969 protein-coding genes, 11 tRNA genes, 1 other RNA gene and 7 pseudogenes (2 of these 988 cut by a window edge) are annotated in these 884,227 nt (G+C 58.0%); 498 read left to right on the top strand and 490 right to left on the bottom strand.

The features are described from left to right. A protein-coding gene (locus tag HL45_RS12205; RefSeq protein ID WP_049971364.1) for a hypothetical protein crosses the window boundary here: on the top strand, positions 1–1,576 show its 3' portion. Its footprint begins 218 nt before the window's first position; 1,576 of the gene's 1,794 nt are visible here — the last part of the coding sequence; the start codon falls outside the window, past its left edge; its stop codon occupies positions 1,574–1,576. A gap of 36 nt (positions 1,577–1,612) precedes the next feature. On the opposite strand, the gene HL45_RS12200 is transcribed toward HL45_RS12205, so the two are convergent. Both HL45_RS12200 and HL45_RS20860 read right to left on the bottom strand, forming a co-directional pair. Continuing rightward, positions 1,613–2,245, bottom strand: a complete 633-nt coding sequence (locus HL45_RS12200) for a LysE family translocator (RefSeq protein ID WP_049971363.1) — start codon at positions 2,243–2,245, stop codon at positions 1,613–1,615. A 51-nt stretch (positions 2,246–2,296) separates the two neighbouring features. Further along, positions 2,297–2,437, bottom strand: coding sequence for a hypothetical protein (locus tag HL45_RS20860; protein WP_158413695.1), 141 nt, complete (start codon positions 2,435–2,437; stop codon positions 2,297–2,299). A 167-nt stretch (positions 2,438–2,604) separates the two neighbouring features. Here HL45_RS20860 and HL45_RS12195 point away from each other — a divergent pair, with 167 nt between their 5' ends. Then, the gene (locus tag HL45_RS12195; protein WP_049971362.1) at positions 2,605–3,078 is read left to right on the top strand and encodes a hypothetical protein; all 474 of its coding nucleotides are present in this window, start codon (positions 2,605–2,607) and stop codon (positions 3,076–3,078) included. Between the two features lie 26 nt (positions 3,079–3,104). Here HL45_RS12195 and HL45_RS21865 read toward each other — a convergent pair whose 3' ends face one another. The 6 genes from HL45_RS21865 to HL45_RS21815 all read right to left on the bottom strand — a co-directional run bounded on the left by HL45_RS21865 (position 3,105) and on the right by HL45_RS21815 (position 9,639). After that, positions 3,105–4,409 (bottom strand): ABC transporter ATP-binding protein, encoded by a 1,305-nt coding sequence (locus tag HL45_RS21865; RefSeq protein WP_275450977.1) that lies wholly within the window; start codon positions 4,407–4,409, stop codon positions 3,105–3,107. 1 nt (position 4,410) lies between these two features. Then, positions 4,411–5,544 (bottom strand): ABC transporter ATP-binding protein, encoded by a 1,134-nt coding sequence (locus HL45_RS12185; protein WP_049971361.1) that lies wholly within the window; start codon positions 5,542–5,544, stop codon positions 4,411–4,413. Positions 5,545–5,553: 9 nt separating this feature from the next. Further along, positions 5,554–6,543 (bottom strand): ABC transporter permease, encoded by a 990-nt coding sequence (locus HL45_RS12180; protein WP_049971360.1) that lies wholly within the window; start codon positions 6,541–6,543, stop codon positions 5,554–5,556. A 2-nt stretch (positions 6,544–6,545) separates the two neighbouring features. Then, a complete protein-coding gene (locus tag HL45_RS12175) occupies positions 6,546–7,544 on the bottom strand; it encodes an ABC transporter permease (RefSeq protein WP_049971359.1) in 999 nt (332 codons plus the stop codon). A 39-nt stretch (positions 7,545–7,583) separates the two neighbouring features. Then, entirely contained in the window at positions 7,584–9,170 is a 1,587-nt protein-coding gene (locus HL45_RS12170) for an ABC transporter substrate-binding protein (protein WP_049971358.1), read from the bottom strand. A 346-nt stretch (positions 9,171–9,516) separates the two neighbouring features. Continuing rightward, the gene (locus tag HL45_RS21815) at positions 9,517–9,639 is read right to left on the bottom strand and encodes a hypothetical protein (protein WP_267879590.1); all 123 of its coding nucleotides are present in this window, start codon (positions 9,637–9,639) and stop codon (positions 9,517–9,519) included. A gap of 37 nt (positions 9,640–9,676) precedes the next feature. Between HL45_RS21815 and HL45_RS12165 the strand changes: the two genes are divergently transcribed. The 7 genes from HL45_RS12165 to HL45_RS12130 all read left to right on the top strand — a co-directional run bounded on the left by HL45_RS12165 (position 9,677) and on the right by HL45_RS12130 (position 17,346). After that, a complete protein-coding gene (locus tag HL45_RS12165) occupies positions 9,677–11,527 on the top strand; it encodes a cation:proton antiporter domain-containing protein (protein WP_049971357.1) in 1,851 nt (616 codons plus the stop codon). Between the two features lie 365 nt (positions 11,528–11,892). Beyond that, positions 11,893–13,041 carry a PstS family phosphate ABC transporter substrate-binding protein gene (locus HL45_RS12155; protein ID WP_049971355.1) on the top strand — a complete coding sequence of 383 codons (1,149 nt, stop codon included), beginning with the start codon at positions 11,893–11,895 and terminating at the stop codon, positions 13,039–13,041. Positions 13,042–13,139: 98 nt separating this feature from the next. Beyond that, positions 13,140–14,243 carry a phosphate ABC transporter permease subunit PstC gene (gene pstC, locus HL45_RS12150; protein ID WP_049971354.1) on the top strand — a complete coding sequence of 368 codons (1,104 nt, stop codon included), beginning with the start codon at positions 13,140–13,142 and terminating at the stop codon, positions 14,241–14,243. Continuing rightward, positions 14,240–15,844 (top strand): phosphate ABC transporter permease PstA, encoded by a 1,605-nt coding sequence (gene pstA, locus HL45_RS12145; RefSeq protein ID WP_049971353.1) that lies wholly within the window; start codon positions 14,240–14,242, stop codon positions 15,842–15,844. The genes pstC and pstA overlap by 4 nt, the downstream gene beginning before the upstream one ends. Next, the gene (pstB, locus tag HL45_RS12140) at positions 15,841–16,746 is read left to right on the top strand and encodes a phosphate ABC transporter ATP-binding protein PstB (RefSeq protein ID WP_049971352.1); all 906 of its coding nucleotides are present in this window, start codon (positions 15,841–15,843) and stop codon (positions 16,744–16,746) included. The genes pstA and pstB overlap by 4 nt, the downstream gene beginning before the upstream one ends. A 13-nt stretch (positions 16,747–16,759) precedes the next feature. Then, positions 16,760–17,149, top strand: a complete 390-nt coding sequence (locus HL45_RS12135; RefSeq protein WP_049971351.1) for an AbrB/MazE/SpoVT family DNA-binding domain-containing protein — start codon at positions 16,760–16,762, stop codon at positions 17,147–17,149. Further along, positions 17,146–17,346 (top strand): hypothetical protein, encoded by a 201-nt coding sequence (locus tag HL45_RS12130; protein WP_049971350.1) that lies wholly within the window; start codon positions 17,146–17,148, stop codon positions 17,344–17,346. The genes HL45_RS12135 and HL45_RS12130 overlap by 4 nt, the downstream gene beginning before the upstream one ends. Before the next feature lie 40 nt (positions 17,347–17,386). Here the strand turns inward: HL45_RS12130 and HL45_RS12125 are convergent, their stop codons facing one another. Beyond that, a complete protein-coding gene (locus HL45_RS12125) occupies positions 17,387–18,178 on the bottom strand; it encodes a hypothetical protein (RefSeq protein WP_233274765.1) in 792 nt (263 codons plus the stop codon). A 3-nt stretch (positions 18,179–18,181) separates the two neighbouring features. Between HL45_RS12125 and HL45_RS12120 the strand changes: the two genes are divergently transcribed. After that, positions 18,182–18,460, top strand: coding sequence for a hypothetical protein (locus HL45_RS12120; protein WP_049971349.1), 279 nt, complete (start codon positions 18,182–18,184; stop codon positions 18,458–18,460). 112 nt (positions 18,461–18,572) lie between these two features. Then, positions 18,573–18,959, top strand: coding sequence for a hypothetical protein (locus HL45_RS12115; protein WP_049971348.1), 387 nt, complete (start codon positions 18,573–18,575; stop codon positions 18,957–18,959). Here the strand turns inward: HL45_RS12115 and HL45_RS12110 are convergent. The 3 genes from HL45_RS12110 to HL45_RS12100 all read right to left on the bottom strand — a co-directional run bounded on the left by HL45_RS12110 (position 18,907) and on the right by HL45_RS12100 (position 20,791). Further along, positions 18,907–19,662: a DICT sensory domain-containing protein gene (locus HL45_RS12110; protein ID WP_084156903.1), complete on the bottom strand. Its 756-nt coding sequence runs from the start codon at positions 19,660–19,662 to the stop codon at positions 18,907–18,909. The two genes, HL45_RS12115 and HL45_RS12110, sit on opposite strands and share 53 nt — an antisense overlap. Before the next feature lie 3 nt (positions 19,663–19,665). Next, positions 19,666–20,061, bottom strand: coding sequence for a DUF7344 domain-containing protein (locus tag HL45_RS12105; protein WP_049971347.1), 396 nt, complete (start codon positions 20,059–20,061; stop codon positions 19,666–19,668). A 115-nt stretch (positions 20,062–20,176) separates the two neighbouring features. Further along, on the bottom strand, positions 20,177–20,791 hold the full coding sequence (locus HL45_RS12100; RefSeq protein WP_049972020.1) for a hypothetical protein: 615 nt from the start codon (positions 20,789–20,791) through the stop codon (positions 20,177–20,179). 233 nt (positions 20,792–21,024) lie between these two features. On the opposite strand from HL45_RS12100, the gene solA reads away from it, so the two are divergent. Further along, positions 21,025–22,149: an N-methyl-L-tryptophan oxidase gene (gene solA / locus HL45_RS12095; protein ID WP_049971346.1), complete on the top strand. Its 1,125-nt coding sequence runs from the start codon at positions 21,025–21,027 to the stop codon at positions 22,147–22,149. A gap of 10 nt (positions 22,150–22,159) precedes the next feature. Here the strand turns inward: solA and HL45_RS12090 are convergent, their stop codons facing one another. The 3 genes from HL45_RS12090 to HL45_RS12080 all read right to left on the bottom strand — a co-directional run bounded on the left by HL45_RS12090 (position 22,160) and on the right by HL45_RS12080 (position 26,185). After that, entirely contained in the window at positions 22,160–23,440 is a 1,281-nt protein-coding gene (locus tag HL45_RS12090; RefSeq protein WP_049971345.1) for an LLM class flavin-dependent oxidoreductase, read from the bottom strand. An 86-nt stretch (positions 23,441–23,526) separates the two neighbouring features. Continuing rightward, positions 23,527–24,813 (bottom strand): LLM class flavin-dependent oxidoreductase, encoded by a 1,287-nt coding sequence (locus HL45_RS12085; RefSeq protein WP_049971344.1) that lies wholly within the window; start codon positions 24,811–24,813, stop codon positions 23,527–23,529. 46 nt (positions 24,814–24,859) lie between these two features. Further along, positions 24,860–26,185, bottom strand: coding sequence for an MFS transporter (locus HL45_RS12080; protein WP_049971343.1), 1,326 nt, complete (start codon positions 26,183–26,185; stop codon positions 24,860–24,862). Between the two features lie 151 nt (positions 26,186–26,336). On the opposite strand from HL45_RS12080, the gene HL45_RS21810 reads away from it, so the two are divergent. Further along, positions 26,337–26,471 carry a hypothetical protein gene (locus HL45_RS21810; protein WP_267879589.1) on the top strand — a complete coding sequence of 45 codons (135 nt, stop codon included), beginning with the start codon at positions 26,337–26,339 and terminating at the stop codon, positions 26,469–26,471. Between the two features lie 115 nt (positions 26,472–26,586). Continuing rightward, positions 26,587–29,781 (top strand): type 2 lanthipeptide synthetase LanM family protein, encoded by a 3,195-nt coding sequence (locus tag HL45_RS12075; RefSeq protein WP_049971341.1) that lies wholly within the window; start codon positions 26,587–26,589, stop codon positions 29,779–29,781. A gap of 37 nt (positions 29,782–29,818) precedes the next feature. Here the strand turns inward: HL45_RS12075 and HL45_RS12070 are convergent, their stop codons facing one another. Both HL45_RS12070 and HL45_RS12065 read right to left on the bottom strand, forming a co-directional pair. Continuing rightward, a complete protein-coding gene (locus HL45_RS12070) occupies positions 29,819–30,949 on the bottom strand; it encodes an NAD(P)/FAD-dependent oxidoreductase (protein WP_049971340.1) in 1,131 nt (376 codons plus the stop codon). Between the two features lie 135 nt (positions 30,950–31,084). Beyond that, the gene (locus HL45_RS12065; protein ID WP_049971339.1) at positions 31,085–32,617 is read right to left on the bottom strand and encodes a flippase; all 1,533 of its coding nucleotides are present in this window, start codon (positions 32,615–32,617) and stop codon (positions 31,085–31,087) included. 361 nt (positions 32,618–32,978) lie between these two features. Here HL45_RS12065 and HL45_RS12060 point away from each other — a divergent pair, with 361 nt between their 5' ends. Together HL45_RS12060 and HL45_RS12055 are read left to right on the top strand one after the other, a co-directional pair. Then, the gene (locus HL45_RS12060; protein ID WP_233274764.1) at positions 32,979–34,223 is read left to right on the top strand and encodes a hypothetical protein; all 1,245 of its coding nucleotides are present in this window, start codon (positions 32,979–32,981) and stop codon (positions 34,221–34,223) included. Between the two features lie 142 nt (positions 34,224–34,365). Continuing rightward, entirely contained in the window at positions 34,366–35,622 is a 1,257-nt protein-coding gene (locus HL45_RS12055) for a glycosyltransferase family 4 protein (RefSeq protein ID WP_084156901.1), read from the top strand. Here HL45_RS12055 and HL45_RS12050 read toward each other — a convergent pair whose 3' ends face one another. From HL45_RS12050 to HL45_RS12030, 5 genes are read right to left on the bottom strand one after another with little or no spacing between them, the layout of a single operon-like run. Then, positions 35,623–36,330: a TOBE domain-containing protein gene (locus HL45_RS12050; protein WP_049971338.1), complete on the bottom strand. Its 708-nt coding sequence runs from the start codon at positions 36,328–36,330 to the stop codon at positions 35,623–35,625. Between the two features lie 25 nt (positions 36,331–36,355). Next, on the bottom strand, positions 36,356–37,135 hold the full coding sequence (locus HL45_RS12045) for an amino acid ABC transporter ATP-binding protein (protein ID WP_049971337.1): 780 nt from the start codon (positions 37,133–37,135) through the stop codon (positions 36,356–36,358). Further along, the gene (locus HL45_RS12040; RefSeq protein WP_049971336.1) at positions 37,132–37,836 is read right to left on the bottom strand and encodes an ABC transporter permease; all 705 of its coding nucleotides are present in this window, start codon (positions 37,834–37,836) and stop codon (positions 37,132–37,134) included. The genes HL45_RS12045 and HL45_RS12040 overlap by 4 nt, the downstream gene beginning before the upstream one ends. Before the next feature lie 37 nt (positions 37,837–37,873). After that, on the bottom strand, positions 37,874–38,890 hold the full coding sequence (locus HL45_RS12035; protein WP_049971335.1) for a substrate-binding domain-containing protein: 1,017 nt from the start codon (positions 38,888–38,890) through the stop codon (positions 37,874–37,876). 58 nt (positions 38,891–38,948) lie between these two features. After that, positions 38,949–39,131: a hypothetical protein gene (locus HL45_RS12030; RefSeq protein WP_049971334.1), complete on the bottom strand. Its 183-nt coding sequence runs from the start codon at positions 39,129–39,131 to the stop codon at positions 38,949–38,951. 147 nt (positions 39,132–39,278) lie between these two features. Here HL45_RS12030 and HL45_RS12025 point away from each other — a divergent pair, with 147 nt between their 5' ends. Then, positions 39,279–39,908, top strand: a complete 630-nt coding sequence (locus HL45_RS12025; RefSeq protein ID WP_049971333.1) for an SOUL family heme-binding protein — start codon at positions 39,279–39,281, stop codon at positions 39,906–39,908. A gap of 46 nt (positions 39,909–39,954) precedes the next feature. Next, a complete protein-coding gene (locus HL45_RS12020) occupies positions 39,955–41,157 on the top strand; it encodes an NAD(P)/FAD-dependent oxidoreductase (RefSeq protein WP_049971332.1) in 1,203 nt (400 codons plus the stop codon). Positions 41,158–41,289: 132 nt separating this feature from the next. On the opposite strand, the gene HL45_RS12015 is transcribed toward HL45_RS12020, so the two are convergent. The 5 genes from HL45_RS12015 to HL45_RS11995 all read right to left on the bottom strand — a co-directional run bounded on the left by HL45_RS12015 (position 41,290) and on the right by HL45_RS11995 (position 51,368). Then, positions 41,290–45,069: a tetratricopeptide repeat protein gene (locus HL45_RS12015; protein WP_049971331.1), complete on the bottom strand. Its 3,780-nt coding sequence runs from the start codon at positions 45,067–45,069 to the stop codon at positions 41,290–41,292. Between the two features lie 831 nt (positions 45,070–45,900). Beyond that, entirely contained in the window at positions 45,901–47,499 is a 1,599-nt protein-coding gene (locus tag HL45_RS12010) for a Kelch repeat-containing protein (RefSeq protein ID WP_049971330.1), read from the bottom strand. Between the two features lie 259 nt (positions 47,500–47,758). Then, entirely contained in the window at positions 47,759–49,549 is a 1,791-nt protein-coding gene (locus HL45_RS12005) for a hypothetical protein (RefSeq protein WP_049971329.1), read from the bottom strand. 763 nt (positions 49,550–50,312) lie between these two features. Next, positions 50,313–50,774 carry a thiol-disulfide oxidoreductase DCC family protein gene (locus tag HL45_RS12000; RefSeq protein WP_049972018.1) on the bottom strand — a complete coding sequence of 154 codons (462 nt, stop codon included), beginning with the start codon at positions 50,772–50,774 and terminating at the stop codon, positions 50,313–50,315. Positions 50,775–50,903: 129 nt separating this feature from the next. Beyond that, on the bottom strand, positions 50,904–51,368 hold the full coding sequence (locus HL45_RS11995; protein WP_049971328.1) for a nucleoside deaminase: 465 nt from the start codon (positions 51,366–51,368) through the stop codon (positions 50,904–50,906). Between the two features lie 198 nt (positions 51,369–51,566). Here HL45_RS11995 and HL45_RS11990 point away from each other — a divergent pair, with 198 nt between their 5' ends. Further along, positions 51,567–52,928, top strand: coding sequence for a hemolysin family protein (locus tag HL45_RS11990; RefSeq protein ID WP_049971326.1), 1,362 nt, complete (start codon positions 51,567–51,569; stop codon positions 52,926–52,928). 176 nt (positions 52,929–53,104) lie between these two features. Here HL45_RS11990 and HL45_RS11985 read toward each other — a convergent pair whose 3' ends face one another. After that, positions 53,105–58,207, bottom strand: a complete 5,103-nt coding sequence (locus tag HL45_RS11985; protein WP_049971325.1) for a S8 family serine peptidase — start codon at positions 58,205–58,207, stop codon at positions 53,105–53,107. 363 nt (positions 58,208–58,570) lie between these two features. On the opposite strand from HL45_RS11985, the gene HL45_RS11980 reads away from it, so the two are divergent. The 9 genes from HL45_RS11980 to HL45_RS11945 all read left to right on the top strand — a co-directional run bounded on the left by HL45_RS11980 (position 58,571) and on the right by HL45_RS11945 (position 67,177). Beyond that, on the top strand, positions 58,571–59,782 hold the full coding sequence (locus HL45_RS11980; protein WP_211250873.1) for a LeuA family protein: 1,212 nt from the start codon (positions 58,571–58,573) through the stop codon (positions 59,780–59,782). Between the two features lie 290 nt (positions 59,783–60,072). Beyond that, positions 60,073–60,210, top strand: a complete 138-nt coding sequence (locus HL45_RS20855; RefSeq protein ID WP_158413694.1) for a hypothetical protein — start codon at positions 60,073–60,075, stop codon at positions 60,208–60,210. Further along, positions 60,207–62,042: a biosynthetic-type acetolactate synthase large subunit gene (gene ilvB / locus HL45_RS11975; protein ID WP_049971323.1), complete on the top strand. Its 1,836-nt coding sequence runs from the start codon at positions 60,207–60,209 to the stop codon at positions 62,040–62,042. The genes HL45_RS20855 and ilvB overlap by 4 nt, the downstream gene beginning before the upstream one ends. Then, positions 62,039–62,770, top strand: a complete 732-nt coding sequence (gene ilvN / locus HL45_RS11970; protein ID WP_084156897.1) for an acetolactate synthase small subunit — start codon at positions 62,039–62,041, stop codon at positions 62,768–62,770. Before ilvB ends, ilvN begins: the two co-directional genes overlap by 4 nt. A gap of 11 nt (positions 62,771–62,781) precedes the next feature. Next, entirely contained in the window at positions 62,782–63,828 is a 1,047-nt protein-coding gene (ilvC, locus tag HL45_RS11965; protein ID WP_049971322.1) for a ketol-acid reductoisomerase, read from the top strand. Further along, on the top strand, positions 63,821–64,168 hold the full coding sequence (locus tag HL45_RS11960) for a hypothetical protein (protein WP_084156895.1): 348 nt from the start codon (positions 63,821–63,823) through the stop codon (positions 64,166–64,168). Before ilvC ends, HL45_RS11960 begins: the two co-directional genes overlap by 8 nt. Beyond that, complete coding sequence (gene leuC, locus HL45_RS11955; protein ID WP_049971321.1) at positions 64,165–65,586, top strand: 3-isopropylmalate dehydratase large subunit; 1,422 nt, start codon at positions 64,165–64,167, stop codon at positions 65,584–65,586. The genes HL45_RS11960 and leuC overlap by 4 nt, the downstream gene beginning before the upstream one ends. Then, on the top strand, positions 65,583–66,197 hold the full coding sequence (leuD, locus tag HL45_RS11950; protein WP_049971320.1) for a 3-isopropylmalate dehydratase small subunit: 615 nt from the start codon (positions 65,583–65,585) through the stop codon (positions 66,195–66,197). Before leuC ends, leuD begins: the two co-directional genes overlap by 4 nt. Continuing rightward, positions 66,194–67,177 (top strand): isocitrate/isopropylmalate dehydrogenase family protein, encoded by a 984-nt coding sequence (locus HL45_RS11945; protein WP_049971319.1) that lies wholly within the window; start codon positions 66,194–66,196, stop codon positions 67,175–67,177. The genes leuD and HL45_RS11945 overlap by 4 nt, the downstream gene beginning before the upstream one ends. A 31-nt stretch (positions 67,178–67,208) precedes the next feature. Here the strand turns inward: HL45_RS11945 and HL45_RS11940 are convergent, their stop codons facing one another. After that, positions 67,209–67,439, bottom strand: a complete 231-nt coding sequence (locus HL45_RS11940; RefSeq protein ID WP_049971318.1) for a hypothetical protein — start codon at positions 67,437–67,439, stop codon at positions 67,209–67,211. Positions 67,440–67,668: 229 nt separating this feature from the next. Between HL45_RS11940 and HL45_RS11935 the strand changes: the two genes are divergently transcribed. Then, positions 67,669–68,250, top strand: coding sequence for a hypothetical protein (locus HL45_RS11935; protein WP_144240075.1), 582 nt, complete (start codon positions 67,669–67,671; stop codon positions 68,248–68,250). Positions 68,251–68,287: 37 nt separating this feature from the next. Next, on the top strand, positions 68,288–68,734 hold the full coding sequence (locus HL45_RS11930) for a VOC family protein (RefSeq protein WP_049971316.1): 447 nt from the start codon (positions 68,288–68,290) through the stop codon (positions 68,732–68,734). 15 nt (positions 68,735–68,749) lie between these two features. On the opposite strand, the gene HL45_RS11925 is transcribed toward HL45_RS11930, so the two are convergent. From HL45_RS11925 to HL45_RS11890, 8 genes are all read right to left on the bottom strand, one after another. After that, complete coding sequence (locus tag HL45_RS11925; protein ID WP_233274763.1) at positions 68,750–69,079, bottom strand: hypothetical protein; 330 nt, start codon at positions 69,077–69,079, stop codon at positions 68,750–68,752. A gap of 156 nt (positions 69,080–69,235) precedes the next feature. Then, positions 69,236–70,021 carry an ABC transporter permease gene (locus HL45_RS11920; protein WP_049971314.1) on the bottom strand — a complete coding sequence of 262 codons (786 nt, stop codon included), beginning with the start codon at positions 70,019–70,021 and terminating at the stop codon, positions 69,236–69,238. Beyond that, positions 70,018–71,010, bottom strand: a complete 993-nt coding sequence (locus tag HL45_RS11915; RefSeq protein WP_049971313.1) for an ABC transporter ATP-binding protein — start codon at positions 71,008–71,010, stop codon at positions 70,018–70,020. Before HL45_RS11915 ends, HL45_RS11920 begins: the two co-directional genes overlap by 4 nt. 46 nt (positions 71,011–71,056) lie before the next feature. Then, positions 71,057–72,373 (bottom strand): aspartate aminotransferase family protein, encoded by a 1,317-nt coding sequence (locus HL45_RS11910; protein WP_049971312.1) that lies wholly within the window; start codon positions 72,371–72,373, stop codon positions 71,057–71,059. Positions 72,374–72,401: 28 nt separating this feature from the next. Then, complete coding sequence (locus tag HL45_RS11905) at positions 72,402–73,736, bottom strand: dicarboxylate/amino acid:cation symporter (RefSeq protein ID WP_049971311.1); 1,335 nt, start codon at positions 73,734–73,736, stop codon at positions 72,402–72,404. A 467-nt stretch (positions 73,737–74,203) separates the two neighbouring features. Beyond that, positions 74,204–75,919 carry a dihydroxy-acid dehydratase gene (gene ilvD, locus HL45_RS11900; RefSeq protein ID WP_049971310.1) on the bottom strand — a complete coding sequence of 572 codons (1,716 nt, stop codon included), beginning with the start codon at positions 75,917–75,919 and terminating at the stop codon, positions 74,204–74,206. A gap of 66 nt (positions 75,920–75,985) precedes the next feature. Next, complete coding sequence (locus HL45_RS11895) at positions 75,986–76,228, bottom strand: hypothetical protein (protein WP_233274762.1); 243 nt, start codon at positions 76,226–76,228, stop codon at positions 75,986–75,988. Positions 76,229–76,311: 83 nt separating this feature from the next. Continuing rightward, positions 76,312–77,199, bottom strand: a complete 888-nt coding sequence (locus HL45_RS11890; protein WP_049971308.1) for a sulfurtransferase — start codon at positions 77,197–77,199, stop codon at positions 76,312–76,314. 101 nt (positions 77,200–77,300) lie between these two features. Between HL45_RS11890 and HL45_RS11885 the strand changes: the two genes are divergently transcribed. The 3 genes from HL45_RS11885 (at position 77,301) to HL45_RS11875 (ending at position 81,919) form a co-directional block, all read left to right on the top strand. Next, positions 77,301–77,630, top strand: a complete 330-nt coding sequence (locus HL45_RS11885) for a hypothetical protein (RefSeq protein WP_049971307.1) — start codon at positions 77,301–77,303, stop codon at positions 77,628–77,630. A 192-nt stretch (positions 77,631–77,822) separates the two neighbouring features. Beyond that, on the top strand, positions 77,823–79,967 hold the full coding sequence (gene katG, locus HL45_RS11880) for a catalase/peroxidase HPI (RefSeq protein ID WP_049971306.1): 2,145 nt from the start codon (positions 77,823–77,825) through the stop codon (positions 79,965–79,967). Positions 79,968–80,104: 137 nt separating this feature from the next. Then, complete coding sequence (locus tag HL45_RS11875; RefSeq protein WP_049971305.1) at positions 80,105–81,919, top strand: S9 family peptidase; 1,815 nt, start codon at positions 80,105–80,107, stop codon at positions 81,917–81,919. Positions 81,920–81,928: 9 nt separating this feature from the next. Here the strand turns inward: HL45_RS11875 and HL45_RS11870 are convergent, their stop codons facing one another. Further along, complete coding sequence (locus HL45_RS11870) at positions 81,929–82,903, bottom strand: WD40/YVTN/BNR-like repeat-containing protein (RefSeq protein ID WP_049971304.1); 975 nt, start codon at positions 82,901–82,903, stop codon at positions 81,929–81,931. A 111-nt stretch (positions 82,904–83,014) separates the two neighbouring features. On the opposite strand from HL45_RS11870, the gene HL45_RS11865 reads away from it, so the two are divergent. After that, positions 83,015–83,662 (top strand): helix-turn-helix domain-containing protein, encoded by a 648-nt coding sequence (locus HL45_RS11865; RefSeq protein WP_049971303.1) that lies wholly within the window; start codon positions 83,015–83,017, stop codon positions 83,660–83,662. A gap of 88 nt (positions 83,663–83,750) precedes the next feature. Beyond that, a complete protein-coding gene (locus HL45_RS11860) occupies positions 83,751–84,005 on the top strand; it encodes a HalOD1 output domain-containing protein (RefSeq protein WP_049971302.1) in 255 nt (84 codons plus the stop codon). 21 nt (positions 84,006–84,026) lie between these two features. On the opposite strand, the gene HL45_RS11855 is transcribed toward HL45_RS11860, so the two are convergent. From HL45_RS11855 to HL45_RS11840, 4 genes are all read right to left on the bottom strand, one after another. Further along, positions 84,027–84,440, bottom strand: a complete 414-nt coding sequence (locus tag HL45_RS11855) for a hypothetical protein (protein WP_049971301.1) — start codon at positions 84,438–84,440, stop codon at positions 84,027–84,029. Positions 84,441–84,561: 121 nt separating this feature from the next. Next, positions 84,562–84,759 (bottom strand): 30S ribosomal protein S17e, encoded by a 198-nt coding sequence (locus HL45_RS11850; protein ID WP_049971300.1) that lies wholly within the window; start codon positions 84,757–84,759, stop codon positions 84,562–84,564. Between the two features lie 55 nt (positions 84,760–84,814). After that, a complete protein-coding gene (gene msrA / locus HL45_RS11845; RefSeq protein ID WP_049971299.1) occupies positions 84,815–85,348 on the bottom strand; it encodes a peptide-methionine (S)-S-oxide reductase MsrA in 534 nt (177 codons plus the stop codon). Positions 85,349–85,537: 189 nt separating this feature from the next. Then, positions 85,538–86,764 carry a polysaccharide deacetylase family protein gene (locus HL45_RS11840; protein ID WP_049971298.1) on the bottom strand — a complete coding sequence of 409 codons (1,227 nt, stop codon included), beginning with the start codon at positions 86,762–86,764 and terminating at the stop codon, positions 85,538–85,540. 222 nt (positions 86,765–86,986) lie between these two features. Between HL45_RS11840 and HL45_RS11835 the strand changes: the two genes are divergently transcribed. After that, entirely contained in the window at positions 86,987–88,009 is a 1,023-nt protein-coding gene (locus HL45_RS11835) for a transcription initiation factor IIB (protein ID WP_049971297.1), read from the top strand. A gap of 14 nt (positions 88,010–88,023) precedes the next feature. On the opposite strand, the gene HL45_RS11830 is transcribed toward HL45_RS11835, so the two are convergent. Then, positions 88,024–89,544 (bottom strand): Hvo_1808 family surface protein, encoded by a 1,521-nt coding sequence (locus HL45_RS11830; RefSeq protein WP_049971296.1) that lies wholly within the window; start codon positions 89,542–89,544, stop codon positions 88,024–88,026. 148 nt (positions 89,545–89,692) lie between these two features. Here HL45_RS11830 and HL45_RS19980 point away from each other — a divergent pair, with 148 nt between their 5' ends. The 6 genes from HL45_RS19980 to HL45_RS11800 all read left to right on the top strand — a co-directional run bounded on the left by HL45_RS19980 (position 89,693) and on the right by HL45_RS11800 (position 94,566). Then, a complete protein-coding gene (locus HL45_RS19980) occupies positions 89,693–90,517 on the top strand; it encodes a GNAT family N-acetyltransferase (RefSeq protein WP_084156891.1) in 825 nt (274 codons plus the stop codon). 58 nt (positions 90,518–90,575) lie between these two features. Beyond that, positions 90,576–91,505 (top strand): DUF4129 domain-containing protein, encoded by a 930-nt coding sequence (locus HL45_RS11820; protein ID WP_049971295.1) that lies wholly within the window; start codon positions 90,576–90,578, stop codon positions 91,503–91,505. After that, the gene (locus HL45_RS11815; protein ID WP_049971294.1) at positions 91,502–92,071 is read left to right on the top strand and encodes a DUF7269 family protein; all 570 of its coding nucleotides are present in this window, start codon (positions 91,502–91,504) and stop codon (positions 92,069–92,071) included. The genes HL45_RS11820 and HL45_RS11815 overlap by 4 nt, the downstream gene beginning before the upstream one ends. After that, complete coding sequence (locus HL45_RS11810; RefSeq protein ID WP_049971293.1) at positions 92,068–93,339, top strand: DUF58 domain-containing protein; 1,272 nt, start codon at positions 92,068–92,070, stop codon at positions 93,337–93,339. Before HL45_RS11815 ends, HL45_RS11810 begins: the two co-directional genes overlap by 4 nt. After that, positions 93,336–93,941, top strand: coding sequence for a DUF7519 family protein (locus tag HL45_RS11805; protein WP_233274761.1), 606 nt, complete (start codon positions 93,336–93,338; stop codon positions 93,939–93,941). The genes HL45_RS11810 and HL45_RS11805 overlap by 4 nt, the downstream gene beginning before the upstream one ends. 70 nt (positions 93,942–94,011) lie before the next feature. Beyond that, positions 94,012–94,566, top strand: coding sequence for a GNAT family N-acetyltransferase (locus tag HL45_RS11800; protein WP_049971292.1), 555 nt, complete (start codon positions 94,012–94,014; stop codon positions 94,564–94,566). Between the two features lie 35 nt (positions 94,567–94,601). On the opposite strand, the gene HL45_RS11795 is transcribed toward HL45_RS11800, so the two are convergent. After that, the gene (locus HL45_RS11795; RefSeq protein WP_049971291.1) at positions 94,602–95,552 is read right to left on the bottom strand and encodes an AAA family ATPase; all 951 of its coding nucleotides are present in this window, start codon (positions 95,550–95,552) and stop codon (positions 94,602–94,604) included. Between the two features lie 102 nt (positions 95,553–95,654). On the opposite strand from HL45_RS11795, the gene HL45_RS11790 reads away from it, so the two are divergent. The 3 genes from HL45_RS11790 to HL45_RS11780 all read left to right on the top strand — a co-directional run bounded on the left by HL45_RS11790 (position 95,655) and on the right by HL45_RS11780 (position 97,601). Next, positions 95,655–95,739, top strand: a tRNA-Ser gene (locus HL45_RS11790). A 279-nt stretch (positions 95,740–96,018) separates the two neighbouring features. Beyond that, a complete protein-coding gene (locus HL45_RS11785) occupies positions 96,019–96,699 on the top strand; it encodes a helix-turn-helix domain-containing protein (protein ID WP_049971290.1) in 681 nt (226 codons plus the stop codon). A gap of 56 nt (positions 96,700–96,755) precedes the next feature. After that, entirely contained in the window at positions 96,756–97,601 is an 846-nt protein-coding gene (locus HL45_RS11780) for an alpha/beta fold hydrolase (RefSeq protein WP_049971289.1), read from the top strand. Positions 97,602–97,676: 75 nt separating this feature from the next. Here the strand turns inward: HL45_RS11780 and HL45_RS11775 are convergent, their stop codons facing one another. Then, positions 97,677–98,075, bottom strand: a complete 399-nt coding sequence (locus HL45_RS11775; RefSeq protein ID WP_049971288.1) for a hypothetical protein — start codon at positions 98,073–98,075, stop codon at positions 97,677–97,679. A gap of 158 nt (positions 98,076–98,233) precedes the next feature. Here HL45_RS11775 and HL45_RS11770 point away from each other — a divergent pair, with 158 nt between their 5' ends. After that, a complete protein-coding gene (locus HL45_RS11770; RefSeq protein ID WP_049971287.1) occupies positions 98,234–99,289 on the top strand; it encodes a S66 family peptidase in 1,056 nt (351 codons plus the stop codon). Between the two features lie 39 nt (positions 99,290–99,328). Further along, a complete protein-coding gene (locus tag HL45_RS11765; RefSeq protein WP_049971286.1) occupies positions 99,329–99,757 on the top strand; it encodes a CopG family ribbon-helix-helix protein in 429 nt (142 codons plus the stop codon). Positions 99,758–99,763: 6 nt separating this feature from the next. Here HL45_RS11765 and HL45_RS11760 read toward each other — a convergent pair whose 3' ends face one another. Further along, entirely contained in the window at positions 99,764–100,111 is a 348-nt protein-coding gene (locus HL45_RS11760; RefSeq protein ID WP_049971285.1) for a DUF192 domain-containing protein, read from the bottom strand. Positions 100,112–100,172: 61 nt separating this feature from the next. Between HL45_RS11760 and HL45_RS11755 the strand changes: the two genes are divergently transcribed. Then, entirely contained in the window at positions 100,173–100,724 is a 552-nt protein-coding gene (locus tag HL45_RS11755; protein ID WP_049971284.1) for a DUF7097 family protein, read from the top strand. A gap of 17 nt (positions 100,725–100,741) precedes the next feature. Here HL45_RS11755 and HL45_RS11750 read toward each other — a convergent pair whose 3' ends face one another. Continuing rightward, positions 100,742–101,947: a cation:proton antiporter gene (locus HL45_RS11750; RefSeq protein ID WP_049971283.1), complete on the bottom strand. Its 1,206-nt coding sequence runs from the start codon at positions 101,945–101,947 to the stop codon at positions 100,742–100,744. Between the two features lie 407 nt (positions 101,948–102,354). Between HL45_RS11750 and HL45_RS11740 the strand changes: the two genes are divergently transcribed. Next, complete coding sequence (locus tag HL45_RS11740; protein WP_049971281.1) at positions 102,355–103,746, top strand: NAD-dependent succinate-semialdehyde dehydrogenase; 1,392 nt, start codon at positions 102,355–102,357, stop codon at positions 103,744–103,746. Here the strand turns inward: HL45_RS11740 and HL45_RS11735 are convergent, their stop codons facing one another. The 3 genes from HL45_RS11735 to HL45_RS21260 all read right to left on the bottom strand — a co-directional run bounded on the left by HL45_RS11735 (position 103,747) and on the right by HL45_RS21260 (position 105,521). Continuing rightward, positions 103,747–104,556 carry an endonuclease III domain-containing protein gene (locus HL45_RS11735; protein ID WP_049971280.1) on the bottom strand — a complete coding sequence of 270 codons (810 nt, stop codon included), beginning with the start codon at positions 104,554–104,556 and terminating at the stop codon, positions 103,747–103,749. Positions 104,557–104,916: 360 nt separating this feature from the next. Then, positions 104,917–105,333, bottom strand: coding sequence for a DUF371 domain-containing protein (locus HL45_RS11730; RefSeq protein WP_049971279.1), 417 nt, complete (start codon positions 105,331–105,333; stop codon positions 104,917–104,919). Positions 105,334–105,365: 32 nt separating this feature from the next. Continuing rightward, positions 105,366–105,521, bottom strand: coding sequence for a hypothetical protein (locus tag HL45_RS21260; RefSeq protein ID WP_162833877.1), 156 nt, complete (start codon positions 105,519–105,521; stop codon positions 105,366–105,368). Positions 105,522–105,935: 414 nt separating this feature from the next. On the opposite strand from HL45_RS21260, the gene HL45_RS11725 reads away from it, so the two are divergent. Together HL45_RS11725 and sppA are read left to right on the top strand one after the other, a co-directional pair. Then, the gene (locus HL45_RS11725) at positions 105,936–106,799 is read left to right on the top strand and encodes a coiled-coil protein (RefSeq protein ID WP_049971278.1); all 864 of its coding nucleotides are present in this window, start codon (positions 105,936–105,938) and stop codon (positions 106,797–106,799) included. 57 nt (positions 106,800–106,856) lie between these two features. Next, positions 106,857–107,867, top strand: coding sequence for a signal peptide peptidase SppA (gene sppA, locus HL45_RS11720; protein WP_049971277.1), 1,011 nt, complete (start codon positions 106,857–106,859; stop codon positions 107,865–107,867). 54 nt (positions 107,868–107,921) lie between these two features. On the opposite strand, the gene HL45_RS20435 is transcribed toward sppA, so the two are convergent. Further along, positions 107,922–108,248, bottom strand: coding sequence for a hypothetical protein (locus tag HL45_RS20435; protein ID WP_144240072.1), 327 nt, complete (start codon positions 108,246–108,248; stop codon positions 107,922–107,924). 149 nt (positions 108,249–108,397) lie between these two features. Here HL45_RS20435 and HL45_RS11715 point away from each other — a divergent pair, with 149 nt between their 5' ends. Then, the gene (locus tag HL45_RS11715; RefSeq protein ID WP_049971276.1) at positions 108,398–109,486 is read left to right on the top strand and encodes an aldo/keto reductase; all 1,089 of its coding nucleotides are present in this window, start codon (positions 108,398–108,400) and stop codon (positions 109,484–109,486) included. A 15-nt stretch (positions 109,487–109,501) separates the two neighbouring features. Here the strand turns inward: HL45_RS11715 and HL45_RS21870 are convergent, their stop codons facing one another. Further along, the gene (locus tag HL45_RS21870) at positions 109,502–109,669 is read right to left on the bottom strand and encodes an HVO_0758 family zinc finger protein (RefSeq protein WP_303645174.1); all 168 of its coding nucleotides are present in this window, start codon (positions 109,667–109,669) and stop codon (positions 109,502–109,504) included. Between the two features lie 153 nt (positions 109,670–109,822). Between HL45_RS21870 and HL45_RS11710 the strand changes: the two genes are divergently transcribed. The 8 genes from HL45_RS11710 to HL45_RS11675 all read left to right on the top strand — a co-directional run bounded on the left by HL45_RS11710 (position 109,823) and on the right by HL45_RS11675 (position 118,385). Beyond that, a complete protein-coding gene (locus tag HL45_RS11710) occupies positions 109,823–111,151 on the top strand; it encodes a polysaccharide deacetylase family protein (protein WP_049971275.1) in 1,329 nt (442 codons plus the stop codon). A gap of 92 nt (positions 111,152–111,243) precedes the next feature. Next, the gene (locus HL45_RS11705) at positions 111,244–112,383 is read left to right on the top strand and encodes an MFS transporter (RefSeq protein WP_049971273.1); all 1,140 of its coding nucleotides are present in this window, start codon (positions 111,244–111,246) and stop codon (positions 112,381–112,383) included. A gap of 128 nt (positions 112,384–112,511) precedes the next feature. Continuing rightward, a complete protein-coding gene (locus HL45_RS11700) occupies positions 112,512–113,711 on the top strand; it encodes a glycosyltransferase family protein (protein ID WP_049971272.1) in 1,200 nt (399 codons plus the stop codon). A 26-nt stretch (positions 113,712–113,737) separates the two neighbouring features. Next, positions 113,738–114,286: a DUF7109 family protein gene (locus tag HL45_RS11695; protein ID WP_049971271.1), complete on the top strand. Its 549-nt coding sequence runs from the start codon at positions 113,738–113,740 to the stop codon at positions 114,284–114,286. 24 nt (positions 114,287–114,310) lie between these two features. Then, entirely contained in the window at positions 114,311–114,907 is a 597-nt protein-coding gene (locus tag HL45_RS11690) for an NUDIX hydrolase (protein WP_049971270.1), read from the top strand. A gap of 715 nt (positions 114,908–115,622) precedes the next feature. Continuing rightward, positions 115,623–116,405, top strand: coding sequence for a DUF7388 family protein (locus tag HL45_RS11685; protein ID WP_049971269.1), 783 nt, complete (start codon positions 115,623–115,625; stop codon positions 116,403–116,405). Between the two features lie 76 nt (positions 116,406–116,481). Further along, a complete protein-coding gene (locus HL45_RS11680) occupies positions 116,482–117,246 on the top strand; it encodes a creatininase family protein (protein WP_049971268.1) in 765 nt (254 codons plus the stop codon). Continuing rightward, positions 117,243–118,385, top strand: coding sequence for an NAD(P)/FAD-dependent oxidoreductase (locus HL45_RS11675; RefSeq protein WP_049971267.1), 1,143 nt, complete (start codon positions 117,243–117,245; stop codon positions 118,383–118,385). Before HL45_RS11680 ends, HL45_RS11675 begins: the two co-directional genes overlap by 4 nt. Before the next feature lie 61 nt (positions 118,386–118,446). Here HL45_RS11675 and HL45_RS11670 read toward each other — a convergent pair whose 3' ends face one another. Both HL45_RS11670 and HL45_RS21255 read right to left on the bottom strand, forming a co-directional pair. Further along, the gene (locus HL45_RS11670; RefSeq protein WP_049971266.1) at positions 118,447–118,836 is read right to left on the bottom strand and encodes an Hsp20/alpha crystallin family protein; all 390 of its coding nucleotides are present in this window, start codon (positions 118,834–118,836) and stop codon (positions 118,447–118,449) included. Next, a complete protein-coding gene (locus tag HL45_RS21255) occupies positions 118,833–118,991 on the bottom strand; it encodes a DUF7559 family protein (protein ID WP_162833876.1) in 159 nt (52 codons plus the stop codon). Before HL45_RS21255 ends, HL45_RS11670 begins: the two co-directional genes overlap by 4 nt. Positions 118,992–119,315: 324 nt before the next feature. Here HL45_RS21255 and HL45_RS11665 point away from each other — a divergent pair, with 324 nt between their 5' ends. Continuing rightward, positions 119,316–121,043 carry a radical SAM protein gene (locus tag HL45_RS11665; RefSeq protein ID WP_049971265.1) on the top strand — a complete coding sequence of 576 codons (1,728 nt, stop codon included), beginning with the start codon at positions 119,316–119,318 and terminating at the stop codon, positions 121,041–121,043. A 400-nt stretch (positions 121,044–121,443) separates the two neighbouring features. Next, positions 121,444–121,887 (top strand): TRAM domain-containing protein, encoded by a 444-nt coding sequence (locus tag HL45_RS11660; protein ID WP_049971264.1) that lies wholly within the window; start codon positions 121,444–121,446, stop codon positions 121,885–121,887. A gap of 264 nt (positions 121,888–122,151) precedes the next feature. Here the strand turns inward: HL45_RS11660 and HL45_RS11655 are convergent, their stop codons facing one another. The 3 genes from HL45_RS11655 to HL45_RS11645 form a co-directional block, all read right to left on the bottom strand. Then, on the bottom strand, positions 122,152–122,811 hold the full coding sequence (locus HL45_RS11655; protein ID WP_049971263.1) for a YkgJ family cysteine cluster protein: 660 nt from the start codon (positions 122,809–122,811) through the stop codon (positions 122,152–122,154). 28 nt (positions 122,812–122,839) lie between these two features. Then, on the bottom strand, positions 122,840–123,595 hold the full coding sequence (locus HL45_RS11650) for an MBL fold metallo-hydrolase (RefSeq protein ID WP_049971262.1): 756 nt from the start codon (positions 123,593–123,595) through the stop codon (positions 122,840–122,842). 141 nt (positions 123,596–123,736) lie between these two features. After that, positions 123,737–123,988 carry a MarR family transcriptional regulator gene (locus HL45_RS11645; protein ID WP_049971261.1) on the bottom strand — a complete coding sequence of 84 codons (252 nt, stop codon included), beginning with the start codon at positions 123,986–123,988 and terminating at the stop codon, positions 123,737–123,739. Between the two features lie 145 nt (positions 123,989–124,133). Here HL45_RS11645 and HL45_RS11640 point away from each other — a divergent pair, with 145 nt between their 5' ends. Continuing rightward, positions 124,134–124,532 (top strand): PPOX class F420-dependent oxidoreductase, encoded by a 399-nt coding sequence (locus HL45_RS11640; RefSeq protein ID WP_049971260.1) that lies wholly within the window; start codon positions 124,134–124,136, stop codon positions 124,530–124,532. Positions 124,533–124,545: 13 nt separating this feature from the next. Here HL45_RS11640 and HL45_RS21250 read toward each other — a convergent pair whose 3' ends face one another. Continuing rightward, complete coding sequence (locus tag HL45_RS21250) at positions 124,546–124,716, bottom strand: hypothetical protein (protein WP_162833875.1); 171 nt, start codon at positions 124,714–124,716, stop codon at positions 124,546–124,548. Between the two features lie 129 nt (positions 124,717–124,845). Here HL45_RS21250 and HL45_RS11635 point away from each other — a divergent pair, with 129 nt between their 5' ends. Both HL45_RS11635 and HL45_RS11630 read left to right on the top strand, forming a co-directional pair. Further along, positions 124,846–125,553 carry a class I SAM-dependent methyltransferase gene (locus HL45_RS11635; RefSeq protein WP_049971259.1) on the top strand — a complete coding sequence of 236 codons (708 nt, stop codon included), beginning with the start codon at positions 124,846–124,848 and terminating at the stop codon, positions 125,551–125,553. 46 nt (positions 125,554–125,599) lie between these two features. Continuing rightward, positions 125,600–126,499: a glycosyltransferase family 2 protein gene (locus HL45_RS11630; RefSeq protein WP_049971258.1), complete on the top strand. Its 900-nt coding sequence runs from the start codon at positions 125,600–125,602 to the stop codon at positions 126,497–126,499. Between the two features lie 519 nt (positions 126,500–127,018). Here HL45_RS11630 and HL45_RS11625 read toward each other — a convergent pair. Next, on the bottom strand, positions 127,019–127,834 hold the full coding sequence (locus tag HL45_RS11625; protein WP_049971257.1) for an amidohydrolase family protein: 816 nt from the start codon (positions 127,832–127,834) through the stop codon (positions 127,019–127,021). A gap of 162 nt (positions 127,835–127,996) precedes the next feature. On the opposite strand from HL45_RS11625, the gene thsA reads away from it, so the two are divergent. Continuing rightward, positions 127,997–129,559 (top strand): thermosome subunit alpha, encoded by a 1,563-nt coding sequence (thsA, locus tag HL45_RS11620; RefSeq protein WP_049971256.1) that lies wholly within the window; start codon positions 127,997–127,999, stop codon positions 129,557–129,559. Positions 129,560–129,717: 158 nt separating this feature from the next. Here thsA and HL45_RS11615 read toward each other — a convergent pair whose 3' ends face one another. Then, on the bottom strand, positions 129,718–130,098 hold the full coding sequence (locus tag HL45_RS11615; protein ID WP_049971255.1) for a type II toxin-antitoxin system VapC family toxin: 381 nt from the start codon (positions 130,096–130,098) through the stop codon (positions 129,718–129,720). Next, positions 130,079–130,321, bottom strand: a complete 243-nt coding sequence (locus HL45_RS11610; protein ID WP_049971254.1) for an antitoxin VapB family protein — start codon at positions 130,319–130,321, stop codon at positions 130,079–130,081. Before HL45_RS11610 ends, HL45_RS11615 begins: the two co-directional genes overlap by 20 nt. Positions 130,322–130,484: 163 nt before the next feature. Between HL45_RS11610 and HL45_RS11605 the strand changes: the two genes are divergently transcribed. From HL45_RS11605 to HL45_RS11595, 3 genes are read left to right on the top strand one after another with little or no spacing between them, the layout of a single operon-like run. Beyond that, positions 130,485–130,748 carry a DUF7520 family protein gene (locus tag HL45_RS11605; RefSeq protein ID WP_049971253.1) on the top strand — a complete coding sequence of 88 codons (264 nt, stop codon included), beginning with the start codon at positions 130,485–130,487 and terminating at the stop codon, positions 130,746–130,748. Positions 130,749–130,786: 38 nt separating this feature from the next. Then, a complete protein-coding gene (locus tag HL45_RS11600) occupies positions 130,787–131,056 on the top strand; it encodes a hypothetical protein (protein ID WP_049971252.1) in 270 nt (89 codons plus the stop codon). A 36-nt stretch (positions 131,057–131,092) separates the two neighbouring features. Continuing rightward, complete coding sequence (locus tag HL45_RS11595; RefSeq protein WP_049971251.1) at positions 131,093–131,548, top strand: hypothetical protein; 456 nt, start codon at positions 131,093–131,095, stop codon at positions 131,546–131,548. A gap of 6 nt (positions 131,549–131,554) precedes the next feature. Here the strand turns inward: HL45_RS11595 and HL45_RS11590 are convergent, their stop codons facing one another. The 3 genes from HL45_RS11590 to HL45_RS11580 are packed head-to-tail and all read right to left on the bottom strand — an operon-like array spanning position 131,555 to position 133,480. Beyond that, positions 131,555–132,157, bottom strand: coding sequence for a trimeric intracellular cation channel family protein (locus tag HL45_RS11590; protein WP_049971250.1), 603 nt, complete (start codon positions 132,155–132,157; stop codon positions 131,555–131,557). A 28-nt stretch (positions 132,158–132,185) separates the two neighbouring features. After that, entirely contained in the window at positions 132,186–132,965 is a 780-nt protein-coding gene (locus tag HL45_RS11585; protein WP_049971249.1) for an SAM hydrolase/SAM-dependent halogenase family protein, read from the bottom strand. Then, positions 132,962–133,480 carry a nicotinamide-nucleotide adenylyltransferase gene (locus tag HL45_RS11580; RefSeq protein ID WP_049972014.1) on the bottom strand — a complete coding sequence of 173 codons (519 nt, stop codon included), beginning with the start codon at positions 133,478–133,480 and terminating at the stop codon, positions 132,962–132,964. The genes HL45_RS11585 and HL45_RS11580 overlap by 4 nt, the downstream gene beginning before the upstream one ends. Positions 133,481–133,646: 166 nt before the next feature. Here HL45_RS11580 and lonB point away from each other — a divergent pair, with 166 nt between their 5' ends. Beyond that, positions 133,647–135,638, top strand: a complete 1,992-nt coding sequence (lonB, locus tag HL45_RS11575; protein ID WP_049971248.1) for an ATP-dependent protease LonB — start codon at positions 133,647–133,649, stop codon at positions 135,636–135,638. A 637-nt stretch (positions 135,639–136,275) separates the two neighbouring features. Then, positions 136,276–137,181, top strand: a complete 906-nt coding sequence (locus tag HL45_RS11570) for a CPBP family intramembrane glutamic endopeptidase (RefSeq protein WP_049971247.1) — start codon at positions 136,276–136,278, stop codon at positions 137,179–137,181. A 67-nt stretch (positions 137,182–137,248) separates the two neighbouring features. Here HL45_RS11570 and HL45_RS11565 read toward each other — a convergent pair whose 3' ends face one another. The 3 genes from HL45_RS11565 to HL45_RS11555 all read right to left on the bottom strand — a co-directional run bounded on the left by HL45_RS11565 (position 137,249) and on the right by HL45_RS11555 (position 138,376). Then, positions 137,249–137,686 (bottom strand): transcription elongation factor Spt5, encoded by a 438-nt coding sequence (locus HL45_RS11565; protein ID WP_049971246.1) that lies wholly within the window; start codon positions 137,684–137,686, stop codon positions 137,249–137,251. Positions 137,687–137,696: 10 nt separating this feature from the next. Beyond that, positions 137,697–137,864, bottom strand: coding sequence for a protein translocase SEC61 complex subunit gamma (locus HL45_RS11560; RefSeq protein WP_049971245.1), 168 nt, complete (start codon positions 137,862–137,864; stop codon positions 137,697–137,699). Positions 137,865–137,950: 86 nt separating this feature from the next. After that, entirely contained in the window at positions 137,951–138,376 is a 426-nt protein-coding gene (locus HL45_RS11555) for a hypothetical protein (RefSeq protein ID WP_049971243.1), read from the bottom strand. 144 nt (positions 138,377–138,520) lie between these two features. Between HL45_RS11555 and HL45_RS11550 the strand changes: the two genes are divergently transcribed. Then, positions 138,521–138,877 (top strand): hypothetical protein, encoded by a 357-nt coding sequence (locus HL45_RS11550; protein WP_049971242.1) that lies wholly within the window; start codon positions 138,521–138,523, stop codon positions 138,875–138,877. A 78-nt stretch (positions 138,878–138,955) separates the two neighbouring features. Here HL45_RS11550 and ftsZ read toward each other — a convergent pair whose 3' ends face one another. From ftsZ to HL45_RS11530, 4 genes are all read right to left on the bottom strand, one after another. After that, positions 138,956–140,113: a cell division protein FtsZ gene (ftsZ, locus tag HL45_RS11545; protein ID WP_049971241.1), complete on the bottom strand. Its 1,158-nt coding sequence runs from the start codon at positions 140,111–140,113 to the stop codon at positions 138,956–138,958. Positions 140,114–140,248: 135 nt separating this feature from the next. Then, the gene (locus HL45_RS11540) at positions 140,249–141,649 is read right to left on the bottom strand and encodes a D-aminoacyl-tRNA deacylase (RefSeq protein ID WP_049971240.1); all 1,401 of its coding nucleotides are present in this window, start codon (positions 141,647–141,649) and stop codon (positions 140,249–140,251) included. 81 nt (positions 141,650–141,730) lie between these two features. Beyond that, on the bottom strand, positions 141,731–143,020 hold the full coding sequence (locus tag HL45_RS11535) for a sodium:calcium antiporter (RefSeq protein WP_049971239.1): 1,290 nt from the start codon (positions 143,018–143,020) through the stop codon (positions 141,731–141,733). Between the two features lie 46 nt (positions 143,021–143,066). Next, entirely contained in the window at positions 143,067–144,032 is a 966-nt protein-coding gene (locus HL45_RS11530; protein WP_233274760.1) for a calcium/sodium antiporter, read from the bottom strand. Positions 144,033–144,111: 79 nt separating this feature from the next. On the opposite strand from HL45_RS11530, the gene HL45_RS11525 reads away from it, so the two are divergent. The 8 genes from HL45_RS11525 to HL45_RS20425 all read left to right on the top strand — a co-directional run bounded on the left by HL45_RS11525 (position 144,112) and on the right by HL45_RS20425 (position 150,853). After that, positions 144,112–144,909, top strand: coding sequence for a shikimate dehydrogenase (locus HL45_RS11525; protein ID WP_049971238.1), 798 nt, complete (start codon positions 144,112–144,114; stop codon positions 144,907–144,909). Between the two features lie 26 nt (positions 144,910–144,935). Then, positions 144,936–145,577, top strand: a complete 642-nt coding sequence (locus tag HL45_RS11520) for a helix-hairpin-helix domain-containing protein (protein WP_233274759.1) — start codon at positions 144,936–144,938, stop codon at positions 145,575–145,577. After that, positions 145,561–147,093 carry an anthranilate synthase component I family protein gene (locus HL45_RS11515; protein WP_233274758.1) on the top strand — a complete coding sequence of 511 codons (1,533 nt, stop codon included), beginning with the start codon at positions 145,561–145,563 and terminating at the stop codon, positions 147,091–147,093. The genes HL45_RS11520 and HL45_RS11515 overlap by 17 nt, the downstream gene beginning before the upstream one ends. Before the next feature lie 619 nt (positions 147,094–147,712). Then, entirely contained in the window at positions 147,713–148,291 is a 579-nt protein-coding gene (locus tag HL45_RS11510) for an anthranilate synthase component II (protein WP_049972010.1), read from the top strand. A 12-nt stretch (positions 148,292–148,303) separates the two neighbouring features. Then, entirely contained in the window at positions 148,304–149,155 is an 852-nt protein-coding gene (locus HL45_RS11505; RefSeq protein WP_049971237.1) for an aminotransferase class IV, read from the top strand. 50 nt (positions 149,156–149,205) lie between these two features. After that, positions 149,206–149,616 (top strand): Rieske (2Fe-2S) protein, encoded by a 411-nt coding sequence (locus HL45_RS11500; protein WP_049971236.1) that lies wholly within the window; start codon positions 149,206–149,208, stop codon positions 149,614–149,616. Positions 149,617–149,915: 299 nt separating this feature from the next. Continuing rightward, complete coding sequence (locus tag HL45_RS20430; protein ID WP_144240071.1) at positions 149,916–150,578, top strand: hypothetical protein; 663 nt, start codon at positions 149,916–149,918, stop codon at positions 150,576–150,578. A 32-nt stretch (positions 150,579–150,610) separates the two neighbouring features. After that, complete coding sequence (locus HL45_RS20425) at positions 150,611–150,853, top strand: hypothetical protein (protein ID WP_144240070.1); 243 nt, start codon at positions 150,611–150,613, stop codon at positions 150,851–150,853. 168 nt (positions 150,854–151,021) lie between these two features. Here the strand turns inward: HL45_RS20425 and HL45_RS11495 are convergent, their stop codons facing one another. Beyond that, complete coding sequence (locus HL45_RS11495; RefSeq protein WP_049971235.1) at positions 151,022–151,318, bottom strand: transcriptional regulator; 297 nt, start codon at positions 151,316–151,318, stop codon at positions 151,022–151,024. A 78-nt stretch (positions 151,319–151,396) separates the two neighbouring features. Here HL45_RS11495 and HL45_RS11490 point away from each other — a divergent pair, with 78 nt between their 5' ends. Together HL45_RS11490 and HL45_RS11485 are read left to right on the top strand one after the other, a co-directional pair. Beyond that, positions 151,397–153,403 carry a bacterio-opsin activator domain-containing protein gene (locus HL45_RS11490; RefSeq protein WP_233274757.1) on the top strand — a complete coding sequence of 669 codons (2,007 nt, stop codon included), beginning with the start codon at positions 151,397–151,399 and terminating at the stop codon, positions 153,401–153,403. Positions 153,404–153,542: 139 nt separating this feature from the next. Then, a complete protein-coding gene (locus HL45_RS11485) occupies positions 153,543–154,520 on the top strand; it encodes a sugar phosphate nucleotidyltransferase (protein WP_049972008.1) in 978 nt (325 codons plus the stop codon). 127 nt (positions 154,521–154,647) lie between these two features. Here HL45_RS11485 and HL45_RS11480 read toward each other — a convergent pair whose 3' ends face one another. The 13 genes from HL45_RS11480 to HL45_RS11420 form a co-directional block, all read right to left on the bottom strand. Further along, positions 154,648–155,352, bottom strand: a complete 705-nt coding sequence (locus HL45_RS11480; protein ID WP_049971234.1) for a diphthine--ammonia ligase — start codon at positions 155,350–155,352, stop codon at positions 154,648–154,650. A 37-nt stretch (positions 155,353–155,389) separates the two neighbouring features. Next, a complete protein-coding gene (locus tag HL45_RS11475; protein WP_049971233.1) occupies positions 155,390–156,529 on the bottom strand; it encodes a DUF373 family protein in 1,140 nt (379 codons plus the stop codon). A 66-nt stretch (positions 156,530–156,595) separates the two neighbouring features. After that, the gene (locus tag HL45_RS11470) at positions 156,596–157,777 is read right to left on the bottom strand and encodes a DHH family phosphoesterase (protein ID WP_049971232.1); all 1,182 of its coding nucleotides are present in this window, start codon (positions 157,775–157,777) and stop codon (positions 156,596–156,598) included. Positions 157,778–157,845: 68 nt separating this feature from the next. Further along, a complete protein-coding gene (locus HL45_RS11465; protein ID WP_049971231.1) occupies positions 157,846–158,685 on the bottom strand; it encodes an SDR family oxidoreductase in 840 nt (279 codons plus the stop codon). Positions 158,686–158,781: 96 nt separating this feature from the next. After that, entirely contained in the window at positions 158,782–159,213 is a 432-nt protein-coding gene (locus HL45_RS11460) for a DUF5791 family protein (RefSeq protein WP_233274756.1), read from the bottom strand. Continuing rightward, positions 159,200–162,322: a DUF7286 family protein gene (locus HL45_RS11455; RefSeq protein WP_233274755.1), complete on the bottom strand. Its 3,123-nt coding sequence runs from the start codon at positions 162,320–162,322 to the stop codon at positions 159,200–159,202. The genes HL45_RS11460 and HL45_RS11455 overlap by 14 nt, the downstream gene beginning before the upstream one ends. Further along, positions 162,319–163,200, bottom strand: coding sequence for a DUF7284 family protein (locus HL45_RS11450; RefSeq protein ID WP_049971230.1), 882 nt, complete (start codon positions 163,198–163,200; stop codon positions 162,319–162,321). The genes HL45_RS11455 and HL45_RS11450 overlap by 4 nt, the downstream gene beginning before the upstream one ends. After that, on the bottom strand, positions 163,200–163,631 hold the full coding sequence (locus tag HL45_RS11445; protein WP_049971229.1) for a DUF7285 family protein: 432 nt from the start codon (positions 163,629–163,631) through the stop codon (positions 163,200–163,202). Before HL45_RS11445 ends, HL45_RS11450 begins: the two co-directional genes overlap by 1 nt. Beyond that, entirely contained in the window at positions 163,612–164,097 is a 486-nt protein-coding gene (locus tag HL45_RS11440; protein WP_049971228.1) for a DUF7283 family protein, read from the bottom strand. The genes HL45_RS11445 and HL45_RS11440 overlap by 20 nt, the downstream gene beginning before the upstream one ends. A 38-nt stretch (positions 164,098–164,135) precedes the next feature. Further along, on the bottom strand, positions 164,136–165,839 hold the full coding sequence (locus tag HL45_RS11435) for a hypothetical protein (protein ID WP_049971227.1): 1,704 nt from the start codon (positions 165,837–165,839) through the stop codon (positions 164,136–164,138). Further along, a complete protein-coding gene (locus tag HL45_RS11430; RefSeq protein WP_084156885.1) occupies positions 165,839–167,854 on the bottom strand; it encodes an ATPase, T2SS/T4P/T4SS family in 2,016 nt (671 codons plus the stop codon). The genes HL45_RS11435 and HL45_RS11430 overlap by 1 nt, the downstream gene beginning before the upstream one ends. 33 nt (positions 167,855–167,887) lie before the next feature. Next, positions 167,888–168,430, bottom strand: a complete 543-nt coding sequence (locus tag HL45_RS11425) for a DUF7311 family protein (RefSeq protein WP_049971226.1) — start codon at positions 168,428–168,430, stop codon at positions 167,888–167,890. Further along, entirely contained in the window at positions 168,427–168,933 is a 507-nt protein-coding gene (locus tag HL45_RS11420) for a DUF7310 family coiled-coil domain-containing protein (RefSeq protein WP_049971225.1), read from the bottom strand. The genes HL45_RS11425 and HL45_RS11420 overlap by 4 nt, the downstream gene beginning before the upstream one ends. Before the next feature lie 85 nt (positions 168,934–169,018). On the opposite strand from HL45_RS11420, the gene HL45_RS11415 reads away from it, so the two are divergent. Beyond that, positions 169,019–170,095, top strand: coding sequence for a tubulin/FtsZ family protein (locus tag HL45_RS11415; protein ID WP_049972006.1), 1,077 nt, complete (start codon positions 169,019–169,021; stop codon positions 170,093–170,095). Positions 170,096–170,106: 11 nt separating this feature from the next. Here the strand turns inward: HL45_RS11415 and HL45_RS11410 are convergent, their stop codons facing one another. After that, positions 170,107–171,273, bottom strand: coding sequence for a pyridoxal phosphate-dependent aminotransferase (locus tag HL45_RS11410; protein ID WP_049971224.1), 1,167 nt, complete (start codon positions 171,271–171,273; stop codon positions 170,107–170,109). Between the two features lie 143 nt (positions 171,274–171,416). On the opposite strand from HL45_RS11410, the gene HL45_RS11405 reads away from it, so the two are divergent. Then, a complete protein-coding gene (locus HL45_RS11405; protein ID WP_049971223.1) occupies positions 171,417–172,313 on the top strand; it encodes a 1,4-dihydroxy-2-naphthoyl-CoA synthase in 897 nt (298 codons plus the stop codon). Between the two features lie 228 nt (positions 172,314–172,541). On the opposite strand, the gene HL45_RS11400 is transcribed toward HL45_RS11405, so the two are convergent. Continuing rightward, on the bottom strand, positions 172,542–172,838 hold the full coding sequence (locus HL45_RS11400; RefSeq protein WP_233274754.1) for a type II toxin-antitoxin system VapC family toxin: 297 nt from the start codon (positions 172,836–172,838) through the stop codon (positions 172,542–172,544). A 299-nt stretch (positions 172,839–173,137) separates the two neighbouring features. Here HL45_RS11400 and HL45_RS21630 point away from each other — a divergent pair, with 299 nt between their 5' ends. The 8 genes from HL45_RS21630 (at position 173,138) to HL45_RS20420 (ending at position 180,362) form a co-directional block, all read left to right on the top strand. Further along, positions 173,138–173,341 (top strand): hypothetical protein, encoded by a 204-nt coding sequence (locus HL45_RS21630; RefSeq protein ID WP_233274753.1) that lies wholly within the window; start codon positions 173,138–173,140, stop codon positions 173,339–173,341. Positions 173,342–173,655: 314 nt separating this feature from the next. After that, on the top strand, positions 173,656–174,411 hold the full coding sequence (locus HL45_RS11390; RefSeq protein ID WP_049971221.1) for a hypothetical protein: 756 nt from the start codon (positions 173,656–173,658) through the stop codon (positions 174,409–174,411). Between the two features lie 204 nt (positions 174,412–174,615). After that, a complete protein-coding gene (locus HL45_RS11385) occupies positions 174,616–175,557 on the top strand; it encodes a 1,4-dihydroxy-2-naphthoate polyprenyltransferase (protein WP_049971220.1) in 942 nt (313 codons plus the stop codon). A gap of 1 nt (position 175,558) precedes the next feature. Next, positions 175,559–176,602, top strand: coding sequence for a mandelate racemase/muconate lactonizing enzyme family protein (locus HL45_RS11380; RefSeq protein WP_049971219.1), 1,044 nt, complete (start codon positions 175,559–175,561; stop codon positions 176,600–176,602). After that, positions 176,599–178,092, top strand: coding sequence for an o-succinylbenzoate--CoA ligase (gene menE / locus HL45_RS11375; RefSeq protein WP_049971218.1), 1,494 nt, complete (start codon positions 176,599–176,601; stop codon positions 178,090–178,092). The genes HL45_RS11380 and menE overlap by 4 nt, the downstream gene beginning before the upstream one ends. Before the next feature lie 72 nt (positions 178,093–178,164). Further along, positions 178,165–178,866 carry an NRDE family protein gene (locus HL45_RS11370; protein WP_049971217.1) on the top strand — a complete coding sequence of 234 codons (702 nt, stop codon included), beginning with the start codon at positions 178,165–178,167 and terminating at the stop codon, positions 178,864–178,866. A gap of 25 nt (positions 178,867–178,891) precedes the next feature. After that, positions 178,892–179,242, top strand: coding sequence for a helix-turn-helix transcriptional regulator (locus tag HL45_RS11365; protein ID WP_049971216.1), 351 nt, complete (start codon positions 178,892–178,894; stop codon positions 179,240–179,242). Between the two features lie 355 nt (positions 179,243–179,597). Beyond that, positions 179,598–180,362, top strand: a complete 765-nt coding sequence (locus HL45_RS20420; protein WP_144240069.1) for a hypothetical protein — start codon at positions 179,598–179,600, stop codon at positions 180,360–180,362. A 547-nt stretch (positions 180,363–180,909) separates the two neighbouring features. Here HL45_RS20420 and gatA read toward each other — a convergent pair. Both gatA and gatC read right to left on the bottom strand, forming a co-directional pair. Continuing rightward, the gene (gatA, locus tag HL45_RS11360; RefSeq protein WP_049971215.1) at positions 180,910–182,184 is read right to left on the bottom strand and encodes an Asp-tRNA(Asn)/Glu-tRNA(Gln) amidotransferase subunit GatA; all 1,275 of its coding nucleotides are present in this window, start codon (positions 182,182–182,184) and stop codon (positions 180,910–180,912) included. After that, entirely contained in the window at positions 182,181–182,459 is a 279-nt protein-coding gene (gatC, locus tag HL45_RS11355; protein ID WP_049971214.1) for an Asp-tRNA(Asn)/Glu-tRNA(Gln) amidotransferase subunit GatC, read from the bottom strand. Before gatC ends, gatA begins: the two co-directional genes overlap by 4 nt. A 272-nt stretch (positions 182,460–182,731) precedes the next feature. Between gatC and HL45_RS11350 the strand changes: the two genes are divergently transcribed. The 3 genes from HL45_RS11350 (at position 182,732) to HL45_RS21245 (ending at position 184,525) form a co-directional block, all read left to right on the top strand. Beyond that, entirely contained in the window at positions 182,732–183,766 is a 1,035-nt protein-coding gene (locus HL45_RS11350) for a transcription initiation factor IIB (RefSeq protein ID WP_049971213.1), read from the top strand. A 69-nt stretch (positions 183,767–183,835) separates the two neighbouring features. Further along, positions 183,836–184,306, top strand: a complete 471-nt coding sequence (locus HL45_RS11345; RefSeq protein ID WP_049971212.1) for an NUDIX hydrolase — start codon at positions 183,836–183,838, stop codon at positions 184,304–184,306. Between the two features lie 75 nt (positions 184,307–184,381). Continuing rightward, a complete protein-coding gene (locus tag HL45_RS21245) occupies positions 184,382–184,525 on the top strand; it encodes a hypothetical protein (protein ID WP_162833874.1) in 144 nt (47 codons plus the stop codon). 334 nt (positions 184,526–184,859) lie between these two features. Here the strand turns inward: HL45_RS21245 and HL45_RS11335 are convergent, their stop codons facing one another. The 3 genes from HL45_RS11335 to HL45_RS20850 all read right to left on the bottom strand — a co-directional run bounded on the left by HL45_RS11335 (position 184,860) and on the right by HL45_RS20850 (position 186,901). Further along, positions 184,860–185,960 (bottom strand): asparagine synthase C-terminal domain-containing protein, encoded by a 1,101-nt coding sequence (locus HL45_RS11335; protein ID WP_049972004.1) that lies wholly within the window; start codon positions 185,958–185,960, stop codon positions 184,860–184,862. After that, entirely contained in the window at positions 185,960–186,646 is a 687-nt protein-coding gene (locus tag HL45_RS11330) for a PHP domain-containing protein (protein ID WP_049971210.1), read from the bottom strand. The genes HL45_RS11335 and HL45_RS11330 overlap by 1 nt, the downstream gene beginning before the upstream one ends. 93 nt (positions 186,647–186,739) lie before the next feature. Next, positions 186,740–186,901, bottom strand: coding sequence for a hypothetical protein (locus HL45_RS20850; RefSeq protein WP_158413693.1), 162 nt, complete (start codon positions 186,899–186,901; stop codon positions 186,740–186,742). Positions 186,902–187,423: 522 nt separating this feature from the next. On the opposite strand from HL45_RS20850, the gene HL45_RS19970 reads away from it, so the two are divergent. Together HL45_RS19970 and HL45_RS11325 are read left to right on the top strand one after the other, a co-directional pair. Next, positions 187,424–188,431 (top strand): tyrosine-type recombinase/integrase, encoded by a 1,008-nt coding sequence (locus tag HL45_RS19970; RefSeq protein WP_158413692.1) that lies wholly within the window; start codon positions 187,424–187,426, stop codon positions 188,429–188,431. A gap of 113 nt (positions 188,432–188,544) precedes the next feature. Continuing rightward, positions 188,545–189,498, top strand: coding sequence for a restriction endonuclease (locus HL45_RS11325; protein WP_049971209.1), 954 nt, complete (start codon positions 188,545–188,547; stop codon positions 189,496–189,498). Positions 189,499–191,124: 1,626 nt separating this feature from the next. Here HL45_RS11325 and HL45_RS21935 read toward each other — a convergent pair. The 8 genes from HL45_RS21935 to HL45_RS11285 all read right to left on the bottom strand — a co-directional run bounded on the left by HL45_RS21935 (position 191,125) and on the right by HL45_RS11285 (position 197,963). Further along, positions 191,125–191,493 carry an SWIM zinc finger family protein gene (locus HL45_RS21935; RefSeq protein ID WP_084156881.1) on the bottom strand — a complete coding sequence of 123 codons (369 nt, stop codon included), beginning with the start codon at positions 191,491–191,493 and terminating at the stop codon, positions 191,125–191,127. Positions 191,494–192,147: 654 nt separating this feature from the next. After that, positions 192,148–192,474, bottom strand: a complete 327-nt coding sequence (locus HL45_RS11315; protein ID WP_049971207.1) for a hypothetical protein — start codon at positions 192,472–192,474, stop codon at positions 192,148–192,150. Between the two features lie 631 nt (positions 192,475–193,105). After that, entirely contained in the window at positions 193,106–193,555 is a 450-nt protein-coding gene (locus HL45_RS11305) for a hypothetical protein (RefSeq protein ID WP_049971205.1), read from the bottom strand. Continuing rightward, a complete protein-coding gene (locus HL45_RS11300; RefSeq protein WP_049971204.1) occupies positions 193,555–193,845 on the bottom strand; it encodes a hypothetical protein in 291 nt (96 codons plus the stop codon). Before HL45_RS11300 ends, HL45_RS11305 begins: the two co-directional genes overlap by 1 nt. Further along, positions 193,846–194,169, bottom strand: coding sequence for a hypothetical protein (locus HL45_RS11295; protein WP_144240067.1), 324 nt, complete (start codon positions 194,167–194,169; stop codon positions 193,846–193,848). Further along, positions 194,169–194,528, bottom strand: a complete 360-nt coding sequence (locus tag HL45_RS11290) for a hypothetical protein (RefSeq protein ID WP_049971202.1) — start codon at positions 194,526–194,528, stop codon at positions 194,169–194,171. The genes HL45_RS11295 and HL45_RS11290 overlap by 1 nt, the downstream gene beginning before the upstream one ends. A gap of 1,479 nt (positions 194,529–196,007) precedes the next feature. Beyond that, on the bottom strand, positions 196,008–196,463 hold the full coding sequence (locus HL45_RS21930) for an HNH endonuclease (protein WP_084156879.1): 456 nt from the start codon (positions 196,461–196,463) through the stop codon (positions 196,008–196,010). Positions 196,464–197,015: 552 nt separating this feature from the next. Continuing rightward, positions 197,016–197,963 (bottom strand): hypothetical protein, encoded by a 948-nt coding sequence (locus HL45_RS11285; protein ID WP_049971201.1) that lies wholly within the window; start codon positions 197,961–197,963, stop codon positions 197,016–197,018. A 122-nt stretch (positions 197,964–198,085) separates the two neighbouring features. Here HL45_RS11285 and HL45_RS11280 point away from each other — a divergent pair, with 122 nt between their 5' ends. Together HL45_RS11280 and purL are read left to right on the top strand one after the other, a co-directional pair. Then, the gene (locus HL45_RS11280) at positions 198,086–198,862 is read left to right on the top strand and encodes a DUF2971 domain-containing protein (protein WP_049971200.1); all 777 of its coding nucleotides are present in this window, start codon (positions 198,086–198,088) and stop codon (positions 198,860–198,862) included. A 605-nt stretch (positions 198,863–199,467) separates the two neighbouring features. Next, entirely contained in the window at positions 199,468–201,630 is a 2,163-nt protein-coding gene (purL, locus tag HL45_RS11275) for a phosphoribosylformylglycinamidine synthase subunit PurL (protein WP_049971199.1), read from the top strand. Positions 201,631–201,677: 47 nt separating this feature from the next. On the opposite strand, the gene HL45_RS21240 is transcribed toward purL, so the two are convergent. Both HL45_RS21240 and HL45_RS21415 read right to left on the bottom strand, forming a co-directional pair. After that, positions 201,678–201,824, bottom strand: a complete 147-nt coding sequence (locus HL45_RS21240; RefSeq protein WP_162833873.1) for a DUF7550 family protein — start codon at positions 201,822–201,824, stop codon at positions 201,678–201,680. Between the two features lie 346 nt (positions 201,825–202,170). Beyond that, a complete protein-coding gene (locus tag HL45_RS21415; RefSeq protein WP_049971197.1) occupies positions 202,171–202,779 on the bottom strand; it encodes a hypothetical protein in 609 nt (202 codons plus the stop codon). A gap of 92 nt (positions 202,780–202,871) precedes the next feature. Here HL45_RS21415 and HL45_RS11260 point away from each other — a divergent pair, with 92 nt between their 5' ends. Continuing rightward, positions 202,872–203,459 (top strand): DUF420 domain-containing protein, encoded by a 588-nt coding sequence (locus HL45_RS11260; protein ID WP_049971196.1) that lies wholly within the window; start codon positions 202,872–202,874, stop codon positions 203,457–203,459. A gap of 207 nt (positions 203,460–203,666) precedes the next feature. Next, the gene (locus tag HL45_RS11255; protein WP_049971195.1) at positions 203,667–204,215 is read left to right on the top strand and encodes a hypothetical protein; all 549 of its coding nucleotides are present in this window, start codon (positions 203,667–203,669) and stop codon (positions 204,213–204,215) included. Between the two features lie 50 nt (positions 204,216–204,265). Here HL45_RS11255 and HL45_RS11250 read toward each other — a convergent pair whose 3' ends face one another. The 6 genes and pseudogenes from HL45_RS11250 to cyoE all read right to left on the bottom strand — a co-directional run bounded on the left by HL45_RS11250 (position 204,266) and on the right by cyoE (position 209,061). Continuing rightward, positions 204,266–204,613 carry an SHOCT domain-containing protein gene (locus HL45_RS11250; protein WP_049971194.1) on the bottom strand — a complete coding sequence of 116 codons (348 nt, stop codon included), beginning with the start codon at positions 204,611–204,613 and terminating at the stop codon, positions 204,266–204,268. A 223-nt stretch (positions 204,614–204,836) separates the two neighbouring features. Then, entirely contained in the window at positions 204,837–205,637 is an 801-nt protein-coding gene (locus tag HL45_RS11245; RefSeq protein ID WP_049971193.1) for an ABC transporter permease, read from the bottom strand. Further along, complete coding sequence (locus HL45_RS11240; RefSeq protein WP_084156877.1) at positions 205,634–206,638, bottom strand: ABC transporter ATP-binding protein; 1,005 nt, start codon at positions 206,636–206,638, stop codon at positions 205,634–205,636. Before HL45_RS11240 ends, HL45_RS11245 begins: the two co-directional genes overlap by 4 nt. A 69-nt stretch (positions 206,639–206,707) precedes the next feature. Beyond that, positions 206,708–206,935, bottom strand: a pseudogene (locus HL45_RS11235) (M48 family metalloprotease); the annotation flags it as partial. A 78-nt stretch (positions 206,936–207,013) separates the two neighbouring features. Further along, on the bottom strand, positions 207,014–207,685 hold the full coding sequence (locus HL45_RS11230; RefSeq protein WP_049971191.1) for a DUF7546 family protein: 672 nt from the start codon (positions 207,683–207,685) through the stop codon (positions 207,014–207,016). Next, the gene (cyoE, locus tag HL45_RS11225) at positions 207,682–209,061 is read right to left on the bottom strand and encodes a heme o synthase (protein WP_049972003.1); all 1,380 of its coding nucleotides are present in this window, start codon (positions 209,059–209,061) and stop codon (positions 207,682–207,684) included. The genes HL45_RS11230 and cyoE overlap by 4 nt, the downstream gene beginning before the upstream one ends. A 106-nt stretch (positions 209,062–209,167) precedes the next feature. Here cyoE and coxB (HL45_RS11220) point away from each other — a divergent pair, with 106 nt between their 5' ends. The 3 genes from coxB (HL45_RS11220) (at position 209,168) to HL45_RS11210 (ending at position 211,712) form a co-directional block, all read left to right on the top strand. Then, positions 209,168–209,968: a cytochrome c oxidase subunit II gene (gene coxB / locus HL45_RS11220; RefSeq protein ID WP_049971190.1), complete on the top strand. Its 801-nt coding sequence runs from the start codon at positions 209,168–209,170 to the stop codon at positions 209,966–209,968. A 132-nt stretch (positions 209,969–210,100) separates the two neighbouring features. Further along, entirely contained in the window at positions 210,101–210,964 is an 864-nt protein-coding gene (locus tag HL45_RS11215; protein WP_049971189.1) for a cytochrome c oxidase subunit 3, read from the top strand. A gap of 463 nt (positions 210,965–211,427) precedes the next feature. After that, positions 211,428–211,712, top strand: coding sequence for a DNA-directed RNA polymerase subunit L (locus HL45_RS11210; RefSeq protein WP_049971188.1), 285 nt, complete (start codon positions 211,428–211,430; stop codon positions 211,710–211,712). 71 nt (positions 211,713–211,783) lie between these two features. Here HL45_RS11210 and hisF read toward each other — a convergent pair whose 3' ends face one another. Continuing rightward, entirely contained in the window at positions 211,784–212,599 is an 816-nt protein-coding gene (gene hisF, locus HL45_RS11205; protein WP_049971187.1) for an imidazole glycerol phosphate synthase subunit HisF, read from the bottom strand. Between the two features lie 426 nt (positions 212,600–213,025). On the opposite strand from hisF, the gene HL45_RS11200 reads away from it, so the two are divergent. The 3 genes from HL45_RS11200 to HL45_RS11190 all read left to right on the top strand — a co-directional run bounded on the left by HL45_RS11200 (position 213,026) and on the right by HL45_RS11190 (position 215,463). After that, positions 213,026–213,442 carry a cobalamin B12-binding domain-containing protein gene (locus tag HL45_RS11200; protein ID WP_049971185.1) on the top strand — a complete coding sequence of 139 codons (417 nt, stop codon included), beginning with the start codon at positions 213,026–213,028 and terminating at the stop codon, positions 213,440–213,442. Beyond that, positions 213,439–214,437, top strand: a complete 999-nt coding sequence (gene meaB, locus HL45_RS11195; protein WP_049971184.1) for a methylmalonyl Co-A mutase-associated GTPase MeaB — start codon at positions 213,439–213,441, stop codon at positions 214,435–214,437. The genes HL45_RS11200 and meaB overlap by 4 nt, the downstream gene beginning before the upstream one ends. A gap of 87 nt (positions 214,438–214,524) precedes the next feature. Beyond that, positions 214,525–215,463: an alpha/beta fold hydrolase gene (locus HL45_RS11190; RefSeq protein ID WP_049971183.1), complete on the top strand. Its 939-nt coding sequence runs from the start codon at positions 214,525–214,527 to the stop codon at positions 215,461–215,463. Here the strand turns inward: HL45_RS11190 and HL45_RS11185 are convergent. Both HL45_RS11185 and HL45_RS11180 read right to left on the bottom strand, forming a co-directional pair. Next, on the bottom strand, positions 215,440–215,811 hold the full coding sequence (locus HL45_RS11185; RefSeq protein ID WP_049971182.1) for a Zn-ribbon domain-containing OB-fold protein: 372 nt from the start codon (positions 215,809–215,811) through the stop codon (positions 215,440–215,442). The two genes, HL45_RS11190 and HL45_RS11185, sit on opposite strands and share 24 nt — an antisense overlap. Continuing rightward, positions 215,811–216,977 (bottom strand): thiolase domain-containing protein, encoded by a 1,167-nt coding sequence (locus HL45_RS11180; RefSeq protein WP_049971181.1) that lies wholly within the window; start codon positions 216,975–216,977, stop codon positions 215,811–215,813. Before HL45_RS11180 ends, HL45_RS11185 begins: the two co-directional genes overlap by 1 nt. A 251-nt stretch (positions 216,978–217,228) precedes the next feature. On the opposite strand from HL45_RS11180, the gene HL45_RS11175 reads away from it, so the two are divergent. Further along, positions 217,229–218,005 carry a DUF2071 domain-containing protein gene (locus HL45_RS11175; protein WP_211250852.1) on the top strand — a complete coding sequence of 259 codons (777 nt, stop codon included), beginning with the start codon at positions 217,229–217,231 and terminating at the stop codon, positions 218,003–218,005. A gap of 72 nt (positions 218,006–218,077) precedes the next feature. On the opposite strand, the gene HL45_RS11170 is transcribed toward HL45_RS11175, so the two are convergent. The 3 genes from HL45_RS11170 to HL45_RS11160 form a co-directional block, all read right to left on the bottom strand. Next, on the bottom strand, positions 218,078–218,344 hold the full coding sequence (locus tag HL45_RS11170) for an HAH_0734 family protein (protein WP_049971180.1): 267 nt from the start codon (positions 218,342–218,344) through the stop codon (positions 218,078–218,080). A gap of 77 nt (positions 218,345–218,421) precedes the next feature. Beyond that, a complete protein-coding gene (locus HL45_RS11165; RefSeq protein WP_049971179.1) occupies positions 218,422–219,672 on the bottom strand; it encodes a hypothetical protein in 1,251 nt (416 codons plus the stop codon). A gap of 71 nt (positions 219,673–219,743) precedes the next feature. Then, positions 219,744–220,652 carry a twin-arginine translocation signal domain-containing protein gene (locus tag HL45_RS11160; RefSeq protein ID WP_049971178.1) on the bottom strand — a complete coding sequence of 303 codons (909 nt, stop codon included), beginning with the start codon at positions 220,650–220,652 and terminating at the stop codon, positions 219,744–219,746. Between the two features lie 169 nt (positions 220,653–220,821). Between HL45_RS11160 and HL45_RS11155 the strand changes: the two genes are divergently transcribed. Genes HL45_RS11155 through HL45_RS11140 form a run of 5 tightly spaced genes read left to right on the top strand, consistent with a single transcriptional unit; the run spans position 220,822 to position 223,020 of the window. Next, positions 220,822–221,103, top strand: coding sequence for a 50S ribosomal protein L44e (locus HL45_RS11155; protein ID WP_049971177.1), 282 nt, complete (start codon positions 220,822–220,824; stop codon positions 221,101–221,103). Positions 221,104–221,106: 3 nt separating this feature from the next. Further along, a complete protein-coding gene (locus tag HL45_RS11150; protein WP_049971176.1) occupies positions 221,107–221,280 on the top strand; it encodes a 30S ribosomal protein S27e in 174 nt (57 codons plus the stop codon). Beyond that, positions 221,277–222,077 (top strand): translation initiation factor IF-2 subunit alpha, encoded by an 801-nt coding sequence (locus HL45_RS11145; RefSeq protein ID WP_049971175.1) that lies wholly within the window; start codon positions 221,277–221,279, stop codon positions 222,075–222,077. The genes HL45_RS11150 and HL45_RS11145 overlap by 4 nt, the downstream gene beginning before the upstream one ends. Then, positions 222,074–222,256 carry an RNA-protein complex protein Nop10 gene (locus tag HL45_RS19955; protein WP_084156871.1) on the top strand — a complete coding sequence of 61 codons (183 nt, stop codon included), beginning with the start codon at positions 222,074–222,076 and terminating at the stop codon, positions 222,254–222,256. Before HL45_RS11145 ends, HL45_RS19955 begins: the two co-directional genes overlap by 4 nt. Positions 222,257–222,261: 5 nt before the next feature. Beyond that, positions 222,262–223,020, top strand: coding sequence for a proteasome assembly chaperone family protein (locus HL45_RS11140; protein ID WP_049971174.1), 759 nt, complete (start codon positions 222,262–222,264; stop codon positions 223,018–223,020). 5 nt (positions 223,021–223,025) lie between these two features. Here HL45_RS11140 and HL45_RS11135 read toward each other — a convergent pair whose 3' ends face one another. After that, complete coding sequence (locus HL45_RS11135; RefSeq protein ID WP_049971173.1) at positions 223,026–223,553, bottom strand: DUF7344 domain-containing protein; 528 nt, start codon at positions 223,551–223,553, stop codon at positions 223,026–223,028. Positions 223,554–223,773: 220 nt separating this feature from the next. Between HL45_RS11135 and HL45_RS11130 the strand changes: the two genes are divergently transcribed. Further along, positions 223,774–224,340 (top strand): J domain-containing protein, encoded by a 567-nt coding sequence (locus HL45_RS11130; protein ID WP_049971172.1) that lies wholly within the window; start codon positions 223,774–223,776, stop codon positions 224,338–224,340. Between the two features lie 15 nt (positions 224,341–224,355). On the opposite strand, the gene HL45_RS11125 is transcribed toward HL45_RS11130, so the two are convergent. Then, positions 224,356–225,138, bottom strand: a complete 783-nt coding sequence (locus HL45_RS11125; protein WP_049971171.1) for a DUF7839 domain-containing protein — start codon at positions 225,136–225,138, stop codon at positions 224,356–224,358. A gap of 106 nt (positions 225,139–225,244) precedes the next feature. Here HL45_RS11125 and artA point away from each other — a divergent pair, with 106 nt between their 5' ends. Next, positions 225,245–226,174 carry an archaeosortase A gene (gene artA / locus HL45_RS11120; protein WP_084156869.1) on the top strand — a complete coding sequence of 310 codons (930 nt, stop codon included), beginning with the start codon at positions 225,245–225,247 and terminating at the stop codon, positions 226,172–226,174. Continuing rightward, positions 226,161–226,847 carry a metallophosphoesterase gene (locus tag HL45_RS11115; RefSeq protein ID WP_049971170.1) on the top strand — a complete coding sequence of 229 codons (687 nt, stop codon included), beginning with the start codon at positions 226,161–226,163 and terminating at the stop codon, positions 226,845–226,847. The genes artA and HL45_RS11115 overlap by 14 nt, the downstream gene beginning before the upstream one ends. A 12-nt stretch (positions 226,848–226,859) precedes the next feature. On the opposite strand, the gene HL45_RS11110 is transcribed toward HL45_RS11115, so the two are convergent. Further along, entirely contained in the window at positions 226,860–228,116 is a 1,257-nt protein-coding gene (locus HL45_RS11110; RefSeq protein ID WP_049971169.1) for an NAD(P)/FAD-dependent oxidoreductase, read from the bottom strand. 132 nt (positions 228,117–228,248) lie between these two features. Between HL45_RS11110 and HL45_RS11105 the strand changes: the two genes are divergently transcribed. From HL45_RS11105 to HL45_RS11095, 3 genes are all read left to right on the top strand, one after another. Beyond that, complete coding sequence (locus tag HL45_RS11105) at positions 228,249–228,782, top strand: hypothetical protein (RefSeq protein WP_144240066.1); 534 nt, start codon at positions 228,249–228,251, stop codon at positions 228,780–228,782. A gap of 155 nt (positions 228,783–228,937) precedes the next feature. After that, a complete protein-coding gene (locus tag HL45_RS11100) occupies positions 228,938–230,128 on the top strand; it encodes a threonine synthase (protein WP_049971167.1) in 1,191 nt (396 codons plus the stop codon). Positions 230,129–230,138: 10 nt separating this feature from the next. Beyond that, positions 230,139–230,321, top strand: a complete 183-nt coding sequence (locus tag HL45_RS11095; RefSeq protein WP_049971166.1) for a hypothetical protein — start codon at positions 230,139–230,141, stop codon at positions 230,319–230,321. Positions 230,322–230,457: 136 nt separating this feature from the next. Here HL45_RS11095 and HL45_RS11090 read toward each other — a convergent pair whose 3' ends face one another. Both HL45_RS11090 and ribH read right to left on the bottom strand, forming a co-directional pair. Continuing rightward, positions 230,458–231,606: a pyridoxal phosphate-dependent aminotransferase gene (locus HL45_RS11090; protein WP_049971165.1), complete on the bottom strand. Its 1,149-nt coding sequence runs from the start codon at positions 231,604–231,606 to the stop codon at positions 230,458–230,460. After that, the gene (gene ribH / locus HL45_RS11085) at positions 231,603–232,007 is read right to left on the bottom strand and encodes a 6,7-dimethyl-8-ribityllumazine synthase (RefSeq protein WP_049971164.1); all 405 of its coding nucleotides are present in this window, start codon (positions 232,005–232,007) and stop codon (positions 231,603–231,605) included. Before ribH ends, HL45_RS11090 begins: the two co-directional genes overlap by 4 nt. A gap of 81 nt (positions 232,008–232,088) precedes the next feature. Here ribH and HL45_RS11080 point away from each other — a divergent pair, with 81 nt between their 5' ends. From HL45_RS11080 to HL45_RS11005, 16 genes are all read left to right on the top strand, one after another. Continuing rightward, positions 232,089–233,840 (top strand): flippase activity-associated protein Agl23, encoded by a 1,752-nt coding sequence (locus tag HL45_RS11080; protein ID WP_049971163.1) that lies wholly within the window; start codon positions 232,089–232,091, stop codon positions 233,838–233,840. Between the two features lie 64 nt (positions 233,841–233,904). Further along, a complete protein-coding gene (locus HL45_RS11075) occupies positions 233,905–235,080 on the top strand; it encodes a 5-(carboxyamino)imidazole ribonucleotide synthase (protein WP_049971162.1) in 1,176 nt (391 codons plus the stop codon). Continuing rightward, positions 235,077–235,697, top strand: a complete 621-nt coding sequence (gene purE, locus HL45_RS11070) for a 5-(carboxyamino)imidazole ribonucleotide mutase (protein ID WP_049971161.1) — start codon at positions 235,077–235,079, stop codon at positions 235,695–235,697. The genes HL45_RS11075 and purE overlap by 4 nt, the downstream gene beginning before the upstream one ends. A 186-nt stretch (positions 235,698–235,883) precedes the next feature. Beyond that, positions 235,884–236,291 (top strand): NADH-quinone oxidoreductase subunit A, encoded by a 408-nt coding sequence (locus HL45_RS11065; protein ID WP_049971160.1) that lies wholly within the window; start codon positions 235,884–235,886, stop codon positions 236,289–236,291. Further along, on the top strand, positions 236,288–236,992 hold the full coding sequence (locus HL45_RS11060; RefSeq protein WP_049971159.1) for an NADH-quinone oxidoreductase subunit B: 705 nt from the start codon (positions 236,288–236,290) through the stop codon (positions 236,990–236,992). The genes HL45_RS11065 and HL45_RS11060 overlap by 4 nt, the downstream gene beginning before the upstream one ends. Then, positions 236,989–238,644, top strand: coding sequence for an NADH-quinone oxidoreductase subunit D (locus HL45_RS11055; RefSeq protein WP_049971158.1), 1,656 nt, complete (start codon positions 236,989–236,991; stop codon positions 238,642–238,644). The genes HL45_RS11060 and HL45_RS11055 overlap by 4 nt, the downstream gene beginning before the upstream one ends. Next, complete coding sequence (locus tag HL45_RS11050) at positions 238,641–239,732, top strand: complex I subunit 1/NuoH family protein (RefSeq protein ID WP_049971157.1); 1,092 nt, start codon at positions 238,641–238,643, stop codon at positions 239,730–239,732. The genes HL45_RS11055 and HL45_RS11050 overlap by 4 nt, the downstream gene beginning before the upstream one ends. Then, positions 239,729–240,190 carry a NuoI/complex I 23 kDa subunit family protein gene (locus HL45_RS11045; protein ID WP_049971156.1) on the top strand — a complete coding sequence of 154 codons (462 nt, stop codon included), beginning with the start codon at positions 239,729–239,731 and terminating at the stop codon, positions 240,188–240,190. The genes HL45_RS11050 and HL45_RS11045 overlap by 4 nt, the downstream gene beginning before the upstream one ends. 56 nt (positions 240,191–240,246) lie before the next feature. Next, the gene (locus HL45_RS11040; protein WP_049971155.1) at positions 240,247–240,513 is read left to right on the top strand and encodes an NADH-quinone oxidoreductase subunit J; all 267 of its coding nucleotides are present in this window, start codon (positions 240,247–240,249) and stop codon (positions 240,511–240,513) included. Further along, positions 240,510–240,866 (top strand): proton-conducting membrane transporter, encoded by a 357-nt coding sequence (locus HL45_RS11035; protein WP_211250850.1) that lies wholly within the window; start codon positions 240,510–240,512, stop codon positions 240,864–240,866. The genes HL45_RS11040 and HL45_RS11035 overlap by 4 nt, the downstream gene beginning before the upstream one ends. Next, complete coding sequence (nuoK, locus tag HL45_RS11030) at positions 240,866–241,171, top strand: NADH-quinone oxidoreductase subunit NuoK (protein WP_049971154.1); 306 nt, start codon at positions 240,866–240,868, stop codon at positions 241,169–241,171. Before HL45_RS11035 ends, nuoK begins: the two co-directional genes overlap by 1 nt. Before the next feature lie 2 nt (positions 241,172–241,173). Next, the gene (nuoL, locus tag HL45_RS11025) at positions 241,174–243,216 is read left to right on the top strand and encodes an NADH-quinone oxidoreductase subunit L (protein WP_049971153.1); all 2,043 of its coding nucleotides are present in this window, start codon (positions 241,174–241,176) and stop codon (positions 243,214–243,216) included. Beyond that, complete coding sequence (locus tag HL45_RS11020; protein WP_049971152.1) at positions 243,217–244,755, top strand: complex I subunit 4 family protein; 1,539 nt, start codon at positions 243,217–243,219, stop codon at positions 244,753–244,755. After that, complete coding sequence (locus HL45_RS11015) at positions 244,755–246,251, top strand: NADH-quinone oxidoreductase subunit N (protein WP_049971151.1); 1,497 nt, start codon at positions 244,755–244,757, stop codon at positions 246,249–246,251. The genes HL45_RS11020 and HL45_RS11015 overlap by 1 nt, the downstream gene beginning before the upstream one ends. A 275-nt stretch (positions 246,252–246,526) precedes the next feature. Then, positions 246,527–248,014: a DHH family phosphoesterase gene (locus HL45_RS11010; RefSeq protein WP_049971150.1), complete on the top strand. Its 1,488-nt coding sequence runs from the start codon at positions 246,527–246,529 to the stop codon at positions 248,012–248,014. Positions 248,015–248,202: 188 nt separating this feature from the next. Continuing rightward, positions 248,203–248,955: a CBS pair associated ParBc domain-containing protein gene (locus HL45_RS11005; RefSeq protein ID WP_049972000.1), complete on the top strand. Its 753-nt coding sequence runs from the start codon at positions 248,203–248,205 to the stop codon at positions 248,953–248,955. 41 nt (positions 248,956–248,996) lie between these two features. On the opposite strand, the gene HL45_RS11000 is transcribed toward HL45_RS11005, so the two are convergent. Then, positions 248,997–249,263: a hypothetical protein gene (locus HL45_RS11000; protein WP_049971149.1), complete on the bottom strand. Its 267-nt coding sequence runs from the start codon at positions 249,261–249,263 to the stop codon at positions 248,997–248,999. Positions 249,264–249,418: 155 nt separating this feature from the next. Between HL45_RS11000 and HL45_RS10995 the strand changes: the two genes are divergently transcribed. The 5 genes from HL45_RS10995 (at position 249,419) to HL45_RS10975 (ending at position 256,753) form a co-directional block, all read left to right on the top strand. Beyond that, entirely contained in the window at positions 249,419–249,859 is a 441-nt protein-coding gene (locus tag HL45_RS10995) for a hypothetical protein (RefSeq protein ID WP_049971148.1), read from the top strand. A gap of 240 nt (positions 249,860–250,099) precedes the next feature. Next, positions 250,100–251,800 carry an acyl-CoA mutase large subunit family protein gene (locus tag HL45_RS10990; protein ID WP_049971999.1) on the top strand — a complete coding sequence of 567 codons (1,701 nt, stop codon included), beginning with the start codon at positions 250,100–250,102 and terminating at the stop codon, positions 251,798–251,800. 108 nt (positions 251,801–251,908) lie between these two features. Further along, on the top strand, positions 251,909–252,712 hold the full coding sequence (locus HL45_RS10985) for a competence/damage-inducible protein A (protein WP_049971147.1): 804 nt from the start codon (positions 251,909–251,911) through the stop codon (positions 252,710–252,712). 104 nt (positions 252,713–252,816) lie between these two features. After that, entirely contained in the window at positions 252,817–254,796 is a 1,980-nt protein-coding gene (gene acs, locus HL45_RS10980) for an acetate--CoA ligase (protein ID WP_049971146.1), read from the top strand. Positions 254,797–255,142: 346 nt separating this feature from the next. Next, positions 255,143–256,753, top strand: coding sequence for a long-chain-fatty-acid--CoA ligase (locus HL45_RS10975; RefSeq protein WP_049971145.1), 1,611 nt, complete (start codon positions 255,143–255,145; stop codon positions 256,751–256,753). A gap of 97 nt (positions 256,754–256,850) precedes the next feature. On the opposite strand, the gene HL45_RS10970 is transcribed toward HL45_RS10975, so the two are convergent. The 3 genes from HL45_RS10970 to HL45_RS10960 all read right to left on the bottom strand — a co-directional run bounded on the left by HL45_RS10970 (position 256,851) and on the right by HL45_RS10960 (position 259,566). After that, the gene (locus HL45_RS10970; protein ID WP_049971144.1) at positions 256,851–257,249 is read right to left on the bottom strand and encodes a universal stress protein; all 399 of its coding nucleotides are present in this window, start codon (positions 257,247–257,249) and stop codon (positions 256,851–256,853) included. Between the two features lie 24 nt (positions 257,250–257,273). After that, the gene (locus tag HL45_RS10965; RefSeq protein ID WP_049971143.1) at positions 257,274–257,540 is read right to left on the bottom strand and encodes a DUF7520 family protein; all 267 of its coding nucleotides are present in this window, start codon (positions 257,538–257,540) and stop codon (positions 257,274–257,276) included. A 259-nt stretch (positions 257,541–257,799) separates the two neighbouring features. Continuing rightward, positions 257,800–259,566, bottom strand: coding sequence for a cbb3-type cytochrome c oxidase subunit I (locus tag HL45_RS10960; RefSeq protein ID WP_084156865.1), 1,767 nt, complete (start codon positions 259,564–259,566; stop codon positions 257,800–257,802). A 109-nt stretch (positions 259,567–259,675) separates the two neighbouring features. Between HL45_RS10960 and HL45_RS10955 the strand changes: the two genes are divergently transcribed. The 5 genes from HL45_RS10955 (at position 259,676) to HL45_RS10940 (ending at position 263,670) form a co-directional block, all read left to right on the top strand. Continuing rightward, positions 259,676–261,814 (top strand): DUF5817 domain-containing protein, encoded by a 2,139-nt coding sequence (locus HL45_RS10955; RefSeq protein ID WP_144240065.1) that lies wholly within the window; start codon positions 259,676–259,678, stop codon positions 261,812–261,814. A gap of 17 nt (positions 261,815–261,831) precedes the next feature. Continuing rightward, on the top strand, positions 261,832–262,428 hold the full coding sequence (locus tag HL45_RS10950) for a hypothetical protein (protein ID WP_049971140.1): 597 nt from the start codon (positions 261,832–261,834) through the stop codon (positions 262,426–262,428). Beyond that, entirely contained in the window at positions 262,425–262,571 is a 147-nt protein-coding gene (locus HL45_RS20845) for a hypothetical protein (protein ID WP_158413691.1), read from the top strand. Before HL45_RS10950 ends, HL45_RS20845 begins: the two co-directional genes overlap by 4 nt. Further along, positions 262,571–262,825 (top strand): hypothetical protein, encoded by a 255-nt coding sequence (locus tag HL45_RS10945; protein ID WP_049971139.1) that lies wholly within the window; start codon positions 262,571–262,573, stop codon positions 262,823–262,825. Before HL45_RS20845 ends, HL45_RS10945 begins: the two co-directional genes overlap by 1 nt. A 134-nt stretch (positions 262,826–262,959) precedes the next feature. Then, positions 262,960–263,670 (top strand): hypothetical protein, encoded by a 711-nt coding sequence (locus tag HL45_RS10940; RefSeq protein ID WP_049971138.1) that lies wholly within the window; start codon positions 262,960–262,962, stop codon positions 263,668–263,670. Between the two features lie 128 nt (positions 263,671–263,798). On the opposite strand, the gene HL45_RS20410 is transcribed toward HL45_RS10940, so the two are convergent. Beyond that, entirely contained in the window at positions 263,799–264,716 is a 918-nt protein-coding gene (locus tag HL45_RS20410; protein ID WP_144240064.1) for a hypothetical protein, read from the bottom strand. 228 nt (positions 264,717–264,944) lie between these two features. Then, positions 264,945–265,049 (bottom strand): annotated as a pseudogene (locus HL45_RS21410) (IS5/IS1182 family transposase); the annotation flags it as partial. A gap of 70 nt (positions 265,050–265,119) precedes the next feature. Here HL45_RS21410 and HL45_RS20405 point away from each other — a divergent pair. After that, on the top strand, positions 265,120–265,488 hold the full coding sequence (locus tag HL45_RS20405) for a hypothetical protein (RefSeq protein WP_144240063.1): 369 nt from the start codon (positions 265,120–265,122) through the stop codon (positions 265,486–265,488). Positions 265,489–265,582: 94 nt separating this feature from the next. Here the strand turns inward: HL45_RS20405 and HL45_RS20400 are convergent. Beyond that, positions 265,583–265,690: pseudogene (locus tag HL45_RS20400) on the bottom strand (IS6 family transposase); the annotation flags it as partial. A gap of 228 nt (positions 265,691–265,918) precedes the next feature. Here HL45_RS20400 and HL45_RS10935 point away from each other — a divergent pair. The 4 genes from HL45_RS10935 to HL45_RS10925 are packed head-to-tail and all read left to right on the top strand — an operon-like array spanning position 265,919 to position 268,320. Further along, positions 265,919–266,542, top strand: coding sequence for a hypothetical protein (locus tag HL45_RS10935; protein WP_049971137.1), 624 nt, complete (start codon positions 265,919–265,921; stop codon positions 266,540–266,542). Further along, entirely contained in the window at positions 266,535–267,485 is a 951-nt protein-coding gene (locus HL45_RS10930; RefSeq protein ID WP_049971136.1) for a DNA methyltransferase, read from the top strand. Before HL45_RS10935 ends, HL45_RS10930 begins: the two co-directional genes overlap by 8 nt. Next, entirely contained in the window at positions 267,418–267,774 is a 357-nt protein-coding gene (locus tag HL45_RS21805) for a site-specific DNA-methyltransferase (RefSeq protein ID WP_267879598.1), read from the top strand. The genes HL45_RS10930 and HL45_RS21805 overlap by 68 nt, the downstream gene beginning before the upstream one ends. A gap of 27 nt (positions 267,775–267,801) precedes the next feature. After that, the gene (locus HL45_RS10925) at positions 267,802–268,320 is read left to right on the top strand and encodes an HTH domain-containing protein (protein WP_049971135.1); all 519 of its coding nucleotides are present in this window, start codon (positions 267,802–267,804) and stop codon (positions 268,318–268,320) included. A gap of 67 nt (positions 268,321–268,387) precedes the next feature. Here HL45_RS10925 and HL45_RS10920 read toward each other — a convergent pair whose 3' ends face one another. From HL45_RS10920 to HL45_RS10905, 4 genes are all read right to left on the bottom strand, one after another. Beyond that, positions 268,388–268,597: a DUF6684 family protein gene (locus tag HL45_RS10920; RefSeq protein ID WP_049971134.1), complete on the bottom strand. Its 210-nt coding sequence runs from the start codon at positions 268,595–268,597 to the stop codon at positions 268,388–268,390. A 109-nt stretch (positions 268,598–268,706) separates the two neighbouring features. Next, positions 268,707–269,081, bottom strand: coding sequence for a DUF7541 family protein (locus tag HL45_RS10915; protein WP_049971133.1), 375 nt, complete (start codon positions 269,079–269,081; stop codon positions 268,707–268,709). Positions 269,082–269,507: 426 nt separating this feature from the next. Then, complete coding sequence (locus HL45_RS10910; RefSeq protein ID WP_049971132.1) at positions 269,508–270,809, bottom strand: MFS transporter; 1,302 nt, start codon at positions 270,807–270,809, stop codon at positions 269,508–269,510. A gap of 119 nt (positions 270,810–270,928) precedes the next feature. Beyond that, positions 270,929–271,315 carry a hypothetical protein gene (locus tag HL45_RS10905; RefSeq protein ID WP_049971998.1) on the bottom strand — a complete coding sequence of 129 codons (387 nt, stop codon included), beginning with the start codon at positions 271,313–271,315 and terminating at the stop codon, positions 270,929–270,931. Positions 271,316–271,640: 325 nt separating this feature from the next. Between HL45_RS10905 and HL45_RS10900 the strand changes: the two genes are divergently transcribed. The 5 genes from HL45_RS10900 (at position 271,641) to HL45_RS10880 (ending at position 276,744) form a co-directional block, all read left to right on the top strand. Next, positions 271,641–271,988: a DUF7344 domain-containing protein gene (locus HL45_RS10900; protein WP_049971131.1), complete on the top strand. Its 348-nt coding sequence runs from the start codon at positions 271,641–271,643 to the stop codon at positions 271,986–271,988. Positions 271,989–272,040: 52 nt separating this feature from the next. Then, positions 272,041–272,712 (top strand): nucleotide exchange factor GrpE, encoded by a 672-nt coding sequence (locus tag HL45_RS10895; RefSeq protein WP_049971130.1) that lies wholly within the window; start codon positions 272,041–272,043, stop codon positions 272,710–272,712. 178 nt (positions 272,713–272,890) lie between these two features. Beyond that, positions 272,891–274,813: a molecular chaperone DnaK gene (gene dnaK, locus HL45_RS10890; RefSeq protein WP_049971129.1), complete on the top strand. Its 1,923-nt coding sequence runs from the start codon at positions 272,891–272,893 to the stop codon at positions 274,811–274,813. A 42-nt stretch (positions 274,814–274,855) separates the two neighbouring features. Then, positions 274,856–276,007 carry a molecular chaperone DnaJ gene (dnaJ, locus tag HL45_RS10885; protein WP_049971128.1) on the top strand — a complete coding sequence of 384 codons (1,152 nt, stop codon included), beginning with the start codon at positions 274,856–274,858 and terminating at the stop codon, positions 276,005–276,007. A gap of 92 nt (positions 276,008–276,099) precedes the next feature. Then, a complete protein-coding gene (locus HL45_RS10880) occupies positions 276,100–276,744 on the top strand; it encodes a PGF-CTERM sorting domain-containing protein (RefSeq protein WP_049971127.1) in 645 nt (214 codons plus the stop codon). Between the two features lie 321 nt (positions 276,745–277,065). Here the strand turns inward: HL45_RS10880 and HL45_RS10875 are convergent, their stop codons facing one another. Further along, on the bottom strand, positions 277,066–278,508 hold the full coding sequence (locus HL45_RS10875) for a short-chain fatty acid transporter (RefSeq protein ID WP_049971126.1): 1,443 nt from the start codon (positions 278,506–278,508) through the stop codon (positions 277,066–277,068). A 124-nt stretch (positions 278,509–278,632) separates the two neighbouring features. On the opposite strand from HL45_RS10875, the gene HL45_RS10870 reads away from it, so the two are divergent. Then, a complete protein-coding gene (locus HL45_RS10870) occupies positions 278,633–279,340 on the top strand; it encodes a class I adenylate-forming enzyme family protein (RefSeq protein ID WP_049971125.1) in 708 nt (235 codons plus the stop codon). A gap of 48 nt (positions 279,341–279,388) precedes the next feature. Beyond that, a complete protein-coding gene (locus tag HL45_RS10865) occupies positions 279,389–280,156 on the top strand; it encodes an aldo/keto reductase (RefSeq protein ID WP_049971124.1) in 768 nt (255 codons plus the stop codon). A 66-nt stretch (positions 280,157–280,222) separates the two neighbouring features. On the opposite strand, the gene HL45_RS10860 is transcribed toward HL45_RS10865, so the two are convergent. The 3 genes from HL45_RS10860 to HL45_RS10850 are packed head-to-tail and all read right to left on the bottom strand — an operon-like array spanning position 280,223 to position 283,240. Beyond that, positions 280,223–282,193, bottom strand: coding sequence for an AMP-binding protein (locus HL45_RS10860; RefSeq protein WP_049971123.1), 1,971 nt, complete (start codon positions 282,191–282,193; stop codon positions 280,223–280,225). A 46-nt stretch (positions 282,194–282,239) separates the two neighbouring features. Next, entirely contained in the window at positions 282,240–282,551 is a 312-nt protein-coding gene (locus HL45_RS10855; RefSeq protein ID WP_049971121.1) for a DUF7565 family protein, read from the bottom strand. A gap of 47 nt (positions 282,552–282,598) precedes the next feature. Beyond that, entirely contained in the window at positions 282,599–283,240 is a 642-nt protein-coding gene (locus HL45_RS10850) for an HAD family hydrolase (RefSeq protein ID WP_049971120.1), read from the bottom strand. Between the two features lie 109 nt (positions 283,241–283,349). Here HL45_RS10850 and HL45_RS10845 point away from each other — a divergent pair, with 109 nt between their 5' ends. Continuing rightward, the gene (locus tag HL45_RS10845) at positions 283,350–284,084 is read left to right on the top strand and encodes a PHP-associated domain-containing protein (protein ID WP_049971997.1); all 735 of its coding nucleotides are present in this window, start codon (positions 283,350–283,352) and stop codon (positions 284,082–284,084) included. A gap of 36 nt (positions 284,085–284,120) precedes the next feature. Here the strand turns inward: HL45_RS10845 and HL45_RS10840 are convergent, their stop codons facing one another. The 3 genes from HL45_RS10840 to HL45_RS10830 form a co-directional block, all read right to left on the bottom strand. After that, on the bottom strand, positions 284,121–284,597 hold the full coding sequence (locus tag HL45_RS10840; RefSeq protein ID WP_049971118.1) for a metal-dependent hydrolase: 477 nt from the start codon (positions 284,595–284,597) through the stop codon (positions 284,121–284,123). Between the two features lie 41 nt (positions 284,598–284,638). Beyond that, the gene (locus tag HL45_RS10835) at positions 284,639–285,142 is read right to left on the bottom strand and encodes a CinA family protein (RefSeq protein WP_049971117.1); all 504 of its coding nucleotides are present in this window, start codon (positions 285,140–285,142) and stop codon (positions 284,639–284,641) included. A 65-nt stretch (positions 285,143–285,207) separates the two neighbouring features. Continuing rightward, positions 285,208–285,567: a nuclear transport factor 2 family protein gene (locus tag HL45_RS10830; protein ID WP_049971116.1), complete on the bottom strand. Its 360-nt coding sequence runs from the start codon at positions 285,565–285,567 to the stop codon at positions 285,208–285,210. A gap of 74 nt (positions 285,568–285,641) precedes the next feature. On the opposite strand from HL45_RS10830, the gene HL45_RS10825 reads away from it, so the two are divergent. Beyond that, positions 285,642–286,742, top strand: a complete 1,101-nt coding sequence (locus tag HL45_RS10825) for a pyridoxal phosphate-dependent aminotransferase (protein WP_049971115.1) — start codon at positions 285,642–285,644, stop codon at positions 286,740–286,742. Between the two features lie 205 nt (positions 286,743–286,947). Here HL45_RS10825 and HL45_RS20395 read toward each other — a convergent pair whose 3' ends face one another. Further along, positions 286,948–287,169, bottom strand: a complete 222-nt coding sequence (locus HL45_RS20395) for a hypothetical protein (RefSeq protein WP_144240062.1) — start codon at positions 287,167–287,169, stop codon at positions 286,948–286,950. A gap of 285 nt (positions 287,170–287,454) precedes the next feature. Here HL45_RS20395 and HL45_RS10820 point away from each other — a divergent pair, with 285 nt between their 5' ends. Further along, on the top strand, positions 287,455–288,492 hold the full coding sequence (locus HL45_RS10820; RefSeq protein ID WP_049971114.1) for an ArsA family ATPase: 1,038 nt from the start codon (positions 287,455–287,457) through the stop codon (positions 288,490–288,492). Positions 288,493–288,636: 144 nt separating this feature from the next. On the opposite strand, the gene HL45_RS10815 is transcribed toward HL45_RS10820, so the two are convergent. The 5 genes from HL45_RS10815 to HL45_RS10795 form a co-directional block, all read right to left on the bottom strand. Continuing rightward, a complete protein-coding gene (locus tag HL45_RS10815) occupies positions 288,637–289,488 on the bottom strand; it encodes an SDR family oxidoreductase (RefSeq protein WP_049971113.1) in 852 nt (283 codons plus the stop codon). A gap of 25 nt (positions 289,489–289,513) precedes the next feature. Continuing rightward, positions 289,514–290,317 carry an endonuclease V gene (locus tag HL45_RS10810; RefSeq protein ID WP_049971112.1) on the bottom strand — a complete coding sequence of 268 codons (804 nt, stop codon included), beginning with the start codon at positions 290,315–290,317 and terminating at the stop codon, positions 289,514–289,516. Then, positions 290,317–291,225, bottom strand: coding sequence for a rhomboid family intramembrane serine protease (locus HL45_RS10805; RefSeq protein ID WP_049971111.1), 909 nt, complete (start codon positions 291,223–291,225; stop codon positions 290,317–290,319). The genes HL45_RS10810 and HL45_RS10805 overlap by 1 nt, the downstream gene beginning before the upstream one ends. Before the next feature lie 58 nt (positions 291,226–291,283). After that, entirely contained in the window at positions 291,284–291,733 is a 450-nt protein-coding gene (locus tag HL45_RS10800; protein WP_049971110.1) for a hypothetical protein, read from the bottom strand. A gap of 68 nt (positions 291,734–291,801) precedes the next feature. Further along, on the bottom strand, positions 291,802–292,491 hold the full coding sequence (locus HL45_RS10795) for a class I SAM-dependent methyltransferase (protein ID WP_049971109.1): 690 nt from the start codon (positions 292,489–292,491) through the stop codon (positions 291,802–291,804). A gap of 123 nt (positions 292,492–292,614) precedes the next feature. Between HL45_RS10795 and HL45_RS10790 the strand changes: the two genes are divergently transcribed. From HL45_RS10790 to HL45_RS10780, 3 genes are read left to right on the top strand one after another with little or no spacing between them, the layout of a single operon-like run. Continuing rightward, positions 292,615–293,052, top strand: coding sequence for a DUF5788 family protein (locus tag HL45_RS10790; protein WP_049971108.1), 438 nt, complete (start codon positions 292,615–292,617; stop codon positions 293,050–293,052). After that, the gene (locus HL45_RS10785) at positions 293,049–294,788 is read left to right on the top strand and encodes a helix-hairpin-helix domain-containing protein (RefSeq protein ID WP_049971107.1); all 1,740 of its coding nucleotides are present in this window, start codon (positions 293,049–293,051) and stop codon (positions 294,786–294,788) included. Before HL45_RS10790 ends, HL45_RS10785 begins: the two co-directional genes overlap by 4 nt. Beyond that, positions 294,788–295,252: a Mut7-C RNAse domain-containing protein gene (locus HL45_RS10780; RefSeq protein WP_049971106.1), complete on the top strand. Its 465-nt coding sequence runs from the start codon at positions 294,788–294,790 to the stop codon at positions 295,250–295,252. Before HL45_RS10785 ends, HL45_RS10780 begins: the two co-directional genes overlap by 1 nt. Positions 295,253–295,266: 14 nt before the next feature. On the opposite strand, the gene HL45_RS10775 is transcribed toward HL45_RS10780, so the two are convergent. Beyond that, positions 295,267–296,109, bottom strand: a complete 843-nt coding sequence (locus HL45_RS10775) for a DUF7139 domain-containing protein (protein ID WP_049971105.1) — start codon at positions 296,107–296,109, stop codon at positions 295,267–295,269. Positions 296,110–296,592: 483 nt separating this feature from the next. On the opposite strand from HL45_RS10775, the gene HL45_RS10770 reads away from it, so the two are divergent. The 3 genes from HL45_RS10770 to HL45_RS10760 all read left to right on the top strand — a co-directional run bounded on the left by HL45_RS10770 (position 296,593) and on the right by HL45_RS10760 (position 298,613). After that, complete coding sequence (locus HL45_RS10770; RefSeq protein WP_049971104.1) at positions 296,593–296,883, top strand: DUF5789 family protein; 291 nt, start codon at positions 296,593–296,595, stop codon at positions 296,881–296,883. Further along, a complete protein-coding gene (locus HL45_RS10765; RefSeq protein ID WP_049971103.1) occupies positions 296,880–297,566 on the top strand; it encodes a CPBP family glutamic-type intramembrane protease in 687 nt (228 codons plus the stop codon). Before HL45_RS10770 ends, HL45_RS10765 begins: the two co-directional genes overlap by 4 nt. A 72-nt stretch (positions 297,567–297,638) precedes the next feature. Continuing rightward, a complete protein-coding gene (locus HL45_RS10760; RefSeq protein ID WP_049971102.1) occupies positions 297,639–298,613 on the top strand; it encodes a DMT family transporter in 975 nt (324 codons plus the stop codon). A gap of 18 nt (positions 298,614–298,631) precedes the next feature. Here the strand turns inward: HL45_RS10760 and queC are convergent, their stop codons facing one another. From queC to HL45_RS10735, 5 genes are all read right to left on the bottom strand, one after another. After that, entirely contained in the window at positions 298,632–299,357 is a 726-nt protein-coding gene (queC, locus tag HL45_RS10755; protein WP_049971101.1) for a 7-cyano-7-deazaguanine synthase QueC, read from the bottom strand. Positions 299,358–299,367: 10 nt separating this feature from the next. Beyond that, complete coding sequence (locus tag HL45_RS10750; protein ID WP_049971100.1) at positions 299,368–300,132, bottom strand: 7-carboxy-7-deazaguanine synthase QueE; 765 nt, start codon at positions 300,130–300,132, stop codon at positions 299,368–299,370. Between the two features lie 2 nt (positions 300,133–300,134). Next, entirely contained in the window at positions 300,135–300,572 is a 438-nt protein-coding gene (locus HL45_RS10745) for a 6-pyruvoyl trahydropterin synthase family protein (RefSeq protein WP_049971099.1), read from the bottom strand. A 44-nt stretch (positions 300,573–300,616) separates the two neighbouring features. After that, a complete protein-coding gene (locus HL45_RS10740; protein ID WP_049971098.1) occupies positions 300,617–301,060 on the bottom strand; it encodes a hypothetical protein in 444 nt (147 codons plus the stop codon). A gap of 353 nt (positions 301,061–301,413) precedes the next feature. After that, complete coding sequence (locus HL45_RS10735) at positions 301,414–302,076, bottom strand: helix-turn-helix domain-containing protein (RefSeq protein ID WP_049971097.1); 663 nt, start codon at positions 302,074–302,076, stop codon at positions 301,414–301,416. A 98-nt stretch (positions 302,077–302,174) separates the two neighbouring features. Here HL45_RS10735 and HL45_RS10730 point away from each other — a divergent pair, with 98 nt between their 5' ends. The 4 genes from HL45_RS10730 (at position 302,175) to HL45_RS10715 (ending at position 307,016) form a co-directional block, all read left to right on the top strand. After that, positions 302,175–303,089, top strand: a complete 915-nt coding sequence (locus tag HL45_RS10730; protein ID WP_049971096.1) for a glycosyltransferase — start codon at positions 302,175–302,177, stop codon at positions 303,087–303,089. A gap of 88 nt (positions 303,090–303,177) precedes the next feature. Further along, positions 303,178–303,354, top strand: coding sequence for a hypothetical protein (locus tag HL45_RS20835; protein WP_158413689.1), 177 nt, complete (start codon positions 303,178–303,180; stop codon positions 303,352–303,354). Between the two features lie 1,879 nt (positions 303,355–305,233). Beyond that, the gene (locus HL45_RS21405) at positions 305,234–306,139 is read left to right on the top strand and encodes a hypothetical protein (protein ID WP_211250849.1); all 906 of its coding nucleotides are present in this window, start codon (positions 305,234–305,236) and stop codon (positions 306,137–306,139) included. A 52-nt stretch (positions 306,140–306,191) separates the two neighbouring features. Further along, complete coding sequence (locus tag HL45_RS10715; RefSeq protein ID WP_144240061.1) at positions 306,192–307,016, top strand: hypothetical protein; 825 nt, start codon at positions 306,192–306,194, stop codon at positions 307,014–307,016. A 495-nt stretch (positions 307,017–307,511) separates the two neighbouring features. Here the strand turns inward: HL45_RS10715 and HL45_RS10710 are convergent, their stop codons facing one another. The 6 genes from HL45_RS10710 to HL45_RS10685 form a co-directional block, all read right to left on the bottom strand. Next, on the bottom strand, positions 307,512–308,039 hold the full coding sequence (locus tag HL45_RS10710) for a hypothetical protein (protein ID WP_049971093.1): 528 nt from the start codon (positions 308,037–308,039) through the stop codon (positions 307,512–307,514). Beyond that, positions 308,039–308,605 (bottom strand): DUF7437 domain-containing protein, encoded by a 567-nt coding sequence (locus HL45_RS10705; RefSeq protein ID WP_049971092.1) that lies wholly within the window; start codon positions 308,603–308,605, stop codon positions 308,039–308,041. The genes HL45_RS10710 and HL45_RS10705 overlap by 1 nt, the downstream gene beginning before the upstream one ends. Positions 308,606–308,770: 165 nt before the next feature. Further along, the gene (locus HL45_RS10700; RefSeq protein WP_049971091.1) at positions 308,771–309,115 is read right to left on the bottom strand and encodes a hypothetical protein; all 345 of its coding nucleotides are present in this window, start codon (positions 309,113–309,115) and stop codon (positions 308,771–308,773) included. Between the two features lie 273 nt (positions 309,116–309,388). Further along, positions 309,389–309,463: transfer RNA gene (locus HL45_RS10695), tRNA-Glu, on the bottom strand. Positions 309,464–309,591: 128 nt separating this feature from the next. Continuing rightward, a complete protein-coding gene (locus HL45_RS10690; protein WP_049971090.1) occupies positions 309,592–310,758 on the bottom strand; it encodes a helix-turn-helix transcriptional regulator in 1,167 nt (388 codons plus the stop codon). A gap of 51 nt (positions 310,759–310,809) precedes the next feature. Beyond that, on the bottom strand, positions 310,810–311,961 hold the full coding sequence (locus HL45_RS10685; RefSeq protein WP_049971089.1) for a metal-dependent hydrolase family protein: 1,152 nt from the start codon (positions 311,959–311,961) through the stop codon (positions 310,810–310,812). A 123-nt stretch (positions 311,962–312,084) separates the two neighbouring features. Between HL45_RS10685 and HL45_RS10680 the strand changes: the two are divergent. Further along, positions 312,085–312,839, top strand: a pseudogene (locus HL45_RS10680) (SDR family oxidoreductase). A 14-nt stretch (positions 312,840–312,853) separates the two neighbouring features. On the opposite strand, the gene HL45_RS10675 reads toward HL45_RS10680, so the two are convergent. Both HL45_RS10675 and HL45_RS10670 read right to left on the bottom strand, forming a co-directional pair. Then, complete coding sequence (locus HL45_RS10675) at positions 312,854–316,027, bottom strand: FAD-binding and (Fe-S)-binding domain-containing protein (protein ID WP_049971088.1); 3,174 nt, start codon at positions 316,025–316,027, stop codon at positions 312,854–312,856. Between the two features lie 42 nt (positions 316,028–316,069). Further along, entirely contained in the window at positions 316,070–316,960 is an 891-nt protein-coding gene (locus tag HL45_RS10670; protein ID WP_233274752.1) for a DMT family transporter, read from the bottom strand. 260 nt (positions 316,961–317,220) lie between these two features. Between HL45_RS10670 and HL45_RS10665 the strand changes: the two genes are divergently transcribed. Further along, complete coding sequence (locus HL45_RS10665; protein WP_049971086.1) at positions 317,221–317,706, top strand: Lrp/AsnC family transcriptional regulator; 486 nt, start codon at positions 317,221–317,223, stop codon at positions 317,704–317,706. Positions 317,707–317,782: 76 nt separating this feature from the next. Beyond that, positions 317,783–318,361, top strand: coding sequence for an MBL fold metallo-hydrolase (locus HL45_RS10660; protein ID WP_049971085.1), 579 nt, complete (start codon positions 317,783–317,785; stop codon positions 318,359–318,361). 11 nt (positions 318,362–318,372) lie between these two features. On the opposite strand, the gene HL45_RS10655 is transcribed toward HL45_RS10660, so the two are convergent. Further along, on the bottom strand, positions 318,373–319,161 hold the full coding sequence (locus HL45_RS10655) for an ATPase (RefSeq protein WP_049971084.1): 789 nt from the start codon (positions 319,159–319,161) through the stop codon (positions 318,373–318,375). Further along, positions 319,158–319,424, bottom strand: coding sequence for a DUF5827 family protein (locus tag HL45_RS10650; RefSeq protein WP_049971083.1), 267 nt, complete (start codon positions 319,422–319,424; stop codon positions 319,158–319,160). The genes HL45_RS10655 and HL45_RS10650 overlap by 4 nt, the downstream gene beginning before the upstream one ends. Positions 319,425–319,568: 144 nt before the next feature. Between HL45_RS10650 and HL45_RS10645 the strand changes: the two genes are divergently transcribed. Beyond that, positions 319,569–320,003, top strand: coding sequence for a DUF7522 family protein (locus HL45_RS10645; protein WP_049971082.1), 435 nt, complete (start codon positions 319,569–319,571; stop codon positions 320,001–320,003). Positions 320,004–320,074: 71 nt separating this feature from the next. Here the strand turns inward: HL45_RS10645 and sod are convergent, their stop codons facing one another. The 4 genes from sod to HL45_RS10625 form a co-directional block, all read right to left on the bottom strand. After that, positions 320,075–320,686 carry a superoxide dismutase gene (gene sod, locus HL45_RS10640; protein ID WP_049971081.1) on the bottom strand — a complete coding sequence of 204 codons (612 nt, stop codon included), beginning with the start codon at positions 320,684–320,686 and terminating at the stop codon, positions 320,075–320,077. A 119-nt stretch (positions 320,687–320,805) separates the two neighbouring features. Next, positions 320,806–321,405: a superoxide dismutase gene (locus tag HL45_RS10635; protein WP_049971080.1), complete on the bottom strand. Its 600-nt coding sequence runs from the start codon at positions 321,403–321,405 to the stop codon at positions 320,806–320,808. Between the two features lie 328 nt (positions 321,406–321,733). Continuing rightward, a complete protein-coding gene (locus tag HL45_RS10630) occupies positions 321,734–321,997 on the bottom strand; it encodes a DUF7521 family protein (RefSeq protein WP_049971079.1) in 264 nt (87 codons plus the stop codon). A gap of 2 nt (positions 321,998–321,999) precedes the next feature. Beyond that, on the bottom strand, positions 322,000–322,350 hold the full coding sequence (locus tag HL45_RS10625) for a winged helix-turn-helix domain-containing protein (protein WP_049971078.1): 351 nt from the start codon (positions 322,348–322,350) through the stop codon (positions 322,000–322,002). A gap of 109 nt (positions 322,351–322,459) precedes the next feature. Here HL45_RS10625 and HL45_RS10620 point away from each other — a divergent pair, with 109 nt between their 5' ends. Continuing rightward, entirely contained in the window at positions 322,460–323,233 is a 774-nt protein-coding gene (locus HL45_RS10620; RefSeq protein WP_233274751.1) for a DsbA family protein, read from the top strand. Then, positions 323,230–323,766, top strand: coding sequence for a hypothetical protein (locus HL45_RS10615; protein ID WP_049971077.1), 537 nt, complete (start codon positions 323,230–323,232; stop codon positions 323,764–323,766). The genes HL45_RS10620 and HL45_RS10615 overlap by 4 nt, the downstream gene beginning before the upstream one ends. 148 nt (positions 323,767–323,914) lie before the next feature. Here HL45_RS10615 and HL45_RS10610 read toward each other — a convergent pair. Together HL45_RS10610 and HL45_RS10605 are read right to left on the bottom strand one after the other, a co-directional pair. Beyond that, positions 323,915–324,576, bottom strand: a pseudogene (locus HL45_RS10610) (DUF2270 domain-containing protein); the annotation flags it as partial. A gap of 46 nt (positions 324,577–324,622) precedes the next feature. After that, positions 324,623–326,026: a cryptochrome/photolyase family protein gene (locus HL45_RS10605; RefSeq protein WP_049971076.1), complete on the bottom strand. Its 1,404-nt coding sequence runs from the start codon at positions 326,024–326,026 to the stop codon at positions 324,623–324,625. A 161-nt stretch (positions 326,027–326,187) separates the two neighbouring features. Here HL45_RS10605 and HL45_RS10600 point away from each other — a divergent pair, with 161 nt between their 5' ends. Then, complete coding sequence (locus HL45_RS10600; RefSeq protein WP_049971075.1) at positions 326,188–327,747, top strand: long-chain-fatty-acid--CoA ligase; 1,560 nt, start codon at positions 326,188–326,190, stop codon at positions 327,745–327,747. Positions 327,748–327,768: 21 nt separating this feature from the next. Here the strand turns inward: HL45_RS10600 and HL45_RS10595 are convergent, their stop codons facing one another. Genes HL45_RS10595 through HL45_RS10580 form a run of 4 tightly spaced genes read right to left on the bottom strand, consistent with a single transcriptional unit; the run spans position 327,769 to position 332,210 of the window. Then, a complete protein-coding gene (locus HL45_RS10595) occupies positions 327,769–328,839 on the bottom strand; it encodes a YhjD/YihY/BrkB family envelope integrity protein (protein WP_084156861.1) in 1,071 nt (356 codons plus the stop codon). A 59-nt stretch (positions 328,840–328,898) separates the two neighbouring features. After that, positions 328,899–329,858: a PrsW family intramembrane metalloprotease gene (locus HL45_RS10590; RefSeq protein ID WP_049971074.1), complete on the bottom strand. Its 960-nt coding sequence runs from the start codon at positions 329,856–329,858 to the stop codon at positions 328,899–328,901. Between the two features lie 53 nt (positions 329,859–329,911). After that, positions 329,912–331,102, bottom strand: a complete 1,191-nt coding sequence (locus tag HL45_RS10585) for a lactate 2-monooxygenase (RefSeq protein WP_049971073.1) — start codon at positions 331,100–331,102, stop codon at positions 329,912–329,914. Between the two features lie 25 nt (positions 331,103–331,127). Next, the gene (locus HL45_RS10580; RefSeq protein WP_049971072.1) at positions 331,128–332,210 is read right to left on the bottom strand and encodes a putative sulfate/molybdate transporter; all 1,083 of its coding nucleotides are present in this window, start codon (positions 332,208–332,210) and stop codon (positions 331,128–331,130) included. A gap of 219 nt (positions 332,211–332,429) precedes the next feature. Between HL45_RS10580 and HL45_RS10575 the strand changes: the two genes are divergently transcribed. From HL45_RS10575 to HL45_RS10560, 4 genes are all read left to right on the top strand, one after another. After that, positions 332,430–333,218: an SDR family NAD(P)-dependent oxidoreductase gene (locus tag HL45_RS10575; RefSeq protein WP_049971071.1), complete on the top strand. Its 789-nt coding sequence runs from the start codon at positions 332,430–332,432 to the stop codon at positions 333,216–333,218. Positions 333,219–333,744: 526 nt separating this feature from the next. Next, complete coding sequence (locus tag HL45_RS10570; RefSeq protein ID WP_049971070.1) at positions 333,745–334,752, top strand: TIGR04024 family LLM class F420-dependent oxidoreductase; 1,008 nt, start codon at positions 333,745–333,747, stop codon at positions 334,750–334,752. Between the two features lie 296 nt (positions 334,753–335,048). After that, positions 335,049–335,393, top strand: coding sequence for a 2Fe-2S iron-sulfur cluster-binding protein (locus HL45_RS10565; protein ID WP_049971069.1), 345 nt, complete (start codon positions 335,049–335,051; stop codon positions 335,391–335,393). Next, positions 335,386–335,805 carry a luciferase domain-containing protein gene (locus HL45_RS10560; protein WP_049971068.1) on the top strand — a complete coding sequence of 140 codons (420 nt, stop codon included), beginning with the start codon at positions 335,386–335,388 and terminating at the stop codon, positions 335,803–335,805. The genes HL45_RS10565 and HL45_RS10560 overlap by 8 nt, the downstream gene beginning before the upstream one ends. A 16-nt stretch (positions 335,806–335,821) precedes the next feature. Here the strand turns inward: HL45_RS10560 and HL45_RS10555 are convergent, their stop codons facing one another. Genes HL45_RS10555 through HL45_RS10550 form a run of 3 tightly spaced genes read right to left on the bottom strand, consistent with a single transcriptional unit; the run spans position 335,822 to position 337,234 of the window. Further along, the gene (locus HL45_RS10555; RefSeq protein WP_049971067.1) at positions 335,822–336,052 is read right to left on the bottom strand and encodes a hypothetical protein; all 231 of its coding nucleotides are present in this window, start codon (positions 336,050–336,052) and stop codon (positions 335,822–335,824) included. Next, positions 336,052–336,195: a hypothetical protein gene (locus HL45_RS21235; RefSeq protein WP_162833872.1), complete on the bottom strand. Its 144-nt coding sequence runs from the start codon at positions 336,193–336,195 to the stop codon at positions 336,052–336,054. Before HL45_RS21235 ends, HL45_RS10555 begins: the two co-directional genes overlap by 1 nt. A gap of 49 nt (positions 336,196–336,244) precedes the next feature. Beyond that, positions 336,245–337,234 carry a DMT family transporter gene (locus tag HL45_RS10550; protein ID WP_233274750.1) on the bottom strand — a complete coding sequence of 330 codons (990 nt, stop codon included), beginning with the start codon at positions 337,232–337,234 and terminating at the stop codon, positions 336,245–336,247. Between the two features lie 163 nt (positions 337,235–337,397). On the opposite strand from HL45_RS10550, the gene HL45_RS10545 reads away from it, so the two are divergent. Further along, a complete protein-coding gene (locus HL45_RS10545) occupies positions 337,398–339,119 on the top strand; it encodes a thiamine pyrophosphate-binding protein (protein ID WP_049971066.1) in 1,722 nt (573 codons plus the stop codon). Between the two features lie 195 nt (positions 339,120–339,314). Here the strand turns inward: HL45_RS10545 and HL45_RS10540 are convergent, their stop codons facing one another. From HL45_RS10540 to HL45_RS10495, 10 genes and pseudogenes are all read right to left on the bottom strand, one after another. Next, positions 339,315–339,827: a nucleoside triphosphate pyrophosphohydrolase family protein gene (locus tag HL45_RS10540; RefSeq protein ID WP_211250847.1), complete on the bottom strand. Its 513-nt coding sequence runs from the start codon at positions 339,825–339,827 to the stop codon at positions 339,315–339,317. A 59-nt stretch (positions 339,828–339,886) separates the two neighbouring features. Then, positions 339,887–340,279 (bottom strand): type II toxin-antitoxin system VapC family toxin, encoded by a 393-nt coding sequence (locus tag HL45_RS10535; protein ID WP_049971064.1) that lies wholly within the window; start codon positions 340,277–340,279, stop codon positions 339,887–339,889. A gap of 364 nt (positions 340,280–340,643) precedes the next feature. Continuing rightward, a complete protein-coding gene (locus tag HL45_RS10530) occupies positions 340,644–341,279 on the bottom strand; it encodes a class I SAM-dependent methyltransferase (protein ID WP_049971994.1) in 636 nt (211 codons plus the stop codon). Between the two features lie 207 nt (positions 341,280–341,486). Continuing rightward, a complete protein-coding gene (locus HL45_RS10525) occupies positions 341,487–342,896 on the bottom strand; it encodes an FAD-binding oxidoreductase (RefSeq protein ID WP_049971063.1) in 1,410 nt (469 codons plus the stop codon). 73 nt (positions 342,897–342,969) lie between these two features. Then, a complete protein-coding gene (locus tag HL45_RS10520) occupies positions 342,970–343,533 on the bottom strand; it encodes a maltose acetyltransferase domain-containing protein (protein ID WP_049971062.1) in 564 nt (187 codons plus the stop codon). A gap of 70 nt (positions 343,534–343,603) precedes the next feature. Continuing rightward, entirely contained in the window at positions 343,604–344,293 is a 690-nt protein-coding gene (locus tag HL45_RS10515; RefSeq protein ID WP_049971061.1) for a 6-hydroxymethylpterin diphosphokinase MptE-like protein, read from the bottom strand. A 17-nt stretch (positions 344,294–344,310) separates the two neighbouring features. Next, positions 344,311–345,120: pseudogene (folP, locus tag HL45_RS10510) on the bottom strand (dihydropteroate synthase); the annotation flags it as partial. A gap of 40 nt (positions 345,121–345,160) precedes the next feature. Then, positions 345,161–347,305, bottom strand: coding sequence for a hypothetical protein (locus tag HL45_RS10505; protein WP_049971059.1), 2,145 nt, complete (start codon positions 347,303–347,305; stop codon positions 345,161–345,163). Then, positions 347,302–348,003, bottom strand: a complete 702-nt coding sequence (locus HL45_RS10500) for a DUF7504 family protein (RefSeq protein ID WP_049971058.1) — start codon at positions 348,001–348,003, stop codon at positions 347,302–347,304. The genes HL45_RS10505 and HL45_RS10500 overlap by 4 nt, the downstream gene beginning before the upstream one ends. A 57-nt stretch (positions 348,004–348,060) precedes the next feature. Beyond that, positions 348,061–348,480 carry a methyl-accepting chemotaxis protein gene (locus HL45_RS10495; RefSeq protein WP_049971057.1) on the bottom strand — a complete coding sequence of 140 codons (420 nt, stop codon included), beginning with the start codon at positions 348,478–348,480 and terminating at the stop codon, positions 348,061–348,063. A 371-nt stretch (positions 348,481–348,851) separates the two neighbouring features. Between HL45_RS10495 and HL45_RS10490 the strand changes: the two genes are divergently transcribed. The 5 genes from HL45_RS10490 (at position 348,852) to HL45_RS10470 (ending at position 352,025) form a co-directional block, all read left to right on the top strand. Beyond that, positions 348,852–349,376 carry a hypothetical protein gene (locus HL45_RS10490; protein ID WP_049971056.1) on the top strand — a complete coding sequence of 175 codons (525 nt, stop codon included), beginning with the start codon at positions 348,852–348,854 and terminating at the stop codon, positions 349,374–349,376. Further along, a complete protein-coding gene (locus tag HL45_RS10485) occupies positions 349,373–350,122 on the top strand; it encodes an RNA methyltransferase (protein ID WP_049971055.1) in 750 nt (249 codons plus the stop codon). Before HL45_RS10490 ends, HL45_RS10485 begins: the two co-directional genes overlap by 4 nt. Positions 350,123–350,157: 35 nt before the next feature. Beyond that, positions 350,158–350,994, top strand: a complete 837-nt coding sequence (locus tag HL45_RS10480) for a phosphatase PAP2 family protein (RefSeq protein ID WP_049971054.1) — start codon at positions 350,158–350,160, stop codon at positions 350,992–350,994. Positions 350,995–351,078: 84 nt separating this feature from the next. After that, positions 351,079–351,462 carry a universal stress protein gene (locus HL45_RS10475; RefSeq protein ID WP_049971053.1) on the top strand — a complete coding sequence of 128 codons (384 nt, stop codon included), beginning with the start codon at positions 351,079–351,081 and terminating at the stop codon, positions 351,460–351,462. Between the two features lie 47 nt (positions 351,463–351,509). Next, entirely contained in the window at positions 351,510–352,025 is a 516-nt protein-coding gene (locus tag HL45_RS10470; RefSeq protein WP_049971052.1) for an HPP family protein, read from the top strand. A 149-nt stretch (positions 352,026–352,174) separates the two neighbouring features. On the opposite strand, the gene HL45_RS10465 is transcribed toward HL45_RS10470, so the two are convergent. Together HL45_RS10465 and gatE are read right to left on the bottom strand one after the other, a co-directional pair. Then, entirely contained in the window at positions 352,175–353,035 is an 861-nt protein-coding gene (locus HL45_RS10465) for a formate/nitrite transporter family protein (RefSeq protein ID WP_049971051.1), read from the bottom strand. Positions 353,036–353,171: 136 nt separating this feature from the next. Beyond that, complete coding sequence (gene gatE / locus HL45_RS10460) at positions 353,172–355,040, bottom strand: Glu-tRNA(Gln) amidotransferase subunit GatE (protein ID WP_049971050.1); 1,869 nt, start codon at positions 355,038–355,040, stop codon at positions 353,172–353,174. Positions 355,041–355,266: 226 nt separating this feature from the next. Here gatE and HL45_RS10455 point away from each other — a divergent pair, with 226 nt between their 5' ends. Next, positions 355,267–356,436: a PAS domain-containing response regulator gene (locus HL45_RS10455; protein WP_049971049.1), complete on the top strand. Its 1,170-nt coding sequence runs from the start codon at positions 355,267–355,269 to the stop codon at positions 356,434–356,436. Between the two features lie 9 nt (positions 356,437–356,445). Here HL45_RS10455 and HL45_RS10450 read toward each other — a convergent pair whose 3' ends face one another. Both HL45_RS10450 and HL45_RS10445 read right to left on the bottom strand, forming a co-directional pair. Continuing rightward, positions 356,446–357,921 carry a PH domain-containing protein gene (locus tag HL45_RS10450; RefSeq protein WP_049971048.1) on the bottom strand — a complete coding sequence of 492 codons (1,476 nt, stop codon included), beginning with the start codon at positions 357,919–357,921 and terminating at the stop codon, positions 356,446–356,448. Further along, positions 357,918–358,379: a PH domain-containing protein gene (locus HL45_RS10445; RefSeq protein WP_049971047.1), complete on the bottom strand. Its 462-nt coding sequence runs from the start codon at positions 358,377–358,379 to the stop codon at positions 357,918–357,920. The genes HL45_RS10450 and HL45_RS10445 overlap by 4 nt, the downstream gene beginning before the upstream one ends. Positions 358,380–358,620: 241 nt before the next feature. Here HL45_RS10445 and HL45_RS10440 point away from each other — a divergent pair, with 241 nt between their 5' ends. After that, the gene (locus HL45_RS10440; protein WP_049971046.1) at positions 358,621–359,547 is read left to right on the top strand and encodes a hypothetical protein; all 927 of its coding nucleotides are present in this window, start codon (positions 358,621–358,623) and stop codon (positions 359,545–359,547) included. A 134-nt stretch (positions 359,548–359,681) separates the two neighbouring features. Here the strand turns inward: HL45_RS10440 and HL45_RS10435 are convergent, their stop codons facing one another. The 8 genes from HL45_RS10435 to HL45_RS10400 form a co-directional block, all read right to left on the bottom strand. Beyond that, entirely contained in the window at positions 359,682–361,094 is a 1,413-nt protein-coding gene (locus HL45_RS10435) for a class II fumarate hydratase (RefSeq protein ID WP_049971045.1), read from the bottom strand. Positions 361,095–361,168: 74 nt separating this feature from the next. Beyond that, positions 361,169–361,414: a BolA family protein gene (locus HL45_RS10430; RefSeq protein WP_049971044.1), complete on the bottom strand. Its 246-nt coding sequence runs from the start codon at positions 361,412–361,414 to the stop codon at positions 361,169–361,171. Between the two features lie 577 nt (positions 361,415–361,991). After that, the gene (locus tag HL45_RS10425; RefSeq protein WP_049971043.1) at positions 361,992–362,255 is read right to left on the bottom strand and encodes a hypothetical protein; all 264 of its coding nucleotides are present in this window, start codon (positions 362,253–362,255) and stop codon (positions 361,992–361,994) included. Between the two features lie 42 nt (positions 362,256–362,297). Next, positions 362,298–363,344, bottom strand: coding sequence for a presenilin family intramembrane aspartyl protease PSH (locus HL45_RS10420; protein WP_049971042.1), 1,047 nt, complete (start codon positions 363,342–363,344; stop codon positions 362,298–362,300). A 667-nt stretch (positions 363,345–364,011) separates the two neighbouring features. Further along, the gene (locus HL45_RS10415) at positions 364,012–365,010 is read right to left on the bottom strand and encodes an ornithine cyclodeaminase family protein (protein ID WP_049971041.1); all 999 of its coding nucleotides are present in this window, start codon (positions 365,008–365,010) and stop codon (positions 364,012–364,014) included. Positions 365,011–365,081: 71 nt separating this feature from the next. After that, positions 365,082–365,297 carry a hypothetical protein gene (locus HL45_RS10410; RefSeq protein ID WP_049971040.1) on the bottom strand — a complete coding sequence of 72 codons (216 nt, stop codon included), beginning with the start codon at positions 365,295–365,297 and terminating at the stop codon, positions 365,082–365,084. Between the two features lie 464 nt (positions 365,298–365,761). Next, positions 365,762–366,175 carry a DUF3054 domain-containing protein gene (locus HL45_RS10405; protein WP_049971039.1) on the bottom strand — a complete coding sequence of 138 codons (414 nt, stop codon included), beginning with the start codon at positions 366,173–366,175 and terminating at the stop codon, positions 365,762–365,764. Between the two features lie 23 nt (positions 366,176–366,198). Further along, positions 366,199–366,807, bottom strand: a complete 609-nt coding sequence (locus HL45_RS10400) for a class I SAM-dependent methyltransferase (RefSeq protein WP_049971038.1) — start codon at positions 366,805–366,807, stop codon at positions 366,199–366,201. A gap of 92 nt (positions 366,808–366,899) precedes the next feature. On the opposite strand from HL45_RS10400, the gene HL45_RS10395 reads away from it, so the two are divergent. The 4 genes from HL45_RS10395 to HL45_RS10380 all read left to right on the top strand — a co-directional run bounded on the left by HL45_RS10395 (position 366,900) and on the right by HL45_RS10380 (position 369,999). Further along, positions 366,900–367,412, top strand: coding sequence for a GNAT family N-acetyltransferase (locus HL45_RS10395; protein ID WP_049971036.1), 513 nt, complete (start codon positions 366,900–366,902; stop codon positions 367,410–367,412). Between the two features lie 87 nt (positions 367,413–367,499). Continuing rightward, positions 367,500–368,537 (top strand): DsbA family protein, encoded by a 1,038-nt coding sequence (locus HL45_RS10390; RefSeq protein WP_233274749.1) that lies wholly within the window; start codon positions 367,500–367,502, stop codon positions 368,535–368,537. A 113-nt stretch (positions 368,538–368,650) separates the two neighbouring features. Next, the gene (gene fen / locus HL45_RS10385; protein WP_049971035.1) at positions 368,651–369,631 is read left to right on the top strand and encodes a flap endonuclease-1; all 981 of its coding nucleotides are present in this window, start codon (positions 368,651–368,653) and stop codon (positions 369,629–369,631) included. Positions 369,632–369,699: 68 nt separating this feature from the next. After that, positions 369,700–369,999 (top strand): hypothetical protein, encoded by a 300-nt coding sequence (locus HL45_RS10380; RefSeq protein WP_049971033.1) that lies wholly within the window; start codon positions 369,700–369,702, stop codon positions 369,997–369,999. A gap of 341 nt (positions 370,000–370,340) precedes the next feature. Here the strand turns inward: HL45_RS10380 and HL45_RS10375 are convergent, their stop codons facing one another. From HL45_RS10375 to HL45_RS10365, 3 genes are read right to left on the bottom strand one after another with little or no spacing between them, the layout of a single operon-like run. Next, positions 370,341–370,568 (bottom strand): H/ACA ribonucleoprotein complex subunit GAR1, encoded by a 228-nt coding sequence (locus HL45_RS10375; RefSeq protein WP_049971031.1) that lies wholly within the window; start codon positions 370,566–370,568, stop codon positions 370,341–370,343. After that, a complete protein-coding gene (gene srp19 / locus HL45_RS10370; RefSeq protein ID WP_049971030.1) occupies positions 370,568–370,849 on the bottom strand; it encodes a signal recognition particle subunit SRP19 in 282 nt (93 codons plus the stop codon). The genes HL45_RS10375 and srp19 overlap by 1 nt, the downstream gene beginning before the upstream one ends. A 39-nt stretch (positions 370,850–370,888) precedes the next feature. Next, positions 370,889–371,968, bottom strand: coding sequence for a PGF-CTERM-anchored ABC transporter substrate-binding protein (locus tag HL45_RS10365; RefSeq protein WP_049971029.1), 1,080 nt, complete (start codon positions 371,966–371,968; stop codon positions 370,889–370,891). A 91-nt stretch (positions 371,969–372,059) separates the two neighbouring features. On the opposite strand from HL45_RS10365, the gene btuC reads away from it, so the two are divergent. Continuing rightward, complete coding sequence (btuC, locus tag HL45_RS10360; protein WP_049971028.1) at positions 372,060–373,163, top strand: vitamin B12 ABC transporter permease BtuC; 1,104 nt, start codon at positions 372,060–372,062, stop codon at positions 373,161–373,163. Beyond that, positions 373,160–374,449 (top strand): ATP-binding cassette domain-containing protein, encoded by a 1,290-nt coding sequence (locus HL45_RS10355; RefSeq protein WP_049971027.1) that lies wholly within the window; start codon positions 373,160–373,162, stop codon positions 374,447–374,449. The genes btuC and HL45_RS10355 overlap by 4 nt, the downstream gene beginning before the upstream one ends. A gap of 39 nt (positions 374,450–374,488) precedes the next feature. On the opposite strand, the gene HL45_RS10350 is transcribed toward HL45_RS10355, so the two are convergent. After that, positions 374,489–374,797 carry a hypothetical protein gene (locus HL45_RS10350; RefSeq protein WP_049971026.1) on the bottom strand — a complete coding sequence of 103 codons (309 nt, stop codon included), beginning with the start codon at positions 374,795–374,797 and terminating at the stop codon, positions 374,489–374,491. A 386-nt stretch (positions 374,798–375,183) separates the two neighbouring features. On the opposite strand from HL45_RS10350, the gene HL45_RS10345 reads away from it, so the two are divergent. Genes HL45_RS10345 through cruF form a run of 3 tightly spaced genes read left to right on the top strand, consistent with a single transcriptional unit; the run spans position 375,184 to position 378,335 of the window. Then, positions 375,184–376,659, top strand: a complete 1,476-nt coding sequence (locus HL45_RS10345; RefSeq protein WP_049971025.1) for a phytoene desaturase family protein — start codon at positions 375,184–375,186, stop codon at positions 376,657–376,659. Between the two features lie 22 nt (positions 376,660–376,681). After that, positions 376,682–377,509 (top strand): prenyltransferase, encoded by an 828-nt coding sequence (locus HL45_RS10340; RefSeq protein WP_049971024.1) that lies wholly within the window; start codon positions 376,682–376,684, stop codon positions 377,507–377,509. Next, a complete protein-coding gene (gene cruF / locus HL45_RS10335) occupies positions 377,502–378,335 on the top strand; it encodes a bisanhydrobacterioruberin hydratase (RefSeq protein WP_049971023.1) in 834 nt (277 codons plus the stop codon). The genes HL45_RS10340 and cruF overlap by 8 nt, the downstream gene beginning before the upstream one ends. A 13-nt stretch (positions 378,336–378,348) precedes the next feature. Here the strand turns inward: cruF and HL45_RS10330 are convergent, their stop codons facing one another. The 4 genes from HL45_RS10330 to HL45_RS10315 form a co-directional block, all read right to left on the bottom strand. Further along, complete coding sequence (locus tag HL45_RS10330) at positions 378,349–379,296, bottom strand: phytoene/squalene synthase family protein (RefSeq protein WP_049971022.1); 948 nt, start codon at positions 379,294–379,296, stop codon at positions 378,349–378,351. A 93-nt stretch (positions 379,297–379,389) separates the two neighbouring features. Further along, a complete protein-coding gene (locus HL45_RS10325; RefSeq protein WP_049971020.1) occupies positions 379,390–379,704 on the bottom strand; it encodes a GerW family sporulation protein in 315 nt (104 codons plus the stop codon). 322 nt (positions 379,705–380,026) lie between these two features. After that, a complete protein-coding gene (locus tag HL45_RS10320; RefSeq protein ID WP_049971019.1) occupies positions 380,027–380,311 on the bottom strand; it encodes a hypothetical protein in 285 nt (94 codons plus the stop codon). A 79-nt stretch (positions 380,312–380,390) separates the two neighbouring features. After that, complete coding sequence (locus HL45_RS10315) at positions 380,391–381,266, bottom strand: ArsR/SmtB family transcription factor (RefSeq protein ID WP_049971017.1); 876 nt, start codon at positions 381,264–381,266, stop codon at positions 380,391–380,393. 100 nt (positions 381,267–381,366) lie between these two features. On the opposite strand from HL45_RS10315, the gene HL45_RS10310 reads away from it, so the two are divergent. Together HL45_RS10310 and HL45_RS10305 are read left to right on the top strand one after the other, a co-directional pair. Then, positions 381,367–381,708 carry a DUF7344 domain-containing protein gene (locus tag HL45_RS10310; protein ID WP_049971015.1) on the top strand — a complete coding sequence of 114 codons (342 nt, stop codon included), beginning with the start codon at positions 381,367–381,369 and terminating at the stop codon, positions 381,706–381,708. A gap of 66 nt (positions 381,709–381,774) precedes the next feature. Next, the gene (locus HL45_RS10305) at positions 381,775–382,260 is read left to right on the top strand and encodes a hypothetical protein (RefSeq protein ID WP_049971014.1); all 486 of its coding nucleotides are present in this window, start codon (positions 381,775–381,777) and stop codon (positions 382,258–382,260) included. Between the two features lie 313 nt (positions 382,261–382,573). Here the strand turns inward: HL45_RS10305 and HL45_RS10300 are convergent, their stop codons facing one another. Next, entirely contained in the window at positions 382,574–382,768 is a 195-nt protein-coding gene (locus tag HL45_RS10300; RefSeq protein ID WP_049971012.1) for a DUF7501 family protein, read from the bottom strand. Between the two features lie 178 nt (positions 382,769–382,946). Here HL45_RS10300 and HL45_RS10295 point away from each other — a divergent pair, with 178 nt between their 5' ends. The 3 genes from HL45_RS10295 (at position 382,947) to HL45_RS10285 (ending at position 385,355) form a co-directional block, all read left to right on the top strand. After that, entirely contained in the window at positions 382,947–383,726 is a 780-nt protein-coding gene (locus tag HL45_RS10295; protein WP_049971011.1) for a pantoate kinase, read from the top strand. A gap of 41 nt (positions 383,727–383,767) precedes the next feature. Continuing rightward, a complete protein-coding gene (locus HL45_RS10290) occupies positions 383,768–384,436 on the top strand; it encodes a TIGR00266 family protein (RefSeq protein WP_049971010.1) in 669 nt (222 codons plus the stop codon). An 82-nt stretch (positions 384,437–384,518) separates the two neighbouring features. Next, entirely contained in the window at positions 384,519–385,355 is an 837-nt protein-coding gene (locus HL45_RS10285) for a cytochrome c oxidase subunit 3 (protein WP_049971009.1), read from the top strand. Between the two features lie 9 nt (positions 385,356–385,364). Here the strand turns inward: HL45_RS10285 and HL45_RS10280 are convergent, their stop codons facing one another. Then, on the bottom strand, positions 385,365–385,925 hold the full coding sequence (locus HL45_RS10280; RefSeq protein WP_049971008.1) for a hypothetical protein: 561 nt from the start codon (positions 385,923–385,925) through the stop codon (positions 385,365–385,367). Next, positions 385,922–388,186 carry a DUF6789 family protein gene (locus tag HL45_RS10275; RefSeq protein WP_049971992.1) on the bottom strand — a complete coding sequence of 755 codons (2,265 nt, stop codon included), beginning with the start codon at positions 388,184–388,186 and terminating at the stop codon, positions 385,922–385,924. Before HL45_RS10275 ends, HL45_RS10280 begins: the two co-directional genes overlap by 4 nt. A 207-nt stretch (positions 388,187–388,393) precedes the next feature. Between HL45_RS10275 and coxB (HL45_RS10270) the strand changes: the two genes are divergently transcribed. Next, a complete protein-coding gene (gene coxB, locus HL45_RS10270; RefSeq protein ID WP_049971007.1) occupies positions 388,394–389,137 on the top strand; it encodes a cytochrome c oxidase subunit II in 744 nt (247 codons plus the stop codon). 6 nt (positions 389,138–389,143) lie between these two features. Here coxB (HL45_RS10270) and HL45_RS10265 read toward each other — a convergent pair whose 3' ends face one another. The 6 genes from HL45_RS10265 to HL45_RS10245 all read right to left on the bottom strand — a co-directional run bounded on the left by HL45_RS10265 (position 389,144) and on the right by HL45_RS10245 (position 396,303). Next, on the bottom strand, positions 389,144–389,506 hold the full coding sequence (locus HL45_RS10265; RefSeq protein WP_049971006.1) for a hypothetical protein: 363 nt from the start codon (positions 389,504–389,506) through the stop codon (positions 389,144–389,146). A gap of 249 nt (positions 389,507–389,755) precedes the next feature. Continuing rightward, a complete protein-coding gene (locus tag HL45_RS10260; protein ID WP_049971005.1) occupies positions 389,756–390,478 on the bottom strand; it encodes a DUF2270 domain-containing protein in 723 nt (240 codons plus the stop codon). Between the two features lie 164 nt (positions 390,479–390,642). Continuing rightward, complete coding sequence (locus tag HL45_RS20390; protein WP_144240060.1) at positions 390,643–390,873, bottom strand: hypothetical protein; 231 nt, start codon at positions 390,871–390,873, stop codon at positions 390,643–390,645. Between the two features lie 130 nt (positions 390,874–391,003). Beyond that, complete coding sequence (locus HL45_RS10255) at positions 391,004–394,888, bottom strand: Eco57I restriction-modification methylase domain-containing protein (protein WP_049971004.1); 3,885 nt, start codon at positions 394,886–394,888, stop codon at positions 391,004–391,006. A gap of 270 nt (positions 394,889–395,158) precedes the next feature. Continuing rightward, positions 395,159–395,232 (bottom strand) — tRNA-Thr (locus HL45_RS10250). A 90-nt stretch (positions 395,233–395,322) separates the two neighbouring features. Beyond that, positions 395,323–396,303 carry a class I SAM-dependent methyltransferase gene (locus tag HL45_RS10245; RefSeq protein ID WP_049971003.1) on the bottom strand — a complete coding sequence of 327 codons (981 nt, stop codon included), beginning with the start codon at positions 396,301–396,303 and terminating at the stop codon, positions 395,323–395,325. An 81-nt stretch (positions 396,304–396,384) separates the two neighbouring features. Here HL45_RS10245 and dph5 point away from each other — a divergent pair, with 81 nt between their 5' ends. Further along, positions 396,385–397,191 (top strand): diphthine synthase, encoded by an 807-nt coding sequence (gene dph5, locus HL45_RS10240; protein ID WP_049971002.1) that lies wholly within the window; start codon positions 396,385–396,387, stop codon positions 397,189–397,191. Positions 397,192–397,380: 189 nt separating this feature from the next. Here dph5 and HL45_RS10235 read toward each other — a convergent pair whose 3' ends face one another. The 4 genes from HL45_RS10235 to HL45_RS10220 all read right to left on the bottom strand — a co-directional run bounded on the left by HL45_RS10235 (position 397,381) and on the right by HL45_RS10220 (position 402,490). Further along, on the bottom strand, positions 397,381–399,501 hold the full coding sequence (locus tag HL45_RS10235) for a DUF7827 domain-containing protein (RefSeq protein WP_049971001.1): 2,121 nt from the start codon (positions 399,499–399,501) through the stop codon (positions 397,381–397,383). A 496-nt stretch (positions 399,502–399,997) separates the two neighbouring features. Beyond that, a complete protein-coding gene (locus HL45_RS10230) occupies positions 399,998–400,756 on the bottom strand; it encodes a VOC family protein (RefSeq protein ID WP_049971000.1) in 759 nt (252 codons plus the stop codon). 178 nt (positions 400,757–400,934) lie between these two features. Further along, positions 400,935–401,384, bottom strand: coding sequence for a TIGR04206 family protein (locus HL45_RS10225; RefSeq protein WP_049970999.1), 450 nt, complete (start codon positions 401,382–401,384; stop codon positions 400,935–400,937). After that, the gene (locus tag HL45_RS10220) at positions 401,381–402,490 is read right to left on the bottom strand and encodes an OBG GTPase family GTP-binding protein (protein WP_049970998.1); all 1,110 of its coding nucleotides are present in this window, start codon (positions 402,488–402,490) and stop codon (positions 401,381–401,383) included. The genes HL45_RS10225 and HL45_RS10220 overlap by 4 nt, the downstream gene beginning before the upstream one ends. A 111-nt stretch (positions 402,491–402,601) precedes the next feature. Between HL45_RS10220 and HL45_RS10215 the strand changes: the two genes are divergently transcribed. Together HL45_RS10215 and HL45_RS10210 are read left to right on the top strand one after the other, a co-directional pair. Next, positions 402,602–402,805, top strand: coding sequence for a VNG_1110C family protein (locus tag HL45_RS10215; RefSeq protein WP_049970997.1), 204 nt, complete (start codon positions 402,602–402,604; stop codon positions 402,803–402,805). Positions 402,806–402,933: 128 nt separating this feature from the next. Then, positions 402,934–403,410, top strand: a complete 477-nt coding sequence (locus tag HL45_RS10210; protein ID WP_049970996.1) for a 50S ribosomal protein L11 — start codon at positions 402,934–402,936, stop codon at positions 403,408–403,410. 22 nt (positions 403,411–403,432) lie between these two features. Here the strand turns inward: HL45_RS10210 and HL45_RS10205 are convergent, their stop codons facing one another. Beyond that, positions 403,433–404,146 (bottom strand): hypothetical protein, encoded by a 714-nt coding sequence (locus tag HL45_RS10205; protein ID WP_049970995.1) that lies wholly within the window; start codon positions 404,144–404,146, stop codon positions 403,433–403,435. Positions 404,147–404,312: 166 nt separating this feature from the next. Here HL45_RS10205 and HL45_RS10200 point away from each other — a divergent pair, with 166 nt between their 5' ends. The 5 genes from HL45_RS10200 to HL45_RS10180 all read left to right on the top strand — a co-directional run bounded on the left by HL45_RS10200 (position 404,313) and on the right by HL45_RS10180 (position 408,025). Next, positions 404,313–404,951 carry a 50S ribosomal protein L1 gene (locus HL45_RS10200; protein ID WP_049970994.1) on the top strand — a complete coding sequence of 213 codons (639 nt, stop codon included), beginning with the start codon at positions 404,313–404,315 and terminating at the stop codon, positions 404,949–404,951. 1 nt (position 404,952) lies between these two features. After that, entirely contained in the window at positions 404,953–405,978 is a 1,026-nt protein-coding gene (locus HL45_RS10195; protein WP_049970993.1) for a 50S ribosomal protein L10, read from the top strand. A 6-nt stretch (positions 405,979–405,984) separates the two neighbouring features. Further along, the gene (rpl12p, locus tag HL45_RS10190; protein WP_049970992.1) at positions 405,985–406,314 is read left to right on the top strand and encodes a 50S ribosomal protein P1; all 330 of its coding nucleotides are present in this window, start codon (positions 405,985–405,987) and stop codon (positions 406,312–406,314) included. Between the two features lie 177 nt (positions 406,315–406,491). Then, positions 406,492–407,733, top strand: a complete 1,242-nt coding sequence (locus HL45_RS10185; protein ID WP_049970991.1) for a tripartite tricarboxylate transporter permease — start codon at positions 406,492–406,494, stop codon at positions 407,731–407,733. A 52-nt stretch (positions 407,734–407,785) separates the two neighbouring features. Continuing rightward, a complete protein-coding gene (locus tag HL45_RS10180; protein ID WP_049970990.1) occupies positions 407,786–408,025 on the top strand; it encodes a hypothetical protein in 240 nt (79 codons plus the stop codon). Between the two features lie 22 nt (positions 408,026–408,047). On the opposite strand, the gene HL45_RS10175 is transcribed toward HL45_RS10180, so the two are convergent. The 4 genes from HL45_RS10175 to HL45_RS10160 all read right to left on the bottom strand — a co-directional run bounded on the left by HL45_RS10175 (position 408,048) and on the right by HL45_RS10160 (position 412,206). After that, positions 408,048–408,428, bottom strand: coding sequence for a DUF7522 family protein (locus HL45_RS10175; RefSeq protein ID WP_144240059.1), 381 nt, complete (start codon positions 408,426–408,428; stop codon positions 408,048–408,050). Positions 408,429–408,496: 68 nt separating this feature from the next. After that, the gene (gene menD, locus HL45_RS10170; RefSeq protein WP_049970988.1) at positions 408,497–410,251 is read right to left on the bottom strand and encodes a 2-succinyl-5-enolpyruvyl-6-hydroxy-3-cyclohexene-1-carboxylic-acid synthase; all 1,755 of its coding nucleotides are present in this window, start codon (positions 410,249–410,251) and stop codon (positions 408,497–408,499) included. Next, complete coding sequence (locus tag HL45_RS10165; protein WP_049970987.1) at positions 410,248–411,576, bottom strand: isochorismate synthase; 1,329 nt, start codon at positions 411,574–411,576, stop codon at positions 410,248–410,250. The genes menD and HL45_RS10165 overlap by 4 nt, the downstream gene beginning before the upstream one ends. Positions 411,577–411,609: 33 nt before the next feature. Further along, on the bottom strand, positions 411,610–412,206 hold the full coding sequence (locus HL45_RS10160; protein WP_049970986.1) for a sulfite oxidase-like oxidoreductase: 597 nt from the start codon (positions 412,204–412,206) through the stop codon (positions 411,610–411,612). A 186-nt stretch (positions 412,207–412,392) separates the two neighbouring features. Between HL45_RS10160 and HL45_RS10155 the strand changes: the two genes are divergently transcribed. The 5 genes from HL45_RS10155 to HL45_RS10135 all read left to right on the top strand — a co-directional run bounded on the left by HL45_RS10155 (position 412,393) and on the right by HL45_RS10135 (position 416,334). After that, entirely contained in the window at positions 412,393–412,683 is a 291-nt protein-coding gene (locus HL45_RS10155) for a hypothetical protein (RefSeq protein WP_049970984.1), read from the top strand. A gap of 181 nt (positions 412,684–412,864) precedes the next feature. After that, positions 412,865–413,080, top strand: a complete 216-nt coding sequence (locus HL45_RS10150) for a ribbon-helix-helix domain-containing protein (protein ID WP_049970983.1) — start codon at positions 412,865–412,867, stop codon at positions 413,078–413,080. 70 nt (positions 413,081–413,150) lie between these two features. After that, entirely contained in the window at positions 413,151–413,429 is a 279-nt protein-coding gene (locus tag HL45_RS10145; RefSeq protein ID WP_049970981.1) for a UPF0058 family protein, read from the top strand. Between the two features lie 18 nt (positions 413,430–413,447). Beyond that, positions 413,448–414,254: an MBL fold metallo-hydrolase gene (locus tag HL45_RS10140; RefSeq protein ID WP_049970980.1), complete on the top strand. Its 807-nt coding sequence runs from the start codon at positions 413,448–413,450 to the stop codon at positions 414,252–414,254. Positions 414,255–414,309: 55 nt separating this feature from the next. Then, entirely contained in the window at positions 414,310–416,334 is a 2,025-nt protein-coding gene (locus HL45_RS10135) for a DUF7527 domain-containing protein (protein ID WP_049970979.1), read from the top strand. Here HL45_RS10135 and HL45_RS10130 read toward each other — a convergent pair. Continuing rightward, complete coding sequence (locus HL45_RS10130) at positions 416,331–416,630, bottom strand: hypothetical protein (RefSeq protein WP_049970978.1); 300 nt, start codon at positions 416,628–416,630, stop codon at positions 416,331–416,333. The genes HL45_RS10135 and HL45_RS10130 overlap by 4 nt on opposite strands. Positions 416,631–416,863: 233 nt before the next feature. Between HL45_RS10130 and HL45_RS10125 the strand changes: the two genes are divergently transcribed. Next, positions 416,864–418,228 (top strand): adenylosuccinate synthase, encoded by a 1,365-nt coding sequence (locus HL45_RS10125; protein ID WP_049970977.1) that lies wholly within the window; start codon positions 416,864–416,866, stop codon positions 418,226–418,228. Positions 418,229–418,266: 38 nt separating this feature from the next. Here the strand turns inward: HL45_RS10125 and HL45_RS10120 are convergent, their stop codons facing one another. After that, positions 418,267–418,683, bottom strand: coding sequence for an EamA family transporter (locus tag HL45_RS10120; protein WP_049971991.1), 417 nt, complete (start codon positions 418,681–418,683; stop codon positions 418,267–418,269). 100 nt (positions 418,684–418,783) lie between these two features. On the opposite strand from HL45_RS10120, the gene HL45_RS10115 reads away from it, so the two are divergent. The 8 genes from HL45_RS10115 (at position 418,784) to HL45_RS10085 (ending at position 424,672) form a co-directional block, all read left to right on the top strand. Further along, complete coding sequence (locus HL45_RS10115) at positions 418,784–418,969, top strand: methytransferase partner Trm112 (protein WP_049970975.1); 186 nt, start codon at positions 418,784–418,786, stop codon at positions 418,967–418,969. Between the two features lie 33 nt (positions 418,970–419,002). Next, positions 419,003–419,557: a DUF7524 family protein gene (locus tag HL45_RS10110; protein ID WP_049970974.1), complete on the top strand. Its 555-nt coding sequence runs from the start codon at positions 419,003–419,005 to the stop codon at positions 419,555–419,557. Positions 419,558–419,625: 68 nt separating this feature from the next. After that, a complete protein-coding gene (locus tag HL45_RS10105; RefSeq protein ID WP_049970973.1) occupies positions 419,626–420,141 on the top strand; it encodes a DUF7523 family protein in 516 nt (171 codons plus the stop codon). Between the two features lie 43 nt (positions 420,142–420,184). Next, positions 420,185–421,675, top strand: a complete 1,491-nt coding sequence (gene cysS, locus HL45_RS10100; protein WP_049970972.1) for a cysteine--tRNA ligase — start codon at positions 420,185–420,187, stop codon at positions 421,673–421,675. A 53-nt stretch (positions 421,676–421,728) separates the two neighbouring features. Then, complete coding sequence (locus HL45_RS10095; protein WP_049970971.1) at positions 421,729–422,367, top strand: DUF6517 family protein; 639 nt, start codon at positions 421,729–421,731, stop codon at positions 422,365–422,367. A gap of 63 nt (positions 422,368–422,430) precedes the next feature. Next, positions 422,431–422,601 (top strand): hypothetical protein, encoded by a 171-nt coding sequence (locus tag HL45_RS21230; protein WP_162833871.1) that lies wholly within the window; start codon positions 422,431–422,433, stop codon positions 422,599–422,601. After that, positions 422,598–423,575 (top strand): magnesium/cobalt transporter CorA, encoded by a 978-nt coding sequence (gene corA, locus HL45_RS10090; RefSeq protein ID WP_049970970.1) that lies wholly within the window; start codon positions 422,598–422,600, stop codon positions 423,573–423,575. Before HL45_RS21230 ends, corA begins: the two co-directional genes overlap by 4 nt. Before the next feature lie 125 nt (positions 423,576–423,700). Next, a complete protein-coding gene (locus HL45_RS10085; RefSeq protein WP_233274747.1) occupies positions 423,701–424,672 on the top strand; it encodes a DUF4349 domain-containing protein in 972 nt (323 codons plus the stop codon). Positions 424,673–424,764: 92 nt separating this feature from the next. On the opposite strand, the gene HL45_RS10080 is transcribed toward HL45_RS10085, so the two are convergent. The 3 genes from HL45_RS10080 to HL45_RS10070 all read right to left on the bottom strand — a co-directional run bounded on the left by HL45_RS10080 (position 424,765) and on the right by HL45_RS10070 (position 427,416). Beyond that, a complete protein-coding gene (locus HL45_RS10080) occupies positions 424,765–425,199 on the bottom strand; it encodes a DUF7313 family protein (RefSeq protein ID WP_049970969.1) in 435 nt (144 codons plus the stop codon). A gap of 53 nt (positions 425,200–425,252) precedes the next feature. Then, positions 425,253–425,996 (bottom strand): NAD(+)/NADH kinase, encoded by a 744-nt coding sequence (locus tag HL45_RS10075; protein WP_049970968.1) that lies wholly within the window; start codon positions 425,994–425,996, stop codon positions 425,253–425,255. Between the two features lie 109 nt (positions 425,997–426,105). Next, positions 426,106–427,416: a M20/M25/M40 family metallo-hydrolase gene (locus HL45_RS10070; protein WP_049970967.1), complete on the bottom strand. Its 1,311-nt coding sequence runs from the start codon at positions 427,414–427,416 to the stop codon at positions 426,106–426,108. Positions 427,417–427,648: 232 nt separating this feature from the next. Between HL45_RS10070 and pdhA the strand changes: the two genes are divergently transcribed. Together pdhA and HL45_RS10060 are read left to right on the top strand one after the other, a co-directional pair. Next, on the top strand, positions 427,649–428,689 hold the full coding sequence (pdhA, locus tag HL45_RS10065; protein WP_084156856.1) for a pyruvate dehydrogenase (acetyl-transferring) E1 component subunit alpha: 1,041 nt from the start codon (positions 427,649–427,651) through the stop codon (positions 428,687–428,689). A gap of 90 nt (positions 428,690–428,779) precedes the next feature. After that, positions 428,780–429,019, top strand: a complete 240-nt coding sequence (locus HL45_RS10060) for a hypothetical protein (protein ID WP_233274746.1) — start codon at positions 428,780–428,782, stop codon at positions 429,017–429,019. Here the strand turns inward: HL45_RS10060 and HL45_RS10055 are convergent, their stop codons facing one another. Next, positions 429,020–429,274: an MTH865 family protein gene (locus HL45_RS10055; protein ID WP_049970965.1), complete on the bottom strand. Its 255-nt coding sequence runs from the start codon at positions 429,272–429,274 to the stop codon at positions 429,020–429,022. Between the two features lie 174 nt (positions 429,275–429,448). On the opposite strand from HL45_RS10055, the gene HL45_RS10050 reads away from it, so the two are divergent. Further along, positions 429,449–430,498, top strand: a complete 1,050-nt coding sequence (locus tag HL45_RS10050) for a M42 family metallopeptidase (RefSeq protein WP_049970964.1) — start codon at positions 429,449–429,451, stop codon at positions 430,496–430,498. 364 nt (positions 430,499–430,862) lie between these two features. Continuing rightward, positions 430,863–431,540, top strand: a complete 678-nt coding sequence (locus HL45_RS10045) for a plastocyanin/azurin family copper-binding protein (protein ID WP_049970963.1) — start codon at positions 430,863–430,865, stop codon at positions 431,538–431,540. Here the strand turns inward: HL45_RS10045 and HL45_RS10040 are convergent, their stop codons facing one another. Then, positions 431,541–432,113 carry an NAD(P)/FAD-dependent oxidoreductase gene (locus HL45_RS10040; protein WP_049970962.1) on the bottom strand — a complete coding sequence of 191 codons (573 nt, stop codon included), beginning with the start codon at positions 432,111–432,113 and terminating at the stop codon, positions 431,541–431,543. Between the two features lie 37 nt (positions 432,114–432,150). Then, positions 432,151–432,624, bottom strand: coding sequence for an SRPBCC family protein (locus HL45_RS10035; protein ID WP_049971988.1), 474 nt, complete (start codon positions 432,622–432,624; stop codon positions 432,151–432,153). Positions 432,625–432,756: 132 nt separating this feature from the next. On the opposite strand from HL45_RS10035, the gene HL45_RS10030 reads away from it, so the two are divergent. After that, on the top strand, positions 432,757–433,350 hold the full coding sequence (locus tag HL45_RS10030) for an arsinothricin resistance N-acetyltransferase ArsN1 family B (RefSeq protein ID WP_049970961.1): 594 nt from the start codon (positions 432,757–432,759) through the stop codon (positions 433,348–433,350). Between the two features lie 20 nt (positions 433,351–433,370). Here HL45_RS10030 and lrpA1 read toward each other — a convergent pair whose 3' ends face one another. From lrpA1 to HL45_RS20995, 4 genes are all read right to left on the bottom strand, one after another. Next, positions 433,371–433,799, bottom strand: a complete 429-nt coding sequence (lrpA1, locus tag HL45_RS10025; protein ID WP_049970960.1) for an HTH-type transcriptional regulator LrpA1 — start codon at positions 433,797–433,799, stop codon at positions 433,371–433,373. A 104-nt stretch (positions 433,800–433,903) separates the two neighbouring features. Further along, a complete protein-coding gene (locus HL45_RS10020; RefSeq protein WP_049970959.1) occupies positions 433,904–434,839 on the bottom strand; it encodes a thiamine pyrophosphate-dependent enzyme in 936 nt (311 codons plus the stop codon). Position 434,840: 1 nt separating this feature from the next. Beyond that, positions 434,841–436,730, bottom strand: coding sequence for a 2-oxoacid:acceptor oxidoreductase subunit alpha (locus HL45_RS10015; RefSeq protein WP_049970958.1), 1,890 nt, complete (start codon positions 436,728–436,730; stop codon positions 434,841–434,843). A gap of 254 nt (positions 436,731–436,984) precedes the next feature. Further along, on the bottom strand, positions 436,985–437,137 hold the full coding sequence (locus tag HL45_RS20995; protein ID WP_162472540.1) for a hypothetical protein: 153 nt from the start codon (positions 437,135–437,137) through the stop codon (positions 436,985–436,987). On the opposite strand from HL45_RS20995, the gene HL45_RS10010 reads away from it, so the two are divergent. Together HL45_RS10010 and HL45_RS21625 are read left to right on the top strand one after the other, a co-directional pair. Continuing rightward, complete coding sequence (locus HL45_RS10010) at positions 437,109–440,444, top strand: PKD domain-containing protein (RefSeq protein ID WP_049970957.1); 3,336 nt, start codon at positions 437,109–437,111, stop codon at positions 440,442–440,444. The two genes, HL45_RS20995 and HL45_RS10010, sit on opposite strands and share 29 nt — an antisense overlap. 316 nt (positions 440,445–440,760) lie before the next feature. After that, positions 440,761–441,432 carry a hypothetical protein gene (locus HL45_RS21625; RefSeq protein WP_233274745.1) on the top strand — a complete coding sequence of 224 codons (672 nt, stop codon included), beginning with the start codon at positions 440,761–440,763 and terminating at the stop codon, positions 441,430–441,432. Between the two features lie 18 nt (positions 441,433–441,450). On the opposite strand, the gene HL45_RS10000 is transcribed toward HL45_RS21625, so the two are convergent. Beyond that, positions 441,451–441,678, bottom strand: a complete 228-nt coding sequence (locus HL45_RS10000) for a hypothetical protein (protein ID WP_049970956.1) — start codon at positions 441,676–441,678, stop codon at positions 441,451–441,453. A 3-nt stretch (positions 441,679–441,681) separates the two neighbouring features. Beyond that, positions 441,682–442,722 carry an Mrp/NBP35 family ATP-binding protein gene (locus HL45_RS09995; RefSeq protein ID WP_049970955.1) on the bottom strand — a complete coding sequence of 347 codons (1,041 nt, stop codon included), beginning with the start codon at positions 442,720–442,722 and terminating at the stop codon, positions 441,682–441,684. A 191-nt stretch (positions 442,723–442,913) separates the two neighbouring features. Here HL45_RS09995 and moaA point away from each other — a divergent pair, with 191 nt between their 5' ends. The 16 genes from moaA (at position 442,914) to rpsB (ending at position 451,229) form a co-directional block, all read left to right on the top strand. Further along, a complete protein-coding gene (moaA, locus tag HL45_RS09990; RefSeq protein ID WP_049970954.1) occupies positions 442,914–443,873 on the top strand; it encodes a GTP 3',8-cyclase MoaA in 960 nt (319 codons plus the stop codon). A gap of 133 nt (positions 443,874–444,006) precedes the next feature. Then, positions 444,007–444,789, top strand: a complete 783-nt coding sequence (locus tag HL45_RS09985) for a M99 family carboxypeptidase catalytic domain-containing protein (protein WP_049970953.1) — start codon at positions 444,007–444,009, stop codon at positions 444,787–444,789. Then, complete coding sequence (locus HL45_RS09980) at positions 444,786–445,088, top strand: hypothetical protein (RefSeq protein WP_049970952.1); 303 nt, start codon at positions 444,786–444,788, stop codon at positions 445,086–445,088. Before HL45_RS09985 ends, HL45_RS09980 begins: the two co-directional genes overlap by 4 nt. A 78-nt stretch (positions 445,089–445,166) precedes the next feature. After that, positions 445,167–445,251 (top strand) — tRNA-Ser (locus HL45_RS09975). Positions 445,252–445,267: 16 nt separating this feature from the next. After that, a complete protein-coding gene (locus HL45_RS09970) occupies positions 445,268–445,771 on the top strand; it encodes a 30S ribosomal protein S13 (protein WP_049970951.1) in 504 nt (167 codons plus the stop codon). Next, on the top strand, positions 445,771–446,292 hold the full coding sequence (locus HL45_RS09965) for a 30S ribosomal protein S4 (protein ID WP_049970950.1): 522 nt from the start codon (positions 445,771–445,773) through the stop codon (positions 446,290–446,292). The genes HL45_RS09970 and HL45_RS09965 overlap by 1 nt, the downstream gene beginning before the upstream one ends. After that, positions 446,289–446,675, top strand: coding sequence for a 30S ribosomal protein S11 (locus HL45_RS09960; RefSeq protein ID WP_049970949.1), 387 nt, complete (start codon positions 446,289–446,291; stop codon positions 446,673–446,675). Before HL45_RS09965 ends, HL45_RS09960 begins: the two co-directional genes overlap by 4 nt. Positions 446,676–446,678: 3 nt before the next feature. Beyond that, a complete protein-coding gene (locus HL45_RS09955; protein ID WP_049970948.1) occupies positions 446,679–447,425 on the top strand; it encodes a DNA-directed RNA polymerase subunit D in 747 nt (248 codons plus the stop codon). Positions 447,426–447,569: 144 nt separating this feature from the next. Next, a tRNA-Leu gene (locus HL45_RS09950) sits at positions 447,570–447,654 on the top strand. A gap of 30 nt (positions 447,655–447,684) precedes the next feature. Continuing rightward, complete coding sequence (locus HL45_RS09945) at positions 447,685–448,038, top strand: 50S ribosomal protein L18e (protein WP_049970947.1); 354 nt, start codon at positions 447,685–447,687, stop codon at positions 448,036–448,038. Beyond that, positions 448,035–448,472 (top strand): 50S ribosomal protein L13, encoded by a 438-nt coding sequence (locus tag HL45_RS09940; protein WP_049970946.1) that lies wholly within the window; start codon positions 448,035–448,037, stop codon positions 448,470–448,472. Before HL45_RS09945 ends, HL45_RS09940 begins: the two co-directional genes overlap by 4 nt. Beyond that, complete coding sequence (locus tag HL45_RS09935) at positions 448,466–448,861, top strand: 30S ribosomal protein S9 (RefSeq protein WP_049970945.1); 396 nt, start codon at positions 448,466–448,468, stop codon at positions 448,859–448,861. The genes HL45_RS09940 and HL45_RS09935 overlap by 7 nt, the downstream gene beginning before the upstream one ends. 13 nt (positions 448,862–448,874) lie before the next feature. Next, complete coding sequence (locus tag HL45_RS09930) at positions 448,875–449,075, top strand: DNA-directed RNA polymerase subunit N (RefSeq protein ID WP_049970944.1); 201 nt, start codon at positions 448,875–448,877, stop codon at positions 449,073–449,075. Next, positions 449,075–449,257 (top strand): DNA-directed RNA polymerase subunit K, encoded by a 183-nt coding sequence (locus HL45_RS09925; protein WP_049970943.1) that lies wholly within the window; start codon positions 449,075–449,077, stop codon positions 449,255–449,257. The genes HL45_RS09930 and HL45_RS09925 overlap by 1 nt, the downstream gene beginning before the upstream one ends. After that, on the top strand, positions 449,254–450,459 hold the full coding sequence (eno, locus tag HL45_RS09920) for a phosphopyruvate hydratase (protein ID WP_049970942.1): 1,206 nt from the start codon (positions 449,254–449,256) through the stop codon (positions 450,457–450,459). The genes HL45_RS09925 and eno overlap by 4 nt, the downstream gene beginning before the upstream one ends. Beyond that, positions 450,456–451,229 carry a 30S ribosomal protein S2 gene (gene rpsB, locus HL45_RS09915; protein WP_049970941.1) on the top strand — a complete coding sequence of 258 codons (774 nt, stop codon included), beginning with the start codon at positions 450,456–450,458 and terminating at the stop codon, positions 451,227–451,229. The genes eno and rpsB overlap by 4 nt, the downstream gene beginning before the upstream one ends. Positions 451,230–451,617: 388 nt before the next feature. Here the strand turns inward: rpsB and HL45_RS09910 are convergent, their stop codons facing one another. Beyond that, entirely contained in the window at positions 451,618–452,292 is a 675-nt protein-coding gene (locus tag HL45_RS09910; RefSeq protein ID WP_049970940.1) for a bacterio-opsin activator domain-containing protein, read from the bottom strand. Positions 452,293–452,404: 112 nt separating this feature from the next. Between HL45_RS09910 and mvk the strand changes: the two genes are divergently transcribed. Together mvk and HL45_RS09900 are read left to right on the top strand one after the other, a co-directional pair. Then, complete coding sequence (gene mvk, locus HL45_RS09905; RefSeq protein ID WP_049970939.1) at positions 452,405–453,388, top strand: mevalonate kinase; 984 nt, start codon at positions 452,405–452,407, stop codon at positions 453,386–453,388. After that, on the top strand, positions 453,385–454,134 hold the full coding sequence (locus tag HL45_RS09900) for an isopentenyl phosphate kinase (protein ID WP_049970938.1): 750 nt from the start codon (positions 453,385–453,387) through the stop codon (positions 454,132–454,134). The genes mvk and HL45_RS09900 overlap by 4 nt, the downstream gene beginning before the upstream one ends. Before the next feature lie 146 nt (positions 454,135–454,280). Here the strand turns inward: HL45_RS09900 and HL45_RS09895 are convergent, their stop codons facing one another. From HL45_RS09895 to HL45_RS09860, 8 genes are all read right to left on the bottom strand, one after another. Beyond that, entirely contained in the window at positions 454,281–454,535 is a 255-nt protein-coding gene (locus tag HL45_RS09895; protein ID WP_049970937.1) for a DUF7314 family protein, read from the bottom strand. Beyond that, positions 454,528–454,908 carry a DUF7315 family membrane protein gene (locus tag HL45_RS09890; protein WP_233274744.1) on the bottom strand — a complete coding sequence of 127 codons (381 nt, stop codon included), beginning with the start codon at positions 454,906–454,908 and terminating at the stop codon, positions 454,528–454,530. The genes HL45_RS09895 and HL45_RS09890 overlap by 8 nt, the downstream gene beginning before the upstream one ends. 13 nt (positions 454,909–454,921) lie before the next feature. After that, complete coding sequence (locus HL45_RS09885; RefSeq protein WP_049970936.1) at positions 454,922–455,686, bottom strand: cytochrome b family protein; 765 nt, start codon at positions 455,684–455,686, stop codon at positions 454,922–454,924. A gap of 4 nt (positions 455,687–455,690) precedes the next feature. Beyond that, entirely contained in the window at positions 455,691–456,485 is a 795-nt protein-coding gene (locus tag HL45_RS09880; protein WP_049970935.1) for a cytochrome b, read from the bottom strand. Further along, positions 456,485–457,333 (bottom strand): cytochrome b, encoded by an 849-nt coding sequence (locus HL45_RS09875; protein ID WP_049970934.1) that lies wholly within the window; start codon positions 457,331–457,333, stop codon positions 456,485–456,487. Before HL45_RS09875 ends, HL45_RS09880 begins: the two co-directional genes overlap by 1 nt. Before the next feature lie 3 nt (positions 457,334–457,336). Then, positions 457,337–457,723: a DUF7318 family protein gene (locus tag HL45_RS09870; protein ID WP_049970933.1), complete on the bottom strand. Its 387-nt coding sequence runs from the start codon at positions 457,721–457,723 to the stop codon at positions 457,337–457,339. Continuing rightward, on the bottom strand, positions 457,724–458,419 hold the full coding sequence (locus HL45_RS09865) for a plastocyanin/azurin family copper-binding protein (RefSeq protein WP_049970932.1): 696 nt from the start codon (positions 458,417–458,419) through the stop codon (positions 457,724–457,726). It lies immediately after the preceding gene. 88 nt (positions 458,420–458,507) lie between these two features. Further along, positions 458,508–459,296: a DUF7319 domain-containing protein gene (locus tag HL45_RS09860; RefSeq protein ID WP_049970931.1), complete on the bottom strand. Its 789-nt coding sequence runs from the start codon at positions 459,294–459,296 to the stop codon at positions 458,508–458,510. A gap of 89 nt (positions 459,297–459,385) precedes the next feature. Here HL45_RS09860 and HL45_RS09855 point away from each other — a divergent pair, with 89 nt between their 5' ends. Beyond that, positions 459,386–459,871: a DUF7321 family protein gene (locus HL45_RS09855; RefSeq protein ID WP_049970930.1), complete on the top strand. Its 486-nt coding sequence runs from the start codon at positions 459,386–459,388 to the stop codon at positions 459,869–459,871. A gap of 22 nt (positions 459,872–459,893) precedes the next feature. Here HL45_RS09855 and HL45_RS09850 read toward each other — a convergent pair whose 3' ends face one another. From HL45_RS09850 to HL45_RS20385, 3 genes are all read right to left on the bottom strand, one after another. Then, positions 459,894–460,442 (bottom strand): putative phosphothreonine lyase domain-containing protein, encoded by a 549-nt coding sequence (locus HL45_RS09850; RefSeq protein WP_049970929.1) that lies wholly within the window; start codon positions 460,440–460,442, stop codon positions 459,894–459,896. A 75-nt stretch (positions 460,443–460,517) separates the two neighbouring features. Then, positions 460,518–461,204, bottom strand: coding sequence for an endonuclease III (nth, locus tag HL45_RS09845; protein ID WP_049970928.1), 687 nt, complete (start codon positions 461,202–461,204; stop codon positions 460,518–460,520). 134 nt (positions 461,205–461,338) lie between these two features. Then, entirely contained in the window at positions 461,339–461,653 is a 315-nt protein-coding gene (locus HL45_RS20385) for a hypothetical protein (RefSeq protein WP_144240058.1), read from the bottom strand. A gap of 174 nt (positions 461,654–461,827) precedes the next feature. Here HL45_RS20385 and mvaD point away from each other — a divergent pair, with 174 nt between their 5' ends. After that, positions 461,828–462,802 carry a phosphomevalonate decarboxylase MvaD gene (mvaD, locus tag HL45_RS09840; protein ID WP_049970927.1) on the top strand — a complete coding sequence of 325 codons (975 nt, stop codon included), beginning with the start codon at positions 461,828–461,830 and terminating at the stop codon, positions 462,800–462,802. Between the two features lie 91 nt (positions 462,803–462,893). Beyond that, entirely contained in the window at positions 462,894–464,030 is a 1,137-nt protein-coding gene (locus HL45_RS09835) for an NAD(P)/FAD-dependent oxidoreductase (protein ID WP_049970926.1), read from the top strand. On the opposite strand, the gene HL45_RS09830 is transcribed toward HL45_RS09835, so the two are convergent. Then, positions 464,027–464,383 carry a hypothetical protein gene (locus HL45_RS09830; protein ID WP_049970925.1) on the bottom strand — a complete coding sequence of 119 codons (357 nt, stop codon included), beginning with the start codon at positions 464,381–464,383 and terminating at the stop codon, positions 464,027–464,029. The two genes, HL45_RS09835 and HL45_RS09830, sit on opposite strands and share 4 nt — an antisense overlap. Positions 464,384–464,513: 130 nt before the next feature. Between HL45_RS09830 and HL45_RS09825 the strand changes: the two genes are divergently transcribed. Next, entirely contained in the window at positions 464,514–464,729 is a 216-nt protein-coding gene (locus HL45_RS09825) for a hypothetical protein (protein WP_233274743.1), read from the top strand. A gap of 49 nt (positions 464,730–464,778) precedes the next feature. On the opposite strand, the gene HL45_RS09820 is transcribed toward HL45_RS09825, so the two are convergent. Further along, positions 464,779–465,135: a hypothetical protein gene (locus tag HL45_RS09820; RefSeq protein WP_049970923.1), complete on the bottom strand. Its 357-nt coding sequence runs from the start codon at positions 465,133–465,135 to the stop codon at positions 464,779–464,781. Between the two features lie 125 nt (positions 465,136–465,260). Beyond that, on the bottom strand, positions 465,261–465,914 hold the full coding sequence (locus tag HL45_RS20380) for a hypothetical protein (protein ID WP_144240056.1): 654 nt from the start codon (positions 465,912–465,914) through the stop codon (positions 465,261–465,263). Positions 465,915–466,164: 250 nt separating this feature from the next. Here HL45_RS20380 and HL45_RS09815 point away from each other — a divergent pair, with 250 nt between their 5' ends. Continuing rightward, positions 466,165–467,088, top strand: a complete 924-nt coding sequence (locus HL45_RS09815; protein ID WP_049970922.1) for an ABC transporter ATP-binding protein — start codon at positions 466,165–466,167, stop codon at positions 467,086–467,088. Next, positions 467,085–467,951 (top strand): ABC transporter permease, encoded by an 867-nt coding sequence (locus tag HL45_RS09810; RefSeq protein ID WP_084156855.1) that lies wholly within the window; start codon positions 467,085–467,087, stop codon positions 467,949–467,951. The genes HL45_RS09815 and HL45_RS09810 overlap by 4 nt, the downstream gene beginning before the upstream one ends. Before the next feature lie 10 nt (positions 467,952–467,961). Here the strand turns inward: HL45_RS09810 and HL45_RS09805 are convergent, their stop codons facing one another. The 3 genes from HL45_RS09805 to HL45_RS19935 all read right to left on the bottom strand — a co-directional run bounded on the left by HL45_RS09805 (position 467,962) and on the right by HL45_RS19935 (position 470,444). Next, positions 467,962–468,243, bottom strand: a complete 282-nt coding sequence (locus tag HL45_RS09805) for a DUF6360 family protein (protein WP_049970920.1) — start codon at positions 468,241–468,243, stop codon at positions 467,962–467,964. Between the two features lies 1 nt (position 468,244). Continuing rightward, positions 468,245–470,023, bottom strand: a complete 1,779-nt coding sequence (locus tag HL45_RS09800) for a nitrite/sulfite reductase (protein ID WP_049970919.1) — start codon at positions 470,021–470,023, stop codon at positions 468,245–468,247. A gap of 118 nt (positions 470,024–470,141) precedes the next feature. Continuing rightward, complete coding sequence (locus HL45_RS19935; protein ID WP_084156854.1) at positions 470,142–470,444, bottom strand: hypothetical protein; 303 nt, start codon at positions 470,442–470,444, stop codon at positions 470,142–470,144. Between the two features lie 316 nt (positions 470,445–470,760). Between HL45_RS19935 and HL45_RS21225 the strand changes: the two genes are divergently transcribed. The 6 genes and pseudogenes from HL45_RS21225 (at position 470,761) to HL45_RS09775 (ending at position 474,721) form a co-directional block, all read left to right on the top strand. Continuing rightward, on the top strand, positions 470,761–470,898 hold the full coding sequence (locus HL45_RS21225) for a hypothetical protein (protein ID WP_162833870.1): 138 nt from the start codon (positions 470,761–470,763) through the stop codon (positions 470,896–470,898). Continuing rightward, positions 470,895–471,713 (top strand): annotated as a pseudogene (locus tag HL45_RS21620) (CbiX/SirB N-terminal domain-containing protein); the annotation flags it as partial. The gene HL45_RS21225 and the pseudogene HL45_RS21620, both read left to right, overlap by 4 nt. A 33-nt stretch (positions 471,714–471,746) precedes the next feature. Next, positions 471,747–472,547, top strand: a complete 801-nt coding sequence (locus tag HL45_RS21615) for a DR2241 family protein (protein ID WP_267879597.1) — start codon at positions 471,747–471,749, stop codon at positions 472,545–472,547. Between the two features lie 4 nt (positions 472,548–472,551). Continuing rightward, a complete protein-coding gene (gene cobA, locus HL45_RS09785) occupies positions 472,552–473,379 on the top strand; it encodes a uroporphyrinogen-III C-methyltransferase (RefSeq protein WP_049970917.1) in 828 nt (275 codons plus the stop codon). A gap of 26 nt (positions 473,380–473,405) precedes the next feature. Next, positions 473,406–474,428, top strand: coding sequence for an anthranilate phosphoribosyltransferase (locus HL45_RS09780; protein WP_368085926.1), 1,023 nt, complete (start codon positions 473,406–473,408; stop codon positions 474,426–474,428). Then, entirely contained in the window at positions 474,410–474,721 is a 312-nt protein-coding gene (locus tag HL45_RS09775; protein ID WP_049970915.1) for a ferredoxin, read from the top strand. The genes HL45_RS09780 and HL45_RS09775 overlap by 19 nt, the downstream gene beginning before the upstream one ends. On the opposite strand, the gene HL45_RS09770 is transcribed toward HL45_RS09775, so the two are convergent. From HL45_RS09770 to HL45_RS09760, 3 genes are read right to left on the bottom strand one after another with little or no spacing between them, the layout of a single operon-like run. Continuing rightward, positions 474,708–475,376, bottom strand: a complete 669-nt coding sequence (locus tag HL45_RS09770) for a precorrin-2 dehydrogenase/sirohydrochlorin ferrochelatase family protein (RefSeq protein ID WP_049970914.1) — start codon at positions 475,374–475,376, stop codon at positions 474,708–474,710. The two genes, HL45_RS09775 and HL45_RS09770, sit on opposite strands and share 14 nt — an antisense overlap. 59 nt (positions 475,377–475,435) lie before the next feature. Next, positions 475,436–476,278: a BKACE family enzyme gene (locus HL45_RS09765; RefSeq protein ID WP_049970913.1), complete on the bottom strand. Its 843-nt coding sequence runs from the start codon at positions 476,276–476,278 to the stop codon at positions 475,436–475,438. After that, complete coding sequence (locus HL45_RS09760; RefSeq protein WP_233274741.1) at positions 476,275–476,523, bottom strand: hypothetical protein; 249 nt, start codon at positions 476,521–476,523, stop codon at positions 476,275–476,277. The genes HL45_RS09765 and HL45_RS09760 overlap by 4 nt, the downstream gene beginning before the upstream one ends. Positions 476,524–476,722: 199 nt before the next feature. Between HL45_RS09760 and HL45_RS09755 the strand changes: the two genes are divergently transcribed. Beyond that, on the top strand, positions 476,723–477,745 hold the full coding sequence (locus HL45_RS09755) for an AI-2E family transporter (protein ID WP_049970912.1): 1,023 nt from the start codon (positions 476,723–476,725) through the stop codon (positions 477,743–477,745). Between the two features lie 95 nt (positions 477,746–477,840). Further along, positions 477,841–478,332 (top strand): YciE/YciF ferroxidase family protein, encoded by a 492-nt coding sequence (locus HL45_RS09750; protein WP_049970911.1) that lies wholly within the window; start codon positions 477,841–477,843, stop codon positions 478,330–478,332. Positions 478,333–478,481: 149 nt separating this feature from the next. Here the strand turns inward: HL45_RS09750 and HL45_RS21220 are convergent, their stop codons facing one another. From HL45_RS21220 to HL45_RS09740, 4 genes are all read right to left on the bottom strand, one after another. Then, positions 478,482–478,619 carry a hypothetical protein gene (locus tag HL45_RS21220; protein WP_162833869.1) on the bottom strand — a complete coding sequence of 46 codons (138 nt, stop codon included), beginning with the start codon at positions 478,617–478,619 and terminating at the stop codon, positions 478,482–478,484. Positions 478,620–478,623: 4 nt separating this feature from the next. Then, complete coding sequence (locus HL45_RS21610) at positions 478,624–478,983, bottom strand: type II toxin-antitoxin system death-on-curing family toxin (protein ID WP_368085925.1); 360 nt, start codon at positions 478,981–478,983, stop codon at positions 478,624–478,626. Beyond that, positions 478,947–479,144: a hypothetical protein gene (locus HL45_RS21605; protein WP_233274739.1), complete on the bottom strand. Its 198-nt coding sequence runs from the start codon at positions 479,142–479,144 to the stop codon at positions 478,947–478,949. The genes HL45_RS21610 and HL45_RS21605 overlap by 37 nt, the downstream gene beginning before the upstream one ends. A 296-nt stretch (positions 479,145–479,440) precedes the next feature. Beyond that, positions 479,441–480,412 (bottom strand): deoxyhypusine synthase, encoded by a 972-nt coding sequence (locus tag HL45_RS09740; RefSeq protein ID WP_049970910.1) that lies wholly within the window; start codon positions 480,410–480,412, stop codon positions 479,441–479,443. A gap of 204 nt (positions 480,413–480,616) precedes the next feature. Here HL45_RS09740 and HL45_RS09735 point away from each other — a divergent pair, with 204 nt between their 5' ends. The 9 genes from HL45_RS09735 (at position 480,617) to HL45_RS09700 (ending at position 487,200) form a co-directional block, all read left to right on the top strand. Further along, entirely contained in the window at positions 480,617–481,120 is a 504-nt protein-coding gene (locus HL45_RS09735; protein WP_158413687.1) for an anthrone oxygenase family protein, read from the top strand. A gap of 183 nt (positions 481,121–481,303) precedes the next feature. Further along, entirely contained in the window at positions 481,304–481,663 is a 360-nt protein-coding gene (locus HL45_RS09730; RefSeq protein WP_049970908.1) for an ArsR/SmtB family transcription factor, read from the top strand. After that, positions 481,638–481,781, top strand: coding sequence for a hypothetical protein (locus HL45_RS20830; RefSeq protein WP_158413686.1), 144 nt, complete (start codon positions 481,638–481,640; stop codon positions 481,779–481,781). Before HL45_RS09730 ends, HL45_RS20830 begins: the two co-directional genes overlap by 26 nt. After that, positions 481,778–482,242, top strand: coding sequence for an SRPBCC domain-containing protein (locus HL45_RS09725; RefSeq protein ID WP_049970907.1), 465 nt, complete (start codon positions 481,778–481,780; stop codon positions 482,240–482,242). The genes HL45_RS20830 and HL45_RS09725 overlap by 4 nt, the downstream gene beginning before the upstream one ends. A gap of 2 nt (positions 482,243–482,244) precedes the next feature. Further along, a complete protein-coding gene (locus HL45_RS09720; protein ID WP_049970906.1) occupies positions 482,245–482,682 on the top strand; it encodes a DoxX family protein in 438 nt (145 codons plus the stop codon). 348 nt (positions 482,683–483,030) lie between these two features. Continuing rightward, a complete protein-coding gene (locus HL45_RS09715) occupies positions 483,031–484,254 on the top strand; it encodes an ABC transporter substrate-binding protein (protein WP_049970905.1) in 1,224 nt (407 codons plus the stop codon). 2 nt (positions 484,255–484,256) lie between these two features. After that, complete coding sequence (locus HL45_RS09710) at positions 484,257–485,222, top strand: NAD(P)/FAD-dependent oxidoreductase (RefSeq protein WP_049970904.1); 966 nt, start codon at positions 484,257–484,259, stop codon at positions 485,220–485,222. 2 nt (positions 485,223–485,224) lie between these two features. After that, a complete protein-coding gene (locus HL45_RS09705; RefSeq protein WP_049970903.1) occupies positions 485,225–486,340 on the top strand; it encodes a FecCD family ABC transporter permease in 1,116 nt (371 codons plus the stop codon). Further along, positions 486,340–487,200 (top strand): ABC transporter ATP-binding protein, encoded by an 861-nt coding sequence (locus HL45_RS09700; protein ID WP_049970902.1) that lies wholly within the window; start codon positions 486,340–486,342, stop codon positions 487,198–487,200. Before HL45_RS09705 ends, HL45_RS09700 begins: the two co-directional genes overlap by 1 nt. A gap of 192 nt (positions 487,201–487,392) precedes the next feature. On the opposite strand, the gene HL45_RS09695 is transcribed toward HL45_RS09700, so the two are convergent. Next, a tRNA-Arg gene (locus HL45_RS09695) sits at positions 487,393–487,467 on the bottom strand. Between the two features lie 102 nt (positions 487,468–487,569). Between HL45_RS09695 and HL45_RS09690 the strand changes: the two genes are divergently transcribed. From HL45_RS09690 to HL45_RS09680, 3 genes are all read left to right on the top strand, one after another. Then, positions 487,570–488,460 (top strand): geranylgeranylglycerol-phosphate geranylgeranyltransferase, encoded by an 891-nt coding sequence (locus tag HL45_RS09690; RefSeq protein ID WP_049970901.1) that lies wholly within the window; start codon positions 487,570–487,572, stop codon positions 488,458–488,460. A gap of 141 nt (positions 488,461–488,601) precedes the next feature. Beyond that, positions 488,602–489,243 (top strand): RAD55 family ATPase, encoded by a 642-nt coding sequence (locus HL45_RS09685; protein ID WP_049970900.1) that lies wholly within the window; start codon positions 488,602–488,604, stop codon positions 489,241–489,243. 106 nt (positions 489,244–489,349) lie between these two features. Then, entirely contained in the window at positions 489,350–489,760 is a 411-nt protein-coding gene (locus HL45_RS09680) for a CoA-binding protein (protein ID WP_049970899.1), read from the top strand. Between the two features lie 64 nt (positions 489,761–489,824). On the opposite strand, the gene HL45_RS09675 is transcribed toward HL45_RS09680, so the two are convergent. The 4 genes from HL45_RS09675 to HL45_RS09660 all read right to left on the bottom strand — a co-directional run bounded on the left by HL45_RS09675 (position 489,825) and on the right by HL45_RS09660 (position 494,333). Then, complete coding sequence (locus tag HL45_RS09675; protein ID WP_049970898.1) at positions 489,825–492,011, bottom strand: alkaline phosphatase PhoX; 2,187 nt, start codon at positions 492,009–492,011, stop codon at positions 489,825–489,827. 355 nt (positions 492,012–492,366) lie between these two features. Then, on the bottom strand, positions 492,367–492,795 hold the full coding sequence (locus HL45_RS09670) for a hypothetical protein (RefSeq protein ID WP_049970897.1): 429 nt from the start codon (positions 492,793–492,795) through the stop codon (positions 492,367–492,369). Positions 492,796–492,987: 192 nt separating this feature from the next. Continuing rightward, complete coding sequence (locus HL45_RS09665; protein ID WP_049970896.1) at positions 492,988–493,968, bottom strand: PLP-dependent cysteine synthase family protein; 981 nt, start codon at positions 493,966–493,968, stop codon at positions 492,988–492,990. Positions 493,969–494,003: 35 nt separating this feature from the next. Then, entirely contained in the window at positions 494,004–494,333 is a 330-nt protein-coding gene (locus HL45_RS09660; RefSeq protein WP_049970895.1) for a DUF5798 family protein, read from the bottom strand. 81 nt (positions 494,334–494,414) lie between these two features. On the opposite strand from HL45_RS09660, the gene HL45_RS09655 reads away from it, so the two are divergent. The 3 genes from HL45_RS09655 to ffs all read left to right on the top strand — a co-directional run bounded on the left by HL45_RS09655 (position 494,415) and on the right by ffs (position 495,615). Then, complete coding sequence (locus HL45_RS09655; RefSeq protein WP_049970894.1) at positions 494,415–494,819, top strand: DUF7548 family protein; 405 nt, start codon at positions 494,415–494,417, stop codon at positions 494,817–494,819. A gap of 81 nt (positions 494,820–494,900) precedes the next feature. Then, on the top strand, positions 494,901–495,230 hold the full coding sequence (locus tag HL45_RS09650; RefSeq protein WP_233274737.1) for a DUF5658 family protein: 330 nt from the start codon (positions 494,901–494,903) through the stop codon (positions 495,228–495,230). A 73-nt stretch (positions 495,231–495,303) separates the two neighbouring features. Beyond that, positions 495,304–495,615: signal recognition particle sRNA (ffs, locus tag HL45_RS19925), an RNA gene on the top strand. Positions 495,616–495,661: 46 nt separating this feature from the next. On the opposite strand, the gene HL45_RS09645 is transcribed toward ffs, so the two are convergent. From HL45_RS09645 to HL45_RS09635, 3 genes are all read right to left on the bottom strand, one after another. Then, the gene (locus tag HL45_RS09645; RefSeq protein ID WP_049970892.1) at positions 495,662–496,564 is read right to left on the bottom strand and encodes a succinylglutamate desuccinylase/aspartoacylase family protein; all 903 of its coding nucleotides are present in this window, start codon (positions 496,562–496,564) and stop codon (positions 495,662–495,664) included. An 85-nt stretch (positions 496,565–496,649) separates the two neighbouring features. Further along, positions 496,650–497,564, bottom strand: a complete 915-nt coding sequence (locus HL45_RS09640; protein ID WP_049970891.1) for a mechanosensitive ion channel family protein — start codon at positions 497,562–497,564, stop codon at positions 496,650–496,652. Further along, a complete protein-coding gene (locus HL45_RS09635) occupies positions 497,564–497,809 on the bottom strand; it encodes a YhbY family RNA-binding protein (RefSeq protein WP_049970890.1) in 246 nt (81 codons plus the stop codon). Before HL45_RS09635 ends, HL45_RS09640 begins: the two co-directional genes overlap by 1 nt. 135 nt (positions 497,810–497,944) lie before the next feature. Between HL45_RS09635 and HL45_RS09630 the strand changes: the two genes are divergently transcribed. After that, positions 497,945–499,108 (top strand): NAD(P)/FAD-dependent oxidoreductase, encoded by a 1,164-nt coding sequence (locus HL45_RS09630; protein WP_049970889.1) that lies wholly within the window; start codon positions 497,945–497,947, stop codon positions 499,106–499,108. 90 nt (positions 499,109–499,198) lie between these two features. On the opposite strand, the gene HL45_RS09625 is transcribed toward HL45_RS09630, so the two are convergent. Further along, positions 499,199–499,930 carry a fumarylacetoacetate hydrolase family protein gene (locus HL45_RS09625; protein ID WP_049970888.1) on the bottom strand — a complete coding sequence of 244 codons (732 nt, stop codon included), beginning with the start codon at positions 499,928–499,930 and terminating at the stop codon, positions 499,199–499,201. Between the two features lie 105 nt (positions 499,931–500,035). Between HL45_RS09625 and HL45_RS09620 the strand changes: the two genes are divergently transcribed. From HL45_RS09620 to HL45_RS09610, 4 genes are all read left to right on the top strand, one after another. Next, positions 500,036–500,773: a metal-dependent hydrolase gene (locus HL45_RS09620; RefSeq protein WP_049970887.1), complete on the top strand. Its 738-nt coding sequence runs from the start codon at positions 500,036–500,038 to the stop codon at positions 500,771–500,773. A 643-nt stretch (positions 500,774–501,416) separates the two neighbouring features. Next, positions 501,417–501,809, top strand: coding sequence for an OsmC family protein (locus tag HL45_RS09615; protein ID WP_049970886.1), 393 nt, complete (start codon positions 501,417–501,419; stop codon positions 501,807–501,809). Positions 501,810–501,880: 71 nt separating this feature from the next. After that, complete coding sequence (locus tag HL45_RS19920) at positions 501,881–502,057, top strand: HVO_2753 family zinc finger protein (RefSeq protein WP_007978781.1); 177 nt, start codon at positions 501,881–501,883, stop codon at positions 502,055–502,057. A 3-nt stretch (positions 502,058–502,060) separates the two neighbouring features. Further along, entirely contained in the window at positions 502,061–502,327 is a 267-nt protein-coding gene (locus HL45_RS09610) for an elongation factor 1-beta (protein ID WP_049970885.1), read from the top strand. 55 nt (positions 502,328–502,382) lie between these two features. Here the strand turns inward: HL45_RS09610 and HL45_RS09605 are convergent, their stop codons facing one another. Together HL45_RS09605 and HL45_RS09600 are read right to left on the bottom strand one after the other, a co-directional pair. Beyond that, positions 502,383–503,051: an MBL fold metallo-hydrolase gene (locus tag HL45_RS09605; protein WP_049970884.1), complete on the bottom strand. Its 669-nt coding sequence runs from the start codon at positions 503,049–503,051 to the stop codon at positions 502,383–502,385. 52 nt (positions 503,052–503,103) lie between these two features. After that, positions 503,104–504,270 carry a cystathionine gamma-synthase gene (locus HL45_RS09600; RefSeq protein ID WP_049970883.1) on the bottom strand — a complete coding sequence of 389 codons (1,167 nt, stop codon included), beginning with the start codon at positions 504,268–504,270 and terminating at the stop codon, positions 503,104–503,106. Positions 504,271–504,578: 308 nt separating this feature from the next. On the opposite strand from HL45_RS09600, the gene HL45_RS20825 reads away from it, so the two are divergent. From HL45_RS20825 to HL45_RS09560, 9 genes are all read left to right on the top strand, one after another. Beyond that, entirely contained in the window at positions 504,579–504,719 is a 141-nt protein-coding gene (locus HL45_RS20825; RefSeq protein ID WP_158413685.1) for a hypothetical protein, read from the top strand. 221 nt (positions 504,720–504,940) lie between these two features. After that, positions 504,941–505,231: a 50S ribosomal protein L21e gene (locus HL45_RS09595; protein WP_049970882.1), complete on the top strand. Its 291-nt coding sequence runs from the start codon at positions 504,941–504,943 to the stop codon at positions 505,229–505,231. A gap of 3 nt (positions 505,232–505,234) precedes the next feature. Next, the gene (locus tag HL45_RS09590; protein WP_049970881.1) at positions 505,235–505,591 is read left to right on the top strand and encodes an RNA polymerase Rpb4 family protein; all 357 of its coding nucleotides are present in this window, start codon (positions 505,235–505,237) and stop codon (positions 505,589–505,591) included. A 43-nt stretch (positions 505,592–505,634) separates the two neighbouring features. Beyond that, positions 505,635–506,207, top strand: a complete 573-nt coding sequence (locus HL45_RS09585; protein ID WP_049970880.1) for a DUF655 domain-containing protein — start codon at positions 505,635–505,637, stop codon at positions 506,205–506,207. A gap of 116 nt (positions 506,208–506,323) precedes the next feature. Further along, complete coding sequence (locus HL45_RS09580; RefSeq protein ID WP_049970879.1) at positions 506,324–507,208, top strand: 16S ribosomal RNA methyltransferase A; 885 nt, start codon at positions 506,324–506,326, stop codon at positions 507,206–507,208. Next, the gene (locus tag HL45_RS09575; protein WP_084156852.1) at positions 507,208–508,425 is read left to right on the top strand and encodes a mechanosensitive ion channel family protein; all 1,218 of its coding nucleotides are present in this window, start codon (positions 507,208–507,210) and stop codon (positions 508,423–508,425) included. The genes HL45_RS09580 and HL45_RS09575 overlap by 1 nt, the downstream gene beginning before the upstream one ends. Then, positions 508,422–508,997 (top strand): HemK2/MTQ2 family protein methyltransferase, encoded by a 576-nt coding sequence (locus HL45_RS09570; RefSeq protein WP_049970878.1) that lies wholly within the window; start codon positions 508,422–508,424, stop codon positions 508,995–508,997. Before HL45_RS09575 ends, HL45_RS09570 begins: the two co-directional genes overlap by 4 nt. A gap of 78 nt (positions 508,998–509,075) precedes the next feature. After that, on the top strand, positions 509,076–510,071 hold the full coding sequence (locus HL45_RS09565) for a 5-methyltetrahydropteroyltriglutamate--homocysteine methyltransferase (protein ID WP_049970877.1): 996 nt from the start codon (positions 509,076–509,078) through the stop codon (positions 510,069–510,071). Continuing rightward, positions 510,068–511,159, top strand: coding sequence for a methionine synthase (locus HL45_RS09560; RefSeq protein ID WP_049970876.1), 1,092 nt, complete (start codon positions 510,068–510,070; stop codon positions 511,157–511,159). Before HL45_RS09565 ends, HL45_RS09560 begins: the two co-directional genes overlap by 4 nt. A 766-nt stretch (positions 511,160–511,925) precedes the next feature. Here HL45_RS09560 and HL45_RS20820 read toward each other — a convergent pair. After that, positions 511,926–512,072 (bottom strand): hypothetical protein, encoded by a 147-nt coding sequence (locus HL45_RS20820; RefSeq protein WP_158413684.1) that lies wholly within the window; start codon positions 512,070–512,072, stop codon positions 511,926–511,928. Positions 512,073–512,108: 36 nt separating this feature from the next. Between HL45_RS20820 and HL45_RS09555 the strand changes: the two genes are divergently transcribed. The 3 genes from HL45_RS09555 to HL45_RS09545 all read left to right on the top strand — a co-directional run bounded on the left by HL45_RS09555 (position 512,109) and on the right by HL45_RS09545 (position 516,376). After that, positions 512,109–513,455, top strand: coding sequence for a ribonuclease J (locus tag HL45_RS09555; protein WP_049970875.1), 1,347 nt, complete (start codon positions 512,109–512,111; stop codon positions 513,453–513,455). A gap of 1 nt (position 513,456) precedes the next feature. After that, the gene (idsA3, locus tag HL45_RS09550) at positions 513,457–514,512 is read left to right on the top strand and encodes a geranylfarnesyl diphosphate synthase (RefSeq protein WP_049970874.1); all 1,056 of its coding nucleotides are present in this window, start codon (positions 513,457–513,459) and stop codon (positions 514,510–514,512) included. Positions 514,513–514,657: 145 nt separating this feature from the next. Then, positions 514,658–516,376: a glutamate--tRNA ligase gene (locus HL45_RS09545; protein WP_049970873.1), complete on the top strand. Its 1,719-nt coding sequence runs from the start codon at positions 514,658–514,660 to the stop codon at positions 516,374–516,376. 252 nt (positions 516,377–516,628) lie between these two features. Here HL45_RS09545 and HL45_RS21215 read toward each other — a convergent pair whose 3' ends face one another. Continuing rightward, positions 516,629–516,781 (bottom strand): hypothetical protein, encoded by a 153-nt coding sequence (locus HL45_RS21215; RefSeq protein ID WP_162833868.1) that lies wholly within the window; start codon positions 516,779–516,781, stop codon positions 516,629–516,631. A 106-nt stretch (positions 516,782–516,887) separates the two neighbouring features. Here HL45_RS21215 and HL45_RS09540 point away from each other — a divergent pair, with 106 nt between their 5' ends. Together HL45_RS09540 and HL45_RS09535 are read left to right on the top strand one after the other, a co-directional pair. After that, entirely contained in the window at positions 516,888–517,175 is a 288-nt protein-coding gene (locus tag HL45_RS09540; RefSeq protein WP_049970872.1) for a HalOD1 output domain-containing protein, read from the top strand. A gap of 44 nt (positions 517,176–517,219) precedes the next feature. Beyond that, a complete protein-coding gene (locus HL45_RS09535; protein ID WP_049970871.1) occupies positions 517,220–517,900 on the top strand; it encodes a helix-turn-helix domain-containing protein in 681 nt (226 codons plus the stop codon). On the opposite strand, the gene tmcA is transcribed toward HL45_RS09535, so the two are convergent. From tmcA to HL45_RS09520, 3 genes are all read right to left on the bottom strand, one after another. Continuing rightward, complete coding sequence (tmcA, locus tag HL45_RS09530; protein ID WP_049970870.1) at positions 517,897–520,188, bottom strand: tRNA(Met) cytidine acetyltransferase TmcA; 2,292 nt, start codon at positions 520,186–520,188, stop codon at positions 517,897–517,899. The two genes, HL45_RS09535 and tmcA, sit on opposite strands and share 4 nt — an antisense overlap. 187 nt (positions 520,189–520,375) lie before the next feature. Then, the gene (locus HL45_RS09525) at positions 520,376–521,233 is read right to left on the bottom strand and encodes a cytochrome c oxidase subunit 3 (protein WP_049970869.1); all 858 of its coding nucleotides are present in this window, start codon (positions 521,231–521,233) and stop codon (positions 520,376–520,378) included. Positions 521,234–521,351: 118 nt separating this feature from the next. Beyond that, a complete protein-coding gene (locus HL45_RS09520; RefSeq protein ID WP_049970868.1) occupies positions 521,352–521,585 on the bottom strand; it encodes a hypothetical protein in 234 nt (77 codons plus the stop codon). A gap of 165 nt (positions 521,586–521,750) precedes the next feature. Here HL45_RS09520 and rpl7ae point away from each other — a divergent pair, with 165 nt between their 5' ends. The 8 genes from rpl7ae (at position 521,751) to HL45_RS09480 (ending at position 527,739) form a co-directional block, all read left to right on the top strand. Beyond that, positions 521,751–522,113, top strand: coding sequence for a 50S ribosomal protein L7Ae (gene rpl7ae, locus HL45_RS09515; protein ID WP_049970867.1), 363 nt, complete (start codon positions 521,751–521,753; stop codon positions 522,111–522,113). A gap of 11 nt (positions 522,114–522,124) precedes the next feature. Continuing rightward, the gene (locus tag HL45_RS09510; protein WP_049970866.1) at positions 522,125–522,352 is read left to right on the top strand and encodes a 30S ribosomal protein S28e; all 228 of its coding nucleotides are present in this window, start codon (positions 522,125–522,127) and stop codon (positions 522,350–522,352) included. Continuing rightward, the gene (locus HL45_RS09505; protein ID WP_049970865.1) at positions 522,352–522,543 is read left to right on the top strand and encodes a 50S ribosomal protein L24e; all 192 of its coding nucleotides are present in this window, start codon (positions 522,352–522,354) and stop codon (positions 522,541–522,543) included. Before HL45_RS09510 ends, HL45_RS09505 begins: the two co-directional genes overlap by 1 nt. Next, positions 522,540–522,998 carry a nucleoside-diphosphate kinase gene (gene ndk, locus HL45_RS09500; protein WP_049970864.1) on the top strand — a complete coding sequence of 153 codons (459 nt, stop codon included), beginning with the start codon at positions 522,540–522,542 and terminating at the stop codon, positions 522,996–522,998. The genes HL45_RS09505 and ndk overlap by 4 nt, the downstream gene beginning before the upstream one ends. Positions 522,999–523,145: 147 nt before the next feature. Then, entirely contained in the window at positions 523,146–524,549 is a 1,404-nt protein-coding gene (locus HL45_RS09495) for a selenium-binding protein SBP56-related protein (protein ID WP_049970863.1), read from the top strand. 10 nt (positions 524,550–524,559) lie between these two features. Continuing rightward, on the top strand, positions 524,560–524,898 hold the full coding sequence (locus HL45_RS09490; protein ID WP_049971984.1) for a 2Fe-2S iron-sulfur cluster-binding protein: 339 nt from the start codon (positions 524,560–524,562) through the stop codon (positions 524,896–524,898). A gap of 67 nt (positions 524,899–524,965) precedes the next feature. Next, positions 524,966–527,398, top strand: coding sequence for a penicillin acylase family protein (locus HL45_RS09485; protein ID WP_049970862.1), 2,433 nt, complete (start codon positions 524,966–524,968; stop codon positions 527,396–527,398). Continuing rightward, entirely contained in the window at positions 527,395–527,739 is a 345-nt protein-coding gene (locus HL45_RS09480) for a hypothetical protein (protein WP_049970861.1), read from the top strand. Before HL45_RS09485 ends, HL45_RS09480 begins: the two co-directional genes overlap by 4 nt. A gap of 265 nt (positions 527,740–528,004) precedes the next feature. Here HL45_RS09480 and HL45_RS09475 read toward each other — a convergent pair whose 3' ends face one another. The 5 genes from HL45_RS09475 to HL45_RS09455 all read right to left on the bottom strand — a co-directional run bounded on the left by HL45_RS09475 (position 528,005) and on the right by HL45_RS09455 (position 533,193). After that, positions 528,005–528,451 (bottom strand): hypothetical protein, encoded by a 447-nt coding sequence (locus tag HL45_RS09475; protein ID WP_049970860.1) that lies wholly within the window; start codon positions 528,449–528,451, stop codon positions 528,005–528,007. A gap of 114 nt (positions 528,452–528,565) precedes the next feature. Then, positions 528,566–528,636 (bottom strand) — tRNA-Gly (locus HL45_RS09470). Between the two features lie 111 nt (positions 528,637–528,747). Next, positions 528,748–529,389, bottom strand: coding sequence for a class I SAM-dependent methyltransferase (locus HL45_RS09465; protein ID WP_049970859.1), 642 nt, complete (start codon positions 529,387–529,389; stop codon positions 528,748–528,750). A gap of 67 nt (positions 529,390–529,456) precedes the next feature. Then, positions 529,457–531,559: a type II secretion system F family protein gene (locus tag HL45_RS09460; protein WP_049970858.1), complete on the bottom strand. Its 2,103-nt coding sequence runs from the start codon at positions 531,557–531,559 to the stop codon at positions 529,457–529,459. Next, entirely contained in the window at positions 531,559–533,193 is a 1,635-nt protein-coding gene (locus tag HL45_RS09455) for a type II/IV secretion system ATPase subunit (RefSeq protein ID WP_049971983.1), read from the bottom strand. Before HL45_RS09455 ends, HL45_RS09460 begins: the two co-directional genes overlap by 1 nt. Positions 533,194–533,471: 278 nt before the next feature. Here HL45_RS09455 and HL45_RS09450 point away from each other — a divergent pair, with 278 nt between their 5' ends. Beyond that, positions 533,472–533,945, top strand: coding sequence for a DUF5793 family protein (locus HL45_RS09450; protein ID WP_049971982.1), 474 nt, complete (start codon positions 533,472–533,474; stop codon positions 533,943–533,945). A 50-nt stretch (positions 533,946–533,995) separates the two neighbouring features. On the opposite strand, the gene HL45_RS21800 is transcribed toward HL45_RS09450, so the two are convergent. Then, the gene (locus tag HL45_RS21800; protein ID WP_267879588.1) at positions 533,996–534,127 is read right to left on the bottom strand and encodes a hypothetical protein; all 132 of its coding nucleotides are present in this window, start codon (positions 534,125–534,127) and stop codon (positions 533,996–533,998) included. An 87-nt stretch (positions 534,128–534,214) separates the two neighbouring features. On the opposite strand from HL45_RS21800, the gene HL45_RS09445 reads away from it, so the two are divergent. The 7 genes from HL45_RS09445 (at position 534,215) to HL45_RS09415 (ending at position 542,425) form a co-directional block, all read left to right on the top strand. Then, complete coding sequence (locus tag HL45_RS09445; RefSeq protein ID WP_049970857.1) at positions 534,215–535,576, top strand: phosphohexomutase domain-containing protein; 1,362 nt, start codon at positions 534,215–534,217, stop codon at positions 535,574–535,576. A gap of 87 nt (positions 535,577–535,663) precedes the next feature. Next, entirely contained in the window at positions 535,664–536,830 is a 1,167-nt protein-coding gene (locus HL45_RS09440; RefSeq protein WP_394324786.1) for a BMP family lipoprotein, read from the top strand. 46 nt (positions 536,831–536,876) lie between these two features. Next, positions 536,877–538,424 carry an ABC transporter ATP-binding protein gene (locus tag HL45_RS09435; RefSeq protein WP_049970856.1) on the top strand — a complete coding sequence of 516 codons (1,548 nt, stop codon included), beginning with the start codon at positions 536,877–536,879 and terminating at the stop codon, positions 538,422–538,424. Continuing rightward, positions 538,421–539,734, top strand: coding sequence for an ABC transporter permease (locus HL45_RS09430; RefSeq protein ID WP_049970855.1), 1,314 nt, complete (start codon positions 538,421–538,423; stop codon positions 539,732–539,734). Before HL45_RS09435 ends, HL45_RS09430 begins: the two co-directional genes overlap by 4 nt. Next, complete coding sequence (locus tag HL45_RS09425) at positions 539,727–540,779, top strand: ABC transporter permease (RefSeq protein ID WP_084156987.1); 1,053 nt, start codon at positions 539,727–539,729, stop codon at positions 540,777–540,779. Before HL45_RS09430 ends, HL45_RS09425 begins: the two co-directional genes overlap by 8 nt. 384 nt (positions 540,780–541,163) lie before the next feature. Further along, the gene (cdd, locus tag HL45_RS09420) at positions 541,164–541,553 is read left to right on the top strand and encodes a cytidine deaminase (RefSeq protein WP_049970853.1); all 390 of its coding nucleotides are present in this window, start codon (positions 541,164–541,166) and stop codon (positions 541,551–541,553) included. A 53-nt stretch (positions 541,554–541,606) separates the two neighbouring features. Further along, positions 541,607–542,425 carry a nucleoside phosphorylase gene (locus HL45_RS09415; protein ID WP_049970852.1) on the top strand — a complete coding sequence of 273 codons (819 nt, stop codon included), beginning with the start codon at positions 541,607–541,609 and terminating at the stop codon, positions 542,423–542,425. Here the strand turns inward: HL45_RS09415 and HL45_RS09410 are convergent. Continuing rightward, positions 542,422–544,725: a DUF2298 domain-containing protein gene (locus HL45_RS09410; protein ID WP_049970851.1), complete on the bottom strand. Its 2,304-nt coding sequence runs from the start codon at positions 544,723–544,725 to the stop codon at positions 542,422–542,424. The two genes, HL45_RS09415 and HL45_RS09410, sit on opposite strands and share 4 nt — an antisense overlap. Positions 544,726–544,875: 150 nt before the next feature. Here HL45_RS09410 and HL45_RS09405 point away from each other — a divergent pair. The 11 genes from HL45_RS09405 to HL45_RS09355 all read left to right on the top strand — a co-directional run bounded on the left by HL45_RS09405 (position 544,876) and on the right by HL45_RS09355 (position 554,249). Beyond that, positions 544,876–544,950 (top strand) — tRNA-Met (locus HL45_RS09405). Between the two features lie 142 nt (positions 544,951–545,092). Further along, entirely contained in the window at positions 545,093–545,776 is a 684-nt protein-coding gene (locus HL45_RS09400; protein ID WP_049970850.1) for a type 1 glutamine amidotransferase domain-containing protein, read from the top strand. Positions 545,777–545,856: 80 nt separating this feature from the next. Further along, positions 545,857–546,129: a hypothetical protein gene (locus HL45_RS09395; RefSeq protein ID WP_049970849.1), complete on the top strand. Its 273-nt coding sequence runs from the start codon at positions 545,857–545,859 to the stop codon at positions 546,127–546,129. Between the two features lie 141 nt (positions 546,130–546,270). Beyond that, positions 546,271–548,316: an ABC transporter substrate-binding protein gene (locus HL45_RS09390; protein WP_084156850.1), complete on the top strand. Its 2,046-nt coding sequence runs from the start codon at positions 546,271–546,273 to the stop codon at positions 548,314–548,316. Between the two features lie 182 nt (positions 548,317–548,498). Further along, a complete protein-coding gene (locus tag HL45_RS09385) occupies positions 548,499–549,488 on the top strand; it encodes an ABC transporter permease (RefSeq protein ID WP_233274736.1) in 990 nt (329 codons plus the stop codon). Then, positions 549,489–550,445 (top strand): ABC transporter permease, encoded by a 957-nt coding sequence (locus tag HL45_RS09380; protein WP_233274735.1) that lies wholly within the window; start codon positions 549,489–549,491, stop codon positions 550,443–550,445. Positions 550,446–550,449: 4 nt separating this feature from the next. Further along, positions 550,450–551,601, top strand: coding sequence for an ABC transporter ATP-binding protein (locus HL45_RS09375; RefSeq protein ID WP_049970847.1), 1,152 nt, complete (start codon positions 550,450–550,452; stop codon positions 551,599–551,601). Next, the gene (locus HL45_RS09370) at positions 551,571–552,935 is read left to right on the top strand and encodes an ABC transporter ATP-binding protein (RefSeq protein ID WP_049970846.1); all 1,365 of its coding nucleotides are present in this window, start codon (positions 551,571–551,573) and stop codon (positions 552,933–552,935) included. Before HL45_RS09375 ends, HL45_RS09370 begins: the two co-directional genes overlap by 31 nt. Positions 552,936–553,012: 77 nt before the next feature. Further along, on the top strand, positions 553,013–553,507 hold the full coding sequence (locus HL45_RS09365) for a hypothetical protein (RefSeq protein WP_049970845.1): 495 nt from the start codon (positions 553,013–553,015) through the stop codon (positions 553,505–553,507). Beyond that, positions 553,504–553,959, top strand: coding sequence for a hypothetical protein (locus tag HL45_RS09360; protein ID WP_049970844.1), 456 nt, complete (start codon positions 553,504–553,506; stop codon positions 553,957–553,959). The genes HL45_RS09365 and HL45_RS09360 overlap by 4 nt, the downstream gene beginning before the upstream one ends. A gap of 32 nt (positions 553,960–553,991) precedes the next feature. Continuing rightward, positions 553,992–554,249, top strand: coding sequence for a hypothetical protein (locus tag HL45_RS09355; RefSeq protein WP_049970843.1), 258 nt, complete (start codon positions 553,992–553,994; stop codon positions 554,247–554,249). Positions 554,250–554,251: 2 nt separating this feature from the next. Here the strand turns inward: HL45_RS09355 and HL45_RS09350 are convergent, their stop codons facing one another. From HL45_RS09350 to hpt, 5 genes are read right to left on the bottom strand one after another with little or no spacing between them, the layout of a single operon-like run. Continuing rightward, entirely contained in the window at positions 554,252–554,464 is a 213-nt protein-coding gene (locus HL45_RS09350; protein WP_049970842.1) for a hypothetical protein, read from the bottom strand. A gap of 6 nt (positions 554,465–554,470) precedes the next feature. Continuing rightward, the gene (locus tag HL45_RS09345; protein ID WP_049970841.1) at positions 554,471–554,998 is read right to left on the bottom strand and encodes a hypothetical protein; all 528 of its coding nucleotides are present in this window, start codon (positions 554,996–554,998) and stop codon (positions 554,471–554,473) included. A gap of 3 nt (positions 554,999–555,001) precedes the next feature. Continuing rightward, positions 555,002–555,253 (bottom strand): hypothetical protein, encoded by a 252-nt coding sequence (locus HL45_RS09340; RefSeq protein WP_049970840.1) that lies wholly within the window; start codon positions 555,251–555,253, stop codon positions 555,002–555,004. 45 nt (positions 555,254–555,298) lie between these two features. Then, positions 555,299–555,622 (bottom strand): hypothetical protein, encoded by a 324-nt coding sequence (locus HL45_RS09335; RefSeq protein WP_233274734.1) that lies wholly within the window; start codon positions 555,620–555,622, stop codon positions 555,299–555,301. 25 nt (positions 555,623–555,647) lie between these two features. Then, on the bottom strand, positions 555,648–556,214 hold the full coding sequence (hpt, locus tag HL45_RS09330) for a hypoxanthine/guanine phosphoribosyltransferase (RefSeq protein WP_049970838.1): 567 nt from the start codon (positions 556,212–556,214) through the stop codon (positions 555,648–555,650). 807 nt (positions 556,215–557,021) lie between these two features. Between hpt and HL45_RS20990 the strand changes: the two genes are divergently transcribed. Then, on the top strand, positions 557,022–557,282 hold the full coding sequence (locus HL45_RS20990; protein WP_162472539.1) for a homing endonuclease associated repeat-containing protein: 261 nt from the start codon (positions 557,022–557,024) through the stop codon (positions 557,280–557,282). Further along, positions 557,194–558,051 (top strand): homing endonuclease associated repeat-containing protein, encoded by an 858-nt coding sequence (locus HL45_RS09325; protein ID WP_049970837.1) that lies wholly within the window; start codon positions 557,194–557,196, stop codon positions 558,049–558,051. The genes HL45_RS20990 and HL45_RS09325 overlap by 89 nt, the downstream gene beginning before the upstream one ends. Before the next feature lie 14 nt (positions 558,052–558,065). Here the strand turns inward: HL45_RS09325 and HL45_RS09320 are convergent, their stop codons facing one another. Both HL45_RS09320 and HL45_RS22045 read right to left on the bottom strand, forming a co-directional pair. Beyond that, positions 558,066–558,494, bottom strand: a complete 429-nt coding sequence (locus tag HL45_RS09320; RefSeq protein ID WP_084156985.1) for a type IV pilin — start codon at positions 558,492–558,494, stop codon at positions 558,066–558,068. 306 nt (positions 558,495–558,800) lie between these two features. Beyond that, on the bottom strand, positions 558,801–559,565 hold the full coding sequence (locus HL45_RS22045) for a helix-turn-helix transcriptional regulator (protein WP_449404102.1): 765 nt from the start codon (positions 559,563–559,565) through the stop codon (positions 558,801–558,803). A 637-nt stretch (positions 559,566–560,202) separates the two neighbouring features. On the opposite strand from HL45_RS22045, the gene HL45_RS09310 reads away from it, so the two are divergent. Continuing rightward, positions 560,203–561,114, top strand: coding sequence for a hypothetical protein (locus HL45_RS09310; RefSeq protein WP_049970834.1), 912 nt, complete (start codon positions 560,203–560,205; stop codon positions 561,112–561,114). A 41-nt stretch (positions 561,115–561,155) separates the two neighbouring features. Here the strand turns inward: HL45_RS09310 and coaBC are convergent, their stop codons facing one another. Further along, a complete protein-coding gene (gene coaBC, locus HL45_RS09305; RefSeq protein WP_049970833.1) occupies positions 561,156–562,328 on the bottom strand; it encodes a bifunctional phosphopantothenoylcysteine decarboxylase/phosphopantothenate--cysteine ligase CoaBC in 1,173 nt (390 codons plus the stop codon). A 53-nt stretch (positions 562,329–562,381) separates the two neighbouring features. Continuing rightward, entirely contained in the window at positions 562,382–564,313 is a 1,932-nt protein-coding gene (locus tag HL45_RS09300; RefSeq protein WP_233274733.1) for an ABC transporter ATP-binding protein, read from the bottom strand. A gap of 121 nt (positions 564,314–564,434) precedes the next feature. Here HL45_RS09300 and sugE point away from each other — a divergent pair, with 121 nt between their 5' ends. Next, complete coding sequence (sugE, locus tag HL45_RS09295; RefSeq protein WP_049970832.1) at positions 564,435–564,758, top strand: quaternary ammonium compound efflux SMR transporter SugE; 324 nt, start codon at positions 564,435–564,437, stop codon at positions 564,756–564,758. A gap of 335 nt (positions 564,759–565,093) precedes the next feature. On the opposite strand, the gene HL45_RS09290 is transcribed toward sugE, so the two are convergent. Together HL45_RS09290 and HL45_RS09285 are read right to left on the bottom strand one after the other, a co-directional pair. Continuing rightward, the gene (locus HL45_RS09290; RefSeq protein ID WP_049970831.1) at positions 565,094–565,858 is read right to left on the bottom strand and encodes an FAD-binding protein; all 765 of its coding nucleotides are present in this window, start codon (positions 565,856–565,858) and stop codon (positions 565,094–565,096) included. Between the two features lie 54 nt (positions 565,859–565,912). Further along, positions 565,913–566,260 (bottom strand): C2H2-type zinc finger protein, encoded by a 348-nt coding sequence (locus tag HL45_RS09285; protein WP_211250846.1) that lies wholly within the window; start codon positions 566,258–566,260, stop codon positions 565,913–565,915. A gap of 167 nt (positions 566,261–566,427) precedes the next feature. On the opposite strand from HL45_RS09285, the gene HL45_RS09280 reads away from it, so the two are divergent. After that, positions 566,428–566,958, top strand: coding sequence for an SRPBCC family protein (locus HL45_RS09280; protein WP_049971977.1), 531 nt, complete (start codon positions 566,428–566,430; stop codon positions 566,956–566,958). A gap of 143 nt (positions 566,959–567,101) precedes the next feature. Continuing rightward, the gene (locus tag HL45_RS09275; protein WP_049970830.1) at positions 567,102–568,277 is read left to right on the top strand and encodes a CapA family protein; all 1,176 of its coding nucleotides are present in this window, start codon (positions 567,102–567,104) and stop codon (positions 568,275–568,277) included. Between the two features lie 52 nt (positions 568,278–568,329). On the opposite strand, the gene HL45_RS09270 is transcribed toward HL45_RS09275, so the two are convergent. From HL45_RS09270 to HL45_RS09255, 4 genes are all read right to left on the bottom strand, one after another. Beyond that, the gene (locus HL45_RS09270; protein ID WP_049970829.1) at positions 568,330–569,187 is read right to left on the bottom strand and encodes a DMT family transporter; all 858 of its coding nucleotides are present in this window, start codon (positions 569,185–569,187) and stop codon (positions 568,330–568,332) included. A gap of 188 nt (positions 569,188–569,375) precedes the next feature. Further along, positions 569,376–570,722 carry an alkaline phosphatase family protein gene (locus HL45_RS09265; RefSeq protein ID WP_049970828.1) on the bottom strand — a complete coding sequence of 449 codons (1,347 nt, stop codon included), beginning with the start codon at positions 570,720–570,722 and terminating at the stop codon, positions 569,376–569,378. Positions 570,723–570,804: 82 nt separating this feature from the next. Further along, positions 570,805–571,917, bottom strand: a complete 1,113-nt coding sequence (locus tag HL45_RS09260) for a DHH family phosphoesterase (protein ID WP_049970827.1) — start codon at positions 571,915–571,917, stop codon at positions 570,805–570,807. 155 nt (positions 571,918–572,072) lie between these two features. Continuing rightward, the gene (locus HL45_RS09255) at positions 572,073–572,606 is read right to left on the bottom strand and encodes an inorganic diphosphatase (RefSeq protein ID WP_049970826.1); all 534 of its coding nucleotides are present in this window, start codon (positions 572,604–572,606) and stop codon (positions 572,073–572,075) included. A gap of 213 nt (positions 572,607–572,819) precedes the next feature. On the opposite strand from HL45_RS09255, the gene HL45_RS09250 reads away from it, so the two are divergent. Continuing rightward, a complete protein-coding gene (locus HL45_RS09250; protein ID WP_049970825.1) occupies positions 572,820–573,176 on the top strand; it encodes a PadR family transcriptional regulator in 357 nt (118 codons plus the stop codon). On the opposite strand, the gene HL45_RS09245 is transcribed toward HL45_RS09250, so the two are convergent. Next, the gene (locus HL45_RS09245; protein ID WP_049970824.1) at positions 573,173–573,775 is read right to left on the bottom strand and encodes a DUF7108 family protein; all 603 of its coding nucleotides are present in this window, start codon (positions 573,773–573,775) and stop codon (positions 573,173–573,175) included. The two genes, HL45_RS09250 and HL45_RS09245, sit on opposite strands and share 4 nt — an antisense overlap. Further along, complete coding sequence (rnhA, locus tag HL45_RS09240; RefSeq protein ID WP_049970823.1) at positions 573,768–574,361, bottom strand: ribonuclease HI; 594 nt, start codon at positions 574,359–574,361, stop codon at positions 573,768–573,770. Before rnhA ends, HL45_RS09245 begins: the two co-directional genes overlap by 8 nt. A 129-nt stretch (positions 574,362–574,490) precedes the next feature. On the opposite strand from rnhA, the gene HL45_RS09235 reads away from it, so the two are divergent. Both HL45_RS09235 and nreA read left to right on the top strand, forming a co-directional pair. Beyond that, positions 574,491–575,456 carry a transcription initiation factor IIB gene (locus HL45_RS09235; RefSeq protein ID WP_049970822.1) on the top strand — a complete coding sequence of 322 codons (966 nt, stop codon included), beginning with the start codon at positions 574,491–574,493 and terminating at the stop codon, positions 575,454–575,456. 118 nt (positions 575,457–575,574) lie between these two features. After that, on the top strand, positions 575,575–576,834 hold the full coding sequence (gene nreA, locus HL45_RS09230) for a DNA repair protein NreA (protein ID WP_049970821.1): 1,260 nt from the start codon (positions 575,575–575,577) through the stop codon (positions 576,832–576,834). Between the two features lie 191 nt (positions 576,835–577,025). Here nreA and HL45_RS19915 read toward each other — a convergent pair whose 3' ends face one another. Genes HL45_RS19915 through hisC form a run of 4 tightly spaced genes read right to left on the bottom strand, consistent with a single transcriptional unit; the run spans position 577,026 to position 579,807 of the window. After that, on the bottom strand, positions 577,026–577,556 hold the full coding sequence (locus HL45_RS19915) for a multiprotein bridging factor aMBF1 (RefSeq protein ID WP_084156849.1): 531 nt from the start codon (positions 577,554–577,556) through the stop codon (positions 577,026–577,028). 51 nt (positions 577,557–577,607) lie between these two features. After that, positions 577,608–578,213, bottom strand: a complete 606-nt coding sequence (locus HL45_RS09215; protein ID WP_049970819.1) for a CDP-alcohol phosphatidyltransferase family protein — start codon at positions 578,211–578,213, stop codon at positions 577,608–577,610. Further along, the gene (locus tag HL45_RS09210) at positions 578,210–578,737 is read right to left on the bottom strand and encodes an adenylate kinase family protein (RefSeq protein ID WP_049970818.1); all 528 of its coding nucleotides are present in this window, start codon (positions 578,735–578,737) and stop codon (positions 578,210–578,212) included. The genes HL45_RS09215 and HL45_RS09210 overlap by 4 nt, the downstream gene beginning before the upstream one ends. Continuing rightward, complete coding sequence (hisC, locus tag HL45_RS09205; RefSeq protein WP_049970817.1) at positions 578,734–579,807, bottom strand: histidinol-phosphate transaminase; 1,074 nt, start codon at positions 579,805–579,807, stop codon at positions 578,734–578,736. Before hisC ends, HL45_RS09210 begins: the two co-directional genes overlap by 4 nt. 128 nt (positions 579,808–579,935) lie before the next feature. Here hisC and HL45_RS09200 point away from each other — a divergent pair, with 128 nt between their 5' ends. The 3 genes from HL45_RS09200 (at position 579,936) to tpiA (ending at position 582,529) form a co-directional block, all read left to right on the top strand. Continuing rightward, positions 579,936–580,622, top strand: a complete 687-nt coding sequence (locus tag HL45_RS09200; protein WP_049970816.1) for a hypothetical protein — start codon at positions 579,936–579,938, stop codon at positions 580,620–580,622. A gap of 39 nt (positions 580,623–580,661) precedes the next feature. Next, entirely contained in the window at positions 580,662–581,615 is a 954-nt protein-coding gene (locus HL45_RS09195) for a TIGR03557 family F420-dependent LLM class oxidoreductase (protein WP_049970815.1), read from the top strand. Positions 581,616–581,884: 269 nt separating this feature from the next. Then, a complete protein-coding gene (gene tpiA, locus HL45_RS09190) occupies positions 581,885–582,529 on the top strand; it encodes a triose-phosphate isomerase (protein WP_049970814.1) in 645 nt (214 codons plus the stop codon). A 24-nt stretch (positions 582,530–582,553) separates the two neighbouring features. On the opposite strand, the gene HL45_RS09185 is transcribed toward tpiA, so the two are convergent. Beyond that, a complete protein-coding gene (locus tag HL45_RS09185) occupies positions 582,554–582,829 on the bottom strand; it encodes a hypothetical protein (RefSeq protein ID WP_049970813.1) in 276 nt (91 codons plus the stop codon). A 25-nt stretch (positions 582,830–582,854) separates the two neighbouring features. Then, entirely contained in the window at positions 582,855–584,165 is a 1,311-nt protein-coding gene (gene dinB, locus HL45_RS09180) for a DNA polymerase IV (RefSeq protein WP_049970812.1), read from the bottom strand. Between the two features lie 157 nt (positions 584,166–584,322). Between dinB and HL45_RS09175 the strand changes: the two genes are divergently transcribed. The 3 genes from HL45_RS09175 (at position 584,323) to HL45_RS09165 (ending at position 585,999) form a co-directional block, all read left to right on the top strand. Continuing rightward, the gene (locus HL45_RS09175; protein ID WP_233274732.1) at positions 584,323–584,688 is read left to right on the top strand and encodes a HalOD1 output domain-containing protein; all 366 of its coding nucleotides are present in this window, start codon (positions 584,323–584,325) and stop codon (positions 584,686–584,688) included. 208 nt (positions 584,689–584,896) lie between these two features. Beyond that, positions 584,897–585,208, top strand: coding sequence for a HalOD1 output domain-containing protein (locus HL45_RS09170; RefSeq protein ID WP_049970810.1), 312 nt, complete (start codon positions 584,897–584,899; stop codon positions 585,206–585,208). Positions 585,209–585,426: 218 nt separating this feature from the next. Then, complete coding sequence (locus HL45_RS09165; protein ID WP_049970809.1) at positions 585,427–585,999, top strand: metal-dependent hydrolase; 573 nt, start codon at positions 585,427–585,429, stop codon at positions 585,997–585,999. Positions 586,000–586,033: 34 nt separating this feature from the next. Here the strand turns inward: HL45_RS09165 and HL45_RS09160 are convergent, their stop codons facing one another. From HL45_RS09160 to HL45_RS19910, 10 genes are all read right to left on the bottom strand, one after another. Continuing rightward, positions 586,034–587,371: an LVIVD repeat-containing protein gene (locus HL45_RS09160; protein WP_233274731.1), complete on the bottom strand. Its 1,338-nt coding sequence runs from the start codon at positions 587,369–587,371 to the stop codon at positions 586,034–586,036. A gap of 244 nt (positions 587,372–587,615) precedes the next feature. Then, positions 587,616–588,665, bottom strand: a complete 1,050-nt coding sequence (locus HL45_RS09155) for a tyrosine-type recombinase/integrase (protein ID WP_144240053.1) — start codon at positions 588,663–588,665, stop codon at positions 587,616–587,618. After that, positions 588,658–589,269 (bottom strand): hypothetical protein, encoded by a 612-nt coding sequence (locus HL45_RS09150; protein ID WP_211250844.1) that lies wholly within the window; start codon positions 589,267–589,269, stop codon positions 588,658–588,660. Before HL45_RS09150 ends, HL45_RS09155 begins: the two co-directional genes overlap by 8 nt. Next, the gene (locus tag HL45_RS09145) at positions 589,266–589,490 is read right to left on the bottom strand and encodes a hypothetical protein (RefSeq protein ID WP_049970808.1); all 225 of its coding nucleotides are present in this window, start codon (positions 589,488–589,490) and stop codon (positions 589,266–589,268) included. The genes HL45_RS09150 and HL45_RS09145 overlap by 4 nt, the downstream gene beginning before the upstream one ends. Next, positions 589,487–590,074, bottom strand: a complete 588-nt coding sequence (locus HL45_RS09140; RefSeq protein WP_049970807.1) for a J domain-containing protein — start codon at positions 590,072–590,074, stop codon at positions 589,487–589,489. Before HL45_RS09140 ends, HL45_RS09145 begins: the two co-directional genes overlap by 4 nt. A gap of 60 nt (positions 590,075–590,134) precedes the next feature. After that, entirely contained in the window at positions 590,135–590,419 is a 285-nt protein-coding gene (locus tag HL45_RS22040) for a DUF7835 family putative zinc beta-ribbon protein (protein ID WP_449404098.1), read from the bottom strand. Beyond that, positions 590,329–590,616: a hypothetical protein gene (locus tag HL45_RS09130; RefSeq protein WP_049970805.1), complete on the bottom strand. Its 288-nt coding sequence runs from the start codon at positions 590,614–590,616 to the stop codon at positions 590,329–590,331. The genes HL45_RS22040 and HL45_RS09130 overlap by 91 nt, the downstream gene beginning before the upstream one ends. After that, the gene (locus tag HL45_RS09125) at positions 590,613–591,074 is read right to left on the bottom strand and encodes a hypothetical protein (RefSeq protein ID WP_049970804.1); all 462 of its coding nucleotides are present in this window, start codon (positions 591,072–591,074) and stop codon (positions 590,613–590,615) included. Before HL45_RS09125 ends, HL45_RS09130 begins: the two co-directional genes overlap by 4 nt. After that, positions 591,071–591,415 carry a helix-turn-helix transcriptional regulator gene (locus HL45_RS09120; RefSeq protein WP_049970803.1) on the bottom strand — a complete coding sequence of 115 codons (345 nt, stop codon included), beginning with the start codon at positions 591,413–591,415 and terminating at the stop codon, positions 591,071–591,073. The genes HL45_RS09125 and HL45_RS09120 overlap by 4 nt, the downstream gene beginning before the upstream one ends. Continuing rightward, the gene (locus HL45_RS19910) at positions 591,412–591,741 is read right to left on the bottom strand and encodes a hypothetical protein (protein ID WP_084156848.1); all 330 of its coding nucleotides are present in this window, start codon (positions 591,739–591,741) and stop codon (positions 591,412–591,414) included. The genes HL45_RS09120 and HL45_RS19910 overlap by 4 nt, the downstream gene beginning before the upstream one ends. A 241-nt stretch (positions 591,742–591,982) precedes the next feature. On the opposite strand from HL45_RS19910, the gene HL45_RS09115 reads away from it, so the two are divergent. From HL45_RS09115 to HL45_RS09105, 3 genes are all read left to right on the top strand, one after another. After that, positions 591,983–592,258 (top strand): winged helix-turn-helix domain-containing protein, encoded by a 276-nt coding sequence (locus HL45_RS09115; protein ID WP_211250843.1) that lies wholly within the window; start codon positions 591,983–591,985, stop codon positions 592,256–592,258. A gap of 143 nt (positions 592,259–592,401) precedes the next feature. Further along, a complete protein-coding gene (locus tag HL45_RS09110; protein ID WP_049970801.1) occupies positions 592,402–594,150 on the top strand; it encodes an AlbA family DNA-binding domain-containing protein in 1,749 nt (582 codons plus the stop codon). Positions 594,151–594,557: 407 nt separating this feature from the next. Further along, entirely contained in the window at positions 594,558–594,941 is a 384-nt protein-coding gene (locus HL45_RS09105; protein ID WP_049970800.1) for a hypothetical protein, read from the top strand. Between the two features lie 44 nt (positions 594,942–594,985). Here HL45_RS09105 and HL45_RS09100 read toward each other — a convergent pair whose 3' ends face one another. Continuing rightward, positions 594,986–595,567, bottom strand: a complete 582-nt coding sequence (locus tag HL45_RS09100) for a zinc ribbon domain-containing protein (RefSeq protein ID WP_049970799.1) — start codon at positions 595,565–595,567, stop codon at positions 594,986–594,988. A 278-nt stretch (positions 595,568–595,845) separates the two neighbouring features. On the opposite strand from HL45_RS09100, the gene HL45_RS19900 reads away from it, so the two are divergent. Continuing rightward, positions 595,846–596,916, top strand: coding sequence for a CAP domain-containing protein (locus HL45_RS19900; protein ID WP_158413683.1), 1,071 nt, complete (start codon positions 595,846–595,848; stop codon positions 596,914–596,916). An 89-nt stretch (positions 596,917–597,005) separates the two neighbouring features. On the opposite strand, the gene HL45_RS22035 is transcribed toward HL45_RS19900, so the two are convergent. Next, positions 597,006–598,337, bottom strand: coding sequence for a DUF4352 domain-containing protein (locus tag HL45_RS22035; protein WP_049970797.1), 1,332 nt, complete (start codon positions 598,335–598,337; stop codon positions 597,006–597,008). 144 nt (positions 598,338–598,481) lie between these two features. On the opposite strand from HL45_RS22035, the gene HL45_RS09085 reads away from it, so the two are divergent. After that, on the top strand, positions 598,482–599,411 hold the full coding sequence (locus HL45_RS09085) for a DUF4145 domain-containing protein (RefSeq protein ID WP_049970796.1): 930 nt from the start codon (positions 598,482–598,484) through the stop codon (positions 599,409–599,411). 91 nt (positions 599,412–599,502) lie between these two features. Here the strand turns inward: HL45_RS09085 and HL45_RS09080 are convergent, their stop codons facing one another. Further along, positions 599,503–599,682, bottom strand: a complete 180-nt coding sequence (locus HL45_RS09080; RefSeq protein ID WP_049970795.1) for a hypothetical protein — start codon at positions 599,680–599,682, stop codon at positions 599,503–599,505. Here HL45_RS09080 and HL45_RS09075 point away from each other — a divergent pair. From HL45_RS09075 to HL45_RS09045, 8 genes are all read left to right on the top strand, one after another. Next, positions 599,666–599,905: a hypothetical protein gene (locus tag HL45_RS09075; RefSeq protein WP_158413682.1), complete on the top strand. Its 240-nt coding sequence runs from the start codon at positions 599,666–599,668 to the stop codon at positions 599,903–599,905. The two genes, HL45_RS09080 and HL45_RS09075, sit on opposite strands and share 17 nt — an antisense overlap. 7 nt (positions 599,906–599,912) lie before the next feature. Beyond that, on the top strand, positions 599,913–600,203 hold the full coding sequence (locus tag HL45_RS09070) for a helix-turn-helix domain-containing protein (RefSeq protein WP_233274730.1): 291 nt from the start codon (positions 599,913–599,915) through the stop codon (positions 600,201–600,203). A 78-nt stretch (positions 600,204–600,281) separates the two neighbouring features. After that, the gene (locus HL45_RS20375) at positions 600,282–601,238 is read left to right on the top strand and encodes a hypothetical protein (RefSeq protein ID WP_144240052.1); all 957 of its coding nucleotides are present in this window, start codon (positions 600,282–600,284) and stop codon (positions 601,236–601,238) included. Next, the gene (locus HL45_RS19895) at positions 601,207–601,710 is read left to right on the top strand and encodes an AlbA family DNA-binding domain-containing protein (protein WP_084156842.1); all 504 of its coding nucleotides are present in this window, start codon (positions 601,207–601,209) and stop codon (positions 601,708–601,710) included. The genes HL45_RS20375 and HL45_RS19895 overlap by 32 nt, the downstream gene beginning before the upstream one ends. A gap of 571 nt (positions 601,711–602,281) precedes the next feature. After that, the gene (locus HL45_RS09060; RefSeq protein WP_049970792.1) at positions 602,282–603,319 is read left to right on the top strand and encodes a hypothetical protein; all 1,038 of its coding nucleotides are present in this window, start codon (positions 602,282–602,284) and stop codon (positions 603,317–603,319) included. Between the two features lie 57 nt (positions 603,320–603,376). After that, positions 603,377–604,015: a hypothetical protein gene (locus HL45_RS09055; RefSeq protein WP_049970791.1), complete on the top strand. Its 639-nt coding sequence runs from the start codon at positions 603,377–603,379 to the stop codon at positions 604,013–604,015. Between the two features lies 1 nt (position 604,016). After that, positions 604,017–604,658 carry a hypothetical protein gene (locus tag HL45_RS09050; RefSeq protein WP_049970790.1) on the top strand — a complete coding sequence of 214 codons (642 nt, stop codon included), beginning with the start codon at positions 604,017–604,019 and terminating at the stop codon, positions 604,656–604,658. A 281-nt stretch (positions 604,659–604,939) separates the two neighbouring features. Next, positions 604,940–605,176: a hypothetical protein gene (locus HL45_RS09045; protein ID WP_049970789.1), complete on the top strand. Its 237-nt coding sequence runs from the start codon at positions 604,940–604,942 to the stop codon at positions 605,174–605,176. Here HL45_RS09045 and HL45_RS09040 read toward each other — a convergent pair. Next, on the bottom strand, positions 605,173–605,505 hold the full coding sequence (locus HL45_RS09040; RefSeq protein WP_049970788.1) for a DUF5789 family protein: 333 nt from the start codon (positions 605,503–605,505) through the stop codon (positions 605,173–605,175). The two genes, HL45_RS09045 and HL45_RS09040, sit on opposite strands and share 4 nt — an antisense overlap. Before the next feature lie 353 nt (positions 605,506–605,858). On the opposite strand from HL45_RS09040, the gene HL45_RS20370 reads away from it, so the two are divergent. The 8 genes from HL45_RS20370 to HL45_RS09015 all read left to right on the top strand — a co-directional run bounded on the left by HL45_RS20370 (position 605,859) and on the right by HL45_RS09015 (position 613,384). After that, the gene (locus HL45_RS20370) at positions 605,859–606,002 is read left to right on the top strand and encodes an AbrB/MazE/SpoVT family DNA-binding domain-containing protein (RefSeq protein ID WP_144240051.1); all 144 of its coding nucleotides are present in this window, start codon (positions 605,859–605,861) and stop codon (positions 606,000–606,002) included. Continuing rightward, positions 606,003–606,164, top strand: a complete 162-nt coding sequence (locus tag HL45_RS21910) for an HVO_A0556 family zinc finger protein (protein ID WP_368085924.1) — start codon at positions 606,003–606,005, stop codon at positions 606,162–606,164. It abuts the gene before it with no gap. After that, entirely contained in the window at positions 606,134–607,288 is a 1,155-nt protein-coding gene (locus tag HL45_RS09035) for a glycosyltransferase (protein ID WP_084156840.1), read from the top strand. The genes HL45_RS21910 and HL45_RS09035 overlap by 31 nt, the downstream gene beginning before the upstream one ends. A gap of 490 nt (positions 607,289–607,778) precedes the next feature. Beyond that, a complete protein-coding gene (locus HL45_RS21905; RefSeq protein WP_084156838.1) occupies positions 607,779–607,952 on the top strand; it encodes a DUF7557 family protein in 174 nt (57 codons plus the stop codon). 314 nt (positions 607,953–608,266) lie between these two features. After that, positions 608,267–609,616, top strand: a complete 1,350-nt coding sequence (locus HL45_RS09030) for a glycosyltransferase family 87 protein (protein ID WP_158413681.1) — start codon at positions 608,267–608,269, stop codon at positions 609,614–609,616. A 301-nt stretch (positions 609,617–609,917) separates the two neighbouring features. Further along, a complete protein-coding gene (locus HL45_RS09025; protein ID WP_144240050.1) occupies positions 609,918–611,204 on the top strand; it encodes a hypothetical protein in 1,287 nt (428 codons plus the stop codon). Beyond that, positions 611,197–612,258, top strand: coding sequence for a hypothetical protein (locus tag HL45_RS09020; protein WP_049970784.1), 1,062 nt, complete (start codon positions 611,197–611,199; stop codon positions 612,256–612,258). Before HL45_RS09025 ends, HL45_RS09020 begins: the two co-directional genes overlap by 8 nt. Positions 612,259–612,460: 202 nt before the next feature. Next, positions 612,461–613,384 (top strand): NAD-dependent epimerase/dehydratase family protein, encoded by a 924-nt coding sequence (locus tag HL45_RS09015; RefSeq protein ID WP_049970783.1) that lies wholly within the window; start codon positions 612,461–612,463, stop codon positions 613,382–613,384. A 168-nt stretch (positions 613,385–613,552) separates the two neighbouring features. Here HL45_RS09015 and HL45_RS09010 read toward each other — a convergent pair whose 3' ends face one another. Further along, positions 613,553–614,320 carry a DNA adenine methylase gene (locus tag HL45_RS09010; RefSeq protein WP_233274797.1) on the bottom strand — a complete coding sequence of 256 codons (768 nt, stop codon included), beginning with the start codon at positions 614,318–614,320 and terminating at the stop codon, positions 613,553–613,555. A 617-nt stretch (positions 614,321–614,937) separates the two neighbouring features. On the opposite strand from HL45_RS09010, the gene HL45_RS09000 reads away from it, so the two are divergent. From HL45_RS09000 to HL45_RS20365, 3 genes are all read left to right on the top strand, one after another. Next, positions 614,938–615,585 (top strand): DUF4760 domain-containing protein, encoded by a 648-nt coding sequence (locus HL45_RS09000; protein WP_049970781.1) that lies wholly within the window; start codon positions 614,938–614,940, stop codon positions 615,583–615,585. A 179-nt stretch (positions 615,586–615,764) separates the two neighbouring features. Then, positions 615,765–616,352: a tyrosine-type recombinase/integrase gene (locus HL45_RS08995; RefSeq protein WP_049970780.1), complete on the top strand. Its 588-nt coding sequence runs from the start codon at positions 615,765–615,767 to the stop codon at positions 616,350–616,352. A gap of 192 nt (positions 616,353–616,544) precedes the next feature. Next, positions 616,545–616,958 carry a hypothetical protein gene (locus HL45_RS20365; RefSeq protein ID WP_144240049.1) on the top strand — a complete coding sequence of 138 codons (414 nt, stop codon included), beginning with the start codon at positions 616,545–616,547 and terminating at the stop codon, positions 616,956–616,958. A 50-nt stretch (positions 616,959–617,008) separates the two neighbouring features. Here HL45_RS20365 and HL45_RS08990 read toward each other — a convergent pair whose 3' ends face one another. Together HL45_RS08990 and HL45_RS08985 are read right to left on the bottom strand one after the other, a co-directional pair. Next, positions 617,009–617,338, bottom strand: coding sequence for a hypothetical protein (locus tag HL45_RS08990; protein WP_049970779.1), 330 nt, complete (start codon positions 617,336–617,338; stop codon positions 617,009–617,011). Next, positions 617,339–617,701, bottom strand: coding sequence for a hypothetical protein (locus HL45_RS08985; RefSeq protein WP_049970778.1), 363 nt, complete (start codon positions 617,699–617,701; stop codon positions 617,339–617,341). Positions 617,702–618,069: 368 nt separating this feature from the next. Between HL45_RS08985 and HL45_RS08980 the strand changes: the two genes are divergently transcribed. From HL45_RS08980 to HL45_RS08970, 3 genes are all read left to right on the top strand, one after another. Then, a complete protein-coding gene (locus HL45_RS08980; protein ID WP_049970777.1) occupies positions 618,070–618,354 on the top strand; it encodes a toxin-antitoxin system TumE family protein in 285 nt (94 codons plus the stop codon). Positions 618,355–618,376: 22 nt separating this feature from the next. After that, complete coding sequence (locus HL45_RS08975) at positions 618,377–618,745, top strand: HVO_A0114 family putative DNA-binding protein (protein ID WP_049970776.1); 369 nt, start codon at positions 618,377–618,379, stop codon at positions 618,743–618,745. 504 nt (positions 618,746–619,249) lie between these two features. Next, complete coding sequence (locus HL45_RS08970) at positions 619,250–619,711, top strand: VOC family protein (RefSeq protein ID WP_211250842.1); 462 nt, start codon at positions 619,250–619,252, stop codon at positions 619,709–619,711. An 87-nt stretch (positions 619,712–619,798) separates the two neighbouring features. Here the strand turns inward: HL45_RS08970 and HL45_RS08965 are convergent, their stop codons facing one another. From HL45_RS08965 to HL45_RS08955, 3 genes are read right to left on the bottom strand one after another with little or no spacing between them, the layout of a single operon-like run. Then, complete coding sequence (locus HL45_RS08965) at positions 619,799–620,677, bottom strand: hypothetical protein (protein ID WP_049970774.1); 879 nt, start codon at positions 620,675–620,677, stop codon at positions 619,799–619,801. 8 nt (positions 620,678–620,685) lie between these two features. Beyond that, a complete protein-coding gene (locus HL45_RS08960; RefSeq protein WP_049970773.1) occupies positions 620,686–621,183 on the bottom strand; it encodes a hypothetical protein in 498 nt (165 codons plus the stop codon). Next, positions 621,180–621,422: a hypothetical protein gene (locus HL45_RS08955; protein WP_144240048.1), complete on the bottom strand. Its 243-nt coding sequence runs from the start codon at positions 621,420–621,422 to the stop codon at positions 621,180–621,182. The genes HL45_RS08960 and HL45_RS08955 overlap by 4 nt, the downstream gene beginning before the upstream one ends. Positions 621,423–621,556: 134 nt before the next feature. Between HL45_RS08955 and HL45_RS08950 the strand changes: the two genes are divergently transcribed. From HL45_RS08950 to HL45_RS08885, 15 genes are all read left to right on the top strand, one after another. Further along, positions 621,557–621,829 carry a hypothetical protein gene (locus tag HL45_RS08950; RefSeq protein WP_049970771.1) on the top strand — a complete coding sequence of 91 codons (273 nt, stop codon included), beginning with the start codon at positions 621,557–621,559 and terminating at the stop codon, positions 621,827–621,829. 16 nt (positions 621,830–621,845) lie between these two features. Further along, complete coding sequence (locus HL45_RS08945) at positions 621,846–622,292, top strand: hypothetical protein (RefSeq protein WP_049970770.1); 447 nt, start codon at positions 621,846–621,848, stop codon at positions 622,290–622,292. 79 nt (positions 622,293–622,371) lie between these two features. After that, on the top strand, positions 622,372–622,725 hold the full coding sequence (locus tag HL45_RS08940; RefSeq protein ID WP_049970769.1) for a hypothetical protein: 354 nt from the start codon (positions 622,372–622,374) through the stop codon (positions 622,723–622,725). 1 nt (position 622,726) lies between these two features. After that, a complete protein-coding gene (locus tag HL45_RS08935; protein ID WP_049970768.1) occupies positions 622,727–623,347 on the top strand; it encodes a hypothetical protein in 621 nt (206 codons plus the stop codon). Then, a complete protein-coding gene (locus HL45_RS08930) occupies positions 623,348–623,977 on the top strand; it encodes a hypothetical protein (protein ID WP_049970767.1) in 630 nt (209 codons plus the stop codon). It abuts the gene before it with no gap. Further along, positions 623,977–624,138 carry a hypothetical protein gene (locus HL45_RS20815; RefSeq protein ID WP_158413680.1) on the top strand — a complete coding sequence of 54 codons (162 nt, stop codon included), beginning with the start codon at positions 623,977–623,979 and terminating at the stop codon, positions 624,136–624,138. The genes HL45_RS08930 and HL45_RS20815 overlap by 1 nt, the downstream gene beginning before the upstream one ends. Next, positions 624,135–624,350 (top strand): hypothetical protein, encoded by a 216-nt coding sequence (locus HL45_RS08925; RefSeq protein ID WP_144240047.1) that lies wholly within the window; start codon positions 624,135–624,137, stop codon positions 624,348–624,350. The genes HL45_RS20815 and HL45_RS08925 overlap by 4 nt, the downstream gene beginning before the upstream one ends. Before the next feature lie 5 nt (positions 624,351–624,355). After that, positions 624,356–628,126, top strand: coding sequence for a hypothetical protein (locus tag HL45_RS08920; protein WP_144240046.1), 3,771 nt, complete (start codon positions 624,356–624,358; stop codon positions 628,124–628,126). Further along, entirely contained in the window at positions 628,114–628,308 is a 195-nt protein-coding gene (locus HL45_RS08915; protein ID WP_144240045.1) for a hypothetical protein, read from the top strand. Before HL45_RS08920 ends, HL45_RS08915 begins: the two co-directional genes overlap by 13 nt. A gap of 5 nt (positions 628,309–628,313) precedes the next feature. Further along, positions 628,314–628,553 (top strand): hypothetical protein, encoded by a 240-nt coding sequence (locus HL45_RS08910; protein WP_144240044.1) that lies wholly within the window; start codon positions 628,314–628,316, stop codon positions 628,551–628,553. Positions 628,554–628,559: 6 nt separating this feature from the next. Then, positions 628,560–628,796, top strand: a complete 237-nt coding sequence (locus HL45_RS08905) for a hypothetical protein (protein WP_049970762.1) — start codon at positions 628,560–628,562, stop codon at positions 628,794–628,796. Between the two features lie 839 nt (positions 628,797–629,635). After that, positions 629,636–631,144, top strand: a complete 1,509-nt coding sequence (locus HL45_RS08900) for a hypothetical protein (protein ID WP_049970761.1) — start codon at positions 629,636–629,638, stop codon at positions 631,142–631,144. Next, positions 631,144–631,521, top strand: a complete 378-nt coding sequence (locus HL45_RS08895; RefSeq protein ID WP_049970760.1) for a hypothetical protein — start codon at positions 631,144–631,146, stop codon at positions 631,519–631,521. Before HL45_RS08900 ends, HL45_RS08895 begins: the two co-directional genes overlap by 1 nt. Next, the gene (locus HL45_RS08890; RefSeq protein ID WP_144240043.1) at positions 631,518–632,039 is read left to right on the top strand and encodes a hypothetical protein; all 522 of its coding nucleotides are present in this window, start codon (positions 631,518–631,520) and stop codon (positions 632,037–632,039) included. Before HL45_RS08895 ends, HL45_RS08890 begins: the two co-directional genes overlap by 4 nt. Continuing rightward, positions 632,039–632,578, top strand: a complete 540-nt coding sequence (locus HL45_RS08885) for a hypothetical protein (protein ID WP_049970758.1) — start codon at positions 632,039–632,041, stop codon at positions 632,576–632,578. The genes HL45_RS08890 and HL45_RS08885 overlap by 1 nt, the downstream gene beginning before the upstream one ends. A gap of 374 nt (positions 632,579–632,952) precedes the next feature. On the opposite strand, the gene HL45_RS20355 is transcribed toward HL45_RS08885, so the two are convergent. The 8 genes from HL45_RS20355 to HL45_RS08855 form a co-directional block, all read right to left on the bottom strand. Beyond that, entirely contained in the window at positions 632,953–634,119 is a 1,167-nt protein-coding gene (locus tag HL45_RS20355; protein WP_144240042.1) for a chymotrypsin family serine protease, read from the bottom strand. A gap of 39 nt (positions 634,120–634,158) precedes the next feature. Continuing rightward, positions 634,159–634,602, bottom strand: coding sequence for an immunoglobulin-like domain-containing protein (locus HL45_RS08880; RefSeq protein WP_049970757.1), 444 nt, complete (start codon positions 634,600–634,602; stop codon positions 634,159–634,161). A 268-nt stretch (positions 634,603–634,870) separates the two neighbouring features. Beyond that, positions 634,871–635,203, bottom strand: a complete 333-nt coding sequence (locus HL45_RS20350; protein WP_144240041.1) for a hypothetical protein — start codon at positions 635,201–635,203, stop codon at positions 634,871–634,873. Positions 635,204–635,499: 296 nt separating this feature from the next. Then, the gene (locus tag HL45_RS08870) at positions 635,500–637,131 is read right to left on the bottom strand and encodes a DUF7845 domain-containing protein (RefSeq protein ID WP_049970755.1); all 1,632 of its coding nucleotides are present in this window, start codon (positions 637,129–637,131) and stop codon (positions 635,500–635,502) included. Then, positions 637,128–637,652, bottom strand: coding sequence for a DUF488 family protein, N3 subclade (locus tag HL45_RS08865; RefSeq protein WP_049970754.1), 525 nt, complete (start codon positions 637,650–637,652; stop codon positions 637,128–637,130). Before HL45_RS08865 ends, HL45_RS08870 begins: the two co-directional genes overlap by 4 nt. Positions 637,653–637,804: 152 nt before the next feature. Continuing rightward, positions 637,805–637,979 (bottom strand) — tRNA-Trp (locus HL45_RS20810). Positions 637,980–638,022: 43 nt separating this feature from the next. Continuing rightward, entirely contained in the window at positions 638,023–638,247 is a 225-nt protein-coding gene (locus HL45_RS08860; protein ID WP_049970753.1) for a DUF5795 family protein, read from the bottom strand. A 71-nt stretch (positions 638,248–638,318) separates the two neighbouring features. Continuing rightward, positions 638,319–639,257 carry a DUF5794 domain-containing protein gene (locus HL45_RS08855; protein ID WP_049970752.1) on the bottom strand — a complete coding sequence of 313 codons (939 nt, stop codon included), beginning with the start codon at positions 639,255–639,257 and terminating at the stop codon, positions 638,319–638,321. Positions 639,258–639,724: 467 nt separating this feature from the next. Here HL45_RS08855 and guaB point away from each other — a divergent pair, with 467 nt between their 5' ends. Further along, positions 639,725–641,218, top strand: coding sequence for an IMP dehydrogenase (guaB, locus tag HL45_RS08850; RefSeq protein WP_049970751.1), 1,494 nt, complete (start codon positions 639,725–639,727; stop codon positions 641,216–641,218). 372 nt (positions 641,219–641,590) lie between these two features. Next, on the top strand, positions 641,591–643,240 hold the full coding sequence (locus HL45_RS08845) for a M99 family carboxypeptidase catalytic domain-containing protein (RefSeq protein ID WP_049970750.1): 1,650 nt from the start codon (positions 641,591–641,593) through the stop codon (positions 643,238–643,240). Positions 643,241–643,516: 276 nt separating this feature from the next. Here the strand turns inward: HL45_RS08845 and HL45_RS08840 are convergent, their stop codons facing one another. Continuing rightward, positions 643,517–643,747: a hypothetical protein gene (locus HL45_RS08840; protein WP_144240040.1), complete on the bottom strand. Its 231-nt coding sequence runs from the start codon at positions 643,745–643,747 to the stop codon at positions 643,517–643,519. Between the two features lie 261 nt (positions 643,748–644,008). After that, positions 644,009–644,082, bottom strand: a tRNA-Lys gene (locus HL45_RS08835). Positions 644,083–644,442: 360 nt separating this feature from the next. Between HL45_RS08835 and HL45_RS08830 the strand changes: the two genes are divergently transcribed. Next, a complete protein-coding gene (locus HL45_RS08830; RefSeq protein WP_049970748.1) occupies positions 644,443–645,888 on the top strand; it encodes a DHH family phosphoesterase in 1,446 nt (481 codons plus the stop codon). Here HL45_RS08830 and HL45_RS08825 read toward each other — a convergent pair. Both HL45_RS08825 and HL45_RS08820 read right to left on the bottom strand, forming a co-directional pair. Further along, complete coding sequence (locus HL45_RS08825; protein WP_049970747.1) at positions 645,885–646,181, bottom strand: PRC-barrel domain-containing protein; 297 nt, start codon at positions 646,179–646,181, stop codon at positions 645,885–645,887. The two genes, HL45_RS08830 and HL45_RS08825, sit on opposite strands and share 4 nt — an antisense overlap. A 74-nt stretch (positions 646,182–646,255) precedes the next feature. Beyond that, a complete protein-coding gene (locus HL45_RS08820; RefSeq protein ID WP_049970746.1) occupies positions 646,256–647,377 on the bottom strand; it encodes a pyridoxal phosphate-dependent aminotransferase in 1,122 nt (373 codons plus the stop codon). Between the two features lie 388 nt (positions 647,378–647,765). Here HL45_RS08820 and HL45_RS20805 point away from each other — a divergent pair, with 388 nt between their 5' ends. Beyond that, positions 647,766–647,900 carry a DUF7503 family protein gene (locus tag HL45_RS20805; protein ID WP_449404101.1) on the top strand — a complete coding sequence of 45 codons (135 nt, stop codon included), beginning with the start codon at positions 647,766–647,768 and terminating at the stop codon, positions 647,898–647,900. 8 nt (positions 647,901–647,908) lie between these two features. Here the strand turns inward: HL45_RS20805 and HL45_RS21600 are convergent, their stop codons facing one another. After that, on the bottom strand, positions 647,909–648,652 hold the full coding sequence (locus HL45_RS21600) for a hypothetical protein (protein WP_233274729.1): 744 nt from the start codon (positions 648,650–648,652) through the stop codon (positions 647,909–647,911). A 1,394-nt stretch (positions 648,653–650,046) separates the two neighbouring features. Continuing rightward, positions 650,047–650,997 carry a DUF7504 family protein gene (locus tag HL45_RS08810; RefSeq protein WP_049970744.1) on the bottom strand — a complete coding sequence of 317 codons (951 nt, stop codon included), beginning with the start codon at positions 650,995–650,997 and terminating at the stop codon, positions 650,047–650,049. 251 nt (positions 650,998–651,248) lie between these two features. Between HL45_RS08810 and HL45_RS08805 the strand changes: the two genes are divergently transcribed. The 3 genes from HL45_RS08805 (at position 651,249) to HL45_RS08795 (ending at position 654,515) form a co-directional block, all read left to right on the top strand. After that, complete coding sequence (locus HL45_RS08805) at positions 651,249–651,590, top strand: DUF7344 domain-containing protein (RefSeq protein ID WP_049971970.1); 342 nt, start codon at positions 651,249–651,251, stop codon at positions 651,588–651,590. Positions 651,591–651,697: 107 nt separating this feature from the next. Further along, a complete protein-coding gene (locus HL45_RS08800) occupies positions 651,698–654,013 on the top strand; it encodes a DEAD/DEAH box helicase (RefSeq protein WP_049970743.1) in 2,316 nt (771 codons plus the stop codon). Positions 654,014–654,062: 49 nt separating this feature from the next. Beyond that, positions 654,063–654,515, top strand: a complete 453-nt coding sequence (locus HL45_RS08795; RefSeq protein WP_049970742.1) for a DUF7552 domain-containing protein — start codon at positions 654,063–654,065, stop codon at positions 654,513–654,515. A 6-nt stretch (positions 654,516–654,521) separates the two neighbouring features. Here HL45_RS08795 and HL45_RS08790 read toward each other — a convergent pair whose 3' ends face one another. From HL45_RS08790 to HL45_RS08770, 5 genes are all read right to left on the bottom strand, one after another. Beyond that, positions 654,522–655,532: a DUF7544 domain-containing protein gene (locus tag HL45_RS08790; protein WP_049970741.1), complete on the bottom strand. Its 1,011-nt coding sequence runs from the start codon at positions 655,530–655,532 to the stop codon at positions 654,522–654,524. A gap of 59 nt (positions 655,533–655,591) precedes the next feature. Next, the gene (locus HL45_RS08785) at positions 655,592–656,335 is read right to left on the bottom strand and encodes a TrmB family transcriptional regulator (RefSeq protein ID WP_049970740.1); all 744 of its coding nucleotides are present in this window, start codon (positions 656,333–656,335) and stop codon (positions 655,592–655,594) included. A 1-nt stretch (position 656,336) separates the two neighbouring features. Then, on the bottom strand, positions 656,337–659,375 hold the full coding sequence (locus tag HL45_RS08780; protein ID WP_049970739.1) for an MMPL family transporter: 3,039 nt from the start codon (positions 659,373–659,375) through the stop codon (positions 656,337–656,339). A 329-nt stretch (positions 659,376–659,704) separates the two neighbouring features. Then, a complete protein-coding gene (locus HL45_RS08775; RefSeq protein ID WP_049970738.1) occupies positions 659,705–659,920 on the bottom strand; it encodes a hypothetical protein in 216 nt (71 codons plus the stop codon). Positions 659,921–660,015: 95 nt separating this feature from the next. After that, positions 660,016–660,729, bottom strand: a complete 714-nt coding sequence (locus HL45_RS08770; RefSeq protein ID WP_049970737.1) for a rhodanese-like domain-containing protein — start codon at positions 660,727–660,729, stop codon at positions 660,016–660,018. A gap of 177 nt (positions 660,730–660,906) precedes the next feature. Between HL45_RS08770 and HL45_RS08765 the strand changes: the two genes are divergently transcribed. Continuing rightward, positions 660,907–661,857: a phytoene/squalene synthase family protein gene (locus HL45_RS08765; protein ID WP_049970736.1), complete on the top strand. Its 951-nt coding sequence runs from the start codon at positions 660,907–660,909 to the stop codon at positions 661,855–661,857. A gap of 27 nt (positions 661,858–661,884) precedes the next feature. On the opposite strand, the gene HL45_RS08760 is transcribed toward HL45_RS08765, so the two are convergent. From HL45_RS08760 to thiC, 3 genes are all read right to left on the bottom strand, one after another. Continuing rightward, positions 661,885–663,354 carry an MATE family efflux transporter gene (locus HL45_RS08760; protein ID WP_049970735.1) on the bottom strand — a complete coding sequence of 490 codons (1,470 nt, stop codon included), beginning with the start codon at positions 663,352–663,354 and terminating at the stop codon, positions 661,885–661,887. Then, entirely contained in the window at positions 663,351–663,944 is a 594-nt protein-coding gene (locus tag HL45_RS08755) for a TetR/AcrR family transcriptional regulator (protein ID WP_049970734.1), read from the bottom strand. Before HL45_RS08755 ends, HL45_RS08760 begins: the two co-directional genes overlap by 4 nt. A gap of 129 nt (positions 663,945–664,073) precedes the next feature. After that, positions 664,074–665,513: a phosphomethylpyrimidine synthase ThiC gene (thiC, locus tag HL45_RS08750; protein ID WP_084156834.1), complete on the bottom strand. Its 1,440-nt coding sequence runs from the start codon at positions 665,511–665,513 to the stop codon at positions 664,074–664,076. Between the two features lie 137 nt (positions 665,514–665,650). Here thiC and HL45_RS08745 point away from each other — a divergent pair, with 137 nt between their 5' ends. Further along, positions 665,651–666,679 (top strand): NAD(P)-dependent alcohol dehydrogenase, encoded by a 1,029-nt coding sequence (locus tag HL45_RS08745; RefSeq protein ID WP_049970733.1) that lies wholly within the window; start codon positions 665,651–665,653, stop codon positions 666,677–666,679. On the opposite strand, the gene HL45_RS08740 is transcribed toward HL45_RS08745, so the two are convergent. The 9 genes from HL45_RS08740 to HL45_RS08700 all read right to left on the bottom strand — a co-directional run bounded on the left by HL45_RS08740 (position 666,669) and on the right by HL45_RS08700 (position 676,880). Beyond that, positions 666,669–667,931, bottom strand: a complete 1,263-nt coding sequence (locus HL45_RS08740) for an FAD-dependent monooxygenase (protein WP_049970732.1) — start codon at positions 667,929–667,931, stop codon at positions 666,669–666,671. The two genes, HL45_RS08745 and HL45_RS08740, sit on opposite strands and share 11 nt — an antisense overlap. A gap of 1 nt (position 667,932) precedes the next feature. Beyond that, entirely contained in the window at positions 667,933–669,030 is a 1,098-nt protein-coding gene (locus HL45_RS08735) for a phosphotransacetylase family protein (RefSeq protein WP_049970731.1), read from the bottom strand. Next, a complete protein-coding gene (locus HL45_RS08730) occupies positions 669,027–671,129 on the bottom strand; it encodes an acetate--CoA ligase family protein (RefSeq protein WP_049970730.1) in 2,103 nt (700 codons plus the stop codon). The genes HL45_RS08735 and HL45_RS08730 overlap by 4 nt, the downstream gene beginning before the upstream one ends. A 59-nt stretch (positions 671,130–671,188) precedes the next feature. Next, on the bottom strand, positions 671,189–671,605 hold the full coding sequence (locus HL45_RS08725) for a GIY-YIG nuclease family protein (RefSeq protein ID WP_049970729.1): 417 nt from the start codon (positions 671,603–671,605) through the stop codon (positions 671,189–671,191). An 11-nt stretch (positions 671,606–671,616) separates the two neighbouring features. Then, positions 671,617–672,045 carry a DUF4149 domain-containing protein gene (locus HL45_RS08720; protein ID WP_049970728.1) on the bottom strand — a complete coding sequence of 143 codons (429 nt, stop codon included), beginning with the start codon at positions 672,043–672,045 and terminating at the stop codon, positions 671,617–671,619. 56 nt (positions 672,046–672,101) lie between these two features. Beyond that, positions 672,102–672,578, bottom strand: coding sequence for a YbaK/EbsC family protein (locus HL45_RS08715; RefSeq protein WP_049970727.1), 477 nt, complete (start codon positions 672,576–672,578; stop codon positions 672,102–672,104). A 126-nt stretch (positions 672,579–672,704) separates the two neighbouring features. Next, entirely contained in the window at positions 672,705–675,164 is a 2,460-nt protein-coding gene (locus tag HL45_RS08710) for a methyl-accepting chemotaxis protein (protein WP_049970726.1), read from the bottom strand. Then, positions 675,161–676,402 carry an ABC transporter substrate-binding protein gene (locus tag HL45_RS08705; RefSeq protein WP_084156833.1) on the bottom strand — a complete coding sequence of 414 codons (1,242 nt, stop codon included), beginning with the start codon at positions 676,400–676,402 and terminating at the stop codon, positions 675,161–675,163. Before HL45_RS08705 ends, HL45_RS08710 begins: the two co-directional genes overlap by 4 nt. A gap of 172 nt (positions 676,403–676,574) precedes the next feature. Further along, positions 676,575–676,880: a MazG nucleotide pyrophosphohydrolase domain-containing protein gene (locus HL45_RS08700; RefSeq protein WP_049970725.1), complete on the bottom strand. Its 306-nt coding sequence runs from the start codon at positions 676,878–676,880 to the stop codon at positions 676,575–676,577. A gap of 52 nt (positions 676,881–676,932) precedes the next feature. On the opposite strand from HL45_RS08700, the gene HL45_RS08695 reads away from it, so the two are divergent. Further along, entirely contained in the window at positions 676,933–677,307 is a 375-nt protein-coding gene (locus HL45_RS08695; RefSeq protein WP_049970724.1) for a secondary thiamine-phosphate synthase enzyme YjbQ, read from the top strand. On the opposite strand, the gene HL45_RS08690 is transcribed toward HL45_RS08695, so the two are convergent. The 5 genes from HL45_RS08690 to HL45_RS08665 all read right to left on the bottom strand — a co-directional run bounded on the left by HL45_RS08690 (position 677,300) and on the right by HL45_RS08665 (position 682,358). Next, entirely contained in the window at positions 677,300–677,599 is a 300-nt protein-coding gene (locus tag HL45_RS08690) for a DUF5320 domain-containing protein (RefSeq protein WP_049970723.1), read from the bottom strand. The genes HL45_RS08695 and HL45_RS08690 overlap by 8 nt on opposite strands. Before the next feature lie 110 nt (positions 677,600–677,709). Continuing rightward, positions 677,710–679,326, bottom strand: a complete 1,617-nt coding sequence (locus HL45_RS08685; protein WP_084156832.1) for a uracil-xanthine permease family protein — start codon at positions 679,324–679,326, stop codon at positions 677,710–677,712. 77 nt (positions 679,327–679,403) lie between these two features. Next, complete coding sequence (locus HL45_RS08680; protein WP_049970722.1) at positions 679,404–680,363, bottom strand: carbohydrate kinase family protein; 960 nt, start codon at positions 680,361–680,363, stop codon at positions 679,404–679,406. A gap of 299 nt (positions 680,364–680,662) precedes the next feature. Continuing rightward, positions 680,663–681,442 carry a sugar phosphate isomerase/epimerase family protein gene (locus HL45_RS08670; RefSeq protein ID WP_233274728.1) on the bottom strand — a complete coding sequence of 260 codons (780 nt, stop codon included), beginning with the start codon at positions 681,440–681,442 and terminating at the stop codon, positions 680,663–680,665. A gap of 28 nt (positions 681,443–681,470) precedes the next feature. Further along, positions 681,471–682,358: a hypothetical protein gene (locus HL45_RS08665; protein ID WP_049970720.1), complete on the bottom strand. Its 888-nt coding sequence runs from the start codon at positions 682,356–682,358 to the stop codon at positions 681,471–681,473. 198 nt (positions 682,359–682,556) lie between these two features. On the opposite strand from HL45_RS08665, the gene HL45_RS08660 reads away from it, so the two are divergent. Both HL45_RS08660 and HL45_RS08655 read left to right on the top strand, forming a co-directional pair. After that, a complete protein-coding gene (locus tag HL45_RS08660; protein WP_049970719.1) occupies positions 682,557–683,471 on the top strand; it encodes a gluconate 2-dehydrogenase subunit 3 family protein in 915 nt (304 codons plus the stop codon). Further along, positions 683,464–685,230: a GMC family oxidoreductase gene (locus HL45_RS08655; RefSeq protein WP_049970718.1), complete on the top strand. Its 1,767-nt coding sequence runs from the start codon at positions 683,464–683,466 to the stop codon at positions 685,228–685,230. Before HL45_RS08660 ends, HL45_RS08655 begins: the two co-directional genes overlap by 8 nt. 78 nt (positions 685,231–685,308) lie before the next feature. Here the strand turns inward: HL45_RS08655 and HL45_RS20800 are convergent, their stop codons facing one another. The 3 genes from HL45_RS20800 to HL45_RS08640 all read right to left on the bottom strand — a co-directional run bounded on the left by HL45_RS20800 (position 685,309) and on the right by HL45_RS08640 (position 690,007). Next, positions 685,309–685,995 carry a hypothetical protein gene (locus HL45_RS20800; protein ID WP_049970717.1) on the bottom strand — a complete coding sequence of 229 codons (687 nt, stop codon included), beginning with the start codon at positions 685,993–685,995 and terminating at the stop codon, positions 685,309–685,311. 149 nt (positions 685,996–686,144) lie between these two features. Then, a complete protein-coding gene (locus tag HL45_RS08645) occupies positions 686,145–687,359 on the bottom strand; it encodes a Cdc6/Cdc18 family protein (RefSeq protein WP_049970716.1) in 1,215 nt (404 codons plus the stop codon). Between the two features lie 1,217 nt (positions 687,360–688,576). Beyond that, positions 688,577–690,007, bottom strand: a complete 1,431-nt coding sequence (locus HL45_RS08640) for an aldehyde dehydrogenase family protein (RefSeq protein ID WP_049970715.1) — start codon at positions 690,005–690,007, stop codon at positions 688,577–688,579. 355 nt (positions 690,008–690,362) lie between these two features. Between HL45_RS08640 and HL45_RS08635 the strand changes: the two genes are divergently transcribed. Continuing rightward, positions 690,363–691,088 (top strand): hypothetical protein, encoded by a 726-nt coding sequence (locus HL45_RS08635; RefSeq protein ID WP_049970714.1) that lies wholly within the window; start codon positions 690,363–690,365, stop codon positions 691,086–691,088. 30 nt (positions 691,089–691,118) lie between these two features. Here the strand turns inward: HL45_RS08635 and HL45_RS08630 are convergent, their stop codons facing one another. Next, positions 691,119–691,859, bottom strand: coding sequence for a DUF7504 family protein (locus HL45_RS08630; protein ID WP_049970713.1), 741 nt, complete (start codon positions 691,857–691,859; stop codon positions 691,119–691,121). Positions 691,860–691,974: 115 nt separating this feature from the next. Between HL45_RS08630 and HL45_RS08625 the strand changes: the two genes are divergently transcribed. Next, on the top strand, positions 691,975–693,060 hold the full coding sequence (locus HL45_RS08625) for an NADH:flavin oxidoreductase/NADH oxidase (RefSeq protein ID WP_049970712.1): 1,086 nt from the start codon (positions 691,975–691,977) through the stop codon (positions 693,058–693,060). A 10-nt stretch (positions 693,061–693,070) separates the two neighbouring features. Here HL45_RS08625 and HL45_RS08620 read toward each other — a convergent pair whose 3' ends face one another. The 3 genes from HL45_RS08620 to HL45_RS20340 form a co-directional block, all read right to left on the bottom strand. After that, the gene (locus HL45_RS08620; RefSeq protein ID WP_049970711.1) at positions 693,071–693,259 is read right to left on the bottom strand and encodes a hypothetical protein; all 189 of its coding nucleotides are present in this window, start codon (positions 693,257–693,259) and stop codon (positions 693,071–693,073) included. Between the two features lie 167 nt (positions 693,260–693,426). Next, on the bottom strand, positions 693,427–693,915 hold the full coding sequence (locus HL45_RS08615) for a hypothetical protein (RefSeq protein WP_049970710.1): 489 nt from the start codon (positions 693,913–693,915) through the stop codon (positions 693,427–693,429). Positions 693,916–693,951: 36 nt separating this feature from the next. Then, on the bottom strand, positions 693,952–694,155 hold the full coding sequence (locus tag HL45_RS20340) for a hypothetical protein (protein WP_049970709.1): 204 nt from the start codon (positions 694,153–694,155) through the stop codon (positions 693,952–693,954). Positions 694,156–694,296: 141 nt separating this feature from the next. On the opposite strand from HL45_RS20340, the gene HL45_RS08605 reads away from it, so the two are divergent. Further along, positions 694,297–695,433: a CobW family GTP-binding protein gene (locus HL45_RS08605; RefSeq protein WP_049971965.1), complete on the top strand. Its 1,137-nt coding sequence runs from the start codon at positions 694,297–694,299 to the stop codon at positions 695,431–695,433. Here the strand turns inward: HL45_RS08605 and HL45_RS21205 are convergent, their stop codons facing one another. Next, entirely contained in the window at positions 695,434–695,580 is a 147-nt protein-coding gene (locus HL45_RS21205) for a hypothetical protein (RefSeq protein ID WP_162833867.1), read from the bottom strand. A 262-nt stretch (positions 695,581–695,842) separates the two neighbouring features. Between HL45_RS21205 and HL45_RS08600 the strand changes: the two genes are divergently transcribed. Then, positions 695,843–697,042, top strand: a complete 1,200-nt coding sequence (locus HL45_RS08600; RefSeq protein ID WP_049970708.1) for a GNAT family N-acetyltransferase — start codon at positions 695,843–695,845, stop codon at positions 697,040–697,042. 85 nt (positions 697,043–697,127) lie between these two features. Beyond that, the gene (locus HL45_RS08595; protein WP_049970707.1) at positions 697,128–697,844 is read left to right on the top strand and encodes a DUF7547 family protein; all 717 of its coding nucleotides are present in this window, start codon (positions 697,128–697,130) and stop codon (positions 697,842–697,844) included. A gap of 539 nt (positions 697,845–698,383) precedes the next feature. Here the strand turns inward: HL45_RS08595 and HL45_RS08590 are convergent. Together HL45_RS08590 and HL45_RS08585 are read right to left on the bottom strand one after the other, a co-directional pair. Beyond that, positions 698,384–698,752 (bottom strand): Zn-ribbon domain-containing OB-fold protein, encoded by a 369-nt coding sequence (locus HL45_RS08590; RefSeq protein ID WP_211250841.1) that lies wholly within the window; start codon positions 698,750–698,752, stop codon positions 698,384–698,386. A 2-nt stretch (positions 698,753–698,754) separates the two neighbouring features. Beyond that, positions 698,755–699,906, bottom strand: coding sequence for a thiolase family protein (locus HL45_RS08585; protein ID WP_049970706.1), 1,152 nt, complete (start codon positions 699,904–699,906; stop codon positions 698,755–698,757). A gap of 84 nt (positions 699,907–699,990) precedes the next feature. On the opposite strand from HL45_RS08585, the gene HL45_RS08580 reads away from it, so the two are divergent. After that, positions 699,991–700,386, top strand: coding sequence for a hypothetical protein (locus HL45_RS08580; protein ID WP_144240039.1), 396 nt, complete (start codon positions 699,991–699,993; stop codon positions 700,384–700,386). A 62-nt stretch (positions 700,387–700,448) separates the two neighbouring features. Further along, positions 700,449–700,754: a stress response translation initiation inhibitor YciH gene (gene yciH, locus HL45_RS08575; RefSeq protein ID WP_049970704.1), complete on the top strand. Its 306-nt coding sequence runs from the start codon at positions 700,449–700,451 to the stop codon at positions 700,752–700,754. A 26-nt stretch (positions 700,755–700,780) separates the two neighbouring features. On the opposite strand, the gene HL45_RS08570 is transcribed toward yciH, so the two are convergent. Beyond that, complete coding sequence (locus tag HL45_RS08570) at positions 700,781–702,406, bottom strand: acyl-CoA synthetase (RefSeq protein ID WP_049970703.1); 1,626 nt, start codon at positions 702,404–702,406, stop codon at positions 700,781–700,783. 606 nt (positions 702,407–703,012) lie between these two features. Here HL45_RS08570 and HL45_RS21595 point away from each other — a divergent pair. Further along, the gene (locus HL45_RS21595) at positions 703,013–703,438 is read left to right on the top strand and encodes a Rossmann-fold NAD(P)-binding domain-containing protein (RefSeq protein WP_049970701.1); all 426 of its coding nucleotides are present in this window, start codon (positions 703,013–703,015) and stop codon (positions 703,436–703,438) included. 81 nt (positions 703,439–703,519) lie between these two features. Beyond that, entirely contained in the window at positions 703,520–704,113 is a 594-nt protein-coding gene (locus HL45_RS08555) for a DJ-1/PfpI family protein (protein ID WP_049970700.1), read from the top strand. Between the two features lie 72 nt (positions 704,114–704,185). On the opposite strand, the gene HL45_RS08550 is transcribed toward HL45_RS08555, so the two are convergent. The 3 genes from HL45_RS08550 to HL45_RS08540 form a co-directional block, all read right to left on the bottom strand. Next, complete coding sequence (locus HL45_RS08550; protein WP_049970699.1) at positions 704,186–704,707, bottom strand: twin-arginine translocation signal domain-containing protein; 522 nt, start codon at positions 704,705–704,707, stop codon at positions 704,186–704,188. Positions 704,708–705,277: 570 nt separating this feature from the next. Beyond that, the gene (locus HL45_RS08545; protein ID WP_049970698.1) at positions 705,278–706,336 is read right to left on the bottom strand and encodes a tyrosine-type recombinase/integrase; all 1,059 of its coding nucleotides are present in this window, start codon (positions 706,334–706,336) and stop codon (positions 705,278–705,280) included. Next, complete coding sequence (locus tag HL45_RS08540) at positions 706,323–706,715, bottom strand: DUF5805 domain-containing protein (RefSeq protein WP_049970697.1); 393 nt, start codon at positions 706,713–706,715, stop codon at positions 706,323–706,325. The genes HL45_RS08545 and HL45_RS08540 overlap by 14 nt, the downstream gene beginning before the upstream one ends. 898 nt (positions 706,716–707,613) lie before the next feature. On the opposite strand from HL45_RS08540, the gene HL45_RS21400 reads away from it, so the two are divergent. The 5 genes from HL45_RS21400 (at position 707,614) to HL45_RS08515 (ending at position 710,683) form a co-directional block, all read left to right on the top strand. Next, on the top strand, positions 707,614–707,916 hold the full coding sequence (locus tag HL45_RS21400; protein WP_049970696.1) for a hypothetical protein: 303 nt from the start codon (positions 707,614–707,616) through the stop codon (positions 707,914–707,916). A 198-nt stretch (positions 707,917–708,114) separates the two neighbouring features. Next, positions 708,115–708,759 (top strand): beta propeller repeat protein, encoded by a 645-nt coding sequence (locus tag HL45_RS08530; protein ID WP_049970695.1) that lies wholly within the window; start codon positions 708,115–708,117, stop codon positions 708,757–708,759. Further along, a complete protein-coding gene (locus tag HL45_RS08525; RefSeq protein WP_049970694.1) occupies positions 708,756–709,169 on the top strand; it encodes a hypothetical protein in 414 nt (137 codons plus the stop codon). The genes HL45_RS08530 and HL45_RS08525 overlap by 4 nt, the downstream gene beginning before the upstream one ends. A 301-nt stretch (positions 709,170–709,470) precedes the next feature. Then, complete coding sequence (locus HL45_RS08520) at positions 709,471–709,770, top strand: DUF7563 family protein (RefSeq protein WP_049970693.1); 300 nt, start codon at positions 709,471–709,473, stop codon at positions 709,768–709,770. A 67-nt stretch (positions 709,771–709,837) separates the two neighbouring features. Further along, complete coding sequence (locus tag HL45_RS08515) at positions 709,838–710,683, top strand: DUF2182 domain-containing protein (protein ID WP_049970692.1); 846 nt, start codon at positions 709,838–709,840, stop codon at positions 710,681–710,683. Between the two features lie 28 nt (positions 710,684–710,711). Here HL45_RS08515 and HL45_RS08510 read toward each other — a convergent pair whose 3' ends face one another. Next, complete coding sequence (locus HL45_RS08510) at positions 710,712–711,629, bottom strand: alpha/beta hydrolase (protein WP_049970691.1); 918 nt, start codon at positions 711,627–711,629, stop codon at positions 710,712–710,714. Positions 711,630–711,753: 124 nt separating this feature from the next. Between HL45_RS08510 and kynU the strand changes: the two genes are divergently transcribed. Further along, on the top strand, positions 711,754–713,004 hold the full coding sequence (kynU, locus tag HL45_RS08505; RefSeq protein WP_049970690.1) for a kynureninase: 1,251 nt from the start codon (positions 711,754–711,756) through the stop codon (positions 713,002–713,004). 38 nt (positions 713,005–713,042) lie between these two features. Next, positions 713,043–713,705, top strand: coding sequence for a helix-turn-helix domain-containing protein (locus tag HL45_RS08500; protein ID WP_049970689.1), 663 nt, complete (start codon positions 713,043–713,045; stop codon positions 713,703–713,705). 21 nt (positions 713,706–713,726) lie between these two features. Here the strand turns inward: HL45_RS08500 and HL45_RS08495 are convergent, their stop codons facing one another. The 8 genes from HL45_RS08495 to HL45_RS08460 form a co-directional block, all read right to left on the bottom strand. Continuing rightward, positions 713,727–713,924: a DUF7835 family putative zinc beta-ribbon protein gene (locus HL45_RS08495; RefSeq protein WP_049970688.1), complete on the bottom strand. Its 198-nt coding sequence runs from the start codon at positions 713,922–713,924 to the stop codon at positions 713,727–713,729. Next, positions 713,921–714,244 carry a hypothetical protein gene (locus tag HL45_RS08490; RefSeq protein ID WP_049970687.1) on the bottom strand — a complete coding sequence of 108 codons (324 nt, stop codon included), beginning with the start codon at positions 714,242–714,244 and terminating at the stop codon, positions 713,921–713,923. The genes HL45_RS08495 and HL45_RS08490 overlap by 4 nt, the downstream gene beginning before the upstream one ends. A gap of 78 nt (positions 714,245–714,322) precedes the next feature. After that, entirely contained in the window at positions 714,323–715,987 is a 1,665-nt protein-coding gene (locus tag HL45_RS08485; protein WP_049970686.1) for an ICP22 family protein, read from the bottom strand. Between the two features lie 178 nt (positions 715,988–716,165). Then, positions 716,166–716,636, bottom strand: a complete 471-nt coding sequence (locus tag HL45_RS08480; protein WP_049970685.1) for a VOC family protein — start codon at positions 716,634–716,636, stop codon at positions 716,166–716,168. Positions 716,637–716,753: 117 nt separating this feature from the next. Next, a complete protein-coding gene (locus HL45_RS08475; protein WP_049970684.1) occupies positions 716,754–717,416 on the bottom strand; it encodes a winged helix-turn-helix domain-containing protein in 663 nt (220 codons plus the stop codon). A gap of 45 nt (positions 717,417–717,461) precedes the next feature. Next, positions 717,462–718,532, bottom strand: coding sequence for a glutamate--cysteine ligase (locus HL45_RS08470; protein WP_049970683.1), 1,071 nt, complete (start codon positions 718,530–718,532; stop codon positions 717,462–717,464). Between the two features lie 51 nt (positions 718,533–718,583). Next, positions 718,584–719,237, bottom strand: coding sequence for a fibrillarin-like rRNA/tRNA 2'-O-methyltransferase (locus HL45_RS08465; RefSeq protein WP_049970682.1), 654 nt, complete (start codon positions 719,235–719,237; stop codon positions 718,584–718,586). Further along, positions 719,234–720,079, bottom strand: a complete 846-nt coding sequence (locus HL45_RS08460; RefSeq protein ID WP_049970681.1) for an NOP5/NOP56 family protein — start codon at positions 720,077–720,079, stop codon at positions 719,234–719,236. The genes HL45_RS08465 and HL45_RS08460 overlap by 4 nt, the downstream gene beginning before the upstream one ends. A 689-nt stretch (positions 720,080–720,768) precedes the next feature. Between HL45_RS08460 and HL45_RS08455 the strand changes: the two genes are divergently transcribed. Then, entirely contained in the window at positions 720,769–721,542 is a 774-nt protein-coding gene (locus tag HL45_RS08455; protein ID WP_049970680.1) for a methyltransferase domain-containing protein, read from the top strand. Positions 721,543–721,570: 28 nt separating this feature from the next. Next, on the top strand, positions 721,571–721,978 hold the full coding sequence (locus HL45_RS08450) for a methylated-DNA--[protein]-cysteine S-methyltransferase (RefSeq protein ID WP_049971963.1): 408 nt from the start codon (positions 721,571–721,573) through the stop codon (positions 721,976–721,978). On the opposite strand, the gene HL45_RS08445 is transcribed toward HL45_RS08450, so the two are convergent. From HL45_RS08445 to paaA, 6 genes are all read right to left on the bottom strand, one after another. Beyond that, complete coding sequence (locus tag HL45_RS08445; RefSeq protein WP_049970679.1) at positions 721,979–722,188, bottom strand: DUF2196 domain-containing protein; 210 nt, start codon at positions 722,186–722,188, stop codon at positions 721,979–721,981. A 240-nt stretch (positions 722,189–722,428) separates the two neighbouring features. Then, complete coding sequence (gene paaE, locus HL45_RS21200; protein ID WP_162833866.1) at positions 722,429–722,596, bottom strand: 1,2-phenylacetyl-CoA epoxidase subunit PaaE; 168 nt, start codon at positions 722,594–722,596, stop codon at positions 722,429–722,431. After that, positions 722,593–723,042, bottom strand: coding sequence for a 1,2-phenylacetyl-CoA epoxidase subunit PaaD (gene paaD, locus HL45_RS08440; protein WP_049970678.1), 450 nt, complete (start codon positions 723,040–723,042; stop codon positions 722,593–722,595). Before paaD ends, paaE begins: the two co-directional genes overlap by 4 nt. Positions 723,043–723,070: 28 nt before the next feature. Then, positions 723,071–723,919: a 1,2-phenylacetyl-CoA epoxidase subunit PaaC gene (gene paaC, locus HL45_RS08435; protein ID WP_049970677.1), complete on the bottom strand. Its 849-nt coding sequence runs from the start codon at positions 723,917–723,919 to the stop codon at positions 723,071–723,073. Continuing rightward, positions 723,919–724,239 (bottom strand): 1,2-phenylacetyl-CoA epoxidase subunit PaaB, encoded by a 321-nt coding sequence (gene paaB, locus HL45_RS08430; RefSeq protein WP_049970676.1) that lies wholly within the window; start codon positions 724,237–724,239, stop codon positions 723,919–723,921. The genes paaC and paaB overlap by 1 nt, the downstream gene beginning before the upstream one ends. Position 724,240: 1 nt before the next feature. Next, a complete protein-coding gene (paaA, locus tag HL45_RS08425) occupies positions 724,241–725,182 on the bottom strand; it encodes a 1,2-phenylacetyl-CoA epoxidase subunit PaaA (RefSeq protein WP_049970675.1) in 942 nt (313 codons plus the stop codon). An 84-nt stretch (positions 725,183–725,266) separates the two neighbouring features. On the opposite strand from paaA, the gene HL45_RS08420 reads away from it, so the two are divergent. The 3 genes from HL45_RS08420 to yqeC all read left to right on the top strand — a co-directional run bounded on the left by HL45_RS08420 (position 725,267) and on the right by yqeC (position 726,951). Further along, the gene (locus tag HL45_RS08420) at positions 725,267–725,908 is read left to right on the top strand and encodes a helix-turn-helix domain-containing protein (RefSeq protein ID WP_049970674.1); all 642 of its coding nucleotides are present in this window, start codon (positions 725,267–725,269) and stop codon (positions 725,906–725,908) included. Between the two features lie 99 nt (positions 725,909–726,007). Continuing rightward, positions 726,008–726,205 (top strand): hypothetical protein, encoded by a 198-nt coding sequence (locus tag HL45_RS08415; RefSeq protein WP_049971962.1) that lies wholly within the window; start codon positions 726,008–726,010, stop codon positions 726,203–726,205. A gap of 20 nt (positions 726,206–726,225) precedes the next feature. Continuing rightward, positions 726,226–726,951: a selenium cofactor biosynthesis protein YqeC gene (yqeC, locus tag HL45_RS08410; RefSeq protein ID WP_049970673.1), complete on the top strand. Its 726-nt coding sequence runs from the start codon at positions 726,226–726,228 to the stop codon at positions 726,949–726,951. A 140-nt stretch (positions 726,952–727,091) separates the two neighbouring features. On the opposite strand, the gene mobA is transcribed toward yqeC, so the two are convergent. Beyond that, positions 727,092–727,706: a molybdenum cofactor guanylyltransferase gene (mobA, locus tag HL45_RS08405; RefSeq protein ID WP_049970672.1), complete on the bottom strand. Its 615-nt coding sequence runs from the start codon at positions 727,704–727,706 to the stop codon at positions 727,092–727,094. Between the two features lie 79 nt (positions 727,707–727,785). On the opposite strand from mobA, the gene HL45_RS08400 reads away from it, so the two are divergent. Beyond that, on the top strand, positions 727,786–729,582 hold the full coding sequence (locus HL45_RS08400) for an aldehyde ferredoxin oxidoreductase family protein (RefSeq protein WP_049970671.1): 1,797 nt from the start codon (positions 727,786–727,788) through the stop codon (positions 729,580–729,582). Here the strand turns inward: HL45_RS08400 and fdhF are convergent. The 3 genes from fdhF to HL45_RS08385 all read right to left on the bottom strand — a co-directional run bounded on the left by fdhF (position 729,579) and on the right by HL45_RS08385 (position 734,979). Beyond that, positions 729,579–732,866 (bottom strand): formate dehydrogenase subunit alpha, encoded by a 3,288-nt coding sequence (gene fdhF, locus HL45_RS08395; RefSeq protein ID WP_049970670.1) that lies wholly within the window; start codon positions 732,864–732,866, stop codon positions 729,579–729,581. The two genes, HL45_RS08400 and fdhF, sit on opposite strands and share 4 nt — an antisense overlap. Next, complete coding sequence (locus HL45_RS08390) at positions 732,863–734,419, bottom strand: NADH-ubiquinone oxidoreductase-F iron-sulfur binding region domain-containing protein (protein ID WP_049970669.1); 1,557 nt, start codon at positions 734,417–734,419, stop codon at positions 732,863–732,865. The genes fdhF and HL45_RS08390 overlap by 4 nt, the downstream gene beginning before the upstream one ends. A 176-nt stretch (positions 734,420–734,595) precedes the next feature. Continuing rightward, the gene (locus HL45_RS08385; protein WP_049970668.1) at positions 734,596–734,979 is read right to left on the bottom strand and encodes a PaaI family thioesterase; all 384 of its coding nucleotides are present in this window, start codon (positions 734,977–734,979) and stop codon (positions 734,596–734,598) included. 52 nt (positions 734,980–735,031) lie between these two features. Here HL45_RS08385 and HL45_RS08380 point away from each other — a divergent pair, with 52 nt between their 5' ends. Together HL45_RS08380 and HL45_RS08375 are read left to right on the top strand one after the other, a co-directional pair. Further along, positions 735,032–735,796 (top strand): enoyl-CoA hydratase/isomerase family protein, encoded by a 765-nt coding sequence (locus HL45_RS08380; protein WP_049970667.1) that lies wholly within the window; start codon positions 735,032–735,034, stop codon positions 735,794–735,796. Between the two features lie 354 nt (positions 735,797–736,150). Then, positions 736,151–736,828 carry a hypothetical protein gene (locus HL45_RS08375; RefSeq protein WP_049970666.1) on the top strand — a complete coding sequence of 226 codons (678 nt, stop codon included), beginning with the start codon at positions 736,151–736,153 and terminating at the stop codon, positions 736,826–736,828. A 35-nt stretch (positions 736,829–736,863) separates the two neighbouring features. On the opposite strand, the gene HL45_RS08370 is transcribed toward HL45_RS08375, so the two are convergent. The 9 genes from HL45_RS08370 to HL45_RS21590 all read right to left on the bottom strand — a co-directional run bounded on the left by HL45_RS08370 (position 736,864) and on the right by HL45_RS21590 (position 743,964). Beyond that, complete coding sequence (locus HL45_RS08370; protein ID WP_049970665.1) at positions 736,864–738,231, bottom strand: dihydrolipoyl dehydrogenase family protein; 1,368 nt, start codon at positions 738,229–738,231, stop codon at positions 736,864–736,866. 75 nt (positions 738,232–738,306) lie between these two features. Further along, positions 738,307–738,798, bottom strand: coding sequence for a hypothetical protein (locus HL45_RS08365; RefSeq protein WP_233274726.1), 492 nt, complete (start codon positions 738,796–738,798; stop codon positions 738,307–738,309). Continuing rightward, complete coding sequence (locus HL45_RS08360) at positions 738,795–739,844, bottom strand: hypothetical protein (RefSeq protein ID WP_049970664.1); 1,050 nt, start codon at positions 739,842–739,844, stop codon at positions 738,795–738,797. Before HL45_RS08360 ends, HL45_RS08365 begins: the two co-directional genes overlap by 4 nt. Continuing rightward, on the bottom strand, positions 739,837–740,052 hold the full coding sequence (locus HL45_RS08355) for a DUF4177 domain-containing protein (RefSeq protein ID WP_049971960.1): 216 nt from the start codon (positions 740,050–740,052) through the stop codon (positions 739,837–739,839). The genes HL45_RS08360 and HL45_RS08355 overlap by 8 nt, the downstream gene beginning before the upstream one ends. A 103-nt stretch (positions 740,053–740,155) precedes the next feature. Continuing rightward, a complete protein-coding gene (locus HL45_RS08350) occupies positions 740,156–741,061 on the bottom strand; it encodes a TylF/MycF/NovP-related O-methyltransferase (RefSeq protein ID WP_084156830.1) in 906 nt (301 codons plus the stop codon). Between the two features lie 66 nt (positions 741,062–741,127). Then, positions 741,128–742,288, bottom strand: a complete 1,161-nt coding sequence (locus tag HL45_RS08345; RefSeq protein ID WP_049970662.1) for a GNAT family N-acetyltransferase — start codon at positions 742,286–742,288, stop codon at positions 741,128–741,130. A 69-nt stretch (positions 742,289–742,357) separates the two neighbouring features. Beyond that, complete coding sequence (locus HL45_RS21395; protein ID WP_049970661.1) at positions 742,358–742,639, bottom strand: helix-turn-helix domain-containing protein; 282 nt, start codon at positions 742,637–742,639, stop codon at positions 742,358–742,360. Between the two features lie 120 nt (positions 742,640–742,759). Further along, on the bottom strand, positions 742,760–743,635 hold the full coding sequence (locus tag HL45_RS08335; RefSeq protein ID WP_049970660.1) for an amidohydrolase family protein: 876 nt from the start codon (positions 743,633–743,635) through the stop codon (positions 742,760–742,762). A 176-nt stretch (positions 743,636–743,811) separates the two neighbouring features. Beyond that, positions 743,812–743,964 carry a hypothetical protein gene (locus HL45_RS21590; protein ID WP_233274725.1) on the bottom strand — a complete coding sequence of 51 codons (153 nt, stop codon included), beginning with the start codon at positions 743,962–743,964 and terminating at the stop codon, positions 743,812–743,814. A 1-nt stretch (position 743,965) separates the two neighbouring features. Between HL45_RS21590 and HL45_RS08330 the strand changes: the two genes are divergently transcribed. Then, positions 743,966–745,210 (top strand): right-handed parallel beta-helix repeat-containing protein, encoded by a 1,245-nt coding sequence (locus HL45_RS08330; RefSeq protein ID WP_233274724.1) that lies wholly within the window; start codon positions 743,966–743,968, stop codon positions 745,208–745,210. Positions 745,211–745,303: 93 nt separating this feature from the next. On the opposite strand, the gene HL45_RS08325 is transcribed toward HL45_RS08330, so the two are convergent. After that, positions 745,304–745,765 carry a MaoC/PaaZ C-terminal domain-containing protein gene (locus HL45_RS08325; RefSeq protein WP_049970658.1) on the bottom strand — a complete coding sequence of 154 codons (462 nt, stop codon included), beginning with the start codon at positions 745,763–745,765 and terminating at the stop codon, positions 745,304–745,306. Positions 745,766–745,816: 51 nt separating this feature from the next. Between HL45_RS08325 and paaI the strand changes: the two genes are divergently transcribed. Beyond that, positions 745,817–746,224: a hydroxyphenylacetyl-CoA thioesterase PaaI gene (paaI, locus tag HL45_RS08320; protein ID WP_049970657.1), complete on the top strand. Its 408-nt coding sequence runs from the start codon at positions 745,817–745,819 to the stop codon at positions 746,222–746,224. Between the two features lie 219 nt (positions 746,225–746,443). Continuing rightward, a complete protein-coding gene (locus HL45_RS08315; RefSeq protein ID WP_049970656.1) occupies positions 746,444–747,355 on the top strand; it encodes a universal stress protein in 912 nt (303 codons plus the stop codon). A gap of 55 nt (positions 747,356–747,410) precedes the next feature. On the opposite strand, the gene paaK is transcribed toward HL45_RS08315, so the two are convergent. Beyond that, positions 747,411–748,697, bottom strand: a complete 1,287-nt coding sequence (paaK, locus tag HL45_RS08310) for a phenylacetate--CoA ligase PaaK (RefSeq protein ID WP_049970655.1) — start codon at positions 748,695–748,697, stop codon at positions 747,411–747,413. 88 nt (positions 748,698–748,785) lie between these two features. Between paaK and HL45_RS08305 the strand changes: the two genes are divergently transcribed. The 8 genes from HL45_RS08305 to HL45_RS08270 all read left to right on the top strand — a co-directional run bounded on the left by HL45_RS08305 (position 748,786) and on the right by HL45_RS08270 (position 756,181). Next, positions 748,786–749,211, top strand: a complete 426-nt coding sequence (locus HL45_RS08305; protein WP_049970654.1) for a hypothetical protein — start codon at positions 748,786–748,788, stop codon at positions 749,209–749,211. 796 nt (positions 749,212–750,007) lie between these two features. Beyond that, complete coding sequence (gene tfe / locus HL45_RS08300; RefSeq protein WP_049970653.1) at positions 750,008–750,535, top strand: transcription factor E; 528 nt, start codon at positions 750,008–750,010, stop codon at positions 750,533–750,535. Continuing rightward, positions 750,535–751,209 (top strand): DUF2110 family protein, encoded by a 675-nt coding sequence (locus tag HL45_RS08295; protein WP_049970652.1) that lies wholly within the window; start codon positions 750,535–750,537, stop codon positions 751,207–751,209. The genes tfe and HL45_RS08295 overlap by 1 nt, the downstream gene beginning before the upstream one ends. Continuing rightward, positions 751,206–751,979: a DUF5803 family protein gene (locus HL45_RS08290; RefSeq protein WP_049970651.1), complete on the top strand. Its 774-nt coding sequence runs from the start codon at positions 751,206–751,208 to the stop codon at positions 751,977–751,979. Before HL45_RS08295 ends, HL45_RS08290 begins: the two co-directional genes overlap by 4 nt. Positions 751,980–752,062: 83 nt before the next feature. Further along, the gene (locus HL45_RS08285; protein ID WP_049970650.1) at positions 752,063–752,749 is read left to right on the top strand and encodes a competence/damage-inducible protein A; all 687 of its coding nucleotides are present in this window, start codon (positions 752,063–752,065) and stop codon (positions 752,747–752,749) included. 327 nt (positions 752,750–753,076) lie between these two features. Beyond that, complete coding sequence (locus HL45_RS08280; protein ID WP_049970649.1) at positions 753,077–753,931, top strand: manganese catalase family protein; 855 nt, start codon at positions 753,077–753,079, stop codon at positions 753,929–753,931. Between the two features lie 67 nt (positions 753,932–753,998). Then, positions 753,999–755,063, top strand: coding sequence for an ATP-NAD kinase family protein (locus HL45_RS08275; protein ID WP_049970648.1), 1,065 nt, complete (start codon positions 753,999–754,001; stop codon positions 755,061–755,063). Between the two features lie 89 nt (positions 755,064–755,152). After that, entirely contained in the window at positions 755,153–756,181 is a 1,029-nt protein-coding gene (locus HL45_RS08270; protein WP_049970647.1) for a phosphate signaling complex PhoU family protein, read from the top strand. A gap of 212 nt (positions 756,182–756,393) precedes the next feature. Here HL45_RS08270 and HL45_RS19870 read toward each other — a convergent pair whose 3' ends face one another. Together HL45_RS19870 and HL45_RS08260 are read right to left on the bottom strand one after the other, a co-directional pair. Then, positions 756,394–756,813: a DUF7528 family protein gene (locus HL45_RS19870; RefSeq protein ID WP_084156829.1), complete on the bottom strand. Its 420-nt coding sequence runs from the start codon at positions 756,811–756,813 to the stop codon at positions 756,394–756,396. Positions 756,814–756,951: 138 nt separating this feature from the next. Further along, positions 756,952–758,142, bottom strand: a complete 1,191-nt coding sequence (locus HL45_RS08260) for an LEA type 2 family protein (protein ID WP_049970645.1) — start codon at positions 758,140–758,142, stop codon at positions 756,952–756,954. 111 nt (positions 758,143–758,253) lie between these two features. Between HL45_RS08260 and HL45_RS08255 the strand changes: the two genes are divergently transcribed. The 4 genes from HL45_RS08255 to HL45_RS08240 all read left to right on the top strand — a co-directional run bounded on the left by HL45_RS08255 (position 758,254) and on the right by HL45_RS08240 (position 759,998). Continuing rightward, positions 758,254–758,442, top strand: a complete 189-nt coding sequence (locus HL45_RS08255) for a DUF7525 family protein (RefSeq protein WP_049970644.1) — start codon at positions 758,254–758,256, stop codon at positions 758,440–758,442. 67 nt (positions 758,443–758,509) lie between these two features. Continuing rightward, positions 758,510–758,734: a DUF7123 family protein gene (locus HL45_RS08250; RefSeq protein ID WP_049971959.1), complete on the top strand. Its 225-nt coding sequence runs from the start codon at positions 758,510–758,512 to the stop codon at positions 758,732–758,734. A gap of 38 nt (positions 758,735–758,772) precedes the next feature. Beyond that, complete coding sequence (locus tag HL45_RS08245; protein WP_049970643.1) at positions 758,773–759,201, top strand: CoxG family protein; 429 nt, start codon at positions 758,773–758,775, stop codon at positions 759,199–759,201. Continuing rightward, positions 759,198–759,998 (top strand): carbon-nitrogen family hydrolase, encoded by an 801-nt coding sequence (locus tag HL45_RS08240; RefSeq protein WP_049970642.1) that lies wholly within the window; start codon positions 759,198–759,200, stop codon positions 759,996–759,998. The genes HL45_RS08245 and HL45_RS08240 overlap by 4 nt, the downstream gene beginning before the upstream one ends. A 28-nt stretch (positions 759,999–760,026) precedes the next feature. On the opposite strand, the gene HL45_RS08235 is transcribed toward HL45_RS08240, so the two are convergent. From HL45_RS08235 to HL45_RS08220, 4 genes are all read right to left on the bottom strand, one after another. After that, positions 760,027–760,626 (bottom strand): archaellin/type IV pilin N-terminal domain-containing protein, encoded by a 600-nt coding sequence (locus HL45_RS08235; RefSeq protein ID WP_049970641.1) that lies wholly within the window; start codon positions 760,624–760,626, stop codon positions 760,027–760,029. 203 nt (positions 760,627–760,829) lie between these two features. Beyond that, positions 760,830–761,066: a UPF0058 family protein gene (locus tag HL45_RS08230; protein WP_049971958.1), complete on the bottom strand. Its 237-nt coding sequence runs from the start codon at positions 761,064–761,066 to the stop codon at positions 760,830–760,832. Between the two features lie 272 nt (positions 761,067–761,338). Then, positions 761,339–761,518 carry a DUF7836 family putative zinc-binding protein gene (locus HL45_RS08225; RefSeq protein ID WP_049970640.1) on the bottom strand — a complete coding sequence of 60 codons (180 nt, stop codon included), beginning with the start codon at positions 761,516–761,518 and terminating at the stop codon, positions 761,339–761,341. 94 nt (positions 761,519–761,612) lie between these two features. Beyond that, positions 761,613–761,807, bottom strand: a complete 195-nt coding sequence (locus tag HL45_RS08220) for a cold-shock protein (RefSeq protein WP_049970639.1) — start codon at positions 761,805–761,807, stop codon at positions 761,613–761,615. A 198-nt stretch (positions 761,808–762,005) separates the two neighbouring features. On the opposite strand from HL45_RS08220, the gene HL45_RS08215 reads away from it, so the two are divergent. After that, positions 762,006–763,202 carry a putative manganese transporter gene (locus HL45_RS08215; RefSeq protein ID WP_049970638.1) on the top strand — a complete coding sequence of 399 codons (1,197 nt, stop codon included), beginning with the start codon at positions 762,006–762,008 and terminating at the stop codon, positions 763,200–763,202. 33 nt (positions 763,203–763,235) lie between these two features. On the opposite strand, the gene HL45_RS08210 is transcribed toward HL45_RS08215, so the two are convergent. From HL45_RS08210 to HL45_RS08190, 5 genes are all read right to left on the bottom strand, one after another. Next, positions 763,236–763,961, bottom strand: a complete 726-nt coding sequence (locus HL45_RS08210) for a ferritin-like domain-containing protein (protein WP_049970637.1) — start codon at positions 763,959–763,961, stop codon at positions 763,236–763,238. A 125-nt stretch (positions 763,962–764,086) separates the two neighbouring features. Further along, positions 764,087–764,368 carry a winged helix-turn-helix domain-containing protein gene (locus HL45_RS08205; protein ID WP_049971957.1) on the bottom strand — a complete coding sequence of 94 codons (282 nt, stop codon included), beginning with the start codon at positions 764,366–764,368 and terminating at the stop codon, positions 764,087–764,089. Between the two features lie 149 nt (positions 764,369–764,517). Beyond that, positions 764,518–764,823, bottom strand: a complete 306-nt coding sequence (locus tag HL45_RS08200) for a hypothetical protein (RefSeq protein ID WP_049970636.1) — start codon at positions 764,821–764,823, stop codon at positions 764,518–764,520. 56 nt (positions 764,824–764,879) lie between these two features. Continuing rightward, complete coding sequence (locus tag HL45_RS08195; protein ID WP_049970635.1) at positions 764,880–765,155, bottom strand: winged helix-turn-helix domain-containing protein; 276 nt, start codon at positions 765,153–765,155, stop codon at positions 764,880–764,882. A 44-nt stretch (positions 765,156–765,199) separates the two neighbouring features. After that, entirely contained in the window at positions 765,200–765,484 is a 285-nt protein-coding gene (locus HL45_RS08190) for a DUF357 domain-containing protein (RefSeq protein WP_049970634.1), read from the bottom strand. A gap of 154 nt (positions 765,485–765,638) precedes the next feature. Between HL45_RS08190 and HL45_RS08185 the strand changes: the two genes are divergently transcribed. The 3 genes from HL45_RS08185 to HL45_RS08175 all read left to right on the top strand — a co-directional run bounded on the left by HL45_RS08185 (position 765,639) and on the right by HL45_RS08175 (position 768,376). After that, a complete protein-coding gene (locus HL45_RS08185) occupies positions 765,639–766,973 on the top strand; it encodes an FAD-dependent oxidoreductase (RefSeq protein ID WP_049970633.1) in 1,335 nt (444 codons plus the stop codon). Between the two features lie 139 nt (positions 766,974–767,112). Further along, positions 767,113–767,412 carry a DUF7545 family protein gene (locus HL45_RS08180; RefSeq protein ID WP_049970632.1) on the top strand — a complete coding sequence of 100 codons (300 nt, stop codon included), beginning with the start codon at positions 767,113–767,115 and terminating at the stop codon, positions 767,410–767,412. A 121-nt stretch (positions 767,413–767,533) separates the two neighbouring features. After that, positions 767,534–768,376, top strand: coding sequence for a DUF2071 domain-containing protein (locus HL45_RS08175; protein WP_049970631.1), 843 nt, complete (start codon positions 767,534–767,536; stop codon positions 768,374–768,376). Between the two features lie 83 nt (positions 768,377–768,459). Here the strand turns inward: HL45_RS08175 and HL45_RS08170 are convergent, their stop codons facing one another. The 3 genes from HL45_RS08170 to HL45_RS08160 form a co-directional block, all read right to left on the bottom strand. Next, positions 768,460–768,903 carry a hypothetical protein gene (locus HL45_RS08170; RefSeq protein WP_144240038.1) on the bottom strand — a complete coding sequence of 148 codons (444 nt, stop codon included), beginning with the start codon at positions 768,901–768,903 and terminating at the stop codon, positions 768,460–768,462. A 128-nt stretch (positions 768,904–769,031) separates the two neighbouring features. Then, a complete protein-coding gene (locus tag HL45_RS08165) occupies positions 769,032–769,868 on the bottom strand; it encodes an MBL fold metallo-hydrolase (protein ID WP_049970629.1) in 837 nt (278 codons plus the stop codon). 259 nt (positions 769,869–770,127) lie between these two features. Beyond that, positions 770,128–770,475 (bottom strand): DUF7344 domain-containing protein, encoded by a 348-nt coding sequence (locus tag HL45_RS08160; RefSeq protein ID WP_049970628.1) that lies wholly within the window; start codon positions 770,473–770,475, stop codon positions 770,128–770,130. A gap of 255 nt (positions 770,476–770,730) precedes the next feature. On the opposite strand from HL45_RS08160, the gene HL45_RS08155 reads away from it, so the two are divergent. Further along, a complete protein-coding gene (locus HL45_RS08155; RefSeq protein ID WP_049970627.1) occupies positions 770,731–771,525 on the top strand; it encodes a helix-turn-helix transcriptional regulator in 795 nt (264 codons plus the stop codon). A 1-nt stretch (position 771,526) separates the two neighbouring features. Here HL45_RS08155 and HL45_RS08150 read toward each other — a convergent pair whose 3' ends face one another. The 4 genes from HL45_RS08150 to HL45_RS08135 form a co-directional block, all read right to left on the bottom strand. Further along, positions 771,527–772,366, bottom strand: coding sequence for an enoyl-CoA hydratase/isomerase family protein (locus HL45_RS08150; RefSeq protein ID WP_049970626.1), 840 nt, complete (start codon positions 772,364–772,366; stop codon positions 771,527–771,529). Further along, a complete protein-coding gene (locus HL45_RS08145) occupies positions 772,363–773,262 on the bottom strand; it encodes a 3-hydroxyacyl-CoA dehydrogenase family protein (protein WP_049970625.1) in 900 nt (299 codons plus the stop codon). Before HL45_RS08145 ends, HL45_RS08150 begins: the two co-directional genes overlap by 4 nt. Before the next feature lie 525 nt (positions 773,263–773,787). Beyond that, the gene (locus HL45_RS08140) at positions 773,788–775,230 is read right to left on the bottom strand and encodes a zinc ribbon domain-containing protein (protein WP_049970624.1); all 1,443 of its coding nucleotides are present in this window, start codon (positions 775,228–775,230) and stop codon (positions 773,788–773,790) included. After that, on the bottom strand, positions 775,227–776,414 hold the full coding sequence (locus HL45_RS08135) for a thiolase domain-containing protein (RefSeq protein WP_049970623.1): 1,188 nt from the start codon (positions 776,412–776,414) through the stop codon (positions 775,227–775,229). The genes HL45_RS08140 and HL45_RS08135 overlap by 4 nt, the downstream gene beginning before the upstream one ends. A gap of 134 nt (positions 776,415–776,548) precedes the next feature. On the opposite strand from HL45_RS08135, the gene HL45_RS20795 reads away from it, so the two are divergent. Beyond that, positions 776,549–776,716, top strand: a complete 168-nt coding sequence (locus HL45_RS20795; RefSeq protein WP_158413678.1) for a hypothetical protein — start codon at positions 776,549–776,551, stop codon at positions 776,714–776,716. Between the two features lie 218 nt (positions 776,717–776,934). Here HL45_RS20795 and HL45_RS08130 read toward each other — a convergent pair whose 3' ends face one another. Continuing rightward, positions 776,935–777,477: a tRNA (cytidine(56)-2'-O)-methyltransferase gene (locus HL45_RS08130; protein ID WP_049970622.1), complete on the bottom strand. Its 543-nt coding sequence runs from the start codon at positions 777,475–777,477 to the stop codon at positions 776,935–776,937. Positions 777,478–777,631: 154 nt separating this feature from the next. On the opposite strand from HL45_RS08130, the gene HL45_RS08125 reads away from it, so the two are divergent. Together HL45_RS08125 and HL45_RS08120 are read left to right on the top strand one after the other, a co-directional pair. After that, a complete protein-coding gene (locus tag HL45_RS08125) occupies positions 777,632–777,853 on the top strand; it encodes a hypothetical protein (protein WP_049970621.1) in 222 nt (73 codons plus the stop codon). A gap of 84 nt (positions 777,854–777,937) precedes the next feature. Beyond that, positions 777,938–778,915: an NAD-dependent epimerase/dehydratase family protein gene (locus HL45_RS08120; protein ID WP_049970620.1), complete on the top strand. Its 978-nt coding sequence runs from the start codon at positions 777,938–777,940 to the stop codon at positions 778,913–778,915. A 24-nt stretch (positions 778,916–778,939) separates the two neighbouring features. On the opposite strand, the gene HL45_RS08115 is transcribed toward HL45_RS08120, so the two are convergent. The 5 genes from HL45_RS08115 to HL45_RS08095 form a co-directional block, all read right to left on the bottom strand. Beyond that, positions 778,940–779,272, bottom strand: coding sequence for a BsuPI-related putative proteinase inhibitor (locus tag HL45_RS08115; protein WP_049970619.1), 333 nt, complete (start codon positions 779,270–779,272; stop codon positions 778,940–778,942). 121 nt (positions 779,273–779,393) lie between these two features. After that, a complete protein-coding gene (locus HL45_RS08110; RefSeq protein WP_084156828.1) occupies positions 779,394–780,521 on the bottom strand; it encodes a S8 family peptidase in 1,128 nt (375 codons plus the stop codon). Positions 780,522–780,638: 117 nt separating this feature from the next. Continuing rightward, entirely contained in the window at positions 780,639–781,763 is a 1,125-nt protein-coding gene (locus tag HL45_RS08105; protein WP_049970618.1) for a S8 family peptidase, read from the bottom strand. Between the two features lie 155 nt (positions 781,764–781,918). After that, entirely contained in the window at positions 781,919–783,109 is a 1,191-nt protein-coding gene (locus HL45_RS08100) for a S8 family serine peptidase (RefSeq protein WP_049970617.1), read from the bottom strand. Between the two features lie 205 nt (positions 783,110–783,314). Continuing rightward, a complete protein-coding gene (locus HL45_RS08095; RefSeq protein WP_233274722.1) occupies positions 783,315–783,539 on the bottom strand; it encodes a hypothetical protein in 225 nt (74 codons plus the stop codon). A gap of 165 nt (positions 783,540–783,704) precedes the next feature. On the opposite strand from HL45_RS08095, the gene HL45_RS08090 reads away from it, so the two are divergent. The 3 genes from HL45_RS08090 (at position 783,705) to HL45_RS08080 (ending at position 786,593) form a co-directional block, all read left to right on the top strand. After that, a complete protein-coding gene (locus HL45_RS08090; RefSeq protein WP_049970616.1) occupies positions 783,705–784,463 on the top strand; it encodes a DUF2797 domain-containing protein in 759 nt (252 codons plus the stop codon). Positions 784,464–784,486: 23 nt separating this feature from the next. Next, complete coding sequence (locus HL45_RS08085) at positions 784,487–785,839, top strand: DEAD/DEAH box helicase family protein (RefSeq protein WP_049970615.1); 1,353 nt, start codon at positions 784,487–784,489, stop codon at positions 785,837–785,839. 229 nt (positions 785,840–786,068) lie between these two features. Further along, the gene (locus HL45_RS08080) at positions 786,069–786,593 is read left to right on the top strand and encodes a hypothetical protein (RefSeq protein ID WP_049970614.1); all 525 of its coding nucleotides are present in this window, start codon (positions 786,069–786,071) and stop codon (positions 786,591–786,593) included. Here HL45_RS08080 and HL45_RS08075 read toward each other — a convergent pair whose 3' ends face one another. Beyond that, the gene (locus HL45_RS08075; protein ID WP_049970613.1) at positions 786,594–786,980 is read right to left on the bottom strand and encodes a hypothetical protein; all 387 of its coding nucleotides are present in this window, start codon (positions 786,978–786,980) and stop codon (positions 786,594–786,596) included. Between the two features lie 78 nt (positions 786,981–787,058). Between HL45_RS08075 and HL45_RS08070 the strand changes: the two genes are divergently transcribed. Beyond that, positions 787,059–788,561: a DUF790 family protein gene (locus HL45_RS08070; RefSeq protein WP_049970612.1), complete on the top strand. Its 1,503-nt coding sequence runs from the start codon at positions 787,059–787,061 to the stop codon at positions 788,559–788,561. Positions 788,562–788,594: 33 nt separating this feature from the next. Here the strand turns inward: HL45_RS08070 and HL45_RS08065 are convergent, their stop codons facing one another. Together HL45_RS08065 and HL45_RS08060 are read right to left on the bottom strand one after the other, a co-directional pair. After that, positions 788,595–789,113, bottom strand: coding sequence for a DUF7122 family protein (locus HL45_RS08065; protein ID WP_049970611.1), 519 nt, complete (start codon positions 789,111–789,113; stop codon positions 788,595–788,597). After that, positions 789,110–790,015: an RsmB/NOP family class I SAM-dependent RNA methyltransferase gene (locus HL45_RS08060; RefSeq protein WP_049970610.1), complete on the bottom strand. Its 906-nt coding sequence runs from the start codon at positions 790,013–790,015 to the stop codon at positions 789,110–789,112. Before HL45_RS08060 ends, HL45_RS08065 begins: the two co-directional genes overlap by 4 nt. A 108-nt stretch (positions 790,016–790,123) precedes the next feature. Here HL45_RS08060 and HL45_RS08055 point away from each other — a divergent pair, with 108 nt between their 5' ends. After that, positions 790,124–790,870, top strand: a complete 747-nt coding sequence (locus HL45_RS08055) for a proteasome assembly chaperone family protein (protein WP_049970609.1) — start codon at positions 790,124–790,126, stop codon at positions 790,868–790,870. A 212-nt stretch (positions 790,871–791,082) separates the two neighbouring features. Here HL45_RS08055 and HL45_RS20325 read toward each other — a convergent pair whose 3' ends face one another. Continuing rightward, on the bottom strand, positions 791,083–791,838 hold the full coding sequence (locus HL45_RS20325; protein ID WP_144240037.1) for a M23 family metallopeptidase: 756 nt from the start codon (positions 791,836–791,838) through the stop codon (positions 791,083–791,085). 150 nt (positions 791,839–791,988) lie between these two features. On the opposite strand from HL45_RS20325, the gene HL45_RS21195 reads away from it, so the two are divergent. The 5 genes from HL45_RS21195 (at position 791,989) to HL45_RS08030 (ending at position 795,761) form a co-directional block, all read left to right on the top strand. After that, entirely contained in the window at positions 791,989–792,138 is a 150-nt protein-coding gene (locus HL45_RS21195; protein ID WP_162833865.1) for a hypothetical protein, read from the top strand. A 66-nt stretch (positions 792,139–792,204) separates the two neighbouring features. Continuing rightward, positions 792,205–793,326 (top strand): pyridoxal phosphate-dependent aminotransferase, encoded by a 1,122-nt coding sequence (locus HL45_RS08045; RefSeq protein WP_049970608.1) that lies wholly within the window; start codon positions 792,205–792,207, stop codon positions 793,324–793,326. Between the two features lie 82 nt (positions 793,327–793,408). After that, positions 793,409–794,260, top strand: coding sequence for a UbiA family prenyltransferase (locus tag HL45_RS08040; protein WP_049970607.1), 852 nt, complete (start codon positions 793,409–793,411; stop codon positions 794,258–794,260). Positions 794,261–794,365: 105 nt separating this feature from the next. Then, positions 794,366–794,794, top strand: coding sequence for an NUDIX hydrolase (locus HL45_RS08035; protein WP_049970606.1), 429 nt, complete (start codon positions 794,366–794,368; stop codon positions 794,792–794,794). A gap of 79 nt (positions 794,795–794,873) precedes the next feature. Then, complete coding sequence (locus HL45_RS08030) at positions 794,874–795,761, top strand: alpha/beta fold hydrolase (RefSeq protein ID WP_049970605.1); 888 nt, start codon at positions 794,874–794,876, stop codon at positions 795,759–795,761. A gap of 91 nt (positions 795,762–795,852) precedes the next feature. Here the strand turns inward: HL45_RS08030 and HL45_RS08025 are convergent, their stop codons facing one another. After that, positions 795,853–797,034 carry a redox-regulated ATPase YchF gene (locus tag HL45_RS08025; RefSeq protein ID WP_049970604.1) on the bottom strand — a complete coding sequence of 394 codons (1,182 nt, stop codon included), beginning with the start codon at positions 797,032–797,034 and terminating at the stop codon, positions 795,853–795,855. A gap of 484 nt (positions 797,035–797,518) precedes the next feature. Between HL45_RS08025 and HL45_RS08020 the strand changes: the two genes are divergently transcribed. Next, complete coding sequence (locus HL45_RS08020) at positions 797,519–798,250, top strand: GNAT family N-acetyltransferase (protein ID WP_049970603.1); 732 nt, start codon at positions 797,519–797,521, stop codon at positions 798,248–798,250. A gap of 142 nt (positions 798,251–798,392) precedes the next feature. Beyond that, a complete protein-coding gene (locus HL45_RS08015) occupies positions 798,393–799,415 on the top strand; it encodes a DUF4352 domain-containing protein (RefSeq protein ID WP_049970602.1) in 1,023 nt (340 codons plus the stop codon). Between the two features lie 17 nt (positions 799,416–799,432). Here HL45_RS08015 and HL45_RS08010 read toward each other — a convergent pair whose 3' ends face one another. Continuing rightward, positions 799,433–799,639 (bottom strand): dodecin family protein, encoded by a 207-nt coding sequence (locus tag HL45_RS08010; protein WP_049970601.1) that lies wholly within the window; start codon positions 799,637–799,639, stop codon positions 799,433–799,435. 443 nt (positions 799,640–800,082) lie between these two features. Here HL45_RS08010 and HL45_RS08005 point away from each other — a divergent pair, with 443 nt between their 5' ends. Next, positions 800,083–800,478 carry a DUF2267 domain-containing protein gene (locus HL45_RS08005; RefSeq protein ID WP_049970600.1) on the top strand — a complete coding sequence of 132 codons (396 nt, stop codon included), beginning with the start codon at positions 800,083–800,085 and terminating at the stop codon, positions 800,476–800,478. Here the strand turns inward: HL45_RS08005 and HL45_RS08000 are convergent. The 5 genes from HL45_RS08000 to HL45_RS07980 form a co-directional block, all read right to left on the bottom strand. Beyond that, positions 800,475–800,855, bottom strand: coding sequence for a hypothetical protein (locus HL45_RS08000; RefSeq protein ID WP_049970599.1), 381 nt, complete (start codon positions 800,853–800,855; stop codon positions 800,475–800,477). The genes HL45_RS08005 and HL45_RS08000 overlap by 4 nt on opposite strands. Before the next feature lie 25 nt (positions 800,856–800,880). Next, the gene (locus HL45_RS07995) at positions 800,881–802,554 is read right to left on the bottom strand and encodes an FAD-dependent oxidoreductase (protein WP_049970598.1); all 1,674 of its coding nucleotides are present in this window, start codon (positions 802,552–802,554) and stop codon (positions 800,881–800,883) included. Between the two features lie 19 nt (positions 802,555–802,573). Then, positions 802,574–804,124 (bottom strand): electron transfer flavoprotein subunit alpha/FixB family protein, encoded by a 1,551-nt coding sequence (locus HL45_RS07990; RefSeq protein WP_049970597.1) that lies wholly within the window; start codon positions 804,122–804,124, stop codon positions 802,574–802,576. Positions 804,125–804,126: 2 nt separating this feature from the next. Beyond that, positions 804,127–804,975 carry an electron transfer flavoprotein subunit beta/FixA family protein gene (locus HL45_RS07985; protein WP_049970596.1) on the bottom strand — a complete coding sequence of 283 codons (849 nt, stop codon included), beginning with the start codon at positions 804,973–804,975 and terminating at the stop codon, positions 804,127–804,129. A gap of 170 nt (positions 804,976–805,145) precedes the next feature. Further along, on the bottom strand, positions 805,146–806,105 hold the full coding sequence (locus HL45_RS07980; RefSeq protein ID WP_049970595.1) for a polymer-forming cytoskeletal protein: 960 nt from the start codon (positions 806,103–806,105) through the stop codon (positions 805,146–805,148). Positions 806,106–806,252: 147 nt separating this feature from the next. On the opposite strand from HL45_RS07980, the gene HL45_RS07975 reads away from it, so the two are divergent. Both HL45_RS07975 and HL45_RS21190 read left to right on the top strand, forming a co-directional pair. Next, complete coding sequence (locus HL45_RS07975; protein WP_049970594.1) at positions 806,253–806,450, top strand: DUF5800 family protein; 198 nt, start codon at positions 806,253–806,255, stop codon at positions 806,448–806,450. Between the two features lie 397 nt (positions 806,451–806,847). Next, on the top strand, positions 806,848–806,991 hold the full coding sequence (locus HL45_RS21190; protein WP_162833864.1) for a hypothetical protein: 144 nt from the start codon (positions 806,848–806,850) through the stop codon (positions 806,989–806,991). A gap of 366 nt (positions 806,992–807,357) precedes the next feature. On the opposite strand, the gene pan1 is transcribed toward HL45_RS21190, so the two are convergent. Then, positions 807,358–808,575: a proteasome-activating nucleotidase Pan1 gene (gene pan1 / locus HL45_RS07970; protein ID WP_049970593.1), complete on the bottom strand. Its 1,218-nt coding sequence runs from the start codon at positions 808,573–808,575 to the stop codon at positions 807,358–807,360. 150 nt (positions 808,576–808,725) lie between these two features. Between pan1 and HL45_RS07965 the strand changes: the two genes are divergently transcribed. From HL45_RS07965 to rad50, 3 genes are all read left to right on the top strand, one after another. Continuing rightward, positions 808,726–809,001: a MarR family transcriptional regulator gene (locus tag HL45_RS07965; RefSeq protein WP_049970592.1), complete on the top strand. Its 276-nt coding sequence runs from the start codon at positions 808,726–808,728 to the stop codon at positions 808,999–809,001. 202 nt (positions 809,002–809,203) lie between these two features. Further along, a complete protein-coding gene (gene mre11, locus HL45_RS07960; protein WP_049970591.1) occupies positions 809,204–810,637 on the top strand; it encodes a DNA double-strand break repair protein Mre11 in 1,434 nt (477 codons plus the stop codon). Continuing rightward, positions 810,634–813,300 (top strand): DNA double-strand break repair ATPase Rad50, encoded by a 2,667-nt coding sequence (rad50, locus tag HL45_RS07955; protein WP_049970590.1) that lies wholly within the window; start codon positions 810,634–810,636, stop codon positions 813,298–813,300. The genes mre11 and rad50 overlap by 4 nt, the downstream gene beginning before the upstream one ends. On the opposite strand, the gene HL45_RS07950 is transcribed toward rad50, so the two are convergent. From HL45_RS07950 to HL45_RS07940, 3 genes are all read right to left on the bottom strand, one after another. Continuing rightward, positions 813,277–813,711: a DUF7346 family protein gene (locus tag HL45_RS07950; protein WP_049970589.1), complete on the bottom strand. Its 435-nt coding sequence runs from the start codon at positions 813,709–813,711 to the stop codon at positions 813,277–813,279. The genes rad50 and HL45_RS07950 overlap by 24 nt on opposite strands. A gap of 25 nt (positions 813,712–813,736) precedes the next feature. After that, entirely contained in the window at positions 813,737–814,072 is a 336-nt protein-coding gene (locus HL45_RS07945) for a DUF7322 domain-containing protein (RefSeq protein ID WP_049970588.1), read from the bottom strand. A 91-nt stretch (positions 814,073–814,163) separates the two neighbouring features. Continuing rightward, a complete protein-coding gene (locus HL45_RS07940) occupies positions 814,164–814,349 on the bottom strand; it encodes a DUF7331 family protein (RefSeq protein WP_049970587.1) in 186 nt (61 codons plus the stop codon). A gap of 107 nt (positions 814,350–814,456) precedes the next feature. On the opposite strand from HL45_RS07940, the gene HL45_RS07935 reads away from it, so the two are divergent. The 8 genes from HL45_RS07935 to HL45_RS07900 all read left to right on the top strand — a co-directional run bounded on the left by HL45_RS07935 (position 814,457) and on the right by HL45_RS07900 (position 823,117). Further along, positions 814,457–817,138, top strand: coding sequence for a DNA-directed DNA polymerase (locus tag HL45_RS07935; RefSeq protein WP_049970586.1), 2,682 nt, complete (start codon positions 814,457–814,459; stop codon positions 817,136–817,138). Between the two features lie 150 nt (positions 817,139–817,288). Further along, on the top strand, positions 817,289–818,194 hold the full coding sequence (locus tag HL45_RS07930) for an ABC transporter ATP-binding protein (protein WP_049970585.1): 906 nt from the start codon (positions 817,289–817,291) through the stop codon (positions 818,192–818,194). Positions 818,195–818,203: 9 nt separating this feature from the next. After that, positions 818,204–819,634 (top strand): Fe-S cluster assembly protein SufB, encoded by a 1,431-nt coding sequence (gene sufB / locus HL45_RS07925; protein ID WP_049970584.1) that lies wholly within the window; start codon positions 818,204–818,206, stop codon positions 819,632–819,634. After that, positions 819,631–820,836 carry a Fe-S cluster assembly protein SufD gene (gene sufD, locus HL45_RS07920; RefSeq protein WP_049970583.1) on the top strand — a complete coding sequence of 402 codons (1,206 nt, stop codon included), beginning with the start codon at positions 819,631–819,633 and terminating at the stop codon, positions 820,834–820,836. Before sufB ends, sufD begins: the two co-directional genes overlap by 4 nt. A gap of 107 nt (positions 820,837–820,943) precedes the next feature. Continuing rightward, the gene (locus tag HL45_RS07915; RefSeq protein WP_049970582.1) at positions 820,944–821,444 is read left to right on the top strand and encodes a rubrerythrin; all 501 of its coding nucleotides are present in this window, start codon (positions 820,944–820,946) and stop codon (positions 821,442–821,444) included. Further along, positions 821,441–821,869 (top strand): metal-dependent transcriptional regulator, encoded by a 429-nt coding sequence (locus tag HL45_RS07910; protein WP_049970581.1) that lies wholly within the window; start codon positions 821,441–821,443, stop codon positions 821,867–821,869. Before HL45_RS07915 ends, HL45_RS07910 begins: the two co-directional genes overlap by 4 nt. 214 nt (positions 821,870–822,083) lie before the next feature. Beyond that, positions 822,084–822,156 (top strand) — tRNA-Gln (locus HL45_RS07905). A 289-nt stretch (positions 822,157–822,445) separates the two neighbouring features. Beyond that, positions 822,446–823,117 (top strand): hypothetical protein, encoded by a 672-nt coding sequence (locus HL45_RS07900; RefSeq protein ID WP_233274721.1) that lies wholly within the window; start codon positions 822,446–822,448, stop codon positions 823,115–823,117. 227 nt (positions 823,118–823,344) lie between these two features. Here the strand turns inward: HL45_RS07900 and HL45_RS07895 are convergent, their stop codons facing one another. The 13 genes from HL45_RS07895 to HL45_RS07835 all read right to left on the bottom strand — a co-directional run bounded on the left by HL45_RS07895 (position 823,345) and on the right by HL45_RS07835 (position 833,415). After that, entirely contained in the window at positions 823,345–823,773 is a 429-nt protein-coding gene (locus HL45_RS07895; RefSeq protein WP_049970578.1) for a type II toxin-antitoxin system VapC family toxin, read from the bottom strand. Beyond that, a complete protein-coding gene (locus tag HL45_RS07890; protein WP_049970577.1) occupies positions 823,773–824,021 on the bottom strand; it encodes an AbrB/MazE/SpoVT family DNA-binding domain-containing protein in 249 nt (82 codons plus the stop codon). Before HL45_RS07890 ends, HL45_RS07895 begins: the two co-directional genes overlap by 1 nt. 51 nt (positions 824,022–824,072) lie before the next feature. After that, on the bottom strand, positions 824,073–824,321 hold the full coding sequence (locus tag HL45_RS07885) for a DUF7692 domain-containing protein (protein ID WP_049970575.1): 249 nt from the start codon (positions 824,319–824,321) through the stop codon (positions 824,073–824,075). A 258-nt stretch (positions 824,322–824,579) separates the two neighbouring features. Further along, on the bottom strand, positions 824,580–824,885 hold the full coding sequence (locus HL45_RS07880) for a hypothetical protein (RefSeq protein ID WP_049970574.1): 306 nt from the start codon (positions 824,883–824,885) through the stop codon (positions 824,580–824,582). Positions 824,886–824,887: 2 nt separating this feature from the next. Next, on the bottom strand, positions 824,888–827,515 hold the full coding sequence (locus HL45_RS07875) for a hypothetical protein (RefSeq protein ID WP_049970572.1): 2,628 nt from the start codon (positions 827,513–827,515) through the stop codon (positions 824,888–824,890). Between the two features lies 1 nt (position 827,516). Then, positions 827,517–828,458 (bottom strand): hypothetical protein, encoded by a 942-nt coding sequence (locus HL45_RS07870; RefSeq protein ID WP_049970571.1) that lies wholly within the window; start codon positions 828,456–828,458, stop codon positions 827,517–827,519. A 21-nt stretch (positions 828,459–828,479) separates the two neighbouring features. After that, positions 828,480–828,890 carry a hypothetical protein gene (locus tag HL45_RS07865; RefSeq protein ID WP_233274720.1) on the bottom strand — a complete coding sequence of 137 codons (411 nt, stop codon included), beginning with the start codon at positions 828,888–828,890 and terminating at the stop codon, positions 828,480–828,482. A gap of 11 nt (positions 828,891–828,901) precedes the next feature. Beyond that, positions 828,902–829,354, bottom strand: a complete 453-nt coding sequence (locus HL45_RS07860) for a hypothetical protein (protein WP_049970569.1) — start codon at positions 829,352–829,354, stop codon at positions 828,902–828,904. Then, on the bottom strand, positions 829,354–831,594 hold the full coding sequence (locus HL45_RS07855; RefSeq protein ID WP_049970568.1) for a hypothetical protein: 2,241 nt from the start codon (positions 831,592–831,594) through the stop codon (positions 829,354–829,356). The genes HL45_RS07860 and HL45_RS07855 overlap by 1 nt, the downstream gene beginning before the upstream one ends. Positions 831,595–831,596: 2 nt before the next feature. Then, positions 831,597–831,830 carry a hypothetical protein gene (locus tag HL45_RS07850; RefSeq protein ID WP_049970567.1) on the bottom strand — a complete coding sequence of 78 codons (234 nt, stop codon included), beginning with the start codon at positions 831,828–831,830 and terminating at the stop codon, positions 831,597–831,599. A gap of 42 nt (positions 831,831–831,872) precedes the next feature. After that, a complete protein-coding gene (locus tag HL45_RS07845; RefSeq protein WP_049970566.1) occupies positions 831,873–832,568 on the bottom strand; it encodes a hypothetical protein in 696 nt (231 codons plus the stop codon). Between the two features lies 1 nt (position 832,569). Beyond that, entirely contained in the window at positions 832,570–833,118 is a 549-nt protein-coding gene (locus tag HL45_RS07840; protein ID WP_049970565.1) for a hypothetical protein, read from the bottom strand. Next, the gene (locus HL45_RS07835; RefSeq protein ID WP_049970564.1) at positions 833,119–833,415 is read right to left on the bottom strand and encodes a hypothetical protein; all 297 of its coding nucleotides are present in this window, start codon (positions 833,413–833,415) and stop codon (positions 833,119–833,121) included. A 210-nt stretch (positions 833,416–833,625) separates the two neighbouring features. Here HL45_RS07835 and HL45_RS07830 point away from each other — a divergent pair, with 210 nt between their 5' ends. From HL45_RS07830 to HL45_RS07810, 5 genes are read left to right on the top strand one after another with little or no spacing between them, the layout of a single operon-like run. Then, positions 833,626–834,177 (top strand): hypothetical protein, encoded by a 552-nt coding sequence (locus HL45_RS07830; RefSeq protein ID WP_049970563.1) that lies wholly within the window; start codon positions 833,626–833,628, stop codon positions 834,175–834,177. Continuing rightward, a complete protein-coding gene (locus HL45_RS07825) occupies positions 834,170–834,616 on the top strand; it encodes a hypothetical protein (protein ID WP_049970562.1) in 447 nt (148 codons plus the stop codon). The genes HL45_RS07830 and HL45_RS07825 overlap by 8 nt, the downstream gene beginning before the upstream one ends. Continuing rightward, the gene (locus tag HL45_RS07820) at positions 834,613–835,290 is read left to right on the top strand and encodes a hypothetical protein (RefSeq protein ID WP_049970561.1); all 678 of its coding nucleotides are present in this window, start codon (positions 834,613–834,615) and stop codon (positions 835,288–835,290) included. The genes HL45_RS07825 and HL45_RS07820 overlap by 4 nt, the downstream gene beginning before the upstream one ends. Then, positions 835,290–835,742 (top strand): hypothetical protein, encoded by a 453-nt coding sequence (locus tag HL45_RS07815; RefSeq protein ID WP_049970560.1) that lies wholly within the window; start codon positions 835,290–835,292, stop codon positions 835,740–835,742. The genes HL45_RS07820 and HL45_RS07815 overlap by 1 nt, the downstream gene beginning before the upstream one ends. Next, complete coding sequence (locus tag HL45_RS07810; RefSeq protein WP_049970559.1) at positions 835,743–836,465, top strand: ATPase; 723 nt, start codon at positions 835,743–835,745, stop codon at positions 836,463–836,465. It abuts the gene before it with no gap. Between the two features lie 394 nt (positions 836,466–836,859). Here the strand turns inward: HL45_RS07810 and HL45_RS21390 are convergent, their stop codons facing one another. The 6 genes from HL45_RS21390 to HL45_RS07780 all read right to left on the bottom strand — a co-directional run bounded on the left by HL45_RS21390 (position 836,860) and on the right by HL45_RS07780 (position 840,668). Continuing rightward, positions 836,860–838,872, bottom strand: coding sequence for a hypothetical protein (locus HL45_RS21390; RefSeq protein ID WP_049970557.1), 2,013 nt, complete (start codon positions 838,870–838,872; stop codon positions 836,860–836,862). A gap of 378 nt (positions 838,873–839,250) precedes the next feature. Continuing rightward, a complete protein-coding gene (locus HL45_RS20790) occupies positions 839,251–839,400 on the bottom strand; it encodes a hypothetical protein (protein WP_158413677.1) in 150 nt (49 codons plus the stop codon). After that, positions 839,397–839,702, bottom strand: a complete 306-nt coding sequence (locus HL45_RS07795; RefSeq protein ID WP_049970556.1) for a hypothetical protein — start codon at positions 839,700–839,702, stop codon at positions 839,397–839,399. The genes HL45_RS20790 and HL45_RS07795 overlap by 4 nt, the downstream gene beginning before the upstream one ends. Continuing rightward, complete coding sequence (locus HL45_RS07790; RefSeq protein ID WP_049970555.1) at positions 839,699–839,974, bottom strand: hypothetical protein; 276 nt, start codon at positions 839,972–839,974, stop codon at positions 839,699–839,701. Before HL45_RS07790 ends, HL45_RS07795 begins: the two co-directional genes overlap by 4 nt. Further along, positions 839,974–840,219 carry a hypothetical protein gene (locus HL45_RS07785; RefSeq protein ID WP_049970554.1) on the bottom strand — a complete coding sequence of 82 codons (246 nt, stop codon included), beginning with the start codon at positions 840,217–840,219 and terminating at the stop codon, positions 839,974–839,976. Before HL45_RS07785 ends, HL45_RS07790 begins: the two co-directional genes overlap by 1 nt. Next, positions 840,219–840,668 carry a hypothetical protein gene (locus HL45_RS07780; protein ID WP_049970553.1) on the bottom strand — a complete coding sequence of 150 codons (450 nt, stop codon included), beginning with the start codon at positions 840,666–840,668 and terminating at the stop codon, positions 840,219–840,221. The genes HL45_RS07785 and HL45_RS07780 overlap by 1 nt, the downstream gene beginning before the upstream one ends. 121 nt (positions 840,669–840,789) lie before the next feature. Between HL45_RS07780 and HL45_RS07775 the strand changes: the two genes are divergently transcribed. Then, complete coding sequence (locus tag HL45_RS07775) at positions 840,790–840,984, top strand: hypothetical protein (RefSeq protein WP_049970552.1); 195 nt, start codon at positions 840,790–840,792, stop codon at positions 840,982–840,984. A 61-nt stretch (positions 840,985–841,045) separates the two neighbouring features. Next, a complete protein-coding gene (locus HL45_RS07770) occupies positions 841,046–841,420 on the top strand; it encodes a hypothetical protein (RefSeq protein ID WP_049970551.1) in 375 nt (124 codons plus the stop codon). Between the two features lie 30 nt (positions 841,421–841,450). Here HL45_RS07770 and HL45_RS07765 read toward each other — a convergent pair whose 3' ends face one another. Genes HL45_RS07765 through HL45_RS07755 form a run of 3 tightly spaced genes read right to left on the bottom strand, consistent with a single transcriptional unit; the run spans position 841,451 to position 843,287 of the window. Continuing rightward, positions 841,451–842,395 carry a hypothetical protein gene (locus tag HL45_RS07765; protein WP_049970550.1) on the bottom strand — a complete coding sequence of 315 codons (945 nt, stop codon included), beginning with the start codon at positions 842,393–842,395 and terminating at the stop codon, positions 841,451–841,453. Between the two features lie 6 nt (positions 842,396–842,401). Next, positions 842,402–842,596, bottom strand: coding sequence for a hypothetical protein (locus HL45_RS07760; RefSeq protein WP_049970549.1), 195 nt, complete (start codon positions 842,594–842,596; stop codon positions 842,402–842,404). 49 nt (positions 842,597–842,645) lie between these two features. Further along, positions 842,646–843,287 carry a hypothetical protein gene (locus HL45_RS07755; RefSeq protein WP_049970547.1) on the bottom strand — a complete coding sequence of 214 codons (642 nt, stop codon included), beginning with the start codon at positions 843,285–843,287 and terminating at the stop codon, positions 842,646–842,648. A gap of 367 nt (positions 843,288–843,654) precedes the next feature. On the opposite strand from HL45_RS07755, the gene HL45_RS07750 reads away from it, so the two are divergent. Continuing rightward, complete coding sequence (locus tag HL45_RS07750) at positions 843,655–844,146, top strand: hypothetical protein (protein WP_049970546.1); 492 nt, start codon at positions 843,655–843,657, stop codon at positions 844,144–844,146. On the opposite strand, the gene HL45_RS07745 is transcribed toward HL45_RS07750, so the two are convergent. Beyond that, positions 844,143–844,799 (bottom strand): hypothetical protein, encoded by a 657-nt coding sequence (locus HL45_RS07745; protein WP_144240036.1) that lies wholly within the window; start codon positions 844,797–844,799, stop codon positions 844,143–844,145. The genes HL45_RS07750 and HL45_RS07745 overlap by 4 nt on opposite strands. A 139-nt stretch (positions 844,800–844,938) precedes the next feature. Here HL45_RS07745 and HL45_RS20320 point away from each other — a divergent pair, with 139 nt between their 5' ends. Continuing rightward, positions 844,939–845,745 (top strand): DUF2971 domain-containing protein, encoded by an 807-nt coding sequence (locus HL45_RS20320; protein WP_144240035.1) that lies wholly within the window; start codon positions 844,939–844,941, stop codon positions 845,743–845,745. A 2-nt stretch (positions 845,746–845,747) separates the two neighbouring features. Here the strand turns inward: HL45_RS20320 and HL45_RS07740 are convergent, their stop codons facing one another. Further along, positions 845,748–846,533: a hypothetical protein gene (locus HL45_RS07740; protein WP_049970544.1), complete on the bottom strand. Its 786-nt coding sequence runs from the start codon at positions 846,531–846,533 to the stop codon at positions 845,748–845,750. Positions 846,534–846,634: 101 nt separating this feature from the next. Then, positions 846,635–846,904 carry a hypothetical protein gene (locus HL45_RS07735; RefSeq protein ID WP_049971953.1) on the bottom strand — a complete coding sequence of 90 codons (270 nt, stop codon included), beginning with the start codon at positions 846,902–846,904 and terminating at the stop codon, positions 846,635–846,637. A gap of 414 nt (positions 846,905–847,318) precedes the next feature. Between HL45_RS07735 and HL45_RS07730 the strand changes: the two genes are divergently transcribed. The 3 genes from HL45_RS07730 to HL45_RS07725 are packed head-to-tail and all read left to right on the top strand — an operon-like array spanning position 847,319 to position 847,927. Then, positions 847,319–847,582: a hypothetical protein gene (locus HL45_RS07730; RefSeq protein ID WP_233274718.1), complete on the top strand. Its 264-nt coding sequence runs from the start codon at positions 847,319–847,321 to the stop codon at positions 847,580–847,582. Beyond that, positions 847,575–847,748 carry a hypothetical protein gene (locus HL45_RS21185; protein WP_162833863.1) on the top strand — a complete coding sequence of 58 codons (174 nt, stop codon included), beginning with the start codon at positions 847,575–847,577 and terminating at the stop codon, positions 847,746–847,748. Before HL45_RS07730 ends, HL45_RS21185 begins: the two co-directional genes overlap by 8 nt. Then, complete coding sequence (locus HL45_RS07725; protein ID WP_049970543.1) at positions 847,745–847,927, top strand: hypothetical protein; 183 nt, start codon at positions 847,745–847,747, stop codon at positions 847,925–847,927. The genes HL45_RS21185 and HL45_RS07725 overlap by 4 nt, the downstream gene beginning before the upstream one ends. A gap of 35 nt (positions 847,928–847,962) precedes the next feature. On the opposite strand, the gene HL45_RS07720 is transcribed toward HL45_RS07725, so the two are convergent. Both HL45_RS07720 and HL45_RS07715 read right to left on the bottom strand, forming a co-directional pair. Then, positions 847,963–849,189: a tyrosine-type recombinase/integrase gene (locus HL45_RS07720; protein WP_049970542.1), complete on the bottom strand. Its 1,227-nt coding sequence runs from the start codon at positions 849,187–849,189 to the stop codon at positions 847,963–847,965. A gap of 242 nt (positions 849,190–849,431) precedes the next feature. After that, positions 849,432–850,061, bottom strand: coding sequence for a hypothetical protein (locus HL45_RS07715; RefSeq protein ID WP_049970541.1), 630 nt, complete (start codon positions 850,059–850,061; stop codon positions 849,432–849,434). Between the two features lie 384 nt (positions 850,062–850,445). Between HL45_RS07715 and HL45_RS07710 the strand changes: the two genes are divergently transcribed. Beyond that, positions 850,446–850,661, top strand: a complete 216-nt coding sequence (locus HL45_RS07710; RefSeq protein ID WP_049971951.1) for a hypothetical protein — start codon at positions 850,446–850,448, stop codon at positions 850,659–850,661. A gap of 110 nt (positions 850,662–850,771) precedes the next feature. Here HL45_RS07710 and HL45_RS07705 read toward each other — a convergent pair whose 3' ends face one another. Further along, positions 850,772–851,029: a hypothetical protein gene (locus tag HL45_RS07705; protein ID WP_233274717.1), complete on the bottom strand. Its 258-nt coding sequence runs from the start codon at positions 851,027–851,029 to the stop codon at positions 850,772–850,774. Positions 851,030–851,372: 343 nt separating this feature from the next. Here HL45_RS07705 and HL45_RS21585 point away from each other — a divergent pair, with 343 nt between their 5' ends. Together HL45_RS21585 and HL45_RS21580 are read left to right on the top strand one after the other, a co-directional pair. Beyond that, on the top strand, positions 851,373–851,765 hold the full coding sequence (locus HL45_RS21585) for a metallophosphoesterase family protein (RefSeq protein ID WP_049970540.1): 393 nt from the start codon (positions 851,373–851,375) through the stop codon (positions 851,763–851,765). A gap of 97 nt (positions 851,766–851,862) precedes the next feature. Further along, the gene (locus HL45_RS21580; protein ID WP_049970539.1) at positions 851,863–852,111 is read left to right on the top strand and encodes a hypothetical protein; all 249 of its coding nucleotides are present in this window, start codon (positions 851,863–851,865) and stop codon (positions 852,109–852,111) included. A 73-nt stretch (positions 852,112–852,184) separates the two neighbouring features. On the opposite strand, the gene alaXM is transcribed toward HL45_RS21580, so the two are convergent. Continuing rightward, positions 852,185–852,889 carry an alanyl-tRNA editing protein AlaXM gene (alaXM, locus tag HL45_RS07690; protein WP_049970538.1) on the bottom strand — a complete coding sequence of 235 codons (705 nt, stop codon included), beginning with the start codon at positions 852,887–852,889 and terminating at the stop codon, positions 852,185–852,187. A 110-nt stretch (positions 852,890–852,999) separates the two neighbouring features. Between alaXM and HL45_RS07685 the strand changes: the two genes are divergently transcribed. Beyond that, positions 853,000–853,707 (top strand): HD domain-containing protein, encoded by a 708-nt coding sequence (locus HL45_RS07685; protein WP_049970537.1) that lies wholly within the window; start codon positions 853,000–853,002, stop codon positions 853,705–853,707. A 78-nt stretch (positions 853,708–853,785) separates the two neighbouring features. On the opposite strand, the gene HL45_RS07680 is transcribed toward HL45_RS07685, so the two are convergent. The 4 genes from HL45_RS07680 to HL45_RS07665 all read right to left on the bottom strand — a co-directional run bounded on the left by HL45_RS07680 (position 853,786) and on the right by HL45_RS07665 (position 856,423). Further along, on the bottom strand, positions 853,786–854,442 hold the full coding sequence (locus tag HL45_RS07680; RefSeq protein ID WP_049970536.1) for a LysE family translocator: 657 nt from the start codon (positions 854,440–854,442) through the stop codon (positions 853,786–853,788). 76 nt (positions 854,443–854,518) lie between these two features. After that, a complete protein-coding gene (locus HL45_RS07675) occupies positions 854,519–855,184 on the bottom strand; it encodes a metal-dependent transcriptional regulator (protein ID WP_049970535.1) in 666 nt (221 codons plus the stop codon). 322 nt (positions 855,185–855,506) lie between these two features. Beyond that, positions 855,507–855,938, bottom strand: a complete 432-nt coding sequence (locus HL45_RS07670) for an adenylyltransferase/cytidyltransferase family protein (RefSeq protein WP_049970534.1) — start codon at positions 855,936–855,938, stop codon at positions 855,507–855,509. Next, positions 855,935–856,423, bottom strand: a complete 489-nt coding sequence (locus tag HL45_RS07665; RefSeq protein WP_049970533.1) for a Mov34/MPN/PAD-1 family protein — start codon at positions 856,421–856,423, stop codon at positions 855,935–855,937. The genes HL45_RS07670 and HL45_RS07665 overlap by 4 nt, the downstream gene beginning before the upstream one ends. Positions 856,424–856,603: 180 nt before the next feature. On the opposite strand from HL45_RS07665, the gene HL45_RS07660 reads away from it, so the two are divergent. Then, entirely contained in the window at positions 856,604–858,514 is a 1,911-nt protein-coding gene (locus HL45_RS07660) for a DHH family phosphoesterase (RefSeq protein WP_049970532.1), read from the top strand. A gap of 12 nt (positions 858,515–858,526) precedes the next feature. Here the strand turns inward: HL45_RS07660 and HL45_RS07655 are convergent, their stop codons facing one another. Then, entirely contained in the window at positions 858,527–860,191 is a 1,665-nt protein-coding gene (locus HL45_RS07655) for a phospholipase D-like domain-containing protein (protein WP_049970531.1), read from the bottom strand. A 76-nt stretch (positions 860,192–860,267) separates the two neighbouring features. On the opposite strand from HL45_RS07655, the gene HL45_RS07650 reads away from it, so the two are divergent. Further along, on the top strand, positions 860,268–860,513 hold the full coding sequence (locus tag HL45_RS07650) for a hypothetical protein (protein WP_049970530.1): 246 nt from the start codon (positions 860,268–860,270) through the stop codon (positions 860,511–860,513). A 26-nt stretch (positions 860,514–860,539) separates the two neighbouring features. Here HL45_RS07650 and HL45_RS21180 read toward each other — a convergent pair whose 3' ends face one another. The 8 genes from HL45_RS21180 to cofD form a co-directional block, all read right to left on the bottom strand. Continuing rightward, positions 860,540–860,692, bottom strand: a complete 153-nt coding sequence (locus HL45_RS21180) for a DUF7837 family putative zinc-binding protein (RefSeq protein WP_162833862.1) — start codon at positions 860,690–860,692, stop codon at positions 860,540–860,542. A 77-nt stretch (positions 860,693–860,769) separates the two neighbouring features. Then, positions 860,770–862,023 (bottom strand): HEAT repeat domain-containing protein, encoded by a 1,254-nt coding sequence (locus HL45_RS07645; protein WP_049970529.1) that lies wholly within the window; start codon positions 862,021–862,023, stop codon positions 860,770–860,772. Positions 862,024–862,080: 57 nt separating this feature from the next. Further along, positions 862,081–862,797: a protein sorting system archaetidylserine synthase gene (locus HL45_RS07640; protein WP_049970528.1), complete on the bottom strand. Its 717-nt coding sequence runs from the start codon at positions 862,795–862,797 to the stop codon at positions 862,081–862,083. 63 nt (positions 862,798–862,860) lie between these two features. Further along, a complete protein-coding gene (locus tag HL45_RS07635; RefSeq protein WP_049970527.1) occupies positions 862,861–863,088 on the bottom strand; it encodes a hypothetical protein in 228 nt (75 codons plus the stop codon). A 100-nt stretch (positions 863,089–863,188) separates the two neighbouring features. Next, on the bottom strand, positions 863,189–863,767 hold the full coding sequence (locus HL45_RS07630) for a DUF447 domain-containing protein (protein WP_049970526.1): 579 nt from the start codon (positions 863,765–863,767) through the stop codon (positions 863,189–863,191). Continuing rightward, a complete protein-coding gene (locus HL45_RS07625) occupies positions 863,764–864,609 on the bottom strand; it encodes a triphosphoribosyl-dephospho-CoA synthase (protein ID WP_049970525.1) in 846 nt (281 codons plus the stop codon). The genes HL45_RS07630 and HL45_RS07625 overlap by 4 nt, the downstream gene beginning before the upstream one ends. Next, positions 864,606–865,349, bottom strand: coding sequence for a tRNA-dihydrouridine synthase (locus tag HL45_RS07620; RefSeq protein WP_049970524.1), 744 nt, complete (start codon positions 865,347–865,349; stop codon positions 864,606–864,608). Before HL45_RS07620 ends, HL45_RS07625 begins: the two co-directional genes overlap by 4 nt. After that, positions 865,349–866,359: a 2-phospho-L-lactate transferase gene (cofD, locus tag HL45_RS07615; protein ID WP_049970523.1), complete on the bottom strand. Its 1,011-nt coding sequence runs from the start codon at positions 866,357–866,359 to the stop codon at positions 865,349–865,351. Before cofD ends, HL45_RS07620 begins: the two co-directional genes overlap by 1 nt. 120 nt (positions 866,360–866,479) lie before the next feature. Here cofD and HL45_RS07610 point away from each other — a divergent pair, with 120 nt between their 5' ends. From HL45_RS07610 to HL45_RS07595, 4 genes are all read left to right on the top strand, one after another. Next, positions 866,480–867,703 (top strand): HD domain-containing protein, encoded by a 1,224-nt coding sequence (locus tag HL45_RS07610; protein WP_049970522.1) that lies wholly within the window; start codon positions 866,480–866,482, stop codon positions 867,701–867,703. A gap of 183 nt (positions 867,704–867,886) precedes the next feature. Beyond that, positions 867,887–869,401: an aldehyde dehydrogenase family protein gene (locus HL45_RS07605; RefSeq protein WP_049970521.1), complete on the top strand. Its 1,515-nt coding sequence runs from the start codon at positions 867,887–867,889 to the stop codon at positions 869,399–869,401. A 76-nt stretch (positions 869,402–869,477) separates the two neighbouring features. Further along, positions 869,478–870,491, top strand: a complete 1,014-nt coding sequence (locus tag HL45_RS07600) for an amidohydrolase family protein (RefSeq protein ID WP_049970520.1) — start codon at positions 869,478–869,480, stop codon at positions 870,489–870,491. A gap of 87 nt (positions 870,492–870,578) precedes the next feature. Next, complete coding sequence (locus HL45_RS07595; protein WP_049970519.1) at positions 870,579–871,064, top strand: universal stress protein; 486 nt, start codon at positions 870,579–870,581, stop codon at positions 871,062–871,064. On the opposite strand, the gene HL45_RS07590 is transcribed toward HL45_RS07595, so the two are convergent. Together HL45_RS07590 and HL45_RS07585 are read right to left on the bottom strand one after the other, a co-directional pair. Beyond that, positions 871,065–871,982 (bottom strand): biotin--[acetyl-CoA-carboxylase] ligase, encoded by a 918-nt coding sequence (locus HL45_RS07590; RefSeq protein WP_049970518.1) that lies wholly within the window; start codon positions 871,980–871,982, stop codon positions 871,065–871,067. It abuts the gene before it with no gap. A 54-nt stretch (positions 871,983–872,036) separates the two neighbouring features. Next, entirely contained in the window at positions 872,037–872,630 is a 594-nt protein-coding gene (locus HL45_RS07585; RefSeq protein ID WP_049970517.1) for a DUF6663 family protein, read from the bottom strand. Between the two features lie 229 nt (positions 872,631–872,859). Here HL45_RS07585 and HL45_RS07580 point away from each other — a divergent pair, with 229 nt between their 5' ends. After that, entirely contained in the window at positions 872,860–873,480 is a 621-nt protein-coding gene (locus HL45_RS07580) for an N-acetylmuramoyl-L-alanine amidase (protein ID WP_084156825.1), read from the top strand. A 127-nt stretch (positions 873,481–873,607) separates the two neighbouring features. On the opposite strand, the gene HL45_RS07575 is transcribed toward HL45_RS07580, so the two are convergent. Then, positions 873,608–875,395, bottom strand: a complete 1,788-nt coding sequence (locus HL45_RS07575) for an acetyl-CoA carboxylase biotin carboxylase subunit (protein ID WP_049970516.1) — start codon at positions 875,393–875,395, stop codon at positions 873,608–873,610. Positions 875,396–876,190: 795 nt separating this feature from the next. Between HL45_RS07575 and HL45_RS07570 the strand changes: the two genes are divergently transcribed. Beyond that, complete coding sequence (locus HL45_RS07570; protein WP_049970515.1) at positions 876,191–877,363, top strand: M24 family metallopeptidase; 1,173 nt, start codon at positions 876,191–876,193, stop codon at positions 877,361–877,363. A 384-nt stretch (positions 877,364–877,747) separates the two neighbouring features. Further along, the gene (locus tag HL45_RS07565) at positions 877,748–878,539 is read left to right on the top strand and encodes an aldo/keto reductase (protein ID WP_049971948.1); all 792 of its coding nucleotides are present in this window, start codon (positions 877,748–877,750) and stop codon (positions 878,537–878,539) included. Between the two features lie 24 nt (positions 878,540–878,563). On the opposite strand, the gene HL45_RS07560 is transcribed toward HL45_RS07565, so the two are convergent. Then, positions 878,564–879,457 carry a DMT family transporter gene (locus tag HL45_RS07560; RefSeq protein WP_049971947.1) on the bottom strand — a complete coding sequence of 298 codons (894 nt, stop codon included), beginning with the start codon at positions 879,455–879,457 and terminating at the stop codon, positions 878,564–878,566. A gap of 144 nt (positions 879,458–879,601) precedes the next feature. Between HL45_RS07560 and HL45_RS07555 the strand changes: the two genes are divergently transcribed. The 5 genes from HL45_RS07555 to HL45_RS07540 form a co-directional block, all read left to right on the top strand. Next, positions 879,602–880,834, top strand: coding sequence for a carboxylate--amine ligase (locus HL45_RS07555; protein WP_049970514.1), 1,233 nt, complete (start codon positions 879,602–879,604; stop codon positions 880,832–880,834). Between the two features lie 303 nt (positions 880,835–881,137). Then, positions 881,138–881,386 (top strand): hypothetical protein, encoded by a 249-nt coding sequence (locus tag HL45_RS20315; RefSeq protein ID WP_144240034.1) that lies wholly within the window; start codon positions 881,138–881,140, stop codon positions 881,384–881,386. A 64-nt stretch (positions 881,387–881,450) separates the two neighbouring features. Further along, a complete protein-coding gene (locus HL45_RS07550; RefSeq protein WP_049970513.1) occupies positions 881,451–882,806 on the top strand; it encodes an LLM class flavin-dependent oxidoreductase in 1,356 nt (451 codons plus the stop codon). Positions 882,807–883,041: 235 nt separating this feature from the next. Beyond that, entirely contained in the window at positions 883,042–883,482 is a 441-nt protein-coding gene (locus HL45_RS07545; protein ID WP_049970512.1) for an ester cyclase, read from the top strand. Between the two features lie 83 nt (positions 883,483–883,565). Next, on the top strand, positions 883,566–884,227 hold the 5' portion of the coding sequence (locus tag HL45_RS07540) for a prephenate dehydrogenase/arogenate dehydrogenase family protein (RefSeq protein ID WP_049970511.1). Its footprint extends 103 nt past the window's final position; the window shows 662 of its 765 coding nt (coding positions 1–662); it begins with the start codon at positions 883,566–883,568; the stop codon falls past the right edge of the window.

Raw genomic sequence — 884,227 nt, 5'->3', positions numbered from 1 at the left:
GAAAGGGAACGGCGGTTCCGCGCGGGATACGGGAGCGAAGTCACCAGTGAGCGGGACGAAAATCGAAACACTACGGGCAGAAAGACGCGCTGGACAGCATGCACGGGTGCAACGGAACCGCGATCTACGCGGTCGTTTCGATACCGGTGATGAAGTAACGATTCGAGCGGAGTACGACGGGGTGAACGCGGAGGGAACACGCGGCGGGGTTCCGTCGGATTCGCAAATCGCAACGGGCCGGAGCAAGAACGTCCACGCTGTCAATCGACAGGTGGCAATTTTCAACAAGCGGTCGGGAAAACAACAGTTGAAGGTACAACTGGAAGATCTGTTCGAACCGCTTATCGACGAACCCGAAGGCGGGTTCGTCTACGGCGAACCGTTCGTGTTCGACCCGCGAGCGCGGTACGACCGCAATGCAGACCGATTCGTCATCGCCGCGGTGCAGTACGAACCCGGAATCACGGAGGACGGCGAAATCGTGGACAAGGACGACCAAGAGGAAGGAAAGGAACCCGGCGAAGAAGGGGATGAGGACGGAAGTGTCAACCTAGCCCGCGAACCACGAGGGTGGTGGTGTATCGCTGTCTCCGACAACAGTAATCCGAATGGCAAGTGGCACGTCTACCGGATTCCGCCGATAAACAACGAGGGACTCGTGGATTACCCGGCGCTCGGACTCGACCGGGACGCCATCTACCTCACTCAGAACTTCTTCGGCGATGTGTTGGAGGTGACGATGGTGACTCTCGACAAGGAGGCGATGTACGACGGACAGGATGTGACGGCGAACCACTTCACCGCGCTCGACAATCCCAACGTAGAAAACGTTGACTTCACGGTACAACCCGCGTTACAGCCGTTTTCCGGCGGAACAGACGGCACCTTCTATCTGGTCGATAGCGTCTTCCCGTCGCCGACCGCCAGCGCGCTCTCGCTGTGGGAGGTCACGAATCCGGTGAGCGACCCGACGCTCGACTGTTTTACCGTCGATGTCGAGGAGTTCGCGTACCCTCCGACAGCACGGCAACCGAACTCGGATGCGCGTATCGACACCCTCGGAACGCGACTGATGAACGCGGATTACAACGACGGGTCGCTCTGGACGGCACACACGATTCAGTACGACTGGAACGGCGACGGCACCGCCGTTGCGGCAATCAAGTGGTACGAAATCGACACGGCAACCCGTGAAGTCGTCCAAAGCGGCGTCTACGGTGACCCCGACAAATCCTACTTCATCCCGACGATTGGCTCTGACAGCGACTCAACGATAATCACGCACAACGTGAGCGGGCCGGACACCTTCCCGAGAATGGACGTGGCGGGTCGAACCGCCGACTACACGCCGAACCTGTTGGAGGATTCGGTGGTCGTCCAAGATGGGGAATCCAAATACGATTATGGCGAAGGACAGGAAGTCATGCGCTGGGGCGACTACAACGGCGTCTCGGTTGACCCGACGACGGGGCAATTCTGGACTGTAAGCCAGTACTCGCCGGACATCAACATCGCTCCGGAAGCGGAAGAACGCGACCCATACCACACGCGAATCGCGGAGATTTCGTTCGACTGAGCGGCGAAGCGACCGACCGATTCGAACGAGCTTTTCTCAGACGCTCGGCCGTTCTTCGAGCGCGAGCGCAACGCCGAACCAAACGAGAACGCTAGCGCTCGCGTACCGAAGCACGTTTCGAACGCGCTGGCGCTCGGTTATCATCCGGCGTGCCCTGCTTGAGAAGACGGCGAGAAGTGACTGATAGCAAAAGCCGAGCGTTCCGAACAAGACACCGAGCGTAAAGATTTGCAGGCCGAAACTGCCGCTCGGGCGGACAAACTGTGGGAGAAAGGCGAGGAAGAAGACGGCAACTTTCGGATTGAGGACGTTGATGGCGAACGCCTCCCGGAACGATTCGCCGTGTGTTTGGCTGTCCGTCTTGGACGTGATTTCGAACTCCTCATGGTTGCGCAGGGTGCCGATGCCGAGATAGACGAGGTACGCCGCGCCAACGATTTTGACGACGGTGAACGCGAGTGCGGACGCTTTCAGCACCGCCGACAAGCCGAGGACGGCGGCGGTGGTATGAACGAGACTGCCAGTCGAAGTTCCTGCGGCGGCGGCCACGCCAGCGGTTCGGCCGTCGCTGACGCTCCGTTTCAACGTGTAGATGCTGTCCGGGCCGGGGGCGACGTTCAGCGCGAGGGCGGCCGGAACGAAGGCGAGCAAAACGCTCGGCTCTATCATACGTGATGGATAACGACCGACGATATAAACGTGAGGTTGACTGTTGCTGTTCTACGATTTCTCGTCGTCGGATTCATCGTCCGGTTCGTCCTCTGATTCCGTCGATTGCTCCTCGTCTGCACCCCCGAACAGTCCGAGATGAACGTAGGCCCACGCTTTTGCCCGCTTTTTTCGCGTCGTTTTCGATTTCATGGTTTCTCCTGCCGCTTCGCGCTTCGATAGCCATTCGTTTTAGGCCAACCTAAAACTTTTGACGGGTGTTCGGGGCGGGCCAAACCGCATTTCGACTTCGCTTTCGTTCGCTTCCGAGCCACAAAAGACACCATCCCACGTGGCTTGGTCTAACACGAACGCCGACAATGTCAGGCACGGATTCGGACGACCAACTGGGATTCGACCAGAACGTCGATTATCTCGGGCGCGCGCTCAGAGCCATCGTTCCGCAGTGGGTCACACGGCGGAGCATCACTGTCAGCGTCAGCACCGACAAATCACGGTACGAAGTCGGCGACGAAATACGAATCACGGTCACGTTCGAAAATCGATTGCCGATTCCGATGGTCGTCGAAACGCCCCGACAGCGACTCTGGGGGTGGGACGTAAATGGCGAACTGGAAGCCAGCGACGAAGCCTACTATCTCCGCGACCAGCCAAATGTATTCTACTTCCGTGCGCGTGAGAGAAAGCTGACACAGGTACTGTGGGACGGACGATTCGAGCGGCGCGACGAATCGTCCCGCATCCCCGCTGACTCCGGCGAGTACACGATTGGCGCGTATCTTGCGACCGAGGACGAAAAACCGCGCGACGAGACGACAGTCGTTCTGCGATAGCGGGACGGAAACAGTAGGAACGGAAACTACTGCTCTTGCCGACCTTCGACAACGTCGTCGCGGTGACGGTGACACGCGGCGGCGTGCGGGCCGGTTCCGAACTCGGCAGGCACTTCGTAGTCGGGAATCTGTTTCGCACAGATGCTTTGTTCCGCGAATGACTGGGTCAGCAGTTCTTTCGCGCTTTCCCAGTCGTCGGCCAAAATTTGGTCGATCGTGCTTTCGATGATGCGTCCCGCCTCACCATCGGGAGCGTCCCCATCGAAGAACTCGGCCACGATTTCGAATTCGCCCGTCGGTTCGAACGACCGACGCTGTACCGCCCGCAGGAACCTGCGAGTTTGTTCCCACTCTTCGGGCGAAAGCTCGTACTCTGCGGGCGCGATGAGTTTCGGACAGCGCGTTCGGAATCGACACCCGCTCGGCGGTTCGATGGGACTCGGAACGTCGCCTTCGAGGACGCCGCGGGTTCCCGTTTCGCGGGGGTCGGGAACCGGAATGGACTCCAAGAGCGCCTGCGTGTACGGATGCTGTGGATTTTCGTACAGTTCTTCTTTGTCCGCGAGTTCGACCAGCTGGCCCAGATACATCACCGCCACGCGGTCTGAGATGTGCCGAATCACCGAGAGGTCGTGCGCGATGAACAGGTACGTGAGGCCGAATTCGTCCTGAAGCGACCGCATCGTGTTGAGCACCTGCGCCTGAATCGACACGTCGAGCGCCGACACCGGTTCGTCACAGACGATGAAATCCGGATTCACGCTCAGGGCGCGGGCCAGATTCACGCGCTGACGCTGGCCACCCGAGAAGGCGTGCGGATGGCGATTGTAGTGTTGCGGGTCGAGGCCGACCTTTTCGAGGAGTTCGCGCGCTCGGTCCTCTCTTCCTTCCGAATCGTACATCCCGTGAGCTTTCATCGGTTCCTCCACGATGGGGCCGATTTTCATCCGCGGGTCGAGCGAGGATTGCGGGTCTTGGAAAATCATCTGCATGTCTTTGCGCTGACTTCGCACCTCCTCGCCGCTCAACTCGGTCAAATCACGACCCTTGAACGAGACGGTTCCGTCCGTCGGTGTGAGCAGTCGGAGGATGGTTCGGGCGAGCGTACTTTTTCCGCATCCCGACTCGCCGACCAGTCCCAACGTCTCGCCCTTGTGGATGGTGAACGAAACATCCTCGACCGCTCTCACCGACTCCTCCTCGCCGAACAACCCGGACAGGAAGCCGCCGCCGTTCGTGAAATGTTTCGTCAGTCCCTCGACTTCGAGGAGCGGTTCGCCCATCGCCGTCTCGTCCTCGTCGAGACGGCCCATCGACATCGAATCGGACATCTCAGTCACCTCCCTCCGACGCGTCGCTGACGAGGTCGCCGCTGATTCCCGTCTTCGCCTGTACCTCGATTGGGTCGCTGAACCAGTATCCGGCGTCGAACTCGTCGTGTTTGATGCAGGCCGACCGATGCGACTGCGTTTCGGGGTCGTCCCTGTCGCTGACCTCCCGACACGTGGGATGGGTTTCGACGCAGGCCTCTCTGGCGTCGGGACAGCGCGTGTGGAACCGACAGCCACGAGGTGGGTTGATGGCTTCGGGCATCACGCCTTTTACCGGTTCCAGTTCGTGAACCGTCTGGTCGGGGCGCGGCATGGAGTTCAGCAGCGCTGTCGTGTAGGGATGTCTCGTGTCGTAGAACAGGTCGTCAACCGTGGCCTGTTCCACGATTTCGCCGAGATACATCACGTTGACGCGGTCACAGAGTTCGGCGACGACGCCCATGTCGTGCGTGACCCAGACGAAACTCGTGTCGTATTTGTCCTGCAACTCGTCTACCAACGTCAGGATTTGGCCCTCGACGGTCACGTCCAATGCCGTGGTCGGTTCGTCGGCGATGATGAGGCTCGGTTCGCAGGCCAACGCCATGGCGATGAGGACGCGCTGGCGCATCCCGCCCGAAAACTGGTGAGGATAGTTTTCGTACCGCGTCTCGGGTTCCGGAATCCCGACTTCGCGGAGCATGTGAATCGCCTCTTCTTTCGCCTCCTCTTTTGAGAGATTCCGGTTGATTTCGATAAACTCCCGAAGCTGGTTGCCCACCGTGAACACCGGATTGAGGCTCTCCATCGGGTCTTGGAAGATGATGGCGATTTCCGTGCCGCGAATCCGCCGCCGCATGTCCTCGTTCGAGAGCATCTCATCGCGCGGTTGGAGGTTGCCGTCTGGCCCTTCTTCGAGTCCGAACAGTACGTCGTCCCGAAATCGGACTTCGCCGCCGACGATTTCGCCGGGGTGGTCGATGAGTCGGAGGATGCTCTGGGCGGCGACGCTCTTTCCGGCCCCGCTTTCGCCCACGAGGCCGACGATTTCGCCCTCTTTCACGTCGAAGGAGATGCCATCGACGGCACGAACGACGCCCTCTTCGGTGAAGAACTGCGTTTTCAGGTCGTCTATCTGGAGTATCGTCTCAGTCATTTTTGAATTTCAGTTTTTGATTCGTGGGTCGAGTGCGTCTCGGAGGCCGTCGCCGAGCAGGTTGAACCCCATCACCGTGATGAGGATAGCGATCCCGGGCCACAGGCTGAACCATGGGTCGGGAAGCATGTAGCCGCGAGATTGGTTCAACATCTGCCCCCACGAGGGCGTCGGCGGTTGGGCACCGAAGCCAAGGAACGAGAGTCCGGCCACGATGAGGATGCTGATGCCGACTTGTAGGGTCGCCTGCACGAGGACGGGCGCGAAACTGTTCGGAATGACGTGCCGGAGAATGATGTTTCGGTCACGGACTCCGGCGGCCCGCGCCGCCTCAATGTACTCTTCTTCCCGTACGCTGACCACCCGCGACCGAATTAGGCGGGCAAAGACTGGAATCGTCGTGATGCCGACACCTATCATGGCGTAGGTCAAATCCCGCCCGAATGCGGCCATGAACGCGATGACCAACACGAGGAACGGAATCGCGTACAGCGTCTCCACGAGGCGCATCAGCGCGTCGTCAATCCAGCCGCCGTGGTAGCCCGCCACGGCACCGACGAGGGTTCCGGCGATGAGGCCGAACCCGGTCGAAACGATGCCGACCTGCATGGCGATTCGAGAGCCGTAGACGAGTCGGACGAGAATATCCCGACCACGGTGGTCGGTTCCGAGCGGGTATTTCATCGTTCCGCTCCCGAACGTGTTCTCCATTCCGACCGGCGGGAGGAGGATTCTCGCGTTCTGCGGGTCGTTCACCGGATTGTACCAGAACTGACTGGCAATGGCGTAGTTGAACAGTTTCGCGTCTATCCACGCGAAGATGGCGACGCCGAGAATGAATGCGATGATGTAGAACCCGATTCTCGCCGTCGTATCCTGTTGAATTTGGTCGAGCGTATGTCGCCACCCGACGTTGGATTCGCTCGGCTCTTCGGGGTCGTATCCTTCGTTCGATTGCGGTTCGCGGAGTTTGTCCGTCGTAGTTTCACCTGTTCCCATCGTCAGTCCACCTCGTCGTAGGTCACACGCGGGTCGATGTACGCGTACGAAAGGTCAGTGAGGATGACGCCGACGACGAACGTCAGGCCGAAAAACACCGTCGTCCCCATGACCAGCGGATAATCCTGATTGTTGATTGCCGTAATGATGAGCCGTCCCATCCCGTTGATGTTGAACACCGTCTCGGTCAGCACCGCCCCGCCGAGTGCGGACGTGAGTTGGAGGCCAACGACGGTGATGACGGGCAGTTGCGCGTTGCGGAAGGCGTGTCGTCGCAGTATCTTTCCTTCCGAGACGCCGTAGGCCCGCGCCAACTTCACGTACTCCTGCTGGAGGACTTCCAACATCGACGACCGTTCGATTCGCGTAATCGCGGCCATCTGGAGCGTCCCGAGCGAAAGCGTCGGCAAGAGCAGGTGCATCGCTGCTGTATGGAGTACGTCCAGTTGGGAGGACGCGCCTTCGACCGTACTCGGGTCGGCCCACGGCAGAATCAACCCTGTCGCGGGGAACCAGCCCAGATGGTAGGCGAAGATGATGATGAGCATCAGCCCAATCCAGAACGACGGCGTGCTGACGCCGATGAGTGCGACGACGCGCGAAACGTGGTCTGTCGGTTGATTTCGCCGTCTGGCCGAGATGATACCCAGCGGAATCGCGGTCACGAGCGCGAATCCGAAACTGGAGAGCATGAGGAGGAGCGTCACCGGCAGTCGCTCCATAATCTTCGTCATCACGGGCACCCCGTAGTAGATACTCTGTCCGAGGTCACCCTGTGCGACGGAGGTGAGGTAGTTCACGTATCGAACCGGGAGCGGTTCGTCTAGCCCGTACTGTGCCCGAATTTCCTCGACCATCTCGGCGCTCGGTGACGGCCCGAGCATGATTTGGACGGGGTCGCCCGGAATGGCGTTCGTCAGCAAGAACGTGATGGTGACGATTCCGACGAGAACCGGGATTGCTTGTAAAGACCGGCTAATCGTGTAGCGGAGGATTCCCATGTATTGTTAGTAACTCGTATCGAAACGGGGTGCGAGTGGTTACTGCGACCCGATGGATGCGTTCGTGTAGTCGGTCGAAACCACGAAGCTGGAAACGGGATGCGACTCGAATCCGTTGACGTCCTGTTTCATCCCGTAGCTGTTTTTCATGTTGTACGCCGGGATGTGTGCCCGGTCTTCCAGCACTTGCGTGATTGCTTCCCGATACAATCGTTTTCGCTCCTGTCGGTTGGCAGACCGACGTGCTCGGTTGATTTGCTGGTTCACACCGTTGTAGAAGGTGCCGTCCGTCGTCCCATGCGCTTCTTTCGTGAAGAAGTAGTACGTGAAGGCGTCGGGGTCTGGCGTTCCCGACCAGCCCAGCGTGTACATGTTGTAATCGTTGGGGTCGCCCGAAACGTACTGGTCTAAGAACGCACCCCAGTCGAGTCGCTGGACGCTCGCGTTGTATCCGGCCTCCTTCAGGCCGTTCGCCACGGTGACGCCCAACTGTTCACGTTTGTCGTCCGGCGGGACGATGATGTTCGCGTTCCAGTTGTTCGGAACGGAGTCGGCATTGTCGAGCATCGTTTTCGCTTGGTCGATGTCCTTGCCGTGGGCGATGTTTTTCCACTTGTTCAGCGGCATTCCCCATTTCTTAGCAATCTGCTCCGGCAGTGGACTGTACTGGCGAACCCCGCTCGGTTCCACGAAGTTCGACACGGCTTGGTCCATGTCGAAACAGTAGTCGATGGCTTCCCGAACCTGCGGGTCGGTGGTCGGCCCGTTCTGGCAGTTAAAAGCGAGGTAGAAGTAGCCCATCCCGATGACGGACTCGATGCTCGCATTGTTCATGTTCTGTACCTGTTGCCACAGTTTCGGCGGGATTCCCTCGATAACGTCGCTTTCGTCGGTTTGAAGGCTCGTCAGCCGGGTCGTCGGCTCTTCGATCGGATTGAACTCGATTTCCCCGAGATTCGGCATCGGTTCCCCCCAGTAGTCGTCCCACCGGGTGACTCTGGCGAAATTTCCTTCCTGCCATTCGTCGAACTGGAACGGCCCGGAACCGACGGGATTCTGTTTGTTGAACTTCTGTTTGTTGTTCTCCCGAACGCTTTTCGGGACGATAGGCCGCGTCAACGCGTTCATGAACGGGCCGTAGGGATATTTCAGGTCGAACTTGACTCGCCGGTTGCCGGCCTTCGAGATGTTCCGTATCATGCTCACTTCGGAGGCGTTTTCTGTCTCCTCCTTGACCGGCGCTTCGAACGAATATTTCACGTCCTCGAAGGTCATCGAGTCGCCGTTCTGGAACTGGATTCCCTCCTGCATCTCGACGATGTACGTCTTCCCGTTGTTCCTGACCTCCGGTTCGCCGGTCGCCAAGTGTGGAACGACGTTGATGCCGCTATCATACGTGTACAGTCCCTCGAACACGCGGTCTGCCACCTGTGTCGAGGGTACGTCGTTGAGGACGATAGGGTCGAACTCCAGCGGACTCTTTACCTGTGCGAGCGTCAGTGTGCCGCCGGAGTTCGACTGTTGACTCCCCGTACAACCGGCGAGTGCTGCGATACCAGCCCCACCGAGGCCTTGGAGGAGCCGTCGGCGCTTTACCGAATCCGGAGTTGTGTCGTGTTCAGTCATTGTGTGGTGAGTTCGTATGTTCGCCGCTCGTTCGAAATCCGCCAATCGTCCCGAGCAACTGTCGCGTCTTTTGACCGAACAAACCATTGTTATTGGGTGGCTGAAAACGCCCCCTGTGAGCAGTAGTGTCCCCTTACTGTAAGCAATGAATAATAGTTACGTATGTTCCGTGCGATGCCGTTTTACGCTCCCTCTCGGCCTCGTCGACGCTTCTGTGCGTTCTTTGATGATAGCACTAAGCGACGGTTCACATACTGTATTCTAGATTTCTGTGGACAAATACGAGGCATCGCATGGTCGAACTCGGAACGCGGGCAACGAAGTGAACGGTGAACAATGCCGTCAGTCAGTCACCCGGAATCATCCAATCCGTCGATGATTCGTAATCGAGCGCCTGTCCGCCATGGCCGCGATATTTATCCATGAATCGGTTGACTGTCCCTTGCGTGTGGTCGGTCGCCCATCCCAAGCACTCGGGTCAACCGACACACCGTGACTGCTACGCGATGGCCACTGATGCACTGCTGGCGTCGGCGTCAATAATCCTTCTTGGAGCGGTGTCGAAACTGCTCGCCGACAGGTTTGGAGTTCCGAACGTCGTCTTCCTGCTCGGATTCGGTATTCTGTTCGGCCCGGAAGTCGTCGGCCTCCTCGACCCCTCTCTGTTCAGTAACGCGCTCTCTACCATCGTTTCGTTGGCGGTCGCAATCATCGTCTTCGAGGGTGCGTTCAACCTCACTTCTTCCAGAATCCGGTCGGCATCGACGGCAACACTCAGGCTCGTCACGCTCGGTTCCGCGATTACGTTTCTCGGCTTGGGACTCACGATACGATACCTGCTCGATTTGCAGTGGAGCCTTTCGTTTCTCATCTCCGCACTTCTCGTCGCCACCGGGCCGACCGTGATAACCCCGATTCTGGAACAGACGGACGTGCGCGAGAACGTGAAAACGACGCTCGAAACCGAAGGCATCGTCAACGACCCCGTCGCGTCGGTTCTCGGCGCAGTCATCTTCAGCGCGGCGGCGCTCGGCGAACGACCGTTCACGGGCGGCGGGCCGGTAGGCGAGGAAATCGTCATCGAGTTCGTCACGCAGTTGGGCGTCGGCGTCCTCATCGGCATCGTCACGGCGGTTAGCGTAATCTACGTGCTTCGAAATTTCAGCCGAACCCCGCAAAATTCGCGGATAACCGTCATCGCTACAGCCTTAATTTCGTTCGCCGTGGCCGACCTGTTCGCCTCGGAGGCGGGGGTCGTTTCGGTCGCGGTCGCCGGACTGCTGGTGGGCAACGCTGACATCCCCTACGAGGAGGAAATCGAGGGCTTCAGCGGCGACGTTACGGCAATCGTGTTGAGCGTCGTCTACATCATCCTCGCATCACTGCTCAGGTTCGAGGAACTCGTGGAATTCGGGCTGGCTGGCGTCGCCGTCGTACTGATTGCGATGCTGGTTTTCAGACCGCTCTCCGTGTTTCTCTCGACGATTCGTTCCGATTTCAGCCGAAACGAACGACTGTTCATCTCCGCGGTCGGCCCGCGGGGAATCATCCCCGCATCGACGGCGACGCTCTTTTCGCTCCAACTCGCGCAGTCCAACGTGGCGAACGCCGAAAGCGTCGTGAGCGTCGTTTTCCTCGTCATTCTCGTCACCGTCGTCCTCGAAGCAGGCGGCGCGCCGTTCATCGCACAGAGACTCGACATCGTACCCATGACGATACTCATCATCGGCGGAAGCCGAATCGGACGAACCCTCGCAGAACGGCTCGAAGAACGCGGTGAAAACCCAATCATCATCGAACGCGACGTGGAAGTCGTCACCGACCTCCGGGCGGACGGCTACTCGGTGGTTCACGGAAACGGCACGAGCGCCGAAGTTCTCGACGAAGCGGGTGTCGAAGGCGCGAAGATGGTCGTCGCCGCGACGAGCGAAGACGACCAGAACATCCTCGCCTGTCAGACCGCGCGAACGAAGTTCGGCGTCGAAAACCTGCTCGCACAGGTGAACGACACGGAGAACGTAGACGCTTTCGAAGACTTAGGAGTTCGAACCACGACACCGACGCTCGCCACCGTCGATACGATGGACGACCTCATCCTTCGACCGAGTTTCTTCGCGTGGCTGTCGGGCGTCGGCGAGGAGAACGACGTTACCGAGGTAACTGCCGATTCGGCGTCGGTGGTTGGACGCCAACTCGGCGACATCGACTTTCCGGACGAAAGCACCGTCGTGCTCGTTCAACGAGATTCCGAGTACATCATTCCGAAATCCGATGTCGTGCTGGAGGAGGGTGATGTGGTCACGCTTCTGGGGACGACTGATGCTGTCGAAGACGCGGCGAGAATATTGTCGGAATAGCGATTTATGATTTTATTTGCAACTTCTGCCTTGGTATCATTTCTAATCGAGACTGGATACGAGCTATCGCAAGAGAATTTATGTACAAATTAAGACTTGGAAAAGACTCATAAGCGGATGGGTTGAAGCGCAGATGAAACCAGCGCAACTCCCGGTCGATGTCGATTTCGCCCTCCTTCGCGTATCGGCTCGTCCTCGAATCATCAGCATCCATACATCCATTCGGCTTCACACAGGGGACGAATAATATTGGTATATAGCATACGCTATCCAACAGATGAGTTCATAGTGAACTGTTGTGTTGGTCAGAGAGATATATCACTAATATAAGTAGTTTTTACCGAACGACGGGCAGTGCTACCTGAATGACGCGAGACTCAGAGCGACCAACGACCGGCGCATCACGACGCAAATTCATCGCACTCACGGGCACTGCAGGTGCCATGGCGCTCGCGGGCTGTAGCGGAACCAGTGGAGACGACACGACTGACGGCAACGGAAACAACAGCAGTTCGAATTCGAACAACGGCGGCGGCAGTTCGTCGAATCAGCCACTGACCGCGGACGGGTCTTCGACGGTCTACCCCATCACGAGCCAAGCGGGGTCGCTCTGGAACGGAAACGCCCCCGCGTCCGACGGCGAGTACTGGGGTTCTAGCGATGAATCGAGCGTCCCGGGCTGGGACGACATCCAGACGGACAAGAACATGGCCGACTACTGGGCGGGCCTCTACGATTTCGAACCCAGCGGCGAAGAGGGAACACCGCCGTTCTACACGTCCATCGGACTGAACCACACGGGTGTCGGCCTCACCAAACTCGAAAAGGGGCAGGTCGACATCGGTGACGCATCCGCACCGGTCAGCGCCGAGTTCCCCAACCGAAGCGAGTCCGAACTCGAACCGTTCACCGACCACATCGTCGCGGTTGACGCCCAGCCAATCGTCGTGAGCCGTCAAATCTACGACGCAGGCGTCGAGAAACTCACGCTCAAACAACTTCAGCAGATCTACCGCGGGGAGATACAGAACTGGTCGGAGTTTGACGGCCCGGACAAGGAGATTCAGGCAGTCGGCCGTGCCGAAGGCTCGGGTACCGACACGTCCTTCCGCGCCAACGTTCTCGGTGACCCGGACGCCGACATGGGCGGTACGGACGTTCGAAAGGGCCAGAACCAGCAGGTTGCGGCGCTCGTCGAGAACTCCGACAACGCCATCGCCTACATCGCGCTCGCGTTCGTCGAGGAAGACGGCCCGGTTGCACCACTTGCGCTCGAAATCGAAGGGACGACCTACACGTATGGCGACAACCTCGGCAGTCTCGACTACCCGCTTTCCCGCGCGCTCCACTGCTACACGTGGGAAGGGACGTCGAACAAAGAGGCGGCGTTCATCCGCATGATTCTCCACGAGTACGGTCAGAAGATGTTCGTCGAACCGGCGAACTACCTGACCCTCACGGACGAGGAGCGACAGAAGCAACTCGACAAGCTTCCGGAGCCGACGAACCAGTAGTCCGCTCGCGCGACCGTATCGGCATTGGACACGAAACGACTGTCGAATTTATTTAAATTTTGAAACATGAATGTAGAAAAGCAACGGATAGGTGAACGATGACCGGAGAGGCGGCACTCTCCGAATCGGTTCACGACACCGTAGACGACCGTGGAGCCGCACTGACACAAGCGCTCGGCGCGATACTGCTTATCGCGTCGTTCGTCGGGTTCATAACGGGGTCGCAGTTCACGGTGTTCGCAATACTTGGATTCCTGCTCACCGTCGCCTACGGTTGGGTCGAACAGCAGGCGGCGACCGCCCGGGCGCTGACGTTACTCGCAACGATTTCGACTGTGTTGATACTCTCGCTCATCACGGTGTTCCTCTTCATCGAGGCGTTTCCCATCCTCACCCAAATGGGAATCCGCCTCTTCGCCCTCGAAGAGTCGATGACCGTCTTCGGCACGACGGTGTGGCCGGGCATTGAGGACTTCTGGAACACGGGCGGGAACGTCTACGCACTCACGCCGATGATTTGGGGAACGCTGGTGACGACGGCCATCGCAATGTGCATCGCAGCCCCACTCGGTATCGCCGGAGCGCTGTTCATCAGCGAAATTGCTCCGACGAGCGTGCGCGAGGTCGTCAAGCCCGGGATCGAGGTACTCGCAGGGGTTCCGTCCATCGTGTACGGATACCTCGGGTACGTGACGCTGAACAGCTACCTCATGGAACATTTTTCTCTCCCGGACTTCGGGAGCTTATTCCTCGTCGGATTGGTTATCGGGCTGATGGCGCTCCCGACTGTCGTCTCCGTCGCCGAGGACGCACTGTCGAGCGTTCCCGGCCCGATGAAAGACGGCTCGCTGGCGCTCGGCGTCACCGACTGGCAGACGATGAAGGGGATTTCCATTCCCGCCGCTTTCTCGGGCGTCTCGGCGGCGGTTTTGCTCGGCGTCGGCCGGGCCATCGGCGAGACGATGGCCGCGACGGTCATTCTCGGTCATAGCCAGCGGCTTCCCGAACCGCTGTACAACGTCTTCGGTAACACCGAAACGCTGACGAGCCTCATTGCGAGCCAGTACGGCAACGCCCACGGCCCCCACATGCAGGCGTTGTTCGCGGCCGGTGTCGTACTGTTCGTCGTTGTGATGATAATCAGTACTGTCTCACAACTCATCGAGAAGCGGATGAAACGACAACTGGGTGGTGACACATGAGCGGCACGTTCAAGCGCGATACCGCACTCGTGGACGGCGAAAAGAGCATCCTCGAATGGCTGTCGTACGGAATCGTAGCACTTGGTATCGTCACGCCACTCCTGACCGCGACGACGTTCCTCCGCGAAACGACGGAAGCAACGTCGCTGTTGGGTATCGGGCTGTTGGACGTGTTCGCACTGCTGACCGCGCTCATCGGTTTCGGCGTCCTCGGAATCGGCGTCGGTTCGTGGAGCGGTCGGTTCGAGACGACACCGGACGAACGAACCGGCGCGGTGACCGGCGTTGGATTCGGTATCATCGCACTGTTCGTGACGGGACTGACCGTTTCCCAGACGTTCGAGTTCGGCGCAGTCGTCTGGGTGCCAGTTGCAGTTGTCGTCGGTATCGTCGTGGCAGTTGGCGTACTCGCCGCCCGCGAAGACCTCGGGACGACGGTGCCGGTCGGACTGTTCGCCCTCGGCCTCACTGGACTCGTCCTCGGCGACGTGCTCACCGCGAGTTGGTCGTGGGAACCCACCGGCCTCTCGGCGGCGTTCCCGGGCTATTTGGTGGTTCCGGCATTTGCTGGGGTGACCGGACTGTTCGGCGCGTGGGCTGGTTCTCTGGCGAGCGAAGGATTCGGAAGCCGCGGTTGTCAGCGCGGTGCGTTTGCACTTATCGGCCTCAGCGCAATCACAATGCTGGCGATTCTGGCGATGTTGCTCCTGTTCATCGGGCGACAGGGATTCGGCCACGCATTCAGCGAGTTCAGCGTCGGAATCGGCCCGGCGGTCATCCCCATGCTGAACGCCGAAATACCGTTCGTTCGGATACAGATGCCGTTCGTCACCAACGGGTACACGTTCCGTCCGGACGAAATCAACGGCGTCTTCCCGGCCGTCATCGGAACCTTCTGGGTCGTCGTCGGTGCCGTCCTCGTCGGCGTACCGCTCGCCGTCGCCGCGGCGGTTTTCCTCACGGAGTACGCCGAACAGGGTCGGTTCACGCAGGTCGTCGAGGTAGCGACGAACGGACTCTGGAGTACCCCCAGCGTGGTCTTCGGCCTGTTCGGGTACGCCTTTTTGATTCCGCGACTCGGCAACAACACGTCGTTGCTCGCCGGGATGCTCATCCTCGGGTTCATGCTCATCCCACTTGTGCTAATCACGAGCCGAGAGGCGGTTCTAGCAGTTCCGGACGAGTATCGGGACGCCAGCGCCGCACTCGGCGTGAGCCAGTGGGAAACCATCAAGAGCGTCGTTCTCCCGGCGGCGATGCCGGGTATTCTCACGGGCGTTATCCTCGGTGTCGGTCGCATTGCTGGCGAAACGGCACCGATTCTGTTGGTGATGGCTGGGGGACTACGCGATTCGGCACCGAAGGTGTTCGGGTCGTTCGAGTTCTCTTCGGTACCTCCCTTCGTCACCAACGACGCGCTACTCGCAAGTGCACCGACGCTTCCGTACCAACTGTACGCGAGCATCACCGCCGGAGTGAGCGGTGAGAACGCCGAGGCGTTCGGATGGGGGACGGCCTTCGTGCTGTTGCTGGTCGTCCTCTCGTTCTACGCCGTCGGTATCGGGACGCGAATCTACTTCAGAAGGAAACTACAGCAATGAGCAAAAACGTACCACAGGCAGCAGAGACGACGCAACGCCAGCAAACCACCACGTCCGGCGAGAGTACCGAGCAACTCCAAGACGAATGGACAGACTACGAGTTTGCAGGTAACCCGAAGCTCTCCGTTGAGGGGCTGAACGTCCACTACGGCGGCGAACACGCCCTCAAGGACATCTCGATGGAGATTCCCGAGCGGAGCGTCACCGCCCTCGTCGGGCCGTCCGGTTGTGGTAAGTCCACGTTCCTGCGCTGTCTCAACCGCATGAACGACCGGATTAACAGCGCCCGAATCGACGGGTCGGTTCGCCTTGATGGCGAGGAAATTTATCAAGACAACGCCAATCTGGTCGAACTCAGAAAGCGCGTCGGGATGGTGTTTCAGGCACCGAACCCGTTTCCGAAGTCGATTCGTGACAACGTCTCGTATGGGCCGCAAAAGCACGGTGACATCAAAACGGGCCTCATCGCGCGACTGCTCGGCGAAGCCAACGAGGATGAAGAAGACGAACTCGTCGAACGAGCGCTCCGGAACGCCGCGCTCTGGGACGAGGTGAGCGATCGCCTCGACGACAACGCGATGGGGCTTTCTGGCGGCCAGCAACAACGCCTCTGTATCGCCCGCTGTCTCGCTACCGACCCGGAAGTCATTCTGATGGACGAACCCGCGAGCGCACTCGACCCCATCGCAACCGCGAAAATCGAAGACCTCGTGGACGACCTCTCGGAGGAGTACACCGTCGTCGTCGTCACGCACAACATGCAACAGGCGGCGCGTATCTCCGACCAAACGGCGGTTTTCCTCACCGGCGGCGAACTGGTCGAATACGACGATACGGGGAAAATATTCGAGAACCCGGAAAGTCAGCGCGTCGAAGACTACGTCAGCGGGAAGTTCGGATAACGGAGAGTCAGGCATGGAAACGAGAAAAGTCCAATACACGGGAAGCTCCACGACGATTTCCCTGCCGAAGGAGTGGGCGGACGAACACGGCGTCGAAGCGGGAATGCAATTGGCGCTCTACCCCGCCGAGAACGGCGAGTTGATAATCGGTGCCGAACAGACCGACGACGGTGAACCACCGGAAGTCTGTGTCGAAGGACGCTCCGCGACGGACATCCGAGAGACGGTAAAGGCGCTGTACGCCATCGGCAACGACATCTCGCGGACGTTGCGGAGCAAGCCCAACGAATCGCAACGCTGGTCGAACGCGAAGCGATGGGCGACCCCCCGTGGCCCGACGAGTTCGAGCGATTCGCCAGAGAGTCTCGACACCTCACCGAGCAGGCCGTTGACGACGTTTTGAGCGCGGACGAACCGCCCTACGAGACGGTGCGAACCTGTCGGGAACTCGTCGATGACGTTACCGAATTGCGGCGACGACTGTATCGGGAAAACGAAGTGACGCATGTGCGGTCAGTTGCCGTCGGCTCCCTCGAACGGACGGCGAGAGGAGCGGTGAAAATCGCGGAGCGGGCGGTACAGGCGTCCCTTCGCCGATAGCGGGAAATATAGCAGTTGATTCATTGCTGGTTTTTGTGAGTTACTGCCCGTCGAACGCCGAACGAAGCGTCCATTCTCCCGACTCGAAAAATGGCGACCCGGGATAGCCTGCACCCCGCCAGAGTGCGTCGATGGGATTCGCCAGTTCGGTTCGAACGTCGGCGTCGAAATTCGACAGGTTGACGGGAAACGGCGCGAGCATGTCTTCGGACATTCGGCCCGCATCGGTCGGTTCCGGTTCGCTCGAATCCAGCAGACAGCCGCGGACGCCGTACATCGTGAGCGTAACGTGAATCGGGGCCATCTGCTGATGGTACGCGAGAACGCGGAGATAGCGCCGAACGCACCGCGTCAAATCGAGTTCGAGGGCGCGTCCGTCCAACTGCTTCGGTTCACTTTGCTCCGACTCGTTTTCCGCCCCTGCTTCGCCGAACGGAATCGCCGAGACGGATTCTATAACGCCGTTCGAAAAGAGATGCGAATAGCCCGCGCAGGCGGCTTCGCGCTCGTCGTCCGACCCCTGCTCGACGTAGGCACCGAACCCGTCGGCAGTCCACGTCCCGTGGGCGTCGTGATTGCCGAGAACGGGCAGTTGCGTGGGACGGGACGGATTTGCTTCGGGAAGTATCGAATGTTCCGCGAGGTCGATAGCGTAGCCGTCGTCGTAGACGGCGTCCGGTACGACGTGGACGACGAGTCCCCGCGGTGCGTCGAAACCGAAGTATCCCTCGCCTCCGACGACGGTTTCGAGGCGATGTTCGTGGAGCGCCGTCGCCTGCTCGTTCGACCCACCGGCGTATTTCGCCGCCATGACCGCGTCTCGATAGCTCATCGGGTGTCGAATAGCTGTCCGCGGACGTGGTTAAGTGAACTGGTACGCGGAATCGCGAACTATCGGGAAAACGCGTGGCAGTCCGGTGTGCTCTCGGGACTCATCGCGGGTGCCGTGATGGGCGTCATGCTGACGATGCAGATGCGGCCCGTCATCGAACACGCTATTCCGGCCCTGTGGGGTCTCGACGGCGGGGCCGCCGGGTGGACGATTCACATGATTAACTCCGCTGTCTTCGGCGTGGTATTCGGCGCGCTGTACCCGGTTATTCTAAACCGGTGACAGTTCCGCAGTTCTCCAATCGACACCACGTTTTCACGCCGACTCGTCCGCGTTTCAATCTCGAACGGTTCCTCTCCAAAACTATTCAACAATCAGAGACGTACCGACGACTGTGAACTCCCGCCACTTGGCAGGGTCGCTCTGCACTATCGTCGTCTACGCCGTTTTCATCTACGTGGGCGGTACCCTGTTCGTACCGACGCCGACTCACGCACTGCTAGCGATTCCGCTCGTCTGCGGGTCGTTCCTCATTCTCCATGCAGTGCAAACTGCGCAGTTGGACGAACTCGGCTACGCGATTATGGGCCTGTACGCCACGCTTCTCGTCGTTTCGGTAAGTCTCGGAATCGTGGAGACAGTGATGGGTAGCGATGTATCTTCCCATCTCGGTGGTGCCGTCGGAACGCTCTCCCTCTCCGCCGTTTTCGTCGGTTGGTATGCGTTCATCACGCAACACGCAAACAACCGATACGCGACTGCTTCGTCGTTCTACCCGTAGGTTTCGTGCAGATACGAAGCAGTTCGTCCACCGTTTCCGGGTTGTACGTCCAGAATCCGTAGAACTGGTCGGGGTCGCGCTCTTCCGCCAGCAGTGCACATTTCTGTGACGGGTCGCCGCCGCCGTTGTACACCAGAAACCACGCCTCGCCGATTTCGTCGGTTTTGTTCCCGTGGAACGTCACATCCTGCATTTCGAACGAGCGCCACTCCCCGTGCCCGTAGATGTGGATGTCGAGGTTCGTCTCATCGGCGAGTCGGTCGTAGACCGAGACTTGTGCGCGAAACGCGGACGGCGACTGAAAGCCGACGTGGAGTTCGCCGTCTCCGACCCGCCACGCGCGGTCTTCGATTTCCCGACTCGTCGCAAGCATCTGCCGTTTCTCGAACGAGGTGAACAGGGTTCTGTCGAGAACCGAAAGCAGGTCGCGGAACGAAGACGACTCCCCTACGTCGCTCCACGGGACGGAGATGGGAGGTGTAAGAAACTCCGTGAGGGCCTGCAATCCTACCGTTCCTCTGAACTCCCCGTCGTCCCGGACGACGAGAAATTCGTCGCCACCGACGCTCCGAAGCCGTTTGTACTGCACCGTGACGTTCTTCGTTTCGAACTGCTCCGCGAGGTCGGTATCCGGGTCGGCGGCGTACACTACGAGCGTCTTCTGCTTCCGTTCGACTGCCGTGATGTGTTTGTGGAAGCTCATTATCTACGACTCGGAGTTCGGCTCAGGGGTATTTTGGCGCTCGTTCTGTCGTGCCCAGTCGAGGATTCGACCGACGGGCGGTGATACCTCCCCGAGCGAAAGGAGTTCCATCTGTTCGTCGTAGCGAACCAGTCCTGCCTCCCGTAGTATCGGGATGTGTATCTCGTGCAGTTCGATGTGTATTCGTTCTCGGTCGTCAGGTGTCGCCATTCGATACTCGTCCGCGTGAATCCATCCGGTGAGAATATCCGCCAGTTCGTCCTCGAACACGCGCCCCCATTCCACGAGGAGGTACAGCGTGTATCGGCGCTGTGTGTCCGAGAGCGCTCGATAGACGCTGTCGTCTATCGACGGCTCCAGTAGAATATCGTACAGGACATCCCAATCGTCCTTCGCCATGACTCCCACCCCTTTTCACGTTCGGGATGAACGTCAGTAAACGTTCTGTCTACTGGTACCATCGAACAGTGTTTCTGTGACGTCCATTTCCATAGAGCTGTGTTCCGCGTGCCCCTCAGTCCAATTTGACGGCCAGATACCGACTCGATGCGAAGAGCACGCCGCTCGCCACGAACGACAGTATCGACACGGTGGCCACGCTGAGCCCGGTTCCGGACGGGTCGAACGGCCCCTGTTTTCCCGCCGTCGAATACTGCTGGAGGGTTTCGACGCCCGAAAACCCGAGCAGGAAGAACGCGAGCGTGATGCCGAGGAGCAGCGCACCGCCCACGAAGCCGTAGAACGACGCCATCTCCTCAACACTCAGGAGTTGTCGCATTCGGCGCTCGCTCAGCGTGGACTCCCCGCGGAGAATCGCGCCAGCGACGGCGACGTGTCCCACTGCGGTCCCGAGTTCGAGGACGAGGACGAGCGCCCCCGGCATCAGCACCGTCGGCGAGGACGTGAGAGGTTCCCCGCCCGGAAACAGGCCAGCGACCGCCGAGGGGTACGCCAGCGTGATGGGCGCAACGAGCGCCAAGGCGAGCAGGAGAACGCTCTGCCACGCCAATTTCGTCGGAATCGATTGGTCGAAGATGCTGTGCCGACGGACGCGCAATCGCTCGTACTTCGAGCCGTTGAGAATGGCGTCCGTAATGTCGTCGTCGATGTAGTCTGTCTGTCCCGTCACGGTTCGCACCCGAATCAGGTGTTTTCCATCGCTATTCACTTCGAGGATATACCGTTATCGGAACGCTATCCGCTATCGTTCGGACAGTAGTGGTGACACATAAATTGCGTATTACCGCAGTTTTCGGTGCGATTTCGGTTTCGAATCGTCGCACGCTGGAACCGCCGTCGAACTGACTCGAAACCGACGACGAACTGAACCACTTATGCCCTTGCCAGCAATGGTGCGAGTGAATGACTCACTACGATTCCATCGTCGTCGGCGTCGGCGGCATGGGAAGCGCGGCGGTTTCCCACCTCGCAAAACGAGGCCAGCGAGTGCTGGGACTCGAACGCTACGACGTGCCCCACGCGAAGGGGTCGTCGCACGGCGTGACGCGAATCATCCGGAAAGCGTACTACGAACATCCGGATTACGTCCCGCTTCTCTCTCGTGCCTACGACCTCTGGCACGAACTGGACGAGAAGCATCCGACGCAACTCCTGCACACGACGGGGTGCGTCGTCGCTGGCCCGGAAGGGAGCGAGAAAGTCGCTGGTGCGCGCGAATCCTGCGAAGAACACGATATCGACTACGAACTGCTTTCGGCGGCGGAAGTCGGCGAACGCTACCCCGGCTACGACCTCCCCGAGGACTTCGTGGCCGTCGTGGAACCCGACGGCGGATTCCTCCACGTCGAGCAGTGCGTCGTCGCGCACGTCGCGTCGGCCCATCGCCACGGTGCGGAGATTCGCGCCCGCGAGGCGGTGCTCGACTGGGAACCGACGTCTTCCGGCGGCGTTATGGTCGAAACCGACAAAGGAAGCTGCACCGCTGACACCATGGTCGTCACGGCGGGCGCGTGGGCGAAAAACCTGCTCCCAATGCTGCAATCGCAAGCAATTCCGGAACGACAAGTTCTCGGCTGGTTTCAACCGGAATCGCCCGACCAGTTCTGCCCCGAATCGTTTCCGGTTTTCATCCTCGATTGCGAGGAGGGCTACTTCTACGGCTTCCCGGAGTACGGCATACCGGGCTACAAAGTGGGGAAGTACAACCATTTCCACGAACAGGTGAACCCAGATAAGATGGCGGAACCGAATCGGGCCGACGAGCGCGTTCTCCGCGAATTTACGGAGCGTTACTTCCCCACCGCTGCGGGGCCGACGATGCGATTGGAAACCTGCCTGTTCACGAACTCGCCCGACGAGCATTTCATCATCGACGCGCTTCCCGACCACCCGCAGGTCGTCGTCGGCGCGGGGTTTTCGGGCCACGGATTCAAACTGTCGAGCGTGGTCGGCGAGATTCTGGCCGAACTGGCCATCGACGGTAAGAGTCGCCACGACATCGACTTGTTCTCGCTGGATAGATTTTGAGAACAAACCCTTACGTCGCCGATTGTTCTTCGAAGTACGGCATCACGTCCTCGGCGAACGCACGGAGTTGCGTGACGCTTTCGTCGTGGGTCATGCCGACCGCCTTCATCAGTGGGATGACGATGAAATCCTTGTAACCACAGACGTCCCTGTATTCGACCAATCCCTCGATTATCTCCTCCGAACCTCCGACGATTGGTGCGTCCCCTTCCTCCAACATCGCTTCCGCATCGATGGTGAAGTTTTTCGCCTGTTCTGGCGGTTTCATCCCTTTGATGTTGCTCAAGTTGAACTCCTGCCCCAGTTTCCATCGTTCGAACGTCTCCTCGCTTGCGACTTCCGTATTGAACACGCCGAGCATGCCGACCATTCCGCGATTGCGTTCCGCGTCCCACCCTCTGCGCCACGGTTCGCCGTCGTATTCGGGCCGGTGGTCGGGCCAGCCCGCCGCTTCCGCCGCGTCGTAATACTGGTCGATTCGCTTTTTGACCCCAGAAAACGAGTTGCCGAACGTACAGCCGTTGACGCCGTGGCGGGCGGCCCACTTCACGGATCCCTCGGATGCGGCGGGTTTCCAGAGTTGTGGATGCGGTTTCTGTATCGGTTGCGGCATGACGGGCACGGATTTCAGCGTCGTTTTGCCCGTTCCGACGTTCACCTGCATATACTCGCTCGGGTCGCTTTCGCTCGCCTCGTCCATCAGGTAGTGATACTCCTGATTGTTTTCCCATTCTGTGTACGATGGCGGGACGTGATGAAATTCGCCGTGATGCGTGACGAACTCCTCGGTCCACGCTTTCAACAGCAGTTCGTACTTCTCCTCGAACGACCGCTGGTCTTTCATGAAGTTCCGCTTCGACCCGCCCCAGTACTGCCCGAAAATCGCCGTCGTTCTTGGGTCGGAACCGCGTCCGATGCCGATTTCCGCTCGGCCATCGCTGATGATGTCCAACATGGCGGTTTGCTCCGCCAGTCGAACCGGTTCGCTCCACGGGAGGTTGTTCGCCATCTGGAGGAGGCGAACGTTTTCGGTTCGTGCCGCAACCGCAGTGTGGATGAGCAGTTGATTCGGCGATACCGGGCCGAGTAGAGTGAAGTGACGCTCTGGTTGGAGCACGTAGTCGTAGCCGAGCTTGTCGGCGAGAACCGCGTACTCGACCTGATTCCCCGTCTGCCGTTGATGTGTCCGATGAATCTCTGCGACGGAAACGTCTGGAACGACGTATCCGTTTTCCAGCTTCTTGAGCGGATAGTCGGGCATTCCCTCGTTTGCCACGCCAAACTGTGCCATTGATGTAAATACTCTAAACCATCAATTTAAATTTAGCTATAATTTAGAGCTATATTCTTTCCACCGAATCGGAACCGAGCAGTCGGCTACTGGTACACTTGGGTCTGTTCTTTGAAGTGGGGTACCACGTCCTCGGCGAACGCACGGAGTTGTTCGACGTTCTCCTCGTGGCTCATCCCGGTGATTTTCGTCTGCACGAAAACGACGAAATCCTCATAGCCGCAGGTTTCCCAAAACGTGGCGAGTTGGTCGATTATCTCCTCCGTGTCGCCCACGAGCGGTGCATCTACCTCCGCCAGTTTCTCCTCGATGTCGATTTCGACAGCCCTTGGTTCTTCGGGCGGTTTCGACCCCTTCTTTCGGTTCAAGGCGAACTCCTGACTGCGTTTCCATCGTTCGAACGTTTCTTCGCTGGCAACGTCCGTGTTGAACACCCCGAGAATTGCGGCGATGCCGCGGCGGCGGTCACCGTCCCATCCCTTACGCAACGGCTCGCCGTCGTACTCGGGTCGGTGGTCGGGCCAGCCCGCTTCTTCCGTTGCGTCGTGATACTGCTCGACGAGTTCCTTCGTCGCGGAAAAGGTCGTACAGTGACAACAGGCGTTGAAACCCTGTGCGGCGATCTGCCTCGCGGAGCGCGCAGACCCCGCAGGTTTCCAGAGTTGTGGATGCGGTTTTTGCATCGGTTGCGGCATGACGGGCACGGATTTCAGCGTCGTTTTGCCCGTTCCGGCGTCCACCTGCATATACTCGCTCGGGTCGCTTTCGCTCGCCTCGTCCATCAGGTAGTGATACTCCTGATTGTTTTCCCATTCTGTGTACGACGGCGGAACGCGATGGAACTGGCCGTGCTGTGTGATGAACTCCTCAGTCCATGCCTTCAACAGCAGTTCGAACTTCTCCTCGAACGATTGCTGGTCTTTGACATCATTCTGTGCCGACCCGCCCCAGTACTGCCCGAAAACGCTCGATTCGAGGGGTGTAGAACTCCGTCCGACGCCAACCTCAACTCGGCCGTCGCTGATGTTGTCGAGCATTCCGATTTGCTCGGCCAGTCGAACCGGTTCGTGCCACGATAGGATGTTCGCCATTTGGAGTAGACGAATGCGCTCCGTCTGCGCCGCGACGGCGGTCTGCGTGAGAATCGGGTTCGGTGAGTTAGCATCCTGAAGCGAGACGTGGTGTTCCGGATGGACGACGTAATCGTAGCCCAATTCTTCGGCCTCGACCGCGAGTGCAACCTGATTTCGGGTTTGGCGTCGATGGGCGCGATGGATGTCCGCCACGGATGCGTCCGGAACGACGTATCCGTTATCCAACTTCTTGAGTGGGAAGTCTGGCATCCCCTCATCGGAGATTCCAACGTGAATCATTGTATGTAGTTTATAATATTATGTTATTAAATTTTCTACGATAAATTTAGATATTTTTATCGAAGTCGAGAATTGATTCGTCGGCCTCTCCGACCGGCGGGAGCGTCCGCAGTTTCGGTCGGACGAGAAAATAGACGCTCAGGCTGAGCAATGCGATTGCCAATCCGGACATAACCGTCGCACTGCCGAGCGTCGTTGCGAGCGTCCCGCCGAGAAGCGACCCGACCGGAAGGGTCACCGTGCTCAGGCTTGCGTTGACGGAAGAGACGCGTCCGAGGAGGGAATCGTGTACCGTGGATTGTATCATCGAATGGAGTACCACGTTGGCGGCTCCGATAGGCACGAACGTGCAGAAGAACAACACGATAGACGCCGGGAACCACGTCACGGTGAGCACGCCAATCCAGCAGACCGCGGAGAGCACGTAGCCGACGATGGTAATCCACCCGAACGGATAGTCGTCTACGACCGGTGCCGCCATCGCGCCGACGAGGTTTCCGGCGGCCATCGCGGCCATGAACAGACCGTACGCTTCGGCACCACCGCGGGTTGCCGCGAAGGCCGGAAGGACGGCAATCATCACGCCGTATGCGAAGTTGACGATGATGCCACCGAATATCAGCGCACGGAGGACGGAGCCACGGACGTAGCTAAGCCCTTCGCGGAGTCGAACGAAATAGTTGTCATCGTCCGACTCTTCGGTGGATTCCGTGGAGTCCGTAGATTCAGCGCCCTCCGTCTCGTCGCTTTCGTCCCCTCCATCCGCGCTTTGGGCGACATCCGGAATTTTCAGTCCAAGGAAGAGGACGACGGCGACGGCGAACGTCGCCGCGTTGACCAGATAGAGCGCCACCGCCCCGATGACTGCGATGAGTACCCCGCTGGCCGCGTTGAAGACCATGTTAAGACCTTGGTAGGCGAACGAGAACAGAGAGTTCGCCCGGATGAGTTCGTCATCATCGAGAATTCGGGGAAGGGTCGCCTGTTGGGCCGGATAGACGAACTGGTTGAGAAAGGTCAAGAGAGGCATGACCAGCAGAACCAACCAGACGGAAAGCAAGTCAACCGCCGCCGCGATGGGAACTGCCAGCACACAGAGGCCCTGTATGAGTTGCGTACCCACCAACAACGACCGGAGCGGCCATCGGTCAACCAGCGGCCCCACGAGAAACTGAAGGGCGGTCGGCACTCGAACGAGAAAACTGGCGAGTCCCGTATAGAACGGAGAGCCGGTGAGGTCGTACACGAGCCACATCGCGGCGATTGCGTACATGCTGTCGCCCGCGTTGGTGACGATTCGGCCCAAAAATAGCCGCGTGAACGCCGTATTCGAGCGAAGACCGCCCATGAATTTCGGTAGTGATACACCCATCTACACGTTACGTATCTACAGCAATATAAAAAACACACTATTTCCCATATAATAATAAAATCTTAAGACTTTCATATAGGTTCTATTTCAGTGATAGAAATACTTAATACATATAGATAACTATATGAATTTGGTTATGTCCGCAACAAGCATGCCAACGAACGACCTCAAAGCACAGTTCGAAGACAAATACGCGCGCGATGAGCCAACCATCGACGAACTCGAACACGACGCCGCCGCACCGGACTCGTGTGGGTTCAACAGTTGCAACACGCAACTTCAGTAAGCGAGCAGTGGTAGGAGCCAGTACCGTTCGGTGCTGTATCTCCTCGATTGCTGTATTCAGTCTGTGTACCATACTGACGTAGTTTCCATATTTCAAACATAGTGCATTTTCCACGATGAGTCTGACCACCGAAGAAAAGAAACGAGTCGCTGTCCGAGCCAAAACACTGCACGACCGACTTCGAACGTCGTCAGACGACCTGTCACGGGAGGTTGTCGAAAACCCTGACGACTGGATGGATGAATGGCGTGCCCGGGTTGCGGACGGCGAGGAAGACCCGTTTCAGAAACGTCTCGAAATCGCTGGCCTCTCTGTGGCCGAGTGTCGCCGTCGGATTCAGATGACCGATTGGTCGGATGACGACGCCCTTCCCGCGTGGGTAGACCAATTGGACGAACTCCTCTTGTTCGTGGAGGCGACCGATGTGGCTTCGGTGGACGACCCGCTCAGAACGGACGACGTTCCGTTCGCCCATTTTCTGAACGTTCTCGTGGAATACGCGTCTGAGAAAGTCGATTGGAGGGAAACACCGGAACCGGCGGTAGATGCGTTCAAGCGGTGGCTTCTCGACCGATTTCACACCATTTTCGCGCATCCGCTGTTCATCGAGTTCAAGGGATTCATCGCCGCACGCGACCCGGAACTCGCGGTGGCGGAGAATCCCGACAGGCCGAGTTCGCCGCGAAAATATTACGATTCTTTCACGGAGACTCTGACTCAGGGCGGCCTGCGGTCGTTTTGCATCGAATATGCCGTTCTGTCGAAACTGCTCATCACGTTCGTTCGACAGTGGATCGACGCCGTCGAATCGTTTAGTTCGCACCTCGCTGCCGACCGAACCGCCCTCAACGAAACGTTCGGTTCCGACGGCGACCTCGGGCCGGTAACGGACATCGACTTCCTCGGCGACCCGCATCAGGGCGGGAAGACGGTTCTCGGCGTCACGTTCGAATCCGGAACGAAAACCGCATACAAGCCCCGCGATATGCGTATCGACACCGCGTTTTACGACTTTCTCGAATGGGTGAACGACGCCGCCGACCTCCCGAACGTTCGGACGCTCACCTGCCTGCCACGCGAAACGTACGGCTGGCAGGAGTGGGTCGAATCCGATTCGTGTTCGGCCCAGTCGGAGGTAGACGACTACTACCGACGTTCGGGGATGCTGTTGGCCATCCTGTACGCGCTCAACTTCACCGACGGCCATCTGGAGAACATCGTCGCGGTAGGCGACCAACCGGTCGTCGTTGACCTCGAAACGGTTCTCGAACCCGTCCTTGCAGCGGACAAACGAACCGCGGGCAACGAAATGTACGACCTCGTCCACGGGTCACTTCTGCGGATGCGTGTCCTTCCGATGTATCTGCCGTCATCGGACATTCAGCGTATCGACGGCCTCGGTGCCGAGGAGGGAGAAGCAACCGGCGTCGAGATTCCGGAGTTCTCTGACGTCAACACGGACATCATGGAACTCGACTATCGGGACACGCGAACCATCGAAGGCGAGAGTCTTCCACTCCTCGACGGCGATCGAATCACGCCGGAAAACCACGCCGATCCCCTCATTGGCGGTTTCGAGGAGATGTACCGGTTCTTCCTCGACAACCGGGCGGAAATTCTCGCGGAGGACGGGCCGATAGCACTGTTCGAGGGGACGGAAGTCCGGTTTCTCTACCGCTCTACGAAGATTTACGGCAGGACGCTCGTTCCGGCCACCACGCCTGCGTACCTCCGAACCGGCCTGAAATTCGGCTGCAAGGTGGAACTGTTGGCTCGACCGTTTACCGAGGAAACCGTCGGGGAGGAGATGTGGGACGTGTACGAGGCTGAACGAACCGCAATGTGGCGGTTCGACATTCCGCGATTTACTGTCAATGCGACCGATACCAAGTTACGCCACGATGGCCAGGCCGTGAAAGACGTCTTCGAAACGACGCCCATCGAGCAGGTTCGTGACCGAATCAACGAGTTCGGCGAATCGGATTTGCGAAACCAACTCGACTACTTCAAGTTGGCGTATGCGGAGGAAGAGATTTCACATCCCACGCCGCCACGCTCCCAAACCGAGACTGGTGATGAAACTGATGGACGGACGACCCCCGCGAGTGCCGACCTGTTTCGACGACGGTCGCGGGAGATATTCGATCGAATCCGGAACCACAAACGCACGACGCCGTATGACTCTGTGACGTGGCACCTCCGCGAACACCGAAACGGCGGCATCTATTTCCATCGACTGATAGAAGACCTGTACGAGGGTCGAATTGGGATTGCCGTGTTCAGCGCCGCGCTGGCGAACGTTACGGGAGAAGACGAGTATCGGCAATTTACCGCCGACGTCGTCGCACCGCTCATCGACCGACTGGATGTCGAAAAGGGAAACCCGTTTTCCGACGATAGGGTCGGTGCAGGCCACGGAATCGGGTCGCTGATTTACGGCTGTACGAAGGTCGGACAACTGCTATCTGACGACGAATACATCCGAACGGCGGAGGAAATCGCCGCGATACTAACTCCCGAACGAATCGAGGAGGACGAACTGTTCGACGCGCTCGGCGGCACTGCTGGCGTGATATTGGGACTACTGGCGCTGTACGAGGAAACCGGTGACGAGGCGGTGTTGGAGCGAGCCACTATCGCCGGAGACCATCTCTGTTCGAACCGCATCGAGGAGGACGGGGTTCTCGTTTGGCACACCATCAACAACGTGCAGGCGCTCACCGGTTTTTCCCACGGAATCGCCGGTATCGCGTATTCTCTGTTCAAACTCGCCGATGCGAGTGGCCACTCTCGGTTTCGGGATGCCGCGGTCGAAGGCATTCGATTCGAGCGAGAATCGTTCTCGCCGGAGCGGAACAACTGGCCCGACCGCCGACTGCTGACCGACACGGACTTCGTGACCGGATGGTGTTCCGGGCGGGCCGGAATCGGGTTAGCACGCCTCGGCATGTTCGAAATCGAACCCAACGCAGAACCCGATAGCGGGTTTCGGCAGGAGGTCGAACACGCGCTTCGCGGAACCGACCCAACCACGCTCGTTGACCGTGACCATGTATGCTGTGGCAATTTCGGTCGCGTGGAGTTCCTGTTACGGGCCGGAAGAACGCTGGATGAAGAGCAATATCGGGAATCGGCCAGAGCGTTGGCCGGGTCGGCCGTCCAGCGTGCGGAAACGATAGGCCAGTACACGGTTCCGTGGCAGACCGAAGACTGGTACAACCCAACGTTTTTCCTCGGCGAGTCCGGCATCGGCTATTCGTTGCTTCGACTTGACAACCCGGAACTGCCGTGTGTCATGCTGTGGGAGTGAGCATCAGCCCGCTTCATCGACATGCCCCCAACCGACACTATTCGAACCGATTCACGTTGAACTGCTCTTTTTCCATTGGTTCGCCGAGAACAGTATCTGCAACCAACTTCCCGCTGTACGGCCCGAGCTGAAGCCCCGTCGCGCCGTGGCCGGTCGCCAGATGAACGCCTTCGACGGTCGGAATCGGCCCCAACACCGGCAGTTGGTCGGCAGAGCGTGGTCTGAGTCCGATTCGAACGTCCTCGATTTCCGCGTCTTCGAGTCCGGGTGCGACGCGAAGAGCCTCCGTTAGCACCTCGTTGACGCCACCCACCGTGGTTCGCGGTTCGAATCCCGAATCGACTTCTCGGGTTGCACCCACGGCGATTCGGTTGTCCACCCACGGGACCATGTAGTGGCCGCGAAACGCGCCGACGATGGGCCAATCGTTGGTATCCGTGTCGTGGCAGTCCAGATGGATGATTTGGCCGCGCTGTGGTTCGACCGGAATCGAAACGCCGAGCGACTCCTCGAACCGCGGTGACCACGCGCCGCCAGCAACGACGACGTTGCTTGCCTCGTAGCTGTCGCCATTCGCGGTTTCGACGCCGGAAACGCTTCCGTTTTCGTGACGAACTTTAGTCACGTCCTGTTCTGCGACGGTGAGTCCGTGCTGTTCCCCGGCTCGGAGCAGTGCCGCGGTGAACGTTTGGGCGTCCACCCGTGCCGCGTCGCTGTAGGCGCGACATCGCTCGGTTTCGGCGAGCGCGGGGAATTTCTCTTGGGCCTCGTCTGCGGACAGTTCGGTCGTCGTTCCGGGTTTCGGTTCCCCGTACTTTTCCTGCCGGTTCTCGATGCGTTCGGTGGCGGCGTCGAAGTCCACAACCTCGTCTTCGTCCACGGCGACCGAGAGGAGTTCGCAGGAAGAATAGCCGGTGTCTCCTTCTTGTTCGTCGGTCAGTCGGTCGTTCAGCGTCGGGTAGTAGGCCGCGGCGTTGAGCGCGAACTCGAACCAGACGGACGAAGCGGTTCGACTGCTCGTCGCTGGCGAGATGATTCCCGCGCCCGCATCTGTCGCGCGTCCTTCGTCGTGTCGGTCGATGAGGAGCGTGTCGGCGTCCTCCCGCGCGAGGTGATACGCGACGGACGCGCCGACGATGCCGCCGCCGACGACGATGGCGTCGTACATGGGTCAGTCGTGGTTGTGCCGCCACCGACTCGGTTGTATCGGTCGTGACAATCTACGACGGGAAGTTCGTGGTTTCGGTGCGGTTCGCGGTCGTGGTTTGCGGTTGCAGTTACGGTTACGGAGAGTGCTGCCATCTCATTCGCCTTGGGCGCGTAAATACCGCTGAAGCCGCTGAATCGCCGGAAATTCCGTCCCGACTGCACTCTCGATGAACTCGATGAACACGCCATCTTCGGGTTGGAGACTGCCTGCGAAAGCGACGGCAACGAGGCCCAACAGTCCCGAACAGACCAGAAATATCGGGAGGGTGACGGCGGTCAGCGTGACCCAGTTCGAGGCGAAGACGGCAACTGGAAACAGCACGACGGGGAGGACGAGATAGGTTCGTGTCGTCTGCGCGGAAAGTGGGTTGATACCCGATTTCAACTGGAGAACCACGTTGAACGCGATATTGCGGAGGACGTAGGCTCCGGCGGACGCGATCGCGGCACCGACGAATCCGTGGCTTGGAATCAGGAGTATATTGAGGACGAAGTTGAGCGCGAGCGTCAGCACGTCCACCCAGAGGATGGATTTTGTGTGGCCGAGCGCGGCCAGCGTCGTCCGATTCCGACCTGCCGCCGCGCTGGTGAAAAATCCGACCGAGAGGATGGCGAGCGCGATGCCGCCGCCGACGTACTGCTGGCCGAAGAAAATCGAGAGCACGTCGCCCGGAAAGACGGTGAACACGAGAAACGCGGGGAAGGTAAAGACGAATATCCACTTCGTCGTGATACGATAGATGTCGGTGATTTCCTCGTGTTCGCCGTCCGCGTCGAGGCGGGAAGTGAGTGGCAAGTACAGATAGCCGAACGAGGAGATGACCATCAGCAAACTGTTGGCGAGTGGGTAGGCGGCGTTGTACACGCCGACTTCGGCGGAGGTTCGCATGTCGGCGAGCATCAGGGTGTCCATCCGGGTGAGCAGAATCGACAGTACCATCGTCACGATGAGAGGGGCGGAGTAGGCCAACAGTTCCCGGACGTGGGTTCGTACCGGCCCGACGAGTCGAACGAGTTTGTTCGAGAGGAAGTAGACGACGACCAGCGTTCCGAGCGTTGCGACGAAGTAGGCGTAGCCCACCGCGAGCAGGTCGAACCCGGTTCCGAGCAGAAATATCAGCAGGCCGATTCGTAGGCAAGGGTGAAGCAGGTCTTTGGTGTACAGTTTATACCGCGTGTTTTCCAATCCGCGAAGGGCGCTGACGCCGACGGTCAAACCGACGCTGACGGGAATCGTCAGGATGAACAGTCGCACCAGTTCACGAGACACTGCGGTTTCGAACAGCGCGTCCGTGATTCTGTCCACGTTCAGCAACAACAGCACGGAAACGAGGATGCTGACGGCGAGGGAGACGACCAAGCCGAGCACCCAGACGCCGCGAACGTCGCGTTCGTCCTCGTACCGCGAGACGAACCGCGGGATTCCGTCGTTCAGTCCGACGAGCGACACTGTGGTTCCGACGGTCATGATGGCGAACGCGATGGAAACCTCTCCGTACAATTTGGGCGAAAACTGTTGGGCGATGACGATTCGTTCGACCAACCGTCCGACAGAGGCGACGACGACGCCGAGAACGATGAGAACCGAACTCGATAGGAGGTCAGAAAGGTGGTTACTGTCCGCCATGGCTGAACACCGTGTCTCGGTTTATCGGCGAAAAAGAGTGTTTACAGCGTACCCTCTGCTCGCGTCCTTGGTTCCTTCTCTGACTCACGATAGGTGTATCAAACCGTCGTTCAGGCTTTGTTATGATTCACGTACCGTAGCGTAATCACCGCCAACCGATTCGATTTCTACGAAAACTCGTTCGATTACCGCCTCAAAATAGTTCGATTACTAACTTATTTTTCGGAATCATCGGTTCTAACACCGATTCGAACGATACAACGAGGAGCGAGACACCGTTTCACACAATCCCCTTGTGGATTTGAGAGAATGGGATGCATACCGCAAGAATATTAAAAGATGGCTTTGCATTGAAGCCTGCATGGCACGCGATTGCAGTACGACGGTACGCGAGAGAGAAATCTCAGACAGTTCACTGAATAGACGCTCGTATCTGAAGCTGACCGGTTCGACCGCGCTCACGGTTGCGGGAGCGGGGTTACTTTCGAACGGGGCAGCGGCGGCGGAGTACGAAACCATCACCGTTCCGGCGGGAAGCCAAAAGCAGTTCCAAGTCGGAAGCGGCGAAACGTTCGAGAACAAACTCATCGACATCAGCGCCGACAAAGCCGACGCCCGAATCGTGGCGAGCGGTTCCGGCTGGACGATTCGCAACGTCGGGTTCAAAGGTGCCGCGGACATGAGCGGCCCGCACTCGCCCGGTGAGAATTTGGGTGGCCATCCGAACCTCATCGCCGCCTCCGGAACCGGCACCATCGAACACGTCTACCTCGGCGACGGCGTTTCCGGCGACATGGTTCGAAAGGGCGCAATCGGCGTCTCCAGTTCCCATTCGGGCCACATCGACCTGAACGAAGTCACGATGAACGGCTGGACGGGCAACGCGATTTACGCGGCCGGGTCGGCTAACTCCGGCGGCGGCAACGGGACGCTCGCGTTCGACCGCTGTCTCCTGAAGAACAACAACATCAGCCACCTCCGCATCGCAAACGACGGGACGACCGTCAAAAACACGGTTATCTACAACACGGAGGACGTTCCGGTTCACCCCATCAACGGCGGCGTCGTGAACTCCCGCGGCGTGTACGACGGCTACGGGACGACGAGCAATGTCATCGAGTTCGAGAACTGCCACATCGACTGCACGGACGCGAACACGAACGGCGGAGCATCCGCGCTGGCTGCTACGAAGACGACGTTCCGCGTCACGGATTCGCAGATTAAGGGCCAACTCATCGGCAACGTCGAGACGACGAACGTCGGCGAGAACCCATCGCACGAACCGCCGAAAGGCGTGCCCACGACCGCCGAACAGGCCGCGAGCGGGTCGGCGGCAAATGGCGGAAATTCGGGAAACGGCGGTAACTCCGGCGGTTCCGGAAACAGTGGGAACTCCGGCAGTTCCGGAAACGGTGGAAATTCGGGCAACTCCTCTACCGGTTCCGACTCCGGCAACGCCGCGGAAACCGCACCCTCGGCGGACGATTCGGTGGACGAGCAACGGATTTCGGCGTCTAGTCCGTCGGGTCGGTTCTGTTTCAGCTACAAGGGACGAAACTACTGTTTCGACTTCAGTAACGTCTCTACACTGTTATCGGGCATCTAAGCGGGCAAAGTCTATCAATAGATTTCCTGCCAACGCTGTTTTTCTTTTTTGATCGGGCATGTCCAGTAGGGTTTCCATACCGACCGAGGGTCGCGTTATTGCTGACTCATAACAAAGTGGAATTAACCAGTCGAATCAGAGAATGAGCAACGGAAGTTGGTTGCGGATTCCTCGCCGGGAAACGCAACGGGTTGAGGGAACTGAGTGTGTTGGAGTACGCGGTGATTCTACAGACAGCGGAGACGAACGAACAGGGGACAATCGAGCGGAACAGTTGACCATCGGGATGTATTTCAAAAAGGCCGGAACGCGGGACGCTGGCGGCGTCGTGATGTACGTCCAAGAACTGGTCGATGCAGTCGCAGAGCACAACCCGTCGTACCTCTACACCGAATCTGGCGAACTGACGCCGAAAATGCGGGATACGGAGGCGGAAATCGTCCAGATGGACGGGGAACCCGAAACGGTCGGAAGCTTCTTTCGGAGCCTTCCGACCGCCGATTCTGCCCTGTTGTCGGTAGGGGACGAAAAACTACTTCCCTTGCTCGGTGCACTCCGTGACGGCACGATTCGCCACATGAATGAGACTCTCGACGTGCTCGTAACTCATGACTTTCTCGACGATCTCGTCCTCTCGAACCTCCTCGATATTCCGGTGATTCGCGTCTTTCACGGCTTCGAACGCGCGGGAATCGGGATGCGACTTCGCGAACTGCTGTCGTCTGGACACTCGGTAGTGAATTCGGAGCAGACGAGACGGGAGTTCATCGACCATCTCGGATACGAACCGGACGGTATCGTCTACCCCGGCGTCGATATCAACCGGTTTCATCCGGATGCGGAACCGGCATTCGGACGTGACGAGTTTACCATGCTGTTCGTCGGTCGGTTCGTGGAAGCGAAGGGAGTATTCGACCTCGTGGAGGCAGTCGCCGAACTTCCGGACGACGTGCATCTCCATCTCGTCGGACGTGGCGACACCGACGGGCTGAAACGACGAATCGAAGCCCGCGGACTCGATTCGCAAATCACCATCGAGGGGGCGGTTCCCCACGACGAACTCCCCGGCTATTACGCCGCCGCGGACGTGTTCTGTCTCCCCTCGCATTACGAGAGTTTCGGCATGGTCAACGTCGAGGCGATGGCCTGTGGCACCCCCGTCGTGACGACGAATCTGGACGGTATCGCGGAGTACGCCAGCGACCGGGAAACCGCTCTGCTCGTTCCGCCGGAATCCCCGGCGGAAATCGCGGACGCGATTTCCGCTCTTCGCTCATCTTCCGAACTCATGGCACGACTCGAAGCAAGGGGGCGGGAAACCGCGGAACGCTATTCGTGGGAGATGGCCGGGATACAGATAGTGCTCGTCTGTCTCGAACTCATTGACGATTCTCGATAGTCACCGCAGTAACGAACGCGGCACCGCCCGCGTCGCCGTCGCCTTGAACGACACTACGACGTCCTTGTCGGGTTCCAACGCCAGTCGCTCCACGCTCGTCGTCGTGACCAGCGCGAGAAACGGGGTTCCTCCGCCGACATCGACCGTGATGCGAGCGATTCGTTCACCCGTTTCGACCGCCCGAACTCGTCCCTCGAACTGATTTCTCGCACTCGTTTCGTCACCCTCCGGGGCCGAAGTCGGACTGTGGAGCGTTATCACGTCCGAGCGAATTGCGACCTCGACGTTCTCGGTGTCTGGCGGAACCAACGCCCGAACGACGCCAGCGTCGGTTTCCACGACTCCGAACTCGCCATCGCGCTCGTTGACGATTCCCGCGAGCACCGTTTCGTCCACCTCCGCCAAACCCGAGGATTCGGCGGTTACCCGGCGGAACTGCTGGAGCAGGCCGTGGGCGTCATCCGTCACGGTGCTTCCGCCGCCGCGCGACCCGCCGCGTTCGCGACGAACCAGCGAGCCGAACTCTTCTTCCAGTTCCACGATTCGTCGCTGTGCGTGCGCGTAGGAGCGCCCGAGTTCGTTCGCGGCGGCGTTCAGCGACCCCTCGTCGTCGATTGCTCGGAGCAGTTGCGCGTCACGCGCATCAAAAGCAACATCTCCCGCGACGAGTTGCGCGTCGAACGTCGGCCGTGGTGCGTCGTTCGTCATCCGTGTCGTTTTCCGATTTCACCCGTCAGTACATCAGTTCTCCGGCGACGAACTTCCGCGTTCGGTCGTCGTCCGGACTGTCGAACACCTGTTCTGGCGGCCCGGTTTCGATTACCGTTCCGTCGAGTAGGACGCCGACGCGGTCGGAAATTCGCTCGGCTTGGTGCATATCGTGGGTCGCTACGACGACGCCGAGTCCGCGCCGTCTTGCGTCGGCGATTGCCTCCTCGATGACCGCCGTGTTTCGCGGGTCGAGATTCGAAGACGGTTCGTCCAACAACAGAATCTCGGGGTCGGTTGCGAGTGCCCGCGCGAAGGCGACTCGTTGGGCTTCCCCGCCCGAAAGCGACAGCGCGTTTTGGTCGATTTTGTCCACCAACCCGACGGTTTCGAGTGCATTCGTCACGCTCGGGGCGGTTCCGTCCATCGCGGTTCGACTGCCGAGGGTTCGGGCGAGACTCGACCGAACCCGTTTCGACCACGATTGTCGAACTCGGCGGCCGTAGGTTACGTTTTGCGCTACCGGCGCGTTGAACAGCGACGGTTCCTGAAACACCATGCTGACCCGTCGTCGGATTCCCAACCGGTCGTCCTCCGACAGTCGCCACACGTCCTCGTTTCGCCACTCGATGCTTCCTGATTCGGGCGGACGAAACATTCCGAGGAGGCGCAAAAGCGTCGTCTTGCCCGTTCCCGACGGCCCGACTATCGTGACGACGTCGCCGGGTTCCACCGAGAGCGACACGTCCGAAAGAACCGGTTCGCCGTCGAATCCGTGCGAGAGGTCGATTGCGGAAAGGGTCATCGCTGAATCTCACCCCTGCCCCTGCTTCGACTGCGAACCCACGACCCGAGGACGTTCACGCAGAGGACGAGGACGAGCAACATCGCGCCGAGGACTAATCCCGTCTCGTAATGTCCCTGTCGCGCTTCGACCGTAATCGCCGTCGTGAGCGTTCTAGTGTAGGAGGTTCCGTCGCTGAAGACGATGTTGCCACCGACGATGAGAATCGACCCGACTTCGCTGACGGCCCGCCCAAATCCGGCGAGCACCGCGGTGACGATGCCGTAGCGCGCTTCTTTGACGACGAGGACGCCGATGTCCGTGTCGGTGCCGCCGAGCGTGAACGCCGCGTCTCGCACGTCCTGTCCGACCGATTCGATGGCGGAAAGGCTGATGCTCGTGATGACGGGTGTCGCCAGCACGAACTGCGAGGCTATCATCGCGGTCGGTGTGAAAACCAGTCCCAACTCGCCCAGCGGCCCCCGATTCGAGAGCGTCAGCAGGACGAGCAGGCCGACCACGACGCTCGGAAACCCCATCCCGGTGTTGATAACCGCGGTGACGATGCGCTTGCCCGGAAAATCCGAAAAGCCGACGGCCAGCGCGATTGGCAGGCTGACCAGCGTCGAAATCGCCACGGCCGTTACGCTCACGTACAGCGAGACGACCGCGATGCTCGTGAAATACTGCCAGTCCGCGCCGGGGATGAGTTGTGCGAGCATGACGACTGAAACGAGATGAATTCGCTATCTGCCGGATTCAGTAGTCCGCGGGAACGTTCTGTTCGACCCACGAGAGATATTTTTTGTCCTCGCGCGAGAGGGATTGGGCCTGTTGGGCGGAGTAGCCCTGCGGGACGTACTGACCGAAGTTCGGTTGCTCCGACAGCGCGTTCGGGAAGAACAGTTGCGACCCGTTTGCCGTGTAGTTGTCGATGAGATTCTGTGCCTTCGGACTGGTCAGATACCCGGCGTAGGCCATCGCGGCCTGATAGTTCGTGTTGTCGTGTTTCGCGGGATTAACCGGAATTACGCCGTAGGGATTTTTCAGAATGACTGGCCCGTCCTTGAGCGGCCCCTGTACGTGAATCACGAGATTGATGTCGTTTTTCATCGAGAGGAACGTCCCGCGGTCTGCGAGCGTGTAGGCGCTCGATTGATTCGCCTGCGTGAGCGTATCCCCCATGCCTTTTCCGACTTCCCGGTACCATTTTCCGTTCGGTTGCGCACTGGCCTGCTCCCAGATGGCGAGTTCCTTCTTGTTCGTGCCCGAATCGTCGCCGCGCGAAAGGAACGTCGCTTGTTGGTTTGCGATGGTCGAAAATGCCTCCGTCGCGCTCGACATACCGTTGATTCCCGCCGGGTCGTTTTCCGGCCCGACGATGACGAAGTCGTTGAACATCACGTCCCGGCGATTGACGCCGTGGCCCGCCTGCAAGAATTCGTCCTCCGCTCCCCGCGCGTGGACGAGAATCACGTCAGCGTCTCCATCCTCCGCGGTTCGGATGCTCGCGCCGGTTCCCTTCGAGAGCGTTTTGATGGTGACGCCGAAGGCGTCCTCAAATGGTGGATGGAGTTCGTCCAACAGGCCGGTGTCGTAGGTGCTGGTCGTCGTGGCGAGGACGAGTTCGCCGTTGTCGGCGTTTCCGGACGACCCTTGATTTTGACTCCCGTTTTGATTCCCGTCTTGGTTCCCCAATGAACCGGTACAGCCAGCAAGTCCGGCGACAGTACCTACGCCCGCCGCTTGAATGAATCTGCGTCGTTGTATCGGCATGGAAACAACGTAGTGTGAATGTTTCATAAGGATTTCGTCACGGGGTAACTGTTGGTGGTTACCGCCCGAACACGCATTTCGAGCGTCGGCGTAGAATCCGCGTCAAGACGGCGGGTTCCACAGAACCAATCGTCGTTCCCGTCGCCCACGCGACGAGACGCGCGGTTTGCGTGGCGAGAAGCCACACCCTCACAGGGAGGGCAACCGCGAATCCGGCGACGAGCAACACCGTCAGCACCATCCGTGCCTACAATCCTCTGTCGGGTTCCCACTCCATATCTCCGCAGTTGGCTCGAAATATAAAGAGAACTGTTACCGATTGCTGAAATAGCCGCTATCCAACCGGAGAGGGAGTAGCTACTTGCTCTTTCCTGACGTATGGAATCTCATGCCACGTACTGCCAGTACGCCAACCAAACTCGCAGTCGGTGCTCTCGCCGCGCTCGGAATCGCGTGGGTCGGATGGGGTGCGTACAGCAAACGGACGACCGAGCGGGTTCCGTACACGACTGCACTCACTCTGAATGGCGTCGAAATTCGGCGGTATCCGGATACGGTCGTTGCCCGAACCACCGCCGAAAACGAGGACGAAGCGTTCCGACGACTGTTTGCGTACATCGACGGTGGAAACCAGTTGAACGAAGAAATCTCGATGACTGCGCCGGTTACCACCGAACCGGAGAAAATTGCCATGACTGCACCGGTCGCATCGGAGCAGTCTGTTGACGGCGTTGAGATGGCGTTTTTCCTGCCCGGCGAATACACCGCCGAGGGCGCGCCGAAACCGGAAACCGACGAGGTGACGATAGACCACATCGGCGCGCGGACGCTAGCAGTCCGACCGTTTTCGTGGTTTGCGACCGAAGGTCGAGTCGAACGAAATCAGCGGCGACTGTTCGACACCCTCGCCGCTCACGACTTGACGCCGGAGGGTGAACCGTTCTTGCTCCGCTACGACGCCCCGTGGACGCCGCCGTTTATGCGTCGAAACGAAATCGCAGTCGAGTTGGCCGAGTAGCTGTCGCTCGGTCAACCTTTATTCACGTGGTCGTGGACGCTTTGCTATGCAGTGCGATTACGATTGTATCGTCGTCGGCGGGGGGCCAGCGGGACTCCAATTTGCGCGCGAAATCGTTTCCGATTCGAGCTTCTCGGTCGCCGTTCTGGAACGAAACGGCGACCTCCGCGACAACGACAAATCCACGGGCGGGACGTTCGAGGAAGTCATCGATGAGTACGACATTCCCCACGAAGTCATCATGGGCGAACCCGACACTATCACCTTCGAAGGGCCGACCGAGTGCAGTCGCTTCGACATCGGGGGCTACGTCCTCGATTTTCCCGGCTTACTGGAATTTTTGGGAGCCGACGCAAAATCCCGCGGGGCCGACATCTACACCGGAACGACCGTCACGGAACCGATTGCCGAAGGTGGAGCGATTCGCGGCGTCCGGTACCGAAATTCCGACGGTGACGGTGAACTCCGCGGAAGGATAACTGTCGATGCGAGTGGGCCGAGTGCAATCATCACGTCCGAGTTGGGATTTTTCGATACGGACGCCGCACGGCGCGGAATCGGCCTCGAATACGAAATCGAGGGGGAGTACGAAACCGACGACACGATGTTGTTCGCATTCGACCATCAACTCGCGCCGGGGGGCTACGCGTGGACGTTTCCGGCGGGCGAAGACGTGTGCAAGGCGGGCGTCTGCTGGGTGGACGAATACCACGCTACCCGCAAAACGGGGGATTCGATTCACGAGTACGCCGAGCGATGGGTATACGACGACCCGCGCTGGCACGTCGAGGAAATCAGGGCGAAACACGCGGGCGAGGGCGTCTGGAACGATTCGACAAACCAACGGGCCACCGACGGTTTCATGGCTATCGGGGATGCCGCGTCTAGCATCAATCCCCTGTTTGGCGAAGGCATTCGACCGGGACTGGCCTCGGCGAAGATGGCCGCCACCGTTGCCCGAAACGCGCTGTCAGCAGACGACGTTTCCGCCGAACGATTACGGACGTACGAACGCCGATGGAACGAAACGAGAGGCAGAAAGTGGCGACTTCAACGACTCCTGAGCGACCTGCTCTACGATTTCAGCGGAAGTCAGCAGGATTCGTTCGTAAAGCGAGTTGGGAACCTCTCTACGACCAAGGCGGAACGACTGCGACGATACGACCTCAGCTTGTTCGAATTAGCGAAACTGTACCCGTTTCGGCTGAAGGACGTGGGAAAAATGCCCGAGTTGGTTCGACAGTTGTAGATGGTACCGGTTGTCGATATCCGAGTTCAGTCTGACTCCCATGTAGTCGGTGATGAAGACGATTAGCTGCATGAGGATTCCCGGCAGGAAGAACTGGATATACTTCGGGTGTTTCCACTGCTGGCAGTGGAGTTAGTGCCGATATAATTTCATGGCCTCTTCAAGTCGTTTCGCTCCTTTCTCCGAGTTACTTTCTCTATACTCCATTAATCGAAGACCGTTTATTGTTCGTTTCACCTCGATACGGCACCCCAAGGCGTAGAAATCACGTACTGCCCCCATGTAGTTAGTTTCTGCAGAGCGGTATTGTTCACCATCGCAGGCAACACTTCCAAGCCGGCGTTGAACCGTGGCTTTGCCCAGCCTGTGGCCAGCGTCTTCATACTTCGAGAGACTCTCATAGAGATGCTTTTCAGCAGTTTGGAGTGTACCTTGATTGCGGGCCACTAACCCGAGTGTAGCGAGGGACTTTGCTTCGACAACGTGATCACCGATGTCCTGACAGATATTGATACTCTTCAGACACCGTTTTTCAGCGGTGTCCAAAGCACCATTCTTGCACGCAAGCAGCCCCAGTGAGGCGAGGCTTCCTGCTTCACCTCTTTGGTCACTAATTTCTTGGCGAATAGCGAGAGACTTTTTGTGATAATCCTCGGCTGTACTAAAGTTTCCACGAAGTCGATTGATTAACCCTAGTTGAGCGAGGCTATACGCTTCGATGTCGCGAATGCCCATTTCACGGCAGAGTTCAAGCGCTTGCATACAATAGGACGTCGCTGCATCGAGGTCTCCCTGCATTGCGAGAGCACGTCCTAGTCCTTGTAGACAGTTACTCCTCATTTGAGTATCGTTGGCTTCGTCCGTGAGGTCTAACGCTCGGCGGTACTGGTCGATGGCTGGCGTTACTCCTTCAGTTACTACTGTAATTCCTGCGAGATTGGATAATGATAGGGCAGCGCCCTGTGTATCCTTCAACTCCTGATGGAGATCGTAACTTCGAGTAAGAGCGTCCTCGGCCAATTCCATATCGCCACGAGCCATCGAAACTAGTCCGAGATTCATTCGTGTTTGGGCACATCGACGTTTATCTTCGTCTTCAGAATAATGATTGAGTGCGCGTACATAGTAGGCCTTTGCAGAATTAAACTCGCCTCGATACCATGCAACGATTCCAAGCCCTTGGCACTGTTGCCCGCGTAGTGTTGCGGCCCATTCAGTGTCTTGTGTCTCAACTTCTGACACAAATGTCGATAAAGCTTCGTACTCTTCCTCTGCTCTGTCCCATTTTCCTGTCTGTCGTGCGATTCCCGCTCGCCAAAGAGTACAGTTGACGGTTGTTTTCAACGAACAAACTTTTGGCAATTTTATGAACGTATTTTTAGTCTGTCCATACAATGGAGAAAGACTTGGTCGTCGCATTCCGAACTGGAAGAGTTGCTCAACCGTATTATCAGCCCATTCCCTAGGTGCAGCTGCAATACCCTCTATCACCGGTGTGTCACCCAGAAACGCTTCCATAATTCGATTGCGCAGTGTTTCCGAATCTGCAAGCCGAAGAAGTGCCGTGATACAGTGGCCAATTCGTTTGCTCGCTGCATGATTGGTCGTAGTCGATATGAAATGGTTGAGAAAGAGTGCTGACCAAGCTTCATGAACTGCTCGATACGGTGCATCTTCAGATGTGAGATTATTTTTATTTGTGAAGACGAGACGCCCCTCAAGCGATGAGAGTATCTCCCGCACTGTCTCGATTTCAGACTCATCCTCGCCCCCTGCTAGCGCGCAAACAAGTGTCGGAAAAACTCCAATACCGGCTGTATTTAGCATATTTACTACGAGACCGACGTTGAGAGCAAGATCCCCTCTTGATTGAAGATCTTCGTATGTACGCTGGACGTCCTCAACCAGTGTTGTCGGCGTTGCTGACTCATACACTGCAAGTGGGTCGACATGCATTACTAGTCGATGTAAGAACACGAGTAGATCGCTGGGTTCGGCAGCTGTCGATGATTGCTTTCGACTATCTGACGGGGTATCCGTATTCTCTTTTTTATTCGGATTTTCACGGAACTGGCGAGAGATTGCCCTACTGAAAGTGTGATTAGTGATTTGTTCGATCTGCTGAATAAACCGACCGCGTTCCGTTTTGTCAAGACCGGGAACGGGTACCTCTTCGATAGCTTCCTTGCGATAGGCCTCAAGTTTCGCATCAGTTGGTGATGTGACGGAGCCTTTCCACTCTTTAGTCCGTGAATCGAGCAAAAATGTTATGTTACTATTTCCCCTGAACGATTTCATCACACGAAAGATCGCATTCGCCTCTGGCCGAACTGCCTCCTCAACAACCACGAGTACGTGCCCGTCAGTAACAGACTCACGCAACTGCTCACGAATTTCAGCTGGTGTATTAAACATTGTCCCGGTACTGTCAGAACGATAAAACACAGGGCCAATGCCCTGCTCATACCACTGACAAGCAACCGCTTTACAGACCGTACTCTTTCCCGAGCCAGGTGGACCAATGACCACCTGATTGGTATTTGTACGAATATTCTTGATAATATCAGAGGTGAAGTTATACCGAGACTCATCACGTTTTCCCTCACGATCAATGGCATACCCGGCGTGAACATCAACCAAATCGATGCCCGAACGTACTGCAGTGGCCGGAGAGGACGGTGTTCGCTGGGTGAAATAGTCCGGTGATAACTGAACAAACCCCTCTGCTTCCCGCGCAACGCGGCTCTGATCACCCACCGTTGACATCCTACCACTCGATAAAGCCGCTCCATCAGGCGCCAAATCACGCAAGTCGTCGGTCACATCAGTTACGTTATTACGAGCACGTGCGTACTGTTTCGTCGCCCAATTGATTGCAGCATCGTTGCTAGCGTGGATGACACCCTGAATTGTATCTTGATTGCTGTACACAATGATCGAGGCAGCAGTCGCTGTATCTGTCTCAGTGAGTACTAGTCCGAATGTCGGAACAGTCGTCGATGTCGCTTCAATCACAGACGCAGTGAAGGAGTCGCGCCCGATAGTCGCCATCGTTGCAAGTGGGCCAGGAAAATCCGTTGTGAGTGTGTCAAATAATGCCGAAGTAGTGAGCAGTTCGAGCGCCATATCGGCCTGCGCGATTTCTTGGAGACAGCAATCGAGTAACTGGGGAGAAGCGAGGACAGGCAGAAGTAAGCGTGTGTGCGTGGCGTTTTCAATCCGTTCCCGCAACCCTGTAGGGAAGTGATACGGTGGAGCATTAGCAGTCTTCTCTACTTCAGAATCAACTAGTGCCGACGGCTGAATTTGGCTGGTCGCTGGGAGTGTCTGTAGCACAGTTTGTACCTTGAGGATGTCCTTGATTGTCTTAATCGTGAATCGGTATTGATCTATAGCCTGCTGTCCACTCGATGTAATAGTGTATCCCGACGATTCCCTACTGACAAGTCCAAGCGATTCAAGATTACGAATTGCTCGATTCACCGTCGATGATGACACATCTAGACAATCAACAATATCGCGTTTTTCCCGTGGTTTAGGCTCTACGCTTTCGATGACTTCGAGTCGATTGGCAACCAGCCTCATTACCTCTCGTTGGTCTGCTTCCGTCGGCCACAGTGGACTCTCGCTGTCAGGTGGTATGATTGTCGCAATATGTTGCTGTAGTGTGTGATATGCTTCCCAGACCAATCTTGCGAAAAGCGTCGAAGTAATGACGCCGGATTCTTCCTCAATCAAATTCCATCTATCTAGCTCTTTTCGCGCTTTATCTACCGTCGGCTGAGAAGTCCCCGTCTCTTCAATGAGCGTTTGTTTGCTGGTCGGCCCATCATTTTCTACTATACATTTTATAAAGGCGCGGCGCTGCGCTAGAAATTCAAATAGTTCCTCCGCTGTTGAATCGTCAGACATATCTATTTCGTTCGTACCCAGTGGTGGACATCTCTCAGAATACCATCACAACGCGTCGTTGACGAGGGGCTGATCTGAGGTACCCTATGTGATTGCAACGGTTGGTCTTGACTCTCCATCACCAGTTTAGAGATGGTAGTATCGACAACCGGTGCCTCACTGCTAACAATTCCTTCATTCACACTAGACAATGACTGTTCATCCCCATCGTGTGCGCATGCACTAGCAGTGAATGAATGTCTGCTAGCGCCAATTCGAATAGCGATGTTTGAAATCTCCAATAACTGAAATACCGCTTGGTTCACTATCCAACTCTCACACATTATAATCTCATCTAAACAGAGGAATATAATAGTGGTATGGATTCCACAGCCGAATGAATGACATCTTCCCGAGCCTCAAATCGCGGGGCTCTGGAGGTTTCTCTGGCGTCCCGTCACTGTGGATGGTCTGAGTATATGGTTTCTGACCGACAGCAGTGGTATTGCCACGACCGCGATACTCGCACTCGGAAGTGGGCGTCGAGGTATCTGGTTAGTCTGTGCCGAGCGACTCGGTCGGTTTCTGTGTTTACTTTGTCATCCTCACGATTCTGAAAGGCTGGCAACACAAGCATAAACACTGCCGTGACCACACCAATCACGCCAGCCTACACACTCACTGCGTACTGGCGAAAACATCATTGACCGAGTTGTCTATTTCGAGGTGAACACGGAAATGAGCTATCCATAGGTTACGACCAACCTCACGTCGGGTTCTGCAAAAATATTTGCCGTCGTACGTCTATCCTCGATGACCAACAGCGGCGAGATTATTCGACATGCCTCCTTTTCAGACGTGGTCGGGAAGTTGCCCGACATGCGCTGACTCACCATCAAGCAGCACGTTCACTTTCCCGTCGAAGTCGAACGCGAGGAGGTCGCCATCGAACGTGTACGCATCCGTTCCACCGCTAACTGCCCCCGACGCACTCTGGTTGTGATTGGTGATTTCATCCTGACCACTATCGAGGGTTCCAGCCCCCTCAAGATTGTTGTCCACCGTGAAGCTGTAGGTAGTGTACGTTCCAGTTCCGTTTATCTCAAGTAAGTGGTCGGGACGCTGGCCGACGTGTGCCGGCTGCCCGTTGAGCAGGACGTTTATTCCTCCACCATCGAAGGTGAACGCGCGGAGGTCACCGTCGAACGTGTAGGCGTCGGTTCCACTGACGACTGTCCCCGACGCACTTTGACCCTGATTGACGATCTCGTCTTGGCCACTGTCGAAGCTTCCAGCCCCGGTGAGATTGCTGTCTACCGTGAAGCTGTAGTCGGTGCGTGTCCCACTTCCGGTTATCTCAAGCACGTTGTCGGGGCGGCGACCGGCGTGAAAGCCATCAGTCCACGGTTTTACGATATGGTCGCCTGCTGGCGCGTTGGGGAAGTCTCTACTATCGCCTTCGTATTCCTTCAGATGACCGCCGGCAATGTACATGCTGCCATCGATAACACCTGTTGCGCCGGGGTCACGGACGCGGCCTTCACTAATCTCCGGCAGATCCGTGCTCCACGAGTCTAGAGCGGGGGTGTACATCATCATGTGATTTTTGAAGTCGCTTATAGACCAGTCACCGGATTCATCATAGAGACCGAGAGTCACGTAGAGTCTGTCGTTGATCACTGCTGACGCCAGTTTTCCACCGGAATGTGGAAGCGGCGACATGACCTCTTCCGACGATTCACCGACTGAAAGTTCGTACCGAACGTGTTTTTCGAGGGTGCCGCCGGGTGAGTAATGGATACCACCGAATGCGTGCAAGTATTTGCTTCCACCCGTCGAAAGAATGGCGGCAGACCCCCATCGCGCCGCCAGATCTGCGGGCAGCGTCGCCCAGTTCGGATTTGCGATTTCGTTTTCTTCGGGCTTGAACGTCCAGATTCGTTGCGAGTTTGGCGGTTTTGGATCGCCCATTCCACCCGCCACGACGTAAATACGGTCGGTTTGCTGGCTATACACCGCTGACGCTGCGTACAGTCCACCCTGAGGAAGACCATCTGGCGGCGTTACATCCTTCCATTCTGGCGAGCCGTTTGGATCGAACCGGTAAATCTTGTTGGCGAGTGTATCTTGCCCGTTCCACGGCCCGCCACCGGGTTTGGCACCACCGAAGAGGTATATCTTCCCTTTCGCGGCGGCCGCGGCAGCGCCTGCAAGCTTCTGTGGCATCGGCGACCCTTTCTTCCACGAACCGCTCTCGCTGGCGGACGGGTCGAAGATCCATACGGTGTCGACTTGCTCTCGGTCCTGACTCTCCGGCTTGTTGACGTCGGTGAGGATTCCACCGAAGCTATACATTTTTCCGTTGAGAACTGCTCCCGTGCGACCCGTGGCTGAGACCCCGGTCGGCATATCCGCCAACTGTTCCCAGCGCCCGCTGCTCTGGCTTTCCATGTCACCGCCATTACCGTCTTCTCTATCAGTGCCGATACTGCTCCTTGTAGTGTCGTCGCCAGTTAGTCGATTAACGGGTCCGATCGTTAGCCCGCCACCAATAGCGGCGAGATACCTGCGTCGCTGCATTTCCGGAGCCTGTTTGTCGTTATTTGAGTTCATTTTTATTATTTAGTATTTTATTAAAATATTAATTTCTGTTGGCGTGAATTAGTCCTTGATGGCCGAAAGAGATGGAGATACTCTATGTATCACCCTCTCAGACCTTGTCAGGAAGTTGGCCGACGTGCGCTGGTCCGCCGTCGAGCAGCACGTTTATTTCGCCGCCATTGAAATCGAACGCGCGGAGGTCGCCGTCGAACGTGTAGGCGTCGGTGCCGCCGCTGACTCCTCCGGATGCGCTCTGCCCCTGATTGGTGATGTTGTCCGACGAATTGATCGAGCCACCTCCTGCCGTGGTTTTCTCGAGGTTGCTACTCACCGTGAAGTCGTAGTCGACGGAGTTTCCTGTCCCTTCTATTTGCAGGAGATGGTCGGGACGCTGACCGACCTGAGCCGGCTGGCCGTCGAGCAGGACGTTCACTTCCCCGTCGAAATCGAACGAGACAAGGTCGCCGTCAAACGTGTAAGAGTCGGTACCGCCGCCAACTTCACCCGACGCGCTCCAACCATGGTTGACGATATTGTCGTTGTCTTGGAGGTTCCCGGCCCCTTCGAGGTTGTTGCTCACGTTGAAGCTGTAGGGGGTGGGAGTTCCTTGCCCTTCGATCTGGAGGAAGTGGTCGGGACGCTGGCCGACGTGCGCTGGTTTCCCGTCAAGGAGGACATTCACCTGACCGCCGTTGAAGTTGAACGCGCGGAGGTTTCCGTCGAACGTGTATGCGTCGGTGCCGCCACCGACCGCGCCCGACGCACTCTGATTGTTATTGACGATATTGTCGGTGTTTTCGAGACTTCCAGCTCCCTTGAGATTGCTGTCCACCGTGAAGCTGTAGTCAGTATGCGTCCCACTCCCGGTTATTTCAAGCAAATGGCTGCCACCACTGCCTTGTGCTGCCTGTTTGGCGCTTTGGGGAACGCCAGCTGGCACCCCTACGTCGGGGTTTTGACCGACGTTCGGACCAACATCGACATTTCCGGTGAACCGTTGGACACTGCTCCCCCGCGCGTCGATCTGAGAGTTGCGTACTTTTGCAAGACCCGTTCGGTCGTTATCGCCCTCCCAGACGCAGGCGCTGCCGTCTGGGTGCTCGAGCAGAATATCGCAGTTGTCAACCGTGATGTTTCCGCCTTCTTTCGCCCAGATTCCCCTCGAATTCACCGCGCCGGGATCGCCGTACGCATAGGGGACGTCGTCATCGACGTGAATCACCGAATCACGCACGTACGAGCCGTCGGTGCCAACCCGAAAGTTCGAGAGGTTGTTGTTGCGCGCGTAACACTGCTCGATTTGGACGGTGCCGTAGCCGGGGTTGCGCGGGTCGCGGCCCGGGGCGCTGCCGTAGACACCGTTGTCCGCCCAGTGTTGGAAATAACACCGCCGAATGGTTAGCGTCCCGGCGTGGTTGAGGGGGACAAAGATGCCGGTTCCACCATCGTTCGTGGCTCCGTCACCGAGATAGACGTTTTCGATGAGGCCGGTGCCACCCTTGGACACTTCCGGTCCAATCATGTACCATTTCGGTCCGGAACTGTTGAGATCCAAACGGCCCTTGAACCCGATGTTGCGAACGACCCAACCACTCCCGACAGGGCGAATTTTCACTCGGGCACCAGGAGCGGTGATGTCGAAAAGGATGTTTTCGAGAGTATCATTATCACCGAGATTGTATTTTTTCGTTTCGTTTTTCCCAACCGTCACGGTATCGTAGCTCTCGGCAGCAGCAGTCCCAGCCCCACCGAAACCAGCAGCGGCGGCAGCGGCGGTCGTTCCCGTCAACTTGAGGTAGTCGCGCCGGTCGAGGAGACGATTCGTGTCGCTCGCGTGAGCGGAAGCGTCGGTGTCGGTTTCGCGTCGATGCTTATTTTCTGACTGATTTTTATCTGACATATGTGTATTATACGTATGCGTGCGTCGCGTTGCTTCCTCCGATGGAGCAATCGGAGCTGCCACGATGGTGTGGTCGTCACTCGCAGGAGGGCCGATACGTTCCGAGTCTTTCGAACTCCACTTAGTACTATTTTTTGAACTTTATATTAATATATCTGCAGTATAACTTTACCTCACCGGCTTTATTCAGAATAAGTCGGTCGAGACGCCCTCACGATAATCATCGTGAGGAAAGTACAACGGCAGCCGTCATGTAGAATAAGCTCGTGAGGAAGAGACTCCCGATAATCGAACGCGAAATCGTCTATGCTGGCCGTTTCACCTTGCCCGCGGCTGCGGGGACGACCTTTCGGGACGATCGTCGACGATTTCGAAGACAGTACTCTCGATGAGTACCAATTCGATACGGGCAACTCTGGTGCCAGTGTCGTTTCCACTCCTATCTTCAGTGGGTCGTCCTCTAACCACACCGTTTTCAAATATCTGTTTTTAGTATGGCAAAATAGCGGCCGTATTTAGCATCTTTTTTCGGAGTGTCGCGGACAGTTAGGCTCGATAGCGCTCGATCAGTACGGATCCGCGAATCCATCTAGCACTGCAGCCGTGTACTTTTCTTCGCCGAACACACTTCACGAGGCGGTTTCTGGATTGACTCCACGTCAGAACTCCCTGCTGGCGCTTCCGTCGCAAAATGGCCGCAGTGCATCATTGATACCCAAAGTGAGAAACGTGTTATAGACGAACCCTTACCGAAATGAGGCGGCTACGACGTATCGAGCGCGCGCTCTGCGAACCGTTCGCGGATTTCGGGTTCGGGAATCGGACATTCGTCTTTCTTGCCAAACAACCGATAGCGATGTTCCGCGAGAAAAGTATACGCCGGGTCGCGCAGTCGTTCGGGAAGATAGATGAGCGGATGAAAAAGTGGCCACGGGCCGTCCAGTCGGCGACAGACTCGCAGAACCGCGGTGGAGCGAGTGTAGTAGTCGTCACCCTCAACGAGAACGAACGAGTCGAAATCGTCGGTCGGAAGGTCGAATCGGGAGAGGAGTTCTTGCCCGATGTCGGACTGAAGTGGCGCGAAGCGGAAGGTTCCGGATTCATCGAACCGAACGACAAATCGGACGGCTGCGTTACAGAAGTTGCAGACGCCGTCGAAGAGGAGAACCGGATCGTCGAGGTCGTCGGCGACTTCGGCAGCGCTGGGGTCGTCTGGCCTCGTCATGGTCGAATTTACGAACTCACGGGGGATAAGCGCAAGGTGTTGGAAAATCGAGGAAGAGCTCCGGAAAAGCGGGTCGTCAAACGCGAATGCGAAACCGGAAACCGGCAGTTTCCGGTTTCGCACGCGATTTTACCTGAATTCGCGGTGAAGCGCGAGTCCGTCGTCTTCGAGGATGTCACCGACCACGTCGATGTCACATGCTCTTCGCTCGAAAATCTCGTCACACGGAACGCCGGGCGCGCCGCCGAACTCCTCGGCGGCGCGCTTGCCCGAGACACTGTAGACGACTGCTCCGAGGGAAGCGATGGCGATTCCGCCCGCGCACATCGGACACGGTTCCGTACTGGTGTACATCACCGTTTCTTTGCGAACGTCGGGCGACAGTTCTCGTGCCGCCTTGCGCGCCAGCGTGAGTTCCGGATGGAGCGCGAGGTCGTCGTCAGTGTTCTCGCGGTTCGTCTCTTCCATGATGATTTCGCCGTTTCGGACGAGAATCGAGCCATACGGGCCGTCCCCGCGCTCGCCTGCTTCGCGGGCGAGCGCGATTGCACGTTGGACGTATTTTTCGTGATCGAGTGAATTGAGGTCGGACATCGTTTGAACGAAGGATGGAAGGAGAAAGATACGTTGTGGTGGTAGATAGGCTGTGGCGGTGGAACTTCACTCGTCCCGTAACCGGCGCTACCGTTTTGCGATTTCGGCGACTATATCGTGTATGGTTCGCTCCCTTCACTACTCTCCCGATTTCTTCTGTCCGACCGAATCGTCTCCGAGCGACGAAGGAGGTATCCAATGGTAGACGTTGCCCTCTCCGCGTTTCGCCTGCTCGTCGCGTTCTTCTTGGTGTTCATGAACGGCCTGTTCGTGGCGACTGAGTTCGCGTTCGTCAAGATACGCCGGACGCGAGTGAACGAAATGGTCGAGGCGGGGAAACCCGGCGCGAATCTGGTGAAGGAAGCGGTCGATAATCTGGACGACTATCTGGCGGTCTGCCAACTCGGAATCACGCTCTCCTCGCTGGGATTGGGATGGATAGGCGAGCCTGCGGTTGCGGCGCTCATCGAACCCGTGCTGGGGTCGTTCGTTCCCGAGGGAACGATTCACTTCGTCGCCTTCGGGCTCGGATTCGGCTTCATCACGTTCCTCCACGTCGTGTTCGGCGAACTTGCGCCGAAGACGTTCGCCATTCAGGAGGCGGAACAGATTTCACTGCTCGTCGCGCCGCCGATGAAACTGTTCTACTATATTTTCCTCCCCGGAATCTTCGTGTTCAACGGTACGGCGAACTTCTTCACGCGACTGGCGGGGGTCTCACCAGCCTCGGAATCCGAGGAGGCGCATACGGAAGACGAACTGATGATGGTGCTCGCCCAGTCCGAAGAACAGGGCCACATCGACTTGGACGAAGTAGAGATGATCGAAGGCGTCTTCGAACTCGGCGACACCGTCGCCCGCGAAATCATGGTTCCGCGCCCCGACACCGCAACCGTTTCTGCGGGAATAGCGCTCGATGAACTCCGGTCGGTCGCCGCCGAGGGCAACTTCACGCGCTATCTCGTTTTGGACGAGGAGCAGGGCGATCAACCCATCGGTTTCGTCCACGTCAAGGACATTCTGCGGGCCATCGAGGACAAGCGTATCGAAGCAACGACGCTGACTGCTCGTGACCTCTCTCGAAACGCAATTTTCGTTCCCGAAGACAGGCGCATCGACGACATCCTGACCGCATTCCGCCAGCGCGAGAGCCAGATGGCCGTCGTCATCGACGAGTGGGGAGAGTTCGAGGGTATCGTCACCATCGAGGACATTTTAGAAGAAATCGTCGGCGAGATTCGGGACGAGTTCGACATCGCCGAACTGGAACCCTCGATAGCCGAACTCGGTGATGGAACCTACACCGTCGATGGACACGTCCCTATTCATGAAGTCAACGAAACGCTCGATGCCGACTTCGAGAGCGAGGATTTCGAGACGATTGGCGGACTGGTGTTGAGCGAACTGGGGCGCGCCCCGGAAGTCGATGATAGCGTGATATTAGATGGCTACGTGTTCCGAGTCGATGACGTCGAACACAGACGAATTTCGCAGGTCACGATAGAACCCGCGGAGCGTCGAGAGCGCGAGTTCACTACCGAGCGCTCGGATGACGAATAATCCAAACCTGTCGCTCGGAGGTCCTAGCCGCGCTCGTAAACCCTCCCTGTCGCTCGTCGGCCTTCGTTTCGAGCGGCAAAATATCACCCGGCGAAACCGCGCCGAGTTGTTCGTTTGTATTGGTTCCGTCTACGAGATTAGTTTCGTCTCGAATCAGTTCGGAGTCGGTAGCCGCCTTATGCGACCACCTCGAACTGACTGTGTTCGCCCGTCAAGGCAGGCATTTCGACTGGAACGTCCGGATGCGAGACGGTCTGATTGCCTGCCGTGAGGACGGTAATCGACCCCGCTTTGGTTTCCTGGAGGCTGGAAACGGCGAACTCGTACTCGCCGGGTTCCGTCGATTCGTCGATGGCGTAGCTGAACTCGACCGTCGTGCTCTCGCCACCGTCGAGGGTCACCTGCCGGGAGCTTTGTGGAGCGTACTGTTCCATCATTGCCGGTGCGCCGAGCGCGCCGTAATCCGGTTCGACGGTGTCCGAAGCGGCCATGAAGAAGAGCCAAATCGTCTGCGTCGCGGTTTCGTCGCCCGTGTTGGTCAGCGTGGCGGACACCGTTATCTCATCGCCCTGTTCTGCTTCTTGGGGGCCGTTCACGTCCGACACTTGGAAGTACGCCGGGTCGGGTTCGCTCTCGACGACGGAGATGTCCGCCAGCCGCTGGTCGTCGTCCGTCGTCACTCCGTGTTGGTACGAACCGACTTCACTCGGCATCGTCGCCGTGAACTCGACCGTCGCGTTCGCGCCGGGGTCGAGCGTCCGTTCCGACGCGTTCTCGACCGCGCCGTCGAACAGGTAGTCGATGGACTGCGTTCCGGCGGCGGTGCCGGTATTTTCGACGGTTGCGCTGACGGTCACTTGCTCGCCAGCGTCAGCCTCAGACGGTGCGTCGAGTTCCGTCACTTCGAAGTTCGATTCGTCGGATGACTCGTTTTCGGTGACGGTGATGCTCGTCGAGGCGACTTCGTCGGCGGAGACGCCGTGCTGGTAGTCGCCGACCGCCATGTTCGAACCGATGGCGTAGCTAAATTCGACGGTCGCGCTCTCGCCGCCGTCGAGCGTCACCTGCTCGCTGAGTTCCGATTGCGATTCGAGCAACACCGAACTACCGAAGTCGGTGCCCGGCGGGAAGTAAAACACCGTTCGAGTGTCCTCCTGTTCGCCGACGTTCGTGACCGTCGCGGAGACGGTGATTTCTTCGCCCTGTTCGGCTTCGCTCGGTGCGCTCACGTTCGAAACTTCGAAGAACGTTCCGAGCGTCAAGTTCTGCGTCGTCGTTCCGTTCGCCGCGACTTCGGCGAACGTGATGTCCGAGTCCGGGTAGCGGTCGTGCGTGGTTCGGAGCGCGTAGGTACCGCGGTCGAGGTTCTCGATGCGGTAGTAGCCGTTTTCGTCGGTCGTCACGTTGAACGCGCCTTGGTCGGCGTCGATGACGTTCGCACCTTCGACGGGGATTCCTGCTGCGTTGGTGACGTAGCCTTCGATGACGCCCTCAACAGGTTCGACGGTGAAGTCAACGCCGTCCACCGTCTCTCCGGGGGCGACCGTGACAATTTCGTCCGGGCGGTAGTCGCCCGGCGTTTCAGCAACGTTCACGACGTACGTGCCTGCCGTGACGGTGAGCGAGTAGCTTCCGTTCTCGTCGGTCGTCGTTTCGTGGATGTTCCCGTCGTCGTCTTCGGCGGCGACGGTGACGTTTGCGACGCCTTCACCCGTGTCCGATGCGGTGACCGTTCCGCTGATGGTTCCCGGCGTGGGGTCGAGTTCGACGTTCAACGTCGCGGTGTCGTCTACCGGAATCGTGACGTTCTCGGTCACGTCGTCGTAGCCGTCAGCCGACATCGAAACCTCGTGCGTTCCCGACGGAACGCCGTCGATTCGGTACTCGCCGTTCTCGTCGGTCACGGCGGTGTAGTTTCCGTCATCGACTGCCACGTCGATCGAGACGGTTGCGCCTTCGACGGGGTCGCCGGTGGCGGTGTCAGTGACAGTTCCGGTCAGGTTGCCGCGGTCGATGGTGATGTCGAGGGGCGATTGGTCGCTGTCGTCCTCGCTCGACACGACGTGGAGCCAGTCTATCGAGGGGTCTATCTCGTCGTCGAGGGTGTGGGTGAACTCGACGGTTTCGCTCTCGCCCGGTGCGAGCGTGACGTTCGCGGTCGTCTCGTCCTGTGCGCGCGCCGTGCCGTCGGCGGCAGAGCCGAAACCGCTGAGGTAGGCAACCGAGTTGGCGAGGAGCAGGTCACCATCTTCAGTGAACTCGTCCTCCTCGGTGAAGTAGTCGCGCCCGACGGCCGACAGGAGCACTTCGTTTTTATCGTCGTTGACGGCCACGGCAGGGCCTGCACTGCTCGAACCGTAGTCGGCGTCGGCCAAGATGGTTCCGCTGTAATCGTCGAACCAGCTACCCCAGATGGTGCTCCCGGTGAACACCTCGACGGAGTCGCCGACTTCACCGACACCGGTGAAGACGGGGTGGTTCTCCTGAATGTCGATGGTCACTGGAGGCGACGAATCGCTGCTGGCGTCCCGTTCGACAGGGTCGCCGCGGACGTTGTGGAGTCGATACACGCCGTCGGCGTATGCGTACGACGAGGCTCCTTGGTACGAATCGAGGTAGACAGCACTTTGGTCGGCGTCCAGTTCGTCGAGGAAGTCAGCGGCGACTTGGTCGCTACCGAATCGTTGAACGACGAACGTGTCGTAGTCGTCCATCGCGCCCGGTAGCTCGTCTGCTGTCACGACATCGACGTTGTAGATGTCGGTGTCGAGGTGTTCTTCGAGCGTGCTGGCGATGTTGTCGCCGTGTTCGTTGTCCGACACGTCAACCACGGCCACGTCAACGTTGCGCGGCATCGTGTCGTACTCGACGGTCTGCTCGTCAGTCGCATTACCCGTATTTTCGACTTCCGCAGTGACGTTGACCGTTTCACCGGCGCTGGCCTCGGCAGGCGCGTCGGTGATGGTGACGTCGAAGAACGCTTCGAACACGGTGACGTCCGCGGTTTCCGAATCGTCTTCGGTGAAGACACCGTGTTCGTAGGTTCCGTTGCCGATGTCACTTGTGTTCGCGTCGAACTCCACCGTAGTGGATTCACCGGCACCGAGCGTCACGTTCTCCGACAATACCGGGGTTTCGAGGTCATTGATGCGGTATTCGACGGTTTGAGTGTCTTGCTGATTGCCCGTGTTCGTCACGTCTGCGCTCACGGAGAGCGTTTCACCTTGCTCGACTTCGTCCGATGCGTTCAGGTTCGAAACGTCGAAGGACGACCCGAGAATGGTCATCTGACCGGTTTCCGAGTCGGACTCCGAGAACACGCCGTAGTGAACGGTTCCACCCGGCAGTTCCGACGTATCGACTTGGAACGTCACCGTCGATTCGTGCGGTCGGTCAACCGGGTCGTCGATGCCTTCGGGGGCCATATCGACCGGCGTCGTCGCGGCCGGTTCGCCGTCCCCGAGGTCGCTTTCGTTCTGCGCGATGTGGAGTTCGATTTCTTCGAGTGCGCCTTCCTCACCGAGGTTTTCGAGGTCGGCGGTGATGTTGATCGTCTCACCCTGCTCGGCTTCGTCGGGTGAACTGAGGTTCGAAACGTCGATTTCACCGTCTTCGAGCGTTCCCTGCACTTTCTGCTGTAGCAGGTTCAAGTCCGTGTACGTGACTTCGCCGTCGCGGTTCATATCCGCGAGGTTCGGGTTGAAGTTCGCCGGGTCGTGCCCCGCGAGGTACTGCTGGGTGAGTTGCACGTCCTGCACGGTGACCGCGCCGTTCTCGTTCACGTCGCCCAACTCGGATTCGGGGATGAATATCATCTCATCGACCGCCGCGTAGGCGTCGATGATACCTTTCCCATATCGAGTGTCCTTTTCGTCCTCGGGTGCGTCCCAATCATCGGGCTTTTCAGCCGAGGCTTCGAGCGCGGTTTCGATTTCTTCGACACTGGCGTCAGGGTTAGCCGACCGCATCAGGGCGACCGTTCCCGCGACGTGTGGGGCGGCCATCGACGTTCCCGACAGTTCCTGATAGCTCCCGCCCGGTTCGGCGCTCAGCACGTCAACGCCGGGTGCCGAAACGTCAGGTTTGACGAACGTGTCCGGCCAGTCTTCCGGTGGGTTTTCCCAGTTGCTTTTGTCGATTTCCTGTCCGCTGGAGAAATCCGCGATGTCCCGGTTGCTGTCGGACGCACCGATGGACAGCGAGTTGAAGTCGTTGCCGGGCGACCCGACACAGCCTTCCCCGGAGTTGCCCGAGGAACTGACGAACGTCGTTCCGAGCGACCGGGAGTTTTCGATTACTGGAATCCACGCGTCGTTGTAAACAGGACCGAACAGGCCACAGCCAGCGCCGAGGCTGAGACTCGCCACATCGGCGTTTTCCTCGACGGCCCACTGGACGCCGCCGATGACGCCCTCGGTCGAACCGCTACCGCCGGGGATGACCATTCCGTGAATCAAGTCCGCTTCGGGTGCGACGCCGATGGCAGTGCCACTGCTGGCACCGCCCATCGCGGTCGCGCTGGTGTGCGTTCCGTGGTAGTGACTGTCCCGTGGCTCTGAGCCGGGAACGATGTTCCCGCTGTCATCGAACTCCGCCCATCCACCGGGATACGTCGGGTCGGACGGGTCTTCGGTGTACAGTTCTATATCCGGGTGTTCAATATCGACGCCGGTATCGAGGACGGCGATTTTTGCACCCTCGCCTCTGGTTCCGAGTTCGTCCCAGACTTGCGGTGCGCGAATCTGGTCTAATCCGTACGTCGGGTCGTCGGGGGTCACGTCCCCGTCGGCGGACGATTGGGGTTCGGGAACCGTGTACTCCCGACTTTTGACGATGGATTTCACGCCGTCGATTGTGGCCAGTTCGTTGATGTCAACTGCTTCGGTGTTGATGGTCACCGAGACGGCGTTCACCAACCAAAATTTGTTCTGTACTTCGACAGCCTCTCGGGATTCGAGTTGCGAGACAGGTTGTTCTCTCGTCTCGGCGGCGTGCTCTTTGAGGTGTCGTATCGCCGTCTCGTCGTCCATCTCAGAAGCGACTGACGTTTGTTCGAAAAGCACGAGAACCTGTACGGTTCCCTCCGCTCCCTCCAACGCGGGGTCGATTGTCGCGTCGGGGACGTTTTGTTTTGTCTGTTCTGCTATACCTCCGACCGATGTCGCGTTCTGTTCCGCCGTGGCTCCTGCGAACCCGACAGCGCCGGTACCGATCACCGACAGTATCATCAGAAGCGACAGAAAAATCGCGTCAATATATTTTCTTCTTTCGTTCGTCATGTTGTCTTTTCCTAGTCTCGTACAATATTTGCACAGTTGATGCAAACATGTACGGCAGTATAAGTTGGTGATTATCTAACTAATAATTATTGCCTAGGTTACTACAAAAAAGTTAATATGCTACAGTAATTCAGTTATTGGCTGAGAATCTGCCCTAAATTACTAATTTTCCAGAGCCGGAACGCTCCGCCCGCTATTGGACGAAAACCGTTCGACTCCTTAATGAGTATAATCACACACCACTGTGTCGATGGGTTGCGATTCCGTCATAGTACTGTTCTAGTACATACTGTTTCCGTCTGAAACGACCTGTCTGACGGCAATGCTTAAATATGAGGTCGCCACTCCAATCGAGTACAATGTCTGAAAACGACAGCACCTCCGAGAGGGGGGGTCGAGTTCTTCGAGGGCACGTTAGCCCACACCGACGAGATTGAAAACGTTCGAATTTTCGACACGACGCTCCGCGACGGCGAGCAGACGCCACGCACCTCGTTCACGCCGGACGAGAAGCGCGAAATCGCGGCCGCGCTGGACGAAATGGGAACCCACGTCATCGAGGCGGGATTCCCGGCCAACGGGGACGCCGAGTTCGAGGCCGTCCGCGACATCGCGGAATCGACGCAAGCGACGACCTGCGCGCTGGCCAGAATCGTGGACGGCGACGTGGAAACTGCAATCGATACCGGCGCGGACATGGTTCACATCTTCGCTTCGACCAGCGACGTGCAAATCGAGGATTCGATGCACGCCACGCGGGAAGAGGTGAAAGAGCGCGCCGTGAAAGCCGTGAAACGCGTCGCCGAGGCGGGTGCGAGTCCGATGTTCTCGCCGATGGACGCGACGCGAACCGACCCGGAGTACATGGACGAAATCGTGGAAGCAGTCACCGACGCGGGCGTCGAATGGATTAACGTCCCCGACACCTGCGGCGTGGGGACGCCCGCCCGATTCGCCGACCTCGTGGCGCGAATCCGCGAGCACACCGACGCCAGAATCGACGTGCACACCCACGACGATTTCGGCATGGCCACCGCGAACGCGATGGCCGGGTTGGAAGCGGGCGCAGACCAAGTGCAGGTCAGCGTCAACGGCATCGGCGAGCGCGCCGGAAACGCCGCCTTCGAGGAGGTCGTGATGGCCGCCGAAGGCGTCTACGGCGTCGATACCGGCATCGACACGACCGAAATTGCCGAAATTTCCGAAATGGTCGCAGAGTACAGCGAAGTACCGGTACCCGTCAACAAACCCGTCGTGGGCGCGAACGCCTTCGCCCACGAAAGCGGGATTCACGCCGCGGGCGTCATCGAGAACAGCGACACGTTCGAAACCGGCGTGATGAAACCGGAGATGGTCGGCGCTCGCCGCGAGTTCGTCCTCGGCAAGCACACCGGGACGCACGCGGTACGGAAACACCTCAAACAGTCCGGATTCACGCCGACCGAAACCGAAGTCCGGCGAATCACCCGCCGGGTGAAAGACCGAGGCGCGGAAAAGGAGCGCGTCACGGTGAGTGACGTACAACAGTTCGCCCGCGAACTGGGCGTCGATTCTCGTGAGGAGGCGAGAGCGTAACCATGCCTTCTCGCGTTCGTTCTACCATCGTTCAGCGACGGCGATTCGAAAAATCGTGCGTGACAATGCCAAGGGGCAAAAGTTGCCCGACGCGTAAGGGCTATTTCCATGGCCGGAAGAAGAATGCAAACACAGATGCGACAGTCACACACGACCCTCGATTCGGCGGAGTCGAGCGTCGCGGCTGTCGAGCGCGTACTCGGTATTGTAGGGGTCTAGTTACCCCTACACTATTCTCTCCTCCGACCCCTGAATCGCCATCCAACAGCCCCGAGTGTACGCGTAAACCAATGTCAGAAACACGACCGACAGCCAAACGGTATCGACCGAAGTTCGACTCGCACCGACGACCGACCGATGAACAGCAACCGCCAACCGACCGGTATCGACCGAACATCGACACGCGAACCGAGGTGATGGATTCGTGAGCGAAAATGCGGTTCGCACCGTCTCCGAATCCGAGGAATCGAACGACGAACCGACTCGGAAGCCAGAACCGAACGCAGAAGAATCCGAGACGAGCCAGCGGTCGGCCGATTCGACCGAATCGGCCGACCCCGCCGACGCTACCGAACCACAGACGGGCGCGAGCGCAGTCGTCAACGCGCTGGAATCCGCAGGCGTGGAAACCCTGTTTGGGGTTCAGGGCGGCGCGATTATGCCAGTGTACGACGCGCTCGGCAAATCCGAGTTGCGTCACGTCACGATGGCCCACGAGCAGGCCGCGGCCCACGCCGCCGACGCCTACGGCATCGTCGCCGGAACGCCCGGCGTCTGTCTGGCCACGTCCGGGCCGGGTGCAACGAACCTCGTCACGGGACTGGCCGACGCGGACATGGACTCCGACCCGGTCGTCGCCCTGACGGGGCAGGTGCCGACGAACTTCGTCGGCAACGACGCATTTCAGGAGACGGACACCACGGGCGTCACGGCCCCCGTCACGAAGGCGAACTACTTCGCGGGCGAGACGGAAACCGTCGGCGACACGGTCGGCGAAGCGTTCGCGCTCGCCAGCGAGGGTCGGCCGGGGCCGACCCTCGTGGACTTGCCGAAGGACGTGACGCTGGCCGAAACAGATGCACAAGAGTCCACGTCCGAAACGCCGGAACATTACAACCCGCAGGAAAAACCGGACGCCGACGCGGTCGCGGAGGCGGCCCGGACGCTGGAGGCCGCAGACCGACCGCTGATTCTGGCCGGTGGCGGCGTCATCAAGGGCGATGCAAGCCCGGAACTGCGGGCGTTCGCCACCGAACACGACATCCCGGTGGCAACGTCGATGCCCGCCGTGGGCGCATTTCCGGAAGACCACGACCGATCTGTTGGGATGGTCGGCATGCACGGAACCGGCCCCGCGAACATGGCCGTCACGCACTGCGACACCCTCCTCGCAGTTGGGTGTCGTTTCGACGACCGACTGACCGGGGGCGTCGATTCGTTCGCGCCGGAGGCAACCGTCGTCCACATCGACATCGACCCGGCGGAGATTTCGAAGAATGTCTACGCCGAGGTTCCGGTCGTCGGAGACGCCGGAACCGCGCTTTCGGAAATCGGCGCGGAGATGGAATCGCCTCCCGATGCAAATCAGTGGCGCGAGCAGGTCGCCGACTGGCAGGACGAATATCCGATGACCTACCACGCGCCCGAAGACGGGCCGGTCAAACCCCAGTTCGTCGTTGAGGCGTTCGATGCTGTGACCGCGGACGACACCATCGTTACCACCGGGGTCGGCCAGCACCAGATGTGGGCAGTTCAGTTCTGGACGTTCACCGAACCGCGGACGTGGGTGTCCTCGCATGGCCTCGGAACGATGGGCTACGGCCTGCCCGCCGCAATCGGCGCACGAATGGCCGCCGAGGACGACCAGCAGGTCGTCTGCTTCGAGGGCGACGGCTCCTTCCTGATGACTGTGCAGGAACTGTCGGTGGCAGTCCGCGAAAACATGGACATGACCGTGGCCGTCCTGAACAACCGCTACATCGGCATGGTTCGCCAGTGGCAGGACGCCTTTTTCGACGGCAACCGGGTCGCCTCGGAGTACGACTGGTGTCCCGACTTCGGCACCCTCGCCGAAGCCTTCGGGGCGCAGGGATTCACCGTCTCCCACCCGGACGAAGTCGCTGAAACCGTGGCGGCCGCGCTGGAGTACGACGGCCCGTCCGTCATCGACTTCCACATCGACCCCGGCGAGAACGTCTATCCGATGGTCAAAAGCGGCGGAGCCAACGGGAAATTCGCCCTGTCGGAGGAGCAACTATGAGCGGCGAAGATTCGACCGACGAAGAGACAGCGAACGGACAATCCGCTTCGATTCCCTCGGCGGGAATGCCCGGCCCTGCGCCGGACGAACGACCGCATCCGGAAGGCCGACGGAACGCGCAGGGTGTCCGAATCGACCCCGACGCGGAGGCGGAACCTGACCGCCGAACCGCGGTGGTTTCCGCGCTGGTCGAACACGAACCCGGCGTCCTCTCGCAGGTGTCGGGTCTGTTCTCCCGGCGGCAGTTCAACATCGAGAGCCTGACCGTTGGCAGAACGACGGTCGATGGTCATGCCCGAATCACACTGGTCGTAGAGGAAACTGACCACGGCATCGAACAGGCGCGAAAGCAGTTGGCCAAACTGCCGACCGTGATTCAGGTCGGCGAACTGGACGACAACGCGGTTCGGGCCGAACTCGTCCTGTTGAAAGTTCGGGGCGATGAACCGGACAAAGTCCACGCCATCACGGAGATGTACGAGGGCCAGACGCTGGACGCCGGGCCGCGAACCATCACGGTGCAGATTACCGGCGACCAGCGGAAAATTGACGACGCAATCGACGCTTTCCGACAGTTCGGCATCATCGAAATCGCGCGGACTGGACAGACCGCGCTGGCACGCGGCGACACGCCGACGACACCCGGGGAAGAACCGGGACACTCCACCGAACCGACCGACGAACAGTACCCCGAAACGACGGAAACCGACAGCGACGACGATACTTGAGGATTTCAACAATGACGAACCAAACCACGATATACTACGACGACGACGCGGACGACGCACAACTCGCAAACAAGACGGTTGCCGTCCTCGGCTACGGCAGTCAGGGTCACGCCCACGCGCAGAACCTCGCGGAAAGCGGGGTAGACGTGGTCGTCGGCCTCCGCGAATCGTCGTCCTCGCGGAAGGCGGCGGAGGCAGATGGACTGCGGACTGCAACACCGAAAGAAGCCGCGAGCCAAGCGAACATCGTCTCGGTGCTGGTGCCGGACACGGTTCAGCCCGCGGTGTACGACGACATCGAATCCGAACTGGACGCGGGCGACACCCTCCAGTTCGCACACGGCTTCAACATCCACTACGGCCAAATCGAACCGCCGGAGGACGTAGACGTGACGATGGTCGCGCCGAAGTCGCCGGGCCATCTCGTCCGGCGGAACTACCAGGCTAACGAGGGGACGCCCGGATTGCTCGCAGTCTATCAGGACGCCAGCGGCGAGGCGAAAGACGAGGGACTGGCATACGCGAAAGCAATCGGCTGTACCCGCGCTGGCGTGGTCGAAACCAGCTTCCAAGAGGAGACGGAAACCGACCTGTTCGGCGAGCAGGCCGTGCTCTGTGGCGGTGTCACGGAACTCATCAAGATGGGGTACGAGACGCTCGTGGACGCAGGCTACTCGCCCGAAATGGCCTACTTCGAATGCCTGAACGAGATGAAGCTCATCGTCGACCTGCTGTACGAGGGCGGCCTCGGCGAGATGTGGGATTCGGTGTCCGACACCGCCGAATACGGCGGTCTGACTCGGGGCGAGGTCGTCGTGGACGACCACGCCCGCGAGCAGATGGAGCAGGTGTTAGAAGAGGTTCAAAACGGCGAGTTCGCCCGCGAATGGATTCTGGAGAATCAGGCCGGACGACCGGGCTACCGCCAGAAGCGACAGGCCGAAAAGAGCCACGAAATCGAAGGAGTCGGTGGCGAACTGCGGGAGTTGTTCGCGTGGGCCGATGCGGAAGAAGAAGCGAAGGAAAAAGAGCGAGAGGAGGTGCCAGCAGATGACTAACGATATTTCGAAGAAATATCGAAACGAGCGGAGAGCGGCACGAGGCTCCGAAGGTGCCTCGCAACAGCGAGCCGCGAGTAACGAAAATCAAAAAATGGCCAACGTGAGCCACGTACACCCCTACGCCGACCAAGGCGCGATGACGCGGGTGTTCAACCGCGGGCCGGTTACGACGGACGGCGGAACCGCGGGTGACGAGGAACGGACAGCAGACGATTCGAAGACGACCGCAGAGGAACCACGGACGATGGACGAAATATCGCACACCCCGCCGGAAGGGGCAGGTGACTCGTCCGAAGTCTTCGAACGCGGGTACGAACATCGGGTAGGGAATACATGAGCAAGGGAACGCTGTACGATTCGGTCTGGGACAGACACCGCGTCACCGACCTGCCGACCGGGCAGACCCAATTGTTCGTCGGCCTGCACCTCATCCACGAGGTGACGAGTCCGCAAGCCTTCGGGATGTTGCAGGAGCGCGATCTGGAGGTCGCCTACCCCGACCGAACGCACGCAACGGTTGACCACATCGTTCCGACCGCAGACCAGTCGCGGCCCTACAGCGACGACTCCGCCGAGGAGATGATGGCCGAACTGGAGGAAAACGTCCGAGAGGCGGGCATCGACTTCTCGCACCCCGACTCGGGCGACCAAGGCATCGTCCACGTCATCGGCCCGGAGCAGGGCCTCACGCAACCCGGGATGACAATCGTTTGCGGCGACAGCCACACCGCCACGCACGGCGCATTCGGCGCGTTAGCGTTCGGTATCGGAACCAGCCAGATTCGGGACGTGCTGGCGACGGGAACCGTGGCGATGGAAAAACAGGACGTGCGCCAGATTCGCGTCACCGGCGAACTCGGGGCGGGCGTCTCCGCGAAGGACGTAATTTTGGAAATCATCCGCCGACTCGGCACCGACGGCGGCGTCGGCTACGTCTACGAGTACGCGGGCGAAGCCATCGACAACATGGGTATGGAAGGCCGGATGAGCATCTGCAACATGTCCATCGAAGGCGGCGCTCGCGCCGGGTACGTCAACCCCGACGAGACGACGTTCGAGTACCTGCGCGAGACGGACGCCTTCTGCGACGACCGCGACAAATTCGAGCGACTGAAACCCTACTGGGAGTCGATTCGGTCGGACGAGAACGCGAAATACGACGACGTGGTCGAAATCGACGGCGACGAACTGGAACCGACGGTGACGTGGGGGACGACGCCCGGACAGGGCGTCGGCATCACGGAACCGATTCCGGAACCCGACGACCTGCCGGAAGCGAAGCGCGAGACGGCCCGACAGGCACAAGAACACATGCGAGTCGAACCCGGCGAGACGATGGCAGGGTACGACATCGACGTAGCGTTCCTCGGTTCCTGTACGAACGCCCGACTGCCGGATTTGCGACAGGCCGCGGAACTCGTGGAAGGACGCGAAGTCCACGGCGACGTTCGCGCCATGGTCGTCCCCGGAAGTCAACGCGTGAAGGCGGCCGCGGAGGAAGAAGGCTTAGACGAAATCTTCCGCGAGGCCGGTTTCGACTGGCGAAACGCCGGGTGTTCGATGTGCCTCGGCATGAACGACGACCAGTTGGACGGCGACGAGGTTTGTGCCTCGTCCTCGAACCGGAACTTCGTCGGGCGGCAGGGCAGTCCGGACGGGAGAACCGTGCTGATGAGTCCGGCAATGGTCGCCGCCGCCGCGGTTCACGGCGAAGTGACCGACGTTCGGAAGATGCAGGAGGTGGCGAAAGCATGAACGATGAAAGCGTAACCGAAGAAATAGAGACGGAATCCGGAACCGGCGTCGCGGTTCGCGGCAACGACATCGACACCGACCAGATAATTCCGGCGCGATTCATGAAAGTGGTCACCTTCGACGGATTGGGTCAGTTTTCCTTCTTCGACCAGCGATTCGATTCCGCGGACAATCCACAGCCCCACCCCTTCAATCACGACCAGCACCGAGACGCCTCGGTGCTGGTCGTCAACGCGAATTTCGGCTGTGGCTCCTCCCGCGAGCACGCGCCGCAGGCGCTCGCTCGCTGGGGAATCGACGCCATCGTCGGCGAGAGTTTCGCCGAAATTTTCGCGGGCAACTGCCTCGCGCTCGGGATTCCGACCGTGACGGTGGATTCCGAGACGGCAAGCGAACTACAAGATTTCGTCGAATCGAATCCCGACGCCGAAATCGAGGTTGACGTGGCGAGCGAAACGGTTCGCTACGGCGGGCAGAAAGTCGAGGCGAACGTAGATGATGCCCAGAAGAAAGCCCTTGTAGAGGGTATTTGGGACACCACCGCACTGATGAAATCGAACGAAAACGCAATCGCAAAGACCGCGGAAAGCCTGCTCTACGTCGAACCATGACCAAGCAAATCGCGGTCGTTCCCGGCGACGGAATCGGACAGGAAGTCGTCCCGGCAACCCAGCGGATTTTGGAAACAGTCGGCCCGGACTTCGAGTTCGTGGAAGCCGACGCGGGCGATGCCGTAAAAGAAGAAACCGGAACCGCGCTTCCCGACGAAACCCGCGAACTCGTGGCCGAATCGGATGCGACCCTGTTCGGCGCGGCGGGCGAGACGGCGGCGGACGTTATTCTCCCACTTCGCCAAACAGTCGATTCGTTCGTCAACGTCCGGCCCGCGCGGGCCTATCCCGGAACGGACGCTTTGCGCCCCGAAACCGACCTCGTGTTCCTCCGCGAAAACACGGAAGGCGTCTATGCAGGACACGAATCCAGACTGACGAACGACGTTGCGACCCTGACCCGGGTCGTCACCGAATCCGCTTCGGAGCGACTCGCGGAGTTCGCCTGCGAGTACGTCGAAGAGCGCGACGAGGACGGCTTCACCATCGCGCACAAGGCCAACGTGATGCGCGAAACCGACGGCCTCTTCCGGGAGACGGTTGACCGAGTGGCCGACGTTCGCGGTATTCCCCACGATGAAGTCCTGATGGACGCGATGGCGACCCACCTCTGCCTGAACCCGGAAGCATACGGCGTGGTCGTCTGTCCGAACCTCGCTGGTGACGTGCTCTCCGACCTCGCCGCCGGACTGGTCGGCGGGTTAGGCCTGCTCCCCTCGGCCAACATCGGCCCGGAAAACGCCCTGTTCGAACCGGTTCACGGCACCGCCCCGGACATCGCGGGCGAGGGCGTGGCGAACCCATGCGCGACGATGTTCTCCGCCGCGATGCTATTGGAGCATCTGGGCTACGACGAGGAGGGCCAGGCGGTTCGCGGTGCTGTCGAATCCGTGTTAGAAAACGGCCCGCGAACGCCCGATTTGGGTGGCTCTGCTGGCACTGCCGAGGTCACCGAGGCAGTGCTGACGCGACTACCGTAACGACTCGTTTTGCTTGTTCGACTGTCGGAAGTTAGAATAGACCGGAGAGTACCCAAAACAGGCCGAAGATGCCGAGGAAAACGAACGCGATTCGCATCATCAGTTCCTTCCAAACCGCGGGTTCGACCTCGTCCCACGCGGTCGTGCTTCCGATGGAATCCAACCGCTCGCTGAATCGGGAGGGGTGGTACGAATAGCGATAGCCGAGCGCGCCGACGCCGAGGCACGCGAGGCCGAGGAGTAATTTCTCGAAATCTGCCATGATTGAGATTTCGTTTCAAAACATATATTTCCTGTTACTTCGGGAAGAAAACAGCCTTTCGTCGTCTCTGGCGAACTGTTGTCGTATTCATTCGGTTTCACCACCTATTGACATTCACGCCACGGAAACCATCATTGTCGAAAGACTGAACGACGAATTCTCGGATTCCATACCACGTCACGACACGCTAACGAAACACTCATTTCGAAAACCATTCATCAATCTACTGATGAAATACAAGTCGATCTCTCTGCCTGTTGCAGTAGCAACGCTGGTTCTCCTCGCGGGGTGTGCTGGGTTTTTCACGCAAGACGAGTCGAATACGACGACAGGAACGCCGGAGACAGTCGAACCGACGACGACTGAGATGACCGAATCGACCACCACGACACAGCAAACGAACAGTCGGGTCGGCATTCGGGACGCAGAACTCGATTCGTTTGCGCGGACTGGAATCGACTGCGACCGGAATCCGACAACGCTCAAGTTCAGGAAATCCACCACGACCGACACCATTTCCATCTCGGTGCAGGGGCGCGTTCGCGTGAATGACACTGGCATCGTAGTGGAACAACCCGAACTGGAGAAAACCGGGCCGACGACGTACCGACTGAATATCGAGACGCACGCCGCGGAGAATGGAACAGTCGGGCGGAGTTGCCTCGCTGAGGCAGGTTACGAAGCGACCGTTCTTCTGCCGAACCTAGCCGGAACCGAACTCGTTGTTTCCCACGACGGCGAAATGAACGGTTCCATCGGACATCAAACCGAATCCGGAGAAACGTCGCAGGCGGAAACGACGACGGGGTAACCGAAACGGCTACTGCCGACTTCCGAGTACGAATGGTATGACCCTCCTCGACGGCGTCTACGAAACACACATAGAAGTGACAGACCTCGACCGAGCGATGAAATTTTACGGCGATACGCTCGGACTCGAACTCGGTCGCCACGAAGAAGAACGCGGAATCACCTTCTACTTCACCGGCACGCCGCGTTCGATGCTCGGGGTGTGGGAGGAAGACGACCCGGAGCCGGGGCATTTCGCGTTTCGAGTTGCGGAAAATCGGGTAGACGAGATGCTTCCCTTCCTCGAAAAACGCGACATCGAACCCCGCGCCGCGTTCGGCGTCGAACCCGACGAGCCAATCGTCCACCCGTGGATGCCGAGCGCGACGGCGTACTTTTCCGACCCGGATGGTAACTCGCTGGAACTGTTGGCTGATTTGTCGGACGACCCTGACTCGGATGGGAAACCGATGCCCCTGAGCGAGTGGCACGAGCGACAGAACTGACGACGCTCTCCAATTTTACGTCGGCTTCCAGCCGTCGATTTCTCCAGCGTCCGCGACGTGTGCGAGTTGGAACAGAACGATGGCGAGCCATACTCCTGCTCCAAAGCTGGTTATCTGTGCCATGGGTAGGTCGAAGGTGAACAACGCCCAAAAAACTCCGATGGCGTAGAGACAAATCACCAGAATGCGTCCGGAAACGCCGATTCCACGAAACCAACTGCCGACTCGCTTCCCGAAAGAACTGTGGCTGGCTGGCCCTATCGCAATCACGAACAGACCGAATCCCGGAGCGACCAACTCCCACGAAATCGAGTCGAACGGATAGATATCCGTTAGAACTACCATGGAAATCAGACTCGTAGACACAATCTCCCGCCACGTTGGTGGGCGGTTTGGAATCCACGATGAGATGATTTCGGAGACCATCTAGCCGAATACTGTCGGTCAATCGGTCAATAAACGTTCGATTTGCTGACGGAACCAACCGTCCACGCCTAAAACTCAGTCAGTCAATCCATATCCGCGCCGGAACAGATACGCATCGACCAGCATGAACGCCACAGTCAGTCCCGACAGCACCGCCAGCGAGAGATTCGGGTTGACCTCTGACGCCCCGAGGAATCCGTAGCGAATCCCGTTGACCATGTACACCATCGGATTGAGCAGGGTGATGTCGCGGAAAATTCCCTCAGGGAGGCTGTTGACGGTGTAGAAGACCCCGCCGAAGAAGACGAGCGGGCGGACGAGGAACTGGTTCATCATCGTTAGATTGTCCCAGTCTTCGGCCCAGAGGCCGCCGACCACGCCGATGCTGGAAAACAGGAGCGTGATAACCAGCGCGAAGGCGAGGAGATAGAACGGTTTTGCGACGCCGACGCTGGTGAAGAACGTACCGATAACTGCGATGAGCGCCCCGACGAGCAGGCCGCGAACCGCGCCGGAGACGATGTAGGCCGCGACCATCCGCGAGTAGGACATCGGCGACGTGAGCGCTTCCTCGATGTAGCGGTTCCAGCGCCCGTGGAAGATAGAGAACGACGAGTTCTCGAAGGCGTTCGAAATCGCGCCGAGAACCACGAGTCCAGGGAGAATGAACGTGATGTACTCCACGGTCAGGCCGTCGAACTGCATGGTTCCGACGCGCTCGCCGAGGACGACGCCGAACACGGCGAAGTACAGCACGTTCGTGACGAACGGCGGAACGAACGTGTTTCTGGGTCTTCGCAGAAATCGCAGGATTTCCCGTCGCGTGAGTGTCACGAACCCAGTCAAACCGACGTTGCTCATTGCTGTCCCCCGTCAACGACTGCAGAAACCGTCTCTTCTTCTGCTTCTTCTGCGGCCGTTTTTCCTTCCTCGGTTCGCGTCATCGACACGAACACCTCTTCGAGCGAGGTTCTGGAGATGTCGAAATAATCGATGTCGAACCCTTTCCGGTCGAGTTCGCGGACGAGTTCCGGCGCGAGTAGTCCGGCTTCCTGTGCCGTGATGATTAGGTCGTCGCCATCGAGTTCGACCGACTGAATTTTATCTCGCCCCGTGGAGAGGTACGGTTCCTCCTCCGGCGGATTGCGGAGCGTGACCGTGATTTTGTCCGGGCCTTGGTTCATCAACTCGTCGGGACTCGCCACTTCCACGATTCGACCCGAATCGAGAATCGCCACTTCGTCACAGAGTCGTTCGGCCTCCTCGATGTAGTGGGTCGTGAGCAACACCGTGGTTCCCGACTCGTTGAGTTCGATAATCGTCTCCCACAGTTCGTGGCGGATTTGCACGTCCACGCCCGCTGTCGGTTCGTCTAGAATGAGCAAGTCGGGGTCGGTGATGAGCGCCCGAGCGAGCATGAATCGGCGCTTCATCCCGCCGGAAAGCCAGTCGAATCGCGTATCGCGTTTGTCGTAGATGCCGACCCGTTTCAGCACCTCGTCAGCTTTTTCTTTCGCCTCGGATTTCGGGATTCCGTGATACCCCGCCTTGTGTTCTAACACTTCCCGAATCGGGAAGAATCGGTCAACGTTGAACTCCTGTGGCGCGAGGCCGATTCGGTTGCGTGCCTCGCGGTAGTCGTCTTCCACGTCCGCACCGAACACCGCCGCTGTCCCGCCGGAGTTTTTCACCAGTCCGACGAGGATGTTGATGAAGGTCGTCTTGCCCGCGCCGTTCGGGCCGAGCAGGCCGAAAAACGACCCTTTCGGAATGTCGAGCGAAACCCCCTTCAGCGCCCGCACGTCGCCGTACTGTTTCTCTAAGTCCCTGATACGTATCGCAGAATCCATTGAGAATTTGGTAGCAGACGGGCAGGGTTAAGCCTGCTGAACCGGGTCAGAGGTTCGCAAGCACGTCGTCCGCGTCATCCAGGTACGATTTCAGATGTCTCTCGTCGTGGGCAAACGAGAGGTGGTGGCGCTTGTACGGATTCGGCGTAAAGAAGTGCCCGCGTTCGCGCATTCCAGCGGCAAAGTCGCGGAACGTTGCTTCGTCCAGACCGAAGATGTCCTCGTACGTTTCCGGCTTGTCCGTCACCCCGAACTGGAGGCTGAAGATGCTCCGATGGCCGACGACGCGGCCCGAAATACAGTGGTCGGCAAGCAGGTCACGAAGTCCGTCGCGGTATTTCTCGCCGAGGTCGGTGACGTGGCTCTGTACGTCTTCTTCAACGATGGTGTCAATCGTCTCGCGCGCCGCGGCCAGTCCGGGGAGATTCCCGGAGTATGTACCGCTGATGACGACGCCGGATTTGTTGTCGCCGCCCGCCTGCGACAGCAGGTCTTCGCGCCCGCCGACCGCCGCGACTGGGTAGCCGTTTCCGAGCGCTTTCGCCACGCAGGTCAAATCCGGGGTGACGCCGAACTCGCCCTGCGCGCCGTGTGGCGAGTGTCTGAATCCGGAAATCACCTCGTCGAAGATGAGCGGTACGTTGGTCTCTTCGGTCAGTTCGCGGAGGGTGTCCAAAAATTCCTGTCGGGGCAGAATACAGCCGACCGAGTGCGGAACCGGTTCGAGGATGACGCCCGCGAGATCGTCGCCGTGTTCGCGGAAAACTTCCTCGACTGCTTCCGAATCGTTGAATGGAACGACCAGCGTGTTTTCTACCGCCGAGGAGAGCATTCCCTCGGATTCGGGATACTGCTCACCGAGGCTGTCTTCCGGCGGGTAGACGCTCACGTCCACGTAATCGTGCCAGCCGTGGTAACAGCCCTCGAATTTGAGAATTTTCTCGTTGCCCGTTTTCGCTCGGGCGAGTCGAATCGCGTGGTATGTCGCCTCACTCCCGCTGTTGCAGAAGTTGACCTGTTCGACGCTCGGAATGGTTTCGACCAATCGCTCGGCCACTTCGACTTCGAGTGTGGTTGTTCCCGCGCCGTAGAGGACGCCGCCGTCGATGGCTCTCCGGGCGGCGTCGTCCACCGAATCGTGAGCGTGGCCGAGGATGATTGGGCCGAATCCGAGGTGGTAATCCGTGTAGTCGTCGCCATCGACCGTCGTGAGCGTCGCGTCTTCGGCGCGCTCGAAGGCAACGTCACCCGTGTCGTAGGCTTGTGCGCGGAGGCCGGTTTGTGCACCGCCGGGAATGACCGTTTTCGCGCGTTTTACGATTCGTCCGCTTTCCGTCGCATCGCTCGTGGATTCTTGCGTCATAACTGAAAGGAAATCGAATTGTTGTTCGCTAGTCGTCAGTCGCTGGTGTTCCGACGCTCCCCGTGTCAGCACCCTTTCCGGCCCAAACGCCGGTCGAGAAGTCGATGGCGTCGTTCCACTTCGCCACGAGAGTGGTCACGGCGAGGTCGCCCGTGATGTTGTTCATCGTCCGCATACGGTCGAGTAGGGGGTCGATACCGATAACGAGGGCAATCGCCTGAATCGGGAGGCCGACCTGCGTGAACACGACCGTCATCATGACGATGCTCGCGCCGGGGACGCCCGCGGTTCCGATGCTTGCGATGAGTGCAGTAACGAGGACGCTCAACTGCTCCGCTATGGTCAGCGACCTGCCGACGACGTTCGCGGTGAAGATGGCGGCGATACCGAGGTACATCGCCGTTCCGTCCATGTTGATTGTCGCACCGAGCGGGAGCGAGAAACTGTACACCTCTTGGTCGATTTTGAGGTTCTCGTCCGCGTTGGACATCGTCACGGGGAGTGTCCCGCTGGACGAGCGAATGCTCAGGGCCGTCATCATTGCGTCCTTGCCACCGCGGAGGAACGCAATCGGGGACTGGCCAACGAGTCCGCTGACGATGATGAGCAGGTAGACGACCGAAATCTGAAGGCCGATTGCGATGCCGAGCGTCGCAAAGAGTTTGAACAGCGAGAAGATGGCTTCCGTGCCGGTTTGGGCGAACAGTGCCGCCATCAGTGCGAACACGCCGATGACGCCGTACTCCATGACACCCCAGACGATTTTGAACGTCACTTCGGCACCCGCCTCGACGGCGTCAAAAATCGTCTCGACGCCGTTGTAGACGCTCGACCCGACCTCCGCTTCGTCACGGACGAACGTTAGGCCGATACCGAACGCTAGCGCGAAGAAGATGACGCTCAAAATTTGTCCCTCGGCCATCGCACCGAACGGATTTTCGGGAACGATGTTGAGGAAGACCTGTCCGAGGCCCGGTGACTCCTTCGTTTCCACGGCGGTCTTTTCCATCGCATCTTCGAGCAGAAGACCGACGCCGGGGTCGATGACGTTGCTCACGACGAGCCCGATGCCGATGGCAATCATCGTCGTGAAGAGATACAACAGGATGACTTGGCCACCGACCTTTCCGAGGTTTTGCGGTGAGAGGTTCCGGGCGGCCATGATGAGTGTAAAGACGACGATAGGGATAATGACCATCTTCAGCAGTCGGACGAACAGGTCGCCGAGCGGCTGGAGGTTCGTCGCCGGTTCGCCGACGACGAGTCCCACGATGGAGCCGAGGATGAACGCGGTTGCGATTCGGTAGATGATGGGCACCGACCGATAGCGTTGCCACGCCCAGTGTACAGTACTATTCGTCATACTCTACCAATGTACATCGAAACTTCCCAAAAACAGTTTCGGTTCCTCATAAAATGGGTTAAGGAACCTATGTGTTGGAATTTAAGTTTGCTATTTTATGTGTGGTGGATGAATATACGAATACCGAACTCCTCCCGGTGATTTCGACCGCTCAGTACCATCGAAATAGAAATTTCGATTCAGAATCCATACTTTTAGACTGTTTTATACCGGTTCAAAACATGACTGTTCCGAACCATTTTATTTATAAATAGGTGTTGTGTAAATTTCCGGAACATCTCGGGCGCAGGCGTGACGAGTTGGGTTCGTAAAGCATGTTCTTTTGGTGGCAAAATCCGAATCAAAAACCGTCGTCACCTCCTGACCGTCGCTCGGAACGACTCGCCGTGCTCGTCGGTCATCACCCCGCGCCTGCCGTTCCTCACTCTTGGAGTTTCTCGCCCCGACTGTTCCGCAGTCGGGCGTACTCACTCCCGCTTCGCGCTCGGGTTCGTCACGGCGCCGTTCGCTGCCGACCCGAACGAGGCACCGTATTTGGCGAGAACCCCCGAAGAGTACGGCGCTTCTCCGGGTTCCCAGTCGTCCAATCGCTCGGCAAGTTCCTCGTCCGAGAGCGCAACTTCCAGTCGTCGGTTCGGAATGTCAACCGTCACCTCGTCGCCGTCTTCCAGCACTGCGATTGGTCCGCCGTCGCGGGCCTCCGGCGCGACGTGGCCGACCATCGGGCCGCGGGTTGCACCCGAAAACCGTCCGTCGGTCAGAAGCGCCACGTCGTCCTCGTGACCCTGTCCGACCACTGCCGCAGTGACGCCGAGCATTTCGCGCATTCCGGGGCCGCCGCGGGGGCCTTCGTTGCGGATGGCGAGCACGTCGCCCGATTCGATGTGGCCCTCTTGGACGTACTGCATCGCGTCTTCTTCATTCTCGAAGACCCGGGCCGGGCCGGTGTGGTGGAAGGCGTCGTCGCCGGTTACCTTCAGCACTGCACCGTCCGGCGCGAGATTTCCGGTCAGAATCTTGATTGCCCCTTCCTCGTGGAACGGGTCGTCTGCGGGTCGGATGAAGTCGGCGTCCTCGTCCACCGCTCCCGTGACGCCCAGATGGTCGAGTTCCTCTTCGATGGTTCGGCTCGTCACTGTCATGGCATCGCCGTGGAGATGGCCCGAATCGAGCAGTCGGCGCAGAACGGTCGGCACGCCGCCGATTTCGTGTAAGTCTTGCATCACCCGCGACCCGCCGGGTTGGAGGTTGACGATTTTCGGCGTCCGCCGCGAAATCTCGTCGAAGTCATCGATTTCGAGGTCGATTCCGGCTTCCGCCGCGAGCGCGAGCAGGTGTAACACCGCATTGGTCGAACCGCCCATGGCAACCTGCACCGCGATTGCATTCTCGAACGACTTTCGGGAGAGGATGTCGGATGGCTTTCTGTCGTTTTCCACCGCGTCCAAAACGAGTTCGCCCGCATTCTCCGCGACGTCGTATCGTTCGTCCGACTCGGCGGGCGGACTGGCGGAACCCAGTGGAGCCAGTCCGATGGTTTCGCTGATGGATGCCATTGTGTTCGCGGTGAACATTCCGCCGCACGACCCCGCGCCGGGACAAGCGTCGTGTTCCAGTTCGACTAACTCCTCTTCGGTCATGTCGCCGTGAGCCACCGCGCCGACGCCCTCGAAGACGTTTTGCACCGTGACTTCTCGCCCCTCGTGTTCGCCGGGAAGGATTGAACCTCCATACAAAAAGACGGTCGGCAGGTCGGTTCGAACCGCCGCCATCATCATCCCGGGGAGGTTTTTGTCGCATCCTGCTACCGTCACGAGGGCGTCCATTCGCTCGCCGAACGCGACGAGTTCCACGCTGTCGGCGATGACCTCGCGCGAGATGAGGCTGGCTTTCATCCCTTCCGTGCCCATCGAAATCGCGTCGGAGATGGTGATGGTGCCGAACTCGATGGGCATCCCGCCCGCGGAATCAACGCTGTCGATAGCGGAATCGGCCACGTCGTCCAGATGGACGTTACAGGGCGTGATGTCCGCGGCGGGGTTCGCCACCCCGACCATCGGGGAGGAAAGGTCGTCGTCGTCGAACCCCATCGCCCGAAACATGGCGCGATGGGGGGCGCGCTCCGGCCCTTCCGTCACTTCACGGCTTCGTAAGCTCTCGTCCTTTTCGCCGCTATTGCTCATAACTGTGGGTAAGGGTGGCGCGGGGGGTTAAAGACTCGCCAAGCGACAGACCTTGCTGTCGAATCGCTACTCCAGTTTTGATAAAATCTCCCTCGTCAGTTCTCGCGCCCGCTCTACGTGTTCATCTGCTTCCTCGCTTCCTGTTTCATCGACGTGCGAGAGCAGTTCGTCGGCCTGCGAGACGCGCTTTTTCACGACGGATTCGGGCGCGTCTCTTGCGTCCCCGACGACTGCTTCCGCCTCTCCGAGATATTGACTCGGTCTAGTTGCTACCGGCAGGGAGGCAGTCGCTTCGAGGTGACCATGCAAGTCGCCGACGAGTTGGTGAATCTCGGTGATAGTGGCGATTCGTTGGCGACTTCCTTCGATGTGTCGCTATTCACTCCTTTTCGCTACTCCTCTTCCCCTGTCTCAATGGGTGCGCGAACCAGATTACCCCACTCCGTCCACGACCCGTCGTAGTTCCGCACGTCGTCGAAGCCGAGCAGTTCGTGCAGGGCGAACCATTCGATTGAGGAACGTTCCCCGACTCGACAGTAGGCGATAACCGATTCTTCACCGTCAACGTCGTGGTCGGCGTAGAGGTCGCGGAGTTCCTCGGCGGATTTGAATCGACCGTCGTCCGCGAGGACTTCCGCGACCGGGACGTTGCTCGCACCCGGGATGTGGCCTGCGCGCTGGGCCGTCTCGTTCAACCCTTCAGGGGCGATGATTTCGCCCGTGAACTCTTCGGGCGAGCGAACGTCAACGAGGGGGAGTCCGGATTCGAGTGCCTTGTCCACGTCGTCCTTGTAGGCTCGAATCCCCTCGAAGGGGCCGCGGGCGTGGTATTCGACTTCGGGGAAGTCCGGTTCCTCGTCGGTCAGTTCGTGGCTGTTTTCGACCCAGTAATCCTTCCCGCCGTTGAGAACGCGGGCGTCTTCGTGGCCATAGTATTTGAACTCCCAGTAGGCGAACAGCGCGAACCAGTTGGGAATCCAGCCATCGCCGTAGAAGACGACGGTCGAATCCTCGCCGATTCCGGCATCGCCCACCACCTGCTCGAAATCCTCCTTTTTGAGAATATCGCGCTCCGTTTCGTCCGAGAGGTCTTCGTCCCACTGCATCCCGATTGCGCCGGGAATGTGGCCCTCGTCGTAGCGCGACGGGAAGTCGCTGTCTGGCGACTCTGGACTGTTCACTTCTACGAGTCGGTAGTCAGGGTCGTCGCTTTGGAACGCTTCTACGTGGTCTTCCACCCAGTCCGCCGAGACGAGTACGTCGTTTGCGTAGTCTGGCATCGAGGGATGGACGACCGGGAAAGTCAAAACGTTCGCGGCCAGTTCGTCGCAGTTCGAAGGGAGTTCGGGTTCTATCTCGCACAGCCAATACGATTACTTCGATGAACCACGTCGATTCGGATATGGCTCTTGGGACGGTACGCGAGACGATGGCAGTCCTCCGCGAATCGCAGGAGGCAATTGGAGAGGGTCGAACTGCGATTCACGAAGCGAAAATGGAAGTTACGGCACGATACGAAAGACGAAAGCGACAAGTCGAGGCCATCGAGCGAGCTATCGAACTACTCCAAGCCGACGGCCCGGACACCGACCTCCAGCGTCTCGTTACCATGCTCAATCTCGACCGGAGGAGTGAGAACGATGTCACTAACGGAGAGCACGAAACCGATTCTCACCGGCTATCATCCGCGCACTCGACAGAGGCCACTTGACCGCTCCGCGATTCGTCCGAATGAACCGCAATATTTGCCGAGAGAGGCACAGTATTTTCTATCTTGAAAGAATAATTTCCCGTATTGGAAATCTAAAGTCACAATAGGGGAAGTTATGGGAGTATATGGGAAACATAACCGTCACGTTTATAAATTATACCTCATATCTTTTACGTACAGGAGATACTGTTAATGTCTGAGGATGCACGTAATCACGACTGGTGGCCAAACCAGTTGGACTTGGAGATTTTAGACCAGAACGCTCGCAACGTTGACCCGATGGGCGAGGAGTTCGACTACGCCGAGGAGTTCGAGAAACTTGACCTCGACAAGGTGAAAGCGGACATCGAGGACGTAATGACGACGTCGCAGGACTGGTGGCCAGCCGACTACGGCCACTACGGGCCGCTTTTCATTCGGATGGCGTGGCACAGCGCCGGTACCTACCGCACCACCGACGGCCGCGGCGGTGCGTCCGGTGGTACCCAACGCTTTGCGCCCCTCAACAGTTGGCCCGACAACGCGAACCTCGACAAGGCGCGCCGACTGCTCTGGCCGGTCAAGCAGAAGTACGGCCGCAAACTTTCGTGGGCCGACCTGCTGGTACTGACCGGAAACGTTGCCCTCGAATCGATGGGATTCGAGACGTTCGGCTTCGCTGGCGGGCGCGAGGACGCTTTCGAATCCAATAAGGCAGTTTACTGGGGCCCCGAAGACGAGATGGAAGCATCCGAGCGCTTCGACGACGGCGGAGAACTCGAACAGCCGTTCGGTGCCACCGTGATGGGCCTCATCTACGTGAACCCCGAAGGGCCGGACGGTGAGCCGGAACCGCTCGCGTCGGCGGAGAACATTCGAGAGGCGTTCGGCCGGATGGCCATGAACGACGAGGAAACCGCCGCACTCATCGCTGGCGGACACACGTTCGGAAAAGTCCACGGTACTGACTCCGGCGACAACCTTGGCCCCGAACCCGAAGCGGCCCCCATCGAAAATCAGGGCCTCGGTTGGGAGAGCAGCCACGGCTTCGGCAAGGGTAGCGACACAATTACCAGCGGAATCGAAGGGCCATGGACCGACGCGCCGGTTTCGTGGGACATGGGCTACCTCGACAACCTGCTCGACTACGAATGGGAACCCGAAAAGGGTCCCGGCGGTGCGTGGCAGTGGGCGCCGACGGACGAGGAACTCCACAACACCGTGCCGGACGCTCACGATTCGTCGGAAAAGCGCACGCCGATGATGCTGACGACGGACGTCGCGCTGAAAAAGGATCCGGAGTACCGGGAAATCATCGAACGCTTCCAGGAGAACCCCAACGAGTTCCGAGAGGCTTTCGCAAAGGCATGGTACAAGCTGATTCACCGTGACATGGGTCCGCCAACCCGATTCCTCGGCCCGGAAGTTCCGGACGAAGAGATGCTGTGGCAAGATCCCATCCCAGACGCCGACTACGAGATAATCGGGGAAGAAGAGGTTGCTGAACTCAAAGCGGAGATTCTCGACTCGGAGCTGTCCACCTCCCAACTGGTCAAAACCGCTTGGGCGTCGGCATCGACGTACCGCGACAGCGACAAGCGCGGTGGCGCGAACGGGGGCCGCATTCGCCTCGAACCGCAGAGAAGCTGGGACGTCAACGAGTCGGAGCAGTTGGCGACCGTGCTGGATACGCTCGAAAACATTCGGGAGGAGTTCAACAGTTCGCAGTCCGACGGGACGAAAGTCTCGCTCGCCGACCTGATAGTTCTGGGCGGCAACGCAGCCGTCGAGCAGGCGGCGGCGGACGCCGGATACGACGTGGACGTTCCGTTCGAACCGGGCCGTACCGACGCTTCGCAGGAACAAACCGACATCGAGTCCTTCGAGGCGCTCGAACCGGACGCAGACGGATTCCGTAACTACCGCGGAGACGAAGCCGACCGACCGGCGGAGGAACTGCTGGTTGACAAGGCAGAACTGCTGAACCTGACGGCACCCGAAATGACGGTGCTGGTCGGTGGCATGCGAGTGCTGAACGCGAACTACGAGCAGTCCGACCTCGGTGTTTTCACCGACCAACCGGAGACGCTGACGAACGACTTCTTCGTGAACCTGCTCGGCATGGACACCGAGTGGGAACCGGTTTCGGACGACGAAACGGTCTTCGAAGGGCGCGACCGTGAGACGGGCGAAGTCAAGCGAAAAGGTACCCGAACAGACCTCATCTTCGGTTCGAACTCCCGACTCCGGGCCGTCGCGGATGTCTACGCTTCCGACGACGCAGAGGAGAAATTCGTGCACGACTTCGTGGAGACGTGGCACAAAGTGATGACCCTCGACCGCTTCGACCTCGAATAATCTCGGCTGCGACCGACTTTAACTGCGTTTTACGTTTTGTACCCCCAACTCGATAGCGTGGAATCTGGTGGGTGGATGATTCGATGACGTTCTAACTGTAGGAAGTTTAATGTGTGGTTGTGTGTGAATATCGTGCAATGACAGGCGATTTTTCGCTCGAAGAACTCGCACGTCTTCCAGAGTTCAATCACCCCGCGGCCTCTCCAGATGGTGAACGAGTTGCACTCTACTACGACGGCACCGGCAGAAACGAACTCTACGTCATCGACGTGGAAACCGGCCAAATGGAGCAGGTGAGTGACGGAAACGTGCCACGAAACGCACGGTATCCATTCATGTGGGCTCCCGGCGGCGAGCGCATTTACTTCCATCGCGATGAGGACGGGGACGAACAGAACGACATCTGGCAAATCGACCTCGACGGGGACGTTTCGCCCGTTGTCGAGGATTCGGGCCAGTGCGTCCTCGCCGACGTTCACGGGGATGAACTGCTGTATGCGAGCAGTGTGAATGGCCAAATGAACCTGTACTGCTACGACCGCGGAACGGAGGCGAGCGAGCAGTTGACCGACTACGACTACGCTGTTCATCTCGGTTCGTTTTCCCCGGACGGCAACCGAATCGCGTACACGACGAATGAATCCAACGACCTCAGTAACGACGACGTGTACGTGGCCGACACGGACGGGTCGAACGCGCGAAACCTCGAACTCGGTACCGATGGAAGCGAGACCAGATTCGTAGACTGGTCACCTGACGGAACCAGACTGCTCTTCTCCGACAACACCGCGGACAAAACCCAGTGTGGCGTCTACGACCTCGAAGCAGACGAAACTGAGTGGTTCGGCGGAAGCGAGTACGTCGAAAATCCGGTTGCTTTTCTCGCCGACGGAAGCGGATTTCTCGCACTTCGAACGCGGGACGCCGCGGTCGTCCCGCTCGTCTATGATATCGAATCGAGGAAAGCGACCGAACTCAACTTGCCCGAAGGGGTCGCGTCCTTCCCCGACTATGGCGACTCGGCCCTGTTTGGCGACGGTCGTCTGCTCGTGGAGCAGACGACGCCGACACAGCGCCCTGCCCTGCTCGTTCACGACCTTGAATCCAGCACGACGGAAACGCTCCTCGAACCGGAGTATGGCAACATCGACTCCGAATTGTTCACCGATGCGGAGTATGTCAGGTTCGAATCGCACGATGGCTTGGAAATCGGCGGCTTGCTGTACGATTCAGGGGAGCGACCGTCTCCAGCTATCGTGGACATCCACGGCGGCCCGGCATGGTACGACCATCGTGAGTTCGACCGGCGCGTACAGTTCTTTACCAACCGAGGATATTCAGTTCTCCAAGTAAACTACCGTGGCTCGATTGGCCGCGGGCGCGAGTTCAAACACAGTCTCATCGGCGACTGGGGCGGTGCCGAACAGGGCGACATCGCCGAGGGAGTTCGCTGGCTCGGCGAGAAGGATTGGATAGACGAGGAGCGAATTGTCGCTTATGGCGGTTCCTATGGCGGCTACAGTGCCTACTGGCAGATGGTGCAGTATCCGGAACTGTACATCGCGGGCGTTGCGAAAATCGGACTTACCGACCTCCACGAGATGTACGAAACCACGATGCCGCACTTCCGAACTGAACTGATGGAGAAGTACATGGGTGACCCCGAGGAGAATTACGACCTGTACCGGGAACGAAGCCCAATCGAGTACACCGAAAACCTGAGCGCACCGCTGTTGATGGTTCACGGCGTCAACGACCGTCGGGTACCCGTCTCGCAAGCCAGACTGTTCCGCGATGCGCTCGAAGAAGACGGATTCAAAGAGGGTGAAGACGGCGACTTCGAGTACGAAGAACTCGGCGAGGAAGGCCACGGAAGCACCGACATCGAACAGACGATTCGCTCGTACGAACTCGTAGATGACTTCCTCAACCGACGGGTTCCCGTGGAGTAAGCGGTCGGACTACGGAAGCACCGCCAATCCCCGCGCCGTCTGACGCTCGAACTCGGTCGGCCACTCCAGAACCAGTTCCTCCCACGTCGTTCCGTCGTCTTCGGTTCGGAAGATGCCGCGGTTGCTGACGGCGTAAAGTTCTCCCGCCGATTCTTCGACAGCGAATACGGCCCGAGTGACGCCCTCGCCGGTCGGCAATTCGTCGAGGCGTTCCCACGATTCGCCGTCCCGTTTGCGGTAGATGTACGAATCCGCGGAATCGGCGTTGTGGGCGGTTCGCGGCCCGGTGGCGCTCGAAACGAGAACCGTGTCGGGGTCGTCCGGCGCAACCGCGACGCTCCAGCAGTAGCGATGGTCAAGTCCCGCTTGCGGGTAGTCCCACGTTTCTCCGCCGTCAACCGATTCCGCGTAGCCGTCACCCGCGGCAGACCAGACGCAGTTCGGTGCGTCCGGGTGAGTCGCAAGCGAGTGATTGTCCCGGCGAGAATCCGGGACGCGGTCTTCCCACGTTTCGCCCGCGTCGTGGGTCTGGACGAGCGCGCCCGCCTCAATGCCGACGTAGAGATGCTGTGGGTCGTTCGGGTCGGGTTCTATCCAGCGAACGTGGTGGGTGTGTGGACGTGGCGGAAACGACCAGTTCGGTTCGGAGGGAAGGTCGGTTAGGCCGTCGCGTCGCTCCCACGACTCGCCGCCGTCCTCGCTTCGATACACTCGACTCGGTTCGGTTCCGACCCACACCGTTTCGGAGTCGGTCGGGTCGATGGCGAGCGACATCACCGACTCTCGAATCGTCTCGCTCCCGACCGAGTGAAACGTTTTGCCCCCGTCGTCGCTCCGGAACAGGCCGGAGTCGAACGTTCCGCAGAAGACGTGGGCTGGCGTCGCGGCGACGCATTCCAAATCGTGGTCTTCCAACCGAATTTCACTGGTTCCGTCCTCGTCGGCGACGAGTAGTCCGCCTCGCATCGCGGCGTACAGGTGCATGTATCCAACCACGTGCCCGAGGTGCCTGAATCTAGGCCACGCCGTTTCACCGTCATTCTCCGTGAATGATTGTGAGTAATTTTACACCGATGGCTGCCCACCGATATAGCCATGGTCGCAATCGCCGAGTTTGTCATCCCGGCCGAGGATTTCGATATCGGTCGCGTCTTCGCCGACCTCCCCGGTGTGAGGTTCGAGTTCGAGCGAATCATTCCGATGCCGGATGTCGTCGTTCCGTTCGTTTGGATTCGTGGCGCGAGCGCCGAATCGGTCGAACGAGCGGCAAAGATACACGAGGCCATTCGTGCGATTCGTCTGATAGACACGGTGGGAGACGACCAACTACTGTTCCGTATCGAATGGAGTCGGTCGGTCGAAAACACGTTTGCAACTCTCGTGGATATGAATCTCAACATTTTGTCCGCCCGAGGGTCGGATGCGGAATGGCGGTTCGAATTTCGAGCAGAAACCCACGAACGCGCTCGGGAGTTCCTCGAATACTGTCGGGAACGAGAGGTTCGGACGAAACTCGTCCGGATTCATGGCGTCAATGCCCCGGCGTTTACCGACCATTTCGGGCTGTCCGAAGCCCAATACGAGGCACTCGTGTTAGCGTCCCAACTCGGTTACTTCCGCGAGCCACGTGAGTCGTCGCTCGAAGACATCGCTCCGTTGTTGGATATTTCCCGGCAGGCACTCGCCAGACGAATCCGGCGTGGACTGGACAACCTTCTCGACGAGACCATCCTGCAGGAATGAGTCGCGCGTGACGGCGCTTTGGTATCCTTTCATTGCATAGTAAACACGCACGCCAAAGTAGTCACTGCGCTAAGAGGTTGGTATCTTGATGACCAAAACAGATCGTTCAGAATCGTCCAACGGTTCCAAATTGGGAAGTATCCTCGTTGTCGAGGCGGTTGCGCGTAAAATGGATGTCGAACCGTACCAACTCCAACCGCCGCTCTACGACGTTATGGACCCCGAAATCCTCGACCGACTCCGCAGGGACGCATCCCATGGTGACGCGAACGTCACCGTCTCGTTCACCTACTGTGGTTTCGATATAGTCGTCCCGTCCGATGGCGAAATCTCGGTCGAATAATCGTCTCTCTTACTGCTCCTGTTAGCGATTCACCGGACTCCGACCACCGAGTTCGAGACGAATCGATTGGAGGACTGCCAGCAGCCCCAGCAGGGACACGAGGAGCGTCCCCGGTGTCTGCGGGTTCGACCAGTCCAGCGTTTGTGTGTCGTCGAAGTAGTGGTAGTTTTCTCCTTTTTTGACTACTTCTGGTGGGAGTTGTTCTTTCGATTCGAACGTGTACTCCTGCCCTTCTATCGTGTTCTGCACGGTTTTCTGGCTGCTCGGCGACAGTTCGGCGAAATTCTGCCACGCTCGCTCGTCCGGAGATTCCTTAGACTGTCCAATGGATTCGTAGCGGTAGTCGTAGTCGGCGAAGACGAGAAAGGGATAGACCCCGGCGACCATGATGAGTAAACCGACGAAAAAGAGGGCGAAATGTTTTCGGGATACCATATTTGACGATTCTCACTCGATGGTATATGTTTTTTGTTTTTAGAATTAATCATGCGAAAATATGAATGGCGTCGATATTATACCGAATATGCGCGTGTATGAGTTGTTTTAAACTATATTTCTACACCTCTTCTTGTTTTCTCTTCCCTTCGTTTCGTGCGATATAGCCCGCGACGCGGTTACGAACGTCCTTCGACGTGATGTTCGTGAGTTCCGAGACGCTCTTTTTGTTCTGGTCGAAATCGTCGGTGAACGCCTCCGGATAGCGTTCCAACAGCATGTCACCCACCTTCTTCACGTAGGCTGGTCGGACTGGCATCGAAAAGCTACGCAACGCTGTAAAAGAAAAGGATTTGGGTCGGGAAGGTGCGCGACTACTGCGTCACTTTCTCGCTGAACTGCTCGCGAACCTTCTCGATTTTCGGCCCGGCGTTTATCGTACAGTAGGCGTCGTTGGGATTCTTCCCGAAGTAGTCCTGATGGTACTCCTCCGCCTCGTAGAACGTCTCCAGCGGTTCGACCTCCGTCACGATTGGGTCGTCGTAGGCGTCCACGGATTCGAGTTGGTCGATGAACGTCTCCGCGATTTCTTTCTGCTCGTCGTCGTGGTAGTAGATGGCGGAGCGATACTGCGTTCCCACGTCCGGTCCCTGCTCGTTCAGCGTCGTCGGGTTGTGAATGGTGAAAAACACTTCAAGCAGGTCGTCGTAGCCGATTGTCTCGGGGTCGTATTCGACCTGAATAACTTCCGCGTGTCCCGTCTCGCCCGAACAAACCGCCTCGTAGGTCGGGTTTTCGACCGACCCCCCGGCGTACCCCGACGTGACCGATTTCACGCCGTCAAGTTCCTTGAATGCGGCCTCGGTACACCAGAAGCAACCGCCTGCGAGTGTCGCTTTTTCGGTCATGCTGATACCTTGGCGTCCGAGATGTTAAGGCTCTCCGGTGGCGGCCAGTTTTGTGTCCTCTCGACGACGACAAAACGGGACACGACGCGATTGCCTGCGATTTGAACGAAATGAACGGTTATGTCTGCTGGACGCTGTCCAGCAGACATATCGAGTCATTGGCCGTCCCTACTCGCTCAACAGATATTCTTACCCGTCCAGCAGGTCGGAAGCGGTGACGACGTTCACGTTCTTTGTTTCGACGTATTTCAGCAGAGACTCGAAATCACGCTCGCTGATGTCGTTTCCGACTTCGTGAAACAGCGGTACGACGAGTTGGCCGTAGTCGTTCGCGTAGTCGATGAACTGCTTCGTCTCCTCGACGTTCTTCCCGTTCACCCGGGAGACGATGGTGTCATCCTGTGCAAGCGGCATCGCGTTCGGCCCGCCCCCGAAACTGAACACCGTGTCGTAGTGCTCGTGCGCGAGGTCGAACGTCTCCGGCCCGAGGACGTTTTTCGGAACGAGGAGGTGGCGCGCACCGTCCTCGAAGCCGCTGTCGCGGAGGAAATCGCGCGTCTTCGTCATCAGTCGTTCCTGCTCGTCCGGCGCGTAGTCCGAGAAGTAGTTGGCTTGGACGTTCGGATGGGCGGCAATGTCCCAGCCGTCGTCGGCCATCGTCGTCAGTTGGTTTTCGGTCACTCTGTCGTCGCGCCCGATGCTTTTCGGAATGACGCCCTCGACGCCGGAAAAACCGTACTTCCCCATTAGTTCGTAGGCGCGATAGTGGCTGGAATGGCTGTCGTCGAAGGTGAACATGACCGACCCAGTTTCCGGACGGGAGACGGTTCGAAGGTCGTCCACGAGGAACTCGATTGGCTCCCCGGCGTTGGTATCGACCGGTCTGGCGACGATGTGAAGCTTTTCGACCGACGAGCGGTCAACGCCCTTTGTCACGCCCGTGACGCCGAAGTTGACCCGAACCCAGCGGTTTTTCGGCCCGAGAAGGGTTCGTTTCAGCTGAACGGTGTGGTCGCCGTCGGGTGCGTGGAGTTCGATGGCGATTTTGAAAAAATCGTGATTCAGACTTTTGACCGCCATCGAGAAGTTGGTTCTCCGGAGGTCGGCCCCGGAAACCGACCGGATGATGTGGCCTTCTTTCGTTTTCCTGCTACCGACGACGTGTGCACACTGCGACCCCTCGTAGGCGTCGGTCGATTTCGACAGAGTTCCTTGTCGTTCGACTGCCTGCCAGTAGCTCAGGTCTTCGAAATCGTCCGCGATTTTCCTCGGTGCGCTCGATTTATTTCCCCGTCGTGTTCCCTGTTCGTCGTCGCTATCTATCGGCAACGGTGCGTTCTCGGCTAACGAGGAACACCCCGCGAAGCCGAGAGTACCGACGGTGGCGACGAACGCTCGTCGCGTCTGTCGAGTCATCTCTACTTCCGCTAAAGAACGTCCGGCATATTCTTATGTACAATTTAATTTGAACACCATTTGTTGCCACGAAATACAGATTTGGATGCTATAGTTTGAGATGTGATACCATAGCTTTCTATTTCAAGCGAAGCATTTTTATGCTTGTCGGACTAACCTATTGTTAGTGAGTGCGGCGTCGGTCACGTATTTCTACCGGCGTCGGTTCCAATTCATTCCATCATGAGTACGAGCAACAAAACAACCGAACAGTCGGTCGTAGCGACAATCGAACGAGAATCGGAGCGAGAGCGGGCAGACACCAAAGAGCACGAAAACATCTGTCCCGAATGTGGCGGCACCCTCATCGCCGACGAAGAACACGCGGAAACGGTCTGTGCGGACTGTGGCCTCGTCGTAGAAACCGGGGGAATCGACCGCGGGCCGGAGTGGCGCGCCTTCGACGCGAGCGAACGCGATTCGAAATCCCGCGTCGGCGCGCCGACGACGAAGATGATGCACGACAAAGGACTGTCGAGCAACATCGGGTGGCAGGACAGGGACGCATACGGACGAACGTTGAGTTCCCGCCAGCGCGAGAAGATGCAGCGACTCCGCACGTGGGACGAGCGATTTCGCACGCGAAACAGTAAGGAACGTAACCTCAAACAGGCGCTCGGCGAAATCGACCGAATGGCGAGCGCCCTCGGTCTGCCGAAAAACGTCCGCGAGATGGCGAGCGTCATCTACCGCCGCGCGCTAAACGAAGACCTCCTGCCGGGTCGTTCCATCGAGGGCGTGGCGACCGCGAGCGTCTACGCTGCGGCGCGGCAGGCCGGAGTGCCCCGAACCATGGACGAAGTCGCAACGGTCAGCCGAATCGACGAAATGGAGTTCAAGCGAACGTACCGCTACATTGTCCGCGAACTCAGTCTCGAAGTCAGACCGGCAGACCCTGAACAGTATCTCAACCGATTCGAGAGCGAGTTCGACCTCGATTCGGTGACGAAACACCGCGCCCACGACCTTCTCAAGACGGCGAAGGATGCGGGCATCACCAGCGGCAAATCACCAGTCGGGCTCGCGGCGGCGGCGCTGTACGCCGCCGCCCTCATCGAAGGGGAGCAGTTGACGCAGGACGCTGTTGCCGAAGTCGCGGACGTGAGTACCGTCACGATTCGCAACCGCTACCACGACCTGCTGACTGCGGCGGACGAAACCGACGTGCTTCCGACCAGCGTGACGGCCGGAAGCGCGTCGGCGTAATCACGCATTTGAATCTACCTCACGCTTGAGGTGTTCGTAACTCCGGGGCGAATATCCGCCAAATCTCCCTCCGTTGGCGCGTTCACGATAGTCACGGTTCGTCCGTCGCGGACGATTCGGAAGGCGTCAGCGAACTCCCCGTTTTCGATGACCCACGCGCCGGATCCGGTTCGAGTCGCGTTCTGTCCTCGGAGCAAATCCCGATAGGCGCGTTGGAACTCGGTCGCGTCCCGATTCGTATCCCACGCGGTTCGCCAGACGTAGCCGCGCTTGTCGCCATTGCGGTACGGCCAGAGTCGGTCGTTCGCCCAGCCATCCGAGGGAACGCTGGTGTAGTTGAACGTGTCGTACTCACCCAACTCGGGGTTTTCGAACGTTTGCCACCGAATAATCGGGTTGTCGTCGGCTCGCCCCTGATACCAGAACATCGTGTAGATACCGGTTTCGCCGACGGTTTCGGAGCCGTTCTCCCCTTTTTGGCCGTAGAGTTTCCACCCGTTTTGCGCCTGTTCCCCGAGGCGAAGCGGCGTCGAAGCGTCGTTTCGCTCGATGGGGTCGATAATCTGCTCCGAGGCGTTCGGCGGATTGCGGTACTCCTGTTGAACCGACTGCCATCCATCCGAATCGACCTTCGACGCGACGTATGCTGGGCCGTCGGAGTACGGTTGAATCAGGCTAACCTGCATCGCGAGGTTGAAATCAGGAAGCGAACCGCCGCCGTAGGGCGTCTCTTCGCGTGGCGGGCCGGGCATCTCCACGCATTCCCATTCCGCTCCACAGCGCTGGACGTATCGTTGCTCGACGTAGGACGCCTCTCCCTCGGTCAGGCCGTCGTTCGCCCGTTGGCCGTCCATCGTCTCGGCTTCGAACTGGGACGAGGCCAAGCCGACTTGCTGGTCTTGCAGGGCGTGCGTGAGTTCGTGAACTAACGTCGCGTTGTCGATGACGAGGCTGTCGTCGGCGATGACGTAAATCTTGTCCCGACCTGGAAGATAGAACCCGGCAACCCGTTGTTGATACAGTTGCGTCTGTTGACGGGCCGCATCCGACTGTTCGCCCACGGCGAACAGCGCTTCCCAGATTTGGTTCTCCCACGCGCGTTGACTCTGCGTGTACTGGCTTTCTATCTGCGAACCGATGAGTTCTTGATACTGCCCCCGTCGGAGCGAATTAACTTCTACCGGGCGCTTGAACTCCTGATTTCGGATAAACTCGACCCGCGCCATCGCCCGATTGACGTAGGCTTCCCGTTCTGCCTCGCTCAGGCCGTCGCTTTGGTTAACCGCGATACTCTCGTTGTGCCAGTAGCCGTTTTCCCATCCGAGAACGTCTTCTTGCGGGTCGGGTCGCTGGGTTTGATTTTCGACGTTTGCGTCGGCGCTGGTCGCACCGTTGCTATTGCTACCGACAACGCCGCTCTTCTCGACCGACTCCGTACCCGAATCCCCATTCACGCCGCCAGCGACAGTAGTGGCTGCGAACACTGGCGCGGTACATACGAGCAAAACGACACAAACCGCCCCCACATCTCGCATAATTGCGACACGGACGCAAGGAGCATAACGGTTGGCCGTTGTGTCACGCTCTCATTGCGGTTGTATTTGTGGCTGTCCGAACGAACGCTCCGGGTGATGGACACCGTTTGCCCACGGGCTTTTCAGCGACTACGACGAATCCCAACCGATGAACATCCGCGAACTAACCCCGACTGACACGGGGCGTGTGCGAGAACTAGTCGAAAGCGCGATGACGACATCGTACGCGCTTAGTCCACAACAAATAGAGACACTCGCCGAAGAGAAATTTGGCGAAGAGCAGTTGACACAGCGAATCGAAAGTTCGGGGACGGTTATCCGAGTCGCGGACAGCGAGGAGTGGGACACGATAGTCGGCGTCGTCGTCGCCGAACAGGAGGGCGAAACGGGCGAAGTACGGTGGCTGTTCGTTGACCCGGAACATCGGGGACGAGAAATCGGTCGAAAGCTGTTCGAAACCGCCACCGAAGCACTGCGCGAGCAGGGTGCAGAGCGACTGCGAGCGACGGCGCTCGAAAGCAACACCGAGGGTCACCAGTTCTTCGAGCGATTCGGCTTCGAGGAAGTGGAACGCCGACGAGTGGAAGTCGGTGACGAATCGCTCGTCGAGTACGTGTACGAAGAATCATCGTCGGCGGGCGAACGGACGGCGGACTCGGAGGAAGGAGACGAAGGCACCGATGCTGCTGCAAACGATGGCTTTCCGAACACGGAATCGGTGGACGGTGAAACGACCGTCCCAACGGACGACGGGCGGGTGTATCTCGACCTCGACGCAGAGCACTCCGGAACCGAGGGCGCATTCTTCACGGCCTACACAGACGAAGCGCACGAAGAGCAGTTTGGCTACTACTGTCGCAACTGTGGGTCGCTAAACGTCTCGATGGACAACGTCGAACGAATCGAATGCAACGAATGTGGTAACACCCACGCATCACGGTCTACCGAGGAGTACGACGACTCGTACCTCTAGCGGACACTAACGACAAGCAGACAGAAAGCCTAAGTTTTCAATCCCGCTACTTGCTACCGTGGACTCTGACACCGCCCGAACTCTCGTAATCGCCCTCCTCTGCGTACTCGCTATCACTCTCGCCGCCGCGACGCTGAACACCGCCGTCACGAACGATGGTGGTGGTCTCGGTACAGGAACCGGTTCGAGCTTTGGCTCTGATGAGGGTGATGACCGCTCAAGTAGGGAGAGTGCAGAACGAGGGGAACTGTCATCTCCGTTCGAATTCCCGTGCTATCCAACTCTCAACTCACCGACCGCGATAGCACTTATTCTCGGACTCTTTTTCCTCGCCGTGGGAATCGGCTACTGGCGAATGGGAACACTCGGTGCTATCGCCGTCATCGGCCCTCTCGGCATCCCGTTGTTGCTTCTCCACGCCCTGCTGACCTCGTGTGAGGCGCCGACGTTCGACGGCCCCAGTTCCGCTTTGCCGAACAGTTCAAACAGCACTCTGCCGGGCGGCGGTTCCCTCGGGTCGGCTGACGGCGCGACGAGCGTGCTAACACCGTCTGTGGCCTTGTTCGTCATCCTCGGAATCGCTCTCGTGGGCGCGCTTGTCCTCCTCGTGAAGAGTTCGAGCGGAACCGAACCGGAAACCTCAACGAGTGAAGAAGTACCCGACGAAGAGGACATCGCTGCGGTCGGACGCGCGGCGGGCGACGCGGCGGACAGAATCGAATCCGACGCGAGCGTCGAAAACGAAGTGTACCGGGCGTGGCGCGAGATGACGACGCACCTCGACGTTTCCGACCCGAAATCGAGCACGCCGGGTGAGTTCGCCGCGACCGCGATGGCCGCCGGAATCGCCCGCGAGGACGTGACCGAACTGACGAACATCTTCGAGGAGGTGCGGTACGGCGGCGAGGATGCGACCGGCGAACGCGAAGAGCGGGCCGTGGCCGCTCTTCGCCGAATCGAGCGAACCTACGCGGAGGACGACGAATGAAAGACCGACCGCTGATAACTGTCGTCGGCATCCTCGCAATCGGCGGCGGACTCGCGGTCGTGTTCGCTCCGGAACTCGCAGGATTCCTTTCGACGGGTGCGATTTTCGTGAAACTCGTGGGCGTGCTGACGCTCGTCCAAGGACTGCGCGTCGTCCAGGGACGACGAAATAACGACCTCTTACAGGCTGAAACCGACGACCCGGAGACGAACGTGACGCTTCCTACCCCGGGAACCGAGTTCGACGAGCGACTCCTGCAAGTTCATTCCGGGCCGCGAAAGGAGCGGTTTCGTGCGCGAAAAAAGCTCAGGGCCACGCTCGAAACCTCGCTCGTCGAAGCAATCGTTCAGCGTGAAGGTTGTTCGAAGGACGAGGCGCGGACGCAGTTGGAAACGGGGGAATGGACGGACGACGCCGAGGCGGCGGCCTTCCTCGGCGGGCCATCCGCACCGCGCCGGTCGTGGCGCGAGTGGTTCCGCCAGTCGTTCGGCGGACAAACGAGGTTCCAGCGGCGGGCGCGTCGAACCGCCGACGCGGTGACCGAATACGTGGAGGAAACCAGATGACGCTCCGAGAAACGAACCGCTGGTACGGCGTGAGCGCAATCGCGCTGCTCGCCGCGGCGGTCGGGACGATTTTCGGCAGTCCGGAGACGCTCCTCGCGGGCGTCATCGGCGTCGCGTTCGCGGCCTACGCCCGAACCGCGACGCCATCGGAGGCGACTCTCAATTTGGCGCGAACCGTCAGCGACACCGACCCGCAACCCGGCGACGAAATCCAAATCGAAGTGGAAATCGAAAATACGGGGGAGAAAATCCTCCCCGACATCAGAGTCATCGACGGCGTGCCAGAAGGACTGCGCGTAACTGCGGGGTCGCCCCGTCTCGGCACCGCACTTCGCCCCGGCAAGAAGGCCGTGTTTTCCTACACCGTCGAATCGGTTCGCGGCGAACACGACTTTGCCCCGGCGCAGGTGTTGGCCCGCGACTTCAGCGGCGCGGTCGAACACGAGTTCGACCTCGCGGATGAAACGACAGTCACCTGTACGCCACAGTTCGAAACCACGGCGGAGGACGTGCCCCTCCGCGAGCAGACGATTCGGCATACAGGCCGGATTGCGACCCGCGAGGGCGGAACCGGCGTCGAGTTCTTTTCGACACGGGAGTATCGCCCCGGTGACCCCCTCTCGCGCATCGACTGGAAGCGAAAGGCACGAACCGGCGAACTGACGACGGTCGAATTTCGAGAGGAGCAAACCGCGACGGTCGTCCTGCTCGTGGACGTTCGCGCAGACGCCTATCTGACACACGACACAGACGACCCCGGTGCGGTCGAACATTCGGTTCGCGCCGTCGGCGACGCGTTCAGCGCCCTCCTCGACAACGGTGACCGGGTCGGAATCGCGTCCTTCGGCCCGGAAGAACTGTGGCTGTCGCCCGGAACCGGCGAGTACCATCGAGCGGAGGCGCGAGAACTGCTCTCGCACGCGGAAGCGTTTTCACGAAAACCGCCCGAGGGGGCGTTCTACTCGACACTGAAACTGCGGTGGCTGAGACGGCGACTCCCCTCGGACGCACAGGTGGTGTTTTTCTCGCCGCTCTGTGACTCCTTCGCGCCGGAGATTGCCCGGCGACTCGACGCCACTGGCCACGCCGTGACCGTCATCAGTCCTGACCCGACGAACGACGGAACGACCGGCCAGCGACTCGCGTGGGCGGAGCGCCAGCATCGACTCCAGTCCCTTCGAGCGAGCGGTATCCGAGTGGTGGACTGGAGCACGGACGACTCGCTCGGCATTACGATGGCCCGGGCAAACCGGAGGTGGCGACGATGAGCGAGATGGATTCGAAGATGGTCAAAAAGAAGAACGCAGAAACTGACTCGGCGGCGGAGCGTGAGACGGAGGCATCCAAGATTGAAACCGAATCGAAGCCCCAAACTGCGGAAATCGACCGTTCGCCCGCCCGCGTCAGCCAACTGCTCGCCATCATCGCGGCGTCGGTCGCCCTCGGAGCGAGCGCGTTCTTCGGCAACGTCGGTTTGGTCGGCGGCTCGCTCGGCCTCGTGTTGGTCGCACTCGGCGTCGTTCGCGGGTCGCGCAGGCTCGTTACGACCGGGAGTTTCGCCCTTCTCGCCGGGGTGCTTTCGGGGGGATTGGCTGCGGCACCGCCCGAACTCATGATTCCCGGCACGATGGCCACCGTGTTGGCGTGGGATTCCGGTGAACAGGCAATCAACGTCGGCGAGCAGTTAGGTCGAGAGGCGGACACCCGAACCCTCGAAATCATGCACGCCGCCGCGAGCACCGTGGTTGCGATTTCGGCGGGCGGCGTCGGCTACGGAATGTACCTGCTCGGAAGTGGCGGACAACCGATGACGGCGCTAGTGTTCCTGCTGATTGCGGCGCTGGCGCTTACGTCTGCACTGCGGGCGTAATCGTTAACTATCACCCCTGACCTGTTTTTATCTCAGAAAATATTTACCGAATCCCACATACAACGGTATCATGCCCGGAGCATCCGTCCAAAGCAGTGAGCGAATCACGCTCAGAACGGTCGAGAAAGAGGATATTCGGTTCATTCAACGTGCAATGGCGAACCCCGAACTCCGGTATCCGATTGGCAATCGTTTGATGAACCAAACGCAACTAGAAGAGCACATTGAAAACGACGATTCCGACCGATTTCTGGTTTGTCTGGAGGAAGGGGAGGCAAGTTCGGAGCAACCCGACGAGGCGGATGTGACGCGGATTGGCGAAGTGGCTGTAATGGACGCCGACTGGAAACGTCCTGAACTCGGCTATTGGCTCGTCCCTGAAGTGCACGGACAGGGGTACGGCACGGAGGCCGTCTCCATGGTCATCGACGACACTTTCCGGCAGTACGATACGCCTGCCATCGGCGCGGAGGCCTACGATTTCAACGACGCATCTCGCGGCCTGCTGGAATCGCTCGGATTCTCCGAGGAAGGCCGTCGTAGAAAATTCATGTTCATCAACGGCGCACATCGCGATATGGTACAGTACGGACTTCTCCGGGATGATTGGCGCGAAGAAAGATAAGCGACCGTTCTATTGCATTCGACCGTCGAACCCTCTCACTCCACCGTCGGCACCGGAACGCTGTCCAGCACCGACTCAACGATTTCGTCCTTTCGCACGTTGTTCACCTTCGCGTCCGGCGTGAGGACGACACGATGGGCGAGGACGGGGTACGCGACTCGCTTCACGTCGTCGGGGGTGACGAACTCCCGACCCTGCATGGCGGCGCGGGCGCGGGTCGCTTCGAACAATCGCTGGGTACCACGGGGCGAAACGCCGACTTCGACTCGGCGGTCGTCACGGGTTTCGCGGGCGATGCTGGCCATGTATTCGATGAGGTCTTCTTCCACGCGAACCGTTTCAGGCACTGACTGGAGGTCGCTGACGAGTTGGTTGTTAAGCACGGTTTCGACGCTCGGACTCTGGCTATGTCTGCTTGCACGCCTGCGGAGCAGTTCGATTTCGCCGTCCTTGTCTGGGTAGCCGAGGCTGGTTTTGACCGCGAATCGGTCAACCTGCGCCTCGGGGAGCGGGAAGGTTCCTTCCTGTTCGACGGGGTTCTGCGTGGCGATGACGAAGAACGGTTTCGGGAGTTCGCGGGTGTCGCCATCCACGGTCACCTGTCGTTCCTCCATCGCTTCGAGGAGGGCGGCCTGCGTCTTCGGCGGCGCGCGGTTGATTTCGTCCGCGAGAACGACGTTGGCGAAGATGGGGCCTTCGTTGAACTCGAACTCGCGGTTTTGCTCGTTGAAGACGTGGGTGCCGGTGACGTCCGCCGGGAGAAGGTCGGGAGTGAACTGCACGCGGCTAAAGGAGAGGCCGAGGGCGGAAGCGAAACTCCGGGCGGTGAGGGTCTTTCCGGTTCCGGGCACGTCTTCGAGGAGAACGTGACCCTGTGCCATCACGCCGAGGAGAACCGTTTCGAGGAACTCACGGTCGGCGATGACGGCGGTTCCAATCGCGTCGAGGACGGAATCGCTCTGCGCGTTCGCGTCTGTAACGTCCATGAAATATGCCGCGACGGCCAGTGATTTTAATGTGGTGGTCAGTAGCGTTTGAATTCGACAAATCGAAACCCATAAAGGCACCAGCGCGGTACTGTGAGATGAGCCGAGATAGCCTAGCCCGGCCAAGGCGGCAGATTCGAAATCTGCTGTCCTCACGGACACGGGAGTTCAAATCTCCCTCTCGGCGTCATTCTACGAGCGCAAAACGGCGAGAGGCATTTATGCCTCTCGCCACCGCGCGAGAAAATGACGGTCGGGGAATTTGAAGTAGACCAGACGCACGCCCGCGGAGCGAGCGAATGCGAGTGAGCAGGAACGTCTGGGCGTGGTTCAAATCTCCTTCCCGGCGCTTTTCCAAACACTACACGACCAGTCGAGGTTTTGCGAGCGACGGCAAGCAAACGTTGGAAACAGTCACCAAGATGTCTTTCAACACACGCATTAATGCCGACAGAAATCAGTATTCATGGGACTCGTCGCCGAATACGAAATTATCTGTGAGCAGTTGCCGTTCGTCGGCGTAGCAGCGGCCGTCCCCGAAGCGACGCTAGAAATCGATATTCAGCCGACACAAGACGGCGGTTATCCACCGTTCATCGTCCACGTCGTCCACGAAACGGTCGCATCGGTCGAGCGTGCCTTCGAATCGTCAGCGTTCGTCGCGGAGTATACGTTAGTCGGGAGAACGAATGAAACCTACCGATATCAAATCTTACCGGCTGTCGGTATGGAAGCGCAACTTGGTGAACGGATCGAGAATCTTTCGGAGCTTCACGCGCTCGCAACGACTGATTCCATCATAGACCGGATTCGAGTCACGCCAACCGGTTGGATTCAAACCGGATGGTTCGCAGACAGGGCGACGTTGGACGAATTTCGTGCGTTCTGGCGACGCAACGGTAGATTCAGACTCCGACGACTCACCCGTGACGACAATGGTGGCGAGATGGGAGACGAACTGACCGACCGCCAGCGAGAGGCGTTCTTGGCTGCCTACGAGATGGGATACTTTGAAATTCCGCGGACGACCTCGCTCGACGACGTCGCAGGCGACCTCGGGATTACTGCGTCGTCACTTTCCGAGCGCCTTCGACGCGCGCAAACGCATCTCGCCGAAGCCATGGTCAGCGCTGCGGATGATATTTAAATGGCCGCATAGATGAGAGACAGTCTTAGCCAAACTGCTCCCGAATTTGTACATCGATGCAAACGGTTACTTCTGCCGACGGAACAAGCATCGCATACGAACAATACGGAGACGGGTCGCCACTGATTCTCCTTCATGGCGGCGGCACGCGACGCTACTGGAAGCCAATCGTTCCCCAGTTCGCGCACGACTACACCGTCGTCGTTCCCGACCGGCGAGGGCGCGGGGACAGCGATGACGCCACGCAACGGGACTCTGCGTGTCTTGGTTCGAAACCGCAGCAAAGCACGGGGTACTGCCTCGAACGCGAAATCGAAGACGTGCATGCAATCATCGACGCCGTCGATGGCGATCCGATCCTGTTCGGACACTCGTTCGGCGGTCTCCAAGCGATAGAAACCGCCCGAACTGCACCGATCGAGAAACTCGTCGCCTACGAACCGTCAGTGCTCACCGGTGAATACAGAGATCAGGCTAATCTCGTCGCCCGGATGCAATCCCAACTCAATGATGGAAGACGTCGTGACGCAATGAAGATCCACCTTCGGGAGGTCATTCACGGTGGTAAGTGTGAAAATATTGACCAATGGCTCCAAGAATGGCCAGCGTGGCCTGCCTGTGTTGAACACGTGGAGAATACGGTTCGGATGGATCGTGCCGTCGAGCGGTACAGTCTTCCCGCTACCCCGGATGTCGATTCACCGGCGCTCATGCTGACCGGAACCGATGGCCCTGCTCATCTTCGAGATAGCGTCCGCGTAGTCAACGAGGCCCTCCCGAACAGTCGACTCGTCGAATTCGAGGGTGTCAGTCATTTCGGCCCGACGGAAGCACCCGACCGCGTTACGGCAGCAGTTCGTGATTTCATCGACACGGAGGAGACACGGAATCGGATGGCGTAAGAGTGCGGCTTCGCCGATACTGTGGCGACGCTTTCGCGCTTTGAAATACCTCCCTCCAAATCTTCCGTCCGCCATTCAGAACAACAACAGGAAGTTATGGACTCCGAGAAGACCGTACCACGCGCCTGCGGCGAGATAGGTCGTGGTTCGGAATGCGGCGGGATAGCCGTCGGGAGTCCAGTCGTCGGGAAGCAGTCGTTTGATGATCAAACCGCTTTCGGCGAGAATCGCCACGCCGATGACGGCGAGGATGAGCGTGATAAGCGACCCCTCGACTCGTCCGAACGTCTCCATCAGTGTCCGTGTAAGCCAGACGGATTCGAACACGTCGTCGCGGAGATGGAGGACTGTGACGGTGCTCACGGCGTCGAGCGTCTTCCCGGCGATGAGTGCCACCAGCAACCACGCTCGTTTCGGGGCGTGGGTTGCCCACCCATCGGTGGTCCCGTATCCTCCCACGGAGCGGTTTGACATGGGTTTACTAACGATAGAATCCGACTTTGTTATGGCACGGTTAAGCGCGAAATAGGGAACGACTGCCGATTGCAGCCCGAATTAACAGATGATTAGGTGGGAAAAGCTCCCCAGTCAGGTGAGAAACTACTTGTTTGTGTTTCACAAATGTGTCACAAATGAACGGTTTCACCGTCCCACCGGCGCTCGAACCGGGTGACGATATCGCCATCGTCGCGCCCGGAACCAGCCTTGCAGAGCCGTTTCCGCACGTGTACGAACTCGGTTTGGAACGTCTGAAATCGGAGTTCGGGCTGAATCCGGTCGAATTTCCGACCGCGACGAAGTCGCCAGAGTGGCTGTACGACCACCCTGAAGCGCGGGCGGAAGACGTGATGGATGCGTTTTCTGACTCGAACATCAAAGGTGTGGTTACGGTCATCGGCGGGGCCGACCAAGTGCGAATCCTGCCGCATCTCGACACCGATGTCCTCCGCGAGAATCCGACACGATTCTACGGAATCAGTGACAATACCAACCTCCAGACCGTCCTCTGGAACGAGGGCATCGTTTCCTTCTACGGCGGCACCCTGTTCACGGACTTCGCCATGCAGGGGTCGATGCACGACTACACCGTCGAACATTTAAAACGGGCGATGTTCGAAGATTCGTTCGGGGAACTTCGCCCCGCCGAGGAGTTTACCGACGAGGATTTGGACTGGGCCGACCCGAAGAATCTCGACAAGCGACGCGAGATGGAACCCAACCCGGGTTGGCAATGGCGCGGGGGTGAGGAGTCAGTGACGGGGCGAACGTGGGGCGGCAGTCTGGAAATCGTGGACATGCAGTTGTCGGTGAGTCGCTATCTGCCCGACCCCGAGGAACTGGATGGAACCGTGCTCCTGCTCGAAACGTCCGAGGAACTGCCGAGCGAGTTTGACGTGCGCTGGGTGCTGATGGGAATGGGTGAACGCGGCCTCCTGTCCCGTTTTTCGGCGGTACTCGTCGGGCGGGCGAAAGCGCGGTCACACGAGGTTCCCAGGCCACCCGAGGAACGCGAAGCGTACCGCGAACGCCAGCGCGATGCAATCGCCGACCTCGTCGCGGAGTACAATCCGGATGCGCCGGTCGTCTTCGACCTCGATTTCGGCCACACCGCCCCTGTCGCGCCGATTCCCGTCGGCGGAGAAGTTACGATTGACCCCGGTCGCGAGCGAATCCAGTTCGAATACTGATAACAAGATTCTAATAGCGAATGGGGACTGAGTTAATACATGACCGTCGTCAGCGTCTCCATGCCGGACGAACTGCTCAAACGAATCGACCAGTTCGCGGACGAACACGGCTACACCGGGCGAAGTGAAGTCGTCCGTGAGGCCAGTCGAAACCTCCTCGGCGAGTTCGAAGACCGCAGACTCGAAGACCGCAAACTGATGGGTGTCGTCACGGTGATGTTCGACTACGAGACGACGAACGTGGAGGAACGAATGATGCACCTCCGGCACGAACACGAAGGCCTCGTGGCGTCGAACTTCCACAATCACGTCGGCGACCACTACTGCATGGAACTGTTCGTCCTCGAAGGAATGCTCGAAGAGATTTCGGCCTTCGTCGGAAAGATTCGCGCGACACAGGACACCCTCACCGTCGATTACTCCGTTACGCCAGTAGATGGATTCACGCCGTTCCCCGATGCGGACTGATTTTTTCTATTCGGCCAACCGAACCGAATCGCCGATTTTCACGTCCGACGCGCTTCCTGCCGGAAGTTCGAACAGAGTGTCCGCCCGTGCTTTCGCCAATCCAGTCCACGCTGAAAGCCGTTCGACCTGCTGAACTTCTCCGCCTTGCGTCCAAATTACGTCAAGTGAAAACGGGACAAACACCATGTGGACGTCCCGCGAGGCGACATCGTCGAACCGAAAGGCAAGAGCGTAATCGTCTGGAATCGACCGGCGGAACATCAGCCCGCGGGCTTGGGTGAGAAACGAGTCCGCCGTCTCAACGTTTTCTGCGAGCGGTTGCGACTGACCATCGGATTCGTGTACGACGCGCACGACCCACACTGCTCAGGAAGGAAACAAAACGTTTGTGCGACGGCGACGCCACGACTCACTCATGGAGAAAACCCCGTCGGGAACCGCCGTGGGCGTGGACGACCCCTACGACCACGCCGGACTCTGTGACCATCTGACCGACGAGGGGCGGTGTCGATACGCCTTCGAATACCCACAGCACGACCCCGAATTTGCGGAAGAGCGCCGGGAAGAGGAGTTTGCGTGTCCGGTCGCAAACCCTGACGGGGATTGGAACTGGGGTGACTGCCCGCATTTTCGCTGTCGAAATCGGGAGCGCCAATGCATTCGCTGCGGACTCAAAGAGCGCCGGATGGCCCACTCCGACGAGCGACCGCTGTTGGAAGAACACCACCTTTCCTACGCGAGCGACGGCGAAACCCTGAGCCACGAGATTACGGTCTACCTCTGTCGCTGGTGCCACGCGAAAGTCCACAAATCGTGGGCGCGAATCGACGACGACGTGAACCCCGATCCGGAAGCCATGGCGGAAGCGGAAGGCCGCCGAAGCAAAGAGCAGATGGAAACGGGATTCGAGTCCGCCGCGAATCGCTACGACGTATCGGACTCGGACGGCGGGAGTTCGTCGGAGTGAAATCGCTACATGTTTGACTAACTCGATTGCCCCGACTGCCCCGATTGCGTCCCGTTTTTCGCCTCCGCGCGGTTGACCGCCCGTTTCAACAGCGAGGGCGTCAGAAGCACGGAAATCACGAAGACGACCAGATAGGCGACGAAAATCCGGTTGCCGACGATTTCCTGCGAAACGCCGAGTGCGACGATTGCGATTCCGGATTCGGAGCGCGGAAGCAGTGCGAAGCCGAAAATCAGCGAATGCTCGCGGGGGCCGCCAGCGAGGAGATTGCCGACATAGCCTGCGATGAAGTTCGAAAGGAGGCCGAGAACGGCGAAGACGATGATGAACGAGTTGAGCGTCAAATCGGCGAGATTCATTCGCGCGCCGATGGCGACGAAATAGAGCGGGATGAACACGCCGTAGGCGATGCCGTAGATGTTCGACTGGAGGCTTTTGCCTTCGAGTCGCTTGTTCGTGGAGACGATGAGGCCGACCGAGAGAGCACCGATAAAGTAGGAGAGGTTCACCGCGTCGGAAGCGTAGCCGAACACGAAGAGAAGGCCTAAAATGCCGATGAAATCTGCCTGATCTACCTTGGATTTTGCGAGCAGGTTCGCAATCGGGTCAAGGAGGAACTTGTAGAACACGCCGAGGGCGACGAAAAAGAGGGCAGCGAGGCCGAGCGCCGAAACGGTCGCGCTCGCTCCCCCGCCGACGAAAAACAGCGGGAGAATCGAGATACCGAGAAGACCGATAACGTCGTCCACGGCGGACGCGCCGAGAATCCATCTGCCGTACTGGGTGTCGAGTTTATCGAGCGAGAGGAGGGTTCTGACGACGATAGAGACGGAAGTTACGGAGAGAATGAGGCCAAGGTAGAGACTCGATTCGAGTCCGAAGCCGTATCCGGTTCCGATAGCGAACCCGACGACGAAGGGAATGATGACACCCGATAGACCGATTATCAGCACTGGTCGAAACGCAGCGAGCAGTTGGTCTAAACTGATTTGCTGATAACCTGCGTCGAAAAACAGCAGGAGGCCACCAATGGTTGCGATGAGGATAAACGGGTTGTTCTGATTGGTGTTGCTGATGAGCATCAGTACGGATGGGCCGAGCAGGATTCCCGCGACGATTTCGCCGAGGAATCCGGGTTCGCCGAGTCGTTCGAACGCCTCGCTCAGAACTAGCGAGAACAGGAGACTCGCCCCGATGACGAGGAACAGTTCGAGCGAGGACATCTACGACACCCTCACGGTCGGTCTTTTGTCACGCTCGAATCTCATGTGGCGCAGAGTGTCGGCAACTGTCGTGATAAGTATGCGGCGCGTATATTCGGAAACGCTGGATTGACTGCACGATAAATGGAAAACGAGATGCACGAGACGAATCGACGTCGGGACGGAGCGTCGTCGAATATTCACCGAGTTCAGGAACCAGCACGATTTTGAGTTCGTAGTCGGATACCTGCTTCGTCACCTCGTTTTTGTCGTTCGTCATGTGCCCCTGTGTCATATTACACCGAGCCACGCACAGCTTTAATCTTAATTCATTTACAAGGTTTCTCGAATTCACTAGAATATCTCCCCTTTCTCGACCTTGCATTTCCCGCCAAAGCGTACATGGGAATCGGCGGTGTTCATCGACTATGGAAAGTCTCAATCCGGCAACTGAAGAGGTAATCGAGACGTTCGATGCGGACGACGAGCAGTCGGTTGACGAAAAACTCAAACAGGCACACGAAACCTACGAAGAGTGGAGAGAACGACCTATCGAGGAACGCCAGCGACTCATCTCGAAAGCCGGTGATGTTCTCCGCGAAAACAAGCAGGAATACGCCGAGATGATGACGAAGGAGATGGGCAAACCCGTCAGCAGTGCGGTTTCCGAGGTGGAAAAATGTGCGTGGGTCTGTGACTACTACGCCGAACACGCGGGCGAATTTCTCCAAGACGAACGTATCGGCACTGAACCGGGCGTGGAAAGCTACATTTCTTACGAACCGCTCGGCCCGGTGCTCGCGGTGATGCCGTGGAACTTCCCGTTCTGGCAAGTGTTCCGGTTCGCCGCGCCAAACCTCACCGCGGGCAACGTCGGCCTGTTGAAACACGCCTCGAACGTTCCCCAGTGCGCCCTCGCAATCCAAGACGTGTTCGAGAAGGCGGGCTACCCGGACGGTGCGTTCACCACGCTCCTCGTCGGTTCCGACACCGTAGAGGACGTTATTTCGGACGATCGAATCGCGGCGACGACGCTCACGGGAAGCACGGGAGCAGGGCGGTCTATCGGCGAAAATGCGGGCAAGAACCTGAAAAATTCCGTCCTCGAACTGGGCGGAAGCGACCCGTTCGTCGTGCTCCCCGATGCGGACATCGAGGACGCCGCACAGACCGGCGCGCAGGCCCGGTGTATCAACAATGGGCAGTCCTGTATCGCAGCGAAGCGGTTCGTCGTCCACGAGGACGTGTACGACGAGTTCATGGAGAAATTCACCGAAGCGATGGAGTCGATGACTATCGGCGACCCGATGGACGAGGACACCGACATCGGCCCGCAGGCCCGCGAGGATTTGATGAAAGGACTTCACGAGCAGGTCGAAGACAGCATCGAGGCGGGCGCGACCCTCGAACTCGGTGGGAAACCCCTCGACAGGGAGGGGGCGTACTACCCGCCGACGATTCTGACTGGCGTGCCGGACGAAAGCCCTGCGGGCGAAGACGAGATGTTCGGCCCGGTTGCGTCCGTATTCGAAGTCTCGGACACAGAGGAGGCAATCGACCGCGCCAACAAAACCCGATTCGGACTCGGTGCGAGCATCTGGACGCAGGACAAAACGCAGGCGAAGGAGGTCGCCCGCGAAATCGAGTCCGGAATGGTGTTCGTCAACGAACTGGTCAAATCCGACCCGCGACTGCCCTTCGGCGGCGTCAAGGACTCGGGCTACGGGCGCGAACTGGCCCATCACGGGATTCACGAGTTCGTCAACGAGAAAACGATGTGGGTGACGGACGTTTCGGACACCGACGAGATGGTGGAGTAATCAGTCGGCCTCCGCCGGGTCAACCACGTCTTTGCTCTCGGAATCCACACCGACTTGCTCGCACAAATCCGACATCGGACAGGCTTCAGGGCCATCCAAACACGCAGGCTTGCGGGCGGAGCAATACTCACGCCCGAACTGAATACTGGCGGTGTGCCCGAAGCCGCATTTTTCAGCGGGAACCTCGCGCTCCAACACTTCTCGCACTTCCTCGTGGTCTGCGTCCGCGGGCGCGATGCCGAGTCGGCGATAGATTCGATGGACGTGCGTATCGACCGGGAAGACGCCCGCTTGACCGCCCGAAAACAGCAGGACGCAGTCCGCCGTTTTCGGCCCGACGCCGTTCATGTCGAGGAGCGCCTGCCGCACTTCGCTCGATTCTTCTTCCGTCACGAATCGGTCGAAGTCAGTCGCACTACCGTAGTTCGCCAGAACCTCCTCGCCCGCTTCGATAAGTACGTCGGCTTTCTGATTGTAGAGGCCCGCCGAGCGAATCGTGTCCGCGAGTTCGGCGTGTTCAGCGTGCGCGAGCGATTCGGCGAGGTCGGCGTCGTCCTCGTCGTATTTTCCAAGCAGGTCGTCGTGGGCCGGTTGACTGGCCACGTCGCTCGTGTTCTGGCTGAGAACGGTTCTAACGAGACAGATGAAGGCGTCCTGTCCGCCGTAGGTTTTCTGCCAGTACAGTTCGCCGAGTCGGTCTACGACCTCCTCGACGCGGTTGTCTGCCTCGCCGGGGTCGAAGACATCGGCGATGCCGCCGCCCTCGGAACCCCCGCTGATGTTTTCTGTCGGCTCCGGACCGTCGCTCATGAGATTGGGTTAGTACCCGATTTGCAATTAGGTTCCGGCGAACACTACCAGACAGTGATTTCGAATTGTAGCTTCGTTGGACTTCAAACAGCAGTGCCGAACTGCTAGCTGTTTCCGACTCCAATCAGACCACCATCGCTTGCTCGCGGTTTCACCGTCGTCTCGCGGCTTTGCCGCTCGACTGTCCGCGGAACGAAGTTCCGCGCTACTCACTTTCGAGATTTTTCCGAAACCTCGTATGCCTCGTCCTCCCCAGCCTCTTCGTTCACTGCGCTCACTCGTCCCTCGCGCGAGTCGCTTCACTCCCGCGCGCCACCGACCAAGCACAGTCGAGAGCGCACCGACACTGACACAGTCTTCTTACGAATCGACGGTCACCGTCACCGTAACGTCCGCACCCTCCGCCAAGACCGACACCAGTTCTCTGTCGAAGCCCTCGGCGGCAAACTCGCAGCCGACGACGAACGTTCGCTCGTCGATGTAGTCGCTGGTTCGACCGACCATGCTTCGGTCGCTGTCGAGTTCGAAATCTGGATGGCCTCGTCCGGAAACCGTTTGTTCGTAGCCGTCCGCTTCGATGGTCATGGTAATCGCGGCGTCCGCGCTTCCGCAGGCCTCGACAAATTCGGGGTCGAAATCGGCGGGGGTGCGGTCGGCCTCGATGGCGAGGATGCAGTCCCCGGCGGGCGTGAGAAAATCGTCCGTCGTGATTTCGAAGGTACTCGCGTGTTCGGCGCTCACGTTCTCGTGCCCGCGTGCGTGAATAACTTCTTCCATGCAGTCCGCTTTCCGTGGGGACTACTTCAGGCTCATCCTTTCGTGACGGTGACGGTCACCGCGCCACAGTCGCATTCGTAAGCGTGGCGGGTTCCTGCGCTCGTCTCCATCGTGAGCATCAACTGGTGCTCGGCGAGGTCGCGGTCACATCCGGCCGCTTCGCAGGCACACCGCAGGGTTTCAATCATACATCGTCCTTGGCGCGCTACCCACGTTAAATCGACCCGTGTCCGGAGTGAAAGTGAAAGTGTAAGGAAGAACCCGCCCATCGGTGGTTTTCGGCAACTATTGCGCTGAACTTTCTCGTAGTATGTGAATAATCACTTGCGTATGCCACCTGTTATTTATATATCGTCGTTTCGGCGTGTGTCAACCGTTTCCACGGGATACGGGGCGTGTGCTATGCGTTTACACATATTTTGAGGGCACAAACTTTAAATAGCTATACCGAATATCTGGTAGTACCTGAACGCTTCCGGCGTCACGGCAGCACCGCGCGTCAACCAATGATACGGGAATATTGTACTGGACTGGTTGGTTATCACAGAACAGTAGCGATGCTACCGTACACCGGAGCGGAAGGAACCGAGGTTTAACTAAGAATGGTAAGCGTAACAGAAGAGGATCTTCAGAACAAGTCGAAAGGTGAACTCATTAAACTCGCAGGACAGCTCCGTGACCGGCGGAACGAGCTGAATCAGAAGGCGAGCAAACGTGCGTCCAAGCGTGACGATCTCAACGCAAAGACGCGAGAAAAGGTGGACGAAGCGCAGGAACACCGCGAAAAGCGTGATGAACTGAACGAGCAGGTTCAGGAACACAAGAAACTGCGCAACGAACTCAACGCGGAAGCAAACGAACTGTTCGAGCAGGTCGAAGACCGCAAGTCCGACCTCGAACTCGACGAGGGAAAAGACCTCGAACAGCTCAAAAAAGAAATCGAAGAGCTTGAGTTCAAACAGCAGACCGAAGTGCTGTCCACCGAGGACGAGCGCGAACTCATCGAGAAAATCGAGGCCAAACGCGACGAATACCAGAGCCGCAAGGGAAAGCTCGAACAGAGTGACGACCTTGAGGAACTGGTCGAAGAGGCAGAAGAGGTTCGCGCAGAAGCGAGCACCCACCACGAGAAGGTGACGGAACTCGCAGACAGCGCCCAGCAGCACCACAACAAGATGATCGAGGCCTACCGAGAGGCCGACGACATCCGCGACGACGCCGACGAGATGCACGAAAGCTTCGTGGAGGCCCAAGAGGCCGCCGACCAGCACCACGAGGATTTCGTCCGCGTCCAGAAGCGTCTGCGCGAACTCGACAAGAAAGAAGAAAAGGAGCGCAAGTCCGAGAAGGCCAAGGAGCGAGAAGAAGCCAAGGCCGAGGCCGAGGAAATCTACCAGCAGTTCAAGGAAGGCGAAACCCTCGACACCGAGGACTTGATGAAGCTCCAGAAGACCGGTCTGCTCTAAGTTCTGTGGATTCTCTCTCGGCGAACGTTTAACGCGGTCGAACACGCATTTTCTCGCATGGCAGATAACTCGAAGGGACGACGCCGTCTCGTCGTTCTCGTTGGGATAGTGCTCACAGTCGCGGTCGCGTGGTGGCTGTTTTACGCGGTACCGAACTCGCTCGTTGACCTGTTCGGCGTCCTGCTCGTAATCGTTTCCGCCGTCCTCGGCGCGCGGTTCGTGGGACGACTCGCGGCGCACCGATTTCCGGACTACGACGTGGCGGAAGTCGCCGTCTCCGGCCCAATCAGTCGGGACGGGCGCGGAAGGACTCCCTCGGCGGGCGGCACGCCCGCGGACGCAATCGTGGAGCAAATCGAGAAGGCAGACGAAGATTCGAACGCACAGGCACTCTTGCTCCGGTTGAACACACCGGGCGGCGAAGTCGTCCCGAGCGAGGACATTCGTCTCGCGGCGGAACGGTTCGACGGGCCGACCATCGCCTACGCGACCGACGTGTGCGCGAGCGGCGGCTACTGGATTGCCAGCGGATGCGACGAACTGTTCGCCCGAAATGCCAGTCTCGTCGGAAGTATCGGCGTCATCGGGTCGCGGGTGAACGCCGCGGATTTGGCGGACAGGTTCGGCCTCTCCTACGAGCGATTCGCGGCGGGTAAATACAAGGACGCGGGCATCCCCTTGAAAGAAATCGGCGAAGACGAACGCGAATACCTCCAAGGGCTCATCGACGGCCTGTACGACGATTTCGTCCAGCGTGTAACTGCAGGGCGGGATTTAGACCCCGAAACCGTGCGCGAGACGGAAGCCCGGGTCTATCTCGGCGACGAAGCCCACGACCTCGGCCTCGTGGACGAACTCGGCACGCGCGAGGACGTAGAGGAGCGAATCGCGGAACGACTGGACGTTCCCGAAGTTTCGGTACAGGAGTTCGAACCGCGCCAACCACTGCGCGAGCGACTGAACGTCGGCGCACAGGGTGTTGCCTACTCGTTCGGCGCTGGCGTGGCGAGCGCGTTCGGCGGCGACGACGGCAAGCGAGTGGAGGGCTTCGAATTTCGCGTTCGATAGGGACGAAAACAGCGATTTAGAGACTAGTTGCGCAATTGGGTTTGGCCGTGTTGGTTATGTAACTGGGGTCGGTCGTCTGGCGACTACTGTCGATGTTTTTCCGTGACGACTACTGATGCCGCCACTGTAACCGCCACCGCAACCGCAGGGTGGGCAGATCGTGGCCTGCCCGCCCAACCCAAACTCGACCAGCCGATTTCTGGGTGAAAATTCGTCCTTCTGAAATCGACTGCAAGACCGACTGGTCACTTGGGGGGGGGCGAGTGCGGCGCACTCCCCGCCTGCGATTTCGATTTCGGTTTCGGTTTCGATTGCGATTGCGATTGCGATTGCGGTGGCGGAGGTGGGTGCGGAGATGGAGGCGGGTGTGGAGGCGGTCATTTGTTGTCGGCAGTAGATACCGACAAATCAAAACCCCCAACCTCAATCCGTCATCTCGGAACGAACCTCGCCAATCAAAACCGACAGTCACGAACCACGGACAGTCCATCAACCCCGTGTTTTTACCGTACAATCGACTACCACGAAGCATGGCCACTGAATCGGGAACCCACGCCTACCGGAACGAACACGGCGATGAGTTCGGACGAACGTACTTCCGCCAACTCGGCGATTTCGCGGTGTCGAGCGTCGGGGTGGGAACCTACCTCGGCGACCCGACCGACGAGGTAGACGAGGCGTACCACGACGCGATTACGACGGCGCTGGCTGGCGGTAGCAACGTCATCGACACTGCTATCAACTACCGCTGTCAGCGAAGCGAGCGCGTGGTGGGACAGGCCCTCGTCGACAGCGACGTTGACCGCGAATCGGTGTTCGTGGCGACGAAAGGTGGGTTCGTCCCCTTCGACGGCGAACGACCGGACAATCCGGGGGAGTTCGTCAAAGCGGAGTACGTCGATTCCGGACTCATCGACCGCGACGACCTCGTTCGCGGGAGTCACTGTATTGCTCCCGACTACATCGACGACCAACTGAATCGGTCGCTGGACAATTTGGGGGTGGACACCATCGACTGTTACTACGTCCACAATCCGGAGACGCAACTGCTCGAAAAATCCGAGGAGGAACTGTACGACCAACTCGAAGCCACGTTCACTCGACTCGAAGAGCGTGCAGACGCGGGCGATATTCGCCACTACGGCATCGCAACGTGGACTGGGTTGCGAGTTCCGCGGGGACACGACGACTATCTCTCGCTTCCGGAAATCGTCTCGCGGGCGAGGAACGCGGCGAAAACAGCGGAAAACACGACGACGCATTTCCGGGTCGTCCAACTTCCGTTCAACGTCGTCATGGCCGACGCGTTCACCGTCGAATCCCAAGACGGCCCGGAGGGCGACCAGAGCGCGCTCTGGTTCGCCCACGAAGCGGGATTGAACGTGATGACCAGCGCGAGCATCGCACAAGGTGACCTCGCTGAAGAACTTCCGGAGGACGTGGCGGAACGACTGGACGGCGACACGACCGCTCAACGGGCCATCAACTTCGCTCGAAGTGCCCCCGGTGTGACCTGTTCGCTCGTCGGTGCGAGCGACGTGACGCACGTCGAGGAGAATCTGGATGCCGGTCGCTTCGACCCGATGGGCGCGAACGCGTTCGACGCCGTCTTCGAATGATTTGAAACGTTTATTTTAGATTACCTTCCACGATTTTTCACATTCTGGACACGACCGAACCGAGAAAATCTCGTCAGGGTCGTTTTGCGTTGTGAGTGATTCTCGGCATACAGAGCACGACAACCGCCCGTATGTGTCCTTCTCAACTTTCCCTTTTCGTAGACCACTTCGGACTGATTGCATCAATCTGTCATACATTGTTATGTGGTAAATAGATATTGGCAAATCGAAACGGGATGTAATTGTATACACGGTGGTCTTTCAATTAATAATTCTATTATATTTTGAATATAACTGACGAGAAGATTTTTCAATATTCCTGTAGTAATCGCTCATATGGACAACAAGCCTGTAAAAACTCCTCGCCGACGGTTTCTCTCTTTAGCTGGTGCTACTGCCCTTCTCGCCGGATGCACCAGCGAAACCCCTCGTTCGGTGACCGAAACAACCACAGAGGAGACATCAACAGGCGGAACAACGTCGGAGACAACCATCAATCCGAAACCGACACTCCGAACGAAATACAATAGCAGGAAACGGTACGGTTCCCCCGGAACGAGTTTCGATACGTTCGAAAACCCCGACCTGTGGGAAGCACAGAGCGGGGAAAAGACGCCCGATACGGAGATAAAACGAACCGGGTCACAGAGTCTCAGATTGACCTCCGGTGACAACCGTCACGTCATTCTCCAACGGCGATTGGATGAACCGATGGATTTTACCAACCGTGACATCTCGGCGATGATTCGGACGACGACGCCGTCAAAAATCGGATTTTACATCTATTTGTACGATACTGCTGGTAATCATGCTGTACTCGAACTTCGCGACTTGACGTATCGGGAACCGGATATCGGGTGGTTCCGAACCTGTCCCGGCGTCTTCAAAACGAGCGAAACCGAACCGGATTTGACCAATATCGACCGGATGAAACTGCAGGTCACCAATGCGACGAGCGACGACGTTGAGGCATGGGTAGACGATCTCCGCCTCCACCTAAAACCCGAGAAGGGATATATCATCCTGAGTTGGGATGACGGTGCTCGGAGTTACTACGCGCACGGTGCGCAGGTTCACGACGAGTACGGTTTTCCCGCCGTTCTGACTCACCCACCACGCCCAGCAGCCGTGGAAGAAGACTATTTCATGTCCCTCGACGAACTACATGAGCGCCAATCGAAAGGTGACGAAATCGCCGCACACGGGAGCGTTGACGAACCGTTCGGCGAAATTTCGGCGTCGAAACTGGATGGCATCCTTCGACGGAATAAACGATGGCTCCTCGACAACGAGTTCGGCGGTGCGAATTTCATCGTTTATCCCGGCAACAATTTCGACAAAACTGCACTCAACGTGATTTCGAAGTACCACTACATGGGTGGGATGAATCAATCCGGAAACGTCAACACGACCGGTGTCTACGGCTTCGACCCACTCGTTCTCCCTCGAACTGTCGCTCACGATTTGGAAATCTCGAAACGCGTCGTCGATAACGTCGCCAAGTATCGAAACTGTGGAATCTTGAACTTCCATCACTTCGAAAGGGAGAACACGATGTCCGCCGCTGACTACAAAAAACTCCTCGCGCATATCGATAGCACGTCAGGTGTGGAGGTCGTCACCTTCTCCGACCTCTGGCGAATGCGAACAGACACCACTGCCTAACGCCCTCTCTTGCCCGTTTCGGAAGGTTTGACTGTCCGCTCTCGAAATCCCTTCACGTGTCCCGTGGTCGCCTCTTTGCGTCGCTTAGCTCGATGGTTTTTTTAGTCAATTTTGCACGAGTGGTGTTTGCCCCGCTTCTCGAACCGCTCAAAGATGCGTTCACCGTCGGTGATGCGACTGTCGGAATCATCGCCACACTCGTCTGGCTCGGAAGCGCCCTCCCACGAATCCCGACGGGGTACTTGCTCACGCGCATTCCCCGACATTACGTCATCCTCGGCACCGGAATCCTGCTAACTGGGTCAGCAGGATTCACCGCAATTTCCGATTCGATTCCCATGCTCGGCGCGGGTGCGTTTCTGATGGGCGTCTCCAGCGGCGCGTACTTCATCGCCGCAAATCCGTTGGTGAGCGAACTGTATCCCGAACGCGTCGGGCGAGCAATCGGCATCCACGGCACGGCGAGTCAACTTGCGGCGGTTGCCGCCCCGCTGTTCGTCGGGGCTATGTTGGCTCCAATTGGGTGGCGCGGCGTCGTTGGCTTCGTCGGGGTCATGGCGGCAGTCACGACGGCTGTCTTCTTCGTCATCGCGCGCCGAACCGAACTGCCCGATGCGGGGTCGGCCGACCGCGACCTCTGGGCGGCGTTCCGCCGACAGTGGCCCATCATCCTCAGCGGGGTCGCCATCATCGGCGCGACGGGGTTCGTCTGGAACGGCCTGTTCAACTTCTATCCGACGTATCTGCAAGCCAAAGGGCTGGAACCGAGCACGGCCAGAACGATGCTCACCGTCGTCTTCGCGGCGGGCGTTCCCGCGTTTTGGTTCACCGGACGACTGGCAGACCGACTGCCCCACGTTCCGCTCATGCTTAGCATTCTGGGCGCGTTCGCGGCCTGCCTGCTGGCGATGACCGCGGTACAGAGTCTCGCCGCAATCATCCTCGTCACCATCGCGCTCGGCTACGTCATTCACTGCCTCTTTCCGGCGCTCGACACCTACATGCTGGACTCGCTCCCGGACGAAAATCGTGCCAGTGCGTACGCACTCTACAGCGGAATCATGATGGTCGTACAGGCGTCCGGAAGTTCGGTCGTCGGAGCACTTCGGGATGCAGGGTTCGCGTTCAACGACGTGTTTCGGGCGTTTTCGGTCGCTCTGTTCGTCATCCTCGCCGTCCTCCTCGTTCTGCACCGGTCGAATCGATTGCCGACCGGGGCGGTGACGAGCTAATCGAACACGGGTCGACAGGCTTGCATCGTCGGAATCAACGTTTCGTCGAGGTCGAGTCCGATGAACATCCCTTCCCCTTCCTGCCGACTTCACTCCCTTTTTCATTCCCCTCTCCTAAGCCCCCAGCAATGGAGTACGTGCAGGAGCAGGTGACGACGCTCCACGACCTGACGGGCCGCGTTCCCGACGCACCCACAGACCGCACCGCCGTGGTCGTCCCGATGACCGACCACGAGTATCGGTCGGCAACTGCGAGTCGGATGCTTGCGGAACTCGAATCCGTCGGGCCGGGTCACGTCGTCGTTCCGCTCCGTGCACCATCCGAGCGCGTCGGCGCGGTTCGGGATTGGCTCGCGGAGTTCGACCTGTCCGTCACCTTGCTCTGGTGCAACAGTCCCCGAGTGACCGACCTGTTGGCGACTCACGGTTTGGACGGCACAGTCGGCAAAGGCCGGGACGTGTGGCTCGCACTCGGAGTCGCGGCGAGCGACTCCGAGTTCGTCGTCTGTCACGACGCCGACGCAAAAACCTACAGTTCGGAAATCGTCCCGCGACTGCTCGTTCCGCTCGATTCTGGCTTTTCGTTCACCAAAGGCTACTACGCCCGCGTCGAGGACGGAAAACTGTACGGACGACTGTTTCGGCTGTTTTACGCGCCGCTCGTCCGGGCACTGCGCGAAGCCAACGACGCACCGATTCTCTCCTATCTCGATTCGTTTCGATACGCGCTTTCGGGCGAGTTCGGCGTGACCGCCGAACTCGCGTCGAACCTCCGTATCGAGCGCGACTGGGGGTTGGAGGTCGGCACCCTCGGTGAAGCGTTCGAGCAGGTCGGCTTCGACGGCACCGCACAGGTAGACCTCGGGCGGTACGAACACGACCACCGCGGCGTTTCCGGGGCTGGCGGCCTCTCCGCGATGAGCGACGGCGTCGGACGCGCCCTGTTCCGCGTCTGCGAAGCCAACGGCGTTTCACCCGACTACGATACGCTCCCGGCGCGCTATCGAAAAACCGCAAATCGGCTCGTCCGGCAGTACGCCGCTGACGCCGCGTTCAACGGCTTGCGATACGACGCAACCGCAGAGCGTGAGCAGGTCGAAACGTATGCCGATGCGATTCGGTCGCCGAGGGAAATCAATTCGTTTGGAGAAATCGGTTCGCCTACGGATACTAGTTCGCCTATGGATACCGATTCGATGACCGAATCGGTCGGCGAACCGGTTGATGACCCGGCCAGCAACCTGCTCCCGGCGTGGTCGGACGCGCCCATCGACCCCGCCGACGTTCGGGAGGCGGCGCGGCCGCGCCTGCCCGAACGCCAACACTAATATCGGTGGGCCGACCCTTCCCGATAATGGACGAGACGAAGGACGAACTCGCTGGGGTGGTCGATTTGTTCGGCGCGCTCACGCGCGCCGAACTGGCCGAAGCCCTCGCGGAATTGGCGTTCAAGCAGGGTAAAGAGGTAGACGAATCGGCGTTCGAATCGGTCATCGAGGACGCCGTGACGGACTACTATCTGGTGGACGCGACGCTCGAAGGAGGTGAAAGGACGGTGAACCGAGCCGAAACCGTGCTGGTTCCCGGCCCCGTCGCCTTCCCCGCGCTCCCCGAAAACGGCGAGGATTTGCCGCACATCATGGACGTACCGGAGCGTTCGGTCAACCACGAACGAATCGGCGAGCGGGTCAAAAACCGTCTTCTATCGGAGGCCGAAACCGCGGACGAAAAGCGCGCTGACTACTTGCTGGACGTGAGCTACGACCTCGAAGCGTGGGCACCCGTCTCGGCTGACGAGGTGCGCGGCCGATTGGACGAATCGCTCGATGATTTATCGGGCCAATCGTCCGACGAATCGCCTCGTGAATCGTCCCCTGAATCGCCCGGCGACCGGGCAAATTAAGGTCGGACGGGGCAACGAATGGACATGGACTTGGGTTGCGTGGCCGACTACGAACCGCGGTTGGTCACGGACGAGAAGCGCGACGCCGCCGTCCTCGTTCCCATCGTCGAGCGGGCGGACGGCCCGCATCTCCTGTTTACCAAGCGGGCCGACCACCTCGGGGAACATCCCGGCCAAATGAGTTTCCCCGGCGGCGGGCGGGAACCGCAGGACGATGACCTCTGGGACACTGCCCTGCGCGAGGCCAACGAGGAAATCGGCCTTCGGCGCGAGGAGGCCGAACGCGTCGGTCGGTTGGACGACATTCGAACCATCACGAACTACGCCGTCACGCCGTTCGTCGCCAGAGTTGCCGACCGAACTTACGAACCCGACGAGCGCGAAGTCGCGGAAATCGCCATCCTTCCGATTTCCGGGCTGATTGATTCTGCGAACTACGAAAACGAACACCGCGACCACCCGCATTACGGCGACATCGTCATCCACTTTTTCCACGTCGATGGCTACACCGTCTGGGGTGCGACCGGGCGAATGGTGGTGCAGTTTTTGGAATTAGTTACCGATTGGCGCGCGCCCGAGACGATTGATAGGTACGTCGATACCGACCCGGATTTGGGGTAGCGAATCGGTTCTATGTTTTGTGTTACTTTCCGCGGTGATTTCTGTGCTTTCTTGTTAGTTCCGCTGACCTGATTTCAGAGTGGCGAGCAAGTCGCGTCTCCAATCAAACCGTCCCGCAACCGCAGGCCATTCCCTCCCCAACCGACTTCCTCACTCGCTCGCGCTCATTTCGGTCGTCCACTGTCGGAGCAAACTCCGACAAGCCGTTCACTCGCTCCTGCGTCGCTCATGAAGACCTCGCACGCTGTCAGCACAGCCCTTCGGAGGCGAACTCCTCAGGGCTGTGCCAGCGCGCGCCAGATGGAAAATCCGTGACTCCGGAATTGACCGTTTCCTCGTGGCGCGTGCGTCGGCAGGGCTGAGGAACATTCCTCAGCCCTGCCGATTACTGCGCGAGGGACGAGTGTGCGAACGAACGTGAGCGCACGAGTCGGTTGGGGAGGTGTGTGGGCGGTTGCGGTATTTGAAGTCGTGATTTGCTAGCAAAATAGAGACGAAAGCCGCTGAAACACCAGCCGACCAAACAGAAAAACAAGCTTCCAGAACAAAAGTTTATACAACAAATCGACCGCGAACACAAAGCCATTCATCACATAGTTGCCGTTGCCGACAGGCTTTTGAATACCACCGAACAACGGAAAGTCACATGGTCGCACAGACGATGGATCGCGTTCCGCGTATGCAGTAGCCTAGTTCTGACCATGGGGAGCACTCAATGTTAACCAGTAGCCACGCCGTCACACGAACCGGCCTCGATGCAGTCGCACTGAAACCGACCGAATGCGACGTGCGGAGGGCGCTGGAACTGCCTTTCGAGACGATTACAATCGACTACGAAGGGCGCGAGCAACTCCCCGACAGAGAAACACTCGCTGAACTCGCCGCGAAAAAGGATCTCCGTATGACGATTCCGGTTCGAGCCGACGGCTTCGACCCCCTCGGCGACGATTCGCTTTTCGACCACATTCCCGAAAATGCAGGGCAGGTGCTCGTCGCGGGCCACCCCGCCTATCTCTCGGAGAAAGAGAAAACTCGCGCAATCGCGCCCCGACTCGGAAACGCACTCGATAGTGCACCGAATGCGTGGGTCGGGACGGAAGGCGTGAAGCGAATTGCAACCGCGACGGGGGCGACGCAGTTTGAACTCCTCTCGCGTTCGACCGACCGCGAACTCCGAGCGCTCCGGGCCGCCGGATTCGAGGGAACGATTGCGGTGTACGCTCCGACGGTTCTCACGGGCGACGAGAACGTCATCCTCGACGCTGTCGGGGAGTACGTCGCGCGCCGAAAGCCGGTCGCTCGGGCGCTTCCTGAGGATGGAAAGACGGACGCCCGTGCTGTTGGACGCACCCGTGAAGTGCTGTTGAAAGCGAGCCGCGACTTCGCGCTGGTCGGGACGGAGACGGAAGTCGGCGAGCGCATCGCCGAACTGAAAGACGCCGGGGCGGATTTGGTGGTCGGCTATCCGGCGCGAGGAGTTGAGTCGTTCCTCGGCTAACCGACCTATCGTATCCCTCTTTCCCATGTTCGCCGCGATACCCAGTTTGAAATAGTCCGAATACAATCTCCCGCCCATGAGTTTGCTTCACGAACACACGACGACGACGGCGAGGGACGACCTCGCCGACGCTGATGTCGCGCTCCTCCCGACCGGGAGCGTCGAACAACACGGTCCTGCTCTCCCGCTGGGAACCGATTTCATGGCGGCACAAGCGGTCGCCCACACCGTCTCCGACCGCGAGGACGTTATCTGTCTGCCGACGGTTCCGGTCGGCGTGAGCGAACATCATCGCCAGTTCGACGGGACGCTCTGGACGGCCCCCGAGACGTTCGAGAACTACATCGCAGACATCGTCGCCAGCATCGCCAGCCACGGCGTACGGAAAATCGTTATCGTGAACGGTCACGGCGGCAACAGCGGCGCGCTCCAGCGCGTCGCGCGCCGCCTCCGACGCGAGGAAATCGCCTTCGCGGTGCCGTGGAACTGGTGGAGCGGAATCGGCGAGATACTGGACGACGAGTTCGGCGTCGGTATCACCCACGCCGACGAAATCGAGACGAGCATGCTCCTCACCGTCGCGGAAGACCTCGTGCGCGAGGCCGCACTCGAAGACGCAGAGGCAGGCGCGGGCGAAACGTGGGGTAAGGACGTTCACGGTGCGAACGTCGGCTTCGACACCACCGATTTCTCCGAGAGCGGCGTCGTCGGGCATCCGACTGAAGGCTCGAAGGAGGCAGGAGAGCGACTGCTTTCTGCGTCCAGCGATGAACTCGACGCGCTCATCGACTGGCTCTGCGAGCGAAAAATGGCCGACCTCTGGCCGGAGGAACACCGATGAAAATCGCAGTCGTCGGCGGCGGTGCGGTCGGCATCACCGCGGCGCACGACTTCGCGGTTCGCGGCGAAGATGTGGTGCTGTTCGAAAAGGGCGAGATTCCGAACGAGGATGCAAGCACGAATCGCGCGGCAGGCGTGCTGTACGACGCATTTGCCGCGCCCGAGGACGCGAGAATCGGCGACCGGGCAATCGAACGATTTCGGGAGTTTTCCGGAACCAACGGCTTCGAGTTCGTGGAAACGCCCTACGTCTGGCTCGCCCGAACTGGCGACGAGAAACGAGCGGCGGCACTCCGCGAGCAGGTGCCCAGAATGCAAGAACAAGGGCGCGACGTGTCGTTCATCGACGCGGACGAACTCGCGGAACGCTATCCCACGCTGAATACCGAAGATGTTGCTGTCGCCGCAATCGCCCGGAATACGGGTCGAACCAACCCCGGAAGCTACGCCAGCGCCGTTGCCGAGGAGGCGAAAGAAGCGGGTGCTGAGATTCGAACCGGCGACGAAGTCGCGGTTCGAATCAATCCGCCGCGAATCGTCTCCGAGAACGGAACTGAAACGGACGAACGGGAGTTCGACGCAATCGTCGTCGCCGCTGGCGTTCACACCAAACGTCTCCTCGCGGACGCCGACATCGCGGTTTCGCTGAAACCCTATCGGGTGCAGGCGCTTACCTGCGAGTTCGATGCCGATGCGGACGTGCCGATGGTGTACGATGCAACCGAGGGCTACTACCTGCGGCCACATCCCGAGGGATTGCTCGCCGGAGATGGCACCGAGGAGGTCGAAAGCGACCCCGACGAGTGGAAACGCGAAGGAGACGAGGAGTTCGTTTCGGCGATGGAAGACCGCCTCTCGCATCGGGTTGGAGCGAACACTCCCGAGTTCGCTCCAACCGTCAAACGCGCGTGGGCCGGACTCTGCAATGCGACGCCCGATTACGACCCGCTTCTCGGTGAACTCCGGCCGGGACTCTACGTCGCTGCAGGCTGGCAAGGCCACGGTTTCATGCGTGCGCCAGCGCTCGGCGAGGCGATTGCGAAGGACGTACTTGGAGAGAGAAGCATCCCCGAATTCGACCCGACACGGTTCACCGGCGACGAGGAGTTCGAAATCGTGGAAGGGATGGCCGTCGAATAGCGACCGATTGAAAAATCGAGGACTGTGGCGCGGTTCGGAATCGTCCACCGATTTCGATTCGTTACTCGGATTCCAGCGTAGATTTCGGTACGCGAACTTCGAGGGTTCCCGAGTCGGTCAGCGTCGCCGAGGCGCTCTGTGCGTCCACGTCGGCGTCGGCCGGGAGTTCGACCTTCCCGTCGAGGGACATTCCTCGTCCGGGGTACACCATGTCGTAGCCGTCGTGGAAATCGCGGAATCGGTCGATTCGAACGAGGACGGCGTCCTCGGCGAACCGAACCTGCACGTCGCTTCCCGTCGCGCCCGCCGCGTCGAAGACAATGAGATAGGCGTCCTCGCTCTCCAGTAGGTCGGAGGGGATTTTGCGTTTTTCCTGTACTTTGCTCGCGGCGCGGCCGACGCGCGAGGCGATGGCCGTCGCGGTCGAGCGACCGATGTCCTGTAGGGTCATAGTTCGATTTCGTCCAAGCTATCGGTTTCGCCACAGTACGGGCAACTGAAATCCGACATACCGACGTCGTCGGGCATGTCGTAGGTGTAGTGCATCTCGAACATGTCTAACTCGCAGTCGTCCTCGGTACATTTGACCTCAAGCGTGGCTGGCATGTGTGGTGGTATGGTCTGAATGAAAATAAACGCGCTGACTCCGGTCGTTTTTCCGACTGCGAGTTGTGCTCTGTGAAACTCCGTGTTTTGTTGCCGTGATTTGCTTCGACACAATCGGAACAAACGGAACAAACGGACGTACGCAAATCACGACAACAAATTACAGCCACCGCGACCGCCCACATCCTCCCCAACCGATTCACTCGCTCGCTATCGCTCGTTCGTTCATCCCTCGCGCGTTTCTCGCGCGCCTATATTGTTTATCGTATTTCTATGCGAAACCTGTGTAGTCACCGTTTTACCCGTCCGGTCGCAAACACGGGTATGATTGACCCCACGACCCTCGACGTGACGCTCGTGGACGGCTACGTCGATGAACCGGCCCACTTCGGCGTGCCGCCGTACATCTCGACGTACCCGCGCTACACCGCCGGGGCGCTCGTGGACGCGGGTGTGCCAGCGGAGCAGATTACGTATCACACAATCGACGAACTCCGCGAAGAGAACCCGAAGTGGGCCGACGTGGCCGACGCCGACCTCTTCATCTACATCGGCGGAATGACCGTCCCCGGAAAATACGTCGGCGGGACGCCCGCCGAACCGGACGAAGTGCGCAAAATGGCGTGGACGGCCGACGGAACCAGTTTGATGGGCGGCCCCGTAAAATTCGGTGTCGGCGACGAAAACGCGGGTGGAACGGAAACCCAACGTGACGACCTCGATTTCGACTTCGTGGCGAAAGGCGACGTGGAGGCCGCGGCCTTCGACCTCGTGGAAAGCGGGTTAGAGGGCTTCAGCAACCGGATGCGGGACAACGAGGAAATCGACCGCTGGGCCGAGTCGGGCGCGTTCGTCATCGAACAGCATCCGAACCACCCGGAGTATCTCATCTGCGAGATGGAAACCTCGCGGGGGTGTCCCTACCGATGCTCGTTCTGCACGGAACCGCTGTATGGGAATCCGTCGTTCCGGGAACCCGATTCGGTAATCACGGAGGTCGAAGGGCTGTACCAGCGAGGTGCCCGACACTTCCGCCTCGGGCGACAGGCCGACATTCTGGCCTACGGGGGGAACGGCGAGAAACCGAACCCCGACGCGCTGAGAAAACTGTACGGCGGGATTCGGGAGGTCGCGCCAGACCTCGGGACGCTCCATCTCGACAACATGAACCCGATTACCGTCGTTGAGTGGCCGGAACTGTCGCGGGAGGGGATTCGCGTGATTGCAGAGCATAACACGGCAGGCGACACCGCTGCGTTCGGCCTCGAATCCGCCGACCCGAAAGTGCAGGAACAGAACAACCTGAACGTCACCGCCGAGGAGTGTTTCGAGGCGGTGAAAATCGTCAACGAGGAGGCTGGCTGGCGACCCGGGGAGGACGGCGAAAATGCGCCGACGTTCGGCTCCGACGCGGAAAACCGACTGCCGAAACTCCTGCCGGGAATTAACCTGCTCCACGGCCTCAAAGGCGAGCGCCGGGAAACCTTCGACCACAACCGGGAGTTCCTCCAGCGGGTGTACGATGAGGGCCTGATGCTTCGCCGGGTGAACATCCGGCAGGTCATGGCGTTTTCCGGAACCGAGATGAACGAGGTCGGTGCGGACATCGCAAACGACCACAAAAAGCTGTTTAAGCAGTACAAACGCGAGGTTCGGGAGGAAATCGACAACCCGATGTTGAATCGGGTGGCCCCGCCGGGAACCGTCCTGCCGAACGTGCATCTGGAGTACCACAAGGACGGGCGAACCTTCGGCCGACAACTCGGCACCTACCCCCTGCTCGTCGGGATTCCGGGCGAGCGCGAACTGGGCCGAACCATCGACGTGGCCGTGGTTGACCACGGATTCCGCTCCGTGACGGGCGTTCCGTACCCGCTGGACGTGAACAGCGCGACGATGGACGAACTCACCGCGATTCCCGGACTGGGAAAACAGCGCGCCGGAAACGTCATCGTCAACCGCCCCTACGAAACGCCGGACGAACTCGCGGAAACGGTGGATGTGGATTTGAGCAAGTTTGCACAAGCAGAAAAGCCGGGAAGCGCGGACTGAAGCCGACAACTGATTCTCATTTCTCGACAGCGACCGAGCGCCGACACCGAGCGAAGCGAGAGGTCGGCGCGAGGGAGCGATAAGCAAGTGACACAACCGCCGAGAATCTGCGACTGACCTAACCATCAGGAGTCGGCAGGCGACACAACCACTATAAATCAGCAATCGCCACAACCGCCAGCGGGCTAGCAGCTCTTCCGCGAGTGAGGAGTGGAACGACGAACGAGCGGGCCAAGCGACGACCGAAGGGAGGAGTGCTGTGCTTTTGGTCGACCTTTTACAGGGAGACGGGCAGGGCCAGCGCGAATCGTGCTGGCCCTGCCGCTCGACCGTCGTAAAAGGTCGTTCCCGATAATTCTTTAATGGTTGACTACTTGGTTTCAACTGGAGGTCTACGACCTTGGAAATCTCTGACAAACTCCTGTGTCTGTTCAGCGCTGATGTTACTCTCAAAGGCGACGAATACGTCGTCTCAGTTCCACGCCGCGAAATCGACACGGGTTCGGTCGAACCGGGAGAAACCTACCGTGTTGCGCTTATCTCGCGCGAAACGGAGACTGAATCGAGCGACGACCAAACCGAGGCGGCGGCGACGACGAAATCCACAAACGACAGCGGTGGCCCGACTCCTGTTTCGTCGGAGCCACAACCACCCGTCGAAGGGGGAGAAATCCGCTACGTCGAAGTCGAAGATATCGGCAAGCAGGGCGACGGTATCGCGCGTGTCGAACGCGGCTACGTCATTATCGTCCCCGGCGCGGAAATCGGCGAGCGCGTGAAGGTCGAAATCACGGAAGTGAAATCGAACTTTGCCGTCGGCGAAATCATCGACGAAGAGTTCTAAACCGACCTTTTACGACGGTCGAGCGGCCGGGCCAGCGCGATTCGCGCTGGCCTGACCCGTCTTCCTGTAAAAGGTCGACCAAAAGCACTCCTCTTTCATTTCGCAGGAAAGAGCTTCGCTCTTCGCTGCTCCATTCAGTCGTCTGCCCGCTCGGTCGTCGCTATCGCTCCTCACTCGCGGAAAATTGCTCCCCGCTAGTGGTTGTGTCGAATGTCGAAATCCAGCGGTTGTATCATCGGGCTATTGCACCGACCGCTCGCTATCCTACCCCTCGTACTCGGTTCCATCCGTGTTTTTCGCACCCTCGGAATCATGGACGACGACTTCGCCGGAATCGGGATTCGCGGGTTCGTAGTTGTCGCGTACGCCGATTGCCTCTTCGAGTTCGCGGACTGCACGCTCTTTGAGAGCGTCCGCCAGTTCCTCGGCGTGTTCTCGGTCGATGTCGGTTCCGAGTCCTTCGCATTCGTGTGCTCGGACGATTCCGGATTCATCTACCGCTTCGCCCATCGGCTGACTCGTGCCACCCAGTTCGACGCTGAAGGGGTACGTCTGGCAGATGAGCGGTCGGTCGGGATGCACGGAACACGCGCCCAGTCCATCATCGTCTTCCTCGTAAAATCGGCAGTCGCCGCAGTCGTCAGTCTGAAGCGCCCACTCGAACGTTTCACCCTCCGGTTCATCGTCGCCGTCGGAGAGGCCGTAGGGCATGGGTCGCGCTACGTCCCGGAAGTCGTACTCCGTCGCGTCCTGTAGCTCGCGCACTTCGTCGGGAAACATCGTCGCGGTGTGGGGGTCGTCCGCCTCGCTCGTACAGCAGGATCCACAGCGCGTACATTCGAATCCGATGTCCTCGATTGCGTCCGCGAGGTCGCTCACGTCGAGTGCGTTCGCGCGCTCCAGTTCGGCTTCGAGACTCTGCACGGTTTCCAGTTCGGGCGAGCGCGCAAAATCATTGCGGCACGGCGCGCTCGTCGTCCCATCGCAGGTCGCCTTCGACGGCCAACTTTTCGAGATGGGCGGCCACAGTCTGCTCGGCGAACTCCCGAACCCCGGAGATGTCCTTGTTGTATGCCGAGTCGGTGATTTCGTCGAGCGTTTTCGCACCCGACAGCACCGCAGACCGAACGCGCTTTTCGCGGGCGAGTCGATGGTCGATAAGTCGCCGAATCGTCTCCCGTGGCTGGTCGATAACCGGCCCGTGTCCTGGATACAGCACAGCAGGATTCCGAGCGTACAGTCGGCGGAGCGAGGTGAGATACGCTCGCAGGTCGCCCTCTCCGGCGGCGACCATCACGCTCCCCTCCGCGACGACGAGGTCGCCCGCGAGGATTTCGGCTCCGTCGTCATCTGCAAGTGCGACATGGTCGGGGGCGTGACCCGGCGTTTCGATAGCGGTCAGGGAACCGATTTTCGTCCCCTCGCGGAACGTTTCGTCGGGCGCGATTCCCGTCGCGTGCTCGAATCGCGTTTCGCGGCCCTGTCGCGCCCAGACGGTCGCACCGCAGGTTTCGGCGTAGTGGGCGACTGCCCCGACGTGGTCGGGATGGGCGTGGGTTACGAGAACGTGTTCGACATCGTTTTCGGCGACTGTTCGGTCGAGTTCGTCGGTTCTGCCTGGCGGGTCAACGAGTACGTCTCCGACCACGTAGGCGTTCGTCGCGCCATGTGGAGCGACTGTTTCCGTCGGGACGGGGATGGGATTCACACGCGGAAAGACACAGGTAACCCGAAAAAATCCCTCGTTCGTGCCGGACGATGATGAATGACTGCGGAACGAAGATGGAGAACGAAGCGAAAAGAAAACGAAAAATTGGGAGGCCGAGGTTCGAACGACTGATTCGCAGAATCAGTCGTTCAGGAGGTAGACCTGTTTTCGCGCGTCGCGGAAACTGTGGCGCGAGACGACGAGGTCTTGCTCTTCGAGGCGGGTCAGGGCGTAGCGGACAGTTCGGTCGGGGAGGAGCGATTCGTCGGCGAGTTCGCCTTGCGTCAGCGGTTCGTCGGTTTCCAACACCTTGGCGATGAGTTTCGCGCTGGGTGGAAGTTCGCGCAGTTTTTCGCGGAAATCGCCTGCCGGTTTGGTCGCGGTCGTGCTCATGTTATGATACCGCCTGACAGAGGTGGTAAAAGTTGGCTATATGGGTGTTCATACAATATTCACACCTTAGTCGTCATTATATCACATTTTAATAACTCGATAGGTCGGGCAGAAGCTACTCCATGCACCCCGTCGTGTCTCGCCTATGGAACCGATTCCAGACGAGTATCACGACCTCTTCGAAAAGAAGACGTTCGCAAACTTCGCAACCGTCATGCCGGACGGGACGCCGCAGGTGACGCCCGTCTGGGTCGGCTACGACGGCGACTACGTTCTCATCAACACGGCGAAAGGGCGACAAAAAGAGAAAAACGTCCAGCGAAATCCGAAGGTCGGACTGGATATGCTCGACCCGGACGACCCCTACCGATTCGTTTCGATTCGCGGAGAAGTCGAGGAAGTGACCGAGGACGGTGCCGTCGAACACATCAACGAACTCACCCAGCGATATATGGAACAGGACGAGTACCCGAACCTCGGCGAGGAACAAGGGCCGCGCGTCATCATTCGCATTCGACCCGACCGCGTCGTGGCGGGCGGATAATTCCGAATTTTCCTCAGCGGTCGGCGTTCGATTTGTGGTCGGTTTTCGGTGCATCGCCGTGGCGGTTGTACTGACCGAGTACGCACCCGCAGTCGGGGCAGTGGACGACAATTACCCGCACGTACTCGTGCCGGACGAGTTCTTCCGCCGTAAATTCGCCGTTGCAGTGCTTACACGTCGGCATACTACTCTTCTATTCTCTACGCGAGCGAACTCCAAAGTCGTTCGCGTAACTGATTTTCCAGTTCGTTTGCCTATCCGCTTTCAGTACCGTTTTATCCCCCCGGTGAGGTACACCCGTGTAGAAGAAAGTGTGAAGGGACAGGAATGGTATCAGGCGACAGAGGTGGCCGAGGAGTACGACGAGAAGCGATTCTCCCGTGGCGGACGGCTTATCGACCGCCGTGAGAAACGGGCAGTTCTCGACGCGATTGGGCCAGTCGAAGGAAAACGAGTCCTCGAAATCGCCTGTGGCACCGGCCGATTTACCGTCATGCTGGCGGAGCGTGGGGCCGACATCGTCGGACTCGATATTTCGTCGGCGATGCTTCAGCAGGGGCGCCACAAAGCCCACAATGCTGGCGTCGACGACCATCTGGAATTTATGCGCGGTGATGCGGCCCGCCTTCCGTTTCCCGACGACTATTTCGACACCGTGTTTGCGATGCGATTTTTCCACCTCGCTGACACTCCCGCATCCTTCCTGAGTGAGATGCGGAGGGTAGCGAAAGAACAGGTCTTTTTCGATACGTTCGCCGGGCCGAGTACGCGAAGCCTCTACAACTGGCTTCTGCCGATGGGGTCGCGGCTCTACTCGCTTTCCGACGTGGAGAAACTGCTGTCCGAAACCGGTCTTCGACTCGTCGGCGCAGAACACGATTGGGTGCTTCCATACGGCTTCTACCGCAAGATTCCCGACGCCGTTGCGGAGCGAATCCGTGAGATAGATACGAGCCTCATCAATTCAGCTGTCGGCGACCAACTCGCGTCGGTTTCCTACTGGAATACGCGGGTCAAGTAGGCGCGTGCCGAATTACTTTTACGCATCCGGTATCTGAAAAGCGGATATGAACCTGTCCGTGGTGGTTCCGACGCTCAACGGGCGTGACCCTCTGAGCACAAGCCTCGACACGCTCTCCCGGCACGCGCCGGAGGCCGAGGTCATCGTCGTCAACGGGCCATCCGCGGACGGAACGACCGGGATGGTGTGTGACCGCGACGACGTGAGTGCCTTGGTCGAAATCTCCGACCGAAACCTGAACGTCGCGCGGAACGCCGGAATCGCCGAAGCCAGTGGCGACGCGATAGCGCTCATCGGGCAAAACGTCACTATCGAAGAGTCGTGGTGCGACGGCGTTACGCAAGCAATAACGAACGGCGCGGATGTCGTAACCGGTCCCGTCCACCGAATGGTCAAAGCGGGGATGACGACCGAAACGGTCGAAACGCGGACGATTGCCGGACGGGACGTGACCTACTTTTCGGGCCGGAACGCCGCCTTCAGTCGGGACGCAATCGAGGCTGTGGATGGCTTCGACGAGAATCTGCAAACCGGCGGCGCGCGCGACTGCGCACACCGCCTCGCAACCCTCGACCGGTCGGTCACGTGGTCGCCCACGGTGAGCGTGCGCCGGAGTGAGGGAGACGACGGCGACGACCGCGATTGGGGAATCAAATATCGCTCGCTCGCCTATCGAATGACGAAAAACTACGGGCCGCGTTTCACGGTTTTCAGACGAACGGTACAGGATGCAGTGGGTGACGCCCGCGAAGAAGGCCGAGATGTGGCGTCGGGCGAGACGAAACCGACCTTCTGGGTGGGGTGCGGAAAACACGTCTGTAAGGGAATCGCCGTCGGAACGAAAGACGGCGTTCTCGCCCGCCTGCGCGACCGAAGCGACGCCCGAAATCCTGCGGGGGTTTCGTCGCGGGCAGACCGCGCGGTCGAACGCTACGACTGGCGATAGCGCGTAGAGTAGAATCGGAAGATAGCTCGAAAACTGTCGTGTAGGTTCGCGGTAGAACTAACTTTGATACCGCGACGACTGCTGATGCAGGCAATAAACCACGCCCGACTCACTCGCTCTGCTCGCAGACGCTTCGCGTCTGCTCGATTCGCTCGTTCGTTCGCCCGTTCTCAGCCAAAACCGCAGGGCGGGCGCGCCGAGGCGCGCCCGCCCAATCCAACTTCGACTGACCGTTTTCTTCGGCAATTCGTCTTCTGACACACTATCGCAACGCCAATCAGTCACTTGGCGGGCGAGTGCAACGCACTCGTCCGCCTGCGGTTGCGGAGGCGGTGCAGTTGCGGAGGTGGTACGGTTGCGGAGGCGGTGCAGTTGCGGTGGCGGTTCGATTGGAGTCGTGAATAGCTAGCGGGATGAATAACACATCCACTCAAAACCATTCAAAATAGACCGTATCCGGAGTAAAACACGCTAACCGCCCGAAATCGATTCCCTCCTCGCGACCGACGTTCCCAAACGCTATTCGACGGAGAGTCCGGCAACGACGCGCGACGGGTTTTTGGTGAACACTTTTCGCATGGCGTCTTCCGGAACGTCCAAGGTCAAAATTTCCATCACGGCGACGTTCGGATGGGAGTTCGGCGCACCACTGCCGAACAGGACGCGGTCGGGGTGTTCCATGATGGCGCGCTCTAACTGGTCGCGGTAGCGAACGAAACTCGTGTCCAGATAGCAGTCGTCGGAGGAGTCGAGCAGGTCGATTGCGTCGTCCATCAAATTCCGATTGAGAGGATAGCCGCCGAAATGCGAGAGGATGACGGGAAACGACCGGTCGAGAAGGGCATCTGTGGCGTCGGTCGGTGAAAATCCGTCGCCCGCATGGACGAGCAGGGGAAGGCCAACATCTTCCAGTTGGTCGAGGACAGCCTCGTCCGGAAGGCCGTCCTGCACCGGGTCGAGTTTGAACCCGTGGAATCGGTCGTCGTAAGCGTACTGCTCTACGTCCTCCGGAGAGGTGTGCCATTCTTTCCGTCGCGCGCCGAAGTTCCGCAGTCGCGCCGTCGTGCTTCCGGTCGGGTCGCGCGGGCCGTTGATTCGCGCGAAACTGACGAACGGGCGTTCGACGCTCCGCCGAGCGACTGCGTTGTTCGCGCGAAGATAGCTTTGGCCTTCCTGCGGTCCGGGAAAGACAACGGTCGAGATGACGCCCGCTTGGTGCATCTCGCGCTCCAATTTCTCCGGCGAGATTGCCCGCCCGCGCGCGGTGACCGTTTCTTCGACGGGGAGACGGGAATGAACGTCCACGACGCGAAAACGGTGTTCCAGTTCCAGCATCTGAAAATTCCTCCCCCGTAATGTTATTTGAATCTATCGGTCACGGGATTCGGATTCCGGATATGTGTTTGCCTGTCACGCCCCGAACGCAGTGAAAAAGCTTATATAGAATATCAATCATTCGTTGTACTGATGTCAGAATCAGGCTTCGGACAGCGACGCATGGGCGGACGACCGATGTTCATCCTCAACGAGGATTCCCAACGAACGCACGGTCGGGACGCTCAGTCCTCCAACATCGCCGCGGGCAAAGCGGTAAGCGAGGCAGTACGAACGACGCTCGGCCCGCGAGGAATGGACAAGATGCTCGTCTCCGACGACGGTGACGTGGTTATCACCAACGACGGGGCGACCATCCTCAACTCGATGGACATCGAACACCCCGCCGCACAGATGATCGTCGAGGTTTCCCAGACACAGGAAGACGAAGTCGGCGACGGCACGACGACGGCCTCCGTTCTCGCCGGGGAACTCCTCGCCAAAGCGGAAGACCTCCTCGAACAGGACGTTCACGCGACGACCATCGTGGAAGGCTACGCACGCGCACGAGACATCGCACTGGAAGCTATCGACGACCTTTCGCTCGATGCCGACATCGACGACGAGATTCTCAAACAGGTCGCAGAATCTAGCATGACCGGTAAAGGCACCGGCGACATCACGACCGAACGACTCGCCGAAGTCGTCGTGAACGCCGTGCGCCACGTCGAAGGCGAAGAGAAGGTCGAACGAGACGACATTCGCGTTCACACCCAAGTCGGTTCGAGTTCCAGCGCGACGGAACTCATCGAGGGAATCGTCACCGACACGGAACCGGCGCACAAGAACATGCCGCGCTCGGTCGAGGACGCAACCGTTCTCTGCACTGACGGCACGTTCAGCGTCCGCGAGACGGAAATCGACGCGGAGTACTCCGTCGATAACGTCGACCAACTCACGGCCGCGATGGACGCCGAAGAGAGCCAACTCAAAGAACTCGCCGACGCAATCGCCGACGCTGGCGTCGATGTCGTCTTCTCGCATTCCTCCATCGACGACCGCACTGCGTCGTACCTCGCCAAACACGGCATCCTCGCCTTCGAGGACGTTGACGACGGCCTCACTACCTCCATTGCGCAGGCCACGGGCGGCAAGCGCACGGGCAAACCGGACGATGTAGACGAGGACGAACTCGGTCACGCAGACAGCATCCGCGTCGAAAAGTACGGCGGCGAAGACCTCACCTTCATAGAGGGCGGCGCGGCCGCAAAGTCCGTCAGCCTCTTCGTCCGCGGCGGGACCGAACACGTCGTTGACGAACTGGAGCGCGCACTGAACGACGCGCTGGACGTCGTTTCGACCGCCACAGATTCCGGAAACGTCGTCCCCGGCGCAGGCGCAACCGAAATCAACATCGCGGGCCGCGTCCGCGACGAAGCCGCAGGCGTCGAAGGTCGCCAGCAACTCGCCATCGAAGCGTTCGCCGACGCCGTCGAAGTGCTTCCGCGCACGCTCGCCGAGAACACGGGTATGGATCCAATCGACGCCCTCGTCGACCTCCGCGCCGCGAACGACGACGAAGCGGGCCGCGCAGGAATCATCTCCTCCGGCGAAACCGGCGAAATCGCAGACCCAGTCGAGGAAGGCGTCATCGACCCCGCCGCGGTCAAGCGCGAAGCAGTCGAGAGCGCGACCGAAGCCGCGACGATGATCGCCCGCATCGACGACGTTATCGCGGCGAAGTAAGCAGGAACCGACTGAATTCGGTTTTATTTTTCGTCGGCAAGGTACGGCAGCGGACTCACCGGACAGAACATCGGCGATTCATCGAGCAGGTGCTGAGACGTGAGGGTGTGCCCGGAACTGGCAGGCTTTCATCGGATTGTTGGCGGTCTTTCATACCATCAATAATTCCTCACAGAAAGCCCCGCTACGTGTTTAAAATCATCATCACGAGTAACGATTGTACCACCCGCTTCACGGACAGTACCTGCAATAAGCACGTCTTTGAGGTTCACTGGCATGCCATTCGCCTTCAACTCTCGTTTGATTTTGATTGCCTCTCGGGAACTTGCTACCGTGAACGGCATCGGAGTTATCCAGTCCAAAGCAGCATCGAACTCGTCGAGCGAACGGTCAGTGTGTTCGTCCAACCCGTCGTATAACTCGAATAGCACGAGCGAAGGGGAGTAGAACGACGAAGTTGGATTGGTTTCCATATATTCCTGTGCGTCGGGTTGTCCGTTGAGGTAGTCAATGAGAAAACTACTGTCCAAACAGTTCATCTCGCCCCTCCGTGAAATCCTCGTTAAACTGTTCTCGAACGTCCTCAACGTGTTCTCGGAGGTCATCTGCTTCTTCATCGCTTAGCATACCGAAGCCTTTCATCACGTCTTTGTTTGCACCCGACAGGCGAAGGACTACGTCACTAAAGCTCTCGTCGTCACGTTTGTGAGACTTCAACGACTCGTATGCTTCTTCTTTGAGCGTGATGTTTTTCGAACTCATTGTACATGTACAAGTACACGGCTTTCGACGATAAGGATTGTGCTGTTTCTATCGTCCCTTACCACCATGGATCGAAAGAAATGAGAGGTATTAGCATACATTCTGCTGGCTGCTGGACTCGAAGTAGCAAGCCCTATCCGCCGAGGGTGCCAACTTCCCGGTGATGAGCGAGCGCATCGTTTCGAGTCGTCCCATCTTCCTCACCACTGCCACAGTCGTCGTTCTCCTCGCGGGTGCGATCGGGTTCGTCGTCGGTACGACCGGTCAGAGTCGCGGCACGGCGATGGCGATTTTCGGCGTTTCGCTGTTCGAAATGACCCCCTTCACGATGGCGCTGTTCGGCATGATTCTCACGACCTGCGTGTTGGCGTTGGTGTTCGGTCTCGTCACCTACGTCTCTCGATATGATACCGAACGGACGACGTGAACAAAACTGTTATTTTGCTTGAATGACTTCGGGCGAGTATGGCAACGAAATCCTCCACTCGAACCAGTCGGAGTCGAAATCCGACGCAGGACACACTGGCGATTGCGCTCACGATTCTGCTGGCGAACATGCCGACGCTCTTTGCCTTTTACGTCGCAATTGACACCTACAGTGCAGACCTTGGAATAGGCTTTTTCAGGTATCTGACGACGACGATGAGCGGCGCGCTCATCTTCGCCGTTCTCTGGACTGGTATCGTCTTCTTCGCGTTCGGCCCTGCGTTGGTCGATACGAGGAATCGGCGGTAGCTCGTTATAATATATAAAATAGCGATATACTTATCCATGATTAAACGACGCCAGATAACCCTCGCAATCGTCCTCGTCATCGCCCTCTCGCTCGGGGGATGCGTTACTGACAGTACACAGTCGCCCGCAGAAACGACGACTGAAACGACAGTCGGTACGACGACAACCGACAAATCAACCGAACCGGGAACCCAAACCGGAACCACTGCAGTCGGTGGTGGGAAGGTGATGGCAGACGTAGTGTCTGACCCTCCCGAGAACGCAACCGTGGTGGGTTTCACGGACGACAGAATCGGCAACTCGTCCCTGCTCGAAGACGTGCTGAAGGAGGCTCATGGAATGGGTGATGGGTCGATAAACGTGGACGGAAAGGGAATGGAACAGGTGTCGAAGGCGCTGGCGGATGCACCGATATACCGAGGCGACGAGTTCGGATACTACATCGAGTACGAAGGCGAGACGATTCAGGTTGTATTGGCGCGATACGCGTAGCCAGAACTACACCGTCGGCAGTTCCCAGTCGTATCGAATCGCCAGCAGACGGAGACTCAACACGATTCCCGCGCACGCAATCGCGCTTTTCTGCGACCCAACTCCGCCTTCCACCAACAGCCAGAACGACAGTCCGCCGAGCAGAGCGCAGGTCGCGTAAAAATCCTCCACGAGAACGGACGGAACGTTCTGGAGGAGCAAATCGCTGATGAGGCCGCCGCCGACTCCCGTCACGGTTGCGAGCAGTACCACGCCGAACGCGGTAAGTCCGGCGTCGTGAGCCACGAGCGCGCCGGTCGTGGCGAACGCCGAAAGGCCGATTGCATCCGGAATTCGGACGACCGTGCGTTCGGTCAAATCGTCGCCGAATCGTGCGAGAACGACGGCGAGGCCAACCCCGACCAGTGCGACGCTCACGTCACCTGTCGAACGGAGCGCGACTGGTGTCGTATTTACGAGCAGGTCGCGGGTGACGCCGCCGCCGAGGGCCGTCATCACGCCGAGGACGCCCACGCCGAGCAGGTCGAGGTCGGCCTCGCTTCCGCGGAGCGAACCGACGACTGCGAACGCAAGCAGGCCGACGATGTTCATGATTCCGAAAGCGTCCATCGTTATTGTCCCGTTTGCACTCCCATCGCTATTTTTCTATTTCCAGTCGGATTTCGTCGCCGACGGAGACGCCGAACGCGTCGTCACCGCGGCCTCGATTCACTGCGAGTTCGACGTTGCCGTGGCTTCCGACCGTCACGAGTCGCTGGTCGGATTCGACGTGAGCGTAGGAGGGTTCGACTGGCGCGAGTCCTCCGTTACCTGCTTCGCCAACACTCACTTCGATTTCGTCCGCGTCGGCGAGGAAGTCGCCGGGAACGTTCGTGATGGCGTTGCCGAAGTCGTCCACGACGAGGAGTTCGCCCGTCGCCTGCGATTCCCCGACCTCCGATTCGGGGAATCGCAAGTCCTCGAACTCGTCGGTGGGCCCGATGTCGGGTAGTTCTTCGAGCGAATCGACTCCTCGCTCGTGGATGCGGGCGGCGGCCGGTGCGAACACGTCCCGTCCGTGGAACGTCGAACTGTCGGCGTCCTCGTGTTCTATTTCGAACATTTCTACGCCGTCGGGGTCGCCGAGCTCGCGCGCGACGGGAAGTAAAACGCCGTTGTCCGGCCCGACGAGCGCGTGATTGCCTGCCCGGACCGCAATTGCGGCGCGGTCGGTGCCGACACCGGGGTCAACGACGACGAGGTGGACTGCTGGCGGAAAGTACGGAAGCACTTCGCGGAGCCAGAACGCCGTGGCGCGAACGTCCTGCCGTGGGAAGTCATGAGCCACGTCTACGAGGCGGGCGTCGCTGTGCTGGCAGAGGACACCTTTCATCGCCGCTGGATACGGCGTACCGAAATCTGACGAGAGCGTAATCATACGCCGTTCGAGTCGGTCTGGCTGACGCGCTGGATGCGCTGGATGCCGCCGCTTTCCTCAATGACTTCGGTGACAGGCTCGGGGACGAGTTTCTCCCAATCGCCGCCTTCTACCATTCGGTCGCGGACTTCTGTCCCTTCGAGCACGTCCCGATTGAACATCGGTGATTGGCGAACTTCGACGCCAGCCTCTTTGAACAGTTGGATGACGAGGGGATTGTTCGAGTAGGCCACGTCGAACTCCGGACTCATGCTTTGGACGTGACTCACCCAGACCGAGTTTCTGTCCAAGTCCTCGATTGGAACCGCGTAGGTAACGAGGTCGGAGTCCACGAGGGATTTGGTAATCATCATGATTCGTTCGCCAGCCGTAAACGGGTCGTGCCGGGTGTGTGAGTCCCCGGCGCTTCCGATGCCGAGGACGAGTTCGTCCACTTCTTCGGAAATCGTCTCGACCACGCTGTGATGGCCGTTGTGGTAGGGTTGAAAGCGCCCGATGTAGAACCCGCGGGTCATGATGGATTCGTCGGGCAGCGTTTTTATAAGAGTGACGAGTTGCGTCCGGGACGAACGGCCGTATTTCGTGCGTTTCCGCGGGTTCGTGAGAGACAGGAACACACAGACGAAGGGAGAAAGTATATCAGTTCGCCAGCCTTCGTTTGAATCACACTGAACGAATTCTATGAGTAACGACACCGAAGCTCCACCGCCGGAGCAGGAAACAGAGCAGGAGATCGATAGCCTCGGGAGCGATGTGGATGCCGAGGTTGCCGACGATGTTTCGGAAGACAACTTGCTTGGTGGGTTGGAGATAGAAAGCACGGAAGAAGTCGAAATTCCCGACCGATTGGTTGACCAAGTCATTGGGCAAGACCACGCCCGCGACGTGGTGATGAAAGCGGCCAAACAGCGCCGCCACGTCATGATGATTGGGACGCCGGGTACCGGGAAGTCGATGTTGGCGAAGGCGATGAGCCAACTCCTCCCTAAAGAGGATTTGCAGGACGTTCTCGTCTACCACAACCCGGACGATGGGAACGAACCGAAGGTCAGAACAGTTCCCGCCGGAAAAGGCGACCAGATAATCGACGCCCACAAAGAAGAGGCCAGAAAGCGCAACCAGATGCGCTCGTTTTTGATGTGGGTCATCATCGCCATCGTGGTCGGCTATGCGCTCCTCATCGCCGGACGACCACTACTGGGTATCCTCGCGGCAGGTGTCATTTACCTCGCGTTCCGCTACGGTTCGCGCGGAACCGACGCGATGATTCCGAACCTGCTGGTGAACAACAGCGACGTGACCAGCGCGCCGTTCGAGGACGCGACGGGCGCACACGCAGGTGCCCTGCTCGGCGACGTTCGTCACGACCCGTTCCAGTCAGGTGGAATGGAAACGCCGAGCCACGACCGTGTTGAGCCGGGTGCAATCCACAAGGCCAACAAGGGCGTGCTGTTCGTGGACGAAATCAACACGCTCGACATTCGCAGTCAGCAGAAGCTCATGACGGCGATTCAGGAAGGCGAGTTCTCCATCACCGGCCAGTCCGAACGCAGTTCGGGCGCGATGGTGCAGACCGAACCCGTCCCGACCGACTTCGTCATGGTCGCGGCAGGCAACCTCGACGCGATGGAAAACATGCACCCCGCGCTCCGTTCTCGTATCAAGGGGTACGGATACGAGGTGTACATGGACGACACCATCGACGACACGCCCGAGATGCGCCGCAAGTACGCGCGGTTCATCGCGCAGGAAGTCGAGAAGGACGGTCGCCTCCCGCACTTCGACGAGCAGGCAGTCGAGGAAGTCATCCTCGAAGCCCAGCGCCGCGCCGGACGCAAAGACCACCTCACGCTCAAACTGCGCGACCTCGGTGGGTTGGTTCGTGTCGCAGGTGACATCGCTCGTGCGGAGGATGCGGATTACACCACGCGCGACCACGTGTTGCAGGCGAAGCGCCGCTCGCGCTCCATCGAGCAACAGATTGCCGACGACTTCATTGAGCGCCGCAAGGACTACGAACTCACCGTCTCCGACGGCGATGTGGTCGGCCGTGTCAACGGCCTTGCTGTCATGGGCGAGGACAGCGGTATCATGCTCCCCGTGATGGCCGAAGTGACGCCGTCGCAGGGGCCCGGCCAAGTCATCGCCACCGGTCAACTGAAAGAGATGGCAGAGGAGTCCGTGAAGAACGTCTCCGCCATCATCAAGAAGTTCAGCGACGAGGACATCAGCGAGAAGGACGTTCACATCCAGTTCGTCCAAGCAGGCCAGCAGGGTGTTGACGGCGACTCGGCGTCCATCACGGTCGCCACGGCCGTCATCAGCGCGCTGGAAGACGCACCGGTCGAGCAGGACGTTGCTATGACCGGTTCGCTGTCGGTGCGTGGCGACGTGCTCCCCGTCGGTGGTGTGACCCACAAAATCGAGGCCGCCGCGAAGGCAGGCATCAAGACGGTCATCATCCCGAAGGCGAACGAACAGGACGTGATGATAGAAGAAGAGTACGAGGAGATGGTCGAAATCATCCCCGTCTCGCACATTAGCGAAGTGCTCGAAGTCGCCCTCTCGGGCGAACCGGAAAAGGACGGTCTCATCGACCGCCTGAAGAACATCACCGGCAGCGCGCTGGAGCGCGAAATCGGCGGCAATACGGGCCGCCCCAGCCCGCAATAGCCGAATCCGCAGAATTCGTTTTTCTATGTTTTTGCAGTCGTGAGTTGCGACGACGAATGGTTTGTCTCTGAAGGTTTCGCGTCAGGGATGACAGATTTGTATCTCACGTTTGCTGTGCGATAGTTGATTCAAATGGGATACTACAACTCACGACTCTACGCCACGCCCTCGTTCACGCGGTCACTCGTAGCTCCGCCACTCGTTCCCGCGTTTGCTTGCCCGTTGCCGCGGGAAGAGACATGCTTTTTCCTGCCGTTGAAAACGCCCTGCGTTTTCAAGACACAAGGACAGCAGAACGGGCGGGCCGCTGGCCCGCCCGTTCAATCCAAATTTGGTCAGCCGTCGCTTTTCGAAGATATAGCTTCCGACACACAGTGGCAGTTCAACCAATCGTTTGAGGGTCGAGCGCGGCGCGCTCGGCCCTCTGGCGGCCTGACGGCAACGGGCGAACGAAAGAAAGAGCGAGTGGCCCTGCCACGAGCGATTGACGAGAGAGGGCGTGGCTTATTGTCGTGATTTGAAGTCATGATAATCGTTCAAATGCCACTTCGACCATCGAAAAACAATTCCACGACAGTTCCCCGCTAACGTCGTGAGTAGATAGCTTTTCCCCACCGAAAGCCCTACACGGAATCGAATGCCCGCGCCGAACTGGAACGCCTTCACTGCTGTCACACTGTTCGTCCTCGTCATCCTCATCGCGCTGGCGCGGGCCTCCCAAGCGATGCTGGCCGGAGAAGACGACCAGTCCGCGGTGTCCGAAATCGACTCGAAGCCCGATTTGGACACATCTTCGGAGTCCGAATCACACCTCAATTTCGAACCACAACCGGAGTCCGAATCGTACCTCGATTTTGAATCACACCCCGTTTCCGAACCACAGTCGGATTTCGAGTCGAATCCCGACGAACAGTCGAATCCCGACGAACAGTCGAATCCCGAGGACGAACAGTCGAATCAGGAGTACGAGATGACGACGAAGATGCTTCTGTTGAACGTTGCGTTGAGCCAAGGGCTGTTCGGCGTGATACTCGTCGTTGCGGCGGTGCTGGCCGGAATTCCGGCCATCGCGTTGGGTGTCGAATCCGCGACCCTGCTGCAGTTCGGGGTGGGAATCATCCTCGGCATCGCGTTGTTCGTGGCGAACGAACTCGGCCAGCGCGGGGCGGACGCGCTGGACATCGACTACGAAGATGGGTTGCGTGAGCTGCTGACGCCGGATTCGATTCGCGGGTGGGTGCTCCTGCTCGGCGGTGCCTTACCCATCATCGCGGGCTTCGAAGAACTGCTGTTTCGCTCGGCGCTCATTGGCGTGCTGGCCAGCGGTTACGGACTGTCGCCGTGGCTTCTGGCCGTGCTGTCGTCAGTCGCGTTCGCGGTGGGACACGGCGCGCAAGGCCCGGCCGGAATCATCGTGACGGGCGCGCTGGGCGGCGTGCTCGCCGCCGCCTTCATCATCACGGGAAGCCTGCTGGTCGTAGTCGTCGCTCACTACCTCGTGAACGCGCTGGAGTTCGTGGTTCACGCACGGGACGTGGCGTGACGATTTTTCGCTTACCGTTCCTCGGAGTTCTCGTGAGCGACGGCGGAGCGAACGAGAGTAAGAAGAACTATCGTTCTTCACTATCCAGCACGCGAATCTGGTCGCCCCGCACCGTCACCGGAATCGGAACGGTCGCCTCGTAGAGTTCGACCGTCACTTGGTCTTTCCCTTCGTCGATGCGCTGAACCTGCGCCTTTTCGCCCTTGAACGGGCCAGCGATGAGTTCCACGATGTCCCCCTCCGCGATACCCTCCACGTCGGGCGTCGGCGAGAGGAAGTGTTCGACTTCGGAGATACTGCTCACGCCGGGCACCATGCTCCGGGCGTGGGGAATCTCCTCCAGCACGCGGCTGATGACCGCGTCGCCTTCCGCCTCGACCATGACGTAACTCGTCAGTGAGTCGGGGGCGAGAACGGCGTGAATATCCGGTTCCTCGCGGTTGACAATCATATCCGCGACGGTGCGTTCCTGACTTGCCGTGGTCTTTACTGCGTAAATTGACATGGTATTCGGGTTAGGCCGGGAGGAAGCTCATCACGACGAAGATGGTGAAGCCGAGCAGTCCGACGAGGAGGATACCCGCGCCAGCAATCTTCGAAATCTGTGAAAACTCGTCCCACGAGGGCGTACTCGCCAGTTTGAGCACGCGAACGTACGACGCCACGTCGAGTTTGACATCCATAGTTAGTTGTGCTTAGCCATCGGGCTTTTTCTATCTTTCCAAGGTCAGCCGAGAGCGTCGTTCGTGTGGACGGGGGGAACCCCCACTTATTGGCAACCGCTTGCCATCGAATCGAGCGGAAATTCCAGTCGGTCGGCGTTGCGAACGCGAATCACGACCGCATAGCACTCCCCCGAACGATTTTTCGCAGGAATTTGGTGGCGTTTCCACTCCCTGTCGTCCATGCGAGCCTCGATGGTGAACTGCCCTTTTTCGTGCATCCACGGTTCGTCGATTACCGGCGCGGGATTCGATTTCGTTCCCGATTCGGACGACCGGGCGAGCGAATAAGTTTGCTCGTGAACCGCCTCTCCGTTGCGCTCGATACGGACGTGAATATCGTGAGGCGAATCATCGAGGTTGATGAACGAGATGTTCGACAGTTCGACCGACTGCGAACCGAACGCGGAACAGCCCGCAAGCGCCACCGCTGGCGGGATACTGAAAAGCAGTTGCCGTCGGTGTAGGTTCATTTTTATTTTCACTGAAATATAATCATTAGACTATATAATAGCAATCGGCTCTGTTGATGAATTTTTGCGGAAAATTCGCTATTGAATCCGCTATCCAATCCTATCTTCGCAGATATTTTCCCGTGCAGTGTCCAATAGGGACTAATGACCGAGAGTGGCCGTTCTGACTTCGGCGGGTTGTGGGACGGCCTCTCGTACATCGCTGTTGGACTGGTAGCGATGACGATATTCGTATTCCACGGGGATTCGGTCAACACTGGTGGCGTCGTGTCGAGTATCGCACTGATTGCAATTGGTGTTGTGAGTCTACTCGCGCCGCGACTATCTCCATGGTTTACCGACTTGAATCGCTACTGGAGAGGGCTGTTCTGGGCGCTCTGTGGGCTTTGCATCCTCGGTATTGGCGTCGTGAGTTCGAACACCGCAAACAGATGGATTAGTGGTGCTGTCCTCGGTGATGGATTTGTACTCTACGGCATTTTGATTGCAGTCAATAGATAAGCTGATTATCCCTTTACCGGTCACGGTCAAAATGCTGAAAACTCTCGCAAAAATCGCTCTGATTTATCAGCCAGCGAACTACTCGACGTAGTCGATGTCTTCGGTTCGACTTGTGGCCTGCGCCTGCTCTTCGTCGCTGCGACCGTAGATTTGCGGCGACTGGACGCCGGTGACGACAATCATGGTGCGCATAGTGCCCTCCAGACTCTCGTCGATGGAGGTTCCCCAGATGATGCGGGCGTCGGGGTCGATGCGGTCGTAAATCTGTTCGACCACGCCTTCTGCCTCTTCAATGGACATGTCGTTGCCACCCGTGACGTTGACCAGCGCGGATTTCGCGCCGCTGATGTCCACGTCGAGGAGCGGCGAGCGCAGGGCACTTTTGACCGAATCCTGTGCCTTCGAATCCGAATCGCTCTCGCCCAGTCCAATCATTGCCACGCCGCCTTTTTCCATGACGGTACGAACGTCGGCGAAGTCCAGATTGACCAGTCCGGGTTTGGTGATGAGTTCCGTGATTCCCTTCACCGAGCGCATGAGCACTTCGTCGGCGACCTTAAACGCCTGCTTGACGGGCAGTTTGCCCACGGAGTCGAGCAGTCGGTCGTTCGGGACGACGATGACCGTGTCGCTCACGTCGCGCAGTCGTTCCAGTCCGGCCTCGGCGTTCGTGCGTCGGACTTCGCCCTCCGCCGTGAACGGCGTCGTGACGATGGCGATGGTGAGCGCGCCAGCCTCGCGCGCGGCCTTTGCGACGACCGGGGCGCTACCGGTTCCCGTCCCGCCGCCGAGTCCGGCGGTGACGAACACCATGTCCGACCCCTGAATCGCGTCGTAAATATCCTCCTGACTTTCGAGCGCGGCTTCCTCGCCGACCTGCGGAAGCGACCCCGCGCCGCGTCCGCTGGTCTTTTGCTCGCCCATCAGGATTTTGGTATCCGCTTCGATTTCCACGAGATGCTGAACGTCGGTGTTCGCGGCGACCAGCGACGCGCCGTGGATTCCTTCTTCGGCCATTCGGTTGACCGTGTTTCCTCCGCCGCCGCCACAGCCGACGACGGTAATGTTCGTCTGGAGGTCTTTGAGTACGTCTTCTAGTTGGTCGTCGGTCATCGTGCCCGATGGGGTCGTACCCGACGGGGCGGCCTCGTTTCTGGCACCACCGATTTGCGTCTGGGAGGCGTTTTGTTGCTCCCCTTCTGCCTCCTCAATGGCGTCTTCGACAATGGAGTCCATCCTTGAGGTTTGGTTTACCAACGCAGATTAATTATCTTTCCCCTCTGGATGACGCACGTCTGACGCACGTTCGCACACCACCTATAGAATAATACTTATGTGAACCACCGATTTACCACGCGAAACGTTCAAAAATTATATGGAAAAGCGATGTGTGCGTTCGGTTCGCACGGCCTCCGGCGGAATCGTCCTTTCTGCGACCGTTACCGCGGTTCCCGCCGAGAGTTTTCCGAACTTCGGTCCCTCCGAAACACCCAGTTTCCGGGCTTTTTCGGGGTCGAAGCCGGTTTCTCGTACCACGATTTCGTCCGGCGTTCGTTCGACTTCGTCGTACTTTCGGTCGAGAAGCGCCGCCAGCGCGTCGATAATGGCGTCGTAATCGTCCGGCCCGCGAACTGCCGCCCGCCCCGAAACTCGCGTCCCCCCTTGTTCGGTTTCGAACGCGATTGCGTGCTTCGCAACCGCATCCCGCGTCTCCTCGCGGTCGATTCCCGTCGCACTGTCGAGCAAATCGTCGGGGAGCGGGACGATTTCGAACTCGTTCGGGTCGTCTGCATCGTTCGGGTCGTCTGCATCGTCCGTGTCGTCTGTATCGTCCGTGTCGGCCGCAGTGCCCATGCTGCCCGCCACTTCTCCAAATCGCAGTCCGGATTCGACCGACGACAGTTCGGTTTCCAGCTTTTCCGCGAGCGAGAGGGAAACGCCGGACACCTCCCGAACCCACGTTTCGCTCACGAGTCGATAGCCGAGGTCGGCGACGACCGATTCCAGTTCCGGGTACTCACCCTCACAAACCGCGTACTCCGCGCCGCTTCGCTCGAACGCCTGCCGAATCGTTTCCCGCGCCTGTGACTCGTCTGGCGACCCGAGTTCCTCCAGATTCCAGTCCGAGGCGATGTGGCCGACGGCCCAGTCCGTCTCGCGGACGATTCGCTCGAATCGCGGGACGTAGTGACCGCCACCGAAGCCAACCAGTTGTCGTTCGCGCGTCGGTTCGACGCCGTGAAGGTCAAGGATGGCCTGCGCGACTGCGCGCGCCGCATCGGAATCGTTCCACTGTTCGTCGCCGCTTCCGAGTTCCACGAACATCGACGGAACGCGGACTTCGCTCGGCCCGTGATGGGTACACTCCATGCCAACTTCGTAGGATTCCGGCGCGTGCTCGTCGAACGAATCGAGCAGTTTTTTCTGCGCGTTCGGAGACGTTTCCGCGAGTTTCCCGTCCGCCCCGCCGTACTCCGCCGGGCCGAAGTTGCCCGTGAAGTGTGCCGTCAGCAGTGGGCCGGTGTCGCCCGAGTGGCGGGAGGCGAAGACGAGCATTTCGGGATTCGAGAACGCCTCTGCAACGTTTTCGATGTCGAGGTGGAGGGATTCGAACTCGCGAAGTTCGAATCCCTCGCGCTGGTAGTACGTTCCGCCACCGTCGGCGTCGGGGCGAGAATCGTCTTCGTTTTCCATCCACTCCGCTTTCGAATGCAACTGCTCGCCGATGTGTTCCGAGGCGTAATCGGCGCGGCTGACGACGACGGCAATCATGGTCAGGACTCCGCGCTAAAATCGAAAAAGGGCGTCGAATGTGGACTGACTTCTACGGGCGCTGTTGGAGTGCCGAAACGGTCAGACCTGTTCTACCGGTGCCGGTTCGCCGCCGGAAATACGCTTGTAGACGCGACCGACGAGGAATTGAAGCGCCTCCCGGCGAGTCGCCAACAGCGCGATTCCGAGGACGATGTAAACGGCGCTGAACGCGATGAGAGCGTCGTAGTGGTGGAAATCCGGATACAACTGCACGAGGAACAACACGAGCAGTGCGAGGGCTTCGCGGATGCTGATTGTGAAGTTGACCAGAATCGCCAGCGCGAAGAAGCTCTGTGCGGCGGTGAGCCAGATTTCACCAGCTTGTTTCTGGCCGAGCGGAAGGGTTTCGAGACTGCCGAGCGAGATGCTGTAAACGAGGACGAGGGTTCCAATGAGGAGCGTCCACTGGTTGAGTTTCGAGGAGATGAGCGCGTTGAACGCCGCCGTCGAGCGCGCCTTGTTGACCAGATACGCGACGACGATGAGTTCCGGACTCTCGCTAGCGAGCGGCGCAACCCACTGAATCATCAAGAACGAGGGAACGCCGATTTGCTCCCCGTATGCCTCCAATCCGTGCGCGAACGGTTCGACGGCGGTGAAAATAACGACAGCCGAGAACGCAAACATCCCGAGATAGATGGGAACACGAATGCTCTTTTTGAACGACTGGAAGTAGGCCGGGACGCCGACCTGCTCTTCGTCGGTGTGCGGCGCGTTCAGCGTGAAGATGATGTATGTGAAGTACAGGCCGACGAGGAACACCATGTCTGGCCAGCCGATGCCGTCGCCGAGCGGCACGAAGAAGGCGTAGATGGTTGCGATGAAGAGGAAGAGAATTTCGGTCGAAATGTCCGGGTCGAGTTTCACTCGGTCGGCGAGGAAGCCGCTCCGACTTTCGACCGCAGGGTCGTTCGTCGTCTTCGCTTTGTAAATGGCGAACACGGCGATAGCCGACCAGCCGAGTCCGATGAGGATGCGGTTCGCGCCGGTCATGTTCGCAACGGCGAGGCTCGCGTTTTCCGCCCCGCGAGGGGTTCCGGCGAACGCGCCCGCGTTCCACGCGTACAGTGCGTCAACCGCGTATTCGGGGGCGACGGCGAGAACGGCGAGGATGGCGAGCGCGAATGCACGCGGAACGTCCTCCTCCGCCGTCTCCGCCCCCCATGCAAGCAAAAACGATGCGCCGAGTACTGAAATTCCGGTGATGGCAATCGTCTGCAGCGTCGAAAGGGAATGGGCGTTTCCGGTCGCCCACAGCCCCATCCACGGTGCTGTTAGAAGCACCGAGAGAAAAACTGCTGTAAGTGGATGTCGTAATCGTTCCTTCATCGAACATCAGTTGCTGGTCGCCGAAGGTAATCCTTGCGTTCCGGAATCAGGGAAACAAGAGGAAGACGAACGCGCCGTATCCGGCGACTAACAGTAGACCGTTAAACCGAGAGACGTGATGTCGGTGTGCCATCAGTGCCATCGCGCCGACCGTGAAGGCGATGAGGAACGGGAACTCGAAGTTCTGCGTGGCCACCGGAACGTTCACCGGAACGACGAGCGCCAGCACGCCGATAACCGCGAGGATGTTGTAGATGTTGCTTCCGATAACGTTGCTGATGCTCAAATCCGCTTCGTCGCGGGCGGAACTGACCATCGAGGTGGCGAGTTCGGGAAGCGAGGTACCGAACGCGACGACGGTGAGGCCGATGAAGAGGTCGGAAAAGCCGAATCCACGGAGTAGTTCGACGCTCCCCATGATGAGCAGACGCGACCCCGCCAGCAGGACGGCAACCGAGAGGACGAACATGCCGACGGTGCGCGTGTTGATTGCTCCTTCGTCGCCGACTTCGTCGGTGACGGCAGCCTCGTCGCCGCCGCGGCGCGTGTGCCGAAGGATGTAGGCCGTGAAGACGGCGAGGACGGCGAGCAGAAGTGCGCCGTCAGCCGCACTGAGCACGCCGTCGCTTCCCAGAACGACGAGGAGGACGACGGCGGCGAGCATGAACGACCCATGTCGCCACAGCAGGTCGCGGTTGACTGCCATCGGTTGGACGAGTGCGGACGCACCCAACACGAGGCCGATATTGGCGATGTTCGACCCGACGATGTTGCCGAGGCCGATGTCGCCGGAGACGGAGACGGCACCGATGAGGCTGACAAACAGTTCCGGCGCGGTCGTTGCAAAGGCGATGATTGTCACGCCGATAGTCACCGGAGCGATGCCGACGCCGAGCGCGAGCGACGACGCGCTATCCACGAGCAGTTCTGCACCGATATAGAGGAGTACGATACCACCGAGCAGTAACAGCAGGTCGGCGGACATTCCCATCGTGAATTGCGGCGCGTACATTGTCTTCCTGATTCATTTCACCACCAATATATATTACTTCCGACGAATAGGTTATTCGTTAGCAGACCACAGATGACGTATGGACGTTTACGGACTGCTCGGCAATCCAGTCGGCCACTCTCTGTCGTCGCCGATGCACGAGTCTGCATACGACGAACTCGGGTTGAACGCGCGATATGTAACTTTTGAACCAGAAAGAATCGGGGCAGCAATCGAGGGCGCACAGACGCTCGGTATCCGAGGATTGAACGTCACGATTCCGTTCAAAGAAGACGTTCTTTCCCACGTCGAAGCCGATTCGCTCGCGGAGCGAATCGGCGCGGTGAACACGGTCGATTTCTCCGGCTCCGGTACTCCAACCGGCCACAACACGGACACAGAGGGCGCTCGCCGCGCGTTTTCCCGCCACGACGTGGCACTCGACGGAACATCCGCGGTCGTCGTCGGTGCTGGCGGGGCGGCGCGCGCAGTCGCATTCATGCTGGCGGACGAGGGCGCGACGGTTCGGATTGCAAACCGAACCGGCACGCGCGCCGAATCGCTGGCCGAGAACGTGCCGGGCGCGAGCGCGCACGGATTGGACGAATTGAGCGACATCGTTCCCGAGGCGGATGTGCTGGTCAACGCGACGAGCGTCGGAATGGAGGAGGACGTTTCCCCGGTTCCGCGGGAGACTCTTCACCCCGACCTCGCGGTGATGGACGCGGTGTACCGACCGCTCGAAACCACACTTCTGCGCGAGGCGGCCGACTGCGGGGCCACGACCATCGACGGCGCGTGGATGCTCCTGTTTCAAGGCGTCGCGGCGTTTGAAATATGGACTGACGAACCGGCTCCCGTCGAACGGATGGACGCCGCCTTGCGAAGACGCCTTTAAGTGATGGGGCTTTGTACAATCATGTAATGGGGCTTATCACACGGCTGAAATCGCTGCTCGGTCTTGGCGATGAGCGTTCGCAAACGCGCCAGCGCGACTCCGGCGTGACGATAGAACGCGAACCGACCGAGACGCGAGAGCAACCGGATGCGACGAACGAGAAAGCGGTGAAAAAGACAGAACCCGACGAGTCCCCGGAATCGGAGGCGACCCCGGAATCGGACACGAGCGTCTCGACCGAAGACCTCGTGGACGAACCGACCGACCACATCGAGGAGGCAGAAGCCGAATCGGAAGCCGAGTCGGAGGTGGACACCGCCGCGGAACCGGCCGAGGCCACTGGGCCGTCCGCGGAAGCGGGACAGCCCGCACAAACCGAGGGGACGGAACCCGAACCCGGCCCGGAGGAAATCGAGGACGCGGAACCCGAGGACGCGGAACCCGTCGATGAAACCGAACCGGCGGCGGAACCCGAACCGGAGACTGAGGCTGGCAGACCGCTCAAAGACGTGAAAGGTATCGGCCCGGCGTATGCCGAGCGACTTCGCAATGTGGGCGTGGCCGACACGGCGGAGTTGGCGGTCGCGGACTCCAAGGAACTCGCGGAAGAAACCGACCTCTCGGCGAAGCGAATCGAAGGCTGGATAGAACGTGCGAAATCGATGTGAGAAACTGACGGTCATCACCTCGCGGTTTGCGTACCGCGAGGTGGCCCGCGACGCATCGCGCGGCGCGAGGATTCCCGTCGAAGTTCGTATCGACGTGGACGACCCGTTTCTCGCCTACCGACGCGCGCGGAACGGTTCCGGTGGCTTTTATCTGGCGACGACGGGTGGACAGTCCGGCTGGGGCTACTTCGGCGTCGAACCGACAGAGCGACTGCAAGCGAGACAGGATGCGGACTCGCTATTCGGCGGAGCGGACAGCGAGTTCGCCAATGAGTCGGGAACGAGCCTCGCCGCGCTTTCGGGCGTGCTGGACGACGAAACACTGCTTCGCGGGGACTGCGACGTTCCGTACCCCTGCGGCCTGTTCGGCTGGCTTTCATACGACCTCGTGCGCGAGTTGGAGACGCTTCCGGGACTGGCGACGGACGACCGAACCCTGCCGCAACTCCAGTTCGGACTGTACGACTGCGTTGCGGCGTGGGAAACGCACGGCGAAGCGGACGAGAGTCCGGAAACGACCCTCCGAGTGACGGCCTGTCCACGACTCGGGAACCCTGATAATCCAGATTCGACCTACGAAAAAGCTCGGGAAATGGCGTGTGTCCTCGCCCAATCTGCAATCGAGGGCGACGAAGCGGTTGGCGACCCGCCCACCGACGAACAGGGGTCGTTCGTCAGCAGTTGTGGCAAGGACGCCTTCGCGGAGCGCGTGCAGGCCGTCAAGCGGTACATCCGCGACGGCGAGACGTTTCAGGCGAACATCTCCCAGCGACTCGAAGCGCCCGCGAGCGTGCATCCCGTCGAAGCCTTCGACGCGCTTCGGCGCGTGAATCCAGCGCCCTACTCCGCGCTCATCGAATTTCCGGGCGTCGATTTGGTCAGCGCCAGTCCGGAACTCCTGCTCTCCGTTGAGGACGAACGAATCGTCACGGAACCCATCGCAGGAACTCGAACGCGGGGAGACACTGCGGCGGAGGACGCGGAACTCGAAGCCGACCTCCTCGGCGACGAGAAAGAACGCGCAGAACACGCGATGCTCGTGGATTTGGAGCGAAACGACTGCGGGAAAATCGCCGAGTACGGAACTGTCGAGGTGACGGATTACCGCCGGGTCGATAAGTACTCCGAGGTGATGCACCTCGTTTCGGAGGTCGCCGGGCGGCGGCGGTCGGGGGTGAGTCTGACGGACGCAATCGCGGCGCTGTTCCCCGGCGGGACGATTACTGGCGCGCCAAAACCCCGGACGATGGAAATCATCGACGAACTGGAATCGACTCGAAGAGGGCCATATACGGGAAGTATCGGCATGCTCGGCTTCGACGACCGGGCGACCTTGAACATCGTCATCCGGACGCTGGTTCGGTATCGGGACGAGTATCACCTGCGCGTCGGGGCCGGAATCGTCCACGACTCCGTGCCAGAACTGGAGTACGAGGAAACGCTAGCGAAGGGGAAGGCGCTCGTGAAGGCGATTGACGAGGCTTTAGGTCGTGACGATGGGTTTTCCGTGGAGTAGTCGCTTCAGTACGTGATAGTGGTCAAATCTGGTACCGTCTTTTTTCGGTGTTGCTAGCTGTTGCCGACTCCAATGAAAACCGCACCGCCACCGCAGGCCACATCCTCCCCAACCGACTCGTGCGCTTACGTTCGTTCACGCACTCGTCCACTGTCGGAGCAAGCTTCGACAAGCCGTTCGCTCGCTCCTTTGTCGCTCACGAAGACCTCGCGTGATAATCTGCAAACCCTCGGCGGTGGCTCGCGGCTCCGCCGCTCGCAGTCGCGGTTTCGGAGAAACCGCGTTTTCCTCGGGTCTGCTGACGCACGCGCCATGAAGGTGGTGAATATCCACGAACTCCAAACGTACTATACGGCGCGCGACGGCGGACCTGTGGTTCGCCCGCGCGAGGGAGGACTGAGCGACGGTAGGAGCGAAGGACTCGGTTGGGGAGGGTGTAGTTGTTGCGGTGCGGTTTCAGTGGAGTCGTGATTTGCTACCAGAAATCGAAGACAAAACCGGAAAAGAGTTCGAAATCCCGTCGCCACTGCACCTTCTCAAAATTCAATCGAACCAACAAAGTTTACCCGAAACCCGCGAAACTCACGACCAAGACGCGAAACCCACCAAATCCCAGAAAATGATTCTCGTCATCGACAACTACGACTCGTTCGTCTACAACCTCGTCCAATACGTTGGGGAGTTCGCCGACGAGGTAGTCGTCCGGCGAAACGACGCCATCGACATCGCGGGCATCCGCGAACTCGACCCGGACGGCATCGTCGTCTCGCCCGGCCCCGGAACGCCGGACGACGCGGGGGTTTCGGTTCCTATCTTCGCGGAAACGACCTATCCCGCGCTCGGGGTCTGTCTGGGCCATCAGGCGCTCTGTGCCGCCAACGGGGCGCCCGTGGTTCACGCTCCGGAGGTCGTCCACGGCAAGCCCTCGACGGTGAGCCACGACGGGCAAGGCATTTTCACCGGACTCCCCGAAACGTTCGAAGTCGGGCGCTATCACTCGCTGGCGGTCGAGCGCGGCGACTTGCCGAACGCGCTGGTCGAAACGGCCCAGACCGCGGACGACCGCCGAACCGTGATGGGGGTTCAGCACGCCGAACGCCCGCACGTCGGGGTGCAGTTCCATCCCGAGAGCATCCTCACCGACGAGGGAAAACGGATGATTCGGAACTTCTGCGAGTTGTGTGATGCCGTGGAGTAGTAAATAAAGACCATGCAGTACCACGTCAACGGCCGTCTCGTTCCCGCGGAGGAAGCGACGGTCAGCGTCCGCGATAGGGGTTTCATGTACGGCGACGCCGGGTTCGAAACCCTGCGCGCCTACGGCGGCACGATTTTCGAGTGGGAGGCCCACGTAAATCGCCTCCGGAGAACCTGCGAGGCGCTTTCCATCGACCACGGAATCGGCGACGACGAACTCCAAGCGCGAATCCACGAGACGCTGGACGCGAACGACGTGCGGGACGCCTACGTCAAATGCTCGATTACGCGGGGTGTTCAACCCGGGAAACTGACGCCCGCCCCGGCGGACAATCCGACAGTCGTCATCATCGTCTCCGAACTTCCGCGTGGGGGAAAACGCGGAACCTCAGTCTGGGACGGTTCGGCCACCGCCGAAATCGTGGAAACCCGGCGCGTTCCCGACCAAGCACTGCCCGCGCACGCGAAGACGCACAACTACCTGAACGGGGTTCTGGCCCGCCTCGAAACCGAGGCTGACGAGGCGCTCATGCTCGATTCGGATGGGAACCTCACCGAGGGCGCGACGAGCAACCTGTTTTTCGTCCGCGAGGGCGTGCTCCACACGCCCTCGCTTTCCGGGCCGGTTCTGCCCGGAATCACCCGAAAGGTCGTCCTCGAACTGGCCGAGGAGGTGGGGATTCCGACCCGAACCGGTTGCTATCGCCCGGACGACCTCCGGCGCGCCGACGAGGCGTTTCTGACGAACACGACGTGGGAAGTTCGCCCAGTCGGTTCTCTCGGTGGGGAGGAATTTGCAGTCGGTTCCGTTACCCGCGAACTCGCGGCGGCCTTCGACGCGCTGGTGGAATCGCGCCACTACTGATGCACTCCCATTGAAAAGCCTCAAGCGTCTTCGCAAGCAATCCCTCGCCGATGGACGAGAACCGCCGCATCGCCGCGCTTTCGGAACTCCCCGACGACAGCACCTTCCTATTCACGATTCGGAACGGCTTCGACGAGGAGGAAGCCGTGTTGGTCACGCAGAACGACGACGTGCTTGCATGGAAAAACTACTGCCAACACTGGACGGACGTGCGCCTCGACAAAGGAAACGGGGCGACCATGCGCGACGGCGAACTCGTCTGCGGCAAGCACGGCGCGCTGTTCGAAGCCGATTCCGGCGTCTGTTCTTACGGCCCGTGTGAAGACGCCGTCCTCGATTCGGTTGACGTGACCGTCGAAGATGGTGCAGTGTATCTGACCGACTCCGATTATGATTTCGTTCAGCAGGGGTCTTCTATCGAGTACGATTTGTCCTCGAATCGCTCTCTTGGATTCGAATAGCTATTTTGTGTACATTCGCGCGACCTTTTTATCAATGCTCAATAAGTGGTTTCAATATTAAATAGTTATAAAAAGATATAAAAATTTAAATTTATGGTGTGAATTGAATTATCTTCAAAGTTATGTGGGTACGGACGGTGGTGGTCAACTACCTGCAGAACATGAATTTACTTTTGCGGGAAAGGGCGTTTCTACACATAGCAATGCGGGAGAATCAACCGCGAATAAAATTTCAGAGTTATTTGGCCAAAAGATGGAGGTTACCGAGCATTCAGGCCCATCAAACATAATATTGGCTGATGACCCATTTAACCAAGCGCCTCCATTTGGAGTTCGTCCATCTTCTGGGGGGTTCATCGTTAAATTATGGTGATGCAGCACTTTATGCATTAGATGCTGCTATCGGACTTTGCGCAGGTCAGTTAAAACAGGGCGCAGATATTGCATACGACGCCGCGAGAGTACTCTATGAACTAGTTGATTCGGGCAACCGAAGTGCAACAGGAACAAACTTAGAGTACCACTCATCTCATTCCGGTGCTGCAGAAAACGAGTCATATGCTCGGTTCAGAACCCATCATGATTATTATTACGATTCTGAAATCAAAGTTCGTGGTGTATTAGATGGAGCGAACGTTGGTTCTAATGCGGTTCCGGTTTCATTTTACGTATATTTTCCGAACGGAGTTGACGCGGAGAAAAACGGCACCTCTGCTTATTCAACCCAATCTGACGAATTGCCAGTATCGTATGCATCGCATAGTCCTCAGGAACTTCAACAAAATGGATACCAATTATTGTCAAATAGTACTCAAATAAAGGTACTTGAAACGATTCCTGCTCACGCAGCAAACCAAATCCCACGATTGGAAAGAATTGGAGGAGGCGGAGCGGTTCACCGAGTTCAGTATCCAAATTGGGCAAAAGTAGAAGCGAATCCGACGTCCATCAAAAAGCAATAAATTTAACCACTTAATAATCTATTTTTGATTGTATGAAACGCCGTAAGTTCTTAACATCTGCTAGTATAGTTACTGTAGTCGGCATTTCTAGCGGTTGTATAGAAAACATAATGAGTAAAAATGGAGCAGATATTGCTTCCTTAGATGCCTCTAATTTTAGTGAAAATCAAAAGAATTTAATATTTTCTTACATAGCAAGGATGGAAAAATCGCATACGAACGGAAAATTACCGTCTCTGGAGCACCCGGTAATAAATTCTCCACTGAATATATAGAAGACTACCCAGAAATTCCTATCACGGAGATTCGTGCTACTGTTGGAAATCAAGAAGTTACGGAGAATACTACCGGGTATGAGAACCCACTTCACGTAAGCGTGAGGTGCAGTACGGATGGCAAACTAGACGTCGGAATATTCGTTTGATTCGACTTTTTTCGATTCCTCACTCCACGTTCCGAATCGTAAACGTCGGTTCGTCGATTGCTTCGCTCTTGCACTCCGGGCACCGGGAGGGGCGGTTCGCCGGGTCGTCGAATCTGTCGAATCCGCAGTCCCGGCATTCGGGCGGCGCGACGAGCAGTTGTTCGTCGCCGGATTCGACCGACCGGGCGATGTGTTTGGCGTGTCGGAGCGCCGACCCGGGCGTGATGTCGAACTCCACCGCGAGGGTGCTCGGCGCGGCGGGCGTCTCCCTGAGGAAGTCCGCAATCTGCTCCCGCGTCGTTTCGTCCTCGGTCATATTTCGAGGTTCGCGTCGCTCGTTCAAATTTCTACCGCGACGAAGATGACGGCGTAAAGTATTTTCCTCCGGTCGCACATGGCTAATCTGCGATACGGGGAGCACACCGAGATGCCCGACGAAATCATGCTAAACAATCAAACCGTCCTTTTTGTTGAACACGAAACGGACATCGCGCGGACGTTTGCCCGCGCACGTGACGACCTGACCGTCCACGTCGAATCGTCGGCGTCGGAGTGCCTCGTCCGCCTCGAACGACGCGCCGTGGACTGCATCGTCAGTAACTATGACCTCCCGGAGAGCGACGGTCTTTCCCTCCTCGAATCGGTACGCGACGACTATCCGAACCTCCCGTTCGTCATGCTCACTGGCGCGGGCGGTGAACACGTCGCAAGCGAAGCGATTTCGGCGGGCGTGAGTGACTACCTCCCCGAAACGACCGTAGACGGGATGGACGACCTCTGGACGAGCATCGAGAACGTCATCGAAACCCATCTCGGCGGGCGTGGCGAAAGCCGAATCAAGGCGCTCACGACCACTTTTCCGGACGTTGCCTTCCTTCTCGACGACAAAGGATATTACTGCGAACTGCTCGTCGGCCCGAACACCGAGAATCTGGCCGCCAGCTCTCCGACGAATTTGGTTGGAAGGCAACTTCACGACGTGTTTCCGGAGGACGAAGCCGATCGGTTTTTGACACACATCCATCGGACGCTCGACACCGGACGTATCGAGACGATGGAATACCCACTGGAGGTCGAACGAGGGGAACGTTGGTTCGAAGCGCGAACGACGCCGCTCGGGGCAAAAATCAACGGTCGCGAGGCCGTCGTCTGGGTCGCTCGGGACATCACAGACCGCCGTAAACGAGAACACAAACTGACCAGACAGCACGAGGAGTTGGAGACGCTGAACCAGATTCATCGGGTGATTCAGGAGGTCATCCACGAACTCGTTCACGCCGCAACCCGGGACGACATCGAGCAGTTGATCTGCGAGCGACTGGTCGATTCCGGGCTGTACGAACTCGCGTGGACTGACGAAAGCGAAGTGAGTCGAGAAGGGGTCACACCCCGAACTCGCGCCGGAGGAATCGACGGCTATCTCGACACCCTCATCGACTTCGGAACGGCAATCGACGACGACCCGGCGGACATGGCGATGCGAACCGACGAGTTACAGGTCATCAGAGACGTTCGAGACACGGACAAACTCCCACCTGCCGTCTGTCAGGAGGCACTCGACTGCGGCGTCGAATCCGGTATCTCGATTCCAATTTCGTATGGCAACACCGTGTACGGCACGCTATCGCTCGTTTCGACACAGTCCGGCGTACTGGGAAAGCGGGCACAAGCCGCGCTCGAAACGCTCGGCGACACGATTGGCTTCGCTATCAACGCCGCGAAAAACAAGAAAATACTGCTGTCGGACAGCGCCGTCGAACTCGAGTTTCAGGTGAACGACCCGCGAGAGGTGTTTTTGATCATCTCCCGCGAGTTGGACTGTCGGTGTTATCTTCACGGGTTGGTTCCGGCCTCGGACGGAAAACTGCTCCACTACGTCCGAATCGACGGCACATCGCCGAAGCGCGTCAAAGAGATGGTTTCCGACGCGAAACAAATCGAGGAGTGCAGACTCATCGAAAGCGACGATGCCGGGTTCGTCCTCGAAACCGTCATGGCCGAATCGACGGTGAAAAAACTCATCGAGGCGGGCGCGGCCGTCCAGTCCGCAACCGTTGATTCGGGCGAAGTGACCCTCGTCGCGGAAGTGCCACACGACACCGACGTTCGGCAAGTCGTGGACACCTTTCAGTCAGCCTACCCGGACTCGCAGTTGGTCGGCAAGCGCACAGTTAGGCGAGGAACACAAACGGCCCGCGAGTTCCGACAGTCGTTGACCGAACGGCTTACCGACCGACAGGAGACGGCGCTCCGAACGGCGTACTTCGCGGGATATTACGACTGGCCACGCGGGAGCACCGCCGAGGAAGTCGCGGGGTCGCTCGATATTACGTCGCCGACGCTCCACTATCATCTTCGGAAGGCACAGAACGAACTCCTTTCGGCGTTCATCGACGGCTAGTCGGTTTTACGCGGGAATTTTCGCGTAAGTGCATAGATTTTTTGTGCGAATGTTCGCACAGAGTCGGTACGGAGGCCGCACAGCATTCGTCGGCACTGCAATGAAAAAGGACTTAGGGGGCGGGAGTGACGGTCAACGCATGAAAGCCGTCGTCCTCGCGGGCGGATACGCGACGCGCCTGTGGCCCATCACGAAACACCGGCCAAAGATGTTTCTCCCGATTGGTGAGACAACGGTCATCGACCGCATTTTCGCCGACCTCGAAGCCGACGACCGTATCGATACGGTGTACGTCAGTACGAACGAGCGATTCGCGGACGAGTTCCGCACGCACCTCCAAGAAAGCGAGTTCGAAAAGCCGACACTGAGCGTCGAAGACACCGCCGAAGAAGACGAGAAGTTCGGCGTCGTCGGCGCACTGGCCCAACTGGTCGAACGCGAAGAAGTCGATGACGACATGATCGTCATCGCCGGAGACAACCTCATCAGTTTCGACGTCGGCGAGTTCGTCGATTTCTTCGAGGAGAAAGAATCGCCGATTCTGGCCGCCTACGACGTTGGGACCAAGGAGCGCGCGAAATCCTACGGCCTCGTAGAACTGGACAACGACCGCGTCGTCGATTTCCAAGAGAAACCCGACGACCCCAACTCGACGCTGGTTTCCATCGCCTGCTACGCATTCACGCAGGACAACTTGCCGCTCCTGCAGGAGTACCTCCAAGATGGCAACAACCCGGACGAACCCGGGTGGTTCCTCCAGTGGTTGCAGGCCCAAGAACCGGTGTACGCCTTCTCCTTCGAAGAAGCGTGGTTCGACATCGGCACGCCGGAAAGTTATCTCGATGCGGTGTCGTGGTATCTCGATGGCGATTCTTACGTCGCCGACAGCGCGACGCTCGACAACGCCGAAGTCGGCGAGAACGTCCACGTGATGGATGGTGCGACGCTCGAAAACGCCAGCGTCGATAACGCCATCATCTTCTCGAACGCAATGGTTCGGGACTGTGACGTGCGAGATTCCATCATCGACGAGAAGACGCACATCGAGAATATGGACCTCGCGGGTGCCCTCATCGGTGCGCACACCCAGATTACGAACGGTGCGCGCGACGAGTAACGCAAAGCCTCGAATCCGACTAGTTTGACTTTTGACGAAGACATGACTTCCCAGAGTCATGTCTTCGTACTGATTCTACAAACAACAGAAGTCCGCTCACTCACGCTGTTCGTTCGTGGAACGCTACTCACCCTAGTTTCGCATCCGAAATTCGAACCCGTCCCCGGTCTCCATCCCATTCAGTCTCGTACTCCAATTCGATTGGTCGTTCCATATGCGGCGCATCGGTTACTAACGTCTCAAACTCTCCGCCCTCCCCCAAAATGTGAACGCCGTACTCGTCGTTGAGTGTCTCCAGTTCGTCCAATGCCTGCTTGTCCAGCGTTCGGCCAAGCCACGATTCGTCCAAGCCGTAGGCCGCGACTTGAATGATTTTGATTTCGAATCCGGCGTCAATCATCGCATCCCCAAGTTCGCGGGGGTCTTCCTGCCAGAGGGGAGCAAACAGGTCGATGCCGAGGCGGTCGCACAAATCCTGAATCCGATGCGTTTGGAACTCGCTTTCGACTGCGCCCGCCGTGACGCCCGCCAAATCGAGGTCAAGGTCGCGAAGCGCGGCTTCCAGCGTTTCGGTTTCCTTGTCGCCCTGCTCTCCGGCATCTTCGGCGTTTTTGGCGTCGAAGTCGCCATCGACGTTGACGAGTTGGATGCCGATGCTTTCGGCGGCGAGCGTGGACAACGTGGTCGCCGGGACGTGATACATGTACGAATCTCCCGCTGGATGGACGGTGAGCAGTCGCTCCACGTTCAGACCGTCTTCGAGTGCGCGGTAAAGCGCCCACGAAGAATCTTTCCCGCCGGAAAAGAGACTGACCCACGCCTGCTGGTTCATGGTTTGCTTTGAAAATGCGGGAATAAATGGCCCTCGGTTACTCCGCAACTTCCTCTTCGATGGTCGTTCCGCTCACGTAGGAGGCTACGCGCACGCCCAGCAAACTGACGAAGACGCCGAGGAAGACGTACACCGCCAGTCGCGCCCCGGGGTCGAGGGTGAACTGGTTGATGGTCGTCTGGCCGACCGAGATTTCGGGAACGACGACGGGCGCGATTTTGCCGTCGCGCTGGAGGAAGTAGGCGGAAAACCCGCGGACGACCAGACCGACTGCGAGGACGCCGAACGGAAGGTTGAGGTAGGAGTTCCGAAGTCGGTCGTTGCGAATCGCCTCGTCCAGCAGTCGGCCCACGCTCGCGGTCAGCGCGGCGACCGCGAGCCACGGCACGCTCTCGAACGTGAACGCCATCGCGGTGATGAGGATGCTCTCCGTGGGTTCCAGCGGCGCGGCGCGGAGTGCACCTGCGAAGACGCCGATGAGCGACAACCCCAACGCGACGACGTAGGTGACGATTGAAACGCGCCCAGAGTACAGCGCATCGCGTGCTTCGCCGGGCAAATCGCGGAAGTAGTCCCCGATTGCGAGGCCCTTGTACAGGACGAACAGACCGATAACCGCGGTGATTGCCGAGGTCGCGATAGCCAGTCCCAGTTCGAGCAACAGTACCGGGAATGCGATGAGCGCGATACCGGTCGGGACGAGGACGGTCTGGCGCAGTTCCTCGTCTGCGAGGAACTGCTTCAGCAGGTAGTAGGTGGATTCGATGTCGCGGGCTTGTCGGACGACCACGCGGTCAACGGCATCGACGCGAATGCGACTTTCCACGATGGGAACCAACCGCTCGTCTTCCGCACTGTCGATGACGATGATGGCGGAATCGGGGTCGTGTTCAGCCACGAGTTCGTCCATTTGTGCGGCGACGGCGCGGTCTGCGCCCACCCGTGTTTCGGCGGTGCCGGAGATGACCGCGACTATCGGTTCCTCGTTGCCGTCGCGGAGGTCGCGGGCCACACGGAGCGTTTCGAGCAGACAGTTGACACTCGAATCCTCCGGGTCGGCGAGTCCGACATCGGTGACGAGCGAGCGAACTGCTTCCCACCCCGCGACGGGCATGTCAAGTCCGGTCTTGCGCCCGATGTCGTTGTTTCTATCGACGCACACCACCAGCGTACTCATTCGGTATCTGACTTCAGACGGGCAGGGGATAAAAAGGTCTTCTTTATGCCAACTGGCTGTCGTTCGTCAGACGTTTCCGTTGAGCGCGTCGAAAATACCGTCGGTGAACTCCCGATTCGTCCACAGGCTGACTTCCATCCCGCCCGCGACGACCGCCGATTCGACGGGTACCTGCCCGCCACCCATGCGAGCGTGCCCGCCTGCACCCGCACCCGGAATCTCGGACACTGCGGATTGCAGTGCTTTTCCCATGTGGACGCGGTCGTCGCGCGAACGACCCGAGACGTGAAACGTGTCTTCTTTCTGACCGTAAATGACGACCGCCGTCACGCCTTCGAGGTGCATGAGTTCGTCCGCGGCCTGCGGAATCGCATCCACGTTCGACAGTTCGCCGACGTTACAGACCGCGAACGAGCCACGAACTTCGCGTTCCGTGATGGCCCGCGATTTGATTTCGAGCACCTCCGCACTGACCTGCGGATTTGCGATTCTGTCGAGGCGGTGTTCGTCCACACCCTGATACAGATACGCGCAGGCCGAAAATTCCGCCTCGGAACAGCCGTTCGTGAGGTGTTTCGTGTCGGACTGAATCCCGTACAGCAGTCCGGTTGCGACGTCCGAGGGGAGAACGAATTCGTCTTCTGGCGGAATCTCGTCCGGCCCGACGGGAGTCGCACCGAGTTCCTCGAAATACTCCGATACGATGGTCGAACACGCGCCGTAGTTCGTTCGCTTGTCGGTGAACACTTCGCCGGTTCCGTTGCCGGGATGGTGGTCGATGACGGCGTAGGGTTCGATTCGTTCGGCCTCGTCGAATCCGCGAGGAGTGTTGTGGTCAACGAGGACGATGGTCGAAGAAGCGAGGTCGGTTACGTGTTTGACGCGAGTGAGTTCGAGGTCGAGAATCGTTCGGAACGCGCGATTTTCCTGATGTCGTATTTGGCCGGAATACTGTAATGTTACGTCCGTTTCGACCGTTTCGGCGAGATACGCGACGGCGATTGCACAGGCCATCGCGTCCGGGTCGGGGTTCGGATGCATGAGGACGACGATTTCGTCCCGTTTCGCCAGCGCCCGTTTGAGTCTGGCACCCATCGGTCGCCGAATCCACCGAACGACCAGCCACAACGACACCGCGAGCACGACTGTGCCCAGTGCCGCACCGACGACGAGCATCGTATTCTCGGAGCTATAAACCTGCGCCGTCCGAAATAGCCCCTGAACCGACTGGTCGGCCGGAAACTCCATACTCCGAATTGTCGATATGTGACAACAAGAACTTTTCCCAACGGTAACAGATGTCAGACGTTTCCGGGCTATCGGTATGCGGAAATCGCATCTTGGTACCCTTCCCGATACGTCGGATACCGAAGTTCGTAGCCCAACTCCCGCAATTTCTCGTTCGAACAACGTTTACTCGACCGCGCGCGTTCGGAGGTTGCGTCCCCCACCGTCGGCCCCTCGACACCGCACTGCTCCGCAAGCCACTCCGCGAGCGTCGGTTTCCAAATCGGTTCGTCGTCACACACAAGCACGGTTTCGTTCCGCGCCGAGTCGGTTTCCAACAGGAACCGAATCGCGCCCGCCGCATCGTCGCGGTGAATCAGGTTCAGGTATCGTTCTGCCACGGTTCCGTCCAAATAACGTTCCAGTCGGTATCGGTCAGGGCCGTACAATCCCGCGAATTGGGCAACCGTCCATTCCATATCGTGTTCCTCCCGAACGATTCGTTCGGCTCCGACCAGAATCTCCTGTCGCTCGGTTTCCGGTTCCAATGGCGTCGATTCGTCAACCCAATCCCCATTCCGGTCGCCGTACACGCCGGTGCTGGAGGTGTAGACGACTCGTTCCGGCGGCGAGTTACGTTCCGAAAAATGGGACAGCGTCGTTCGAAGGCCGTTCACGTAGGCGTTTCGTGCTGAATCCGAATCGCGGACGCCTGCACTGACTGCATAAACCAGCGCCTCCACGTCAGGAATCGCGGACAAGGATTTCTCGTCGGTTGCATCCGCTTGCACGCTATCGAACCCCGCGTCTTCGATGGTCTGTACGCCATCAGCAGACCGCCTGACGCCGACCACGTCGTGTCCGTTCTCGTCCAACTGTCGACCCAGTTCGAGGCCGACGTAGCCACAGCCGAGAATTGCGACGTTCATACGAAACCTTCGGATGCAATGCAGAAAACCCCGCCGTCTCGCTGTCCCGCTGTCTCGTCGTCTCATCGTCTTGTCGTTTCGCCATCTCGCCGAATCTCAGTCGCGGTCGTTTCGGGTTGCAATGAAATGGTGGACGAGCGCGTACTCTTCGAGCGTCATCGGCGCTCGCCCCTCGATTTTCTGCTGGAGTGCGCGCGCACCGAGGTCGCTGTCGATGCTGGACGCGAGCGTGTCGATGTCGAGAACGCCGGTCGTCATTCCCATCAGGAGGTGGTCGCGCACTTCGAGCAGGATGGTGTCTTTCGGCGGGGCGTCACCCGTCGCAAGGATGGCGGCGGCATCTTCGAGCGTGAGTTCCAGTTTCTCGCCATTTGCGACGGACTCGACCGCTTCTCGGTCAAGTTCCGTTTCTGCAACCACGTCGTCAACGCCGACTGATTCGGTTGTTCCCGCGAGTTCGGCGACGTACTGCGCGTGAACCTCCGCTGGCGTCAACTCGCCGGGGTTTTCTATTTCATCGTAGAGCATGCTCGCCACGAAGGGCGCGCGAGTCAAATGGGTTGTTACTCCGATTCGACCATCCCGGCGACCGTTCGTCCGCATCGCCGTTTACGTCGCCGACGCCACGCTTCCCCGGTGGAACCGCGATGAGAACCGTCGTCCACGTGTCGAACGAAACGGGCGTCGTTCGACCGAACAGTTCTTTTCTGCCGTCGCCGTCGAAATCCATCCGAACCGCTTGTGACTTCCGAGTGTACGCGACTGACGCGCCCGGAGAGACGGGCGACCCGTGTCGCGCCCGAACGGTAAACCGGGCGTAGGTTCCCGACACATCGACCTGCCAGACGTTGACCGTCGCGTACCAGTATCCCGGGACGGGGGCAACCGGCAATCCTGCTGTGAGACTCGCCATCGTCTCGTTGACCCATTTTTTCTGTGCACCCTCGACTCCCTTCTCTATCGTCTGTTTCGCCAGTCGCTTCGTTTCGTCCTCGACGATTGTTCGAACCGTTTTCCTCGCCGGTTCGACCGCCGACCCCTTCACGCCCTTCGTCTCCGAGCGCGCGGTTTCGAGTCCGATCTGAACCTGAATCGTCAGTCGGTCGCGCTGTATCTGGGTTCTCTGTGCTGTTCCTTGCTTTTCGAGTTCCGCCGCGATGGGTTTCGCCGCGGAACCGTTCGAGAGCGCGAGCGACCGGTCTGCCGTCGTCTCCCATCGGGCAAGTCCGCGGCGGATGGCGACCCAGCGTTCTCCCCAACTCAAATCGGTCGTTTCGAGGGAATCAGCGAGATTTTTCCTAACGCCGGTATTCGTCCGCCGAAGTGACCGCTGGAGGCCGGTTCGCTGTCTCCGCAGGCTTTCGTTGTCACCGCCCGAAAGCGTCCTGTTCGCGGCTTTTAAGGTGAGTGCGCCGTCTCGGAGACTCACCCGCTTTTCATCCCGCGCATCCGGCAATAACGAGACGATACCGTCCGTCACGTCTGCGGTGGGAACCGCGAACAGGTTGACGTTTCGTGCGGACATCGGATGGGCGTTCTCTCCCCGCGGAACTGCCGACACGTGGTCGTGTTCGACTGCCGAAAGCGTGAGATACGCGGGTGCGCCATCGACGGAAAGGGGCGTCGGCGTACCCGGACCACTCGTCGGAAGTGGATTCCGCGTCGGCGATTCGACCCGCGTTCTGGAATCGAGTATCTTCTGCACGCGGTCGAGCGGAATGCCAGTCGCGTCCCGAACCGCCGAAGTGAATCCTTTTTGCGTGCGTTCAGTTCGTTCCGCTCTGCTATCGAGGCGAGACGAAACCGCGTCGATGTACGCAGCGCGAACCGCGTAGCGCGCTCGCTCGGCCGTGCTGTCGTAGGTCGATGGTGCAGCCACCAACTCATCTCTGTTCGTTCGGATTTCCGCCGCCAGCGTCGCGGCCGGATTCGTTTTCCCACCGGCAACTGCGCCGCGGGAAACCGTCATCGTGCGGTTTTCGATTCGATTTCGGAGTTCACGAACGTCCCGATACGCCCACTCCCGCAGTTCGGTCGGAAGCCGACCCTGCACCGTTTTCGGACGCGTGTCGAGCGTGCCATCGACGGCCCGTTTCGAAAGGCTGTCCGGGCCGCCACGCGCTGAAACGAGCACGTCGACCGCTTTTCGCTCGACGTCCGCGAGATTCGCCCCGGAGAACGGCCCACCGGGTTCGTGCGCCGTCGGCAGCGGTCGTTCCGGTGCGAACTCGGTCGTCGTGTGGTCGCCCGCAACGCCGAGCGAAACGACGAACTCGTCCGTCCATCGCCGTGTCGTCGTTCGGTTCGTCCCGTCTTCGTTCTCCCAGCGGTCGATTGTTACGTGCGTTTGGGTGACACGTCGGTCAGCAGTCCACAACAGATGCCATCCGGGAGGTGTTCCGGGGCGCTCTTCGTCGGCCTTTTCGGCGGACACTCGCGTTTTGGATTTCTGTTCTACGAGCGTCCAGTTTTTCCCCGGCGACCGCGGTTTGGGACGAGATTCGTCTCGAACCGTTCGGACGGTTGCAACCGTCCGAACGGGAACTTCGGAGGCGGATTCGAGTGCAGTGTCGAACTGGTTTTTTTCGCCACCTGCGGATGCTTCGTTCTCTCCGATGAGGTCGAACAGTGCCCTGTCCGCCGATTCATTCACGCCGACGACCATTCCATCTTCGGGCGAGTACGTCGTATTCGTCGGGCCGGAGATGGTCTGCGGTTCGTCGGCGAGGGTGTCGGTCGTTTCCAACACGATGTCCGTCCAGAACGTCCCTCGTTTCGTAGTCGGAATCAGGACGTCTGACAGTCCGACGCGAGCAGTCGCCCGCCGGAGTCCGTTCCGTCCGGCAGGGTCGCTTCGACCGAAGGCGTTTCGTTGTTCTTCCAGCATCGCCCCGTTCGCCATCAGTTCGACGTGGCGATTCGTCAACACGTTTCCGATGGGCGCACCGCCGTACTGGGCGTAGCCGCGCGCCCACGTCGTCGCATACAGTCGTGCAGTCAGTCGTCGCCCGAGGCCGGGGTCGAACGGGTCGCGGTTCAGCCGCGTTTCGTACCGCTGAACTCGCTCGTGAAGCGCGAGAACAGGCGTTTCGACGACCATGGTGATGTTTCGAGCGGTTTCCGCGACGATAGATTCGTCGCGGTACGCTCGCAGTGTGACGTTTTCGATTCTGACTCGAAGCCCCGATTCGGTCGCATTTCCGACCGGTTCGACGTGGACTCGCTCCGTCGCACGCCGGAGCGAACTGGCGTTTGCTGTCGGGGAAAGCGACGGCGTCGCGCGAACGTCGCCGACGCGGACAGAGGTGGATTCGAGTCGCTCCCGCGCAGTGAGATAGATCCGGAGTCGGAGATACTCCCGAAACGCCGCAGAATCGTTGATGATCTCACCGGTAGTCGTGTTTGCGGGTTCGATGAGCGGTTGTGCGGATGCGTCGTTTCCGGCCCGCTGAACCGCGCCTCGAAGGGCAGTCTGCGTACTCGCCGTGGCGTGTTCCATCGCTCGCTCGACGCTTCGGTCTACCGTCGGCGACGTTCGAGTCGCAAGCGTCCCCGCGAACGTCGCACTGCCGACCAGTAGCAAGACGCCGACGAGAGCGAACGGAACCCGTCCCCGAGTATCCGCTGCCAATTTCATGCAGACCACGTCCTGACGACGAGTTCCGCCCGTCCGACGGAGACGGATTGGGCCGCTTCCACTGGCGATTCGAACGTTTTCCGGAGTTCGGTTTCGATTGTCGTAGTCATCGCCCGAACGAGTGTTTGTCTGGTTCCTATTCCACCACCGTCGTTCGCACCGCTCGGCAATTTGGCATCGTACCGTTTGTTCAGTCGTTGGAATCGACCGGCCGCGGAATCCGCCACCGCGGGTCGGTCGTGGAGCGCAAGATTCGTCGAATGCTTCGGAACCAACCCGGAGACGATTCCGGTCGCAACGACGTGTGCAACGCCGCGATAGCCATCCTGCCGTGCCGCGTCGAGTGCACCGTCTCGAACTCCCGGTAGTCCGCTCGCAACAGACAGGGAGGTGGCGTGGACAGTTGCGTCTCGCGGTGGCAAGTTTCCGACAGCGGTGTCTCCCCGAATGTGGGCGTCTCGGTACGGTCGCCAGCGAACGACGACGTGTGTATTCGTCCCGTTCGTGATACCGATTTGATTCCGTACTCTCCGTGCGACGGCGGTTTCGAAATTCTCGCTCTCCGGCAGTAGCTCGGTTCCGTGAACCGTCGTATTGGCAATCGCGGCCTCGGTGAGCAGTCCCGCGACTGTGCCGTGATGTTTCCGCGGCAGCGGTTTTTGTTTGGTTCGGATGGTGTAGTTCACCGCCGCAGTGCTGGTGGTGAGAACGTTTGCCGTCGATTCGGCGGCCGGTTCCTTGCCGGTCGGTTCCTCGTCGGTTGTGGTCTGACGGGGCGACTGCGCCCCGACGAGGACGAACGCGCTGGCGCTCACCAACAGCAAACAGAGCGTCACGTCGAAGACGGTGCTGATGGCCCGTCGCCGGGTTTTGCCCATCACCACACCTCCACGCGCAGGCGGGCCGGGCGGATGTTTCCTGGAGAGATTCGAACGCTCACGACGGTTTCGGCGATTTCAGCAGAATTCGCGGTTTCCGCAGAATTCGCAGTCTTCGGGACTGGCGGGCCTGCGTGCCACAGTTGGGTCTGGTTTCCGTTCCCCGAATCCGTCGCAAGCGTGATGTTGAGGCGGCGACCCGCCGGTTTCGTTCGGAGCGCGTCCGCGAGTCGAGTCGGTTCCACGATGCCGTTCGAACTGATGACCTGCTCGACTTCCGATAGCGTCGCTGGCGCTGGATTCCGATTCGGTTCCGGCATCGCGTCGCCCAAGACTCCTGTGTAGGTCACGAGTCCGACGCACACGGCGAACACCGCGACGAGTGCGGGGAGCGGTTCGGCTTGCGCCCGTTCACGCGACCAGTGTGGCATCCACTCCCTCCCACGAAACACAGCGAATCCGAAGGGTGTTGTCCGCACCCTGCCACGTTGCTTTCCGATTTCCGGCGACGCGTACCGCCGACGCGAAATCGGTCGGGGAATCAAACACGGAATCCGGTGGCTCTCCGTTCAATACTCGCCGCAGATTCGTGTCTCGTTTCGAGCCGTCCACGCTCCCGACCGGAACGACGGAATCCGAGACGAACGCGGCGTGGGCAGAACCGCCCACACCGCGTAATCCGATTCCACGAGCATCGAGTTTGACTTCCCGCGCCGAAATCGGATGCTCCGCGGTCGCAGTGTACTCACATCCCGCAACGGAATCGACCGTGTTGACCGCACGGACGGCGTCCGGCGGCGGTGTCGTCGGCAGTTCGGCGGCGACGCCGAACACCGCCAGACTCGCCACCGCCACGCCGAGCCAGACGTACCACGCATCGACAGGTGCATCGAACATGGCCCGGAGTGGGTTCGTTTTCCGACTTAAACCTACGCTCAGGCTACAGTTCCCGCGAGTACGAACGCGGCAAGGTAGATTCCGGTTGCAGAGAGCAAGGCGTGGCCGACTCGGTACCCGACGAGCGTTCTGTCGAGTCCGTGTTCCAATCCGACCGCCAGCGTCGTGAGTATCGCCGAAAGTAACAGGACGTAGACGCCGACTGCGAGTCCGAGAACGTCCGCTGGAAACGTTCCGGCGAGAGCCGCGTTCGTTCCTGTTGCTCCAACGTCCCCCATTCCACCGGCGAGAGCAACTGTCGCCCCCGAAACGAGCGGGCCGAACAGCGACCCCGTGTGGCGAAGCGTTCCGGTCACTTGCGCCAATTCACGTCGTGCCTCTCGTTCGACCTGCTGAAGGTCGTCCAGATGGTCTGCCATCGACAGCACCGCACCGCCAGCGGGCCGTCCTTCCCGTGCTGAAAGCGCGAGGAGTGCCGCGGCACTCCTCGCGCGTGGGCTTGGCACGTCCGCGAGCGCGCCGTGGTTACCGAGGAAGGATTCTCGAACGCCGACTCGAAGCCGTCGCTGGATACTGTCTGCCCGCACGAACAGTTTTCCTGTCTCGCCGGGAATTTCGTCGCTGGCGACCGAAATCGCGCGCTCGACGGCGATTCCGTCGTTCACCCGCCGACCGACGAGATACAGCGCGTCGGTCAAATTCTCCTCGGCGGCGTGAACCCGGCTTCTGACCCGAACTGTCGGTTGTGTCACCCCGACGAGCGAGCATCCCAGCGTGCATCCGACACCGGCAATCCAGCGCGTCCAGTCCGGAAGCAGGAATCCGGTGACGAAAAACGCAACCCCGCCAGCGATGGAACTCAGAATCAGCACGTCGCGCCGTCGATTCGGAACGTCCGGATGCGCGCGAGTCACGTTCGGCGGCGGAAACGCGACCGGACGGTGGGTGAGAAGCCACACGCAGCAGGCGACGAGCGCGAGCGGAAGTACGACGTCGTAGACGACGACCAGTACGGTCGGCGACAGTGGCACACCTGCGGCCCGTGCCGACGGGAGTACTGCGACCAGCGCGAGCGGAAGCAAAACCCCGAAAGCGTACATCGCTGTCGCCGGTTCCCGAATCTCCGACACGAACTCCGCCATCTCTTCCCGTGTCCCGTCGAGTATCGCCGACAGCGCACGGTCGAGCGTTCGCTCCCGTTCGTCAGGCGGGGCTTCGCTGGCGGCCGAAACGAGCGTCACTGCTCGATTGAGCGCTGGATTCCACGAGCTCCACTCCTCGGCGAACGCGGCAAACCCGGACTCCGGCGAACCGACCGCGCGCCGAACGTGGCCATCCAAACTGGCAGCAAGCGGGCCGTCGCCGGTTCGGGCCGAAAACTCGGCGGCGGTTTCCGCGGTCGGTTCGATTCGCATCCGAAGCACCGCTCTGGCGACGAGGTCGGGCGCGTCACCGAGCGCTTGCGTGCGTTTCGCCGCGGCGAGCAGGACGGGAGCGCGCCGAACTACCGCCGAAACGAGGAGCGAACCGGCGAACAGGAATCCAGCGGTCGGAATACGTATTTTCGGGGGCACCAGTACCGTCACGACGAGCGCGACGAAACAGCTGAGAATCGCCGCCCCGTTTCCGGCCTGGATGATTTTCGTGCTGTCCGCGTCAGTTCCAAGAAATCCGAGTGCGCGGTCGATGTCGGCATCGGATGAAACGTCCCACGGATACAGGGCGGCGAGGCGTACGAGCATCACGCTGACTCGTCACCCGTTTTCGACCTATCCATTCTCGACCCGTCCGCTTTCGACCGGTTTATTCTCGACCTGCTCATTTTCGATTCGGTCACCGAAAATTCCGGGTTTAATGTGTTGACTCGGTTCTCAATCTCGCTCGTTCGGGCGGCGAGTGCCGCCCGAACGTCGGCATACGTTTCAGCCGATTCCGCGAGGTCGGACACGAGGACGCTGTTTCCGCGGTCGATTCGCCCGGTCGAAGCGAGATTCCCATCGTCGAGTTTGTACAGCGGTTCGAACCGAATCGAGTCGCCGTCTCCGACGACTTCCTCGATTCCTTTGACGCGCTTGCCGCTTTCGCCGCTGTCGCCGCTGGTTTCGCCCGATTCGTATGATTCGAGGGTGACGACGAACTGCGTCGTGGCGAACGACGACGGTGTCACGCCGAGGTCAGTCACGACTCGCTCGTACACCGCCTCGCCGCAGTCGCCGTGAATGGTTCCGAGAACCGCGCTTCCGCTGGCACCGACTCGCATGGCTTCGTACAGAACGCTCACTTCCTCTCCGCGAACTTCGCCGATGACGAGCGCGCCCTCACCCAACCGAAGCGCAGTTTTGAGGGCGTCTGCCGGTCTGACTCCCGGTTCGTCTTCGTTCGCGGTCGTCAGCAGTGATTGCACGTCTCGTCCGTCGCGCTGAAGCGATTCGACGGGGAGTTCCCGCGTATCCTCGATGACGACGGTTCGCGTTCCGCTCGGCAGTTCCCAAAGGAGCGCGCCGAGGCAGGTCGTCTTTCCCCCGCCGCGAGTTCCTGCGACCAAACCTGCGGCAGCCCGTTCGACGGCGAGCGAAAGCAATCCAGCGGCGTCCGCGGGCACCGTTCCGTTTTCCACCAACATCGGAAGCGTCCACGTGTCCCCGGACTGGACGCGAAACGCAAATCCGACCCCGTCGCTGACGGGGTCGGTTACTCCGGCGACGCGGACGGTCGTATCGTGAACCTCGGCAACCGCGTCGAGGGTCGGACTCGCGCGAGAGAATGCGCGACCGCTCCGCCGCCGAAAGCCGGACGCGAGGGACTCCGCGCCCGCCGTCGTCAGGCGAACGTTGGTCTGCATCAGTTCGCCCTCGATTCGGACGCGGAGGGGATTTTCCTCGACCGGGGCCGTCGCAAACACGTCCGAGATGGCGGCATCCGCGAACAAATCGGAGAGAATTCCGTAGCCTTGGGTGTACTTTCGGAGAACTGCTGCAAGGTCGTCAATCGGGTCATCGACGGTTGCGACCGCTCTGACGGCCTGGCCGGGCGCTCGTTTTCCGGTACCCGCTCCTCTACCAACACTACCGCTTGCGAGTCGTTCCGTGGCGCGATGGAGCGTTTCGAGGGCCGATGCGTCGAACGAGGTTTCGAGCGGTTCGAGGTGGTAGGTTCGAAGGGTATCGTTTTCGACGGTAGTCGCGGTACCGGCGGTGTCGTAGCATCGAACCGTCGCGCCCGTTTCGAGCGTGTACTGGTCTTCGAGTCGAGCGCGGGGTGGCGGTCGAACCGCCACCCGCGAGCGCGCGATTGTCGGCCCGACGAACGGTCGGAACTCGTCGTAGCCGTCGATTCGGTGGACGCCTTCCGCGAGGCCGGTTTCCGCGACGATTTTCGACACCTGTCCAGCACGGCCCACGGCGTCGGTTCCCGCCCGAATCGGGTCGCGGCGCGCCCGTTCTGCGAGGGTTTCGTCGTAAAACGCGACTCGTTCGGCAAACCGTCCCGCCGAGACGAGAAACGCGGCGTCGTCGCCTTCGTAGGCGCGTTCGATGCCGTTCCGTCGAACCAGCACTTGATTCGCCTCGCGCTGCGTGAGCGCGTCGATAACCGTCGCTCGACAGGCGGGGTTCTCCGATAAAATCCCGCCGCCCGAACAGTCGTTCGCGTCGACGGAGAGCAGGTCGCCGTCGAACGAACTGGTACAGTCGCAGTGGTGTTCTTTCTCGGCGTTCCGGGCCTTCGAAAACGGATTTCTCGCCAATCGGTTCCACATGGGTCGGCGTGGTTCCGTCTTCCGATTTAAAGCTCAGGCAGTAGAAGAAGGCGATTCGTCGATGGGAGTGACGAGGACGAGACGCTTTCCCCGCCGTTCGACCAGTCGGAATGCGATTTCGGTTCGTCCCGTATCGCGGACGACCAGCGGAGTCCGGTCGGTTTCGAGATGCCAATCGTGATCGCGTTTCTGCCCACCGGCGCGGGCAACGCGGAGGTCGAACGGAACGTGCCGAACGTGGGTTTCGCCGCCGGCGCGATAGGCGAGAACGTCGCCGTGAGCGTCTTTTTCGCGTTCGTGTCCCGATTCGGGAACGCCGCCGATAGCGACGAATTCGATTCGGGCAGTGCTCGTGGATTCGTGCGGAATCGAGAGTGTAACCACTCTGCGGGCACCGGGATGCCCCATCGAAACCGTAGTTTCCGTTGAGAGGTCGAGGAGGGCGTTTTCCACGGTTGCTAGCTCTCCCGCCGCGTGGTGTTCCGCACGCGTCGTTCGCGCATCCTCGATGGCGGGATAGGAGACGCTACAGAAGGCGACGACGAGAATCACGGCGAGAACGACGCGAACGCTCACAGCATTCCGCGGAGTCGCGCGAAGATTGAATCCGATTCTGTCTCCGATTCTGTCTCCGATTCCGTTTCGGATGTTCCTCCCGAAAGCTGGCGTTTTGTCGGGAGTTCCGAGGTGCGTCCACCGGCAGGCTCGCGGCCGGTAGTTGATGATTCCCGGTGCGTCGAACGATACTCGGATGATTCGCGTCGGTTGGATTTCGATTCGGCCTTCGCAAGGGCGGCGTCCGCCCGTCGTTCGACCTCCGCGTTGACCGCACGGATGTTGCCGACGTAACCTCGGAGCGCTTGGACGGCGGCGTCGAGTTCGTCCAGTCGCGGTTCTATGTCGTCCATTCTCGATTCGAGTTCGTCGAGGCGCGCGGTCAGTTCGGATACTGTCACCGAATTCACTGTTCGATGGTCGTCTACACTCGTGTCTTCGCGCACAGAAGAATCCGAACCGTTCTCGGTTAGCGCGCGTTCGACGGCGCGGAGACGCGTATCGAGGGTTTCTATGTTCGACATGGACGGCATTGGTTTCGCTTATCTACTTAAAATTGATGTGACCGATGGCAGAAAATTCATTACGGGTGAACGGGTGGGCTTTGGCATGAAAGTCGTCCTGATTGGTATCGGTCAAGCCGGGGGGAAACTGACACAGAAACTCGTCGAGTTCGACGCAAACATGAATTTCAACGCGATACAGGGTGCGTTGGCGGTTAACTCCGCGAAAACTGATTTACAGTCGCTCGACCTCGACACGATTCTCGTCGGTCAAGAGCGAGTGAAAGGGCACGGCGTCGGCGGGGACAACGAACTCGGTGCAGAGGTTATGCAAAGCGATGCGGGCGAAGTGATGAGCGCGCTCGACGGACGCATCACGGCGAAAGCCGAAGCAATCTTCGTCGTCGCGGGACTCGGCGGCGGAACCGGTAGCGGCGGCGCACCGGTGCTCGTCCACGAACTCCAGCGAATCTACGAGATGCCCGTCTACGCGCTCGGTATCCTCCCGGGTCGCGGCGAGGGGTCGATGTATCAAGCCAACGCTGGTCGGTCGCTCAAAACCGTCGTTCGAGAGGCGGATGCGTCCCTTCTCATCGATAACGATGCGTGGCACGAATCCGGCCAGAGCGTCGGCGAAGCGTTCGACGCCATCAACCAGCAAATCGCTCAGCGCGTGGGCATTCTACTCGCCTCGGGCGAAGCGGTTGAAGGCGTCGGCGAGAGCGTGGTCGATTCGAGCGAAGTTATCAACACGCTTCGCTCGGGCGGTATCGCGGCCCTCGGCTATGCCAGCGCGGGCGCGAGCGAGGAAAGTGGAGAGAACATCAACACGGTGACGAGCAACACGCGGCAAGCAATCCTGAGCAATCTCAGCGTGCCGAAAGCGACGGACGCCGATTCCGCGCTGCTGGTTGTTGCCGGTGATTCCGACCGAATCCCGCGGAAGGGCGTCGAGAAGGCCCGAAAATGGCTCGAAGGGGAAACAGGAAGCCTGCAAGTTCGGGGCGGGGACTTCCCGTTGGACAGCGACCGATTGGCTTCGCTCATCCTCCTCGGCGGCGTCGAACGCTCCCCGCGCATGAAGGAGTTCATGAAGCGAGCAAAGGAGGCAAATCAACAGGAAGAGCGCAAAGAAGACCCGGCAGAGATGTTCCAGAACGACGAACTCGACAATCTGTTCTGAGCGGATTCGAATTAGCTTCGTTCGTCTTCGACCATCGCCTCCAGACGGTCGAGTCCGAGTTCGATTCGCTCCGTACTATTCGCAAAGCTCAACCGAAGATACCCTTCGCCAGCGTCGCCGAACGCGGTTCCGGGTGCGGTGACGACGCCGTATTCGGAAAGCAGACGTTCCGCAACGTCGGCGCTGTCGCCGTCGAGTTCGCTCACGTCCAAAAACGCGTAGAACGCGCCGTCAGGTTGCGGACACGAAATGTGTGGGATTTCCTCGACGCGATTTACCAGATAGTCTCGTCGTTCGCGGAACGCCGCCCGCATCTCGTGGACTGGGTCTTGTGGCCCGGTCACGGCGGCGAGCGCGGCGTGTTGGGCGATACTCGACGGGCAGGCCGTCGTGCTTTCGCCGAGGCTCGTGGCGGCCGAAATCACGTCTTCGGGGCCGACGAGCCACCCGAGACGCCATCCGGTCATAGCGTAGGTTTTCGAGCAGGAATCGACGGTTAGCAGACCTTCGGGATAGTCCGTGTAGGACGCAATTCGCCGATGGTCGTCGCCGTAGGTGAGGCGGGCGTACACCTCGTCCGCGATGACGAACGCGTCGTGTTCCTGTGCTGCCTCAACAACCTCCGTGACAGCGTCCTCGTCGTACACCTGCCCGGTCGGGTTCGATGGAGTAGTCAAAATAACTGCGGCAGTGTCCTGACTCAACTGCTCGGTGATTCTGTCCGGGTCAAGGTCGAAGCCATCCTCCGCAGCGAGCGGAATCGGAACGGGTGTAGCTCCCGCGAGTCGCGCCTGATTCCGGTAGTTCGGCCACGCTGGCGTCGGAATCAGTACGTCGTCTCCCGGTTCCGCGATTGCCGAGAGCGCCAAGGACAAGGCTTCCATCGCGCCGGTCGTAACCGAAACGTGCCGTTCAGGGTCGAACGAAACGCCGGTTTCGTCGGTCATTCGCTCCGCGATTGCGGTGCGAAGTTCGGGGATTCCAGCCCCGGAGGTGTAATGCGTTTTTCCGTTCCGTGCCGATTGCTCTGCCGCGTCGATGACGTGTTCCGGCGTGTCGAAATCCGGTTCGCCGACTTCCAGTCGGACGAGGTCGCCGCCCTGTGCTTCCGCGAGTTCGAACATCACTCGAATCCCCGACCGCTCGAAATTGGTCGCTCGTGACGCGATTCTGGTCATGGTTTCGACCGTTGCGTTCTCGGCGCAAGTAGCTTTGCAGACCCATCGCGGTTTGCCGGGTTGTGCGGATTTTTGCGGGAGTTCGAAACTGAAATCGGAATCGGACGGGAACCTATTAGGTCGCTCCGGATTCAGTTTCCGGCATGGTATCCGAACTCTTCGATGGGGAACGCTGGGAGGAAATCACGGACTTCGATTTCCGCGACATCACCTACCACAAGGCGAAAGAACAAGGAACGGTTCGAATCGCCTTCGACCGCCCGGACGTGCGAAACGCCTTCCGTCCCGGTACGGTGGACGAACTCTACCGCGCGCTCGACCACGCGAAACGCCAGACCGACGTTGGCTGTGTCCTCCTGACCGGCAACGGGCCATCATCGAAGGACGGAGGGTGGGCGTTCTGTTCCGGCGGCGACCAGCGCGTTCGCGGCGGCGCAGGCTACGAATATCAGGGAGAAGACGAGGAGAGCGAAGCCGCGTCCGAAGCGGGCCGACTCCACATCCTCGAAGTCCAGCGACTCATCCGTCACATTCCCAAGCCAGTCATCTGCGTGGTTCCGGGGTGGGCGGTCGGCGGCGGCCACAGTCTCCACGTCGTTTGCGACATGACGCTCGCTTCGGAAGAGCACGCGAAGTTCCTCCAGACCGACCCCGACGTGGCGAGTTTCGACGCCGGGTTCGGGTCGGCCTACCTCGCAAAACAGGTCGGCCAGAAAAAAGCCCGCGAAGTGTTCTTCCTCGGAAAAACCTACTCCGCCGAGGAAGCCACAGAGATGGGCATGGCGAACGAAGCAGTTCCGCACGAGGAACTGGAGGACGTGGCCTTGGAGTGGGCAGAGGCAATCAATTCCAAGAGTCCGACCGCGATGCGGATGCTCAAGTATGCTTTCAACATGACCGACGACGGCATGGTCGGCCAGCAAGTGTTCGCGGGTGAAGCCACCCGACTTGGGTACATGACCGACGAGGCCCAAGAAGGCCGGGACGCCTTTGTCGAGAAGCGTGACCCGGACTTCTCAGACTACCGCTGGCACTACTGACCTACCTTTTGACTACCACCTTTTACGACGGTCGCAGCCACGCGGGACGGCGGCGGTCGCCGTCCCGCGTGCTGACTCCCTGTAAAAGCTGGACCAAAAGCACTCCTCCTTCATTTTGTTTCGGCAAACTCGCGGTGCGAGTTTGCCAAACTCCATTCAGTCGTCGGCCCGCTCGCTCGTCGCTGTCGCTCCTCGCTCGCGATGAATCGCAGAAAGACAAATTGACCCTTAGTACGTTTCGACCGAGACGCGGAGTTCCTCGAAATCGCGCACGTTGTCGGTGAGCACGGAATCGTCCAACACCTCGGCAGTCGCCGCGATGTAGGCGTCGTTTGGCCCGATACCGCCATCACCGCCGGAAGCGTCGTCGGCCTGCGCGAGCAACTGCCCGGCAGTTCGCGCGATTTCCTCGTCGATTTTTATTCGGGGGTAGCCGAGCAGTCGGTTTCGAACCTCGCTTTCCATCATATCGCTCCGAACCGTCGCCACGCCGTAGTACGTTTCTGCAACAACTGGCGTTGGCAACCACTGTTCTCCTCGGAGACGGGAGAACGCTATCGGTCGACCAAATTTCTCAATTTCCGGAACATTCATTTTCTATTGAATCGTCGTGACGCATAACCATGGGTGAAACCGCCCCCCGAACCGACCCTAAAGATACTTATTTAAAAGGAATTACGGCAACAGGACTCGCTATCGGAATCGTCGTCATAATCGCGCTATTTTGGAGGCAGTTCGCGTTTGCAGACCTCCCCTTCGGTCTTCCTGTGATAACATATCTTCTGGTTACTATCTCGCTCGTGCAACTCGCTCGGAGCATTCGAATGAACGACCAATTGCGGCAAGGAGCGTCCCTCGGACTCGTCAGTGGCGTTCTCCTGACCGTAGTCGGTTTGGAACCGATGGCGCACTGTGCGGACACGGCATCGTCTGGCTGTGGCACGTCGTTCGACCCCTTCTTCCCCCTTCTCGCAGTCGGGTTTCTGTTGACGGTCGGACTGCTGTACGTCGATATTCACAGGCGGTAGAACGTCCAATTCGATTTAAGTAGCTCTCGTGATAAGGTAGAGATATGGATGGAAGACGGGTCGTATTCTGACCCGACGCATTGACTTCTGATAGCGACTGCTCCGGATTCTCTGAAATCGCCATTCCAACAACCATTCCATCAACCATCCAGTCGGCATTTAAGTGGTTCTGGCGACAAGATAAAGATACGGACGGAAAGCGGGGCGGGTTCTACCGGAAACTCACACGGACACCAGCGGTAGCTATCGACGTGCTGAAACTATTTCTTCTCCAAACCAACCTTTGAACTATCTCGCCCGAGTACACAGGTGTGATGCATCGAGGTGACGGCGATTCGCAGACTGCCAGTTGGCAGTGGGGAGTGGAAGCGGACGCCACACAGGACGACCGAGAAGCGCGCGAACTGAGCCAACTGCCGGGGGATGGTGCGGTTCGGCGGGCCGACCTTCAGCGCGACCAGTCGGTAAGAAAGTGGGGGCCGGTGACGCCCAGTGCAACCGTTATCGGGCGCGCGAAATCGCCGGAGGACGATTTGAGCGACAGCATCCGCCGACTGCACGAGGAACGCCATTCTGCGATGGCCGGACACAGCAGTCGGATGCACCACCTCGACAAACTGCGCGTGAGTCACGCGCTTTGCAACGACCTCTCTTTGACGCCGTGGCAACGCGACTGCGTCCTCGGCGTCATGTCGGAACTCGATTTGACCGCCTTCGGAAGCCAGCGGGCCATCCCGAAGGTCGCGCTGGTCGTCATCCGCCATATCGTTGACCGGGAGCGCGAGCATCACCTCGGACTGCACGACGACGAGTGGATACGCGGCCTACCGCCGGAGCGACTGACCGACCTGTACGACCAGTTCGAATCGCTGACGGACGAAGCGCAGTTCACGCAACTGGCCGAAAAACACGGCCTCAATATCACGAGTTTGAACCGCCTCCGGCGCGTGCTTCGGGAACAACTGGACGAAAACGAGTTAGAGTACGCGGTTCACGGTCGGAATCCGCACCGCGATCCGAACCTGCCGAGTCTCACGAGTCGGGGGATGGGTGCTGAAGCGGGAGACTAAGTAGAGCTAAGACGGCAAAAGCAAACGCTACCGAGTGTCGATTTCTGCGTAGAACACGAGCCGACCTTCCTCGTATCTACTCCTTGTCGCTAGAACCACTTAAATGGATGTCGAGCCAGTTCGACTCGCTTCGTGACAGAACATTTCACTCGATTCCGCGAAAACCGTAGATGCTATACCCCACTCGCTAGAACAGTCGTAGCAATGAACGACACGGCGACCGAGGTTTCTCGCACGAAAGCGTGGCTCATGGCGGCCAGACCGCACACCCTCCCCGCCGCCGCCGCCCCGATTTTCGTCGGCGTCGGCCTCGCCGTCCACGAGGGCCTGTTCGCCCCGCTTCCCGCGCTCGCCGCTTTCGTCGGCGCAGCGCTCATCCAAATCGGTACCAACTTCGCAAACGACTACTACGACGCCGTGAAGGGCGTCGATACCGACGAGCGAAAAGGATTCACCCGGGTCACCCAATCCGGCCTCATCGCGGCCGACGAGGTCAAGCGCGCGATGTACGGAACGTTCCTGCTCGCTATTGTCGTCGGCGCGTACCTGGTGTACGTCGGCGGACTTCCGATTCTGATTATCGGACTAGCTAGCGTAATTAGTGGTATCGCCTACGCAGGCGGGCCGTTTCCGCTCGGTTCGAACGGCTTGGGCGACCTGTTCGTCTTCGTCTTCTTCGGCGTCGTCGCCGTGATGGGGACGTTCTACGTGCAGGCCGCGGCAGTGCTCGCCGCACCGCTCGCGCTTGGGATTCCCGCCGGAACCGTCACGTGGCAGGCGTTTTTGGCGAGTCTCCCGGTCGCGGCAATCTCCACGAACATCCTCGTCGTGAACAACGTCCGGGATTTGGAAACCGACAAGAAAGCAGGCAAAAAGACGCTGGCGGTGCTCATCGGCTACTCGGCCAGTCGCGCCGAGTTCGTCGGTCTGCTAGCACTCTCGTACCTCGTTCCCATCTACTTCTGGACGAGTAGCGAGTTCGGCCTTCTCGTCCTCCTGCCTCTGCTTACCGGCCCCTACGCCGTGATGGTCGCCCGAACCCTGCTAACGGAAACGTCGGGCGAGGCGCTCAATCCCGCGCTCGAACAGACGGGGAAACTGCTGGCCGTCCACTCGGCCCTGTTCGCCCTCGGAATGGTGATGTGAGATGAGAGTCGAAACGCGAGAGTTTTCGCTCCAACTGGAATCGCCGCTCGACACGGCCCACGGTTCGATTGAACACCGAAAGGGCATCCTCGTTCGAATCGAGGACGGCGACGAAGTTGGAATTGGCGAGGCGACGCCGCTGCCGGGGTGGACCGAGTCGCTTCCGGCGTGTCGTGCCGCGCTTGCCGACATCGAAGCGCCGGGGGATGAACTTTCGACCCTCGAAGAGCGGTTGGCCACTCTCGAATCGACGCCTGCGGCCAGACACGGCCTTTCACTCGCGCTCGCGGACATCCGGGCGAAGCGCGACGGCGTTCCGCTCTACCGACACTTCGGCGGCCCGGAACAGGTCGAAGTGATTCAAGCGAATGCGACCGTCGGCGACTGCTCACCCGCCGAAACAGTGGATGCAGTAAAGGACGCGGTTTCTGCCGGATTCGAATGCGTGAAAGTGAAAGTCGGTGTGCGGTCGGTGACCGACGACGTGGCGCGACTTCGAGCCGTCCGCGACGCCGTCGGTTTCGACATCGAACTCCGAGTCGATGTCAATGGCGGCTGGTCACGCGCGCAAGCACGCGAAGCGTTTCACAAGCTCGACCCCCTTCGAATCGCCTACGTGGAACAGCCGGTTTCAGGGGACGACCTCGACGCCCTCGCCGACCTCCGCGGTCGGTCGGTTCGCGTCGCGGCCGACGAATCGATAGCCGAAACCTCGGTCGATGCCGTCCTCGACGCCGAGGCCGCCGACGTTCTCATCTGCAAGCCCATGGTGCTTGGTGGCCCGGACAAGGTCGTGGAAGTCGCCGAACGTGCCCGCGATGTTGGTGTCACACCGGTCGTGACGACCACCATCGACGGCGTGGTGGCCCGAACCGCCGCGATTCACGCCGCGGCCGCGATTCCCGACCGCCCGGCGAGCGGACTCGCAACCGGGACGATGCTCGCCCGCGATTTGGGGCCAGACCGCACTCGCCTCGTTGACGGTTCGGTCAGCGTCCCGCAGGACGCAGGAAACGGCGTCGCGGATACGTGGGGACGGCGATGAACCCCCAAAATACGGTAGATTGGCTCGCACACAGGGCCGACGTGTCGCCGGAAGCGACCGCGCTCATCGAGGCCGAAGACGGGAAACAGTGGACGTATGCCGACCTCGACTCTGCCGTGGAAGAAACCGCGGGACAACTCGCCGGACTCGGTCTTCGCGCGGGCGACCATCTCGGTATTCTGATGGAAACGCGAATGGCGTCGATTCGGCTCGTTCACGCCGCGGTGCGACTCGGGTGCGTGCTGGTGCCGCTGAACGTTCGCCTCGCAGAACCAGAACTTCGCCGACAGGTCGGTCACACCGACCTGTCGGCACTCGTCTGTGAGGCCGAAACAAAATCGACTGCCCGCGAAATTCCCGGGGACGTTCCGGTCGCGTCGGTCGATGCATCGACCGACGCGACCCTCGGCGAGTGCGAACGAGTCGGATTCACGGCGAAACGGTGGTCACACGACGACCCGCAAGTGATGTTGTTCACCTCGGGAACGACCGGCAATCCGAAGGCCGTTGTCCTCACGATGGGGAATTTGTTTGCCAGCGCGACCGCCTCGGCGTTTCGGCTCGGCGTCCTTCCCGACGACCGCTGGCACCTCTGCCTTTCGACCTACCACATGGGCGGACTCGCTCCCCTCCTGCGTTCCACGCTGTACGGAACCACCGTGGTGGTTCAAACTGGAACCGGATTTGACCCCGAGGAGACGCTAGAAAACGTTCGGAAGTACGGCGCAACCGGTATCTCGCTCGTTCCGACGATGCTCCGCCGAATGTTAGACGCCGGAACTATTTCTGATTCCCTTCGATTCGTCCTGCTCGGCGGGGCGCCTGCCCGCAACGAACTGGTTCGTGAATGCGAAAAACGCGAGGTTCCAGTTCACCCGACCTACGGAATGACCGAAACTGCGTCGCAAATCGCCACCGCCAGACCCGCGGAGGCGTTTTCACGTCTCGGGACGGTCGGCCGACCGCTCATGTTCACCGACGTTACGGTTCTCGACGAAGACGGAAACCCGACCGAACCGGGCACCGCGGGCGAACTCGTCGTCTCCGGCCCAACGGTCATGGCAGGCTACTACGGCAATTCGGAGGCGACAGCGGAAGCGTTCGGCGACTACGGCCTACACACCGGCGACATTGGCTACCGCGACGAGGGGGGCCGTATCTGGGTGCTGAACCGGCGTTCCGACCGAATCGTCACCGGGGGGGAGAACGTCCACCCCGGAGAGGTTGTGGCCGTACTCCGGGAACATCCCGGGATTCGGGAGGTTGCGGTCGTCGGCGTCGAAGACGACGAATGGGGCGAGCGAATCGGCGCGCTCGTCGTTCCAGTAGGTGATGAGGTGGAAACGATGTCCCTCGAATCAGTTCGGGAGTTCTGCGAGGGCCGCCTTGCAGGATACAAGCACCCCAGACTGCTCGAAACGGCGGCGGAACTGCCGCGAACCACCTCCGGAACCATCGACCGCGAAGCAGTCCGCGAGCGACTACGGTAGGGACATTTCCGTCGGGTTTCGTCAGTTTATCTGCAACGAATCCTTTTATTCGATGGAAACCAACAGACCGCCGTGTGTACTCTCATTGTCGCGTGGCAGGTGTTCGACGGAACGCCAATCGTCGCCGCCGCCAACCGCGATGAGGCGTTAGGCCGTCCGTCACGTTCCCCCGCAGTCCTTGACCACGACCCCCTCGTCGTCGCTCCACAGGACGAGGAGGCCGGCGGAACGTGGATAGGCTACAACGAACACGGCCTGTTCGTCGGCGTGACGAACCGACCGGCCGAAATCGACGGAGAACGCTCCCGCGGGTTACTGGTTCGGGATACCTTGTCCCACGAGTCCTCCGCCGATGCCCTCGGATTCGTTCACGACGAACTCGCAGAACGGCAGTACGCCGGATTCAACCTTTTCCTGGCCGATACCGACGAAGCGAGCGTTCTGGAGTGGGACGGCGTCCTCGAAGCGACGCCCCTCGAACCGGGCTACCACGTCGTCGTCAACGAAGGAATGAACTGCGACGCACCGAAGTCGGAGCGGATTTTAAATGCCGTCCACCCCGACCTCAGTGAGGACGCTTCCGTTGCGGAGTGGCGCGAGCGAGCGAAAACCGTTCTCCGCGACCACGACATCGGGGCGTGCGTCCACGGCGATGGCTACGGAACTCGCTCCTCGTCCATCGTTACCATCAACAGCGAGGGCGTCGGCACCTACGAATTCGCCGATGGCCCACCTTGCGAGACGGCGTACCGAAGCGTGGAAGGTCACCTTTAAACGCCCGCCCGTCCCTGTATGGAACATGAGCACGGCCACGTCCGAGGACGACCTCACCGAGGACGAGTTCGCGGGACTCGAACTCGTCCGCGAAACGGGCGGCATCCACCAGAGCGACTTCTGGAAACAGCTCGACGTTTCGTCCCGGAAGGGCAGTCGAATCGTCGAATCGCTGGTCGCAAAGGGACTCGTCCAGCGCGAAAAGACCGTCTACGACGGGCACAACACCTACTTCGTCACCCCCGCCGCGAAAGACCTCAATTTCGCCCTCCTGATGGCGGGCGACATGCTCTCGCCGTTCATCGGTGAGGAGGAAATCGACCCCGAAAGCGACGCCTTTTCGCAGTGGATTATGAACCTCGCCTACGAGGAGTAAACAGGATTCTTTTCGTAGGTTCACGAACAGCAATAGTTTTTAGAGGATGGAGACTTCCTTGTCTTGCGTCTATTTTCCTTAAGAAAATTTAATTCACACACCAATCTACTGTGGTTCAATGAATAGGAGAGAATTTTTACAAACAGTTTCTAGTTCGTCTACACTCGCTGTTTCTGGCTGCTTCGCTCCAATATTTGGCTCGATGAATTTGCACGCGATTAATTGGAGTACTCAAGAAAATTTTGAGTTGTTTTCTTAATTGACCATATTATTTTAGAGGACAATAATAAATACACGATACATGTTTATTATACCCTTCATTAAATTAAAGTGGATATGAACAAACATATAGATGATGTCTAGAAATGACAGAATAAACCGTAGAAGCGTATTAAAAAAGTTTGGCGTTGCAAGTAGTGCATCGCTTCTTCCTTCTACAGTTGGAGCCTCAGAATCCCGTCGGGATGTCGAAAGGTTGTCTGAAACTGAGATTGAGCAAACCATCTCAAACATTCAAAATGAAAAAGAATCATTGAAGATTTTAGATTATATTTCAGATCATGGTTGGACTTCCCAATTCGGGGAGGGAACATATAGACAGATAATAGCTCCGGAGGGGAATGATTTCAAGCTAGCTGCTATCCCACTATCAAATTCCGAGGTTGAAACTGATGGAGTGTTCCGCTGGACCAGCGGGACAGATAGGCCCACAAGCGCGAATATTATAAATACTGATGAACATGAAGAAACCTCAATTACTGTTCAAAATGAGAGTGTGACAACTGTTACCGAAAAATATGTCGCTAGTAGTACCAGAAATACTGGTGATAATGCTACTATTCGCAAGCCTATTGGTCCCGGTGGTGGAGGGGGAGGAGGCGTTTGTTATCGCTGTGGTTGCGATACTGTGGTCTCTGAAAATTGTACCAATTGGAACTATGATTGTTTAGCAATTGTTGCTGCTGCTTGGGGTCTGAGCTGTGCCACTGGTGGCTTAGTCGGATGCGTTATTGCTTCGGGTGGTAATTTAGCGTTGTGGGTCGTTGGTGATAATTGTAACGTGTACGATAATTATAAGGTTAGCAGGACAAAAGTGGGATACGCTTGTGAATACGACTAGATAATTAATAAAACATTTTAAGCAGTTATCTCTTTGTGATTTTTATAATTGCTGAGTGAAATTCTAAGAACTATGCCAGATAGACACATAGCAATACCATATATTAAAATAATTAGTGATATTCGTAAATCAGAACTAATTGGAAGATCTGAGGTTACTCCGAGATATGATCCAAGAGTGATAGTTAATGCAAATAGCGCAGAAAAAAGATTGCTAGATGATTGTATGAGATGACGATATTTAATCAATAGTCCCACACCAATAAAATATGTTGTGAATGTAACACTGGCTAACTTTAAGTTCCAAAAAGAGCTAAAATACATCATTCCCGTTGCAGTGGTTGCCACTAGTAAACCCGATACAATTGATGTCTTGTCGTCCATAAGTTAACTATCTCTTTAGCGCATATATAACATTCTATTAAAAAATAAATAATATACAATACTTGGTCGCGAATATCCCATTAGCTAATTACCGGATATTCCATCTCCTCAGTAACAGTTTCACGTAGCTTTATAGGTGTAAAACAGTCGCTCTCGTCCCGCGATTACTCCAGCGCGCTTCCGGTTCGAATCACTTGCTTCTCGCCGAACTTCGGCCCGATGAACTGCACGCCGACGGGGAGGCCGTCGGTTTCGCCCGCGGGAACCGAAATCGCGGGGAGGTTGGCGAGGTTTACTGGAACCGTGTTCGCGTCCGCGAGGTACATCTGGAGCGGGTCGTCCAGACTCTCGCCGAGTTCGAACGGCGGTGTCGGCATGGTCGGACTGGCCAGCACGTCCACGTCCTCGAAGGCCGAATCGAAGTCCTGTTTCACCCACGCGCGGGCGTCTTGGGCTTTCTTGTAGTATTTGTCGTGGTAGCCTGCCGAGAGGGCGTAGGTGCCGAGGAGGATACGGCGTTTGACCTCGTCGCCGAAGGCCTCTTCGCGGGCTTCCGAGAAGACCTCGTTCCAGTTGCCGTCGTAGCCACCGGAGTGGCCGTATCGGACGCCGTCGTAGCGTGCGAGGTTGGAGGACGCTTCCGACATAGCGATGACGTAGTAGGCTTCGACCGCGTGTTCGACCGACGGGAGCGACACTTCGTGGACGGTCGCACCCTGCGATTCGAGGTCGTCCAAGGCGGCCCAGAACTGTTCGACGACGCCCTCGTCCGCACCTTCGACGAGTTCTGTTGGGACGCCGATGTCGAGTCCGTCAACGTCGCCGTCGGTGGCGTTGGCATAGTTCGCGTCCGCGCCTTCCTCTCTGGTTGTGGCGTCGTGTTCATCTGGCCCTGCGATAACGTCCAGCAATTCGGCGGCCTCCTCGACGGAGTGGGCAATCGGGCCGATTTGTTCGAGACTGTTGGCGTAGGCCACGAGTCCGTAGCGCGAGACGAGTCCGTAGGTTGGCTTGATGCCGACGACGCCGCAGAACGCGGCGGGACAACGAATCGAACCGCCGGTATCGGTGCCGAGCGCGAGGTCTGCATCGCCCGCCGCGACTGCCGCGGCACTGCCGCCGGACGAACCGCCCGGAACTCGGCCTTCGGCGACCGGGTTTTCGGTCGCGCCGAAGGCGGAGGTTTCGGTGGTCGTTCCCATGCCGAACTCGTCCATGTTGGCCTTGCCGACGATGGTCGCACCAGCGCCTTTCAGCTTCGTCACGACGGTTGCGTCGTATGGCGGGACGTACTCTTCCAGCATGGCCGACCCACAGGTGGTTCGGATGCCCTCGGTGCTGATGTTGTCCTTGACGGCGACCGACTTTCCGGCAAGCGGGCCGTCGGCTTCGCCCTCGATTGTTTCCTCGGTGATGAAGATGGTGCCGTTTCCGCTCATGAGACGTTCGGCCCCTTGAAATAGCCGTCTTCCGATTCCGGCGCGTTCGCCAATGCGTCTTCCTGTTCTAAGCTGTCCCGAATCTCGTCCTCGCGCATAACGTTCACGAGGTCGGTATCGCGTTCGACTTCCGGAACCTCGTCCAGCGTTTCGAAGTACCCCAGAATGTCCGCGAACTGTCCGGCGAACTGCTCGGCTTCCTCCTCGGAAATGGCCACACGGGCCAACCGTGCGACGTGCCGAACCTCGTCAGGCCCGGGAGACGTATCGCTCATGTATTGATGAACCCGCGGGCAAGCGGTAAGAGTTTCGATACTCAACCCCATTCGGTGTTTTGAGCGCGAGTATGGAACGACCGACCTGCCGTGAAAAGCGGAAATTGATACCACACAGCAGTCTTTTCCGATGTGAAGATGACACCGATAGATTCTTAATAATAATCTTGAAACAATGGTTCAAAAATCACACTAGACTTAAGTTGGTGCATGTCCTATGCAGTACGTCTATCGCTTCTCCAACCTCTATCCTTCTTCGACAGCACGCGCCCATGACTGATACACGTACTCGACCAAACGAACGAACGGAGACCAGTGGCGAGCAAACGAAATCCGAGTCCAGCGAACAGCAGTTAGACGAACAGCAGTCCGGTGAGCGCCACCCTGACGAGCAGGCGCTCGATGAGCGAGAACGCTGTCCCGAATGCGGCGGTCTGCTGGTGACCGACGAAGAGCGTGGCGAGCGCGTCTGTGACGATTGCGGCCTCGTTGTCGAAGAGGATGCAGTAGACCGCGGGCCGGAGTGGCGCGCCTTCGACGCGAGCGAGCGCGAACAGAAATCTCGCGTCGGCGCGCCAACGACGACGATGATGCACGACAAGGGCCTTTCCACCAACATTGACTGGCGCGATAGGGACGCCTACGGTAATTCGCTCGGGTCGCGCCAGCGCGAGAAGATGCAAAGATTGCGTAAGTGGAACGAGCGCTTCCGCACCCGCGACAGCAAGGAGCGTAACCTCAAACAGGCGCTCGGTGAAATCGACCGCATGGCGAGCGCCCTCGGCCTCCCGGATTCGGTTCGAGAGATGGCCAGCGTCATCTACCGCCGCGCGCTGGATGAAAATCTCCTTCCCGGCCGCTCCATCGAGGGCGTTGCGACTGGCTCTCTGTATGCCGCGGCGCGACAGGCCAGAACTCCGCGCAGTTTGGACGAACTGACGGCGGTTTCGCGCGTCGAGAAGGACGAAATCGCTCGTACCTACCGCTACGTCGCCCGCGAACTCGGCCTCGAAATCGAACCCGCCGACCCGAAAAGCTACGTTCCCCGGTTCGCGTCGGAACTCGACCTGTCCGACGAAACCGAGCGCAGGGCGCGGTCATTGCTCGATACGGCGACAGAAAAGGAAATCCACAGCGGCAAGAGTCCGGTCGGACTCGCCGCCGCGGCGGTGTACGCCGCCGCCCTGCTGACCAACGAGAAGGTCACACAGAGCGAGGTGAGCGAGGTAGCGAACATCAGCGAGGTTACTATTCGAAACCGATATCACGAGCTACTCGATGCGGAAGAAGGGACGATAACGCCCTGAACGTGGCCGGAATCCTTTTTTTCGACCGGTAATCGAAACCGTAAACCGGCACCGCGAACCACTGTCTACATGGAGACGACGCGACATTTCACCGCGACGACCTACACCGTCCACGACGGCGAGTGCTTGCTTCACGAGCACGACAGACTGGGAATGTGGTTGCCGCCGGGTGGACACCTAAACCGTGACGAACTGCCGCGAGAGACCGCCCTACGGGAAGTCGAGGAGGAAACCGGACTGGATGTGACGCTTCTCGAACCGCAACCGACGATTAGCGCCGATTTCGGCAGAGAACTGTCGCCCGCGGAACACACCATGCTCTACGACATTGACAGCTTCGACGGAGAAGTCGCCCATCAGCACATCGATTTCGTCTACTACGGAGAGTCCGCGAACCGAACCCTCTCGCCGGACGACGGCGAAGTTGCTGGCGATGACTGGGAGTGGTTCGCCCCGGACGGACTCCGGGAACACGACGGGTTGACGGCGGAAGTCGTCACGCTCGGAATCGAGGCAATCGAACGTGTCGATTCGCAGTAAATAGCTGGCGATTGGTGTGCCAGATACCGGATTAGGCGGTGTATAATAAGGTCTTTCCAGTGGATTCTCCGGGGCATGAGCATCATCAACCGACTGTTCGGCAGCGACGAAGACCCCCGACCGACCTACGTCTGTACTGGCTGTGGAAAAGCGTTCGACGACGAGCGAAAACTCTGCCCCGACTGTGGAAGCGAACAAATCGTCACACCGAGACAGTAACAGCCGAGATTCATATCAGCCTAGTTAAAACTGTACTCTTTCCTATATTCCACCTTCGAGATTCGAATAACGCTCCAAACCTGTTCTGTAGCCGTTTAATCCGTGTATAATAATACATATACCGGAAGTCAGACAAATATGAGATGGGATTTGTCAGCCAAGTTGGTCTGAAACTTATCCGTGCGAAATCGGCACGGTTCGAATGTAAAGCGTGCGGGACGCGATACGAACTCGACAGGCAGGCGTGTGGCGAATGTGGCGGTCACTGCATCGGCTATCACGATTCGTGGTTGCAGAGTCGACTCACGGACAGAACGCCGCGTCAACAGAGTTCTTAGACTTCTTCTAGTTGCGAGCGGACGTACTTGGTCACGTGGTCGTCCATCCGCCGTTTGTAGCCTGCTTGCCGCGCGAGTCTGTCGAGTTCGCGCGCGACGAGACTGCCGTACTGCACCGCTTTCTTGTCCCGACTCGCTACCGCATCTGGGACGAACGGCCTTGCTGACTCCCTGAACGCCCATTTTCGAACGCCTACTTCCGACACCAGCATTTTGTCCGGTAATCGAAGCGCGGTTTGAACGACGCGGTCAGAAAGCAGCGGCGCAACCGGTTCGACGCCCGCAGACCGAAGCGTCAGCACGTCCCGCGTCAACTGCTTGGGGAGCGTCGAAATCGTCTCGCGGGCCGCACCGCGAACCGTTTCGGCCTCGACGCGGTGGTCTGCGCGCGCGACTTTTTCGTAGCCGCCGAACAACTCGTCAGCCCCCTGTCCGACTGCGAGTCGGTCGTAGCCGTCCGCTCGCGCTCGCTCGGCGGTCAGGTAGAGTGGCAGCGCGATTTGCACGTCCATCGCGTTCGTTCGGTCGATTGCGCGAGCGACCTCGGGAACCGCGCGTTCGATGGCCTCGTGCGTGAGTTCGACCACTTGTACCTCGCGGTTCATCGCCTCCGCGGCGGTTCGTGCGGCCTCCACGTCGTGACTGTCCGGAAACCCGGCGACGTACAACGGACAGTCGAACGCGCTGGCAACGACGGCGGAATCGACGCCGCCGGAAAACGCGACTGCGAGGTTGTCCGACGCAATGTCTGCGAGGCCGTCTTCGACGGCCTCACAGACTGCTCTGACTGCCGTGCCCTCATCCTCGAAAAGCGGGGGATTGGGCAGTTCCCATAACTGCTCGTCGCCGTCTTCAGTGCGAGCAAAGCCCGCGGGAACCGGTTTCGGGTCGTCCAAATCTCGGGGGTCGTAACTCCACGTTGTCGGGTCGTCAATCTCGGAGAAAACCGGATAGCGGCCCAAAACGTCACGGACGAGTTTTGGGGTGTCGGTTTCACCCTCGTTCCCGGCCAGTTCTCCCGCGAATCCTCGCGTTCCCGGCAAGGGGTCGTTCGTCTCGATTGCACGCCGGACGAGGTCTGTATCTGCACCCTGCATCATCCGAAATACTGCCCGACGCGGCTGATGACGCGGCGTTTCGCGCCGCCCGCGGCCTGTCGAAAGCTGATTCGCCACGGCGTCCGTTTGCCCTGCACCTCGGTTCGGCCATCGACGATTGCGCCCAAAATCGCCCTGCTGTCGTGAGTGTTTACGTCGATATTTGTCACGGCTTGGCCGACCATCTCGCTGATGTGGGCGTCGCTCCCCGCAGTCATCGGAACGCCCTCTTCCCGAGCAAAATCCTTCGCGCGGCGGTTGCCCCGTCCGGTCAACAGACGCGAGTTGTACACCTCGATGGCGTCCGCCTGCGCGAGCTGTTTTCGGGTAACGTTCGCGGCGACGCCGCTCCGTGATTTCTGGAAGGGGTGCGGAACGATTGCGACGCCGCCCTGTTCTCGGATTCGGTCGAGCGTTTCGTCGAACGACAGCCCGGGCGGCACCTGTTCTTCGATACCTAATCCGAGGACGTGCCCGGCACGCGAGGTGATTTCCATGCCGGGAATGCCCACCAATCCGTATTCGGGGGCGAGTTCTGCGGCTTCGAGACTGGCATCGATCTCGTCGTGGTCGGTGACGGCGAGGGCGTCGAGGCCGACAGCCTTCGCCTGCTCTAAGAGTAGTTCTACTGGGTCACGACCATCGTGAGAGAGCGCGGAATGACAATGCAACTCGACCGAAAGCACGGCCGGAGGTTGGGAGGGGGATGGCAAAAGCAACTCGGTACGAGTTCGTGGAAATAATCGTCGTCAATCGAACTGAAAAGTCACTCTCCGAAACTACAGTGGTTCTCGCCATTCGCTCGTAAACCAGCTGTAGGCGTCTCGTGGACGGCCTTTGACGAGCAAGGCCAATCCGACGAAGGCGACGACGAACGGCGTGAGTGTAAACGTGACTGTCTTCAGGACGATTTGTTCGAGAGGGTGATGATGGAGGCTCATGGTTTCGACGTGTGGTTTTGTGCGGTGTCCGTCAGCTATGATGGTGGCTGGAGTTCGGTAAATGCTTTCTGGAACTGTTCTTGATTGTGACTGTTTCTTATACTAGAATCAAATTAGACGATGTCGAGTTTGTAGCGAACCTAATGCATAATGGCAGGATGAATAACACACAGAACCAATTATTCAACGACATTTGGAAGAGCGGTTTATAGCAAACCGTCTGTTGTAGTGGACGCTGGCGCACGTTTCCACACTCATTTCACGAACCCAGAACGGAGGGAGCCAATCTACAGCTAGAGAAAAGCACGTTCGTGCATATGGAAAGGCATTAATCCGCCCTATATCTACATCACAGTGAATGAGTCTCTCCGAGTCCGACCGCAAACTGGTCGTCGCCGAACACTGACAGCAAAGCTGTCTACTGCGTTGCTTTCCAAACCGCAGAAAGCAACGAGTGGGCCGAGACCACTCGTGGTCACTCTGGTGTTGTTCATCACCGTCATGGGGAAGCACTTACCAACAATGACGGAACTCACGCCAATTTCCCCACGTGACGCAGTCGAGATGTACATCACAGATAGAGAGACAGAACTTGCAGCACTCACCCTCATCAGTCACAAATCAAACCTCAATCGTTTTGTCGAGTGGTGTGACGACAATGAACTGAAGAATCTAAACACCCTTTCAGGACGTGACTTGCACCAGTATCGAATTAGTCGAAAACAAGCTGGACTTGCACAGACAACTCTCAAAGGACAATTGAGTACACTCCGAGTGTTCTTGAGATGGGCAGTAACAATCGAAGCCGTCAAGGAGGGGTTAGCAGAGAAGATTCTGATTCCAAAGGTCAGTGATGGACAGCGACACGAGATGCCTGACACTGAGACAATAAGAGCAATACTGGAATACTGTGCCAAGTATAGTTATGGCTCACGTGACCACGCTGTCTTCTATTTTCTGTGGAACACAGGTTGCAGGACAGGTACGCTCCGTTCACTCGACCTCGACAACTACAGCAGTTCAGAACAGCACGTGAAAGTTGAGCATCGTCCTGAAGAAGAAACACCGCTGAAAAACAAGGAAAATGCCGAGCGGTATATCGCACTCAAACCCGAGTTGTGTACTGTACTGGACGACTACATTGAGGTGAATCGACGGAAGATAACTGGTGAGTACGGTCGAAACCCCCTCTTTACATCACACGAAGGTCGGCTTACAGTACAAACGCTACGACGCACCGTCTATCGCCTTTCAAGACCATGTGTGTATGAAAACGACTGTCCTCATGATAGAAGCATAGAAGCGTGTGATGCGGCCCAGAAGTACAGTAGTTCAAGTAAATGCCCATCGTCATATAGTGGTCATCCAATGCGACGAGCGGCGATTACGCACTTCCTCAAGCGAGATGTGCCTGATACAGTTGTCTCTGATCGATTCGATGTGAGTAAAGAGGTTATCTCAGAGCATTACGATGAAAGAACGGAACTTGAAAAAGTAGAACAGCGGAGAGGGTATTTGGACAATATCTGAATCACCTCCTGTTTTGGTTTCCAGAGGTTACGACGCTGGATACCTATTTATAACCTATCAATTCAACAACACTATAATAATGGGTATTCATTCGTTGGTGAGGTACGACAGAGATGGCTAGAGACTACAAGATAGCAAATCCGTGGAAAGATGATGTAGACATCGGAAACTGGAATGGGGCGGATTTTGAGGGGCGTAGAGCATCAATCAGAGTACAGAATCCAACTCCTTCCGTGGTTGATCAATTTAGAGCAGTGGGCGACTATTATGGACTAACAGTGGCGGAAGCAGGTGATAGGGCAATTCGAATGTTTCTTGCACACCAAGTTGATAACCAAGCGGAGGTACCTGACTTTCGTGACGAGTATTCTACCAACTGCCTCATTCCACCACTCGGATGGACTGACGATTATACACGTACTCAAACCGAGTACAGTGAAAACCATGTTGAGCCAGAATGTGAGAAAATAGATATTACCGTACCTAAAACAGTGAAAGAGATGGTGACGGAGATTGTAGAAACACCTCCGTTTTTCGGACATTCGCAAAGTGACTTCGCAATTCACTCTGTGTATTGGTTTGCAAATCAGGAAAAAGACTTCAACCCACCATTAGACTTGGTTCGAAAATACAAATCACTCTCTAAAAACGGTGATCCACCAACGGTCGAACCGTCACTCTCTACTGGTGAAATTCAAGAACAGTTCTTCAACATTGATCCATATGAGTTCGAGTATCTTGTTGCCGATCTCTACGAACATAGTGGGTGGAAAACAGATGTGACCCCACGAATAGCCGATGGTGGTATCGACATAATCGCTACAAGGAACGAAGTAGAAAAGAACATCGAAGTGAAACGGCATGCGATTAATCTCTCGAAAAAAGATATTGATGAATACGACTCAATTGATGTTTTCGTGAGTGCCAAAGATTTCACTAAAGAATGTCATCAAAAGTACCACAGTGAAGATATTGAGCTTGTAAATGGTGATGAGTTGGCGAAACAGGCAAAAGAGCGAGATCTTGATGGACTCGTATTAGCATACGCTGGTGAATTAGAATTATAGGTTGAACGTAGACTGGTCTAAGGGTAACCCATAGGCCAATTGTTCAACTATGGGCGGTTTTTGGGTTACTCATAAGTTGACCTTAAACGGTCTATAGATGTGAAAGAAAGAGTGTTGAATAGCACTCAAGTACAGATTTCAGGCGATAGAATCGATATACGGCTTGTATTGATGTCCATAAAGGTTTATTGCTGTGGGATACAATTGTACTACACGTATTAGGGGGTAGTTCACCGACCGCAGTGGTCGGCGGACTATTCTACTGACGTAACACAATTGAGTGCCAACAGTAGCACTACAGCTGTGTAAGGATACGAACAATCTTGAGCATGGTGAGGAGAATCGACAACCGAATCTGTATCTCCTTCAGCACGCCAGTGGTTTGTCCGTCCTTAGAGTTGTCTCGTTTCATGGAGATTTCTCTATTGTACCATGATTCGGAGAAACCACCGTTGTATTAGGGGGTAGCCCACCGAACTGGTACATCAACCCCGATGCACTCATACGTTAAAGCATTGTTTCTTCGCTCCAACCGTTATCCCAGTACAGCTGGATAGTCCACTCCATCCCAACCGAAATTCTTTTATACTTGAATGGTGTAGATATACCTATATCTTACTCTTAGACTAGCATGGTTCAGAGTAATTTGAACGCAAAAGCGTACCGTTAGTCGAAGGGAGTTGTATTCCCAAGGTCATTGCAAAAACAATTGGCCGTGAGACTACATTGAGCGGGATAGCACGATCATGTCCCATTGAGGCATGGTTTGTGGTCTAATTCGGTTGAAACCAATTCATTCGAATTAGAAGGGTGGTGAGCATTCAGGTGGCAACTGAATCGCTCTGTTGGTATCCCTGTAATCGTGAGTCAAAGTGAGTTAACGTTCACTACGGTGCGAAACTTCGTCGCACATCAGTTTCAATTGTCTACTGATGTGGCAGGCGTCACTAAGGGACGACTCTGCGAAACGCCAATAACAGTACTACTGTACACATACATAGAACAGTTATTCACCGAGGACGACAAACGTGAATGTTCTAGTTACGTATCTGTATTAACGAGGGTAGCAGTGGCGCAAGTACCTCCCTCGTTCGATGTCGTGAAGTCGCCCACTCTCCGCACCGCCCGTGGCTGACGTTCACGAATTCGCTTGCGAGGAAGGATACTTGCTTTTGGAACTCGCTGTACAGCAGAGTGGAATATCACTTTCTTATAGTGACGAGAGTGACGACCTACTCATGTGGACGAGATACTCGTCTATGGGGTAAGGTAATTTCCATCCTACTCACGTCTTCGTGAAGCGTCGTGTGTCGCCCGCCAACGGCAAGACACCGACGCAATGCCGTCTATAAGATATGTAGTTGAGACACGCCTCTATGGCTGTGAACAGGCGTAAAAGAGATAGATATGTTGCCCTATCGGCTGTCTACAAGTGATACTGGACTATCCGACTTGATCCATTCAGTGGCACTGACGTAGAGTGTCGTATCGACACCTATCCGACTGATGCGTTTCACAGGCATGGACGACGTTGTAACACTGTCTTCTTCATCCAGTATTTTCTTCTTCATTTCCGTAACACGTTTCTCCCACAGATCTCGGTCAACGTCTCTCCAGTCACTCATTTTAACAACACTCCTTGAGTGCAGCTTCATCAGTTGCCTCTGCACCACACGATTCACATTTCCAGTACGTGTGATCGAAGTTTCCGTACTTGTCGAATCCCGTGTACGGGCCACTAATCTCCTTCTTCGTGGAATCATCGTCACTGTCGATTAACGTTGATTCGACAGCGGCCATGTGTTTGCAGTAAGCCACTTTGTAGCAGAAGTGGGGGCAAGTACACGATGATGCATTGCCACTCTCGTGTGTGACAGTATATATCGTATTCTTGTCGTCGTTGCGGATGTTTGTTTTATTCTCGTCTACATTGACGACTGTGAACTGTTCTCCGATTACCGTAGCACTGAAGTGCTGTTGAGGCGAACTTGACATTGCTTCATTCCCGAAGCACCCAGGTAACGTGCTAGAACACGTTGCCTTTTCAATTAAGAAAAGGACGAATGCTTCTTACTCACATGTATATCAGACAGCCTCTTATATCCCTTTGATTGTTGAGTGATAGTCCCATATTTCACACAATTGGCTATCATTATATCACTCATATTGAATAGCACTTACCCGTGTCCCCGTAGTCAACATTAGCGTTCGTTAAGGGGACTACGCCCTGATAATGTGAGGTGTTCACTAAGCCCCTCTGTATCAATCTGTGTGGCTCGCTATGTACGTAATCGACTGGAAACAATAGTATATGAAAATCCATTTGACCGTCGTCTATATATTATTTTTAAAATTAAAATAGCCAGAATAATTGTGGTCGTGTTACTGACTTGCACACCGCGTTAGATAGAGAAGCATCTATTCAATTAAATAAATCACATCAGTAAAAATAGAGTGACAATATACAAAAGTGTGTAGGGCCTCACAAGCCTCTCAGCGATTTTTTCCTCGACCCCGAGGATAATACCTTATCCAACCCAAAGAACCGTCCCAGAACAAACGAGAGTGCCTAGAAATAGACGTGAGAGATATAGATGTATCTACGAAGTTAGGTGGAAAACAAAATAAACAGGAAAAAGAAGTAGGTCGCTACGGCAATTCTAACTCAATCTCGTCTGATGCTAATTGAATAGACAACGTTACAGACGATTCATCAAACTCCGTGACTCGAATCCGTCCAATTTGAGTAATCAACCCCTCATTACGCAATTTCTTCAACTCACCACGAATATCGACAATCAGGTCTTCAATGTCAGTTGCAGTGCCAGGTGAACCAATGAAGTCATGTGCTTCATCAAGACACTCCATTGCAATTCGCTGTTTGATATACTCGTTGCCACTGACGGTAGCTAAGTCACCCACTTCGTTTTGCTCAAAGTCTTGATCAGTACCGAGAAGAAGGTCTGTCGGTATCATCAATCACCAGTAGAAACATACTCTGAACGTTCAGGTAGTTCTATTTGAATCAGCAACCAATCGACGATAATATCTGGCGTAACGCGACCGTCAAAGACACTCTCGTTTATTTCTAGGAGGTCATCGAAGCAATTATCTGTGATTTGTATTTTCTTCATATGTATCCCTCAAGCTGTATCTGGGCGGAACCGTGATCCCTCGTTACGGTTATCGAACTCGATGCCGTGGTCAGTATTAGTCACACTATCTGTAAATTCGTAATCTGACTCTTCAAGCAACTCCAAGAGAAATTCACTCCGACTTTTGTCTCCCTCTGCTTTTCGTACTTTATCGAACTGTGCAACTGCGCTTGCTTCCATGAAAACTTCTACCATTGTTTTGTATGAGTGTAAAAACCGTCGGAGAGGAACATCCCCCTCCGACACAACATTTCAAATACTACTATGTGTGCGATTTCGATTGCGCCGACTGAATCTTCGCGGTTGGGGAATCACGGATTTTACCAATGTTTTCCCCACAGTGAATCTATTACGTATCTACGACGAGGTTACAGGGCCATGCATGACGGCCCCACATGAATATTGAATCTCGCTAATCGGCTATCGTTGAAATGCAGGCCGATTAAGCGGGTTTACTCGTCTGTGTTTTCTTCTAAGACCCTCTCGACTTGTTCACGGGTGTTCCAACCACCGTCTATCAATCCAAGTAACTCGCTAAGGGCGAAGAGCTGATCAACGTCTTTCCAGGGGTGGAAATCATCGGGAGTATCTACGTACTCAGTTGCTAACTCTTTACACCCGTCTTGGTAGTAGACACCCATCCCAGGAGTCCCGTAGTCAATCATATTCTTGGACTTTCGAGAAAGTTCGTATCGGTGGTCAATATCTCCTACAAAGCTTGTATCACCATCTTCTGCTTTCTCAATGAGATCTCCTGCAGACTCTTCAAGTAGCAGAAAGAGAAGATTTGTTTCGTCTAAATTCACGTTCACGTCATGCTGTTGAAGTTCGTTTTTGAAATCTGTCAGTAGAGACATGACATGAGCGTCAATATTGAGATTGGTTTTCCCGACAGTCTTCATTAGAGTACACCTCCATTCTCTCTCTCGTCATCGAGGTGGTTAGTCATCCATTCTGATTCTAGTTCATTCGCAGTTTCTTGCATAGTAGTAATCTCTCCATATTCCGCAGTCAATTCGTCCTCATCAACGTAGTCAATAAGAAGCGCGATGCACTGGCTTGGCGTTAGGTCAAGTGTGTAGGAGGCGTGAGTAGAACCGTCATCAGACAGGCTAGCAATGAACTTCCGTAGCTTCCACTCGGTTTGCGCTTCCACTTTCATGCTGATTTCCCCCACTTGTGGGATACTCATTTAGACCACCCCATATTCTTCTCTATACTGGTCAAACTCCTCTGTCGTCATCGGCTTGTTAATACCCATATCCTCCTCCATCTCGGTCTGCCATTGCTCGTTGAGTTTACGGGTGTATTCAGCCAATTCCGTATGGGAGTAATCCCTGAAGTCTTGTTGCACCTGCATCGTCGCTTCTGAATCCAGCAACAGTGTTAGAACGTCATTATAGGACACAGGTGGATTTTCGCTGTCAAAATCCATTCCACTAAGAATACATCGAAGGTCGTGCAACTGTCGTAACGTTCTATCTGGCAGCCTCGGTGTTGAGTAGTGTTTTCCCATCAGTTTCCACCCAATGTTTTCGGATATTCAGGTAGCCAAACACCGACCTCGACAATAGGACAGTCTTCGAACTGGCGTTCATATCTTTCAATATCTGAGACACGTTCTTTGCAGTCGAAGTGGTTGATAACAGTGATCGAAATCAACTTGCTATCGTCACGATTCAGTAGATGCTCCATTTGCCCAGGATGGTTGGTACGAACACAGTATCCACCACTGGCAAGCTCACTGACGGAGCTGTCTAGCCTCTCAACGAGTTTTTCACGTTCATCGGCTGTTTCCCCTGTCGCAAACGAATCTTCCGTAGAAGGCTTGTCTGCTTCTTCAATCTGTGTCTCAAATGCATTTGACGCAGACATTCAGAATACCCCTCTATCGAAATTAGTAAAATCATACATAGTTAGCAAAGTGAGACAGTTATCAGGGAAATAGTCTCTACACTCGTTGTGTGTTGAAATTTGTGACCAAAACAACAGCCACTTAGAGACAAATATCTCTGACAACTGTGCCTGTCTACTACTAGGGGGTCTAGACACTTAAATGTTTGGATTTAATGTATGTTTTTGTAGGCTAGATGAATATGGGGAATAAAACAGCCCTGAGTAAGGAAATGTGTATTGAAAATATTAAGATATTCTTGTCCACTATCCTAACATTCTTAAATCGAGGGTCCAACAGAATAGAGAGAAATACTGATGTCTCACAAACGAATTTTGAGTGGCGAGTAGAAATTCGACATCTGACTATGCGCCAATTTGCTCTGTAACGAACAAGAGTAGGCCTACAATCAATTTGGATTTCGTCTGAAGGGTATGAATCATGTTGAAGAAAGAAACATGATGTGAGGCAAATGTGTGCCTCTCAGAGAAAATGAGTGTATACCGAGTCAGTTGGGTAGCCACCGACCGACCAATACACGCCTCTCTGAGCCGACTGAGACGGCTCACAGTAGATTGACGGTGTGAGAAGTGGGATATGTCACAGAACTAACCACGACGGAGCGCAGACCGTTACTATAGCTCTCAGAGAACACCATGAATCATGACAAATGCAGTTAGAACCATGATGGTTGGGGGGAAGGAAACGGCTTTTCTTTTGGGGTGTGTAACACCCTTTTCTTTTTACGAAGGTATGGGGGTGCTGTAATGTATCTATAACATTATAACTACGTTTACCAGCTGTGTAAATGGTAGTTGTACACCGTTCCATTTGGTATATATCCTTCAATCGGAACACGTAGTGTTCCTCAATCAGTCATATACCTGCATTCCACTACAGCAGTGTACACTTACTTTCTAGACTCGAAAAGGAGTTGAGTGACGTGATACCGTGTCGTGTCTAATGAAGTAGTATACTGTCTTCTCGTTATAGTGGTTTACTTTTTCTAACTGTGACCTTTGGCACGATAGAGACGTTTAACGGCTGTATGTCCGTTTTCTCGGGGGTCGTCTATGTAGTCATATCCGTCAATCAGTGACGTAGATCAAGAGGATATGTCGTGACTCATGGCTGTGAATGAGTAACATGATTGGATAGAGATTAGATTTTAATATCCGTGACTATTTCGGGATATTAGTTAAACATTATTAAATCCCAACTGACAAATTATTGGCGTGAGGTAGAAAATAGTTTAGCATCGTCAATTTCGTGTCTAGTTTACTCTCGTTACGGGAAATTAAAATGAACCAACAACAGTACAGCGAGAGTGGCTTACATCGTCATATTCTTGCTCACTGAACGTCAGCGGAATCAACAATATACACAACCGCAGAATACGTGACTTTCCTAATGGTTTGGAAACCACGTAACACAAATCATGTATGAATATACGCTATCTGCTATTGAGATCGCATATTCTTCTCTATTTCTTGTTTATTGTTCTGATGCCAGCGATACGCAAATGGCAGTGTGATTACAGTAAACACACTAGAAATAAGTAGACTCTGATTTAGTTGACTTGTTAAGAGATATGTTGGCAAAAACCATACAATCATTATAGCATATACTCCACTACAGAACTTCCCCATCGGTCCTAATTCGTTCTGTGGTTGATTTTGACGTGCGGTTGGCGCAAGCTTCTTTTTGTGATGAATAGCATTGTGACAATCTTCACAAAGGGTGATTAGGTTGCTCATGTTATTGCTTCCACCATCCTTGAGAGGAACAATGTGATGTGCATGCATTTTACCATCCCCCTCACTGCCTTTGTAGTTACAATTTTTACATCGGTATCTGTCTCTTCGTTTCACCCGACGTGATACACTTTGCCAATTTTCAGGCCGTTTGTTCTTCATTTGAATAATTATTTATTTGCATGTATTTATCACATATGTAATGCAGATTATAATGCTGTTTCAATCTCGCCCTTGTCAAGTGAAGTATTCTAACTATTCTACTAACATATCACAGCGAGGATCGCCAGGCAAGTGAGAATACGGAGTGAACGTGAGACGCGGTTGTCTCACTTCACGAGTATCGGAACTGCTGGCGAAATGCGGCACCTATACATCCGTGGCACAAGTCGATGTATCTCTCGTTGTCTCATACGTAGACACAAGAGAAGGATGTGTCTGTGCGGCTGCTGATAGCGTCACAATAGTTTCTGTCGTCACGGGGATTACTGAAGTTACGTAGCCTATGCATGCTACTCACCGTAGTGACACAGTGTACTGTGTCACGAGACACGGGTCTGGCTGCTCAAATTACCCTTAAATGGCATAGCCCCTTGTCTCAACGGCCATATATATACTCTAATCTGAAGGCATGGCCTTGCTATGTGCGCACTCGTGTATAGTGAATCGATGTCAGTGGAGGGTGACATCGACGTGGTCAAAAAGAGGAAAATGCTATTTCTCTTTTAGTTCTTCATAGCATTCAGGGTGTTCTTCACGGTCAAGAGTAGCAAGCTCTAACATTGCCTGTTGACGCTTTTCTTCAGACGATGCATTCACGATTGTCTTTCGAAGATTCGTCCGTCTTGTAGCAAGGTCGGTCTCTTTTTCGGAACCCTGTGAATTAGATTTCATCGAAGATTTATTTTGGTCGGGTTTAATGTCCGTCCTTTTTACTTCATCATATGGACTTGTTCCACGAATTTTATCGATAATAACGATGGGGATCGACACTACCGAAGCGATAACCCCGATTGATGCGATTGATTGGCTTGTCGCAGCAATAAAGAACAGAAGATCAATGGCTATTAATTTTGGACCCTGCACAGAAAGATTCTTGACATCCGTAATTTGGTAGGAGGTCTGCAAATACTCTAGAGAGAAAGTAGATATAATTAATACAGTTAAGCAAACGGTAAGACCCATTAGAATCCGCCATTTAGGAGTATAAGGTACTATCGACCCAAAATACTGCAATACATTCAGGAATAATATTAACAGTAATAGAGCCAACCCAGTAGTTACGATTAAGAACAATATCCCACCAGACGGTATTATTATCTCCCAGAGTCCAACGAGGGTAAGCGTTAGAAGACTGGTAAAAAGCGTTAGATCTATGTTTGAACTAAGACGATGTGCCTTAGCTAATTCACCGAGAGAACCCAGTTTGCGGCTCATTTGCTTATAGAATAGTGCAATAACTAGAAGTCCCATGAGAAATGATGTGAAAAATGAGAACTGAGTAGCCGTACCTGCCTCTCTTATCGAGTTAAATCCAGACATTTGTCGTATATATATGGCAAGGGCTGCAAATACTCCCATAACGACAAAATATTCAGAGTTGTTCTTGAGGAAGCTATCAAAGGTAAATTTGTCTGCTTCACGTTTTGTTTCTTCATCCATAATTTAGTCGCCATTTTCTCTCTCGATTGTATATGTCTTCTTATCTATATATCAGTCATAAGTTTTGACGACGATAGTACCCCCTAAAGTACTATATTCTCTACCACTAACGTATCTCTCACATGAGACTGGTAGAACCAAGACAGTGGAACGGTGAAGAGTGGGTGGATCTCTTTCAAGACGAATGGCGACCTCCACAACCCTCTAGTGACGAGCAATTGTGGCGTTATCGTAGTTTAGGACAGTACGTTACATTCCTTGATCGAGAAGAATTGTGGTTTAGTCGTGCAGACCAATTTGATGACCCTTACGAGGGATCATTACCACGGCTCAACGTTGAAAAACGTGATATGGAATTTGAAAAAGTACGTTCAGAGGGAATGAAGAGAGCTATCGAAGGTAGTAGATACTTTTCTTTCTTGAATTGCTGGCATATGAACAACCATGAGTCCGATGCTATGTGGAGAATGTATACTGAAAATAATGGTGTTGCCATCATCACAAATCCAATGAATTTGAAAAATGCCATTGAGTCGGAAAAGGATATATTGTCTGGTAAAGTAGAGTACGCAGACTATGAGAACGAGATTATCCCAGATGGGAATACCATTTCACCATACTATTATAAGAGAGAGGGTTTCCGACATGAGCATGAATATCGTCTTTTCTTCCAAGAAAGTAGTGATCCCTCTAAAGAGACTAAGTCGATGATCGAAATTCTTCAATCTCAGGAAACGGGAATCCCGATTTCTGTTGACCCCGATACACTTGTTGAGAAAGTACTAGTAGCTCCCACGGCACCGAGTTGGCTTGAGGAAACGGTTAGGTCAGTCACGAGAAAGTACGGATACGACTTCGATGTGAGTCCTTCTAAGATGGATGGAGAACCACTGTTTTGAAATTAACCTATCTTGTTGAGGGTATCTCGGCTCTGATTATAATTTTGAAATATCCATAGGGTAATATTGTCACAGAGACTGTTTTGATGACAAGACAGTTTGAATACGTGTAGGAAATATTTATATTGTATGTCAACCTATTCGTGTTTGATGAATACAGAAACAGTCCGAAGCATCATCATCGGATGTGTTCTACTGGTAGTGTTAATGGAAATCAACGGTAGTGACCCTTCATGGTTGATTCAACTCATTCCTGGTATTGCACTGACTCTTGTAGCTGTGTGGTTTGCCTCTGGGGTTGCAGACGCTATTCTAAACTAGCGACTGTTTTGACTACCGTTCGTACCACGACCGATTGAACACGGCTAAGCCTTTGATTTCTGTTTCTGGTTCCTATAGTCGTTAGAACTATTGTGTAGACAATCGTTGGTTACTCTAACCCCATGACGGTGGCGAGAGACTATCAGTTTCCGACTTTGTTCAGCACGAAGTTGGTATCCTCTCAAAAGACTGGTAGACAGGTGGCTTATATCCATTGCACGGAGGTTCAACACGTTCGTGCATATGGAAAGGCATTAATCCGCCCTATATCTACATCACAGTGAATGAGTCTCTCCGAGTCCGACCGCAAACTGGTCGTCGCCGAACTGGGCCGCGACCCGACTCCCGCCGAGGAAACGCTGTTCGAGAACCTCTGGAGCGAACACTGCGCCTATCGCTCGTCGCGCCCGCTGTTGTCGGCGTTCGATTCCGAAAGCGAGGACGTCGTCGTCGGTCCCGGCGACGACGCCGCCGTCGTCGCGCTTCCGTCGGCTGACACCGACTCCACTCGCGGCGATGGCCGCGCGAACGACGATACCTACATCACGATGGGTATCGAGAGCCACAATCACCCGTCCTACGTTGACCCCTACGACGGCGCGGCGACGGGCGTGGGCGGCATCGTCCGCGACACGCTGTCGATGGGTGCCTACCCCATCGCGCTCGCGGACAGCCTCTACTTCGGTGGGTTCGACCGCGAACACTCCCGTTACCTGCTGGAGGGTGTCGTGGAAGGCATCGCGGACTACGGCAATTCCATCGGCGTGCCGACGGTGGCTGGAAGCACGCAGTTCCACCCCGACTACGAGGGCAACCCGCTGGTCAACGTGGCCTGCGTCGGCCTGCTGTCCGCCGACCGACTCGTCACGGCGAACGCACAGGAACCGGGCAACAAACTCGTCCTCGTCGGAAACGGAACCGGGCGGGACGGACTCGGCGGCGCGAGTTTCGCCAGCGAAAACCTCGCGGAGGACGCCGAAACGGAAGACCGCCCGGCAGTGCAGGTCGGTGACCCCTACACCGAGAAACTGCTCATCGAGGCTAACGAAGAACTTGTGGACGGCGACCTCGTGGAATCGGCCCGCGACCTCGGCGCGGCCGGACTCGGCGGTGCCTCCAGCGAACTGGTGGCCAAAGGCGGCCTCGGCGCGGCCATCGAACTCGACCGCGTCCACCAGCGCGAACCGAACATGAACGCGCTCGAAATTCTCCTTGCTGAATCGCAAGAGCGAATGTGCTACGAAGTTCGGCCCGAGAACGTCGATGCCGTGGCCGACATCGCCGAGAAGTACGACCTCGGCTGTTCCGTCATCGGCGACGTAACCGACGGCAACTACGTCTGTACGTTCGAAGGAGAGACGGTCGTGGACGTGTCCGCCGAGTTCATCGGCGACGGCGCGCCGATGAACGACCTGCCAGCGGAGGAGCCGACGCAACCCGAAATCGACCTGCCGAAATCCGACCTCGGTGAGGCATTCGAGACAGTCGTTGGCTCCCCGAACTGCGCGAGCAAACGCTGGGTCTACCGGCAGTACGACCACGAAGTGCAGACTCGCACCGCGACTCCGCCGGGCGACGATTCGGCAGTTATGGCGATTCGACGCGCTGGACTCGGCCTCGCGTTCTCGTCCGGCGCGAATCCGCACTGGACGACTGTTTCCCCCTACGACGGTGCCCGCGCGGTTGCGCTGGAGAACGCGACGAATCTGGCGGTGAAGGGCGCGGAACCGCTCGCGGCAGTGGACTGCCTGAACGGCGGCAATCCCGAGAAACCGGACGTGTACGGCGGTTTTTCCGGAATCGTGGACGGCCTCGCGGACATGTGCAGTGAACTCGACGTTCCCGTCGTCGGTGGAAACGTCTCGCTGTACAACGACTCCCCGTCCGGCCCGATTCCGCCGACGCCGACGCTGGCGATGACGGGCACGACGGCGGAGTACGACGCACCGCCAACGGAACTTTCGGGCGAAGGAACCCTGCTTCTGGTCGGCGAACCCTCCGGTTCGCTCGGCGGGTCGGAATATCTCGCACAGGTCGGCGGAAGCGACCGATTCCCAGAACTGCCGGAGAACGCATCGGAGGTCGTTTCCGCCCTCGCTTTGGTCGCCACGCAGGACGGAACCCTCGCGGTTCACGACGTGAGCGACGGCGGGATGGCGGTGACGCTGGCCGAGATGATTTCGGAGGATGCTGGTGCGTCCGTTTCCATTTCGGCGGATGGCTCCGCCGCAGAATCGCTGTTCAGCGAACTTCCGGGCCGTGCGGTCGTGGAAACGACGAATCCGGAAGCAGTGATTGGAGCATTTGAGGAAATTGCTCCCGTCACAGAACTCGGAACCGCGGACGAGTCGGGCGCGCTGGAAATCGAGGTCGATGGGGGAACGCTCCGCTGGTCGGCAGAACAAATTGCGGAACTGCGCGACGTGCTGGTTCGGGAACTGGACTGAGTTCGCTCGTCGGCAGTGAAAGAGCGAGAAAAGTGGCCGACTGGTTTTTATGCGAGCAGGAGCGGAATGCCGAACACGACTGCGAGTCCGATGACGGTGACGAGCATGCCGGTCGTCACTTGGCTCATCGAGAACTCCTGCATCGGGGACGTTACGCGCTCTATCTCGCCGGGTTCGTATTCGTGGCCGCTCATATTCTTGCGTCGGTTCGCGCGGTACTTCGGTGTATCGGTGTTCGGATACGGGTCGTGAATGGCAACGAACCACGATGGCGGTATGTGACGTTGTGATTTGCTCACGCCCGTTTGATACGATTGTGTTGAGGCAAATCACGACTCTAATTAGACCGCAAACCGCCTCCGCACTGCCAGTTCGCCGCTTCGCCGCTCATAATCGAGATTTCGCAGAAATCTCGCACTCCCCACTCCTCCTCGCCAGCGCGGAAGTGCGCTCGGTGCTCGCTTCGCTCACCTCTCACGCGAACGCGCTGGCGCAGCCTTCTGGTTGGGTAATCGATCACAGTTCCCAATAAGACGCGTTTTACTCGCTCTCAAGCGACTCGTTCATGCGACGCCGACCGATGTCCACGACTTTCGAGAGCACGAAGAGCCCGACTATCGAAAGGAACTGGAGCGGGTTCGATTCGACGGCTTCCGTAAGGTTTCCGACCGCGTCGATTCCCATCATGTCCAGAAACACGGCGACCGCACCGAGCATCAGAACGGCGATGAGCACCGATTCGGAACTGGGGAGGGCCGACCGTGGATTCTCCCAGAAGCTCGGTTTCTCGTTCGGTTTGCGATACGTCTCCGGCCCGTCGTTCCCCCGCGATTCCCCGATACCCATCGCGCTGGCGAGGATGGCGATGTCCACGATCGGATTGGAGAACACGCCATCCCCGGCGATTTCGAGGTAGATGCCGATGGAACAACTGACCGCGAGGACGATCCCGGCGACACGCGCGATTCGCGATTCCGCGTCGGTCAGCGCGGTGAGTGCGAACACGATGCCGGAGAGCGGAACCAGCAACCTGAGGAGTTTCCTGACGACGTCACTGCCGGTCAGAAAGACGACGGCCGCGAGGAGGAGCATCAGGGCGAACAGTCCGGCCAGTATGCGATTTAGGGTGATTGTTTCTGACCTGAACATCACTGCTCGTTGATACTCCGGAGGGAGTAATAAGCCTGTGGTGCTGTCGGAAAAGCGAAGCCACCTTACCGTATCGCTCCTAAGGGGGGCGCATGGCCACGGCGAACGCACGACAGCGCGCGCGGGAGAGTCCAGTAAAGGTGACGGCAGTGCTCTCGGCAATCGGATACGTGCTGGTTCTCGGCACCTTCGCGGGCGTGATTCCGATTTATCCGGAACTCGACATCGGGACGGTCAACCTGCTCTCGGATGCAATCGCAGTCGTCAACAGCGTGGCGACGATTTCGCTCGTGCTTGGATGGTACTGGATTCGCAACGGAGAGGTGAAAAAACACCGCGCCGCGATGTTGACCGCGTTCGGCCTCATCATCGTCTTCCTTGTGCTCTATCTGACGAAAGTCGGGGGTGCTGGCGGCGAGAAACACATCCTCGTGGACGGGTTCCCGTACTACGCCTACCTCATCATGCTCGCAGTCCACATCATCCTGTCCATCGTCTCCGTGCCGGTCGTGCTGTTCGCTCTCGTGCTCGGACTGACGCACACCCCCGCAGAACTCAAGGAGACGGCCCACGCGAAAATCGGACGAATCGCGGCCTCGGCGTGGATCGTGTCGCTCGTCCTCGGCGTCGTCACCTACGTGATGTTGAACCACATATACAATTGGGAAATTCCGGCGTAACACCGAACCTACTGTCCCGCCGCTTCCACTGTCCCGCCGCCCCACTGTCGTCTTCTAAACTGCTGGTCGATGGGAAAATTAACATCGGTGACGAGAGTACGTCGTCTCAATGGTTGGTGAGGATGGTGACGGAGATAGGGACGACGAAGCTGACGACGGTCAAATCGGATGCGAGCCCGAGTGCAACGAGGGTGAGGAGGGAGAAAAATGACTAGCCGCGACACAGTACCAACCAAAGACGGGGAGTTCACCGTCCAAAGCGGCGACCTTCGCGTCCGGACGACGCCCCGAGGTGCCGTCCGGGGCATCTACTTCGAGAACTGGGAGGGAAAAGATAAGCTCCAGCAGGGTTGGTTCGTCTTCTCCTCGATTTTTACCGCGGTGACAGTCGGAGGATTCATCAACGATTGGCTCGGCTTCTCCGGAGCACTGCTGTCAGTCGGATTCGTTATCTCGTTGCTGTTCTTCTACGTTGCCGCTGGCGTTCTCATGCTAGTAAACGGACGACTCCGAACGGATGTTTCGATTCCACTCAGAACCATCCGCGAAGTCGAACACAACGAAAAGCAACTCGAACTCGCCGTGGGTGAGTTCGAGGACGTAGAAACCACGGAAATCGAATTTCCGCACGAATCCGACGCCGAAAAGGCAATCGAACTGCTTCGCTGGAAAGGGATTCGAATCACCGAACTCGGCGAAGAAAAAACCAATCTGCGCACCGAAATCGACCGCGAGTTGGAGAGAGAAACGACGTGACCGATTCAGCGAATCGGTCACGTTTCGACTTCGGTTTCAGTTCTGCAAGTTCAATTTCGCTCCGGCTCCCGAGTTCGATACTCCGACCCCGTCGTCATTCCCTCAGCCTCAAGGAGAGTATTGAGTCGGCGCTCGAACTCCGGTTCGGAGATGTTTCCGAGGGCGTATTCTCGTTTTAACACCACTATCGGGTCGGATTCGTCCGGGTCGTCCATCGACGACTCGGATTGTCGGGGGTTCGGGGACGATGTTCGCGGATATTCCTTTGTCGAGTCCACGTTTCCAATGAGCGAGAGATACACGGGCCAGAGCGTGGCGAAGGTCAAAATGGCAGCCCCGAGGCTGAGTCCCGCCCAAAGTGGGGCGAGGAGGAGAAATAACAGATTCGCCGCACCCACACTCCGGCCATGACAAAAAAGAACCCATGCTAATCGATCCAGTCGTAACTGCCAGTAAAAGCCGCCCGAGGGCACCGTCCGGTGTGTACTGTTCGATGAGCCGATGCCATCGCCGGGTGTTCGACTGCGAGGAAGGCGGGGAGTCCATACGAAATTCTGTCATCGTAAAACGGTATTCGTGGCGGAAATACTTATAATCAAACAGCAGTCGGAAGAGCCGAACTCAGTCCGTCTGTGGAATCGAGCGCGCCCCGGCGGCGAAAAAGACCAGCGACAGCACCGCGAGGACGGCCAGATTAATCAACCAGCCATCGAAGGGAGAAGACTGCCCGACCACCGAAATCGAGGGCGCGTCGTAGGTCAGCTCCCGCACACCGCGGGCGAAGTAGGTCAGAGGTGAGAGATTCATCACCGGTCTGAACCACTCCGGCAAAAGGTTCGGGGTCACGAACGTGTCCGATAGGAAGAGAAGCGGGAGCGCAATCGCGTTGCTCGCCGCGATGACGCCGTCCTGTGAACTTGCAAAACTACCGAGGAGTGCGCCGACGCCGCAGAACAGCGCGACGCCGAGCGCGACGAAGACGGCGACCGCAGGGAGTGCCGCGAACGAAACGCCCGCGTTCGTCACGAGCGCCATCAGCGCGAGGATGATGAGGCCCGCCAGTCCGATGATGACGACGTTGACGAGCGTGTGGGCCAACAGCCACTCAGCGCGCGTGAGCGGTGTGGTCGCCAGTTTCTCGTACCGGTTCGACTCGCGGTGACGGGATACCGAACTCCCGACGCGCGAAAGAGGCGTAAATAGCACGACGACGGCGAGATATCCCGGCAGGTAGTAGGCTGGTGGTTCCGCGAAGATGCCGCCGCCCGAACCGCCATCGCCCGGATTCGTCTGTACCAGCACCGCGAAGATGAGGATGAGGATGACCGGGAAGAAAAACGTGAAGAAGACGGCGGTTCGGCGACGAAGAAACGACCGCCACGCGGCCCCCGCTTCCGCCCGCACTCGGCCAATCGAACTCATCGTTTGCCTCCGGCACTCGCGTCTGCGCCCGTATCCGTCCCTGTTCCCGCACCCGAATCCGCACCGATTCCCTGACCTGCAACCGCTGGCTGTCCCGCTTTTCGAGTCATTTCAGGGCCGAGCGATGCACCCGTCAGTCGGAGATACACGTCCTCCAAATCGGGTTCCGTCCACGTCAGCGCCTCGTAGTCGATACCGCGGTCGTTCAGTTCCGAGACGACTTCGCCGATGTCCGCCGGAGTGACGCCGTCGAACACCAATCCGGATTCGGTTTCCTCGACCATGAATCGCGTTTCGACGGCGGTTCGCCGCGCGTCGGTTTCGACCACGAGTCGGCTCTCGCCGCCGTGTTCCGCGACCAGCGACTCTGGCGTGCCAACCGCGACGAGGTCGCCGTCTGCCAGCAGTCCCACGCGGTCGGCGAGTCGTTCGGCTTCCGCCATGTAATGTGTCGTCAGGAAGACGGTCGTGCCGCCGTCCGCGAGATTTTCGACCAGCGACCAGAGCGCGCGCCGTCCTGCGGGGTCGATACCCGTCGTCGGTTCGTCCAGAAAGAGCACGTCCGGGTCGTTGACGAGCGTGGCCGCGACGCAGGCACGTCGCTGTTGGCCGCCCGAGAGGTTTTCGTACCACGTGTCGCCTGTGTCGGAAAGCCCTACGTCCGCGAGGGCCTCGTCGGGATTGCGAGCATCGTCGTACAGGCCCGCGTAGTAGTCAACGAGTTCCCGCGCGGAGAGGCGTGCTGGCGGGTCGAACGACTGGGGGAGCAGGCCGACCCGCGATTTGTCCACGTCGGCGGGTCGCCCGCCGAGGACGGAGACGCCCCCTTCGTCGGGCATCGTCGTCCCCGTCAGCGCCCGGACGAGGGTGGTTTTCCCCGCGCCGTTCGGCCCGATGAGTGCGAACACTTCGCCCGCGCCGACCGAGAGCGAGACGCCGTCAAGTGCGACGGTGTCGCCGTATCGCTTGTGGAGGTTCTCGGCGACGAGTGTGTCGGTCATGGGAGGACGTTGCGCTTGTTCGCAGGTAAGGAGTTCGATTCAGCGACCGAAGAAGTATATCACGGAACGTCACATCATCGCCCACAGTCGTTCGACTCGCCTTTCCGTCGGTGGGTGAGACATCGGGAACGCACTCAGTCCGAGCTCGACCGACAGTGGAGCAATCGACAGCGCCGCGGTGCTGTCGAGTTCTCGAAGGTCTTCGGTCGGTGTCTCCGCGATTTCCTCGTCCAGCGTTCGAAGCGCGCTGGCCAAATTCGCCGGGTCGCCCGTTATTCCGACCGCGCCGCGGTCTGCCGAATACTCCCGGCCGGATCAGTCAAAAATAATGATTGCTTCGGTCGGCAATGGAAGGGAAAATCGACGGTCGATTCCTCACCGAATCGTCGGCCGCCAGTACAGCAGGGCGACGGTGACGACGAAGACGACCGTCGAAATGTCGTAGGAACCCGACGTGGCCATCGCGGCGAATCCTGACCCCGCCCCGGCGATGCCTGTGACAAACGAGGCGACGACGGGCCACGTGCAACTCACGCAGGAAAACAGGCCGAGGATGCCCGAAATCGCGGAGCCTGCGGCATCCAACACCGTCGCGTAAACGAGGTAGGCGAGGGCGAGATAGCCGACCAGTTTGAACGGCAAAATCGACAACCGAAGCAGGTCGCCGTGATAGAGCAGAGCAGGCCCCCACCCCGGCGGAAGCCACGCGATTCGGAATCCTGTCGCAGGCATCCCGGGCATCGAGGGACTCGGGCCGAACAGGCCGCCTGCGTAGCCCAAGACGAGGAAATAGACTGCCGCAACCGCAATGCCGACGGTTTTGTCGCGGTCACTGCGCGCGATTGGATTCGTCTTCCACACCGCGAACAGCGCGACGTTTATCCAGATGAACGGGTAGAGCAGGTATCGAAGTTCGCCGCTCGAATGGTTCGACGTGGCGAAGTAGAAGATGAGGGTGAACAGTTCGGCGTTCAGCACCACGGCTCCCCACAGCAGGGTTTCACCGCTCGGCCGGAATCGCGCAAACCGAGTGCTAATCGTACTCATAGGACGAGGGAATCGACGACGATGGCAACGAGGAGCGACCCGAGATAGGCGTTCGATGCGTGGAATGCGCGGAACGCCGCCGACTCGTCGCGTTCGTGGTGAAGTCGCACGACCGCCAGTAGGAACACCGCACCGAACGCAACCGTCGTGATTGCGTACAGCCAGCTAAGGGGCGTCACGGTGGCGAGGAGTCCCGCCGAGAGGAGGGTCGCGCCCAACCACAGCAGGATGTGTTTTCGGGTTTCGGCTTCCCCGCGGACGACGGGCATCATCGGGAAGCCGCCGCGCGCGTAGTCGTCCTTGTACGCCAGCGCGAGGTTGTAGAAGTGGGCTGGCGTCCAGAGGAAGATGACCCCTGCGAGGACGAGCGCCGGAAGGCCGACACCGTTTTCGACCGCGGCCCAGCCGATGAGCGCCGGAAGCGACCCCGCGAATCCGCCGATAACCGTGTTCTGCACCGTGTTCGGTTTGAGGAGGAGCGTGTAGACGACGCTGTAAAACACGATTGCGGTGAGGCCGAAGACGGCGACGAGCAGGTTCACCGAGAGGAAGACGGCCAGCGAAGCGACCGACAGCAGGACGCCGAACGCCACCGCGTTTCTGACCGGGATTTGGGACGTTGCGGCGGGGCGGTCTGCGGTGCGGTTCATTCGCTTGTCGACGTCGCGTTCGAGGACGTGGTTGAACGTTCCGCTCGCGCCGATGGAGAGGACGCCGCCCGTGAGCGTTGCGACGACGGTTCCGACTTCGAGGTTCTGTCCCCCAGCGAGCGCCATTCCAGCGGAGGCGACGAGACAGAGGAGCCACATCAGCCGCGGCTTCATCAGTCGGAAATAAGCGTAGGCGGTCGCGCCGGTTCCGGAAAGGGATTCCGGAGTGGGCGACCCGGTTGCGGATTTCTGTTCGACGCCCATCTCGACCGGGCCGTCTTTCTCCTCGGGTTCGAGCGTCCACGCGAGGGCGAGAACGATTCCCGTGAAGATACCCATCCCGACGACGAGGTGAGTCGCGGAAAGGACGTTCGTTACTGCCGTCGTCGCGGCCAACGCACCCAGTCCCACTTGAATAGGGTACAGAACCGCGGCGACCGCGAGTGAAAATTGAACGCGCTTGCGCGAGTCGCGGAGCCACGCGAACAGCGTCGTAGCGAGGAGGAGGATACCGACGACGAGCGCGACGACGCGGTGTCCCCATACGATTGCGAGTTTCGGATCGTCCAACGGGACGACCCATTGGCCGTTGCAGGCGGGCCACGTCGAACAGGCGGTCGCGGCGTCGGTGAGCGATGTCGTTGCACCGACGACGACGAGCAGATAGACGCCGACTGCGGTTGCTGTCAGCGCACGTTCGAACCGGTCGGAAGAGGAACCCTGCAGTGCCACCGTTGTACGACGGTTGTGTTCCCGCGTACTTAGACCATCCGACTTTCCACGGCGACAAAGACAGCACATATTTATGGGCCGTTTCCTAAGTCTAGCGCATATGGATTCCAAGCGGATAGCGTTCGTCTCGGTGTTCGGCGCGGCGCTTCTTTCGGCCGCTGTAGATCCCGTGCTGGCACAGGGCTACAGTTCGACGACCGAGGAACTCATCCAGACGCTGAACACCCAGTTGCTGTATGCAGCGATTCCGATTACGGTGCTTGTCGAGGGTATCCTCATCTACACCGTGTGGAAGTTCCGCAACAACGACAACCCACTCCCGACGAAGGAGAACCGTCGCCTCGAAATCACGTGGACTGTTGCGACTGCAATCGTCCTACTGTTCGTCGGCTACGCCTCCTATGGCGTGATGGCAAACGAGTACGTCACCACCACCCCGGAAGACGCACAGGAGATGGAGGGCAACGCAGTCGAAGTCGAAGTCGTGGCGGAGAAGTACATCTGGACGTTCAACTACGAAGGTGAGAACGTCTCCACCGGCGGAACGATGGTGATTCCCGAAGACCGCCCGGTGTATCTCAACGTCACATCCGGTGATTGGTTACACGCGCTTCACGTTCCCGAACTCGGCCTGAAACAGGACGCCATCCCGAACCAGCACAACGTCATCAAGACGAAGGCGACCGAAACGGGCACCTACCAGCTCTACTGTGCGGAGTACTGTGGCGTCGGCCACTCCAACATGCTCGGTGAAATCCAAGTCGTCTCCCAGAGCGAGTACCAGAACTGGCTCCAAGAGCAGAAACAGGAAAACAGTGGCGGCTCCGGCGGTAACAGCAGCTCCGGTGGTAACAACAGCAGCGCAGGCGGCAACGCAACCACCACGACTGCCTCGGCGTAATTCGCTTTTTATCCATTATCTTTTCAACCGCTCGTTACTAGCGGTCGCTTTGCTATCCGCCAGCCGAAACGTTCTGTGTCCGCCGGAAGGTTTTGGGTGCATTTTTAGTAGTCGGCCCATAACCCTCTCAGTATGACGGTAACGGACGATTCGACAGAGGAGCACGGCCATCACCTCCCGGCCGTCGAGGACTGGCCGAAAGGCTTCGGTGAGGCGTCGTGGTGGCCCTTTATCACCGCCGTTGGTGGGGCAGGGTTCTACATCGGTGCCGCGCTGTTCGTCCTCGGACACGGCGGAACCAACCTCGTCGGGCCGACGATTGGCCCGGCAGTGTTCATCGCCAGCACCGCTGTTTTCCTCGCCGGACTGTACGGCTGGGTGTATCACGCCTTCGTCAAACACTTCTGGAGCAAGGATTCACGGGAAAAAGGGGTCAACGCGCTTCGCTGGGGAATGATAGCGTTCCTCGGTTCCGAAATCGCAACCTTCGGCGCAGGGTTCGTGTATTTCTTCTTCATCCGCGCGGGGACGTGGCCCCCGGCAGGTGCTGAGCTACCGCATCTCGTCGGCGACCTCGTGCTCATCAACACGGCACTGCTGGTGTTGAGTAGTATCACGCTCCACTGGGCGCACGTCGAACTGCGGAAGAACAACCGGAGTCGCTTCCTCGCGGGACTCGCCGCGACGCTCCTGCTCGGCGTCATCTTCATCGGCGGACAGGTGTACGAATACTACGTCTTCATCGTCGAAGAAGGATTTACGTTCACCGGCGGCGTGTTCAACAGCGCGTTCTACGGCCTGACCGGCCTGCACGGGATTCACGTGACGATGGGTGCGGTTCTCATCGGTATCGTGTTCGTGCGCGCACTCTACGGACAGTACTCCGCGGAGCGCCACCTGTCGGTCAGTACGGTTTCGATGTACTGGCACTTCGTGGACGTTGTCTGGATTTTCCTCGTTGTCGTGCTGTACGTCGGCGCGGAAGTTCAGCTCTAAACCACGATTTTCCCGTTTCGTTTCGATTGGCGAGCGACGAGTCTCTTCGATTTCCGATTCCTGAACCGCGGTTTGCGTGATACTGAACGACCACTCCTGAAGCCGACTGAACAGACGACAGGACGCGGTGAGAACACCTGCGCCGACCACTGGCGCAGGTGTCCGAGCGCCCGGGGAGTACGAGGCAAGCGGTCTGCCTCGATTGCGAGCGGGAAGGAAGACCCGCGAGCGAGGGGGACGAAAAGGGCGGGTGCGCCAGTGGTCGGCGCACCCGCCCGCACGCGGTGGCGGTCATTTGTTGTCGCGATTTGTAGACTCCAAACTGGCGTTGTAATTTGCAATCTCGATAGTGAAACCACTGATTCCGACAAGAGGCTCAAACACAAGAACTCTACAAATCCACAAACTATCTCGAAACCTGTGCTTCGCAAGATTGAAACGCGACAACGGAGAACCAACACGCATGGAACTGCGGGTTATCGAGAAGAGCGACACCGAACTCCAGATAGAAATCGGAGGCGAAGACCACACGTTCATGAACGTACTGAAGGGTGCGCTCCTCGAAACCGAGGGCGTCGCGGCGGCTACCTACGACCTGAATCCCGAACAGTCTGGTGGTCAGACCGACCCGATTCTCTCGCTGAAAACCGAGGGCGGCGTTGACCCACTCGACGCACTGGAAAACGGCGCACAGAACATCAAAGACAAAGCGAGCGCCTTCCGCGACGCGTTCACCGCCGCGGCGTAATCGGCCGACTATCGATTTTTCCTTGCTTTTGATGCGACGGCAGAGCGACCACGAAATGCGACTGGTGTAGATTACAACCGAACCGGCACGTCGCGCTCCGCGAGATACTCCTTTACTTCCTCAATCGAATATTCGCCGAAGTGGAAAATAGAGGCAGCGAGGGCCGCGTCCGCGTTCGCCTCGGTGAACACCTCGTAGGCATCTTCCGGGCCGCCGCATCCGGAGGAGGCGATGACCGGCGTGGAAACCGAGTCACAGACCGCCCTCGTCAAGGGGACGTCGTAGCCGTCTTTCGTCCCGTCCGCGTCGATGGAGTTGACGAACAACTCGCCCGCGCCGCGGGATTGGGCTTCTTCTGCCCATTCGACCACGTCGATGTCGGTTCCTTCACGGCCACCTTTGACCGTGCATTCGAACCAGCAGGATTCGCCATCGACCTGTTCGTAGTGTTCGCCCTGCTCGTCGAATCGCCTGCGGGCGTCCACGCTGATGACGATGCACTGACTACCGAACGCGGTTGCGCCCTCCGTCACCAACTCCGGGCGCTCCAGCGCGGCGGTGTTGATGGAGACTTTGTCCGCGCCCGCGCGAAGGGTTTCTTTGATGTCCTCGCGCGTTCGGATGCCGCCGCCGACGGTGAGGGGGATGAACACCTCGTCGGCCACGCTGGAAACTACGTCGAGCATCGTTTCTCTGCCGTCCGCGCTGGCCGTGATGTCCAGGAACACGAACTCGTCTGCGCCCGCCTCGTTGTACTGGCGCGCCATCTCCACCGGGTCGCCGGTGTACTGCAAGTCCTCGAAGTTGACGCCGGTGTACACCGCGGGATTCCCATCGTCGTCCAAGTCCACGTCGATACACGGGATGATTCGCTTCGTGAGGGTCATTTGAGTGATGGTAGGAAGTCGGGCGTCAAAAGGAATCGCATTACGGGCAAGAATTGGATTCGCATCGGATGAGGGTAACGCGATTCGAACGAAGGTCGTTCGTCATGGGTGAATCACGGCGTGGAGATTTTTACTAGTCAACAGATGACCGCAACCGCATCGCCAAAACCACCTCCCCAACCGACTGCGTTTCTCGGCCTTCGGCCTGCGATACCTGCGGGCCACAGTCGCAGGTCAGCAAGACGCAATGCGTCTTGTAAGCCTCATCCCTCGCACGCTGTCAGCACAGGCGCGCCATTGTGGATTGTCGAACGCTCGGGATCACGTCTTTGCGTTCTCTGCTTGCAATTCGACTTGCGGTTTAACAACTACGGTTTCACACGTATTTCCGTTAAAGTGAAACCCGAACGCGGGGAAGGGGTGTGTATGAGCGCAGATCAGGAATCGCAGTCGATTCGCTGTCTCGTCGCAAAAGTCGGTCTTGACGGCCACGACCGCGGCGCACACGTCATCGCCCGCGCCTTCCGCGACGCCGGATTCGAAGTCATCTACTCGGGACTCCACAACGCCCCCGACGAAATCGTACAGGCCGCGGTGCAGGAGGACGTGAACGTCCTCGGAATCTCGATTCTCTCGGGTGCACACGACACGCTCGTCCCCAAAATCGTCGCTGGGCTGAAAGAGTACGACGCATTCGAGGATACCCTCATCCTCGTCGGCGGTGTCGTCCCCGACGACGACAAGGCGGAACTCAAAGAACTCGGCGTCGCGGAGGTGTTCGGTCCGGGCACGCCGATGGAAGAGACTATCGAGTTCGTCCGCGAAAACGCGCCCGAACGATGAGCGCGAAGCACGCCGATCTGTTGGACGAACTCCTCGACGGAAAACACCGCGCGCTGGCCCGCGTCATCACGAAAATCGAGAACCGCGACCCGGGCTACAGAGAACTCGTCTCGGCACTCCACGGCCACACCGGAAGCGCCGACGTTATCGGCGTCACCGGCAGTCCCGGCGCGGGAAAATCCACGCTCGTGGACAAGGTAGCGAACTACTACCGCGACCGCGGCGAGACGGTAGGCGTCATTGCAATCGACCCCTCTTCGCCGTTTACCGGCGGGGCCGTCCTCGGCGACCGGATTCGCATGGCCAGCAACGTCGGCGACATGGACGTGTTCTTCCGGTCGATGAGCGCTCGCGGCAGTCTCGGCGGTCTATCCACCGCGACGACGGACGCCGTGAAAGCTCTCGACGCGTTCGGCAAGGACAAAATCATCGTGGAGACGGTCGGCGCGGGACAGAACGAAATCGACATCGTGAAAACCGCGGATACGGTCGCGGTGCTGGTGCCGCCCGAGAGCGGCGACAACGTTCAGATGCTCAAGGCGGGCATCCTCGAAATCGCGGACGTGTTCGTCGTGAACAAGGCAGACCTCCCCGGTGCCGACCGCGCAGTGTCCGACCTCAAAGAGATGGTTCACATGCGCGGCGACGAACCGACGCCGGAGTTCGGGGCCGACGTGGAGGGCTACGACTGGACGCCGGAAGTCATCGAGACGGTTGCGAAGGAAGGCGAGGGCGTGGAAGAGTTCATCGACCTGCTCGACGAACACCACGAACTGCTCGAAAAGACGGGCATGCTCGACGCGAAAGCTCGTACGCGCTACGCCGAGGAAATCCGAGCGCTCCTGCGCGAGGATGCGAACCGACTCGTCACCGAAGAAATCGAGTCACACGGCGGTATGACGGAACTGGTCGAAGCCGTGTACGAGCGCGAAACCGACCCCTACTCAGTCGCCGCCGACGTAATCGCACCTATCGAAGACTGCGTGCACGACTGACTCCGCGGACACGGTTGAGAATGACTGTATCGGACACCACTGATTTCTGGCACAACGGATAAACCAATCCGGCCCGCCTGTCTACGTATGAAACTCAGCCGACTCGCCGCCGGAGCGGCAGGCGGAATCGGATTGGCCGCGTTCGTCAACAAGACGCTATCACAGCGCGCCGAACCACTGGAACCGCCGTTGGAGGGCTATCAGGGAACCTATCGCTGGAAGGGATTCGACATCACCTATACCGAGGCGGGCGACCCGGACAACCCGGATGTACTGCTCCTGCACGGTCTGCACGCCGCCGCGACGAACAAGGAGTTCGAACAGATTTTCCAGCAACTCGCCACGCAGTACCACGTCATCGCGCCCGATTTGCCGGGATTCGGTCGTTCCTCGCGCCCGCCGGTAGATTACTCGGCATCGCTTTACATCTCGTTCGTCACCGATTTCGCAAAAGACATGACCGACGACGGAATCTGTCTCGCGTCATCGATTTCGGGTTCCTACGCGACTATCGTCCAGAACGAGACGGACACGTTCTCGCGGTTGGAACTCATCTGCCCCACCGCTAACACCGGGCCGCAGCGAGGGTGGCTCCGGATGCTCCTGCGCTCGCCGCTGGTCGGCACCGCGCTGTTCAACGCCCTCGCCAGCAAGCGGTCGATTCGCCGGTTCAACGAGCGCGACGGCTACTTCAGCGAAGCGTCGTACACCGAGAAAGACGTGGAGTTCGAGTGGCAGACCGCCCACCAACCCGGTGCGAGATTTGCGCCCGCGTCGTTCGTGTCAGGGCATCTGAATCCCGACGCCGACCTCGGCGAGGAACTCGCGCAGGTAGATGTTCCGGTATCGTTGGTCTGGGGTCGAGACGCGAAAGTCACGCCGCTCGACTACGGCGAACAACTCGCGGATGAAGGAGATACGCGCCTCATCGTCTTCGACGAGGCGCGACTGCTTCCGCACGTCGAACATCCCGGCCCGTTCTTGGACGTGCTGTTCGACGAACTAGCGCCGCTCGAACCGCAGTAGTCGGTCGCCGGTCGTCTCCGATTCACTGATTTTCGCCGAAACGTCCGTCCCGACTTCCACGCCGTCCTCTGTCACGCCGGTCAGTCGAACCGGGCCGAAATCCACGACTGCGGTGGTGTACGGCGCGTCGTCCGCGAACGACGGTGCCGGAACGTGAACCACAGTGTAGGTTTCGACGGTTCCGGTTTCCGGAAGCGGGATTTCTTCGAGGTCACCCTCTCCGCACTCGGGACAGATTCGGCGCGGTGGGAGCGACCCGTGGCCGTTTCCGCATTCGAGGTAGTAGGCGTTCCCTTCGGCAATCGCGTCCAGCCATTCGTCGTAGCCCGTATTTCCGTGGTCGCTCATCACTCATTCACCTCCAAGACGTGAACGGTCGCACTGGCAACCGTTCCACCCGCGTTGTGCGCCACGCCGGTTTTCGCGTCCGGCACGGCATCGCTGTTCGGGTGGTCGCCGCGCAGGATTCGCGTCATCTCGACCAGTTGGCTCGTTCCGGTCGCACCGACCGGGTGACCCTTCGCCTTCAGGCCGCCGGAGAGGTTGACCGGACAGTCGCCGTCGCGGGTCGTTTCGCCGCGTCGGGCCGCGCCGATTCCCTCGCCGGGGGCGTAGAAGTCGAGCGCTTCGAGCGCGAGTACTTCTGCGATGGTGAAACAGTCGTGAACTTCGGCCACGTCAACGTCGCCCGCGTCGATGCCCGCCTCGGCGTAGGCTTCCTCTGCGGCCTCTTCCGCGGCGGGCGAGCGCGCAAGGTGTTTCCTCCCTTGGAGCGCCATTCGGTCGCCGCCCTGTCCGGTTCCCGTGATAGAAACCGGTGCGTCGAGGCCGTGTTCTTCGGCGTATTCGTCGCTGACGAGGACGGCCGCGGACGCACCGTCCGTAATCGGACAGGCGTCGAACAGGCCGAGCGGTTCCGCAATCATCGGCGCGTCGAGCGCCTGTTCGACGCTGATTTCCTTCTGGAACTGGGCGTGGTCGTTCGGCAGCGCGTGGTCGTGGTTTTTGACCGCGATGTGGGCCAAATCCTCCTTGGAACCACCGTACTGCTCGAAGTAGGCGCGGGCCATCAGCGCGTAGGCACCGGGGAACGTGATTCCGGCCCGAACCTCGTAGAGGTCGTCCGCCGCGATGGCGAGTGCTTCCGTCGTTCCCGCGGTTCCGAGGTTGTTCATCCGCTCCGCCCCGCCGACGAGGATGGCGTCTGCTTCGCCGTTTCGAACGTCTTTCACGGCCTGCCGAATCGCAACCCCGCTGGATGCACACGCACTTTCGTAGCGCGTGGCAGGTGCACGAATCCCCGCTGCCTCGGCCATTAGCGGCCCTTGGTGGCCCTGATGCTCGGCCAGTTCACCCATAAAATTGCCGTAGTAGAGTGATTCGATGTCGTCGTGGGAGACGCCGCTGTCCGCGAACGCGCGCTCGCTCGCTTCGGCGAAGAGATCTCTCCCCGTTCGCTCGGGATGCTTCCCGAAATGAGTCAACCCGACTCCCGCAATCCGAACACCTGTCATGATTGAGTCTACGACCGGCCCAGTTAAGAAAGCCACTCCTTTCGATTTCAGGCCGAAATCGGATGGACTTCATTCAGGGCTTTCCCCATACTATTGCCCGTCCGTTCATTTTTGAACCGGCACATCTTTCATGAATGTACGAATGAAAACAGTTCGACGGCAGAAATACGATTTCAGAACCAGACAGGAGAGTAGCACGGAGGTCGCTTCTACGCAGGTCTGTTTCTCACCGCGCCTTTTTTCCGACTCGATTGGCAATTTATTCACATGCTCCCGACAGTCCGCGGCGTCATCGACCGACGGATTTTGGTCAACTATCGCGTCGAACCGGACATCGTGGCGGACGTACTCCCGACCCATTCCGCCCGCAAACCGTCGATGGATATGCCGTCGGCGGCATCTGCCTGATTCGACTGCGAAACGAGCGCCCCAATCGGGTTCCGGCGTGTTTCGGCACCGCGTCGGAAAACGCCGCACACCGAATCGCGGTCGAGTGGAACGACGACGGCGAGCGCAAGACGGGTGTGTACGTCCCTCGCCGGGATACGAACTCCCGATTCAACACGCTCCTCGGCGGAACGTTGTTCGCGGGCGACTACCATGAAGCACGGTTCGATGTAGACGAAACTGCGGGACAGAGAGAAAGTACGGGACAGAGCGAAAGCGTAGACCGATACGACGTTCGAATGGTGAGCGACGACAAAAGCGTCCGCGTCGACGTCACGGGTGAACCAACTGATTCGCTTCCGACCGATTCGGTGTTCGATTCGGTCGCCGAATCGTCCGCGTTCTTCGAACAGGGGTCGCTCGGCTACTCGCCGAGCGACGCCACCGAGGACGAATACGAGGGTATCGAACTGCACACGTTTGAGTGGGAAGTGTCGCCACTGGCAGTCGATTCGGTGACGTCGAGTTACTTCGAGGAGTTCCCGGACGAGGCCGTGGCGTTCGACCACGCGCTGTTGATGGAAGACATCGACCACGAGTGGCGCGAACGCGATTCGATTTGCACCTCGTCCGCGACGTGAGTTGAGAATTGAAACTACTGAATGGACAGCTGCGGAGAAACGAGAAGAACCTGAGAGAAACGCCGCTTCGCGTTAGACTGCGAGTTCGTCGGCGTGCTTGACGATTTCGACCGAGTCGGCGTCGATGGCTTCCGTGTCGAGCCAATGGGGAACGTAGTTTCGCCGCTCGAAATCTTCGCGCTCGTCCTCCGTTCCGATGACGCACCAGAGTTGGGGTTCGTCCGGGCCGTGCCAGTCGCCCTGTCGGGTGACCGAAAAGGCGACCTGCTCTTCGTCGTCGTATTCGATGATGGCGTTCTTGCGAATGCCGGGGTTCCCGTGGATGATGAGCCGCTTCATACCCGACGGTTCGGAAGGTGGCCAATTAAGCGCTTCGAAGGGGGTGGCGCAGGGGTTCGAGATTAGATAGGGGGCTTTCACCTGTCGGTGGGCGTCCTCCCCGCGATGAACAGCGGCACCGTGAACCCGGCGAGTATCGCTGCGAGAAATGCATACACGAGAATAACGGCTCCGAAAATCACCCCCGTGAGGTCGGTCGAAAGCGAAAGGGCGAGAGCGAACGCCGCGCAGGATGCGAGAAGCATCTGAAACCGTCGTCTGGTGGTCGTTGCGGCCCCGAGCGGAAACGCCATTCCGAGCGGAAGCGCGAACATCGCGCTCACGGATGCACCTTCTGGTGAGTCGAAAATCATGACGTGGCTGACCCAAGAAACGAGTACCGCCAGCAGTGGTACTACGAGAGGCAACAGAGAGGATGATTCGTCGAACCGCCGAAGTAGTGCGATTCCGGTCACGATGTACGAAACCCCGACGACGAAGGATCCGAAATATCCCATCCAGCTAAAACTGGTTGAAAGCGCTCCAACAATGAGTCCGCTCCCGACGAGTACCCCGGCAAACCGTCGACGGTTCGAGCGCGAAATCGCCGGTTGGGTGCGCTGAAACGTTCCGAGTATTCCGCCGAAAATGAGCGTAGGAACCAGCACGAACGACAGGAAGTTGCTCGTAACCCGCGATGAGACTACACCCGCGATGGCGTATTTCGTGTGGAGTTGTGAAAGAAATCCGTCGTCCTCGACTAAAGCGACGTGGGTTCTCACGGTGCTATGCTTGTCGCTCCACGTTGCGCGGTTTCCGGAAACGGCGGCTTTCGTCGGGTCGTTCGAAACCACAGTTCCAGCGGGGCCAACGACGGTTATCTTGTCCGCGTTCATATCGCGGCCGCGCCCGTCGTTGTAGAGATAGTCTGAGAGGAGTACGCCCGAACGCCGCTCGGCGAAGTTCGGAACATAGAATCGGATCTGAATTCGCTCGTCGCCGACGACGCGGGCGCTGACGTTCCGAATTTCGTGGTCGAAGCCTCGGGCGTCTCTGAGTGCTGCCGAGACCCGTGTATCGAGTTCGCCCGGATAGTTCCGGAATCGCTCCACCGTCGTCTCGTTCTCGATACGGTTTCTGACGACCCATCTCGAATCGCCGTTTTCCGCGATGTGAATCATTACTTCGCTCTTTTCGACCGGCATATCGCCGCGGTCGCTCGCAGACATCTCGAACTCGTACCCGCAGACTGGACAGACAGGAGTAGTTTCAAGCGCGATTGCCGGAGAGACACCGAGACTGGCGACCAGCATGAGGAAAGGAAACGCGACACCGGCGGCTCGGTTCATTGTTCACCGACTCGAATCACCGCAATAAATGTTTTCTGATTGGCAATTCTGTTTTTCCCGTCTCCCACCGATTAGTCGTAGTACGGGACGTTGTTCATGTGGTAGACCATGTCGTCCCCGAGGTTGTCGAGATAGCCCGAGTGGTCGCTACCAACCTGCGAAGTCACGTCGAACTCGTTGTAGTTCGGGGCGGGCGTGTTGCCGCTCTCGTAGCCCGTCTCGCCGAGGGCTTGGTCGAACTCGATGGTGTTGTAGACCCAGCTAAGCACGCTGTCGTCGTGGCTGTGGTAGTTGAACGTCGCCGCCGTCTGGTTGGTGATGGCGTTGTAGGTCGTCATCGACTCCGTGGTCGGCTTTTCGTTGTCCGTCGCGCCGCCGAGGATGTGCGTCGAGTACACCTCGTGGCCGTTGTTGTTCCACCAGTCCGTCACGTCGAGGGAGCGGAGACAGCTCAACAATACCTGTGCGCCGAGCGAGTGACCCGCAAAGCGAAGCGTCGCGTTCGGGCAGTAGTATTTGAGATACACCGCGAACTGCGCGAGTTTGACGCCGTTTTGCTGTGCAACGTCTTTTGCCGTTCCCCAGCCGAAATCAACGCCGCCGCCAACGTCGTTGTCCCACGAGTAGCCGATGACGGTGCCGTCGTAGCCCGCGGTTCCGAGGTTGTTCTTCGCGGAGAGGAACTTATCCCTCGCGTCCTGGTCAGGGTTGTCACCCTTTTTGTGCCAGCCGTGGATGAACACGGTCAAGTCGTTGACACAGCCGGTATCGACGCCCGGAACGTCGCCCGTGGTGTCGTAGCTCGTCTGCGTCTCGCTCGAAACGAGGTTCCCGTCGTCGTTGAAGTGACCGCGCGTGGAGACGATTGGAATGCCGTATCGCTGTGCGCTCGCACTGCCTGCGCCCGCGCCGAGTGCTGTGAGTCCGACTGCTGTGCCGCCTGCGCCTTTGATGAATCGTCTTCGATTAACGTTTGTCATGGATCGACGACTTCTATTTTGATATAGCTCAACTTGAAAATTTTTATTTCTAAAATAGAATAAAATAATTTCGTACAGAGTGATATATAAGCGGTCTCCCGTGTTATCGGATTCGAAACCAAACGGGTTTTAAGCACCGGGCCTTAAGTCGTCCGTAAGGTCGATATCTATGCAGATGCCACGACGCTTTAACACGTACTGCCCGCATTGTCACAAACACCACGAACACGAAGTCGAGAAGGTTCGCAGCGGACGCCGAACCGGAATGAAGTGGGACGCCCGTCAGCAGAAACGCGGCAAAGCCGTCATCGGTAACGCTGGTGGTTTCTCGAAGGTGCCCGGTGGAGACAAACCGACGAAGAAAACCGACCTCAAATACCGTTGCAGCGAGTGCGGCAAGGCCCACCTCCGTCCCGGATGGCGCGCCGGCCGACTCGAATTTCAGGAGTAAATCATGGCAGGAAACTTTTACACCGTTCAGTGTCCGGACTGCGAGAACGAACAGACGGTCTTCAGCAAGGCCGCGACCGAAGTCAACTGCGTCGTCTGCGGTCACCGACTCGCCTCGCCGACCGGCGGCAAGGCTGAAATCGACGGCGACGTTACAGAGACAGTAGCATCCCGATGAAATACAGTGGCTGGCCCGAACCTGGCGAACTCGTCGTCGGAAAGGTCGATGAGATAGAGGACTTTGGGGTCTTCATAGACCTCGAAGAGTACGAGGACAAACGTGGACTCGTCCACGTCAGCGAGGTCGCCAGCGGCTGGATTAAAAACGTCCGCGACCACGTCAACGTGGGGCAAACAGTCGTCTGTAAGGTGTTCGACGTTGACGAGGGGTCACAGCAGATAGACCTCTCCATCAAGGACGTGAACGAACACCAGCGAAGCGACAAGATTCAGGACTGGAAAAACGAGCAGAAGGCCGACAAATGGATGTCCCTCGCGTTCGGCGAGGAGATGACCGACGAGCAGTACACGCAGATTGCGAACGAACTGTACGCCGAGTTCGGAAGCATCTACGACGGCTTCGAGCAGGCCGCCATCCACGGCGCAGAAGCCCTCGAAAACACCGAACTCTCGGACGACGAAATCGATTCGCTCGTCGAAACCGCTCGTGAAAACGTCTCGGTTCCATACGTCAACGTAACCGGCTACGTTGACCTTCGAAGTCCCGGCAAGGACGGCGTGGACGGTATCAAAGAAGGGCTCAAAGCCGCCGAAGGAAACGGCGACATCCCCGACGAAGTCGAACTCGACGTCACCTACGTCGGCGCGCCCGAGTACCGAATCAAGGTTCGCGCACCGAACTACAAAACCGCGGAGGCGCAACTCGAAGAGAGCGTCGCCCGCGCCGAAGTCGCCATGGAAGACGTCGGCGGAACCGCCAACTTCCACCGCGACCGACACACCGACGACGAATGAAATCGGACATCCGGGTGTGCTCTGCGTGGAAATCAGAGCACGACCGCCCGGTGTACTCCCTTTCTGCGACCTGTCCAGAGTGCGGAGCGGCGGCAATCAACAGTGCTCCCGCCCCATTCGACCCAGCAGACCCCTACGGCGAGTACCGACGCGCTCTTAAGCGGCGCGCCCGCGACTAAGTCACATGGACGAAGTTGATATCGAGATAGTCGCAAATCCGGAACTGGAGTCGCCTGTACTCATCGAAGGATTGCCGGGCGTCGGTCACGTCGGAAAACTCGTCGCCGAGCATCTGCTTGAGGAAAAAGAGAGCGAACTGGTTCGGCGGGTGTACTCCGAATATCTCCCGCCGCAGGTGAGCGTCGAGGACGACGGGACGACCGAACTAGTCTGCGTCGAACTCTACGCGCTGACGCTCGACGAACAGGACGTGCTCGTTTTGACCGGCGATTATCAGGCACAGGACAACGCGGGTCACTACCGACTCACGAACGCGTTCATCGACACTGCGGAGGAGTTCGGTGTCGAGCAAATCTTCGCACTCGGTGGCGTCCCGACGGGCGAACTCATCGAGGAGTATGCCGTGTTGGGTGCGGCGACGACGAGCGAGTTCGTGGACGAACTCGAAGATGCTGGTGTCGAGTTCCGAGAGGACGAACCGGCGGGTGGTATCGTCGGAACTAGTGGCCTTCTGCTCGGACTGGGTAGCCGCCGGGGCCTCACCGCCGCCTGTTTGATGGGCGAGACGAGTGGCTACCTCGTTGACCCAAAAAGCGCGCAGTCAGTACTCGAAGTGCTACAGGACACTCTCGGCTTCGAGGTGGATTTCGGTTCGCTCGAAGACCGCGCCGAGGAGATGGAGGAAGTCGTCGGCAAAATCGAGGAAATGGAGGCACAGCAGACTGCGGTGGCGTCGGACGACGACCTGCGGTACATCGGTTAAATCGGCTAAAACAGCGAATTTTCCTGTCCGCTGTAGACGTGGTAGCCCGCGGAGACGACGAGAAAGGTGAGGAAGAACCACGCCCAAAACTGGAAATCGAGCATCTGGATGGAAAACAGTTGGAACTGCGCCGCGAGGAGAACGACGGCTTCTAGCAGACCCAGACCGAGATAGTACGTCGCCCACGAAACGTCGTGCTGGGGAACGACTTCCATATACACCTCTACCTCTCGGACGCGCTCTTCGAGGGTGAGTTCTTTCGACCGTTGGTCGTACTCTACGATGCCGAGGTCGTCCAACTTCGGAAGATGCGTCTGATGAAGCGAGACGTAGACGCTCTTTCTGACCTTTCGGGGTGCTGGTGCCTCGTCGGTTTCCAGCGTTGCGATATGCTCCGCGAGGTCATCGACGGTTAGCGACCCGCCGGATTCCCGAAGATACCGAATCGCCTCTCTCCGTCTGTCGTTCCGTAAGACGTTGTGAATCTGGCTCTCGTCGAGTTCCTGCTCCGTCTCCGGTTCGGTGAGTTTCATGGCTGGGGACTAACGTGGCGTCTTCGGCGGTTGCGTTCGGATTCTCGTCAGAGTTCGTTACTCATATAGATAATAACCAGCGGGTATTAAGTTTACCATCGTTTCTACACATCTATCGAGAAAGAAACTACCAGAATTCTTTTGTGTACAAAAACAGATGTGACCATCCGTATCGGATTCGGCGGGAGATTCTTTATTGTCCGAACCCTACACGAGCGTAATGCCCGACTGGTTGGTCACCGGTTTGTGGCTCTCGCTGGCGGTTGCCGTCGTCATTGCCGGAATCTTCGTGGTAGGCGCGCGCCTCTTTCCCACGGAACGGGCGACCAACGCAACCTACGTGTTCGGCGAGGGAAAGCGCCGGGTCGAAATCCGCAACTACCTCAGAGCCATCGGCGAAGATTTCGCGGAAGACCATTTCGTCGCGGGTCAACACGTCGCCTTCTATCTGCCGGAACGGGACGTTGCGATTACCTTCGACGCGCGCGCCTTCTTTCGCATCGAGAAATCGAGAACGTTCGCCGTCTTGGTCGAACACGAGATGCCGGGTCACCACTTAGGCGACCGACTGCCGTTCGAAACGCCGACGCTGGAACAGGAAGAAGAGGTCGATACGAAACTTGCCGCCTTCGCCATCCTCGGCGTGCCGACGGAAGCGACACTCACGGAAATCAAGTCGGCCTACCGTGAGAAAGTAAAGGACGTCCATCCCGACCACGGCGGGACACAGGAAGAGTTCCAGCGCGTCCGCGAAGCCTACACGACCGCGAAAAACTACGCCGGGTAACGCTGCTTCTCGATTTTAGGAAACGTTCGCCACTTCGTATGCGACTCCGGCATCGCGGAGGGCGTCGGTGACGCGCCCGACGCTGTCGGATGTTGCGACGATAACGACATCCTCCCCTCGTTCCGCGGCCTCGGCGGCGACTTCGCCCGCGGCGAACGTCGTGTCCGGTTCCACGTCCGCGGAGCGAAGGGCGACGACCGCCTCGACGCCGGTTGCGGCGAGGACGGGACTGCTTTCGCACGCCTCGGCCAAAGCGTCGGAATCGACCGCTCGACTCCCGCCGGAGCGAACCGGGGGAATCTGATAGACAGTCACACGCCCGGGTTCGAGGTCGATGATGCCCTCGAATTCCGTGACGCCGACCTCGTTCCCCGATTCCGCGTCCGTGGTAGCGATACCGGTCGCAGGGCCGTCTTCTCCGGGAGTGGCGTGAAGGAGGCCGCCTTTCAACGAGAGAGTGACGGTTTCGCCCTCCGTTATCTCGGTCGTCGCTATCGCGGCGTCCTCCCCAACGTTGCCGAGAATGTCGTCGGTGACGTGGTCGGCGAACCGACGAACGTCGGTCGCCGACTGCAAGAGCCAATCGACGCCTTCCTTGGTCACGCTGTAGCGCGACCGACCTTCCTTTTCGACCAGTCCGTCGGCAACGAGTCCGCGAGTGTACTCGCTGACGGCTTGACTCGTGACGCCGACGGCGTCCGCGATTTCGCCCTGACTCACCGCCGGTTGACGGTCTGCGATTTCGGCGAGGATGCGAAACCGGGTTGCGGCACGCTTGTCATCCAGCACGTCGGCCATACCCGCACAGTCGGGCGGGACGATAAAAACACCAGCGGTGTCTCCGCGTTTTCGAACCCTGAAAAAGAGCGTCAGGTCTATATTACGTGACGACAAGGGATGAACCGTGACCGCAGTCGCTCCCCTCGCCCTCCCCGTTCCGTCCGCGGCCATTTCGGACGTTCTCGCGTGGTTGGTTATCGTCTCGTTCGTCGCAACCGCGGCGCTCGAACGATACGACCGCGAAACCGCCCGTACCGTCGGTGCCGGGGCGTGGGTGCTGTTCGGTATCTTCTGGGGCGTCCTCTTCCCGCGATTCGCCTTCGAAATGAAGAGTTTCGTGGAGGGCGCGCTTAGCCTCGCGGCGGTGCCACTCTGTGCTTACGCGGGCTATCAACTCTATTCGGGACGGGACACGTTGTTCGTCCTCTCCCGCGCAGTCGCGGCGATGGGAATCATCTACGTTCCGTTTTCGAGCGTCGAGTTCCTTCGACAGTGGTTGGTCGAGCAGGTAAGCTATCAGACGGATTTCGCCATCGAAGCACTCGGCTACAATCCCGAATTTACGGTTGCCAAGGAAAATGGCTACCATAGCGCCTTCATCTTCACCGACGAGACGGGCCACTCCTACTACACCTACCTCGTGCTCGCTTGCACCGGAATCGGAAGCATGAGCATCTTCGGCGGACTCATCGCCGCGGTGAAGGCCCCGCTTCGCCGGAAACTCAAGGCGTTCGCCGTGGCTATTTCCATCATCTGGATACTGAACGTCGTCCGGAACGTGTTTATCGCGCTCGCCTTCGGCAACCAGTGGTTCCAGTACTTCGTTGACCCGATTATGTCGGTGGTTGGCTACGCAGACCCCGGCATGGTGTCGTTTTTCATCGCAGACCGCGTGTTGTCCCAAATGCTCGCGGTGGTCGCGCTGGTCGCCATCCTCTGGCTAATACTGCGCGACCTGCCGGAACTGTTGACCGTCGTGGAAGACGTGGCCTATCTCGTTACGGGCAACGAGTACGACCTCCATCGAGCGGTTCGTACCGATGGAGGACGCTGACTTCGCTGACAGGGCGGTTTTCCTTCCCGAAGCGAACGCGCTCGTCCTCGCAGACCTCCATATCGGCAGAGATGCAGCCTCCAACGTGTCGCTTCCGCTCGGCGAACAGGAGGATTTGACCACCCGATTCGATGCACTTCTCACGAAATTTTCGCCGAATGAAGTCGTCCTCGCGGGCGACGTTCTCCACGCCTTCGACAGGATTCCGGAGGACGCAGTGGAAACCTTCGCAGACCTCGAAAAGCGCGCTAACGACGCAGAATCCGATTTCGTCGCGGTTCACGGCAATCACGACAAACTGCTTTCCCAACTGGTTGAGTGCCCGGACGAGTATCGACTCGCGGACGGGACGCTTGTCTGTCACGGCCACGAGGAACCGGATTCGACCGCGCCGCGGTACATCATCGGCCACGACCATCCCGCGATAGCAATCGAAGGAAAACGCCGACCCTGCTATCTGTGGGGGCCGGAAACGTTCCGCGACGCGGACGTACTCATGCTTCCCGCGTTCACTCGCCTCGCCAGCGGCGCGGTCGTCAACGGAATGCGGGGCAGTGACTTTCAGACGCCGTTCGTCGGCAGTTCGTCGCCGTTTCGGCCAATCGTCCGCGACGACAATGCGGACGAAACGTACCGATTCCCCGCGCTCGGTGAGTTTCGAGAGATGCTGTGATTCGAACCGGTATCACAAATCCCCGTACACCGCGCGGGCGGCCTTCCGACCGCTTTCCATCGCGGCGTTGAGCGAGGATGCTTCTGTGAAATCACCGGCGAGGTACACCGACTTCTGATTGGTTCGGTTGCCGGGAAGCGTGTCGAAAACGCCCGGTGGTTGGGCGAACTGCGCGAACTCGATTCGGTCGGTGTGAAGCAGTTCGAAATCAGGAAACGTTCGCTCGGGATACCATTCTCGAATAGTCGTTTTGACTTCCTCGGCCAGTTCGTCGTCCGACTTTTCCGGCATCCCGAGAAACGTGGCGGAGAGCAGTTCCCGGTCGTCGGGCGCGTACTCCGGCGCGACTGCGGACAGTGGCACGATTTCGTTCGGCGCGTCGTCCGCGGCGTTGAGCAGGATTCGGTTTCCGGCATCCAGTGGCGCGTCGTGGGCGAAATACTGTGTAATGCAACTTCGGGCCTCAGTGGGAATCGAATCGACGCCGGTCAACTCGCGGGCGGATTTCGGGTCGGTTGCGACGACGACGGCGTCGGCGGTGACGGTTTCACCGCCGACTTCGACCTCGGCCCCCTCGCCATCGGATTCGACTGCGGAGACGCCTTCTCCGAAGCGAATCGTCGCGCCCGCCGCTCGTGCTTTTTCGGCCAACTGCTCGGAAATCGCGCCCATTCCCGCCGCTGGAATCGCGGTTCGGCCGGTGGAGAGCATTTTGAAGGTGAACTCGAACACCTTCTTCGAGGTCGAAAGTGACCTGTCGAGCGTGATGCCACCGTAAAATGGTCCGGCGAAGCGGTTGCGGAATTTTTCGGAGAAACCTCGTTCGCGGAGATAGCTCTCGATGGATTCGTCGTTCCCGTCGAAAATCGCTTGATTCGGTTTCCGGGTGAGTTCCTGCCGGAGTTGCAGAGTTCGGATTTTGTCGCCGAGGCTCACCTCGCGGTTCGTCGCCGATTCGAACAGCGTTTTGGGGTCGCGGAAGGGGTCGGCTAACACCGACCGACTGCCGGGACGGGCCAGCATCGCGCCCGGGGAGAAATACCGCAAATCGAGTTCGTCGTAATTGAGTTCGCGTTTTGCGGCAGGGTAGGCGGTAAAGAGTACCTGAAAGCCCCTGTCGAGAAGAAAGCCGTCCTGTTTCCGCGTTCGGACTCGGCCACCGGCCTCGTCCTCGCGCTCCATCACCTGTACGTTCAATCCCAACTCGGCGAGACGGCGGGCGGCGACGAGTCCCGCGAGTCCCGCCCCCGCGACGATTACAGTCGTCATGGAGGGTAGTCGGTGGTGTTGGGTAAACGTTTCTCGGCCCATCTGGTTGGGTATATCGCGAGATGAGGGTCGAATTTCAGTCAGAAAATTACAGAAAACATTTACCACGAGATTCGAAACTGTCGCGGAACGATGCCCTCCAGACGAACGATTTTGCGGTCAACAGTTGGTAGTTCCAGTCTTTTCCTTGCTGGATGTTCGAGTCTTCTCGGGATGGAGGAAAACGAGACGGCGGGGACTTCCCAAGGAACGGCGACGGAGCCACAGGGAACGACAGAACAAGAAAAAACGCAGGAGACAACCACAATATGGTGGCAACAAACGAGACAAGGAACAGTTCAACCGGACGCTGAAGACCTTGCGGTGTACAATCGTACTGCCGACGAACGGCACATGAGAATAACTGTTTCACCGACCGCTGACGAAATAGGCCGCTTTGACGCAGAGTTTACCCTTGCTCCACAGGGAGACTCCGGCAGCCAGCGACATTATTCGGAAATCGAACAGATGAGCTACGACTGCCGAATAATAGTGACCGACGACGAAATAGGCGACCAGTCGTTCGATTGGGACGGAGACGATATTGACCGCTACGGATTGGATATTTTCGTAGAAAATCGAGAAATAGACGTGGAGAGAGACCGATGGCAGACGACCGTTTTGTAGCTCATCGATTCGATACGACCGATAGAATATCCTCACAAAATAGTGTTCCTTCGGAGAGTCCAACGAGAACCGATTGCGTGAATGTCCTTTTCGAGCTAGAAGCAAAAAAGACCGGGGATGAACAGGGCTTAGTGTCCGCCCGCGAACGTCCGATTATGGAGACGACGGACGCATTCATCGGCCTGACGTGTGTGGACTGCGGCGAGACGTTCGACGCCGAGGTCGGAAGCCATCGGTGTCCCGACTGCGACGGCATCCTCGACCCGGAGTACGACTACGACGCAATCGACCTCTCGCGGAGCGACCTCGAATCGCGCCGGTTCGACACGATGTGGAAGTACGAGGAACTGCTTCCGTTCACCCGCGATTCCGCCGTGTCGATGGACGAAGGCGCGACCCCGTTGGTCGAATGTCCGAACCTCGCGGAACAGATGGGCGTCGAGCGCGTCCTGCTGAAGGACGAAGGGCGCAATCCGACCGGGACGTTCAAAGACCGCGGGCAGACGATGGCGGTGACGGCGGCGGCCCAACACGGCGCGACCGACGTGGCGCTCGCCTCTGCGGGGAACGCGGGGCAGGCCGCCGCGGCCTACGCCGCACGGGCAGATATGGAATCGCACGTCTTTCTCCCGACGCGTGCCGGATTCACCAACAAGGCGATGGTGAACGTCCACGGCGGCGACATGACCGTCGTGGAAGGCCGAATCGGCGACGCGGGCGCGGCCTACGCCGATGCGATGGAAGACGAGGATTGGTACTCCGTCAAAACGTTCGTCACGCCTTACCGCCACGAAGGGAAGAAGACGATGTTCTACGAAATCGCCGAGCAGATGGACTGGGAAGTCCCCGACGCGGTGGTCTACCCGACCGGCGGCGGCGTCGGACTGGTCGGCATGCATAAGGCCGCAAAGGAGTTCGAGGAGTTGGGCCTGACCGACGACCTTCCGGCGATGTACGCCGCCCAGTCTTCAGGGTGTGCCCCAATCGTGAAAGCGTGGGAGGAAGGAACGGACGTGCACGAAGCGTGGGAAACCCCGGACACGATTTGCGGCGGCATCGAGATTCCAGACCCCGGCGCGAGTCCGATGATTTTGGACGCCCTACGCGAGAGCGACGGCGGGGCGGTCGCAACCAGCGACGAGGACATCCTCGACTCCGCGGTTGCAGTCGCCCAACAGGAAGGCTTGGAGATGGGCGCGACCTGTGCCGCCGCTGCGAGTGGCGCGTGGGAACTCGCCCAGCAAGGCGAGTTCGACGAGGACGACACCGTCGTCCTGCTCAACACCGGAACGGGAAACAAGGACGACGACGTACTTCGCAGTCATTTGATGGGGATGGGCGTCTAAAGGGATACGGATGTCTCCCGCAGTCCGAAAGAAGGCGGTGTTCACCCTCGTCGCCGTATTCGTCATCGTGTTCCCAATCGCGTTCTTCGTGTTCGAATACGACTTCGTACAAAGCCTGTGGGCCGCGATTGGCCCGGCGGTCGGTTCCGCCATCGGCATCTACATCGCCAATCGGTTCATCATGGGCGACTGAGGCGTAGTATTTTCGCGGAGCCGCCGTTTTCGCGCGTAGGTTTATGTCCGAAACCGGAACCAGAACAGTTCTGGTGAACCATCCTGTCCACATTCAATAAACAGAAAACGATGGATTCCGACGGCGTTGCTCCCGATTAGAGCAAGTCGTTTTCGACCAGTCGCTCGACGGCTTCCTCGATTCGGTCGAGGTCTGCTGCGTAGGAGATTCGGGCGTAGCCGGGAGCGCCGAAGGCGCTTCCGGGGACGGTGGCGACGTAGGCCTCCTCCAGCGCATCTTCACACCACTGCTGGTCGTCGTCGGCAACGGGGAGCATGAGATAGAATGCCCCGTCCGGCGTCCTGACGCTCACGTCGTGCTGTTTCAACAGCGCGACGAGTCGGTCGCGGCGTTCGTGGAATGCCTCTACCATCTCCCCGATTTCGCTTTCGGTGTTTTGCAAGGCTTCGACGCCAGCGCGCTGGACGAAGTTCGTCGCCGAGGAAACCGAATGCGAGTGAAGTTTCGCCGCCTGTGAGACGAGTTCCTCCGGAGCGGCGAGATAACCAAGCCGCCAGCCGGTCATCGAGTAGGCTTTCGAGAAGCCGTTTACCGTGACTGTACGCTCGTACATGTCGTCGAGGGTTGCCAAACTGGTCGGTTCGATGCCGTAGGTGATTTTCTCGTAGATTTCGTCGCTGATGACGGTCACGTCGTGTTCGACCGCCAAATCGCGGACGCCTTCCAGCGCAGTGTCGGAGTAGACGGCTCCAGTCGGGTTCGACGGCGAGTTGACGATGAGCAGTTCGGTGTCGTCCGAAATGGCCTCGCCGAGGTCGTCGAGGGCCGGTTCGAGTTGGAAATTGTGGGGTGCGAGGTCAACCCGGGTGAGGTCGCCGCCTGCGAGTTTCACCATCGCCTCGTAGGACACCCACGCCGGGTCGAGGAGGACGACTTCGTCGTCGTCGTCCACGAGCGTCTGCACCGTTTCGTAGAGCGCCTGCTTCGCGCCGGGCGTGACGATGACGTTGTCCGCCTCGTAGTCGAGTCCGTCGGCTTGGAGTTTCGCTGCGATTTCCTCCCGAAGTTCCGGCACGCCTTTCGACGGCGGATAGCCGGTGTGGCCGTCCTCCATCGCCTGTTCACCCGCGTTCACGATGTTCTCGGGCGTGGGGAAGTCGGGTTCGCCGACGCTCAGGTCGATAACGTCCTCACCCTCCGCTTCGAGTTGCGAGGCGAGACTGCTGATTGCGAGCGTTGCACTTGGTTCGACGCGCTGAATTCTGTCTGAAAACTCCATCGTCATTCTAACTCCTCCACGAGGTCGATAGCTCCTTCGACCGCTCGCGCACCGTAGTCGGTACGCTCGCGGGCTTCTGCCGCGGACATTCCCGGCCCGGTAATTCCGAGCGCGACGGGCGTATCTCGGTTCAAACTCACGTCGGTCAGCTTCTGCGTCGTCGCGGCCGTGATGACTTCGTCGTGGTCGGTGTCTCCGGTGATGACCGCGCCGAGAACTGCGACGCCGTCGATGTCGTCCCGGCGGGCGAGTCTGTCCGCCGCGAGGGGGGAGTCGTAGGCCCCCGGAACGTGTAGCGTTTCGGCGATTTCCGCGTCGTGTTCGTCGGCGGCGTCGCGCGCCGACGACTCCATCTGCTCCGTTATCGGCGCGTTGAACTCCGCGACGACGAGTCCGAGCGTTACCATATCTGGCGGAAGGCCAGCGCTACTAAAAGAACTACCGTTCTCCGCAACGCTTGTATCCCTCCTCCGTTTTGGGAGAAAACAATGAGTACAGGCGAACGCCCGGTTTCCGGGTGGGTGAACCGGAATCGGGGCGTTGCTGGCATTCTCGTCGTCACGGCGATTTCGCTGGTACTCCGCCTCGTTGCGCTTGGTACCCGGTTCGCCCACTGGGACGAAGCCCGTGTCGGCTATTGGATTCTCCGCTATCAGAAGACCGGCGTGTTCGAGTATCAGGCCGACATTCACGGTCCGTTTTTCGTGCAGGTGAACAGCATCCTCTTCCAGTTGTTCGGCGCGAGCGATTTCATGGCACGGTTTCCGGTTGCACTGATTACCGGTCTGCTTCCGCTTGCCGCGTGGCTCTACCGCGACCATCTCCGCGAATCGGAGATGGTCGCCCTCGCACTCTTTTTCGCCGCGAATCCCATCCTGCTCTACTACTCGCGGTTCATGCGAAACGACATGCTTCTCGCGGCACTGATGCTGTTCGCGCTCGGATTTTTCCTTCGCGCACACGCCACCGGAAAGGCGCGGTACCTCTACCTCGGAACGGGAGTGCTGGCTGTCGCATTCACGACGAAAGAAAACGTCCTGCTCTACCTGCTGTCGTGGCTCGGTGCTGGGGTACTCCTGCTCGACCACCGACTGTTTCTCGCGCGCAATCACGACAGAGGATGGACGGGCGTGTTCGTCGAGCACGCGAGGCGATGGGGGCGCGGTCTTCAGCGGTTTGCGCCGCACCTCGTCCTCTGTCTGGTCGAGTTTTTCCTCATCATCGTCTACTTCTACGCGCCACGGGCGCGGGGCGTCGGAGGGCCGGGCCTTTGGAAGGCATTCGGCGAGCCGTCGATGTTCGGCGCGGTCATTGCCGAAGCGACGCTCGGGTCGTGGGAGAAACTCACCCAGCAGTGGGTCACGAGTCATGGCCACGCCTACCTTCCGTACTTCGAGCATTTCGTGGGCGTCCTCGAACAGGGCGCACTGCCACTGCTCGTGTTCGCGCTACTCGGCTTCCTCTCCGCGCGATACGTGGACGAACGCCCGCGTGACCTCGTTTCCTTCGCGTTTTACTGGGGCGCAGTCGGTATCCTCGGCTATCCGCTCGTCACGGACATCATGGCACCGTGGAACACCATCCACGTCGTAGCTCCGCTCGCAATCCCCGCCGCGGTGGGCGTGGCGCTTCTCTACCGCTGGGGGAGAGAGGCATACGAGGAAAGGGACAGGACGGCGACCGCCGCGACGGCGCTCGTCTTCTTGCTCGTCGTCGCGCAGGTCGCGTTTCCGGCGTTGAGCATCGTCTATCTGCATCCGCAGGACAGGCAGGTTCCGACGATGCTCGGCGGGCAGCAGGACAACGATCTCGTCCAGTACGGCCAGCCTGCGCCGGGTATCAATCCGACGTTGGAGAAGGTACAGGCAGTTTCGAAGGCGAACCAGCAGGGAACCGACGTGCTGTACTACGGCTACGTGGACGACCAGAGTCAGTACATCTTCTACGTCCCGGACGAGACCGACAACGACTATCAGCGACCCGCGAACAGTTGGTACAACCGCCTGCCGCTCCCGTGGTACACCGAGATGGCGGACGCAACCGTCGATAGCACGCTGAAAAACGAAACGCTCGAAAGCCAACAGCCACCGGTCGTCATCACGCGAACGGTGAAGGTACCCGACGTGGAACCGCATCTGTCCGGCTACGTGGCCTACGACCACGAACTCACGCTGTACGGGAGCGAAACCACGATTTACATCAAGGAGAGCGCGCTCCGAGAGGCGAATAGAAAAGCATAATCGTGCATATTCTTGCGAGGAGTTGGGAAATTTTATACACCTACCGCCACAACTCGCGGACAACATGGTTACGGCTTCACCGCCAATTCTCGGCGTCGTCGGTGGCGGACAACTCGGTCGGATGATGGCAGAGGCGGCCTCCCCGCTTGGCGTCGAACTGGTCGTGTTAGACCCGACGCCGGACTGTCCGGCATCGGCAGTTGCCCGCGAGCAAATCGTCGGCGACTTCGACGACGAGGAAGCGATTCGAACGCTCGCGGAGATGGCCGACGCGCTGACGTTCGAAATCGAACTGGCAGACCCGGACGTGCTCGAAGCGGTCGAGGAGGAGTACGGCGTCCCCGTCCATCCCGACCCGGCCACCTTGCGGATGATTCAGGACAAACTCGTCCAGAAGCGCGCGCTGAAAGAACGGGGGATTCCGGTTCCGGAGTTCCGCCCCGTGGACGGCCGCGACGACCTGCTTTCTGCGGGCGAAAAGTTCGGCTATCCGATGATGCTGAAAGCCCGGAAAGGCGGCTACGACGGGCGTGGAAACGTGCCCGTCGAATCGCCGGACGACGTGACCGACGCCCTCGCCGAAGTTTCGGGCGAGTTGATGGTGGAGGAGTTCGTCCCCTTCGAGCGCGAACTGTCGGTCATCGCGGTCAAGGGCGACGACGAAATTGCGACGTTCCCGGTCGGCGAAAACATCCACGAGGACGAAATTCTGCGTGAAACCATCGTTCCCGCTCGGGCACCGGAATCGGTGCCCGAGCGAGCAGAGGAAGTCGCGCGCGACGTCCTCTCGGTGTTGTCCGGGCGCGGCGTCTACGGAATCGAGTTGTTCGAACACGCTGACGGCGAGATTTCGGTCAACGAAATCGCGCCGCGTCCGCACAACTCCGGTCACTACACCATCGAGGGCGCGCTGACCTCGCAGTTCGAACAGCACGTCCGCGGCGTACTCGGCTATCCCCTCGGCGCGACAGACCTCCGAAGTCCGGTCGTGATGTCGAACATCCTCGGCGACGTAGAAGAGAGCCAACCCGCAGACCTCGCCGGAGTGGACGAAGTGCTTTCGACTCCCGGCGCGTCGTTCCACTGGTACGGCAAACGAGAGGTTCGCCCGCTTCGAAAGATGGGCCACGTCACGCTCGTCGGCGAGTCGCTCGCGGGCGACTCGCCGACTGATTCCGTATCGACAGATGACCTCCTTGCGAACGCTCGCTCGCTTACCGACTCAGTCACATTCCAATGACGAACGCAGAATCAGTTCAGCGACTTATCGAACAGTTCGAAACCGAGGCGGAGCGCAACCGCGCCCCGGAGGAGACGCCCGAGATTGGAATCGTTATGGGAAGCGACTCCGATTTGGACGTGATGATGGGTGCCTACGACGCTCTCACGGAACTCGGCTTCGAGGAAGTCACGGACGACGACGACCCCCCGGAAGCCCGGTTCACCTTCGAAACCTACGTCGTTTCGGCCCATCGGACGCCCGACCTGATGTACGCCTACGCGAAGACGGCGGAGGCTCGCGGACTGGACGTCATCATCGCAGGTGCGGGCGGCAAATCCGCCGATTTGCCGAACATGACCGCGTCGCTCGCGTACCCGCTTCCGGTCGTCGGAGTGCCGGTGCAGGAGAAATCGGTCTCGTCGGTCATCGGCATGCCGACCGGCGCGCCAATCGTCGCGGTTGACGCCGGAAAATCGTTTAACGCGGCGCTCTCGGCGGTGCAGATGCTCGCCCGTGAACACGACGACCTTCGGAAACGGTTGGTTGCGTACCACGACGAGCTGCAATCTGGTGTCGGGGACGTGTCTCGGGAACTGCACGAAACCGGAACGCCCAGTTTCCGTGACGATTCCTAACGTATCACATTCGTTTCTATTCTGTGGAGTTGGCGAGGTCACCCGGTGCGGGAAATGTGGCGTTACGGAAAAGAAAGCGTCAGTTGCGCCAATTTGGACTAACGCGGGTCTGAATCCCCGGAATCGCAAGAATCAATGCTTATAGGGGTGCGCTCACAAAACACCGCCTGCTAGGAGAATACCGGTATGAATCCATGGGTAGCCATTGGCGCGCTGGGTCTGGTGGGGCTTGCAATTCCATTGAGTATGATGGTTGTTTCGAGCCTCCTTAGACCAACCGTGCCAGAACAGGGAAAATCCGCCACCTACGAGAGCGGTGAAATTCCAACCGGGACGACGCGCATTCGGTTCAACATCCAATACTATATGGTTGCGCTGTTGTTCGTCGTCTTCGACATCGAGACTGTCCTCATCTTCCCTTGGACGGTCATCTATCGCAGCGCCATCGAAGGTGGCGTCAGCCTTGCGACGGTGCTCGCTCCGATGTTGGTTTTCATCACGATACTCGTCGTCGGCCTCGTTTGGGCATGGCGCAAAGGTGCGGTGCGGTGGGTTCGTAGCCCCCGCGAAACGCAACGGAGAGTGGAACAATGAGCAACGAACCACGAGAATTTATTCAGGGTAGCACAGCACCCCAGACCAAAACTCGTGAGGCCCGAATGGGCGACGGCGTCGATAACCGCTTCAACTCGAAGCTTCGAGAAGCGTTCGGCGCATCCCCGTTCATCCTCACGAAGTTCGACAAGTTCATGAACTGGGTACGGGGGTCGTCGATGTTCATGCTACAGTTCGGTATCGCCTGCTGTAGCATCGAGATGATGCACACCTATGCGGTCAAACACGATTTAGACCGTTTCGGTTCAGGTGTGCCACGCGCATCGCCGCGACAGGCCGACGTGATGATCGTCCCCGGGACGGTCGTTTCGAAGTTCGCACCGCGGATGAAGCGCGTTTACGACCAGATGCCGGAACCCAAGTTCGTCGTGAACATGGGGTCGTGCGCCATCAGCGGCGGCCCGTTCCAGGAAGGGTACAACGTCATCAAGGGTGCAGAAGAGGTCATTCCGGTGGACATTCACGTCCCCGGTTGCCCGCCGCGCCCCGAGGCACTCGTCTACGGCGTCGTGAAAATGCAAGAGCGAATCGCCAACGGCGAAACAAGTCCGGTGACGGTCAAACCGTACGAACTGGAGCAGTTCCGCGATTTGGAACGCGACGAGTTGGTCGATTCGCTCGCAGACCAAATCGACGAAGAGTCGCTCGTCATGCGCTACAACTGGGCTGATTCACCATGAGTTCGCAAGAAGAGATGCCGACGACCCAAGAGGTCGACGGTGACAAACTCGCCGAGCTGCTCGGTGACTCCGTCATTGGACGTGAAGAACACCTGAACGCGCCCGGATTCGTCGTTCGACCCGACGAAGTCGAGAAGGCACTCAGGACTCTGCGTGACGAGGCTGGATTCGACCACCTCTCGATGCTCACGGCGCAGGATTACGAAGACCGATACGAGAGCGTCTACCACCTCAAAAAGTACGCCGACCCGACACAGGAAGCGAGCGTCGTCGTGCCGACGCCGCTCGACGCGCCGACACACCAGAGCGCGGAACCTGTGTACCGGACAGCAGAGTGGCACGAGCGTGAGGCCTACGACCTCGTCGGAATCGACTACGACGGCAATCCCGACCTTCGTCGGATTCTGTTGCCCGAAACGTGGCAAGGACATCCGCTCTCGCGGAACTACGACCAAGACCAGCCACAAATCGTCTCGTTCAACGAGCACGAGAATCCCATCGAGGGCGACCACCTCGACGAGGATTCGGACACGATGTTCCTCAACATCGGTCCACACCACCCGGCGACACACGGCGTGCTTCACCTGAAGACGACCCTCGACGGCGAACAGGTCGCGGACGTTGACCCGGACATCGGCTACCTCCACCGCTGCGAGGAGCAGATGGCCCAGAACGGAACGTACCGTCACCAGATTATGCCGTATCCCGACCGTTGGGACTACGCATCCGCCGGCTTGCTCAACGAGTGGGCCTACGCGCGCGTGGCCGAGGACTTGAACGACCTCGAAGTGCCGGAGTACGCACAAGTCATCCGGACGATGGGTGCGGAACTCTGCCGTATCGCGTCACACATGCTGGCGATCGGAACGTTCTGTCTCGACCTCTACGGCGACTTCACTGCTATCTTCATGTACTCGATGCGCGACCGCGAAATCGTCCAGAACATTCTGGAAGATTTGACGGGCCAGCGCATGATGTTCAACTACTTCCGTCTCGGCGGCGTCGTCTGGGACCTCCCGGAGCCGCGCGAAGACTTCTTCGAGAAGGTTCGTGACTTCTTGAACGACCTCCCGCCGACGCTGGAGGAGTACCACGACCTCATCACGAGCAACGAAATCCTACAGATTCGATCCATCGACACGGGAGTACTCGAACCGGATGTCGCAAAGCAGTACGGCGTCACTGGGCCGGTTGCCCGCGGGTCGGGCATCGACTACGACCTGCGCCGCGACGACCCATACGGCTACTACGACCAACTCGACTGGAACGTCATCACCGAAGACGGCTGTGACAACTACGCGCGCCTGCTCGTTCGCATGCGCGAAGTCGAGGAGTCCGCGAAAATCATCGAGCAGTGCGTCGAACTGCTCGAAGATTGGCCGGAAGACGAACGCGAGATTCAGTCGAACGTTCCCCGGACGCTCAAACCGGAAGCGGACACCGAAGTGTACCGCGCCGTCGAAGGAGCGAAAGGCGAACTCGGTATCTACATTCGCGCGGACGGGACGGACAAACCGGGTCGATTCAAGATTCGGAGTCCGTGCTTCTGCAACCTGTCGGCTCTCAGAGAGATGTCCGAAGGAGAGTACATTCCCGACCTCGTCGCTACGCTCGGTAGTCTCGACGTGATTCTCGGGGAGGTTGACCGATGAATTTCGTCCCGCTACAGGAAAGCCCGGTGCTTTTTCCCGAGCAAATCGCTCGGGCCCTGTTCGGAAACAATCCTGCCGCGTGGCAGGAGATGCTGTCGGCGCTTGTTGGTGCGGCTATCATCGGCACCATCATGTTGACGATGACGGCAGTCGCCGGACCGTGGGCGAAACGGAAGATTACCGCCGCATTCACCGACCGTATCGCGGTGAACCGCGTCGGACCGTTCGGCCTGTTCATCATCATCGCGGACGCAGTGCGACTGCTCGGAAAAGAACTCATCATCCCGGATGGCGCTGACCGTCCGGCCTTCGACCTCGCGCCTATCGTCGTCGTGTCGTCGGCGCTGCTCGGTTTCGCGGTTATTCCGATGGGTTCCCTTTTCGGCATCAATCTGCACCTCGCTGACCCCGAGACGGGGCTGGCGTACGTGTTCGCCGTCGCGTCCATCGCCACGCTCGGACTGACGATGGGTGGCTACGCGTCGAACAACAAATACTCGCTTCTCGGCGCACTTCGTGCGGTGGCACAGAACATCGCCTACGAAATTCCGCTCATCGTGACGGCGGCGTCCGTTGTCATCTTCGCGGGGTCGCTCCAGATGAGTACAATCGTCGCCCAACAGCAGGAGACGCTGTTCACCATCGGTGGCTTCGCCATCCCGGCGTGGTACGCCTTCGTGAACCCGTTTGCGTTCGTCCTGTTCATGGTGGCCAATCTGGCGGAAGTCGGGCGGAACCCGTTCGACATCCCGGAAGCACCGACGGAAATTATTGCGGGATACCAGACCGAGTACTCCAGCGTGTACTTCGTGCTGTTCTACCTCGGTGAGTTCCTGCACATCTTCCTCGGCGGTGCCATCATCGCCACCGTCTTCCTCGGTGGTGCCGACGGCCCCGCCTCGGGGTCGATTGGCTTCATCTGGTTCACCGTTAAAATCTGGGCGGTGTTCCTGTTCACGCAGTGGGCACGGTCGGCGATTCCACGTGTCCGTATCGACCAACTCATCGAAATCGGTTGGAAGGGCATGCTCGTGCTCTCGTTCGCAAACTTGGTTCTCACGGCCGTCATCGTGGGAGTGATGCTATGATCGGAATACTCAAAGGAATGGCAACGACGATGAAGCACGCACTGGGTGGAACCACGTTCACGGTCGAATATCCTGACGTGGCACCCGAGGTCAGTCCGCGCTTCCGCGGCATCCACAAGTTCAGCCAAGAGCGCTGTATCTGGTGCCGCCAGTGCGAGAACGTTTGTCCGAACGACACGATTCAAATCGTTCAGGACGACCAGCGCAACGGCGAGCAGTACAACCTCCACGTCGGGCAGTGTATTTACTGCCGACTCTGTGAGGAGGTCTGTCCCGTTGACGCGATTTTGCTCACCCAGAACTTCGAGTTCACGGGTGACACGAAAGACGACCTCGTCTACAACAAAGAACAGTTGAAGAACGTCCCCTGGTACAAAGACATCGACCCGCTCGAATCCCGCGAACCCGACCGTTCCGCGTGGATTGGAGAGGGCGAGGGAGCAGTAGACTACCAGTAACCACGCCCGTCTCGAAATCTTAAAAGGGCGTTTATCCAAACCCAAAGGTAACCGAAATGGTATACGAAATAATCGCGTTCGGGCTGTTCGCCGCGGTCACAGTGGCGAGTAGCTTGGGCGCTGTCCTGGTGCGGGACGTGTGGCATGCTGCTCTATTGCTCGGTACTTCGTTACTGAGCTTTGCAGTCCACTACGTTATGTTACAGGCGGAGTTCGTTGCGGCGATGCAGATTCTCGTCTACGTCGGCGGGGTTCTCATCCTCATAACGTTCGCCGTCATGCTCACACGTCGTTCAAGTACAGAGGAGGTAACTAACGCATGACATCGAAACCACGCTTGCACGATACATCGACGATGCTTCCCGGCCTCGTCGCAGTCGCGCTCTTCGGCGTTCTCGCAGTGGTGTTCCTCGGCGCGTCGTTCGGCGACGCCGCGGGCTTCCCCAGCGGAGCGGGAATCACCGCGGGAATCGGCTACGCAATGTTCAACATCACCAGCGTCGAGGGCCAGAACATCATCCCGAGCGAAGGGTTCCTCGTGGCGTTCCTGATTATCGCGCTCGTGCTGGACGCGGCGCTCGACGGTGCGGTTCTACTCGCCAGCCGCGAAGAAGACGGCGAGAGTACCCGTCAGGTCGCTACGGACGGCGGAATGACCGGAGGTGACGACGAGTAATGGCTGTTGCAGTCGAATACTATCTACTGCTTTCAGCCGCCGTGTTCTGCACGGGCCTGTTCGGCATCCTCACGCGGCGGAACGCGCTGATGTTCCTCATCAGCGTCGAGCTGATGCTCAACGCCGCGAACATCAATCTCGTCGCGTTCTCCCACTATCACGGCAACCTGACCGGCCAAACGTTCAGCCTGTTCACGCTGGGGCTGGGTGCCGCGGAAGTCGCGGTGGGTATCGGAATCATCCTCGTGCTGTATCGTAACTTCAAGGACGTGGACGTAACCCAAGCGACGACTATGAGGTGGTAACAATGGCGGCAACTGCATTCGAACTGGCACCGGTAATCGCACTCCTGCCGTTCGTATCGTTCCTGATTGCACTGCTCGGCGGCGAGTTCGCCCGAAAGATGCTTCCGAAAGGGGGCGCGATTCCGGGCATCCTCGCAACCGCCGGGTCGCTCGCCCTGTCGATATGGGTGTTCGTCACGGTGTCGAGCAGCGGCTCCTACCACGAGACGATAGTGTGGGTCGAAGGCCTCGAAACGTTCAACCTGCACTTCGGCATCCTTCTCGACCCGCTGTCGGCAATGATGCTCGTCATCGTCTCGCTCGTCGCGGTTCTCGTCCACGTCTTCAGTCTCGGCTACATGAACGACGAGGGCGAAACCGGCCTGCCGCGATACTACGCCGGTCTTGGCCTGTTCACCTTCAGCATGCTCGCGTTCGTCTTCGCGGACAACCTGCTGATGGCGTTCATGTTCTTCGAACTCGTCGGGCTGTGTTCGTACCTGCTCATCGGGTTCTGGTTCCGCCAACCCGGCCCACCGAGCGCCGCGAAGAAGGCGTTCCTCGTCACCCGCTTCGGTGACTACTTCTTCCTCATCGGCGTGGTGGCGGTGTTCGCCACCTTCGGCACGGCGCAGTTCGCGGGCGAGAACTCGTTCGCGCACATGGCGGAAATGGCACTCGGCGAAGGCGGCGCTGGCGAAGTAACCATCCTGTTCGGACTCGACCCGCAGGCGTGGTTCTCCATCGTCGGCCTGCTGGTGCTGGGCGGTGTCGTCGGTAAGTCGGCACAGTTCCCACTGCACACGTGGCTTCCCGACGCGATGGAAGGCCCGACGCCCGTTTCCGCGCTGATTCACGCGGCGACCATGGTCGCCGCAGGTGTCTACCTCGTTGCGCGCATGTACGGCTTCTACGCCCTGCTTCCGCAGGTGCTCGCCATCATCGCGTTCATCGGCGGATTCACGGCGCTGTTCGCGGCGACGATGGGCGTCGTCAAGCGCGAAATCAAGCAGGTGCTCGCGTACTCCACCATCTCGCAGTACGGCTACATGATGCTCGGACTGGGAACCGGTGGCTACGTCGCGGCGACCTTCCACCTGATGACCCACGCCTTCTTCAAGGCGCTCCTGTTCCTCGGAGCAGGGTCGGTCATCATCGCCATGCACCACAACGAGGACATGTGGGACATGGGCGGACTCAAAGACAAGATGCCCGTGACCTACTACGCGTTCCTCTCGGGGTCACTCGCACTCGCGGGCATCGTCCCGTTCTCGGGCTTCTGGTCGAAAGACGAAATCCTCTACGAGGCGCTCGTCCACGGTCTGAACAGTCCGATTCTGTTGGGCGCGTACGCGATGGGTCTGCTCGCAGTGTTTTTCACCGGGTTCTACACCTTCCGGATGGTCGCGTTGACCTTCCACGGCAAGCCTCGATCTGACACCGCGCGCAACCCGCACGGCGTCGGCTGGAACGTCAAAGGACCGCTCGCGGTTCTCGGCGTGCTGGCGGCCGTCACCGGACTGGTGAACATGGTTCCGGTGCAGAAACTCACCGGCACCGAACTGGACTTCCTTCACCAGTGGCTCGACAGCGGGCCAACGGCGCTTAGTGCCCACCACTACAGCGACCTCACGCACGACTTCGCTCACTACTCGGCGGGCACCATCGGGTCGGAACAGCTGACCGTTCTGCTCGGTGCAGCCGTCTCGCTGGGACTCGCACTCGCGGGTGCGGGACTCGCGTGGAAGCTCTACGCGGTTCCCTCGCCGGTCAGACACACCGACAAGTTGGGCGGTGCGAAGACGGTGCTGTTCAACAACTACTATCTCGACGAGGCTCAGGTGTGGCTCGCAACCGGTGCCACGCTCCCCCTCGCGCGAGCGGCGGACAAGTTCGACGGCGGCATCATCGACGGCGTCGTCAACGGCATCTCCAGCGTGAGCCTGTTCGGCGGAAGTAAGGTGAAACGGATTCAGAGCGGTATCGTGACGAACTACGCGCTGCTACTCACGGCGTCGTTCGTCGTCCTGCTTCTCGTCATCGGCTTTACCGGAGGTTGGTTCTAGATGATGATAGAAGCACTTCTCGCGGTAACACTCCTCAGCGCGTTCGTGGTGTTCCTTGCGCCCGATAAGGTCGCGGGGAAACTCGCGTTCGCGTTGAGTCTGCTCCCGCTCGGCGGGAGCCTTTGGATGTACAGTGCCTTCGACGGGAGCGGCAACGCCCTGCTGGGCGGAACCCTCGCCTTTGAAGAGATGTATCAATGGGTCAATCTCGGCCCATACGCGCTTAACTGGCACGTCGGACTGGACGGCATCAGCATGCCGTTGCTGGTGCTGACGACGGTGCTTACGCCGCTCGCAATCCTCGCGGCGTGGACGCCCGTACAGTCGCGCCAGAGCCAGTTCTACGGCCTCATGCTGTTCATGGAGATGAGCCTCCTTGGTGTCTTCGCGGCGCTCGACTTCTTCGTCTGGTTCATCTTCTGGGAGATGGTCTTGGTGCCGATGTACTTCCTCATCGGCGTGTGGGGCGGCCCACGCCGAAAGTACGCGGCTATCAAGTTCTTCGTCTACACCAACGTCGCCTCGCTGGTGATGTTCATCGGGTTCATCGCGCTCGTCTTCGGACTGGGTGATTCGGTGACCTCGCTCGACTTGCCAGCAATCACGGATGCGCTCAACAACGGCGAACTCAGCGGACTCGGTGGTATCGACGCAAACACGCTGAAAATCGTCGCGTTCTTCGCCATGTTCGCCGGGTTCGGCGTGAAGGTACCAATCGTCCCGTTCCACACGTGGCTTCCTGACGCTCACGTTGAGGCACCGACGCCGGTGTCCATCATGCTGGCGGGCGTCATGCTGAAGATGGGTACCTACGCGCTCTTGCGATTCAACTTCACGATGCTCCCGGAGACGGCGAAACAGTTCGCGTTCATCATCGCCCTCGTGGCGGTCGTGAGCGTTATCTACGGCGCGATGCTCGCGCTTGCCCAATCCGACTTGAAACGCATCGTCGCGTACTCCTCGGTTTCCTCGATGGGGTACGTCATCCTCGGATTGGTCGCGTACAATATGTACGGCATCGGCGGCGCGACGTTCCAGATGATCTCGCACGGTCTCATCTCGGGGCTGTTGTTCATGGCGGTCGGCGTCATCTACAACACAACGCACACCCGGATGGTCTCGGATATGTCCGGACTTGCCGACAAGATGCCCATCACGGTCGCGGTGTTCATCGCGGGCGCGTTCGGCTACATGGGACTTCCGCTGATGAGCGGATTTGCCGCGGAGTTCTTCATCTTCGTCGGCGCGTTCCAGTCCGCGGTGCTCCCTGGCAACACGCTCGCGCTGTTCACCGGCGCGGCGATGTTCGGCATCGTCATCGTCGCGGGCTACTACCTCTTCGCCATGCAGCGAACCCTGTTCGGCCCGTTCCGCCTCGAAACCGATTACGAGGTCGGACGAGCGTCGTTCCACGACGTCGCACCCCTCGTGGTGCTCATCCTGCTCGTCATCCTGCTCGGTGTCCAACCGGACATCTTCTACGGGATGATTCAGGAATCCGTGCGTGACATGGCGCTCATTACGGGAGGTGGTGCCTGATGGCACAGCCATTCGGTACCGGTGCCGACTGGGTGACGATGGCTCCTGCCATCACCCTCGCCCTGACGGCAATGTTGCTGTTCATTGTGAACAGCATCTCCCCGAATACGAAAAACCGTCCACTTCTCGTAGGACTCTCGACGCTCGGCACTGTCGTCGCTGGCGGCATCGCGGTGGCGTTCCTCGCCACGGGAACCGGTGAAGAGGCGGTTTCGCTGTACGACGGCGCGCTCGTCGTGGACACGATGAGCCTGTTCTTCACGCTCATCTTCACCAGCGTCACCGTACTGGTCTGTATCGCGAGCTACGACTACATGAAAGGCCAGCCGTACATGGCGGAGTTCTACTCGCTGGTCATCCTCGCGACGACGGGGATGACGCTGATGGCGAGCGCGAACAGTCTGGCGACGGTGTTCGTCAGTCTCGAACTCGCCAGCCTGCCGTCCTACGCGCTGGTCGCAATCCTGAAGAAAAACCGCGGGAGCGTCGAGGCAGGACTCAAGTACTTCCTCATTGGGGCACTCTCGTCGGCCATCTTCGCGTACGGTATCAGCCTCGTCTACGGCGTTACCGGCCACCTGCAACTCGAAGCGGTTGCAAGCAATCTCAACGCGGAAGCGTTCCCCGGCGTCCTCGGCATCGGTGTGCTGATGGTGCTCGGTGGCTTCGCGTTCAAGACGGCCTCGGTTCCGTTCCACTTCTGGGCACCCGAGGCATACGAAGGCGCGCCCGCGCCCGTTTCGGCGTTCCTGTCCTCGGCTTCGAAGGCCGCCGGGTTCGTCGTCGCGTTCCGCGTGTTCGTCACGGCGTTCCCGATTGCAGAACTCTCCGCGACGGTTGACTGGGTGCTCGCGTTCCAGATTCTCGCCGTCGTCACGATGACGCTCGGGAACTTCGCCGCGGCCACCCAAGACAAAGTCAAGCGCATGCTCGCGTACTCCTCGGTCGGACACGCGGGCTACGCGCTCATCGGCCTCGCCGCACTCACCGGAGTGGGCGGTGCGAACGACTTGGTCATGGGCGGTGCCATGCTCCACCTGCTCGTCTACGGCTTCATGAACACGGGTGCGTTCCTGTTCATCGCGCTGGTCGAACAGTGGGGCATCGGCAGAACGTTCGAGGATTACAACGGACTGGGAAGCAAGGCCCCGATGGCCTGCCTCGCCATGACGGTGTTCATGTTCAACCTCGCCGGACTTCCGGTCGGGGCTGGCTTCATGAGCAAGTACGCCCTGTTCACTGGCGCGGTCGGTGCCGGATTCTGGTGGCTCGCCGCCGTCGGTGCAATCAACAGTGCGCTGTCGCTTTACTACTACTCGCGCGTCGTCAAGGCGATGTGGGTGGAGGAACCGACGAGCGAACTGACGATTCGAAGCACCCCAACCGGCCTCTACGTCGCAGTGCTCGCCGCCGCCGTTACGAGTGTCGTCCTGCTCCCGGCCTTCGGGCCGCTTGCAGACACGGCGTACAGCGCGGCCGCGACCCTGTTCGCGTAGATTTCGAATCGACCGATTTTCGACTTTTTTGGCGATGGGATTTGGGCTGTGAGCTGAGCGTTTGTTCGTGAATTGGAACGGGATGTGATTGCCTACTGATTGCAAATACGTTGGTCTCCCTCCTTTCTTCTCGAAACACGTTCTGTACGGGAGTCGAGGTCAAACACTACAACCGCGAGTTTCGAAAACCCATCACAAACACCGAGTAAAACCACGTCCTGCCCGCAAAGGATTCCCAACAGGTTTTAGGTGCCCGACTAGCAATCGGTGGTAGAATGGTTTCGCGGCTCATGCTCGGCTGTGGTTCGGTCGGGTATGCACTCGTCGAGTCAGTGGCCGAATGGCCCGGCAGTCTCGTCGTCGTCACGGAGGACGAGAGCAGAGTCGAAACACTGCGCACGGAGGGCATCTCGGCCACTCGCGGCGACCCCACCGACCCAGCGGTTACGAAAGGACGACCGCGGGTTGACATCGCGTTCGTCGCGGGCGACGACCCCGAGAAAAATCTGGCATCGGCGCGCGCAGTCCGCGAAACGCATCCGAACGCCTACGTCGTCACCTACGCGGGAACCGAACCAAACCGGAGTATTTCGGATGAGTTAGAAACTCTCGCAGACCGAGTCATCGCCCCCGGAACGCTCATCACCGACCACCTGCTGTCGATGACCGACCAAGATACGGCGTTTCGGACACAGGAACTCCGGCGAACCCTCCGCGACATCGACGGTAAACTCGGGATTTTCATGCATGACAACCCCGACCCGGACGCCATCGCAAGCGCGGTCGCGTTGGAAGGGTTGGCCGAGTCGGTTGGAACGGAGGCGGAGACGTGCTACTACGGCGCGATTTCCCATCAGGAAAACCGGGCGTTCGTCAACCTGCTGGAGTTGAATTTGCGCAATCTCGACCCCGGCGACGACCTTTCGGAGTTCGGGGGGTTCGCGCTGGTCGACCACTCCAGTCCGGGCGTGAACGACCAACTGCCGGAGGATACGCCGGTAGACGTGGTTATCGATCATCACCCGCCGAACCATCCGGTCGAAGCGCGATTCGTGGATTTGCGTAGCGACGTCGGCGCGACGAGTTCGCTGCTCGCAGACCATTTAGAACATCTCGGCATCGACCCCGCAGAACGGGTCGCAACCGGGCTTCTCTACGGGATTCGCGTGGACACGAAAGATTTCACCCGCGAGGTGTCCGAATCGGATTTCGAGGCGGCGGCGTTCTTGCTCCCACACGCGGATACCGGAACGTTGGAGCGCGTCGAGAGTCCGTCCATCAGTCCCGACACCTTCGATACGATTTCCCGCGCGATTCGCAACCGCGAACTCGACGGAACCGTGCTGGCGAGTTGCGTCGGCGCGCTTTCGGACAGGGACGCATTGGCGCAGGCCGCAGATCGTCTGCTCAACATGGACGGCGTGAACGTCACACTCGTCTTCGGTTTCATGCAGGGAACCGTGTACGTCTCGGCGCGCGCGCGCGGAACGGACGTTGACCTCGGTGAAACCATGCGGGCCGCGTTCGGCCAAATCGGAAGCGCGGGCGGGCACGCCGACATGGCCGGGGCGCAGATTTCACTCGGTCTGCTCGGCGAAGTCGAAGAGGAAGAAGAAGCCTCCCTCTCAACCATCGTCGGCGAGATAATAACCGATCGATTCTTCGAAACCGTTCGTTCCCGACCGGGACCGGATGGGTTCGAATCCGCCGAGGAACACGTCGCTGCATTCGACATTCAACTCGCGGAGAGCGACGACGAGTAGGGAGGTACAGTTCGGCGTCCGTCAGCAGTTGGCGTTAGCAGAAACGGTCGGGAAGTTTTTTGCTTGGCACAGCGTGGGTACTCTGCATGGACGAGGCCGAGGAGGAAAACGGTCGCCAGTCGCCACCTACCGTTCGTTTCATTTCTGACGGCGGAACGGAGGGAATCAAAGCGAAAGTCAAAGATTACATGACGCGCGACGTAGCGACCGTCTCTCCCGATGCGACCGTCGAATCGGTCGCCCGACGAATCGCCGAAAGCGACGGTCACAACGGATTTCCGGTGTGCGACGGGCGGCGGGTCGAAGGGTTCGTCAGCGCGCGCGACCTCCTGCTCGCGGACGACCCCGAACCGATTTTCAAGGTGATGAGCCAGGAACTCATCGTCGCCCATCCCGACATGGACGTAAACGACGCCGCGCGCGTCATCCTCCGCTCCGGGATTCAGAAACTTCCAGTGGTGGACGACGCGGGCAACCTTGTCGGCATCATCAGCAACACGGACGTCATTCGGAGCCAAATCGAGCGCGTCACGCCGGAGAAGGTCGGCAAATTAATGCGGACGCTCGAATCCATTCACGACACCGAAGTTTCCCAACGCCGCCGGAAAATCCCGCTCGCCAACCTCGTGCCGACTCAAGGAAAAGTCTACGCCGACGAATTGGAGGGCCGCGTGTACGAAATGGAGCGCGGACTGGCCGAACCCCTCGTCGTCATCGAAAACGGCCACACCCTCCTGCTAGCGGATGGCCACCATCGCGCGAAGGCCGCAGATCGCCTCGACATCGAGGAGATGGACGCCTACATCATCGTTACCGACCACCATCTCGAACTCGGCATGGAGAAGACGGCGGAAAAGGAAGGCCTCGAAACCATCGACGACATTCAGGTGGTCGATTACGCCCGCCATCCACTAGTCGAGACGACGAAGCGATTGCAGTAGGCTTCTCTTCGATTCTGCTTTTCTCTCTATCGATTCTCGTTTCACCACTGCTTCCACTTGTTCCGAACCGTGTCACTGGCACCATAGCTGTAAGGATTTCTCAGCGTGTGGCGAACCATCAGATCCACACCAAGCACGAGAGTTGCAATCCCGAAGGTAGAGATAAGGGCAGGGACAGAGGCACCAATCGGGGCGGACGGCCAAAAGAGGGCTTCCGCGAGAAATCGATTTCCGAGAAGTCCGAAGAGACCACCGATGGCTAACGAAATGTAGCTAAAAACGGCGAGGAATTTCGATTTTGCGCTCATCAGTCGGGATTTTATTCAGTAGAGTAAACGCTTTGTGGTGATTGTTCGTTTCGCAGTGAGCAGATTCGCCGCACTCGCCAATCATTCATCGAACTCGCCAATTCCCTCTATCGCCCACCGACACCTACAATTCGCTCGGCCACTCACCGAAACCCATGCCCGGCGAGAGCGACGACCCGACGGCCATCCGCGTCGTCGTGGTTCACGCGGACGACGTTGTGACCGCGCTCGAAGCCACGGAACGCGGGCGAGAGACGGTGCTTCGAATCACGGCCCCGTTCGCTGGACGGGTGCGTGCCCGACTCCACGTCGTGCAGGCTACGGAACCGGCCGACGATGGACGTGGTGGCTCCGGCCCGATTCGAATCCCGCCGCGGAAGTTCGTCACTGCCGAGGTGCCGCCATATCCGCAGGTCGATGACACCGACCCAACTGCGACCGACGCCACGGACGAGTACGACGTGGAAGCCCACCACGAGCGCCACACTGCGGCGGTGTCGGCGTGGCGCGAGGGAGTTCGGGAGCATATCGTGGAGATGGTCGAAATTGAGACGGTCGATGGGGCACATCGCGTTTCCGTGTCGGTTCTCGGGTGAGAAAGAGAATGCGTGGGAGAGTGGCGTTTAGTCTTGAAAGAAGAGGCCGTACAGACCTGCTAAGAACATAAATCCGAGAATTGCACCCCCCAGCAACCAGAAATTGCTGTTCGCTTGGCTTCCGGTTCCAACGATTCCAGCATAATGGAAAATTTGGGCGCACTGTCTTGGATAGTCATACTGTCCCCTCCCCAACCCGTCACCGAATCCTTAATGGATTGCCCGGAAGAAAATACGGACATGTACGACGAGGACGACCTGCAGAAAATTCAGCAGGGAAGAGAGGAATGGGAAGAAGACACCCTCTCGCCCGTGCTGGAGCGGTTCGGTGAGCGGAAAGACCGCTTTGCGACGGTTTCTAATCTCGAAGTAGACCGACTGTACGACCCCGACGACGTGGGCGACATCGACTACGACGAGGAACTCGGCAACCCGGGCGAAGACCCCTACACGCGTGGGGTCTACCCGACGATGTACCGCGGTCGGACGTGGACGATGCGCCAGTTCGCCGGGTTCGGCACCGCGGAGGAAACGAACGAGCGATTCCACTATCTCACCGACAACGGGCAGACCGGCCTCTCGACGGCGTTCGACATGCCGAGTTTGATGGGCAAGGATTCGGACGACCCGCTTTCCGACGGGGAAGTCGGCAAGGAGGGTGTCGCGGTGGACACCCTCCGTGACATGGAAATCCTCTTCGACGGCATCGATTTGGACGAGGTTTCGACCAGTTTCACCATCAATCCGAGTGCGCCCGTCATCTTCGCCATGTACGTCGCGCTGGCCGACCAGCAGGGTGTCTCCCGCGACGAGATTCGGGGCACCTTCCAGAACGACATGCTGAAGGAGTTCATCGCGCAGAAAGAGTGGGTCGTCCCGCCACAGGCGTCGCTGGATGTCGTCACCGACACCGTGGAGTTCGCGGTGGAGGAGACGCCGAACATCAAGCCCATCTCGATTTCGGGCTACCACATCCGCGAGGCCGGTTCGACTGCGGTACAGGAACTCGCCTTCACGCTCGCGGACGGCTTCGCCTACGTCGAGGACGCCATGGAGCGTGGCCTCGACGTTGACGAGTTCGCGCCACAACTGTCCTTTTTCTTCAACTCTCACAACTCGCTGTTCGAGGAGATTGCGAAGTTCCGCGCGGCCCGACGAATCTACTCGACCGTGATGGACGAGTGGTACGGCGCAGACGACCCGAAATCGAAACAGCTCAAGTTCCACACGCAGACCGCGGGACAGTCGTTGACTGCTCAGCAACCGCTGAACAACATCGTTCGTGTGACGATTCAGGCGCTCGCTGGCGTCCTCGGCGGCACCCAGAGTCTCCACACGAACAGCTTCGACGAGGCGCTCGCACTACCGAGCGAGCAGGCGGTTCGTGTCGCTCTCCGAACCCAGCAAATCATCGCCGAAGAAAGCGGCGCGGCGGACATCATCGACCCGCTCGGCGGCAGTTTCGCCGTCGAATCGCTCACCGAAGAAGTCGAGGAGAAGACGATGGCCTACATCGAGGAAATCAAGGAGATGGGCGAGGGCTCCGTGCGCGACGGTGTCCTCGAAGGCATCGACCGCGGCTACTTCCATCGCGAAATTCAGGACGCCTCCTACGAGTACCAAGAGCGCGTCGAAGACGGCGAGGAAATCGTCGTCGGCGTCAACAAGTACGACATGGAGGAGGACACGAAACCCGATATTCTGAAGGTTGACGAGGAAACCCAAGACCGCCAACTTGCGCGACTCGCCGAGGTCAAAGAAGAGCGCGACGACAAGGCAGTTGAAGCCGCATTAGACGAACTGGACGACGCCATCCAGAACGACGAAAACGTCATGCCAGCCATCGTCACCGCGGTGAAAGCCTACGCGACGATGGGCGAAATCATGGACGTGTTCGAGGCCGAACACGGCAGCTATCAGGAAAAAATCGGACTGGCCTGAACCAGTCCGATTGTCTGAAGTCAGTCGAACTGACCAATTGGTTTCGTTTTCGGACGAGCGACCAGTCGCCTCAAAGATTTATACAGAGAGAGCGACTATCGGATTTCGATGCAGGTCGCTATTCTCACCGTCGGCGACGAACTCCTCGCGGGGGACACCGTCAACACGAACGCGGCGTGGTTGGCCGAGAAAATCCACGACCGCGGCGGGTCGGTGCGGCGAATCATGACCGTTCCCGACGAGGCCGAAATTATCGCGCACCGCGTCCGCGAGTGGCGCGAGACGTTCGACGCAGTAATCGTCACCGGCGGACTCGGGGGGACGCCGGACGACGTGACCATGGACGCGGTTTCGATGGCCCTCGACCGCAACGCCGTGGTCGATGCGCAGACCCGGGAGCGACTCGAAGAAAAAGCCCGGCAGTTCGCGGCGGACAATCCGGAGTTGACCGACGAATACGACCTCGAACTGGATTTGGACGAGGCCGCGGAACTCCCGGCAGGGGGGCAACCGCTGGTCACTGATGCCGGATGGGCACCGGGCTGTGCCGTGGAGGACGTCTACGTTTTTCCCGGAATCCCGCGCGAGATGAAGGCGATGTTCGAACTCGTCGCGGACGAGTTTGACGGGGCGGTCGTCTCGGAGACGATACACACGCCAGCGCCGGAGGGTGCGCTCGGAAGCGTGCTCTCTGCTGTTCGAGAACGATTCGACGTCGCAGTCGGAAGCTATCCGGGTCGGGGTGACACACCCGGACGCCTCAAGGTGACTTCGACGGATGCCGAAGAAGTTTCTGCCGCGGTTGCGTGGTTGCGGAACAACGTCGAAATCGTCGTCGCAGAAGAAATCGAACCGACGGAATCGGGCCGGGAAAACAGCAGTGTCGATGTGGCAAATCCGGATGGCCAATAACATTTTATCCGAGAGAAATACGCCAGACGGCAGTCAGTTTTCGAACCGGTCGGTGAAGATAGCATATCTTTATGCCCTTCGTTACAGCATGCTAGCATGGATATATGCCAGACGATACCGTGGAACTCGAAGCACGGCTCGAAGAGGCGGAATCATTCGAGCCACCGGAATCGTTCGTTGCGCAGGCGAACGTCGCCGACGAGGAAATCTACGAGGTGTTCGAGGAGAACTGGCCGGAGTGTTGGGAACGAGCGGGCGACCTGCTCGACTGGAACGAGGACTACGACACCGTTCTGGACGACGGCAACGCGCCCTTCTACGAGTGGTTCACGGGCGGTTCGCTAAACGCCTCGGCGAACTGCCTCGACCGGCATCTGGCCGACCGCGGCGACGAGGCCGCAATCGAATGGATCGGTGAACTCGGCGACACGCGAACGTACACCTATAGCGACCTCCACCGCGAAGTGAACGAGTTTGCGGCGGCACTGCGCGAACAGGGCGTCGAGGAAGACGACGTCGTCACGCTGTACATGCCGATGGTGCCGGAACTGCCGATTGCGATGCTGGCGTGCGCCCGAATCGGCGCGCCCCACAGCGTCGTCTTCGCCGGGTTCTCGGCGGACGCACTCGCCACTCGCATGAACAGCGCGGACTCCGAACATCTCGTCACCTGTGACGGCTACTACCGCCGGGGCGACCCGCTTCAGCACAAGGAGAAGGCCGACGAGGGACTCGGGGGCGTCAACCACGACGTAGAGAGCGTCATCGTGGTCAACCGACTCGGCGACGAGTACGACCATCCGATGGAAAACGGGGAACTCGACTACGACGACCTCATCAGCGAACACGAAGGCACAAAAGTCGAACCCGTGTCGCGGGACGCGGAAGATATGCTCTTTTTGATGTACACCTCGGGGACGACCGGACAACCGAAAGGCGTGAAACACACGACGGCGGGCTATCTGTCCTACGTGGCGTGGACATCGCAGGCGGTTCTGGACATCAAACCGGAGGACACCTACTGGTGTTCCGCAGACATCGGTTGGATTACCGGCCATTCGTACATCGTCTACGGCCCCCTTGCGCTCGGGACGACAAGCGTGATGTACGAGGGGACGCCGGACTACCCGGACAAAGACCGTCTCTGGGAAATCGTCGAAGAGTACGAGGTAGACCAACTGTACACCGCCCCAACCGCGATTCGCGCATTCATGAAATGGGGCAGTCAGTATCCGGAACGACACGACCTTTCCTCGCTTCGACTGCTCGGCACGGTCGGCGAACCAATCAATCCACGCGCGTGGAAATGGTACTACAAACACATCGGAAATGAGAACTGCCCAATCGTGGACACGTGGTGGCAGACCGAAACCGGCGGAATGATGGTGACCACGCTCCCCGGCATCGGGACGATGAAACCCGGTTCCGCTGGCCCGCCACTTCCCGGTATCGACATTCGCGTCGTCGATACGCGCGGCGAGGAAGTTGACCCCGGAAAGGCCGGATACCTCACCATCAACAAGCCGTGGCCGGGGATGCTCAGGACGCTTTACGACAACGACGAGCGATTCATCTCCGAGTATTGGGCAGAGTACTCGGACACCGAGAGCGACGACCCGGCGGACTGGGTGTACTTCCCCGAAGACGGCGCGAAGATAGACGAGGACGGCTACATCACGGTTCTCGGCCGCGTTGACGACGTACTCAACGTCTCCGGCCACCGCCTCGGAACGATGGAAATCGAATCGGCCATCGTCGGCGTCGAAGGTGTCGCCGAATCCGCAGTCGTCGGCGGTCACCACGACGTGAAAGGCGAGGCCGTGTACGGCTACGTCATCACCGAAGAAGGCTACGACGGCGGCGACGACCTGCACGACCGAATCGTCGCGGGCGTGGAGGACGCAATCGGCCCGATTGCTCGCCCCGAGGAAATCGTCTTCACGCCGGAACTGCCGAAGACTCGTTCCGGGAAAATCATGCGCCGACTCTTGGAGGACATCGCCAACGAGGAGGAACTGGGCGACACCTCCACGCTCCGGAATCCGGAAGTCGTCGAGGATATTCAAGAGAAAGTAAAAGAGTAGCTGAACGCGCGATTTCGGAAATTTCGACTGGACTCATTTTTTGTCGGCTGTCGAAGTGGGACTGTCTTTTCTCACGGTGAAACTGATTTCTGGGGTTGCGTGTCGTTTACAGATTTAAACGCCGTGTCACGCCTGCAAGACGCTGATTGTGGTGGCCTGACGACCACCGCAGAAGTCGCTCCACTGAAATCAGTATCAACATCTTACAGGCGCGACTCTGCGTCGGTAGTTGCAACTGACATCTCGTCACAAGCAGTCTAACCAAATCTCTCAAAACCACTTGCCGCGTCTTGCAAATGTTCCCGTAGCCCGAACCTATATCATGAACAGTGATGCAAAATTCAGTATGAAGCGTGAACTGCTCGTAACGGATTTTCTCGACAGAGCGCGGAATCATTACGGCGACCAGGAAGCAGTCGTGGCGACCACGGGAGAGCGCTACACCTACAGCGAATTCGGTGAGCGCGCCGACCGGGTTTCGGCGGCGCTCGCGGAGCGCGGCATCGAAAAGGGCGACCGGGTGGCCGTCCTCGACCCGAACACGCACTGCCACCTCGAATCGGCCTACGGAATCATGCAGTTGGGTGCGATTCACACGCCGCTGAACTATCGGCTCACGCCGGACGATTTCGAGTACATCCTGAACGACGCCGGAGTTGACGCGATAATCGCGGATTACGAATACGCCGAGAGAATCGAGGACATCCGCGGCGCAGTGCCGACGGAGACGTTCGTCAGCAACGACGCGGCGAAAACCGAGGGCGACTGGGAGGATTTCGAAGAAATCATCGCGGAAACGGAACCGGAGTACGAGCGTCCGGAAATGGACGAGGACGAAGTCATCACCATCAACTACACCTCGGGGACGACGGGCGACCCGAAGGGCGTGATGCGAACTCACCGAACCGAATCGCTCCACGCCTACCTCATCACGATTCATCAGGAGATTCGGGACGACGACACCTACCTCTGGACGCTCCCGATGTTCCACGTCAACGGCTGGGGCCACATCTACGCGATTACAGGGATGGGCGCGAAACACGTCTGTACTCGCGGTATCGATGCCGGGACGATTTTCGAAGCGCTGGTCGAAGAAGACGTGTCGTACTTCTGTGCCGCGCCGACCGTGTTGAACCTGCTCATCGAATACGACGAGGAACACGACCCGGAAACGACGGGCACAAAGGATGTCAGGATTGCCACCGCGGGAAGCGCCCCACCGGAGGCGACCATCAGAACCGTCGAGGACGAGTTCGGATGGTACCTGAAACACGTCTACGGCGCGACGGAGACAGGGCCGCTCATCACCACCTCCGACGCCAGACGACTGCTGGGCGACGGGCCGGAACGATTTTCCTTGAAAAAACGACAGGGAATCGGCTACCTCGGAACCGAAGTCGCCGTCGTGGACGAGGACGGCGAGGATGTCGCGCGAGATGACGCCTCGATCGGTGAAATCGTTGTCCGCGGCAATCAGGTGATGGAAGGCTACTGGGAGAAACCGGAGGCGACCGAGGAGGCGTTCAACGACCGCCGGGAGGGCTGGTATCACACGGGCGATCTCGCGGTGGTGGACGAACACGGCATGGTGTCGATTCAAGACCGCAAAAAGGACATCATCATCAGCGGCGGGGAAAATATCTCCAGCATCGAGTTGGAGGACACGCTGTTCGACCACGGCGGCGTCAGCGACGTGGCGGTCATTCCGACACCGAGCGACAAATGGGGCGAGACGCCGAAGGCGTTCATCATCCCGGCGACCGGCAACCCCGACGAATCGGGCATCACGGAGGAAGAAATTCGGGAGTTCACCCGCGAGAAGATGGCTGGCTACAAGGTCGTCAGTCGAGTCGAGTTCGTGGACGAGTTGCCGACGACGGCAACCGGAAAGGTACAGAAGTACGAACTCCGCGAACAGGAGTGGGACGACGAGGACAGGATGGTCGGGCAGGGATAATCGACAGTAATCGGCTCAGTAGGACAACTCAGCGGAACGACGGGGTGGGAACCCCGTCGTTCCGCTGTTTTTCATCGTTAAAGACGGGGTCCTTTTCTCACACTTCTCCCCCGCCAGTGACGAGGACTGGTCGGTCTGCGTTCAGGATAACGGATTGGGCGACACTGCCGAAGAGAGCTTTTCCGGCGGGCGACCGTCGTCGCCCGCCGACGCAGACGCAGTCAACATCCTGTTCCGCGGCGATGTCGAGGATGACGTCCGCGGGATTGCCGCTGGCTTCGACGATGTGGGTTTCGACTCCGGCCGCTTCCAACGTTTCCTGTGCCCGCCGGACACTCGCAATTTGCAGTGCGGACGCGCCGCTCGGATTGTCGGTAAATGAGTGCAAAAGGCCCGCTTTGACTTTCGATGCCGATTCGGGGAGGGAAATAACCGCGTTTGCCTGTGCCACTGCGCGCGCCTCGGTTTCGTCCAACGCCAACAGAACGTGGTACATGATGGCACGTCGCAGGGGTTTGGCTTAGGCCTTCGGGTCTGCCTCGTCGTAGCGTTCGGAGACGAACATCACGAGAAAGAGCAACACCCCGAGAAACAGTCCGATGGTGGTCATGCCGAAAATCGCCAACCCGATGGCTGTTGGTTGAATTTCGATGAGGCCTAACAGGGAGACGGGGCGCATATCCTCCGGACCGTACAGACCGAGCAGGACGCCGACGAATCCGGCGAACGAGACGATGAGGGCGTACAGACCGACGACGAGCCACCGTCCGTGGAGTCGAGAGGGCACGAATCAACGTTGCGACAGGGCAAGGATTAGCCTTTTCATCCACTCGTGCCTATTTCGAGTATGTCCGAAAAAGAACTGCTGTTGCTCGTCCTCGGCGGCATCGCCGTACTCATGTTTTCGATGGGAATCATCCTCGCAACGACGTAAACTGAATCACGACTCGGTGAAAGAAAAACAAAAGGGAAATCGGTTCCGTCGATTACTGTCCGTTTCGATTGTGATCTGTTCGAGAATCAAACGATTCTCGACTGCTGTCGGACTAGTCGTCCGAACTGTGCGCGCCGTCGGCTTCTCCGCCGTCTGTAAGCGCCGTTTCCTGTTTCTTCTCGAACCACGTCCACTCTTTCGTGAGCAGGCCGTCCTCGCCGAGTTTCCACGGGTCGGCGGGGGCGTGTGGCCCTTCGAGCCACGATTGGACGATGTTCCAAACGAAGATGAGCTGACCGATACCCATCAGGAACGCGCCCGCGGTGGCGAGTTGGTGCATGGTTGCAAACTGCGGGAGGAACGTCGCGTATCGTCGGGGCATGCCGCCGTAACCGAGGAACAGCATAGCGAAGAACGTGACGTTCGTTCCGATCATCGTGAGCCAGAAGTGCATGTGTGCGAGTTTCTTCTGGTACATTCGACCGGTGTAGATTGGGAACCAGTAGTAGATGCCTGCGAAGCCAGCGACGGCGATGGCACCCATGACGATGTAGTGGAAGTGACCCACGACGTAGTAAGTGTCGTGGAGCACGAGGTTAACCGGGATGGCCGCGAGGAACACGCCGGTCACGCCGCCGATGATGAAGTTGGAGATGAAACCGACACAGAACAGCATCGGCGTCGTCATTCGAAGCCGACCGTTCCACATCGTCGTAGTCCAGTTGAACACCTTCACCGCGCTCGGGATTGCAATCGCCATCGACACCGCCATGAAGCTCGCGCGAAGCCGTGGGTCGATACCCGTGGCGAACATGTGGTGCGCCCAGACACCGAACGAGAGGACACCGATTGCGAGCGTCGAGTAGACGACGAACTTGAACCCGAACAGCTTTCTCCCTGCGAACCGCGGGAGGATGAGGCTGACCAGTCCCATCGGCGGCAGGACGAGGATGTACACCTCAGGGTGGCCGAAGAACCAGAACAGGTGTTGCCAGAGGATCGGGCCGCCACCCTCCGCAGTGAAGAACGTCGTGGCGAAGTTCCGGTCGAGCAGGAGCATGATGAGCGCACTCCCGAGAAGCGGGAACGCGAACAGGATGAGTCCCGACTGGGTCAGGATGGTCCACGAGAAGATGTCGAGGTCAGGCCATCCGACATCGTCGCCACGCTCGGTGAAGATGGTGGCGATGAAGTTGATTGCACCCATCGTCGCGCTGACACCGGAGAGGTGCAGGCCGAGGAGCATGAAGTCCATCCCGGGGTTCAGGACGTCCGGATTGGACGAGAGGCCGCGCTCCGCGGAAATCGGCGTGTACATCGTCCAGCTCGACTGTGCGGGTTCGACGTTGAACCCGAGCATCGCGAGCGGGAATCCCAACCAGATGAGAATCGCCGCGGGTGGCAGGAGCCAGAACGCGATGGCGTTGATTCGCGGGAACGCCATGTCGTCCGCGCCGATGAGAAGCGGGATGAAGTAGTTCGAGAACGCCGCGATGATGGGCGTCCCGAACAGGAACAGCATCGTGATGCCGTGCGTGGTCAACAACCCGTTGTAGAGGTTCGGATCAATGAAGTCCGTCGCCGGTGCGGCGAGTTCCGCACGCATGAGAAGCACTGCGATGCCACCCCACGCGAAGGCAATGATACCGTACGTTCCGTACAGTAGGCCGATGTCTTTGTGGTCAACTGTCGTTAACCACCGAATGATTCCGGCAGGTTTCTCCTCGTGGGCCTGCCCGGTCGATTCTGCATACCCATAGCCCCCTCCGCTAAGAGGCGTGTAAGACCGCCAGTCCTCGATTCGGGCGAGGAACGTGGCGACCGCCAGCAAAAACACTCCCATCACTACGGTGAGAGCTATCTGCCCTGTAGCTGCCATGCGAGAGGGTGAGTACTACGGGGTAAAGAAAGGTTAGGTTATGCGACGGAGAGAGTCGGAAATCATCGCCTGACTATGCGACATCTTCGCATAACAGGGGGTGCCCGGCGTGACGTACAACGTCGTCGGGTGTTCGACCTGCCACGGCTTCTGGTTAGTCGAAGACGTTCGCGAACAACAAACGGCCCAGTGTCGGCTCTGCGGCCACCAGCACGACGCGAAGACGCTCCGAATCCGATTCAGTCACGACGAGCGCGAGGTCGCCGCGCAAGTCCGCGCTAGAATCCTCGCCGAGAAAGCAGGGGAACGAGAGCGTTTCGAGAACGTCGAAAACTACGCCGCGCTTGAAACTCGAATCCAGCAGGACATCGAGACACAGGCCGAGTTCCTCGAACAGGAAGCGAAGGAGGCCTTTTCGGAGTACTACTCCGCATTCGGTGAGGAGTACGAGCAGTATCACGATCGGATGAACGCGGTCTTCAGCGACGAAGCGAAGGAAGCGTTTTCGGAGTACTATTCGGCGTTCGAAGCAGAAGCCGCTGAAGTTGGTCAGTGGTGGATGGGCGCGTTCCGCGAGGAACTGGAGGAGTATCTCGAACGCAGTGATGACCTCGATGTCGATGTCCCCGACCTTGGCATCGCGGGCGAGATGACATTCACTCAACAGCCACCAATCAATTCGGTCGCGACCATCGCGCTCAATAAACCGCTATCAAGTATATCGAAGGCCGTTCTTGAGACCGACCACGTCCGCGAAATGCTGGCAGACGTGCTTCGTGAGATTGCGGAGGAGAGAGACAGCCTCACGATTGCCGCGATCCTCGATGATGCGGGTATCGAACTCGAAGACAGCAACCTCCCTGGACTCGTTACACAGATTGCTAAAGGGTCATCGGACGCGGTCGAAACGTTCATCGACCGACTCCGGTTGACCGGTCACGGTCGGTCGTCACTGGAGGATACGTTCGTTGTCGGTCGCCTCCTCGCGCTGTCCGACGAGGAACCGACCATCGACGTTCGACTCTCGGAGTCGTTCTGGAACCTCGACCGCTCACAACGCGAGATGGTTTGCGAGTATCTCGCCGAACTCGCGGCAGGGTGTTCGGTTCGGCTCGTCGGAAGTGGTCTGCGCCACCAACGACTCTTCGCCGACCATCGCGACAAACTCCCTGTTAGCTACGACTCCAACACACAGCATCCTGAGAGTGTGGGTAAGCGCGTCGAAAGAGCAAGGGAGGAACTGGGACAGAACAGCACGCAGGTTCGAATCCTTCGAGCGCTTCGAGCAGAGTCCGGTCAAACCCTCTCGTACAGCGCTCTCGATTCTGCGGCGTCACTGTCGCCATCGCGGCGGTCGCAGTGTCTGCACGGTACCTCGTCCGAAGCGGGAATCATTGAACTCGGGTTGGCCGCAGATTTCGGCACCGACCAGAACAAGCACGTCGAACTGCTCCGAGCGGGCGAACAGTATCTCGACTGGTTAGACGACGAAATCGCACAACAGCGGCGACTTGATGATGCCTTTAGCGAAGTGTGCAATCCGTCAGACGATAGCCGTGTAAACACGCGCACACACGAGGCCCCCTCCCCAGAGGACGACACCGATCGCACCCGCCTTCCGCACCACCACAGCATCGGCTGGCTGGCACGGTGGAACGCAATCGGTGCGGTGGCCTCGGCCCCCGAAAACGGGGTCGGTATCGTCGATTACCCGCTCCAAGAGAAGGACGACCGCGGCGAACCGGGCTGGTACTACGACGCCGACCGCGACCACTTGGTAGTCTCTGCTGAGTACGATGGCCCCATGCAGTTCTGGGTGTGTATCGCAAGAGCGTTAGCCAGCACCCGGACGTTCAACCGAGTGCTCCCACCAGAACGACTGGACGAGGATGGGCAGTTCGCCGAGTTCGTCGAAAACCATCGCGACTTCCTGTGGTCGTCGCGCTGTCTCGGCTATCTTCCGAACCGCGTCGAAGACGGTGCGGACTACATCGCCGAACTCCGCGACGCCGAGAACCACCTCTGCGATATGACGAAGCGACTCAACCGCGGCGACTTCGAGTGTTCGGAAGCCGAGTTCCGCGGCGTCATCACCCGAGAAGCACTCGGGCTGGCCGGAACGATGGTTCACCTGCTCGACCTGAACGACGTCGGGCTGACCCGCGAGGTTCGCCTGCCGAAATTCGCCCAGAACTTCGATGCCGACTGCACTCATCTCCACAAGACGTTCGCAATCGGGGCTGTGTAGCCGTTCGCCTCGTCGCCGTGCATGCCGCCACTCATCTCCACAAGACGTTCGCAATCGGGCTTGCAATCCAGTCGCGGTACGGACACCACAGCGCCTATCGGCAGTTGTTCGAATCCCGCGAAGACAAACAAGAAGAGGCACTCACACCGTCGATTGACGCAAACGAACCCTACGGAAATCTCATCGGAAACGTGGTGTTCGTCGGCGCGTTCAACAGCAAAAAGGCGGCCTTTGCCAACCAACTCCGGAAGCGACTGCAAACCCCTGATGAACTTCGCGACGATGCACCGGAGTTCGCGATTGAAATCCCGGTCGTTACCGACCACGACCGGTCGGCCTACGCGACCGCCGTCCAGCGGATGTGCCGCGAGCGCAACCTCACCCCGACACGAGAGGCAGGATTACGATGCGTTCGACCTCCCGAACACGACAACACTGGAGGACTACCGATAACGATGTTCGATACGAGCATCGACTGCCCGACGACCGACCCCTGTCCGGAGTGCGGTGGCTTCGCTCCGATGAATGAATCCAGCGGCGTTCGCGCCTGTGTCGATTGCGGGTGGAACGCCGAGAAGCATCGCCGCCGGAAACCAGACCCGGAGGACGAATGACCGTCAACCTGCCAACGGAGTTCGTTCTCGGCGCACCACTCCAGACCATCGACGACGACCCCGACCGCGTTGTTGCCATTCGAGCGCCCAACGGCGAACTGGTCGAACTGAAACGCATCCGACCAACGGACATCAACCGCTAATGCCACGCTCAAGAATCCCTGACGACGAAATCCTCGCCGCTGTTGATAAGCTCGATGACCCGGCAGACGAATCTCAGCCCGGCGCACATCCAACAGATATTGCCGACGAACTCGAAGCCAGTCGCAGTAACATATTCGAACGTTGTCGTAATCTTGCCGAAAAGTGGCGTCTGGAGACAGTAATTGCCATCCCGAAGCGGGGTGAGCGACCGCGCCAGAATTACAGACTCGCTGACGATTCTGACGAAATCTAAGTAAAGCCTATGCCGACAGAGTCACTAAGAAGAGGATAACCCCTGCCCGCGTGGACGGGCAGGCCATCTCACCAGCGACGCTTTTCTCCACATCGGCGCACCACACGTCGAGCGTCTGCTGGATTCAACCACCAATGGCCTCCGTCCAAAATCAGAGTCCCGCCTACCAGTGGGAACCAAAAGACCAGCACGCACCGCCGAAAAAACGTCGTCCAGAGAACGTCTTCGTCGAACTGATCCAACGCGACCCCGAAATCTGCAACAGTTGCTTCCGGCATAATCGCCACGTCATCCTGCCGCACTCACATGCCGCCGAGCGAGCGAAGGGCCTCGTCCGCTTCTACGTTCCGGCGATGGATACGACTCGGCCGGTTCCAGAAGCAGGAACCGAAGGACAGAACCCACCGCGAGCGTGCAAGTGCGGGTCGCTCCACGATACCCAGCGACCTCTCGCGAAAGACGACGCCGTCGAAGTCGCGTGGGAACTCTCCGCTCAGCTCATGCGAAAGCGTATCCCGCACGACCCGCACCTGCTCGTCGCCGCGGTGGCTCACCGGAAGCGACTCCCCAAATGGGGCGGTCGCGATGACGACAACTTCCGACTTGCCGTCGAACAGGCGCACTCGCGGTCTTCGTTTTCGTACCAAGACCTCCAACAGATACCAGATCCGCCATCCCAACGAGAGCCGAAACATGGCGACGACGGTCGTGCGTTCGTCGATGCCGACGGCACACCGCGCTGTCCGGATTGTCACTGCTATGCACCGTGGACAGTTAGTGGCTACTCATGTTTGTTCTGCGGGTGGAACGAGATGCCCGCGCTTCCACCGAGCGACGATGCATGATTCCAAATGATACCCGAGAAAATCCGGTGGGAGTTCCGCGAAGAGATAGTCGAAGGAACAGTCTTCGATGAACACTGGCACCCGTTGTGGACAGAGGACGATGTTGAATCTGTCGTGGCAAACCAGACCTACCAGGGCATCCACCCATCCTCACAGAGACACATATCATTACAGATTTCTTTTGGATTCCAGACAGTAACGTTCAGCAGAGTACAGACAACAAAGAATAGACCCGCACACGCAACTGGTCCGATAACTGTTTGAGATGTTGCAATCGCACAGTATGCAGCAGAGCCAAGGGTACAGATCCCTTCATTCGTAACACCGATCGCCGCCATACAGACATTGCAAGAAATGTCTGGTGCTGCTCCACAGATGGGGTTTGCTCCTTGGATAGAAACACCGTCTTTTGAATTTATACTTAGAGTATATTCCGATTTATTAACAGAGCCATATTTAGTTTTGATAGTTTCGTGTGTCTCATTGATCGCCTCGCTCTCAATACTTGGGCCGCTCCCATCCGCTAAATAAATTGTCGCCTTCTGAGAGAGAGTAGACTGGGTAGAAATTTCCCCACTATTGTTCGTCTCTGGATTTCTATGTACATAACACATCGGCTCTACAATTAGATTCGATGTGAATGGGTTGAATCGGTGTGATTGATCATTATCTCGGATTCGGGCTGCGATTTCGATAGTTTCGTTTGAGTTTGAGTCTTCTAGGTTGAATGATGCAATCCGGAAACTGCTTTTCTGATCTGTCTTCTCTACCTTTTGAACGATTTCGTAAGCCGATTTATCACTTTTTGATAAATTGATGGATCGCCCATCTTTTTTGAGTCCCGCAATTAAATTTTGGAATTCGTCGTCATTCTCGGCGATAGAGAGAGTTTTACTTGCTTTCTTTTCCCGTAGTTGATTTACTTCAACCTCCTTTCTCTGCGAGACTGATTTCGCAGATGCGGGAGCAATAGCGCTAGCTCCTGCGATACTAGCACTCTTCATATATTGTCTTCTACTCATTCCGTTTGGAATATCTTTTGACATCAAGTTCAAAAATACATTCATTCTTTTTAAATTTATTTATATCTAGTTATGTTATTCAGTCTCATAGTTTGTTTTAGTTTAATTACTATTATACTATTTTACTGTACCAGTAACTAACCCAGTGTCCATGCCCTTGTGGAGTGGCAAGAAATTTCGGTGTTTAATGGGCGAGAGAACTCTTCTTCTCGAGTCAGTACTCGAATCATCTGGTCATGATATTCTTTGTCATTGTATGAGTTCGTTGGGAAGTGTCCGGTGGGTCGTGTTCCTCCGGATTTTGGGACAGAGCAGGACGATGTGATTGTGGAGTGTGTATCGTCGCTTCGAGAATTCACGCTCACATTCAAACCTTTGACCGTTCCCAATCAGAAGAATTTTATCAACACATAGTGTTGTTCTCACTATGGAAAAATTGAGGAAAACTGTATTATCTGCTACAATAGGTATTCTTATCGGAGGTACAACCCATAAATTTCTCTATCCAGATTTCATACTTGCGATCGCATGTGCAATTGTATATACAAGTGGGGTATATCTTTTAATTTCACAGCCTAAACTTTTGTATGACGATTCAACAAACCAACGTACTGCAATTATGGGTGGGGTTGGCACGGGATTCCTTCTGTTCGTTTCTCTCGTTGGTATCAGTCCGACTCTCCCACTTCAGCAGTCACTTCGTGTTAGCATATCATTATTAACCTTTGGTGGGATGATTACAATGTGGGCCTTTGGAGTCACCTATGAGTCTATGAGTGCTGAAAACGCAGCATAGTAGTTCACTTCGGGTTTATCCCAATTTCTAAAATACTATTATATATCCTCTACTAATTTGAATCTTTGTAAATATACCATAAGTATGGCACTGTCTAGTTTAGTTTCTTCTCGACAGATGTTCGGCTGTTGAGATATTGGGCCGGTCTCTGCTGATTATAGTAATGCACAAACTGTTCAAGCCAGCGCTGGACGCTCGGCCGACGAAGTCTCACAGATAGAAGTCCATCACCGCGACCGGAATCGGAACAACAGCAACGACGACAACCTCACCGCGACGTGCCGACGCTGTCACCTCATCGCCCGGCACGGTCGCGACGGTCGCTCCGTCCGGTCTGCGTTCGACCCGCCGATCCCGTCCAGTGGTCGTCTTTCGTCTCCCAGCGCGAGTGGACTCGGCCCGTAATTCCCATTTTCAAATCAATCAACCCATGGAAGACGAATCAGAGTTGGTCGGGAACTTATCGGAAAATGTCCCGACAATCCCTCCCGACGGCACCTGCAACGGCAAGCGAATCTCGAAGAACGAAGACGACGAGGTCATCTTTGAGGGCTACTGCGGCCAGCCCGAAGGCTGGGGCTTAGGCCCCGATGTCACCGAAGGGAGGTGGTCAAATCACGGCGGTGGAAACGGTGGCGAGAGAGACGGAGCGGGGGCACCGGAAGGAAACGAGAACGCCGTTTCGCACGGTGCATTTTCCAAACACTTCACCCGCCACCTGACCGACGAAGAACGCGATGCCTTCGACGACGCGAAAGAGCTACTTGGGTCGCCGGAAGGCACGCAGGAAGTTGCCCAGACTGCGGCGGCCCGCTGTCTCATGCAGTTCGACCGAAGCGGCGACCCGCGATTCCTCCGTCGATACGAGAATATCTGTGACAAATTCAGACTGACGCCGCCCGAGGAATACACCCTCGAAGTCAACGGCGACCACACGCACACCCACGATCACCAGCACGAACTGACCGAGCAGCAGCGCGCGCACCTCGATAAACTGACCGGCGAAGCTGGAAGCGGAACCGAACACCACGATAACGGAGACACCGATGAGTGACGACCTATCCCTCGAAGACCTCCCTCAACCCGAATTTGAGGGGACAGTACCGGTAGACGACCTCGAAACAGACGGCGACAATCCAAATGAGATGTCGGACGAACAGTTCGGCCTACTCATCGACCGAATGCGGTCGGAGGGCTGGCTGGGCGGGCCAATTCTGACAAACACCGACGGTGTCATCGCGGACGGGGAACACCGCTGGCGAGCGGCACAAGAGCTAGGCCTTGCAGAAGTCCCCGTCCGGCAGTTCAACATCGACGAAGCAGACCGTCGTCTCTGGCGACAGGAGATGAACAAGAATCGGGGCGAACACGACAAAAAGCGTGATGCGCTTGAATACGATTACCTCCTGAACAACGGCAAAAGCGATGCGGTTGCCGACCTCACGGACGCGGCTGACGAGGATCTGGATGACCTCCTTGCGGAAATTCGCGTCAATAAGAGTAGTTCAATTGCATACGAGTATGACGTAGAACATGATGTCCATTTCATGGACTGTATCGATGGGATGCAAGAGCATCTAGAAGATGATAGTGTTGACATGGTGTTCACCAGTCCACCATATAACGTTGAGAAGACTCAATCAGGGGACAGAAAATCGGAAGCAGTCGCTTATACCGACGACCGGACAGAAAAGGAGTTCCGCGAGTTCCTTGGTGCAGTGTTCTCGGAACTGGTGAGGGTCACGAAGCCCGATGGGCACATATTCATCAATCTTGATCAGCGATACGGTGAGGGGAAGATGGAAAAACACGACTGGGTACATGACCTTGTCGGGCTTCCGCTCCGTTCTGTGATTGTTTGGAAAAAAAGACCAGTATCATCGTCCCTACCTTCCAGCAGGAGGGCAATTCCAGCGGGACTGGGAACCAATCTATCACTACTCAGAAGAGCAATCAGAACTCAAACATCTGAAAGCACCGAGTGTCTGGGATGTTAACGATGCGGCCATAGATAATCAAGGCGACTACGGAAAACATCCGGCGCCGTTTTCTACAAGCCTCGTTGAGAAAGCGCTCAAATACACGACAACAGAAGGCGAACTCATCCTTGACCCATTTATGGGGTCGGGGACGACCGCGGTCGCGGCAATCCAGAACGAGCGGAACTTTGTCGGGTTTGAATTAGACGAGGAGGGGGCCTATAAGCCAATCATTGAGCGTCGAATCCGCGAGGCAAAGCGTCAGATGACCGCGTCTGTCAACCAGACCATTGCGGACGACGACTAATACTCACTTATACTTCGAGGAATCTGCATGGGAGACATCGATTACAGAGTGATAACTGTCCCCGAGGACACGCCACCCGACGAGTATAGTTGGCAACAGCGCCGGGCAGAAATCCTCCAAATTATCGAGCGGGCGAACCATCCACGAGCGGTCAACCAAACTCGACTTGGCGAACGCTACGACGTCTCTCAGTCACAGATCTCCCAAGACATCGACCGACTTCGCGAGTACATCGTCGATGCCATCAGCGAAACACGGGCCGACGCATTCACCGAGTCGATCTACAGAACTGCCATTGAGGGGTTGCTCGAACAGGACGATTACCGTGGCGTCGTCCGGGCGGTCGAGTCGCGGAATGACTGGCTGTTCGACCGTGGGAAGATGGAAAAAGAGCCGGAGACACATCACGTCGAAAACGAGGTCACCCAGAGTCCGTCACCCGATTTGAACGAGCGTCAACGCAAGCATCTGGATTACCTCACCGCTGGTGGAGCTCGGCGCGGAACTCTCGGTCGAATCCTTGGAAATCGACTCCGTTCGACATGACACTCCTACTGAGTGCACGTTTGTTTATAGTATTTCGTGCAAAGAACAGGTTAGGTTACGACTTCGTCTATATCACTCGTGCCGTGAGATACGTTAGCAGAGCCAGCCCGATGAACGGGATGACGATGAGAGCGAAACTGATGAGGCCGACGAGGGAACTGCCGCCCCACGGCGCGAAGACGAGGAAAACGACGAAGAAAAACGCCATTATGCCGAGCGGAATCACGTTAACCGTGGTGTCGAGTATCGTTTCCCGGTCGAAGACACGTTCTGCCATAGTACGTGGAGATAACGAAGGGGGCATCAAATAGGTTAATGGTTCGTGGTAGCGAGAAATCGTACCCAAACGGAGTCGAAATAGCTCCGAATTACTTTATCTTCGACATTTACGACGCGTTCATACTGGAACCCGTCCAGAGGGCACCGGCAATCGCACCGACGAGGAGGATGACACCGCCGATGAGGATGGCCGTCCCCCGAAGTCGCACGTCGCCGGTCGTCATCGTCCAGACGACGCCGCCGACGGCGAACGCCAGTCCCGCCGAGACGACGAGTCCTTTCCACGGATTTTTGATGTACTCCGACTCGCGGAGGATGCCGACACAACTCCCGACAAACATCAGCATGCCGCCGACGGCGACGGGAAAGAGATACTGCGCCATGACGATACCGACCTCGAAAAGCGCCAACCCGAACGCGACGAACAGCGGCCACGGACTGGATTTTCGGTACTGGTCGGAGAGTCCCGGTTGTTCGTCCATGGTCGCATTTAGGGCTTCAGTGGTTTCATCGTTCCGTCTTCGGCTAACGGGACGAGAGAGTGAATTTGGAGTTCCGGAGGCTACTGGTGTGTCTGTAACTGTGGGTTGTAAACCACGCCTGCGATATGTTGATATTGATTTCAGTGGGGTAACGACCGCAGAAGTCACGACTGTAGGTCACGCCCTCGCTCGTCACTCGCTCCTTACAGTCGCTCACTCCTCGCGTCGCCCGTTGCCTCCGAAGCTGCCGGAGGCCGCGCGCGCGAGCGCACCCGGCCAACCCAAATTTAGTCAGCCGTTTTTCGGTGGTAACTCGCCCTACCGAAATCTGTGGCTTGTTCCAAATCGTGCCGAGGACGCGACCACCTTCACCCCAGAAAAATAACGAACGATCTCAAATCAACAGACGCTACCAACGTTTCGCCGCTAATCCCCGCCGACGGCATCGACCTGCTCGCGCGCGGGGTCGGTGCTGTACAGCCACGCGAACACGGCCGACGACACGACGATGAATCCCGACGCAGTCCAGAACGCGACGAGGACGCTCGTGGCGTCCCAGATGGCACCCACCAGCACTGGGCCGCCGACCTGTCCGACTTTCCACGCGATAGAGCGCAGGGAGAGGCTGGAGGCCACGGCGTCGAACTGCTCGCCCTCGCCGACGAACAGGGCCATGCTGGCCGGAAGGCGGAGGCTGTCCCCGATTCCGAGGACGGCGTAGGCCGCAAAGAGGACGAAGAAGGCTCCGGGGAGCGCCATCTCCTCGCCCAGCGCGGTGACGGTCGTATCCGGAATGTAGATGTGTGCGAATCCGGCGAGTGGGATGAGCGCGGTGCCGAGCGCGTACACCAGCGCGCCCGCGAGAATGAACCAGTGGGTGTGTTTGATGCGATCTGTCCAGTGGCCGACCTTCCCTTGCGTGATGGCTTTGGTCAGTTTTCCGCCCGCCATGATGCCGCCGACCATGAACGGGTTGATGCCGAACTCGGTGTAGGCGTAGATGGGAAGGAAGGTGATGACCGCCATCTTTCCGACGCTGAACGAGAGGCGAAAGAAGACGAGGGCTTTGATGGCCGAGCGTCCGAGAAGCATCTCGATGGTTTCTCTGCCGCTCGAATCCTCGGGGTCTTTTCGTCCGCCGGGGTTGTCCCGAAGGAACAGGAGGACGGAGAAAAACGCGCCGAGAGTGACGAGGGAAAGCGCGATGTAGGTTTCCTGAAAGCCGTAGACGTAAAGCAGGAGTCCGCCGACGATGTCCCCGATGAGACTCGATATTGCGCCGACCTGATTGTAGGTTCCAATCCACAGTCCGCGGGAACCCTCGTCGCTGATTTCACCGACGACGGTCATTCCGGTCAACCAGAGGATGCTCGCGGCGGTTCCCTGCAAGACGCGAACGAGAATGACGTGGGTGACGTTTTCGACGAACATGAAACCGACGAAGACGACGACGTTGAGCAGGAGTCCGAACAGCAAAATTCGCTTCGAGTTTCGCGTGTCGATGTACCGACCCAGTGGAAGAACGATGAACAGTTGAACGATTGCGAACGCCGTGCCGAACAGTCCTTCCACGGTGCTCGTCGTCTGGAACATGTCGGCGTACAGCGCCAGCGCGATGAGAATCGTCGAGTACGCTTGACTTCGCGCGAACGCGGTGCTGGAAATGGCGATAAACTCGCGGTTGGTGAGCAGGCCAAGTGAACTGCTGTCGCTCGTCTCCCCGGACACTGTTACGAACCGAAACAGGCATGCGAGCTATAAGAAACCCCGTTTTCGGTTATACAATTGCCGAAAGTTGGGTGACAGGTTACGACCGTTTCGGAAATCGTGACCGCAAAAATACCGGACTAGTCGTCTTCGAGCGCGTCTGCGATGCGCTGAAGCTGTCGGGTCACGTCACGGACTTCGTCCCGAAGCTGTCGAACCTCACGGGTGAGATCTTCGTTTCCGGCAGATTCGCCGCCGCGACCGCCCGGCCCGCCGCCCATGCCACCGGGGCCGCCGCCCATCATGCCGCCCATCATCTGTGCGAACGGGTTCCCTCCTCCTCCGCCACCGCCCATACCGCCCGGGCCGCCGCCACCGAGGGCTTCTTTCAGGCGTTCCTCTCGGTCTTCTCGGTCTTCGTCGCCCTCTTCCGCACGTTTTTCCCTGATTTCCTCGACGCGTTCTCGGAACGATTTCTCTTCGCCATCGTTTCCGCTGTCGTCTTCGTTGGCTTCCTCGTCTGCCATACCTCTCCGTTCTTTCGCACGCCCGAAAAGGGTTGTGTCCCGTGCTGGCACGAGTAGGGAGGTGATTCTGTTCGGTATCAGAGCAGGGCGGGAAAGAAGAAACGAACGAGCGTGCGTGAACGCGCTCGAACGCTGGCTTATCGGCGCGAAGCCATCGTTACCGACGACCGGGGTTCGATGAAACAGCCACATCCAGTTTCGTCGTTCGGAACGCTCGGATACGGGTGTCGTTGTCCCGTGCTCGCCTCGCATTACGAACACTGAACGATGGAAAACGGTTGCGGGGGTTAAAATTCGTTCACGGCGACTATGGAAGGGACTGAGAATGGCTCGGGGGTCTGTCGGTTCAGTGGTGGTTAGCCTGTCTGCACAGCGAAACCGGTACATCCTCTATTCGCTCACTCGCCACGCAGAGAACGCTCCGATGGGAGTGGAAGTGCTCGCCAGAGAGGTCGCCGGATTGGAACACGGAATCGCCCCCGAATCGGTTCCCGACGAAACGTTTGAATCAGTTCTCGACGACCTGTCGCAGAACAGCCTTCCCACCCTCTCCTATCGCGGGTTGGTCGAGTACGATCCCCTGAGCGGACTGGTCGGTCGACCGAGGTATTCGCTTACAGCCGAGACGCTCGTCTCCCTGTTGACTCGAATCGAACTGGGTTGGCTCTCGTAGACCGCGGTCTGTTTTTGTAACCCTTAAACGCACGCACGGACTTTCAGTATGTATGACCGAGGAGCCTGTCCAGACGACAGACGACGACCACGTCGAAGACGACACTCCAAGCGAGAAACCGGCTGACGAAAGCACGACGGGCGAACAGCCGACCGACGAAGACGTACTGAGCGCAGAAGAAGCCGACCTCGTCGCGGAAATCGCGGCTCACGACGAGAGCCTTGCGGGGACTGTCGAAGAGCGATTCGTCGCCATCGAGTCGGAACGACAGGAACAGGAAACCGAAATCGACGACCTTCGCACGCGACTGAAGCGAAAGCAAGCCGACTTCCAGAACTACAAAAAGCGGGCGAAAAAGCGACAAGAACAACTCGAAAAGCGCGCGACAGAGGACGTCGTCGACCGTCTTATCGACGTGCGAGACAACTTAAAACGCGCCGTCGAGGAAGAACACGAGGATGTCGAGAGTCTTCGCGGTGGCGTCGAACTCACGCTAAAGGAACTCGACCGCGTGTTCGAGGACGAGAACGTCGCGGAAATCGACCCCGAACCGGGTGCGGAGGTTGACCCACAACGCCACGAAGTGATGCTCCGGGTCGAGAGCGACCATCCCGAAGATACCATCGCGGACGTGTACCAACCGGGCTACGAGATGGCCGATAAAGTCTTGCAGGCCGCGCAAGTCACTGTGAGTGACGGAAGCGGCGATGGTTCCGACGAGTAGTAAATTCTAGTGAGCGAATAGATAATACAGAAATAATCTGATTGCGGTCAACATATATACCCCCTCTTTTCCGTCTGTCGATTTTATAAAAATCGCATGCGGGCGTCCGATTCAATTCGTTTCCCGGTTCGTCCTGTGTAGCAAGGTTTAAAGGAGCGAAAGCGCAAGATAGCGTCAAATGACGAGTAACAAGATTCTCGGTATCGACCTCGGTACCACGAACAGCGCGTTCGCGGTAATGGAAGGTGGCGACCCTGAAATCATCGTCAACGGGGAAGGCGACCGGACGACAGCCTCGGTCGTCGCGTTCTCCGATGACGGCGAGCGTCTCGTGGGGAAACCGGCGAAAAATCAGGCCGTTCAGAACCCCGAGAAGACGATTCAGTCCATCAAGCGCCACATGGGCGACGAGGACTACAGCGTCGAAATCGAAGGCGAGGAGTACACGCCGGAACAGATTTCGGCGATGATTCTCCAGAAAATCAAACGAGACGCCGAGGAGTATCTCGGCGACGACGTGGAAAAGGCGGTCATCACGGTTCCCGCCTACTTCAACGACAAACAGCGACAGGCGACCAAGAACGCTGGTGAAATCGCTGGCTTCGACGTAGAGCGCATCGTCAACGAACCGACCGCCGCGTCGATGGCGTACGGACTTGACGACGAGTCCGACCAGACGGTTCTCGTCTACGACCTCGGTGGAGGAACGTTCGACGTTTCCATCCTCGATTTGGGTGGTGGCGTCTACGAAGTGGTCGCCACGAACGGTGACAACGACCTCGGTGGCGACGACTGGGACCACGCCATCATCGACTATCTCGCCAAGGAGTTCGAATCTGAACATGGTATCGACCTCCGCGACGACCGGCAGGCGCTCCAGCGACTCAAGGACGCGGCCGAAGAGGCGAAAATCGAACTCAGCAGTCGAAAGGAGACGGACATCAACCTCCCGTTCGTCACCGCGACGGACAACGGCCCGGTTCACTTGGAAAACAGTCTCACCCGTGCGAAGTTCGAATCGCTGACGGACGACCTCATCGACCGCACGGTCGAACCGACCGAACAGGCGCTTTCGGACGCGGGCTACGACAAGGGCGACATCGACGAGGTTATCCTCGTCGGCGGTTCGACCCGCATGCCGCAGGTCGCGGAACAGGTCGAAGAACTCACCGGACAGGAACCGAAAAAGAACGTCAACCCCGACGAAGCAGTCGCGCTCGGCGCGGCGATTCAGGGCGGCGTCCTCTCCGGCGACGTGGACGACATCGTGCTGCTCGACGTGACGCCGCTCTCGCTCGGTATCGAAGTGAAAGGTGGCCTGTTCGAGCGTCTCATCGACAAGAACACGACCATCCCAACTGAAGAATCAAAAATCTTCACGACCGCAGCAGCCAACCAGACCTCGGTGCAGGTGCGCGTCTTCCAGGGTGAGCGCGAGATGGCACAAGACAACGAACTGCTCGGCGAGTTCCACCTCGCAGGCATTCCGCCAGCACCCGCCGGAACGCCGCAAATCGAAGTCGCGTTCAACATCGACGAAAACGGTATCGTCAACGTCTCCGCCGAAGACCACGGTTCGGGCAACAGCGAGGAAATCACCATCGAAGGTGGCGCCGGTCTCTCGGACGACGAAGTCGAGCGCATGCAGGAAGAAGCAGAACAGCACGCAGAAGAGGACAAAGAACGGCGTGAACTCATCGAAGCGCGCAACGCCGCCGAAGGCGCGATTCAGCGCGCCGAGACGCTCCTCGAAGAGAACGAGGAGAACATCGACGAGGAACTCGAAGCCGACATCCGGGATGCAATCGAAGACGTCCAAGAGACGCTCGAAGCTGAGGACGTGGACAAAGACGAACTCGAAGCCGCGACGGAAGACCTGAGCAAGGCGCTTCAGGAAATCGGCAAGCAAATGTACCAGCAACAGGAGCAAGCCCAACAGGCCGGTGCCGCAGGTCCCGGCGGAATGGGCGGCGGCGCTGGCCCTGGCGGCATGGGCGGTGCCGGACCCGGTGCGGGCGCAGGTGCCGGTGCTGACGACCAGAACGCAGACGAGTACGTGGACGCCGACTTCGAAGACGTGGACGACGACAGCGACGAATAGACGGGCGATTCAAGTATTCCCCTACTTTACTGAGGATAACTGATGAGTGAGGATTTCTACGACGTGCTCGGTGTGAGTCGGGACGCCGACGAGAGCGACATCAAGAGCGCGTATCGAAAGAAGGCGGCCCAGTACCATCCGGACGTGAGCGACGAACCGGACGCGGAAGAAAAGTTCAAGAAGGTCAAAAAGGCAAAGGAAGTGCTCTCTGACGACGAGAAGCGACAAGCCTACGACCAGATGGGCCACGACCGATTCGAACAGGCCCAAAAGCGCGGTGGCTTCGACGGCAGAGGCGGTGGCGCTGGCGGCGGCAATCCGTTCGGCGGCGGCGGCGGTGGCGGAATGGGCGGCATGGGCGACATCTTCGAACAGTTCTTCGGCGGCGGTGGCGGACGCAATCCAAACCGTCCGCGACAGGGTTCGAACCTGCGAACCGGCGTGGAAATCGACCTCGAAGATGCCTTCGAAGGCGTGAAAAAGCAGGTGTCGGTTCGGCGTCCGGAACGCTGTGACACCTGCGACGGAAAGGGCCATCCCAAAGGAACCGACGTGAAAACCTGTCCGGAGTGTCAGGGACAGGGGCAGGTCACACAAATTCAACAGACGCCGTTCGGTCGTGTCCAGCAGTCTCGAACCTGCGGCCGCTGTAGCGGCGAGGGTGAACTGTACGAGGAAACGTGTGGCGACTGCGGCGGGGATGGCGTGGTTCACCGTCGAGCGACGCTGAACGTCGATATTCCGGCGGGTATCGCCGACGGACAGACGCTCCAGATGGAAGGCGAAGGTGCGCCGGGCGAAAACGGCGGGCCGAACGGTGACCTGCTCATCGAAATTCGAGTGAACGACCATCCGGACTTCGAGCGCGAGGGCGCAGACCTGTTCTATCGGAAACCCCTTTCGTTCCCACAGGCTGTGTTCGGCGACGAAATCGAGATTGCAACGCTCGACGGGTCGGTCGAGATGGACGTTCCGTCGGGCACCCAAAGCGGCGAGACGTTCCGCCTGAAAGGAAAAGGAATGCCTCGACTTCGACGGCGAGGAAACGGCGACCTCTACGTGAAGGTGCAAGTCGTGACGCCCGAATCGCTGAACGACGAGCAAAAAGAGGCGTTGAAGGCGTTCGCGGAGGCGGGCGGCGAGAACGTGAGCGTCGAGAAGGGCTTTTTCGAGCGCATCAAAAACAGCTTCTAACCTCTGTTTTCCCCGTCTAATCTCTCGGTCAAGCCGAATGAGCTAAGCATATGCATCTCTATAGATAGGTAGTACAGGAAGTACACGCTCGAATGTCCCACGTTGAGTTCTCACGCAGGCAGTTCGTACAGACGATGATTGGAGCGGGCGCGCTCGTCGGTGTCGCGCGAGGACAGGCCGCAACGTTCGAATTGGGCGGCCAACTGTCGGGATGGATTGGTCGCGCCCCTGACCCGATTGCTGACGAGACGAATCCGACGATTCAGATGCAGGCCGGGAAAACGTACGTCATCGCGTGGGAAAATATGGACGGACAACCGCACAACGTCGCCATCGCGGACGGAGAGGGGAACACGCTCGAAGAAACCGAAGTCGTGAACACGAAGGGGTACGTACAGACCCTCGAATTTACCGCGAAACCGGCCATGACGACGTATTTTTCGCAACTCGACAAAGAGTCGATGCGCGGAAAAGTAGAAATCGTACAACCGACGACCACTGCGACCACGAACGGAACGAACAACACGACGGGAGCGACGACTGCAACGACCACGCCGCCTGCGACGACTTCTTCGACACTATCGGCCACGACGACGCAATCGACTGCTCCGAGTTCGACGGACACAACCACCGAGACAACGGGTTCAACGGAAGGCGGAAGCCTCCCCGGGTTCGGATTTCTCGCCGCTCTCGGCGGGATTGCAGGGGTCGGCTATCTACTCCGGCGAGACGACTGATTTTCCCGCCAGTGCACGACGAGAGGAGTGCACGATAGGCAGACGAGACAACCGCTATAATTCCACGAACTTTCATTGACAGCAGGAATCAGCAACCGACACATCAGCCAGAGTCAGAATCTACACGATCGACAGAATCAGAATTACACATCCACTAGAGTGCCAGCACACTCCCCGCGAGTGAGGAAGAACGGCGAACGAGCGGGGCGACGAATCTCTCGAAGGAGCGTCGAAGACGCGACTGAAGGGGTGAGGAGGCTTTTGGTTCAGCTTTTGCCAGTGAGCGCGGTTCCACCGCGCTCACTGGCAAAAGGTGGTGTTCTACATCGGCAGAACCGTAATTCCCACCGCGATGATGACGCCACTGCCGAGCAGAACGAGTACACAGTAGCCCATGATATCACGAACCGATAGACCGCTGATTGCGAGGAGGGGAATGGCCCAGAAGGGCTGAATCATGTTGGTCCATGCGTCACCCCACGAGGCGGCCATGGCGACACGGGGGACGCTGGTTCCGCTGGATTGTGCGGCGGTCACGAGCGTTTCGCCGATGACTGCCCATTCGCCACCGCCACTCGGGACAAAGAAGTTTACGACGCCAGCGGTGAGAAACGCCACCGCGGGGAGGGTGCCGTCGGGGGACACCTGCACCATTCCCTGCGCGATTTGCGTGGCGAGGCTGGTCGAACCTTCCGGCGCGTAGCCCATAATTCCCATGATACCAGCGTAGAACGGGAACTGAAGGATGATACCCCAGACGTTTTCGACTGCCTCTTTCATCGCCCCGATGTAGTTCGCGGGCGTACCGTGCAGGAGGATGCCGAGGAAGAGGAATGTGAAGTTGACGATGTTCAGGTCAAGGTTGTTCCACGGCATCATTCCGTCCGCGATTCCCCGCCAAAAGTAGCCGAAAACTGCCAACAGGCCGCCTAGACCGATTCCCCATGCAACGGCGCGGGAGTGTTCAATTCGGTCAGCGAGGGTCGTCGTTCCGGTGGGTGCTGTCGTTACTTTGGTTTCCGCCTCGCCGCCGTCCGCTGCGACTTCGAGTTTGGCGGGGTCGATGGGACGCTTTTTCTCGTCGCTCTCGGGGTACATCAGCACGAACAGGAGCGGGAGGAAGACGAGGCCGACCACGACGAACAGCACGAGATTTGCGGTCGTGAAAATCGTCTGGCTCGTACCGATAGTGTCGTTGAGAACGCCGCTTGCGATGAGGAAGTTGCCGTTGTCCCCAGCCGAGTTCAAATTCAGCGGAATCGACGCCGCGAGGCCGCCGTGCCAGACGATGAACCCCGAATACGCACCAGCGACGATGATGGGGAAGTCGATGGTTCGAATCTCCTCGGCCACTTTCCGGGCGAAGATTCCGCCGACGACGAGGCCGAGTCCCCAATGAACGAACGATGCGAGTGCGGCAACGACGGGAACGAACGCGACGGCACTCCGTTCGCTAGACGGGATGGCCGCCGCTCGGGTCAGTAAGCCATCCACGAATTCCGTTTTTGCCAGTCCGTAGCCCGTCATCAGGATGAGCGTCATCTGCATCGCGAATGTGAGCAATCCCCAAAAGCCGCCGTACCAACCCGTGACGAGAATATTTTCCGCGTGGGAGAAATACCCATTCGCCCCGGGAGAAACCGTAACGAAGGCAAGTCCATACGTGACGACTGTGAGAATGATTGCGAACAGAAATGCGTCCGGAAGGTAGCGTTCGACGACGTGGGAACTTCCTTCCGCCATCTTTCGAATTACGTTTGCCATAGCTACGTGAGAGAGTATCTAGCAATTAAATATAAAGGTTGGTCAGACACGGTGACGGCAGACGGAACGGTGGCGAAACCATCGGAACCGTCGAACTTTTGCACGCATCACTCCGAAATCCGGCATGGACGCACTCTCTGACCTCGTCGCCCGCGAGCGACGGAGCGACGACCCGGCGCTTTCCGTTCCCGACTCGCGGGGATACGACTACCATCGTCTCTGTACGACCGCGTGGAAAACGGGGAACTTCTTCCGCCATCTCGGTGTCCGAGACGGCGTCACGGTCGCCATCACCCCGTCCAGTACCCCCCAGTCGATTCTCGGGTTCCTCGGCGCGATTCTGCTGGGCGCAAACGTACGATTCGACCCGCCGCGGGACATCGACGCCCGGGTGCTCCTCGCACCGACCGAAACTGTCGGTGACTACGAACTGTCGCCCGGCGGCCAGTACGTCGGCTACGGGGAGAAACCCGCCGACCCGACAGTTTCGCATTTCGAAACCGACGTGTGGAGCGAAAATCCGACGTTTCCTGAGACGGTCATCTCACCCGAAACGATTGCACTGACCGGCGAACGGGACGTTTCGCACGCGGAACTGCTCGCGGTAGGAACCGCGGTTCGTGACCGGTGGGAACTCGAATCCGGCGACTCCGTCGTCGTTCGTGCGCCGCTTTCCGACCCACGAGTTGTCGCTGGCGGAATCGTCGCGCCGCTGGTTGCCGGGGCTGAAATCGTCCTCGACGCCGACCGAACCGGCGATTTCGCGGTTGCTCGTGATGCTGAAGCAGCGCCGGAACCCGTCGCTTTCGTGCCGGACGAAATCGGGCTGTGAGGTTCCGGAACCGCATCGGTTAGGTTCCTGCCGCGTGAATTTTCCGCTATGTCACCCGACGCGCTTCCGGAAATCGGACTCGGGACGATGGGTATTTCCGACCCCGAGCGAATCGCCAGCGCCATCGAAATGGGCTATCGCCACCTCGACACTGCACAGATTTACGAAAATGAGGACGTCGTCGGGAAAGGAATCGAACTCGCGGACGTTTCCCGAGAGGAACTTTTCGTCGCCACGAAAGTCTGGGCCGACAGCCTCGCGCACGACGACGTGATTGCGAGTACGGAAACCAGCCTCTCGAAACTCGGCCTCGACTACGTTGACCTGCTCTACGTTCATCGACCAATCGAAGCCTACGAACCGCAAGAAACGCTTCTCGCCTTCGACGCACTGATGGAGCAAGAACGAATCCGGCACGTCGGCGTGAGTAATTTCACGGCCGAAGAACTCGATACCGCTCGAAACGTTCTCGACGCGCCGATTTTCGCCCATCAAGTCGAGATGCACCCCCTGTTTCGGCAGGCCGACCTCCTCGCTGACGCTCGTCGGCACGGCACGAATCTCGTGGCCTACTCGCCAATCGCACAGGGCGAGGTGTTCGACCTGCCGGAACTGACCACCCTCGCCGAGAAACACGACGCGACGGAAGCGCAAATCGCACTGGCGTGGGTTGTGGAGACGGGTGCGGTTCCGATTCCGCGCTCGCAAAGTGACAGCCATCTCCGCGAGAATTTGGTCGCAGGAGACATCGAATTCACATCGGAGGATGTAGACACAATCGAATCAATCGACCGCGAAAAGAAGTTGTTCGAATAGATTCAATTGGGATGGGCGAGTCAGTCGCCGACGGCGACTGACTCGCGTATTCTGACTCTCCCGCTCTTACTTTGCGTCTGCCAGTTTGTCGAGCGACTCCGGATTCTCGATACTGCTCATGTCGCCCAACTCCTCGCCCGTGTAGGCCGCTTCGATGGCCCGGCGAATGATTTTGCCCGACTGGGTTTTCGGGAACTCGTCCACGAACAGGATTTCGCGGGGGCGGAACGGCTTGCCGAGTTCGTCGCCGACTTGTTCGCGCAGTTCCGCGCGCAGGTCGTCGTTGCCGGTCACGTCCCCTTCGAGGATGACGTAGGTGACGACTGCCTGTCCGGTCGTATCGTCCGGTACGCCGACCGCGGCGGCCTGATTCACCGCGTCGTGGTCCATCAGCGCGCCTTCGACTTCGGCAGGGCCAACTTTTCGACCGGCCACGTTGATGGCGTCGTCGGAGCGCCCGTGGAGGAACCAGAAGCCGTCCTCGTCCTTCTGCGCCCAGTCACCGTGGTTCCACATGTCGTCAAACGTAGACCAGTAAGTGTTCAGATAGCGCTCGTCGCCCGACCAGAGTGATTTCGTCATACTCGGGCAAGAATCACGAGCGACGAGGTAGCCGCGTTCGTGGGTGTCCACGATGGATTCGCCCTGTTCGTTCACGATGTCGATGTCCATACCGAGTCCTGGCCCGCCGAGGGTGCACGGTTTGAGCGACTGAATCGGCATCGGCATGAGGAAACAGCCGCAGATTTCGGTGCCGCCGGAGATGTTGATGATTGGCGCTTCGCTCCCGCCGACGTTTTCGTAGAACCACTGCCACGATTCCGGGTCCCACGGTTCGCCGGTCGAACCGAGCAGGCGAAGCGACGACAGGTCGTGATTTTCCAGCCATTCGTCGCCGTACTGCCGGAGCGCTCGAATCGCAGTCGGCGAGATGCCAAACGTCGTCAGTCCGTGTCGGTCTATCATTTCCCAGAACCTATCCGGGTCGGGGTAGTCGGGCGCACCTTCGTACATAAAGATGGTACCACCGAAGGCGTGGTTGCCGATGAGCGTCCACGGCCCCATCATCCACCCGATGTCGGACACCCAGAAGAAGCGGTCAGAATCCTTGTGGTCGAAGCCGAAGTAGATTTCTTTGGCACACTGCATCAACTGCCCGGCGTGCGTGTGGACGATGCCTTTCGGCTTGCCCGTCGTGCCCGAGGAGTACAGCAGCATTGCCTCGTCGCTGGAATCGAGTTCTTTCGTCTCGTACTCGTCGTCCTGTGTGAGGACGGCCTCGTCCCACCACTCATCCCGTTCGTCGTCCCACGGAATGTCCGTGTCAGCGCCCAATCGCTCGTAAACGATAGTGTGTTCGACGTGGCCGACCTGTTCGATTGCTTCGTCCGCCGTGTCTTTCAGCACGATGTTGCTTCCTCGGCGGTAGAAACCGTCGCCCGTGAACAGCACCGAACATTCGGAATCCTCGATTCGCGTCGCGGTCGCGTCGGTGCCAAATCCGGAGAAGATGGGCACCGCAATCGCACCGACTTTGAAGATGCCGTACAGAATCGAGTTGACTTCCGGCACCATCGGCATGTAGAGGCCGACGGTGTCGCCTTTGCCGATACCGCGCGCTTCTAGCGCGTTCGCCACCTTGTTCGCTTCGCGGTGGAGTTCGTGGTACGTGATTTCCCGAACGTCGCCCGGCTCTCCCTCCCAGATACAGGCCACGTTGTTCCGGTTCGGACTGTCAACCTGCGCGTGCCGGTCGAGCGTATTGTGCGCAATGTTGATTTTCCCGCCGGGATACCAGTCGGAAAACTGTGGCCCATCCGTATCGTCCCGAACAGCGTCGTACTCTTCGTAGAACTCGATCCCGAGGTACTCCACCAGTTCGTCCCAGAACCAATCGACCTCGCCACAGGTTTTCTCGATTAGTTCCTCGTAGTCCGCGATGTCGTGTTCCTGCATGAACTGCCAGACGTTCGTGGACTCCACGAACTCCTCTGTCGGTTCGTGGACGATTTCGTTTACGTCCGCAAGCGTATCCATATTGGAACGATTGCGTACCCGCCTCAAAATAGTTTACTTCGTCCCGTCAGGGGAGTTCGGTTCCGTTGGTTCCGTCGAGTCGCTCGACCACCTGCTGGAGGTTCGCCGAATCCTCGATTTCGTCTCGGATTCGCTCCCGCGTTCGAACGTCGCTCGAATCGGCGTCGTAGGCGCGGACGTATTCGGCGCGCGAGTGTTCTTCGAAGGCGTGCCGGATGGCGAAATAGCCATCCGGTACGACCGCTCCGCAGACCTTACACTCGCGGCGCTCGTGCTCCGTGGTCTGGTGGACGATGGCGTTCTCGACGCTGTCGAAGTGTTCCCCACAGCCGTCGATGTCACATTCCCAGGCGGGCATTCGTGTGTTGACTCTGTAATCCCGATGATAAAACCTTTTCCTGCTCGTCAGGCGAGAAGCGTTCGAACAGCAGAAAGCTCTTCGACACGGTGGTCAGGCCGTGAGTCGAGCGATTCCGAGAGTAAAACACCGGTAAACCCTGCTCGTTGGGCCGGAAGTACATCCCGTTCGACGTCGTCCGCGACGAACACGAACCCATCATCGGACAGTTCCTCTTTGGCAACCTCGAAAATCCCCGATTCCGGTTTGCCGACGCCGACCTCGCAGGAAACGACGACAGCATCGAAATAGGAGTCGAGGTCGTGTCGCTCCAATTTCGCTCGCTGGACGTGTCCAGCGCCGTTCGTCACAACACCGAGTTTACGGTTGGGGTCGTCCGCGAGCGAAGCGAGCAGTTCGTGCGCGCCATCCGCGAGTTCCGTGTACGACAGTTCTACCTCGATGAGTGCGTCGGCGAACGTTTCGCCGTTAGTGTCGAGGGAGAAATCGTGACAGAGGTCGGCAAGCGCAGTCCGATACGGTTCCGGATGGCAGTCCCCGAAGTAGTCGAGAAAGAATGCCACGTATTCATCGTGGAGGCCATCGTGGTCGGAAACTCCCACTTCGCGCCGCGCTCGCTCGAACATCTCCTCGAAGGAAATCGCGTGATGTATCAACGTTCCATCGAGGTCGAAATACAGAGCCGTCATCGGTGTTGACTTTCACACATCCCTACTTCTAGCTCTCGAAACCAGAACCACTATCGTCCGACCTTCACAAAAGTACGGCGTGACCGACTGCGACGAGTTTCGTGTCGATATGCACGTGAAAGTGCTGGACGAGCAGGTCGTCCAACGGGCAAAAGACCGTCGTCTCGATGCATTAGTCTACGCGCCGCATTTCGTTCGGCTTCCGGAGATACGTCGCCAGGCGGAGCGGTTTTCGGACGATGAACTGCTCATCGTTCCGGCGCGGGAGGTGTTCACTGGGACGTGGCGCAACCGAAAACACGTCCTCGCGGTGGGACTCACCGAACCCGTTCCGGATTTCATCACGCTCACCGGAGCTATGCAGGAACTCGACCGGCAGGGTGCCGCCGTTCTGATTCCCCATCCTGAATTTCTCAACGTCGGCCTGTCGGAAGCGGACATCCGCGTTCACGGCGATGTCATCCACGCCGTCGAAACGTACAATCCGAAACAGCTTGGCCGACACAATCGCCGAGCAAAAGAAATCGTAGAAGACACCGACAAACCCGCATTCGGGTCGTCGTATGCACACCTCCGCCGGAGCGTCGGCGAGGCGTGGACGACACTCGACACGCACGTCAAAACTGCGGCAGAACTGGTGGAGCGAATCCGGGACGGCGGCCTCACTCGCGTCGTCCACCGAAGCGGGCGTTCGCACGAACTCCGCCGACGGGCCGAGTTCGCGCACCTCGGTTGGGAAAACACGTGGGGGAAATTCAACCGACTGATTCTCTCGGGGATGGAAGCGACCCATCCAGACCGCGACGAATACGACGGTCGATTCGACGACGTGAGCGTGTACTGAATAGTTTCTCCGGGCAGGTCGCCGCCTCTCGACTTACTACATTCCAACAGCCGTCAGACCGGCGTCCACGACTAACTGGTGGTGAACCAACAGCGCCGCGACCACGAGTTCGAAGGTCGTGACGAGGAGCGTGACGCTCGTCGCATGATTGCTACTCACGGCGACGCCGAACGGCGCGCCGAACTCCTTCTCGTAGGGGTAAAACCACGCGAGTCCGCGCTTGCTTCCGAGCATGTCAAGCACGTAGTGAGTAAGGACACCTACCCAAACGTATTCGAGGTTGCCGAACACCATCGGGAAGACGTAGAACAGCCCCAGAACGGGAAGATTGTGGAGCGTCTTTCTGTGTTTGCCGAAGGCCGTATCAACGTCGGGAAAGAGTGCCCCGAGGATGACCGGAACCCCGACTTCGATGATGGTGTAGAACGTGACCGTATCGCCGGACGGATGAAGCACGTATCCGAGTCCGATAGCCAGCAGTGCGGCGTTCAGGACGTGTTCTTTCCGATTCATTCGATTGCACGTCCCACCCCGCAGTATCAAGGTTTTCCTTTTTATCTCAGTTCGGAGAGAACATCGGCAAGCGCCTGTCGCGCGATTTTTTCCTTGATTTCTCCCCGCGACCCGCCGAACTCGTAGCGTTCGACGGTCGCGTAGCTATCTCCGGTACCCCATTCGCCTGTGTAGGCAACCCCAATAAAGACGGTGCCGACTGGTTTTTCCGGCGTTCCACCGGTCGGCCCTGCGATTCCGGTGGTGGCGAGTCCCCACGTCGTCCCCGAAACGTCCCGCGCACCGCGCGCCATCTGTTGGCCCACAGGTTCGCTTACGGCACCGTGTTTGTCCAGCATCTCGCGGGAGACGCCGAGTTGCTCCATTTTTGCGTCGTAGGAGTAGGTGACGAACCCGCGGTCGAAGTAGTCACTCGACCCGGACACGTCGGTCAACAGCGACCCGATGAGGCCGCCCGTACAGGATTCGGCGGTTGCAATGGTCGCGTCTGCATTCCTGAGGGCATCCCCGAGTTGTTCTTCGATTGGAGAGGTGTCGGTGCTCATGCGAGAGGAGACGCGACGGGCGAGAAAGAAGGTACGGGGTCGAACGGACGAAATCGGGAACCCTATTAGACCGTATCGCGGTCGGTGTAGGTCGTGCGCTCCGTTATCTTGCCCTCCGAATCGAACCGGTGAAAATCCGAAAAACCGAACGAAACGCGCTCGCCGTCTTGGACGCCGCTGAATCGCCCGCGGACGGCTACCGTGTCGTCGCCGACAATCAACTGCTCGATTTCGTGTTCACCGTCTTCGAGCGGTCGGCCTTCGAGGTAGAACTCGCGGAACTCGGCCATTCCGGAAAGCGGCGGTTGGCCGGGACGCGCGTACACGATGTCGCTCGCAAACAGGGAAAACACGTCCTCGTAGGCTTCGGCGTCGATGTAGTCGTAGTACGACCGCACTGCATCCGGATTGACAGTTGGCTCCATACTTCCACTGCGATTTCCGGACAGCTAATGATTTCGGGCGAAAGAAAGACTTGCCAGTACTGCAACCACCCGGTATGGACTACGATACCCCGTTGTTCTTTCATGTGATGTCCTACGCGATGGAGGCAGAACACGACGTTATCGACATGGTCAGCGGCAATCCCGACTGGGGGTCGCCACCCGGAATTTCCGACGGACTGCACGAGTACGCCGACCTCGGTGGTGCTGATTTCCAGTACCCGCCGAGCGAAGGTCTGCGTGAATTGCGCGAAGAAATCGCCGCCCGGCGCGACGTTGACCAGTCGCAGGTCATCGTCACCTGCGGCGGCGGCGAGGCGAACTATCTGGCGATGGCCCGCGCGATGGAGCGCGAATCGGGTGACGAGTTCATCCTGACCGACCCGGTGTATCCGTACTACCCCGGCAAAACCAAGATGCTCGACGCAACTGCGCGGTTCGTCGCCACCGACGAGGACGGCACGCTCTCGCCCGATGCCGTCCGCGAGCAGGCCAGCGAGGACACCGCTGGAATCGTGGTAAATTCACCGAACAATCCGACGGGAGCGGTGTACGACGAGGAAACGATGCGCGAACTCGTCAGTATCGCCGAGGAGTACGACGCACTGCTCATCAGCGACGAGGTGTACGACCACTTCGATTTCTCGGGCACGTTCACCAGCGCGCTTTCGTTCGACTCCGACCACCGAATCGTCACGAACTCGTTTTCGAAAACCTTGGCAATCACCGGTTTTCGGGTCGGCTACGCCATCTTCCCGCCGGAACTCGTAGACGTGGCGAAAACCCGGCACATGCTGACCAACGTGGCGACGAGTCGCCCGGCGCAGTACGCCGTGCTCCACGCGCTCCGCGAAACGACGCCAGAGTACCACGAGGAGAATCGACAACTGTTGAAATCGCGGGTGGAGACGTTCACCAGCGCGCTGGACGCCGCGGGCGCGGACTACTCGCAACCGGACGGCGCGTTCTACGTCATGGCGCGATTTCCCGACTTCCCCGGCACGCTTTCGAACGTCGAGAAACTCATCGACGAGGCGGGCGTGGCTGGCATGCCCGGTGAAGCCTTCGGCTCGTCGCGCGACGACTGGGTTCGATTTGCGCTCGTCACGCCAGAAGTGGAGGCGGCCGCGGAGCGACTCGCGGATTATTTCGGATAGGCGCTACTGAACTGCTTTGGTCGTCACTCTTCGGATTGGCGCACCCTAGCCGGTTTCGGCACGGTGGGTTAGGCAGACTATCGGTCTTCGGGATTGGAGTTTCATCCGTCAACCGGAATCGTCCGCCGTGTTTGGTTTCGGCTCCGTATTTGAACTCTGGGGTGAGGAATTGAAATCTATCGAATTATCATCTTTACTCTACTGATTACGTTTCCAGTGCTTCGAGCAAATCACGACTCCAATCGAACCGCCTCCGCACCGTTACCGCAGTCTCCCCAACCCTCCCCGCCAGCGCAGGATTGGACTCACGTCTCTGTCGTTCGGCACTCATCCGAACGCGCTGGCGCAACCATTCGGCTGAGTAGTCAAGCGATGTGGCGCGCGCTGGCGAGGCTTCGAGGAGTTCACCTCCGAGAAGGCGAGTCAAAACCGTGCGAGGGATGAGGCTTGCAAAACGCGTTGCGTCTTGCTGACCTGCGGCCGTGGCCCGCAGGCACTGGAACGAAGTGAAGCGCGCAGTCGGTTGGGGAGGGTGTGGCTGATGCGGGGCGGTTGCGGTATGATTGGAGTCGAGAACACCTGTCGGTATTCCTGAAACAACCCTTTTAACAGCGACAGGCGCATCAAAATATTTCGCTCGAAAAACCCGTCCACCAAAACGCGACGACGAGAGATACAGAAGCTACACAAACCTCCGCCGGATACCTCCGGTATGGCCGAAATCGACGTGGAGGCCGTCGAACGAATCGACGAAGGGGACGTTCCGACGGGTATCGACGCGCCGGAGTACGTACTGTACGGCGGAAAAGGAGGCGTCGGGAAAACGACTTGTGCCGCCGCGACGGGGCTTGCGAGCGCCCGCGACGGCACCCGGACGCTGGTCGTTTCGACCGACCCGGCGCACTCGCTGTCGGATACGTTCGAATGCGAGATTCCGGCGGAGGCGACGAAAATCCGCGAGGAGATTCCGCTGTACGCCGCGGAAATCGACCCGGATGCGGCGCTGGAAAACCAAGCTGGAATGCTCGGAACCGACAGCCCGCTGGGCGGAATGCTCGGCGACGAGGAGGACGGGCCGATGGCGTCCCTCCTCGGCGGAGCGATGCCTGGGGCCGACGAGGCCGCCGCAATGCAGAAACTCATCGAATTTTTAGACGACGACCGGTTCGACCGCGTCGTGGTGGACACCGCCCCGACCGGGCACACGCTTCGACTGCTCGAACTGCCCGAAATCATGGATACGATGGTGGGCCGAATCGTCTCACTCCGCCAGCGATTCCAAGGTATGATGGACGGAATGAAGGGAATGTTCGGCGGCGACGCCGACCCAAAGGAAGGAATGGACGATTTGGACGCGATGAAAGCGCAAATCGAGCGCCTTCGAACAACGCTCCGCGACCCGTCGAAGACGGACTTCCGCGTCGTCATGATTCCCGAGGAGATGAGCGTCTTCGAATCCAAACGCCTACTCACGCAGTTGGACGACTTCGACATTCCCGTCGGAACCGTGGTCGTCAACCGCGTGATGGAGAATCTGGCCGACGTGACGGATGCGGTGGATTCCAGTCAGTTCGTCACGCCGAACCTCGACAGTTGCGAGTTCTGCCAGCAGCGATGGGACGTTCAACAGGGCGCTCTCCGGGAAGCACAAGAGGTGTTCCGCGGCCACGACATCAAACGGATTCCGCTGTTCGCCGACGAGGTTCGGGGAGAAGAGATGTTGCGCGTCGTCGCGGCCTGTCTGGAGTAGCATCTAAAGAGGATTTCAACGCGGGCGTAACTCGGGGTAACGGAGATTAAACGGAATATCGGGGAGTCATCCGGTTTGGATATTGCTATTCGATGACCAAAATCCGGTCGGAGTCGTTCGAGTGAAGCGACCCCCGGTTCGAAATCAGCCGAGTAATTTTTTCGCCCAATTGCTGGACGTAAGGCTCGCAACCGTGCCGTACACTTTGTCCAGCCATTCGGCGGGAAGGATTCGGGCGTAGTCGGTGAGTTCCGCGACGGTGCCGACCGGATACCGAGCGTTCGGATGCTGGACGTTCGCCGAATCGAGAATCGTGTCGGCGACTTCCTTCGGGTGAACTGCGCCGGGCATGCCGCCGTCGATAGCCTGCCGGTCGCCGTACATTTCGTAAAATCGCTCGTAGGCTCCGGAGCGCTCGACGCCTTCGATTTCGCCGTTCGCGCGGTCGTAGAACTGCGTATCGACCGGGCCGGGTTCGACCAAGACAACGTCCACGTCGTAGTCGTCTACTTCCGAGCGAAGCGCGTCCGAAATCCCTTCCAGCGCGAACTTCGACCCGCTGTAGATTCCCATGCCGGGCACCGAGATGCGACCGACCGAGCTGGAGACGTTGATGATGGTTCCTTTGCCGCGTTCGCGCATGTGCGGAAGTGCTTCCCGGACGAGGCGAAGCGGGCCGTAGACGTTGACGTCGAACTGCGCTTGAACCTGCTCTATCGGCACGTCCTCCACGGGGCCGGGTTGAGCGTAGCCTGCGTTGTTCACGAGGCAGTCGATGTGGCCGTGGTCGTCCACGATTTCGGACACGACGCGCTCTATGTCGTCGTCCTTGGTTACGTCCAACGTAGCAATGTTGCAGCCCTTGTCGCCGAGCGTTTCGATGTCCGCGGGATTTCGCGCAGTCGCGTACACTTCCCAACCGTCCGCAAGGAAGGAGAGCGCGGTTTCCCGACCGATTCCCGACGAGCAACCCGTAATCAACACAGTTTCAGTCATTGGCCCTTCTTTCGGACGGGGGTGGCTAAGAACCAACGGTTTCCTTCACCTCGTCGGCGTAGGCGTCCGCGCGCCGCGTGGGTTCGGGAAGTTTGTAGCCAGCACAGAGTTGCCAGACGAGGTCTGCGGTCGTTTCTGCGCTCACGCGATGGCCCGGACTGACGTACAGCGGGTTGACGTGGCGCTTCTCGGGATTGTCGTACTGGCGCGATTGGAGCGCGTAGCCGATGACTGTCCCGTCAGGCGCGCTGACGCGCTCGTTTGCGAGTACGGGAACGCGCTCGCCTGCCGACAGGTGACCCTGTATTGGGTCGCGCAGTTTCCCGCAGAGCAGGTTTTTCGCCACCCCAATCGCGGGCAAGTCGAGCATAACGCCGATGTGGGTTGCGATTCCGGCCTCCCGATAGTGGATTCGTCCGCTTCCGTCCACGATTGCGAGGTCGGGTTCGACCGACAGTTCTTCGAAGGCCCGTAAAATTGCGGTTCCCTCGCGGAACGACAGCAGGCCGGGAATGTACGGAACCTCGGTTTCAACCACTGCGTGGGTTCGTTCGATGACCTCGCCATCGCGCGCCGCGACGATAGCGCTGACCGCCTTCTCGCCCACGAAGGCTTGGTCTACGCCGACGACGATTGGTTCGTCGTCCGTGTCCGCTTTCGTCGGCAGTTCGCGCTGGGCGTCGTCGGACGACCCAGCGCGAACGCGCTCCGGGTCGAAATCGAACTTGTCTCGGAAAATCGCCGTCTCCGCCACCTCGTGTTGAAGCGTTTCCATCTCCTCGCGCGACAGCGACGCGTCGGGTGCAAATTCGGGGTGGACGACGCGCATTAGAACCGTCTACCGCCCATGCCGCCGCGTCCGCCGCCGCCACCGAACTGGAGTTCCTGCGGTGCGCGTTCGCCGTCTCGTTTCAGTTTCGCGCCGTAGAGCAGACCTAGTCCGAGTCCTGTCAGGTGGGCCAGTTGTGCGACGCCGCCCGCGCCAATCCCACCGGAAACGCTGACGAACGCCGAGTAGATGGCGAACAGCAGGGTCGCAATCCACAGCGGCATCGGGAGGATGAAGTAGATGTAAATGCGGAGATTTGGATTCAGAACCGTCATCACACCCATGATGGCCGCAATCGCACCGCTTGCCCCGAGAACGGGGACGAAAGCTCCAGGGTCGGTGAGAATGGTCGCCCAGACCTGCGCGAGTCCCGCGAGTGCACCAGTCACGAGGAACATGACGGTGAACTTCTTGCTCCCGATTCGTCGCTCCACGAGAGGGCCGAAAAAGTACAGCACGATGCTGTTAATCGCAATGTGGCCGAAGCCACCGTGCGCGAAGACGGAGGTGACCCACGTCCAGACGTAAAACGGGTTCGCGGTGTTCAGCGTGAAGAGATTGAACCATTCGAGCGAGTTCGTTGAAATCCCTAATAGGAGCGGAGCAATACCGTATTGGAAAATAAACGTCAACCACATCAGGCCGAGGAAGACGAACGTCATGTTTCCACGGAAGTAGGCCAGCGGCCCGCCTGTACCGGTGTTGATGCCGAAACTACTGTTCCGCCCCTGCTGGTTCACGCTGTCGTCAAAGCCGCTATCGAAGACGCCTTTCGGGTCGTTCCACTCGTTCAGCCCCGGACAGGAATGATTTTCCGGAAGGCGGTGGTCGCCACAGAACGTGTTGCCGCACATCCGGCATTTGTACGGCATGTTCTCGTGTTGCCCACACTCGTCGCATTGCGCCATTGTTCCGACTTTTGAACCGACAGGTCAAATGGGTTTGGGTGAGAGTGCCGGTCGCCGATTACGGTCGGGGTCGACGCTTACCGACGAGTCGCGGGATTCCGAGGCCGACGAAGTACGCGACGGTTCCGAACACTGCCCCTGAGAGCAGACAGAGCGCAAACGATTGCAGTCCGAAAATCGAACCGCCGGACGAACGAATCCCATCCCGAACTGTGAGAAAGAGGCCGACCCACGGTGCGGACGCCAGAACCAGACAGTCCAGCAGTGAGCCGCCACGGCTCGCGTAAACGGTGGCACCCCCGAACACGAACAGTGAAAGTACTATCGTGAGAGTTCCCACCTGCACCCCCGAGACGGCGAAAAGGCCATCCGCGGGCAACGCCCCAGCGAACGAACTCGCGGCACCGCGGGTCAACAGCGCCACTCCCGAGGCGAACACCAAAACGCTGAGGGTGTCGTCCCGGCGTGTCGAAGAAAGTGCCGTAGAGTCTGGAGTGTGCGACGCCATGCTATTTGCATCTATCTTCGCGGTTCAGCTAAAAGGAATTTGTGGCCAGCAAACCGAAAAACAGCGATTCATTCCGATTTTCGTCCGCCGTAGACCGCGAAGTTGTAGTACTGCCAGATGGAGGTGACCGAGTCGAATCCCGCCTCGCGGAGCCAGACGAGCTGGTCAGTTAGCGTGTCGGGGTCGTCGTAGTCGTCGCTGGCCTGCCAGCGGTTCATGAACTCCTCTTCTTCCCACCCTTTCGAGCGAACCCAGTTTTTGATCATCGCGTCGGAAAGCGTTTCGAGGTGGTCTGCGTCGAACCGAACGACGTCGCCGTTGAAGAACCAACCGCCCGGAACGAGCGCCTCGTGAATGTTGCTGAACAGGGCTTGTTTTTCGTCTGACGTGAGGTGGTGAACCGCGAGCGAGGAGATGACGAGGTCGAACTTCGATTCGCCACTGGGGTGGTCGTCCGGAAACGTCCCCTGTTCGATTTGGACGCGGTCGCCGAACGTTTCCAGTTTGCGCTCCGCCTCGGCGAGCATTCGTTCGCTGTGGTCAACCGCGAGGACGGTGCTTTCGGGAAATCGAGTGAGCAGTTTCGCGGTGAGTTCGCCAGTGCCAGCGCCGAGTTCGAGAACGTGGATGTCCTCGCCACGTCCCTGCACCGGTGCGTTCAAAATCGCGTCGTGAAGTTCGTCGTACCGTGGAACGATGGCTTCGATACCGGGGTCGTAAACGCGAGAATCCTCAAACACCTCTCCGGGTTTCTTCATGCTTCCTGTTATCGTCGGAGTGGTTAATGCTTTTTCAAGCCTCATTCTCGCGCCGAGATTTATTCATCGAGCGCATAGGGGGAGGGCAGGAAGTTTTTGCTCCCGGAACGACGAGTAGTGGGCGTGAAAGAGTACGAGCGCAAAGGGCTACTGGAGCGCGTCGAGCGCGAGGGTGCCACCGTCGGGGCATCCATTCCGGAGGAAATCACGGTGCAGGGACAGGACATCGACCTGCGCGAATTCGTCTTCGAAATCAAGCGCCGGGATACAGTTCCGCGCGGGGAGCACGACCGGGTCGAACAGGCGAAGACGAACCTTCGACGGGAGCGTCTTCAGCGAAAACAACGACTCGAAGAGGGCGACATTTCCCACGAAGAGGGCGAGCGACTGGTCGAAAGCATCATCGGAATCGACCGTGCACTGAACGCGCTGGAAAGCCTCGGGGGAACGAACCTCGAAGCCGAAGAGAAAGCGAAGGAGGCGGCCGACCAGAAACGGTGGATGTCGTTCCTCCAGAAAGCATTGGGGAAAAAAGACGCCAGTAAACGGTCACGATTATGAGTCGAAACGCAGAAATTGCCGATTTGTTCGAGGAGTACGCAGACTTGCTCGACGCACAGGACGTACAGTACAAACCACAGTCGTATCGCAGGGCCGCAGACAACATCCGCGACTATCCGGAAGCAATCGAAGAATTGGCAGAGGACGGCCCGGACGCCATCGGACAGATACCGCAGGTCGGCGACTCCATCGCCGGAAAGGTCATCGAATATTTCGAGACAGGCGAAATCGAGGAATTGGAGGAAGAGCGCGCAAAACTCCCGGTTCAGATGGCCGAACTGACGCGCGTGGAGGGTGTCGGGCCGAAAACGGTCGGAACCCTCTACGAGGAACTCGGGGTGCAAACGCTGGACGATTTGGAGGCGGCCGCTCGCGCCAAAGAAATCCGGGAAATCAAGGGCTTCGGGCCGAAAACGGAGGAGAACATCGTAGACGGCATCGAGTTCGCCCGCACGATTCGAGGGCGGGAACTGCTCGGAAACGCGCGACCCGTCGGTGAGCAGGTGCGAACGTTCGTCTCCGATATTCCGTCGGTCGGCCGCTGTGAACTCGGCGGTTCCATCCGTCGTTGGTGTGAAACTATCGGCGACGTGGACGTGCTGGCCGAAAGCGAGGACAAACAGGCCGTCGTGGACGCCTTCGCCGATTGGGAGCGTGCGACGGAGGTCATCGAGGCGGGAACCGACAAAGCCGCGATTCGCGTCTCGGACACGCGAATCGACCTTCGCGTCGTGGTTCCCGAGGAGTTCGGCAGTGCGCTTCAGTACTTTACGGGAAGCAAGAACCACAACATCACCCTGCGGAACCACGCCATCGAGCGCGAATTGAAGGTGAACGAGTACGGCGTGTTCGACATTTCGGCTGTAGACGACCCGGATGCAGGCCAGCGAGTCGGCGAGAAAGTCGCGGGAGAGACGGAAGCAAGCATGTACGACGCGCTCGGCCTCCCACTAATCGCGCCCGAAATGCGCGAGGACAACGGCGAAATCGACGCCGCACTCGCCGGGGAACTCCCCGACCTCATCGAGGAAGACGACGTCAGCGGCGACCTGCACTTGCACACCGAATGGTCGGACGGAAACAACACCATCGCGGAGATGGTCGAAAGTGCCGCCGAGTTCGGCCACGACTACATCTCCATCTCCGACCACGCGACGGGGCCGGGAATGGTCGGCGGCGTCGGATTGGACGACGACGAACTCCGCGAACAGATAGACGAAATCCGGGCAGTTGCAGACGACGCCGAAATCGAGGTGTTCGCGGGCGTCGAAGCCAACATCGAAGGAGACGGCGGAATCAGCGTCGCGGACGACGTGCTGGCCGAATTGGACATCGTCGTCGCCTCTCCGCACAGCGGTCTGGACGGAGACGCCACGGAGCGCCTGATTCGCGCCATCGAACATCCCAGCGTGGATATACTCGGCCATCCGAGTGGCCGACTCATCAACCAGCGACCCGGCCTCGATTTCGACGTGCGCGAGGTGGCAAGGGCCGCAGTTGAAAACAATGTTGCGCTCGAAATCAACAGCAATCCCAGCAGACTCGATTTGTGGGGCGGCGCGGTACAGGTCGCAGTCGAAGAGGGCGCGACAATCGCAATCGACACCGACGCACACAGTCCCACCGAATACGGAAACGTTCGGTACGGCGTTCACACCGCCCGACGAGGATGGGCCGAAGCAGGAGACGTGCTGAACACGTGGGATGCGGAGGCAGTCCGCGACTTCATCCACTGATGGGTTCACCCTCGTCGGCCTCGTCTTCGACTCGCCCGACGCTCTTTCTCGACGTGATGCTCGGAAAGCTTGCGACCTATCTGCGGATGTGTGGCTACGATACGGCCTACGCGCTCGATAGGGGTGTCGAGGACGACGACGAGATTCTGGAACTGGCGCAGAAAGAGGGAAAAACGCTCATCACCCGAGACGAACGGCTTTCGGAGCGCACCGAAAACGGGATTTTGCTCACCTCGTTGGACGTGACCGAACAATTGCGAGAACTGGACACGCGAGGATTCGACCTGTCGCTTTCCGAGCCTTCGCGGTGTTCTTCGTGTAATGGGGAATTGGTTCGGAACGACGGCGAGTCTCCTGAACACGCACCCGATGGAACACAAATTTGGCGGTGTGCGGACTGTGGAAAGCGATTCTGGAAAGGAAGCCACTGGGAGTCGGTGGAACGGACGCTTGCCGACCTGTAAAATTCGAAGACAGATTAGCGATTCGACTGCCACTGCTTGCAGGCATCCATGTCGGTCATTCGCTGGTCGTGGAGACCGCAGTACGGCGTCATTCCGCTGTCCGTGCGAACGTAATCGAAGTGGGTGCAGTTGCCGCAGTAGGCGTCGGTTGGATTCGCTGGGGATGTAGAGTTCGTGGTCGTTGTGCCTGCCGTGGTTGCGGTTACGCCGTCCGCAGTTTGGGTTCGTCCCGAATCTATCGGCGACGAAATATCGTCGGTCGTCGCGCCGCCGTCGCTGACGGCGGCTACGTCTTCCGGTGGGTCGCCGAAGATGCCGACGCTTCCGAATCCGGCGTTTCGCTCCACTTCGACGATTTTCGTTTCGCCCTTGCGCGTCACTTCCATCGTCACGGTGCCGCCGGGGTCGTTGCGCGTTTTGAAGTTCACGACGGCGACGAACAGACAGCAGAACGTCGTGATGAGGCCGATGAAGTACACCGCGACAACTGGAAGCGTGAGGTGTTGTCCGTGTCCCCGCCAGTGCAGTGGGTAGGCGTACCAGAACATCGCAACGCCGAGAACGGAAATGCTCGACCCGATTGCGACCGCCGCGCGAACCCGATTGCTCGTCGCCGGAAGGACGGTGAAGATACCGACGAACACCGCAGGAATGCCCAATCCGGCCGTGATTCCCGCGATTTTGTACGAACCGTACTGGCCCACTCCGACACCCGCGAACGTGGTTGTCGTTGCGGCGAGAATACCGACGATGACGAGCAGTGACCCGGCGAGGAAGCAACCGACGCCGAGGTAGAGGCGTCGCGGGCGCTTTTTGACCCCGTCGCGCCCTTGATAGGTTTCCCCGAGGCTTGTCATGTGTCCGTTATTGAACCCCTGATACAAAACTACTGCGTCAGACGGATGTCAGATTTTGCATTTGTTTGAGCAAAATAGGCGGAAAAGCAGGATGCGTAGAGGCGTCGAGTAAAAGACATTTTTGTGACTCATTTGAACAGGCTACAATGGCGATTTTCGGCAGGCCGACCAACCTCCGATTTTCGACAATCGACACAACCGCCGGAATATCGAATTTTCACAACCGCAGAAATCGCCAAACTACACAACTGCAGAGGGCTAGCAGTTCTTCCGCGACCGAGGAGCGCAGTGACGAGCGAGCGGGCCAAGCGACGACCAGTACGAGGCGCGGAGCGTCTCGAAAAGCGAGCGGCGAAACCGCAAGCCGAGGGAGGAGCGCCCTGCTTTTGGTCCTGATTTTGCCAGAGAGCGCGACTCCGCCGCGCGAACGCGGCAAAAGGTGGGTCCGAAAAGCATAATCCCCGTGCTGTCAAACGCCTCGGTATGGCTGACGACAACGAGGACGAGAGTCCCGCCGTCGAACTCGGAGAGCGCGACCCCGTCGAGGGTATTCCGGTCGCACGGATCTCCTCCCGATTGCACTGGCCCGTTAAAAAAAGCGAAGTCGTCCGAAAGGAAGGCGACGAGACGATTCGAACGCCCGACGGCCCGCGGACGCTCACCGATGTGCTGGAGGACGTTGACGAGACGTACTTCCAGACCGAACACGAGTTCACGGCGAACATTCGAGACACTATCGGCACCGGCCCGATTCCGACTGCGGACGATTCGTGAGCATCGTTCGGTCGGCAGAAGAGCGAACGCTCGGGCTGACGTGGGTGCAGCTATCGCTCCTCGTCGGCGCACTGCTCACCCTCGCGTGGTCGTGGTGGGAAGTTCCGAGCGATAGCTTAAACGCCCGACTCGTCCGCGATGTGACGCTGTTCATCGCCATTCCCGGCGTCCTCGCGGTGACGCACGGGCGACATCTCGGCTATCGAATCGACCGTAGAGCGATTCGCAACAGCCTTCTGCTGGCCGCATTCGTGATTCCGTTTTACGTCGTCGGGTCGTCGCTTCCGTCGATTCGAACCTACTACCCGATGTGGGAGGCGACGCCCGCGTTCGGGATCTTCGTCCCGCACGCAATCAAGCAGTTCATCGTCGTTCTGGCCGCTGAAACGTACTACCGTGGCCTGCTCTGTGTCGGCGTCAGAAAAATCGGCTTCAAGAGCGTGTTCATCAGTCCGGTCGTCTACGCATTCCACCACCTCGGCAAGCCACCGATAGAACTCATCCTTTCCGGGCCGACCGACGTGCTGTTCGGCGCGGCAGATTACGACTGTAATTCGCTCCTTCCCTCGGTCGTGGCGCACGGACTCGGACTCGTTCTGCTCGACTGGTTGGTACTCCACGACCCGCTGATTCGACCGGAGACGGTGGTCAACTGGCTGTCGTGGCTTCCGATTCCCCTGTGAAGGAAAATTCTGTACCCACCGTCCCTCACCCGGAAGTTTAAATCGGATGCCGGAACCAGTGAGTGACGAGGAATGGTACAGTTGGCAGAGCGGGTCGAAGACGAAGTCCCTCCGATGGCCGCGCTCGCCGTCGCAATCGTCGCCGTGAGCACGAGCGCGATTCTCATCGAACTCAGCAGTGCGCCCAGTATCATCAAGGCATTCTACCGGGTGCTGTTCACGACGCTCCTGCTCGCGCCGCTCGCAGTCACGCGCTATCGTGACGACCTCAAAGCGTTCTCCCCCCGAGACTTGCTAATCGCAGTCGTCACCGGCGGCGCGCTCGCGGCCCACTTCGTGACGTGGTTCGAGAGTCTGGAGTGGACGACAGTCGCCGCATCAGTGACGCTCGTCCAGTCACAACCGCTGTTCGTCGCCTTCGGCGCGTGGGCACTACTGGACGAGCGCGTTACCCGCCGGACGGTCATCGGCATCGGCATCGCGCTGGTCGGAATGGTTGGAATGTCGTTCGCCGAGGTGATTTCCGGTGCCGCAGTCGCCGGGGAAAACCCACTGTACGGCAACGCGCTGGCAGTCGTCGGCGCAATCGCCGCGGCGGGATACGTCCTCGCGGGACGGTCGCTCCGTCAGCGTGTGTCACTCATTCCATACGTGACCGTCGTCTACACCGTCTGTACGGTCGTTCTGTTCAGTGTCGCGCTGACGAGCGATGCGACGATTGCGCTCACTGCTTATCCGCCAGTGGAATGGCTTCTGTTCCTCGGGATGGCAATCGGGCCGGGAATCTTCGGCCACACGGTCATCAACTGGGTGCTGAAATACGTCGAATCGAGCGTCGTCAGCGTCTCGCTCCTCGGCGAACCCCTTGGCAGTACCCTCCTCGCACTGTTCATCCTCGGACAAGTTCCGGGAGGCGCGACTATTCTCGGCGGAATCGTCGTCCTCGGCGGAATCTATGTCACATCGACTGCTGAGAGCGAGACTGCGGAGGCGAGCGAACAGAAAATGCGACGGGAAACCGCGGAATCCGCCGAAAATCAGGATTGAATAATCGCAAAATTCGGATCAGTAGTCCGGACGCTTTTCGTACTCTATCGGGTCGCGTACGCCGATGTTCTGGAACGCCTGCAACCGGAACGCACAGGCGTCACAGGTACCACAGGCGGGTTCCTCCTCGCGGTAGCAACTCCACGTAAATTCGTAGCGGACGCCGAGTTCGGTTCCTCGTTCAGCAATATCGGTTTTGCTCCACTCGACGAACGGCGCGATGAGGCCGATGGTCGTGTCGTCTTTCGTCCCGACGTTCACTACCTGCTGAAACGCCTCGAAAAACGCAGGACGACAGTCGGGGTAGCCCGAAAAGTCCTCGCTGTGCGCGCCGATGAAGACGGCATCGCAGTCGTTCGCTTCGGCGCAGGACACCGCCATCGAAAGTAGGTTCGCGTTACGGAATGGAACGTAGGTGTCCGGAACCTCCTCGCTGTCCAAATCCGCGTCTTCGACGGCCATCTCGTCGTCGGTCAGGCTCGACCCGCCAATCGTTGCGAGATGACTCGTTTCGACGTGAAGGAACGAAACGTCGAGTTCGTCCGCTTGCTGTTTCGCACACTCGAACTCCTTGCCCTCGGTTCGCTGGCCGTAAGAGGTGTGCATGAAATACGGTTCGTATCCTCGTTCTTGGGCTTCGTAGGCCGCAGTCGCGCTGTCCATCCCGCCGGAGGCCAGAATCACGGCGCGTTTTGGGGTCGATTCGTCGGTGCTGTCGTCGTCTGTCGTCGTGTTGTGTGCCATTGTCAAATCCTTACGTTCCCGGTGCGTCGTTCCACAAATCGACGTGCAGTCGCGGAGTGTATCGGTAGCCGTACTCCATCGCCAGTTCCGCGACCCGCTCGCGGTTTTCGTCCAGTCGTTCGCGGGTCGCCCCTTCCGGCATCAACAGGACGTCGGTATCGCGGATTGGAGCATCGGCGGCGGCACGGATTTTCGAAACCAGCGTTTCGATTTCTTCCAAATCCGATTCGTTCGTGACGACGAACTTCAGTTGCGTTTCGTAGCTATCCACGAATTTCCCGAGCGCGTCGATGTCGATTCGCCGTTCTTCGTGGCGTTTTGCCCATTCACCGTCGCCCTTTGGGTCGCGTTCCGCGGTCGGCGTCGAAGACGCGAGTTTCGGGCTGATGCTCGCCAAGTCGATAGCCGTCTTCCGAAAGAGGGTTCCGTTCGTCTCAACCGTCGTGTGATAGCCCGCGTCGGAAAGTCGGTCGAGCAGGATGCTCGTCTCTTCGTGAACCAGCGGTTCGCCGCCCGTGACGACGACGTGATTCGCGTCGTAGGATTCGACCTCGTCCACGATTTCGGAAATCGTCATCTGGGCGTGCGTCGGTTCCCACGACGTGTGGTAAGAGTCACAGAACCAACAGCGCAGGTTACAGCCACTCGTTCGGACGAATACGGTCGGGACTCCCGCCAGTTTTCCCTCCCCTTGAAGCGAGTAGAACAATTCGTTGATGGGGAGCGATTGTGCGTCTGCCTTCGTATCGATTCCCGAAATGGTGTTCACCGGCATGGTTACACCGGGCCGCCACAGAGTTCCGCGGTTTCTCCCACCGTGACCCCAACGTCGGAGATGGTGTCCGGCAGTTCCTCCCGAAGTCGGCGTTCGAGTTCCAAACTCATGACTTCTGCCGTCGGTGGCGAATCGAACACTACGACAGCATCCGAATCACCGCTTTTCTCGAACGCGTCGATAAGCGGGTCGCCCGCCTCCAACAGGAATCGATGATCCCACTCGGAGATTATCGAGGTAATCTCTCCCTTGTCCACGACCCATCCTTCCTCGGTGAGTTCGCCGGTGATGGTCACTTCAATTTCGTAGTTGTGACCGTGCGGTCGGCTACATTTTCCGTCGTGGTGGAGCAGTCGATGGCCGGTGCTGATTCGAATCGGACGGTCGCGTCCGATGTGGAGGGTTCGTTCTGGAGAAGATTCCGATACAGACTCGGGCATATCCGAAGATTATCTGGAGAATACTTAAGCTGTGTCACTCGGAGTTAGCGGGAGACTACAGTGTCGAGGTTGCCGACGACCCACCCGCCACCGTGGAAGTAGACCACTCCGGGGAGCATCTGGTCTGGATTCGGGTCGTAGATTCGCACACGAATGTCGCGTGCGTACGCCGAAATCTTTCGTTGGTTAACCGACGCAACCGGTTCGGGTTCAACATCTGGAGTGAACAGGTCACCGAGGAGCGTTCGAGTTTGTTCGGGCGACAGCTGCGTGAGATCCGGTGCACCTGCGTCCTGCAGCGCATCTAACAGTGCTCGTGCATCCGAATCAAGTTCGTCAGCGCGGAGGGTACCGGTATCGATCTCTGGTTGGGTGTGGTCAATCTGCATCATATTTCTCTCATCGCCGACTTCGAGTCGTGGATGCGGCCGCATTGCTCGTGGTTCGGCAACGGCCGACGACTGGGTCAGGTCACGACTCTTCTCCATTCTGAATAGTTATTCACCAATGGTTCACGCAGTATCGTCTGACTTTCTGTACTAAATATGGCAAGATATCCAATATTGTTGGCTAGATAGTCATTTATTCACCATATGAACGCATTCTTTCCCTTACTCGGAGTACGGTATCTCGTTTAGAACTATCTCGGAGAGGATTCGAAGTTCACCAGGCGGAAACGCTCGGGTATTGATTCGTGTCTACGGGACGTTCAGGGATGAACGCGAGGACGACGTTAAGGACTAACACAGCCCCAGAGTCACGAGCCGGTGCTATAAAACCACACGGTAAACGGTAACAAACAACCAACTAGAGTCGAAGTTATCCGAGACAATCAGTCGCATCACCGGTCGGTAGCGCCGACGTGAAGCGAGGAGAACACGGCCGCCTCAATCTTTCGGAGGTGCTCACCGACGGTCGTCTCGGAGAGGCCGGTCGTCGCCGCGATTTCGTTGTGAGTCGTTTCGCGGGGTTCTTGGTAGTAGCCGAGGCAGACAGCTACCTGAAGTACTTCGCGCTGGCGCTCGGTTAGCCGAGAGACGATATCACGCGGGCCGGGCGTGTACGGGCCGGTTCGCTCGACTTCAATCCGGACGCCCTTCGGCTGTTCGGAGAGGGCGTCGGTGAAGGCCGCCTGCGTCCCGATGTATGTCACTCGGAGACCACCGTCGTCGGTGTGTTCTACCGGCATATCTATCAAATACGACGATTCACGCCGGTCTTCCATGAGCATCCGGGTCAGGTCGTCCGCCGCATAGCGCGTGTAGGAGAAGAACCCGGCATCGTCGCCGGTAATCGAGAACTCGAAGACCTCGGGGGACTCCGAGAGAACTCGACGAACCCCTTCGATGTCGCCGCGGCTCTCGGCGAACATTGCGACGGTGTCGTCGGCGAGGAGTTCCATGCGGTGAATCGCCCGGTACTCCAGCTCCAACTCGTTGACCCGTCGGTCGAGTCGGTTGACTCCCTCCTCGTCAGGATAGGCTACGACGGTAACATAACGCATATGCTACGATTGGGTGCCATCTTCTAATCGTTGATCATAAACGTCCGTGGATTACCGGCAACGCGCTCATCATCCCCGGACGAGGAAGGGTAACCATCATGTCTGACCGACCGCCGACGAGTGTCCTTCTACCGACGACGAGGTGGACCGACGCATGTGCGGAACTAGCCGCTCAGCTCGGAGACAGCGACGAACTGTTGATAATCCACGATGACGAGGATGACCCCGTCATCGAGCAGGAAGACCACCCCGAAGGTGTCCGATTCGTCGTTGCCGGAGAGCCGGAAGGCTGTTCGGGGAAAGCCAATGCCATTGCCGCCGGAATGAAGGCCGCGCGCCACGACCGTCTCGTCTGGACCGATGATGACTACCACCACCCTCCGGACTGGCTGGCGACCTTCAACGCGGACTACGAGAACCACGGGCCGGTGTCGGAGGTGCCGTACTTCGTCGGGCAAGACCCCTTATCGGTGTTACTCGAACCGCTATACGCCTCCGCTGGTTCGTTGCCCCTCTATCTCGGCAACCAGATTTGGGGCGGCGCGGTCGTGTTCGAGCGCGGTGACATCGACGAGGCCGCGTTTCTTGGCGAACTTCGACGGACTGTCAGCGACGACGGACTCCTCATGGAATACCTCCAAGTGACGACGGTCGGTCGGACGCGCATCGTCCCCATCGGGGGAACCGTCCGCGAGTCGGTCGAGCGCCCGGTTCGGTGGACACAGATTCTCCGATGGCATTTCCCCGGTTCCGTCGCCGGGACGTGGCTGGTGTCGCTACTCGTTCTCGTAGGGGCAATCCTGGCCCCGCTCCCAGCGCTGGTCATCCTAACGGTGCTACATTTCGCCGTCAACGAGGTTCTTGGCGTCCGTCGATGGACGGCCGTGCTGGCTTACCCGGCGCTATTCGTGTTCGTACCTCTCGTTCTGTACGGACTTGCCAGTCGAACGTTCGTCTGGGGCGACCGTCGGTACCGTTGGCGCGGGAAGTTCGACGTGACGGTGGTCGAGTAGGTGTTCCGCCGAGAAACGGTTCACTCGCCGGGTGCTAACCGTTTATATATAAGCGAAATTATATTTTTGGAGGAACGCTACACAGAATATGAGCTCAAATGAAAAAGCCCTGTTTACGATAGGAGCCCTCATCTGCTTCGGTGGAGTCGTTTATGGCCTCTGGCTATACTACACAGCCCCAGATGTGACTCTCAACGATGTTGTCGCTCTTCTTTTCCTTGTGTTGCCCGGAGCAGTGTGTGTTAAAAGGGCTCTTAATCCCTAAACAGGCTAATAAACGATTTGTAGCAACACTGGGAGCAATGGAGTACTGCTCTCGATTCGAGCGAAATTTGCCGTAGTTAGGTTACAACCACGACAGCACCTCGTACACAATCGACCTACTGCCACCGCTCAAAACTGAGTGACGTTGGAAAGAAGAATGCTCCGTCAGGGATTCGAACTCGTCAAGACGTTCCGGGCATGCGGCCTTTGGCCGTTCCGGGCGTGCGACTCGTCTGCTCGAATCCCTGAGCGTCCGCTTTTCCTCATTTCATTCGGAAAATGCTCCGTCAGGGATTCGAACCCTGGTCCTTGCCGTGAGAGGCCAACCCGACTCACCACATTCAACCGACTAATCTACCCGAACTTCCTCCCGATTCCCCCAGTATGAACTGGTGACAAACGGAATTTCGATGTAGATACTTATAAAGCACCTGTTCATTGCCCTCTAGGCAATCTTGACTCAGCGGGTTCCATTGGAGTGGTTGAGGAACAAACTAACTGCCCTCTGGATTTGAGCAGTTCTCCGTTAGAGCTGGGAGTGGTGAAGTTGCGTGAAACAGCGTAAATCTGTTTCACTCAGAGCTGGCAATCGAGACTACCACAATTGGTCTAGTCACCCAGTTCACCGATTTTCAAACGAGTCTATGCCAACGAATGGCACGCCCGTGGCTTCTCGGAGAAATTTTCGATGCGGCCACATCAACACCGAAGACCTTACTGTCAGGACGGTGAAAGCGGAGGCACAACAGTTCGGTGACCTCGGTCTCAATCTCTTCAAGGATTCTGTCGCGATCGCCGTGGCAATGTTTGTGCAGAATATAGAAGACGAGTTCATGCCATGACCGGCCGAATCGGACGCTAATTGACGAACTCCTGCCGAGAAGGCACAGAACTAAGCAGTACCCCGTTTTAAACCAGCTTCTTTACGAACAATCGAACCGTATTAGCATTCATGAACCGTAATACGGTTCAGACAGAGCGGGTAACTGACGGAGCATACATCCGACTTCCCATTCCGGTTGGTGATCCAGACGCTTTCCGGCACAGAGCAACCGCCGACATTCTCCATCTCCTTGTTGATAATCCGGAGCGAAGCCTCACAAACCGAGCACTCCATCGAGTGACGGGTCGATGAATGAGTGGTGTGAATGCTGCTGTCAACATCCTTGACGCGCTCGGTATAATTGATGTTGACCGATCCGGGCGAGCAAACGCCGTTCGGATTAATCCCGTGATGCTCGTCAAACCGAGTGATCCGGTGACAGCCATTCCGCAACCGGAGTACCATGCCCCAGTCAGAGCGACTCTCTCTCTCGACTTGAAGAGCAAATCGCTGAGAACATTGGCGTTACACTCTTCGGCAGCGTCGCTTGAGGCACTGCTGATCGGAGAAGCGACATCGACCTGTTCGTCGTGGTCGAAGACAGTAGAATGCAGGCACAGCGTGAAGCGCACAGTATCGAGCAAGAAGTCGGCAGCGAGCAGTTTAGCGGTGAGCGGTACGAGCCACACATCATCGTTTCAACCAGGGAATCGGCATCGAGCCACAATCAGATCAGCGACGTTCTCGCTGAGAATCTCCCTGCAGGAACTTTGATGTCATCTGCTGGCAACTCCTGCTCAGCCACGTCGATGGCAACACCATGGTAGAATCGTCCGAATTACGTGATTGACCTATAGGCAATCTTGACTCGGCGTATTCCTCATAATTAGACTCCATCATACAATCCCACATACATTAAAAATTTTTAAATAGATTTTAATTGTGATTTGTAACACTAATTGGTAATATATGATTGGTTTATTATAAATTTGACTTAGTATTTGATACTATAATAAAATAGTAAAGTATAAAATTACTATCATATATAATATAATGTATGAGTGGAAACGAAAAATTCGACCGGCGTTCAATTATTAAAAACATCGGCTTCGGAGCCGTTCTTACTACACTTGGTGCAACAAGCGTATCAAGTGCTGCGTACGGTGATGAGACGATATCATTGGCTGAATTTAAAAGCGAGCCACTTAGTCAAAATACTGGTGAGATTCTTTTTGGCTCTAACGGAAATGCATTTTGTACGACATCAATTCTTGGTGATGGGTTTCAAATGTACAGAGTATCAGGTGTATACTCGGAAAGTGATTCACCAGATCAGGTGGTAACGTGGACGGCTGCTGATCATGGTGTACACAATTTGTCCTGGAAAGATTCAGACACTATTCAGTTTTCGATGGATGGTGCTACTTATGAAGGATATGTAGGGCCAATGCCAGAATCAAGTGACCCCATAGTCCAAAATGATGTTTCAAAAGAAAGCAGTGATTTTACAAAGATTAGTGATGAGCCATTATTAGTTGATTATAAAGGCAACGGAGTTGCTTGCGGTATGGGATGGTGTGTGCGTATTGATTCCGATGACTATGGCTCTCTGTTGTGTGAAACAAACATTTGTCGTGGACCGACAACAGTACCCCCGATGAATCACGGGCATTTTGCTGTTTATAAAAGTGGGAACTATAATGGTTCAGGATTTAACCTTTGGGCTGGTCACCATCAAAACTGTGTGTGGGCTGGTGAAGAAAACAAGTCAAGAATATGTTGTGACGTTTGTGGACCTGAAAATGGACTCCCTAGTATATCTGCACTTGTCGATCTCTATGAAGACGTAATTGACAGAGCAGCAGCAGCAGGTGTTGCCATTCCCTCATTTGTTGTCATCGCCCTTGCTTATTACCTTGCAGCATCGACTCTCGCTCCACCGACAGGAGTTCCCTTGGTCTAATTTTCCAACCCACGTTCTTATTTGCTCTCGCAGATAGTAACTAGTAGATAGTATGGTAGGATATAATGACTTAAATTCGACCCATAGAGTAGTTAGTTCTTCAGATAAAAAAGTGCTAAATTGTAAAATACAACTACTTGATATTTTCTGTCAAAATTCTAATGAATTCTCCATACTATTCGAAGATAGGATTTTAGACAAATATCGTGATGTTATGAATGACCTTAATAAACGTCTGAATATTATCAATGAAGACAATAAACGATTTTGGCCAGAATTAGAAGAAGGATTCACGGAATACTATGGTGAATTACCTTGCAATGTTGATGTTATACAAACTATCAAAGAAATCGCAATACGCCTTGATTTTTGGTTTCCACATGAAATCGTATTTTATGATTCCGGGAAATGGATGTGTTTTATTACTGCTAGTAAAAGCCACAGTCATATAGCAAAGCTAAATTTAGATATAAAAAGTGACTTTGACTTCGAATATTTTGAACGAATGCTTGAGGAAACTGGAGGGATTGTTGTTCCTGAAAAAACGGTATTTGAGTGGCTAGATAAGGGTGAACATTACGAAATAAACTCGCATGAACTTCGAATCTATGAAAAGGATGTTTCCCAATTGTCAAAATCAGAACGACAGTATTCACCACATACGTGTCATGATTTGACAAATTTGGATGCAATAATCGCCGATAAAAAACGTGGTTTTGTTACGTTGAAATGGAAAGAGAAGTCCGCCGAAGATGAATATCATATACCCATAGTACAGAATATTCGAAGTTATTTTCTTAGTAGTAAGCCAAACAAGCTATATGTCTCTTCAAAAGATATTGAAACAGTTGTAGATTATCTTTCCAAGTTTGTTTAATATTTCTAATGAATTTGGGTACTAGGAACCGACGAACTGTATTCGTACTAGACGCTTACCTCACTTGGCGAAATTGTTCTCAAAGATGGGCTTAAGGAGAGAGAGAGAGAGAGAGAGAGAGAGTACAGAAACTTGCCACCCAGGAACACAACAGCCAAACCCGTGATTCAAAATAAGGCAAATTGGTAATAGACATCTGAAAAGGCCGAGCATGCTTTTTATGAACTACAAGAAAATCGCCGAAGGTATTAGGTATGTTAACGGCGTACTATTTTGGTAGACTAGTAGGATTTCTTGTGGAACAACGTAAATCTGTTTCACTACCCAATATAACTTGATAATTTGGGGTTATGATTTTAACGACGAACAATACAAGCAGTTCTAAGGCGGAGATAGAAAACAATAGTCAATCTGAATAGCGAATACATTCGATTCCTCTACTACAGTATGGGGCAGTTCCCATGGAGACAAGCAGTGATTTTTGGCGTATGATTATTACTCAACAAGTTTCCCTAAAAACTCTCGTCCTTCGACGACCGACGTTCGGTCCTCGATATCAACTGCCGCTAGTGCATCAGTAATCGCTCGTTCTGCGATTCGGTCGCTTACAAACACCGTGACGTGGGAGGCACCCTCTGCAACGTACTGATATGCCAACCCCGCAAGAATCGTGTCCGTCTTTTCGATCTCGTCTTCCGTGACGTCGTCCGCTGAGAGTGCTGCCATTCGCGTCCGGGTCGTGTCTACAACTTCGGAAACACGCGAGACGGAAAAATCGATGTGACCGGGCGACAACCAACCAGCGTCTTGGGCTGCTCGAAGCCGGTCGCGTTGATACTCGTATGCGCCGGGACTTTCACCCAGTTCTTCAGCTACTTGTTCAGGGACAATCACTGTGATATTTTGCCGACGGACGAACCGCTCGAAGGCTTGGTATTTGCCATTCGACGGGCCGCCCATCGCGAAGAGAACGCTACTGTCGATAATGGCCTTGCTGTCGCTTGGAATCGTTGTCCCGGCCATTATTTGGAACGCTCCAAGTACGGGTCATAGGATGCAGCATCCTCAACGACGTCTTGGAGCGCCGTGAACACGGTCATTCCTTCGACAGGATGGACACCGAGCTTCTTTGCTGCGGTTCGTTGTGTGAGCTCACCATCCATAACGCGAAGGGTGTAGTGGAGTGCAGCAGCCAATTTGGCGATTCCCTGTCGTTCGACGAACACCCGGATGTCCTCGGACGCGAGTTGCCGTCCAATTGCATCGATCAGTGTGGGTGTCGCAAGAATATCTCCATGTTCGGTATCGAGTTGCAGACGAATTGGAACGACGGTAACCGTTGTTGGCGTCGCATCCTCATTTCGAGACAGGACATCCATCTCTTCGAGTTGACCAACGTACTTGTAGGTCGTTGAATGTGCCATTCCGAGGTCTTGCTTGATCGTCTCGATTTCGACAGGGCCATTCTGAAGAATATAGATGTAGAGACGAGCCAGCCGTGGTGTATTGAGAAGTTCAGCGTACGTGAGGAGATTATTGAACGTCTCCTCTGGGTTCGCCGCTGTGGGTGTTTGGTCGTCCGTCGACATCACAGTCCATATTCTATGTATAGTGTATTAACTCTTGTCGTACATAGGATTCAGCATACTGAGCAGGTACGTTTGCTATCGCCATTGAAACAATGCCTTCAGGATCGTTGGTATCTGTCATAGGCATCCCCGCCGCGCTGGACAATGAAAGACGGGAATTCCCGGCTATGGATCTGTTTTCTTCACCGCTTTCTGGTGATTAGCTTTGTCCACGTTGCTCGTGTCCTTGTAAGCGAGAAATTTCATGTACTCATCGGCGTGGTCGTGGGTGACGTCCGAAACGTATCGACCTTCTTGCTCCCACACCCACCGATAGAAGATGTCCATCCGATTCGCTCGCGCGCGAACCGTCTCGAAGGCATATCCCTCGACGTGTACTGGGTTCTTTCCGAAGTGCAGCAACCAGTTTAGACAGTCGGTGCGTTGCGATCGGTAGTCGACGAGCTGGCGTCGATTGAGCTGTTGTTCCGATACGCCAGAGACGATAGTGAGGCCGTCTAAGTTGCTCATATGTGGCTCACAGACTCCTTGCTGATTGCGCGTCGGCCAACTAAGAGTGTCCCTGTCTGATCGACGTTCACTCTATCTCGACAATTTGTAAAAGTCGACAGACGGCGCTCCCATCGATGACTTGTGAATCCGGCGAGTCTGGGTGCCGGACAATTTGGTGGAATCGCTATACTGCGGCGTGATGCGGTCGTCCGAGTTTCGTGATTGCCCTGAAGGGGCATCGTGATACACCTACTGCCACCGCTCGAAACTGGGAGACTGGAAGAAGTTGAGTGCTCCGTCAGGGATTCGAACCCTGGTCCTTGCCGTGAGAGGGCAAGATGATTGGCCGGACTACACCAACGGAGCGCATTCTTGGATAATCGCACGGACTGTTTAACAGTTGCGTTTTGGCGACACTGTGGCCCGGGATGGCATATTCAGACCCGCAAACAGACGCAAGTCGAAGTACAACCTGCCAACAAAAAGATAGCTCGTCAGCGGTCGAGCGGCGACCCGGCGGCATCCGGTTCGTGCCCGTCCAAACTGATGATGTTCTCGCGGCCAACTCGGAGTTTGCTGATTTCGCCTTCGTCTTCCATCTCGGAGAGGAGCATGCTCACCTTGGATTTCGACCAACCGGTTTCATCCACGATGTTCACCTGCTTCATCCGACCGCCGTTTTCGCGGAGCAGTTTCTTCACGCGGGCCTCGTCGGTTAGCAGTTCCTCGTCGCTGACAGCCGGTTTGGCGTTCCCGCCGCTGTTCGATTCCGGCGTGGTCGCACCGCCGCCGCCACCGCGGGGAGTGCTCTGTGTGGACGAAAGCGAGCCGAGGTTGCCCTGTCGCCACGCAAACACCGCGGCCAATCCAATGAGCAGGACGACGGCGGCGATGAACAACATCATCGGTGATTGTGCGTTCGGCTCTTCACCGCCGCTTCCCGGTGGTGCACCGGAACCCGGAGTTGTCGTCCCCGAAACGGTCGTGGTTTCTTGCACGGAGTTAAACGCCACTTTCGGTCGTTGGTCGTTGAACTCGTATGGGCCGCTCCACGAGACGGTGTCACTTTCTGCGAGCGTCTCGTCGGTCATGTTCCGCTGTTCCGTCGGTTCCGCAGATTTGAATATCATCCCCTCTTCCGGTTCGACGACGAGGGTTTGGTTCTCTCCGAGATAGAGACCACCTTTGAACACGTCACCGATAACGATGGAACCGGAGTCCTGTGCGGCGAAGGAACTCCATTTGAATGACATTTCAACGATACCGCGATTCTTGTTCAGACCGCCACCGCCAATATAGGCATTTTTCGAGAAGTTTTCGGCCTTCATCACCCGCCCGGTTGCGTTTCCACCTGTGTTAGTCAATTCGACGGCGTTCTTCTGAAAGTCCGTGTAGAGTTCCGTCTGCGAGTTGTTGAACTCCTGTGCGAACTGTTGGAACTGGTTTCGTTCCTGCTCGTTGGCTAAGGTTCGTTCGTACCGAAACGTCCATTGAGCAGACCCGTTGTCGTAGACGAGAATGTGAAACTCGACATCGTCGAACTCCTGGGAGGTGGTAATCGTCTGCGGAGTCGTCGGGGCATCGCTCTGAGTCGCTCCGAACGCGGGAAGCGACCCGATGAGGAGTACCGTGATGAGGCCGACAGCCAGGAGCCGTCTCATGTACATTATTCGTCCATGCCCGGATATAAAAGACCTTGTGACGTGCGCGCGTCAGCGAACAATGGTTCCATGTGACACGACATGTGCTGGCGATTGCCACGCAGTCACGTTCTCGCGGGGGTCAGCGTCGAGGACGACGAGGTCTGCTCGACACCCTTCTTTGACCAGTCCGACATCCGACAGTCCAAGCAGGTCTGCGGCGTTGACCGTCGCGGCTTCCAGTGCATGCTCCGGCGTCAGTCCGTACTTGACCATCAATTCCAGTTCTTCCGGAATATCTCCGTGGAAGTTGAACGGCGTCCCGGCGTCGGTTCCCATCGCAATTTTCACGTCCGCGTCGAGTGCGTACTCGAACGCATCCGCCATGGCGTTCGCGGCCTCTTCTCCTTTCTCGACGGCGTATTCGGGGATTCCAGCTTCGACACCTTCGGTCAAAATTCCGTCCGATGCTTTGACAGTTGGTACCCAGTACGTGCCCTTCTCGGCCATCAGCTCCGCCGCGTCTCTGTCCATGAACGTTCCGTGTTCGATGCTCGAAATTCCGGCGTGGACGGCGTTTTTGATACCTTCCGTTCCGTGCGCGTGGGCCGCGGTCGGGACGTATTTCGCACTCGCGGCTTCAACGAGCGCGGACAGTTCGTCTTCGTCGAGTTCCGGCGCGCCGGTAATTGCGCCCTCGGTGAGAACGCCCCCGGTCGCCATACATTTGATAACGTCCGCGCCGCGCTTGAGTTGCTCTCTGACCGCCTTTCTGACTTCCGCGCCACCGTCGGCTTCGCGTCCGAACCAGTGGCCGTGTCCGCCGGTCATCACGATGTTTTCCCCGCAGGCGACTACCTGTGGGCCGTTGAGGACGCCTTCATCGACGGCGTCTCGTGCGTCGATTGCGAGCGACCGTGGCGCGCCGAGGTCGCGGACTGCCGTTACGCCCGCTTCGAGTGCCGACCTGAGATTTGCGGCCGCGCGGTAGGCCAACATGGTTTCGTTGTCGTCCACGATGGAGGTCACGTCCGGACGACCGTCCATCATCAAGTGAACGTGCGCGTCGATGAGTCCCGGCGCGACGAACTTCCCGCTGGCGTCGATTTCCTCGGTGTCGTCGGGCGCGTCCCCCACGGAGACGATTGTTCCGTCTTTGATTGCCACGTCAGCTTCCCTGATTCCGTTTGCATCCACCACGTCCGCACCGCGGAGTACGAGCATTACGCAGCATGTGAATCGCTACCAAGAAAACTGTCCGGGTCGCGGCAGGGAGCGGAGAGCGACTCGACGACGTTCGTCGGAAACAGGGGAAAGAACGAACCTCTCCGACGAAGAACGAAAGGTATGGCAGAAACACCACTCTCCGGAAAGAGCGCGCTGATAACGGGTGCGAGTTCGGGTATCGGACGGGCGACTGCCCACGCCCTCGCGCGCGACGGCGCGCGCGCGACGGCGCACGCGTCGCGCTCTCGGCGCGGCGCGAAGGAAAACTAACCGAAATCGCGGAAACACTCGAATCGGAGTACGACGCCGGAACGAACGTCTGCCCCGCAGACGTGCGCGACGAGGACGCCGTTTCTTCGATGGTCGAAGAAACAGTATCTGAATTCGGTGGCTTGGACATTCTCGTGAACAACGCCGGACTCGCGCGCGGAGAAGTGGTAGACGACCTCTCGACGGAGGAGTTTCGAACCATGCAGGAGACGAACGTCGATGGCGTCTTCTTTGCGACGAGAACCGCACTCCCTCACCTCCGCGAGTCGGGCGGAAATCTGATTTTCGTCGGCAGTTTCGCGGGCCAGTATCCGCGGCCGTTCAACCCCGTCTACGCCGCGACGAAGTGGTGGGTTCGCGGGTTCGCACACAGTCTGGAGGGGCAGGTCGGGGACGACGACGTGGCGGTTACCGTGGTCAATCCGTCAGAAGTCCGCACCGAGTTCGGCTCCGCTTACGGCGAATCGTTCGAAGAGCGGTTCGCCGAGGGCGAGGTGACTGAACCGGAAGAAGTCGCGGACGCGATTGCGTTTGCGGCGAAAATGGAAAATTCGACCGTCAGCGAACTTGACGTGTACCGCCGGGACAAATTCATCGGATTCTGACGGTCAAATGCTACTCATCGAAGCGCGTCGGCGATTTTCTCGATTGGATGTGGCGGTTCCGCACCCTGCCAGTCGCCGAGTTGGGTGCGGCAGGACGCGCCGGGCGCGACGACTTCAGTTCCGTCGCTTTCTTCGACTTGGTCGAACAGGATGGAGCCAACTGCCTTGCTCATCGAGTAATGTTCGGCCTCGTAGCCGAAACTGCCCGCCATGCCACAGCATCCCGAATCCAACGGGTCTACCTCGTATCCTGCTCTGCGGAGGACACCGACCGCGTGATGGTCTTTTTTGGTCGCCTTCTGGTGGCAGTGACCGTGGTAGGTCAGCGACCCGGTTCCGGCGAGCGGGAGGTCGAAGTCGTACTCATCGAGATACTCACAAATTCCGTAGGCGTTCGCGGCCAGTCGTTCCGCTTCGGTTCGGAGGCCACCCGCATCCGGGTCGGCGGCGCGCGGTTCGGTGTACTGGCCGCTTGAGGAACCCGATTCTTCCGTCGCGGGGAGCAAATCTAGGTAGTCCGACTGGAACATCACGGCGTCGGAGGGTTCGACCACGACGACGTCCCATCCGTCCCGGACGAAGGGCGCGAGCGCCGAGACGTTCGTCTCGGCTTGGTCGCGCGCGGTGTCGAGGAAGCCTTTGGAGTGGGCAGGTCGTCCGCTCGCCGTCACGTCGTCCGGAATCCTGACGTGCACGCCCGCCGATTCGAGCACGCGAATTGCGGCCTTTCCGGCCTCGGGATGGTTGTAGTTCGTGTAGGTGTCCGGAAAGAGCACGACGCGACGCGTCGCGTCCTGCTCGGGGACGCGCCCACCACCACGACTTTCGAACCACTCTTCGAGGCTCTCCTCGTGGAATTTTGGCAGGCTTCGTTCGCGCGCGATTCCGACCGTCTTCTCGGCGAGGAGGCGCGACCCCGGAACTTTCGTCGCCCAGTTCGAAACCGGTGCGAGTTTGCTCCCGAGCGCGGACAGTCGGTTGATGTTGGCGAACAGTTTGTCGCGGAGGCTCGCGCCGTGTCGCTCGTGGTGTTCGTGTTCGACTTCGGCTTTGAGTTTCGCCATATCGACGCCCGAGGGGCAGTCGCGGGCACAGCCCTTACAGCCGATACAGAGGTCTAACACCTCGTGCATGAACTCCACGTCGAACTGCTCGTTTCCTTTCTCCGCGGGCGAGGCCTGCTCCGAGTCGGCGGCGTTCTGTCCCGGGGAGGTGGAGGCGACCGTCTCCAACTCCCCGCTCATCGCCTGTCGGAGCATGTTCGCTCGGCCTCGCGTACTCGTGATTTCCTCGTCCGCCGCGCGATAGGTCGGACACATCACGCCGCCCGTGGTTTCCTGCCCGCCGCGACAGCCGCCACAGCCGTGACAGAGTTCGACCATGCCCTGAAAGCCATTTTCGTTCTGCCAATCGAGAACGGGGTCGAACCCTGAATCGAACTCGTATTTTGGGTCGAATCGCAGGTTTTCGGTCATATCCACGTCGCCGCAGACCTGCCCCGGATTGAGGAGCCAATCCGGGTCGAATGCGGTTTTGAGGTCGCGGAAGACGCCCCAGACGTGGTCGCCGTACAGTTTTCGGTTCCACTGCGTTCTGGCGCGTCCGTCGCCGTGTTCGCCCGACACGCTCCCGCCGTACTCGACCACAAGGTCTGTCACGCCGTCAGCGATGGCTTCCATCTGGTTCACTCCTGCCGGACTTTTCGTGTTGACGAGGGGCCGAATGTGCAGGCACCCCGGCCCGGCGTGCGCGTAAAAGCTGGCGAACGTGTCGTTTTCCTCCAACACCCGCTGAAAATCCTCGATGTACTCCGGCAGATTCTCGGGGGGAACCGCCGCGTCCTCGATAAAGGAGATGTGTTTCGCGTCGGAAGTACGCGAGAGCAAAATCGGAAGCCCGGATTTCCGGAGTTTCCAGAACCGCGCGCGCTCGTCCTTGTCGTGGGCTTCCATCGCCGACAGTGCGGTTTTTCCTTCGCGGTCGTCCCGCAGTTTTGCGACTTTTTCTCGCCCCTCTTCGTCGTTTTCGGCGTAGAACTCCACGAGCAGAACCGAGTCGGTTCCCTCGGGCAGCATTTCGACTACATCGCGAAACTCCTCGGTGTCGCGGGCGAGCGAAATCAGCACGTCGTCCAGCACTTCCACGGCCGACGGTTCGTGGTCGAGAATCGGAGCCACGTCCGCCATCGCGTCGATGAGGTTGTCGTAGGTGAGGAGTGCTATCGACTTCGTTTCCGGAACCGGTTCGAGGCTCACGGTCGCCTCCGTGATGATGGCCAGCGTCCCCTCGCTTCCGGCGAGCAGTCTGGCGACGTTGATTGTCCCGTCTTCGCTCTCCTCTACCAGTCTATCCAGATTGTACCCCGAAACGTTGCGCTTCAACTGCGGAAACACGTCCTGAATCGCGTCGGATTCTTCCTCCACGATTCGCAGGATTTCGGCGTAGATTCGCGTTTCGAGGTCGGTTTTGGCGTCCGATTTCGCGTCGTTTCCATCGACGGATCCGGGGTCGCCGGGCGACTCCGGATCCGCCCTTTCTCGAAGTTCGGCCATCGTAATCTCGCCGAACCGCGTCACGGTTCCGTCCGCGAGGACGACTTCACATTCTTCTACGTAGGCGTCCGTTTTCCCGTATTTCAGTGAATGGGAACCGGTCGAGTTGTTCCCGATAGCCCCGCCGAGTGCGCTTTTGTCGCCCCACGCGGGGTCGGGTGCGAACTTCAACTCGTGGTCTGCAAGGGTTCGGTTCAGTTCGCCGAGGACAATGCCGGGTTGCGCGCGGGCGATTCGATTCTTGGGGTCGAAATCGAGCAGACCGTCCATATGCCGAGTGAAATCAAGCACGACTGCTTCGTTGACGGACTGTCCGGCGAGACTCGTCCCGCCACCGCGCGGCAGCACCGGAATTTCGCGTTCCGCGCAGTAGGACATCACCGCGGAAACGTCCGCGGTGGAAGTCGGGAAAACGACCCCGATAGGAGTCACTTCGTAGGCGCTCGCGTCCGTCGCGTACAGTTGTCGAGAGTATTCGTCGAACCGGACTTCGCCCTCGACCACTCTTTCGAGGTCGGAGACGAGTCCGGGGCGTTTCACGGTTTCATCGTGATAGTCGTAGTTCGCCCGGTCGTCACGGGCCGGGTCGGTCGCGTCATCCGCGCTCCCCGTGTCACCCACGTTGCGTGTTGCCATGCGAAGGCGTAGGGCGAGGGGGGCGAAAAGTGATGTGGGGAATCAGGCCCGACCAGCGGTCGGCGAAAGCGAGCGCACGACTTCGAACAGCGCATCGCGTTTCAGCAGAGCGAATCCGGCGAAAATCGCACCAAATCCGACGAGCGTCGTTGACGCCACCAGTTGACCGAACAACGCCCACGTGAGGATGGTCGCAACCACGGGTTCGAGATAGGCGACGAGATTGAGTTCCGTCGGGCCGATTTCGTCCAGCAGGTGGAAGTAGAGCAGAAACGCGACGACGCCGGAAACGAGAGTCAGGTACACCAGCGAAGCGATGGCGGTGAACGACCAGTCGATTGCAGCGAAGGATTCACCGCGCGCACCGCTCAAGATGTGGAGCAGGCCGGACCCGAGCATCATCGACCAGCCCTGAAGCGCGGGGAGCGAGAGGTCGGTTTCGAGCGGTTGGGTGAGAACCGAACCCAGCGCGAACGACACGCCGCCGAGGAAGACGAGGCCGATTCCGATGATACCGACAGAAAGCAAGTTTTCCGGGTTCGGGTCGGCGACGATGGCGACACCAGCGACGCCGAAGGCGAATCCGAGAATCCCGAGCGGCGTGATGTGTTCGTCCGCGAGCATCGCGCTGGCGAAGACGGCAGTCAGGACTGGCGTAAGGCTGATGATGACCGACGCGAGCGCGCCGGGAACGTACTGTTGACCGAGATAGAGAAAGCCGTGGTGACCCGCGATGATGAACACGCCGATGGCCAAAATCGAGAGGATGTCGGCTCTGCTCTGTGGCTTCCAGCGGTCAGTCGTCGCAACCGCGTAGCCGAGAATCGCCAGTCCGGCCACGTCGTACCGGAGCGCGGCAAACAGAATCGGCGGAAAGTGGTGAAGGCCGACTTCGATGGTGACGAACGACGTTCCCCAGAATCCGGCTAGCAATACGAACAATACCTCGGTTCGTGGTAGAAGTCTACCAACTTTAGACGTAATCATGGATTTCTATTCAACTCTATTCGGTACGGGTTGTTAAATCCTTCTACAACATTATCGTTCGATACTGATTCATAGGCAATTTTTGGCGAGTATGTGGGAGTAATATTTCTCCAATTTTTATTCGATAGGATTTTGAGGGCGTTAGTGTGTCGCACTCCCACGGGTAAAATCCAGATATTAAGTGTCGGCACCGACAATTCAGGGCAATGGACGAGCGCGACGTTACACTGCTCAAGGCGATTTCGGACTTGGAAACCGGAAGTCCCGAAAAACTCAACGAGGAAACCGGAATCCCGGTTTCGACCATTCACTACCGACTGAACAACCTCAGAGATGCTGGCGTCATCGAAAACGACCTCTACGACATCGACTTAGAGGCGTTCGGCCTCGGCGTCACCGTCGTCGTCGAAGTGTTCGCCGACTACACCGGGTCATACGCCGATTTCGGCGAGAAGATTCTGGACATCGAAGGCGTCACGCAGGCGTACTTCACCATGGGTGAGACGGACTTCATCGTCGTCGCTCATCTCTCCGGGCGCGAGATGGTCGAACGACTCATCAGCGATTTCGAGAGCATCGAGGAGGTAGACCGGACGAACTCGACGTTCGTCATCTCCACACTTCGAGACTCCCACCGTGTCCTCCAGAGCTACAGTTTGGACACGCTGGTCGAGGAACTCGCGGAGGAGTAGCAAATCCTCGGCGGAATCAGGAAGAACGGAACGAAAACCGGAAAGCCACCCTCGTTGTACGACCACACGATTACCCATGATTCGAAACATCGCGGCGGGCGTCCAGTCGTTCACCAGCAACGCCTTTCTCGTGACCGGCGAGCGAACCGTGCTCGTCGATACTGGCGCAAATTTCGATGCTGTCGGAAAAATCGAGGAACACGTAGACGATTTGGACGCCGTCGTCCTCACGCACACCCACCCCGACCACGTCGGAAATCTCGAAAGCGTCAAAGACGCCTTCGACGTGGAGGCGTATGGTTTCGACACCGACCAGTCCGGCGTGGATGTCGCAATTGAGGACGAAGAGACCGTGACAGTCGGCGACGACGATTATCTCGCGCTCCACACGCCGGGACACAAAAACGACCATCTCTGTTTCTACTCGGAATCGGCGGGAATCCTGTTCGCTGGCGACCTCATCTTCCAGAACGGCAGTTTCGGGCGCACCGACTTGGAAGAGGGTGACCGGGAGGCACTCATCAAGAGCATCGACCGCGTGGCGGTCACGGCGGACGAGGATTTACAGGAGATGCACACCGGCCACGGGCCGAGCGTGACGACGAATCCGTATCACGACATCGAACTCGCGGGGAAGGCGGCCCGGATGTACTGATTTTTGTCGTTCTATCGAAGCGTCTCGTATGCGCTCTCGTACACCGCCGTCGTCTTCTCGGGGGCGGAACGCTCCGCCTTCGTCAGTGGTTCGAGCGTGTGCGTCTCCGTTGGTTCGAGCAGATTCACCACGTTTTCGACGCGCTTTTCGAGCGACCCGTCTCTAGCACTGCTGTCCGCGACTTCACAGGCCTTCGCGTAGCGTCTCCCGTCGTACACGCGGAGTCGTCGCGGTTCGACGACCGCGACCGTCTCGAATTCGATACCCTGAATCGGGCGGGCGATGTCGCTGTAGGATTCCACGACGGCGCGGTCTTCTTTTTCGATCCGCTCCGCCAGCGCGCGAAAGTGCGGCAAATAGCGCCGTTCTGTCTGGTCGTTCAGTTCCGGAACCGATTCGATGGTGACGGCGTCGGACAGGGGCAGATTTTCTTGGACAGTCGTTGGGAGCTCGGTCGTTCCGTTCACGACGAAACTTTTGCCGACGCGGTCAACGAGGAACTCGCGGTGAGTTTGGCCGAGTAGGCCTTTCCCTTTTCCCGGTGCAGGCCACCACAGTCGGTGAACCGGATTCACGTCTTCCGGGGCATGGTCGCCCGCGCTTGCCTCCGCGAGGCGGGTGGAATCCTTGCCGTAGAGTCGCCCCTCCGAGATGGCGGTCATGGCGTCGTCGTGGTCGAACCAGAAGTCGTTGCCAGCGCGGGGTTTGAACCCGACGGCGTCGAGGTGTGAGAGCAGTCCGACCGTGAACGTCGTCTTGCCCGCATCCACTCGGTCGCTTCCCGCGACGAGAATCGTCATGTCTTCAGGCCGTAGTAGCCGGGTTCCTCGTCGCTCGGCGGTTCCGCCACGACGAGTTCGTCCGCGTTGCGCATAATCCACGGAATCGCCCAGTCGAGGAGGATGGTTTCCGTCTCGACGTCGATTTCTGCATCGGGGTCGAGTCCTTGCAGGAGTCGCGCGATTTCGTACACGCTGTACATCATGTCCGCGTCGAGCAGTTCGCCCGGTTCGTAGAAATCGCACGGATACAACTGCTCGAAGTCGTCCTTCGCTTTCGGCATGCGCGGGGATACGTTCTTCCCGGCGTAAAACCTCACGAATCGGCGATGGGCCGACGGAGAATATTCTTGCCACTCGGTCGTGGATATAACAAATTACATTCATATCCGAGTTTTTATAATGGAGCGTTCGAGATAGAGAATGACATGCCCGAGGAGCAGGGGAGCGAGACGAAAGAGGCTCTCGTATCGGCATTTGCCGAATTTGGCGGCGAAAACCTACGAGATATCTGGTTGTTCGACCAGTCGGATTTCGAAATGTTGTATCTCCGCGACGACGTTGCGGACAAACTCGACGAAATCGACGTTTCGAAGTTCGTCGATAACGAACGGTTCGGATTCGTCACTCGGGACACCTACGACCAATTGTACTACGCATCCTACCAGTACACGGTTCGGGGATTCGACGATTTTGAACAGTTCCGGATGTTTTTCGCGGACGACGAGCGAAACGTCGGCGTATTCGCCAGCCTCGACCTCCAATCAGGCGGCCACGATTACGAAGCGCTCTTTCAGCACGTCACCGATATCGCGTCCGGGTACGACGTGCCGACGGTGGCAACGGAATCCGAACGTCAGTAAGTGAACTCGCGGACGCGGTACAGCGGTCGCTCGTGAATTTTCTGCGCAAAAATATCGGTTGGTTCGGCCCGTTATTCGAACCGCGGCGCGACGTTTTCGTACTGGTCAGCAACCTCGTCCCAATCGACGACCTCGAAGAAGTTGTCGATGAAGTCGCCGCGGTCTGGACCGTAGTCGTAGTAGTAGGAGTGCTCCCACACGTCGAGTGCGAGAATCGGGTGGCTACCCCAGAGTGCGCCCTGGTCGTGCTTGCCAACTTTGACGTTGCGAAGCTGTTTTGCGACTGGGTCGTACACGAGAAGCGCCCAGCCACCTGCGGCGCTCGCGGCAGCCTTGAACTCGCCCTTCCAACCCTCGTAGGAGCCGAAGTCCTCGGCGATGCGGTCTGCGAGGTCGCCCTCGGGTTCGCCGCCGCCGTTCTCGTCCATGTTGTCCCAGAACAGGGTGTGGAGGTAATGTCCACAGCCGTTGTGGGTGATGTTACCCAGCGCACCCGCCGTGCTGGAGTAGTCGCCGGATTCGCGGTTCTCCGCGAGGGTTTCCTCGGCACTGTTGAGGCCGTTTACGTAGCCCTGATGGTGCGTGTCGTGGTGCCATTCGAGCACCTGTTCGGAGATGTGGGGTTCCAGCGCGTCGTAGTCGTACGGAAGTGGCGGCAGTTCCGCGTTCGATTGTTCTGGCATATATGTATACCTCCGTCAAATACATCTCGCCACTCGCTGTTAAACCTTGAGGAGAAGTTCGCTAACACACAACACGATATTCCGGCAAAAAATACCTATTTAGGGCGCTTCGACGGAGATTACATGCTTTGGGCTGCATCGAATCGCTCCGCCACATCGTCCCAGTTCACCACGTCCCAGAAGTTGTCCACGTACTCGCCCCGGTTGTTCTCGTACTGGAGGTAGTAGGCGTGTTCCCACACGTCCAGCACGAGCAGCGGTTCCGCCATCGGACTCTGGTTCTGGTGGTTCTCGGCCATGGTTACGATGGGTTTGTCCGCCACGAAGTCGTACACTAACATCCCCCATCCCGAACCTTCGACACCCTTTGCGGCCGCCGAAAAGTGGCTCTTGAACTGGTCGAAACCGCCGAAATGCTCGTCCATCGCGTCGGCGAGTTCGCCGCCGGGTTCCCCGCCGCCGTCCGGAGACATGTTTTCCCAGAAGACGCTGTGGTTTACGTGCCCCGAGAGGTTGAACGCGAGGTTTCGTTCGACGCCCTTCACGTCACCCCAGTCGTCGTTATCGCGCATCGTTTCCAGTGTGTCGAGCGCCGAGTTCGCACCATCGACGTAGCCTTGGTGGTGCTTGTCGTGGTGCAGTTCCATGATTCGCGCGTCGATGGACGGTTCCAGTGCATCGTAGTCGTACGGTAACTCCGGTAGTTCGTAGGTTGCCATAATTACCCCCGTCAACTCTGGTCAACGGTGGTCGTGTTAAGTGTTGAGGCAAACGACAGCGGGAGCGTTTGAGACGTATCTGGCGAACACGTTTGCGATGGAATTTTCGCTAACCACGGGCTGTCCTGGTGGATGGAGGGCGAAGGAGGTTCAAGCGACTGAAAGGAGCGAAACCCGACTGAGGGCTCCGTTTGAGCCAGCAAGTATCGGTGACGTTAGTTGCTTTTTTCGCTGATTCAGAACGACCGACTACTTCTTCAACTGATGCCGGTTCAAACGGAATTGCCGAAAGACACAGTCTTTCGAGGCCGCGAAAATTTCGACTTACTCACCCATACAGCGAGTAGAGAACGAACCCCATCCCGGTTGCGACCAGCACCGTCTGTGCGATGCCGAGCGAAAACGCCGAAATGCCGAGCGTGTGGATGAGCGTACAACCCATCGTTCCGCCCGCGGTGAGAAACAAGAACCCGATGGCGACGAAAAACATCGGTTCGCTGTGATTGCGTCGATAGCCGCGAAAGCCCTGATAGGCGATAAGCAATCCGAGCGCCATGACGAGCAGCTTTCCAGCGAGGAGTTCGATACGCATCGTCAGTCACCTCGCATGTCGCTCCACACGCGAGTGAAGCGGTCGGCCACGTCCTCTCGTTTGGTCATCTCAACGTCGAGCACACCCTCCTCGATGTCGATTTCGACGTGTCCGACTGTCGATTCGTACATCGAACGGTGGTTTCCGTCCGGTTCCGGTCGGGTGAACTTCTCGATTAAATTGCACGCTTCTAAATCGTTGAGCCGCCGGTAGATGGTCGGGAGCGAGGCATCACATTCGGTGCTTAAGGTCTGTGCTGACATCGGTCGTTCGCTCGTTTTGGTGAGGATGGCCCGGGCGTACTCGTCGTCCAGCAAGCGGAACAACTCGGCTGGACTCGGCTCCCCACTCACACGTTCATAAGGTCAGTTCGGGGGTTAAAACGCATCGAACGACTTCCGACTCTGAAAACGCTCCTCCGTAAATATAACTGCGGGCACTGTCACTCGAACTGAGACGCATATGACTGACGATACGATGAAGAGACGGAGGCAGTTTCTCGGTGCGACTGCAACACTCGTCGGACTGGCCGGATGCACGAGTAGCCTACCGCAATCGGACAACACGACGACCCCTCGTTCAGAACCGGCACAAGGAGATACGAGGACTGGCGAATCCGGTGGGTCGCTTTCGTATGCGAGCGACGAGACGACGGGATACGGAATCGACTTGCAGGACAACCCCATTCTCGGGTCGGAGGACGCCACCGTGGACATCTACTACTGGACTGACTATCAGTGTCCGTTCTGCAATCGGTTCGAACAGATGACGTTTCCACGGTTGGTTGACAAGCAGATTCAGCCCGGAACCGTTCGGTTCGTCGTCCTCGAACTGCCGAACGTCGGGAATGCATCGGAAACGGCGGCCAGAATGTCGAAATGCGTCTGGCGGCAGGTTCGGGACGACAATCCGGGCGCATTCAAACGCTGGCATTCGACGGTGTTCGATGAGCAGGAAAAGCCGAACACCGGTTGGGCGTCGAAATCGAACCTACTCGACATCACCCGTTCCGTGGACGGCGTGGACGCGGAGGCGGTTCAATCGTGTTTGAAAGACGAACAGGGGTCGCTCAAATCGAGCGTCTCGGGCGACATCAACACCGGCAAAGAAAGTGACATAAGCGTAACGCCGGGATTCATCCTGTTCAACCGCGAGTCCGAAAAGGCCGGAAAAATCGTCGGCGCACAGCCCTACAAGCGGTTCGAAAGTTCGATTCAGAAGATTCAGAACGCATGACTGTCCGAACGCGCACCCGACGAATACTGTCGGAACTCGCCGCGGCCCTCAGATACCCGCTGACCTCCGTTCGGCGAGTGACCGTGACTGCTATCGTTGCGGGGCTAACGTATCTCCTGCTCATCCTCTCGACGTTTCCCGAGATGTCGATGCAGATGCTCGGGGCGGGAATGCACTGGTTTGACGACACAGTTGTCCTCCTCACCGAAAACGTGCTAGCGACGAACGGAATCTTCGGAATCGCACTCATCGTCAGCTACGCAATATTGACGGGCGTTGCGGTGACGAACACCGTCGCGCAAGTGCAGGTCGGCGGGGTTTCCAGCCTTTCCGACCTGACTGGCGTGCTTCCCGGCCTCATCGCTTCCGGATGTGCGAGCTGCGGGGCCGGACTGCTCGGATTCCTCGGGTTTGCGGGCGCGCTGGCGGCCATGCCCTTCCACGGTGACCTGCTTCGCGTCGGTGGTCTTGTCCTTCTGTTGTTCTTCCTCGTACGAGCAGGCGACCCGCGTGAATGCCGCCTCGACATTTGAGACGGGAGACGAGCACCCGAAAGACACCGACTTCTGCTCGATTTCGAAAGCTACACCTGCCGAAGTTTTCGACCGGTTCGCTCCTTCGCATCCAGCCGCCGGCTGCTTGCACAAACTCCACCGAAATCGTCCGGTAGTCGTCGTAGATTTCGCCCTTCACGTGGTGCGCCCCCGGCCAGAACGTGATGACCAGCAGTCCAATGTAGAAGAGAGTGACGGCTGATACGACGGCGGTGCCGTGGATTGTCCCGACTCCTGCGTTTCGGTCACTTCGAACGTCGTGACGCGGACGACCCACGCGACGAGAATCAGGGACAGGAGTGGAAGGTACACCCGGTGGAGACGGTGGGCGAGCGCCGCCACGATGGAAATCTTCGGCGTCGGTCGGCGAACGTCCTCACTTAGATCGTCGCGCCAATCGATCGTCTCCACGTCCGTCGCCGGGTTCAGTGCGGGAGAGAACACGTTTTCCTGTAGCGTGCGAATTCGGGAGCGCCAAATGTCGTAACCACGGTATCGCCGCGCTTCCATCCCGAGGAATGCAGTCACGACGAGCATCTCGATGAGGAGCAAGTAGTGTGGATTCTCCCGACTCGAAAACGCCCACGTCAGGATGGCCGCCATGAGCGTTATCGCCCAGTACGTCGTCTGGTTGAGTCGTTGTCGCCACGTGTTCGTCCTATCCATTTCGCCGCGATAAAAGTGTGCGAGCGCACTCCTCAGTTCGGTGTTTCCCTCCGCCAACTCCCGTCCGATTCCCCTGTTTTCCCGAGCGCCGGGGTCGTAATCCCGGGTTTCCCCGTCGGTCATACCGGAACCGACACCGTTGTCGTACTTTGCGGTGATGGCGCTCTAACTATCCTTTCGCGTTTTCGAACATCGCAATCGCATCTTCGCGCCGTTCGGAGTGGTCAACGATTGGGCCGGGATAGTCCGGAGCGAGATTCTCGCGCTCTTCTTCGTCCAGTTCGTTCCACTTGTGAATCTTCTTCGGCGGTACGCCTTCCAGTTCCGGGACGAACCGTTTGATGTATTCTGCGTCCGAATCGAATCGCTCGCCCTGCGTCATCGGGTTGAAGATGCGGAAGTACGGTTGGGCGTCCGTGCCGGTCGAGGCGGCCCACTGCCACCCGCCGTTGTCGTTCGCGGTGTCGTGGTCAACGAGTTTCTGGCGATACCAGTCGTAGCCCTCGCGCCAGTCCACAAGCAGGTCTTTCGTCAGAAAGGCCGCAACTATCATCCGAACGCGGTTGTGAACCCACGCCTCCTCGCGCAGTTGGCGCATTCCGGCGTCCACGATGGGGTAGCCCGTTTTTCCGTCTTTCCACGCCTGTACGCCCTCGGGGTCGTCGTGCCACGCGATGTCGTACTGGTAGTCCTTGTAGTTCTCCACGACCACATCCGGGCGATTGTCGAGGACGTGTGCGTAGAAATCGCGCCACGCGAGTTGGCGTTGAAAGCCATCGACGGAATCCGCATCCTCGGCACTCCCGGCGTCGTTTTTCGCCTGCTCGGTCGTTTCCCACACGTCCCGGATTCCGATGGTGCCGAACTTGAGATGCGGAGAGAGGCGGGAAGTGCATTCTCGCGCGGGGTAATCACGCTCATCGTCGTAGGAATACACCTCGTTTTCACAGAACGCGGAAAGCAGTTCCCGGGCGGTTTCGGTACTCCCTGCTGGAACTTCGGCTTCCGGTTCATCGAAGCCGAGGTCGGCGAGCGTCGGTAGGTCTCGCTTTTCGACCTCGCTTCCCTCTAAATCGGCACCGTCCACGACTTCCCCCGGCGCGTCGAACGAATCGTCCTTTCCTCGGTCGCGCCACTTCTTCCAGAAGTAGGTGAAAACCGAGTAGTAGTCGCCCTGATTCGTCGTGATGCTTCCGGGGGTGTGGAGCAGGGAATCATGGAAACTCTGCTGGACGATTTCCTCGTCGGAAAGCGCATCCCGCACCTCGCTGTCGCGGCGCTTTGCCAATCCGGAGTAGTCGCGGTTCCAGACGACCTGCTCCACGTCGAGCGAGTCCGCGATTCGCGGAATCTCCTCGCGTGGGTCGCCGTGGACGACCAGCAAATCCCCGCCTCGCTCGCGGTACGATTCGCGGAGCGATTCGAGCGCGGAAAGCATGAACGAGACGCGCGGTGGGGCGGCGTGCGCGAGCACCTCGCGGTCGAACACGAACACAGGAACGACGGGGTCACCGGAGGAAAGCGCCCGGTTGTCTTCAACCCGAAGGTCGCGGCGATGCCAGTGAAGGTTCATGGCGGGTGAACAACGAGCACCCTCTTAAGGGGCGAACCCACTTTGTGTGGTTCGCCCCGGACGGCAGTTCCGCAGGATGGTCAGACACCGTTTCCGAACATCGGTTCCCGCGCACGATTTTCAGTGATGTTTTATGCCACCCGCCCGCGTTACAAACCACCATGGTAAATCTTGCCGCGTCCGTTGCGAACACGGTTTCCGACCACCCGGACGAACCGGCCATCGTCACCGACGACCAGACGCTGACCTACGAAGAGCTGTGGGCACAAATCAGTGGGTTTGCTGGCGGACTCGCGGAGCGAGGTATCGGCGAGGACGACCGAGTAGCAATCTATCTCCCGAACGTTCCACAGTTCGTCGTCACGTTCCACGGAACGCTCATGGCAGGCGGCGTCGTGGTTCCGATGAATCCACAGTACAGGTCACGCGAAATCAGTCACCTGCTCGCAGACAGCGGCGCGGAAGTCGTCGTGACGCTTCCCGACCTCGTCCCCTTCGTGGAGGAAGTGCAAGACGAAACGGCTGTCGAACACGTCGTCACGCTCGGCGAGACTGACGGCGACGATATTTTCTTCGGCGACTTCCTCGCCGAGAGCGACGGCGAAATCGCGGACAGAGCGGACGACGACCTCGCAGTCCAACCGTACACCAGCGGGACGACCGGCACCCCGAAAGGCGTGGAACTCACGCACGAAAACCTCACGTCGAACGCGGAGGCCTCCGCGGAACTGGTTCCCGGCGGAATCGGAACGGAAGACTCCTTGCTAGGCGTGCTTCCGTTGTTCCACATCTACGGCATGACGGTCTGTATGAACGGTACCCTGTTCCGCGGCGGGGCGTTCTATCCCCTGCCGACGTGGGACGCCCAGCAGGCGCTTTCCGTGGTCGAGGAGGAAGAGCTGACGATAATGCACGGCGTGCCTGCGATGTACAACGACGTTATCAACCAACCGAACGCAGCGGAGTTCGATTTGTCCTCGGTTCGACTCGCCGGGGTCGGCGGGGGTGGTATCCCAATCGAAGTGCTCCGACGCTTCGAGGAACTGTACGACGCGAAAATCTACGAGGGCTACGGCCTGACTGAGACGAGTCCGGTGACACATTTCAACACGCCAGACAACGGACGCCGAGTCGGAAGCATCGGAACCACGATTGAGAGAGTCGATGCGCGCGTCGTGGATGGGGATTTCGAAGAACAGTCTCCCGTTCCAGAAGGCCCGCTGGCGGAGGACGACGCGGAACTGGACGACGTAATCGGCGAAATCGTCGTCTCCGGGCCGAACGTGATGCGCGGCTATGCCGGACTCTCGGGGGCGACGAAAGAGGCGTTTACCGAAACTGACGGAAAGCGCTGGTTCCACACCGGAGACATCGGCTACTGGGACGAAGACGGCTTTTTCTACGTGGTAGACCGCAAGAAACACATGATAAACACCGCGGGCTACAACGTCTACCCGCGAGAGGTCGAGGAACTTCTCTTCGAACACGAAGCCGTGGCCGACGCAGCGGTCGTCGGGATTCCCGACAACCGCCGCAACGAGACGGTGAAAGCGTTCATCGTCCCGGTTCCGGATGCCGACATCACGGCGGAGGAAATTCAGGAGTACTGTCTGAACAACATCGCGGCGTACAAACATCCGCGGGAAGTCGCGTTCGTGGAGGAACTGCCGCGGACGACGACCGGAAAGGTACAGAAGTTCGAGTTGGTCGAACAGGGATAATCCGGGCAAGTTGCCGAAACTCTATTTTTCGGTCGTGATGGGTTCGTCTTCCGGCGCGGACTGCCAGCGGAGCGTGACGAACCATTCGTCCCCGCCATCTGATGGAGACGAGTGCTCGACCAATTCGACATCACCGCTCGGTTTGGGGAGCCTCTCCGCAGGGTCGCTCTCGGTCGGGCGCATTCCCTCGTAGCGGCCAGTGAGTTCCTCGCGGAGGGTGCGAAGGTACGCCGCGAGTTCGTCGCGGGACAGGGACGTTTCGCGTTCGATGGCCTGATCTGCCGCAGTTCGGCCGGAGTTTCCGGGAACGCTCGCCGAGAATCCACCGACGATGGAGTTGATAACCGCACCTAGCAGGAGAACGAGTCCCGAGAAGTAAAGCCACGTTATGATGACGATGACGCCACCGAATAGGCTGGCGGAGCCGCCGCCTTTGAACGTCAGATACACCTGAAAGAGCGCTTGGAGTGCGGCCCACCCGACCGCCGCGAAGATGGTTCCGGGGAGGACTTGTCTCCACTCCAGTTCCACGTCCGGGAACAGGTAATACATCGGGAAAAATGCGAGAATCAGCCCTCCGATGAGTATCAGCGGAGTCAGCAGCCCGAGATACGGAGCCGTGTCCGAAAACACGCTAAACACGGCGCTGACGGCGACTGTGGCAAAGATGGCGAACGTGAGTCCGGCGAGGACGACGATGCCATCTCGAATCTGATCGGTGATAGAGTTCTCTGCCTCGGAATCGTAAATTTCGGAGAAGGCCGTGTCGAGGCTCCGGAATATCTTTAGCGACCCCCAGACGAGGACAACGAGTCCGATGAACGACGCCCCCGCCGCGGCCGATTCTCCTTCAAACACCTGCTCAATGATGTTGGAAATAGGGCCGGGAAGCGACCCGCTGGCAACCTCGATGATTCGCTCTTCGAGGCCGCCTCCGACCACGTTCGCAACGATGAGGAGCAACAGCAGTATCGGCGCGAGCGAAATAAACGCGTTGTAGGCGATGCCCGCCGCCATGAGTGTCACGTTCTTTTCCGAAAGATCCGAGAACACCCGTTTTCCGATTGTCGTTATGCCAGTAAATTTTGTCATACCGGTTCATCGACGGGAAACCCTAAGATAGGTACGGCCAGCAAGAACACAATTATAGTCTACCAGCCTAATCGAATCTGTCCTTCGTAATACTCCCGCGCCCGACGAATCTTTTGGAACAGATAGCCACCGACGAGTCCGGCAAAGACGAGAACGTAAACGAGCAACCAGAGCAGTGCACTCCCGCCCGCAACCGACGCCATCGTTTCGGTGACGAGTCCGGCAGTCGAGTTGTAGAAACCGTGGAGCACCGCGGGAATGGCGATTCCCTTGACGATTATCGGCCCGCGGTTGGCGGGGACGATTTTGGCTAATCCGAGGTAGTACCCCGAAATCGCGGCCCAAAGAACGTGGTTCGGCCCGACGATTGCCCGCGTCACTGCGACTCCGGAAACCGTAACCGAGGTTCCGACTCCGCCGTTCATTTCCACCGACCCGACGACGTAGGTCAGGTTTTCGATAGTCGCAAAGCCCAGTCCGGCCATCGCGCCGTACACCGCGCCATCGACTGCGGTCTGAAAATGCGGCGTTCGGTAGGCGTGAAACCGCACTGCGAGCCATTTGACTGTTTCCTCGACCGGCCCGACGACGAGGAAGAAAAACGGAACGATGGCGAGGACGCCGACCCCGAGTCCGGACAACGCGAACGCGCCGACGGTGTTGATTATCGCGGCGAACGCGGCGAACACCACGCCGAGAAGGAACGTGACCACGAGCGTCGGAAGCGGCTCTCGTTCGGTCGGGTCGGCCCGCCAAATGTAGAACGCGAGCAGGAGCGCCGGAATCACCGAGAGAAACGAAAACACACCGAGCAGTGGGCGCTCTGCGACCGTCGCGCCGACCAGAACGAGTTCGGCGAGGACGAAGGTGAGCGCGAGAAACAACGTTAGTCCACGAGTCGCGCCCGTGAGCAGTCGATAGAGGCGAAGCGCGAGTCGGTCGGTCGTCGTCCGTGGCTCCCACGATTCGATGTCGTATGCGTCCTCTCGCGTCTCGATTCTGTTCTCGGGGTCGTCCATCACGGGCGCTACGTCCGCCAGATGCAAATCGGTTGTTGCGGTCGATTCAGCGGTCAGGGACGAGAATCGGACTCGACCAGCACCGACCGGTCTACGGTTTCGAACGAATCGTGACCAGACAGCGCGAGGGTCAAATCGAGGTCGGCGAGGAAGTTCTGTAACACTTCCCGAACCCCGTCCTCGCCGTCGATTGCGAGGCCATAGACGTAGGGACGACCGAGCAGAACCGCATCCGCACCCAAGGCGATTGCTCGGAAGGCATCCGCACCTCGGCGGATGCCGCTGTCGAACAGCACGGGAACCTCGTCGCCGACTTCATCCACGACGCCGGGGAGGGCAGACAGTGCGCCAATCGCGCCGTCAACCTGTCGTCCACCGTGGTTCGAAACGACGAGGCCATCCACGTCGCGTTCGACCGCCTCGCGGGCATCTTCCGGGTGGAGGATGCCCTTCAGCACGATTGGGAGGTCGGTGTGCTCGCGGAGGAAATCGAGGTCGTTCCACGTCAGACTCGGGTCGCCGAAGATTTCGGTGAACCGCCAGACCGCGGCGTTCGGGTCGTCCTCCGGCGGGGAATCGAGGGATTCTCGAAAGGCGGGGTCGCTGAAGTAGTTCGCCACGCCCTCTTGGTCGAGGAAGGGGAGGTAGGCGTGTTTCACGTCGCGCTCCCGCCAGCCCATAATCGGCGTGTCGAGCGTGACGACGATAGCCTCGAATCCGACGTCTTCGGCCCGTTCGAGAAAACTCACGGTTACGTCGCGGTCGGCGCTCCAGTAGAGTTGGAACCATGCGAGGGTGTCGCCGAGTTCGTCGGCCACGTCCTCCATCGTCTCCGACGACGCCAAACTCAAGACGAGCGGAACGTCCATCGATTTCGCGGCCCGTGCGGCGGCGAGTTCACCCTCCTCGTGGATGATGGACTGGACGCCGATGGGCGCGAGCAGGACGGGAACTGGCAGTTCTCGTCCGAACAGTTCCACCGACAAATCGCGCTCTGCCACGTCCCGGAGCATTCGCGGGACGATTCGCCAGCGGTCGAACGCCCGGCGATTTTCGCCTTTCGTGCTCTCAGCACCGGCCGACCCCGCGACGTAGGCGTGGGCTTCCGGCGAGAGCGATTCGCGGGCGAGTTCCGCGAGTTTTTCGGGCGATGTCGGGAGGTCAGGGGTCTGATTTGCGAGCATCCCGCCAGCGTACACTTCTCGCTGGCGATTCGGGCCGTAGGGTTCCGAGGGGTCACTCATAGCATAGTTGACAGGAGCGCAACGATTATACTTTTCTCCGGAGCCGCCAGCCGAGAACGCCGATGATGAACGCGATTCCGACGTTCGTGAGCAGGCCGAGAATCCCGATTCCGACCGCCAGCGAACGGTCGTCGGTTCGAAGCCCCGCGCGTCCGAGTTCGTACGCGACGAGGAGGAGGACGACGCCCAAGACGGATAGCGGAAACGCCGCGACGAGATGCACCGCAAACAGGGCCGCAAGGGCGTAGAACAGGCCGAGAACGATGTTCGCGGTGGCGGTTCGTGCGCCGAAGGTGTACTTTCCGGCGACGCCGCCGCTTCCGTGGCACATCGGCATCGCGCCGAAGGGAACCGCAAGGAGGTTCATCACGCCCATACTGGTCGCCAGTTCGTCCGGGGACACCTCGGCGTCCAGCAGGTCTGACAGGAGCAGTGAGGTCGCAACCGCCGCGTTTCCGACCGTCATGGCCAACTGCCCGGCGGTCGCCGAGAGGACGCCCGACCCGAGCGCCGACGCGCGAGGGAGAACGAACGAAACCGCCGGAATGCTGGCCGTCGGCAATCCGGCGCGAAACCCGGCGAACGCGAACCCGAGCGCGAGTATCACGAGTGCGCTGGTTTTTCGATAGCCGACTCCAGCGATGACGATTGCAACGCCGAGTGCGAGTCCCGCGAGCGTTGGATTCGAGAGCACGAGGCCGACTGCCGTCTCGGCGAGGAGGAGCGCGACCGCGACCTGAATCCCCCGAACGACCGGTTCGCCGACGTGATTTGTGAGTCGTTCGAGACTTCCCGTTTTCCCGAGAACGAGGAGGACGAAACCGGCGAGCAGGCCAGCGGTCAGCAGTTCGTCGCCCGAAAGCGCACCCGCGATTGCCAGCGCGGCGAGCGCCTTCATCGGTTCGACCGACATCGGCAGGCCGTAGCGAACGCCCCAGACGACCTGAAAGACGGCGAAACCGAGCAGGAGAACTGCGAGGTCTAAATCGGTCAGCGCGGCCACCGCCACGACGACTGGCAGGACGGTTATCGAATCGCCCACCGCGCCGGTCACCTCGCCGACCGTGAGTTTGAACTGCCGGTCGTCGCCGAACGCGGCTTCGGCCATTTGGAGGAGGCACGGACGCAACTGGTATAGGTTTACTCAGAAACCCATTTTGGCCACAATCCGAGTATTTCGTAACTGGAATGGGTTTCTATTCGGTGGTCGGTTTCGCTTTTACGCCCGATTTCGTCTTCCTAATCGAATTTCCGGCACGGCAAGACCTTTCGTTTTGGCTAGGCTACTGACAGCTATGTTCGAATTTCGCGCGGGAGGCGGGAAGCGTTGACCACCGACCAGTTTTCTGTCGCCGGGAAGACGGCCATCATCACCGGCGCATCCAGCGGAATCGGCAGGATCGTCGCGGAGCGGTTCGCGGACGACGGCGCGAACGTCGTGGTCTGTTCGCGTGAGCAGGCAAACGTTGACCCGGTAGCTGAGGAAATCGGAGAAAACGCGCTCGCGGTCGAATGCGACGTGACCGACCGCGGTGCGGTCGATGCACTCGTCTCCGCCACCGTTTCCGAGTTCGGCGGACTCGACGTGCTGGTGAACAACGCCGGGGCGAGTTTCATGGCAGGCTTCGACGACATCAGCCCGAACGGGTGGGCGAAGGTGATGGACATCAACCTGAACGGAACCTATCACTGCACGCAAGCAGCGGGCGAGGCACTGAAGGAAGAATCTGAGAACGAAAACGGTGGACACGCTGGTGCGTCCGTCATCAACATCGCCAGCGTCGCGGGCCAGCAGGGGTCGCCGTACATGAGCCACTACGGGGCGGCGAAAGCCGGGGTCATCAACTTCACGCGCTCGCTGGCGTTCGAGTGGGCCGGGTCGGGCGTCCGGGTGAACTGCGTCGCGCCGGGATTCGTCGCCACAAAGGGATTGGAATCCCAGATGGGAATTAGCGCGGACGATGTGGCGCGCGAGGACGTAGAGCGCCGGGTCGGATTGAGCGAGGAAATCGCCGACGTGGTGCAGTTTTTGGCCAGTCCGGCCTCCTCCTACGTCGTCGGCGAAACGATTGCCGCGGCGGGCGTTCCCGATATCATGGAATCCCCCGAACTCTGAGAGTAGCAAGTGTGGGGAATTTCAGTCAGTTCTCGATTTCCGAGTTGTGGAGTTGGTACGGGCAAGTCACGACTCCACTGAAAACCGCCACCGCATGCGGGCAGGTGGCCCGACCACTGGGCCACCTGCCCTCGTCGCCCCAGTCCTCCCCGCCTGCTCACGGTTTCACCGTTCGCTCTCCGAGGTTACACAGCCACCTCGTATCCGGCGCGTCCTATCGGCAAGACGAATAGCCGATTTACTGTGGATGATTTACTTTCCGAAAGGGTGCGCCAGCGCGCTCGCACGAGTGCTGAACGACAGTGAGGCATGAGTGCAACTCCGCGCTGGCGGGGAGGAGTGGGGTGACTGCGGTGGCGGTTGCGGTCATGTGTTGTCGGCAACTGCTGACGGCATTCCCAGAACCGTTTGAATGACCTGCTATCGAGCGTCTCATCGAAACCACCTACTCCACACCCTCACGAAACCCACCTCATCGAAAACACCGATACTGATAGGAAGCTACACGAAAAATCACCGTTCACGAATGTCCGCAGAGAGAACGGTTCATCTTCCGGTCGCGGCACAACCCAGCGTCGAAACCCTCGTTGACCTGACTCAGCAGGCAGAAGAGTTGGGCTACGAACGCGCGTGGCTTCCTGAAACGTGGGGCAGGGATGCAGTAACCAGCCTCACCGCGATGGCCCTCGGCACCGAGGAAATCGGCCTCGGGCCGTCGATTCTAAACGTCTATTCGCGCTCGCCCGCACTCATCGGGCAAACCGCCGCCACCCTCCAAGAGGTTTCGGACGGCCGCATGCGAATCGGTCTCGGGCCGAGCGGCCCGGTCGTCATTCAGGGCTGGCACGGCGCGGAGTTCGACCGCCCGCTCCGGCGCACCCGCGAAACCATCGACATCGTGAAAAACGTGCTGTCGGGAGAAACGGTGAACTACGACGGCGACTGCTTCACGCTGGCCGGATTCCGACTGCGCTGTGACGCGCCGGAAACGCCGCCAGCAATCGATGCGGCCGGGATGGGACCGAAGTCGGTCGAGTTGGCAGGGAGATTCGCGGACGGGTGGCACGCAACCGTCTTCACTCCGGATGGGATGCGCGACCGACTGGAAGACCTTCGGCGTGGTGTCGAACTCGGCGACCGCGACTCTGACGACGTTCGGGTGACGCTTTCTTTGACCTGCTGTGCGCTGGAGGACGGCGAACGCGCCCGAAAACTCGCCCGCCAGCACTCGGCCTTCTACGTCGGCGGGATGGGCACCTACTACCGCGATTCGCTGGCCCGGCAGGGCTACGAGGAACTGGCAAACGACATCTCCTCGGCGTGGGGAAGCGGCGACAAGGAGCGAGCGACCGAACTCGTCGGCGACGAACTGCTGGACGACCTCTGCGCCGCGGGGACGCCCGAGCGCGCCCGCAAAGAGTTTCAAAAATTCGCCGACATCGAGGGCGTCGATGCGGTCGCGGTCGGGTTCCCACGCGGTGCGACGGTCGAAGACGCCCGAGAGACGATGGCCGCGTTAGCGCCCAACGAGTAAGGCCGCAGGCACATTTTTCGGACAGACGAAGCGGGGACTGGGGAGGTTCCGGGGCATTCCCCTTCGCGCCCATCCGACCGTGGCTTCTCGGGTCACACCTCACCCGAGTACAGCCAGACTTCCGACTTTACTCTTCGATGATGGCCACGTTCTCGACAACAGTTACGACGACGGTTGAGGGTGCCCCCGGCGGTAGACATCCTCAGCCGTACTTCGTTGATTCTCAGTTCGGTTCGGACGTGGTCGCATATCATTCTGCGAAAAGAGCAAAGTCACCTGCCAACAACTAGCACAGTATGCCAACTGTCCGATTTCGTGAACGGGAAATCGACTGCGAGGAAGGTGCAGTGCTAAGAAACGTGCTTCTCGATGCAGGCGAGACACCGCACAACGGCACAGCCGACTATCTGAACTGCCGCGGAAACGGCGTTTGCGGAACCTGTGCGGTGGCCGTGGATGGTGCGGTCAGCGACCGAAACGCGAAAGAAAAAAGTCGGCTCTCGAAACCGCCCCACGACCCCGAATCGGGACTTCGACTTTCCTGTCAAACCCGCGTTCTCGGCGACGTAACTGTGGAAAAGTACAGCGGGTTCTGGGGACAGAAGGGAGGGCCGGTCGAGGCAGGAAAGGAAAATGACTGAGGAAATCGACCGAACCGTCGCCGAGGTGTCGAACTGGGACGGAATCGAGGCGGCCGAACACCGATTCGGCGGAACGGAGTTCCGCCTCGGCCCGCGGGAAGTCGGCCACGTCCACGAATGGGGCATCCTCGACATTGCGTTTCCGCGCCGGGTGCGCGACCAATTGGTGGACGAGGGAAAAACCGGGGCACACCACGTCTATCCCGAATCGGGATGGACGACGTTTCGCGTCGGGGAGACGGGTGACGTGGATGATGCGCTCTGGTTACTGCGACTGTCGTACCTGAGTCACGCGAAAATCATGAAGAAGTCGGCGGAAGCGAACGCAGGTGAGAATACACTCTCGAAACTCGACGTGGGGAGCGAACTGGCAACCCTCGAACCGAGCGACGAACTGCGGGCGGTGCTGTAGGGTTCAGGCTTTTTTCTCAACTTCCCGCCCATTCGGTTGCTTTTTCGACGGCATCCGCCCTCGAATCGGTTTCCGCGATGGTGTTCCACTCGTCTGCGTCCACGTCGTAGGCGTAGACGGCGTACCCTTCGTCGCGGTAGGTCAGGTTTTCGACGTACAGTTCCGTCTCGTCGTCCTCGCTCAACCAGACCCGAATCTGCTTTCCACCTTCCAAATCCTCGCGTCGTCGCCAGCCCGAAATGGACACTACGACGACCCCCAATCCGTGATGCCGAGAACCGCATCGCAGTCGGGACATGTCCACACTTTCGGTGTACTAGCGGCGGCGGCGCGTTCGAGTCGTTCTGCCCACTGGGTGATGTCAGTCTCGCAGTTCGGACAAATCGCCATGCAACCCGTGTCAACGCTGTTCGACTTGTAGGTTCGGGTGAATGACTCCTTATTGACGGTAATAGACGTTGCCCGAAACGACCACGGTTTCGGACGACGAGCCGCCCGGAAGCGACCGCGACGGCCTGCGAACCGCGACGACGCCGCGTTTCAACGTCGCCCACTTCAGCAGGACGAATCCGGCGACGATGACGAGGAAGCCGAGTATCGTGTTCTCGGTTATCGGTTCGCCGAGGAGGAGCCAGCCGAACAGGGTGGCGACCACCGGAACGACGTAGTTCACGAGATTTGCTTCGCTGGCACCGATTTTCTCCAACAGGTCGAAGTAGACGAAGTAGCCGACGATGCTGACGACGAAGGCGAGATAGGCGAGCGAGACGAGTGCAGTGGGAGACGGCGAAACGCTCGGAACCCCGCGAATCGCGGCACTCGTCGCGTGGAGGAACACCGCCCCGACGACCATCATCCACGTCTGTTGGGTCAGCACTGGAAGCGTCGTCTGAATTTTCTGGGTCAGCACCGACGCGACGGCGAAGACGAGCGCGGCGACGAACAGCAAGCCGACGCCGACGGTTCCACCGCCGAGCGATGTCGGGTTAGCAACCACGACGACGCCGAGAAGTGCGACCACCACACCCGCGATTTGGAACCGCCCGAATCGCTCGCTCGGCAGGAGCGTCACCGCGAACAGCGGCGTGACGACCGGTTTCAAACTCAGGACGACTGCGGAGACGCCGCTCGTGACGTACTGCTGACCGGTGAAAACGAGCGCGAGGTAGAAACCGAAGAGGAACACGCCGCCGATGGCGACGTAGAGCCAGTCGGTACGGGTCGCTGGTCGCCACTGATAGCTCTCTCTGCGGATGCCGAGTCCGACCACGACGACCAGCATCACTACGCTGGCAACGTCGTACCGGAGCGCCGCGAACAGTACGGGCGGGAAGGTGCGCAGACCGGCTTCGATGGCGACGAACGACGACCCCCAGATAACCGACAGCAGAACGAACAACACTGAATTTCGATAGCGTGACAGATTCATGAGGTTTTCTCGAACACTCCTTCGTAGTTGTGGAATACGCCTAACGGCTTGTGATACTTCAAAATTCTCGGAAATGGTATACCAATTCACACAGTCACACACATCAAATATGATGAGGGATTCCCCCCGGAAACGGTTTAGCGTCTCGCGTTTAGTCACTGCTATGGTAGATACACGCACGGGGGCGGATTTGTTCACCGAAGCAGTCGAATCTTACGGCGTTCGATACGTCTTCGGCAACCCCGGAACGACGGAACTGCCCGTCATGCGCGCATTGGGTGACAGCAAGTTGGAATACGTCCTCGCTCCACACGAGGACATCGCGGTCGGAATGGCCGCAGGATACGCCAGTACTCGGCAGTACGACGCCAACGAGGACAACTGCCCAGTCGGCGTCGTCAACCTCCACGTCGCGCCGGGCGTCGCGCACGGACTCGGCAACCTCTACGGCGCGTCGGTAACGGGCGCACCACTCGTCGTCACCGCGGGGGCGCACAGCCTCGATTTCCGCCACGAGGAACCGATTCTGTCGGGCGATTTGCTCGCCATGACCGACCAGTTCACGAAATGGAGCGCGGAAGTGACCGACGTTTCGGCCCTCCCGACGATGCTCCGCCGGGCGTTTCGGGTGGCTCAGACACCCCCAACGGGGCCGGTGTTTCTCTCCCTGCCGCTGGACGTGATGATGACCGAAACCGACGCCGAACCGCAACGTCTCGGGCGGATTCAAAATTCGGGCGCTGGCGATCCGGAAGGAATTTCGGAGGCGGCGGGTTTACTCGAAGAAGCGAGCGACCCCGTCCTCGTCGTCGGCGACCACATCCCTCGTCACGGAGCCTATTCGGACACTGACCCGGTCGATGCCGCGGTTCGACTGGCGGAAGCGACCGGCGCGCGCGTTCACGCCGAAATCCTGACCTGTGAGGTTTCCTACCCGGGCGAACACGAGCAGTGGGTGTCCCACGTCCCGCCGGACGAAGACCTCGCGGCGGCCGTGATGAACAGCGACACGGTCGTCTTCGCGGGCTGTTCGACCAATACGACGCTCACGCGCCACGACCGCGATTTGGTTCCCGACCACGCGACGAATATCGACCTGAACGACGACCCGTGGCAGGTCGGGAAGAACACGCCCGCGGACGTTGCGGTAACGGGCGACCTCGGACTCGTGATGGACGAAATCGCGGAACAGGTAGAGATTGGCGGGGAGGAGTTAGACGAACGACTGGAGCGCGTCCAGCAGTTCAAGACCTTCGCACAGCAGAAGATGGCCGAGATGGGCGAAGACGAACCGAGGCGCGAAGACGCCGAAGATGAATCGGACGCCGACGACCCTCGCGCTTCGAAAGCCGAACTCGTGGATACACTACGCGAAACCGTGCCGAACCCCTACATCGTGGACGAAGGCGTTACCTCGAAATACGCCATGCTGACGCGCTGGGCCTTCGAACGCGAAGGCTACATCTCGAACAAGGGCGGGGGATTGGGTTACGGCCTACCCGCCGCCGTCGGCGCGGGAATGGCCGAAGCCGAGAAAGACGACCCTCGGCAGGTCGTCGGTTTCATCGGCGACGGGTCGTATCTCTACTACCCGCATTCGCTCTACTCGGCGGCTCGATACGACGTGGATTTGACCGTCGTCGTCTCCGACAACCGCAACTATCGAATCCTGAAGGACAACACGAAAAAGCTGTTCGGCGGCGAGGACGACGACCACGAGTTCGTCGGGATGGATTTCGACCCCCCGGTCGATATTCCGAAAAACGCCGAAAGCCACGGTGCGAGCGGCCATCTCGCGGAGTCAGTCGAGGACATTGCAGGGACGCTCGAAACCGCGCTCGCGGAGGCCGGGCCGAGCGTGGTCGATGTGTTGGTTCACGACTGAGCGCGGCCATGGTCGCGCTCAGTCGCCCCATGAAGTGGTTTTGACAGTAGTTGGTGTACGATTTCTTGAGGAAGTCTATAGCCCGTAACTGATTCGGCGGTTTGCTCAATTCATGGTGTGAATCTCCCATTCTGGATTGAAAATAGCCAAGTAACGGAACAATGGATGCAAAATGGATAAATCTGATAAAATAATCTACGTCTTTTCGATGAAAGTGCTGTCCCATTCACGGTCGATGACTTCTTGATACCACACAACTTGGATGCAGTCTTCGAGTGTATAACCACGTGCTCGCGCAAAGTCAGCGAGGTAACTGAGAAGCATTGCAATGGCCCGTTGCTCAGCCTCATCATCAACACGGGATTCGTCCAGATGGATGCCCTGCCGTCGTTTGAGGACGGATCGGTTGAGATAGCCGATGGCAATATTCACGCCATTCAGTGGGTCGTCATAGTATCCGTCATCGAGATTCTCGCTTTTAGACGTCGTCTGACAGTGGAGACCACGGCGGTAGCAAAAGTCTGCCAGATAGACGAGCATATCACCGACGCAGTCGAGTTCGTGTTCGGTGACTCGGTCACGAGTCTCGATGTGTTCTACGAGTTCACCTAATTCTTCGGTGACACCGAGCAGTGGGTTGACAGTCGGTTGAGTACCAAAGTTTGCCTTACTCCATTCACCAACTTCTTGCTGAAAATTACTAGACATAGTCATTATTCAGCAAAGATTTTAGATGGACTAAACCTTTGCTGTTGCTAAAAACGGCATTACTCAAGCAACTCTTCTGGCGCAACCTCACCGTGATCAAGAAGTTCTCCGTCGAAGGTTACTAGCGTCGCATCGACGTCGTTCGCTAAGGCGAGCAGAATACAATTCATTGTATAGAGTAGATTCTCTCGCTGTAGTTCATACGCCGTGATTTGGTCACTGATTTCAGGTGCGTAGATGTCGATATTATTATAGATATCTGATAATACGTCTTCGACTCGTTCTTGCTCAACGTGCTTCTTTTTCGTTATCACAGATCGAATTTCCATGAGGTTTATAATCGACGTACAGAAGTCGTGCTCTTCATTGAGCACCCGTGTCGCAATTTTGCCCCGGGTCGGTTCGTCAGTCAAGCTCGCGGTGAAGACGTTCGTATCGACAAAGAGCTTCATTCTCGTTTCCGTTCGTCGCGCACCGCCTCAACGGAATCAATGTCACGTCTGCTAATCGGCCCGAAAGTAGATCCCCGAATTGTGTTTCTGACCCGTCGCTCTCATCGACCGACTCTTCAACCCAACTCGGTGCTCTCGCATAGCTACCCATGATTGGTAGTTGCAGACGCGCCTGTAAATCATTTTCTCCGTCTCTGTCTCCTCGACAGATAGGTGCGTTCTCTGAATGTGTTTGGTATTCGGAAACGCGCCGTTTTCATTCAGTTTGTGAGGATCATGCCGTACATTAGTCGGTAAAGCCTCTGTATTGCGCAGTGAATACAGGGGGAGTTCCAGCTAAAATCATGGTATCAACTCTTGTTAACTACTTCCCACCGGCTCGAAACACCCGAATCGTGTCCTGTTCTCCAACTTCGGAATCGACCTCAACGAGGCCGAGGTCGGTGAAAATCCGATTCCAGTTCCGATAGTAGAGCGGAAAGTCGTCGTTGACGTAGTTGACGCCGAGTTCCGCCGAATTCGAGTCGTGGTCGTCAGCGGCGTCACCGCCTTCGTTTTCCACCGTGATGAGCAGGTCGTCGGTAATTCGGGCGAGTTCTGTAAACACCCACTCGTCGTCGGGATGGAGATGCTGAAGCGTCTCGACCGAAAATACGGCGTCGAACTGCCCGTCTTCGAAATCGCCCACGACATTTTCGATTGCATCGTGGTAGAAGATTCCCCGTTCTTTGAGGTCGGGATAGGTGTCGGCCATTACCTCGAAGGCTTCGTCGTTGATTTCGATGCCGGAAAGGTTCTCGTAGCCGTTTTCGAGGAGATGGGAGAGATGTCTACCCGAACTGCATCCGAGTTCCAAGATAGCCGCGTCCGAGCCGACCCGCGAGTCGAGGCGGGCGCGCATCGCCTCGCTTGTTCCGTCCGGCCCGTAGTAGGCGTAGTAGTCCGGCGAGTACTCCCCCGACCGTTCCGCCCACGACTCTCGGACTTCGTTGGGTTTCACTCGAATGACTGCGCGCTCCGACCGTAAAGTCCCGCTGGTAGCGACGCGGCCGGAACCACTCTTAACTGGCTGGACGACGAAGTGAAAAACGAGATGTCGAACCTCCTTTTGTGTCCCGAATGTGGCTGGACTGGCTCGAAAGACAATCATGCTGGAACGCACGTCTGTCCGGTGTGTGATACCGAAATCGACGGCTAAGGAGTGCACTCAGTCGCGCATCTGTCCGCCCTCCACCGTTTCAGGAAACATTTTCCCCGGATTCAGTGTGTCGTTCGGGTCGAACGCGCGTTTGATTCGGCGCATGGCTTCAACGCTTTCTGTACCGTGTTCGAGTTCCAGATATTCGCGTTTTCCCCGTCCGATTCCGTGTTCGCCCGTGCAGGTGCCGCCGACGGAAATTGCTTTTTTGACGATTTCCATCTGTACGTCTCTCGCTCGCTCGATGTGGTCAGGGTCGGATTCGTCCACGAGCACGGAGTAGTGGAGATTACCGTCTCCGGCGTGGCCGAAACAGGGAATCAGCAACCCGTGTTCGTCGGCGAGCCGGGAGACGAGCCGAATCATTTCGGGATAGTGGCTAATCGGCACCGTCACGTCGCCCGGATGAAGGGGCGAAAGTTCCGGGTCGGAGGCTTGCACAGCGAACGCGAGTTCCCGACGGGCCTGCCACAGGTCGTCCATCTCGTCGCCCTCTGCAACCTCGACCCGACGCACGTCGTGTGCATCGAACACCGACCGGCAGAACTCGATCTCCTCCTCGATGCCGTGGTTGGCGTGGAACTCCAGGAACACCATCGGGGCGTCGGGGAGCGACGACCCGGTGTAGGCGTTTGCCATCGTCGCGCTCGTCCCGTCCACGAGTTCGATGGTTGCGACATCGACTCCGGAGCGAACCACGTCGGAAACCGCCTCGACCGCATCCGAAATCGACTCAAAAATCGCCCGCCCGCCGCGAATCTGCTCCGGCAAACCGGCGAGTTCGAGGGTCGCCCGCGTGACGACTGCCAGCGTTCCCTCACTGCCGACGATGAGGTCTTTCAGGTTGTACCCGCTTGAGGTTTTGACCGCCTTGCTTCCCGCAGTGATAATTTCCCCATCCGCCAGCACCGCTTCGAGTTCCAGCACCCAGTCGCTCACCTCGCCGTATTTCACGGTTTTCATCCCGCTGGCGTCGTTCGCTATCATCCCGCCGATGGTGGAAATGTCGCCCGAAGACGGTAACGGCGGGAAAAACAGACCGTGTTTTGCGACCGTTTCGTCCACGATTTTACCGAGGATTCCCGGTTCCACGTCGATTTGAAAATCGTCCGGACGAACATCCAGTACGGCGTCCATTCGCGTCATGTCGAGCCTGATGCCATCTCGTGAAGGCGTGGCGTTCCCCTCCAAACTCGTCCCTGCGGCGTAGGGCGTGACGGGAACTTTGTTTTCATCTGCGGCGGAAAGAACCGTCGAAACGTCTACCGTCGATTCCGGCCAGACGACTGCGTCCGGACGGACGTGTTCGTCCTCGGGTGTTCCCCAATCACCCGCATGTCCGGAGCGATGGGAGTCGCCGAACGAAATCTGATTTTCTCCGAGTGACAGCTTGCGGAGAAACGAACAATCGTGAGTCATGTGATATCACACGACGTGTTCTAAAATAAATCTGTTCGACCTGCAAGCGACCGAACCGTTTTACTTTTCGCTTTTACTCCGACTCCAACTCTTTGATGACTTTCGCCGGAGTTCCTCCCACGACCACATCATCCGGCACGTCGTCGGTGACCACTGTGCCGGAGGAAATAACGACGTTGTCGCCGACAGCGACACCCGGATTGATGATTGCTCGTCCGCCAATCCAGACGTTATCGCCGATAGTGACCGGTTTGCCGTATTCCAGCCCGTCACTCCGCGTTTGCGCATCAATCGGATGCGTCGCGGTGTAGATGTGGACGGCGGGACCGAGCAGGCAGTTCTCGCCGATTTCGACCCGGCAAACGTCCAGAATCACGCAGTCGAAATTGGCAAAGAAACCGTCGCCGACGTGAACGTTGTAGCCGTAGTCGCACCGAAACGGTGGCTCGACCTGCAAATCATCTCCGGTCGAACCGAACAGTTCCCGCAGGAGAGACTGGCGTTTTTCGTCGTCGGTTTCGGCGGTTCGATTATATCTTCGAGTGAGTTTCCGTGCCTGCTTTCGTTCCGCCACCAGCGCCGGGTCGGAGGGTTCGTACAGGTCACCCCGCAACATCTTTTCCTTCTCGGAGACCATTCTACGATTCGATTTACTGTCTGTGCCTAAATGCATTAGTGCGGTTTCGATAGCGACATCTGCGACATCGCTACTTCGGAAGCCAACTCGTGTCGGTTCCCTCGCGCCGACCGTCGAGTATCGAAAATCGCTCTCCACGCCGCAGTTCCAACCAGCACAGCAGACGCTCCGCCCACTGCAATTTTTTCTGTTTCATCGCGTCTACGTCAGGGTCATCGAAGTCCCACCCGAGGAAAACCAGTTCGCCTGCTCCGAAATGGTCGGCCAGAAACGCGGCTCTATCACCATCTGTGAATCCACCGAAGTTTTCGACGAGGCCGCGCGGTTCGGCCTGCGTCGTCGCCAGCACGTGATTCGCGTCGAACGTCGGGACGACCGATTCGATTGCAGGGATGTTGTCACCGTGGGCGTGCGCCGTAACCGGAATCCCTTGTTCGGTCAACTCGCGGGCAGTTTCCGGGTTTTTGTCGAGGTCGGTCACCATGCAGTCCACGGCGATTCCGGCGTCGAGGAGCACGTCCGTGGCAGTCGAAGCCGACAGCACCGCATCCGCCTCTCTGGCTTTGTCGAGTTCGTTTTCGAGCGACGGCCCCGCTCCTGCGATGGCAACCGTTTTCTCGGTGAGGACATCGAACCGAGACTTGTCGAACGGTTTTGCGAACTTCGCCAGCAAGTCGCGGGCGCGTTCGTCGTCGTCTCGAGGAAATCCGAAATCGACGAGGATTTTTCGATAGACGGGTTCCCAGTTGGCGAAGTTCATGTGGCTTACTCGCCCGCTCTTTCGCGCCCGAACTCGTGACCGATGAGCGCGGCGTCGAGCGTTTCTTTTACGTCGTGCGTTCGAATCACGTCGGCACCGCGTTCGACCGCCAGCGCCGTCGCCGCGAGACTCGCTGGCAGGCGGTCTTCGGTGTCCCTCTCCACGACTTCGCCGAGGAAGTTCTTCCGGTTGATGGAGACGAGAATCGGCCGTTCGAACCGGCGCAGTTCCCCAAGTCGGTCGAACGTTTCCCGGTCGTCCGCCAGCGTTTTGTCCTCACTCCAGCCTCCGAACGCCGGGTCGAGGATGGTTTTGTCGGTCAGCGGTTCGCGCGCCAACGCGTCGTAGATGTCGTCCACGTGTGCTATCGCGCCGGGGCGTTGCAAATCCGGCGGACTGGCCATCTTCACGACGACGGCGTCGTGGGCTTCACAGACCGATGCCATCTCCGGGTCGGCGAAGCCACAGATGTCGTTGACCATATCGAATCCCCGCGAGAGGGCTTCGTCCGCGACCTCGGCGTAGCGCGTTTCGATGGAGAACACGGCATCGCCAGCGTGTTCGACCGTTTCGACTGCGGTGTCGAGACGGTCGAGTTCTTCCTCCGCAGTCAGCACTTCGAACCGCTTGTTCGCCGATTCCAATCCGATATCGACGATGTCGGCACCTTCGCCGATGAGTTTAGAATCGACGTATTCGGCGGCCTCTACCGGGTCGTCGTAGACGCTCGGGTCGTAAGGAGACTCCTCGCTGACGTTCAGTACGCCCATGATTCGGGGCGGATGCGCCGGGCCGATTTCGAGTCCTCCGGCGGAGACGTTTTGCATACTCGGAGTCAGAGGAGGGGAAGAATAAAAGTCGGCCCTTTCAGGTGAGGTCTGTGGCGGTGATGTCGTCGCTCCAATAGAGGTCGCCTTCGTACTCGAACGGCATAGATTCCAGTTCGAAGAAGCTATCCAGTTCCTCTGCTGTGAGTTCGAAGGTGTCGAGTGTGCCGGAGCCCAGATATATGCTGTCCGCGACGTCCGAATGGAGGCGTTGATACATTCCGATAGAGAACTGTTGGTTGACGTATGACCGCAGTTCGAACAGATACCGCTCTCCACAGTCGCGTGAAATGTGACCGAAGTGGCACGTCGCAGACTGTGGTTGGCAAAGCGACATTCCCCCGTCGCCTATCGTAATGTACTCGTAGCCGGAGAGAGTTTGCTTTCTGGCGATGGAGAGTGCGACTCGGAACGGGAACCCGACGTTGAGGTGACGCGCGAGAGTTCGCCCGACCTTCGTTGCGGTCGGGTTGGAAACGTCGGAGAGGGTGACGACGCCTGCGTGGCTTCCCTTTTCTATCAGTTCTGCTCCCTGCTCGTACGACCGACAAGCGTTGAGGAGAAACGTTCTGACTCGGACGTTCTCTATGTCACGGCAATCGAGAATTCCGTCCGAACATTGGATACCGTCGTAATCAACGTGACCGATGTAGTGGAGGAAGTCGATGGGACTCGCCAGTAGGTTACGGAGTTCGGCAGTTGTGAGGTCGTATGCAATCTCGACGTCGTAGTTGACTAACTTCCGAAAGCCGTACATTTCTCTGACGATTCCTTCCGCTCGCATCGCTTCGTCGTTACAGACCACCCGAATACGGATATTCGACCGGTCGGGAGCGGTTCGTTCGATGCGCCGCTGAAGCGAGGTGAGCGTCACTTTGTTGCTTCCGAGTGGGCATCCCTCGCCGACCCACGCGTGTTCGACGCTGTCGGTCGGTTCCGGTTCGACGGTGAGTCGGTCAGGAGGCATCGCTTGTGATTCCGGTTCTGGTTCCGACTCCGACCCCGGTTCTGGTTCCGGTTCCGTGCCACGACAGAAATCGCCGATTTTTGTCGGCGGTGCTCGCGTCGGACTTTTCTTCGGTTCCGTCGGACAGCGCACGAGCGAGAGGTCGTCCGCAATGAACGGGAGAACTTCGACATTTTCGGGCGTCGGCGTCACGTCCATCGTGAGGTGCCACTTCGGACTGCTCGTTTCGAGTAGTTCAAACGGGACGGAAAAGTACGCCGCTAGTCGCTCCGCAAGTGGCATCTCGTACAGCGCGGCGTAATCGAGGTCGATACGTGATTCGACTTGCTGGCGCTCGTGCAGCGGCATCTGATACAACCCTTCAGTTCTGGTGAGACAGTCGAGGAAGAACAGATGCTGAAGGGTTCGACCAACTTCGGTTTCGTAGCCTGCTGGCCCATCAAGTTCGTACTCTGCCCCGTCGGCAACGAGACGCGGACTGGTCCCAGGGACAACCTTTGCGCCGAGATAGTACGCGAGCGACGTTGCAGGATAGACGTATTCACGGGTCGGTGGAATCACGAGTTCAACCTCGGTATCCGGACGTTCGATACCACCCGACACGGAGAATTTTTCGCCGCGTTCGATGGTCGGCGGGTGGCCTCGCAAGGTTGGAAACGAACGTTCTGGACTCGTCGTTTTCAGCGCCGACCCGAGGAGCGAAACCGCGCGCATCGTGGCATCCACATCGTCGGGAACCGTTATCGTCCCGGCAGGGCGTTCGTGGAGGGAACGGGCACCGAGCGTTACGACTAACTCCGACCCCAGTTCGATGACCGTGTTCGATCCGGTGGCGGATATCGTCACCGGACTATCGACGGCAAGATATAGTTTGATTGGGAGGACGTCAAACTCCAGATAGGACGCGCCGCGAGAGGAAGCGGAACGGTCTTTTTCGCCAGACCAACTGAATACGATTTCGAAATTTTGGTTGCGACCATAGACGCCGAGCAGTTTCGGTACGACGATTCTATCAGTCGAAAACGTCACCGCGGATGTGACCGGGAACGGGTAGTTATCGACGCTCTTGGGGCGAAGTGTCGGAGACGAAGACGTGTGAAGTTCGAACCGAATCTGTTCGATTGGGTCGTACACCAACACGCCGGACGGATCCGAAATCGTCTCGAACTCCGGTCGGGGCGAATTGCTCACGTCGGGCGAAAAGCTGACGCCCGTCATAGTCGTACCCAGTTCGTCCGCTGGTCGTACTGCGGAACGTGCCATCGCTGTTCCGGAACGAGACTGTCCGTCTGGCGCAGTTCGACGCGGGCGTCGAACAGCGGCGATAACTCTTGAACGATATCTTCGTCGTCGGGCAGTGGGAGGTGATAATGGGCCATTCCCGAAACGCCTCTGATGAGGGCCGTCACCGTCCGAATGAATCGTTCGACGACCGATTGGTCGTGCTGTTCGAGCGGTTTGACGAGCGAGTCCAGTGAGAGTCGGAGTTCCGCGGGACCGAGTCCGTCGGCCCACTCGTCGTAGAAGCTAACGGCGGTGACGATTTCCGAGCGAAGTTCGCGGAGCGGGTCGTCAGAGGAACTGGTCGAGTTCGGAATCGTCGGCATGGGTACCGAATCGACGATTGCACGTTCGTCGTTACCCCAGTTGATGACCCAGACGCTCGACTCGTCGGTCGTCGTTCCGGCGGGAAGTTTCGAATTTGCGTATCTGGCGGTCTTTCCCGTGAACACCAACACGCGCTTTCGCTCTTCTGTCGAAGCCCCGAGGAGTTGTATCGTCGTCCGGTTCGTCGTCGTTTCAGAGACTCGCCCCGTAACGAGAATATTACAGCCCTGTCGCTTGAATTCGGAGAGAACGTCGTGGAACTCGGGTGAGTTACCCCCACCACGGAACGAAATCTCTGCGGGACGCATTGTTAGATAGCTGATGGAACCGAAAAGAGATAAAAATTTGGATGGTAGCGGTAAATGTTACTCGACCATCTCCTCCATCGCGTCGTTGATGTCTCGAATTGCCATCGTCTGTTCTTCGACGGCGGCGGCGACTTCGCCCGTTTCGTCGCCAATCGTCGTCGCGTTCTGTGCCGTCTGGTCGACCATCGACGCGACTTCCTCTGCGCTAGCGGCCTGTTCGTCCGTCGCGTCGGCGACTTCCTCGACCGCTTCGCCGATTTCTTCGATGCCTTCCCGGATGGCGTACACGTCACGCGCGACGTTCGCGGTCAACTGCTGTATCGTCTCCATCGCCGAAACGACATCCACCGCGGAATCCTGTCCGTCTTTCGCCCGGTCACGCGCCTGCTCACTCGCCGCGGAAACCTGCTCGGGGGACGCAGCAACTTGCTGAATCGCGGCGCTCAGTTCGGAGACTTCCGTTGCAACGGTTTTCATTCCGGTGGACTGTTCGCTCGAAAGCGCCGCGATTTCGCCGACGCTTTCGGCGATTTACCCCGACGAATCGTACAGTTCGAGCAGTCCCTCGCGCGCTTCGCTCATGCCGTCTGCAGATTCCGTGTCGAGAAGACCGTCTTCGATGTCCGAATCGAGTTCTACCCGGTGGTCTCTCGCCCCATTTGTTGCGCTATAGTCGTAGTATTTTACTCACAAAATATATAAATTTGTAGACATATTATCGTACCGGCATTGAATGATATAAATCAATATATGATATTGCAAGGTGGTACTATGAAATGAGGACGTGAGATTTCATCGGCCAGCTACAGACACGCTCTTTTTGTCCTTGCAGTCGCTACGGGGGCATAATGGGTAAAGTGAGTATCGGGCTTCGCGGCTGGCGATTCGACGAGGACGAAGTGTTCACCGAGGACGGCAACTACCGACCGATGGACGAGATACCGGACGATACGCAAAAGCGACTCGGACGGCTAACCGCGCTCGTCGGCTCGCCCTGTGACGCCTGCTGGCTGCTGCACGGCGACGAAAACCTCATGGATTGCAACGTGACTGAAGTCGTGTACGGCGAACCACTCTCCGAAATTTCGGTCTGTTCGGAACACGAATCCGATTTCCTCTACTGGTATTTCGAGGAGGGCGGCGAGCAGTTCCGCGGCGAGGACGAACTCCAAGACGAGTTCCACGAATGGTTCGCCGACGGCGGGCGCGCACCCGAGGGCTACGGTTCGATGGAACACGTCGATACCGACCCCGACGACCTGCCGGAACCGCCGGAACCCGACCTCGAAGCGCTAAACGTCGAATTGCCGGAGGACGAACAGGAGAAAATCGACCTCCGCGACGTGGACATTTCGCAGGAATATCCGAAATGAAACCCGCAGTCGCTATCGTCGAACCGGAGACGCCGGGCAACATCGGCACCATCGCGCGAGCGATGAAAAACTTCGGGACGGACGACCTGAAACTCGTGAATCCACCGGAAATCGAGCGCGACGGCGATGCCTACGGCTTTGCCGCACAAGCCCGGAACGACGTGCTGCCGAACTACGACGAGGTGACCTTCGATGAGTTGGTCGAAAACTACCACACCATCGGGATGACCGCGACGACGAACGAGGACGCGAGTCGCCACGTCCGGTTTCCGTTCACGACGCCGCGCGAGTTGGCGGACAGTTTGGCCGAAGTCGAGACGGAAACCGTCCTCATCTTCGGACGCGAGGCAAACGGCCTGACGAACGACGAACTCGCGCGCGTAGACGAAATCTGTTCTATTCCGGCCAGCGCGGAGTATCCCGCCCTCAATCTCGGACAGGCCGCGACGGTCACGCTGTACGAACTCCGCAATTTGACCATCGAGGAGGGGCAACTGCCCGATGTCGAGCGCGAACGGGCGAACGAAGCGGAAATCGAGGGCTTTTACGAGACGTTTGCCGACCTGCTCGAAAGCAGCGGCCACCCGGAGGAAAAACGGCCGAAGGCCATGCGAATGATTCGCAGAGTAATCGGGCGAGCACATCCGACTGGTCGGGAAATTACGACGCTTCGCGGTATCGTTCGACGGGCACACCAGCGCGTAGAGGCGTCAGACGTGCGTCGAACGACCCGGAACGATAGGTAACTACTTTATGTCGTGTCGTCAGAGTAACTGGTAGCATGCTGTCTGCCCTCCACTTTCATTCCCTTCCCCTCGGAACCCAGTTCACGCTGCTGGTAGCGGTTCCGAGCATCGTGACGCTCATGGTCGGAAAGGTGGTGTTTTTGCCGGATGCGAGCCTTCGCACTCTGCTCCGTGATTTCCTCAAAACCGATTGGAAATACCTCGGCGTGGCGTGGGTCGTCACGAACATCGTCAACACCCTCGCGCTTCATTTCCACGCCGGACGAACTTTCACTGAGTTCGTCTACGCCATCGAGGGCGCGACGGTCGTCATGTTCCAAGGAATCGCCTCGACGCCGCTTACACTTGCCCTTACCGCGGTGTATCTCGTCGGGTTCCCGTTCGTCGTGTTATTCACCTACTTCAAACTGAAGGCACACGACGAAGAGGAAGCAAAACGCTACGCGCTCGCCTACGTCTTCCTCGTCTTGCTGTCGGTGCCCTTCTTCATCCTCTTCCCGGTGAAGGTGTCGTCTTTGTACTTGACCACCGTCGAACCGCTGATGTACGAACTCGACCCGGCAATCCAACACGGCATCTTCTCGACCGATACGCTGGTCAAGGCGTTCCCTAGCCTCCACACCGGACTGTCGGTTCTCGCGGCGCTGTACGCCCGAAAGGCGGGCACCGCTTACGCCTATACCATCAGCGCTCTCACCGTCGCAATCGTCTTCTCGACGCTGTATCTCGGCATTCACTGGATGACCGACGCGGTGTTCGCAATCGTCCTCGTCGCCTGTGCGTACTACCTCTCACAGCGGGTCAGCGAACCGCGCTGGTCGGTCGTTTCGCGCGAGGCGGTCGCCGCGGTGCGGCGAACCGCCGGTCGATAGCGATTTATCGCTATCGGCTCGCACGCTTGCCGTCTTAGTATCTCGGCATCAACGATTACGTGACTCGACATCATCCCTTTCGCCATGACCAGACGACTTCTCATCGCAGTGGACGACTCGGAACCGGCGCGAAAAGCGGTCGAACACGTCCTCCGGCTGTTTCCGGAAGATTCCGTTATCGCCCTGCACGTCACTGACCCGCTCGGCGAGAGTTACGGGGAAAAGGACGATTCGCCCGAGATATTTGACTGGGTGCGCGAGAGGGCAGACGAACACGACACGGCCGTCGAAACGGTCACCGAATCGGGAGACACCGCCGAAACCGTCGTTCAGTTCGCGGACGAAAACGACATCGACCAACTGTTCGTGGGCAGTCACGGCCGGTCGGGCGTCTCCCGTATCCTCCTCGGAAGCGTGGCAGAAACGCTCGTCCGAAATTCGCCGGTTCCGGTGACCGTCGTTCGCTAGCGACTCGATACCGGGGTCGTTTTACTGGTCGATAGGAGAGTGAACATATGGACAGGCGGGTGGCGACGAGTATTCACACGGGGTTTCTCATCGCGGTTCTCGGCGCGTTCGCGTGGATAACCGGCTTTCCGATGCTGTTTCCAAGCCTCGGCCCGTCCGCGTTCGTGCTGGCCATGTTTCCGGACGGGGAGGCGAGCGATTCCCAGCGAGTCGTTGGCAGTCACGCAATCGGCGTCGTCGCCGGGTTGCTCGCCTACCATCTCTTCGCGGGGGGCCTCACGATGACGACGCAGGTGCCGCCGTTTTCGATGCCGGGGCTTCGACTCGCCGGTAGTAGCTGTGTCGCCATCGTCCTCACCGTCGGCGGGATGCTGGCGTTCCGTGTTCGACACCCGCCAGCCTGCGCGACGACGCTCATCGTCGCGCTCGGACTGTTGTCCAGTCCGGTCGAAGGTGGCCTGATTCTCGTGGCCGTCGTCGTCCTCGTCGGGGTTCACGGACTGCTGTTGTTGGTCAACGAAGCGACAGAGAAAAACGGACTGATAACGGATTTGACGAAGTAAACCGCTATTTCGACGAATTCCGAGGAACGTTTCTGCGTCCCATTCCCCGGTCGGTAGTCGGGGCAGTTAGACGCAATCGAGGTGATTCGAGCAATCGTGACGATACGATGCCATCGTATCGTCACGGCGCTGACGGGGACGGTTCGAAATTAGTCATTGTTGGCCGTATCGGGCGTGTCTTCGCTCGTCTCGTCTTCGACTTCGTAATCCTCCGAGAGCGCGACGTGGCCGTAGTTCACGAGCGCGACGAAGACAGTTCCGCCGACCACGTTCCCGAGCGTCGTCCAGCCGAGGAAGTGACCGAAATCGCCGAGCGTGACGCCTTGTCCCATGAACATCGCCGACAGCACTTCCGTAGTTCCGAGCAAACAGTGATGGAATGGGCCGAGTCCGATTCCCGTGGTGACGATGATGACGAACAAGATTCGACTCACGGTGTCCCGACTGGCGGCCACGAGCCACGTGACGAGTCCCATCAGCCACCCCGCGATGACGCCCGAAAGGAAGATGACCCACGCCGGTAGCGGAATGAGCGCGTCCGCGAGCGTTCCGAACGCGGCGGGTTCCGCGATGCCGAGGGCCGGGCCGAGAAGCGCGATGAGTCCCGCGAACAGGACACAGCCGAGGAGATTCGAGACGTAGACGACGCTCCACAGTTCGCCGAGGTCGGATTTGGAAGCTCGTCCGTCGAGTACCGGCAGAACGCCCATCGTCGTGTGCGCAGTGAACAGTTCCGTCTGACCCAGGACGACGAACAGAAAACCAACGGACGATGCGACTGCGAGAAGAAACTGTTTGACGAGGGGAGAGGGGAACGACGGCGAAAACGTGAGCACCATCCCCATGAACAGCGCGCCGAAACTCACGTTGAGTCCGGCGGCCAACCCGGAGAGAAACAACCCTTTCGAGGGTCGATTGATTTCTTTCAGCGCATTGTTTATCTCGCGTTCGAGGATATTTCTGTAGGAGAGCGTGGCCCCGGTCGGGTCAACCTCCGTTTCGGAACTCACGCAATTGGCCCCCGCTGGAGAGACGGCAAATTACCACCGAAGAGACGGCTATGGAGTTCGAACATTCTCGCCCGATTTTTCGCGCCCACCCAATAAAATCCTGCTGGCAAAAATCGAAATCAGATGCGGTGTTGAGTCAGGCTCGTTGTTGAATTTCCTCGCGGAGCACCTGACTCACGAGGTCACCATCTGCTTTTCCCCGAAGTTGGCCCATACATTCGCCCATCAGACCGGAGAACGCGCCCATTCCTTCCTCTTCGACCTGTTCTTCGTTGCGTTCGACGACCGTAACGACTGCTTCGCGGACTTCGTCCTCGCCGACGCCAGCGAGTCCCGCTTCCTCGACCGCTTCTTCCGCGGACAGCTCAGGACTTTCGGCGAGAAGCGTCAGCACGTCGTTGACGCCCTCTTTCGCCAGTTCTCCGTCGGTGACGAGATCGGTAACGGCGAGGAAGTGCTCGTCGTCCAGATTCTCGACCGGCACGTCTTCTCGTCGAAGTTCCGTCACCGTGCTTTCCAACAGTCCCGCGACGAACGTCGGGTCTGCGCCGGTTTCGGCGGCGCGCTCGAACAGTGGCATCCGGCGACCGTAGGCGACCTGTTCCGCGAGTCCCGCGCCGAGCGAAAATTCGGACTGATAGCGTTCGACCTTCTCGGTGAGCAGTTCGGGCGTCTCGACTTCCGTCGGGTCTAAATCGACCGGCGGCACGTCGGTTTCGGGGTACATCCGCGCCGCGCCCGGAAGCGGGCGGAGGTAGCGCGACGTGCCGTCTTCGTTCGCACCGCGGGTTTCCTCGGGAATCCCGTCGAGCGCGACTTCCGCGCGGTCTGCGGCGGCCTCGATTGCGCCGTCTGCGACCTCCGAACTTGCCGCCACGATGGCGACAGCGTCGCCATCGTCAGCACCCACAGCATCGCGGAGCGCGGCAACTTCGTCCTCGGTGACGCCGTAGGCCGGAAGTTCGTCGGTGTGGAAGATGCCGCCAGCACCGTGGCGTTTGGCGTGGTCTGAGAGTTCGGTTCCGAGGCGGCGGTCTGACTGAATTTCACGTCCGACGAGGCCGTCGAAGCCGAACAGTGGAACTGCAGTGACTTTTCCACCCGAATCGAGTGCGCCGCGAATGACGCCGCTTTCGGTGTCCTCGAAGACGGTCGTCACGTCCTGCGTCTCGCCCACCGCTGCGCCCCGGTCGTGGAGTTCGTCACGGATGGCGAGCAGTTCGACCTGCCGCCCGACCTCGTTGCGCACGAGGTCGTCGATGTCGTCCAAACTCTGCACACCCTTCATCTCCACGCGGGCACCCTCCGCGATGGAGACGTTCACGTCCTGTCGAATGGTGCCGAGGCCGCGCTTTACGTGGCCCGTAGAGCGCAGGAGCATTCCGATTCGCTCTGCGGCCTCGCGGGCCTGTTCGGGCGAACTGATGTCCGGTTTCGTGCCGATTTCCACGAGCGGGATGCCGAGTCGGTCGAGACTGTAGAGAACGCCCTCTTCTCGCTCTTCGATTCGCTGGGCGCTTTCCTCTTCGAGCATCAAATCCTCGACGCCGACCGGGCCGTCGCTCGTCTGGATTTCGCCATCGGTTGCGACGAGCGTCGAACGCTGAAATCCGGACGTGTTCGACCCGTCAACGACGATTTTTCGCATGAGATGGGCTTGGTCGATAACGTCCATGTCGAGCAGTTGGGCGATTTCGAGGACGACCTCTCTGGCTTCCTCGTCCAGTCGGTGCGGCGGTTCGTCGTCTTCTTCCACGAGACAGGTGGTGTCGTAGGCCAGATACTCGAACTCGCGGTCGATTTGACTTTCCTCCAAGGCCGCATCGTCGATTTCGCCGAGTTCGCTCCGAGTCGGATGCAGATACCGGGTGAACGTTCGGGACGACGATTCGGGTTCGCGCAGTTCGGTCGGACACCCGCAGAACAGTTTCGTCTCGGTGTCGAGTTGCTGGTGGATTTCCAACCCTGCCACCAGACCGAGATCCTCGTAATCGTACTCGCTCATTGGTGGGACGTGAGACGCGGAGGGGTAAAAAACCGTTCAGTTCGCACGAGTCGTTCGGGGCGGCGGTCGGGGAGAAACGAATCGAACGGGCGGGAGATACCCACCATATTTAATATGTGGGATTGGGAGAATACTACTCCTATTTTACCGGTTCCAAAACGTAAAATAGCAAGGCTGCTCGCGGACGAGCAGAAAATATAAATCAAATACCGATAGAAATCCACGTATGAATGATTTCCTCGCACTGGGAAATCTCGCTGAAAGCACACCCATTCGAATCCTCCATGTGGATGATGACCCTGCACGAGTCGGCCTTTCTACGACGCTGTTGGCTCAACATCTGCCGGACGCCGAAATTCACACCGGAACCGACCCGACAGAGGCTTGTAACCGCCTCGACACCGATTTGACGGTGGACTGTATCGTCAGCGATTTCGATATGGGTTCGATGGACGGTCTCGAATTTCTGGAAGCGGTTCGGGGGCGATTCCCGAACCTCCCGTTCATTCTCTTCACCGGCAAGGGAAGCGAGGAAATCGCCAGCGAGGCGATTTCCGCGGGCGTCACGGATTACCTCCAGAAAGCTGCCGGTGCCGACCAGTACGCGGTGCTGGCAAACCGCATCGAAAACGTCGTCAGCCAGTATCGTGCGGAGCAAGCCGCCACATCGTACCAGCGTCGGATACACACCGTCTACGAACGGGTGACGGACGCCTTTTTCGCGCTCGACGACGAGTGGCGGTTCACGTTCATCAACGGAAGAGGCAAACGACTACTGGACAAAGATGAAGCGGAACTGCTCGGGAAATCCGTCTGGGACGAATTTCCCGACGCCCTCAATTCGCAGTTCGAAGACGAGTATCGAACCGCAATGAAAACACAACAACCGACCACGTTCGAGGCGTACTTCGACCCCCTCGACACACTGTTCGAAGTTCACGCCTATCCCTCCGAGGAAGGACTCTCCGTTTTCTTCCGAGATATCACCGCCGAAGACCGGATTCGAACGGAGCATCGCAGGGAAAAGGAGGTGCTAGAGCAGGTGTTCGAGACGAGTCCGGTCGGTATCGCCATCCTCAACGCTGAAGGAGCGATTACACGGGCCAACAACAGAATGGTAGAACTGCTCGAAATCACGAAAGAGGAAATAACGAACCGAACCTACGACTCGTCACAGTGGCAACTTACCGACAAAAACGGCGACCCGTTGCTGGACGAAAATCACCCACTCAGGCCAGTGTTTCTGGACGAGACGACAGTCCGAGGTGAGCGATTCGGCTACGAGAGTCCGAGCGGAAAGTGGGACCTCTACTCAATTAGCGCGGCACCGATTCACGACAAAAACGACGAATTAGAACGAGTCGTTGTCGCCGTGGAAGCCGTTTCTGAAGTGTAGGGGGAGACGTTACTCACTGCTGAACTGTTCCGATTCCGTCTTTTCCATCCGAGCGCGCGCCGCCCGCTCCCGAATCTGGCCTCCGAGTCGTCGCCGGACGAGTTCTCGAAACTCGCTCGCATCGTTCACGTCGATGTCTGCGGCGTGGGCCTCCTGTCCACCGAATCCGACCGAACTCGCGGTGTCAACAAAGACGGTTCCCAAGCGCCATCGCCGCTGAAAGATGGTTTCGCGTTGAATGACGGTCTGCACTCGGTAGTAGGGGACGACGTGGATTCGTCTGCGCCAGAAGCCGTTTCTCGTCTGAACGTGGTCTTCTCCGGCGTAGTAGCCGCGGTGTTTCCACTGATACTGTCCGGCGACCGGCGCGAGGACGAGAAGCGCGAGCGTGGCGTACCAGAACGGAAACAGTTCCGTGAACCAGTTTACGGCGAACGCCAGCGCCGTGAGTCCTGCGACGACCAGCGCGTATCTGACTATGTACCTGCGTCGGGTTCGTTTCGGTGGCCGAGTGAAGGTCGGGTCGTCGAACGATTCGATGGAGTGAGCCAACCGGAGAACGCGCCCACGGGTTGCGAGGGGAATCGCCGCCTCCGACCCGCCGGACGGCCCTTGTCCGGGCGCGTAGCCCGCAGTTTCGACCGAAAGGGTCGCGTATCCGGTGAGTCGCATGAGCGGATTCTCCTGAAGCGTAAGCGTCTGAATCTTATCGAGGGGAATCGACCCGTCGTAGCGCTGGAGCAAGCCGCGTTCGTATCTGAGTTCGTCGTCCACGCGCAGCAGGGTGAAATCGTAGTAGCGCGCGAACGTCACCATCGCGCTGGCGACCCAGAGGACGAGCGCGGAAACCAGCAGTTGTGCGAGTCCGAACAGAAACGACAGGCCGCCGAACGATTCGGCCGCGCCCGTCAGAAACGGGACGATGAAAAAGACCAGTCCGAAGACGCGAGGTTCTATCGAAATCGCAGAGAGCAAGAGCAGTTCCGGCGAGCGAATTTCGTACAGTACGTCGGGTTGGATTTCCTCTTCCTCGTCGCGTTCCGTGGCACCGCGTTTTCGGCGCTGAATCTCGCGCTGAAGTCGTCTCGCTTCGTCGTAGGCGACGAACCGAAGGCTGGCTTCCGTCTCGCCGCCGCCCGCGGTTTCGAATCCCACGAGCGCAATTCCCAGCACGCGCTGGACGACGTTTCGGCTGATGTCCACGTTCTGAATCCGGCGCAGGGGAATCTCCCGGCGTCGTCGAGAGATGACGCCGGAGTCGATGTCGAGCGAGTTGTCGGTAAGGACGTAGTCGAACCGGCGGTAGTAGACGACTTCCCAGAGTCCAGCGACGAGGAGTCCGACGGCGACGAGCGCGAGCGTGATGACAATGTTGATAGATTCCACCGCACTCGCGAGCGTCGTTCCGACGAAAAAGAGGGTGAGCGCGAGACTCATACTCCTCGTGAGCAGTCGGTAGGGTAGCGAGAGCGGGTGGAGTTTCATACCGCGTCCTCGTACTCGCTTTCGATTGCGAGGTTCCGAAGGCGGCGCTGGAGGTCTGACGCCCGTTCGGGCGTCAGACCGGGAATCGTCACGTCCGCGCCGCGCGACCCGGCGGTGTAAACGACGACGCTTCCGAGTCCGGCCAATCGCTCGATGGGGCCGCGTTGGGTGTCAACGTGCTGCACTCGGACGAACGGAACGACCGTCGTAACGCGAGTGAACACGCCTCGTTCGAGATACAAATCATCGTCGCGGATTTCGAACCGCCAGACGCGATATTTGAAAACCGTGTAGATTCCGCCGAGAACGAATATCACGACTGCGAGCGCGAGAGGGAGCCAAACCGCAATATCGAACACGAATCGGCGTACCGCGAACAGCACCGCCCCGACGAATGCTGTCGTGATGAGGACGCCCGCGAACCAGACGATTCTGACGCGGGAGTTCAGTGTCTCCATGCTTGCATATCGGGGAAGGCGGCGTATAAAAGTAGGCGTCACATATGCCCGCCGTCCGGTGCTATCGTCGTCCTACTCGTTCCGAATCGGGTGCTATTCTCGACCTACGCTCGCGGGATTCCATGCTATCGTCGCCTTACTCCGGTGGAAGGCAGACCGTACAGATTCGTTCGGGCCGCTCTGATGCGAATCAGTCGGCGTGGAACAAAGACATCAGCAGACCGTACCATTCGTGGACAGCATGACCGAGAACTCGACAACTATTGCCCGTCGCCAGTTCGTTAAGGCGACCATTGCCTCGACCGCCGTACTCGGGGGCGTCTCGTCGACAGGTGCGGCCCAATCGAACGGTAACACCCAGTTCGCCATCAAACAGGGTGGGAACTGCATTCCGATTGAACCGCTCTCGCTTTCGGGACTCCCCGTGGAGGAGTTTTACGACTACCGCACGCCCGACACCGACCCGATGTCGTACAAGTACGCCTCGTTCGGAACCGAAAGCCTCCAGCGCGACGACACCAGCATCATGTTCCTCTACGATGGTCCGAAGGGACTGAGCCTCGTGATGGTGCACGACAAACTGGACAGCGACGGTGGCGGCGCGGTGTCGTTCCGTATCACCAACCTTCCCGTGCAGGGAAAGTTCGTCGTCAAAGACGACAGCTACGACGATTCGACGAACCACGATACGTTCGACTACTCGAAACACCGGAACTGGAACGGCAAGGAAACCGCGAACGCGACCATCCACTGGACGTGGCAGGGTGGTCGCTCCGACGGAGCAGTGTACCGCGGACTCGGCAACGACTTCGAGTTCACGATACATCCCCAGTTCAACGGGCAGGCACTCTTGTCCGGCCAAGGGAGCGAGTACGAAGGGCAAGTGAACAAATGGGAAGTGCTTTCGGGCAACGCGAACAATCCCACGCGGACGAAACTGAAGATGAACCAGAAAGCCACGATAACCGCCAACGGCTGTGGCTCGGGGACGACGGAGACGACCGGGAACGAAACGACGAACGGTGGCGGCGAAGGAACCGCGACGGAGACGACTTCGAATCCGTCGGACGTGAACAGCGAAGGAAACAAAGGCTTCTTCGCAAAACTGTGGGACGGAATCTCGTCCATCCTCAACTCGGTGGTGTCGTTTTTCACCAACCTGTTCTGACCCGACCGCTGAAATCGGCGGTCGGGTCACGGAACGGATTTCGAATCTACGGGACGAATTTCGACATCACGAAACGAACCGCGACCTCGGAACGGATTTCAAGTCGGGACTCGAAATCCGAATCGTAAATCGACTTATTCGTCCTGCCCGAGGATACCCCGGTGAGTCATCGCTTCGGGGTCGATGATTTCGTCGGCTTCGTCCTCGCTCAGGTAGCCTTTTTCGACGACGACTTCGCGGACGGTCTTTCCTTCTTTCAGGGCTTCTTTCGCCGCTTTCGACGCCTTGTCGTAGCCGATGTGCGGGTTGAGCGCGGTGGCGAGCGCCATGCTCTGTTCGACCTGCGTCTCGCAGTGTTCCACGTCGATGTCGAGTTTGCCGACGAACTTCTCCGCGAACACGGTGCTACTGTTCGAGAGGAGTTCCGCGGACTGGAGGAAGTTGTGTGCTAACACCGGCTTATACAGGTTGAGGTCAATTTGACCTTCCGCCGCGCCGTATTCGACTGCGGTGTCGTTGCCGACGACCTGCTTGTGCATCTGGTTGACCGCCTCGGCGACGACCGGATTGATTTTGCCGGGCATGATGGAACTGCCGGGCTGATTTTCGGGCTGGTCAACCTCTCCGAGTCCGTTTCGCGGGCCGGAGGCCAGCAGACGGAGGTCGTTTGCGATTTTGTTGAGCGAACCAGCAACCGTCCGAAGTGCGCCGTGGGCTTCCGCCATCGCGTCGTGGGCGGCCTGCGCCTCGAAGTGGTTGTCTGCCTCGCGGAATTCCACGTTGGTTTCCTCGCTGATGTACTCCGCGGCGAGTTCCGGGAAGTCCGGATGGGTGTTCAGGCCGGTTCCGACCGCGGTGCCGCCGAGGGCGAGTTCGGCGAGGTGGTCGCGTGCGTGGTCGATGCGGGCGAGTCCCTTCTCGACTTGGGTTCGGTAGCCGCCGAACTCCTGGCCGACGCGAACCGGGGTTGCGTCCTGCAGGTGCGTGCGTCCCGTTTTCACCACGTCGTCGTACTCCTCTTCCTTCTCGGCGAGCGCTTCGCGGAGGGTGTCGAGCGCCGGAAGAACGTCTTTTTCGACTGCTTCGAGCGCCGAGACGTGCATCGCGGTCGGAATCACATCGTTGCTCGACTGGCCGAAGTTGACGTGGTCGTTCGGGTGGATGTCGCGCGACCCGACCTCGCTGCCGTAGATTTCGGCGGCGCGGTTGGCGATGACCTCGTTTGCGTTCATGTTCGAGGACGTGCCGCTGCCCGTCTGGAACACGTCAACCGGGAACTGGTCGTCGTGTTTGCCCGCGATGACTTCATCGGCGGCCTGAATGATGACCTCCGCTTCGTCCTCCTTAATCATGCCGAGGTCGCGGTTTGCCTGCGCCGCGGCCTTCTTCACAACGCCGAGGGCGCGGATGAACCGTCGTCCGAAGGTGATTCCCGAGATTGGGAAGTTCTGGATTGCGCGCTGGGTCTGTGCGCCCCAGTAGGCGTCGGCCGGTACCTGCATTTCCCCGAGGCTGTCCTCCTCGATTCGATAATCTTCGTCGCTCATACCCGTGGGGTCTTGGGCCACAGATAAATAATGTGCTCAATCGGCATCGCTCAAAACTGCAATCTCCCGACTCGTTACCCCTCGTACGCTTCGGGCGTGTACGTTTTCAGTTCGAGCGCGTGGATGTCCGTCGTCATGTGGTCGCCCAGCGCGTCGTACACCAGTTGGTGCTGTTGTACCAGCGATTTCCCTTCAAAGGCAGGAGAAATCACGAGGGCCGCGAGGTGGTCTTCGTCGTGTTCCCCGCGCGGGTGGGTGACCGTCACGTCAGCGTCTTCGAGTTCCGATTCGATGAGTTCCGCAACATCGTCCGCGTTCATGGCAGGTGGTTTTGCGCGCAGGGATAAAAAGTCGAAGGAGACTACGTGGGGGAACAGTGTCTGAAGACGGTTTTTACAGAGCGTTCTTATCATCGTTCTTTTCTATCTATCTCGGTAGTTGACATTGTTTTCTCGAGTATGCTGATAGCAAATCACGACAACAAATACCGCAACCGCCACCGCAAGCCACGTTCCTCCTCAACCGACTCCTTCGCTCACTCCGTTCGCTCAGTCGCCCCTCGCGCAGTAATCGGCAGGGCCGAAGATTCCTCGGCCCTGCCGACGCGCGCGCCACTAGCTTTGTGGAATTTCATGAATCGAAACAGACAATCTGGCGCGCGAAGGCGACGGTAGTCGCCCGCGCGAGGGTGAGTATCGCAGAGAGCGACGAAGGAGCGACCGAGAAACGCAGTCGGTTGGGGAGGATGTGGTGCGGTTTGATTGGAGTCGTGATTTGCTTAAAGAAGTTCATTCCGCTGACGCCGCGACGTGTAGTTCATCATCCAACCGGATCAGCAACAGCTGGCAAAAAAAGAACGAAATCGAACTTCCCAAAATCCACTTCTTGTACTACTTCCTAGCCCCACCAGCCGAACTGCTCTTTGGCTTGCTCAATCGCTCCCTCGACTTTTTTTTCGAGTTCGTCGATGGAGCGTTCGACGTACTGGACACGCTCGCGGGGAATCCGACGGACGACATCGTCGCCGTCGTCATTTTCGCCGACTTTGACGAGCCAGTGGTCGTCGAAGTAGACGATGTCGTCGTTTTCGACTTCTCGCTCGGTTACGCCGTCCGCGTCTTCGTACACGATTGTCGCCGTGCCAACGTCCGGGTCGGGCATGCGTCGGCCTACTCAGGCGAAGTGTTAGAGCGTTCTGGCTGATTACGCAAGCGTCAGGCCGCCCAAACCGAGCGCCTGCGAGAGGGAAATTCCGCTGGCCAGCGCGCCGACGAGGTAGCCGCCGATTGCACCGCCGTTGAGCAGCGGCAGTCCGGCGTGTGCGCGCCCTTTGAGCACCAACCAGAGCAGGGTGACCAATCCGATCATCGTGCCAATCATGGCCGTCAGCGCGGGTAGATTGAGGGCGAATCCCGAGACGAGGGCGTCCGCGGGCGAGAAGAACGCCGCGCTGGCAACGAGGATGGTCGGCATGACGGCGTCGCCCAGTCCGATGAAGAGGGCGTCGCGGTCGCCCGTGTCCGAATCGGCCTCTGATTCGTCCGTTTCCGGAGAATCGACTTCGTCCGCTTCGACCGATTCGTCCGGTTCGTCCTCCGGCGACACCGCGCCTTCGCTGGTCGCCTGTGCGGTGTCCGCGATGAACGAGTACGAGAGCGACATCGGAATCACGAGGACAACGGGGATTTTCAAGTCCATCACGCCGGAGGCGAGCGTGAGCATGTGTTCTGTTCCGTAGACGCTGATGGCGTCGTAGATGGCCAGCACCGCGAGGAGGAGGATTGCCGGGAGCAGGCCGAAACTGATGCCGAACAGGCCCGCCGCACCCGCGCCCATGACGACCCCTGCGGAGTCGATGACGTACCATTCGGGGTGGACTGCAAGGGCGATGGCGACCACTGCGGCGGCTCCCCACGCGACGACGTTGACCGGCGCGCCGCCGACCGTTATCTCGACCGCGGAGGGAATGATGACGCTGAAGACGTACAGCGAGAGCATTCCGCTCGTGAAGATGATGACGCCGCGGAGAATCCATTCGACGCCGAGTTTCATGATGGCGAGCATCCCCGCCGTGAAGACGAGGATGACGCCGACGTAGACGAGACTGTTGGTCGGGTCGGAGGGGTCTTCGACCGTCTGATAGCCCGCAGATTCGAACGGTTCGACCAGCGCCAGCGCCCCGAGTTGTACCCCGAGGAAGATGGCGACGGTCAACCCGGATGCAAAGAGCACCCGCGTTCGTTTGTTCATGGCCGAAGCAATGAAGTGACCCCTCTTTGTGGTTTTGGGTTCGACATTTTGGAGGGAGCGAGATGGTTTGGTTTTTCAGATGGATTTGCTTTTTCGGCGTTTGGCGAGTTTATGAATAAGTTGAACGAGCTATTGACCGAGTTGTGAAATTGCCGATAGCAAGTCACGACTCCAATCAAACCGCCACGACGACGAACTAGCAGTACGCGATTCGAACGAAGGTAGTTTGTCGGTAGCAAATCACGACTCCAATCAAACCGCCCCCGCACCGCAACCACCCACACACCTCCCCAACCGATTCGCTCACTCGCTAACGCTCGTTCACTCATCCCTCGCGCGGAAATTAGCAGACCCTCGGCGGTGAACGCCTCAGGTCTGCTGACGCACGCGCCACTGTGGTTGGGTCGATTTCCGGAAACCATCTTTTCCATGTGGCGCGCGCTGGCGTGAGTTCGAGGACTGTACGTCCGAGAAATCGCGCTAAAGCGTGCGAGGGATGAGTGAGGAACGAAGTGACGAAGGAATCGGTTGGGGAGGACGTGGCCCACGGTGGCGGTTGCGGTATTTATTGTCGTGATTACCTACCAGCAATTCTACAACCATCCAAAAGCAACACATCCTCTCAAAACCCCTCCAAATCGCATTCCCAACCAACTCTTCCAAATCGCTATTCGCCGGTCAACGCGTCACTCGCAGGCGAGAGGGAAATCGTGGAGCCAAGTCCCTCGTCCAGCGCTTTCTCGTACAGCATATACGCCGACGCCACGGTTTCAATCCCAGTTCCGCCGCTGTCGAAGACGGTGATTTCGTCCTCGGATTCCCGTCCGACTGCATCACCCGCAACCACCTCGCCGAGTTCCGCGTGGATGTGGTCTTCGCTCACGGCACCCGAGTCCAGCGCGGCGAGGAACGACCCGGCGTCCTGCGTCGCTCGCTCGCGCAGGTCGGGGACGTATTTCGCGCGCTCGATGGTGGTCGCGTCGAGTTCGCGCTTTTTCGGATGGTACTGCCCCATCGCGGTGACGTGGGTGCCATCCTCCAACAGGTCGCCGTCGAAAACCGGTTCGCTGGCGGTGGTCGCCGTAATCACGATGTCCGCGTTCTCGACCGCGGCGGCGCTGCTGGCGACGGCCGCGACGGAGGCGTCGAGGGTTTCGTTCATTTCGCCAGCGAACGATTCCCTGCTTTCCTTGGTCGGCGAGTAGACGGCGACGGTTTCGATGTCGCGCACGGTCATCGCCGCTTTCAACTGGCCGCGGGCCTGTGCGCCGCTTCCGATGAGGCCGAGTTTCGTTGCATTTTCTCGGGCGAGTGCGTCCACGCCGACCGCGCCCACCGCGCCGGTTTTGAACGGATTCATGCTCGCACCGTCGATGAGCGCGAGTGGTTCACCGCTTTCGGCGTCGAACAGCGGCGTCATGAACCACGCGTCCTCCGCGCCGAATCCGGCGGAGTACATGTAGCCACCCATCGCTCCGGTTTCGGGTAGCATTGCGGAGTAACTCGTCAGCATCCCCGCGGGGTCGGCGTTCGGGAGCGTGGTGCGCGGTTTTGCGGGCGCACCCAATCCTCGCTGGTAGTAGCCCTCGTGGACGGCATCGACGTATTCGTCCGGTGTTGCCAGTCCGGCAACCTCGTCGCTCGAAAGAAACAGTGCATCTGTCATGGCTGGCAAGAGAACTGCCAGCGACAAAACCGTTGAGGAAGGAGAACGGAAAGGGGAAAGAAAGGAAACAGTTAGTCAGCGGAGTTGACTGGTGGAGGAGACTGGGCGGCAGGAACGTCATCGACAGGCCCATTGACGAACAGGGCGTGGCCGATGAGGAACACGGAAGCGGTTGCGCCGAGCGGAATCGCGGTCGTCAGCGCGAGTCCAGCAACGCTGAGTACTCCAGTTACGCCAACCAGTGCAAGCGGAATCAGTCCCAGAATGAGGTCATAGTATCCAGTCATAATCTATTATAGAATATGCGGGGAGGGTATATAACTCTTCCCCATATGAGAGACAGTCGTTCTGTGTACCTACTCCGTATTCACAACCGCATTGACGAGTTACTTTGAGATAAGTTATGAGAATCCATGAGAAATACAGACCTCAAAACGGAGAAATTCGGCACTTTTCGAGTGAATCGAATATGACTCAGAATTATTCTTCCTCGAAATGGGTGTTATTATCTAGCATGGAAATCGGCGACGGAATCGGTTTCCGAAAATATCCACGAGTAATCCGGCGAAGTCGAATACTACGAGGAATAAAACTAAAGTGAAATTGACAGTATAGGATGTTCAAACGATAACAACGGAAGTCGCGGTTCTCGGCGCACCCTTCCCCGATTGCGCGAAATACTGCATGATCGTTCCGGCGGTCGGCATTGCCATCTATCTCACCGTGCATTCATACGTCGAATATCGCCGGGTTACGGTGTGATCGCTGCCGCGAGTCCGCGCCAACAGACGAGTGCAACGAGTCCGAGTCCGGTGACGACGAGGACGAACGAAAGCGGCGAGTTACCGTGGAACAACGAGGTCGCTCGTAGTCCTGCACCAATGAGCGATGCGACGACCCATGCCCCGCCGCCGAGGAGCGCGGCGTCGCGGAGCGACCGACGTGCACGTCTGCTGTACGTGCCGAGCACGAGCGAGGCGACGACCCACCCGATGAGAAACGGCGCGAGCGTATCCGCGAACAACAGTGGACTCGTTATCGGGTCGGTGTTGTGTCGAAGGCTTCCCATCCAGAGGAGTCCGATTATCACTACTAAATCGCCGAGTACAAGTCCCGCGGTGGCTGGGGAGCGGTCGAAGCGCCCGGTCGCAAAGACACTGCTCATACTGCCATCTCGGGACGCCGAGGTTATGTGATTCCCGATGTGCGTTTGACGCCCGCGACGGTGTAGTCGAATCCACGATTCCGGACGTGCGGCACGAGTTCCGCGCCCGCGAGCATCCGAGTGAGTTCTTCCGGCGTGAAGAAGACGGAGTTCATGCCGATTGCGTGTTCGCCTCGGACGAGCAGTTTGCCTCGAATCGTCGCCGGGTTGAACTCCCGAATAACGAGGACGCCGCCGGGATTCAGCACGCGCTCCACCTCCGCGAGCGCGTCCTCTGCATCGCCGATATGATGGAGTGCATCCGAAATGACGATGGCGTCCACCGATTCGGAATCGAGCGGCAGTCGGGAGGCATCTCCGCGCACACAGGCGAGGCCTCGCCTGTGTGCCTGCACGAGCATCTTCTTCGACGCGTCGAGAACGATTCGCTCGTCGGCGTCGATTGCCCTCACTGCGCGCCCGGTTCCTCCGGCAACGTCAACCACGCGCTCGATTGGACGGTCTGCCTGTGCCAGCCCCTCCGCGAGAATATCGGCGTCGAAGGGTGACGAGAAGAAATCGTACAGTCGGGCAAATCGGTCGAAATGTCCTACATCACCGGCCGAATACGGATTGGAATCGGTGTTCGACATGGAATCGAACACGCGGGCCAGCGAGTAAAATCCGTGGGGCGACATCCATCGGGCACCAGTGAACGGATGTGACTGGCGTCCGAACTTCCAGTGTGGAAAATACGATACTGGGCTGGCCCAAGGACGGCCCGACCCTCCGCCTCGATTACGAGGTGTTCAGCTACGCGGGTAAGTTCGTGATGTCGAACTCCGGGAAGGCGGTCGCCCGGCAGGACGACGAACTCGTCGCGGCCATCGCGTTCAACGAAGACCGAACCGACGACGAAACCGTGTGGCTTCGGTACGTGACGGTTCGCGCCGACAGGCGCGGCGAAGGAATCGGGGCGGAACTCGCCCGGTTCACCACGAAAAAAATTCACGAGAAGGGTTACCGGGGCGTCAAAATCGCGGTGAACAACCCGTTCGCGTATCAGGCGCTCTATCGCGCCGGTTTCGGATGGACGGAAGAAGAAACCGGCATCGCCGAACTCGTGTTGGAACACCCGGCGGAGCAGTCGAAATCGACCTATCAGTCGGGCTTGGACGTGTTTCGTGACCGCGACCTTTCGTCTGACGAAGAGTCGTTTCTGGCCGAAAAGAAGGGGTCGAAACCGCCGTCTTCGTAATCGAAAATAGCGTCTCTTCCCACTTGTTCCGTTTGTTGTCCGCATTAACACCCGATTAACGAAGTCCTGTTAGGTAGACGAACAACCATGAAGACGAGTCGGCGGACGATACTCGGCCTTGTCGGCACGGGACTGTCGGTTGGAGCGGCGGGTTGTTCAGCACTCTCGAACAACAGTTCGGATCCGGAGCAGACAGCCGACCCCAGCGGAACGTCAGGAAGTGACGGAGGGACGACGACGAGCGATGTGAATCTCGACGACGGATCGACAACGGACGAAGCGGGAACGGACGAGGAATCGACGGAACCCGAGGAAATCGAATCGCCGGAGGGACTCTACGAATCGGCGAGCGTTCCGAACGACCCGAGCGGATTCACCTACGCTCGGATGGGTGCCGAGGATGCCCCCGTCACGGCGACGGTTTACGGCGGGTGGAAATGTCCGTACACGCAACGGTTCGTCTTCGGGTTTTTGGGCGAAATCGTACAAAAATACGTCGAACCCGGCGACGTGGCTCTCGAATTTCGTGCCGTAGCCTACAGGGACGGCGAAGGATTCCACGGCCCCGACGAACCGCGCGCGGCGCGGGCCGGACTCGCAGTTTGGCACAACGACCCCGACTCCTACTGGGATTTCTTCGAATACATGTTCGAAAACAGAAGCGGGGTCGATGGCTGGGCGACGACGGAAACGCTCATGCGAATCGCGGAAGCGGCGGGCGTCGAAAACCTCGACGCAATCGAATCAGAAATCGAGGACGGAAAATACCAGCAGGAAATCGAACAGACGATGGAGAAGGTGTACGAAGTCCCGATTTCCGCTGTCCCCCGCGTCGTGGTCGATGGCGAGGCGACCGCACCGACGGCGCGTCCGAACCGGACGATTGCGCAGTTAGACGCCGCGCTCGGACGCGGGCCGGAACCCGACGAGACGACGACTACGACCACGACGGAAGACGGTTCGCCGACGGGCGAGGGTTCGGACGAAACGACGACAACCGACGGAACGAGCGGGGGAACGACCACGACGACAACTGACGAAGCCACCACGACGAGCGACGATTCTACGACAACCACCACAGAAGATACAACCACAATCACCACGACATCCACGACCTCCGAATAGCTTCGATTCGGCAGACCGCACGGTTCGTAGTTTCTGGGTGTTCAGCGGATTTTCACCCTCACTTCCGCCGTCAGACGGGAGTTTCAAGCCCACGCCGCTCTTAGCCCCGGCAAATGGGAAACTCCGCACTCCGACAACTCGCGTCGCTCGAAGAGGTTAGCTTCGACGACATCGAAGGCTCGCTCGTCGCCATCGACGCGCACAACTGGCTCTATCGGTATCTCACGACGACGGTGAAGTGGACGCGCGACGAGGTGTACACCACCGACGACGGCACCGAGGTGGCCAACCTCGTCGGCGTGGTGCAAGGTCTGCCCAAATTCTTCGAGCACGATTTGACGCCCGTCTTCGTCTTCGACGGGCAGGTGACCGACCTCAAAAGCGACGAAATCGAGAGTCGGCGCGAACAGCGAGAGAAACTGGAAGACCAACTCGAAGACGCGAGAGAGGCGGGCGACGCCGTCGAAGTCGCCCGTCTCGACGCGCACACCCAGCGGCTCACGCCGGTCATTCAGGAAACCACCCGCGAACTGCTCGAACACTTGGACGTGCCGATCGTCGAAGCTCCGTTCGAGGGCGAAGCGCAGGCGGCGCACATGGCCCGAACCGGCGCGGTCGATTACGCCGGAACCGAGGATTACGATGCCCTGCTTCTCGGTGCCCCCAAAACCCTCCGGCAACTCACCAGTAAGGGCGACCCGGAACTGATGGACTTCGACGCCACGCTCGAAGACCACGACATCACGTGGGAACAGTTGGTGGACATCGCCATCCTCTGTGGCACCGACTTCAACGAGGGCATCTCCGGCGTCGGCCCGAAAACCGCGCTGAAAGGGGTCAAAGAACACGGCGACCTGTTCGGTGTCCTCGAAAAACGCGACGAAGACATCCCGAACGTGGATACCATCCGCGAGATGTTCCTCAATCCCGAGGTTACCGACGATTACGAGTTCGACGCCGAGATGAACCCCGACATCGACGCCGCCCGCGAGTACGTCACCGAAGAGTGGAAAGTACACGCCGACGAGGTGGAGCGCGGGTTCGAGCGAATCGAGGAGAGCACCACCCAGACCGGCCTCGACCAGTGGTCGTAGTCGTCACAGTCAGCTAGCGGTCATCCGGGGCCGTCACGTTGACGGAACCACAGGCAGTAGTCGATTTCATGACCGACGAACTGTCGCCGAACGACCTGCGGGAGGGGATGGAAATCGAACTCGACTGGTCACCGAAAGGGCCGGGAAGCGGTGGGACTGTTACGGGCGACGTAACCCGCGTGTGGCGACCCGAAGACGACGTTCGGGAGTTCACGATTCGGGAGGATGGAATCAACTGGAACGTCTACACGGAATATCGAAATCCTCCTGTCGAACGTGTCGAAGTGAGTGCTGACGAAGCGGGAAGTGACGACCCCGAGGCACAGACGGTTGGTCGATTGGAACGAATCGTCCTTCGGAGTGAGTGATTTCTCAACAGCGTTAGTAGCACTGTGTTTGTTTGATTTCGCTCACGGTGATTTATCTTGAGGAGTTGCTAGTTACTACCGACTCTAAGAGAATCGCCACTAGAGAGGTATCCACCATGAGATTCTGAAGTTTGTTTCAAAATGGAGAGCACAAGTCCCGACTCCAATCAAACCGCCACCGCAACCGTCCACACGCCTCCCCAACCGACTCCTTTGCACCTGTCGGTGTTCGGTCGTCCCTCACGCGGGCGAACCTCCAGTGGAGGTTCGCCTTCGCGCGCCACATGAATGTGCTGACCAGCCGAAAGCCGTCGGAAAGCCACTCTCAACTCATTTCGTAGTTATCGAGCGTACAGTTTCGACCCGACCAACATCGCAAGCCGCGTGTCCTCGTCGGGCGAAACCGCCACGTAGGGTTGTGAAACCGGGCCGAACACGTCAACCACTCTGCCGACGGTTTGGAGGCTTTCGTCCACGACCATGGTTCCGATATCCGGGTAGTCCTCGCTCGGCGATTGCACGATGGCGAGGTTCTGTGCCGTTCGAACGACTTCTCCCAATCTGTGCATCAGTTTCGCATGGCCGTGACGTATGCGGCGACGGCCTGAATGAGGTCGTTTTTCGACGAATCGTCCGCGTTCTTGACGAGGACGCGACCGCGCTCTTCCCATCCCTCGCGGGAGTAGGCTTTGTCGCGTTCGATGACAGTGTCGTAGCCAACCTGTTGGACGGCCCGAGCGATTTCATCGACCGTCGGTTCCTCCACGGCGGACGCTTCCGGCACCCGCCGTCCCTGACTGCGAGTCAACGCCGCGTCGAGGTACGCGGGCCAGATGACTTTTTCGACCATACTGTCCCTCTATCGCCACCCGTTAAACGCCTTTTCGTGTCACTCTCTGCGAGCGAGAAGCGTGACGACTGCGAGTGCGCCCGCGACGACCGCACCGACGCCACCGAATCCGGGTTGCCCGCCGGATTCCGTGGTCGTTTCACCGGTCGTACCATCCATCGATTCGGTCGTAGTCATCGTTTCGTCGCCCGTTTCTGTCGTCGTGGTCACGTTCGCCTGTTCGTAGGCTTCGGGGTGGAGCGTCTTCGCTAGTTTCGTAATGGGGTGGACGATTCGCGGCGCGGGTTGGCTCGCGTAGTTCGAGTTCAGCGAGATGGTCTGATTCTGCTGTGCGGCAGGCGTCTCGCTGTACGCGTTCGGCACTTCCATCCCCGCGGAGACGATGAACCAGTCCGGTTGCTGTTGGACGACGACTTCGTTGCTAATCTGTTTGTAGCCGGAAATGTCGGCCTCAGCGGCGACGTTCGTCCCGCCAGCGGTTTCGATGATTTTGTTGATGAAGGTTCCCTCTCCGGCGGTGAATCCGCCGCTCATGACGTACATCACTTTCGGGCTGTCCTCGTTGGAAACCGCCTGTTCGACCGTGTTCACGCGGTCTTTCATCCACGAAACGGTTTCCGCCGCGCCGTCACATTCGCCCGCAAGTTGGCCCGTCAGTTCGGTTTTCGCGTAGATGTCCTCGATGGACTCCGATTCTTCGAACTTGTACACCGTCAGTCCTGCGTCTCGCAGTGTCTGGACTGTCTGTTCGGGAATGACGTTCGGTGCGAGAACCAAGTCGGGATTCTGCGCGACGACCTTTTCCGGCACGACTGCGGTCATTCCGGCACCCGAGACGTTCGCTTTCGAGTTCGCGCCATCGAGATACGTCGAGAACTTCGTCACGCCGACGACTTTCTCTTGGGCACCGATTTCCCACATCGTCTGGGACGCACTCGGTGAGAGCGTGACGATTCGCTGTGGTTCCTCTTCAATCGTCACCTCGGTTCCCGTCGCGTCAGTTTCCGTTACCGGGAACGAGCAGTTTTCTTGTGCCCCTGCGACACCGACAGGGCCGACCGCGATACCGCCAAAGAGCGTTGCGACGACGAGCATCGCCGACAACAGCAGTTGTTTCATAACGATGGAAACTGCAAGCGTATTCAATAAATATTTACCTAAAGCAATCAGACTTGCATACAATGGAGCAGGGTCGGGAGTGACAACGCAGATGAGCGCGCGGGTGACGACGTGGTGTGGCGGATTAGCGGCGGCGTTCGTCGCGGTTGTGTTAGCCAGCGCCGCGACCGGGCCGACTTCGCTCTCGGCCCTCGTCGTAACGAAAACACTGCTCAACGAGCTGGCGATACCGACCGGTGCCACTCTCGCAAACCACACGCTTTCGCTTCCGGGCGTCCTCTCCGTCGGCGTTCCGCTCCCAGATTTTTCGTACACACCGATTTTTTCGTTTTCTGTCCCCCAAACCGCGCAAATCATCGTCGTTACCCTTCGAATGCCGCGAATCGTCCTCGCCGGAGTCGTCGGCTTTGCCCTCGCAACCGCGGGCGTCGTCATGCAGGGATTTTTCCGGAATCCGATGGCTGACCCGTCCATCATCGGTGTTTCGTCGGGGGCGGCGGTCGGCGCGGTAGCGACCATCGCGTTTTCGATCTCGCTCCCCTTCGCACTCCCCGTCTTTTCGTTCGTCGGCGCAATCGTCGCCGCCTTCGGGGTGTACCTGCTGGCGACGCAAAACGGGAGAACGCCAGTTGCAACGCTCCTGCTTGCGGGCGTTGCAGTTCAGACGCTTTTGGGAGCGGTCGTCTCCTATCTCCTGCTCGAAAGCGGCGAAAGCCTCCGTGAGGCGGTTTTCTGGCTGATGGGCCACCTCCACTACGCGTCGTGGGGGAAAGTGTGGATCGCGCTTCCGGTCGCACTCTTCGGCTTCGTGGTGCTCGCCCTGTTCGCACAGGACTTGAACGTCCTCCTCCTCGGGGAGGAGGACGCCCACAACCTCGGCGTCGAAGTAGAGCGAACCAAACGCCTGCTTCTCGCCGTCGCCAGCATCGTCACCGCCGCCGCGGTTTCGGTTTCCGGCGTTATCGGATTCGTCGGCCTCGTGGTTCCGCACGTCATGCGTCTTTTGGTCGGGCCTGACCACCGAATCCTGCTTCCGACCAGCGCCCTCGCCGGGGCCGTCTTCCTCGTCGTAACCGACACCATCGCCCGGTCTGCGACAGGCGCAGCGGAACTCCCGGTCGGCATCGTCACCGCGTTCCTCGGCGCGCCGTTTTTCCTCTACCTGCTCCGCAAGCGCGAGGTGCACGCGCTGTGATTCGAATCGAGGACGTTTCGGTGACGCTCGGCGATTCGAGGGTACTCGACAACGTCGATGCTCGCGTTCCGGACGGAACATTCGTCGGCCTCGTCGGGCCGAACGGGGCGGGAAAAACCACGCTCCTTCGGGCGATGAACGGGGTTCTGTCGCCCGATTCGGGCCGCGTGCTGGTCGATGGTGATTCGATAGCAGCCCTCTCGTCCAAGGCCGCCAGTCGAAAAGTTGCGACGGTTCCACAGGATACGACCCTCTCGTTCGATTTCGACGTGCGCGATGTGGTCGCAATGGGGCGCAATCCATACCGGTCGCGGTTCGGTAGTGACATCGATGGCGGTGACGGCGAGAGCGGCGACAACGACGACAGCAAAAACAGCACCAGCGCGGCCGTGGTCGAACGAGCGATGGAGCGAACCGACGTGATGCAGTTCGCCGACAGGTCGATTACCGCCGTCAGCGGCGGTGAGCGCCAGCGAATCCTGCTGGCGCGGGCGCTGGCACAAGACACGCCAGTTCTCCTGCTCGACGAACCGACGGCCAGTCTCGACATCAATCATCAGGTGCGAACGTTCGAACTGGTTCGTGAACTCGTCCATGAGGGAAAAACCGTCGTGGCCGCGATTCACGACCTGAACCTCGCGGCGCACTACTGCGACGAACTCCTCCTGCTCGATTCGGGGTCGGTGCTCTCGTCCGGGCCACCCACAGACGTTCTCGCGGAAGACACTCTCCGCGAGGCGTTCAACGCCCGAGCGGTCGTCTCCAGTCATCCCGTGACGGGTTCGACCTACGTGACTGCTCTCCCGGAGCGAGCGACGGGGAGAGAACAGGATGGAGGCGGTAGAATCCACGTCGTCGGTGGCGGCGGAACCGTCTCGCGCCTGCTCTACGTCCTCTCTGCGGCGGGCTACGACGTTTCGATCGGGGTGCTGAACGAAGGCGACTCAGACCTCGAAACCGCGCGATTGCTTGGACTGGAAACCGTCGTGGAAGAACCGTTCGCGCCCATCGGTTCCGAGGCGCAGGCGGCCCTCGAAGAAAAAATCCGAGCGGCAGACGCGACTATTCTCGGGGACGTGGAAATCGGGTCGGGAAATCTGGCGAACCTCGAAGCGGTTTCGGCGGCGGATTCCGTCGTCGTCGTGGAAGAACGCCAGTTCGAAGCGCGAAACTACGCCGGAAGCGCCGCAGTCGCGACCTATCGAGAACTGTGCGAGCGCGGGCACGTCGTCTCACCGGACGACGTGCTTTCGGCGGTCGAGGCCGCGTTCGCGGAAGAATCGTAGTTGAAGGTGGGGAAATCACGGAACTGCGGCCGAGAACTCTCACGATTTCTCGGCCGACCGATACTGCACCAACTCGAACAGCAGCAGCGCGGCGAACGTGCTCGCCGCGAGCATGACGATACCTGCGACGCCGACGCGAACCGAGGGGGCAACGACGACGCCAGTGCCGAGCAGTGCCCCGGTCAACAGGGCCATGACGAACCGTTTTATTTTCGTGAGCGAGACGAATCGCTGTGCAACGGTCGGGTCGAGGCCCACGATGCGCGACCAGACGACGTAGAACGTCAGTACGATGAGAAAAGAAAGGAGGGCAACGCCGAGCAGTAACGAAAATACGACGAGTTCCACGATAGATACCTCTATTGAGGATGAACCTGTCGTGTATTCGTATAAGTCTATCGGACGATAGATGAGTATCCTCAAGGAAGCAGTAGAGTGCCGAATTAATGAAGTGTAGTGCGGGGTTTGTCGTACCCCGGGATGAGAACTTTCGTGGAAGGGTTGGTGACACTTTGGAAGGAGGCCAACCTTCCGCCAGAGCCTTCGGCAGCGCCGGAATACAACGCTCACACTAGCACGCTTACGCGCCCGAGTCAGGCAGGCGCAGTTGGACAAAGAACCCCTGTCCCCTTTGTTATACGCCAGCTAAACCACCGGGGAAGCGACCTTATCTTGTGATGAAACCTTACACGTCGGGGAGTCGTTTTTATCAGGTTCGCGCCCTGACACTGCGTATGAATCTCGCTGGGGAGTCGGTCGTAATCGTCGGGAGCGGATTCGGCGGCCTCTCGACGGCTTGCTATCTCGCTGACGCTGGTGCAGACGTGACGGTCGTAGAAAAGAACGAACAACTCGGCGGACGGGCGAGTCGCCTCGAAGAGGACGGCTTCCGGTTCGACATGGGGCCGTCGTGGTACCTCATGCCCGACGTGTTCGAGCGCTTTTTCGGCCACTTCGACCGCACGCCGAGCGACTACTACAGGCTTCAGCGACTCGACCCGCATTATCGGATTTTCTTCAAAGATGGGGACAAGGTAGATATTCTTCCCAACCTCAAACACAACAAGGAACTGTTCGAATCCTACGAGGAGGGTGCTGGCGAGGAACTAACGCGATATCTCGACCGCTCCGAGGAAAATTACGGCGTCGGGATGGAGCATTTCGTCTACACCGACCGTTCCCGGTTCCGGGATTATGTCTCGTTGAACGTGGCGAAAAACGCCCGCGGGCTGAACCTTCTCGGGTCGATGCAAGACCACGTCGAGAACTACTTCGACCATCCGAAGCTCCAGCAGATAATGCAGTACACGCTGGTGTTTCTGGGCGGCTCGCCGAACAACACACCTGCAATCTACAACCTGATGAGCCACGTCGATTTCAACCTCGGCGTCTACTATCCGGAAGGCGGTCTAGGTGGCGTGGTCGATGGTATCGTTCAGTTGGGGGAAGAACTGGGCGTCAAATACGTCACGGACTACGAAGTGACGGGCATCACGGGACACGAGGACGATTTCCTCGTCCACAGCGGCGACGAGTCGATGTTCGCCGACATCGTGGTGAGCGACGCCGATTACGCCCACACCGAACAGGAACTCCTTCCACCGGAAGCGCGCAAGTACGACGCCGACTACTGGGAGTCGCGCACCTACGCACCTTCGGCGTTCCTCATGTACCTCGGCGTCGAGGGCGACGTGGAGGAACTCGCCCACCACACACTCGTCCTGCCCGAAAACTGGAACGAGCATTTCGACCAGATTTTCGAAAATCCGGCGTGGCCCGACGACCCGGCGTACTACCTTTGTGTGCCGAGCAAAACCGACGATACGGTTGCTCCCGAGGGACACAGCAACCTGTTCGTCCTCGTTCCGATTGCCCCCGGACTTCCGGATGGGGATGCCATCCGCGAAGAGTACCGCGAGAAGATTCTGGACGACGTGGCCGAAAACACGGGCGTTTCACTTCGGGATAGAATCGTTTTCGAAAAACAGTTCTGCGTCTCCGACTTCGCAGACCGCTACAACAGCATGCAGGGAACCGCCCTCGGACTGGCGCACACGCTGATGCAAACCGGCCCGATGCGGCCCCGCCATCGCTCTCCCAAGGTCGATGGCTTGTACTTCACCGGGTCGTACACCACGCCGGGAATCGGCGTCCCGATGTGTCTCATCGGCGGGCAACACACCGCGGACGCCGTTTTAGAAGACCATTAATCTAAAACCCATTCGACACATTATGATCCGATATTTGCTCAAACTGTCGCGGCCGCGATTCTGGCTCTATCTCGCGGGGCCGGTACTGGTCGGTGTCGCCTACGGCGCACAGACCGTTGACGACCTGTTTTCGCTCCCGGTATTCGCGCTGTTCGCCTACTTTCTGCTTCCGGCGAACGTCTTCCTCTACGGCATCAACGACATCTTCGACGCCGACATCGACGAAGAAAATCCGAAAAAGGACGAACAGGAAGTTCGGTATCAAGGGAGCCAAGTGGTTCCAATCGCAGTCGCGCTTTCGGTTCTGCTGGGACTCGGCTTGCTCCTCATTACCCCAACAGTCGCGTGGCCGTGGCTCCTCGGCTTTCTGCTCCTCGGAGCGGAGTATTCGGCTCCACCACTGCGTTTCAAGACGACGCCATTGCTAGATTCGCTTTCGAACGGGTTGTATATCCTGCCGGGAGCGGCGGCTTACGCCGCACTTTCCGGGAGTCATCCACCCCTGTTAGCCGTGATTGGTGGCTGGCTCTGGGCCATGGCGATGCACACGTTTTCCGCGATTCCGGACATCGAACCCGACGAGAAGGCCGGAATTAGAACTACTGCCACGATGCTCGGTGAACAAAAAACCCTCGCGTACTGTGCGGTCTGCTGGTTGCTGTCGGCAGTCTTGTTCGGCCTGCTCGACCCGCGAGCAGGCCTGCTTCTGCTCTGCTATCCCGCGCTCGTCGCGGCGTGGGTCGCCCGCGACGTGGCGGTCGACCGGGCTTACTGGTGGTATCCCGCCATCAACACCGTCGTCGGGATGGTGCTGACGGTCGGCGGACTCTGGAGGGTCGTCCGTGGATAGACGCGAAGCGGAGGCCAAACTGTCCGAAATCATCCGCGAAAACCGGTTCACAATTGCCGTGATTTTCCCGCTCGTCGGTGCCCTGCTGTTCGTGGCTGGCTACGAGGCGTGGCTTCCCGCGTGGCTGGCGCAAAACCCGTTTCTCATCATCTTCGGGACGCTCGTCATGCGGTCGCCACTCGTTGCTGGACTCCTCCCCAAAATCGACCGTCGGGCCGGAATCGCGCTCGTGGTACTCGCGCTCTACACCTACGCCATCGAGTTCGTCGGCGTGACGACCGGACAGCCCTACGGCGAGTTTCATTACCAACTCGAACTCGGGCCGATGCTGTTCGGGACGGTTCCGGCGGGTCTGCCCGTCTTTTTCTTCCCGCTCGTGCTGAACAGTTATCTGCTCTGTCTGCTATTGCTCGGCCCGCGAGCGAACTCCCGGTTCGCTCGCGTTCTCGCCTCGCTCGCCGTCGTTCTCGTCATCGACCTCGTGTTAGACCCCGCCGCGGTGGCGCTCGGCTTCTGGGCCTACGACGGCGGCGGGGCGTACTACGGCGTCCCGGTGTCGAACTATCTGGGATGGGTGCTCTCCGGAACCATCGCGGTCGGATTGGTCGAACTCGGCTTCGACTGGCGGGCACTCCGTGCCCGCCTCGATGACTGTGAGTTCATGCTGGACGACATGGTCAGCTTCGTCATCCTCTGGGGAGCGATGAACGCCTATTTCGGAAACTGGGTTCCCGTCGCAATTGCCGTCCTGCTGTTCGCCGGACTGCGTCGAATCGACCGATTCGACTTCGCTGTGGGTCAGTCGGCGCGGGGAACACCGCGCTGATTCCCAGTTGCACTCACCGGGTCGGCATCGGCGACCCGGTTCCCGTTCGATTGTCGTCACCGTCTGGAATACTGCTCACGGCCCGAAAGACGGTTTCCGGGTCGCGGGAAAACCGCCACTGCCAGCGCGTTTTGGCGAGAAGCCACAGCTTTCGGGTCGTCCGCAACTGCGGCGTTTCGGACAGTACGTCGTACTCCCGTGCCCGAATGAGTCGGTGATGGTCGGCGTACAACACCGACGCGAGCAGGACGGCCAGTTGGCAGTCCGCCGGAAGATACTGGACACCTGCCACCCCGTCCCAGTACAGCGATTCCGCCCGTTTGAGTTCGTCGCGCATGACCGCGGCGAACGACTCTGAGTAGTCGAATTGGCGGATTTGTTCGTTCGTCACGCCGTGGCGCGAAAGTGTCGTCTGCGGCAGATAGATACGATTTCGTTCCACCACGTCCTCGCGCACGTCCCGGAGGAAGTTGGTCAACTGAAAGGCTTCGCCGAGCGCGATGGCGTGCGGGCGGGCTTGCTCTGGGTCGTCCGCATCCATGATGGCGAGCATCATCTCGCCGACGGCGGCGGCAGACCCGCGCATGTACGTTTCCAGTTCGTCGTAGGTTTCATAGCGCGCCTTGTCGATGTCGGTCTGCATGGCCTCGACGAACACCTCGATTTTGGCGTCCGAAATTCCGCGTTCGTCCGCAACTTCACGAAACGCCGCGAGAACGGGGTCGTCCGTGGATTCACTGCCCAACGCTTGCCGCCGGAGTCGTTCGAGTTCGGCCCGCTGTTCGTCCGGCGGAACCCCCGCGGCGTCGTCCACGATTTCGTCCGCGGTTCGGAAGAAAGCGTACAACACGTAGGTCGGATGACGCACTCGTTCCGGCAGGAGACGAGTTGCGAGATAAAATGTCGGGCCGGTTCGCTGATGCACTGATTTACTTGTTGAGAGTTGTCGTTCTGTGACCATTCAGGGAGACTCCGATTTCGGCTCGGTGACTTCGTGACACCCGAATACCACGTCCTCGTGTATAATCGTTTGTGTGGACTGTCGGCCCGGAAATCATTTTCGCCGTTTCAGAAGCACGCCAAGCAAGAAGCCCACAACCAGCGCGACTCCGACACGGCGCGATTCCGCAAATCGAATACAACGTGTTCCATCCGGTGTTATTTCGACTACCCCGACAGGCGTTGCACCAACGCCACCACCCACTCCACTGCTGTTTTCGTCGCCACTGCCGCCGAATCCGTACCCGACGCTCGCCACTGGGACGATGGTTTGGTCGCCCGCTGAAATCGACTCGCCATACACCGTTTTGACGCTTGCACTTTGTCGAAGTCGCTCGGCCAGCGATTCGATTCGTTTGAAAGAAGCCACCCCGGTCAAATACGTCAGCAGAGAATAAGATTGTTCGGGACGAACTGGTGTTGACCACCGATAAAGGAGTGCGTGAATGAGTAACACTTGATAGCGATTTCGCCAATCAGCAGCCAACCCGTTTCACAGAACTCAGCAACGATGTACAATGCATTCTACGGAGTCGTATATAGTACAATTAGAGACGTTTTTACGGTCGGTTGAAAGTTCAAAACGTGGCGCGACGGAACGTCGCCGTGACAAATACATTGGAACAGTCATCCACAGTCCGCCAGCCAGCACGTCGCGTCACACGCCATCTCCTTGCTCGGGAACCGACGAATTAGCTTTCGGTTCGCCCCTGTAACAGCAGTCCGAACCCTAACAACCAACAGCTAACGCCCAGTCCGAACAGACCGAGCGTGAGCGTCGTTCCCGACGTCCCCAAGACGAACGTGTTCGGTGGAACCGACCCTATGAGGGATTGCAGTGCCTCTCCCGCGGTTTCAGTCCGGGAGACGACACCGGTTGTTCCGAGGAGAATTGCGGGAATCGACAGGACGAACAGTGCCACTCCCGACGCTATCGACAGCGTTCCGATGGTGTGAACCGTTCGTCGGTCGAACACGCACGAACTCCATTCATGATAGCATACCGCACGACTTAATCGTGTCTCGTCATCTCCTCCGGTCGAAATCCCACGGAATTCAGGCCGATTTTCGATACACGCGGATGTACCAGACCGCAAATCCGAGGGCGAGAATCAGCGCGCCACCCAAGAAAAAGAGCAGGCCGGGTGGAACTCCGGCGGTCGCAGACCCTTCCGTAACCGTCTGAACCGCCGTCGTCGCGGTTTCCTGCACTCCGTCCGTCGTCTGGTCAAGGGTCGTCGTTGTGGCGTCGCCAGCGGTTTCGGTCGTCTCAGAAGCTTGCGTCGTCACTTCAGTTCCGCTGTCGGGAACCGATTCTGTCACCGTCACCGTTTCGTCGGCGCTGTCGGTGGCCGGTGCAGTCGTCGAGTCAGTGCTCAAGTTACTGTTCCCGTCCGCTCCAGAACCGGAATCGCCGGTTTCGTTCCCACCCTGATAGCCACCGTCGTCATAGCTATCCCCACCCGAGGACGACCCAAACGACGGCAACAGTCGTCCCGCGGAGAGTCGCTGGACGACCAAACTCGCCACGCCGAGGACACCGAGTCCGCCGAGGAGGTTCGAGAGGGCGGATTCCAGTCCGACTGTGTCGTCTTCGTTTCCGGCGAAGAGGACGAGCGGCCCTGCTGTGGGGGCGTACACTTTCATCTCGCGTCCCTTCTCGGAGTAGGCCGTGTCTGCAACTTCGATGAGGTTTCCGTCTTCTAGTTTTTCGAGGTGATACCGGACGTTTTGCAGGGACGTATCGACTCGTTCCGCGATGGTTGTCGGAGTCGCCGGTTCCTCGTAGAGGGCCGAAAGGATGTTTCGCCCGGTTTCGGACGAAAGCGCCGAGAGGAGTTTATCGGCATCCTCGCTATCGACGCCGACGACTCGCGGGTCGCGCTCTTCGTCCGCGACGGAGTCGACGGTGGAGGGCAGAAAGTCGACCATAGCCTATCATTTTAGCCCGTGGATATAACTCTGCCCGACCGGTGTTTCCCGGCGTTTTATTACCTCCCGTCGAAAACGCACGTTCTGATAGGTTGACTTCATGGATGGCGAGGAGAACTCACTGCGGACATTGCTACAGATTCTCGCGGAGCCGCGGCGACGGTACGCGCTGTACCATCTTCGGCGACACGACGAAACCACGGTAACGCGCCTCGCCGACAACGTCGCGGGGTGGATGGACGCCGTCCAGTACGAACCGCTGTCGGCGGAGGCGCACGTCCACATCTACACCGAACTCCATCACACCGACATTCCGAAGCTCAGCGCCGCGAAAATCGTCCGTCTTCACGAGGACGAGGAGCGATTGGAAGTCGTTCGGTTCCCGGAAATGTTGAGCAATCTGCTCGACGTAACGCTCGAATACGACGACAAAGAGAGCTAATTCGATACTGTTTCGGCATTTACCTATTTACTAATAAAGCATCTCGTCCGCGAACAGTCGAGTATCATGAACCGGATGCAGACGGTACTGTTCGTCGCTGGCACTGCGCTTTTTCTCACAGGTATCGCGGTCAGCGTCGGTGGACTTGGTTCTTCTGCGGCGGACGCGGAGGCTACGAGTCCCGACGACGCAGGTTCGGAGATAGGTGAGGGCGAGACGCAGGACGACGCCGATTCCGGCAACGGAGCAGGGGAGAGCGGACAAGACACCGAGAACGGTGATTCGAACGACGAAGGCGGGGATGAGCAGGCCGACGAAGAGAACGCGGATGACGACGAACGGGAGAGTGATGAAACAGAAACCGAGCGACAGGACGATGAAGACGAATCTGATGACGAGAACGAAGGAGATGGCGAAAACGACGAAGACGAATCCGAGCGCGAAGATGAGACGACTACCGAAGACGAAAACGAGAGCGACGATACCGAGAACGGGAACGAAACGACCACCACGACCACTGAAAGCGACGAAAATAGCGGCGTCGGAAACTAACTGAACTGTTGTTTAGTTCGAAGCTTTTGTGAAATACCGCCGCTGGCCGACCACGCCGAAGCGCCTCGCTATTTCTGTTCGTACCGACGCTCTGCGAGTTTGTAGCCCGTGAGCAACCCGACCGCGCCAAGTAGGCTACTCAGGGGTCATTCGAAACCGGAGTTCGCCATCGTCGCGCGTGTACCTCCGAAATCCGACGAGGAGCGACGAAAGGAATCCCGTTACTGCTTGATACTGGTACCGGCGACGCCGATTCGTGGGGCGAAGGTTCACTCACGAAAATATAACTCTACTCCCGAGCATCAAACTCTCCCTATCCGCCCCACTCGCCGCCTATATCTCCGGCAATCTGCTCGCGCCACATGTCGTACTCGGTTTTGCACGATGGGTTCGCTCGCACGTGAGCGATGAATCCCCAGCCACCGTCTTCGAGGGCGGCATCACAGAACGGACACCGTTCCGGATTCGTCCACGAAGTCGCCTGCGCTGGTTGTGTTTCATACGGCATACACCGTACTACAACGACATAATGTAAAATATTTCGGATGGATGAAGACAGACGACTACTTTACGCGTCATTTGGTGTTCATTGAGCAACTAATGGTGGTCGGTGCTGATTGTTCGTCTATTTCCACTCTCGTTCCGCAGTCAGCGGATTGAAGTCGGACTTTTGCGTCCGTACTCCCATGAAAGCGTTCGCACCGGGAAGCGTGACGGCCGTGTTCGCACCGACCGAATCGGGCGACGAATCGAGGGGCGCGAGCATGGCAATCGAGGACGGTATCGTGGCCGACGTGCAAAACGCCAACGAAACCGAAATCGCGCTCGACGGCGAGGCAACCGATTTCGAACCGGTCGAAGGCGTTCTTGACCAACTCGGTGTTACGGCGCGGGTCGAACTCGACGCCGCGATTCCCATCGGTTGTGGATTCGGCGCGAGCGGCGCGGCAACGCTCGCAACCGCGATTTCCGCGAACGAAGTTTTCGAACTCGGCTATTCACAGGACGAACTGGTCGGGGTTTCGCACGTCGCAGAGGTCGAAGCAGGAACTGGACTCGGTGACGTGTTCATTCAGTCTGCAGGGGGACTGTTGATGGACGACGGGTCAGGGAGAAAACGATGGGAACCGACCGACGCCGTGGAGTACGTTTCCTTCGGCGGTATGTCCACGAGCGACGCCCTCGGCGACGAGGCACTCATGGCTCGCGTTCGAACCGTCGGCGGACGAACCCTGCGTTCGTTTCCAGACGAACCGTCGCTAGAGCGAGTGATTCGGGATTCGTGGGCGTTCGCTCGCGAACTCGAACTGCCGACGAGTCAAGTTCGAGAAACCGTCCGCGAAGTGGAATCAGAAGGCGGCGTGGCGAGCATGGCGATGCTCGGCGAAACCGTGTTCGCCGTCGGTGTCGATGGTATTCTACCCAACAGAACGAAAGTGTCCCACCACGGTTCACAGCTTCTATAGATACATACCTTCAAATATCTGAACGACAGTTAGTATCAACTATGGAATACGAAATCACCAACGGGCCGAGCAACGCGGTGCTTACAGTCGAACTCGACACCGACGAATACGTCGAAGCGAAAACCGGTGCGATGGTGAGCAGAAGTGCGACCATGGCCGCAGACACGGAAATCGCGGGTGGCGAGGGAATTACGGGGATGCTCTCACGGGCCATCAGCGACGAACAGGAAATGATTACGAACACGTTCACAGCGGAGGAAAACGGCGCACACGTCACTCTCGCGCCGGATACGCCGGGCGACATCGTCCCCATCGACCTCGCCGAAACCGGGCGCATCAAGGCCCAATCCGGGTCTGCGCTGGCGTGGTCACCGGAAGTCGAACACGAAACCGCACTCAACAACGCGCGGAACTTCTTCTCGTCCAGCGAGTTGACCGTTCTCGCACTCGACGGGGACGGCATCGCCTTCCTCTCGTCCTACGGGTCGATTTACAGCGTGGACATCAGCGACGACGACCCACTCATCGTGGACGAAGACCACCTCGTCGCGTGGACGGACGGACTCGACCTCACGCGGGAGCGCGACGGCGGTATCAAGTCCTCGTTCCTCGGCGGTGAAGGGCGCGTCACTCGTTTCTCGGGTGAGGGAACCACATGGCTCCAAACCCGCGACCCCCTCGTGTTCATGAGCGGCATGTCCAGCGAGTAACTCCGGGTTCGACAGGAATCGTTTCGATCGACTCTCGACTGCCATCGGTTTTTTGCTGTTCGGTAGCCTGTGTCTATCAGCCATGACCGATTCGGCGACCAGTAGTGCGACTGCGGACGCTGACGCCCACGAATCCCATCACGAACGCAGTCAGTGGCCGGTCGTCTCGGCAGTCGGGGCGGGCCTGCTGTACGCCGGAGTCGCACTGTTCCTGTTGGGGCGCGCGACGGATGTCATTCCCGCGATTGTCGGCGCTATCGCCGGGGTCGTCGGTTTCGGTGCGTTCGTCGCCGGACTCGTCGGATGGCTCAATCAGGCGTATTTGGCGGGCTACTGGCGGAATCAGGCGAGCGCCCGAAAACGCCGGGCGTACCGAGCGACCATGATTCTGTTTCTGGTGACGGACGTAGCGACGTTCGCCGCGGGGTTCACCTACTACGTTTTCGTCCGCATCGGCGGGTGGCCGCCGCAGAACCTCCCCGACGTGTTGACCTCGTTGGTGCTCGTCAACACGGTCTTGCTCGTCCTGAGCAGTTTCACGCTCCATTTTTCACATGCGGCGCTCGAAAACAACCGCCGGAATCGGTTTCTCGCGCTGTTGGGCGTGACGATTCTCCTCGGCGTCGCGTTCGTCGCGGGGCAGGTCTTGGAGTACTACGAGTTCATCGTCGGGGAAGGGTTCACGCTCACCTCTGGGATTTTCGGAAGCGCCTTCTTCGGCCTCACCGGACTCCACGGTCTGCACGTTACACTCGGCGTGATTTTGCTCGGCATCGTCTTCTGGCGGGCCAAACGCGGCCAGTACGATTCAGACCGGGATACGTCGATTACCACGGTTTCGTACTACTGGCATTTCGTCGATGTCGTCTGGCTGATTCTCGTCCTCATGCTGTACGTCGGGGCCGAAATAACGGTGTGAGTTCGAAAACTATCGGGACATCCGTCCAGCCCGTTCTTCGCGTTCGAGCAATTTTCGGTAGAGCGGCGGCGTCAGAATTCCGAGAATTCCGAGTAGGATGGAAACGACGCCCAAGGGGAACAAAAGCGGGTCAACGGAGAGACACGAATTCGTCGATGAAATCGTCGCGTACCGCACGGTTCCGTCGGACGTGACGAGGACGCCGCGCTGGAACGCCTGACGATGCACGAACTGGCCTCGAACGTCGGCAACGCCCCTTGGACTTTGGACGGCCTCTCCGAACGCCCGTCGCTCCGCCGGAGCCAGTTCTGCGACGGTGAATCTATCGAGGGTCGGCGTTTCCGGGTTTTCCACGTACTGCCCGCTTTCCACGGGGGAATAGACGATGATTGTCGGATTGCTACACAACCCTAATTCGGACTGTGCGACGGCATACCCACCGAGGATGCCGCCCGCGATTCCGACTGCGACGAGGAGGGTTCCCACGAAGGGCGCGCCGTAGGTCAGGACGAGCGAACCGACTGTTCGGTCGTCCGGCACGGGACTGGAGTATCGCTCGTCCCCACTCATCCTTTGACCTGCCAGCGCGAGATGAGGTATTCGAACGTGACTGCCAACCCGAACCCGTAGAACCAGTGGGCGATGAGGACGAACACGACGTAGGCGAGCAGCTGCAAGTCCGTCTGTCCCGTGTAGAACGCGAGTGCGAACCCAACCGAGATGATGGTCGCGTAGGCCAGTCCGGTGATGATTCGCGGCCGTCCCGGCAGATATTCGGCGAAGACGGCGAACAGGAGCGCCCACGTCGTCATTCCCCCCGCGAGAAAGAGGAGATACCCGACGGCGACACCCTGCATGCCGACGAGTTCCGCGAGTTCGGAAAACGACCCGAGGTCGAACACGCCCAGAATCGTCGCCGTGAACAGCACGCCGGACATGAGGGTCGTTCCGACCAATCCGCCGGTTCCGGCCGCGAGAGCAACGCGCGGAATCGTGCTCAACAGCGGTTCGACGGTGCGGAGAACCGTCGGACTTCCTTCACCCGGAACGGTAGTTGAGGACGGGCGCGTCGTTTCGGGTTCCGTGGGTTCGATGCCGTACTTCTCCTCCAACCGCCGCTCGAACCACTGCCACTCGCGGGTGAACTGCTGTGTTCGCTTCAATCCCCACACGTCGGCGGTCTGTACCGGCGTTCCGCTCCAAAACGACCAGAGCATGTTGTAGAGCCACAACAGCACGCTCAGGCCGATGAGAAACGCGCCGACCGTCGCGATTCGCTGGAACGAGGCGAACTCGGGGGGGTAGAACGCGAGACGGCGCGGTAGGGTCAACAACCCCATAAGAATCAGTGCTCCGAAGGTCAGCACGGAGCCGAACACCAGCAGGATGGACTGAAACAGTGCGAGTTGGCGGTCGTACAGCCGTCCGGTCAAAATTGGATACCAGTAGTAGCTCGCCGCAATCATCATGAACGGGATGATTCCCATGACGATGAAGTGGAAATGCCCGACGACGTAGTAGGTGCCGTGGTAGAGGATGTCCACGGGAATCGTCGCGAGGAAGATTCCCGTCACCCCACCGACGACGAAGGTTCCGATACTGCTGATACAGAGCACCATCGGGGCGGTCAATCTGACGTTGCCCGACCAAATCGTCGTTATCCAGTTGAACACTTTGATGGCACTCGGCACCGCGATGGCGATGGAAACCGCCATAAAACTCGCGCGGATTCGCGGGTCGATTCCGGTGGTAAACATGTGATGGGCCCAGACGCCGAACGAGAGGATGCCGATGGCGAGCGTCGAATAGACGACGAAGGTGAAGCCAAACAGCTTTCTCCCCGCGAATTTCGGCAGGATGAAGCTCATCAGTCCCGCCGCAGGGAGGAAGATGATGTACACCTCGGGATGGCCGAAAAACCAGAACAGATGTTGCCAGAGTATCGGGTCGCCACCCTCCGAGATAAAGAACGTCGTCCCGAAATTCCGGTCGAGCAGGAGCATGATGAGTGCACTCCCGAGCAGCGGAAACGCGAACAGAATGAGGCCGCTCGTCGTGAGGATGTTCCAGACGAAGATGTCCAAGTTTTCCCACCCGACGTTTTTGCCGCGTTCGTAGGCGATGGTGACGATGAAGTTGATTGCCCCGAGGGTTGTTGCGATGCCGGAAAGATGCAGACCGAGGATGAGGAAGTTCACCTGCGGATTCGGTGACTGTATCGAAAGCGGAGTGTAGAGCGTCCAGCCGAGTTCGGGTTCTCGAAGCGTCCAGAAGAACTGAAAGAGGTCGCCGTGGATGTTGAAGAGGTTGAGAAACTGCCCGACGACCTGCGCGGGAAGTCCCCCGCGAGCGAGAAAGAGGGAGGGCGGGAGAAGCCAAAATCCAATGGCGTTGAGGCGGGGAAACGCCATGTCGTCGGCGTCGATGAGAAGCGGAACGAAGTAATTCGCAATGCCGAAGAATACCGGGGTCACGAAGAAAAACAGCATCGTGATGCCGTGAGCCGTAAAGAGCGCGTTGTAGGTTTCCGTAGACCAGATGTCCGCGTTCGGGGTGAGCAGTTCGGTTCGCATCATCATCGCGTCCGTCCCGCCCCACAGTGCCGCGAAGGTTCCGAACAGGATGTACAGTATCCCGATTTCCCGGTGGTTCGTCGTTGTCGTCCAGTGGACGACGGTTCGTTTGAGCGTTTCCAAATCCACGTCGAACTCGCGCCGCGACCGATAGCCGCCGTCCGGTTTCGTGGCCCGTTTTTTCGAGAGCCAGAAGACGAACCAGCAGGCACAGAGTATCGACCCGAGGATGGTCAGTTCGACCACTGCTCGGTTCACGGTTGGTATCCCCCTGTTGCCGATAGCGTCCTCCGTCGATGCGTCCGGCACGCTTCGCTCCCCATTTTCCCCCACCCCTCGTACATGCGTACATACTCGCGTCGGGAGCCAACACGATAAAGCCGCAGGCCGAACTGAATATATACAGACTGACACGTAATCCAGCGTGCGATAAACTATATCCGGCCGTCAGTTGACTCCGGTACAATGCGACTTCGTCGCGGGGGGATGGTCGCCTGTCTTCTCTGTGTGCTTGTAATCGCCGCCATCGAACCAGCGGCGGCCCAGTCCGTCAACAAACGGCTCATCGACCAGTTGAACTTCCAGCTCATCTACGTGGCGCTCCCGTTGACTCTGTTCGTCGAAATCATCCTCATCTACGCAGTCGTTCGATTCCGAAACAACGACGACCCACTTCCGACCGCCGAAGATCCGGCCCTGGAAATCACGTGGACTATTGCGACCGCCATCATCCTTCTGTTCGTCGGTTTTGCGGCGTACACGGTGCTCACCAGTCCGTACATCACGCCGAATCAACCCGGCGACCAAGTGAACCAGATGGCCGCAAATGGGACGAACAATTCGTCCGCGTCGGACGCGGTGATGGTGGAGGGACTCGCCTATCAGTGGGGGTGGCAGTTCGAGTATCAAAATTCGAACCGAACCACGCAAGACGAGCTCGTGATTCCGGCGAACAGCGAAGTGTACGTTCGGATGACATCCGCGGATGTCATCCACTCGCTGTTCGTGCCCGAACTCGGCGTCAAACAGGACGTGTTTCCCAGTCGAACAGCGGTCGTTCACACCCGCGTCTACGAACCCGGAACGTATCGCGGCTACTGCACCGAATTCTGTGGCGCGGGCCACGCGCGAATGAGAACCACTGTTAGGGTACTGCCACAGGACGAGTATCGCCAATGGCTTCAAGGAAACGCAACCGCTGAAAAGTAAATTTGGTTAGTTGCCGTTCGAGAGTTCGACGTTCTCCAGCGTGAGTCCGACTTCTTCGATAGTAATCTCGATTCGGCAGATTTCGTACGTTTCTCCGTTTACCGACAGCGTCAGTCCCTCGATAGTCGTCGTGGACTCCGCCACGGTGTAACTCCGGTCTTCGATGGTCGTGTCAGGCAGCCCCGGCCCGGAGAGGGAGGTGTCCGAGACGGTTATCGTCGCGTCTTGAATGGTTATCTCCTGACTGCCGATTTCGTGGATTTCATCGCTCGCGGCCTGTCCGCCCGCGAGTGCCACGCTCGTCCCGCCAGCGAGGAGGAGGACGCCAATCAGTATGCTTGCAGTGAGTTGTCGGGGTGTGAGTCGCATTTTGCATCTCTCTTATTCGCTGGAACGGGGAAAAACAGCGGAGATCGTTGACGGTGGTTCGGCTCGGTTGAACGAAGTTCGTTCCGTACACAAAATCGATATAGAAATTCATAAACCTCGTTAGAATTGTTCTTCTACGCTCTGATGCGGTTTCAATTTTCGTAAAAATAGATGGCCGGTTGCGTTAGTTGTCGAACTGTTTCCCTTCGTCGTAGGGCAAGCCAGACGAATGGTAGGCACCGCCTACACTCATTCTGTTTCTTCCCTTTCTTTCCAGTCTCCCGCTTCTTCGCCGTGAAACTCCCCTTTGGCTTCCCGCTTTTGTGGCCAAAACGTGATGAGTATCAGCACGAGATAAAACACACCCACGATTCCGATCGCGGTTTCGCCCGAAACACCCGGAACCGCCGCAGTTTCGCGCCACGGTTCGTCCGGCACGAAGAGGGTTATCCGGAACAGCCACGCAACGCCCAACAGCACGTAAAGCGGGAGGTACACCCGCTTGAGGCGGCGCGAAAGCGCCTCCCGGTACGAAACCTTGAGCATCGGTTTTCGGAGGTCGTCGCTCAACTCTTCGCGCCACTCACCGAGCGTCGCGCCGACCGGATTCAGCGCGTTCGCGTAGACGTTTTCCTCGACCAGACGGACGCGCGCCCGAATCGCGTCGTATGACCGATAGCGGCGCACGTCGAACAGCAGAAACATCGAGAGGGCGACCATCCCGATGGGAATGAGATACGGCGGCACGTCGCTACTTTGGAATCCCAGCGCCAGTACGGCGGTGACGACCGCAATCGCCCAATCGACGGTCAGGTCGAGTCGGTCTAAGTACCGCCCCGACTGCGACAGCGCGCCGCGGTAGAAATGCGGCATCAGGGTCAGAAACTCCTCGCGGTTTTCCGCCGCGTCCCCGGCAACCTCCCGTGCATCCTGTTTCGTCGGGTCGAACCCGTCCTCACCCTCGTTGGCCATCGGTCAAAATAGCCGCTCAGCGTGGTTAACAGTGCGTTTCGGATACAGGAGGGAAGGAAGCGGAGCAAACTACGGGCTGTGTAGTTGCAGGGGATGTCGGCGAACAATCACGGCCGTGTTCGTCTCGGTGGAGCCGCGGCAGGGTTCGTATCAGTGTGGCGTAGTTAGAGGTATCGCTGATACTCACAACCGGTGCAGTGGAGTCGGTCTTCAGTCCGGAGGATTACGCCATGGCCGCAGCTCACGCAGACTCCTTCGAACCCATCGAAATCGACTTTTCTCGTTCTGGACTCTCGGCGCAGTTGTTCGAGCGTCGTGAGTTCCTCTTGATGTCGTTCGACTTCCTGTCGCAGGGTTTCTATCTCCTCGACTAACCGACTGCGTCGCTTCCCCATCAGTGGCCCTTCCATCGAAATCACCTACAGTGTAGGTAGGGTGTGCGAGTATTTAGACTGGTCGTAGCAGTTCATTACTTCACAGTAATAATCGTTGACGGTCTTTCGGTGTTGGAAACAGGTGGCAAATTCAGAAGACTTCCAAGTACTCCTCGATGACTTCGCGCTCGTCCTCGGTGAGGTCGAAGAGGTCGTACACAGCCTCGTCTATTTCGGCTTCCAGTTCCTCGATGCTCGTTTCCTCGATTGTCGTTCTGTCCTGCTTCAGTGCTTCCAGCAGTTCTTGAACACCCTCGGTCGTTTCTGGAATCGGAATCGCCTGTTCCTCTCCCTTCTTCATCTTCCGACCATCGACGGCGGCGTGGACGTATCTCGCTTTGAGTTTGCGCTCTTCTCTGTCACCAGTGTCCATCTGGGGTGCGGTAATCTCGTCGGAGCGACCCGCCGTGACCGCGAACCGACCATCGGTGAGTTCCTGAACGTCGGCGTTGACTGGATACCGGCGAGTCTGCCACTCGTAGTCTATGTATTCGAGATTGCCATCGAAGTCACCGAGGTAGGCTTCTGGGAAGCGCTCAGTCTTGTTCTCTAAGTTGAGAGAAGCGACAATTTCATCTGCTTTTGGTCGAATCGAATCGAACGGTTCCTTCGTACTGTCAGTGATGCAAGGAAGTTGTTCAAGATACTGTGCGCGGTACTCGTAGAAACCACCAGCTTTGACAGTAGTAATATGTTTGAAGTAGAAATCAAGGGCTTTTGAGTTCATTTGGGCGGCTATGACCTCAGTGAGTTCATCAATTTCTGGAAGAAGTTGAATACCATAGGCTGTTTTGAAGTACCAGACACCAGTGTCATCGACCATGAACCGAGCGTTTTCCGAGATGTGCGCCCCGATTGCTTTTGGCCGTTCGAATCGGTCATGGCTCTTTGGATAGATGAATCCGTACCAGTCGTCCCGGCCTTCCATTTTGCTACTTTCTCGACTTTCAAGCTTTTCCCGATGTTGTTCGAAATACTCCCAAGTGAGCGGTAAATTCTCCCGTAGATAATCTTCCGCGTACAGTTCCGACTCCAACTCTCCGTCTTCGTTTTTCGTGATATCATATGGGAGGATAACGTGTTGTCCAGACCAATCTGCCTGCCAACGCCGAATGTCTTTTCCATCAAGCCACGGTCGGAGCAGGTCTGTTTCAATCTCGTACTCTTTCTCTTCTCCCGAAGGAACGATACGAACAGTATCACCACCTTCATTCGGTTCGATTCTATTCGCGTTTAGGGGAGTAACAACATAGACCTTATTTGCGCTTGTTTGAGTTCCTGCAAATACTGAATCCGTAATTCCATCAAGTCGCTCGTTGCTTTCCTGTTCTAATTTGCGGAACACTCCCAACTCTTCTGGCGGCATCAGCGACCAGTACCCGTCGTCCAACTCTCCCTGCGGGAAGTCAAACACGTCGATGAACTCGTCGCTGTAGCCCGGTTCACCACGATGGTCACGAACGGCGGTGATAATTTGCTCGTCTAACTCCCGGCCACTGTCGTCGTCTACGTTCGCTTTCACTCGGACGCAACGAATTTCGTTCTCATTCCGGGCGTCCTCGTCCTCCTCGTCTTCCAGAATAACGATGGCAGGGTAGTTCGTCGCGTCCTCGAAGACACCGGAGTCGCGGAAGTCGTAGACCTCCTCGATGTTGGCCTCGTTCCGCATCACGTTCCGAATCCCCTCGCCGTAGTCCGTGACCATGAACTGGTTAGGGGTTATGAAGCCGAGCCGACCGGAGCCTTCGGTGAGCCACTCCAGCCCCCGCTGATAGAACGGGCAGAAGATGTCGTAGTTTCCGGTCGTGGACTCCTCGTACAGTTCGTCCAGCATCGCCTTTTGTTCGTCAGGGAGATTCTGGATACGGACGTATGGCGGATTTCCGACCACGTAATCGTACTCCATGTAATTCTTGACGACGAGCGACAGAACCGTGTCCTCGAACATCTTGAACAGGCGTCCGTCACCGTGTTCGACGCGAAGGTATCGGACAGTGTCGAGAATGTCGTTCACGTACTCTTCGAAGAACGCCTCCAATCCCTCGTACTCCCGGGTCGTGTAACGGTGAATTCCTCGTTCCAGACCGCCATGGTACTCCCACATCCCTTCGTGCATATGGTATTTCACCACGTCGAGGACGCCCTGTAACGCGGCGTAGTATTCGCCGAAGTTCCGAATCTCGGCGTTCATCTTGGCGGTCTGGTGCTTGGGCATCCGAACGCGCTGAACGAGGAACTCGCCATCGCGCTCCGATTCGTCCACCTCGTCCTCGTCAACTTCGACCGGGAGGGGAACGGGAATCAGCACGTCCTGATTGTCCTCGGTCATTGCATCGAACGTCATCTGAGTCGTGTTATCGTCTCCGATGTCGATGCCCGTCAACTCACGCTCGTTCCGAAGGGTATCGGTTCGGAAGATGGGCAGGCGTCGAATCGTGAACTCCGCATTGCTTCGCTTTGCCTCTCGATACTTCGGCAGAATCGTGACCATGAACCGAATCTGGGCCATCAGCACCGCGAACGGGTGAATGTCGAGTCCGACGATGTGCGGACGAGTGCAAAGTTCGGTGAGGTGTTTCGCCCAATCCGGGTCGTCGTGATAGCGTTCTACGTCCTCGATGTACCGCTCTATAGCCTCCACGAGGAACGTCCCAGACCCACAGGACGGGTCGATGATTCGCTCGCTTGAAACACCTACATCGTAGCCAACGCCGTCCATGATGTAGTCGATGACTGGCTGTGGCGTGTAGAACTCGCCGAGAGCTTTGCGAGTTTCCGGGTCGAAGTATCGCTGATAGAGGTTTCCGAGCGGGTCGCCTTCGATGCGAGAGAAGTCGAATTTCAGCACCGAGAAGACGATGTGCGCCACTGCGCGACTGAATCGTTCCCGTGTTGCCTGACTCACGCGAGAGACTTCGCTCCCGTCCTTCGCCACGTCACGAAATCGATTATAGGGATTCGCGTGCTGACTGGCCGTTTCTTCGCTGTACCCGTCAGTCCACCAGATGAAAATGTCGTCCTCGAACAGGCTTTCGACGAGTTGATTCCGCATATCCTCAATCATCCCGTTCGCCGCGACCGGGTACGCATCAAGACTGATTTCCCCATCGAATCCACCGAGCGCGTCAAAGTACCGCCGGAGTCCCTTGTCTGACGGGAAGAACTCATGGTCTACAGTCGCTTTTGACAGAAGGAGTCGAGCAAGGAGTGCGTGGCCGCTTTCCAGACAGAACATGAAATCCCGAAGCGACTGCTTGCCATCGATGAAGTTCTCCCATGACTTCGGAACGTCGTCCGGTTCGCTAGCATAGCTGGCTTCCCAGAAGTCGTAGGCACCTTTCACGAACTTCGCTTCTTCTTCGTCTCGAAGTTCACGAAGTAGGTCAACCATCGCGGTTACGAGGTCGGCAAACGGACTGTCCTCTTCCAACCGGAACGTGTCAAAAAAGTGTTCGCGCCCGAGTTCGCCGTCAAGTTCCACTGCATCGAGACTGTCGAGATAGTCGTTGACGCTCTCTGGGTTCGTGATGTCCCACTCCGGTTTTTCGAGGGCGGCGACGAGGTTTGCGGCGTGGCTTTCGGTCGCTTCCCCGAGCGCGATGGGTGGCATTTGCCTCTGTCCATCGCGGTCGAACAGTCGGAGTTCTTCGCCGTTCGTCAACACCCCGTAGTCTGCTTTCAGTTCGTCTACATAGTGAAACAACTGGTCGGTGTGCGCCCCGAGGTCACGTCCGGAGCTTTTGAACTCGTAAACAGCGGTAACGGATTCATTCTCATCCAGCGTCACGTAGTCGGGTCGTTTGTTATCTGGAAGTGTCCATTCACTTCGCAGGTCGTGTCCTGCACCGGAATAGCCGAGAAGCGTATAGAAATTCTCGTTCAGAAATGCGTTCTCCACATCCTTCTCGCTCATATCATCGTCAATGCGAGAAGCGATTCCGTGGAGTGCGTCGAGAATCGGCGATGATTGAGTCATGTCTTTCCAGATACAGTAATACATTAAAAAATCTCGTATTCAGGTTACAGATGCTTTCGGGTCGTAGAATTATTCTGGTTTTTACAAAGAGTCTATTGTAAGACCGCTCATTGTAATCTCGTTAAAGAAATAGCTACTCACGAAAATAGTTCACTGAAAAAGTAATCCGGTGGAGGGGGATTGTGAACCACGGTCGTTCCGCTTCGCTCTACTCCCTGATTCAAATCCCTCCACGCGAGGCTCGTTAACCTCACTTCGTTCGGTAGAAAGAGCCGGTGGAGGGATTTGAACCCTCGGCCTATTCCTTACGAAGGAATCGCTCTGCCAGTCTGAGCTACACCGGCGCGCTATGTCTTGCGACATTCAAACGTAGACACCACGGAGTGCATAAGGGTTGCGAAATGCCTGCGGGTACAGAGTTAATCTATCACGAACTACCGCGTTAATCGCACGTCCAAACAGACGTTCAGTTCGTGGGGTGCATACGACCGGACTTCCCGTTTAGTTTCGACCGACACGTCGTACTCGGGTTCCGCCGCCGCGCGGATTGCTTTCTCGCCCGGCCCGAACGGGTCGTCTTCGTGCTGAATGTCGTAGTAATGAATCACACACTCATCCTCCGCGAGGGAAACTGCGGTGTCGAGGAACTCGCCCGCGCTGTGGGGCAGGTTCATCACGAGACGGTCAGCCCAATTTTCGTACTCCGAAACCGTCTCCCGAACGTCTCCGGCAATGGCGGTTACTCGATTTTCGACGCCGTTTCGGCGGGCGTTTTCTCGAAGGTATTCTATCGCCACGTCGTTCACGTCGGTGCCGACGACCTGCGCGCCGCGCTTTGCGAAGGGGATGACGAACGGGCCAACCCCCGCGAACATGTCGAACGCCCGTTCGTCGGGGTCAACCTGTTCGGCCACGCGGTGGCGTTCAGTTGCGAGGCGGGGTGAGAAGTACACCCGCGAGACGTCGAGCGAGAACTCACAGCCGTATTCGCGGTGAACCGTTTCGGTCTGGTCGCCCACGAGCACGTCCCAATCGCGCACGCGGGTTTCGCCTTTGACTTTCGACGCACGGTTGAGCACGGTTTTGACGGGCAATTCTGACGCCACGATTGCATCCGCGATTTCGCGCGCTCTCGCTGGGTCGTCCTCGTCAACGAGCACGATGTCCCCGAGTCGTTCGTAGCTCGGGTCGAATCCGAGGATGTCGGCGGGCGTGTCCGGCGTCTCGCGGGTCGGCACGTCGTGTTCGACGACCTCGAACCCGTCCGGAACCGCGTCAGGGTCGGAAACGGGAACGTAAAGCCACCCGCCTTCGACGACGATTTCGAGGTCGTCCGGAATCAGATCGGACTCTGCGAGTTCGCGGCGCGTCGTCTCACCGCGTTTTCGTTCGATGCGCACGCAGGGCGCTTTCATACCTATTCGTTGCCCCAAGCCAGCGTTAACGCTGACGCTTCGGGTCGCGTCGTTTAAGCGTCCGACTTCCCAAAGTCGGCTATGCTTACCTTCATCGGCCTCGGTCTGTACGACGAACGCTCAATCACCGTCGAAGGCAGGGATGCAATCGCCGGCGCGGACGACCTGTTCGCCGAGTTCTACACCAGCAAACTCATCGGTGCGGACGTCGCCGACCTCGAAGCGTTCCACGAAAAGGAAATCACCGTCAGAAACCGCGCCGGTGTCGAACAAGACCCCAAGGCAATCCTCTCCGCCGCGGAATCCGGCCACGCCGTGTTTCTCACGGCTGGCGACACCATGATTTCGACCACACACGTTGACCTCCGACTGCGTGCCGAAGACCGAGGCATCGACACAAGAGTCATCCACGCCCCGACCGCGGAGTCCGCCGCGAGCGGCCTCACCGGTCTTCAAAACTATCGCTTCGGTAAGGCAACCACGCTTCCGTTCGATTACGCCCACGGCGCGGACGGCCTCCCCGCCAGCGTGACGAACGTACTGGACGACAACCGCGAGCGCGGCCTGCACACGCTCGTCTATCTCGACATCAAAGTCGGCTGGAACCCATCCGACAAAGGCGATGCGGACGCCGAAGACGAGTACATGACCGCCGACGTGGCCGCGGAGATGCTCGCCGACGGCTACGACGACGTGCTTGCGGTAGTCGTCGCACGCGCAGGTAGTCCCGACCCCCTGGTCGAAGCCGACCGACTGTCGAAACTTGCGGAGCGTGACTTCGGCGACCCGCTCCACCTCCTCGTCGTGCCGGGCGACTTGCACCACATCGAAGCGGACGCCCTCGAATCGCTCGCGGGCGCGCCGAGTGACCTGCTAACCGTCGAGTAGTTAGTTTTTGAATTTTGTAGAATAGCGTCGTGGTGACGAATCGGTTTTACAAAATTGTGGTTTCCCGCCGAACTGCCGTTTTTGCGCGGGACAGTCACGAGTTTTAGTATCGTTGGATAGCGCTGTCGCTCATCGATTGAGTGCGCGAAAGAAGGAATTAGTTATTCGAAGTCGGACTGCGTGTCCGATTTAGTTCTCTCGGCGGAGCGCGAGGAGCGCTGCGGCGAGGAGTGCGACAACGGAGATTGCGACACCGAAGCCAGGCTGACCATCGTCGTTGGACGTGGTGTCCTCACTGTCGTCGGTCGACGTGGTGTCTTCACCGTCGTCCGTACTGGACGTCGTCGTGGTGTCCGTGGTGTCAGACGTGGTGGTCGTCGTCGTGGTCGTCGTGGTAGTGGTCGTCGTCGTGTTGTCGTCGTCGCCGTCCTCTTGCATGTCGGCGTTGACCATACCGTTGATTTCAGTGTCGTCTTGGTGGTTGATGACGTAGGCGGTGAACTCGGTACCGTTTTCGACACCCTCCGTGTCGAAGTCGTAGTCTGCCGAGAATGTGCCGTCGTCGTTAACCGTCACGTCACCGTTCTCTTTGTAGAAGACGCCGCTGGATGCGACGACGGTGAGTTCCGTACCGGGGGCGAGGTTGGTTTCACCCGCGATGGTACCGTTACCGAGCGGAACTTCGAGGTCTTCGCCGTCGTTGAGCGTCATGGACTTCTTTTCGTAGGAGAAGGTGCTCGAGACGCTTTCGTCCTCGCCGTTACTGTTGAGGACGTAGTCGTCCTGAACCGTGAACGTTGCTTCCCATTCACCGTATGGATCGTCTTGGTCGTCCGCGTTGTTGAGCGCGTTCGCGTCAATAACTGCGTAGAACGTGCCGTTTTCGCCGTCGGTGACGATGTCGACGTTCGAGAAGTCAACGCTGTCAGCGTCAGTGTTCGACTCAATGTTGCTGCCGGTTTCCGTGATCTCCATCGACATGTTGTTCTCTTCGAACGTGCCGGTGTCGAGCGCACCGTAGATACCGGTTGCGTCAACCTTGAGGATCACTTTGTCGTCGCCGGCGACGACGTTACGCTGCGTGACGGTGTCCGTCACAGTGGAAACATCCTCGGTGTTGATGTCGATGTCAGCGGGCTGAACCCACGTCTGTATCGAGTCGGTCGAACGGTCGTTGATGTTGAGCGTGGTTCGGTCGGTTGGGCTTGCGACAACGTCGTAGTTCGAGTTGTCAGTCGATTCCCATCCGGTTACTCCAGCACTCAGAACGTAGTTGTTCGACGCAATCGGTTCGCTTTCGAGGGTACTAGCATTCTCGTATTCGATACTCGTACCTTCTGCCGCGGACACGTAGTTACCGTCGTTGGTCTTGAAGGTGTTCAGGTGGAAGCTCGCTTTGCCGTTGTCGTTGGTGTCTCGCACTTCGACGTTGACTTGGAAGTTGTCTTCTTCGTAGTTACCAACCTGCACGTATGCCGTGTCGGTGTTTTCGAGGTCAACCGTGATGTTAGAGATGTCACCGCGGGCAACTGACGAGACATCGTCAAAGTTTGCCTCTTTGTCACCTGCTTCTTCGACGGTGATGTTCTCGGAGACTTCGACGTCCGAATCGTTCACCTTGAAGGTGAAGTCGTGGTCGCCAGTCTTGACACCGGAGAAGTCGGCGGTGATTTCGCTGGAAGATTGCGCGTTAAGGACAACGGATTCGCCGTCGGTGTGGTTAGCGTCCCACTGGCTGCTGTCACCGAAGATGTCGTAGAGCGTCTTCTGCTCAAGATCGTCGGAGGAGACGGCGACTTCGTAGTCTGGTCGGTCAGCGTCCACGTCAAGCGTGGTTTCTGCGTCAGGACCGTCGTTCACAACGGAGTCGTCATCGAAGCTCGCTTCGAAGTTGTGCGAGATGACTTCGAGAATGCCGTTCTCTTCCGTGGCAGCTTTCGAAGCTACACCGTCGGAGAAGGTGAGAACGTCACCCTCCGTCGTGGTGAGAGCGTATTTTCCGCTGAAGTCGCCCAGACTGAACGTTGCCGTGTTGTCGCTGTCAAGGCTCTGAACGTCTTTCGGGGCGCTCAGTTCGAGGTTACCGTTAGTGTTGTCCTCGACTTCGCGGATCTGTACTGCGTCAATTTGTGCGCCGCTGCTGTCGTTAACGTCTGTTGCGTCGATCCACAGCGTCTGACCGCTGTAGTAGGTTCCGGGCGTGCTCAGATTGTTACTGGCCGCACCAGCCGTTCCCGCGAACGCGGTTGCGCCGGCGAAAACCGACATAACCATAAGCGCGGTGAGGAACAGGCTGCGAACCTTTGTCATATTTCCTGTCATGCTTTCTCGTTAGTTGTTTCTTGGTCGGCGACAGTTCTTTTCCCACGACCACTTTCGTGATTTGTCCAAACCGGAACCACACCGGGATGAACGCGGTACTCCATCTGCCACCATGGGTAGGGGGTACAGAAAGAACGTAAGCCCGTTGTTATAAATGCTTTGTGGTCTGGAACGGGGTGTTATCCACTCATACCCCGGAATTTACGGAGTACCGGATTCGATGGGGATTCGACGGAAGGTTAATGAAATTGAACTTAATCGATTTGTATTGACAGTTTCGCTCGGAGTAAGGGGACATTAACGAACAGATTCACAGTTCCAGTCTTTAAGTGGTAGTGAAGGAACGAACCAAATGAAGACATGAATTATAACCGATTATGAACGCAGAGAGTCAATGAAATCTATCTGGTAAATCGTCGTTTTTTGCGGGGTTCCCGGTAAAAATTGCTGATTCGAGTCGGTTCCGAGAAATCGTTGTTTTCGCTCAGTTGCGCTCGATAACTTCGATTTCGTGGCCGTCTTGGTCTTTGGTGAAGGCGTAACGGTCGTCACAGGACTCGGGGTCGCGGTACTCCTCTGCCTCGCGCTCCATCAGCGTCTCCCATCCGTCGTGGAGGTCGTCCGCGCGCACGGCGAGATGGCCCCACGCGTCGCCCAGCTCGTAGCTTCGGCCGTCGTAGTTGTACGTAAGTTCGACCGCCATCGCCGCTTCGGCGGCGTCTTCGGGCTTCATGAAGTAGTTGGCGAACGAATCCGATTCCCAGCGGCCGGTGTGTTCGTACTCGAACTTTCGCGTCCAGAAGCCGAGCGCTTCGTCGGCATCCTCCACGCGAATCATGGTGTGGTCGATACTCCAGCGCGCGCCGTGGTCGCGTTGGACGATTTCGATTTCGTGTCCATCCGGGTCTTTTACGAACGCGTAGCGTCCGCCACAGGAATCGGGGTCGCGGTAATCTTCGACGCCCGCATCCATCAGTTCCTCGTAGGCGTCGTACACGTCCTCGACGCGCACTGCGATGTGGCCCCACGCGTCGCCCAACTCGTAGCTTCGGTCGTCGTGATTGTAGGTGATTTCCAGCAGGGCACCGTCGTCGTGACCGTCCTCCGGGCCGAGGTAGACGTTGGTGAACGTGTCGGCCTCCCATCGACCTTTCTCCTCATAATCGAGGTGTTCGCCGTACCAGTCGAGCGTTTCGTCCAAATCCGCTACCCGCATCATGACGTGGTCGATTATCCCGTTCATACGTGAGAAACCACCCTCTCGGGGGCGAAAAGCGTACCGCTCGCGGAAGTTCCGTTCGATTTCCTGATGAATGTTCTGGCCACCCTGTCCAATTCATCTTGATTTTCCGTCGCGTGCGTGCGCGAGAGCGCGCATTGGATTAACAGTCGTTATCCGCTATCTACTACTGGACTATCTGCTACCTACTCAGCGCACCGCGCAGGTCGGGCCAATGAAACCACCAAACGACGGCGAACACTGCGATTGGGCCAAGTGGGACGACCAATCCGCCATACGCGACGAATCGGAAGACGAAGTTCAATTGGGTCACGCCCGCCAGAACGAGGAGTCCACCGGTTACCCGTCGATCTTCGACTCGCCCCGAAAACGCGCTTACGAGCGCAAGTAGATAGAAGAGCACGCTTAGCGGCCACGCGAGAAGTTGCGGCGGTAATCCGACGGTCAGGACGAACAGATACTCCGGAAGCGTCGTGACGTGCAGTGATGCAGGGTTCACCAATCCCCACGGAAAAATCAGCGTCGTCCCGCTCGGCGCGACGAGAACCACCCACGGGAGTGCGAACAGCGATAGCAACACGAGGCGTCGAGACGTGGCCAAATCGGAGAGAGAACGCGACAGAAGCCTCACTTCCGGAGAATCATCCGAAGCACGTCTTCATCGGCAAGTTCGTGTTCCTTCCCGACCTGTTGTTCGTCGTGTTTCGCACTCGGGCCACTGACGCGCGCGAATCGGAACCGTTGGCGCATGTCGCCGCCGAGTCTGTCGAACGAGTCTTCGATGGTACTCTCCTTGGGGAGAACGAGCGGTTCGTCGTAATCGACACCACGACCCGGTTTATCCATGTAGATTCGCATCAGGCCGAGTTCGTCCCAGATTTTCTCGCGCAGTGCATCCAATCCTTTCTCCTTTTCCGCGCTGATGAACACCGCTTCGTCGGGGTCGATATCGTGGTCACGTAGGTCGGCTTTGACTTTCTCGGCGTAGTCGGGTTCGATGAGGTCGACCTTGTTCACCGTCACCATCGACGGGATGTACTCGCGGTTGTCCATGATACCGTCGAGCAGGCGGTCGATGTCCATCTTCTCCCGAAGCGTCACGTTTGCGTTCACGTACCCACGCTCGCGGAGAATTTCCTTGATGACGTTCTCGGAGAGGTCTTGGTCAACGCTGGACGTGACTCTGATCCCACCTCGTCCTTTCTTCGCAATCGAGATGCTCGGTGGGGTAGAATCCAGCCGAATCTTGTTCTCGTACAACTCCTTGCTGAGCCGTTCGTACTGGTCGATTTCGAAGACGGAGAGGACGAACACCACGAGGTCTGCGGCGCGGACGACGGAGAGCACTTCCTGTCCACCACCGCGTCCGTGGGCCGCACCTTCGATGAGTCCCGGCACGTCGAGCAGTTGGATGTTCGCACCGTTGTACTGCAACATGCCCGGATTCACGTTCAGCGTCGTGAACTCGTATGCGCCGACTTCGCTCTCTGCGGCGGTGAGCGAGTTCAACAAAGTCGATTTGCCGACGCTCGGGAATCCGACGAAGGCAACCGTCGCGTCGCCCGTTTTCTCGACTGCGTAGCCTTCGCCACCGCCAGCAGAGGACTGGTTTTCCAACTTTTCCTTTTTCTCCGCGAGTTTCGCCTTCAGCCGTCCGATGTGCGACTCGGTGGACTTGTTGTACGGCGTGTTGGTTATCTCCTCGCGGAGTGCTTCGATTTCCTCCTCCAGTCCCATTAGAAACACGTCAGCCGTGATTGCCGAAAAACTTGTTCCTTCGCGTCAACGGGAAACAGCCGATGGTTTCGGTACGTTAATACGTTTCGGCCATCGTAACGACTATACGTAATGCCGGATCCTGCCCGCCTCCGCGACAGCACTCAAATCGTCCTCCCCTGTGACGCACTCGGTGAGATTCGACGCGAGTTGGAGCGGCAGTTCATAGTCAGCATCGTTCCGCTCGGAGAAGAGTACTGCCGTGTCGTCGGAAGTCCGGTCGAAATCAAGCAGGCGAACAAGTTTCTCGGACGACACGGCGTAAGTCTGCCCTAACCCACATCGTTTCTTCTTACTCCTCGTCGGAAGCGAACCCACCATTCGATGATGAAAAAATTTCTACGAACCGCTTCCGAACGCCCGAAAAGGTAATCCTTAAAACTCCAGCGAGATTTCGTTCGGGTATGGCTGATACAATCGAAGTCCTCGTACCCGGAGGGCAGGCCAACCCCGGCCCACCGCTCGGCCCGGAACTCGGCCCGACCGCGGTCAACGTGCAAGAAGTCGTCAACGAAATCAACGAGCAGACTGCTGCATTCGACGGCACGGAAGTGCCCGTCACCATCTCCATCGAGGAGGACGGCAGTTTCGACCTCGAAATCGGTGTCCCGCCGACGGCGGCGCTCATCAAGGACGAGGCCGGATTCGAGACGGGCAGTGGCGAACCCCAGAAGAACTTCGTCGCCGACCTCTCCATCGACCAAGTGAAAACGATTGCGGAGCAGAAACACCCCGACCTCCTCGCCTACGACACGAAGAACGCGGCGAAGGAAGTCGTCGGTACCTGTGCGTCACTCGGCGTCACCGTCGAAGGCGTGGACGCGCGAGAGTTCAAAGCGAAGGTCGATGCTGGCGAATACGACGACGCGCTCGAAGCCTAATCCGGGTTTTTCCGTTTTCAAATCAGACGAATAGTAAGAGCAGCGTGTAGCTTCCCGCTCCGAGCGCAAACGACCAGAAACGGCTTTCGCGCTCCTCGGGCAGTTCTTCTTTGATGACGTTGAGGATGACGCCACCAGCCAAAAATGCGAATAGAGTGTTTACCACGGCTTCATCGACTTCCGTCGCGTTTCCGATGGCCCAGCCGACGATGACTGCCCCGGCGAGCAGCCAGCGTCCGAGTCGGTCGTAGCTATCTTCGTGGAACTCCCGAAGTCCATAGTCGTTCACGACGAAATGGAGGCCCATTGCGACGGCATACAGCATGAGATTTACCGGTCCCGGTTGCTCCCGATGGACGAGCAGATAGCCAATGAGTGCGTTGTACGCGGTGAACGTTCCGATATGGAGCCAGAATATTTCGTCGTCGGTTCGTTTCCCATCGGCTTCTCGTCCGGACTCGCGCGCGAGGACTTCCAATCCGTAGAACAGCGAAAATCCAATCAGCGCGACGATGTAGACGTGTCGTTCGAGAAAGCCGACGAATAATGGGACGGACGCGAGCACCGTCCCGCCTTCGAGTTCCGGAAGGAGGTGGACGAAGACGTAGGCAACCGACGCGCCGCCTGCTATCGAGAGCCACCGACTCCGTGGAGTCGCGCGGAACGACTGTACGTTTCCAGTCACGAGATGCACCAGCGCGAGGAGGAGCGCCAACAGACCCGAAAGGGACACCATGTGGAGTGTACTGGTTCGATAGCACGCCTCAAACCGGTGTCGGCGACTACCACGATGCGTACTGGTTCGACGGGTTTAAGTTCGACATGCGTCAATTTCCGGTGAGACAGGCATCGCCTGTTTCACTGACCCGTAGGAGCATTCCTGCGTACTACGGAGGTGAACGATGGCAGATAATGAGATAGAGCAAGCAGTCTCTCGCGCACTCGAGGACGCACCTGAGCGGAATTTCCGCGAAACGGTCGACCTCGCGATTAACCTGCGCGACCTCGATTTAAACGATCCGTCGAATCGTGTCGACGAGAGTATCGTACTCCCGTCCGGAACTGGACAAGAAACCCAAATCATCGTGTTCGCGGAGGGCGAAACCGCCCTCCGCGCCGAAGACGTCGCCGACGACGTTCTCTCAGGCGATGAGTTGGAAGAACTGGGTGGCGACGACGACGCCGCAAAAGACCTCGCTGGTAAGACCGACTTCTTCATCGCCGAAGCGTCGATGATGCAGGACATCGGTCGATACCTCGGTACCGTCCTCGGCCCGCGCGGTAAGATGCCGACACCGCTTCAGCCCGACGACGACGTCGTCGAAACCGTCAACCGGATGAAAAACACCGTCCAACTTCGAAGCGGTGACCGACGCACGTTCCACACGCGCGTCGGCGCGGAAGATATGTCCGCGGAGGATATCTCGGACAACATCGACGTTATCGTCCGGCGTCTTCACTCCAACTTGGAGAAAGGCCCGCTCAACGTCGACACCATCTTCGTGAAAACGACGATGGGACCGTCCGTGGAGGTGGCCTAAGATGTCCGCAGAACGTAAGACCGAGACGATTCCGAAGTGGAAAGAAACGGAAGTCGCTGAGCTGACGGATTTCGTCGACAACTACAGCAGTGTCGGCGTCGTCAACATCACCGGCATCCCGAGCAAACAGCTCCAGAATATGCGCCGCAGTCTCCACGGTAGCGCGGAACTCCGCGTCAGCCGAAATACGCTGGTAGAGCGCGCACTGGACTCGGTCGGTGACGGCTTCGAAGACCTCGAAGAGTACATCTCCGGACAGGTTGGCCTCATCGGAACGAACGACAACCCGTTCGGTCTGTACAAGGAACTCGAAGCGTCCAAAAGTCCGGCACCGATTTCGGCGGGCGAAATCGCCCCGAACGAAATCACGATTCCGGAAGGAGACACGGGCGTTGACCCCGGCCCATTCGTTGGTGAACTCCAGCAGGCCGGTGCCGCCGCACGGATTATGGACGGCTCCATCCACGTGACCGAGGACAGCCTCGTCGCGGAGGAAGGCGACGAGGTGTCGTCGGAACTGGCGAACGTGCTCGCCGAACTCGGCATGGAGCCGAAAGAGGTCGGACTTGACCTGCGCGCCGTCTATTCGGACGGCGTGATGTTCGAGTCGGACGAACTCGCCATCGACGTGGACGAGTACCGCGCAGACGTCGAGCGAGCGGCCGCCTTCGGTCGCAACCTCTCCGTCAACGCGGTGTTCCCGACCGAACAGACCGCACCCCTGCTCGTCTCGAAGGCGACTGGCGAGGCCAAGAGCCTTGGTCTTCAAGCCGCCATCGAAAGCCCGGACCTCGCTCCGGATCTCGTGAGCAAGGCGGACGCGCAAGTTCGCACACTGGCTGCACAAATCGACGACGAAGAGGCACTCCCCGAGGAGCTTCGCGGAATCGAAGCGCCTGCCGCGGGCGGTGCTGACGAAGAAGAATCGACTGACGAAGAAACAACTGACGCCGAGCCTGAAGACGACGATGACGACGACGAAGACGAAGACGCAGGCGGAGAAGGCCTCGGCGCAATGTTCGGATAACTACCAATGGAATACGTTTACGCTGCACTCATCTTGAACGAATCGGGCGAAGAACTCAACGAAGAAAACCTCACCAACGTCCTCGACGCCGCTGGCGTCGATGTCGAAGAATCGCGTGTCAAGGCGCTCGTCGCCGCACTCGAAGACGTCGACATCGACGAGGCCGTCGAACAGGCCGCCGCTGTTCCCGCCGGTGGAGCCGCTGCAGGCGGTGCTGCAGGTGGCGACGAGGGTGGCGACGACGAAGCCGAAGAGGAAGAGGCCGCTGAAGAAGAAGAAGAAGACGACGAAGACGACGAAGCAGACGGCGAAGGTCTCGGCGAACTCTTCGGTTAAACGACGACACCACACCGGTCAGACCAATTTTTCTTTCGTGTGCGAATCGAGTTGGAGAGCGACCGCGTAGCCGAGGGCTACGCAGTCGCCTTTTTCCGTAGTCCGAACGACAGCCATCGCCACGACCGCCACCCGCCCACGAACGTTTAAATACGAACATGGAACCACTCCGGGTCGATGGAGGTGTTCGGAACGCGGTTGGTGGTTGCTCCGGCGATGACGGTAACGACGCTCGCGTTCGTTCTTGGAGGCGTCACGCTCGGAACAATCAGCGGGCTGACGCCGGGAATTCACGTCAACAACCTCGCCTTGCTGCTCGCGTCGGTCGCTCCGGCGGTTCCCGGGCCGCCGGAACTCGTCGGTGCGTCGATGCTGGCCGCGGGCGTCGTTCATTCGTTTCTCGATGTCGTGCCGACGCTCGCGTTGGGGGTTCCCGACCCCGTGATGGCGGTGTCGGCGCTCCCCGGCCATCGACTCGTCATCGAGGGACAGGGCCGAGAGGCGATTTGCCTCTCGGCCCTGGGAAGCGGTCTGGCGGTTGCGTTCGCCGTTCCACTCGCAATTCCCGTGACGGAACTCATGACCACGGCGTATCCGTTCGTCAGGGAAAACATGCCGTTCGTCCTCGCCGGAGTTGCGGGATTTCTCATCGTCACCGAGGCCACGATGCGCGGGCGAGTCGGCGGCCTCGTTTCTTTCTGTTCGAGCGTGCTACTCGGCGTCGTGACGCTCGACCTGTCGCCCGCCGCACCGCTGGACGCGGGCGGCGTGCTGACCCCGCTCTTTGCCGGGTTGTTCGGTGCACCCGTCTTGGTCGATGCGATGGACGGAGCAGGCGTGCCAAAGCAGTCGTCGGCGACCGTTACAACTCCACGGCGGGACGTGGGGCAAACCGCGCTCGCGGGTGCGGTCGCTGGCGCAATCGTCGGCTACCTACCCGGCGTTTCGAGCGCGATTGCGGCGGTCATCGCGCTCGCGCTCGTTCCGGGGCGAACCGGCGGGCGAGGTTTCATCGTAGCGACGAGCGGCGTCAACACGGCGAACACGGTTTTTGCTTTATTTGCACTCGTCGCCCTCGGTACGCCCCGAACCGGCGTGATGGTCGCACTTCGGGAGACGAATACACCGCTTCATCTGCCGACACTGTTGGTCAGTGTCGCAGTCGCCGGAATCGTCGGATTCGTCCTCGTTCTCGTGCTGGGTGATACGTATCTCGAAACGGTCGGACGGATGGAGTATCGAACCCTTTCATTCGGCGTTCTTTCTTTGTTAGTCGTGGCCTCGTTCCTGTTCGCGGGAATCGTCGGCATTGGCATCTTCCTCGTGAGTATTCTCCTCGGTCTGCTTCCTCCACGAGTTGGCTGTCGCCGGGTACACCTGATGGGCGTGTTGATGGGGCCGCTCGCGCTCGGAACCTGATAAACGAAATTCGACCACGAAACTTTTGCCGGAGGGTTGTCAACCCACCTGTATGATTCCCCAGTTCGGGTCGGTTTCCCTATTCGAATCGGTTCCGCTGTTCGGCCCGATCCCCGGCGGCATGGAACTGTTCGTCATTTTCATCATGGCCCTGATGCTGTTCGGCCTGCCGCTCACCATCTTCGGCGGACTGTTTGTGGCGCACAAACGTTCGAAGGAGGACATGGAGGAACTCAAACGAGAAGTGTCGGAGCTGCGTGAACAGGTCGAAACGAAAGACCGAGAGCGATGAGGTGACGTCTGAAGTTTTGGGACTACTGACCCATCACGTCGAGACAGTGGCCGACGAACGTGTTGTGAACGGCGAACACTTCGCTGTCGAGCGCGACCGCGGTTCCGCAGGCTTCGCCGTGAATGAAATGCATTTCGACGGCGTCGTCGAAACAGCGAATCGTGCAGTCGAGCGAACCATGGATGTAAAGGTCTTCCTGATGGGCCTTCTCGATAGCTTCGAGGCGCATATCACGGAGAACATCCGCACGTCCTCGTTCGTCGTATGCATCGGCAACGTCGTCGCGGATGTACAGTAAATCCCGTGCGTCGTCGTCGTAGTACAGTACGCTTCGAAGGTGGTCACCGACTTTCTCCCGCAAAAACGTAACTAACTCTTTGGATTCGGTAACAGTTCCAGTCATACAGACCATCCGTCTGGTTTTTCGCTGGACAATATCTTTAATCTTGCCGCGATTATCTTCGGTGAAAATTAGTCTGATAGTTCGTGAACGACGGATTTTTGTAACGACTCGCGCGTTCGATGGCTCGCTTCCGCATCAGTCACGACTTCGATGACCTGTGTTCCCGTCCGGTCGATGGATGCCCGGAATCGCTCACAGAACGCCGAAAGCGACTCCACGCGGTCGAAATCGAAGTCATAGAGTTCACCCGTCGCCTCGAAATCGAGTCCGTGTGGCGTTTTGAACTGGCCGGTGAACGGCGGGTCGAACGATTCGATGGGGAGCATATGAAAGATTCCCCCGCCATCGTTGTTGATTTCCACGATGGTCGCATCGACGCCACAGCGCGCGAGCGCGAGCAGTCCGTTCATATCGTGGTAGTAGGCAACATCGCCGGTCACGAGAACCAGCGGGTCGTCGGTGGCGCTGCCCGCCCCGAGCGCGCTACTGACGATGCCGTCGATACCGCTCGCGCCGCGGTTGCCGAGGACGGTTACGTCGGCCGAGTGCGGTCTTCCGAACCGATCGATGTCCCGAACCGGCATGCTGTTCGAGACGAACAGGGTCGCCGGGTCGGGGAGGAGTTCGGCAACCGAAGCGAGGACACCACCTTCGAAGTGGGCATTCGATTCCGCGACCGATTTCCAGTGGCACGACTCCGCGCGCCCGAAGCGGGATGTCCACGTCTCGTCGGATGGGTCTCCTCCCGCGAGTTCGCCCGCCAATTGGCGGGCGAACCGCGTCGGGTCGGCTACAACGAGGTCTGTCGCGGTAAACGTCGCTTCGCGCCATCCGCCCGCGGAATCCACGAGGTACTGCTGTACGTCGGTTCGTTCGAGATAGTTCCGCAGAACCTTCGAAGTCGGCGAGGCTCCGAATCGCAGGACGACATCCGGATCTGGCCAGTCCTCGGTCACTTCCGGAACGAGATACGAGTCGTATCCCCCGATGACGGTTCTGTCGTGGCCGAATCGATGGCCCGACAGTGGGTCTGCAAGAATCGGAAACCCGGTTTCGTCGGCCAACTTCGCAAGCGCGGTTCGTGTCGGCGTCGGTGCGTCGGCGGGGCCTGCAATCAGCAGGCCCCGCTCCGCATTCAAAACGGGTTCGGCGATGTCCGCAAGCCGTGCGGAATCCAGTTCGGGAACGCCCTGCGACACCCGAACGAACGGGCCGTCGCGTCCCGACGCCGCGAATAATTCTTCGTCCTCGAAATTCTCCGGCACGTCGCCAGAAACTTCGGTCGGTTCCAGCGGTTTCCGGAACGGGAAGTTGAGATGCACCGGCCCCGGTGGCGTTCCGGTGGCCGACCCGAGCGCGCGGGCGGTCGTCGTCCGGAGATACCGCAGTTTGCGCGCGTTCGCCTCGGGTTCCGCGAGGTCTGCATACCAGCGAACTGCATCGCCGTACAGTTTCTCTTGGTCAACGGTCTGATTCGCGCCGCTGTCCCGCAGTTCCGGGGGCCGGTCTGCGGTGCAGACGAGCATCGGCACGCGCGCCCTGTCGGCCTCGATTATTGCAGGGTGGAAGTTCGCCGCCGCGGTTCCTGAGGTACAGACGATTGGCGTCGGTTTCCCCGTGCGCTTTGCCCGTCCGAGCGCGAAAAAGGCGGCAGACCGCTCGTCCAAATGGGAGAACACTTCGATGTCGCCGTGAGTTGCAAACGCCACCGTCAGCGGCGTCGAGCGACTACCGGGAGCGAGACACACCGCGTCGATGCCCGCCTTCGCTAACTCGTCTACGAACGTCTCGGCCCACAGCGTATTTCTGTTCGGATGGTTCATTCGAGTTCGTCCAAAATCGGGAGGAATTTCAACTGCACTTCGTCCCACTCGTCGTCCGGGTCGCTGTCGGCGACGATGCCGTTGCCGCCAAACAGGGTCACGCGCGATTCGGCGGCGACGCCGGAACGAATCCCGACAGCGAACTCGCCGTCGCCGTTTGCGTCGAACCACCCGACCGGCGATGCGTACCATCCGCGGTCGAACGTCTCCGTCTCGCGGATGGTTCGTTTGGCCATTTCAGGCGGCAGGCCGCCGACCGCGGGCGTCGGGTGAAGTGCTTCGACCACCGACAGAACGTGTTCGTCGCCGTCGAGCGTCGCCGAAATCGGCGTCTGAAGGTGTTGGATGTTCGAAAGTCGCTTGACCTGCCGATTTGCGACGATGACGGACGATGCGAGCGGTTCGAGTCCGTCATGGATGGTTTCGGCGACGAGTTCGTGTTCCTCGCGCACTTTCTCGCTTTCGGCCAGCAGTTCGGCCAGTTCGTCGTCCTCTTCGGGTGTTTCGCCTCTGGCAATCGACCCGGCGAGGGCCTCGGTTTCGACCGTCTGACCGCGGAGCGAAACGAGTCGTTCCGGCGGCGCGCCGAAAAATCCGCCCGCCGTCGTGGGTTCGAAGAGGAACCGGTAACATTCCGGGTAGGACGTTCGCAGTCGTTCGAGCGTGTCCGGAACCGCGACGGGGTTTTCCAGTTCGACTTCGAGCGCGGTTGCGAGAACGACTTTCTGTAGTTCGCCAGCGCGGATTTGCTCGGTTGCTTGTCGAACCTGTTCTCCCCACTCTTCGCGTGCGGTGGTGTGACGAGTCGATTTCACGCCGGGAGACTCCTCGCGCGGGCGCATTCCCGGCAGTTCGTCCAGTTCGGCCCGCAGTTCTGCCAACGTTGCTTCGACTTCGTCGGGTGTCCTGTTGCGGGCGGAAACCGTGAGCCACGTCTCCGTCTCCGTTCGGGTCAACTGGATTTCGGGGAGGACGAACTCCGCGCCGGGGAAGCCATTCCATGGCGGAGTCGGTTCGTGTTCGGCGTGAAACGAAAACCCGCCGAAGAGGCGGGGACGGGTTGCTTCAGTCCCACCCTCCGTATCGACCGAGGCGAAGCAGTCGCTCGCTTGGTCGCGGATGGTCTCGAATCGGTCGGAACCCTCCGCCGTAACGCGAGCGACAGCGCCACTCGCGGCGATTTCGAGTCCGTCGGGTGTCGTCCAGTAGATTCTCGGTGCCGGCCGCCCGGCGAGAAACGCGCGAAACGAAACGTCGGATATTCGGCAGGTTCGGGTTACGAGGGAACTTCCCGCCGACAGTTGGCCGTCACGGTGCGGTGGCATTGAAAGAGAACTCAGGAGCGATAACCCTTCAGCCTAACTATATCGCTCCTCATTCCATGGATTTGCAGTGTTGGAATAACCTCGTCTCTCCCAGTATCCTCGTTTCGGCTCGGTGAGAAATTCGGCTCCGTCCACCCATTTCGCCCCTTTGTAGGCGTATTTGTGCGGCGTGAGTACCCGAAGGGGGCCGCCGTGTTCGCGCGGAAGCGAGTCGCCGTCGAAATCCCAGGCGAACAGCACCTCGTCACGCATACAGTCGGCAAGCGGGAGGTTCGTCGTATAGTCGTCGAGCGCGGAGAACATGACGTGAACTGCGTCGTCTTTCACGCCTGCCAGTTCCGCGAGCGTGGTGAACGTGACGCCGGTAAACTCGCAGTCGAACTTGCTCCACCCCGTGACGCAGTGAAAGTCCTGTTTTTGCGTTTCGCTCGGCAGGTCGCGGAACTCGTCCCACGAGAAGGAGAGTTCGTCTTCGACCGCACCAGTTACCGAAAATTCCCACGTCTCGGGGTTCCAGTCCGGCGTGCTTCCCTTGGAGAGGACGGGAAATTTGTTCGTCTCGCGCTGTCCCGGCGGCAGTCGCTCGCCGTCGAACTCTTCGTGGAGATGTGTAACGTCCGTACTGCTCATAAGTGGACACAGTAGGCGCGAAACCGTCAGTGTAACGACTGCGGAGAGTGGTACGAGAGCAGGCGGAATAATCTCGATTACGACGCGAGAAAGCAGCCCTTATTCTCGCGTAATCGCCGTATCGTAATTCGGCACGTCAGTACTCGCTGAATAACAAAGAACGATGTGACGCATAGCAACTGACGCATGTCCGAGTCAGAACAACAGACGAGAATGCGCGAGCGCCCAACGATGGAGGCGGCAGAGGAATCGACACGCGACGTAGCAATACTCGCATCAGGCGTCTCCGTCCTCCTCGCGTGGCACCAGTTTTTCATCAGAGGGAACCGAGAACGAGGACTCTTTATCGGTCTGTGGCCGCCGACCATCCTCGCGTTCGCTAGCTACTTCAACCAGAAGCGAATGCAACAGCGTCTCGAATCCCTGAAACCGAGTAGCATCATCGACTCGCTCGACCAGATGTTCGGCAACCGTTGAGACGTAGACGGAAACTTTTCCTTTCTTCGACACCACAGCGAGGAGCCATTTCTGAGGTTGAGAGTTTTTATACGATTTCATCAAAAACAAATTTATAGAATTGGAATTTCTCTTCCACAAGCGTCGTACTATCTACCCGTCAGACTTAAGAACACCCCTCCCGAAGCCTGCAACTGTTCCAATGCCAAAGGTAGAGATCACCGTCCCAGAGCATCTCGAAATGCAAATCGCCCAGATGGTCGAACAGGGTGAGTTCGTCAACCGTGAAGAAGCTATCGAGGATTTGCTTGCAACCGGTCTCAAGGCATACAAGACGAGTGGGCCGATGGACAACGACAGAGATCCGGGTCTTGAAGACGAGGGGATGATGGGGCACGAAGACGAGTACGTCTTCTAACACCGTTTTCACCTCGACGTGTGAATAGTTCTCAGAAACTCTTAAACCGCATAGCTACCAACCAGAACTCATGCATAAGGATGACCTCCTTGAACTCCACGAACAGATGGTCACCATCATGGAGTACTTCAAGGAACAAGAAGACATTCCGACCGGCGCGTTCGACGCATACGACCAGCTCGACGTTGACCCCTCGCACGTTCACAAATCCAAGAGCGAACACAAACACGCCGTTTTCGTGCTTGGAAACTCGCTCGCGAGCGTCATGAGCGAAGACGAGTTCAGCGAGGCCGGTCGAATCGGCAAGCGAATGGAAGAACTCGCCGACGACGCCGAGAGCAAAATCTGATTTTTCGGCCGACGCGACGTGCAAATCCGTGTTCTCGGAACGGCGCAGGACGAAGGCATCCCTCGACTGGACTGTGAGTGCAATCAGTGTTCTGCGGGCGTCGTCCGTCACGGGCCAGCCATTGCGGTCGAATCGAACGAGCGGACGATTCTGGTCGATGCGCCGCCCGACGTAAAGCAAACGGTTGGGTTGACGACGGTCGATTCGATTCTTCTTACGCACGCCCACATCGGCCACTACGGCGGCCTGTTTTACTTCGGGCGCGAGGGATACGACACAGAGCGTAAACCGCTGTACTGCTCGGAAAAAATGGCGGCATGGCTCCGCAACGGAAACAAAGCCTATCACCATCTCGTCGCGCGCGAGAACGTCGAACTGCGTCCGTTCGCGCCCGACGAACCGTTCGAACTCGACGGACTAACCTGCCGCCCGATTTCCGTCCCGCACAGGAACGAGGACGCCGATACGGTCGGATTCCGATTCGAGGAAAACGGTTCCTCTCTCATCTACATTCCGGACATCGACCACTGGACGCGGAAGGCGGAGCGAGCGGTCAGAAAGAGCGACGTTGCGTTGGTCGATGGAACGTTCTACTCGATGGACGAGATTGGCGAGACGGCCGAAGTCGTCGGGAGAAACGTTCCTCACCCGACAGTTCCGACGACGATGAAGCGGTTCGAGGACTGTGAAACCGACCTACATTTCACTCATCTGAATCACACCAATCCGGTCGCGGATTCGTCCACGCCGGAGTATGGAACCGTGGTCGAACATGGATTCGATGTGGCGAGTGACGAACAGGTATTTTTGTTGAACTCCGTCTGACGGACGTATTCCGGCAACCCGAAAGTATTTGAGGGGGATTCCGTTTTGACGTAATATGGATGCGCGCACGGTCGAACAGATAACCGAGTGGGATTCACGCCCCTTCTCCGGAGGCTTCGAGGCACTCAGAGACTTCGCCGACGCCGACTTTTCCGGTGCCGTCAAAGTGGGCGGCGCGTGGCTGTTCATGTTGAACGGTCGCGTCGTCGGCATTTTCGACGGGAATATCGATAGCTTCGAGGACGCGAACGGAGAGGCATACGAAGCCCCACACCCCTCGCTTCCGCTGTTGTTCAGCATGCAGGAGCGCGGCGGAAAGACGCAGGCGAAGTACTACACCAACGATACGCCGCTCGAAGAGGCGAGCAGTACGCTCTCTTCGAACAAGTTCACGGGGTACGTCGAACTCAGTGAAAACGTCCTGAGCGGCGACTACTACGTCGTCTATCACGGCGGTCGGTCGATGAACGTCGCCTACGTCGGCGAGAGCGAAAAGCTTTTGACGGGGGACGAAGCGTTCCAGCGCGCGAACGACGAAGTCGGTATTTACGAAGTCGTCGCCGCAGACGTGGACATCATCGATATTCCGGAACCGGAAACGCCGCCGGAACCCGAACCGGAACCGACACCGACCGAGCGCCAACCGTCGGAGTCAGCCGCCGAATCGGGGTCGGAATCGGAAGCTGATTCGGAACCTGTTCCCGATTCACCACCAGAATCCGACGACGATTCGGTGCCATCCCCTCCGAACGACAGACAACCTGCTCCGTCGTCACAACCATCGCAAGCGTCCAGCCCGCAGACGCCGCCGTCACAAACGACGGCGTCTGAATCGGAACCGACGCCGGAAACGGAACCAACACAAACTCAGGATAGTCCCCGGCGCGCGACTCCGGAAGAAAAGCGGGAACAGAAACAGTCCCAGTCGTCCCAACCGACCCAGTCACCGCAGTCGTCCGATTCCGCGAGCGAAACCAAAACGCCCGCCTCGTTTTCCGACGAACAGCAGTGGCGGGAGACGACGACGATTCCGTCGCTCGACCCCGAAAAGAGTAGCTCCTCGAAATCCCGCAACACGGGCGTCAAACAGCGGCGGAACACGCGCCAGTCGCCGCAGCGACAGAGCCAAAATCGGAATTCTCGCGGCGCGCCCGCGTCCAGTTCCAACCGGACGAAAGAGTTGGAGGCCGAACTGACCGCGCGCGCGAAGAAAATCGAGGCGCTTCAAACCGAACTCAAATCCGTCGAGGTCGAGCGCGACGAACTAAAACAGGAGCGCGACCGGTTGCAGAACGAACTCGACCAACTGCGAATCGAACTCGAAACGGTTCGACAGAACAGTCCCGGCGTGACCGCGGAGCGACAGATTACGCCACAACAGGCGTTTACCGAGACGAATCTGTTCGTTCGCTACGGCTCGAAAGGCAAGGGGACGCTGGCCGACGCCGCGGCGGGCGACGCCAGTCGGGAGACGATAGAATCCAACCTGAAACTCGAACATCATACGCAGTTCGACGTGGACGGTATCGCTGTGGATGGAAAGGAGTACGAAACGTTCCTCCACGAGTCGATGGAGTACCAGTTCGTTTCGTGGCTGGTCGTTGACCTGCTGTACGAAATCATAGAAACCGGCCACCAGCGCGGACTCAAAGACCTCTTCGAAGGGATTCAGGAAATCGACCGTGCAGAACTGCAGGGAACTCTCACCGCGGAAACCGAGGAGGGCGAGGAACGCGAACTGTCGTTCGACGTCATCCTCCGCGACCGGATGGGCAATCCGCTCGTCGTGGCGAACATCAACGATTCGCGCGACCCGGCGACCGGCGAGATGCTCGGGTCGCTCGTGGACGCATCGAGCGACGTTGCCAGCGCGAACAACGAACTGAGCGCGGCCTTCCAAGTAACGAAGAGCTTCTTCGAACCGGCGGCGTTGGAGACGACGGAGGACGCAACCAGTGGCGGACTGCTGACGCGAGAAAAACGAGAAAGTTTCGTCAAGCTATCCCGAAAGCGGGGATACCATCTGTGTCTGGTCGAATCGCGTAACGGCGAGTTCCACCTAACTGTTCCAGAACTCTAAGCTTCGGGTTTTTCGCCGATTTTCATCGTGTCGAGTTTGTCGGTGATTTCCGTCAACTTCTCGTCAAGCTCGGCGACGAACTCCTCAGTTCGGTCGGTCGTGATTGCGCCCTGATTCGAGGGCGAGATGAGATTTTCTTCTTCGAGGACACGGAGAGAGTATCGAACCTTGTGATGAGGATAGCCCGTCTCGTTCGACATCTTGACGATGCCGATGGGCTCGTTTTCGATAACCATCTTCAGGACCTGCAAGTGACGTTCCAGCATATCGACTTCCTTCTCCAGTCGATCTATCATGGCATGTGTTAACTTGTCTTCGTACCTTTTAAAGGTTGTTGTCCGCATCGCATGCAGAAGTGCAGATAAGGGATTTTTAATGAGACGAGTTAACACTTCCGACTTCTCGATGACAGTATCGTCGAAACTGCAAGAAACAGGGTGGAAAGAATCGTATTCTATGCATAAACGTGTATCATTCCTCTCCGAAGACCGTAATCGGTTTAGGATGTGCGCGAGAAGCAACCTCCGGAATGACCGTAACCATCGTCGGTTCGCAACTCGGCGACGAGGGCAAAGGCCGCGCCGTCGACCTCTTCGGCGACGCCGCCGACGTTGTCGCTCGCTATCAGGGCGGCGACAACGCAGGCCACACCGTCGTCGAGGACGGCACCGAATACAAACTCTCCCTCGTTCCGAGCGGGGTTATCCGGGGCAAAGTCGGCGTCCTCGGAAACGGCTGTGTCGTCAATCCGGAGACGCTGTTCAGCGAAATAGACGCCCTCCGCGAACGGGGACTCGACCCCGACGTTCGAGTCGCACGACGCGCACACGTCATCCTTCCGTACCACCGCGTTCTAGACGGTATCGAAGAGGACGTGAAAAGCGAGTCCGACCGCGAAGTGGGGACGACGGGTCGGGGTATCGGCCCGACCTACGAGGACAAAGCCGGTCGGCGCGGTATCCGAATCGGTGACCTGCTCGACTCCGACCGCCTCCGCGAGCAACTCGAATACGTCGTCCCGCAGAAGCGTGCGCTCGCCGAAGACGTCTTTGGCGTCGAAATTGGCGACGCGTTCGACATCGACGCGCTCCACGAGGAGTACGAACGCTACGGCCAGCGCCTCAAGGACGGGAACATGACCGTCAACGCCGGAGAGTTCCTCTCTTCGCGCCTCGACGACGGCGACGAGGCGATATTCGAAGGTGCGCAGGGAACCATCATTGACATCGACCACGGCAACTACCCCTACGTCACCTCCTCGAATCCGACTGCGGGCGGGGCCGCCACGGGAACCGGCCTCAGTCCCGGCGTCGTCGGTGACGGCGAAATCGTCGGCATCGTGAAAGCCTACCTCACGCGCGTGGGGAGGGGGCCACTTCCGACCGAGCTCGGCGGCGTCGTCGGCGACACGCCCGGCTACGACGAACAGGGCGCAGGCGAAAACGAGGAACTCGCGGAGTACATCCGCGAAGAAGGTGGGGAGTACGGAACCGTCACCGGTCGGCCACGCCGCGTCGGATGGCTCGACATGCCGATGCTCCGCCACGCCGCCCGAGCGAACGGTTTCACCGGCCTCGCCGTCAACCATCTCGACGTGCTCGCTGGCATCGACGAACTGAACGTCGGCCACAGCTACGAGGTGGACGGCGGAGAAATCTTCACCATGCCAGCGACGACGGAGCGCTGGGGTCGCTGTGAACCGAATCTCAAAAGCTTCGACGGCTGGCCGGAAGTCGATTGGTCTGAAGTCGTAGAAGAAGGCTACGAGGCGATTCCGGAGAACGCACGCGCTTACCTCGATTACATCAGCGAGGAACTCGACGCGCCCGTCTACGCCGTCGGCGTCGGCCCGGGCCGAGAGGAAACCATCGTGCTGACGAATCCGCTGGAGTAAGCGGCAACGGTTTCTCCGTCTCTCGAATTTTTCGTTTCCTATTCGACCGCCGTGAGATAGATTGCGGCCAGTGCGAACCCGATTCCTGCGACTTTTCGCGCCGTGAGGGGTTCGTCCAAGAACGCGATACTGAGAACCGAACTCGTGGCGATGAACAGGCCGAAAATCGGCACGACGACGCTGACCGGCCCGGACGCCAGTGCGCGATAGTATGCGAGGATACCGATTGCCAGAAACACGCCCGCGAGGTACATGTACGGCGCTTTGTCGCTCACGAGATACGGCGCGATTTGTTCGCCTTCGTACATCGTCACGGCGAGGGCCGCGACGACGAGGATACCGTTCGCCACCAGCGCCGCGACCGTATCCGGAATATCTTGCGTTGCGATGCTGACGAGCGGCGGCAGTGCCGTGTAGCCGATGAGGGCGACGATTGCCCAGCCGATGTAGTTCATGGCGTGCGTTTCGCGCAGGGGGTGAGAGTCGTTTCGAAAGCGGAAATGCTGACCCATCGAACCCGTCACGTTTTTGCCCCGTCCCTTCGTCCACCCGGATATGAAGAAATCCCTGATGGACATCATCTGCTGTCCACTGGATAAACAGGAACTCGAACTCGACGTCCGACAGGAAGAAGCGGAGGAAGTCATCTTCGGAACCCTCACCTGCACGCAGTGCGGCGAGCGCTACCCCATCGAAGACGGAATTCCGAACCTTCTCCCGCCGGATATGCGAGAAGCCTGAACATTTTTGTACTGACAGTATGAGGTGAGAATAGTGTCGGAAACGCTACCGATTCACGTCAACCGCGACGGCCTGCACGACATCGACGTAGCGCAGTCGTTCGAGGTTGACGACTCGTTCACCATCGCGCTGAAAAATCACGGTGCGCCGATTCACGCCCATCTTCATCTGGACGACGACCTCTCGGAAGTGGCCTCGCTTAGCGCGACGAACCACTACGTCAAAGCAGACGACACCCGTCACGTCACCGTCACGGTTCGGGATGCACCCGCCAGCGGCAAACTAAAAATCGTTACGGGATACGGGGCTGAAGCCGCCTACGTTGACGTGGAGATTCACGAACGCGACGAACAGCAGGATTCGATTCCGGTGGACGAGTCGCTCTCGAAACCCCAGCGAACGCGTCCAATGGAATCCGAACCGTCGAGTTCGAATCTGCTGAAAAACCTTCCGCTCGTGCTTCTCGGTCTGTTCGCGCTGGTGTTGGCGTTCGGTGCGGGACTGGTCGTGGATAGTGGCATCGCGCTGTTCGGCACATTCGTCGTGTTGGTCGGGCTGGGCGCGGCGGCCTATTTCCTGCTTCAGTAACCCACGGAATCGGTTTTCCGACTCGATAATCGTACTCCTTTTGCGCGTTCCCTGCGTCCGCGTCGATAATGTCACTCGCTGAAACCACACGGGAAGCGGTTCGTCGCCATCCCTTTCTCTACTCGGCGCTCCGCGCTGGCGTGCTGAACTACACCGCGACAGCCCGATATCTGTCGGACGAAATCGGCGACGACACGGACGCGATTGCCACCGCGCTGAACCGATTTTCCGACGAGGTTCCGGAGTATGACACCGATTCGCGGGACGTTCGCGTCACCATGCAGAGCGGCTTAGGAGAACAGGATGGATTGGGAGAATCAGACCAACGTCCGATTCTCACGGTCGGCGACACCGGATTTGCGCCGGATACAGGTTCGATGACCGCCGTGCTTGCGACCGGGAACGTCGATGCGACCGCACTGGCACACGCCCTTTCCCGACTCGCAGTTGACGATATTTCGGTCGTCGCCGCCGCCGTCGCCGACGAATCACTCATAGTGGTTGTCGGGCGAAGAGACGGCGCAAACGCGGTTCGCGCCGTCGAGAACGCACTGGATTCGGTGCCGAAACTCGGCGGACGATGACGCTTCCGACGATTTAAAACGGTTGCTCATTCTACGATTTCCCATGACACTCTCCGTAAGCAACACGCTCTCGGGTGAGCGAGAACCGTTCGAACCGGGCGACCCCGATTCGGTTCTCCTCTACTACTGCGGGCTGACCGTCTCCGACTATGCGCATCTCGGCCACGCGCGAGGATGGATACACACCGACGTGATGCACCGCTGGCTGGAACACCTCGGCTACGACGTGCGCCACGTCGAGAACTTCACCGACGTGAACGAGAAAATCACGGCGCGCGCAGGCGAAGACGACCTCGGCGACGACGAGGCCGAAGTCGCACAGACCTTCATGACGGAAGTTATCCGCGACATGCGCGATTTGAACCTGAAGCGCGCGGACGTGTATCCGCGGGTCAGCGAACACGTTCCGGAAATCGTAGACCTCATCGAAACGCTGGTCGAAAAAGGCTACGCCTACGAATCGAACGGGTCGGTCTACTTCGACGTGACGACGTTCGAGGAGTACGGCAAACTCTCGAATCAGAAGGTCGAGGAGATGGAAGCGCAGGGCGGCGACTCCGACGAGCAGGGTGAGAAGCGAAACCACGCCGATTTCGCGCTCTGGAAGGCAGATGGCGTAAGCGACGGCTCCATCGACGAACACCGGAAATCGGATACGGAGTATGCGGTTTCCCACCCCTCCGGCCAAACGTGGGAATCGCCGTGGGGCGAGGGACGACCGGGATGGCACATCGAATGTTCCGCAATGAGCATGAAACATCTCGGGGAAACCATCGACATCCACGTCGGCGGTCAAGACCTCGTCTTCCCGCACCACGAAAACGAGGTGGCCCAGAGCGAGGCCGCGACCGGCCACCAGTTCGCGCGCTACTGGCTTCACGTCCGACTGCTGGAAACCGACGGCGAGAAGATGAGTTCGAGCCTCGGCAACTATTCGACGGTTCGCGGCGCGATGGCCGAAATCGGCCCGAACGCGGTTCGGATGTTCCTGCTGTCCACGTCCTACTCGAACCGCCAGACGTTCAACGACGAAACCGTGAGCGAGGCAGTTGACCGCTGGGAGCGAGTTTCCGGCGGCTACAACCGTGCAGTGGACGCACTCGACAGCCCGGACGCCCGGACGAAAGTCGAAGACGACGAACTTCGTGAGGAAGTCGAGACGACTCGCGCCGAGTTCGAATCCGCGATGAACGACGACTTCAACACGCGGCGCGCGCTGGCGGCCCTACTCGACCTCGTGACCGCAGTAAACCGCCATGTCGATGAACACGACGAATACGACTACGACGGCCTTAAGCGGGCCATCGAGACGTTCGAGGAACTGGGCGTCGAAGTTCTTGGCTTTGCGTTCGGTGGCGAAACCGGCGGCGACGTGCGACTCGCCGAGGACATCGTGGAACTCGTCCTCGACCTGCGCGAACAGGAGCGCGAAGCGGGCAACTACGAGCGTGCTGACGCCCTCCGCGACGAACTACAGGAACTCGGCGTCGAGGTGCAGGATACCGATTCGGGCGCGTCATTTACGCTTCCCTAACGGTAGCGACAGTCGTCGGATTTATACCAACGGGTCGTGTATCCGTTTTCGATATGGCACGTAAATTACTGGCTGGCGCGCTCGTGGCTGTTCTCGTGTTGACGAGCGGCTGTCTCGGATTCATTCTCGGGGATACGCTCTCATATAGCGCCAACAAGGCAACTGTCGGCGACAACGCGCTTTCGGAGACGAGCTACGACAAGGCAAACGAAGAACAACTGAACACGGAGCGGTCGTTCGAAGTCGCCGGAGAAAGCCGGGACGTGGAGGTGACGAACTGGATTACCCAGTACGAGAAATCCGTCGGGGTCTCGGGCGTCGGGGAGGGGACGGTAGCGACGTTCACCGTGCTTAGCAGCCCACGATTCGAACTTGCGGGCGAATCGGTCAATCCGCTGGCTCGCTACAACAACAGGCAGTTAGTCCAAAAGTTCGTTTCGGGCTACGGCAACGTCAGGAATATTCAGGAAACCGATACGAGAAACGTGACCATGCTCGGTTCCGAAACGGAAGTTTCGACGTTCACCGGGACGGCGCAGTCGAACGGCGCGAGTGTCGAGGTGAACATCCACGTCACCAAAGTCGAACACGGTGACGACATCGTCGTCGTAATGGCCGTCCATCCGAAACAGTTAGACGAATCCGATAACGTCTCCCGACTCATCGAAGGCGTCGAACACGAAGGAGAGTAACCCCTTCGCTCTGGCCGACTTCGTCGGGCAACATTTTTTCCTCTCGCTGTCGCTATGACGGCTATGAATCGTTCTCTCGTCGCCGGAATCGCCTTCACGGTTCTCGGGTTGGCGGGCTATCTGGCCGGATTGGTCGCACCGTATCCGGGACGGGCGTTTTCGATTACCGGCGTCATGGTTGGCATCACGTTTCTCGCCATCGGCAACGCGACACAACTGGGTGAAACCGCGTGACCGTTTCAGCACTCGCGTTTGCAGACGGCACCGTCGAAACGTTCGACAACATTCGAACCGCCCGCGACAAACCGGGCGCGGTGTGGGTGCGAGCGAGCGATGCCACCGACGCCGAACTCGAACACGTCGCAGACGTATTTTCAATCCATCACCTTTCCGTCGAGGATATTCGAAGCGACGTGCGACCGAAAACTGAGGTGTTCGACGATTACACGTTCGTTCTGCTCAAAACCGCGACACTCGTCCCCGAAGACACGACGTTTCGAGAGGAAATCGACATCGAATCAGTCGGCCTGTTTATCGGCGAGGATTGGCTGGTGAGCCTCTCGGAACACGACATCGACGCAGTTGGACGCATCTGGCAGGCCGCGCTCGACGGCGACCAGCGAATCCTTCGCGGCCCGGATTTCATTGTCTATCGAATCTGTGATGGTCTGGTGGACGACTTTTTCGACGTTCTCGACCAAATCGAGGCGCAAATCGAAACCGTGGAGGACGCCGTCATCGCGGACACGAGCATCGCAACCCTGGAGTCGATAAACAACGTTCGGCGGGAACTGCTCTCTTTTCGAAAACTCGTCTGGCCGACCCGCGAAGCAGTCGGTTCTCTCGCCCGGGGCGACCCGGAGGGGATGCAACCGGAGACGGAGAAATACTTCCGCGACGTGTACGACCATCTGTTTCAACTCGTGGATTTGACCGAAACGTATCGGGAGTTGGCCAGCGGCGCGCGTGACATCTATCTCAACTCGCTTTCCGTCTCGACCAACGAGGTGATGAAAAAGCTCACCGTGGTTGCCACCATCGTTCTGCCCCTCACCTTCGTCGTCGGACTGTACGGCATGAACTTTGAGAATAGTCCGTACAACATCCCCGAGTTCGGGTGGACGTATGGCTACCCCGCCGTGATGGTCGGAATGCTGTCGGTAACTCTGATTTTGCTGGCCTACTTTCGGAAGATGGAGTGGTTGTAGCGAAAACGAGGGGGAGATAGAACCGAATGAGAACCCGGCAGGGAGTCGTTTTACGGATGGAGAAGGGTGAAACGCCTCTTTCACCCTCCCCAATACATTTGTCGGTAGGATAACCAGTACCCAGTATGATAGCACGAAAACAACTGCTCGCCTTTTCGTTGGTCGTCCTCGTCGCTCTCGCCGGGTGTGCCGGAACGGGTGGAAACGATTCCGACGCCTCGAATGGCACACCGAATGCCGGGAACGGCGGAAGTGCGAACATCCAGTCGGCGGATTCGGCGACGACCGGGGGACAAGAGCGAAACGCGCTTGCGGTTCAGCAACGGGCGCTCATCCGAACGGGGAACCTAACGGTCGAAGTCGAGAATTTCGAGACGGCGAACGTAAACGTCACCCGATTGGCCCGCGAACAGGGCGGTTTCGTCAGCGATTCGAGCGAGCGCGTTCATCGCAACGGCAACCAAACGTGGACGACCGGAACAATCGTCTTCCGAGTTCCGGCCGAGAACTTTTCGGCGTTCTTCGAGGAGGCAAAACGGATTGGCGAGGTCGAAAAATCGGACACCGGAGCGAAGGACGTGACCGACCAACTGGTCGATGTCGAAGCGCGACTGACGAACCTTCGGTCGCAGCGCGAGCAACTTCGTGGACTGTACGAAAATGCCAGCGATACGGAGGCCGTGCTATCGGTGCAGAAACGACTCTCGGACGTGCAGGGCGAAATCGAGCGATTAGAAGCGAAACAGCAGTCGCTCGAAGACCGAGTCGCCTACTCTACGGTTACGGTGCGAATGCAGGAACCACGGCCCGACGCGGAGACGAAGACGCCGGAACAGCAATCGTGGCACGAGACGGGTGTGGTGGCCGCATTCCTCGATTCGGTTGACGGGGCATTCGTCATGCTTCGGGCAATCGTCGTCGGTACGGCGTATCTGCTCCCGTATCTCGTCGTCCTCGGCGCGCCGGTCGCTGGCATCTTCGTCTGGCGGCGACGAAACGCGAACGAGCAAACGCCAGCCAATCAGAGTGAACAAATCGAAACGAAAAGCGCGGGAGAAACAGTCGAAGACAACGAGAGCGACGAGAGCAACGAATAGCAGCAATTTCGGTTTTTACATTCGATTTGCTGGTGCTCTTCGAACGGAGTCGAAACGAGAATGCAGAAAGAAATCGGTCGCGTAAACTCGCCTCAGACGATAGCGTTCCAGAGCGGTTCGATGACGGAGAAAACGCTCTGGTAGGCCGCATAGAGGAAGACGACGAACGATGCGGTAACTGCCGCCTTCGGTTTGTCCAACGGGACGCCCCGTCGCATTTCGACGGAGCGCGCTTCGACTTCGAAGAAGTCGGTGATGAACAGTCCCAGCACGAGCATCGAGAGAACCATCCCGCCGTGGTGCTGGAGCGTCAGGAAGTAGAACGATGCGAGGACGAGGAGAACGTTCGAGAGTTCGTGTGGAACCCAGCGGTCAATCGTCTCACGGTCGTCATCTCGCGCTTGCTTCCTGTAGTTTCGGAACGCGAGCATCCGAGTCCCCATGTTGACCAACACAAGTCCGAGGACGATGAACTCCACGTAAGGTTCGAGCACATCGAGTGGCCCGAGCAACGATAGCGCTTGCATGTCCGAAACTCAGTAGGACAGCGTATTATATTCTTTCCAATTCGCTCGCCCACTCACGGCTCGAAGAAACTCCGTTGGGATGACACGGCTGGAACGGAAATCACCCCGTCGAACGCCAGTTCGACGGGTTTGTGGGGTTCAACGGGACACACCTCGCGGTCGTCGGCGAGCAGCACCACCGCGTCCTCGTCGCGTTCGACCGAGAGCGTGACCGGGCCGCCGAGCACCCAGTTATCGACGTGGATGGCGAACGGCGCGACCGGGACGACGGAAACGACCCCGGAACCGGGTTGGACGACCGGGCCGCCAGCATTGCGCGAATAGCCTCGGCTTCCGGCAGGTGTGGCCGTGACGACTGCGTCAGCCCGAAACTGGGCGACCGATTCACCGTCCGCTTTCACCGCATATTCGGAGATTCGCGCGGGTTCGCTCGTCACGAGGGTCGCGTCGAACAGCGCGTTGGCAACGTGTTTGCCATCGACCGACGCCGAAAGCAGGGGTCGCTCCGTCGTCGTCCAGTCGCCCGAAAGCAGGGTTTCGATGGCCGATTCGACGTTCTCCGCGGGCATGCTTTCCAGACCTGTTCCAGCATCGACCGGGAGGACGGGAACCGACACGTCAGCACGAACGAGGTCGGTGACTGCTGACTCGCCGATAGCGATGACGACTGTCGGGTTTGCACCAAGGACGGTTCGAGCGCTCTCGTCCGTCGTAGTGGTTTCTTCTGACAGCGCGTCTTCGATTCGCGCGACGAGTGCCGAGTCGGCGTTTTCGCTCGGTACGAGGCCTATCCGCATCGGAGTTCCTCCGTGCGGTTGTCACCTGTTTCGGTCATTACCTGAACAGTCTCGGTCTGTCTTGAAAAGGATACCGCGCTGGTCGTTGGAGGGAGGTCTGTTTCCGGCGTTATTCGTCGTAGGGCCAGTCGCCGATGATTTTCATGCCCGCGGCTTGGTCTTCGGCTTCCAGTGCGTCCGCGATTTCTTCGGGGTCTTTGTGGCTGACTTCGAACTCGTCGCTCGCGAGGTGCACCGTGAGTTCGGTGAGCAGGATGGCCTGTTCGCGGAGGTCGCGGACTTCTACCTTGTCCAGCGTGTCGGCGAAGGTGTGACCCCAGCCTCTGCCTTCGCTTCCGGTTTCGCTCATGACGTGATAGCCCGGAACGCCCCACTTGACGAACGGCCAGTGGTCGCTGTGTGGCCCTTGCTGTGGAATCGTCGTGATTGGGTGACTGAACTCGTCCGCAATTTCGTTCGCGGCGTCTTCCAGTTCGTCGAAGCCGTGGGTGTAAAACGAGAGGGTTCGCCCGCGGGCGACGCCGTCGTTGTTCACGATGGCTTTGATGCTGTCGTGGTCGGTTTCCTCGGCCATGTGTCCCGACCCGACGAGACCGACTTCCTCGGAACCGAAGGCGACGAAGTGAACTTTGGTTTCGAGTTCGTCCTCGCGCTCTGCGAGTGCGCGTGCCAATTCGACGACCATGGCGCTCCCGGCACCGTTGTCCATCGCACCTTCCGCGATGTCGTGACCGTCGATGTGGCTACTGACGAGAATCCGTTCGTCCGTGTCCGGCCCGAGTTCCGCGTGAACGTTCTGGCTGGTCGCGTCGTGGATGTTCGCCTCGACTTCGACAGTCACGTCGTCACCCTCCCATCGTCGGGCGAGACGCGAGCCAACTTCTTTGCTGACGCCGACTGCGGGAATATCACCGATTGGGTCGGCTTCGGTGCCGACGCTTCCGGTCGGTGGCAGACAACCTTCGACGTGGTTTCGGAAAACGAACGCCGCTGCACCGCCTTCGACCGCGTAATAGTACTTTTCGCGGCGGTGGATGAAACGGTCGTAGTGACCCGGAACGTTCGAAGCGACCATCACGACTTTTCCCTCGATATCGTTTTCCTCGAAATCGGCGGGCAGCCCGTAGCCGAGGTTGACGAACTCCCCGTCGGCGTTTCCTGACGGACTGCGCGGAAGCGCAATAGAATCCTGCGTCGTGTCCCCGGCGTGAATCGCACTGGTTCCGCGTTCCCAGCCCTGAATGTCGTACTCGTCCAGCCGCACGTTTCGCGCGCCGACCGATTCGAGCGCGTCGCGGGCCGCTTTTGCACCGCGTCGTTCGCCGTCGCTTCCGGCCATTCGGTCGCCAACATCGACTATCGTTTCGAGGAAATCCCATCCTGCATCGCTCGTGAACGTTCGGCCAATCCACTGTGACATACGCAGACACGTCTCGTGGTTTCAGCGTAAGTGTTTCGAAACGTAACATCTCGATGATTCGTCGGAAATACACCCTTGTCCGCCGACAATCTCGACGATTTATAATCAAGGTATTTAAGTCACCTACCGATTGTTTCGGATATTCATATTGTAGCGATGTTTTATAATGAAAGACGTTGTCTCGCCGATAGACGTTCGGAGTTACACAAATATGGCTTCACAAGCACCAGATATGACGCGCGTGGTTGGACTCGATGGAACTGTCGAAGAGGACGTGAACCTTTCGGCATCCGACGTAGAGAACATGTACCGATTGCAGGTACTCGCACGCACGTTCGACCAGAAAGCCGTCTCACTCCACCGACAGGGGCGCATCGGGACGTATGCGCCACTGCAAGGACAGGAAGCGGCACAGGTCGGTGCGGCCTACGCCCTCTCTCCCGACGATTACTGTTTCCCGACCTATCGTGACCATGCGATATATCTCACCCGCGGGCACGCGATGCGGGACATCCTCCTGCATCTCTCGGGAGCGGGCAACTACGTTGACCGCGAAGATGCCGAGGGACTTCGAACCTTCCCGCCGACGATTCCAATCGCCACGCAACTGCCCCACGCAGTGGGTGTCGGCATGGCCTCGAACTACAAAGACGACGACACCGCCGTGCTGGCGAGTTTCGGCGATGGAGCCACCAGCGAAGGGGATTTCCACGAGGCGATGAACTTCGCTGGCGTCTTCGAGACGCCAACGGTGTTCTTCTGCCAGAACAACCAATGGGCGATTTCGGTGCCAAGAGAGCGCCAGACCGCGAGCGCGACCATCGCGCAGAAGGCACAGGCCTACGGTTTCGAGGGCGTCCGCGTGGACGGCAACGACGTGTTTGCAGTGTACCGCGCGGTGAGCGACGCGCTCGAACGAGCGGACGGCGGCGAACCGATACTCATCGAAGCCGTCACGTATCGGCAGGGTGCTCACACCACGACCGACGACCCGACGAAGTACCGAGACGAAGCAGAAGTCGAGGCGTGGGCGAAGAAAGACCCGCTCGACCGAACCCGGGAGTATCTCGAATCCGAACACGGATGGACGGAGGCGGACGAAAAAGAACTCCGCAAGGAAACGAAAGAACACGTCGCGGAAGCAGTCGAGGCCGCCGAATCCCACGAGGGCTACGACACCGACGCCATCTTCGACCACGTGTATGCTGGCGAGCATCCACGATACGACCGCCAACGCGCCGCGGTTCCGGAAAACCCGCAAGTCGAACGATAAGGGAAGAGAGGAAAAACAGGGGAAACGTGGATACTCCACGGGGCCGCCAGCACAGTTATGTGTTGGCCTGTGGTACCCCGCACGGGGAAAATGATGGAGAGTCACGAAACACAGACGGGGGAGTACGGAGCCGAAACAGAGGAAATCGCGGATATTGCCGAGATGGAAATTACAGAGCCGACGCTGACGTGGCTCGAACTATCGCGGCCACAACAGCCGATACCAATCGGTGAGAACGACCGGGTTCTCGACAGCAAATTCAACGAACAGCACGACGTGTGGGAGGTACTGCTCGTTGCGTTTCCGGAAGAAAAATCGGACGAAGAGTAATTACAGCATATCCTTCTGTTTCAGCCCTTCGATGAGGTCATCGACGAGGGCGTCAACGTCGTCGTACGGGAAGTCCTGCGTATCGTTCATTTTCGTCGCCAGCTCCATCGCGGTGAAACTCGTGTCGCCGGATTCGAAGCGCGTTCCCGGGCCGTTCGGGAGCGCCGGAACGAGGTCCATCGGACTGCTCACTGGGTAATCTGCACCTTCGAATGCGTCGTGAAACTGCTGTCTAAATTCTGCTTCGTCAGCCATGTCAATGTCTGTGTGTGTAACTGGCAAAAACGTTCCGGAACCACGATAAACAAGTTGTGAGTTTTTGGCCGAGGCATCGGGGTATCCATCTGCCAACTCTCAATTTGCTGTCTTGCCGGGTCACCAGTTCTCCGGTTCAGCGAGTTTTATACTACGATACGCCGCAGGTGGGACATGGCGTTTGATTTCGATTTCGAACTGTTGCGAGAACTGACCGAAACAAGTGGTGCACCGGGGTACGAAGACCGAATCCGGAACGTCGTCCGCCGGGAATTGGAAGAGGAAGTGGACGAAATTCGCACCGACGCGATGGGCAACGTCGTCGGGACAATTGAGGGCGAAAGCAACTACGAAGTCGCCGTTCCGGCCCACATGGACGAAATCGGGTTCATGGTCACGCACGTAAACGAGGACGGCTTTCTCTCGATTGACTCACTGGGTGGGTGGGACTCCCGAATTCTCCGCGCACAGCGCGTTACGGTTCACGCAGAAGACGAAGATTTGACCGGGGTCATCGGTTCGACGCCGCCGCACCTGTTGGACGACGACGAGGACGAACAGGACGTTTCGGACGTCTACATCGACCTCGGGCTTTCCGCCGAGGAAGCCGAATCCCGCGTCTCCGTCGGCGACATCGTCACGATGGAACAGACGACGACGCGGGTCGGCGACCACGTCTCCGGGAAGGCGTTGGACGACCGCGTCTGTCTCTTCGCAATGCTCGAAGCCGCAAAACGAATCGAGAATCCGAGCGTGACGATTCATTTCTGTGCCACAGTGCAGGAGGAAATCGGCCTCAGAGGAGCGGAAGCACTCGGTGTGGACGTTGACCCAGACCTCGCCGTTGCGCTCGACGTGACGGTCGCAAACGACATTCCCAAAGTCAAGTACGAAAAGGACTACGTCACTCGTCTCGGCGAGGGAACCGCCATCAAACTCAAAGACGGAAGCGTCGTCACGTCGCCCAAAGTTCACCGACGAATGCGCGAACTGGCCGCGGAACGCGACATCGAACACCAACTCGAAGTGCTTCCATCCGGCGGCACCGACACCGCCGGATTTCAGAACACCCACGGTGCAAAGCCGGTCGGCGCGATTTCCATTCCAACGCGCTACCTGCACACCGTAACCGAAAGCGCCCACGGCGACGACATTTCAGCAACTATCGACCTGCTCACCGCGTTCCTCGAAACAGAAACCGGCGAGCACGATTATCGACTATAGCTTCGGCTATTTTTTAGCGACGAATTGACTCGTGAAACGAGTCGATTCGAGCGATAGGTTGGTGACACAACCGCCAGAAACAGCAAACAGGGCACCCACAGAAGTCGAAATGGACACAGTCGCCAGAAACAGCAATCGACGCAACCGCTAGCGGCCAGCCCACCCACCGCGAATGAGGAGCGACAGCGACGAATGAGCGGACTCGGCGGGGACGGAAAGGAGCACCGAGGTTTTGGTTCAGATTTTGTCAGGGGGGAAGGTCGAATCCGGCGTCATTGTGACGCCGGATTCGACTCCCGACCGCGGCAAAAGGTGGTGGGGTGAAACCAAAGTATTCAGTACCCACCGGTTCCAACCCTCGCGCATGACAGATGGGGAAGCGGACGAGTCAGTCACCCGACGCGGATTTCTCCTCGGTTCTGCGGGCGTCGCGGCTGTCGGCGCGGCCGGAACAGCCGCCGCGCAGGATGGTACAACCACCACCAGTGGTGGGACGACGACCACCAGCAACGGTACAACCACCGGAACAACCACCAACGGAACCACGACCAGCGGTGGTAACGGCACCTCCGGCGGAACGACCACCAGCGGCGGTGGTGGCGGCGGAACCGAGACAGTCGTCGTCGGCCCGGGCGGCGAACTCGTGTTCGAACCGGCCGAACTCCAGATTCAACCCGGCACTACCGTCGAGTTCGTGTGGGAATCCGACACGCACAACGTGATTCCGACGAGCCAACCCGACGGGGCTGGCTGGGAAGGAAGCGGAAGCGAGAGCGAAACGTTCGACACGGGTCACACGTACAGCCATACCTTCGACACCGAAGGCTCCTACGAGTACGAGTGTGTTCCGCACGCGACGTCCGGTATGACCGGCACCATCACAGTTGGTGGCAGTGAAGGCGGGGGCGAACCGGCTGGCCCTGCAATTCCCGAGAGCGCGAAAACGCTCGGCGTCGCATCGACCGGCGCGATGGCGTTCACCCTCGGACTAGCCTACTTCTTCATGAAGTTCGGCGGCGACTACGGCGAGTTCGACGACTAGCTACGCGTCCTCCGGCGTATCGAAGTCGTGGAACGCACGTCCCTTTTCCGCGCTCAAAATATCCAGCCCGGCGGCCGCGCCGCCGCCGACGGAGATTGCCGCTTGGATTTTGTCAGCGCGCGCCGTCCACCCGGCGGCGTAGGCGTTCTCCACCGTCGTCGCGTTGTCCATGTCTATTTTCACCGTGCCGTCGTCGTTCAATTCACAGCCCAGTTCTTCCGCCATATCCCGAGCGCGACCAGTCGTGAATACGATGTATTTCGCATCGTATTCGTTGGAGTCGTTGGATTCGCCGGACTCCGCCGTAATCGTGAATTCTTCGTCCGACTTCTCGACGCTGGTTACTTCCTCACCTTGTTTTCGTTCCGCACCCTGTTCGTCCACCTGCTCGCGTGCGATTCCCATGTATTCACTGCCGTCGATGCTTTTGATGCCCAGATAGTTCCACAGGTGGGCGGCGTGCATCGCAGTTTCGTCCGTATCGAAGACGACCGTGTCGAGGCCGTTTTTCGCAGTGAACAGTGCGGCACTCAGTCCGGCGGGACCGCCGCCGATGATGGCTACGTCTGGCATGCGCTATCTGATAGCACACTATTCGATATAAATCTCGTCACTCCAGCAGTTTCTTCGTCTTCTCGTGGCGGTACCGAAACATGGGTTCGAAGCCGACTTTGGCGAGTGGACTTCCCGTTTCGCCGAGCGCCGGGAACCGGTATTTTACTTTGTCACGTACGAGCGTCCGTCCGTCTCCCGCATAGAACTGATGGATGTGCGTCCACTCCGGAAACGGGCCGTTTCTCATTTCGTCCTCGAACATGGCGGCCCCGTCTTTTTCCTCCCGTCGCACAATCGTCGAAATCCATCGCTGTCGTGGCCCAACGCCGAACGGTAGGAGCGACAACCGAATCTGGGTCCCCGTCTCCAACACGTCTGGGTTTGGGTCACCGTCCGGCCCTTTTATGCCTTCGACGCGGAGGTTCATCCACTCGGGGGTAAGTGCCTCCAATCCGTCTGTGGTGGAGTAAAACTTCCACACGTCGTCGAACGGCGCATCAACCCACACCTCACGCTGGTACGTTGCCATTATCGGATATGTGGTCGCAATCATCTTCATTTGCTCGGCCAGGGAAAAATAGAGGGCAGAGTTCACCGATTCGAGATACGCCAAGAGTTATGTCTATATAGTTTATCACAACGAATCACATATCCCAAGACGATGCCGACCATTCGTCGCGCAGAGGTGGACGACGCCCCACAAATCACGTCTATCTACGCACCCATCGTCCGCGATACTATCATCTCGTTCGAAACGACCCCACCGAACGAAAAAGAGATGGCAAGCCGGATCCGGAACACGCTCCCGAACTATCCGTGGTTGGTCTGCGAACACGAAGGCGATATTTGCGGCTATGCTTACGCAACAAATCATCGCACACGCGAGGCCTACCAGTGGTCGGTGGACGTATCCGTGTACGTCCACGACTCCTATCGTCGCTCTGGAATTGGGCGTGGACTGTACGAATCGCTGTTCGCACTCCTCAGAAAACAGGGATTTTACAACGCCTACGCCGGAATCGCGCTTCCGAATCCGGCCAGCGTCAGTCTCCACGAATCGCTCGGGTTCGAGCAAGTCGGCACCTACGAAGCCGTCGGCTACAAACACGGTGCGTGGCACGACGTTGGCTGGTGGCATCTGCAACTCGTTTCGACCGAGGAGAACGCCGAACGACCCGAGCCGCCGTCTGCACTAACGGAAATAGATACTGGCGAGGAAATAGAACGGGGGCTACCTTCGATACAACTTTCGTGAATCGGCTTCCGTAAATCGACCTATTTGAGACGCTCTTGGAGGAACGATGGATGTGCCGCGGAAACGCCGTCGATGGAGAGGATTTCGTCGCTGATGACATCGCCGACCGCGTCACCGTTCGGCGCGCGAACTTCCGCCATCAGCATGTGGTCGCCGCTGCACGTGTACAGCGTTTCGATGTCCGATAGCTCCTTGAGCAACCGTGTCGCTTTTACGTAGCGTTCGCTTTCTACGTCGATTCCGACGAGTGCGATACTTTGGCTCGAAAGCTTCTTCGGGTCGATTTCCGCCGAGTAGCCGACGATAACGCCTTCGTCCTCTAACTTCTCGATATACTTTCGAACCGTCGGTTTCGAAACCCCCGCGCGGTTCGCGATTTCGGAGTACGACGCCTGCGCATCGCTCTCTAACACCTGAAGGATTCGGTCTTCTGTCGATTCAGTACTCATGTTATCAGGATGTTTCACTCACAGGAAAAAATACCTTGCGAAGTGGAAAACACATTGCCAGCCGCGAAAAGGTTAGTCGAAGCGACGGAAGCGGTGAAACGAGATTATTTGTGACGGTCGAGCAGGTCGTAGCTTCGCTCCCACTCGTAGTCGTCGTCGAAGTACCGCTCCGCGAGCGGCGTCTCCGGCATGTCGCCAGTCGACTGCTTTTCCTGCTGGTAGGACGGTCGGTCTTCGTCGATGTAGAACCGGCCAGTCAGCACCTGTCCATCGTAGAGCGACTCTTCGGCTTCCTGCATCGCTTCGGCCGCTTCACGTCGGTCGTGAACGTCGAAGTCGTAGTCGTCGCTGTCCTGCACGTCGATGTACGGGACGTACTGCTTTGCGTCCTTGTTCCACGTCGGGCACTGCGTGAGGAAGTCCACGTGTGCGAACCCGTCGTGTTCCATCGCTTCCGCGAGGATTTCTTTCGCCTGATTCGGGTTGACCGCCGCGGTTCGGGCGACGTAGCTTGCACCCGAGGTGAGCGCGAGCGACAGCGGTCGAATCGGACTTTTCGCACTGCCGTGCGGTTGCGTCTTCGATTTGTGTCCCTTCGGCGACGTGGGCGAGGTCTGCCCCTTCGTCAGGCCGAAGATTTCGTTGTCGAAGACGATGTAGGTCATGTCATGATTCTCGCGGGCGGTGTGCATGAAGTGGTTGCCACCGATGCCGTACCCGTCACCGTCACCGCCTGCGGCGATGACTTCGAGGTCAGGGTTGGCGAGTTTGGCCGCGCGTGCGACCGGCAGGGAACGCCCGTGAATCGAGTGGAAGCCGTAGCTCTGGAAGTAGCTGGACAGCTTCCCGGAACAGCCGATACCGGTGACGAGAAGCGTCTCGTCCGGTGTTCGACCGACTTCAGGCATGGCCTGTTTCAGCGCCTTGAGGACGCCGAAGTCACCACAGCCCGGGCACCACGTCGCCTGTGGTTCGAGGCTGGGCGTGAACTCGTTCACGTCGATGTCTCGTTCTTCGTCGATTGCGTTGAATACACTCATTTCAGTCACCCCGTGCGGATTCAATCCGCGTGTTGTGTGCTGGCTCGGCACTGCCGTCGAGTTGCGACTCGAAACCGTCCACGATGTCGGCTGGCTCGAACGGGTTACCGTCGTATTTCAGCAGGCTGTACAGAATGTCGCCGTGGCGACCGGTTTCGCCCTGAATGTGGCGACGGAACTGCGCCGTGGCGTTCATCTCGACGACAAGCGCCTCGTCCACATCTTCGAGGAACGAATTGACTTCGCCTTTCGGGAACGGAAGCATGTCGCTGACGTTCATGGCCTTGACCGAGTGGCCGTCGTCGTTCAGCACGTCCACGGCTTCCTCGACAGCGCCTTTCGTGCTACCGAAGTTGAGGATAGCGTAGTCGGCATCCTCGTCGCCGTACACGGTCTGGTGGGACTCGTCCATCGCGTCGAGTTCGTCGCGGATGGCGTCGAGTTTGGACATCCGTCGATCCATCTGCGTGACGCGGTTGTCCGCGTCCTCGCTGATGTGTCCGGCCTCGTTGTGTTCGTTACCGGAGGCGAGGTAGTTGCCGCCCTTCTGTCCCGGCAGGGAGCGTGGGCTGACGCCGTCTTCGCCGTCGTAGCGATATCGCTTGAATCGACCGGCGAGGCGTTCTCCTTCCTCGATTTCCTCTTCTGTGACGACCTTTCCGATGTCCGGGTTCGGTTCCTCGTCGAAGACCGATTCCGGCACCGTCTGGTGTCCACCCGAGAGTTTCTGGTCGTAGAGGACGATTGTTGGAATCTGGTAGTTGTAGGCGAGTTCGAACGCCTTTCGCGTCTGGATGTACGATTCGCGCGCGTCACCTGGCGCGAAGACGACGCGGTTCGAGTCGCCCTGACTCGTGTACAGGACGTGTTCCAAGTCTCCCTGTTCCGGTTTCGTCGGCATTCCCGTCGAAGGCCCTGCGCGCATCGATTCGACGAGAACGAGCGGCGTTTCGGTGATTTCGGCCAGTCCGAGCGGTTCGGACATCAGCGCGAATCCGCCACCGGACGACCCACTCATCGCCTTTGCTCCTGCGTGACTCGCACCGATTGCGAGCGCGGCGGCGGCGATTTCGTCCTCGACCTGTTCGGAAATTCCACCGAGGTCGGGGAGGTGCTGGGTCATGATTGTGAACACGTCTGTCCACGGCGTCATGGGGTATCCAGCGATGAACCGGCACCCTTCGTCCATGGCACCGTATGCGATACCGTGACTGCCGGAAATGAGCACGGGTTCTTCCTCGTGCTCGCTCTCGGGAACCGTCACGCCAACGTCGGTGTCGTAGTTCTCCTTGACATCCTCGTAGGACTCACGAAGGATTTCGAGGTTAGGTTCGAGGATTTTCTCCGGCATGGCGTCGGTCATCAGTTCCTCGACCACGTCGAGTTCGAGGCCGATGATGGCGCAGGTCGCGCCGATACCGGCCGTGTTTCGCATGATTTCACGGCCGTACTCCTTGGCCAGACCGCGAAGGTCTAGGTCGAAGACGTGCCAGTCGTTCTCCTCGACGCGCTGATCGAAGTTCGGAACGTCGTCCGTGTCGAGCAGTCCGGAGTCGTAAATGATGACTCCGCCTTCACGGAGTTCGTCCAAGTTCTCCGTTAGGGGCTTGATTTCCTCGTCGCCGTAGTAGGCTTCTTCCTGTGGGTTTCGAGCGAAACTGTCACCCAGTGCGAGGAGGAAGTTGTAGTTGTCCCCCCGCGATTTTACTTCCTCATCCGACGCGCGAATCTCCACGTACGTGTGGCCACCGCGAATGCGCGACGGATAGTGTCGATGCGTGAATACGTCCAGCCCCGACCGCATCAGGGCTTTTGCGAAGTTCTGACTCGTCGAGTCGATTCCGTCCCCGGAACCCCCTGCGATTCGCCAGATTAGTTCGTCATCCGTCATAAGTGTAGCTCCTGGCCTCCCTGGCCTAGTGAATAACAGTTGCGCGGCAAGGTGGTAAAGCCTTTGCCATAGATTAGCAAGGAACTATTGTGATAGATGGCGTCTCGCTACTGGTTTCGGAGTTTGAGTGGAGAATAGATGACTACGAACGTGCATACAATCTCTTGAGAACAAACGATAGATAAGTGCATATTCTTAATTAATAATTCTCCAGAACTGTTTTGTTTTTGTATAGTCAAATATCGGCTATCCCACTATTCTGTCTCCACCACACTTGCATTTTTACACTGAAATATAGATTCAACTGGCACACCCTCTTTTTTAGCAAACTTATCAAGTAACTTTTTAAAGTGAAAAGAAACAAGACCCGCTAACCTCATGAATCGAGCCGTTTCAGGTGTACTCATACTTCTCCTCACTACATCGCTCGTTCCGCCAACAACGACGGCGAACGAATCGCCACTCGCAGACGCTGGACTCGACCAGAGCGTTACACGAGGCGCAACAGTTCTTCTCAACGCGCAGGGTTCCTACGACCCTGACGGGGAAATCGAACGATACGAATGGTCGATAACGATGCCCGACGGAACGACGAGGACACCCGACTGTGAAACCTGTCCGCGAACACGATTCCGCCCGAACTCGGTAGGAACCTATACCGTGTCTCTAACCGCAACAGACGAAGACGGGGCAAGCAGCCGAGACACACTATACGTTTCCGTATCACCGGGTGAAAAACCAGAAGTAAGTGTCTCCGGGCCACAGCAACCTCGTGTCGGCGAACAGTCCGTGTACTCCGCAGACATTCAGACCGGTGCCGCACCGCTACACCGAATCGTATGGTCAGTTGACGGCGAAACGGTCGAAACGCAGTCGCTATCGAACATCGACTCATCCGATACGATTACCCAAACGTTTGCGAACGCCGGGTCACGAACGATCACCGCGACAGTGTCCGATTCAGATGGACAAACCGCATCCGATTCGTTTGAAATTGCGGTTCAGCCTGCTCGGACTGCACCCTCCGAAAACACACTTGCAGACCAGTACGCTTCGACGATTGGCGGAGACGACGTCGTTACCGGTTCGACGCCGCTTCGCGGAAGCTACAGTTTGCAGTCAACCGCAAGTTCGAGCCAAATAGACACCATCAGATGGGTTGGGGATGCAAGTACCCTTGGAAGCGGACAAACGTTGGCAACGAACTGGGAACCCGGCGACCACACACTCTACGCTATCGTTACGTATGTCGATAGCTCGCGTGACGTGGCTCGGTTTTCGGATGGGTCAACCACGGTCGTCGCCGACCCGAAACCGGTGGTCGAACTGTCGTCCCTCGATAGCTACACAGCGGTTTCCGGTAGTGCGGTTGCGACTGATAAATACGAGAATCTACGCTCGATAACGGTTCGGCTTGACGGAACCGCTATCGGTCGCTTACAGATGGACGGAACGCCCGGAGCGATGCAACGCCGACAGGTGTCGTCGTTCGACTACTCCGATTTCGACTCTGGTGAAACGTGCGCGCTAACTGTCACTGCGGTCGATGCTCGTGGACAGACCAACGTGCTGGAAAAGGAGGTCACACCGACAAAGGAACCGGAAATCATCGAATCAGGGTTCGTCAACGGCCCAGTGGACTCCTATCACGAGCGGATTGACTCCGAGCGATACACTGCGCACCACGTAGTGAAAATCGATTTGAATGGGGTTGATCCGGATGATGTGGAAGTAGCTTCTGTAGGAATGAGAAACGGTATTGAAAGAGTATCCTCAAATAAACAGGTACTGAATAACCAAATAGTATTAGATTCGTATTGGGTTGGTCAGTCACCAGGAACATATAATATTACCAGATTGATTAAATTAAATAATCATGCTAATATTGTTGATTCCAAATTGCGAATAAAACCCAGTCCCCCAGAACTCCGAGTAGATGTAATAAACGACGGAACAAGCGGTTACAAGGGACCTAGTTGGGGAATCGTTGTAGACGCAGGTGATTCATTTGATCCAGATGGAACAAAACTCAAATACATTTGGAAGTTCGGTGCAGAACCAATCACGCCAGATAACAAAACGGGGAAGTTCCGCTCAGTCGAACTTGCCAGATTGAAACTCGAAGACAGATACGAGCTAACGACCTCAAAAGAGTTCAACTATCTTGAAGAATACTCTCCTGAAATCGATGAGGTAAAAGTTCTCTCGGAAGGTCCATACAAACCGAACGACACTGTGCGTCTTCGTGTTACCACGGAACCATACAGATTTACCAAGAACACCTATCACGACCAATTTGAATTAGGTGTTACTCCGGTAGGAGTCAGTGGAAACGTCGTTAAATGGGAGGAACAAATAGTGTCGAAATCCGGTCACACGCCACAGATGGATGACCCGAGAAGATACATTGGTATCATCGAAATCGAAGCGTCTGAATTGGCAAACACGCCGGAGAAGCCAAAACTTCGGGTGTATAACGAGAAGAAAGTGGCGACATACGAAGAAACATCCATACCAGATCTAGAGATATACAGACAGTACGGAACAGTTTGGACGAATATTTCCATCAAAGACACTAAATACAAAGTAGAAAGATCGACGTACAATTGGGCGCGCGCTACGTCAGCGGACGAACGTGATGACTATCTCGCGGATGGATACTCAGTCGTGGATACCGAGCGCGATGGTTTCGAATATACGCTCGAAGAGCGTGTCAAGGTTCAAGATGCCCAGTACGAAATCAAATCGAAAACGTTCTCGACAAAGCTTCTGCACTCTGCATTCCTCCAAACCCATTCTGACTGGTGGTCTGGTGGCCGCGAAAGCGAGAAACGAACACAGACGAGAACCGAACGGGAATGGCGAGATTCGAAAACCGGTGATGGAACGTTCCTCGATGAGACTCGTCGAGTAGAAACGGAACCAGCGCGGTATCAAACCCAAAAAGAGTACGCATATGAATACGATGTCGAAAAAACGGGAACGAGAACAGTTACGAAGACGAGAGAAGTCGAAGTAACCAAGACGGACACGATGTACGTCATGAAATGTGGATTCGAAGGAATTTGCTTCGAAGTTCCGAAAACCTACACATACACGACGACTGTGGAAAGAACATATACAACGACAGAGGAGTACACCTACACAGTTACCCGAACGGAAACGTATTGGGCACCTCAGAGACTCGGATGGGATCACTGGTCTACCGGAGATCAGAGGAAAGTGAAAGTTAGTGATGCCGAATACAAGACCCAGTATCTGTACGAGTATCAAGAAGAGTACACGGATGTTGTTCACACATACGAAGTGAAAACTCGCGAGAAAGTTAGTGACGCAAAGTACGCGTGGCAAGAAAGAATGACCACGACAGACCGGATGGACGTCGAATCGCTCATATCGGCGGACAACTGGCGAATCGGGAAGTATGGGCCAAACCTCAAATGGGATATGCAAGAACAGACGGGGAGTAAAACTACCACTGTCGATATTCACTTTGAGGGAGATACAGTCCTCGACACCTACGTAACTGCGGATGTCGATGTGACTCAACAGTACGTTGTCGGAGAAACGGTGAAAAACGAAACTACTGGAACGAAAACCGTGGACAAGTCGTATTCCGGTCTGGTAAGTACAGCAGAAATCAAGAACAGACTCCGAAATCAGAACGGGGAAGCAGAAGAAGGTTGCAAGAATAAATTACACTGTATAATGTAACACATTATATTTAAATATTAGTAAGGTAGAAAACGGTTGTGTGAGCAGAACAGTATCACTCGTCTTTGTCGTTCTCATCGTCTTGTCTTCGGCGGCCGTTTCCGTGGCAAGTGCCGATACAAACGGTTCGGATGCATCTGATTGCCCTGTTTCAAAACAAGGTGAGACAAGAGTTATCGAATCATTCCAAGGAGTATGTATCAAATCTCACTTTGAGAATGAAACGGTAGATTTGGTTGTTAGTAATCCTACTTCGGAATATGTAGAAAGTACGGGTGCTGTAATCACAATAAATAGTTACAAAGCATATGCTAGAATGTCTAGTCTTCGCCCTGGAGAATCCTTCAGAAAAGAAGTCAACATCACTCAAGGACTATACGCCTTCCAAGACAATCACTCGGTCTTCGTCTCAACATTCGGTGACAACACGACCTACAACTTTACCAAAGAGATCGATGCCTCGGACTCTCCAGAAGTTCTAACGCCGTACATCAAAAACGTCACCGTCGCCAACGGAACGATAGATGGAGAGCAGTCCGCAGTCGCATACGTTACGCTTGCGAACCCGTCGATTCAAACGTACTCCTCGAAACTGTTCGTTCATACACTCGGTACAGAAGGAAGCTTCTACCCCGCATCCATCCGACCGGGTGGAACGCGAACGATAAAAGTCGAATTGTTGGACGAAGATGGACAAGAAATAGCGGGTGAAGCACGATTGTACTCGGGGAACCTCACGGAATCGGACGGCGGTCTCGACCAGATGGGATTCGTCGGAACGGCAGGTGAACAAACCGAAACGTGGAACGAATCGTTCGAACCGGTGCGGCCCACCTGGATGGACAGCCACTACAAGTACAAGAACAAAACCCACGCGCCGAGTTTCGGTGAAAAGCTCAGCGGGGGACACGAAATCGAGGGAATTCCGCTCGCCTATCTCGTATTTTCCCTGTTCGGTGTCTTCGTCGTTATTCGTCGATTGCGGTGAAGCGATCTGTTTTCTGGCTCACGAACCCTTCCCACCGGCGTCTTTCGTCCGAATGATTTCGCGCATGTTGATATAGATGTCTTTCGGGGAAGTCTCCTCATTTGGGTCGTAGAGGTCGCTGATTCGGTAGAGAATCGCGGCGACGAGTTTGCTCTCGCTGCTCTCGCCGCGGATGTCGTCCGCAATTTCTCTGAGGATTTCGACTCGTTCCGGGTTCGGTTCGAATGTCTCAGTTTCGCCGGACATGTGTTATTTCTGCTTTTGCTTGCGCCGGTTGATAATCCCGACGTTGTTGGCGACGTTTTCAGTCAAGATGCGGAACGCGTCTCCGGTTTCGCTGTCTTCGTCGAGGACGATTGGGGTTCCCTCGTCGCCACCGGTTCGAACGTCAGGGTCGAGGGGGACACCGCCGAGGAACGGCATATCCTGCTCTTCGGCGAACGCCGCACCGCCACCGTGTCCGAAGATGTCGTGTTCGCCGCCACAGTCGGGGCAGACGAACGAACTCATGTTTTCGGCAATGCCGAGGACGGGGGTTTCGTGTTTGCCAAACATCTGGAGTCCCTTCTGTGCATCATCGAGCGCGACTTGCTGTGGCGTCGTGACGATAACTGCCCCAGTGACGGGGACGCTCTGGAGGAGGGTGAGTTGCGTGTCGCCGGTTCCCGGTGGAAGGTCAACGACCATGTAGTCGAGTTGGCCCCACTCTACGTCCTCCCAAAGTTGGGTGAGAACCTTGTGAACCATCGGGCCGCGCCAGATAACGGGGTCGTCTTCGCCGACGAGGAATGCCATGCTCATCAGTTTCACGCCGAACTTCTCCGGCGGGACGAGTTTGCCTTCCTCGGTTGCCTGTGGTCGCTGGTCGGCGGCGACCATCCGTGGAACGTTCGGGCCGTACACGTCGGCGTCGAACAAGCCGACGCGGGCACCAAGTTTGGAGAGTCCAGCGGCAAGGTTGACTGCGACGGTACTCTTGCCGACGCCACCCTTTCCGGAGGCGACGGCGATGATGTTTTTCACGCCGGGCAAAACCTGTTCTTCTGGGGAGTGCTGGCTATCGACGCGAGCGGAGAGTTCGGCGTTGATGCCCTCATTGCTGAGTACCTCACGGACGCGATTTGCGATTTCGGTTTCGTGGGGTGCATACGGTGCCCCGAGGGCGAGCGAAATTTGTGCGGTGTCGCCATCGACAGAGATGTCGTTGACGAGTCCAAGCGAAACGATGTCCTCGCCGAGGTCGGGGTCTTCGACGGTTCGAAGGTGATCTCGAACGTCAGCTTCGTCCATGCTTTCGGCTAGGGTGTGACCTGTCGATAAGGCTTGTGAACTGGGTAACCCTGTGAATGCTGGAATTTGATTCGGACTTTCGTTTCGTTACTGAGGTCAGTTTCTTTTGGACGATAGAGTAACCCAATCTGGTTACATCCGTGTTGCTGACTCCCACGAGTTTAATAATGCTCGTCCGAAAGGTACGGATAATGCTCGAAGATTCGTTCGAGCGCGAGGTCACGGGGGTACGAATCTCTCTCACCGATCGGTGCAATTTCGACTGCGTCTACTGTCACAACGAGGGGCTTGGGGACACGCGAGGCCCGATGGATCCACAGGACGACGAAATGAGCGCCGACGACGTGGTTCGGTTTCTGGAAGTGGCCCGCGAGTTCGACGTGCAGAAAGTGAAGTTTACGGGTGGAGAACCGATGCTCCGGCAGGATTTGGAGGAAATAATCCGCCGGACGCCGGATGGGATGGAAACGTCCCTGACGACGAACGGAACGTTCCTCCCGGGCCGAGCGGAGGAACTCCGCGAGGCAGGACTATCGCGAGTGAACGTCTCGCAGGACGCGCTCGACCCGAAAGCCTTCGCAGAAGTGACGAAGAGCGGAGCCTACGACAAAGTGATGGAAGGTGTCGAAACCGCCCTCGACGTCGGACTCGACCCGGTAAAGCTCAACATGGTCGTGTTCGAGGCGACGGCAGGGTACGTTCCGCAGATGGTAGATCACGTTGCGGAAAACGACGGCCTCCAACTGCAACTCATCGAGTACATGCCCGAGTTGACGGGAAAACCGGAGTGGGCAATCGACATCCAACGCGTTCACGATTGGCTCAAAGAACAGGCCGACGAAATCGAAATCCGCGAAATGCACGGGCGAAAGCGGTACTGGATAAACGGCGGAATGGTAGAAATCGTTGACCCGGTCGAGAATCCGAGCTTCTGTTCTAACTGCCATCGCGTGCGCGTGACGCACGAAGGATACCTCAAGGGATGTCTGAACCGCAACGATGACCTGCGATCGATGGGCGAAATGACCAAGCCCGAAATCAGGGAAACGTTCCGGGAAACGGTCGCAAATCGAGTGCCGTACTACGGCGAGTATATGATTCGAAACGGCAATGGCGAGTGGGAAATAAATGACCGGTACATCGACGCCTGAACAGGCATCATCGACGCCAGAGTCAGACATTCGAATCGCTCAGTATCGTTCCTGAAATTCGTTCCACGGCCGTCGAACGAATTTCGCCCGAGCGGTAACAAAGTTAATACGGACTGGCTACTCGCCTTCTCGTATGCGACGACGGGCATTTTTGACGAAAGTCGGTGGGCTTTCTATCGCTGGAGCGAGCGTTTCGATGGTTGGCGGTGGTCGGGCGAGTCAGACCGCGGCAGAACCCGCGTACACGATTCTGTCTGGAACAGAACACGCGACAGACGTGTTCGTCCGGGAGGAAGGAAACGGCCCGACGGCGCTGGTCGTCGGCGGAATGCACGGTGATGAAGAAAGCGGCTACCGCGCCGCAACCGACATCGCGGAGTGGCAAATTGCAGGTGGGACGCTCGTCGTCCTCCCGAAAGCGAATCAAGTGGCGATTCGAGCGAACAGTCGCGAGGGGGAAAACGGCGATTTGAACCGGCAGTTCCCACCCGGTGAAGAACCTGAAACGGAACTCGCACGGGCAATCTGGGACGTGGTTTCCCGTCACGACCCTGATGTCGTGCTGGATTTGCACCGCTCGGTCGGAATTTACGGCTATCACGAATCGTCGGTCGGGCAAGTTATTTGGCCGACGGATGCAGGAAAGGCGAGCGAGTATGCGAAGCAGACGACGGAGTATCTGAACGAATCGGTCGTCCCGTGGTCGATGCCGCTCCACGCGTTTCGTCGTGGTGGTGAGATAACGGGGACGAGTTCCATGCTCGTTCACAAAGTTGCGGGCGATTTGAGCAGACCGGGATACATCTTCGAGACGACGGAATTTTTCGTCGACACCGAAACGAGAGTTCGCTGGACGAAGAAAGCCACCGAAGATTTACTTTCCCGGCACGAAATCGAGCGGAGGGAAGGGCGATGAACTCGGAGAATCGACGGATAAACGTTAGCAAAATTTTGGCGGGGCGGGCAGTGTGGGGTTGGTATCTGCTGTTGGTCGTTCCAGTCGTCGTCGGTGCGTTGGATACCCGATTTATGACGCCAATCGCCCTGCCGGGGTATTTGATTCTGACGCTCGGAAGCTCCTTCGGAAGCTACCTCTTTCCGACCTTCGAGCTATGGGTGTTCTGGGCACCGTTTTTCGTCGGAATGTACCTCATCTCGGTGGGCCTTGCGGCGGCGTATCGTGCAGTTCGAGAGACATTCGTTGCGTTTAAATAGTAACCACCGGTACGTTGAGTTGCAGACACCTGTAGGGACACGCGTCCCGAGTCCGGAAGGGCGAACATATGAACGCGTGTCGAGGTAGCCTAGTCTGGCCCACGGCGCAGGGTTGCTAACTCTGTGGCGTCAAGCCTCGAGGGTTCGAATCCCTCCCTCGACGCTCCAAACCTATAACCATGAGTACGGAACAACCACAGGACGAAGACGACGACCTTCGGTACTTCGTCCGCATCGGGCAAACAGACCTCGATGGGACGAAGTCCGTAGAGCGGTCGCTTTCCGATATGAACGGAATCGGTCGTCGCACGGCACGACTGCTCGCCGAGAAGGCGGGCATCGACCGAACCGCGACGTTCGGTCGACTCGACGAGGACGACATTCAGAGCGTCGTCGAGGCCGTGGAAAATTACGCCGACGAAGTTCCCGGGTGGCTCGCAAACCACCGAGACGGATACTTCTCCGGCGAGACAACCCACGAAACCGGTAACGACCTGTCCATGTCGCGGCGACAGGACATCAACCGGATGAAGATGATTAGCTCCTACAAAGGCATTCGACACAAGCGCGGACAGAAAGTTCGCGGACAGCGAACCAAGTCCACTGGTCGTACAGAGGGTACGATTGGCGTGAACGTCGAAGCTATCAAGGAAGAAGCCGCCGCGGAGGGTGACGAAGAATAATGTCGCTCCCCGGTGAGAACACCAAATTCTACGAGACGCCGAATCACCCGTTCCAGGGCGAGCGAATCGGCGAAGAACGCGGTCTGATGGACCGATACGGCCTGAAGAACAAGGAAGAGCTCTGGCGCGCCCAGAGTGAACTCCGCAGCTACCGCCGTGAGGCCCGACGACTGCTCGGCAACATCACGGGCGACGAATCCGCAGACGGTGGCGAGTTCCTCTCGCGCCTGAAGCGAATCGGCGTCCTCGACGACGGCGACGAACTCGGCGACGTTCTGCTCCTCGAAATTACGGACGTGCTTGAGCGACGTCTCCAAACCGTTGCCTACCGGAAAGGACTGGCAAACACGCCACAGCAGGCGCGCCAGTTCATCACCCACGGCCACGTTACGGTGGACGACCGACGCGTGTCGATTCCGTCGTACAAGGTCGAAATCGTCGAGGAAGGCAGCGTCGCCTTCGACGAGAACAGCCCGCTTGCAGACGAACTTCATCCAGAACGCGCGGAGGGTAACGAATGAACGACAACGACGAAAAGTGGGGAATCGCCCACGTACACGCATCGTTCAACAACACGATTATCACGATTACCGACCTCACCGGTGCCGAGACGATTGCGAAGTCCTCCGGTGGGACGGTCGTGAAACAGAATCGAGACGAGTCCTCGCCGTACGCGGCCATGCAGATGGCCGAAACGGTCGCGGACGAAGTCAAAGCCGCTGGCATCGACGGCCTGCACGTCCGCGTGCGAGGCCCCGGTGGCAATCTCCAGCAGAACCCGGGACCGGGTGCGCAGGCGACGATTCGCGCACTCGCTCGTGCCGGAATCGAAATCGGCCGCATCGAGGACGTAACGCCGATTCCGCACGACGGTACCCGCGCACCGAAAGGTAGTGGATTCTAACATATGACCGAAGACTTCGACGTAGAGTTCATCGACGGCGACGAACGCAAGGCGCGGTTCCTCGTTCGCAACGTCACCCCGGCGTTCGCCAACGGTATCCGCCGGGCCATGATTGCGGACGTTCCGACGCTGTCCATCGAGACGCTCCGCGTCATCGAGAACTCCTCGGTGATGTTCGACGAGCAGATTGGACTGCGTCTCGGCTTGGTTCCGCTAACCACGCCGCCCGGCGAGTTCGAGGAGGGCGACACCGTAACGCTCAGCCTCGACGTTTCCGGGCCGGGAACCGCGTTCTCCGGCGACCTCATCAGTTCCGATGAGATGGTACAACCCGCCGAGGACAACGTTCCGATTATCGACCTGAAGGACAGTCAGCGCCTTGAACTGGAGGCTGACGCAGTCATCGGGACGGGGAAGGAACACGCACGGCATCAAGGTGGCGTCGCGGTCGGCTACCGTCACCTGCAACGCGTCGAAGTCGTCGGCGACCGGGACGAGTTCGGAGAAGAAGAACCCCAGATTCTCCGCGGCATCATCGAAGACGATGGTGAACTCGTTCCGACGGAATCGTTCGACCACGACCTGACTAACCGGTTCCCCGGAAAGGAGGTCGAGGTTCACGACGTTCCGAACGCATTCGTGTTCGACGTCGAAAGCGACGGTTCGTTTACCGTCGAAGAGTTGGTCACGCAGGCGGTCGATTCGTTGGTCGAACGCGCGGACGAACTCGAACAGGCAATTCAACTATAACAATGACAGGCCCTTGGAACACCCCTGACGCGTTCGCCGATTCGACGGAGAGTGTCGACTCTCGGAATCGGCCAACCGAAAGTGGTTTTAAGGGCCGCGGACAACTGTGTGATGCCCACGAGGGCGCGCACGTATTCTCAACGTGCAGGGATAGCCAAGTCTGGCCAACGGCGCAGCGTTCAGGGCGCTGTCTCGTAGGAGTCCGCAGGTTCAAATCCTGCTCCCTGCACTTCAGTTCTCAGTACTTGGAGGAAGTAGCATGAGTAAAACTAACCCGAGGCTTAGTAGTCTCATCGCCGAACTCAAGTCGGTTTCGCGCAGCGAAGAAACCGACGTGTGGAACGACGTTGCGACCCGCCTCGAGAAACCACGGAGTACGCACGCGGAGGTTAACCTGGGCCGTATCGAACGATACGCACAGGAAGACGAAACCGTCATCGTACCCGGTAAGGTTCTCGGAAGCGGTGTCCTGCAAAAGAACGTCACTGTTGCCGCAGTCGATTTCTCATCGACCGCGGAGACGAAGATAGAGCAGGCAAACGGCGATCCGATCCAACTCGAACAGGCAATTGAACAGAACCCCAACGGCGCTAACGTGCGAGTGATTCGATGAGTATCGCAGAGTATGACGCTGATGTCATCGTTGACGCCCGCGACTGCATTCTCGGTCGCGTGGCGAGCAAGGTCGCACAGAAGGCAATGGACGGCGAGCGAGTCGCCGTCGTCAACGCCGAGGAAGCTATCATCACCGGTGGCAAACAGGACATACTGGACAAGTTCGAGACGAGGTTCAACCTCAGCTCCGACCAAGGTCCGTACTACCCGAAGCGACCGGACATGATAGCAAAGCGCTCGATTCGCGGCATGCTTCCGTACAAGAAGTCGCGCGGCCGGGAGGCTTTCGAGAACATTCGTGTCTACGTCGGCAACCCATACGACGAGGATGGCGAAATCCTCGATGGAACGTCGCTGGACCGACTCTCGAACATCCGTTTCGTCCAACTGGGCGAAGTCAGCGAATACCTAGGTGCTAACGTCACATGGTAACGAACACGAGCGGAAAGAAGAAAACGGCAATCGCCCGTGCCACGGTTACGGAGGGCGAAGGTCGTGTGCGAATCAACTCGAAACCAGTCGAACTGGTCGAGCCGGAGATGGCCCGACTCAAGATGCTCGAACCGTTCCGCATCGCGAACGACGAGCGCGACGCCGTCGACGTCAACGTTGACGTTTCGGGCGGCGGTATCACCGGACAGGCAGACGCAGTCCGCACCGCGATTGCACGCGGACTCGTCCAGCATATGAACGACGCAGAACTCCGTGACGCGTTCATGGAGTTCGACCGTTCCCTGCTGGTCAACGACGTTCGCCAGTCCGAACCCAAAAAGTGGGGCGGCCCCGGTGCCCGTGCCCGCTACCAGAAGTCCTACCGTTGAGGTGGTTTAACCCATGATGATTCCAGTCCGGTGTTTCACGTGCGGCAAGGTCGTCGGTGAACACTGGCAGGAGTACAAGGCGCGCGCCGAAACCCAGATGGGGAACGAAGACCCCGGAAAGGTTCTCGACGAACTCGGCGTCGAACGTCACTGCTGCCGTCGAATGATAGTGTCACACAAAGACCTCGTGGACATCGTCGCCCCGTACCAGTAATGGCTCAACAACAATACTCCCGATACGAAAAAGCCCGAATCCTCGGTGCGAGAGCGCTGCAAGTGTCATACGGCGCGCCAGTGCTCATCGAAACGGAGGAGTCACAGCCGATTCTCATCGCGGCCGAAGAGTACGACGCCGGTGTGCTGCCGTTCTCCGTGCGTCGTCAGGAGGAGCAATGACGCGCATCGAAAGCGTCAGACTCCGCCGAATCCTCGACTCGCGCGGCAACGCGACGGTCGAGGCGGACGTGCTGACCGAGAGCGGTGGCTTCGGTCGTGCCGCCGCGCCGAGCGGCGCGAGCACGGGCGAGTACGAAGCGATAGAACTCGACCCCGGCGAGGCAATCGCCTCGGCCCGGGAACACGCCGTTCCACGCCTCGAAGGGAACGTCTACGTTGGCGACCAGCGCGACGTTGACACCACCCTTCGTGCGGCGGACGGCACGGACAACTTCTCGGAAATCGGTGCGAACAGCGCCGTCGCAATCAGCATGGCCGCCGCGAAGGCTGCGGCTGACGTGATTGGCGCGCCGCTGTATCAACATCTCGGTGGTGCGTTCCGCGGTGACACCTTCCCGGTGCCACTCGGAAACGTCATCGGGGGTGGCGAACACGCCGCGGACGCGACCGCGATTCAGGAGTTCCTCGCGGCACCCGTCGGCGCTCCGAGCGTGCAGGACGCGGTGTTCGCCAACGCCGCAGTGCATCAGGAAGCCGCGAACATTCTCGATGAGCGTGGCGTCCCCTCGGCAAAAGGTGACGAGGGTGCGTGGGCACCGTCCATCGACGACGACGAAGCGTTCGAAGTGATGGACGAAGCGGTTTCGGCCGTTTCCGACGACTTCGGCTTCGACATTCGGTTCGGCCTCGACGTGGCCGGTGCCGAGATGTACGAGGACGGCGAGTACCACTACCGCGACCAGACGCGCTCGACCGACGAGCAGATAGCGTACATCGCAGACCTCGTGGACGAGTACGACCTCGTCTACGTCGAAGACCCACTGGACGAGAACGACTACGAAGGCTTCGCCGAACTCACCGACCGCGTCGGTGACCAGACGCTCATCTGCGGTGACGACCTGTTCGTCACCAACGTCGAACGACTGGGTGACGGTATCGAGCAGGATGCCGGAAACAGCATCCTCATCAAGCCGAACCAAATCGGCACGCTCTCGGATGCGTTCGACGCCATCGAACTCGCCGTCGAGAACGGCTACGACCCCGTCATTTCCCACCGAAGCGGCGAAACCGAGGATACGACCATCGCACACCTCGCTGTTGCGACCGGCGCCCCGTTCATCAAAACGGGGTCGGTCGGCGGCGAGCGAACCGCTAAACTCAACGAACTCATCCGAATCGAGCAGAACGTATCACGATTATGAGCGATAACGAATCAGAACAGGTAGAAGAAGAAACGGACGGTCTCGACGCCGCGGAAGCGGAAGTCGATGCGGAACCGACCGGCGAGTCCGGTGCGGAACCCAACGTTGACCCCGACGAGGATGTCGGCGCACAGGCGGACGAGACCGAAGAAGAACCGCAGTTCGACGAGGACGTGCTCGGCGACGAGGAGGCAGACCTTCTCATTCCCGTCGAGGACTACCTCGGCGCTGGTGTCCACATCGGTACGCAACAGAAAACCGAGGACATGGAGCGGTTCATCCACCGCGTTCGAACGGACGGCCTGTACGTCCTCGACGTGAGCAAGACCGATCAGCGAATCCGCACGGCCGCGGACTTCCTGTCCAACTACAACCCAGAACAGATGTTGGTCACGTCCTCGCGCCAGTACGGTCGCTTCCCAGCCGAGAAATTCGCCGAAGCGGTCGGCGCACGCGCTCGCACGGGTCGATTCATCCCGGGCACGCTAACGAACCCGAAGTACGACGGCTACATCGAACCCGACGTCGTCGTCGTCACCGACCCAATCGGAGACGCACAGGCGGTCAAGGAGGCCATCACGGTCGGCATCCCTGTCATCGCAATGTGTGACTCCAACAACAACACGAGCAACGTTGACCTCGTCGTTCCGACGAACAACAAAGGTCGCAAGGCGCTGTCGGTCGTCTACTGGCTGCTGGCCAACGAGACGCTCGACCGCCGCGGTGCCGAACCCGCCTACTCGCTCGACGACTTCGAGAGCGAGATTTAATCGCATTTTCGACTTCGAACTGCGCTGTTTTCCGGATTGTTCGTACTGATACAGCACTCGGAGAGGCATCTCGTTCGTCGGTGGGGGTTCGTTCAAAACTGCCGGTGGACGGTACCCTCGTGTAAAAGCGCTTGATGGTGCAACCAATGCAGTGACCACGAACCGCGACAGATACACGATGATGGGTGGGAGACGGATTCTAAACTGCCGAGTGTGTGAATGGGTCGTCGATCCAGCAATGAGCGGACGCGAAGAGTCGAATCGACGAGCGATAGCGCATTTTCGTGAAACCGGCCATCCGATTGCGTGTCACAAACACGAACACTCGTTTCGTGCGTTTTCGATTCGATATTTTGCTCCGGAGTGACCAACCGATTCCGTCGGTCCGTTATTTGGATGAGTCCGCACCCTCGCCGAGGATGAGCGCGTTTTCCACGAGACTGCCGTGGCCGCGGCGGAGTCGCTCGGAAACGGCTTGGTGTGAGATTCCGAGTTCTTCGGAGAGGTCGTCGGCCGTCGCCTTGCGGGGAACCTGATAGTAGCCGTGTTCGTAGGCCAGCGTGAGTGTATCCTGCTGGTCTTCCGTGAGTCCGAACCGACCCTTTCGTCCGTCCTCTAACTGGTAGATGTTGAGAATATCGAGGGTGAGTCCGTGATTTTCGCAGTAGTCGTAGGTACGCGAGAGGGAATCTCGTTCAGGAAAGACGATGCGGAAATTCCAACAGTTGTCGTTGCCCATTGCCGCGAGAATCGTTCCGTCCTCTTTGACGAGGATTTGGATAAGGGCGTCTATCTGGTCTACCCAGCCCATTCGATAGAGCCACTCGTCGTCTAAATCGGTGAGCAGTTCGATGTCTTCGACGGTCGGATCGTCTTCGAGCGCCGCTTGGATTTCTTCGTGGCTACTTTTCTCGCTGCTAATCCAGACGAACGGCATGACTTGGTCGTCGTCGTGGGCGACGACGCGCTCGATTTCGAAGTTCAGGTCGTCGAGTGCGGCGAGTGACTGATGTAGTGCAAATTCATCTGGAGGGATTTCGACTTCGACCACAGTTGCAGTCATAGTACGACGATGGTTCTCCCCGACGATATATGCGTTGACTCTTGCACGCAGGGACACCAGCGACGCAATCCATTCGAAAAAAGTGATACCCCCCGCTCACCGAGAGTACGACATGACCGTTTCGAGCGCCCCGGGGAAGGTGTATCTATTCGGGGAACACGCCGTAGTGTATGGCGAACCCGCCGTCCCCTGTGCCATCGAGCGCCGGGCGACGGTGACAGTCGAATCACGCGACGACGACCGCCTTCGTGTTCATCTATCAGACCTTAGCATCGACGGATTCACCGTCGAATACAGCGGCAGCACCGACGAAACGCCCGACGTGAACGTCTCGGAATCGCTCGTTCAGGCCGGAATCGGCTACATCGACGCCGCAATCGAACAGGCCCGCAATGCGACTGATAGGCCGGACGCTGGTTTCGACATCACCGTCGAAAGCGACATTCCGCTGGGTGCCGGGCTCGGTTCCTCCGCGGCGGTGACCGTCGCCGCAATCGACGCCGCAACGCGCGAACTCGGCGTATCGCTTTCGAGCGACGAAATCGCAGACAGAGCGTATCGGGCGGAACTCGCGGTACAGGACGGCGAGGCTTCGCGTGCGGACACGTTCTGCTCTGCAACTGGTGGCGCGGTTCGCGTGGAAGGAGACGACTGTCGAGCCGTCGAATCGCCGGAGTTACCCATCGTCGTCGGCTTCGACGGCGGTGCTGGCGATACGGGCAAACTCGTGGCTGGCGTTCGCGCGCTCCGCGATGAGTACGAGTTTGCGGGGGAGACAGTGAAAAGCATCGGCGACATCGTCCGGAAAGGAGAGCGCGCGCTGACCGAGGGAGACACCGAAGAGCTCGGTAAGCTGATGAACTTCAATCACGGCCTGCTGGAAGCGCTCGGCGTTTCCTCGCGCTCGCTCGACAATATGGTCTGGGCGGCCCGCGACGCGGGCGCGCTCGGCGCGAAACTCACGGGTGCAGGTGGCGGCGGCTGTATCGTCGCCCTCGACCCGACCGACGAAACCGAGACGGCACTTCGATTTACGCCCGGATGTGAAGATGCGTTCCGTGCCGAACTCGACACCGAGGGGGTGCGCGAAGAATGAGTCTCACCGTCCTCAAACTCGGCGGAAGCGTCATCACGGACAAAGACCGTGCCGACACGCTCGATGGCGAGACCCTCGGGAAAGTCAGCGATGCAATCAGCGACGCGAGCGTGGACGACCTCGTGTTGGTTCACGGCGGCGGCAGTTTCGGCCACCACCACGCGAGCGAACACGGCGTGTCGAAAACGAGCGGGAGTAGCGACATCGACGCGGTCACCGACATCCACGGCGCGATGAAGACCCTGAACAACTTCGTCCTCTCGTGGCTTCACGACCGAGGAATTCCAGCCGTTCCCGTCCATCCGTTCTCCGCCGCGGTGAGAGACGCAGTCGCGTCTCTCACCCTCCCGACCGAACAAATCGAGACGATGCTGAAAGAGGGATTCGTCCCTGTTCTCCACGGCGACGTGGTCGCCCACGAGGGCGAAGGCGTCACCGTCGTCAGCGGCGACGAACTCGTCGTCTCGGTGGCACGCCACCTCGACGCCGACCGCGTTGGTTTCTGTTCGACGGTTCCGGGAGTGTTGGACGAAAACGACGAGGTCATCCCCGAAATCACGGCCTACGAAGCTGTCGCGGACGTACTCGGCGAGAGCGAATCGACCGACGTGACCGGCGGCATGGCCGGAAAAGTTCGCTCGCTTCTCGAACTCGGCGCTCCGGCGTCGATTTTCTCCCCGGACGACGTATCTTCGTTTCTCGATGGGGAAACGCCCGGAACGCGAATCGACGCCGCAGGCGAGTAGCCATACTGAAGACCGAGTTTACGCGCGAGTTGAGCCAATTTCTTTGGAACTGATGGCTACGTGCGTACTCTAACAGCTACGTGTTAGAAGACGAAAGAAGGGTAGATGCGTTTTGCTGGTAGTTCGTTTTCGGTTCGACGCCGCGATTACTGTCGTGCCAGTCGAAGTTGGCGAATGCCGGGGATGATGACCCAGAAGAACAGCATACCGAGGATGGCGAACCAGAAGAACGCTTCGCGGAGTATGATGGCGAGGCTACCGTACATGTCGAGGCCAGTCGGAACCTCACCGATGAGTTGCGTGTCTTCGAACCCGGGTGTCGTGTACCAGCCCGAAAGAACCATCCACGCGAACCCCGCACAGGTGGCAATACTGAGTCCCTTTATGAATTCGTCAGCCATTGTTTGACGGTTCGTCGGAGTCGTCTTTAGACTTTCCCATTCCCTCAGCGCGGAAGCGAGTGGAAAACGCGTACACGACCGTCCCCGCCACGATGAGGAGGAGTCCGAAAATCGCAAGCGGATAGTTGACCTCCGAAATCGGCGCGCTCGCCCGGTTAGTTGCAAAATCCAGTGCGATGAACCCACCGACGACGGTGAAGACCGCGAACATCGTCGAAAAGACGGTGACGATTTTGTACAGTTGTAGCGGGACGACGACGTCGCGGGACGCGATACCGGTCGAACTTTCATTCGCGTTCGATTCGCCGTTCCCATCGCTCTCGTCGTCGAAAGCCGAGTAGCTAGTCTCTGATTCGTCGTCGCGTGAAGACATAAAGAAAGTCGGGTTATTTCGGCGGTCGCAGGCGGTAGTACCGGCGGTTGAGGCTGAACATGTACCCTTCACGCATCGACTTCAACACCGCGTAGGTGATGGTTCCTGCTGCGATGGGCAGGAGGAACGTCAAGTCGAAGAGCAGGTGCGAGTCGATAGGCATCAGGTTCTTGATGGCGAGCGTGCTGATAGTGAGCGAGAAGACCACGCCGAACATACCGACCGCGGCCCAGAACGGTTGTTCGACCGGTCGACGAGCGCTCCCCTTGTTCAGGAACGGTACGATGGCGATGATACCGACGACGACGCCGTTTGCGACGACACCGTAGGTTCGGTCTGCCATCAGTTTGTCGCCACCGAGGATGGCGAGTTCGGGGTTCAGTGGCCCTAGCTTCAGCAGGCCGAACGACCAGTACAGATACCAGTCGGGCAGGATAATCGCTGGCGTCGAACTCGGGTCGGCCGGTGGGCCGAGGTGAGGTGGGAGCGCAGCGGCGAGGAACAGAATCATCCCGACGAAGAAACTCGTAATCGAGAGATTACGAATCATCTCGTGGGGCCACGTCGGGAACGCGAGCACGTCGCGTTCGACGTAGCTCGATTCCTGTCGCAGGTCTTCGTCTTCCCTGCGCGAGCGCTCGAAGTATTCGTATGTCAGCCGGGAGAGTCCCTGCGTGCGCTGCTTCCGCTCAAGCCACGAGGGAGTCTCGTCGTCCGGCGAGACGATGCCGGTACCGCTTCCGTCGGTTCGGGGTTCGGGTTCGTTTTCGTCGGTCATGGTATCAGTGTGGTTCTGCGATGCCCTGCATCCAGACGATGCCGATGTGTACCGCGATGAGCGTAGTCACGACGAACGGGAGCAAGAACACGTGCAGGATGTACATCCGTTGCAGTGTCGCCTGGCTCAGGCTGAAGCCGCCGAATAGGAGCTGTGCAACCCACTCGCCGACGAGTGGCACCGACAGGCTCATTTCGACGCCGATCTGTCCCGCCCAGAACGCCAACTGGTCCCACGGGAGTAGGTAGCCCGTGTACCCGAACACCATCGTCAAGCTGATGAGGATGATGCCGAGAATCCAGTTGACCTCGCGTGGCTCCTTGTACGCGCCCGTGAAGTAGACACGGAGCATGTGAAGGAATACCGCCGCCACCATCACTTGTGCGGCCCAGCGGTGAATACTCCGGAGCATGAATCCGAAGTTGAGGTCGGCCATGATGTACGCCAACTGGTTGTACGCCGCCGTGGGGTCGCCCGCCGTCGATGGCGAGTAGTAGAACCCGAGCAGCGCACCGCTGACTGCGGCCACTACGTATGCGATAGTCGAGAAGCTACCCAGTGCGTACAGCGGATACCAGTACCAGAATTTGTTGTCCAGTCCGTACTGCTCGGTGTGGCTTTTTGGCATCTGGAGGTTGACGCGATAGTACAACGTCTCCAGTATTTCGAGGTAGTCCACGATGCGGAACCGTTTGTCCATCCAGATGAGCGTCGTGAGGAACGTCGTCTCGATGGGGGTGAGTTCTTTCTCACGGAGCCACTCACCGTGGTCGTGTTCGTCCTTGCGTTCGATACTCATTACTCACCCTCCGGCCGTGGCAACGCCACGAATGATTTTCTAACGATGCTGAAGGGGTCGTACACCGACTGGTGGCACGGACAGTAAATCTCGTCCGCGGCACCGAACTTCGCGGCGTTTGAGAGGCCCTTGAACATCGGCACACAGCAGAAGTGTGTGCATTTGTTGAGATTGGCGATGAAGCCTTCTTTGGTACTCGCTTTGAGCCACTCACTTTCGCCCGACATCTGTTCGACGTTCGTGCTTCGAATGAGCTGGACGGTCATCGTCTGGCTCGGGGGAACGTCCTGTGAACGCCACGTTACCATCGCCGGTTTACCGAGGCCGGATTTACCGATGCCGTTGCCCCACGACTGGTAATCGCTGAAGTCGTCGATGTGGACTTTGTCCCCGGCGTTGACGTCGTTCGCCTGCCATTCGTACTTCGCGCCTTCCTTGTAGCGGAAGTAGTTGTCCATGTCGGCGTCCGGCTTGATGCCTTTGTAGGTCTGGACGCCGCAGTACTGGAACCAGTTTGCCGAGTAGGTCATGCCACCGATGTCGGCCTCGGCAACGGTGATTTCTCGACCCTGCTCCGTTCGCGTCGATGCTTCCGGGAAGAATCCCTTGACATACCCTTCGTCGTCTATTTCGATAGGGATTTGAGGCATTGCACGCGGTGCAGGCCCTGCCGTGTTTTCCATCCCCATGAACTGTGTAATACCACCACCGGCACCCGCGGAAGCCGTCGTCGTCGTGAGCGAAGCGGCACCCGCAGTGCCAACACTGGCGAGCGTCGCGCTTCCGACGACGCCTTTGACGAATCGGCGGCGACCTGTGCTCTCTGGATATTTGTCGTCTCCTGCCATAGTTTATCGTTTGTAGTAGGGGTACACTGCTCGTTTGAACTGTTCCCATGCGTCTCCGAACGACTCGGTTCCGTACTGCTCTTCCTCACGCACGTAGAGGTCTTCCCACTTGCGACGACGCTTTTTGACGATCATCACGTCGGGGAGGAACTCCTTGCGATACAGCATGAGGATGAACGCGAGGTCGACGAAGATGACGGCGAGAACGCCACCAAGGTACATGTTACCGAGTTCGGTCAGTCCCCATCCGTTGAGAAGACCGTAGGTGAACAAGCCGACGAACACCACTTCGATAATCGTCAACAGGACGATTGCGATGGCGGCCGTCGTGCTTTCTCGCGCCGGTTCGTATCGGTGTATGTCGCCGTATGTGCTTCCTGACGAGGACATTTATCTGTTCCCTCCGCTGGTGTGTGGTGATTCGCCGTATTTCAGGAAGAAGAACGTAAAGATGAGCGACATGATCATCATCAGAATCGTCGCAATTCCAACGTAGTGTGCCTGAAACGGCACGCCCATGTGTTCCGGGTCGGCTTCCGCAGAGCCACCGCCGCCGCCACCGCCACCGCCACCACTACCGACCGTGATTGTGCCGGTCATGCCAGCGGTTTCGTGTGGAATACAGACGTACTCGTAGGAGCCTTCGGTGTCGAAGGTGTGACTGTACGTGTGACCCGTGTCGAACGTCTCTCCTTCACTGCCGCTTCCTTCCCAGCCAGCCCCGTCGGGTTGGCTCGTCGGAATCACGTTGTGCGTGTCGGATTCCCATACCCACTCGACGGTGGTGCCGGGTGAAATTTGGAGGTCGGCCGGTTCGAACACGAGTTCGCCGCCCGGGCCGACGATAACCGTCTCCGTTCCGCCGCCACCGCCGCCGCCTCCTTGTGATTGATTGCCGCTAGACTGGTTTCCATTTGACTGGTTGCCACCGCCTGACGTCGTCGTCTGGGTGCCGCCAGTCCCGTTGCCGCCGGACTGGTTGCCACCTCCAGACGTTGTCGTCTGCTGCGCACCAGCGGGTACCGCCGCCGCGGCAGTTCCGCCAGCAACGCCGCTGGCCGCCAGTAGAAATTCCCGCCTCTTCATACATGTGTTGGTCAGGATGGGACTTGCTTAAACCCACCGATGCCCCGGGAGTGCCCACATCGACAGTTTGGGAACTGCTCCCGCCGGTTCAGTCGTCTCGTTCCTCTTCTTCTTCCCGGAGAAAGTCGGGTCGATAGTCGGAATCCACGCCAGCGGAACGCAGGCGATTTCGGTACTCTTCCGACCGGAATCTGTCGGAAAGTCGGGCATTCGCCACGATGAGCAGGACGAAAAATCCGAAGACGAAAAAGCCCCCGCCGACGAGTGCCAACAGTGGTGCGCCGTCTTGGATATTGTCCGAAACGCTAACGATTTCGAAGTAGACGAGGAACCACGCAATCATCATCCCGAATCCGGCGACGACGTGGATGGCCGCAATCGTCTGCATCAACTTGTTGCCGAGTTCGCCGCTCCCCTCCGGTACCTCGTCGGGGTGGGGCAGTTGCTCGCCTTCCGGCATCTCCGGCACGTCGTACTCTTCCATCGACGCCAGCGCAACCGTCGGTTTCACGTCGCGGAGGACGGTTCCGCGCCCTTCGACGCTTCCGTCGGGATAGACCACGGCGTAGCCTTCGTCCGAATAGGCGACCAACAATGGTTCCCCTTCGTGTGAAGTTCGCTCGATGACGGCGAATACCTCCCGAATTGCGACGCGATGTTTCAGGTCGGCCTCGACCCGGTCGAGCAGTTCCCTGCCCGTAATCCACGTATCCGGGTCGAACGCGGCCTCCCACTCTTCGAGCGACATCTCCGCCATATCTTCCGGGCCGAAATCCTCGAAGTCGTACTTCTCATCGACCTCGCGGCGAAGTTCCTCGCGGGATTCCTCCGGCGCGTCTTCCCCTGCGCCCTGCGTCCCACTGTCGGAGTCAGCCATTGTTCGGACGTTACGCTTCGACGGCTAAACATCTTCTGTCCTGACCGACGTTTCGGACGGTTTAACGCGCCCCAGCCTAACCACCGACTATGGTAAGCGACGCGGCGATTGCATCAGTGGTCGCGCTAGTCGTGACGGCGAGTCTTCCGTTCTACCTCTACGGCGCGTGGATAATTATCGAAGCCGAAACGGTGACGTGGAACGTTCTCACGCATCATCTGAAGTTCATCGTTACCGGCCTCCTGCTGACGACGGTTCCCGCAGTGGTGTGGATGATTCCCCGATTCGAGCGCCAGTTCGGCGGCCTCGCGGCGGTTCACGCCTTCCTCGGATTGCAAGCCTACGCGATGCTAATTCTCGCGCTCACGGGTATCGTCAGAATCTTTCAGGTCAAGCGCGCCCACGATTTGTACGGCACGCCGAATCCCGGCATGGACATCAGCGACCTCCACGAAAACATGGATTCGTGGCGCTGGCGACTTCGCGCCGGTGTCGCGGGCTACATCGTCTTCTGGCTTCTGACGTGGGTGCTCGGCATGGCTCGGTTTCTTATCCTCCACACCGACTACTTCTGAATCGGAGTTTTCCGCCACATTGCTACGCCCGGTATCGAGCGGGCATCGAAAGCTCCCACTCCTCGGCCGTCTCGGCGACGATTCCTTTAGCTGTGTAGATGTCCGGTTTGTAGAACAGTTCGTGTGTCACATCGTGTTCGTCCCGGAGATGCTCCCGGACGCGGTCAACGTCGTGTTTTGCGAAGTAGTTGGGGGTGTAGACGACGATCATGTAGTCGTCGTAGGGCAGTTCCTCGTAACCGAACGCAGTCATGACCTTGGCGGCCCAAATCACGCCCTCGCTGGCGTCTACGACGATTTTGGGCCACAGATCATCGATGGTTTCCGCCGAGCCGGTGAGTTGCCACTTTCCGATCGTTTTCTCCTGTTCGAGTGCTTCGCGGTCGATTTTTCCAACGGCGTCTCCGTTCGCGGGCGGAAGGTCATCGGCCGTCACATTCTCCGGGTGGGTCACGCTGTACTTCGAAAAATATCCATCCCCGCCGATTCGTGGACTGTCGCTTACGTCCCGACTTCGTAGCCAATACGTTCCTTCTTCCGTGATTTCGGTTGGAGACTGCTGAGTGAACATGTTTGTATTACTGACTAATTTCGAATAAGCCCTCTCCGTAAACTGAAAGTGAAACCAAAAAACGATTCCTGAGTTCTATCCCCACGCCTCGCCGCTGGCGAGGTCAATCTCATTATCGACCTTCGAAGACGGACAGATGTCTTCCAGCACGCAGTCGTCACAGTCGGGATTCCGGGCCGTACAGGTTGCTCGTCCATGGCTGATGAACAGGTGGGTCAGCCACTGCCAGTCATCTTCGTCCACGAACGACATCAGGTCGGTTTCGATTTTCTGCGGCGTCTTTTCCTCCGTCAGTCCCAGTCGCCGCGAAAGACGTTGAACGTGCGTATCGACCACGATTCCTTCGACCACGTCGTGGCCGTGCTGAAGAACCACGTTGGCCGTCTTCCGCCCGACGCCAGTCAGGTCGGTGAGTTCGCTCATGGTGTCCGGCACCTCGCCGTCGTGTTCCTCGATGATGGTCTGGCACGCGCTGTTTATCCACTTCGCCTTGTTGTTGTAGTAGGTAATCGAGTTCAAATCCTCGGCCAGTTCGTCCACGTCGGCCTCGGCGAAATCAGACACCGACTGGTACTTTTCGAACAGGTGTTCCGTCTCCTTGTTCACACGCTCGTCGGTACACTGGGCCGAGAGCATCACCGCGATGAGCAGTTCGTGGCGCGTCGAGAAGTTGAGCGAGATGGTCGCGTCCGGATATTCGTCGTAGAGTCGCTCCAGAATTTCCGCTAACTGTTCTTCTTGCGTGTCGAGTTGGACGCCCATGGGATGTGGTTAGCGGGATGGGGTTTCAGTCGTTCGATGTTTGCGAGAAAAACGATGGCTCGCTCGTGAGACTGGTTTGTTTGTGATTGGTGGGGACAGGGTTGGTGTAGCCGAGTCGTTTGCAAATCACGACTCTACGTCACGCCCTCGCTCATCATTCGCTCCTTGCAGTCGCTTACTCTTCGCTCGCCCGTTGCCACGGGAAGAGGCAAGCTCTTCCCTGCCATCAAAATCGCTCGGCGATTTTGAGACACCAGGAACAGCAGGCGGGGCCGAGAGCGACTGCCCTCGGCCCCGCCAAGTGACTGATTGGCTTGCTCTCGTTTGTCGGAAGGCGAGTTTCCAGGAAAGCGGCAGGCCGAACTTGGGTTGGCCGGGCGCGCTGGCGCGCCCGGCCCGGCGGCCTGGTGGATTCGGGCGAGCGAGAACGGAACGAGTGGTGAAGCCACGAGTGACTGCCCGAGCGAGGGCGTGTTTGGAGTCGTGACTTCTGCAGTCGCAGTGGTTTCTGTTCTCCTGAATACAGTTTTCGCAAAGACGGTCACAAATCCACACGTTTCTCCTTCGTTCTCCCCTTACCGTATTCCAGAGAGTTTAAACGCCCGTCACACACCCATCGACGTATGAAAGCGACCGCGAAGGCCCACCCGATTCAGGGACTCGTCAAGTACCACGGAATGCGCGACGAAGAAGAGCGTTACCCCTATCATGACAGCATCAGCGTCTGTACCGCCCCAAGCCACACGAAAACGACCGTTGAGTTCGACGAATCACTCGACTCCGACACCTTCGTCGTTGACGGCGAGGAACTGACTGGCCGCAAGTCGGAGCGCGTCGAGACTGTCGTCTCGCGTGTGCGTGAACTCGCGAACATCGACACTCGCGTCCGCCTCGAAAGCGAGAACAGTTTCCCGTCGAACGTCGGCCTCGGTTCTTCCTCGTCCGGGTTCGCCGCCGCCGCGATGGCCAGCGCGGAGGCCGCGGGACTCGACCTCTCGCGCCCCGACATTTCGACTATCGCGCGCCTCGGGTCATCCTCCGCGGCGCGCGCTGTGACGGGTGGCTTCTCCGACCTGCACATGGGACTGAACGACGAGGACTGCCGTTCCGAACGACTCGAATCGCCGCTCGAAGACGACGTGCGAATCGTCGCCGGACTGGTTCCGGCGTACAAGGAAACCGAGGAAGCCCACCGCGAGGCCGCCGACAGCCACATGTTCGAGGCCAGATTGGCGCACATCCACGACCAACTCGTGGAGATGCGCGACGCCTTGCGCGAGGGCGACTTCGACCGCGTCTTCGAAACGGCGGAACACGACTCGCTTTCCCTCGCCGCGACGACCATGACCGGCCCGGCGGGGTGGGTGTACTGGAAACCGGAAACCATCAAAATCTTCAACGAAGTGCGGCGACTGCGCGAAAAAGAAGACGTTCCGGTCTACTTCTCCACCGACACGGGCGCGAGCGTCTACGTCAACACGACGGCGGAACACGAAGAGCATGTGGAAGAGGTCATTGCCGACTGCGGCGTCGAAACCATGCGCTGGAAGGTCGGCGGCCCTGCCGAAATTCTCCCCGAAAGTGAAGCTCTGTTCTGAAGACGAACCCGAACCTCTGTTCTATCACTGAAACAGAATCCCAGTTCTAGCGGGGAGTACGCCTTTAGCCCTCCTGTACCTATCTTCTTCTATGCAGGTTGCTGTCCTCGGCGCTGGCTACGCCGGTCTTACCCTCGCCAGAAAGCTCGAACGCTCCCTTCCGGACGACGCGAACCTCGTCGTCGTCGAGCAGACCGGGAAGCATCTGGTGCAACACGAACTTCACCGCGTCATCCGCAGACCGTCCTTGGCCGACGATATTTCGATTCCCCTCGAAGACGTACTTGGCTGCGAAGTTCGAGAGGCGAGAGTCGAATCTATGGACGTGGATGAAAACCGAATCATACTGGGGTCGGACGGAGATACCGACGTACTCGAATACGATTACGCCGGAGTCTGTCTCGGCGCGGAAACCGCCTTCTACGACCTACCGGGTGTCGAAGAGTACGCAACTCCCCTGAAGCGATTACACCACGCCGAAGCAATTCGGGAGGAGTTCTTCGACAACGACGGCGGTCGTATCGTGGTCGGCGGTGCAGGACTGTCGGGCGTGCAGGTCGCGGGCGAACTCGCCGCGCTCGCCCGCGAGGAGGAAATGAACACGGAAATCGTGCTTCTTGAGCAGTTCGGCAACGTCGCGCCCTCGTTCCCCGCCAATTTCCAGCAGGCAGTCCAAAAAGAACTGGAAAAGCGCGATGTGGAGATTCGAACCGGAACCGCCGTCGAACGTGCAGAAGACGAAAAAATCACGCTGGCCGACGGAACCGCGCTTCTCTACGACCAGTTCATCTGGACGGGCGGCATTCGCGGCCCGGATGCACTCGGCGGCGACCGGCCGCAGGTCGATAGCACGCTCCGACTCGGCGACGGAACCTTCGTCGTCGGCGATGCTGGAACAGTCGTGGACGCCGAGGGGGAAGCGGTTCCGGCGAGCGCCCAATCCGCGATTCGAGAGGCGAGAGTCGTCGCAACGAATATCGCGCGACTGGTGGAGGACACGAATGACGACGATGATGACGTATTCGAACCGCGACTCGACCAGTTTTCGTTCAACTCGCCGGGATGGCTGGTTTCCGTGGGGGACGGTGCAGTTGCCCAAGTCGGCCCGACGGTCGTGACTGGGAGGCCAGCGAAAGCACTCAAAACGACGGTCGGCGCGGGGTATCTGTCCTCAGTCGGCGCTGTTCGGAATGCGGTGGATTTGCTCGGAGAAGAATTAGGCGATTAGACCGCCGGAATGCCGAGCGTGTTGAACGTCAGAACGTCCAGAATGGCCAACGCGTAGGTGATGGCGACGACCGACAGCCACCCGATGAGCGCGATTCCAATCGCGTTGCCCCATCCGCCGGGATAGCGGAAGTTGATGACCCAAATCCACGCGATGAGGACGACTATCCAACCGAACAGCCAACCGAGGAGGAACGCGACGATGACGCCAACTATCGACCCGACGATGGCCGTGATGAGCGCGTATCCGTAGTCGTCGGTTCCCGTCACGACTCGTGCACCGATGTAGATGCCGAGCGCGCCGATGAGCAGGCTCACGACGAACCCGACAACTGACCCAGTGAGGGATATCATACGAATCGTTCTACGGCGAACCTATTTTTATATGAACCGCTTGTCTTTCGGAAGGGTGTTCGTGGCCGAAAAGTATATTATGTATAAATCCAGCAGTAGCTTTAAGGTACTGGCCTATCCTTGCCTCACCATGGCACGCGAAAGCACACTTGACACGATTTTGATGGGCGCGGTTGGAGCAGGTGCCGTCGCAGTAATCGGCACACGGGCAGTCAAATACTATCGAGAACGACAGCGACGTTCGGAGCCACATGTCGTCTGCACAGACTGTGGAGAGGCGATGCCGGTCAATGAGTTACTCGACCCGGTCGTCACCTGCGGCTGTGCGACGGTTCGAATGGATTGAGAAAACCGCGTGCCAGCGTTCACTTTTAACAAAATCGAGCCGGGGAACGTTAGACGCGGCGAAGCGTGCCGCGAAGTCCCCGCTCAGCTACTCCGATGAGGAGCAGGGCGAAGAGCGCGACGACGAGCCAGCGTCCCGTCTGGGAACTGACCGCTTCCGCGAACAGCCCCAGCAGGTCGAAACCGACGGCCTGGCCGAGTGCGAACAGCAACAACACGAAGCCAACGACTGCGAGTCCCGACATCATGCCGGTCTTCGCGAGCCAGTTCGACGAACTCTCGTTTTTGCGACGGTTGTCCTGCGCTTGTGGTTGCTGGTTTGCACTGCCCTGTCCAGCAGTTTCTTTCTGTGTGGTTCGTTGACTGCTGTCGTTACGATCTCTATCGCCGTTTTGTGGTTGGGGCATAGTGAATCATCCCCGTCAAGGGAAAGAACACCCATACCTAAAGTTATAGAGCAGTTAAATGGCGTGTTACGGAGTGGTTATGGGCATTGTAACTTCGACTACGATAAAAATGAACGAATTTCGCTCTATGAACAGCCGTTACAACAGTCACAATATGTGTTCCATGAACACGACGTATCCGTCTCACATGGGTAGAGAACACAGCAGTAACGGTCTGCCCAGACGGAGTTTCCGCACTGGTCTACACAGTAGCATTCGTCGTTGCAACTATGGCTTGATGTCTCTACGTTTTCCATCCCGTGACCTGCTTTTGCGATATACGTTTTATCCGTATCGTATGGCTCATAAAATGCGTAGGCATGATCTTCTGCCGGTTGGATTGCAACAGAAAGAATACCCTCTGCGAGATGCTTTACCGCACGATACTCATCAGCATGTTCTGAGTCCCATGCCGCGAAATTGACTCCCTCGGTAGACTTGGAAGCGACCGCGCCGTAATCTGCAGGTTTGTCGAGTGGGAGTTCCAAGACAGCACCTCTTTCCAATAACCCTTCCTCTGCAAGTAGTGTGAGGAGGTCGCTACCAAACCTTCTGAAAATGAGAATCGCTTCTCGCTGGAGTGGCTTTTGTTTGACGCTCGGCCCCTTTCTTGTTGCAACGGCAGACCCAGAACTGCCAGCGACAGCCGTGAATCCTAATGCACTGGTTGTTGCTGCTTTTTTCAGGAAACTTCGTCTGTTTCGAATTAGTCTACCATCTGAATTTTCATCTTCTACCATACAATAGAAATTAATACATTTGTGAACAATAAAATTAACCCACTGAATAGTGTTTGACGCTACGTTTCGTAGAGCCATATTTAAATACGGACACATTCGTAGGAGAACATTAATAGTGTCTAAGAGTTAGACATTTAAATAGTACTACGATATATTAATAAAAGAATATACATAAAATGTTAGAAAATAGTTATACGATATATTTGAAAAGAATAGTTCAGAACCGTTCTGTGTACACTAGAACACATATATGACTGCTATCGAAACGCGAGCCCTAACAAAGCGATTCGGCGAGGTGACCGCGGTTCACAATCTTGACCTTACTGTGAAAGAAGGCGAGATATTTGGACTCCTTGGTCCGAACGGAGCGGGAAAATCAACCACGCTGAATCTGCTTTTAGACTTCCTCCAACCGACTGCGGGTGATGCATCAGTACTCGGCCGTAATCCGTGGATGGAAGCGCGCACAATACGAGAGCGAATGGGAATCCTCCCTGAAGGTTACGGACTTTATGACCGACTCACGGCACGCGAACATTTAGAGTTCGTCGTGCAGATGAAATCCTGTGATACCTCGGCAGAAGACATTTTGGAGCGAATCGGACTGGTGAACGAGGAAAACCGCCCTGTCGGAAATTTTTCGAAGGGAATGCGCCAACGGCTCGGCCTCGGAATTGCCCTCGTCGGCGAACCAGACCTACTGATTTTAGATGAGCCATCGTCTGGATTCGACCCACACGGAATCCGGGAGATGCGAAGCATCATACGAGAGGAAAAAGAGCGCGGTGCAACCGTGATTTTTTCAAGCCACGTTATGCAAGAAGTCAAGATGATTTGTGACCGTGTCGGTATTATGAACCATGGCGAACTCATTGCTGTGGACACCATTGAGGCACTGCACGAACAAGCCAGCACACGCGAAACGCTTGTTCTCTCGGTCGATATGATTCCCGAGTCTCATCGACTCACGGAAATAGACGGCGTCAGCGACGTTTTCGTCTTCGATTCGACACTCCAAATTTCGTACTCAACGCCAGAGGCAAAGACCCAAGTACTGGACGAAGTGAACCGAACAGGAACGACTATCCGAAATGTCGAAATCGAGCAAACATCGTTAGAGGAATTGTTCGTGGAATACACCGCGGAAAAACACTCACAGGAGGCCACGATATGAAATCACACTCACTAATAATTGCAAAGAAGGAGCTCATGGATTCTATCCGATCTCGAATGTTGTGGGGTGCAGTCGTGACGTTGGTGCTGATGGCAGTTTCTTCCACAATCTCGATGTACCTGAACGCACCGCCACCGGCATCGTTAGGAGTTGTCGCCGAAAATATTCCACTGAACCTCTTCCGGTTTATGCCGATTATCGCATTACTTTCGGGGTACAAAGCAGTTGTCGGTGAACGAGAATCGGGTAGTATTCGATTTCTACTCGGACTCCCTACGACGAGGCGTGAAATCCTGTTCGGGAAGCTTCTCGGGCGTTCGATAGTGTTTACTATTGCGCTGTTGACTTCCGTATTCCTTCTCGTTGCGCTGAATATCGTGCTACACAGTGGGGTTGCGCTACCGCAATTAATGGCACACACTGCACTTTTGCTACTTTACGGGTTGGTTTGGGTTGGTATCGGTGTCGGCATCTCCGCGGCGGCAACGACTCGATTCCAGGCAGTCGGTGGTGTGTTCGGCTTGTACGCGATAACGCATTTCTTTTGGCAACAGAACGTACTCCCGATTCTTGCCTACCTGTTCGCAGATGGTGCGTCGATGGGAGGCCTGAAGCCCATCGCCTTCGCTGATGGCCCGACATGGTATCTGTATGTCCAGCGGGTCAATCCAGTGAAGATCTATCAGGCAAGTCGTGGGATTCTGCTCGAACTGCTAGAGTCCGGAAACCCGAACGCAGACGCTGCCATCACAGTCCCGATGAACGTTCCCGAGAATGTGTTCGGGTTTGTCGTTCTGTTCCTCTGGGTTGCATTTCCACTCTCTATCGGCTATTGGCGGTTCAGTCGCGCAGAAGTTCAATAACTGACCGTTGCTATTTTTTCTCTGCGACATTAGCACACCGCTCAAACTCCCCGGCCAACTCCCGTGCCTGTTCCGGCGACAGAGTAACCGTGTCGGCATGAGCAGGCAGATGTTCCAACCCCGTGTTGTCCAGTTCGAGTTGGAGCAGTACCTCGTCGGGTGCATCCTCGCCGCGGGGCGTTTTGACGTTCAGAACCCCCACGGCCTCCTCTGTCCAGCCATGACCTTCGGCGACGGCGTCGATGAGGTCGAACGTAGTGTAGGCGTTCACCGACAGGACGCGGTCTGCCATCTCAGTCGTCCCCTGAAATCGCGTCGTCCGGGCTGTTTGGGGCCGGACTGGCCTCCATCGCGTCGTCCTCGGCGTATGGATACCACGTCTTCTTCGTGTTGTGCATGTACGGGTCGTCGTAGGAGGTTTCCTCGGGCTTGGCGAGGGTTTCCAGTCTGTCCTCGTGGCGAGCCTGCACGAACTCGCGGAACGTCTCGCCATCTTCGCGTTCCTCCGCGAAGCCGTGAATCAAGTTCCGAATCGCGCCCGGAACCTCGTCGGCGGCGATTCGCTCCCGAATCCATGTCGCAAAGCTCGGGTCTTGGCCGAGTCCGCCGCCGACGCCGATGTCGAGGGCTTCGACCGCTTCGCCGTTCTTTCTGGTTTTCATCCCGCGCAGGCTGATGTCCGCGATTTGCGGTTGGGCGCAGGAGGCGGTACACCCCGAGAGGTGGATATGGAAATTCTCGGTGTCCTCCGGCAGTTCGACGTTGTCCCGAAGCCAGCGTGAGAGGCGCACCTGTCGGTTCTTCGTCTCCACGATAGAGAGCGAACAGAACTCCGTTCCCGTACAGGCAATCGACCCGCGCTGGAAGGGATGCGGGTCGGGACTGTAGCGGTCGAACAGCGGTTCGGAAAGCATCGCGTCGAGGCGGTCTTCCGGAACGTCGGTGAGGATGATGTTCTGACGCTGGGTGAGTCGCGCCTCGCCGGAACCGTACTTCGTGGCGATGTCGGCCATCTCTATCATGTCCTCCGCGCCCACTCTCCCGACGAGGACGTTCAGCCCGACGTAGTAGTTGCCATCGGGTTGTTCGTGGACGCCGACGTGGTCTGCGTGGCCGTGGTCGTCCGGAACTCCGGCGTTGTACGAATACTCCTCGCGGAGGTCATCGCCAGCGGTTTTGAGGTAGAAATCGACGTACTCCTCCTGCAACACCTTTCGGATTTTTTCGGTTCCCCACTCGTCCACGAGGAATTTGATGCGGGCGCGTCGGCGGTTCTCGCGGTTGCCGTAATCGCGGAACAGGCCCGAGAGGCCACCCAGAACCGGAACGACTTCGTCGGGTTCCGCGAACACGTCGATGTCGCGTGCAAATCTCGGTTCGCGTCCAGCGAGTCCGCCACCGACGCGGACGTTGAAGCCGCGAGCCGCCTCTCCGTTGATTTCCTTCTCGGCGGGTTCGATGCCGATGTCGTTGATGTCGCCCTGTCCACAGCCTTCCCGGCACCCTGTCACGGACACCTTCCACTTCCGGGGAAGGTTTTCGTACTTCGGATTTCCTTTGAAATTCTCGTTCAAATCCTGCACGACGGGGAGCGCGTCAACGAACTCGCGTTTGTCCTTGCCAGCGACAGGACAGCCCACGATGTTACGCCACGAGTCGCCGCAGGCCTGCTTGGTCGAGAGTCCCGCATCCTCCAGCCTGTCCCAGATTTTCGGCACGTCCTCGATGTTGACCCAGTGCAATTGCACCGCTTGCCGCGTCGTTACGTCGGCGTAGCCGTTTCCGAACTCGGGATTGTCGGCCGGGCCGACGGCGAAATCGCGCGCGATTTCGCCGATGACGCGCAGTTGACCGGGGGAGAGGACGCCGCTCGGCGGCCCGATTCGCATCATGAAGTAGCTCTCCTGCCCGTCGCGCTGATGGTACAGGCCCCACCATTTGAACCGCTCGAACCATGCGTCGTGTTCGTCGTCCGGAATGGCGTCCCAGCCTTCTTCGGCGAACCGGAGCATGTGTTCACGTATCTCCTCGCCGTACAGTTCGTCCTTCCATTTCTCCACGTCGGTCGGCATGGGAAATCGTACAAAACCCACCCGTAAACCCCCGCGCTCCCCGTCAATGTCCGCCGGGGGTCGGGAATACCGGCAACAATTTCGGAGAGGTGCGACACGGGCAGAAGTCGGAAGTTGGCTACTGCGGTGAATGGACGCCTTCGACTTCGACAGGGCGGAAACGATTTTCACCCATTTTTCCGATTTGGAGCCAGCCCGTGGTTCCGTGTTCGCCACAGCCAATGCACTGACCCCCGGCGCGGGCTTCGACCCAGCGACCATCGACACCCACGTCGGTGAACACTTCGACCACGAAAAAGGCGACATCGCAGTCGCAAACATCGTGGCGAGCCAGCTTCCAAACGTTGCTCACGCCGACGATTCGAGTGTTTTCCACGTTCACCCACGCACCCTCGTCCAGCGTGCGAACCGCGATAGTCATGCCAGCACATCGGACAGCGCGTGACCTGAACGCGTCGGCAGTCGCAATCTACGCCGCGTCGGATGACGCGTCACGACCGGCAAACCCGCCGGCTCGGATTTCGTGTCGGGACGAAACCCAAAAGTAAGCCGTTTATGCCCGTCAGAGTTATCCTCGAATATTACCGTGACGTAGGAGCATCGGCTGGTATTACGCCAAGACGCACCGTTTAGGAGTCGTACCGTAAATCGGGAGGTGATGAGAAGCAACGACAGCGACGAACGCCGGTACCTCTACGACACAGTCGCAGAACCGACGAATCGGGAGGTGTCGAGACGTGACCGATAGCCGAACCGACGGCCACGCGGACGACCACTTGGAGGACGTCCCGGACGGGAGCGGCTGTACCGAAATCTGGGAACACCTCTCCGAGCGACGAGACGCGGACGAAGACGAGGAAACGGTCGAAGAATGAACAGCACTGCACTCGTACTGGTCGGGCACGGGTCGCATCTTGACCCCGAATCCGCCCGACCGCTGTACGACCACGCCGACGAAATCCGTTCGCACGGTGTGTTCGACGCCGTCCACGAGGCATTTTGGAAAGAAGCACCCTCACCCCGCGAGGTGCTTCGAACCGTCGAACAGGACGACGTGTACGTCGTCCCGCTGTTCACCAGCGAAGGCTATTTTACCGAGCAGGTGATTCCCCGCGAACTCAGAATCGCGGATGGCTGGAATCTCGACGTGGACAAGTCAGTTCACTACACCGACCCCGTCGGCACCCACGAGGCGATGACGGAGGTCATCACCCGGCGTGCCGAGCGCGTGACGAACAATCCGAACGTCGGTTCCGGCGTCGGCCTCGCCGTCGTCGGTCACGGCACCGAGCGCAACGAAAACAGCGCGAGAGCGACACAGGCTCACGCAGACCGCCTCCGCGAACAGAAACGATTTGACGAGGTTCGCGCGCTGTTTATGGACGAAGACCCACGAATCGACGATCTCACCGAGCACTTCGAGAGCGACGAACTCGTGGTCGTCCCGCTGTTCATCGCGGATGGCTACCACACGCAGGAGGATATTCCCGAGGACATCGGGCTGACCGACGACGCACGCGCTGGCTACGACGTTCCTGCCAAAGTTGACGGGAAAACCGTCTGGTATGCTGGTGCAGTCGGAACGGAACCCCTCGTCGCCGACGTGGTTCTCGAACGCGCGATGGATGCTGGTGCGGAAATCGAGGAATCGGAGAGCGAGAGTGTAACCAAATCGAATGAAACTGATTCGGCATTCGAACCTCGCCGTGAGTTTTTGCAATGGGTGGAAAGTGCGAGTCGGCCGATTTCAGAACCCCAAACCGAAGCCGAAGTCATCAAAACGTGGGGGCAACTGTCCATCTTGATTCGATTGACCGAAAATGGAGAACGCGAATACGAAGTTCGCCACGTCGAAGACCGAGAAAAGGATTCCTCCGCTCTCGACATCTACCGCGACCCGACCGTGGTACGCGACCTGTCGCGGTTCACGGACGACGGCGACTACCGCCCGCTCCGAACCGCCCCGACCCTGCCGACTGGGTGGTCGTTCGAAACAGGAAATCCGGACGAACTCTATCGCGTCGTGGATTGGGTGTACCCCGCGACGATTGCTAATTGGAATTTGGAGCGCGAGGACAGCCTCGACGTGACGCAGTTCGAGGAGACGGCGGAGCGTCAAACCGGAATCTACGCGAACATCGGGAACCTCGACCGGGAGGCGCTGGAAAACGCAGTTGTGGCCTGCTGTGCCGATTCGCAGTGTCGAAAGCGTAGAGAGTGGGACGCGAGCGAAAACGACGAAATCGACGTTCCCCGTGGCGACGGCGAATTCCCGTGCAGAGAGCCGTGTTCGCTGTTCGTCGCCGCGGCGCGCGAATTTCTGGCGGTGGAGCAGGGAGATGCAGAAAGGACAGAACCGACGTTCGAACGACCCACGGGGCGCGATGCGAACGAGCGACTAGCGCAACTGGCGTTCGTGGACGATGTTTCAGACTCATCCGTCCGCGACGGCGAGGTGAGCGACCCCGCGAACCGCTACCGGGCGCGGTACCGCCGCGCGAAGCAGTTCACAGCGGAGCGATGATACGATGCACACAGGAACAGTCTACTTAGTCGGTGCAGGGCCGGGTGACCCGGAACTGCTGACGGTAAAGGCACGCAAGCTACTGGATTCGGCGGATACGGTTCTCCACGATAGGTTGGCGGACGACCGAATCGTGGAGTCCTGTTCGGACGCCGCCGAAATTATTTCCGTCGGGAAGCGACCCGGCCCGGACGGCGAGCGAACCACGCAGGAGGAGATTCACCACCTTCTGGTTCGCAAAGCGCGCGACGGGAAGGACGTGGTTCGACTGAAGGGCGGCGACCCGACGGTGTTCGGGCGCGGCGGCGAGGAGGGGGAACACCTCGCCGCCGCCGGAATAGATTTCGAAATCGTCCCCGGCATCACGAGCGCGGTTGCGGGACCGGGCGTTGCTGGGATTCCAGTAACACACCGCGACCACGCATCCTGCGTCACCGTCCTCACGGGCCACGAAGACCCGACGAAACCGGAGAGCGCGCTCGACTGGGACGCACTGTCTACGATGGTTCAGGCGGGCGGAACGCTCGTCATCCTCATGGGTGTCGGCAGACTTCCGGACAACGTGGCGGCGCTTCGAGCAGGTGGAGTCGCCGAAGACACTCCAGTTGCAATGGTCGAGCGTGCGACCCGCGACGACGAGTTCACTGTCACTGGAACGCTCGGAACCATCGTGGAACGGCGGGACGAAGTCGGCATCGAACCGCCCGCAGTCACCGTCGTCGGCGACGTGGTGACCGTCCGGGACAAGGTCGTCGAATACCTTCAAGGCGCGCCGTCGGTCGGGTTCGCGCCCGCACCCGAGACGGCAGTTTCGGACAGGGGTGTGGAGTGATGGCGCAGGGAGAATTACGAGACCTAATGTCGGAGGTTGGTTCCGGCCCGAAATCCGCGGAGGACATGAGCTACGAGCAGGCCTACTCGGCCTTCGAACGAATCCTCTCAGGCGACGCCGACCCGACCGCACTCGGCGGATTTTGGGTGGCGAACCGCTGGAAGCGCAACACGCCCGAAGAACTAGCCGGATTCCTCGACGCCATGCGGGAGAACTCTGTACAGGCTGTTTCCCCCAACGCGAATCCGGTGGACTGCGGCGCGAACTACGACGGAAAACGCGAAACCGCACTGCTCGGCGTGGCCGCGGGATTGGTTTCCGCCGCCGCAGGTGTGCCCGTCGTCGTCCACAGCGGCGACCGGGTGCCGATGACCGAAGGGTGTGCGTACCGGCACGTCCTCGCCGAACTCGGGGTCGAAACCGACCTCGAACCCGAAGCGAGCGCGGAAATGGTCGATTCGGTCGGCTTCGGATTCTACGACCAATCACGATACAACCCCGGCGTCGATGCACTCTCCGACCGTCGCTCCGAGGTCGGCGTTCGGACGTTCATCAACACGGTGGAAACGCTGGCCAACCCCGCCGACACACGGGTTCACCTCGGTAGTTTCTACCATCTCTCCTTTGCGAAGCGAATCATTGAGACGCTTCGGGAAAGTCGGACTTCGACGGTCGAACGAGCGATTCTGTTTCAGGGATTGGAGGGCTACGACGACATTCGCCCGGGCTACACGAAAGTCGCCGAGTGGAGCGACGGTTCGAAGGAATTGACCGACTACGAAATCGAAACCGCGAACTACGGGATGTCGTTCGAACGCGACGACCTCGAAGTCGCGGACGTTCCCGCCGACTCCGCAAAAATCACGGAGGCGGTGCTTTCGGGCGAGCGCGACGACAAGTTCGCCGATGCGGTCGCGCTGAACGCGGCGTTCCGAATCTACGCCGGAAATGACGCGGAGTCGCTCGAAGACGGATTGGAGATGGCCAAAGCGGTGATTGCAGACGGGGAAGCCCTCGACAGCCTCTCAAAATTGCGGAGGGTCGCGTGACGAACACGCCGCCAGTCGAGGAAAAACCGTACAAAATCGTCTTCGAGGGCGGGCGTTGTTTCGGTGCTGGAAAATGCGCCGAGGTGGCGGACAACTGGGAGATGGACTTTTCGACCGGACTCGGCGCGCCGAAAACGTACTTCATTGGCGAAGGCGAACTCGCAGCAAACGTCCGCGCCGCGGAGGTCTGTCCCGCGAAAAAGGATGCTGGCGCCATCCACGTCATCGACCGGAAAACCGGGGACGAAATCGCGCCGAACCCGCACGGCGACGGCACCGTCAGTCTCGGTTGAGAACGTCACTGACGACTCGTTTTGCTTCGTTTAGGGCGCTTGTTTCGTCGCTGTCGCTCCTCCTTCTTTCGCACTCGATAGCCTTCCAAACTGCTTCAGAATCGATGACTGCTCGAACCGCCTCCCGGCGGTTCTTCGCGGGAACGTCTCGTTCCTTCAGTTCTTGTCGAATTGCCGCGGTCAGTTCGGCCATCTGGTCTGCGCCCGAAAGCAGTGGCTCGATTCGCTGGCGAAGATGTTTGCTCAAAGCGGGGCTTCGTCCGCCGGTTCCGACCGCCGCAATCACGTCTCCATCTCTCACCGTCGCCGGGACGACGACGCTTCCGATTTCTCTGTTCCCGTGCCTGTCGGCGCGGTTGACGAAGATATCTCGTTTCCCGGCCTCTATCTCGATTGCCTTGTTGAGCGCGCCGTCGTCGGTCGCGGCGACGACGAGCGCGGGCGCAGTTCGGTCGAACCAGTCCGCAAGGTCTTCTTTCGAGACGCGTGTTTTGATTTGCGACACGGATTCAGCGCGTAGTTCGCCCGCGAACTCTGCGCCGACGACGATGACGGTTGCTTCCTGCGCGAAAAACCGGGCTTTCCGACAGCCGACGCGACCCCCGCCGAAAACGAGGACTGTCTCGCCAGCGAAATCGTGAAACAGGGGAAGCATTCAAGTCGAAAGTCGTGTGCAGTCGGTTTGAATCCCGTGATTGCGGAGGATGGTCAAAATCACAATCCAAGAATCTCTCGCGCCTGTGCGGGAGATGCAACTTCTCGTTCGAGTTCGTCCGCGAGGCGCACTGATCGACGGACGAGTTGCGCATTGCTTTCTGCGAGTTCACCCCGTCGGTAGTAGACGTTGTCCTCTAATCCGACCCGGATGTGGCCGCCGAACACGATTCCCATCGCGGCAAACGGGAGTTGGTGTCTGCCGAACCCGAGCGTGTTGAACAGCGCGCAGTCGGGCAAATCCTCGATTGCGTTCAGGAAGTTCTGCGGCGTCGGGCGCGTCAGCGTCCCCGGCCCGAAGATGAGCGTGGCGTAGACCGGTTCGTCGAGGTCGCGGCGCGAAAGCAGTCCGAACACCTCGTTTCGGTGGCCGTCGTTGAACACCTCCAACTCCGGTTTGATTCCGCGCTCTTGCATCTCGTCGTAGAGGCTATTGACCAGTCCTCGCGTGTTCTCGCTCGTGAGGTGGTCGTACCGGTTCAGCGGCCCCATGTCCAACGATGCCATCTCCGGCGGCGGGTCGGTTCGCAGGGGCAGATGACGGTCTTCGTCCGACGCTCCGGTTCCGCCCGTCGAATGCTGGATGATGATGTCGTCGGTGTGTTCCCTGACCGCGTCGTCTATCTCCTGAAATCGGTCGGTCGAAAACGTACGCTCGCCGTTCGATTTCCGGGCGTGGAGATGAATCACTGCAGCACCCGCCTCCTCGACTGCGGCGGCGGCACGCCCGATTTCTTCCGGCGTTTCCGGCACGTTCGGGTTGGCTTCCTTGCCGTGGACGCCGCCCGTCACCGCCGCCGTAACGATGAGCGGTTCGTCTCCGAGATAGTTTTCGTAGCTCATTCGGATTTCTCCGCGGCGTGTTCGTCTTTTCCGTCGGTGTGTTCGCGGTAGATTTCGCAGTGATACTCGTGGCTCAGTTCGTAGCGGTCGTTGCAGATGTCCGCACGCATCGGTTGGACGAACTCGTCGATGACGGTGCAGAAGGCGCGTGGTTCATCGAACGCCGTCCTATCGGTTTCGTCGGTTGCCCCGGCGTATTCGAGATACGGACACACCATGAGTTGGTAGATGGGAACGAGAATCATAATCGTTCGCTAACACGCCCGTTACGTGGTAACCCGCAAGTCATCGGAACTGTCGGCAAACAGTGCGACGGAGCGGCCGAACGCCCGCTACTTTTGCCTTTTAAATACGCCCCGACCGTCCTCACGCCGTAGGTCGTGACTATGCGCTGGCCAGTACTCCCCACAATACCTTCCTCGGTTCGAGGAGACGTGTGTGGGTATGGATGGGACCGTGGGGATAGACGCTCGAACGGTGTTCGCATGGATACTGGTGACCGTGCTGGCGATGCTCTCGTGGCTGCTCGTAGAACCGTTTCTCTCGTGGCTACTCGCAACGGGATTTCTCGCGTTCGTGTTCTTTCCGCTTCACCGACGACTCGAAAACCGAATCGGCGCACGACTCTCCGCAGGGTTGCTTTCGGTTCTCGTCGTCCTCGTCGTTCTCATTCCGCTGGCGTTCGGATTGAACGCGGCACTAGCGAGAGGAACCACGCTTCTAGAGGGATTTTCCGAAGCCAGCGGCGTACAACAGCTAGAGCGTATTCTTCGCCAGAATACCGGTATCTCGATTCCGGTTCAGTCCTCTGTCCGACAGAGTGCCGAACGATTGAGTGGATACGTCGGTGACCGTGCGCCGACTATCGTTCGCACCAGCTTCGACGCCGTCATCGGATTTTTGCTCCTCGTGTTCGTCTTCTACTACCTTCTCAAAGACGGTTCGCGGTTTATCAAGTGGGTGAAACAAATGACACCGCTCGCGCCATCCGTGCGCAACGAACTGTTCACGTCGGCCAACGACATGATGTGGGCAGTCCTCAAAGGACACGTCCTCGTCGCAATCATCCAAGGATTCGTCGCGGGTATCAGCCTCTTTCTCACTGGCGTGCCGGGAGCAGCCCTCCTTACGGTTGTGATGATGGTTCTCGCAATCGTTCCAATTATCGGGGTCGCGCCGGTTCTCGGCGGCGCTGTCGTCTACCTCTTCATCAACGGCGAGGTGCTATCCGCGGCGTTCGTCGTCATCTGGGGAGTCACGTCCGTCGCCGTCACGGACGACTACCTGCGTGCGGTGATAATCGACCAACAGTCGGAGATGCACTCTGCAGTCGTTTTCGTCGGCGTCGTGGGCGGCACCTACCTTTTCGGCGCGATGGGATTGTTCGTCGGACCAATTCTCCTCGGTCTGTTCAAAACGAGCGTGGAAGTAATCGGCAGTTATTACGGAATCATCCGTCGTTCCTGATACGATTCAGCCGTTCTCGCCCCCGTTTTAGTCAGCCTGCGAATGTAGCCTCGTCGCTCATTGACTCCGCGAACAAATACAGCAGATGAGAACCCATGACAACAGACTCAATCGAACAACTCTTCGTCAACGGCCTTCAGGAACTGTACTACGCCGAACAGCAATTCATCGACGCGCTGGAGACGCTCGCCGAGCAGACGAACGACGAAACCGCCAGTCGGGCGTTCTCGGAACACCGCGACGAGACGCAGGAACACGTCAACCGACTGGAGCAGGTGTTCGAACAAATCGGCAAGGAGCCTCAAACGATGGATGAGCAAGTCGTGGACGCGCTCATCGACGAACACGAGCAGTTCGCACAAGAAAATGAGGGTGACGTTCTCGACCGGTACAACATCGAAGTTGGGCAGAAAACCGAACACTACGAAATCGCCGCCTACGGCAACCTCGCGTCGTTGGCTGGCAAACTCGGCTACGACGAGGCCGCCGACCGCTTAGAGGAAACCCTCCGCGAGGAAGAATCGGCGCTGGACGAACTGTCGCAGGCCGGTGAGCAGTTCGACGAACAACAGATTGTCAGCGACTAAGCGAATCGCTCGACGCGTATCGGGCCGTCGTTTTTGGACGATTGTATGTACCTGAATGGGAGCTACAGACGTTCGTTCGACAGGTGATAACAATTCACTTTCTGATAGTAGAGCCTTTCATTTGTACGTTCTCAGAAATTGTGCGAGCGCTACTCTCGAGCCAATTCTTCGTAAATCTCGTCGTGTTCGTCCATGTCTTGGCGCGTGATGAGACGAATCAGATGACGACGGGCCTCTTTTGCCGAAGTATCCGCGTCCGTCGTCTTAGAAGTGTCTTCGGTCGCCATTCTCCTACTTTTCTCTTGTTTCGCACGAGTCATAACCGTTCTGTTCGTCACTCGCGGAGTGGGACACTCCGCTTCCGATTCGGTCGAGCCACAATTGATACGTCGCCTCGTACTCTTCCGGGAGTTCAATTGTCGTCTTTTCGAGATATTCGATTACCTTTGCTTCGCTGACTTCTGCCTCGTCCGTCGCAAGTCGCTTGAGAACGTCTTTGACTTCTGAACCGTAATTTAAATCGTAGCCGTTCAGCGCGTACAGTGAGACGACTGCGGCAAGCGCAGTCCGTTTATTCCCATCGACGAACGGATGGTTCGCAACAAGGAGTCGCATTAGTTGAAATGCTTTCTCGTGAATCGTCTCCGGCATTTGGCCGAAGTGTCCCTCTCGAATATTGTCCACTGCATATTCGACATCGCCGGTGTAGAGACTCCGGGTTCCGTGTCGTCGTTGCTTTCGGCAATGATTTCGTGAATCGTCAGCATGTCTTCGGTGAAGAGATATTCGAACTCGTCCTCCGAGTTACTCATTATCAGATGCAACTGTTCGAAGATGAATAAATAATACCGATTCTTTCTTCCTGAAATCACGAACGTGAGTTTGTTTGACTCCCGAACGATTCATAGATAAACAAAACAGCTACCATAACATAGTCATGCGACTAAAAATCTATGGGCGCTACAGGCGTTCGTTTCATCGATAAACGTGAGTTCATATTCGGTCGATAGACGTGTTCATCGATTTTCAGAACCGCACTATCCGAGGCTATTCGATTCTTACCTACTTCCGCCGAAAACGACGTATTTGTTCCTCTTACCTCTGCAACTCACCGAAACGCACCAGCGACCAACAACGGGAACACGAGCGTCGCTTCCGCTTCGACCTGCGTGTAGTTGGTGTCGTGGTTTTTGATTTTCCCCCACGACACTGCTTCGTTCGGCGGTGCGCCCGAGAGCGACCCGTCGCCTTCGACGCCCGTCGAGATGTAGACGACGTAGTCCGCGCCGCCGCGGAAGAGGTTCGTCATGATAGCGTGGTGCTTCGGAACGCCGCCGCCGACGGCGATGAGGCCCGTTTCGTCCGCGAGTAGACCGTCCTCGATGAGCGAGTCGTAGTCGTCCAGAATCTCGATTCCGACCTCCGAATCGTACCCTTGCCGGTAGTAGTAGAGGAAGTTGCCGACCTCTGCATCCGTCAGCGCGGGACAGTAGATGGGGACGTCGTTGTCCGCGGCCTGTTTCAGCACCGAATCGTCGTCGTCGAGCGTTTCTCCTAATTCGCGTGCGAACGCCGTCGGCGTCCGAACTTTCTCCTCCGCGAAGAAGTCGTCGAAGAAGTCATAGAGGTACTCTTCTAACCAGACGTACCGGTCGGAGGGGACGAAGATGTTTCCGAGGCGGTTGATTCCTCGCTCCCGAAGTTCGCCTTCGTCGGCGTCCCATTCGCCCATTTTGAACGGTTTCGCGGTCTTGATAACGTCCTCGGTGAGCGACCCGGATGTCGTGATGAGTACATCGACGTAACCCTCACGGACGAGGTACGCGACGACCTCACGGAGACCGGAGGAGATGATGTTCGAGGTGAACGTTAAATAGACGGTCGCATCCTCGGCCTGCATCTGTTCTGCGATGTCGATGGCTTCAGCGAGTTGTGTCGCTTGAAAGCCCGTCGTTGCATACGATTCCAAGAGGTCACCGAAATCGAACGGTTCGCGGAAGTCGTAGCCGCGAACGTCGAGGGTGTCTATTTCTTCGTCACTCCCGGGTACGACGTGGTCGTGCGTGTCGTCTTCGGTCATACTAGTTCTTCTCGTATCCGCCGATTTGAATCACTCGAAATCGTGGCTGGTGTCGAATGCGAAATCCCGCGGCTCGTTGATTCGGTGTTCGGCGCTATCACCATGGGCGTGTAGCTCGTAGATAGCCGTGAGCAATATGACGTTGTGTCACTTCCACCCCGAATTCGCCGAACTATCACTGACGCTGAAATGGGTTTCTTCGAGATGATACGACAGAGCGTGCTGTCCGGGGAGCTACTCGGCCCGTTGATTGCGGTATCGACCATCTTCACGGGACTGATGGCTGGATTCTTTTTCGCCTATTCGGTCAGTGTGGTTCTGGCGCTCGATACCCTGTCAGCGGCGACGTACACGACGGTGATGCAGGAAATCAACGAAAAAGTTCTCAACGCAGTGTTCGGCGTCGTGTTCTTCGGTGCTGTCGTCGTCCCAGCCATCAGCATGGTTATACTCGTGTTTTGGGGGGACTGGACGACGTTGTCCGGCCGACTGTTCCTCGTAGGAGTTGTCGTCTACGTACTCGGGACGTTCGCCGTGACGATGCGAATTCACATTCCGATGAACGACGATATCGCAACGTGGTCGTCGGCGTCACCGCCGGACGAGTGGGCCGAAGTTCGTGCCCGCTGGACGCGGTGGAACCATGTTCGAACGATAGCCGCAGTGGTTTCGTTCGCATCGTATCTCGCGGCACTGTCAGTCCGGTAGCGACTCGTTCGCAAACTTCGGTAGAAAAAACCGTTCCACGTGGGCGAGAACGACCGTATCGAAGGTATTGATGCCGAGTAACCTGACGGACTCTCCGGCAAACGGCGTTTACCGGACAACTAAACGGTTCCCAACTTATTCAACCAACAGGTTAACTATCTTGCAGCGCTAACAGTTAACCGGATGGTTGAACAACCACCGGACGAACCGAACCTCGACGTAATCTTCAAAGCCCTGGCTCACCCGACCCGGCGAGAACTCATCGAACAGATGGCCGCCGAGCCGAAGAGCGTCAGTGAGTTGGCCGACCCTCACGACGTCTCGCTAGCCGCAATCTCCAAACACCTCCACGTGTTAGAAGATGCGGGCCTGATAGAGGTCGAAGAGGATGGACGGATTCGTCGTTGCTACTTGGATGCAACGCCGCTAAGTGCAGCGTTCGGCTGGTTGACTCGCTACCGCGTCCTCTGGGACGACCGATTGGACGCACTGGCCAACCATCTGGAGAACCAAGACAATGACGACCGACCAGACTCCTCCTGAAACGAGCGGGATGACACCACCCGCCGAATCGAACGAACGAGCGAAAACCAGCGCACGCGAAACCGGAGAAAGAGACACCGAGTTACCTGCAAAGCCGGAAACGGGAGACGACCGATGACCGACGACACGACGAACGAAGGGCGAAGTATGACGGTGAACCGCACCATCGAGGCACCACCCGAGAGGGTTTACGATGCGTTCCTCGACCCCGACGAACTCGGCGAGTGGCTCCCTCCGGACGGTTTCAGGGCGGAAGTACACGAATTAGAACCCGAAGAGGGTGGCCAGTTCCGCATGACGTTTATCGCCGAGACGGAGGAGCTTGAACCCTACTCACAGTCGTTTCACGGAACGTACGTGGAACTGGTGCCGGGCGAGCGAATCGTCCACACGGACGAATTCGAGACAGATGACCCGGGAATGACCGGTGAGATGACGGTCACGGTCACCTTCGAGGCAGTCTCCGACGGGACTGCAGTCACAGTTCATCAAGAGGGAATCCCCGAGGACGTTCCCGTTGACGATGCCAATGCGGGATGGATGAACTCCCTCGAAAACCTCGCGCAGTTGGTGGAATGAGCATGGTCGTAAATTACCGACTCGGGATACCGAAAATCCTCGCACAGCTACGACACCGACGGTCGATTGTGAGCGGTGCATTATGGCTCGTGCAGGGGCTACTCGCCGCCCTCTTCCTCTATGCGGGCGGGATGAAACTGCTCCTCCCGATCGGGGTGATGACAGCACAGATGGCGATACCGCTTCCGGGGGTGTTCCTGCAGTTCATCGGTGTCGCCGAAGTGCTCGGCGCAGTCGGACTAATTCTCCCCGGCCTGCTGGGCGTTCGGAGTGGACTGACACCGTTGGCCGCCGCAGGATTGGTACTCATCATGTGCGGTGCGACGGTGCTCACGCTGTTGGGCGGTGGTGGCGCACTGGCGCTCGTCCCGCTTGTTGTGGGAGTACTCGCCGCGTTCGTCGCCTATGGCCGCTGGCGACTTCGACCGTTGCGTAACTGACGCGATATCACGGGACTACAGGGAATAACAATACTTTTTGACAGTAGTCGTACCGCGATACTGCGCGTGCAATAGGTGTTCGTTCGACTGCCGAACGGTACATTGTTACCGACGGTTTCGGCGGACTGTGTCGATTTCAATCGAACATCCGGAACCAGATGAAATATTGACATTATATTCATCCAGATTAGAAGTTGGGAAATAAGCCCTGAAATGCCATGAGTGCGGCGATAAATATTAATTCTCTACAGATAACACTCGTATTAAGTAAAATATTGACAAATCATCAAAGTTTAGGCTGGCCTAAATTCCGAAAACGCTTTAAATCTTTAGGCGAGCCTAAAACTCATGTCCAAAAAAAGAGGCGGACACGGAGCACCAACACGGCGCGAGTATCTGAAGTACGGCGGTGCAGTCATCGGTGGTGCAGGACTCGCGGGCTGTACGGGCAACAGCAGTTTGGATTCCACGCCGACCGCAACGGGAACCGATTCTGAGACGGCCACATTGGCAGGCGACGGCGCGACGGACGGGCCGTACACGGTGACGATGTCACCCATGGGCGAAGTCGAGTTCGAGTCGCCGCCGGAGACAGTGTTCACCCGTCTCACTCACCACGCGGATATGGCGTTCGCACTCGGTCGTGGGGACGGAATCAACGCGATGCACGCGCCGGACTACTACGACCAACTCTGGAATCAGTTCGTGGAGCGACTCCCTGGCGTCTCGCTCGACTGGACTGGGTTGTACTCCTCGTGGGAGGTCGGCAAGGAGAAACTCTACGAACTGGACAGCGACGTCCATCTCGCCGACCCGGCGTCGGTGCTGGCACTCGGTAGCTGGAGCATGGCGGACATCGAGGAGGTCGAGCAAAACATCAGCCCGTGGTTCGGCAACTCGTTCAGCGCCCGTCAGCAGACGCCGCCGGACAGTTGGGAGGGCGACTACGAGTACCCCAGTCTGTGGGAGCAATTCGAGAAAGTCGCGCAGGTGTTCCAAGAAGAAGAGCGGTACGAGGCGCTCGCCGAGATTCGAGCTGAGATACTCACAACAATCGAGACAGACCTCCCGCCCGAATCGGAACGACCGACCGCGGTGATGATCGGGTCGGCCGACATCGAGGGCGACATCTACGCCTACACGCTGAGCAATCCCGGATTCCTCACCTCGCACACGCGCCCGCTCAAGCCGCGCGATGCGTTCGAGGGGTCGGTCGAATCCGGCACCGTCATCGACTTGGAAGTGTTGCTGGAAGCCGACCCCGACGTGATGCTGTTCCTCGGGGGTATGCTCCCGACGACGGACATGGGCAACCTCCGTGCGACGCTCGAATCGAACGCCGTCGCCTCGGAAATTGCGGCCGTGAAAAACGGCCGCACCCATCCACAGGGTGCGCGGTATCAGGGGCCGATTTTGAACCTCTTCCAGGTGGAGATGACCGCCAAACAGCTCTATCCCGAGCAGTTCGGGGAGTGGCCATCCTACGACAACGGCCCATATCCAGAGGTTCCCGAGGACCAACAGTTGTTCGACCGCCAACGGGTTGCAGACATCATCAACGGAGCGTTCTGAACATGAGTGAAACGACGGACACTGACCACGACGTCGTTATCGTCGGCGGCGGGCCAGCAGGCTGTTCAGCAGGTGTGTTCACTGCGCGGGAGGGACTCGACACGGTGATTTTCGATCGGGGACGCTCTTCCGTACTGCGATGTGCCCATCTCGAAAACTATCTCGGCTTTCCCGAGGGAATCGACATCGAAACGCTGTACGAACTGATGCACGCGCACGCCGAGAGTGCGGGTTGTGACATCGTTCCCGACTTGGTCGGATCGGTCGATAGAACCGACGATGACGACGGGTTCGTCGTCACCCCGCAAGAAGGAACGCCGGTTACCACCCGGCGAGTCGTCGCGGCGACGCGCTACGACGGCGAGTACATGCGCGGACTGGACGACGATGCGGCGATGTTCGAGACGTACGAACACGGGGACGAAGAACACGAGCGATTCGACCGCAGCTACGCCGACGACGACGGCACGACGCCCGTGTCGGGACTCTACGTCGCCTCTCCCTCCGAAAGAGCGGACAAACAGGCGATTATCGCGGCCGGTCGCGGCGCGTGGGTTGCGCGCCGCGTCATCACGGACACTCGAATAGATGACGGTTGGTGGGAGGAAGTGGCCGGTGGTGTCGATTGGGTGCGCCGTCAGGCTGAACTCGACGAGAAGTGGGCCAAGCGCGAAACGCGGGTCGAGTGGTTCGACGACTACTACGCAGACGGTGCACCCGTGGGTGCTGATTCCGAGCGATTCCGCCGCGTGCGCGAGGCATCGGTCGATGCCTCGCTCTCCGCGTACATCACTCCGGAGGAAATCGAGGCGCGAGCCGAAACCGGCCACGAAACGCTGGCCGAGCACCTCGATTCGGAGGCAGTCGTCGCCGCAGTCGGCGAGGAAGAACTCCTCGACGCGATAGCCGACGATTCGATTCGTGAGTACATTGGCACTGACGGCCAATCGCTGGAAGGAGACGACTAACCATGGCGAGCGAAGCGACCGGCGATGCGACGACACCCTCTCGGCGCGACCAACTGTTGGAGTGGTTCGATGCGTCGCTGATTACGCTCTGTCTCGGAAGCGTGATTGTCGTCGTCGCCGGAGCCCTCGTACAAGTGAGCTTCGGCGCGTTTTCGATGACGCTCGTCGAAGCGTGGCAGGCGGTGTTCAATCCCGAGGTGATATTTAACCGGCAGGCGTGGAACGCGTTCTTATTCGGTAACGAAGTCCCCGAGATGAACAAACAGAGCCTCATCGTCTGGAACATCCGCCTTCCTCGGGTGTTCGTCGCTATCCTCGTCGGGATGAATCTCGCCGTCTCGGGAGCGATTTTCCAAGCGGTCACCCGGAACGAACTCGCGAGTCCGTTTATCCTCGGAGTTTCGTCGGGCGCTGGATTACTAATTCTCCTCACACTCGTTGTTTTCTCCGGACTGTCGGCGTTCCTGCCGCTTATCGCCTCAGCGGGCGGCGCACTCGCGTTCGTCATCGTGTACGGCATCGCGTGGAAAAACGGGACGTCGCCGGTTCGGCTCGTCCTCGCGGGCGTCATCGTCGGCACCATCTTCGGGTCGATTCAGACCGCGCTGTTTTTCTTCGCCGACGACATCGGCGTCGTGCAGTCGGCCATCGCGTGGACGACCGGGTCGCTGACCGGAACCGACTGGGAACAGGTTCGGATGGCACTGCCGTGGACAGCCGTCGCAATGTTGCTCGCGCTGATTAGCTCTCGGCAATTGAACGTGCTCCTCCTCGGTGAAAATACGGCGCAATCACTCGGAATGAGCGTCGAAAAGGTTCGATTTGCGCTCTCGGGCGTTGCGGTGCTTGCCGCCGCCGCAAGCATCGCAGTCGCCGGAATCGTCGGCTTCGTCGGACTCATCGTTCCGCACATGGTTCGAAACGTCGTCGGAAGCGATTACAAGAAGCTTATCGTCGGGTGTCTCTTCGCTGGCCCGGCGTTGATGGTCGCGGCCGATGTCGGCGCACGCCTCGCGTTGAATCCCGTGCAGGTTCCGGTCGGCATCGTTACCGGCCTCATCGGTGGCCCGTACTTCCTCTACCTCATGCGTAAACAGGACAAGATGGGTGAAATCTGATGACCGAACACCGGGCAATCGCCGACGACTCGGTGGACGAGTCCGGGCACCCCAACGAAGTTGATGCGGCGAGCGAACTGGTCGGCGAGGAACTCGCAATCGGGTATCCGACCTCAATTGAACCGATTGTCGAGTGCGAGAGGGTCGTACTCCCGGCAGGCGAGGTCACGGCCCTCGTTGGACCGAACGGGTCGGGGAAGAGTACGCTCCTGAAGTCGATGGCGAACCAGCTCTCCCCCGAACGAGGGCGTATCCTCCTCGACGGAAGCCAAATTCAATCGATGGAGTCGAAACAGCTCGCACAACAGCTCGGGCTTCTCTCCCAAGAGAACAACTCCCCGGGGGGCCTTACGGTCGAAGATTTGGTCTTCCACGGTCGATACCCGCATCGCGGATTCTTCGAAGCCGTCTCGGAGCGCGACCGCGAGGCAGTCGAGCGAGCGATAGCGTTGGCCGGTGTCGGTCATCTCCGCGACAAGGAGATGAGCAACCTCAGTGGCGGGCAGAAACAACTCGCGTGGATTGCGATGGTGCTCGCGCAGGACACGGATATTCTCCTGCTCGACGAGCCGACCACGTATCTCGACCTCCATCACCAGCTTCGGGTCATGGAGGTCGTTCGAACGCTCAACCGCGAGGAAGGCGTCACCGTCGGCATCGTCCTCCACGACATCGGACAGGCCGCGCGATTCGCGGACAATCTCGTTGCGATGAAAGACGGAGAACTGTACGACTGGGGGCCGCCAACCGACGTCGTGACGGAAAGGTTGCTCGCCGATGTCTTCTGTGTCGATGCCGACGTCGATAGCAGGAGTTCGACCGGGCCGCACATTGCACCACACCGCGCCATCGAGGAGTGAGTCGGTCGAGGTTCACGGATCGAGTATTGTCCGTCGTTTTTCTTGTGTGTCTACGATTAGAAACAGACAGCGGTACCAGAATTCGACTACGTCCAGACGGTTTCGGTCGCTTCGCGCGCGAACTGCGTCTGGTCTAATTAAAATCCTTTGCGCTACATCTTTCGCTTCGCACCTTTATTCGTCGCAGAAACATGGGCGCTACAGGATTTGAACCCGTGGCAGCTTGGTCCGAAGCCAAGCACTCTGTCCAGACTGAGCTAAGCGCCCTGTACCCACATCTATTGGGTGGTACCTTTTAAACGTCGTGGTTTCGAATCGCGGAAATCGCATCCACTCCATTTATACCGGGTGGGCCGAGTACGACGCCGTATGGCTACTGACGGGCGTGCAAGGGGACTGTTCGAACTCACGCGCCCGGGGAACACGTTCGCGGCGGGAGTGCTGACATTTATCGGTGCGTTCGTCGCGGGCGGCGTTGTCACCGACGCAAAGCCGGTACAAGTCGCCGGAGCGGTGCTGGCGACGTGGTTAGCGACCGGTGCGGGAAACGCGATTAACGACTACTTCGACCGGAAAATCGACCGCATCAACGCACCGGAGCGACCGATTCCGCGCGGTGCAGTTTCACCGCGCGGTGCCCTGCTCTTCAGCGGACTACTGTTTGCAGGTGCAGTCGTTTCGGCGCTCGTGCTTCCCCTGCTCGCAATCGCAATTGCGGCGATAAATCTCCTTGCACTCGTCGCCTACACGAAACTGTTCAAGGGACTCCCGGGAGTCGGCAACGCGGTCGTGGCGTATCTCGGTGGGAGCACGTTCCTCTTCGGGAGCGTCGCGGTCGCCGTTGATGCAGAGAACACTGCGATTTCACTCGGGTCTGATGCGGGGGTTCGCGCCGCATTCATTCTGTTCTTGCTGGCAGGGCTTTCGACGTTCACGCGCGAAATCATCAAAGACGTAGAGGATATGGCGGGCGACCGCGAGGAGGGGTTGAACACGCTTCCGCTGGCAATCGGTGCGCGACCGGCAATCCTCGTCGGAGCCGTTTTCCTCGTACTCGCCGTATTGGCGAGTCCGCTTCCGTATGTGTGGGAGACGTTCGGCCTCCCGTATCTCGCGGTCGTTCTCCCGGCAGATGCCCTCATGCTCTATGCAGTGTACGAGAGCGTTGATAACCCGACAGCGGGACAAAACCATCTGAAGTACGGAATGTTTCTCGCCGCAATCGCGTTCGTCGTCGGCCGAGTCGCTGTGTTAGCGTGAGTAACTGACCGAACCGCTCAATCAACAATCAAAAAGAATATAAGTGGACTCCAATATATTAATCCCAGATAAGGCAGGGGGAGAAAAGGGACACGGTATCTGTGTCCGTTTCTGTCCATTACACTGGTGTGAGGTACCACGATGTATACGTTAGACAATGTGTTCTCGGAGTTGGAAGTCGACCCGGGGACAAACCTGCTCATTTCGGGTTCACCGATGACTGGCAAGAGGAGCCTCGCGCTCGACACCCTTGCAGACGGTGGAAACGATGGCGACGGCGCGATTATCGTGACGACGAAGGATAGCGGCGAACACGTGCTCAAGGAGTACGAATCGCGCCTCGAAACCCCGTCGTCACCTGTCGGCATCGTCGATTGCGTCTCGAAGCAGCAAGGGATGTCCGCGCGTCGTGTCGATAGCGTCGAATTCGCGTCCTCGCCGGTCGATATGACTGGCATCGGTATCAAACTGTCAGCGTTCCTGCAGCGATTTTACGATTCGGGCGTGCGTGCGAACCGAATCGCGTTCGACTCGCTTTCGACGCTTCTCATGTATTCGAATCTCCAGACCGTCTTCCGATTCCTGCACGTTTTTACCGGGCGCGTCCAGAGCGCGGAAGCCCTCGGCTTGTTCATCATCGACTCGACGGCCCACGACAATCAGACGATGAGTACGCTCCGGCAGTTGTTCGACGGCGAAATCGAAGTTCGAGAGGCCGACGGGAACGAATCCGAACTCCGGATGAAAGGCGTCGGCAAAACCGCTGGCTGGCAACCGTTGTAGCGCCCGGAGTCATCGGCTGGAGTTATCGGCCGCTACAACCGAAATTATCGGCCAACGCCGGTCGCGGGGCCAAATCCTTTTCCACGTTCGCAGCGTCAGTTCTTCCATGCCAATCGAAAGCGACGATGAACTTCGTGACATCCTCGAACTCGACACCGTGGCCGTCGTCGGCTGTTCCTCGACGCCTGGCAAGGACGCCCACGAGATTCCGAACTACCTCCGCGAACACGGCTACGACGTCATCCCGGTCAACCCCTTCGCGGACGAGATTTTCGGCCGAACTGCCTACGACTCGCTCACTGACGTAGACGAGGAAATCGACATCGTGGACGTGTTCCGCCCGAGCGAGGAAGTGAGCGACATCGTGGACAACGCTATCGAACGCGATGACGCAGGCGTCGTGTGGACGCAGTTAGGAATTCGAGACGACGAGGCCGCGAACCGCGCGGAAGCGGCCGGAAAACGGGTCGTACAAGACCACTGTATGAAAGTCGAACATCAGCGGTTGCTGGAGTAAGCGCTGTTTTTAGCGTACGAGCTACTTCTTAAAAAAGCGGAATGAAGGGATTCGCGGGTGGCGTTTAGCTGTTTGCCTTGCCCTTACCAGAGTCGTTCCCGTTGCCGGAATTTCCTTTCCCCGGATTTCCGTCTCCCTTGCCGGGATTATCCTCGTCGTCGCCGTCGTCGTTTCCGTGGCCACGGTCGTCGTCCGTTTCCGGGTCGTACACGTACAGACAGTCGTTGCTGTACGACCGGCCGAACTTGTCGGCGTCCTCACAGCAGAGGACGCGACTGTCGTCCATCACGTAGACGTTGTCGATGTTGATGAGCGCGTCGTCCGCCACGTCGGCGGGGTCGCTCGCGTCTGGGCCGACGATGACGGGTTCGAGGGTCGAGACGTTGTAGTCGTCTTCGAGTTCGGCGCGGTAGACGACACCGCCGTCCACGCGGTCGAGTCGAACGTCGCCCAACGTGTCGGCCATGGCGTCGTTGAGTTCCGAGATTGCGAAGTAGACGTAGTCGCCGGGTTGCGCTCCTGCAACGCTGTCCACTCCTTCGGCCTTGTTGAACTCGATGGTCGCACCGATTTCTTTGGCGGCGGCGCGGGTTTCGAGGAACGGAACCTTGCGGAGTTCGTCGTCCACGCCGTCCGGCCCGTCGCGCTCGAACTGTTCTGCCCACGCGAGGATTTCCTCGTTCGTGATGTAGTTCTGGTTGCCGTTCTCGACGATTTCTTTGTCGGCCTCTTCGAGCGCCGCGTCGAGGTCTTCTTCCCAGTCGGTTTCTGCGTGCGTTTCGAGGTAATCCACCTGCGTGATGTCGTCGTACTCGGCAATCCACTCCTCGGCTTCGCGGTTGGTGGCGTGGCCCAGTTCTATCCACTCGAATTCGAGGTTGACATCGGCTGGCGGATTCTTCTTTGCGGCCTCCTCATTGGTCACCTTCGGCGCGTACAGCGTTCCGGCGGTGTCCATGGGGTCACAGAAGTCCGGAATCGGTTCGTCGGCGACGAACTTGTAGATGCCCTTGCTGTCGCCGTCGGAACAGCCGTACACCGTTTTCAGGTCGCTCTGTACGTCCGGTGCCTCCCACGCGGCCCGACCCATGACGTAGTATTTGACCGGTTGTGGCGTTTCCGCAGTCGGTTCGCGGACATCGACGTGGTAGCCATAGCGGTACGGGTTCGGGTAGACGTCGCCGATTGGTTCGGCCGTATTAGATTCGTCTTCTGCGGATTGGTCGACCGGACTCGAAGTTTGGTCAATCTGCTCTGCGCCGAGATAGTATGCGAGGAATTCGAGTCCCGTCAACGCCCAGTATCCCTGCACGGCCCACGATTCGTCGCCGTAGTAGCCGTCGATGGCCTCCTGAATTTCGTTCGGATTCGGTCGGTTCCAGAACTGAACGGCACCGATGAGATTTTTCCCGGTTCCCTGTTCTACGATGTCGCCCACTGTCGCGGTGAGCGAAACGCGAGGGTGTGCGTAGTTCTCCTCGGACGAAATCATCGTATTCCACGGCGAGAGGTCACCGTAGCAGTTGATTCGCGTGCCGCCGAGTTCGCGCAGAGGTTCCGTGTTTGCGAGGTTGATGGCGGACTCCAAGTCGGCACTCCACTCGCCGTCAGCGTCCTGACTGATTGGAATACGGGAGATGTTCCCGGGGCTGTTTTCCCAGTTGGTGAACAGGTAGCCTTCGGTTCCCTCGTCGTTCGTAGCGACGAACTCGTTACAGTCCGGGTTGTAGGCGGCGTCCCCGTACTGGGTTCCCGCAAAAACGTCTCGGGTGATGTCCCACCCGTCGGGTGTTTGAACGACACCGAGGCGTTCGGTGCCGCCGTTGATGCGGTCTTCTTCCTGCGCGAGGAATACGTACTCCCCGTCTGCACTCCGAATCATTCCCTGTTCTTCGTTCGTCTGGGGCGTCGATAGCTCGTCGAAATCGTCGTTGCTCCCGCCCATTGAGAACCGGAAACCGCTGAAATAGCCGATTCCGGATTTGTTGTAGGGTGCCGGGTTGTCCCGGCTCGGGTGCTGGAGGCTGTAAAGTGGGGTTCCGTCCTCGAACACGAACGGCCCCGTGACTTCCGCACCGAACGCCGTCGATGAAAACCGTTTGAGGCCGCCCTTCACGTAGGGTGCGCGAGGCGTGTCGTCGTCTTCTGGAGGTTCTGTACTCTCGATTCCGGTGACGTTCGAGGAAACGCTCGCGCCCAAGGCGGCGGCCGCGGACGTCGCCATCAGTTTGCGTCGGGTGAACTCGACCATGCAGTCAGGTAGATACGTTCCGATCATATGTAAATTTATAATAGATATATTTGATATATGCCGTAATCACAAACACAATGATGTATATGTACCGACTTTGGTTATATTATTTGCATTTTTATATATCTCTACTTGCCATCGAAATGCTACTTTCTGCGGTGTGAAATCGCCGCATTGACGCAGAAAAGTGGGTTCCGTCGGTCTATATTCCAACGTAATAGATGGAATCAGACAGCAGCCTTTCAGAAGCATGTAGTGTTGCATACGGTATAAACCCGATACGCCTCGACAGAGGAGCATCTAAAATACGATAGTTAGAAGATACGATGTGCGTCTGTAAGAAGGCGGAACGCTGTTACTCCATTCCCATCTCTTCTGCCCCGTCGCGTATCTCTTGGGCGCGTTTTCGAACCGAAGCGATGTACCGCTCGATTTCCGTGGGTTTCTTGCCGTAAAACGACGCGACCCAGTTGATGTCCGAGTACGGTTGGGTGAGAAAGTACGCGGCCAGCGTATCCCGGCCTGCCTGAATTATCTCCGGTGGGACGCCGCGTTCACCCGTGCCAGCCTCTTCGAACCCGTTTACGTCGAAGTAAATATCGGCGTACAGTTCCGCCAGTTCCGGGTTCTCGAAGCGAATTTCGATATGTTCCGGTGCCTCGAACCGATACTGCGGCTCGTCCTCGCCCGGAAGTCGTACCGTGACGATTCTGACGCCTAATATGTATTCTCGGTACACCGATTCGCCCTCATCGATAGCACTGCTTTTGTTGGTACGTGACATGGTTCGTCTGTCCGGTTTTCCGCGCTTGTCGAACGTCGCCGACCGAGAGCAGGTTGGTCTGGCGTAAAGAATGCGGACGGATGCCGATTAGTATTTTTGTAATTTTACTATATATGAGAACGGAGTTCGCGGACTACGTCTTCGATTTCAGACGTCACCTGTTACTACTTCGGAGGACGGAGGAGAACTCGTTTATCCATCCCACTCCGCGAACGAACGGTAGATTCCCTTCGAGAGGTATCGCTCGCTCGAATCGGCGAAAACGGTGACGACCGAATCGTATGGAGCGTCGATTTCCCCGCTCTCGATTTTCTCCGCGACTTGTCGGGCCGCGACACTCGCCGCGCCCGCGCTGGAGGCGACCAGATGGCCTTCCTCGCGTGCGAGTCGTTTCAGTTCGTCGTGGGCGGTTTCGTCCGGCACCTGCACGATTTCGTCTACGAGGTCGGATTCGAACAGTTCGTTCGTCGCCGGATTGTGGGTGCCGATTCCCTCGATTTTGTACTCTTCTTCGTCCACGTCCGCTCCTTTCGTCGTCGAATACAGCGACCCCTCGGGTTCGACGGCAGCGACGTAGGTATCGGGATTCTGCTCGCGGGCGTATTTCGCCATTCCCATCAGGGTTCCCGCGGTGCCACAGCCAGCGACGACCGCACCGACTTCCCCGTCCAGTGCGTCGTATATTTCCGGCCCGGTCGTCTCGTAGTGGGCTTCGACGTTCAGCGGGTTGCCGAACTGCTGTGGAACCACCGCGTTTTCAGTCTCTTCTGCGAGTTGGTGGGCGCGGTCGATTGCGCCGCCCATCCCGTCCTCAGTCGGCGTGTTGATAACTTCCGCGCCGAGTGCGGCCATGAGTTGCTGTTTCTCGACGCTGAACCGTTCGGGAACGACGAAGACGGCGTTTACGTCGAGTTGTCCCGCGGCGACCGCGAAGCCGATTCCGGTGTTTCCGGCGGTCGGTTCGATGACCGTCCCGCCGGGGACGAGTTCGCCGTCTTCGAGCATCCGTTTGAGCATGTACTTCCCGATGCGGTCTTTGACGCTCGCGCCGGGGTTGAACGACTCCAACTTCGCGTACACAGGCACCTCGTCGGGTGCGTCCGTAACGCGGACGAGCGGCGTTTGCCCGACGGTGTCCAGCACCGAATCGAGCGGTTCCCGATGTGTCGTCATGCGCGAGAAAAGGAAGGCCGGACTGTTAGTCGTTGTTATGTGCTCGCTTGCGCGGATTCGTCTTTCGTGCTCTCTTCGCTTTGCCCGTCAGTCTTGTCGTCCGCAACGTCTTCTTCGACATTCTCTGGCGTTTCCACGTCATCCAGCACCGACTCGACGTCGATACCTTGTTCGCGGGCGAGTGCCTCGATGAGGGCTTTCTGTTCCGCGTTTTCGACTTCGAGTTTCTGGACGCGCTCGTCCGTGTCTTCTAACGAATCGCGGATGGCGAGCACTTGCTCACGCAGTTCGTTGAGTTTGGCGTACAGTTTTTCGGCGGTGTCTGCTACTTTCTGAATCTTTTTGGCCGTGCTTCCGAATCCCATGTTCGGCCGTTCGTTCCGAAGTAATGTGATTTTTCCGACTCAAACGCGGCGTTTAACTCAGTTCGGTGAGTGGCTTCGGACATGAGCAAGCGACTCGCGCCGAAAGTCGGAATCGCGTCGTGTGTAGCAGTGCTTTTGCTCCTCTCGCTGCCGTACTTCCTCGCACCGGCGACGGTGGTCGGGGCGTACTACGGAACGATTCCGGTTCCCGTCCACCTCCTCGATACGCTCTTTGCACTCGTGGCAATCATCGCGTTCGGTTCCGGCCTGCAAAACCGGAGCGACCCCGCGACCGTCGCTGGCGTTACCCTCGCCCTCGGTGCGTTCATGGCCGTCATTACGCTCTGGTGGGCAGTCGTAACTCCGGCGGATACGCTCGTGGAAGCGGCGCGGATGGACTCGCTGTCGGGGCATCGCTGGGCCTTTGCACTCGTCACGTTTGCCGTCCCGGTAAGTGCGGGTTGGTACGCCCGAAACGTGCTGTAGTCATCCCTTTTCGTCGCACAGCGAGTTGTTACTCTCCGACAGTCTCCCTATAACAAAGTGCCGTGACGGCGGAGATGGGGTGTGTCACCCGACAACTCGAATCTGTGGTCACACGTCTCCTTGCCCCTGTTAGTCGCTGTTCTCGGCGTGATGCTCGGCGACGTTGTGACGACCGGAGTGGGACTCCAACTCGGGTTGAAAGAAGGCAATCCCTTCGTCGCGCACCTGTTGAAGGAGATGGGACTGCTTGGCTTGGTTTTCATCAAGGCAATTACCGTCCTTTTACTGGTCGTTCTGTCGGGATGGACGCAGTACTCGCGGCAGACGTTTCGGCTCGGAAGTTTGGTGTATCTCGTCATCGGAGTGCTGGTCGTCGTTTCCAACATCATCGCCATCGCAACTGTCGGATGACGATGAACTGTGGGATGGAATCGGGATGCGGCGCGGAACCCGAAAGGCCCTTAAGGTGGAGAGGAGTAGTTGGAAGTGGACTAGGTTGAGCAGTTAGGCCCTGCTCCTTGCCCGCGCTGTGGTCTTGAGCGGGAACCGAACTCCGGACTCGTCCGGTCAGACCGGGTCGGGCCCCGGAAGCCAACGCAGAAGCCTCGTCCTGCGGGGCCAGCGGTCTGCGTCGAACACTCGCAGGGGTGTCTCGTCGCAGTTAGTCGGTGGCAATCCGTCAGGCACGGAAGTGAGCAGCGGACCATCGGACATCTGTCGCTCGTAGGATCGCGGGGTGGAGGAGGCAACCGGGACTCCCCGGCCCGGAACGCCGGGCAACTCCGGCCGTCCGCATTCATATCGTATTCTACTGGTGAGTCAAAACGCTACCCAGAGAAGAATCAGAAACCCGCTTCGTCGTCCATCTGGAACGCTCGAACACCCCACGTATCGAGCATGCTGGACACGAACACTTTCGTCCATCGCGCGCGTTTTTCCGGTTCCACGTCGTCCTGCGTGACCTCGAACAGACACGACGGAATATCGAGGTCGATTCGCGTTTTGTTCATGAGTACGGGTGCAGTCGCGTATTCCGTCTTGTCCATCAGTGTGTGGACGAAATCGTAGATTGGGTCGTATCCCGTCACGTATTCCTCGTTCAGCAGTTCGATGGCGGTCTGGTTGCTCTGAATTATCTTTTCGTGACTCGACCGAAAGATGTTCTGGCCGACACCCTCGTCGTTCTCCCGCTCCAAAATCCCCTTCGAACTGTGGAGATCCATCAGCACGTCCGGGTCGTGTTGGCTGATTGCATCCCAAATTCCCTGCGCGAGGGTGTTTTTCGGCGGTTCGCCGATTGGGAACTGCCGATTCAAATCCACTCCCTCCGGCAACTTTCGACGCTCCTGTTCGATTGCCTGCGTGTTCGCTTCCGGAAGAACGACGAGCGTTCCGGCGTCGATTTCCCATTCTCGAATATCGCTGGCCGCCCAGTAGCCGCTTTCTTCGTTGCCGTGCATGCCGCCGATGACGAAGGCTGTTGGCCCGGATTTCTCGGATTGGATTTCGTACAGGGTCGTTTCCTGTTCGGTTCCGGCACGGATTGTGGAAGTCGTGACGGTCTGTTCCGGCTTACTATCGCTCTGGGCAGTCGTCTCTGCCCCTTCCTGTGTCGTTCCGACAGTTCCCGTCGAGTCAGCTTTCGCGTCCTGCGGGCCGTCGCCAGCACAACCAGCGAGCGCGACAGTCCCACCGACCGAGGCAGTGCCGAGGGCGGAAAGGAAGGCGCGTCTACTTTTCTTCATACGGTGAAAATACAGCCCGAGCTACTTCAACACTATTTCACGACTATTGAAATTAAAGGGAGGGAGTCGGATTTTCCGTCGTCGCTTAGTCGCCGCTGAGCGTCTCCAACTCCGCAGGGTTGGCGACTTCGACGCCGCCAGTGAGTTGGCGGTGCGGATACGGCATGTCGATGCCTGCCGCGTCGAATCGCTCCTTGACGGCGGTGACGTACTCGCCGCGCGTCTTCACGAAGTCACCGCGCTTCGGGTCGGCAATCCAGAATCGGGATTTCAGTCCGACTGCGGAGTCGCCCAATTCCGTGAGCCGAACCGACGGTTCGGGAGTGTCCAGAATTTCCGGATGGTTTTCGGCCTCCTCAACGATGATGTCCGTGGCTTGGTGGATGTCGTCGTCGTAGCCGATACCGAAGAGGAACTGAATCCGGAGTTCGTCTTTGGCGACCGGATTTTTGATGACGCCGTCGGTTAAGACGGCGTTTGGCACGGTTAGGAGTTCGTTGTCGAAGGTTCGAACGCGAGTTACGCGAAGGTCGATGTCCTCGACGATACCCGAGTACGTCCCATCGTCCCATTCAATCCAGTCGCCAATTTTGAACGGTTTGTCCGTGAAGATGAACACTCCAGCGACGAAGTTGGCGAGAATGTTCTGGAGCGCGAAACCGATTGCCAACGTCGCGGCGGCGGCGACGGTTGCCAGCGCAGTGAGGATGTTTCCGTATCCCGCGAAGGCGAAGGCCATCCCGACTGCCGCGAACAGGACGATTAACTGCGTGGCTTTCGTCAGCGGTTTCTTGACGTTCTCGTCGTAGCCGCGACTGTCGAGGAGTCGCTTGATGAGCGGGATGACGAAAATTCGGCCGAGGATGTAGATGACGACGAACGCGACGATGAACACGAGCGCCTGAGAGAAAGGCCCGGCAATGTCTGCCCCGAGTCCAGCGTCAACCAGCAACTCCTCGATTGCCGTGTTTGCCCCCTGGTTCCCGCTTTCCTGTTGCATCAGTGGAACACCGCCGTATTTCCACGGGTTTCGATGAGTTCGGTGTTCACCTCATCAGCCAGTTCCGCGGCGAGTTCGTCAGTCGAAGAATCGCCGCGGGCCGCGCGAAGGAACTTCACCTTGACGAGGTCTTCGTTTTTCAGTTGATTTTTCAGTTCTTCGGTGACGGCACCGAGGCCACTTTTTCCAACCCAGACGGTCACATCGAGGTCGTGTGCCTGCTTCCGCAAATCCTGCTTTCCCATAGTACCGAGATGTTTAGCGCGGTTGCTTTTAAAGCTTACAGCCAACGAATGAGGAGCGACCCCGAGTGTGAGAATATCTCGCATTCTGCTTCGGGTTTCAACACCTTTGTATCGCATGACTCCAGAGGTTCGGGTATGACTGCGAAGGTTGTCGTTCTTGGTGCTGGCTACGCTGGTGCCGGAGCGATACAGCAACTCGAAGCAGAACTCGATGACGTCGACATCACGTGGGTGTCGGACACTGATTACCATCTCGTCCTACACGAATCCCACAGGGTCATCCGCGACCCACGAGTGAAAGACAAAATCACGCTCCCGATTCACGAAATCAAATCGCCGAGTACCCGATTCGTGCAGGATACGGTCGAAGCCATCGACACCGACGAGCGCACCGTCGAACTCGAAGACGGAAACGACCTCGACTACGATTACCTGCTCGTCGCGCTCGGCAGTGACACCGCATTCTACGGCATCCCCGGCATGGCCGAGAACGCGCTCACGCTGAAAGGGCTTGACGACGCACTCGAAATTCACGACCAAGTCAAAGAGGCCGCGAAAACCGCATCCAGAAACGACCCCGCAAAAGTCGTCATCGGCGGGGCCGGACTCTCCGGCATTCAGAGCGCGGGCGAAGTCGCGGAGTACCGCGACAAACACCGCGCGCCAATCGACATCTACCTCGTGGAGGCGATGGACGAAATTATGCCCGGCCAAGACCCAGAGCTTCAGGGCACGGTGAAAAAACACCTCCTCGAAAAGGACATCAACATCCTCACGGACGACCCGATTACGGAAGCCACCGAAGAGGAGATTCAGTTCGACGAGGGCGAACCGCTCGACTACGACGTGTTCGTCTGGACTGGCGGCGTCACGGGACGAAAAGCACTGGACGACTGCAACCTCGACAACCAGCACAACCGCGTCACGGCGGAAGCCAACTTCCAGACCAGCGACGACCGCGTGTTCGCCATCGGCGACAGCGCCATCATCGACCAAGGCGAGAACCCGGCACCACCGACCGCTCAGGCCGCGTGGCAGGCCGCCGAAGTCGTCGGGGAGAACATCGCGCGCGAAATCCGCGGTCAACCGCTCAAAACGTGGACGTTCGACGACAAGGGAACCGTCATCTCCATCGGTGACGACGCAGTTGCCCACAGCGTCAAGGCTGGCGGGATGGACGTTCCAATCAGCACGTTCAGTTCGGCTCCGGCGGAAATCCTGAAGAAGGTCATCGCCGCACGCTGGATTGCGGACATCACCTCGTGGAATCGCGCGTTCAAGGCGTGGGACTCGCTGTAATCGCGGAATAACGGTCTTTTCGTTTTTGTTTTCGTGATTCCGTAGTGGCGACTTCGTGCAGAAAGTCGATCCATGCTCAAAAGTCCACTCTCAAGGAATCCGAACGTCGTGGGAAAGCGTTCCGATACCCTCGATTTTGACTTCCACAGTGTCGCCGTCGGAAAGCGGCGCGACGCCCGCTGGAGTGCCGGTAATGACCACGTCGCCGGGTTCGAGCGTGAGGTATGTCGTGATTTCCGCGATGAGTTCCGGCACGGAGAAGATGAACTGGTCGCGCGAGGAATCCTGTCGGAGTTCGCCGTTCACGCGCAGTCTAACTGCCGCATCTTCGGGTACTTCGTCGGGAGTCGCCATGACCGGGCCGAGTGGACAGGAGTTGTCGAAGGCCTTTCCGCGAACCCAGTTTTGTTCCTTGTCTTGGTCGTCGCGGTTGGAGATGTCGTTCGCGCAGGTGAATCCAGCAACCACGTCCATCGCGTTTTCTTCCGCGACGTTGCGACACTGCTCGCCGATGACGATGCCGAGTTCCGCCTCGTGGTCGATTCGTTCCTTTCCGGACGGGAGCGTGATGGTGTCGTCGTGGGAAGCGACCGCGTTCGGCGGTTTGAGGAACAAAAGCGGACGGTCTGGAAGGTCTTTGTTTCGCTCCGTCGCGTGGTCGGCGTAGTTCAGGCCGACACAGACGATTTTCGAGGGGTCGGTCGGCGCGAGGATTTCGACTTCGTCCGGGTCGTAGCTGTCGTCTGCGAAGTGGATTCGGTTGTCTGTCCATTCGCCGGTTCGGACTGAGCCAGCGGGGTCGCGGAATCGGACTCGTTTCATATGTCGGTTGTCGAATCCGTAGGCCTAAATCGTTCGGACTCCGGTAACGCCCCACACATCGCCAACATCTTTTAAGACTGATTACGCCCTACCCAAATTCGCACTATGGAACTCACTTGGTACGGACATTCGACGTGGCACGTAACAGTCGGGGACACTGACCTCCTCATCGACCCGTTTTTCGACAACCCGAAAACCGACACCGACCCGGAAGAACTCGACCCGGATTACCTCCTTCTCACGCACGGGCACGCAGACCACATCGGCGACGTAGACCGCTACGAAGGAACCACGCTGGTTGCGACTCCCGAAGTCGTCGGCTACTGCAACGACGAGTTCGGCGACTACGACGCCGTCGGCGGCATGGGAATGAACCTCGGCGGAACCGTCGAATGCGGCGACGCGTTCGTTACGATGGTTCGCGCGGACCACACCAACGGCATCGACACGAGCTACGGTGCCACCGGTGGGATGCCCGCCGGATTCGTCATCTCGGATACGAAACCGACGCAGGTGTCGGACGAGGAGAGCGAGACGTTCTACCACGCGGGCGACACCTCGCTGATGGTCGAGATGCGCGAAGTCATCGGCCCGTTTCTCGAACCCGACGCGGTTGCGCTACCGATTGGCGACCACTTCACCATGGGGCCTGCGCAGGCCGCCATCGCTGTGGACTGGTTGGACGCCGATTTCGCCTTCCCGATGCACTACGACACGTTCCCGCCAATCGAACAAGACCCGGAGGACTTTGCGAAAGAGGTCGATGCGATGGGCTGTAATGCCGACGTTCGAGTGTTGGAGGGCGAAGAGTCGTTCGACCTCTCCGAAGAACTCTCGTACTAAGGATTCGCGTTCAGGCAGGATTCTTTTTGATGTGATAGAGATGCTAACGGGTGAATAACCGCATTCGAAGGAGACTATTCTCGATTCTGGAACGATTCCCGACAACACATGACCGCCCCCGCACCACAACCGCCCACATGCCTCCTCGGCCGACTCGCTTCGCTCGTCCACCGTCGGAGATGAACTCCGACGAGCCATTCGCTCGCTCCGCTCGCGAAGACCTCGCGCGACTTCGTCTCGCATTCTCGGAGGTGAACTCCTCGACGGCTCGCCAGCACGCGCCACGTAGCTCGGTTCGTCAGCCGAAAGGTTGTGCCAGCGCGTTCGCACGAGGAGTGAGCGAAGCGAGCACTGAGTGCAACTTCCGCGCTGGCGGGGAAGAATGGGGGGGGACTGCGGTGCGGTGGCGGTCATGGATTGTCGTGATTTGCTTCCGGAAACGACCCTCGTTTGAACCACCCACTTCTGGTTCCGTCGTGCCGATTGTCTCGGAGTCGAGAATTGCCAGTGGCGCTCGAATCGCCCGCTCTAGAGGACAGACAGTAGTCCAAAGCAACACGGACTACAAAATACGAGTCTCGTCGCAACAAACAAAGCCGGAAGAACAAACCTTAGGAGTGTTGCGACAGACGTGCAAACTGCAATGCCAGAAGTCACTACCACGTCCGAAGCAGGATACAGCGCAGAGAACGACGTCCGCGACTTTTCGCTCACCATCGACGCGACGGGCGAGGACGCACCCGACACGCTCGAAACACTGCTCGCGGCCTACGGCTCGTGCTACGTCCCAGCCCTGCGCGTCGGCGGCGAACAGCGCGACGCTGGCGACCTCGGTAAAATCGAAATCACGGTAGACGGCGAACTGAACGACGACGACAAACTCGACGCCGTCTCGTTCGACATTAAATGGGAAACCGAAACGGACGACGAAACCGCTCAGAACGTCATCGACCGCGCGTTCGAACTCTGTAAGGTTCACGACGCGCTGAAAGACAGCCTCCACGCAGAGACGTCCGTCGAGACGGGCGCATTCTAAGGCGCATTCCGAAACGCGGGTTTCGAATCAAGAAGGGAAGCGTTAAAAGCCGCGCGGCGGAACGTGGGGGTATGAGTCAGACGCAAAAGCAGGCGCGGAAATGCGTCTCGTGCGGGATTAACATCTCCGGCACGAACGCCGCGTCGTTCAAGTGCCCCGACTGCGGGCAGACCATCTACCGCTGTGCAAAGTGCCGCAAACAGAGCAACCTCTACGAGTGCCCCGACTGTGGGTTCCTCGGACCGTAAACTATGGGAAAAGTAGCCGCTAAAATCAAGGTTATGCCGCAAAGCCCCGAAATCGACCTCGACGACCTCCAAGAGAAACTTGAGGATTCGCTCCCGGAAGGAGCAAAAATCAACGGCTTCGAGCGCGACAACGTCGCGTTCGGTCTGGTCGCGCTCCTGCCGACCGTCATCGTCCCCGACGACGCGGGCGGCACGGAAGCCGTCGAAGAGCGCTTCGCATCCGTCGAAGAAGTCGAGAGCGTCGAAGTGCAGAACGTCGGTCGGATATAAACCGGGAATCCGGTTATCCGGTCGTCCAACCGTCCGACTTTTCGGTTTTGTCGTTTTATTCCGTGAGCGACTCGTACGTCGCTCGAACGTCCGAATCTTCGACGAATCCACCGTGATAGCAGAGTGTTCGGTTCACGTCCAATTCGGCGAGTTTGCCGAGCGAGTCGATTGCGTCGTCCATTTCGGGCGTGAATCGCTCGTTCGGCCCGACGAGGCCGTCCTCGTCGGCAACCGTCGCATCGCCAGCGAGGAGCAGGTCGGCCTCGGGTAGCACGAGCGAAACGTGGCCGGGCGTGTGTCCCGGGGTTTCAACGACTCGCAGTGGGCCGGCTTCGGTTCGGAAGACGACGTTTTCGACAATCTGTACGTCCACCGAAACCAGCGGATAGCGGTCGCCGGAGGATTTGATGGGGGCTTCGTCGCCCTCGATTGCTGGGGTGTCTCCCGAATGCGCCACGACAGTCGCGTCAGTTCGAGTGACGAGTTCCCCCGCGCAACCGACGTGGTCGCCGTCTTGGTGAGTCAAAACTAGGAGTTCCACGTCGTCCAGTTCGAAGCCGTGTTCCGCCAGTGCCGATTCCAAGTCCTCTATCTGCCCGGGAAACCCCGCATCGAGGAGGATGAGTCCGCTTTCGGTTTCGACGCCCGATGGATGAATCGTCGTTTCGCGGTCGCCGCGGTCGAACGTGAGTGGGAACGAATAGACGTGCTGGTCGAGTTCCATGCGACAGGTGACGGGAGCAACAAGCCTGAAAGATTCGGCTGATTTCCCCTCGTCAGTTCAGCACCGCATCGAACGCCTGCTGAAGGTCGGCTTTCAGGTCGTCCGCGTGTTCGATGCCGATGCTGGCGCGGATGAGGCCGTCGGACAGCCCTGCGGCCAGTCGTTCTTCTTTTGGAATCGCGGCGTGGGTCATCGTCGCGGGTTGCTCGATGAGCGATTCGACGCCGCCGAGGCTTTCCGCGAGGGTGAAAATCTCCGTCTCGGCCACGACCTCCGCGGCCTCCTCCAAACTTGCGTCGAGTTCGAAACTGACCATCCCGCCGAAGTCGTCCATCTGCTCCGCCGCAAGTTCGTGATTCGGATGGGATTCGAGGCCGGGATAGTACACAGTTTCGATGGCTTCGTGGTCGTCCAACCACGCCGCGATGTCGCGGGTGTTGTCGCAGTGTCTATCCATCCGGACGCCGAGCGTTTTGGTTCCGCGGAGGACGAGGAAACAGTCGTGCGGGCCGGGGGTCGCGCCGACGCTGTTCTGGTAGAAGCCGATCTGCTCGTCCAGTTTCTCGTCGTTCGTGATGAGCGCGCCGCCGACCACGTCGGAGTGACCGCCGAGGTACTTCGTCAGCGAATGCGAGACGATGTCCGCACCGAGTTCGAGCGGTCGCTGGAGGTACGGCGTGGCGAAGGTGTTGTCTACAGCGCAGAGCGCGTCGGCATCCTCTGCAATATCGACTATCGCGGCGATGTCCACGACGTTGAGCAGCGGGTTCGTCGGCGTTTCGACCCACAGTAGTTCCGTGTCGTCGCGGACTGCGTCGGACACCTCGTCCACGTCGGTCATGTCCACGAAGGAAAATTCGATGTCGTAGTCCGCGTACACCTGCGTGAAGATTCGGTGCGTGCCGCCGTACACGTCTTCGCTGGCGATGACGTGGTCGCCCGAAGACAGCAGGTTCAGCACGGTGTTGATGGAACCCATTCCGCTGGAGAAGGCGCGGCCGAACTCCCCGCCTTCCAGACTGGCGAGGTTGTCTTCTAGGTCGGTGCGCGTCGGGTTGCCCGTGCGCGAGTATTCGTAGCCGCGGTGGTCGCCGGGGGCGTCCTGTACGTAGGTCGAGTTGGCGTGAATCGGCGTCATCAGCGCGCCCGTTTCCTCGTCGGGTTCCTGTCCCGCGTGGATGGAACGCGTTTCGAACCGGAAATCGTCTTCGTCGGTCATGCGCGAGGGGACGCAGTGCGGACAGGTTATTCTTCCCCTTCTCCGTCGACGTTGCCGCTTTCGAGTACAACTCCGTTTTTGCGAGTCTTCCGACGGAAACGTGTTTTTCAGGGTGATGTTAGCAGTTGCCGACTCCAAAATAACCGCCACCGCCTCCGCAGACCACGTCCTCCCCAACCGACTCCCTCATTCGCTGGCGCTCGTTTCGGTCGCCCCTCGCGTGATAATCGGCAGGGCTGAGGAATCCTCAGCCCTGCTGACGCACGCGCCAAAGCGATTGCGTCGATTCGAAATTCCAACCAACCGAAGTGGCGCGCTTGCGAGACTTCGAGGACATCGCGGCCTCGAAGTCGAGCCAAAGCGTGCGAGGGGCAACCAGAACGAACGGAGTTCTCGTGAACGACGAAGGAGTGAACGAGAGCACGGAAGAGTTTGCGCTTCCGGAGTGAGTGGCGGGAGTCGGTTGGGGTGTCGTGTGGACGGTTGCAGGGCGGTGGCGGTTTTCAGTGGAGTCGTGATTACCTAGCGCCTCTCACGAAAATATGCTATTTAGCGACTCCTTCGGAGATACAACAGATTGTGACTGTCGATAAACCACTCCCCACCTGTGTTCTCGTCGTCGTGGAACGGACGTTTTATAACGGTCACCGAACAAGAGCGTCATACGACTATGCCGAGTTCGCACGGACCCAACCACAGTACCCGTAACAAGCTCTCGAACGACCCCCGAAAACGCGGCACCTCGCCGCCACAGCGCGCAGTGCAGTCCTACGAGGAAGGACAGAAAGTCCACCTCAAAATCGACCCGAGCGTGCGTAAAGGCCGTTTCCACGCACGATTCAACGGTCGCACGGGCGAAGTCACTGGCAAACAGGGCAAAGCCTACAAAGTCAGCATCGTCGATGGCAAGAAAGAAAAGACGCTCATCACGATGCCAGCACACCTCCGCGCACAGGAATAACGTATGACGATTTTCAAGGAAAAGCTCCACGAGGATTATCTCACCACGGCGGAAGCCAAGGAACTGCTCGCCGAAATCGAGCAAGACCGAGCGCTGGACGAAACCCGAGAGATGCCGTACAATCTCTCGCGGGCCATCGAGCACGTCAACCGCTTTGCGGCGTTGGACGCCGAAGAGTCCCACGAACTCGTGGACGAACTGCTCGAACTCGAAAAGGTGGACGAACCGACGGCGTTCAAAATCGCCGACCTCCTGCCGAAAGACCGCGACGAACTGCGAGCGATTTACGCACAACAGCGGTTCGCGCTTTCGGGCGACGAGTTGGACGAGATTCTGAACGTCGTTGCGAAGTACGAGTGACTTCACCGATTCTTTAAGTTACTCGTCGCCGTACTGTACTGTAATGAGTGAATCCGAGAGTGGCCGCGAAGCAATGGCTGTGGTGCTCGACTTTCTCCCCCACGGACGGGCGGAAGACGACAGGCCCCAGTACCAGAAAGAGCCAGTCGCATACGCGCTGACCGAATCGGACTTTCGCCTCCTCGAACTCACGCTCGAAAAAGAAGAGAGCGTCGGCATCGGCGACAGCATCCCCGTCGAACCGCTGGAAGCCCGTGAACACATTCAAAAACTGCGCGAAATCGAGTACGACGACCTCACCTCGGCTTCCCAGTCGGAACTCGAACACGCCGTGGTGGACATCATCGAGCGCGATGAAGAGCGATTCGTGGATTTCTACAACGACGCGCAACCGATTACCCTCAGACTCCACCAGTTGAACCTGCTTCCGGGGATCGGGAAGAAACTGCGGAACAACGTGTTGGAAGCGCGAAAACGAAACCCGTTTGAAAGCTTCGACGACCTCGAAGACCGAGTTTCGGGCCTTCACGACCCGGAGGGCGTGCTTGTCGAGCGAATCCTCGAAGAAATTCGGGAGGACGACCTGAAATATCGGACGTTCGCGCGACGGGACTAATCCCGGCGTCCTCTCCGTTCGTTTCAACGATTTGGTGGTTACTATAGTAAGAATGGCGGCCGGTTCTCACGGCAACTCGGTGGGTTTACGCCACTCGCACCGGTAGGCCAGAGATAATGGGACGTTCGCCACACGAAGGACACGGCACGAGGAACCCCGACGCCTTGATTCGACGGGCAGGCGTCCGGGCCGACCCGAACCGTGACCAACATTTCCTCGTTGACGACCGAGTCGTTGACCGAATACCGGAGTACGGAACGGAGATGGATTTCTCGCACGTCCTCGAAATCGGTGGCGGGCCGGGCGTGCTGACCGACCGCTTGCTGGCGGTCGCAGACCGCGTGACGGTCGTCGAACGCGACCGGAAATTCGCTGATTTCCTCCGTCGGGAGTTCGCGGACGACTGCGAAGATGGACGACTGACAGTCGTGGAAGGCGATGCCTTGAACGTCGAACTGCCGGATTTTACGGCCTGTGTCGCTAACCTTCCGTATGGTATCTCCAGCGAAATCACGTTCCGATTGCTTCCGCTGGGGAAACCGATGCTCCTCATGTTCCAACAGGAGTTCGCGGAGCGAATGGCAGGCGAGGCCGGTACCGACGATTATGGCCGTCTTTCGGTAACCGCACAGCATTACGCTGACGTTGAAGTCGTGGAAATCGTCCCGCGTGAGGCGTTTTCGCCCGCGCCGGAGGTGTCGAGTGCCATCGTGCGCACCACGCCGCGAAATCCCGATTACGAAGTCGATGACGAGGAGTTCTTCCTCGACTTCGTGAAAGCCGTCTTCACCCAACGCCGAAAGACCATTCGGAATGCGATTCGCAACACGGTGCATATCTCCGGATTGGACGACGGTGATGCAGTCGTGGATGCACTGGAAAACCCCGACACGGACGTGTTGCCCGAAGACATTCTTCGGAAGCGCGCCGGGAACGTCACACCTGCGCAGTTCGCGGCGATGACACGGGTCGCAGACGAGTACGGTCGAGGTGGTGGTTGATGGCGCAGAATCTGTATCGGCAGATAGGTGACCTGGCAATCATCGACATACGGATACTGATAACCGTCTTTGTTGCGCTTTCCGTAGTCGCGGTACTCGTTCTTGCGTGGCGAGGATATCCGCGATTGCAAGAGCAGATGCCGGATGCATTAGCGAACGTCATCGTCATTGGTTCAGTTACCGTATTTCTCATACTTGCTGGAGTGACGATGCTGTTCCTTTGGGAAGTGGTCAACACGGCGCTCATCTTCCCCGCGGATTGGGAGGAATGGCTGACGGATTTGATAAATAATTGGACCGGCGTCAAGGTTACGTTAACCGTCATAACACTCGCCGTTGCCTATGTCGCCGCCGGAATCACGAAGCAGGCAATCGAGCGCATGACAGACCAGCGCGACACGTTTTCACAGCACCAGACGCAAGTGATGGTTCGTGTCGCGCAGGTGTCGGTGTATGTCGTCGCATTTGCGGCCGTCCTCGGCTTTTGGAATGTTGACCTCACCGGCCTGCTGGTCGGTGCCGGATTCCTCGGCATCGTGGTGGGCATGGCGGCCCGCCAAACGCTCGGGTCGCTGTTGGCAGGATTCATGCTGATGTTTTCCCGCCCGTTCGAAATCGGCGACTGGGTAGAAATCGAGGAGCGGGAAGGAATCGTGACGGACATCTCCATCGTCAACACGCGAATCCAGACGTTCGACGGCGAGTTCGTGATGATTCCGAACGAAGTGGTCGGCGGAAGCACCATCACGAATCGCAGTCGGAAAGGCCGACTCCGATTGGAAGTGGACGTCGGTGTCGATTACGAAGCGGACGTAGACCGGGCCGCGGAACTCGCCGAAGACGCAATGGGCGAGGTGGACGATGCGCTGACGGTTCCGTCGCCGCAGGTCGTCACGAAGCAGTTCGGCGACTCGGCAATCGTCCTCGGACTGCGGTTCTGGATAGACAAACCGAGTGCGCGCCGTAAATGGCGCGCGCGAACGAGGGTTATTAGCGCGGTCAAAGACGCATTCGACAGCGAAGGGGTCAAAATCCCGTATCCACAGCGCGAACTCTCGGGCAGGCAGGAGACGGGTGGCTTTCAGGTTGCGAGCAAGCAAGAGCGCGAACTTGGCCCGACAGCGGACGGTGGGGAAGAAACCGGGCGACGGTTCGGTGACGAGTACAAGGATGATGCAACGAGTGGCGACAAAACCAACGGAGGAGACGACAAATGACTGACCTCGCGGAACGACGCGGTATGGAAACGAACGTGTATCAACCGGCAGAAGATTCCCATCTGCTCGCGGAGGTTGCGGCGGGAGATATCGATGAATCCGACCTCGTGCTGGAAGTCGGGACCGGGTCGGGATACGTCTCAGAGTTTGTCAAGAACGAGACGAATGCTCGCGTCCTCGGGTCGGACGTAAATCCTCACGCATGTGCGAACGCGCGAGAGCGCGGGGTCGAAGCGGTTCGCGCCGACCTCGTTTCGCCGTTTCGAGACGGAGGGTTTGACGCCGTGCTGTTCAATCCGCCGTATCTGCCGACCGACCCGGACGAGGAGCGCGACGACTGGATGGAACGCGCGCTTTCCGGCGGCGAATCCGGCAGGGAAGTCATCGACCCATTTCTGGATGCTGTCGGGCGCGTCCTCGCGCCCGACGGGCGGGTGTACCTCTTGGTGAGCAGTTTATCGGGCGTCGAGGAAGTCGTCTCCCGCGCGAGCGAGAACGGATTCAGCGCGGTGGCGCTCCGCGACGAATCGTTCCCCTTCGAGACGCTGTCGATACTGAAACTCGTTCGCTGATTCGCTGAACTGGAATTACCCATGTGCATTTTTTAGAACGGAAAATATTAAACACCGGCATATCATAGGGTCGGGTACATGACCGAGCGCATCGCAACCACACCGGGTGTGTTTCCGCTTCCCGATTGGGCGAAAGACGACTGTTCCGACCTGAAGGGCCACCAGAAAGACGACCTGATTACCGGCGACGAAGGCCCGGAACTGACCGCCGTGTACGACGAGGCCCGCGAGGAGATCGTCACGGTACAGCAGGACGCTGGACTCGACCGAATCGTGGAGGGACAGCTCCGCTGGGACGACATGCTCGCCCATCCGCTCACGGTTCACGACTCCGTCGAAACCGGCGGTATCGTGCGCTACTACGACAACAACAACTTCTACCGCGACCCCGTCGTCGTGGACGAACTCACCTTCGACGGCGACGTAGCCGCCGAACTGGAAGCGACCGCGGAACTCGCAGGTGACGTGCAGGCAGTTCTTCCCGGCCCGTACTCGCTCGCGGATTTGGCGGCCGACGAATATTACGACGACGACGAGGAGTTCCTCGCCGCTGTCGCCGACTTTCTTGCTGGCGAAGTCGATGCGTTTCCCGACGTTGAAACGCTGTTCCTCCTCGAACCGTCACTGGTGGAGAACCCGCCGGAAGACGGCGAAGATGCGCGCGCCAGCGAAGCCATCGATGTCGTGGCCGATGCAACCGACGCCGCAGTCGTCGTCCAACCCTACTTCGGGTCGCTTTCCGAGAAAGTTCACGCGCACCTGCTCGACGCCGACGTGGACGCCGTGGGCTACGACCTCGTCAGCGACCACGATGGCTGTCTGTCCAACGTGAACGAGTACGGGACGAAAGATTCCGTCTCGCTCGGCCTCGTGGACGGTCAGAACACGCTGGTCGAATCGCCCGAAACCGTCGCCGAGCGCGTCGATTGGTTCGAGGAGAACACGCCCGTCAACGAGTTCGACACCGTCTATCTGACGACGAACACCGAGACGTTCTATCTGCCGTACAGCAAGTTCGAGAAGAAACTCGCTGCGCTCGCCGAAGCCGCGCAGTTGGAGGAGGTGAAAGCATGAGTAGCGAGGTTTCGGATGAATCTCGGAACGCACGAAACCAGTTCCGCCCAGACGACCACGACAACGACCACTTCATCCTGACGACCGTCGTCGGAAGCTACCCGAAACCGAAGTGGGTGGACAGGGCGCGCGACCTGTACAACGACCCGGAAGCCGACTTCGACGAAACAGCGTGGAACGAGGCGAAAGACGACGCCTGCCGACTCATTACCGACGAACACGAGCGCGCGGGCTTGGACGTGGTGGTCGATGGCGAGATGCGCAGAAACGAGATGGTCGAGTTCTTCGCCCACCGCATCGACGGCTACGAGTTCAACGGGCCGGTGAAGGTGTGGGGCCACAACTGTTTCGACAAACCGAGCGTCGTGAACGAGGTCGAATACGACGAATCGTGGCTCGTGGACGAGTACGAATTTACGAAGGAGGTCGCGGAGCGCCCTGTCAAAGTGCCGATTACCGGCCCCTACACGCTTGCGAGTTGGAGCTTCAACGAAGCCTACGAGGACGAAGCATCGCTGGCCTACGACCTCGCGGATTTGGTCAACGAGGAAATCGAGAAACTGGTCGATGCTGGCGCGCGCTACATCCAAATCGACGAACCCGCATTGGCGACGACGCCGGACGACCACGCCATCGTCGGCGAATGTTTGGAGCGAATCGCCGATGGCGTCCCAGATGATGTCTACCTCGGTCTGCACGTCTGTTACGGCGACTACTCGCGCATCTACCCCGAAATTTTGGACTTCCCGGTGGACGAGTTCGACCTCGAACTGGCAAACGGCGACTACGACCAACTGGACGTGTTCCGCGATCCCGAGTTCACCGCGAATCTCGCGCTCGGCGTGACCGACGCCCACACCGCTGAAGTCGAGACTGTCGAGGAAATCAAGGCGAACATCGAGAAAGGTTTAGAAATCGTCCCGCCCGAGCAGTTGACCGTGAGTCCGGACTGTGGCCTGAAACTGCTCCCCCGTGAGGTGGCGTACGGTAAGATGGAGAACATGGTCACGGCCGCGCGTGAGATAGAGGCCGACCTCGATTCGGGTAAAATCGAGGTCGGGAGCGCCCCAGTGAGTGCTGACGACTAGGGGGGTAGAGTCGGTTCCCGAGTGACTCTCTCGTTTCCGTCTTATTCTCGTAGTTGAACTATGGTGTGAGTAAGTCGCTAGGGACTTTCAGTTGTTTTTTATGCTGTTCGCAAATCACGACAACACATAACCGCCCTGCACCGCATCCGCCCACACGCCTCCCCAACCGACTCCTTTACTCGCTGACGCTCATTTCAGTCGCCCCTCGCGCGGTAATCAGGAGGCCTGCGGGTGTCCCGCAGGCCTCCCGGCGCACGCGCCACGAGGTTTGTGTAAATTCGTAAAATCCAAACAAACGACATGGATCGGGAAGGCGAACCGGTTCCCGGTTCGCCCGCGCGAGGTCTTTCGAGTGGAGTTTCGTGAGTGACAGAGGAGCGAACGAAAGCAGGAAAGAGCGTGTCTCTTTCCGTGCGACGGAAGGCTCGGAAGTCGCAAACGAGCAGGAACGTCTTCCGATGGACGAGCGACGGAGGAGTGAGGAGGTTGGAGAAGACGAGGTGCGGTGGCGGTTTCATCGGAGTCGTGATTTGCTAGTCACGACGGATTCACAGAAAATAGTATCGCGACAAAATTCCTGAAACGCCATTTTATGTGCTAAAATTTCACACGGGCGAAAAGTCGATAGCTGGACAAGAAATAGAAAACAACAAACGGAGACGTCTGTTGACGAGGAATACCAAATTAATAGATTCTGAAAGCGCTGAAACTAAATTCTAACCGACCCGTTACTACCCCCCGACGAACACAATCCCGGCAGTTTTTATTACCGGGGCGCGTAGGTGCGCTCAGACTGGGCAACTCGCGGGCGAGCGGCTTTGCCGCGCGCGAGTGCCAGACCGACGTGCTGCAAGACGCCGGGGTCTGACGCTCGCGGCCCCGCGAGGATTTCAGTGAGCAACGCAACCGCCACGTCGCGTGGCGTTTCAATGCTTGAGGAAAACCAACTATGGAAATCGAAATTGCAACCATTGGCGGCTACGAAGAAGTTGGACGGCAGATGACTGCCGTGCGCGCGGGAGACGACGTCGTCATCTTCGACATGGGACTGAACCTGTCGAAGGTGCTCCTTCACGACAACGTTGAGACGGAAAAACTACACAGCCTCGACTTAATCGACATGGGCGCGATTCCGGACGACCGGGTCATGTCCGACCTCGAAGGCGACGTGAAGGCTATCGTCCCAACGCACGGTCACTTAGACCACATCGGTGCCATCAGCAAGTTGGCCCACCGATACAACGCACCAATCGTCGCCTCGCCGTTCACCATCGAACTGGTGAAACAGCAGATTCAGGGCGAGGAGAAGTTCGGGGTCGAAAACGACCTCATGAAGATGGAAGCGGGCGAGACGATGCAGTTGAGCGATGAAGTCGAACTGGAGTTCGTCAACGTCACTCACTCCATCATCGACGCAATCAACCCCGTGGTTCACACCCCCGAGGGTGCCATCGTCTACGGACTCGACAAACGAATGGACCACTCGCCGGTTCTCGGCGACCCCATCGACATGAAGCGCTTCCGCGAAATCGGCCGCGAAGGCCCCGGCGTCCTCGCCTACATCGAGGACTGTACGAACGCGGGTCGCAAGGGTCGCACGCCGAGCGAATCGGTCGCTCGCCGTCACCTGAAAGACGTCCTGTACAGCATTCAGGACTACGACGGCGGTATCGTGGCGACGACGTTCTCCAGCCACATTGCCCGTGTCAAGAGTCTCGTGGAGTTCGCCGACGACATCGGTCGAACGCCGGTTCTGCTCGGTCGTTCGATGGAGAAATATTCCGGCACCGCAGAACGCCTGAACTTCGTTGACTTCCCAGAGGACATGGGGATGTTCGGCCACCGAAAATCGGTTGACCGAACGTTCAAACGCATCATGAAGGAAGGAAAGGAGAACTACCTCCCAATCGTCACCGGGCACCAGGGAGAGCCACGCGCGATGCTGACCCGAATGGGTCGTGGCGAGACGCCGTACCAACTGCAAGACGGCGACAAAGTCGTCTTCTCCGCCCGCGTCATTCCGGAGCCGACGAACGAGGGGCAGCGCTACCAGTCCGAGCGACTCCTGAAGATGCAGGGCGCACGGATTTTCGACGACGTCCACGTTTCCGGCCACCTCCGCGAAGAAGGCCACTACGAGATGTTGGATGCGCTGCAACCGCAACACGTCATTCCGGCCCACCAGAACATGAAGGGCTACGCGCCGTATGTGGATCTCTGTGAGAGCCAAGGCTACCGCCTCGGCAGAGACCTCCACGCTACGCGAAACGGCAATCTCATCCAGCTTGTCGATTGATATGACTGACGCGAGTACGGAATCACGCGAAGAACTCGTCATGCAGACGGTCGAACAGCGCCGCGAGTTGGTCAACGAGGCCATCGAGGAAGACCTCCCAATCGTCAAGCCGGAGCGCCTCTACGAGGCATCTCGGTATCTGCTCGACGCGGGCGGGAAACGGCTTCGCCCGACCGTGCTGTTGTTAGTCGCGGATTCGCTGGCCGACGTCGAACCCATGTCGGAAGCGTACCGGAAGTTCCCCGCGCTCGACGGAACCGAATTGGACGTGATGGCCGCTGCGGTGAGCATCGAGGTCATTCAATCCTTTACGCTCATCCACGACGACATCATGGACGACGACGACCTGCGCCGCGGTGTTCCGGCGGTTCACGAAGCCTACGACGTTGAAACGGCGATTCTGGCCGGTGACACGCTGTACTCGAAGGCATTCGAAATCATGCTGGACACGGGGGCGTCGCCGGAGCGCTGTGTCCGTGCGTTGGACGTACTCGCATCAACCTGTACGAAAATCTGTGAGGGACAGGCCCTCGACGTAGCATTCGAGGAGCGCCCGGACGTGCTCCCCGAAGAGTATCTGGAGATGATAGAGAACAAAACCGCCGTCCTCTACGGGGCGGCGGCGAAAGTTCCCGCCGTTCTGCTGGGTGCCGACGACGAGGTCGTCGAAGAACTCTACCAGTACGGTATCGACGTCGGTCGCGCGTTCCAGATTCAAGACGACGTGCTCGACCTGACGGTTCCGAGCGAGAAACTCGGCAAACAGCGTGGGAGCGACCTCGTCGAGAACAAACAGACCATCATCACGCTTCACGCTCGCAAACAGGGTATCGACGTGGATTCGCTGGTCGAAACCGACGATGTCGGCGACGTGACCGAGCCAGAAATCGACGCCGCGGTCGCACGACTCGAAGACGCCGGAAGTATCGACTACGCGCGTGAGAAAGCGCAGGAACTCGTCCGACGTGGTAAGGGTCGGCTCGATGTCCTGCCGGACAACGAATCGCGCTACCTGCTCGAAGAAATCGCGGACTATCTCATCGAGCGCGGGCACTGAGTCCCAGAGCACAACCGAGCATTTCACCGGACGAAATCATTTTTGTTCGTTCCCCGACGCCGATTCGAGGAGGGCGACCTGTTTTTTCGCACGTCCGAGTACGAAAGAGCGAGATTTTTCATTCAGACCCACAAACCATCGGGCAATGAACGACGATTTGCGTGCCCAAATCGAAACTGAAGTGGAAAAACACGCGCTGTTCAACGCGCTGAAACACGAAAGCGACGCGGATGTCGGTGCAATCATGGGGCCGCTGATGGGCGAAAATCCGGAGTTCCGCGAGCACGGAAATGAAATTCCGGGCGTCGCCGGGAAAGTCATCGGGCAGGTGAACCAGTTGGACACCGAGGGAAAGCGAGAGCGACTCGCGAAAATCGACCCCGAACTGGTCGAAGAGTTGGATGCCGAGGGTGAGGAAGACGACCGAGTGCTTCCCGACCTCCCGAACGCGGAGGAGTACGACCAGATTCGAATGCGCTGTGCGCCGAATCCGAACGGCCCGTGGCACATGGGGCACGGACGAATGCCTGCCGTTATCGGGACGTACAAAGACCTGTACGACGGTTGGTTCCTCGTTCGGTTCGACGACACCGACCCGGAGACGAAGCGACCGGACATGGACGCCTACGACGACATTTTGGAGGACATCGACTATCTCGGCTTCGAACCGGACGAGGTGATGACGGCCTCCGACCGTCTCGAAATCTACTACGACCACGCCCGCGACCTCATCGAGAAAGGCGGCGCGTACACCTGCTCCTGTTCAGGCGAGGAATTTTCGAACCTGAAAAACGACGCCAAACCGTGTCCGCACCGCGACAAGGACGTGGAGACGACGATGGCCGAGTTCGAGGACATGATTGCCGGGGAGTACAGTTCCGGCGAGATGGTGCTTCGCGTGAAGACGGACATCGAACACAAAAACCCGGCCCTGCGCGACTGGGTAGCGTTCCGGATGATAGACACGCCACACCCACGCGAGGAAGCCGAGGAGTATCGGTGCTGGCCCATGCTCGACTTCCAGTCCGGCATCGACGACCAGCTGAAGGGCATCACGCACATCATTCGCGGCATCGACCTACAGGACTCCGCGAAGCGCCAGCGGTTCGTCTACGACTACTTCGACTGGGAGTACCCCGAGGTCATCCACTGGGGCCACGTGCAGGTTGACGAATACGACATCAAGATGTCCACCTCGACAATCGGCGAACTCATCGAAAAGGGCGAACTCGACGGCTGGGACGACCCACGTGCACCCACGCTCCAGAGCGTCCGCCGACGGGGAATCCGGGGCGAAGCCATCACGGAAGCGATGGTGGGACTCGGCACCTCCACGAGCAACGTCGATTTGGCCATGAGCACCATCTACGCCAACAACCGCGAGTTGGTGGACGACGACGCGCCACGATTCTTCTTCGTCCGCGACGGCGTCGAATATCCGCTCATCGGCGAGCATCCCGAAGTCGCGGAACCCGCGGTTCACCCCGACCACGAGGACAGAGGCACGCGAACGATTCCGGCGGGCGAAGCCGTGCTCATCGAGTCGGGCGACATTCCCGATCACGGCGACCGAATCTGGCTGAAAGGACTCGGTTGCTTCCAGCACACCCGCGATGCGCTCCAGTACACGGGCGACGACATCAGCGCAGTTCGTGATGAAGGCGTGGACGTGATTCACTGGGTGCCCGCCGAGGAGAACGTTTCAGTTCGCATGCGAACCATGGACGGCGACGTTGCGGGTCGCGCCGAACCGGACTTCGCAGACACCGAGATTGACGATATCGTCCAGTTCGAGCGCGTTGGATTCGTGCGAGTCGATAGTCAGGGCGGCGACGAAATCGTGACCTACTACACCCACGACTGAGCGAAATCGAATTTCTGTTTTTACGGCTTCTTGATTTTTCACCGTCCACGCGGCCACCACCGCGAAACGAGCCAGTACGGCGAGTTTCGCAGTCGGCGGGGAAGGGCAGGGCGGGCCTGGTGGATGAAGGGCGAGCGACTGCAAGGAGCGAGGGCTTCGTTTAGAGTCGGTGGTAGCTAGCTTCTCGTCCGTTTGTCGTTTTCCGGTGGGCTGAAAATTTGAGTAAGACGCGACAATTTCCACTCCTCGCTATCACCACTCGACATCGTCCAATGGTTCGGCAACCACACCGTCTTTTTGCACCAGCACTCGGGCATGGGCGGTACACACCTCGCAGTTGGCGGCCCACGGGATGTGGAGTCGAACCGCAGCCTCGTTCTCGCAGTCGTCCTCTGTGCATTCCATGTTCGAAATACGGTTTCGAGGCTAATCCCCATCACGGTCGGACGTGGTTTAAACTGGTTTCGAGAATAACCCCCTTCTTCAGGGACGTTGGGCAACTTCGTTGCTCATGGACACGAGTGAGACGATGGAACGCGCCGAGTACGTATACCGAATGGACGACGAAGAAAGCGTCACCGACGGCGTCATCACCGCGGTTGGAAACGCGACCGGACTGTCGATGACCGAGGTGCCGCCACTCCACGAGAGCGTCGATGTCGATGCCCTGAATGACTTATTTTCGGATAGCTACGATGGCACCTCGCGGAATCGGGGCCGTATTGGATTTATGTACTGCGAGTGTAAGATACATGTCTGTAGCACTGGTCGGGTTCTTGTGGAACCCGACGAAAACTGAATGCTCCCCAGGTTGCCGACACGGGGTGGAGGGACTATCACACAATGACGGTCATCGCCGAAGTGACGATTCCCGCGGACGAACTTGCGCTCGCAGAGACGTTCGAATCGGTTCCCGGATTGGTCGTCGAACTCGAACGAATGGTGGTGCACCCGGACAATCGAACGATGCCATACATCTGGACTGTCGGGCAAACCGGGAACGATGTCGAGGCGACGCTACAAGATGACCCGACGACGACGGCAGTCACCAAACTCAGTGAACTCGACGGCGGGTCGCTCTATCACATTCGCTGGTGTCGGGAGACGCAGTTCACGATAGAAGAGATTCTGAAAGTTGACCCGATAATCATCACCGGAACCGGTGCCAGACAGGGTTGGGATTTCCAAATTCGGTTCGGCGACCAAAAGAGCATCTCGAAGCTACAGGAGAATCTCAACGACCGCGACGTATCCGTCGAACTGAAACGCCTGTACGCGCCAGAAGCGCCGACGGTGGATGGACAGTTCATGCTCACGCCGAAACAGCGAATCGCACTGACGGTCGCCCTCGACGCGGGCTATTTCGACGTACCGAGAAAGGCGAATCTAAGCGAACTGGCGGAGCAACTCGATATTACACCGCAGGCGCTCTCGAAACGGCTTCGACGGGCGCACAAAACGATGAGCCGGTACGTGCTCACCAAGAGTGAAAGCGCGGTAGACCGAGACAAACGACGCGATTAATCGACGTATCGCCACATTTCTTCTTTCGCGGATTCGTTCCCGTACTGTCGCACGAGCGGTCTGAACGTTTTTCCGAGGGTTCGCATGGCCTCCCCCGTCGAATGAAAACCGAGTTCATCGGCGACTTCGACCCACTCCCGTGTCTGTAGCACTTTTCGTACCAACAGACGCTCTTGCCGGAGGGACAGAACACCCGATTCGATGTCCTCGGGGTCGATGAAATGCTTCACGGCGATTTGCCGGAATGGGCCGGGGTCGTGGTCGAACTGTCCCGGCCCGAACGCACTGGCCGAAACGTGGCGCCATTCCGAATCGGAAAGTGAAAGCGGGACGGTGGCGCTTGTCGCTCGTAACGCTTCGCGCACCACGTCCGGTTCCATGTCGGACAGTGCGTCGGAAAGCACCGACGCGATTCGCGCCGAAAACCGGCGTGCGTGGCGGTCGTACAACTCCTCACCTTTGTCGCTCACCGGGGAGAGCATGAGAACGGAATACTCGCCGCTGGCGTCGTTTCGGGTGGTCGAAAGCTGAATCGTGCTGTAGCCGTTTTCGCGCCAGAATCGGAGCAGTTCGGGCGTCGCGCCGAATCCGGTTCCGAGCCAATCGACTTCCGAAAACTCTTGGCGAATCTCTCGAAGCAGACGCGACCCCAACCCCGAAGAGCGAACCGCGTGGTGGGTTGCGATTCGCATGACGCGCAGTCCTTCTGGAACTGCGGCCGAAATATCGCGGAGTTGGGTCGTCAACACGTCTGGAAGCATGTTTCCGTTCACGCGTTCCCCGTCGTACATTCGCTCGCGCAGTGCTTCAGGGAGGTTCCCCTCGCGGGCGAGCAAGGCGACACTGACGACGTGGCCGTTCCAGCAGAGCGCCCGAACGACGACGTTCGGCGCGTCGAGCAGTCGAGCGAGGTCGGCCGGTTCGGTTCGGTAGTGTGCGAGGACGAGTAAGCCGAACGTCTCCCGAAGCAGGTGTTCGTCCGCGAGCAAATCCCCGGGAGTGAGTTTCCGGTAGGTTGCTCCTTCGGGAGTCGCGTCATCCACCAGCGGTTCGACTGCGGGCCGGGCGTCGAGCGCGAGCGCGCGAAACGCCCACACCTCGATTGGGTCTCCGGGGGCGTAGCGAATCGGTTCGACCACGCTCACCTCGGTCACCTCGTGGTCGCTTGCTTCGAGTCGGTCGCGGAATCGCACCGAAAAACCGCGGCCTGCACCTTCGTAACCGTGAACTGTCGTCGTGAACGCGAGGCGTGAAAAATCGAGGAATTCCTCCAGCAGACCGACGGAGAGCGAGGCGGCTTCGTCCACCAGCACCACGTCGGCGTCCATTTCGCCAGTGCCATCCCCATCCGGCTCGACAGCAGTCGTCGGCTTTTCGAAACGAATCGAGCCACCGGATTTCGATTCGATTCGCGTCGGTGGGTCGTGGTTCGTGTCGGCCAGTTCTCCCATCGCATCGAGGATGGCTTCGGCGCGGACGAACACCTCGCGGGCACTCCGGTAGTTCCGGGCCGTCACGAGAACGTCGTTTCCTTCGCTGGCGAGACAGCCGACTGCGATGCCGCCGGCGCTCGATTTTCCCCGTCCGCGGTCTGCTTCCACGACGACTGCGCGGGTCGGTTCGCGGAGCGATTCGAGCGCATTCACGACGGAGCGCTGGTCGTCGGTGAGGCAGGCGTCGTAGGCGACAGCGGGGAATTGACCCTCGAAAGAATCAGTCTCGCCTCCCGAACGCGCTCGGGAGGCGAGCGTGGAGGGAAGGAGTCTCGGCGCGGAGTTCGTCAATCCGTCTTTTTCGACGGTTCCGACATCCACGTTCACGATTGCGATGCCGGGGTGCGCGCGGAGCGTAGCGACGAGGCGTGCGCGAAAATTTCCGGAAACGTCTTCGACGTCGAATGGTTCCACCGCCAGCGACTCGTCGAACTCGTCGCGGCGGTTCGACCACGAATCGAGTGGCGGTGCGAGCAGGAAAAACAGGCCACCGCCGTCTACTGCGCCGATAACTCGGCCCAAGGCGTTCGGGCGGAGTTCGTCGTGCGCGTCGAAAACGACCGCCTCGTGAGTGGTTCCGAGCAGGCTTCCGGCGCGACGTTGGGTAACTTGCTCGCAGTCGAGTTCGCACTGGGGGGCGACCTGTACCGTCTCTTTGGATGCGATTGTGGCGGTGGCGAGTGCGTCTCGGACGGCCTCGTATCCAGCATCTCGGTCGCCTGAGAAGACGACCATCCGTCGCTCGTTCGACTGGCGGGCCTCGTTTTGCAAGGCAGTTGCCAACGATACGTCCATAAACGGAATTGGTCCGACCACCGCAAGGATGTTTCTCTTCGGTCGAACACTGGAAGGTCAGGAGCAGCGGCGAGGTGGGGTTAGGTGATGGCGCCAACCCGCTCGCATAGTGTTGCGGGGACCTCGCCAAATACACAGTGCATAGCATACACTAAATGCTTTGTGGTGGTTGCAAAATTATGACAATTTAACCGGAAAGCGATGCCCCCGCGTAGATGGACACCACGAGGAATATCCAGACCGCGTCCACGAAGTGCCAGTACATCGAAACCGTGCTGACGGAGGTGTCCCGCTCGGGACTGTACTGCCCGATGAGGGCGCGCCCGAGCAAAATCGTCATGAGGACGATTCCGAGTGTAACGTGGAGTCCGTGAAGTCCAGTCAGGCCGAAAAAGGCGCTTCCGAACACGCCGGACGTGAGCGTGAATCCCTCGTGCGTGATGAACTCGTAATATTCGAAAATTTGCCCGCCGAGGAAGACGACCGACAGCAGAACTGTCAAGGCGAGCAAACCGACGAACTGCCGCCGCTTCCCGCGATGAAGCGCGACGTGCGAGAAGTGGAGCGTGACACTGCTCGTGACGAGGAGGAGCGTGTTGACGAGGACGAGCGAGTTAATCAACGGTGGAATCGTCTGGCCAGTCGGCGGCCACGCTCCCGCGCGAATGAAAAAGTAGTAGACGAACCCAGCGCCGAACGTCGCCACTTCGGTAATGAGAAACAACACCATCGCCCAGCGAAGTTTCGTCGCGCCGCTTCCCTCGGTACTCCAGTAGTGGTCAACGAATCCGTGATACAGCCAACCGTACAAGCCGACGAGGAAGACCACCGTGCTAGCGACGAAAACCGTCGCACTGGACAGCGGTGAAACGTAGTCGTTTCCGCCGTGACTAAGCACGTACAGTCCCGCACCGACGTATATTCCTGCCACGCCGAGCGCCGACACGAACGGCCACCACGACGCTTCGCCGAACCCTCGCGGCCAATCCTCCGGTGCCGGATGGTGCTGATGCTCCGGTTCCTCCCCGACGTTTCCCCCACTCATATTCGATAGTAGTACGTTCCGAATCCACAAAACGCTCATTCGGATTTGTCGGAGAGGTTTCGAACCTGATTTTGTAACCCAACCTCAGATAGCCAAAGTGAAGCGTTTTTGTCAGCAGTCAGTATCGTTCTCGGTCACAAGAGGTCTGCATCGAGTCGTCGCAAAAGTCGGGGATTTCAACGACGGTTCGCAGGCGTTCGTCGAACGACTGGGTTTCACGCGGGAAGGCCGACTCCGTGACCACCTCTTTTCGCGGGGCGAGTATCGGGACGTATTTTTCTACGGCCTTCTCCGTGACGAATGGACGAGCAATTCGGACGATTGACGGAAATCGGTCGAAACCGCCGGTCACGACCGCATGTGCAAGCGTGGCACCCCGTCATTCATTTGAAAGCGTTTTTATGGGGGCATCATCAACTCAAGAGTACAACCTGCGTGGGGTTGATGATGCTCCTAGCCGCACAGGACTTCGAACGGCAGGGGAGCCTGAGCCAGCACGTAGGATAGGTGAACAACCATGCCAGTATATGTCAACTATGACGTCCCAGCCGACCTTCAAGACCGAGCGCTCGACGCGCTCGAGGTCGCACGGGACACGGGAACCGTAAAGAAAGGAACCAACGAAACGACCAAGGCAGTCGAGCGCGGCAACGCCGACCTCATCTACGTCGCAGAAGACGTTCAGCCGGAAGAAATCGTCATGCACCTGCCGGAACTCGCCGACGAGAAGGGTATCTCTTTCGTCTTCGTCGAGACGCAGGACGATGTCGGTCACGCGGCCGGACTCGAAGTCGGCAGTGCCGCCGCCGCCATCGTTGACGCTGGCGAAGCCAGCGACGACGTTGATGACATCGCCTCGAAGGTCGAGGAACTTCGGTGAGGTGACTCACGATGAGTGCTGAAGAGACCGGACAGGAGGACTCCACCTCCGCCGAGGTCATCGAAATCGTCGGTAAGACGGGGATGCACGGCGAGGCCATGCAGGTCAAATGCCGCATCCGCGAGGGAGAAAACCAAGGGCGTATCATCACGCGCAACTGTCTCGGCCCCGTTCGCGAGGGCGACGTGCTCCAGTTGCGTGAAACCGCACGCGAGGCAGACTCCATCGGAGGACAATAATGCCACAAACACGAGAGTGTGACTACTGCGGCGACGACATCGAACCCGGTACGGGAACGATGTTCGTCCGCACGGACGGAACGACTATTCACTACTGCTCCAGCAAATGCGAGAAGAACGCCGACCTCGGTCGTGAACCCCGCGACCTCGAATGGACGGCGGACGGCCAAGCACAGAGTGGTAGCGAATGAGCGAGCGAACCTTCGTGATGGTCAAGCCGGACGGCGTTCAGCGCGGCCTCATCGGGGAAATCGTCTCCCGATTCGAAGACCGCGGTCTGAAGATGGTCGGCGGCAAGTTCATGCAGATCAGCGAAGAACTCGCCCACGACCACTACGGAGAACACGAGGGCAAGCCGTTCTTCGACGGCCTCGTTGACTTCATCACGTCCGGCCCAGTCTTCGCAATGGTTTGGGAAGGACAAGATGCAACGCAACAGGTTCGCCGAATGATGGGCGAAACCGACCCCGCCGAATCCGCCCCGGGCACCATCCGCGGCGACTTCGGACTCGACCTCGGCCGGAACGTCATCCACGGCTCCGACCACGAGGACGAGGGCGCAAACGAGCGGGAAATCGACCTCTTCTTCGACGAAGCAGAACTGGTCGATTACGAGAAAATCGACGCCGAGTGGCTGTACGAGTAAGCCACGACTGACTTCGATTCCGTTTCATTTCTGTAGACTACAAGACGGAAGAGAGGTCGCTTTCGGGCATTTTCAGGCAACATTTGCCGCAACCCGCCACACCACGCCCATTGCTACCGTAGCCCATTTTTGGGGGAAAGGGGAAAAATGAGCGATATCGAATCACCCGAAAGCGGGGCGCACGAGCATCACGAACATCACCACGACGTAGAAGGGCCGGGCTATGCCACGCCGCAGGCCGCAATCGAGCAAGCCGACCGCGAGAAAATCTCCTACGTTCCGTCGCTGTACGTCGGGACGGACGTTGACGCGCCGGATTTTCTGTCGGTCGTGGACGTTGACCCGGATTCTACCACCTACTGCGAGGTCATCGACACGGTGGAAATGCCGAACAAGGGCGACGAACTGCACCACTTCGGCTGGAACGCCTGTTCGTCGTCCTGTCACGTCGAAGGATTGGAACGGCGACACCTCGTCGTTCCGGGCCAGCGGTCGTCCCGACTGCACATCGTGGACACGAAAAACCGGGAGAGTCCAGAAATCGTGGACGTCATCGAACCCGAGGAAGTGTACGAGTACGACCTGTCGGCACCGCATACGGTTCACTGCATTCCCGACGGCGAGATTCTCGTCTCGATGCTCGGGGACAAGGACGGCGATTTGCCGGGGGGCTTTCTCGAACTGAACGACGATTTCGAAATCGAAGGCCGGTGGGACCCACCGGGCGAAATCGGCATGAACTACGATTTCTGGTACCAACCGCGGCACAACGTGATGGTTTCGAGCGAATGGGCCGCGCCGAAGACGTACTATCCCGGCTTCGATTTGGAGGACGTGGAGAAAGGCAACTACGGCCACGAAATCAACATTTGGGACTGGACGAACCGAACCGTCGAGCAAACCATCGACTTGGGAGAAGAGGGCCTGATTCCGCTGGAAGTCAGATTCCTCCACAGTCCCGAGGCCGCCCACGGCTACGTCGGTGCGGCGCTTTCTTCGAACATGTTCCACTTCTACGAGCGCGAAAAAGAGTGGTTCGCGGAGAAGGTAATCAACGTGGAACCGCGCGAACACGAGGATTGGGATATGCCCGTTCCGGGCCTCATCACCGACCTCCTCGTCTCGATGGACGACCGATATCTGTTCTTCTCGAACTGGCTCCACGGCGACGTCCGAATGTACGACGTGAGCGATCCGAAAAATCCGCGGTTGGCAGACCAACTGTGGGCTGGCGGCCTGTTCGGCCCGCGACATCCGACTGGAGAAGACGACCGAGAGGTTATCGCCGGGCCGCAGATGCTCCAGTTGTCCATCGACGGCGAGCGACTCTACTGGACGACCTCGTTGTTCTCGACGTGGGACAACCAGTTCTACCCCGAGGAGGCAGAACGCGGTTCCGTGATGCTGAAAGCCGACGTAAATCCACGGAAGGGAACGATGACGCTGGACGAGGATTTCCTCGTGGACTTCGGCGAGATGCCGAATGGCCCGGCCCGAGCGCACGAGATTCGATGGCCGGACGGCGACTGCACGAGCGACGTATGGCAGTGAACGAGCGACAGTGAGCGACCGACACCGAATCGAACTCCGGTGGCGAGGGCGAAACGGGCGAACCGGACGAACCGAAATCGTCCGCGCCGAGAGCGACGAGTCGATTCTCGACGCGGCAGAACGGGCCGATGTCGGCCTCCCGTTCGGCTGTCGAACCGGTGCGTGTGCGACCTGTACCGGGCGACTGCTTACGGGGAAAATCGAGCATCTGCGGCCACCGAGAGGATTGAAAAACGACTCGAAAGAAGACGGATACGTTCTGCTCTGCATTGCGCGAGCGAAGTCGGATTGCGAAATCGAAGTCGGAAGCGACGTGCAAACCGACCTCGTGACGAATCCGTGGAAGTGACCGGTAATCGACTACCCGCTCATTTCAGGATGACGATATTTATATCGTCCACGCCACACGTTGTGATATGGACACAGACATCACGCGGCGGGCGCTCGTCGCGGCGATTATCGGCGGGAGCGTCGCCGGAGGCACGCTCTCACCGGTTCGGAGCTATCTCCAGCAGTTTGCCCCACTCAGCGGGACGGCGTGGGAGGGTGCGACCGACCGCACCAACTCCCGGGTGGAAAGTTCCTACGGTTCGGCGGAACTTCGATACGATGAGGACGGGGTTCCGAATATCACCGCCGAACGCGAGGAGGCACTTTACTTCGCGGTTGGCTACGCACAGGCGAGGGACAGACTGTTTCAACTCGACCTTCAGCGCCGACTGATGCGCGGGGAAGTGTCCGCCGTGGTCGGCGAATCGACGGTTTCGAGCGACGAGTTCCACATCCGGATGGATTTCGCGGGCGCGGCGGCAGCGACGTGGAACCACGTTGCCGACACCGAAACCGGCGACCTCGTTCGGGCGTTTTCCGACGGCGTTAACAGCTACATCGAGAACGAACCGCTCCCGCTCGAATTTTCCCTGTTGGAGTACGAACCCGACTCGTGGACGCCCGCGGACACGATGTTGATGGAAAAACAGATTTCGTGGAATCTGACGGGAAGTTTTCTAACACTGCGCCGGGCGAAGGTCGCCGAGGTGCTCGGAAAGGAGGCCGCAAATCAACTGTATCCGGCACGCCTCGACCACGATTCGCCCATCATCCGAAACGACGGGGATGCCAGTGAGGAGTCCACGAACGCGGTTGGTTCGCCAGGCGAACTAACCGCCGAGAAATCAGCGACGGAAAGCGAGAGGAAATCGGTGAGCGGAAGCGACGGAACATCGGCGGTGGATTCGGTCGGAACGCCTCTACTTGACTGGTTGGGCGAGTTCGAACGCGACCACGGAATCGGGTCGAACAGCTGGGTCGTCTCCGGGAACCACACGAAAAGCGGCCAGCCAATCGTGGCGAACGACCCGCACCTCAGTCTGATGGCCCCGCCGGTCTGGTACGAGATGAATCTCGAAGTCGGCGAAACGCGGACACGCGGCGTCACCTTCCCGGGTGTCCCGTTCGTCGTCATCGGGGAAAATCACGCCGGAGCGTGGGGCTTCACGAACACCGGGGCGGACGTTATCGACTTCTATCGGTACGAGACGGACGGAAATCGTTATCGCTACCGAAATGAGTGGCGGCAATTCGAGACGGAACAGCGAGAAATCGAGGTCGCGGACGGCGAGAACAGAACCATAACCACCCGGAAGACGGTTCACGGGCCGATGCTGGAGCGCGAAGGCCACCGCGTCGGCGTCGCGTGGACTGGCCACACGGCGACCGAGACGACGCTGGCGATTCATCAGTACGCAAAGAGCGAGGGGATGGAGGACGTTCTTTCTGCGACTCGGCAGTTCGACCTGCCGACGCAGAATCTCGTGTACGCGGACGAATCCGGCAACACGCTCTACTACGTCACGGGGCGAATTCCGCGGCGGATGGTAGATGGGGAGCAAGTTCGCGGAAATCGAATCTTCGACGGTTCTGCCGGAGAAGGCGAATGGGAAGGATTCACTCCCTTTGGCGTCTCGTCGTGGGAGGGATTCGTCCCGTTCGAAGAGAAACCGCACGTCGTCAACCCCGACGTGCTGGCGACCGCGAACCAGCGAGTGACAGACGACCCGTACCTTTCGGAGGGCTACTCCAGTCCGTATCGCGGAGAACGAATCTACGAGATGCTGGACGAGGCGGCCGAATCCAGCGACATCGACGTGGCGACAATGAAACGGATTCAGGACGACACGTTCGACATCCGCGCCCGAAATCTCGTGCCGGAACTGGTCGAATCCGCAAGCGGGGAGAATGACCTTCAGTCGCCAGTCGAAATGCTGGCAGACTGGAATTTCAGGATGGAACGCGACTCTCGGGGTGCCCTGCTGTTCGTCCACTGGTTCGACGCGTTTCACGACGAGACGTTCGGCGACGAGTTCGAACAAGCGGGATTGGACGAAAGCTACTACCCGCGAGATTGGGCGCTTGCGAACCTCGAAGGTTCGGCGACAGGCCGCTGGTTCGGCGACGGCGGAAAGCAGGGCACGATGGTTCGCGCCCTGCGAACTGCCGTGGAGACGATTGACGAGGAAGGGTACGAAACGTTCGGCGACTACAACACGACCCGAACCATCACCCACCCGTTCGACCAGTCGTTCCTAAATTATCCCGAGCTGCCGACAGACGGGTCGGCTCACACGGTGAACAACTATCGCGTCGAGTCGGCAGTCGGCAGTAGTTGGCGCATGATATGCCCGACGGGGAGCGATTCGGAGGCCATCATTCCGGGCGGTAACTCGGGAGATTATTTCTCCGATCACTACCGCGACCAACTGAAAGCGTGGGCGGACACGGAGTACAAACCCATGCCGCTCGAAATCCGCGGCGACGTGGCGGTTACGTTCGACGGAGGCGAGCAATGAGTCGATTCGATGAAAGTCCACTCGCCGAACTTCGAGCGAATCCGACCCACCGTTTGCTTGCGGTCGGTGCCGGTGTCGTCATCGGACTCGCCCTCGCGTGGGTTCACTGGCTCGGCCTGCTGGTCGGCGGGATGCTGGTCAGCTTCCCGACGAAAAACTGGAAACGCGGTGTTCTGGCCGGATTAGGTTTCGGCGTTCTTTCGCTTCTCGTTTTCCTCTCCCTGCTGGCGTTTTATGGGTCGCTCACCCCCGCCCTCGGAATGGGCCAGATTACCGTACTGTTGGTGGCGATTCCGCTCGCCGCGGGGACGATTGGCGGCCTTGCGCGTGCGCTGGTTTAAACGGTTTCGTGAATTTCCCCAATCCCAGTGGCGCGCGAAGGCGCACCAGAAGGTGCGCCCGCGCGAGGGACGACTGAACGAGCGACAGCGAGTGAGGGAGTCGGTTGGGGAGGTGTGGGCGGGTGCGGTGACGGTTTCATTGATGTCGGAACTACCATCGACTGACAGAAAAATGGGGTATTGCGCATTTCCACCACGGAAACACGAGTGGAGGTCGTATTTCCGACGAAAGTCAGCGACTCGGCTCCGTTTCTCGCTTTTCATATCACTCCCGAATCAGCAGATACACCAACAACAGAAGCAGACTAAACTCGGAGACGAGGGCGACGAACTTCACCGGGCCAGCGAGCAGGTGGTCGAGAACGAACGGTAAAAACGGCCCTTCGTGGAGGTGTCCCTCGCCGAACAAGAGCAGTGGTCGGTGCCCGGTGAGATGCCAGCCGAAGTAGCCGAGGATGTAGACCAGCATGAGTACGATGCCGCCAGCGTACACCGGTTTTTCGTACCGGCCCGCCGCGGCGAGAAACAGTCCGATGACGATGAGCAGTCCGGAGAGAACGAACAGGGGCCACCGAAGGTCACGAGGGATGATGAATCCGGCATCCACCCAGCGAATCCAGTTGAACGCGCCCAGCGTCAGATGAATCACCGCGACGACGACCGCGAGTTGGGCCGCCACGAAACGGGTCGGGGAAATGGAATCGAAGTCCATCAAATCGGAGTGTATGGAGTAAATGCCTAAGCAGTTGGCGACTTGGCGGCCGATTGGGAGTCGCTCGAATCGCTAAACGTGTGACTACGAATCAAAATGCAGTGTGTGGTAAAATGCACCGGACGGGACTTGAACCCGTGCCATGAGCTTGGAAGGCTCAGGTCCTACCACTAGACCACCGGTGCAAACTCTCGCTTCGAGTTCGCACCGAGGTTCGCAAATCCGAAGGATTTGCTCACCACCGGTGCACTCGAATACGAATGTACTTCCAAATTGTGCATCCCCGTTTAAGGGTGTTACTGTTTCCGCCCACGAACCACGGCGTAGCAGTTCCCACTCGAAATCGACACGTTCTCGGGAACGAGCGCGCTTTCCGCGACGTCCTCCCGAAACTCGTCGGGCGAGTAGATGTGGTAAAACCGCGGCACAGTTTCCCCACCGGGAAGCGTCCAGTCCACGGTCGTATCGAAGGCATCCTCTTGGTCGAACTTGTCGTGGGCCGTGCTCCACGCGCTGACCAGTGCAACGCCGTCGGGTGACAGTACGCGCGCCAGTTCGTCCAAACTGCTGATTCGTGCGTCTCTCGTCGGCAGGTGATGAAGCGTTGCGACGTACACCGCGAGGTCGATTGCGTTCTCCGTCAGCGGGATTCGCGCCGCATCGCACTGGACGAGGTCGGCTTCGAATCCTCGTTCCCGAGCGCGGGCGCTGGCTTCCGCCAGCAGGCCCGCGCTCACGTCTGCCCCGACGACGCGCTTCGCGTGCGCGGTCAACAACTCCGCATGTCGCCCGTTTCCGCATCCGAGGTCGAGGGCTGTGTCGGCAGTTCGCCCGTCGAGAAAGGATTCGACTTCGGGCCACGCGTACTCCCGCGTCTTGGCGAAATGCGCCGCGATTCGGTCGTAGGTGGCCTGCACGTCACCCCTGTTCGGTTCCATACCCGAACTCTCGGGCCGGGAGGCAAATGTCCTGCGGGTCGGCGGGTCAGAACAATCGGCGAGACGGCTACAGGAAATACTGGAGCACGAGGAAGACGACGTAGGCGATGGCGAACATCGCGGTCGCGTGTTTCGTGCCGTCGCGTATCTTGCCTTCACCCATCTTCCCCGCGACGAACCCGGAGAAGAGGGCCTGCATCAGCGCGGTGTGGAAGAAGACGAGTCGGTACGCGTCGAAATCCACGCCTGCAATGTTGCCCAACCCGCCGAGACTTCCACCCGTTGGGGCGTTGCCGCCCGCGTTCGCCTCGGGGAGGGTTTCGAGCGCGGGCATGAGGATGGTGGAGAGCGCCACCACGATGACGAGGAAGACGAAAAACGAGATGTAGATGATGATGAGGTAGGTCATCATCTCCTGTGCACGCTGTCGTTTCAGTCGCCGGGACGCCTGTGCTTCGTCCGCCGCGATTCGAAGCACTCGCCCCACGTCACCGCTTGCATGCATCGCGTTCGTCACGAGAGTCACGACGCGCGTAATCGTCGGCGTATCGACGCGGTGTTCGAACCGCCGGAGTGCGGTTGCGGTGTCGGTTCCCCATTCGATGTCGCGCCACATTCGCTGTAGTTCCGCGTTCAACACGCCGAGGTCGGTGCTCGTGACGCGCCGGAAACTCTCGACCACGGTCATTCCGGCTTCGTTGACGCTGGCGAGGCGGTCTAACAGGTCGGGGACGGCGGCCTCGATTGCTTTCATCCGTCGTCGTTTCATCTCTCGGACGACCGCAAACGTCCCCAGCACGAACAGAGTGGCCTGTACGAGTACGTCGTCCGCGGAGGCGAGTGTGACCGTTCCTGCTCCGATTTCCGGCGCGAGACGAATGGGGACGGAAAGAAATGCGAGAGGAATCGTCACGTAGAGGATGGTCACCGGTTCTTCGCGCACGACGCGGAACGGGTCGGAGAGCGCGGTTCGAATCCCCTCGAACCTGTCGTAGGCGTTCAGTCGTTCCTCGTTGACGGGAGAAAATCCGCCGTCGCTGACCGCGCGTCCGGCGTCAGGGTCGCTGGCGCGGCGCACGTCGAGATGATTCGATTCGAGCAGTTTCCGCGTTTCCTTACTAACGCTCAGCGATTCGGTGATACTGTCGAGGTAGACCACGAATCCGAGGTTTCCGAGGGGAATGAACAGGTACGCCATCAGGTACAGAATCGTGAGCGTGTCCGCCATTCCCATCAGGCCGATGACGACGAGGATGGTGATGAGGAGGAGCGGGCCGACGACGAACAGGGAGACGTACCCCTCGGCCAACGTCGCCAGCAGTTCCAAAAACGCCTCCTGTTGCACTTTGGCATCTTTCTGATAGCGCTCGTACTGGTCGTGCAGGTACGAGGGAAGGCTTTGCCCGCTTTGGAGCACGCTAGCCAAATTGTCGCCGAACTCCTCGAACTTCTCGCTCGGGGATTGACGCGCCATCTGTCGGATGGCGGTCAGCATGTCGAGTCCGAACAAGTCCATCGCCTTCACGCCGACCGCGATTTCCTCCGCGGTTTCGCCGTACACGTCCCGGTTTCGCGCCAGGGTTCGCATGATTTCGGGGAACGCCATCCCACTGCGCGAGAGGGCGTAGATGAACGCCACGGTTCGCGCGAGACTGGCGTCGATTTGTCTGGCGCGGGCGCTCCCACGATGGGAGGGCGTTTCCCACCGAAGCCAGTAGGTCAGCAGTCCGCCGAGCAACCCGACCGTCGCACTGCTGAACAACAACAGGACGAACAGTTCGCCGAGCGAGAGGTTCGGAACCGAAAGCAAGTCCGCGAGAAACACGAACTGCGACGGAAGTGTTTGCCGAACCGATTCGGGAGAGACAGAAAGCAGGGACAGCACCAATCCGACGAGATAGACGCCGATGATGCTCCCCGAAACCGCGGCCAGTGCGGAGTACACCCACGTTTTCGAGGCGTACAGTCGGTAGGTTTCCCCGACGTGGGCGGACTGGAGTACGTCGGAGCGTTTCGCACGCCGCCGCCCGCTGTCTTGGACGTAGGTGCCGAACGTTTGCAGGGAGAATCGGGTGACGGTTCGATAAGCCGTCTTGCTGATTGGCGACAGCGCGACGGGTGCGAGCAGACACAGCGCGAAAACGAGCGGAACAAAGTTGAGCAGGCCCATCAGTCGAACTCCGAAACTTCGGCTTCGACGGTCCGCCGAACTTTTTCGACCACTCGCTCGGGGTCAGCATAGTATTCGTTGACCATCGCGGTGAATCGCCGATAGTCGGTCACGTCGTTCTCGCGGAGGTACTGCAACACGAGTTTTCTGTTGCGCAGTTCCGCGAGGAGTTGGGAACGCGACCAGCCGTGATTGTCCCGAATTTCGTCCAGTACGTCGCTGTCACGCTTTTTCACGGTGTCCGTCGCGGCGTCCCACGAGAACGCAGTCGAGTAGTCCAAATCGCCGGTTCGCTGGTCGATGCCGTTGATTTCCGCGAGGGTTCGGTTCCGGCGGACGCGCTCTTCTCCGACGTAGGTGAGCGTCTGAATGGAGAGAATGTCGAGCGACTGAATCATCGCCCGCGGCACGTTGATGGGTTCGTTTTCGAGGCGGTTGATGACCGTTTGGACGCTGTCGGCGTGCATCGTGGAATACGTTGTGTGGCCGGTGTTCATCGCCTGAAACAGCGTCATCGCTTCTTGTCCGCGAACCTCGCCGACCGCGATGTATTCCGGTCGGTGACGCAGAGCGGAGCGAAGCAAATCGTACATCGTGATGTCCGCACCCTCGTCCAGTCGGTCGCGGGTCACGGAGGACAGCCAGTTGTCGTGATACAGGGTTAGTTCCCGGGTGTCCTCGATGGTGAGCACCTTCGAGCGCGGCGGAATGAACATCGAAATCGCGTTCATCGAGGTGGTCTTCCCGGACGCGGTTCCGCCCGCGAAGACGAGCGATTTGTTGTTCTCGATGGCCAACCAGAGGTAAGCCATCTGGTCGAGCGAGAAGGTTCCGTAGTTTACCAAATCGACGGGCGTGAACGGTTCGTCCGCGTACTTTCGGATGGTGAATGCCGACCCGCGCGGTGTGACTTCCTTGCCGAGGGCGAGTTCCGCACGACTGCCGTCCGGCAGGGTCGCCTCCACAACCGGTTCGCCGACGCTGACGTGTTGGCCCGACTGTTGGGCGAGGCGGACGACGAGACTATCGAGTTCCTCCTCGCCGTAGGCGACGTTCGATCCGATGTCGTTGTACTCGTCGTGATAGACGAACAGCGGGAGGTCGTAGCCGTCACACGAGATGTCCTCGATGTGCGAGTCGTGCATGAGCGGGTCGAGTTTGCCGAACCCGCGGAAGGCGCGGAAGAGGTAGTAAAAAAGGCGGTAGAAGGTCGCCGAATCGACTTCGACGCCGTACACCTCCAGTAGTTCGCGGAGTTCGTCACGAAGCACGTCTTCCGCGGTTTGGTCGCCCATCTCCCGGCGATAGATGAGCGATTCGCGCAAATCGGAAAACAGTCGGTCGAGTAGTTCCGCCTCGAACTCGTCCAACTCGGGTTCGACCACGTAGTACAGATGGTCATTCGCGTCCGCGTCGTAGTTGATGGAAACGAACGCAAAGGGCGCGTTCACCCAGTAGCGTTCGACTTCCTCGTAGCCCGGAACCCCCGTGAACGTGATGAGCGAACCGTCCTCGGTGGGATTGTACTCGCCGACCGAAATCGTGGAACCGTGAAGCATCTCGACGGTACGACGAATCGTTTTGCGGAACTCCCGGACGCGGACGGTCAGTTCCTCTGTCTCTAAACTCGACATGTGTTGATGCTGTCTATCACGCGGAGCTTTCGTTTCTCCAGCCGATTTTGGTTCGTTTCGCGCGTGACAGACGTGTTTCGTCACGCTCATTGGAGTGTGACTACTTAAATTATGGCTGGATAGTTTCAGTGTTGGATAACAGAACAAGTCATCGAAACAGCATTGTCCGCTGGTTAGAAGCGGTGTTTCGACGACAACTCGACGGTGATTCGAACTCACGGCGTGTCGTCGCATGGCGTTACGTTCATGAGACGCGAGAACGTAGACGGGCCTACGGAATGAGGCGCGACTACTTCACACTGGATGTCGAAAATATAGATTGGGCGGATGCGGACGGAACACCGCGTAAGCCGACGGTAATCATCGATTTTGAGGGACCGTCTTCAACGCTCCGCGAGCGCCTCACGGCTCTCGACGGTGACCTGCTCGAAGCCGACGAGACGGACGTTACCTTCCGCTTGCAGGCAAATCTGGACGACTCGGACGCAACCGGCGTGGTGAGCGTCACGAACCGAACGACCGGTGATTTCATCCTCGAACTCAACGAGGACGCAGAAGACGTTCTGAAATTCATTCGGGCCGCCCGTGCATACGGCGACGAATCGGACGAAGCCGACGGACGCTATCACGTCGATATTGCCATTAACGGCGAGCAAGTCGTTGAATACGACAAAAGCACGTTTCTCGTCTACAACCGCGAAGGAAATCTTCTCCGTCAGCACAGTCTCATCCCGAGCGGCGTGGAACTGTAAACTGTAGTCCGTCAGCCGTCGCGTCCGTCTCTTCTCGTTCTTTTTGCGCGTCAGAACCACGGCGTGATGACGCCTGCCATCACGGCCACGACGTAGAGTCCGACGAGTACTGCAAGGACGATGATGAGTCCGAGAATGTAATCGAACACTCCCCGTGGCGTCGTCATCTTTGGCATGTTCATGTCAATCGCTACGACGGAGAGACGCATATCGTTATTGGACAAAAAGAAATCGCGGGAACCTAAGTAGCCACGAGCGAACCCACCCGTATGAATCTGTTCGGAACCGCGGGAATCCGCGGCAACGTCGTCTCGCGCGTGACACCCGAACTCGCGCTCGCAGTCGGGCGGTCGGCGGGAGCGCCGGGTGAAACGTTCGTAGTCGCCCGCGATGGGCGCGAAACTGGTGCCGCACTCGCCGCCGCGATGGAAGCCGGATTGGAAAGCGCGGGCGCGAACGTCTGCCGTGCTGGACAACTGCCAACCCCCGCGCTTGCGTTCGCCTCGCAGGAACGAAACGGCGTCATGCTCACCGCGAGTCACAACCCGCCGACGGATAACGGAATCAAGCTGTTCGACGACGGACAGGAGTACGCCCGCGAGGCCGAGCGTGACGTGGACGCTGGTGTCGAGGACGAAACACCACCGCTCCCGTGGAACGAATGGGGCGACAGCACGCGCATCGAGGTTCTCGATAACTACCGCGATGCGGTCATGGAGTACGCCCGCGAACACGGCGCACCCCTCGACGGCGTCCGAATCGCGGTTGACTGCGGCAACGGGATGGGAAGCGTGGCAACCCCGCAAGTCCTCCGTGCGTTGGGTGCAAAGGTCGTCACGCTCAACGCGAACGTGGACGGCCATTTCCCCGGCCGACCGAGCAAGCCGACGCCGGAGACGCTGACCGACCTGATGGAATTTACCGCCAACGGCGATTTCGCGTTCGGACTAGCCCACGACGGCGATGCCGACAGAATCGTCCTCGTGGACGGCAACGGAGACGTAGTGCACGAGGATACCATCGTTGCGGTTCTCGCAGAGCATTACACCGGAACAAGCGACGCCGACGACCCAGTCGTCGTGACGACGCCGAACGCCTCGGCAAGAATCGACGAGCGCGTTCGAGAGGCGGGCGGTCGAGTCGAACGCGTTCGACTCGGCGCACTTCACGAGGGAATCGCGTCCGCCCTCGAAGACGGCGACGACGGCACTGAAGTCGTCTTCGCCGCGGAACCGTGGAAGCACATCCACACGCAGTTCGGCGGTTGGATTGACGGCGTCGCCAGCGCGGCAGTGCTGGCGCGACTCGTCGGCGACGCTGGCGGTATCGACGCACTTCGAACCGACGTAACCGAGCGACCCTACCGAAAAGTGAGCATCGAGTGCCCGGACGACGCGAAGGTGGGGGCGATGAACCGATTGGAAACGAGCGTTCCAAAACGATTCCCCGAGGCAACCGTGCAAACCGAACACGGCGTTCGGGCCGAACTGACGGACGGTTCGTGGGTGCTCGTCCGCCCGAGCGGAACCGAGCCATATGTCAGAATTTACGCCGAAAGCGAGGACGTAGATGGGTTAGTCGCGGAAGCGAAAGACCTCGTTGCGGCTGCCGTTTCGGTGGCGAAAGAATAGTAACTCAGACGGCGCAAACAGTTATTTTCGCACTTTCACGCGTGAAGCGACGCGTTTATCACAAATAAATTGTTGAATTACGCATAGATGACGAACATTGACAAACAGCGGCGTAAATTGATGGTGGCTGGCGGTGCGGTCGGTGTCGCCGGTCTTGCTGGCTGTATCAGCAGTCCGAGCGACGGCGGGGGGGATGGCGGAGACGATGGCGGCGACGACGGCAACGACAACTCCACGAACGGCGGAGACGGCGACGGTTCGAACGCGGAAAGCGATGTTAGTGTCGGTATGGTGTACGCAACCGGCGGTCTGGGCGACAACTCGTTCAACGACATGGCCCACTCCGGCATTCAGCGAGCGGAACAGGAACTCGGCGTCAGTTACCAGAACGTTGAACCGAGTTCGCCGAGCGACGTGGAAAACCTTCAGCGACAGTTCGCGCAGTCCGGAAACAACGACCTCATCTGCTGTATCGGGTTCGTTCAGACGAGTGGCCTGGTAAGCAACGCACAGCAGTTCCCCGACCAGAACTTCATGCTCGTGGACAGCGTCGCCGAGAAGGAAAACGGCGACCCCATCCAGAACGTTTCGAACTATGTGTTCAAAGAGCACCAAGGCTCGTTCCAAGTCGGCCACCTCGCTGGCCTGCTCACCCAGCAGGATTTCAGCGCGGCAGACAGCACGACGAAATCCGGCGAGACGGTCGTCGGTTTCGTCGGCGGCGAGGAAGTGCCCCTCATCAAGAAGTTCGAAGCGGGATACAAAGCCGGTGTCGCACACGCGAGCGAAGACATCGAAGTCCGAACCGCGTACACCGGTGCGTTCAACGACCCCGTTGCGGGGAAGGAAGCCGCAGTCTCGATGTACGAAGACGGCGCGGACATCGTCTACCACGCCGCCGGTGGGAGCGGAACCGGTGTGTTCGAGGCGGCCCAGCAGAAAGGCCTGTTCGCAATCGGCGTCGACAGCGACCAATCGAAAGCGAAGGGAACGGCGAAGTTCAGCAACGTCATCCTCGCGAGCATGGTCAAACACGTCAACGAAGCCGTGTTCACAGCAACCGAGAACGTCGTGAACGGCAACTTCAAGGGCGGCTCGGTCAACAACCTCGGGCTGGAAACCGACGGGGTCGAGGCAGTGTACGGCGCAGACCTCGGCTCGGAGATTCCGGACGACGTGAAATCCAAGCTCGAAGAGTCCCGTCAAGCCATCATCGATGGCGACATCGAAGTGCCAACGACGGTAGACAAATAAGTGCAAATCCGCGCGTTTAAACAGGTAGAATGGAAATCCAGATTCAATGAGCCGGGCGGTATATCTCGACGGCATTACGAAACGATTCCCGGGAGTCATCGCAAACGATGACGTTGACCTCGCCGTGGAATCGGGTTCCATCCACGCACTTTTAGGGGAGAACGGCGCCGGAAAAACGACGCTGATGAACGTCCTGTACGGGCTGTACGAGCCAACCGATGGACAGGTCGTCATCGACGGCGACCCCCACGATTTCGATTCTCCGCGGGACGCTATCCATGCAGGCATCGGCATGATTCACCAGCATTTCATGCTGGTCGATACCCTCACGATTGGGGAAAACGTCGTCCTCGGAAACGAACCCCGAAAGTGGGGTGGACTGGCCATGGACAGAAGCCGTGCCGAACGCGAGGTGCGCGAACTAAGTGAGCGATACGGCTTCGACGTCGACCCGAACGCACTCGTCGAAGACGTGAGCGTCGGTGTTCAACAGCGCGTCGAAATTCTGAAGGCGCTGTATCGCGGCGCTGACGTACTCATTCTCGACGAACCGACCGCCGTACTCACACCGCAGGAAATCGACGACCTGCTCGCCGTTCTCGACGAACTCACGGCGCAAGGAAAGAGCATCATCTTCATCACGCACAAACTCGGGGAAGCGATGGACGCCGCCGACCGAATTACCGTCCTCCGGGACGGGAAAAACGTCGGGTCGGTGAACACCGACGAAACCTCTCGGGAGGAACTCGCAGAACTGATGGTCGGACGCGAGGTGCTCCTCGAAACCGAAAAATCCACAAACGAGCCCGGCGACACCGTTCTCTCGGTTTCCGACCTCACGGTGACAGACGACCGGGACGTGGTACAGGTGGACGACGTCGGGTTCGAAATCCGAGAAGGCGAGGTGTTCGGTATCGCGGGCGTGGATGGAAACGGCCAATCCGAAGTTATCGAGAGTGTCACTGGCCTCGAAACCCCTGACGACGGTCAAATCGAATTTTTCGGCGACGACGTTTCGGAGACGAGCCGTCGAGAACGAATCGACTCGGGAATGGCCTACATTCCCCAAGACCGCCACGAACAAGGGCTGGTGATGGAGTTCGACCTCGTGGAGAACGGACTGCTCGGCAGTCAGCGCACACAACCGTTTTCGAACGACGGTCGAATCGACTGGGATAGAACGCGAACGCACGCGGAGGACATCATCGAGGAGTACGACGTTCGCCCGCCGAACGCCGATGTGAGCGCGGAGTCGCTCTCCGGCGGCAACCAGCAGAAGTTCATCGTCGGGCGGGAGTTCGCCCGCGACCCCTCGCTCGTCGTCGCCGCCCACCCCACGCGCGGCGTGGACGTTGGCAGTATCGAGTTCATTCACGACCGTCTGCTGGATTTGCGCGCCGAGGGGAAGGCGATATTCCTCGTCTCCTCGAAACTCGACGAGGTTCAGCAACTTTCCGACCGACTGGCAGTTATGTACGAAGGTGAAATCATGGACGTTGTTGACCCGAACCGCGTGACCGAAGAGGAACTCGGCCTGCTGATGGCGGGCGAACGACCGGGGAACGCCCCCAGCATCAGAGGTGAGGCACAGTGAGTTCGTGGCGAAAACGAGCCGAACAATCACTCGGGCGGCTCGTCGAGGCTTCTGCGGCCGAACGCATTTTCATCAGTCTCGCCGCGCTTGCCATGTCGATTCTCGTCGGTGGATTCGTCATCCTCGTGTCGGGATTCGTCGCAACCTGTTCTGAACCCTTCCTCGCACAGCGAATGCTCATCACCATTCCCGGAAGCGGCGGCTGGGGCGTCGAACTCCCGCTACCGGGGTCGTTCTGCTATAACCCGATACGGGTGTACAAATATCTCTTCATCGGCGCATTCGCCAATCCACAACAGTTCTCGTTGATTCCGTTCAACCCGGCAATCGATCTGTACAGTTTGGCGAGTACGCTTCGAGAGACGACGATGCTCCTGTTCACCGGATTAGCCGTCGCAGTCGCGTTCCGCGCCGGTATGTTCAACATCGGAACGCAGGGGCAGCTCGTTTTGGGCGCACTTGGCTCCGTGATAGCCGTCCTCTGGACCGCATCCTACGTTCCGACCGGAATCGTCGGCGGTATCATTTTGATTCCGCTCGGACTGCTCGCTGGCGCGGTCGTCGGTGGAATCTACGGCGCGATTCCCGGCGCGATGAAAGCCTACGCGGACGCGAACGAGGTGATTACGACCATCATGCTGAACTTCATTGCGACGGGACTCGCCTTCGTTCTCGTCTCCGAATACTTCCAAAAGCCCGGTAGCGGAAACGTCCAGACGCGCTCGATTCCCGAGTACGCGACACTCTCACCAGCGCTCTTTCCTCGCGGGTCGTCGTTTTCTCTTCTCGTTATCGTTGGCGCGCTCATCCTCGCAATCGGTATCTACCTGCTGTTACACCGAACCGCGTTCGGATACGACCTCCGAACGAGTGGGATTCAACCGAAAGCGGCGGAGTACGGCGGCGTGGACTCGAAGAAAACGATGGTGTCGAGCATGGCACTGTCGGGCGTCATCGGCGGTATCGGCGGTGCAATTTACGTGTTGATGATTCTCGGCCGATGGCAAACGGGTGTCCCGTCGTTCGGATTTGACGGTATCACGGTGACGATTTTAGCCGGAAACAACCCGCTCGGCGTTCCGCTGGCCGCACTGCTCTTCGGGATGCTCAAAAGCGGCAGTCTCACCATCGACTTCGCGCTCGGCGTTCCGAAGCAACTCGTTGGCGTCCTCCGCGGCCTGATTATCCTGTTCGTCGCCATGCCGGAGTTCTTCCGCATGATCGGCAAGCGCTGGGTGACGCCGGAGAGGCAGAGTGCCGTAGCGACAGATGGCGGCACCGCGGTCGAAGGAGGTGAGCGCGATGAATAGTCGCGTCCGAATCGCCGGACTGTCGATTGGTTCCGCCATCGTCCTCGGCGTTCTCGGATTTATCTTCCCGGGAAGTGTACTGGGCCGACTCGTCGGGACTATCGACGGGAGCTACGCCAGTGCGGCACTCCGATACACGGTTCCAATCGCGTTCGCCGCGCTCGGCGGTATCTTCGCCGAGAAGAGCGGCGTCATCAACATCGGATTGGAAGGCTTGCTCATCATCTCCGCATTCATCGGTATCGCAGTTGCCGATACGATGGCGGGGTCTGCCGGAGCAACACAAACGACGCTCTGGCTCGGCTTTTTCGCCGCAGTGCTGGCGAGCACGCTCTTTGCGCTCCTCTTCGCAATCGTCTGCATCGAGTTCAAGGCCGACCAAATCATCGCCGGGCTTGCGGTGTGGCTCATCGCGCTCGGACTCGCACCGTTCGGCAGTAAAATCATCTGGGGTCGCGTCAACAGCCCCAGCGTCGGCACGCTAAACAACTGGCAGATTCCGCTCCTCGCGGACATTCCAGTCGTCGGGCCGATACTCTTCGACGCCAATCCGACGGTGTACATGCTTCTCGCCGCCGTTCCGCTCACATGGTTCGTCCTGAACGAAACGGCGTTCGGCAGATGGGTGAAAGCCAGCGGTGAGAACCCGATGGCACTCGACACAGTCGGGGTGGACGTGCGGCGCGTTCGCTACGCGAGCGTCCTCCTCTCCGGCGTGCTGGCGGGAATCGGCGGGGCAGGGCTGTCGCTCGGACAGGCCGGACTGTTCAACGGAAGCGGCACGACGATGGTCGATGGTCGCGGCTGGATTGGCATCACGGCGTTCCTGTTCGGAAACTACAACCCGCTGGGTGCCTTCGGCGCGTCGTTCCTCTTTGCGAGTCTCGACGCGCTTCAGATTCGGCTCCAGCAGGTCGGCTTCCAACTGCCGAACGAACTCATCGGCATCATCCCCTACGTGACGGTTATCGTCGTGCTGGCGTTCGTCGGTCGAACCCGTATTCCGGATGCGGCAGGCGAACACTACGAATCCGGCGAAGAGTAAGGCGGCGGGCGGTCTGTTGGTAGAATTCGTTTTTGATTTTGTTCAGTTTCTCAGTGAGACACAGCGATTCTGGCTTCGTTTTTGTTTAAAAAGATTCGTGAGGAGGAACTGGTCAGCGAGGTAGATCGGTCTTGGAACGTTTCTCTCCGTCTTTTGGCGCACGAAGGCGACGACAGTCGCCCGCGCGAGGGACGATGTGAGCGACCAACGGGAGTGAACGAGGGAGTTGGGGAGGACGAGGTGCGGTTTTTGAAGTCGTGATTTGCTAACGATACGATAGCAGTTTTACCGTCATTGAGACCTCGATTTTTGCCGACCTTCGTTCTTCCACACCAGCATTCACCTTCGCGTATTATTTGAACCGCCGACACACAGTTTTCCTACATGGACGAACTCGTCGAGCAGGCGCGCGAAGTGCAGGAACAGGCGCACGTCCCGTACTCGGAGTATCCGGTCGGAGCGGCGCTTCGAACCACGGACGGAACCGTTTTCGTCGGCTGTAACATCGAAAATGCGAACTACAGCAACTCGCTCCACGCCGAAGAAGTCGCCATCGCCGAGGCGATAAAAGGGGGTCACCGGGAGTTCAACCGACTGGCCGTGAGTTCGGCGCGACGGGATGGCGTCACTCCCTGCGGGATGTGCCGCCAAACACTCGCGGAGTTCTGCGACGAGTCGCTGGAAGTAGTCTGCGACGAGGGCGACGATGAAGTGACGGCCTACACGCTCGGCGAACTGCTTCCGAACACGATTACCGAGGAAATGCTAGAGTAGGTTAGCAAAGCCACGACGAAGCACCTATTTTTCCCGCGACGAACCCACATGACATGGATGACAGCGAAGACCCGAATGCGGACGTACAGTACCACATCGAAGTCGGCGAGGGGGACGTTGCCGACGCGGTTCTCCTGCCCGGAAATCCCGAGCGCGTCGATAAGATAACGCAGTTCTGGGATTCAGCGGAGGAAGTCGCCTACCACCGCGAGTACCGAACCGCAACGGGAACCTACGATGACGCGCCAATCAGCGTCACATCGACGGGAATCGGCAGTCCGTCCACCGCAATCGCGGTGGAGGAACTGGCCCGAATCGGTGCGGACACGTTCATCCGCGTCGGGTCGTGCGGCGCGATTCAAGAGGAGATGGACGTCGGCGACCTCGTCATCACGACCGGCGGGGTTCGACAGGAAGGCACTAGCGACGAATACGTCCGCGAAGATTACCCGGCGGTTGCGGATTACGAAGTCGTCGCGGCGCTCGTCGCCGCCGCGGAGCGACTCGGCTACGACTACCACACGGGAATCACGATGAGTGCGGACAGTTTCTACGCTGGGCAGGGCCGCCCCGGATTCGAGGGCTTCAGCGCGGAGGGCGGCGACGAGTTAGTGGAGCACTTGAAAAACGCGAACGTGAAGAACATCGAGATGGAAGCGAGCGCAATTCTGACGATTGCGAACATCTACGGCCTTCGCGCGGGTGCGGTCTGTTCGGTCTACGCCAACCGCGAAACCGGCGAATTCCGAACCGAGGGCGAATCCCGCGCCGCGGAAACGGCCAGCCTCGCCGTGAAGTTGCTTGCCAAAATGGACGAACAGAAGGCGGAGGCCGGCGTTGACCGCTGGCATCCGGGACTGTCGTTGGACTAATCCGAACTGCTCGTTTCGTTTTCGATAACCGTCTTATTCACCTCGTAAATCGACACCGAACCGGAGCGATGAACTTGCTCGATTCCGGGGTAGGTTCCGAACGCCGTTCTGCCGTACTGCTGGCGCTCGCGCGGGCCGTAGTAGATGTATTTCACGTCGTGTTTGTCGAGTTTGTCGGCGCGCGTAGACCACGCAGTGTTCGACCTGAAAATTAGTTCCACGTCGCGTTGTCGCTCCGCGTAGACCGCTTCGCCGCGATAGATTCGCTCCTGATACCAGCCGAGAACGGTCGGCAGACCGGTGAGCGACGACCCCGGACTTCCCCACTGGTAGGGCTGTCCTTGTGCAGAGACGATGTGCGGCCGCCCCTCTCTTTCGTCTAGCCACTCGATTGCCCCGGCTTCGTCCGGATGCGTCGTCCAAATAAATGCCATTCCGTCGAGCGATGGGTCGTCCGCACGATGAACCGCTTTCTCCGACCCGACGTGCTCGCCGAGGGCGAACGCACCGTACACGGACGTCGAGAGGAGGAGGAGGCAGACGAAAACAGCCATTCCGGCGCGGCGCGAAATGGGCGCAGATGGTGTAGATGATGTTTCCGCCGAATCGAACCTCGTTTTCGCGGCGTAGCCGGGAACTGAATCCGTCACGAGTCTCGCGAGCGCAACGCCGACTGCGACGGCCCAGAACACCCACACTTGCATGTAGACCTTGAAAACGGTGTTAAACCGACCCGCAATCGCGTTGTCCTGCACGTACACGAACTCAACGAGGATGACGAGACCGGCACCTGCGACCAATAGCACCGTCTCGAAACCGAGGTCGGCATCGAGGCGGAGGAGGAGCCAGCCAGCGACGAGAAGCGGGGCGACTAGCACCAACACCGCAAAGCCGCTTTGCCAGCCAAGCAGGAACAGCACTCCGCCGAGGATACCGACACCTGTTGCGTTTTGCTCGTCCCATCGAACGTGGCTCCCGAGATAGAGTGCGAATGGGAGGAGGAACGCACCGTGAACGACGAGCAGTTCCACGAAGCTACTCCTGTCTGGGAAAAGAGCGATGCTCCGGGTGCTTGCCGACCCGAGCAGGATGTTCACCACGAACGGCCCGGCCCAGATGAACGCCAGCACGCCGACGACGGCAGCAATCGCCAGCGAAACGGCGATTCTGCCGAGTTCGTCGGCGAGTGCTGATTGGGATTCTGTCAGTCGCATTCCGCCGGGAAGGAGCGTTGCCGGGTGTTCCTCGGCGAAGGTGAGCGAAAGCCAGACGATACCCAACGCGGTCGGGAAACTCCAGAAGCTAATCGTGCCGAGAAACGCCACGGCCGGTGGGAGCACGCCGAAGACGAGCAGTTGACGCCATCGAATCTCTGCGTGAGAGCGATATGTCGCGTAACAGAGCGCGGTGATGAACAGCAAAAACGGCTGTCCCATCATGTGGGCGTGGAGGTCGCCGTTGATGTACGCGAAAAGGGGAAACTCGTTTATCGTATCGACCATGACGCGGCTGGCTTCCCAGTACCAGAACTCCATCGGGTCGAGCGGGAAGTTCGCAGGTTCCATCTCCAACGGAGTCGTGATGACTTCGACCAGCGCGTTCGGAGACACGTTTGCGAGCAACCGAAGCGGAGTGAAGATATTGCCAGCGAATCCGACAAAAAATCCGGCGAGGACGCCAGCGAGACGGGACGAAGTTTTGTGGCGGTCGGCCACTGCCCGAGCCAATCCGTAGGCCGTGGTGACGAGCATCCCGTAGAATCCCGCGAGTGCGAGGTTGTAGCTGAACTTCGGTGCGGTTCCCGTTAGCTTGGTCAAAATGGCGGCGATGAGGTGGCCGCCGTAGTAGTAGCGAATCGGTTCGCCCGCGAACCACATGTCCTCGGGTGGAAGTTCGGGGGCGCGCATGAGCGATTTCAGCAGTCCGAAATCGAGGAACTTCTCGCCACCGGTCGCCACGATTGCCGGGTCGATTGCCCGAACCAGAACGAGAAATCCGAATGCAACCGTGAAAACCATCATCGCTTCGGCGTAGCCGCGGAGGTCGATTTTGAGGGTGCGCCTCGTGAGAAGCCCGGAGAGGCAAACGAGAACGAGAACTGTAGCGACGACAACTGCCGTGTTGAATGCGAACTGGCCGAGCCAGTAGGTGATGATGGTCAGTATCGTCAGCGAAATCGGCAGTGCAAACGTCGCTCCGCGGTCGGGAAATCGGGAAAAAAGTGCGGACGCGACTGGAAGACCAGCAAGCGCGAGCGCGTAGTAGACGGTTAGCCAGAGAGCGATAAGCACGAACTCCATCTCTGCTTCTGTGCGTGCGCCGGAACGATATACGTCTTGGGGTCATGAAAGTAATCGGATATTTTCAATCGTCCAGTGAAATCACGGTACAAAACCGCATACGGCTAGTGAATCACAACCCTTAACTACCGGACGGCATTACGATGATACAGCGGGATGGGATAGCCAGGAGATTCCGGCGGGCTCATAACCCGCAGACCGGTAGTTCAAATCTACCTCCCGCTACTTTTGAAGAAACAAACTCTCTACTGAATTGTTCCTCCGACGTTCGCCAACGAACAGAATGTAAGACCTTCGAACGAAGGGAGAACAAGCGCATTCTTCCGGGGCCATCCGGTTTATTGAGACGGACACGCTAGTCCGTCGTATGACCTCCGTACTGTTCGTAGTCAGCGAAGAGGGCTATTGGGGCGAAGAGTGTATCGACCCGCTTCAGACGCTTTCGGACGCGGGTGCCGATATAGACATTGCGACGCCGAGCGGCTCGAAAGCGGTCGTAGACGACCGTTCTATCGACCCGGAAAACGTCGGCGAGGAAACCGCCGAGCGCGTTCGCGAGGCACACGAGAACGACCAGCGGCTACAAAATCCGATGCCCGTTGCGAATGCGGACGGCGACATGTACGACGCAGTGGTGTTCCCCGGCGGACATGGAACCGAGTGGGACGTGAATCAGGACAAACACGCACGTCGGTTGCTTCGGGACACTGTCGAGGGTGAGGACGGAAAGGCGCTCGTCGTCTGTCATGCAATCGGACTGCTCGCATTTACGCGAGACAGCGACGGGGAGTTTCTCGTCGCGGGCCGCGATGTAACCGGTTTCCCGAACGAGTGGGAAGAAGAAATCGTGGACGACCACGACCGCATGCCGGATGGTCGAAAGCTTCCCTACTGGGTCGAAGACGAAGTAAAAGTGGCGGGCGGCAACTGGGACGCGGAACTCGATTCGGACACCAGCGTTCGGGTGGACGGCGACTTGCTCACCGCACGTGGGCCGGGGTCGTCGCACGCCGCGGCGACGACGCTTCTCGAAGTACTTGATGTCAAATAGCCAAGATTTACATTATCGAACGTTGAACGGTCAGCAGAAAACGGACCATTTATACCGTTTTCGTTCGCAGTAGCAACGGAATGTTGGGAACGCGTGGCGTGGCGGCGGTTATGGCAGGAGTTACGATGACCGTCGCCATCATCGTTTTTCGCTCCGGTCGGAAGCCGCTTGGCCTCTGGTTGTTGAGCGCCGGGTTTTTTATGGCTAGTATCTGGTCGGCATTGAGTATTTTCTGGACGCAGGAGAACACAGGAGCGCTGTCATCGGAGTCACACCTCCTGCTGGGGACAACGGCGGTCGCCGCAACGATATACTACTGGATGTTAGCCAAAGAAGCTGCTGGTGAATGGTAACGATAAATTATCATACCGCATTTCTTTCCGTTATAAATCCCGGAGACTTGTTTAGAACTGCTCTTATCTTCTATAACACTATTAAAACTAAAACCTTTCGGCAATCAGTAGCTTTAAATACATCTTCTACAAGTCTTTGGTATGCCACGGCGACGCAACCGAAGTGGTACAGATGAAAGCCGACGGAACTTCCTGAAGGCGAGTGGGGCCGGCGCTGTTGCTCTCTCCCTTGCTGGCTGTTCTGGGAACAACGACGGCGAAGACCCACAGGGCACCGATTCGAACGGCAACGGGACGACGCAAGGCGCGAACACCGTTGACGTTAATCCCGAGAACATCAAACCGGGTGGAACGCTCCGTTACGGTCTGCCGGAAGCCCCTGACAGTCCGAGTATCATACTGCAAAGCAGTGTGTACTCCGCGGTTGGACTGAGCCCGGTCTACAACTATGGTGTCTCCCAAGACCCAGTTACGTTCGAGGTCAAGCCCAGCGTTTTCACTGATTGGGAACTCCAGAACGCGGACAGTGAAAAACCGGACGTCTACTTCAACGCCCGCTCCGACGGGTTGGAGTGGAATGACGGCGAGTCGTTCAAAACGGAGGACATCCTGTTCTCCTACCAGTTCATGCTCGACAACGAGCCGGGTCAGTACTCGGTTTACAACGATTACGAGTCAATCGAAGAGGCGAGCAACGACTGGGATTTCCACATCAAACTCTCTCGGCAGGTCGGTGTGTGGGACTCGAAGGTTCTCGGCTACGTTCCGATGCTTCCCAAACACATCTGGGAGAACGTCGATTACCAGAACTACAACCCGATGGACGAAAACGAGGAAGGGCCGGTCGGTACCGGGCCGGGTAAGCTCGTCCAGTACAACCCGGACACCTCGATGCAGGTCAAGTTCCGACGCGATTACATCGAGAACACCTACGCGCTCAACAACCTCGACTGGATCAAAGAACACAGTTCGCTCCTCCATGGCGGTCCGTTCCTCGACGGTGTGAACTTCAAGGTGTACGGCGGTGTCGCACCCATGACGCAGGCGTTCATGAACGGCGACATCGACACCCACTACGGAAGCCTCGACGTTTCGAGCATTCCGAAGGCGAAAAAACAGGATGGAATCGGCCTCGTTAAAGGCTACGACAGCGGTTTCTCCTACTACGGCTTCAACCTCCGACGCCAACCGCTCGACGACGTGGCGTTCCGACAGGCGATGGCGTTCATGTGGGACGAACAGTTCTGGGTCAAATCCCTCAAAGGCAACTTCGTCATCAAGGGCGACTACGCACAGTCCCCCGGTTACAAAGGCGTCCGACCCGAAACCGTCCACGACGGCGAACTGCTGACCGCCCCGGAAACGGAAGCGTTCAATTTCCGTGGACAGGACGGCAGCAAGCAACCCAACGTGGAAGCGGTTCGCAAATTCCTCACCGACGGGCAGGTCGTCAGCAAGTCCGGTACCTACGCAGGACAGGACTTCCCCGGTACGTTCTCCGGCGTCGAAGCCAGCCAGTCGGAAGCGAAGCACGAATACACGTTCGACTCCGTCCAGTCGTCGATTCTCCAAGATGCTGACGTCGAAGTGGACAAGGAGATTCGAGTCAACGGTCAGACCGTCCCGGAGATGATGGACGGTAACCCGATTACTCTCTTCATCGACCCGCCGAGCGAACAGCCGGACGAGGCGGAAGCCATTCAGCAGTGGGCGAGCAACCTCCACCGAGTCGGTATCCCGGTTCGCACCGAACCGATTGCGTTCAACACCATGTCCGGTAAGGTGTTCAATCAGGAAGACTTCGACATCTACCCGATGGGCTGGGGCGGAACCAGTGCATACGGAACGTCGCTCCACTCGTTCTTCCACTCCCAGAACGCGGGCGACGACACGGAACAGTTCGCCTACAACTCCACGGGATACGGTGTCGGCGACAGCGGTGCCGACGACCTCCTCTCGGACGCGTACAGCGAAACCGACCCCGAAGCACGTGCGAAGAAGTTCGCACGAGCGATGGAGAAAATCTACCTCGACATGCCGTACATGCTTCGTGACTACTCGAAGTACCGCTGGCCAATGAACACGAACAAATTCGGTGGCTACGTCGAGAACATCGTTGACCCCGGCTACGCGAACTGGAGCACCGAGTACGGCAACATGTACCTCAACGAAAACCTCGAAGGATAACGATAGGGTCTGCGACCCTCGTTGCCGGTTTTTTCACCGATTAGTTGGGGGTCTGGTTGTATTTAGTACGTAGTCGATACAAGAATCACTACATTGATAATGAATGTGTACCATGCATGGCATGGATACGCAAAAGTAAGCGATATGGTAAACAGTACACCGAAATTAATAGTTAGCAAACAATGAGTAGGATTAGCACACGCTATCTCGCAAAGCGTCTCGTCGTCTCCTACCTGACTCTGCTCGTGATAATGACGATTCTGTTCGTTCTGGTTCGGAGCATGCCGGGGTCGTTTATCACGAACATGATTACACCGGAGATGCAACCGTCACAGGTTGAGCGCCTGCGAGAGATTTGGGGACTCAACGAACCGTTGTGGAAACAGTACACGAACTTCATGATAAACTACCAGACTGGCGAATTCGGGCGCTCCCCGATGCACAAAGAACCCGTCTGGGACGTTGTCATTCGACGACTACCACGCACCCTCATCTTGTTCGGTGCAGGGTTCGTCGTCGCGTACACCGTCGGCCCACTCGTCGGCATGTATCTGGGCTGGTGGCGCGGGACGAGTAAGGACAAAATCATCTACACGTCCGGCCTGACGATGTACTCCATGCCCGCGTTCTGGATTGCATGGCTGTTCATCTGGCTGTTCGACTTCGAGCTTGGCTTACTAAAAAGCACGTACATGGTCGACCAGTTCGGGATAGCGGATTGGACGCCGTGGTTAGCGATGACGAACATCTTACATCACATCGCGTTACCGCTGTTCAGTATCGCGTTCGTGGGGTGGGTCGGGGCCATGCTCGTCATGCGCCCGTCGATGAACAACGTCACCGGCGAGGACTATGTCTTCCTCGCGAGAGCCAAGGGCCTCAGCGAGCGCACCGTGATGATGAAACACGCGGCCCGCAACGCGCTGATTCCAGTTGCAACGCAGGCAATCGTCGGACTGGCGTTCCTCATCGACGGGAGCGTCCTCATCGAGAGCGTGTTCAGTTGGCCCGGCATCGGAAAACTCCTGGTCGGTGCGGTGTTAGAACAGGATTATCCGGTCACACAGGCCGCGTTCTTCATCCTCGCAGTCCTCATCATCGTCATGCGATTGCTGACGGACATCGCGTACACGTATCTCGACCCGCGAATCAAGTTCGGGGGGGAATCATAAATGTCAACACAATCTGAAAACGCGTCAGCGACCAGTTCGGTCAAGGAACGATGGGAACCGCGTATCGAGCGCTTCAAACGGGGTTGGAGCCGATACACCCAGCACAAGATGGGCGTTCTCGGAATACTCATCTTGGTGATGTACATCCTGTGGGCGCTTTTCCCGTCAGTGTTCGCGCCACACAGTTTGGAGTGGCGGGCGTTCATCGGAAACGACCAGTATGCGTACCTAACGCTCCAGCAGAAACAGCAACTGCCCCACCCGCCAGCGTTCGGCGATCCGTTCTTCGCACCGCTCGGAACGACCAAATCCGGGGAAGGTGTCCTGACGCTGCTCGTCTACTCGGCAAAGAACGCACTCTACATCGGATTCGCCGCCGGAATCCTGTCGAGTTTGGTGGGCGTTCCACTGGGCCTCATCAGCGGTTTCTACGGTGACACATGGGTTGACGAGACAATCCAGCGAATCGTCGACGTGATGTACGGGATGCCGTTCCTCCCGTTCCTCATCGTCCTTGTCGCGATTCGGGGAATTTCGACGACGAACATTATCCTCGGCATCGCGATTACGTCGTGGCTCAACAACTGCATCCTGATACGCGGGGAGACACTCTCGCTCAAGGAACGAGCGTACGTTGAGTCCGCACGAGTCGCCGGTGCCAGCGACACGCGAATCGTGTTCCGGCATATCCTGCCGAACGTCGTTCCGCTCGCGTTCGTCTTTCTGGCACAGGACGCCGCGGCGGCAATTCTTGCACAGGCATCGCTCGCGTACCTCGGTCTGGCCGACTTCAAGGCCAACTCGTGGGGAATGATGATCGAGACCGTAAAAGCGAAGAATCACATCTACGACGCGCCGTGGTGGCTGATTCCGCCGGGACTGGCAATCACGTCCATCGCCGCGGCGTTCTACTTCATCGGATTCTCGGTGGAGGACGTTGCAAACCCACAGGAGTAATGATATGTCACTGTTAGAAGTAAACGACCTTCGTGTTCGCTACGACGCCGGAGACAAGCAAGTTCACGCAGTCGATGGTGTCACGTTCAACGTTAGTCACGGCGAAACCTACGGACTCGTCGGTGAATCGGGGTGCGGAAAAACGACGTTAGCAAAATCACTCATCCACCTGCTCGACTCGAACGGATACGTCGAGAGTGGTGAAATCTGGTTCGACGGAACCCTTCCCGAATGGGAGGACGAAAATGGAAACGCGCGACAAGAGATAATCAACGACGACCGATACCCGGTTAGAGCGGACGGAAAAACCGACCTCGCAAAACTGGACAACCAACAGATTCGAGACGTCCGGTGGCGGGACATCGCGCTCATTCCACAGAGTGCGATGAACGCGCTCAACCCGGTGTACAAAGTCGGTGACCAGATCACGGAAGCAATACTGCGTCACGAACCGGGCACTCCCGTAGAGGAAGCGGACGAACGCGCACGCGACCTCATCGAACGCGTGGGTATCGAACCCGACCGCGCAGACGATTATGCCCACCAGTTCAGTGGGGGGATGAAACAGCGCGCCGTTATTGCGATGGCGATGGCGTGCAACCCGGATTTGCTCATCGCGGACGAACCGACGACGGCACTCGACGTTATCATTCAAGACCGTATCCTTGAGGAACTCGAAGCGCTACAAGACGAGTTCAACGTCGCAATCCTCGTCGTGAGCCACGACATCAGCGTCATGGCCGAAATCTGTGACAAACTCGCCGTGATGTACGGCGGGAAGATGATGGAAAGCGGTCCAATGGGTGAGGTGCTCAACAACGCCGCAAACCCGTACACGCTCGGGTTGAAGAACTCGTTCCCGACGGTCGAAGAAGCACAACAGGAACTCATCTCGATACCGGGGTCGCCACCGACGCTGCTCGACCCGAACGATGGCTGTCGGTTCGCACCGCGATGTCCGTTCGTCGTGGACGAATGTCATTCGGCACATCCACCGGGATACGACGTTGAACAGGCGGAAGGAGGACGGCGAACGGAAGCGGTTTCTCCCGATATGCACCGGTCGGCTTGCTATCGAATTGACGAACTCGAAACGATGCGCACTGAAGCGCAAAAGGAGGAAACATGGCATCAGAACACAACGCAGACCCACTAGTAGAAATCGAGAACGTCTCGAAGTTGTTCGACCTGTCGGTGGGTGTCGTCGACCGACTGCTCGGAAACGAAGCACAGCCGGTTCGGGCAGTTCAGAACGTCGACCTCACCATCAACCGTGGCGACATCATGGGTATCGCTGGCGAATCCGGCTGTGGGAAAACCACGCTCGGCAAACTGCTGGTGAAGCTCTACGACCCGACGGAGGGAACGATTCGCTTCGACGGCAGAGACGTAACCCAACTCTCACGCGAAGACCAGAAGGTGTTCCGCCAGCGCGTCCAGATGATATTCCAAGACCCGTTCGAGAGTCTGAATCCGCGGATGACCGTCTTCCAGTCCGTCGTCGAGCCGTTGAAGATAAACGACATCGGAGACGGCTACCAAGACCGAAGGGAGCAGGTCGTCAAGGTGCTGAACGACGTGGGACTCTCGCCCGCGGAGGCGTACCTGAACGAGTTCCCGAAGGAACTCTCGGGTGGGGAGCGCCAGCGTGTTGCGATTGCGCGTGCGCTGGTCGTCAATCCGGATTTTGTCGTCTGTGACGAGCCAGTGTCGATGCTCGACGTGTCGATCCGAGCGGGCGTGCTGAACCTGATGAAAGAGTTGCAAGACGAGTACGGACTCACCTATCTGTTCATCAGTCACGACCTCTCTCTCATCCGATACATGTGCGACCGAACGGCCATCATGTACCTCGGGGACATCATCGAACAGGGACCGACGGGCGAAGTGGTGACGAACTCGAAACACCCCTACACGGAGGCGCTGTTCGACGCAGTACCGGAAATCGAACCCGACGCGGAACGACGCCGAGCGAACGTCACCGGAGAGGTTCCAGATCCGCGAAACCCGCCAAGTGGCTGTCGGTTCCACCCGCGGTGTTCGAAAATCATTCCACCGGAGGACTGGACTGGTAGTCAGGATGCGTTCCGGCGAGCGTTCCAGTTCAAGCGCCGCGCGGCGATGGGCGACCTCGGCGTCGGAGAAATCGATGCCGACGAACAACGTTCGGCGGTTGACCAACTGCTCGCATCCGGACTCGCGTTGGAACTGCCGGAAGAGCACCGTAACGAAGCCGAGAACAATGGGAAAGTCGATGTAGAGTCACTCGACATGCCTCGGCAAGCCGAGAACGCGCTCCGATCTGCCGCTCGTGACCTCATCGAGGGGAACGAAGAAGACGCCATGGAGCAACTCAATCGGGAGTTCCAGACGGTGTGTGAACAGCGCCACCCGGAACTTCAACAATCCGGCGACCAGATTGCGGCCTGTCATCTGTTCGAATCGTCGGCGTCGAACCCAGAAGCTGTTGCGCCGGACGCCTCCGACTGAGCGTCATCGACATCGCCTTTTCCGACACCGAGGGAAACTCTTACGGTACTGATACACATAGCCACAGTCATATCTTCATGTCAAATTCACGTACTCGCTCCGCCCTCTGGCCGAAACAACCGCTTCTCGTTGGTGCAGTCGTCGTCACTGCGCTAGTTACGGCGTGGTTGTTCGTTCCGACCATGCAAGGCCATCTTGCGACGATGAACAGCGGTAGTGTCGATGTGACACCGACGGAGTACGCCGTCACGGACGACGATGAGCATCTGTCTACGACGCTCCAGATACAGAATCCGACGGGACGGGACATCGTCTTTACGAGTAGCATTCTCCACGCACACGATGGAGACGTGCAGTTGACGGATGGAACGACGACTTCGTTCGACGAAATCCGGATTCCTGCTGGCGAAACGGTCGAGACGACGATACAAATCGGTTTGGACACGGAACGAGCGTCGCAAGCGAAAACAGCAGTCGAGTCGGAGTCAGTAGTACTCTCGGGAACGGTTCGGGCCCAAATCGGTGACAAGGACGTTTCGATACCGGTTCGGGCCGAGGAGGGTGGACGATGACCGAAACGGCAAACGAGTGGTCGGGCGACAGCGCCCAAAAAAACATTCGACGCCGATACTGGCTGTCGGCGCTCGCAAAGGGTGTCGTTACCGGTGCAATCGGGGGAATTGGAGCGTTTACGTACAACATGTCCGAGCTAATGGTCGCGTCGATTGACCCACTGTTGGTGTTGGGTATCACCGCGCTCGCGGGAGTGTATGCGCATCTGCTCGCGGACGGCCTCCACGAAAGCATTCGCGTCGGACTCATCGGCTTCTTTACCGGGAGCATCACGCTGGTCGGTGCGTGGGTGGCTCCGCTGTGGATTCTTTCGTACACCGCTGGCGCACGCGACATTCTGCTCCCGAAGCTGACCGGAACTGCGGTCACGGCCGCGATTATCGTCTACTCATCGGTGTTCCTCGGCGCGTATCTTTCGATGCTGACAATCGACGCGTATGCCTCAACGTAAGGGTTTTGTTCTGTGCGTTTGTAGACGGGTCTGTGTCGAAAGACGTTCCCACGCGCGAACGCTCGGTTCGAGAACGTGGCACCTTCGCAAACCACGGTGACGACCCGACGCTGGCCAGTTATCTCTCGTCGCTTTTCTTACTGCTCTCGGTGCCGTCGTTCGTTCTGCTGGCATACGGCGGCCACTGGTACGGCCTGTACGAATACGACACGATACTGCTCGTGTTCGGTGGCCTGCTCGTCGGGTCGATTGCGCTCACGTTCACCATCATGCACGTCGTGACTCGATAGCCTCAGACGCCGCTGTTCCGCAGAGTCAGATAGAACAGGACACCCATCGCCGCAACGAGGAGGCTAAACTCCAATCGGGAGGCTGACTGCTCGCCGGAAACGAAAAACAACAACAGACTCGACAGTCCGAGCAGTGCGGCAAGACCGAACAACAGCATCGTCAGGTTTGTCTCGTCGGTCAACCAGTAGAAAACCCGGTCACCAATGTCGTCCATGATGGTCTAAAAGAGCATCTCTTCGTAGACGCACTCGACCGGTTCGAGGATGAGTTGGAGCGCGAGCATGTACGTCGTGAGCGCGAGTTTCGAATCGGCGGTGAACGCCGTCGCTTCGTCGCGCCATTCGGCGACACTGGCGGCAAACCTGACGTGGGAATCGTGAACTGTCATAAGCCACTCAGTTGGAAGTTCGTCGTGGTTCCCCTTATACGTCACCCGAAAGAGATACTTAAACGTCGCATCCGTTCTCCCGCTAATATCTTCTCCTGCCTGTAGTTCGGGGAATTGCGGGGTTCCGAACAACTGCGTGAGCCGATAGTACGGAATCCCGATGTTGTCACTTTGGGAGGCGTCGCGCTCACCACTGATATACGCGACGACGTTCAGGTCGTCGCGTTCGCGGACGTTATCTTCGACTAGCACGTCACCGTCTGCTCGCCGAGCCTCGATTTCTGCCCGTGGAATCGACTCGATGACGATGTCCTGAAGTTCACTGAAATCCGGTGCCTCTGGGTGATTTCGGATGTCCATAGCTTAGTAGGCGAAGTAGTTGAAACCGCGCCAGCCAGCGTAGCCGAGGCCGAAGAAGGCGATTCCAGTAACGAGAACGATGAGCGATTCACCCGTACTCATCGTACTCTCCATCTGTGGAATCAGTTTGAAGTACAGCGAGATGCCGAACAGGACGTATATGTACCCGACAATGATACCCAACAGAGCTACCATTATCGACAGTAGCCCGACCGGGCCTCGAAGCGACCGAGGGACACTATTTTTTAACGCCATGGTTTGTGCTACTGTGGCACAAGCATAAAACTTCTGCAATGAGCCTTACTCGTTGTCGTCCGTGTCGCTTTTTCGGGCTTCGAGATTCTCCAGACCATCTTCGGAGAGTGGCGACATCTGTTCGTCGAACTCATCATCGTTCGATTTCTCGTTGGATTTCGCCGCCGCATTTCGCCCGGCGAAGTAGGCGGAGACGAACTTCTCTTTGTTCTCGCGCAGGGTGTAGCCCACCCAAATAAGCACAATGCCGGGAACGACCCGGAAAACGGACGCTGGCGAGGTTATTCCATACGTGTTCGTAACGATAGTCCCGTTGAGCGCGTCGCCCACGAGGAGCGCGCCCGTCACGAGCGTGAACGTCGACATCATCGCCAGGAACTGACGGGTGAACATCTCAGCCGTCGCCGTATTCGTCCGCGATGACGACCTCGCCGCCCACTACGTCCACGTTGATGAGCGTCTTGACCTGATAGCCGGTGTCGTCCAGTTCGTTCGCGCCGACCTTCTTGATGACGGCACAGACGTCCACGACTTCCGCGCCGATGTATTCGAGTGCCTCGGTGACGGCCTTCATCGTGCCGCCGGTGCTGAGCACGTCGTCCAGCAGGAGGACGCGGTCGCCCTCGTCGACGTTGTTGATGTACATCTCGTTCTCGGAGTAGCCGGTCTGCTGAGAGAGCGCGACCTCGCCCTCCAAGCCGTACTTTCGCTTGCGGATGACCACCAGCGGAATGTCGGTCATCAGCGAGACGGCGGTCGAGATGTGAATCCCCATCGCCGCGGGCGTGACGATTTTATCGACGTTCTCCAAATCCGCCTTGCGGATGATTTTGATGACGATTTCCCGCAGGAGCGTCGGTTCGAGCATCGGAATCCCGTCGCTGATGGGATGGACAAAGTAGTGGTATCCGTCTTTCTCGATAATCGGGGCTTCGAGAAGCGACTGCTTCAACTGGTCCATGCTGGGGATATTCAACCCAGCAGTAAAAGGTGATGGTATCGCCGCCGAGGGTGTGAGTTGGGCGCGGGCGAAGTAGTTTTTCTTGTCATATTGTGCCGAATGCGAGCCACGCTCTCGACCCTCAATTGCTTGACTTTCCACAGGGTGTCAGAAAATTAGTTTTCGCAAAAACGGCTGGCCGAACTTGGCTTGGCCGGGCCTGCACACAGGCCCGGTCTCCTGTGGCCTGGTGGCAACGGGCGAAGCGAGAAGTGAGCAACTGGAAAGAGCGAGCGACGAGCGAGGATCGGAGAAAATCGGAGATTTCTCGGGTGAGCAAACGCGAACCGTTTGCGAGCTACGGAAAACCAAGGGTTTTCAGGTACCGCGAAAGACTGCGTCTTTCGCAGGCGTAGCTTGGAGTCGGAAATTGTAACCAACACACCTTCACAAAAATCGAATCGTATGCAGAGCATACCTTCGGGTCGCCACCAGCAAGCAACACTTCGACAGAATCAGTGCTATTATGCCGAAGACGCTGTTTGTACTCGCTTCCAACCAACGCGTCATCGAACTACTTTCACTTTCACCGCGGGTAAGGCTCAGTTCTTTTATCATCCCGTTCCTCTGAGCAAATGCGGGTGGGAGAGACCCGCACTGCAGCAAATCGGTTGCCAAAACCCCTACTCTGACCCAGCAGGGTTCGATTTGTTTCCACACCCCCTCCCCGGGGGGTTCTCCTGAAATCATGGCTGACGGCGTTTTCCCGGCTGAGTAACGGTATTCGAGAGGGTCATTTTCCCCTCTTCGAGCGAGAATTTAAATACGATGGTCAAAATAGTCACTAGTGACTACATGGTGAGCAAACTGTCCGCCGACCAGTTGATTTCGGATTTGCAAGCGTTTGCAGAGAAGTTGGGTGAGGTGCCGACACAAACCGCAATGAACGACCGTGGGCCACATTCTTCGACGCCGTACTACAACCGATTTGGGTCGTGGAATGACACTGCAGGCCTCAGGGTTCGAAACGAACCACGAGAACGGAATCTCGAACGAGGAGCTAATTCGCGCGCTCCGAGAGTTCGCTGAGGAACTGGGTCGTCCGCCAAAGTTCGAGGAAATGAACGAACACGGAGAGTATTCGGCTCATTCATACTTCCGCCAGTTCGGTTCGTGGCCGGAGGCGAAGGAGGCCGCAGGGCTTGATCCGAAAACGACGACCAGCCGGAGGATTTCGCGTGACGAACTGGTTGAAGCACTAGTTGAGTTGGAGAGTAAATTGGGAAAAACGCCTTCTCAAGAGGATATGTGCGAACACGGTCGGTACTCACATCAACCGTACTATCGGGAGTTCAATTCCTGGGAGGAGGCACTCGTATCAGCTGGCATTGACCCAGAGCACGAGCTTGGGATCCCCAAGGAGGAACTTATAGAGGAATTGCAGAGATTGACAGGTTCGCTTGGAAAAACACCAACATGGATGGAACTAACGGAACATGGGCAATTTTCTATTTGGCCCTATCTTCGAGCGTTTGGTTCGTGGAACGATGCACTTCGGGCCTCAAACCTTGCAATCAACAAGGCGCACGGTGTTTTAGATGGTGCAATTGACTACGGGCCGAATTGGCCGGAACAGCGCGAACTCGCATTAGAGCGTGATAGATACGTTTGCCAAGATTGCGGGATTTCAGATGATGAACAGCGAGAAGCAATTGGTGAAGGATTACATGTGCATCATCTGAAAAAGAGGAGAAAGTTCGATAGCTACAAGAAAGCAAATCAATTGAAGAATTTGATTTCATTGTGTCGGTCTTGCCACTATGTGTGGGAAAGCAGTACATTGAAAAAGAAAACGTAGATAACCGACCCCGTTTATAAGTCGTGCGTTTCGGAGTAGATAACGGTTGAACGACCGTCTGCCTCAGCGGTCACGACAACCTTGACGCTTTCACCGTCAATCGAAGTTCCATCGACATCGGTGAATGTTCGCGACTGACCGATTGAGTCTAAGTCATCGGATTCATCAGTACTAGTACCAACAATGGTAGCAGAAACATTCAAATTTGTTCCTTCCTGCTGTTCCGAAGTAAACGTTACGTCAATCGTATCATCTTGTGCATTTGCATCGACGCTCACACCTGCCTGAACGTTGCTTTGAACGCTGTCACCAAGACCCATCACGAACGTCCCTATCACGGCGGCCAATATTACAGTGATAGCAACCATTAAAATTACACCAATAACTGGCGAAACTAATCTTGTTTCAGACCTGAATTCGTTGAATTTTTCTTTGAGTGTCATATGTTTGTGTTCTCCTGCGACGCGCGTTTTCATCACTGAGGACAAACGTACATGCTAAATATCTCGACAGGTAAATTCTAATGTCGAATTTAGCAGATTTCCGCCCCCGGTTCAATTCGCTTTCTTCGGATGGTAAGCGCGTTATAACAGGCTTTGATACTCCTACCTAATAAAGATATGGCTGTCTATATCCATGTATTAGAATATGATAATTCATCCGTAGGAAATTCTATTATAAATATGGGATTATTTACATAATTCTGTCTTTCTGTCTTTTGACCGAACAACCGGGGTTTCGGTGGACACTCACTGTGAGAGGCCAACCAATTGCGGTTGCTGTGTAGATGGTAAACGAGCCAGGGTGTGTTGTATGTGCTTTCCCCTGCCCCTGTACTGTTGATAGAATCGGATACCCCAGTCGATTGCACTTCGATTCGTTGCTAAAAGTAACCCCGAGATACCATGGACTCCTTGAAGCACTACCGCAACCATCCGATGAGCGTCGTGTTGACTGATAACTAATTCAAACGGTGGTTTACTAGGCGACTGAAATATCGTTGCTTGCTCTGCATTCACCGCAGTTTGTAATTTATCTGGATATTTCGCTATTAGAGTTTGAATACAGTCTTTCGATAGCACGAACTCTAATTCGGTCGATTCGTCGATTATATACTCGTGATACTTGTTTACCGAATTTTCGAATAATGCGGGAGAGAGTATCTTTATACACGACGCTCCCAGAAATTTCTCGTGTAGTCGGCGGAGAGGTTGGTTAGGTGTGCTTTGTGATGGAAATGTGAATTCTGGATTCCGAAAGAGAGCATCGTCTACAAGTGCGACATTTTGAGTTTGTTCAATCATAATCTGTGCCCGCTTCATCTCTTGACAAATTGTAATTGTATCGATAAAATTTCGATACACTAATCGACCAAAAGCAGTGCTTCGATAGCCGTTTGCAGTACGCTCCGCAAAACCGTTCGATACCAACTGCCGAATTCCCCGATCAACGGTTGACCGTGGCTCATCTAACTGCTCAATTAATTCGGACTTTTGTTTTGGTTCGCCAAGGATTGGTGACAGATATTTCCCCGTCTCGGGATAGTCTCGATTAACAGGTGGAGGGCTTAAGATTCATAGTAGTAAATATTATTTTATATTAAATAGATTTCCACATAATAGTAGAAAAATCAAATATTAGTTGTTAAAATAAATAATTCAATTACTAGTTATTACTTATTGGTAAGATCTGGATGTATAGACGGTGTCAAAACCAATGGCAAAAGAAGTCGACAGGACCCGTCGAAAAATTCTCAAATCCAGTGCGGTTGCGACTGCAGGCCTTGCTGCAACGATGAGTGCATCGGCATCTGATGTAACAGTACAGCTCCACAAGGATCACTGAGTTACTGATAGTGATGGCGACGACCGTGTTTCGGTTTTCGTACAGCCGGATGCAAGTTCAAATTGCCTCGGAAGTGCAACTGACGGTGTGAACGGCCTTACGGAACGACAATTTTTGGCGAAGTCTATGATTCCGGTAGCAACGAGAACATGATCGAAGTCAGCTGGGATAGTGGCGACGATCCGGATGGCTGGTGTTTCGTTGCGGGTCTTAGCCCAGTTAGCACACCAATATAAACAGACAATAACCATTTTTCTCGGAAGATGAATAGTAACTATTTTATGAATATCTGGTTTACCTAAAACTATGCAACGACGCGCTGCCGCCCTGTATGCGGCGTTCTTTTTCCTGATCGTAACAGGGTCGTACATCATGCTCGCAACTGCAGCACAGCCTGTGGCCGAGGTAGACAACCCAGACTATAGTGCTACCTCCGGAGACACGTTCTCGGTTGATAATCGCGAGTACAACATTTCTGACATTAGTGCAACAGTAAACGAGGACGGCGAACTCGTTCGCTCCGCTGAAGCGACATGGACGAATCAATCCGCGATGTTTTCCGCGTCGTTGGAGAACAACTCCACCCTCCAAACAAACGACAACGTAACATATCGCGTCCTCATCCCGAACGAGTCGAACCCGACGACTGCAACGCTCAGCGAAGTCCAGAACCTGAGCGAGGACACGCAGACGGTTAAGCAGAATGGTGTGACCTACGTGGTCGTCAACGAGACGAGCGACAATTCCAGTACCAACAAGTCACTGGTTCCAGTTGACGAGTACAAACGCCAGCAGTTCGACCAACCCGATACGCAAGAACTTCGAGAAGGTAATCAGTTCCAATACCAGAACAATTCCACGACTGTTCAGAATATCACGAATCAATCGATGACGCTCCAATGGACTGGGCCAAAAACGAACTCGGTTTCCCTCGGTGAAACGACCGCCATCAAAACGACGCTGGTTCGCGGCGGAACGCCCGAGAAGTTCCAGTTCCCGGCAGGAGGAACAGCGGAGTTGAACGGAAAGCAGTACGCTGTCCATTATCCCGATAACAGCACGCTCGTCCTGTCGAGCGATGTTGATGGCTATCAGACACAGTTGGACGATGTTCGCCACCAAACGGAACGATTCGCCGGATTTTGGGGAATCGTGATACTCGGTATGCTTGCTGCAATCCTCCTTCTCGGTATGGCATTCCTCCCGAATAAGTCGTAAATCGTGCTGTTCTTCGGTTATCTCCGACGTTGCATTCCGAATTATCGCCTTGCCGCTGATAACTCCTCTGCGACTTCTTTCGCTACGCGAGTTCCCAGTTCTTTTTTGCTCCCGCTGTATTTCCGAACGCTGTTGTCGCGGACGAACAGCGTTCGCGTTTCGTCTTCGCCCATCACGCTCGCGTCGTTCGCCACGACGAACGAACACTCCGCACGGACGAGCGTTTCGCGGGCGGCGGCGACCATCGCTGTGTCGTCGCCGCTCGTTTCGGCCTTGAAGCCAACGATTGGGATATCAGGGTGACTCTCACGAACCGTGTCGATGAGTTTCCGCGTCGGTTGCAAATCGAGCGAGAGGTCTTGCCCAGAGCGAATCTTTTGATCTGCCGTATCTGTCGTGTAGTCGCTGATTGCGGCCACGGAAATCAGGGCGTCCGCGGGAAACGCCGTCACGAGGTCGTTCACGGCATCCGTCATCTCCTCGGCAGTTTCGACCCGCACGCCGGTTGCGTAGGGCACGTCCGGCGCGTCGTGGACGAGCGCGACGTTCGCGCCCGCGACGTAGCAGGCGCGGGCGACCGCTCTGCCCGTTTTTCCCGAGGCGCGACTGGTCAACACCCGGACTGGGTCGATGGGTTCGCTCGTCGCGCCGCTGGTGACGACGATTCCTTTTCCGGCGAGGGGTTGGTCGCCGGTCGCTCTCGCCACGTCGAGCGCAATCATATCCTCGGTGGCGATTTTCGCTTTCCCCTCTTCGATGCGCGGTTCGACGAAATCGACGCCCCACGACTCGACGCGCTCGATGGCGTCGAGGACGCCGGGATGGTCGTACATCGGCTCGTGCATTGCTGGCGCGATGACGACCGGAACGTCCGCGCCGAGGGCAGTCGTCGCACAGGTCGTCACCGGGGTGTCGTCCACCGCGCCCGCGATTTTCCCGACCGTGTTCGCCGTCGCCGGAGCGATGAGAAATACGTCGGCCCACTCGTCGCGGCCACAGAGTTCGACGTGTTCGACCTTGCCCGTGATTTCGGTGACCACGTGGTTGTCGGTTGCGAACTCGACGGCCCACGGGTTGATGATGCCCTGCGCACTGTTCGACATCACCGCCCGGACGTTTGCGCCTCGCCTGCGCAGTTCGTGTGCCAACTCGACCACTTTCACCGCCGCGATGCTTCCCGTCACCCCCAACGCCACGTTCACTCCGCTAAGCATTACCCGCTACTGGGTTCGGTAGCCCGTAAAAGGTAACTGGTTCGAGCCTTGATTCAGTTCGACCCCTGATTTACCTGATTTGCGCTCGCCCGTCGGGATGCTTCCTTCACGAACTCGGTCGAAAGCGCGTCTATTTCGCCCGCCTGCACCCGCCAGAGGTCTGCGTAGAGGCCGTCGTTGCCCAGCAGTTCGTCGTGGGTACCGCGTTCTACGATTTCCCCGTTTTCGACCGAGATAATCGTGTCCGCTCCTTTCACCGTCGAAAGTCGGTGGGCGATAATGAACGTCGTTCGGTCTTCGGTGAGTTTGTCGAGACTGCGCTGGATGAGCATCTCCGTCTCGGTGTCCACCGCGCTCGTCGCCTCGTCCAACACGAGCAGTTCGGGGTCGGCCAGAATCGTTCGCGCGATGGAGATTCGTTGGCGTTGGCCGCCGGAGAGTTTCACGCCGCGTTCCCCGACTCGCGTGTCGTAGCCCTCGGGGAGATTGGTAACGAACTCGTGGGCTTCCGCGGCTTTCGCGGCGGCAATGATTGCTTCTTCTTCCGCGTCGAACGCTCCGTATTTGATGTTCTCTTTCACTGTTCCGTCGAAGAGGAACGTGTCCTGTCCGACGTAGCCGATGTGTTCGCGGAGGCTTTCGACGGTCAAATCTCGAACGTCGGTTCCATCGACTCGAATCTCGCCGCCCGTCACGTCGTAGAGGCGCGGCAGGAGTTTGCAAATCGTGGATTTTCCTGCGCCGGTCGGCCCGACGAGGCCGACCGTCTCGCCGGGGTCTGCGGTGAAGGTTATGTCCTGCAGGACTCGCTCGCCGTCGTCTTCGTAAGAGAAATCCACGTGGTCGTAGTCAACTCGGCCTTCAACGGAATCGAGTTCGACGGCGTCCGGACTGCTGGTAATGGCGGGCGGAATCGACATCAGACCGAAGATGCGCCGCGAGGAGGCTTTCGCGTCCTCGTATCTGTCCACGACTTCGCTCATCTGGGTCAGGGGTTCGACCATGCGCTGAGTCAGGAGGAGGAAGGTGACGAGTTGGCCGACGTAGAGCGTCCCGGAGAATCCCAGTGGCGGTTCGGAGAGATACCACAGTCCGCCGACGATGAAGGTGGCGATGAACGCGATTGACGTGAGCAGTTGTAGTCCGGGGCGGTAGATGAAGTTCATCCGAAGCGCCTTCCAGTCGCGTTGGAAATATTTGTATGACGCTTTTCGAACTCGCTCGTCCTCGAACTCCTCCGTTCCGGCGGTTTTGATGACTTCGACGCCAGCGAGGTTGTTCTCTAATCGCGTGTTCAAATCGCCGACCGAGGAGCGAATATCGGCGTAAAACGCCTCGACTCGGCGCATGAACCACCACGTAAACAGCGCCGCGATGGGAATGACCGAGAGGGTGACCAGCGCCAACTGCCCGTTGATGGTGAACAGAACCCAGCCAATTCCGATGACGAGAACGACGAGTTGGATGGCGCTCCCCATCATGTTATCGAGGAACAGTTCGAGTCGGTTCGTATCGTTGTTCAGGATGCTCATGAGTTCTCCCGTTTTGTGGTCGTCGAAGAACTCCATATCGAGTCGTTGCATCCACTGATACGTCTCCGTCCGAACCTCGTGTTTCACGCGATGGGAAAACAGGTTTAGACTTGACGACCGCGCAAAATTGCTGAAGGCGGCGAGAACCATCGAAACCGCCATGATTTGAATGGAAAGCCAGAACTGTCCCATCGTACTCCCGGGAATCCACGCCTCCGGCAGAAGTGGAAGCGAATAGGCCTTTTCCTCGTAGAAGACGGCATCCAGCGCGACACCGAGGACGACTGGGGGAACGAGCGCGAGAAACCTCGCGGAGATGCTCGTCAGCAGGCCAATGATAAACCAGTGGATGTGGTCGTCGCCATACTCGGTGAACAGCCGAAACATCGGTCGTTCGACCGACTCTCCCAATTCGTTCGGGTCTACCTCGTCGTCACTCATTTCGAGCCCCATTCATTTCGTAGACGGTTCAGAACAGATTGATAAAGTCACTTGGATTTCGGCAGGGCGGGAGACGACCGCGACTGCGAACCGAAACGGAATACACTCCACGTGTCCGTTCCAAGTCGAACCAATGTCGTGGAAAATTCTGATTGTCGCTGGATTGTTCGAAATCGCGTGGGCTATCGGGCTGGAATACTCGGACGGCCTCTCGAAATTCTGGCCTTCCGTCGGCACCGTCGTCGCCCTCGTTATCAGCATGATACTGCTGGCGGAAGCCCTCAAAACGCTTCCCGTCGGAACAGCCTACGCGGTTTGGACTGGCATTGGCGCGGTCGGCACCGCGACGCTCGGCATCGTCCTGTTCGAGGAGTCTGCGGAGTTGGTTCGGGTCGCCTTCATCGGCCTCATCGTCGTCGGCATCGTCGGCCTGCACCTCTCCTCGGGTGGACACTGAGTCGGACAGGTATTCGAAACAGAAACGAAACAAACCACGGTGGCGGTGCGGAGCGGTTTTATTGGACTCGGCATCAACTAACGGCATACTAGTGAATGAGTGAGCCGTAGCTAGCTACTTCCGGCTCCAAAATAACCGCAACCGCACCTCGCCCTCCCCAGCCTCTTCCCTCATTCCGGACGAGCGAACCTCGTCCGGGTTCTCGTTTCGCATTCGCTCACGAGAACGCCATTCGGTCATCCCTCGCGCGAGTCGTTCACTTCGTTCACTCCCCCGCGCCGAACGGGAAAACGCAGTTCTATAAAGTCGCACTTTCCCGCCGACTCGCGCACGCCTTATTCCATCTCTTCGACGAAACTCGGATGCGGAACGGGCGTCTCGTCCTCCCACTCCTCGACGTACTTCCGAAGGCGGTCGTGTGCCTTGCGCGCCCGACGCTGGCGTTCGTCCTCCGAAATCTCTTCGCAACCCACCGGAACCTCGCGGTCGCGGTTGGTGAAGTAGCCCTCCGGGGCGACCCAGTCGTGGTAGAAATCGGAGTCGGCGTCGTGAACCACGGTAAGTCCGACCTGCGACCCGTGGCCCGCAGAAACGATTGCTTGGTGGTACTTGTCCGCCAGTCGTCCGGCGGCGTAAAGGCCATCGACGCCGGTTCGTCCCGTGTCGTCCACAGAAACGAACTGCTTGCTTCCCGACCGCTCGAAATCGAGGCCGAGTCCGTCGAGGTAGCCGGAATCCGACCACGACGCCGCGATGACTCGATCTGCGTCGATGGTTTCGTCCTCGGTTTCGACCGCGAAGGCGACGGATTCGCCGTCGCCTTCGCCATCGTTATCTTCGTCCGCGTGTCGCACGTCCGAAACCGTCGCGTCGAGTCGGGCGCAACCGGCGCGTTCGGCCTGCTCTTCCAGCATCAGGCAGAACAGGCGCGAGTCGATTCCGGCAGGGAAACCGGGGAAGTTCTCCAAAATAGCGTTTCGGTAGAGAATCGAAACCCCGTCGTTCACGACCAGCGTGTCGAGGTCTGCGCGGGCGGTGAAGGTGCCCGCGGAAAGTCCCGCGACACCGCCGCCGACGATGACTACGTCGTAGCGTGTCATGGTCGGGGGTTGCTCGTGGGGCAGTATAAACTGCGGTGTTGGCCGCCGCCGCGTTTAAGAACCGTCTTCGTCAGAATCGGAATCCGAATCGCCGTTATCAGAGTCCGAATCCGAATCATTCTCGTCCGAGTCAGAGTCAGCGGTTTCAGGACGAACGTCCGCATCACTCTCGGACGGGCCAGCGGCCTCGGACGGCTCCGCCGCCGACGGAGAGTCGTTCGTTTCCTCGGTGATAGACCCAGTCGATGCACTGGCATCCGACCCCGCCGCCGCGGCATCTTCACTGGCTTCGTTCGGGGCGACGCCGTGAGATTCTTTCAGATGCTCGTTCAACTGTTCTTTCCGTTCGAACGATTCGTCGCACTGTTCACACGAAAATTTGTCTGCTTCTGATTCTGCCATGCTCTACGCTTTTCGCGGTAGCGTTGAAACGATTCTACTGGCACACGCAACCTCGGTTTTACATGGTTGCTTCGTGTACCGACTTTCGACTGGTACGCCTGACCCAATACGACCACCGGCCACTGTTCGCCGGAATATTTACTTTCAGTCCCACAGAACTGAACGGTGTGGATTCAGTCGAACTCAGCACCGTCGTCTACGTGCCGCCGGAGGAGGCCTACGAGTTCCTCATCGACTTTCCGGGCTACGCAAACTATTCGGAACACCTCACCGGCGTCACCCGCGAGGGCGACGGTGGGCCGGGGACGGAGTACGACATCCACCTGAAATGGTGGAAAGTGCAGTACACCGTGCGCTCCGAAGTGACGGAACTCGATCACCCGAATCGCATCGACTGGAAGATAATCAAAGACATTCACGCCCACGGCCACTGGCGAGTCGAAGAAGTTCCCGAGGAAGCCCCCGAGGGCAAAGAAACCGCTTCACGGGTGTGGATTTCCATCAACTTCGACGCGGATTCGGCCGACAGCGGCATGCTCAACTTGCCGATGTTCGTCTCGATGGGCTGGGTCGTGAACAAAGTGAAACCGCTCGTGCTGAAGGAAGCAGAGCGCGTCGTAGAGCGAATCGTCGCGGATTTGGAGGGCGAAAAACGCGACGTGAATCTCGTGGTTCACGACAAACCGGATTCAGTCTGAGTCTCGATTTTCACTGGCGTTTTGGTATCACGTGCTTTCGAGTCGAGTGATTGGTTCAGCAGCGATTTTGCCACGACTAGGTGTAAGAAGCTGATTTATCCATACATCAATTATTTATGCAATTGCGGTAGTATTTATAGAAAATGGATAGAAATCGACGGGCATTCCTCACGGCTGTGGGGGCGGTGTCGGTTGGAGGCTGTGTAGGAAACTCGAATAATTCGCCGTCCACGGACGGGACTCGTTCGTCCGATACTAATCCCCCGTCGGGCAATGGTAACACGACCGATACGACCGAGCTGCCCGAGAGGCAGACCACGACCCAAGACGAACACCGCGAGACAACGATCGGATTCGCGGGTGACACGATGGTCGGACGGGGCCTCAACGGGATTTATGGTGATGGAGACACCAACCCGGCAACCATTTGGGGCGACTTTCAATCCGAACTCGAATCTCTCGACGGTGTCTTTTGCAACCTCGAATGCTGTCTCTCGAAGCGAGGCGAACCGTTTCCAGACCGCGCGTACTATTTCCGAGGCGACCCCGATTGGGCAGTGCCCGCACTCAACGCCGGGAACATTCGGTTCGCAACGCTATCGAACAATCACTCGATGGATTTCGGAGCGGCCGCTCTAACCGATACGATAGACACACTCGACGAGGGTGGAATCGCAAACGCGGGGACTGGTGAGACTCCGACGGAGGCGTGGGAGCCAGCGACGTTTTCCGTCGGCGGCCTCGACGTCGCCGTCGTTTCGTTTTCCGACGAGTACGAAGTGTACGCCGCGACTGACGACCGACCCGGAATTGCGTGGGCAAAGACAGACCCCGAAAATCCGAGAACTCAGCGGCTCGTTGGAAACGCAATCGAGCGCGCACAGTCAACGAACCCAGATTTGCTCGTCGTATCGCTCCATTGGGGAGAAAACTGGATAGAGCACCCCAACGACCGACTCGTCGCATTCGGCCACTGGCTCGTGGAACAGGGTGTTGACCTCGTTCACGGTCATAGCGCGCACGTCGTCCAATCAGTCGAGCAGTACGGCGACGGCATCATTCTCCACGACACTGGCGACCTTGTTGACGATTTCGGCATTAAAGACGACCTTGGCAACGACAAGAGCTATCTCTTCGAAGTCGTGCTCAAAGACGGAGATTTCGAGGAAATACGGCTCGTTCCGTTTCACATCGACGACGGCGTCCGTTCCGCCACCGAAAGTGAGGCGGCATGGCTTCGAGAGACGCTACACGCACGCTCGAAGCCGTTCGAGACGACATACGAACGAGATGGCGACGGCCTCGTAGTTCAACTCTAACGTAGTTCGACTCTAAAGACGACGTGATTTTCGTGGCTTTCGACGATGATGGCTACTCAACCTGCACCAACAACACGCCGATGAGCACCAACCCACCGCCGCCGACCGTCACCGCAGTAATCGGTTCCGCGAGAATCGCCGCCCCGAGAAGAAGCGTCACGACGGGTTCGACGGTGCTGACGATGCTGGCCCGACTTGCACCGATTCTGTCGATTCCGGCGAAGAACGTGAAGATGGGAATCGCGGTTGCGATGACGGCGATGGCGACGACGATTGCCCACTCGGAAATCGCGCCGGGAACCGACAGTTTACCCGTAACCGAGCCGAAAAACAGGTATGCACAGGCTGCCGCCGGAAGGACGTGGGCCGTCAGTTGGTCTGCCGGAACGCTGTCCAGCGCGACCCGACCGACCGTGATGTACCCTGCGTACACCACAGCGCCGACGAGAACGATGACGATTCCGCGCGGGTCTGCGCCCGCCGGGTTGCCACCCGTAATGAGCGCGACGCCGGAGAGGGCGAGAACTAAGGCGAACGCGGTTTTCGAAGTCACGCGCTCGTCGAGGACGAGCGCGGACAGCACCACGACGAAGACCGGATACGTGTAGAGCAAAATACCGACGAGTCCGGCGGTCATGAACGACAAGCCCCAGAAGTACAGACCGCTCATCAGTGCGTAGCCGAACGCGCCGAGGCCGAGTCCGATGGCCAAGTTCCTGCCGGAAAACCGGTGGAGTCGTCCTCGGGCGGCGAGTCCCATCCAAACAAGTACGGTGGCGAGCAGAAACCGAAAGAAGAGGACGGTCGGAATCGACAGTCCGGCGTCCGCCGCGAGTTTGCCGAAGATGCCGAGAGTGCCGAATCCGACCGCGGAGACGACGACCAGCAGAACACCGACTCTGTCGCTCATTCATCCCGGGTTTTGCAGTTCGCCGATAAAACAGATTCGCAAGCGGAAAGCGGGAACGCTCCCCGGGGAGCGTTCCCGCCGAAAATAGATGTCGGACGAAAGTCGGTCAGAGCCGAGTGACAGTTGGTCGAAATCGAATGAAAGCGCTCGGAGAAAAACGAACTCGGCGGTTTCCAAAATCGCCGTTTTCAGGCCAAACTACGACCGTCGAGCTCGCTCGCGGAGTATTCGACACCCATCAGGTCGAGAATCGTCGGCGCGATGTCGAGTAGGTCAACGTCCTCCGGAATGGTCACGTTCGAATCGTCAACGAACAGCGACGCGTTGTCGAAGCTGTGCATACCGTTTCGCGGGCCGACGCCGAACACGTCGTCGTGGCCCTTGAACCCGGCTTTGAGGTCGAAGCCGTGGTTCGGGATGGCGACGAGGTCGGGAGCGATGTCCTCGTGGTCGCCGTGGAAGGCGTCTTCCTTCTCGACGACTTGGGCACAGACCTTCTCGCCGTTTGGCCCTTCGAGGTTTTCGAGTTTCTCCTTAAGCTCGGCGCGCACTTCCTCGTACTCGTCTTCGGGGACGCTTCCGCGCGGTTCGCGCCCTTCGAGATTGACGTAGAATCGACCCGGAATGAGCGAGTACGCCTTCGTCTCGTCGGCGATGTCACCGAGTTCCTCGTGGTCGTCGTCTTCGTAGGAGAGCCAGCCCTCGTCCGCGAGCCACTGGTTGAAGTGAACTTCGTGGTCAAGGCTGGTGAAACCGTGGTCGCTTGCGACGACCATCGTCACGTCGTCCGCGAGGGCGTCGCGGAGTTTGCCGAGGTATTCGTCCACCTTCTTGTAGAAGTCGATGAACTCCTGTTTGTACTCGCCGTCCTCCTCGTAATGTTTGAACAGGAAGTGGTTCACGCGGTCGGTTGTCATGAAGACGCCGAAAAAGAGATCCCAGTCGTCCTGCTCGATGTAGTGGCGGAACGCCTCGTAGCGCGCTTCGAGCGTCTCGTGGGCGTTTTCGATGAACTCGGATTTGTCCTCTTTGTGTCCCAACTTCGCGTTCGCGTCGATGCGATAGTCGATGGAGTTCAGGTGATTTCGCAGTTCGTCGGGGTACGCCGCCTTGTCCACGCCGGGCGACAGGAATCCCGAAACCATCCGCTGGACGTTTCGCTGTGGCGGGAACGTCACGGGGACGTTCATCACGGTCGCGTCACGGCCCGATTCTGCCACGCGGTCCCAAATTCGCGTCGCCTGCACGTCTCGACCCATCGGAACGTAGGTGTCGTAGGAACCGACTTCCCGGTCTTGGAAACCGTACACACCGGTCTCGCCGGGGTTGACACCCGTCGTGAGGGCGGGCCAGCAGGCGGAGGATTCGGGGGGAACGATACTGTCTATTGCACCGGCGCTTCCCTCCTTCGCAAGAGACGCAATGTTCGGGAATTCCGAGGCGTTGTTTTTAAGAAAGCTATACGGCACGCCGTCGATACCAAAGAAGGCTACCCGGGGGTCGTCATCTCCACGGAGCCTATCGAAGAGACCCATACGCGGCCCTACCACAGGCGACTACAAGAACCTTCGTTTCCGTGGTACAGAGTGTCGAACCTACGAACACCTGCTGTCAAACCTACGAACTCTCGAACGCAGTGAACAACGCTTTGCGCGTGCTGGCGTCGATGAGCGAATCCAACGTGGTTGCGTGTTCCCCATCGACCTGTGCGAAGATTCCCAGCGGAACGCGGGCGGTTGCGGCGTCCGTGTTCCCACCGGTCGTTTCGCTCGCGTCGAACGCGCCGTCGAGGATGTCCACTGCGCTGGTTCGAACGTCTTCGGCCCGGCAGGAGATGACGATGGTTTCCTCGTGAATGCCGAACACCGCCGCGGTGGAGACGCCTTCCAGTCGGAGCAGGGAATCCGCGGCCTCTTCGAGTGCGCTTACCGAAGGAACCACGCCGACGTTCGTCACGGCGAAACTCGCCCGGCGTTCTCGGTTTGCAATGGCCTCGCCGAGTACGTCGAAGGTGTCACCGCTGACACCCGGCGAGCGCAAATCCTCGATACGGCCCAAATCCGCGAAGGCGTGGAGGAAGCCTGCGGCGTCGTAATCGTTTTTCCCGTTCGCGCGCCGGAACTCCCGGGTTCCCGCACGGATACCGTACAGCAGTGCCGTGGCGACTCGCTGGTCGGGAATCAGTTCCGCGTCCCGAACGAGTTTTGTGACGACGGTCGAAGTCGCCCCGTCGTCGGTTCGCGTAACGGTTAGAATGTTTTCCTCCGCGGTCGGGCGGTGGCGGATGACGCCGACGACCGGCGGGTTGTTCGCCAATCGGGGAACCGCACCGCCGCCGCCGACCGCGATTGCCGCGTCGCAATCTTGCAGTTCGTCACCTCGCTCGTCGATGGTCGTCAAATCCACGTCGAAGATGTTGCAGAACGCTTTGCTGTCCTCGCCGGTTACCTCGCCTTCTGCGGCGATTCGCCCCGCAACGCCCCAATCCTTACAGAGGGCTTGCAAACCGACTGCCGACGCGAGCGAGTCGATGCTCGCACCTTCAGGGACGACGAGTGCGACCCGGTTCTGTCCCGCGACGGTGTCCCGAAGTCGGTCGATGGGTGCTCTCTCGGTTGTGCGGCGAAGAGAACGGAACTGAACGGCGTAGAGGATGCCGCCGCCGGAGAGAACCAACAGCACTGCTGTGAGCACGACGGGCAAGTTTTCGGTGAGGACTCCGACGGGCATTAGTATCACACAACTGGCGTATGGAGTAAATCATCTCGGCTGGATTACTGTAGCAGTTATAAGACAGGTCTGTTTTGGGCGAAATTCGAGTAGCGATGTAGTTCGTGTCACTAGCGAGATACGCCGTCGAAAAAGACGAGATTGGAGAGCGACGATTACGCGAAGTTTTGGTTGTACAGGTCTTGTGCGTGTTCGATTGCGTCGAGTGCGGACTGTTTGTCCTCCCAGCCCTGCGTCTCGACTTCCTTGCCTGCTTCGAGATTTTTGTAGGTCTGGAAGAATTCGTCGATTTCGTCTTTCTGCTGTTGGGTGATGTCGTCGACGTCCTCGATGTGGTCGAAGCGCGGGTCTTCGATGGGGACGGCGATGACCTTGTCGTCCTGTTCGCCGTCGTCGTCCATCTTCATGAGGCCGACCGGGCGAACCTCGATGACACAGCCGGGGAACGTCGAATCTTCAACGAGGACGAGCACGTCGAACGGGTCTTCGTCGTCGTAGTAAGACTGCGGGATGAACCCGTAGTCGCCGGGGTAGTGAACGTTGCTGTGAAGTACGCGGTCGAGCATGACGCCGGGAATGTCCTTGTCGTACTCGTACTTGTTCCGGTCGCCTTTGAGACACTCGACGACGGCGTAGATTTCTTCAGGGGCGTTCGGTCCTGTTTCCAGGTCTTCCCAGAGATTCGTCATGGGTCGTTTGCGACTGCACGGGAAGACCAAAAAGTCCTTTCGGCATCGACTCAAACCCCATTGCATCGCTCGATGAACCACCCAAAAACGAAACACACCTCCGTAATCGACTTGTGGTATTCCCGAGTAAAATCGAGCGAAAGCGGAGAGAAACACCAAGAAACTTGAGAAGGGTTAAATATCTCGGTTACATATTTCGTCCTGTCAAAGCCAATGTCAGAGGCACAAACACTCACCGAAAGCAGTACCGCCCGCGACCTCACCGCTTTCCAGCGTAACATCCTCATCGTCCTTACCGAGGAACCGATGTACGGACTCGCCATCAAGCGTGAACTCGAAAACTACTACGACGAGGAAGTGAACCACGGCCGTCTGTACCCCAACCTCGACACGCTCGTCGAGCGTGGATTGGTCGAGAAGAGCGAACTCGACAAGCGTACCAACCAGTACGGTCTGACGCAAGCCGGTCTCGAAGCGGTCGAAGACTCCTTTGCGTGGTCGCTCTCGAAGTTCGTCACGGACGACGAACGCGTAGAGCAGGTTCGTGCGCTCATCGAGAAACACAGCTAAACGCAGTCGAACACGAGTTCGACCGACGTTTCGACAATCGATTTTTCTTCGTCCGTGGGCCATGCGTTTCGCGGGAAATACTCGGTACAGAACTCAGTGACCTCTTCATCCGTTGCCGACTCTACCGGCCGGGCGTAGTGGTTGCTCATGAAATCGGCGAAGGCTTCGGCATTTGCACCGTGAACGTCGCCGTGTTGCTCTCGAACCGTCGCCGCAACCGCACGGTTGTGGGCGTCGATGTCGTCCCAATCGTCCGGGTCGCCTGGACCGTCTAACGGGATTTCGACCGCTCGTTCGGTATCCTCGATTCGTTCGACCTGAATCGTGCTGTCTTCCAGCCAGTCCGCTGGATGGAGGACGAGAACGCTTCGTGCCTCGTCCTCCCGCACACGCGCGACGAAATCCTGTTCTGCGAGCAGTTCGTCGCGCTCATTGCGGTAGGCGTCGGCCTCGTCGCCCTCTACATCGCGCGCGAGGTGGGTCAGTCGCTCCGCCTCTTCGACGGTTTCTTGCGGAAGTTCGGATTCGTCCGGCGATTCTGCTTCGTCTCTTGATTCTAGTTCATCAGATGCTTCTGTCTCGTCCGGCAAATCAGCCATCGTCTAACGCCTCGTTGACCAACTTGTCCGCGCGCTCGTTTACCTCCCGCGGAACGTGTTTGAGCGACCATTTGTCGAAGCCGTCGAGGAGTTCGCGGGCGCGAACCCGCCGTTCGCGGAGTTCCGGGTCGTTCGTCTTCCACGCGCCAGTGACCTGCTTGATGGCGAGTTGTGAATCTCCCTTCACGTCCACCGAATCGAAGCCGTAATCGCGGGCCGCTTCGAGGCCCGCGATGAGCGCGTCGTACTCGGCTTGGTTGTTCGTCGCGCGCCCGATTCGTTCGCTCCCTTCCCCGGCGATTCCGTCGCTGGTGACGATGACCCAGCCGATGGCCGCCGGGCCGGGGTTCCCGCGACTTCCGCCGTCGAAATAGAGGTAGGCGTGGCCGCCGGAATCGCGGAGCAGAGCTTCGATAGATTGCGGATTCGACCCCTGAATCACGAGTTTGTCGTCGTAGGCGATGGCGATTGCATCGTTATATCTGGCCCGCCAGTGTTCATATTCGCTCTTTCCATCCGAGATAACCACCCCGGCGTCGGCGAGCGTCTCGCGCGCCTCGTCCACGTCACACTCGATGACTGGCATTGCAAGTCATTCGTCTGTGGGCGAGTAAACAGGTTCCGGTGCGAGGAGAAACTGTGGTACCGGTTGTCAAGTATATATGGCTTTTGCCCAAGCCTTTAAGTGTGAAGAAGTTACTACTATAAAAGTGCGATGACACGGTCTACTCGCCAGCGGGAGCGCCAACTTGAAGGGGAGCAAACGGCGAACGAACGAGAGGGAGAGCGTGCTTGTCCTGAATGTGGGTCCGAAAATTTAGTAAAAAGCAACGACCGCTCCGAACTCATCTGTGACGACTGTGGGTTGGTCGTCGAAGAAGAAAAGATAGACCCCGGCCCGGAATGGCGTGCGTTCAACCACCAAGAGCGCCAGCAGAAATCTCGCGTGGGCGCACCGACCACGCAGACGATGCACGACAAAGGGCTGACGACGACCATCGACTGGAAGGACAAAGACGCCTACGGTCGGTCTATTTCTTCGAAAAAGCGCAGTCAGATGCACCGACTGCGCAAATGGCAGGAACGAATCCGAACCAAGGACGCGGGCGAGCGAAATCTCCAGTTTGCCCTGTCCGAAATCGACCGAATGGCCTCCGCACTCGGCGTACCGCGGTCGGTACGCGAAGTCGCGTCCGTCATCTACCGACGGGCGCTCAAGGAGGATTTGATTCGGGGGCGTTCCATCGAGGGGGTTGCGACAAGCGCGCTGTACGCCGCCTGTCGAAAGGAGGGGATTCCGCGAAGTCTCGAAGAAATCTCGGAGGTATCGCGCGTCGAACGAAAGGAAATCGGACGAACCTATCGCTACATCTCACAGGAACTTGGCCTGGAGATGAAACCGGTTGACCCGAAAAAATACGTCCCGCGGTTCTGTTCTGAACTCGAACTCAGCGAAGAAGTGCAGTCGAAAGCGAACGACATCATCGAAACCACCGCCGAAGAAGGATTGCTCTCGGGGAAATCCCCAACCGGGTATGCGGCCGCCGCGATTTACGCCGCTTCGCTTCTCTGCAACGAGAAGAAGACCCAGCGGGAAGTCGCCGATGTGGCACAGGTGACCGAAGTCACCATCCGAAATCGGTATCAAGAACAGATAGAAGCGATGGGAATCCACAGCTAAGCACGTTCACTTTTTTGCAGTCTGCTCCCCCCGAGCGTCTGCCACTGGCAAAATATTTTGCACCACTTTCAGTCCGCTGTCCGAACGTTGAAGCCACTCCCCTCCCTACATCGAGCGAATGCGGTTGGACGACTACATCGAGGATTTGCGCCCGGACGAGGAGGAGCGCCGCCGCCAACTCGCCGAGGAAAAATCCTACGAAATTCTGGATTACGTGGACGACTTCCAAGACCGGTTTTCGGAAGTCGCCCAAGGTGATTCGCTATTCGGAAGCACCTCGCCTTCGGTGTTCGTCGGTCGGTCGTCGTACCCCAACGTCTCGACCGGTATCCTCTCGCCGGTCGGGGAAGAAGAGCGCGCGTCGGAGTTCGCCACCAGCGGCGACTGGTACCAGCGCGGCCTCGACATCGACAACGTCCTCCAGTATCGAACCGGCCTGCTGAACTCGAATCGCTCCGCGAAGGTGAACGTAGAAGACGTGTGGGACGGCTTCGTCGGCGTCCAGCGCGAAATCGCCATCGCCGACCGCCCGGTTGACGTGGAAATCGGGCTCACGGAAAAGCTAGATTTGGACGTGAACGTGGACGACATCGCAACGCCGACCGGCCCCTCTGCTCGCGCAACCTCGGCAAATCTCACCGAAAACCCGCACGTTCCGCGCCACGTGAAGAAAACCTTGGAGGACGACGACTGGCAGGCCCAAGGCGCGATGACCTACCTCTACCGGCGCGGATTCGACGTGTACGACATCAACAACGTCCTGTCTGCGGGCGCGCTCGGGAAGGGACAAAACCGAAGACTCGTCCCGACGCGCTGGTCGATTACGGCGGTTGACGACACCGTGGGACAGTATCTCCGTGGTCGAATCCGCAACGCCCCGAGCATCGACGAAACGCAAGTTTGGGTGAACGAGTACATGGGCAATCGCTACTGGGTCGTCCTCTCGCCGGGGCAGTGGGAATTCGAACTCGTGGAGATGAAAGCGCCGGGAAGCATCTGGAATCCATCCGCAACAGGCGACATCTGGATGGGAAGCGCCCACGAGGGATTCGAAGGTCGGACGAAATACGTCGATGAAACAGCGGGCGCGTACTACGCCTCCCGACTCGGCGTGCTCGAACAGCTGGAAGACATCGGGCGACAGGCCAAAGCCCTCGTCCTCCGCGAGGTCAGCGACGACTACTGGGCACCCGTCGGCGTCTGGCAGGTGCGCGAAAGCGTCAGAAACGCCTTCGAGGGCGAGTTCGGCGAATCCGAATCGTTCCACGCCGCGGTTCGAAACATCGTCCCAGAACTCCCGATTTCGATGAACACCCTCCGGCGGAAATCCGAGATGGTCTCCGGCGTGCAGGCCAACTTGTCCGACTTTGGGTTGTAGACTGGAGGGAGGAAAGGCAGTGCGTTGATTTTGGTGAGGCGCGGACTGATTCTCCGTCACGCTACCGAGACAGTGATGTTAGTGACGTGACTTCTGTGGTCGCCGCTCTGTTGAACCAGGCTTACTATTCGGAACCGGTCAGTATCGATGTCGAAAACGAAAACCGCAAACTGAACCCCGACCGTTCAGTCTCAGTCCTTGCGTTTGACGACGTCGCCGAGCGTGGTGCCGCCGGTCGAACTGCCGCCGCTCCACTCTTCGTCGTCTGCCCCGGCGCTTCCGGCGGTGAGGCTGATTTCGAGTTTCTTTTCGAGTTTCTTCTGCACGCGGTCGCTGGGGAGCATGTCGCCGCGTTCGAGTTTTCGGATGAGACTGGCCTTCTCGTTGAGTTCCTTGGCGAGGTCTTCCTGACTCAGGCCGGACGATTCACGCGCGTCGCGGATTCGGTCGTCGTAATCCTGCACGATTTCGTCCATGTCGTCGAACATGTCCGAGGGGCGCGAGCGCGACCCGCCGGAAGACGGGCTCGAAGTACCGGAACTCCCGCTCGATTTGCCCGACGACGAGGAGGTAGAGTATTTGGTTGACGTGGTTGAGGACTGCTGTGTCTTTACTTCCGTCCCGAAGTCAACGCAGTTGTCACAGACATCCAACTCCGCGCCTTCGACCTTGATTTTCTTCGGCGAGGCCGTTTCGGCACCGCACATCTCACACTGAACCATGTGTCAACGTTTACCGTCTCGACTCATAAATGGCACGCCACAGTGGCTATATCAGGCCAGCGCGCGCCACGAGTAATAGAACCGCTGCAGCGCGGTGAAATGACCGATGACCGCGAGGAAACCGAGCAGAAGCACGACGAGCGAGTAGCCACCGACTGCACCGACGAACGGAGCGATTCCGCCGACGAGTCCGATGAGGGCCAGTCTGTCCGCCCGTCCGACCAGCCCGCCGTAGACGCGGTCTAAACCGACCGCTTGGGCTTGCGTGCCGAGGTACGAGGTCATCAGCACGCCCGTCACTGCCGCGAGTCCGAGGGCGTACTGCTCAAGTCCCGCCGCCAATCCCGCAATCAGCACGATGTCGGCGTAGCGGTCGAGGACGTGGTCGAGTAAGTCCCCTGCTTTGGAATCAGTTCCGAGTTCGCGCGCCAAGGCACCGTCGAGCAGGTCGAGCCAGCCGTTCAAAAAGACGAGTACTGCGCCGACGAGGTACCACATCGGAACTGAATCGCCGAGATAGAACGCCCAACCAGCACCGCCAGCGAGCAGGAAGGCGATGACGCTGATGGAGTCCGGGGTCAGTCCGGCTTGTTTCGATACCGAGACGAACGGACGGAGCGCGCGGTCTGCGATGGGGCGAAGTTGGTCGAGCGTCATAGATAATCGAGGTAATCGACGGTTCCAGCGGAAGGCGCGCGCTCGCCCCGAATAACCGCTTCGATGTCAGTTGACACGTCCTCCGGTGTTCGGTCGGTGGTGTCGATTTCGTACACCGATTCGGTGCCGTGCTCCGCGACTGCCTCCGACAGAATTACGTCGAGGGCTTCGCTTTCCGCGTTTTCTTCGGCTTTTGGTGCCGTCTCCCCGCGCTCAACCAATCGTTCTGCCAACTGCTCGGGATGGCATCGAAGAACGACGACCTTGTCCACATCGAAGTGGTGGGCCAGATGCGAGTCGATGAGAACGCCGTTCTCGTTTCCATCTTCATCCTCGCGCTCGGCCAACCACCCCCGAATCGCGTCGAAATCCGCATAGAGGCTATTTCGTTCCTCGTCCGTGCCCTCGTCCAGTCCTTCTTCCCGAATCACGTCGTTTAGGTGCACGACTTCGAGGTCGGTTTCGACCAGTTCGGTCGCGGTCGTTTTTCCGGTTCCGGGCGTGCCGGTTACGGCAACTTTCACGCCGTCAGCACCTCGTTGAGTTCCTGAACCGCTCGCTCGGTTTCGTCTTTCGTTCCGCAGGTGATTCGCACGCATTCAGGGAGGCCGAAACTCGTGCAGTCGCGGAGGATGACGCCGCGTTCTTGAACCGCCTCCGTGACCTCGCTGGCGTTTCCGACCTCCGCGAGGACGAAGTTCCCGTGGCTTTCCCACGTCGGGGCGTCGAGATTGTCGTAGATGTACTCGCGCGCCCAACGCGCCGTTTCGACCGATTTCTCGACGTGTTCATCGTCAGTCAGTGCGGCGAGGCCACCCCGACACGCCAGTTCGCTCGCCGCGAACGGCGTGTTCACGCAGGCGTAGGCGTCCGCCCAGTCGTCCGGAACGACGGCGTAGCCGAGTCGGACGCCCGCCAACCCGAACGCTTTCGAAAAGGTTCTGAGGACGGCCACGTCGTCTCGCTCGTCCAGCAGGCTGATTGCGCTCGATGCCTCGGCGTACTCTCCGTATGCTTCGTCCACGACGACGAGGGTTTTCTCGTCCGTTTCGTCCGCAATCGTGTCCACGGCGTCCAGTGAGAACATTCCGCCGGATGGGTTGTGCGGACTCGTGAGATAGACGATTCGCTCGCCATCGTAGGCCGAGAGAACCGCGTCGGCGGCCAGTTTGAATCCGTCGTCCTTCGAGAGGGAGTACTCCGACACCCCGCCGTGGTGGTACCGCGCGCTCATGCCGTAATAGGCGAATCCGGGACTCGGAACGAGAACTTCGTCACCGGGTTCGAGCATGGCGCGGGAAAGATAATCCAGCGCGCCATCGCCGCCGTTGGCCAACCAGACCTGTGCCGGTTCGACGTTCCAGCGTTCGGCGAGTTGAGCGGTCAGGTCGGTGTGTGACGCTTTCGGGTACGAACTGGCGTTTCCGGCCCCGTTTCGGATGGCATCGACTGCCGCCGGACTCGGGCCGAACGGGTTCTCGTTCGACGCGAGTTTCACGAGGTCGTCCGGGTCGAATCCGAGTTCCCGAGCGACCTCCTCGATGCCCCGTCCGGCTTGATATGCGACGTGCGCGGAGAGGTCTCGTGGTTCCATATCGGGAGGAAGTGACCGACTAGCCTTAAGTATGGCCACCTGAGGCCAACACGCCTAAGGAAATCTGCGGTGTTCCCTTGGTGGGAGTTGAATCATGACACACCATCAGCACGACGAGTCGCGTCGCAGTGACGAGCAGAAATCCGGAATGGAACGATACGGTGGCCCGCGACGGCGTGAGCAGGGCAGGGAGCAAGGACAGGACGAACAAAGACGAGGCGGGCAAGAACGACGAAGGCACGGGCGACAGCGAGGCGACCAGCGAGGCGACCAGCGACGATACGGTCGTCAAGAGCAGAGACAACAGGAAATACAGAAGGGCGGTCAGCACGGGCAACAACAACCCGAACACGGTCGGCAGGGACAACAAACTCAACAGCGACGGCCGCAAGGTCAACAACAGCAACAGGGACAGCGAAAATCACAGTTCCGGCAGCAAGGACAGCAACGCCGGTATGGCCAGCAGCGACAGGGACAACAACAGAGCCAACAGCAACGCCACCAACGGCGGCAGGGACGACAAAAACGGTACGGTCGCCAGCAGGGTTCACAGGAAACTCAACAGCAGGGTCAAAGTGGTCACCAACACGGCCAGAGCCGTCAACAGGGACAACAGCAGGGACACCAACAACGGCAGGGGCACGGCCAGCAGTCACACAGATACGAAGAACATCAAGGTGAGCGCCTGCAAGAACAGCAGGGACGACAGCAACGCCGTGGTCGCCAACTGCCTCAGCAGTAGAGTCGTGAGGAGGTGCGGTACGATTTCGACCTTGCTTTTTCAGCCAGTGCGTTCATGCGAACGACTGGTGTAGCGTGGATGCTATGAAATTCGAACCAGTGGAGGGAAGCCGATGACGCAACTCGGCTACACGCTGTCGAGCGAGGAGCATCATCCGAACGACTTGGTCGAACACGCCACCCGCGCCGAAGCGGTGGGGTTCGATTTCGCGTCGATTTCTGACCACTTCCATCCGTGGATTAGCCAGCAGGGCCACAGTCCGTTCGTTTGGTCAACTCTCGGCGGTGTTGCCACTGCGACCGACGACCTGCCGGTAGGAGTGGGTGTCACGTGTCCAATTATGCGAATCCATCCGGTAATCGTGGCGCAGGCCGCCGCGACCGCCGCCACGATGTTCGAGGGAAAGTTCTTCCTCGGCGTCGGGACGGGCGAGCGACTGAACGAGCACATCACCGGCGAACATTGGCCCGAACATCCGATTCGACTCGACATGCTCGAAGAGGCGGTCGAAATCATCCGGAAACTCTGGCAGGGCGGACAACAGAGCTATCACGGCGACCACTTTACGGTCGAAAACGCGCGTCTGTACACCCTCCCCGACGAACCGCCGGACATCGTCGTCTCGGCCTACGGGCCTCGGGCGGCGAAATCAGCCGCCGAAATCAGTGACGGCTTCTGGAGTGTTGGCCCGCAAGACGTGGTCGAGACGTTCGAAGAAGCCGGTGGTTCCGGGCCGAAGTACAGCCAGATGTCGGTTTGCTACGCCGAAGACGAGGAGGAGGCAATCGACACGGCGCTGGAAAACTGGCCGAATACGTCGCTTCCGGGCGAACTCGCCGCCCAACTGTCCACGCCGACGCATTTCGAGCAGACCTGCCAGATGGTCACCAGAGAGGACATCGCGGCGGGAAGCATCGTCACCGACCCCGACCCGGAGACGCATCTCGACAACCTACAACAGTTCGTGGACGCGGGCTACGACCACGTTTACGTCCACCAAATCGGCCCGAATCAGGAGTCGTTTTTCGACTTTTACGAAGAAGAGGTTCTGCCCGAGTTCGGGTGAGCGACTGCAGGAAGCGAACTGGAACATATTTTTTGAACGTTTCGATTAGGGAAAAGAGTACAAATCACAGACACCGATTTGGCGGAGTGGGAGCCACAGCAGTCATCACAGTACCAAAGTCACTGTCTCGCAGGTGTGGCTTGCAACATGTGTGCGCCCCACTGCCAACCAATAGCCACACCAACACGAGAGAGTCGTCTTCTTCCTCCCTTCCACCACGGTTTCGCGCACTCGGAATCTATTTGGGCGCGCCGACAGTCGATTCGGACATGTTCGTACTCGTCAACCTGAAGGCGTACCCCTGCGACCCAATCGAAATCGCGGAAGCCGTCCGCGACGTGAGCGACGCGAGCGGCGTGGACATCGCTGTCGCGCCCCAGACGGCCCACCTCTCGCAGGTCGCGGAGACGGGCGTCGAAACGTGGGGGCAGCACGTCAGTCCAGTCGAACACGGAAGCCACACCGGAAGCACCCTCGCGGAGGCAGTCGCCGACGCGGGCGCGACCGGAACCATGCTCAACCACTCCGAAAATCGCCTCAAATTGGCGGACATCGACGCGGGACTGGACGCCGCAGAGCGCGCCGGACTCGACACGACCGTCTGCGCGAACAACCCCGAACAGGTCGGTGCGGTCGCCGCACTCGGCCCGAATGCCGTTGCGGTCGAACCGCCGGAACTCATCGGCACCGGAACGCCCGTCAGCAAGGCCGACCCGGACATCGTCACCGACGCCGTGGCCGCGGCGGAAGCAGTGGACGAGAACGTGAGCGTCTTCTGCGGCGCGGGAATCAGCACGGGCGAAGACCTCGTGTCGGCGCGCGAATTGGGTGCCGAGGGCGTCCTGCTGGCCAGCGGCGTCGCAAAGGCCGATGACCCGACGGCCGCGCTGGAAGACCTCGTTTCCCCGCTCTGAGCCGGTTTAGTACCTCCTCGAAAATTAGACCGGAGTGATGACGAAGTGGTCTGCGTCCTGTTCGACCAGCACCGACCGTTCCCGCATTTTGACGATGTAGCCAGTCACGGTTCGGTCGAGTTCGTGTTCGGCCCGAACGCGGACGAGGTTTCCAATGACCTGCGCAGACGGCGGTTTTTGTGCCGCTCCGCAGTCGTAAATCGTGAGGAGTTCGTCTCCCTTTTCGGCCTCGTAGACGATGATGTGGGCGTGTTGCGGGAGATGCCAGCGACCCTCACCGGCCTGCGCTAGCTTGTTCATATCGAGCGTATGGAGTCGATGGTAATCAAAAGTCGGAAAGCGACACCTGACCGGAACGGGAGTTTTCAGTTTGGGATTCGTCCGTTTCGGCGTTCTTCTCCTCGGCATCGCTCTCGGTCGATTCTCGCTCGGTGTCCGATGGTTCCTCTCCATTCCCTTCCGATTCGACGCGCTTTGGCGCGTCGAATCCGTCGAGACTCGTCTGGTCGATTTCGGTAAATTGGAGATTCGAGACGCGCACGCCGACTTTTCGAACTCGGTCGTCTGCGAACTCAGAAAGCAAATTGAGCGCGACGGAGACGACGAGTTCCGGGTCGTCAACCGGGCCGGGAAGCGACCGCTCGCGGGTGTGTACGTCGAATGGTGGCGTCACGACCTTCACGCCGATGGTTCGGTACATCGCGTTTCGGTCGCTGGCGCGCTCCGCCACGGCGGTTGCGAGGGTTTCGACACGCGAGCGTTTTTCCTCGGAGTCGCTCGTCGCACTGGTAAACGCGGATTCGCGCGAGAGACTTTTCGGTCGCCCCCGCGGCGTAACCTCCCGGTCGTCGTCGCCGCGCGCTCGCTGGTGAAGTTCGCGTCCGCGCTCGCCGAATCGGTCGGCGAGCGCACGGGGGTCGCCGTCGGCTAAGTCGCCCGCCGTCTCGATGCCCATTTCGTGGAGTTCTCGCGCCGTCACGGGGCCGACACCGTGAATCTCGGCCACGCCGAGTGGGGCGAGAAAGTCGCGGACGGTTCCCGGTTCCACGACGACCAAGCCGTCCGGTTTGTCGTAGTCGCTTGCGATTTTGGCGGTGCTCATGTTCGGCGCGACGCCGACGCTCGCCGGGACGCCGACCTCGCGCTGAATTCGGTTTTTGACGTGCCGGGCGAACCCCTCCGCGACTGTCCACGCGGTTCGGTCGGTCACGTCGAGGTAGGCCTCGTCGATGCTCACCTCGCGCACGGTATCCGCGCAGTCGTGGAGAATGGCCCTCACGTCTTCGCTGACGGATTTGTAAAAGTCGATGTCCACGGGACGGTAGTAGCCCGTCGCATCCGAATCATCGCCAGCGGTCTCCGCGACTCCTTTCCGCGGCAGTCGTTCGAGTGCTTTTCCGATGGCTTGTGCGCTCTCGACGCCGTGTTCTCGGGCTTCGTAACTCGCGGTTGCGACTGCGCCATGTGATTCCCCTTCTTCGTATCCCATGCCGACGACAACCGGTTCGCCTTCGAGTTCGGGTTCGCGGAGGCGTTCGCAAGCCGCGTAGAAACAGTCCATATCGACGTGGAAGACGATTCGCTCCTCGCGCTCGTCGCCGACGCCGGGTAAGCGTGAACCGCCGCGGTTCGACATCAGTGGTGCGTTCTCGCGCCAGTCGAATTAAACTGTGCAAACCGCGGTGGAAGTGTTCGGGTAAATTCTGCGCGCGAGGATGGGAGAGGCCAAAAGCACTAAATATAGGGGCTTTGGGCGCTCTATAGCATGTTTCGGCATATTTATTGGGGGATGTGTGGTAGCAGAGGACGAGATGGATGATTCCACCGAGCGCGAGTCGAGTATCGACGACCGGCCCAGTATTCGGGTCGTTAACGCCATCGCCGAACACGAAGGGACGATGCCCACGGAAATCAGACCAGTCCTCTACGATATTATCGACCCGGACGCGCTCGACTCCTTGTTTTCGAAAACACAACTCGGAAACCCTCGCTCGGATGGTCACGTGAGTTTCGACTACGATGGCCACGAGGTAACGGTGTACAGCGACGGGCGAGTCGAAATCGAACGTCTTCGAGAGCGTTCGACCGAGTCGCCCGAATCAGTCGGTTCTATGGAATCTTTCTCCTCGGCATCCGAATCCACTTCCGGTGACAACTGATAGATCACTCCTGTCTCACGGACAGATAGTATTTCAACCGTGAATGTCTCCGTTGAATAATATCTCTCGGATTCGAATATTGTCGTCGTGTTTCAGTGATACTGGACAATTCACCAGTGGTATCCGCAAGTCGTCGATAGATATATACTCATTGCGCCTCTGAATCCGTAGTAGTACAATCGTGGTTAAACCGCCTACTGACAATCGTATGGGAATCGAAATAGAAAATCACAGTGGCGACGATTCGTCCGAAGCGTCTTCGACGTACGTCTTCGACATCGAATCGGAGATGGCCAACGGACACACGTGTGCAGGTATCGTACGCGTCCTCGCAGAGGTGATGGACGAGCATCCGAACGAGATGCGCCCGCTTCACGCAGTCGTGAACTGTGACGCCATCGATGCCCTGTTCCGTACCCGACGGTACGGCGAGGCGCGCGACAACGTCTCCATGACCTTCCACTACGACGTGTACGAGGTAACCGTTGACGCGAACGGGAAAGTCGTCGTGAAAGAGTAGTCGGAGACAATTATACTGTACCGTTTACTCACCTCCGTACTGCCGAGGGTAACCGATACAATCACATCCCCATACGGAAACAATCGGGAACTTCTTCGGATTTTTATTCCTCGAACTGCTACCCAAAGCCAGATGAGCTACCCGTGTCGGAGTCCGATGCGAACGATTGGTTCCCTCCCACGTCGCACTGCCACTGCATCCCCTGCGGTGAGCAGGCCATGATGCCGTGGGGTCACGCTGCGTTCGGCTACGTCGTGTACTCACTCGGCCATCGCATTTGGACGCGCGCGCCGCCCGCCGGACTCGCGGTGCTCGCCCTCCTTTTCGGAACGCAGTTACCCGACCTCGTGGACAAAACCCTCTCGTGGGGTCTGCATCTGTTCCCGCAGGGCTACTCCGTCGCTCACTCTGTGTTCGTTGCGATTTCAGTCGGCCTGCTGGTTCTTGCCGCCGCACTGTTCAAAGGCCGAACTGCGGTCGGTGCGGCGTTCACGGTCGGCTACTGGTCACACTTGGCTGGCGACGTGCTCATCCGAATCGTCGGGCGCGACGAGTCGCCGTTCGCACCCGTCCTCTGGCCCGTCGTGACGTTGCCGCCCTACGGTCACGAGGTGTCCCTGTTCGACCGCGCGTTCAGCATCATCGGCGCGTTTCTGTACTCGCTCTCGACGGAAACGCAGTTGATGGTGCTCGCCATCTACCTCGCGCCGTACTCGCTCGTGTTCCTCCTCTGGCTCGTAGACGGCGCGCCAATCGTCGCGGAGCTCCGACAGGCGGTCACGGGGCGATAGCGGAACGCCGCCACGGCCGACCGACTCAACTGTTCTACTTTCTCGTCGCCAGTTTGAACGTATACAGCCCAGTAAACGTATCACTCACGACGACGAGTTCGCGGTTCGCGTCGTACCGCGCCGTCCACGCCATCGGTGCCTCGCCGAACTGTGCAACTTTGTCGTTCGGCGTGAGCGAGTTCATCCCGTCGTCGGTCGGATACCGGTCGACCGGATTCGGGTTCGTCGGGTCTGTAATGTCGTACACCATCACTCCTTCGTGCCAGTCGGCGCTGACGATGAACGTCCGTTCACTCCACGGGACGATGCTGAAATGGTGACCTGTCCAATCGAAACGTTTCGCGAAGTCGTCCTCCGCCATACGCTGTGCGTTCGGCGAAACGGTAAACCCGACCGGAATCGGATTCGATAGCGACCCGTCTTTCCATCCGACGTCGAAAACGTGTTTTCCACCCGGAATCCCCTGCGGTCGCTCGTCACCCACGATGAGCAACTCGCGGCGGGGGTCGAAATGTCCGTGGTGTGCGCTCCCAAACGCTTCTTCTCCGACGTTGGCTGTGCTGTACGATTTTCGCCGCTGGTAGTCGAATCGGCCGATTTCGCTCGGCTTTCGTGGCTCGCTCACGTCGTAGATGACGATCCCGATGAACTCTCCGGACTGATAGAAACAACAGAGCACCTCGCGTTCCGGGTCAACCGTAACGTCGTGGCCCGCTCCCCGCGGGCCATGCTCACTGATTTTGTTGGGATTCGTCGGGTCGCGCACGTCGTACACGTCGAACCCACTCGTCTCTAACCGGTAATTCACTGTGTAGAGAACCGGCTTCGTCGGATGCGGTGTCACGTTGTGTGATTTCCCATCCGAGGCGGTGCCGACGACCGTCGGGTTGCTCGGTGTGCCGACGTCGTAGCCGTAATCGACGACTTCGAAATTCCCGGGATGATGTCGCTCGATGGCTCGATAGTACAGTCCGTCTCGGAAGTCGAACTTGACGTCCAAGTTCGGCGCGCTGTTCGGATTGCCGAGATGATGAACCTGGTTCGGATTGTCGGGGTCGTCGAGGTTGATGAGATACGAACCACTAATTCCCCACTTCGAACCGAGGATGGCATATTTGCCGTCCTCTCGGATCGAGACTTCCGAATAGCCACCGCTGGGAGGAGCGTTACCGGACGGTTGCAGTTGACCCACTTTCTGTAGCGTCAACTCTCCGGAACCCTTCTTTTCGCTCGTGGTCGTTTGGGTGTTCTTGGTCGTTTCGCCCTCGTCATCCATCAAACCAGCACAACCAGCGAGAACAGTTCCCATGAGGGCAGTACCGGAAATTCGGAGTAGCTGTCGGCGGGTTCGTGGACGGCGTTTCGAGGGCATCAGTAGTCACTTGTGTGGATGCCTGCACGGCAGATTCACACTTTGTTATGGATGGTCTGAACGGGCTACGAAAACGACAACTGATTCCTACTGCGTCGGTTCGACTGAAATCCGACGCGGACTCCTCGCTTCGCTCGTCAATTTACGTCGAAATAAGAATGGGGTCGGAGGGTCATCAACTAGTAACTGCGCGATACTGCCGTCTATCGATTTCTGCCGAAGGAAACTGTAATTCATGGTCGGTTTAGAACGGACTCGTGAGGATGTCGAGATTCTCTGTTTCGGGACGCCGCCGCTCCAGTTCCTCGTCGTAATCCGGCTTGTCGTAGTATCGCCGAATCGTCTCAGGAGACGCCGCCGCCCGCTTCGCCACCTTCACATACGAGATACCGTTGTTCAGTTGCCACGTAATCGAACCAGTCCGAATCGCGTGCGGGCCTCGGCTCGATGGACACTTGCTCGAATGCTGGCGTTGCGTGTACGAACAGGATTCACGGTCGCTGTTGTGCGGACAGCCAGTGTACAAACACGGCTGAGTCGCCTGATACGCCCAGCACCGAATCGACGAGTCGGACGCACGACCGTGGGATGTCGTCAACAACGGCCTCCGCCCGTTGTCATCTCGCTTTTCCGGGCGCTCACGTTCCCTCCAGAAGTCAAGCGCCTCCGCGACCGGCTCGCAAACCAACACGTTGCGCTCGTGGCGGCCCTCCTTCTTCAATCGCGTCGGCGGCCGATGCCGAAACTCCAGCTTTCGCTGGTCAGGATACCAATCGCCGTAATCGAGCGCACGGAAACAACTGATTCGGCCACCGATATGCCAGATGAGTTCCAGCACGACGTGCTGAATCGTCCCGTAGTGTTTCGTCGAGTCGCGGTAAAACGCGAGGTACTCCTTCGCATCCTCGGACGCCAGCAAATCGTCGCTCGTCTCCTCCTCCCTCGTGAGCTTCGGCGGCTCACACTTCTCGGGGAGACGCTCGTCCACGACCTCGATAGATGCGCAGTACTGGAGCAACTGGTTCAGCGCCGACATCTTGCCCTTGATCGTGGTGGGAGCGTTCTCCGTCGTCTCCAGATAGCGCTCGAATTCGTCGAGCCACCAGCCGTCGAGGTCACGCATCGACTCGATGTCGTTCTCTTCCGCCCACGCGACGAACTCGTTCAACCGATTCCGATAGCTTCGAACCGTCTTCTGGCTGTTCCTGTTCTCGCGCGCCGCGATGAATCGCTCTGCCGCTTCGACAGGCGAGAGATTTCGAACTGTACTTTTCGTCTCGTCGATCTCACTCACCCCAACCACCGTCCGTTATCGACTCCGTCGTTCGATAGTCGATGGTTACGATGACATCGCGAAGACACGGGCCACGCTGAAGGAGGTAGACATCCGACCGCTCGAATGCGGAAAATGTCTTCATCCCCCACGAGTTCCAGCCGAACGTGATAACCGTTTCACTGGGGCGGATTAACTCGTTGAAGCATCGGAACGCAGCATACACATCCTTCGCATGCAAACCGTCGTACTTGTCGTCTGCCTGCGTGTCGTCGAACGGTGGGTCAAAGATGATGGTATCGAACGACCCGGAATCGAAGTAGTCGGCGATGTTCGCGACGTCGTAGTTCGTGTCAGCGTCACGGTCGGGATTCAAGTCGTTCCGGACTATCTCGCCGTCATATTCGAGTTTCGTCTTACCCGCGCACGCATTTAGAACGCGCCCGTGCATGTGCTCCTTGACGAGTTCGCGAGCGGGCGTGTATTCGAACGTCCACCGTCCGAGTGTCCGGGGCGTTCCGTCCCGTTCGCGACCACCATTCGCGATGGTCGTCATCGTCGTGCCATCCGACTCTTCGCGAACAATACGTTCTACCGAATTTTCCGTATCTACTTGCTCACTCATCGAGAATCACCCTCCGTCTCGGCGGCCTCGGATATTCGAAGGTCGAACGAACTCCCGGTCGCGTCCACATGTTCGACGAGTTCAGCGCCGCACTCAGAACATTCCCATCCGACGATGTGCCCATCATGCTCCTCGGTGCTCGCGGTTCCGAGATAGCGCACGTCAGCAACGTCTTCACAACTCGGACAGTCGAGCCGCGTCATCTGTTCCGGCGAGGTCATTGGCCGAGCAGTGCCTCCTTCGCGTTCTGTAGCTCTCTGAACTCTTCTTGACTGCCACCGTGGTCTGGATGGCGCTCTTTCAGAAGCTCTCGATACGCGCCTTTCACAACCGCGTCTGGAGCGTCGGGCGACACGTCGAGAACGTCGCACGGAGCAGTCGAGGCAACGACAGCGCCCCCGTCGGCGCTTGGGAGTTGCAGTTTCTGGTACTCGCTCTCTGCCGTAACAGTCCCTCTCTGTTCCTGCATCCGCGTCTCGTGCAAGTAGTGGTACAAGTCCTGCGCGTTGTCGCGTGGGTTGTCCCAGCGGTCGCACGCGGCGGCCATCTGCTCGCCGCCCTTCGTGAAGTAGACCACTACGCCGGGGTCATTGAACGACGAATCAGCATACGGCTTGTTTGGATTCCGCTTCTGGTGTTCCGCGCCACTGTCGAGTTGCACGTCGGTCACGCCGTCCCACGTCGCCAGCTCGTCGAGGACGTTCTGGAACGCCGTCGAACGAGTAACGCGGAAGCCACCGGAGTACGATTTACGGTCGTGCGGTTCGGTTCGAGGAAACGTCTCCGGCCAGTCGATTTCACTCATGACGACCTCCAGCCGTCGAAGACAGCGTTAGCTGGCGCTCGCTGGAGTGCTGGAGTGCTTTCACACATTCGTGGTTCGCTCCGTTTTCCGGTTTCCGCACTGGTTGCACTCCGCGATTCGATACGGCTGACGGGCGTAGGTCGAACCGGGAGTCTCCGTGCGAATTTCGACGTGAATTTCATGGAGCGTTTCGCACTCGCAATTTTGGCAGGGTTCGAGGCGGTCGGTGGTCGTCCTTGGTCGTCCGTTCTGGTTCACTCTTCGACACCTCCCACGGTTTCGTCGGAGCCGAGAATTTCTCGCTCGTCCACGGAAATCTGCCAATTCACGATGTCTACGACCCATCGATTTTCGGCGACAGTTGCCTCTCGCCAGTCGAACTGCTCCGGTAGTTCCGCGCCGGAAATGTGGGACGCGATTTCGCGGGCGCGTTCTTCGGCTTTCTCCATCCCGAGTTCCTTGGACGCGACGATGTACTCGTCGCCCCGGCCCCACGCATTGTAGATTTTTGCGAGGAATGCGTGCGTTGGAATGTCGCTCATTCCGCCACCTCCTTTTGGGCTACTTCCAGGTCGTCGATGACGTGACCCAACGCGGAGACTTTCCCTGCGTCCGGAATTTCGTTCCAATCTTCGACGATGTGAGCCAGCATATCGCGGGCGGACGCCATCTCGTGCGGGAGCGACGAGAAGGAATCATCGACGAAGTCGGCGAACCACGAATCGTCCAATTCGATGAACTCGCAGCTTACGTCGCCTTCGGTGTGGATCTCGGTTGTCGTCGCTCGGAATCCTATCGAACCACTGTCGGTCTTTTCGGCGATGAGAATATCCGTGAGACCGCCGCTACCGAGGTCGGGGAGGACGTGGATCTCCCGGCCACTCGGATACGTCCAGCGTTGCGGGCGCGTGACCAGCTTGCCGTTTTTCGTAATGCGGCGGGTTAGTTCGACTTCTGTTCTCGGTACGTCATCCTCGGACGGTTCTTCGTGGTTGCTCACGCCTGCTCACCTTCCGAAGGGAGCGCGCAGTCGTCGAGTCCGAGTTCCCTGAGTCGGCGTTTTGCTCTCGCTTCGAGCATCCGGCGCGTCGGTTCAGTCGTTTCGTACTCGTTAGTACGCTCGTCCTTCTGGCCCTTGTCGAGCAGGCCGCTTTCGACGAGTTGGTCTAAGTTCTGGTAGAGCCGGGAGTGGTTGATTTCCGTGTCGTAGTCGGCTTCCAGCGCGTGCATGACGGTGAGGCCCTTCGGCGGGTCGTCGCGTTCGAGGGTGCGAACCGCGTAGAGAATGTCGCGCTTGAACGCGTGGAGATCGGTGAACGTCAGGTCGTCGCTGTCGTTCATCGGTTCTCACCTCGCTGCTTGGTCGTCGTCGGTGTCATCGCCTCGGGGCTACTCCGGCCCCCTATTAAATGGGTTTTCGACACCAGAGTGAAAGTGGAAGTAGGATCTTCGTCGGTCGAAACCGCTGAACTCTCAGTTGAAGTGTCGCCTTCGGCGAAGTTGCGCGCGGTGAGTGTCCCGACCGGACACCCACATGGCGAGAGAACGTGGGTCGAGGGGCCGCGCGTCACGACCGCGAAGATCGACGTGTCGCAGTAGGGGCAGTTGATGGTCGATTCGTCCGCACAGTCGGGGCTTTCAAGACCCCGCGAATTGTTGTCGTTCATGGCTTCCGTACCTGTTTTACGGGAGCTATCGCGGATCCGATGTCCTTAGCATCGGGATCCGCACGTTTTCAGAGTGGATCCATCGAGGAGCGACAGATCCGCGTGTAGCTTCCGTTACCAACAACCCTGTAGGTCATTTACTTAATCTTTACCATCAAGACTGTTTGTTAGACACTTGCTTTTGTTTGTCAAGCGAACTTCATGAAAATAGTAATGCGGCCTGAATCCGCTGGTTGACTATATGAGACCAGACCTTGCCTCGTGGATGACTCCCGTAGATAGGAGCATTCTGGAACTACTCCGTAATGAGGAGGGTCAGGAACTCGTGCTGACTCCCGGTTTGATTGCTGAAAATACAGACTGGAAACGTCAAACCGTTCGAGAGCACGTTGCACTCCTTCTAGAGCATGAGCTCGTGGAATATCATGATGAGTCGAGAGCTATTTACCGCCTTTCAGATAAGGGAAGGCAGTATCTCGCTGGGGATCTGAGCGCGGACGAGTTAGAGAACGACTAGCTGCTTACTGTTTTGCTGGTATTGAGTGACCACAGGTCATTCAACAGTTGGATGGCAACTTGATGATGTATGCTCGTCCTTTTTCTCAGTAGACTGGAAAAGTCAACATTTATACTATTCTGTTCGTTAGCAATCGAGTACGTATGTCCGGTGATGAAGTTAAGAACAACGATTCGGTTACAAAGCTGATTGGGAGTGCCACCTTGTTTCAAGAAGCGTCTAATTATAACCGCTTTCTTGCATGGAGTGAGGAAAATCATGATATTCAGGGATTAGCTGAAGTTCTGAGTGGTTACCGTATCCTAACCCGGTCTTCCCTTCATGTTCTCGGATATTCGTACTTGCAACAGAGTGGCCCAATCGAAATCGAAAAAGACTATCATTTCCTCAAAAGCCTCCGCGAGTTGGGCAACATCGACAAAGTTCAAAGTGATTGCGAGGCTGCAGCGCTCAGTCGTAATATCAACCAGCATAATCGCCAAGTAGCTCTTGCGACGTCTCCAGAGGAACTCAAAGAGCGGCTTGATCAGGCGACTGAGGAATTAGCACAGCCTCTCACGCAACAACTACCCGGCAACATCCATACAGTCTCAGATACATTAGATATGAATCAGGCAGCCACATGGGCGGCCGCTAAGCAGTGTTTCACGTACCTTGTTGATCAGCGTGAGAATATGCCATGGGGACTGTACTCCAGTGACTTCGATATTCTCCTCTCTAACCAAGCAGAATTGGATGCTGGAATCCGAGGGTACACACTCGGTCTAGAATTCCTTTGGCGACGATTTGCTGAACGACTCCAAATCGATGATTCACTATTTGATGGACTACATCAGATTAAGGAGTGGGAGCAAATTGATAAGCAGTACTATGGAGAGCTACAGAACAAGTTCTTCCAGCCATTTAGTGAAAGACACGACGTAGAACTCGGCGATTCACCACTAAGACTTACCGAACCAATTTCCAAAGAAGTATTAGCACACTTGTTTGCTGATGACCGAATACCCGTTATTGGAAAGGAAGAGCAACTGAAGCAACTCTTGCTCTGGGAACACGCGAAGCGACTTGATCAACATAGTTTAGATAAGGGTGCGCTCTTCATTTCGATAGTAGAAGGAATAGCAAGAATACGAGAGCAACTTGATACAGATGAGCCTGTTTTTGTCCGTAGGTTTGTACATCCTGATCCGGACGTAGACGGTAACAATTTCTCATATGCGGTGCGAGTTGATCATCCACATCTGTTGGGGTCGCACGGAATGAGGGGTTGGGCAACGTTCGTCCGTCTCGGGACGGATTACTCTGGATATGGTTCTACGCAGTATGAACTAACAGAGAAGCGACTTGAAATGCTATTATCTGACGATTTAGTCGAAATTGAGGAGATGGGAATCCCGGAACAGCAGTTCAAGAAACTACTGAAGAAGAACCATGGAACCAATTTGCCAAGTATTGAGGAGCATGAACAGGTAAAACGGGAACCAAGGTACGCAGGTCTAACAATAGAAGAAATATTATCTGGAGAATCCGAAAGAGTTGAGTTTAAACGTCAGTTCACTGATCCAGACAAAATGGCGAAAGAGATTGCTGCACTTGCAAACACCAACGGTGGAGTAGTTGTTGTTGGTGTGAACGATGATGGATCTGTTTACGGAGTTGAGGATACAGAGGCTCTCCAACTCCGTGTCGCAAACTTAGCTACCAGTGAGAAGTTTCGTCCCCCGATCTATCCCAATTTTAACGTTGTTGAAGTGTCTGGAGAGGATATTATGATTATTGAGATTGGAAAACTTGATCGACCTTGTGCAGTGAGCTATCGTTACTATGCTCGCGTAGGCACAAGCGTTGAATCTCAACTATTTGAAGAGTTAAAGCAGCGATTCGATTACTGAGCGAGGCGAGCAGTATCTCGCGGGTGAGTTTGACGCCAGCACTCTCGAAGAAGGTCATGAGTGATTGACGATGGCGAGAGGGGCAGATTGGGAAAACAGCGCTACTAGACCTGTTCTCAACTTTCTTGCTGAGAACGATTTGGCCCTCTCTGGAAGTGCGATTGTCTATAACCTACAACAATCAATGCAGCGACCTCCTTCACGTGCCACTGTAACTCGTGCACTGAAGGGTCTTCGAGAGATGAAATTGGTTGAGCAACCACATGGTTCTCTTTATCAGATCACGGAGAAAGGTCGGCAGTATCTCGCTGGCGACCTCGACGCTGAGGAACTCGAAGACGAGGAAGATTCGTAACGCTACGACCAGACCCATATTATTTTATATAAATAGAATCAGATATGAGTTCATGGACGAAAATACCACGAAGTATGGAATTGGAATCGGTCTCGCACTTTGGGTTATCGCAATCGCAATCCAAGGCATCTACAACGGGATAATCGGAATCATAAATCCGTTCCTATGGCTTTTGTCTTCGCTCGAAGCAATCGAGTTTTTTGTCTGGTTGTTGTCTGGTGGTTCGATTCAGTTGTTCCTCGACAATCTCGCGTCGTCTGAGGCTGGACTGGTTCTCGCGGGGATAGTCGGATTGCTTGCGTGGGTCGTCACCTTCTTTTCGGCCTTTTCACACAGCCGAGAAACCGGGAATCCGAAACGCTACGCATTGATTCAGATAATTTACAATCCATTTGTGGCAATAATCGGTAGCGCGTACTATCTCCGGAAAATTTAGCTCGGATTCTCGCTGGCCTGTACGCCGAGGACTTAGAAACTGCCTTAGAAAACTTTTCGCACCAGACCCACAATTGGAACCGTCGTACTATCTGGGTCGTTGAATCGAATAGCGAGATAAGGGAGCATACAGATGACACTGACCAAGAACATGCCAACTTGAAGCCCGATAGCACTAAATACCGTAGTGATAGTGGCAAAGAAGAACAAAAGCGCCATCATCGGACGAAAGAGCTTGTCAATAACACCGTCTCCACCATACGGCTGCGGCTTGAGGTCTTCTACTGAGATGTCCGAGATAACATCAGTTTCGAACGCTTGCAACTCGTGGTCAAACTCCTCTTTAGAGATTTTGTCACTCTCATAATGCTCGGCAGCACCGGAGAGTTGTTTTGCTTGCTTGGCTTCTGCTCGTCCATCAAGTTCGAAACTAACGTTACATATCGGGCAGACGAGGTCGTAGGTTCCGAATCCAAGAGGAATGAGGGGGATGAAAAAGAGCGAAAACCAGCGTCGATGCTTGAGAAGGTGGAAATAGTTAGCGTTCTCACAGTGCGGGCACTCTATCGGATATGTTGGTCCGTACTCCTTTGTTCGGGCTGACCATCCGAATATGATGAAGAGCATACCCTACCAAAATATTCTGATAATATAAATCTAATGTCTATTCTCGAACGCTGTCCGATTCAATCTGATTCAGCGCCGCTTGTCGTAGTTCACGAGCGACCTCGACGCCGAGGAGTTAGAAGACGACGAAAAATAACCTTCTAATCTGGTTGGGTTACGCTGATGTGCTTGCTTCGTCACCAGTAGCACAGCAAGGTGACTGATTGGTCTGTTCTATCCGAATTTCTCGATTCTACTAATCCCAATGATTAACTACCATTAGTATGATAAATTCGATGATGGCCAAATGTACAATATGTGGCGAATCTAACGGCCTTACTCGGACGTGTAATTACTGTAATATCAAAGTATGTTCATCACATACGCTCCCGGAAAAACATAACTGTCCTTCAGTTCGTCGGGCGAATAGCGAAGGAAAGTACTTCGAAAATGCTTTTGAGGAAACAGTAAACCAATCAACAGAATCGAATACTGCCTCGTCTGAGGATGCAACAATTAATACATACAGCACGCGGGATGCTGTTGACAATTTCGAGTCGAGTCCTCCAGTGGAGACGAAACCAAAAAATAACGCTGACGAAAAGCCAGATCAGGTTCAGAAAAAACCTCGTTGGCAGAAGGTAACGAGCGCATCCCGAAAAGCGAGTGGATTAGCCAAGTCGGCTGTTTCTCTGTCACTTTCGATACCGGTACTGCTTGTCCTCCTCGTTTCGGTAGCGACCGTCGGACAGTTGGGCGTGGCTACAGTACCGGGATTCCCAGTCGATACGTCCCCGGTTGACTCCGCTGTAGAGGACGTGCAGGGTGCTGCCGCAAACGCAACTAACGACGATTCGAACAGCGAGAGTTCTGGTATCTTCGGAAACGACCTGAACCGGACTCAAATCGAGTTCTTAGTTCATGATGAAATTAACGAACAACGGCAGGAACATGGACTCAACCCTCTTAAGTTCGATACTGAACTCCGCCCTGTTGCTCGGTACCACAGTCGAGATATGGGCGAAAATCTGTACTTCGACCATACTTCGCCGAGTCAGGAAACGATGGGTGACCGTTACGACAAGTACGGTTACTCGTGTAAAGTCTCGACCGGCGGAAATCGATATGCGACAGGGGGAGAAAACATCGCATATACACATGCGTTCGTAGACGTTCGTAAACCGAATGGAGAGACGGTACACCACACCACCGAAAAGGACGTTGCTCAAGGACTGGTCAACGGCTGGATGAAATCGACTGGCCACCGAGAGAACATCTTGACCGATTACTGGAAGAAAGAAGCTATCGGAATTTATATTGTTGAGGTAGACGGAGAAACACGTGTCTACGCGACTCAGAACTTCTGCTAGGTCTATTCACAGAGAAGGGACGGAAGTATCTCGCGGGTGAGTTTGACGCCAGTACTCTCGGCAATAGCTAATAAAATCCTCTACCCTACTTATTCCCAGTAAACTGCTGTTGCATTGTCATAACTTGCCGACCAGTTTGCATGCACTGAAATATCTTCTTTGGCTGCGTCACTGGGTATCTTGTAGATTACCCACCCTTCTTTGGTTTTACCAGAACCAAGCGTTCCAACATATCTGGGATACTCGTCCCCACTAACCGGCGATACAAATCCGTCGTACACGTTGGCATTAGTATCTGTTAGGTCGTACGATGTGCCCTCAACTGTCACCGAGATATCTCTACCTGAAGGAATAGATTGAGCTGTGTCAGTTGAATTCTTCGCACGGAATTCGACAAACAGGAACTGTTTGCCAGAGTCCGCAGAGGTGGTCTTATTGCCGAAGTACGTCTCGTACGAATACGAATCCGAAAAAACGAGGTCACGAACGGAGAGCTGTAGCCCTTCTTCGAATTGGAACGATTCACCAATTTTCCGGAGTGCGGGTTTGACGGAAATCGTGGTGTTCTTGTTCGGTTTAGAAAGCGTCACACTGGCCGTCCCAAGCACTTGAGGTCGTAGTGTAATCTCTTTTGTAATCGTCTCACCCGCTGGAACCTCCTTCTTCAGAGTATACTCTTCAGCGGCATCGCTCGGAGTCGCAACAGAATACGAGGTCGAGATGGTGCCCGCACTCCCACCCGTGTTATGGATGGTAATCGTCGCGGTGAACTGCTCACCGATCTGAACGCTGTCGGGTGCATCGATGGACTTTACGGAGATATTTGGTAGTGTGCTGGAATCGATTGTCGCCTTCCAATACGCCTCCTCCCCGGAGAGTTCGAGATGTCCACTCCACGCTATCGTAACCTGTTCCGTCTCTCGTGGAACTGCAAAGAGAAGCCACCCATCTTTGGCGATCTGTGGTCGTGCCTCCTGTAGCCCCGAATAGAAATTACCGGAGACTGGTGCCGTTACCTGACTATCGCTCATGTACGTAGCATTGCGATAGTTCTCGTATTGGCTACTGCCTGTAATGAGTGCGAAGCTTGACGTAGAAGGAAGTTTGTGAGGCTCATCATCTTTGTTCTTCGCACTCACGTGCGCGAGCACAAACATCCGATCGTTTCCGGGTTCAAGCTTTCCTGAACCCATCTGCGTAATTGAATTTGCGAGATGGATCTCGTCCACTGTAATTTTGACATCCGTGGAGGTCTCGAACGATTCTCCAATTTCTCGGTATGAGTCTTTGTTCTTCTTCTCTCTCGTCTTTTCAGCGGCGTCCGAATCATCCGATTTTTTCTCTAACTTCCCGGAGGAGCAGCCGGCGATTGTGGCGAGCGTTCCTGATCCGACTACCGCAAGGTAGTTACGTCGATTCATGTATGCAAATTTAAATCCACACTGATAATTACATCGGAGATAGATTTTTATATAGATATAACTGAGCATGCTTTCTTGAGTTCATAGCGAAACATGGTCTCCAACCGATAGCAAGAAGTAATCCTAACTGACATTCGATTAACTATGATTGAGAGGATTCGCAAAATATTCCGATCTGAGCGGAAGGAGTCACATAAAAACAAAACAGAGGATTCAGAAGATATTCTTAGAGAGTTCGAAGTTTTTGATTTCCCTCCCGAGATAACTGTAGATAACCTCGTGGTCTCACGACAATTCGTTGAACAGTTTCTAGAGTTGGATCAGCTTTTGGCAGAAGGAACGGATCATCTCTCACTATATGACCAAATTTTAGATTGGAATGATTTACCCGATAATCCAAGTCAAACCGAACTTAGAGAGGCTTGGTATGAAACAAAAGAGAAAATGCGGATGATAGAGCGGGCAGATGAGCGCAGCTATCGCCACTCTAAGAAATACGAGGAGATACTTGGTGCTTTAAGAGAAATGATGGGAGAAGAGGAAATATTTTCAAGCACTCTGATAGAGGAGATTGAATCGATTGAGAATGCTAACAGAATAACATCGAGATACTTCACATTTTGCTCCTGGAAAGCAACAGCAAATCGAACAGGATTTGAACTCTCGGCAATTGATGGTCACGAGAGGAGTTTTGAGCTACAACATCGGATGAAGATACAATTTTCGAATCTACTCCTCACAACCACGGCTGTCATCGAAACAGGAGCATTCGAGATCCTAAAATGGAAATACTCTCCAGTTGCCAAGAACACTTCGTTACGCGACATGGCTGATTCTCTTTTTTCTCATGGAGAGATATCGAAGGAGGAGAAAGAACTCATATGGGAAATAGTTGATATACGAAACAACGTTGCTCATGATGTTTGGAAGCGGACTGAATTAGACTGGTCAGAAGACCTCAGTTCAGTATCAAAGAAGTGCTCTCGTGCAATGAATGTAATTGAATATCCGTACGCTGAACAGCTTAAAGCGGAGTTAGGAGAAGAAACAGCAACCGAATGGTACAGTCAGTAAAGCCTAAATAAGAGTAAGGTATTGACGAGGAACGAAAGAGTCTTCTAAGCGTGGAGAATGGCAACATTACTTCTACCCTAATAGAACGCGATTACGCCTTCTGCAGTCGCTTGTAGAGATAGTACCCGACACCCAACCCACCCGTCACACCGACAAGCAGCGGCCAGACACGCGTCAGTTCGCCACTGCTCTCCGAGCGACGCGTCGCCGTCACGTTCAGAGACGTAAAGTATGGGAGGTAGAACACGCCCATCGTGCCAGCGATGACCACCGACCGCCTCGACTGCAACACGAACTACGCCGGAGAAATCCAACGCAAGTACGAGAGCAGTGTCGATGAAGAGCAGATCAGCGGCGAGTTGAACACCGTCAGTGGCTCTGCCGATTCGTCGGGCGGACTCGTGAGCTTTCTCATGTTCCTGATAAAGCTCGTTATCTGGATGATGGTGTTGCCATTCAAGATTCTTGGAGCGATACTCGGTAGCAGTTCGTAGATTGGGTATGTTGGCACGAACAGACCTCGCTTCGTGGATGACTCCGGTAGACAGGGACATCCTTGAACTTCTTTGGAACGAAGCAGGTCAAGAACTTGTTCTGACGCCCGGTTTAATTGCCGAGAATACGGACTGGAAGCGCCAAACAGTTCGAGAACACATTTCGCTCCTTCTGGAGTACGACCTTGTCGAGTACCACGATGAGTCGAGAGCAATTTACCGGCTTTCAAAAAAGGGAAGGCAGTATCTCGCTGGCGACCTCGACGCCGAAGAGTTAGAGAACGACGAAGATTCGTAACGCTACTCCCTTACCCATATCGCCGATATGCGATAGATTGATACTCTATAAGCTTAAAGTGATTTAATAATAGTAGTAATGTCAGAATATAGTGGCTATCTTGTTTTTAATCAAATTCATCAATTAGAATCGGATTTCGAACTTTCAAATATAAGCAGATGTTTTGATGACGAGACCAATGAGCAATCTGATCCCCTTCAGTTAGAAGATTCAATAAAAGAAGTACTACTGCCGGCACGAACGGTAGACCAACCAGTTCCGAGAGAATTCCTCCGAATAATGGATGACGAGGTTCGTTGGTTCCGTTACAAAGTTCGTGAATTTACTGAAGAAACAGGAATTGACAGCGATGGTGAACAAACGACGGTTCATATACCAAACAACCGAATATGTGATATTTTCATCACCTCCAAGGGATATGTATTTTTCAAGGGCACAAAATCAGATTTGAATAGAGTCACAGATGGATTTTATACAAAACTTAGAGACAATGGGTTGGATAGTACTGCCACAGAATTAGAATTTGATCCTGATTTCTTCCTATGGCTCATATATAACCAGTCACAGGACATATCAGGTAGTTTATTAATATCTCGGCTGACTGATGCTGAAGTAGTTGGTGAGCAAGATGCAGTCGGCCGTGTCAACCAAGTATCTGGCTCAGATAATGTTGCAAGATCTGCACCCGTTTTAACCGGATTACTTCGTGGTAAAAAAATTACAATGGTTGGTGGGATTTTCGAAGTTGGAGGTATTCAAATGAGTGTCGATATTCGATCTGAAGGCAGAATACATATAAAATCAGATAAAGATATTAGCAAGCTTGAATCGGAGGGGAGGATTGTTACCTCCGTATCCTTTTTACATGAATTTTGTAATTTATACGACAGTTGGAAATCCCTACCAAATTCTGAACGTTATCCTCCTACAGCATTCTTTAATCAAATTTATGAAGGTTTAGGAGAGGCCGGGTTCAATCTAGAATTTTCAGTAGAATCAGTCCTTGAAGAATACAAACAAAAACGAGGAGAGTGATTTAACCGTGGAGATTTATGAACAAGAAGAAGCTTCAGTTGAAGTTTCTGATATTGAATATGCCATTGACAATGGACGAGGAGACAAAACCGAGTTTTACGAAGACATCTCTGGTGAGAATGACGGATGTCTTGCAATCACTGCATGCAGCCTTGCTAATAACGGTGGAGGTCAAATCCTCCTGGGAGTGGATAAGGAGGGAGAAAAGAAAGGTGTTCAAAATACAGCGACAGAAACAGTACGTGAAATACTCATTCGTGATCTAGAGAGAAGATGGGATACCAAATTTGTGATTTCTGAGGTTGAAATAGACGGAAAAAGAATAATTATAATAATAATTGATAAATTCAAAAAATACCCGCTTACAGCAGACGGCCGATTTTATCTTCGACATCAAGATGAGGATTTACTTCTTCCCCCTCATGAGGTGTATCGGATGATGAAAAACATCCAAAGTGAATTGGATGATTGAAATTCGTTATTTACAATCATTTTTACTGATTCGGCTATTGTTGTAGCTATACCCACAATTAACCCAATAATCAAACAAAGTGTAATTACCCAGAATACATAAGATAGTGTATTCTTTAAACGAATATAGAAAATTTGTTTGTCTATTTTTCGAATTAACCTATGCTCTTTCATCGTAATCTTGTGTAATCCTTTCTTATTTTTATGACCATATTTATCAATCATCGATAATATTTTGAAATGCCTCACCTCAATAAAATCTCCCAAACATGATGTCTTTTTAAAAGATGATTCAAATGGCTCTTTATTCCTAATACATTCTCTAATTCGACGGTATTCAGTCTTAATCAGGTTTCGCCTATTTATATTTGACCAAATATTTGGAACTAATTCCACAAATATATCTGAGAAGTTCATGTTAGGTGATAAGAGAGATCGTTATAAGATTTTTTCGCTTTTGTATTTATATGGCCATAAGAAACAGACCACACAACCAATAGCTAAAATAGCGAATAGGAAAAGAGATACAACAAAGTTTATGTTTTCTGTCTACTATATTCCCGTAACAACAAATGTCGAAACAGGAACAACGCCCGGATTTCGACTACAATGGCCAACTTATCTTTAATGGCATCCGTGCAACGACTGTTCAAGCAGATGATCCAGATGAGATACGGGATGATTTGCTCACCGGCCTCTCTGAGTTCAAGAGAGGGAAACCCAATAGCGAAAGCGAGGGATTCTCTGATATCGAATTAGCACGACTAGCGAATGGTCAAGAATACCTCTTGGAGGGAGATCTAGCTGAAGTAGCAAGTAGGATCGTAGACAAGAAATATACGTGGGAAGACTTCAGGGGAACAAAAAATCTCGAATTTGTCGATAACGACGGTCAGCAAACTAGAGCCTGGCTCCGGCAAACAAATGAGGCGTATGTATATTGGGATTATCCGAACTACATGTTTGTGCAGGGAGCACAAGGGAAAGTTGAGGATACAGAAAAAGCGATTAATGCTGAGCTAGGAGAAGACGTTACTGTAGATGATCTTGGATTTGATCCAGATTTCTTACTGTGGTTCTTATATCGCTATGGCTATGCGGATGAAGGTATTCCCGGACCAATCACTCCGCTCAAGTTGAAATCATCAGAAGTCTCTGGAGATTTGGACCAATATGGACACACTGGTCGGGTAGAAGATTCCAGAAATATTGGGGAATCTCTCCCGATCATTCTCGCACTCCTCCAAGAGATGGACTTCCAGATGATTGAGGGGATGTTTAAAGTGAATAGTTATACGGTTAATGCCGAAATCCAACAGGAGGGACGGATTCACGTCAAGGTAGCTGGCTCAATAGAGAGTGCGGAAACACATCTCAAGCGTGCCTTAATCGCTATATTCTTCGTGTCGGAATTTGTAAATTTATACGGAGAATGGAAAGCGATGGGTGACAAAGAAAGATATCCCCCGTTCACCTTCTTTGACGATCTTGCTGGAACGGCCGCAGATAATAATGTTGAGCTCAACTTTGACTTAGACAGTCTGATCGAGGACTTCGAAGATAAACGCGGTGAGAGAGCAGACCCATCCGACTTTGACCACATCGGATAAGAGAGTGATAAACAAAAAAACGTATGATGAGCCAAAACGTAACTCCAAGTAGATAATATGACGGTGGAAAGCGTCCGCGAGGCATCCATCCAAAATGTGGACAGCCCATCGTTAGAGCAATCTGAAGAAATCGAGATTACATTTGACTTCACTACTGAACCACAGAGATTCTCTGACCTCAGTTTGTATCCCTTCCCCAATCAGAAAATAATTCATGGGTCATATCAATATGAGTCGAATCCTCGCTTCGGAAGCTCTGAAGCAGCAGAAGGATCTTTCCAGATCAGGTGTGGTTCAGGTCTAGTTATTCTCCAAACAGAGAATGACCGTCCTCGCCCCAAGAGAATACTTACTGCACTTGATGAGGCAATAAACAGTGGTTTTGAGATAAAAGAGGACTTTGTTCCGAACCAGCGCAAAGCATGGGAATTCATAGAACAAGCGGAGGAGATTCTCAATCTACAATTGTTCACATCCCATGGTTCTGTGAAACAAGCAGGAGAAATGAACTCTGCCTGGGAGGAAATGAAAGAAAGAAACCCAATTAAGAGTGCATACCTGGAATTTGAGCGCGATACTGGAGAAACAATCCAAGTTGAATACCAAGACGACCGGTTACTTATCGAGTCTGATGCGGATGAAGCACGAGAATATATCCTCCAGATATTCGAATCAACGGTAATATCTAGCAGATAGTATGCAAGATGGTTCTAAATGGGGTGAGTATCTCCCTAAAAAGCTGTACATCTTTTTAAAAGCGTATACTAGTACGCTATTGTTCAAGATATCCCCTATAGTCTCAACGGTATTTTGGATCATCTCTGTTGTTGTCAATAATTTCTCAAAGTCAATCCGCTATTCCAGTGCCATATACCTTATTATGGTTTCTTTTGCCCTTCTAAGCTTGATAATACCCGGAGTATATTTTTACCTGAAAAATAAGCCGTTCCATATATTTCTCACATGGACCCCCATTGAACCGGAAGCAGTTGATAGGCGGTTGAAACATCGCGAACTTGTCCGTATAAGAGAGGCAAAAAATGGAAGTGCAAAGCCATGTGCGATGATCCATGCATATGTTGATAAGAAAGTCAAAGAATATGAGCTTGTGATTGATGCTAGAGGGCCGCTTAAGGCAAAACCAACATTTGCTCCTGCTGAATCAGAACATGAAAACAGGAATAAATTAGTGTGCGAAAATGTAGAAACATATGATTTTTATTTCCCAGTAGAGATAGACGAAAAACAAGGGCATGAAGGAGGAGAACTCAGAAGGGAAGTACAAATCACTGATGGTAAACGTGGAGGAATCGAGTTGTTAACTCTTGATGTTCTGTAGATTTCCGCCCCACCCGTCACACCGACGAGCAGTGGCCAGGCACGCGTCGGTTCGCCACCGCTCTCCGAGCGACGCGTTGCCGTCACGTTCAGATACGTAAAATACGGGAGGTAGAACACGCCCAACATGCCAGCGATGAGTCCCAAGCCAGGGTTTGCAAGAATGTATGCGGGAAGTTCCTGAGTGATCAACCCGAATCCAACAGCCCAACTCCCTGCCCAGAACAGCACTGCGACGATGAGCGCACCAAAGGACGCTCCGGTATTGTTCGCCAGCCCCCGATGGATGTTTGCGACCGCGCCGAGCAGGTTTCCGACGATGCGGACGATTTGACCGAGAATTTGTTTTGGGTTGTTGGCGTCGATGTCGAAGCTTTCCGTACTCGATTCTGTACTCTCCACGTCCAACTCCGGTGCGTGTTCGTCCACGAGGTCGGAAGCGTCCAAGTCGTGAACGAGCGCGGCGAGATCCGGAAATTCCCGACTAGCGAGATAGAGGAGTTGAGTTGTCTGTACTAGCGATGTATGAGTCCTAATATCCGGCGTCGAACATCATTCGCGGAGTCGTACGTTTGGTCATCAGTCGAAGCAAGCACTTCCTCGAGGGAGTTCGTTCCACCCTGCGTTTCAATCTCATAGTCGCCATAGGCCTCGACCAATTCATTCGTCGTGGTTGGATAGCTCTGGGTTTCGAGTGCTTCATCAAGATCACCCAGTTGCGCACTAGGGTCGCCGTGCTTCTGTTCCTCTTCACTGGCACGGTTACGTACCTCCTCTACCTCTCGCTCTGGCTGGTGTCGCTCTTCGTCATCCGCTTTCTTATCTCGATTCTGTTTCTCATCCACCATCGTTATGAATAGGAGACCGATTCGGTTAACGGTTGGGCCGCCATCGAAATCAATTAGGATACGAACCGGCGACGGCGACCGCTGAGGTTGACCTCCTAGTTGTGGTGGTGCTCGGTGTGAGTTGGGTGCTCTACACCTGGCCAAGTCGCGGTGACCGCCGACCATTTGGATAATGACCAGTATTTAGCAACTCAATTGTGATGGTCTCTTGGGCCCTTTTTGCCCTTATTTTCATCAGTAAAGTAGTTTATCAAATATTATAAAATATGAATACATTCAGCATCAAAAACATTATCAGTGAGTGCTTGCTAACACCCATACACATGTCAATTTTATCTGGGAAGGAGGACAAAATGTGCGATACAACAGTCACGCAAAGTAACGACACGGTCGTTCCCGCACCGGTTCGAACGAATCTCGATCTGACACCGGGAGACAAACTGGAGTGGCACAAAATCGAAGGTGAGTGGATTCTCCGAAAGCAGGAGGATAACTGAATGGCCGTTAATCAACGGCTGTCAGAACAGAGTGTCCTCACTGTGTTACACGGGCGCACCTGTGAGTACTGTGAAGCGGGCATCCTCACCCATGAGGAATACAAGGGAAATGAAGCAGCTGTCTGCGACAATTGCGAGACACCGGCAATGCAGGTGTGGTGATCGTGGACGAGTCAAGTGTCTCTGTTATCATTCCGACATACAATGAAGCGGATAACATCAAGCAGATCACGACTCGAGTCTTAGATGCGCTTCCAAGTTACTACACTACAGAAGTCATCATCGTTGATGACGACTCACCGGATCGAACCTGGGAGATTGCAGAGCAAGCGTACAGAGCAGACGGTCGCGTCCGTGTTATTCGACGAACGAATGAAAAAGGGCTGTCGACTGCAGTCACTCGTGGATTTCAAGAATCTCGCCACGAGTTCTGTGCCGTAATTGATGCCGATTTACAGCACCCCCCAGAGAAACTCTCCGACCTGTTCTCGGCACTCGCAGATGGGGCGGATATTGCCATTGGGAGTCGAAACGTAGCGGGTGGCGGCGTAGAAAACTGGCCGCTTCACCGGCATCTTGTAAGCAAGGGTGCAACGCTCTTTGCTCAAATCGGGGTGCCTGCAGCACGGCGTGTTTCCGATCCAATGAGCGGGTTCTTTGCGGTTCGGCGGACGCTCGTCTCCGACGTGGAACTTACCCCACGCGGGTATAAGATTCTACTCGAAATTCTTGCAAAATGCGACTACGAAACCGTTGCTGAAGTACCGTACCTCTTTCACGACCGTGAACGCGGAGAAAGCAAACTGACTCCGACGCAGTATCAGCGATTCGTCGAACACGTACTGGGGCTTGGTATCACGTCTTCACGACTCTCTCGGTACGTTTCGCCCAGCAAAGCGGTTCGGGCCATGGAATTTGGCCTTATCGGTGCGATTGGTGCGGTATTGAATACGCTTCTCTTTTCGGTACTTCACCTGGGAAGTGGAGTTCACTATCTGCTTGCAGGTGCGATGGCATTTATTGCGGCACTCAACTTCAACTTCGTCGGGAACTGGGCAGTGACTTTCAACCGACCCACCTCTGGGATTTGGGCAAAATACTACCGCTTCAACGCGGTGTCACTGGCAGGCTTCTTGCTGTATACGGCGGTTCTCATCACGTCAGTTCAATACCTGCTCGTTCCTGCGCTCATCGCTAACGTTCTTGCCATCTGTGGAAGTGCCCTCTTTAATTTCCTTGGAACGGACGGTTATGCGTTCGATACGACCGATGCCGTCGAATCGTAGGATATTCTGACACTTAACACGCAGAAGGCGATTCGTACTCAAGGTGCCGAATACTGTTGCCCTCTGCATGGCGACAGTACCCGGAACGTGGTTTTCGACATGGCCTGAAATTCATGCGTTCGAACTCGGCCTTCTTCTCGGAATACTAATTGTACTCCTCCGTCACCAATACCGACCCCTTTCACATGGCCTTGCGGCCGTTGCACTGATTGTCTGGATTGTTCCGCCAACGGAAATCCTTGCGATGACAATTGCAGCGAAACCCTGGTACTATCTACTCGCTCTCATTGGTACCGAGGTTACTGCGTGGTGTTTTGAGCTGTATCTCAGTTCGGTGTCACAGCACCCCCCAAAAAGTATCCTCAAGACGCTGATTAGTACACGCCAGTCTGTTTGACTTTGTCTGTTCTTGTTCGAGTCCCTATTCGATTTTAGAACCGTGGATATGATTCTATAGTTTTATAAGTTCATATCATCAACTTGAACAAGAATGGCGAATCGCTCGGAAACGACAACGATTTCGATTACTGATGAAACATGGACTCGGCTCGATGCTCGGAAAAACCGCGGTGAATCGTTCAATGATGTCGTAAGTGACCTTCTCGATCTTGCTGATACAGTAGCTCCAGCAGACCCCAAGACGACCCCTCCATCCAACGAGTAAGTATCCAAATGGTATCCTCCAAATATCTGTCCCCCCGACTAGGTTCCTCGCTCTTTCTGCTTGGGATAACCCTTGCGTCCTGCCTTTTAGTCGGTGAGGTTATCCTTTCTGGGTCTGTTGGATGGTTGTCTCCTTTCGGATGGGTCACTTCACTGCTCCTCATGATCGGCGGTATCGTTCACTACCAACGAAATCATCAGTCTACTCTAGAGGGTACAAGTAAGCTTCATCATCGTGGGATTACCCGAATTCGGGAGAGCACAGCCAGAGAACGGTACGTCGCCTCGATGGCCGTTGCCGGAGTAACACTCCTCGTGAGTTCGCCGATTGCGTGGAACTACTACGATGTTCATCTCTTCATGCTCACGTGGAGCGACAGTCTTACCGAGAATTGGAACGTGTACGCGAACTCAAACAGTCAATACCCTCCACTTTCGACATACCTGTTCATCGCGTTCGAACTTCTCGGTCGAGCGACTGCCAACAATATCTTCGTTCAAGTGACGCCGCTGACAACTCTCAACTGGATCCGAATTATCGCTCGGATCCCGCTCATGGCCGGATTTTTCGCAAGTGCACATCTTCTGTATCGACGATGGGGCTGGTCAGTTGCTCGATACTGGCTGTTCACTCCGCCCGTCCTCGCAACAGTTGTTCTCGCCCAGTATCACATGGGCCTCGGTCTGCTCGCACTTTTCTCGTGGACATCGGTCATTCCACTCTACACGTTCTGGGGCTTTCAGTTCGAACTCGTTACCGTTCCGTTGGTGTTGCTCGCTTGCTACAGTCTGCTCGACGAAAAGCCGGGCCGATTTGGCGCGTATCTTGCCCTCGGAGCGATGGTGAAAATCTATCCGATAATACTGCTCCCGTTCGGTATCGCTCGCTTTGGCAGGCGTGATATGCTGAAAGCAATCGCGACGGCGGGTGTGATTGGCAGTGCGATTTCGCTCCCGTTCCTTCTCTCTTCCCCGTTCAACTACTATTACCAGCTCGTCGGGTTCCAAGGCGTTCGATTCCCACAGGGCCTCTCGTTGTTTCACATTCCACTGCTGTTGCTCCAGTACGACGTTGCTGCATTCGACCAAATTGGCTTCGTTAAGTGGCTGTGGCAACTCGTCTGGCTCCCTGTCTACGCCTATCTCGTGCTCCTCGGCTGGCAGACCGAAACCGACGAGGCCCTCATCCTCGCTCTCGGTGGAGCGTTGCTTTCCATGGTCTTCCTTAATAAAATCGGGAACCTAAACTACTTCCTCTGGTTCTGGCCGTTCGCACTGTTCGCTCTCGACCGAGGAGTCATCTCGTGGCGACACCCCACGGGGATTATCATGACAGCCACATCCTACGTGTTGACGATGCAGACAGCGGCCGCCGTGCTGGATGAACAGGTGCTCATCATTCAAGAACTCAAATGGTACGATGCTCGCCACCTCGTCGTGAATAGCTTTCAGGGAGTCGTCCAGCAGTCGATGATTGATAAACTCGCCTACCTCAACACAAACTACGGATGGCTTGCACAGATCGTTTACTCACATCGGCATACGATTGCAGTCGTCATCATCTCGCTTCATCTAGTCGTTCTTGGCGATCTCTTACGACGGATGGTCGATGCAATTCAGGAGGATTCCTCGATGTCTCTTCAAAGACTTCGTGAGTGGATGTGAGGTGATTTGCAGGAATTTATGAGTATTCTATGCTAATTACTTTCTCACCACCAACTCGGAGTATTCGATGGTTATCTGTCCATCTTACATCACTATCAAAACCATTATGGTGGCGGGTTCAGTAGCATTTGTCAAATATAAATTTGGTTTGACAAAATTGACAAAATATCGAACCAGAGTGCAGATACGGGCGAAAAAGACACAGAAGACGTTAAAATAGTCTATCTAAATGAGAAATAAGAAGACAGCAAAGAGAGGCGAATTAGACGGGAAGTTAGTAGAGGGCATCGGGAGAGCACTCTTGGTCGTAGCGGGTGCAATCTTTCTTGAGTTTGGACTTACCTTAACGAATCGTCTTCCTTCATTTGAAAACCCCACTGTTCTCGTAGTCGTATCTCTGACATATGGAACTGGTATCGGAATGATTCTCACCGGTGCAACAAATTTTATAAATACAAGAAAACATGGAAAGACGGTTGCGTACGCTGTTTTATTGGTTAGCTTGCTTTGGTTTGCCGTCGTGTTCTTAACAAAAACGGATGGCCAATATTTGGGAACCGATGGCATCCTCTTTAGTCAGTATTCTGTTGACCTACTACTTAGTGGAAAAAATCCATACATGCATTCGATGCGACCTGCCTTTGAGAACTATCCAATTAATAATCGCTTCATGACGTACCGTACTGATGGAAGTACAGTAGCGTCCCTCTCGTACCCTGCTCTTTCTTTTCTATTGTTTGTTCCGCAGGCGCTACTTGGAATCCCGAACTTGAATCTCACAGCTATTGTTGTACTGGTTCTCACGCTTGCCTTCTTAGTTCGAGAATCTCCCGCAAGTCTCGCACTTGCACCGTTCGCCGTCGTGTTCACAGATCCGAATGTAACACTGTTCAGTTTTGGTGGCGTGTTCGATATTTTGTGGGTTCTCCCAATTCTCTTCTCGATGAAGTACTGGCACCGTGAGAACTATGCAGTTGCCGCCATCTTTGCTGGTCTTGCGTTCTCAGTTAAGCAAACACCGTGGTTTATCGGTCCCTTCCTTGCCGTATGGTTGTATATGGAGAGCGAATCGTATCGTGCATTCGCTCTTCGGGCGCGTACCTGTCTAATATACGGTTTTGCCGCATTTTTACTCCCGAACCTTCCGTTTATTCTGTGGAATCCGAAGGGTTGGGTTCGAGGAACGCTTACCCCAATTACGGCAGGCGGAGCACCGCTCGTTAAGCAAGGTGTCGGTCTCTCACTTCTCAGCACTACTGGGACGTATGTGCTTCCCAAGTCGTTCTTTACGTTTCTCCTCTTGCTCGTCCTTATAGCCGGATTGGCACTGTACGCGCTCTACTTCGGCCAAATAAAGTGGATCGCGTGGATGGCACCTGCGTTTGTTCTGTTACTAAATTATCGGAGTCTTCAAAACTATTTCATTTTCTATGTGCCAATTGCCTACTATGCCGCATTATTGCAACTAGATGCGACAGAGTCCACACCAATACCACTTATCAAAAGAATGACTACAGACATTACCAACACCAATCATTCGAATAGCAAATCAAAAGCTCGCCATTCAGAGGAGGTAGACGATGCGTAAACCGAACCAACTCGAAGGGCGGAAAAAGGGGCTAGTAGCTCTTTCCATCGTTGGTATCGTCATCGTTGCGGGGGTAAGCGGTGCAGTCATTCTCCGAGATGAATCGACACTCGATGCTGAGTTCGAAGTCGTGTCGTGGTCCGACCCGACGGATGTTCAGCGAGCAACCCAAATGCAGGTGCGCGTGACCAATACGGGTGACCAGTCAATCTCCCCTGTGTTTAATACCCTTCACGGAGGCCTTCAAACACGGAACTACTGGAATATCGAATCGGGTGCTGAAACGTTAGACCCCGGCGAACGCTCGACCTATCGCATCAGTGCTCAAGTTCCTCAGTTTGGCCCGCCATTTGGGTCGGAGACGGTGTTATCCCTCAATGACATCGGAACCGATGTCCAGAAAAAGAAGATAGTACCACCGTTCTCCTCTGATACCGCGCCGAAAATTCTGAACCCCCAGCTTCAACATTGGCAGATTAACCCGGGAGAGGACTTCTTCCGGCCATATAGATGGGGCATCTCGACGAGCGACCATGGAACTGAAGAATTAACAATCGAAAATAAGAACGATTCTGCTCATCTTCGCGTCGATTATGCGGCACGGAAAGAAGGTCCTTGGGCGATGGCAGGTATCCAACAGCGAACCGATTTTCCCGAGAAACTTCATATCGAGGCAACTCCGCACACTCTCGTAGAGAACCCAATAAAACATCCGAGTCACGCAACAGGGGTTGAAATCGGCGAACGGAATCATCGTGTTTGGGTGGTCTATGCAGACGTCGATGAACGACAAGTCGTGTACCGTCCGGGGGAGTATCAGTATATCCTCGTGTACGTCCCTGCAACTGAGGGAGAACGAGTAGAAACGACAGTGGATATTGCAAACTTGTATGACCAGTATGGCTGGAGTCAACCAGAATCTGAAACACGACACATCGACGGTCGTGAGTATGACTATCAACCTGTTAACACACTCGCGTTTGCAGCAGCATATCCGTCGTATCAGAATGAGACGGTAGAAGTTGTATTCCACGAAATCCGGAGTGAGAAATGACGCCTGTCCAACCTCCAGAATAACAACACAGCCTCTCCGTAGCTTTTGTCTCCGATACTGTCTCCTGATTTCTCTTCTATGATTATTTCATATCTATATACTGGTTACAAAATTATGACGGGTTATAAGACAGGAAAGACTGAAGCAGGTAGTAGACACTGAACACAGGCAGACATCCTGTGATACCGACAGCGAGAAACAAATGCAACTCAACAATAAACGAATCCTCGTTACAGGCGGGGCAGGCTTCATCGGATCGAATCTTGCAAACAACCTTGCGACCGAGAATGACGTGGTGGTCGTCGACGACGGCTATCTCGGAACACCCGAGAATCTCGACGACACCGTGGAATTCCACGAAACAAGCGTCCTCGATGATGACCTCCCAACGGACGTAGACGTCGTCTTCCATCTCGCAGCACTGTCGTCGTATGCGATGCACGAAGAGAACCCAACGAAAGGCGCGCGAGTCAACGTCGAAGGGTTTGTCAACACCGTCGAACAAGCACGCGACGACGGCTGCGAGACAGTCGTCTATGCCTCGACTTCGTCCATCTACGGGAGTCGAACGGAACCCTCCCCAGTCGAAATGGATGTTGCTGTGAACACGGGCTACGAGGCACCGAAACTCGCACGCGAGCGCTACGCAGAATACTTCGCTAACCACTACGACATGAATATGGCCGGAATGCGGTTCTTCTCGGTGTACCAAGGCTACGGTGGTTCTGAGGCACACAAAGGTGAGTTCGCAAACGTGATCGCTCAGTTCGCGGATGATCTCGCAAAAGGCGAGCGTCCGGTACTGTTTGGCGATGGGTCGCAAACTCGTGACTTCACGCACGTGGACGACATCGTCCGGGGATTAGTGCTTGCGGCTGAAAACGAGTTGACCGGCGTCTACAATCTCGGAACGGGTACTGCTGTCTCATTCAACGAACTAGTCGAGATGCTCAATGCAGAACTCGGTACCGACATCGAACCGGACTACATCGAAAACCCGATTCCGGACGAGGTGTATGTCCATGATACGATGGCGGATTCGTCGAAGATGTACGAAGCAACGGGCTGGGAACCACAGCTGAGCTTAGAGAACGGTCTCTCGCGTGTGTGTGAACAGTACCAGTAAGGAACGTCTCCCCATTCGGTTTTGTGACAATCCGACATTAGAGTGTGCTGGAGGACAAGACATCTTTTTTTTGAGGCTGTGCATAGTCGAGACGACTGGTGGAGCTGACGATTAACCAACACGCAGGTAGTGAATAGAGATGTTCTAAAACCCGTTTATAAATTGTAATCAGGGATCGAAATTCATCACCAAATGCTCCCGTGTTTTCTTCGCACTCCCTGATTTCCCGTTCCCCATATAATTCGAATCGCCTCGCCCAACGACTCGAAACTCTTCTAACCCTTCTGGTAGCTCCGAGTACGACACGATCCACTTCGCATCCAACTCTCGCAACGCTTCGACGAACTCGGAATGGTCGATATCGCTCACTGGATAGTACGACTCTTTCCCGACGTAGGGCGGGTCGCAGTAGAACACCGTCTCCTCGCCGTCGTACTTCTCGAACACCTCCTGCCAATCGAGGTTCTCCAGGACGACATCGTCGAACCGCGCTCCGAACTCTTCCAACCGCTCGATCTTGTTCGCGTAGCTAAGCGCTCGACTCGATACCTTGCTCGTCCCGAAACCGCTCGGACTGTCGTATGCACCACCCCATTGCGAGTATCGCAGATAGAAGAACTGCCCAGCGCGGACGATTTCGTCGCCGGGACGATACCCGCCATAAAAGGCGTCGGCCCACTTCGAGTGAATCACTCGCGAGTATGGAACCGTCTCCAGCCATTCGACCAGCTCGTCCGGGCGGTCGCGCAGCACTTCAAAGAAATGCACGAGATCGCCGTCGCGGTCGTTGTACACCTCTACCTTGCTGATGTCTGGATCCTTGTTCACCAGCACACCAGCTGCACCGCCGAAGACTTCGACGAAACACGTGTGTTCGGAGGCGTGCTCAAGGATCCACGAGGAAAGACGCGACTTCCCACCAGGGTACGGGAACACCGCGTCAACCACGGAGAATCACCCTCGAACCGCAAAGCGTTCGAATTTCGGTACACCGGCCATTCGGGTAGTGTCGTTTCATCCCACTCCTCGAGAGAGCCATGACCTACTTCAATGGTTTTCGACACCGTACTGAAAGTGAAAGTAGTCCGTGTATCTTCAATATATTATACGTCGAGAACGAGCCGTTCCCGAGGAATTTTCTCTTGAGTCTTCGCGTCGTACACTGCCCAGAACTCCGGATCGACGTCGAGCTGTCGTGCGCAGGAACGACACCACAGATGGTTATTCGTCGGCTCCCAGGTCGTGTGGCCATTCGGACAGCGATAGCGCCACTTCTGGGACTGCTTCGCAATCTTCACTTTGACAACTGCCATACAGCCGTTCATACCACAAAGGTAGTATTGAAGCATTCCCGATAGCACACTGAAAGTGAAACTGAGTAGTTGAGCTTCTAATAGAAACGGGCATTACTAGAGATTGCAGCGACTTCAAGGTCAGCGATTCGATTTCTCAGGAGAATTGATATAGGATTTATTAAATCCATACCAAAATGAGACTCACCAATGATCGTTCAACAGGTAAATTACTAAGGATTAGTTAGTAGTCCTATATTTATGAACCGAGTTCTTGATAACCAGTTCCTGTCAGATATTCTGGTTGCAGCAGTAGTGATAATCGTCGTATTAGGTTCAACATTAGCAGTTGGATTAATATTGATTGGAATTTTAGGTCTTGATTTTCAGGTGAATAATCAAGTAAGGGTTGGAGACTTTTTTGCAGCTATCTCAATTTTCACAGCGACACTCCTCGGTGCAATTGGATTTAAACGAGCAAGAGATACTGAAAAGCGCGCTCGTACTTCCGAACTGATCTCGGAAACAGTATCTAATCCTGTGCTAACGGAATCGCTTTTTGAAGTAGCAAAGATGGTCAATAGAGGATACCTACCAGAAAAGAATTCGGATAAAAGGGGAGTTAGGATAAATAATCAGACAGATGAGCACCTAATGCGTGTTCTGAATTATTACCAATTTCTTGCTGTATCTTGGAAAAAAGGAGATACAGACGAAGCTGTACTTTACGAGGCACGTGGTACCTCAGTAATCAGGACGTACGAAGTTGCGGAAGATTATATTAATGAACGACGACAGATTTTGCAGGATGACAGCATATACGGGACCCTGAAAGAGTTTGTGGACAGATGTGATGAAATGAGGAAAGAACGAGAGTCGGTGCCGGTAGCCGCCAATTTCAATCACTAATACCAAATTGGTTATCATCTGTTTCCTCCCCACGTTTGGGGATATATCGCAACTTTTCTGACTTGTTGATGTCCGGTTCTCCACTCAAACGCGGACATAATCCGGCCACGACTCCCACCTGAGAGTACGTATTCACCCCAAAATTCTAGAAATATGACCGTGAAGGGAGTTTACCGGACATGAACTTAGTAGACTACGAGAACGACGACGGGATGAAAGTGTGGCTGTCCGAATCCGAAGTCGGCCAGCTCCTCGACGAGTTCGAAGACACCGAGAAGCGCATCGCGGTCGGGCTGGCGGTACGGTGCGGCCTCCGGTCGGACGAGGTCGTCCGGGTCGCGCCGGATCGCGTCGCCGACACCGACGCAGGACAGATGCTTCGCGTCTGGAAATCGGCGAAGACGAACCACTACCGCGAGACGCCGATTCCGCCGACGCTCGCCACGACGATTCGAACCGTCGGCGACGTCCGCGACGCCCCAGCTGACGACCCGGTCGTCGGCGTTTCGACGCGAACGCTCCGGCGCTGGATGGAGCGGGCAACCGAAGACCTCCTCGACGCGACCGACGAGCCGGGCTGGGAGTTCGTCGGCTTCCACGACTTGCGCCGAACGTGGGCCACGTCGTTACGCTCGGCGGACGTGGACGCGATGGTGGTCTGCGACTGGGGCGGCTGGGACGACCTCGACACGTTCCTCGATCACTACCGAGGGACGCACAGCCCGGAAGCACAGCGACGTGAACGTGAGAAGGTGTCGTGGCTATGAGCACTGAGTAGCTGAAGCATCTTCGACGATGGCTTTGTTGAAACCTGCCGCACGTGATAGGTTTCGGCAGCCGTGCTGAATGCACCGCGTGAATATAGTATGAGTCGGTCACTCAATACAGAATGGTGATTGTACAAGACAGATGGCATATAAATCGTAACAGTTGAGTATACGTCAATCAAATAAACAATGATGCCCTCCCGTCGAGATGTTTTGCTCTCCAGTGGATGTGTTCCTTTGTCTATACTTTCTGGATGTGCAGATATTCTCGGAACAAAGGCTTCCCTTCAAGAAGTTGGGGTAATAGTCTACAATGGAGATAATCAATCCCGGACATTCAACGTCGCTCTCGAAATCGAAGAGGGGATGTTAGATTGGCAATCACAGACAGTTGCGGCTGACAGCGAGGAGGTTGTGTTTGTCGACCCACCAGAAGGTGCCTATCCTGTCGCATTCCATGGAACGGTTGGTGAATACCAAGAGACCTTTGAGTTTGATGGCCTGGGAGATTCGGATGACGAATTTTGTCTCTATTTATATTTCTATTATCAGCACGTCTTTTGGGACAATCGAATCTCAAGAGCGCCACAACTTGAGTGTAGATGAGTTTACTAGTAGATTCTCGCCCGGTAGTGTTCTGAGCGCACACTGTATCGTCATCGAAGATACGTCTCAAGTGAATCAACGATGCGACCGACGAATTCCTCCGTAACTCGGCCCTGCCACACCACCAGATCTTCGATACGAGGGGAGTGGACTGCCCATGGAGAAATGAACGATTCGTATGGTACACCACCTGTTTTCCAGACAGTTGACTCCAGAGGAATCGAATCACCGTACTCTTTCGTCGAGATAGCAACAGCCACGTACTGCTCGTCGCCGAACGGATGCGATTCGTTGTTGACGATGAGCCACGGTCGTTGGCTATCTTCGCCCAGTTTGAACGGGTTCGAACTTCGAACCACATCGCCACGTTCCGGTTGCATTTATCCGTCTCTCTCGCTTGGATGTGGTTCGTCCGGAGCGACTGCGTCCCACTCGTCAGGCTCGATCGCTCCTTCGTCTTGATTGAGCCGTTCCGTGATCGTGTGAAGAGCGTACGCGTCTGCAACCCGATCGAGATCGTTCGTTATCGCCCAGTACTCTCCTCTGTGTCGCACGAGTTCGCGCTGTTTCAACCGTGAGAGGGCTGTCCCAACTGTGTTCGGATCCTCGTCAATACTGGTAGCGATTTCCGACCGGGTGAATGCTTTGTCCCGGTTTGTATAGAGATAGCCAAGTACCTGTTGGGGCACGCTTGGGCCACTTGGGAGATCCCCGGCTTCGAACTCCTCGATGCGTACAGGCATACGCTGTACTTGGTGTGCTGACGTATTCAATGTACGGGTGTGCTGAAGTTGTGGTTCAGTAAATGGTCATTATTAGCAGGTACCCTTAGCTCGTTGGCTGAAACCGACCATAGCTTTAGGGATGAATTCCTCGACGAGAGTTATTCGAAGAGAGCATCGCGTTTCTACTCACCATTCCAGTCGCAAAGCTTGACCTCGGCGAGTCGCTTCACACCTATGAGAACACATAGCGAACTAACCTCAAGGGAGTTCAGCACCCGAATTCGGCGCTTCTGGCGTGTTTTGCTTGGTATGGACATCTGGTTGGCCACATATGATGGGTCAAAGCCCAACAGCTATGATGATGGGGATAGTACCAACAGTTGAAGATGGCAGACGATGACCTCGAAGTGAGTCGGACACGGAAATTCGACGGCTACGTTGAATCCATCCTCATTCGAAAAGCCCCGAATCACCCGCGCTATCCATGCGGGTGGAAGTACCGACTCCACTTCGGGGTTCTCGGCGGCGAGACCGTCGTTCGATACGACAACGCACACGAAACGACGAAAGGCCACGAACGGCATACAGGAAACGAAGTTACAATCATCGAGTTCCCCGGAATGGCCGACTTGTATCGTCGGTTCGTCCGGGAAGTCAACGAGTATCGCTAAGAAACGCGGCAAAGGCAAGGCAATGAGCACAACACTCCACATTCGGGTTGAATCGACTGACGACTTCCACGAGGACACCCTGAACGCAATCGAAGCAATGGAACAGGGCGAAGAACCGGAGGAGCGTAATGTCCTCAGTCTTCAGGACGAGGCAGACCTCCAGCGATTATTCAGTGAGAAGAACCTCGAACTGTTGCGGACGATTCGCCAGCATAACCCGGCGAGTATGCGAGAAGCCGCGCGGTTGGTCGAGCGCGACATTAAGGAGGTCAGTCGCAATTTGAACGAGCTGGCGGAACTGAATGTCGTTGAATTCGTTCAGGAAGGTCGGTCAAAGCGCCCTGTCGTCACCTATGATGAGTTCGACATCCACGTTCGGCTGGTAGCGTGACCCACGTTCGATAGACAATCGCTACTCAATGAGTTGGTTCTCTTATTTTAATTGTCTCGAGTAGGGGTACACGAGACCATATTTTATCGACTGAACTCTACAGTTAGCGTGCCGAAAACGGTTTCAGAACTCCTATCCCGCGAATTCAAAGGAAGCGGAAGGGTCTGGTCGATTGGTGTCCAGTTCTTGGTTAGACCCAGACAGAATTCAGCCTCGACATCATTCTGAGCGGCCGCATTCACCCCAAATTTCTAGGAATATGACCGCAAAGGGAGTTAACGTCTCAAACGTAAGTACAGCGCATTCGTCTGCTCACGGCACTGGTGGACACAGTTTCAAGAACTCGCTATCACCTGTCTTGCTCATAAACCTCGACCGATCCCTCTAATTGGTAGATACAATCGCTTATCGCTCGCGACGAAACTCCACGCCATGCTTTCCTCGCCAGCGAAGTCTATTTGCGCACTCCTCGCTTAATTTTCTCAGACTATGGCGATCAAGCGAATGGACAACGTCCTCATCGTGGTCGAGGATCTCGAAGCTGCGAAGGCGTTTTTCACGGAGCTCGGCATGCAGTTGGAGGGCGAGATGCGCGTCGAGGGAGCGTGGGTTGACCGCGTTGTGGGGCTCGAGAACGTCCAGAACGATATCGCCATGATGCAAACTCCTGACGGCCACGGCCGCATCGAGCTCGCGAAATTCATCACGCCCGAAGCCACCCGCAATGGATCCGAGGAACCCGCGGTGAACACCCTGGGGATCCGCCGTATCATGTTCGCCGTTGACGACATCGACGAAGTTCTCGACCGCCTCCGCTCCCACGGTGCCGAACTCGTGGACGAAGTCGCCCAGTACGAAGACGAGTACCGCCTCTGCTATGTGCGCGGCCCCGAAGGCATCATCGTCGGGTTGGCCGAGGAGCTCGACGTTGACGAGTCGCCATTAACCGCCGAAGAAATCGACTAAAATCACCTCTAAAGGGGGAAAATCGGTTTCAGACCAGAACGAGCGTCGCGCGCACCCGCCCGCGTGCAAAGCGCGAGCGCGCGTATATCATGATTTTCCCTCACCCGTGGGGGGTGGGGTGTCTGTCCCATCGAGGTCAGCGAGTGTTTCAGGGTCTGCCTCACGAGTCAATGCCGACCGGACTTGGTCTGCCTGCTGATCGCTCAGGTCTGGGTAATCGTAACGGAGCAACGACTTCGAGTAGTACGCTCGCTTCTGAAACTCATTCACTTCGACGTACTCTTCGAGTGCGTCCTCGACGACGATTTTACCGACGACGTCCTGCGGTGTCAGTTCGGCGTCGCTGTCGTCATCTTGCTGGAGACGCCTGCGTTTGCGCTCTTTGTCAACTTCGTCGAAGCGCTTCCAGAGCCGCGTACCTTCGAGCGACGGAAACGTGTCGGTGAGCGCGTGGTCGGGCCACTGCATGTCGTCGAGTTTGTGGTACTTCTCGTCGAGTTGGCGGCGGTTGTACCCCTTGATCGTTCCCCGACTTGGCACCTGAATCACGTTCTTCGCGCGTCGTTTTCGCAGTTGGTCGGGAATGTCGCCCCAGTCCTGATACCCGAGGAAGATAACGTAGTTTTCAGTTCGAATGTCGAGAAGACTCTTTTCGACATCCTTCTGGTCGGGCATCATCACGTCCTTGTTGTACAGGATATGGGCGGCATCCATCACACCGATCGGGTCGCCAGCGTCTGCCGTTAGCAACTTCTGTTTAAACGCGTCGCGGTCATCGAAGACGATGTAATCGAGGACGCTCTCCGGGGTCGGGTCGTTGCCACGAATCTGTTCGTAGAGCCAGATTGACTGAAGGATAAGCGTGCTTTTCCCGGCCCCTTCTTCGCCGATGACAGGCATGAGACGGTCCCAATCGCGTTGGACGTGCTCGTGTAATTTCTCCAGAAATCGCTTGTAGCGTTCCATCTATGCTGTTACTCCTCGAACATCGAGCGTGCTTGTTCTTCGTTCGGTTCAAGAGTCGATTCGGTGACGGTGCGGCCTGCTTGCAGGTAGCCAATTTCCCAGCCCGCTTTCCGGATGTCTTTGACGAGCTGGTGAAGCCAGTCGGGACACTCCTTTTGGAGTTGGATAGTTTGGAAGCGGTCGAGAAACCCGTCTCCGCCGTCGTAGGATTTCGTCCACCGCTGGAGGATGTCGCGGTAGACGTCGTCATCGTCTTCTGTGTCGGAATGGCCAGCGTTCGCTTCGAGCTCTGGGAGGAGCTTGATGGTAACTCCGAGGATTCGGCTTCGGGCTTGCGCGGCTTCGCGCTGGCGGATGCGCTCATTTTCGAGATGGAGCGACTGAATGTACGCGAACGCATCGATGGCGTCGTCGATCGCGGCCGCGACTCGGTTGCTGACAGACTGGTAATCGGAATACCCTTCCCAACGCTGGGTTGAGGCCTCTTCTGGGGTGTTCGTGCTCATTCGTCCTTGGGTCGCACGACGTATCTGTCGCGGTAGATTTCAATGGAAACCTCTGTTCCGGTGGCGTTCTCGGCGCGGGGAAAGCCGATAATGTCACAGGCTTCCGTAGCGACGTTGACGTTCACACTCCCGCCACCTGTGACGGTGAGGTTGCGGTTCAGTTTGAGGAGTGGTTCGCCTTCGGGGGTATTCTGTTGACGATGTGTCATAATTTTCTCATTGACCGTACTACTTGACATATATCATTACAGGTATTCTATCCACATAACTACTGTGCTGGATACTTAGATAATTCATTAAACACCTCAATAACTCCGACAATTCTTATTCATATCCCCCTTTAACGGGTTGGTAATCAGGAGGTGAACACTACATGGACAAACTACCCAGCGGATTTATCGAAACATTGCTCACGCGAATGCGCGATGACAACCGCGCACAGGCACGAGGAAACCTCGTGTCGCTGATCATCGGTATTGCAGTCGCTGTCATCGTCGGTGTCGGAGTGGCGATTCCGATTACGAACGACGTAATCGAAAGCTCGAATATGACTGGTCTCACCGCGACAATCATCGGTTTCATTCCGGTGATGCTCGGTGTCCTGATCTTCGTCGCAACTGTCGGCCCGATTATGGCACGAACCTAATGTCCATATTTAATACATGGCATCGGGAACTGCGAAAGTCGTAATCACGCTATCAGTTTTCGCAGCAGTCGGACTCATCATGCTTTCGCCGGTCAACTCGACCGTCACGAACAACACTGGGTCGCAGGCAGTGCTCAACGACTCTCACGGGGTCGGTTTCGACGAGAGTATCGACCTCCGGGGCTACAACATTGACCCGGGGAGCGAGACGGTCTACGGCTACAACGACACGTCCGAAAGCTACGAAGTTGCGTCTGCGTCCGACTACACGCTCGACGACGGGTCGGGCACACTCGACCTGAACAGTTCGAGCACCCTCTTCGACGAGGGCGAGGACGTGAAAGTCAGCTACGACTACCAAGCCAGCGACGACCTGACAACGCTCGTGGTTGGCTTCATCCCGGTCGGGATGGGGGTTCTGATCTTCTTCGGAATCGCCTCCGCTGTGGAGGGGATGGTCTGATGACCAGCCTCGAACCCGACGCCACCGACACGATTCACCTTCTTTTATCGTACCCAGAACAGCCTGAGGTGACCAATTAATGCTATTCAACGTCGTGGCCGGTCTGGTCGTTCTTGGCCTCGCAGTCTGGCTTATCGGCCAGCTTCTGCGCTACAAGGGCGTCGCCATGATCGGCGCGGCCATCATCATCATCGCGGGAAGCGCCATCGCGCTGACGGGCGTCGAAATCCGGACTGGAGAGACTCGTTCGTACTCCTACAGTGAGTTCAACGGCACTGCGGTTCGGGACAACGCCACCGTGAGCTACGACTACCAGACCAGAACACTCGCACAGATACTGAACATCGGCGTCCTCGGGAGCCTCGGCCTCGGTGGCCTCGTGATGCTCCTCGGGGCAGTGCTCATGAGCCAAACACTCGCGGAGGATCTCTAACATGGAAGCACAACCACACCAAGCAAGTGGCAACGACACCGAGCCGCGCGACGACCTCGACGTCGCCTTCTCCATCATTCGGAGTTCGGAGTACAGCGATTTACTCGAACAAATCAACCTCGGAACCGGCTACTACGACGACGAGGACATTGCGATGCAAATGCGGAGCGTCCGCAAGGGCCTCGTCACTGACATCGCGTTTAGCGAGACGCTCCGGAAGCGCGCAGTACAGGAAACGAAGGTCAAACTCGCCGACGAAGGGTTCAGTTTTTACAACGAAATGAAAGATGAGCCCCAGATCTGGAAGCCACTCGACGACGACGACATCGACGAGCATGGCCGCACGACGGCGTTGTTCGAACGCGGGAACGAGATTTGGAACGCGCTTGCGGACTCGCGCTACTCGTTGAGCGTCGAGCAGGCGGCGGCAATCGACGAGAAGACGAGTCTCGATCCGTTCAAGCCGATTTTCAACTCGCTGGCGGCGGCGTACCACGAGACGACGAAGAGCAAGGGCGCGCGATTGCAGGACAACTACTTCGGTCGCGTTCGCCGCAACGAGATACAGGACGACGCGGACACGGATACAAGTCCGTTGCTCGGTCGCGGGAGGGCGAACTAAATGATCACCCTCATCGTCACCCTCCTGCTCAGCGTGGTTGGCATCGCTGGCGCGGGTGTCGCGTACTGGTACTACGAGGAGCATCGGGCAGAACGCGAAGCAGAGTTCGACGAACTCGCCGAAGAGTTCGAGGAAGGCGAACCTATCGACTTCTCGCCGCCTGATGTGTCCACGTCGCCGCTGGACTATCTGCGCGTTGCTCGCCACCTCCAGCGGGGTAGTCGGCTCGCTAAGAAGGGGTACGTGAAGTGGTATCGACTGGACTCAACGCTGACGAGTCCGCAGTGGGTGAAGCCAGAGCAGGACGGCTCGGGTCTACCGAAAGTGACCGTCGACGGCCAGCCATACTACTTCCCGCGCAAAGCGATGGTCGCCGACGGCGACACTGGCGCATGGGTTGCACTCCACCGGGAGGGTGAAGCAGACCCGATCAATCTCCGTGACCCGGCGTACCCCGGCATCGAGGTTGACCTCGTCGAGCGTACCATCAACCTCGAAGCCGAGGACAAACCACCGGGATTCTTCGATAATCTCTTCGGCGGGATGAGCCAGACCGCGCTGATGTACGGATTGCTCGCCGTGACGTTCGTCATCTACGCTGGCTACCGATTCACGGCAGGTGGGATGTAATGCGGGGCTTTGGACTCGAACTCATCGAACGCGAAGGGCACCGGTCGAGCACCGTGATGACCGCGAGTGATTACGAGGAACTCTTGGAGAAACTCGCGGAGCGAACGGGCACCAGCGGGCGTATCGAGAGCATTTGCACGGACGGCGGTGAGGACGAATGATGACGTGGCAGAAAGGCGTGCTGGCGTCTCGACTGCTGTTCGTTGCGACCGCCGTGTTCGGCGTGAGTGGCGGCCTCTTCGCATCGGGGATAGTGCAACACGCCCTCTTCGTTGCTGCTGGTGTGTCGGTGGTCGGGGCCTTCAGCATTGGCTACAAGGCCCAAACACAGTATCTGGCGGCAGAGGCCGCGGCAACTGGAGGTGACGACTGATGCCGATGCCGAATACACGAGGTGGCGGCGGTGGGAGTGACGAGAAGAAGCGGGCGAAACAATCGGCTACACAACATCGAGACGACCGACAGAGTGACGAACCGAGTCGAGCCGAACAAGCGGCCAAAAGTGGTGCGGAGAAAGCCAAGAAAGCGACCGAGAAAGCAGTAGAAGCGGCGTCCTCGAAGGCGGGGGCGATTGATACCGACCGGGCCGTCGCGGAAGCAAGGAAGGCGGCGCGGAACACTGTGACCTCGGCGGCGGAGTCGATAGAAGCAGACGTCGGCGTCGATAAGAAGTCGAAGTCGCGGAACAAGAAGTTCGTCGAAGAGGTGCAAAAGACCGCGGAGATGGCACCACCGACGAATCACTCGCTGGAGACGATGGATCAGTCGGCAAATGTGACGGAGATGGCGCGAACCAGTTCGTTCGACGGTCGTCTCGAAGCCCCCGGCGGAATCGACTACGGTGGCGACGACAACGTTCGTGACGTGCCTGATTCGGGGTCGTCCCCAGACGACAGCACAGGCGACTCGTCGTCGGGTGGTTCCGGTGATGGCTCGTCGCCGCCCGACCGGCTCGAAGCGCCCGGCGGAATCGATTACGGCGGTGACGACAACATCCGGGACGTCGATGAGCAAGGCCCGACAGGGGACGAGTTGAACGATAGGATAGGAGGGACGGGAAGTCCCTCCGGCATCGAAGACGAAGCGCCGTCTGACGGCCTCTCCGGATTGGAAGACGATACGGATCGTCAGCAAGGACTCGGTGCGACCGATGCCGTCGATGACCTCCAACAGCAACTCAGAAACAACAACCCGGAGCTGTACAACCAACGCGACCTCTGGTCGATTGAGTACAATCAAGGCGAGAACGCCGTCGAGCTGAACATCGACCAACAGGCCTACCGACGGAGGCAAGCGCGCGAATTCGAAGAAGAAATCCTTGCCAACAACGGCGCAGGCCTCGACGAAGACGACGTCACGATTCGTGAAGAAGACGGCAAATTGGTGGCGCAGTACTCCGACGAGGGCAAACAGAAGCTCACCAGACAGCGCATCAAAGACCAGACCGGAGCCGAGTACGTCGAAGTCAACACTGCATCGGACGGCTCGGTGCAGTACACGCCCATTTTCGGCGACCAACCCGACCAACTGGAAACCCCGGACGGCCAGCACGTTCTGACGACCGATGAAGTCGAGACACCGACCCGTGGAACCGACGAATGGCGCGAGTGGCGAGCCGACACCATCGAGAATCAACTCGAAGACGAATCGGGCCGCAACCTGTCCGTGAGCGTCGATGAAGACGGGTCAGTGAACGTCACCGACATCGAAGCCCAGACGCACAACCGCCAGAACGCAGGTACCGGCGGCCAACTCGGCGAGCGAATCCTCGAAGACGAAATCGAAGCCGCGAATCCCGGCGTGCACGCCGACGTTGGGCGCGGGCCAACCGGCCAACTGGAAGTCGAAACAAAGGCCGTCGATCAGGATGACTTCGACTGGTCGTTCGGCCTCGGCGGCCCGGAAGACGAGGTCGAGGGCGCGCTGGAGGGTGCCAGTCAGACAATCACGGCGACGACCAACGACGTGGCCGAGACGGTGTTCGATGACGGCAGAGGCGGGTCGGACTCTATAATTGCGGATGGATTGCGGACGGTCGGATTAAACCGTGAAGCGAAGGAGTTCAAAAAGAATGCGTCGAACTCCGGGATTGCGACTGCGTTGCGGTACGCAGGAAAGGATGACACCGCCGCCGCGTTCGAATCGAATCTCAGTGGGTTCGGCAAAGGCACCGTGAAAGGGACGGGTGCGATTGCGGACGTTCCGGGGCTGGTGGAGACTGGTCTGGAAGGTGTGGAATATGGAGCATACGGTACCAATGAGACGTTAGAAGGTCGAGGAAGGGAGTTTCTAGACGAGTCGAGGAATCGAGGTACGGCGGTAGCTTCCGCTGTCGTCGAACAGGCAAAACAGAACCCCGCTGAAAGCGTGGGACTCCTCGCAGGGAGCTTCGCGGCATCGTATGGCGCGATTTCGACGGCGTCGAAGGTCGGGAAGCGAACCGAACTGGCGACACGGATGGCCATCCAGCCGGGCGAGGAAGCCCTCGGGCGCGCGGGCTACGCGGCGACGAAAGCGGCGAAGGGACGGAAGGCGGCGAATCGCTACTTCCCGAACAAGGAACCGCTTCTCTTTTCGGAGGAAGCGGCGATTCGCGGCGGGAAACGTGCGGCGGGCGCGGTGAAGTCGAAGGCGGCCCGTGCGGCCCAGTTCGCGCGGACGGGCGAGCTCCCGGCGACGCCGTACCAGAACGCGGTGGTTGACTCCATCCGTGCGGGCGGTACCCGCGGTGAACTGGAGGTTGACACGGAGGCTCAGCGTTCGGGTGACTTGTATCATCTGCTCCAAGCCAGAGGAGAACTGGAATTCGACACGGCGAGCGGGCAATCGTGGGGGTCAAAATCGACGGATCAACTGAGGGCGTCAGAATTGACGGATCAGCCGAGGGCGTCGAAATCGACGGAGCGACCGAGGGCGTCAGAATCGACATTCGTGGCCGCGAAGAGCGAACCACTCGGAAGCGATACGAGTAGCATCCTCGATGCGACATTGGACAGCAGGCGGCCAACGCGGGGAGCGGAAACCACATCGGAAACGGAGAGTGCGACTGAGTCCGCGGATTCAACCGAGACGGCGAGTACCACGCCGGTCGAGGGCGACATCGAGTCGGCGGTGGAATCGTCCGAACCGTCCGAATCGTTGCAACGCATCGCGGGCGACGCGCAAGGGCGGAGTGAACTGGCACAGGCAATGCAGGAGTTCGGCGTGAACGTGCGGGAGTTCGTGGCGGACGAGAGCGGCCAGGCGAGTCTCGCGGGGCGAGGGCGAAGTCGTGGGACGGAAACCTCGGGTGAGATTCAGGACGACCGCGTGACGCCGAATCTGTACCAGCAGGCGGTTGACCGGCAAGTGAAGGCGGGATACGAGGTGCTGGAGGGCGGCGACTACGACGGCGTTGGACGCCCGTTCGCGTCGGAAACGGACACGGTTCGTGAATCGCGGCGGCGACAGAACCGCGCGCAAGAATCGGAGTTGAACGCCCGAAAGGGGCGTCCTCGCGGCCGATTCGAGTTGTCGCTGACGCAACCACAGACGCCAGCGGAGACGCAGGCGCAACGCGAGCAGTTCTCGCAGATGCTTGAAAACGGGCAGATAGACCTCGACCTCGTGCGCGGGTTCGTCGGCGCAGACACGGACACCGACATGCAGGAGGACTTAGACATTGCGACGGACGTGGACACGAGAGCGAAATCTCAAACGGATACGGCCCAACAGACTCGCCCCGACTTCCGACGGAACCGGAACGATCTTGAGCTTGAGCTGGAATTTGAGGCGGAGCGGGAGACGGAGACAGAGACGGAAACCGAGGTCGAGGACGAACCGCCGCGCCCGTGGAAGTCGAAGCGGCGCGGTGGCAGTGAATTCTCGCTGGGTGGCGGCAGATCGAGCGGCGGCGACCGTGGACTGGGCGCGGGCTGGTTCAACGAGTTCGTGACGGCGTTCGGGACTGGTGCAGGCCCGCGCGAAGTGGCGAGCGACTTCGGGTCTGGTGCGGTTGACCTGACCGAACAGCGCCAGACGAAAGCGCAGGCCGCGGGCGGCGCAGGTATCGAAGCAGCAGAAGCGACGTTTTCGTTCGACGGGTTCGGCGTTGACGTGACTGGCGAGAGTGAAAGTGAGAGTGACGAGCAGGATGGGTGGTTCTTGTGAACCCGGTTCGATTCTGGTTCGCGGTGTTCGCACTGCTCGGGATTGTGATCGTCGCCCCGGCGTGGATGTACTGGACTGGCGAGCCACTCGACGGCTTGCCGGTTCACGTCCAGTTTCTGGTGTCGTTGATGCTCCCGATGATGATTCTGCTGACGTTGGCAAGTTGGCTTCAGTCTGGGTGACGACGATGCAGGACACTCTTTTGGACCGACTCAGTGATACGCGGGGGCGGGTGCAGTACGTCGATATTGTGCTGGCGTTCGCCACGCTCATTTCGTTCATCGCAGTCGCGCCGTGGGTCTACACGGCGATTCAGATGGGGGCGCGCGTGGTTGATCCGCTCAGTGCGACGCTCCTCCAGCTCATCCTGCCGTTGTTCGTCATTGCGATGATTATCAGCCTCGGCATCTCGGCGAGAACGAACTAACCAATCATGACCAGAAATTACTCAGATACCCGTGGCCGCCTGACGCCTGTCGATGTCGTCTACTACGGCGTCGCCGTCTTGCTCCTCGGGTTCTTGGCGGAACCGATGTACACAGTGATGAATGACAACGCAGGGGAACTCGGGACGGGGACGGCGTACCTGTTCCAACTTGCATTCCCGGCGATGGTGGTGACCGTGCTCACCGTCGTGTACCTCACGGGTGTGAGTGGAGGTGCGAAGTGATGCGCGAGACACATACTGTGGTCTTTGCGGTGCTAGCGAGTGTCCTGCTCGTGTCGGCAGTGCCGGTGAATGCGAGCCATGGGCAGTTAGCCGTCGGGAGTGAGCATACGACGGATGAGGATTTCGAGAACGCGTCGATGCGTGAGAATCTTGCGGTGGCAGGATCCGGGATGAGTTCATATCTTGAACTAGCAACGGTACATCGCCTGATTGACGACTTCAATGACGGTGACTTGGATGGATGGACTACCTATACAGACGGGGATGCGACGGTTGAAAATGACGGTGCTGAACTAAAAAATCGAGTCTATCAGTGTTCCGTTGCGCGGGCTAACCGGACGATCGGAACGTACTCTGGAAGCCAAACGTTCGAGTTCGATTGGCGGACGGTCACAGAAGTGTGGTACGAAAATGCACGCTGGAAAGTGTACTCTGATGGAATAAAGGTGCATAGTGAGGGTATCCCGAGAGGGAGAAATACGACGAAATCAGGGACGGTAACACAAAATGTATCGGTAGATGGCGAAGTGAAGGTAGTGTTTGAGGTAGTTCCCTCTGGAAATTGCGATTCCGGTGATCATGGTAACACAACGCTTTACATCGACAATCTAGAAGCCTCAGATAATGCAGAATCAGGAACATATGTCTCTTCCAACCATTCAGTCAATAACGCTGACAAAGCATGGACGAATCTGACGCTCGTCAATGAATCAGCAACAGTCGAATGGCAAGCGTATGATTCGACCAGTGGAAAGTGGCAGGTAGTTAATCAAGCAGAATACACCTCCACTGGCAACTACTCACTCGACATCAGTGGGTCGAGCTACAAGAAGTGGCGAGTGAACGTCTCATTCGAAAAGACAGGTGCGAATCCGACTGCGCAATTACATGACGAGGGTATTCTCGTCGAAACCTCCGCACCGACCGTTGACAACACCTCACTCTCGCCAGACACCACGACGACGACCGCGGATCTACCGGTTACGCTTTCTGCAGATGTGTCCGATGTCGATTTCGGTCGGTCGCAGGACAGCCTCACTGTTCACTGGTACGTTGACGACATCAAACGTGGGACGACGACGCCATCGAGTAACGGAACCACGTCGTTCGAAGTCTCGGACGTGGATGCTGGCACACACGACTGGCACATCGAGGTCGAAGACCAGTACGGGCATCGAACGACCTCGGAAACCGCACAGTTCTCGTCGCCCGCTGACCTGCGGATCTTCAACGAGAGCGCACCATCCGACCTCGTGGATAACGCTGAGGTTGAGCTCCGGATGCTCACGAACGAAACCGGCGCAGTCGAGGTCTTCACCCGAAACACTTCGAACGGCGTGATCAACATGACGGGACTGCCTGCGGACAAGCCTTTTATCGTCGTCGCTGAGGCCGACGGCTACTACAACCGGCGGATTTTCGTTCCCTCGCTTTACGACACGCAGTCCATCTACATGCTCCCAGACGGAAGGGAGATTTCTGACACGATTTTCAGCATCGACGACTACACCGGCAACTATCCTGATGACAACACGGTTCTCCTCGTGCAGCGTGCGCTGAATGGGAGTTACAAAACCGTCCTCGGGGACTACTTCGGTGCATCCGGTGAGTTCCCCGCGCAACTCGCGTACAACACGCGACACCGCCTCGTCTTGCACAACGTCGAGACCGGAGACCAGCGCATCGTTGGAACGTACACGCCCCTCACGCCGAGTACGCAAACCGTCGTGGTCACTCCAGAGGGTGTAACGACACTTGAGGGAGCGCCACCGAACGTGGTGCTTCATCCACAAGTGCGACGACTCCCGGCGCTCGACGGCGCGGACATCTCTGTCTCCGTTCGAGAGGGTGACCAGACAGTCACGAATTGGAACGTGACCGCCACGCTCCGGACGAACAGCACAACGACCACCGTGTGGACGGCCTCGGATTCGAACCCAGGGACGCTCTCGAAGTCCCTGAATCTCGACGGCTTCCACGAGTCCACGCTTGTGGTGAACGTGACGTGGACGACCAGCAATGGCCTGAGTGCGACTGAAACTTACGAGATAGCGCTCAGCGAAGCCATCGGGAACGATCACAGTCTGCTGGAGGGCATCGCGGCGCTGGCCGCGCTGTCTCCGCCCGGTGGTGCTCGCGCCGCCTTCACTGGCTTCCTTGCGATGCTCGTGACCGTCCTCGTCGTCGCGGGTGTCGGGAGCATTCAACCAAGCGGCGAAATCGCGGGACTCGCAGGCGTACTCACGCTCACGGGATTCAGCGTTATCGGCTTCGGGGTGACGTATGATGTGGTCTTCGTGGCCTCGGTAGGCTTCCTGTCGTTTGCCGCGATACGGAGGGGACTCTAATGATTCGAGCCTCCCAGATCGTGCTGATTTACTTCGTCATGGGAGCCGTGATGTTCGGCGGTGGTGCCGTCACCTACGACAATTCCGGAGTGACGCAGTTTTTCATCACGAAGGGGCCCGACGGAGTCAGTCCGGCAGATACGCCTGAGCAAAAACTCGACGGCGTGTCGGGCGTCATCTCCAATCTGATCGGTGCCTTCGGCGGCCCGGCAATCTTGGTTTGGAACCTGTTCGTTGGACTGCTGGCGTGGATCCACTGGCCGGTGTTCGTCCTGCTGGATAACGCCGCGCCCCCACGAGTAACCATCTTACTTGGTGGAACGCTCGTCGTGGCGTTCTACATGGCCGTCATACGGTTGGTGAAAAGCTCAGCATGATTCGACACACGCACTCCCAGCGGAAGCTTGCGGTTCATCTGCTGGTTGGATTACTTGCGGTGCTTGCGATGATTGCGATTCCCGTCGGTGGCTCTGGCGTCGCGCATGCACAAGCGAACAACTCGACGTCTGGCGCGCTGAACGACACCGCGCCGTACTACGAAAACGAGACTGCCTTGGAAAACCAGAGTTCGTGGTTTCCGAATAACGGCACAGTGAGTCTCGATACGCTCGGCCAGATGAGTTCTCGGCTCGGGTCGTTCGTCATCGGGACGGGTGACCAGATTCCCGGTGGGACGACCTACGCGGGTACCATCATCACGGCGATTCTGATGGTGGCTGTCTTCCTCGGGGCCATCTCGTACACCAACATCGGTAGTGCGGGTGGCGTCGTCGTTGCCGCGACGGTTGGCTACGGGATGACGAGTATCGGGCTTGCACCGCCGTGGCTCCAGATTGTCCTCTTGATGATCATCGGCGTGATTGCGTCGGTCGCCGCAATACGGGTGACCAGGTAATGCCGAGGAATCCGCTCTACCGAATCGAACAAGGACCGCGGTGGCTGGTTGAGTTCTACCTCACGCCGCCGTGGTGGGTGAATCCGAGTCTGAAGGTTCTCGGACTGGTCGTTGCTGGAGTCGTCGCCTACGTGCTCTATCGACGTGGGTACGAGATTCCGCCGACCCAGCAGCGAACGATGTTGCAGGTGGCGGCGACCGTCGTCGGCGTGATGACGGGCGTCCTTGTGATGACGAACTACGCAGGCCAGCCGTACCACGTCGATGTTGGCGTCGGCCTGCTCGTGGGCTACGGCCTCGTGACGCTTCTCGCCAACGTGCACCTGCCGCTTCCCTTCGAGGGAGATCAGGATCGCCTCACGCTCGGCTGGGGCATCCTCGCGGCTTGTAGCATCTTCCTCCCGTGGCTGGCGAGGATGAACGGGGAGGGAACGCTGCCGAGTACGTCGCGCTGGTATCTCGTCGTGCTGAGTGTGGTGATGATCTGGTACAATCAGTACTTCGTTCCGGAGGTTCTCGACGCCGAGTCTGAGAAGTGAACGTTGGGACAGCAATACTTTGATAAACTATCACAGAGCAAGGGATTGAACAGAGCCAAGTTAGTTACTTTGCGGAGTTGGTAGTGGCCGGAAATCGTGACAACCTTTGAACCCACCAGGAGATGACCCTTGAACAACGTGGTGTCTTCCAATGGAGACGGTCGATCACAGTCAAGTCGTGAAGTATCTTGCCAACCGGTAGATGCCGCGAAGAACGGTCTTACACAGGTTATTTCTCACTTCCGATACGGCTTCGAAGAACTACGGCTGAACTCCCTCGGTGAACAGTAGCCAAAATCATAGAAGTAACAGCTAACAGCGCATCAACGGAACACCGGGAAGAAAATATGTCTTATATCAGTGAGATTTAAGGACTATTCACCTCTATCCAGATGTCCTGTACCAAAGTAACAGTCACTATCTCTAAACACCTGATATGCGGCAATCCCATTAGTTTTTGCGTGAACTACAAACCCTCCATTATTAGGTGTTGTACAGGTGTTTTTGGAAGTTGGGACTGAACCACTATTCGTCATCGCTACTACCGATACATCTCCATTTTCATTTGAGCTTTCAGACCATATTGGACCCCCAGAGTCACCCTTTGCTGCTTCAGTACTGGTTTCGATATAGTTGTCAATGTCCACACACGGATATTTGCTTGACGATAAGCCGCTGTTCTTTATTGAAGTTATTTCCCCTAGAGTATAACCGGTTGACCGGCCCTGCTTACCAACGTAGTGATTGGGATCCGCAAAGAGATATTCAAGCCCCGCTTCAGTGAAGTGTCCCCAAACTATAGGATTACTGATTGCATCTGAAACCCGAATCGCATTTGTCCAACTTTCATCGGCATTTAACTCAATAAGTGTCCAATCATTGGATGATGAATAGGATGAAACGTAACCAAAAACACGATTTCCTTGATATGCTGCATCAAGATCATTAGGTTCACATTGGAATGTATGATTTGCTGTTAGCAGGAACCGATTGTTATTCTTTTGCATGACGCTGCAAGAGGTCGCAAAAACCTTTTTTCCATTTTCTTTTTTAGCGTACATACCAGTACCACCACCGATGCTTTCATAGTGACCAGTATTATATGGGCACTCATCATATGCTAACAGCTCAGTAGGCTCTGACTGTTCTACCACAGCTGGGATACCACCGACACTATTTGGGACAACCTCACTTCCGTTCTCATTATAAACTGAATATCGTAGCTTTGGTTTCAAACGTCCTGAGATTAATCCGTCTGAACGATCTACTGTCAAACCGATTGAATCTATGTCCGGATGACTGAGTAGGTGGGATTTAGCTGTTCTAAGCGCTGAGTCTGTCTTTTTGTTGTACTCCCACCAATCTCGCGGGATTCTTTTGTAGTATTTAGTGCCATCACCACCAATTTCAGTTACGACGTCAACGGGTGAACCCGTAACTGAACCAACTTTATTGATTATTGAGCTACCGGCTACTCCTCCACCGACGAATGAGAGGTATTTGCGACGCCCTAAACTTGAATTTTCAGATTCTTTTTCCATGAATAAAATATCTCCGTAGACGATATAAATATATTTTACTTATTTTGACACAATGAAATCAATAGCTAAGAAGGGCCTATGACCTAAATAAATGAACCTATATTTTCCGGGAGTAAACTCTCCTATCATGGAAAGAGTTTCTGGCTTAGAAAATTGGCTTTCATCAATGATCATCTCTATATTGTCTATATTTCCAGGGGGAATGCCGACCATTGTAAGGAAAACTCCCTTTTCACTTGTTTCCACTACTTCCTTCCAATCGTTTTCTATTTTCTTTAATAGAGTATAGGGCTTCCCAGGGCTTACGATTACTTCCTCATCAGACACATTTTCAATCTCGAATTTAATCTGTTTCCCAATTTTAACAACTTCTTTATTAGAAGAAATCCGAAGACCATTTCCTTCCTTGTATAGAATCTCGTCGTCAGAGAGCGTATACTCATCGACAGGATTGGGAGAGTACAGTTCTGAAACCAACTTCATGACAGAATCGTAGATTCGTGACTATTAAGCTATTCCCGTTATAATACTGTCTATTTAAGGAACGATCAGATCGGAAAACTAGTGCCATATGCTACTCTCAAACCCACTTGAACATATTTCAGACACCGCTACGCTCGAATATCGGCAGCAAATTTTGAATAGTGTAAACCGGACTGGAAGTGGTCAAAACATTTATAGATTTATTGACTGTTTCTGATCGCGCAATCGAGGCTGTACCGCCACATTTTGTCTCGTATTCGCTCTTCGACTATCTCTCTCCATAGTCCTCCCACGTCGCAACGTAGCGGACGGTGGAACCTTTTTGATCCATCCGGAGAACACCGTTGTCGGTCATCGTCTTGAGCAGGTCGCGTGCCGACCGCTCCGACGACTGGGCCATCGTTGCGAGGTCACTCACCGTAATCTGGCCGCCGTCGCAGTGTGTCCGTTTCAGCGCCATTGTCCAGGGGAGGTCGCGGGCTGTGGCATCTTCCCCGTGGCTGGCGGCATCGAACGGGAAGGAAACGTTACCGAGTACCTCGCATGCATATCTCGTTGTGCTGAGTTTGGCGATGGTCTGGTACAACCAATACGTCGTCAAAGAGGTGCTCGATGGTGAGTGAGCGACTGTTGTAGCGCCCCCACCTTGGTTTCCGCTGTTCCGTTGTTCTGAGCGGGGTGCGGGAGTATTTTTTTGGAGGGTGCCCTTAGGCACACCCCGTAAGGGGGTTTGCCCGCTCGTCGGGAAACACCCGCTCGGCGACGCCGGTCGCTATGCGTTCGTCAGTGGATGTGAACTGGCGAAAAACAAATCAGCTTGTAGACTCGCACCACCGAATGAAAGTGAGTTTGTGGTAAAGTGCAACCAAAATAGTGTTGCCACTCAGCAGTCCGGCGCTACCGGATTCGCTGATCTTTGAAGCTCCCGATGCGAATCTCTTCGTATCCTGAGCCGGTGTTGTACTCAACCAGCGTGCCGTCGAGCGGCTTATCGAAGCCAGCTTTTGCCCAACAGACTTCGAGGTAATCGAGAACCTTCCCGATGAACTCGCCTGACCCACTTCTGTACCGTGAGAGAACGGCCTCGACTTTGATGTGCGCCGATTGGCTGATCTCGTGGTCGTTTTCGATAAGCTCCGCACCGTAGCGGTTGAGCCACGACTGGAATGCCGAGCCCTTCTCACGAAGTTGCTGAGGATCCATCCCCATTAGACGCGCGGCGCTGTCGGCGGCTGCCTCGACCGTATCCTCGACACGCTCACAGACGGCTTTGATGTCCTGACGCATCTTCTTCGAGCGCCAGCGAACAACGCCGTTGTCGCTTTCCAGCAGGGCATCGCAACGCTGGAGCGTCCGGTACAGCGTTGAAACCGATGTCTCCGCTTCTCCGACGACCTCTTCGTAATGCATCTGACCGCCGTCAGTCATCGCGCGAAGATGTTCCATGTCCGAGTCGGTCAGCTCTCGAAGTTGGCGAATGAGTAGCGCGTCCTGGCTCGCTTCGAGCTGTGGCGTCGGGTCGTCGAACAGTCGGAGCGTCGGCCCGTTGTGCGCGACTGCATCGAAGTGATCGTCGGGAACGAACGTCGTATGGTCTGGGTCGGTCGGAACGCCCGACCAGTACAGCAGGTTGATTATCGTCTCGTCGAGCTCACGACGGAGGTCGTCCAGGTCGCTCCACGGAACAGTCGAGCCGTTCAACGACTTCCGAAAGAGGACACCAAATTTCGGATGATACGTCGAATCCGTCTCGTCAACGCTGTTGGGATTTTTCAACAGATAGCTCTTGATTTGCTTACCGCGATTGCCGACCGGGAGTTCGCGCGCCGCGCTCCGTCGGAGCGGGAGCTTGTGCATCTTCCCGACGACGTCCTCGTTGTCAACGTCGAGGCTGTACTTGACTCCCTCCTGGTCAACGAGCAAGTGGTGGAGCTTCTGGAGAACGCCACCCGTTCCGATGACTTTCTGATTCATCGAACGACGAAGACGCGCGTAGCGTTCGTACTCGTCGCAGTTCGAGGTTTCGTGGATGTTCCGCGGCTGGATGTACTTCGGGTTGAATCCGTTTCCCGCCTCGTTCGCCAACCGTCGGATAGCTTGCGGGAGTAGCTGTGCGTACTCGTCGTGTTCGAGGTTGCTTCCTTGGATACGAACGTTCACGCCTTCGTCGGGCATCGAGCCGCGATCGAAGGGCGTGTTGATTCGGTCACCATCGGGCGTCTGCATCCCGGCGAAGCGCGGGCGAATGTGGTAGTCGGCTTTCCGTTCGCCGTCGCCCGAGAGGTGAACCTTCGGTTCGAGGAGTGTCTCGCTGTTGATCGGGTCGGACAACCGGGGCGCGATGCCGCCGGAGTTGTACGAGAAGCGGACTTCCCACATCTCGCCTTGCAGTTGGAACTCAAGTTCGTCGGCGTAGCCATCGTACTGGTCGATGAGCAACGAGGAAAGCGCCCAATACGGTGAGAGGCCGTGTTTGACGAAGTTGAGGTTGGCTTTGAACTCGTGGGGCGCGGGCGCGACGTGGGTCACGCCGTCTCACCACCTTCGAAATCATCGAGAGTAGCAGGCTGGTCGTTATCGGACTCTTGTTCCGGCGGCTCGTGCAGTTCGCTCCAGTGCGTCGGTGAGCTTCCACGCACTCGCGCCGCGAGCAGTCGGCGGTGACAGAACGTGTCGTCTTTTTCGAGACAGACGAGCCAGACATCTTGGCCGTCGTCGAGGCGGTCGCGGATACTCTCGATGCACTGCCGAGAGCCGGGTCTTTCGAGGAAGCCGAGGTATCGCTCCCGACAAGATACGGAGGCCCAGGCGGCGCGTGCTGGGTCTGGAACGCCGTCGGATTCGGCGGCTTTCTCGACCTTTTTGAACTGGTTGAGGAGTTGGCGAGGCGGTGCGAGCGCTGGGCAGTTTCGGTCAACGGTGCGCTCGAAGAAGTCGTATTTGTAGCGGATAACGCCAAGGACGAGGTCGTCCTCGTGCGGCTTGACGACAGAACCGATAGCCGACACGTAGGTCGTTCGAAGGCGACCTTCGAACTCGTCGGAACTCACGCCGAGTCACCTCCCTGACGTGGAATCGCCTGAAGTAACGGGAGGGAATTCAGGAGGTTACGAGTAACCTCCCTGAAACCGACAGACCTGTTGCTGTCGGATTTACCTATGGTAAGTAACGGCAGAACCTTCCGCAATAGTTTTATACGGAGTGGGGTCGGAGGGATTTGAACCCCCGATCGACTGATATCTCCGGTGCGCCTCGGAACTCCAGAGGGTCGTCAACGCGAGCGATGATCAGTCACTCGCTCGGTATATCAGCTGGAGTTTCGTCCCGGGCGCGTAGCCTCTGGAGTCAGTCGCCATCCCTGGCTTGGCCACGACCCCGCGGGTTTTGATAGGGTGAATCCACCTAAAGGGGTTTCGGTTTCTACTCCTCGCGCTCCCGCCAGTCGCAGTCTTGGCACTTGTATCCTGTGATGAACGCTGTCACACTCGGCATGTAGCCGACTTTCAATACGTCTCCGCCACAGTCCGGACAGGCGCGGTCTGCCTCCTCGATACTGTCGGCTTCCATCACCGACTCGCCTTCGACAATCTCGGCGAGTTTCTTCGGTGTAACCATCCGCCCCTGCACGACACGATTTTCGACCATGGATAAAACAGGAACGGGGAGACGGAAAAACGTTACAAGAACGCGTCCGGCGAGAAGTAGCGACGGAAATCCTACAGCCACGGACGGCGTTCGTCGCCGTCTTCTTCGCCGGGGTAGCCGTAGGCCGTTTCGACGGCATCGTCGTCGTCCTCGGCAGCATCGTCCGCGTCAGCGACCGCGACATCTTCGTTCTTGCCGCCGTCGGTCACCGCGGGATTGTCCGACGAATCCGATCCCTCGTTCGCCTGCTGCGATTGGTCGGGGACTTCCATGGTTGCATCCACCTGTTCGCCGGGGTCGAGCGCCAGCAGACTGGTGACCGCGAGGACGGCCAGCGGGGCGCGACCCGGCGCGAGGCCGAGTATCGACAGGGGCAGGACGCCCAGCGCGACTGCGCTCCCGAAGCGGAAGCGGTCGATGTCCACGACGTCGCGGAGCCACGGGCCGAGCAGGGCGACCGCGAGTGCGAAGCCGACACCGCTTCCGGCGGCCGCCGCGGCGTGCAGGACGCGCGTCGTGTCGATGGTCGTTATCAGTTCGAATCCAGCGGGTTGGAGGCTGGCGAGCATGCCGAAGCCGATGATGACACCGGGACTCGGCAGATATTCACCGACTCGTGCGCTGGCGGTTTTCGCGGCGATGGCCGCCATGACCACCGCGGCGAACCGCTTGAAAACGTCCATGTTCAGCGCGCTCTCGATGGTCGGCGCGAACGCGGCCTCGACGGACGCGAGCGCGATGATTCCGACGCCAACCGCAAGGACGGTCATCGCCTGTTCGCGCGGCGTGCCGTCCATTTCGGCGAGAATGACGGCGACGGTGGCGCTCCCACCGAAGACGAGGAGGCCGACTTGCACGATGCCGACTGGGTCGTCTATCGCTCCGGCGAGAACCATCGCTGGGAAGATGCCGTCGATGAGGGGAAGCCCCATGACGGTCGCCAGCAACTTCGTCGCACCGCCTACCTGTTGCTCTAAACGATAGGCGATTGGATGTTGTGAGCTACTCATTGACTAGCCACGATAACCCTGACCCGTGGGTGAAGGGTGTTGATACCTGCTATACGACCGGGAATGCGATTTCGGTCGAAGATTCCGTGCAGGTCGTTTCCCTACCAGTGTGAGTGTGGAGCACATTTTCGCAAAAATTGCAATCGGAGCAAAGGAGTCGCCACTCGTCCGACCAGCAATGCGCTCTACGGTGAGACTGGTAGAGTCCATACCTCCAATTATTGTGGTTTTCTGCTTAAGTGTTGCGTGACAGATGCCCCCATGGGGCGCAAAATGGACGTGAAAATAGCTGTCATGGCTACCGATTGTTGTTAGATTCGCTCATTCACCGACTGTTTTTCAACAAGATATAGGTTTGGGCCGGTGACGGTGAAGAATACTCACGGACATGTATAGAAATAGAAAAGCCAATCGTGAGTGGAGCACAATCACGCAACGTTTTTCAGTAACCGCTACGTTCGCATTACATGGCGAACGATTCTCACAACGGCGGTTCGTTTTCCGAGAAACTCCGTGTACCAGAGGCGCTTACTTTCGATGATGTCCTTCTACGCCCGAAAGAGAGCCGTGTCGAACCCGACGACGCGAATGTAAAATCCCGTGTCTCGAAGAACGTCGAACTCAACGTCCCCGTCCTCTCGGCGGCGATGGACACCGTCACCGAGAGCGAGATGGCAATCGAGATGGCCCGACAGGGCGGACTCGGCGTCCTCCACCGAAACATGGACGTAGAGGTGATGGTTGACGAAGTCGAACGCGTAAAGCGCGCCGACGAACTCATCATCCGCGACGTGGTGACGGCGAATCCCGGCCAAACCGTCCGCGAAGTGGACGCGATGATGGAACATCGTGGCGTCAGCGGCGCACCGGTCGTAGACGACGATGGGGAAGTGCTGGGAATCATCTCCGGGACGGACATTCGTCCGTACCTCGAAGTCGGGGATAGCGACGAAGTCAGAGAGGCGATGACCGACGAGGTCATCACCGCCGACGAATCGGTGACCGCGCGTGAAGCGCTCGAGCTGATGTACGAACACAAAATAGAGCGTGTGCCAATCGTGGACGACGAGGATTATCTCACCGGCCTCATCACGATGCAGGGCGTCCTCCAGCGCCGAGAGTACGGTGACGCAGTCCGCGACGAGGACGACCACCTCCGGGTCGGCGTCGCCGTCGGCCCGTTCGAAACCGACCGAGCAGTCGCCGCGGACGAAGCAGGTACGGACGTGTTGTTCATCGACTGCGCCCACGCGCACAACCTGAACGTCATCGACGGCGCACGGGAAATCAAAGAGTCCGTCGAGGCCGACGTGGTCGTCGGAAATATCGGGACGGAGGAAGCGGCGGAAGCGATGGTCGATTTCGCAGACGGCCTGAAGGTCGGTATCGGCCCCGGTAGCATCTGTACGACTCGCGTCGTCAGTGGTTCCGGAATGCCTCAGATTACGGCCATCTCGCAGGTCGCCGACGTGGCGGCGGAGCACGATGTCCCCGTTATCGCGGACGGTGGGATTCGCTACTCCGGCGACGCAATCAAGTCGATTGCGGCGGGTGCAGACGTAGTCATGCTCGGGTCGTACTTCGCTGGAACCGACGAGGCACCGGGTCGCGTCATCACCATCGAAGGCAAGAAATACAAACAGTACCGCGGGATGGGCAGCGTCGGCGCGATGAAAAGCGGCGACGGCGACCGCTATCTAAAAGACGACCCGGAAGACGACGAGGAGTACGTTCCGGAAGGCGTTGAGGCCGCGAAACCGTACAAGGGAACACTCGAAAGCGAACTCCACCAACTCGTCGGCGGGATGCAGTCCGGTATGGGCTACGTCGGTGCGGAAACGATTCCGGCGTTCAAGGAACGCTCCGAGTTCGTTCGCGTCTCCTCGGCGGGGCAGACCGAAGGTCACGCCCACGACGTGATGATCACCGACGAAGCGCCGAACTACAGTCCCGGCGAATAGGCAGTCCGAGCGACTGGGACGATTTTTCTTTTTTGCTGTGCATTCGAAAAATCTCGTTCTGGTGAGCGACAGAAACCGTCCTTCGAGAGGCTGTTGTGGCTTTCGGAATATAGCAGGTGGATTGAAAATAATACCGCACGAACCTCGTCCAGATGTATAGAGTTTCTAAGAAAAATATTCTGACTTATAATAGATTCGTATGTTAAGCCTAGGGTGTAACTAAATGAGTCGGACATGAATGAATGAAGTGGATAGCTCACTTCGTGAGAAATCATGACACGAAACGACGATAGAGCCGGGTTATTCGGCTCAAAAGTAAATAGACGCACATATATTAAATCTGGTATTGTTGGCCTCTCCTCGGCTGTCGGGATGCTCTCGGCGACACCGCTCGCATCTGCGCAGCGCTCCGATTACACGATTCGAACCGGAACCAGCGAGGAGACAACCGTGTACGTCCGCGAAGCTGACGCGGACGGCCCGACCGTGATGGTCGTCGGCGGCATGCACGGCGACGAGGCGAACGGCTACACAGCGGCACAGAAGATTGCCGACTGGCGCATCGACGCCGGGAAACTCGTCGTCCTGCCAGAAGCGAACGTGAAGGCGATTCGGAACGATTCCCGAGTGTACAACGGCGGTATCGACCTCAACCGACAGTTCCCGGCCGGGTCGGAACCGACGACCGCCCTCGCCCGCGAAATCTGGGACGTAGTCGTCTCCGAGAACATCGACTTCCTTTTCGACCTACACAGTTCCTACGGCATCTATAGCTCCGACGACGGCGGCGTCGGACAGGGTATCTTCTCGACGCGCGCGGCCAGTGCGACCGGCCACCGAAAGGAACTCGTCTCGTATCTGAACAAAAACTACATCGCTGACTCCACCTACGATTATTCGGGCTACTCCAGCAGTGACGGGTCGAGTCCGATGCTCAAACACAAGGTCGGAGCCGACCTCGACACAGGCGCAATCATCTTCGAGACGACTCGCAAGAACGGTCGCCCGCTCTCCCAGCAGGTCAGGGAAACGACCGCCGCAGTACAGGGGTTCCTCCAGCGATTCGGCCTCATCACCGAGACGGTTTCGTACAGCCAAGACGTAATCGCGACCAACACGGCCGAAGATACGAACACGAAACAGTCCGGCCTGCGATTCGATATTTCGAACACGTTCGGACAAGACGCCCGCATCACCGACCTCGAAATCGACCCCCACAACTCCGCTATCGACCAACTCCGCGACCACTCCTATAGCGAAGGTCAGTGGATTAGCGAACTGTTCATCGACGCCGACGTACAAAACGGCGTGACGGACATCAACTACGGCGTTTCGCTCCCCTGCTCTATCGACCTCGGTTCCGACGGTCACAGTGATAGCGCGGATAAAGAGGCAGTTCTTTCGGCCGATTCCCTAGCAACTGTGTCGCTCTACCAGTTCAAGTCGAACGGCTCGCCCGTCGATATGGCTGGCGAACCGGTCACGTTCACGGTTCACTACGAACTCGCGGACGGGACGCCCGGCTTCGACTCCTTCACGGTCGGCGGCGATGCACTGGTCTACGAGGACGACGTGCAGGGAATCAACGCGCCAGTGGACAGCAACGGCAAACAGTCCGGCCTCAAATTCAGCGTCACGAACGACGCGGGGTCGAACATGACCATTCACGACGTGGCGATTACGCCGGAAAACTCCGCCATCGACCAACTCCGCGACCACTCCTACAGCGAAGGCCAGTGGATTAGCGAACTGTTCATCGACGCCGACGTGCAAAACGGCGTGACGGACATCAATAACGGCGTTTCGCTCCCCTGCTCTATCGACCTCGACTGGGACGGCCACAGCACCGATGCATCCAACGACGCGATTCTCTCGCCCGGTTCATCCGGCACCGTGTCGCTCTATCAGTTCAAATCGAACGGCTCGCCCGTCGATATGGTCGGCGAGAACGTCGAAATCACCATCGACTACACGCTCGGCGACGGCAGTAGTGGGAGTCGAACGTTCATGCTGTTGGTCTGAATTTTCCCACGACTACTGATTAGTCGTTTTAACGGAAGATTTCGGTTCTTACGCTTTGATTTTGTGATTGCTATCGGTGCTCTCAGACGGATATCCCAAAGCCTGTGCACCTCAGAGTGGGATTGGTAAACTCGCTGGAGTTAGATAACCTGAAACTATTGTAATTGTGGTACGTGATAACGTGCCTTGAATAGAGCATCTATCTCTTACAGCCCTGCTTGACAAGCGGAATCCCCGTTTATATCAACGCGTACAACGACCGATCATACGACACGATCACTTAATCAAATTGCCGATACGAAATACGCCATAGAGCGCCACGCCAATCAGAACAATCAGCACAAGTACGTCCACGAGTGGGGGCAGATTCGGGACAAATTCCGAACCCTTGACGAAGGCGAGGACGACGCCTACGTACAGGATAACCGCGAGCGGAACACCCAGGAAGTACTTAAGCGACCCACGAGACTGGATATCCTCATCCGGCGCGCCGAAATCTCGTGTCATAGTTTGTATGTTCCCTATGTTCGGTATGAATCTTCTGTCTAAAGAGGTGAGCATCAAACGGAACAAACGTCCAACTCATAATGAGAAAAGCAAAGTAGCCAACTGGCGGCCGCTGGCGGTAGTTCAGTAAATAATCACCGTGACAGGCACGATTTGAACACACGGTCGGACGTGCTCATTTCATTGCGCGCGGCCTCCCTGCGATTCAAATCGTGCCTGTCGGTTCACTCACTGATTCGCTCCGCTCATCAATTCGTTGTACGGGCCGGGCGCGATTTGAACACGCGACCGTCTGATTAAGAGTCAGACGCTCTGCCTAACTGAGCTACCGGCCCAACGCATTCTGAAAATGCGTGGTGTGACGTAAATACGTTTCCTTTCAAAACGCAATCGTACCTTCTGCGAGCGATTTCGCGCCAAAAAAGGCGCGAAATCGCCGTGGAGCGTGCGATAAATATATTGTTCACAGGTGCGAGCTGTTTTGTCTAAGCAAATGGCTGACATCGCGGGGAAATTAGCTACCGTGGTCGATTTTTCGTGAGTGTGGCCAGTTGCATGTCTAAAATTATGCTATCTATTTTAACTTTCCTGTTAATGAATACAGCTTCCAAACTGTGAGGAAAACGTGGCGTCGGGCTGGTTTCGCGCCCGCTTCGGGAGGATTAAGTACCGCCCCGGAAAACGGGCCAATAGCAATGAGCGCCGGGATAACAATCTCTTCGATGTCTACATACGCTATTCTCGGGTGTGGGAGCGTCGGCTACGCCGTCGCCGAGGAACTCGTCGAACAGGGCAAAGAAGTCCTCATCGTAGACCGGGATACCGACCGCGTCGAGGCGCTCCGCGACCAAGATTTGAACGCACAGACGGGCGACATCGTGGACGACTCCGTCGCGGAGGTCGTCAACGACCGCGACGTCGTCCTGATCCTCTCGTCGGACGTGACCGCGAACAAGGAAGCCGTCTCGAACCTACAGGACAACGGCGACGAGCGATTCATCGTCGTTCGGGCGAGCGACCCCGTTTCCGCGGACGAACTCACCGAATTGGGCGCGGACGTAGTCATCAACCCGTCGACCGTTATCGCCAATTCTGCGCTTCGGTCGCTCGAATCCGGCGAGTTGGAGTACAAAGCGCGCCAGTTGTCCGCGGTTATCGAGGATTCGTCGGACAAACTCGCAATCCTCACGCACGACAACCCCGACCCGGATTCCATCGCCAGCGCCGCCGCACTACAGACGATTGCGGAAAGTCTCGACGTCGAAGCCGACATCCTCTACCTCGGGGAAATCGGCCATCAGGAGAATCGCGCGTTCGTCAACCTGCTCGGTATCGAACTGCTCCAGCGCGACGACGTGGACATCAGCGAGTACGACACATTCGCGCTCGTTGACCACATGCGAGCGACCGAACCCGAACTCGATCACCCGGTCGATATTCTCATCGACCACTACGAACCGGACGGCGAGTACGAGGCGGAGTTCTCGGACGTTCGCCCGAACGTCAGTTCGACTTCGACCATCATGACGAAATACGTACAGGAGTTCGACATCAGCCTCAGCGAAGAGGTTGCGACCGCACTCCTGTACGGGATTCGTGCTGAAACCCTCGATTTCAAGCGTGACACGACGCCCGCCGACCTCACGGCGGCGGCCTATCTGTATCCCTTCGCAAACCACGACACGTTAGAACAGGTCGAATCGCCGTCGATGTCGCCCGAAACGCTCGACGTGCTGGCCGAGGCGATTAACAGCCGAGACGTACAGGGGAGCCACCTCGTCAGCAGCGCGGGATTCATCCGCGACAGAGACGCGCTAACCCAAGCCGCCCAACACCTGCTCAATTTAGAAGGCATCACGACGACTGCGGTGTTCGGCATCGCCGACGACACTATCTACCTCGCGGCCCGGTCGAAGGACATCCGACTGAACATCGGCAACGTGCTTCAGGACGCCTTCGAAGATATTGGTGAAGCGGCAGGTCACTCCACGCAGGCGAGCGCGGAAATTCCGCTCGGCATCTTCACCGGCATCGAATCCAACGAGAACAATCGGGACACGCTGCTGGCGCTCACCGAGGAAGCAGTGAAAAAGAAACTGTTCGACGCGATGGGCGTCGATGGCGAGACGAACGGGAACTAAACGACCGCTTCTTCTTCTTCTTCCTCGTCGGAGCCTTTCATCCGTTCGACGACATCGTTTACGAGGATTACGTCACCAACCGCGCGAACCCAGCGATAGGGTACGATGACGCCGCGACCGGGTTCGATTCGAGTGCCGAACAGTTCGTCGTTGATTCCACCCAGTGCAAGACCGGTGACGGCGGTGTCGTCCAAATTGAGGCGAACGTCGTCCACTTCGCCGACGAACACGCCGTTGTTGGAGTACACCTCCCGTCCGACAAGGGTCGTGATTTCCTCAGGGGTTCCGTCCATATGCACGAAGAATGTATGGGCGGGTCTTAACTCTTGGTAGACGTTTCACGACGAATCGATTCACCACGAACCGATTACAGTTCGTCCAGCACGGAGCCGAAGACTTCCAACCCCTCTTTGACCGTCCCTCCATCGTGGCCGAGACTCAGGCGGAACCGCTCTTTGTCGTCGAAAAATCGGCCCGGAACGACCAAGATTCCTTCTTCCCACGCGGCCTCGGAGACTTCGTCTCCGTCGGCCGACTCGTGCTCGAAAAAGCCGTAGGTACACCCGGCGGTGGCGGTTCCGGTGAGGTCGTCGCGTCCTGCGACGAACTCCGCCAGCAGTTCTTGGTTTTCGAGGATTCGCTCCCGGGACTCCGCTGCGAGTTGGGCGTCGCTGTAGAGTGCCCGCCGGGCCAGTGCCGCGGCGGGGCCGGAAACCGCGGGAACGTGATACATAATCGACTGAGCGCGAGAGACGAACTCGGCATCCGCGACCAGCCAGCCGATACGAACCGAGCCGAATCCGTGGAACTTCGTCAGCGAGTTCGTAACCACCGTGTTCGGAAGTCCTGCTCCGGTCGGGCCACCGAAAACCGAGGGGTCGGCGTTCTCACAGAAGGGGGCGTACACCTCGTCTACGATGAGATACGCGTCGTTTTCGACGGCGGCACTGCTCGCATCCGCGATGGTTTCTCGCTCGGCGCGATTCCCACTCGGATTGTGTCGATTCGTGACGACGATACAGCGAGTGTCGTCGGTCGTCGCCCCGGACACTCGACTTGGGTCGAGCGCGTAGTCGTCCTCTTCACGTCTGTAAAACCGGTCTACTGTCGCGCCCAATCCTTCCGACGTGGCGACAAGCGGTTCGTAGCCCGGTTTTTCGACCAGCACGCGCGGGTCGTGGTGGGCGGTTTCGTCACCGTCCGAGTTCGGATTTTCGTCTGTATCGTTGATTGCGGCGGCCACCACGAGGAAGTTCGCGTGCGTCGCTCCCGCCGTGACGAGAACGTTCTCCGGTTCTACGTCGTAGCCGTCGGCGATGATGGCTTCCAAATCGGTGTCCTCCGGCGGTGCCGGAAGGTCGGCCAGTTCGGGCGGCACAACACCGTCCGGGTCGGGAAGCGGTCTACGAAGGTCGCTCGACCCGAGGTCGTGGCTCGCCGACTCGGGTCGCCCGGAAATCCAATCGAGGTAGTCGATTTCGGGGAACACGCGGACTGTTACGGGAACGAGCGTAATAACGTTCGGGAAGCATGCAATTCGAACACGCCAGTTCGTTTGTCGATGTGTGGATTTCTAACCGACGGTAAGAACACATCGGCGTGCGTTCGGCGCGTTTAATGGGACGACGAACAGCAGTGAGGGCGTTGGTAATCGGTGGTTACTCAATGGAACGACATCAATAAGAGATCAGCTCGAACTGATATGCCGTGCCATCATCCGCCGGATTAACCCGTTAGAATCGGTAATTCACTCTTTCGATAGAATCTGTTTCGATAAGGGGTGATTTCTCTGACGACACGAGACGATATTCTAATTTATTTCCCATCTAGATTATTTAGAAAAATGTATGATCAACCCCTTCCAGGTAACGAATGCGATGACCGAAACTAACGACACGCTACTGGCATACATCGCAGAGAACCCACGAATGACCGGCGTCCTTTTCACCATCTGCCTCCTGCTTACCCAGACGGGCAATGCAGCTGCTGCGGCTGGTGGAACGATTCGGTAACCCCCGGTTTATAGCGCATTCAAATCTATTTCTGTTGACCATTTGAGGTCGCCATCAATGATGAGAGGGATCTGTTCTAGACGAAGAAATTGGATTAAGGTGTCTTTATCTACGACGAATTTTTCCAACTCCCCTCCACTCAAGAAATACGATCCGATGTCATTGATAAACGGGGTAAAGAGCGCACCCATCCCAGACTCCACCGTTGGATACGTTGTTATTCGTAGTTCGTACATCCCATCGTCATCGGTGTCGAGATGACAGAGGAATGGGGTTCCGCTTTCGCTCTGAGCGATTTCGGTACTGCCATCTCCGACGACGATGTACTGGTTTCCGACTATTTGTTGGTTCCGAGCGACGGAGAGGGCAGAGCGAAGGGAAAATCCACGATTTAAAAGTTGAGCAATAGTCCGCCCAAGCCTGATGGCACTTTTGTTCGCGATTTCGCTGTATGTGACGATTCCGCCGATACTTCCGGAGTTGATGAGTTCGATTCCTTGTTCATACGACCGACAGCCGTTCAGTAAGAACGTATCGATTGCGACGGTATCGACCGACCTCACGTCAAGTCCACCGTCACGACAGATGAAACTCTTATCTTTAATATGACCAATATAGTGAACGAAATCCGTCGGTGAGGTAAACACCGATTCCAACTCACTGACGGAGAGATTTCGATGAACGTCGATGTCGAATTCGAGTTCGTCCCGCTTTCCGTAGAGGTTCTCTCCGGCATCGTACTCCGGACTCATCTCCGGTTCATTACAGATAACTGTTATATCAATTCCGTCGGTCGAGGATGCCCGCTCGAACTTATTTTCAAATGACTTTTTTATGATTTTGTTCGCACTAATTGGCATTCCGTTGCCGAGCCACGCTCGTTCTAAAGCGTTCGTTCGATTGGGTGTAACGTACGGTTGCCCTTCGTGCCGTCGTTTGTTATTCGGATGTGTTCCGACTCCCCGGAAAAAGCTGTTGACGGGTTTCGGCGTTCTCGGTGCCCGCCTACGGCGGTGTTCTGTATCTGTCGTAGAAATAATGGAAAGATTATTTACGAGATACGGGACTACCTCAATGTTTGCTACGTCTTCGGTAACAGTCGTAGACAACAACCATTTCGGGACTTGGTCTCGTATAACATCGAACGAAACGTCAAGATAGGCCTCTATCTGCTCCGAGAGCGTTCGCTCGTACAGTTCATCGAACGCCAAATCGACGCGTGGTTCGATCGTCTGTCGCTCGTGGAGTGGAATTTGATAAAATCCTTCGGTTCGTGTCACACAGTCGAAAAATAACACCTGTTTGAGTATCCGTTCGACTTCACCGTCGAATCCTCTCCGTGGGTGGTCGAGGGGATGAACGAATCCCATATCCGTAACGAGTTTCGGCTCATCACCCGGAACGACGTTGGCACCCAGATAATAAGCGAGGGTACTTATCGGATAAATCATGGAGAGTTCCGGTGGGACCTCGATTGTAACTCCCGTTTCCGGTGCCGAAATTTCATCAGGGATATCAAGCTGGCTCCCGAGTTCGATTTCGGGCGGATGTCCTCTGAGCGAAGGCAAAGAGCGCTCGCAACTTGACGTTTTTAGCGCCGAACCGAGGGTAGAAAGAGCAGACATTACATCCCGAGGGTTGGTGGTCGTTGTTACCGTCGTTCCGGGCAGTTCGTGATACGACTGCGCCCCGATTCGAACGCGTATTTCCGTACCGAAATCAAATTCCATCCTGTCCGAAGACGAGGCGATCGTTACTTCGCCAGAAACGCGCAAGTATATCCGAATTGGCGCGTTCAATTCTATCAGATACTCCCCCTCCGGAAGCTGTTCGTATGAAAAATCTTCAGCTTTTGTTACAACGTCTCCATCGACGGTACGGATGTGAGCGATAACGATATGTGGCAAAACAAGCTTGTTCGTTACGATTTCTGCTGCACTGTCAACAGGGAAGCAAAACTGATCGGTTTCCGTTGCGACTGGATGAACGGAATCCGATGTCCGAATAGGGAACTGCCGCCGCTGAATGGGGTCGATAATCGTTATCCCGGGAGGGTCTGTGTTTGGGCGAAATACCGGTTTCATGTGGCTCGTTGTATCGCTTGCGCAGTTACTCTAGTAGTGGAAATAAATGTCAGTTTCTAGCATTATATTGGGAACCATGTCGTCGTGTAATCGGTATCGTGTAAATGCCATCGTTGCTCCGGCCCTTGTTCGCCGATTTTTAGTTCGACAGTTACGTCGAACAGCGATTTGACGGCTTGGACGGGAGATGATTCGTATGCACCCGGGAAAATATACTGCCCCAACCCGGAAACTTCCTCTATAGTTTCCGCAATCGTTCGCAAGAAACTGTTGACGGTCTGCGTGTCTTCCTCACTGCAAAGCAACTGGAGCGAGTCAAAGCAAAACCGTAGCTCCCCCGGGTCGAATCCCATCTGCTGGCGCTGTCGCTCGAATATTTCCTCTCTGATTGTTGTTTCGAGATCGTCAATGCTCCCCACTACCGGCGTGACGCGGAGCTGATTCGAGTGTTCGTTCGTTTGCGCTTGTGTGGTAGACCTCACTGCCGCTTCGTACGAGAGTGCGTGCGCGTGGTCGGGGTTCGCGTTCGCTCGTGTGAGCAGTGTGCGAGCGACATCCGCATCCCGACCGTAGAGGGCGAAAAGATGCGTTCTGTCGTAGGTTACGTCGCCTAAGAACTGTGCGCTTAGTTGCTCGAACACGTCTGCTGGAACGTCACCGGTAAGTAGCAGGTTCCCACCGGTTCGTTTCAGCCGACCGAGTTCCGATTCGATTTCGATAGTCCCGTCGCTGTTGGCGGTAACATAGTGACCGGCGAGGTTGAACGTGACCGCTCCACTCGTTCGAGGTGTCCCATCCTGAAGCGGCTGAAACAAGTCCTCCAGTGCATCCGGGTCGATGCACTGATACAGGGATTCGGGTACGTCGGAAGAATCAACGCCCGTTTCCTCTATCATCTGTTGAATGATGAACGCACTCAGCGCTTCTTCGTTCGCCCAATCGTAGTGAAACGTTATCGGCACCTCCACACCGCACATGAACGGTGAGGTTGCACTATTGTCTGGGACACTCATACCTCTATACCGTTAGTAGCTCAAGAGTCAAAAGTCCATATGCTGTCCATCTATGTTATCAAACGTCAATGCTAGATATCTTCTATCTTTATTTTATTAAAAGTTATTTATTATCAGTTAATGGATTTACTTTTTTCAAATTTGATTATATATGGGTTCACTCACTAAATGTCTAAGCATGTGATTCATATTCCACAGTGACGATACAATATAGCATGAGCAAATTACCGAAGGAGGGGGGGCCGGCGCTCATGGAACTACTGCGTTTTTTGGAAGTCGTTGACTCTGACGTTATTATTTCCACCTCTGATTCCGTGTATAAGCTACTTGGGGACGAACAACGGCGTCATCTCATTCTCTACCTTGCGGAACAGGAAACATCGACGCCCCTTTCTCGGGTCGCAATGGAAATAACGAGTCGCTGTGACGATACGCCACTGACGAACGTCACGCCGTCGAAACAAGAGCAAACACGTCTTCGTCTCGAACAGGAACATCTTCCACGACTGGCAGACTTTGGCGTTCTTACGTGGGAATACGGGGACGAGATGGTGGAACCCCTCTCGACGCTACCGTTCTCAGACGAGGAGTAGCGGGACGCGGACGAACGGAGGATATAGCTGTTTTCGCGCACCATGTGGTGTTCTTTTACCGTTTTCCGACGAAACCGGTTAGACCCTCCACGCCCAACTCCTGCCCAGTGCAGGACACTATCGACTGGCTTCGCGGGCGAGTCTACTACGAGGGGCAGATCGCTCGCCACGAGACGATTGCCGGAACCGACGGGGAGTTTCGGGACATCTCCCTCGAATCGCGTCTCGAATCGGCCCTCGCAGACCGCGGCATCGACCGACTGTATCGCCACCAAGCGGATGGCGTCGAAGCAGTCCGAGACGGAGACAACCTCGTTATCGCCACGCAAACCGCTAGCGGAAAGAGCCTCGCCTACACGATTCCGGCGTTCGAGCGAGCGATGGATCACGGCGGCAGGACCCTCTACATCGGCCCGCAGAACGCGCTCATCAACGACCAAGAGGACACTCTGTCCGAACTCGCCCGCGATTTGGGATTCGGCAGTCGCGTCTCGGTAGACCAGTACACCGGCCGACTCGACAAAAAAGAAAAGCGAGCGGTGCGCGACCGCCATCCGACCATCGTTCTCACGACGCCAGATATGCTCCACTACGCCCTGCTTCCCTATGCCCACCGGCTTTGGGACTGGTTTTTCAAGGGCTTGGAAACGGTCGTCATCGACGAAGTTCACGAATATCGCGGCGTCTTCGGAAGCCACGTCGCACTCGTCCTCCGGCGACTCGCGCGAATCTGCGACCGATTCGATTCGTCGCCACAGTTCGTCTGCTGTTCCGCGACCATCGGCAATCCGGTCGAACACGCGAGCGCCGTGACCGGCCAATCGGAATCGTCGTTTCACCTCGTCGATGAAGATACGAGTCGAACCGGGCCGACCCATTGGGTGCTGTGGAACCCGCCGGAGTACGAAAACGAAAGCCACGGCAGTGGCAGGCGGAAGTCGAGTCACGCGGAATCCAAGCGACTGTTCGCCGACCTCGTCACCCGCGACTATCAGACGTTGGTGTTCACTCGTGCCAGACAGGCCGCGGAACGCTACGCGATGGAGAGCACCGACGAACTCCGCAGACGCGGCGAGCGCGACCTCGCCTCCAAAATTTCCGCGTATCAGGCGGCACTGCGAAACGACCGCAGACGGGAACTCGAATCGGGACTCCACTCCGGCGAGGTTCGCGGCGCGTGGAGCACGAACGCGCTGGAACTCGGCGTTGACATCGGTGGCCTCGACGCCGTTCTCCTCGACAGCTATCCCGGCACGCGAATGGCGGCGTTCCAGCAGGCCGGACGTGCAGGGCGCGGAACCGACGCTAGTCTCGTCACGCTCGTCGCGGGCGAAGACCAGTTAGACCAGTTTTTGATGCGGAACCCGGACGAATTTTTTGCGGGCGACCCGGAACGAGCGGTCGCCAATCCGGAAAACGAGGAACTGCTTCCGAATCACGTCACGTCTGCCGCGCGCGAAACGTGGCTGTCGCCGGACGACGAGACGTATTTCGGCGAGGGGTTTCCCGATCTCGTTGCAAATCTCGAATCGGAAGGCGAACTAAAACGCCGACAGACGAGCGACGGGATGCGCTGGGTGTACGACGGCGACGGCAGTCCACAGCACGAAATGAGCCTGCGAAGCATCGACGAGCGCGAAATCGACCTCCTCGACCGTTCCCGCAACGATGTGATTTCTTCGCTTCCCTTCAGCGATGCCCTGAACGACGTCCACCCCGGTGCGATTTACCACCACCAAGGCCAGTCCTACGAAGTCGTTGACCTCGACTTATCGAAGGACGTGGCGGAACTGTCGCCGACGTGGGCCGATTACCACACGAAAACGCTCCACGAGAAAGAAATCACGGTCGAAGACGATGTGGACGAAAAGACGCTTTCGACCCGCGAGGACTGCGCCGTCCGATTTGCGGACGTGACGATGCGAAAGCGAATCACAGGGTTCGAGCGTCGAGACGCGAAGCGCGGCGAGACGCTCGGGAAGGAGTCGCTTTCCCTGCCGGAACTCACACTTCGAACCAAAGCGCTCTACTTCACTATACCGGACGACGTGGAACAGGAAATCCGCGCCATGGACGGCGATTTCGGCGGCGCGATTCACGCCGCCGAACACGGAATGATTTCCCTGTTTCCGCTGGAGTTGCTCTGTGACCGTCGGGACATCGGCGGTCTTTCCACGCCGATTCACCCGCACACGGGGAAGAGCACAATCTTCATCTACGACGGCTATCCCGGCGGCGTCGGTCTGACCCGCGAGGGCTACGAGACGGTCGAATCGCTCATGTGGAACACGAAGGAGATGATTCGTGCTTGCGACTGCGAATCGGGATGCCCATCCTGCGTGCAGTCGCCGCACTGCGGAAACGCGAACGAACCACTCGACAAACGCCTTGCCGTCCATCTGCTCTCTTCGCTCACGGAATGAGTCGCAACCTTTTTAGGACGGCCTAAACCTAAATTAGGTTAGCCTAAACATGGACGACATCCTCCGGCAGACACGCAGGGAAATCGAGTCGTTGGCGGTCGAGAGCGGTCACGGTCGGTTTTCGGTGCTGTGCGCAGAAACCGGCGAGTGCCCGATGCCGATTACGGGAAAACAGTTCGAAGACCACGACGACGCTTCTCGCGCCGTCGAACTCGCGCGCGAGTATCGTGACGCGCTCCGAAAACACGACCGCGAAATCCCCCAGTACCGGTTCGTCGTCACCGAAGAACCCGCCCGCCCCCTCCAGATGGCGGGCGTTCGTGAACAAACGAGTGGAACGCGCGCCAACGGACTTCCGCAAACGCAGCGTTCCGTAACCGTCGCCAGCGATGGCAACGGCGAGTGGCTGACGATGAATAACGCGCCGCTCGTCCATCTCGCGCGGGACTGTGGCCCCATCGGCGACGATGCCGTCGGCCGACAACTCGATTCAAAACTCTAAAACATTTCACCGAATCTCTTCTCGTAGTTCCGGAATGAGGTCGAGTTGCCGGTTCGTATCACCCAGAACGAGCAGCGCGAAATATCGAAGGTAGGTCTGTATGGGGACGCGGACGACAGCAAGGACGAACAACAGGGAGAGGAACCCAAAGAGTGCAAGCAGGCCGAACAAAGCCCCGAGCGGGGTGAGCGACACAACTGTGTTGAATGCGGGATTTCCTAACAGAACGTACAGCCCGATTCCGAGGATGGCAAACGGAATCAGCACGAACAGACTCAGGATTCCGCCCACGATTCCGACGACGATGCCCGCCGCGATGCTAAGTGCGAATCGAAGCACGACGTACATGCCGTACTGTTTCCACTGACTCCGGAGCGTCGGCCAGAACGTCCGCCAGCCCGCGAGCACACCGTCGCCGCGCAACAGCATGACGGGAACGACGAAGTTCGTCGTCAAACCGTCGATGAGGGCGACGACGAGTCCGAGAACAAGCATCACCGGCACGAATACGAACAGGCTTCCGAGGGCAACATCCGCCGACCCGTCGAGGAGCGACGGAACGAAGATGAGTAGGAAACCGGCAATCGGGAGTAAAAGAAGAGTGAGGAGGACGACCCGAAAGCCGAACAGTCGTACTCCCTGTCCGAAATACCGGCGGATGTACGACCGGACGTGTACCTCGCGCGAGCGAAGCGACTCGACAAACGCAAACTCCATGAATGACCCGATGAAGGTGAGCACCAGCCAGATAGAAACCACCACCGCAACGACGGCGATTGCGACGGCGGTGAGCGTATCGTTCGAAAACGGAATGTTCGGGGGTGGGGTTCCCGTTCCGCCTCCCGTTCCACCCCCACCGCCGAACTGGAAGTTAGCACCCGGTGGTGACGTGCTCGTCCCGCCGAGGAAAAGAACGATGACGGCGAGTTTCAGCCACGTCCGCAGTTCGAACGGAAGGAGGAAGGCTTTGGTGGTTTCGATAGCGTCGTCCAGTGCTTCGACGGCGTACCACGGCATATCCGACGATTTGTCTGCCTGATATTTAAACTGTCGTGGAAAATTAGCTCTTGGAGGCGTCAGTCCCGCGCCGCGTCTTCGAGTCGGGCATCGATAAACTGACTCAAAATCGCCGCGAAACCGGTTTGTGAACTCCAAATCGCGCTTTCGTTCTCGTTTTCGCCGAAGACGCTGATGAGCATCGTATCGTCGTCCACGACCGCCACGCGTCCTGCGCGGTGTTCTTCCGGCCCACCGGGCATGTCGATAACCGGGAGGTCTTCGACCCGGTTGTGAACGGCAGGGTTGTCCGTGACGACGAGGATGCTGACTCCCGCGTCGGCGCGCTCCCGGAGGGCGTCCGCGATACCGCGAGTGAACAGCGAGGCGTCGTGAACCGCGAAGACGATTCTCGATTCGGCTTCCTCGACGAGTTGTTCGAGACGGCTGGAGACGGCGTCACGTCCATCGACTGACCACACGTCTTCGCGTTCTTCCTCGCCGTCCACGAACTCGTTTTGGGCGGTTTCGAGGTAGTCGAACGCCCGTTCTTGTGTTCGTTCGAATCGGTCGCGGAGATGCGATTTGGCCGCGTCCAAACTCACGGGACGATACTGAATCGGCTTCGACTGCTGAAGTTCGACCAGTCCGCGCTCTTGGAGCGTTTCCGCCGCGCCGTACACCTGCGACCGCGGAACGTCCGTCACGCTGTGGATGTCCCGCGCGGTTCCCGTACCCAGCTTTTGCAGGGCGACGAACACCTTGGCCTCGTAGTTCGACAGGCCGAGGTCGCTGAGCGCCGAGATGGCGTCGTCTTCGTCCATCTTAATCCTCGCTCGACGGGGCGGCCGTCGGTTTCGTCTGCATGGTTCCGCGAGCACCCGGCCCGAAGTAGCGCGTCCAGACGACGAGCAGGCTCGGGAGCACCAACACGCTCGCGAGGAACGCGTAGATGATGGTCAGGCCGGTGATGATGCCGAACTGCTGGAGTGCGGGCAGGATGGCGAAGACGAGGACGCCGAAGCCGCCGACCGTCGTCGCCGCACTGCCGAGCAGTGCGCCGCCGGTTCCGGTGAGTGCGACGTCCATCGCTTCCCAGACGGAGCCACGTCGTTCCAGTTCGACGTTGTACCGCTCGGACAGGTGAATGCTGTAGGCGACACCCAATCCGACGGTGAGGCTCGTAATCATCCCCGTTAGGACGTTGAACGGCATTTCGAGCAGATACATCGTGCCCAGAATCCACGTCACGCTGAACACGACGGGGAGCAGGGTAACCGCGCCGAGGGTCGCGCTCCCTTCCGTGATGCGGTAGATAAGCATCAGGAAGGCGAAGACGGACACCATCGTGATGATGAGGCTCTGGATGACCGTGTCGAGCAGTTGTTTCTGGACGATTTCGAAGACGATTGCCTGCCCGGTCGCGGTGGCTTCGAGGTTGTCGAAGCCATCCGCCACGTCGCGCATGTCCTCGGTCACGTCGGCGCTCGCCGCACCGCCCTTGACCGAAACTGTCATTCGTGCTGCCTGATAGTCGCCATTCTCTTCGTGGATGACGCCCGCCGCTTGGTCGGGAGCGACGGCGTACAGTTCGTCGTACACCTGTTCTATGTTCTGGTCGGGGACGCCGTTTCCGTCGGTGTCCGCGGCGGTGAACGTCGCGTTGAACGATTCGTTCTCAGCCGCCACCTGCTCCATCACCGAGAGCGGACTCGTCACCTCGGGGTCGCCACTTGCGAGGACAATCGTCGTGTCCTTTTTCGCGGCTTCCTCGCGGGCCTGCTGAATCTGTTCGAGGGAATCGTCTCGTGCTATATCTCCCTGTATCAGGATTTGTGCCTGTGAATCCTCACGAACGAAGTTGTCGTTCACGTAGTCGAGATTCTTCTTCGCCGAATATTCGGCGGGTTTGAACGGTTCCGGTAGTTCCTTCGTCCATCCCGGCGGGTCTTCCGCGAGGAAGTCCTCCTGCGCGAAACTCGTATCCACTTTCGTCGCACCGTAGGCACCGCCAGCGCTGATGAGCACCGTGAGCACGATGACGACGAGTGGGGCTTTTCGTGCTGCGATCGCTCCGGCGGAGAGGACGCGACCCAGCGCGCCGCCGCTGGTACCGAACGCCCGTTTGTTGCGGTTGTAGCCACGGGATTCGAAGAACTCGTCGAGTTCGACTTTCAGCGCGGGAATCAGCGCGCCGAAGATGAGCAGTGCGGCGACGATACCGATGGAACTCACGATACCGAAGTCCTGAATCGGCGGCAGTGGACTGACCAGATTCGAAAGGAATCCGATGACCGTCGTCGCCGTGACCCACGTCAGGGCCGCGCCGACGCTGACGAGCGCGACGCGCATCGACCCGCGAACGCCTGCACCGGTGTCCTGTTCGCGTTCTTCTCGATGTCGCATGAAGACGTGAATTGCGTAGTCGATGGACAGTCCGATGAGGAGGACGGGAACCGCGATGAACATCTGGTTGAACGTGATGCCGAGCCATCCCATGAAGCCGAACGTCCACACCAGCACGAGGACGATGCCGAAGACCCCTAACAAGATGTCGAGCAGGTCACGGTAGGCTACGAGCAGAGTCAGGATGACGAACAGCAGTGCGAGGGGGCCGACGATGGTCAGACTGTCCGTCATCGACTGATTGATTTCCTCGCTGATGATGCCGCTTCCGAAGACCATGGCTTCTTGGTCGAACGTATCGCCCGCGATGGACTGGATGGCCGACTGGGATTCGACGATTCCGTCAGATCCTTGTCCCGGTTGCATCGACTGGCCCTCCTGTTTCTGGAACACCAGCAACATCGTTGCATTGGCTTCGGTCGTGCCGGAATCGTACGATGTCGGCATGAACGCCAATGCTTGTCCCGACATGCCGTCGGAACCCGAGTCCGAGGAAAGCACCGCTTCGGTCATGGTATCGACCTGCGACTGGTTCATCGACTCTAACTGGTCAACTTGTTCGGACAGCGACGGCATCGAGCCGTTTTGGAGGGTTTCCTGTCTTTCAGTCAGGTTCTCGCTCCGCGTCTGGAGTTGTTCGTACTCCTCCGCCAGAACGCCCTGCGTTCCGAGTTGGTACACCTGCTGGAACTGCGATTGAATCTCGCTCGTTCGCTCTTGGTAGGTCGATTGGTTGATTTGACCCTGCTGATACGAGGCGTTCAACTGACCGAGTTGGGCTTGCAAGCCGCGGGCCTGCTGCGCCGACTGATTGAACGTAGCCGACTGATTCGCGGTGAGGCCGTTCGTCGCGTTCGACTGTACTCCTTGCAGTTGGGTTTCTATCTCGCCCGCCTGCTGGCGGTAGGTTTCGTTGTCGATGTCACCCGACTGCCGGGAGGCGTTCAACTGGTCGTACTGCGCTTGCAGCGCCCGCGTTTGGTTCAGCGCGTCGCTCAACCGTCCTGCGGTTTGATTCAACTCCTGACTTCGCTGTTGGAGTTGTTCTCCGTCCGAACGAAGTTCTGCGCCTTTCTCCTGCTGTATCGCACCGATGGCGACGACGTTTGCAACGCCGCTGGTCGGGTTGTCGTCCACCAGCGTCTTGTTGACCGTTTGGTTCTCGCGGAGTTGTTGCTGGAACCGAAGCGAATTCACCATCGCGTCCTTCGACAGGACGTTATCCTCGCGGATGATTACCTGCACTGCGGTCGTGTTCTCCTGTCCGGTCGTGAAGTTCGTATCGATGTACTCCAGTTTCTCTGCCGCCTCGCTGTCGCTCTGGAACTGGTCGAGCGACGACGACTGTTCAATCATCTGCGCACCTGCCCCGACGACCACCGTCAGAACGAGCAACACCGCAATAACAACACGGCTGTGGGACGTTACGTTCTCGAAAATCCGATTGAGAAGGCTCACAGACCCCCTCCTCGGTTGCGACTGTCGCTGTTCATTACTGTTGTTAGAATCCTACTGACAGCGTAATCAAAAAGATGGTGGTTTCGTTTTCTCGATGTGACACAAACGACAGGGCGGTTGCTCGGGACGCAAACAGTTAAAAAAGAAAGGCGAAACGGCAGTCCCGAAAATCGAACACAGTCGCTCACTAATCGTCATTGGTACCAAACCGCAACCACCGGTAACAACCGTTGGCACCGACGCGGTCTGCGGTGTTGTGGAGCGTCTTTCGAACCTGATTCAATCCGCTCGCTGAAGAAGTTCCCCCACAACTCAATGAGAGTCACAGGTCACTCGTCATAGAATTTCTTTGCGTCCTCCGCGGTCATCGTCTTCCACTCGCCGTCGTTGGTTCGAATCTGTACGTATCCGTCCGGAATCTCTGCCTCTATTTCGACTGTTTCAACGTGTTCACGCAGGAGATGTGATTCGTACTGTTTCCACGCAGACCGCTCGGACGGTGCGATGGCCATCCACCCGCAATCGTGCTGACCGCACTGTATCATTCGGTAGTGTTCACTCTGCGGAGTGGTTATAAACCTTCAGAAACACCAGTGAGCACTGTGAGAAAGGAAAATCAGGAATATACATCGGGAGACGATTATCCGCTGACGACGTGCGAGGAGAGTTCGCCGATGGTTCCCTCGATTTCGTATCCGGGCGTCTGGATGGTGAGGACGCTGTCCGGCGTCACATCGTGGAACTTGACGTGAAGCGAGTACGAGCCGTCGTCCAGAATGCCAGTCGCTTCGTTCTGTCCGGTTGGGAGGTGACGTGCCCACGCGTTGTCGCCGACGAATGCCGGGTCGGCGATGCCGTCGATGACGTACTTTTGTGGGGACGCTTCGGTGTTTTGCCCCGTAATCGGATAGCCCTTCTCGTGCCACTCCCAGTAGCCCTCGTCGATGACGTACACGTTTTCGTAGCCGTTCTGCATCAGTTTCCCCGCGCGCATCGAAGAGAGGTGATGTGGACACCCACAGTAACAGATGATGCGTTCGTCCTTCGACCACGACGCAACCGGGTCGTTTTTCGACTGCCCGTCTGGTGCTGGGCTGAGCACCGCTCCCTCGATGTGGGACGTATCGTACTGCGTCTGTCTGCGAGCATCTACGAACCGACCGTCGTCCTGCTGGAACCACTCGTACACGTCGGAGAGCGGTGCGAGCGGGACGTTTTGACCGTACTGTTCTTCTGTGTCGTATCCTTCCTCGGACTGCGGATTCGACCCACCCGACTCACCGCCCAAACCGAGGCAGCCGCTCAGTCCCGCGACCGAAACCACACTCGCCGCGAGGAACCTTCGTCGATTCATTGTTGTAGAACCGTAGTGACCACCGCAGTATCAATTTTATCATGGTTGTTTCAGCCGAAACGTCGGACAGAAAACTAGTAGATTGAAACGAAATCGGAGGTGGCACCCAACTGGTTTGGCATCGTCTTTTTTCAATCCTCTGTCGTAGAAACTACTATTCTTGGGGGCAGGCATGCAATGAAGGACACACACGTACAAGCGGGGAAGTCGATACAACAGCGGACGGGGAAAACGTTCCATCTCGCCACGCGACTCCTGCCGAAACGAGTCCGTCACCCGACCTACGTGTTGTACGGCTTCTTCCGCGTTTGTGACGAAGTCGTTGACGACGCCGAGGGCGTTCCGCCGGACGAACAGGAGGCCCAACTCGAATCGTTCCGAGCGCAGGCGCTCGGAACGACAGAACCCGACGACCCAGTCCTCGAAGCGTTTCAGCAACTCCGCGAGTCCCACGACATCTCGGACGAGGAGGTCACGCTCTTCATCGACGCCATGGCCTCCGACATCACCAAATCGCGGTACGAAACCTACGACGAACTGGAGGCGTACATGCGCGGCTCCGCCGCCGCCGTCGGTCGGATGATGACGACGATAATGAATCCCGAAGACGCCGAACGCGCCCTGCCCCACGCGACGGCGCTCGGGGAAGCGTTCCAGTTGACCAACTTCCTCCGGGACGTGCGCGAGGACATCGTAGACCGCGACAGAATCTACCTGCCACAGACGACGCTCTCTCGGTACGGCGTCACCGACGAGGAAATCGAAAATTTCGAATTTTCCGCGGCGTTCGCCGACGCGATGCGCGACGAACTCCGGCGAGCGGAATCCCTGTACCGTGATGGTGTCGCGGGGATTCAGTATCTTCCCGAAGATTGCCAGTTCGCCGTGCTGGTGTCGGCGGTGCTGTACGCCGATTATCATCGCGTGATTCAAGCGCAGGGCTACGACGTACTCACGACGGAACCGTCGCTCGGAACCTTACGAAAACTCTCGCTCATCGCCCGGACACGCTGGCACTGGCGAAAGACGCGCGACCCGGAAACCGTCTTCCGCGCCGTGAGTTCGGTTTCGTCGTCGGAACAGCGCCACACGGATTTCGACCGACGGGACACGCTTCCGACGCGGTAGTCGCCAAAAATCCGTTCTTCTGTTTTATCAGTCGTCCGCAACGGTCGGCTTTTTCGACGATTCCACGACCGAATCAGTCCACGTTCCGCGCAGGAACCACGCGGCGGCGACGATTGCGGTTAGGACGTTCGACAGCGCGATTCCGTACCAGATTCCAGTCGAACCCATGTCGTACCACTCGACGAGAGCGTAAGCAGGCGGCAGTCGGAACACCCAGAGCGAGAGGATGGAGAGAACCATCGCCACTCGCGTACTCCCACTACCGCGGAATCCGCCGGAGACGATTCGGAACACGCCGATGCCGATAAATGTCGGCCCGACGATGCGAAGGTAGTCGCCACCGATTTCGATTACGTTGGCTGACCCTTCTCCTGTGATGAAGATACTCGTAATCGGTTCTGCGAAGATGTAGGCGACCGTACCGACGACGGCGAGAACCGCCATGATGATTGCCGTTGCGAGGTACACCGCGCGTTTCGCACGCTCGATTCTGTCCGCGCCGAGATTTTGCCCGACTACGGTTTCGGTTCCCTGCGCGAGTCCCAACGCGGGCAAGAAGACGAGCGACGTGAGTCGATTGCCGATACCGAACGCCGCGACTGCGTCGGTTCCGGCCAGCGCGACGAGGGCGGTCATGGCCGTGATTCCGAGCGCGCGGGTGCTCTGTTCGATGCTCGTCGGGCCGCCGATTTGGACGATTTTCTTCACCGATTCGGCGCGCAGTCGCAGGTCGTCCAACGAGAGGTGGATGCCGACCCGTCCCGAGAACAGGAGCGCAAAGCCGACCACTGCGCCGACCCCCCGTGAGAGAACTGTGGCGAACGCCGCGCCCTGCACGCCGAACCCGGTGAACCCAGTCGCGTCGAACAACGAAGCTTCCAGTCCGCGCATTCCGAGGTAGCCGAACAGCGGGTTGTCCTGAAACCCGAGGATGAAAAACGGGTCTAAGACGACGTTGATGACCACGCCGAACGCCATCAGATACATCGGGGTCTTCGTGTCGCCCCAGCCACGCAGGAGCGCCTGAAAGATGAAAAAGCCGAACATGAAGAACACGCCGAGGAAGATGGTTCGCGTGTACTCCACGGAGTAGGCGTGAACCTGCGTGCCCGGCGTCGTCCCGATGAGCGAGAGCAAGGTCGGCGTGAGGAACCACCCGAGAATCGAGAACGCAACCGCGATGGCGGTGACGAACGCGATGGTTTGGCCCGCGATGTGGTCCACTCGGTCGTGATTTCCTGCGCCTTTGTTCTGGGCAACAAGCACGGTTCCGGCGACCGTGAACCCACCACCCACCGAAATCATGAGGAAGACGAGCGGCCACGAAAAGGACAGCGCGCTCACCGCGTCCTGCCCGAGGCGACCGACCCAGAACGTGTCCGCGAGGTTGTAGGCGACCTGCATCAACTGCGAGAGGACGATGGGGAACGACAACACGAGCAGTGGTTTCAGTAGTTCACCATCCGTCAGGTTCACGTCGAGGTTCTTCGAACTCATTCCGCGCCCTCCCAGCCGAGATATCGGGAAAGCAGGCCGTCGATAGCCTCGATTTCGTCGTTCCCGCCGAGCGTCGCGCGTCGGATTCGAATCCCATCGACCGTCGCCAGCAGGACGGTGGCCGCCTCGTCGGGGTCAACCGAGTCGAACTGGCCGGTTTCGGTTCCGTCCCGAATGATGTCGGCAGCGAGATCGTGGAGGTCGTCTGTGTTCCGCCGGAGTTGCTCGCGGTAAGCGTCGGTGTAGGGCGCTTGCGCCCTAATTTCGAGCAGGGCGACGTGGAAATCGCGCTTGTCGTCGTCCGACGGCCCGGATTCGAACAAGTCGAGGAGGTGGTGCAGTCGTTCCGCCGGGTCGTCGCTGTCGATTGATTCGACGTGTTCGTGAAAGTGGTCGAGCAGATAGTCCAGAAACGCGACGAAGAGGTCTTCTTTCGTCTCGTAGTGGTAGTGGATGAGCGATTTGCTCTTCTCGAACTCCTCTGCGATATCCTGCATCGTCAAGTCGGCGTACCCGTGCTTGCTGAGCGCACAATAGGTCGCTCGCATGATAGATTCGCGGGTGTCCGACGATTCGCTCCGCTGACTCATTAACTGACTAGTCAGTCAGGATGCCCGAAGTAGGTTTCGTTTTCGGAAATGTTTGAGCAGTTCAACTCACAGGAAACGGGATAAATAACGGCGAACGGGGGTTAAATCCCACGTGAGCGTATCAGTCGTTCAGTCGTCTGCATGGCTCTCGTCCACCGATTCCGCGAAGTCCGGGAGTTCGGGTATCGCCGTCGTGTCGTGAGAACCAGTCGGTGGGAGGTTGACGTCCGCGGCGGGTGAGTCGTCCAAATCCGTCTCGGTGGCGAGCGATTGCATCTCGCCGTCGCTCTCGCGGGCGTCTTGGTCGATACGCATCGAGCAAAACTCCACGCCACACATCGAACAGAAGCGGGCTTCTTTGTAGTTGTCACCGGGGAGCGTCTGGTCGTGAAAGTCCCGGGCGCGCTCGGAATCGAGTGCGAGTTCGAACTGGCGTCGCCAGTCGAACTCGTACCGGGCCTCCGAGAGGGCGTCGTCCCAGTCGCGGGCACCGGGCAAGTCGTTCGCCACGTCTCCGGCGTGTGCAGCGATTCGATACGCGGCGAGTCCGTCCCGAACGTCGTCCTCGTCCGGCAGTCCGAGATGTTCTTTGGGCGTGACGTAACAGAGCATCGCCGCACCGGCACGGGCCGCCTCGGTTGCACCGATAGCACTCGTGATGTGGTCGTATCCCGGTGCGATGTCGGTGACGAGTGGGCCAAGGACGTAGAACGGAGCGCCGTCACACACCTCCTGTTGTCGTTCGACGTTCATCGCAACGTCGTCCATCGGGACGTGACCCGGCCCTTCGACCATCACTTGGACGCCGTGTTCCCACGCCGTTCGGGTTAGTTCGCCGAGCGTTTCCAGTTCCGCGAACTGTGCGTCATCGCAGGCGTCCGCGAGACAACCGGGACGGAGTCCATCGCCAAGACTGAACGTAACGTCGTACTCCGCAAAGATTTCACAGATGTCCTCGAATGCGAGGTAAAGCGGGTTTTGCACGCCGTTTTCCTCCATCCACTTGGCCAGAATCGACCCGCCTCGTGAGACGATACCCGTTTTGCGGCCATCGGTAAGCGGGAGATGTTCCATCAGCACGCCTGCATGAACCGTCATGTAATCGACGCCCTGCCGAGCCTGTTTTTCGATGACGTCGAGTAGCAGTTCCTGCGTGAGATTTGCAACGTCGTCAACGAGCGTGACCGCCTCGTAAATCGGAACGGTTCCGATGGGAACGGGCGAGTATTCGACGTTCGTCTCGCGGATTTCATCGAGACTGCCGCCGGTACTCAAATCCATCACGGTGTCGGCACCGTAGTGAACTGCGGCGTGGAGTTTTCGGAGTTCGCCCTCGCGGTCGCTCGTCGTCTCGCTGTTCCCGATATTTGCGTTGACTTTCGTGGCGAACTCTCGACCGATAATCATCGGGTCGAGCGCGTCATGGTTGTGATTGCTCGGAATGACCGCCTGTCCGTTTGCGACCTGTTCGCGAACGAAATCCGGCTTCCTGTTTTCGCGCTCGGCGACTCGTCGTATCGCAGGGGTAACGTCTCCGGCACGAGCACGTTGAAGTTGTGTCTTCGGCATCAATCACTGAGTGGTATTACTAGGTAATAAATCTTGCACACGCCAAGGGTTCAGCTCGCTGTCGTTCGATTCGAACGAGCGTTCGGAATGCCTCGATTTCGCCGAGCCTTCACGTCATTCGAGCACGAACGTTCGGTATGCACGTCGCAGTCCTCGACGAACCGGGGTCGCTCCGCGTCGAAGCACGCGAACGCCCCGAACCCGACCGGGACGAAATACTGGTCAACGTCCGCCAAATCGGCATCTGCGGGTCGGACGTTCACTACTACGAACACGGGAAAATCGGCGACTACGTGGTCGAATCGACCCTCGTCCTCGGGCACGAAAGTGCGGGCGAAGTGGTCGCAGTCGGCGAAAACGCCGACGAGGACTTCGAACCGGGCGACAGAATCGCCCTCGAACCCGGCGTTCCGTGCCGTCGCTGTACACACTGCAAGCGCGGCGAGTACAACCTCTGTCCCGACGTGACGTTTATGGCGACCCCGCCGGACGACGGCGCGTTCGCGGAATACGTCGCGTGGCCCGCCGACTTCGCCTATCGACTTCCCGACTCGGTGTCACTGCGCGAAGGTGCGCTCTGTGAACCTCTCAGCGTCGGGATTCACGCCGTCCGTCGCGGCAACGTCGGGGTCGGTGATTCGGTTCTCGTCACGGGATGCGGGCCAATCGGCCTGCTGGCGATGGAGGCAGTCCGTGCCGTCGGAGCAACCGACGTGTTCATCTCCGACGTGATTCCGGAGAAACTCCAACTGGCCGAATCACGCGGCGCGGACGCCGTCATCGACGTTCGGGAGACGGAAATCGAAGGTGCTGTCGCGGAACTCACCGACGGCGACGGCGTCGATGTCGTCATCGAAGCCTCGGGCGCGGAACCAGCGATTCGTTCGACAATCGACGCGGTTCGACGGGGCGGAACCATCGTCCTCATCGGACTCGCACAGGACGCGGAAATCCCGCTCGATACGGGCAAAATCATCGACAACGAACTGGACTTGTTCGGGTCGTTTCGCTACCGGAACACGTACCCTGCGGCTATCGAACTGCTGGCTGACGGCGTAGTCGATGTAGAAGGAATCGTGGATTTCGAGTTGGGACTAGAGGAAATTGGAGACGCATTCGAGCGAGCAAAGGAAAGAAAGACGGTGAAAGGAATGATTACGACCTGAACGCTTCGGTATCGACCGATATCTCCCTGTCTCCGAGCGCAAACGTCTCCCACGCTCGCCAGAAACCGGGCGTTTTCGGCGCAACTGTAAACAGCGTCCGAGCGAGTGGTGCGGCGACCCATCCCGGAATCGAATCGCGGTGGAGCACGTACCACGACAGCGCTCGTTCGCCGCGTCGTTGCAGTCGAACCACTTCTTCGACGGCGGGACGACGAACCGACTCGAACCGGCCAAGTCGTGCCCTCGGAATCGTGCCGCTACCGCTCCCGTCCAGTGCGTTCACGATTGTCGAATGGGCGACCACGGCATCCTGAATCGCCAGACCATTCCCCTGCCCACCGACCGGCGAGGCGACGTGCGCCGCGTCGCCGAGCAAGAGCAATCCGTCATCGACCCATTTTTCGCTGATGCCGGGTTCGATGTGCAGGAGCGAACATTGGTCGAAACTCGTGAGGTGGCGGGCAAGCGTCGGTTCGACCGCCCCGACGTTCCGCCGAAGGTGGTCGATTCCGCGCTCCCGAATCTCGGGATACGTTCCCTTCTCGATGAACCATCCTGCTTGTGCTTCCTCTTCCCCCAGTCCGAAGTAAAGAACTATTCCCTCGCTTTCAATTCGTCCCTGTGCCGCGGACTGAACCGCATCTGCCGGAAGCTTGAACCACAGCAGTTCCACTTTCGAATCCAGTGGTCCCGCGTCGATTCCGGCGGTTTCCCGAACGGTCGAATACCGTCCGTCGGCACCGACGACGAGGCGACTTCGCAGTTCGATTTCTTCGTCTCGTTCACGGTCGGTTCCACGGACGCCCACGACCGTGTCATCTTCGCGCAGGAGGTCGGAAACGGTCGTTGCGGGTCGAAATTCGAAGTTCTCGAACTCGTTCGCCCGGTCGATGAGCAGTCGAAGCAGTGGCGGTTGTTCCATCAAAATTCCGTACTCGTACGGTGACGACAACCGAGAGAAATCCACGACCTCGTGTGAATGTCCGAAGACGGTCAAAGCGGGTCGGCGGACTTCGTCGTGGTCGAGCGAGCGCACGTCGTCCAAAATATCAATCTGGTCGAACAGTCGCAAAACGAGTGGTTGGAACAAGTAGCCGCGAAACTCGCGGTCGAGATCGGAATGGCGCTCCAGCAGTACGGTTTCGACGCCGCTTCTGGCGAGGAGGTAGCTTAACACACAGCCGCCCGGCCCGGCACCGACGACGACCACATCCGCATTTTTTGTGGCCGTTTCCTCCCCGCGTTCGGCCATGTTATTCCTCTCGTTCTTCGGTGTCCGTCGTATCGCTTTTTGCGTTCCCGAGCAGTGCATCCACGTCTGCGTGGTCGTGCAGAAGCCCTCGCATTCGTTCGACCGTTTCCTCGTCGCGGGTTCGACCGCTACGCACCACGTCTTCTGCGCGTTCGATTGCCGTCAGGGTGTCGCCCTGTACGAGCAGGATGGGGACATCCTTTTCTTCCGCCTTTCCGATGACCGCGCCCGGCGGTCGAAAGCCGCCGGTCAAAATCAAACACTTGACGCCGGGCGCTTCCAGCGCGACGGTTTGCAGGTCTGGGCGGTCGCCGCCCGTGACGAGAACAGCGTCTTTCGTGCGACGGAGGTGGCGAAGCGCCTTGTCGCCGCTCATCGCGCCGACGAGGAACCGCTCTACGAAGGCGTCGGTGTCGCCTCCCGTCAGCACGTCGGCGTTGAGTTCGGTGGCCAACTGGCCGACCGTGACCCCCGCGAGGTCTTGCTGGCGCGGAACGACGCCGAGAACGGGAATGTCCCGGCCTTCGAGGAACGGAACCACGTCGGTATCCAGCGGGTCGAAATCCGTGTTCGTCACGGCGTTGAACAGTACGCCGGACAGTCGGTCGCCGACGTCGTTTACCGCCGCGAGGAGGTCGTCAACGTCGCTTCCGTTTCGGTAGTGCGAGAGGAGTAGAACCTCTGCATCCAGTAGTTCGGCCACGTCGGGGTCGGTGAGTTCGACGATGCCGCCCGTCGTGAGTTTACCGCCACCCTCGATTATCATCAAATCGTTGTCTTCGGCCAGCGAGTCGAAGTTTTCCCGAACCTGTTCGCGGAGTTCCTCGGGACTCTCGCGGCCTCGAATCGCCTGCTGGATGAACGTCGGCGAGTAGACGATTGGTTCGAGTTCGTGCATCTCCGCGTCCAGTCCGAGCAGTTCGCGGGCCAACATCGGGTCTTCGTCCAGCGTCTTGCCGACGTTGCTCTGGAGTCGGGTTCCCTTCGGTTTCATGTAGCTCACCGACAGCCCGCGCTCCTGTGCGAGTCGCGCCAGAGCGAGGGCGACGGCGGTCTTGCCTGTGCTTTCTTCGGTTGCTGTGACGAGTATCGTGTTCATAGTTCGTCGGTGTCCACGGTCAGTCGAATGTCGATAGCTTGCACGCCGTCGGGGGTTGCGACGAGTGGATTCACGTCGAGTTCCAGAATCGCGGGGAAGTCGGTGACGAGTTGCGACAAACGTTGAATGCTCTCCACGATGCTCCCCACGTCTGCGGGGTCGCGGCCTCGCGCCCCTCGAAGCAGTGGTGCGGTTTCGATGTCGTTCACCATCTCTCCGGCCTCGCGTTCGCTCACGGGTGCGACCCGGAACGTCGTGTCCTCGATGATTTCCACGAAGATGCCGCCCAGTCCGAACAGCAAGAGCGGGCCGAACTGCGGGTCGCGGTTCATCCCGATGATGGTTTCGGTGCCCGAATCGAGGTTCACCATCTCTTGGACTTGCACGCCGAGAATCGTCGCGTCGGGTTGGTAGTTGCGTGCCCGCGTCACGAGGTCTTCGTAGGCGTCGTACACATCCTCGTTTTCCACCCCGACTTTCACCCCGCCGATGTCGGATTTGTGCAGGATGTCGGGCGAAACGATTTTCATCACGACTTCGTCCTCGATGTCCTGTGCGGCCGAAACCGCGTTTTCCGGAGTTTCCGCGATGCTTCCCTCCGGCGTCGGGATTCCGTAGGCCGAAAGCAAATCCATCGCTTCCACGCCGAGACGGTTGTCGCCGCGGTCTTTCGCCCGCGAGAGGATTTCCCGTGCGCGTTCTTCGTCAACTTCGAATTCGGTCGGTTCCTCGTATTCACGCCCGCTGATGTCGCGGAACGTGGCGAGAGCGTCTAAGCTTCGAACCGCACGGGCCGGGTCGAAGTAGTTCGGAATCCCGTCCTCGCGGAGAACTTCTTTCGCGCCCTCGGTTCGTTCGCCGCCCATCATCGCCGCGGCGACCGGTTTGCCGTGCTTTGTCTGGAGTTCGCCGATTACCTCGGCGAGTTCGTCGTAGTCGAGTACGGCGGTCGGTGCCGAAAGCACGACCGCACAACCGACGTTTTCGTCGGCCAGCGCGATATCGACCGCTTCGCGGAAACGGTCGATGTTTGCGTCCCCGATGGTGTCGATTGGATTGTAGATGTTCGCCTCCTCGGGCAGAGCATCCGACAGGGCCGAGAGCGTTTCCTCCGAAAACGACGCCAGCGAGAGGTTCGAATCGCCCACCGCGTCGGTGGTCATCACGCCCGGCCCGCCCGCGTTCGTGACGATTGCCACGTCGTCCTTCTCGGGAAGCGGTTGGCCCGCCAAAATCTGGGCGAAGTCGAACAGTTCTTGGACGTTGTCCACCCGCAGAACGCCCGCCTGTTCGAGGCCTGCTTCGTAGGCCCGGTCGCTTCCCGCGAGGGTTCCGGTGTGCGAGGAGACGGCCTGCGCCCCAGCGTCGGTTCGGCCCGACTTGACCATCACGATTGGGGTGTCGTCCGTCGCCTCGCGCGCGGACGAGATGAATTCCCCGCCGTCCTCGACACCTTCGAGATAGGCGAGAATGACATCGGTATCGGGGTCGTTCCCCCACGCCCGGACGAAATCCGTCTCGTCCAACACGGCCTTGTTACCGAGTGAGACGACGTCCTTGAAGCCGAGTCCTTCGTCGTTGGCCCAGTCGAGCACCGCGGTGATGAACGCGCCCGACTGGCTCATGAACGACATCGACCCGGACAGGGCGTTTTCCGGCCCGAACGTCGCGTTCAGGCCGAGCGGCGTGCTCATCACCCCGAGGCTGTTCGGGCCGACGAGGTTGATGTCGTACTCCTCGGCAACTTCCTGCAATTCTCGTTCTCGTGCCGCCCCTTCGCTTCCCGTCTCGCCGAACCCAGCGGTGATGACGACGACGTTTTCGATGCCCGCCTCGCCCGCACCGCGCACGACATCGACTGCGATGTGTGGCGGGACGACCACCACCGCGAGATCTACGTCGGGCGCGGACGCGAGGTCGGGGTAGCAATCCAGCCCGAACACCTCGTCGTAGTTCGGGTTCACCGGCACCGTCTCGCCGTCGAAGTCGTCGCGCAGGTTCGTCACGATTGCGCGACCGATGGAGCCTTCGCTTTCCGTGGCTCCGACGACTGCGACGCGCGACGGCGCGAAAAGATCTGAAAGTACGCGATCACCCATCGTTTGAGGGTCGTCGGGAGACGGATTAAAAGTAGTCCTTGTCTTTCAGTCAGCGAGAATTACTTTCCTGCCAGTTCGTGCGCCCGCCGAACCGCCGATTCGAGGATGGGTTTTTCCGAGGCAAAATGGAGATGGGTTGCACAATCGCAGTCCGACGCTCCGATTCCGGAAACCGGTGAAATCTCCGCATCGAGTTTTCGCGCGATTTCGCACTCTACATCTTCCTCGGCGGTTCGCACATCCTCAACCAACCGCGATTCCGAACTGCCCAGGAGATAGTCGATGTGCCAGTGGCGGGCCTCGTTCTCCCGGGACGCGACTCGCGCGTGGCGCGCCACGCGCGAGAAACCGCCTTGCCCGAAGGCACTTCCAGTGTAGGCGTACCACCCGAAATCGAGTTCTCTCGTTTCTTTCGCACCAAATTCGATTTCCGTGGAGTCGGTGAGTTCGACCAGCAAGGTGTACGTTCCTTTCATAGATGCGAATCTCAGAGATGGGTGAGAACCAGCGCGCTAGCCACCGCGAGCATGGTGATTCCGTTCAGAATCACGGACTGCTTGTGATACTTCGCAAAGCCGTCGTCTCCCGCTTCCTCCATCTTCGGGATGAGTTTGGCGCGAGCGTAAATCGTCGCGGCGAGTGCCACTAGCACGAGCGGGCCGACCGCGAGTGCGGCAATCGAACCGAGCACGTCCTGACTTCCGGCGATTGTCGCGGCGCTGACCGCCGTAAATCCGAGCAGTTCGCCGAACACGTAGTATTTTGGGAAGATGGCATTGACAACAGTCCCCGCACCGTCGTCCAGCACGTCGAACGTCGTCGGCGCGCCGATGAACGAGAAGAAAATCATCGCTCCGAGCCACATTCCGAGGGTCGCGTTCAACACTAACAGCAGTCCCGTTTCGAGGAGGGTCATGGCGGAACGAACGGACGGAACCGAAATGGGTGTTTTGCTTACATTCTGCCTTCGCTTTACTCGCTCACGTCAGCGACAACCGCACCCGACAACTCCCGCAGTTTATCGGGCGCAATCGGAAACACGGCTTTCGGCGTCCCCGCCGCCCCCCACACCGTCTCGAATTCGGTGAGCGTCTCGTCCAGATAGACGGGCAGGTCGCTGTCGTGACAAAAGGGCGGCACGCCGCCAATCGACCAGCCGACGGTTTTTCGGATTTCGTCGGCGTCGGCCATCCCGACCTCGGTTTCGGGAACGTCGCGCAACGCCGCGAGTTTTTCCTCGCTCATCCGATTCGCGCCGCTGGTGACGACCACGACGAGGTCGTCACCAGCACGAAAGACGAGGCTGCTGGCGATTTGGGCCACGTCACAGCCGACTGCCTCCGCGGCATCTTCCGCAGTTTTCGTCCCTTCCGGAAACTCGTGAACGTCCATGTCGAAGTTGAACTCGTTTTTCGCGCGGTCTTCGAACTCGCTGGCTCGTTCGTGCATACTGCTACTGGCGTGCGAACCGCCAAATCGGTGATGGTGTCGGTAATCGAAAACCGTCGGAGTCGAGAAATCGGGGAGAAATGAAAAGCGGGAAAAGTGAAAAGTGAGGGAAGAAAAAAACCGATTCTACTGCGAGTCGTCCGAACCGTTTTCGTCGTGTTGCGGTTCGACGTGGAAATCGTCAACCGTGGCCGCAAGCGATTCTGCCTGTCGAGCGAGCGATTCTGCGCTCTGGGACACTTCGCCGAGGGATGCGGTTTGTTCTTCGGCCGCGGCCGCAACGTCCTCGGCTTCTTCGGCCGTCTGTTCCCCGATTTGGCTCACGTCGTCAACCATGGCGACGACGTCCGCGGTCGTCTCCGCCTGTTCGTCCGTCACGTCGTTGATTTCCTCGACGCCGACGCTCGTCTCTTCGACGTTCACCACGATTTCTTCGAGCGATTCCAGCGCCTCGTTGACGGTCACGACGCCGTCTTCGACCGCGCCGTGGGTTTCCCTGATGTCTTCGACGGTCACTTCCGCCCGCTCTCTGACGGTTTCGATGCGCTGTTCGATGTCGCCGACTGCCTTCTTCGTCTCGTTGGCGAGTTCTTTCACCTCGTTTGCGACGACTTCGAAGCCGTCGGTCGAACCGTCCGCACTCGCCGCCTCGATGTTGGCGTTCAGCGCGAGCATGTTCGTCTGGTCGGCGATGGAGCGAATCAGTTCCACCACGTCGCCGATGCGCTCGATTTCGGTTTCCAGTTCCTCGATGTGTTCCACCGTCGTTTCGGTTCCCGATTCGATGGCCGCCATCTCCTCGATTGCGGCCTGCGCCGCCTCCCGACCGTCTTCACCGAGTGTTTCCGCGTGGTTAGCCGATTCGGCGACTTGGTCGGCCGAGGCGGCGATTTCTTCGATGGTCGCCGACAGTTCGCTCATTTCGCCTGCGGTGTGTTCGAGGCGTTCGGACTGCTCGACCGCCCCTTCGGACATCAACTGCGTCGATTCGGTGACCTGCCGACTCGCCTGTTCGATTTCGTCGGTGCTCGCGGTCACTTCCTGACTCGCCGCGGCGACCGTTTCCGCGAACTCGTTTACGTCGCGTATCGTCGCTTCGAGTTCGTCCATCATCTGATTGAACTCGCGGGCGATGTCGGTCATCGGTTGCGTCGGACTTTCCGTCGCCATGCGCTGCGTGAGGTCGCCGTCCGCCGCCTGCCCCATCACCGCACTGAACTCGTTGGCCTTGCGCTGAAGTGCCGTATTGAGTTGCTCCGCTTCCTGCTGTGCCGACTCCGCCCGTGCTTGCGATGCTTCCGCTTCTGCCTGCGCGTTTTCGGCTTCGGCGCGAGCGCGCTCGATGTCAGCCACCATTGCTCTGAGGTCGGTTCGCATCTCTTCGAGCGTTTCACCGAACTCGCCTGGGACTTCCTTCTCGAACACCGGCGCGTCGAACTCCTTTCGAGAGAGGGCGTCGGCTTGGTCTGCGACCGTGTTCAGGTACTCGTGCATGGATTCGAACGAACCGAACAGATTACCCATCTCGTCCTCTCGTTTCGTTCTCGGGAGTTCCGCGTCGAGTCGCCCGGCAGAAATTTCGTCCGCCGTCTTCGAAACGGTCGCAAGCGACTGCGCAGTTCCGCGACCGATGGAGAGTCCGACGACCACGAGCATCAGCACGGCCATCGCCACGAGAACCCCGATGTTCTGCGTAACGTGAGTTTGCAGCGCGAATGCGGATTTGACCGGAACCTGATACAGCAGCACCCAGTCTGTTCCGACGACGGGCGTGTACGCCATCACCGCCGATTTGCCGTCCGAACCAGACAGTCGTTTGATGTCGCTGTTGCCGGATAGGCCGTCCGCGATAGCGGCGCTCGCGTCGTCACCATACCCCGACAGCACCCGGGCGTTCTGATTGTCGAGAACTACGGTTCCTTCCCCGTCCACGACCGTCATGTCACCCGTCGCAATCGGCGACGAAAGAGCGTGCGAACGCTCGGTCAGGGACGTCGTCATGACGACCATTCGATTCGGGTCGCTGGTCGGCGCGACGAACGCCGTCACCGGCTCACCGTTTTCCTCGTATGGATTCATCACTTGGACGCCGTCCGAATCCGAGACGGATAACGATTTGTTCGCCCACGCGGCGTCAGTTTCGGTGGGCGTCGTTCCGACCAACCCGTCCGTCGTGCTGGCGAGGACAGTCTTACTCTGACTATCGACGTAGTGAATCGCCTGCACGTCGTTCGGGAGGTCGATGAGTTTCCGTTCGACGAGCGCCTGTCGCTCCGTATCCGTCTGATTCGCGGACACCGATTCGGCGAGGAATCGCGTCGTCGAACGCTTCTTCGTGACCCATTTGTGCAATGCCTCCGCCTCGCCCTTCGCGGCGTTGTTGATTTCCGTGCGATTCTCCTCCTGCACGAGTTGTTTCGTGTCGAAATGGATGTAGAATCCGATAGACGAGATGAGAATCAGTATCGTGAACAACACCGTTCCGAACTTCGCGGCGTAACTCCGTCGGATTCGTGCCGGTAGTACTCCCTCGATTCGACTTCGAATCCCGCGCCGGGAGCCGTCTGCGTCGTCGGCGTCAGTCATTGTTCCATCCTCCCTTCGAAAAAGGACGCACGCAGGAGTTCGAGTTCGGTGATTGCGCTTCCGTTCACTTGCTCGATGATGTAGGCGTTGAGAGGTTCGAGATTCTCGTTCAAATCGACCGAACTCGACGCACCCTGATAGTTCACGTCCCTGCCAGCGTCGATGAGCGTGGCTGCGCGCTCGAAGTCATCGACAGAAACCGTCTGTCCGCGTCCACCTGAAACGGAGACGAGGTTGTTGCTGATGGCGGATGCGGTCGCCGCTCCCGCCTGTTCGATTGCGAGTGCCATCAGAAACAGCCCGTCGTAGGCGTGCTGTGTGTAGGCCGCGAGCGGCGCGATGTCGCGGAGTTTCTGTTCGAGTTCGATAGCGCCGGTCGTGTTCGTCGCGGCCACCGACGCGCTGTACATGCCATCCATGTGCGGCGGAATTTCCCCCGGAAGGAGTCCTTCGCTAAGGACGTATTCGCCATCGTACGAACTCTCGGTGAGTGCTTCGAGAACCGTCGTATTACCGGGTTCGCTGGCGAATGCGACCACGTCCGCGCCGGAGTCTTCGATTTGCTTGAGTTCTCTCGCGTACGTTTCTCGACCCGTCGGAAACGGGATGGAGGCGACTACGTCACCGGAAACGTTGGCTTCGATGGTGTCCGCGAGTCCCGCGCCGAAACTGTTGTCTACGTACAAGGTGGCGACGTTTTCCGCACCGACGTAGCGATCACTGTTGAGAACTTTCGCCATCACGAGCGCTTGCTGAATGTCGTTGGCGGCAGTACGTCCGAAGAATTTCGTGCCGTTTGACCGTCCCGCCGTCGCAAGTGCCGGATGCGTACTCGACGGACTCACCGCGAAGATGTCTTTGTTTGGCAGTTCTTCCGCGAGAACCATCGAAATGTCGGTGACAACCGGGCCGACGAATCCGACGGCACCCGCATTGGAAAGCGTTGCCAGTGCCGTTTTCGCCTGCTCCGGGTCGAGCGCGGTGTCTTCGACCGTGAGTTCGATTTCGCGGCCGAGTGGTCCGCCCGCCTGATTCACGTCGACGACCGCCTGTTCGACCGCCCGTCGATGGTGTTTGGCGACAGTTCCGAGAAAGCCCTCGGCCGAAAGCGGAAGCACCGCGCCGAGTTGAATCGGCGAACGGCCGAGTTTCCCACCCAGACAACCGGCGAGTGCGCCGGTCGCTGGAAGCGTGCTGGCGAGACGGAGGTATCCTCGTCTCGACACATCAGTATTCATATACACACAAGAGTCGGCAAATCGAGGATAATCCTTTCGATTCACATATCAGTCGTGATAATTGGCGGGATATTTGTTGACATTCTAATAGCGAAACGAGACAACGAACAAAAGTTGCAAGGAGATGGTGATGATAGTCAGCGCAAATCAACCACCCGACGAAGTTGTGCGATTATCTTCCGGAACCGGCGTCGCCTGTGGTTTCGATTCGAGATTCGTACTTCGAAATCGCTTCGTTCAACGCGTTGCTTGCGTCGATGTCCAACGATTCGGCGAGCGAGAGCAGGGCAAACAGTGTATCACCGATTTCGTCTTCGTTCACCGAAATCGACTCCGGCGACGCGCCGTAGTCGGTCGATTCGTTCGCATCTTTCGCCAGTTCGCCGATTTCGGCCGTGAGGTCGAGCAGTCGGTACGCGGGCGGGGCATCCATGTCGTGCTCCGCGAGGAATTTTGCGACAGTTTGTTGTTCTTTCATAGAGGTACACTTTCGAGGTGATGGTTTAGAACCCACGGGTCGAAGTGAAAGCATGGAGTTCGAAATCAGCACCTCGGAGCGAGTGGCCGTCGTGGATATTACTGAACAGGTAGAGCGGCGTGTTTTTTCGGACGCCGAAACCTGCACCGTTTTCGTCCCGCACACGACCGCAGGCGTGGTCGTGAACGAAGACGAATCCCGACTGCTTTCCGACCTCGAAACCGCGCTTTCCGCGCTCGTTCCTGAAGACGACGGCTATCGACACGACGAAATCGACGACAACGCGGACGCTCATCTCCGTTCGATGCTTCTCGGTTCCAGCGTCACGATTCCAGTTTCGGATGGCGGCCTGGCTCTCGGGACGTGGCAATCGGTTCTGTTCGTGGACTGCGATGGCCCGCGAACGCGCCGGGTTATCGTCAGATAAGTCGCGCGCCGCAGTTCCGACACTCGACTTTCTTTTTCCCGGTGGCGGTTCGCTCCACGGAGAGCGAACCGCCGGAACTGCACTCCGGACAGACGCTTTTTCCGGTTTCGCTGGCTTGGTGTTGTGCCATCCACCGTAGGTTTTTCTCGGCGTGATGGAGGCGGTTTTTCGTCGTTTCGAGTTCGTCGCGGAGGGCTTTGACTTGTGCTTGGAGGTCGTCTTCTCGCAGCTCGTCGGTCGTCTGTTGGTCGTCCGAGGTGCTCGTCGTGGTTTCCGATTCGTTTGCCGTCATTGCTATCTATCCTTGTTGCGTGCTATCTCTACTCACTCTCGGGGAGAGCAAAAACTTGTGGGCGAAAATTGCGAGAGACTGTCGCGTGGAAAAACAAATTAAAAAACGAGTTAGTCCGCCTTCGTCGGGTCGGAACCGCGACCGGAACCGAGTCGGTCGATTGCACTCTCGAAGTCGCTCTCGTCCTCTGTAATGGCGTCCCATGCTTCGAGGCCGCGTTCCTCGCGTGTTCCTTCGACCGTGTTGTCGAGGAAGAACGCGACGAAACCGCCGACTGCCATTCCGGTTCCGAGGATGACGTACAGCGTATTCGCAACGAGGTCGGTGCCCAAGGCCGGGCCGAGCACCGCGACGTTCGCCAACCCCTCTTGGAACAGTTCCGCACCGGACTGTTCCGTTCCTGCGCCGAGGCCGCCGATGTACGCCGGAATTGCGAGTCCGGCGAACATGGCGAAGCCGACGATGAACAGGTTGCGCTGGGAGTCCAAATCGACGTATTTCAGGTTTGATAGGCCGACCGCGGCGATTTGCCCGAACATGGCGATGAACAGGCCGCCGACGATTGGACTCGGAATAGTTGCGACGAGTTGGCCGAAGTAGCCGACGAAACCGACGACGAGCATCAAGATAGCCCCAATCTGAACCACGTGGCGCGAGGCGACTCCAGTCAGACCGATTGCTCCGATGTTTTCCGAATACGAGGTCGAACCGTTTCCGGTGCCCATGATTCCAGCGAAAACGCTGGCGATGCCTTCCATTCCGATGCCGTGGTCGATGCGCTTTCTGCTCGGCGCGCCGACGCCCGACAGTCGGGCGACGGCGTGGTAGTCGCCGAAACTCTCAATCATCGACGCGACGACGCCCGCGAACATGCCGATGATGTAGGGAAGCGTGAAGCGCGGCATTCCCCACTGAAGCGGCATTACTGGCTGAATCGGCTGGGCACTCGCCACTTGCCCGAGCGCGACGTGACCCGGCGCTCCCGGAGAGTAGAATCCGGTCACCGACAGAATCGCGGCGATGAGCCACGCAGAGACGACACCGAGGAGAACGGGAAACAGTCGAAACGCGCGATGGTTGTCGAGATACTGCGAGAAGAGAACGATGAGTCCGACCGTCAGGCCGACGAGCCACCAGTTCTGATTGGTCGCCGTAATCTGCGGAACGTTGAAGAGCGACAGGCCGATGAGTGTGATGGTCGGCGCGATGACGACCGGCGAGAGATACTTTTTCAGTCGGCCCATCAAGCCGAGATAGCCGACCAGCACTTCGACGGCGGCCGCCGCGATGACCGCCCCTTGTAGTTCGAGCAAGGTGACGCGCCATCCACCGCCAATCACGCCAATAATCGCCAACGCGGGTGCGAGCATCGAAAACGTCGCCCCCTGCACGATTGGATACCGATTGCCGACCGTCGTCTGAGCCAGTGTGGCGAGTCCGGAGACGACGAAGAAAGTGCCGACGAACTGCGCCGTCTGGTCTGCGGGCATCTCCATCGCGCCCGCGAGCGCCAACGGAACGGCGATGTTCGCGCCAATCATCGTGAGATAATGTTGGAATCCCAGGAGAACCGATTCCCCCGTTGGTGGTTTGTCCTCGATGCCGTACTCCACGAACGACGCTTCTTCGAGTGCCCCGTCTTCCGGTATTCCCTCTTCCGATGCCCTCTTTTTCACGCCGTTTGCGTCCGCAGACTCCCCATTCGTGTCATCTGTCGTTCCTGTCATGTCTTCTCAGTCGCGGTCTGTTGTTCGGATTCCTCGTAATCGGCATAAAAGTGCCGTTACGAACTTCGTAGGAGAAGTTACGACTTTCGAAGTTGGGTGACGGATGGCCGATTCGGCAGTGCCGTCATCGCTCCCGATTCGGTCGTCGTCAGGGCGGCGACGGCGTTGGCGAACGCGAGCACTTCAGAGAGTGGTTCTCCTTCGGCGAGTGCTGCCATCGCGCCAGCAGTGAACGCATCTCCAGCACCCGTTGTGTCTTCCACTGAAACGTCGTAGCCTGAATGGCTCAAGGAGTTCTCACCCCACGGCGCGTCCTCGGATGCATGAGCATGGGAACCGTCCTCGCCGAGCGTTAGCAGGCAGGTGTGCGGCCCGGCTTCGCAGACATCGACCGCGAGTGTGACCGGATTTTCCGCGTCGAATCCAGCCATGTTGAGGTCTTCTGGAGTCGCCTTCACCACGTCCGAGAGACCGAGCATCTGGTCAACCATGTCGAGATACCCGTTTTCCGGCCACAGTTCGGTGCGGGCGTTCGGGTCGAACACGACCGAACAGCCCGCTTTTTTCGCGCGTTCCGCGAGGTCAAGCGTCGCCCGGCGACCCGGATTCGAGGCCAGCATGACGCCACCGACGTACACCCATTCGATGTCGGCCAGCACGTCGTCCTCCACGCCACCGGGGCGAAGTTGCGTGTCCGCGGTGCCGTCGCGGTAGAAGCTAAACTCTCGGTCGCCGGTTTCGTCGTGGGTGACGAACGCCAGCGTCGTCTTCGCGTCGGAGTCTCGTTCTACGAATCGGTCGGGGAGGGTTTCTGCCAGCGTGTCCGCGAGAAAATCACCGAATGGATCGTCCGCAACACGAGTCCAGAACCACGGCGTTTCGTCCAGTTTGGAGAGCGCGACTGCGACGTTCGCAGGTGCCCCGCCCGGCCTGCGGTCGAACGAAGACACGTTCGAGAGCGTGCCGGGCTGTTCCGGGAGGAAGTCCACGAGCGTTTCCCCGGAGACGAGGATTCGCGGCTTCGGTGTTTCCGTCATGGTTTCCCGTGAGAAGCCCAGCAGGAAAGGGTTTGCTTACTCGATGTGGTTTGTCGCGTGGGTGAGAGTGTTTTCGGTCACGTTGTTTCAAGGGCAGAAAAACCGATTAAAATCACGGGGCAGGCGGGCCGTCGGCCTGCCCGCCCAAATCAAAGCCGATGGCTCGGATACCGATCGTATTCCGAGCTTCCAGTCAAATAAAAACGACACTCGGTTGGCGGGCGAGTGTAGTGCACTCGCCCGCCTGCTTGGTTAGAATACGCACTATCGAGACGAAAATCAAACCGTCTGCTCACGCCTCAGAGCAGTTCATCCAGAGACGTTTTGCTCGTCTCGATGTAGCCGTAATCGAGGGTGAACACCTCAAGCGAGAGCGTTCCGTCCCAATCGTCGGGCAACGCCCCAAAAATCTCGCGGAAGTCGATGGTTCCCGACCCGAACGGGAGATGTTCGTCTCTCGCCAGTCGCGTGTCGTTCAGGTGGAAGTGTGAAATTCGGTCGCCGTGGCTCCCGACGAAGGAAGCCATCCCACCCGAATCCAGTCCGTCGATTCGCGCGTGGCCCGTGTCGAGAGTCATCGAAGCGTTCGTCTCGTCGAAAATTCGGTCGAAATCGTGGATGGTAAACCACCCGCCGGGGATGTTTTCGACGCAGATTTCGAAGCCGAGGTCGTCCGCAAAACCGTCGATTTTCCGTACTGATTCGACGATGTTCGACGCGACGATTTCCGCATCCCACGCGGGCTTCCACGCGCTCGAACTGGCGTGGAGGACACCTTTGGTCGCGCCGAACGCATTCGCCGTTTCGACGGCGGTCTGAACTTCTCGAATTGTTCCCTCCCGAACGTATTCGAAAGGAGAACCGATGTCGAGCGCGAATGGAAGATGAACCGTGAGGTCGATATTGCACTTCTCTGCACGCGCGCGAACAGCATCCGGGTCGAGATGCTGGCGTTCGGTCGCTCCGTCCATCATCAGTTCCACATAGTCGAACCCGAGGTCATCCGCGATTTCGAACGCCTCCTCGTACTCCATCCCGATTTGCGTGACGAATCCCGTCTTCGCATTCATTTCGTTCATTCAATCGTATCTCTGGTGTGGTCGGCGGTCACCGCCAAACTGATTGATTCGACTGATTGCCGCCAGTCAACGAGATGCTCACCGTCTGGTTGCTGTCGAATGCGTACACACCGTGAGAGTACGTTCCCGGTTCGCTCGGGAGCGTCCCCGAACTGACCTCGAAGGTCACCGTTCGTGACTCGTTCGCACCGAGCGTCACGGTTTGCCGTTGGGCGGTGATACCCTCGACCCGATACTGTAGTTCCTCGGTGCCAGTTCTGTTGCCGGGATTTCGAACGGTCGCCGAGACGTTGAACGACTGGCCGACCGGAAGGGATTCCGGCGCGCTGAGGTTCGTCACCTCGAACGGACTTTCCACCGGCCCTGCGACGGCGCGACCCGGTGGAACCGTGGGATTGCCGACGTTCGTATCGATGTTCGTCTCGGTGAACGCGATGCCGTTGGTTTCGACCGACAGCAATCCAGCGGCAAGCCGAGCGTGCGAAACGCCCGACGGTGCCGCGAGTCTCCCGTCTTCGAGGGCTTGTCGCGTCCTGTTCGCCTCGGAGGGAGTCACGTTATCTCCGAGCGCGATTCGCGTGTTCGTCACGACTGCGGTGGTTCTGTCTGCCGTCACCGCGCCGCGTTCCACGAACAGCGTCAACGTCCCGTCTCGGAGCGTTAGCAAGCCTTTTTCGATATTGAGCGGAACACCAGCAAGCGAGACAGTCTCATTCTCGACCAGTGCGGGTTCGAAGGTCGCGTTGGTTTGTTGTGATTGATTGGCTTGCTGTGATTGCTGTTGACCTGTCTGTTGTTGTCCTACCCGCTGTAGTTGCGACTGTTGTGTCCCGTCGGTCGACTGTGCGACACCGGCCATTGGCGCGACGACGAGTGCGACCACCACGAAGACGACGCCGAATCGAAATCCCTGCATTGTGCGCGTTCTACTTCGGTCGGTGCGTTAAACCGTCCAGACCGTTCGTGGTGTTCGTCGGTGATAAATTTTCAATTTTTCAACATTACTGCCGATTACTGCTCCGGTAGGGCGAACAACTGACCGATTACTTCGTGAACAGTCTATAACAGTCGATAATGATTATTCGGTTGCACTGGTCGAACAACGGGGACGAAGATGCCAGAAGAACAACCGGAGACACGATTCGATTTCACGCGACGCTCCTTTCTCGGCCAGTCGGGACTCGCAGGCGGAATAGTGCTGTCGGGGCACGCCGCCGACGTCGCGCGCGGAGAAGTACAACAACAAGACACACAAAATGGCGATACCGGCGTAGACGAGGACGCGCTCGTTCAACTCGACATCAACCAAGCGCGACTGGTACAGGCGATGGCGGAGCGGATTTACCCGTCTGATGAGTTCGGGCCGGGTGCTGTCGAAACCGGCGTCGTCTACTTCATCGACCGCCAACTTGCGGGGGCGTGGGGACAGGGCGAAAACTGGTATATGGAACCGCCGTTCGTCAACCAGTTCGAGGACGCGATTCCGAATCAGGGCTGGCAATCGAACCTCACACCGGTCGAAACCTACGAGTTCGCGCTGGAGTGGACTGAGGAGTACGCAAACAACGAGTTCGGCGGGAGCTTTCTCGACCTATCTACCGACCAGCAAGACGAACTGCTCACGGCGCTCGAAAACGACGAACCCAACAACTTCCGCTCGGTCAAACCGTCGGAGTTTTTCACGCTCTTTCGCACGAACGTTCTGGAGGGCGTCTACTGTGACCCCACCTACGGCGGCAATCGGAATATGGCCGGATGGCGGATGAAGCGTTTCCCCGGGTCGCCCGGCGCGCTCGGCAGTTACAAGGAACTCATCGGCAGGAAGGGATTCATTCGAATCCCGCCGCAAGGCGTCGAGGACGACGTGGAATCCACCGGAATCGAAACCGGCACGGGTTCGTCGGAGTCGTCGAACTCGTCCGAATCGACCGCTCACAGCCACGGCCCGCGGTACGAAATGGAAAGTGAGCAGGACGACGCACAGGAAAACGACGCACACGGAAATTCGGAGGGCGATACCGATGCCTGAAGTGTTAGACCCGGTCGATGTGGTCTGTGTCGGCGTCGGGTGGACGGGCGGAATTATCGGTAAGGAACTCGCGGAGGACGGCAAGCAGGTCGTCGGCATCGAGCGCGGCGGTGAGCGCGGCCCCGAGGATTATCTCACCATGCACAACGAACTGCGCTATGCCCTGCGCTACGAAATGATGCAAGACCTCTCGAAGGGCACTCTGACGTTCCGAAATGAACCGAATCAAAAGGCCCTGCCGATGCGGCAACTGGGGTCGTTTCTCCCCGGCAAGGGCGTCGGCGGAGCGGGCGTTCACTGGAACGGCCAGACGTGGCGATTCCTTCCCTACGACTTCGAAATTCGGTCGCGGACGCTCGACAGATACGGCCCGGAGAAGATTCCGGAGAACATGCAGTTACAGGACTGGGGAATCACCTATGACGAACTCAGGCCGTACTACCAGACGTTCGAGGAGATGACCGGCATTTCGGGTGCGGCGGGCAACCTCAACGGGAACATACAGGACGAAGGCAATCCGTTCGAAGGGCCACGAGAGGAGTATCCGACGCAACCCATGATTACCTCGCCACTTCTGAGTCGGTTCATGGAGGCCTCGGCGAGCGTCGGTTACCATCCATTTATGGCACCTTCGGCGAACCTTTCGGAGGCGTACACGAACCCCGACGGGGTCGCGCGCGGGCCGTGTCAGTACTGCGGCTACTGCGAACGCTTCGGTTGTGAGTGGGGCGCGAAAGCAGACCCGACGGTCACCGTTCTCCCGTCCGCACAGGAAACCGGCAACTTCGAACTGCGAACGCAGTGTGACGCGCGTCGCCTCGTTTACGACGAACAGGAAGGTCGCGTAACCGGCGTAAAGTACGTCGATACGGTGGACAACACGGTGTACATTCAACCGGCGGAGGTCGTCGCGCTCACGGCCTACGCACTCTGGAACGTCAAACTGCTCCTGTTGTCGAACATCGGCGAACCCTACGACCCGGAAACCGGCGAGGGAACCGTTGGAAAGAACTACTGCTATCAGAACTTCGGCGGCGGCGCGGCAGGGTATTTCGACGACGAGGAGTGGAACCTCTACATGGGTGCGGGTGCGCTCGGGGCCGCGGTGGACGACTGGAACGGCGACAACTTCGATCACACCGATCTGGACTTCATTCACGGCGGCAACATTTCCATCAGCCAAACCGGCAAGCGACCGATTGCGAACAACGAATCGCCGCCGAACGTGGAAAAGGAGTGGGGTGGCGAGTTCAAACGCGCCAGCGTCAAATATCACAACAGCACGGCCAGCATCTCAGCACAGGGTGCAGTCATGCCCCACCGCACCAACTACCTCGACTTAGACCCGACCTACACCGACGAGTGGGGCGACCCACTGCTTCGGATGACGTTCAACTGGACGGAACAGGACAGAAAACTCGCCGAGTTCGAAGGACAGCGCTGTGCCGAAATCATCGAAGCGATGGGGCCAACGAAGATGGGCGTCGGAACGGAGGTTATCGGCGAGGGCGGAAACTACGACATTCGACCGTACCAATCGACGCACAACACGGGCGGCGCAATTATGGGTTCTGACCCAAACCAGTCGGTCGTCAACTCCTATCTCCAGTGTTGGGACGCGGAAAATCTGTTCGTGCCCGGAGCCTCGGCGTTCCCGCACAACAGCGGCTACAATCCGACCGGAACGGTCGGCGCGCTAGCGTACCGGGCGGCAGACGGCATCAAGCAGTATTTCAAGCGACCACGGATGCTCGGATAGGACGCAAAAATTAGTTCGGTCGGTTGCGGTGGCGGTGCGGGCGGTTCACGAAACGACTATTTTCGCTTCGTCGGAGTGTTAGTTCCCGCCATCATTGCCTCCACCGCCACCGTTTCCGCCGCCTCCGCCACCGCCACCGTTTCCGCCGCCTCCGCCACCGCCTTGCAGACTAACTTCTCCGACCATCGTCGTCGGATGAATGACACAGATGTACTGCGCCACGTCCTGCGTGGCGACGAAGCGAAGCGTCTGGGTCGCACCCTGCTGTGTAATCGTCTCTGTCACGTCGATTGCGTCATCGGGGGGCGTTACCTGACCGCCGCCACCGCCGCCTTGTCCGCCACCGCCGCCGCCGCCTTGATTACCACCCTGTCCGCCGCCGCCCATGTTCGTCTGCACGTCGGGGAAGATGACGGGAAGGTTCTGCCCGTCCGCGTCCTGCAAGGCGAAGTTGTGCGGTTGGCCGTCGATATTCTCCCACGTCACCTCGTACACGTTTCCCGTCTGTAGCTCAAGCGTCGGGTTCTGCTGGCCCTGAATGGACTGCGGTGAGCGCCCCTGCCACGCTTGTACCTCGCCGCCGAATTCGAAAGACTCCGCGACGTTTTGTCCCTGTGCCAACGAGACTGTAGGGAGTGTGGAGAGTCCGACCAGCGAAGCGCCTGTGGCTCTGAGAAACCGTCTGCGAGTCGTCCGTCTGTGAGGTTTTTGTCCGTGAGCAGCCTGTCCCTGGATTCGGGGTTCGTCGGTTGGTGGGTTTGTCATACCGCAAAAGCGCACAGCGAGCGCATTAATAAACGAGAGTCATCGTTCGAAGCGTTATCCGGCTATCTCGGAACGTTGTACGACTCGTCGGCGCGAGTCAGCCGACGTTTCGGGGAAGTAATGGCGAAAACCGGATTTGTATCGAGGTTTCAGACGTAGCCTTTGACGCTCGTGTGAACGCCCATCGCTTCGAGCGTTTCCTCCAAGGCGTCGAGGACGACCGCGAGGTCTTGCTGGAGGGCATATTCGCGGTACTTCCCGCCCGCGGAGCCTTCGTTGATTTCGGAGACGGAGAGGATACCGAGCATCGAGAGGTCGTCGAGATGCTCGCGGAGCCAGCGCGCAGTGAGGGCTTCGCGTTGGGCGGCGTCTGAAAGCGCTTTATACCGGGAGTAGATTTCGCGCGACCGAGCGGGCGTTTCGCTTTCGGCTTCGAGCGTTGCGAGCGCGTAGACGACCAGTCGTTCGTGGTCGTTCAGGTCGGCGATTCCGCGGGCGACCTGCTCGCGTTCGAGCAAGTCCCGGCCCCGGCGAACGTGCTCCTCCGAAACGCGTGCGGCGTTTTCCTCGCGGGCGAGGTCGCCAGCTTTCAGAAGCAAATCGAGTGCTTTTCGCGCGTCACCGGATTCCTGCGCACCGAACGCGGCGCACAGCGGAATCACGTCGTCCGTCAGCACGTCGTCTTTGAACGCGACTTCTCGACGTTGGTCGAGAACGGCGCGAAGTTCGTTCGCGTCGTAGGTCGAAAACGAAATCGAGCGTTCACAGAGCGACGAGCGAACTTTCGGTGACAGACCGTCTCGGAAAGTGAGGTCGTTGCTGATGCCGATGAGGCCGATTCGGGCCTCGGTGAGGTTTTCGTTCTCGCGCGCACGGGAGAGTTGGTAGAGAATGCTGTCGTCTTTGAGATGGTCGATTTCGTCCAGCACCAACAGGATGATGCCGCCGTGGGTGTCGAGTTCGTCCCACATCAGTTCGTACACCTGCGACCGCGAATAGCCGGTTTCGCTGATGCGGTTGGCCGGGTCACGGAGCGTGTTCACGAGATGGCTGGCCACGCGATAGCTGGAGTTCAAGCCGTCGCAGTTGACGAGTTCCGTGAAGATTTCCAAGTCATCGTAGTCGCCCGCGTTATGTTCAAGTTTATCGAGTAGGAATCGCGTCGCCGCCGTTTTCCCAACACCGGCCTTGCCGTAGAGAAAGATGTTGTCCGGTTGCTCGCCGTAGATGGCGGGCTGGAGCGCACCGTGATACTCGGCCAACTCAGAATCACGCCCGACCAGCGTATCGGGCGTGTAATCGTCAAGCAATGCCTCCCGATGTTTGTACGGAGAGTGTTCGCGGACGAACTCGAATGAACCCATTACTCCACCGCAAACGGAGCAGGGTCATAACGCTTCCGAACCACCTGTTCCTATGTTTCCTGTGTTTCGTGTGAAACGGCTGTGTCTGACGGATAGGGTTTGTAGTCCCGTTTCTCGGGGGTTTGGCGGTTGTTGGGCGTCCATCGATTGTCGGGTAAATCACCCCGAAACCACCCGTTCCGCTGAGTCTTCTGTTTCTTTTGACTCGTTTGTTTAAGTACCACCCCCACCCCTCAGTTCCGCTGTATCTGTGAGAAAGAGGGGTGGGGATGTGACGGAGGACTCTAGAATGGGAAGGTTCAAGTCATCATCACTACAACAATATCCGTAAACCAGACGAAATAGACTATTTCACCGAAATAGTTGATGAATAATTCATTTTCTCGAATTTCTGTCTCACCCCCACCACCCTTTTCGACGAGAAAACAACGGAATCGAGGGGTGGGGGTGTTTATAAACTAAATAAGACAGCGGAAACACAGGAAAGAACGGCACATCCCGTCTCACCCCACGTCTATAGAGAACAACGGAACGATGGGGTGGGTGAGAACCCCCGTGAAAGCAGATAACGATGGAAGCCAGCGAGAACGAGGCTTCCAAAGACAGCGGAACGACGGTGTATGAGGTGTGAGAAACAGTGCCGTATCTTTCTCCGACTGTTTCCATACTGCCCTTCTCACACTAACTTCGTTCCTTCCGAGCGGTAGATAGGCGGGTAAAACTTCTTTAAACGCCCTGAATAGTTCGATGTATTAGCTGATAAACAGCGGAACGATGGGGTACCGCATCACTCCTCACGTCATGAAACCGGTCGATGTTTCGATGGCAACCGACCGAAACGACGCTTATAACAGGCGAATGACGAAACTGGCAGACCGATAGTCGAAAGACAGTGAAACGACGAAAAACAGCGGAACGACGGGGTAATCAATGTACAATAACAGCGAGCGGCACCGACACGGAAGACAGCGGAACGACGGGGTACAATCTGAATCGGTGTTATCCAGAGAAAGTCGTCAGACACAGCGGAACAATGGGGTCGGTCGGGAACCGAGGAATGACACGGGTTGATAGGTACCAAGGAATGGCACGAGGAGGAGGCAAACCGAGGAACAACGCAAAATGTGGTTCCGAGTCCGAGAGGCAGAGGGAGAAGTAGTGCGAGAGATAGATGGGTGTAGAATGAAAGGTAGTGCGAGAGGCAGAGAGTGATATCCTTAGAGGATGATGCTCTTTTTCCGCACCATCTCCTCGATGGTCAGGTGTAATCCCTGCCGACCGATGCCCGAACCCTTGTTCCCGCCGAACGGGATGTCGCCGAGTCCGTGGCTCGGCGCACCGTTGATTCTGACCGCTCCGGCGTCGAGTTTGTCGGCCATCCGCCGCGCGCGGTCGTACTCCGCCGTGAACACTGCGGCGTCGAGCGCCAAGTCGCCGCCGTTCGAGATGTCGAGGGCTTCCTCCTCGGTTTCGAACGTGGTGACCGCCGCGATGGGGCCAAACTGCTCTTCGTGGACGATTCGGGCGTCGTTCGGGACGTTCGCCAGCAGAGTCGGTTCGAAGAACTGGCCGTCGCGATCGCCGCCGCGAATCAGGTCGGCACCTTTCTCCACCGCATCTTCGACGAGTTCTTCGACCCAATCCGCTTGGTCTTCGCTGATGAGTGGCCCCATCTGCGTCTCTTCGTCGAACAAGTCGCCAATGACCCAGTTGTCCATCTCCGCTTCCAGTCGCTCGACCACTTCGTCGTGAACGTCCTCGTGTGCGACGACTCGACTCACGGCCGAACACCGTTGTCCGGCGTACTTGAGCGACCCTTTGGCACAGGCACCGGCTACGTCGGAGAGGTCGGCATCCGGGAAGACGACAGCGGGCGCGTTTCCGCCGAGTTCCATGTGGAGGTTGACCATGCCGCTCTTTCGTGCGACGTGTTTCCCTGCCGGACTGGAACCGGTCATCGTTATCATGTTGATGCGGTCGTCGCCGACGAGCAGGTCACCGATTTCGCTGGCACTGCCGGGCGTGAAGTTGAACGCACCGTTAGGAATGTCCTGCTCGGAAATCACCTCGGCGAGAATCGCCGCGCTCACTGGTGTCTTGCTCGCCGGTTTGAGGATGACGCAGTTGCCCGCCGCGAGCGCGGGGGCGACTTCCAACGCCGTCGTTGCGAGGGGATAGTTGTAGGGCGTGATTGCCAGAATGGTCCCGACCGGTTCCGGCTTGATGATGGCTTCCCAGCCCTCGTGTCCGTCCGTCGTTCCTTCGCGAAACTCGCCGCGGAGGTCGTGGGCTTCTTCTGCGGCGCGGCGGAAGCGTTCGGCGGCGCTTTCGACTTCGCCGCGCGCGCTGGAAATCGGCTTGCCTGCTTCGCGGACGATGACTTCCGCCAACTCCTCTTTTCGGTCGAGAAGGCCGTCAGCGATTTCCTCCATCCACCCCGCTCGCTGTGGAATCGTCGTCTCGCGCATTTCGGCTTCCGCGCGCTGGGCGGCCGCGAGCGCGTTGTCGGCTAGTTCTGCGTCAGCGGCAGCGACTTCGGCGAAGATACCGTCTTCCGCGAGGTCGGTTACCTCAAGCACGTCGTCGGTATCTAGCCATTCGCCATCGATGAACAACTGCTCTCGGCGGTGGAGACGTTTCTGTGTCATAGCTATCCCTTCGCACTCCGTCGGTAAATTATTTACTCACAATTGGATTAATGGCTCTCGTTATTTCCGACGCTTCCCGTGGAAAATGCTACCGAGTCACGTTCGGTACGCTATCGTGCACCGTTCGACAGTTCGACATTTCGCACGTCGGACGGCACTCTTGCAGGAAATCCGCGGCGCAGACGTATTTCTGTATTGGCCGTTCATGAACTGGACAATGTACTGGCCGCATCATTCCTATCCCTTTAGAATTCTACCTTCTTTTCGGACTGATCTTCTACCCTCGGATTATTCCTCGTGATAATTCCACTGAAACATTTATGTCCTCTCGCTCGAACGACACACCAACTATCGTATGGTTTCGAAGGGGTTCTTCCGGGGGTCACAGGAATTAGTCGAACGAAGCGATGGCCGACACCGATTTTTCCACTATCGGGGCGAACGCTGTCTCAGCGCACTCGTGATGACAGGTCGCGGCGTCGCCAGACTCCAATCGCCCGCTACCGAATCAAAAATCGAGTATCTCGACGTGCTGAGTGAACTCAACGACCACTACTTCGAAGCGCGAGCGTTCGAGAGCAACGTGAAGGGGAAGTTCTATCGTTACGACGACGAGACGGAACGACGGTTCCGCTCGTCGGTCACCGAGGAACTGTCCCGGTCGGTCGAACTGCTTCACCGACTGCTGGCGGTTCACCGCGAACTTCTCGAAGCGAACACCGACACTGGCCAGTGCGACCTCGTCAATTCCACTGAAACCGCCAACAGAGAACTGGTTGCGACGGTTTCGAAATACACGGGACACGCGGTTCGTGGCGGTTGGTATCCTATCATCCAATCCTACGACCATTCACTCAACCCCGGCGAACGAATCGCGGAAGGGAACCGACGACGACGGCAACGACTGTTCGGCCAACAGGATATTCCGGGCGTTACGCAACTGCTCGACACGCCGCTGTTCGAACAGATAACCGACGACGACGTCGTTCGTCTCCGGGAATTAGACCGCTTTGCGCCCACGGAAGGGCGGCGAATCGTTACTCGACTGAAAAACCGCCAGCCGTGGCTGCTGTCCGATTGACAATCTACTGAAAACGTCGTAAATCCCGACTCAGAGCGACAGCCAGTCCGTCGTCACGTCCTGTCGCACCAACTGCCATCTGTGTACCGGCTCGCCACCGGCCATGCTAACCTCGACGATGGCGTCGAAAACCGGCGCGAGCGTGTTTACGGTGGCCGAATCCATCTTGGTCGGAAGATGGATATGAATCATGCCGTTGACGTTTCGTACGCGGGCGGCCAAAATGTGCAAGAATCGAAACACCGATTCGTCGCTGTGCTCTCCCAAGAGCGGGACGAGCGAATCGAAACACACGCGCAGTTCACCCGACTGCAAGCCGTCACTTTTCCGTTCGAACTCGTCGATGGCCTCGGAAATCGTGATTCCGAGGCGAGCGAGACTTCCGCTCGTGACGACGGTCGTTTCCGATTCCTCGTCGTGGCTGTGTCCGATGCCGTGGTTACTGCCGTCGTAACCGGTGCTCGACACCGCCGCAGTGCTCCGCGTGTGCGTCGTTCGTTCGATGATTTTCACGTTTTCATCGTTCGAACCGACGCCCACTTCCTCGCATTTTTGTTGTTCGTGGCAAGTCGCCCCATCGGTTTTGACGAATAGTCGGTATCGCGGCTCTGTTTTGGATTCCCCGAGAAACCGCTCGCAGGCGCGCCCCATTGCTGGCTGTGGCCCAACGAGGAGCAACCCGCTTCCACGGCGCTTGAGTCCCGCCAGTGTCCGGGTAAAGACTGCCGCTGTCTCCGACGAGTGGGCACTGTTTTCGCCACGATTCTGCATTGTTTCACATATATCATTTACTGTATTATAAGTTTTCGGGTACCCGCGTCAGAACTATCGGCAAACACGGCAGTGTCTGTAGCTATTTTCACTACGAAATGCGTAGACGAAGGCGATGTCCGACGACCTATTCAGTAGTATCTCGTTTCGGGAGAGTACGGCGCGAAATCGTGTGATGGTGTCCCCGATGTGTCAGTATTCCTGCACAGAGGACGGGCTGGCGACGGATTGGCATCGCGTTCATCTCGGCAGTCGCGCAACCGGCGGCGCGGGAATCGTCATGACGGAGGCGACAGCCGTCGAACCTCGCGGTCGTATCTCGCCCAACGACCTCGGCATCTGGAGCGAGGAACACGCAGATGCGCTCACACCCGTCACGCGCTTCATCCGCGAACAGGGGTCGGTTCCGGCGATTCAGCTCGCGCACGCGGGAAGAAAAGCGAGCAAATCCCGACCGTGGGAGGGAAACACTCCACTACAATCCGACGAAGGCGGCTGGGAAACGGTCGCGCCAAGCGCCGATACGTGGCCCTACGAGTCCGACCCACCAGAAATTCGCGAGATGACGAAGGACGACATTGGAACCGTCGTGGACGCCTTCGCAACCGCGGCACAGCATTCCCTCGATGCCGGATTCGAAATCGCGGAAGTCCACGCCGCCCACGGCTATCTGCTCCACGAATTTCTCTCACCGGCCGCGAACCACCGCGAGGACGAGTACGGCGGAAGTTTCGAAAATCGAACGCGCATCGTCCGCGAGGTGACCGAAACCGTTCGTGAAATCTGGCCGGACGACAAACCCGTGTTCGTCCGCATTTCTGCAACAGACTGGCTTCCGAATCAGGATTCGTGGACAATTGAGGATTCGGTTCGACTCGCAGACCGACTGTCCGACGTGGCCGACTTCATCGATGTGAGTGCAGGCGGTCTACACCCCGAACAACAGATTCCGAGCACCGGCCCGAACTATCAGGTTCCTTACGCCGAGCGAATCCGCGAACAGACCGAAATTCCGGTCGGTGCAGTCGGCGGAATAACCGAACCGACACAGGCCGATGCCCTCATTCGGAACGAACGCGCTGACCTCGCTATCGTCGGACGTGAACACCTCCGCGACCCGTACTTTACGCTTCACGCTGCTGAAGAACTGGGGGCGGAAGACCGAATCGAGTGGCCACAGCAGTACCGGCGGGCAGTGTAGTCCCTTCGGCCTACAGCGACTCACCTTTCGCCGCTTCCACCGACGAACCAGATTCGCTTCCCGTCGTCGGTGATTCGACGGCACTCCACTCATCGGAGGATTCCGTCTGTGCTGACGTTACCAAACTCGCAATTCCAACGGAGGCGACTGCGGTTGCCCCTCCAACTCGAAGAAACTGGCGTCGTGTCTTTTTCGGCATTTGGTCACGCACCGTTTCAATATCTCTAGTATTAATATAAGTTATTCTTTGACCTTACAAAAATAATCTAATTTTACGCTAGTTTCTAATTTCCATTCCGAATACAAAGTACGGATTTCAAACTGTATTTTCTGAATGAAAGTTCGCACAATCTGCCCCGATGATTCTCATTCGTCTCGGTTTCGCTCGTTTTCCGGAAGTGCATCGTCGCGGGCGTTGTACTGCTCGCCGAAAGTTTCGGTCACTTCCGCCTCCTCGTCCCACGCGATGTAGTAGTCGGAGAGTACACCTGCGACTGTTTCGCCCAATTCGTCCAATTCCTCGTTGATTTCGGACACCTGTGACCACGAGTCGAGCGATGGATGCAGTTCCTCCCAGTCGCCTTCGATTTCCGGTGATTCGTACTGCACTTCCTCTGACTCCTCGTCCCAAAAGAAATCGAGGTCGGAAAGTAAATCGAGGTCGAGAAGTATGCGATAGGACTCCTCGGAAAGCGGTGTTTCCGCCGCCCACTCGCTGAACCCCTCTTCCCATGCGTTTTCCTCGCCGTCGAGGTACTCTTGCAAGTCGCCCCGTCTCTCCCCGTCGGGTTCGTACTGGTCTTCGCGCTCTCCGTCGATGGTCGGCGCGCTAGGTGTGCTCACGTCCAGACTCATAGCTAGATGGATGCCGTTCAGAGCGATAAACTCTCACTACACCCGCCGGAACGCAGCTTCTGTTTTGCGAGCAGTTACCTCGTCACTGTTCGAACCGCCGACGAACAGCGTTTTCTCTGGATGTTCGCCGCGTCCCCGAAGTATCGATTTGATTTCTTCTGCGGTTTCCTGCCAATCCACGGCGAGCCAAACTAACGTCCCACAGAAGTCGGACACGACGGCGTCGTATGATCTATCCATCTTTGTAACCATGGAAATCCTGTCTGAATGCTCTCGCCATCCAATGGGTGGAAAATACATCGTTCGACCAGTTTCCATCGTTTGAATGCTCCGCGAATTACCATGCCAATTGCTATCCCGAAGCAGACCGATACCGAAACTATGGGGGACGAACGAATTCCAATTACGGTCGTTACCGGCTGTCTCGGGGCGGGAAAAACGACGCTCATCAACCACGTGCTCGACGACCCCGGCGACCGCAGTGTTGCTGTCGTCGTCAACGACGTTGGGGAAGTGAACGTCGATACCGAATTGATACAAGGCGCGACCGACGACATCGTAGACCTCTCGAACGGCTGTCTCTGCTGTCAGCTTCAGGATGACCTTCGGTCAACGCTCGCGCTGTTGCGCGACAGCCGTGAGTTCGACTGCCTCCTCATCGAAGCGTCAGGCGTGAGCGAACCGATTCCGCTCGCTCGGACGCTCCTCGGGATGGACGACGAGGAAGTAGACCCAACAGACGAGTATCGCTTGGATACGATGGTTTCAGTCGTCGATAGCGTCGGCTTCTCGAAGGCATTCGATACGGAAACCGGTCAGTTACGCGATGCAGGCGGAGGTAGCCAGCGCCCATTGACCGACGTGCTGGTCGAAACCGTCGAGTTTTGCGATTTGCTCCTGTTGAACAAATGTGACGTGCTGCCCGATGATTCGCTGGACGAGGTCGAAGCGCTTATCAGGGAACTCCAGCCGAATGCGGAACTGATTCGGACGATAGATGGCGCCGTCCCGCCCGAAACGATTCTCGAAACCGGCCGATTCGATTTCGAGGAGGCGCGGCGCTCGCCGGGTTGGAAACACGCGCTGGCGAGCGCCGGAAGCACCGACCACAATACCGAGCACGACCACGGGGAACATTCCCATCGAGAACACGGTTCGAAAACCGAATTTGTCGCCGACCGAATCGAAACCGTCGTCTACGAGCGCGAGCGCCCGTTTCATCCGAACCGATTGAATGCATGGTTGGACGATTGGGACGGCAATATCGCCCGGACGAAAGGCGTCTGTTGGATAGCCGGGTGGGACGACGACGCGATGGGATTGAATCAGGCCGGGCCGTCGGTTCGATGCGGTTCACTCGGGGAGTGGAACCCAAGCGAGCGAACGACGCGACTCGTTCTCATCGGTACCGACATCGACGAAGACAGCGTTACAGCCGAACTCGACGGATGTCTCATCGACGCAAACGAAGAGGGGACTTCGTGGAATCCAGAGCGGGGACCGTTTCCGCGGCGCTGACTACGCGAGTTGGTCGCGGAGGTCGTCCCACGATTCGTGGAAACCGTACTCGTCGTCGCCACGGGAACCGACTGCGCGCTGATACACGTCGTCGTAGGTGAGGAGTTTCGTCCAACCGTCTTCGCGCGCGGTACAGTATTGGCACATAGTAGTACGGAATGTCGTGAACGGGAATAATTCTTTGTGAGGCCTTCTTGAGGTCGTACTCCCGTGAGAAAATCTTGATGAGTGTGTCGTGTTCTCGGGTGGAACCGAATTTGGCAGTGCCGAACCAGTTCCGTCGTTTCGCGGTTCGAACCGATATTTTTCGCTCATCTTCGTTAGCGGGTATCCCTGCTATTTCATATAGCGAAATAAAATATATGCGGGCGATACGAACCTATTTCTCATTTCATAACTATCACCAACTATGCCCGAATACCGCTCGATTCCCGCAAAACGCAAGCGGGAGTACGAGGAGTTTTTGCATTACGCCTTCCGTCCGGAAGACGGCCCGAAGTCGGACGAGGATGACGACAAACCGGAACTCGGTGACCGTCGGGGACTCTTTGACGGCGACGACCTTCTCTGTGTCTGCAAACACTACTGGTTCACTACGCACATTCGTGGCGAGTGGCACGAAATGGCCGGACTGTCTACCGTCGCCTCGCCGCCCGAAAGCCGTCGCGGGGGATTGGTACAGCAGATGCTCGCGGATTCGCTCGCCGAGTATCGTGAGAACGAGGTGTACTTTTCCGCCCTCTGGCCGTTCTCTTACGAATTTTATCGAAAGTACGGCTGGGGGACGGTGAACAAGTACACGAAGTACGAGACGACGCCCGACGCTCTCGCGCTGGGTACCGAACCGGCGGGCGAGTTTCGCCGACTCGATGCCGACGAGTGGGAACTGCTCCAATCAGTGTTCGACACACACAGCCAGAAGTACGCGCTTTTTACCGACCGAACGGAAGAGTGGTGGCGACACCGCGTTTTCGAAGGCTGGAAGAAAGACCCCTACGTGTATGCGTGGATGCAGAACGGCGAACAGCCGGAAGACGCTCGCGGCTACGTCGTCTACACCATTGAAGAGAACGATGACGGCGACGGAAAGCGACTCAAAATCTGGGAGATGGCCCACGCAGACGACGAAGCCTACCGCCACCTGCTTCGATTCGTTCAGTATCACGATTCGCAAGTCGAAACCGTCGAACTGTCCTACGAACCAGAAAACACGGGCCTTCTCGACATGGTGGACGACCCCCGAGCTGTGGACTGCGAGATTGGTACCGGCCCGATGTTCCGACTCGTGGACGTTCCCCGCGCCCTCGAAAGCATCCCCTATCCCAACGAAATTTCTGAAACCCTCGTCCTTCGCGTCACCGACCCGCTGGCGGAGTGGAACGACGGCACGTTCGAACTCGACACCGACGACATCGTCCTTTGCGACCGAACCGACGACGACCCGGACGTGACGCTCGACGTGAACACGCTTTCACAGCTGGTCGCAGGCTACTACTCCGTCGAGGACGCCGAACGATTCGGCACCTGTTCAGTCGAATCGGACGACGCCCGTCCCCGTCTCGACTCATTGTTTCCGAAACGGGACGTGTTCCTTCGGGAAGGATTCTGACGGCCACTGTTAGCCAACTACCATTTCGATTAACCACCACTGTTGACCAACCAATATTTTTGTTCTGCGGTGCGAACGTCCGGTTATGCCAGATGACCCGGACGACCTCGAAGACCGAATCGAGGAGTTGGAGACGATGCTGCGCGATTTGCAGACCGAACTCCAACGCCCTCCTCGCGGCCCACTCGGACTCCCGCGTCCGCCGACGCCCCGCGAGATGCTCTCGTTCACCAGCGAATACGCCCTCCCGACGCTCATCACCATGTTGGAGTCGAACATCCGCGCGCTCAAGGCGCTCCAGCAAATCATCCGCCTCGTTGACCCCGAATACGATTCGACCAGCGAAGCGCGCTCCGAACTGAGTTCCCGGGCCGGGCGTGCAAGTCAGGCCACCTTAGACCGCCTTCAATCCACGCTCGAAGATGTCGAAGGTGCGCTCACCGAGGGCGGATTGCCGCAGGAGCCGGGCGCGCGCCGAATCCTCGAAGACGCCCGCCGACTCAGCGACGACATCAAAGGAGAGATTTCTGCCGGAAGAGAGCAGGCCAATAGCAGTCGTGAAACGACAAAGGCGGACGAGGCGGACGAAGAACGCGAAGACGGCGAGGACATCGAAGTGGAGGAGGAAAAACCGCAGGTCGATGTCGATGCCGAACTGCGCTCGATTCGGGACGAACTGGGTGCTCGTGGCAACGGTGATTCCGAGGTAGATTTGGATGAGGGCGATGGTTCCGAGGACGACTCGGAGGATGACTCCGAAGGTGGCGCGAGTGCTGGCGATTCGGACGATTCTGAGAAGTAGATTCTCTTTGATTGCCTGTTCGTTTCTCGTGCTGTATCTTTTACAATGCTAGTCGTGGCTGACTCCACTGAAACTACTACGGCAAATTCATCACTCATCGAGAAATTTTTCCGACCAAGTCGATTGCAAATCACGACAACACACAACTGCAACCGCACCGCGACAGCCACACGCCTCCCCAACCGACTCATGCACTCACTTCGTTCGCGCACTCGTCCCTCGCACGAATAATCAGCAAGCCCTCGGACGACGAGTCCTCGGGCTTGCGAACACGCGCGCCATGAGGTTTGTGTCCGTTCGAATCCCTCGAATTGGCCACATGGCGCGCGCTGGAACCGGCCTGAGGACTTCACGTCCGAAGGTCTGTGCTGACAGCGTGTAAGGGATGACTGAGCGACTGAAAGGAGCGAAGGAATCGGCTGGGGGAGGCGTGTGGGCGGGTGCGGTGGCGGTATGATTGGAGTCGGAAACAGCTAGCTACACCGAATTAAACTAGAGATCAGAAACCGCTAATCAGACAAAAACTTACTCCCGCTGATTCACTTCAGAGGCTCGAATTGATAGCCGTCCCAGTCCTGACTCTCTCTTTCCCGAATTCCCGCATCCAGGTTACGCAGTTCCTCGGCATACACTGCCCGGACTTCGTCGCCAATCTCTACCTCGTCACCACTTGTCACTTGCCCGATTGTCCGCACCGGCTCGCCATCGACATCGAACTCCACGATTGCGAGGTGATTAGGCTGCCGAACCCCCGGCGGTGTCGCGGTGCTGGTCGTCCACGTCACGACCTCGGCGGTTCTGTCGGTCAAATCGACAGTCCCGTTCTGCGGTTCCGCACACTCCGGACAGCGCGGGTGGCCCGGAATCGTAAGGTGGCCGTTCGGACAGCGATGTGCTTCGAGCGGCACGGTTATCGCGCCTCCATAATCGTCGTCGTGACACAATTTCCAAACCCGCCGACGTTGCAGGCCAGCGCGACTTCCGCATCGACCTGTCGCTTTCCGGCCTCGCCGAGCAGTTGTTGGTGCAGTTCGTAGGCCTGTGCGACCCCGCTCGCGCCGAGCGGGTGGCCCTTCGATTTCAGGCCGCCGGAGGTGTTGATGGGGAGTTCTCCCTCGCGGTCGGTGACGCCCTCCTCGACGGCTTTCCAGCCTTCGCCTTGGTCGAAGAAGCCGACCGCCTCGCTCTGGAGAAATTCGAGGATGGTGAACATGTCGTGGAGTTCCGCCACGTCCACGTCGTCCGGGTCGCGTTCGGCCATCTGATAGGCGAGTTCACTGCTTTCGTAGGCCGCGCCCATCACGGTGGGGTCGGCGCGCTGATGCACGACGTGGGTGTCGGTTGCGCCCGCGATGCCCGAAATTACGGTGTAGTCGTCGGTGTACTCCTTCGCCTTCGATTCGGGACAGAACAGGAGCGCCGCGCTCCCGTCCGTAATCGGGCAGAAGTCGTACAGTCGCAGCGGGTCGGCCACGATTGGCGAGTCCATCACCGTCTCCAAATCGACTTCCTTGCGGAACTGGGCATGAGGGTTGTCCACCCCATTTTTGTGATTCTTCACGGCTACTTTCGCCAAACTCTCGCGCGGCGCGTCGTACTCGTGGAGGTACCTGCGGGCGGTCAATCCCGCAAAACTCGGGAGCGTGACGCCGTGTTTGTACTCTACGGGGTGGGTCAGCGAGGCGATTACGTCCGTCGCCTCGGCAGTCGTTTTGTGGGTCATCTTCTCACCGCCGACGAGCAGGGTCATGTTGCTCGCCCCCGACGCGACGGATTGCCACGACGAATAAATTCCTGCTCCGCCGCTCGCGCTCGTTTGGTCTACTCGCTGGGTGTACGCCGGAAGCGCGCCCAAATCGTGTGCCAATGCGTTCGGAATCCCCGTCTGGCCCTCGAACTCGCCGCTCGCCATGTTCGAGACGTAGAGGTGTTCTATATCCAGCGGCGAGACAGAAGCGTCGTCGAGGCAGGCCTGCCCGGCCTCTGCGAGCAGGTCGCGTATCCACCCGTCGCGGTTGCCGAACTCCGTCATCGACGCGCCGATGACTGCGACTCGGTTCATGGCACAGACGACGCGCGGGTGGGTTTAGAATCTTGAGATTCCCGAAGGAGAAGGCATCTGTCACAATTCATGTTTGTGTCAGCTATGCGCCGAAGAGCTTTCGTCACTGCTACCGCCACAGCACCGATTGCTGGTTCCGGTTGCCTTGTGATTCTCGATTCGCCCGAAGCGAGGTTCGGCCATTTCAGCCTCATCAACGACGACCGAAAATTACGGGAGTTTCACATCACGTTCGAACGGGACGGAACCCGTATCCACGAACTCACCCGCCGCGTGCCGAGCGATGACATCGAAGGATTTCGCGTCAATCACGAAGAGTGGGCGAGCAAACTGTCTCGATACACCCTCTCCATAGCAGTGGCCGACGACCGAAATGATGTGACGTACACGGAGGACGGATGTCACGACCTGATACTCAACTACAGACCCGGTCGTATCGGCATCTACTCGCACAACCACGGCGAGGAATGTGAGATGTAGTGTTTGTCAGATTTCTCGAGATATTGTGAGACAGAGCCAAGGTACTGGATATCATAGTTTCGATTGCCGTGGCAAAAGACGACTTCAATTCCATCACGGGACTACCGGAAGAACTCGGCATCGACGAGGATTTGGGGCGAACCGAACAACGCCTCACGATTCGAATCGAAAAACGACGCTACGACAAGCCGGTGACTATCGTGGAAGGGTTCGATACCGATTCGGTTGACCTGAAAGAACTCGCGTCGGAACTCAAGCGAAAGATGGCGACCGGCGGAACGATACAGGACGAAGCAATCGAACTGCAAGGCAATCACCGCGAGCGAGTGGAGGAGGTTCTGCGGGAGAAGGGGTACGCAGTCGAGTAGGTAACCGATGAACCGCCGAATCGAAGCTATCCGAACTTCGCCTGCTCCTTGTCGCGGAGTTCGATACGCCTGATTTTTCCGCTGGAGGTTTTCGGCAGTTCGTCCACGAACTCGATTCTGCGCGGATATTTGTACGGTGCAGTCTCCTCTTTCATGTACTCCTGTAGTTCCTCCACGAGTTCGTCGCTTCCTTCATAGCCATCCGCGAGAATAACGTAGGCCTTGACGACGTTTCCGCGCTCCGTGTGGGGACTGCCGACCGCGGCGGCCTCCGCAACCGCCGAATGGCCGATGAGCGCGTCTTCGACCTCGAACGGGCCGATTCGGTAGCCCGACGAGATGATGATGTCGTCCGCCCGGCCTTCGAAGAAGAAGTAGCCGTCCTCGTCTTCGCTCGCCAAGTCTCCGGTTCGGTAGTACGCACCCGAGAACGTCTTTTTGTCCAGATTCGGCTTCTCGAAGTAGCTGTCGAAAATCGCGGGGCTATCTACGGGAACCGCGATTTCACCGATTTCGCCGGGTTCGACTTCCTCGTCGTCTACGGTGTCGATGATGGTCGTTCCGAGTCCGGGCGTCGGTTTGCCCATGCTTCCCGGTTTCACGTCGATGCCGGGGTAGTTCGTCACCAGCGCGACGGTTTCGGTCTGGCCGTAGCCATCCCGCGGCGTCACGCCGAACGCCTTGTCGAATGCTTGAATCGGTTCGCGGTTCAGCGGTTCGCCCGCCGAAACCACTTCAGTCAGCGAGAGGTCGTACTCTGCCATGTCGTCTTCCTGCGTGAACATTCGATACTGTGTCGGCACCGCACAGAGCCGGGTGACGCCCTCTTCTTCCATTAACGAGAGGAACGTTTCGGAGTCGAAATCGCCCCGATAAATCAACTGCGACGCGCCAGTGGTCAGCGCGACGCCGACCGGACTCCAGAACCATTTCGCCCATCCGGTGCCCGTCGTCGCCCACAGAAGCTCGTCCTCGAAATCCGTTCCCTGTTCGACGCCCCACCAGTACCGTCCGTTGACGCGCTCGAAACAGTGCATCCAGCGATGGCGATGAAGCACTGGTTTCGGCTGGCCAGTCGTCCCGCTGGTATAGTTGATCGACATCGGCGATTGCGCGCCGATGTCCGGCCCGTCGTGCTCGGTCGATTCGCCATCGACCACGGCAGCGAAGGATTCCCAGTTGCCCGTCCGCGACCCGTCCAATACGACCATCGTGTCGAGTGGCGTCTCGTCCAGAATCGGTTCGACCATCTCCGTCAACTCGTCGTGGCAAACGATGGTCGTCGCCTCGCAGTCGTTCGCGCGGAACTGGAGGTCTTTGGGCTTCAGCATGGCCGAACACGGCACCAAAATCGCGCCGCGTTTCAACGCCCCAAGCTGAATCGCAAACACGTCGGGGTGGCGCGGGAGAAGGTGCATCACCCGGTCGCCTTCGCCCACGCCGAGCGATTCGAGGGCGTTGGCGAACCGGTTCATATCGTCCCGCAAGTCGCTATAAGTTCGCGTTTCCTCACCTCCCTCGTCGTCGCGGAATTTGATTGCGAGTCGGTGGCCGAACTCCTTGGCGTGCGACTCGATGACTGCCGGGAGATTGTACGTTTCCGGAATATCCCACTCGAACTCTGCACGTTCGCGCTGGTAGTCGATTTGCATTCATCGAAAAATGGATGGACGGTTATTTGGTTTTGTCGTCTGCTATCATGGTGCGGAGAGGAAATGGGGTTCAGTGCTTTCTAAAACCCGAACGTTATTGGTCACTGTAGTACCCAACTGACTACTGTCGTATATCGGATAGTTCGACGGATGTCGTTACGGGCGCGTTCAGTTTCACGGGGAGATACATCGCAGACCGCCTATTGGATGTGGTGACTCTCACTAATCATCCTAATCGGCGTACTTCGTTCTCCGAACGGATTCGAACCGAACCCTACGCGTTCGACGATTTCGACGCCCTCACCGAAAATTTGACCGGAGTCGACACCCTGTACAACACCTACTGGATTCGGGTTCCACGATGGAATCACGTTCGCGAACGCCATCGACAACAGTCGAACGCTCATCGAGGCGGCAGAGGCCGCAGGTGTCCGCCGCCTCGTTCATTTCAGCGTATCGAATCCATCTCGTTCTGCCCTACCATACTATCGTGGGAAGGCCAAAGTCGAAGAAATCGTCAGGGCCTCCGACCTTTCGACGGCGATTCTCCGCCCGACGCTGATTTTCGGGGTAGAAGATATTCTACTGAACAACATCGCATGGTTCATGCGACGGTTTCCGGTGTTCGGCGTCTTCGGAAACGGCGACTATCGAGTGCAACCAATTTATGCAAGCGACGTTACCGACATCGCAATCGAACACGGCCAGCGAAACGAAGACGTCACTATCGACGTTGCTGGCCCGGATGTGTACTCCTTCGAAGAATTACTCCGTGAATTTGCCGAACTGCTCGACGTTCGCTGTCGGATTCTTCACCTTCCACCCACATTCGCATACGCTGGAGTGAAATTGCTCGAACTGGTCGTCGATGACACGATTCTAACGTGGGACGAAGCGACGGTTCTCATGGACGGCTATTTGGCGACAGATACGCCACCACGAGGAACGACGAAATTCAACGACTGGGTGCGCGAAAATGCGGAATTGCTCGGAAGCGACTACGTTTCGTTTCGAGAACGCCACGGTCAGTGAGAAAAACGACTTCTCGAAGACGAGTTCGACACCGCTTCGGTCACCAGTATCTATTTGCTTTTCTCCGTCGTACGTCCCTCGATGTCCGGAAAGAAACTCCTGATGATTGTCGGCGATTTCGGCGAAGATTACGAAATCATGGTACCGTTCCAAGCACTGCAAGCGGTCGGCCACGAAGTCGATGCAGTGTGCCCCGACAAGGACGGCGGCGACACGGTGAAAACCGCAGTTCACGACTTCCGAGGTGACCAGACGTATTTAGAAACGCGAGGGCACGACTTCGCACTTACAACTGCGTTCGATGACGTAGACCCCGCCGACTACGACGGACTCGTCGTCCCCGGTGGTCGCGCACCTGAATACCTCAGAAGTTACGACGAGGTTATAGAGGTCGTCCAGCACTTCGACGACGAGAACAAGCCCATCGCCGCAATCTGCCACGCCGCCCAGATTCTCGCCGCGGCGGACGTTATCGAAGGCAGAACCTGTTCAGCCTACTCCGCACTAAAAACCGACGTCGAAGACGCCGGTGGTGAGTATTACGACGGTGTGACGACCGACGGAAATCTGGTTACTGGCCGCGATTGGGGCGACCACGTCGAGTGGATTTCCCAATTCCTCGACGTGCTGGGAACGAATATTGAACACGAAGAAGTAGTCACTGCCGACGACTGAGTTCGGTCGCTTTTTCCAACTCCTACTGAATCGCCGAAAAATGAATCGGTTCGGGTGGTTTTGGTAGTCGATTCAGGCGGACGAATTGTTTCCGCCACCGCCGTTTCCTTGCGTCGTGGTCGTGGTGTTGCCGCCACCGCCGCCACCACCCGTCTGGAGGGTGGTGCTCAGCAGATTGAGTTCACTGCTGAAGATGGTGGCGTCTCCCGAAAACTGCCCTTGGTCATCCGCGCTGAGGTTTGCATTCTGCGAGAACATGACCGTGGTAATCGCGGCACCTCCATTGCCGAGGTTGTAGCGGATGACCCATCCGCTGTAGTCGTCGGGCTGGCTGATTTCGGGCACGTTGCCACCGCCCGGTAGTTGGAGCAACTGGATAACCGTCGTCTGTTCTAGCGTGTTCTCGACGCGGAACTGGACGCCCGGGTGGTACGCATAGGTGTAAACCAACGCTTCGTTTTCTTGTGCGGCACTGGTTCCGGCGCTTCCAAGGCCCAGCGCGAGTGCGCCCGTCGCGAGCGCCCCTTTTTTCATGAACGACCGCCGTTCTGTCGATTCGACGTTTTTCGTGTCGTGGTTTTTGTTCTCGGACATCTCTCCCTCGCACACCTGTAGGTCGGACGCTCTGATAAAGCACACAGAACTTTCAAATTTGTAGAGTTATCCTACCGACCCAAAATCGACGGTAATCTTTGTAACTAGGGTGGTAACGACCATTACGCCGCTGTTTTCCCGGATCTCTCGGATTCTGTCGAACGAACTGTTCGCTCCAATTCAGTATAGCGATATAGAATTTATGAGGTGCGTTTCGGACAGCCGTTTCAGTGCGTCTTGGGATACAATGTCGTCTCTCCCGATGAAATTCATGAAAAACACGCCATTCCGTCCTCGTTAGTTTGAAACTCCCCTGCAAATTCCTATTTTTTCTACCCACTCCGCTAGCAGGCATCTGCCCCGTTTTTGCCAATCACATCTACTGCTCGAATTCGATCCACTCGCCCCGACTTTCAACCACTCCACGATGCGGAAATGAATTCAGCAGCACGGACTGATTTATTTCACATTGTTTTTTGCTTCCACATCACAGATGGCACAGCTAAACGGGATGAAAACCGGTATCGAGTGTTTTCACCACAAAGACGTCTCGATAACGTGAAATCCGGTTTATGACAGCGTGTAGATGTTTGCCTCGTACACCTCCCGCACGCGGTCGCCCCAGTTGTGCGTGTAAGTGTCGATGATGTCACTCGCCACGTCGCCGCGGAGATATTTGACGATACCGCGGTCGCCGGTTCGGTCGCGGAGATGCGTCGTGAAAAAATGCCGGAAGTAGTGGGGTGTGACGTTCTCTTCCGCACCGCCGCCGGTTCGATACCATCCGCGTTCGCGGGCGTGGCGCTCCACGATGTTCCGAATCATTTTCGGCGTGAGTCGCGTTCCCCAGTCGCCGCTCGTACTGACGAACAGCGGCTCGGCAGGTGATTGGGCGTCCGGTCGAATTGCAAGCCATCGAACCAACACTCGTCGGAGTTCACCGTCCACCGGAACGATGGTTTCGCGTTTTCGTTTGTTCGAGGCGGTTCGTTCCTCGCCGTTGATGACCTGGCCCCTGACCGCATCCGAGGCGACGAAAATCGAGTCGGGGCGGCCGTCGAGTTGCGGGCGTTCGCCGAGCGAGTAGGCGGCACGCGCGTCTTCGTCGGCGAGGTTAACGTCCCGGAGGTCGAGGTTGCTCACCTCGCCGACACGCATCCCGGTTTTCAACAGAGTGAAGAAAACAGCACGTTCCAGTGGATGTGTCACCGCCGAAACAAACTTTTGCATGCCCATCACCGAAATTTCGCGCCGCATTGGGTCTTTGTCGATTGACTCGTGCATCTCTTCGACCACGAGCGCCATCGGATTCGATTCGAACGCGCCGACTTGGGTCATGTAGCCGTAAAACCGGTGCAGATAGGAGGCGTAGGTGGCGATGGTACTTTCGGCGTGGTCACCGCGGAGAGTGTGAATCCACGCCATGCAGTCGCGCTGTGTCGCCGCTTCGGGCGCGACACTCCGCCCCGAGGGATTCTCGTCGCGGTCGGTGAGAAACGTCTCGAAACGCCGTAGAACGCGCTTGTAGGCGTTTCGGGTTCGTTCGCTTTTCCCGTGGTAAAGCAAATCTTGCAAAAAATATCCAACTGGGTCGTCGGGATTCGGCGTGTCCGGGCTACGGGCGGCCATCGGTACCTCCGACGAGTGTATATCCTCCGTGGCGTCCGCTGTACTGCACTCGGTTCGAAGCCTGTAGTTCGTTCAGCACGTCTTCGAGTCTGTCTTCGAAATCTCCGGCGAGTCGTTCGACCAGTTCGTCCCACGACAAATTTTCCTCTGCCGCGAGGGTTTCGAGCAGGCGTGTTTTCAACTCGTCTCCCCCGGGGTTCGACCCCTCCTCAGGGGCCTGCACGGGGTTCATATCGAAACCGCGTCTTCCGGCCTGCACCATGGCTCTGACGAACTCACTTTGGCTCATGTCGAGTTCGTCGGCATGCGACTGCCATTCTTCTTTCTGATATTTGGGAATGTACGTTTTTACTACAGTTCTCTCCGTCTCCTTGGCCATGATTGCATCTCACAGCCGCGGTATTTCAATCTGTCCCACGTAGAGTGATAAGGGACTTTATCCTCTATTCTAGTACTTTACTTGAGTGGCAAAATACTACTTATCGTCGTAAGTAGTACTGTAGTTGTCCCTACTTTGGGCCTATTCTGGACGATATTATTCCCGGAAGAAATCGGAAAGAGACTGCATATTTACATACTATACCGCCACTCCCGTTTATCCAGAATTTTCGACACAGTAACTCTGATAATTTTCTCTCCTTCCTTCGGGTTCGAGTTCTGATCGAAGGGACAAACTGAGTTTGGAAGCGGTTTTATTCCACATCTTGTGATGGTTCATAAATCTGCACCTGATTCACCGACTGCAGCGAAACGTTGATGCGTTGTCTCTATTTTTCACACAACCCTCAGTTGTTCACCCAACGATCGTCTCGGAAGAACTCGTCTCAAATCAACCACACTTACAGACGTACTCTGCGGTGATTTCATCGTCGATAACAACAGCGCCGTTTGTGAGTACGTCGATAGCTGAAACGTTCGAATTGTGCTTTTCGTCCCTCGTTGGAGTTCGTGATGTGCAAAATCGCACCAATAATCTCGAATCAACGCATCAAAATCACTCGTTTTGATCTCATCGCTGTCGCGCTACCAATTTATATATTGTATTTCGCTATATCGTTCTCCTCCGGGTCGGTTTACACAGATTCTGCGAAAACTCCGTGTGGGATTGAGGTAGTCTACGGAGAAGACAGAGTAAATCGTTGATTATTTGCCGAGTTGATGTAAGTTTGGAGAAGAAGACAGTGAAGCCTCCACAGTGTGTAAACTTCTTCAGTAGCACACCTGACTGAAGTGTATTTCAGGAAACATATTTCACGGGTTTGAACCACTGTCTGACTATGCTATCTGACGAATACGATGCAGTCGTTTACGATCTCGATGGAACGCTAGTTCAACTCATGGTCGATTGGAAATCCACAGCAGAGACTATCTCACCGATTATTACGGAGCATGGCGGTGAAGCAGAAGCCGACGACGCGCTTGATTTGCTGCCTGTCGCCAGCATATGGGATTTCTCCCTAGCACGCGAACCGGTGTCTGATGGGGTATCGAGTTCCGCTGAACACATCGGTAGAGTCGCAGATGACGACCGTATTTGGGCTTCTATTTCCCAAAAATTCTGTCGTTCTACAGTCGTTTAATAAACCCATAACGCGAGGGTTCTATTTATGATTATTTTACAAAAATTAATATGTATTACCGTAATATCCGGCATCTTTTTGGCCTAATAGGCGCGAATATACAGTGTAGGTCCGGTCCGGACGACGCTTCCTTCTCGGGATGCGAATGAACTTCTGACCGAACAGCTTGCTGTTTCTCGCTCGATACGGGCGACCGGGTTGTCCGGCGCGCTCGGCTGTTACGACGTGGATGCAGGCAAAAAGTACGACTACTCCGCGCCGATGGAGAAGACGAGCACGTGGGAGGCCATCGCGGTCAAGGGAAAGCGCGGAAGCGAAGTCCTCCGGATTGCGAACGGTTCCGGCGAAGTGCTCCCGGTCACGACGGACGACGACGGCTGTCCGAAGTGGGGCGAAGTCGTCAAACCCGGAAGTGGTTCGACGATACCCGCGCTCGATTTCGGCGAGAAACGCGCCTTCGCCGTGGACACCAGCGGAAACGCCTTCGAGGAACGGAAGAAAGGCTGGAAGGACATCGGCGTGAAAAACGCGCAGGTGAACTTCTTCGACGTTCACGCCGGAGACGGAAGCCTTCTCATCGCGGGTGGCGGCGGACGAATCTACCGCTACGACCGCGCTTGTGAAAATTGGACGCCGATAGACGCCGGAGAGGGCGCGCTCCACGCAATCGCTGGCGACGACTCGAAACTCGTCGTCGCTGGCGCGAGCGGGCACGTCTACGAGCGCGTTTTCGGCGACGGGCGGCGACGGTCGAACACACCCGCGGAGGCGGACTTGCAAGCCGTGACAGTCGGCGACGTTGACGTCGCTGTGGGCGCTGGCGGAACTATCATCGAACGATGACTGACAACCAATCCCGTGAACTCTACTGGTACGTGCTGGCGGCGTATCTGTTCGCAATCGGCTTCGGTGCTGCCGTCTTCGTCGCAATCGTCGGCCTGACGAACCGGGTGACGCTTATCGGACTCGGCGCGCTGGTCATCCTCGTCGTATTGGGACTTGCGAGTTTCACGACGTTCCCAGCACTGTACAAGGATACACAGTATTTGCAGGAGTCGAGCGAATGGAATCCTCGCTGGTGGCTGTACGCTGGGGGCGGCGCGGCAACGCCCATTCTCGGCTACTTCAGCGGCGGGATTCTATTCGGCCCGCGTATCAACCTCTTTCTGTCGATGCTGTCGTGGCTCGGAAGCGTCGCCACGATGTGCGTGTTCTATCTCTATCGGCGACATCGCGCCGCCGGCGTCCCCTGACGATAGTTTATTTCCCTAATATATCTACAGGAATTTAGTGTCTGGCGGTTCAACTGAGCGCATGGAACGTCACGAGTTCCATGTCGGAGGGGTGTGTCGTAATGGGGTCACACGCATTCTCGAAATTGAGTGGCAAAATCACGGTACGAATGCGGTTTCAGCCGACTTCGAAAACGTCGGCGCTCGTGATTGTGGCTGATTTTTGTCGTCGCCGTTACCGTCGGTTCTGTGATAAACATCCGGGCTTCTGGCCGTCGTGAGTCAGACAAAATCGAAGCGATTCACACGGAGAACAATTACGATGTCCAAAGCAGACCATTCCAACACCGAAGTATCGCATTCCAGTACTGAAGCCTCACACCACTCCCGACCGGCGTGGAACCCCGGCAACGGCGACGAGTCGAGACTCATCGCCTGTCAGAACGAAAACTGCGGCAACAAACATCTCGACCCGAAGTTCGCCCGCATCTTCGGCGGCGAAGATGGCACCGTCTTCGCCTGCCCGGAGTGTACCTCGTGGGCGTCCCTCCGGCAGGGTGCCGCCGCGAACCCAACGTTTATACCGCGGGTTCGATTCGACGGCCGCGGACTCCACCGATGAACTACTCGGACGAATTTCGACGACTACGCGCGCGACTGCGATTCGATTTCAATTTGGAGGAACATAGATGAATACGAATACAGACGGGTTGTATCGCCTCACGAACAAACTGTTCGACGCCAGCATCGACCGCACGACTGCGGTCGTCGTCGGGATGATTGGGTTGGACGCCCTCTGGTGGCTCTTTCTCTACACCGGGAACGTCCCGATGCCGGGGATGATGTGGCTGATGAAACAGGGCGTCCCGATGGCCGCGCCGGGTGCGATGGAACTCGGCGTGTTCCACGTCGGTACGCTCGGCGCAATCGTCGGCTACGTCGTCATGTGGGGCGTAATGATGTGGGCGATGATGTATCCGCCGATGGCGAGATTCACGCGGGATTACGCAGACGTGCTTCGCGGGTCGAACGTCTCGGTCGCCGCAACTGTCGGGACGTTTCTCGCCGGATACAACGCCGTCTGGGCGCTTTCCGCGGTCGTCCCGCTGACCTTCCACGCTGTGCTTCCGGGCGGTATTCACGGATTCACGCAGGCACACATCCATATCGTCATCGGTGGCGTCCTCGCGCTGACGGGTCTCTACCAGCTCTCGACGCTCAAACAGTCCCGCCTTCGAACCTGCTGTGCGCGCGTCGAACCGCAGAAGGCGAACATCTCGGACGGCCTGAAAAAAGGAGTCGAACACGGCGTGAGTTGCATCCTCGTCTGTCTCGGCCCCTTCTTCCTGTTGATGCCCTTCTTCGGCGAGATGAACTACTTCTGGATGGTGGCGCTCACAACGGTCGTCACGGTCGAACGACTCCCTTCAACGTGGGGCAAGGAGTTCTCCATTGCAACCGGCGTCGTCTCCCTCGTTGCTGGCCTCCTCGTCCTCCTGTTCCAGCCATCCTTGCCACTCTCGTTCGTGATGTAACTGCGACTCTCGCCCGCCTTTCGACGCTCTACTCCAAATTCTCCCGAATCGACGTTGCCACCGAACCCATCGCCTCGTCCGCGGTCGAAACCGAATCCGTGAGCGAGAGAAAGCCGTGCGCCATCTCGGCGTAGTGATGGTGTCGAACCGGCACGTCCTCCTCGGCGAGTCGGTCGGCGTAGGCGATTCCCTCGTCCCGAAGCGGGTCGTAGCCGCAGGTGACGACGGTTGCGGGCGGAAGTCCCGACAGGTCGTCCGTGCGAAGCGGCGACGCGAAGGGGTTCGCTCCATCGACCGGACTGCGGAGGTAGCGGTTCCAGAACCACGCCATGTCCGCCCGCGTCAACAGCGGGCCGTCCGCGTTTTCGGCGTAGGAATCGGTGCCGAAATCGTGGTTCGTGATGGGATACAGAAGACACTGATGCGAAATCCTCGGGCCGTCGAACTCGTGGGCGCGGAGCGCGGTAACCGCCGCGAGGTTTCCGCCTGCGCTCGTGCCCGCAACGCCGATTTTCGTCGGGTCGCCGCCGAACGAATCCGCGTGTTCTTCGACCCATTCGAGCGCCGCGTATGCGTCGTCCACGCCCGCCGGAAATGGATGCTCCGGCGCGAGCCGGTAATCGACCGAGACGACGACGCACTCCGACCGTTTCGCCAACTCTCGGCAGACGCCGTCGATTGAGTCGAGCGTTCCCAGCACCCAGCCGCCGCCGTGGTAGAAGACGACGACGGGAACGTCCGCTACGTCGGGCCGATAGACGCGAATCGGGATGTCACCCTCCGGGCCGGGAATCGAGAGGTCGCGGACGAAATGGATTTCTTCCCGTTCGTTCGGAGTGAACACGTCGTCTTCGATTCTGCGGGCGCTCTCGACAGACATCGCGTGCCACGGTGGAACGCCCATCGCCTCGATTCGCTCGACTGCGGCGGCCATTTCGTCGTCCATATTCGTTTCTTGGGAGCGGCTGTGTTATACTTTCAGCAAGCGGTAGGAGAGTTCGTCGGTATCGACAAGGAGAAATCGGTGCTGACAAGCGGACAATCAAGTGTTATCGCCCGAAACGACACGTATGGATACCGGCGAAGCAGACGCCAGACGACGGGACGAAAACGACTCTCTGTCCCATCTGCGCGACCGATTTCACGTTCCGGATGGCGAACTGTACATGGACGGCAACTCTCTCGGTGCGTTTTCCAAGGACGCGGAGGAAGCGTTGTCGAACGCCGTGGACGAATGGCGCGAACAGGGAATCCGCGGGTGGACGGATGCAGACCCCGACTGGTTCCACTACGGCGAGCGTCTTGGCGACCGACTCGCGCCGCTCGTCGGTGCGCGGGAGTCGGAAGTCGTCGTCAGCAACTCCACGACCGTCAACATCCACGCGCTGTTTTCGACGTTTTACGACGGTGGCGAGGTCATCGTCAACGAACTCGACTTCCCGACCGACCATTACGCGATTCGGTCACAGATGCAGAGCCGGGGCGTTGACCCCGAGGAGAACCTCGTCGTGGTGGAAAGCCGAGATGGCAGAACTATCGGGGAAGAAGACGTTATCGACGCCCTTTCCGACGAGACGGCAATTCTGTTCATGCCGTCGGTTCTCTACCGGAGCGGCCAACTGCTCGACATCGAACGTCTCACGGAAGCGGCCCACGAACACGGCGCGTTGGCGGGATTCGACCTCGCGCACTCTGTCGGAGCGGTGCCGCACGAACTGTCGAACTGGAACGTGGATTTCGCCGTCTGGTGCAGTTACAAATATCTGAACGCCGGGCCGGGGGCGATTGCTGGCCTGTACGTCAACGAGCGCCATTTCGGCGAAACGTCCGGATTGGCTGGCTGGTGGGGTCACGACAAGGACACCCAGTTCGAAATGAACGCGACGTTCACACCCGCCGAAAATGCAGGTGCGTGGCAAATCGGGACGATTCCCGTGTTCAGCGCGGCCCCGCTGTTCGGGTCGCTCGAACCATTCTCCGAAATCGGTATCGAGGCAGTTCGAGCGAAATCGCTCGAACTGACCGACTACCTAATCGAGTTGATTGACGACATTCCGGAGTGCGAAGTCGGGACGCCGCGCGACCCGGTACGACGAGGTGGCCACGTCGCGGTCGAACACGAGGAAGCGTATCGAATCAACGAGGCGCTCAAAGCCCGCGGTGTCGTCGTGGATTTCCGACCGCCGAACGTGGTTCGCGTGTGTCCGGCACCCCTCTACGTCGGATTCCACGACGTGTGGCAGGTCGGAGAGCACCTTCGGGAGGTCGTCGAGACGAACGAGTACGAATCGTTCGACACTCGCGGTGGAGGTGTGACGTAGCCACAGCACGTATCACGGATGCAGGCCTTTGAGTCCATATGAGTACCATCGCGGAAATGGAGCTCCCAGCACAGGAGTTCGCACTGAGGAAGACGTTGGAGAACGTACCGGACGCCGAGTTCGACATCGTTCGCGTTGCGGCCCACGACAACGACCGCGTGCTTCCGTATCTCTGGGCGACTGCGGACGACTTCGAGACATTGGACGAGGCCCTTTGTGACGACCCGAGCGTGGACGAGGTGACCCTGCTAGAAGACCTCGGCGACGAGCGACTGTACCGAATGAACTGGGTCGAACAGATTCGCGTCGTCATCCACCTCCTCGTCGAAGAGGAGGCGACGGTGCTGAACCTCCGCGGCAAGGAAAATCGGTGGCGACTTCGCACCCTGTTCCCAAACCGGGACGCTCTCTCGGCGACCTACGAATTTTGCGAAGAAACGGGCCTGACCCTCGACCTGCGGAATATCTACGAAATGAGCGACCAGCGCCACGGGCTGTTCGGCCTGACGGAAGAACAGCACGAAACGCTGATGATGGCGCTCGAATCGGGATACTACGACGTGCCGCGGGATGCGACCGCAGATGACCTCGCCGGTGACCTCCACATCTCGCATCAGGCGGTTTCGGAACGTCTTCGCCGTGGACATCGAAGTCTCGTGAAAAACGCACTCGCGGTCGGTCCCGGTGACGGGCGGAACTGACGGTCGGACCCGAAGTTCTGACTATCGGTCGTTCATTCGCTGACTCGTCTCGTCCCCGCAGACGACACAGGTGCTAATCCGGTACGGCTCCCGCGAAAACGCGCTGTTTTTCGCGCCCTCGTTCTCGGTTCGAATTTCGATACTCACAGCGTGCGGCGTCTCGTTGCCACAGCTATCACATCGTTCCGCCATCTCCGAGCTATCCGGTTTGGATTTCATAGTCGCACCCTCCGGACTGTGGCTCCCTTCTGGTGAGCGAACTGGCTGAAGCCGTCGGTGTTGTCGGAGTAGCCGGTTTGTCTGGATTGTCTGGAGTGGCTGGTGCGGTCAAAGCGACCCGTTCGGTCATCTTCGAACGCGACGTTGTCGAGTCGAAACAGTTCGAAGTCGGGAAGCGACTTGCTCGTCTCGTGTTGTGGTGTTCCGTACAGCGTTTCGTCGGGGTCTTCGGACTCGGGGACTTCGTGTTGCGGCTCGCCGTACAGATGGCGTTCGTCGTCCGGTTCGCCATCCGAATCGGACACCGTATGTGGCGTCATGGCTAGTTTCCTCATCAAATACCAACGTACCTGAAGGCAGGTGACTCCTGCCTGCGCCCGCAAGCGAATAAAAAGGGGTTAGTTACCGCCGAAGACGGAGCCGAGTTGGTCGCGCCATTCGCGGAGTTCGGACAGTTCGCCTTCCAGTTCCGAGATGTCTGACTGGAGTTCCTCGATTTCGTTTAGTTCGCTTTCGACAGCCGAAATATCCGTGCGGAGGCTATCGATTTTGTCGTCCAGTTCGGATTCGGCTTCTGAAACCGAATCGGAGAGGTCGGACACCGTTTCGGTGAGGGTTTCGATTTCGGCGACGCTCTTTTCGAGCGTTTCGATGTCGTTTTCGAGGGCGTCCACGTTGTCGAAATCGTCGCGGAGGTCTTCGATTTCGTCGTCCAGCGCGGACGCCTCCTGTGTGTTCGTTGCGACGAGGTCTTCCAAGTCGTTGAGTTGCGTATCGAGCGTGTCGAGATTGTTGCCGAGGTCGTCCACGCCGTCGAGTTTTCCGTCGAGTTCTTCGAGGTCGGTTTCGAGGTCTGCGACGCGAGCACGCGCTTGTGCGCCTTCGTCTTTCGCGCTCTCGATGTCGTCGTCCATCGCTCCGAGTTCGTCACGGAGGGCTTCCACTTCGCACTCGAACCCGTCGATAACCGTCTGGGCGGTTCCGTTGTCGTCGATGAACTCTTCGAGTGCTTCGGTGTACGCGGAGAGGTCGTCGACGCGCGACTGGAGGTGTCGAATGCGAACGTTCGTGCTTTCGGGCGTGTCGAGGTCGAGTTCCTGCTGGATGAGTTTGAGGTCGGCGTCGCTCACCTCTCCCGCACGAATTTCGTCCGCGAGTGCCGCGGCGACGCTTCCGGGACGTGGTGGCGAAGCGGACTGCTCGACTTCGACAGCCTCGTCTTCGGCAGGCGGTTCGAGGATGTCGGCATCGTCCGGTTCGGCGAGCACGTCGTCCGTCGAATCGGGCGAATCCACGGATTCGTCCGATTCATCCAGTATTTCGCCGTCATCGTCGGCAAACGGCGCTTCCGATTCGGTTTCTTCTTCGCCCATCGTGGACTCCGAAAGCGGGTCGGCGGCGGTTTCAGTACTTGGTTCATCTGCGGCCTCCGCTGCGTCCGCGGACTCCACTGCCTCCGAAACCGGTTCGTCCGCGGTTTCTGCGAGTGGGTCGCTCGATGCCTCCGCAAGTGGGTCACTTGTACTCGCGTCCGCGAGTGGGTCGGTGTTCTCTCCACTGTCGCCAAGTCCCGGCAGCCCGCTGCTGTCGCCCGCAATGACATCGCGGACGACTTGACTGCTGTCTTCCGAGACGATGTCGGTAATCGTGTGTTCTTCCATGCGGCCTTCCGTCTCGGTACTCGCGCCGTTCGTAACCGGCGCGACCTCTTCGAGTTCCGGTTCGATGAGGAAGGATTCCGCATCCTGCCAGTCCGTGAGTCGGATTCCGTACACCGTCGTCAGTTCCTCGCTCGGTTCGAGGGTGCGTTCGAACTGGACGCGGTGGTCTTTGTACGCCGTCCAGTTTTCGTTCTCGTATTCGGGGTGGAACCCGACGTTATCCATCGGGAAATCGTCGGGGATTCGGTCGGTCACTCGCACGGTGACCGCGTCGTCGCAGTCTGAACGGACTTCGAACCGGATTGCTGGCACCGCAAACTCCTCGCCGTCGAACGATTTTTCGATTGTGACGCCGTGGTCGGAACGTGTTATCACTTCATTTCCGCTACTGAAATCACTCATACAGTTCACATCCAAGAAGGGATATATAAAACATGCGCCGACATACTCATCGCATAATTATTTAATATTGGTAAATACTGGAGTAAAAATAGTGTGAACGTCGGTATCGCCGATGAAAACGACTTGATTCACTCGCATGATTAATTTAGACGACAACTTTCGCACAATGAGTCAAATTTCAGTCATACACGCGTAGACGAACGGTAATTCCGTCCGAGTCCGCGGTTTCGATTTCGTCTTCTCCCTCATTCACAGGAATCTCGCGCGCGGCGAACCGCTCCCGAATCGTTTCGAGCGTTTCACGATTCGGAACGTCGAGTTCGAACCACGCCAAACCGCGTCCCTCTGCTGGTTTCCTGCGATTGTTCCAGACGTTGAGTCCGACGTGGTGATGGTAGTCGTCGGCCGCGAGAAACAGCGCGGACGGGCATAAGCCGGTTTCGCCCCGCGTTCGCTCCGGAGCGTCGATATCTTCGACCAGTTCGAGGAGCGCTCCATCTCCCGCGCCGAGAACGGCCGTTCGGTCGTCCTTCGATTGCAGTTCGAGGCCGACGACCTGTTCGTAGAAAGAACTGATTTGGTCGAGGTCGTTCACGCGAAGTGCTACGCGTCCGACTGTCGTCCCGCGTATCGTGTTCGTCTCCGTCATTGTTCGCTTGACTGTTCGACTCGAACGGCCCTGTACGTTGCCTACAAGAGATGGCTTCTGCAATCTCCGACCGCGATGTTCGTATTGCGAAAATCAGATCCCTCCTCGGCCGCGAACTCACTCTTCGTCGGACTTGTCGTTCGTGTCGTCGTCCGTCCCCTCGGTTGTGTCGGGTCCTTCGTCGCTGTCCTCGTGTTCGTCTTCTCCCCTCCCGTCCATATCGTCCGAGATATCCTCCACTTCGATGCTGACGGGTTCAGTTCGAGATTCTTCGTCGTTCAGGTGGCTGTCGAGGTTGAACACCGTATTGAGTTCCCCCTGCACTTGGTCGACGATGCCACCGACGAGTTCGCTCGGCGCGATTGCGGTGTATGCGTAGGGGTTGTTTCCGGCTCCAGCGCTTTCGCGTTTCTCGCGGACGACCTTCTCTTCCTCGTGGAGTTCGGCGAGCGATTCGCGTACCGTACTCGGGTACAAGCCGGTTCCTTCGGCGATTTCCTCGCTCGTGCTTTCCGGCTGCTTGCGGAGATAAACGTAGATTCGCGCGCGGGTTTCGGTGTCGAGCACCCACGAGAGGAGGTCTACGATTCCTTGGTCGAAGCCTTCGACTGCCTTATCGGCTTCCGCTCCGAGTCGCTTCCTCCCCCGGGAAAGCGGTTTTTCGTCGCCCATTTCTTCGGTCGATTCCGCGGCATCGCCCGTGTTGACGGGCACCTCGTCACCAGTGTCTTCCCCGTCGTTTCGGTCATTTCGGCCGTTGTCGATGTCATCCCCAGTCATGTCGTTCCCAGAAGGACAAAAGCCGTTTTCGGGTAAAAAACTTGCTTACAGCAAGAGCGACTCACAGACCGCTTCGAAGCCATCCTCGTCGCGGATGCGTCGTTGACACTCTGCACCGCTTTTCCCGTCGAAGATGTCGCCGATGCCGGAGACGTCGAGGCGGTCACATTCGCGGTCAACGACTTCGCCGAGCGAGATTTCACCGTCGCGGTCACGACGGATGAACGAGGCGTCGTGGCCGTAGCGCATCGCGCGCCACTTGTTTTCGTCCAGCAGTTCCCTGCGGTGGTGATAGCCCGTTTCGCCGTCTTCGTATCGCTCGACGAGGTCGGTGATAAGTGCGTGGGTGTACTCCACGAACGCCAGCACGCGTTCCGGGTCGGCCTGCCCGTCCGGGGTTCGAACTTCGACAGTGCCGTGGGTTGAGTGGGGTCGCACATCGTACCAGAGTTCGCCGCGGTCGTTTATCGACCCGTTTTCGACCATCATGCGCTCGAACTGCGAAAATTCCTCGTATGAATCGAAGTCGGTCGGCATGCCGGTGTTCGGAAGTCCCTCGAAAATCTTGGCCCGCGCGGACTGAAGACCGGTGTCGTAGCCGTCCCAGTACGGCGAGTTGGCGGAGAGCGCCAGCATAACTGGCAGATACCACCGAACTTCGTTCGCCACCCACACCGCGGCGTCGGCGTCGTCAACGCCGACGTGGACGTGCAGCCCCGCGGTCGTATTTCGATGCTGTGGATACTGAATCCGTTCGAGTTGCGCGCGATACCGTTCTTTCTCGGCGTGTTTCAGCTCCCGCCACTTTGCACCCGGATGCAGACCCGCCGCCGCGATACCGAATCCCTGCGACCCCGCGTGTTCCACCAGTGCCTCTCTAACCGCCCGCACGTCGTCATCGACGTCCGAAAGCGTCGTTTTCGGCGTCTGCGTTTCGATAACACATTTAAACAACTCGTGGTCGAGACGGTCTTCGAGGATGTCCGGCGGGTCTGTTTCGTAGACGAGTTCGTCGGTGCCCGCGGTCGGGACGCCTCGCTCGTCAACGACGAAAAACTCCTCTTCGACGCCGAGGGTACCCATCTCCGTGAAATTCTCGGCCGAACCCAACTCCATTTTCCCGAGATTAGCAACCCGACACGTAAATACTTCCGGAGACGGCGACCCCTACCGGGGAACTGCGACGATGCCGAGGTGGTCGGTGTGGAACGGTTCGAGTCGTCGGGTTTCCACGATTTCGAACTCCTCTTTGAGCGATTCGCGTGCGTGGTCGAACACGATTTCCGGGTCGCTCGCCACGTCCTCGCTTCTGGCTTTAATCGCAAGTAGAAGGCGTCCGTCATCTTCGAGAAATTGCCTGTTCTCGCAGGCAACCCGCGCTTGTCCGCGGGTGGCCACGTCTTGAACGATAACGTCCACATCCGATTCGACCACGTGCGCATAGGTCGCCGGTTTTCGGGCGTCCTTCAACAGCGGAAAGAGATTGTCCCGGGATTCAGCCACGTCCAACAGGTCGCGGGTCGGACGCGGCGCGAACTCGACTGCGTAGGTCGGGCCGGAGAAGTCGGCGACGTGGCTTACGGTGGTTCCGCTGGCCGCGCCGAGATAGAGCACCGTCTCGTCACCTTGTAGCCCGGTGTCCATCCCGTGTTCCAGCATCGCGGCCAACTTGGAGCGCCGGGCGTCCCAGCACCGGCAGTCGCCGTCCGTCGGTTCGCCGTAGACGGGTTCTCCCCGCGTGGCCAGTCGGCTTTCGCCGCCGAACTGCCTGCGCTCGACGCCTGTTGGAAGCGCGGAGTCGTCTTCGTTCGAATCGCTCATTCGTCCTCACCCCGCGACTGAATCGTTTCCATTCTCCTGTCGAGTTCTTCTTTCAGCTCGGGATTGTGTTCGCCCGAATAGTGGTCGATTCGCGCGCCGATGACGAGTTTTCCCGACAGCGTGCGGGCCGCAGAACCGCGTTCTTCGGGTGGTGTTTTGCGAACGTCCTCGTGCGTGTAGAGAATCCCGTGTTTCGGCGAAGACGCATGTCCGCGAAGATGCGCGAACAGGGCGTTTTCGGCACCCAACACCTGCACGGTTCCGCCGGGCATCTTCGCCAGCGATTCGAGACCACCCGCCAGCGCGATGAGTCGCGCGGCGAGCACCGGCCCCGCGAGGTCGGCGAGGTTCGGCGCGACTGCCGGGGCCTGTCGCTCGACGAAACCCCGGAGGTCGTCGCGCTCGTCGGCGAGGTCGCTGACCCGCCGGGCTAAGGACACTACCTGCTCTTCGACCGGGGTTTCCGGGTCGGTTTCGGCGAGTTCCTTAGCGTAGTCGATACCCGTGCCCGCATCGGGGTACAGCGTTCCGGCCCACTCGGCGACTCGTTCGGCGAGTTCGTTCGCCTCGGATTCGCAGTCGTTCATCGCGCGAACCGCGTGAACGAGTTGCTGGTCGTCCGCCCGTTCGCGCTCCGTGACGGCCTCGCGGGTCGCTCGGATGCTGGCCGACCTGAGTTTGGCGTAGTAGTCCGATTCGTCCTCCGCAAAGTCGGATTCGATGGCTTCGCCGGGCCAATCCGCCGGAGCGTCCGCGCTCCCCTCGCGGATTGCTCGCGCGCCCGCGTCCGTGTCGTCCGGCGAGACGCCTGCGAACCACCCGTCGGCGTCTGATTCGGTCATGGTCGTGGGTTGTTCGGCTTCTCGTTTAAACCTACGTTTACGCATTGCTCGGTGAGATTCTGGGAAGTGGTATGGTGGTTACTGATTTGTGGACTGAATCGCTCTCCAGCAGATGCTTTGTTTCGTTATTTCTTCGCTCTGTATTGCTTCGATTTTGTTACATAGCCCGAGTTTTCGCTAGAATGCTGTCTGTAAATCACGACTCCAAATAACCGCCACTGCACCGCGATACCACACCCCCCAACCGACTCCTTCACTCACTTCGTTCGCTCAGTCGCCCCTCGCGCGGCTTTGTCTCGGCTTCTCGGAGGTGAACTCCTCGAAGTTTCGTCAGCGCGCGCCACGTCACTTGACCACTCAGCCGAAAGGGTGCGCCAGCGCGTTCGCACGAGTGCCGAACGTAGTGAGTCATGAGTGCAACCCCGCGCTGGCGGTGAGGAGTGGGGAAACTGCGGTTGCGGTGCGGAGGCGGTTTCATTGTAGTCGCGATTCCCTAGCGACACAGTAACAAACGAACTATCGAATCGACCAACCAGAAACGAAATCCGTTGAACGATTCATAGCACAATCTAATCCGCCCGGAACCAATACGAACCACACGACTCCAAAAACAAATACCACAAAACCCCTCATCCAACCATTCTGACCGCGATGACAGTCGTTAAGACCCATCCCCAGAGTTGGCACCTATGGCCGGTCTCTACGCCCATCCTGACTACTACGAAATCGCCTTCGATTTCCGCGACGTATCTGCTGAGGTAGACTTCTTCGAAAGCTGTATCGACCGCTTTGGAAACGGACTCTCGAACACGAGCTCCGTGCTCGAAGTCGCCTGCGGCCCGTCACCCTATCTCTTAGAACTCGACGCTCGGGGCTACGATTTTACAGGACTCGACAACTCCGGGGAGATGGTTTCGCACTCCATCGAAAAGGCTCAGGACAACGACATCGAAGCAACGTTCCTCCGGCGGAATATGGCTGACTTCTACCTTCCCGAGCGCGTCGATTTCGCTTTCTGCGCCCTCGGGTCGCTGTATCTGGACTCCAATGACGCGCTTCGGTCGCACCTCGATTCGGTCGCGGACGCCCTCACTCCGGGGTCGCTCTACTGCATCGATGGCGCAATCGACTTCCCCGGCGGAACAGCGTCACAGCATGAGTGGGAGACGACGTGCGGCGATACGACTGTCGAGTTCTGTATCGAACAAGAACCGACCAACGTCGCGGAGCAGTTGGTTCGCCAGACGATTACGACGAAGGTGACGGACGGCGAACAGATGCGCCGATTCCGCGAGGCGTACGAAATTAAGACCTTCGCACCCCAAGAGTTTCGCATGATCGCCGAAGAGAGCGATTTCGAGCACGTCGGCTGGTTCGACAGTTTCGACCTCTCGAAACCAGTCGCGGAGTGCGAACCGGGAACGCTTCATCGCCCGATGACGATTCTGCGGAAACGAGACTGAAAACCCAGACGAAACAGACGAATCAATGATGCAAACCAAAATGTGGGATTGGCAGGTCGAAATCGACGAGTCGCTCGTTTCGGCATCCCCCGATGAAATCCGAGCACAGATAGCGGAGTACGAACAAGGCAACCGCAAGGAGTTCGACCTCAAAGTCGAGTTTCCCGACTCGTTCACAGGACAGGTCATGGCTGCAATGGCCGAAATTCCGCGTGGCGAGACACGAACCTACGGCGACATCGCAGAAACACTGGACACCGCCGCAATCGCCGTCGGACAGGCGTGCGGGAGAAATCCTGTTCCTGTCGTCATCCCCTGCCATCGCATCGTCGCGGCGGACGGACTGGGCGGCTACTCCGGCGGCAAAGGCGACCGATTGACGCTCAAAAAACGACTACTTGACCTCGAATCCGAATCTAAATCTAAATCGCGGTAGCTACTCCGGCACGACGCTTTTCACTCGCCCGGTGATTCCCGATTCCAGTTCGACTTTGACGCCGCCGGGTTCGGTGTGTTCGTCGGAGAGAATTTTCGCAATGTTCCCCTGAATCGGGCCGGCCTCGTCCGCGTTCTCGGCGTTCGTCTGCTCGATTTCGACGGACATTCCTCTGCGTAGTTCCTCTCGCGTCGGTCTGTCTGCGGACATGCGTGGGCCCTACACCGTTCCGAATAAAGAACGTGATGGCCCGAATTGTTCAGCACGTCACTAACCACGATACGGCATAGCTTACCATCATATTTAATTCACTTACAAAAGAACTATAACAAAGTGGTTCGTAGCGATAGTTGCGGCGCCATCATCTTCCTTTCCCGAACACTGCAACCGGATAGCGACCGCTGTCTGCCGTCTGTCTTTGCTGAAAAACAAATCCGAATACGACACTCCTTACTCGAACTTCTCGAACGGCTGTTCACAGCCGTCGCAAAAGTGCATCGACCGGCAGAGCGACGGCCCTTTCGGATGCTCGCGGTAGGTGTCCGTCGAACCGCAGTAGGGACACTCCGCGCCTTTGTCTTCCCCGCTCGTCGTCACGCTGGGGTCGAGTCGTCTCATATGCTTAGGCCAAAGTCGCGCAGGTCGTTTTTGCCCTGTTCTGTGACCATCTCGATGGACCACGGCGGATTCCAGACGAGTTCGAGGTCGGCATCTTCAACACCGTCAACGTCGGCGACCGCTTCCTCGATTTCCTCGGTCAGCATCTTCCGCGCCGGGCATCCGGTGTAGGTGAGGGTCATGATGACCGTCGCCGAATCTCCCTCCATTTGTACGCCGTAAATCAGTCCCAAATCAACGATGCTGATTGGCATCTCCGGGTCTTCGATATCGTAGAGGGCGTCCCAAACTCGCTTTTCGAGTCCGGTGGCTCCCTCACCCGTCGCAGGCAGCTCCTCCGGAGACTGCCCGCTCTCCGAGTAGTCGGTGTAGGCGCACGCGGTGGGTTCCGACTCGATGTCGTACTTTTCGGAGTCCGTTTCGTATGCTTGTGGTTCGTTGCTCATGGTGTTATTCGATGGTCATTTTGACCAGTTATTCTTCATCGTCGGGGTCTGCCATGATGCGGTGGGCTTCGCTTCGTCCGAGTTCTCGGTACGACCGCGTCATGTCGTTGTGTAGCTCTGCCCAGTCGTCGGTGTGACTTCCGTCGCGTCCGAGATGCTCGGGAAGTAGTTCGTCCGGATTGCCGTCCTCGATTTCCTCCGGAACCTCCACGCCCAATGATGCGAGGAACGGGACGACGGTGTCGAGCCACTGTTCGCGCATCGAGTCGAGCGATTCTGTTCGAATGCCTAAATCGTCGATTTCCGAACTCGCATCGCCGTCTTCGAACAGCGTCAGCGCGTAGGGGAACAGTCGGTCAACCGCCGACTGCACGCGCTTCGTTCCTTCGTCGTCGCTCGTCAGTCGTTCGAGCCAGTTCTGGGCGTGTTCGAGGTGGTAATTCTCCTCGGAGAGGATTTTTGCAACTCTGTCCGCGATTCGCGGATAGGACGTGTCTTCGAGGGCTTCGAGGCGCAGTTTTTCGGCCACGTCGTAGAAGTAACCACGAACGATGGCGTCGGCCCAGTCGCCCGATTCGAACGGCAGTTCCACGAACGTCGCGTGCCGGAAGTCGCTCGGATCGCGCTCGAAGATGAGTTCGGATTCGCTGTAGCCGAAGTCCTGTAGCAGGTCGTACCAGAGGCGGGCGTGCCCGAGTTCGTCCTGTGCGATGTTCGAGATGGCGAGGTCGGATTCGAGCGTCGGCGCGCGAACCTGCCATTCGGTGTAACGCTCCGCGAGGACGAGTTCGTCGTCCGCGAGGCGGTAAAGCAGGGATTCGACTGCGGCCTGCTCCTCGCCGCTCAGGTCATCCGGCCCGGCAAGTTGTGCCGACATTATGCCTTCCCTCGCTCGCGGTCGGCTTTCTCCTGTTCTGCCTCGGAATCCGCGATTTCCTCGGCGAAACTGGAGTCGATGCGGTTGTACGCCATCACCCAGCGGTAGGATTTGTCCGTCGTGCCACCGAACGCGGTGTCGTCGGCGTCAACCTCGGCAATCTCGTCCTTCGGAACGACCCAGATGCTGTTGGTCGGCTTGCGCCGCCCGTGCTGAATCTGGGCGAACATGAGCGCCATGTCGCGGTCGGGCGCGTGGACGTTTCCGCAGTGGGTGTGGTACTTGCCTGCTTCGTCTTGTCGGAACACTTCCCAAATCATGTTAATCGGCCGCCACCGGGGTGTTTGAGTTGCCCGTTTCCCAGTCGTCCATCACGTCACGCACCCATTCGACTGCGTCCTGTGCGTTCTTACGGCCGTTAATCTGGCCGACGCCGGGTTCGTAGCTGTTCTTGGCGATTTGGAAGAACTCGTCCCAATCGAGGTCGTCTTCGCGCACCTTGTAGGTGCTCGTCTCCTCGTCGTACTCGATTCGAGGCTCGTCCGGAATCTCCAATCCGTACTTTTTCGCCTTCGGAATGTAGGCGTTGAGGAACGCGTTTCGGAGGTCGTCGTTCGACATCGTCTTCAGGCCGACGTCGGCGGAGAAGTCGTGGTGGGTACTCTTGTCGTTGGTCGGGCCGAAGAACTGGATGATGCGCGGCCACCATTCTTCGAAGGCGTCCTGCATGAGCTCCTGTTCCTTTTTCGACCCCATTGCGAGTTCGCGCATGATGTCCTCGCCGTGTTTAACGTGGAATCCTTCCTCGAAACACACCTTGTCCATCGCGTGGGCGTAGGGTTCCCAACTCGTGCGTTTCAGGGTCGCCTGTCGGCGCATCGCGGCACCGTCAACGAAAAAGGCAATCATCGGCGTTTCCCACCACTTTTCCATCTTGTAGTGGAAGCAGTTGAGGAACTTGCCCTCTCCGTTCGCCAACTCGTCAAGCATCTGTTCGCGGGTTTTGATGCCGAGCGATTCCGCGGCGCGGTAGAGCAGTTGGCCGTGGCCGATTTCGTCCTGCACCTTCGCACTGCACGCCAGCTTTCGGTCGAGGCTCGGTGCCTGCCGAATGAACGGTCGTTCGAGGTACGCACCCATGATTTCGGAGTTCGCGTGGAACTGAATCATGCGAGTTGCGGCTTTGCGGTACTCCTCCGGCATGTCGTCTTTCGGACTGAACTGCCGGGGGCCCGCCCGCTCTTTGACGGTGTCTAAATCCATACTCGTATCTTATATGGCCCGACCCATACCATTTCACCCGTTCATAGACTGGGTTTAAATACTAGCGGTTCATACGATTCCGCAATGATAGACGAGTGTCTCGTCGTCGAGTTCGTGGTCACGGGAGACGACTGCCCACTCGCAGAGGCATCGCAAACGACTGGCGTCCATATCGACTGCCAACCTCCACAGCACAGAGACGATGGCTATGCCCTCTTGCGATTTAGCACACCAAAGGAAAGCGAAGGTCTTACCGACTTTCTCGATGCAGACAACCGTATTCGGTATCTTCACGTCTCTACGACCGACGGCAGACAGAACTTCAGATGTCTCTCGAAACATCCCTGCGTCGTTCACGAACTCACTAACGTGGGGTTCATGGCGGAATCGCTTCGCTATCGTGACGGCAGTGCCACATTTACGGGTGCGGTCGTGGGCCACGATGTACTCCAAGGTGTCCTCGAAGCGGCAGGAGAAACGGTCGGAATGCAGTTGCAGCGCATCCACCAACTCGGTTCCGAGGACGAACACGTCGTCGCCCAACAGTGGGACGTAACGCCAGCGCAGGAACGTGCGCTGCGAACAGCCTCGGAAATGGGCTATTTCGGCGTTCCCCGCAAAACCACCGCGAGTGATGTTGCCGAAAACCTCGGTATCAGCAAATCGGCATTCTTGGAACGGATTCACCGCGCCGAACGCTCGTTGTTCTCGCAGATGTTCGCCTAACCGTCTTTCGTCTCTCGTTTCTGAATATCACACGAGTTATAAGAAGATACGTAATCCAGCGGAAGTTTATTGGTGAATGGTATCATCGGATTTTTTACCGTGGTCTCTACAGACATCCCTCCGCATCCGGAGATAACTGTCATCGTGTTCGGCTATTTGGCCATCGCGCAGGCCGAGCATCTTCCGGATGGGCTCTCGCTGGTGGGGTACGTTCTCGGATTCTTCCTCCTCGTTTTGATTCCGCTTTTCGCACTCGATGATGAATATTCGATTCCGATGGCCAGTAGGACGAAATAGCTATTCGGCGAAGTCGACGCATGAATCTCGTGGCGGCTCTCTCCGTCGAATCGAGCATGCTCTGTGTCGTCGGAGCGGGCGGGAAGAAATCGACGCTGTACGCACTGGCAGACCATCTCGACCGAGCAGTCGTGACGGCGACGGTTCGTATCCCGATTTTTGACGAACACGTCAACAGTGTGCTCGTCACCGATTCACCTCGAAAGGCACTCGAATCAGTTTCGGAGTGGTCCGTCGGCCTCGTACCGGAACAGGAGCGACCAGACCGCTATCGCGGTTACGACCCAGAAACGGTAGCATCGCTCAAAGGCTGTGATGCCGACTCGATTCTCGTGAAAGCCGACGGTGCCCGCACTCGGTTGTTGAAGGCACCGAATGAACGAGAGCCACAGCTTCCGGCGAACGCGGATATCGTGGTTCCGATAGCGAGTGCTCGTGCGGTCGGGAAACCACTCACGGAGAAGTTCGTCCACCGCCCAGAAAGAGTCGCAGAGCTAACTGACCGACGGATTGGAGAAGAAATCCGCGCGCCCGACGTAGCCACTGTGCTAGCGAGCACACGTGGCGGCATGAAGGACATTCCCGGCGATGCGACTGTAATTCCCGCCGTGAACATGGTGGACGACGATGGATTGGAGACAATCGGGAGAGAAATCGCAGAGATAGTACTAGCGGAGGCGGACGTTCCCCGTGTCGTTCTCACGCAGATGACGGCGCAGAACCCGGTCGTTGCAGCCGTGAAGTAGCCGATTCACTGTTAGCAGGGCGAACAGACGACACGAACGACGAGCAAGAAGTTCGTGAAGCGATGTGTCGTACTCCCGCGGGTCGCTCCACGGTGAACGTCAGCGCATGGCGTCGATGGCCGCGGTTTCCGGTATAAAATTCAGGGTTGAAATCGCTTGGTTGCGGCTTCGAACTCCGCTTTCGTGTTGACGTTTTCGAACGACTTGAGGGAACCGCGCTTTTGCAACGCTTCTTCCTCGACAACGACGTAATCGAGGTCGAACAGCGGTTCGATGATTTTTCGCTTCTCTTCTCGGAGTGCCGCATCGCAGGCTTCGACCATCGGCTTTGGTTCGTACACCGCGTGAGTCGTCTGAAACCAGCCGTCACCGAGTCGTGGTACCGCGGCCTCGTGGCCCTCGGCTCTCTGGAAAAGGAAGTTCACGAGTTCCGAATCGACGAAGGGCATGTCGCAGGCGACGACGAAGGCGTATTCGTCGTCGCAGGCCGCGAGTCCGGTTCGAATGCCTGCCATCGGCCCTTGGTCGGGGTCTGGGTCGATAGCGAACGTCGTCGGATGCGGATAGTCGAGCATCGCCGTTTCGATGGCATCGCGCTGGCCTCTCCGGCAGTTGACCACGAGTTCGTCCACGACGCCCTCGATTCGGTCGGCGACCCGTCTGAGCATCGGCACGCCAGCGAGGTCGGCGACCGCTTTGTCTTGCTCACCGAATCGGGTCGAACGACCGCCCGCGAGGATGACTCCTGCTGGCATCGTTCGGCGCTACGACGTGCGTCGGTAAGTGCCTGTGGCCGCGACTGTTTTTGCCGCCCGGTTCCTCGATTCTAGATGAATGGCGTTCGCCGACAAATTGCTCCGTATCGACCTTTCCGCTCGAACCGTCGAGAGTGAGCAAATCCCCGAATCGTGGCTTCGGCGATTCATCGGCGGAAAGGGACTCTCGGCGCGCTATCTCTACGACGAACTCGCTCCCGGAACAGACCCGCTGGCTCCCGAAAACGCCCTGTTGTTCATGTGCGGCCCACTGACCGGGAGAATCCCCGGCGAGTCGCGGTATTCGGTCGTCACGAAATCGCCGCTGACTGGCACCTTCCTCGATTCGTACACTGGGGGGACGTTCCCGGAATCGCTCGCGGGTGCACTCTCGAACCATCTCGGACTGCTGGTCACCGGTTCCGCTTCCGACCCGGTTACGATTCGAATCGCGGACGGTGACGCAACGATAGAATCCGCGGGCGAGCTGTGGGGAAAGACGGTTCCTGAAACGTGTGAAAACTTCGATTCGCCGACTTCCTGTATCGGCCCTGCCGGTGAACGACTCGTCCGATACGCGACCATCGCGTCCGACGGCGGCGACCATCACGCGGCCCGTGGCGGTTCTGGTGCGGTGATGGGGTCAAAAAACCTCAAAGCGGTCGTCTCCGAGTGGTCGGAATTCGGGGAGGAAACGGGCGGAACTGAAGACCACGACTATCGTTCGACCGACATCGGAAAGTGGCAGGCGGCGAGCGAGACTGTGGAAACGATAGACTTCGCAAACGAGGTCGGTGTTCTGCCGACGAAAGGGTGGCAAGAGAGTTCCTTCGAGGGAGCGGACGACCTCGGAATCGAGTCGATTCGGGAATCGGCAATCGGACGCGAACGCCCGGGAGAAGACGTTTCGGGTGGCTTCCGAATCGAGAGCGAGGAGGGCGAAACGGTTCCGCGCGGCGCGACCAGCATCTCGCTCGGTGCGGGACTGGGCATCGACGATTTCGATGCGGTTGCCGTTCTGGGCGCTCTCTGCGACAGCCTCGGTCTCGACCTCATCAGCGCGGGAAACGCAGTGGCGTGGACGATGCGCGCCGCGGAAAAAGGGTTGATAGAACGAGACATCGAGTTCAGCGACGACGAACCCGCGCGCGCCCTGTTGGAAGAAATCGCCGCTCGTTCGTCACCGTTGGGTGACACTCTCGCGGATGGAATCGACGCGGCGACGGCCCAGTGCGGCGGCGAGGAACTCATTCCGACCGTCAAGGGAATGGACTTGCCGACCTACGACCCGCGGCGTTCGCCGTCGATGGCGCTCGCCTACGCGACCAGCGACCGCGGCGCGTGCCACCGACGGGCGCGTCCGGTTCTCGAAGAGGTGTTCGCCGCAGAGGAGTGGAGCGATGAGCGCCGCGCAGAGGCGGTCATCGCGGAGCAGAATCTCCGGTCGTTCCTCTGGTGTCTGGTCGTGGACGACTTCGCTGGTGAGGCGCTGTGGAAGAACGGTACGGAGGCAGAAGACGGCGGAAACGAATGGCTTCACGAAATCGGCTTCGGACGTTCCCGCGAGGAACTCCTTCGAATTGGCGAGCGCGTGTGGACGATGACGCGGTTGTTCAACGTCAGGGAGGGATTTTCACGGGAAGACGATTTGCTTCCGGTGGCGCTCCAGAAACCGGTTAGTGGAGACGACCGCGACGGCGAACGACTCGAAGACGAGTCGTTCGCCCGCCTGTTGTCGGCCTACTACGAACGCCGCGAGTGGGACGAACAGGGTCGTCCGACCCAAGCACTGCTCTCCCGACTCGAACTAGACAACGTGGTTGACCAGCAGACGCCGATTGGGATGAAACGCCGCTCGGAAGAAAACGGTGGTTAGTCGTCGCCCGTCGTCTGTTCTTCCGGCCTTCCTTCCACTTTGCCGGTCGGCGGTTCGACCGGCAGTGGTTCCTCGTCCGGGTCTGGGCCGAGTGGCTGGATTCTGACGCTCGTCACCTTGTATTCCGGAATATACGACGTCGGGTCGAGTTCGTGCTGGGTGAGTTCGTTGATGGCCCCGTGTGCGAAGTGCATCGGGATGAAGACGACGCCGGGGTCTGAGGTTTCCTCGACGTTCGCCTTCGTCACGATGTCGCCCCGACGGGAGGTAACGCGGACGTATTCGCCATCTTCCACGCCGAGTTGGTCGGCCATTTTCGGGTGAACCGTGACGAAACTCTCCGGCACGTGGTCCATCAGCACGTTCACCCGGCGGGTCATGGTTCCGGTGTGCCAGTGGTAGAGCACGCGCCCGGAGGTGAGCATCAGCGGATACTCCTCGTCCGGGAGTTCCACTGGCCCGGCGTAGTCGGCGGGAACGAACCGAGCCTTGCCGTCGTCGAAGTTGAACTCCTCTTCGTAGAGGTACGGCGTTCCGGAGTCGGATTCGTCCTCGCAGGGCCATTGCAGTCCCTCCGGCGTCGATTCGAGTCGGTCGTAGGTCACGCCGCCGTAAATCGGGACGAGGTCGTTGATTTCGTCCATCACGTCCGCAGGCCCGTCGTAGTCCCATTGGAAGCCGAATTTCCCAGCGAGGTCGGACAGAATTTCCAAATCTGGCTTCGCTTTCCCGGGCGACGAAACGGCGGGTCGAACGCGCTGGATACGCCGCTCGGTGTTCGTGAAGGTTCCGTGTTTTTCCGCGGCGGAGGCGGCGGGCAACACCACGTCGGCGAACTCGGCGGTTTCCGTGAGGAAGATGTCCTGTACGGCGAGGAAGTCCAGCTTTTCGATTGCCTTCTCGGCCCCGCGAATGTCGGGTTCGGAGAGAACGGGATTCTCGCCCATGATGAACATGCCTTTGATGTGGCCTTCCTCCATCGCGTCGTACTGCTCTGGCAATCTGAGGCCGGTTTCGTCCGGCGGGCGAACGCCCCACGACTTTTCGAATTTGTCCAGAATCGCGTCGTCCGTGAGGTCTTGATAGCCCGGTAGGGTGTGCGGTGCTGGCCCCATGTCGCCGCCGCCACCTTGCACGTTGTTCTGGCCGCGGAAGGGCGACAGCCCTGCTCGCGGCTTGCCGAGATTTCCGGTGATTAACGCGAGGTTTGCGACTGCGAGGACGTTTCTAGTTCCGTGGGCGTGTTGAGTCATTCCCATCGCCCAGCCGAAAATGCAGGTGTCGGCCTTCGCAATCGTCTCTGCGGCGTGTGTCAATTCGTCTTCCGAAACGCCGGTCAACTCCTCGACTTTCTCGGGCGTGAACGGTTCGACCTTCTCTTTGAGTTCGTCGAAATGCTTGGTTCGCTCCTTGATGAACTCCCTATCGTGCAGGTCGTTTTCGATGATGTGGTGTACCATCCCGTTCAACCACGCGATGTCCTCGCCGGGTTTGGTGCGAGAGTACTGGGTCGCGTGCTCCGCGAGGCCGATTTTTCTGGGGTCGAAGACGAACAGGTCGGCACCGTCGCGCACGTTCTGCTTGATTCGCGTTGCGAGAACCGGGTGACTCTCTGTCGTGTTCGACCCGGTGATGAGGTAGCAGTCGGTCTTTCCGATGTCCTCGTTGATTCGGTTCGTCATCGCGCCGTAGCCGACGGTCTGTTGCAAGCCGACCACCGTCGAGGAGTGACAGAGTCGGGCGCAGTTATCGACGTGCTTCGTGTGAAGTACCTGCCGGGCGAACTTCTGGGCGAGGAAGTTCTCCTCGTTCGTGCATTTCGAAGAGGAGGTAACCGCAATCGCGTCGTCGCCGTTTTCGTCGCGGATTCGGGCGAGTTCCTCGTGTATCCTATCCAGCGCCTCGTCCCACGTCGCTTCGCGGAACTCGTCGCCTTCCCGAATCAGCGGTGTTTCCAACCGATTCTGACTGTTGACGAAGTCGTAGCCGAACTTGCCCTTCACGCAGGTCGAGAAATCGTTTGCAGGTGTGGCGTCCTCGTCCGCGGGCCGAACGCCGAGGACTTCGCCGTCTTTCCCGTACAGGTCGAACCGACAGCCGACGGCGCAGTAGTTGCAGGTCGTCTCGGCTTTTGTCACGCCCGAAAGGCGGGCGTCGCTCACGACGCCCGCCACGTCGAACATCTGACCGACGTTCATCGTGCTCGCGGCGGTTTCCTCGGCGACGTGCTCGAACTCGGCTAGCGCCTCGTCTTTCACCCGATTCGTGGTGTCTCTAGCTTTCGCTCGCGCCTTCGCCATGAATCGCGCGACACCCGATTTCTCCTCGGCTTCGCGCTCGCCGGGGACGTTTCGGTTCGGCGCGTCGGCCGTGTCCGCGGTTTCCGCGTGCTCGCTCTCTATGGACTTCCCAATCGAATTTTTCTGGGTGAAGCCCGGAATCGGAAGCGTGGCGGAATCGGTCAATCCCTGTTCGACGAGTGAACCAGTCGGGCACACCGTCGCGCAGTGACCACACGAAACGCAGGTGGATTCGCGCATGGTTTCGGCGTCACTTTGGAAACCGATTCGGGTGTCCGCTCCTTGTCCCTCGATTCGGAGAACTCCCTCCACCTGCACGTCGTTACAGGCTTCGACACAGCGATTACAGAGGATGCATTTGTTCCGGTCGATTTGGATGGCCGAGGAGGTATCGTCTATCGGTTCGTATTCGTCGCGGTCTTCCAGCACCCCGTACCGCGGTTCCTCCACGTCGTTGTCGATGGACGCGTCTTGCAGTTCACAGCGACCGTTTTGCCCGCAGGTCGTACATCGCAGGTTGTGATTCGACAGCACCAAATCGAGGTTCACGTCACGCGCTTCCGCAGCTGATTCGGCGTCGGTTCGAATCGAGAGGCCGTCTTCTGCCGGAAAACTACACGACGGAACTAGTCCGTGCTCGTCGGTTTCGACCATACACGTTCGACACTCCGACCGCGGGCCGATGTTGTCGCCCTGCTCTGTGTCGCGGTCATAGTAACAGAGTGCCGGGACGTACTCCTCAGTATCTACGGCCTCCATGGCGTCGATGAGGGTCGCACCCGGTGGCACAGCGACGGGATGGCCATCCACCGTGACGTGGTTCATTCTCTCGCCATCGACACCAACTTCGGGGTCGTTCGCGGTTCCGGTGGCGAAATCTTCGGTCAGCGGCGTACTCGGTCGTGGGTCGTCGATTTCCGGCACGCCGGGTTGCGGCGACGCCGGAGCAGTGTCTTCGATTCCTGATTGCTCGTCTGAACTCATGATTTAATCTCCTCGCACGCACCGCTCGGGCAGCGTCCTTCGGCGTGTGCGTGAAACTCCGGTTCGAACTCGTCCATCGCGGTCGTGACGGGGCGGGACGCCGATTGGCCGAAATAACAGATACTAGATTCGCGCATCGTCCGGGTGAGTTCGCGGAGCGAATCGTCCGCGAACTCGCCGGAATACACGTCACGGAGCATCCCGACCAACTGCTTTGAGCCTTCTCGGCAGGGCACACAGCGCCCGCAGTTTTTCTCCTCGGCGAATCTGGCCCGCGTCCCCGCCGTCGCAACTGCACACCGCGACTGGTTCAGCAGTTCGACCACGCCGTCGGTTCCGAGGCGTGCGCCCGCCAACGCGGGCGCACTCGGCGAGTGGTCAAGCGAGCGAGTGAGTCCGCCGAACTGCCCGCCGACGCAGGCCATCTTGAACTCGCCGTCCACAGAAATCGCGTTCCGACAGTCCGAAAGCGACCCGCCGGTCGGCAGTTCGATTGTCGCGGGTGCCGCCACGTCGCCGGTCACGGTGACGAGTCGGGTACCGGGGTCGGCGTCGTCGGCGTCGAACTTCTCGGGAACCGTCAGCGCCCGACGAACCTGTGCGAAGGTTCTGGGAGTGTGAACCACGGTCGGTCGCCCGTACAGTCCATGCTTCGCTGGACTCGGCGGCCGAAGCCGTGCTTCCAGCCGGTCGTTCCCTTCCAGCGCCTCCAGCGCCATCGTCGGTTCCGACGCGATGTACTGGTCTGGCGATCCGAAACGTTGAATCGTCAGGTTCTCGCCATCGTCGGTTTTCCGAAATGCGCGGACTGCCTCTCGAACGCGCTGTTGGGCTTCGACTGCCGATTCCGGACAGTAGATGATAACATCCTCCGCGCCGACGACGTGCGCGACTGCCGTCGCGCCGTCGAGCACGGAAACCGGGTCGCTTTGCAGCAGGAGTCGGTCGGTTCGGTTTCGGTCGTCGATTTCACCCGCGTTGACGACGACAACGGGGTCGCCCTCGGTTTTGCGTGCGATGTTCCATTCTTCCGCAATCGGTTCGTTCATTCGTGCATCGCCGCGTCCTCGCCCGAGGAGGCCGAACTGCGTGACTTGCGAGAACACGTCTTTGGGGCCGTTTCGCGCGTCCTCGGCGACGAGGGATTCGTTGTCCAGTATTTTCGTCGGGTCAGTCCAGCCACAGCGTGCGAGCACGTCTCTGTGACCGACCGAAAGCGGGCCATCGTCCGGTATCGGCAGTTCGGTTTGTTCGCCTTCGTGCGTGACGACGGCGTGTGCGCCGTCGTCCGGAAGATTTCCCGATTCCAGTTCCGAAACGAGGGCTCTCCCTCGCTCCGGCGTGCAGTTTGCGTGGAAAACGGTCGTATCGCCCTCCGTCACCGAAACGAGGGGTTCGAGTGCTTCGATTCCAGTCGGGCCGACTTCTACGACTGAAACGGTGTCGGCTTCGTCGCGCGCGCTGTCCAAAACGGCGGTAGCGCGCTCCCACCCAACCCCGCCAGAGACGCGAAGAATCGGAGCGTCAGAAACGGATTCTACAGCAGTTCCCATCCTCTAGAACTGGCACAGCGACGCGATAAAAGGTTGTGACCAAATTACTGATACGTGTTTCAGAACGGCGGTTCAAGACCCGTCTCGGTTCGCGTTCGCCGGGAGAACACGAACACAAACGCGAGTAGTGTCACCGCCAACGCGAGTCCGTGTGCGAACTGTCGTTTTCCCATCGCTCACCCGGTTTTGTAGACGCCGCGGGCTTCCGCGATGTGTTCGTCGTCTTCGTCGTAGACGCTCACATCGACGGTTCCCACGTCGCTTCCGTTTCGTACCACGTCGGCTTCGGCATAGAGGTCGCCCGTCCCCGCGCTCAGGTAGTCGATTCGCATGTCGATGGTCGGGACGGGTTGGTCGTTGAGCGAGACGAGCGCCGCGCCGCCGACGGTGTCAGCGAGGGTGAACGTGACGCCGCCGTGAGCCATCTGCTGGTCTTGGTTCCACGACAGTTCGTCGCGCATTTCGATTTTGCCTTCGGCGTGGCCGTCCTCGGCCTCGGTTACTTCGACCCCCAGCAGGTCGGCGAAGGGCATCCCTTCGAAGAACGCTTCGATGTCCATACCTCGACTGCACGTGGGCAGTAATTAAATGTGCATGCCGTGACCCTCTCGTATGCACGTCTCTGACGACGACGGAATCCGGACGGTGACGTTCGACCGACCCGAAGTACGAAACGCGTTCACACCTGAGGCCGCGGGCGAACTCGCCGAAATTCTGGCCGAAAGCGACCCGAAATCCATCGACGCGGTCGTGTTGACGGGCGAAGGAAAGGCGTTCAGCGCGGGCGGCGACATCGAATCCATGGCCGAGCGCGAGGAAAACGTCCGGGAGGCCTACGAGCGTGTCCGGGACACGCTCTCGCGGGTCGTCCACGAAGTGCTCTCTGCGCCGGTTCCCGTCGTCGCAAAAGTGAATGGTGATGCGGTCGGTGCGGGAATGGCGCTCGTCACGGCGGCGGATTTCGCCTACGCCTCGGAATCTGCCCGATTCGCCGCCTCGTTCATCAACGTCGGCCTCATTCCGGATATGGGTGGCACCTTCCTCCTCCCGCGACTCGTTGGTCTGCGGAAAGCGAAGGAACTCGCGTTCACGGGCGAACTGATTTCGGCGGAAGAGGCCGAGGAGTTGGACGTGGTGAACGAAGTCGTGCCGGACGAACAACTCGACGCCCGCGTTACCGAACTGACCGACACGCTGGCGAAACAGCCAACTCACACAATCGCACTCGGAAAGCAAGCTTTGCACGAGAATCTGGGCAAAGATTGGCGCGAGGCGTTGGATTACGAGACGATGGTGCAGTCCCAAGCCTACGACATGCCCGCTCACAAAGAGGGTGTCTCGGCATTTTTAGAAGGGAGAAAGCCCGAGTTCGAGTGAAGCGAGTCAGTTTCTAACCGACTCGCTCCTCATTGAAACGAGGACTTTTAGCGTACTTTTTGAAAATCGTCTTTCAATTTTCGCCGACAACACTGTTCAGCACCGGACTCATAAACTCTATTTCGCTCTACAAAATCATGCTCGAAAGTCGAACTCCCATCGCCAGAACTGTCCTGCTAATTCTACCGCATGAGCGAGTAGCCTGCTCGTTCGCGGTCATTTTCGTCCATCTCGTTTTTCATCCGTTTATCGTTCCAAATGAGAAACACAATTCGATAATTCGAGATAGTTCGCCGGAAATCCCACCGAGTCACTTAACGGAATGGAACCCCAGTGTACGAAATACGAAATCCGATGTCCCCAGATTTCATCACGACCACCGCGATGGTGCTGGCGTTGGGATTCGGCGTCGCGTTCACGTACTTCGGCTACGCGTTCGTGACCCAACTGACGTCTCTCGTCGGCGCACTCGGCGGTGCCCTCCTCGGAAGTGCGCTCGCACGGGCGGTCGTCGCGCCCACGGTCGGCGTCGCGTCGCCGAACCTACTCCTCGTGTCACTGATCGGCGCAATCGTCGGCAGCATTATCGGTAGTAGCATCGCCCGCTCCACGCAGCGCTTGGCAATCGTCGCGCTCTGTTTTGCCCTCTCCTCGTCGGTCGCCTACTCGATGTTCGGCAATCCCAACTTCCTCGACCCGGTGTCCGTGCCGTCGCTCGGCTCCGGTTTGAGTAGCCCTTTCTTCGCGTCAATTATCGTCGGTGGAGTGGTCAGCGTGCTCGTCTGGCAGTTCTATCTACCGTTTTTGGCCGCCGTTACGAGTTTGCTTGGCGCGAGCATCCTCCAGCAGTTCGCACGCCACTGGAGCGACTTGCTTCCGGTCTTTCACTCGGACGTGTGGACGACGCTCGGGACGAATCACGTCCTTTGGTTGCTCCTGGTCGGAACGGGAGTCGTCTACCAGTATCGTCGCTACCGCAGGCGGAAATCGAGCAGGCGTCGGTTGCGACAAGTTCACCGACGCCTGAGCTGATTTTCACGTATTTTTTGACCTACTCACAACCGCCATCACACATCCTCGAACGCTTTCAGCACCACTTTGCTCAGTGCCGGATGGATATGAATCGTGTCGGTCACGTCGGAGACGGTTCCCGACCCACTCGCCAACGCCAGCAGAACTTCGTGAATCAGCGTCGAAGCTTCCGGGCCGATGATGTGACAGCCGAGGATTTCGCTGTCTTCGGGGTTGGCGAGCACTTTTACGAATCCGTTCTCCGCTTTCAGGGCTTTTCCCATCACCGTATCTCGATAGGCGCAGTTTCCGACGACGTACTCCCGACTTGATTCTTCGAGTTCCTGCTCGGTCTTTCCGGTTCCCGCGACCTGCGGCGACGTGAAAACGGCGTGCCCCATGCTCGAATAATCGACAGCCTCGCGCTCTCCATCGAGCGCGTTCTTCTCGACGTACTTCGCCTCTTGGTCTGCGGCGTGTTTCAACTGGTAGCTTCCCGCGATGTCGCCCTGTGCCCAGACGTTTTGCGCGGTCGTTTCGAGATATTCGTTCGTTCGCACGAATCCGCGGTCGTCGGTGTCGATTCCCGCTGTTTCCACGTCGAGAAGGTCGGTGTTCGGTCGGCGTCCCGCCGCGATGAGCAGGGTATCACCGGAAACAGTGATTTCGTCTCCAGCTTCGGATTCCGCCGTAACCGTCACCTGATTCCCATTCTGTGCAACCGCCGTCGCTTCGTGGCCGGTGTGCACGTCGTGACGACCGCGGGCGATTTCGGTGAACGTCTCCGCGACTTCGCGGTCTTCGTTCGACAGAAGCAGGTCGCTCCGTCCGATGATGGTCACCGCGGTTCCCATCATCTCGTAGAAGTAGCCCAGTTCCGCGGCGATGTAGCCGCCACCGATGATGACGAGCTGTTCCGGTTGCGAGTCGAGTCGGAGCGCGTCTTTGCTCGTGAGGAAGTCCACGTCGTCCAGTCCCTCGATTGGCGGAACGATCGGTCGCGCCCCGCCAGCGACGACGACTTTCTCGCCGCTGACGCGCTCGCCGCCGTCATCCAGTTCCAGCGTTCGGTCGTCCACGAATCGGGCTTCCTCTCGGTAGAGCGTGATGTTTTCGTGGTCGCGGTCGGTTTGTTCCATTCGCTCCGATTTTCCATCGACGGTTTCCGTCACCTCGCGCACGATGTTCCGGAAGTCGATTCCGGTCACCTCGGTGTCGATGCCGAACTCGCTGGCCCGTCTCACCGTTTCTACCACGTCGGCGCGATGAATCAGCGTTTTCGACGGATTACATCCGCGATTGACGCAGGTGCCGCCGATTGGCCCGCGTTCGATGAGTGCCACGTCCAGCCCTCGTTCCGCGCCTGCGAGTGCGATTTTGTTCCCTGTCCCCCCACCGATAACGACGATGTCGAACTCCTCCATTGTCGATTACCCACAGCGGATTCGACGGGTATCGACAAGAAACTCATGCCGCAGAAAACAGTCATTCCGCGGAGGTCAGAGTAACTTGTTCCCTCGAACAGTGACCTCGACGCTGTCAACGGTTTTCCCATCGAAATCGACCGCGGTGAGCGTCGATTTCCCGACGGGAAGGAAAATAGACTTTTTCGACTGTCCGCTCTGTACCGCCGCCGTATCGAACTCCGTTCCGGTGGAACCGATGACCGTCAGCCCTCGGACGCCGAGCTTCGTCGTCGCGGTCGGGGTGAAACTAACACTCGCTACCACTCGTCCGCTCGCCCACGGTTCGCTGACGGAAACCTTCCGGAACACGTCCGAAGTTCCGAGTCCCGAGACGCTCACTTTCGGACTAAGCGTGAGGCAACCACTCAGTCCGGTGATTCCGATTCCTGCCGTCGCTGTGAGCATCGTTCGCCGCGACAGTTCTCGCGGCGAACGGGTCGTATTCGAATTGTTCGTGTCCGAGTCGCTCGCGTCCGAATCGTCCGTTTCCAACCCGTTTACGTCTGTATTCTCGTTCCCTGTCATCGCTGTGAATCCCGAAGAATGAGCGGCCCGATGGCCAGCGTTCGTTTTGCGACCGTGGCGATGCGAAGGATGTAGGAGACGAGTAGGAAGAACGGAATGAGCGTAATCGTGAACGCGCCCGCAACGACCAGCAAGATGTCCGTGAGGCCGAGCGTCGTTCCGGTGAACGTCCCGCTTCCGACAAAGGCGAGCATCGACCCGGAGACGAACAGCGACGGAATCGCCGCGTACAGGATCAACTGCGAGAGGTCGATGAGCGCCCACTGGAAATAGAGCGTCTTGATGTGTTCGCGTGCCGGGCCGAACATCGAAAGCGACGTTTTCAACCGCTCGAACAGCCGCTTTTGTTCCTCGCTCAGATGGTCTGCGTACTCCTCTCGCATCCGTTCGACGTGGAAAATCTTCCACGAGTAGTTGAAATCGAGGGCCGCGAACAGTACGTCGAACGTTCCGAACTTCGCGCCGTCAAGTTCCTCCTTGACCGTATCCGAGTTTCCGGTCAGGCTTTCGTTGAACTCGTCGAGGTCATCGCGCAGTTGGCTCAAATCATCGCTATCGCCGTCGCTGATGGATTCGTGGAGTTCGTTCGCCCGCTGCTCGGTCACGTTGATGATGTCCTTGAGGAACTGCGACGGGTCGGACGGCGTCGTGTGGCCCAACATTTCCCGAATGAACTCGCGGAAATCCATCGCCTCGCTCATTCGTTGGCGCTGGTCACCGAGCGGGCCGTTTTCCTGCGAGATGACCAATTGGCTGATAGTGACGACGAGTGTGACACCGGTAATCGTCGTCCCCAGCATGGTGGAAAACATCGTCTCGATGGTGTCGCCCGACGCAACCGCAGATTTCAGCGGTGGATACAGGAGGGTACCTGCGACGACGAACGACACGAAAAACACGAGCGCGAGCGTTCCCGTCACGACGAGACGGCGCGCACCGAGAAGGAGCCAAAGTTTGACTCTGCTCTCCCCGGCGCGTTCTCGCATCGTGTTTGCGGTGCTGATTTCCCCATCGTTTCCGTCGTTCTCACTGCTTCCGTCACTCATCCACGCCACCGTCGTCTGTCCGGGCAGGACGCTTGAACACGAGGAATTTGGTGCCCCCACCGACGTATTCGATGGTTTCGACCAGTTCCCATCCCTCTTTCCCGTATTCGTTCAGTTCGCTGGTCGGGTCGATGGCCTCCTTTTTCTCGCTCCCGCGCGGCGGCCTGAGCGTTCGATACTCCCACGTCTCGTCTGTGTGGCGAGCCATTCGTAGATTGGTACTGTGGTGGTACCGCTGGATGAGGATTTCGGCCATGTTTCAGATTAATTGCCTGTCGAAAATAGTAGAAAAACAACCGCGCCGATGTCCGTCAATCCTTCCGCTTCCGAACGACTTCGACGCAGTTTTCGCCGTCACCGTCTTCGGCGACCATCTCGAACACGGATGATTCGGGGTTTTTCACGATGTAGCCGAGCAGGCTTCCGAACCCGTTATGTTCGGGATGGAGGCCCAGACCACTTCCGGCACCGACCAAGCCCGGCGGTTCCCTGTCGAGCGTTTCTCGCCACCAATCACCGTCGAAAAACAGCGTGGAAATCTCCATGTGTTTCACGTCGTGGGTAAAGCAGTATCCACCCGACTGAAGAAGGGGCCACAGATATTCGAGACAGGTTTCGGCGGATTCTCTGAGTCCGACATCCAAAAAAAGGAGCACACACGACGCTTCGAACTCGGGCATCGTTTGGTCGAAATATCCCTCGTGGAACGTGCAAACCGAAACGTCGCCGTATCGCGCGATGTTTTCTTGCACTTCTTCTATCGGCGCACCCCACGCATCTTCGTCGTAAGTGTGTATTTGCTCCGATTTGACGAGGACATGTTCTCGGTCGTTTTCGTTCGGTTCCGGCATTCCCTCGAAGGAATCGAACACCTCCAGCGGTCGATTGCAGAGTCCGGCGACGAGCGAGAGGTTGGCGGTACTGCCACCTTTGTAACAGCCACATTCGACCAAACTTCCCTCCTCTTCGCGGGGAATCGTCAGCACCTTCGTGGCGATGACGAGGTGTTCGAGGAACGTCGAACCGGTCTGTATTTGCACGTTGTTCCGCGCCATCTTCGCGGCCAAGACGAGCTTATCGAACAGTCCGACGCCGTACTCGGCACCGGTTTCGGGGCGGAAGTATTCCGCGAGAACCACCGGTAAACTCGCCGCCAGCAGTGCGAACCGATACAGTCTTGCCACCGACGTCATCACGTTTCGAGTGTTATCTCCCATCTGTCGCCCTGAACTTCTCGCCTCGGGATTTTGTTATGGCCCGCCGAAGTCGTTGGTAAGGTACTCCTACGCGGTGTCACGCTCGCCGAACGAAACGTGCCAGTTCGACCGCTGACTGAGTCGTTTGCCGCCGACCGACCAGTGTTCACAGTTGAGTGGAAGCGCGACCAACCGGCAGTCGAAATCCGACACCCACGAGAGGGGTGGTACTGCATCGCTTACGAAGCCGAACTCGCGGAGCAGGTCGTCCGGAAGGTCGCCCTTCGGAACGGAAAGAAGGTCGGACTCGGCGTACTCGCCGACGATTCGGTCGAGAAGGCGCACAATCGCGCGCCTTCTCGATTCGCGTTCCATCAACGGAACGACGTCCGCGAGTTGCGTCACGCTCACGCCACCGGATGTCGTCCGCGTCCGAACCACGATCGCGGCAACCGTGTCGCCGCGGTTGTCTTCCGCCACGTAGGTTTCTCGCTTCCATGCGGGACTCGAAAATCGCCACTGATAGTACGTTTCGTCGCGCAGCGCGTGAACGGCATCCGGTGGCGTGGCGCGGTACAGTTCGGTGAGAACGGGCGTTTCGACGCCGGAGTAGTGAGTAATCGAGTACGTGGTCTGCGTTCCCGAACTGTGTTGCGAGGTGTTCGTTTGCGCTCTCATCCAAGAGCGATTCAGGCCGTGGAGACGACGGGCAATCGGGGACGTGAAATCGAGAAGCTGCGACCGAACTCGCTTCCCGGGCCGAGCATCCCGGAAGAAGACGGACGGGTTCTGAATCCGATAGTACGTTTTTCGGTCGCCGACGATTTGCCAGCCGAGTTTGAGATAGCCGGGTCTGGAACGCTGATTCGGGAAGTTGAAGAAAAATTTGGGGTCGCCGCCCGCATAGTGGTCGATTGCGTGTTTCGTCATCCGGGTGAACAGCCCTCGCCGTCGATGTGCCGGATGTACCATGGTGTCTGCCGGTTGCAATGCGAGTACCGTCTCCGAACCGGCACGCATCCGAAACGCGAGGAACGGCCGCGCACCGACGATTTCCCCGTCCTTCTCCACGACGAACACGGGAACGTGGTCAACGTAAGGGTTGTCCACGTACTTCCACCGAAACCAGCGCTCACTCCGGCGCCGCCCGAAAACGACACGGTCGAGCGAGAGAAATCCCGACAAATCGCGCTCTTCGAACCATCGCACGACGTAGCCGTCTTCGTCGGTTCGGTTTACTGTGGACATCGGTTTACGACCCTTGCTTCCGCGGTTTCGTACATAGTTATGTGGTGAAAGTCCGATGATTGGCCGACGCTACTGCATCCGGGAAAATCGGCCGTCGAGTGGACTGCTGTTTCCTCCTTCGTGCACTCGACAGCGATAGATGCTCCGCTCGTTTCGAACGATGCTGCGCTCCCGGAGAACCCGCAGAGCACTGTAGAGTTCTAAATACTGGATCCCCAAGGCTTCGTGCAACTCTTCCACCGTCGCGCCGTCCGCGACGTGCAGATAGAGATACACGAGTTTCGTCCGCGGCGAGGGAAGTTTTGCGACGGGAGCAAATCTCTGCCGGAATCGAGCATCATCTCCGACCATCTGTGGCTGTGTATCGCCCGACCCGCTCCTTGTTATATGTCGCCTATAAATCGGGGTTTGCGGTGCTTATCTCGCTCTCGCGTTTCGTTTCTTCCCGACCTCAAAAATCGAGTTCGGTGCTTACAGGTCAAGGAACTCTTCTGCGTTCTCCCAGAGGATTTTGCGCTGGACTTCCTCGGGGAAGTCGAGTTCTTCGAACTGGTTCAGCCATTTTTTGGGGCGAATCATCGGATAGTCGGTTCCGAACATCACTTTGTCCTGCAGGAGCGTCTTCGCGTAGTGAAGCACTTGGTCGTCGATGTACTTCGGCAACCATCCGGACAAGTCCATGTAGACGTTCCCCTTCTGCTGGCAGATGGCGAGTTGTTCCTGTTCCCACGGGAAGGCGGGGTGTGCGAGGAGAATCTGGAGGTCAGGGTGCTCGGCCGCGAGGTCATCAATCATCATCGGGTTGCCGTACTTGATTTTCAGTCCCCTGCCGCCCGGTGCGCCCGCACCGAGCGTGGAGTTGCCCCCGTGGAAGACGCAGGGAACGCCGAGGTCTTCGATGGTCGAAAACAGTTTCTCGTGCTCGGGGTCGCTCGGGTCGAAGCCCTGCGCGATTTGCTGGAACTTGAATCCCGAGAGGTCGAGGTCGTTGACGACGCGCTCTGCCTCTTCCACACAGTCGTCTTTCAGCGGGTCAACGCTCCCGAATCCGATGAAGAAATCGTCGTACTCGTCGCGGATTTCGGCCACGTAGTCGTTCGGTACCGGCGGGTTGCCGGTGTTGGTTTCGGCGTCCCAGCCAAGCAGAATCGTCCGCCCGATTCCCGCCTCGCGGTACTCCTCCACGAACGAGTCGTAGGTGTCTGTCTCCATCTTCGCGCCGAACTTGTTCGCGGCGTCCTCCATCATCTGCCCGCCAGCGTCCTCCAAAAACTCCTTCGTCGGCTGGTGCGCGTGGGTGTCGATGATTCGCGGTTCGTCCTCGCCTTCGAGGATGTCGATTGGCATACGCGATAGTTCGCGTTGGAGGTGAAAAAGATAGGTTACTCGGCCCTGCCCACCACAAAATCGAGACTCGACACGTGGACGATTATTTTAGTAAATAATCCAAGAATAATTTTATAAATTAAACTGTCCATTAGTAGTAGGATGCTTGAATCCTCCGAAAACACGAGCTCAACCTCTCAAAAAACAGATAGGCGCTCGTATCTGAAACTGGCGAGTAGTTCGATTATTGCCGGAACCGTACTCGGCGGTGTCGCGTCCACGGCGACCGGTTCGCCTGAGTCGAATCCAAGTTCCCAAACGATGACCACCGACAGTTTCCAGTTTGACACCGTGTACGACGTCGTTTCCGACCTTGGCATGGATTCGACCGGGGAGGAACCGATAGACGACATTCTCGACGCGAACATCCAAAGCAACACGAAGTTGGAGTTTCCACAGGGAGAGTACCGCGTCACTGATTTTACATTCGACTTCGGCAACGGACTGCACGATTTCGGAATGGTCGGTATCGAATCCGACGCGACGATGGTTCTCGATACGACAGACGACGTGACCGGAAATCCCGGCGCAGTGTGGTTGTCGCTTGGTGGGGCGGATTCGACAAACCTCCTCTACGAAGGTTTTACCCACGATGTCAGCAGTGCGCCGGAAGCACCCAAAATGCAACTCGTCGTTGACGATGGACTGCTCGTTCGGGATGTGCTTCATCGCGGCAGTCACGACGGTTCGCAAGGTCCGTTTTTGTTCGGCGTGCGAACCGAATCCGGAACCGGCCTCGTTGAGAATCTCCGCGCGCCGGACGGTGCTCCGGACGGAAGCGGCGCAGTCGGCCTCTTCGTGGAGATGAATACGACAGGCGAACTGGAGTTTCGGGACTGCCACCTCGCCGGGTTCCCGAACAACGGCCTCTACCAATCGAGCAAGAGCACCGGAACCGTCCGCGTCGTCGGCGGAGAGTACCGGAACAACAACATCGCAAACGTTCGTCTCGCCGGGTCGGGAAGCGAGGTTCGGGACTGCTGTGTGGCCGTGGATACGTCCCACTCGGACGATTCGTTCCCGACGAACATGCGGGGAATCTGGTTGTTCGCAGCCGATACTACCGTCGAAAACTGCGACGTGAGTTTCACCGCGGAGACGATCAGCGACGGTGCAATTGTCGTCGCCGAAAGCGGAACGCACGAGATACGGAACACTCGAATTCGGGTCGATACCGACGACACCGCGGCGGTGTACGCTGCTCCGCCCGAGACGACGCCTGCCCCTGTCTCGTGTAGGAACGTGCAGGTGACCGGTAGTGCAGGCCATACGACGAACGGCTATTCCGGCAGTGCCGCCCTCCGTGTGTACGGCCGCCCGGATTCCGTCTTCGATTCCTGTTGTGTGAAACAAACGGGAACCGACCGAGATGGCGTCCTTCTACAGTACAGCGGGGACAGTCGCGTTTCCGACTGCTCGTTCGACGTAACCGACGACGCCGTCGTCCTCGACAACTCTGCCGATGTCGTTCGCCAAAACAACACGACCTGCTTCGCACCCTGCGCCGCGCCGTCGTGTTCGGATTCGGCCGAGTGAGAAAACCCGTCGCTGGCCGATCAGTTCTCCGATAAAGGGAGAGACTGTTTAGAAGGGTCAGGTAGTCGCAAACGACTGCTTGACCCTAACCGCTCACTCTTCGCGCTTGATGAGGAACTTCATGTCGCCCTCGAAGACGACGGTATCCTCCTGATTCGTCATGACCGTGTCGATGACGACGAGGCCGGAGTCCTCTCTACTGGAGAGTTCTTTCGTCTCCACGACTTCCATGTCGAGCGAGATGCTGTCGTCCATTCTAACCGGCGCGGGGATGTCCATGTAGTTCATGCCGAGGAACGCGAGAACGGTGCGCTCCAAGAAACCACAGCGGTAGACAAAGCCGGTTGCCAGCGAGAACGTCATCGGGCCGTGGGCCACGCGCTCGCCGAAATATTCGTCCTCGGCGTAATGCTTGTTCGTGTGGAGTTCCGTCCAGTCGCCCGTGAACGCGGAGTGCTGAACGAAGTCGTACTCGGTGACCGTTCGACCGACGCTTTCGAACGTCTGGCCTTCTTCAAAGTCCTCGAAGTAGTGGGGTTCGTAGCTGTACGCCATATCGTCACCCTCTCGGGTAGAATATAAGTAACTACTGCACTGATGCGGGGTATGGCGGACATTCCCGACGACCACCGTGAAAAAATCGCAAGTGACCCGTTCTGTGCCACGCTCGGCATCGAACTCACGTGTCTCGAACCCGGCAGTGCGCGAACCGAACTCACCGTCTCCGACGATCTGCTCAATTTCCACGGGACGCCCCACGGTGGCGTCGTCTACTCGCTCGCGGACGCCGCCTTCGCGGCGGCGTCCAACTCCGAGGGCGAAACTGCACTCGCACTGGAGACGAACATGTCCTATCTCGCCGCGGCAGAGGTCGGCGAAACGTTGGTCGCGGCCGCGGAGCAGGAAGACGAAACGCGGCGCACGGCATCGTATCGAGTTGACGTGCGTGCGAACGGCGAGAAAACTGATGGCGAAACCATCGCCATCTTCCGCGGCCGCGTGTACAAACCGTAGTTTGCTTCGTCGTGTGTAATCTACTTTAATCGCAGTCCCTTCCTACTCCGACACCCGCTTCGACTTCTTTTCACTCTACGATAGAAATTCGATTTCACGAAAGCCGATTCAACAGCCGCTCTGCACTCAAATAATCATATCCTGAACGTTCACGCTGTGAATTTCGGAATAGGTAATCAATCCGCGGGATTTATACGCTCTCGAAAACTCGCGTGGAGTATGTATGTGAGTCCCACTCCGTGGACTCCCTCGCTCTTACACGCGGAGAGCGGTGGCCAATCCCCCCGCCGAAATGTCGTCGTTCCGCTCTTCGACGGGATGGCAACCGATAGGACGGTCGAATTTGCCGCGTCACTCGCCGAGGAGTGGGATGGCGACGTCGTCCTCGTCAACCCGGTTGTTCGACCGTCGGGGACGCAGTTCGACGGCTCGGACGAGTTGCTGGACGAGCACCGAAAGACGGCAGAGCGGGTGCTCCGAACGTCACTCGGCCCGAACACGGGCGTCGAGACGCGTGGAACCGCCCGCGTCGGTCGGTCACTTTCGGCAATCGTCGGCGAGACGAGCAACGACGTTTCGGCCGGGGCGGTCGTGATAGACGACCGCGTTTCGGCAACGCAATCGAATCCGTTGGGTCGGAACGTTTCCGCGCGACTCGCTTGTACTGTCGATTGCGACGTTCTCACCGTCGGCGGCAGTCACGCCTCGAAAACCATTTCGTCGGTTCTCGTTCCGGTTTCAGGCGGCCCGCACTCGGGGTTGGCGGTGGATGTCGCGCGATACGTCGCGCAGGCACACGGTGCGTGGGTCGAACTGCTCCACGTCATCGAAACCGACGCGGACGACCGGGAGCGAGCCGCCGCCGAGGAGTACGTCGCCGCCGCCCGCGACCGACTCGGCGAGTTCGAGAACGTCGATACGTGGATTCTCGAAGCCGACGATTCGACCGACACAATTATCGAGCAGTCGAAATACTACGACGTGACGGTGATGGGCGCGCCACAAAAAGGGAGACTTCGGGAGTTCGTCTTCGGTTCGACAATCGGCGAAGTGCGCTCGTCGGCGCACAACACGGTCGTAACGGTCGAACGGCCGCACGAACGGGATTCACTTCTCAGTCGCTGGCTGTAACGGAAATCCAAAATTTCCGTTCCGAGGCCTTTCGGCGATGGTCGCTCTTTGAGTCTTATCGGTGGTCGTACACGCGCTTTACCTTTCCAACTTCGGTTCGGTCGATGGCACCCGGTTCGACGACTTCGAGTTCGTCGGGCGTCACGTCCAGCACTTCGCCGAGTCGGGACTGAATCTCCGCCTTGAGTTCCTCGGGCGAGGCTTCGATTTTCTCGTGATATTCGACCGTGATTTTCATGCGGTCTAAGTTGCCGTCCCGCGTCAGGTCGATTCGGTAGTGCGGTGCGACGGCGTCCAAATCCACCATCACTTCCTCGATTTGGCTCGGATAGACGTTGACACCGCGAACGATGAGCAGGTCGTCCGCTCTTCCGGTGACGTTGCCCATTCGAACCATGGTTCGGCCGCAATCACATTTCTCGTAGTTCAAGCTGGTCATGTCGCCGGTTCGGTAGCGCAGAACGGGCAGGGCCTCCTTCGTCAGACTCGTGATGACGAGTTCGCCCTCCTCGCCCTCCGGAAGCGGTTCGCCCGTATTGGGGTCAACGACTTCGGGGTAGAAGTGGTCTTCCCAGATGTGCAAGCCGTTCTGCACGTCGGCACATTCGATGGAGACGCCCGGGCCGATGATTTCCGAGAGGCCGTACACGTCCACCGCAGTCACGTCCAATGCTTCCTCGATTTCCTCGCGCATGGGGTTGGTAAACGGTTCCGCGCCGATGACGACCGTGGAAAGCGGGAGGTCACGGGGGTCGATACCGCGTTCCTCCGCGGCCTCGGCGAGGTAGAGACAGTACGACGGCGTGCACGAGAGCACGTCACTTTCTAAATCCTGAAGCATGTCGATTTGCCGGGCGGTGTTCCCGCCGCCGACTGGAATGACACAGGCACCGAGTTCCTGCACCCCGTCGTGGAATCCGAGGCCCCCCGTGAACAAGCCGTAGCCGTAGGCGTTCTGGACGACGTGTTCCGGTTTGACGCCCGCCGCAGAGAGCGACCGGGCCATCACCTCGCGCCAGACGCCGAGGTCGTCTTCGGTGTAGGAGACGATTTTCGGCTTTCCGGTGGTTCCCGACGAGGCGTGAATCCGGTGAATATCCTCGCGCGGAACCGCGAACATCCCGTCCGGGTAGTTGTCGCGGAAATCCTCTTTCGTCGTAAACGGCAGTTCGGAGATGTCTTCGACGCTCTGTATCTCCTCCGGCGAAACTCCCGCCTCGTCTAGTGCGTTCTGGTAGAATGGAACGTTCTCGTGGGCGTGTGCGACCGTTTCGGCCAGTCGCTCGTCCTGTAATGTCCGTAGCTCATCGCGTGACGCCGCTTCGGTGTCACTATATACCATGCTGGTCGGTGCTTCGAAGAGTGGCGTGAAAACTGTTTCTCGATTCTTGGCTGAACATTTATTTTGGTTGACGTTGCATCCCGATGCGATGGCAACAGTTTCGGAGCGGTTTTTGTGGGGTCGGCAAGAGGGGAGGGTACGCCACTGGTCGGTGTTCGTCGGGGGATTCGCAGGAGTCGTTTCGGCACTTCTCCTCGGGGCACTGCTCGGGAGCGGGTCGGGGGGGAGTTTCACCTTCGACGTTTTGCTTCCTGCATCGCTGTTTTACGCACCGCCGGTGATTTCCGCAATTAGCACGTTTCGCGGCGGCGGCCTGCTCGCCAGCCTCGCCGTCGGTGTCGTTCCGGCGATTTCCTTCGGCGCGGTGTCCGTCGTTCGGCAGTTGGTGGCTGGTGGTTCGCCCTCGGACGCGCCACTCTGGGCGGTTGTCGTGGGATTCGGCCTGATTGGGGTTGTTGGTTCTGTCGTCGGATTTCTGGCCGGACGAGGGATTTCACGATTCGTTGAGAGGTAGCGTCCGAGAGTCTGTATTCGGTGATTTGGAAGAGACTGTGGAGAGTAGTGAGTGATTTCGATTGGTGTCGATGTGCAGTTACCAACTGCTAACATCAATGGAACCGCCAGACAAATCCAGTAGTACGCGATTGAGACAGGGGAGTGTGTCGGAAGCAAATCACGCCAACACATGACCGCTACCACACCCGCCCACATGCCTCCCCAACCGACTCGCTTCGCTCGTCCACCGTCAGAGCACGCTCTGACGAGCCATGCTCACTCCGGAAGAGACACGCTCTTCCGTGCTCTCGTTCGCTTCATTCACGAGAACTCCGTCGTCGCTCACGAAGACCTCGCAGGGCTTTAGTGCGGAACCTCGGACGCGAAGTCCTCGGCTCCGCACCAGCGCGCGCCACTGCACTTTAGTGAGTATTCACGAAACACTCGTTTTCCACACGGCGCGTGCGTCGGCAGGCCCGAGGCGTTCACCGCCGAGGGTCTGTAAACTTCCACGCGAGGGATGACCGAAACGAGCGTGAGCGAGTGAGGGAATCGGTTGGGGAGGATGTGGGATACGAGGTCGCAGAGCGACCTCGACGACGAGTGGTGCAACCGCGAGCCCGATTGCGGAGGCGGTTTGATTTGTGTCGTGATTTGCTACCGGTAATCTTCCACCACTGTAAATCACGCATTCAGCCGGCCATTTTCGAGGACGGTGAAATCCCCAAACAACCCTCAACCGAACACCACAATCGAACCTCTTCCAATCCCTCCCGATGGTTTTAAACAGATGAACGCCCCGATATAACATATCAATGGCTTTCGAGGACCTGCTAAGCGACCCAGTGATTCAGAAATACCTCCACGAACTGGTCGGGCCAAAGGGCATGCCGGTTGCCGCCGCGCCGCCGGACGGTGAGGTCACCGACGAGGAACTCGCGGAGGAACTCGACCTCGAACTCAACGACGTTCGCAGGGCGCTGTTCATCCTCTACGAGAACGACCTTGCGACCTATCGCCGACTCCGAGACGAGGATTCGGGGTGGCTCACCTATCTCTGGACGTTCGAGTACGACAAGATTCCGGAGAATCTAGAAGAGGAGATGTACCGCCTGCTCAACGCGCTGGAGCAGCGCCAAGAGTACGAACGCAACCACGAGTTCTACCTCTGTGAAATCTGCTCTCTGCGATTCGAGTTCGGCGAAGCGATGGACTTCGGCTTCGAATGTCCCGAATGTGGGTCGCCGCTCGAATCCATGGAGAACTCGATGCTCGTCGAATCCATGGAAAACCGAATCGAGGAACTCGAACAGGAACTCAACGTCGAGGTACTCGGTGCATAATGGTCGTTCTCGCAACCAAAGTGTACGTCAGCGGTGAGGCGAAACGCCGCGCACTCGACGGCCTCGAATCGCTCGTTGGCAACGCCCTCGGTGATTTGGACGTAGAGTACGACATCGGCGTTCGCCACGACGATTTCGTTTCGGTAACGGTCGAGGGCGAGGACGAAGTCGTCGCCCGAAACGTTCTGGGCGAGGAGTGGGGCGAGGTGACGCCGAACCTCCGCGAGGCAGAAACTTACATTGGAACCCTCGAATCGTGGGACGACGGCGGTTTCGTCCTCGACGCCGGACAGGACGTTCGAATTCCGGCGTCCGAACTCGAACTTGGTCCCGGCAAACCCGAACAGATTATGGAACGATTCGGATTAGTTCAGCATCTGCCGATGAAGTTCGTCTACGGCGGCGATGACGAACCCTCCCGCCTCGCCGACGAGGAACGCGACCGCCTGTTCGACTGGACGCGCGGCAACGGTCGAGTGAACGTCAACAGCGCGACTCGCGGGGAAGTTCGTGCGACGGTCAACCGCGCCGGGCACGCCCAAGACATCGTCACGGTCGAACGCCTCGGCGTGCTGGAACAGAGCATCATCTGCACGGAAAACACCGACCCACCGGGGCTGCTCTCCAGTATCGGGGGTTACATCCCCGCGGAGATTCGTTGCGTAATTCCATGAATCGACGCCTCGTCCTCGCGTTCGGTTTGTTCGCCGTGCTCGCGGCCAGCGCAGGCTGTACGTCGATTTTCGGCTCCGGAAGCATTAGCGACGAACGACTCGGACAGGAGGCGTCGTACAACTGGGAGACGAATCAGAACGTCACCTACAACGTGACCAGCGACCAGTATCAAGCGGTCTACAAGATGGACGAGAAGACGACGCTCGAAATCTATCAGGAGGAGACGCTGGGCGAACATGGACCCGTCGAAATCTCGTCGGTGCAGTTCCAGTATCCGAACGGAACGGTCGCAGGTCACGAAGATATTCGGGTAAAAAAGACGAAAGAACAGACTATCATCACGCCGCCCCAGAGCGAGGGTAAACTGGCGTACACCGCGCCACGACAGGGGAAAACGTTCGCCGTTCCGACGCACCTGAACGACCAGAGCTACGAGGTCATCATTCCGAAGGGGATGCGCGTCGATATGTTCCTGTTGAGCGACGTCCGCCCGGGTAGCTACACGACGGAGATGCAGGACGAACGCGTCCACGTCATTTGGGACGAATCGGTGAGCGCTGACAGGATTTCGGTTCGCTACTATCTCGCCCGAGACAAGTTCCTCTTCGGCGGTGTGGTCGGAATCGCGCTGGTGGCCGGATTGATCGGCCTCGCGTACTTCCGCATGCAGATTCGGGAACTCGAAGAGAAGCGCGAAGAAATGGGATTGAACGCGGACATTTCAGACGACGACTTCGGTGGCGGTGGCCCACCGCCAGGAATGCAGTAACAGGAGTTGTGCGAAACGACGAACGAGAGACGACCAAACGGGCGATGCGACAGGGCTTTTTTGGTCGCGCCACACCATCCAGTATGCAAATCGCGCTGATTTCCGTCGGAGACGAGATTCTTTCCGGCGACACCGTCAACACGAACGCGGCATGGTTAGGCGAGCAGCTGACCGAGCGCGGCGTTTCGATTGAACGGGTGTTCGTCGTCCCCGACCACGTGGCCGATATCGCCCGCGTGGTAAACGAATCGCTGGCCGAATACGACGCCGTCATCGTGACGGGCGGACTCGGCCCGACGCACGACGATTTGACGATGGAAGGTGTCGCCGCCGCCGTCGGCGTTCCGGTGGAAGAACACACGGAAGCAGTCGAATGGATAGAAACTCATTCGGACTACTCGCACGCCGACCTCGTTTCCGGAACAACACATCTCCCGAAAGGGTCCCGAATGCTCCCGAACGAAGTCGGCGTCGCTCCCGGCGCGGCAATCGAGGACATCTACGTCCTGCCGGGGGTGCCGGAGGAGATGAAAGCGATGTTCGAGCGCATTGCAGGCGAGTTCGACGGCGATCCGTACTTCAGGAAAGTCGTTCCGGCGGACGAACCGGAGAGCGCGCTCATCGACCGCTTCGAAGAACTACGGGAGCGATTCGACGTGAAAGTGGGAAGCTATCCGGGTGACCACGTTCGCGTCAAAATCGAGGGGTCGAACGAGGAAGTCGTCCAAAATGCGGCCGATTGGCTCCGCGAGCGAGTCGAACGACCGTAAAACGGTTCGCGGTTTGCTCGGCTATCGGTGAACCGTCTCGGGGTCAAGCCCCGAGTCACTCGCCTTGTTTATCGGTAGAAGTACGCTATCCACGCAACGACCGAACCGATTGCGGCGACGAGAACGGCGATGCTGACTTCCGCTAGGGGGAACGTTGCGAGCGGGGCGAGGTCTGCGACTGGAATCATGTCCTGCGGTTGTCGGCGCTGTCTCTTAAGGTTTGAGAACTGCCCCCGTCTTTTGTCGTGATTCATCTCGAACCGACAGTCCCGCGAAGGCCAACATACTTATTGAACCGCTTACCGGATTCCGTTGCGGTGGGGAACGATGTTTTACCACGACAACGGAAAACTACAGTACGAAGTGGAAGTTGAGGAACCGAACCCGGAGTTTGCGAAGATGCTTCAGCAGGCAATCGGCGGCGTGGAGGGGGAGATGCGGGTCGCGCTCCAATACCTGTTTCAGGCGTGGGCGCTCCCGCAGAAACACAGCGAGTACCGCCACGCGCTGTTGGAAACCGCCGCGGAGGAACTCGGCCACATCGAGATGCTGGCGACCGCAGTGGCCAAGAATCTCGAAGGTGCGCCGGTCGAACTGCGCAATCAGATGGGACAGGACAGCGCCGTTTCGGCGGCGATGAACGGGATGCAACCGCGACAGGTGCTTTCGTCCGGACTACACGCGATGCCGGTGGATAGCAACGGCGTGCCGTTTAACGGGAGTTGCATCGTCGCAAGCGGCAACCTCGCGGCGGACATGTACGCCAACGTGATGGCCGAATCGACCGGGCGACTGCTCGCCACGCGACTGTGGGAGATGACCGACGACGACGGCATGAAGGATATGCTGTCGTACCTCATCGCGCGGGACACGATGCACCAGAATCAGTGGCTTGCCCTCCTGCAGGATTTGGGCGACCCGGACGATATGTTCGACCATCTGCCGGTTCCGGACAGTTTCCCGGACGAGATGGAACAGCAGGAGTTCAACTACTCGTTCATGTCCACGGACATTAACGAACCGGACGACCCGCAGAAACCGTGGACGCAGGGCGAATCGGTGGACGGCGAAGGGTCGTTCTCGTTCATTCGAGAGAAGGATTTGGGGAAGACGGAACCGAACCTCCAACCGCCGAACGAGAAGGCGCACAACGAAGTAAAAGAGCAGGGCGACGACGACTAACGCACGAAAAGACGACGATTTCGCCACTGCCCACACGCCTTTTATCCGTGCCACCCAACCCACAGCCATGCGAATCGGCGTGGTCGTCAATCCTATCGCGGGTATGGGTGGGCGAGTCGGCCTGAAGGGAACCGACGGCAAAGTCGCGGAAGCACGGGAACGAGGAGCAGAACAACGCGCGCCGGACAGGGCGGAAACCGCCCTGTCCGCGCTCAAAGAGCGTTCGCCAGCCGCCGAGATTCTGACCTACGCTGGCGAGATGGGTGCCGAGGAAGCACGACGTGCCGGGTTCGACCCGGAAATCGTGGGTCGCCCAAGCAAAAACGAAACCAGCGCCGAGGACACCCGTGAAGCGGTTCGCTGCCTCGCGGCGGAACCCGTCGATTTGATTCTGTTCGTCGGCGGGGACGGAACCGCGGTCGATGTCGCCGAAACGCTCGCCGAGACGGACGAAAAAATCCCGATGCTCGGCGTCCCCGCCGGGGTGAAAATCTACTCGTCCGTCTTTGCAGTCACGCCGGAAGCGGCGGGTCGGGTCGCCGCCGGATTCGACCGCACGGAGGAACGCGAAGTGAACGATATCGACGAGGACGCCTACCGAGAAGGCGAAGTTCGGGCCGAACTGCGGGCGATTGCAAAGGTTCCTGTCGCCGAATCGCTCCAATCGAGCAAGCAACTCGGCGGCGGAACGGTCGAAAGCCTCGCCGCCGGAGTCGCAGACGAAATCGAGGATGGAGTGACATACGTCCTCGGGCCGGGAAGCACGGTCGGCGCAATCAAGTCTCAACTCGGATTCGACGGGTCGCCGCTGGGCGTCGACGTGTGGCGCGACGGCGAACTGCTGGCCCGCGACGCCAGCGAAACGGACCTCCTGTCCAATTTGGGGGATGAAAACGTCATCATCGTTTCGCCGATTGGCGGGCAGGGGTTCGTTTTCGGACGCGGAAACCATCAGATTTCGCCCGACGTAATTCGACGGTCCGACGTGGAAGTTGTCGCTTCGAAGACGAAACTCGACGGCATCGGCGTCCTCCACGTCGATACCGGTGATGAGGATGTGGACAATTCCTTGCGCGGCTGGCGAAAAGTCCGCGTCGGACGCTTCGAGCGCAGAATGTTGAAAGTCGAGTAGCTGTTTATTCTCTTTCGGGGTAGTTTTCGAATTCGAGACAGTTGTTGACATATGGCGACATTTAAGGTTTGGTGGAGAAATCAAAGGACATGGAAACACGGAAGGTTCAGCGATTGGGTCCATCGACGTTGGCGATGACCCTGCCCGCCAAGTGGGCGCAAGAACACGGCGTCGAGAAGGGCGACGAAGTCTCCCTTCGAATCAGCGGTAAGGGGTCGCTCACCGTCCTCCCCGAATCCGCCCACGACGACGAAGCAGAAGCGACGATTCACACGGAGCAGTTGGACGCTGGCGCGGTCGAGCGCGCAATCGTCGCGCAGTACGTTCTCGGTCGGCGCGTTATCCATGTCGTCAGCGAGGAAGCCTTGGAAAGCAGTCATATCAACGCGGTCTACAAGGCGGAGACGCAGTTGATGGGGCTCGGCGTCATCGAGGAAACCCCGGAAAGCATCGCAATTCGGTGTTCGGTTGACCCCGAGGATTTCGATTTGGACAACCTCCTCGAACGACTGGAAAACACCGGGAGCACCATGCGTGGCGAGGCAGTGAAAGCGCTTGCACACGGTAACCCCGACCTCGCACAGCGGGCCTTGAACCGCGAGCGACAGGCAAACAAGATTTTCGTCCTCCTCCTTCGTCTCATCTTTACGGCGCACGAAAACCCGACGCTCGCCCGCGCAGTCGGTCTGGACAGCGGATTCCCTCTCATCGGCTATCGCTCGATTGCGAAAAATCTCGAACTGACCGCGGACAACGCCGAGGACATCGCGGACATCGTCCTCGAAGCGAACGGCCACTCGCTCGAAGTCGATAACGGAACCATGCGCCGAATCCGCGAGTTCACCGACCAAGTGGACGAAATGACCGCACTAGCGGTGCAGGCCGCAGTGGAGCGCGATTACGACATGACGCTCGAAGTCCGGCGGAAATTCCACGAACTCGGCGACAGGGAATCGGACATCCTCTCCGACCTGCCCGAGATGTCGAACGACGACCTTCTCCAAGTTCGGGACGTGCTCGTCAGCCTCCAGCAAACCGCCCAGTACGCAATGCGAAATGCGGAAATCGCGGCGAATCTGGCTCTCAACGAGGAGAGCGAGCATACGACGATTAACTGAGACGGCCTAAAAATCAGCAGGCGGGCGCGTACAGTGCACGCGCCCGCCGAGCAACTGTCGGTGCTATCGCTGTCGGGAGGACGGATTTTCACGTAAAAACGGTTAGTCAAAGTTAGTCGAATGTCGAGGGTGGCGAACTGGCCGCTGGCCAGTTCGCCTCGTGATTCTCATTCGCTTGAAAACGCAGATCGTTTTCAAGCGAATATCTACCCTCAGTCGGCACCCACCTCGGGGTTTCCGTCGGTTTCGGCCACGCCGGACTCTTCGGACTCCTTTTCCACGGTCAGTGGATTGTGCAGGGAAATCCGACAGGGGAAGTCGGGATGCTCCGCGAAGTGGCGAACCAGCAGGTGGCGACGCGACCCAGTGATTCCGGTTCGGCCGACCTCCTCCGCGGAAAATTCGTCCGGCAGGCGGTCGAACAGTCGAGCCATCGCGTCGAAGCTCTGGAACACCTTGGCGTTCCCCGACGAGTCGGCACCTCGTCGGGACACCTCGTAGCTCCCGTCCTCGCGGAAGGTACCCGCGGTGCGAAAGAACTCCTGACGCTCGGTCAGCGCATCGCCGACGGCGTCTTGCAGTTGCGTCGCTGCTTCGCGCGATAGCTCGTAATCCTGCCCGTCAATGGCCAGTACAATCGATTCACCGTCTCTCGTTGCCGTTACGGCACTCTCATCGCCCGAGAAGAACTCGACCAGGAGAGTGAGTACTCCGTGGCATAGAAAGACATGGTTCGGCCAATATTAAAAGTCTGTCGGTGGCGGGAATATTCAGTGCTGGTCGATTTCGACGGCGAGTACGGTTCCGAGCAGTCCGCCGTCGTCCGTGGTGGTCGTTCCGGTGCCGGAGTCCGAAGTTGTGGGAGTCGTGGTGGTGGTGGTCGTGCTAGTCGCAGTCGTTTCTTCGTCGGTCGTCGTTTTCCCAACAGTCGTCTCACTGGTTTCCGTTTCACCGGCCGTCGTCCCGGACGCAGGATTCGCCTTCACGTCGTCCAGCGCGCCCTCCGCCGAGTCGTTCCGGAAGATGTCCGTCTCGATTTGTCGCTCGTACGTCATCGAGCGAAGTGGTACCTCGACCGTGTCGCCGGTTGGAAGGTCGATTTTGGCGTGGAACTCTATTCGTAGGTCGGTCGTTTGGTTGTTTTCGAGATGGCTCACCCACCAGTCGTCGAGTTGCTGGTTTCGAATGTTTGCTTGCATCCCGAGCGTTTTCTCGGATTTCGCCGGAATCGTATACGGTTGTGTGGTCGTTCCGTTGCCGACCGGAACGTCGTTCATCGTCATCTCGTAGCCGATTTCCGAAATCGTGTAGGGAATCGATTTCGGGTTGTACGCTCGCATTCGCAGTTGAATCGGTGTCCGTTCCTGTGTTACGGAACCCCAGTTCGCGCTCGTTTCGTTCACGTAGAGCACGGGGTCGGAGACGAACGGAACGCTCGCGTTCACCGGGCGCGTTTCCGTCGAATTGAACTGGCCGATGATGTCCGTCTCGATGTCGTCCTCGTATGGGACGCGCACGGAGCGACTGACGGCGGACGAGCGAACCTCGGACTGGATTCGGAGCGTGGTTCGCTCGTCGTTCCGGATATGGGTGACCCACCACTCCGGAATCTTTTGATTTTGCATCCGCGTCGAAAACCCGAGCGTCGTTTTCCCGCTGTCGAGTGCGAGGTTCGACCGCTGGCCACTCGCCATCGTCACGTCGTTCATTTCGACGGTGTAATCGACCGAGGTGTTGCCGACCCGAACGCTGAAGGGATTTGGATTGTCCACGACGAGCGCGGTTCGAACTTCCGTCTGTTCGCTCGTTACGTCGCCGAATTCGTTGTCCACGCCGGAGACGCGCGGCGCGCCGAGAACGCCAGTGAGTACGCCACTTCCCACGAGCACGGCGATGAGAAATAGGGCGAGAAATCCCCGCTTTCCAACCGGTAACACCGACTTGAGTTTCTCCGCGACCATATGCGGGTTCCTGCGGAGTGACACCAAAAACCTCCCGACTCGCCTCTCTGTTAATACCGGGATTGTACGCGAGTAGAATGAACTAAGTTAGCCCTCATGCAAAGAGGGCACATGGCAGGAAATCAGGCTGTTTCGACGGATATGGGGGTCGGACTCTCCGTGCTGTTCACCCTTATTGCACTCGTTGGTGCAGGAGTAACGTTTGTCACGCCGGGGACGGAAACCGCCGCGTGGGGATTCGCCGCGGCCATCATCGCCGGTATCCTCGCAGTGTCCGCGAATCACGTCTACTCGAACTGACGCGAAATCAGCACTTGCTCAGTAGGGGATAATGGTTAAGGCCATCTGGCACGTACTGATGGTGAGGATGACTGAGTTCACCAACGAGGAACAGCGTATCCTCGAATTCCTACGCGACAGCGTGTCTGGCGGTGAGCGCTACTTCCGCGCGAAGAACATCGCCAAACACCTCGGCCTTTCATCCAAACAGGTGGGGTCTCGGCTCCCGAAGCTGGCGGAGAAGTCCGACGACGTAGACATCGAGAAGTGGGGGCGCGCTCGTTCGACGACGTGGAGAGTCAGCCCGAACTAAGTGGCTGGCTTTTTACCATCACAGCCCAATTCTAGCGTATGACTGTCCGGGTAGAGCGGACGTTCGAACTTCCGGTTCCTCCCGAGGACGTATGGGAGTTCCTCGCCGACCCGAAGCGCAGAGCCAGTGCTATCAGCGTCGTCGCCGACTACGACGCACACGAAGGCCATCGCGCGACGTGGCATATCGAACTGCCGATACCGTTCGTGAACAAAACAATTCCAGTGGAGACGGAGGACGTTGCGCGCGAAGAACCACGATACGTGAAGTTCGTCGGGCGTTCGTCAGCGCTGCGCGTCACGGGTGAACACGAAGTCGAACCGACGGAAACGGGGTGCCGACTCGTCAATCGTTTCGTCGTTGACGGGCGTGTTCCGGGCATCGAACGCTATTTCAAGAAACATCTGGACGACGAGCTACAGAACTTAGAAGAAAAACTGCAAGACGAGGTCGGCGTGGCCACATGAAACTCGCACTCGCACAAATTGCAATCGAAGGGGGTGACGTTGAGTCGAACCGCAAGCGCGCCGCGGACGCCATCGAATCCGCGGCGGAACAGGATGCAGACCTCGTTGCCCTGCCCGAAATTTTCAACGTCGGCTACTTCGCGTTCGAAACGTACCAACGAAATGCGGAGGCGCTCGACGGGCCGACACTCACGCAGGTTGGCGACCTCGCAGACGACCACGATATTGGCGTCCTCGCGGGGAGCATCGTCGAAGACCTTTCGCTGACCGACGGCGAAACTCCCGCCGAAGAAGGACTTGCAAACACCTCCGTCTTTTTCGACCGCGATGGGAACCGACGCGCGGTGTACCGGAAACACCATCTGTTCGGCTACAAATCCGCGGAAGCCGAGATGCTGGTTCCGGGCGAATCGCTGGGAATCGTGGAGTTCGAGGACGTAACTCTCGGAATGACGACGTGCTACGACCTCCGATTTCCCGAACTGTACCGCGATATTGCGGAGGCGGGCGCGACTCTCGTTCTCGTTCCGAGCGCGTGGCCGTATCCCCGCGTCGAACACTGGCGAGTGCTCTCACGCGCACGCGCCATCGAAAATCAGTGTTTCCTCGCCACTATCAACGGTTCCGGTTCCTACGAGGATGCGACCCTCCTCGGTCGCTCCACGGTGTACGACCCGTGGGGAACTGCACTGGCGAGTACGGGTGACGAACCCGAACTCGTCATCAGAGACATCGACCCAACGCGTGTTTCGGAGATACGGGAAAAGTTTCCGGCGTGGCACGATAGACGCCGCTAAGTGGGCAAAAAATAAAAGGTGGGTTGATTTACAAGCCGATTGCGTGACCGTCCGACAGCGTCTCGGGCACGCTGTGGTGGTAGGTCATCGCACCGGAGGAGGTGACGACTTTAAGCGTAAACTCCTCGCGTTCCTGCAAACCGCCCGTTATCTGTTCTGTGTCGAGAACGATACGGAATCTGTCTTTCTGACTGACGAGGACGGGAAGGGAGCCTTCCTCGTCACGAATCTTTTCGAGGCCGAACTGCGTGTCGTTTGCTTTACTTCCCATCGTCATGATTTGGGCACCGTCCGGGCCGAGCCATTCGAGGGTGGCCTGTGACAGGTTGATGTCACCCGCACCGGAGCCTTTCATCACGGTCATGTTGACGTAATCGACCTCGTGTGTGTCGTTCGTCGAATCGTAGGTGACGTTCCCCATGGTACTCACCACGTGGACGTGGTCTGTCACCTGTGCGCTACTCTCGTGACCGGTCTGTTCGGCTTTCGATTGGAGAAAGCCTGCCGTGTTGATGAGGACGCCTGCAGCGATTGCGGCAACCAACACCATTGCGATGAACACGATGAGCGTTCCAATACCAACCTGACCTCGGTTCGAACGCCGTTCGTCTGTGTCTTTTTTGTTCATGTTTGCTTTATGCCTATTTTGAGTGATATTTTACCAGTTCAGTAGGACACAGTTCGCCCGGTTTCGTATTAAATCCCACAGTCGGTTATCATGTCTGAGAACGTATGTAGTACAAAATATGACACTCTTCAGTAGAACAACGAGCAACCGGTAGCGTCGCCACTTGTCTTTACTGTTAATATCGGGGAGTCGCAAACCGTGACTCAGTCAGCTTGAGGTGCGACCGCTTCGCGCTCGGTCACACGCATCTCCGTGGTTATTGCGTTGGATAGTGCAAAAACAGCGGCTTTGTGGTCAGTTTTCGATCTGTGGATGGACGTCGGTCGTACCCCAAGGGATTCGTACTCGTCCAATGTAATCGGTTCCCCGGTTTTCTCCTCGAAATGGTTTCCGACCTCTGCAAGCAGGCCGTGAAGGTGGATGAGCTCCTGCTTCTTCATAAGCATCGTTGAGTAACAGTTGCAGGGTTATATTATTATCTTGAGTGCCGTTAGCACGCCGTACAGTCAGAGTTTCGGGACTTTCGGTTTCGTATCATACTAGAATGCGGTCATTGAAACCGACTGTTGTCAGGACAGGGGCTGATTGCGGCGAATCGGCTAACTGAATATCGGTGGAGCGAACGAATAGCTATCAACTCAGCTGATACAAATCCGACCGAGAAGATGTGGCGTTACCGTTGTTTCGCGCATAATGCGCGAATAAGCAGTGCTTACTGGAGTTGCTTGAGCGTCTTCAAATCGCTCTCGGTTCGTGTGAACTCAGACGTTCGTCGCGTCGCATGACAGTTCGGACAGTGGAACTGCTTGTCGGGGGTCGGCAAGTCGTCAGGACTCGACTCCCAGTGTTTTCCGCACTCCGGACACAGCAATCGAACGTACGTTTCCACCATACGCTGCCTATCGAGCGGTAAGGAGAAAAATCTTGTTGGCGATTTCGTGAAAGAGAGCCGTTGCTAATCGTCTGCTACGCTACACGGTGTCGTCTCAGAGCCGTTGGAGGTTCGTCGCCCGTGGTCCTTTGTCCGCCTGTTCGATGTCGAATTCGACTTCCTGTCCTTCCTCCAAATCCGGCCCGCCAATATCCTCCATGTGGAAGAATACGTCGTCGTCCGCGTCGTCAGTCTCGATAAAACCGTAACCGCCGGTATCGTTGAAGAACGTAACCGTACCTTGCGCCATTGCAGGTGAACAGAGCGGTGTGACGAAGATAAGAATTGCGGCTATTGGTACCACGGCACTCAATCCCTTTTTCAACTATCGTCTGAAACCATCCTTCGGTCGATTCTCACTGCCGAAACTTATAAGTTCTAAGGTGCAAAACTCTGTTTTAGAGATGTCTAAAACTATCTTCGTCTCCAAGGAGGGGACGTATATCTCATGAACGAGCTATTAGAAGTGTTTCTCGCGTCGGTTCGTGATGGTTACGTCCAAGTGAGCGCTTTCGTCGCGGTCACGGTTCTCCTGTTCGGCCTCGTTCAGTACCGAACGAGCGGTGCATTAGTCGAACGACTGTCCGAAAACGAGCGACTGCAACCGTTTTTCGGCGCACTCATGGGGCTGACTCCCGGCTGTGGCGGTGCAATCGTCATGATGCCGTTGTACGTTCGCGGCACGGTCAGTTTCGGAACCGTCGTCGCCACGCTCATCGCAACGGCTGGCGACTCCGCGTTCGTCATCCTCGCACTGGCGCCGAAAGCGGGACTGTACGCATACGGTATCGCCTTCGGTGCGGCCATCGTCTCCGGCTACGCAATCGACAAGTTCGGTATGGGCGTCGGTCGGGTCGATAACGCCGTAGCCAATATCAGCAACACGGCCACAGACGGCGGTGTCGTCAGCGCGAGTCGCGGCGGTAATCCTGCACACGAGTACGATGCGGCCTGCGGAACCTCGACCGCCCGAGAATCGTCGATCCTGACGCCCCTCAGCCACGCGGTTCACGCCCTCTGGTGGGTGTCCGCGGGTATCGCGCTCGCACTGGGTGTCATGTACCTTGCTGCGGGCGCGCCCGAGGTTCCGCTGGAACTCGGCACCTCCTTCGCAGGAGCGTTCACTATCGTCGGTATCACGGGAACGACGGCGTCGTTCTACATCTACTTCGTCGGGCGACACTACCTCGGAGACGGCCACGTTGGCCGTGCTCGGGATACGTTCGCCAACGTCCACGAAACGCTCGTCCACGCGGCACAGGAGACGAGTTTCGTCACCGTCTGGGTGCTCACGGCGTACCTACTGTACGAATACTCCGTCCTCCTGCTCAACATCAACGTCGCCGAACTCGCCGCCGCCGTTGGCTTGCTCGCGCCCGTCGCCGGGGCGGCACTCGGATTGATTCCGGGCTGTGGCCCGCAAATCGTGTTGGCGACCGTGTACGCGGACGGCGGGATTCCGTTCTCGGCGCTCACCGCGAACGCCATCAGTCAGGACGGCGACGCGTTGTTCCCGCTCATCGCCATCGACAAAAAGGCCGCAATCGTCGCATCGATTTACACGACCATTCCCGCGCTCATCGTCGGGATTGGACTGCACGTACTGTTCGACTTCGGTTCGGCAACAGGATTCGGCGTACTGTAATCGCAGAAAAAGTCGAAACTGGTCGGAATCGGCTTACTGGACGATGAACTGCCCGGCGATTTCTTTGACCTCTTCCATCGTTTTCGCCTCGTCGAAGGCGTTCGGGTACGGTGAAACGCCGTTGAGGGCGTTGAACGATGCCGCGTGACGCGCTTCGACGCTGTGGATGGACACTGCCGCCTGCAGTATCTTGTCGTTCTTGATGGATGGGGCCGCGCCAGCGTACGCCGCCACACCCGTGTTTTCGAGTGCCTTGGCGACTTTGAGGAACTGTGCGGGCGTCTCGTAGCCGAAGTCGTATTCGGCCTGTTCGACCGGTTCGCCACCGAGTTGTTCGATGACCTTCGTGATTTGGTCAACGTGGGCCGCCTCGTGTTCGCCGACGACGCGAACCTGTTCCGGAATCTTCTCACGCTGGCTGTCACAGATGTCACAGCCGAGGTCTGCGTGCATGAGTTCGTCGTCGCTGAAATCCTCCAGTCCCTTCGCGTAGAAGGTCGCTTCTAAGTGTTCGAGCGTCAGCGCGTAGTTCAAAATGTCGAGGTCTGTTGTATCGTCTTCCATGTTACCATCGTCTCCGGAACCGCCGTCGTCGCTATCGTTGTTGTGGTCGTCTGCACCCACGATGCCCATTCCTGCTCCCGTCAGTCCCACAGCCCCGACAGCCGCCGACCCTGCGAGGAAACCACGGCGGGACGTGAGTTGTTTCCGCGTCGTCTCTCCGAGTTCACCGACTGCGTCCTGTGTATTGTCTGGCATGGTTGGTCGTGCGCTGTGGCGCACACCACAACCGAGGACAGAGGTTTAAAAGAAAATTTTCCGGACTCTCACCCAAATTCATTCGAACTTTGACCATGGTTCGTCCGTAAACGCCGCGAGAACAGCTATTCAGACACTTTCTCGATGATTTCAGTAACCCGTTGCCACTCCCGTTTGACCGTCGAAGTTGGTGTATAGATAGAACCGTACTCGCCACCGCCGTGTTGCTCGACGATTTCGTGTTCCGCGAGCACGTCGAGATGGTGGCGAATCGTGGAGTAATCGAGGCCGAGCGTCGTCGAGAGTTGGTTCGCGTTCTGTGGCTGGTTCCCTACCTCTCGGAGTAGTCGAGCGCGACTCGCGTCTCCCCGACTTCCAGAAAGGACGTACCAAAGTGTTCCATCCAACGAACTCCCTCCGTTGGAAGTCGTGGTCGAGTTCCGACTCTGTCGTTTCACACGCGGAGTACAGTCTGAAACTACGTTATTAGCAGTTCGCTAATCGCACCGTAAGTATATCATACAGAGACATAAACCGGAAAAATCGAGTCGGGAAATCAGTCCCACGTCGCCCACAGAAGAAACGATAGAGCGAAAAATTCCAACACGTGAAGCGCGAGCATCGCGTGCCACGCCTCGGGCGGCACCGCGGTTGCGAACCACACCGACAGCACCTCGTCCCACGAATACACGTACAGCGCCACTGCGTTTTCGCCGAGCAAGAGAAGTGCGAACACCGACAGGCCGAGCGTGTGCTTCGAGCGGAACTGCATGTAGTTCCGGAGCCAAACGTAGCCTAGTCCGAGCAGTAACAGCACGTTCAGTGCCGTCGCCACCCGCGCTACGTCTAACCAGAGACTCATCTGTTCCTCCCTTGTAATCGGTGACGGTTATATGCTTTCCCAGATTCAACCATACTTTACTCCACCTGTTCCATGATTTTCTCGACGGTGTCCCAGTGCTGTCGCGCTTGCTCCGTGAGCAGATACACTGCGCCGTAATCGTCCCCGCTGCTCTCGATTATGCTGTTGTCCATTAGCACGTCGAGGTGATGGCGAACCGTTTTGTAATCGAGGTCTAACGCTTCCGCCAGTTGGTTGGCGTTCCGCGGACGTTCATCCAGCGCGCGAATCAAGCGGACACGATTGGCTCCGCCGCGCGTACCGGTGAGTACGTACCACAGGACGCCCTCCATTACCGCCAACCGACACACCCCGGACACGTAAGCCCATCGCCCAACTACACGGTGAAGAGATGTCCATCTCTGGGCACGTCGAACAGACCGATTCGCGCCCCGGCATCTAACCACGCGTGACCGTACGAAAACGATGCAAGTGCGTTCACGAGGTCATCGTCGTCTCGGAAATGTCGTCCATCTTCGAGATACGAACGAGCCATTTCCTCACAGTCCGCTGCCGCTTCGCCCATCGGCGTGTCGGCCGCCGGAGCGATTTCTGCGGCGTCGAGCGCCTCCGAGAGGAGGCGCTCGTAGCGGTTCGTCTTCTCCACGATGTCTGCGCCCATGCGTGTGTCGTGGGAGAGAACGAACGTAAGGGCTTCGAGAGGGGTTAGCGACCGGCAGTACGGCACCCTGATAACCCTTCTCACTCGACTGTCGAAACCGGAAACGAGCGAAGACAGCGCAAGCTAAATACACCGCGAACTGTGATATTGCACCATGAGCGAACATCCCCACGTCGAGATTTACACGAAGGAGAACTGCCCCTATTGTGAAAAGGCAAAAGACCTCTTCGACGAGAAAGGAATCGAGTACGAAACGTACAACGTGACTGGCGATGACGACCTCTTCTCCGAGATGGTCGAACGCGCCGACGGGCGCAAAACAGCGCCCGAGGTGTTCATCGACGACGAACTCATCGGTGGGTGGGACGAGACGAGCGCACTGGAAGAGACGGGCGAACTTGACGACAAACTCGGCATCGAATCCGCGGACGCTGGCGACGATTCCGCCACTCCGGAACACCGCACGCTTATCGTCTCCGGAAGCGGAATTGCGGGCCTGACTGCGGCAATCTACGCAGCACGCGGGAACAACGACCCCCTCATCCTGCAGGGCGACGAACCGGGCGGCCAGTTGACGCTCACCACGGACGTGGAGAACTACCCCGGATTCCCGGACGGCATCAGCGGCCCGGAACTCATCAACAACATGCAAGAACAGGCCGAGCGATTCGGGGCCGAGGTGAAAACCGGCATCATCGAGGACGTTGACGACACGTCCCGTCCGTTCCGCGTCGAACTCACGAATGGTGAGGTGTATACGACGGACGCGCTCATCGCGGCCAGCGGGGCGAGCGCCCGAACCCTCTCGATTCCGGGCGAGGACGACCTGATGGGCTACGGCGTCTCGACCTGTGCGACCTGCGACGGCGCGTTCTTCCGCGACGAGGAGATGGTCGTCATCGGCGGCGGTGACGCCGCGTTCGAGGAAGCCTCCTTCCTCACGAAGTTCGCGTCGAAGGTTTACCTCGTCCACCGACGCGAGGAGTTCCGCGCAGAGAAATATTGGCAAGACCGCGTGCAGGAGAAGGTCGATGCGGGCGAAATCGAGATTATGAAAAACACCGAGGTGACCGAGATTCACGGCTCGGTTGAGGAGGGCGTGGACTACGTGACGATGGTTACGAACCCCGAAGGGAAACCGTCCCAGAAACTCGACGACCCCGAAACCGAGGAGTTCGAGTTCGACACTGGTGCCGTGTTCCTCGCAATCGGCCACACGCCGAACACGGGCTACCTCGAAGGTACGGGCGTCGAACTGGACGAAGAGGGCTACATCCGAACCCTCGGCGGCAAAGGTGGCGGCCAGACGAAAACGGACGTGTCCGGCATCTTCGGCGCTGGCGACGTGGTGGACTTCCACTACCAGCAGGCCGTAACTGCCGCGGGAATGGGCTGTAAGGCCGCACTCGACGCAGACGACTACCTCGAAACCGCAGACCTCGGGGAGGCGACCGCCGCGCAGGAAGGTGCGGCGGCGTCCGACGACTGAATCAGTCAGTCGGAGTTCAGTTCTTCATCCCGCCGATTTTGAGCACATCGTTTTTGCGGCGGGTTCCGCGAACTTCGCGGAACCCGCCGATGCAGTCGCTAACCACAGACCCTTAACGCTTGACGACGAAATGAGGGCTATGGTTGACGCAGACGAAGTCGAGACGGCAACGTACAGTATCGAAGGCCCTGACGGCGACAGCGACGAACTCGAACTGCCGCCGGGACTCATCGACCTGCTCCGCGAGGAAGACGAGGCGCGCGAAACGGTCGTCGGCGACATGGCACTCGTATCCTTCGTCCAGCAGGCCCACGCCGCGGTTCACCATACGCAGGGCGAACCGGACGAGGAAGTCGTCGCCATCGAAGAACGAGCGCGAGAACTGTTCGAAGAGCGACTCGGCATCACCTTCGAGCAGGCCACCGGCCACTCGCACTAAACGGTAGCTTTCCCGCCAACTTTTACTCGCCATCCAAACTTTAGAAATATTCTCGGCAGATGTAGGTACTCGTCTACACGTCGGTCTCAAAGTATATTTAGATCGATATGAATTATCAACTATGGAACAGAAATTACAACGTTCCCGTTCCCTTCAGGAACGTCTCGGTCGGGTCTATCACCAGCCTATCGACGTCGAATCGTGGACGAACAAGCGGATAACGGTGAACTATCGAGTACCGCTGGAACAACTCGAACAACTCGTTCCGGACTGTGTCACCGTCGAAGAGATTCGTGATACGGGAACCGGGATGCTAAGCATGTGTGCGTGCGATTTCTCGGTGACGAAACTCGGCCCTGTTCCAATGCCGCGGGTTCACACGAACGAGATGCTCTGTCGAATCAGCGTGTCGGTGCCGAAAAACGGGACACAGCGCCGTGCGTACTACACACTTCGTTCCGACACCTCGTCGCGCTTTTTGGGTCTGTGTGGTGGGTTTTTCTCGCATTTCCGGAAAGCAACGTCCTCGTTCGACAGAGTGGACGACGGCGACACGTACGCGCTCCGGTGCCGCGCGGACGATTCGCTCTGTAACGGCGAACTCACTGCGTCGATGGACTCCATCAGCGACGAACCGCCCGAAACCACGGCGTTCGACGACGTGACGGAAGCGACGGACTTCGTTCTCGAACTGGACGGCAGTTGCGGGTACAACTTTGCGAAGGGGAAACTTTCGTTCCAAGACATCGACTACCCCGACTGGGACGTGTCGTTCTGTCACGATTTCTCGCTCGATTCCTCGCTCATCGACTACCTCGAAACGTCGTTCGACCTCGACCTGACGTTCGACTGCGCCCTCTACATGGGCGACGTTGACCAGACGTGGAGACGGTCGTGGATGTACGAACCGACGCCGACGTTCGAGGAAACGTCCGGCGGGCACGCTGTCCCCGCGGACGACTAAGCGAGGAACGTATTTTGTTTCATAGCTAATCAATGCTGAATTAGAAAACACCAGTAGGAAATGGAGAGCAGCAGTTTGTGCGCTCAGACCGAAGTGTTTGGCGTTATCCGTTCGCGCCCGATAACGAACCGTGTCAAGAAGAACGCTGCACCACCAGCCACGGAAAGCAGAACGCCGAAGCCGAACGCGAGCAGTGATGGCGAAGCGGGGTCGTACGTCATCTCGAACGTGTAAATTTCACCGTCGTACCGAACGGCGTTGTTGGCAAACGTCGTCAGCTCGGTATCTTCGACTGGTGCTGCTTGACCGGTCTTCAATCGGTCGAATACAGCCTTTTCTGATGCTGTAAGGCTGGAATACGCAACCGCGGATACGTCTGTGGACGACCCATCGTGGTCAATCTGAACCATATACGGGGAGGATTCCATTTCTCCGTATGCAGCAGAACCGGTAATCACAATTCCGGCGAGGAACAGTCCGATACTAACTACATAAACAACCGGACGAAGCCATGTCGGGAGATTCATACATCGGTACATAAATCGAATCAACTATTAATGCTTTCTACCACAAATGATTTTACAACTGGCACAATACTGTCTATCGCTCCCCCCAATCGAGCAGATAGTAGCGGAACGTTAGATTCTAACGCCCGCTACAGGTCGATTCTGTCACCGATTTCGACGATCTCTAGCGACTTTGGATAGTCGTAACTCCGCCCGTGTTCGTACAGTGCGGTCGGGTCTGCGGTCAGTCCCTTCCACATGTCCCAGTGACTTGGAAGCAGGGTGTCGAGTTGGAGGGCGTTCGCGGCCTCGACGGTCTGGTTCTCGTCGCTGTACCATTTCGTCCGTTTGGGGTCGCGGGTCTGTTTGTCCGAAATTTGGCCGACGGAACCGAAGGCGAGGACACCGAGGTCGATGTCGTAGTTCTCGCCGATTGGTTCGAGTTCGTCGCCCGGTTTCGTGTCCCCACCGTGGAAGAACGTTCCTGCCTCGTGCTCGATGACGTAGGAAACGGGATGGGTCGCATCCGGGTCGTTCGCTGGTTCGACGTGAACCGTAAACTCGCCGATGTCGAAACTGTCGCCCTCTTCGACTTCCGCGAACTGGTCGGACGAAACGTCCCAGTTGTCTGCCCAGTTTTCGTCATCGCGCGCGACGGCGAGGCTGTCGTCCGGCGCGTAGAACGTCGCACCGGTCGATTCGAGAATCGGGGCTTGACTTGGCCCGTGGACGTGGTCGGTGTGTTCGTGCGTCGCAAGAACTGCGTCGGCCTCGGTCACGTCTTCCGGGTCGAACGGAATCGGAACCATTCGGACGGTTCGCGGCGGGTCGCCAGTTCCGAGGTACGGGTCTACGAACACCGTCGTTCCGCTGTTTCCTTTGCAGATGAAGCCGTTACAGCCGAGATACCAGACGGCAACGCCCTCGGGTGTCGCGTCTTCGACCGCGCGCGGAAGCCAGTCTCCCCAGTCGCTGTGAATTGCCATACGAACTACTGCCGGGCAAGCGTGCCTAAAGGTTGCGTTCACTCCCCGAAACTGAACCGTAATATGCTTTCTGGCAGCCGATGAATCGACCTTTCTCAATTATTAACCAAAGACATATATTACGTCAGTCACATTCGAAAAACGCCTGACGATAGTTGTTTTACTGTCGCAGGCAGTCGGTACTGCAATGTGTCTCTGACAGGTGCGGTCGGTACCGATCGCACCCACATTCGAACGCTTCTTCGAAAGTCAAACGTTCCTACGAGTGGCGACTGGCGAGAGAAAGCGATTGTTCGAGCGCGGAGATGTCGCACGTTCGTTCGATGATGTTCGTCTCCGTGTCGTAGACGATAAATCCGTAATCCATCAGCTTCGGGAGGTGGTTGTGATGGAGGTCGATACCGGTTCGTCGTCTGTCGTCGCCCGATGCCATTTCGCTGACAAACATCGACTCAACTAGTTCGGTGAGCGAGATGGGGCACTCGTGTTCTGTGAGATAGCGGACGACTTCTCTACGGAGGGGATGGTGGAGGGCTTCGAACACGGCGGAAGGAGTGGATGACAGCGCGCCGTCCGTGTCCGATAGCACGAATCTGTTGTCGTTCATGTAAATCGTACCTCTGATTGACCCGCCTTGTGAAGCGTAGGCCAATGGCGTCGCGGGAACCGAGTTCGAACCGTGAACTCGGGCATTCTATGTATTCGGAGCGGCCCTCATTACTTTACTTCGTCAAACGCGGTTTCGGGTTGGAAACTGAGTTTCTATCCGAAAATCAATCTCGATAGTTCGGACAGCATTGATAAATGTTACTATTGTTTAAAATATGTTTATACCGAGTCCAACACAACGACTGGGTACTGCATGAGCAAGGAGGGAGCAACCCCGGACGAACTGATAGCGACGGTGACGAAGCGGGCATCGTTTCTCGCGGTGCTCTCGTCCGGGGCGATGGAAAAGCGTGCGCTCCGGGACGAACTGGGCGTCTCCCGTTCAACAGTGTACAAAGCAGTTCGAGAACTGAAAGAGTACGACCTCGTCGAGCGGACGAATGACGGCCTCGGACTGACGCTTGCCGGTCGAATTCTCGAATCAGAGTACGACACGTTCCGACAGCGTACCGAGGATGTCTGTCGTACCCGGCACTTGCTTTTGACGCTCCCTGCGAACTGCACCATTCCAACTGCTCTCATCGAAGACGCAGAAACCATCCTTCCAGAGCGTCACGCACCGAATCATCCGATTCAGTATTTCGAGCGGATGGTTTCCGACGCCGACTGTGTGTGGGGACTCTCCCCCGTTGCTCTCCCGCAGTACGTAGATTTGTTTTACGAACGCTCCGTTTCTGACGAGATGGGAGCGGAATTGGTACTCGAACAACCCGTAGTCGAGTATCTCGTTACCGACTACAGTGACGAACTCCGTGAAGCGTTGGAAATCGGTAACTTGTCCGTTTGGGAAACGGAGAAGACGCTCCCGTTCGGCCTCATCGTCGCGGAAGGCACCAACAACGAACACGATGGCGTCTGCGTCGTCGTGTACAACGAACGAGGTGAACTTCGCGGACTCCTCACCAACGACACAAGAAACGCAATTGAATGGGGGCAGGAGACGTTCGAGCAGTTCCGAGATGACGCAACTCTCGTCGGCGGAAAGTGACTTACCGGTCTTCCCACTCAGGGTCGCGGTCTTCGAGGAAGGCGTCGATGCCCTCGTTTTTGTCCTCCGAGGCGAACAGCAGCGCGAACAGTTCCGCCTCGTACTCGATTCCGGCCTCCAACTCCATCCGACTACTGGCCTTGACGGCCTTTTTCGCCAGTTCGAGCGCCTTCGGACTCTTCTCGGCCATTCGTCCCGCGAGTTCGTAGACGCGGTCTTCGAACTCGTCGTCCGAACACACCTCGTCCACGAGGCCGATGTCGTGGGCCTCCTCGGCGTCGATGATTTCGCCCGACAGGACGAGTCGCATCGCCTGTCCCTCGCCGACCAGTCGAGTGAGTCGCTGGGTACCGCCACCACCGGGCATGATGCCGAGGTTGATTTCCGGTTGACCGAGTTTCGCTCGCTCGTGCGCGATGCGCACGTCGCACGCTTGGGCGAGTTCGCATCCCCCTCCGAGCGCGTGGCCGTTGAGCGCACCGATGACCGGTTTTTCCAAGTCGTCCACGTACTCGTACACTCGCGGACGTTTGCTCGCTTCGCGCTGTTCCATCGCGTCGCGCTGACGCAGTTCCTTCACGTCCGCCCCGGCGACGAAGGCTTTCGCCTCGTTCGCACCCGTGAGGACGACGACGCGAACGTCCGGGTCTGCTTCCACGGCGTCGAGAAGGTCTTTCAGTTCGGCCCGCAGTTGCGCGTTCAGCGCGTTTCGCGCATCCGGTCGGGTCAGCGTAACCGTCGCAACGTACTCCTCAACAGTCGCATTGACCGTCTCGCATTCGTTTGCGACCTGCTCGGGACTGCCGGGCGTATCGGAATCGTCGGTGCTTTCGTCGCTCATTCGTCATCACCTTCATTTTCGTCGTATTCACCCGACACACCCACGATTTCCCCATCCTCCCACACGTAGAACCCTTCGCCGGTCTTCTTGCCGAGTTTTCCGGCGCGAACTTTCTGGCGGAGAATCTGTGGCGGCCGGAATCGCTCGCCGAGTTCCTCGCGGAGATGTTCCAGAATGTCCAACCGGACGTCCAATCCGACCACGTCGCCGAGTTCGATTGGTCCCATCGGGTGATTGTAGCCGAGTTCCATCGCGGTGTCGATATCTCGGGGACTGGCGACATCCTCCTGTACCATTCGAATCGCTTCGACGCCCAAGGAGACGCCGAGGCGCGAGGAGGCGAAGCCAGGCGAGTCACGGACTTCGACGCCGACTTTGTCGATGTCGGAAACGAACTCGTCGGCGAATTCGACCGTCTCGCGGTCTGCTTGCTCCGGAACGACGATTTCCACGAGCTTCATGATGTGAACCGGATTGAAAAAGTGAAGTCCGACTGCCCGGCTTGGATTGTCAAGCGCGCTGGCGATTTCGGTCAGCGAGAGCGACGACGTGTTCGACCCGATAATCGTGTCGTCGGAGACGAGCGCCTCCACGTCCGAGAACGTCTTTCGCTTGATGTCCATCTCTTCCGGCACCGCTTCGATGACCATGTCCGCGTCGCCGACCGCGGTTTCGAGGTCGGTAGTTCCCGAGATTCTGTCGAGGGTGACTTCCTTTTCGTCGGCGGTCACTTTGTCGCGTTCGACGCCACCTTGGAGATTTGCGGAAATGCTCTCGATTCCGTTGTCCACGAAGTCCTGCTCGATATCGCGCAAAATCACGTCGTGGCCCGCCATGGCGGTGACCTGTGCGATTCCGTGCCCCATCGTCCCTGCACCGAGTACTGCTACCTTCATATCCGGAAAGGCGCGGGGGCGCACGAAAAACGTTGTTCTACGCGATTGAATTGCTGGGTTTTGCAGTCAGTGGTCACTTCGAATGACAGGATTGTCGATTCGGGTTTCTTCTTCGGTGCTCCACCGCAGTTTGAACGACAGTACTTCACAGTAATGAAAACTGAATATCATTTATTGCTGCTGAAATATCGTCTTAAACACGGTTTTAAACGTGTTCGTCGCCGAAATCGGCTGAATTAACGAAACGTATTGTGGCTCCAACTGTTTGCAGAAAGCTTTTACCGTAACCGGCAAATCGGTTAATTGTCTCGGGTAGGGGTACACGAGACTAACGATTCTTTCGGAACTGAAACCGGAGCCACTGGTGTCGCGAACTGTCGAAGAAAATAGGGTGAATTGTTTTATGATTTAAAATCAGATTTATTAGGTGACGTTTGGAGACACGGATAGTCGAACCATCTGCTTATTCAAAATCCAGTCAATGGCCGGGTTTTGAACCACCTCCGGAAAGACTCCCGGCTTGATTTACAGTTCGACCGTTGGTCGAATTTTAAACCCATACCTCGTTACGCCTTCTTGCGTGTAGATTCTGCGCATCGTCGTCTCTACCGAATCGCCGATTTCGAGGATTCCAGTGTCCGCGCCGGTCACCTGCGCAGGGGCGCTCGCAGTCTCTCCCGCTGGCCCGTCGAGCGCGACGATTGCCACGTCGAAGTCGCCCGACTTGGCCTGCTGTTCCGCGAACTCTGGTGGGGCACCACCTTGAGAAATCGTCGTCACGGCTTCTATGGTTCCCGTGCCTGTCAACTGCACCTCGTCGTATTCGACCAGCGATTTACAGCCGCTACAGGCACCTTCCGGTGGGAAGGAAAGCGCGCCGCAGTCGGGGCATTTTCCGGCCAGCAGTCGGTGTCGCTGGTCGAGCGTGCGCCGCCACGACGGAACGCTGACGTAGGCACCCCCGCCGCTCGGCGGGCCGGAGGTGAGTTCGCCGCGCTTGCGGAGGTATTCCGCATAGGAAACGGGGTCGTCGCCGTCGAGCGCTATTGAAACCGGAACGTCGCCTGCGTCCACGAGTAGGGCGTCCGCGCCCGCGCCGCTTCCGAACGACGCCAACAGAATTCGTTCGTGGCCCTCCGAGAGGGCTTTCGCCAAACTCAGCGGGACGCTCGCCGCGCCGGTATCGCCGAGTTCGTGGACGAGCGCGCCCGCCTGAATTTCTTCGACTCCGACGCCGAGCGCGCCCGCCGCGCGGTACGGAAGCTTTCCGTTCGGGGCTTGCACACCGGCAACGTCTACGTTTTCAGCATCGAAGTCCAACTGTCCGACCGCCCCGGCGAGCGTTTCGGAAAACGCTCGCCGGTCGTAGCCGGTCACGCCGAGGCCTTCGACCGCTTCCTCGCCGGTTCCTCGGAAGCGAGTTCCGGGGAACTCGCTTCCGTATTCTGCCTGCTGGACGACGCTGGCGGCACCGTTCTCATCGAGGACGAACGCCGCCGAACCCGCACCCGCGCCGTGTTCTTCTGCGGAATCGGGTTTTCCGCGCGGACAATCCGCGGTGATAACCAAGCCGACGCCGTCCTCCCAGGGCCCGGCGGACAGTCCGGCCACGAGTGCTCTGGTTCCCGCCCGAGTACTTCCCGTGAAGATGTGCCGAGTCGCCGTCTCCGACACGTCGAGCATCCCGCCGAGTCTGGCGGTCAGGTCTTCTTCCGCCATCGGTGGCGTGGTCGAAGCAAATGCGAGGAAGGAAACGTCGGGGTTTCCGGCGGCGGAAAGCGCCCGTCTTCCGGCCTCGTAGGCCATCGTCAGGGCGTCCTCGTCGGCTTCCGGAACCGCCTTTTCGTTGACTCCCGCGGCGTGGAACTGCCCCCACGCCTCGCGGAACTCGTCCGCCGAAATTCGGAATCGGGGTGCGTAGGCTCCGACTGCGGCGATGTTCGGAATTACGCTTTCTTTCGAATTCATTGTGCATCCACCTCCAGTTCGTTTTCGCGCTCAAGGACGTGGACGACCGCCGCACCGCCACTGCCGCCGACGTTGTGGGTCAGGCCGCAGGTCGCGCCTTCGACCTGTCGTTCTCCCGCCTTGCCCGAGAGTTGCTTGAAGGCTTCGACCAACTGCCCCGCGCCGGTCGCGCCGATTGGATGGCCCTTCGATTTCAGGCCGCCAGAGGTGTTGACGGGGCGCTCACCGCCGAGTTCTGTTGCGCCGGATTCCACGAATTTGCCCGCTTCTCCCGGTTCACAGAAGCCGAGGTCTTCGTAGGCCAGCAGTTCCGCGATTGCGAAGCAGTCGTGCACCTCCGCGAAGTCGATGTCTTTTGGGGTCACTCCGGCCATTTCGTAGGCCTGTTCTCCCGCCTCTTTCGAGGCCGGAACCGAGGTGTACGATTCGCGCTGGAACAGTCCGACTTGGTCGCTCGCCGCGCCGACACCCGCGATTCGAATCGGGTCGTCGGTGTACTCGTCAACTACGTCTTCGCTGACGACGAGGGCGCAGGCCGCCCCGTCAGTGGTCGGACAGCAGTGATAGAGCGTGAGGGGGTCGGCGACGACAGGCGCGTTTTCCGCATCTTCAAGCGAACACTCGAAGCCGAGGTGTGCGTGCGGGTTTTTTGCACCGTTCGAGTGGTTTTTCACCGCCACCCGCGAGAGGTGTTCGCTGGTGGTTCCGTACTCTTCCATGTGCGCGTCGGCCATCTGGGCGTAGACGCCCGAAAACGTCGTTCCGGAGAGTCGTTCCCACTCGGTTTCTCCGGAGACGCCGAGCCAGTATTTCGTCGCGTCGCTCGACGTGTCGGTCATGATTTCGACCCCGCCCGCGAGGGCCACGTCTGCCATGCCGCTTTTCACGGCTTGCACGGCGTGCCGTCCCGCGAATCCGCTCGCGGCGCAGGCGTTTTCGACGCGGGTGCAGGGGATTCCGTCGAGTCCGACGTGTTCGGTTACGGCAGGCCCGGAGAGGCCGAGTTGTCGCCCGCCGACACCGAGCGTGCCGACGAACGCTTCGTCCACGTCATCCGGGTCGATGCCCGCCGGAACGCTGTCTGCGGCCGCCTCAAAGGCGGTTCGGAACAGCGACCGATAGCTTTCGTCGGGGAACGATCCGAAATCCGTCTGGGCCGCGCCGACGAGATAGGCGTCTCGCATGGTTGGTGGTCTTGCGGCAGGGGAAAAATAACTGCCGTCACTTGGTCGGGTTTGCCGCGAATGAAATCATGAGTTTTGTAGATTCGTTTGTTACGACGTATTTTCGGATATGGCGATAGGTGATCACGACTCAAATGAACTGCCACCGCGGGCCACACCCTCCCCAACCGACTCCCTCACTCGCTGGCACTCGTTCACTCATCCCTCGCACGCTGTCAGCACAGGGCTTCGGCGGTGAACGCCTCCACCCTGCGCCAGCGCGCGCCATCGTGGAGCGTTTGGGCTTGCTAAAACCGACGTAAATTCAGTGGTGCGTGCGTTGGCAAACCCGAGGTCTCGTCGTCCGAGGAGTTGCGAATTATCACACGAGGAATGAGTACCGGTGCGAAGCGAGGAACGCAATCGGTTGGGGAGGTGTGTGGGCTAATGCGGCGGCGGTCGTGTGTTGTCGTGATTTGCTAACCGCAGAAAAAAGAACTCCAAACAGCGTCTACATGAGCCAATCCAGAAAATATCCCTTCTACTCCTCGTCAACTGATTCAACCCGTTTCCCGGTTGCTTTGGGAATCACGCGCTGGTCTGCGTCCTCCCACTCCCGGTCGAGTTCTCGGCCCTCGAACAACCTATCCAGAAAGACGGCCAATCCGGCGACCTCGGAGTGTGGCTGATTCGTCACGCCGACGTTCCAGTCCGCGGCCTCGTACACGTCGAAAGAAACCTTTTCGGCACCGACGACGACGAGCAGCGGTTCGTCGCTCCACGTTTCCCGAACGTCTTCCTCCACGTCCTGCACGCGCTCGCCGTACATCGTCAGGTGGACGACTTTTCCCTCCCAGTTTCGGATGAGCGCCTTCTGGCTCTCCGAGCACTCGACCTCGAAGGGGCCGCCGAATCGCTCCGTGATGTCCACGATGGTGTCGCGCGATTTTCCGGCGTTGTCCGGGAGGACGACGCGGCCTGCACCCAACGCTCGGGCGGTGAGTCCGACGTGTGTCGTCATTCGCTCGTCGCGTCCGGGTCGGTGGCCGAGACGGACGACGGTAACCTCGGTTTCGGTTTGCATACTCGCTGATGACGCGCGGAGCGGTTAGGTGGTTTCGAAATTCGATTTCAGTTGCTTTCCGGCAAGCCTAGCATTATTTGCTAACATATATTAAAATACAAAATTGATATTGTTTTAGCTGGTGAAGTTATGCTGAACCAGTCGGAAATTACAAATGAAGTCAACACAACTGTTTGCTGTTTTCGTGGCGGTCACGCTCATCTTCACGGGGGGCGCAACCGCGATGGACGCACCGATTACGAACGACGTAGACGCAACTTCCGTCTCGTCCCCGATTACGTACTCGAACTCCGTCTCTCCGATGATGGACGTTCCGTGTCCAGCAGCTGACGAACCCATCAGCGGTGGCGGCGGCGGTGACGACGGCGGTTGCTAACGACGAACAACTGGTTACACACTGTTTTTTGCGGACGCTTCGAAGACCGGAACACACTTGCGGATAACCAGCACAGATTGGTGCATGCAACTCTCCGGTAAGCGAGTGCTCGTAACCGGCGGTGCGGGACTCGTCGGCTCGCAGATGGTCGAAGACCTCGTCGAAGACAACGAAGTGGTGGTCGCAGACGACCTCTCCAACGGGATTCGCTCCTCCATCCCGGACGATGCCGAGTTCGTGCAGGCGGATTTGACGGACGAAGCCCGAGTTAGCGATGTCATCACGAGCGAGTTGGACGCCGTCTTCCACTTCGCCGCCGCGGACAAGTACGTCAACACGGACGACCCGCGCCCGCAGTTCGAGGAAAACGGCGAAATGACCTACAACATTCTCGAACGGATGGACGAGGTCGGCGTGACGAACTTCGTCTTCACCTCTTCTTCGACCGTCTACGGCGAGGCTCCGCGCCCGACGCCGGAGGATTACGCCCCCCTCGAACCCATCAGCATCTACGGGTCGGCAAAGCTCTCCGAGGAGGCACTCCTCTCCACGTTCGCGCACTCCTACGATTTCACGGTGTGGAACTTCCGCTTTGCAAATATCGTCGGCGCGCGATTCGGCGCAGGCGTCGTTCCGGACTTCGTGGAAAAACTGGACGAGAACCCCGACTTGCTCACGATTCTCGGCAACGGACTCCAAGAAAAGTCATACATGCACGTTACGGAGTGTACTGAAGCGATTCGCTACGTCGTGGAAAATGCGGACGATGTTGCTGAGAGGAACTCGGCGGCACATCGGACGCCGTCCGATGGTGCTATGCACACCTACAATCTCGGCACGAAGACGACCACCTCAGTCAACGCGATTGCCGACATCGTGGCCGACGTGATGGATTTGAATCCGGAATACGAGTACACCGGCGGCGACCGGGGTTGGACCGGCGACGTGCCGAAGATGCGCCTCTCCATCGAGAAACTGTCCGCACTCGGCTGGCAACCCGCCCAGAGCAGTGACGAGGCCGTTCGGCAGGCCGCAGAACAGTTGTACGAAAAGCTGGAGTAAGGCTTTCTGTCGATTTCGAATCAATCAGATCGAGAAGTCGGTTCGCGCTTCTACGTCTTCTTCCATGATTTCGAGCGTCGCGACGACGGTGTAGTAGCCCGGCGCCGGGTCTGCCCACCCACCCGAATACGTCCGTTCCGAATCCGGGTCGAACGTCTCCGACTGAAGCGCCTGCGTGAACATTCGTCCATCGCTCGCGCGCCAGATTTCTTGGTCGTCTTCGAGGACGGCGAAATCCGCCTTGAGGCCGCTTCGGAAGGTAACGTCTACCGGGTCGTCGCTGGGATTTTTCACCGTCAGTTCGAACTCGACGTTGCCGTCGCCGGGAGTCGCCGTCAGTTCGCTTTCGAGCGTCATTGATTCATTCTTGGACGCGATGATTCGAAAAGCTTCTGGGACGTTCAGTCGGTAGAGACAGTTCTCCGCTCGAAGGACGCGTAAAAATGGATGACAGCGAACGAGAACCGAGCGGTTCGGCTTAGTTATCCCACGTTGGCGAACCGACTGCGGCCGCCACATCGAGGAGGCCGGAACCGGACTCGTTGCTCGACAGGCCGATGTTCTCCGCCGTGTTCTTGAGTTGACTGCGAGCGCCCGAGTTCGAGTAGCCCGCTGCCATCAGGACGCCAGCGGCACCGGCGACGTGTGGGCACGCCATCGAGGTACCCGAAAGCGTGTTGTAGCCACCGCCGGGGTACGTCGAGTTGATGTTCGAACCGGGTGCGGCGATTTCGATTTCCGGTCCTTGGCTGGAGAACGACGACAGGCCGTCGCTGGAGTTCGTTGAACTGACCGCCATGACCGAGTCGTACACTGCCGGGTAGCCGACACAGTACGAACATGGGCCGGAGTTGCCCGCCGCCGCGACGACGAAGACGCCGCTGTTGTTGGCGTAGTTACAGGCGTCTTGGAGCGCGTAGGAACCGGAGGAGCCACCGAGGCTCATGCTGGCCACGTCGAAGCCTTGGTTCGCAGTCCATTCGACACCGGCCGCGATGTCGGAGAACGAACCACTGCCGCTGTCGCTCAGCACTTTACCGGCGTGGAGGGTCGCATCGGGTGCGACACCTTTGATGCCTTGGCCGTCGTTTTCGGCCGCCGCGATACCGGCACAGTGGGTACCGTGACCGTTGCCGTCCTCCCACGTGCTGTAGCCGAATCCACGTCCGTAGCTGACGTTGTCGAGGTCTGAGTGGTTGCTGTCGATACCCGTGTCGAGGATAGCGATGTGAGCACCTGAACCGGTATAGCCGTCTGCGTGTGCCTGCTCCGCGTCAACGCGGTCAACGCCCCACGGGACTGAGTCCGCGAGAGCGTGCATCTGGCCGTTTGCTTCGACGTAGCGTACGCTGGAGCGCTTCTGCAAAGCCGTCGCCGCTTTTTTCGGAACACGAATCGTCAGAGCATCGAAATCGAACTCACGAACGACTTCATCTGCTGCGTCGCGGGCCATCGCTCGCCCGTTCGCGCTTTTAACACCGACGTTGACTTCCACCAAATCGTTCGGCTTCGCGTTTGCAAAACCAGTAACGGAAATCGCCGCCGCGGCTCCACCAGTTGCTTTGAGGACGTTACGTCGTGAAACGCTATCTTTGTTACCTTGCATCGCATGTGAAAGAATGGCCGGGTTTGTATTAAATTTTTCTCTAGGAAATATATTAATTAATATTTTTTAATTTGAAAATAACAGTACGGGGCGGAAATCGGCGACTTGAGCCAGAAGTTAGTTATCCGCCGAGTTCAGACCAAGTGCGGCCGCTACATCGACCAAACCGTATCCTTGCTCGTCGCTCGGCAGGCCGAGGTCTTCCGCGGTGTCGCGGAGTCGCTGGCGCGCATCCGTGTTCGAGTAGCCAGCAGCGGTAACCTGTGCCGCGGCACCAGCGACGTGCGCAGTCGCCATCGACGTGCCTGACAGCGTCTCGTAGGTGTTGTCGTAGTAGGTCGAATAGATGTCCGTCCCGGAACCTGCGAGTTCGATTTCCGGCCCTTGGCTGGAGAAACTCGCCCGACCGTCGTTCTCGTTCGTGGCACCGACCGCGATAACTTCCGGTTCTGCGGCGGGATAGCCCACACAACTCTCACTACACGGCCCGGAACCGCCCCCGGCACCGACGAGAAGCGAGCCTTGGCTGTAGGCGTATTCGACCGCGCTTTCGATGGTCGCGGACTTGCTCCCGCCGAGGCTCAGGTTGATAACGTCGTGTCCCTGATTCGCGGCCCATTCGATACCCGCCGCGATGTCGGAGTACGACCCGCTTCCGTAGCTGTTCAGCGCTTTCACCGCGTGGAGGGTTGCGTCGGGCGCGATGCTTCCGACGCCGGAGTAGTTGTTGACCGCCGCAATCGTTCCTGCGACGTGGGTTCCGTGGCCGTTCTCGTCCGACCACGAACTGCCGTGATACGTCTTGCCGTTTCCGAGATTTGCTTGCAGGTCGGGGTGGTCGGCGTCGATTCCCGTGTCCACGACCGCCACGTCCGCGCCTGCGCCTGTGTAGCCGTTCGTCTGTGCGACATCGGCGTCGATGCGGTCAACGCCCCACGGAAGGGTTTCCGCGAGGGCACGCATCTGACCGTTCTCCTCGACGTAGTTTACGTCCGGTGCACTTTCGAGCGCGGTGATTGCCTGTTTGGGAACGCGAATCGTCAGCGCGGTAATCGAATCGAACTCACGAACGACGTCGTTCGACGCCTCAACTGCGAATCGCCGTGCGGACGCACTGTCGAATCCAACGTTCACTTCTCGAACGTTCTCCCGTCCCGCGGCAACACCACTGCCGCCGAGTGCGGTAACAGAGGCACCTGTCGCTTTCAGCACATTTCGTCGTGTGTGGCTTTGTTTCACCATCAATGATACAGAGAATATCGTTAGGTATAATTCCTGATATAATAGATTTAAATTATACTTATTTTCTTTGAATGTTATAGCGGAGTGGTATCGTCACCAGTACGCCACAGTCTACCGAAACGGCGTAAAACGAGTGAAACGGGAGCGACCGTCGGTTAGTTGTCGCTGGAGTCGTAGCCGAGCGCGGCGGCCACGTCGAGGAGGCCCTGTCCTTGCTCGTTCTCTGGCAGGCCGATGTCTTTGGCCGTGCTCAGGATTTGGCTCTCCGCGTCACGGGCCGAGTAGCCCTGCGCCATCAGTTGACCGACAGCACCGGCGACGTGCGGCGTCGCCATCGAAGTTCCGGAGAACGTCGCGTAGCCGCTCGGAACGGTCGAGTAGACGTCCGTACCGGGTGCGATGATGTCAACTTCCGGCCCTTGGCTGGAGAACGACGACTGACCGTCGCTTTTGTTCGAGGACGCGACTGCGATAGTCTCTGGGTAGGCGGCAGGGTAGCCGACACAGTCGGTACACTGACCGGAGTTACCAGCGGCGGCGATAATCGAGACGCCGTTGTCGTAGGCGTACTGAACTGCATCGCGGAGCGCCGAGGAACTGGACGAGCCACCGAGGCTCAGGCTGGCGACGTCCCAGCCTTGGTCGGCGACGTACTCGACACCGGCGGCGATGTCGGAGAACGAACCGCTACCCGCACAGTCTAGAACTTTGACCGCGTGGAGCGTCGCGTTCGGTGCGACGCCGATGACGCCTTCCGTGTTGTCGTCGCCTGCCGCGGTACCGGCACAGTGGGTACCGTGGTCGTTGTCGTCCGACCACGAAACGTTACAGGAGTTGCTGTTTCCGGAGAACGCACAGTTTCCGAAGTAGCCACCGTTACCACAGGAGACGAACGCCTCGCCGGAGCCGAGGTGGTCTTGCAGGTCTGGGTGGTCGTCGTCGATTCCCGTGTCGACGATTGCGATGTCGGCACCTGCGCCGAGGTCACCGTTTGCGTGAGCGACCTCTGCATCGACGCGGTCGATGCCCCACGGTTCGGTTTCCGCGAGGGCTTCCATCGTACCGTTCGCTTCGACGTAGCGAATATTCGGATTCTTTTCGAGTGCAGTTGCCGCCTGCTTTGGCACTCGAATCGTCATCGTGTCGATGGAGTTGAACTCTCGAACGACCTCGTCCGCACTGCTTCGGGCCATTGCTTTCCCACGTGCGCTGCTGAACCCGACGTTGACTTCCACCTTGTCAGTCGGTGCCGCAGATGCAAGACCAGTCGCACCGGCCGCCGCCAGCGAGCCACCAGTGAGTTTGAGTACATTCCGCCGCGAAACGCCATTGGCTTTCCTTGGCATACGATTTGTGAGAGCATACCACGGAATAAAAAACCTTTGATTTTAATTTAAGACAATATTTTTATAAGTATATCTAATACTTAAAACTTAGATTTTATCTATGGAATAATGCTGGTAAAGTTTGCGGCCAGCGGCTCAAACGGGTATCGTCGCTGGCATCGGAATCGAGTTGATGCAGTCACGTCGGTATCAAACCATAACGAACCTATGCGCCCGTTTGTCCATTCTCCTCGACGTATCTGATTTCGGGATGGTCTTCCAGCCTCGTCCACGCAGAACGTGGAATCCGGACGGTCACAACATCGAGTGAGTTGAATTCACGAATGACTTCTACGGAGGTGTCTCTCACTGTCTTTCGACCTTCGCCACCATCGAATCCGACGTTCACCTCCACTACGTCTTGCCCGGAATCCTCTGTGTCACTGTCCACCACGTTATGTTGCTACAACACACAGATTATTAAAGCGTTTTGCCGCTCTTCAAATATTCCAATTCTATTCAATTTTAATCACATTCAAGAACATATCTATTGGTTGCCAAAATATCTCTCTGACGAACGATACCCCTTTTAGTTGGCCGGTACCAATCATCTGTCGTGCAAATCGTCGGGTACGACACCGGTGCATCCGGAGATGGCGCGCCTGCCCTGTTGGTGAGTGACGAGGATTCTCTTTCGCGCGAAAAACTGGTAGCAGGTTCGGAACTCGAATACACGCTCGGTCAGCGACACTGCGCCGGGACGTTCGACGGTTCGGTACACGTTTCCTGCGCCCGACCCGGAACACCCTACTGCGATGCACACACTTCGACGTGGATTTGCGCCCGCTGTACCGGCACCTGTCTCAAAGACGAGATGGACTGCTACGAAGACCACGCAATCTATCTCGCGGCGTTCGCCCCCACGACGTTCAAAGTCGGCGTCACCCGCGAATGGCGACTCGAAACCCGACTACGAGAGCAGGGCGCAGACCGCGCCGTCCACCTTCAGACCGTGAAAGACGGGCGAATCGCCCGTCAACTCGAAGCCGAAATCGCGGAAAACTTCACCGACCGCGTGCGGGTTCCGATGAAGATTCGTGACCTCAACCGAAGCGTCGATGAATCCGCGTGGAACGACGCACTCTCTTCTTTCGACCCAATCGACAGTTTCGACTTCGATTACGGCTTCGAACTCGCCTCCGCCCCGGTTCACGAAACGCTCGCCAGCGGCACTGTCGTCGGGACACAGGGTCGCGTTCTCGTGCTCGAACGGGGCGGGACGGCCTACGCCACCGACATGCGGGATTTGGTGGGCTACGAACTCGAAGCGGGCGCGACCGACCGAAGCCTGCAAGCCAGCCTCGGCACCTTTTAGACCGCAGAATCCCCAGTTTCGGTGTGGCCGACGTGACTATCTCCTTCGAGGGCGGAACGCTCCGGGTCGAAATCCACGGCGACTGCGCTCCATCCGACCTCCCGTTTACTGAACCCGACCCTCGTTCGAAAACTCGGCGTGCGTCCGCGTTTCGCTACGCCGCACTCTGTGACTATTTCGATTCACAGAACATCACGACAGAAGATTCCGTCCTCGACCTGCCCGAACTTCCCACAATTCTTTCTGCCTACGACCTGCGGGAGTATCAGGCCGACGCCCTCGATTCGTGGGACGACACGAATCGCCGCGGCGTACTCGAACTCCCCACCGGAAGCGGAAAAACGGTTATCGGCGTCAAAGCAATCGAGGAGTGTCAGACGCCGACACTCGTCGTCGTCCCGACCATCGACCTGCTCGAACAATGGCGAAAAATCCTCGAAACTGAGTTCGACGTGCCAATCGGGCGACTCGGCGGCGGCGAACAGCGCGTGGAAGCCCTCACGGTTTCGACCTACGATTCGGCCTACCTCCGGGCGGACGACATCGGCGACCGATTCGGCCTCGTGATTTTCGACGAGGTACACCATCTTGGCGGCGAGGGCTACCGCGAAATCGCGCGCCTTCTCGCGGCACCAGCACGAATGGGGTTGACGGCGACGTTCGAGCGCCCCGACGGCGCACACGAAATCGTCGCAGACCTCGTCGGGCCAAAGGTGTTCGACATCGACGTGGACGATTTGGCGGGAGAGCACCTCGCACCCTACGACGTAAAACGTCTGACGGTCGAACTCACGCCTGAAGAGCGCGAGCGATACGAACGCAAACAGCAGGTTTTCACCCGGTATCTCGCGCAGTCGAGCATCGAAATGAAAAGCGGGAGCGACTATCTCGAACTCGTCAAACGCTCCGGAAACGACCCGAAAGCCCGCGAAGCACTGCTTGCGAACCAACGCGCGCGAGACATCATGATGAATAGCGAGGGAAAGGTGACCGCGCTCGCGGATATTTTGCGTCAGCACCGCGACGACCGCGTTATCGTGTTCACCGCCCACAACGACCTCGTCTACCGACTTTCGGAACGATTTTTGATTCCCGCGATTACGCACCAGACCGCCACGGCGGAACGCCGCGAGATACTCGACCGATTCCGACGAGGGGTGTACTCCCGCGTCATCACGTCTAACGTTCTGGATGAGGGGGTTGACGTCCCCGATGCCAACGTCGCAGTCGTCCTCTCGGGAAGCGGAAGCGAGCGCGAGTTCACGCAACGACTCGGGCGAATTCTCCGCCCGAAAGCGGACGGTGGGCGCGCGATCCTCTACGAAGTCGTCACGACGGAAACCGCGGAAGTCCGAGTGGCGAACCGCCGCCGCTGAGGCTGGGGTTCCGATTTGCTTGCTTTCCTGCTTTCTTTCGTTTCACTACTTCCGATGGTTTCGGTACTCCGGATGGTTTGCATAGTTTCCATACTATTTTGTGAGTACTCAATACCCGACTGTTCGTTTCGTCAAATGGGGGCGACCCCCCTCCCCTCTGACATGGCTTTCGGGGGAACCCCCTTCCGATATGCGGTAGTACGGTTTCAATACGAGGTAAAACGGACAGATGGCCCACGCATCCACCGACCCCATGACCGAGAAGTACGAGCTGCTGACCGCGAGGCAAAAAGAGCGGGACGGCAACACTGAGACGGCGACCGTCGAACACGTGTACGTGAGCAACGAACAGGTCGTCCTCACGCTCGCCTTCGATTGGACGACCGATTCGAAACGGTTGGTGTACGAGTTGGACGACGACCGGGACGTGCGCAAACTCGAATCGCTGACGGACGATCACGGATTCGAGTTCGCGCAGATCGGCCACCTCGAAGGGCTGTCGCTGACGGTTCGGTACACCGGTCATGGTTGGGTTCCGATTTCCACCCTTGCGTACACCGACGGGGAAGGCTCGGTGACCGAGACGTTCCGAACGGAACTCGAATTGCTCGCGCGAGAACTCGCACGCTCACCGGGCTATCTGCGCCGATTCGTCACGTGGGCACGGTCGTTGTCGATGAAACAGACCGTCATCGCGGTCATCATCGTCAAAAAAATAATCGTCATCGCACTCGTCGCGGGAATGGTGTTGTAGTTATTTCAAGTCGAGGTCGATGCTCGTCCGCGACGCCTCCTCGTACTTCGAATACTCGACTTCGAACGGGATTCGGACGCCTTTCGTTTGACCGCCCGGAACGGTCACTTCCGGCGTCTTTTCGTGTACTGTCTCGCCGATGGTGGCGGCCACATTGAGCTTTGCTGAGGACTGACTATCGCCGTGATTCTCGATGTTGACGACGACGACGAGATTTCCGTTGTCGCCTTCGACGATGCTGTCGATGCCGATTGTCTCCAAATCGCCCGAGCGCGCTCTGTCGCCGTCGTCCGACTCGCTCCCACCACCGAGAATAGAAGCACAACCGCCGGTCGAAGCGAGGGCGGCAACCAAACCGAACTGCTGGAGGGCATTTCGTCTGCGCATACTCCACACCCATTGGGCCACGCGGAATGAATCTTCTCATTCCGACGGCTTTTGTACGTTCCTTCCCTACGTCGAATCGTGCTCACGAAAGACCTGCTCCGGGTGTCTCGCGCCGGAGGAGGCTACCATCCGCAGTTCGCCGGACGAGAACACCGCCCGCTCGCCGCGCGCGTCCTCGGAACGTACCAAGGCCACGTCGGCGAACCGCGTTCTGTACTCCGGTCGGCCCTCGCCGACCTCGAACCCGACGCACCGCATTTCAAACTCGTTCGGGGGTTCGCCAAACTGCTCGAACGCGAATCGACGTTCGAACCGCGGGCATCCATTCTTCCGGAACACGCTCGAAACGTCGCTTTCGAGGAAGCCGAGGCGGTCGGAGTCGCACGCGACTCCGACCGCAAAACCGCACTCAAGCGCGCTGCAGACCGACTCGACGTAACGCCGGACGACATCGAAAACTCGCTGTACGCCGATTTGGAGAAACGCCAAATCTTGGCCTCCTTCGACTCGCGCTGGAAGCCCGACGAACTGGTCGCTCAGTACAACCTCTCGCTCGCCCAAACCGCGCTGTTCGACGCGACGGAACTCCGCGTTCGGAGTTCCGATCCGAAAGCGCTCGTCTCCGCCGTCAAGCGACTTCGGCTGATGTACGAAATCCGCAAAACAGACCGAGGGCGGGAAGTTGTCGTCACTGGCCCAGACGCGCTCTTTCGCGCCACACGACGGTACGGAACGCGATTTGCGCGCCTGCTCCGAACCATCGTCAAAGCGGCCGAATGGCGCCTCACTGCGACCATCGACGATTCCGGAACCAAGCGCAACCTCACCCTCTCCGATTGCGACCCGGTTCGGCCGCCGGGTTCGGAACCAATCGGCGACGTTTCGTTCGACAGCGATGTGGAACGCGAGTTCGCCGCGCGATTCGCCGCGCTCGGGTTGGACTGGAACCTCGTGCGCGAACCGGAACCGCTGAAGGCGGGCGCGAAAGTGATGATTCCCGATTTCGCGTTCGACTACCGACACGCCGATTTCCGCGTTTTCTTCGAAATCATGGGCTTCTGGACACCGGAGTACGTCGAAAAGAAACTGTCGCAACTCGACACCGTCGAAGACGAACTGCTCGTCGCCGTGGACGAATCACTCGGAGTGGGCGAGGAAATCACGGCCCGTGACCATCGCGCGATACCCTATTCTGGTCGGATTCGCGTCAAAGACGTTCGCGCCGCGCTCAGACGCTACGAAGACGAGTTGGTGGCCGAGAGCGCGGAGTCGCTTCCGGACGAAATCGTTCCGGGCGAGGACGCGATTTCACTCGCTGACCTCGCCGACAAGCACGGCGTCAGCGAGGACGCCATCGAGGACAAGGCGTTTCCAGAACACGACCGAGTCGGTCGGACGCTGATTCGTCCCGCGATTCTCGCCGAACTGCGGGACGAAATCGAGGACGGGATGGCGTACTCGGAGGTCGAAAAACTTCTCGGCGAATCCGGAATCGAGGACGCAAGTGCAGTTCTTTCCGAACTCGGCTACGCGGTCGAGTGGGAAGGACTGAGCGGCGGAACTGTTCGGCGAAGCGGTTAGGAACGACCGACTTTGGTCGTTTGAGCTACTCCGCTACAGGTCGCGCTGTCGCCCTTTCGGAACGAGCGACTGGAGTTCTCCGTGGAGATACGACCCGACGCCGAGCGGTTCCCGCCCGCCCGTGATTTCGTGGCTCACGATGAGGTAGCCCCAGTCGCCGCCCCAATCGAGTTCTTGGTCGTCTCCGCGCACGAACCGACTCGCTTGCTCGTCGTCCAGTTCGATGACGTTTTTGTTGGCGAATCCGCCGAACCGCTGGGCCGCGTTCGTCGTCGGTTTCCAGTGTCGCTGTCGAGTACGGAGGAACGTCATCCCGAGGGCTTCGATGTGGACCGGCGAATCGAGGTCACCGCGGAGAATCCAGATTTTCCCCTTACCCTTCTCCCAAAACGAGTAGCTCTCGAACGTCTCGGGTGCGACTCCAAATCGGTCTTCCCACCAGTCGATGATCTCCTCTCGTGTCGCACGCCCGGCGACGTCGCGTTCCTCGGCAGTCGCGGGAAGGCGATCGAAGCGCTGGCCGTCGTTCGTTTTTGTCGATTGCTCGCTCATGTTCCAACCTCCAGTTTCGCGCAGAAGAACCCGCCAGTGTCGTTGTGGTGCGGATAGAACCGTTTTGCCTTCCGGATGCTGTCGTCGTATTCGTCGCCCTGCCATTCGGTGAGTCCGGGTTCAGATTGAAGACCAATGTCGTACTCGACCAATCGGCAGTCTTCGCGTTTGAGAACGTAGTCCAGAACGGCTTCGTTTTCCTCGGGCGCGAAGGTACAGGTGGAGTAGACGACGCTGCCGCCTTCTTTCGTGGCTTGAATCGCCCGGCGAAGGATTCCCCTCTGCACGCCCGCGACGCCTTCGATGTGATCGAGGCTCCAATCGTCCAACGCGGTCGGATTCTTTCGGATCGTCCCTTCACAGGAACACGGAACGTCAACGAGTGTCGAGTCGAACGCCTCGATGCCGAACGGTTTGAGCGAGAAGTTGCGCGCGTCCTGATTTGTCACGGCGACGCAGGTAACTCCGAGTCGTTCGGTGTTGAATCGAAGCGCGGACAGCCGTCCGAGATTGCTGTCGTTGGCGACGATGAGTCCATCGTCGTCCATCAACGCGCCGAGTTGCGTCGTCTTGCTCCCGGGCGCGGCACAGGAGTCGAGGACGCGCTCGCCGGGTTCCGGGTCGAGCGCGAACGCCGAGATGGAAGAGACTTCCTCCTGTCCGTGCGTCCAGCCGTGGAAGGACGGCCACGTGTTTCCGGGACTGCTGTCGATTTTCAGCACGTTCTCGTTCCAGTCGCGCGATTCCCACGCGACCCCCTCGGCGTCGAACGCCTCGGTCACCTGCTTGCGGGTCGCTTTGATTTCGTTCACCCGAACGACCGACGGGAGCGGGCGTTCGCAGGCGGCGCGAAACGCCTCGAAGTCGTCGATGATGGGTTCGTATCGCTCCAGTGCGTCCATTACTCGTCACTGCGTGCGAGAGGTGTTTGTGGGTTTCGGAGCGACGTGACGGGTTCGATAACTGAACACTCCCTCCTTTTTAAGTTGAAGCCGCCCGAACTGTGATGTATGAGCAATATCACCGTGGTTGCGGAGGACATCGAACTCGACGCGCCGACACTGATCGAGGGCCTTCCGGGACTCGGATTGGTCGGAAAAATCGCCACCGACCACATCGTAGAGGAGTTCGACATGACCTACTACGCGGGCATCGACTGCGACGGGATTCCGGAAATCGCGGTGTACGACGGCGACGACCGCGAACTTCTGCCTCCCGTTCGACTGTACGCCGACGAGGAGCGGAACCTGGTCGCGCTCAAAAGCGACGTGCCCGTGTCTGCCGACGGGTCGCCGCAGTTTGCGAAATGCGTTTCCTCGTGGATTCAGTCGAAAGACGCGACGCCGCTCTATCTGAGCGGCCTTCCACACCAGAAAGAGGCCGGGACGGTTCCCGAACTGTACGGCGTTTCGACTGGTGATATGGGAGACCTACTGGACGACCGCGGAATCGACTTCCCGAACGAAACGGGTGCGGTCAGCGGGCCGACCGGCGCGCTTTTGCACCGCGCGGGAAAACTCGGACTCGACGCAATCGGCCTCATCGTCCAGTCCGACCCGCAGTTCCCCGACCCGGCGGCGGCCCAAGTCCTCATCAAGGACGGTATCGCCCCGATTACGGATATCGATGTGGACACCGACGACCTCGTGGAGCGGGCAGAAGACATCCGCGAACAGAAAGAACAACTCGCCCAGCGCATGCAACAGGCCGAATCCGAAGAGAGTTCGCAGGCACAACCACTGCGGATGTTCCAATAGCACCTTTTGCCGCGCGAGCGCGCTATTGGCCCGCTCGCTGGCAAAATCTGCACCAAAAGCACTCCTCACTCGCGGAGAACTGCTGGCCGCTGGCGGTTGTGTCCATTCCGATAATTACCGTTTCGCTCGTCGACTTCAGCGACTACACAATCACCCGATTTCGACGCGTAAAAAACGACTGGTAGTTTTCGGTGCCTGCGACTGCGTCGATTTCAGATTCCGGAGTAGTCCTTCGGAATTGCGGTGCCTGCGGTGACGTTGTCGCCGTCGTTACCCGGAATCGAAAGGTGGTTGCGGTTTTGCTCGATGGTGAAGTGGAGGTGTGGCGCGGTGGAATTGCCGGTGTCGCCCATGCCACCGATTTTCTGGCCGCGCGAGACGCTTTCGCCCTGCACAACGTCGAAACTGTTCAGATGACAGTACATCGTCTGATAACCGTTTTCGTGGCCGAGTTTGAGGTAGTTGCCACAGCCGCTGGCTTGGTAGTCTCGGATGTCAACCACACCATCGCGGGCCGCGTAAATCGGCTCGCCGACGTTCTGGTTGGCTCCGAAGTCCACCGCGAGGTGGCCCGGTCGAGATGGCGACGAATACGGCGAGGTGATGTAGCCGGTAATTGGCCAATCGAAGTCCGCACCGCCGCCGCCGCCGGACGTGGACTGAAGGTACTGCTCAACCGACCAGCCCCACACATTGCGGTCGAGCCAGTGGACACCCCACCACGTGTAGCCGTCTTTCGTGGTCGGGCCATTCATGATTTCGCCGACTTCGCCGTTGTTCAGCGTAGCGACGACTGGCTGGTCGGTTCCGGGCTGTTCCCGCGTGTTCAGTGCACTCGCCGTGACTTCAACGCGTTCGTCCATTGTAAACGCACTCGCCGAACCGCTCAGTGCGACCGTTGCGGTTCCGGCGGTTGCCGCGGTTCCGAGCGATTTGAGTATCGACCGTCGATTGAATTTTTCTGACATCGCATATGGAAAACTCTGCTAGTCGCTATTAAGATTTATTATAGTAGATATATTATTTAAGGTAGAGTTGTGGTATTTAATTTATATTCGGATAACCACTCTCAGTATGCAAACAGGACGTTTTTGCGTTCGAAGTGCCTTCGGTCGAATATGAGTGAATCCGACAACGTTGATTTGACCCAATTTCTCCGCGATGTTGACAAAGTGTATTCAGAGTACGAAAACGGCTACATGGACGCTGACGCCGCTCTTTCCGTCCTTGACGACCACCTCGAATCCCTTCGTGCACAGGTCGAATAAAACGAACACGGCTGTCGAGTAGCCGAGGAGAAGAATTATCGCCCCCCGCTCCGTGGTTTCGGGCGTATGACCGGCTTTTCGGATAGGGTCGAACACGTATCGATTAGCGGGATTCGGAAAGTGTTCGAAGCCGCAGGTGATGACGCCATCAACCTCGGCATCGGCCAACCAGACTTTCCAACTCCAGCGCACGCACGACAGGCCGCACTCGACGCCATCGAATCCGGCGCGACGGACGCCTACACATCGAACAAAGGCATTGTAGAACTCCGAGAGGCCATCAGCGCGAAGCACGAGCGCGACAACGACCTCGACGTTCCGCCGGAGAACATCATCGCCACCGCGGGCGGGAGCGAAGCCCTCCACCTCGTCATGGAGGCCCACGTAAATCAGGGAGAAGAGGTCATCTTCCCCGACCCCGGATTCGTCGCCTACGACGCCCTCACGCACATCGCTGGCGGGACGCCGAAACCAGTGGCAGTCCGTGAAGACCTCACACTCGACCCCGCAGATGTCGAGGACGCGATTACGGACGACACCGCGGCGTTCGTCGTGAACAGTCCCGGCAATCCGACCGGCGCAGTTTCGCCTGAGGAAGACATCCGTGAGTTCGCCCGCATCGCGGACGAACACGACGTACTCTGTATTACGGACGAAGTGTACGAACACATCGTCTTCGACGGTGACCACCACTCGCCGATGGAGTTCGCGGAATCGGACAACGTCGTCATCGTCAACGCCTGCTCGAAAACCTACTCGATGACCGGCTGGCGACTCGGCTGGGTCGCCGGAAGCGAACGCCGAATCGAGCGTATGCTCCGGGTTCACCAGTACGTCCAAGCCTGCGCGAGCGCCCCGGCACAGTTCGCCGCGAAAGGTGCGCTTTCCGGGCCACAAGACCCGGTGCAGGAGATGGTGTCCTCGTTCGAGGAACGCCGGGACGTGCTTCTCGACGGCCTGTCCGACATCGGCCTCGAAACGCCGACGCCGTCCGGAGCTTTTTACGCCATGCCGAAAGTGCCCGAGGGGTGGATTGACGAAGTGCTTTCCCGCGGCGTCGTCGTCGTCCCCGGCGAAGCCTTCGGCGAAAACGGCGCTGGCTACGCCCGCATCTCCTACGCAACCGGCGTTGAGGAAATCAAGGAGGCTCTCGAAATCATGGACGAGGCGGCGAACGCGGTTCGATAATCGGCAATCGGCGAGCTGTTTTTTGACTACGTATTTCAACTGACCTGAGATTTTATCTTCTTTGCCCCCGTGATTTGATGCCATGTCCATTTCGCGCCATGGCTACGGCGCAGTCCCCGCCCTCCGCGCCGTCGTCTCCCAGATTCATCCGGTGTTCATGCTTCCACCCATCGCGGCGTCGTGGTTCGGGAGCATGCTCGCCGGACAGTTCTCGCTCCTGACGGGTGCACTCCACATGACAGCCATCTTCGCCGGAGTCTATACGGCCCACGTCAAGGACGGCTACGTCGATTTTCACGTCCGCGGTGAGGACGACGACCATCCACTCACAGAGCGAGGATGCAAACTCCTCCTTGCCGCCGCGACTGCGGTTTTCACTCTTTGTCTCGCCGGGCTTTGGGCCATCGTTGGAATCGGTGCTGCACTCATCACGCTTCCGGGGTGGTTCATCGGCTACCTTCACGCGCCGCAACTCGACATGCACCCGATTTCCGCAACCGGAGGCTACCCGCTCGGAATCGCGCTTGCCATCCTCGGCGGGTTCTACACGCAGACCCAAACGCTCGCGCCGATTGCGCTCGCGTTCGCTGGCGTCTTTTTCGTCCTCCTTTCCGGTGTGAAAGTCATCGACGACGCACAGGATTACGACTACGACCGCTCCATTTCGAAACGAACCGTGGCTGTCGTTCTCGGACGCGAACGCGCCCGGACGACGGCATTTTTGCTCATGGCGGGCTCCCTACTCTGTGTCCTCGGATTCGTCGTGGCGAACGTGTTTCCGCCAAGTTCCGTTCTCGCGGTGCTGGCCTTCGCGGTTGTCGGCGTCGTCGCCCACCGAACCGGGCCGGAATTGGCCACGATGCTTCTAATTCGCGGGTCGTACGTCTTCCTCGCGCTTCTGCTCGCGGCGGTCTGGTTCCGACCCCTGTCGTAATTTCTTACGGTTTTCGGGTAGTGTAGCTGACTGCCGAAGACGATTTCAGCGAAAAATCCTGACCGGGACACTTACACCCCTCCCCTTCATCTAACGATTGTACTCGTGACCGAATCAACGTTTACCGAGGAAAAAGCCTACGCCTACGTCACCCGCGATGGGGCGGAGTCCCGCGAACTGCTCGTGTTCGAGCATCCGAACCCGGCGGGAGGCGTGCAGATTCCGAAAGGGGGTATCGAGGACGGGGAGTCGCCGCGCGAGGCGGTCGTTCGGGAAGTGAAGGAAGAAAGCGGTCTGACGGGGTTCGAGTCAGTACGACCCCTGACGACGGACGTGTGGCAACACCACGAGAAGCCAAAAGCGTATCGTCGTCATTTCTTCCACCTCATCGCGAAGGAATCCCGCGACCAGTGGCGACACACGGTCACCGGAGATGGCGAGGACGAGGGGGTCGTCTACGACTACTTTTGGATTCGTCCCGGTTCGATTCCGCTTGCGCGCGAGATGGACGACCACATCGGTCACCTGCGATAGCGAGCACTACACTCTTCATTTTCCTCCTATCTCAAGCTTTACCAGCAACCGCATCGTCGGCATACCTACGTTCAGATTCATGTCATCGGAAAAACTGACTCACGACGACGCAATCGTCAACGGCGTTCGTCTCCACTACGTCGAAGCCGGTGAGGGGCCGCTGATCGTCCTCCTGCACGGATTTCCGGAGTTCTGGTACTCCTGGCAGAAACAGATTCCGGCGCTCGCGGCGGCAGGATACCGCGTCGTCGCGCCGGATTTGCGCGGCTACAACGCCTCCGAGAAACCGCACGGCGTCGAACAGTACGAAATCGACGAACTGGTCGGCGACGTTCTGGGACTGATTGACCATCTCGGCGAAGAATCAGCCCACGTTGTCGGCCACGACTGGGGCGGCCTTATCGCGTGGGAAGTCGCCATTCGCCATTCCGAGCGAGTCGAGAAACTCGCGGTGCTGAACGCGCCGCATCCGGAACGGTTTCGAGAACTGCTCCGAACGCCGGAACAACTGCGGCGCTCGTGGTACGTGTTCTACTTTCAACTGCCGTGGCTCCCCGAACGTCTGTTTTCCATTCGCAACTACACTCCCATCGCGGAACTGTTCCGCGACGGCGCGGCAAATCCGGACGCCTTCGATGAAACCGACATTCAGCGATACGTCGAGGCCGCTGCGCAACCGGGTGCGTTGACGAGTTCGATTAACTACTACCGGGCGCTGTTTCGGGAACAGGCACGGGACGAACTGAAAACGCTATTCGGTGGTTCCCGGGGTGATTCCACAGTGCAGGAACCCACCCTACTGATTTGGGGCGAACAGGACGCGGCCCTCCGAGTCGAACTGACGGAAGGAATGGAACGATGGGTTCCGAACCTCCGGATCGAGCGACTGCCCAACGCGAGTCACTGGGTACAAAATGATCAACCGGAGCAAGTGAACGACCTGCTGGTCGAATTTTTGGAAGGCTGATTCCCTTTCCGACCATAGCTTTTTGACCGATTCCGTCCGTTAGTCGGTCGATGCTGCTCGTACTGGAAAACGAGGTCAATCCGGAGTTTCGCTACTTCGCCGTACTCACGATTTTTATCACGTCGCCCTCTTCTAACTCGTATGAGTCGCTGATGTCGCGGTTCGTCTTCGCGTTTACGGCGTGGAGATAGCCGTCGCCGATGTCGCTGTGAACTGCATACGCGAGGTCTGGCGGGGTCGAACCGTCGGGAAGCAAGAAGGCGTCGGGAAGGACGTTTCCTTGGCCGTCCGTCCACTTCGATTCGTTCTGCACGGGATAGGCCGTGATTCTGTCGAGCAGGTCGTAGACGGCGGTGTCGAGGGCGTCCTGCACGCCGGTTCCGCCCCACTCCTGCATGACACCTCTGATTCGTTCGAGTCCCGCCTGCTGTTGGTCGCTCAGGTCGCCGACGATTTCGAAATCGTCGTCGCCCGAATCGTAGTCCACGACGCCCGCTTCGACGCCTTGCCGGAGCGCGAGTTCTCCCTCGGCAGTCGCGGGAATGACCGGTTTGCCGGTTTCGCGCAGTCGTTCGATGTTCTCTTCGGGCGCGATGTCGGCTTTGTTCGCCACGAGGATGATTGGTTTGGTTCGAGCGCGAATGTCGCGGGCGAGGGCTTCGCGGTGGTCGTCCGTCCACTGTTGGGGGTCGTCGGGGTATTCGAGTTCGCGAAGGCTGGCGGCCACTTCGTGTTCGCTCGCGCCGAATCCCGTCAGCATCTCCGAGAGAGCTTCGTCGATGTCGAATCCGGGCGAGCGCGATTGGCGCACCACGGTTTCCCAGTTGCGTTCGATGATGCCCGCGAGCCACTGGTTCATCTCCTCCTCGATGAAATCGACTTCCTCGACCGGGTCGTAAGTGCCGACTTCGACGGGTTCGCCCTCCTCGTTGGTTCCGCCGGAGGCGTCCACGACGTTGATGATTGCGTCGGCGTTCGTCAGTGCGTCCAAGAACTGATTGCCCAAACCTCGACCTTCGTGCGCGCCCGGGACGAGTCCGGCCACGTCGAGCAGTTCGATTGGGACGTAGCGTTTGCCGTCGTGGCAGTGTTCGTTGCCGCATCGTTCGTCGCGGGAGAGACAGGGACAGTCCGTGCGGACGTGGCTCACGCCCCGATTCGCGTCGATGGTGGTGAAGGGGTAGTTCGCTACGTCCACCTCGGCCAGCGTTGCGGATTTGTAAAACGTGGACTTCCCGGCGTTTGGTTTGCCCGCGAGCGCGATGGAAATCATGCTCGTCGGTAACAGGGATATCGGGAATTGCCTTTCGGTTTTTCGAGATGGGGAAAGGAGAGATTGAGCGGAGACACAAACGGTCGAATTTTCGCAACCGAAATGGCGCGCGCTGGCACAGGGCTGAGGCGTTTACCGCCGAAACCCTGTGTTGACAGCGTGCGAGGTCTTCGTGAGTGGGGCGAGCGAACGGTTCGTCAGCGCGTGTCTCTGACGGTGGAGACTGAGCGAGTGAAATGAGCGAAAGAATCTGTTGGGGAGGGTGTGGCTGTCGCGGTGCGGTGGCGGTTTTCAGTGGAGTCGTGAGTTGTTAACGAAAATATACAGCAAATCAAATTGCTTCTATCCTGTTTTAGTCATAGTTCCGTTTGGAGTCAGCACTGTGTGGCCCAACGTATCGGCACAACTCACATAGAACTCGTTCTCTCAGTACGCCGTCAAAACCATCGTTAATAATAAGTAGGGATAAGTGGTAACAGTGTGCATGGAGTTCTCCGAGAAACTAGAGTTCGGCCACGAAGACCGTAAGCAAATCTACGAATACGTAGAACAGCACGGGACGGCCGATGCGGACGACGTACAGCAGTCGCTCGGCATCGACCCGAGTGGGTTCCTCCACCACGTCGCCATCCTCCGTCGAGACGGCTACCTCTCGGAGGACGATGGGATTCTGTTCGTCTCGCTCGAAACCGGGGCGGAAGAGGAGTTCCTCGATGAAGATATAGAGTTCATCATCCGCCCTGCCCGGCAGGAAGACCTGACGGGAATCGTCGGCGCGATTCGACAGGTCGCGGAGGAAGGAACTTATATCGTCGCCGAAACCGTCGCGGACGAAATCGACCATCAGGAGGCCCTGCTCCGGCACAACGAACTCCAATCGCGGATGTTCTTCGTCGCCACGGTGAACGACGACGTGGTCGGGTGGGTGCACCTCCACGCGCCCGAACTGGACAAACTCAGCCACACGGCGGAGTTGACCGTCGGCGTCTTGGACGAGTACACCGGTCACGGAATCGGAAGCCATCTGCTCGAACGCGGATTGGAGTGGGCCGGGTCGAACGGCTACGAAAAGGTGTACCAGAGCGCCCCCTCGACCAACCAGAACGCCATCGACTTCCTCAAAGCCCACGGCTGGGAAACCGAGGCGATTCGGAAAAACCACTACAAAATCGGCGGCGACTACGTGGACGAGGTGATGATGGCGGTAAAACTATAGCGAGTCACTTTTTCGAATTTTAATACATTCTTCATAGAACGCATTTTCAGAGATAGTTCGAGTGAATCTATGCGTGTTATTCTCTTCCTAATAAAATAGAACATCAACAAATTTAATTTGATATATGGTGTGTAGTGTTACAATGCAGGAGACAAACCTTTGGTTCCGTCGTACCTTCTTAGCCGTTAGTGCAACTACTGCCCTCGCCGGTTGTTCCAGCGACACCGCATCGGATGATCCGGAATCGACTGGTTCTCCATCGGGGAACGATGACGCCAAAACGACGACCGGTTCCGACACGGATGATAGCGAGAGTCGGAACTCTGCGAATGCGGTTCTTGGCGAAGTCGTCAAAGATGACAGTTTGGCGATGGTTGCTCGTTCAGTCGAAAAATCGGAACAGTTGGATGAGTTCTCGGAAGCACAAAGCGGAAACACCTTCATCGTCGTTCGACTCGCAGTGAAGAACACGAGCAGCGAGTTCATCGACTTCAATAGTTTCTGGCAAACTCGACTAAAAGACAGCGAAAACCACGTTTACGACGCATCGTTCAGTAGTACCGACCACCCAATCGAGAGTGGTCTGCTAGCCCCCGGAGAGATCGCTCGCGGGGATGTCGTCTTCGAAGCGCCGAGTGGTGCCGAAAATCTCACTATGCAGTTTGATTTCAGCGCGTTCGAACTATTCGATTATGAACGTGTAACAATCGACCTCGGTTCCGAGGCGGATTCAATTGGTGACCTCGAACAGTCGCTCAACGCGAACATCAAATCACCCGGAAAATCGGTCACTCACGATGGAATTACCGTCACGGTTCATGACGTTCGAACCGAAACCTCTCTCGGTGAGTTCACGAGTGCGGAGGACGGACACGAGTACGTCATTCCGGATTTCTCAATTACGAACGAAACCGGGGAGCCACTCACCGTTTCGACGCTCCTTCAAATGCAACTCAAAACTGGAACCGGTCTTTCCTACGGTTCGAATATCAACGCGACGAGTTCGCTCAGTCAGTCGTACTCGGAAGGGTCGGATATTGCAGACGGTGAGACGCGCCGTGGTGAACTTGCATACCAAGTCGAAACGGATTCATCTCCAATTTACTGGGCATTCAACTTCATGAGCCTCTCGGAGCCGAAAAAGGCGTTCTGGGAACTTCGCTGAACGACCGCCACCCCCGTTTATTCGTGGCGAACCGGGAACGCGACTTCGACCGTCGCTTTGTACTCCGTAATCTGGCCGTTCTCGACGCTCGCCGTCCAATCTTCGACTTCGATACCGTGGATGTCGTCGATAGTCTGGTTCGCTTGTTCGACTGCTTCTCGCGCGGCGTCTTCCCACGATTCTTCGGACGTGCCGAGCACTTTGATGATTTTTACTGCCGTCATGGCATCCACCCTACGCCAGCATCCGGGTAGCGTTTTGTGGCCGCGCTTTGGGTTGGTCCTTGGCATCGTGATTTGCTTCGATACAATATAATTGAACGAGAGTGAGCAAACCACGACTCCAATGAAACCGCAAACCGCCACCACAACCGATTCCTCCAACTCGCTATCGCTCGTTTCGGTCATCCACCGTTAGAGCAAGGCTCTGACAAGCCATTCCGTCACTCCGGAAGAGGAAACCTCTTCCATGCCCTCGCTCGCTTCGCTCACGAGAACTTCGTTCCGGAAGACCTCGCACGCTATCACCACTGACCCTCGGCGGTAAACGCCTCGGACCAGTGCCAGCGCGCGCCATTCCGGTTGTGTCGATTGCTACCGACTCCGACCCATCCCGTTCTCCCATTCGATTCTTGTACTGTCCCGTCGTTCCACGTTTGGGGGAGAATATGAACTACAGTGATTTCATCGGACAGGTACAGCACCGACTGAAGTTAGGCGAGCAAGGAAAGACGGTTCGGGCGATTCGCGCCACGCTGACGACGCTCGGCGAGCGATTACAGGAGGGGGAAGCCAAAGATCTCGCGGGGCCGCTCCCGATGGAAATCGACTGGTATCTCGAACGGGCGGAATCCGGCCAGCGATTCCATTTCGACGAGTTCGTAGACAGGGTAGCGGAGCGCGAAGGAATCGAGCGACAGGACGCGCTCTTTCACGCGAAAGGCGTGCTGTCGCTCGTCGCAGAAGTCGTTCCAGAGGGAGAATACCAACAGGTTCGCCAGCAGTTGCCGGACGAGTACGACCCGCTGTTCGAACTCGTCGGAAACGAAGAAGCGTTCGACTAGCGCCGCGCGCGGCGAACTTCGGGCCGCGGAATTCGGGTCAGCAGTTGCACCGTGTCGTGAATATTGTGGGTCTTCACGACCAGTTCCGCGACTTCCCGAACCGTGAACTCTGTCTCTATTTCGTGGCCGTAACAGCGTGCGTACAGCGCCAACCAGTCGTTTAATGCCTGCTCCAGTCGCGTCATCTCCCATTCGTTGAATCGCACGAACTCGCCGGTTCGCCCTTCGACGTACACCGAGACGACGTCGCCGACGCCCGAGCGCAGAATGGACACCGCGCGCTCCTCGTCGGGCGGATTTTCGGGCGGGTCGAACGACTCCCGGTCGGCCTGTGCTCGGTTTGCGAGGTCGGCGATTCGGTCGCGGTGTTCGGTCATGATGGGAATTCCCTCTTGTCTTCGCTCACCCTTGCTTGAACTCCACGCCTTTGTCGCCGCGCGGATGTTCCCACTCCGTCTCGGCGACGACGGCACAAGTGCCACATTCGACGCATGGTTGCGTGTCGAGGCTCACGATTTTCTCCTCGTGGCCGTTCATCTGCACGGTTTCCTCACGGTAACAGCCACCACCGAAGTCTTTCGCGCTGACGGGGCAGGCCGAAACCGCCGCACCACTGGCTTCGTAGGAGTCGTTTCGCAGGCGGATGTGCGGATTACCAACGTCGGTGTCGTAGGTCAGGTCGCCGATTCTGTCGGCGAGGCTCTTCGGTTCGACTTCGTTCGCGTCTTCGATTTCGGTTCCCAACTCCTCTGCGATAACCGTCGGCAACGTGACGTAGGGAGTCTTCGTGTCCGGAATCATCGAGGAGAGGAACGGCGAACCGTACAGGCGTTCCAGTTGCGACTCCATCGCACCAGAGCGAAGTACGGCACGGCCAATTGGCGACGTGAGAAGGTTGTCGGTGAGGTTTGCAATTGTCCCGTTCTCGCCGAGTCGTCCGAGGGTTCGGTACTGCTTCGGACGCAGTTTCCCCATCACGCCCTCGTCTTTCAATTTCTTCTCGTACAGCCGCCCGGCCTTCTCCGGGTCGCCGCGCATTCGCGCCTCGGCAAAGGCCTCGGCGGCGAGCGCGCCAGCGGTCACGGCGTGGTTCATTCCCTTGATAATCGGCCCTTGGGCCTGCATCTGCCCGCCAGCATCTCCGACGAGGGCGAGTCGCCCGCGGTGCGGTGCGGGGTGAGCCGCCTTCTTCGAATCAGGGACGAGTTTCGCGCTGTACTCCACCTCGTCGTAGTGGCCGTTCAACCACTGGGCGAGGAGTGGATGCGTGAGCAGATTGTCGAGCAGTTCGTGCGGTTCCGCCTCCTCTGCGACCAAGCTGTCGAGGTGGAACACGGTGCCAATCGACAGCGAATCCTGATTCGTGTAGAGGAAACCGCCGCCGCGAACGTCATCGAAGAGGTTGCCCGAGAAGAGGTGTGCTTCGCCCGTATCCGGGGACACACCGAACCGCTCCGCGATAACGTCTTCCGGCATGTCGATGACGGCCTTCACCCCTTGGAACCATTCGTCCGGTTCGTCCCAGTTCATCAGTCCGGCGTCGCGGGCGAGTTCGCTGTTCACACCGTCCGCCGCGATGATAAAGTCGGCCTTGATTGGGTCGAGTTCGTCGCAGGTGACGCCGACGATTTTGCCGTTCTCGCGGAGCAAACCGTTCACTCGAACGCCGGTCAGCAGGCCGCCGCCGGTTTCGCTCGTCATTTCGTGAACCCGGTCTGCGAGCCACGAGTCCATCTTTCTTCGGAGGACGGCGTCAGACCACTCCGTATCGTGTTCGTGGAGGCGGGTGATGTCGAACGATTTCACCTTCTCGTCGGCGACGTTGTGGATGTTGTAGCTCGTAATCGGACGTTCTGCAGCCTCTTCGCGGAAGTCGGGAAAGAGCGAGTCGATGGTGTAGGGGGCCGACTCCTCGGCGTAGATGAGGCCGCCAGAGACGTTTTTCGACCCGGCTTCGGCACCGCGTTCCAGGACGAGCGTTTCGATTCCGTTGCGTGCGAGCGTCGCGGCCGCCGCCGCCCCGCCGGGGCCAGCACCGACTACGACAGCTTCGTACTGTTCGTATTCTCCTGTCATTGGCTGTCAGTTACCATGTTCAGTCATCGTCTTCCGCCACGACCGCATCCAGTTCGCCCGCCTCGACTGCCTCGGTGAGGCGAGGAAACACTTCGAACAGATCGCCTTCGATGAAGTAGTCGCTGAAATCCTTGATATCGGCGTCCGTATCCGTATTAATCGAGATAATCGTCTCCGACTCATCCATCCCGACCTTGTGCTGAATCGCGCCGCTGATGCCCGCCGCGATGTAGAGTGGCGGTTGAACGATTTGGCCGGTTTCGCCGATTTGGCGCTCCTCGCTGACGTACTGCTCGACGTGGCCGTCCACGCTGTAGGATGCCGTCACGACACCCCGAGACAAACCGAGGTCGGCGTCGTCGAAGGCGTCCACGAGGTCTAAGGCGAGTTCGATTCCTTCCGTCGGGTCGTCGCCGATTCCGCGACCGATTGCGACGACGACTTCCCGTCCGGTCAAATCGACGCCGGTATCGAGGGTGTCCCAGTCCGTGACTTCCACGCGGTACCAGTCGTCCGGCGTGTCGATGTCGTGTGAAACGATTTCGCCCTCGCGTCCCGGGTCGGCCTCCATCGCGTCGAAACTGCCCGGAATCACGGAACAACCTTGCGGATGGAACTCCCGGTCGGGGTTGTCGATACAGAGGATGGTCGAGTACTCGAACCCGGAGAAGTCCGGGCGCTTCATGTGCAGGATGCGCTCGAAATCCACCTTCTCGCCGGGCGTGCCGGTTTTCACCGGATTCGAGATGAGTTCGTTCGTGATGGTCAGGCCGGAACAGTCGCTCGCGAGTCCGGAGTCGAGTTCACCCTGTACCTGCGCGGAGAGGTCGCGTCCGTTGTTCGTCGCCGGAAAGAGGAAGTAGCGCGGTTTGTCGTACTCCTTCCAGTCAGCATCGGTTCGCGCCATATCCGCCACGATTTCGGTGTATGGCTTGTGGCGGAATCGCTCCAGTCGGTCGTCGTCGTGGTACACCGCCACATCCGCGCCGAGCGCGATACATTCCTCCGCGAGGTCGCGCATGTCGTCGCCGACGAGTACGGCGACGACTCGTTCGTCGCCGCCGTACTCTGTTTCGTAGTCGTCCATCAATTCGCGGGCCTTGCCGAGCATCTCCTTCGACACGTCGAGGAGTTCACCGCCCTGCGTCTCACAGTACACCCACATGTCGCGGTAAACGCCGTCGTCCAGCGCCCGAACGTGTTTTTTGTCCGCGGTAGGATGGGTGAGTCCGTCGTCTCCTTCCGCTTCGTCATCAGATGTATCGGCGTCTGCGGCGGAATCGGACGCGTCCGATTCCGCCGCCGTTTCTTCGGCCTCCTCGGGGTCTTCTACGTCCTCCGCCGTCTCTTCGTACTCGCCTTCGGTTTCCGTGTCTTCTGTCGCTTCGCCACCTTTCGTCTCGGCTTCCAGTTCGTCGATTCGGGCTTGGATGACCTCCTTCGCGGTTTTTCTGTCCTTACCTTCTTCTTCGTCCGTGAGCAGGTCGTCCAAAGCACCCGGGTCTTCTACGGTCTGTACGTCTTCTTCCAGTTCCTCGACGGTTCGGTCGCCGGGATTTTCGTTCGTCATTATCAGTCCCCCGTCGCAAATGGCCGCATCGTTTCGAGCACGTCCTCCATCGCCCCCTCGTCGTCGGGCGTGACCATCGTGGCGTCCCGCTCTGCCGGAGCCTTCGGAATCGGGTCAACCGACGACACGATTGTCGGCGACCCGTCCAGTCCGATGTACTCCGGGTCGAGATTGAGGTCGGCGTGGTCCCACGTCGAGAGGTACTCTTCGTACTCCTCGGCGCGTTCTTCGGTTTCGGCTTTCAGTCGCTTTTTCTGGAGTCGGTGGGCCGCCTTTCGGTACGATGGTTCGTACTCCGGGTCGGTCACGATGAACGCCGGGAGCGGCGCGGTGACTGTTTCGATTTCGTCTACGTCACCCTCCACGAGTCGTTTCGCGCGCACCTGTCGTTCGTCCTCATCGACTTCCATCGCGATGACGTGGGTGATGATGGGATAGTCCAAACACCACGCCGTCTGCGGGCCAGTCTGTCCCGTCTCCCCGTCTGCGGTTTTGAAGCCCGCGAAAACCAAGTCCGGTTCGCCGATTTTCTCGATACCCGCCGAGAGGGTAATCGCCGTCGCCCACGTGTCTGCAGCGGCCATCTCACGGTCGGAGAGGAGATAGCAGTCGTCCGCGTACACCGTCATCGCTTCGCGGAGCACGTCGGCGTAGCCCGGCGGCCCCATGCTCATCGCGCTCACCTGCCCGCCGTGTTTTACTTTCGTCTGGAGGGCGGCCTTGAGGGCGAATTCGTCGTTCGGGTTCATCACCGTCGGCGTCCGTCCGCGTTCTAAGTGACCGTCCTCGTCGAACGACACCTGCCCTTCGCGGAAGTCGGGAACGCCTTTCGTCAACACGACCGAGTGCATTGATACCACCAACCGAGAGTGTGTTTAGTTTGCATGCGTCACCAAGTACCAAAGCCCCCGGAGGTTATTATACTGTTGGGAAGTCAACAAATATCTGACATTCGGTCGAAATACTATCCGCTGGTGATGTCTGTCACTTCCGTGAGGTAATTGCCGAAATGTGTCAATATTCAGGCTTGCGGAGCAGGGCCGTCTCCCGCGCCTCGTTCCCGCTGATGGGCGGCTTCCGCCGTCTCGACGGCATCTTCCGTCTCCTCGCCTTCGTTTTCGCCATCGGATTCACCAGTCGGCTTTCGTCGCTCGCTTCGAATCATCGTCATCTCGCCGCGGGCACGCATAGTTCCGTCTGCGGTTGCGTTTTCGTGAAATTCGAGGTCTGTGCAGGCTACGTCTCCCAGCACTTCCGCCCCGTCTTCCAAAACGACGGTTCCATTGCGGGTCGTCACGTCGCCGTGGATTCGCGTCTTCTCTCCCACGACGATGTCGCCGCGAGCGCGAAGACTGCCGAACAGTTCGGTGTTCGAACCCATCTCGATTTCCTCGGCGCGGATGTTGCCGTGCAGTCGGCATTCGCCCCCGATTGTCGCAGGGGTCGAAACGCGCCACGCATCGTCGCTGACGTGGGCGCTTCGCGGGATGACCGCCGGCTCGGCCTCGCTCTCGTCCAACATCTCGTCGATAACGTTTTTCGCGGCTTCTTCCTCACCCAGTCGAAGCAACTGCGAGAGATAGACGAAGAGGAACACGACGGTCGGCATCGGATTTCGGATGACAATCCAGCCGTTCGCTTCGAATCCGTCGTCGATTTGCACGTCGTCCCCGATGTCGAGGTCACCGCTGACCATCAATCGTCCGGCGATGTGGACGCGCTCGCCCAAGTAGGCGTCCTGTCCGACGAGAACGTCGCCATCGACCTCCGACCAGAGGTCGAGGCGACAGTCTGCTTTTGCTTCGATATGTCCACCAAAGGTCGCTCGCTCGCCCGCGATGACGTGGTTCCCGCGCACGCCGAACTCGACAGTACTCTGTGCGCCGACGATGATGTTGCCGTCGGTCACGAGGTCGTGTTCTTCGACGGTCGTCCCGTCGGGAATCGAAAGTTCATCCAGAGGGTCGGAGCGGAGCGGCACACATCCTACCAACGATTCCCGCGTAATAAATCCTCCCGAGAACGTCTGACGCTCGTCTGCCGAGTTGGGATGTGCTACGTTCCCAAACACCTGTGTGCCGATAGCTATTCTACAGCTTTTTTATCCGTCGGGGGCTAACGCCGGAGTATGACTACTCTTTCATTCGATGACGAGGGCGTCGATGTGGTTCACGAAGGAACCGAGTTCCGACTCGAAAAAGACCTCATCGAGGACGCGACCCAGAAATCCTACTTCGACGTGACCGACCACGAAGTCCTGCGAATCGTGGAGAAAAATCCCTCACTCGGCGGGCAGGCCCGCAGAATCGGGGATATCATTCGATAGCACGCCCACTCTAGCGTATAATATAATACACAGACGGCCCGATTTCGACTGAGTATAAACTCATATATTTAGAATTAGTAAATACTCTCTCATGAAATGCCCAAAAGCGTATCTGCTATGGGTTTTTCTTCTCGGCGCTGTCGGGGTTGCTCTCCGAACTGTCGTACGGTGGACAGAGGAAACGTCTTCGATTTCTCTTTACGCAGATTTTTCATTACTATTTCTCTTTTTGGCTATGTCAATTGAATATTATTACGAGTCTAAAGAGAAACCTCTCTCTGGATTGTTCCGAGGTATTTTATTAGTGGCTTCCACAGCCTGTTTGTTAGTCATACTCTATTCGCTGACTGCCCCCCTTTTCCGGTAGGATTTAGGTACTCCCGCCGAACAGTCGTGTATGAACCTTCCAGCCGATTTCGACCACCCCGCGTGGCTAACCGCGGCGGGCACGATTGCGTCCTACCTGCTCATCCTCGCCGTGATGACCGTTCTGTTGTTCGGCGTGCCGTATCTGATTTTTGACCTGATGGGTGTGGCATAGTCAAAATTATTCTGACTACGATTGTTAGACGTAACCTATGTCTGCAAGACTATACTATTGGTTTTGACGAGATATTGAGGGCAACTGCTGGTTATCGGTCACGCCCTCGCTCGGGCAGTCACTTGTGGCAGATCCACTCGTTCCTTTCTCCTCTTCGCCAGAAGAAATAAAAGATTTCCTCGGGTGAGTAAACGCGAAACGGTTGCGAGTCGCGGAAAACCAACAGTTTTCAGGTGCCGCGAAAGACGAAGTCTTTCGCAGGCATGAAGGTGTGACTTCTGCGGTCGTCACTCTACCAAAATAGGCACCATTAAAAGACAGAACAAGCAGACACGCGAAAAAGACCGACTGTGTTAGACGGTTCGCTTAGGCGAACGTCTTGGAGACTTCGTCGCTTTCGTCGTCTTCCGCCTCGATTTTCTCCCGTGCGTCTTCGAAGTCCTGCATCGTGATTTCGGTGCGGTCGTCGCGGATGGCGAACATCCCGGCTTCGGTACAGATGGCCTTGATATCGGCACCGCTGGCGTCGCCCGTCTCGACGGCGAGTTTCTCGAAGTCCACGTCGTCGGCGACGTTCATGCCGCGGGTGTGGATGCGGAAGATCTGTTCTCTGCCCTCGTCGTTCGGGTTCGGCACCTCGATGAGGCGGTCGAAACGACCGGGGCGGAGAATCGCGCGGTCGAGCATGTCGAAGCGGTTGGTGGCGGCGATGATGCGGATTTCGCCGCGGTCTTCGAAGCCATCCATCTCTGAGAGCAACTGCATCATCGTGCGCTGAACTTCGGCATCGCCGGAGGTCTTCGAGTCGGTGCGCTTCGACGCGATGGCGTCGATTTCGTCGATGAAGAGCACAGCAGGTTCGTGCTGGCGAGCGACTTCGAACAGGTCACGGACGAGTTTCGCACCCTCGCCGATGAATTTGTGGACGAGTTCCGACCCGGCCATCTTAATGAAGGTCGCGTCGGTTTGGTTGGCGACTGCCTTCGCCAGCATCGTCTTTCCGGTTCCCGGTGGGCCGTAGAGCAGAACGCCGGACGGCGGGTCGATGCCGACTTCGGTGAACATTTCGGGGCTTTCGAGCGGCATCTCGACCGTCTCGCGGACTTCGTTCATCTGTTCTTTCAGTCCGCCGATGTCCTCGTAGGTGACTTCGGGACTCTTCGTGACTTGCATCACGCGGGCACGGACGTCCGTCTCGTCGTCAAGGGTCTTTACGATAGAGAGAGAGTTGTTGACGGCGACGCGGGAATCCGGTTCGAGGTCGGTGTGCATCTCATCAGTCACTTCGGTAACAGCTTCCTGATTGTTACCGTGCTGTTTGATGATAACGCCCTCGTCCGTAATCTCCTGAACGGTGGCGACGAACAACGGGGACTGCTTTAGCTTCTTGTTCTCGTGTGTGAGCCGTTCGAGCTTCTGTTGGTACTTGTTGTTCTCTGCGTTCGCGTCGAGGAGCTTGTCCCGCATCTCCTCGTTCTGGGATTCGAGGACTTCGAGGCGCTCTTGGAGTGCCTCTATTTTCTCCTGTCTGGACGTACTCTCCTCGTCGTAGGGGAGTTCTACGTCATCCACAGTATCGGTCATCAGTTCCGGATAAGCGCCTGTCTCTTAAGAGGCTTCGGGTGACCGACCTTTTCGCGCTGTTTTACCGCTCCACAGCCGCCCGTGATAATTCCTGTGGGTAATAAAATTGAATAGGAAATATTATCACCCTGTATCTGAAATGGGTAGTCGATGAGTGTTCCAAAGCTATCCCAAACGAGTACTAATCGACTGCAAGATGCGGATTCGACCGAGGCAGTCCGCGACCTCCCGCCCAGTGCAAAGTTGGTCGCAAAGGTGTTGGAGTACAACGAGACGATGACCCAGAGCGAACTGGCCGACGAAACGCTCCTGCCGCCCCGAACGGTTCGCTACGCGCTGAACCGACTCGAAGACCAAGACCTCGTCGATTCGCGGTTTTCGTTCTCGGACGCCCGAAAGCGCCTCTACACGCTCGACATCGAGTAGTGTATCGAACTACTGAAGCCGAACGTTTATATCAGAACACACGTCCAATCCGGGCCGTGATTTCGAAATCGTTTCCCTGCCGATTTGCTAAGACGTCTCCTGATTTTTCCTCCGGCTCACCGGAGCGAGACCCGATTCGCCATCGACCACACCGTGGCTCTCACGGAAATCATTTAACAGCAGGAAGCCAACGAACAAATCAATGACACGGGTGATTCACACGGGCGACACCCATATCGGGTATCGGCAGTATCATTCGCCCGAGCGACGGGACGATTTCCTTGCGGCGTTCGACAGCGTCGTGGATGACGCAATCGAAGACGATTTCGACGCCGTCATTCACGCTGGCGATTTGTTTCACGACCGCCGACCCGGACTCTCCGACCTTCACGGAACGATTTCCGTCCTCCGGAAACTCGAACGGGCCGAGATTCCGTTTCTCGCCATCGTCGGCAACCACGAGAGTACGCGCGGCGAACAGTGGCTCGACCTGCTCGAAACGCTCGGACTCGCAACGCGACTCGGGGCAGACCCGACCGTGATTGGCAACACCGCGTTTTACGGGTTAGACCACGTTCCCGAATCGAAGCGCGACGACCTCGAATACCAATTTTCTCCGCACGAACAGGAACATTCTGCGCTCGTCGCGCACGGACTGTTCACTCCCTTCGACTTTGGCAACTGGGAGTCGGAGATCGTCTTGAGCGAGGCGTCGATCGATTTCGACGCGATGTTGCTCGGTGACAACCACAAACACGGAAAAGAACGTGTCGAGGAGGCGTGGGTTACTTACTGCGGTTCCACCGAGCGCGCGAGCGCCAGCGAGCGCGATGCTCGCGGCTACAACATCGTCACGTTCGACGGCGACGTGGCGCTGTCGCGCCGCGGAATCGAAACCCGCGATTTCGAATTTATTTCAGTTGAACTCAACGAGGACGAGGGAATCGACCGCATCCGGGATGTCGTTCGAGAGTACGACCTGACCGATTCGGTCGCGCTGATTACCATCGACGGCGAGGGCGGAGATGTAACCGCCGCACGAGTCGAAGAGTTCGCCTTGGACGAAGGCGCACTCGTCACCCGAGTCACCGACCGCCGGGAAATCGAAGCCGAAGCGGACGACCTTTCCGTTTCCTTTGCCGACCCAGACGACGCGGTTAGAAGTCGAGTTCGTGAGATGGGACTCAGTGAGACTGCACACGACGTGGACGAAATCGTTCGCGCGAGCAAAGTTGCGGATTCGAACGTCCGAACTGCGGTCGAAGAACACGTCGCAGACCGCATCTCGGAGGACGTTGAAGCATTCGAACCGGCACCCGAAAACGCGGAAGCAGAGGCCGAACTGGCAGACGAATCGACGGACGAAAAAGAAGAAACCACGGACGAGGTTTCTGGTGTGAGTGACGAACTGGAAAGTTCAACAAACGATTCCTCGGACACGGTAGAATCAGTGACCGGTGAATCAGCAACAGACACATCTGCGGAGACTGCGACGGCAGACGGTGGAGAATCTGAGGATGACACCGAGACGGCGGACTCCGAGGACAGCACCGGGACAACTGAGTCTACGGACACAATCGATACCACCGACAACAGTTCCGGAGACGACCAAGTATCCATGGAGGATTACCTGTGAGATTCGACCGGATTCGCCTTTCGAACTTCAAATGCTACGAGGACGCGGATTTGCGACTCGACACCGGCGTCACGGTCATCCACGGACTCAACGGCAGTGGCAAATCATCCCTGCTCGAAGCGTGCTTTTTCGCGCTTTACGGCGCGAACGCGCTCGATCGCACCTTGGAGGATGTCGTCACCATCGGCGCGGAGGACGCGGAAATCGAACTCTGGTTCAAACACGCTGGCGGCGACTATCACATTCATCGACGGATTCGCGCGACTGGCGACTCCGCCCAAACCGCGAAATGCGTCCTCGAAACGCCCGACGGGAGTTTCGACGGCGCGCGCGACGTGCGCAATCACATCGCCTCGCTGTTCCGCATGGACGCCGATGCGTTCGTCAACTGCGCCTACGTCCGGCAAGGCGAGGTGAACAAACTCATCAACGCGACGCCTGCCCAGCGACAGGACATGATAGACGACCTCCTCCAGTTGGGGAAATTGGAAAAGTACCGCGAACGCGCCAGCGACGCCCGCCTCGGCGTGAAAAGCGTTCTCGACGACCGGCGCGGAAGCCTTTCTGAACTCGATACGCAAATCGTAGCGAAGGAGGAGAAAAATCTCCACGGTCTTCTCAACGACCTCGAATCGGAGCGCAACGAGATGGAGTCCGACATCGAAAATTACGAGGATCAACGCGAGAAGGCCCAGCAGGCGCTCGACGACGCGAAAAACGTTCTCGAATCTCACGACGAAAAACGCGAGGAACTGTCGGCGCTCGAAGACGACATCGAGGGGTTGCAGGCAGAAATTACGGAGGCGGAACAAGAACACGACTCTCTGCGCGAGCGGGCGAGCGAGATTCGGGACGAAATCTCGGAGTTGGAATCCACCATCGACACCGAACTGCGAGAAACGGAACTGGACACGGCAACAGAGAACGAACTCTCCACACGATTGGACGAACTGGAGACGAAGGACGACGAGGTCAGCGAACGGTTAGAAGACGCCCGGATGAAAGCCCAGATGTTCGACAATCAGGCGTCGAACCTCGCGGAACGTGCGGAGGAACTCGAAGCACGAGCGCGCAAAAAACGCAATCGAGCCGAGAAACTCACGAAAGAAATCGAAGCCGTGACCGGCGAACTCGAAGACCGGCGGGAGAAACTGTCGGAGTTCGACGCCGAAATCGAATCCGAGCGCGAGTCGTTCGAAAATGCACCAATTGAATTTGGCGAGGCGAGCGACCACCTCGATTCCCTTCGCTCGGAACTGGCGGACTGCCGTGAGGAAGCGACGGAATGTCGGACGAAACTCCAAACCGCCAAAGAGCAGGTCGAAGAAGCCGAGAAACTGCTGGATGCAGGGAAATGCCCGGAATGCGGGCAGTCGGTCGAAGAATCGCCACACGTCGATACGATAGCCGAAGACCGGGAACGAGTGGCGGAACTGGAATCCGAACTCGAAGAACTCCGCGAAAAGCAGCGCAATTTGGAATCGAAAATCGAAACTGCGGAATCGCTCGTGGCCGCCGAAAACCGCGTGAACGAACTGCGAACCAACCGGCAAAACGTCGAGCAGTTGGTGGAAAGCCGCGAGACAGCAGTCGAGGAAAAGCGTGAACAGGTCGAAACCCTCCGCGAGGAGGCGGACGAACTGACCGAAGACGCGGAGGGAAGGGTAGAAGATGCGACTGAACTCGAATCGAAGGCAGAAACACATCGGGAATCAGTTGCGGAACTCGAAGGGGAAGAACAGTCCATTTCCGACGCCAAAACCCGAATCGAGCGAATCCACTCCATCCACGACAAAATAGAGGATGCGGAGGGCGAACTCGACCGCCTCGCCGAAAAACGAACACATCTACAGGAACTGAACGACCAGCGACGCAACCGTCTCGCGGAAAAACGCTCGCGTCGAACCGAACTGGAGGGACTGTACGACGAATCCGAAGTCGAAAAGGCGCGCGAGAGCAAACAGCGGGCGGAAACGTATCTCGAACAGGTCGGCGAGGAGTTAGAAACCCTCCGGGAGCAACGAGACGACCTCATCGACCGAATCGGCGGCGTTCGCGGTGAAATCGAAGCCCTCGAAAATCTCCGAGAACGACGGAAAGAGGTTGTCTCCCGCGTGGATGCTCTCGAATCGCTGTACGACGAAGCTGACGACTTGCAGGCGATGTACGGCGACCTTCGGGCGGAACTCCGCCAGCGAAACGTCGAAAACTTAGAACGAATGCTGAACGAAGTGTTCGACCTCATCTATCAGAACGATTCGTACTCGCGCATCACGCTCGACGGTGAATACCGACTAACAATTTATCAGAAGGACGGCGAACCGCTCGACCCCGAACAGTTATCGGGCGGCGAACGCGCGCTGTTCAACCTCAGTCTGCGGTGTGCGATTTATCGCCTCCTGGCGGAGGGAATCGAAGGCAGTGCGCCGATGCCGCCGCTCATTCTCGACGAACCGACGGTGTTCTTGGATTCGGGTCACGTCTCACAACTGGTCGAACTCGTGGAGTCCATGCGCGGTTTGGGTGTCGAACAGATTATCGTCGTCAGCCACGACGACGAACTGGTCGGGGCCGCGGACGACCTCGTGCGAGTCGAAAAAGATTCGACGACGAACCGGTCGCACGTCGAACACGGGGATTCACTGGTCGAACTCCTTGGGTAGGGAGTTCAGCCCCTCGATTGCCACGTCCGTCAACTCGTAGCCACGTTCGCCAGCGACCCTGCATTCTCGGATGAGTCCGGCGGCGCGAAACTCCGCGAGAAGGCCGTGGAGGTCGCTCTCACAGATGTCATAGGCAGAGAGGAGTTCCCTGACCGGAAGCCCTCCGCGGTCGGACAGTTCCACCAACAGACCGAGCGCACGGTCGTTGTGAACTGCGGTGAGGATTCGGCGAGCGGGCGAGGGCACTCTCTCGGCGGCGGTTTCTAACGTCGACTCGCCTTCGACGGGAGTGAGTCGGTCGTTTTCGAGATAGCGCTCATCTCCCGTTTGCGGGTCGCGGACGAGACTCGATTCATCGGATTGCTTGAGAAGGAGATACCGAGAACCCGACTCGTCACGCACGGTTTGCATAAATCGAAATAGCGACGGAGCGCGGTTAGTCCTTCTGGAAGGAGCGATACCGACTGTAACCACGAGCGAAGGTGATGATACCGACGGCGACGAGTGCACCACCGAACGTCCACCGTTGTTCGAATCCGACGAGCATGAGGCCGAGGCTGAGTGTGAACAGGGCGATGTTGAACAGGATGACTTGTGCCCAAAATTCCTTCTGTATTTCCGGATCTGCGTCTCCGTCGATGGGTTTCGGTGCGGACGGCAGGTCGGTATCGAACCGGTCAGATGGGTCACGGACTTCCGGTGCCATGTCTATCTCTTCGGCGTATCCCGGGTCATCCGACCCCTCGTCGTCGTGGCCGAACTTATCGAACACTGGTTTAATACATCGTTCCCAAAGAGAAAAGCGTTCGGAGTCGCTTCAGACTCGCATCCGGAGTCGGGCCATACGCTTCTTCTGAGTCAGCTCAGACTTGTTTTTTCAGTGTGACCGCACTCGACGACTTCACCCATCCGAGCGGATTTTCTGCGTCGTAAAATACGACGCCGTCCTCCGTCTCATAGGCTTCTATCGAACTCATCGGCTCCTCGGGAGCCGGTAGCTCGGTTTCTGCGCGGTCCAGCGTTCCGTCTTCGGTTGCACGGTCAGACATTGGCTTGACCTCGGCCTATGCTAAGCGTTAGCACATTAAGTCTCTTTCCCTTCAGGAACCGGTGCAAACGGGAGGGTTTTTACCGGGAAGCGCCAAAAACAATCGACATGACTCAATCTGGGCTTGGTGACTTCGCGGGCGAGGGCGAACGCCCCGCGGCAGAAGCCCACGCCGTTGCGGGAAACGACGACGCGACAGCGGCCGTCGTCGATGCCGATACGGACTGGCTTCCGGACTCACAAGGCGACATCGAACTCGCAGTGACGCAGGTCGATTACACCATCGACGGATACGGCGACGATGAAACGCCGATAATTCACGTTTTCGGGCGAACTGAAGCCGACGAACACGAACACGTCCGTGTCGTCGGCTTCAGACCGTACTTCTACGCACCGACGGAATCGCTCACCGAGGAGAAACTAAGCGACGACCGACTCACCGGTTCCGAGGACGGCTACGAGAGTATCCGCGGCGAAAAGCTAACGAAAATTTTCGGGCGAACGCCGCGCGACGTGGGAAACATTCGCGATCAGTTCGACCACTACGAGGCGGACATCCTCTTTCCGAACCGATTCCTTATCGACAAGGACATCAAAAGCGGAATTCGGATTCCGGAACGTCGGCAAGACGACGGCGACCTCGTCGTCCAGGAGAACGAAGTCGAAGCGACGGACGTGCAGACGAATCTGCGCGTTCACACCTTCGACATCGAGGTCGACGACCGTTCCGGCTTCCCGGAAGACGGCGAAGAACCCATCATCTGTCTCGCCAGTCACGACTCCTACCGCGACGAATACATCGCGTGGCTGTTCGACGCACCCGACGGCGACGCCGACCTACCGGAGAGCGTTCCGGAGTACGAACCGCTCCGCGACGGCCCCGAAATCGAGGTTAGAACGTTCGAGGAAGAAGAGGCCATGTTGGACGCATTCCTCGATTACATCTCGGAAACCAACCCGGACGTGCTCACGGGCTGGAACTTCGACGATTTCGACGCGCCGTACTTCTTAGACCGACTGGAACGATTGGAAGGACAGCACCACGACTACGACCTCGATTACGAGCGACTGTCGCGCATAGACGAAGTCTGGCGAAGCGATTGGGGTGGGCCGACAATCAAGGGCCGCGTCGTCTTCGACCTACTGTACGCCTACAAGCGAACCCAGTTCACCGAACTCGACTCGTACCGGCTGGACGCCGTGGGCGAAACGGAACTCGGCGTCGGCAAGGAGCGCTACGCGGGCGACATCGGTGACCTTTGGGAACAGAACCCGACGCGACTGCTCGAATACAACATTCGGGACGTGGAACTCTGTGTCGAACTCGACAAGAAACAGGACATCGTCACCTTCTGGCGGGAAGTCGCGGAGTTCGTCGGCTGTAAACTCGAAGACGCGACGACGCCCGGCGACGCGGTGGACGTGTACGTCCTGCACAAAGCGCACAACCAGTTCGCGCTGCCGTCGAAGGGGCAGTTCGAAGCCGAGGATTACGAGGGCGGCGCGGTGTTCGAACCGATTACGGGAGTCCGGGAGAACGTCACGGTGCTCGACCTAAAGTCGCTGTATCCGATGTGCATGGTGACGCTCAATCTGTCGCCGGAAACGTCGGTTGACCCGGATGTGTACGACGGCGACACCTACGTCGCGCCGAACGGGAGCCACTTCCGCAAGGAACCGGATGGAATCGTTCGGGAAATCATCAACGAGACGCTGAGCGAGCGAGAGGAGAAAAAATCGTTCCGGAACGAACACAAACCGGGGAGCGCGGAGTACGAGGTTTTTGACCGTCAGCAGGCCGCAATAAAGGTGATAATGAACTCGCTGTACGGCGTCTTGGGGTGGGAACGATTCCGTCTCTACGACAAGGAGATGGGTGCGGCCATCACCGCAACCGGCCGGGAAGTCATCGAGTTCACCGAAACCGCGGCGAACGAAATCGACTACAACGTGGCATACGGTGACACTGACTCGGTCATGTTGGAACTCGGCGGTGACATCGAGAAAGAAGACGCCCTCGAACAGTCCTTCGAAATCGAGGAACACATCAACGCGAGATACGACGAGTTCGCGCGCGAAGACCTCAACGCGGACAACCACCGTTTCCAGATCGAGTTCGAGAAACTGTACCGCCGGTTCTTCCAAGCGGGCAAGAAAAAACGTTACGCGGGTCACATCGTCTGGAAAGAGGGCAAGGAGGTAGACGACATCGACATCACCGGATTCGAGTACAAACGTTCGGACATCGCGCCGATTACGAAGGAAGTCCAGCGGCAGGTCATCGAGATGATTGTCACTGGTGAGGATTTAGCGGACGTAGAAACCTACGTCCACGACGTTATCGAGGATTTCCTCGGCGGCACTGTCGGGTTGGACGAAATCGCCATTCCCGGCGGAATCGGCAAACGACTCGACAACTACGACACTGACACCGCACAGGTTCGCGGTGCCAAGTACGCAAACCTCTTACTCGGCACCAACTTCCAGCGCGGAAGCAAGCCGAAACGACTCTACTTGAAGAAAGTCCACCCGTCGTTCTTCGAGCGCATGGAAAACGACGAAGGATTCGACGCCCGCACAGACCCGTTGTACGGCGAGTTCAAGCGCGAACAGGACGTTATCTGTTTCGAGTACGCAGACCAGATTCCTGAGGAGTTCGAAGTGGACTGGGACAAGATGCTCGACAAGACGCTCAAAGGGCCGATTGCGAGAGTGCTGGAAGCCCTCGACATCTCGTGGGAAGAAGTAAAAACGGGACAGCAACAAACCGGTTTGAGCAGCTTCATGTAGAATAGATACTGTATAGAAAAAAGACAAATAATTGCGCGGTTTTTCCGCTCAGCGAAAAGAATTTTTTCTTTCCGAAAACCGATTGCATACGAATGCGAAACGGTTATGGGACGATATGCCCTTGCTCTACACGTCTTAGGTGAACCTAACATGGCAACGCTTGAACTAAAAAATGTCCACGCAGAGGTCGTGGAAGAAGATGAAGAAATCCTCAAAGGCGTCGATCTCGAAGTCAAAACCGGCGAGATTCACGCTCTGATGGGACCGAACGGGAGTGGTAAATCGACGACATCGAAGGTCGTTGCAGGACACCCTGCCTACGAAGTAACCGAGGGAGAGGTTCTCCTCCACCTCGATGAAGACGAATTCGAGAACATCGAGATTCCGGACGACATGCGAACGTGGAATCTCCTTGAACTGGAACCGAACGAGCGCGCCGCGCTCGGCGTTTTCCTCGCGTTCCAGTACCCTGCCGAAATCGAAGGTGTGACGATGTCGAACTTCCTCCGCACTGCACTCAACGCAAAACTCGAAGAGCGCGAAGAACTCTTCGAGGAAGACGAGGGCGAGGAAGAAGCGGAAGAAGAAACCGGCTACGAAACCAGTCCGATGGAAGGCCCCGCCGACAACGGCGAGGTCGGCGTCGCCGAGTTCCAGGAGCTCCTCAAAGAGAAGATGGAACTGCTCGACATGGACGAAAAGTTCGCAATGCGGTACCTCAACGCTGGCTTCTCCGGCGGAGAGAAAAAGCAGAACGAGGTTCTGCAGGCCGCAATTCTCGAACCGTCCATCGCGGTGCTGGACGAAATCGACTCCGGGCTGGACATCGACCGATTGCAGGACGTATCGGACGGAATCAACGCACTGCGCGACGAACAGGGTACTGGTATCCTCCAGATTACCCACTACCAGCGTATCCTCGATTATGTCGAACCTGATACGGTTCACATCATGCTCGACGGCGAAATCGTCATGGAAGGCGGGCCGGAACTCGCCGAGCAACTCGAAGACAAAGGGTACGACTGGGTTCGTGACGAAGTCTACCAAACCGCATAAGGTGATACTATGAGTTCAGAACAGGACCACTTGAAAGAGACAGATACCGAAGAACGGTTCGAGTTCAAGAAAGAACAGCGGGCCGCGGTCAAATCCAATAAGGGTCTGACCGAAGAGGTCGTCCGCCTCATCAGCGAGGACAAGGACGAGCCCGAATGGATGCTTCAGCGCCGTCTCCGTGCACTGGAGCACTACCAGAACATGCCCCTGCCGACGGACTGGCCCGGCCAGCCCGACCTCACAGAACTCGATGTCGAAGAAATCGTCCCCTACATCCGCCCCGACGTTGATAAACGCGAGGGTGCAGATAGCTGGGATGACCTCCCGGACGACATCAAGGACACCTTCGAAAAGCTGGGTATTCCGGAAGCCGAGCGCAAGGCGCTCTCCGGCGTCGGTGCCCAGTACGAGTCCGAAGTCGTCTACCAGAACATGCAAGATCAGTGGGAGGAGAAGGGCGTCGTCTTCTGTAATATGGATCGAGCGGTTCAGGAGCACGAAGACCTCGTCAAAGAGTACTTCATGACGAAGTGCGTGCCGCCGAGCGACAACAAGTTCGCGGCACTGCACGGTGCGGTCTGGTCCGGCGGGTCGTTCGTCTACGTTCCGGAAGACGTGACGGTGCAAATGCCCGTGCAGGCGTACTTCCGCATGAACTCCGAAGGGATGGGGCAGTTCGAGCACACGCTCATCATCGCGGAGAAAGGCTCCGAAGTCCACTACATTGAGGGTTGTTCCGCGCCGAAATACGGCAGCCACAACCTCCACTCCGGCGGCGTCGAAGTGTTCGTGGACGAAGACGCTCACGTCCAGTATTCGACCGTGCAGAACTGGTCGAAGAACACCTTCAACCTGAACACCAAGCGCGCCATCGTCGAAGCCGGTGGCCGCATGGAATGGGTGTCGGGAAGCATGGGGTCGAAGGCGACGATGCTGTACCCGTGTTCCATCCTGAAGGGTCGCGGCGCGAGCGCGAACCAGATTTCCATCGCATTCGCTGGCGAAGGCCAGAACATCGACACCGGCGCGAAGGTGTACCACAACGCGCCGAAGACGAACTCGACAATCGAGTCGAAATCCATCAGCAAGGACGGCGGCCGCACCAACTACCGTGGCCTCGTCCACATCAGCGACGGTGCGGTGGACTCGTCTACTGCGGTCGAATGTGATGCGCTGATGTTCGACAACGAATCCACATCGGACACCATGCCGTACATGGAAATCAACGAAGACCGCGTGGACGTTGCTCACGAGGCGACAGTCGGTAAAATCGGCGACGAGGACGTGTTCTACCTCCAGAGCCGCGGATTGGACGACGACGACGCGAAGCAGATGATCGTCAGCGGGTTCATCGAACCCATCACCGAAGAGCTTCCAATCGAGTACGCGGTGGAGCTGAACCGCCTCATCGAACTCGAAATGGAGGGAAGTCTCGGATGAGCACGCAGGTACACAGCACCCTCTCGGAGGAAACCGTTCGCGAGATTTCGGGCAACCTCAGCGAACCCGACTGGCTGCTCGAAACCCGTCTCGACGCGCTCGACGCGCTTTCCGACGTCGATATGCCGGACGTCATCCGAACGCCCGGACGCGACTGGACGAACCTCGACGCGCTCGACTACGAGGGCTTCGTTGACCCGCTCTCGGCCGACGAGCAAAAAGATCGAGTCGAACCGGAAGGCGTCTCGGTGCTTTCGATGGCTGACGCGCTGGACGAACACGAAGACCTCGTCAAAGAGTACTTCGGCTCGATCATCGACCCGCAGGAGAACTACCTGACGGCGCTTTCCACGGCGCTGTTCACGACCGGGACGCTCATCTACGTCCCGAAGGGCGTCGATGCCGAAGACGTGAAAATCCGGACGACGATGCAGAGCCAATCGCTGTTCAACTACACGCTCGTCGTCACCGAGGAATCGAGTTCGGTGACGATTCTTGAGCGACAGGACAGCGAAGAACTCTCCGGCGAGCGCTACTACAGCGGACTGGTCGAAATCGCGGCTGGCGAGAACAGCCACGTCCAGTACGGTTCTCTCCAAGACTTGGACGAGGAGACGTACAACTACACGCTGAAGCGCGGCAACACCGAGGATTACGCCACGCTCAACTGGATCGAGGGTAACCTCGGTTCGCGTCTGACGAAGTCCTCCGTCGAGACGAACCTCGACGGCGAAGGCTCCGAGACGAAGACCGTGGGCGCGTTCTTCGGCCACGAAGACCAGCACTTCGACATCGCGGCGCGCGTCTGGCACAACACGGCGCACACGACCGCAGACCTCGTGACCCGCGGCGTGCTCGACGACGAAGCACGCTCCGTCTACGAAGGTGTGCAGGACGTCGGAACCGAAGCGTGGGACACCAGTTCCTACCAGCGTGAAAACACGCTCATGCTGTCCGACGGAAGCGAAGCTGACGCCTCGCCGAAACTCATCATCAACAACCACGACACCGAAGCGAGTCACTCGGCGACGGTCGGGCAAATCGACAAGGAAGACCTCTTCTATATGACCTCGCGCGGCGTGCCGCCGCAACTTGCGAAGGACATGCTCGTGGAAGGGTTCTTCGTCCCCGTCTTGGACGAAGTCGAAGTCGAAGAACTCCGCGAAGACCTCGATTCCGGAATCGTCGAACGTCTCGGATAAGGCGTTTTTTGGCCGTTTTTCGATTCTCACCTTCGTTTGATTCGTTTTTCTTTCTGCACGAAACTGCATCAGGGAGTGTTAAGTTTCCTCGTCCCGTCTCCCGAGATATGAGTGTGGGTCAGCGCGTCTCGTCCGACCGCCAACTCGCGCGCTTGCTCCAAATCGGCGTCGTGTTGGAAGAACTCGTCGAGGCACGGGCCGCGCGTCATTTCGAGTCGCTTCCATCGCGGGAGCAGGACGAACTTCACGAAGACGTGCGCGAGTTACTTTCCGAAGCGGGTGAAGAGTCAGCAGAGCATCGAGAACGGTTGGAATCTCTCATCGACGACCTCGATGCCGAGACGATTCCGTTCGAGGAAATCGAACTGCTGGTTGGACAGCAGTATGCACAAACCGCGCCCGACGATTTCGACGGCGTTCTCTACGATCAACTGCACGGCGAGGAGACAGCGTACAAATTCTACGACGACCTCATCACGGCTATCGAAGCGAGCGAGACATCGTTCGCGGTCGAGCGCGAACGACTGCTCGAAACGCTCACCGCGATTCGGGCAGAGGAAGCCGAGGGCGTCGAAGAAGTGGCGAAATTGATGGAGGCCAGAGAATGAACACGGCAGACCAGTACCTCAAAACGATTTATCTCGTCCAGCGTATCGAAGATGGCCCGGCGGCAACCGGTGCACTCGCGGACAGACTCGGCGTGAGTCCCGCGAGCGTCAACGAAATGGTCGGCAAGCTCCAAGAGCGCGGGTTGGTCGAACACGAAAAGTATCGCGGTGCGACCCTCACTGAAGACGGGGAGAAGCGCGCCAGTGACGCCCTCCAGACCTACTGTATCCTCGAACGCTTCCTCGCAAACGTCCTTGAAGTCGATGATTTCCGGATGGAAGCCAAGCAACTCGAAAGCGTCATCGACGAGACGGTGGCCGAACGACTTGATACGATTATCGACCGCGAACCGCAGTGTCCGGAGTGTTTCCACGCCGAGGAGGATATGTGTACGTATCTGGTGGAAGAAGGTGGCGCGGACTAAACTGAAGGCTGAATCCTTGCTTCCTCTTTCACGATTACAGAGCGAAAAGCAACACACTTGTATGAGGATGCACTACCCGCAAATGCAATCGTACTCCCGTGGTGTCTTGTCGAACGAAGTGAGACGAGGATCGGATGGCGACTTGTCGTCATCCGGTGGTGAGCAAATCTGACGAATTTGCGAGGTACACGGGACAAACAAGCAAAGCGAGTGCAGTCCCGTGGTGTAGCGGCCAATCATAATGGCCTTTGGAGCCATTGACGGCGGTTCGAATCCGCCCGGGACTATCAGAAATTTTACACTAATCCCCCACAGAGACAGCGACTTCTCTCGCGGAGGTGATAGGGCATGAGCCGCACCTGTCCAGAGTGCGGCGAGCAAGTAACGTGGACGATAGTGAGTGGGCCGAGTATCGCAACCGTCAGTCCCTGCGGTTGTACCGTTCATCCTACGCGACTACAGGGAGGTGAGGAGTGATGGCCGAGAGACGGTGTTCTACGTGTGGAGAGGAATCTTCGCAGTGCTATCGCTGTACGGAGTGCGGTGCGGATCTCGTCGCTCAAGGAGGTGATCGATATGGGCAGTGAGGAACTGCTCGACGAACTCGCGGAGCGCGTTGCCAATCTCGAACAGCAAGTCGAGGAAGAACGAGAACGGAACGACCGCCTCGAAGAGCGTGTCGATGAACTCGAAGCGGAGAACGACCAGCTACGCACGGAACTCGACGAGGAAAAGGAGCAAAACCAGCGCGTTCGAGCGTCCGTTTCGCGTATCATCAACGACGTTCGGGAGTATTCGTTAGAGGACGGGAGTAGCGTCGATGCAAGTTCGCCGAACCTTGTGGCGGAAGCCGCGAATGTCGGAGGCGAACTGTACGACTGCATCGAGCGGTCGCGGGAGAACGCCGGACTGCTGAACTTCAAGACGAAGCGTCCCGAGTCTGCCACGGTTCAGGAAAAGTATCTGAACGTCCTCGGTCGAGCAGAGGAGAAAGTACGGGAAGCGGGTGGGGAAGTCGTCTATCTGAACTACCGCGAAGTAGCGACGCACTACGGCTGTGCGTACAACACGGACGGCTATCGCGTGATGGAAGAGATGGACGAACGAGTTCCCGGTGTCCACTACGTTGACGGCCATCTCGCTAATCCGGACGTGGACGCTACCACGAAGGTCGAGGAGAAGAGTATCCGCGTTGAATGGAACCATCCCGACCTTCGCGGTTGGGTACGCGCTCACCGGGAGGGATAGATTACAATCGCATAATACGGGGGGTTCCGGCGAACCCCCCGTGAGCCGCACCACACCAACCACAGGCTAAAACATTCACGCTAGCCACCCTCTGTACGCATCTATCGACTACTGCTGAGTGCGGTTGTTCTGCGGTGTTTCTGCGGTACTACCGGCTGTGGGTTGTGTCTCACCCGTATTCTTACGATATTATAATCAATAGCGTGATTCGACCGCTATCGGGTCGGCTATCCTCGAAACGGATTACTCGCGGTATCGAGTCGCGTAACATCTTGGACTGCGTCAAAATCATCGTCAAAGCTGTAGACGTACTCGATACCTTCGCGTTGCATGTACGCCGTCGTTAGCGCGTCAACAAATGTGAGGGAGGGATACTGTCGATAGAGTGCTTGTCCGCTCGTGAAATCTGCCTTCGGGGAGTGAACGATTTCGAACCCTGCACTTTCGATGAGCGTGTCGAGCGTTGCAACAGCCGCATCGTGCCCCGCTCGTCGTCCAAGGATGTTCAGTACTTCACCAAGAACGTAATTCGTGATGTGAGCTGTCGGAAGGTCGCCGTGGTCGATAGCACGGACGATTTCGTTCGCTTGCTCATGGTATTGGTCACGAGCTAATCGCTGGCCGATGAGAATATTAGAATCGACGATGACCGGCATTAGAACGCTCCGAATTCCTTCTCTAATTCGACTGCATTCGTCTCCTCTCCAATATCTACCGGTTCAAGATCATCGAACGCTCCGAACCGCTGTTTCACTACTTCGACAGTGAGATTATCCTCGTCGTCGAGTCGCCAGCGGAGTTTGTCGCCGGGTTCGATGTCCAGTGCCTCCCGAATCTGGGATGGCACCGTCACCGAATGGCCGTCGTTGACCGTGGTTTCGTCGGTGACTTGATTACTTGCCATGGAAAAAGATTGTTTTCCGCGGTCAATAAGCCTACTGCACACCTACCGAGCTTACCTTTCGACTTGAACTCCCGATTCAACCCGATATTCGAGCGTTACCTGTGGCGTACTTAGTACTTTAGCGAGATCTTCCGTCATATCAGGATGTTCCGCGGCACGTTCGAGATTCCGCATCATTCGCCGTGTAAACTCCGCACTTGCATCGAGGCCTTTGCTCCTCGTTGATTCACCAAGTAGTTCGCCTGCTTGGTCGTAGAGATCCTTCCGATACTCGTACTTGCCATCCGACTTGATTCGCATAGATGAGATTGCACATCGGAGTCTCAAAGCCGTTCTGCTGGAGGTGCTGAAACCGAGTTAGTATATAACGAGAAGTGAATCGGAACTATTCACGAAGTCAATGTACAATTGACCCGATTCGCATCTAGTGCGTTTTGCACATCGCCATCACGATGAGATGTGCAATTTGAGGATTCGACTTTCGCTGGCGTGAAACCCCGCGGAGTCGCGCCAAAACCACCTTCGACGGGATTCTGTAATACAGCGGAGCCGAGGGAGTCAGAGTACACCGAGCAGGTCAAGTAGGACACCGCCGCCAAGCCCTCCAGCGGCGGCTTTCTTGAGGGTTTGAAACACCCACCAGAGGCGATTATGCTGGTCTTCCATCTCATCGTGCGACTGTTCGAGGTCGTCGAGGCGTCCGGAGAGCAACGCCCGGATGTCGTCTAGTTTCTCATCATGGCCTTCGACCGTCGCTTCGACCCCAGCGATGCGTTCGCCGAGTTCGGCGTTCGAGGGTGCGCCGTTGGGAGCCGTCGTGTCGATGCTGGTTTCGGTTCGAGTGAGAGAGTCTGCGTTTGTCATAGTTACTGCATTGAGAGGCCGTTAAACCGTGAGCCGAAGATTACGTCTTCAGTCGTGTCTATGCCACCCGGTACGGAGCCGTCCGGTTGGAGAGTCGTGCCGTCGTCGTCCGCGATGTCCACGACGAGTCGTGCGAGGTGGTAGGGCGTCTTCGCGTCAAGCAGGACGGCAAGTGGAGAGCCACCGATCGTCTCCATCTTCTGTGTCGTCGCACGCGCCGCTGGCCGGCTGCTGGCGATTGCCTGCACGTCTGCCCCGTTCATTTCCTTCCCGACTGCGGTGGTGCTGTCGGCGCTCACTGTCGGCATCGTCAGCGGGTAGACGCTGTTGCCGATGGGCCGATACGGAGCGAACAGGTCGGCGCTCGCGGTGACCGCGTCGTGCTGGTGGTCGGTGACGGTTGTTGTCGCGGTGGTCGTCGCAGTCGCTGTCCCGGCGAGTGTCTCTGTTGCCTGCTCGATACCGACTGCACCGAGTGTCGCACTTGCCTGTCCGATGTCGTACTCGGAATCGAGCGCAACGACGGGAACGATGTCGGCGCTCGCGATGGCCGACGCATGGTGGCCGGTCGTCATCGACGACGCGGATCTGAGTTGCACCGCAAGGGCGGTTTGGTCATACTGGGCGTCGGTGACCGAGTTGAATGCCCGAAGGCGGATGGTCGGGGCCGAGGGAACGCGCCGAACGGAGCCGGGGAACGTCGTGCGTTCGATAGTCAGCGCGCCGTGGCGTGCGGCGTCGTTGTGTTCGATAGCCCCGTCGAAGACCTGATGCTGATGCACGGAGCGAGTTCGAGCGCCGGTTTCGACGGGGGCGGCCAGCATGAGGCGGACGAGGTCGAGAACAGAGACGCCATTGGAGAATGTGGCGATTGGCCGACACGCGGCAGTCGTGGTGTGTGTGGCCGTCGTGGTCGGTGTTGATGGTGCGTGCGAATAGTACTGGGTTGGTGACCTGCTCGTCGCGGTTGTCGTCGATGCCACGACCGACTGATGGCTGACTGTCGTCTGCGTCGTCACTCGACTCGTCGCTCTCAATGCGACCGGCGCAACCACGAGCGCGCCATCGGTGTCGTCCTCGTCGTCGGTCTGCTGGCCGTCGCGGGAGACAGAGACGCTATCGAAACGGTGACCACTGCTCCCACCCTGAAATGAGAGGTAATTAAGCCCCTCTACGACATCCTCGGGCGCTTCTTCGTAGACGAACGAACGGTTATCAAACGACCCACTCCAGCGCGCACCACCGTCGTCGGTCGCAACGCGGACGAGCGTTATCGAATGCCAATTGCGGTCATCGCCACCGCCGAGATACTGCTTCCACTTTGTCGCGCCGTTTTCGATGGCGGTTAAGTAGCGGTCGTACCCGTTGTTGGAGTTCGAGAATTGGATTTTGTAGCAGGTGTCGGGCTGTGCGGCGGTATCGCCCGGTGGTTTCACAGAACTCAGAACGAATTTAGCGCCGTAGAACTGCGGGCCGTGGTAGTGGGTGAACGACCAGCGCCCGTAATCGACGGCGGCAGGGCGTGATATCCACGAATTGTTTTCTCCACTCGTATTATAGAGCGTGTTGTCCGAATCGTCCCAGTCACCGTTAATCAAATCCCATTCGGGGAGTGAATCATCGTTGAACGTATCCGACCACACGGGTTGGGCGTCTAACTCGTCTGAGAGAGATACCGACGCGACGGACGGCTCATAACGGTCGTCCATGCGGTCGAGGTCGAGCGTCACCGAGTAGTCCGAGTCCGCCGCGCCGTCCAATCCAAAGAAAGGCGTACTCTCGGTCGTTGTCGGCGTGGCCTGTTCGACGGCGAACGAATCGTACCACATCCAGCAGTTCGAGTCTGTCCCCCATCCAGTCGAATAGTTTTCAAGACTGATGGTTTCGACATCGGAGCCGTGTTTCAGCGGCCCGGAGTGCTGGCGAACTGTGCCAGTACCGAAGTCCTCAACGCGCACCGAAAACGTCCCTGCCTCCCAGTTGAAGACAAATCGCGTTTCGACCCAGTTGCCATATGCGGAGTCGTCGCCTTTGAGTTGGGTGGTGCCGTTTGCGTCGTGGACAATCCACTGCGGGTTATCCGTCGCAAATCCAACCTCAGACTCTCCCTGCGAGTTTTTGAGCCGAAGGCCGCCGCCGTAACTGCTCTGACCCTCTTGCCAATAAAAGCGGAAACCAGCGATTTGCTGACCGCCTGCGATTGGAGAGGGCTGACACTGCGCAAGCACCGGAATCGCGTCTGAGATTTCTATCCCGACGCTTTGCTCGCCCTCGTAGACGCGATTGGTTTTGGTGATGAGATGTGTCGCGTCAACCGTCCACTCGCTTCCGAGTCCATCCTCGAAATCATCATACCAAAGGCCGCTATCGAGCGGTGTGATGAAGCGCCGCGAGTCGGTCGCGGTGCCACCACCAGCAAGCGATTCGGTCACGGTGACGGTCGTGGTCGTTCCGACGCTGTTGGTAAGCGTCGTGCCGAGGTTGGGGACGGCCAGCGCCGGAGACGACTGCGCGGCGGTCGTGAGTGAGCCACTGCTCGCGCCGTCGGCGAGCGTCACACTGTCGTTCGGATGCTCGACCGTCGTCTCAGTGGTTGCGGCGTCCCAGTCGGCGGCGGTCGTCCACTCCATGTTAGTCCATGCGGAGCGCCACCGAGAGGCTACTGTGGCGCTTGCAGACGGTGTAGACGCCTGCGCCGCCTGCGTCTTGCACCTCGTCTTTGTGGCCCGTCGAGGAACCCGATTCGTCCTGCACCCAATTGTCGAAATCGCCAATCACCGTATCATGGCCTTCGACATTCCGATACTGCCGGGAACTGACCACCGAGTTCGTCAGTGGGTAGTTGTCGAACTCCGCGTCAGGATTGACGTGGCCGTGCGCCGGTTGGTCTTTGTTGCCGACGTGGTGTTCGTAGCGATTGTCACCGTTGAAGTCCGAACTGTTGTTGTAGTGGCCAGATTCCGACATATGCACGGGTTTTAGCCCGTTATTGGTATCGCCGTAGCCGAGCGCCCACCCGGCTTCACGTTCGTCTGCGGCGGTGTAGTCCCATGCCCGGGTTATCTTGCCCGCGCCGACGAACAGTTCGCCGTCGTCACCGTCGGCGATTTCGCGTTGCCAGTAGAGTTGGAAGCCCTTTTCGTCGGTCGCGCTCAGCCAGTAGGTGCCCGAATCGCCCATCTGCATCGGAAAGTCAGAGTGGACTTTCGTTTTCGGGAGGAGCTGAAAGTGTTCATCCGGGTGGACATCCTGATTGTTCTCGTACCGATATTGCGGGTAGTTCTGGCCGGTCTGTGCCGGGTCGAACTGATAGCGGTCAGTCCACTGGCCGTTGGCGGCATCCCACGACGGGCCGTGCTGAATCACGAGGCCGCCGAGGTTCGCCTCGACGCCGAGATAGATGTCTTCCTGCGGGTCACTCGTCGTCAGGACAAAGTAGTCGCCCTTGGCGAGTTGGGCCGCACCGTCACTGCTATCGTCTTTTATCGTCCAGTTCGTCAGCCCACCAACCGTGTCGCGCAGGCCTGCGAGCATCGTGCCATAGTCCGCCTGAATTGCTGATTCGAAAGTCATGTGAAAGAGAGAAAGCCGCCGTTAGGCGAACGCCTGCACCTCGTACTGGGGCGTCTCGTTCGCCGAGGATGCGGCTTGAATCCAAATCGCTTCTGTGTCGATACCGTTGTCGCCACCGAGAGAGTACGGTGATTCGTTCTGTTCCGGGCGAATCTTCGTACCCTGTGTTGCGCCGGAGGGGTCAACCGGACAAACGTTCAGGTCGTCGGTGACGCGCACGGTCACCGTCTTCGCGGTAAACCCGAAGTCGATTTTCTCCCATGCATCTTCGGCTTCGGTGTACTCCGCGTCGAGTTCCTTGCGGTCGGTGCCCGTCGAGAACCATTGCACGCTGCTCGTGGTGTCGGTCGCCGTCGCGGTCGCCGACTCGTTCGTCAGATGGACGCGAATCGTCCGGAGTTCGGCGAGGATGTCGTCGAACACGTCGGACATACTCGACAACATCACTCGGCCCCCAACACGTATTTCAGCACGAGGGCCAGCACGACGAGTGCGACCACCGTCTGTTGAATGTTCTCGAACGGCAGCCCGCCCGATTTCGCCTTCGACTCCGACGACTTCCGCACGTACTGCTTAGCGAGTTCCTGCTTCAAACTCGGCGGCAGGTCGGAATCCACGATGCTGGCGAGAGAGTCGCTGGCCGCCTGTTCCTGTTCGGCGATGGCCTTCGCTTTCTCGACCGCCTGCTGTCGCCAAATCAGTCCGCCGCCGCCGACTGCGCCGACACCCGCGATGGGTTTCCAGCCGATTTGCAGGGCGTCATCACCTTTGCTTGCGGCTTCATCGAGTGATTTGCGTGCGGTCTTGTTCCCCACGTCGTCGATGTAGCGCAGCGACTTCTGGACTGACGTGCCGAGTTTATCGGACAGTTTCAGCGCGAGTCCCATCTTCCCCATTAGGCCCCACCTCCGGCGGTCGCGCCGTCGCCCCCGCCAGCAAGTACCGCGAGGCCCGCCACGCCGACCGCGGCGAGCGCGACGTTCTTGCCGGTGAGTGATTCGCTCACCGATTTCGTCACGGACTGGGAGGTTTGTGCGGATTCACGCACTCGTTCGCGGACTTCTTCGCGGTTGGGTTGCGAGCCGTCCGGTATGCGGTCGTCGGGAATCTCGCCGTTCGACACCTTCGTGAAGTAGGCATCGAGCGCCGCTTTCAACTCGTCGTAGGAGGTGAACAGATACGGTGTTTCGACGACACCACCGGACGCGCCGAGGAACACGGACAGGCCCTCAATCGCGGCGGCGGCGTAGAATTGCACCCGTTCGCCGTCGGCGTGCGACCGCCCGGTGATGAACCACGGATTCTCGTGGCCGACCTGTTTCCAGTCGCTCCACTGCGAGTCGTCCGGTTGGTTCCCGTTGTCGGGGTTGTTGCCGTCGTACTCACGCGATTGAAGCCATTTCGTGTGGGCGTTCCGGGCGTCGGTTTCAGTCTCGAACGACGGCATGGCGTTGAACTCCGGAACGGCTTGCCCCTCGATGGTCATCATTGGGGCGTCCGCCGCAGTGCCCCCGGCTTGGAGCACCAACATCGTCGATTCGTCCTGCGCCATGATGAGGAACCAACGGCGGCGTGACCCGGTGACGAGTTGTTGATAGCCAAGGAGCCAGCCGCCGTCGAGGGCGGCCACATCGGTAAACTGGCCCCACATGGCGGCTCCCGAGTCGTTGCCATCTCCGCCTCCGTTCCCACCGGAATCGCTGTCACCACCGTTTCCGTTTCCGTCTCCGTTGCCATCGGAATTGGTGTCGTCACCGTCGCCGGACGACATCGTGTTCGGCGAGTCCGAGGGAGCGAAGCCCACAGTGGCGTCATAGGCAGTTCCGGCGAGGATGCCGGTCGCACCAGCCGCAGTTGCGCCCGTCGCCGCCTTTCGCTTGCGCGTTTTGGTTAATCGAGTGAGCAACGATTCGCCTTCGTCGCTGGCCTTGGCGACTGTTTCAGCGGCCTCGTCGCTCCCTTTAACGGCGGTTTCGGTGGCCTCGTCGCCGTAGCGAATGGAGTTTTTGTAGTTCTCAATCTCTGTCGCCAGTTTCGATGTGGACGTGGACACGTCGTCACTTGCCTTTGTGGTGGTTCGCGTTGCTTTGCTCGCGGTTTCGGCGGTGTCGTCCGCCATCGAGATGCCTTTGTTCGGCCCACCGAGAACGCGCACGCCGTCGTCACTCGACTTCACGCCGAGTTTCGAGAGCGCAGCGGCCGCTTCATCGGATTTCGAGAGGCGGTGGAGGCCTTTCGCCCCCGTTTTGACGGCTTTGCCACCCGTTGCGGTGAGTGCAACATCGAGTACGTCGCCCGCCCCGACTTCGCCTTCGGCGGTGCCCTCGTCCACGTCGAGGCCGGTCAGGCCGGTTACGATAGCCTTCGATGGTTCGGCGATGAACGATTCACCAAGGAACGTGCCGACATCGACGACACCTGCGGTGAGCGGATTATCGAGCGCGGTGCCTTCGGCGACTTTTCCTTGGGTGAGGTCTTTGATGGTTCCGGCGAGTTTCGTGGAGTCCTGGGCGAACTGCTCTTTCGAATCGTAGCCGAGTGCGAGTTCGGCACTGCCCCGAATCGTATCCTGCACCGAGAACACGTCGTTGTCGAGCGTCCCGTCAACGACATCTTTGGTGCCTTCGTCCACGTCGTCCCACGTCTTCTGGGTATCGCGCCATGCGTTATCGACCGTCTCGCCGGGGTTGTTCAGCGCATGGTCGATGCCGCCCAGAAAGCCGCTGCTGCTCTTGTTGGTCTGGTCGCTTTCCGTCTCCTCGTCCGAGTCGGTGTGTGTTTCGGTATTTTTCTCCTTTTCGGCGTCGGTATCGGCAATGATTTTCGAGCGGTTCCCACTGCCGTAGCCCGCACTACTGCGGTTCTCCTCCGCCTTTTGGCGGTCATACGCTTCCTCAAGGTCTTCGAACTCCTCCTCGACGCTCGTTTCGCTCGTCTCGGTCGGTGAGCCAACGTCCCCGTCTCGAATCCGCGGCCCGCGCACGCCGCCAAGCGTCGGCGGCGAGGACGAGGACGAAGACGACGAGGATGAGGAGTCTGAGGTGTCCTTTTCCTTCTCTTCCTCCTTTTCCTCTTCTTGCGTGTTGCTTGAGCCACCGGAACCGCCGCCCCCGCTGTTGCGCAAGCGTGGCCCCATCCTCATTGGCCGACCCTCACGAGGATGAGCACCAGCACGAGCAGTTGAGCGACGTTCACGAGGAAATCGAGGTCGGTCTTTTCGATGGCGAGCGTTGGCCGCCCCGTCGTGGTGGTCGTCGCGGTCGTCGCACTCGCCGTCTGCGGCTGTGCGCTCACGAGTTTCTGATACTCAGGATGACTGTGAATCAGTGCCTCGGTGCGCGTTGGTTTCTCTGTCGAATCAAGTTGTGTCATAATAGAATCGTAGTCTGAGACGGTCAGTGCCGTCTCACGGCGTTAGAGCGTGAGTTCGATTTTCTGTTCGACCGACGAGATGAACTGGCCGCCGGGGAAGTACTCATCTTCCCACCAGAGTTGGTGGGGCGAGTTGATGCGGAACTCCAATTCGTCGTGTTCCTCGAACTCGACGCTGCCATTCAGATTGATTTCGGTTCCGCGCGCCAGTTGCGGGAAGTCGTGGAAGCGATAGAGCGGCACCGGCCACTTGTAGACTGCGCCTTCAACGAAGCCCATGTTATTCCGTGCTCGGTACTGGACGCTCCCCTCCGAGATGATAGGATAGAGGTACACGTCGTCCCCATCCGCCGGGTCGTCGGCCAAGACGACTGAGTTGGCCCCGTAGTCCACGTCCACGATGTCGATTTCTTCCTCGGTCGTCGCGTTTACGGCAACGACGACGCGATAGTCCTGCTCATCGAGCTTGTGTTCGCCTGCAATCGGCATGATGTCCGACGCCAGTACGACTTCGGTGTCGTCTGCCGCCGTTCCGGTGAGTTGCTGGCGAGTGCGGGGGACGAACCGGGTGGCGTCGCGCTTGCCAACCATTTCGGCCCCTTCGAATTTGCGGGGATGTTCCCACGTACAGATGGTAGACATCTTCTCCGCCGTGTTTTGACTGCGTTCGACGTGACTTTCGCCGAACGTCGAGCCGTTGTGGGTTAGTGACGAGCGTTCAATGGCGCTGGCGGGCATCTTAGTTCGCCCCCTGCGTCATTGCGTTCACAGCCTGCTGTTCGGGCGCGCCGAGGCTGTCCCAGTTGACGATTTCGACGGGTTCGCCGAAGTCGCTGGTTTCGTCCCCGATGGTGAGCCGCGACATCTGTTCGTCGAGGCCATTCGCGCCCTCCGGAATTTCGACGTAGACGTGGAGTTGCTGTTTTTCCTTGAGCACGACCGTTTGCTTGGTGTGGCGCATCAGGTCGGGGTCGAGGCGCATCTGGTCGTAGTCGAAGTTGGCCAGCGTGCCGTTGAACACGATGAACCCGCCGAGGCGATTGCCGCGCTTGTCGGCTTTCTGGATGATGACGCGTGTGTCTTTATCCAGTTTTTCCCCATTGGAATCACGCAACTCGGGCGCGACGACTGTCCCGGCGAGGATGGTAATGACCTTGTTATCGACGCCTTCGATGACGTAAGCCGGAGTGTCCGGCGAGGCGGCGGTGACGTTCTGGGCGGTGACGAACTTCTTATCTTGGTCGATGCTGATTTCGCCTTCTTCGTTGTTGCCAATTCTGACCGTCATTTAGATACCTCCGAACTCCGCGACTGCAACACGCCCGCCGCCGAGGAGACAGCCGAGGGCGACGTTCATTTTGTGGACGCGATACTGCTCTGGCGTCGGAATCAACACGATAAGTACCGCGGTGATGACGGAGTAGAGTGCATCCCCACCCCGCGTTTCGATGTCGTACAGGCGGGTACGCAGGACGCCTGTGGCGCGTTCCATCACGAGTGCGCCGAGAAGGATCGTTGCGATAGCGATGAGAAAGTCGCCATCGACAAGAGCTGAAATATCGTCAAACACTGCTAGTTGAGCCATGCACTTCTCGCTACGAGTGTGAGACATAAATTCGGTCTAATTAATTGGTGAATTAGTGAATTGGCGGAAGAATTGGTGGCCAAATTAGTGAATTAGTATCCGACCCCTCCGCAGAGTTATCAGGAATCGCACCCTACTCGAAGATGAGCACGGAACGACTGGCGTTCCGCGACTCCGACTGATTGATTCACTCTATAAACTGGCTAGACTATGAACTCTCTCGACACACTATCCCGACTCTCTGAGGACGGGCACGACATCGAAGCGTGCCGCTACTGCGACGACCACGCCGTCGTCGCCGTCCTCGACCAACGTATCGCAACGGGCATGAAGCCCGGAAACAGGTATCGCCGCTACTGTCTCGGCTGTGAGACGTGGAATCCGATGAGTTCTAAAGAGTACTTCGAGGAACACCCGTTACCCCACGTTCTGCCGACCGACGCCAACCCGGACGATCCGACCTTGATACTACTCAGCAAGTTCGAGGCCGACGAAGACGACGAGGCCGAGCGACTGGCCGAGATTCAGGCCCGGTTCGACCACGACGATCCGGACGACTTTGAAACGGCAGCCACCGACGCCGACTACCAAGCCGCTATCGAAGCTGACGAGCCGGAACCAGACGCGAAGGAACTGGAGAACCGATTCAACTGCGACCATTGTGGCGCGCAGAATACCGGCTATCCTGCCGAGTGCAGGCAGTGTGATGCTATCTTCCGTTGGACAGCCGACCAGCGACCACCGGAGGAAACCCATGCCTAACTCGGACGCTGACGACCTCGAAGACTTCTCGGACACGGCACAGGAATTGAAACAAGACGGAACCAGCGCACCGGAACCAACAACCGACGTGGACGACCCGGAGTCCGGGTCAGCACCGTCGCTGTCGCTCTCGAAAACCCACGTCGGGATTGCACTCGTCGTGCTGGTCGTCGTGGCGATGCTCGTTCAGCGCCGTCGCTCGACCGCCACCGCCACTGCCAGCGATGAAACGGCACCTGCTTCCACGGACTCGACTGCTCCCTCTGGCCGCGCGCAAGAGGAGTTCGACAAAGTGCAGGACATGACGGCTGAGGTCGCGGTCGAACCGACGAACCAGACACCCGCCGAAACCATCCCGCAGGGCAGTCCGCAAGAACAGGATGAGGCAGTCGCCCGCATTCTCGAAGGCGAAGGCGCAATCAAGGGAGCACGCGAATGACGGACGCAACTCCCGCCGAAACCATTCCGGCGGACGACGCCCGCCGCGACAGTCCTACGCCCGGCGAACCCGCCATCGACGGCGACACCAGCCTCGATGAGTCCGCGGAGGCCGAGGAGTCGGCCCCCGATGTGACCGACGTGGACACCGGGGAGCCGGACGCTGACGGCGAACAGACCGACAGTGACGACCCGACCATTGAAGAAGTCGAAGTTGGCGACGGTGACTTCGGCTTTGCTGGTGACGACCGCGACGAGGCCGACAACGCGGACACCGAATCCGAGTCGTCTGACTCGACCACGTCCTCTCCAGCGAGCGAGAGCGATGGCCCACTGTCTGTGGATGGAGACAAGGCCGAAGGTATCGAAACCGCCGTCAACGAGGGCTATGCCCGGATGCTGGTGGTTGGTCTTGAAGACGGCGACGAGAAAGAGAAGCTAGAGAAGGAGTTTGCCGAAACCTTCGCGGCGTTCCGCTTGGGCGCGTGTGCCTCTCGCTTCGCCGACGAGTACATTTTCACGCCCGGTGAGGATGTTGACCCAGCATGGGCCTTACTCGGGACGGTGGCCATCTCGACCGCGTTTGCGACATGGATGCGTCCGGATGGAGACGAACAGGTGAAGAAACTCACGAGTGCGATTAGTGGTCTGCTCGGCACCGGAGGTGACGCCTAATGCAAATCGAACTGTTCGGCCAGCAAGTTGGCGTTCGAAAATTGGCGTCGCTCGCGCGGAATCCGAAGAAATTCGCCGGACTACTCCGCCAGACTGACGAGGACGCTCGCTTCTCGATGGCCGAAATCATTGCCGACGTGTTCAACGTCCAGCGGCTTGACACCCAGGCGCTCGCTGTCTCACAAGAGATTCCGATGGGAATGGAACGCATGACGCCAGAGACGGCTAGCGAGTTGATTGCAGGCTGTCTCTCGGACGGTGGTGCGGGCCTCATCGAAGCCTTCAACGAAGAGGCTGAGCGCCGCGACCGCGTGCTGCGCGAAGCCCTCTCTGATGAGCAGTATCAGCAATTCGTCCAGACTAAACAGCAGTCGGTCTGGACGGAACTCGACATCGAGGACGAAGACGCAGGTGACACCGAAGATAGCGACCAGTCGGACAGGGAGGCGTAGATGGCACGCGTCGTCGTCTTAGGCCGGTCAGGGACGGGAAAGAGTTGGTACACTGGTCAACTGCTCGAAGCCGTCGTTCCGAACTTCGACCACGCCATTCACTTCGATTTGGAAGACGAAGAATCAGGGCTGTCTGATGCTGACCACGACCCACTCTACAAGACGCTCTACGTCACGAAAGAGCGGTTCGACCGCGGCATCAACCTCCTGCGAATTGTCCATCGTGTCGGTGCGGTGCGCGTCGTTCCCGAAGGGCTGACCAAGGCCGAATACCGCGAACTGTACGGGCAGTGTGCGGCGGCGGCAATGGCACTCGGCAAGGAACTCGGACGCTCGTGCTTCGTCTCGTGTGACGAATCCCATAACGTCGTTCCGAACGGCGGAGATCCGGACGAACGGGTCGAGCGAATGATTACCGGCGGCAGAAAGCACCACGTCGAGTGTCTGCACATCAGCCAGCGTCCACAGTTGCTCCACAAGACGTGTATCTCGCAGGCGGAGAAGCGCGTTTACTTCCAGATCATCGAGGAGAACGACATCAAGAAGTTGCAGAAAATGACGAGCTTCGACGCCGAAACGCTGGAAGACCTCGGCAAGCGGCGCTGTGTCGTTGAGAACAAAGACTCCGGTGAATTTGCCGAGGTCGATACTAACACTCTCACCCGGGTTCGACCACATCATGCGTCGGACGATGGAATTGTAGACGAAGCCTTGCCTGTCTGATTCTTTTTTATCGACGTGGTAGCGTTACTTTTTGCAGAATTTGGTCTGCTACCACCGACCGACTTGTGACCTATATTGAATAGTACAGCAACAAAAGTAATGTTCCCCAATATCTTCGTTGAGAGTATGTTACCTCCAGTAAAAGCGTGGGGTCCTCTTCTTGTCCTCGTGTTCTTTTGGGCATGGCCAATCTTCTGGGTGGGAAGAGCCTTGTACCGACTAGCGCAAAATGACTGGAAAATCGAAATCGACCTAAAACGGTGGAATCTCTTCAAGCAGTTCCGCGAAGGAAGACGTGATGATAGCGAAGTACATGAGTAACAGGCAATATACAGTGACGCCAATCGGGAATTAGAAGAGCGATTGAATGTAGAAGCCGTGCTACTACCTACTGTTAGTCAACCCTTCCGTCGGATGGGTCATACACGGTCCCGAAAGCACCGAAAGACGCCTGCACTGCTCGTGAGATACGGCCTTTCGCACTCGCTTCCTCGATAGTCTCTCGACCATCTGGCCCGGGGAACGTCTCTGTTGGGTCGTCGGGGAGCGGTTCACCACCAGCCCATCCATCTAACTTCTCGAACGAGAGCGGTTTCTGACCGTTCACAGCACGAACACCGTTGATGATCTCGGCGTACTGTTCCGTGTTTCCGACCGCAGAGCGTTCTTCGGCACGGGCGGCGCGATAGCCACCCCACGCTTTTCGGAGTGCGCGCAGCGCCGGGCCGGGTAACTGCTGGTGCATTTCCACGGGATCATCGGTCGAAGTTGGTGCGGGTCTCGCTAACTCGTCGTCTGTTGGGCGGTCTGCCTCTGGTTCCATCTGGGCGGCCCAACCCTCGAACGATTGGCTCGGCACGTCAGCCTCAATAGAGTCCACCATGTCGGTGTTGGTTGGGTCGTAGGCGCTGGCGTCGAGGACGAAATCAAGCGGTTCATCGAGCAGGGCGAAGGCATCGCGCAGGGAATCAATCTCGTCCTCGGTGTACCCGCACTCGGCTTCGAGATGCTGACACGCGCCATCGTCGCCGCCTTCGCAGTAGTCACGCGCTTGCTGGCAGCCCTCGCCGAGTCCCTTGTCGGTCTGACGGGCCATCTCCTGCATATCCGGGTCGGAGTCGTCGATTTCGCCCGTCTCTCCCGGCCCGGTCAGGCCGGTGACGGCGGCCATTTCCTTCCCACTCTCGACTACGCTGGCGTGTTCGATGGGTTCGAGGTCGGATTGGTAGTGGTCTAACCAATTATCTGCACCTTCTTCGACGAGGACGGCTTTCGCGCTCATTGCGTGGAAACCTTTGGTGCCCCACGTCCAGTCGGGTTTGTCGTCGAGGCGGGCGCGTTCTGCATCCGTGAGTGTGAGTTGCCCATAGGATTTCCCGGTGTTTTGCGAGACGAACGCGGCATTCTCACCGGATTCGAGCGTCTGGTCGTCCACGTCATCGCGGAGTGTCACCGTCTTCGTCCGGCGGGTATCAGACGGGACGAGGGCGTCGGGGTGGTCATCGCGCCAGTCGTTCGCGGCATCGAGGCGTTCGAACGTGAGTTCCGCACCGTCTTTCGGCGACTCGCCAGTCGGGTTACTCCCAGCACCGGCCATCTCCTCGAACGCCTCCTCGGCGACTGGATCTTCGGTATCGTGGTGGTGCCACGTCGTCCCGTCCTCGCCGATGTGTTCGGTCGATTCGTCCCAGTCACTCGCCGACAGGCCGGAGCCGACGAGGGCGCGGTCGTCCACCACGTCTGGCAGGGTACTGCCTTCGGCTTCTGGTATCGGGTGGTCGCTGGTTGGGCCATAGTCGTCGAAGTCGAACGCGGTGGGGTCGTAGCCTTCAGCGGAGCCACCAGCGTCGTTTCCGGTAGCACACTTGCAGTCGGATTTGGTGGTTGAAAATGCCGCAAAACCATCCGTATCACTGTGCTTCGAGTTGGCCTTTCGAATAATCTCGCGGACTTCTGCTTGGGCATCCGAATCGTGGATACTCGGAAAATCCGTCGGTAGCATCTCGTCTTCGATACAGCTGAGTACGCTGCGTCCCGCACTGCGAGTGAGTGCTTCGCCAACCGGATACGATTCCCCGGCGTCCTTGTCCTCGAAGACCAATCGAAACGGACGCTTTGCGTCGTCGCTCGTTTTCGACAGTCGCAGATAGATTCCCTCACCGGACGTATCGGTCGTCGAGAGCCACTGTTTCGCTCGTCCCGGCCACTGCACGGTGCCCGTTATATCGGCCTGTGCGGCCACCGTTGGCGTCCGATTCTTGTCGTCCCGTTTGTCGGTGAACTCGTCTCCAGTGTCGATGCGACTCTCTCGGTCTTGGGTAGTGAGCGAGTCGGCACCGACCGCGAGTGTAGATTGTTCATCGCGGTCGTCGGAGAAGTCGGAAGGATTGTAGCTAGAGTTAGACATCCATCAGAGATACTCTAAGACGGCCAGTACAAAGGAGATTAGTGAGAGTTAGTGAATCGCCGTCCAGCGGCAGGGTATTGGTGGCAGAGTTGGCAATTGAGATAATATGGAGTAAGTGAAAATACTGATAACAATCACTATGTGATAGCGAAATAACTGTAGAATACGATGCTTAATGTGTTTAGACTGATAGCTGCTGTGTTCGTTCTTTTTGGGATACTTGGATTTGGCTACTTTCTCTTAATTATCGGTCTGCCTATAGTGGCGTCATTAATCCTGATTGGAAGTTTCGTGTGTGCAGCAGTCGTCGGATCTGTCGGTAGCAATCGTCGGTTGTAACAGTACACTTGTAAGGAAGTATGGCAGCAGATCCCGCAATCAGACTGACGTAATCTCGATAGCGGTTGCTCGCTCTTCCGAGTCGGAGGTCTGGTTACGGCTTCGGTGGACGCCGACAGACAACGCGCCGACACCGACTGCGAGTAAACCCGCTGTCGCAACTCTGACTCGGTCAGTTCGCTCGGTCACGCCATTCCTCCAGCGGGTATGACATCGGTTGTCGTTAGTCGGGTAGCGTATCGTTCCGGGTCGGTGATGGCGACCGAGAACGGCGACACCAGTTCGACACCCGGGAAGGCGTGGACGACGTTCGCACAGACTCGACACACCTTCTGCGGGTCGGATGTGTCGTCCTCGACTACCTCCCAGTCGTTGTCGTTCGAGAGCGAACCGTGGTTGCAGGCGATGTCGTGGATTTCATCGTCTACCACCCGGGCGACGTGCGTCTTCAGACCGTGCGGGGTCTGAATAAGCGCATTCCAGTCGGTCATGCGTCCCGTTTTGCCACGTTTCGGTAGTCGATGATGAGCGCCATTTCCCCCGGTTGCTGGCGGTCAACGATCCGGTGCAGATCGTCGTCGAGGCCCGGGTACTCCGGCACATCGTATGTCCACCAGGCCGGGGCGATCTCCTTGGCGGTGTGCGGGCCGAGTTCGTGCGTCGAAGCGTGGTCGAGCGCGTTCTGAATCGCTCGGAGAACCCGCCGTTCCCGGTGCGTCTCCGGTTGGAGCGCGAGTCGGGGGTTTGTGTCGTCGATGTACATCAGACGACCACCGTGAAATTCCGCTTGCCCATCTCTGCCTCCACGTCGTCCGTCTTCTTCGGTGTGAGTTCCGACCAGAAGCCATCATCGTCGGTCTTCTCACGTTCGATGACGCGCACTCGACCGTCGTCTTCCTCGGTCGGGTGGGACTCGATTTCGAGGCGATAGCGGTAGTTCGCGCCCGGAGGATTGGAGGTGATGACGAATCCTTCGCTGTCGGGGGCGGAGTAGCGACGAATCTCCATCAGTGCCACCTCCGGGTACCTGCTGTCCGGCTGTGGTCGCTTTCTCTCACCATTCCAGTGATGGCGCTCTCGACGGCGGCGTGCTTCGTCGCGTACCGACCGTGAACGTCGTCGGTCTGCCATTCCGAGACGGAGTCGTGTTTCGGAATCTCGCCTTCGGGGTCGGGAACGTCGCAGTCCCGCCGGTGGACGATCCACTCGTCGCTGTCGCGCCGGACGTGCCAGGTGGTGGTTCCGTAGTCCGTCCAGGCGAGGTGGTAGAAGTCGCCCCGAAACAGGGTGAACTCACCAACTTGTCGGGGGAAAACGGCGGATTTGGAGGGTTCGGGCGAGGCGGTCAGTCGCGCCGTGAGCATGGCTCCGGCTCCGAGGAGTGCGCCGGTCAGCAGAGTGTCGGCGATTTCGAGCCACGAATTGGTGTCGGATTGGTTCTCGTGTCGATTTGGCATTCGAGAGAACGGAGACAGGGAATTAGTAAAGCAATCTGGAAAATCCGAATGGCACTATAGTCACGTACTACTGAAGGGAATACTTAATTGGTGTGTCAATCTAGTTGGTGAACAGAACACCATGCCCTTTCGAAAACTGACCGACATTGGCGGCACCAGCGTCGGGGTGACCATCGACAAGAGCGAACTGCGAGCTGACGGGCTGATCGGCGAGGACGGGAAGGCGGTCGAGCAACAGATGTTGGTGAAGCGAACCGGGCCGGGGACGTGGGAAGTGACGACACCGAATCCGGAGGAGTATCCGGCGTTGGAATGAATATCATATGAACATATGAAGGTACAGAAATATCTGCTAGAAATCATTTGTTGTACATAATATGGGATACGATCCTGCCGTCGTTTTCGAAGAACATCTTGTCAATGCTCTTGTTGGGTTGACAACAGCAGTAATTGGTGCCTTTCTCTATGAGACTACTGATGGTGGTTTTCTCTTCCGAAAGCGTTTCCAGTCAAAGGAAAAAGCACTAGGAATATTTCTTGGTTCGCTAGTTCTGATGGGTATTCTGACGCCAATAGCCGATGGACTCTGGACAGAAACTGTCCAAAGCGTGAGCACGACAAGTATTGTCGGTTTCACTATTATCGCTTCGATGATGATGGTGAATAGATCTGCTGGATGGAATCAAACTGATGATAAGTCGATGACCTTCTACTTGATTGGAAGTGCTCTCATTCTGCTACCACACCTGTAGAACTCAAGCTAAGTGAATGAAATGTGTGAATTAGAGAATTACCTTCGTAATCCACTCCATTACAACATACCCAGACAAAATAAGAACGGTTAAAGAAAACACCAGAATCATCCCAAGAAAAGCATGATTTGGGGGATGTTTGAATTCATATTCGGCGACTACTTTTGGAAGATATTTTTTAAGAGAGATGTTCCACTTTGTTCTCAAATCCATGGCAATTCCTTTTCCCCATCGTAGACTACGGTGTATCGGTTCAATTCGGAGAATACGAGTGGTGGCGGTTGAGTAAGTATATCTGACTATTTTCACTATTGATCCAATTATCGCGGCCAGTATGAACATTACTGGGAACGAATTGAAATAGACTAGATAACCAAGGTCAAGCTCAAAAGAAGAATACAGCAGTATGAGGCCATATATTGCCAATATTAATGAGATGATTAGCCGCTGAAGACCGTGGGATAAGAATTCATCCGCTTCTGCTATCAGTTTTTTATTTGCATCAATCCATGCACCAAATCCTTGGTCAAATCGCTCTTGCTCCGAAATCGCGTTTGAGTCTACTAATTCCAAAATCTCTTTTTCGGACTTACCGGTAGCGGGCTTTAGAGGTTTATTCGTGATTGCTCGACTAATCAAAATCATAGAATGGAAGAATACTACTAAAGCAATAAACAGAAGGCAAATCGAGATGAATGTATTCGCAACAAAAATATTAACAACTAATTCTAACCCTGCGCCTGCTTGACCACCTGCTGACTTGAATTGTTCCTCTGATGGTATTGTAGGGAACCCTCTCTCCAATATCACTTTTGTAATAAAACCAATGACGATGGCGAGTCCAGCAATCAGAATTCGAATCGTGTTTTGAGCGAGATTCTGAATATGGTGGTAGGTGTCAAGTTGGTTACTAAGGATGATATGGGCATCGTCTATAGCGATATATGTCGGGTTTTCTTTGGTTTCTTCTGTCATTGTTCGTTAAATTGATTTTACAAACCACAGCCCGAAGTACAGCACTACTAACCCGATGACGAACGGAACAGCGAGATCACTAACCATCAAGGAGAAATTGCTCAGTCCACTACCGAAGAAGGCCTTGTACACCGCGATGAGGATGACAAGACCAACGACAATCTCGAAAATATTCTGTACGACAGCGTCTGGATCAGCCATTGATTTAGTGTGTCAGGAAATAGACTTGAGTATTTCCCTTCAAACAAGACTACTTGAAGTGGCTGAGTACGGCTCGCTTCTCGAAATCCTTGACGAGGTGAGACAAATCTTCGCGTATCTGCCGTCGGTTTTTCCGACCACTGTCGTCGTAGAAGTATTCGAGTCGGAGCCTCTTTATTGGTCTCTCCATCTCACGTTGCCGATGGTATCGAGGACGGCTGTCCTCCCCTTGTGTGGTATGTAAAATCCACTTGAAACCATCAGTTGCGATTCCAGCAGCAGGACGATCGATTTCGTTCAGGTAGTCGAATGACTCTTTGCGAGCGGAAAGAATTTCGTTCGGTTTCTTGATTTCACCGATAATGACGAAGTCTTCTCTGTCGGGGTCGAGCTGGAAGTCCGGGGCTTTCCGTTCGATTCCGGGTATCCCTGTCGGTTGGGGTCTGTATTCCTCGTAGCCGAGTGCTTTGAGACTCGGTTTAATTAGATGTTTCTCGCCGAATCGTTCCGGATTTTGACCGATTTTTGTACCAGTGAGCGTTTTACCGTTGAGAATCGATTTGGCGTAATCAGCTCCATTTCGCTGTTCCAGTTTGGTAGTGAACTCTTCCAGTATCTCGAATAGCTTTCCAGCCCTGAGATTGTTGCCGCGGTCGTCTATTTGTGTTTGACCAGACTTGCCGATACCCATGCTCTACAGTTCATTTGATAGCACAATGGTAAAAATGTGGAGGTGTTGTATTCCAGAAGATTATTTTCACTTTCACTCTCCCCTTTCCATATTGTTTTCAGTGATGATGATGTAGTCTATATTAAGCAGCGCTACAGAGCAATCGGTCGGTATAACTATATCAGTGAAGAAGGTAGAAATGACAATTGACATGGGTTCCTGGCTTAACGACCTTGGATTCGGTGTTCTTAAGGGAGTCTTAGCTACTGGAATCATCTCTGTGAGCGGGTTTCTCCTAAGATCTCGGGTTCGTAATTTTGTTCGTCAAAGTCGTCATTATCTCTCGAATACTCCCGTTTATATTGAGTTGTCGCGGCGAGATCGTTACGTGACTGCTCCATCCGGCAATATTGACATGGAACTCTTCGAAGAGATAGATGAAGTTTCAGATGCAGTCCAGTTCGATGCTTTTAACGAGGGACAATTACGGATTAAAGGAGAATCTATTCCAACACCTCTTGAAATCCGAATCGAGCATATGCCGAATTTCGAATCACATACCGCTGACCGTTACGAGGTTGTCGTAGAGACTTTGACCGAGATGGAATTCGGTTATCGAAAGAACAAACCACTGACCGAATTCGAATCACTCTCCCGTAAAATATCGAGAGTCATCCAACGCGAGTGCTTCGATAACGCTCAACCAAAGCAAACGTTCCTTACTGGCAAAGTAAAAGGAAAGCTCCCTGCGGGGCAGAATGAAATCAACGATGAAGAAATGAAGATGCGAGCGAAAGTCAACGACGGGTGGACGACCTTACGGTTTGAGAATCCTGATTTCTTGAAGCAGGGATTGGAGAAGTATTTCAAGCCTCTCTAGGAGAACGTGTGCTGAATCAGCATCTCATCAATGAAAGAGAGATACTTTTCTCGTCGGTAGTTCCCCGGTGCGACAACCTGCACTAAGCCGTCTTTCGTGATTCGAGCTTTGAGTTTCTGACCGTCAAACTCAATGAGTGGCCCGATCTGTGTTTTGTCCGACTCCAAGAACGGCTCGCCCATGTCAATGTCCGTTTCGATCTCCTCACCATACAGAGTGCCAGAACGTACCTGCTCGGGACGATCCTGGAATCCGCCCATCCACTGACCAGTGTACTGCTTCACGATGTCGGTTAGATTGAAACTGGCACGGACGATCTGGACTCCGGTAGACTGGCTTAGTTTGTCAAAGGGAAATGTACCGTTCGTACTCTCTGCAACGATGAACCTCCCACCCGGAACTAACCAGAAGTTTGACCACGTCCAGTCGGATTTTCGTTCTTCTTTAATCGAGATTTCGCCATCATCAATCTCCACGACATCCCGTTCGATGTACTTCTCGGTGGCTACCTTTCCTTGAACCGTCGTTATCTCGTTCGAGAGGTCTTTCCGTCGTTGTTCAACGTTGATATAGCAGTTGAGGGTATCGTCCCCGGCTTCCTCGGTTATATGGTCATCGGAGATATCGTCGAGGTTCCCTTTGACGAGTCCCACGACACCGGAAGTAAACGCCATTATCTATCAACAGTCATTTGGTAAGTATTAGTCCTTTTGAAGTATCGAAGGAGATAGATTCTGCAGACATTCTGCCACCTCGAAAGAATTTAGCGATTCGACTGAATATCTGTACCAAATGCCGTATGAAGATCATCCTCGCTGCATCAGCCCTCGCCGGGCTGATGTGAAAATTTGGCGGTATATGGACTTTACACAACTGGTTTCCATTCTCGAACGGAATTCGCTCTACTTCCATCGAGCAGATCGATTTGATGACCCATACGAAGGTTCTCTACCAAAACAAAATTTTGACTTAAGATCCAATGAGTTAGATAATATCCCAGACGATTGGACGAAAAATCTCCTCCCGCGATTCCGTCAAATTTGTAGGAGATATACTTTCCTTAATTGTTGGCACATCAATGAAACAGAGTCTGCGGGTATGTGGGATCTTTACCTGAAAGCAGACGCAGGTATCTGTATCCAGTCTACCTATGAGAGGCTAATTGACTCATTAGAACCATATGATGAATCGAATGTTTTCATCAGTAAGGTAAAATACATAAAATATGGTGAGGAACGACTCTCAGGGTGGAGCCTCCAATCCCCTCTTGCAGATACTATATCTCCCTTTATTCATAAACGTGAGAGTTTTAAACACGAACGTGAAATAAGAGCAATCATCCATGATTTACCATGGTCTAATGAAGGTGATACTTGGATCACCGCAGAAGATATTGAAAATACTCCACTCCATGACGAAGGACTTGTTGATAAAAACAAATATATAAGGGTGAATTTGGACAAACTGATTGAAAATGTATACATCGCACCACATGCACCGAAATGGATTAAAAATCTTGTTGAGAAAGTTCTAAAGACTCATGGATTAAGTAGTGAGTTAGTAAAGAAATCAAATATGACTGAAGATCCATTGTATTGAAATTACTCAGCAAATTCAATCAGTATCTCTGAAATCAGTGTTGAAAGTTTTGACTTTCGATAACCTCCTGGTGAGACAACTTGCACTAAGCCGTCCCGAGTGATTCGCATTTTAACTTCTTCTCCACCAAATTCGATTACTGGTCCAATTTGCTCAAATCTACCGTCATCATCATCTTCCAAATAGTCTCTAAAAGAAATCTGTTCTCCGTATAGTGTTCCAGACCTAACATTTCCGGATCTCTCACTAAACGTTCCCATCCAACTAGCACCGCCGGTTTCTTGTAGAATAGATTCCAAATCAAACTCTACTTTTTTGATTTCAATACCAGTGATATCTGTAAGTAAGCTGAATGCAGAAGACGGATTTTCACCAGAAACAGCAACAAATTCTCCCTGTATCCCAAATATGTCATATGATCTTGTTTTCTTTTCAACTTCAGATTTCGTCTCAATTGGGAAGTCGGATCCGTTCTGAGTTGATTCTAAATCCTCTTGAACACTTATCTCCTCATTTTTCATAATATCTACACCATTGAATTGACCCATCCGTAGAATATATTCGTCTTCTGTTGAGAACTCGCTTTCACCAATCTGTATCCTCTCTATCGTGGTCAACTCCTGTAAAGCAGCTTGCCCAGAGATAATCGCGGTATCATCTAATGCTAACTCTTGAGAGATTTCTATTACTGAAAGTAGATCTAATCCTTCTTCGGTTTCCGTTTTTTCCCGCTTCTGAATGAGAGGTAGTTCCTCATTTATTATACCCACATGTGCATGAGTAAACATAGAATACAGTAGTTAGTCAAATGGTTAATATTTCACTCTTTCACTGAACCAATTTCTTCGGACTTATTTGAGAACCCAATCATATGTGAGGTGCCGCGAGTTTACTCCTCGTTCTCTGTCGTGAGTTCCTGCGTGTCGAGTTCACCATCGAGATATTGCTCTCCTTGCTCAGTAATCACATATACACCATTCCCCAGATGAGTGAGAAGACCATACTCCGCTAAAACCCTACACCGCTCTGCCACATATTGAGGTGAATATCGTATCTTTCCCTTCTCCTGCATTTTTTTCGGAGAGCCAGACCCGTGTTCCCGTATATATTCCAGAACGCGGTCATCAACGAGAGACATCCAATCCGCAGAGTATCGCATATCAGATATGGACAACATAAGAGGATATTTCCAATGAATCTCGTAATAGCAGTATAATCTGCCCTCTACCGTGCTAGGAAAGATATAACTTATATGCTCATTTCTAGGCGAGCAAGGAAGCGCAAAGCAGTCTCTATCCGTGTATGGGTTCTCCCGAAAGGATTAGCAAAACCCGTGGAACAGCACGGGTCTGTTTTGGGCTTCCTTGGAGCGAAAGCCATGCAAACCAACGCAACACCGCCGTATAACGGTTACGTCGCCAGAATCGCCACCCCACTGAAGAACACTTTCACTTTCAGTGTGCATCATGCTTGGCCTTATACGAACAGTTCAAGAATTAGTACCTTAGAGTCGCGCGCGAAACGTCCCGACGATAGAGGCGTCGAGACAGCGTCTGTCGCCGCGACTCGGCCCATGACCAATGGACGGCTCCGCGAGACAGACATGATTTCAGATAACCCCAATCAATCTAAAAGTACCGAATCATCAGCCAGCGAACAGAAAACCGACTCGTGGCGGTATCGGTGTCCCAACGGACACACGTCCATCGAATACTACGACGGTACGGACTCCTACTACTGCCAGACCTGCGGCGCGCACTTCCCCGCCGCGGAGCTACGCGACCTGAAGACTGGTGATGGCGGTGTCGCCGCCTCGGGAGGTGAGAGCGATGACTGACGAACTAATCGCCGCGATTCGTGACCAGAATCGGATTCTCGAACGCCAGAACGCCATCCTGACACACTTGGCGTGGGTGCTGGACGATTCCGAGCAGTCCCCCACGGCGTTCTTCACGCAGATAGACGACTGGAAGTTCGAACGCGAACAGGAGGTTCGACCATGAGCCACGGAACGCAACGCCTCGACGACCACGACCCGCGCGAGGTGCTCGCGCAGTACGACACGCTCGAAGACTACGTACAGGACAAACAGGAGGAATTAGAAGTGATTGCGACAGGAGATTTCAGATCGAGTTGGATAGCCGAGAAACTGCTACGCGCGCACACGGAGGAATGGCAATGACCGCCACGTCAGTTCAGCAGGAAATGACCGCGAGTTCAGTCCAGCAGGAGGTCGCGCAGTCCGGGGTCGTCTTGGAGAGCCGCGTGCAACTCCCTGATCGTCGCTCGACTCCCGGGGTTGAGGTCCGAAGACCCGTCCGCAAAGAGGTCGTCTTCGGCGTCGGTGACGGTTTCCGCCGCACCCTGCGTCAGCGGCGCACCACAGCCGGGGCAGAACCGCGACCCACGTCGGAGCGGCGTTCGACACTGTGGACATGCGTCGATGTCGGGGCGGGACGCTTCACCCTCCTCATCGACGAGGTCGTAGTGCGCGAGAATCGATTCGTTCAACTCCTCGTCGCGCACCCCGGAGTACACCTCGAACTGCGAGGAGTCTTTGACCCACGTCGCACGGTGCTTGATGGCCTGCTCGTTCAGCCCCTCTCGAATCCAACGACTGATGGCCGTCTTCCGGAAGTTGTGGGTGTTCAATCGCTCCCGGTCGATTCCGGCTTCGTCGCCAATCCACTTGATCCGTCGTCCGAGGTACTGGTAGGACATCGCGCCGTCTTCCCCGTCCTCGACGAACCGAACCTTGTGGAACAACGCGGCTTCATCCTCGTTGCTTCGCGGGTGAACGTCCAACCAATTGGCGATGTAGCCCCGCGACCAGGTGAGCGGAACGGTGCCACTCGCACCCTTCACGTTCGCCTCTTCGTTGATGCTGACCGTTCCCGCGCGCTCGGTCAGGTCGATGTCGCGGAGCCGCAGACTCGCAATCGCCCCGATTCGCAGTCCGGTATCGGCGATGAGCGAAACGAGGGCTTTGTCGCGCGGGTGACTCGCGGCGTCGAGGAGGGCTTCGATTTCCTCGTCGGTGAGCAGTTCGTTCGGATCGACGTTCCGCTCCGGACTGACACCGATTGTGATGTCCTCCGCCCAGTCCTCGTCGCGGTGGCGGAAGAACTTCCGGAGGGCTTTTCGGTAGTTTCGAAGCGTTCCCTCCGAGAGATCGTGGTCGTGTTTCAGCGAGAACAGCAGCGCATCGACGGCGCTCTTTTCGTCCATCGCGGTGAGCGGCGTGTCCGACCGTTCGGCGGCGAGCCGGAGTCGGTTGATGTGGTTGACCATCGTCCCGGTGTTGACCTTCCCCTGTGCGTCCTCGTGCTGGATGAAGGCGAGGATAGCGGTGCGGTCTGCGTCGGGAATCGGGGCCTCTTTGAGCTTCGCCAACTGGTTCTCGAACTTCCTGCCGTAGCCTTGCACTTCGTCGAAATCGACCATCTATCTGACAATCTCGCACGTAGGGATTACAAAGGTATGTTCGGTAATCCGCCCGGGACTATTCTTCGATTCTATGTCTTTGAGGTAGTATCGCGTCGTACTGATTGTACTTGGTGCGTTCAACTGAGATACGAATATCTGACGGCACACCGGACTACTTTGATACTGCGAATTACAGAGGTACTATCTTTACAGCTCTACTTCAAAAACAAAAACGGCAAACCGCTATCGAAAAATCGATTCTATTCCGAACTGTATTCGATAGTTCCAATCCACTGACCGTACAAGTCGTCTGTCTGCTTGTCCCTGTCGAGCATGAGAACTTCGACTTCGAGGGTGCCGGAGTCGAACTGCTGGAACGCTTGTTCGTCGATGTTGACCGTGTACGTTCCTTCATCGTGCTGGAATCGAACGCTCGTGCGCCCGACGCGCTCACCATCGACTCTGACGAGGAAGTACGGGTCACCGTCCACGAGCGGTTCAGGGTCGACACCAGTGAGGTTCGTGTCGGCCGTGACATCGACGTCGAAGCTGGAGAGGCCGTTTCCGCTTTCAGCTTGCACTTTGTTGGTAAGGGTGACGCTCTTGATGTGGTTGTCATCACCAATTTTGTCGTCAATTGGCGTGTTCGGTGCCGTCGGCGGCTCCCACTCTTCGACCGTCGTGGTGGTGGTCGTCGTCGTGGTAGTTGTCGTGGTCGTCGTTTCGGCCGATGTAGTCGATGAATCGGTCGTGGTTGTTTCGGTCATATCACTGGTCGGTGCGTCGGTTGTCGTGGTTGTTGTCGTATCGTCCGACCCGCCAATCCCACTGCAACCGGCGAGCATGATGGCGAGGACGAGAACGAGGACAGTCGAGCGGTGACGATTCATATGTCGTGAATAAACTGTAGGGGAATCACACATAAATATCCTTCTGCCGGTTTCAATCAGTCGTTTCCTGTGATTTATGCGGCTGTTACCGGCAGTAAGGAGTGCTCATTACGTGAAAAGCAAACGATACAAATTCGAACATGGTCGTTCAACGTAGCTCATCGCTCGTCCGTCACAGTGGACGGAGGATGCCAAAAATAGGCGTGAGAAAAATCCTATGAAAGATATACGTAACGGAAACGAAATTGTTCGAAAGACGATTGGAAATCGCTGCCTACTCCTATTTCAACCACTCTCAATTTTGTTACTAAAAGCCGACAAGTAGAAACAAGACATATACCTCATGACTTCATCTGTAGTGTTTACCATCAAATGGAGAATGTTATGCAATATCAACAAGACGGGCGGTACGAGATGACCGTTACAGAGGCGGAGTACGACGAGGATGGCTCCTTACAGCTCTCACTGACGGTTGATTCGCAGGATACGCCACCGCTCGACGAACTTCTCACGACGAGTTACGTCAAAGTAAGCGTCTACGACAACAACGAGTTCGCGGAAAATGGGACGTTGACGTTGTACGACAGCCTACGCTGCTGATTCTCCGGCTTTGACGGTGATTTACACGAGCAGTTAGCGAGCGACAGCGGTGTCTTTGTAAGTCGTCAGTAGCGTGTGTGAATGTGCGTCTTCGAAAAACGACTGCAATCTTAGAGTCGGTCGCGCCCGTTACGTCGTGAAACGAACCTGCCGGGATTGAGCTGTTGGGCTTTCTTCACGATTCCACGAAGATAGCGACGAACGTCGAAACCACTTCGGCGACTCGTTCGCCGTCGGGGGAAGCGACGGTTCTGTCCATCCGTTCGGCTCAGTTGGCTTCGAATCGCCGACTGTAGCTCGTGGGAGATGAGAGGGCTTTCGGGCGAGATTACGCGCGAGAGCAACAGACAGACAGCGGCGATTACCACGAAATAGTAACCGAACGTGGTAACAAGACTGTCCGAAAAAAACGCAACGTAGATTCCGTTTATAAACAAAAATACGCCTGCGAGCTGTAACATCTTGTTCAGATAGTAAAACGACGAGTCGCTCGTCGATGTTTCGATTCTATTGAGACTTCTCGTGCTCATTCCCGTCCATAGTTTCGACGGGCGACGTAATCAAAGTCAGTCAGACGCGTGTGAGACATGTATGTCAAACGTGACCTGAATGAAATCTGATGACAGCGCAGAATTCTATATAGAACATGCATATAGTAATTATTTCGTGCGGCATATTTATAAATCGGTCAACACTCTACTCGAACACACCATGACCGAACACGGAGCGGGAACGGAATCCACGAGTGGTGTTCGCAGACGAAACATTTCCGCCGAGCTGTCCGACACGCATGCGGATGCCGGCCCCGTTTTTGCCCACTTTGCTCGTCCCCGAAGTGCCGTTCCGACGACTATCGCATTTGTCTCCGACACCCACATCTCCTCCGAAAATCAGGGGACATGGAAGGTGTTCCACCGTACTCAGGCACGTCTCCGAACCACCCTCGCGGACGCGAACACCCGAAACGTAGATGCCGTCGTGTTCGCAGGCGACCTAACCGAAGAGGGCTCGGTGCCCGATTTCGAAGCGTTCGATTCGCTTCTTTCTTCGCTCAACGTCCCTTTCATCGCAGTTCCCGGTAACCACCGTCCCAAAGTCGTTTGACGCGCACGAAACGCCCGCGCTGTCGTCGTTCGAGGCCGACTTTACACCCGGTGAACTTCCATTTTACGAACGTATCGGTGGCGTCGATATTCTCGGGTTGAACAGCGCAGAGACGAACGGCGTGCGCGAAATTGTCGCTCCCTCTCTTTGCTCGTTCCCACAGGCGTACCTCCTGTTCGAGATTGACCGTACAGGAACCACGGTTCGTCTCGTTCCGACTGCCAACCCGGAGGAGACGAGAGAGGCGTACAGTCACGCAAAGCGGGATTCAGCACGAAGCGACGCCGTCGCCGAGATGACGCTCGACCGATTAGGAGCACTCCCGTTGGCAAACGGATTAAAGTAAATGAGAAATCAGCGGAACGAGCCAAGAAACCAGCGGAGAGCAAAACACGGTCAAACTCGGGCGCGAACTCGAACTATTCGAGAACGAACTTCAGGCGCTCTTCGTCGCTTCCCTTCGTTTCGCGGCCTGTAATTCGAAACTCGCCGATTTCGTCCGTGTTCTTCACGTGCGTCCCCGCACAGGCGGTTCGGTCGTACGCCTCGATTTCCACGATTCGGATTTCTCGGATGCTTTCGGGGAGCAAGTGAATCCGGGTTCGCTCCGGGTCGAGGGTCGCTTCGGCTTCGTCGCGTTCCATCTCGTACCAACTGACGTCCAGTCCCTCCTCGATTCGGTCGTTCATCGCTGATTCGATGTGTTCGAACTTCTCGTCGGAAAACCGGTCGTAGGCACAGTCGATTCGCGCGCGGTCTGCGTACAGTTGATTCCCGGTCGTCTGTGCATCGTACTCGTCCAACAACACCGCCGAGAGAAGATGCTGTGCTGTATGGTACTGCATATGAGCGTACCGCCGTTCCCAGTCGATTTGCCCTGTGACAGTCGTCCCTTCTTCCGGCGGCGTTCCATCGACGGTGTGGTAGATGGTGTCCTTTTTCCGAACGTCCGTAACCGTCCACGTCTCGTCGTTCGCTTCGAGAACGCCGGTGTCGCAAGGCTGACCGCCGCCATCCGGGTAGAACAGCGTTCGGTCGAGGACGACTCGGTCGCCCGCGACCCGTTCTACTGTGGCTTCGAACTCCTCATCCCCCGTCGCGTCGAGATACAGCGCCTCTGTCATACGCGAAGAGACGAACAGCCGCCACTTAATGTTCTCGTCGTAACGCTAAAGAGCGAATCGTGCGTTTGTATCAGTAATGAGTACGTACTGTGAACAACGGAGGGGTTTCTATGGGTGTCGAAATTAAGGGGTCGCCCGTCTCTGAGCAGGAATTTGAGGAGATGAAGGCGTTCGTTTACGAATATCTCTCGGCAAGCGTGAAAAACGAGGAGGGCGGCGGACGGATGCGCTGGTATCCGTGGCACTCTGCGGACTACCGATTCAACCACATCCTCAACGTGGTCAGGCTATCAGAAACCATTGCGGAGCGGGAAGGCGCCGATGTCGATGTCGCGCGCGTCGCCGCGCTGTTTCACGACATCGCCAAACTAGACGCCGACCAAGAAGTCCACGCCGAGGAAGGCGCGCGAGTCGCGCGCGAGTACCTCGAATCCCGCGGCGAGTTTCCCGAATCGTTCGTTGACGAAGTGTGCAAGGCGGTCGAAGACCACTCGTTTCAGGGCGACCTCTCGCGCCTCTCGAAGGAGGCCCAGTGTCTCATCGAGGCGGACATGCTCGACAAAGTCGGCGCGAACGGCACTGCCCTAATGCTCCTTCGAATGGGATACGAAGCCCGGACGCATATGGCCGCAGCCGAGATGGTCGATAGGGTGCTCGAACGCGGGAAGGATGCGGCCTCCCGCGTCCAGAGCGATACCGCGAACGACATCGCACACCGACGGCTCAAGCGCGTGAAATGGTTCCGCGAGTGGTTGGAGGAGGAAGTGCCGGAGATGGATGCCGAACCGACGAGTTCGCCGCGCGGACGCGGGCCGTAAGGTAAAACGGAAACGAAAGACCGAACGCAAAATCCCGTCTGAACAGCGGCCTGCAACTCGGTTCTACTCTACAGTCGCTTACATCAGCGTCGTCACGCTATCGTACACGAACGAGACGCCTGCTATCGCAAGCACTCCCGCACTCAGATACGCGACCACTGGTGCGAAGGAATCGACGCGATTTCGCGCGGCGACGAGCGCCGCCGGAAAACCGCTTATCCAGAGCGCGATTCCGGCGAAGAAGCCGAGTACGATAATCGGCCCGCCAGTTGTCACGACCAGATTTCCGGGCAAATCCGAAAGGACGTCGAACTCGCCGGGGTCGAGGAGGCCGACGCCCGCCGTCAGCCACCAGATAATTTGGTACGGGTTCGTAATCGCCAGCGCGAACGCTTTTCTGAAGCCCTTGGCGTCTTCGTCCACGTCCTCCGCCGTGAACGTCGCGGTCGCATCCTCCGCGGTTCCGTAGGCGAAATACAGCATCAGGAGTCCACCGACTCCAATCATGATGCCGCGGACGAGCGGCGCATCTTGGACGACAGCCACGACTCCGGCGAGCGCGAGAACGAAAAAGCAGGCGTCGGCGGTCATCGCACCTAGTCCCGCCGAAAACCCAGACCGCCAGCCACGGAGAACGCTCTCCTCGGCGATAACCGCGTTCATGGGCCCCGGCGGGGCTGCGAGCGAGAGACCGAGCACCACGCCAGCGAGCGCCGAAACGAGCATCTCAAGCATCGGATACGGACTTGTCGGCGGCAGAATAAAATCTCGTTGTTTGCGGAAACGGGCCGACCAATCGGGGTGAAATCAACTACGCTTCGACGACTGCCCGGACGCGAATCGACCGCGCAACGGTCTCCGGAAGGCTCTGTTCGTTATCCTCGACCGCCACGGTCACCATGCCGAACGGGGCCACGTCCACGATTTCGAGTTCGGTTCCGGGCGTGATTCCCGCATTCGAGAGATAGCGCAGTTCTTCCTCGTCGCGGTCGCTGACTCGCGCCACGACGACCGTTTCACCGGAGTCGTGGTCGCTGAGTCGCGTCGTGTCGTCTTCCGCGATTGGTGAGAGATCGGCGTCCGGAATCGGGTCGCCGTGCGGGTCAACCGTCGGATTGCCGAGGGCGTCTGCAACCCGGCGTTCGAACTCCTCGCTGATGTGGTGTTCGAGGCGGTCTGCCTCCTCGTGCACCTCGCTCCAGGAGTAATCCAGATGCTCGGTTAGATACGACTCCAGCAGTCGATGGTGGCGAAGCACTTCGAGCGCGACGGTTTCGCCCTCCTCCGTGAGTTCCACCCCTTTGTACTTTTCCCGGTGGAGGAGGCCGCGGTCGGCCAATTTCTCCACCATGCTGGTGACCGTCGGCGGCGTCACGCCGAGGTAGTCCGCGATTGCGGAGGTCGCCACCGGCTCCTCGCTTTCCTTCTGGAGCGTGTAGATGGCTTTCAGATAATCCTCCATCACGTCGCTCAACATCACTGCTCGAAATTAGATTGTTCTAAACCTTCAATTTGTCGTGTGCTAGCGGCGGTTTGGAGTGTGTAGCGAGAGCAAATAGGTTGTAGATTTTGGTTACAAAAGTGATGGCGTTGTCGTGACTGCTGTTGCCGACTCCAAACGACAGCATCGAACGCAGGCAGGTGCGCCGAAGCGGGCGCACCCGCCTGCGTGGCCCCATTCCTCCCCGCAGGGATTTGCGCCTCGTGCGTAGGGCACTCGGCATGAATCCGGGCGCATCCTGTTGGTTGGACGGGTTTCTATCTGAAACGGCGGTCGATTGGCCTGCTATCGAAAATCGCTAGTCGCAACGCTCCTCGCAAATCCGGTCGATGATTCGCCCCGTCGAAAGCAGTTCCTCGGACGCTTCGGGGTCGAGCGGCGAGGCGCGCCGAACCACGCAGTCGATTCCGCGCCTGTCGAGTTCCGCCTCGATTGCCGCGTCGTCGTGATGCTGGTCGTAGCCGAGCGCGATGATGTCCGGGTCGAGTTCCTCGATGGGCGCGAAAATGTCCTCAGGGTGGCCGACTCGCGCGTGGTCAACCATCTCAAGCGCCTGAATCATATCCCGACGCTGGCGATTCGGCAGAATCGGCGGTTCCTTGTGCGTGACGTTCTCCCGCCGCGCGATGATGACCGAGAGTCGGTCGCCCATTTCCGCAGCATCGCGGAGATAGTGAACGTGCCCCGGATGCAGAATGTCGAAAGTTCCCTGCGCGAGGACGTGCGTCACTGTTCTCTCAACTCCTCATCGATGTCTGCCTGCGTAAAGTCGAAAAACGATTCCGCGTCCGGAAGTTCCACGTCCAACACGTCGAGAACTCGCGGTTTGCCCTCCCGGTCGAACGCCTTCCAGCTATCCCGGTCGTAGGGCGCGCCGATAATGATGTGAACGTCGCCCTGCCCGAACGTCGCCAAATCCGCGTCGCTCGGTCGGAGCACGCCGTTGGGATGGGAGTGCACCGACCCGACCGCATTGCGGTCGTTGGGGACGGTGCTCGTCTTCACCGTCGCGCTCACGCTGTTCGATTCGGTACCGGGCATGACGAGGATGTCCGTGATGACGATTCCCTTGCGGTCGAGTCCGAGTTTGTTGGCGGGCTCGCCGCGGAGGAATCCCATGTACTCGTTTGGATGGGAGTCACGGGACGCTTCGAGTGCGAACACCAATGCCTCTTCCGCGATTCCCAGGATTTCGTTCGACCGGAACAGCGGCATAGCAAACACTCCGGTACCCCGCGTTCTAAACGTTGCGAACGCCCCGCGATTGCTATCGGTTTTGAGCGGCCGTTGCTACCGTTTGGCACATGTTGTTACCGATTACACATGTCTGTCCTACGCACACGCGGCACCAAGTTGCAAAGCGTTAAAAATAGCGCCACCGAAAGAACGGACAAGATGACATCCGCTGATTCCGGTCCCGATGAGAGGGCCGACGATTCCGTCGTGTACGACCTCGCGGCGGACTGTACCCTCTCGGACATTTCCGAGGGAGAACAGTACCACGCAGCCGTCAACGGCGTCGTTGACTACGGTGTATTCGTTGACCTTTCCGACTCTGTCTCTGGCCTCGTTCACGAATCGAACCTTTCGCAGTCGTATGACGTTGGCGACGACCTCATCGTCAAACTCCTCGAAGTCAGGGAGAACGGCGACCTGAGCTTCGTCCCCGCCGACCCCGACGACTACGAAACCGTCGCAGTCGCCCACGAGTACAAGGTCGCCGAAACGGGCACCCTCGGCGACCAAGTCGGCGAAACCGTCCACCTCGAAGGCGAAGTCGTCCAAATCAAACAGACCGGCGGCCCGACGATTTTCCACGTCAGCGACGACACGGGCGTCGTTCCCTGCGCCGCGTTCGAAGAAGCTGGCGTTCGCGCGCACCCCGAAATCGACATCGGCGACGTGGTTCACCTCGTTGGCGTTGTCGAAGAGCGCGACGGCGCGCTCCAAGTCGAAGCGACCTCGCTCGACGCACTGGACGGCGATGAAGAAGATGTCGTCCGTGACCGACTCAAAACTGCGCTCGACGAGCGCGCGGAACCGCACGAAACCGAACCGCTCGTGGACTGGCCCGCGCTCGAACAGTTGTTCCCCGACCTGCGCGACATCGCAAAGCAACTCCGCCGGACGGTGCTGGAAAGCCGCCCGATTCGCGTCCGCCACCACGCTGATGGTGACGGAATGTGTGCTAGCCTTCCGGTCGAACTCGCACTCCAGCGATTCATCGAACAGACACACCAAGACCCCGACGCGAAACGACATCTGTTCAAGCGCCTGCCGAGCAAGGCACCCTTCTACGAGATGGAGGACGTGACGCGCGACCTGAACTTCGCACTCGAAGACCAAGCGCGACACGGCCAAAAACTCCCGCTCTTGCTCATGCTGGACAACGGGAGCACGGAGGAAGACGTGCCCGCCTACGAGAATCTGGCTCACTACGACATCCCGATTCTCGTGGTTGACCACCATCACCCAGACCCGGAGGCAGTTGAACCCTACACCGACGGCCACGTCAACCCGTACCTCTACGACGAGGATTACCGCATCACGACGGGTATGATGTGTGTCGAACTCGCGCGGATGATTTGCCCGGACATCACCGAGGAACTTCGACACGTCCCCGCAGTCGCGGGAATTTCCGACCGCTCGAAAGCCAACGCGATGACCGACTACGTCGAACTCGCTGAATCGGAAGGCTACAGCGAGGAGTTCCTGACGGATATGGGCGAAGCACTCGACTACGAGGCGTTCTGGCTGAAATACGACCCCGGACGGAACCTCATCAACGACGTGCTCAACGTCGGTTGTGACGACGAAGAACGACACAAGGAACTCGTCTCGTTCCTCGCAGAACGCGCGCGCTCGGACACCGAACAGCAACTCGACGCCGCGATGCCGCACGTCCAACACGAGCGACTGGCGAGCGAGGCCCACCTCTATCGCGTGGACGTCGAAAACCATGCCTACCGATTCACCTACCCACCACCGGGGAAGACGACCGGCGAAATCCACGACCGGAAGGTACAGGAGACGGGCGAACCCGTCATCACCATCGGCTTCGGGCCGGACTTCGCCGTCCTTCGCAGTGACGGTGTCCGCCTCGACATCCCGGAAATGGTTTCCGAACTGAACGAGGAAATCGTGGGCGGCGGCGTTAGCGGCGGCGGCCACCTCGTCGTCGGGAGCATCAAGTTCGTTAAAGGGATGCGCGAGCAGGTTCTCGACGCCCTCGTGGAGAAGATGGCCGACGCGGAACTGGACGAAGCGCTCCAGAGTACGACTGTCGGGCATCAGCAGGAAGACTAAGCAACTACGCAACTACGCGAACGTCACCTCCTTTTTTGCGAGCCACACTGCACCACCGAGTCCAAGCACAGTGACTACACCGAGACCGACGGGGAATCGGTCGTCTGTTTCTCCCCAATCCGCATCGAAAACGTTCGTGTAGTACGCTCCCGCCTGTTTGCCGTGGAGCACGAGCGCGACTTCGCGGTTTTCCCGTGCCGAGTGGTTGTTCCAGTTGAGACTGCCGACGACGACGTGGCGCTCGTCCACGATGACGCCTTTTGCGTGGATTTTTTCGTATCCTCTCGGCTCTGCAAGTTTTGCTTCGAGCGGGAGGCTCTCTTTTTCTGCGCGCTCGTTCAACCAATCCACTATTTTTCCGTTGTCGTCTTCGACGTACCACGTGCTGCTCAGGAGGACGCGAACCTCGACGCCGCGGCGGGCGGCGGCCAGCGTGGCCTGCACGAACGGTTGTTTCGGCTCGCTGATTGCCATCTGCTGGACGGCAATCGACCGATTTGCGGACTGGAGAAGCGATATGACGCCTTCTTCCGCGTTGTCAGGTGCGGCCAGCACGGTTACGGATTCGACTGGAACCGTTTTCGGTTCGAACTGTGTCGGATAGCTTTCGTTCGCTGGCGAGTCGGACGTGAACGATTTGCCCTTCCTGAACTGCGACCACGAAACCGTGTCGTGCCACGAGGTGTCGGCGTGGTAAATCTCGGCTAACTCCCGTGCGGGTTCGCCGCGGACGACAGCACCCCAGCCACGGCTTGCGTGACCGCCGACCCCCGACGGTTTCCAGTTCTCGGTGAGAACGATTCCCCGGTCGTCAACGACCGCGTATTTCGGGTGATGGAAAGCGTAGCGCGCGTGTGCACCGCCGATGACTTCGATGTCGATTCCCTGCTCGGTGAGTCTGTCGAGCGCAACTGCTTGCTGGTGAGTGATTCCCCCGACGGGTGCGTCGTCCACGACCAGTCGGACTGTGACACCGCGATTTACGGCGGAAACGAGTTCGTCGCCGATGTCTTCGGAGACGAACGAATAGCCCGCCAGCAGAATGCGGTCGTCCGCCGATTGTAAGGTTTCGATGGGCACAGCAGGACTGTCGGGAAGAACGAACACGCGGGCCGTAGATGCGTTGGTGCGTACAATCGGCCTGTCCGTCGCTCCCAGCGGAACCCACGAACTGCTGTTCGGTCGCCAAAGTTCGCTTTCCGGAGCGTCGGTGTAGGTGGCCGAATCGACGACGGAATCGTTGCCGGGCGACGATTCGTCGGCCGAATCGTCGCTCATCCGTTTCCGAAGTGTGACGGTTTCACCCGCGTTCGCCAGCGAGATGTTTCGGAGTGGGAGCGTCCGAAACTCGGTAAGATTCGCGGTGCGGTTCGGGGCGGTCGAAAACGCAACCATCCCGGAAATCGTCACGTTCGGAAGTGTGGCGGTTTCCCCGCCGTCCGACAGCGACCACGTCGAGAGATTCGTCGGTCGCGGAAACGAGACGACCACGAACTCCCCCGCGTCCTCGTTCGCCACCGGATTCGGGTAGACAGCAACGATTTCCGGCGATTGATTCGGTACTGTTGCCGTCGCTTCCGATGGCGCAACGAACGGTGCACCGAACGGTGCACCGAACGGGGTACCGAGCGTCGATGCGACGACGAAACAGACGAGGAGGACGACCCTGCGGGACACAAACCGGAGTGGTTCCGTCTTCGGTTATAAACGCTCGGAGCGGAAAATTTTTGTCACCGACGTACCCGTTGTCGGTATGGTCGAAATTCCGTTTGCACTCGAACTGACGGGACACGCGTTGGGTGCCCTCGGTGCAGTTCTCATCTTTTTCGAGTTCTTCCAACTGCCGGACTACATCGAGTACGACTCCGAGTACAACGATTACACCATCGACATTTCACCGATGGAAGTGAGAGAATACACGTCAATCGGTCGCATCGGCGCGTTCGTGATGGCTATCGGATTTACGCTTCAGTTCTTAGCCACGCTACTCGCGCACTGATTCCGTTCATCGAGTGATTTTCCGGTCTATTGCCCCGGATGGACGATTTCCCGACAGTCGGGACATTCGGCGAACCGCTCCGGCCCGGTTTCGGTTTCGTACTCGATGAGAAGATAGCCTCGCGTAATGCTCCCGTCGCAGTTCGGACACACGCCGATTCGGGCGGGTTCGGTCGCCATGCCTCAGAACTAAAACAGGCTGGTGGCACCCTTTGTTATGAGTCGATTATAGAACAGTAAGGAGTCCTTACGACCGACTATAAGGCCTTCTCGGCCTCGCTCTGGACGAGGAACGAGCGGTCGTCGGAGTAATCACGCACTGCATCGAGTGCGCGCTTCGTGCCGATTTGGTTCAGTGCCCATGCGGCGCTCGCACGAACAGAATCCGACTCGTCGTTTTCGAGGGTGTCCGTGAGCGGGTCGATAGCGCGGGTGTCACCGATGCGGCCGAGGGCGCGCGCGGCGTAGCTACGAACGTCCTCGTCGTCGGCGACGAGTTGGTTTGCGACGTCTTGGGTCGTCTCGTCGCTACCGATTTCGCCGAGCGCCTTGATGACGGTTTTCGCCATTCCGGGGTCGGCATCGACGTAATCGATGATGCCGTCTACGGCTTCGTCGCTCCCGATTTTGCCGAGGATACTGATGGCGTCCTTGTCGCGGCGGTTCGCGCGCTCAAGCATCGGTTCGATGGCTTCCGCGTTGCCCATCCGTTCGAGCGATTCGAGGCAGTGGCGCTCCATGAAGTTCGATTGCAGCGAATCGAGCGCGAGCAGAACCATGTCCGCGCGGTCTTTTTTCTCCCAAACTTTCAGAGCGTGCCACTCCGGCGGGTAATCTTTGCGGTGGTCGAGCACGTCGTAGAACCCTTCGGCTTCGAGTTGTTCGCGCGTTTCCAGGTCGCTCCACTCCTCTGCGCCCTCGATTCCGTCTTGTAGCTCCACTGTAGCTTCAACGAGCGCCTCGATGGTGTCCGCATCCTCGTCGGGGTCTAGGTCGGCGTCACCGACCGCGACAGCGGCGTTTTCGAGGACTTCCGCGAGGTCGTCCGCGTTGCGCGATAGCGTCACGGTGAAATCCGTATCGAGGATGTCCTGTACGCGTTCCGCGAAGGTTTCGACGACATCGACAAGTTCGGCGCTTCCCGTGTCCGTCCAGCGAGTGTCTTGGATGGTCGAGGCGGCGTCCTCTACGTCGCTGATAACGTCCTCGGCGTATGGACCGCGCTGGTCTTCGAGTTCGTCGCGGAGGTCGGAGAGGCGTCCTTCCAGTTCCTCACGCGGGTCGTCCTCGTCTTCGTCGTCCGGTTCCGGAATGTCCGCGCTTTCGAGGAGTCCCTCGATTTTGTCGAGTTGTGCTTCGACTACGTCGAGGTCGGCTTCCGTCTCGGCGCTTTCGAGTTCCGATTCCGCTTGGTCGAGTTGTTCCTCGATGGTTTCCGCATCGACGGTTTCGACCTCGGATTCCTCGGATTCGGCTTCTTCCTGCGTCTCCTCGGCGTCTTCGTCGCTCATGCGTCCACCCCCGGCTGAGCCGTTGCTCTCATATGCGGAAAAATCGGGCCGTAGCCATCAAGAGCGTTTCCCTTCTGTCGTCCCGGTCGGCGCGGGCTCCGTCGTCCGCCAGTAAAAATGCGGCGAGAGGACGAGATACGCGAGCGCCAGCGTCAACAGCGCGTAGGGGAACGCTCGCCCCTGAACGTTGGGAACGAGCACCGCCAGCGAATGAACGACGCCCATGATGAGGGCGTCGCGGGCCAACAGGTCGGGATAGGTTATCGTGGAAACCATCAGTCCCGCGAGGACGAACGTGAGCGCGACGAGCACCAGTGGTTCGGTGAAGCCCGCAAGCACCCCTGCCGCGAGGATGACCGACGCAAGCGTGGTCGGAACGCCTTCCGTCACGTCGTCATCGGTGTCGTAGGCGGTGTACAGGCCGAGTCTGACGATTGCCATACCGACGAACAGCGCCCCGCCGAGGAGCGCGATACTGATGCGAAGCGAGCTGGAGAGCCACGTTTGGCGCACCATGCTGACCACCAGCATCGCAGGGGCAACCGCAAACGACGCCACGTCGGCCAGTGAATCGAGATACGGCCCTGCCGACGAACTGCCGACGTGTCGCGCGAGGACGCCGTCCAATCCGTCCGCTACTGCCGCCAGCAGAACGAGGCGCGCGGCCAGCTCCGGGTTCGTGGTTGCAACCGAAATCGCCAGAAAACCGAGCGCGCCGTTCGAAACGGTCACCGCGTCGGCGAGCGACAGTCGTCCCACGAACCGAGGTTGCATACTCGGCGGGTAGTGCGAGCGCGCTTGATACGTCTTTTGAATCGTTTGCCGGTCGGAGAAAAGTCAGTCGTCGTCCGCGTCCCGAGCGCCGTCGGAACCTCCGCGGAGGTCGCTCCGGTTGAAAAAGTACCACACAGAGACGAGTAGCCCGACACCCGGAGAGAGGGCGATTCTGGCGAACCATTTCAGATTGGGATTTTCTGTCCCTCGAATGTCGATTTCCATGACGACCCACAGCAAGAACTGCACGAAAAAGACCACAATGAAAACCGAGACGACGAAATCGCTCATCTAGTCTATTACTGAACAGTTTGGTAATATAGTGGTTCCCCCGACAGCATCCGGTACTTCTTCTGCCGAGATGTGATTTCAAGATAAAACCCCGGCGTATTCACCACTCTGCAAGTTCCCGAACCTTATCGAACGCCTCCTGCTCGCGCTCGCCGCCGCATTTCCGAGCGACTTCCTCGAAATAGTCCAACCGTGCCCGAAGTTCCGGGGTGTCGTAGGCATCGACCTCGAGGCGCGAAACGGCCACGGTTGCCTCCACGATTGCCGAAAAGCCGCGGTTGACGGTCGGGACGCGCTCGGTCAGGTTTTTGGATTCGATGGGGACGAGTTCCCACCGTTCCCAGTTCGTGCCGTTCGATTTCCCCGAATCGACCTGCTCGACTTCGACTTCGACCCACGCGTCCGCGGAATCCAAGATGGCACCCTCTTCCTCTCGAATCGAGAGCGTCGCATCGACGAAATCCACCGGGTCGCGCGTAAACTGAATTACGCCGCCGCCCTGCCGGTGGAAGTTCCGCCGAGTTCGGGTGTTCCCCCACGTCTTCGCAGTGACGGGGTTCTCGGCGTGAAGCCCCAATGCGGCCACGTTCCACAGGTCGTTCGGCCCGAGCGTCGTGACGATGGATTCGGTCACGCCCCGCAGTTCGACCGGCCAGTCCGATTCCGTTCGACTGCTCACGGTCGTATTCCTCGTTCCAACGCGACGAAGAGACCTCCTGCCACGATGTCGGCGGTCGTTCCGGGGTTGATTCCATCCTCGACCAGCGAATCCGAGAACGCATGTAGCAGTTCCGGGTCACCCTTTCTAACCTCTTGCAGTGCTTCCTGCGCTCTTACGCGGACACTTTCTGCCGTTTTCTTTCCGTACTTTTTCGCCACGAACGTGTCCGGTTCGTGCGCGAGCAGTTCCAGGTACACCCGCGCGCCGCGGCCCGAAAGCGACCCGTCCAGTTCTGCGATTCGTTCGCCCGCTTCGAACGTTCGTTCGAACCCATTCGTCCATTCGTGAGCGATACCGTCCTCGTCCGCGCCGAGTTCCATCACGTCGTATAGCGTGAGTCCTGCCTCTCGAACGGTCGGAATCGCGTCGCTTCCCCGCCGCACGTCGAACTCGTCGGCACCCTCCGGCGGGTCATCCACGAACACGTTGACGTGGTCGAACGCGCGATAGAACCCCACCGCATCCTCGGCGCTGGTTCCCTCGGCGACTTTCGACACAGATTCGGGTGAGCAGGTGTCTGCGGCCGTCGCTTTCACTAGCGGAACCAACAGACAGAGTGCCCCAAACTGCGTGTTGCCGCCGCTCTGCTGGCTCATGTCCGCAACCGCTTCTTCGAACGCTTCGCCGACCGATGTGCCGGTTTCGGCGGCGCGCAACCCCGCACCGGAACCGATTGACCCGGCGAGGAAATGCTCGAATCGCAAATCGGGGAAATCCCTGTCGCGGTCTACGTTGCCGGGTTTCGGCGTTCCCGCCACTTCCAGCAGAAGCGCGAGTTGCGCGTGCTCCGCTGGCGTCATGCGACGACCTCCGCGAACCACTCGTCGGTCGCGCGGCGCACGCGAGAGAGGACTTCCGGGCGGTCGCTCGGGCGGCCGATGCTCACCGCATCGGCGCCGTGTTCGAGATATTCGAACACTGTCGCCTCGTCACGAACGCCGTTGTTCGCTATGAGAAAGCAATCCGTCGTTTCGGCAATGTCCGCGATTACGTGCTCCGAATCCATCGCATCTACGTGGATGATTGCTGCACCCATATCAGTGACCCGGCGGGCGAGGTTCGGCAAATCGACGCCGGAAACCTCGGTTCGCAGTTTGACGCTGACGGTTGCACCCGTTTCGTTCGCCACTCGAACCTGCTCGCACAGTCGATCTGGATTTCGGAGGAGCGACTGTCCCGCGCCGGTTTCACACATCTCTTCTTGGCGACAGTGGGCGTTGATTTCAACTATCGCATCGTGTTCTCGACAGACCTCCGCAACTGCCCGAATCGGCGGAAGCGTCGCGGAGCGGACGTTGAACCCCGGTCGAATCGGCGTGCCGGACAGTTCTTCGAGTTGGTGGTCAACGAACTCGATTGGGTCGTCAGACAGGAACTCGGTTCGGTCACGAGAAACCAGCTTTCGCGCCGCAGTTCGCGTCTGCTCGTCCAGCGCGATACCGCCCAGAAACGCCGCGCCAGCGTACTCCGCGCCAGCCATCGCCCACTCGGCGTCGGATTCTCCCGAAAGGCTGGCCAAGGCCACACGAGGCGAAAACATCAGGCGATCTCCATCGCTTTTGCTTCCTCTATTGCTTCTTTCACCGCGCGGGCGACGCGCTCTGCGTCCGCCGCGTCGTCCATCTTCGTGTCCGTTCTGACCACCGGTCGGTCGAGAGTTGTGCTGTCTTCTTCGTCCAACACGAATGCGTCTACGAAGGGGTACGCTTCGGCCACGCCAGCGGTGCTCGGTTCGTAGCCGACTGCGTCCATCAGTTTCCCTGCTGGCCCGGAGAAAACGCGGTCTTCCACGAACGGCGAGACGGCGACTACTGTCGCCGTTTCGAGCGCCTCCCGAACCTCGTCGATTGCCAGCATCGGGCCGATGCTCGTCACCGGATTCGACGGGCCGATGACGACCGGTTCCTCGGTTAGCGCGGAAAGCGCGGCGGATGACGCCTCCGCGTCATCCGCGCCGCGGAACTCCACGTCGGTTACCTCGGGGTCGCCGCCGCGTGCGACCCAGAACTCCTGAAAATGCAGTTCGCCTTCTGGTGTGTGGATGATGCTCGCCACCGGGTCGTCACTCATCGGAACGATGTCGAGCGGCGAATCGAAGGCGTCGGCCAGAACTCGGGTGGTTTCGGTGAGGCTGTTCCCCTCGTCCAGCAAACCAGTTCGCGTGACGTGAACTGCCCGGTCGCGGTCACCGAGAAGCATGAACTCTGCAACGCCGGAAAATCGCCGCCAGCTGGCGATTTTCCGCCCGGCAGTCTGTTGGTCGTCGGGAAGGTATCGCGGGCCATCGTCCAATCCCGCGGACTCCGCAAGTCGAAGCAGTTCGTCGTGCGTTTCGGTCGTGTCGTCCGCGATTCCCCACCACGTCTCGCGGTTCAGTTCGTCGTCCTGTTGGAACAGGACAGTGTCGATGTCGGGACAGACGAGCAGGCCGCCCAACTCCACGTCGTCACCCGTGTTTCCGACGACGGTCGTTTCGGCGGGCGAGAAGATCGAAAGCGCGCCATCCAGAAGTTTGGGGGTTCCGGTTCCCCCGGAAAGAAACGTTGCCATGGTGGAACAGTTGTGATTCGTGCGGTTAAGTTTTCGTCGTTTGTGGAAATTTTCCGTTCGACTCTCGTGCCGTAATTTCGTCCTTCGATTTTTATAGGATGACGAACCAACCTGTATTCAATGAAGACGATCAAGGACAGCGTCCACGACCACATCGACGTAGTGGGAGTGGCACGTGACCTGTTGGACACGCCCGCCGTCCAGCGACTTCGGCATATCACGCAACTCGGCACCGCTCGTTTCGTCTACCCTTCGGCGAATCACACCCGATTCGAACACAGCCTCGGCGTCTACCATCTCGCCTGCGAAGCTCTCACGAATCTCGGTATCGAGGGAACGCAGGCAGAACGAGTCCGCGCCGCGGCCCTCCTCCACGACATCGGCCATTCCCCGTACAGCCACACCATCGAAGAACTCATTCACCGACGTACGGGCAAATACCACGACGACGTTCACGACCTCATCTCCGAATCGGAAGTCGGCGACGTGCTTCGCAAACACGACTTAGACCCGGACACCATCGCCGGACTCATCGCGGGAGCAGGCGAACTCGGACAGGTCGTCTCCGGCGAACTCGACGTGGACAGGATGGACTACCTCGTTCGGGATGCTCACCACACGGGCGTTCCCTACGGAACCATCGACCACGAACGACTCACGCGTGAACTGACCTTTCTCGACGGTGAACTCGTCCTCGCGGAGGGGAACGTCCAGACCGCAGAAAGCCTGCTCGTCGCTCGTGCGCTGATGAATCCGACGGTGTACAACCACCACGTCACGCGAATCAGTAAGGCGATGCTCCAGCGGGCGAGTGAACGACTGCTGTCCGAACCGGACATCGACGCTGAGCAGTTGCGCCGGATGGACGACCACGATTTGCTCGTGGCGCTTCGCGCAACGCCGGAAACCGCCGAATCCGCTCGCCGACTCTCCCACCGCGACCTGTACAAACGTGCCGTCTGGGCGGAGATGCCGGACGTTCCGGACGAAATCATCGATGCCGACCACGAAACGGTTCGTGAATACGAAACCGACATCGCAGAGAGTGCGGGTGTCGATTCCGAATCCGTTATTCTCGACGTGCTCAGTCGGCCACGAATGACGGAATCCTCGTCGCGCGTTCTCGTCAACGGCGACGTGCGCGCCCTCGGGGAGCAGTCCACGCTCGTCCGGGCACTCCAGCAGGTTCAGCGCGACCAGTGGCGACTGGGCGTGTACGCACCAGCGGAGAAAACCGAGGATGTCGGACTCGCAACCGAGCGCGTCCTCGGATTGGACACCGACGGAACGCTAGTCAGCGACGTTCGAACCGGTGTGAAAACGACGCTGGACGATTTCGAATGATGTGCGAACGAGCAAAACCGCGGTTCTACTGCGATTTTGCTCGAAACACTGAAATCTGGAGTGCTCTCCAGACTAACGTGAACCAATTCCCGTTCGTTCTGGAACATCCCTGCAGCGCACGTATAATTTAATAGATTTAATTTATACAATAATTATAAGTCACTGTACTCTCCATGATGGTCTATGACATTTGCGGAATCAGCGCGGAAAACGGAACAGCGCCGTATTTCGAACCTTAGTATCACCCCGGGCGGCGACTGGAACACGATGTACATCGACGGCACGTGGCGTGCTGTGGGCGACCGCGACACCTGTCCGATAATCGACCCCACGACTCGTGACGCTGTGGGGAGCGTTCCCGCCGCGACGACGGCCGACGTAGACGATGCCTACCAGTGTGCTGTGGACGCCCAGCGCGAGTGGGCAGAGCGGACGCCGGACGAACGTGCCGAAGCCGTCGCTACCGCTCGAGGACTGCTCGACGAATATGCGGACGACCTCGTTCGCCTCTTCGCCATCGAATGTGGCGGCGTGCGTTTCAAGGCCGAACTCGAAACCGACCTGACCCGCGGAACGATGGAGGTCGCGGAATCCCTCGCGTCCGATTACGAAACGACCGAACACGAATCGGTCATCTCCGGAAAGAAGAATCTCGTCAAGCAGGTACCGACGGGCGTCGTCGGCGTCATCTCGCCGTGGAACTTCCCGCTATACCTCTCCATGCGGGTCGTCGCCCCGGCAATCGCGTTGGGGAACTCGGTGGTTCTCAAGCCCTCGACATCGACCGCCATCACGGGCGGTCTTGCGCTGGCAAAACTGTTCGACGAGGCAGGACTGCCGGACGGCGTGTTGAACGTCGTCACTGGAAAGGGGTCTGAAATCGGAACCGCCGTCGCTTCTCACCCCACGCCGTCGGTCATCTCTTTCACCGGTTCCACCGAGGTCGGACGCGAAGTCGGCGCGGCGGCGGCTCGGCAGTTGTCGGTTCCGGCGCTCGAACTCGGGGGGAACAACGTCCACATCGTGACTCCAGAGGCCGACCTCGACCGAGCGGTCGATGGTGGCGTCTTCGGGTCGTTCACCCATCAGGGACAGGAGTGTATCTCCATCAATCGCCACGTCGTCCACGAAACGGTCTACGATGAGTACGTCACCAAACTCGTTGCGCGCGCGGAGTCGCTACCCGTGGGCGACCCGATGGAAGACGGCGTGATTGTCGGCCCAGTGATGAACGAAAAACAGCGCGACTCGATTGTCGCGCTCGTTGACAAATCGGTCGCGCAGGGTGCAACCGTCGAAACCGGCGGTAGCCATAACGGTTGGTTCGTCGAACCAACCGTCCTCTCGGCCGTGACGAACGAGATGCCAATCGCGGTGAACGAGCATTTCGGTCCCATCGCACCGGTCATCCCCTACGAAACCGACGAAGAGGCTATCGAAATCGCCAATGCGACCGAATACGGTCTCTCGGGGTCGATTCACTCCACCGACATCGACCACGCGATGGAACTTGCGAACGACATCAACACCGGAATGGTTCACATCAACGACCAAACGCTGAACGACGAACCGCACATCCCCTTCGGTGGCGTCAACGGTTCCGGAATCGGTCGGTACAACGGCGAATGGATTATGGACGAACTCACCGAGACGAGATGGATTTCGGTTCAGGAAGAACCCCGAGCGTACCCCTACTAATTTTCCCTCTTCGCTCGCTTCCGACGAAGGAGAGATAGGGCTAAGAAGCTGGATTGACGACAGACGAACAAGGGATATGTTAGTCGAAGGCACGATACTTCGTGGCCCGAACTTCGAACCGACTGAGGGTCGCGTGGTCATCGAAGACGGCACGATTACAGCGATTGAGGAGGAATCCGTTTCGTCGTCGGATATCATCCTCCCCGCATTCGTCAACGCACACACGCACATCGGCGATTCGATTGCGAAGGAGGCTGGCGGCGGACTGTCGCTCGAAGAACTCGTCGCACCGCCCGATGGACTCAAACATCGACTGCTCCGACAAACCGCTCGAAGCGAGAAAGTCGAGGCGATGCGGCGGTCGGTGCAGTTCATGCAATCGACGGGAACCGCTTCGTTTCTCGAATTTCGGGAAGGCGGCGTCGAGGGCGTGTTCGCGCTACGGGAGGCCACAGAGGGGTTGGACATCGACCCGGTTATCCTCGGCCGAGAGACAATCGAGGCGATGGAGGCGGCGGACGGATTCGGCGCGAGCGGTGCGAACGACGACAGCTTTGGCGAGGAGCGCCGCGCGACGAGAAAGGCCGATAAACTGTTCGGCATCCACGCGGGCGAGGCCGACCCGAGCGACATCAACCCGGCGCTCGACCTGTCGCCGGAGTTCCTCGTCCACGTCGTCCATCCGGAGCCGATTCACCTCGACAGAATCGAGGACAACGGGATTCCAATCGCGGTCTGTCCGCGCTCGAATCTGGTGACCGGCGTCGGACTGCCGCCGATTCGGAAACTACTGGACAGGACGACGGTCGCGCTCGGGACGGACAACGTGATGTTGAACAGTCCGTCGATGTTTCGGGAAATGGAGTTCACCGCAAAACTGACCGACCTCTCCGCCAGAGAGGTGCTTCGCATGGCGACCCAAAACGGGGCGCGAATCGCGGGGCTGAACTGCGGTGTCGTAGAACCGGGCCGCGACGGAAAACTGCTCGTTCTCGACGGCGATTCGGACAATCTCACCGGCAATCGGGACGTGATTCGGTCGGTCGTTCGCCGGGCGGGCGCAAGCGACGTGAAAGACGTGCTGTTGTAGAGCGGTTTGTCGTACTGTTTCGATTCGAAGGTTCCACCCACCAAACAAGTTAAGGCACCCCACACCGTGCCATTCGGTAACGTTCCTATGTACGACCGCATTCTCGTGCCGACGGACGGTTCGGCGGAAACGAAGCAGGTAGTCGCACACGCCGCCGAACTGGCCGAGGCGCATGGGGCAGAACTGCACGCGATTTACGTCGTCAACTCCGCGACGTTCGCCAGCCTACCGATGGAAACCTCGTGGGAAGGCGTCACCGACATGTTGCAGGACGAAGGCGAGTCGGCACTTGAAGACGTGCGCGAAGTCACAAACCGATACGACGTGTCGCTGACGACGCATCTCGTGGAGGGAGCGCCGAACAAGGAAATCGTCCGATATGCGGAACAGGAAGGTTTTGACCTCATCGTCATGGGAACCCACGGACGCGGCGGCATCGACCGCCTCCTGCTCGGCAGTGTCGCAGAGCGCGTCGTCCGTGCCTCGACGGTTCCCGTGCTCACCGTGCGCGTCGAAAAGGACGAGGTAACGCCGAAAGCCGAGGCGACCGAGAAGGCAAAAGGGAGTAGCTAATTACACTGGCCGTAGGTGTTCGCAGTCGCCCGCGTGAACGCGTACTTCGCCGTCGTCGGTGTCCACAACCAGCACGCCGGGGGATTCGATGTCGATTGCTTCCCCGACTACGTCTTCGTTTCGCGTTTCGACGCGAACTCGCTGGCCGAGCGTTGCGGAATGCTCGCGCCACGCTGGCAATATTTTCTCTGGGTCGGTTCGCAGTTCGTCGAACTCCTCCAGCAATCGCTGGGCGAAGACCCTGCGGTTGACGGCTCCTGCCTGTTCCTGCACGCTCGTCGCGCCCGCAGGTAAATCCTCTCCAGCAATGTTGACGTTGGTTCCGATGCCGACGATGACCCACGAGACGCGGTTCGCCTCGCCTTCCATCTCGGTGAGGATGCCACAGAGCTTTTCGCCATCTACGAGAACGTCGTTCGGCCACTTGATGTCCGCCGGAACGCCCGCCTCTCGCGCTGCGCGCGTCACGGCAACTGCGGCGGCAAGCGTCAGCAACGGCGCGTGGGACGGCGGAATATCGGGTCGGAGAACGAGACTCGACCACACACCGCCGGATGGGCCAACCCACTTCCGTTCGAGTCGGCCTCTGCCACCGACCTGCTCGTCGGCCAGCACGACCACGTTTTTTGCACCGTCCGCGGCCAGTTCGCGCGCTCGGTCGTTCGTACTGCCGATAGAGTCGTGGTATTCGATTTCGAACGGGGCGTCCAATCCGTACTCGACCGCCAAACCGAACTCCGGAATCTCGCCCAGTCGGTAGCCGTCGCCAGTACTTTCGATTTCGAACCCCGACTCGCGCAGTGCTTCGACGTGCTTCCACACTGCGTTCCGGGAGACGGAGAGGGTTTCCGCGAGTTCCGGGCCGGACATCGGGCCGTCGGCGAGGGCGTCCAAAACGCCCCGGCGCGTGTCGTTCATGCGAGTGGATAGGACGAGTTTCGACAAGAATGATTTCGTTTGGGGCGGTTCGGATTACGCGAGCGATTCTATCGGTCGTGGACAGTCGTAGGTTTCCCGGAGCGTGTCCGCAAATTGGCCACCTTTTTCGAGCGCGATAATAACGATGACGAACGCCCCGCTTTCAGGCCGGAGAACGAACACCTCTCGGGGGTCGTCACCTTCCTGCTCGTTCACTTTGTCCACTAGTGGGTCGAGCGGCCGAGAGCCGTCGCGGAAACTTTCGAACATTCCGTCTCTGCCGTCCTCGGCGAACACGTACAGCACGCCGTTGACCTCGTTGTCAGTGTTCCGGGTCACCTGACTGTTCATCGAATCGCCCGTCAGCTGTGCGTTCTGCCACGCCTGCTGTGCCGCCTCGAAAACCGGGTCGATGTGGTCTACGAAGCTGTAGAGTGTCGGTTGCTGAATCGAAAACGACCAAATCGACGGTTCGGTTGATGTCCAGTCGAGGTCGGCGTCGATGCAGTAGCCGGGATGGAGATCGGAAATTGGCGCGTCGTGGCCTTCGCTCGCAGTAACGATTTGCTCGTGCGTTTCTCGGTTGAGCAACCGAAATCCATCCGCTTCGTTCGTCACCAGTACACGGTAGCTCCCGCCGTTTTCCATGGGCATGAAAGGAGACGTGCCCGAAAAAAGTCCTCGCATCGTCCGATTGTCCGTGCGCCGTCTTCTGGAGATTGTTGGCGATTTCATCGTCGAAATCCACGGAAATCAGCGACGCTGCAGGGTGGCAAGTATCTCTCATTACGGGCAATAATTAGTTTCTAATTGTTTACTCAATACCAAGTATACTAGATACTGAATTAAAGTATCTACTGATTAATAATGCTATGCGATGCAAGAAAACAGCAGTGGTAATTCGACACGGCGTGACGTATTGAAGCACCTCGGCGCGGTCGGCGTGGCTGGTCTCGGCGGGGCCGCGGCGATGAGCGGTACCGCGGCGGCGAAGCCGTCTGTTGACTGGGAACCTGCTGACTCCAGCAACTTCTCGGGCGCCAATCGCGGCGCAGGCTATATCGATTGGGTCATCATTCACACCGTCCAGGGTTCCGCCAGTAGTGCGGTCAACTGGTTCCAGAACCCTGATGCTAACGTGAGTGCACACTACACCGTCTCCGAAAGCGGCTACGAATACCAGAGTGTCAGCGACCAGAATATCGCGTGGCACGCTGGCGGGTCGAACTACAACACGTACTCCGTCGGCATCGAACACGGCGGCTACGTGAGCGGAACGTACGAAGATGCCCAGTACCGGGCGTCAGCCAAGCTAGCCAGTTGGCTCTGTGACCAGTACGGCGTCCCGAAACAGCACCCGTCTAACGTTCCGTACGACGCGGCGAACCCGGCAAACGGTGGTATCATCGCTCACTCGCAAGTGCCCGAGAGTACGCATACCGACCCGGGTTCCAACTGGGATTGGGGTTACTACATCGACCTCGTCAACTCGTACTGAACGGGTCTCAAGCCATTTTTGTCGATTGAGTAACGAAGTTTGCCCGGACTCGGATGTCTCTCGTGAGTGCATCCGTTGTGTTCTCATCGCATCTAAAAACCGCGTCGTCGGTTAGAGACTTTCCCGGTCAGTCCACCACGACGAGCACGTCGCCCATATCGACGCTGTCGCCTTCGCTCACCGCGATTTGTGTGACGGTGCCGCCGCGGGAGGCGACCACGTCGTTTTCCATCTTCATGGCTTCGAGGACACAGACCACGTCGCCGGATTCGATTTCGTCGCCTTCCGCGACCTTCACGTCGAGAATCGTCCCCTGCATCTCGGCGCTGACCGTTTCTCCCTCGGCGTCCACGACGGTTTCACTGCCGCCACTGCTTCCGCCCGCCGGTTTCGGTTTCTGGCCGCCGGAGTTGCCGTTCGCGGGAACTGCCGCGATTTCGCCGCGCTGTTCGAGATTGACCTCGAATCGCTTGCCGTTGACTTCGACCGTAAACTCGCGTTCGACGACCTCCTCGTCGTCGCCGGACGATTCCGCCGACCCCCACTTTGCTTGGGCGTCTGCGACCTTCTCGTCGTCCAGTTCCTCGTCCAGATACTTCGTCGTGTGCTCGCCAGCGACGAACTTCTCGTCTTCGAGCATGACACGGTGGAACGGGATGATGGTGACGACGCCCTCGATGTCGTACTCCGCGAGTGCGCGGCGACCGCGTGCGAGACACTCCTCACGGTCGGAACCGTGAACGATGAGTTTCGCAATCATCGAGTCGTAATCCGTCACGAGGTCGTCGCCCTGGCGGAGCGAATCGTCCAGACGGACGCCGACGCCGCCCGGCGGGTCGTACACGTCGAGCGACCCACTCCGGGCCGGTGCGAAGTCTTGGGCCGCGTTCTCCGCGTTGATGCGGAACTCCATCGCGTGACCTTCGAGTTCCACGTCTTCCTGCGCGAAGTCGAGTTCGTCCCCGTCGGCAACGCGGAGTTGCCATTTTACGATGTCGATGCCCGTCAATTCCTCGGTCACACAGTGTTCGACCTGAATCCGGGTGTTCACTTCGAGGAAGAAAAACTCGCCGTCTTCCACGAGGAACTCCACGGTTCCGGCGTTGACGTAGTCGGAGGCCTTGACACCCTGTCGGGCCGCCTCGCCGATTTCCTCTCGGAGCGCGTCCGAGAGCGCGGGCGATGGGCCTTCCTCGATGACTTTCTGGTGGCGGCGCTGGAGCGAACAGTCACGTTCGCCGAGGTGGCGCACGTTGCCCTGCTGGTCGGCGATAATCTGCACTTCGATGTGTCGTGGCTGTTCGAGATAGCGTTCGAGGTAGACCGAATCGTTGTCGAAGTACGCCTCACCCTCGCGCTGGGCGGATTCGAGTTGCTCTTCGACCTCGTCTTCGGTTCGGACGACTTTCATTCCCCGGCCGCCGCCGCCACCTTCTGCCTTGATAGCGATTGGGTAGCCGTACTCTTCGCCGAAGGCGTGGACGTCTTCGGGTTCCGTAACGGGGTCGGTCGTCCCGGGAACGATTGGCACGTCGGCCTCCTGCATCACTTTTCGGGCTTTCGTCTTCTCGCCCAGTTGTTCCATCGAGTGGCTGGTCGGGCCGACCCACGTGACGCCCTCTGTCTCTTCCACTTTCCCTGCGAACTCGGCGTTCTCCGCGAGGAAGCCGTAGCCGGGGTGGATGGCGTCCGCGCCAGCCTTTTCGGCGGCGTCGATGACGGCCTCGTGGTCGAGGTACGAGTCGGCCGCCCGCGCCGGGCCGATGTTGTACGCTTCGTCGGCGTAGCGAACGTGACCCGCGTTTCGGTCGGCGTCGCTGTAGACCGCGACGGTGTCGATTCCGAGTTCTTCACAGGCGCGCATGACGCGAACCGCGATTTCTCCACGGTTTGCGACGAGAACCTTGTCGAACATTCTTGCGGAACTCTATTCGGGAGGGTTACCTCATTCTGTCGATTTTTCTCTGGGTGTTTTTGAACCTTTGAGCGTCAACGGTAGGTGTGTGCATGGGTTGACGAGCTACACTATGATTTGTATAAAAGCAGTCCACGAGGGGTTCACATTCCATTTTGAGGATGTTTTTCCTCGATTGAGACGCTATCTGCTGCCGACTCCAATCGAACAGTATCGTGTCTAGATTTATTTTGCGTAATTGAGGTCAGTTCAGGTTTGCCACTAGGTAATCACGACTCCACTGAAACCGCCACCGCACCGCGACGGCCACATTCCTCCCCGACCGATTCCCTCCGTCGCTAACGCTCCTCCAGTCATCCCTCGCACGCTGTCAGCCCGTGCCTCCGGGCGAACTGCCCTCCGGCGCGGGCCAGCGCGCGCCATCGCGGTGGGATGGAATTTTCGAACTGACGCAAACACAGTGGCGCGTGCGTCAGCAAACCTGAGGCGTTCGCCGCCGAAGGTTTGTCCGAGTTCGCGCGAGGGATGACCGAAACGAGCGCTAGCGAGTGAGGGAGTCGGTTGGGGAGGCGTGTGAGGTGCGGTGCGGAGGCGGTTTGAGTGGAGTCGTGACTTGCAAACTCGCGTTCGAAATAAACCGCAGATATTTGCTGTCAGTTTCTCCGTGATTGCACTCTCGTTGGAGCCGTACTTATATAGTGAAAAATACGTACTACCCTCAATCGCGTAAAACAAATCCGACCTTCTAACACAGTCTCCGACATCGTTTTACTGTTCGCCTCTGTCGCGGGACATATGGAAAAAGACCTCTCGGCGTTGGATTCCGCGCTCGATTCGCTAGGCGTAGACGGCTTTCTCATCGACGCGGCATCCTCCGACTCAGACCAGTTGTATCTCTCCGGATTCGACGCACCGGACTCCTTCACGACGCTCTACGCGGACGGCGTCCACCTGCTCGTTTCGAGCCTCGAATACGGACGCGCAAAGAAAGAAAGTGACGCGGAAACGGTCACGCGAACCGCGGAGTACGACTTCCACGAGAAAGTCTCCGAATACGGGTGGAAAGAAGCCGAAATGCGCGTGCTTGCAGAGTTCCTCGCCGACCACGGCGTGGAATCGGTCGCCGTTCCAGAACGTTTCCCGGTCGGTGTCGCGGACGGCCTGCGCGACGTGGGCGTTTCCGTCTCACCCGAGGAAACCGACGTCATCACCGAGATTCGCGCGACGAAGACGGACGAGGAAATCGAACACGTCCGCGTCGCACAGAAGGCTAACGAGGCGTCCATGCAGGCCGCAGAAGACCTACTTTCCGCCGCGACGGTCGAAGACGGCATCCTCTACCACGACGGCGAGGTGCTGACCAGCGAGCGCGTGAAAGAGGAAATCGAAGTCACTCTCCTGCGCCACGGGGCCGCGCTGGACGAAACCATCGTCGCCTGCGGGGTGGACGCCGCAGATCCCCATGACCGCGGAAGCGGGCCGCTCAAAGCCGACGAAGCGATTATCATCGACATCTTCCCGCGCGACAAGGCGAGCAAGTACCACGCCGACATGACCCGGACGTTCGTCAAGGGCGACCCATCCGCGGAGATGCGCGCGCGCTACAACCTCACGCACGAGGCGTTCGATGCGGCGCTCGAAGCCGTCGAACCGGGCGCGACAGGAACAGAGGTTCACGACGCGGTCTGCGACGTGTACGAAAACGCGGGGTACGAAACGCTCCGGAGCGACTCGAACACGGAAACCGGATTCATCCACAGCACGGGCCACGGCATCGGCTTGGACGTTCACGAACTCCCGAAAGTCAGCCCCGCAGGTGGCGAACTGAAACCGGGCCACGTCATCACCATCGAACCGGGCTTGTACGACCCAGCGGTCGGCGGCGTCCGAATCGAGGATTTAGTCGTCGTCACGGAGGACGGCTATGAGAATTTGACCGACTATCCAATCGAGTTTGTCTTGGACTGAGTTCCAACTCTATCTGCCACAACCGAAAAGTAGCCCTCCCGCGACTGCGTTTTCATGGTCGAAGAAAAATCGGACACCGAAGAGTCGCACGCGGAGCAGACGGGGCGAACGACGAGTTTCCTCCGGCGTGTGCTTCCAATCGGCGTGGGATTCGCCGTCGGTTACCTGTTCGGGAAGCGTTCGAAGGGTGCACCAGCACTGGACGAGATGGGAATGAAGCCCTCCGAAATCGAGACGCCCGACGCGGTAAAGCGGGCGATGGAAACCGAGAGCGAGCAGGGTGACCAAGCCGAAGAAGACGGAAAATCCGAGCGAGAGAACCGAGCCGAACCGAAAGAATCGAGTCCGGAAGTAACCGCCTTCTCGGTACCCGAAACTCACGGCATGCCGATGCTCGGCTTCGGAACCTACGAGTTAGAAGAGTACGACCAGTGCGTCGAGAGCGTGAAAACCGCCATCGAAACAGGCTACCGGCACATCGACACCGCCGAGGGATACGACAACGAATCCGCGGTGGGCGACGCCATCGCTGAATCGGACGTTTCCCGCGAGGAACTGTTCGTGGCGACGAAGGTCAGCCCGGACAACCTTGACTACGACCACGTGCTCACGAGCGCGGAAGAGAGTCTCGAACGGTTAGGACTCGACTACGTCGATTTGCTCTACGTCCACTGGCCGACTGACGAGTACGAAGCGGACGACACCCTCGAAGCCTTCGCGGAACTCCGTGAGGAAGGATTGATACGGGAAATCGGCGTGAGCAACTTCACGGTAGACCTCCTCGAAGAGGCGGCCGAAGTCGCCGAAGAGCCGATTTTCGCCAATCAGGTCGAGATGCATCCCCTGCTCCAGCAGGACGACCTCGGGGAGTTCTGCGGGCAGGAAGACGTTGACGTGGAACTCGTCGCCTACTCGCCTATCGCTCGCGGCGACGTGGCTGACGTTCCGGAACTTCGAGCGGTCGCAGAGAAGTACGACGCCACTCCGGCGCAGGTCAGCCTCGCGTGGTGCCGTGAAAAGGGCGTCACCGCCATTCCGAAGGCGACCGGGCAGGAACACATCCAGGAGAACTGGCGCAGTCTGGGCGTCGAACTCGACGAAGGAGACGTGGAGAAAATCGACGGTATCGACCGGGAAGAGCGACTCATCGACCCCGACAGGGCACCGTGGAACTAGCGGCAATCAGTGGTGAATCGGCGATCAAAACGCATCTAGAAGCGCCCGACGTTTGAGGAGGGCGAACCCGACGACGATAACCGCGAATCCCGCCACGGTCGTTTCTTCTATCGGTTCGCCGAGAACCACCCATCCCGAGAGTCCCGCGAACAGGGGCGCGACGTAGCCGACCAGATTGATTTCGACCGGGCCGATTTCGTCGAGCAGAGCGAAGTAGAGCAGGAATCCGATGCCACCCGCGACGAAGGCGAGGTAGCCGAGTGCGAGGATGGCGTCCACCGTCCACTCGATGTCCGCCAATCGCTCGCTCGGGAGGGCGAGGCTGACTGCGTGGAGGACGACCGCTCCGACGAGCATCATCCACGCCTGCATCGACACTGCCGGAAGGTCGGTTCGAAAGCGGCGCGTGAGTACCGCACCGAGGGCGAACGCCGCCGCGGCGAGGAACACCAACACGACGCCGCGAACGTCGCTTCCAACCAGATTTTCCGGGGACGGATTCGCCACGATTGTTGCCCCGAGGAGGCCGAAGAGAAGGCCCACAACCCCGAGTTCGGACAGTCGCTCGTCGGGGAGCAGGAGGGCCGCAAATCCGGCCGCCAGCACCGGATCGAGGCTGATGATGACTCCGGCGACCGCGCTGGTGACGTACTGCTCGCCGACGAAGAGGAAGGCGTGATGGGCCGCGATGAAAAACAGCGCGCCGACCGCGACCGTTTTCCAGTCGTCGCCCTGCGGCCGCCAGCGTGTCTGGGAATATATCGCGTACGCCACCATCACCGCGCCAGCGAGATAGAACCGAAGTGCCGCGAACAGGACGGGAGGCATCGACGGAAGGCCGAGACGAATCGCGGCGAACGAACTCCCCCAGAGGGCGGAAAGCACGAGGAACGCCGAAACAATGCTGGTGCGTGACACAGTAGCACATGAGTTCGGTCGGTCTTCAATCCATCCTTCGTGGTGATAGCTCTCGACACGATTTTCGTTCGACACCCCTCCGAGATACCGGAGAACATCGCCCAGTCGAACACGCTTTAGCGCGTGCTCCGAAAACCTCACGCCATGGCCGAGGAATTTCGCTCGTTTGACGGGCTTCGTCAGGCAGTGGCGGAGACGACGTTCGACAGGCCGCCAGCAATCGTTTGCAACGGACACGTAACCGGATTGAGCGTTGCCCGCGCACTGTCAGCGCACGACGTACCGGTTATCGCCATCGACAGAAACGGGAAGGGCGTCGCGCCGTACTCCGACGCCGTGGATTTCGCGGGGCAGGTAACCTACCCACTGGACGACCGCGACGGCTTCCGAGAGGACGTGGAAGCCCTCGCGGACGAACTAGAACACGAACCAGTTGCGTTCCCCTGTATGGACGAATGGGTGCACGCCTTCGCCGGAACCGAACCCGAAGGCGTCCGCCTTCCCTTCGCCGGTCGGGAAACCATCGACGCCGTGCTGAACAAAGAATCGCTGTATCAGAAGGCCGAGGAACTCGGTGTTCCCTACCCGGAAACGTACCGAATGGCCGATACGGCCCCCGAAAAAGCACTCGAAAACCTCGACTTTCCGTTCGTCGTCAAACCTGCGCTCAAACGCGAGTTCGAGGAAGCCGTCGGCACGAACGTCATCGAAGTCGCCGACGAGGAGGAGTTTTTGGACGTGGTGGCGATGGCCGAAGATGCCGGAATCAACGTCATGGCCCAAGAGAAGGTGGACATCGCAACGGGGCGAGATTGCTCGCTCGCGTCCTACGTTTCCCAAGAGGGCGACCCGGTTACCTTCATCGGCAACGCCCGGGTTCGCTACCCGCAGGAGTTCGGGACTTCCTGTCTGGTTCGGCAGGCCGACCAACCGGAAATCGAAGAGCGTGCCTTGTCGATTCTTTCTGAAACCGGTTACTACGGAATCAGCGAATCCGAGTTCGTCTACGACCAATCGCGCGAGGAGTACGTCCTGTTGGACATCAACACCCGCCCGTGGAAGTGGATTAGCCTGCCCGTGCAGGCCGGGGCCGACCTGCCGGGGGCCGCCTACGCCGAGGCAGTCGGCGAGGAATTTGAGGCTGGCGACACCCACGACGCGACGTGGGTGTATCTGGCAGATTACCTGAAACTGCTCGCAAACGATGCCGCTTTCTCGGACGTGCTCGGTGAACGTGAGTGGCGTACCCTGTTCTCCGGTGAGTTTGAGGGAGTCGATGAGTTGACGACTGGCGTGTATCGTCCGAGTGATGTCGGCCCGGCCTATCGGTTGCTGAAAACCGAGTTCGGGACTTCCGACTATTATTGTTCTTGTTAGCACGACTTTGAGTTCAGTGGTTTTTTGGTGCTTTTTCCGCAAACTACGACTTACGAGAGATTGGATTCGGAATCTACTCTGTTGGTGTGTCTCCGTCGGTCTCTTCCGCAAATCACGACTCCACTGAAAACCGCCACCGCAACGGTCCACAGACCTCCCCAACCGATTCCTTCGTCGCGGTGCTCCTCAGTCATCCCTCGCGCGTCTTCGGCGACCCTTCTCGAACGTTACGTTCTCGAAGGGCCGCCAGCGCGCGCCATATCGCTTGATTGGTCAGCCGAATGGTTGCGCCAGTGCGTTCGCGTGAGCGACGAACGGAGTGAGGCGCGAATGCACCTCCGCGCTGGCGGGGAGGAGTGGGGACACTGGTGGTGCGGAGGCAGTGGCGGTGCGGAAGCAGTGGCGGTTTCAGTGGAGTCGGCAACAGCTATCGACTCAGCGACAACAACTGAACCAGAAAAGCAGACACAAACAACTCAGCCCCTCGCAAAACCAGAGATACACAAAACGACCCCAGCAAACCCCGCCACGACGCATTACGACCCAACCTAGATGACGGAGAACGTGGCCGCGTTCCCCTCTGCTTTGCACCATCAAACCAATCAGAAACCAACAAATGAGCGACGAGAACATTCACTTCAACCTGTTCACGATGAACGCGGTGGAACACGTCACGGCGGGCAACTGGCGCACGCCGGGCGACCAATCCCACCGCTACACCGACATGGACTACTGGCAGGAGGTCGCCCGACTCGCAGAGCGCGGGAAGTTCGACGCCGTCTTCTTCGCCGACGTGCGGGGAATCTACGACGTACACGGCGGAAATCGGGACACCGCAATCGAGAAGGCCATCCAGACGCCCGCGAACGACCCGGAGCTGCTGATTCCGGCGATGGCCAGCGTGACCGACGACCTCGGCTTTGCGGTGACGCGCTCTACGACCTACGTCCATCCCTACCAACTCGCCCGCGAGTTTTCGACGTTAGACCACATCACGGACGGCCGAGTCGCGTTCAACATCGTCACGTCGTACCTCGAAAGCGCGGCAGAGAATCTCGGGTTGGACGAGCGAATGGAACACGACACGCGATACGACCGCGCCGAGGAGTTCATGCGGGTCTGCTACCGACTGTGGGAGGACAGTTGGGAGGACGACGCGGTGATTCGAGATGTGGGCGCAGGAAAATACACCGACCCCGAGAAAGTCCACGCAATCGACTACGAGGGCGAGCATTTCTCGGTTCCCGGGCCGCACTCCTGTGAACCGTCGCCACAGCGCACCCCGGTTCTCTATCAAGCCGGGTCGTCCGAGCGCGGGCGGAACTTCGCGGCGAACAACGCGGAAGCGTTGTTCGTCAGCCAACCGACGACGGAAGCCGTGAAAAGCTACGTCGAGGACGTAAGAGAGCGCGCGACCGAGGTGGGACGAAACGGCGACGAACTCGCTTTCTTCGCCGGAATCGCGCCAATCGTCGGCGAGACGGAAGAAATCGCCCAAGCAAAATACGAGACGTACCGCGAAAACGTCGATACCGAGGCGACCCTGACCCTGCTCGGCGGGTTCATGGATTTGGACTTCTCGGAACTCGCGCCCGACCAACCGGTCGAACACATCGAAACCGAGGCGATTCAGGGCGCGGTCAACGCGCTGACCAAGCACGCCCCGGAGCGCGACTGGACGGTGCGCGACGTAGCGGAGTTTTGCGGCCTCGGTTCCACCTCGCCCGTCGTCGTCGGGTCGCCCGAACAGGTCGCGGACGAACTGGAGGCATGGCGCGACGAAACCGGGGTTACGGGATTCAATTTGAAGGAACTCGTTCGCCCCGGCACGCTTTGGGATTTCGTGGATTTGGTCGTGCCCGAACTCGAAAAACGCGGGTTGGTGCGCGAGGAGTACGAAGGAGAAACGCTTCGGGAGAATTTGGTTGGGCGTCGGTATCTGGCAGACGACCACCCGGGAAAACACGACTGACGGACTGACACTCAATCCGTCCGGAAGGAAAGCCAGTCAATCCCGACGGCAACGGTCGGTGGCGTCGCTGTTTTAACATGCGCTATTTTCTGACCGATTACAAACGTTGCATCGAAACCGCTACCCGATACCGGCCCATTCCCCGTTTCCCACCGTCTCGCGCCCGTTTCCGCCTGAACGATGGTTCTCGTTTATTCGGCTGCTCTGCGTAATTCGTCCGCGGGGAGAGAGCACCATGAGCATCAGAACTGCGGACAACGAAGCGGTCGTAATTCGGGAAATCGAAGAGATATGGAGCGGCGGTGACCTCGGCGTCATCGACGATGTCGTCGCGGAGGACGTCGTCTACCACACGCCAATGATGGACATGGATGGGCGGGACGAATACCGGGAGATGGCCGAAGAAGTTCGGAAGGTTTTCACCGACCTCGAAATGAACGTCGAGGACGTGATTTCGACGGACGACAAGGTCGTCGTTCGATACACGACGCGGGGGACCCACAGCGGCGAGATGATGGGCATCGAACCGACGGACGAGGAAATCGAAATGACCGGCATCCTCATCGACCGTATCGAAGACGGGAAGATACAGGAACGCTACGACAACGCCGACGAACTGGGGATGTTCGTCCAACTCGGCGTCGTGGAACTGCCCGAGATGGAGTACGAAGAGTAGCCGAATCCAACCCAACCGAATCCGACCACATCCAACCCGACCAAACGAACCTCTTTTGGGCGAACCACGCCAAACCGACAGCAATGAACGTACTCGTCGTCGGTGCGGGCGCGATGGGTCGCTGGTTCGGCAAGTCGCTGGACTGCGACCTCGCGTTCACCGACGCAGACCCGGCGGTCGCGGAACGCGCCGCAGAACAAGTCGGCGGAAAGGCGGTCGAACTGGACACGTCAGAAACCTTCGAGGCGGTCTGTCTGACGGTTCCCCTGCCCGCAGTCGATGACGCAATCGAAGACCACGCCGAGAAAGCCGAGACGGCACTCCTCGACCTGACCGGCGTGATGGCGGAACCGATTTCCTCGATGGCCAAACACGCGCCAGACAAAGAACGAGTCAGCCTTCATCCTCTGTTCGGTCCCGAAAACGCACCCGGAAACGTGGCGGTCGTGGCGGCCGAACCCGGCCCCGTGACCGACGAAATTCTCTCTGCCCTCAAATCGCGCGGCAACACGCTGGTCGAGACGACGCCGGAGGAACACGACGAGGCGATGACCACGGTGCAGGCGGGAGCGCACACCGCGGTTCTTGCCTTCGCGCTCTCGGCGAACTCGGTTCCGGAGGGACTTCGAACACCCGTCTACGACAGCCTCGCCGACCTCACGGAGCAAGTGACGAGCGGCGATTCGCGCGTCTACGCCGACATTCAGGCGGCCTTCGACGGCGCGGAGGATGTCGCAATCGCGGC

The sequence above is a fragment of the Haladaptatus cibarius D43 genome (genome assembly GCF_000710615.1).
In the GTDB taxonomy this organism is placed as follows: Archaea; Halobacteriota; Halobacteria; order Halobacteriales; family Haladaptataceae; genus Haladaptatus; species Haladaptatus cibarius.
The sequence above is the reverse complement of the archived record's forward strand: the minus strand, read 5'-3'. Positions and strand labels throughout refer to the sequence as shown.

What these genes read in the sequence shown, in the direction of transcription:
- HL45_RS11555 (WP_049971243.1), bottom strand. Translation starts at nt 138,376, where the DNA reads ATGAACCTACACCGACGGCAACTGCTTTTCAGTATCCCGCCAGCGGTG.
- HL45_RS12070 (WP_049971340.1), bottom strand. Translation starts at nt 30,949, where the DNA reads ATGTACGACGCCATCGTCGTCGGCGGCGGCATCGTCGGCGCGTCCGTC.
- HL45_RS08040 (WP_049970607.1), top strand. Translation starts at nt 793,409, where the DNA reads ATGTCCATTTCGCGCCATGGCTACGGCGCAGTCCCCGCCCTCCGCGCC.
- HL45_RS09050 (WP_049970790.1), top strand. Translation starts at nt 604,017, where the DNA reads ATGCAAGATGGTTCTAAATGGGGTGAGTATCTCCCTAAAAAGCTGTAC.
- HL45_RS10580 (WP_049971072.1), bottom strand. Translation starts at nt 332,210, where the DNA reads ATGGCCGAAGCCGCGTTCGGCGACGACCGGCAGTTCAAACTCACGGTC.
- HL45_RS12155 (WP_049971355.1), top strand. Translation starts at nt 11,893, where the DNA reads ATGACGCGAGACTCAGAGCGACCAACGACCGGCGCATCACGACGCAAA.
- HL45_RS07935 (WP_049970586.1), top strand. Translation starts at nt 814,457, where the DNA reads ATGACTCAATCTGGGCTTGGTGACTTCGCGGGCGAGGGCGAACGCCCC.
- HL45_RS11295 (WP_144240067.1), bottom strand. Translation starts at nt 194,169, where the DNA reads ATGGGAAAACACTACTCAACACCGAGGCTGCCAGATAGAACGTTACGA.
- HL45_RS20365 (WP_144240049.1), top strand. Translation starts at nt 616,545, where the DNA reads ATGCCCTCCCGTCGAGATGTTTTGCTCTCCAGTGGATGTGTTCCTTTG.
- HL45_RS11500 (WP_049971236.1), top strand. Translation starts at nt 149,206, where the DNA reads ATGGACGAGAACCGCCGCATCGCCGCGCTTTCGGAACTCCCCGACGAC.
- HL45_RS21585 (WP_049970540.1), top strand. Translation starts at nt 851,373, where the DNA reads ATGACCGAACACGGAGCGGGAACGGAATCCACGAGTGGTGTTCGCAGA.
- HL45_RS10480 (WP_049971054.1), top strand. Translation starts at nt 350,158, where the DNA reads ATGCTGTCTGCCCTCCACTTTCATTCCCTTCCCCTCGGAACCCAGTTC.
- HL45_RS12080 (WP_049971343.1), bottom strand. Translation starts at nt 26,185, where the DNA reads ATGGGTGTATCACTACCGAAATTCATGGGCGGTCTTCGCTCGAATACG.
- HL45_RS08600 (WP_049970708.1), top strand. Translation starts at nt 695,843, where the DNA reads ATGCCCGAATACCGCTCGATTCCCGCAAAACGCAAGCGGGAGTACGAG.
- HL45_RS12030 (WP_049971334.1), bottom strand. Translation starts at nt 39,131, where the DNA reads ATGGTGCTGACGGTGTTGCTCGTCGCCGGATTCGCGGTTGCCCTCCCT.
- HL45_RS07940 (WP_049970587.1), bottom strand. Translation starts at nt 814,349, where the DNA reads ATGTCTGACCGTGCAACCGAAGACGGAACGCTGGACCGCGCAGAAACC.
- HL45_RS10810 (WP_049971112.1), bottom strand. Translation starts at nt 290,317, where the DNA reads ATGCGCGTCGTCCACCCCGAATTTGCACCCGACGCGTCGCTGTCGCGC.
- meaB (WP_049971184.1), top strand. Translation starts at nt 213,439, where the DNA reads ATGAGCGCGAAGCACGCCGATCTGTTGGACGAACTCCTCGACGGAAAA.
- HL45_RS08495 (WP_049970688.1), bottom strand. Translation starts at nt 713,924, where the DNA reads ATGAAATCCAAACCGGATAGCTCGGAGATGGCGGAACGATGTGATAGC.
- HL45_RS10920 (WP_049971134.1), bottom strand. Translation starts at nt 268,597, where the DNA reads ATGGCAGAACGTGTCTTCGACCGGGAAACGATACTCGACACCACGGTT.
- moaA (WP_049970954.1), top strand. Translation starts at nt 442,914, where the DNA reads ATGCTCGAAGATTCGTTCGAGCGCGAGGTCACGGGGGTACGAATCTCT.
- HL45_RS11675 (WP_049971267.1), top strand. Translation starts at nt 117,243, where the DNA reads ATGAAAATCGCAGTCGTCGGCGGCGGTGCGGTCGGCATCACCGCGGCG.
- HL45_RS11125 (WP_049971171.1), bottom strand. Translation starts at nt 225,138, where the DNA reads ATGGCCGACGTGCTGGATGACAAGCGTGCCGCAACCCGGTTTCGCATC.
- HL45_RS08250 (WP_049971959.1), top strand. Translation starts at nt 758,510, where the DNA reads ATGACTGAGTTCACCAACGAGGAACAGCGTATCCTCGAATTCCTACGC.
- HL45_RS09105 (WP_049970800.1), top strand. Translation starts at nt 594,558, where the DNA reads ATGGACGAAAATACCACGAAGTATGGAATTGGAATCGGTCTCGCACTT.
- HL45_RS08455 (WP_049970680.1), top strand. Translation starts at nt 720,769, where the DNA reads ATGGCCGGTCTCTACGCCCATCCTGACTACTACGAAATCGCCTTCGAT.
- acs (WP_049971146.1), top strand. Translation starts at nt 252,817, where the DNA reads ATGCCAGACGATACCGTGGAACTCGAAGCACGGCTCGAAGAGGCGGAA.
- HL45_RS20325 (WP_144240037.1), bottom strand. Translation starts at nt 791,838, where the DNA reads ATGTCAGAAAAATTCAATCGACGGTCGATACTCAAATCGCTCGGAACC.
- HL45_RS10525 (WP_049971063.1), bottom strand. Translation starts at nt 342,896, where the DNA reads ATGACTCACGATTGTTCGTTTCTCCGCAAGCTGTCACTCGGAGAAAAT.
- HL45_RS09100 (WP_049970799.1), bottom strand. Translation starts at nt 595,567, where the DNA reads ATGCTCTTCATCATATTCGGATGGTCAGCCCGAACAAAGGAGTACGGA.
- HL45_RS12035 (WP_049971335.1), bottom strand. Translation starts at nt 38,890, where the DNA reads ATGCCGATACAACGACGCAGATTCATTCAAGCGGCGGGCGTAGGTACT.
- HL45_RS11150 (WP_049971176.1), top strand. Translation starts at nt 221,107, where the DNA reads ATGGCAGGAAACTTTTACACCGTTCAGTGTCCGGACTGCGAGAACGAA.
- mobA (WP_049970672.1), bottom strand. Translation starts at nt 727,706, where the DNA reads ATGCCAGCAGGAGTCATCCTCGCGGGCGGTCGTTCGACCCGATTCGGT.
- HL45_RS11995 (WP_049971328.1), bottom strand. Translation starts at nt 51,368, where the DNA reads ATGTCCGACCTCAATTCACTCGATCACGAAAAATACGTCCAACGTGCA.
- HL45_RS09605 (WP_049970884.1), bottom strand. Translation starts at nt 503,051, where the DNA reads ATGGAACTCGACCAGCACGTCTATTCGTTCCCACTCACGTTCGACCGC.
- HL45_RS08725 (WP_049970729.1), bottom strand. Translation starts at nt 671,605, where the DNA reads ATGAAAGGAACGTACACCTTGCTGGTCGAACTCACCGACTCCACGGAA.
- HL45_RS07590 (WP_049970518.1), bottom strand. Translation starts at nt 871,982, where the DNA reads ATGAACGACACGCGCCGGGGCGTTTTGGACGCCCTCGCCGACGGCCCG.
- HL45_RS10875 (WP_049971126.1), bottom strand. Translation starts at nt 278,508, where the DNA reads ATGGCAAACGTAATTCGAAAGATGGCGGAAGGAAGTTCCCACGTCGTC.
- HL45_RS08595 (WP_049970707.1), top strand. Translation starts at nt 697,128, where the DNA reads ATGCCAGATGACCCGGACGACCTCGAAGACCGAATCGAGGAGTTGGAG.
- pstA (WP_049971353.1), top strand. Translation starts at nt 14,240, where the DNA reads ATGAGCGGCACGTTCAAGCGCGATACCGCACTCGTGGACGGCGAAAAG.
- HL45_RS08080 (WP_049970614.1), top strand. Translation starts at nt 786,069, where the DNA reads ATGGCCCACGCATCCACCGACCCCATGACCGAGAAGTACGAGCTGCTG.
- HL45_RS10215 (WP_049970997.1), top strand. Translation starts at nt 402,602, where the DNA reads ATGCCGGATCCTGCCCGCCTCCGCGACAGCACTCAAATCGTCCTCCCC.
- HL45_RS09275 (WP_049970830.1), top strand. Translation starts at nt 567,102, where the DNA reads ATGGATAGAAATCGACGGGCATTCCTCACGGCTGTGGGGGCGGTGTCG.
- HL45_RS09070 (WP_233274730.1), top strand. Translation starts at nt 599,913, where the DNA reads ATGTTGGCACGAACAGACCTCGCTTCGTGGATGACTCCGGTAGACAGG.
- HL45_RS08880 (WP_049970757.1), bottom strand. Translation starts at nt 634,602, where the DNA reads ATGAAGTTGGTTTCAGAACTGTACTCTCCCAATCCTGTCGATGAGTAT.
- HL45_RS09260 (WP_049970827.1), bottom strand. Translation starts at nt 571,917, where the DNA reads ATGCCCGTCGGAGTCCTCACCGAAAACTTGCCCGTCGTGCTCACAGCA.
- HL45_RS09320 (WP_084156985.1), bottom strand. Translation starts at nt 558,494, where the DNA reads ATGACACTCAAAGAAAAATTCAACGAATTCAGGTCTGAAACAAGATTA.
- HL45_RS09510 (WP_049970866.1), top strand. Translation starts at nt 522,125, where the DNA reads ATGAGTGCTGAAGAGACCGGACAGGAGGACTCCACCTCCGCCGAGGTC.
- HL45_RS08010 (WP_049970601.1), bottom strand. Translation starts at nt 799,639, where the DNA reads ATGACGGCAGTAAAAATCATCAAAGTGCTCGGCACGTCCGAAGAATCG.
- HL45_RS12170 (WP_049971358.1), bottom strand. Translation starts at nt 9,170, where the DNA reads ATGACTGAACACGACACAACTCCGGATTCGGTAAAGCGCCGACGGCTC.
- HL45_RS11585 (WP_049971249.1), bottom strand. Translation starts at nt 132,965, where the DNA reads ATGATTACGCTCTCGTCAGATTTCGGTACGCCGTATCCAGCGGCGATG.
- HL45_RS09985 (WP_049970953.1), top strand. Translation starts at nt 444,007, where the DNA reads ATGCGACGACGGGCATTTTTGACGAAAGTCGGTGGGCTTTCTATCGCT.
- HL45_RS12090 (WP_049971345.1), bottom strand. Translation starts at nt 23,440, where the DNA reads ATGGCACAGTTTGGCGTGGCAAACGAGGGAATGCCCGACTATCCGCTC.
- HL45_RS11915 (WP_049971313.1), bottom strand. Translation starts at nt 71,010, where the DNA reads ATGGATTCTGCGATACGTATCAGGGACTTAGAGAAACAGTACGGCGAC.
- HL45_RS08975 (WP_049970776.1), top strand. Translation starts at nt 618,377, where the DNA reads ATGAGCACAACACTCCACATTCGGGTTGAATCGACTGACGACTTCCAC.
- HL45_RS08045 (WP_049970608.1), top strand. Translation starts at nt 792,205, where the DNA reads ATGACCGGCTTTTCGGATAGGGTCGAACACGTATCGATTAGCGGGATT.
- HL45_RS09525 (WP_049970869.1), bottom strand. Translation starts at nt 521,233, where the DNA reads ATGAGTGGGGGAAACGTCGGGGAGGAACCGGAGCATCAGCACCATCCG.
- HL45_RS09380 (WP_233274735.1), top strand. Translation starts at nt 549,489, where the DNA reads ATGTCAACACAATCTGAAAACGCGTCAGCGACCAGTTCGGTCAAGGAA.
- HL45_RS10905 (WP_049971998.1), bottom strand. Translation starts at nt 271,315, where the DNA reads ATGGCAGACGAGGAAGCCAACGAAGACGACAGCGGAAACGATGGCGAA.
- HL45_RS11640 (WP_049971260.1), top strand. Translation starts at nt 124,134, where the DNA reads ATGGAACCGATTCCAGACGAGTATCACGACCTCTTCGAAAAGAAGACG.
- HL45_RS11230 (WP_049971191.1), bottom strand. Translation starts at nt 207,685, where the DNA reads ATGAGTACGATTAGCACTCGGTTTGCGCGATTCCGGCCGAGCGGTGAA.
- tfe (WP_049970653.1), top strand. Translation starts at nt 750,008, where the DNA reads ATGGCTTTCGAGGACCTGCTAAGCGACCCAGTGATTCAGAAATACCTC.
- HL45_RS08030 (WP_049970605.1), top strand. Translation starts at nt 794,874, where the DNA reads ATGTCATCGGAAAAACTGACTCACGACGACGCAATCGTCAACGGCGTT.
- HL45_RS12045 (WP_049971337.1), bottom strand. Translation starts at nt 37,135, where the DNA reads ATGACCCTTTCCGCAATCGACCTCTCGCACGGATTCGACGGCGAACCG.
- HL45_RS11730 (WP_049971279.1), bottom strand. Translation starts at nt 105,333, where the DNA reads ATGGAAGAAGTTATTCACGCACGCGGGCACGAGAACGTGAGCGCCGAA.
- HL45_RS21910 (WP_368085924.1), top strand. Translation starts at nt 606,003, where the DNA reads ATGGCCGTTAATCAACGGCTGTCAGAACAGAGTGTCCTCACTGTGTTA.
- HL45_RS12025 (WP_049971333.1), top strand. Translation starts at nt 39,279, where the DNA reads ATGCCACGTACTGCCAGTACGCCAACCAAACTCGCAGTCGGTGCTCTC.
- HL45_RS10390 (WP_233274749.1), top strand. Translation starts at nt 367,500, where the DNA reads ATGAAGACGAGTCGGCGGACGATACTCGGCCTTGTCGGCACGGGACTG.
- HL45_RS11145 (WP_049971175.1), top strand. Translation starts at nt 221,277, where the DNA reads ATGAAATACAGTGGCTGGCCCGAACCTGGCGAACTCGTCGTCGGAAAG.
- HL45_RS09560 (WP_049970876.1), top strand. Translation starts at nt 510,068, where the DNA reads ATGAGTAGCGAGGTTTCGGATGAATCTCGGAACGCACGAAACCAGTTC.
- HL45_RS08930 (WP_049970767.1), top strand. Translation starts at nt 623,348, where the DNA reads ATGATCACCCTCATCGTCACCCTCCTGCTCAGCGTGGTTGGCATCGCT.
- HL45_RS11200 (WP_049971185.1), top strand. Translation starts at nt 213,026, where the DNA reads ATGAGCGCAGATCAGGAATCGCAGTCGATTCGCTGTCTCGTCGCAAAA.
- HL45_RS20320 (WP_144240035.1), top strand. Translation starts at nt 844,939, where the DNA reads ATGCCGTATGAAGATCATCCTCGCTGCATCAGCCCTCGCCGGGCTGAT.
- HL45_RS09750 (WP_049970911.1), top strand. Translation starts at nt 477,841, where the DNA reads ATGACAACAGACTCAATCGAACAACTCTTCGTCAACGGCCTTCAGGAA.
- nreA (WP_049970821.1), top strand. Translation starts at nt 575,575, where the DNA reads ATGCGGTTGGACGACTACATCGAGGATTTGCGCCCGGACGAGGAGGAG.
- hpt (WP_049970838.1), bottom strand. Translation starts at nt 556,214, where the DNA reads ATGGACCAGTTGAAGCAGTCGCTTCTCGAAGCCCCGATTATCGAGAAA.
- HL45_RS08290 (WP_049970651.1), top strand. Translation starts at nt 751,206, where the DNA reads ATGAATCGACGCCTCGTCCTCGCGTTCGGTTTGTTCGCCGTGCTCGCG.
- HL45_RS10075 (WP_049970968.1), bottom strand. Translation starts at nt 425,996, where the DNA reads ATGCGGATAGGCCTCGTACCGAGCGAAAACGCCGACTCGGCACTCGTC.
- HL45_RS12195 (WP_049971362.1), top strand. Translation starts at nt 2,605, where the DNA reads ATGTCAGGCACGGATTCGGACGACCAACTGGGATTCGACCAGAACGTC.
- HL45_RS21390 (WP_049970557.1), bottom strand. Translation starts at nt 838,872, where the DNA reads ATGTCTAACTCTAGCTACAATCCTTCCGACTTCTCCGACGACCGCGAT.
- HL45_RS10730 (WP_049971096.1), top strand. Translation starts at nt 302,175, where the DNA reads ATGTCTGACCGACCGCCGACGAGTGTCCTTCTACCGACGACGAGGTGG.
- HL45_RS10165 (WP_049970987.1), bottom strand. Translation starts at nt 411,576, where the DNA reads ATGCCACCGCACCGTGACGGCCAACTGTCGGCGGGAAGTTCCCTCGTA.
- HL45_RS11380 (WP_049971219.1), top strand. Translation starts at nt 175,559, where the DNA reads ATGAGAGTCGAAACGCGAGAGTTTTCGCTCCAACTGGAATCGCCGCTC.
- HL45_RS08640 (WP_049970715.1), bottom strand. Translation starts at nt 690,007, where the DNA reads ATGACACAGAAACGTCTCCACCGCCGAGAGCAGTTGTTCATCGATGGC.
- HL45_RS10125 (WP_049970977.1), top strand. Translation starts at nt 416,864, where the DNA reads ATGACCGTAACCATCGTCGGTTCGCAACTCGGCGACGAGGGCAAAGGC.
- HL45_RS11765 (WP_049971286.1), top strand. Translation starts at nt 99,329, where the DNA reads ATGACCGTCGTCAGCGTCTCCATGCCGGACGAACTGCTCAAACGAATC.
- HL45_RS10155 (WP_049970984.1), top strand. Translation starts at nt 412,393, where the DNA reads ATGTCCGAGTCAGAACAACAGACGAGAATGCGCGAGCGCCCAACGATG.
- HL45_RS09815 (WP_049970922.1), top strand. Translation starts at nt 466,165, where the DNA reads ATGACTGCTATCGAAACGCGAGCCCTAACAAAGCGATTCGGCGAGGTG.
- HL45_RS08790 (WP_049970741.1), bottom strand. Translation starts at nt 655,532, where the DNA reads ATGCCGTGGTACGCCGTCGAAGCACTGGACGACGCTATCGAAACCACC.
- HL45_RS20845 (WP_158413691.1), top strand. Translation starts at nt 262,425, where the DNA reads ATGACCGTCAACCTGCCAACGGAGTTCGTTCTCGGCGCACCACTCCAG.
- HL45_RS10835 (WP_049971117.1), bottom strand. Translation starts at nt 285,142, where the DNA reads ATGAGCACCGACACCTCTCCAATCGAAGAACAACTCGGGGATGCCCTC.
- HL45_RS21395 (WP_049970661.1), bottom strand. Translation starts at nt 742,639, where the DNA reads ATGGTCGGAGATGATGCTCGATTCCGGCAGAGATTTGCTCCCGTCGCA.
- HL45_RS10805 (WP_049971111.1), bottom strand. Translation starts at nt 291,225, where the DNA reads ATGGCGCAATGCGACGAGTGTGGGCAACACGAGAACATGCCGTACAAA.
- HL45_RS09740 (WP_049970910.1), bottom strand. Translation starts at nt 480,412, where the DNA reads ATGACCGAAGACGACACGCACGACCACGTCGTACCCGGGAGTGACGAA.
- HL45_RS11000 (WP_049971149.1), bottom strand. Translation starts at nt 249,263, where the DNA reads ATGAGCGCAAAATCGAAATTCCTCGCCGTTTTTAGCTACATTTCGTTA.
- HL45_RS08855 (WP_049970752.1), bottom strand. Translation starts at nt 639,257, where the DNA reads ATGAGTAGCTCACAACATCCAATCGCCTATCGTTTAGAGCAACAGGTA.
- HL45_RS11600 (WP_049971252.1), top strand. Translation starts at nt 130,787, where the DNA reads ATGGCAACGAAATCCTCCACTCGAACCAGTCGGAGTCGAAATCCGACG.
- HL45_RS08840 (WP_144240040.1), bottom strand. Translation starts at nt 643,747, where the DNA reads ATGACACGAGATTTCGGCGCGCCGGATGAGGATATCCAGTCTCGTGGG.
- HL45_RS07830 (WP_049970563.1), top strand. Translation starts at nt 833,626, where the DNA reads ATGAACTCTCTCGACACACTATCCCGACTCTCTGAGGACGGGCACGAC.
- HL45_RS09055 (WP_049970791.1), top strand. Translation starts at nt 603,377, where the DNA reads ATGACGGTGGAAAGCGTCCGCGAGGCATCCATCCAAAATGTGGACAGC.
- HL45_RS11810 (WP_049971293.1), top strand. Translation starts at nt 92,068, where the DNA reads ATGACGCTCCGAGAAACGAACCGCTGGTACGGCGTGAGCGCAATCGCG.
- HL45_RS07900 (WP_233274721.1), top strand. Translation starts at nt 822,446, where the DNA reads ATGGGCAGTGAGGAACTGCTCGACGAACTCGCGGAGCGCGTTGCCAAT.
- HL45_RS07715 (WP_049970541.1), bottom strand. Translation starts at nt 850,061, where the DNA reads ATGAATCGTCACCGCTCGACTGTCCTCGTTCTCGTCCTCGCCATCATG.
- HL45_RS09850 (WP_049970929.1), bottom strand. Translation starts at nt 460,442, where the DNA reads ATGTTCACTCAGCAGTCTCCAACCGAAATCACGGAAGAAGGAACGTAT.
- HL45_RS10050 (WP_049970964.1), top strand. Translation starts at nt 429,449, where the DNA reads ATGGCGTTTGATTTCGATTTCGAACTGTTGCGAGAACTGACCGAAACA.
- fen (WP_049971035.1), top strand. Translation starts at nt 368,651, where the DNA reads ATGGGAAACTCCGCACTCCGACAACTCGCGTCGCTCGAAGAGGTTAGC.
- HL45_RS08115 (WP_049970619.1), bottom strand. Translation starts at nt 779,272, where the DNA reads ATGACGCTCGAAAGCGAACTGACGGCGACTCCCGGCGACGGCAACGTC.
- cofD (WP_049970523.1), bottom strand. Translation starts at nt 866,359, where the DNA reads ATGGCAACGTTTCTTTCCGGGGGAACCGGAACCCCCAAACTTCTGGAT.
- HL45_RS08700 (WP_049970725.1), bottom strand. Translation starts at nt 676,880, where the DNA reads ATGAAAGAACAACAAACTGTCGCAAAATTCCTCGCGGAGCACGACATG.
- HL45_RS11475 (WP_049971233.1), bottom strand. Translation starts at nt 156,529, where the DNA reads ATGAGTACGCTGGTGGTGTGCGTCGATAGAAACAACGACATCGGGCGC.
- HL45_RS11850 (WP_049971300.1), bottom strand. Translation starts at nt 84,759, where the DNA reads ATGCCAGTCCGACCAGCCTACGTGAAGAAGGTGGGTGACATGCTGTTG.
- HL45_RS08190 (WP_049970634.1), bottom strand. Translation starts at nt 765,484, where the DNA reads ATGGGCGCAGACATCGTGGAGAAGACGAACCGCTACGAGCGCCTCCTC.
- HL45_RS08375 (WP_049970666.1), top strand. Translation starts at nt 736,151, where the DNA reads ATGTCCCCAGATTTCATCACGACCACCGCGATGGTGCTGGCGTTGGGA.
- HL45_RS21405 (WP_211250849.1), top strand. Translation starts at nt 305,234, where the DNA reads ATGAGTGGAAACGAAAAATTCGACCGGCGTTCAATTATTAAAAACATC.
- HL45_RS09725 (WP_049970907.1), top strand. Translation starts at nt 481,778, where the DNA reads ATGACCGACGACACGACGAACGAAGGGCGAAGTATGACGGTGAACCGC.
- rpsB (WP_049970941.1), top strand. Translation starts at nt 450,456, where the DNA reads ATGAGCGATAACGAATCAGAACAGGTAGAAGAAGAAACGGACGGTCTC.
- HL45_RS11755 (WP_049971284.1), top strand. Translation starts at nt 100,173, where the DNA reads ATGGAGAAAACCCCGTCGGGAACCGCCGTGGGCGTGGACGACCCCTAC.
- HL45_RS11160 (WP_049971178.1), bottom strand. Translation starts at nt 220,652, where the DNA reads ATGACAAACGTTAATCGAAGACGATTCATCAAAGGCGCAGGCGGCACA.
- HL45_RS21190 (WP_162833864.1), top strand. Translation starts at nt 806,848, where the DNA reads ATGAACCTTCCAGCCGATTTCGACCACCCCGCGTGGCTAACCGCGGCG.
- thsA (WP_049971256.1), top strand. Translation starts at nt 127,997, where the DNA reads ATGGGCGGACGACCGATGTTCATCCTCAACGAGGATTCCCAACGAACG.
- HL45_RS10055 (WP_049970965.1), bottom strand. Translation starts at nt 429,274, where the DNA reads ATGGCTGACGAAGCAGAATTTAGACAGCAGTTTCACGACGCATTCGAA.
- HL45_RS11945 (WP_049971319.1), top strand. Translation starts at nt 66,194, where the DNA reads ATGACCAAGCAAATCGCGGTCGTTCCCGGCGACGGAATCGGACAGGAA.
- HL45_RS10235 (WP_049971001.1), bottom strand. Translation starts at nt 399,501, where the DNA reads ATGACAAAGGTTCGCAGCCTGTTCCTCACCGCGCTTATGGTTATGTCG.
- HL45_RS09755 (WP_049970912.1), top strand. Translation starts at nt 476,723, where the DNA reads ATGGATGGGACCGTGGGGATAGACGCTCGAACGGTGTTCGCATGGATA.
- HL45_RS08120 (WP_049970620.1), top strand. Translation starts at nt 777,938, where the DNA reads ATGCAACTCTCCGGTAAGCGAGTGCTCGTAACCGGCGGTGCGGGACTC.
- HL45_RS09680 (WP_049970899.1), top strand. Translation starts at nt 489,350, where the DNA reads ATGCCAATCGAAAGCGACGATGAACTTCGTGACATCCTCGAACTCGAC.
- HL45_RS08145 (WP_049970625.1), bottom strand. Translation starts at nt 773,262, where the DNA reads ATGAAGGTAGCAGTACTCGGTGCAGGGACGATGGGGCACGGAATCGCA.
- HL45_RS09935 (WP_049970945.1), top strand. Translation starts at nt 448,466, where the DNA reads ATGGTAACGAACACGAGCGGAAAGAAGAAAACGGCAATCGCCCGTGCC.
- ndk (WP_049970864.1), top strand. Translation starts at nt 522,540, where the DNA reads ATGAGCGAGCGAACCTTCGTGATGGTCAAGCCGGACGGCGTTCAGCGC.
- HL45_RS10470 (WP_049971052.1), top strand. Translation starts at nt 351,510, where the DNA reads ATGGACAGGCGGGTGGCGACGAGTATTCACACGGGGTTTCTCATCGCG.
- HL45_RS09085 (WP_049970796.1), top strand. Translation starts at nt 598,482, where the DNA reads ATGATTGAGAGGATTCGCAAAATATTCCGATCTGAGCGGAAGGAGTCA.
- HL45_RS08210 (WP_049970637.1), bottom strand. Translation starts at nt 763,961, where the DNA reads ATGCCAGACAATACACAGGACGCAGTCGGTGAACTCGGAGAGACGACG.
- HL45_RS10600 (WP_049971075.1), top strand. Translation starts at nt 326,188, where the DNA reads ATGGTAAATCTTGCCGCGTCCGTTGCGAACACGGTTTCCGACCACCCG.
- HL45_RS19935 (WP_084156854.1), bottom strand. Translation starts at nt 470,444, where the DNA reads ATGACTATCGCGGTTCGCACGCTGGACGAGGGTGCGTGGGTGAACGTG.
- HL45_RS09555 (WP_049970875.1), top strand. Translation starts at nt 512,109, where the DNA reads ATGGAAATCGAAATTGCAACCATTGGCGGCTACGAAGAAGTTGGACGG.
- HL45_RS08940 (WP_049970769.1), top strand. Translation starts at nt 622,372, where the DNA reads ATGCTATTCAACGTCGTGGCCGGTCTGGTCGTTCTTGGCCTCGCAGTC.
- HL45_RS09290 (WP_049970831.1), bottom strand. Translation starts at nt 565,858, where the DNA reads ATGACACGCTACGACGTAGTCATCGTCGGCGGCGGTGTCGCGGGACTT.
- HL45_RS10425 (WP_049971043.1), bottom strand. Translation starts at nt 362,255, where the DNA reads ATGCCCGACCCGGACGTTGGCACGGCGACAATCGTGTACGAAGACGCG.
- HL45_RS09570 (WP_049970878.1), top strand. Translation starts at nt 508,422, where the DNA reads ATGACTGACCTCGCGGAACGACGCGGTATGGAAACGAACGTGTATCAA.
- HL45_RS08910 (WP_144240044.1), top strand. Translation starts at nt 628,314, where the DNA reads ATGCAGGACACTCTTTTGGACCGACTCAGTGATACGCGGGGGCGGGTG.
- HL45_RS20405 (WP_144240063.1), top strand. Translation starts at nt 265,120, where the DNA reads ATGGAAAAATTGAGGAAAACTGTATTATCTGCTACAATAGGTATTCTT.
- HL45_RS21630 (WP_233274753.1), top strand. Translation starts at nt 173,138, where the DNA reads ATGAACGACCAATTGCGGCAAGGAGCGTCCCTCGGACTCGTCAGTGGC.
- HL45_RS07840 (WP_049970565.1), bottom strand. Translation starts at nt 833,118, where the DNA reads ATGACGGTCAGAATTGGCAACAACGAAGAAGGCGAAATCAGCATCGAC.
- HL45_RS09630 (WP_049970889.1), top strand. Translation starts at nt 497,945, where the DNA reads ATGACTGCGAAGGTTGTCGTTCTTGGTGCTGGCTACGCTGGTGCCGGA.
- HL45_RS09360 (WP_049970844.1), top strand. Translation starts at nt 553,504, where the DNA reads ATGACCGAAACGGCAAACGAGTGGTCGGGCGACAGCGCCCAAAAAAAC.
- coxB (WP_049971007.1), top strand. Translation starts at nt 388,394, where the DNA reads ATGCGACTTCGTCGCGGGGGGATGGTCGCCTGTCTTCTCTGTGTGCTT.
- HL45_RS21235 (WP_162833872.1), bottom strand. Translation starts at nt 336,195, where the DNA reads ATGGCGATTTGTCCGAACTGCGAGACTGACATCACCCAGTGGGCAGAA.
- HL45_RS10095 (WP_049970971.1), top strand. Translation starts at nt 421,729, where the DNA reads ATGGCACGTAAATTACTGGCTGGCGCGCTCGTGGCTGTTCTCGTGTTG.
- ilvD (WP_049971310.1), bottom strand. Translation starts at nt 75,919, where the DNA reads ATGAGCAATAGCGGCGAAAAGGACGAGAGCTTACGAAGCCGTGAAGTG.
- HL45_RS20380 (WP_144240056.1), bottom strand. Translation starts at nt 465,914, where the DNA reads ATGGTAGAAGATGAAAATTCAGATGGTAGACTAATTCGAAACAGACGA.
- HL45_RS21595 (WP_049970701.1), top strand. Translation starts at nt 703,013, where the DNA reads ATGCGACGGTTTCCGGTGTTCGGCGTCTTCGGAAACGGCGACTATCGA.
- HL45_RS10995 (WP_049971148.1), top strand. Translation starts at nt 249,419, where the DNA reads ATGCCCGGCGAGAGCGACGACCCGACGGCCATCCGCGTCGTCGTGGTT.
- HL45_RS08925 (WP_144240047.1), top strand. Translation starts at nt 624,135, where the DNA reads ATGATGACGTGGCAGAAAGGCGTGCTGGCGTCTCGACTGCTGTTCGTT.
- HL45_RS08540 (WP_049970697.1), bottom strand. Translation starts at nt 706,715, where the DNA reads ATGGCCAAGGAGACGGAGAGAACTGTAGTAAAAACGTACATTCCCAAA.
- dnaK (WP_049971129.1), top strand. Translation starts at nt 272,891, where the DNA reads ATGACGAGTAACAAGATTCTCGGTATCGACCTCGGTACCACGAACAGC.
- HL45_RS09215 (WP_049970819.1), bottom strand. Translation starts at nt 578,213, where the DNA reads ATGACGCTCGACCAACTTCGCCCCATCGCAGACCGCGCGCTCCGTCCG.
- HL45_RS09865 (WP_049970932.1), bottom strand. Translation starts at nt 458,419, where the DNA reads ATGAAGAGGCGGGAATTTCTACTGGCGGCCAGCGGCGTTGCTGGCGGA.
- HL45_RS09870 (WP_049970933.1), bottom strand. Translation starts at nt 457,723, where the DNA reads ATGTCCTCGTCAGGAAGCACATACGGCGACATACACCGATACGAACCG.
- HL45_RS09715 (WP_049970905.1), top strand. Translation starts at nt 483,031, where the DNA reads ATGTCCAAAAAAAGAGGCGGACACGGAGCACCAACACGGCGCGAGTAT.
- HL45_RS11045 (WP_049971156.1), top strand. Translation starts at nt 239,729, where the DNA reads ATGATCGGAATACTCAAAGGAATGGCAACGACGATGAAGCACGCACTG.
- HL45_RS10715 (WP_144240061.1), top strand. Translation starts at nt 306,192, where the DNA reads ATGGTAGGATATAATGACTTAAATTCGACCCATAGAGTAGTTAGTTCT.
- HL45_RS09810 (WP_084156855.1), top strand. Translation starts at nt 467,085, where the DNA reads ATGAAATCACACTCACTAATAATTGCAAAGAAGGAGCTCATGGATTCT.
- HL45_RS07965 (WP_049970592.1), top strand. Translation starts at nt 808,726, where the DNA reads ATGAGTGTTCCAAAGCTATCCCAAACGAGTACTAATCGACTGCAAGAT.
- HL45_RS09770 (WP_049970914.1), bottom strand. Translation starts at nt 475,376, where the DNA reads ATGCTTCCCCTGTTTCACGATTTCGCTGGCGAGACAGTCCTCGTTTTC.
- HL45_RS08955 (WP_144240048.1), bottom strand. Translation starts at nt 621,422, where the DNA reads ATGTCAAGTAGTACGGTCAATGAGAAAATTATGACACATCGTCAACAG.
- HL45_RS11210 (WP_049971188.1), top strand. Translation starts at nt 211,428, where the DNA reads ATGGAACTGCGGGTTATCGAGAAGAGCGACACCGAACTCCAGATAGAA.
- HL45_RS10245 (WP_049971003.1), bottom strand. Translation starts at nt 396,303, where the DNA reads ATGAAAGCGCCCTGCGTGCGCATCGAACGAAAACGCGGTGAGACGACG.
- kynU (WP_049970690.1), top strand. Translation starts at nt 711,754, where the DNA reads ATGGATACCGGCGAAGCAGACGCCAGACGACGGGACGAAAACGACTCT.
- HL45_RS20425 (WP_144240070.1), top strand. Translation starts at nt 150,611, where the DNA reads ATGAAACGCCGTAAGTTCTTAACATCTGCTAGTATAGTTACTGTAGTC.
- HL45_RS09450 (WP_049971982.1), top strand. Translation starts at nt 533,472, where the DNA reads ATGAGGCGCGACTACTTCACACTGGATGTCGAAAATATAGATTGGGCG.
- ilvN (WP_084156897.1), top strand. Translation starts at nt 62,039, where the DNA reads ATGAGCGGCGAAGATTCGACCGACGAAGAGACAGCGAACGGACAATCC.
- HL45_RS08220 (WP_049970639.1), bottom strand. Translation starts at nt 761,807, where the DNA reads ATGGCGCAAGGTACGGTTACGTTCTTCAACGATACCGGCGGTTACGGT.
- HL45_RS11735 (WP_049971280.1), bottom strand. Translation starts at nt 104,556, where the DNA reads ATGAGCGACGGTCCGGAGCCGACAGAAAACATCAGCGGGGGTTCCGAG.
- HL45_RS10535 (WP_049971064.1), bottom strand. Translation starts at nt 340,279, where the DNA reads ATGAAGCTCTTTGTCGATACGAACGTCTTCACCGCGAGCTTGACTGAC.
- HL45_RS10455 (WP_049971049.1), top strand. Translation starts at nt 355,267, where the DNA reads ATGAATGATTTCCTCGCACTGGGAAATCTCGCTGAAAGCACACCCATT.
- HL45_RS11695 (WP_049971271.1), top strand. Translation starts at nt 113,738, where the DNA reads ATGGACGAGACGAAGGACGAACTCGCTGGGGTGGTCGATTTGTTCGGC.
- HL45_RS07890 (WP_049970577.1), bottom strand. Translation starts at nt 824,021, where the DNA reads ATGGCAAGTAATCAAGTCACCGACGAAACCACGGTCAACGACGGCCAT.
- HL45_RS11010 (WP_049971150.1), top strand. Translation starts at nt 246,527, where the DNA reads ATGGTTTCGCGGCTCATGCTCGGCTGTGGTTCGGTCGGGTATGCACTC.
- HL45_RS10570 (WP_049971070.1), top strand. Translation starts at nt 333,745, where the DNA reads ATGTCCGCAGAGAGAACGGTTCATCTTCCGGTCGCGGCACAACCCAGC.
- HL45_RS19955 (WP_084156871.1), top strand. Translation starts at nt 222,074, where the DNA reads ATGAAATCGGACATCCGGGTGTGCTCTGCGTGGAAATCAGAGCACGAC.
- HL45_RS09475 (WP_049970860.1), bottom strand. Translation starts at nt 528,451, where the DNA reads ATGGACTTCGATTCCATTTCCCCGACCCGTTTCGTGGCGGCCCAACTC.
- HL45_RS12050 (WP_049971338.1), bottom strand. Translation starts at nt 36,330, where the DNA reads ATGACGAACGACGCACCACGGCCGACGTTCGACGCGCAACTCGTCGCG.
- HL45_RS08225 (WP_049970640.1), bottom strand. Translation starts at nt 761,518, where the DNA reads ATGGTGGAAACGTACGTTCGATTGCTGTGTCCGGAGTGCGGAAAACAC.
- HL45_RS11420 (WP_049971225.1), bottom strand. Translation starts at nt 168,933, where the DNA reads ATGTCGAACATAGAAACCCTCGATACGCGTCTCCGCGCCGTCGAACGC.
- HL45_RS10195 (WP_049970993.1), top strand. Translation starts at nt 404,953, where the DNA reads ATGTCCGCAGAACGTAAGACCGAGACGATTCCGAAGTGGAAAGAAACG.
- tpiA (WP_049970814.1), top strand. Translation starts at nt 581,885, where the DNA reads ATGTTCGTACTCGTCAACCTGAAGGCGTACCCCTGCGACCCAATCGAA.
- fdhF (WP_049970670.1), bottom strand. Translation starts at nt 732,866, where the DNA reads ATGAGTTCAGACGAGCAATCAGGAATCGAAGACACTGCTCCGGCGTCG.
- HL45_RS09250 (WP_049970825.1), top strand. Translation starts at nt 572,820, where the DNA reads ATGTCAGAGGCACAAACACTCACCGAAAGCAGTACCGCCCGCGACCTC.
- alaXM (WP_049970538.1), bottom strand. Translation starts at nt 852,889, where the DNA reads ATGACAGAGGCGCTGTATCTCGACGCGACGGGGGATGAGGAGTTCGAA.
- HL45_RS11595 (WP_049971251.1), top strand. Translation starts at nt 131,093, where the DNA reads ATGATTAAACGACGCCAGATAACCCTCGCAATCGTCCTCGTCATCGCC.
- HL45_RS08715 (WP_049970727.1), bottom strand. Translation starts at nt 672,578, where the DNA reads ATGCACGAACGAGCCAGCGAGTTCGAAGACCGCGCGAAAAACGAGTTC.
- HL45_RS08805 (WP_049971970.1), top strand. Translation starts at nt 651,249, where the DNA reads ATGGAACTACTGCGTTTTTTGGAAGTCGTTGACTCTGACGTTATTATT.
- HL45_RS08185 (WP_049970633.1), top strand. Translation starts at nt 765,639, where the DNA reads ATGAGCGAACATCCCCACGTCGAGATTTACACGAAGGAGAACTGCCCC.
- HL45_RS12200 (WP_049971363.1), bottom strand. Translation starts at nt 2,245, where the DNA reads ATGATAGAGCCGAGCGTTTTGCTCGCCTTCGTTCCGGCCGCCCTCGCG.
- HL45_RS11490 (WP_233274757.1), top strand. Translation starts at nt 151,397, where the DNA reads ATGGCTAATCTGCGATACGGGGAGCACACCGAGATGCCCGACGAAATC.
- HL45_RS09235 (WP_049970822.1), top strand. Translation starts at nt 574,491, where the DNA reads ATGACACGGTCTACTCGCCAGCGGGAGCGCCAACTTGAAGGGGAGCAA.
- HL45_RS10665 (WP_049971086.1), top strand. Translation starts at nt 317,221, where the DNA reads ATGGACGAGCGCGACGTTACACTGCTCAAGGCGATTTCGGACTTGGAA.
- HL45_RS12065 (WP_049971339.1), bottom strand. Translation starts at nt 32,617, where the DNA reads ATGGCGGACAGTAACCACCTTTCTGACCTCCTATCGAGTTCGGTTCTC.
- sufB (WP_049970584.1), top strand. Translation starts at nt 818,204, where the DNA reads ATGAGTTCAGAACAGGACCACTTGAAAGAGACAGATACCGAAGAACGG.
- HL45_RS08465 (WP_049970682.1), bottom strand. Translation starts at nt 719,237, where the DNA reads ATGAGCGATTCGAACGAAGACGACTCCGCGCTTCCAACAGGCGTCGAG.
- HL45_RS09635 (WP_049970890.1), bottom strand. Translation starts at nt 497,809, where the DNA reads ATGGGAAAGCAGGATTTGCGGAAGCAGGCACACGACCTCGATGTGACC.
- HL45_RS07730 (WP_233274718.1), top strand. Translation starts at nt 847,319, where the DNA reads ATGACCAATGGACGGCTCCGCGAGACAGACATGATTTCAGATAACCCC.
- HL45_RS08945 (WP_049970770.1), top strand. Translation starts at nt 621,846, where the DNA reads ATGGCATCGGGAACTGCGAAAGTCGTAATCACGCTATCAGTTTTCGCA.
- sugE (WP_049970832.1), top strand. Translation starts at nt 564,435, where the DNA reads ATGTCGTGGAAAATTCTGATTGTCGCTGGATTGTTCGAAATCGCGTGG.
- HL45_RS09015 (WP_049970783.1), top strand. Translation starts at nt 612,461, where the DNA reads ATGCAACTCAACAATAAACGAATCCTCGTTACAGGCGGGGCAGGCTTC.
- HL45_RS09645 (WP_049970892.1), bottom strand. Translation starts at nt 496,564, where the DNA reads ATGAAGAAAAGTAGACGCGCCTTCCTTTCCGCCCTCGGCACTGCCTCG.
- HL45_RS21260 (WP_162833877.1), bottom strand. Translation starts at nt 105,521, where the DNA reads ATGATTGAAACCCTGCGGTGTGCCTGCGAAGCGGCCGGATGTGACCGC.
- HL45_RS11725 (WP_049971278.1), top strand. Translation starts at nt 105,936, where the DNA reads ATGGTAAGCGTAACAGAAGAGGATCTTCAGAACAAGTCGAAAGGTGAA.
- HL45_RS21230 (WP_162833871.1), top strand. Translation starts at nt 422,431, where the DNA reads ATGAATCGTTCTCTCGTCGCCGGAATCGCCTTCACGGTTCTCGGGTTG.
- HL45_RS09585 (WP_049970880.1), top strand. Translation starts at nt 505,635, where the DNA reads ATGAGTGAATCCGAGAGTGGCCGCGAAGCAATGGCTGTGGTGCTCGAC.
- HL45_RS21930 (WP_084156879.1), bottom strand. Translation starts at nt 196,463, where the DNA reads ATGAAGAACAAACGGCCTGAAAATTGGCAAAGTGTATCACGTCGGGTG.
- HL45_RS09540 (WP_049970872.1), top strand. Translation starts at nt 516,888, where the DNA reads ATGGACACGAGTGAGACGATGGAACGCGCCGAGTACGTATACCGAATG.
- HL45_RS12000 (WP_049972018.1), bottom strand. Translation starts at nt 50,774, where the DNA reads ATGACGAGGCCAGACGACCCCAGCGCTGCCGAAGTCGCCGACGACCTC.
- queC (WP_049971101.1), bottom strand. Translation starts at nt 299,357, where the DNA reads ATGGCACACAACACGACGACAGACGACGACAGCACCGACGAATCGACC.
- HL45_RS09345 (WP_049970841.1), bottom strand. Translation starts at nt 554,998, where the DNA reads ATGGACATCCGAAATCACCCAGAGGCACCGGATTTCAGTGAACTTCAG.
- HL45_RS08770 (WP_049970737.1), bottom strand. Translation starts at nt 660,729, where the DNA reads ATGAATCGACGAAGGTTCCTCGCGGCGAGTGTGGTTTCGGTCGCGGGA.
- HL45_RS09160 (WP_233274731.1), bottom strand. Translation starts at nt 587,371, where the DNA reads ATGCCCTCGAAACGCCGTCCACGAACCCGCCGACAGCTACTCCGAATT.
- HL45_RS08295 (WP_049970652.1), top strand. Translation starts at nt 750,535, where the DNA reads ATGGTCGTTCTCGCAACCAAAGTGTACGTCAGCGGTGAGGCGAAACGC.
- HL45_RS08670 (WP_233274728.1), bottom strand. Translation starts at nt 681,442, where the DNA reads ATGAACGAAATGAATGCGAAGACGGGATTCGTCACGCAAATCGGGATG.
- HL45_RS20800 (WP_049970717.1), bottom strand. Translation starts at nt 685,995, where the DNA reads ATGACAAACCCACCAACCGACGAACCCCGAATCCAGGGACAGGCTGCT.
- HL45_RS07835 (WP_049970564.1), bottom strand. Translation starts at nt 833,415, where the DNA reads ATGGCTCAACTAGCAGTGTTTGACGATATTTCAGCTCTTGTCGATGGC.
- HL45_RS08140 (WP_049970624.1), bottom strand. Translation starts at nt 775,230, where the DNA reads ATGAATTCGAAAGAAAGCGTAATTCCGAACATCGCCGCAGTCGGAGCC.
- HL45_RS07600 (WP_049970520.1), top strand. Translation starts at nt 869,478, where the DNA reads ATGTTAGTCGAAGGCACGATACTTCGTGGCCCGAACTTCGAACCGACT.
- HL45_RS09460 (WP_049970858.1), bottom strand. Translation starts at nt 531,559, where the DNA reads ATGGGCCTGCTCAACTTTGTTCCGCTCGTTTTCGCGCTGTGTCTGCTC.
- HL45_RS07780 (WP_049970553.1), bottom strand. Translation starts at nt 840,668, where the DNA reads ATGCCAAATCGACACGAGAACCAATCCGACACCAATTCGTGGCTCGAA.
- HL45_RS10340 (WP_049971024.1), top strand. Translation starts at nt 376,682, where the DNA reads ATGATCCGATATTTGCTCAAACTGTCGCGGCCGCGATTCTGGCTCTAT.
- HL45_RS10345 (WP_049971025.1), top strand. Translation starts at nt 375,184, where the DNA reads ATGAATCTCGCTGGGGAGTCGGTCGTAATCGTCGGGAGCGGATTCGGC.
- leuD (WP_049971320.1), top strand. Translation starts at nt 65,583, where the DNA reads ATGAACGATGAAAGCGTAACCGAAGAAATAGAGACGGAATCCGGAACC.
- HL45_RS09735 (WP_158413687.1), top strand. Translation starts at nt 480,617, where the DNA reads ATGATACGACAGAGCGTGCTGTCCGGGGAGCTACTCGGCCCGTTGATT.
- HL45_RS08885 (WP_049970758.1), top strand. Translation starts at nt 632,039, where the DNA reads ATGCCGAGGAATCCGCTCTACCGAATCGAACAAGGACCGCGGTGGCTG.
- HL45_RS10940 (WP_049971138.1), top strand. Translation starts at nt 262,960, where the DNA reads ATGGCCTCCGTCCAAAATCAGAGTCCCGCCTACCAGTGGGAACCAAAA.
- HL45_RS10880 (WP_049971127.1), top strand. Translation starts at nt 276,100, where the DNA reads ATGTCCCACGTTGAGTTCTCACGCAGGCAGTTCGTACAGACGATGATT.
- HL45_RS08100 (WP_049970617.1), bottom strand. Translation starts at nt 783,109, where the DNA reads ATGCCAAGGAAAGCCAATGGCGTTTCGCGGCGGAATGTACTCAAACTC.
- HL45_RS11520 (WP_233274759.1), top strand. Translation starts at nt 144,936, where the DNA reads ATGGGGCTTATCACACGGCTGAAATCGCTGCTCGGTCTTGGCGATGAG.
- HL45_RS21610 (WP_368085925.1), bottom strand. Translation starts at nt 478,983, where the DNA reads ATGCCGGAGACGATTCACGAGAAAGCATTTCAACTAATGCGACTCCTT.
- eno (WP_049970942.1), top strand. Translation starts at nt 449,254, where the DNA reads ATGACGCGCATCGAAAGCGTCAGACTCCGCCGAATCCTCGACTCGCGC.
- HL45_RS11035 (WP_211250850.1), top strand. Translation starts at nt 240,510, where the DNA reads ATGACATCGAAACCACGCTTGCACGATACATCGACGATGCTTCCCGGC.
- HL45_RS11645 (WP_049971261.1), bottom strand. Translation starts at nt 123,988, where the DNA reads ATGAGCACGACCGCGACCAAACCGGCAGGCGATTTCCGCGAAAAACTG.
- mre11 (WP_049970591.1), top strand. Translation starts at nt 809,204, where the DNA reads ATGACACGGGTGATTCACACGGGCGACACCCATATCGGGTATCGGCAG.
- HL45_RS10615 (WP_049971077.1), top strand. Translation starts at nt 323,230, where the DNA reads ATGACTGTCCGAACGCGCACCCGACGAATACTGTCGGAACTCGCCGCG.
- cobA (WP_049970917.1), top strand. Translation starts at nt 472,552, where the DNA reads ATGCACACAGGAACAGTCTACTTAGTCGGTGCAGGGCCGGGTGACCCG.
- HL45_RS09270 (WP_049970829.1), bottom strand. Translation starts at nt 569,187, where the DNA reads ATGAGCGACAGAGTCGGTGTTCTGCTGGTCGTCGTCTCCGCGGTCGGA.
- HL45_RS10265 (WP_049971006.1), bottom strand. Translation starts at nt 389,506, where the DNA reads ATGCGACTCACACCCCGACAACTCACTGCAAGCATACTGATTGGCGTC.
- HL45_RS08630 (WP_049970713.1), bottom strand. Translation starts at nt 691,859, where the DNA reads ATGCAGAATCGTGGCGAAAACAGTGCCCACTCGTCGGAGACAGCGGCA.
- hisF (WP_049971187.1), bottom strand. Translation starts at nt 212,599, where the DNA reads ATGACCCTCACGAAGCGAATCATCCCGTGTATCGACGTGGACTTGGAC.
- HL45_RS07725 (WP_049970543.1), top strand. Translation starts at nt 847,745, where the DNA reads ATGAGCCACGGAACGCAACGCCTCGACGACCACGACCCGCGCGAGGTG.
- HL45_RS11625 (WP_049971257.1), bottom strand. Translation starts at nt 127,834, where the DNA reads ATGCTGGAACTGGAACACCGTTTTCGCGTCGTGGACGTTCATTCCCGT.
- nuoL (WP_049971153.1), top strand. Translation starts at nt 241,174, where the DNA reads ATGGCGGCAACTGCATTCGAACTGGCACCGGTAATCGCACTCCTGCCG.
- HL45_RS08920 (WP_144240046.1), top strand. Translation starts at nt 624,356, where the DNA reads ATGCCGAATACACGAGGTGGCGGCGGTGGGAGTGACGAGAAGAAGCGG.
- HL45_RS09760 (WP_233274741.1), bottom strand. Translation starts at nt 476,523, where the DNA reads ATGATTCTCGTTCCCATCTACCAACTCATGGTGTGTCCGTATCTCGAA.
- HL45_RS09185 (WP_049970813.1), bottom strand. Translation starts at nt 582,829, where the DNA reads ATGAACAAGCTAGCGCAGGCCGGTGAGGGTCGCTGGCATCTCCCGCAA.
- HL45_RS09670 (WP_049970897.1), bottom strand. Translation starts at nt 492,795, where the DNA reads ATGTCACGTACCAACAAAAGCAGTGCTATCGATGAGGGCGAATCGGTG.
- HL45_RS12040 (WP_049971336.1), bottom strand. Translation starts at nt 37,836, where the DNA reads ATGCTCGCACAACTCATCCCCGGCGCGGACTGGCAGTATTTCACGAGC.
- HL45_RS10945 (WP_049971139.1), top strand. Translation starts at nt 262,571, where the DNA reads ATGCCACGCTCAAGAATCCCTGACGACGAAATCCTCGCCGCTGTTGAT.
- HL45_RS21865 (WP_275450977.1), bottom strand. Translation starts at nt 4,409, where the DNA reads ATGTCCGATTCGATGTCGATGGGCCGTCTCGACGAGGACGAGACGGCG.
- HL45_RS09170 (WP_049970810.1), top strand. Translation starts at nt 584,897, where the DNA reads ATGGGAATCGAAATAGAAAATCACAGTGGCGACGATTCGTCCGAAGCG.
- HL45_RS11480 (WP_049971234.1), bottom strand. Translation starts at nt 155,352, where the DNA reads ATGAACCAGCAGGCGTGGGTCAGTCTCTTTTCCGGCGGGAAAGATTCT.
- HL45_RS09930 (WP_049970944.1), top strand. Translation starts at nt 448,875, where the DNA reads ATGATGATTCCAGTCCGGTGTTTCACGTGCGGCAAGGTCGTCGGTGAA.
- HL45_RS11960 (WP_084156895.1), top strand. Translation starts at nt 63,821, where the DNA reads ATGACTAACGATATTTCGAAGAAATATCGAAACGAGCGGAGAGCGGCA.
- HL45_RS07815 (WP_049970560.1), top strand. Translation starts at nt 835,290, where the DNA reads ATGCAAATCGAACTGTTCGGCCAGCAAGTTGGCGTTCGAAAATTGGCG.
- guaB (WP_049970751.1), top strand. Translation starts at nt 639,725, where the DNA reads ATGGCGAACGATTCTCACAACGGCGGTTCGTTTTCCGAGAAACTCCGT.
- HL45_RS12010 (WP_049971330.1), bottom strand. Translation starts at nt 47,499, where the DNA reads ATGGAAAGCCAGAGCAGCGGGCGCTGGGAACAGTTGGCGGATATGCCG.
- HL45_RS07985 (WP_049970596.1), bottom strand. Translation starts at nt 804,975, where the DNA reads ATGCACTCGGTCGTGTTGACGAAAGGCGTTCCCGACTTCCGCGAAGGG.
- HL45_RS10685 (WP_049971089.1), bottom strand. Translation starts at nt 311,961, where the DNA reads ATGCTCGTACTCCGCGGTGCGGACGTGGTGGATGCAAACGGAATCAGG.
- HL45_RS08110 (WP_084156828.1), bottom strand. Translation starts at nt 780,521, where the DNA reads ATGCAAGGTAACAAAGATAGCGTTTCACGACGTAACGTCCTCAAAGCA.
- HL45_RS07765 (WP_049970550.1), bottom strand. Translation starts at nt 842,395, where the DNA reads ATGACAGAAGAAACCAAAGAAAACCCGACATATATCGCTATAGACGAT.
- HL45_RS10845 (WP_049971997.1), top strand. Translation starts at nt 283,350, where the DNA reads ATGCACGTGAAAGTGCTGGACGAGCAGGTCGTCCAACGGGCAAAAGAC.
- HL45_RS07995 (WP_049970598.1), bottom strand. Translation starts at nt 802,554, where the DNA reads ATGACAGGAGAATACGAACAGTACGAAGCTGTCGTAGTCGGTGCTGGC.
- HL45_RS11415 (WP_049972006.1), top strand. Translation starts at nt 169,019, where the DNA reads ATGAAAGTCGTCCTGATTGGTATCGGTCAAGCCGGGGGGAAACTGACA.
- HL45_RS08420 (WP_049970674.1), top strand. Translation starts at nt 725,267, where the DNA reads ATGATAGACGAGTGTCTCGTCGTCGAGTTCGTGGTCACGGGAGACGAC.
- HL45_RS10330 (WP_049971022.1), bottom strand. Translation starts at nt 379,296, where the DNA reads ATGGTCACAGAACGACAACTCTCAACAAGTAAATCAGTGCATCAGCGA.
- HL45_RS11140 (WP_049971174.1), top strand. Translation starts at nt 222,262, where the DNA reads ATGGACGAAGTTGATATCGAGATAGTCGCAAATCCGGAACTGGAGTCG.
- HL45_RS11255 (WP_049971195.1), top strand. Translation starts at nt 203,667, where the DNA reads ATGACTAGCCGCGACACAGTACCAACCAAAGACGGGGAGTTCACCGTC.
- HL45_RS20815 (WP_158413680.1), top strand. Translation starts at nt 623,977, where the DNA reads ATGCGGGGCTTTGGACTCGAACTCATCGAACGCGAAGGGCACCGGTCG.
- HL45_RS07930 (WP_049970585.1), top strand. Translation starts at nt 817,289, where the DNA reads ATGGCAACGCTTGAACTAAAAAATGTCCACGCAGAGGTCGTGGAAGAA.
- HL45_RS10675 (WP_049971088.1), bottom strand. Translation starts at nt 316,027, where the DNA reads ATGGCAACACGCAACGTGGGTGACACGGGGAGCGCGGATGACGCGACC.
- HL45_RS11365 (WP_049971216.1), top strand. Translation starts at nt 178,892, where the DNA reads ATGAGCACGGCCACGTCCGAGGACGACCTCACCGAGGACGAGTTCGCG.
- HL45_RS08635 (WP_049970714.1), top strand. Translation starts at nt 690,363, where the DNA reads ATGGTTTCGAAGGGGTTCTTCCGGGGGTCACAGGAATTAGTCGAACGA.
- HL45_RS10030 (WP_049970961.1), top strand. Translation starts at nt 432,757, where the DNA reads ATGCCGACCATTCGTCGCGCAGAGGTGGACGACGCCCCACAAATCACG.
- HL45_RS09455 (WP_049971983.1), bottom strand. Translation starts at nt 533,193, where the DNA reads ATGTCGAGTTTAGAGACAGAGGAACTGACCGTCCGCGTCCGGGAGTTC.
- pan1 (WP_049970593.1), bottom strand. Translation starts at nt 808,575, where the DNA reads ATGACCGATACTGTGGATGACGTAGAACTCCCCTACGACGAGGAGAGT.
- HL45_RS07880 (WP_049970574.1), bottom strand. Translation starts at nt 824,885, where the DNA reads ATGACAAACGCAGACTCTCTCACTCGAACCGAAACCAGCATCGACACG.
- HL45_RS08075 (WP_049970613.1), bottom strand. Translation starts at nt 786,980, where the DNA reads ATGCGCAGACGAAATGCCCTCCAGCAGTTCGGTTTGGTTGCCGCCCTC.
- HL45_RS10800 (WP_049971110.1), bottom strand. Translation starts at nt 291,733, where the DNA reads ATGGCGTCGCACACTCCAGACTCTACGGCACTTTCTTCGACACGCCGG.
- HL45_RS11505 (WP_049971237.1), top strand. Translation starts at nt 148,304, where the DNA reads ATGCAGTACCACGTCAACGGCCGTCTCGTTCCCGCGGAGGAAGCGACG.
- HL45_RS09640 (WP_049970891.1), bottom strand. Translation starts at nt 497,564, where the DNA reads ATGCAACAGGAAAGCGGGAACCAGGGGGCAAACACGGCAATCGAGGAG.
- HL45_RS08745 (WP_049970733.1), top strand. Translation starts at nt 665,651, where the DNA reads ATGCACGTCGCAGTCCTCGACGAACCGGGGTCGCTCCGCGTCGAAGCA.
- HL45_RS21605 (WP_233274739.1), bottom strand. Translation starts at nt 479,144, where the DNA reads ATGAGTAACTCGGAGGACGAGTTCGAATATCTCTTCACCGAAGACATG.
- HL45_RS09720 (WP_049970906.1), top strand. Translation starts at nt 482,245, where the DNA reads ATGGTCGTAAATTACCGACTCGGGATACCGAAAATCCTCGCACAGCTA.
- HL45_RS08170 (WP_144240038.1), bottom strand. Translation starts at nt 768,903, where the DNA reads ATGAATCTCCCGACATGGCTTCGTCCGGTTGTTTATGTAGTTAGTATC.
- HL45_RS11155 (WP_049971177.1), top strand. Translation starts at nt 220,822, where the DNA reads ATGCAGATGCCACGACGCTTTAACACGTACTGCCCGCATTGTCACAAA.
- HL45_RS11080 (WP_049971163.1), top strand. Translation starts at nt 232,089, where the DNA reads ATGAGTACAGGCGAACGCCCGGTTTCCGGGTGGGTGAACCGGAATCGG.
- HL45_RS10645 (WP_049971082.1), top strand. Translation starts at nt 319,569, where the DNA reads ATGCCCGAGGAGCAGGGGAGCGAGACGAAAGAGGCTCTCGTATCGGCA.
- HL45_RS11785 (WP_049971290.1), top strand. Translation starts at nt 96,019, where the DNA reads ATGGGACTCGTCGCCGAATACGAAATTATCTGTGAGCAGTTGCCGTTC.
- HL45_RS09495 (WP_049970863.1), top strand. Translation starts at nt 523,146, where the DNA reads ATGAGCGATATCGAATCACCCGAAAGCGGGGCGCACGAGCATCACGAA.
- HL45_RS11185 (WP_049971182.1), bottom strand. Translation starts at nt 215,811, where the DNA reads ATGAGCGACCACGGAAATACGGGCTACGACGAATGGCTGGACGCGATT.
- HL45_RS07795 (WP_049970556.1), bottom strand. Translation starts at nt 839,702, where the DNA reads ATGACCGACTGGAATGCGCTTATTCAGACCCCGCACGGTCTGAAGACG.
- HL45_RS07855 (WP_049970568.1), bottom strand. Translation starts at nt 831,594, where the DNA reads ATGGGGCCACGCTTGCGCAACAGCGGGGGCGGCGGTTCCGGTGGCTCA.
- HL45_RS08755 (WP_049970734.1), bottom strand. Translation starts at nt 663,944, where the DNA reads ATGAGTCAGCGGAGCGAATCGTCGGACACCCGCGAATCTATCATGCGA.
- HL45_RS08730 (WP_049970730.1), bottom strand. Translation starts at nt 671,129, where the DNA reads ATGGGTGATCGCGTACTTTCAGATCTTTTCGCGCCGTCGCGCGTCGCA.
- dinB (WP_049970812.1), bottom strand. Translation starts at nt 584,165, where the DNA reads ATGTCGAACCGCGGCGGTTCACGCTTACCCGGCGTCGGCGACGAGCGC.
- HL45_RS08625 (WP_049970712.1), top strand. Translation starts at nt 691,975, where the DNA reads ATGTCCGACGACCTATTCAGTAGTATCTCGTTTCGGGAGAGTACGGCG.
- HL45_RS08740 (WP_049970732.1), bottom strand. Translation starts at nt 667,931, where the DNA reads ATGGCCGAACGCGGGGAGGAAACGGCCACAAAAAATGCGGATGTGGTC.
- HL45_RS08445 (WP_049970679.1), bottom strand. Translation starts at nt 722,188, where the DNA reads ATGTCCGCAGACAGACCGACGCGAGAGGAACTACGCAGAGGAATGTCC.
- HL45_RS11855 (WP_049971301.1), bottom strand. Translation starts at nt 84,440, where the DNA reads ATGGTATCCCGAAAACATTTCGCCCTCTTTTTCGTCGGTTTACTCATC.
- HL45_RS09395 (WP_049970849.1), top strand. Translation starts at nt 545,857, where the DNA reads ATGTTGGGAACGCGTGGCGTGGCGGCGGTTATGGCAGGAGTTACGATG.
- HL45_RS08135 (WP_049970623.1), bottom strand. Translation starts at nt 776,414, where the DNA reads ATGCGAGACGCCTATCTCGTCGGCGCGGCCCAGACGGATTTCGGATCG.
- HL45_RS08015 (WP_049970602.1), top strand. Translation starts at nt 798,393, where the DNA reads ATGCAGGAGACAAACCTTTGGTTCCGTCGTACCTTCTTAGCCGTTAGT.
- HL45_RS11105 (WP_144240066.1), top strand. Translation starts at nt 228,249, where the DNA reads ATGCCCTCCAGACGAACGATTTTGCGGTCAACAGTTGGTAGTTCCAGT.
- HL45_RS07755 (WP_049970547.1), bottom strand. Translation starts at nt 843,287, where the DNA reads ATGGGTATCGGCAAGTCTGGTCAAACACAAATAGACGACCGCGGCAAC.
- HL45_RS21800 (WP_267879588.1), bottom strand. Translation starts at nt 534,127, where the DNA reads ATGAACATGCCAAAGATGACGACGCCACGGGGAGTGTTCGATTACATT.
- purL (WP_049971199.1), top strand. Translation starts at nt 199,468, where the DNA reads ATGAGTCTCTCCGAGTCCGACCGCAAACTGGTCGTCGCCGAACTGGGC.
- HL45_RS11240 (WP_084156877.1), bottom strand. Translation starts at nt 206,638, where the DNA reads ATGACCGACACACTCGTCGCCGAGAACCTCCACAAGCGATACGGCGAC.
- HL45_RS08150 (WP_049970626.1), bottom strand. Translation starts at nt 772,366, where the DNA reads ATGAGCGACGAAAGCACCGACGATTCCGATACGCCCGGCAGTCCCGAG.
- paaC (WP_049970677.1), bottom strand. Translation starts at nt 723,919, where the DNA reads ATGTCGGCACAACTTGCCGGGCCGGATGACCTGAGCGGCGAGGAGCAG.
- HL45_RS07645 (WP_049970529.1), bottom strand. Translation starts at nt 862,023, where the DNA reads ATGAGCGACGAAGACGCCGAGGAGACGCAGGAAGAAGCCGAATCCGAG.
- HL45_RS10210 (WP_049970996.1), top strand. Translation starts at nt 402,934, where the DNA reads ATGGCTGATACAATCGAAGTCCTCGTACCCGGAGGGCAGGCCAACCCC.
- HL45_RS09940 (WP_049970946.1), top strand. Translation starts at nt 448,035, where the DNA reads ATGAGTATCGCAGAGTATGACGCTGATGTCATCGTTGACGCCCGCGAC.
- HL45_RS11245 (WP_049971193.1), bottom strand. Translation starts at nt 205,637, where the DNA reads ATGAGTTCGATTGGCCGAGTGCGGGCGGAAGCGGGGGCCGCGTGGCGG.
- HL45_RS07660 (WP_049970532.1), top strand. Translation starts at nt 856,604, where the DNA reads ATGACATCCGCTGATTCCGGTCCCGATGAGAGGGCCGACGATTCCGTC.
- HL45_RS09505 (WP_049970865.1), top strand. Translation starts at nt 522,352, where the DNA reads ATGCCACAAACACGAGAGTGTGACTACTGCGGCGACGACATCGAACCC.
- HL45_RS10740 (WP_049971098.1), bottom strand. Translation starts at nt 301,060, where the DNA reads ATGGAGAAGAGTCGTGACCTGACCCAGTCGTCGGCCGTTGCCGAACCA.
- HL45_RS07570 (WP_049970515.1), top strand. Translation starts at nt 876,191, where the DNA reads ATGGAAAAAGACCTCTCGGCGTTGGATTCCGCGCTCGATTCGCTAGGC.
- HL45_RS08315 (WP_049970656.1), top strand. Translation starts at nt 746,444, where the DNA reads ATGTATGTGAGTCCCACTCCGTGGACTCCCTCGCTCTTACACGCGGAG.
- HL45_RS07850 (WP_049970567.1), bottom strand. Translation starts at nt 831,830, where the DNA reads ATGACACAACTTGATTCGACAGAGAAACCAACGCGCACCGAGGCACTG.
- HL45_RS08130 (WP_049970622.1), bottom strand. Translation starts at nt 777,477, where the DNA reads ATGCAAACCGAAACCGAGGTTACCGTCGTCCGTCTCGGCCACCGACCC.
- HL45_RS07820 (WP_049970561.1), top strand. Translation starts at nt 834,613, where the DNA reads ATGACGGACGCAACTCCCGCCGAAACCATTCCGGCGGACGACGCCCGC.
- HL45_RS11470 (WP_049971232.1), bottom strand. Translation starts at nt 157,777, where the DNA reads ATGGAGTTTCCGGCCGACCAGTCGGTTCAGGGGCTATTTCGGACGGCG.
- HL45_RS12180 (WP_049971360.1), bottom strand. Translation starts at nt 6,543, where the DNA reads ATGGGAACAGGTGAAACTACGACGGACAAACTCCGCGAACCGCAATCG.
- HL45_RS11525 (WP_049971238.1), top strand. Translation starts at nt 144,112, where the DNA reads ATGGACGTTTACGGACTGCTCGGCAATCCAGTCGGCCACTCTCTGTCG.
- HL45_RS09970 (WP_049970951.1), top strand. Translation starts at nt 445,268, where the DNA reads ATGAGTACGGAACAACCACAGGACGAAGACGACGACCTTCGGTACTTC.
- HL45_RS08890 (WP_144240043.1), top strand. Translation starts at nt 631,518, where the DNA reads ATGATTCGACACACGCACTCCCAGCGGAAGCTTGCGGTTCATCTGCTG.
- HL45_RS11130 (WP_049971172.1), top strand. Translation starts at nt 223,774, where the DNA reads ATGCCCGACTGGTTGGTCACCGGTTTGTGGCTCTCGCTGGCGGTTGCC.
- HL45_RS11530 (WP_233274760.1), bottom strand. Translation starts at nt 144,032, where the DNA reads ATGTACGCGCCGCAATTCACGATGGGAATGTCCGCCGACCTGCTGTTA.
- HL45_RS09480 (WP_049970861.1), top strand. Translation starts at nt 527,395, where the DNA reads ATGAGTCGATTCGATGAAAGTCCACTCGCCGAACTTCGAGCGAATCCG.
- HL45_RS21195 (WP_162833865.1), top strand. Translation starts at nt 791,989, where the DNA reads ATGAGTGAATCCGACAACGTTGATTTGACCCAATTTCTCCGCGATGTT.
- HL45_RS11135 (WP_049971173.1), bottom strand. Translation starts at nt 223,553, where the DNA reads ATGAAACTCACCGAACCGGAGACGGAGCAGGAACTCGACGAGAGCCAG.
- HL45_RS10160 (WP_049970986.1), bottom strand. Translation starts at nt 412,206, where the DNA reads ATGAGCAGTACGGACGTTACACATCTCCACGAAGAGTTCGACGGCGAG.
- HL45_RS08785 (WP_049970740.1), bottom strand. Translation starts at nt 656,335, where the DNA reads ATGGACGAAGACGACGCCATCTCGGCGCTCAGCGACCTCGGCCTGTCG.
- HL45_RS07610 (WP_049970522.1), top strand. Translation starts at nt 866,480, where the DNA reads ATGAAGACGATCAAGGACAGCGTCCACGACCACATCGACGTAGTGGGA.
- HL45_RS10690 (WP_049971090.1), bottom strand. Translation starts at nt 310,758, where the DNA reads ATGAGACGGCTCCTGGCTGTCGGCCTCATCACGGTACTCCTCATCGGG.
- HL45_RS11630 (WP_049971258.1), top strand. Translation starts at nt 125,600, where the DNA reads ATGAACCTGTCCGTGGTGGTTCCGACGCTCAACGGGCGTGACCCTCTG.
- HL45_RS11540 (WP_049971240.1), bottom strand. Translation starts at nt 141,649, where the DNA reads ATGATTGCCGTCGTCGTCAGCCGCGCCGATTACGCCTCGGAACACATC.
- HL45_RS09375 (WP_049970847.1), top strand. Translation starts at nt 550,450, where the DNA reads ATGTCACTGTTAGAAGTAAACGACCTTCGTGTTCGCTACGACGCCGGA.
- HL45_RS08125 (WP_049970621.1), top strand. Translation starts at nt 777,632, where the DNA reads ATGAAGTCAACACAACTGTTTGCTGTTTTCGTGGCGGTCACGCTCATC.
- HL45_RS21625 (WP_233274745.1), top strand. Translation starts at nt 440,761, where the DNA reads ATGTCTAGTCTTCGCCCTGGAGAATCCTTCAGAAAAGAAGTCAACATC.
- HL45_RS09140 (WP_049970807.1), bottom strand. Translation starts at nt 590,074, where the DNA reads ATGAGTGAAATCGACTGGCCGGAGACGTTTCCTCGAACCGAACCGCAC.
- HL45_RS07605 (WP_049970521.1), top strand. Translation starts at nt 867,887, where the DNA reads ATGACATTTGCGGAATCAGCGCGGAAAACGGAACAGCGCCGTATTTCG.
- HL45_RS07650 (WP_049970530.1), top strand. Translation starts at nt 860,268, where the DNA reads ATGGTCGAAATTCCGTTTGCACTCGAACTGACGGGACACGCGTTGGGT.
- HL45_RS10290 (WP_049971010.1), top strand. Translation starts at nt 383,768, where the DNA reads ATGGAATACGAAATCACCAACGGGCCGAGCAACGCGGTGCTTACAGTC.
- HL45_RS20375 (WP_144240052.1), top strand. Translation starts at nt 600,282, where the DNA reads ATGTCAGAATATAGTGGCTATCTTGTTTTTAATCAAATTCATCAATTA.
- HL45_RS11495 (WP_049971235.1), bottom strand. Translation starts at nt 151,318, where the DNA reads ATGACCGAGGACGAAACGACGCGGGAGCAGATTGCGGACTTCCTCAGG.
- HL45_RS21935 (WP_084156881.1), bottom strand. Translation starts at nt 191,493, where the DNA reads ATGTCAAGTTCGCCTCAACAGCACTTCAGTGCTACGGTAATCGGAGAA.
- HL45_RS08365 (WP_233274726.1), bottom strand. Translation starts at nt 738,798, where the DNA reads ATGACAGGGAACGAGAATACAGACGTAAACGGGTTGGAAACGGACGAT.
- HL45_RS08175 (WP_049970631.1), top strand. Translation starts at nt 767,534, where the DNA reads ATGGAACAGAAATTACAACGTTCCCGTTCCCTTCAGGAACGTCTCGGT.
- HL45_RS09995 (WP_049970955.1), bottom strand. Translation starts at nt 442,722, where the DNA reads ATGGACGAAGCTGACGTTCGAGATCACCTTCGAACCGTCGAAGACCCC.
- HL45_RS08765 (WP_049970736.1), top strand. Translation starts at nt 660,907, where the DNA reads ATGAAGGACACACACGTACAAGCGGGGAAGTCGATACAACAGCGGACG.
- HL45_RS20390 (WP_144240060.1), bottom strand. Translation starts at nt 390,873, where the DNA reads ATGGGGAAGCGACGCAGTCGGTTAGTCGAGGAGATAGAAACCCTGCGA.
- HL45_RS09245 (WP_049970824.1), bottom strand. Translation starts at nt 573,775, where the DNA reads ATGGCTGATTTGCCGGACGAGACAGAAGCATCTGATGAACTAGAATCA.
- nth (WP_049970928.1), bottom strand. Translation starts at nt 461,204, where the DNA reads ATGGGCGTCCAACTCGACACGCAAGAAGAACAGTTAGCGGAAATTCTG.
- HL45_RS21600 (WP_233274729.1), bottom strand. Translation starts at nt 648,652, where the DNA reads ATGAGTCCGGAGTACGATGCCGGAGAGAACCTCTACGGAAAGCGGGAC.
- HL45_RS10010 (WP_049970957.1), top strand. Translation starts at nt 437,109, where the DNA reads ATGAATCGAGCCGTTTCAGGTGTACTCATACTTCTCCTCACTACATCG.
- HL45_RS09440 (WP_394324786.1), top strand. Translation starts at nt 535,664, where the DNA reads ATGACGAACATTGACAAACAGCGGCGTAAATTGATGGTGGCTGGCGGT.
- HL45_RS10410 (WP_049971040.1), bottom strand. Translation starts at nt 365,297, where the DNA reads ATGACTGGATACTATGACCTCATTCTGGGACTGATTCCGCTTGCACTG.
- HL45_RS07885 (WP_049970575.1), bottom strand. Translation starts at nt 824,321, where the DNA reads ATGCGAATCAAGTCGGATGGCAAGTACGAGTATCGGAAGGATCTCTAC.
- HL45_RS09910 (WP_049970940.1), bottom strand. Translation starts at nt 452,292, where the DNA reads ATGACTGCAACTGTGGTCGAAGTCGAAATCCCTCCAGATGAATTTGCA.
- HL45_RS09890 (WP_233274744.1), bottom strand. Translation starts at nt 454,908, where the DNA reads ATGTCTTCACGCGACGACGAATCAGAGACTAGCTACTCGGCTTTCGAC.
- HL45_RS09875 (WP_049970934.1), bottom strand. Translation starts at nt 457,333, where the DNA reads ATGGCAGGAGACGACAAATATCCAGAGAGCACAGGTCGCCGCCGATTC.
- HL45_RS07895 (WP_049970578.1), bottom strand. Translation starts at nt 823,773, where the DNA reads ATGCCGGTCATCGTCGATTCTAATATTCTCATCGGCCAGCGATTAGCT.
- ftsZ (WP_049971241.1), bottom strand. Translation starts at nt 140,113, where the DNA reads ATGGACTCCATTGTCGAAGACGCCATTGAGGAGGCAGAAGGGGAGCAA.
- HL45_RS10000 (WP_049970956.1), bottom strand. Translation starts at nt 441,678, where the DNA reads ATGTCCGGCGAAACTGAGACATTCGAACCGAACCCGGAACGAGTCGAA.
- HL45_RS08325 (WP_049970658.1), bottom strand. Translation starts at nt 745,765, where the DNA reads ATGGCGTACAGCTACGAACCCCACTACTTCGAGGACTTTGAAGAAGGC.
- leuC (WP_049971321.1), top strand. Translation starts at nt 64,165, where the DNA reads ATGAGCAAGGGAACGCTGTACGATTCGGTCTGGGACAGACACCGCGTC.
- HL45_RS10655 (WP_049971084.1), bottom strand. Translation starts at nt 319,161, where the DNA reads ATGACGATTCTCGTCGCGGGAAGCGACCGAGTGGATGCGGGCAAGACG.
- HL45_RS07950 (WP_049970589.1), bottom strand. Translation starts at nt 813,711, where the DNA reads ATGCAAACCGTGCGTGACGAGTCGGGTTCTCGGTATCTCCTTCTCAAG.
- HL45_RS09620 (WP_049970887.1), top strand. Translation starts at nt 500,036, where the DNA reads ATGGAACTCACTTGGTACGGACATTCGACGTGGCACGTAACAGTCGGG.
- HL45_RS20370 (WP_144240051.1), top strand. Translation starts at nt 605,859, where the DNA reads ATGTGCGATACAACAGTCACGCAAAGTAACGACACGGTCGTTCCCGCA.
- btuC (WP_049971028.1), top strand. Translation starts at nt 372,060, where the DNA reads ATGAGCGCGCGGGTGACGACGTGGTGTGGCGGATTAGCGGCGGCGTTC.
- HL45_RS12105 (WP_049971347.1), bottom strand. Translation starts at nt 20,061, where the DNA reads ATGGCGAAGGACGATTGGGATGTCCTGTACGATATTCTACTGGAGCCG.
- HL45_RS11685 (WP_049971269.1), top strand. Translation starts at nt 115,623, where the DNA reads ATGTTAACCAGTAGCCACGCCGTCACACGAACCGGCCTCGATGCAGTC.
- HL45_RS07685 (WP_049970537.1), top strand. Translation starts at nt 853,000, where the DNA reads ATGGGTGTCGAAATTAAGGGGTCGCCCGTCTCTGAGCAGGAATTTGAG.
- HL45_RS10850 (WP_049971120.1), bottom strand. Translation starts at nt 283,240, where the DNA reads ATGACGGCTCTGTATTTCGACCTCGATGGAACGTTGATACATCACGCG.
- HL45_RS09425 (WP_084156987.1), top strand. Translation starts at nt 539,727, where the DNA reads ATGAATAGTCGCGTCCGAATCGCCGGACTGTCGATTGGTTCCGCCATC.
- HL45_RS10230 (WP_049971000.1), bottom strand. Translation starts at nt 400,756, where the DNA reads ATGAACGGGATAATCGACCACGTCATGATGCGGGTAGCGGATTTGGAC.
- HL45_RS09465 (WP_049970859.1), bottom strand. Translation starts at nt 529,389, where the DNA reads ATGGAACCGAACAGGGGTGACGTGCAGGCCACCTACGACCGAATCGCG.
- pdhA (WP_084156856.1), top strand. Translation starts at nt 427,649, where the DNA reads ATGACGCGCGTGGTTGGACTCGATGGAACTGTCGAAGAGGACGTGAAC.
- HL45_RS10770 (WP_049971104.1), top strand. Translation starts at nt 296,593, where the DNA reads ATGGCTGACGACAACGAGGACGAGAGTCCCGCCGTCGAACTCGGAGAG.
- HL45_RS08230 (WP_049971958.1), bottom strand. Translation starts at nt 761,066, where the DNA reads ATGAAGAAGCAGGAGCTCATCCACCTTCACGGCCTGCTTGCAGAGGTC.
- HL45_RS20835 (WP_158413689.1), top strand. Translation starts at nt 303,178, where the DNA reads ATGAGCTCAAATGAAAAAGCCCTGTTTACGATAGGAGCCCTCATCTGC.
- HL45_RS10520 (WP_049971062.1), bottom strand. Translation starts at nt 343,533, where the DNA reads ATGGTCTCCGAGAAGGAAAAGATGTTGCGGGGTGACCTGTACGAACCC.
- cdd (WP_049970853.1), top strand. Translation starts at nt 541,164, where the DNA reads ATGGACGAACTCGTCGAGCAGGCGCGCGAAGTGCAGGAACAGGCGCAC.
- HL45_RS10705 (WP_049971092.1), bottom strand. Translation starts at nt 308,605, where the DNA reads ATGTCGACGGACGACCAAACACCCACAGCGGCGAACCCAGAGGAGACG.
- rpl12p (WP_049970992.1), top strand. Translation starts at nt 405,985, where the DNA reads ATGGAATACGTTTACGCTGCACTCATCTTGAACGAATCGGGCGAAGAA.
- HL45_RS10975 (WP_049971145.1), top strand. Translation starts at nt 255,143, where the DNA reads ATGAAGCGTGAACTGCTCGTAACGGATTTTCTCGACAGAGCGCGGAAT.
- HL45_RS08355 (WP_049971960.1), bottom strand. Translation starts at nt 740,052, where the DNA reads ATGGCTCGCCACACAGACGAGACGTGGGAGTATCGAACGCTCAGGCCG.
- HL45_RS09685 (WP_049970900.1), top strand. Translation starts at nt 488,602, where the DNA reads ATGTATACGTTAGACAATGTGTTCTCGGAGTTGGAAGTCGACCCGGGG.
- HL45_RS08990 (WP_049970779.1), bottom strand. Translation starts at nt 617,338, where the DNA reads ATGCAACCGGAACGTGGCGATGTGGTTCGAAGTTCGAACCCGTTCAAA.
- HL45_RS09655 (WP_049970894.1), top strand. Translation starts at nt 494,415, where the DNA reads ATGAGCAAGCGACTCGCGCCGAAAGTCGGAATCGCGTCGTGTGTAGCA.
- HL45_RS10085 (WP_233274747.1), top strand. Translation starts at nt 423,701, where the DNA reads ATGATAGCACGAAAACAACTGCTCGCCTTTTCGTTGGTCGTCCTCGTC.
- HL45_RS08520 (WP_049970693.1), top strand. Translation starts at nt 709,471, where the DNA reads ATGTCCAAAGCAGACCATTCCAACACCGAAGTATCGCATTCCAGTACT.
- HL45_RS21810 (WP_267879589.1), top strand. Translation starts at nt 26,337, where the DNA reads ATGCCAACGAACGACCTCAAAGCACAGTTCGAAGACAAATACGCGCGC.
- HL45_RS10605 (WP_049971076.1), bottom strand. Translation starts at nt 326,026, where the DNA reads ATGAACCTTCACTGGCATCGCCGCGACCTTCGGGTTGAAGACAACCGG.
- HL45_RS11990 (WP_049971326.1), top strand. Translation starts at nt 51,567, where the DNA reads ATGGTAGACGTTGCCCTCTCCGCGTTTCGCCTGCTCGTCGCGTTCTTC.
- HL45_RS10630 (WP_049971079.1), bottom strand. Translation starts at nt 321,997, where the DNA reads ATGCGTATCGAACTCCTCGCTGGAAAGCTGCTCGTCATGGCGCTCGGA.
- HL45_RS09040 (WP_049970788.1), bottom strand. Translation starts at nt 605,505, where the DNA reads ATGGTGGATGAGAAACAGAATCGAGATAAGAAAGCGGATGACGAAGAG.
- HL45_RS09145 (WP_049970808.1), bottom strand. Translation starts at nt 589,490, where the DNA reads ATGACCTCGCCGGAACAGATGACGCGGCTCGACTGTCCGAGTTGTGAA.
- HL45_RS11345 (WP_049971212.1), top strand. Translation starts at nt 183,836, where the DNA reads ATGGAGACGACGCGACATTTCACCGCGACGACCTACACCGTCCACGAC.
- HL45_RS07870 (WP_049970571.1), bottom strand. Translation starts at nt 828,458, where the DNA reads ATGACTTTCGAATCAGCAATTCAGGCGGACTATGGCACGATGCTCGCA.
- paaI (WP_049970657.1), top strand. Translation starts at nt 745,817, where the DNA reads ATGGCGGACATTCCCGACGACCACCGTGAAAAAATCGCAAGTGACCCG.
- ilvC (WP_049971322.1), top strand. Translation starts at nt 62,782, where the DNA reads ATGACGAACCAAACCACGATATACTACGACGACGACGCGGACGACGCA.
- HL45_RS09855 (WP_049970930.1), top strand. Translation starts at nt 459,386, where the DNA reads ATGGTAAGCGACGCGGCGATTGCATCAGTGGTCGCGCTAGTCGTGACG.
- HL45_RS10415 (WP_049971041.1), bottom strand. Translation starts at nt 365,010, where the DNA reads ATGACAGATGCACTGTTTCTTTCGAGCGACGAGGTTGCCGGACTGGCA.
- gatC (WP_049971214.1), bottom strand. Translation starts at nt 182,459, where the DNA reads ATGAGCGATACGTCTCCCGGGCCTGACGAGGTTCGGCACGTCGCACGG.
- HL45_RS10745 (WP_049971099.1), bottom strand. Translation starts at nt 300,572, where the DNA reads ATGCCCGAGTCTGTATCGGAATCTTCTCCAGAACGAACCCTCCACATC.
- HL45_RS09575 (WP_084156852.1), top strand. Translation starts at nt 507,208, where the DNA reads ATGGCGCAGAATCTGTATCGGCAGATAGGTGACCTGGCAATCATCGAC.
- HL45_RS21415 (WP_049971197.1), bottom strand. Translation starts at nt 202,779, where the DNA reads ATGTTCAGGTCAGAAACAATCACCCTAAATCGCATACTGGCCGGACTG.
- HL45_RS08350 (WP_084156830.1), bottom strand. Translation starts at nt 741,061, where the DNA reads ATGGGAGATAACACTCGAAACGTGATGACGTCGGTGGCAAGACTGTAT.
- HL45_RS08935 (WP_049970768.1), top strand. Translation starts at nt 622,727, where the DNA reads ATGGAAGCACAACCACACCAAGCAAGTGGCAACGACACCGAGCCGCGC.
- HL45_RS09150 (WP_211250844.1), bottom strand. Translation starts at nt 589,269, where the DNA reads ATGAGTGAGCAAGTAGATACGGAAAATTCGGTAGAACGTATTGTTCGC.
- HL45_RS07635 (WP_049970527.1), bottom strand. Translation starts at nt 863,088, where the DNA reads ATGAGCGATTTCGTCGTCTCGGTTTTCATTGTGGTCTTTTTCGTGCAG.
- HL45_RS11885 (WP_049971307.1), top strand. Translation starts at nt 77,301, where the DNA reads ATGAACCACGTCGATTCGGATATGGCTCTTGGGACGGTACGCGAGACG.
- HL45_RS11065 (WP_049971160.1), top strand. Translation starts at nt 235,884, where the DNA reads ATGAATCCATGGGTAGCCATTGGCGCGCTGGGTCTGGTGGGGCTTGCA.
- HL45_RS10035 (WP_049971988.1), bottom strand. Translation starts at nt 432,624, where the DNA reads ATGGCAACGTACCAGCGTGAGGTGTGGGTTGATGCGCCGTTCGACGAC.
- HL45_RS20435 (WP_144240072.1), bottom strand. Translation starts at nt 108,248, where the DNA reads ATGACCGCCTCCACACCCGCCTCCATCTCCGCACCCACCTCCGCCACC.
- HL45_RS08580 (WP_144240039.1), top strand. Translation starts at nt 699,991, where the DNA reads ATGCGCCGAAGAGCTTTCGTCACTGCTACCGCCACAGCACCGATTGCT.
- HL45_RS10445 (WP_049971047.1), bottom strand. Translation starts at nt 358,379, where the DNA reads ATGGAGACACTGAACTCCCGCGTCAGAATCGTCTGGTTCGCGGGCGTC.
- hisC (WP_049970817.1), bottom strand. Translation starts at nt 579,807, where the DNA reads ATGGAACCACGAGACCTCTCCGCGCACGTCGCATATCAAGCCGGACGG.
- HL45_RS11100 (WP_049971167.1), top strand. Translation starts at nt 228,938, where the DNA reads ATGGAGACGACGGACGCATTCATCGGCCTGACGTGTGTGGACTGCGGC.
- HL45_RS11710 (WP_049971275.1), top strand. Translation starts at nt 109,823, where the DNA reads ATGGACAACAAGCCTGTAAAAACTCCTCGCCGACGGTTTCTCTCTTTA.
- HL45_RS10560 (WP_049971068.1), top strand. Translation starts at nt 335,386, where the DNA reads ATGACTGAGGAAATCGACCGAACCGTCGCCGAGGTGTCGAACTGGGAC.
- HL45_RS08810 (WP_049970744.1), bottom strand. Translation starts at nt 650,997, where the DNA reads ATGAGTGTCCCAGACAATAGTGCAACCTCACCGTTCATGTGCGGTGTG.
- HL45_RS07595 (WP_049970519.1), top strand. Translation starts at nt 870,579, where the DNA reads ATGTACGACCGCATTCTCGTGCCGACGGACGGTTCGGCGGAAACGAAG.
- HL45_RS07620 (WP_049970524.1), bottom strand. Translation starts at nt 865,349, where the DNA reads ATGTTTTCGCCTCGTGTGGCCTTGGCCAGCCTTTCGGGAGAATCCGAC.
- HL45_RS08970 (WP_211250842.1), top strand. Translation starts at nt 619,250, where the DNA reads ATGGACAACGTCCTCATCGTGGTCGAGGATCTCGAAGCTGCGAAGGCG.
- HL45_RS10045 (WP_049970963.1), top strand. Translation starts at nt 430,863, where the DNA reads ATGACAGATGGGGAAGCGGACGAGTCAGTCACCCGACGCGGATTTCTC.
- HL45_RS09285 (WP_211250846.1), bottom strand. Translation starts at nt 566,260, where the DNA reads ATGGCAGAATCAGAAGCAGACAAATTTTCGTGTGAACAGTGCGACGAA.
- HL45_RS09310 (WP_049970834.1), top strand. Translation starts at nt 560,203, where the DNA reads ATGCAACGACGCGCTGCCGCCCTGTATGCGGCGTTCTTTTTCCTGATC.
- HL45_RS11460 (WP_233274756.1), bottom strand. Translation starts at nt 159,213, where the DNA reads ATGCTCTACGATGAAATAGAAAACCCCGGCGAGTTGACGCCAGCGGAG.
- HL45_RS09615 (WP_049970886.1), top strand. Translation starts at nt 501,417, where the DNA reads ATGCCAGAAGTCACTACCACGTCCGAAGCAGGATACAGCGCAGAGAAC.
- HL45_RS10635 (WP_049971080.1), bottom strand. Translation starts at nt 321,405, where the DNA reads ATGGCAACCTACGAACTACCGGAGTTACCGTACGACTACGATGCACTG.
- HL45_RS11020 (WP_049971152.1), top strand. Translation starts at nt 243,217, where the DNA reads ATGATGATAGAAGCACTTCTCGCGGTAACACTCCTCAGCGCGTTCGTG.
- HL45_RS11410 (WP_049971224.1), bottom strand. Translation starts at nt 171,273, where the DNA reads ATGACCAGAATCGCGTCACGAGCGACCAATTTCGAGCGGTCGGGGATT.
- HL45_RS08475 (WP_049970684.1), bottom strand. Translation starts at nt 717,416, where the DNA reads ATGACTGGGGATGACATCGACAACGGCCGAAATGACCGAAACGACGGG.
- HL45_RS19970 (WP_158413692.1), top strand. Translation starts at nt 187,424, where the DNA reads ATGACGGAACTCACGCCAATTTCCCCACGTGACGCAGTCGAGATGTAC.
- HL45_RS20830 (WP_158413686.1), top strand. Translation starts at nt 481,638, where the DNA reads ATGACGACCGACCAGACTCCTCCTGAAACGAGCGGGATGACACCACCC.
- HL45_RS08390 (WP_049970669.1), bottom strand. Translation starts at nt 734,419, where the DNA reads ATGGGAACTGCTGTAGAATCCGTTTCTGACGCTCCGATTCTTCGCGTC.
- HL45_RS09265 (WP_049970828.1), bottom strand. Translation starts at nt 570,722, where the DNA reads ATGGGTCTCTTCGATAGGCTCCGTGGAGATGACGACCCCCGGGTAGCC.
- purE (WP_049971161.1), top strand. Translation starts at nt 235,077, where the DNA reads ATGACGAACGCAGAATCAGTTCAGCGACTTATCGAACAGTTCGAAACC.
- HL45_RS11115 (WP_049971170.1), top strand. Translation starts at nt 226,161, where the DNA reads ATGGAGGACGCTGACTTCGCTGACAGGGCGGTTTTCCTTCCCGAAGCG.
- katG (WP_049971306.1), top strand. Translation starts at nt 77,823, where the DNA reads ATGTCTGAGGATGCACGTAATCACGACTGGTGGCCAAACCAGTTGGAC.
- HL45_RS10430 (WP_049971044.1), bottom strand. Translation starts at nt 361,414, where the DNA reads ATGAACGCGGACGATGTTGCGGAACTCATCGAATCGGAACTCGAAGAC.
- HL45_RS08470 (WP_049970683.1), bottom strand. Translation starts at nt 718,532, where the DNA reads ATGGAGTTGGGTTCGGCCGAGAATTTCACGGAGATGGGTACCCTCGGC.
- HL45_RS10540 (WP_211250847.1), bottom strand. Translation starts at nt 339,827, where the DNA reads ATGTCTAGTAATTTTCAGCAAGAAGTTGGTGAATGGAGTAAGGCAAAC.
- HL45_RS08515 (WP_049970692.1), top strand. Translation starts at nt 709,838, where the DNA reads ATGAATACGAATACAGACGGGTTGTATCGCCTCACGAACAAACTGTTC.
- HL45_RS07740 (WP_049970544.1), bottom strand. Translation starts at nt 846,533, where the DNA reads ATGTTTACTCATGCACATGTGGGTATAATAAATGAGGAACTACCTCTC.
- HL45_RS10855 (WP_049971121.1), bottom strand. Translation starts at nt 282,551, where the DNA reads ATGCCCGCCTGGGAATGTGACATCGACGGCTGTGGGGAACACTTCGAC.
- HL45_RS11870 (WP_049971304.1), bottom strand. Translation starts at nt 82,903, where the DNA reads ATGCACCTGTACGCCGCGATGCGAGGCGGACTACTCGTCGCCGACGAG.
- HL45_RS09580 (WP_049970879.1), top strand. Translation starts at nt 506,324, where the DNA reads ATGGGACGTTCGCCACACGAAGGACACGGCACGAGGAACCCCGACGCC.
- HL45_RS09340 (WP_049970840.1), bottom strand. Translation starts at nt 555,253, where the DNA reads ATGGCGTTAAAAAATAGTGTCCCTCGGTCGCTTCGAGGCCCGGTCGGG.
- HL45_RS07665 (WP_049970533.1), bottom strand. Translation starts at nt 856,423, where the DNA reads ATGCCGCTGTTCCGGTCGAACGAAATCCTGGGAATCGCGGAAGAGGCA.
- HL45_RS08255 (WP_049970644.1), top strand. Translation starts at nt 758,254, where the DNA reads ATGGCAGGAAATCAGGCTGTTTCGACGGATATGGGGGTCGGACTCTCC.
- HL45_RS07790 (WP_049970555.1), bottom strand. Translation starts at nt 839,974, where the DNA reads ATGTACATCGACGACACAAACCCCCGACTCGCGCTCCAACCGGAGACG.
- HL45_RS07775 (WP_049970552.1), top strand. Translation starts at nt 840,790, where the DNA reads ATGCCCTTTCGAAAACTGACCGACATTGGCGGCACCAGCGTCGGGGTG.
- HL45_RS08195 (WP_049970635.1), bottom strand. Translation starts at nt 765,155, where the DNA reads ATGGAGGGCGTCCTGTGGTACGTACTCACCGGTACGCGCGGCGGAGCC.
- HL45_RS08400 (WP_049970671.1), top strand. Translation starts at nt 727,786, where the DNA reads ATGGCGTTCGCCGACAAATTGCTCCGTATCGACCTTTCCGCTCGAACC.
- HL45_RS11430 (WP_084156885.1), bottom strand. Translation starts at nt 167,854, where the DNA reads ATGTGGAACCGATTGGCGAGAAATCCGTTTTCGAAGGCCCGGAACGCC.
- HL45_RS22035 (WP_049970797.1), bottom strand. Translation starts at nt 598,337, where the DNA reads ATGAATCGACGTAACTACCTTGCGGTAGTCGGATCAGGAACGCTCGCC.
- HL45_RS10150 (WP_049970983.1), top strand. Translation starts at nt 412,865, where the DNA reads ATGCCAAAGGTAGAGATCACCGTCCCAGAGCATCTCGAAATGCAAATC.
- HL45_RS10485 (WP_049971055.1), top strand. Translation starts at nt 349,373, where the DNA reads ATGAAACCCGCAGTCGCTATCGTCGAACCGGAGACGCCGGGCAACATC.
- HL45_RS08275 (WP_049970648.1), top strand. Translation starts at nt 753,999, where the DNA reads ATGCGAATCGGCGTGGTCGTCAATCCTATCGCGGGTATGGGTGGGCGA.
- HL45_RS08960 (WP_049970773.1), bottom strand. Translation starts at nt 621,183, where the DNA reads ATGAGCACGAACACCCCAGAAGAGGCCTCAACCCAGCGTTGGGAAGGG.
- HL45_RS09435 (WP_049970856.1), top strand. Translation starts at nt 536,877, where the DNA reads ATGAGCCGGGCGGTATATCTCGACGGCATTACGAAACGATTCCCGGGA.
- HL45_RS09385 (WP_233274736.1), top strand. Translation starts at nt 548,499, where the DNA reads ATGAGTAGGATTAGCACACGCTATCTCGCAAAGCGTCTCGTCGTCTCC.
- HL45_RS10185 (WP_049970991.1), top strand. Translation starts at nt 406,492, where the DNA reads ATGGAGGTGTTCGGAACGCGGTTGGTGGTTGCTCCGGCGATGACGGTA.
- HL45_RS09800 (WP_049970919.1), bottom strand. Translation starts at nt 470,023, where the DNA reads ATGCCGACCGACGTGGAGAAATGGAAGGACGAACTGTACGGCGAGGAG.
- HL45_RS11015 (WP_049971151.1), top strand. Translation starts at nt 244,755, where the DNA reads ATGGCACAGCCATTCGGTACCGGTGCCGACTGGGTGACGATGGCTCCT.
- HL45_RS08260 (WP_049970645.1), bottom strand. Translation starts at nt 758,142, where the DNA reads ATGGTCGCGGAGAAACTCAAGTCGGTGTTACCGGTTGGAAAGCGGGGA.
- HL45_RS11875 (WP_049971305.1), top strand. Translation starts at nt 80,105, where the DNA reads ATGACAGGCGATTTTTCGCTCGAAGAACTCGCACGTCTTCCAGAGTTC.
- HL45_RS09700 (WP_049970902.1), top strand. Translation starts at nt 486,340, where the DNA reads ATGACCGAACACCGGGCAATCGCCGACGACTCGGTGGACGAGTCCGGG.
- HL45_RS09445 (WP_049970857.1), top strand. Translation starts at nt 534,215, where the DNA reads ATGAATCTGTTCGGAACCGCGGGAATCCGCGGCAACGTCGTCTCGCGC.
- HL45_RS10135 (WP_049970979.1), top strand. Translation starts at nt 414,310, where the DNA reads ATGGATGCGCGCACGGTCGAACAGATAACCGAGTGGGATTCACGCCCC.
- dph5 (WP_049971002.1), top strand. Translation starts at nt 396,385, where the DNA reads ATGCTTACCTTCATCGGCCTCGGTCTGTACGACGAACGCTCAATCACC.
- HL45_RS08620 (WP_049970711.1), bottom strand. Translation starts at nt 693,259, where the DNA reads ATGCCGAAAAAGACACGACGCCAGTTTCTTCGAGTTGGAGGGGCAACC.
- lrpA1 (WP_049970960.1), bottom strand. Translation starts at nt 433,799, where the DNA reads ATGAGTACTGAATCGACAGAAGACCGAATCCTTCAGGTGTTAGAGAGC.
- HL45_RS10760 (WP_049971102.1), top strand. Translation starts at nt 297,639, where the DNA reads ATGGTACAGTTGGCAGAGCGGGTCGAAGACGAAGTCCCTCCGATGGCC.
- HL45_RS11290 (WP_049971202.1), bottom strand. Translation starts at nt 194,528, where the DNA reads ATGTCTGCGTCAAATGCATTTGAGACACAGATTGAAGAAGCAGACAAG.
- HL45_RS11605 (WP_049971253.1), top strand. Translation starts at nt 130,485, where the DNA reads ATGAGCGAGCGCATCGTTTCGAGTCGTCCCATCTTCCTCACCACTGCC.
- HL45_RS10180 (WP_049970990.1), top strand. Translation starts at nt 407,786, where the DNA reads ATGATTCCCCAGTTCGGGTCGGTTTCCCTATTCGAATCGGTTCCGCTG.
- HL45_RS07865 (WP_233274720.1), bottom strand. Translation starts at nt 828,890, where the DNA reads ATGTCCGACGTGTTCGACGACATCCTCGCCGAACTCCGGACGATTCGC.
- HL45_RS08860 (WP_049970753.1), bottom strand. Translation starts at nt 638,247, where the DNA reads ATGGTCGAAAATCGTGTCGTGCAGGGGCGGATGGTTACACCGAAGAAA.
- HL45_RS08605 (WP_049971965.1), top strand. Translation starts at nt 694,297, where the DNA reads ATGGGGGACGAACGAATTCCAATTACGGTCGTTACCGGCTGTCTCGGG.
- lonB (WP_049971248.1), top strand. Translation starts at nt 133,647, where the DNA reads ATGAGTAACGACACCGAAGCTCCACCGCCGGAGCAGGAAACAGAGCAG.
- HL45_RS19910 (WP_084156848.1), bottom strand. Translation starts at nt 591,741, where the DNA reads ATGAACGACAACAATTCGCGGGGTCTTGAAAGCCCCGACTGTGCGGAC.
- HL45_RS08450 (WP_049971963.1), top strand. Translation starts at nt 721,571, where the DNA reads ATGCAAACCAAAATGTGGGATTGGCAGGTCGAAATCGACGAGTCGCTC.
- HL45_RS07825 (WP_049970562.1), top strand. Translation starts at nt 834,170, where the DNA reads ATGCCTAACTCGGACGCTGACGACCTCGAAGACTTCTCGGACACGGCA.
- HL45_RS10365 (WP_049971029.1), bottom strand. Translation starts at nt 371,968, where the DNA reads ATGAAACAACTGCTGTTGTCGGCGATGCTCGTCGTCGCAACGCTCTTT.
- HL45_RS21215 (WP_162833868.1), bottom strand. Translation starts at nt 516,781, where the DNA reads ATGGAATGCACAGAGGACGACTGCGAGAACGAGGCTGCGGTTCGACTC.
- HL45_RS07625 (WP_049970525.1), bottom strand. Translation starts at nt 864,609, where the DNA reads ATGACGCCAGCGGAGCACGCGCAACTCGCGCTTCTGCTGGAAGTGGCG.
- HL45_RS11910 (WP_049971312.1), bottom strand. Translation starts at nt 72,373, where the DNA reads ATGACGCAAGAATCCACGAGCGATGCGACGGAAAGCGGACGAATCGTA.
- HL45_RS07770 (WP_049970551.1), top strand. Translation starts at nt 841,046, where the DNA reads ATGGGATACGATCCTGCCGTCGTTTTCGAAGAACATCTTGTCAATGCT.
- rnhA (WP_049970823.1), bottom strand. Translation starts at nt 574,361, where the DNA reads ATGCCAGTCATCGAGTGTGACGTGGACGAGGCGCGCGAGACGCTCGCC.
- HL45_RS09895 (WP_049970937.1), bottom strand. Translation starts at nt 454,535, where the DNA reads ATGGCTGACGAATTCATAAAGGGACTCAGTATTGCCACCTGTGCGGGG.
- HL45_RS10375 (WP_049971031.1), bottom strand. Translation starts at nt 370,568, where the DNA reads ATGCACAGATTGGGAGAAGTCGTTCGAACGGCACAGAACCTCGCCATC.
- HL45_RS10020 (WP_049970959.1), bottom strand. Translation starts at nt 434,839, where the DNA reads ATGAGTGTATTCAACGCAATCGACGAAGAACGAGACATCGACGTGAAC.
- HL45_RS12110 (WP_084156903.1), bottom strand. Translation starts at nt 19,662, where the DNA reads ATGAGCTTCCACAAACACATCACGGCAGTCGAACGGAAGCAGAAGACG.
- HL45_RS21185 (WP_162833863.1), top strand. Translation starts at nt 847,575, where the DNA reads ATGACTGACGAACTAATCGCCGCGATTCGTGACCAGAATCGGATTCTC.
- HL45_RS11390 (WP_049971221.1), top strand. Translation starts at nt 173,656, where the DNA reads ATGCATCGAGGTGACGGCGATTCGCAGACTGCCAGTTGGCAGTGGGGA.
- HL45_RS08980 (WP_049970777.1), top strand. Translation starts at nt 618,070, where the DNA reads ATGGCAGACGATGACCTCGAAGTGAGTCGGACACGGAAATTCGACGGC.
- HL45_RS07640 (WP_049970528.1), bottom strand. Translation starts at nt 862,797, where the DNA reads ATGCAACCTCGGTTCGTGGGACGACTGTCGCTCGCCGACGCGGTGACC.
- HL45_RS07720 (WP_049970542.1), bottom strand. Translation starts at nt 849,189, where the DNA reads ATGGTCGATTTCGACGAAGTGCAAGGCTACGGCAGGAAGTTCGAGAAC.
- HL45_RS21240 (WP_162833873.1), bottom strand. Translation starts at nt 201,824, where the DNA reads ATGAGCGGCCACGAATACGAACCCGGCGAGATAGAGCGCGTAACGTCC.
- dnaJ (WP_049971128.1), top strand. Translation starts at nt 274,856, where the DNA reads ATGAGTGAGGATTTCTACGACGTGCTCGGTGTGAGTCGGGACGCCGAC.
- HL45_RS09675 (WP_049970898.1), bottom strand. Translation starts at nt 492,011, where the DNA reads ATGGTCGAGTTCACCCGACGCAAACTGATGGCGACGTCCGCGGCCGCC.
- HL45_RS20990 (WP_162472539.1), top strand. Translation starts at nt 557,022, where the DNA reads ATGGTCAAAATAGTCACTAGTGACTACATGGTGAGCAAACTGTCCGCC.
- HL45_RS10080 (WP_049970969.1), bottom strand. Translation starts at nt 425,199, where the DNA reads ATGCAAGCGCTATCGTTGCTCGGGCCACTCGATGTGCTCGAACCTTAC.
- HL45_RS08690 (WP_049970723.1), bottom strand. Translation starts at nt 677,599, where the DNA reads ATGACGGCAAACGAATCGGAAACCACGACGAGCACCTCGGACGACCAA.
- HL45_RS11455 (WP_233274755.1), bottom strand. Translation starts at nt 162,322, where the DNA reads ATGAAATTGGCAGCGGATACTCGGGGACGGGTTCCGTTCGCTCTCGTC.
- HL45_RS11005 (WP_049972000.1), top strand. Translation starts at nt 248,203, where the DNA reads ATGACGCGCGACGTAGCGACCGTCTCTCCCGATGCGACCGTCGAATCG.
- HL45_RS21205 (WP_162833867.1), bottom strand. Translation starts at nt 695,580, where the DNA reads ATGTGCCAATACTGTACCGCGCGCGAAGACGGTTGGACGAAACTCCTC.
- HL45_RS08685 (WP_084156832.1), bottom strand. Translation starts at nt 679,326, where the DNA reads ATGACAGGAACGACAGATGACACGAATGGGGAGTCTGCGGACGCAAAC.
- HL45_RS10710 (WP_049971093.1), bottom strand. Translation starts at nt 308,039, where the DNA reads ATGGCCGGGACAACGATTCCAAGCGACAGCAAGGCCATTATCGACAGT.
- thiC (WP_084156834.1), bottom strand. Translation starts at nt 665,513, where the DNA reads ATGCCGAAGACACAACTTCAACGTGCTCGTGCCGGAGACGTTACCCCT.
- pstB (WP_049971352.1), top strand. Translation starts at nt 15,841, where the DNA reads ATGAGCAAAAACGTACCACAGGCAGCAGAGACGACGCAACGCCAGCAA.
- HL45_RS11925 (WP_233274763.1), bottom strand. Translation starts at nt 69,079, where the DNA reads ATGGTAGTTCTAACGGATATCTATCCGTTCGACTCGATTTCGTGGGAG.
- HL45_RS08180 (WP_049970632.1), top strand. Translation starts at nt 767,113, where the DNA reads ATGGTTGACGCAGACGAAGTCGAGACGGCAACGTACAGTATCGAAGGC.
- HL45_RS07990 (WP_049970597.1), bottom strand. Translation starts at nt 804,124, where the DNA reads ATGACGAACGAAAATCCCGGCGACCGAACCGTCGAGGAACTGGAAGAA.
- HL45_RS09980 (WP_049970952.1), top strand. Translation starts at nt 444,786, where the DNA reads ATGAACTCGGAGAATCGACGGATAAACGTTAGCAAAATTTTGGCGGGG.
- HL45_RS07550 (WP_049970513.1), top strand. Translation starts at nt 881,451, where the DNA reads ATGAGCGACGAGAACATTCACTTCAACCTGTTCACGATGAACGCGGTG.
- HL45_RS10495 (WP_049971057.1), bottom strand. Translation starts at nt 348,480, where the DNA reads ATGAAAACCGTTGCAACGGAAGTCTCCGAACTGAGCGCCGCGATTCAG.
- HL45_RS11610 (WP_049971254.1), bottom strand. Translation starts at nt 130,321, where the DNA reads ATGAGTTCGAAAAACATCACGCTCAAAGAAGAAGCATACGAGTCGTTG.
- HL45_RS10505 (WP_049971059.1), bottom strand. Translation starts at nt 347,305, where the DNA reads ATGACGGGCGTCAGCTTTTCGCCCGACGTGAGCAATTCGCCCCGACCG.
- HL45_RS10145 (WP_049970981.1), top strand. Translation starts at nt 413,151, where the DNA reads ATGCATAAGGATGACCTCCTTGAACTCCACGAACAGATGGTCACCATC.
- HL45_RS11560 (WP_049971245.1), bottom strand. Translation starts at nt 137,864, where the DNA reads ATGGATGTCAAACTCGACGTGGCGTCGTACGTTCGCGTGCTCAAACTG.
- HL45_RS10300 (WP_049971012.1), bottom strand. Translation starts at nt 382,768, where the DNA reads ATGCCGTATGAAACACAACCAGCGCAGGCGACTTCGTGGACGAATCCG.
- HL45_RS10440 (WP_049971046.1), top strand. Translation starts at nt 358,621, where the DNA reads ATGACCGAGAACTCGACAACTATTGCCCGTCGCCAGTTCGTTAAGGCG.
- HL45_RS10220 (WP_049970998.1), bottom strand. Translation starts at nt 402,490, where the DNA reads ATGGGACTGGAGGAGGAAATCGAAGCACTCCGCGAGGAGATAACCAAC.
- HL45_RS08020 (WP_049970603.1), top strand. Translation starts at nt 797,519, where the DNA reads ATGGAGTTCTCCGAGAAACTAGAGTTCGGCCACGAAGACCGTAAGCAA.
- HL45_RS07575 (WP_049970516.1), bottom strand. Translation starts at nt 875,395, where the DNA reads ATGTTCGACAAGGTTCTCGTCGCAAACCGTGGAGAAATCGCGGTTCGC.
- HL45_RS08485 (WP_049970686.1), bottom strand. Translation starts at nt 715,987, where the DNA reads ATGAGTGATTTCAGTAGCGGAAATGAAGTGATAACACGTTCCGACCAC.
- HL45_RS11780 (WP_049971289.1), top strand. Translation starts at nt 96,756, where the DNA reads ATGCAAACGGTTACTTCTGCCGACGGAACAAGCATCGCATACGAACAA.
- HL45_RS08280 (WP_049970649.1), top strand. Translation starts at nt 753,077, where the DNA reads ATGTTTTACCACGACAACGGAAAACTACAGTACGAAGTGGAAGTTGAG.
- HL45_RS10115 (WP_049970975.1), top strand. Translation starts at nt 418,784, where the DNA reads ATGAAGAAATCCCTGATGGACATCATCTGCTGTCCACTGGATAAACAG.
- HL45_RS11590 (WP_049971250.1), bottom strand. Translation starts at nt 132,157, where the DNA reads ATGGACGCTTTCGGAATCATGAACATCGTCGGCCTGCTTGCGTTCGCA.
- HL45_RS09415 (WP_049970852.1), top strand. Translation starts at nt 541,607, where the DNA reads ATGGATGACAGCGAAGACCCGAATGCGGACGTACAGTACCACATCGAA.
- sod (WP_049971081.1), bottom strand. Translation starts at nt 320,686, where the DNA reads ATGCCAGAACAATCGAACGCGGAACTGCCGCCACTTCCGTACGACTAC.
- HL45_RS07845 (WP_049970566.1), bottom strand. Translation starts at nt 832,568, where the DNA reads ATGCCCGCCAGCGCCATTGAACGCTCGTCACTAACCCACAACGGCTCG.
- HL45_RS07565 (WP_049971948.1), top strand. Translation starts at nt 877,748, where the DNA reads ATGCCGATGCTCGGCTTCGGAACCTACGAGTTAGAAGAGTACGACCAG.
- menD (WP_049970988.1), bottom strand. Translation starts at nt 410,251, where the DNA reads ATGAACCATCCGAACAGAAATACGCTGTGGGCCGAGACGTTCGTAGAC.
- HL45_RS11450 (WP_049971230.1), bottom strand. Translation starts at nt 163,200, where the DNA reads ATGGGCAAAACCCGGCGACGGGCCATCAGCACCGTCTTCGACGTGACG.
- paaB (WP_049970676.1), bottom strand. Translation starts at nt 724,239, where the DNA reads ATGATTTGGGAAGTGTTCCGACAAGACGAAGCAGGCAAGTACCACACC.
- HL45_RS08645 (WP_049970716.1), bottom strand. Translation starts at nt 687,359, where the DNA reads ATGGGTTCATTCGAGTTCGTCCGCGAACACTCTCCGTACAAACATCGG.
- HL45_RS11770 (WP_049971287.1), top strand. Translation starts at nt 98,234, where the DNA reads ATGAACGGTTTCACCGTCCCACCGGCGCTCGAACCGGGTGACGATATC.
- HL45_RS11350 (WP_049971213.1), top strand. Translation starts at nt 182,732, where the DNA reads ATGACTGATACACGTACTCGACCAAACGAACGAACGGAGACCAGTGGC.
- HL45_RS11435 (WP_049971227.1), bottom strand. Translation starts at nt 165,839, where the DNA reads ATGCTCGTACGCCTCGCCGCCCTGTATCCGTGGGACGTTTCATCCGAT.
- HL45_RS10785 (WP_049971107.1), top strand. Translation starts at nt 293,049, where the DNA reads ATGAGTCGAAACGCAGAAATTGCCGATTTGTTCGAGGAGTACGCAGAC.
- HL45_RS08570 (WP_049970703.1), bottom strand. Translation starts at nt 702,406, where the DNA reads ATGCAAATCGACTACCAGCGCGAACGTGCAGAGTTCGAGTGGGATATT.
- HL45_RS08720 (WP_049970728.1), bottom strand. Translation starts at nt 672,045, where the DNA reads ATGACCCTCCTCGAAACGGGACTGCTGTTAGTGTTGAACGCGACCCTC.
- HL45_RS19915 (WP_084156849.1), bottom strand. Translation starts at nt 577,556, where the DNA reads ATGGTTCAGTGTGAGATGTGCGGTGCCGAAACGGCCTCGCCGAAGAAA.
- HL45_RS09365 (WP_049970845.1), top strand. Translation starts at nt 553,013, where the DNA reads ATGTCAAATTCACGTACTCGCTCCGCCCTCTGGCCGAAACAACCGCTT.
- HL45_RS10895 (WP_049971130.1), top strand. Translation starts at nt 272,041, where the DNA reads ATGACCGAGGAGCCTGTCCAGACGACAGACGACGACCACGTCGAAGAC.
- HL45_RS09120 (WP_049970803.1), bottom strand. Translation starts at nt 591,415, where the DNA reads ATGAACGACAGCGACGACCTGACGTTCACCGATCTCCACGCGTTCAAG.
- HL45_RS19900 (WP_158413683.1), top strand. Translation starts at nt 595,846, where the DNA reads ATGGCCAAATGTACAATATGTGGCGAATCTAACGGCCTTACTCGGACG.
- HL45_RS08830 (WP_049970748.1), top strand. Translation starts at nt 644,443, where the DNA reads ATGAGCGCCGGGATAACAATCTCTTCGATGTCTACATACGCTATTCTC.
- HL45_RS11465 (WP_049971231.1), bottom strand. Translation starts at nt 158,685, where the DNA reads ATGAACGTCGCAATTCTCGGCTGTGGCTACGTCGGCCTCGAACTGGGT.
- nuoK (WP_049971154.1), top strand. Translation starts at nt 240,866, where the DNA reads ATGGCTGTTGCAGTCGAATACTATCTACTGCTTTCAGCCGCCGTGTTC.
- HL45_RS10935 (WP_049971137.1), top strand. Translation starts at nt 265,919, where the DNA reads ATGGAAGACGAATCAGAGTTGGTCGGGAACTTATCGGAAAATGTCCCG.
- HL45_RS10280 (WP_049971008.1), bottom strand. Translation starts at nt 385,925, where the DNA reads ATGAGTGGGGACGAGCGATACTCCAGTCCCGTGCCGGACGACCGAACA.
- HL45_RS08235 (WP_049970641.1), bottom strand. Translation starts at nt 760,626, where the DNA reads ATGAACAAAAAAGACACAGACGAACGGCGTTCGAACCGAGGTCAGGTT.
- HL45_RS07785 (WP_049970554.1), bottom strand. Translation starts at nt 840,219, where the DNA reads ATGGAGATTCGTCGCTACTCCGCCCCCGACAGCGAAGGATTCGTCATC.
- sufD (WP_049970583.1), top strand. Translation starts at nt 819,631, where the DNA reads ATGAGCACGCAGGTACACAGCACCCTCTCGGAGGAAACCGTTCGCGAG.
- HL45_RS09825 (WP_233274743.1), top strand. Translation starts at nt 464,514, where the DNA reads ATGGCACGCGAAAGCACACTTGACACGATTTTGATGGGCGCGGTTGGA.
- HL45_RS21245 (WP_162833874.1), top strand. Translation starts at nt 184,382, where the DNA reads ATGAGCATCATCAACCGACTGTTCGGCAGCGACGAAGACCCCCGACCG.
- HL45_RS10865 (WP_049971124.1), top strand. Translation starts at nt 279,389, where the DNA reads ATGTCACCCGACGCGCTTCCGGAAATCGGACTCGGGACGATGGGTATT.
- HL45_RS10595 (WP_084156861.1), bottom strand. Translation starts at nt 328,839, where the DNA reads ATGACAAAATTTACTGGCATAACGACAATCGGAAAACGGGTGTTCTCG.
- HL45_RS08845 (WP_049970750.1), top strand. Translation starts at nt 641,591, where the DNA reads ATGCTCTCGGCGACACCGCTCGCATCTGCGCAGCGCTCCGATTACACG.
- HL45_RS11215 (WP_049971189.1), top strand. Translation starts at nt 210,101, where the DNA reads ATGACGGTAACGGACGATTCGACAGAGGAGCACGGCCATCACCTCCCG.
- HL45_RS19920 (WP_007978781.1), top strand. Translation starts at nt 501,881, where the DNA reads ATGAGTCAGACGCAAAAGCAGGCGCGGAAATGCGTCTCGTGCGGGATT.
- HL45_RS12020 (WP_049971332.1), top strand. Translation starts at nt 39,955, where the DNA reads ATGCAGTGCGATTACGATTGTATCGTCGTCGGCGGGGGGCCAGCGGGA.
- HL45_RS20860 (WP_158413695.1), bottom strand. Translation starts at nt 2,437, where the DNA reads ATGAAATCGAAAACGACGCGAAAAAAGCGGGCAAAAGCGTGGGCCTAC.
- HL45_RS08825 (WP_049970747.1), bottom strand. Translation starts at nt 646,181, where the DNA reads ATGGACGGAACCCCTGAGGAAATCACGACCCTTGTCGGACGGGAGGTG.
- HL45_RS20420 (WP_144240069.1), top strand. Translation starts at nt 179,598, where the DNA reads ATGTCTAGAAATGACAGAATAAACCGTAGAAGCGTATTAAAAAAGTTT.
- HL45_RS09955 (WP_049970948.1), top strand. Translation starts at nt 446,679, where the DNA reads ATGACCGAAGACTTCGACGTAGAGTTCATCGACGGCGACGAACGCAAG.
- HL45_RS09110 (WP_049970801.1), top strand. Translation starts at nt 592,402, where the DNA reads ATGTCCGGTGATGAAGTTAAGAACAACGATTCGGTTACAAAGCTGATT.
- HL45_RS11805 (WP_233274761.1), top strand. Translation starts at nt 93,336, where the DNA reads ATGAGCGAGATGGATTCGAAGATGGTCAAAAAGAAGAACGCAGAAACT.
- HL45_RS09595 (WP_049970882.1), top strand. Translation starts at nt 504,941, where the DNA reads ATGCCGAGTTCGCACGGACCCAACCACAGTACCCGTAACAAGCTCTCG.
- HL45_RS08160 (WP_049970628.1), bottom strand. Translation starts at nt 770,475, where the DNA reads ATGAACGACAACAGATTCGTGCTATCGGACACGGACGGCGCGCTGTCA.
- coxB (WP_049971190.1), top strand. Translation starts at nt 209,168, where the DNA reads ATGGATTCCAAGCGGATAGCGTTCGTCTCGGTGTTCGGCGCGGCGCTT.
- HL45_RS12005 (WP_049971329.1), bottom strand. Translation starts at nt 49,549, where the DNA reads ATGTCAGATAAAAATCAGTCAGAAAATAAGCATCGACGCGAAACCGAC.
- HL45_RS08510 (WP_049970691.1), bottom strand. Translation starts at nt 711,629, where the DNA reads ATGGACGACGAAATGGCCGCCGCAGTCGAGCGAATCGAGGCGATGGGC.
- HL45_RS11700 (WP_049971272.1), top strand. Translation starts at nt 112,512, where the DNA reads ATGGAGTACGTGCAGGAGCAGGTGACGACGCTCCACGACCTGACGGGC.
- HL45_RS10295 (WP_049971011.1), top strand. Translation starts at nt 382,947, where the DNA reads ATGAAAGCGTTCGCACCGGGAAGCGTGACGGCCGTGTTCGCACCGACC.
- cysS (WP_049970972.1), top strand. Translation starts at nt 420,185, where the DNA reads ATGACACTCTCCGTAAGCAACACGCTCTCGGGTGAGCGAGAACCGTTC.
- HL45_RS09045 (WP_049970789.1), top strand. Translation starts at nt 604,940, where the DNA reads ATGGATGTTTGCGACCGCGCCGAGCAGGTTTCCGACGATGCGGACGAT.
- HL45_RS11840 (WP_049971298.1), bottom strand. Translation starts at nt 86,764, where the DNA reads ATGACTCGACAGACGCGACGAGCGTTCGTCGCCACCGTCGGTACTCTC.
- HL45_RS19980 (WP_084156891.1), top strand. Translation starts at nt 89,693, where the DNA reads ATGAACATCCGCGAACTAACCCCGACTGACACGGGGCGTGTGCGAGAA.
- solA (WP_049971346.1), top strand. Translation starts at nt 21,025, where the DNA reads ATGACTCACTACGATTCCATCGTCGTCGGCGTCGGCGGCATGGGAAGC.
- paaD (WP_049970678.1), bottom strand. Translation starts at nt 723,042, where the DNA reads ATGAGCAACGAACCACAAGCATACGAAACGGACTCCGAAAAGTACGAC.
- HL45_RS07810 (WP_049970559.1), top strand. Translation starts at nt 835,743, where the DNA reads ATGGCACGCGTCGTCGTCTTAGGCCGGTCAGGGACGGGAAAGAGTTGG.
- HL45_RS10830 (WP_049971116.1), bottom strand. Translation starts at nt 285,567, where the DNA reads ATGGAGCCAACTGTCAATCCGGATGCAGTGCGGTCGTACTACGACTAC.
- HL45_RS08965 (WP_049970774.1), bottom strand. Translation starts at nt 620,677, where the DNA reads ATGGAACGCTACAAGCGATTTCTGGAGAAATTACACGAGCACGTCCAA.
- HL45_RS07680 (WP_049970536.1), bottom strand. Translation starts at nt 854,442, where the DNA reads ATGCTTGAGATGCTCGTTTCGGCGCTCGCTGGCGTGGTGCTCGGTCTC.
- HL45_RS20855 (WP_158413694.1), top strand. Translation starts at nt 60,073, where the DNA reads ATGTCAGAAACACGACCGACAGCCAAACGGTATCGACCGAAGTTCGAC.
- HL45_RS10825 (WP_049971115.1), top strand. Translation starts at nt 285,642, where the DNA reads ATGGACTACGATACCCCGTTGTTCTTTCATGTGATGTCCTACGCGATG.
- HL45_RS11280 (WP_049971200.1), top strand. Translation starts at nt 198,086, where the DNA reads ATGAGACTGGTAGAACCAAGACAGTGGAACGGTGAAGAGTGGGTGGAT.
- HL45_RS10205 (WP_049970995.1), bottom strand. Translation starts at nt 404,146, where the DNA reads ATGGTGTCCCTTTCGGGTCTGTTGGCGCTCCTCCTCGCGCTGGTGCAT.
- HL45_RS08985 (WP_049970778.1), bottom strand. Translation starts at nt 617,701, where the DNA reads ATGCCTGTACGCATCGAGGAGTTCGAAGCCGGGGATCTCCCAAGTGGC.
- HL45_RS10750 (WP_049971100.1), bottom strand. Translation starts at nt 300,132, where the DNA reads ATGCCGGTGAACACCATTTCGGGAATCGATACGAAGGCAGACGCACAA.
- HL45_RS09945 (WP_049970947.1), top strand. Translation starts at nt 447,685, where the DNA reads ATGAGTAAAACTAACCCGAGGCTTAGTAGTCTCATCGCCGAACTCAAG.
- mvaD (WP_049970927.1), top strand. Translation starts at nt 461,828, where the DNA reads ATGAAAGCGACCGCGAAGGCCCACCCGATTCAGGGACTCGTCAAGTAC.
- HL45_RS08500 (WP_049970689.1), top strand. Translation starts at nt 713,043, where the DNA reads ATGAGTACCATCGCGGAAATGGAGCTCCCAGCACAGGAGTTCGCACTG.
- HL45_RS09130 (WP_049970805.1), bottom strand. Translation starts at nt 590,616, where the DNA reads ATGAGCGACATTCCAACGCACGCATTCCTCGCAAAAATCTACAATGCG.
- HL45_RS10815 (WP_049971113.1), bottom strand. Translation starts at nt 289,488, where the DNA reads ATGACTGAAACTGTGTTGATTACGGGTTGCTCGTCGGGAATCGGTCGG.
- HL45_RS10500 (WP_049971058.1), bottom strand. Translation starts at nt 348,003, where the DNA reads ATGCGTCCCGCAGAGATTTCGTTCCGTGGTGGGGGTAACTCACCCGAG.
- HL45_RS08360 (WP_049970664.1), bottom strand. Translation starts at nt 739,844, where the DNA reads ATGAGTGACGGAAGCAGTGAGAACGACGGAAACGATGGGGAAATCAGC.
- HL45_RS09830 (WP_049970925.1), bottom strand. Translation starts at nt 464,383, where the DNA reads ATGATATCCCTCACTGGGTCAGTTGTCGGGTTCGTCGTGAGCCTGCTC.
- HL45_RS10660 (WP_049971085.1), top strand. Translation starts at nt 317,783, where the DNA reads ATGATTCGAAACATCGCGGCGGGCGTCCAGTCGTTCACCAGCAACGCC.
- HL45_RS12165 (WP_049971357.1), top strand. Translation starts at nt 9,677, where the DNA reads ATGGCCACTGATGCACTGCTGGCGTCGGCGTCAATAATCCTTCTTGGA.
- HL45_RS11800 (WP_049971292.1), top strand. Translation starts at nt 94,012, where the DNA reads ATGCCCGGAGCATCCGTCCAAAGCAGTGAGCGAATCACGCTCAGAACG.
- HL45_RS09780 (WP_368085926.1), top strand. Translation starts at nt 473,406, where the DNA reads ATGTCGGAGGTTGGTTCCGGCCCGAAATCCGCGGAGGACATGAGCTAC.
- HL45_RS08695 (WP_049970724.1), top strand. Translation starts at nt 676,933, where the DNA reads ATGGAGTTCGAAATCAGCACCTCGGAGCGAGTGGCCGTCGTGGATATT.
- HL45_RS10515 (WP_049971061.1), bottom strand. Translation starts at nt 344,293, where the DNA reads ATGAACTTCGCCAACTGGGAACCCGTCTATCGAAAAATCCTCGTCGAT.
- HL45_RS08285 (WP_049970650.1), top strand. Translation starts at nt 752,063, where the DNA reads ATGCAAATCGCGCTGATTTCCGTCGGAGACGAGATTCTTTCCGGCGAC.
- HL45_RS11180 (WP_049971181.1), bottom strand. Translation starts at nt 216,977, where the DNA reads ATGACAGGTGTTCGGATTGCGGGAGTCGGGTTGACTCATTTCGGGAAG.
- HL45_RS11090 (WP_049971165.1), bottom strand. Translation starts at nt 231,606, where the DNA reads ATGACGATGGAGTTTTCAGACAGAATTCAGCGCGTCGAACCAAGTGCA.
- HL45_RS07545 (WP_049970512.1), top strand. Translation starts at nt 883,042, where the DNA reads ATGAGCATCAGAACTGCGGACAACGAAGCGGTCGTAATTCGGGAAATC.
- HL45_RS11335 (WP_049972004.1), bottom strand. Translation starts at nt 185,960, where the DNA reads ATGCAGGGTGCAGATACAGACCTCGTCCGGCGTGCAATCGAGACGAAC.
- HL45_RS10775 (WP_049971105.1), bottom strand. Translation starts at nt 296,109, where the DNA reads ATGACAAGCCTCGGGGAAACCTATCAAGGGCGCGACGGGGTCAAAAAG.
- idsA3 (WP_049970874.1), top strand. Translation starts at nt 513,457, where the DNA reads ATGACTGACGCGAGTACGGAATCACGCGAAGAACTCGTCATGCAGACG.
- HL45_RS08760 (WP_049970735.1), bottom strand. Translation starts at nt 663,354, where the DNA reads ATGAGTTCGAAGAACCTCGACGTGAACCTGACGGATGGTGAACTACTG.
- HL45_RS21400 (WP_049970696.1), top strand. Translation starts at nt 707,614, where the DNA reads ATGCTATCTGACGAATACGATGCAGTCGTTTACGATCTCGATGGAACG.
- HL45_RS09335 (WP_233274734.1), bottom strand. Translation starts at nt 555,622, where the DNA reads ATGATGTCGACGTTCACGCTCGTGACGGGCGCGCTCCTCGTGGGCGAC.
- HL45_RS10735 (WP_049971097.1), bottom strand. Translation starts at nt 302,076, where the DNA reads ATGCGTTATGTTACCGTCGTAGCCTATCCTGACGAGGAGGGAGTCAAC.
- HL45_RS10960 (WP_084156865.1), bottom strand. Translation starts at nt 259,566, where the DNA reads ATGGCAGCTACAGGGCAGATAGCTCTCACCGTAGTGATGGGAGTGTTT.
- HL45_RS09165 (WP_049970809.1), top strand. Translation starts at nt 585,427, where the DNA reads ATGATGCCGTGGGGTCACGCTGCGTTCGGCTACGTCGTGTACTCACTC.
- HL45_RS08105 (WP_049970618.1), bottom strand. Translation starts at nt 781,763, where the DNA reads ATGGTGAAACAAAGCCACACACGACGAAATGTGCTGAAAGCGACAGGT.
- HL45_RS08710 (WP_049970726.1), bottom strand. Translation starts at nt 675,164, where the DNA reads ATGACTGACGCCGACGACGCAGACGGCTCCCGGCGCGGGATTCGAAGT.
- HL45_RS10305 (WP_049971014.1), top strand. Translation starts at nt 381,775, where the DNA reads ATGAACCGGATGCAGACGGTACTGTTCGTCGCTGGCACTGCGCTTTTT.
- HL45_RS08385 (WP_049970668.1), bottom strand. Translation starts at nt 734,979, where the DNA reads ATGGACATCGAAGCGTTCTTCGAAGGGATGCCCTTCGCCGACCTGCTG.
- HL45_RS11190 (WP_049971183.1), top strand. Translation starts at nt 214,525, where the DNA reads ATGAAACTCAGCCGACTCGCCGCCGGAGCGGCAGGCGGAATCGGATTG.
- HL45_RS10545 (WP_049971066.1), top strand. Translation starts at nt 337,398, where the DNA reads ATGGTAGATACACGCACGGGGGCGGATTTGTTCACCGAAGCAGTCGAA.
- HL45_RS08000 (WP_049970599.1), bottom strand. Translation starts at nt 800,855, where the DNA reads ATGACCGAACACCGCGACCGAATCGCCGACCTCGCAAACCGAGCACAG.
- HL45_RS10380 (WP_049971033.1), top strand. Translation starts at nt 369,700, where the DNA reads ATGACCGACGAACTGTCGCCGAACGACCTGCGGGAGGGGATGGAAATC.
- paaK (WP_049970655.1), bottom strand. Translation starts at nt 748,697, where the DNA reads ATGGTATATAGTGACACCGAAGCGGCGTCACGCGATGAGCTACGGACA.
- msrA (WP_049971299.1), bottom strand. Translation starts at nt 85,348, where the DNA reads ATGACCGAAAAAGCGACACTCGCAGGCGGTTGCTTCTGGTGTACCGAG.
- HL45_RS21870 (WP_303645174.1), bottom strand. Translation starts at nt 109,669, where the DNA reads ATGCAATCAGTCCGAAGTGGTCTACGAAAAGGGAAAGTTGAGAAGGAC.
- HL45_RS11040 (WP_049971155.1), top strand. Translation starts at nt 240,247, where the DNA reads ATGGTATACGAAATAATCGCGTTCGGGCTGTTCGCCGCGGTCACAGTG.
- HL45_RS08585 (WP_049970706.1), bottom strand. Translation starts at nt 699,906, where the DNA reads ATGAACCGAGTCGCAGTCATCGGCGCGTCGATGACGGAGTTCGGCAAC.
- HL45_RS11815 (WP_049971294.1), top strand. Translation starts at nt 91,502, where the DNA reads ATGAAAGACCGACCGCTGATAACTGTCGTCGGCATCCTCGCAATCGGC.
- HL45_RS10130 (WP_049970978.1), bottom strand. Translation starts at nt 416,630, where the DNA reads ATGATAGATCGACTGGAGAAGGAAGTCGATATGCTGGAACGTCACTTG.
- HL45_RS09020 (WP_049970784.1), top strand. Translation starts at nt 611,197, where the DNA reads ATGCGTAAACCGAACCAACTCGAAGGGCGGAAAAAGGGGCTAGTAGCT.
- HL45_RS09885 (WP_049970936.1), bottom strand. Translation starts at nt 455,686, where the DNA reads ATGACCGACGAAAACGAACCCGAACCCCGAACCGACGGAAGCGGTACC.
- HL45_RS10405 (WP_049971039.1), bottom strand. Translation starts at nt 366,175, where the DNA reads ATGAGCAGTGTCTTTGCGACCGGGCGCTTCGACCGCTCCCCAGCCACC.
- HL45_RS08705 (WP_084156833.1), bottom strand. Translation starts at nt 676,402, where the DNA reads ATGAATACTGATGTGTCGAGACGAGGATACCTCCGTCTCGCCAGCACG.
- HL45_RS10040 (WP_049970962.1), bottom strand. Translation starts at nt 432,113, where the DNA reads ATGCCAGACGTAGCCATCATCGGCGGCGGTCCCGCCGGACTGAGTGCC.
- HL45_RS09660 (WP_049970895.1), bottom strand. Translation starts at nt 494,333, where the DNA reads ATGGGATTCGGAAGCACGGCCAAAAAGATTCAGAAAGTAGCAGACACC.
- HL45_RS12125 (WP_233274765.1), bottom strand. Translation starts at nt 18,178, where the DNA reads ATGAGCTATCGAGACGCGGTCATGGCGGCGAAATACGCCGGTGGGTCG.
- coaBC (WP_049970833.1), bottom strand. Translation starts at nt 562,328, where the DNA reads ATGCTTAGCGGAGTGAACGTGGCGTTGGGGGTGACGGGAAGCATCGCG.
- paaE (WP_162833866.1), bottom strand. Translation starts at nt 722,596, where the DNA reads ATGAGACGACTCGACCCCAGCGTGACGACGAGCGGGGAAGACAAAGGC.
- HL45_RS10795 (WP_049971109.1), bottom strand. Translation starts at nt 292,491, where the DNA reads ATGAAGAAACCCGGAGAGGTGTTTGAGGATTCTCGCGTTTACGACCCC.
- HL45_RS10985 (WP_049971147.1), top strand. Translation starts at nt 251,909, where the DNA reads ATGCAGGTCGCTATTCTCACCGTCGGCGACGAACTCCTCGCGGGGGAC.
- HL45_RS11095 (WP_049971166.1), top strand. Translation starts at nt 230,139, where the DNA reads ATGTCTCCCGCAGTCCGAAAGAAGGCGGTGTTCACCCTCGTCGCCGTA.
- HL45_RS20795 (WP_158413678.1), top strand. Translation starts at nt 776,549, where the DNA reads ATGAACTGCCACCGCGGGCCACACCCTCCCCAACCGACTCCCTCACTC.
- paaA (WP_049970675.1), bottom strand. Translation starts at nt 725,182, where the DNA reads ATGGATTTAGACACCGTCAAAGAGCGGGCGGGCCCCCGGCAGTTCAGT.
- HL45_RS11075 (WP_049971162.1), top strand. Translation starts at nt 233,905, where the DNA reads ATGGTTACGGCTTCACCGCCAATTCTCGGCGTCGTCGGTGGCGGACAA.
- HL45_RS08525 (WP_049970694.1), top strand. Translation starts at nt 708,756, where the DNA reads ATGACTGACAACCAATCCCGTGAACTCTACTGGTACGTGCTGGCGGCG.
- HL45_RS11510 (WP_049972010.1), top strand. Translation starts at nt 147,713, where the DNA reads ATGATTCTCGTCATCGACAACTACGACTCGTTCGTCTACAACCTCGTC.
- HL45_RS10925 (WP_049971135.1), top strand. Translation starts at nt 267,802, where the DNA reads ATGGGAGACATCGATTACAGAGTGATAACTGTCCCCGAGGACACGCCA.
- HL45_RS10990 (WP_049971999.1), top strand. Translation starts at nt 250,100, where the DNA reads ATGTACGACGAGGACGACCTGCAGAAAATTCAGCAGGGAAGAGAGGAA.
- HL45_RS09115 (WP_211250843.1), top strand. Translation starts at nt 591,983, where the DNA reads ATGAGACCAGACCTTGCCTCGTGGATGACTCCCGTAGATAGGAGCATT.
- HL45_RS11565 (WP_049971246.1), bottom strand. Translation starts at nt 137,686, where the DNA reads ATGTCAATTTACGCAGTAAAGACCACGGCAAGTCAGGAACGCACCGTC.
- HL45_RS21255 (WP_162833876.1), bottom strand. Translation starts at nt 118,991, where the DNA reads ATGCCAGCCACGCTTGAGGTCAAATGTACCGAGGACGACTGCGAGTTA.
- HL45_RS12055 (WP_084156901.1), top strand. Translation starts at nt 34,366, where the DNA reads ATGAGCAACGGAAGTTGGTTGCGGATTCCTCGCCGGGAAACGCAACGG.
- gatE (WP_049971050.1), bottom strand. Translation starts at nt 355,040, where the DNA reads ATGAGCGAGTACGATTACGAGGATCTCGGTCTGGTGGCAGGGTTGGAA.
- HL45_RS09000 (WP_049970781.1), top strand. Translation starts at nt 614,938, where the DNA reads ATGAACCGAGTTCTTGATAACCAGTTCCTGTCAGATATTCTGGTTGCA.
- HL45_RS09805 (WP_049970920.1), bottom strand. Translation starts at nt 468,243, where the DNA reads ATGGCAGACCGCGTCCTGTCGGTGAACGCCTACACTACGTTCGACCTC.
- HL45_RS20355 (WP_144240042.1), bottom strand. Translation starts at nt 634,119, where the DNA reads ATGGAAAAAGAATCTGAAAATTCAAGTTTAGGGCGTCGCAAATACCTC.
- HL45_RS07580 (WP_084156825.1), top strand. Translation starts at nt 872,860, where the DNA reads ATGCAAGAAAACAGCAGTGGTAATTCGACACGGCGTGACGTATTGAAG.
- HL45_RS08380 (WP_049970667.1), top strand. Translation starts at nt 735,032, where the DNA reads ATGCACGTCTCTGACGACGACGGAATCCGGACGGTGACGTTCGACCGA.
- HL45_RS09960 (WP_049970949.1), top strand. Translation starts at nt 446,289, where the DNA reads ATGAACGACAACGACGAAAAGTGGGGAATCGCCCACGTACACGCATCG.
- HL45_RS08665 (WP_049970720.1), bottom strand. Translation starts at nt 682,358, where the DNA reads ATGCAGGGATTTCGATTCGGCGTCGTCTTCGTGGTGGTCGCACTCGTC.
- HL45_RS10700 (WP_049971091.1), bottom strand. Translation starts at nt 309,115, where the DNA reads ATGAGCAACTTAGACGGCCTCACTATCGTCTCTGGCGTATCGGAACAA.
- HL45_RS11865 (WP_049971303.1), top strand. Translation starts at nt 83,015, where the DNA reads ATGGTCGCAATCGCCGAGTTTGTCATCCCGGCCGAGGATTTCGATATC.
- HL45_RS07710 (WP_049971951.1), top strand. Translation starts at nt 850,446, where the DNA reads ATGCAATATCAACAAGACGGGCGGTACGAGATGACCGTTACAGAGGCG.
- HL45_RS09835 (WP_049970926.1), top strand. Translation starts at nt 462,894, where the DNA reads ATGCAGGTTGCTGTCCTCGGCGCTGGCTACGCCGGTCTTACCCTCGCC.
- HL45_RS09370 (WP_049970846.1), top strand. Translation starts at nt 551,571, where the DNA reads ATGGCATCAGAACACAACGCAGACCCACTAGTAGAAATCGAGAACGTC.
- HL45_RS11570 (WP_049971247.1), top strand. Translation starts at nt 136,276, where the DNA reads ATGCCCGCGCCGAACTGGAACGCCTTCACTGCTGTCACACTGTTCGTC.
- HL45_RS08335 (WP_049970660.1), bottom strand. Translation starts at nt 743,635, where the DNA reads ATGCCAATCGACATCCTCGAAGGCGAGGACGAACCGCGAATCATCGAC.
- HL45_RS09410 (WP_049970851.1), bottom strand. Translation starts at nt 544,725, where the DNA reads ATGGAGTTCGTGCTTATCGCTCTCTGGCTAACCGTCTACTACGCGCTC.
- HL45_RS09625 (WP_049970888.1), bottom strand. Translation starts at nt 499,930, where the DNA reads ATGAAACGAGTCCGATTCCGCGACCCCGCTGGCTCAGTCCGAACCGGC.
- HL45_RS11170 (WP_049971180.1), bottom strand. Translation starts at nt 218,344, where the DNA reads ATGAAGCGGCTCATCATCCACGGGAACCCCGGCATTCGCAAGAACGCC.
- HL45_RS10175 (WP_144240059.1), bottom strand. Translation starts at nt 408,428, where the DNA reads ATGACTGGAACTGTTACCGAATCCAAAGAGTTAGTTACGTTTTTGCGG.
- HL45_RS11615 (WP_049971255.1), bottom strand. Translation starts at nt 130,098, where the DNA reads ATGAACTGTTTGGACAGTAGTTTTCTCATTGACTACCTCAACGGACAA.
- HL45_RS11165 (WP_049971179.1), bottom strand. Translation starts at nt 219,672, where the DNA reads ATGAACCGAGCCGCCGGTGTCGCGTTTCCTTTCCTCATGCTGGTCGCC.
- HL45_RS12015 (WP_049971331.1), bottom strand. Translation starts at nt 45,069, where the DNA reads ATGTCTGACGATTCAACAGCGGAGGAACTATTTGAATTTCTAGCGCAG.
- HL45_RS08615 (WP_049970710.1), bottom strand. Translation starts at nt 693,915, where the DNA reads ATGAGTCTGGACGTGAGCACACCTAGCGCGCCGACCATCGACGGAGAG.
- HL45_RS11300 (WP_049971204.1), bottom strand. Translation starts at nt 193,845, where the DNA reads ATGAGTATCCCACAAGTGGGGGAAATCAGCATGAAAGTGGAAGCGCAA.
- HL45_RS10870 (WP_049971125.1), top strand. Translation starts at nt 278,633, where the DNA reads ATGGACGCACTCTCTGACCTCGTCGCCCGCGAGCGACGGAGCGACGAC.
- HL45_RS07975 (WP_049970594.1), top strand. Translation starts at nt 806,253, where the DNA reads ATGACTACTCTTTCATTCGATGACGAGGGCGTCGATGTGGTTCACGAA.
- HL45_RS07585 (WP_049970517.1), bottom strand. Translation starts at nt 872,630, where the DNA reads ATGGAAAACGGCGGGAGCTACCGTGTACTGGTGACGAACGAAGCGGAT.
- HL45_RS10310 (WP_049971015.1), top strand. Translation starts at nt 381,367, where the DNA reads ATGGATGGCGAGGAGAACTCACTGCGGACATTGCTACAGATTCTCGCG.
- srp19 (WP_049971030.1), bottom strand. Translation starts at nt 370,849, where the DNA reads ATGGTCGAAAAAGTCATCTGGCCCGCGTACCTCGACGCGGCGTTGACT.
- HL45_RS11535 (WP_049971239.1), bottom strand. Translation starts at nt 143,020, where the DNA reads ATGAAGGAACGATTACGACATCCACTTACAGCAGTTTTTCTCTCGGTG.
- HL45_RS10400 (WP_049971038.1), bottom strand. Translation starts at nt 366,807, where the DNA reads ATGTCGAACACCGATTCCAATCCGTATTCGGCCGGTGATGTAGGACAT.
- HL45_RS12135 (WP_049971351.1), top strand. Translation starts at nt 16,760, where the DNA reads ATGGAAACGAGAAAAGTCCAATACACGGGAAGCTCCACGACGATTTCC.
- HL45_RS09545 (WP_049970873.1), top strand. Translation starts at nt 514,658, where the DNA reads ATGAACGACGATTTGCGTGCCCAAATCGAAACTGAAGTGGAAAAACAC.
- HL45_RS20410 (WP_144240064.1), bottom strand. Translation starts at nt 264,716, where the DNA reads ATGTCAAAAGATATTCCAAACGGAATGAGTAGAAGACAATATATGAAG.
- HL45_RS07675 (WP_049970535.1), bottom strand. Translation starts at nt 855,184, where the DNA reads ATGTTGAGCGACGTGATGGAGGATTATCTGAAAGCCATCTACACGCTC.
- HL45_RS09900 (WP_049970938.1), top strand. Translation starts at nt 453,385, where the DNA reads ATGAGTCTCACCGTCCTCAAACTCGGCGGAAGCGTCATCACGGACAAA.
- HL45_RS08680 (WP_049970722.1), bottom strand. Translation starts at nt 680,363, where the DNA reads ATGACGGAAACACCGAAGCCGCGAATCCTCGTCTCCGGGGAAACGCTC.
- tmcA (WP_049970870.1), bottom strand. Translation starts at nt 520,188, where the DNA reads ATGGACGTATCGTTGGCAACTGCCTTGCAAAACGAGGCCCGCCAGTCG.
- HL45_RS11305 (WP_049971205.1), bottom strand. Translation starts at nt 193,555, where the DNA reads ATGAAGACTGTCGGGAAAACCAATCTCAATATTGACGCTCATGTCATG.
- HL45_RS08370 (WP_049970665.1), bottom strand. Translation starts at nt 738,231, where the DNA reads ATGGAGGAGTTCGACATCGTCGTTATCGGTGGGGGGACAGGGAACAAA.
- HL45_RS10930 (WP_049971136.1), top strand. Translation starts at nt 266,535, where the DNA reads ATGAGTGACGACCTATCCCTCGAAGACCTCCCTCAACCCGAATTTGAG.
- HL45_RS09710 (WP_049970904.1), top strand. Translation starts at nt 484,257, where the DNA reads ATGAGTGAAACGACGGACACTGACCACGACGTCGTTATCGTCGGCGGC.
- HL45_RS22040 (WP_449404098.1), bottom strand. Translation starts at nt 590,419, where the DNA reads ATGGGTCGTAGACATCGTGAATTGGCAGATTTCCGTGGACGAGCGAGA.
- HL45_RS07910 (WP_049970581.1), top strand. Translation starts at nt 821,441, where the DNA reads ATGAACACGGCAGACCAGTACCTCAAAACGATTTATCTCGTCCAGCGT.
- HL45_RS10620 (WP_233274751.1), top strand. Translation starts at nt 322,460, where the DNA reads ATGACTGACGATACGATGAAGAGACGGAGGCAGTTTCTCGGTGCGACT.
- HL45_RS11930 (WP_049971316.1), top strand. Translation starts at nt 68,288, where the DNA reads ATGACCCTCCTCGACGGCGTCTACGAAACACACATAGAAGTGACAGAC.
- HL45_RS10490 (WP_049971056.1), top strand. Translation starts at nt 348,852, where the DNA reads ATGGGTAAAGTGAGTATCGGGCTTCGCGGCTGGCGATTCGACGAGGAC.
- HL45_RS10015 (WP_049970958.1), bottom strand. Translation starts at nt 436,730, where the DNA reads ATGACGGATGACGAACTAATCTGGCGAATCGCAGGGGGTTCCGGGGAC.
- HL45_RS09195 (WP_049970815.1), top strand. Translation starts at nt 580,662, where the DNA reads ATGACGCAACTCGGCTACACGCTGTCGAGCGAGGAGCATCATCCGAAC.
- HL45_RS20850 (WP_158413693.1), bottom strand. Translation starts at nt 186,901, where the DNA reads ATGAGCCTCCATCATCACCCTCTCGAACAAATCGTCCTGAAGACAGTC.
- HL45_RS07555 (WP_049970514.1), top strand. Translation starts at nt 879,602, where the DNA reads ATGGCCGAGGAATTTCGCTCGTTTGACGGGCTTCGTCAGGCAGTGGCG.
- HL45_RS09965 (WP_049970950.1), top strand. Translation starts at nt 445,771, where the DNA reads ATGTCGCTCCCCGGTGAGAACACCAAATTCTACGAGACGCCGAATCAC.
- HL45_RS09705 (WP_049970903.1), top strand. Translation starts at nt 485,225, where the DNA reads ATGGCGAGCGAAGCGACCGGCGATGCGACGACACCCTCTCGGCGCGAC.
- rpl7ae (WP_049970867.1), top strand. Translation starts at nt 521,751, where the DNA reads ATGCCAGTATATGTCAACTATGACGTCCCAGCCGACCTTCAAGACCGA.
- HL45_RS10585 (WP_049971073.1), bottom strand. Translation starts at nt 331,102, where the DNA reads ATGAGTGACCCCTCGGAACCCTACGGCCCGAATCGCCAGCGAGAAGTG.
- HL45_RS09925 (WP_049970943.1), top strand. Translation starts at nt 449,075, where the DNA reads ATGGCTCAACAACAATACTCCCGATACGAAAAAGCCCGAATCCTCGGT.
- HL45_RS09300 (WP_233274733.1), bottom strand. Translation starts at nt 564,313, where the DNA reads ATGGGGCTCGAAATGAGTGACGACGAGGTAGACCCGAACGAATTGGGA.
- HL45_RS10970 (WP_049971144.1), bottom strand. Translation starts at nt 257,249, where the DNA reads ATGTACCACGTTCTGTTGGCGTTGGACGAAACCGAGGCGCGCGCAGTG.
- HL45_RS08240 (WP_049970642.1), top strand. Translation starts at nt 759,198, where the DNA reads ATGAAACTCGCACTCGCACAAATTGCAATCGAAGGGGGTGACGTTGAG.
- HL45_RS10200 (WP_049970994.1), top strand. Translation starts at nt 404,313, where the DNA reads ATGGCAGATAATGAGATAGAGCAAGCAGTCTCTCGCGCACTCGAGGAC.
- HL45_RS11285 (WP_049971201.1), bottom strand. Translation starts at nt 197,963, where the DNA reads ATGGATGAAGAAACAAAACGTGAAGCAGACAAATTTACCTTTGATAGC.
- HL45_RS10820 (WP_049971114.1), top strand. Translation starts at nt 287,455, where the DNA reads ATGGCCGAAATCGACGTGGAGGCCGTCGAACGAATCGACGAAGGGGAC.
- HL45_RS09610 (WP_049970885.1), top strand. Translation starts at nt 502,061, where the DNA reads ATGGGAAAAGTAGCCGCTAAAATCAAGGTTATGCCGCAAAGCCCCGAA.
- HL45_RS11670 (WP_049971266.1), bottom strand. Translation starts at nt 118,836, where the DNA reads ATGACCCTACAGGACATCGGTCGCTCGACCGCGACGGCCATCGCCTCG.
- HL45_RS09060 (WP_049970792.1), top strand. Translation starts at nt 602,282, where the DNA reads ATGTCGAAACAGGAACAACGCCCGGATTTCGACTACAATGGCCAACTT.
- HL45_RS11260 (WP_049971196.1), top strand. Translation starts at nt 202,872, where the DNA reads ATGGCCACGGCGAACGCACGACAGCGCGCGCGGGAGAGTCCAGTAAAG.
- HL45_RS11830 (WP_049971296.1), bottom strand. Translation starts at nt 89,544, where the DNA reads ATGCGAGATGTGGGGGCGGTTTGTGTCGTTTTGCTCGTATGTACCGCG.
- HL45_RS09590 (WP_049970881.1), top strand. Translation starts at nt 505,235, where the DNA reads ATGACGATTTTCAAGGAAAAGCTCCACGAGGATTATCTCACCACGGCG.
- HL45_RS11050 (WP_049971157.1), top strand. Translation starts at nt 238,641, where the DNA reads ATGAATTTCGTCCCGCTACAGGAAAGCCCGGTGCTTTTTCCCGAGCAA.
- HL45_RS11385 (WP_049971220.1), top strand. Translation starts at nt 174,616, where the DNA reads ATGAACGACACGGCGACCGAGGTTTCTCGCACGAAAGCGTGGCTCATG.
- HL45_RS11715 (WP_049971276.1), top strand. Translation starts at nt 108,398, where the DNA reads ATGGCCACTGAATCGGGAACCCACGCCTACCGGAACGAACACGGCGAT.
- HL45_RS10105 (WP_049970973.1), top strand. Translation starts at nt 419,626, where the DNA reads ATGTCACTCGCTGAAACCACACGGGAAGCGGTTCGTCGCCATCCCTTT.
- HL45_RS10900 (WP_049971131.1), top strand. Translation starts at nt 271,641, where the DNA reads ATGGCTCGGGGGTCTGTCGGTTCAGTGGTGGTTAGCCTGTCTGCACAG.
- HL45_RS08735 (WP_049970731.1), bottom strand. Translation starts at nt 669,030, where the DNA reads ATGAACACGATACTCGTCACAGCAACCGAAGAAAGCACAGGCAAGACC.
- HL45_RS09690 (WP_049970901.1), top strand. Translation starts at nt 487,570, where the DNA reads ATGGCTACTGACGGGCGTGCAAGGGGACTGTTCGAACTCACGCGCCCG.
- HL45_RS08490 (WP_049970687.1), bottom strand. Translation starts at nt 714,244, where the DNA reads ATGACGCCACATACGGTGTCCGATTCGGATGGCGAACCGGACGACGAA.
- HL45_RS11940 (WP_049971318.1), bottom strand. Translation starts at nt 67,439, where the DNA reads ATGGCAGATTTCGAGAAATTACTCCTCGGCCTCGCGTGCCTCGGCGTC.
- HL45_RS09600 (WP_049970883.1), bottom strand. Translation starts at nt 504,270, where the DNA reads ATGACCGACGAAGACGATTTCCGGTTCGAAACGCGTTCCATCCACGCG.
- HL45_RS08480 (WP_049970685.1), bottom strand. Translation starts at nt 716,636, where the DNA reads ATGACGGAGACGAACACGATACGCGGGACGACAGTCGGACGCGTAGCA.
- HL45_RS10840 (WP_049971118.1), bottom strand. Translation starts at nt 284,597, where the DNA reads ATGAATCGGAAAGAACACGTCCTGAACGCCGCACTGCTGGCTATCGGA.
- HL45_RS09565 (WP_049970877.1), top strand. Translation starts at nt 509,076, where the DNA reads ATGACCGAGCGCATCGCAACCACACCGGGTGTGTTTCCGCTTCCCGAT.
- HL45_RS11750 (WP_049971283.1), bottom strand. Translation starts at nt 101,947, where the DNA reads ATGTCCTCGCTCGAACTGTTCCTCGTCATCGGGGCGAGTCTCCTGTTC.
- HL45_RS20340 (WP_049970709.1), bottom strand. Translation starts at nt 694,155, where the DNA reads ATGGATAGATCATACGACGCCGTCGTGTCCGACTTCTGTGGGACGTTA.
- HL45_RS20430 (WP_144240071.1), top strand. Translation starts at nt 149,916, where the DNA reads ATGACCCATTTAACCAAGCGCCTCCATTTGGAGTTCGTCCATCTTCTG.
- HL45_RS10260 (WP_049971005.1), bottom strand. Translation starts at nt 390,478, where the DNA reads ATGGCCAACGAGGGTGAGGACGGGTTCGACCCGACGAAACAGGATGCA.
- HL45_RS21220 (WP_162833869.1), bottom strand. Translation starts at nt 478,619, where the DNA reads ATGGCGACCGAAGACACTTCTAAGACGACGGACGCGGATACTTCGGCA.
- HL45_RS12185 (WP_049971361.1), bottom strand. Translation starts at nt 5,544, where the DNA reads ATGACTGAGACGATACTCCAGATAGACGACCTGAAAACGCAGTTCTTC.
- HL45_RS10780 (WP_049971106.1), top strand. Translation starts at nt 294,788, where the DNA reads ATGGGTTCACCCTCGTCGGCCTCGTCTTCGACTCGCCCGACGCTCTTT.
- HL45_RS10860 (WP_049971123.1), bottom strand. Translation starts at nt 282,193, where the DNA reads ATGGATACGCTTGCGGACGTAAACGAAATCGTCCACGAACCGACAGAG.
- HL45_RS08200 (WP_049970636.1), bottom strand. Translation starts at nt 764,823, where the DNA reads ATGAGTCTCTGGTTAGACGTAGCGCGGGTGGCGACGGCACTGAACGTG.
- HL45_RS09665 (WP_049970896.1), bottom strand. Translation starts at nt 493,968, where the DNA reads ATGACGACACATCGGGAACCGCTCGATTCGGTGCTGGACACCGTCGGG.
- HL45_RS10120 (WP_049971991.1), bottom strand. Translation starts at nt 418,683, where the DNA reads ATGAACTACATCGGCTGGGCAATCGTCGCCCTCATCGGCTACACGGCA.
- HL45_RS08155 (WP_049970627.1), top strand. Translation starts at nt 770,731, where the DNA reads ATGAGCAAGGAGGGAGCAACCCCGGACGAACTGATAGCGACGGTGACG.
- HL45_RS11795 (WP_049971291.1), bottom strand. Translation starts at nt 95,552, where the DNA reads ATGGACGTTACAGACGCGAACGCGCAGAGCGATTCCGTCCTCGACGCG.
- HL45_RS09820 (WP_049970923.1), bottom strand. Translation starts at nt 465,135, where the DNA reads ATGCCCCAACCACAAAACGGCGATAGAGATCGTAACGACAGCAGTCAA.
- HL45_RS11705 (WP_049971273.1), top strand. Translation starts at nt 111,244, where the DNA reads ATGGTTTTTTTAGTCAATTTTGCACGAGTGGTGTTTGCCCCGCTTCTC.
- HL45_RS10060 (WP_233274746.1), top strand. Translation starts at nt 428,780, where the DNA reads ATGATGGAGAGTCACGAAACACAGACGGGGGAGTACGGAGCCGAAACA.
- HL45_RS11485 (WP_049972008.1), top strand. Translation starts at nt 153,543, where the DNA reads ATGAAAGCCGTCGTCCTCGCGGGCGGATACGCGACGCGCCTGTGGCCC.
- HL45_RS08905 (WP_049970762.1), top strand. Translation starts at nt 628,560, where the DNA reads ATGACCAGAAATTACTCAGATACCCGTGGCCGCCTGACGCCTGTCGAT.
- HL45_RS11315 (WP_049971207.1), bottom strand. Translation starts at nt 192,474, where the DNA reads ATGATACCGACAGACCTTCTTCTCGGTACTGATCAAGACTTTGAGCAA.
- HL45_RS11935 (WP_144240075.1), top strand. Translation starts at nt 67,669, where the DNA reads ATGAAATACAAGTCGATCTCTCTGCCTGTTGCAGTAGCAACGCTGGTT.
- HL45_RS08215 (WP_049970638.1), top strand. Translation starts at nt 762,006, where the DNA reads ATGAACGAGCTATTAGAAGTGTTTCTCGCGTCGGTTCGTGATGGTTAC.
- HL45_RS08165 (WP_049970629.1), bottom strand. Translation starts at nt 769,868, where the DNA reads ATGGCAATTCACAGCGACTGGGGAGACTGGCTTCCGCGCGCGGTCGAA.
- HL45_RS11690 (WP_049971270.1), top strand. Translation starts at nt 114,311, where the DNA reads ATGGACTTGGGTTGCGTGGCCGACTACGAACCGCGGTTGGTCACGGAC.
- HL45_RS10590 (WP_049971074.1), bottom strand. Translation starts at nt 329,858, where the DNA reads ATGGACGACCCCGAGAACAGAATCGAGACGCGAGAGGACGCATACGAC.
- HL45_RS07735 (WP_049971953.1), bottom strand. Translation starts at nt 846,904, where the DNA reads ATGCGATACTCTGCGGATTGGATGTCTCTCGTTGATGACCGCGTTCTG.
- HL45_RS10285 (WP_049971009.1), top strand. Translation starts at nt 384,519, where the DNA reads ATGACCGATTCGGCGACCAGTAGTGCGACTGCGGACGCTGACGCCCAC.
- gatA (WP_049971215.1), bottom strand. Translation starts at nt 182,184, where the DNA reads ATGAGCGGAAACGGCACCATCTTCATCACCGAGGAAACAATCGAGGGC.
- HL45_RS11890 (WP_049971308.1), bottom strand. Translation starts at nt 77,199, where the DNA reads ATGCCAGACTACGCAAACGACGTACTCGTCTCGGCGGACTGGGTGGAA.
- HL45_RS11580 (WP_049972014.1), bottom strand. Translation starts at nt 133,480, where the DNA reads ATGACCCGCGGGTTCTACATCGGGCGCTTTCAACCCTACCACAACGGC.
- HL45_RS09350 (WP_049970842.1), bottom strand. Translation starts at nt 554,464, where the DNA reads ATGGACGACATTGGTGACCGGGTTTTCTACTGGTTGACCGACGAGACA.
- HL45_RS20805 (WP_449404101.1), top strand. Translation starts at nt 647,766, where the DNA reads ATGACCGAAACTAACGACACGCTACTGGCATACATCGCAGAGAACCCA.
- HL45_RS11665 (WP_049971265.1), top strand. Translation starts at nt 119,316, where the DNA reads ATGATTGACCCCACGACCCTCGACGTGACGCTCGTGGACGGCTACGTC.
- HL45_RS11405 (WP_049971223.1), top strand. Translation starts at nt 171,417, where the DNA reads ATGGTATCCGAACTCTTCGATGGGGAACGCTGGGAGGAAATCACGGAC.
- HL45_RS08060 (WP_049970610.1), bottom strand. Translation starts at nt 790,015, where the DNA reads ATGGACGCACTGGAGCGATACGAACCCATCATCGACGACTTCGAGGCG.
- HL45_RS11325 (WP_049971209.1), top strand. Translation starts at nt 188,545, where the DNA reads ATGGCTAGAGACTACAAGATAGCAAATCCGTGGAAAGATGATGTAGAC.
- HL45_RS12075 (WP_049971341.1), top strand. Translation starts at nt 26,587, where the DNA reads ATGAGTCTGACCACCGAAGAAAAGAAACGAGTCGCTGTCCGAGCCAAA.
- HL45_RS08550 (WP_049970699.1), bottom strand. Translation starts at nt 704,707, where the DNA reads ATGTCCGAGAACAAAAACCACGACACGAAAAACGTCGAATCGACAGAA.
- HL45_RS20995 (WP_162472540.1), bottom strand. Translation starts at nt 437,137, where the DNA reads ATGAGTACACCTGAAACGGCTCGATTCATGAGGTTAGCGGGTCTTGTT.
- HL45_RS08555 (WP_049970700.1), top strand. Translation starts at nt 703,520, where the DNA reads ATGTCCGGAAAGAAACTCCTGATGATTGTCGGCGATTTCGGCGAAGAT.
- HL45_RS08775 (WP_049970738.1), bottom strand. Translation starts at nt 659,920, where the DNA reads ATGATACAGTGCGGTCAGCACGATTGCGGGTGGATGGCCATCGCACCG.
- HL45_RS10255 (WP_049971004.1), bottom strand. Translation starts at nt 394,888, where the DNA reads ATGACTCAATCATCGCCGATTCTCGACGCACTCCACGGAATCGCTTCT.
- HL45_RS08795 (WP_049970742.1), top strand. Translation starts at nt 654,063, where the DNA reads ATGGACGACATCCTCCGGCAGACACGCAGGGAAATCGAGTCGTTGGCG.
- HL45_RS10915 (WP_049971133.1), bottom strand. Translation starts at nt 269,081, where the DNA reads ATGGACGAACAACCGGGACTCTCCGACCAGTACCGAAAATCCAGTCCG.
- HL45_RS10070 (WP_049970967.1), bottom strand. Translation starts at nt 427,416, where the DNA reads ATGTCACAGTGGATTGGCCGAACGTTCACGAGCGATGCAGGATGGGAT.
- HL45_RS08895 (WP_049970760.1), top strand. Translation starts at nt 631,144, where the DNA reads ATGATTCGAGCCTCCCAGATCGTGCTGATTTACTTCGTCATGGGAGCC.
- HL45_RS09765 (WP_049970913.1), bottom strand. Translation starts at nt 476,278, where the DNA reads ATGAGCTACGAAAACTATCTCGGAGACGAACCGCTCATCGTTACGGCG.
- HL45_RS07760 (WP_049970549.1), bottom strand. Translation starts at nt 842,596, where the DNA reads ATGGCTGATCCAGACGCTGTCGTACAGAATATTTTCGAGATTGTCGTT.
- HL45_RS08995 (WP_049970780.1), top strand. Translation starts at nt 615,765, where the DNA reads ATGAACTTAGTAGACTACGAGAACGACGACGGGATGAAAGTGTGGCTG.
- HL45_RS12175 (WP_049971359.1), bottom strand. Translation starts at nt 7,544, where the DNA reads ATGGGAATCCTCCGCTACACGATTAGCCGGTCTTTACAAGCAATCCCG.
- HL45_RS11060 (WP_049971159.1), top strand. Translation starts at nt 236,288, where the DNA reads ATGAGCAACGAACCACGAGAATTTATTCAGGGTAGCACAGCACCCCAG.
- HL45_RS08305 (WP_049970654.1), top strand. Translation starts at nt 748,786, where the DNA reads ATGGCAACAGTTTCGGAGCGGTTTTTGTGGGGTCGGCAAGAGGGGAGG.
- HL45_RS10650 (WP_049971083.1), bottom strand. Translation starts at nt 319,424, where the DNA reads ATGCCGAAAGCGAAGGACGACTTCGAGCAGTTGTATCCGTGCGATTTC.
- HL45_RS21250 (WP_162833875.1), bottom strand. Translation starts at nt 124,716, where the DNA reads ATGCCGACGTGTAAGCACTGCAACGGCGAATTTACGGCGGAAGAACTC.
- HL45_RS07915 (WP_049970582.1), top strand. Translation starts at nt 820,944, where the DNA reads ATGAGTGTGGGTCAGCGCGTCTCGTCCGACCGCCAACTCGCGCGCTTG.
- HL45_RS12060 (WP_233274764.1), top strand. Translation starts at nt 32,979, where the DNA reads ATGGCACGCGATTGCAGTACGACGGTACGCGAGAGAGAAATCTCAGAC.
- HL45_RS10435 (WP_049971045.1), bottom strand. Translation starts at nt 361,094, where the DNA reads ATGAGCGACGAAGATTATCGAATCGAGGAGGACAGCCTCGGGGAAATG.
- pstC (WP_049971354.1), top strand. Translation starts at nt 13,140, where the DNA reads ATGACCGGAGAGGCGGCACTCTCCGAATCGGTTCACGACACCGTAGAC.
- HL45_RS10315 (WP_049971017.1), bottom strand. Translation starts at nt 381,266, where the DNA reads ATGGTCGACTTTCTGCCCTCCACCGTCGACTCCGTCGCGGACGAAGAG.
- HL45_RS08245 (WP_049970643.1), top strand. Translation starts at nt 758,773, where the DNA reads ATGACTGTCCGGGTAGAGCGGACGTTCGAACTTCCGGTTCCTCCCGAG.
- HL45_RS09880 (WP_049970935.1), bottom strand. Translation starts at nt 456,485, where the DNA reads ATGAGTATCGAACGCAAGGACGAACACGACCACGGTGAGTGGCTCCGT.
- ribH (WP_049971164.1), bottom strand. Translation starts at nt 232,007, where the DNA reads ATGGTAACGCTCGGACTCGTCGTCGCGGAGTTCAACGCGCCGATAACG.
- HL45_RS08065 (WP_049970611.1), bottom strand. Translation starts at nt 789,113, where the DNA reads ATGAGCGAGCAATCGACAAAAACGAACGACGGCCAGCGCTTCGATCGC.
- HL45_RS11985 (WP_049971325.1), bottom strand. Translation starts at nt 58,207, where the DNA reads ATGACGAACGAAAGAAGAAAATATATTGACGCGATTTTTCTGTCGCTT.
- HL45_RS11775 (WP_049971288.1), bottom strand. Translation starts at nt 98,075, where the DNA reads ATGTCAAACCGCTCCGTGGGAGGATACGGGACCACCGATGGGTGGGCA.
- HL45_RS11920 (WP_049971314.1), bottom strand. Translation starts at nt 70,021, where the DNA reads ATGAGCAACGTCGGTTTGACTGGGTTCGTGACACTCACGCGACGGGAA.
- HL45_RS07860 (WP_049970569.1), bottom strand. Translation starts at nt 829,354, where the DNA reads ATGGGGAAGATGGGACTCGCGCTGAAACTGTCCGATAAACTCGGCACG.
- HL45_RS11740 (WP_049971281.1), top strand. Translation starts at nt 102,355, where the DNA reads ATGGAAAGTCTCAATCCGGCAACTGAAGAGGTAATCGAGACGTTCGAT.
- HL45_RS09535 (WP_049970871.1), top strand. Translation starts at nt 517,220, where the DNA reads ATGACGGTCATCGCCGAAGTGACGATTCCCGCGGACGAACTTGCGCTC.
- HL45_RS09860 (WP_049970931.1), bottom strand. Translation starts at nt 459,296, where the DNA reads ATGGCTGACTCCGACAGTGGGACGCAGGGCGCAGGGGAAGACGCGCCG.
- HL45_RS11055 (WP_049971158.1), top strand. Translation starts at nt 236,989, where the DNA reads ATGAGTTCGCAAGAAGAGATGCCGACGACCCAAGAGGTCGACGGTGAC.
- HL45_RS08655 (WP_049970718.1), top strand. Translation starts at nt 683,464, where the DNA reads ATGCCTGAAGTGTTAGACCCGGTCGATGTGGTCTGTGTCGGCGTCGGG.
- HL45_RS08545 (WP_049970698.1), bottom strand. Translation starts at nt 706,336, where the DNA reads ATGGCCGCCCGTAGCCCGGACACGCCGAATCCCGACGACCCAGTTGGA.
- HL45_RS11680 (WP_049971268.1), top strand. Translation starts at nt 116,482, where the DNA reads ATGAGTTTGCTTCACGAACACACGACGACGACGGCGAGGGACGACCTC.
- HL45_RS10565 (WP_049971069.1), top strand. Translation starts at nt 335,049, where the DNA reads ATGCCAACTGTCCGATTTCGTGAACGGGAAATCGACTGCGAGGAAGGT.
- HL45_RS08660 (WP_049970719.1), top strand. Translation starts at nt 682,557, where the DNA reads ATGCCAGAAGAACAACCGGAGACACGATTCGATTTCACGCGACGCTCC.
- HL45_RS10450 (WP_049971048.1), bottom strand. Translation starts at nt 357,921, where the DNA reads ATGAAACTCCACCCGCTCTCGCTACCCTACCGACTGCTCACGAGGAGT.
- HL45_RS09325 (WP_049970837.1), top strand. Translation starts at nt 557,194, where the DNA reads ATGACACTGCAGGCCTCAGGGTTCGAAACGAACCACGAGAACGGAATC.
- HL45_RS08270 (WP_049970647.1), top strand. Translation starts at nt 755,153, where the DNA reads ATGGAAACACGGAAGGTTCAGCGATTGGGTCCATCGACGTTGGCGATG.
- HL45_RS21905 (WP_084156838.1), top strand. Translation starts at nt 607,779, where the DNA reads ATGGCGAATCGCTCGGAAACGACAACGATTTCGATTACTGATGAAACA.
- HL45_RS11905 (WP_049971311.1), bottom strand. Translation starts at nt 73,736, where the DNA reads ATGACGAATAGTACTGTACACTGGGCGTGGCAACGCTATCGGTCGGTG.
- HL45_RS12085 (WP_049971344.1), bottom strand. Translation starts at nt 24,813, where the DNA reads ATGATTCACGTTGGAATCTCCGATGAGGGGATGCCAGACTTCCCACTC.
- HL45_RS11110 (WP_049971169.1), bottom strand. Translation starts at nt 228,116, where the DNA reads ATGACGACTGTAATCGTCGCGGGGGCGGGACTCGCGGGACTCGTCGCC.
- sppA (WP_049971277.1), top strand. Translation starts at nt 106,857, where the DNA reads ATGGCAGATAACTCGAAGGGACGACGCCGTCTCGTCGTTCTCGTTGGG.
- HL45_RS08055 (WP_049970609.1), top strand. Translation starts at nt 790,124, where the DNA reads ATGAGCAATATCACCGTGGTTGCGGAGGACATCGAACTCGACGCGCCG.
- HL45_RS09255 (WP_049970826.1), bottom strand. Translation starts at nt 572,606, where the DNA reads ATGACGAATCTCTGGGAAGACCTGGAAACAGGACCGAACGCCCCTGAA.
- HL45_RS07875 (WP_049970572.1), bottom strand. Translation starts at nt 827,515, where the DNA reads ATGGAGTGGACGACCGCCGCCGACTGGGACGCCGCAACCACTGAGACG.
- HL45_RS10550 (WP_233274750.1), bottom strand. Translation starts at nt 337,234, where the DNA reads ATGAATCTGTCACGCTATCGAAATTCAGTGTTGTTCGTTCTGCTGTCG.
- HL45_RS11445 (WP_049971229.1), bottom strand. Translation starts at nt 163,631, where the DNA reads ATGCCACACTGGTCGCGTGAACGGGCGCAAGCCGAACCGCTCCCCGCA.
- HL45_RS09390 (WP_084156850.1), top strand. Translation starts at nt 546,271, where the DNA reads ATGCCACGGCGACGCAACCGAAGTGGTACAGATGAAAGCCGACGGAAC.
- HL45_RS08005 (WP_049970600.1), top strand. Translation starts at nt 800,083, where the DNA reads ATGAACTACAGTGATTTCATCGGACAGGTACAGCACCGACTGAAGTTA.
- HL45_RS10420 (WP_049971042.1), bottom strand. Translation starts at nt 363,344, where the DNA reads ATGAACAAACGAACGCGGGTGCTCTTTGCATCCGGGTTGACCGTCGCC.
- HL45_RS09485 (WP_049970862.1), top strand. Translation starts at nt 524,966, where the DNA reads ATGGACACAGACATCACGCGGCGGGCGCTCGTCGCGGCGATTATCGGC.
- HL45_RS08025 (WP_049970604.1), bottom strand. Translation starts at nt 797,034, where the DNA reads ATGATTTCCATCGCGCTCGCGGGCAAACCAAACGCCGGGAAGTCCACG.
- HL45_RS10475 (WP_049971053.1), top strand. Translation starts at nt 351,079, where the DNA reads ATGACCAGACGACTTCTCATCGCAGTGGACGACTCGGAACCGGCGCGA.
- HL45_RS11550 (WP_049971242.1), top strand. Translation starts at nt 138,521, where the DNA reads ATGACCGAGAGTGGCCGTTCTGACTTCGGCGGGTTGTGGGACGGCCTC.
- HL45_RS09400 (WP_049970850.1), top strand. Translation starts at nt 545,093, where the DNA reads ATGACCTCCGTACTGTTCGTAGTCAGCGAAGAGGGCTATTGGGGCGAA.
- HL45_RS08950 (WP_049970771.1), top strand. Translation starts at nt 621,557, where the DNA reads ATGGACAAACTACCCAGCGGATTTATCGAAACATTGCTCACGCGAATG.
- HL45_RS11440 (WP_049971228.1), bottom strand. Translation starts at nt 164,097, where the DNA reads ATGTTCGATGCACCTGTCGATGCGTGGTACGTCTGGCTCGGCGTGGCG.
- HL45_RS08460 (WP_049970681.1), bottom strand. Translation starts at nt 720,079, where the DNA reads ATGACCGAATCAGACGCCGACGGGTGGTTCGCAGGCGTCTCGCCGGAC.
- yqeC (WP_049970673.1), top strand. Translation starts at nt 726,226, where the DNA reads ATGAATCTCGTGGCGGCTCTCTCCGTCGAATCGAGCATGCTCTGTGTC.
- mvk (WP_049970939.1), top strand. Translation starts at nt 452,405, where the DNA reads ATGACCGTTTCGAGCGCCCCGGGGAAGGTGTATCTATTCGGGGAACAC.
- HL45_RS08345 (WP_049970662.1), bottom strand. Translation starts at nt 742,288, where the DNA reads ATGTCCACAGTAAACCGAACCGACGAAGACGGCTACGTCGTGCGATGG.
- HL45_RS11835 (WP_049971297.1), top strand. Translation starts at nt 86,987, where the DNA reads ATGAGTACGAGCAACAAAACAACCGAACAGTCGGTCGTAGCGACAATC.
- HL45_RS09730 (WP_049970908.1), top strand. Translation starts at nt 481,304, where the DNA reads ATGGTTGAACAACCACCGGACGAACCGAACCTCGACGTAATCTTCAAA.
- menE (WP_049971218.1), top strand. Translation starts at nt 176,599, where the DNA reads ATGAACCCCCAAAATACGGTAGATTGGCTCGCACACAGGGCCGACGTG.
- HL45_RS21180 (WP_162833862.1), bottom strand. Translation starts at nt 860,692, where the DNA reads ATGGCGACCGAACCCGCCCGAATCGGCGTGTGTCCGAACTGCGACGGG.
- HL45_RS11860 (WP_049971302.1), top strand. Translation starts at nt 83,751, where the DNA reads ATGACCAAAACAGATCGTTCAGAATCGTCCAACGGTTCCAAATTGGGA.